The sequence below is a fragment of the Halorubrum sp. DM2 genome (assembly GCF_901686465.1).
Classification (GTDB): Archaea; Halobacteriota; Halobacteria; order Halobacteriales; family Haloferacaceae; genus Halorubrum.
This window is the reverse complement of the sequence record NZ_LR594487.1, coordinates 1285501-2184770: the sequence shown is the minus strand read 5'-3', so window position 1 is coordinate 2184770 and position 899270 is coordinate 1285501. Positions and strand designations below refer to the sequence as shown.

The 899270-nt window shown below is 67.7% G+C and carries 880 protein-coding genes, 17 tRNA genes, 3 rRNA genes, 1 other RNA gene and 5 pseudogenes (2 of these 906 only partly in view); 498 read left to right on the top strand and 408 right to left on the bottom strand.

Features of this window, described 5'->3' with window-relative positions:
* The 6 genes in view from QOL69_RS11050 to QOL69_RS11025 are tightly spaced (each overlapping or abutting the next) and all read right to left on the bottom strand, a layout consistent with a single transcriptional unit that may run on beyond the window.
* Positions 1 to 833 carry the 5' portion of an aminotransferase class I/II-fold pyridoxal phosphate-dependent enzyme gene (locus QOL69_RS11050; RefSeq protein WP_283403197.1) on the bottom strand. 247 nt of this gene lie to the left of the window's left edge, so 833 of the gene's 1080 nt are visible here — the first part of the coding sequence; the start codon lies at positions 831 to 833; the stop codon falls past the left edge of the window.
* A complete protein-coding gene (locus QOL69_RS11045) occupies positions 830 to 1606 on the bottom strand; it encodes an NTP transferase domain-containing protein (RefSeq protein ID WP_283404238.1) in 777 nt (258 codons plus the stop codon). The genes QOL69_RS11050 and QOL69_RS11045 overlap by 4 nt, the downstream gene beginning before the upstream one ends.
* Positions 1606 to 2445, bottom strand: coding sequence for an adenosylcobinamide-GDP ribazoletransferase (locus tag QOL69_RS11040; protein ID WP_283404237.1), 840 nt, complete (start codon positions 2443 to 2445; stop codon positions 1606 to 1608). The genes QOL69_RS11045 and QOL69_RS11040 overlap by 1 nt, the downstream gene beginning before the upstream one ends.
* A complete protein-coding gene (locus tag QOL69_RS11035) occupies positions 2442 to 3515 on the bottom strand; it encodes a CobD/CbiB family cobalamin biosynthesis protein (RefSeq protein ID WP_283403196.1) in 1074 nt (357 codons plus the stop codon). Before QOL69_RS11035 ends, QOL69_RS11040 begins: the two co-directional genes overlap by 4 nt.
* On the bottom strand, positions 3512 to 4828 hold the full coding sequence (locus QOL69_RS11030) for a cobyrinic acid a,c-diamide synthase (protein ID WP_283403195.1): 1317 nt from the start codon (positions 4826 to 4828) through the stop codon (positions 3512 to 3514). The genes QOL69_RS11035 and QOL69_RS11030 overlap by 4 nt, the downstream gene beginning before the upstream one ends.
* Positions 4825 to 5961: a nicotinate-nucleotide--dimethylbenzimidazole phosphoribosyltransferase gene (locus QOL69_RS11025; protein ID WP_283403194.1), complete on the bottom strand. Its 1137-nt coding sequence runs from the start codon at positions 5959 to 5961 to the stop codon at positions 4825 to 4827. The genes QOL69_RS11030 and QOL69_RS11025 overlap by 4 nt, the downstream gene beginning before the upstream one ends.
* A 351-nt stretch (positions 5962 to 6312) precedes the next feature.
* On the opposite strand from QOL69_RS11025, the gene QOL69_RS11020 reads away from it, so the two are divergent.
* The 3 genes from QOL69_RS11020 (at position 6313) to moeB (QOL69_RS11010) (ending at position 9324) form a co-directional block, all read left to right on the top strand.
* On the top strand, positions 6313 to 6903 hold the full coding sequence (locus QOL69_RS11020; protein WP_283403193.1) for a 50S ribosomal protein L15e: 591 nt from the start codon (positions 6313 to 6315) through the stop codon (positions 6901 to 6903).
* A gap of 138 nt (positions 6904 to 7041) precedes the next feature.
* Complete coding sequence (locus QOL69_RS11015) at positions 7042 to 8379, top strand: DUF4864 domain-containing protein (protein ID WP_283403192.1); 1338 nt, start codon at positions 7042 to 7044, stop codon at positions 8377 to 8379.
* 132 nt (positions 8380 to 8511) lie between these two features.
* Positions 8512 to 9324 (top strand): SAMP-activating enzyme E1, encoded by an 813-nt coding sequence (gene moeB, locus QOL69_RS11010; protein WP_283403191.1) that lies wholly within the window; start codon positions 8512 to 8514, stop codon positions 9322 to 9324.
* A gap of 49 nt (positions 9325 to 9373) precedes the next feature.
* On the opposite strand, the gene QOL69_RS11005 is transcribed toward moeB (QOL69_RS11010), so the two are convergent.
* The gene (locus QOL69_RS11005; protein WP_283403190.1) at positions 9374 to 9775 is read right to left on the bottom strand and encodes a DUF7577 domain-containing protein; all 402 of its coding nucleotides are present in this window, start codon (positions 9773 to 9775) and stop codon (positions 9374 to 9376) included.
* A gap of 154 nt (positions 9776 to 9929) precedes the next feature.
* Between QOL69_RS11005 and QOL69_RS11000 the strand changes: the two genes are divergently transcribed.
* The 6 genes from QOL69_RS11000 to QOL69_RS10975 all read left to right on the top strand — a co-directional run bounded on the left by QOL69_RS11000 (position 9930) and on the right by QOL69_RS10975 (position 15807).
* Positions 9930 to 10310 carry a Rid family detoxifying hydrolase gene (locus tag QOL69_RS11000; protein ID WP_283404236.1) on the top strand — a complete coding sequence of 127 codons (381 nt, stop codon included), beginning with the start codon at positions 9930 to 9932 and terminating at the stop codon, positions 10308 to 10310.
* A complete protein-coding gene (locus QOL69_RS10995; RefSeq protein WP_283403189.1) occupies positions 10311 to 10571 on the top strand; it encodes a DUF7981 family protein in 261 nt (86 codons plus the stop codon). It abuts the gene before it with no gap.
* Between the two features lie 27 nt (positions 10572 to 10598).
* Positions 10599 to 10680 (top strand) — tRNA-Ser (locus tag QOL69_RS10990).
* A 621-nt stretch (positions 10681 to 11301) separates the two neighbouring features.
* Positions 11302 to 11469, top strand: coding sequence for a hypothetical protein (locus QOL69_RS10985; RefSeq protein ID WP_006629578.1), 168 nt, complete (start codon positions 11302 to 11304; stop codon positions 11467 to 11469).
* 103 nt (positions 11470 to 11572) lie between these two features.
* Complete coding sequence (locus QOL69_RS10980; protein ID WP_283403188.1) at positions 11573 to 14170, top strand: DNA topoisomerase I; 2598 nt, start codon at positions 11573 to 11575, stop codon at positions 14168 to 14170.
* A 110-nt stretch (positions 14171 to 14280) separates the two neighbouring features.
* Positions 14281 to 15807: a sensor histidine kinase gene (locus QOL69_RS10975; protein ID WP_283403187.1), complete on the top strand. Its 1527-nt coding sequence runs from the start codon at positions 14281 to 14283 to the stop codon at positions 15805 to 15807.
* A 47-nt stretch (positions 15808 to 15854) separates the two neighbouring features.
* Here QOL69_RS10975 and QOL69_RS10970 read toward each other — a convergent pair whose 3' ends face one another.
* From QOL69_RS10970 to QOL69_RS10950, 5 genes are all read right to left on the bottom strand, one after another.
* Positions 15855 to 16223, bottom strand: a complete 369-nt coding sequence (locus QOL69_RS10970) for a DUF192 domain-containing protein (protein ID WP_283403186.1) — start codon at positions 16221 to 16223, stop codon at positions 15855 to 15857.
* 79 nt (positions 16224 to 16302) lie between these two features.
* On the bottom strand, positions 16303 to 16557 hold the full coding sequence (locus QOL69_RS10965; RefSeq protein ID WP_283403185.1) for a glutathione S-transferase N-terminal domain-containing protein: 255 nt from the start codon (positions 16555 to 16557) through the stop codon (positions 16303 to 16305).
* Positions 16558 to 16855: 298 nt separating this feature from the next.
* The gene (gene thsB, locus QOL69_RS10960) at positions 16856 to 18502 is read right to left on the bottom strand and encodes a thermosome subunit beta (protein ID WP_283404235.1); all 1647 of its coding nucleotides are present in this window, start codon (positions 18500 to 18502) and stop codon (positions 16856 to 16858) included.
* Positions 18503 to 18717: 215 nt separating this feature from the next.
* Positions 18718 to 19242 (bottom strand): copper resistance protein CopD, encoded by a 525-nt coding sequence (locus QOL69_RS10955; RefSeq protein WP_283403184.1) that lies wholly within the window; start codon positions 19240 to 19242, stop codon positions 18718 to 18720.
* Positions 19243 to 19298: 56 nt separating this feature from the next.
* Complete coding sequence (locus tag QOL69_RS10950; protein ID WP_283403183.1) at positions 19299 to 19658, bottom strand: hypothetical protein; 360 nt, start codon at positions 19656 to 19658, stop codon at positions 19299 to 19301.
* A 143-nt stretch (positions 19659 to 19801) separates the two neighbouring features.
* On the opposite strand from QOL69_RS10950, the gene QOL69_RS10945 reads away from it, so the two are divergent.
* The 6 genes from QOL69_RS10945 (at position 19802) to QOL69_RS10920 (ending at position 25425) form a co-directional block, all read left to right on the top strand.
* Positions 19802 to 21409: a BCCT family transporter gene (locus tag QOL69_RS10945; protein WP_283403182.1), complete on the top strand. Its 1608-nt coding sequence runs from the start codon at positions 19802 to 19804 to the stop codon at positions 21407 to 21409.
* 113 nt (positions 21410 to 21522) lie between these two features.
* A complete protein-coding gene (locus QOL69_RS10940; protein WP_283403181.1) occupies positions 21523 to 22044 on the top strand; it encodes a DUF7523 family protein in 522 nt (173 codons plus the stop codon).
* Positions 22045 to 22105: 61 nt separating this feature from the next.
* On the top strand, positions 22106 to 22975 hold the full coding sequence (locus QOL69_RS10935) for a CbiX/SirB N-terminal domain-containing protein (RefSeq protein WP_283403180.1): 870 nt from the start codon (positions 22106 to 22108) through the stop codon (positions 22973 to 22975).
* Positions 22976 to 22977: 2 nt separating this feature from the next.
* Positions 22978 to 24171: a DR2241 family protein gene (locus QOL69_RS10930; protein ID WP_283403179.1), complete on the top strand. Its 1194-nt coding sequence runs from the start codon at positions 22978 to 22980 to the stop codon at positions 24169 to 24171.
* Between the two features lie 161 nt (positions 24172 to 24332).
* Positions 24333 to 25139, top strand: a complete 807-nt coding sequence (gene pheA, locus QOL69_RS10925) for a prephenate dehydratase (protein WP_283403178.1) — start codon at positions 24333 to 24335, stop codon at positions 25137 to 25139.
* Positions 25140 to 25212: 73 nt separating this feature from the next.
* A complete protein-coding gene (locus QOL69_RS10920; protein WP_283403177.1) occupies positions 25213 to 25425 on the top strand; it encodes a hypothetical protein in 213 nt (70 codons plus the stop codon).
* Positions 25426 to 25453: 28 nt separating this feature from the next.
* Here the strand turns inward: QOL69_RS10920 and cysS are convergent, their stop codons facing one another.
* From cysS to QOL69_RS10900, 4 genes are all read right to left on the bottom strand, one after another.
* The gene (cysS, locus tag QOL69_RS10915) at positions 25454 to 26929 is read right to left on the bottom strand and encodes a cysteine--tRNA ligase (RefSeq protein WP_283403176.1); all 1476 of its coding nucleotides are present in this window, start codon (positions 26927 to 26929) and stop codon (positions 25454 to 25456) included.
* 88 nt (positions 26930 to 27017) lie between these two features.
* Positions 27018 to 27398 (bottom strand): hypothetical protein, encoded by a 381-nt coding sequence (locus QOL69_RS10910; protein WP_048078358.1) that lies wholly within the window; start codon positions 27396 to 27398, stop codon positions 27018 to 27020.
* A 413-nt stretch (positions 27399 to 27811) separates the two neighbouring features.
* Entirely contained in the window at positions 27812 to 29080 is a 1269-nt protein-coding gene (gene ilvA / locus QOL69_RS10905) for a threonine ammonia-lyase (RefSeq protein ID WP_283403175.1), read from the bottom strand.
* Positions 29081 to 29154: 74 nt separating this feature from the next.
* Positions 29155 to 30540: a cryptochrome/photolyase family protein gene (locus QOL69_RS10900; RefSeq protein ID WP_283403174.1), complete on the bottom strand. Its 1386-nt coding sequence runs from the start codon at positions 30538 to 30540 to the stop codon at positions 29155 to 29157.
* 111 nt (positions 30541 to 30651) lie between these two features.
* On the opposite strand from QOL69_RS10900, the gene QOL69_RS10895 reads away from it, so the two are divergent.
* The 3 genes from QOL69_RS10895 (at position 30652) to QOL69_RS10885 (ending at position 32759) form a co-directional block, all read left to right on the top strand.
* On the top strand, positions 30652 to 31155 hold the full coding sequence (locus tag QOL69_RS10895; RefSeq protein ID WP_283403173.1) for an Hsp20/alpha crystallin family protein: 504 nt from the start codon (positions 30652 to 30654) through the stop codon (positions 31153 to 31155).
* 81 nt (positions 31156 to 31236) lie between these two features.
* On the top strand, positions 31237 to 31869 hold the full coding sequence (gene pcm / locus QOL69_RS10890) for a protein-L-isoaspartate O-methyltransferase (RefSeq protein ID WP_283403172.1): 633 nt from the start codon (positions 31237 to 31239) through the stop codon (positions 31867 to 31869).
* An 89-nt stretch (positions 31870 to 31958) separates the two neighbouring features.
* Positions 31959 to 32759 carry a protein-L-isoaspartate O-methyltransferase family protein gene (locus tag QOL69_RS10885; RefSeq protein WP_283403171.1) on the top strand — a complete coding sequence of 267 codons (801 nt, stop codon included), beginning with the start codon at positions 31959 to 31961 and terminating at the stop codon, positions 32757 to 32759.
* A 25-nt stretch (positions 32760 to 32784) separates the two neighbouring features.
* On the opposite strand, the gene QOL69_RS10880 is transcribed toward QOL69_RS10885, so the two are convergent.
* Positions 32785 to 33261, bottom strand: coding sequence for a DUF7382 domain-containing protein (locus QOL69_RS10880; protein ID WP_283403170.1), 477 nt, complete (start codon positions 33259 to 33261; stop codon positions 32785 to 32787).
* Positions 33262 to 33369: 108 nt separating this feature from the next.
* Here QOL69_RS10880 and QOL69_RS10875 point away from each other — a divergent pair, with 108 nt between their 5' ends.
* The 4 genes from QOL69_RS10875 to QOL69_RS10860 all read left to right on the top strand — a co-directional run bounded on the left by QOL69_RS10875 (position 33370) and on the right by QOL69_RS10860 (position 35796).
* A complete protein-coding gene (locus QOL69_RS10875; RefSeq protein ID WP_283403169.1) occupies positions 33370 to 34509 on the top strand; it encodes an ATP-binding protein in 1140 nt (379 codons plus the stop codon).
* Positions 34510 to 34621: 112 nt separating this feature from the next.
* On the top strand, positions 34622 to 35026 hold the full coding sequence (locus QOL69_RS10870) for a fluoride efflux transporter FluC (RefSeq protein ID WP_283403168.1): 405 nt from the start codon (positions 34622 to 34624) through the stop codon (positions 35024 to 35026).
* Positions 35023 to 35385: a fluoride efflux transporter FluC gene (locus QOL69_RS10865; RefSeq protein ID WP_283403167.1), complete on the top strand. Its 363-nt coding sequence runs from the start codon at positions 35023 to 35025 to the stop codon at positions 35383 to 35385. The genes QOL69_RS10870 and QOL69_RS10865 overlap by 4 nt, the downstream gene beginning before the upstream one ends.
* A gap of 96 nt (positions 35386 to 35481) precedes the next feature.
* Positions 35482 to 35796: a hypothetical protein gene (locus tag QOL69_RS10860; protein WP_283403166.1), complete on the top strand. Its 315-nt coding sequence runs from the start codon at positions 35482 to 35484 to the stop codon at positions 35794 to 35796.
* A gap of 61 nt (positions 35797 to 35857) precedes the next feature.
* On the opposite strand, the gene cca is transcribed toward QOL69_RS10860, so the two are convergent.
* A complete protein-coding gene (cca, locus tag QOL69_RS10855) occupies positions 35858 to 37267 on the bottom strand; it encodes a CCA tRNA nucleotidyltransferase (protein WP_283403165.1) in 1410 nt (469 codons plus the stop codon).
* Positions 37268 to 37427: 160 nt separating this feature from the next.
* Here cca and QOL69_RS10850 point away from each other — a divergent pair.
* The 3 genes from QOL69_RS10850 (at position 37428) to QOL69_RS10840 (ending at position 40334) form a co-directional block, all read left to right on the top strand.
* Positions 37428 to 37500: transfer RNA gene (locus QOL69_RS10850), tRNA-Asn, on the top strand.
* Positions 37501 to 37590: 90 nt separating this feature from the next.
* Positions 37591 to 37665: transfer RNA gene (locus QOL69_RS10845), tRNA-Ile, on the top strand.
* A 731-nt stretch (positions 37666 to 38396) separates the two neighbouring features.
* A complete protein-coding gene (locus tag QOL69_RS10840) occupies positions 38397 to 40334 on the top strand; it encodes a hypothetical protein (RefSeq protein ID WP_283403164.1) in 1938 nt (645 codons plus the stop codon).
* A 383-nt stretch (positions 40335 to 40717) separates the two neighbouring features.
* On the opposite strand, the gene QOL69_RS10835 is transcribed toward QOL69_RS10840, so the two are convergent.
* The gene (locus QOL69_RS10835; RefSeq protein ID WP_283403163.1) at positions 40718 to 41116 is read right to left on the bottom strand and encodes a helix-turn-helix domain-containing protein; all 399 of its coding nucleotides are present in this window, start codon (positions 41114 to 41116) and stop codon (positions 40718 to 40720) included.
* 381 nt (positions 41117 to 41497) lie between these two features.
* On the opposite strand from QOL69_RS10835, the gene QOL69_RS10830 reads away from it, so the two are divergent.
* Positions 41498 to 42535, top strand: coding sequence for a site-specific integrase (locus QOL69_RS10830; protein WP_283403162.1), 1038 nt, complete (start codon positions 41498 to 41500; stop codon positions 42533 to 42535).
* Positions 42536 to 42642: 107 nt separating this feature from the next.
* Here the strand turns inward: QOL69_RS10830 and QOL69_RS10825 are convergent, their stop codons facing one another.
* Entirely contained in the window at positions 42643 to 43506 is an 864-nt protein-coding gene (locus QOL69_RS10825) for a TIGR01548 family HAD-type hydrolase (protein WP_283403161.1), read from the bottom strand.
* 102 nt (positions 43507 to 43608) lie between these two features.
* Positions 43609 to 44118, bottom strand: a complete 510-nt coding sequence (locus QOL69_RS10820) for a UPF0146 family protein (protein WP_283403160.1) — start codon at positions 44116 to 44118, stop codon at positions 43609 to 43611.
* 39 nt (positions 44119 to 44157) lie between these two features.
* Between QOL69_RS10820 and QOL69_RS10815 the strand changes: the two genes are divergently transcribed.
* From QOL69_RS10815 to QOL69_RS10805, 3 genes are all read left to right on the top strand, one after another.
* The gene (locus QOL69_RS10815) at positions 44158 to 44679 is read left to right on the top strand and encodes an archaemetzincin family Zn-dependent metalloprotease (protein ID WP_048078507.1); all 522 of its coding nucleotides are present in this window, start codon (positions 44158 to 44160) and stop codon (positions 44677 to 44679) included.
* Positions 44680 to 44775: 96 nt separating this feature from the next.
* Positions 44776 to 45075 carry a DUF6432 family protein gene (locus QOL69_RS10810; protein ID WP_048078506.1) on the top strand — a complete coding sequence of 100 codons (300 nt, stop codon included), beginning with the start codon at positions 44776 to 44778 and terminating at the stop codon, positions 45073 to 45075.
* A 139-nt stretch (positions 45076 to 45214) separates the two neighbouring features.
* The gene (locus QOL69_RS10805) at positions 45215 to 46372 is read left to right on the top strand and encodes a CAF17-like 4Fe-4S cluster assembly/insertion protein YgfZ (RefSeq protein ID WP_283403159.1); all 1158 of its coding nucleotides are present in this window, start codon (positions 45215 to 45217) and stop codon (positions 46370 to 46372) included.
* Positions 46373 to 46402: 30 nt separating this feature from the next.
* On the opposite strand, the gene QOL69_RS10800 is transcribed toward QOL69_RS10805, so the two are convergent.
* The 3 genes from QOL69_RS10800 to QOL69_RS10790 all read right to left on the bottom strand — a co-directional run bounded on the left by QOL69_RS10800 (position 46403) and on the right by QOL69_RS10790 (position 49187).
* Entirely contained in the window at positions 46403 to 47578 is a 1176-nt protein-coding gene (locus QOL69_RS10800) for an inorganic phosphate transporter (RefSeq protein WP_283403158.1), read from the bottom strand.
* On the bottom strand, positions 47578 to 47706 hold the full coding sequence (locus QOL69_RS10795; protein WP_255331289.1) for a DUF7859 family protein: 129 nt from the start codon (positions 47704 to 47706) through the stop codon (positions 47578 to 47580). The genes QOL69_RS10800 and QOL69_RS10795 overlap by 1 nt, the downstream gene beginning before the upstream one ends.
* 947 nt (positions 47707 to 48653) lie before the next feature.
* Positions 48654 to 49187 carry an inorganic diphosphatase gene (locus tag QOL69_RS10790; RefSeq protein WP_048077955.1) on the bottom strand — a complete coding sequence of 178 codons (534 nt, stop codon included), beginning with the start codon at positions 49185 to 49187 and terminating at the stop codon, positions 48654 to 48656.
* Positions 49188 to 49532: 345 nt separating this feature from the next.
* Here QOL69_RS10790 and QOL69_RS10785 point away from each other — a divergent pair, with 345 nt between their 5' ends.
* Positions 49533 to 49883, top strand: a complete 351-nt coding sequence (locus QOL69_RS10785; protein WP_283403157.1) for a PadR family transcriptional regulator — start codon at positions 49533 to 49535, stop codon at positions 49881 to 49883.
* A 102-nt stretch (positions 49884 to 49985) separates the two neighbouring features.
* On the opposite strand, the gene QOL69_RS10780 is transcribed toward QOL69_RS10785, so the two are convergent.
* The 3 genes from QOL69_RS10780 to QOL69_RS10770 all read right to left on the bottom strand — a co-directional run bounded on the left by QOL69_RS10780 (position 49986) and on the right by QOL69_RS10770 (position 52404).
* Positions 49986 to 50765, bottom strand: a complete 780-nt coding sequence (locus QOL69_RS10780; protein ID WP_283403156.1) for a DUF7108 family protein — start codon at positions 50763 to 50765, stop codon at positions 49986 to 49988.
* Complete coding sequence (gene rnhA, locus QOL69_RS10775) at positions 50752 to 51348, bottom strand: ribonuclease HI (RefSeq protein WP_283403155.1); 597 nt, start codon at positions 51346 to 51348, stop codon at positions 50752 to 50754. The genes QOL69_RS10780 and rnhA overlap by 14 nt, the downstream gene beginning before the upstream one ends.
* A gap of 213 nt (positions 51349 to 51561) precedes the next feature.
* Positions 51562 to 52404, bottom strand: a complete 843-nt coding sequence (locus QOL69_RS10770) for a halocyanin domain-containing protein (RefSeq protein ID WP_283403154.1) — start codon at positions 52402 to 52404, stop codon at positions 51562 to 51564.
* 180 nt (positions 52405 to 52584) lie between these two features.
* Between QOL69_RS10770 and QOL69_RS10765 the strand changes: the two genes are divergently transcribed.
* From QOL69_RS10765 to QOL69_RS10730, 8 genes are all read left to right on the top strand, one after another.
* Entirely contained in the window at positions 52585 to 53097 is a 513-nt protein-coding gene (locus QOL69_RS10765) for a molybdopterin-binding protein (protein ID WP_283403153.1), read from the top strand.
* Complete coding sequence (mobB, locus tag QOL69_RS10760) at positions 53094 to 53699, top strand: molybdopterin-guanine dinucleotide biosynthesis protein B (protein ID WP_283403152.1); 606 nt, start codon at positions 53094 to 53096, stop codon at positions 53697 to 53699. The genes QOL69_RS10765 and mobB overlap by 4 nt, the downstream gene beginning before the upstream one ends.
* Entirely contained in the window at positions 53696 to 54142 is a 447-nt protein-coding gene (locus QOL69_RS10755) for a hypothetical protein (protein WP_283403151.1), read from the top strand. The genes mobB and QOL69_RS10755 overlap by 4 nt, the downstream gene beginning before the upstream one ends.
* Before the next feature lie 318 nt (positions 54143 to 54460).
* The gene (locus QOL69_RS10750; protein ID WP_283403150.1) at positions 54461 to 55066 is read left to right on the top strand and encodes a molecular chaperone TorD family protein; all 606 of its coding nucleotides are present in this window, start codon (positions 54461 to 54463) and stop codon (positions 55064 to 55066) included.
* On the top strand, positions 55027 to 55371 hold the full coding sequence (locus QOL69_RS10745; RefSeq protein ID WP_283403149.1) for a hypothetical protein: 345 nt from the start codon (positions 55027 to 55029) through the stop codon (positions 55369 to 55371). The genes QOL69_RS10750 and QOL69_RS10745 overlap by 40 nt, the downstream gene beginning before the upstream one ends.
* 77 nt (positions 55372 to 55448) lie before the next feature.
* Positions 55449 to 56444, top strand: coding sequence for a transcription initiation factor IIB (locus tag QOL69_RS10740; RefSeq protein WP_048077959.1), 996 nt, complete (start codon positions 55449 to 55451; stop codon positions 56442 to 56444).
* Between the two features lie 147 nt (positions 56445 to 56591).
* Complete coding sequence (nreA, locus tag QOL69_RS10735; protein ID WP_283403148.1) at positions 56592 to 57920, top strand: DNA repair protein NreA; 1329 nt, start codon at positions 56592 to 56594, stop codon at positions 57918 to 57920.
* A 63-nt stretch (positions 57921 to 57983) separates the two neighbouring features.
* A complete protein-coding gene (locus QOL69_RS10730; protein WP_283403147.1) occupies positions 57984 to 58229 on the top strand; it encodes a preprotein translocase subunit TatA in 246 nt (81 codons plus the stop codon).
* Positions 58230 to 58287: 58 nt separating this feature from the next.
* Here the strand turns inward: QOL69_RS10730 and QOL69_RS10725 are convergent, their stop codons facing one another.
* Both QOL69_RS10725 and QOL69_RS10720 read right to left on the bottom strand, forming a co-directional pair.
* Positions 58288 to 58584 (bottom strand): DUF7130 family rubredoxin-like protein, encoded by a 297-nt coding sequence (locus tag QOL69_RS10725; protein WP_283403146.1) that lies wholly within the window; start codon positions 58582 to 58584, stop codon positions 58288 to 58290.
* Positions 58585 to 58962: 378 nt separating this feature from the next.
* Entirely contained in the window at positions 58963 to 59961 is a 999-nt protein-coding gene (locus QOL69_RS10720; protein ID WP_283403145.1) for a radical SAM protein, read from the bottom strand.
* 157 nt (positions 59962 to 60118) lie between these two features.
* On the opposite strand from QOL69_RS10720, the gene QOL69_RS10715 reads away from it, so the two are divergent.
* Together QOL69_RS10715 and QOL69_RS10710 are read left to right on the top strand one after the other, a co-directional pair.
* On the top strand, positions 60119 to 60832 hold the full coding sequence (locus QOL69_RS10715) for a DUF6517 family protein (protein ID WP_283403144.1): 714 nt from the start codon (positions 60119 to 60121) through the stop codon (positions 60830 to 60832).
* A gap of 105 nt (positions 60833 to 60937) precedes the next feature.
* Positions 60938 to 62047, top strand: coding sequence for a DUF373 family protein (locus tag QOL69_RS10710; RefSeq protein ID WP_283403143.1), 1110 nt, complete (start codon positions 60938 to 60940; stop codon positions 62045 to 62047).
* Positions 62048 to 62110: 63 nt separating this feature from the next.
* Here the strand turns inward: QOL69_RS10710 and QOL69_RS10705 are convergent, their stop codons facing one another.
* From QOL69_RS10705 to QOL69_RS10685, 5 genes are all read right to left on the bottom strand, one after another.
* Positions 62111 to 63079, bottom strand: a complete 969-nt coding sequence (locus QOL69_RS10705; RefSeq protein WP_283403142.1) for a cell division protein CdpA domain-containing protein — start codon at positions 63077 to 63079, stop codon at positions 62111 to 62113.
* A gap of 82 nt (positions 63080 to 63161) precedes the next feature.
* Positions 63162 to 64223 (bottom strand): phosphotransacetylase family protein, encoded by a 1062-nt coding sequence (locus QOL69_RS10700; protein ID WP_283403141.1) that lies wholly within the window; start codon positions 64221 to 64223, stop codon positions 63162 to 63164.
* Complete coding sequence (locus QOL69_RS10695; RefSeq protein ID WP_283403140.1) at positions 64216 to 66378, bottom strand: acetate--CoA ligase family protein; 2163 nt, start codon at positions 66376 to 66378, stop codon at positions 64216 to 64218. Before QOL69_RS10695 ends, QOL69_RS10700 begins: the two co-directional genes overlap by 8 nt.
* Before the next feature lie 89 nt (positions 66379 to 66467).
* Positions 66468 to 68237 carry a PAS domain-containing sensor histidine kinase gene (locus tag QOL69_RS10690; RefSeq protein ID WP_283403139.1) on the bottom strand — a complete coding sequence of 590 codons (1770 nt, stop codon included), beginning with the start codon at positions 68235 to 68237 and terminating at the stop codon, positions 66468 to 66470.
* A gap of 104 nt (positions 68238 to 68341) precedes the next feature.
* Positions 68342 to 68725, bottom strand: coding sequence for a winged helix-turn-helix domain-containing protein (locus QOL69_RS10685; RefSeq protein ID WP_283403138.1), 384 nt, complete (start codon positions 68723 to 68725; stop codon positions 68342 to 68344).
* 114 nt (positions 68726 to 68839) lie between these two features.
* Here QOL69_RS10685 and QOL69_RS10680 point away from each other — a divergent pair, with 114 nt between their 5' ends.
* The 3 genes from QOL69_RS10680 to QOL69_RS10670 all read left to right on the top strand — a co-directional run bounded on the left by QOL69_RS10680 (position 68840) and on the right by QOL69_RS10670 (position 70262).
* Positions 68840 to 69475 carry a helix-turn-helix domain-containing protein gene (locus QOL69_RS10680; protein WP_283403137.1) on the top strand — a complete coding sequence of 212 codons (636 nt, stop codon included), beginning with the start codon at positions 68840 to 68842 and terminating at the stop codon, positions 69473 to 69475.
* A 64-nt stretch (positions 69476 to 69539) separates the two neighbouring features.
* Entirely contained in the window at positions 69540 to 69698 is a 159-nt protein-coding gene (locus tag QOL69_RS10675; protein WP_195155794.1) for a DUF7560 family zinc ribbon protein, read from the top strand.
* 108 nt (positions 69699 to 69806) lie between these two features.
* Positions 69807 to 70262: a pyridoxamine 5'-phosphate oxidase family protein gene (locus tag QOL69_RS10670; RefSeq protein ID WP_048077967.1), complete on the top strand. Its 456-nt coding sequence runs from the start codon at positions 69807 to 69809 to the stop codon at positions 70260 to 70262.
* A 432-nt stretch (positions 70263 to 70694) separates the two neighbouring features.
* Here the strand turns inward: QOL69_RS10670 and QOL69_RS10665 are convergent, their stop codons facing one another.
* The 3 genes from QOL69_RS10665 to QOL69_RS10655 form a co-directional block, all read right to left on the bottom strand.
* A complete protein-coding gene (locus tag QOL69_RS10665) occupies positions 70695 to 73754 on the bottom strand; it encodes a BGTF surface domain-containing protein (RefSeq protein ID WP_283403136.1) in 3060 nt (1019 codons plus the stop codon).
* 383 nt (positions 73755 to 74137) lie between these two features.
* The gene (locus tag QOL69_RS10660; protein WP_283403135.1) at positions 74138 to 74329 is read right to left on the bottom strand and encodes a homing endonuclease associated repeat-containing protein; all 192 of its coding nucleotides are present in this window, start codon (positions 74327 to 74329) and stop codon (positions 74138 to 74140) included.
* 759 nt (positions 74330 to 75088) lie between these two features.
* Positions 75089 to 75724, bottom strand: coding sequence for a TetR/AcrR family transcriptional regulator (locus QOL69_RS10655; RefSeq protein WP_283403134.1), 636 nt, complete (start codon positions 75722 to 75724; stop codon positions 75089 to 75091).
* A 285-nt stretch (positions 75725 to 76009) separates the two neighbouring features.
* Between QOL69_RS10655 and QOL69_RS10650 the strand changes: the two genes are divergently transcribed.
* Positions 76010 to 77644: a COG1361 S-layer family protein gene (locus QOL69_RS10650; protein ID WP_283403133.1), complete on the top strand. Its 1635-nt coding sequence runs from the start codon at positions 76010 to 76012 to the stop codon at positions 77642 to 77644.
* A 3-nt stretch (positions 77645 to 77647) separates the two neighbouring features.
* Positions 77648 to 80116, top strand: coding sequence for an efflux RND transporter permease subunit (locus tag QOL69_RS10645; protein WP_283403132.1), 2469 nt, complete (start codon positions 77648 to 77650; stop codon positions 80114 to 80116).
* 116 nt (positions 80117 to 80232) lie between these two features.
* Here QOL69_RS10645 and QOL69_RS10640 read toward each other — a convergent pair whose 3' ends face one another.
* Both QOL69_RS10640 and QOL69_RS10635 read right to left on the bottom strand, forming a co-directional pair.
* Positions 80233 to 80967 (bottom strand): G protein-coupled receptor family protein, encoded by a 735-nt coding sequence (locus QOL69_RS10640; protein WP_283403131.1) that lies wholly within the window; start codon positions 80965 to 80967, stop codon positions 80233 to 80235.
* Positions 80964 to 82568, bottom strand: a complete 1605-nt coding sequence (locus QOL69_RS10635; protein ID WP_283403130.1) for a methyl-accepting chemotaxis protein — start codon at positions 82566 to 82568, stop codon at positions 80964 to 80966. Before QOL69_RS10635 ends, QOL69_RS10640 begins: the two co-directional genes overlap by 4 nt.
* A gap of 175 nt (positions 82569 to 82743) precedes the next feature.
* Between QOL69_RS10635 and QOL69_RS10630 the strand changes: the two genes are divergently transcribed.
* Both QOL69_RS10630 and QOL69_RS10625 read left to right on the top strand, forming a co-directional pair.
* Positions 82744 to 83193: an acyl-CoA thioesterase gene (locus QOL69_RS10630; RefSeq protein WP_283403129.1), complete on the top strand. Its 450-nt coding sequence runs from the start codon at positions 82744 to 82746 to the stop codon at positions 83191 to 83193.
* A gap of 265 nt (positions 83194 to 83458) precedes the next feature.
* Positions 83459 to 85225 carry an L-lactate permease gene (locus QOL69_RS10625; protein WP_283403128.1) on the top strand — a complete coding sequence of 589 codons (1767 nt, stop codon included), beginning with the start codon at positions 83459 to 83461 and terminating at the stop codon, positions 85223 to 85225.
* Positions 85226 to 85851: 626 nt separating this feature from the next.
* Here the strand turns inward: QOL69_RS10625 and QOL69_RS10620 are convergent.
* Both QOL69_RS10620 and QOL69_RS10615 read right to left on the bottom strand, forming a co-directional pair.
* A complete protein-coding gene (locus QOL69_RS10620; RefSeq protein WP_255331290.1) occupies positions 85852 to 85974 on the bottom strand; it encodes a hypothetical protein in 123 nt (40 codons plus the stop codon).
* A 187-nt stretch (positions 85975 to 86161) separates the two neighbouring features.
* Positions 86162 to 89266, bottom strand: coding sequence for an FAD-binding and (Fe-S)-binding domain-containing protein (locus QOL69_RS10615; RefSeq protein ID WP_283403127.1), 3105 nt, complete (start codon positions 89264 to 89266; stop codon positions 86162 to 86164).
* 134 nt (positions 89267 to 89400) lie between these two features.
* Between QOL69_RS10615 and QOL69_RS10610 the strand changes: the two genes are divergently transcribed.
* A complete protein-coding gene (locus QOL69_RS10610) occupies positions 89401 to 89769 on the top strand; it encodes a VOC family protein (protein ID WP_283403126.1) in 369 nt (122 codons plus the stop codon).
* Positions 89770 to 90324: 555 nt separating this feature from the next.
* Here the strand turns inward: QOL69_RS10610 and QOL69_RS10605 are convergent.
* From QOL69_RS10605 to QOL69_RS10595, 3 genes are all read right to left on the bottom strand, one after another.
* The gene (locus tag QOL69_RS10605) at positions 90325 to 91236 is read right to left on the bottom strand and encodes an HpcH/HpaI aldolase/citrate lyase family protein (RefSeq protein WP_048077974.1); all 912 of its coding nucleotides are present in this window, start codon (positions 91234 to 91236) and stop codon (positions 90325 to 90327) included.
* Positions 91237 to 91341: 105 nt separating this feature from the next.
* Positions 91342 to 92142 carry an ABC transporter permease gene (locus tag QOL69_RS10600; protein WP_283403125.1) on the bottom strand — a complete coding sequence of 267 codons (801 nt, stop codon included), beginning with the start codon at positions 92140 to 92142 and terminating at the stop codon, positions 91342 to 91344.
* On the bottom strand, positions 92139 to 93176 hold the full coding sequence (locus QOL69_RS10595) for an ABC transporter ATP-binding protein (protein ID WP_283403124.1): 1038 nt from the start codon (positions 93174 to 93176) through the stop codon (positions 92139 to 92141). Before QOL69_RS10595 ends, QOL69_RS10600 begins: the two co-directional genes overlap by 4 nt.
* 56 nt (positions 93177 to 93232) lie before the next feature.
* Between QOL69_RS10595 and QOL69_RS10590 the strand changes: the two genes are divergently transcribed.
* Positions 93233 to 93691, top strand: coding sequence for a DUF8743 domain-containing protein (locus QOL69_RS10590; protein ID WP_283403123.1), 459 nt, complete (start codon positions 93233 to 93235; stop codon positions 93689 to 93691).
* 69 nt (positions 93692 to 93760) lie between these two features.
* On the opposite strand, the gene QOL69_RS10585 is transcribed toward QOL69_RS10590, so the two are convergent.
* From QOL69_RS10585 to QOL69_RS10570, 4 genes are all read right to left on the bottom strand, one after another.
* Positions 93761 to 94717, bottom strand: a complete 957-nt coding sequence (locus QOL69_RS10585) for an ABC transporter substrate-binding protein (protein ID WP_283403122.1) — start codon at positions 94715 to 94717, stop codon at positions 93761 to 93763.
* Between the two features lie 52 nt (positions 94718 to 94769).
* Positions 94770 to 94955 (bottom strand): hypothetical protein, encoded by a 186-nt coding sequence (locus QOL69_RS10580; protein ID WP_283403121.1) that lies wholly within the window; start codon positions 94953 to 94955, stop codon positions 94770 to 94772.
* Positions 94956 to 95017: 62 nt separating this feature from the next.
* Complete coding sequence (locus QOL69_RS10575; RefSeq protein WP_283403120.1) at positions 95018 to 95290, bottom strand: DUF8101 family protein; 273 nt, start codon at positions 95288 to 95290, stop codon at positions 95018 to 95020.
* A complete protein-coding gene (locus tag QOL69_RS10570) occupies positions 95287 to 95958 on the bottom strand; it encodes a class I SAM-dependent methyltransferase (RefSeq protein ID WP_283403119.1) in 672 nt (223 codons plus the stop codon). The genes QOL69_RS10575 and QOL69_RS10570 overlap by 4 nt, the downstream gene beginning before the upstream one ends.
* Between QOL69_RS10570 and QOL69_RS10565 the strand changes: the two genes are divergently transcribed.
* A complete protein-coding gene (locus tag QOL69_RS10565) occupies positions 95957 to 96256 on the top strand; it encodes a hypothetical protein (RefSeq protein WP_283403118.1) in 300 nt (99 codons plus the stop codon). The genes QOL69_RS10570 and QOL69_RS10565 overlap by 2 nt on opposite strands.
* On the top strand, positions 96253 to 97011 hold the full coding sequence (locus QOL69_RS10560) for an HFX_2341 family transcriptional regulator domain-containing protein (protein ID WP_283403117.1): 759 nt from the start codon (positions 96253 to 96255) through the stop codon (positions 97009 to 97011). The genes QOL69_RS10565 and QOL69_RS10560 overlap by 4 nt, the downstream gene beginning before the upstream one ends.
* A 43-nt stretch (positions 97012 to 97054) precedes the next feature.
* Here the strand turns inward: QOL69_RS10560 and QOL69_RS10555 are convergent, their stop codons facing one another.
* From QOL69_RS10555 to QOL69_RS10540, 4 genes are all read right to left on the bottom strand, one after another.
* A complete protein-coding gene (locus tag QOL69_RS10555; RefSeq protein ID WP_283403116.1) occupies positions 97055 to 98137 on the bottom strand; it encodes a DUF8127 domain-containing protein in 1083 nt (360 codons plus the stop codon).
* Positions 98138 to 98260: 123 nt separating this feature from the next.
* A complete protein-coding gene (locus QOL69_RS10550) occupies positions 98261 to 98437 on the bottom strand; it encodes a hypothetical protein (protein ID WP_195155795.1) in 177 nt (58 codons plus the stop codon).
* Between the two features lie 490 nt (positions 98438 to 98927).
* Entirely contained in the window at positions 98928 to 99980 is a 1053-nt protein-coding gene (locus QOL69_RS10545) for a zinc-dependent alcohol dehydrogenase family protein (RefSeq protein WP_283403115.1), read from the bottom strand.
* A 127-nt stretch (positions 99981 to 100107) separates the two neighbouring features.
* A complete protein-coding gene (locus tag QOL69_RS10540; protein WP_283403114.1) occupies positions 100108 to 101319 on the bottom strand; it encodes a sensor histidine kinase in 1212 nt (403 codons plus the stop codon).
* 334 nt (positions 101320 to 101653) lie between these two features.
* On the opposite strand from QOL69_RS10540, the gene QOL69_RS10535 reads away from it, so the two are divergent.
* Together QOL69_RS10535 and QOL69_RS10530 are read left to right on the top strand one after the other, a co-directional pair.
* Positions 101654 to 104014, top strand: a complete 2361-nt coding sequence (locus tag QOL69_RS10535) for a type II/IV secretion system ATPase subunit (protein ID WP_283403113.1) — start codon at positions 101654 to 101656, stop codon at positions 104012 to 104014.
* Positions 104011 to 106047 (top strand): type II secretion system F family protein, encoded by a 2037-nt coding sequence (locus tag QOL69_RS10530; protein ID WP_283403112.1) that lies wholly within the window; start codon positions 104011 to 104013, stop codon positions 106045 to 106047. Before QOL69_RS10535 ends, QOL69_RS10530 begins: the two co-directional genes overlap by 4 nt.
* Positions 106048 to 106083: 36 nt before the next feature.
* Here QOL69_RS10530 and QOL69_RS10525 read toward each other — a convergent pair whose 3' ends face one another.
* Positions 106084 to 106290, bottom strand: a complete 207-nt coding sequence (locus tag QOL69_RS10525; RefSeq protein WP_283403111.1) for a DUF8066 domain-containing protein — start codon at positions 106288 to 106290, stop codon at positions 106084 to 106086.
* A 176-nt stretch (positions 106291 to 106466) separates the two neighbouring features.
* On the opposite strand from QOL69_RS10525, the gene QOL69_RS10520 reads away from it, so the two are divergent.
* Complete coding sequence (locus tag QOL69_RS10520; protein ID WP_283403110.1) at positions 106467 to 107135, top strand: hypothetical protein; 669 nt, start codon at positions 106467 to 106469, stop codon at positions 107133 to 107135.
* Between the two features lie 452 nt (positions 107136 to 107587).
* Here the strand turns inward: QOL69_RS10520 and QOL69_RS10515 are convergent, their stop codons facing one another.
* The 3 genes from QOL69_RS10515 to QOL69_RS10505 form a co-directional block, all read right to left on the bottom strand.
* Positions 107588 to 108040, bottom strand: coding sequence for a DUF302 domain-containing protein (locus tag QOL69_RS10515; protein WP_283403109.1), 453 nt, complete (start codon positions 108038 to 108040; stop codon positions 107588 to 107590).
* 53 nt (positions 108041 to 108093) lie between these two features.
* Complete coding sequence (locus QOL69_RS10510) at positions 108094 to 108396, bottom strand: DUF5789 family protein (RefSeq protein WP_283403108.1); 303 nt, start codon at positions 108394 to 108396, stop codon at positions 108094 to 108096.
* A 257-nt stretch (positions 108397 to 108653) separates the two neighbouring features.
* Positions 108654 to 109853: an aminopeptidase P family protein gene (locus tag QOL69_RS10505; RefSeq protein WP_283403107.1), complete on the bottom strand. Its 1200-nt coding sequence runs from the start codon at positions 109851 to 109853 to the stop codon at positions 108654 to 108656.
* Positions 109854 to 109946: 93 nt separating this feature from the next.
* Here QOL69_RS10505 and QOL69_RS10500 point away from each other — a divergent pair, with 93 nt between their 5' ends.
* Both QOL69_RS10500 and QOL69_RS10495 read left to right on the top strand, forming a co-directional pair.
* Positions 109947 to 110123, top strand: coding sequence for a hypothetical protein (locus QOL69_RS10500; protein ID WP_283403106.1), 177 nt, complete (start codon positions 109947 to 109949; stop codon positions 110121 to 110123).
* Between the two features lie 88 nt (positions 110124 to 110211).
* Positions 110212 to 110442: a DUF7543 family protein gene (locus tag QOL69_RS10495; protein ID WP_283403105.1), complete on the top strand. Its 231-nt coding sequence runs from the start codon at positions 110212 to 110214 to the stop codon at positions 110440 to 110442.
* Positions 110443 to 110476: 34 nt separating this feature from the next.
* On the opposite strand, the gene QOL69_RS10490 is transcribed toward QOL69_RS10495, so the two are convergent.
* Together QOL69_RS10490 and QOL69_RS10485 are read right to left on the bottom strand one after the other, a co-directional pair.
* Positions 110477 to 110830: a VOC family protein gene (locus tag QOL69_RS10490; protein ID WP_048077982.1), complete on the bottom strand. Its 354-nt coding sequence runs from the start codon at positions 110828 to 110830 to the stop codon at positions 110477 to 110479.
* A gap of 26 nt (positions 110831 to 110856) precedes the next feature.
* Positions 110857 to 112269: a TiaS agmantine-binding domain-containing protein gene (locus QOL69_RS10485; protein WP_283403104.1), complete on the bottom strand. Its 1413-nt coding sequence runs from the start codon at positions 112267 to 112269 to the stop codon at positions 110857 to 110859.
* A 198-nt stretch (positions 112270 to 112467) separates the two neighbouring features.
* Between QOL69_RS10485 and QOL69_RS10480 the strand changes: the two genes are divergently transcribed.
* Positions 112468 to 113439: a transcriptional regulator gene (locus tag QOL69_RS10480; protein WP_048077985.1), complete on the top strand. Its 972-nt coding sequence runs from the start codon at positions 112468 to 112470 to the stop codon at positions 113437 to 113439.
* A 51-nt stretch (positions 113440 to 113490) separates the two neighbouring features.
* Here the strand turns inward: QOL69_RS10480 and QOL69_RS10475 are convergent, their stop codons facing one another.
* On the bottom strand, positions 113491 to 115140 hold the full coding sequence (locus tag QOL69_RS10475; protein ID WP_283403103.1) for a nucleotide-binding protein: 1650 nt from the start codon (positions 115138 to 115140) through the stop codon (positions 113491 to 113493).
* A 177-nt stretch (positions 115141 to 115317) separates the two neighbouring features.
* Here QOL69_RS10475 and ahaH point away from each other — a divergent pair, with 177 nt between their 5' ends.
* From ahaH to QOL69_RS10435, 8 genes are all read left to right on the top strand, one after another.
* Positions 115318 to 115674, top strand: a complete 357-nt coding sequence (ahaH, locus tag QOL69_RS10470) for an ATP synthase archaeal subunit H (protein WP_048077987.1) — start codon at positions 115318 to 115320, stop codon at positions 115672 to 115674.
* A 4-nt stretch (positions 115675 to 115678) separates the two neighbouring features.
* On the top strand, positions 115679 to 117892 hold the full coding sequence (locus QOL69_RS10465) for a V-type ATP synthase subunit I (protein ID WP_283404234.1): 2214 nt from the start codon (positions 115679 to 115681) through the stop codon (positions 117890 to 117892).
* Between the two features lie 203 nt (positions 117893 to 118095).
* Positions 118096 to 118350, top strand: coding sequence for a V/A-type ATP synthase subunit (locus QOL69_RS10460; RefSeq protein WP_048077988.1), 255 nt, complete (start codon positions 118096 to 118098; stop codon positions 118348 to 118350).
* A gap of 21 nt (positions 118351 to 118371) precedes the next feature.
* Complete coding sequence (locus QOL69_RS10455) at positions 118372 to 118950, top strand: V-type ATP synthase subunit E (protein WP_048077989.1); 579 nt, start codon at positions 118372 to 118374, stop codon at positions 118948 to 118950.
* Positions 118947 to 119993 carry a V-type ATP synthase subunit C gene (locus QOL69_RS10450; RefSeq protein WP_283403102.1) on the top strand — a complete coding sequence of 349 codons (1047 nt, stop codon included), beginning with the start codon at positions 118947 to 118949 and terminating at the stop codon, positions 119991 to 119993. Before QOL69_RS10455 ends, QOL69_RS10450 begins: the two co-directional genes overlap by 4 nt.
* Positions 119990 to 120319: a V-type ATP synthase subunit F gene (locus QOL69_RS10445; protein WP_048077991.1), complete on the top strand. Its 330-nt coding sequence runs from the start codon at positions 119990 to 119992 to the stop codon at positions 120317 to 120319. The genes QOL69_RS10450 and QOL69_RS10445 overlap by 4 nt, the downstream gene beginning before the upstream one ends.
* 1 nt (position 120320) lies before the next feature.
* The gene (locus QOL69_RS10440; RefSeq protein ID WP_283403101.1) at positions 120321 to 122096 is read left to right on the top strand and encodes an ATP synthase subunit A; all 1776 of its coding nucleotides are present in this window, start codon (positions 120321 to 120323) and stop codon (positions 122094 to 122096) included.
* A 1-nt stretch (position 122097) separates the two neighbouring features.
* Positions 122098 to 123519 carry a V-type ATP synthase subunit B gene (locus QOL69_RS10435; protein WP_283403100.1) on the top strand — a complete coding sequence of 474 codons (1422 nt, stop codon included), beginning with the start codon at positions 122098 to 122100 and terminating at the stop codon, positions 123517 to 123519.
* A 42-nt stretch (positions 123520 to 123561) separates the two neighbouring features.
* On the opposite strand, the gene QOL69_RS10430 is transcribed toward QOL69_RS10435, so the two are convergent.
* Entirely contained in the window at positions 123562 to 124722 is a 1161-nt protein-coding gene (locus QOL69_RS10430) for a helix-turn-helix transcriptional regulator (protein WP_283403099.1), read from the bottom strand.
* Positions 124723 to 124901: 179 nt separating this feature from the next.
* Here QOL69_RS10430 and QOL69_RS10425 point away from each other — a divergent pair, with 179 nt between their 5' ends.
* The 4 genes from QOL69_RS10425 to QOL69_RS10410 all read left to right on the top strand — a co-directional run bounded on the left by QOL69_RS10425 (position 124902) and on the right by QOL69_RS10410 (position 129163).
* Complete coding sequence (locus QOL69_RS10425; protein ID WP_283403098.1) at positions 124902 to 126878, top strand: DUF7096 domain-containing protein; 1977 nt, start codon at positions 124902 to 124904, stop codon at positions 126876 to 126878.
* Complete coding sequence (locus QOL69_RS10420) at positions 126875 to 127606, top strand: DUF7345 domain-containing protein (RefSeq protein WP_283403097.1); 732 nt, start codon at positions 126875 to 126877, stop codon at positions 127604 to 127606. The genes QOL69_RS10425 and QOL69_RS10420 overlap by 4 nt, the downstream gene beginning before the upstream one ends.
* A gap of 327 nt (positions 127607 to 127933) precedes the next feature.
* Positions 127934 to 128635, top strand: a complete 702-nt coding sequence (locus tag QOL69_RS10415; RefSeq protein WP_048078000.1) for a V-type ATP synthase subunit D — start codon at positions 127934 to 127936, stop codon at positions 128633 to 128635.
* A 138-nt stretch (positions 128636 to 128773) separates the two neighbouring features.
* The gene (locus QOL69_RS10410) at positions 128774 to 129163 is read left to right on the top strand and encodes a DUF6276 family protein (RefSeq protein ID WP_283403096.1); all 390 of its coding nucleotides are present in this window, start codon (positions 128774 to 128776) and stop codon (positions 129161 to 129163) included.
* A 2-nt stretch (positions 129164 to 129165) separates the two neighbouring features.
* Here QOL69_RS10410 and QOL69_RS10405 read toward each other — a convergent pair whose 3' ends face one another.
* From QOL69_RS10405 to QOL69_RS10370, 8 genes are all read right to left on the bottom strand, one after another.
* The gene (locus QOL69_RS10405; protein WP_048077996.1) at positions 129166 to 129519 is read right to left on the bottom strand and encodes a PLD nuclease N-terminal domain-containing protein; all 354 of its coding nucleotides are present in this window, start codon (positions 129517 to 129519) and stop codon (positions 129166 to 129168) included.
* A 58-nt stretch (positions 129520 to 129577) separates the two neighbouring features.
* Positions 129578 to 131083 carry a stage II sporulation protein M gene (locus QOL69_RS10400; protein ID WP_283403095.1) on the bottom strand — a complete coding sequence of 502 codons (1506 nt, stop codon included), beginning with the start codon at positions 131081 to 131083 and terminating at the stop codon, positions 129578 to 129580.
* Positions 131084 to 131146: 63 nt separating this feature from the next.
* The gene (locus QOL69_RS10395) at positions 131147 to 134116 is read right to left on the bottom strand and encodes a DEAD/DEAH box helicase (protein WP_283403094.1); all 2970 of its coding nucleotides are present in this window, start codon (positions 134114 to 134116) and stop codon (positions 131147 to 131149) included.
* A gap of 87 nt (positions 134117 to 134203) precedes the next feature.
* Positions 134204 to 136012, bottom strand: a complete 1809-nt coding sequence (locus QOL69_RS10390; protein ID WP_345782482.1) for a PAS domain-containing protein — start codon at positions 136010 to 136012, stop codon at positions 134204 to 134206.
* A gap of 160 nt (positions 136013 to 136172) precedes the next feature.
* Positions 136173 to 137618 (bottom strand): kynureninase, encoded by a 1446-nt coding sequence (gene kynU, locus QOL69_RS10385; protein ID WP_283403093.1) that lies wholly within the window; start codon positions 137616 to 137618, stop codon positions 136173 to 136175.
* A gap of 105 nt (positions 137619 to 137723) precedes the next feature.
* The gene (leuS, locus tag QOL69_RS10380; RefSeq protein ID WP_283403092.1) at positions 137724 to 140402 is read right to left on the bottom strand and encodes a leucine--tRNA ligase; all 2679 of its coding nucleotides are present in this window, start codon (positions 140400 to 140402) and stop codon (positions 137724 to 137726) included.
* A gap of 108 nt (positions 140403 to 140510) precedes the next feature.
* Positions 140511 to 142769, bottom strand: a complete 2259-nt coding sequence (locus tag QOL69_RS10375) for a hypothetical protein (RefSeq protein WP_283403091.1) — start codon at positions 142767 to 142769, stop codon at positions 140511 to 140513.
* A gap of 62 nt (positions 142770 to 142831) precedes the next feature.
* Complete coding sequence (locus QOL69_RS10370) at positions 142832 to 143755, bottom strand: glycerophosphodiester phosphodiesterase (protein ID WP_283403090.1); 924 nt, start codon at positions 143753 to 143755, stop codon at positions 142832 to 142834.
* A 70-nt stretch (positions 143756 to 143825) separates the two neighbouring features.
* Between QOL69_RS10370 and QOL69_RS10365 the strand changes: the two genes are divergently transcribed.
* A complete protein-coding gene (locus tag QOL69_RS10365; protein WP_283403089.1) occupies positions 143826 to 144218 on the top strand; it encodes a hypothetical protein in 393 nt (130 codons plus the stop codon).
* A gap of 4 nt (positions 144219 to 144222) precedes the next feature.
* On the opposite strand, the gene hisE is transcribed toward QOL69_RS10365, so the two are convergent.
* The 3 genes from hisE to QOL69_RS10350 form a co-directional block, all read right to left on the bottom strand.
* On the bottom strand, positions 144223 to 144486 hold the full coding sequence (hisE, locus tag QOL69_RS10360; protein WP_048078016.1) for a phosphoribosyl-ATP diphosphatase: 264 nt from the start codon (positions 144484 to 144486) through the stop codon (positions 144223 to 144225).
* Positions 144487 to 144578: 92 nt separating this feature from the next.
* On the bottom strand, positions 144579 to 145172 hold the full coding sequence (pdxT, locus tag QOL69_RS10355; protein WP_283403088.1) for a pyridoxal 5'-phosphate synthase glutaminase subunit PdxT: 594 nt from the start codon (positions 145170 to 145172) through the stop codon (positions 144579 to 144581).
* An 84-nt stretch (positions 145173 to 145256) separates the two neighbouring features.
* The gene (locus tag QOL69_RS10350; protein ID WP_079890693.1) at positions 145257 to 145418 is read right to left on the bottom strand and encodes a preprotein translocase subunit Sec61beta; all 162 of its coding nucleotides are present in this window, start codon (positions 145416 to 145418) and stop codon (positions 145257 to 145259) included.
* 275 nt (positions 145419 to 145693) lie between these two features.
* Between QOL69_RS10350 and QOL69_RS10345 the strand changes: the two genes are divergently transcribed.
* Together QOL69_RS10345 and QOL69_RS10340 are read left to right on the top strand one after the other, a co-directional pair.
* On the top strand, positions 145694 to 145963 hold the full coding sequence (locus tag QOL69_RS10345) for a thioredoxin family protein (RefSeq protein ID WP_004598787.1): 270 nt from the start codon (positions 145694 to 145696) through the stop codon (positions 145961 to 145963).
* Positions 145964 to 146025: 62 nt separating this feature from the next.
* The gene (locus QOL69_RS10340) at positions 146026 to 146175 is read left to right on the top strand and encodes a 50S ribosomal protein L40e (protein WP_048078454.1); all 150 of its coding nucleotides are present in this window, start codon (positions 146026 to 146028) and stop codon (positions 146173 to 146175) included.
* 207 nt (positions 146176 to 146382) lie between these two features.
* Here the strand turns inward: QOL69_RS10340 and QOL69_RS10335 are convergent, their stop codons facing one another.
* Positions 146383 to 147024, bottom strand: a complete 642-nt coding sequence (locus QOL69_RS10335; protein WP_283403087.1) for an MBL fold metallo-hydrolase — start codon at positions 147022 to 147024, stop codon at positions 146383 to 146385.
* Between the two features lie 114 nt (positions 147025 to 147138).
* Between QOL69_RS10335 and QOL69_RS10330 the strand changes: the two genes are divergently transcribed.
* From QOL69_RS10330 to hisH, 7 genes are all read left to right on the top strand, one after another.
* Positions 147139 to 147321, top strand: coding sequence for a DUF5786 family protein (locus QOL69_RS10330; RefSeq protein WP_006629442.1), 183 nt, complete (start codon positions 147139 to 147141; stop codon positions 147319 to 147321).
* Complete coding sequence (locus tag QOL69_RS10325; RefSeq protein WP_283403086.1) at positions 147318 to 147920, top strand: endonuclease dU; 603 nt, start codon at positions 147318 to 147320, stop codon at positions 147918 to 147920. Before QOL69_RS10330 ends, QOL69_RS10325 begins: the two co-directional genes overlap by 4 nt.
* 48 nt (positions 147921 to 147968) lie before the next feature.
* On the top strand, positions 147969 to 148601 hold the full coding sequence (locus QOL69_RS10320; protein WP_283403085.1) for a uracil-DNA glycosylase: 633 nt from the start codon (positions 147969 to 147971) through the stop codon (positions 148599 to 148601).
* Between the two features lie 95 nt (positions 148602 to 148696).
* Positions 148697 to 149704 (top strand): PhnD/SsuA/transferrin family substrate-binding protein, encoded by a 1008-nt coding sequence (locus tag QOL69_RS10315; RefSeq protein WP_283403084.1) that lies wholly within the window; start codon positions 148697 to 148699, stop codon positions 149702 to 149704.
* A gap of 27 nt (positions 149705 to 149731) precedes the next feature.
* Entirely contained in the window at positions 149732 to 150559 is an 828-nt protein-coding gene (gene phnC, locus QOL69_RS10310) for a phosphonate ABC transporter ATP-binding protein (RefSeq protein WP_283403083.1), read from the top strand.
* Entirely contained in the window at positions 150556 to 151524 is a 969-nt protein-coding gene (gene phnE, locus QOL69_RS10305) for a phosphonate ABC transporter, permease protein PhnE (RefSeq protein ID WP_048078006.1), read from the top strand. The genes phnC (QOL69_RS10310) and phnE (QOL69_RS10305) overlap by 4 nt, the downstream gene beginning before the upstream one ends.
* Positions 151525 to 151611: 87 nt before the next feature.
* Positions 151612 to 152271 carry an imidazole glycerol phosphate synthase subunit HisH gene (gene hisH / locus QOL69_RS10300; protein WP_283403082.1) on the top strand — a complete coding sequence of 220 codons (660 nt, stop codon included), beginning with the start codon at positions 151612 to 151614 and terminating at the stop codon, positions 152269 to 152271.
* Positions 152272 to 152285: 14 nt separating this feature from the next.
* Here the strand turns inward: hisH and QOL69_RS10295 are convergent, their stop codons facing one another.
* From QOL69_RS10295 to QOL69_RS10280, 4 genes are all read right to left on the bottom strand, one after another.
* Positions 152286 to 153299, bottom strand: a complete 1014-nt coding sequence (locus tag QOL69_RS10295) for an aldo/keto reductase (protein ID WP_283403081.1) — start codon at positions 153297 to 153299, stop codon at positions 152286 to 152288.
* Between the two features lie 99 nt (positions 153300 to 153398).
* On the bottom strand, positions 153399 to 153542 hold the full coding sequence (locus QOL69_RS10290; protein ID WP_154018149.1) for a DUF7560 family zinc ribbon protein: 144 nt from the start codon (positions 153540 to 153542) through the stop codon (positions 153399 to 153401).
* 73 nt (positions 153543 to 153615) lie between these two features.
* Positions 153616 to 154371 carry an ABC transporter permease gene (locus QOL69_RS10285; RefSeq protein ID WP_283403080.1) on the bottom strand — a complete coding sequence of 252 codons (756 nt, stop codon included), beginning with the start codon at positions 154369 to 154371 and terminating at the stop codon, positions 153616 to 153618.
* Positions 154368 to 155432: an ABC transporter ATP-binding protein gene (locus QOL69_RS10280; protein WP_283403079.1), complete on the bottom strand. Its 1065-nt coding sequence runs from the start codon at positions 155430 to 155432 to the stop codon at positions 154368 to 154370. Before QOL69_RS10280 ends, QOL69_RS10285 begins: the two co-directional genes overlap by 4 nt.
* A 338-nt stretch (positions 155433 to 155770) precedes the next feature.
* Here QOL69_RS10280 and QOL69_RS10275 point away from each other — a divergent pair, with 338 nt between their 5' ends.
* The 5 genes from QOL69_RS10275 to QOL69_RS10255 all read left to right on the top strand — a co-directional run bounded on the left by QOL69_RS10275 (position 155771) and on the right by QOL69_RS10255 (position 162396).
* Entirely contained in the window at positions 155771 to 155977 is a 207-nt protein-coding gene (locus QOL69_RS10275) for a hypothetical protein (RefSeq protein ID WP_283403078.1), read from the top strand.
* A 76-nt stretch (positions 155978 to 156053) separates the two neighbouring features.
* Entirely contained in the window at positions 156054 to 158699 is a 2646-nt protein-coding gene (folP, locus tag QOL69_RS10270) for a dihydropteroate synthase (RefSeq protein ID WP_283403077.1), read from the top strand.
* Between the two features lie 88 nt (positions 158700 to 158787).
* Positions 158788 to 160356, top strand: coding sequence for a DHH family phosphoesterase (locus QOL69_RS10265; RefSeq protein WP_283403076.1), 1569 nt, complete (start codon positions 158788 to 158790; stop codon positions 160354 to 160356).
* A gap of 113 nt (positions 160357 to 160469) precedes the next feature.
* Positions 160470 to 161228: a class I SAM-dependent methyltransferase gene (locus QOL69_RS10260; protein WP_283403075.1), complete on the top strand. Its 759-nt coding sequence runs from the start codon at positions 160470 to 160472 to the stop codon at positions 161226 to 161228.
* Between the two features lie 97 nt (positions 161229 to 161325).
* Positions 161326 to 162396 (top strand): NAD(P)/FAD-dependent oxidoreductase, encoded by a 1071-nt coding sequence (locus tag QOL69_RS10255; RefSeq protein ID WP_283403074.1) that lies wholly within the window; start codon positions 161326 to 161328, stop codon positions 162394 to 162396.
* A 509-nt stretch (positions 162397 to 162905) separates the two neighbouring features.
* Here the strand turns inward: QOL69_RS10255 and ilvA (QOL69_RS10250) are convergent.
* Both ilvA (QOL69_RS10250) and QOL69_RS10245 read right to left on the bottom strand, forming a co-directional pair.
* Complete coding sequence (gene ilvA / locus QOL69_RS10250) at positions 162906 to 164117, bottom strand: threonine ammonia-lyase (protein WP_283403073.1); 1212 nt, start codon at positions 164115 to 164117, stop codon at positions 162906 to 162908.
* 226 nt (positions 164118 to 164343) lie between these two features.
* Positions 164344 to 164739: a gamma-glutamylcyclotransferase family protein gene (locus QOL69_RS10245; RefSeq protein WP_283403072.1), complete on the bottom strand. Its 396-nt coding sequence runs from the start codon at positions 164737 to 164739 to the stop codon at positions 164344 to 164346.
* A 165-nt stretch (positions 164740 to 164904) separates the two neighbouring features.
* On the opposite strand from QOL69_RS10245, the gene QOL69_RS10240 reads away from it, so the two are divergent.
* Both QOL69_RS10240 and QOL69_RS10235 read left to right on the top strand, forming a co-directional pair.
* Complete coding sequence (locus tag QOL69_RS10240) at positions 164905 to 166011, top strand: ATP-binding protein (protein WP_283403071.1); 1107 nt, start codon at positions 164905 to 164907, stop codon at positions 166009 to 166011.
* A gap of 29 nt (positions 166012 to 166040) precedes the next feature.
* Positions 166041 to 167486 carry an MATE family efflux transporter gene (locus QOL69_RS10235; RefSeq protein WP_283403070.1) on the top strand — a complete coding sequence of 482 codons (1446 nt, stop codon included), beginning with the start codon at positions 166041 to 166043 and terminating at the stop codon, positions 167484 to 167486.
* Positions 167487 to 167531: 45 nt separating this feature from the next.
* On the opposite strand, the gene QOL69_RS10230 is transcribed toward QOL69_RS10235, so the two are convergent.
* The 4 genes from QOL69_RS10230 to QOL69_RS10215 all read right to left on the bottom strand — a co-directional run bounded on the left by QOL69_RS10230 (position 167532) and on the right by QOL69_RS10215 (position 170324).
* Positions 167532 to 167843 carry a DUF8081 domain-containing protein gene (locus QOL69_RS10230; RefSeq protein WP_283403069.1) on the bottom strand — a complete coding sequence of 104 codons (312 nt, stop codon included), beginning with the start codon at positions 167841 to 167843 and terminating at the stop codon, positions 167532 to 167534.
* 67 nt (positions 167844 to 167910) lie between these two features.
* On the bottom strand, positions 167911 to 168378 hold the full coding sequence (locus QOL69_RS10225; protein ID WP_283403068.1) for a type II toxin-antitoxin system VapC family toxin: 468 nt from the start codon (positions 168376 to 168378) through the stop codon (positions 167911 to 167913).
* Positions 168371 to 168682, bottom strand: a complete 312-nt coding sequence (locus QOL69_RS10220; RefSeq protein ID WP_283403067.1) for an AbrB/MazE/SpoVT family DNA-binding domain-containing protein — start codon at positions 168680 to 168682, stop codon at positions 168371 to 168373. Before QOL69_RS10220 ends, QOL69_RS10225 begins: the two co-directional genes overlap by 8 nt.
* 61 nt (positions 168683 to 168743) lie before the next feature.
* Positions 168744 to 170324 (bottom strand): hydroxymethylglutaryl-CoA lyase-like TIM-barrel protein, encoded by a 1581-nt coding sequence (locus QOL69_RS10215; protein WP_283403066.1) that lies wholly within the window; start codon positions 170322 to 170324, stop codon positions 168744 to 168746.
* Between the two features lie 355 nt (positions 170325 to 170679).
* Here QOL69_RS10215 and QOL69_RS10210 point away from each other — a divergent pair, with 355 nt between their 5' ends.
* Positions 170680 to 171168, top strand: a complete 489-nt coding sequence (locus tag QOL69_RS10210; protein ID WP_283403065.1) for a cupin domain-containing protein — start codon at positions 170680 to 170682, stop codon at positions 171166 to 171168.
* A 29-nt stretch (positions 171169 to 171197) separates the two neighbouring features.
* On the opposite strand, the gene QOL69_RS10205 is transcribed toward QOL69_RS10210, so the two are convergent.
* The 3 genes from QOL69_RS10205 to QOL69_RS10195 all read right to left on the bottom strand — a co-directional run bounded on the left by QOL69_RS10205 (position 171198) and on the right by QOL69_RS10195 (position 173695).
* Complete coding sequence (locus QOL69_RS10205) at positions 171198 to 171866, bottom strand: CRISPR-associated protein Cas4 (protein WP_283403064.1); 669 nt, start codon at positions 171864 to 171866, stop codon at positions 171198 to 171200.
* A 52-nt stretch (positions 171867 to 171918) separates the two neighbouring features.
* Positions 171919 to 173154 carry a cation:proton antiporter gene (locus tag QOL69_RS10200; protein ID WP_283403063.1) on the bottom strand — a complete coding sequence of 412 codons (1236 nt, stop codon included), beginning with the start codon at positions 173152 to 173154 and terminating at the stop codon, positions 171919 to 171921.
* Between the two features lie 61 nt (positions 173155 to 173215).
* Complete coding sequence (locus tag QOL69_RS10195) at positions 173216 to 173695, bottom strand: cation:proton antiporter regulatory subunit (RefSeq protein WP_048078384.1); 480 nt, start codon at positions 173693 to 173695, stop codon at positions 173216 to 173218.
* 157 nt (positions 173696 to 173852) lie between these two features.
* Here QOL69_RS10195 and QOL69_RS10190 point away from each other — a divergent pair, with 157 nt between their 5' ends.
* The 4 genes from QOL69_RS10190 to QOL69_RS10175 all read left to right on the top strand — a co-directional run bounded on the left by QOL69_RS10190 (position 173853) and on the right by QOL69_RS10175 (position 176996).
* The gene (locus tag QOL69_RS10190; RefSeq protein WP_283403062.1) at positions 173853 to 174224 is read left to right on the top strand and encodes a DUF7562 family protein; all 372 of its coding nucleotides are present in this window, start codon (positions 173853 to 173855) and stop codon (positions 174222 to 174224) included.
* Positions 174225 to 174260: 36 nt separating this feature from the next.
* A complete protein-coding gene (locus tag QOL69_RS10185; RefSeq protein ID WP_283403061.1) occupies positions 174261 to 175124 on the top strand; it encodes a hypothetical protein in 864 nt (287 codons plus the stop codon).
* 68 nt (positions 175125 to 175192) lie between these two features.
* Positions 175193 to 176494 (top strand): ribonuclease catalytic domain-containing protein, encoded by a 1302-nt coding sequence (locus QOL69_RS10180; RefSeq protein ID WP_283403060.1) that lies wholly within the window; start codon positions 175193 to 175195, stop codon positions 176492 to 176494.
* A gap of 37 nt (positions 176495 to 176531) precedes the next feature.
* Entirely contained in the window at positions 176532 to 176996 is a 465-nt protein-coding gene (locus QOL69_RS10175) for a hypothetical protein (protein ID WP_283403059.1), read from the top strand.
* A 77-nt stretch (positions 176997 to 177073) separates the two neighbouring features.
* Here QOL69_RS10175 and QOL69_RS10170 read toward each other — a convergent pair whose 3' ends face one another.
* Both QOL69_RS10170 and QOL69_RS10165 read right to left on the bottom strand, forming a co-directional pair.
* On the bottom strand, positions 177074 to 177202 hold the full coding sequence (locus QOL69_RS10170) for a hypothetical protein (protein ID WP_283403058.1): 129 nt from the start codon (positions 177200 to 177202) through the stop codon (positions 177074 to 177076).
* Positions 177203 to 177446: 244 nt separating this feature from the next.
* A tRNA-Ala gene (locus QOL69_RS10165) sits at positions 177447 to 177518 on the bottom strand.
* Between the two features lie 258 nt (positions 177519 to 177776).
* Here QOL69_RS10165 and QOL69_RS10160 point away from each other — a divergent pair.
* The 3 genes from QOL69_RS10160 (at position 177777) to QOL69_RS10150 (ending at position 180684) form a co-directional block, all read left to right on the top strand.
* The gene (locus QOL69_RS10160) at positions 177777 to 178535 is read left to right on the top strand and encodes a DUF120 domain-containing protein (protein WP_283403057.1); all 759 of its coding nucleotides are present in this window, start codon (positions 177777 to 177779) and stop codon (positions 178533 to 178535) included.
* Complete coding sequence (gene ribB, locus QOL69_RS10155) at positions 178535 to 179293, top strand: 3,4-dihydroxy-2-butanone-4-phosphate synthase (RefSeq protein WP_283403056.1); 759 nt, start codon at positions 178535 to 178537, stop codon at positions 179291 to 179293. The genes QOL69_RS10160 and ribB overlap by 1 nt, the downstream gene beginning before the upstream one ends.
* A 461-nt stretch (positions 179294 to 179754) precedes the next feature.
* Positions 179755 to 180684, top strand: a complete 930-nt coding sequence (locus QOL69_RS10150; protein WP_048078387.1) for a branched-chain amino acid transaminase — start codon at positions 179755 to 179757, stop codon at positions 180682 to 180684.
* 100 nt (positions 180685 to 180784) lie between these two features.
* Here QOL69_RS10150 and QOL69_RS10145 read toward each other — a convergent pair whose 3' ends face one another.
* Together QOL69_RS10145 and QOL69_RS10140 are read right to left on the bottom strand one after the other, a co-directional pair.
* Positions 180785 to 181489: a DUF502 domain-containing protein gene (locus QOL69_RS10145; protein ID WP_283403055.1), complete on the bottom strand. Its 705-nt coding sequence runs from the start codon at positions 181487 to 181489 to the stop codon at positions 180785 to 180787.
* 100 nt (positions 181490 to 181589) lie between these two features.
* Positions 181590 to 182429, bottom strand: coding sequence for a proline dehydrogenase family protein (locus QOL69_RS10140; protein WP_283403054.1), 840 nt, complete (start codon positions 182427 to 182429; stop codon positions 181590 to 181592).
* Positions 182430 to 182576: 147 nt separating this feature from the next.
* Between QOL69_RS10140 and QOL69_RS10135 the strand changes: the two genes are divergently transcribed.
* From QOL69_RS10135 to QOL69_RS10110, 6 genes are all read left to right on the top strand, one after another.
* Positions 182577 to 183119, top strand: a complete 543-nt coding sequence (locus tag QOL69_RS10135; protein WP_283404232.1) for a CDP-2,3-bis-(O-geranylgeranyl)-sn-glycerol synthase — start codon at positions 182577 to 182579, stop codon at positions 183117 to 183119.
* 146 nt (positions 183120 to 183265) lie between these two features.
* Positions 183266 to 183448, top strand: a complete 183-nt coding sequence (locus tag QOL69_RS10130; RefSeq protein WP_048078391.1) for an HVO_0416 family zinc finger protein — start codon at positions 183266 to 183268, stop codon at positions 183446 to 183448.
* An 82-nt stretch (positions 183449 to 183530) separates the two neighbouring features.
* Positions 183531 to 183689: a DUF7563 family protein gene (locus tag QOL69_RS10125; protein WP_283403053.1), complete on the top strand. Its 159-nt coding sequence runs from the start codon at positions 183531 to 183533 to the stop codon at positions 183687 to 183689.
* A 106-nt stretch (positions 183690 to 183795) separates the two neighbouring features.
* Complete coding sequence (locus QOL69_RS10120) at positions 183796 to 185640, top strand: UvrD-helicase domain-containing protein (RefSeq protein WP_283403052.1); 1845 nt, start codon at positions 183796 to 183798, stop codon at positions 185638 to 185640.
* Positions 185637 to 186995, top strand: a complete 1359-nt coding sequence (locus QOL69_RS10115) for a M24 family metallopeptidase (RefSeq protein WP_283403051.1) — start codon at positions 185637 to 185639, stop codon at positions 186993 to 186995. Before QOL69_RS10120 ends, QOL69_RS10115 begins: the two co-directional genes overlap by 4 nt.
* A 72-nt stretch (positions 186996 to 187067) precedes the next feature.
* Positions 187068 to 188021, top strand: a complete 954-nt coding sequence (locus QOL69_RS10110; RefSeq protein WP_283403050.1) for a BGTF surface domain-containing protein — start codon at positions 187068 to 187070, stop codon at positions 188019 to 188021.
* A 38-nt stretch (positions 188022 to 188059) separates the two neighbouring features.
* Here the strand turns inward: QOL69_RS10110 and QOL69_RS10105 are convergent, their stop codons facing one another.
* Positions 188060 to 188359, bottom strand: a complete 300-nt coding sequence (locus tag QOL69_RS10105; RefSeq protein WP_048078395.1) for a DUF7533 family protein — start codon at positions 188357 to 188359, stop codon at positions 188060 to 188062.
* Between the two features lie 108 nt (positions 188360 to 188467).
* Between QOL69_RS10105 and QOL69_RS10100 the strand changes: the two genes are divergently transcribed.
* Both QOL69_RS10100 and QOL69_RS10095 read left to right on the top strand, forming a co-directional pair.
* Complete coding sequence (locus QOL69_RS10100; RefSeq protein ID WP_283403049.1) at positions 188468 to 189112, top strand: riboflavin synthase; 645 nt, start codon at positions 188468 to 188470, stop codon at positions 189110 to 189112.
* A gap of 104 nt (positions 189113 to 189216) precedes the next feature.
* Complete coding sequence (locus tag QOL69_RS10095) at positions 189217 to 189582, top strand: hypothetical protein (protein ID WP_283403048.1); 366 nt, start codon at positions 189217 to 189219, stop codon at positions 189580 to 189582.
* Positions 189583 to 189609: 27 nt separating this feature from the next.
* Here QOL69_RS10095 and QOL69_RS10090 read toward each other — a convergent pair whose 3' ends face one another.
* The gene (locus QOL69_RS10090) at positions 189610 to 190308 is read right to left on the bottom strand and encodes a phosphoglycerol geranylgeranyltransferase (protein WP_048078398.1); all 699 of its coding nucleotides are present in this window, start codon (positions 190306 to 190308) and stop codon (positions 189610 to 189612) included.
* A gap of 91 nt (positions 190309 to 190399) precedes the next feature.
* Positions 190400 to 191479 (bottom strand): tubulin/FtsZ family protein, encoded by a 1080-nt coding sequence (locus tag QOL69_RS10085; protein ID WP_283403047.1) that lies wholly within the window; start codon positions 191477 to 191479, stop codon positions 190400 to 190402.
* A gap of 74 nt (positions 191480 to 191553) precedes the next feature.
* Here QOL69_RS10085 and QOL69_RS10080 point away from each other — a divergent pair, with 74 nt between their 5' ends.
* From QOL69_RS10080 to QOL69_RS10025, 12 genes are all read left to right on the top strand, one after another.
* Complete coding sequence (locus QOL69_RS10080) at positions 191554 to 192165, top strand: DUF7310 family coiled-coil domain-containing protein (protein WP_283403046.1); 612 nt, start codon at positions 191554 to 191556, stop codon at positions 192163 to 192165.
* A gap of 7 nt (positions 192166 to 192172) precedes the next feature.
* A complete protein-coding gene (locus QOL69_RS10075) occupies positions 192173 to 192637 on the top strand; it encodes a DUF7311 family protein (RefSeq protein WP_283403045.1) in 465 nt (154 codons plus the stop codon).
* A 72-nt stretch (positions 192638 to 192709) separates the two neighbouring features.
* Positions 192710 to 194689, top strand: a complete 1980-nt coding sequence (locus QOL69_RS10070; protein WP_283403044.1) for an ATPase, T2SS/T4P/T4SS family — start codon at positions 192710 to 192712, stop codon at positions 194687 to 194689.
* A complete protein-coding gene (locus tag QOL69_RS10065; protein ID WP_283403043.1) occupies positions 194686 to 196482 on the top strand; it encodes a type II secretion system protein in 1797 nt (598 codons plus the stop codon). Before QOL69_RS10070 ends, QOL69_RS10065 begins: the two co-directional genes overlap by 4 nt.
* 88 nt (positions 196483 to 196570) lie before the next feature.
* Positions 196571 to 197065, top strand: coding sequence for a DUF7283 family protein (locus QOL69_RS10060; RefSeq protein ID WP_283403042.1), 495 nt, complete (start codon positions 196571 to 196573; stop codon positions 197063 to 197065).
* A gap of 6 nt (positions 197066 to 197071) precedes the next feature.
* Entirely contained in the window at positions 197072 to 197533 is a 462-nt protein-coding gene (locus tag QOL69_RS10055) for a DUF7285 family protein (protein ID WP_283403041.1), read from the top strand.
* Positions 197524 to 198162: a DUF7284 family protein gene (locus QOL69_RS10050; RefSeq protein ID WP_283403040.1), complete on the top strand. Its 639-nt coding sequence runs from the start codon at positions 197524 to 197526 to the stop codon at positions 198160 to 198162. The genes QOL69_RS10055 and QOL69_RS10050 overlap by 10 nt, the downstream gene beginning before the upstream one ends.
* A complete protein-coding gene (locus QOL69_RS10045) occupies positions 198156 to 201368 on the top strand; it encodes a DUF7286 family protein (protein ID WP_283403039.1) in 3213 nt (1070 codons plus the stop codon). Before QOL69_RS10050 ends, QOL69_RS10045 begins: the two co-directional genes overlap by 7 nt.
* 89 nt (positions 201369 to 201457) lie before the next feature.
* Positions 201458 to 201910, top strand: coding sequence for a DUF5791 family protein (locus QOL69_RS10040; protein WP_283403038.1), 453 nt, complete (start codon positions 201458 to 201460; stop codon positions 201908 to 201910).
* Positions 201907 to 202809, top strand: coding sequence for an NAD-dependent epimerase/dehydratase family protein (locus QOL69_RS10035; RefSeq protein ID WP_283403037.1), 903 nt, complete (start codon positions 201907 to 201909; stop codon positions 202807 to 202809). The genes QOL69_RS10040 and QOL69_RS10035 overlap by 4 nt, the downstream gene beginning before the upstream one ends.
* A gap of 122 nt (positions 202810 to 202931) precedes the next feature.
* Positions 202932 to 204107 (top strand): DHH family phosphoesterase, encoded by a 1176-nt coding sequence (locus QOL69_RS10030; RefSeq protein WP_283403036.1) that lies wholly within the window; start codon positions 202932 to 202934, stop codon positions 204105 to 204107.
* A gap of 36 nt (positions 204108 to 204143) precedes the next feature.
* Positions 204144 to 204275 (top strand): hypothetical protein, encoded by a 132-nt coding sequence (locus QOL69_RS10025; RefSeq protein ID WP_255331280.1) that lies wholly within the window; start codon positions 204144 to 204146, stop codon positions 204273 to 204275.
* A 113-nt stretch (positions 204276 to 204388) separates the two neighbouring features.
* Here the strand turns inward: QOL69_RS10025 and QOL69_RS10020 are convergent, their stop codons facing one another.
* Positions 204389 to 205606 carry a proteasome-activating nucleotidase Pan1 gene (locus QOL69_RS10020; RefSeq protein WP_048077194.1) on the bottom strand — a complete coding sequence of 406 codons (1218 nt, stop codon included), beginning with the start codon at positions 205604 to 205606 and terminating at the stop codon, positions 204389 to 204391.
* Between the two features lie 195 nt (positions 205607 to 205801).
* Between QOL69_RS10020 and QOL69_RS10015 the strand changes: the two genes are divergently transcribed.
* Genes QOL69_RS10015 through rad50 form a run of 4 tightly spaced genes read left to right on the top strand, consistent with a single transcriptional unit; the run spans position 205802 to position 210503 of the window.
* Complete coding sequence (locus tag QOL69_RS10015) at positions 205802 to 206065, top strand: helix-turn-helix domain-containing protein (protein ID WP_048077193.1); 264 nt, start codon at positions 205802 to 205804, stop codon at positions 206063 to 206065.
* Between the two features lie 57 nt (positions 206066 to 206122).
* The gene (locus QOL69_RS10010; RefSeq protein WP_283403035.1) at positions 206123 to 206491 is read left to right on the top strand and encodes a DUF7966 family protein; all 369 of its coding nucleotides are present in this window, start codon (positions 206123 to 206125) and stop codon (positions 206489 to 206491) included.
* Complete coding sequence (mre11, locus tag QOL69_RS10005; protein WP_283403034.1) at positions 206488 to 207819, top strand: DNA double-strand break repair protein Mre11; 1332 nt, start codon at positions 206488 to 206490, stop codon at positions 207817 to 207819. Before QOL69_RS10010 ends, mre11 begins: the two co-directional genes overlap by 4 nt.
* Positions 207816 to 210503: a DNA double-strand break repair ATPase Rad50 gene (gene rad50 / locus QOL69_RS10000; protein ID WP_283403033.1), complete on the top strand. Its 2688-nt coding sequence runs from the start codon at positions 207816 to 207818 to the stop codon at positions 210501 to 210503. The genes mre11 and rad50 overlap by 4 nt, the downstream gene beginning before the upstream one ends.
* A 67-nt stretch (positions 210504 to 210570) precedes the next feature.
* Here the strand turns inward: rad50 and QOL69_RS09995 are convergent, their stop codons facing one another.
* Genes QOL69_RS09995 through QOL69_RS09985 form a run of 3 tightly spaced genes read right to left on the bottom strand, consistent with a single transcriptional unit; the run spans position 210571 to position 211784 of the window.
* Positions 210571 to 211056 (bottom strand): DUF7346 family protein, encoded by a 486-nt coding sequence (locus tag QOL69_RS09995; protein WP_283403032.1) that lies wholly within the window; start codon positions 211054 to 211056, stop codon positions 210571 to 210573.
* 26 nt (positions 211057 to 211082) lie between these two features.
* On the bottom strand, positions 211083 to 211559 hold the full coding sequence (locus QOL69_RS09990; RefSeq protein WP_283403031.1) for a DUF7322 domain-containing protein: 477 nt from the start codon (positions 211557 to 211559) through the stop codon (positions 211083 to 211085).
* 51 nt (positions 211560 to 211610) lie between these two features.
* Positions 211611 to 211784 (bottom strand): DUF7331 family protein, encoded by a 174-nt coding sequence (locus QOL69_RS09985; protein ID WP_195155752.1) that lies wholly within the window; start codon positions 211782 to 211784, stop codon positions 211611 to 211613.
* 102 nt (positions 211785 to 211886) lie between these two features.
* Between QOL69_RS09985 and QOL69_RS09980 the strand changes: the two genes are divergently transcribed.
* The 6 genes from QOL69_RS09980 to QOL69_RS09955 all read left to right on the top strand — a co-directional run bounded on the left by QOL69_RS09980 (position 211887) and on the right by QOL69_RS09955 (position 219570).
* Positions 211887 to 214697, top strand: coding sequence for a DNA-directed DNA polymerase (locus QOL69_RS09980; RefSeq protein WP_283403030.1), 2811 nt, complete (start codon positions 211887 to 211889; stop codon positions 214695 to 214697).
* A gap of 146 nt (positions 214698 to 214843) precedes the next feature.
* Positions 214844 to 215767: an ABC transporter ATP-binding protein gene (locus QOL69_RS09975; RefSeq protein WP_283403029.1), complete on the top strand. Its 924-nt coding sequence runs from the start codon at positions 214844 to 214846 to the stop codon at positions 215765 to 215767.
* Positions 215768 to 215819: 52 nt separating this feature from the next.
* Complete coding sequence (sufB, locus tag QOL69_RS09970) at positions 215820 to 217250, top strand: Fe-S cluster assembly protein SufB (protein ID WP_283403028.1); 1431 nt, start codon at positions 215820 to 215822, stop codon at positions 217248 to 217250.
* Between the two features lies 1 nt (position 217251).
* On the top strand, positions 217252 to 218466 hold the full coding sequence (sufD, locus tag QOL69_RS09965) for a Fe-S cluster assembly protein SufD (RefSeq protein ID WP_283403027.1): 1215 nt from the start codon (positions 217252 to 217254) through the stop codon (positions 218464 to 218466).
* Positions 218467 to 218600: 134 nt separating this feature from the next.
* Positions 218601 to 219086, top strand: coding sequence for a rubrerythrin (locus QOL69_RS09960; RefSeq protein WP_048077207.1), 486 nt, complete (start codon positions 218601 to 218603; stop codon positions 219084 to 219086).
* 40 nt (positions 219087 to 219126) lie between these two features.
* Positions 219127 to 219570, top strand: coding sequence for a metal-dependent transcriptional regulator (locus QOL69_RS09955; protein ID WP_048077186.1), 444 nt, complete (start codon positions 219127 to 219129; stop codon positions 219568 to 219570).
* 27 nt (positions 219571 to 219597) lie between these two features.
* On the opposite strand, the gene prf1 is transcribed toward QOL69_RS09955, so the two are convergent.
* The 3 genes from prf1 to QOL69_RS09940 form a co-directional block, all read right to left on the bottom strand.
* A complete protein-coding gene (prf1, locus tag QOL69_RS09950; RefSeq protein WP_048077185.1) occupies positions 219598 to 220848 on the bottom strand; it encodes a peptide chain release factor aRF-1 in 1251 nt (416 codons plus the stop codon).
* A 132-nt stretch (positions 220849 to 220980) separates the two neighbouring features.
* A complete protein-coding gene (argS, locus tag QOL69_RS09945; RefSeq protein ID WP_283403026.1) occupies positions 220981 to 222789 on the bottom strand; it encodes an arginine--tRNA ligase in 1809 nt (602 codons plus the stop codon).
* Between the two features lie 156 nt (positions 222790 to 222945).
* Positions 222946 to 224556 carry an ABC transporter permease gene (locus tag QOL69_RS09940; RefSeq protein WP_283403025.1) on the bottom strand — a complete coding sequence of 537 codons (1611 nt, stop codon included), beginning with the start codon at positions 224554 to 224556 and terminating at the stop codon, positions 222946 to 222948.
* A gap of 193 nt (positions 224557 to 224749) precedes the next feature.
* Here QOL69_RS09940 and QOL69_RS09935 point away from each other — a divergent pair, with 193 nt between their 5' ends.
* The 3 genes from QOL69_RS09935 to QOL69_RS09925 all read left to right on the top strand — a co-directional run bounded on the left by QOL69_RS09935 (position 224750) and on the right by QOL69_RS09925 (position 227813).
* Entirely contained in the window at positions 224750 to 225319 is a 570-nt protein-coding gene (locus tag QOL69_RS09935) for a gluconate 2-dehydrogenase subunit 3 family protein (RefSeq protein ID WP_283403024.1), read from the top strand.
* The gene (locus tag QOL69_RS09930; protein ID WP_283403023.1) at positions 225316 to 226965 is read left to right on the top strand and encodes a GMC family oxidoreductase; all 1650 of its coding nucleotides are present in this window, start codon (positions 225316 to 225318) and stop codon (positions 226963 to 226965) included. The genes QOL69_RS09935 and QOL69_RS09930 overlap by 4 nt, the downstream gene beginning before the upstream one ends.
* A gap of 65 nt (positions 226966 to 227030) precedes the next feature.
* Positions 227031 to 227813: a dolichyl-phosphate hexose transferase gene (locus QOL69_RS09925; protein ID WP_048077180.1), complete on the top strand. Its 783-nt coding sequence runs from the start codon at positions 227031 to 227033 to the stop codon at positions 227811 to 227813.
* A 452-nt stretch (positions 227814 to 228265) separates the two neighbouring features.
* On the opposite strand, the gene QOL69_RS09920 is transcribed toward QOL69_RS09925, so the two are convergent.
* The 4 genes from QOL69_RS09920 to QOL69_RS09905 are packed head-to-tail and all read right to left on the bottom strand — an operon-like array spanning position 228266 to position 234011.
* Positions 228266 to 230482: a DUF7846 domain-containing protein gene (locus QOL69_RS09920; protein ID WP_283403022.1), complete on the bottom strand. Its 2217-nt coding sequence runs from the start codon at positions 230480 to 230482 to the stop codon at positions 228266 to 228268.
* 13 nt (positions 230483 to 230495) lie between these two features.
* The gene (locus tag QOL69_RS09915) at positions 230496 to 231626 is read right to left on the bottom strand and encodes an extracellular solute-binding protein (protein WP_283403021.1); all 1131 of its coding nucleotides are present in this window, start codon (positions 231624 to 231626) and stop codon (positions 230496 to 230498) included.
* Positions 231627 to 231665: 39 nt separating this feature from the next.
* Positions 231666 to 232847, bottom strand: coding sequence for an alpha-1 4-glucan-protein synthase (locus tag QOL69_RS09910; protein WP_283403020.1), 1182 nt, complete (start codon positions 232845 to 232847; stop codon positions 231666 to 231668).
* 30 nt (positions 232848 to 232877) lie between these two features.
* Positions 232878 to 234011 carry a lysylphosphatidylglycerol synthase transmembrane domain-containing protein gene (locus QOL69_RS09905; RefSeq protein ID WP_283403019.1) on the bottom strand — a complete coding sequence of 378 codons (1134 nt, stop codon included), beginning with the start codon at positions 234009 to 234011 and terminating at the stop codon, positions 232878 to 232880.
* A 118-nt stretch (positions 234012 to 234129) separates the two neighbouring features.
* On the opposite strand from QOL69_RS09905, the gene QOL69_RS09900 reads away from it, so the two are divergent.
* Positions 234130 to 234423: a DUF7967 family protein gene (locus QOL69_RS09900; protein WP_283403018.1), complete on the top strand. Its 294-nt coding sequence runs from the start codon at positions 234130 to 234132 to the stop codon at positions 234421 to 234423.
* Between the two features lie 69 nt (positions 234424 to 234492).
* Positions 234493 to 235053 carry a rhomboid family intramembrane serine protease gene (locus QOL69_RS09895; RefSeq protein WP_283403017.1) on the top strand — a complete coding sequence of 187 codons (561 nt, stop codon included), beginning with the start codon at positions 234493 to 234495 and terminating at the stop codon, positions 235051 to 235053.
* Between the two features lie 72 nt (positions 235054 to 235125).
* Here QOL69_RS09895 and rpsJ read toward each other — a convergent pair whose 3' ends face one another.
* From rpsJ to QOL69_RS09875, 4 genes are all read right to left on the bottom strand, one after another.
* Complete coding sequence (gene rpsJ, locus QOL69_RS09890) at positions 235126 to 235434, bottom strand: 30S ribosomal protein S10 (protein WP_004048854.1); 309 nt, start codon at positions 235432 to 235434, stop codon at positions 235126 to 235128.
* Between the two features lie 3 nt (positions 235435 to 235437).
* Positions 235438 to 236703: a translation elongation factor EF-1 subunit alpha gene (gene tuf, locus QOL69_RS09885; RefSeq protein WP_048077178.1), complete on the bottom strand. Its 1266-nt coding sequence runs from the start codon at positions 236701 to 236703 to the stop codon at positions 235438 to 235440.
* 196 nt (positions 236704 to 236899) lie between these two features.
* Positions 236900 to 237904, bottom strand: coding sequence for a homoserine dehydrogenase family protein (locus tag QOL69_RS09880; RefSeq protein WP_283403016.1), 1005 nt, complete (start codon positions 237902 to 237904; stop codon positions 236900 to 236902).
* Positions 237901 to 238521 (bottom strand): amino acid-binding protein, encoded by a 621-nt coding sequence (locus QOL69_RS09875; protein ID WP_283403015.1) that lies wholly within the window; start codon positions 238519 to 238521, stop codon positions 237901 to 237903. Before QOL69_RS09875 ends, QOL69_RS09880 begins: the two co-directional genes overlap by 4 nt.
* 413 nt (positions 238522 to 238934) lie before the next feature.
* On the opposite strand from QOL69_RS09875, the gene QOL69_RS09870 reads away from it, so the two are divergent.
* A complete protein-coding gene (locus tag QOL69_RS09870; protein WP_283403014.1) occupies positions 238935 to 239429 on the top strand; it encodes a DUF3592 domain-containing protein in 495 nt (164 codons plus the stop codon).
* A 124-nt stretch (positions 239430 to 239553) separates the two neighbouring features.
* Here the strand turns inward: QOL69_RS09870 and QOL69_RS09865 are convergent, their stop codons facing one another.
* A complete protein-coding gene (locus tag QOL69_RS09865) occupies positions 239554 to 241743 on the bottom strand; it encodes an elongation factor EF-2 (RefSeq protein ID WP_048077176.1) in 2190 nt (729 codons plus the stop codon).
* 197 nt (positions 241744 to 241940) lie between these two features.
* Here QOL69_RS09865 and eda point away from each other — a divergent pair, with 197 nt between their 5' ends.
* The gene (gene eda, locus QOL69_RS09860) at positions 241941 to 242585 is read left to right on the top strand and encodes a bifunctional 4-hydroxy-2-oxoglutarate aldolase/2-dehydro-3-deoxy-phosphogluconate aldolase (protein ID WP_283403013.1); all 645 of its coding nucleotides are present in this window, start codon (positions 241941 to 241943) and stop codon (positions 242583 to 242585) included.
* A 45-nt stretch (positions 242586 to 242630) separates the two neighbouring features.
* The gene (locus QOL69_RS09855; RefSeq protein ID WP_048077177.1) at positions 242631 to 242936 is read left to right on the top strand and encodes a putative quinol monooxygenase; all 306 of its coding nucleotides are present in this window, start codon (positions 242631 to 242633) and stop codon (positions 242934 to 242936) included.
* Positions 242937 to 242975: 39 nt separating this feature from the next.
* On the opposite strand, the gene QOL69_RS09850 is transcribed toward QOL69_RS09855, so the two are convergent.
* The 13 genes from QOL69_RS09850 to rnz all read right to left on the bottom strand — a co-directional run bounded on the left by QOL69_RS09850 (position 242976) and on the right by rnz (position 260057).
* Positions 242976 to 246521, bottom strand: a complete 3546-nt coding sequence (locus tag QOL69_RS09850; protein WP_283403012.1) for a DNA polymerase II large subunit — start codon at positions 246519 to 246521, stop codon at positions 242976 to 242978.
* Positions 246522 to 246558: 37 nt separating this feature from the next.
* Positions 246559 to 246978: a PPC domain-containing DNA-binding protein gene (locus QOL69_RS09845; protein ID WP_048077173.1), complete on the bottom strand. Its 420-nt coding sequence runs from the start codon at positions 246976 to 246978 to the stop codon at positions 246559 to 246561.
* Between the two features lie 236 nt (positions 246979 to 247214).
* Positions 247215 to 247592, bottom strand: coding sequence for a NifU family protein (locus QOL69_RS09840; RefSeq protein ID WP_048077172.1), 378 nt, complete (start codon positions 247590 to 247592; stop codon positions 247215 to 247217).
* 71 nt (positions 247593 to 247663) lie between these two features.
* Positions 247664 to 247993 carry a DUF5783 family protein gene (locus QOL69_RS09835; RefSeq protein WP_048077171.1) on the bottom strand — a complete coding sequence of 110 codons (330 nt, stop codon included), beginning with the start codon at positions 247991 to 247993 and terminating at the stop codon, positions 247664 to 247666.
* A 300-nt stretch (positions 247994 to 248293) separates the two neighbouring features.
* On the bottom strand, positions 248294 to 250429 hold the full coding sequence (gene katG / locus QOL69_RS09830; protein ID WP_048077170.1) for a catalase/peroxidase HPI: 2136 nt from the start codon (positions 250427 to 250429) through the stop codon (positions 248294 to 248296).
* A gap of 295 nt (positions 250430 to 250724) precedes the next feature.
* On the bottom strand, positions 250725 to 252152 hold the full coding sequence (gene lpdA, locus QOL69_RS09825) for a dihydrolipoyl dehydrogenase (protein ID WP_283403011.1): 1428 nt from the start codon (positions 252150 to 252152) through the stop codon (positions 250725 to 250727).
* Positions 252152 to 253819, bottom strand: coding sequence for a dihydrolipoamide acetyltransferase family protein (locus QOL69_RS09820; RefSeq protein WP_283403010.1), 1668 nt, complete (start codon positions 253817 to 253819; stop codon positions 252152 to 252154). Before QOL69_RS09820 ends, lpdA begins: the two co-directional genes overlap by 1 nt.
* Before the next feature lie 45 nt (positions 253820 to 253864).
* Complete coding sequence (locus QOL69_RS09815) at positions 253865 to 254851, bottom strand: alpha-ketoacid dehydrogenase subunit beta (RefSeq protein ID WP_048077169.1); 987 nt, start codon at positions 254849 to 254851, stop codon at positions 253865 to 253867.
* The gene (gene pdhA, locus QOL69_RS09810; protein ID WP_283403009.1) at positions 254852 to 255955 is read right to left on the bottom strand and encodes a pyruvate dehydrogenase (acetyl-transferring) E1 component subunit alpha; all 1104 of its coding nucleotides are present in this window, start codon (positions 255953 to 255955) and stop codon (positions 254852 to 254854) included.
* 400 nt (positions 255956 to 256355) lie between these two features.
* Positions 256356 to 256760, bottom strand: coding sequence for a DUF8146 domain-containing protein (locus QOL69_RS09805; RefSeq protein WP_048077168.1), 405 nt, complete (start codon positions 256758 to 256760; stop codon positions 256356 to 256358).
* A gap of 144 nt (positions 256761 to 256904) precedes the next feature.
* Positions 256905 to 257573 (bottom strand): RPA family protein, encoded by a 669-nt coding sequence (locus tag QOL69_RS09800; RefSeq protein WP_283403008.1) that lies wholly within the window; start codon positions 257571 to 257573, stop codon positions 256905 to 256907.
* Positions 257574 to 258500: a replication factor A gene (locus QOL69_RS09795; RefSeq protein ID WP_283403007.1), complete on the bottom strand. Its 927-nt coding sequence runs from the start codon at positions 258498 to 258500 to the stop codon at positions 257574 to 257576.
* Positions 258501 to 259127: 627 nt separating this feature from the next.
* Entirely contained in the window at positions 259128 to 260057 is a 930-nt protein-coding gene (gene rnz, locus QOL69_RS09790; RefSeq protein ID WP_283403006.1) for a ribonuclease Z, read from the bottom strand.
* 117 nt (positions 260058 to 260174) lie between these two features.
* On the opposite strand from rnz, the gene QOL69_RS09785 reads away from it, so the two are divergent.
* Positions 260175 to 260453, top strand: a complete 279-nt coding sequence (locus QOL69_RS09785) for a DUF7538 family protein (RefSeq protein ID WP_283403005.1) — start codon at positions 260175 to 260177, stop codon at positions 260451 to 260453.
* Between the two features lie 122 nt (positions 260454 to 260575).
* Complete coding sequence (locus QOL69_RS09780) at positions 260576 to 262546, top strand: ABC transporter ATP-binding protein (protein WP_283403004.1); 1971 nt, start codon at positions 260576 to 260578, stop codon at positions 262544 to 262546.
* 44 nt (positions 262547 to 262590) lie between these two features.
* Here the strand turns inward: QOL69_RS09780 and QOL69_RS09775 are convergent, their stop codons facing one another.
* Positions 262591 to 262902 (bottom strand): DUF5789 family protein, encoded by a 312-nt coding sequence (locus tag QOL69_RS09775; protein WP_283403003.1) that lies wholly within the window; start codon positions 262900 to 262902, stop codon positions 262591 to 262593.
* A 122-nt stretch (positions 262903 to 263024) separates the two neighbouring features.
* Here QOL69_RS09775 and QOL69_RS09770 point away from each other — a divergent pair, with 122 nt between their 5' ends.
* On the top strand, positions 263025 to 263825 hold the full coding sequence (locus QOL69_RS09770) for a creatininase family protein (RefSeq protein ID WP_283403002.1): 801 nt from the start codon (positions 263025 to 263027) through the stop codon (positions 263823 to 263825).
* Between the two features lie 34 nt (positions 263826 to 263859).
* Here the strand turns inward: QOL69_RS09770 and QOL69_RS09765 are convergent, their stop codons facing one another.
* From QOL69_RS09765 to QOL69_RS09755, 3 genes are all read right to left on the bottom strand, one after another.
* On the bottom strand, positions 263860 to 264261 hold the full coding sequence (locus QOL69_RS09765) for a DUF5790 family protein (RefSeq protein ID WP_283403001.1): 402 nt from the start codon (positions 264259 to 264261) through the stop codon (positions 263860 to 263862).
* Between the two features lie 154 nt (positions 264262 to 264415).
* Positions 264416 to 264613: a hypothetical protein gene (locus tag QOL69_RS09760; RefSeq protein WP_283403000.1), complete on the bottom strand. Its 198-nt coding sequence runs from the start codon at positions 264611 to 264613 to the stop codon at positions 264416 to 264418.
* Positions 264614 to 264686: 73 nt separating this feature from the next.
* Entirely contained in the window at positions 264687 to 265493 is an 807-nt protein-coding gene (locus QOL69_RS09755; RefSeq protein ID WP_283402999.1) for an aldo/keto reductase, read from the bottom strand.
* A gap of 121 nt (positions 265494 to 265614) precedes the next feature.
* On the opposite strand from QOL69_RS09755, the gene QOL69_RS09750 reads away from it, so the two are divergent.
* Both QOL69_RS09750 and QOL69_RS09745 read left to right on the top strand, forming a co-directional pair.
* On the top strand, positions 265615 to 267267 hold the full coding sequence (locus QOL69_RS09750) for a methyl-accepting chemotaxis protein (RefSeq protein ID WP_283402998.1): 1653 nt from the start codon (positions 265615 to 265617) through the stop codon (positions 267265 to 267267).
* Positions 267264 to 268019, top strand: a complete 756-nt coding sequence (locus tag QOL69_RS09745) for a bacteriorhodopsin (protein WP_283402997.1) — start codon at positions 267264 to 267266, stop codon at positions 268017 to 268019. The genes QOL69_RS09750 and QOL69_RS09745 overlap by 4 nt, the downstream gene beginning before the upstream one ends.
* 420 nt (positions 268020 to 268439) lie before the next feature.
* On the opposite strand, the gene QOL69_RS09740 is transcribed toward QOL69_RS09745, so the two are convergent.
* The 3 genes from QOL69_RS09740 to QOL69_RS09730 all read right to left on the bottom strand — a co-directional run bounded on the left by QOL69_RS09740 (position 268440) and on the right by QOL69_RS09730 (position 270539).
* The gene (locus QOL69_RS09740) at positions 268440 to 269498 is read right to left on the bottom strand and encodes a siroheme decarboxylase subunit beta (RefSeq protein WP_283402996.1); all 1059 of its coding nucleotides are present in this window, start codon (positions 269496 to 269498) and stop codon (positions 268440 to 268442) included.
* A 173-nt stretch (positions 269499 to 269671) separates the two neighbouring features.
* Complete coding sequence (locus QOL69_RS09735; protein WP_195155747.1) at positions 269672 to 269830, bottom strand: DUF7317 family protein; 159 nt, start codon at positions 269828 to 269830, stop codon at positions 269672 to 269674.
* Between the two features lie 217 nt (positions 269831 to 270047).
* Positions 270048 to 270539 carry a hypothetical protein gene (locus QOL69_RS09730; RefSeq protein WP_283402995.1) on the bottom strand — a complete coding sequence of 164 codons (492 nt, stop codon included), beginning with the start codon at positions 270537 to 270539 and terminating at the stop codon, positions 270048 to 270050.
* A gap of 115 nt (positions 270540 to 270654) precedes the next feature.
* Here QOL69_RS09730 and QOL69_RS09725 point away from each other — a divergent pair, with 115 nt between their 5' ends.
* Both QOL69_RS09725 and QOL69_RS09720 read left to right on the top strand, forming a co-directional pair.
* Positions 270655 to 271743, top strand: coding sequence for an anthranilate phosphoribosyltransferase (locus QOL69_RS09725; protein WP_048077159.1), 1089 nt, complete (start codon positions 270655 to 270657; stop codon positions 271741 to 271743).
* Between the two features lie 182 nt (positions 271744 to 271925).
* A complete protein-coding gene (locus tag QOL69_RS09720) occupies positions 271926 to 272075 on the top strand; it encodes a DUF7563 family protein (protein ID WP_048077204.1) in 150 nt (49 codons plus the stop codon).
* A 131-nt stretch (positions 272076 to 272206) separates the two neighbouring features.
* Here the strand turns inward: QOL69_RS09720 and QOL69_RS09715 are convergent, their stop codons facing one another.
* Complete coding sequence (locus QOL69_RS09715; protein WP_048077158.1) at positions 272207 to 273040, bottom strand: NAD+ synthase; 834 nt, start codon at positions 273038 to 273040, stop codon at positions 272207 to 272209.
* Positions 273041 to 273431: 391 nt separating this feature from the next.
* The gene (locus QOL69_RS09710; protein WP_283402994.1) at positions 273432 to 274565 is read right to left on the bottom strand and encodes a glycosyltransferase family 61 protein; all 1134 of its coding nucleotides are present in this window, start codon (positions 274563 to 274565) and stop codon (positions 273432 to 273434) included.
* Between the two features lie 128 nt (positions 274566 to 274693).
* Between QOL69_RS09710 and QOL69_RS09705 the strand changes: the two are divergent.
* Positions 274694 to 274888, top strand: a pseudogene (locus tag QOL69_RS09705) (IS6 family transposase); the annotation flags it as partial.
* A gap of 57 nt (positions 274889 to 274945) precedes the next feature.
* Here the strand turns inward: QOL69_RS09705 and QOL69_RS09700 are convergent.
* Together QOL69_RS09700 and QOL69_RS09695 are read right to left on the bottom strand one after the other, a co-directional pair.
* Entirely contained in the window at positions 274946 to 275590 is a 645-nt protein-coding gene (locus tag QOL69_RS09700) for an NUDIX hydrolase (RefSeq protein WP_283402993.1), read from the bottom strand.
* Positions 275587 to 275970, bottom strand: coding sequence for a hypothetical protein (locus QOL69_RS09695; RefSeq protein WP_283402992.1), 384 nt, complete (start codon positions 275968 to 275970; stop codon positions 275587 to 275589). Before QOL69_RS09695 ends, QOL69_RS09700 begins: the two co-directional genes overlap by 4 nt.
* Positions 275971 to 276089: 119 nt before the next feature.
* On the opposite strand from QOL69_RS09695, the gene QOL69_RS09690 reads away from it, so the two are divergent.
* From QOL69_RS09690 to QOL69_RS09680, 3 genes are all read left to right on the top strand, one after another.
* Positions 276090 to 277046 (top strand): DUF5787 family protein, encoded by a 957-nt coding sequence (locus QOL69_RS09690; protein ID WP_283402991.1) that lies wholly within the window; start codon positions 276090 to 276092, stop codon positions 277044 to 277046.
* A gap of 34 nt (positions 277047 to 277080) precedes the next feature.
* A complete protein-coding gene (locus QOL69_RS09685) occupies positions 277081 to 277491 on the top strand; it encodes a CBS domain-containing protein (RefSeq protein ID WP_048077156.1) in 411 nt (136 codons plus the stop codon).
* Positions 277492 to 277614: 123 nt separating this feature from the next.
* Positions 277615 to 278979, top strand: coding sequence for an LLM class flavin-dependent oxidoreductase (locus QOL69_RS09680; RefSeq protein WP_283402990.1), 1365 nt, complete (start codon positions 277615 to 277617; stop codon positions 278977 to 278979).
* A gap of 317 nt (positions 278980 to 279296) precedes the next feature.
* Here QOL69_RS09680 and QOL69_RS09675 read toward each other — a convergent pair whose 3' ends face one another.
* Entirely contained in the window at positions 279297 to 279770 is a 474-nt protein-coding gene (locus QOL69_RS09675) for a deoxyuridine 5'-triphosphate nucleotidohydrolase (protein WP_283402989.1), read from the bottom strand.
* A gap of 275 nt (positions 279771 to 280045) precedes the next feature.
* On the opposite strand from QOL69_RS09675, the gene QOL69_RS09670 reads away from it, so the two are divergent.
* Entirely contained in the window at positions 280046 to 282031 is a 1986-nt protein-coding gene (locus tag QOL69_RS09670) for an aconitate hydratase (RefSeq protein WP_048077153.1), read from the top strand.
* A 49-nt stretch (positions 282032 to 282080) separates the two neighbouring features.
* Here the strand turns inward: QOL69_RS09670 and QOL69_RS09665 are convergent, their stop codons facing one another.
* The 9 genes from QOL69_RS09665 to QOL69_RS09625 all read right to left on the bottom strand — a co-directional run bounded on the left by QOL69_RS09665 (position 282081) and on the right by QOL69_RS09625 (position 293059).
* Positions 282081 to 283388, bottom strand: coding sequence for a dicarboxylate/amino acid:cation symporter (locus QOL69_RS09665; protein WP_283402988.1), 1308 nt, complete (start codon positions 283386 to 283388; stop codon positions 282081 to 282083).
* A 169-nt stretch (positions 283389 to 283557) separates the two neighbouring features.
* A complete protein-coding gene (locus tag QOL69_RS09660; protein ID WP_048077151.1) occupies positions 283558 to 284211 on the bottom strand; it encodes a 30S ribosomal protein S7 in 654 nt (217 codons plus the stop codon).
* Positions 284208 to 284636, bottom strand: coding sequence for a 30S ribosomal protein S12 (locus QOL69_RS09655; RefSeq protein WP_004599087.1), 429 nt, complete (start codon positions 284634 to 284636; stop codon positions 284208 to 284210). Before QOL69_RS09655 ends, QOL69_RS09660 begins: the two co-directional genes overlap by 4 nt.
* A gap of 239 nt (positions 284637 to 284875) precedes the next feature.
* Entirely contained in the window at positions 284876 to 285295 is a 420-nt protein-coding gene (locus QOL69_RS09650; RefSeq protein WP_283402987.1) for a NusA-like transcription termination signal-binding factor, read from the bottom strand.
* Positions 285295 to 286509, bottom strand: coding sequence for a DNA-directed RNA polymerase subunit A'' (gene rpoA2, locus QOL69_RS09645; protein WP_048077149.1), 1215 nt, complete (start codon positions 286507 to 286509; stop codon positions 285295 to 285297). The genes QOL69_RS09650 and rpoA2 overlap by 1 nt, the downstream gene beginning before the upstream one ends.
* Complete coding sequence (locus tag QOL69_RS09640) at positions 286502 to 289429, bottom strand: DNA-directed RNA polymerase subunit A' (protein ID WP_048077148.1); 2928 nt, start codon at positions 289427 to 289429, stop codon at positions 286502 to 286504. Before QOL69_RS09640 ends, rpoA2 begins: the two co-directional genes overlap by 8 nt.
* Positions 289430 to 289435: 6 nt before the next feature.
* Complete coding sequence (gene rpoB / locus QOL69_RS09635; RefSeq protein WP_048077147.1) at positions 289436 to 291265, bottom strand: DNA-directed RNA polymerase subunit B; 1830 nt, start codon at positions 291263 to 291265, stop codon at positions 289436 to 289438.
* Position 291266: 1 nt separating this feature from the next.
* Entirely contained in the window at positions 291267 to 292832 is a 1566-nt protein-coding gene (locus tag QOL69_RS09630; protein WP_048077146.1) for a DNA-directed RNA polymerase subunit B'', read from the bottom strand.
* A complete protein-coding gene (locus tag QOL69_RS09625; RefSeq protein WP_048077145.1) occupies positions 292829 to 293059 on the bottom strand; it encodes a DNA-directed RNA polymerase subunit H in 231 nt (76 codons plus the stop codon). Before QOL69_RS09625 ends, QOL69_RS09630 begins: the two co-directional genes overlap by 4 nt.
* Positions 293060 to 293347: 288 nt before the next feature.
* Here QOL69_RS09625 and QOL69_RS09620 point away from each other — a divergent pair.
* Together QOL69_RS09620 and QOL69_RS09615 are read left to right on the top strand one after the other, a co-directional pair.
* Positions 293348 to 293420, top strand: a tRNA-Asp gene (locus QOL69_RS09620).
* Positions 293421 to 293449: 29 nt separating this feature from the next.
* Positions 293450 to 293522, top strand: a tRNA-Asp gene (locus QOL69_RS09615).
* Between the two features lie 261 nt (positions 293523 to 293783).
* Here the strand turns inward: QOL69_RS09615 and QOL69_RS09610 are convergent.
* The 3 genes from QOL69_RS09610 to QOL69_RS09600 form a co-directional block, all read right to left on the bottom strand.
* Entirely contained in the window at positions 293784 to 294788 is a 1005-nt protein-coding gene (locus tag QOL69_RS09610) for a histone deacetylase family protein (RefSeq protein WP_283402986.1), read from the bottom strand.
* The gene (locus tag QOL69_RS09605) at positions 294789 to 295220 is read right to left on the bottom strand and encodes a histone family protein (RefSeq protein WP_048077144.1); all 432 of its coding nucleotides are present in this window, start codon (positions 295218 to 295220) and stop codon (positions 294789 to 294791) included.
* Positions 295221 to 295294: 74 nt separating this feature from the next.
* Positions 295295 to 296782 (bottom strand): single-stranded DNA binding protein, encoded by a 1488-nt coding sequence (locus QOL69_RS09600; protein WP_283402985.1) that lies wholly within the window; start codon positions 296780 to 296782, stop codon positions 295295 to 295297.
* A gap of 250 nt (positions 296783 to 297032) precedes the next feature.
* On the opposite strand from QOL69_RS09600, the gene QOL69_RS09595 reads away from it, so the two are divergent.
* Positions 297033 to 297105 (top strand) — tRNA-Arg (locus QOL69_RS09595).
* Positions 297106 to 297734: 629 nt separating this feature from the next.
* Here QOL69_RS09595 and QOL69_RS09590 read toward each other — a convergent pair.
* Positions 297735 to 299570 (bottom strand): cation:proton antiporter domain-containing protein, encoded by a 1836-nt coding sequence (locus QOL69_RS09590; RefSeq protein WP_079890612.1) that lies wholly within the window; start codon positions 299568 to 299570, stop codon positions 297735 to 297737.
* 509 nt (positions 299571 to 300079) lie between these two features.
* Here QOL69_RS09590 and QOL69_RS09585 point away from each other — a divergent pair.
* Entirely contained in the window at positions 300080 to 300358 is a 279-nt protein-coding gene (locus tag QOL69_RS09585) for a hypothetical protein (protein ID WP_283402984.1), read from the top strand.
* Positions 300359 to 300500: 142 nt separating this feature from the next.
* The gene (locus tag QOL69_RS09580) at positions 300501 to 301181 is read left to right on the top strand and encodes a hypothetical protein (RefSeq protein WP_283402983.1); all 681 of its coding nucleotides are present in this window, start codon (positions 300501 to 300503) and stop codon (positions 301179 to 301181) included.
* 41 nt (positions 301182 to 301222) lie between these two features.
* On the opposite strand, the gene azf is transcribed toward QOL69_RS09580, so the two are convergent.
* The 3 genes from azf to mutS form a co-directional block, all read right to left on the bottom strand.
* Positions 301223 to 302119, bottom strand: coding sequence for an NAD-dependent glucose-6-phosphate dehydrogenase Azf (gene azf, locus QOL69_RS09575; RefSeq protein WP_283402982.1), 897 nt, complete (start codon positions 302117 to 302119; stop codon positions 301223 to 301225).
* A gap of 119 nt (positions 302120 to 302238) precedes the next feature.
* Positions 302239 to 302589, bottom strand: coding sequence for a cell division protein SepF (sepF, locus tag QOL69_RS09570; protein ID WP_048077143.1), 351 nt, complete (start codon positions 302587 to 302589; stop codon positions 302239 to 302241).
* A 49-nt stretch (positions 302590 to 302638) separates the two neighbouring features.
* Positions 302639 to 305452 (bottom strand): DNA mismatch repair protein MutS, encoded by a 2814-nt coding sequence (mutS, locus tag QOL69_RS09565; protein WP_283402981.1) that lies wholly within the window; start codon positions 305450 to 305452, stop codon positions 302639 to 302641.
* A gap of 97 nt (positions 305453 to 305549) precedes the next feature.
* On the opposite strand from mutS, the gene QOL69_RS09560 reads away from it, so the two are divergent.
* On the top strand, positions 305550 to 306347 hold the full coding sequence (locus tag QOL69_RS09560; RefSeq protein ID WP_283402980.1) for a ZIP family metal transporter: 798 nt from the start codon (positions 305550 to 305552) through the stop codon (positions 306345 to 306347).
* Positions 306348 to 306711: 364 nt separating this feature from the next.
* On the opposite strand, the gene thiD is transcribed toward QOL69_RS09560, so the two are convergent.
* Positions 306712 to 307569, bottom strand: a complete 858-nt coding sequence (gene thiD / locus QOL69_RS09555) for a bifunctional hydroxymethylpyrimidine kinase/phosphomethylpyrimidine kinase (protein WP_283402979.1) — start codon at positions 307567 to 307569, stop codon at positions 306712 to 306714.
* Positions 307570 to 307730: 161 nt separating this feature from the next.
* On the opposite strand from thiD, the gene QOL69_RS09550 reads away from it, so the two are divergent.
* The gene (locus QOL69_RS09550) at positions 307731 to 308387 is read left to right on the top strand and encodes a DsbA family oxidoreductase (protein WP_283402978.1); all 657 of its coding nucleotides are present in this window, start codon (positions 307731 to 307733) and stop codon (positions 308385 to 308387) included.
* Positions 308388 to 308443: 56 nt separating this feature from the next.
* On the opposite strand, the gene QOL69_RS09545 is transcribed toward QOL69_RS09550, so the two are convergent.
* The 4 genes from QOL69_RS09545 to QOL69_RS09530 form a co-directional block, all read right to left on the bottom strand.
* A complete protein-coding gene (locus tag QOL69_RS09545) occupies positions 308444 to 309325 on the bottom strand; it encodes a phosphatase PAP2 family protein (protein WP_283402977.1) in 882 nt (293 codons plus the stop codon).
* Positions 309322 to 311208, bottom strand: coding sequence for an ABC transporter substrate-binding protein (locus QOL69_RS09540; RefSeq protein ID WP_283402976.1), 1887 nt, complete (start codon positions 311206 to 311208; stop codon positions 309322 to 309324). Before QOL69_RS09540 ends, QOL69_RS09545 begins: the two co-directional genes overlap by 4 nt.
* Positions 311209 to 311298: 90 nt before the next feature.
* A complete protein-coding gene (locus QOL69_RS09535) occupies positions 311299 to 312492 on the bottom strand; it encodes a hypothetical protein (protein ID WP_283402975.1) in 1194 nt (397 codons plus the stop codon).
* Between the two features lie 81 nt (positions 312493 to 312573).
* Entirely contained in the window at positions 312574 to 312876 is a 303-nt protein-coding gene (locus QOL69_RS09530; RefSeq protein WP_283402974.1) for a DUF7091 family protein, read from the bottom strand.
* Positions 312877 to 313006: 130 nt separating this feature from the next.
* On the opposite strand from QOL69_RS09530, the gene QOL69_RS09525 reads away from it, so the two are divergent.
* Positions 313007 to 313438 (top strand): HIT domain-containing protein, encoded by a 432-nt coding sequence (locus tag QOL69_RS09525; protein WP_283402973.1) that lies wholly within the window; start codon positions 313007 to 313009, stop codon positions 313436 to 313438.
* Positions 313439 to 313515: 77 nt separating this feature from the next.
* Complete coding sequence (locus QOL69_RS09520; RefSeq protein WP_283402972.1) at positions 313516 to 314370, top strand: P-loop NTPase family protein; 855 nt, start codon at positions 313516 to 313518, stop codon at positions 314368 to 314370.
* Positions 314371 to 314405: 35 nt separating this feature from the next.
* On the opposite strand, the gene QOL69_RS09515 is transcribed toward QOL69_RS09520, so the two are convergent.
* Complete coding sequence (locus QOL69_RS09515) at positions 314406 to 314927, bottom strand: DUF7858 family protein (RefSeq protein WP_283402971.1); 522 nt, start codon at positions 314925 to 314927, stop codon at positions 314406 to 314408.
* Between the two features lie 163 nt (positions 314928 to 315090).
* On the opposite strand from QOL69_RS09515, the gene QOL69_RS09510 reads away from it, so the two are divergent.
* Complete coding sequence (locus QOL69_RS09510) at positions 315091 to 316122, top strand: transcription initiation factor IIB (protein WP_283402970.1); 1032 nt, start codon at positions 315091 to 315093, stop codon at positions 316120 to 316122.
* A gap of 44 nt (positions 316123 to 316166) precedes the next feature.
* Here the strand turns inward: QOL69_RS09510 and QOL69_RS09505 are convergent, their stop codons facing one another.
* Positions 316167 to 317138 (bottom strand): arsenic resistance protein, encoded by a 972-nt coding sequence (locus QOL69_RS09505; protein WP_283402969.1) that lies wholly within the window; start codon positions 317136 to 317138, stop codon positions 316167 to 316169.
* A 346-nt stretch (positions 317139 to 317484) separates the two neighbouring features.
* A complete protein-coding gene (locus QOL69_RS09500) occupies positions 317485 to 318333 on the bottom strand; it encodes an HFX_2341 family transcriptional regulator domain-containing protein (RefSeq protein ID WP_283402968.1) in 849 nt (282 codons plus the stop codon).
* 150 nt (positions 318334 to 318483) lie between these two features.
* Between QOL69_RS09500 and QOL69_RS09495 the strand changes: the two genes are divergently transcribed.
* From QOL69_RS09495 to QOL69_RS09470, 6 genes are all read left to right on the top strand, one after another.
* Complete coding sequence (locus QOL69_RS09495; protein ID WP_283402967.1) at positions 318484 to 320139, top strand: GTPBP1 family GTP-binding protein; 1656 nt, start codon at positions 318484 to 318486, stop codon at positions 320137 to 320139.
* 246 nt (positions 320140 to 320385) lie between these two features.
* A complete protein-coding gene (locus QOL69_RS09490) occupies positions 320386 to 322020 on the top strand; it encodes an ABC transporter substrate-binding protein (protein ID WP_283402966.1) in 1635 nt (544 codons plus the stop codon).
* A gap of 219 nt (positions 322021 to 322239) precedes the next feature.
* Positions 322240 to 323235 carry an ABC transporter permease gene (locus QOL69_RS09485; protein ID WP_255331281.1) on the top strand — a complete coding sequence of 332 codons (996 nt, stop codon included), beginning with the start codon at positions 322240 to 322242 and terminating at the stop codon, positions 323233 to 323235.
* Positions 323235 to 324221: an ABC transporter permease gene (locus tag QOL69_RS09480; RefSeq protein WP_048077519.1), complete on the top strand. Its 987-nt coding sequence runs from the start codon at positions 323235 to 323237 to the stop codon at positions 324219 to 324221. The genes QOL69_RS09485 and QOL69_RS09480 overlap by 1 nt, the downstream gene beginning before the upstream one ends.
* A gap of 1 nt (position 324222) precedes the next feature.
* Positions 324223 to 325344: an ABC transporter ATP-binding protein gene (locus tag QOL69_RS09475; RefSeq protein ID WP_048077520.1), complete on the top strand. Its 1122-nt coding sequence runs from the start codon at positions 324223 to 324225 to the stop codon at positions 325342 to 325344.
* Positions 325341 to 326699: an ABC transporter ATP-binding protein gene (locus QOL69_RS09470; RefSeq protein WP_048077521.1), complete on the top strand. Its 1359-nt coding sequence runs from the start codon at positions 325341 to 325343 to the stop codon at positions 326697 to 326699. The genes QOL69_RS09475 and QOL69_RS09470 overlap by 4 nt, the downstream gene beginning before the upstream one ends.
* 619 nt (positions 326700 to 327318) lie before the next feature.
* Here the strand turns inward: QOL69_RS09470 and QOL69_RS09465 are convergent.
* From QOL69_RS09465 to QOL69_RS09455, 3 genes and pseudogenes are all read right to left on the bottom strand, one after another.
* Complete coding sequence (locus tag QOL69_RS09465; RefSeq protein WP_283402965.1) at positions 327319 to 327816, bottom strand: DUF7974 family protein; 498 nt, start codon at positions 327814 to 327816, stop codon at positions 327319 to 327321.
* 57 nt (positions 327817 to 327873) lie between these two features.
* A complete protein-coding gene (locus tag QOL69_RS09460; protein ID WP_283402964.1) occupies positions 327874 to 328281 on the bottom strand; it encodes a dihydroneopterin aldolase family protein in 408 nt (135 codons plus the stop codon).
* Between the two features lie 70 nt (positions 328282 to 328351).
* A pseudogene (locus tag QOL69_RS09455) lies at positions 328352 to 329572 on the bottom strand (LEA type 2 family protein).
* A gap of 206 nt (positions 329573 to 329778) precedes the next feature.
* Here QOL69_RS09455 and QOL69_RS09450 point away from each other — a divergent pair.
* The 8 genes from QOL69_RS09450 to QOL69_RS09415 all read left to right on the top strand — a co-directional run bounded on the left by QOL69_RS09450 (position 329779) and on the right by QOL69_RS09415 (position 338657).
* The gene (locus QOL69_RS09450) at positions 329779 to 331101 is read left to right on the top strand and encodes an amidohydrolase (protein ID WP_283402963.1); all 1323 of its coding nucleotides are present in this window, start codon (positions 329779 to 329781) and stop codon (positions 331099 to 331101) included.
* Positions 331102 to 331780: 679 nt separating this feature from the next.
* Positions 331781 to 333094, top strand: coding sequence for a DNA primase (locus QOL69_RS09445; protein WP_283402962.1), 1314 nt, complete (start codon positions 331781 to 331783; stop codon positions 333092 to 333094).
* A 116-nt stretch (positions 333095 to 333210) separates the two neighbouring features.
* Entirely contained in the window at positions 333211 to 334500 is a 1290-nt protein-coding gene (locus QOL69_RS09440) for an adenosylhomocysteinase (protein WP_283402961.1), read from the top strand.
* 100 nt (positions 334501 to 334600) lie between these two features.
* Positions 334601 to 334750, top strand: coding sequence for a hypothetical protein (locus QOL69_RS09435; RefSeq protein ID WP_195155772.1), 150 nt, complete (start codon positions 334601 to 334603; stop codon positions 334748 to 334750).
* A 55-nt stretch (positions 334751 to 334805) separates the two neighbouring features.
* The gene (nucS, locus tag QOL69_RS09430; RefSeq protein WP_283402960.1) at positions 334806 to 335648 is read left to right on the top strand and encodes an endonuclease NucS; all 843 of its coding nucleotides are present in this window, start codon (positions 334806 to 334808) and stop codon (positions 335646 to 335648) included.
* A gap of 128 nt (positions 335649 to 335776) precedes the next feature.
* Positions 335777 to 336307 (top strand): 50S ribosomal protein L16, encoded by a 531-nt coding sequence (locus QOL69_RS09425; protein WP_048078419.1) that lies wholly within the window; start codon positions 335777 to 335779, stop codon positions 336305 to 336307.
* 136 nt (positions 336308 to 336443) lie between these two features.
* On the top strand, positions 336444 to 338498 hold the full coding sequence (locus QOL69_RS09420) for a DEAD/DEAH box helicase (RefSeq protein ID WP_283402959.1): 2055 nt from the start codon (positions 336444 to 336446) through the stop codon (positions 338496 to 338498).
* An 88-nt stretch (positions 338499 to 338586) separates the two neighbouring features.
* A tRNA-Pro gene (locus QOL69_RS09415) sits at positions 338587 to 338657 on the top strand.
* A gap of 30 nt (positions 338658 to 338687) precedes the next feature.
* On the opposite strand, the gene QOL69_RS09410 is transcribed toward QOL69_RS09415, so the two are convergent.
* Both QOL69_RS09410 and QOL69_RS09405 read right to left on the bottom strand, forming a co-directional pair.
* Positions 338688 to 339869, bottom strand: coding sequence for a DNA cytosine methyltransferase (locus QOL69_RS09410; protein ID WP_195155773.1), 1182 nt, complete (start codon positions 339867 to 339869; stop codon positions 338688 to 338690).
* A gap of 160 nt (positions 339870 to 340029) precedes the next feature.
* Positions 340030 to 340644 carry a beta-class carbonic anhydrase gene (locus QOL69_RS09405; protein ID WP_283402958.1) on the bottom strand — a complete coding sequence of 205 codons (615 nt, stop codon included), beginning with the start codon at positions 340642 to 340644 and terminating at the stop codon, positions 340030 to 340032.
* A 195-nt stretch (positions 340645 to 340839) separates the two neighbouring features.
* On the opposite strand from QOL69_RS09405, the gene QOL69_RS09400 reads away from it, so the two are divergent.
* Positions 340840 to 340913, top strand: a tRNA-Phe gene (locus tag QOL69_RS09400).
* A gap of 373 nt (positions 340914 to 341286) precedes the next feature.
* On the opposite strand, the gene QOL69_RS09395 is transcribed toward QOL69_RS09400, so the two are convergent.
* Both QOL69_RS09395 and QOL69_RS09390 read right to left on the bottom strand, forming a co-directional pair.
* Positions 341287 to 341574: a zinc ribbon domain-containing protein gene (locus QOL69_RS09395; RefSeq protein WP_048077527.1), complete on the bottom strand. Its 288-nt coding sequence runs from the start codon at positions 341572 to 341574 to the stop codon at positions 341287 to 341289.
* An 87-nt stretch (positions 341575 to 341661) separates the two neighbouring features.
* The gene (locus tag QOL69_RS09390) at positions 341662 to 341832 is read right to left on the bottom strand and encodes a hypothetical protein (RefSeq protein WP_283402957.1); all 171 of its coding nucleotides are present in this window, start codon (positions 341830 to 341832) and stop codon (positions 341662 to 341664) included.
* A 60-nt stretch (positions 341833 to 341892) separates the two neighbouring features.
* Here QOL69_RS09390 and QOL69_RS09385 point away from each other — a divergent pair, with 60 nt between their 5' ends.
* Positions 341893 to 342594: an HAD family hydrolase gene (locus QOL69_RS09385; protein ID WP_283402956.1), complete on the top strand. Its 702-nt coding sequence runs from the start codon at positions 341893 to 341895 to the stop codon at positions 342592 to 342594.
* The gene (locus QOL69_RS09380; RefSeq protein ID WP_283402955.1) at positions 342591 to 343577 is read left to right on the top strand and encodes a phosphotransferase family protein; all 987 of its coding nucleotides are present in this window, start codon (positions 342591 to 342593) and stop codon (positions 343575 to 343577) included. The genes QOL69_RS09385 and QOL69_RS09380 overlap by 4 nt, the downstream gene beginning before the upstream one ends.
* A 52-nt stretch (positions 343578 to 343629) precedes the next feature.
* Here the strand turns inward: QOL69_RS09380 and QOL69_RS09375 are convergent, their stop codons facing one another.
* On the bottom strand, positions 343630 to 344220 hold the full coding sequence (locus QOL69_RS09375; RefSeq protein WP_283402954.1) for a hypothetical protein: 591 nt from the start codon (positions 344218 to 344220) through the stop codon (positions 343630 to 343632).
* 184 nt (positions 344221 to 344404) lie between these two features.
* Between QOL69_RS09375 and QOL69_RS09370 the strand changes: the two genes are divergently transcribed.
* The gene (locus QOL69_RS09370; RefSeq protein WP_004599158.1) at positions 344405 to 344599 is read left to right on the top strand and encodes a cold-shock protein; all 195 of its coding nucleotides are present in this window, start codon (positions 344405 to 344407) and stop codon (positions 344597 to 344599) included.
* Between the two features lie 211 nt (positions 344600 to 344810).
* On the opposite strand, the gene QOL69_RS09365 is transcribed toward QOL69_RS09370, so the two are convergent.
* Positions 344811 to 345125 carry a 2Fe-2S iron-sulfur cluster-binding protein gene (locus QOL69_RS09365; RefSeq protein WP_048078418.1) on the bottom strand — a complete coding sequence of 105 codons (315 nt, stop codon included), beginning with the start codon at positions 345123 to 345125 and terminating at the stop codon, positions 344811 to 344813.
* A gap of 175 nt (positions 345126 to 345300) precedes the next feature.
* On the opposite strand from QOL69_RS09365, the gene QOL69_RS09360 reads away from it, so the two are divergent.
* The 4 genes from QOL69_RS09360 to QOL69_RS09345 all read left to right on the top strand — a co-directional run bounded on the left by QOL69_RS09360 (position 345301) and on the right by QOL69_RS09345 (position 348661).
* Positions 345301 to 346419: a DUF7093 family protein gene (locus tag QOL69_RS09360; protein ID WP_283402953.1), complete on the top strand. Its 1119-nt coding sequence runs from the start codon at positions 345301 to 345303 to the stop codon at positions 346417 to 346419.
* 107 nt (positions 346420 to 346526) lie between these two features.
* Positions 346527 to 346910, top strand: a complete 384-nt coding sequence (locus QOL69_RS09355) for a DUF5611 family protein (protein ID WP_283402952.1) — start codon at positions 346527 to 346529, stop codon at positions 346908 to 346910.
* A 224-nt stretch (positions 346911 to 347134) separates the two neighbouring features.
* The gene (locus QOL69_RS09350; RefSeq protein WP_048077529.1) at positions 347135 to 347593 is read left to right on the top strand and encodes a universal stress protein; all 459 of its coding nucleotides are present in this window, start codon (positions 347135 to 347137) and stop codon (positions 347591 to 347593) included.
* A gap of 90 nt (positions 347594 to 347683) precedes the next feature.
* Positions 347684 to 348661 (top strand): ROK family protein, encoded by a 978-nt coding sequence (locus QOL69_RS09345; protein ID WP_283402951.1) that lies wholly within the window; start codon positions 347684 to 347686, stop codon positions 348659 to 348661.
* A 29-nt stretch (positions 348662 to 348690) separates the two neighbouring features.
* Here QOL69_RS09345 and QOL69_RS09340 read toward each other — a convergent pair whose 3' ends face one another.
* Complete coding sequence (locus QOL69_RS09340; RefSeq protein ID WP_283402950.1) at positions 348691 to 349701, bottom strand: PrsW family intramembrane metalloprotease; 1011 nt, start codon at positions 349699 to 349701, stop codon at positions 348691 to 348693.
* Between the two features lie 213 nt (positions 349702 to 349914).
* Between QOL69_RS09340 and QOL69_RS09335 the strand changes: the two genes are divergently transcribed.
* Positions 349915 to 350253, top strand: a complete 339-nt coding sequence (locus QOL69_RS09335) for a hypothetical protein (protein ID WP_048077532.1) — start codon at positions 349915 to 349917, stop codon at positions 350251 to 350253.
* A gap of 124 nt (positions 350254 to 350377) precedes the next feature.
* Here QOL69_RS09335 and QOL69_RS09330 read toward each other — a convergent pair whose 3' ends face one another.
* Positions 350378 to 350770, bottom strand: a complete 393-nt coding sequence (locus QOL69_RS09330; protein ID WP_048077533.1) for a hypothetical protein — start codon at positions 350768 to 350770, stop codon at positions 350378 to 350380.
* Between the two features lie 222 nt (positions 350771 to 350992).
* Here QOL69_RS09330 and QOL69_RS09325 point away from each other — a divergent pair, with 222 nt between their 5' ends.
* The 3 genes from QOL69_RS09325 to QOL69_RS09315 all read left to right on the top strand — a co-directional run bounded on the left by QOL69_RS09325 (position 350993) and on the right by QOL69_RS09315 (position 356985).
* Positions 350993 to 351385, top strand: coding sequence for a DUF7532 family protein (locus tag QOL69_RS09325; RefSeq protein ID WP_048077534.1), 393 nt, complete (start codon positions 350993 to 350995; stop codon positions 351383 to 351385).
* A gap of 2 nt (positions 351386 to 351387) precedes the next feature.
* Positions 351388 to 352911 carry a ribonuclease FAU-1 family protein gene (locus QOL69_RS09320; RefSeq protein ID WP_283402949.1) on the top strand — a complete coding sequence of 508 codons (1524 nt, stop codon included), beginning with the start codon at positions 351388 to 351390 and terminating at the stop codon, positions 352909 to 352911.
* A 141-nt stretch (positions 352912 to 353052) separates the two neighbouring features.
* Positions 353053 to 356985 (top strand): glycoside hydrolase family 97 N-terminal domain-containing protein, encoded by a 3933-nt coding sequence (locus QOL69_RS09315; protein ID WP_345782480.1) that lies wholly within the window; start codon positions 353053 to 353055, stop codon positions 356983 to 356985.
* Positions 356986 to 357040: 55 nt separating this feature from the next.
* Here QOL69_RS09315 and QOL69_RS09310 read toward each other — a convergent pair whose 3' ends face one another.
* The 3 genes from QOL69_RS09310 to QOL69_RS09300 form a co-directional block, all read right to left on the bottom strand.
* Positions 357041 to 357376 (bottom strand): NifU family protein, encoded by a 336-nt coding sequence (locus QOL69_RS09310; protein WP_048077536.1) that lies wholly within the window; start codon positions 357374 to 357376, stop codon positions 357041 to 357043.
* Positions 357377 to 357518: 142 nt separating this feature from the next.
* Positions 357519 to 357857 (bottom strand): hypothetical protein, encoded by a 339-nt coding sequence (locus QOL69_RS09305; protein WP_283402948.1) that lies wholly within the window; start codon positions 357855 to 357857, stop codon positions 357519 to 357521.
* A gap of 85 nt (positions 357858 to 357942) precedes the next feature.
* A complete protein-coding gene (locus QOL69_RS09300) occupies positions 357943 to 358560 on the bottom strand; it encodes a 2Fe-2S iron-sulfur cluster-binding protein (protein WP_048078414.1) in 618 nt (205 codons plus the stop codon).
* Between the two features lie 147 nt (positions 358561 to 358707).
* On the opposite strand from QOL69_RS09300, the gene QOL69_RS09295 reads away from it, so the two are divergent.
* Complete coding sequence (locus QOL69_RS09295; RefSeq protein ID WP_048078413.1) at positions 358708 to 359190, top strand: RNA-binding protein; 483 nt, start codon at positions 358708 to 358710, stop codon at positions 359188 to 359190.
* A 544-nt stretch (positions 359191 to 359734) separates the two neighbouring features.
* On the opposite strand, the gene QOL69_RS09290 is transcribed toward QOL69_RS09295, so the two are convergent.
* A complete protein-coding gene (locus tag QOL69_RS09290; RefSeq protein ID WP_048078412.1) occupies positions 359735 to 359923 on the bottom strand; it encodes a hypothetical protein in 189 nt (62 codons plus the stop codon).
* 272 nt (positions 359924 to 360195) lie between these two features.
* On the opposite strand from QOL69_RS09290, the gene QOL69_RS09285 reads away from it, so the two are divergent.
* Positions 360196 to 361056, top strand: a complete 861-nt coding sequence (locus QOL69_RS09285; RefSeq protein ID WP_283402947.1) for an endonuclease/exonuclease/phosphatase family protein — start codon at positions 360196 to 360198, stop codon at positions 361054 to 361056.
* A gap of 5 nt (positions 361057 to 361061) precedes the next feature.
* Here the strand turns inward: QOL69_RS09285 and QOL69_RS09280 are convergent, their stop codons facing one another.
* Complete coding sequence (locus QOL69_RS09280) at positions 361062 to 361790, bottom strand: DUF1028 domain-containing protein (protein ID WP_283402946.1); 729 nt, start codon at positions 361788 to 361790, stop codon at positions 361062 to 361064.
* A gap of 517 nt (positions 361791 to 362307) precedes the next feature.
* On the opposite strand from QOL69_RS09280, the gene QOL69_RS09275 reads away from it, so the two are divergent.
* From QOL69_RS09275 to QOL69_RS09260, 4 genes are read left to right on the top strand one after another with little or no spacing between them, the layout of a single operon-like run.
* Positions 362308 to 364395, top strand: coding sequence for a PrkA family serine protein kinase (locus tag QOL69_RS09275; RefSeq protein ID WP_283402945.1), 2088 nt, complete (start codon positions 362308 to 362310; stop codon positions 364393 to 364395).
* Between the two features lies 1 nt (position 364396).
* Positions 364397 to 366811: a kinase anchor protein gene (locus QOL69_RS09270; protein WP_283402944.1), complete on the top strand. Its 2415-nt coding sequence runs from the start codon at positions 364397 to 364399 to the stop codon at positions 366809 to 366811.
* The gene (locus tag QOL69_RS09265) at positions 366802 to 368190 is read left to right on the top strand and encodes a DUF444 family protein (protein ID WP_283402943.1); all 1389 of its coding nucleotides are present in this window, start codon (positions 366802 to 366804) and stop codon (positions 368188 to 368190) included. The genes QOL69_RS09270 and QOL69_RS09265 overlap by 10 nt, the downstream gene beginning before the upstream one ends.
* Positions 368187 to 370262, top strand: a complete 2076-nt coding sequence (locus QOL69_RS09260; RefSeq protein WP_283402942.1) for a SpoVR family protein — start codon at positions 368187 to 368189, stop codon at positions 370260 to 370262. The genes QOL69_RS09265 and QOL69_RS09260 overlap by 4 nt, the downstream gene beginning before the upstream one ends.
* 28 nt (positions 370263 to 370290) lie before the next feature.
* Here QOL69_RS09260 and QOL69_RS09255 read toward each other — a convergent pair whose 3' ends face one another.
* Together QOL69_RS09255 and QOL69_RS09250 are read right to left on the bottom strand one after the other, a co-directional pair.
* Positions 370291 to 371001 carry an alpha/beta hydrolase gene (locus QOL69_RS09255; protein ID WP_283402941.1) on the bottom strand — a complete coding sequence of 237 codons (711 nt, stop codon included), beginning with the start codon at positions 370999 to 371001 and terminating at the stop codon, positions 370291 to 370293.
* Between the two features lies 1 nt (position 371002).
* A complete protein-coding gene (locus QOL69_RS09250; protein ID WP_048077540.1) occupies positions 371003 to 371617 on the bottom strand; it encodes a VOC family protein in 615 nt (204 codons plus the stop codon).
* 153 nt (positions 371618 to 371770) lie between these two features.
* Here QOL69_RS09250 and QOL69_RS09245 point away from each other — a divergent pair, with 153 nt between their 5' ends.
* Positions 371771 to 371947, top strand: a complete 177-nt coding sequence (locus QOL69_RS09245; protein ID WP_195155774.1) for a hypothetical protein — start codon at positions 371771 to 371773, stop codon at positions 371945 to 371947.
* 52 nt (positions 371948 to 371999) lie between these two features.
* On the opposite strand, the gene QOL69_RS09240 is transcribed toward QOL69_RS09245, so the two are convergent.
* The 8 genes from QOL69_RS09240 to QOL69_RS09205 form a co-directional block, all read right to left on the bottom strand.
* Positions 372000 to 373376, bottom strand: coding sequence for an HD domain-containing protein (locus QOL69_RS09240; protein WP_283402940.1), 1377 nt, complete (start codon positions 373374 to 373376; stop codon positions 372000 to 372002).
* Positions 373377 to 373628: 252 nt separating this feature from the next.
* A complete protein-coding gene (locus QOL69_RS09235; protein ID WP_283404230.1) occupies positions 373629 to 374471 on the bottom strand; it encodes a DUF8231 family protein in 843 nt (280 codons plus the stop codon).
* A 106-nt stretch (positions 374472 to 374577) separates the two neighbouring features.
* A tRNA-Cys gene (locus QOL69_RS09230) sits at positions 374578 to 374653 on the bottom strand.
* Between the two features lie 146 nt (positions 374654 to 374799).
* A 5S ribosomal RNA gene (gene rrf, locus QOL69_RS09225) occupies positions 374800 to 374921 on the bottom strand.
* 147 nt (positions 374922 to 375068) lie between these two features.
* Positions 375069 to 377987 (bottom strand): 23S ribosomal RNA (locus tag QOL69_RS09220).
* 276 nt (positions 377988 to 378263) lie between these two features.
* A tRNA-Ala gene (locus tag QOL69_RS09215) sits at positions 378264 to 378335 on the bottom strand.
* 167 nt (positions 378336 to 378502) lie between these two features.
* Positions 378503 to 379972: ribosomal RNA gene (locus QOL69_RS09210) — 16S ribosomal RNA — on the bottom strand.
* The 16S, 23S and 5S rRNA genes sit together here with 2 tRNA genes alongside, the layout of an rRNA operon.
* A 509-nt stretch (positions 379973 to 380481) precedes the next feature.
* Complete coding sequence (locus QOL69_RS09205) at positions 380482 to 380811, bottom strand: non-histone chromosomal MC1 family protein (RefSeq protein ID WP_048077542.1); 330 nt, start codon at positions 380809 to 380811, stop codon at positions 380482 to 380484.
* Between the two features lie 251 nt (positions 380812 to 381062).
* Between QOL69_RS09205 and QOL69_RS09200 the strand changes: the two genes are divergently transcribed.
* Positions 381063 to 381224, top strand: a complete 162-nt coding sequence (locus QOL69_RS09200; RefSeq protein WP_283402939.1) for a hypothetical protein — start codon at positions 381063 to 381065, stop codon at positions 381222 to 381224.
* A gap of 136 nt (positions 381225 to 381360) precedes the next feature.
* Entirely contained in the window at positions 381361 to 382416 is a 1056-nt protein-coding gene (locus tag QOL69_RS09195) for a quinone-dependent dihydroorotate dehydrogenase (protein ID WP_283402938.1), read from the top strand.
* A 24-nt stretch (positions 382417 to 382440) separates the two neighbouring features.
* On the opposite strand, the gene QOL69_RS09190 is transcribed toward QOL69_RS09195, so the two are convergent.
* The 3 genes from QOL69_RS09190 to QOL69_RS09180 all read right to left on the bottom strand — a co-directional run bounded on the left by QOL69_RS09190 (position 382441) and on the right by QOL69_RS09180 (position 386274).
* A complete protein-coding gene (locus QOL69_RS09190; RefSeq protein WP_283402937.1) occupies positions 382441 to 385119 on the bottom strand; it encodes a valine--tRNA ligase in 2679 nt (892 codons plus the stop codon).
* Positions 385120 to 385213: 94 nt separating this feature from the next.
* The gene (locus QOL69_RS09185) at positions 385214 to 385468 is read right to left on the bottom strand and encodes a DUF7967 family protein (protein ID WP_283402936.1); all 255 of its coding nucleotides are present in this window, start codon (positions 385466 to 385468) and stop codon (positions 385214 to 385216) included.
* A gap of 26 nt (positions 385469 to 385494) precedes the next feature.
* Positions 385495 to 386274 (bottom strand): helix-turn-helix transcriptional regulator, encoded by a 780-nt coding sequence (locus tag QOL69_RS09180; RefSeq protein ID WP_283402935.1) that lies wholly within the window; start codon positions 386272 to 386274, stop codon positions 385495 to 385497.
* 211 nt (positions 386275 to 386485) lie between these two features.
* Here QOL69_RS09180 and QOL69_RS09175 point away from each other — a divergent pair, with 211 nt between their 5' ends.
* Positions 386486 to 386728: a ferredoxin gene (locus tag QOL69_RS09175; RefSeq protein ID WP_048077546.1), complete on the top strand. Its 243-nt coding sequence runs from the start codon at positions 386486 to 386488 to the stop codon at positions 386726 to 386728.
* A 428-nt stretch (positions 386729 to 387156) separates the two neighbouring features.
* Here QOL69_RS09175 and hemB read toward each other — a convergent pair whose 3' ends face one another.
* From hemB to QOL69_RS09160, 3 genes are all read right to left on the bottom strand, one after another.
* Positions 387157 to 388137: a porphobilinogen synthase gene (gene hemB, locus QOL69_RS09170; RefSeq protein WP_283402934.1), complete on the bottom strand. Its 981-nt coding sequence runs from the start codon at positions 388135 to 388137 to the stop codon at positions 387157 to 387159.
* A gap of 116 nt (positions 388138 to 388253) precedes the next feature.
* Entirely contained in the window at positions 388254 to 388418 is a 165-nt protein-coding gene (locus QOL69_RS09165) for a DUF6757 family protein (RefSeq protein ID WP_006114727.1), read from the bottom strand.
* A gap of 25 nt (positions 388419 to 388443) precedes the next feature.
* Positions 388444 to 389322, bottom strand: coding sequence for a PHP domain-containing protein (locus QOL69_RS09160; protein ID WP_283402933.1), 879 nt, complete (start codon positions 389320 to 389322; stop codon positions 388444 to 388446).
* Positions 389323 to 389469: 147 nt separating this feature from the next.
* Between QOL69_RS09160 and QOL69_RS09155 the strand changes: the two genes are divergently transcribed.
* Positions 389470 to 389754 (top strand): DUF5789 family protein, encoded by a 285-nt coding sequence (locus QOL69_RS09155; RefSeq protein WP_283402932.1) that lies wholly within the window; start codon positions 389470 to 389472, stop codon positions 389752 to 389754.
* 89 nt (positions 389755 to 389843) lie between these two features.
* Here the strand turns inward: QOL69_RS09155 and QOL69_RS09150 are convergent, their stop codons facing one another.
* Positions 389844 to 390893, bottom strand: a complete 1050-nt coding sequence (locus QOL69_RS09150; RefSeq protein WP_283402931.1) for a DUF5784 family protein — start codon at positions 390891 to 390893, stop codon at positions 389844 to 389846.
* 125 nt (positions 390894 to 391018) lie between these two features.
* Here QOL69_RS09150 and QOL69_RS09145 point away from each other — a divergent pair, with 125 nt between their 5' ends.
* Positions 391019 to 391186 (top strand): DUF5786 family protein, encoded by a 168-nt coding sequence (locus QOL69_RS09145; RefSeq protein ID WP_004599209.1) that lies wholly within the window; start codon positions 391019 to 391021, stop codon positions 391184 to 391186.
* An 83-nt stretch (positions 391187 to 391269) separates the two neighbouring features.
* On the opposite strand, the gene QOL69_RS09140 is transcribed toward QOL69_RS09145, so the two are convergent.
* On the bottom strand, positions 391270 to 391950 hold the full coding sequence (locus QOL69_RS09140) for a DUF7530 family protein (protein ID WP_283402930.1): 681 nt from the start codon (positions 391948 to 391950) through the stop codon (positions 391270 to 391272).
* Complete coding sequence (locus QOL69_RS09135; protein ID WP_283402929.1) at positions 391947 to 392891, bottom strand: NAD(P)H-binding protein; 945 nt, start codon at positions 392889 to 392891, stop codon at positions 391947 to 391949. The genes QOL69_RS09140 and QOL69_RS09135 overlap by 4 nt, the downstream gene beginning before the upstream one ends.
* Positions 392892 to 393033: 142 nt before the next feature.
* On the opposite strand from QOL69_RS09135, the gene QOL69_RS09130 reads away from it, so the two are divergent.
* The 4 genes from QOL69_RS09130 to QOL69_RS09115 all read left to right on the top strand — a co-directional run bounded on the left by QOL69_RS09130 (position 393034) and on the right by QOL69_RS09115 (position 395758).
* Positions 393034 to 393948 carry an MBL fold metallo-hydrolase gene (locus tag QOL69_RS09130; protein ID WP_283402928.1) on the top strand — a complete coding sequence of 305 codons (915 nt, stop codon included), beginning with the start codon at positions 393034 to 393036 and terminating at the stop codon, positions 393946 to 393948.
* A 96-nt stretch (positions 393949 to 394044) separates the two neighbouring features.
* Positions 394045 to 394650, top strand: coding sequence for a PspA-associated protein PspAB (locus QOL69_RS09125; RefSeq protein WP_006629184.1), 606 nt, complete (start codon positions 394045 to 394047; stop codon positions 394648 to 394650).
* The gene (locus QOL69_RS09120) at positions 394647 to 395129 is read left to right on the top strand and encodes a hypothetical protein (RefSeq protein WP_283402927.1); all 483 of its coding nucleotides are present in this window, start codon (positions 394647 to 394649) and stop codon (positions 395127 to 395129) included. Before QOL69_RS09125 ends, QOL69_RS09120 begins: the two co-directional genes overlap by 4 nt.
* Entirely contained in the window at positions 395126 to 395758 is a 633-nt protein-coding gene (locus tag QOL69_RS09115) for an IMPACT family protein (RefSeq protein ID WP_283402926.1), read from the top strand. The genes QOL69_RS09120 and QOL69_RS09115 overlap by 4 nt, the downstream gene beginning before the upstream one ends.
* A gap of 19 nt (positions 395759 to 395777) precedes the next feature.
* Here QOL69_RS09115 and QOL69_RS09110 read toward each other — a convergent pair whose 3' ends face one another.
* Positions 395778 to 397370, bottom strand: a complete 1593-nt coding sequence (locus QOL69_RS09110) for a DNA-directed DNA polymerase II small subunit (RefSeq protein WP_283402925.1) — start codon at positions 397368 to 397370, stop codon at positions 395778 to 395780.
* A 132-nt stretch (positions 397371 to 397502) separates the two neighbouring features.
* Between QOL69_RS09110 and QOL69_RS09105 the strand changes: the two genes are divergently transcribed.
* The gene (locus QOL69_RS09105; protein ID WP_283402924.1) at positions 397503 to 398678 is read left to right on the top strand and encodes a S26 family signal peptidase; all 1176 of its coding nucleotides are present in this window, start codon (positions 397503 to 397505) and stop codon (positions 398676 to 398678) included.
* Positions 398679 to 398740: 62 nt separating this feature from the next.
* Here QOL69_RS09105 and QOL69_RS09100 read toward each other — a convergent pair whose 3' ends face one another.
* On the bottom strand, positions 398741 to 400687 hold the full coding sequence (locus QOL69_RS09100) for a Cdc6/Cdc18 family protein (protein WP_283402923.1): 1947 nt from the start codon (positions 400685 to 400687) through the stop codon (positions 398741 to 398743).
* A 1011-nt stretch (positions 400688 to 401698) separates the two neighbouring features.
* Between QOL69_RS09100 and QOL69_RS09095 the strand changes: the two genes are divergently transcribed.
* From QOL69_RS09095 to QOL69_RS09085, 3 genes are read left to right on the top strand one after another with little or no spacing between them, the layout of a single operon-like run.
* Entirely contained in the window at positions 401699 to 402994 is a 1296-nt protein-coding gene (locus tag QOL69_RS09095) for a CaiB/BaiF CoA transferase family protein (protein WP_283402922.1), read from the top strand.
* Positions 402984 to 404180: a thiolase C-terminal domain-containing protein gene (locus tag QOL69_RS09090; RefSeq protein WP_283402921.1), complete on the top strand. Its 1197-nt coding sequence runs from the start codon at positions 402984 to 402986 to the stop codon at positions 404178 to 404180. The genes QOL69_RS09095 and QOL69_RS09090 overlap by 11 nt, the downstream gene beginning before the upstream one ends.
* Positions 404177 to 404548, top strand: coding sequence for a PhlB family protein (locus QOL69_RS09085; protein WP_283402920.1), 372 nt, complete (start codon positions 404177 to 404179; stop codon positions 404546 to 404548). The genes QOL69_RS09090 and QOL69_RS09085 overlap by 4 nt, the downstream gene beginning before the upstream one ends.
* A gap of 50 nt (positions 404549 to 404598) precedes the next feature.
* On the opposite strand, the gene QOL69_RS09080 is transcribed toward QOL69_RS09085, so the two are convergent.
* A complete protein-coding gene (locus QOL69_RS09080) occupies positions 404599 to 405282 on the bottom strand; it encodes a TetR/AcrR family transcriptional regulator (protein WP_283402919.1) in 684 nt (227 codons plus the stop codon).
* 109 nt (positions 405283 to 405391) lie between these two features.
* On the opposite strand from QOL69_RS09080, the gene QOL69_RS09075 reads away from it, so the two are divergent.
* Both QOL69_RS09075 and QOL69_RS09070 read left to right on the top strand, forming a co-directional pair.
* The gene (locus tag QOL69_RS09075) at positions 405392 to 406747 is read left to right on the top strand and encodes an amidohydrolase family protein (RefSeq protein WP_283402918.1); all 1356 of its coding nucleotides are present in this window, start codon (positions 405392 to 405394) and stop codon (positions 406745 to 406747) included.
* A 36-nt stretch (positions 406748 to 406783) separates the two neighbouring features.
* On the top strand, positions 406784 to 407668 hold the full coding sequence (locus QOL69_RS09070) for a fumarylacetoacetate hydrolase family protein (RefSeq protein ID WP_283402917.1): 885 nt from the start codon (positions 406784 to 406786) through the stop codon (positions 407666 to 407668).
* A 381-nt stretch (positions 407669 to 408049) separates the two neighbouring features.
* On the opposite strand, the gene QOL69_RS09065 is transcribed toward QOL69_RS09070, so the two are convergent.
* Positions 408050 to 409057, bottom strand: coding sequence for a TatD family hydrolase (locus QOL69_RS09065; RefSeq protein WP_283402916.1), 1008 nt, complete (start codon positions 409055 to 409057; stop codon positions 408050 to 408052).
* Positions 409058 to 409136: 79 nt separating this feature from the next.
* Here QOL69_RS09065 and QOL69_RS09060 point away from each other — a divergent pair, with 79 nt between their 5' ends.
* From QOL69_RS09060 to QOL69_RS09035, 6 genes are all read left to right on the top strand, one after another.
* Positions 409137 to 410237, top strand: a complete 1101-nt coding sequence (locus QOL69_RS09060) for a WD40/YVTN/BNR-like repeat-containing protein (protein ID WP_283402915.1) — start codon at positions 409137 to 409139, stop codon at positions 410235 to 410237.
* On the top strand, positions 410238 to 410696 hold the full coding sequence (locus QOL69_RS09055) for a DoxX family protein (protein ID WP_283402914.1): 459 nt from the start codon (positions 410238 to 410240) through the stop codon (positions 410694 to 410696).
* Between the two features lie 252 nt (positions 410697 to 410948).
* A complete protein-coding gene (locus tag QOL69_RS09050; RefSeq protein ID WP_048077596.1) occupies positions 410949 to 411590 on the top strand; it encodes a divisome-positioning GTPase DipA in 642 nt (213 codons plus the stop codon).
* Positions 411590 to 412000 carry a divisome-positioning protein B gene (locus QOL69_RS09045; protein ID WP_048077563.1) on the top strand — a complete coding sequence of 137 codons (411 nt, stop codon included), beginning with the start codon at positions 411590 to 411592 and terminating at the stop codon, positions 411998 to 412000. The genes QOL69_RS09050 and QOL69_RS09045 overlap by 1 nt, the downstream gene beginning before the upstream one ends.
* Positions 412001 to 412660, top strand: coding sequence for an OapC/ArvC family zinc-ribbon domain-containing protein (locus tag QOL69_RS09040; protein WP_283402913.1), 660 nt, complete (start codon positions 412001 to 412003; stop codon positions 412658 to 412660). It abuts the gene before it with no gap.
* A gap of 267 nt (positions 412661 to 412927) precedes the next feature.
* The gene (locus tag QOL69_RS09035) at positions 412928 to 414109 is read left to right on the top strand and encodes an aspartate kinase (RefSeq protein ID WP_048077566.1); all 1182 of its coding nucleotides are present in this window, start codon (positions 412928 to 412930) and stop codon (positions 414107 to 414109) included.
* Positions 414110 to 414131: 22 nt separating this feature from the next.
* Here the strand turns inward: QOL69_RS09035 and QOL69_RS09030 are convergent, their stop codons facing one another.
* A complete protein-coding gene (locus QOL69_RS09030) occupies positions 414132 to 414605 on the bottom strand; it encodes a hypothetical protein (RefSeq protein WP_283402912.1) in 474 nt (157 codons plus the stop codon).
* Between the two features lie 181 nt (positions 414606 to 414786).
* Between QOL69_RS09030 and QOL69_RS09025 the strand changes: the two genes are divergently transcribed.
* On the top strand, positions 414787 to 415689 hold the full coding sequence (locus QOL69_RS09025; protein WP_283402911.1) for a DUF7089 family protein: 903 nt from the start codon (positions 414787 to 414789) through the stop codon (positions 415687 to 415689).
* Between the two features lie 28 nt (positions 415690 to 415717).
* Here QOL69_RS09025 and QOL69_RS09020 read toward each other — a convergent pair whose 3' ends face one another.
* Positions 415718 to 416296, bottom strand: coding sequence for a DUF7090 family protein (locus tag QOL69_RS09020; protein ID WP_283402910.1), 579 nt, complete (start codon positions 416294 to 416296; stop codon positions 415718 to 415720).
* Between the two features lie 269 nt (positions 416297 to 416565).
* Here QOL69_RS09020 and QOL69_RS09015 point away from each other — a divergent pair, with 269 nt between their 5' ends.
* Positions 416566 to 417138, top strand: coding sequence for a magnesium transporter (locus QOL69_RS09015; protein ID WP_283402909.1), 573 nt, complete (start codon positions 416566 to 416568; stop codon positions 417136 to 417138).
* Positions 417135 to 417704: a magnesium transporter gene (locus tag QOL69_RS09010; protein WP_283402908.1), complete on the top strand. Its 570-nt coding sequence runs from the start codon at positions 417135 to 417137 to the stop codon at positions 417702 to 417704. The genes QOL69_RS09015 and QOL69_RS09010 overlap by 4 nt, the downstream gene beginning before the upstream one ends.
* A gap of 56 nt (positions 417705 to 417760) precedes the next feature.
* On the opposite strand, the gene QOL69_RS09005 is transcribed toward QOL69_RS09010, so the two are convergent.
* The gene (locus QOL69_RS09005) at positions 417761 to 418204 is read right to left on the bottom strand and encodes a DUF2391 family protein (RefSeq protein WP_283402907.1); all 444 of its coding nucleotides are present in this window, start codon (positions 418202 to 418204) and stop codon (positions 417761 to 417763) included.
* Positions 418205 to 418272: 68 nt separating this feature from the next.
* On the opposite strand from QOL69_RS09005, the gene QOL69_RS09000 reads away from it, so the two are divergent.
* The 3 genes from QOL69_RS09000 (at position 418273) to cgi121 (ending at position 422449) form a co-directional block, all read left to right on the top strand.
* A complete protein-coding gene (locus tag QOL69_RS09000) occupies positions 418273 to 418950 on the top strand; it encodes a class I SAM-dependent methyltransferase (protein WP_283402906.1) in 678 nt (225 codons plus the stop codon).
* A 446-nt stretch (positions 418951 to 419396) separates the two neighbouring features.
* Positions 419397 to 421859: an ATP-dependent DNA helicase gene (locus QOL69_RS08995; RefSeq protein ID WP_283402905.1), complete on the top strand. Its 2463-nt coding sequence runs from the start codon at positions 419397 to 419399 to the stop codon at positions 421857 to 421859.
* The gene (gene cgi121, locus QOL69_RS08990) at positions 421856 to 422449 is read left to right on the top strand and encodes a KEOPS complex subunit Cgi121 (protein ID WP_283402904.1); all 594 of its coding nucleotides are present in this window, start codon (positions 421856 to 421858) and stop codon (positions 422447 to 422449) included. Before QOL69_RS08995 ends, cgi121 begins: the two co-directional genes overlap by 4 nt.
* A gap of 82 nt (positions 422450 to 422531) precedes the next feature.
* On the opposite strand, the gene QOL69_RS08985 is transcribed toward cgi121, so the two are convergent.
* A tRNA-Gln gene (locus QOL69_RS08985) sits at positions 422532 to 422604 on the bottom strand.
* A gap of 152 nt (positions 422605 to 422756) precedes the next feature.
* On the opposite strand from QOL69_RS08985, the gene QOL69_RS08980 reads away from it, so the two are divergent.
* Positions 422757 to 423350, top strand: coding sequence for an IMP cyclohydrolase (locus QOL69_RS08980; protein ID WP_283402903.1), 594 nt, complete (start codon positions 422757 to 422759; stop codon positions 423348 to 423350).
* A gap of 113 nt (positions 423351 to 423463) precedes the next feature.
* Positions 423464 to 425596: a S9 family peptidase gene (locus tag QOL69_RS08975; protein ID WP_283402902.1), complete on the top strand. Its 2133-nt coding sequence runs from the start codon at positions 423464 to 423466 to the stop codon at positions 425594 to 425596.
* 21 nt (positions 425597 to 425617) lie between these two features.
* On the opposite strand, the gene QOL69_RS08970 is transcribed toward QOL69_RS08975, so the two are convergent.
* The 4 genes from QOL69_RS08970 to QOL69_RS08955 all read right to left on the bottom strand — a co-directional run bounded on the left by QOL69_RS08970 (position 425618) and on the right by QOL69_RS08955 (position 427351).
* On the bottom strand, positions 425618 to 425992 hold the full coding sequence (locus QOL69_RS08970; protein WP_048077574.1) for a helix-turn-helix domain-containing protein: 375 nt from the start codon (positions 425990 to 425992) through the stop codon (positions 425618 to 425620).
* Positions 425993 to 426047: 55 nt separating this feature from the next.
* Positions 426048 to 426287 carry a DUF8001 family protein gene (locus QOL69_RS08965; protein WP_048077575.1) on the bottom strand — a complete coding sequence of 80 codons (240 nt, stop codon included), beginning with the start codon at positions 426285 to 426287 and terminating at the stop codon, positions 426048 to 426050.
* 50 nt (positions 426288 to 426337) lie between these two features.
* The gene (locus QOL69_RS08960) at positions 426338 to 427024 is read right to left on the bottom strand and encodes a DUF5828 family protein (RefSeq protein WP_283402901.1); all 687 of its coding nucleotides are present in this window, start codon (positions 427022 to 427024) and stop codon (positions 426338 to 426340) included.
* 63 nt (positions 427025 to 427087) lie between these two features.
* Positions 427088 to 427351, bottom strand: a complete 264-nt coding sequence (locus QOL69_RS08955; protein WP_048077577.1) for a DUF8007 family protein — start codon at positions 427349 to 427351, stop codon at positions 427088 to 427090.
* A 125-nt stretch (positions 427352 to 427476) separates the two neighbouring features.
* Between QOL69_RS08955 and QOL69_RS08950 the strand changes: the two genes are divergently transcribed.
* Positions 427477 to 427857: a cupin domain-containing protein gene (locus tag QOL69_RS08950; RefSeq protein ID WP_283402900.1), complete on the top strand. Its 381-nt coding sequence runs from the start codon at positions 427477 to 427479 to the stop codon at positions 427855 to 427857.
* Complete coding sequence (locus QOL69_RS08945; protein ID WP_283402899.1) at positions 427850 to 428536, top strand: DUF8052 family protein; 687 nt, start codon at positions 427850 to 427852, stop codon at positions 428534 to 428536. The genes QOL69_RS08950 and QOL69_RS08945 overlap by 8 nt, the downstream gene beginning before the upstream one ends.
* A 42-nt stretch (positions 428537 to 428578) precedes the next feature.
* Here QOL69_RS08945 and QOL69_RS08940 read toward each other — a convergent pair whose 3' ends face one another.
* The 4 genes from QOL69_RS08940 to QOL69_RS08925 all read right to left on the bottom strand — a co-directional run bounded on the left by QOL69_RS08940 (position 428579) and on the right by QOL69_RS08925 (position 432349).
* Positions 428579 to 430486: a carbon starvation CstA family protein gene (locus QOL69_RS08940; protein WP_048077583.1), complete on the bottom strand. Its 1908-nt coding sequence runs from the start codon at positions 430484 to 430486 to the stop codon at positions 428579 to 428581.
* A gap of 278 nt (positions 430487 to 430764) precedes the next feature.
* Positions 430765 to 431718, bottom strand: coding sequence for an ArsA family ATPase (locus tag QOL69_RS08935; protein WP_283402898.1), 954 nt, complete (start codon positions 431716 to 431718; stop codon positions 430765 to 430767).
* Between the two features lie 28 nt (positions 431719 to 431746).
* Complete coding sequence (locus QOL69_RS08930) at positions 431747 to 432043, bottom strand: DUF7990 family protein (protein ID WP_048077580.1); 297 nt, start codon at positions 432041 to 432043, stop codon at positions 431747 to 431749.
* Positions 432044 to 432136: 93 nt separating this feature from the next.
* Positions 432137 to 432349, bottom strand: a complete 213-nt coding sequence (locus tag QOL69_RS08925; protein WP_048077581.1) for a hypothetical protein — start codon at positions 432347 to 432349, stop codon at positions 432137 to 432139.
* A gap of 117 nt (positions 432350 to 432466) precedes the next feature.
* Between QOL69_RS08925 and QOL69_RS08920 the strand changes: the two genes are divergently transcribed.
* Complete coding sequence (locus tag QOL69_RS08920) at positions 432467 to 433783, top strand: CobW family GTP-binding protein (RefSeq protein ID WP_283402897.1); 1317 nt, start codon at positions 432467 to 432469, stop codon at positions 433781 to 433783.
* 26 nt (positions 433784 to 433809) lie between these two features.
* On the opposite strand, the gene QOL69_RS08915 is transcribed toward QOL69_RS08920, so the two are convergent.
* The 3 genes from QOL69_RS08915 to QOL69_RS08905 form a co-directional block, all read right to left on the bottom strand.
* On the bottom strand, positions 433810 to 434049 hold the full coding sequence (locus QOL69_RS08915; RefSeq protein WP_283402896.1) for a hypothetical protein: 240 nt from the start codon (positions 434047 to 434049) through the stop codon (positions 433810 to 433812).
* 95 nt (positions 434050 to 434144) lie between these two features.
* Complete coding sequence (locus QOL69_RS08910) at positions 434145 to 435182, bottom strand: AI-2E family transporter (protein ID WP_048077585.1); 1038 nt, start codon at positions 435180 to 435182, stop codon at positions 434145 to 434147.
* A gap of 75 nt (positions 435183 to 435257) precedes the next feature.
* On the bottom strand, positions 435258 to 435584 hold the full coding sequence (locus QOL69_RS08905; RefSeq protein WP_283402895.1) for a hypothetical protein: 327 nt from the start codon (positions 435582 to 435584) through the stop codon (positions 435258 to 435260).
* 59 nt (positions 435585 to 435643) lie between these two features.
* On the opposite strand from QOL69_RS08905, the gene QOL69_RS08900 reads away from it, so the two are divergent.
* The 5 genes from QOL69_RS08900 to QOL69_RS08880 all read left to right on the top strand — a co-directional run bounded on the left by QOL69_RS08900 (position 435644) and on the right by QOL69_RS08880 (position 438632).
* Positions 435644 to 435877, top strand: coding sequence for a DUF8107 family protein (locus tag QOL69_RS08900; RefSeq protein WP_283402894.1), 234 nt, complete (start codon positions 435644 to 435646; stop codon positions 435875 to 435877).
* Between the two features lie 73 nt (positions 435878 to 435950).
* Positions 435951 to 436628, top strand: a complete 678-nt coding sequence (gene upp / locus QOL69_RS08895) for a uracil phosphoribosyltransferase (RefSeq protein WP_283402893.1) — start codon at positions 435951 to 435953, stop codon at positions 436626 to 436628.
* Positions 436629 to 436695: 67 nt separating this feature from the next.
* Positions 436696 to 436911 carry a DUF7569 family protein gene (locus QOL69_RS08890; RefSeq protein ID WP_283402892.1) on the top strand — a complete coding sequence of 72 codons (216 nt, stop codon included), beginning with the start codon at positions 436696 to 436698 and terminating at the stop codon, positions 436909 to 436911.
* Between the two features lie 136 nt (positions 436912 to 437047).
* A complete protein-coding gene (thrC, locus tag QOL69_RS08885; RefSeq protein ID WP_283402891.1) occupies positions 437048 to 438331 on the top strand; it encodes a threonine synthase in 1284 nt (427 codons plus the stop codon).
* Between the two features lie 46 nt (positions 438332 to 438377).
* On the top strand, positions 438378 to 438632 hold the full coding sequence (locus QOL69_RS08880) for an antitoxin VapB family protein (RefSeq protein WP_283404229.1): 255 nt from the start codon (positions 438378 to 438380) through the stop codon (positions 438630 to 438632).
* Between the two features lie 79 nt (positions 438633 to 438711).
* On the opposite strand, the gene serA is transcribed toward QOL69_RS08880, so the two are convergent.
* On the bottom strand, positions 438712 to 440316 hold the full coding sequence (gene serA, locus QOL69_RS08875) for a phosphoglycerate dehydrogenase (protein ID WP_283402890.1): 1605 nt from the start codon (positions 440314 to 440316) through the stop codon (positions 438712 to 438714).
* Positions 440317 to 440487: 171 nt separating this feature from the next.
* Between serA and QOL69_RS08870 the strand changes: the two genes are divergently transcribed.
* Both QOL69_RS08870 and QOL69_RS08865 read left to right on the top strand, forming a co-directional pair.
* Complete coding sequence (locus tag QOL69_RS08870) at positions 440488 to 441789, top strand: hemolysin family protein (protein ID WP_283402889.1); 1302 nt, start codon at positions 440488 to 440490, stop codon at positions 441787 to 441789.
* 139 nt (positions 441790 to 441928) lie between these two features.
* On the top strand, positions 441929 to 442759 hold the full coding sequence (locus QOL69_RS08865) for a DUF7504 family protein (protein ID WP_283402888.1): 831 nt from the start codon (positions 441929 to 441931) through the stop codon (positions 442757 to 442759).
* A 66-nt stretch (positions 442760 to 442825) separates the two neighbouring features.
* On the opposite strand, the gene QOL69_RS08860 is transcribed toward QOL69_RS08865, so the two are convergent.
* The 3 genes from QOL69_RS08860 to QOL69_RS08850 form a co-directional block, all read right to left on the bottom strand.
* Positions 442826 to 444361, bottom strand: a complete 1536-nt coding sequence (locus tag QOL69_RS08860; protein WP_283402887.1) for a HEAT repeat domain-containing protein — start codon at positions 444359 to 444361, stop codon at positions 442826 to 442828.
* 89 nt (positions 444362 to 444450) lie between these two features.
* Positions 444451 to 445035: an RNA 2',3'-cyclic phosphodiesterase gene (gene thpR, locus QOL69_RS08855; protein WP_283402886.1), complete on the bottom strand. Its 585-nt coding sequence runs from the start codon at positions 445033 to 445035 to the stop codon at positions 444451 to 444453.
* A gap of 354 nt (positions 445036 to 445389) precedes the next feature.
* Positions 445390 to 447165: an excinuclease ABC subunit C gene (locus QOL69_RS08850; protein WP_283404228.1), complete on the bottom strand. Its 1776-nt coding sequence runs from the start codon at positions 447163 to 447165 to the stop codon at positions 445390 to 445392.
* 125 nt (positions 447166 to 447290) lie between these two features.
* Between QOL69_RS08850 and QOL69_RS08845 the strand changes: the two genes are divergently transcribed.
* The 3 genes from QOL69_RS08845 to QOL69_RS08835 all read left to right on the top strand — a co-directional run bounded on the left by QOL69_RS08845 (position 447291) and on the right by QOL69_RS08835 (position 450660).
* Positions 447291 to 448916, top strand: a complete 1626-nt coding sequence (locus QOL69_RS08845) for a methyl-accepting chemotaxis protein (protein ID WP_283402885.1) — start codon at positions 447291 to 447293, stop codon at positions 448914 to 448916.
* Positions 448917 to 449056: 140 nt separating this feature from the next.
* Entirely contained in the window at positions 449057 to 450454 is a 1398-nt protein-coding gene (locus QOL69_RS08840) for a cytochrome P450 (RefSeq protein ID WP_283402884.1), read from the top strand.
* Entirely contained in the window at positions 450451 to 450660 is a 210-nt protein-coding gene (locus QOL69_RS08835; RefSeq protein WP_283402883.1) for a hypothetical protein, read from the top strand. Before QOL69_RS08840 ends, QOL69_RS08835 begins: the two co-directional genes overlap by 4 nt.
* Before the next feature lie 368 nt (positions 450661 to 451028).
* Here the strand turns inward: QOL69_RS08835 and QOL69_RS08830 are convergent, their stop codons facing one another.
* The 3 genes from QOL69_RS08830 to mdh form a co-directional block, all read right to left on the bottom strand.
* The gene (locus QOL69_RS08830) at positions 451029 to 451577 is read right to left on the bottom strand and encodes a 2'-5' RNA ligase family protein (protein WP_283402882.1); all 549 of its coding nucleotides are present in this window, start codon (positions 451575 to 451577) and stop codon (positions 451029 to 451031) included.
* 12 nt (positions 451578 to 451589) lie between these two features.
* Positions 451590 to 451778, bottom strand: coding sequence for a DUF7554 family protein (locus QOL69_RS08825; RefSeq protein ID WP_048077690.1), 189 nt, complete (start codon positions 451776 to 451778; stop codon positions 451590 to 451592).
* A gap of 89 nt (positions 451779 to 451867) precedes the next feature.
* The gene (gene mdh / locus QOL69_RS08820) at positions 451868 to 452782 is read right to left on the bottom strand and encodes a malate dehydrogenase (protein ID WP_283402881.1); all 915 of its coding nucleotides are present in this window, start codon (positions 452780 to 452782) and stop codon (positions 451868 to 451870) included.
* A 108-nt stretch (positions 452783 to 452890) separates the two neighbouring features.
* Between mdh and QOL69_RS08815 the strand changes: the two genes are divergently transcribed.
* The 3 genes from QOL69_RS08815 to QOL69_RS08805 all read left to right on the top strand — a co-directional run bounded on the left by QOL69_RS08815 (position 452891) and on the right by QOL69_RS08805 (position 456911).
* On the top strand, positions 452891 to 453484 hold the full coding sequence (locus tag QOL69_RS08815; RefSeq protein WP_283404227.1) for a DUF7474 family protein: 594 nt from the start codon (positions 452891 to 452893) through the stop codon (positions 453482 to 453484).
* A 165-nt stretch (positions 453485 to 453649) separates the two neighbouring features.
* Positions 453650 to 455011, top strand: coding sequence for an MFS transporter (locus QOL69_RS08810; protein WP_283404226.1), 1362 nt, complete (start codon positions 453650 to 453652; stop codon positions 455009 to 455011).
* An 82-nt stretch (positions 455012 to 455093) separates the two neighbouring features.
* The gene (locus QOL69_RS08805) at positions 455094 to 456911 is read left to right on the top strand and encodes a histidine kinase N-terminal 7TM domain-containing protein (RefSeq protein WP_283402880.1); all 1818 of its coding nucleotides are present in this window, start codon (positions 455094 to 455096) and stop codon (positions 456909 to 456911) included.
* A gap of 100 nt (positions 456912 to 457011) precedes the next feature.
* Here QOL69_RS08805 and QOL69_RS08800 read toward each other — a convergent pair whose 3' ends face one another.
* From QOL69_RS08800 to QOL69_RS08790, 3 genes are all read right to left on the bottom strand, one after another.
* Positions 457012 to 457755, bottom strand: a complete 744-nt coding sequence (locus QOL69_RS08800; protein ID WP_048077693.1) for a DNA polymerase sliding clamp — start codon at positions 457753 to 457755, stop codon at positions 457012 to 457014.
* A gap of 61 nt (positions 457756 to 457816) precedes the next feature.
* Entirely contained in the window at positions 457817 to 458161 is a 345-nt protein-coding gene (locus QOL69_RS08795; protein WP_048077694.1) for a hypothetical protein, read from the bottom strand.
* 147 nt (positions 458162 to 458308) lie between these two features.
* Positions 458309 to 459718, bottom strand: coding sequence for a phosphoglucomutase/phosphomannomutase family protein (locus QOL69_RS08790; protein WP_283404225.1), 1410 nt, complete (start codon positions 459716 to 459718; stop codon positions 458309 to 458311).
* A gap of 443 nt (positions 459719 to 460161) precedes the next feature.
* Between QOL69_RS08790 and QOL69_RS08785 the strand changes: the two genes are divergently transcribed.
* The 7 genes from QOL69_RS08785 to QOL69_RS08755 all read left to right on the top strand — a co-directional run bounded on the left by QOL69_RS08785 (position 460162) and on the right by QOL69_RS08755 (position 467442).
* Positions 460162 to 460728: an NADPH-dependent FMN reductase gene (locus QOL69_RS08785; RefSeq protein WP_283402879.1), complete on the top strand. Its 567-nt coding sequence runs from the start codon at positions 460162 to 460164 to the stop codon at positions 460726 to 460728.
* 84 nt (positions 460729 to 460812) lie between these two features.
* Positions 460813 to 461361: a Holliday junction resolvase Hjc gene (hjc, locus tag QOL69_RS08780; protein ID WP_321169513.1), complete on the top strand. Its 549-nt coding sequence runs from the start codon at positions 460813 to 460815 to the stop codon at positions 461359 to 461361.
* An 85-nt stretch (positions 461362 to 461446) separates the two neighbouring features.
* Entirely contained in the window at positions 461447 to 462421 is a 975-nt protein-coding gene (gene rio1, locus QOL69_RS08775) for a serine/threonine-protein kinase Rio1 (protein WP_283402877.1), read from the top strand.
* Positions 462422 to 462521: 100 nt separating this feature from the next.
* Entirely contained in the window at positions 462522 to 463064 is a 543-nt protein-coding gene (locus QOL69_RS08770) for a 16S rRNA 3'-interacting factor aDim2p (protein ID WP_006629113.1), read from the top strand.
* Positions 463065 to 463851: 787 nt separating this feature from the next.
* Positions 463852 to 465504: a thermosome subunit alpha gene (gene thsA / locus QOL69_RS08765; RefSeq protein ID WP_283404224.1), complete on the top strand. Its 1653-nt coding sequence runs from the start codon at positions 463852 to 463854 to the stop codon at positions 465502 to 465504.
* A 312-nt stretch (positions 465505 to 465816) separates the two neighbouring features.
* Positions 465817 to 466473: a lactate utilization protein gene (locus QOL69_RS08760; protein WP_048077696.1), complete on the top strand. Its 657-nt coding sequence runs from the start codon at positions 465817 to 465819 to the stop codon at positions 466471 to 466473.
* Between the two features lie 144 nt (positions 466474 to 466617).
* The gene (locus tag QOL69_RS08755) at positions 466618 to 467442 is read left to right on the top strand and encodes an alpha/beta fold hydrolase (RefSeq protein WP_283402876.1); all 825 of its coding nucleotides are present in this window, start codon (positions 466618 to 466620) and stop codon (positions 467440 to 467442) included.
* A gap of 292 nt (positions 467443 to 467734) precedes the next feature.
* Here QOL69_RS08755 and QOL69_RS08750 read toward each other — a convergent pair.
* The 3 genes from QOL69_RS08750 to QOL69_RS08740 form a co-directional block, all read right to left on the bottom strand.
* Positions 467735 to 467808, bottom strand: a tRNA-Lys gene (locus QOL69_RS08750).
* A gap of 68 nt (positions 467809 to 467876) precedes the next feature.
* The gene (locus tag QOL69_RS08745; RefSeq protein WP_283402875.1) at positions 467877 to 468536 is read right to left on the bottom strand and encodes a DUF7119 family protein; all 660 of its coding nucleotides are present in this window, start codon (positions 468534 to 468536) and stop codon (positions 467877 to 467879) included.
* Between the two features lie 89 nt (positions 468537 to 468625).
* A complete protein-coding gene (locus QOL69_RS08740; protein WP_283402874.1) occupies positions 468626 to 469321 on the bottom strand; it encodes an SdpI family protein in 696 nt (231 codons plus the stop codon).
* A gap of 275 nt (positions 469322 to 469596) precedes the next feature.
* On the opposite strand from QOL69_RS08740, the gene QOL69_RS08735 reads away from it, so the two are divergent.
* The 3 genes from QOL69_RS08735 to QOL69_RS08725 all read left to right on the top strand — a co-directional run bounded on the left by QOL69_RS08735 (position 469597) and on the right by QOL69_RS08725 (position 471193).
* Entirely contained in the window at positions 469597 to 470529 is a 933-nt protein-coding gene (locus QOL69_RS08735; RefSeq protein WP_283402873.1) for a tetratricopeptide repeat protein, read from the top strand.
* Entirely contained in the window at positions 470530 to 470829 is a 300-nt protein-coding gene (locus tag QOL69_RS08730) for a DUF424 domain-containing protein (RefSeq protein WP_006629105.1), read from the top strand. It begins immediately after the preceding gene.
* 61 nt (positions 470830 to 470890) lie between these two features.
* A complete protein-coding gene (locus QOL69_RS08725; RefSeq protein WP_283402872.1) occupies positions 470891 to 471193 on the top strand; it encodes a hypothetical protein in 303 nt (100 codons plus the stop codon).
* A gap of 16 nt (positions 471194 to 471209) precedes the next feature.
* Here the strand turns inward: QOL69_RS08725 and QOL69_RS08720 are convergent, their stop codons facing one another.
* Positions 471210 to 472319 (bottom strand): pyridoxal-phosphate-dependent aminotransferase family protein, encoded by a 1110-nt coding sequence (locus QOL69_RS08720; RefSeq protein WP_283402871.1) that lies wholly within the window; start codon positions 472317 to 472319, stop codon positions 471210 to 471212.
* Between the two features lie 215 nt (positions 472320 to 472534).
* On the opposite strand from QOL69_RS08720, the gene QOL69_RS08715 reads away from it, so the two are divergent.
* The gene (locus QOL69_RS08715) at positions 472535 to 474913 is read left to right on the top strand and encodes an amino acid permease (RefSeq protein WP_283402870.1); all 2379 of its coding nucleotides are present in this window, start codon (positions 472535 to 472537) and stop codon (positions 474911 to 474913) included.
* 53 nt (positions 474914 to 474966) lie between these two features.
* On the opposite strand, the gene QOL69_RS08710 is transcribed toward QOL69_RS08715, so the two are convergent.
* Complete coding sequence (locus tag QOL69_RS08710; RefSeq protein ID WP_283402869.1) at positions 474967 to 475224, bottom strand: DUF7561 family protein; 258 nt, start codon at positions 475222 to 475224, stop codon at positions 474967 to 474969.
* A gap of 133 nt (positions 475225 to 475357) precedes the next feature.
* Between QOL69_RS08710 and QOL69_RS08705 the strand changes: the two genes are divergently transcribed.
* A complete protein-coding gene (locus QOL69_RS08705; RefSeq protein WP_283402868.1) occupies positions 475358 to 475672 on the top strand; it encodes an RPA12/RPB9/RPC11 RNA polymerase family protein in 315 nt (104 codons plus the stop codon).
* Positions 475673 to 476106: 434 nt separating this feature from the next.
* Here the strand turns inward: QOL69_RS08705 and QOL69_RS08700 are convergent, their stop codons facing one another.
* The 3 genes from QOL69_RS08700 to QOL69_RS08690 form a co-directional block, all read right to left on the bottom strand.
* Entirely contained in the window at positions 476107 to 477273 is a 1167-nt protein-coding gene (locus QOL69_RS08700; RefSeq protein WP_283402867.1) for an ABC transporter ATP-binding protein, read from the bottom strand.
* Positions 477263 to 479017, bottom strand: coding sequence for an ABC transporter permease (locus tag QOL69_RS08695; RefSeq protein WP_283404223.1), 1755 nt, complete (start codon positions 479015 to 479017; stop codon positions 477263 to 477265). The genes QOL69_RS08700 and QOL69_RS08695 overlap by 11 nt, the downstream gene beginning before the upstream one ends.
* Before the next feature lie 135 nt (positions 479018 to 479152).
* Entirely contained in the window at positions 479153 to 480406 is a 1254-nt protein-coding gene (locus QOL69_RS08690) for a thiamine ABC transporter substrate-binding protein (protein ID WP_283402866.1), read from the bottom strand.
* 120 nt (positions 480407 to 480526) lie between these two features.
* Between QOL69_RS08690 and QOL69_RS08685 the strand changes: the two genes are divergently transcribed.
* The 5 genes from QOL69_RS08685 to QOL69_RS08665 all read left to right on the top strand — a co-directional run bounded on the left by QOL69_RS08685 (position 480527) and on the right by QOL69_RS08665 (position 484797).
* The gene (locus QOL69_RS08685; RefSeq protein WP_283402865.1) at positions 480527 to 481345 is read left to right on the top strand and encodes a DUF6517 family protein; all 819 of its coding nucleotides are present in this window, start codon (positions 480527 to 480529) and stop codon (positions 481343 to 481345) included.
* 61 nt (positions 481346 to 481406) lie between these two features.
* Complete coding sequence (hisA, locus tag QOL69_RS08680) at positions 481407 to 482147, top strand: 1-(5-phosphoribosyl)-5-[(5-phosphoribosylamino)methylideneamino]imidazole-4-carboxamide isomerase (protein WP_283402864.1); 741 nt, start codon at positions 481407 to 481409, stop codon at positions 482145 to 482147.
* 578 nt (positions 482148 to 482725) lie between these two features.
* Positions 482726 to 483361, top strand: coding sequence for an IS6 family transposase (locus tag QOL69_RS08675; RefSeq protein ID WP_283402789.1), 636 nt, complete (start codon positions 482726 to 482728; stop codon positions 483359 to 483361).
* Positions 483362 to 484141: 780 nt separating this feature from the next.
* Positions 484142 to 484372: an AF_0619 family ribbon-helix-helix protein gene (locus QOL69_RS08670; RefSeq protein ID WP_048077736.1), complete on the top strand. Its 231-nt coding sequence runs from the start codon at positions 484142 to 484144 to the stop codon at positions 484370 to 484372.
* Between the two features lie 8 nt (positions 484373 to 484380).
* Entirely contained in the window at positions 484381 to 484797 is a 417-nt protein-coding gene (locus tag QOL69_RS08665) for a PIN domain-containing protein (RefSeq protein ID WP_048077735.1), read from the top strand.
* Positions 484798 to 485234: 437 nt separating this feature from the next.
* Here QOL69_RS08665 and QOL69_RS08660 read toward each other — a convergent pair whose 3' ends face one another.
* On the bottom strand, positions 485235 to 486188 hold the full coding sequence (locus QOL69_RS08660; RefSeq protein ID WP_283402863.1) for a DUF4268 domain-containing protein: 954 nt from the start codon (positions 486186 to 486188) through the stop codon (positions 485235 to 485237).
* Positions 486189 to 486556: 368 nt separating this feature from the next.
* Here QOL69_RS08660 and QOL69_RS08655 point away from each other — a divergent pair, with 368 nt between their 5' ends.
* Both QOL69_RS08655 and QOL69_RS08650 read left to right on the top strand, forming a co-directional pair.
* On the top strand, positions 486557 to 487825 hold the full coding sequence (locus QOL69_RS08655) for a Cdc6/Cdc18 family protein (protein ID WP_283402862.1): 1269 nt from the start codon (positions 486557 to 486559) through the stop codon (positions 487823 to 487825).
* Between the two features lie 91 nt (positions 487826 to 487916).
* Positions 487917 to 488786: a DNA adenine methylase gene (locus QOL69_RS08650; RefSeq protein ID WP_283402861.1), complete on the top strand. Its 870-nt coding sequence runs from the start codon at positions 487917 to 487919 to the stop codon at positions 488784 to 488786.
* Between the two features lie 15 nt (positions 488787 to 488801).
* Here QOL69_RS08650 and QOL69_RS08645 read toward each other — a convergent pair whose 3' ends face one another.
* On the bottom strand, positions 488802 to 489839 hold the full coding sequence (locus QOL69_RS08645) for a restriction endonuclease (RefSeq protein WP_283402860.1): 1038 nt from the start codon (positions 489837 to 489839) through the stop codon (positions 488802 to 488804).
* A 213-nt stretch (positions 489840 to 490052) separates the two neighbouring features.
* Between QOL69_RS08645 and QOL69_RS08640 the strand changes: the two genes are divergently transcribed.
* Both QOL69_RS08640 and QOL69_RS08635 read left to right on the top strand, forming a co-directional pair.
* Positions 490053 to 491063: a tyrosine-type recombinase/integrase gene (locus QOL69_RS08640; protein ID WP_283402859.1), complete on the top strand. Its 1011-nt coding sequence runs from the start codon at positions 490053 to 490055 to the stop codon at positions 491061 to 491063.
* 42 nt (positions 491064 to 491105) lie between these two features.
* Positions 491106 to 491384 carry a ribbon-helix-helix domain-containing protein gene (locus QOL69_RS08635; RefSeq protein ID WP_095638263.1) on the top strand — a complete coding sequence of 93 codons (279 nt, stop codon included), beginning with the start codon at positions 491106 to 491108 and terminating at the stop codon, positions 491382 to 491384.
* Positions 491385 to 491541: 157 nt separating this feature from the next.
* Here the strand turns inward: QOL69_RS08635 and QOL69_RS08630 are convergent, their stop codons facing one another.
* The gene (locus QOL69_RS08630) at positions 491542 to 492237 is read right to left on the bottom strand and encodes a nucleotidyltransferase domain-containing protein (protein ID WP_283402858.1); all 696 of its coding nucleotides are present in this window, start codon (positions 492235 to 492237) and stop codon (positions 491542 to 491544) included.
* A 222-nt stretch (positions 492238 to 492459) separates the two neighbouring features.
* Here QOL69_RS08630 and QOL69_RS08625 point away from each other — a divergent pair, with 222 nt between their 5' ends.
* On the top strand, positions 492460 to 492930 hold the full coding sequence (locus tag QOL69_RS08625; RefSeq protein ID WP_283402857.1) for a hypothetical protein: 471 nt from the start codon (positions 492460 to 492462) through the stop codon (positions 492928 to 492930).
* 151 nt (positions 492931 to 493081) lie between these two features.
* Here QOL69_RS08625 and QOL69_RS08620 read toward each other — a convergent pair whose 3' ends face one another.
* Entirely contained in the window at positions 493082 to 494032 is a 951-nt protein-coding gene (locus tag QOL69_RS08620; RefSeq protein WP_283402856.1) for a helix-turn-helix domain-containing protein, read from the bottom strand.
* 212 nt (positions 494033 to 494244) lie between these two features.
* On the opposite strand from QOL69_RS08620, the gene QOL69_RS08615 reads away from it, so the two are divergent.
* Entirely contained in the window at positions 494245 to 495636 is a 1392-nt protein-coding gene (locus QOL69_RS08615; RefSeq protein WP_283402855.1) for an ATP-binding protein, read from the top strand.
* Positions 495637 to 495785: 149 nt separating this feature from the next.
* Here the strand turns inward: QOL69_RS08615 and QOL69_RS08610 are convergent, their stop codons facing one another.
* The 4 genes from QOL69_RS08610 to QOL69_RS08595 all read right to left on the bottom strand — a co-directional run bounded on the left by QOL69_RS08610 (position 495786) and on the right by QOL69_RS08595 (position 500666).
* The gene (locus QOL69_RS08610; RefSeq protein ID WP_283402854.1) at positions 495786 to 497699 is read right to left on the bottom strand and encodes a hypothetical protein; all 1914 of its coding nucleotides are present in this window, start codon (positions 497697 to 497699) and stop codon (positions 495786 to 495788) included.
* The gene (locus QOL69_RS08605) at positions 497699 to 498544 is read right to left on the bottom strand and encodes a hypothetical protein (protein ID WP_283402853.1); all 846 of its coding nucleotides are present in this window, start codon (positions 498542 to 498544) and stop codon (positions 497699 to 497701) included. Before QOL69_RS08605 ends, QOL69_RS08610 begins: the two co-directional genes overlap by 1 nt.
* A 492-nt stretch (positions 498545 to 499036) precedes the next feature.
* The gene (locus QOL69_RS08600) at positions 499037 to 499801 is read right to left on the bottom strand and encodes a hypothetical protein (RefSeq protein ID WP_283402852.1); all 765 of its coding nucleotides are present in this window, start codon (positions 499799 to 499801) and stop codon (positions 499037 to 499039) included.
* A 4-nt stretch (positions 499802 to 499805) separates the two neighbouring features.
* Positions 499806 to 500666 carry a hypothetical protein gene (locus QOL69_RS08595; RefSeq protein WP_283402851.1) on the bottom strand — a complete coding sequence of 287 codons (861 nt, stop codon included), beginning with the start codon at positions 500664 to 500666 and terminating at the stop codon, positions 499806 to 499808.
* Between the two features lie 95 nt (positions 500667 to 500761).
* Here QOL69_RS08595 and QOL69_RS08590 point away from each other — a divergent pair, with 95 nt between their 5' ends.
* The 5 genes from QOL69_RS08590 (at position 500762) to QOL69_RS08570 (ending at position 509158) form a co-directional block, all read left to right on the top strand.
* Positions 500762 to 502216 carry a hypothetical protein gene (locus tag QOL69_RS08590; protein ID WP_283402850.1) on the top strand — a complete coding sequence of 485 codons (1455 nt, stop codon included), beginning with the start codon at positions 500762 to 500764 and terminating at the stop codon, positions 502214 to 502216.
* A complete protein-coding gene (locus QOL69_RS08585; protein WP_283402849.1) occupies positions 502216 to 503643 on the top strand; it encodes an argonaute/piwi family protein in 1428 nt (475 codons plus the stop codon). Before QOL69_RS08590 ends, QOL69_RS08585 begins: the two co-directional genes overlap by 1 nt.
* 119 nt (positions 503644 to 503762) lie before the next feature.
* Positions 503763 to 505784, top strand: coding sequence for an ATP-dependent DNA helicase (locus tag QOL69_RS08580; protein ID WP_283402848.1), 2022 nt, complete (start codon positions 503763 to 503765; stop codon positions 505782 to 505784).
* A 650-nt stretch (positions 505785 to 506434) separates the two neighbouring features.
* The gene (locus QOL69_RS08575; protein ID WP_283402847.1) at positions 506435 to 507556 is read left to right on the top strand and encodes a tyrosine-type recombinase/integrase; all 1122 of its coding nucleotides are present in this window, start codon (positions 506435 to 506437) and stop codon (positions 507554 to 507556) included.
* A 33-nt stretch (positions 507557 to 507589) separates the two neighbouring features.
* Entirely contained in the window at positions 507590 to 509158 is a 1569-nt protein-coding gene (locus QOL69_RS08570) for a recombinase family protein (protein WP_283402846.1), read from the top strand.
* Here QOL69_RS08570 and QOL69_RS08565 read toward each other — a convergent pair.
* Genes QOL69_RS08565 through QOL69_RS08555 form a run of 3 tightly spaced genes read right to left on the bottom strand, consistent with a single transcriptional unit; the run spans position 509136 to position 511927 of the window.
* Entirely contained in the window at positions 509136 to 509900 is a 765-nt protein-coding gene (locus tag QOL69_RS08565; protein ID WP_283402845.1) for a transcription initiation factor IIB family protein, read from the bottom strand. The genes QOL69_RS08570 and QOL69_RS08565 overlap by 23 nt on opposite strands.
* Entirely contained in the window at positions 509901 to 510839 is a 939-nt protein-coding gene (locus QOL69_RS08560) for a recombinase family protein (protein WP_283402844.1), read from the bottom strand.
* Complete coding sequence (locus QOL69_RS08555; RefSeq protein WP_283402843.1) at positions 510836 to 511927, bottom strand: CRISPR-associated protein Cas4; 1092 nt, start codon at positions 511925 to 511927, stop codon at positions 510836 to 510838. Before QOL69_RS08555 ends, QOL69_RS08560 begins: the two co-directional genes overlap by 4 nt.
* 136 nt (positions 511928 to 512063) lie before the next feature.
* Here QOL69_RS08555 and QOL69_RS08550 point away from each other — a divergent pair, with 136 nt between their 5' ends.
* The 6 genes from QOL69_RS08550 to QOL69_RS08525 all read left to right on the top strand — a co-directional run bounded on the left by QOL69_RS08550 (position 512064) and on the right by QOL69_RS08525 (position 520074).
* Complete coding sequence (locus QOL69_RS08550; protein WP_283402842.1) at positions 512064 to 512306, top strand: HTH domain-containing protein; 243 nt, start codon at positions 512064 to 512066, stop codon at positions 512304 to 512306.
* Between the two features lie 102 nt (positions 512307 to 512408).
* Positions 512409 to 514505 carry a DEAD/DEAH box helicase family protein gene (locus QOL69_RS08545; protein ID WP_283402841.1) on the top strand — a complete coding sequence of 699 codons (2097 nt, stop codon included), beginning with the start codon at positions 512409 to 512411 and terminating at the stop codon, positions 514503 to 514505.
* Complete coding sequence (locus QOL69_RS08540; protein ID WP_283402840.1) at positions 514502 to 514684, top strand: hypothetical protein; 183 nt, start codon at positions 514502 to 514504, stop codon at positions 514682 to 514684. Before QOL69_RS08545 ends, QOL69_RS08540 begins: the two co-directional genes overlap by 4 nt.
* Positions 514681 to 516627, top strand: coding sequence for an AAA family ATPase (locus tag QOL69_RS08535; RefSeq protein ID WP_283402839.1), 1947 nt, complete (start codon positions 514681 to 514683; stop codon positions 516625 to 516627). Before QOL69_RS08540 ends, QOL69_RS08535 begins: the two co-directional genes overlap by 4 nt.
* Entirely contained in the window at positions 516627 to 517016 is a 390-nt protein-coding gene (locus tag QOL69_RS08530; protein ID WP_283402838.1) for a hypothetical protein, read from the top strand. The genes QOL69_RS08535 and QOL69_RS08530 overlap by 1 nt, the downstream gene beginning before the upstream one ends.
* 151 nt (positions 517017 to 517167) lie before the next feature.
* Positions 517168 to 520074 (top strand): DNA methyltransferase, encoded by a 2907-nt coding sequence (locus tag QOL69_RS08525; protein WP_283402837.1) that lies wholly within the window; start codon positions 517168 to 517170, stop codon positions 520072 to 520074.
* 59 nt (positions 520075 to 520133) lie between these two features.
* On the opposite strand, the gene QOL69_RS08520 is transcribed toward QOL69_RS08525, so the two are convergent.
* Complete coding sequence (locus tag QOL69_RS08520; RefSeq protein ID WP_283402836.1) at positions 520134 to 521000, bottom strand: DNA adenine methylase; 867 nt, start codon at positions 520998 to 521000, stop codon at positions 520134 to 520136.
* 153 nt (positions 521001 to 521153) lie between these two features.
* On the opposite strand from QOL69_RS08520, the gene QOL69_RS08515 reads away from it, so the two are divergent.
* Complete coding sequence (locus tag QOL69_RS08515; RefSeq protein WP_283402835.1) at positions 521154 to 521366, top strand: DUF8069 family protein; 213 nt, start codon at positions 521154 to 521156, stop codon at positions 521364 to 521366.
* Between the two features lies 1 nt (position 521367).
* Here the strand turns inward: QOL69_RS08515 and QOL69_RS08510 are convergent, their stop codons facing one another.
* Both QOL69_RS08510 and QOL69_RS08505 read right to left on the bottom strand, forming a co-directional pair.
* A complete protein-coding gene (locus QOL69_RS08510; RefSeq protein WP_283402834.1) occupies positions 521368 to 522915 on the bottom strand; it encodes a DNA-methyltransferase in 1548 nt (515 codons plus the stop codon).
* A gap of 316 nt (positions 522916 to 523231) precedes the next feature.
* Positions 523232 to 523304, bottom strand: a tRNA-Arg gene (locus QOL69_RS08505).
* Between the two features lie 216 nt (positions 523305 to 523520).
* On the opposite strand from QOL69_RS08505, the gene QOL69_RS08500 reads away from it, so the two are divergent.
* The 5 genes from QOL69_RS08500 (at position 523521) to QOL69_RS08480 (ending at position 529309) form a co-directional block, all read left to right on the top strand.
* Positions 523521 to 525275, top strand: a complete 1755-nt coding sequence (locus tag QOL69_RS08500; RefSeq protein WP_283402833.1) for a PAS domain-containing protein — start codon at positions 523521 to 523523, stop codon at positions 525273 to 525275.
* A gap of 44 nt (positions 525276 to 525319) precedes the next feature.
* Positions 525320 to 525799 carry a ribosomal protein S18-alanine N-acetyltransferase gene (gene rimI / locus QOL69_RS08495; protein WP_283402832.1) on the top strand — a complete coding sequence of 160 codons (480 nt, stop codon included), beginning with the start codon at positions 525320 to 525322 and terminating at the stop codon, positions 525797 to 525799.
* A gap of 81 nt (positions 525800 to 525880) precedes the next feature.
* Positions 525881 to 527680 carry an oligoendopeptidase F gene (gene pepF / locus QOL69_RS08490; RefSeq protein ID WP_283402831.1) on the top strand — a complete coding sequence of 600 codons (1800 nt, stop codon included), beginning with the start codon at positions 525881 to 525883 and terminating at the stop codon, positions 527678 to 527680.
* A 72-nt stretch (positions 527681 to 527752) separates the two neighbouring features.
* Complete coding sequence (locus QOL69_RS08485; RefSeq protein ID WP_048077732.1) at positions 527753 to 527986, top strand: hypothetical protein; 234 nt, start codon at positions 527753 to 527755, stop codon at positions 527984 to 527986.
* A 132-nt stretch (positions 527987 to 528118) separates the two neighbouring features.
* Entirely contained in the window at positions 528119 to 529309 is a 1191-nt protein-coding gene (locus QOL69_RS08480; protein ID WP_283402830.1) for an aminopeptidase, read from the top strand.
* Between the two features lie 425 nt (positions 529310 to 529734).
* On the opposite strand, the gene QOL69_RS08475 is transcribed toward QOL69_RS08480, so the two are convergent.
* Complete coding sequence (locus QOL69_RS08475; RefSeq protein WP_283402829.1) at positions 529735 to 530466, bottom strand: hypothetical protein; 732 nt, start codon at positions 530464 to 530466, stop codon at positions 529735 to 529737.
* Positions 530467 to 530707: 241 nt separating this feature from the next.
* The gene (locus QOL69_RS08470) at positions 530708 to 532012 is read right to left on the bottom strand and encodes an O-acetylhomoserine aminocarboxypropyltransferase/cysteine synthase family protein (RefSeq protein WP_283402828.1); all 1305 of its coding nucleotides are present in this window, start codon (positions 532010 to 532012) and stop codon (positions 530708 to 530710) included.
* A 135-nt stretch (positions 532013 to 532147) separates the two neighbouring features.
* Here QOL69_RS08470 and QOL69_RS08465 point away from each other — a divergent pair, with 135 nt between their 5' ends.
* A complete protein-coding gene (locus tag QOL69_RS08465; protein ID WP_283402827.1) occupies positions 532148 to 533377 on the top strand; it encodes an SPFH domain-containing protein in 1230 nt (409 codons plus the stop codon).
* Positions 533378 to 533563: 186 nt separating this feature from the next.
* Here the strand turns inward: QOL69_RS08465 and QOL69_RS08460 are convergent, their stop codons facing one another.
* The 5 genes from QOL69_RS08460 to uvrB all read right to left on the bottom strand — a co-directional run bounded on the left by QOL69_RS08460 (position 533564) and on the right by uvrB (position 540120).
* Positions 533564 to 535252: a ribonucleoside-diphosphate reductase subunit alpha gene (locus QOL69_RS08460; RefSeq protein ID WP_283402826.1), complete on the bottom strand. Its 1689-nt coding sequence runs from the start codon at positions 535250 to 535252 to the stop codon at positions 533564 to 533566.
* Between the two features lie 2 nt (positions 535253 to 535254).
* A complete protein-coding gene (locus QOL69_RS08455; protein WP_048077725.1) occupies positions 535255 to 536283 on the bottom strand; it encodes a ribonucleotide-diphosphate reductase subunit beta in 1029 nt (342 codons plus the stop codon).
* 484 nt (positions 536284 to 536767) lie between these two features.
* The gene (locus QOL69_RS08450; protein WP_283402825.1) at positions 536768 to 537361 is read right to left on the bottom strand and encodes a hypothetical protein; all 594 of its coding nucleotides are present in this window, start codon (positions 537359 to 537361) and stop codon (positions 536768 to 536770) included.
* 77 nt (positions 537362 to 537438) lie between these two features.
* A complete protein-coding gene (locus QOL69_RS08445) occupies positions 537439 to 537969 on the bottom strand; it encodes a hypothetical protein (protein ID WP_283402824.1) in 531 nt (176 codons plus the stop codon).
* A 96-nt stretch (positions 537970 to 538065) separates the two neighbouring features.
* Complete coding sequence (gene uvrB / locus QOL69_RS08440) at positions 538066 to 540120, bottom strand: excinuclease ABC subunit UvrB (protein ID WP_048077722.1); 2055 nt, start codon at positions 540118 to 540120, stop codon at positions 538066 to 538068.
* A 149-nt stretch (positions 540121 to 540269) separates the two neighbouring features.
* Between uvrB and QOL69_RS08435 the strand changes: the two genes are divergently transcribed.
* The gene (locus QOL69_RS08435; RefSeq protein ID WP_283402823.1) at positions 540270 to 540644 is read left to right on the top strand and encodes a hypothetical protein; all 375 of its coding nucleotides are present in this window, start codon (positions 540270 to 540272) and stop codon (positions 540642 to 540644) included.
* A gap of 18 nt (positions 540645 to 540662) precedes the next feature.
* On the opposite strand, the gene QOL69_RS08430 is transcribed toward QOL69_RS08435, so the two are convergent.
* The gene (locus QOL69_RS08430) at positions 540663 to 541025 is read right to left on the bottom strand and encodes an SHOCT domain-containing protein (protein ID WP_283402822.1); all 363 of its coding nucleotides are present in this window, start codon (positions 541023 to 541025) and stop codon (positions 540663 to 540665) included.
* A 60-nt stretch (positions 541026 to 541085) separates the two neighbouring features.
* Between QOL69_RS08430 and hisG the strand changes: the two genes are divergently transcribed.
* Complete coding sequence (hisG, locus tag QOL69_RS08425) at positions 541086 to 541976, top strand: ATP phosphoribosyltransferase (protein WP_283402821.1); 891 nt, start codon at positions 541086 to 541088, stop codon at positions 541974 to 541976.
* A gap of 15 nt (positions 541977 to 541991) precedes the next feature.
* Here the strand turns inward: hisG and QOL69_RS08420 are convergent, their stop codons facing one another.
* The 3 genes from QOL69_RS08420 to larB all read right to left on the bottom strand — a co-directional run bounded on the left by QOL69_RS08420 (position 541992) and on the right by larB (position 543435).
* Complete coding sequence (locus tag QOL69_RS08420; RefSeq protein WP_283402820.1) at positions 541992 to 542282, bottom strand: GIY-YIG nuclease family protein; 291 nt, start codon at positions 542280 to 542282, stop codon at positions 541992 to 541994.
* 109 nt (positions 542283 to 542391) lie between these two features.
* A complete protein-coding gene (locus tag QOL69_RS08415) occupies positions 542392 to 542544 on the bottom strand; it encodes a DUF7563 family protein (protein WP_004599353.1) in 153 nt (50 codons plus the stop codon).
* Between the two features lie 102 nt (positions 542545 to 542646).
* Positions 542647 to 543435 carry a nickel pincer cofactor biosynthesis protein LarB gene (gene larB / locus QOL69_RS08410; protein ID WP_283402819.1) on the bottom strand — a complete coding sequence of 263 codons (789 nt, stop codon included), beginning with the start codon at positions 543433 to 543435 and terminating at the stop codon, positions 542647 to 542649.
* A 250-nt stretch (positions 543436 to 543685) separates the two neighbouring features.
* On the opposite strand from larB, the gene QOL69_RS08405 reads away from it, so the two are divergent.
* Positions 543686 to 543853 carry a DUF1931 family protein gene (locus QOL69_RS08405; RefSeq protein WP_004047560.1) on the top strand — a complete coding sequence of 56 codons (168 nt, stop codon included), beginning with the start codon at positions 543686 to 543688 and terminating at the stop codon, positions 543851 to 543853.
* A gap of 112 nt (positions 543854 to 543965) precedes the next feature.
* On the opposite strand, the gene rpiA is transcribed toward QOL69_RS08405, so the two are convergent.
* Positions 543966 to 544691 (bottom strand): ribose-5-phosphate isomerase RpiA, encoded by a 726-nt coding sequence (gene rpiA, locus QOL69_RS08400; protein ID WP_283402818.1) that lies wholly within the window; start codon positions 544689 to 544691, stop codon positions 543966 to 543968.
* 99 nt (positions 544692 to 544790) lie between these two features.
* Here rpiA and QOL69_RS08395 point away from each other — a divergent pair, with 99 nt between their 5' ends.
* The gene (locus QOL69_RS08395; RefSeq protein WP_048077716.1) at positions 544791 to 545051 is read left to right on the top strand and encodes a hypothetical protein; all 261 of its coding nucleotides are present in this window, start codon (positions 544791 to 544793) and stop codon (positions 545049 to 545051) included.
* A gap of 12 nt (positions 545052 to 545063) precedes the next feature.
* On the opposite strand, the gene QOL69_RS08390 is transcribed toward QOL69_RS08395, so the two are convergent.
* Together QOL69_RS08390 and QOL69_RS08385 are read right to left on the bottom strand one after the other, a co-directional pair.
* The gene (locus tag QOL69_RS08390) at positions 545064 to 546188 is read right to left on the bottom strand and encodes an ORC1-type DNA replication protein (protein WP_048077715.1); all 1125 of its coding nucleotides are present in this window, start codon (positions 546186 to 546188) and stop codon (positions 545064 to 545066) included.
* A gap of 105 nt (positions 546189 to 546293) precedes the next feature.
* The gene (locus tag QOL69_RS08385) at positions 546294 to 547376 is read right to left on the bottom strand and encodes a methyltransferase domain-containing protein (RefSeq protein WP_283402817.1); all 1083 of its coding nucleotides are present in this window, start codon (positions 547374 to 547376) and stop codon (positions 546294 to 546296) included.
* Between the two features lie 84 nt (positions 547377 to 547460).
* Here QOL69_RS08385 and QOL69_RS08380 point away from each other — a divergent pair, with 84 nt between their 5' ends.
* Entirely contained in the window at positions 547461 to 548021 is a 561-nt protein-coding gene (locus QOL69_RS08380; RefSeq protein WP_048078475.1) for a TATA-box-binding protein, read from the top strand.
* An 82-nt stretch (positions 548022 to 548103) separates the two neighbouring features.
* Entirely contained in the window at positions 548104 to 548463 is a 360-nt protein-coding gene (locus QOL69_RS08375) for a DUF7473 family protein (protein ID WP_048078474.1), read from the top strand.
* Positions 548464 to 548516: 53 nt separating this feature from the next.
* Here the strand turns inward: QOL69_RS08375 and QOL69_RS08370 are convergent, their stop codons facing one another.
* Entirely contained in the window at positions 548517 to 550727 is a 2211-nt protein-coding gene (locus QOL69_RS08370) for an ATP-dependent DNA helicase (RefSeq protein ID WP_283402816.1), read from the bottom strand.
* Between the two features lie 178 nt (positions 550728 to 550905).
* On the opposite strand from QOL69_RS08370, the gene QOL69_RS08365 reads away from it, so the two are divergent.
* The 13 genes from QOL69_RS08365 (at position 550906) to argF (ending at position 566408) form a co-directional block, all read left to right on the top strand.
* The gene (locus tag QOL69_RS08365; protein WP_008585285.1) at positions 550906 to 551406 is read left to right on the top strand and encodes a TrpY family transcription regulator; all 501 of its coding nucleotides are present in this window, start codon (positions 550906 to 550908) and stop codon (positions 551404 to 551406) included.
* Positions 551407 to 551602: 196 nt separating this feature from the next.
* Positions 551603 to 552634, top strand: a complete 1032-nt coding sequence (gene radA / locus QOL69_RS08360; RefSeq protein ID WP_283402815.1) for a DNA repair and recombination protein RadA — start codon at positions 551603 to 551605, stop codon at positions 552632 to 552634.
* Between the two features lie 497 nt (positions 552635 to 553131).
* Positions 553132 to 554820: an ammonium transporter gene (locus QOL69_RS08355; RefSeq protein ID WP_283402814.1), complete on the top strand. Its 1689-nt coding sequence runs from the start codon at positions 553132 to 553134 to the stop codon at positions 554818 to 554820.
* Between the two features lie 101 nt (positions 554821 to 554921).
* Positions 554922 to 556259, top strand: a complete 1338-nt coding sequence (locus QOL69_RS08350; protein ID WP_283402813.1) for a glutamate-1-semialdehyde 2,1-aminomutase — start codon at positions 554922 to 554924, stop codon at positions 556257 to 556259.
* Positions 556260 to 557037: 778 nt separating this feature from the next.
* A complete protein-coding gene (locus QOL69_RS08345) occupies positions 557038 to 558273 on the top strand; it encodes an argininosuccinate synthase (protein WP_283402812.1) in 1236 nt (411 codons plus the stop codon).
* Complete coding sequence (gene argH, locus QOL69_RS08340) at positions 558274 to 559812, top strand: argininosuccinate lyase (protein ID WP_283402811.1); 1539 nt, start codon at positions 558274 to 558276, stop codon at positions 559810 to 559812. It begins immediately after the preceding gene.
* Between the two features lie 233 nt (positions 559813 to 560045).
* The gene (gene lysW, locus QOL69_RS08335; protein WP_048077712.1) at positions 560046 to 560234 is read left to right on the top strand and encodes a lysine biosynthesis protein LysW; all 189 of its coding nucleotides are present in this window, start codon (positions 560046 to 560048) and stop codon (positions 560232 to 560234) included.
* A gap of 79 nt (positions 560235 to 560313) precedes the next feature.
* Complete coding sequence (lysX, locus tag QOL69_RS08330; protein ID WP_283402810.1) at positions 560314 to 561216, top strand: lysine biosynthesis protein LysX; 903 nt, start codon at positions 560314 to 560316, stop codon at positions 561214 to 561216.
* On the top strand, positions 561213 to 562262 hold the full coding sequence (argC, locus tag QOL69_RS08325; RefSeq protein ID WP_283402809.1) for an N-acetyl-gamma-glutamyl-phosphate reductase: 1050 nt from the start codon (positions 561213 to 561215) through the stop codon (positions 562260 to 562262). The genes lysX and argC overlap by 4 nt, the downstream gene beginning before the upstream one ends.
* Positions 562259 to 563182, top strand: coding sequence for an acetylglutamate/acetylaminoadipate kinase (locus QOL69_RS08320; protein WP_283402808.1), 924 nt, complete (start codon positions 562259 to 562261; stop codon positions 563180 to 563182). The genes argC and QOL69_RS08320 overlap by 4 nt, the downstream gene beginning before the upstream one ends.
* Positions 563179 to 564306 (top strand): aspartate aminotransferase family protein, encoded by a 1128-nt coding sequence (locus tag QOL69_RS08315; protein WP_283402807.1) that lies wholly within the window; start codon positions 563179 to 563181, stop codon positions 564304 to 564306. The genes QOL69_RS08320 and QOL69_RS08315 overlap by 4 nt, the downstream gene beginning before the upstream one ends.
* Positions 564306 to 565469: a [LysW]-lysine hydrolase gene (locus QOL69_RS08310; RefSeq protein ID WP_283402806.1), complete on the top strand. Its 1164-nt coding sequence runs from the start codon at positions 564306 to 564308 to the stop codon at positions 565467 to 565469. The genes QOL69_RS08315 and QOL69_RS08310 overlap by 1 nt, the downstream gene beginning before the upstream one ends.
* A 39-nt stretch (positions 565470 to 565508) precedes the next feature.
* A complete protein-coding gene (argF, locus tag QOL69_RS08305; protein WP_283402805.1) occupies positions 565509 to 566408 on the top strand; it encodes an ornithine carbamoyltransferase in 900 nt (299 codons plus the stop codon).
* A gap of 411 nt (positions 566409 to 566819) precedes the next feature.
* On the opposite strand, the gene QOL69_RS08300 is transcribed toward argF, so the two are convergent.
* Positions 566820 to 568091, bottom strand: a complete 1272-nt coding sequence (locus tag QOL69_RS08300; protein WP_283402804.1) for a twin-arginine translocase subunit TatC — start codon at positions 568089 to 568091, stop codon at positions 566820 to 566822.
* 180 nt (positions 568092 to 568271) lie between these two features.
* Between QOL69_RS08300 and QOL69_RS08295 the strand changes: the two genes are divergently transcribed.
* From QOL69_RS08295 to QOL69_RS08285, 3 genes are all read left to right on the top strand, one after another.
* Positions 568272 to 570500, top strand: a complete 2229-nt coding sequence (locus QOL69_RS08295; RefSeq protein WP_283402803.1) for a twin-arginine translocase subunit TatC — start codon at positions 568272 to 568274, stop codon at positions 570498 to 570500.
* Between the two features lie 84 nt (positions 570501 to 570584).
* Entirely contained in the window at positions 570585 to 573536 is a 2952-nt protein-coding gene (gene uvrA / locus QOL69_RS08290; RefSeq protein ID WP_283402802.1) for an excinuclease ABC subunit UvrA, read from the top strand.
* Positions 573537 to 573614: 78 nt separating this feature from the next.
* Positions 573615 to 574871 (top strand): magnesium transporter, encoded by a 1257-nt coding sequence (locus tag QOL69_RS08285; RefSeq protein ID WP_283402801.1) that lies wholly within the window; start codon positions 573615 to 573617, stop codon positions 574869 to 574871.
* 8 nt (positions 574872 to 574879) lie between these two features.
* Here QOL69_RS08285 and QOL69_RS08280 read toward each other — a convergent pair whose 3' ends face one another.
* Positions 574880 to 575125, bottom strand: coding sequence for a hypothetical protein (locus QOL69_RS08280; protein ID WP_283402800.1), 246 nt, complete (start codon positions 575123 to 575125; stop codon positions 574880 to 574882).
* A 427-nt stretch (positions 575126 to 575552) separates the two neighbouring features.
* Positions 575553 to 577574, bottom strand: coding sequence for a MutS-related protein (locus tag QOL69_RS08275; protein ID WP_283402799.1), 2022 nt, complete (start codon positions 577572 to 577574; stop codon positions 575553 to 575555).
* 131 nt (positions 577575 to 577705) lie between these two features.
* Between QOL69_RS08275 and larE the strand changes: the two genes are divergently transcribed.
* The 7 genes from larE (at position 577706) to QOL69_RS08240 (ending at position 582722) form a co-directional block, all read left to right on the top strand.
* A complete protein-coding gene (gene larE / locus QOL69_RS08270) occupies positions 577706 to 578644 on the top strand; it encodes an ATP-dependent sacrificial sulfur transferase LarE (RefSeq protein WP_283402798.1) in 939 nt (312 codons plus the stop codon).
* Between the two features lie 119 nt (positions 578645 to 578763).
* Complete coding sequence (locus QOL69_RS08265; RefSeq protein ID WP_283402797.1) at positions 578764 to 578967, top strand: hypothetical protein; 204 nt, start codon at positions 578764 to 578766, stop codon at positions 578965 to 578967.
* Positions 578968 to 579013: 46 nt separating this feature from the next.
* On the top strand, positions 579014 to 579661 hold the full coding sequence (serB, locus tag QOL69_RS08260) for a phosphoserine phosphatase SerB (protein ID WP_283402796.1): 648 nt from the start codon (positions 579014 to 579016) through the stop codon (positions 579659 to 579661).
* A gap of 95 nt (positions 579662 to 579756) precedes the next feature.
* Positions 579757 to 580587 (top strand): lycopene cyclase domain-containing protein, encoded by an 831-nt coding sequence (locus QOL69_RS08255; protein WP_283402795.1) that lies wholly within the window; start codon positions 579757 to 579759, stop codon positions 580585 to 580587.
* On the top strand, positions 580580 to 581737 hold the full coding sequence (locus QOL69_RS08250; RefSeq protein WP_283402794.1) for a Brp/Blh family beta-carotene 15,15'-dioxygenase: 1158 nt from the start codon (positions 580580 to 580582) through the stop codon (positions 581735 to 581737). The genes QOL69_RS08255 and QOL69_RS08250 overlap by 8 nt, the downstream gene beginning before the upstream one ends.
* A gap of 75 nt (positions 581738 to 581812) precedes the next feature.
* Positions 581813 to 582400, top strand: a complete 588-nt coding sequence (locus QOL69_RS08245; RefSeq protein WP_283402793.1) for a GNAT family N-acetyltransferase — start codon at positions 581813 to 581815, stop codon at positions 582398 to 582400.
* Positions 582401 to 582428: 28 nt separating this feature from the next.
* The gene (locus tag QOL69_RS08240) at positions 582429 to 582722 is read left to right on the top strand and encodes a DUF7861 family protein (protein WP_048077704.1); all 294 of its coding nucleotides are present in this window, start codon (positions 582429 to 582431) and stop codon (positions 582720 to 582722) included.
* 31 nt (positions 582723 to 582753) lie between these two features.
* Here the strand turns inward: QOL69_RS08240 and QOL69_RS08235 are convergent, their stop codons facing one another.
* The 11 genes from QOL69_RS08235 to QOL69_RS08185 form a co-directional block, all read right to left on the bottom strand.
* Entirely contained in the window at positions 582754 to 584541 is a 1788-nt protein-coding gene (locus QOL69_RS08235; RefSeq protein ID WP_283402792.1) for an L-aspartate oxidase, read from the bottom strand.
* 135 nt (positions 584542 to 584676) lie between these two features.
* Complete coding sequence (locus tag QOL69_RS08230; RefSeq protein ID WP_283402791.1) at positions 584677 to 585564, bottom strand: YkgJ family cysteine cluster protein; 888 nt, start codon at positions 585562 to 585564, stop codon at positions 584677 to 584679.
* 400 nt (positions 585565 to 585964) lie between these two features.
* Positions 585965 to 586561 carry an imidazoleglycerol-phosphate dehydratase HisB gene (gene hisB / locus QOL69_RS08225; protein WP_283402790.1) on the bottom strand — a complete coding sequence of 199 codons (597 nt, stop codon included), beginning with the start codon at positions 586559 to 586561 and terminating at the stop codon, positions 585965 to 585967.
* A 54-nt stretch (positions 586562 to 586615) separates the two neighbouring features.
* A complete protein-coding gene (locus QOL69_RS08220) occupies positions 586616 to 587251 on the bottom strand; it encodes an IS6 family transposase (RefSeq protein WP_283402789.1) in 636 nt (211 codons plus the stop codon).
* A gap of 619 nt (positions 587252 to 587870) precedes the next feature.
* Complete coding sequence (locus tag QOL69_RS08215) at positions 587871 to 588269, bottom strand: PD-(D/E)XK family putative nuclease (protein WP_283402788.1); 399 nt, start codon at positions 588267 to 588269, stop codon at positions 587871 to 587873.
* Positions 588270 to 588495: 226 nt separating this feature from the next.
* Positions 588496 to 588909: a type IV pilin domain-containing protein gene (locus tag QOL69_RS08210; RefSeq protein WP_283402787.1), complete on the bottom strand. Its 414-nt coding sequence runs from the start codon at positions 588907 to 588909 to the stop codon at positions 588496 to 588498.
* A gap of 324 nt (positions 588910 to 589233) precedes the next feature.
* Positions 589234 to 589683 carry a type IV pilin domain-containing protein gene (locus tag QOL69_RS08205; protein WP_283402786.1) on the bottom strand — a complete coding sequence of 150 codons (450 nt, stop codon included), beginning with the start codon at positions 589681 to 589683 and terminating at the stop codon, positions 589234 to 589236.
* Between the two features lie 230 nt (positions 589684 to 589913).
* Positions 589914 to 590279: a DUF8062 family protein gene (locus tag QOL69_RS08200; protein ID WP_195155782.1), complete on the bottom strand. Its 366-nt coding sequence runs from the start codon at positions 590277 to 590279 to the stop codon at positions 589914 to 589916.
* A gap of 45 nt (positions 590280 to 590324) precedes the next feature.
* Positions 590325 to 590699, bottom strand: coding sequence for a hypothetical protein (locus QOL69_RS08195; protein WP_283402785.1), 375 nt, complete (start codon positions 590697 to 590699; stop codon positions 590325 to 590327).
* Between the two features lie 111 nt (positions 590700 to 590810).
* Positions 590811 to 591098 (bottom strand): hypothetical protein, encoded by a 288-nt coding sequence (locus tag QOL69_RS08190; protein ID WP_283402784.1) that lies wholly within the window; start codon positions 591096 to 591098, stop codon positions 590811 to 590813.
* A 70-nt stretch (positions 591099 to 591168) separates the two neighbouring features.
* Positions 591169 to 592020, bottom strand: a complete 852-nt coding sequence (locus QOL69_RS08185) for an SDR family oxidoreductase (RefSeq protein ID WP_048077741.1) — start codon at positions 592018 to 592020, stop codon at positions 591169 to 591171.
* A gap of 106 nt (positions 592021 to 592126) precedes the next feature.
* Here QOL69_RS08185 and QOL69_RS08180 point away from each other — a divergent pair, with 106 nt between their 5' ends.
* Positions 592127 to 593131 (top strand): Gfo/Idh/MocA family protein, encoded by a 1005-nt coding sequence (locus QOL69_RS08180; RefSeq protein ID WP_283402783.1) that lies wholly within the window; start codon positions 592127 to 592129, stop codon positions 593129 to 593131.
* A gap of 33 nt (positions 593132 to 593164) precedes the next feature.
* On the opposite strand, the gene QOL69_RS08175 is transcribed toward QOL69_RS08180, so the two are convergent.
* The 4 genes from QOL69_RS08175 to QOL69_RS08160 form a co-directional block, all read right to left on the bottom strand.
* Complete coding sequence (locus QOL69_RS08175) at positions 593165 to 594859, bottom strand: bifunctional metallophosphatase/5'-nucleotidase (protein WP_283402782.1); 1695 nt, start codon at positions 594857 to 594859, stop codon at positions 593165 to 593167.
* Positions 594860 to 595007: 148 nt separating this feature from the next.
* The gene (locus QOL69_RS08170) at positions 595008 to 595163 is read right to left on the bottom strand and encodes a hypothetical protein (RefSeq protein WP_154018120.1); all 156 of its coding nucleotides are present in this window, start codon (positions 595161 to 595163) and stop codon (positions 595008 to 595010) included.
* A gap of 119 nt (positions 595164 to 595282) precedes the next feature.
* Complete coding sequence (gene pheT, locus QOL69_RS08165; protein ID WP_283402781.1) at positions 595283 to 597043, bottom strand: phenylalanine--tRNA ligase subunit beta; 1761 nt, start codon at positions 597041 to 597043, stop codon at positions 595283 to 595285.
* On the bottom strand, positions 597043 to 598572 hold the full coding sequence (locus QOL69_RS08160; protein WP_283402780.1) for a phenylalanine--tRNA ligase subunit alpha: 1530 nt from the start codon (positions 598570 to 598572) through the stop codon (positions 597043 to 597045). The genes pheT and QOL69_RS08160 overlap by 1 nt, the downstream gene beginning before the upstream one ends.
* Positions 598573 to 598694: 122 nt before the next feature.
* Between QOL69_RS08160 and QOL69_RS08155 the strand changes: the two genes are divergently transcribed.
* Complete coding sequence (locus QOL69_RS08155; protein WP_283402779.1) at positions 598695 to 599000, top strand: HalOD1 output domain-containing protein; 306 nt, start codon at positions 598695 to 598697, stop codon at positions 598998 to 599000.
* Positions 599001 to 599039: 39 nt separating this feature from the next.
* Here the strand turns inward: QOL69_RS08155 and QOL69_RS08150 are convergent, their stop codons facing one another.
* From QOL69_RS08150 to QOL69_RS08115, 8 genes are all read right to left on the bottom strand, one after another.
* Complete coding sequence (locus QOL69_RS08150; protein WP_283402778.1) at positions 599040 to 599702, bottom strand: M48 family metalloprotease; 663 nt, start codon at positions 599700 to 599702, stop codon at positions 599040 to 599042.
* Between the two features lie 91 nt (positions 599703 to 599793).
* Positions 599794 to 600444 (bottom strand): nucleotide-binding protein, encoded by a 651-nt coding sequence (locus QOL69_RS08145; RefSeq protein ID WP_283402777.1) that lies wholly within the window; start codon positions 600442 to 600444, stop codon positions 599794 to 599796.
* Positions 600441 to 601202: a DUF7857 domain-containing protein gene (locus tag QOL69_RS08140; RefSeq protein ID WP_283402776.1), complete on the bottom strand. Its 762-nt coding sequence runs from the start codon at positions 601200 to 601202 to the stop codon at positions 600441 to 600443. Before QOL69_RS08140 ends, QOL69_RS08145 begins: the two co-directional genes overlap by 4 nt.
* Before the next feature lie 24 nt (positions 601203 to 601226).
* Entirely contained in the window at positions 601227 to 602093 is an 867-nt protein-coding gene (locus QOL69_RS08135; RefSeq protein WP_283402775.1) for a DUF7856 family protein, read from the bottom strand.
* Positions 602090 to 602428, bottom strand: coding sequence for a DUF7855 family protein (locus QOL69_RS08130; protein WP_283402774.1), 339 nt, complete (start codon positions 602426 to 602428; stop codon positions 602090 to 602092). The genes QOL69_RS08135 and QOL69_RS08130 overlap by 4 nt, the downstream gene beginning before the upstream one ends.
* Positions 602429 to 602528: 100 nt before the next feature.
* On the bottom strand, positions 602529 to 602822 hold the full coding sequence (locus tag QOL69_RS08125; RefSeq protein WP_048077749.1) for a DUF7854 family protein: 294 nt from the start codon (positions 602820 to 602822) through the stop codon (positions 602529 to 602531).
* Positions 602823 to 604925, bottom strand: coding sequence for a minichromosome maintenance protein MCM (locus tag QOL69_RS08120; protein WP_048077750.1), 2103 nt, complete (start codon positions 604923 to 604925; stop codon positions 602823 to 602825).
* Positions 604926 to 605025: 100 nt separating this feature from the next.
* Positions 605026 to 605388, bottom strand: coding sequence for a TRAM domain-containing protein (locus QOL69_RS08115; RefSeq protein ID WP_048077751.1), 363 nt, complete (start codon positions 605386 to 605388; stop codon positions 605026 to 605028).
* Between the two features lie 147 nt (positions 605389 to 605535).
* Here QOL69_RS08115 and QOL69_RS08110 point away from each other — a divergent pair, with 147 nt between their 5' ends.
* A complete protein-coding gene (locus QOL69_RS08110) occupies positions 605536 to 607878 on the top strand; it encodes a DEAD/DEAH box helicase (protein WP_283402773.1) in 2343 nt (780 codons plus the stop codon).
* A 37-nt stretch (positions 607879 to 607915) separates the two neighbouring features.
* On the opposite strand, the gene QOL69_RS08105 is transcribed toward QOL69_RS08110, so the two are convergent.
* Positions 607916 to 608374 (bottom strand): pyridoxamine 5'-phosphate oxidase family protein, encoded by a 459-nt coding sequence (locus QOL69_RS08105; protein WP_283402772.1) that lies wholly within the window; start codon positions 608372 to 608374, stop codon positions 607916 to 607918.
* Positions 608375 to 608494: 120 nt separating this feature from the next.
* On the opposite strand from QOL69_RS08105, the gene QOL69_RS08100 reads away from it, so the two are divergent.
* Positions 608495 to 609259 (top strand): endonuclease NucS domain-containing protein, encoded by a 765-nt coding sequence (locus QOL69_RS08100; RefSeq protein WP_283402771.1) that lies wholly within the window; start codon positions 608495 to 608497, stop codon positions 609257 to 609259.
* 6 nt (positions 609260 to 609265) lie between these two features.
* On the opposite strand, the gene QOL69_RS08095 is transcribed toward QOL69_RS08100, so the two are convergent.
* The 3 genes from QOL69_RS08095 to QOL69_RS08085 all read right to left on the bottom strand — a co-directional run bounded on the left by QOL69_RS08095 (position 609266) and on the right by QOL69_RS08085 (position 613680).
* Positions 609266 to 610252: a tyrosine--tRNA ligase gene (locus QOL69_RS08095; RefSeq protein ID WP_283402770.1), complete on the bottom strand. Its 987-nt coding sequence runs from the start codon at positions 610250 to 610252 to the stop codon at positions 609266 to 609268.
* A gap of 97 nt (positions 610253 to 610349) precedes the next feature.
* Complete coding sequence (locus tag QOL69_RS08090; protein ID WP_283402769.1) at positions 610350 to 612398, bottom strand: DUF460 domain-containing protein; 2049 nt, start codon at positions 612396 to 612398, stop codon at positions 610350 to 610352.
* An 82-nt stretch (positions 612399 to 612480) separates the two neighbouring features.
* Positions 612481 to 613680 (bottom strand): CBS domain-containing protein, encoded by a 1200-nt coding sequence (locus tag QOL69_RS08085; protein WP_048078432.1) that lies wholly within the window; start codon positions 613678 to 613680, stop codon positions 612481 to 612483.
* Between the two features lie 54 nt (positions 613681 to 613734).
* Between QOL69_RS08085 and QOL69_RS08080 the strand changes: the two genes are divergently transcribed.
* On the top strand, positions 613735 to 614115 hold the full coding sequence (locus QOL69_RS08080) for a cupin domain-containing protein (protein ID WP_048078433.1): 381 nt from the start codon (positions 613735 to 613737) through the stop codon (positions 614113 to 614115).
* A gap of 82 nt (positions 614116 to 614197) precedes the next feature.
* On the opposite strand, the gene QOL69_RS08075 is transcribed toward QOL69_RS08080, so the two are convergent.
* Together QOL69_RS08075 and QOL69_RS08070 are read right to left on the bottom strand one after the other, a co-directional pair.
* Positions 614198 to 615001, bottom strand: a complete 804-nt coding sequence (locus tag QOL69_RS08075; RefSeq protein ID WP_283402768.1) for a M14 family metallopeptidase — start codon at positions 614999 to 615001, stop codon at positions 614198 to 614200.
* Positions 615002 to 615078: 77 nt separating this feature from the next.
* On the bottom strand, positions 615079 to 615618 hold the full coding sequence (locus QOL69_RS08070; RefSeq protein ID WP_283402767.1) for a DUF309 domain-containing protein: 540 nt from the start codon (positions 615616 to 615618) through the stop codon (positions 615079 to 615081).
* Positions 615619 to 615768: 150 nt separating this feature from the next.
* Here QOL69_RS08070 and QOL69_RS08065 point away from each other — a divergent pair, with 150 nt between their 5' ends.
* The 6 genes from QOL69_RS08065 (at position 615769) to QOL69_RS08040 (ending at position 620907) form a co-directional block, all read left to right on the top strand.
* Positions 615769 to 616821 (top strand): PAS domain-containing sensor histidine kinase, encoded by a 1053-nt coding sequence (locus tag QOL69_RS08065; RefSeq protein ID WP_283402766.1) that lies wholly within the window; start codon positions 615769 to 615771, stop codon positions 616819 to 616821.
* A gap of 30 nt (positions 616822 to 616851) precedes the next feature.
* Positions 616852 to 616935 (top strand) — tRNA-Leu (locus tag QOL69_RS08060).
* Between the two features lie 680 nt (positions 616936 to 617615).
* Complete coding sequence (locus QOL69_RS08055; protein ID WP_283402765.1) at positions 617616 to 619271, top strand: CTP synthase; 1656 nt, start codon at positions 617616 to 617618, stop codon at positions 619269 to 619271.
* Positions 619272 to 620189, top strand: a complete 918-nt coding sequence (gene guaA, locus QOL69_RS08050; RefSeq protein WP_283402764.1) for a glutamine-hydrolyzing GMP synthase — start codon at positions 619272 to 619274, stop codon at positions 620187 to 620189.
* Entirely contained in the window at positions 620189 to 620599 is a 411-nt protein-coding gene (locus QOL69_RS08045; RefSeq protein WP_283402763.1) for a DUF7126 family protein, read from the top strand. The genes guaA and QOL69_RS08045 overlap by 1 nt, the downstream gene beginning before the upstream one ends.
* Positions 620596 to 620907: a glutaredoxin family protein gene (locus QOL69_RS08040; protein ID WP_048078437.1), complete on the top strand. Its 312-nt coding sequence runs from the start codon at positions 620596 to 620598 to the stop codon at positions 620905 to 620907. The genes QOL69_RS08045 and QOL69_RS08040 overlap by 4 nt, the downstream gene beginning before the upstream one ends.
* A 44-nt stretch (positions 620908 to 620951) precedes the next feature.
* On the opposite strand, the gene QOL69_RS08035 is transcribed toward QOL69_RS08040, so the two are convergent.
* Positions 620952 to 622637, bottom strand: a complete 1686-nt coding sequence (locus QOL69_RS08035; RefSeq protein ID WP_283402762.1) for an HVO_2922 family protein — start codon at positions 622635 to 622637, stop codon at positions 620952 to 620954.
* A gap of 115 nt (positions 622638 to 622752) precedes the next feature.
* Here QOL69_RS08035 and QOL69_RS08030 point away from each other — a divergent pair, with 115 nt between their 5' ends.
* From QOL69_RS08030 to QOL69_RS08015, 4 genes are all read left to right on the top strand, one after another.
* Complete coding sequence (locus QOL69_RS08030) at positions 622753 to 623937, top strand: metal-dependent hydrolase family protein (protein ID WP_283402761.1); 1185 nt, start codon at positions 622753 to 622755, stop codon at positions 623935 to 623937.
* A gap of 692 nt (positions 623938 to 624629) precedes the next feature.
* Positions 624630 to 626822: an NAD-dependent DNA ligase LigA gene (gene ligA / locus QOL69_RS08025; RefSeq protein WP_283402760.1), complete on the top strand. Its 2193-nt coding sequence runs from the start codon at positions 624630 to 624632 to the stop codon at positions 626820 to 626822.
* A gap of 84 nt (positions 626823 to 626906) precedes the next feature.
* Entirely contained in the window at positions 626907 to 627887 is a 981-nt protein-coding gene (locus QOL69_RS08020; protein ID WP_283402759.1) for an ABC transporter ATP-binding protein, read from the top strand.
* Positions 627884 to 628702: an ABC transporter permease gene (locus QOL69_RS08015; RefSeq protein WP_283402758.1), complete on the top strand. Its 819-nt coding sequence runs from the start codon at positions 627884 to 627886 to the stop codon at positions 628700 to 628702. Before QOL69_RS08020 ends, QOL69_RS08015 begins: the two co-directional genes overlap by 4 nt.
* Before the next feature lie 430 nt (positions 628703 to 629132).
* Here the strand turns inward: QOL69_RS08015 and QOL69_RS08010 are convergent.
* Positions 629133 to 629206 (bottom strand) — tRNA-Val (locus QOL69_RS08010).
* Positions 629207 to 629266: 60 nt separating this feature from the next.
* On the opposite strand from QOL69_RS08010, the gene QOL69_RS08005 reads away from it, so the two are divergent.
* Positions 629267 to 629746, top strand: a complete 480-nt coding sequence (locus tag QOL69_RS08005; RefSeq protein WP_283402757.1) for a DUF192 domain-containing protein — start codon at positions 629267 to 629269, stop codon at positions 629744 to 629746.
* A 114-nt stretch (positions 629747 to 629860) separates the two neighbouring features.
* A complete protein-coding gene (locus tag QOL69_RS08000; RefSeq protein WP_283402756.1) occupies positions 629861 to 630274 on the top strand; it encodes an SHOCT domain-containing protein in 414 nt (137 codons plus the stop codon).
* A gap of 52 nt (positions 630275 to 630326) precedes the next feature.
* Here the strand turns inward: QOL69_RS08000 and ugpC are convergent, their stop codons facing one another.
* The 4 genes and pseudogenes from ugpC to QOL69_RS07980 all read right to left on the bottom strand — a co-directional run bounded on the left by ugpC (position 630327) and on the right by QOL69_RS07980 (position 634816).
* Positions 630327 to 631445, bottom strand: a complete 1119-nt coding sequence (gene ugpC / locus QOL69_RS07995) for an ABC transporter ATP-binding protein (RefSeq protein WP_048077882.1) — start codon at positions 631443 to 631445, stop codon at positions 630327 to 630329.
* A 102-nt stretch (positions 631446 to 631547) separates the two neighbouring features.
* The gene (locus tag QOL69_RS07990; RefSeq protein WP_283402755.1) at positions 631548 to 632492 is read right to left on the bottom strand and encodes a carbohydrate ABC transporter permease; all 945 of its coding nucleotides are present in this window, start codon (positions 632490 to 632492) and stop codon (positions 631548 to 631550) included.
* Entirely contained in the window at positions 632489 to 633475 is a 987-nt protein-coding gene (locus tag QOL69_RS07985) for a carbohydrate ABC transporter permease (RefSeq protein ID WP_048077884.1), read from the bottom strand. The genes QOL69_RS07990 and QOL69_RS07985 overlap by 4 nt, the downstream gene beginning before the upstream one ends.
* Positions 633476 to 633528: 53 nt before the next feature.
* Positions 633529 to 634816 (bottom strand): annotated as a pseudogene (locus QOL69_RS07980) (ABC transporter substrate-binding protein).
* Between the two features lie 328 nt (positions 634817 to 635144).
* Between QOL69_RS07980 and QOL69_RS07975 the strand changes: the two are divergent.
* The 5 genes from QOL69_RS07975 (at position 635145) to QOL69_RS07955 (ending at position 639539) form a co-directional block, all read left to right on the top strand.
* The gene (locus QOL69_RS07975) at positions 635145 to 635801 is read left to right on the top strand and encodes a DUF4013 domain-containing protein (protein WP_048077886.1); all 657 of its coding nucleotides are present in this window, start codon (positions 635145 to 635147) and stop codon (positions 635799 to 635801) included.
* 52 nt (positions 635802 to 635853) lie between these two features.
* On the top strand, positions 635854 to 636903 hold the full coding sequence (locus QOL69_RS07970; protein WP_283402754.1) for an AAA family ATPase: 1050 nt from the start codon (positions 635854 to 635856) through the stop codon (positions 636901 to 636903).
* Complete coding sequence (locus tag QOL69_RS07965) at positions 636900 to 637541, top strand: protein sorting system archaetidylserine decarboxylase (RefSeq protein ID WP_283402753.1); 642 nt, start codon at positions 636900 to 636902, stop codon at positions 637539 to 637541. Before QOL69_RS07970 ends, QOL69_RS07965 begins: the two co-directional genes overlap by 4 nt.
* 84 nt (positions 637542 to 637625) lie before the next feature.
* The gene (locus QOL69_RS07960) at positions 637626 to 638276 is read left to right on the top strand and encodes an HVO_2922 family protein (protein WP_283402752.1); all 651 of its coding nucleotides are present in this window, start codon (positions 637626 to 637628) and stop codon (positions 638274 to 638276) included.
* 90 nt (positions 638277 to 638366) lie between these two features.
* Positions 638367 to 639539 (top strand): DNA primase, encoded by a 1173-nt coding sequence (locus QOL69_RS07955; RefSeq protein ID WP_283402751.1) that lies wholly within the window; start codon positions 638367 to 638369, stop codon positions 639537 to 639539.
* Between the two features lie 50 nt (positions 639540 to 639589).
* On the opposite strand, the gene QOL69_RS07950 is transcribed toward QOL69_RS07955, so the two are convergent.
* From QOL69_RS07950 to QOL69_RS07930, 5 genes are all read right to left on the bottom strand, one after another.
* Positions 639590 to 639805, bottom strand: coding sequence for a DUF7472 family protein (locus QOL69_RS07950; protein WP_048077890.1), 216 nt, complete (start codon positions 639803 to 639805; stop codon positions 639590 to 639592).
* Positions 639806 to 639863: 58 nt separating this feature from the next.
* Positions 639864 to 640055 carry a hypothetical protein gene (locus QOL69_RS07945; protein ID WP_283402750.1) on the bottom strand — a complete coding sequence of 64 codons (192 nt, stop codon included), beginning with the start codon at positions 640053 to 640055 and terminating at the stop codon, positions 639864 to 639866.
* Between the two features lie 123 nt (positions 640056 to 640178).
* Positions 640179 to 640523 (bottom strand): 50S ribosomal protein P1, encoded by a 345-nt coding sequence (gene rpl12p / locus QOL69_RS07940; protein ID WP_283402749.1) that lies wholly within the window; start codon positions 640521 to 640523, stop codon positions 640179 to 640181.
* Between the two features lie 16 nt (positions 640524 to 640539).
* Positions 640540 to 641583, bottom strand: a complete 1044-nt coding sequence (locus tag QOL69_RS07935) for a 50S ribosomal protein L10 (RefSeq protein ID WP_283402748.1) — start codon at positions 641581 to 641583, stop codon at positions 640540 to 640542.
* Positions 641580 to 642218 carry a 50S ribosomal protein L1 gene (locus tag QOL69_RS07930; protein ID WP_048077888.1) on the bottom strand — a complete coding sequence of 213 codons (639 nt, stop codon included), beginning with the start codon at positions 642216 to 642218 and terminating at the stop codon, positions 641580 to 641582. The genes QOL69_RS07935 and QOL69_RS07930 overlap by 4 nt, the downstream gene beginning before the upstream one ends.
* Positions 642219 to 642546: 328 nt before the next feature.
* On the opposite strand from QOL69_RS07930, the gene QOL69_RS07925 reads away from it, so the two are divergent.
* Positions 642547 to 644091: an acyl-CoA carboxylase subunit beta gene (locus tag QOL69_RS07925; RefSeq protein ID WP_283402747.1), complete on the top strand. Its 1545-nt coding sequence runs from the start codon at positions 642547 to 642549 to the stop codon at positions 644089 to 644091.
* Entirely contained in the window at positions 644091 to 644417 is a 327-nt protein-coding gene (locus tag QOL69_RS07920; protein WP_283402746.1) for a DUF8022 family protein, read from the top strand. Before QOL69_RS07925 ends, QOL69_RS07920 begins: the two co-directional genes overlap by 1 nt.
* Positions 644418 to 644682: 265 nt before the next feature.
* Here QOL69_RS07920 and QOL69_RS07915 read toward each other — a convergent pair whose 3' ends face one another.
* Complete coding sequence (locus QOL69_RS07915; protein ID WP_283402745.1) at positions 644683 to 644910, bottom strand: DUF7987 family protein; 228 nt, start codon at positions 644908 to 644910, stop codon at positions 644683 to 644685.
* Positions 644911 to 645064: 154 nt separating this feature from the next.
* On the opposite strand from QOL69_RS07915, the gene QOL69_RS07910 reads away from it, so the two are divergent.
* The 5 genes from QOL69_RS07910 to QOL69_RS07890 all read left to right on the top strand — a co-directional run bounded on the left by QOL69_RS07910 (position 645065) and on the right by QOL69_RS07890 (position 649871).
* Positions 645065 to 646963, top strand: coding sequence for an ATP-binding protein (locus QOL69_RS07910; RefSeq protein ID WP_283402744.1), 1899 nt, complete (start codon positions 645065 to 645067; stop codon positions 646961 to 646963).
* A 453-nt stretch (positions 646964 to 647416) separates the two neighbouring features.
* The gene (locus tag QOL69_RS07905) at positions 647417 to 647785 is read left to right on the top strand and encodes a hypothetical protein (protein WP_048077893.1); all 369 of its coding nucleotides are present in this window, start codon (positions 647417 to 647419) and stop codon (positions 647783 to 647785) included.
* 89 nt (positions 647786 to 647874) lie between these two features.
* Complete coding sequence (locus QOL69_RS07900; RefSeq protein WP_048077894.1) at positions 647875 to 648222, top strand: zinc finger SWIM domain-containing protein; 348 nt, start codon at positions 647875 to 647877, stop codon at positions 648220 to 648222.
* A 200-nt stretch (positions 648223 to 648422) separates the two neighbouring features.
* Positions 648423 to 648899 (top strand): TRAM domain-containing protein, encoded by a 477-nt coding sequence (locus QOL69_RS07895; RefSeq protein WP_283402743.1) that lies wholly within the window; start codon positions 648423 to 648425, stop codon positions 648897 to 648899.
* Positions 648900 to 649385: 486 nt separating this feature from the next.
* Entirely contained in the window at positions 649386 to 649871 is a 486-nt protein-coding gene (locus QOL69_RS07890; protein ID WP_283402742.1) for a Tfx family DNA-binding protein, read from the top strand.
* Between the two features lie 53 nt (positions 649872 to 649924).
* Here QOL69_RS07890 and QOL69_RS07885 read toward each other — a convergent pair whose 3' ends face one another.
* Positions 649925 to 650962 carry a succinylglutamate desuccinylase/aspartoacylase family protein gene (locus tag QOL69_RS07885; protein ID WP_283402741.1) on the bottom strand — a complete coding sequence of 346 codons (1038 nt, stop codon included), beginning with the start codon at positions 650960 to 650962 and terminating at the stop codon, positions 649925 to 649927.
* Positions 650963 to 651088: 126 nt separating this feature from the next.
* Here QOL69_RS07885 and QOL69_RS07880 point away from each other — a divergent pair, with 126 nt between their 5' ends.
* Positions 651089 to 651916: an MBL fold metallo-hydrolase gene (locus tag QOL69_RS07880; protein ID WP_283402740.1), complete on the top strand. Its 828-nt coding sequence runs from the start codon at positions 651089 to 651091 to the stop codon at positions 651914 to 651916.
* Between the two features lie 57 nt (positions 651917 to 651973).
* A complete protein-coding gene (locus tag QOL69_RS07875; protein ID WP_283402739.1) occupies positions 651974 to 653083 on the top strand; it encodes a molybdopterin-dependent oxidoreductase in 1110 nt (369 codons plus the stop codon).
* Positions 653084 to 653088: 5 nt separating this feature from the next.
* On the opposite strand, the gene QOL69_RS07870 is transcribed toward QOL69_RS07875, so the two are convergent.
* Both QOL69_RS07870 and QOL69_RS07865 read right to left on the bottom strand, forming a co-directional pair.
* The gene (locus QOL69_RS07870; RefSeq protein ID WP_048077897.1) at positions 653089 to 653481 is read right to left on the bottom strand and encodes a PIN domain-containing protein; all 393 of its coding nucleotides are present in this window, start codon (positions 653479 to 653481) and stop codon (positions 653089 to 653091) included.
* Complete coding sequence (locus tag QOL69_RS07865) at positions 653478 to 653690, bottom strand: DUF7557 family protein (protein ID WP_048077898.1); 213 nt, start codon at positions 653688 to 653690, stop codon at positions 653478 to 653480. Before QOL69_RS07865 ends, QOL69_RS07870 begins: the two co-directional genes overlap by 4 nt.
* A gap of 211 nt (positions 653691 to 653901) precedes the next feature.
* Between QOL69_RS07865 and QOL69_RS07860 the strand changes: the two genes are divergently transcribed.
* Complete coding sequence (locus QOL69_RS07860; RefSeq protein ID WP_283402738.1) at positions 653902 to 655182, top strand: RNA-guided endonuclease InsQ/TnpB family protein; 1281 nt, start codon at positions 653902 to 653904, stop codon at positions 655180 to 655182.
* Between the two features lie 66 nt (positions 655183 to 655248).
* On the opposite strand, the gene QOL69_RS07855 is transcribed toward QOL69_RS07860, so the two are convergent.
* Positions 655249 to 657753, bottom strand: a complete 2505-nt coding sequence (locus tag QOL69_RS07855) for a DEAD/DEAH box helicase (protein ID WP_283402737.1) — start codon at positions 657751 to 657753, stop codon at positions 655249 to 655251.
* A gap of 308 nt (positions 657754 to 658061) precedes the next feature.
* Between QOL69_RS07855 and QOL69_RS07850 the strand changes: the two genes are divergently transcribed.
* Complete coding sequence (locus tag QOL69_RS07850; protein ID WP_283402736.1) at positions 658062 to 658502, top strand: DUF5807 family protein; 441 nt, start codon at positions 658062 to 658064, stop codon at positions 658500 to 658502.
* Between the two features lie 34 nt (positions 658503 to 658536).
* On the opposite strand, the gene QOL69_RS07845 is transcribed toward QOL69_RS07850, so the two are convergent.
* The 3 genes from QOL69_RS07845 to QOL69_RS07835 form a co-directional block, all read right to left on the bottom strand.
* Positions 658537 to 660186, bottom strand: a complete 1650-nt coding sequence (locus QOL69_RS07845) for a long-chain fatty acid--CoA ligase (protein WP_283402735.1) — start codon at positions 660184 to 660186, stop codon at positions 658537 to 658539.
* 564 nt (positions 660187 to 660750) lie between these two features.
* The gene (gene metX, locus QOL69_RS07840; protein WP_283402734.1) at positions 660751 to 662052 is read right to left on the bottom strand and encodes a homoserine O-acetyltransferase MetX; all 1302 of its coding nucleotides are present in this window, start codon (positions 662050 to 662052) and stop codon (positions 660751 to 660753) included.
* A 4-nt stretch (positions 662053 to 662056) separates the two neighbouring features.
* Positions 662057 to 663400: an O-acetylhomoserine aminocarboxypropyltransferase/cysteine synthase family protein gene (locus tag QOL69_RS07835; protein ID WP_283402733.1), complete on the bottom strand. Its 1344-nt coding sequence runs from the start codon at positions 663398 to 663400 to the stop codon at positions 662057 to 662059.
* A 153-nt stretch (positions 663401 to 663553) separates the two neighbouring features.
* On the opposite strand from QOL69_RS07835, the gene QOL69_RS07830 reads away from it, so the two are divergent.
* Positions 663554 to 664969, top strand: coding sequence for a RecJ family nuclease (locus tag QOL69_RS07830; protein ID WP_283402732.1), 1416 nt, complete (start codon positions 663554 to 663556; stop codon positions 664967 to 664969).
* 38 nt (positions 664970 to 665007) lie between these two features.
* Here QOL69_RS07830 and QOL69_RS07825 read toward each other — a convergent pair whose 3' ends face one another.
* The 5 genes from QOL69_RS07825 to QOL69_RS07805 all read right to left on the bottom strand — a co-directional run bounded on the left by QOL69_RS07825 (position 665008) and on the right by QOL69_RS07805 (position 668891).
* Positions 665008 to 665307, bottom strand: coding sequence for a DUF8036 family membrane protein (locus QOL69_RS07825; RefSeq protein WP_283402731.1), 300 nt, complete (start codon positions 665305 to 665307; stop codon positions 665008 to 665010).
* The gene (locus tag QOL69_RS07820) at positions 665304 to 665585 is read right to left on the bottom strand and encodes a winged helix-turn-helix domain-containing protein (RefSeq protein WP_283402730.1); all 282 of its coding nucleotides are present in this window, start codon (positions 665583 to 665585) and stop codon (positions 665304 to 665306) included. Before QOL69_RS07820 ends, QOL69_RS07825 begins: the two co-directional genes overlap by 4 nt.
* Positions 665586 to 665672: 87 nt before the next feature.
* Complete coding sequence (locus QOL69_RS07815; RefSeq protein WP_283402729.1) at positions 665673 to 667190, bottom strand: molybdopterin-dependent oxidoreductase; 1518 nt, start codon at positions 667188 to 667190, stop codon at positions 665673 to 665675.
* Positions 667191 to 667193: 3 nt separating this feature from the next.
* Entirely contained in the window at positions 667194 to 668126 is a 933-nt protein-coding gene (locus QOL69_RS07810; RefSeq protein WP_283402728.1) for a spondin domain-containing protein, read from the bottom strand.
* A gap of 201 nt (positions 668127 to 668327) precedes the next feature.
* The gene (locus QOL69_RS07805) at positions 668328 to 668891 is read right to left on the bottom strand and encodes a HalX domain-containing protein (RefSeq protein ID WP_283402727.1); all 564 of its coding nucleotides are present in this window, start codon (positions 668889 to 668891) and stop codon (positions 668328 to 668330) included.
* A gap of 144 nt (positions 668892 to 669035) precedes the next feature.
* Here QOL69_RS07805 and QOL69_RS07800 point away from each other — a divergent pair, with 144 nt between their 5' ends.
* Positions 669036 to 669767 carry an RAD55 family ATPase gene (locus tag QOL69_RS07800; protein ID WP_048077907.1) on the top strand — a complete coding sequence of 244 codons (732 nt, stop codon included), beginning with the start codon at positions 669036 to 669038 and terminating at the stop codon, positions 669765 to 669767.
* Between the two features lie 28 nt (positions 669768 to 669795).
* On the opposite strand, the gene QOL69_RS07795 is transcribed toward QOL69_RS07800, so the two are convergent.
* Positions 669796 to 670134 (bottom strand): helix-turn-helix domain-containing protein, encoded by a 339-nt coding sequence (locus tag QOL69_RS07795; RefSeq protein ID WP_004597591.1) that lies wholly within the window; start codon positions 670132 to 670134, stop codon positions 669796 to 669798.
* A 185-nt stretch (positions 670135 to 670319) separates the two neighbouring features.
* On the opposite strand from QOL69_RS07795, the gene QOL69_RS07790 reads away from it, so the two are divergent.
* The 6 genes from QOL69_RS07790 (at position 670320) to QOL69_RS07765 (ending at position 674615) form a co-directional block, all read left to right on the top strand.
* Positions 670320 to 670658 carry a hypothetical protein gene (locus QOL69_RS07790; protein ID WP_048077908.1) on the top strand — a complete coding sequence of 113 codons (339 nt, stop codon included), beginning with the start codon at positions 670320 to 670322 and terminating at the stop codon, positions 670656 to 670658.
* Between the two features lie 385 nt (positions 670659 to 671043).
* On the top strand, positions 671044 to 671634 hold the full coding sequence (locus QOL69_RS07785; protein WP_283402726.1) for a flagellin: 591 nt from the start codon (positions 671044 to 671046) through the stop codon (positions 671632 to 671634).
* A 2-nt stretch (positions 671635 to 671636) separates the two neighbouring features.
* Positions 671637 to 672326 (top strand): flagellin, encoded by a 690-nt coding sequence (locus QOL69_RS07780; RefSeq protein ID WP_283402725.1) that lies wholly within the window; start codon positions 671637 to 671639, stop codon positions 672324 to 672326.
* Positions 672327 to 672493: 167 nt separating this feature from the next.
* Entirely contained in the window at positions 672494 to 673066 is a 573-nt protein-coding gene (locus tag QOL69_RS07775; RefSeq protein WP_283402724.1) for a flagellin, read from the top strand.
* A gap of 2 nt (positions 673067 to 673068) precedes the next feature.
* The gene (locus QOL69_RS07770; RefSeq protein ID WP_283402723.1) at positions 673069 to 673749 is read left to right on the top strand and encodes a flagellin; all 681 of its coding nucleotides are present in this window, start codon (positions 673069 to 673071) and stop codon (positions 673747 to 673749) included.
* An 83-nt stretch (positions 673750 to 673832) separates the two neighbouring features.
* Positions 673833 to 674615: a DUF7500 family protein gene (locus QOL69_RS07765; RefSeq protein ID WP_283402722.1), complete on the top strand. Its 783-nt coding sequence runs from the start codon at positions 673833 to 673835 to the stop codon at positions 674613 to 674615.
* 12 nt (positions 674616 to 674627) lie between these two features.
* Here the strand turns inward: QOL69_RS07765 and QOL69_RS07760 are convergent.
* Positions 674628 to 675069: pseudogene (locus tag QOL69_RS07760) on the bottom strand (zinc ribbon domain-containing protein).
* A 223-nt stretch (positions 675070 to 675292) separates the two neighbouring features.
* Between QOL69_RS07760 and QOL69_RS07755 the strand changes: the two are divergent.
* The 10 genes from QOL69_RS07755 to flaJ all read left to right on the top strand — a co-directional run bounded on the left by QOL69_RS07755 (position 675293) and on the right by flaJ (position 687262).
* Positions 675293 to 677656: a BGTF surface domain-containing protein gene (locus QOL69_RS07755; RefSeq protein ID WP_283402721.1), complete on the top strand. Its 2364-nt coding sequence runs from the start codon at positions 675293 to 675295 to the stop codon at positions 677654 to 677656.
* A gap of 105 nt (positions 677657 to 677761) precedes the next feature.
* A complete protein-coding gene (gene cheY / locus QOL69_RS07750; RefSeq protein WP_008008138.1) occupies positions 677762 to 678118 on the top strand; it encodes a chemotaxis protein CheY in 357 nt (118 codons plus the stop codon).
* Complete coding sequence (locus QOL69_RS07745; RefSeq protein WP_283402720.1) at positions 678118 to 679320, top strand: chemotaxis protein CheC; 1203 nt, start codon at positions 678118 to 678120, stop codon at positions 679318 to 679320. Before cheY ends, QOL69_RS07745 begins: the two co-directional genes overlap by 1 nt.
* Positions 679317 to 679898 carry a chemotaxis protein CheD gene (locus QOL69_RS07740; RefSeq protein ID WP_283402719.1) on the top strand — a complete coding sequence of 194 codons (582 nt, stop codon included), beginning with the start codon at positions 679317 to 679319 and terminating at the stop codon, positions 679896 to 679898. Before QOL69_RS07745 ends, QOL69_RS07740 begins: the two co-directional genes overlap by 4 nt.
* A gap of 150 nt (positions 679899 to 680048) precedes the next feature.
* Positions 680049 to 682025, top strand: coding sequence for a FlaD/FlaE family flagellar protein (locus QOL69_RS07735; RefSeq protein WP_283402718.1), 1977 nt, complete (start codon positions 680049 to 680051; stop codon positions 682023 to 682025).
* The gene (locus tag QOL69_RS07730; protein WP_283402717.1) at positions 682015 to 682488 is read left to right on the top strand and encodes an archaellum stator protein ArlF; all 474 of its coding nucleotides are present in this window, start codon (positions 682015 to 682017) and stop codon (positions 682486 to 682488) included. Before QOL69_RS07735 ends, QOL69_RS07730 begins: the two co-directional genes overlap by 11 nt.
* Positions 682489 to 682983: an archaellum stator protein ArlG gene (locus tag QOL69_RS07725; protein WP_048077912.1), complete on the top strand. Its 495-nt coding sequence runs from the start codon at positions 682489 to 682491 to the stop codon at positions 682981 to 682983.
* 1 nt (position 682984) lies between these two features.
* Entirely contained in the window at positions 682985 to 683734 is a 750-nt protein-coding gene (locus tag QOL69_RS07720) for an archaellum protein ArlH (protein WP_048077913.1), read from the top strand.
* Between the two features lie 71 nt (positions 683735 to 683805).
* Positions 683806 to 685479 carry an archaellum flagellar ATPase motor FlaI gene (locus tag QOL69_RS07715; protein WP_283402716.1) on the top strand — a complete coding sequence of 558 codons (1674 nt, stop codon included), beginning with the start codon at positions 683806 to 683808 and terminating at the stop codon, positions 685477 to 685479.
* Positions 685480 to 685525: 46 nt separating this feature from the next.
* Positions 685526 to 687262 (top strand): archaellar assembly protein ArlJ/FlaJ, encoded by a 1737-nt coding sequence (flaJ, locus tag QOL69_RS07710; protein WP_048077948.1) that lies wholly within the window; start codon positions 685526 to 685528, stop codon positions 687260 to 687262.
* A gap of 27 nt (positions 687263 to 687289) precedes the next feature.
* Here flaJ and QOL69_RS07705 read toward each other — a convergent pair whose 3' ends face one another.
* Positions 687290 to 688210, bottom strand: a complete 921-nt coding sequence (locus QOL69_RS07705) for an NAD-dependent epimerase/dehydratase family protein (protein ID WP_283402715.1) — start codon at positions 688208 to 688210, stop codon at positions 687290 to 687292.
* Positions 688211 to 688313: 103 nt separating this feature from the next.
* On the opposite strand from QOL69_RS07705, the gene htpX reads away from it, so the two are divergent.
* Complete coding sequence (htpX, locus tag QOL69_RS07700) at positions 688314 to 689186, top strand: zinc metalloprotease HtpX (RefSeq protein ID WP_283402714.1); 873 nt, start codon at positions 688314 to 688316, stop codon at positions 689184 to 689186.
* A gap of 410 nt (positions 689187 to 689596) precedes the next feature.
* Here the strand turns inward: htpX and rnpB are convergent.
* An RNA gene (rnpB, locus tag QOL69_RS07695) (RNase P RNA component) lies at positions 689597 to 689978 on the bottom strand.
* Between the two features lie 129 nt (positions 689979 to 690107).
* Between rnpB and QOL69_RS07690 the strand changes: the two genes are divergently transcribed.
* The 4 genes from QOL69_RS07690 to QOL69_RS07675 all read left to right on the top strand — a co-directional run bounded on the left by QOL69_RS07690 (position 690108) and on the right by QOL69_RS07675 (position 692403).
* Positions 690108 to 690710, top strand: coding sequence for a TIGR00296 family protein (locus QOL69_RS07690; protein WP_048077917.1), 603 nt, complete (start codon positions 690108 to 690110; stop codon positions 690708 to 690710).
* 300 nt (positions 690711 to 691010) lie between these two features.
* Positions 691011 to 691826, top strand: coding sequence for a DUF7260 family protein (locus QOL69_RS07685; protein WP_283402713.1), 816 nt, complete (start codon positions 691011 to 691013; stop codon positions 691824 to 691826).
* 2 nt (positions 691827 to 691828) lie between these two features.
* On the top strand, positions 691829 to 691993 hold the full coding sequence (locus tag QOL69_RS07680) for a hypothetical protein (RefSeq protein WP_283402712.1): 165 nt from the start codon (positions 691829 to 691831) through the stop codon (positions 691991 to 691993).
* Positions 691990 to 692403: a metal-dependent transcriptional regulator gene (locus QOL69_RS07675; RefSeq protein ID WP_283402711.1), complete on the top strand. Its 414-nt coding sequence runs from the start codon at positions 691990 to 691992 to the stop codon at positions 692401 to 692403. Before QOL69_RS07680 ends, QOL69_RS07675 begins: the two co-directional genes overlap by 4 nt.
* 62 nt (positions 692404 to 692465) lie before the next feature.
* On the opposite strand, the pseudogene QOL69_RS07670 reads toward QOL69_RS07675, so the two are convergent.
* The 3 genes and pseudogenes from QOL69_RS07670 to QOL69_RS07660 all read right to left on the bottom strand — a co-directional run.
* Positions 692466 to 692606: pseudogene (locus tag QOL69_RS07670) on the bottom strand (ferritin-like domain-containing protein); the annotation flags it as partial.
* A 110-nt stretch (positions 692607 to 692716) separates the two neighbouring features.
* Positions 692717 to 693877 (bottom strand): nicotinate phosphoribosyltransferase, encoded by a 1161-nt coding sequence (locus QOL69_RS07665; RefSeq protein ID WP_283402710.1) that lies wholly within the window; start codon positions 693875 to 693877, stop codon positions 692717 to 692719.
* Positions 693878 to 693969: 92 nt separating this feature from the next.
* On the bottom strand, positions 693970 to 695754 hold the full coding sequence (locus QOL69_RS07660; protein ID WP_283402709.1) for an Hvo_1808 family surface protein: 1785 nt from the start codon (positions 695752 to 695754) through the stop codon (positions 693970 to 693972).
* A gap of 158 nt (positions 695755 to 695912) precedes the next feature.
* Here QOL69_RS07660 and QOL69_RS07655 point away from each other — a divergent pair, with 158 nt between their 5' ends.
* The 16 genes from QOL69_RS07655 (at position 695913) to QOL69_RS07580 (ending at position 707601) form a co-directional block, all read left to right on the top strand.
* Positions 695913 to 696491: a cysteine hydrolase family protein gene (locus QOL69_RS07655; protein ID WP_283402708.1), complete on the top strand. Its 579-nt coding sequence runs from the start codon at positions 695913 to 695915 to the stop codon at positions 696489 to 696491.
* A 91-nt stretch (positions 696492 to 696582) separates the two neighbouring features.
* Positions 696583 to 697152, top strand: coding sequence for a hypothetical protein (locus tag QOL69_RS07650; protein WP_283402707.1), 570 nt, complete (start codon positions 696583 to 696585; stop codon positions 697150 to 697152).
* Between the two features lie 84 nt (positions 697153 to 697236).
* The gene (locus QOL69_RS07645; RefSeq protein ID WP_255331288.1) at positions 697237 to 697368 is read left to right on the top strand and encodes an HVO_2523 family zinc finger protein; all 132 of its coding nucleotides are present in this window, start codon (positions 697237 to 697239) and stop codon (positions 697366 to 697368) included.
* Positions 697369 to 697527: 159 nt separating this feature from the next.
* Complete coding sequence (locus QOL69_RS07640) at positions 697528 to 698493, top strand: phytoene/squalene synthase family protein (protein ID WP_283402706.1); 966 nt, start codon at positions 697528 to 697530, stop codon at positions 698491 to 698493.
* A gap of 12 nt (positions 698494 to 698505) precedes the next feature.
* The gene (locus QOL69_RS07635) at positions 698506 to 698715 is read left to right on the top strand and encodes a hypothetical protein (protein ID WP_048077922.1); all 210 of its coding nucleotides are present in this window, start codon (positions 698506 to 698508) and stop codon (positions 698713 to 698715) included.
* A 93-nt stretch (positions 698716 to 698808) separates the two neighbouring features.
* Positions 698809 to 700086, top strand: coding sequence for a histidinol dehydrogenase (hisD, locus tag QOL69_RS07630; RefSeq protein WP_283402705.1), 1278 nt, complete (start codon positions 698809 to 698811; stop codon positions 700084 to 700086).
* Positions 700087 to 700254: 168 nt separating this feature from the next.
* Positions 700255 to 701481 (top strand): phosphate/phosphite/phosphonate ABC transporter substrate-binding protein, encoded by a 1227-nt coding sequence (gene phnD, locus QOL69_RS07625; protein WP_283402704.1) that lies wholly within the window; start codon positions 700255 to 700257, stop codon positions 701479 to 701481.
* A 3-nt stretch (positions 701482 to 701484) separates the two neighbouring features.
* A complete protein-coding gene (gene phnC / locus QOL69_RS07620; protein ID WP_048077923.1) occupies positions 701485 to 702345 on the top strand; it encodes a phosphonate ABC transporter ATP-binding protein in 861 nt (286 codons plus the stop codon).
* Positions 702346 to 702348: 3 nt separating this feature from the next.
* Entirely contained in the window at positions 702349 to 703185 is an 837-nt protein-coding gene (gene phnE / locus QOL69_RS07615) for a phosphonate ABC transporter, permease protein PhnE (protein ID WP_048077924.1), read from the top strand.
* Positions 703185 to 703979 carry a phosphonate ABC transporter, permease protein PhnE gene (phnE, locus tag QOL69_RS07610; RefSeq protein WP_048077925.1) on the top strand — a complete coding sequence of 265 codons (795 nt, stop codon included), beginning with the start codon at positions 703185 to 703187 and terminating at the stop codon, positions 703977 to 703979. The genes phnE (QOL69_RS07615) and phnE (QOL69_RS07610) overlap by 1 nt, the downstream gene beginning before the upstream one ends.
* A complete protein-coding gene (locus tag QOL69_RS07605; protein ID WP_283402703.1) occupies positions 703976 to 704722 on the top strand; it encodes an HAD family hydrolase in 747 nt (248 codons plus the stop codon). Before phnE (QOL69_RS07610) ends, QOL69_RS07605 begins: the two co-directional genes overlap by 4 nt.
* A 130-nt stretch (positions 704723 to 704852) precedes the next feature.
* Complete coding sequence (locus QOL69_RS07600; RefSeq protein ID WP_283402702.1) at positions 704853 to 706058, top strand: mechanosensitive ion channel family protein; 1206 nt, start codon at positions 704853 to 704855, stop codon at positions 706056 to 706058.
* A gap of 100 nt (positions 706059 to 706158) precedes the next feature.
* Positions 706159 to 706533, top strand: coding sequence for a HesB/IscA family protein (locus QOL69_RS07595; RefSeq protein ID WP_283402701.1), 375 nt, complete (start codon positions 706159 to 706161; stop codon positions 706531 to 706533).
* A gap of 108 nt (positions 706534 to 706641) precedes the next feature.
* Positions 706642 to 706887 carry a DUF5816 domain-containing protein gene (locus QOL69_RS07590; RefSeq protein ID WP_283402700.1) on the top strand — a complete coding sequence of 82 codons (246 nt, stop codon included), beginning with the start codon at positions 706642 to 706644 and terminating at the stop codon, positions 706885 to 706887.
* A 102-nt stretch (positions 706888 to 706989) separates the two neighbouring features.
* Positions 706990 to 707328 carry a DUF7116 family protein gene (locus QOL69_RS07585; protein WP_283402699.1) on the top strand — a complete coding sequence of 113 codons (339 nt, stop codon included), beginning with the start codon at positions 706990 to 706992 and terminating at the stop codon, positions 707326 to 707328.
* A gap of 72 nt (positions 707329 to 707400) precedes the next feature.
* Positions 707401 to 707601 carry a dodecin gene (locus QOL69_RS07580; RefSeq protein ID WP_048077932.1) on the top strand — a complete coding sequence of 67 codons (201 nt, stop codon included), beginning with the start codon at positions 707401 to 707403 and terminating at the stop codon, positions 707599 to 707601.
* Positions 707602 to 707680: 79 nt separating this feature from the next.
* Here QOL69_RS07580 and QOL69_RS07575 read toward each other — a convergent pair whose 3' ends face one another.
* The gene (locus QOL69_RS07575) at positions 707681 to 707935 is read right to left on the bottom strand and encodes a hypothetical protein (RefSeq protein ID WP_283402698.1); all 255 of its coding nucleotides are present in this window, start codon (positions 707933 to 707935) and stop codon (positions 707681 to 707683) included.
* Between the two features lie 427 nt (positions 707936 to 708362).
* Between QOL69_RS07575 and QOL69_RS07570 the strand changes: the two genes are divergently transcribed.
* The 4 genes from QOL69_RS07570 (at position 708363) to QOL69_RS07555 (ending at position 712509) form a co-directional block, all read left to right on the top strand.
* Positions 708363 to 709643, top strand: a complete 1281-nt coding sequence (locus QOL69_RS07570; RefSeq protein ID WP_283402697.1) for an alanyl-tRNA editing protein — start codon at positions 708363 to 708365, stop codon at positions 709641 to 709643.
* Complete coding sequence (locus tag QOL69_RS07565) at positions 709640 to 710644, top strand: AIR synthase family protein (protein ID WP_283404222.1); 1005 nt, start codon at positions 709640 to 709642, stop codon at positions 710642 to 710644. The genes QOL69_RS07570 and QOL69_RS07565 overlap by 4 nt, the downstream gene beginning before the upstream one ends.
* Before the next feature lie 72 nt (positions 710645 to 710716).
* A complete protein-coding gene (locus tag QOL69_RS07560) occupies positions 710717 to 711895 on the top strand; it encodes an acyl-CoA dehydrogenase family protein (RefSeq protein ID WP_283402696.1) in 1179 nt (392 codons plus the stop codon).
* Positions 711892 to 712509: an HAD family hydrolase gene (locus QOL69_RS07555; protein WP_283402695.1), complete on the top strand. Its 618-nt coding sequence runs from the start codon at positions 711892 to 711894 to the stop codon at positions 712507 to 712509. The genes QOL69_RS07560 and QOL69_RS07555 overlap by 4 nt, the downstream gene beginning before the upstream one ends.
* A gap of 35 nt (positions 712510 to 712544) precedes the next feature.
* Here QOL69_RS07555 and QOL69_RS07550 read toward each other — a convergent pair whose 3' ends face one another.
* Positions 712545 to 712943, bottom strand: coding sequence for a DUF5822 domain-containing protein (locus QOL69_RS07550; protein ID WP_283402694.1), 399 nt, complete (start codon positions 712941 to 712943; stop codon positions 712545 to 712547).
* Positions 712944 to 713120: 177 nt separating this feature from the next.
* Between QOL69_RS07550 and panB the strand changes: the two genes are divergently transcribed.
* Positions 713121 to 713927 (top strand): 3-methyl-2-oxobutanoate hydroxymethyltransferase, encoded by an 807-nt coding sequence (gene panB, locus QOL69_RS07545; protein ID WP_283402693.1) that lies wholly within the window; start codon positions 713121 to 713123, stop codon positions 713925 to 713927.
* A gap of 398 nt (positions 713928 to 714325) precedes the next feature.
* Here panB and QOL69_RS07540 read toward each other — a convergent pair whose 3' ends face one another.
* The 4 genes from QOL69_RS07540 to QOL69_RS07525 form a co-directional block, all read right to left on the bottom strand.
* Complete coding sequence (locus QOL69_RS07540; RefSeq protein WP_283402692.1) at positions 714326 to 715201, bottom strand: CPBP family intramembrane glutamic endopeptidase; 876 nt, start codon at positions 715199 to 715201, stop codon at positions 714326 to 714328.
* A 98-nt stretch (positions 715202 to 715299) separates the two neighbouring features.
* Positions 715300 to 715899, bottom strand: coding sequence for an NUDIX hydrolase (locus tag QOL69_RS07535; RefSeq protein ID WP_283402691.1), 600 nt, complete (start codon positions 715897 to 715899; stop codon positions 715300 to 715302).
* Between the two features lie 48 nt (positions 715900 to 715947).
* Entirely contained in the window at positions 715948 to 716415 is a 468-nt protein-coding gene (locus QOL69_RS07530; protein WP_283402690.1) for an ABC transporter permease, read from the bottom strand.
* Between the two features lie 92 nt (positions 716416 to 716507).
* Positions 716508 to 717965 (bottom strand): DNA polymerase Y family protein, encoded by a 1458-nt coding sequence (locus QOL69_RS07525; protein ID WP_283402689.1) that lies wholly within the window; start codon positions 717963 to 717965, stop codon positions 716508 to 716510.
* A 146-nt stretch (positions 717966 to 718111) separates the two neighbouring features.
* On the opposite strand from QOL69_RS07525, the gene QOL69_RS07520 reads away from it, so the two are divergent.
* The 4 genes from QOL69_RS07520 (at position 718112) to QOL69_RS07505 (ending at position 722436) form a co-directional block, all read left to right on the top strand.
* Positions 718112 to 719896 (top strand): hybrid sensor histidine kinase/response regulator, encoded by a 1785-nt coding sequence (locus QOL69_RS07520; RefSeq protein WP_283402688.1) that lies wholly within the window; start codon positions 718112 to 718114, stop codon positions 719894 to 719896.
* 100 nt (positions 719897 to 719996) lie between these two features.
* Positions 719997 to 721313, top strand: a complete 1317-nt coding sequence (locus QOL69_RS07515) for an MFS transporter (RefSeq protein ID WP_283402687.1) — start codon at positions 719997 to 719999, stop codon at positions 721311 to 721313.
* A gap of 88 nt (positions 721314 to 721401) precedes the next feature.
* Entirely contained in the window at positions 721402 to 721680 is a 279-nt protein-coding gene (locus tag QOL69_RS07510) for a zinc ribbon domain-containing protein (protein WP_283404221.1), read from the top strand.
* A gap of 81 nt (positions 721681 to 721761) precedes the next feature.
* The gene (locus QOL69_RS07505; RefSeq protein WP_283402686.1) at positions 721762 to 722436 is read left to right on the top strand and encodes a phosphate ABC transporter permease; all 675 of its coding nucleotides are present in this window, start codon (positions 721762 to 721764) and stop codon (positions 722434 to 722436) included.
* Positions 722437 to 722481: 45 nt separating this feature from the next.
* On the opposite strand, the gene QOL69_RS07500 is transcribed toward QOL69_RS07505, so the two are convergent.
* Positions 722482 to 723339 carry a 3-hydroxyacyl-CoA dehydrogenase family protein gene (locus QOL69_RS07500; protein WP_283402685.1) on the bottom strand — a complete coding sequence of 286 codons (858 nt, stop codon included), beginning with the start codon at positions 723337 to 723339 and terminating at the stop codon, positions 722482 to 722484.
* Between the two features lie 165 nt (positions 723340 to 723504).
* Here QOL69_RS07500 and QOL69_RS07495 point away from each other — a divergent pair, with 165 nt between their 5' ends.
* The 4 genes from QOL69_RS07495 to QOL69_RS07480 all read left to right on the top strand — a co-directional run bounded on the left by QOL69_RS07495 (position 723505) and on the right by QOL69_RS07480 (position 728095).
* The gene (locus QOL69_RS07495; RefSeq protein ID WP_283402684.1) at positions 723505 to 724212 is read left to right on the top strand and encodes a helix-hairpin-helix domain-containing protein; all 708 of its coding nucleotides are present in this window, start codon (positions 723505 to 723507) and stop codon (positions 724210 to 724212) included.
* A 196-nt stretch (positions 724213 to 724408) separates the two neighbouring features.
* Complete coding sequence (locus tag QOL69_RS07490; protein WP_283402683.1) at positions 724409 to 725212, top strand: class I fructose-bisphosphate aldolase; 804 nt, start codon at positions 724409 to 724411, stop codon at positions 725210 to 725212.
* Positions 725212 to 726180, top strand: coding sequence for a class 1 fructose-bisphosphatase (locus tag QOL69_RS07485; protein WP_283402682.1), 969 nt, complete (start codon positions 725212 to 725214; stop codon positions 726178 to 726180). Before QOL69_RS07490 ends, QOL69_RS07485 begins: the two co-directional genes overlap by 1 nt.
* 103 nt (positions 726181 to 726283) lie before the next feature.
* Entirely contained in the window at positions 726284 to 728095 is a 1812-nt protein-coding gene (locus QOL69_RS07480; RefSeq protein ID WP_283402681.1) for an acyl-CoA carboxylase subunit beta, read from the top strand.
* 8 nt (positions 728096 to 728103) lie between these two features.
* Here QOL69_RS07480 and QOL69_RS07475 read toward each other — a convergent pair whose 3' ends face one another.
* On the bottom strand, positions 728104 to 728652 hold the full coding sequence (locus tag QOL69_RS07475) for a DedA family protein (RefSeq protein WP_283402680.1): 549 nt from the start codon (positions 728650 to 728652) through the stop codon (positions 728104 to 728106).
* Positions 728653 to 728789: 137 nt separating this feature from the next.
* On the opposite strand from QOL69_RS07475, the gene QOL69_RS07470 reads away from it, so the two are divergent.
* Entirely contained in the window at positions 728790 to 729317 is a 528-nt protein-coding gene (locus tag QOL69_RS07470; protein ID WP_283402679.1) for a redoxin domain-containing protein, read from the top strand.
* 73 nt (positions 729318 to 729390) lie between these two features.
* Positions 729391 to 730491 (top strand): D-xylose 1-dehydrogenase Gfo6, encoded by a 1101-nt coding sequence (gene gfo6 / locus QOL69_RS07465; RefSeq protein ID WP_283402678.1) that lies wholly within the window; start codon positions 729391 to 729393, stop codon positions 730489 to 730491.
* A 7-nt stretch (positions 730492 to 730498) separates the two neighbouring features.
* On the opposite strand, the gene QOL69_RS07460 is transcribed toward gfo6, so the two are convergent.
* Both QOL69_RS07460 and QOL69_RS07455 read right to left on the bottom strand, forming a co-directional pair.
* Entirely contained in the window at positions 730499 to 731335 is an 837-nt protein-coding gene (locus QOL69_RS07460; RefSeq protein ID WP_283402677.1) for an aldo/keto reductase, read from the bottom strand.
* Positions 731336 to 731883: 548 nt separating this feature from the next.
* Positions 731884 to 731954: transfer RNA gene (locus tag QOL69_RS07455), tRNA-Gly, on the bottom strand.
* A 108-nt stretch (positions 731955 to 732062) separates the two neighbouring features.
* On the opposite strand from QOL69_RS07455, the gene QOL69_RS07450 reads away from it, so the two are divergent.
* The 27 genes from QOL69_RS07450 to QOL69_RS07320 all read left to right on the top strand — a co-directional run bounded on the left by QOL69_RS07450 (position 732063) and on the right by QOL69_RS07320 (position 748789).
* Complete coding sequence (locus tag QOL69_RS07450; protein WP_283402676.1) at positions 732063 to 733340, top strand: PQQ-dependent sugar dehydrogenase; 1278 nt, start codon at positions 732063 to 732065, stop codon at positions 733338 to 733340.
* A gap of 211 nt (positions 733341 to 733551) precedes the next feature.
* Positions 733552 to 734418, top strand: coding sequence for a putative RNA uridine N3 methyltransferase (locus QOL69_RS07445; protein ID WP_048078492.1), 867 nt, complete (start codon positions 733552 to 733554; stop codon positions 734416 to 734418).
* Between the two features lie 4 nt (positions 734419 to 734422).
* The gene (locus QOL69_RS07440) at positions 734423 to 735439 is read left to right on the top strand and encodes a 50S ribosomal protein L3 (RefSeq protein WP_048078490.1); all 1017 of its coding nucleotides are present in this window, start codon (positions 734423 to 734425) and stop codon (positions 735437 to 735439) included.
* A 3-nt stretch (positions 735440 to 735442) separates the two neighbouring features.
* Positions 735443 to 736189: a 50S ribosomal protein L4 gene (rpl4p, locus tag QOL69_RS07435; RefSeq protein ID WP_283402675.1), complete on the top strand. Its 747-nt coding sequence runs from the start codon at positions 735443 to 735445 to the stop codon at positions 736187 to 736189.
* Entirely contained in the window at positions 736186 to 736440 is a 255-nt protein-coding gene (locus QOL69_RS07430) for a 50S ribosomal protein L23 (protein ID WP_048078239.1), read from the top strand. The genes rpl4p and QOL69_RS07430 overlap by 4 nt, the downstream gene beginning before the upstream one ends.
* A gap of 1 nt (position 736441) precedes the next feature.
* Entirely contained in the window at positions 736442 to 737164 is a 723-nt protein-coding gene (locus QOL69_RS07425; RefSeq protein ID WP_283402674.1) for a 50S ribosomal protein L2, read from the top strand.
* Positions 737161 to 737586, top strand: coding sequence for a 30S ribosomal protein S19 (locus tag QOL69_RS07420; protein ID WP_048078237.1), 426 nt, complete (start codon positions 737161 to 737163; stop codon positions 737584 to 737586). Before QOL69_RS07425 ends, QOL69_RS07420 begins: the two co-directional genes overlap by 4 nt.
* Positions 737587 to 737589: 3 nt before the next feature.
* Positions 737590 to 738054, top strand: coding sequence for a 50S ribosomal protein L22 (locus tag QOL69_RS07415; protein WP_283402673.1), 465 nt, complete (start codon positions 737590 to 737592; stop codon positions 738052 to 738054).
* Positions 738054 to 738998, top strand: coding sequence for a 30S ribosomal protein S3 (locus QOL69_RS07410; RefSeq protein WP_283402672.1), 945 nt, complete (start codon positions 738054 to 738056; stop codon positions 738996 to 738998). The genes QOL69_RS07415 and QOL69_RS07410 overlap by 1 nt, the downstream gene beginning before the upstream one ends.
* Position 738999: 1 nt before the next feature.
* Positions 739000 to 739218, top strand: a complete 219-nt coding sequence (rpmC, locus tag QOL69_RS07405; RefSeq protein ID WP_048078233.1) for a 50S ribosomal protein L29 — start codon at positions 739000 to 739002, stop codon at positions 739216 to 739218.
* Between the two features lies 1 nt (position 739219).
* A complete protein-coding gene (locus QOL69_RS07400) occupies positions 739220 to 739678 on the top strand; it encodes a ribonuclease P protein component 1 (RefSeq protein ID WP_283402671.1) in 459 nt (152 codons plus the stop codon).
* Complete coding sequence (locus QOL69_RS07395; protein WP_048078231.1) at positions 739669 to 740013, top strand: 30S ribosomal protein S17; 345 nt, start codon at positions 739669 to 739671, stop codon at positions 740011 to 740013. The genes QOL69_RS07400 and QOL69_RS07395 overlap by 10 nt, the downstream gene beginning before the upstream one ends.
* Positions 740013 to 740411, top strand: a complete 399-nt coding sequence (locus tag QOL69_RS07390) for a 50S ribosomal protein L14 (protein WP_004597429.1) — start codon at positions 740013 to 740015, stop codon at positions 740409 to 740411. The genes QOL69_RS07395 and QOL69_RS07390 overlap by 1 nt, the downstream gene beginning before the upstream one ends.
* A 2-nt stretch (positions 740412 to 740413) precedes the next feature.
* Entirely contained in the window at positions 740414 to 740770 is a 357-nt protein-coding gene (gene rplX / locus QOL69_RS07385) for a 50S ribosomal protein L24 (RefSeq protein WP_008584888.1), read from the top strand.
* The gene (locus QOL69_RS07380) at positions 740767 to 741486 is read left to right on the top strand and encodes a 30S ribosomal protein S4e (RefSeq protein ID WP_048078230.1); all 720 of its coding nucleotides are present in this window, start codon (positions 740767 to 740769) and stop codon (positions 741484 to 741486) included. The genes rplX and QOL69_RS07380 overlap by 4 nt, the downstream gene beginning before the upstream one ends.
* Positions 741479 to 742003 carry a 50S ribosomal protein L5 gene (locus QOL69_RS07375; RefSeq protein WP_048078229.1) on the top strand — a complete coding sequence of 175 codons (525 nt, stop codon included), beginning with the start codon at positions 741479 to 741481 and terminating at the stop codon, positions 742001 to 742003. The genes QOL69_RS07380 and QOL69_RS07375 overlap by 8 nt, the downstream gene beginning before the upstream one ends.
* Entirely contained in the window at positions 742000 to 742173 is a 174-nt protein-coding gene (locus QOL69_RS07370; protein WP_004597423.1) for a 30S ribosomal protein S14, read from the top strand. Before QOL69_RS07375 ends, QOL69_RS07370 begins: the two co-directional genes overlap by 4 nt.
* A 2-nt stretch (positions 742174 to 742175) precedes the next feature.
* The gene (locus tag QOL69_RS07365) at positions 742176 to 742568 is read left to right on the top strand and encodes a 30S ribosomal protein S8 (RefSeq protein WP_048078228.1); all 393 of its coding nucleotides are present in this window, start codon (positions 742176 to 742178) and stop codon (positions 742566 to 742568) included.
* Positions 742569 to 742570: 2 nt separating this feature from the next.
* Positions 742571 to 743104, top strand: a complete 534-nt coding sequence (locus QOL69_RS07360; protein ID WP_048078227.1) for a 50S ribosomal protein L6 — start codon at positions 742571 to 742573, stop codon at positions 743102 to 743104.
* Between the two features lie 3 nt (positions 743105 to 743107).
* Positions 743108 to 743818: a 50S ribosomal protein L32e gene (locus tag QOL69_RS07355; protein WP_048078226.1), complete on the top strand. Its 711-nt coding sequence runs from the start codon at positions 743108 to 743110 to the stop codon at positions 743816 to 743818.
* Positions 743811 to 744272, top strand: coding sequence for a 50S ribosomal protein L19e (locus QOL69_RS07350; protein ID WP_048078225.1), 462 nt, complete (start codon positions 743811 to 743813; stop codon positions 744270 to 744272). The genes QOL69_RS07355 and QOL69_RS07350 overlap by 8 nt, the downstream gene beginning before the upstream one ends.
* On the top strand, positions 744272 to 744829 hold the full coding sequence (locus tag QOL69_RS07345) for a 50S ribosomal protein L18 (RefSeq protein WP_283402670.1): 558 nt from the start codon (positions 744272 to 744274) through the stop codon (positions 744827 to 744829). The genes QOL69_RS07350 and QOL69_RS07345 overlap by 1 nt, the downstream gene beginning before the upstream one ends.
* Positions 744822 to 745469, top strand: coding sequence for a 30S ribosomal protein S5 (locus QOL69_RS07340; protein WP_048078223.1), 648 nt, complete (start codon positions 744822 to 744824; stop codon positions 745467 to 745469). Before QOL69_RS07345 ends, QOL69_RS07340 begins: the two co-directional genes overlap by 8 nt.
* The gene (locus QOL69_RS07335) at positions 745469 to 745933 is read left to right on the top strand and encodes a 50S ribosomal protein L30 (protein WP_283402669.1); all 465 of its coding nucleotides are present in this window, start codon (positions 745469 to 745471) and stop codon (positions 745931 to 745933) included. The genes QOL69_RS07340 and QOL69_RS07335 overlap by 1 nt, the downstream gene beginning before the upstream one ends.
* Positions 745930 to 746427 (top strand): uL15m family ribosomal protein, encoded by a 498-nt coding sequence (locus QOL69_RS07330; RefSeq protein ID WP_283402668.1) that lies wholly within the window; start codon positions 745930 to 745932, stop codon positions 746425 to 746427. The genes QOL69_RS07335 and QOL69_RS07330 overlap by 4 nt, the downstream gene beginning before the upstream one ends.
* 1 nt (position 746428) lies before the next feature.
* On the top strand, positions 746429 to 747913 hold the full coding sequence (gene secY / locus QOL69_RS07325; protein WP_283402667.1) for a preprotein translocase subunit SecY: 1485 nt from the start codon (positions 746429 to 746431) through the stop codon (positions 747911 to 747913).
* Between the two features lie 168 nt (positions 747914 to 748081).
* Positions 748082 to 748789 carry a putative universal stress family protein gene (locus QOL69_RS07320; protein ID WP_283402666.1) on the top strand — a complete coding sequence of 236 codons (708 nt, stop codon included), beginning with the start codon at positions 748082 to 748084 and terminating at the stop codon, positions 748787 to 748789.
* A gap of 37 nt (positions 748790 to 748826) precedes the next feature.
* On the opposite strand, the gene QOL69_RS07315 is transcribed toward QOL69_RS07320, so the two are convergent.
* Together QOL69_RS07315 and QOL69_RS07310 are read right to left on the bottom strand one after the other, a co-directional pair.
* Positions 748827 to 750209, bottom strand: a complete 1383-nt coding sequence (locus tag QOL69_RS07315; protein WP_283402665.1) for an APC family permease — start codon at positions 750207 to 750209, stop codon at positions 748827 to 748829.
* Between the two features lie 125 nt (positions 750210 to 750334).
* A complete protein-coding gene (locus QOL69_RS07310; protein ID WP_283402664.1) occupies positions 750335 to 751075 on the bottom strand; it encodes a hypothetical protein in 741 nt (246 codons plus the stop codon).
* Between the two features lie 191 nt (positions 751076 to 751266).
* Between QOL69_RS07310 and QOL69_RS07305 the strand changes: the two genes are divergently transcribed.
* The 3 genes from QOL69_RS07305 to QOL69_RS07295 all read left to right on the top strand — a co-directional run bounded on the left by QOL69_RS07305 (position 751267) and on the right by QOL69_RS07295 (position 754762).
* Positions 751267 to 752397 (top strand): tRNA (guanine(26)-N(2))-dimethyltransferase, encoded by a 1131-nt coding sequence (locus QOL69_RS07305; protein ID WP_283402663.1) that lies wholly within the window; start codon positions 751267 to 751269, stop codon positions 752395 to 752397.
* A 61-nt stretch (positions 752398 to 752458) separates the two neighbouring features.
* A complete protein-coding gene (locus QOL69_RS07300; RefSeq protein ID WP_283402662.1) occupies positions 752459 to 753772 on the top strand; it encodes a YihY/virulence factor BrkB family protein in 1314 nt (437 codons plus the stop codon).
* A gap of 15 nt (positions 753773 to 753787) precedes the next feature.
* The gene (locus QOL69_RS07295; protein ID WP_283402661.1) at positions 753788 to 754762 is read left to right on the top strand and encodes a phosphatase PAP2 family protein; all 975 of its coding nucleotides are present in this window, start codon (positions 753788 to 753790) and stop codon (positions 754760 to 754762) included.
* Between the two features lie 79 nt (positions 754763 to 754841).
* On the opposite strand, the gene glnA is transcribed toward QOL69_RS07295, so the two are convergent.
* Complete coding sequence (gene glnA / locus QOL69_RS07290; RefSeq protein ID WP_283402660.1) at positions 754842 to 756209, bottom strand: type I glutamate--ammonia ligase; 1368 nt, start codon at positions 756207 to 756209, stop codon at positions 754842 to 754844.
* Between the two features lie 126 nt (positions 756210 to 756335).
* On the opposite strand from glnA, the gene lrp reads away from it, so the two are divergent.
* Positions 756336 to 756797 (top strand): HTH-type transcriptional regulator Lrp, encoded by a 462-nt coding sequence (gene lrp / locus QOL69_RS07285; protein ID WP_048078212.1) that lies wholly within the window; start codon positions 756336 to 756338, stop codon positions 756795 to 756797.
* A gap of 24 nt (positions 756798 to 756821) precedes the next feature.
* Here the strand turns inward: lrp and QOL69_RS07280 are convergent, their stop codons facing one another.
* Together QOL69_RS07280 and gap are read right to left on the bottom strand one after the other, a co-directional pair.
* Entirely contained in the window at positions 756822 to 758045 is a 1224-nt protein-coding gene (locus tag QOL69_RS07280) for a phosphoglycerate kinase (protein WP_283402659.1), read from the bottom strand.
* Positions 758046 to 758143: 98 nt separating this feature from the next.
* Positions 758144 to 759196, bottom strand: coding sequence for a type I glyceraldehyde-3-phosphate dehydrogenase (gene gap / locus QOL69_RS07275; protein WP_283402658.1), 1053 nt, complete (start codon positions 759194 to 759196; stop codon positions 758144 to 758146).
* Between the two features lie 164 nt (positions 759197 to 759360).
* Between gap and QOL69_RS07270 the strand changes: the two genes are divergently transcribed.
* On the top strand, positions 759361 to 759741 hold the full coding sequence (locus QOL69_RS07270) for an Hsp20/alpha crystallin family protein (protein WP_048078245.1): 381 nt from the start codon (positions 759361 to 759363) through the stop codon (positions 759739 to 759741).
* A gap of 36 nt (positions 759742 to 759777) precedes the next feature.
* Here QOL69_RS07270 and QOL69_RS07265 read toward each other — a convergent pair whose 3' ends face one another.
* Together QOL69_RS07265 and eif1A are read right to left on the bottom strand one after the other, a co-directional pair.
* A complete protein-coding gene (locus QOL69_RS07265; RefSeq protein ID WP_283402657.1) occupies positions 759778 to 760671 on the bottom strand; it encodes an ATP-grasp domain-containing protein in 894 nt (297 codons plus the stop codon).
* A 500-nt stretch (positions 760672 to 761171) separates the two neighbouring features.
* Positions 761172 to 761462: a translation initiation factor eIF-1A gene (eif1A, locus tag QOL69_RS07260; protein WP_008584833.1), complete on the bottom strand. Its 291-nt coding sequence runs from the start codon at positions 761460 to 761462 to the stop codon at positions 761172 to 761174.
* 96 nt (positions 761463 to 761558) lie between these two features.
* Here eif1A and QOL69_RS07255 point away from each other — a divergent pair, with 96 nt between their 5' ends.
* Both QOL69_RS07255 and QOL69_RS07250 read left to right on the top strand, forming a co-directional pair.
* The gene (locus QOL69_RS07255) at positions 761559 to 761738 is read left to right on the top strand and encodes a DUF7470 family protein (RefSeq protein WP_048078209.1); all 180 of its coding nucleotides are present in this window, start codon (positions 761559 to 761561) and stop codon (positions 761736 to 761738) included.
* Positions 761739 to 761839: 101 nt separating this feature from the next.
* Positions 761840 to 762085: a DUF8151 family protein gene (locus QOL69_RS07250; protein ID WP_283402656.1), complete on the top strand. Its 246-nt coding sequence runs from the start codon at positions 761840 to 761842 to the stop codon at positions 762083 to 762085.
* A gap of 77 nt (positions 762086 to 762162) precedes the next feature.
* Here QOL69_RS07250 and QOL69_RS07245 read toward each other — a convergent pair whose 3' ends face one another.
* The gene (locus QOL69_RS07245) at positions 762163 to 763851 is read right to left on the bottom strand and encodes a cryptochrome/photolyase family protein (RefSeq protein ID WP_283402655.1); all 1689 of its coding nucleotides are present in this window, start codon (positions 763849 to 763851) and stop codon (positions 762163 to 762165) included.
* Between the two features lie 78 nt (positions 763852 to 763929).
* Between QOL69_RS07245 and QOL69_RS07240 the strand changes: the two genes are divergently transcribed.
* Both QOL69_RS07240 and QOL69_RS07235 read left to right on the top strand, forming a co-directional pair.
* Positions 763930 to 764907 (top strand): aldo/keto reductase, encoded by a 978-nt coding sequence (locus QOL69_RS07240; protein ID WP_283402654.1) that lies wholly within the window; start codon positions 763930 to 763932, stop codon positions 764905 to 764907.
* A 96-nt stretch (positions 764908 to 765003) separates the two neighbouring features.
* Positions 765004 to 765453, top strand: coding sequence for a hypothetical protein (locus QOL69_RS07235; RefSeq protein WP_283402653.1), 450 nt, complete (start codon positions 765004 to 765006; stop codon positions 765451 to 765453).
* Between the two features lie 152 nt (positions 765454 to 765605).
* Here the strand turns inward: QOL69_RS07235 and QOL69_RS07230 are convergent, their stop codons facing one another.
* Positions 765606 to 768770, bottom strand: a complete 3165-nt coding sequence (locus QOL69_RS07230; RefSeq protein ID WP_283402652.1) for an adenosylcobalamin-dependent ribonucleoside-diphosphate reductase — start codon at positions 768768 to 768770, stop codon at positions 765606 to 765608.
* 426 nt (positions 768771 to 769196) lie between these two features.
* Between QOL69_RS07230 and QOL69_RS07225 the strand changes: the two genes are divergently transcribed.
* A complete protein-coding gene (locus QOL69_RS07225) occupies positions 769197 to 769439 on the top strand; it encodes a DUF8029 family protein (RefSeq protein ID WP_283402651.1) in 243 nt (80 codons plus the stop codon).
* A gap of 46 nt (positions 769440 to 769485) precedes the next feature.
* On the opposite strand, the gene QOL69_RS07220 is transcribed toward QOL69_RS07225, so the two are convergent.
* Both QOL69_RS07220 and QOL69_RS07215 read right to left on the bottom strand, forming a co-directional pair.
* Positions 769486 to 771750: a CDC48 family AAA ATPase gene (locus QOL69_RS07220; protein ID WP_283402650.1), complete on the bottom strand. Its 2265-nt coding sequence runs from the start codon at positions 771748 to 771750 to the stop codon at positions 769486 to 769488.
* The gene (locus QOL69_RS07215) at positions 771747 to 771998 is read right to left on the bottom strand and encodes an Hsp20/alpha crystallin family protein (protein WP_283402649.1); all 252 of its coding nucleotides are present in this window, start codon (positions 771996 to 771998) and stop codon (positions 771747 to 771749) included. Before QOL69_RS07215 ends, QOL69_RS07220 begins: the two co-directional genes overlap by 4 nt.
* Positions 771999 to 772194: 196 nt before the next feature.
* Here QOL69_RS07215 and QOL69_RS07210 point away from each other — a divergent pair, with 196 nt between their 5' ends.
* The 4 genes from QOL69_RS07210 (at position 772195) to QOL69_RS07195 (ending at position 775863) form a co-directional block, all read left to right on the top strand.
* Complete coding sequence (locus tag QOL69_RS07210; protein ID WP_283402648.1) at positions 772195 to 772965, top strand: alpha/beta fold hydrolase; 771 nt, start codon at positions 772195 to 772197, stop codon at positions 772963 to 772965.
* A gap of 39 nt (positions 772966 to 773004) precedes the next feature.
* Positions 773005 to 773718, top strand: coding sequence for a DUF2391 family protein (locus tag QOL69_RS07205; protein WP_048078200.1), 714 nt, complete (start codon positions 773005 to 773007; stop codon positions 773716 to 773718).
* Positions 773719 to 773811: 93 nt separating this feature from the next.
* Positions 773812 to 774186, top strand: coding sequence for an Hsp20/alpha crystallin family protein (locus QOL69_RS07200; RefSeq protein ID WP_048078199.1), 375 nt, complete (start codon positions 773812 to 773814; stop codon positions 774184 to 774186).
* 3 nt (positions 774187 to 774189) lie between these two features.
* Entirely contained in the window at positions 774190 to 775863 is a 1674-nt protein-coding gene (locus QOL69_RS07195) for an ABC1 kinase family protein (RefSeq protein ID WP_283402647.1), read from the top strand.
* Between the two features lies 1 nt (position 775864).
* On the opposite strand, the gene QOL69_RS07190 is transcribed toward QOL69_RS07195, so the two are convergent.
* From QOL69_RS07190 to QOL69_RS07175, 4 genes are all read right to left on the bottom strand, one after another.
* A complete protein-coding gene (locus tag QOL69_RS07190; RefSeq protein ID WP_283402646.1) occupies positions 775865 to 776692 on the bottom strand; it encodes an FkbM family methyltransferase in 828 nt (275 codons plus the stop codon).
* A gap of 39 nt (positions 776693 to 776731) precedes the next feature.
* Positions 776732 to 777880 (bottom strand): site-2 protease family protein, encoded by a 1149-nt coding sequence (locus QOL69_RS07185; protein ID WP_283402645.1) that lies wholly within the window; start codon positions 777878 to 777880, stop codon positions 776732 to 776734.
* A gap of 182 nt (positions 777881 to 778062) precedes the next feature.
* The gene (locus QOL69_RS07180; RefSeq protein WP_121563028.1) at positions 778063 to 778323 is read right to left on the bottom strand and encodes a DUF7123 family protein; all 261 of its coding nucleotides are present in this window, start codon (positions 778321 to 778323) and stop codon (positions 778063 to 778065) included.
* Positions 778324 to 778680: 357 nt separating this feature from the next.
* Positions 778681 to 779538, bottom strand: coding sequence for a molybdopterin synthase (locus QOL69_RS07175; RefSeq protein WP_283402644.1), 858 nt, complete (start codon positions 779536 to 779538; stop codon positions 778681 to 778683).
* A gap of 130 nt (positions 779539 to 779668) precedes the next feature.
* On the opposite strand from QOL69_RS07175, the gene pyrH reads away from it, so the two are divergent.
* From pyrH to QOL69_RS07155, 4 genes are all read left to right on the top strand, one after another.
* Positions 779669 to 780388: a UMP kinase gene (pyrH, locus tag QOL69_RS07170; RefSeq protein ID WP_283402643.1), complete on the top strand. Its 720-nt coding sequence runs from the start codon at positions 779669 to 779671 to the stop codon at positions 780386 to 780388.
* Positions 780385 to 782115: a lysine--tRNA ligase gene (gene lysS, locus QOL69_RS07165; RefSeq protein ID WP_283402642.1), complete on the top strand. Its 1731-nt coding sequence runs from the start codon at positions 780385 to 780387 to the stop codon at positions 782113 to 782115. The genes pyrH and lysS overlap by 4 nt, the downstream gene beginning before the upstream one ends.
* On the top strand, positions 782116 to 782400 hold the full coding sequence (locus QOL69_RS07160) for a DUF7573 domain-containing protein (protein ID WP_283402641.1): 285 nt from the start codon (positions 782116 to 782118) through the stop codon (positions 782398 to 782400).
* A 97-nt stretch (positions 782401 to 782497) separates the two neighbouring features.
* Entirely contained in the window at positions 782498 to 783409 is a 912-nt protein-coding gene (locus tag QOL69_RS07155; protein ID WP_283402640.1) for a sensor histidine kinase, read from the top strand.
* Here QOL69_RS07155 and QOL69_RS07150 read toward each other — a convergent pair.
* The 4 genes from QOL69_RS07150 to QOL69_RS07135 all read right to left on the bottom strand — a co-directional run bounded on the left by QOL69_RS07150 (position 783393) and on the right by QOL69_RS07135 (position 786075).
* Positions 783393 to 783527 (bottom strand): hypothetical protein, encoded by a 135-nt coding sequence (locus tag QOL69_RS07150; RefSeq protein WP_004597316.1) that lies wholly within the window; start codon positions 783525 to 783527, stop codon positions 783393 to 783395. The two genes, QOL69_RS07155 and QOL69_RS07150, sit on opposite strands and share 17 nt — an antisense overlap.
* Before the next feature lie 113 nt (positions 783528 to 783640).
* Positions 783641 to 783934 carry a DUF5808 domain-containing protein gene (locus QOL69_RS07145; protein ID WP_048078194.1) on the bottom strand — a complete coding sequence of 98 codons (294 nt, stop codon included), beginning with the start codon at positions 783932 to 783934 and terminating at the stop codon, positions 783641 to 783643.
* 100 nt (positions 783935 to 784034) lie between these two features.
* Positions 784035 to 785759, bottom strand: a complete 1725-nt coding sequence (locus QOL69_RS07140; RefSeq protein ID WP_283402639.1) for a bifunctional N(6)-L-threonylcarbamoyladenine synthase/serine/threonine protein kinase — start codon at positions 785757 to 785759, stop codon at positions 784035 to 784037.
* A gap of 10 nt (positions 785760 to 785769) precedes the next feature.
* On the bottom strand, positions 785770 to 786075 hold the full coding sequence (locus QOL69_RS07135; protein WP_283402638.1) for a 30S ribosomal protein S24e: 306 nt from the start codon (positions 786073 to 786075) through the stop codon (positions 785770 to 785772).
* Positions 786076 to 786224: 149 nt separating this feature from the next.
* Here QOL69_RS07135 and QOL69_RS07130 point away from each other — a divergent pair, with 149 nt between their 5' ends.
* Positions 786225 to 786809: a hypothetical protein gene (locus QOL69_RS07130; protein ID WP_283402637.1), complete on the top strand. Its 585-nt coding sequence runs from the start codon at positions 786225 to 786227 to the stop codon at positions 786807 to 786809.
* A 19-nt stretch (positions 786810 to 786828) separates the two neighbouring features.
* On the opposite strand, the gene QOL69_RS07125 is transcribed toward QOL69_RS07130, so the two are convergent.
* The 5 genes from QOL69_RS07125 to QOL69_RS07105 are packed head-to-tail and all read right to left on the bottom strand — an operon-like array spanning position 786829 to position 790033.
* A complete protein-coding gene (locus QOL69_RS07125) occupies positions 786829 to 787494 on the bottom strand; it encodes a GTP-dependent dephospho-CoA kinase family protein (RefSeq protein WP_283402636.1) in 666 nt (221 codons plus the stop codon).
* Between the two features lie 28 nt (positions 787495 to 787522).
* Entirely contained in the window at positions 787523 to 787720 is a 198-nt protein-coding gene (gene spt4 / locus QOL69_RS07120; protein ID WP_283402635.1) for a transcription elongation factor subunit Spt4, read from the bottom strand.
* Positions 787720 to 788295, bottom strand: coding sequence for a DNA-directed RNA polymerase (locus QOL69_RS07115; RefSeq protein WP_004597309.1), 576 nt, complete (start codon positions 788293 to 788295; stop codon positions 787720 to 787722). Before QOL69_RS07115 ends, spt4 begins: the two co-directional genes overlap by 1 nt.
* A gap of 21 nt (positions 788296 to 788316) precedes the next feature.
* Positions 788317 to 788787 (bottom strand): DUF188 domain-containing protein, encoded by a 471-nt coding sequence (locus QOL69_RS07110; RefSeq protein ID WP_283402634.1) that lies wholly within the window; start codon positions 788785 to 788787, stop codon positions 788317 to 788319.
* Position 788788: 1 nt separating this feature from the next.
* A complete protein-coding gene (locus QOL69_RS07105) occupies positions 788789 to 790033 on the bottom strand; it encodes a translation initiation factor IF-2 subunit gamma (RefSeq protein WP_283402633.1) in 1245 nt (414 codons plus the stop codon).
* A 556-nt stretch (positions 790034 to 790589) separates the two neighbouring features.
* Between QOL69_RS07105 and QOL69_RS07100 the strand changes: the two genes are divergently transcribed.
* Together QOL69_RS07100 and QOL69_RS07095 are read left to right on the top strand one after the other, a co-directional pair.
* The gene (locus QOL69_RS07100) at positions 790590 to 791135 is read left to right on the top strand and encodes a DUF5810 domain-containing protein (RefSeq protein ID WP_283402632.1); all 546 of its coding nucleotides are present in this window, start codon (positions 790590 to 790592) and stop codon (positions 791133 to 791135) included.
* A gap of 36 nt (positions 791136 to 791171) precedes the next feature.
* Positions 791172 to 791609: a DUF5809 family protein gene (locus QOL69_RS07095; RefSeq protein ID WP_283402631.1), complete on the top strand. Its 438-nt coding sequence runs from the start codon at positions 791172 to 791174 to the stop codon at positions 791607 to 791609.
* 137 nt (positions 791610 to 791746) lie between these two features.
* On the opposite strand, the gene QOL69_RS07090 is transcribed toward QOL69_RS07095, so the two are convergent.
* The 9 genes from QOL69_RS07090 to QOL69_RS07050 all read right to left on the bottom strand — a co-directional run bounded on the left by QOL69_RS07090 (position 791747) and on the right by QOL69_RS07050 (position 799066).
* Positions 791747 to 792013 carry an elongation factor 1-beta gene (locus QOL69_RS07090; protein ID WP_283402630.1) on the bottom strand — a complete coding sequence of 89 codons (267 nt, stop codon included), beginning with the start codon at positions 792011 to 792013 and terminating at the stop codon, positions 791747 to 791749.
* Position 792014: 1 nt separating this feature from the next.
* Entirely contained in the window at positions 792015 to 792194 is a 180-nt protein-coding gene (locus QOL69_RS07085) for an HVO_2753 family zinc finger protein (RefSeq protein ID WP_283402629.1), read from the bottom strand.
* Positions 792195 to 792327: 133 nt separating this feature from the next.
* Positions 792328 to 793563 (bottom strand): tripartite tricarboxylate transporter permease, encoded by a 1236-nt coding sequence (locus QOL69_RS07080; RefSeq protein WP_283402628.1) that lies wholly within the window; start codon positions 793561 to 793563, stop codon positions 792328 to 792330.
* A 135-nt stretch (positions 793564 to 793698) separates the two neighbouring features.
* Positions 793699 to 793893, bottom strand: coding sequence for a 30S ribosomal protein S17e (locus QOL69_RS07075; protein WP_283402627.1), 195 nt, complete (start codon positions 793891 to 793893; stop codon positions 793699 to 793701).
* Between the two features lie 106 nt (positions 793894 to 793999).
* Entirely contained in the window at positions 794000 to 794653 is a 654-nt protein-coding gene (locus QOL69_RS07070) for a DUF447 domain-containing protein (protein ID WP_283402626.1), read from the bottom strand.
* Complete coding sequence (locus QOL69_RS07065; protein ID WP_283402625.1) at positions 794650 to 795669, bottom strand: triphosphoribosyl-dephospho-CoA synthase; 1020 nt, start codon at positions 795667 to 795669, stop codon at positions 794650 to 794652. Before QOL69_RS07065 ends, QOL69_RS07070 begins: the two co-directional genes overlap by 4 nt.
* Complete coding sequence (locus QOL69_RS07060; protein WP_283402624.1) at positions 795666 to 796508, bottom strand: tRNA-dihydrouridine synthase; 843 nt, start codon at positions 796506 to 796508, stop codon at positions 795666 to 795668. Before QOL69_RS07060 ends, QOL69_RS07065 begins: the two co-directional genes overlap by 4 nt.
* Positions 796505 to 797539: a 2-phospho-L-lactate transferase gene (gene cofD, locus QOL69_RS07055; RefSeq protein ID WP_283402623.1), complete on the bottom strand. Its 1035-nt coding sequence runs from the start codon at positions 797537 to 797539 to the stop codon at positions 796505 to 796507. Before cofD ends, QOL69_RS07060 begins: the two co-directional genes overlap by 4 nt.
* A 612-nt stretch (positions 797540 to 798151) precedes the next feature.
* Positions 798152 to 799066, bottom strand: a complete 915-nt coding sequence (locus QOL69_RS07050) for an isoaspartyl peptidase/L-asparaginase (protein WP_283402622.1) — start codon at positions 799064 to 799066, stop codon at positions 798152 to 798154.
* A gap of 163 nt (positions 799067 to 799229) precedes the next feature.
* Between QOL69_RS07050 and QOL69_RS07045 the strand changes: the two genes are divergently transcribed.
* The 5 genes from QOL69_RS07045 (at position 799230) to QOL69_RS07025 (ending at position 804773) form a co-directional block, all read left to right on the top strand.
* Positions 799230 to 800813 (top strand): HTTM domain-containing protein, encoded by a 1584-nt coding sequence (locus QOL69_RS07045; RefSeq protein ID WP_283402621.1) that lies wholly within the window; start codon positions 799230 to 799232, stop codon positions 800811 to 800813.
* A gap of 63 nt (positions 800814 to 800876) precedes the next feature.
* A complete protein-coding gene (locus tag QOL69_RS07040) occupies positions 800877 to 801950 on the top strand; it encodes a glycosyltransferase family 2 protein (protein ID WP_283402620.1) in 1074 nt (357 codons plus the stop codon).
* A 171-nt stretch (positions 801951 to 802121) separates the two neighbouring features.
* A complete protein-coding gene (gene icd / locus QOL69_RS07035; protein WP_283402619.1) occupies positions 802122 to 803384 on the top strand; it encodes an isocitrate dehydrogenase (NADP(+)) in 1263 nt (420 codons plus the stop codon).
* Between the two features lie 218 nt (positions 803385 to 803602).
* On the top strand, positions 803603 to 804487 hold the full coding sequence (locus QOL69_RS07030) for a hypothetical protein (protein WP_052334973.1): 885 nt from the start codon (positions 803603 to 803605) through the stop codon (positions 804485 to 804487).
* A gap of 91 nt (positions 804488 to 804578) precedes the next feature.
* Positions 804579 to 804773 (top strand): cold-shock protein, encoded by a 195-nt coding sequence (locus QOL69_RS07025; protein ID WP_283402618.1) that lies wholly within the window; start codon positions 804579 to 804581, stop codon positions 804771 to 804773.
* Positions 804774 to 804885: 112 nt separating this feature from the next.
* Here QOL69_RS07025 and QOL69_RS07020 read toward each other — a convergent pair whose 3' ends face one another.
* The gene (locus tag QOL69_RS07020) at positions 804886 to 805299 is read right to left on the bottom strand and encodes an Lrp/AsnC family transcriptional regulator (protein WP_048078374.1); all 414 of its coding nucleotides are present in this window, start codon (positions 805297 to 805299) and stop codon (positions 804886 to 804888) included.
* Between the two features lie 97 nt (positions 805300 to 805396).
* Here QOL69_RS07020 and carA point away from each other — a divergent pair, with 97 nt between their 5' ends.
* Positions 805397 to 806458, top strand: coding sequence for a glutamine-hydrolyzing carbamoyl-phosphate synthase small subunit (gene carA, locus QOL69_RS07015; protein WP_283402617.1), 1062 nt, complete (start codon positions 805397 to 805399; stop codon positions 806456 to 806458).
* A 158-nt stretch (positions 806459 to 806616) separates the two neighbouring features.
* Entirely contained in the window at positions 806617 to 807504 is an 888-nt protein-coding gene (gene surE, locus QOL69_RS07010; protein ID WP_283402616.1) for a 5'/3'-nucleotidase SurE, read from the top strand.
* A 234-nt stretch (positions 807505 to 807738) separates the two neighbouring features.
* Here the strand turns inward: surE and QOL69_RS07005 are convergent, their stop codons facing one another.
* Positions 807739 to 808689 (bottom strand): hypothetical protein, encoded by a 951-nt coding sequence (locus QOL69_RS07005; RefSeq protein ID WP_048078372.1) that lies wholly within the window; start codon positions 808687 to 808689, stop codon positions 807739 to 807741.
* Between the two features lie 671 nt (positions 808690 to 809360).
* Complete coding sequence (locus QOL69_RS07000; protein ID WP_283402615.1) at positions 809361 to 809600, bottom strand: DUF8527 family protein; 240 nt, start codon at positions 809598 to 809600, stop codon at positions 809361 to 809363.
* A gap of 432 nt (positions 809601 to 810032) precedes the next feature.
* On the opposite strand from QOL69_RS07000, the gene QOL69_RS06995 reads away from it, so the two are divergent.
* Positions 810033 to 811805 carry a glutamate--tRNA ligase gene (locus tag QOL69_RS06995; protein WP_283402614.1) on the top strand — a complete coding sequence of 591 codons (1773 nt, stop codon included), beginning with the start codon at positions 810033 to 810035 and terminating at the stop codon, positions 811803 to 811805.
* 56 nt (positions 811806 to 811861) lie between these two features.
* The gene (locus tag QOL69_RS06990; protein WP_048078370.1) at positions 811862 to 812191 is read left to right on the top strand and encodes a 4Fe-4S dicluster domain-containing protein; all 330 of its coding nucleotides are present in this window, start codon (positions 811862 to 811864) and stop codon (positions 812189 to 812191) included.
* Between the two features lie 437 nt (positions 812192 to 812628).
* Here the strand turns inward: QOL69_RS06990 and tmcA are convergent, their stop codons facing one another.
* Positions 812629 to 814938, bottom strand: coding sequence for a tRNA(Met) cytidine acetyltransferase TmcA (gene tmcA / locus QOL69_RS06985; RefSeq protein WP_283402613.1), 2310 nt, complete (start codon positions 814936 to 814938; stop codon positions 812629 to 812631).
* A gap of 137 nt (positions 814939 to 815075) precedes the next feature.
* Between tmcA and QOL69_RS06980 the strand changes: the two genes are divergently transcribed.
* On the top strand, positions 815076 to 815522 hold the full coding sequence (locus QOL69_RS06980) for a UPF0179 family protein (protein ID WP_283402612.1): 447 nt from the start codon (positions 815076 to 815078) through the stop codon (positions 815520 to 815522).
* Between the two features lie 27 nt (positions 815523 to 815549).
* On the opposite strand, the gene QOL69_RS06975 is transcribed toward QOL69_RS06980, so the two are convergent.
* Complete coding sequence (locus QOL69_RS06975) at positions 815550 to 816275, bottom strand: guanosine phosphorylase (protein WP_283402611.1); 726 nt, start codon at positions 816273 to 816275, stop codon at positions 815550 to 815552.
* Between the two features lie 217 nt (positions 816276 to 816492).
* Here QOL69_RS06975 and QOL69_RS06970 point away from each other — a divergent pair, with 217 nt between their 5' ends.
* Together QOL69_RS06970 and QOL69_RS06965 are read left to right on the top strand one after the other, a co-directional pair.
* Positions 816493 to 817599: a DUF3179 domain-containing (seleno)protein gene (locus QOL69_RS06970; RefSeq protein ID WP_283402610.1), complete on the top strand. Its 1107-nt coding sequence runs from the start codon at positions 816493 to 816495 to the stop codon at positions 817597 to 817599.
* Positions 817586 to 818179, top strand: coding sequence for a hypothetical protein (locus QOL69_RS06965; protein ID WP_283402609.1), 594 nt, complete (start codon positions 817586 to 817588; stop codon positions 818177 to 818179). Before QOL69_RS06970 ends, QOL69_RS06965 begins: the two co-directional genes overlap by 14 nt.
* Positions 818180 to 818195: 16 nt before the next feature.
* Here the strand turns inward: QOL69_RS06965 and QOL69_RS06960 are convergent, their stop codons facing one another.
* On the bottom strand, positions 818196 to 819158 hold the full coding sequence (locus QOL69_RS06960) for a DUF3179 domain-containing (seleno)protein (RefSeq protein ID WP_283402608.1): 963 nt from the start codon (positions 819156 to 819158) through the stop codon (positions 818196 to 818198).
* A gap of 38 nt (positions 819159 to 819196) precedes the next feature.
* Entirely contained in the window at positions 819197 to 819556 is a 360-nt protein-coding gene (locus tag QOL69_RS06955) for a winged helix-turn-helix transcriptional regulator (protein WP_283402607.1), read from the bottom strand.
* Between the two features lie 216 nt (positions 819557 to 819772).
* On the opposite strand from QOL69_RS06955, the gene QOL69_RS06950 reads away from it, so the two are divergent.
* Together QOL69_RS06950 and QOL69_RS06945 are read left to right on the top strand one after the other, a co-directional pair.
* On the top strand, positions 819773 to 820396 hold the full coding sequence (locus QOL69_RS06950; protein WP_283402606.1) for a cysteine hydrolase family protein: 624 nt from the start codon (positions 819773 to 819775) through the stop codon (positions 820394 to 820396).
* 74 nt (positions 820397 to 820470) lie between these two features.
* A complete protein-coding gene (locus QOL69_RS06945) occupies positions 820471 to 822018 on the top strand; it encodes a histidine kinase (RefSeq protein ID WP_283402605.1) in 1548 nt (515 codons plus the stop codon).
* A 39-nt stretch (positions 822019 to 822057) separates the two neighbouring features.
* Here the strand turns inward: QOL69_RS06945 and QOL69_RS06940 are convergent, their stop codons facing one another.
* On the bottom strand, positions 822058 to 822978 hold the full coding sequence (locus QOL69_RS06940; protein ID WP_283402604.1) for a prenyltransferase: 921 nt from the start codon (positions 822976 to 822978) through the stop codon (positions 822058 to 822060).
* Positions 822979 to 822981: 3 nt separating this feature from the next.
* Positions 822982 to 823500, bottom strand: coding sequence for a peroxiredoxin family protein (locus tag QOL69_RS06935; RefSeq protein WP_283402603.1), 519 nt, complete (start codon positions 823498 to 823500; stop codon positions 822982 to 822984).
* A 99-nt stretch (positions 823501 to 823599) separates the two neighbouring features.
* Between QOL69_RS06935 and QOL69_RS06930 the strand changes: the two genes are divergently transcribed.
* Both QOL69_RS06930 and QOL69_RS06925 read left to right on the top strand, forming a co-directional pair.
* Positions 823600 to 824358 (top strand): DUF547 domain-containing protein, encoded by a 759-nt coding sequence (locus QOL69_RS06930; RefSeq protein WP_283402602.1) that lies wholly within the window; start codon positions 823600 to 823602, stop codon positions 824356 to 824358.
* On the top strand, positions 824355 to 824585 hold the full coding sequence (locus tag QOL69_RS06925; RefSeq protein ID WP_006630605.1) for a hypothetical protein: 231 nt from the start codon (positions 824355 to 824357) through the stop codon (positions 824583 to 824585). Before QOL69_RS06930 ends, QOL69_RS06925 begins: the two co-directional genes overlap by 4 nt.
* 17 nt (positions 824586 to 824602) lie before the next feature.
* Here QOL69_RS06925 and QOL69_RS06920 read toward each other — a convergent pair whose 3' ends face one another.
* The gene (locus QOL69_RS06920) at positions 824603 to 825388 is read right to left on the bottom strand and encodes a TSUP family transporter (RefSeq protein WP_283402601.1); all 786 of its coding nucleotides are present in this window, start codon (positions 825386 to 825388) and stop codon (positions 824603 to 824605) included.
* 170 nt (positions 825389 to 825558) lie between these two features.
* Between QOL69_RS06920 and QOL69_RS06915 the strand changes: the two genes are divergently transcribed.
* The 8 genes from QOL69_RS06915 (at position 825559) to QOL69_RS06880 (ending at position 831156) form a co-directional block, all read left to right on the top strand.
* Positions 825559 to 826074, top strand: coding sequence for a redoxin domain-containing protein (locus tag QOL69_RS06915; protein WP_283402600.1), 516 nt, complete (start codon positions 825559 to 825561; stop codon positions 826072 to 826074).
* 133 nt (positions 826075 to 826207) lie between these two features.
* Positions 826208 to 826639 carry a hypothetical protein gene (locus QOL69_RS06910; RefSeq protein ID WP_283402599.1) on the top strand — a complete coding sequence of 144 codons (432 nt, stop codon included), beginning with the start codon at positions 826208 to 826210 and terminating at the stop codon, positions 826637 to 826639.
* 3 nt (positions 826640 to 826642) lie between these two features.
* Positions 826643 to 826936: a hypothetical protein gene (locus QOL69_RS06905; protein WP_283402598.1), complete on the top strand. Its 294-nt coding sequence runs from the start codon at positions 826643 to 826645 to the stop codon at positions 826934 to 826936.
* A 3-nt stretch (positions 826937 to 826939) separates the two neighbouring features.
* Complete coding sequence (locus QOL69_RS06900) at positions 826940 to 827872, top strand: sulfite exporter TauE/SafE family protein (protein WP_283402597.1); 933 nt, start codon at positions 826940 to 826942, stop codon at positions 827870 to 827872.
* An 88-nt stretch (positions 827873 to 827960) separates the two neighbouring features.
* On the top strand, positions 827961 to 829421 hold the full coding sequence (locus QOL69_RS06895; protein WP_345782498.1) for a dihydrolipoyl dehydrogenase: 1461 nt from the start codon (positions 827961 to 827963) through the stop codon (positions 829419 to 829421).
* Between the two features lie 67 nt (positions 829422 to 829488).
* Entirely contained in the window at positions 829489 to 830013 is a 525-nt protein-coding gene (locus tag QOL69_RS06890; RefSeq protein ID WP_283402595.1) for a hypothetical protein, read from the top strand.
* Positions 830014 to 830130: 117 nt separating this feature from the next.
* Positions 830131 to 830487 carry a hypothetical protein gene (locus QOL69_RS06885; RefSeq protein ID WP_283402594.1) on the top strand — a complete coding sequence of 119 codons (357 nt, stop codon included), beginning with the start codon at positions 830131 to 830133 and terminating at the stop codon, positions 830485 to 830487.
* A 240-nt stretch (positions 830488 to 830727) separates the two neighbouring features.
* Positions 830728 to 831156: a desampylase gene (locus tag QOL69_RS06880; RefSeq protein ID WP_283402593.1), complete on the top strand. Its 429-nt coding sequence runs from the start codon at positions 830728 to 830730 to the stop codon at positions 831154 to 831156.
* Between the two features lie 43 nt (positions 831157 to 831199).
* Here QOL69_RS06880 and moeB (QOL69_RS06875) read toward each other — a convergent pair whose 3' ends face one another.
* Positions 831200 to 832054, bottom strand: a complete 855-nt coding sequence (gene moeB / locus QOL69_RS06875; protein WP_283402592.1) for an SAMP-activating enzyme E1 — start codon at positions 832052 to 832054, stop codon at positions 831200 to 831202.
* A 262-nt stretch (positions 832055 to 832316) separates the two neighbouring features.
* Here moeB (QOL69_RS06875) and QOL69_RS06870 point away from each other — a divergent pair, with 262 nt between their 5' ends.
* Positions 832317 to 832580 carry a MoaD/ThiS family protein gene (locus QOL69_RS06870; protein WP_283402591.1) on the top strand — a complete coding sequence of 88 codons (264 nt, stop codon included), beginning with the start codon at positions 832317 to 832319 and terminating at the stop codon, positions 832578 to 832580.
* A 53-nt stretch (positions 832581 to 832633) separates the two neighbouring features.
* On the opposite strand, the gene QOL69_RS06865 is transcribed toward QOL69_RS06870, so the two are convergent.
* Positions 832634 to 833653, bottom strand: coding sequence for a PLP-dependent cysteine synthase family protein (locus QOL69_RS06865; protein ID WP_283402590.1), 1020 nt, complete (start codon positions 833651 to 833653; stop codon positions 832634 to 832636).
* 150 nt (positions 833654 to 833803) lie between these two features.
* Between QOL69_RS06865 and QOL69_RS06860 the strand changes: the two genes are divergently transcribed.
* Positions 833804 to 834103: a sulfurtransferase TusA family protein gene (locus QOL69_RS06860; RefSeq protein ID WP_283402589.1), complete on the top strand. Its 300-nt coding sequence runs from the start codon at positions 833804 to 833806 to the stop codon at positions 834101 to 834103.
* A gap of 2 nt (positions 834104 to 834105) precedes the next feature.
* The gene (locus QOL69_RS06855) at positions 834106 to 834441 is read left to right on the top strand and encodes a rhodanese-like domain-containing protein (RefSeq protein ID WP_283402588.1); all 336 of its coding nucleotides are present in this window, start codon (positions 834106 to 834108) and stop codon (positions 834439 to 834441) included.
* Between the two features lie 210 nt (positions 834442 to 834651).
* Here the strand turns inward: QOL69_RS06855 and QOL69_RS06850 are convergent, their stop codons facing one another.
* Positions 834652 to 835860, bottom strand: coding sequence for a YeeE/YedE family protein (locus QOL69_RS06850; RefSeq protein WP_283402587.1), 1209 nt, complete (start codon positions 835858 to 835860; stop codon positions 834652 to 834654).
* Positions 835861 to 836015: 155 nt separating this feature from the next.
* Between QOL69_RS06850 and QOL69_RS06845 the strand changes: the two genes are divergently transcribed.
* The 6 genes from QOL69_RS06845 to QOL69_RS06820 all read left to right on the top strand — a co-directional run bounded on the left by QOL69_RS06845 (position 836016) and on the right by QOL69_RS06820 (position 841162).
* Positions 836016 to 837347, top strand: coding sequence for a twin-arginine translocation signal domain-containing protein (locus tag QOL69_RS06845; protein WP_283402586.1), 1332 nt, complete (start codon positions 836016 to 836018; stop codon positions 837345 to 837347).
* Positions 837348 to 838469, top strand: a complete 1122-nt coding sequence (locus QOL69_RS06840) for a sulfurtransferase (RefSeq protein WP_283402585.1) — start codon at positions 837348 to 837350, stop codon at positions 838467 to 838469.
* Complete coding sequence (locus tag QOL69_RS06835; RefSeq protein WP_283402584.1) at positions 838466 to 839488, top strand: YncE family protein; 1023 nt, start codon at positions 838466 to 838468, stop codon at positions 839486 to 839488. Before QOL69_RS06840 ends, QOL69_RS06835 begins: the two co-directional genes overlap by 4 nt.
* A gap of 104 nt (positions 839489 to 839592) precedes the next feature.
* Positions 839593 to 839976 carry a SaoD/DsrE family protein gene (locus QOL69_RS06830; RefSeq protein WP_283402583.1) on the top strand — a complete coding sequence of 128 codons (384 nt, stop codon included), beginning with the start codon at positions 839593 to 839595 and terminating at the stop codon, positions 839974 to 839976.
* Positions 839977 to 840188: 212 nt separating this feature from the next.
* Complete coding sequence (locus tag QOL69_RS06825; protein WP_283402582.1) at positions 840189 to 840338, top strand: DUF7837 family putative zinc-binding protein; 150 nt, start codon at positions 840189 to 840191, stop codon at positions 840336 to 840338.
* Between the two features lie 89 nt (positions 840339 to 840427).
* The gene (locus tag QOL69_RS06820) at positions 840428 to 841162 is read left to right on the top strand and encodes an NAD(P)H-hydrate epimerase (protein ID WP_283402581.1); all 735 of its coding nucleotides are present in this window, start codon (positions 840428 to 840430) and stop codon (positions 841160 to 841162) included.
* Between the two features lie 16 nt (positions 841163 to 841178).
* On the opposite strand, the gene QOL69_RS06815 is transcribed toward QOL69_RS06820, so the two are convergent.
* Both QOL69_RS06815 and QOL69_RS06810 read right to left on the bottom strand, forming a co-directional pair.
* Positions 841179 to 842186 carry a DUF3179 domain-containing protein gene (locus QOL69_RS06815; protein WP_283402580.1) on the bottom strand — a complete coding sequence of 336 codons (1008 nt, stop codon included), beginning with the start codon at positions 842184 to 842186 and terminating at the stop codon, positions 841179 to 841181.
* 71 nt (positions 842187 to 842257) lie between these two features.
* Positions 842258 to 843700, bottom strand: coding sequence for an aldehyde dehydrogenase family protein (locus QOL69_RS06810; RefSeq protein WP_283402579.1), 1443 nt, complete (start codon positions 843698 to 843700; stop codon positions 842258 to 842260).
* 255 nt (positions 843701 to 843955) lie between these two features.
* Here QOL69_RS06810 and QOL69_RS06805 point away from each other — a divergent pair, with 255 nt between their 5' ends.
* A complete protein-coding gene (locus QOL69_RS06805) occupies positions 843956 to 846085 on the top strand; it encodes a plastocyanin/azurin family copper-binding protein (protein WP_283402578.1) in 2130 nt (709 codons plus the stop codon).
* A gap of 258 nt (positions 846086 to 846343) precedes the next feature.
* Here QOL69_RS06805 and QOL69_RS06800 read toward each other — a convergent pair whose 3' ends face one another.
* On the bottom strand, positions 846344 to 846865 hold the full coding sequence (locus tag QOL69_RS06800) for a DUF1097 domain-containing protein (RefSeq protein ID WP_283402577.1): 522 nt from the start codon (positions 846863 to 846865) through the stop codon (positions 846344 to 846346).
* Between the two features lie 2 nt (positions 846866 to 846867).
* On the bottom strand, positions 846868 to 847887 hold the full coding sequence (locus QOL69_RS06795; protein ID WP_283404220.1) for a succinylglutamate desuccinylase/aspartoacylase family protein: 1020 nt from the start codon (positions 847885 to 847887) through the stop codon (positions 846868 to 846870).
* Positions 847888 to 848002: 115 nt separating this feature from the next.
* Here QOL69_RS06795 and QOL69_RS06790 point away from each other — a divergent pair, with 115 nt between their 5' ends.
* The 6 genes from QOL69_RS06790 to QOL69_RS06765 all read left to right on the top strand — a co-directional run bounded on the left by QOL69_RS06790 (position 848003) and on the right by QOL69_RS06765 (position 852299).
* Positions 848003 to 849388, top strand: coding sequence for a putative ATP-dependent zinc protease (locus tag QOL69_RS06790; protein ID WP_283402576.1), 1386 nt, complete (start codon positions 848003 to 848005; stop codon positions 849386 to 849388).
* A 10-nt stretch (positions 849389 to 849398) separates the two neighbouring features.
* Entirely contained in the window at positions 849399 to 849671 is a 273-nt protein-coding gene (locus QOL69_RS06785; RefSeq protein ID WP_283402575.1) for a hypothetical protein, read from the top strand.
* 59 nt (positions 849672 to 849730) lie between these two features.
* Positions 849731 to 850330, top strand: a complete 600-nt coding sequence (locus tag QOL69_RS06780; protein WP_283402574.1) for a helix-turn-helix domain-containing protein — start codon at positions 849731 to 849733, stop codon at positions 850328 to 850330.
* Complete coding sequence (locus QOL69_RS06775) at positions 850327 to 851211, top strand: hypothetical protein (protein WP_283402573.1); 885 nt, start codon at positions 850327 to 850329, stop codon at positions 851209 to 851211. The genes QOL69_RS06780 and QOL69_RS06775 overlap by 4 nt, the downstream gene beginning before the upstream one ends.
* Before the next feature lie 153 nt (positions 851212 to 851364).
* Positions 851365 to 851619 (top strand): hypothetical protein, encoded by a 255-nt coding sequence (locus QOL69_RS06770; protein WP_283402572.1) that lies wholly within the window; start codon positions 851365 to 851367, stop codon positions 851617 to 851619.
* Positions 851620 to 851696: 77 nt separating this feature from the next.
* Positions 851697 to 852299 carry a helix-turn-helix domain-containing protein gene (locus QOL69_RS06765; protein ID WP_283402571.1) on the top strand — a complete coding sequence of 201 codons (603 nt, stop codon included), beginning with the start codon at positions 851697 to 851699 and terminating at the stop codon, positions 852297 to 852299.
* Positions 852300 to 852312: 13 nt separating this feature from the next.
* Here the strand turns inward: QOL69_RS06765 and QOL69_RS06760 are convergent, their stop codons facing one another.
* The gene (locus tag QOL69_RS06760; RefSeq protein WP_283402570.1) at positions 852313 to 853320 is read right to left on the bottom strand and encodes a sulfite exporter TauE/SafE family protein; all 1008 of its coding nucleotides are present in this window, start codon (positions 853318 to 853320) and stop codon (positions 852313 to 852315) included.
* Between the two features lie 112 nt (positions 853321 to 853432).
* Positions 853433 to 853858, bottom strand: a complete 426-nt coding sequence (locus QOL69_RS06755) for a hypothetical protein (protein WP_283402569.1) — start codon at positions 853856 to 853858, stop codon at positions 853433 to 853435.
* Between the two features lie 105 nt (positions 853859 to 853963).
* On the opposite strand from QOL69_RS06755, the gene QOL69_RS06750 reads away from it, so the two are divergent.
* On the top strand, positions 853964 to 855955 hold the full coding sequence (locus QOL69_RS06750; protein ID WP_283402568.1) for a thiamine pyrophosphate-binding protein: 1992 nt from the start codon (positions 853964 to 853966) through the stop codon (positions 855953 to 855955).
* Between the two features lie 87 nt (positions 855956 to 856042).
* Here QOL69_RS06750 and QOL69_RS06745 read toward each other — a convergent pair whose 3' ends face one another.
* Complete coding sequence (locus tag QOL69_RS06745) at positions 856043 to 856450, bottom strand: hypothetical protein (protein WP_283402567.1); 408 nt, start codon at positions 856448 to 856450, stop codon at positions 856043 to 856045.
* 7 nt (positions 856451 to 856457) lie between these two features.
* Positions 856458 to 856871 carry a hypothetical protein gene (locus QOL69_RS06740; RefSeq protein WP_283402566.1) on the bottom strand — a complete coding sequence of 138 codons (414 nt, stop codon included), beginning with the start codon at positions 856869 to 856871 and terminating at the stop codon, positions 856458 to 856460.
* 209 nt (positions 856872 to 857080) lie between these two features.
* Here QOL69_RS06740 and QOL69_RS06735 point away from each other — a divergent pair, with 209 nt between their 5' ends.
* A complete protein-coding gene (locus QOL69_RS06735; RefSeq protein WP_283402565.1) occupies positions 857081 to 858799 on the top strand; it encodes a glutamate synthase-related protein in 1719 nt (572 codons plus the stop codon).
* Between the two features lie 73 nt (positions 858800 to 858872).
* Positions 858873 to 859394: a cupin domain-containing protein gene (locus QOL69_RS06730; protein WP_283402564.1), complete on the top strand. Its 522-nt coding sequence runs from the start codon at positions 858873 to 858875 to the stop codon at positions 859392 to 859394.
* Positions 859395 to 859434: 40 nt separating this feature from the next.
* Here the strand turns inward: QOL69_RS06730 and QOL69_RS06725 are convergent, their stop codons facing one another.
* The 3 genes from QOL69_RS06725 to QOL69_RS06715 form a co-directional block, all read right to left on the bottom strand.
* Complete coding sequence (locus QOL69_RS06725; RefSeq protein ID WP_283402563.1) at positions 859435 to 859545, bottom strand: C2H2-type zinc finger protein; 111 nt, start codon at positions 859543 to 859545, stop codon at positions 859435 to 859437.
* A gap of 75 nt (positions 859546 to 859620) precedes the next feature.
* A complete protein-coding gene (locus tag QOL69_RS06720; protein WP_283402562.1) occupies positions 859621 to 861027 on the bottom strand; it encodes an FAD-dependent oxidoreductase in 1407 nt (468 codons plus the stop codon).
* A gap of 230 nt (positions 861028 to 861257) precedes the next feature.
* Positions 861258 to 861602, bottom strand: coding sequence for a thioredoxin family protein (locus tag QOL69_RS06715; protein ID WP_283402561.1), 345 nt, complete (start codon positions 861600 to 861602; stop codon positions 861258 to 861260).
* 164 nt (positions 861603 to 861766) lie between these two features.
* Here QOL69_RS06715 and QOL69_RS06710 point away from each other — a divergent pair, with 164 nt between their 5' ends.
* A complete protein-coding gene (locus tag QOL69_RS06710) occupies positions 861767 to 863821 on the top strand; it encodes a glycoside hydrolase family 15 protein (RefSeq protein ID WP_283402560.1) in 2055 nt (684 codons plus the stop codon).
* A gap of 86 nt (positions 863822 to 863907) precedes the next feature.
* Here the strand turns inward: QOL69_RS06710 and QOL69_RS06705 are convergent, their stop codons facing one another.
* Positions 863908 to 864714 (bottom strand): methyl-accepting chemotaxis protein, encoded by an 807-nt coding sequence (locus tag QOL69_RS06705; protein ID WP_283402559.1) that lies wholly within the window; start codon positions 864712 to 864714, stop codon positions 863908 to 863910.
* A gap of 103 nt (positions 864715 to 864817) precedes the next feature.
* On the opposite strand from QOL69_RS06705, the gene QOL69_RS06700 reads away from it, so the two are divergent.
* The 4 genes from QOL69_RS06700 (at position 864818) to QOL69_RS06685 (ending at position 866867) form a co-directional block, all read left to right on the top strand.
* The gene (locus QOL69_RS06700; protein WP_275039755.1) at positions 864818 to 864952 is read left to right on the top strand and encodes a hypothetical protein; all 135 of its coding nucleotides are present in this window, start codon (positions 864818 to 864820) and stop codon (positions 864950 to 864952) included.
* 22 nt (positions 864953 to 864974) lie between these two features.
* Positions 864975 to 865121: a hypothetical protein gene (locus tag QOL69_RS06695; protein WP_283402558.1), complete on the top strand. Its 147-nt coding sequence runs from the start codon at positions 864975 to 864977 to the stop codon at positions 865119 to 865121.
* 225 nt (positions 865122 to 865346) lie between these two features.
* Positions 865347 to 866441 carry a sensor histidine kinase gene (locus QOL69_RS06690; RefSeq protein WP_283402557.1) on the top strand — a complete coding sequence of 365 codons (1095 nt, stop codon included), beginning with the start codon at positions 865347 to 865349 and terminating at the stop codon, positions 866439 to 866441.
* Between the two features lie 153 nt (positions 866442 to 866594).
* Positions 866595 to 866867: a hypothetical protein gene (locus QOL69_RS06685; protein WP_283402556.1), complete on the top strand. Its 273-nt coding sequence runs from the start codon at positions 866595 to 866597 to the stop codon at positions 866865 to 866867.
* A 24-nt stretch (positions 866868 to 866891) separates the two neighbouring features.
* On the opposite strand, the gene QOL69_RS06680 is transcribed toward QOL69_RS06685, so the two are convergent.
* Positions 866892 to 867149, bottom strand: coding sequence for a helix-turn-helix domain-containing protein (locus tag QOL69_RS06680; protein WP_283404219.1), 258 nt, complete (start codon positions 867147 to 867149; stop codon positions 866892 to 866894).
* A gap of 95 nt (positions 867150 to 867244) precedes the next feature.
* Positions 867245 to 867589, bottom strand: coding sequence for a winged helix-turn-helix transcriptional regulator (locus QOL69_RS06675; protein WP_283402555.1), 345 nt, complete (start codon positions 867587 to 867589; stop codon positions 867245 to 867247).
* Between the two features lie 78 nt (positions 867590 to 867667).
* On the opposite strand from QOL69_RS06675, the gene merA reads away from it, so the two are divergent.
* The 4 genes from merA to QOL69_RS06655 all read left to right on the top strand — a co-directional run bounded on the left by merA (position 867668) and on the right by QOL69_RS06655 (position 873025).
* Positions 867668 to 869122, top strand: coding sequence for a mercury(II) reductase (gene merA, locus QOL69_RS06670; protein WP_283402554.1), 1455 nt, complete (start codon positions 867668 to 867670; stop codon positions 869120 to 869122).
* Positions 869123 to 869414: 292 nt separating this feature from the next.
* Positions 869415 to 869654 carry a glutathione S-transferase N-terminal domain-containing protein gene (locus QOL69_RS06665; protein WP_283402553.1) on the top strand — a complete coding sequence of 80 codons (240 nt, stop codon included), beginning with the start codon at positions 869415 to 869417 and terminating at the stop codon, positions 869652 to 869654.
* Positions 869651 to 871231, top strand: coding sequence for a transposase (locus QOL69_RS06660; RefSeq protein WP_283402552.1), 1581 nt, complete (start codon positions 869651 to 869653; stop codon positions 871229 to 871231). The genes QOL69_RS06665 and QOL69_RS06660 overlap by 4 nt, the downstream gene beginning before the upstream one ends.
* A gap of 492 nt (positions 871232 to 871723) precedes the next feature.
* Positions 871724 to 873025 carry a site-specific integrase gene (locus QOL69_RS06655; RefSeq protein ID WP_283402551.1) on the top strand — a complete coding sequence of 434 codons (1302 nt, stop codon included), beginning with the start codon at positions 871724 to 871726 and terminating at the stop codon, positions 873023 to 873025.
* A 64-nt stretch (positions 873026 to 873089) separates the two neighbouring features.
* Here the strand turns inward: QOL69_RS06655 and QOL69_RS06650 are convergent, their stop codons facing one another.
* Together QOL69_RS06650 and QOL69_RS06645 are read right to left on the bottom strand one after the other, a co-directional pair.
* Positions 873090 to 873623 carry a PIN domain-containing protein gene (locus QOL69_RS06650; RefSeq protein WP_283402550.1) on the bottom strand — a complete coding sequence of 178 codons (534 nt, stop codon included), beginning with the start codon at positions 873621 to 873623 and terminating at the stop codon, positions 873090 to 873092.
* 5 nt (positions 873624 to 873628) lie between these two features.
* Positions 873629 to 874216, bottom strand: a complete 588-nt coding sequence (locus tag QOL69_RS06645) for a DUF7437 domain-containing protein (RefSeq protein ID WP_283402549.1) — start codon at positions 874214 to 874216, stop codon at positions 873629 to 873631.
* A 348-nt stretch (positions 874217 to 874564) separates the two neighbouring features.
* On the opposite strand from QOL69_RS06645, the gene QOL69_RS06640 reads away from it, so the two are divergent.
* Together QOL69_RS06640 and QOL69_RS06635 are read left to right on the top strand one after the other, a co-directional pair.
* Positions 874565 to 875431 (top strand): ParA family protein, encoded by an 867-nt coding sequence (locus QOL69_RS06640; protein ID WP_092563155.1) that lies wholly within the window; start codon positions 874565 to 874567, stop codon positions 875429 to 875431.
* On the top strand, positions 875428 to 875784 hold the full coding sequence (locus QOL69_RS06635; RefSeq protein WP_283402548.1) for a DUF7970 domain-containing protein: 357 nt from the start codon (positions 875428 to 875430) through the stop codon (positions 875782 to 875784). The genes QOL69_RS06640 and QOL69_RS06635 overlap by 4 nt, the downstream gene beginning before the upstream one ends.
* Positions 875785 to 876016: 232 nt before the next feature.
* Here QOL69_RS06635 and QOL69_RS06630 read toward each other — a convergent pair whose 3' ends face one another.
* On the bottom strand, positions 876017 to 876946 hold the full coding sequence (locus tag QOL69_RS06630) for a hypothetical protein (RefSeq protein WP_283402547.1): 930 nt from the start codon (positions 876944 to 876946) through the stop codon (positions 876017 to 876019).
* A 130-nt stretch (positions 876947 to 877076) separates the two neighbouring features.
* Here QOL69_RS06630 and QOL69_RS06625 point away from each other — a divergent pair, with 130 nt between their 5' ends.
* Together QOL69_RS06625 and QOL69_RS06620 are read left to right on the top strand one after the other, a co-directional pair.
* Complete coding sequence (locus tag QOL69_RS06625; RefSeq protein WP_283402546.1) at positions 877077 to 880721, top strand: type IV secretory system conjugative DNA transfer family protein; 3645 nt, start codon at positions 877077 to 877079, stop codon at positions 880719 to 880721.
* Positions 880722 to 882448: 1727 nt separating this feature from the next.
* The gene (locus tag QOL69_RS06620; RefSeq protein WP_283402545.1) at positions 882449 to 882802 is read left to right on the top strand and encodes a hypothetical protein; all 354 of its coding nucleotides are present in this window, start codon (positions 882449 to 882451) and stop codon (positions 882800 to 882802) included.
* 690 nt (positions 882803 to 883492) lie between these two features.
* On the opposite strand, the gene QOL69_RS06615 is transcribed toward QOL69_RS06620, so the two are convergent.
* Entirely contained in the window at positions 883493 to 884314 is an 822-nt protein-coding gene (locus QOL69_RS06615; protein WP_283402544.1) for an SWIM zinc finger family protein, read from the bottom strand.
* 689 nt (positions 884315 to 885003) lie between these two features.
* Between QOL69_RS06615 and QOL69_RS06610 the strand changes: the two genes are divergently transcribed.
* From QOL69_RS06610 to QOL69_RS06595, 4 genes are all read left to right on the top strand, one after another.
* Positions 885004 to 885345 carry a DUF7344 domain-containing protein gene (locus QOL69_RS06610; protein ID WP_345782496.1) on the top strand — a complete coding sequence of 114 codons (342 nt, stop codon included), beginning with the start codon at positions 885004 to 885006 and terminating at the stop codon, positions 885343 to 885345.
* Entirely contained in the window at positions 885345 to 886031 is a 687-nt protein-coding gene (locus tag QOL69_RS06605) for a hypothetical protein (protein ID WP_283402542.1), read from the top strand. Before QOL69_RS06610 ends, QOL69_RS06605 begins: the two co-directional genes overlap by 1 nt.
* On the top strand, positions 886028 to 887071 hold the full coding sequence (locus tag QOL69_RS06600) for a restriction endonuclease (RefSeq protein ID WP_283402541.1): 1044 nt from the start codon (positions 886028 to 886030) through the stop codon (positions 887069 to 887071). The genes QOL69_RS06605 and QOL69_RS06600 overlap by 4 nt, the downstream gene beginning before the upstream one ends.
* A gap of 1304 nt (positions 887072 to 888375) precedes the next feature.
* Positions 888376 to 888723: a DUF6788 family protein gene (locus QOL69_RS06595; RefSeq protein WP_283402540.1), complete on the top strand. Its 348-nt coding sequence runs from the start codon at positions 888376 to 888378 to the stop codon at positions 888721 to 888723.
* 65 nt (positions 888724 to 888788) lie between these two features.
* Here the strand turns inward: QOL69_RS06595 and QOL69_RS06590 are convergent, their stop codons facing one another.
* From QOL69_RS06590 to QOL69_RS06575, 4 genes are all read right to left on the bottom strand, one after another.
* Entirely contained in the window at positions 888789 to 889220 is a 432-nt protein-coding gene (locus tag QOL69_RS06590; RefSeq protein ID WP_283402539.1) for a TRAM domain-containing protein, read from the bottom strand.
* A 96-nt stretch (positions 889221 to 889316) separates the two neighbouring features.
* Entirely contained in the window at positions 889317 to 889748 is a 432-nt protein-coding gene (locus tag QOL69_RS06585; protein WP_283402538.1) for a MarR family transcriptional regulator, read from the bottom strand.
* Between the two features lie 397 nt (positions 889749 to 890145).
* Positions 890146 to 890604 carry a DUF8160 family protein gene (locus QOL69_RS06580; RefSeq protein ID WP_283402537.1) on the bottom strand — a complete coding sequence of 153 codons (459 nt, stop codon included), beginning with the start codon at positions 890602 to 890604 and terminating at the stop codon, positions 890146 to 890148.
* Positions 890597 to 891439: a ParA family protein gene (locus QOL69_RS06575; RefSeq protein ID WP_283402536.1), complete on the bottom strand. Its 843-nt coding sequence runs from the start codon at positions 891437 to 891439 to the stop codon at positions 890597 to 890599. Before QOL69_RS06575 ends, QOL69_RS06580 begins: the two co-directional genes overlap by 8 nt.
* A 520-nt stretch (positions 891440 to 891959) precedes the next feature.
* Here QOL69_RS06575 and QOL69_RS06570 point away from each other — a divergent pair.
* Positions 891960 to 892421: a hypothetical protein gene (locus QOL69_RS06570; protein ID WP_283402535.1), complete on the top strand. Its 462-nt coding sequence runs from the start codon at positions 891960 to 891962 to the stop codon at positions 892419 to 892421.
* A 36-nt stretch (positions 892422 to 892457) separates the two neighbouring features.
* Here QOL69_RS06570 and QOL69_RS06565 read toward each other — a convergent pair whose 3' ends face one another.
* The 9 genes from QOL69_RS06565 to QOL69_RS06525 all read right to left on the bottom strand — a co-directional run.
* Entirely contained in the window at positions 892458 to 893156 is a 699-nt protein-coding gene (locus QOL69_RS06565) for a TIR domain-containing protein (protein WP_283402534.1), read from the bottom strand.
* A complete protein-coding gene (locus QOL69_RS06560) occupies positions 893149 to 893475 on the bottom strand; it encodes a hypothetical protein (RefSeq protein ID WP_283402533.1) in 327 nt (108 codons plus the stop codon). The genes QOL69_RS06565 and QOL69_RS06560 overlap by 8 nt, the downstream gene beginning before the upstream one ends.
* A gap of 108 nt (positions 893476 to 893583) precedes the next feature.
* On the bottom strand, positions 893584 to 894075 hold the full coding sequence (locus tag QOL69_RS06555) for a TIR domain-containing protein (RefSeq protein WP_283402532.1): 492 nt from the start codon (positions 894073 to 894075) through the stop codon (positions 893584 to 893586).
* A 191-nt stretch (positions 894076 to 894266) separates the two neighbouring features.
* Positions 894267 to 895709 carry a hypothetical protein gene (locus QOL69_RS06550; RefSeq protein WP_283402531.1) on the bottom strand — a complete coding sequence of 481 codons (1443 nt, stop codon included), beginning with the start codon at positions 895707 to 895709 and terminating at the stop codon, positions 894267 to 894269.
* Positions 895696 to 896106: a hypothetical protein gene (locus QOL69_RS06545; protein ID WP_345782478.1), complete on the bottom strand. Its 411-nt coding sequence runs from the start codon at positions 896104 to 896106 to the stop codon at positions 895696 to 895698. Before QOL69_RS06545 ends, QOL69_RS06550 begins: the two co-directional genes overlap by 14 nt.
* Positions 896075 to 896536 carry a hypothetical protein gene (locus tag QOL69_RS06540; RefSeq protein WP_283402529.1) on the bottom strand — a complete coding sequence of 154 codons (462 nt, stop codon included), beginning with the start codon at positions 896534 to 896536 and terminating at the stop codon, positions 896075 to 896077. The genes QOL69_RS06545 and QOL69_RS06540 overlap by 32 nt, the downstream gene beginning before the upstream one ends.
* Before the next feature lie 172 nt (positions 896537 to 896708).
* Positions 896709 to 898073 (bottom strand): restriction endonuclease, encoded by a 1365-nt coding sequence (locus QOL69_RS06535; protein ID WP_283402528.1) that lies wholly within the window; start codon positions 898071 to 898073, stop codon positions 896709 to 896711.
* Between the two features lie 160 nt (positions 898074 to 898233).
* Positions 898234 to 898920 (bottom strand): nucleotidyltransferase domain-containing protein, encoded by a 687-nt coding sequence (locus QOL69_RS06530; RefSeq protein WP_283402527.1) that lies wholly within the window; start codon positions 898918 to 898920, stop codon positions 898234 to 898236.
* A gap of 124 nt (positions 898921 to 899044) precedes the next feature.
* On the bottom strand, positions 899045 to 899270 hold the final stretch of the coding sequence (locus QOL69_RS06525) for a helix-turn-helix domain-containing protein (RefSeq protein WP_283402526.1). The gene runs 692 nt beyond the window's last position; the window shows 226 of its 918 coding nt (coding positions 693-918); its start codon lies off the right edge, out of view; it ends in the stop codon at positions 899045 to 899047.

Sequence of the window (899270 nt, the reverse complement as noted above, 5' to 3'; positions counted from 1 at the left end):
GCTTCGGAGGGGGCGACGGCGTACCCGGCGTCGGTCAGCGCCGCGCGCAGTCGCTCGCGCTCCCGCCGGACGCGCTCGCGGGTCTCGCGGACGAACGCGTCCTGTCGGAGGCAGTACTCGCCGGTCGCGAGCGCCGGGGCGCTCAGGTTCCACGCGCGGCGCGCGCCCCGCAGCGCCGCGCCGAGGTCGCCGACCCCGACCGCGAAGCCGCTCCGGATCCCGGGGAGCCCGAACAGCTTGGTGAGCGCCCGCGCGACGACGACGCCCTCGGTCCCCGCGAGCGACTCGCGCTCGGTGAACCCGAGGAACGCCTCGTCGACGAGCAGCACCGTGTCCGCCGCGCGACAGCGCGCCGCGAACGACAGGAGCGCCTCGCGGTCGTAGCCGGTTCCCGTGGGATTGTTCGGCGTACAGACGACCGCCAGCGCGTGGCCTGACGGGTCCGCGTCGAGGATGCGCTCGGCGTCGACGAACGCCGGCTCACCCCCCTGAAGCCGGACCTCACGGGCGTACTCGCCGAAGCTCGGGGCCGGGAGCAGGGCCGTGTCGCCGTCGTCGACCGCGAGCGCGACCGCGGCCCGGATCGCCGCCAGCCCGCCCGGCGTCGGGACGACGCTCTCGGGCTCGCAGCCGACGTACTCGGCGGCGGCCGCCCGGAACGCTTCCGGCGGCTCCGGGGGGTACGTCCGCGCCGTCTCGAACGCCGCGCGGTACACGCGCTCGACCCCCTCGGGGACCTCCGGGTTCGCATTCGCGCTGAAATCGAGCAGGTCGGGGTCGTCACTGCTCCCGTGCGGCTCGCGGCCGAGTGCCGCCGCCCGCTCGCGGTTCACGACGGCTCACCCCCGTCGGAGGCCGCTCCCGAGTCGCCGCGGTCGAGCCAGTCGACCCCGCCGCTCGGGAGGGCGGGGGCGTCCGGGTCGCCGGCGAGGATCCGCTCGGCGAGCCGTCGGTCTCCCGGGCGATTGACATTGACGGCGAGGCGCGCGTCGCGGGTCGCGCGGACGACCTCGTCGCCCGCGCCGTCGAGCGCCCCGACGACGTTGATCCCGGCGGGAACGCGGTCGTCGGTCGAGTCCCCGCCGGTCGCGTCGCCCCCGTCCGCGTCGCCGGCGTCTCCCTCGCCGCCCTCCGCGTCGCCGTACCGCGTCGCGGCGTCGGCGCTCGCGCCCAGTTCCCGCTTGCGCGCCGCGGGCACCCGGACCGACAGCGCGTCGGCGTCGGCCGCGGCGCGGGCGTCGAGGACCGCGCCGACGGCCGGCCCGTCGAGCAGCGGAAGGTCGGCGGCGACCGTGAGCGTCGGCGCGGTCGGTCCCTCCGAGAGCGCCGCCCGGAGGTCCGCGACGTACCCCTCGCCCGGCGTGTCGACGACGACGAGTTCGAGCGATTCTGCCTCCCCCGCCTCCGGTTCCGGCCCCTCATCGTCCCGCCGCGCGACCAGCCGCTCGCGCGTCCGCGGGGTGTGCGGGGAGACGGCCGCGTACGCGGTCTCGACTCGGCTCGCGGCGAGGGCGTCGAGCGTGCGGTCGACCATCGACCGGCCGGCGACCGTCGCCAGCGGCTTCTCGCCGTCGCCGCCGAGCCGCGTGCCGCGGCCGCCGCACATCACGAGAGCGTCCACGCGATCACCCCCGCGTGGAGCGCGGTCACCCGCCCCAGCTCCGTCGTCGCGCCGAGGACGTCGCCGGAGACGCCACCGAGCCGAGCGCGCGCCCACGCGAATGCGACGAGGCCGACGACGACCGCGGCGACGAGGACGGCGGCGGTCGCCCGGACGCCCCGGGGGCCGCCGACCGCTCCGGCCAGCGGCACCACGGGGGCGACCGCGAGCGCGACGCCCGCGAGGGAACGCGCGCCGGACTCGCCGGTCAGCGCGGAGCCGAGCCCCTCGTGTGCCGCGTCGCCGAGACAGACCAGCGCCGCCGTCGCGCCCCTCGCGCTCACCTCCGCGGCGACGACGAGGGCGGCCGCGCCGACGGCCGAGAAGTGGGTCGCTTCCCCGACGGCCGCGGGGCGAGCCGCGTCCGCGACGACCGCCTCCGCGACGGCCGCCCCCGCGGCCCCGAGACCGACGACGACGAGCGCGACGGCGAGCGCGCCGCCGACGCCGAGCGACGAGTCCTTCAGCACCTCGCGCCGGCGGTCGGCGTCGCCGTGGACGACCGCGGCGTCCCCCAGATCCGCGACGCCGTCGAGGTGGGTGATCCCGGTGACGAGGTAGAGCCACGCGGGGAACGCGACCGCGACCGTGGCCGCCGGCACGCGGACGGGGACCGCCGCCGCCGCGACGACCGGGAGCGCGACGAGGGGCCCGAGCGCGTAACCGACCGCCGGCAGGGCCGCAGGTCGCCGCCGGAACGCGTCCCAGTCGGCCGCGTCGCTCCCGACCGGGATCCGCGAGCAGAACCCGAGGGCACCGCGGAACGCGGCGACCGCGTCCGTCAGGGCCACGCCGTCACCCCCGCCAGCGCGAGCAGCCAGCCGACCCCGACCGCGGCCGCGACTCCGCCGGCGGTTCCGACGAGCCGAACTCCGGCGCGGGCGGTCGCGGGCGTCGGCGGCTCGGGACCGCCGTCGAGGACGTACGCGCCCGGCTTCTCCAAGCGGACGCCGAGCGCGACCGCCGCGGTCGCCATCGGCCACCCCGAATTCGGCGACGCCGGCTCGCGCGCGAGGCGTCTCGCGCGCCGGAGTGACCCGGGCGACCGCGCCGCGACGGCGAGACAGACGGCGCTCGCGCGCGCCGGCAGGTACATGACGGCGTCGTCGAGGCGTGCGCTCGCCCGCCCGACCGGCTTCGACCGGTAGCCGAGCATGGAGTCGAGGGTGTTCACTGCCTTCGCCCAGGCGGCCGCGGCCGACCCGCCGCCGAGCGCGAGCGCCGCGGCCGGAAGGGAAGCGATGCCCGCCGCCGCGACGCCGACCGTCGCGCCCGCGACGAACCAGCAGAGCGGGGCGACGACGCCGTCGGCGAGGTTCTCGGCCGCGCTCTCGACCGCGGCGCTCCGGAGGTCCGCTGGGGAGAGGGCGTCCGGGTCGCGGCCGACCAGGGCGACGACGCGCTCGCGGGCCGCCTCGGGGTCCGTCTCGGTCAGCGCGACGGTCTCGCTCGCCACCGCGACGAGCATCCGGCGGCTGACGGTCACCCACAGCGCGACGCCCGCGGCCGCGACGCCGACCAGCGGGACGCCGCCGGGCCTCGGACCGACGCCCGCCGCGAGCGCGACGGTTCCGCCGACCGCGACCGCGGCCGCCAGCGGGAGCGCGACGGCGACGGCGATCCCGACCGCGTCCGAGTGTCGCCAGTCGCGGTCGACAGGGGTGACTACGTTCCCGAACAGCGCCACCGGATGAACTCGTCGGGGTGGTTCGCCGACCGCGGCGTCAAGCGCGACGGCGACACAGAGCGCGAGGGCGGCGGCGGTCGCGGCGGCCGCGGCGGCCGCGGTGACGGGGGGGACGGCGGCGACGGCCGGTGGATTCGTCGCGGTCGCCGCGATCGCGGTCGGGATCATAATCGGTCGAGGAACGCGTCGAACGCCCCGCTCTCCGGGTGGACGTGACAGTACGTTCCGAGGGTGCGGTGTTCGGTCAGCCCGTCGCGGTCGCCGTCGATCCCCGTCCCGCGAACCACGTCGAAGGCGAACCGGGCGTCGCCGGCGACGTCGGCCGCGGAGTAGTGGAACTCGTGGCCGCGGAGCCGGTCGCCGGTCCCCGCCGTGAGCGTCTCCCGGCGGGCGCGGAGTTCGACGTGGTCGAGCGCCTGATACCGGTCGCGGCGCTCGACGGTCGCCGGGAGGACGCCCGCCATCTCGTGTGTGTCGCCGTCGACCGTCGTCAGCGTCTCCGCGAGCGCCATCAGCCCGCCGCACTCGCCGAGGACCGGCGTGCCCTCGGCCGCGGCGTCGGCGACCGACCCGAGCGCCGGCCCCGCCGCGAGCGCCTCGGCGTGGAGTTCCGGGTAGCCGCCGGGGAGGTAAACGCCGTCGCAGTCGGGGAGGTCGTCCCCGGCGGCGGGCGCGAAGGGGACCACGGTCGCGCGCTCGCGGAGCCGCTCGCGGGTTGCCGGGTAGACGAACCGGAAGGCGGCGTCGTCGGCGACCACGATTCGGGGTCCCTCGCCGGCGGCCGCCGCACCGCGGGCCTCGCCGGGCGGCGTCGCCGGCGGAGTCGGCTCGCGGGCGACATCGAGCAGTCGGTCGGTCCGGAGCGTCTCGGCGGCGTCGTCGAGCGCGTCGTCCGGGAGCGGCGCTTCGTCGCCGCCGTGGAGCCCGAGGTGTCTGTCCGGAATCTCCAGGTCCTCGATCGGCGGGATTCGACCGCAGTACGTCAGCTCCTCGGGGAGCGCCTCGCGGATCCCCGACTCGTGGCGGCCGCCGTGCGCGCGCTGGGCGATCACGCCCGCGACGTTGAGGTCGTGTTCGGTCCGGTCGGCGTAGGCGCGGAAGCCGAGCGCGGTCGCCGCGACGCTCTCCATCCCCGCGCTCGCGTCGACGACGAGGACGACCGGGAGGTCGAGCGCGGCGGCGACGCCGGCCGTGCTGGCGGCGCTGCCGTCGTACACCCCCATCATCCCCTCGACCACGCAGACATCGCCGTCGCCGCGGGCGTAGTTGCGCCGGAGCCCGTCGACCCCCTGAAGCCACGGGTCGAGCGTCCGGGAGGGGCGGTCCGCGACGCGGGCGTGGTGGCTCGGGTCGATGAAGTCCGGGCCGGCCTTCGCGGGTTGGACCGTCCGCCCCGCGGCCTCGAACGCGCGCAGCGTCGCGAGCGTCGCGACCGTCTTGCCGACGCCGGAGGCCGTGCCGCCGAGGACGACCCCCTTCACGGCGCGTCGCCTCCGTTCGAGGGAACCCCGTCGGTCGCGCTCTCGCCGTCGTCCGGGCGCTCGGCGAGCAGGCAGTCGGTCACGGCGGCGATCCGCTCACGGACGGCGGCGTCGTCGACGCCCGCGCGTTCCGCGAGGGCGAGCGCCCCGCCCATGCCGACGCCCTCCTTCGCCTCGCCGCGGGCGTACGCCGTCATCGCCGGGTGGTCGCTCTCCGCGAACCCCGGGTCGGCCGCCGCCAGCCGTACGTCGAGGTCGTCGGCGAGCGCCGGGAGGTCGGCGGTGGGATCGTCCGCGACAAGCGACGTGGTCGCGAGCGGGAGCGGCCGGTCGACGCCGGCGTGTCGGGCGATCGCCGCCGCGGCCGCGAGCTGGGTGCCGCCCGCGAGCGTCACGTCGACGTCGGCGTCCGCGCAGCCGACGATCAGGCCGGCGACCGCGGCGAGGACGGGGTCGCCGACGAGCCGGACCGCCTCGATCGGATCGCCAGCGGCGTCGCCCGGGTCGAGACCGCTCGCGTCCAGCGCCTCGGCGACGACGCGCCGCTTGCGCTCGATCGGGTTCGCCGGCAGGGACGAGGAGACCGCGGCCCGCTCGCCGAGCGCGGTCAGAACGCCCAACGCGGTCGTCGTCCCGCCGGGAATCGTCTCGGCGACGAGCAGTTCGGCGGCCGCTCCGGCGTCCTTCGCTCTCTCGCCGTCGCTCTCGACGCCGGGATAGCCGCCGCTATCGCCGGGCGCGGCGAGTTCCGGCGCGAGCGCACGGGCCCGCTCGAAGACGGTCGCCGCCGCCGGGACCGGCTCCGGGTCGCGGACGTCGCCGCCCGGGGCCGCGCCCACGTCGCGGACGGCGGCCGCGGTCGGCGCGCCGAGTCCGGCGTCGACGGCCGTGACCGGAAGCGAGTCGGGCCCCAGCAGCTCGCGGACCGCTCGGGTGACGACCGCGGGCGTCGGGCAGCCGGTCAGACTCACCGGCACGGGCGAGTCCGGCGCGGGCCGCCCCGTCTCGACGATCTCGAGGTCGGCGCTCGGCGTGTGGACCCGTAGGTCGGGATCCGCGCCCGCGGCGCTGATCCCGTCGATCGCGGCCGTTGCGGTCGTCCCCGCGACGACAACCAGTCTCACGTCTCCCACCGGGCACCCCCTCCGTCGAGTCCGCGTCCGCCCGGCGCGGCATCGGTGTGTACCACTGGCGGTTCATCGATACAAGTGAACTTTAATCGATCGACGCGCGGCCGGGGTGACGCCGGCCGTGCCACCTTCTGCTCGTGAACTGCGCGCCCGCCGACTCGTGACACCCGATCTCACGCAATCCGCGGAACGAAGCGGTTAAGGGCGAACCGCGGGTACTGGCGACAACTCGCTGGCGCGGACACAGCGGGCACTCGCCGCCGGGACCGCGGTCGACGGTCGTCGTCGACGCGCCCCGGGACGAGACGACATGTGGCCCCTCGCGGCTGAATCGCAACCGTCCGCGGACACACAATGGCACGAAGTTTCTACTCGCACATCAAGGAGGCGTGGCGGTCCCCCAAAGAGGGGAAACTGGCGGAACTGCAGTGGCAGCGAAAACAGGAGTGGCGCGACCAGGGCGCTATCGAGCGCATCGAGCGCCCGACCCGGCTGGACAAGGCCCGCGAACTGGGCTACAAGGCCAAGCAGGGCGTCATCGTCGCCCGCGTGAGCGTCCGCAAGGGCGGCTCGCGCAAGCAGCGCTTCAAGGCGGGTCGCCGCTCGAAGCGGCAGGGCGTCAACCGCGTCTCGCGCCGCAAGTCGATCCAGCGCATCGCCGAGGAGCGCGCCTCGCGGAAGTACCGCAACCTCCGCGTGCTCAACTCCTACTGGGTCGGTGAGGACGGCTCCCAGAAGTGGCACGAGGTCATCCTCGTGGACCCCGCCCACCCCGCGATCGAGAACGACGAGGAGCTGAACTGGATCTGCTCGGACGACCACAAGGGCCGCGCGTACCGCGGCCTCACCTCCGCCGGCGACAAGGGCCGCGGCCAGCGCAAGCGCGGCAAGGGCACCGAGAAGACGCGCCCGAGCGTCACCTCGAACGACCGGCAAGGCAAGTAACTCGCCCCGCTTCGCGGTCGACGGCATTCCACTTTCTTCCCGACTCGCTCTCCTCGCCCAGCCGCGGCGCTAACTCCCTTCGACCCAAGAGCAAAGACACCGCGTCACATACTAACGGTACTACGTGGCGATCCACCGGTGACCGCGAGCAACCCCATTCCCCCCGACGCGTTCGCGACCGCGGTCGAGTCGCTCGACAGGGACGCGTTCGCGACGCTCGTCGGCGAGACGTACGCGGCGACCGCCGACGCCGTGACGGTCGATCCGTCCCACGTCACCGTGTCGTCGGGCGACCGACGAGCCGAGATCCGCGTCGTCGCGGCCGGGGACGAGCCGGTGTCGGACGACTCGGTCGACACTGTCGCGGTCGCGAGCGACTCACTGCTCGACGGCGAGGCTTTCGACGACGCGGTCGAGGTCGTCACCCCGGCGGACCTCCGGGAGCGGCTCCTGTACGCCGCGTCGCCGGCGGCGTCGAACGAGATTTCTGAGCGGATCCTCGGCGTTCCGGTCCGCTCCGCCGAGTACGACGACGTTGCGACCGCAGGTTCGATGGGTGACGGGGCGACGACAGACGACGAGGTGACGACGGACGGCGAGGCGACGACAGACGACGGGGGAACAGCCGGGAGTGAGACGGAGGACGGAGCGACGCACCGAGACGACTTCGGACCGGAGCCGCGTTCCCCCTCCCGAGCCGGCTCTGGTGGCCCCGTCGACGCGGGACCGGAACGGCCGACGGAGGAGGTCGAACCCTCGTCGGAACGGGCGGGTGCGACCGAGTCCGAGACGGCCGGCGCGTCGAGCGACCGGGCGTACCCGCGGAGCCTCCTCGCGGCGGTCGCCGTCGTCGCGCTCCTCGCCGCGGGCCTCGGGGGTGTCGGCGTCGGCGCGACGGTCGGACCGGACGGGCTGGGCGGGATCGCGGGCGTCGAGGGCGACGACGGGGGTGGAACCGACAGCGTCGACGGAGACGGAACGGCGGCCGCCGGCGGAGACGCCGCGAACTCGGTGGAAAGCGTCGACGGCGAGCCGACGGACGGACCGACCGACGAGGCCGCCAGGAACACCGCGCCCGCCCCCACCTGCGAGCGGTCGGCGCTTCAGGTCGTCCAGATCCAGATGAACGCGCTCCGATACAACGACGACGCGACGAACGACGGCGTGCGGACGCTGCGAGCGTTCGCGTCCCCGGAGAACCGGGAGGTCGTCGGCTCGGTGAGCGAGTTCGCCGCGCTGTTCGAGCGGGAGCGGTACGCGCCGATGCTCACGTACGACACCGCGGAGTACTCGGTGCCAGAGATCGACGGCGGGACGGCCGAGATCGAGGTCGTCACCCGTGAGAACGGCCGCGTCACCGGGCGGTACGAGTTCCGGCTCGAACTAATCTCCGGCGGGAGTCAGGGGACCGACGACGCCCTCGGCGACGTCGACGGCTGTTGGATGACCGACGCGGTGGCGGCGTCGACGGAGTGAGCGTCCGCGTCGGGGTCGGGGAGTGAGAGCGTCCGCGGCGGGGTCAGGACTGAAAGCGCCAGCGGCGGCGTCGACGGGGCGGGCCGGCGCTCCGGGAACACGATTATATCCGCGCCGGCACAGGTCACACACATGAGCCTCTCTCTCGACGCGACCCAACTCGACCGCTACTCCAGACACGTCATCTTGGACGATGTCGGTCCCGAGGGCCAGAAGCGGCTGCTCGACGGGCGCGTCCTCGTCGTGGGAGCGGGCGGACTCGGCTCGCCCGCGATCCAGTACCTCGCGGCCGCCGGCGTCGGCACCATCGGAATCGTCGACGACGACGTCGTCGAGCGCTCCAACCTCCAGCGGCAGGTCATTCACGGCGACGACGACGTGGGGCGCACGAAGGTCGACTCCGCCGCCGACTTCGTCGCCGAACTCAATCCCGACGTCGACGTCGAGCGCCACGAGACCCGGCTCGACGCGGGCAACGCCCGGGAACTGATCGCCGACCACGACGTGGTCGTCGACTGCTCGGACAACTTCGCCACCCGGTACGTGGTGAACGACGCCGCGCGGATCGAGGGCGTCCCCGTCTCCCACGGTGCCATCTACAAGTTCGAGGGGCAGGTGACGACGCTCTCGCCCGACGGTCCCTGTTACCGCTGTCTGTTCCCGGAGCCGCCGGAGCCGGGGACGGTACCGGACTGCGCCAGCACCGGCGTCCTCGGCGTCCTCCCGGGGACCGTCGGCTGCCTTCAGGCGACGGAGGCGGTGAAACTGCTCATCGGGGTGGGTGACCCGCTCGTCGGTCGCATGCTGTTTTACGACGCGATGGACCTCTCGTTCGAGACCGTGCCGTACGCGCGCAACCCGGACTGTCCGGTGTGCGGCGACGACGGCATCGACGCGCTCGACGGGATCGATTACGCGGCCGGCTGTCGGGTCGACGTCGCCTGACAACCTTTCCTCCGACCGCTCCCACTTCGCCCGCTCCCCTCTCGCCCGTTCACAGCGACCGGTCGGTCATCGCGGTCCCCGGGGTGACCTCGGCGTCCTCGTCGACGAACCCCGAGCGCACGCACCACCGGCAGTACTGGTAGCCGGCGCGGTTCTCGGCCCCGCAGTGTCGGCAGACGACCGTCTCGCCGTCGGCGTCGAGCGGCGGCGGGTCACGCGGATCGTTCGGCTCGTCCGTCGGACCGGGAGCGCCGCCCGACGGGGTCGCGGGCGTCGATCCGGAACCGGTCGCTCCCCCGTCGCGGTCCGCGTCGGACGACCGCGTCACCGCCGAGCCGAACAGCTCCGCGGGGTCGCGGTTCCGGCGGACGAGCAGCCACATCACCGCGAGGTTAACCGCCGCCACGCCGGCGAGGACCGCGGCGAGTGGCAGGAGCTGATCTCCCGTCATATGCGTCGTGTTACCATTCCAAAGTCTTGTGTCTGACGGTGGTGCCGCCGCGTTCGCTCCGGTGGATCCGAGCCAGCGGTCGCTCGCCGTGGGATCCGAGCCGGACGGCGCGCTCCAGAGTACTCTTGAGGCCGCCGGGCGAAGGCACAGTCGCATGAAACAGACGATCCACACGGACGACGCGCCGGCAGCGGTGGGCGCGTACAGTCAGGCGACGACCGACGGCGACCTCGTGTTCACGGCCGGGCAGATCCCGCTGACGCCCGACGGCGACCTGCTCGACGACGCGTCGATCGCGGTCCAGACGGAGCGCGCGCTCGACAACCTCCTCGCGGTGCTCGACGAGGCCGGTGCCGGCCCCGAGGACGTGCTCAAGACGACGGTGTTCCTCACCGACATCGACGACTTCGACGAGATGAACGAGACGTACGCCGGCTACTTCGACGAGTCCCCGCCGGCGCGCTCGGCGGTTCAGGCGGGCGCGCTGCCGAAGGGCGTCGGCGTCGAGATCGAGGCCGTCGCGGTCGTCGAGTAGATGGCCGACGGCGGGGAGGAGTCGACGGTGACGCCCGGCGCGCCGGCCACGCCGCGCGCCCGAGCGCGGTCCGCGGCGCTGTGGGGGGCCGTCGGCGGCTTCGCCTTCCTCGTGCTCGCGCAGGGGTACCGACTTCTCGGTCCCGGGTCGCTGCCGGTCGGCCTCTGGGGGCTGGCGCTCGTCGCGCTCGGCGTCGCCGCGGCGTCGGCCGGTCTCTCCTACCTCGCCGAGGCGCGACTCCGAGCGAAAAGAAGGACTTAACAGTCGCACCGGAGTATCACCGCGTGAGCCAGGATGGCCGAGTGGTAAGGCGCACGCCTGGAAAGCGTGTTCCCATCCGGGATCGGGGGTTCAAATCCCTCTCCTGGCGTTCCTGTCGACGCCGACTGCGAGCGAGGAGCGGTAGCGACGAGCGAGTCCGGCGTCGACGAACACAGACTGAGGGATTTGAACCAGAGAGTGAAGCGAGCGGTGCGAGGCGTGAGCGAAGCGAGCGCCTCGAAAAGCGAGCGGAACGACTGAGGTTCAAATCCCTCTCCTGGCGTTTTCGACGAACACCGCGAGTAGAGCGAGCGGCGTTATTGGTAGATGTTTATAAGTAGTCGATGATTTTGCGGTGAACAACACCGAAGCCCCAGTCGCGAGGCGGGCGCACGCTCGCTGCGCTCCTCACTCGGTCGCGTTGCTCCCTCGTTGCGGTGCTTACGTCGCCTGCGCCCGCCTCGCGACTGCCCCTTCGAGTCCCACCCCGCACAGCCCCGCACCGCACCTCACGCCTCCCCAGCCTCGTCGACCGGTCTCCGCTTCGCTCCGACCGGTCGACTCCCTCGCGCGGCGCTCCTCGGCCGCGATGCGGCCTCGGAGGCGCGCGCCACCGCACGTTTCTTTATAAGAAACCGTCGCTACCGCTACCGGTATTTAAACATCACACCGAATCACTGACACACCGACACAAGACTCATATGTGTGGGTGTAATTAACACGGGTGACGATGCCAGACACGAAGTCGGGCCGCGAGCGGAAAGGGAGGAACAAGCGCCGCCAACTCGAGAACCACCTCGCACGGCGCGAACTCGACGCGGACGACGAACCGCCGGAGCCGTACGCGGAGCCGACGGACGCGGAGTTCCTCGCGGAATCCGACGACGCGGCCCGGTGACGGTCGCGACTCGCTCCCCGTCTCTATTTTAGTTCGACCCCGCGCCTGCCGCGGATCTCGCGTCGCGAAAGCTTTAGACCCGGGAGCGGCGTATCTCGGCGCAATGAGTCGCGGCCCCGAGCTGATAATCACGGAGAAGGACAACGCCGCGCGGCGCATCGCCGACATCCTGAGCGGCGAGTCCGCGACAGCGGAACGGATGAACGACGTCAACGTCTACGAGTGGGGCGGAAAGCGATGTATCGGCCTCTCCGGCCACGTCGTCGGCGTCGACTTCCCCGCCGAGTACAACGACTGGCGCGACGTCGAGCCGGTCGAGCTTATCGACGCGCCCGTCACGAAGACGCCCACGCAGGAGGGGATCGTCGCCGCGCTCCGGCGGCTCGCCCGCAACGCCTCCCGCGTCGTCATCGCGACCGACTATGACCGGGAGGGCGAACTCATCGGCAAGGAGGCGTACGAGCTGGTGCGCGAGGTCAACGAGGACGTCCCCGTCGACCGCGTGCGCTTCTCCTCGATCACCGAAAACGAGGTGCAGGAGGCGTTCGCGAACCCCGACGGCCTCGACTTCGAGCTGGCGGCCGCCGGCGAGGCCCGCCAGACCATCGACCTCACGTGGGGGGCCGCCCTCACCCGCTTCCTCTCCCTCTCGGCCCGCCAGCTCGGCGACGACTTCATCTCCGTCGGCCGGGTCCAAGGCCCGACGCTCAAGCTGATCGTCGACCGCGAGCGCGAGATACAGGTGTTCGATCCGGAGTCCTACTGGGAGCTGACGGGCGAGCTGGCGAAGGCCGGCGGCGACCCCTTCGAGGCGCGCTACTTCTACCTGAACGACGAGGGCAACGAGCGCGAGCGCGTCTGGGACGGGGCCGTCGCCGAGACGCTCACCGAGGCGCTCGACGCGGCCGAGGGGGCGACCGTCGACGACGTCACCCGCCGGACGCAGACCGACGACCCGCCGACGCCGTTCAACACCACCGCGTTCATCCGCGCGGCGGGGTCGCTCGGTTACTCCGCGCAGCGCGCCATGTCGCTCGCGGAGGACCTGTACACCGCGGGCTACGTCACCTACCCCCGGACCGACAACACGGTGTACCCCAAGGACTTGGAGCCGGCGGAGCTGATCGCCGACCTCGCCGAGTCGTCGACGTTCGGTACCGACGCCGGGAGGCTGCTCGACGACGACCGCGACATCGAGCCGACCGAGGGCGACGAGGAGACGACCGACCACCCGCCGATCCATCCGACCGGGGAGCTGCCCGCCGGCGACGATCTCTCCGACGACGAGTGGGAGGTGTACGAGCTGATCGTCCGCCGCTTCCTCGCCACCTGCGCCGACCCCGCCACGTGGGAGCGCCTGCGCGTGGTCGCGCTCGCGAACGGCGACGCGACCCCCATCGCCGAGCGCGCGGACGGGCTCGCCGCGCTGCGGGACCCGGACGACGCGAGCGGCCCGGCCGACCTCGTCGCCGACGGCGGGCTACGGCTGAAGGCGAACGGGAAGCGGCTGCTGGAGGCCGGCTACCACGAGGTGTACCCGTACCGCTCCAGCGACGAGCGGATCGTCCCGGACGTCGAGGTCGGCGAGACGCTGTCGCTGTCGGACCGCGTCACCGAGGGCAAAGAGACCCAGCCGCCCCGCCGCTACGGTCAGTCCCGGCTCATCGAGGAGATGGAAAAGCGGCAGCTGGGGACGAAGGCGACCCGCCACCGCACGATAGAGAAGCTGTACGACCGAAACTACGTGGAGAGCGATCCGCCGCGACCGACGCGGCTCGCTGAGGCGGTCGTCGAGGCCGCCGAGGAGTTCGCCGACCGGATCGTGAGCGAGGAGATGACCGCCCAGCTCGAACAGGACATGGCGGCCATCGCGGGCGGCGAGAAGGAGTACGAGGACGTGACGGCGGCCTCCCGGGAGCTGCTTTCGAGCGTGTTCGACGACCTCACCGAGTCGCGCGAAGCGGTCGGCAACCACCTACAGGACTCGCTGAAGGCGGACAAGACGCTCGGTCCCTGCCCGGAGTGCGGCTCTGACCTCCTCGTCCGGAAGTCGCGACAGGGGTCGTACTTCGTCGGCTGCGACGGCTACCCCGACTGCGAGTACACTCTGCCGCTCCCCTCGACCGGGAAGCCGCTCATCCTCGACGAGACCTGCGAGGACCACGACCTCCGGCACGTGAAGATGCTCGCCGGCCGAAAGACGTTCGTCCACGGCTGCCCGCAGTGTAAGGCGGACGAGGCGGACGAACAGGAGGACGAGGTGATCGGCGTCTGCCCGGACTGCGGAGCGGAACACGGCGGCGAGCTGGCGATCAAGCGGCTCCGCTCCGGCTCCCGGCTCGTCGGCTGTACGCGTTACCCCGACTGCGACTACTCGCTGCCGCTCCCGCGGCGCGGCGAGATCGAGATCACAACGGAGACCTGCGAGGAACACGACCTCCCGCACCTCCGGGTCCACTCCGGCGACGATCCGTGGGAACTGGGCTGTCCGATCTGTAACTACCGCGAGTTCACCGCCCGTCAGGAGGGGTCGGAGCTTCAGGCGGTCGAGGGTATCGGCGAGAAGACCGCCGAAAAGCTGAAAGACGCCGGCGTCGACGGCGTCGACGAACTCAAGTCGGCGGATCCGGACGACTTGGCGGCCGACGTCGACGGCGTGGGCGCGGACACCGTCCGCGACTGGCAGGTGAAGGCGGACTGACCGGTCTCCGGTCGACGATCGACGGACGTCCCGGCCGACACCCCTCCCACGGCCGACACGACTCATAAATCCATAAACACATATGCGCGGAGTGTCTCGATTATCGACAGATGGGAGACCGCGACGCGGATCCGCCGGCGGACGACCGGCCGTCGTCGAGCGGGACCGCCGGCGCGACCGGGATCCTGCGGGCGTTCGTCGAGGCGGTCCCGACCGCGACGCTCGTCTGTGACCCCGACACGCTGGCGATCCGCGCCGCGAACCCCCCCGCGGCCGACCTCCTCGGCCACGACCGCGGCACGCTGACGCTGATGGGCCTCCCGGACGTGGGCGAGACCGACCGCACCGTCGCCGGGGAACCGGTCGCGGAGGTCGCCGGCCGAGCCTCGGACGCCGGCGGGCCCGTCCCCGACGACGACGCTCGGACCGAGCGGTTCGAGTGGGACGTCCGGATCGGCGACCCGGGACTCCGTGTCGACGCGGCACTCCACACGGCGACGATCGCCGGCGGCGAGTGGCTCGTCGTCGGGTTCTCGGACGCGACCGCGCGCGTCGCGGCGGCGAACGAGCGCGACGCCGAGCGGCGGCTCGTCGACGCGCTCGCCGAGACCGTCCCGCTCGCGCTGTTCCGGTGTACCGAGGAGGGGACGCTCTCGCGGTGGAACGACCAGTTGGCGTCCGACTCCGGCTACGAGCCGGCGTCACTATCCGGGACGGCGCTCACGTCGCTGTTCGACGAGGAGACGCGCGACGCCGTCAGCGGGGCGCTCGCTCGGGTGTACCGCGACGGCGAGTCCGCCTCCTGCGAGGCGCGGCTGCTCACCCGCTCCGGCGAACGCGTCCCGTACCGGCTCTCGATCGGTCCCGTCACCGACGGCGACCGGGTCGTCGGCGCAGTCGGCGTCGGCGAGGACCTCACCGAGGCGTCGCTCCGAGAGGAGCGGCTCGCGGTGCTGACGCGCGTGTTGCGCCACAACTTCCGGAACGACCTCAACGTGATCACGGGCTTCACCGGCCGCGCCATCGAGGCGGTCGACGACCCGGACCTGACCGCCGAACTCCAACGGGTCATCGATACCGCCGAGCGGCTGTTGCGTCTCGGCGAGACGTCCCGGAAGGTAGAACGGCTGCTCTCGCAGCGGCCCTCTCCGCGGCCCGTCTCGCTCGTGCCCGCGGTCGACGCCGCGCTCGAATCGCTCGATCCGGCGATCCGCGACAGAGCGACCGTCGAGGTCGACGTCCCCGAGGGGCTCGTCGTCTCCGCCGTCCCGTTCCTCCCAGAGGCGATCACCGAACTCGTCGACAACGCGATCCGGCACAACGACGCCGACGACCCGCGGGTCCGGATCTCGGCCGCGGAGCTCCCCAGCGAGTCGTGGGTGTCCCTCGTCGTCGCGGACGACGGACCGGGTATCCCGCCGGCCGAGCGCGCCGTGCTCACCGGCGAAGAGACGTCGCTCGAACACGCGAGCGGACTCGGCCTCTGGTACGTGAACTGGATCGTCACCGCCGGCGGCGGAACGCTCGATATCGCCGAGAGCAAGGCCGGCGGCAGCCGGATCGAACTGTCGCTGCGCACCGCGGAGGGACCCCCGTCCGACGAGGCCCTGTTCAGCCCGGCCGAGCGCGACGCCTGAGACGTGCGTCGTCTCGCTCCCAGCGGTGACTCGACCGGTCGCGGGCTTCAGTCGACGAGCCGCAGTTCGTCGCCGACGGCCACCGACTCGGCCACGTCCGCCGGGAGCTCGACGACGGTGTCGGCGCGACCGCGGCCCAGACCGACGAACGGCGCGAGCCGCTTTTTCGCCGTCACCTCGCCGTCGACGAGCCATACCGCGTCGATGGCGAACGGCACGAACAGCATGTGAAGCCACTGCGTGTCGGCCGCCTCGAACGGGAACACGAGGGCGTAATCGTCCGGGATCGACCGGCGGAACATCAGCCCCCGCGCCTGTTCGAGCGTCGAGCGCGCGACATCGACGTCACTCGCGAGGACGGTCTCCGATCCGTCGGTCGACGCGGCGGGGCGGTGAACGAGTCGCACGCCGGACATCTCACCCCCGTCGAATAAATAGCCTCCCGTTCGGTCGATGTCGCTCCCGGCGAGCGCGACGCTCGGTCGCGCCGGGCGCTTAGCTCGCGTTGCCGTACGTTTCTTCGAGGTATTCGACGATGTCGTCGCTCTCGGGCATCCCCTCGATGCCGTGTTCCTCGTCAACGAGGACCGGGACGCCCGTCTGGCCTGAGACCTCCTCGACCTCGGTGCGCTCGCCGTGCGAGCGCGGCACCATCACCGAGTCGTACTCCAACTCGAGGTCGGCGAGCTTCGTCTTCACCTTCGCGCAGTACGGGCAGCCTTCCAGCTCGTAGAGTGTCAGGTTCGTCATCGCCGACACGTACGGCCCGGATCCGTAAAGAGGTGCGGCCGCAGATGCGTGCGTCGCGCACGGTCGGACGCTCGGATCGGTCGGGCTGGATCGCGTCGTCCTGAGCCGAGCGTCTCGTTCCGGCGCGGCGGCCGCTATCGACTGTCGCGCGAAACGGGGGAAAACGGAGCGTGCGAACGGCGGTTGTTATCGAGCGGTTGTCGCTGCGGCGGTCGAGGTTGGTTCTTTCAGAACCTCGCCTACATCGACTGCGTCAGACTGCGTCTGACGGTCTATGGAAATCTGTCTCCGACAGATTTCACATAGCGCCGCCCATGCCACCCATGCCGCCCATGCCGCCGGCGGGGGCACCGCCCTCGTCGTCGCCGCCCGCGGTCGAGAGGTCGCCCGCGGAGATGATGTCGTCGATTTTCAAGACGAGGTTCGCCGCCTCGGCCGCCGAAGAAATCGCCTGCTCCTTGGCGTGGGCGGTCTCGACGACGCCCGCCTCGGCCGTGTCGACGACCTCGCCGGCGAACACGTCGAGTCCGGCGTGCTGGTCGCCGGCCTCGTGGGCCGCGCGCAGGTCGACCAGCAGGTCGATCGCGTCGAGACCCGCGTTTTCGGCGAGCACGCGGGGGATCAGCTCCAGCGAGTCCGCGAACGCCTCGACCGCGAGCTGCTCGCGGCCCTCGACGGAGTCGGCGTAGTCGCGCAGCCGGCGCGCGAGTTCGACCTCGACCGCGCCGCCGCCGGGCAGGGTCCGCCCGTCGGAGACGGTCGTCGAGACCACGTCGATCGCGTCCTGAATGCCGCGTTCGAGCTCGTCGACGACGTGTTCGGTGGTGCCGTACAGGAGGAGCGTGACGCCGTGGGAATCCTCGCCCTCGACGTAGAACAGCTCCTCGTCGTCGTCGCGCTCGATCGAGCCGACCGCGAGGTCGTCCGCGGACAGGGAGTCGAGGTCCGTGACGATCGGCGCGCCGAGCACGTTCTTCAGGAAGGTCAGGTCGGACTTCTTCGTGCGGCGGACCGCCAGAATGCCCTCCTTCGCGAGGTAGTGCTGCGCGAGGTCGTCGATCCCCTTCTGACAGAAGACGACGTCCGCGCCGGACTCGACGATCTTGTCGACCTTCGCGCGGAGCTGCTCTTCTTCCTGATCGAGGAACTTCTGGAGCTGGTCCGGGGAGTCGACGTTGACGGAGGTGTCGACGTCGGCCTCCTCGACCTCGATCGGGTCGTTGAGGAGCAGGACGTTGGCCGACTCGAAGTCGGTCGGCATGTCCTCGTGAACGGGGTCCTTGTCGATCGCCGCGCCGGTGAGCAGGCGGGACTCGCCCGCCGCGCGACCGGTGCGCGTCTCGATGTTGAGGTTCGCCAGGTCGACCACGTGGGAGCCGTCGTCGGCCTCGACGGTGACGCCCTGTACCGCGCGGACGACGAGGTCGGCGAGGGTGTCCTTGTCCAGCTCAGCGCCCTTGCCGGTCATCGACGTCTCGGCGACGTTCCGGAGGGTTTCCGTGTCGCCGGGCTCGACGGCGGTGGCGACCTCGTCGACCTGCTCGCGGGCGTACTCGCTCGCGAGGTTGAAGCCCTTGATCACCGCTGTCGGGTGGATGTCCTGTTCGAGGAGGCCCTCGGCGTTTTTCAGCAGCTCGCCCGCGATGGCGACCGCGCTGGTCGTGCCGTCGCCGGCCTCGTCTTCCTGCGTCTCGGCGACTTCCACGACCATCTCGGCGGTCGGGTTGTCGATGTCCATCGTCTGGAGGATGGTGACGCCGTCGTTGGTGATGGTCACGTCGCCCATCGAATCGACGAGCATCTTGTCCATCCCCTTCGGTCCGAGCGTCGAACGGACGGATTCGGCGACGCCGCGCGCCGCGGAGATGTTGTACTCCTGTGCGTCCTTGTCCTGGACGCGCTGGGCGTCCTCGCCCATAATGATCATCGGCTGGCCCTGCTGCATTCGCTGACTCATACAGTGTTTGATTGATTGTGATTCTATATAAATCTCTCGGTGGGCGGCGGACGGACGCAAGCGATCGTCACCGAGAGGTGACGTCGAAAACCGCACTACAACGCGGCTGTCGTCGTCTGTCCGTGTGGAGAGTTAGCATTAAACTTTATTCGGCAGCGACGGCCGGTTCGAGGCCGTTTATATATGAATGCCCCGCCCCAGCGTCACCCCGGTATCCCGCCGGCCAGGAGCGCGGCGTCGACGAGCAACAGGACGGCGAGCCCCGCGCTCGCTAGCAGGTAGGGGCGCGCGACGGTCGCCAACCGCGCGGTCCCTGGCGCGTCCGCGGCCCCGTCGAGCGCCTCGGTCGGGAACCCCTCCGCCATGTACGTCCCCCATCCCACGTCGGAGTCGACCTCGCGGCGCATTCGGAGGATCCCCAGCTCGACGAGTCCGTTCATCACCCCCCACAGCGACAGCATCGCGAGGACCGCCCACCCCCGCGACGTGCCGGTCAACAGCTCTAACGGCCGGTAGAACACCCACACGAGGTACGCGCCGGTGACCGGTAGCGCGACGCCGGTCCAGCGCGTGACCATGAGCAGGCGGTGCGCGGCGTCGGCGAACGACTCCCGAGACAGGTCTCCGTCCGTCGCCCGGGGGAGGACCGCGTAGACGACGAACAGGACCGCACCGGTCCAGAACGCTCCAGACAGCACGTGGACGGCGTAGGCGACGGTTCGAATCACGTCCGTCTCTCGGTCCGACGAGAACATAAATGTCCGACGCGCACGGACGCTCCCGCTCACGGCAGCGACAGCGTTCCCTCGTACCGGTGCGTCCCCTCGACGGTCTCGCGGTACTCGTAGGTCTCCGGCGGGTCGATCCCCCACTCCCGGAGCCGCTCGTCGACCCCGTCGACGTACGTGGCGAGGAACGACCCTCGCTCGCGGAGAGTCGGCGGCGCTCGCGTGTGTTCCGTCTCGAACCAACACCGGGCGGTCCGGCCGTCCGCGTTCGCGGTTATCCGGACCCGGAGATCCGACCGGAGCCGTTCTCGGACCGCCGGCGGATCACCGCGGAGGTGGCCCTCGCCGAACGCGTCGACCGCGGCCAGCGCCTCGTTCGGGACGTGGTTCACGCCGGGGATACGTTCCCGCGACACGAGTCACTTGCCCCGGACATCCCGAACAGCGGTGGATTTATAAATCCGAACTCGACCGCCGTATCTCGCGAAATACCCGGATCTAACGGGTCCAGAAACAGGTTTAAGCGGATCGCGTTCCACTAATCGATAGACTCTCATTTATGAGTAGACGCTCCGTCGTCGAGTCGATACGCTCGTTCCGCGCCGAGGTCGATCCCGTCCCGTTCGCCGTCGGGTCGCTCGTCACGTTCGCCTTCCTCGCGTACACCGTGATCGACACCGACGGCGCGGCGGCCGCCATCGACGCCGCGTTCGTGACGTTCGGTCAGGGGCTCGCGTGGCTGTACCTCGGGTCGGTCCTCGCGCTGGTCCTCGCGGCCGGCTACCTCCTCGTCGGGAAGTACGGTCGCGTCCGGCTCGGCGACGGCGAGCCGGAGTACGGTACGCTCTCGTACGTCGCGATGTTCTTCTCCGCGGGCCTCTCCGCCGGCATCGTGTTCTTCGGCCCTGTCGAGGCGCTGCTCCACTACCAGACCGTTCCGCCGCTGTTCGCGGGTCAGGTCGCCGCCGAGTCGAGCGCGGCAGCGGTCCCCGCGGTCGCGTACACCGTCTTCCACTACGGGATCAGCGCGTGGGGCGGCTACCTCGCGATCGGCCTTCCGGTCGCGTACTTCGCGTACCGCCACGACGCGCCGTTCCGCGTCTCCACCGCGCTGTACCCGATCCTCGGCCCCGACGGACTCGACGGCGTGGTCGCCCGGGCGGTCGACACGCTCGCGGTCGTCGCCACCATCGGCGGGATCGCGACCGGCCTCGGCTTCATCGCCACGCAGCTTCTCACCGGCGTGACGTTCCGGACCGGAATCGCCTTCGGCGACGCCGAGACCGTCGCGGTCATCGTCGGTATCACCGCGCTGTTCACGCTGTCGCTCGTCGCGGGCGTCGGTCGCGGGATTAGACGGCTCTCCGTCTTCAACGTCGGCGTCATGGCGCTGCTGCTCGGCGTGGCGCTCGTCGCCGGGCCGACGACGGACGTGTTGAACGTCGGCGTGGCGGCGCTCGGCACCTACGCGACCTCCTTCTTCGAGATGAGCCTGTTCACCGGCAGCGGCGTCGAGAACGGTCCCGGATGGTCGGCGGCGTGGACCGTCTTCTACTGGTCGTGGTGGATCGCGTGGGCCCCGTTCGTCGGGCTGTTCCTCGCGCGGATCTCCCGCGGCCGGACGATCCGGTCGGTCGTCGGGACCGCGTTCGGCACGATGACCGCCGTCTCCGCGCTGTGGTTCACCGTCATCGGCGGCACGTCCATCCGACTACAAGACTCCGGCGCGGTCGACGTGCTCGGCGCGGTCGGCGAGTTCGGCGACGGCGTCTCCGGGTACGTCATCTTCGGGGCCTTCCCCGGCGGGGAGCTGTGGCAGCTGCTGTTCCTCGTGTTGGTGACGACATTTTTCGTCACCTCCGCCGACTCCTCGACGCTCGCCGTCGGCATGCTCACCACCGGCGGCAGCCGGGAGCCGTCCGGTGCGAACCGCGTGTTCTGGGGGATCCTTCAGGGCGCTATCGCCTCCGTTCTCGTGGTCGTCGGGGGCGCGACGGCGCTCCGGTCGTCGGTGATCGTCACCGGCGCACCCTTCGCCGTCGTCTGTCTCGTCGCGATGGGCGGGTTCCTCCGGTGGCTGTCGCGGGTCGAGACTCCCGCTCCCGCGAGCGACTCGAACGCGTCGGGTTCAGCGTCTCCGGCGACTCCCGGCGTCGACGACGACTGAGGCGACCCGGCCGCGTCCTCGCCGCGACTGATCGGCGCGGCCGTGCCACGACCGATCGCCGCGTTCTCGCCGCGACCGAAACCGGCTTGCGGGCCCGCCGCGCACGTCGACGCATGTCGCTGGCAGCCGACGCTCGCGCCGCCGTCCGCGCCCGTCCGTTCGTCCTCGACGCGCTCCGCGCCGGACTCCTGAACCACAGCGCCGCGGCCGAGTGGCTCGCCGAGACCGCCGACCTCGACGGCGATCCCGACGCGATCGCTGCCGCGCTCCGTCGCTTCCGCGAGGACCTCCCGGCGTACGCGACCGAACCGCGCGAGACCACCGTTTCGATGCGGAGCGGGGTGGGGATCGCCGGCGGCGGCGACCGGGCTGACCCGACCGACCCGCTCCTCCGCGTCGGCGACACCGGCGTCGTCCCGGAGGGCGACCACACGGCGGTCGTCGCGACGGGAGACGTCGATGGCGAGGCGCTCGGGGCGGTCGTCCGCCGGTTCGCCGGTCACGGGATCTCGGTCGCGGCCGCGGGGGTAGCCGGGGAGACGCTCGTCTGCGTCGTCGGTCGCCGCGACGGTCCCGACGCGGTCCGTCTCGTCGAGGCCGCGCTCGACGCCGTGCCCGCGTTCGACGCGTCCTGATCGGTTCTCGCTCCCCCGCAGCCTCCGAAGTCCCTAAGAGCCGCGCGGCCCCAGCACGGGTATGCAATCGCTCGTCATCGTCGCGCACGGCTCCCACCTCAACCCGGGGTCGAGCGCGCCGACGTACGACCACGCCGACACGATCCGCGCGACCGGTGCCTTCGACGAGGTCCGCACCGGCTTCTGGAAGGAGGAGCCGCACTTCCGGGAGGTGCTCCGTACCGTCGAGGGCGACGAGATATACGTCGTCCCGCTGTTCGTCTCGGAGGGGTACTTCACCGAGCAGGTGATCCCCCGCGAGCTCCGCCTCGACGGATGGGACGTCTCGCAGTGGGACTCGGACGGCCTCTCCGCGGACCAAGCCACGCTCGTCGCCGAGGACATCGACCGCGAGGTTCACTACTGCGGCCCCGTCGGGACCCACCGCGCGATGACCGACGTGATCGTCCGCCGCGCCGAGTCGGTCACCGACGACCCCGACGTCGGCGAGGGGTTCGGGCTGGCGGTCGTCGGCCACGGCACCGAGCGCAACGAGAACTCGGCGAAGGCGATCGAGTACCACGCCGACCGGATCGCCGAGCGCGACCGCTTCGACGAGGTGAAGGCGCTGTACATGGACGAGGAGCCGGAGGTCGACGACCTCCCTGAACACTTCGAGAGCGACGACGTCGTCTTGGTTCCGCTTTTCATCGCCGACGGCTACCACACGCAGGAGGACATTCCGGAAGACGTCGGCCTCTGCGAGGACCACACCGAGGGGTACGACGTGCCCGAGAGCGTCGACGGCACCCTGATCTGGTACGCGGGCGCGGTCGGCACCGAACCCCTGATGGCCGACGTGGTCTTGGAGCGCGCCGCCGACGCCGGCGCTGCCCTCGGCACCGCGCTCGACGACGTGCGCGAGACGACCCGCGTCGTCACGGGGGACTGACCGTGGCCGACTCCACCTCCGCGACCGACGAGGGCGAGGCGGACGACGACGAGCCCGCAGTCCCCGAGATCGATCTCCCGAGCGACGCGTTCGACGCGGTCCTCGACGCGCTCGCCGACCGCGACGCGGGCGACCCGCTCCGGTTCGAGGGGTTCAGCGTCGCGCGCGAGGAGGGCGACGGCGCGGGCGAATACCGCCTCGGTCCCGCCGACGGCGACTCCCGAACCGGCATGAGCGAGCGCGACCTCCACGAGGCGCTCGACGAGCGCGCGCCGGCGGTCACGGACTGGTACGCCTTCGAGCGGGTCGTCGGCGAGTTCGGCCCCCGCCGCGCCTTCGTCCGCTGGATCGAGGACGCCGACGGCGAGACCGTGGCGGCTCGGTACGCCGCGCTCGCGGCGGGCGTCGAGCGCGCGTGGGGCGAACTGCGGATTACGGCGACGGTCACGGACCGCGGCGAGCGCCGCTACGACGTGCGCCACGCGGACGACGCCGGCGTCCCCGTCGACGAGCTGGAGACGCACGAGGACCCGCTCGACGCGCGCGAGCTGGCCACCTTCGACGAGAAGGGACGCTACCGCCCCCTCAAGACCGCGCCGTCGCTCGCCGGCGGGTGGGTCTTCCCCGATCTGGGACCGCGCGACCTCTATGAGACGATCGAGACGATCTACCCCGCGACCGTCGCCAACTGGCACCGCGAGCGCGAGGGGAACTTGGACGTGACCCACTGGCGCGAGACGATGGCGCGCCAGTCCGGCATCTACGGCGTCGTGAAGACGTGGGACCGCGGCGAGGGGCACGAACACGTGAACTGGGTCGCGGAGGCGTGCTGTGACGACTCGCAGTGTCTCAAGCGCCGGGAGTGGGAGTACGACGAGGACGAAGACCTCGACGTCGACGGCGGCGACGGCGTCTTCCCCTGCCGCGAGCCCTGCTCGGTGGTCGTGTCGGCCGCCCGCAAGTGGACGCGGCTGGAGAGCGAACAGGAGCGCACCTACGAGTTCGACCTGACGCCCAGCGAGAAGGAGCAGGTGGAGGCCATCATCGACGCGGTCGCGGACGGCCGGACCGACGAGATCCGCGAGGCGGACACGAAGGAGGGCGCGAACCGTTACCGCGCGCGCTTCCTGCGCGCCAAGCGGTTCGACGACGACGGCAACCTCGGCGGGGTGCCGACCGACGCGGACGACGAGTAAGGCCCCCCGGGCTCCGCCCGAGCGCGCCCGCTCGGAACATCATCGCCTCCGCGTCGGGACGCACCCGCTCAGAACATCACCGCCTCCGCGTCGGGACGCACCCGCTCGAAACATCGCCGCGCCCCGCAGGCTTTTCTCACCGCCCCCGGTACGGTGGGGTAATGAACGCCGTCACGCTGGGTCCCGCCGGCACGTACTCGCACCGCGCCGCACGCGCCGTCGCCGCCGAGGTGTCGTTCCGGGAGTCGGTCACCGCCATCGTCGACGCCGTCGCGCAGGGGGAGTTCGAGCGCGGGGTCGTCCCCATCGAGAACAGCATCGAGGGCTCGGTCACGGAGAGTCTCGACGCGCTCGCGGAGTACGACGTGTCGGTCACTCGCGAGGTCGTCACGCCGATCCGCCACGCCCTCCTCGCGCAGGACGACGAGTTCGAGGTCGTCGCGAGCCACTCGCAGGCGCTCGCGCAGTGTCGCAACTGGCTGGAGACCAACTACCCGTCGGTGGGCCTCGAAGCGGTCGCCTCCACCGCTCGCGGGGTCGAGCGCGCCCGCGAGGACGCCCGCGTCGCCGGGATCGGCCACCCGGACAACGCCGGCGACGACCTCGAAATTCTCGCGGAGGACATTCAGGACCGCACCTCGAACGCGACCCGCTTCCTCGTCGTCGGTCCCGAGTCCGCCAAGTCCGACGCCGGCGGGAAGACGACCCTGATCGTCTATCCGAACGCGAACTACCCCGGCCTCCTCCTCGAACTGCTGGAGGCTTTCGCCGACCGCAACCTCAACCTCTCGCGGATCGAGTCGCGCCCGAGCGGTGAGCGCCTCGGTGACTACTTGTTCCACTTCGACGTCGATGCCGGCCTCTACGAGGACCACACGGCGAAGGCGGTCGAGGACATCGAGGCGATCGCCGACAAGGGGTGGGTGAAGGTGCTCGGGTCGTACGACGCCGAGCACGTGTTGGAGTGACCGTGACCCCGACGTGAACGGCGAGGTTCGACACGGGACAGTATTTACAAACTCGCTCTCGTAAAGGGCCGGCATGAGCGGTGCGTACTTCGTCGTCAGCGGTCTGGTCGGTCTGTTGGTCGGTGCCCTGTTCGGTCCGCCGGGAGCGCTTTTCGGACTCATCGCCGGGCTGTTCGTCGGGGCGTTCTTCTGGGACGACAAATCGGACCAGAGCCAGCAGGTGGCCGAACTCGAACAGCGCGTGAGCGAATTAGAAGAGGAGTTGGAACGGGAGCGAAGCGAGTGACGCGCACTTTCCCCGCCGATTCCTCACGTCACTCGAACCGGTACGTCGCCCCGTCCGGGCCGTCCTCGATCTCGACGCCGACCTCCCGGAGCGCGTCCCGGAGCTCGTCGGCGCGCTCGTAGTTACCTGCCTCGCGTTCGGCCTCGCGCACGTCGAGAATCAGTTCGACTAGTTCGCCGGCCAGATCCACGTCGCCGTCGCTCGGCGACTCGAACTGGAGGCCTAACACGTCGCCGCCGAGCTCCTCGAACGTCTCGACCGCCTCGCGGAGGGCACGGTAGTCGTGTGGCGGCTCCGAATCGACGTGGCGATTCACCGCGTCCGTGAGATCGAGCAGCGCCGCGGTCGCCTCGCGGAGGTTCAAGTCGTCGTTCATCGCGGCCGCGAAGTCGTCGCGGGCGGTTTCAACCGCCTCGCGAAGCTCTCCGTCCTCCGCCTTCGCGCCGGCGTCTACGGAGTCGAGCGCGTCGACCGCGCGGTCGTAGGTGCGCGAGAGGCGCTCCCAGCGCTCCTCGGCCTCGGCGACCGTCTCCTCGGTGAGCGCCTGCTCGGAGCGGTAGGCGGCCCCGGCGTAGAAGGTGCGGACCACGTTGACGCCGAGCTCTTCGAGGGCGTCCGGGACCGTCCAGAAGTTGCCGATCGAGGAGGACATCTTCTCGCCGTCCATCTCCAGGAGGCCGACGTGGAGCCAGTGGCGCGCGAACGTCTCGCCGGTGGCCGCCTCCGACTGCGCGATCTCGTTTTCGTGATGGGGGAAGACCAGGTCGCGGCCGCCCATGTGGATGTCGAGCGTGTCGCCGAGGTGCGTCGTCGACATCGCCGAGCACTCGACGTGCCACCCCGGCCGGCCCTCGCTCCACGGCGACTCCCACGTCTCTCCCGCGGGCGTCTCCGCGCCGTGGTCGTGTTTCGCGTGTTCGCGCGCGGCGGTCTCGCTCACGCCGTCCGCCTTCCAGAGCGCGAAGTCCGACGGGTTGCGCTTCTCGGAGCGCTCGTCCGGTTCGCCCTGCGCTTCGAGCGCGTCGGTCTCCTGGTTCGAGAGCTTCCCGTACCCGTCGAAGCTCGTCACGTCGAAGTAGACGGAGCCGTTCGACTCGTAGGCGTACCCCTTTTCGATCAGCGTCTCCACGAGGTCGAGTATCTCCGGGACGTGCTCGGTGACGCGGGGGTACACCTCGGCGCGCAACAGGTTCAGCCCGCGCATCGCGTCGAAGACGCTCGCGGTGAACGTCTCGGCCACGTCGCGCTCTTCGGTCCAGTCGTCGCGCTCGCCGACGCGGGCCGTGATCTTCTCGTTGACGTCGGTGACGTTCTCGACGTGACGCACGTCGTAGCCGACGTGTTCGAGCCACCGGTGGAGGACGTCCGCGTGGAACCACAGCCGGGCGTGACCGAGATGGGGGTCGTCCGACACCGTCAGCCCACAGACGTACAGCGTGACGTCGCCGTCGGCCGTGAACTCGACGCGCTCGTCTTCCAGGGTGTCGGTAACGACGAGACTCATTACGAGGTGGTAGCTCGGGTGAGTGTTTCAAATCGTCGGATCAAGCAGACTGAAGCCGGCTGTTCTCCGGATTTATTTATCCAAAAACTCAGAGGAAGAGTATCGTCCCGACTTGGACCGCTGCGTATCCGAGCACCATCACGATAATGAGCTTGATCAGCAACCCCGGAATGTTGTTCGGGATCTCGTCCCACTGCTCTGCGATCCCCGGTCCTTCCGGCTCCACTGCCGGCGGTGTCGTTCCGCTGTTTCCGAAGATATCTTCTCCGAACATCTGCTCTAACTCGGCGTCCTGTCTGTCCATCATCGCGTCGAACTCGTTGTAATTGTCGAACCGATTCTTGATCTGGCTGACGTACGACGCCGAACAGTCACACGCTTCCGCAATCTCCTGGTTTGTTGCGTTCGGATTGTCCCGCCATGTGAGGAGGATGTCCCGCTGTAGATCCGTCTTGGAACTGTTACCCATATTTTCGATAATTACCTTTCACTGATAGTATTTTCTACGGAACAGAATCTAATGAATAGTAATTAGAGGAATCGATCGGCTGATCCACTTATAAATTTCAATGGCGAGACGGAGATACTTCCAAAGCCCCAGTCGGCGAGGCGGGCGCACACTCGCTGCGGTCCTCGGTCGTTCGCTTCGCTCACTCCCTGTGGTCCTTGCGTCGCCTGCGCCCGCCTCGCCGACTGCCCCTTTGAGTCCCACCCGACCGCACCGCACAGCCTCATGCCTCCCCAGCCTCGTCGGCCGCGTCCGTCGGGCTCCCTTCGGTCGCCCTCGTCGCGGCCGACTCCCTCGCGGGCGGTTCGCGCCGCGGTGCGGCGCTCACCGGCGCGCCACCGCCGTGTCCATTTATAAGTAACCGGCACGGTTCCTCACCCCTCCTGGGTCGTCCACTCAACCTCGTAGCCCGCCTCGCGCACCGCCCTCAGGACGCGGTCGACGTGGGCCGGGCCGTTGGTCTCCACCTCGAACACGAGGTCGGCGTCGCCGACGGGGAGGTCCGGTCGGCTGCGCTCGTGGCGTACCGTCCGGATGTTCGCGCGCTCGCCGCCGATCAGCGTGGATATCTCTCCCATCGTCCCGGGCGTGTCGTCGATCCGGACGGCGAGCTCGATCAGCTGGTGACGGTCCACGAGGGCGTGGGTCACCACCTCCTTCAGCGTCGTCACGTCGATGTTCCCGCCACAGAGCAGGGGAACCACCGTCTCGCCGGTTAGGTCGAGTTCGTCGACGGCGTCGTCGTTCAGGAGCGCGGCCGCGGCGGTCGCGCCCGCGCCCTCGACCATCTGCTTCGCGCGCTCTAGGAGTAGCAGGATCGCGTTCGCCACGTCGTCGTCGCTCACGACGACGGCGGCGTCGAGGTGTTCGTCGAGGAGGCCGAACGTGAGGTCGCTCAGCCCGCCGGTCGCGATCCCGTCGGCGATGGTGTCCGGCTCCTCGCGCGCGACGAGCTCGCCCGCCGCGAGGCTCTCGGAGAGCGTCGACGCCCCCTCGGTCTGGACGCCGATCACGCGCGTCTCCGGCGAGCGCGCCTTGACGGCGGTCGCGACGCCGCCCGCCAGCCCGCCGCCGCCGACCGGGACGAGGACGGCGTCGACGTCGGGCACCTGCTCTATCACCTCCAGCCCGAGCGTCCCCTGTCCGGCGACCACGTCGGGGTCGTCGAACGCGTGGACGAACCGCGTCCCGGGGTCGTCGACGAGCGTCTGCGCGTGCGCCATCGCCTCGGGGAAGGCGTTCCCCCGGAGGACGACCGACGCGCCGTAGGCGCGCGTCGCCTCGATCTTCGCGGCCGGCGCGGCCTCCGGCATCACGATCGTCGCGTCGATCCCGGCGTCCGCCGCCGCCAGCGCGACCCCCTGCGCGTGGTTGCCCGCGCTTGCGGCCACGACGCGTTCGACCGCGGGCTCGTCGGATCCTTCTCTCCCCTCGGACCCCTCCACTGCCCGAGAGATCGCGTTGTACGCGCCGCGCGTCTTGAACGAGCCGGTACGCTGGAGGTGTTCCATCTTGAGGCGCACGTCCGCCCCGCACCGCTCGCTCAGCGACCGGCTCCGCTCGACGGGCGTGCGCTGGACGATGTCGGTATCGGCGACCCGCTCCGCGGCGGTCTCGACGTCGTCGACCGTGACAGGGGACATGGCGGAGGCGTTCTCGGGGACCGCCGAAAAGGACTCGGATACGGAACGCGGTAGCCGACGCCGCGGTCGACCGCCTACCGCTTCCCGAGCGCCTCCTCGAAGACGCGCTGCGCCCGCTCGTACCCCTCGTTCCGGTCGACGATCGGGTGCGGATAGTCGGGGGCAAGTTCCTCGCGCTCCGTCCGCGAGAGCGTCGGCCAGTCGACGACCTTCCCCGCCGGCACGTCCGAAAGCTCCGGGACGTACGCCTTCACGAAGCGGGCGTCCGCGTCGTACTTCGACATCTGGCTCACCGGGTCGAAGATACGGACGTCGACGGAGTCGGTCCCGGTCGAGGCCGTCCACTGCCACGCGCCGTGGTTCGACGCGTAGTCGTGGTCGATCAGCTGCTTCGTGAAGTAGCGCGCCCCGCGCCGCCAGTCGATCAGGAGGTGTTTCGTCAGGAAGCTCGCGACGACCTGCCGCGGACGGTTGTGAATATACCCCTCCGCGTTCAGCTGACGCATCCCGGCGTCGACGAGCGGGTAGCCCGTCTCGCCGCGCGTCCACGCCTCGAACCCCGCGTCGTCGTCGCGCCACGCGATCTCGTTCGGGAACGACTTGTAGTTCGAGACGGCGAGGTCGGGGGTGTAGTACAGCAGGTGGTACATCTGCTCGCGCCACGACAGCTCGTAGCGGTACTTGTCGACGTTGCGCCGCTCCCCGCCCGTCACGGCGTCGTACACGTCGCTCGCGCCCGCCCACAGCTCGCGGATCCCGATCGCGCCCGTCGCCAGATATGGGGACATCCGCGAGACCGCGTGCGTCGGCGCGTCGACCGCCCGGGCGAGGTCGTCGCGCGTGTCGTTGTACGACGTAATCCCGTAATCGAGGAACTCGTCGAACCGCTCGCGCGCGGCCTCGTACCCCGCCTCGGGGAGGTCGACATCGGCGTCCGGCTCGGGAACCGTCTTGCCGTCGCGCACGTCGGCCAGCGCCTCGGGGTCCGGCTCCGCGTACGGGCGGCGCTTCGGAACGGTCTCCCAGTCGTCGTGGAACCGACTGTGGTTCGCGTAGCGCGCTTCCAACCGCCCGGGGTCGACCATCACCAGGTCGGTCCGCGAGTCCGTCTCGACGCCCGCCGCCGCGAGCGCCTCCTCGACCGCCCGCTGTCGGTTCCGGCGGGCCGCCCGGTAGTGTTCGTTGTGGAACACCGTCTCGGCGTCGTACTCGGCGGCGAGGTCGACGAGGACCTCGTCGGGATCGCCGGCACGGACGATCAGGTCGCTCCCCAGCGCCTGATACCGCTCCTCCAATCGCTTCACGTGGCGCAGGAAGAACGCGCGCTGTCGCGCTCCGACCGTCGCGAGCAGGTCGGCGTCGTACACGAAGACCGGCACGACCTCCCCCTCTCGGGCGGCGGCCGCGAGGCCGGCGTTGTCTCGCGTGCGGGCGTCTCCGCGGTGCCAGAACAGCTCCATGCGATCGACAGGGCCGCCAGCGGATAGTGTCTGTCGCCCGCCGGTTCCGATCGCCTCCGCCCCCCGCCCCGCCAGTACGTTCAAGACGCTCCGTCTCGAATCCTGTCCTGTATGACCCGACGCGATCCCTTCGACGAGATCGAGGAACTGCTCGAACGGATGGGCCGCGAGTTCGAGGAACTCGGCGGGACGCTGGAGGGGAGCGCCCCCGAAGTCCCGCAGTTCCCCGGCGTCCGCGACGTCAATGTCGACGTGATCGAAGACGACGAGTCGATCACCGTCGTCGCCGACCTCCCCGGATTCGACGCCGACGACGTCGACGTCGAACTGCGCGACGACGCGCTCGTGATTTCCGGCTCCCGCAAGGAGTCGAGCGAGTTCGGCGTCGCCGACGAGGGCGAGGCGAACAGCGCGGGCGACGCGGACGAGACCGCCGACGGCGTCCGCTACCACCGACGCGAGCGACGCCTCCGATCCGTCTCCCGGCGGGTCCCGATTCCCCGGCCGGTCGAGGCCGACGCCGCGACCGCGTCCTTCGACGCCGGCGTGCTCACCGTCACGCTCCCCAAGCGATCGCCGGACGACGACGGGGGACACACGATCGACGTGAACTGACGCCGACCGCCTGGTTCGGTCGGATCTGCTGTCGACCCTGCGGCCGATGCTTTCTCCACGCGTCCCGTGTTATCTACTCGCATGAACGACGCCGACCGCGCGGCCGCCAGACGCGAGCTGGTGAGCGCGCTCCGTCGACGCCTCGACGCGAGCGAGCGGACGTTGTCGGCGATCGGTGCCGTCCCGCGTCACGAGTTCGTCCCGGAGCCGCACCGCGGGTCGGCGTACGCCGACCGCCCGCTCCCGATCGGTCACGACCAGACGGTCAGCGCGCCGCACATGGTCGCGACGATGACGGACCTCCTCGGCGTCGAGCGCGGCGACCGCGTCTTCGAGGTGGGGACCGGCTGCGGCTACCACGCCGCGGTCGTCGCCGAGGTCGTCGGCCCGGGGAACGTCTTCTCCGCCGAACGCGTCCCGGAGTTGGCCGCCGACGCGCGGGAGCGACTCCGCCGCCTCGGCTACGACGTGACCGTCGTCGCCGGCGACGGGCGCGAGGCGTTCGCCGAGGAGGCCCCGTTCGACGCCGCCTACCTCACCTGCGCAGCGCCCGAGGCGGTCCCGGACGCGATCGTCGACCGCGTTCGGCCGGGCGGCCGCGTCGTCGCACCCGTCCGGGAGAACGGTAGTCAACGACTCGTCCGCCTGACGGTCCGCGAGGACGGCGTCGACCGCGAGGACCACGGCGGCGTGCGGTTCGTGCCGATGCGATGATCGACGCTGCCGTCCGGGCGCTCCTCGACGGCGCGCGGCACCGACCCGACGAACGCACGCTTTTAGAGGACTGAGTCCCGAGTCCGGTCATGGACGAAGCGTCGCTCAGGGCGGACATGATCGAAGGGCTCGAACACTCGATCGGCGAGCCGATCGAGCCGTCCGTGTTGACCGCGCTCCAGCGGGTGCCCCGCGACCCCTTCGTGGACGACTCCCCCCGCGGCGGGGCCGTCGACGGCGACGACCCCCACTCGCTCTCGCTCGAAACGGTGGTCCGCCTCGTCACCGCGCTCGACGCCCACGAGGGCGACGCGGTCCTCGTCGTCGGCGCTGGCATCGGCTACTCGGTCGCGATGATCGCGGAGATCGTCGGCGCTCGCCACGTTCACGCGGTCGACATCGACCGGTCCGCCGTCGTGACCGCGCGATCGAACCTCGACGCGGCCGGCTACGAGGCGGCCCTCGTCGACCGCGCGGACGGCGCGGACGGCCTCCCGGCGTACGCGCCGTACGATCGGATCCTCCTCGAAGCGGCCGTGATCGAGCCGCCGCGCGCCCTCCGTGAGCAGCTCGCGGCCGACGGCCGGATCGTCTACCCGCGTGGCGCTGGCGTCCAGACGGTCACGGCAGCCGAACCGTCGCCGCCAGAAGGGTCGGACGGGGACGACGTCAGTGCGGTCGGTGACGACGCGGACGACCCCGCACCCGTCGGGTTCGAGACCGTTGAGACCCACGGCCCGGCGCGACTCCAGCCGATGCTCGTCGAGGGCGAACAGCCCGGGGTGGAGCGGAACCGGACCCGTCGGGAGGACGCCGAACACGCCGAGCGCGGGCGTCGTCGACGACACGGCTGGGAACAGGACTGGATCGACTGGGACGACCGGATCTGAGGGCGTCGCCCGCTTTTCGACCGTCTCACTCCTCGACGACGAGCACCTCGGTGTTCCCCCGTTCGTCGACGTAGTCGCCCTCCGCCGGCGGTTTGATGTCGACCGTGAGCGTCCCGTCCGCCTGGTTCGGACCGAGTTCCGGGTCGACGTCTACGCTCGCGACGCCCTCGCTGTTCGTCTGTGCGGTGGCGACACCGTCCATCCGCGCGGAGCCGCCGCGCACGATGACGGTCGCGTCCGCGACGCGGGAGCCGTCGGGGTCGACGACCGCGACGTCGATCGACTGATCGCCGGGCGCGGTCACCTCCGGCTGCGGCTGCGCGTCGAGCTCCGTCGCGGCCAGCCCGTCGATGTCGCCGATCATTCCCATCATCACGCTGAGACTGGCGACCCCGACGACCAGAGCGATGACGAGACGGACGGGAAGCCCCTCGATCGCCCGGGTGTCGGTACTGAACGTCCGGCGGTTCGCGGTGCGCGAGTCGTGTGTTCGATCGGACATACGCCGCGGTGGCCGCGGTATCAGTTATAAACTCTCGGGCGACAGGGGCGGTCGAGTCCGTCCGGCCGACCGGCTCCGACCGCCCCGCGGCCCGTCCGCTTTTACGCGATGCCGAGACCACCCGACTGCGTGTACGTACTCGGCCGCGACGGCGACGGAACGGAACGCGACCGCGACCCGCCGCATACCGCTCGTATCGGTACCTTCCTCGCACGCGACGGGAGCGCCGGCGCGCCGGTCGGCGTCGACCTCGACCGCCCGCACGCGGGGGTCGTCTTCGGGAAGCGGGGGACGGGGAAGTCCTACACGCTCGGCGTCCTCGCCGAGGGACTGGCCGAGGCCGACGGCGTCGTCCCGGTCGTCGTCGACCCGATGGGCGTCTTCGGCGGTCTGGAAGCGGCCGGCGGCCGCGTCGTCGACCCCGCCGTCCGTCCGGCCTCGATACCCCCGTCGGCGTGGCCGGACCTGCTCGGTCTCGATCCGGCGAGCGGGCCGGGGAGCCTCGTCTGGCGCGTCGTCGCGGACGCAGTCGACGAGGGAGACAAATCGGGCGACGCCGACGACCCCGCGTCGACGGCTGCCGACGAGTCTCGGTCCCCGTCGCTCGCGGCGCTCCGCGAGGCGGTCGGGGCGACCGACGCCCCGGTAGAGACGCGGCGCGCCGCGGCGAACCACCTCCGGCTGGCGGCGTCGTGGGGCGTCTTCGACGCCGACGCGCCGTCGGTCGCCTCGCTTGCGGCCGACGGCGACCCCACAGTGATCGACCTCGCCGGCGTTCCCGACGCGGCCGCGGCCGCCGTCGTCCGCGCGGTGGCTCGCGGCCTCTACGACGCGCGGATCGACGGAGGCCTCTCCCGGCTCCCGTGGCTGCTCGTCGACGAGGCGCACGCCTTCTTCGGCGGCGTCGCGGAGTCGGCGCTCCGAACCCTCCTGACCCGTGGACGCGCTCCCGGCGTCTCGCTCGTCTCTGCGACCCAGCGGCCGGCCGCGCTGCCGAGCGTCGCCGTCTCGCAGTCGGACCTCCTCGTCTCCCACCGGCTCACGGCCACGCGCGACATCGACCGACTGGCGGAGGCGGAGGCGACGTACCTCGCCGGCGACCTCGCGGCACGGCTCCCCGACGGGGTCGGCGAGGCGCTCGTCGTCGACGACGCCACCGAGACGGTCCACACGGTCCAGATCCGGGAACGACGAACGCCACACGAGGGAGAGAGTCCGCGCGCGAGTCGCCTGTCGGGCGCGAAGTGACACCGAGTACGGAGTGACGCCGGCCGAGAACGCCGCCAGCCGGGAACGACGCCGGGACCGGAGCGGTGCTCCGGTTCAGAACGTACAAGCGCCCCCGGACCCACCGACGCGCATGGAACGGACCCCGTACGGGTTCCTCCTCGTCGCGGTCGGGGGATTCCTCGGTGCGGTCGCAAGGCACGCGACCGACGCCGCGGCGGGCGGACTCGTCGCCTTAGCGTCTCTCGGCGGTGGCCCGGCGGTCCTCGGCGGGACGGCGACCGGCGTCGGCACCCTGACCGCGAACGTCGCCGGCTCGTTCGCGCTCGGGGTCCTGTTGACTCGAACGTCCAGCGAGCGGCTCCGGCTCTTCGTCGGGACTGGCGCGCTCTCGTCGTTCACGACGTACAGCACGTTCGTCTCGGACGCGGTCGCGCTCGGAACCCCGGCGGGCGCGTGGTACGTCGCCGCCAGCTACGCCACCGGACTCGCCGCGGCCGCGCTCGGACTCGCCGTCGGGAGGCGGTACCGACGATGACCGCCGGTCCGCTCCTCGCGCCGGCGCTCGTCGGTGTCGGCGGGGCCCTCGGCGCGGTCTCCCGTCACGCGGTCGGCCTCCGCGTCGAGGGAGGCCGGTCGGTTCTCGTCGTCAACGCGCTCGGGAGCTTCGCCCTCGGTGCGGTGGCCGCCGCACCGATCGGGTCGGCGGCGACGCTGCTCTTCGGCGTCGGCTTCTGCGGGGCGTTCACGACGTTCTCGTCGTTCGCCGTCGGGACCGTGCGGGCCGCGAGCGAGACCGGAGGCCGCGCCGCGGCAGGGGTCGCGGCGTCGAACCTCGCGGCCGGGCTGATCGCGTTCCTCCTCGGTTCGTTCGCCGTCGCCGGCGTCTTCGGCTGAGTGACAGCCGACTCCCGATCGGTGACCGTTCGCCGTCCGCTCGATACCGGCCCGCCAAGCGATAGGTACAGCATCCTCCGGCCCGTATTCGGGCGCGTGACCGACACCGATAGCTCCGTCGACGCCGAGGCGGCAGGCTCCGGCGACTCCGGACCGCCCTCCGAGGACGCGGACCCGGAGGATGTCCCCGGGTTCGGCGACCTCTCGATCCTCCAGCGCGCGTTCGTCGCGGCGGTCCAGAACCCCTCCCGCGGACTGTTGGTCGTCGGCCTGTTCGCGTTCGCGCTCGCCTTCTACGCCGCGTTCTGGCTGTCGTTCCCCCGCGCCGCCGGGCTCCTCTCGGCGGTTGCGGTGGTCGTCACCCTCGTCGCGGTGCTGGTCTACTGGCTTCTCGACCGCGTCTCTCGGTGACGCCCGCTCGCACGTCGGCGTCTCCGTCCCGCTCCTCGCGGCCGCGTTCCGACGGAAGCCCTCACGGTCGCGGCTCGTAGAACTCCCGGAGCGGCCGGCCGAACGCGGGCGCGAGCGTCGCGACCGCGTCGCCGACCAGCACGTCGCGGTCGGCAAACGCCGACTCCACCTGCGCGCCGAGCGCCACGTCGCTCGCGGCGTCGCTCTCGAGGTACTCCCTGACGGTGGCGAACTCGCGCTCGCGCTCGACGACGTAGCGGTCCCCGTCGATGAACGGTCCGTACGTGTCCGGGTCGACGTCGTCGACGTACGACTCGTAGAAGCTCGCCGCGTGTTTCCGCACCGCGACCGGCGGTCCATCGTGACGTTCGACGGTCGGCCGTTCCGTCACCTCTAACTCCGCGTACAGCGCCGCTCGCGTCGCCCCAGTCGGATCGGTCTCCGCGCTCGCCGCGTCCGTCATCGCGGTCGCCCGGAGGACATCGAACCCGTGATCGTCGAGCCCGCGGACGATCCCGTCGAGCGACCGCCGGAGCTGCGGCCACAGCTGGTCGTCGACGAGGTCGGGGGCGTCGAAGACGACCGCGACGGGCGTCGTCCCGCGTCGGCCGAGGTGGTCGCGGACCTCACCGGATCCGAGCGGCTCCGGCTCGTCCGGCTCGAAGAGGGCCTCGCTCGGAGCCGCGAGCAGCTCCCGCGCGTAGTGTTGGAACCGCGCGAGGTTCGTCGCCGACAGCACCGCGGCGACGTTCCGCGTCGGGTCCGTGGGGTCGACGACGACCAGCGGGTCCTCGAACGTGCGCTCCGCGTGCCCCTCGGGGTCGAACTCCACGGGCGGGTGCCAGCTCCGGGCCGACTCGACGAGCGGGACGAACCCGCCGAGCTCCAACACGAGCAGCTCCGTGAGATATCCCGAAAAGCCCTCCGTCCGGAGGTCGCTGCCGTACGCGCCGATCCCCTTCAGGAAGGCCTTCGCCACCACCACGTCCGCCGCGAGGCCGTCGTCGAGCCGCGCGGAGAGGTACGCGTCGTGGAACGGGGTGCGGTCGACCGCCGAGACCAGGTCGACCGCCGTCTCCACGTCGTGACAGGGGACCAAGTCGACGTCGAACCCGTCGTAGCTTCCCTTCACGTACGGGTGCTCCGCGTACTCCTCGTGGCCGTCCGGGAGGACCGCGTGTCCGACCGCCAGCCCGTACTCCTCCAACTCGGCGCGGTCGAGTTCTGCGTCGAACCGGACGAAGAGATCGATGTCGCGGTCGCCGGCGACCCACGTGCCGCGCGCGGTCGACCCGACCTGAACCACGTCGGCGTCGACGGCAAGATCGGCTATCGCCTCGCGGGTCCGCTCGGTCAACGCCGCGCTCGCCGCGCGCAGCCGCTCGCGCTCCTCCGGCTCCGGCAGGGCACGCTCGCGGACGCGCGACAGCACCGCCGCAAGCTCGTCCCCGGCGGTCTCCTCGTCGTCCATACCGAACGGTCTCGCGGTCCGGCCGAAAACGTGTCGGTCGGATCGGTGGCGCGACGGTCGGCCGCCGCGCTAACGTCTCGCACCCTTCGGGTCCGTCGAACCTCGCTCAGTCGGGCGGAAACGAAAGCCCTATCAAAACAACGTGAGTACCCGAAGATGGGCCGAAGTAGCTCAGTTGGTAGAGCGCCTCGCTGTTAACGAGGCGGTCCCAGGTTCGAGTCCTGGCTTCGGCGTCTCTCCTTCCTCTCGTCAGGTCTCACCGCCACCCGCTCCCGACCCGGCAGCCTAAAGTGGAATCGAGAAAAACCGCTAATCACGACGGCGGGCCCTTAGCTTAGTCCGGTTAAAGCGACTCGCTCATAACGAGTTGATCGCCGGTTCGAATCCGGCAGGGCCCATCGCGTTTACACCCGTCATCGGGTGTTCTCCGAAACGCTTCGCTCGGTAGTTCTTACGCCGGAAATCGACGCTTCAGAGGGTCCCGAAAATCGGCCGCTGAGAGGTATGTCGACCGGTGCCCGGTTCCGGGTCGTTGCTGTCGTGCGAATACTGTAGTCGCTACTGCGTCGATCCACCCACCCGCCTACCCACCCATTGGTGTAGGTGTTCCCCCGGTCCGTGGTGCGATTGGTACCGTCGTCGCTCTCGCTTTGCCCGGCCTGCCTACCCCTTTACGGGGTGGGCAGGCGGGCCGCGATCGTCCCGCGAGGGGTGATCTGGTGTGAGACTCACCGATCAGTCCGGGGGGACGACCCTGACCACAGATGGACCAGGGGAGTTCTGGTGCCCTGCCTGCGGCGCTCGCTGTACTGAGTCGCCTGACGGCTCCACCGAGTACGGGCATCACGTCGACTGCCCGAACCGAGAGCTTCCCCGGTTCGGTGGACGCCAACCTTCTAACCGGACCACCCAGCTGAAAAACTGCCTCGGCCGCGATCTCGCTGCTGACGGTGGGCGTGAGGGAGAGGAATGAGCAGCTCCGCGCCTGCCGGTCAGTCTCTCCAAGCGGCCGGCGACCTTGTGGTGCGCGAGGACCGGCGTACCCGGTCCGAGCGCCGCCGGCCGCGCACGGCGACCGGAGGGAGCCGAACGACTGGCGGCGCGGGCGAGACTCACCGGAGGTCGGGCGATGAGTAGCGAGTCTTCATCCGGGTCTGCGTCTTGGCCTTCCAAGGAGACTAACTCTGTAAACGGCTCTACCGCTTCTTTTCAGGAGGACGACGATCGAGTTGTCGAAAGGGTCGCTGAGTTCGCAGCCCAGTACCCCGACCTCGCTGAGCTTCCCCTATCGGTCAGCCATGGGCGGAAGCTCCGCCGAATCGTCACGGACCCTGAATTCTCCGAGGAGTGGGTCGACTCCGACGACCCGCTCGAAGACGCGTTTTCGATTCGGACGCTCGACCGGCGTACAGCCGCGACGTGGGTCGACGCGCTTCACGCCTTCCTTCGGTCACATGTCGACTACGAAGGTCTCGTCGCCCGGTTCGCTGACCGACAGTCGGGCGATGAATTCGATGTCCCGCTCGTCGACGCGTGGGGAGAGGACTACAGCCGGAAACAGTACGCACGGGCTCGCGCGCTACAGCGTCAGATGGGTGGCGGAGAGCGACCCACTGGAGGTGAGGCGGTCCCCGCGTGGGACGACCCCGCGACGGCGATGCTGACGCTCACGGCGTCGTCCGTCCCTGATGGTGACCGACTCTCCCCTGTCGACCATCTCGACGCGATTCACGACGCGTTCAGTTACGGTGGCGTCCGCGACACGCTTCGGAACACGTTGGAGTATCATCTCGGACTCGACTCGGACGACTGGGGCTACTGGCTCCAAGCTGAACCGCACGGGATGGGTTCGGCCGCGGACGATGGAGAGCGGACCGGAATGAACGCCTGTTATACGCACCTTCACGTCGGCGTCTACTTCGACGCGGCCGCGACCTCGCTCGATCTCCGTTCGGTTGGCTCCGAGTTCGAGCGCGTGATCGACAAACACGTAGCAGAGTGTGACTCAGCCGGTGTCGGCGGTCACGACTACACTTCGGTCGACGATTATCTAGCGGACGATACTGGCTGTATCTCGCTAAACGCGGACGTTCAAAACCTCGGTTCGTATCTCGCCGCGTATATGGGCGGCTACACCGAGGAGCTGCTCGACAAGCCGATCGAGTACCTCGCGTGGGGCGCGCTCTACTGGTCCGCCGCTCGTCGACGGACCTCCCGCTCGCAAACCGTGAATCAGGCTATCTGTGCGGACCGGTGTGAACAGCGGGCTGAAAACGAGGAAACGGGACAGGTTGACCCCCACGGCGAGCGCATTCGATGGGACGACGGCCACGGTGCCGATGTCGTCTGCTCATGCTGTGGCTCTCCGTGGACTATCGACCAAGACCGGCTCGATGGTCCGCCTGAGCCGGAGACCGCGCTCGACGACGATCTCCGATGGGCAGCCGGCGCGACAGCCCCACCGCCGAATCCGGAACCGGACCGTTCGCTCGCTGAACGCTGGCCGAGCGCAGATAGCGCGTGGTCCTACGGAGAATCACCTCGGAAGGCGCTTATTCGTGAGCGCGTCCAGGGCTATCTCGACGTTCACGGTCAAGACGTGTCGCTCCCCTCGATACTGGCACATCTGAACATCGACCCGTCGTACAAGGAATTCGTCGGTGAGGTACTGAACGGAACCGAACAGCCCGAGTCCGAGTCAATCGATCGACGCCGACGTGAACCACAGTTCGGCTACGAATTGAAAGCGATCGTCGACGCCGACGGTAACGAACACCAGCCCGGCGGCGGCGGTGTCGACATGGTCCAGCTGGAACTCCCTGTCGCGTATATCATCGAGAACACTCGGCTCGCGAACGACCTCGCACAAGGGGAGATATTCCGGAACGGACGGACCGGTGTCGCGACCCACGACCCTGAGACGATCGCCCGCGGGTTCGTCAATAACGGTATCACCGACCCGGATGTTGCTGATCGGCTACTGATCGTCGACGACTACCACGTCTCGAACCCGGATATGGACCGCGACGAACCTCGCCCCTGTATGCTACCCCTCGATGAGAGATAGGTTAGAATGGCTCTGTTAAAATCTTATTCTTCAGATATAAACTGGGTGAAACAGCCGGTCGATGAAGACTGCGAATCGGTCGCCAGAAGAACTATTACTTGATAGACAGCAGTTTGTGGTATGAATGGCATCGCAGGATTCCTTTTGTTTATAGCGGGTATTACTGGGGCAATTTGGCCCGAAGCAACCCTTCGGTTTTGGTTCTTCGGGGCTGTGGACGAAGATTCCGTGTCCGATAGTGGAAAGACATTCTTTCGTGGATTAGGCGCACTCTGTTCGGCTGTCGGCTTACTAATCCTGATCGGTGGGTGACCTGTATTGAGCGATCGTGAGTCTTCTTTACTGAGCAAGCTGGAGGCAGAGTTTGTAGATATTTTTAAATGCTACTCCTCGTTTGACTCTTGAATTTCCTCGGGGGAGGGAATTTTTATCGTGTACCAATTTCTCTCTCCTTCAGGCCCTTCCCTTGTGACCCTCTGTAATAGCCTTGCGTACCCCTCCTCTGTTAGCTTGTAGTGCCCCCTCTCAACTTTCTCGACAATGCCTCCCGCTTCTAATGTGTTTAGCCGCCGCGAGACGGAACTTCGTGGGCGCTCTATGTTCTTTGCGATTAGTGATGGAGTAAATATGAATCCGTGTCCCAAAAGGACGCAGATCTCTCGGTCCAGTTCGGTGAACCACTCTGGAGGGCTGAGTTCCTCGTAATCATACTCTCCGGTGCTGACTTTCCAGCCGTGTTCGTCGATGTATCTTTCAAATTCAGAGGGTTCTGGTTCGCTCATGGTTGCGTCCATGCCCCAGCTAACCAAAAAGGTGCTGCCATATGGGCGTAATCTATTCGACGTTACTAATTAGACCCAACAGCTAAGTACCACTACTCCAAAAGGGGAACTACGGAGCTACCCAGTAGGCTAGTGATGAATCGTCGGGTAGTGAAGAGGGGCCAACGTTGCAGCGTTGGCCCAGAGGTGGTTCCGGTTTCACGCCATGAACGGAACCATAACGGGGCTTGTAGGCCCCAGACGGTCAGATGTAACGCTGAGTAAAAACTCCGACGGGACCTGTTCCTACTGCGAGAACCTCGCTGACGGGTACGATGCTGATCGGGACGAACCTGTCTGCGAGCGGTGTGCGAATATTCTCGACGATGACGGAGGTCAGGAATGAGCGACGACCTCGAACCCCTCTCCCCGAGCGAGGGTATCGCGATGTACTTCGAGGCTCGTCGTGACGAGCTGAGCGAGCGGACCATCAAGAGCCAGCGGTACCGACTCGATGCGTTCCAGCAGTGGTGCGCCGAGGAAGGTATTGAAAACCTGAACGAGCTGGCCGGGCGCGACCTCTATCGATACCGTGTCTGGCGTCGAGAGGGAAACGGCGACGACCGCGACCCGATCGCCCCGGTCACCCTTCGCGGCCAGCTGGCAACACTCCGCTCGTTCCTCCGATTCGCTGAAGAGATCGACGCGGTTCGCGGCGGGCTACGCGAGGACGTTCCGCTTCCGACCGTCAGTAACGGGCAGAATGTGAGTAACACGACGCTCGAACCCGAGCGCGTCGGTGATATTCTGGAGTACCTGAATCGCTACAACTACGCGAGCCGCGAACACGTCACCCTGCTCCTGATGTGGCACACGGGCGCGCGGGCCGGTGCGGTCCGCTCGCTCGACTTGGGCGATCTCGACCTCGACACCGACCGCCCCGGCGTCCAGTTCCGTCACCGCCCCGAGTCCGAGACGCCGCTCAAAAACAAGGAGAAGGGAGAGCGATGGAACGCGGTCAGTCCGCACGTCTCCCGTGTTCTTGAGGACTTCATCGATGGTCCCCGTAACGAGGTAAAAGACGACTACGGTCGGGACCCGCTCGTCACGACCCAGTACGGCCGCGCCTCTGTCTCGACGATTCGGGACACTCTCTATCGGATTACTCGTCCCTGCTGGCGCGGTGCCGAGTGTCCCCACGATCGCGACGTGGAGACCTGCGAGGCGACGGACATGAACAAGGCCAGTACCTGTCCCTCGTCCCGGTCTCCGCACGACGTTCGGAGCGGACGGGTCACCGCGTATCGGCGCGAGGACGTGCCTCGTCGTGTCGTTTCTGACCGGCTCGACGCGAGCAACACCATCCTCGATGAACACTACGACCGCCGGAGCGCGCGCGAGAAATCTGAACAGCGTCGCGACTACCTCCCTGACCTATGACGAATCGAGAGTCACATCAACACGCGACCGGTCGCCCATCGGGAGCCGGCGCAACCTTCGGAGTGCGGTTCCGGCAGGGCCCATCCAGATCACACCGCTCTCTTCCGCTACTCCAACAACTCCGTCAGCTCGTTCACGTCCTCGACCACGGCGTCTGCACCGCTCTCGGCGAACTTCTCGCGACCCGACTCGCCCGTCAGCCCGCCCGTCAACACGCCGATTCCGTAGTAGACGCGCGTTGCGTCGCTCTCGTCGGCGTTGCGCGCGGTCCGCACGTCGTCGAGGGTGTCGCCCGCGAACGCGACGCGCTCGGCGTCGAACCGCTCCGCGAGCTCCACGAGCGCCCGCGGGTGGGGCTTCCCCTCTTCCCAGTCGTCCATCGTGAACCGGCGGTCGTCGGGCACGTCGAAGCCGACGCGCTCCAAGGCGATGTCGGCCTCCGCGGCCGGCCGGCCGGTGAGGACGCCCACGTCGAACCGCGCGGTGAGGTCGGCGATGGTCTCGGGGTCGACGAGCGTCGGCTCGTCGTGGATGTACCCTTCCGTCTCGACCGGTGGCTCGCCGCCCTCCAGCTCGCGGTACAGCTCCGAACCGAGGTACAGCGCCTGAAAGGTCTCGCGGAGCGCGTCCCGGTCCCACTGGTCGCGGACGCGAGCCTGCGCGACCCGCGGGAGGTCGCCGACGACATCCTTAGCGGCGTCGAGGCCGCCGCCGAGTTCGCGGACGCGGTCGGTGAACTCGTCGATGTCCATCCGGAGTCCCTCGCGCCGGGCTATCACGAACAGGGCGGCCGCGTCCGTCAGCTCCCAGTCGTTGTTGAACCCGCCGGCGTCCTTGAACGCCTGAATCGCCGCGGGGTCGATCGGCTTGCCGCACACTCGGTCGACGGACTCGAGGATCGCCCGTCGGTAGGAGTCCGCCACGTCGACCAACACCCCGTCGATGTCGAGGACCACTGCGTCGACCTGCATACCGCTACCCCGGCTGGCGGCGGAATGAACGTTCGGGTTCGCGGCCGCCGTCGCCGGTTCCGTCTCGCCTCTTCCCGTCTTGCCCTCGCCGGAACCCGCCGGTCACTGCGCGACGTACACGACCGGTCCCGACTCCGTCGAGCGCCGTCGAACGTCGACGACCGGCTCCTCGAACCCGAGCGTGGTGAACAGGCAGGCGGCGTCGAGCCGCTCGGCGAGCGCGACGGTCGGCGACTGGAGTTCGGCGGGGAGGTTCCGCGCGTACACGGCGTCGACGGCCGCCGCGTCCGACGAGTCTGCGCCGCCGTCCCGCCCGTCCGCGTCCGCGTCCGCGTCGAGTCCGAGCGCGCGACCGACGGCTCGGTCGTCGCCCGCCAGCGCCGTCACGTCCGCGGCCACGACGCGGAGCGAGCCCCCGCCGGTTCCCGGCGTCTCGCTGGCCGCGTCCCGCGCCACGTCGCTCACGTCGACGTCGACCGCGACCACCTCGCGACCGCGGTCGGCGAGCGCGCGGGCCACGCCCGGACGCCGGCCGACGCCGACCTCGATCAGTCGCTCGTATCGGTCGAGGGCGTCGGCGAGCGCCCGTTCTGACGGAGGTGATGATCCCACGGCGCGGGCTTTATGATTGCGGCGGTCAAAAGCGGTTCCATGCTCGTGGACATCGTCCCCGTCGGAGACGTCACCCCCCAGGTGAAACGGGAGGCCTCCGGCGCGCTGCGCTCCGTGTACGACTGCGACGTGACGGTCCACGACGATCAGCCGATCCCCGACTCCGCGTACGACGCCGACCGCACCCAGTATCGCGCCGAGGACCTCATCGAGACGGTCACGCGGGTCGGCGGCGGCGAGAAGAACATCGGAATTACGCCCGAGGACCTCTACTACCGCCGCCGGAACTACGTGTTCGGCCTCGCGTACCTCAACGGGAGCGGCTCTGTCATCTCCACGCACCGCCTCCGCACCTCCTCCGACGGCGGCGTCTCGACCAAGCCCGCGGTCGACGTCTTCGGCGACCGCGTCCGCAAGGAGGTCGTCCACGAGATCGGGCACACGCTCGGATTAGAGCACTGCGACAACAGCAAGTGCGTGATGTCGTTTTCCCCCACCGTCCGCGAGGTCGACGTGAAAGAGGAGAACCTCTGTGGCACCTGCTCTCGGCTCGTTCGCTGACGGCGCTCCCGCAGCACCCGGTTCACTTTCTCCTCGGCGTCCGTCTTCCTGCTCACCGCCGGTAGACGTAAAGTCCGCCCCGTACAAGGGACGCGTATGGCCGCAAAGCCGGAATACCGCGACCGGCCGGACGTCGAGGTCGCGCTGCTCGACGCGCTCGTCGACCGCGGCGACGAGGGGATGACGGTTCTCGAACTTCGCGCGGCCGTCGACGCCGACATCGACGCCGTCGAGGAGGCGCTCTCAGCGCTGAAAGACGATTCGCTGATCACCGTCGAGACCGAGGAGCGCGTCCGGGTGTACGCCCACGACCGGGTGATACCCGACCCGGACGCGGCGACCGACGACGCCTCGGAGAGCCTCGTCGACGCGATCCGCGACCGGATCGGACTGTAGCCGTCGTCTCCCCTCCCGCGCCACCGTCTCGCCTTACGCCGCCGTCTCACCCTACGCCAGCGTCTCGCCTTACGCCGCCGTCTCGCCCCATGCCGCCGGAGACGGCGGCCTTTTGGCGCTCGATCGCGTCCCTGCGACCATGACACTCGTCTCCGGCACCCACGACGCGCACGGCGCGGCGTACCGCGACCGCGGCGGCCGCGAGGTGGTCGACCACTACGGCAAACCCGTCCGCGTCGGGAAAGCGGTCCGCAAGGTCGCCGGCGTGATCGAGATGGGGTACGGCGTCCTCGCAGTCCGGGGGAGCGACCGCGTCGAGTTCGTCGACAACGCCGTCTCGAACCGCGTCCCGACCGAGGACGCCGAGGGGACCTACGCCCTCCTACTCGACCCGCAGGGCGGGATCGAGACGGACATGTACGTGTACAACGCCGACGAGCGGCTGCTGGTGTTCCTCCCGCCGGAGCGGACGGAGGCGGTCGCCGCCGACTGGGCGGAGAAGGTATTCATCCAGGACGTCGAGATCGACGACGTCTCCGAGGAGTTCGGGGTGTTCGGCGTTCACGGCCCCAAGTCGACGGAGAAGGTCGCGTCCGTCCTCGGCGGCCCCGGCGCGCCGGAGGAGCCGCTATCCTTCGTCCGCGGATCGATGGTCGACGCCGGCGTCACGGTGATCGCGACGGACGCCCCCTTGGGCGAGGAGGGGTACGAGATCGTCTGTGCCGCCGCCGACGCGGCCGACGTGTTCGACACCCTGATCAACCGCGGACTCAACGCCACGCCCTTCGGCTACCGGACGTGGGACGCGCTCGCGACGGAGGCGGGAACGCCCCTCTTCGAGTACGAACTGGCGGGGACGGTCCCGAACGTCCTCGGCCTCCGGAACGCGCTCGACTTCGACAAGGGGTGTTACGTCGGTCAGGAGGTCGTCTCCCGCGTGGAGAATCAGGGCCGACCGAGCCGGCGGCTCGTCGGGCTCGAACTCGACGGTCTCGCCGAGGCGGTCGGCGACGTCGACGCGGACGCCGACCCGGAAGGGGTAGACGCCGCGCTCCCCACTGCCGGCGCGGCCGTCTTCGACGGCGACGAGGCGGTCGGCGAGGTCACCCGCGCCGCGGTCGGTCCCGCGACGGACGTGCCGATCGCGCTGGCGCTCGTCGCGTTCGACGCCGACCTCGACGGAGTCGCCGTCCGCGTCGACGGCGATGAGGCGGCCGCGAGCGCGGTCGACCTCCCGTTCGTCGACGGGAGTGCCCGGTCCGCACGGCTCCCGTCGTACCCGGGGCTGCGCGCCTGAGACTCTAAAAAATCCAGCCGGTGGCGTCCCTTACAGGACGAAGCTGACCGCCGAGTAGACGCCGAACCCGAGCGTGAACGCGCCGACGAGCGAGCCGATCCACGCGAGGACGGTGTACCCCATCTTCTTGCGGCTCACGCCGGCGTCGCCCGCGGCGTACCCAGCGCCGACGATCGCGGAGACGATGATCTCGTTGAACGAGACGGGGATCCCGAAGGCGACGGCGGTCTGCGCGATCGCGAACGACGGGATGAGCGCGGAGATGGACCGCCGCGGTCCCATCGAGGCGTAGTCCTGCGAGATGGCCTTGATCATCCGCGGCGCGCCGGTCCACGACCCGACCAGCAGCCCGACCCCGCCGCCGACGAGAAGCGCCCACAGCGGGACGCCGACGTCGCTGAAGATCGGGACGAGCGGGCCGATCGCGAGCCCCACCTGCGACCCGCCCGCCGAGAACGCGACGAGCCCGCCCATCGCGAGCAGGAACCGGCGTTGGGCACCCTCGCGGTCGCGGCCGAGGTCCGCGTACACCGCGACCGCGACGAGCGCGGCGATCGCGAGGCTCACGACCGCGGTCCCCGCCGTCCCGACTCCGAGGCCCGGACCGAGTACCGCGGCCACGGACGCCTGCTCGCCGGCGGGACCGAGCAGCGCGAACCCGACGTTCGCCAGGATCGCCCCCACGAGTCCGGCGAGGGCGGCCGTGAGCGGTCGCTGGGGCAGCGACTCACCGATGAGCATCCGGGCGACGCCGTAGGCGACGCCGCCGCCGACGAACGGGGTGAGAACCCACAGCGTCATGATCTCGGCGTACTTCGGCCACGCCGGGTCGCCGCCCATCGCGAGGCCGACGCCGACGACCGCCCCGGTGACGGTGAACGCCGTCGCGATCGGGTAGCCGGCGAAGACGCCGATCGCGACCAGCGCGGCGGCCGTGACGAGGGCGACGATGGCCGCTACCGCCGTGAGCGTCACCCCCCCGATCAGCTCGGTCCCGACCGCTTCCGTCACGTTCGCGCCTTGGAGTATCGCCCCGAGCAGCCCGAGGACGCCGACGATCAGCCCCGCACGCATCACGGAGATGGCGTTCGCGCCGACCGCGGGCGCGAACGGGGTCGACCCGGAGGAGCCGGCACCGATCGACCACGCCATGAAGAGGCTGGCGGCGGCGGCGACGATGAGTGTCGCGGCAGTGACGACGACCATCAGTTTCGCCCGTCGTTGTACCCCTCGTTCAGCCCCGTCACCGTGCGACGGACGAGGAGGAACCCGAAGAAGAACAGCCCGAGAAGACCCACCAAAAGCAGGACGAACAGCGGTTGGACCGGAAGCATACCCTCGAATCCGTCGGGACGCGGTTATAATTTTCGAGCCGGACGGTCGCCGGACTCCCCGTCGCCTCGGATGTCCGGACGAGGCGATCGGTGACTAAAACGCCCGCTTGTGTCTCGGCCACGTATATGTTGTCACCCGTGGTACGTACTGGTGCGACCCCCGCTTCGGCCCTCAAACGCTCGAACCGCCGGCCGACACGCCGGCAGATCGGATTCGCACTCCCTCCCCTGCCCCCGGTACCCCTCCCCGGCCGACCGATGTGACCGATCGCCGGCACCCGCACCCGCAGCGATCCGGGTCCGTCACCGCGCACACGACCGTCGGCCGGCTCGGCCGTCGCGGGGCGTCGCGTCCGGTCCCCGTCGCCCGCGGCGGTGACGCCCTCCGGTTCCCTTCGATTCTCACGAACCTGCCGCTTCCCCGTTACGCGTGTACGAGGGGAAAGCCCCGCGCTTCAGCGCGGGGATGAATCCGACACGTCCATGTCATTTGATCTTCTGCGATGGCCCACCGGAGTTCCCTCGCTGGGATACACCGGCTTTGCCGGGACGAACGCTTTGCGTCTACGTCCCACGGGGTAACAAATCCGACCGAACCACTCCACGACGTAACGGTTTGGCCGACGCGAATCGTGGTACCGTGCGGGCTGAATACCCCGCTGTGGAGGGACGAACGATATTCGTCTCGACGAAGCGTCGACCGCGAGTCGGACGGAAGGCCCCGTTGACGGGGCTACACGCGCTGGAAAGCACTCCCTCGGTCGTAATTTGGAGGCGACCATTGACGTGGGCGGCGACCATTGACGTGAGAGGCGAAAGCGTACCTCACCACCGAGGACACGCGCAACCTTGGACTCCCCTTCGGGGAATCCTCGTCGCCAGACTACGTCTGGCGGGCAACCAGAACGCTGCGCGTTCTGGTGACGCTCTTCAGGGCGGGGAGGATATCAAGCGACCTGCTCGTCGTACAGGTCCTGTGCGTGCTCAATCGCGTCCTTCGCGGCCTGTTTGTCCTCCCAGCCGAGCGTTTCGACCTCCTTGCCTGCTTCGAGGTTCTTGTAGGTCGCGAAGAACTCGTCTATCTCGTCGAGGATCTGCTGGGGGATGTCCTCGAGGTCCTCGATGTGGTCGAACCGGGGGTCCTCCGTCGGCACCGCGATCACCTTGTCGTCCTGCTCGCCGTCGTCGTCCATCTTCATCAGCGCGACGGGGCGGGCCTCGACCACGCAGCCGGGGAACGTCTGGTCTTCCACGAGCACCATCACGTCGAACGGATCCTCGTCGTCGTAGTACGACTGCGGGATGAAGCCGTAGTCGTACGGGTAGTGGACGTTCGAGTGAAGGACTCGGTCGAGGACGACACCGGGGATGTCCTTGTCGTACTCGTACTTGTTCCGCTCGCCTTTGAGACACTCCACGACGGCGTAGATCTCGTCCGGCGCGTTCGGTCCCGTCTCGAGATCTTCCCAGAGGTTGACCATGTGTCTCGTGATGCGTCGATGGCGGTCAAAGTCCTTTCGGGATCCGGCAGTTCGGCGCGGTCGGCGTTGCGACCACAGAGGACCGTTCACAGCCCTCCGAACCCCCTCGACCGACCGATCGATCGGTTTCGATCGCGAGTCGGATCGGGGGTCGTACCGACGGATCGTCGGCGTATTCGGCGATGACGGACCAGATCGGTCGAAACGCGTTCCCGGGTCGGATCGCGCGCTCGTCCCCCTCGCGGCCGCGAATACGCGGATATTCGGACGAGCGTCCGGGATGAGGCATCGCAACGGTCGTGAATGTTGAGAAAGACTATAAGTTCGGGTTCCCTTCTTGTAAGCATGTCAGAGGCACAAGCAGTCACTGATGAATCGACGGCCGCAAGCGATCTTACGGCGTTCCAACAGAACATCCTCAGCATCCTCGCCGAGGAGCCGATGTACGGGCTCGCCATCAAGCGGGAACTGGAGTCGTACTACGGCTCCGAGGTGAACCACGGTCGCCTGTACCCGAACCTCGACGACCTCGTCGAACTCGGGCTCGTCGAGAAGAGCGAACTCGACAAGCGGACGAACCAGTACGAGCTCACCGACGCGGGCCACGACGTCGTCCTCGGCCAGATCGAGTGGGTCCTCGACCGCTTCGTCACCGACGAGGCGCGGGCGGACGAAGTCCGCGCGCTGCTCGAGTAACCGGAACGAGGCGCGCCCGCGCGGCCGGACGAACCGACTAACGACCAACCTTTTGGCACACGGCGCGGCGAAAGCCGCGTTTTCCCGCATTCCGAGCGGTCGCTACGCCGAATCGTCGGCCGTAGAGTCGTCGGCGGCGGAATCGGCGGCTGCGGAATCGGCGGCAGAATCGTCGACGGCAGCCGGACCGTCGACGTCGACCGCGACCGACTCGACGACGGACAGCGACTCGTCGACGGCGTCGAGTTGCTCGTCGGTCGGCCACCCGTTCCGGACGAGGTACTCCTCGCGGAACTCGGCGCGCATCTCCGGGGTGGCGTCGTCGACCGGGCGGACGTAGTGGTTGCTCATGAACGCCGCGAACGTCTCCGCGGTCCGCGCGTGGACCTCGTCTTTCCGTTCGGCGACCGCCTCGGCGACCGCCTCGTTGTACGCGGCCACCTCGCGGTAGCGGTCGGCGTCGCCGGGACCGGACAGCGACACCTCGACGGCGCGGTCGGTGTCCTCGACGCGGTCGAGTTGGACCGTCCCGTCGTCCATCCACTCGTCGGGGTACAACACGAGCGCGTCGTCCTCGTCGCGGACGCGCGCCGTGTAGCCGTACTCGACCGCGAGGGCGTCCCGTCGCTCCCGGTACTGCTCGGCCGCCTCCGCGATCTCGGGCGTCGGCTCGGCGGAGTCCGCCTCGCGGGCGAGCCGCGTGAGCCGCTCCGCCTCGTCGACCGCCGCGACCGGGATGTCTGGGGCGCGGTCGGCGTCGCCCTCGTCGTCGAGGGGATCCTCGACATCGGAGTCGTCCGGCTCCCCGTCGTCGTCCGCCGCCATCATCTCTCGCGCCCGTTCCTTCGCCCACTCCGGCGGGTCGTCGTCAGTTCGCGTCATCGAGTGCCTCGTTCGCCAGATCGTCGGCGCGTTCGTTTATCTCCCGCGGTACGTGGGCGATCGACCACCGGTCGAACCGCTCCAACAGCTTCCGGGCGCGGACCCGCCGCTCGCGGAGTTCGGGGTCGTTGGCGTTCCACTCGCCGCGGACCTGCTTGACGATGAGTTCGGAGTCGCCGCGGACGTCGACCGCGTCGAAGCCGTACTCGTCGGCCGCCTCCAGCGCGCGGACCAGCGCGGCGTACTCGGCCTGGTTGTTCGTCGCGCGGCCGATCCGCTCGCCGCCCTCGGCGACGACGCCGTCGGACGTGACCAGACACCAGCCGACAGAGGCGGGACCCGGGTTCCCCCGCGAGGCCCCGTCGAAGTAGACGTGCGCGCGGCCGCCGCCGTCGGACAGCAGGGCGGTCAGCCGCGTCGGGTCGCTCCCCTGAACGACGACCTTGTCGTCGTACGCGACCGCGACGGCCCCCTCGCGCTCGGCGCGCCACCGCTCGTGGGGCGTGTTCCCCTCGTCGACGCGGACGCCCGCGTCCACGAGTCGGTCGCGCGCGGCGGTCGGATCGCAGTCGATCGTCGGCATTCGTCCGGGTTCCGCGCCCGGCGGACAAAGGGCTGTCCGTCCGCCGTCGGACGGGCGTCGACCTCAGCGTGACGGAAGCCGCCGACCACGGTACCAGCCGCTAGCTTTGACACTCTCGATGCGGTGACTACGGAGAAAATCCGCCCGGAATCTCAGGTGGTCCGTCACCTATGCCGACGGCACACCGCGATCCGCGACGGGAGCCGTTTCGGCCTACTCGACGATGATCGCGCCACGGTGACCGACCTCCCGGTGGGGTCCGCAGGCGTACCGGAAGACGCCGGTCTCGTTGAACGTGTACTCGAAGTGGACGCCCGGCTCCGCGTTGATCGTCGCGCCGTCGATATCGGCGTCCTCGAAGGCGACGTCGTGTGCTCCGCCCTCGCCGGTCCACGACCAGCGGACCGTCGTTTCGGTCGAGACCTTCACCGCGTGCGGGTCGAACGCGAAGCTCCCGCCGTTGCCTTCCGCCCCGGTCGTGATCTCGACGAGGTTCTCGCCCGTCCGATCCGTGACGCTCCCGTCGTACCCGTTCGTATCGACCAACCACTCGTCGACGGCCGGATACCCGCTCGACGGCGCGGATTCGACCACGACGACGCCCTTCATTCCCGCGTCTGCCTGCGGCTCGCTGACGTACCGATACACGCCCTCCGACTCGAAAGTGTACTCGAACGTCGTCCCCGTTCCTCCGTCGGGTCCGCCGCTGTCGAACGTCCCGTCCGTGGCCACGACGTTGTGTTCGTCGTCGCGTCCGGTCCACTCCCACGTCACCGTCGTGCCGGGCGCGACCTTGATCGCGGGCGGCGAGAACGACTTCGAGTTCGATACGTCGAGATACACCGTCGGCGGGTCGTCGAACCGAAAGTCCCGCATCTGGGGAGTTCGCGGGTCGTTGGCCGTCGCAAGCCAGTTCTCCAACGAGTCGGTACCGTGCTCGTTCGTCGTGGGGCCGGACTCAGCGTTCGCCGTGTGTCGGTTCCCGAGAGCGACCAGAGAACCGAGGCCGACGACGGTACTCGCTCCGAGGAACGCTCGGCGGTTGGTGGAGGGCATATCCACTCAGAAGTTCGCTCGTGAACATACAAACGTGGGAGCCAGTTCCAAGATAGTTAGAATCGTGAGGTATCCCGGGATGACTCGACCGAGATCGACGACCACCACCGCCGGACTAAAAAAAGGCCGAATATATGAGGCACAGGGGACAGGGGCGGCCAGTGCTTCGGTCGACACGCAGTGACTACGTCGAACGCCGGCCCGATCCGAGAGCGCGCCGCGTCGACCGCCGAGCGGGCCGGGTCAGACCTGCTTTCGGCCGTCGACGCCGTCAGAGAGCGACGCGGCACCGTCACCGTCACCTGCCGCTACCGGTGCGCGACCGGGACGGCGTTCGGCGGCGAGTGGCGCGGCGTGCCGGTGGCACCGCTCCTCGACGCCGCGCCGGCGGACACGACTCACCTCCGCGCCGAGTCTGCGGACGGGTACTGGGCACACGTCGCGGTGCGGAAGGCGTTGGACGCGGTCGTCGCGACGGAGCGCCTCGACGGGCCGGGGGAGGGGCTTCCGCGGCTCGTCGGCCCCGAGTTCGACAGCTCGCGGACGGTGCGAGACCTCTCCGCGCTCGTCCCCGTCGCGCTCCCGCCGGGGACCGACCCGGAGACGGCCGCGGTCCGCGACGACCGGTCGGGGGCAGACGCGGCCGACCGCGACGGCGACGGACCGATGGAACCCGCGGGGAACGACCCATGAACCTCACAGGCCACGATCGATCCGAGACGGACGACTCGCCGTCGACCGACGGACGGTTGCCGACCGTCGTCGGCGTCGCGGGGCCGAGCGGTGCGGGGAAGACGACGCTGGTCGAACGCCTCGTCGACGCGTTCGCCGCGGAGGGGCGGCGCGTGGCGACGGTGAAGTCGATCCACCACGCGATCGAACCGGACGATCCGGGGACCGACACCCACCGCCACCGGACCGCCGGCGCGGCGGCGACGGTCGGGATCACACCGCGGCACGCCTTCGAGATCAGCTCGCACGACCTCAGGTCGACCGGAGACACCGAGGCGACCGGCGACGCCGACGCCCGGAAGCGGACCGCCCTCCGAGACGCGGTGGCGCGGTTTGCGGCGGCGGGCCACGACCTCGTGGTCGTCGAGGGGTTCACCGAGGTGCCGATCCCGACGGTCCTCCGCGGCGACGCCGACCCGGAGAGCGTCGCCGGCGAGGTGATCGCGGAAGGTGACGAGCCGTTCGACGCGGTCCGCGAGGCGGTCCGCGCCGTCGACCCGCCGAAATCGCTCGGCCGAGCCGACCCGACCGAACCGAACGCGACCGACACCCAACACAGATGAGCGACGACACCCGCGACGAGACGGAGGAACCGGACGCGACGAGAGACGAGGAGTCGCAGCGGGCGGGCGACCGGGGCGGCGACGACGCCGGCCACGACGGCGACGGCGGTCCGCCGGGCGTCGAGACCCGCGAGGGGCCGCCGACGGACGACCCGAGTCGGAACTACCGGCCGATCGACTTAGAGGAGACTGGGAAGGGCGCGCTCCCGCGGAACCACCCGCGCTGGAGGACGGTCCGGGCGGGCCGCCGTCGGGGGGATCGCCGCAAGGAGGGTCCCCGCAGGGAGGATCGCCGCCGGGCGGCCCCGCCGGGCGCGACATCCCGGACGCCGAGCGGATCCAAGACCGGATGGTCCGGGAGATCCGGTCGATTGACACGCCGCGGGGCGACCCCGTCTCCGCCGAGGTGCTCGCCGATCTCACCGTCGACGACGGCGTGGTGACGGCGACGCTCGACGCCGGGGGCCTCGACCCCGCGGTCGCGACCGCGGTCGGCGAGCAGGTCCGCGGGGCCGGGCTGGCGATCGACGGCGTCGACCTCGTCAGGATCGAGAGCCCGGAGCGGAGCCGCGTCGAGGGGGAGCTCAGCCCGGAGGGCGTCGACCACGTCCTCGCGGTCGCCGGCGCGAAGGGCGGCGCGGGCAAGAGCACGGTGACGATCGCGCTCGCGCGGGCGGCTCTACGAGGCGTTAGCGACCGCGTTCGACCGCCCGCGGGGGACGGCCGCCGACGCGGAGCGCGACCCCGACCCCGACCCGACCGTGTTGGGCGAAGTCATCGCGGAGGCGGCCGCCGCGGTCGTCGGCGACGACGCCGACGGCGGCGACGCCCGGTCGGAGCTGCTCGACGCCGCGGTCGCGGTCACCGACCGGCTCCCGGACGATCCGAGGGACCTCGAACGCACCTTCGCCCGGACGTTCGGGGTCGAGACTGACGGCAAGGTCGACCGGTACGAGGTCGCGTACGCGCCCGGCGGCGTGACCGTCAACACGGACCGGATGGCCGACGCGGCCGGCTTCTACCGGGCGTTCGGGCTGGAGAACGCCGACAGCTCGCGCGACCGCGCCGACGCGGTCTCCGTCCAGTTGGAGTTCCGCTCCCATCTCGCGGCCAAGCGCGCGTACCTCCGCGAGACGGGCGACGAGACGGGCGTCGAGCGCGTCACCGACGCGACGGCCGCGTTCGTCGAGGACCACGTCGGTCGGTGGTGCCGCGGTTCGCGGCCGACGTCCGCGAGGCGGCCGACGGGGGGCCGTTCCCGGCGCTCGCGGACGCGCTGGAGGCGTTCGTCGACGCCGAAAGCGAGCGCCTCGGCGTCGCTCCTGCGGTGTTCGAGGCGCAGCCGGACGGTCCCGTCGAGAGCCTGACCGGCGTCGACACCAACGCCGACGGTCGGCTCGACCTCAGTTGCGGGTCCGGGGGCGGGACGGAAGCGAACGCCGCGACCGGCGCGGAGGGGCTCGGTCCGGGCGGCGCGCCGAGCGACCACCCGGCGGCGACCGGCTGCGGTGCCGCCGGGCGCGAGGACTTCGCCGGGTCGCCCGGCCAGCGCGCGGCGACCCCGGAGCCGCCGAACGAGACGCCCGATCCGGACGCGGAGAGCGTCGCCGACGCCGCGGACGGCGAGACCACGGCGTCCGAGGGGCTACCGAGCGAGCCGCCGTCGAACTGACCGCGGCGATTCGCGTGTTACTCACCCACATGGTAACGAACTTTTAAGTTGAACGGTTTCGATAGCATATAAATGCGATGACACGGCCCACCCGGCAACGGGATCACGACCGGCAGCGCGTGGGGGACGGGGACGCCGAGGAAGCGGAGTTCGACGTCGAGGATGTCGAAGATGTCGATGAGCTGGACCCCGAGGACTTCGATCCGGAGGATCTCACCCGGACGGCCGACGGGGAACTGATACACGAGGAGACGGGACTCGTCATCGAGGACGAGCAGATCGATCCCGGCCCGGAGTGGCGCGCGTTCAACCACAACGAGCGACAGGAGAAGTCGCGCGTCGGCGCGCCGACGACGAAGACGATGCACGACAAGGGGCTGACGACGACGATCGACTGGAAGGACAAGGACGCGTACGGTCGCTCCATCTCCTCGAAGAAGCGGTCGCAGATGCATCGCCTGCGGAAGTGGCAGGAGCGGATTCGGACGAAGGACGCGGGCGAGCGCAACCTCCAGTTCGCGCTCTCCGAGATCGACCGGATGGCCTCGGCGCTCGGCGTCCCGCGATCGGTACGCGAGGTGGCGTCCGTCATCTACCGACGGGCGTTGAACGAGGACCTGATCCGCGGCCGCTCCATCGAGGGCGTCTCCACCGCCGCCCTCTACGCCGCCTGCCGCAAGGAAGGGATCCCCCGCAGCCTCGAAGAGATCTCGGAGGTCTCGCGGGTCGACCGCAAGGAGATCGGCCGAACGTACCGGTACATCTCCCAAGAACTCGGCTTAGAGATGCGGCCGGTCGACCCGAAGAAGTACGTCCCGCGGTTCTCCTCGGAGCTGGAACTGAGCGAGGAGGTCCAGTCGAAGGCCAACGAGATCATCGAGACGACGGCCGAACAGGGACTGCTCTCCGGGAAGTCGCCGACGGGATACGCCGCGGCCGCCATCTACGCGGCGTCGCTTTTGTGTAACGAGAAGAAGACCCAACGCGAGGTCGCCGACGTGGCCCAAGTCACCGAAGTCACCATCCGAAACCGGTATCAGGAGCAGATCGAAGCGATGGGCATCCACAGTTAGGCGTCGGCCGACCCGCGTTTCGCCGCGCCGACCGCCTTCCGGCTCCGGCCCGGTCCCGCCGCTCCGCTCGGCGCGGTCCGTTCGCGTTTCCCGTTTCCTCCGGTCGCCAGCAACGTTCAAGCCGCCGCGCCGCCAACGCCGATCCGAATGCGGCTCGACGAATTCATCGAGTTCGAGGCGAACGAGCGCGCCGAGCGACGGCGACTCGCCGCCGAGAAGGACTACGGCATCCTCGACCACCTCGACTCCTTCGAGCGGCGCTTCGACGAACACGTCTCCGACGACGCCGTGGTCGGCAGCGTCTCGCCCTCCATCTTCGTCGGCCGCGCAGACTACCCGAACGTCTCGACCGGGCTGCTCTCGCCGGTCGGCCGCGAGGAGCGCGCGGCCGCGTTCGAGACCTCCGCGGCGTGGTACGACGAGGGGGTCTCGATCACTGACGTGTTCGACCGCCGGACGAGCCTGCTCAACTCGACCCGCGGGGTCGACGTGGCGGACGCGGGCACGACGAGCGGAGCAACATCGGTCGGCGGCGGGAGCGGTTCCGCCGAGAGCGTCCACGACGCGTGGAACGGCTGGCTCGGCGTCCAACGCGAGGTCGCGATCGCAGACCGCCCGGTCGACGTGGAAATCGGACTCGACGGGCGACCTGACCTCGACTTCGAGGTCGGCACGGAGGACATCAAGACGCCGACGGGCCCGCGCGCCGCGGCCCGGACTGCCGACCTCGGCGAGAACCCGCACGTCCCCCGACCGGTGAAGAAGACGCTCGAAGACGACGACTGGCGCGCGGAGGGCGCGATGACGTTCCTCTACCGCCGCGGGTTCGACGTGTACGAGATCAACACGATCCTCTCCGCGGGCGCGCTCGGGCGAGGAGAGAACCGGCGGCTCGTCCCGACTCGCTGGTCGATCACGGCCGTCGACGACACGGTCGGGCAGTTCCTCCGCGGCTCCATCCGGTCGAATCCGGCGGTCGACGGGATCGAGGTCCACCGCAACGAGTACCTCGGCAACGCCTTCTGGGTGATCTTAGTTCCGGGGCAGTGGGAGTACGAGCTCGTCGAGATGAAATCGCCCGGCTCGATCTGGAACCCCGACCCCGAGGCCGGGGTGTACCTCGCGGCCGCGAGCGAGGGCCGCGAGGGGCGCACCGGCTACGTCGAGGAGACCGCGGGGGCCTACTACGCGGCCCGGCTCGGCGTCTTGGAACACCTCGACGACCGCGGGCGACAGGCGAAGGCCTTGGTCCTCAGGCACGTCTCCGACGACTACTGGGGACCGGTCGGGGTCTGGCAGGTCCGCGAGGCCGTCAGAAACGCCTTCGACGGCGAACTCGGGACCGCGGAGACGTTCGGCGAGGCGGTCCGCGGCGTCGCCGACCACCTCCCCGTCTCGCTGGCGCGCCTCCGCCGGAAGTCGACGCTCGCGGCCGGACTTCAGGCGAACCTCGGAGACTTCGTCGATGCGGGGTGAGCCGGGGCGGGAGACGCGGCCACCGCCCCGATCGTTTTTGTCACGTTGTCGAGTGGGTAGCCCATGGTCTCACCAGTCCTCGCGTTCGGCGGCGTCCCCGGCGGCCCGGAGCTACTGATCCTCCTCGTGGTCTTCGCCCTCCTGTTCGGCGTACCCCTCGTCGTCATCGCGGGAGTGGTGGTGTTCCTCAAACTGCGTGCCGACGGCGAGGAGGTGGACACCGACCGCGTCGCGGAGTTGGAGGCGGAGGTCGAACGGCTCCGCGAGAAGGTGGACGACGAGCCGGACGACGGCGACGCCCGATCGTGAACGGGCGGGATTTCGGACCGCCGGACGACCCGGACACCGACCGCTATCTCTGGCCCGGTCAGTCCTCCGCCCAGTAGTACAACTCCTCGCGGGGCGCGTCACAGCTGGGGCAGTTCGCGGGAAGCTCCCCGCTAATTTCGCCCATCTCGCCGCACTTCCAGCAGCGCCACATCACGTAGGCGGTGCCGAACACGTCGCGCACCTGAGTGAGCGGCAGCGACTTCGTCCCCGCCGGCGAGGAGACGTAGAAGCCGTCGTCGTCGACCCCCCGGACGGTCCCCAGCTCCTCGCCCGAATTGTCGTACACCGTCTGTCCGATGCTCACGTCGGCGAATTCGGGTTCTTCGGTGGCCATGCGCGCGAGTACGCGCCGAACCGAGTTAAATCATGATCCTCGTTGACAGGGAACAATCTTCCGTCGCGGTGGCGCGCCCCGGTGAGCGGCCCGAAGGGCCGCGAACCGACGGTGCGAGGGAGTCAGTCGCCGGAGCGAAGCGGAGGCGACTGACGAGGCTGGGGAGGCGTGAGGTGCGGTGCTGTGCGGAGCGGGGCGGGACTCGAAGGGGCAGCCGCGAGGGTGTTCGTCCCGATCGGTGACTTATAAGCAGTTACGTACAGCCGAGCGACTAGGGCTTCGAGAGTGTTCGTGTGCCCACTGTCGGCGAAGTATCGGCGGGCGACGAAGGTGACAACGGTCGCAGTTACGAGACGCCGATCGGTAGGTTCGAATTCGTCAGGCGACGGGCGTGCGCTCGACGACGGTGCCGTCGACGGTCGGGTACTGCTCGACGATCTCGCCCTCCGCTAAGTCGCCGTCCTCGACCATCTCTTCGAGGAGCCACCACGCGACCTCGACGTGGTTCGACTTGGCGGTGTAGAACTCCTCGGGAACGCCGAGCGCCTCGAACCGCTCGGCGTCGGCGAACGCCTTCCCGTAGACGAGGGTGCCGTCGTCGGTCACCTCGTCGAACTCGCGGCGGATGTTCTTCGCCATCCGCTTCAGGCGGTTCCGGTGTTGGGCGGCGTCTTTGAACACCGAGGTACAGAAGTACACCTTCTCGTGGCTCGCCATCTCTTCGAGGATGGCGTCGTCCTTCGACCCCTCGACGGCGGACATGTGGCCCTCCTGTAGCTCGAACCCCTCCTCTTGCATCCGGCGGTAGTTCCCGTCGGACATCTCGAACTCGTTGATGTTACAGAACTCGGCCGCGCCCTCGTCTAAGAACTCTAGAAACTCCGGCTCCGCGCGGATGCCGGGGATCTCGAAGGCGGGCGTGAGGCCCTCCTCGCGGGCGATGTGGAGGATCTCCTCCCACTCGCTGCCGTGCATGTCTCCCCACATCTCTACGGGCGGGTGGAAGCGGATCTCGTCGAGCCCCGCCTCCGAGAGGCGGCGCATGTTCTCGCGGCCGCCCGTGATCCCGGTGTAGAGGTGCGTGTGGTGGTCCTCGCCGAACTCGTCTTTCAGCAGTTCGAGGTACCGGGTCGTCTTCGCCATCGCCTCCTGCGGTTCGCCGCCGGTGATCGACGTGCCGAGCGCGCTCATGCGCTTGGCCTCTTCGATAACGTCCTCGTCGGACTCCACCTTCCGCTCGTTGGCGTACACGTCGGTGACGTTCTTCCGGTTTTCTCCGAGGGGGCAGTAGAAGCAGTCCCGCTGGTCGCAGTAGCCGTAGACGAACAACACCATCTTGCCGCCCTTGGCACACTGTTCACAGCCCTTGGAGATCATCTATCTCCCTTTACCGGCCGCGGCCTCAAAAAGCGTCCGAACCGCGCGTTCCCGGGAGAGCCGTTGTCACGGCCCCGTCCGTCGGCGGCCGAATCGCGCCGAGTCGGCGAGCCGTCCGAACACAAAGTATGTACCCCCACAGGAAGGACCGACGAGCATGAGATCCGGTGAGACGCGCGATTCCGACGACGAGAACCGCTCGACGACCGACGCGACAACCCGTCGGGGCGCGCTCGGGCTCGCGGGCGCTGTCGGCCTCGCGGGCCTCGCCGGCTGCACCGCGCTCGACGTGGCGACCGGCGGCGAGCCGGCCGAGTTCACCGCCGGCACGGCGACGGTCGCCGACGGGACCCTCTCCGACACCGGCTACGAGCTGAACGACGTGAGCGAGGAGACCCTCTCTCGGGAGGTCGAGGCCGCCGGACAGACCCGGGAGGTCCGCGTGACGAACACCGTCGCCGAGTACGACAAGGCGGTCGAGCTGTTCGGCGAGCGCTATCAGGCCGCCGTCTTCGCGGCGGTGACGACGCCGCGGATCGAGGTACTCGGGCAGGCGCTCAACCCCGTCGCCGAGTTCAGCACGCGTGAGCGGGCCGAGATCATCCTGAACCGCTTCGAGAACGTCGGCGACTTAGAGCGCGGGTCGGAGTACACGACGACCGTCCTCGAAAGCGACGCCGACGTGGTCGTGTACACGGCGCAAGGCGAGATCGAAGGCACCGGCGCGAGCACCGAACTGGAGCTTCACATCGGCGAGCCCGTCTCGGTCGACGACGACTTCGTCCTCCCGCTCGCGGCGTATCCGGCCGCGTTCAGCGACGGCGAGAACGTCCGGCTCATGATGAACGGGATCGAACACGAGTCGGACTGACGGGTCGCCGCCGCCCCCGACTCTCGGCTCGACCGGGTCGCGCCCGCGAGGGGCGCGCCGTCGCGAGCCGAAAACATATCCCGACCCCTCGCGTAGCCCGGGATGATGCTGCTCGTCCTCTGTGTCGACCTCGACGACGACCTCGGCCGGAAGACGGGGATCCCCACCCCCGTCATCGGCGACGAGGACGTCACCGAGGCCGCGGTCGCGCTCGCGACCGCCGACCCCGAGGACTCCGACGTCAACGTGCTCTTTCAGGGCGTGAACGTCCACGACGAGCTGGCCGCCGAGGGCGAGGTCGTCGAGGTCGCGGCCGTCACCGGCGTCGACGGTCCCGACGTGAAGGCGAACCGCGCCGTGGGCCAAGAGGTCGACCGCGTCCTCGCCGAGCTGTCGACCGGTGAGGAGGTCTCGGCGGTCGTGATCACCGACGGGGCGCAAGACGAGTCCGTCCTCCCCGTGATCCGCTCGCGGATGCCGATCGACGGGATGCGACGCGTCGTCGTCCGGCAGGCGCAGGACCTCGAATCGCTCTACTACACGATCAAGCAGGTGCTGGCCGACCCGGAGACCCGCGGAACGATCCTCATCCCGCTGGGCGTCCTCCTACTGATCTACCCGCTCGTCGTCGTCGCGAACCTCTTCGACGTCGCCGGCGCGGCGGTGCTCGGAATCTTATCCGGCGCGGTCGGTCTCTACTCGCTGTTCCGCGGGCTGGGACTCGAAGAGACCGTCGACGGCGCGGCCGAGAGCGTCCGCAACGTCCTCTACACGGGCCGCGTGACCCTCGTCACGTACGTCGTCGCGCTCGCGCTGATCGTCGTCGGCGGGGTTCAGGGGATCGACACGGTCGACGCCGTCCGCGGCGTTCAGGGCGGGTCGCTCGCCGGCGGCACCGCCCTCGCCGCGTTCGTCCACGGGTTCGTCCAGTGGCTCAGCGTCGCCGGCGTCACCTCCAGTCTCGGTCAGATAACCGACGAGTACCTCGCCGGGCGGTTTCGGTGGCGCTACCTGAACGCGCCCTTCTACGTGGTGTCCATCGCCGTCGTACTGTTCGCGGTCTCCGGGTTCTTCCTCCCGGACGCGCCGGGCGTGACGGCGCTCGGACTCTCGGAGCTGGCGATGGCGCTCGCGGCGGGGACGCTCATCGGCGTGTTGAGCACGCTCACGTTCGCGGTCGCGGAGTCGCAGCTGCCGTCGGCGGACCCAGTGTGAGGAGAGGCGTCCGCGAGGCGGAGCGAGGCCGACCGATCTGTAGGGCGAAACGGGGGCCGTCAGTTAGCGCGGCGTCCAGGAGTCGCAGGCCTCCATGTCGTCCATGAGCTCGTCGTAGTGCGCGCAGTAGGGGCGCATCCCGTCGTCGGTGCGGACGTAGTCGAACTGCGCGCAGTTGCCGCAGTAGGCGTCGCCCGGTCCGTCGCGCGCGGCGGGGGAACCGGGCGAGGGCGCGGCGTCGGGCGTCGCCGGCGACGACGGGGCGTCGGTCGGGCCGGTATCGTCGAGCGGCGAAGAGATATCGGTGTCGGCGCTGCCGCCGTCGCTCACGCCCGCCGAACCGAGACCGGAGCGGCCGTCGGCTCCCGACTGACCGCTCGTCCCGGAGCGGCTCGTCTCGCCCGGCTGCCCTGTCGCGGCGTCGTCCGGGCGGTTCGTCTGGGTCTCGACGTCGCCGTCCGGCGTCCCGCCGAGGAGACCGACGCCGCCGCGGCTCCCGAGCTGATCGCGGGGCACCTCGACGACCTTCGTCTCCCCCTTGTGGGTCACCTCCATCGTGACGGTGCCGCCGGGGTCGTTGCGGGTCTTGAAGTTCGCGACGCCGACGAACACGCTCCACAGGGTCGTCGCGGCACCGAGGAAGTACAGCCCGGTGGTCGGCAGCGTGAGATCGGTCAGCTCCGGCCGGGGGCCGCCAACCCAGTGGTAGGGGTACGCGTACGCGAACAGCGCCACGCCGAGACACATGACGGCCGCACCGACGACCGCAGCGACGTAGGTGCTGCGTTCGGCCGGCAGGACGGCCATCACGCCGAGCAACACGAGCGGGAGCCCCACGCCGCCGAGGATTCCACCGAGCCACCGGGCGTCCGCCGAGGTGTAGCCGCTCGGTATCAGCACCTCCGCGGCCACGAAGAGCCCGACGACGAGCAGCAGCGTTCCCGCGACGAACGACCCCACACCGAGATAGAGCTGACGCGGGTCGACCCCGGAGCGCCCTCGCCCGCCGTACGCCTCCGAGAGACTGGTCATAGGCGGGGTACGTCGTCCACCGTAAAAACAGTACGTCAGACGATCACGAATCTGAGCGAAACGGACGGCGACGCGGGCGCGCTCAGACCAGCGCGTCCACGTCGACGTGGTCGGCAAGCAGTTCGGCCATCCGGTCGACCGTCCGCACGTCGCGCGTGCGCCCGCCGCGGACGACCGCCTCGGCGCGGTCGATGGCGGTGACCGTGTCGGTGTTCACCGCCAGCACGGGCTTTCCGGCCTCCGCGGCCTTGCCTAACACCGCGCCCGAGGGCCGGTGGCCCCCGGTGAGGACGAGGCAGGCGACGCCGGAAGCGTCGAGCGCGGCGGTCTGGACGTCGGCGCGGTCGCCGCCGGTGATAACGGCGGCGTCGCGGGCGCGCCGGAAGTACCGCAGCGCCTCGTCGCCGCCCATCGCGCCGACGAGGAAGCGCTCGACGAACCCGTCGGTCGGCGCGTCCGTGAGCAGCTCGGCACCGAGTTCGTCGGCGAGTTCGCCGACCGTGACGCCCGCCAGCTCCTTCTCGTGAGGGATCGCGCCGAACACCGTGATCCCGCGGGATTCGAGAAACGGGATACCGTCCTGGTCGAGCGACTCGAAGGCGTCGTCGGACACCTTATTGAACACGACGCCGGCGAGGCGGTCGCCGAACGCGTCGGCGGCCGCCAGCACCTCGTCCAAGTCGTTCGGCGAGCCGTACTCGGCGACGAGGACGACGCGCGCATCGAGCAGCTCCGCCACGTCGACGTCGGTGAGGTCGACGACGCCGCCGGTGGTCCAGCGGCCACCGCCCTCGACGAACACCTGGTCGTGGTCGGCCGCGATCGCGTCGTACTCCTCGCGGATCCGGTCGCGGAGCGCGTCCGGGTCCTCGGTGCCGCGGACCGCGCCCTCGACGAACGTCGGCGAGTAGACGACCGGCTCCATCTGGTGCATCTCGGCGTCGAGACCGAGCACCTCGCGGGCCAACATCGGGTCCTGATCGAGCGTCTTGCCGACGTTCGACTGGAGTCGAGTGCCCTTCGGCTTCATGTAGCCGACGCTGCGGTCGCCCTCTGCGGCGAGCCGCGCCAAGGCGACGGTGATCGCTGTCTTTCCGGCGCTGTCTCCGGTCGCGGTGACGAGTGTGGTGGGTGTATCAGTCATTGTCGAGTACCTCCGGGGCGGGTTCAGCCGCGTCGGGGTCAGGACCGTCGAGTTTCTCCGGGTCGACGGTGAGTCTCACGTCGACGGCGGCGGCGTTCGTGCCGCCGTCGTCGTCGGGCAGTGCGACGAGGGGGTTGATGTCGAGTTCGAGGATGGCCGGGAAGTCGGTGACCAGCTGCGAGAGCCGGCCGATCGTCTCGATCACGGCGTCGACGTCGACCGGGTCGCGGCCGCGGGCACCGCGCAATAGCGGTGCCGACTGGATCTCCTCGGTCATCTCGCGGGCCTCCGGCTCGGAGACTGGCGCGACGCGGAAGGTGGTGTCTTCCATCACCTCCACGAAGATACCCCCCAGTCCGAACATCAACAGCGGCCCGAACTGCGGGTCGCGGTTCATGCCGACGATCGTCTCGACGCCGTCCTCCAAGTCGACCATCTCCTGTACCTGAACGCCGAGGACCGTCGCGTCCGGCTGGTAGTTGCGCGCACGGGTGATCAGGTCCTCGTAGGTGTCGGCCACGTCGTCGTCGCTCACGCCGACGGCGACGCCGCCGATGTCGGACTTATGCAGGATGTCCGGCGAGACGATCTTCATCACCACGTCGCCGTCGACGCCGGCGGCGACCTCGCGGGCGCGCTCGGGCGAGTCGACGATCTCGCCGGCCGGCGTGGGGATGCCGTAGGCGTCGAGCAGCTCCATCGCCTCGACGCCGAGGCGGTTGTCGTCGCGGTCGCGCACCGTTTCGAGTATCTCGCGGGCGCGCTCGCGGTCGACGTCGAACGACATCGGGGAAGTGTACTCGCGTCCCTTGATGTCGCGGTACTCGGCGAGCGTCGCGAGGCTGTCGATGGCGCGCGCGGGGTCGAAGTAACAGGGGATCCCCTGCGCCTGAAGTCGCTGTTTCGGCTCGCGGGTCCGGTCGCCGCCCATCAGGCAGGCGGCGACGGGGGCGTCCATCTCGGCGCTCACGTCGGTGATCGCGCCCGCCAACTCGTCGAAGTCGATCGTCGCCGTCGGCGCGGCCAACACGAGGGCGGCACCGACGTTGTCGTCGGCGACGGTGGTTTCGAGCGCCTCGCGGAACCGCGCCACGTCGGCGTCGCCGATCACGTCGACCGGGTTGTGGATGTTCGCCTCCTCGGGCATCGACTCGGCGAGGGCGTCCGTCGTCTCGCGCGTGAACGACGCCATGTCGAGATCGGCGTCGCCGACCGCGTCGGTCGCCATCACCCCCGGACCGCCGGCGTTCGTGACGATGGCGACGCTGTCGGTGTCGGGCAGCGGCTGGCTCCCGAGGATGCCCGCCGCGTCGAACAGCTCGTCGACCGACTCCGCGCGGATGACCCCAGCCTGATCTAACCCGGCCTCGTACGCCTTATCGGAGCCGGCGAGCGTGCCGGTGTGCGAGGAGGCGGCCTGCGCGCCGGCGCTCGTCCGCCCCGACTTCACGGCGACGATCGGGGTGTCTCCGGTCGTCTCGCGGGCGGTCTCGATGAACTCGCGGCCGTCCTCGATCCCTTCGAGGTAGCCGATTATCACGTCGGTCTCCGGGTCCGACCCCCAGTGGTCGACGAAGTCAGTCTCGTCTAAGACCGCCTTGTTGCCGAGCGAGACGACGTCTTTGAAGCCGATCCCGTTGTCGTTGGCCCAGTCGAGGACCGCCGTGACGAACGCGCCGGACTGGCTCATAAAGGAGAGCCCGCCCGGGAGCGCGTTCTCCGGGCCGAACGTCGCGTTCATCCCGGAGGGCGTCGACATGATCCCCAGACTGTTGGGGCCGACGAGGTTGAGGTCGTACTCGTCGGCTATCTCCGCGAGGCGCTGCTCCCTCGCGGCCCCGTCCTCTCCTGTCTCGCCGAACCCGGCGGTGATCACGACGACGTTCCGGACGCCGGCCTCGCCGCACGCCTCGATCGCGTCCAACACGATCGAGGGGGGCACGACGACGACGGCGACGTCGGCGTCGGCGTCGGCGACCTCGTCGACGCAGGGCGTCCCGAGGACCTCGTCGTAGTTCGGGTTGACGGGGACCGTGTCGCCGTCGAAGTCGTCGAGGAGATTCGACGTGACGGCGCGACCGACGGCACCCTCGCGGGCGGTGGCACCGACGACGGCGACCCGGTCCGGGTCGAACAGCTCGTTGAGCGTACCCATCAACGCGGAAGTACGCGAAGCGTGGGCTTAAGATCGGTGGGATGTTCTTCGAAATCGGAGTCAACGGTGAACGATCGATCGGGTTTCCCTCAGCCGTCCGTCGATCTCGCCGGGGGATCGGGGGCAACCTCCTCGTCCGTCGCGGTCTCCGACGCCGCGTCTCGATCCGGTCCGGTCTCCGACGTTACCCCTCGGTCCGCCGCGACCGCCGACGCGACGCCGTCGAGTCCGGCGGCCGACACGGCTTCGCCGCCATCCGATTCGACCGTCGGTTCGTTCCCGGAGACCGCCGACGGTCGGCCGTCGGCCGCCGCCGAGGACGGCTCGCGGTCGGCGTCGGGGACGCAGATCGTCACCTCGTTGCCGTCGGTCCCGGCGTCGAATCGCAGGTCCCCGCCGGAGCGGTCCGCGATCCAGTAGACGAGCCACAGCCCCATCCCACCGGTGTGTTTGAGGTCGTCCATCTTCCAGCGGTCGGTAATGGGGTCGCGCTCGGCGGGCGGGATCGGCGGCGCGTTGTCCCGGACCGCGATCTCGACGCGGTCGGCCGGGGCCGTGACCTCGATCTCGACCGTCGGCATCGCCTCCGCGTGTTCGATCGCGTTCTCGATCAGCTCCGCGATCGCGTAGTCGAGCTCGGGGTGGGTGAACGCCCGCGCCTCCTCGGGACAGGAGACGGTCACCGACGCGCGCGAGTCACTTGGGTCGCCGACGGCGTCCGCGACCGCGCTCTCGACGAGGGGCGCGACGCGGAGCGGCTGCGGCGGCTCGTGCTGCCGGAGCAGATCGATCACGCCGCGCTGCTTCTCGGCGGTGGTCAACAGGTCGGCGGCGACGCGTCGGACCGTCTCCGCGTGGTCTCTCACGTCGGCCGCGAGTTTCGCGAAGTCCACGTCGGGATCGACAGGGTCGGGAGTCGTTGAATCAGAATCGTCGGAATCGGAAGTGGCAAAGTTAGAGTCTTCGGAGCCGGAATCGGCCCGATCGTCGGGCCCGTCGGACGACACCGACGACGCCGGCTCCACGGCGTCGTCGATCCGGTCGGCGATCCGTTCCGCGGTGCCGTCGACGATGTTCATGTCGTTGCGGATCGTGTGCCGGAGCAGGTTGTCCATCACCGTGAGCTGGCGCTCCCGGCGGTACTCGTCGGTGACGTCGCGGGCGAACCCGGTGACTGCGACGACCTCGCCGTTCTCCGTCACGGGGCGGCTGGGCACCCGGACCCAGCTCGTCGGCCCGTCGGGAGAGCCGATCCGGTAGTCGAGGTTCGTGGACTCGCCGGCGGAGAGCCGTTCCATCGCACGCTCGACGGCCGGGCGGTCGTCGGGGTGGACCGACTCCAGGAACACCTGTGGCTGTCGTTCGAGCGCCTCGGGGTCGATCCCGAACACCGGCTCAACCGCGCCGTTGACGAACAGCAGTTCGGTCCAGTCGGCGCTGAACATCCACAACACGTCGGGCGAGGTCGACGCGATGGTCTCCAAACGCCGCCGGGACTCGACTTCGAGGGTGATGTCGCGGGAGCTGAGCGCGTAGCCGTCGACACCGGTCTCCGCGGGCGGGAACACGAGCGTTCGGAACCACACCCAGTCGCCGTCGGCGGTGCCGTAGCGGTACTCCAGCGGGGAGTCCGGCGACGTGCCGTCAGCGACGACGGAGTCGAAGCCGGCGCGGACGCGGTCGATGTCGTCGGGGTGGACCAGATCGAACGCGTTCCGCCCGACGAGCTCGTCGGGGTCGAATCCGAGGAGGTTGCCGGCCGCCGCGTTGAGGTACCGGAACCGGCCCCGCTCGTCGATCACCGCGATCTTGTCTTGCGCGAGATCGATGAGCGTCTCCGGCTCCGGCGAGCGAGACATACCGGACACGTCCGCGAACGGAACTAAAACCTTGACCGTTCGATTATCACGCGCGAAAAGTAGCGCCGGTCGGTGCGACCCCGAGCGTCGCGGCCGGAAGGCGGTCAGTCGGCGGAGACGCCGGGCGTGTCGAGCGCGGACGCGAGAGGGTCGGCCCCGTCGCCGTCGACCGAGAGCGTCACGCCGTCGTCGCCGAGTTCGACCGCAGCGTCCGCGGCGTCGCGGACGTACTCGGCCGCGTGGTCGCCGTCCGGGTCGAACCGGACGCCCTCGGCGAGCAGCGGAGTCTCGCTCAGCAGTTCGACCTTCCGGTAGGCGGTCGAGAGCGCGATATCGCAGGCCTCGGCGAGTTCGCTCGTCGTCTTCGGCGTCGTCGCGGCCGCGAGGATCGCGCGGCAGTCGCCGTCGGCGAGCGCCTCGAACGTCGCGTCGAGCGCCGCGTCGTCGTCGGTCGTCGTGGCGTCGTTCGCTCGCGGGGTTCGTTTCATGGATGTACGTACCGGCTCCACGCCCCCGAACCGTGGCCCATCATATGTGGGGGGTTTTATACTGCGACGTGCGCCCGTCAACGTTTTTGCCCGGGACGGGCACGGACGAACGAGATGGGATCGGGAATCCGGGCGGAGGTCTCGCTGCCGACCGAAGCGCCCTCGCCGTTCGACGGCGTCGTCGACGGGACGACCCCGGTCACCGGCGTCTCGCGCTGCACGCCGGCGGACGACCGCGAGCGCGTCGTCGTGGAGTTCATCGCGGACGCCGACCTGTCGGTCCCCGAGGGGGTCGACGTCGTCTTCGATTACGGGGGGCGAGCGGCCTACCGGTTCGACGCCGCGGTCGACCCCGACTCGCCGTTCGCCGTACTCGACCGCCACGAGACCCCCGTCTCCGAGGCGGTGGTCCGCGACGGGCGGCTCCGCGTCACCTTCCACGCGAGCGACTTGCCGACGCTGCGGTCCGTGTTGGAGGCGTTCCGCGACGGTTGCCCGGACATGGAGGTGTTACGCTTGCTCCAGTCGACGACGACCCCGACCGAGTCGGACTTGGTGACCGTCGATCGGAGCGAACTGACGGAGCGCCAGCGCGAGGTGCTCGCGGCCGCCTACGAGGCGGGCTACTTCGACCACCCGAAGGGGGCCAACGCCGGGGAGGTGGCGGCGTCGCTGGGCATCGGCCGGTCGACGTTCACGGAACACCTCGCGGCCGCCCAGCGGAAGCTGTTCGGGGCGCTGCTCGATTGACCGCGTTCCGAAGCCGCGAGAATCCGTTGCCCGTTTGATGGGCATGGGTGTCGTACCCACGACTATGACGCCCTCACCGACGCACACCTTCGTCTGCCCGGAGTGTCGGCGCTCGATCGAGGTGGACGACGCGATGCGGGCGACGCTGCTCGAAGCGGGCTGTGTCGTCTGCGGGGCCCCGGTCACCGAGGAGGACATCGGCGAAGCGCCGGCGATGAGGTGACGGACCGCCGTCGCGTCTCGTCTTTCGCGTCCGGTCCCGGGTTCTCGGTCCGACCCCGATCTCGCGTCGTCTCGTGTCCTTTATGCCGCCGTGCGAAGAAATTCGGGTATGCCGACGAACAGCGAGGTCGAGATGTCTCCGGCGGAGGTGGACGCGCTCTTGTCCCGCCACGAGACGGGAGTGCTCGCGCTCGCGCGCGACGACGCGCCGTACGCGATCCCGATCTCGTACGGGTACGACGCGGACGACCGCGCGCTGTACCTCCGGCTGGTGTCGACGCCCGACAGCGAGAAGCGCGAGTTCCTCGCGTCGACGCCGCAGGCCCGCGTCGTCGTCTACGAGGACGACGACGGCGAGTACGCGAGCGTCGTCGGCGTCGGTCCCCTCGAACGGGTCGACCTCGACGAACTGACTCCCGAGACGATCGCGCAGTACGGCGAGGCCCGACGCCCCCTCTTCGAGATCTGGGCGGACGACAAGCCGGACTTGGACATCGAACTCTACCGTTTCGCCCCCGAGACGCTGACCGGGCGGACCGTCGTCGTCGAACGCGACGACGAGTAGGAGCCCCTTCGGTCGTCCGGCCTGTTTTTCCAGACCGTCTCGGTCGTCGCTTCTCTCGGCGACGAGTTCCTTCTGGACATCGACTGCCGTCGTCGAGCGTCGCGACCGGCTCCGCATCTCATTCAGTTGCCACGTAACCGAGCGTCTCGGTGAGTCAGTCAACGCGCTCCCGCTTCGGGAGGTGTAGCCGACGACACGTCCGAAAATCGGAGCGATGCCAAGTCGGGATCCGATCCGCAGTCTGTCTCGGAGCGGTGTCGTCGGCACCCTGCGGATCACCGGTCTGAGGAAAGTAGCTGTCCGTTCGGGCAATATCTCGACCGGTCAGCGCCGCTGTTCGGAGCGAGGCGCGATAAAGAAAGACCGCGTGTGGATCGGCCCGCGAGGGCCGATGGTTCGGAAGCTACGAGTCGCGACCGTCAGGCAACGAGGTTAGTCGTTGCGGCGGGTCGCGATCAGCGCAGCAGCGATGAGGGCGACGAGCGCGACGAGCGCGCCGAAGCCGGGCGCACCGTCGTCGGTGGAGTCGCCGCTGGAGTCACCAGAGGAGTCGTCTCCGCTGGAGTCGTCACCAGAGGAGTCGTCTCCGCTGGAGTCGTCACCAGAGGAGTCGTCACCGGAGCCGTCGCCGCTGGCCTCGATGGTCAGCGTGCCGGTTGCCTCATCGTTGTCGGTGGCAACGCCGTGCTCGTAGTCGCCGGCTTCGAGACCGGACGTGTCGGCCGTGAACTCGACGGTGGTACTGTTACCATCGGCGAGCGTCACTTCCGTCGTGTCCAGCTCGTCGCCGTCAAGCGTGAGCGCGACAGTCTGGGTGCCTTCCGCGTTGCCGGTGTTCTCGATCGTCGCCGAAACGTCGACCGAGTCGCCAGCCGTCGCGGTGGCTTCCTCAGGGTTCAGGTCCGAGACCTCGAAGGTCGCGGACTGCTCGACCGATTCGACGAGGATGGCGTCAGCCTCCTCAACGTTGGTGCTGCCGACGCGGAAGCGAGCCGTCGCTTCGGTACCGACTTCACCTTCAGTCGAGTCGACCGTTGCCTCGAACGTTCCGTCCTCGGCAACCTCTATGTCGTCATCTGTCTGGATGAACTGCGGGGAGACACCCGAAGCCGAGCGCAGGCGGACGCTGATCTCCGTGCCGGGGGCGACATTCGTCGTACCCGACAGGGTCGCGTCTTCAGCGACTTCGACTTCAATGTCGCCGTCAGCGTTCTCGTTGTCGAAGGTTGCCTCGCGGTCTTCGAGCGTGAAGGAAGTCTCAGCGGACGCCCCCTCATCAGACCCGAAGTACGGGAAGGAGTCAGCGTTGTCGTTGCTGTCCCACACCGGCGGCGATCCGGACACGAAGCGGTAACGCTCGTCTTCGTCGGTCTCGTACTCGTAGGTGACATCGAAGGAGTCACCGTCGGAGACCGAGCGGTCGAACGCGTTACTCTGGCGCGTGTCGACCACGACGAAGAACTGGCCGTCACCGAAGTAGACGGTTGTCTGGTCGAAGTTGAGCTGGGCCGGGTCCTGGTTCGCAGTCGCCGACGTTGCTTCAACATCGAAGGTCACAGCCTGCTCGTCAGCGTCGATGAGCTGATTGAGGTACTGCCCATCAACGCCCTCATCAAGCTCGTAGAGGTTCGCACCGCTGCGCTGCGCGATGTCGCCTTCGACACCGTCAGCTTCGACCTGAATGACCATCCGGTCGTTCAGGGCAACGTTTTCGCTCACGTTCACCTCTTCGAGAAGTTGCTCGACATTGTCGGCGTCGTCAGTCGACGCAGACGGCGCGACGTGCGTCGTGACGCCGTCAATTGTCGGCGTCGTGAGGTCGAGCGTCGCGATGTCGAGTTCGTTGTCAATAACGAGTTCGTTGTCGCTGTCGGCAACGAACTCACCGTCACTAGCGATGAGGTCGTACTCACCGGGCTGGATCGGACGGATCAGGTCGCCCTGATCAAGACCGTCCTGGCTGGTGCGGAAAGCTTCAGCGTCGCTGTAGGTGTTTCCGTTATCGTCTTCGAAGGTAGCGCCCTCGCCTGCCGCGTCAGGCTCGACGATATCCTCTTCTGTGGAGTACGCGCTGTCGGCTTCGTCGGTGCCGAGCGTACGCGTGTTGACCTGGAAGGTCACTTCATCGTCATCGTTGTCGTCTTCGACGTACACGACATCGAAGTAGCCGACACTGTCTCCGCCGATGCTGACGAAGGTACTGTCAGTGTCTTCGAGTTCGACGGTGAACTCGACGACGTCACCAGATGCGCTGGTGGTAACACTGTTAGCGAAGCCTGCGTTTGCGTCCTCTTCTTCGAGGGTCACGGCGGCAGAGTCCGAAGCCTCGGTGTCGTAGACCTCGAGGTCAAACTCGTAGTCACCGGCACTGAGGTCAGTGTTGCTGAAGTTCGCGATAATCGAGTCATCGCGGAACCCGCGGACGATGTATTCGTCATCGTCCTCGTTCTCGTTAGCACTGACACCGGCGATCGGGCCGTCGGCGTCAGCGAACAGGTTCGAGAGTTCGTCGTAATCAAGGCTGTCCGAGCTGATGATGACGTTGTAGCTGTTCCGCTGGGAATCGACTTCCAGCTCAGCTGCCTCGTCACCAGTGTTGTAGGAGTCCTCAGCCCACTCTGCGCTGAAGTCCTGAACAGTCAGCTCGAAGCTATTGTCGCGGTTCTCCGCAATACCGGGGCCGCGGAGGAAGTAATCGCCCGATTCGAGGCTGCTCGAATCGATCTCGACGATACCGTCAGCGTCTGCCTCGTACTCGGCTTCGAACGAGCTGGACGAGATCGTGCCGTCACTCTCGAAGTCATCAACGAAACGGAGCGTGTAGTCCGTATTCGGTGCGAGCCCCGTCGCGTTGATGTCCTGACCCTGGTAGTAGATGGACTGGGTGTTGCCGTTGACTTCGTAGGCAACATCCGGATCCTCAACGTTCAGCGTCTGATCACTGGAGGCGTAGTCGCCATCAGTGTCACTAACAACAGCATCACTCGAATCGAGCAGAGCGACACGGTGGGTGTAGGAACCCGCTTCAAGATCACCGATAGCGGATTCGGCACCGTCGAAGACTATGTCTTCGCTCTCACTCGGAGCGATGTTGATTGTCGAGAAGTCAACGGAGTCGATGGTCTCGAACCCGCTACCAGAGTCTACCTGGAACGCGAGTACGTCACCATCTCCAACGTTACTCTCATTGAGGTTATCCGAACCACCAGTAACTGAGACGGTGGCGTTCGGTGCTACTTCGGTACCGGTTGTAATGGTCTGTCCATCTGTCGGGACATTGTACGAAATGTCCACATTGGTGGATCCTGCCGCAGCCGCGGGGGCGGCAGCAAATCCGACCGCAACCATGGAGATGACCATGACCGCCGCGAAGAAGACCGCGTTGGCCTTCCCGCGATAGTTTGTATCGTTTGTCATTGTTGTTGTTGTGTTCTGCGTCGCGACACCCTGCTTTGCCCCAATCTTAGTCGCCCGTTCGTCATCGACCAACATCGCATCGAGGGCGCGACCGGACTCGACCGGGATTACTCGCAATCGGCGTCGCATTCTGCACCGGGTAGGGTCTGCGTCCGTAACAACTATCGTCGGGTATAAATGCTTTGTGTGGCCTCCCGGCGTGTGTGAACGCCCCTCATGGCCCGTAGCGGGCGTCAGACGACCGTTTTCAAGATTGAGAGTAATGGAGGCATACGGCTGGTTCGCGGTGGATCGTGGTCGCGCCTGAGCAGAGCGTTGGACCGGAACACCTACATGGGCGCTGCGGCGTAGGTGAGACTGGGTTCGGACCCTCTCAGGCGACTGGGTGCTGTTTTCAGGGTAGGGACCTGCCCAGTCGTCTGCGTTCCCGCCCGATCGACTCGCTCGTAGAGCGGTGGCTACGCGTCCGTGTCGTCATCGAACGCTGCGGCAGCCGCCTCGCCCCACGAGCCGAACCGTCGCACGACCGTCGTGTCCGCGATCTCGCCGTGCTCGTCGAACCGCTGGAGCGTCGGGGCGTTGTCGGCGTCGGCGACGTGGGCGACGCGGCGGATCTCGTCGAGGAGGTCCTCGTCGCTGTACGAGGGCATGCCGGGAGACGATCGATCGGTCGCTTGAGCGGTTCGGTTCGATGCGGCCGCGAACCCGGATCGAACGCGGTCGACCGTCGGAACCGGTGTGCGGCTGGCGTCCGTCCGAGCGATTCGGCGCGTTGTTCCTTTGCGTGCGTACGCGAGGACGGGCGCGAGAGTGCCCTCGCGGGCGACCGGGCACGGGAGGGAATTTTGCTCGGTCGTCCGCGTTCCCGCCCGATCCGTCGCTCCCGCGGAGCGATGCCTGTGCGTCCGGCTCGTCATCGAGCGTGACGGCGCGGACGCGGCGGCGACCACCTCGCCCTCACGAGCGCCGTGCTGACGCCCGAGCGATCGGGACCACTCGCGAGACGAGAGAGTTTGTCTTAAATAGCGCTCGGCCGGAATTAGAGTATGTCTGCGATGGCGTTCAGCGTGGCCGCGAACACCTCACCGACGGTCGTTCTCGCCGTGAGCACCGCGCTCGCCCTCGGCGTGACGATCGCGTGCGCCGTCTGCGTCGCCGACCGCTGACCGGTTCGTCGGCGTCGGAGCGCGGGCGATCAGCGCGAACCACTCGTCGCGAGGGGGACACCTTCCGTGCGTGCGTGAGGACGGTCACCTTCGCGCCCGTCACGAGCGAGCGAGTGCGGGAGGGGAGTTCGCCGGGTCGTTTCGGCCGTTTTTTGCGGATCGTTGCGCTCGGGAGTCACACCGATTCGGTACGTCCCGACTGCGGTCGTCGCCACGCGGCGCTGCTTTTCAACACAGACCGTCTCACTCGCCGTCGGCCGCCTCGCCCGCGCCGTCGACGAACAGCCCGTCGACGATGGTGTCGATCAGCGCTCGGTCGACGCGGGTGGGGTCGGTCGTGGTGCCGGGCTCGCGCACCAGCTCCTGTGAGCGCGTGGTGAAGACCAGCGAGGTGACCGCGTCCCGGACGAGGTCGGGGTCGTCGAACCGGAACGACGGGTCCTCGACCCATCGGTCGGCGTAGCCCAGCGGCTCGCCCGGCGTGTCGGCCGCGAGCGACTCCCGCTCGGACTCGGAGAGCTGATCGAGCAGCGCTTGGAGCTCGTTGTCGACGATCATCCGCGAGATGAGCGGGTCGGAGCGAACCTCGTCGAACAGCGTCTCGAGCATCGTCCGAACCTCCTCGCGCGGTGTCGCGGCGTCCGCGACCGCGGCGTCGACCTGCTCGATGAGCCGGTCGCGCTCCCGTTTCAGCACGGCGACGTACAGCGTCTCCTTCGAGTCGAAGAACTGGTAGAACGTGCTCGTCCCGATGTCGACGGCCTCGGTCACGTCCTTGATCCGCGTCCGCTCGAAGCCGTGTCTGGTGAACAGCTCGCGGCCCGCCTCGACCAACTCCCCGCGGATCCGCTCGCGGTCCTCGTCGCTGAACCGAGTCATCGGATCGGCCGACGCGTCGGTTCGGGGTAACGGTTCTGAATCGACATACACCGGCGTACGATTCCACGAACGAAAACATTATTGATTCGTGGGTTTTTCAGAGAGTGTGAAACGACTCCGTTCTCCCTTGTGCGTTCCGACTACCGACCGGGTGACTTCGGTCCGAACAGATCTCCGTCGCTCGGGTGGCGGAGACGAGGGCGACGCCGCCGACGATGCGGTCGATCGCGCTCACGCGAGTCTCACCGGGCCCGTGGATCCGACGCGGCGCGAGGAGGTGGCGGCGTGAGGGGGCGTCGCGCGCTCACCGCGCTCCTCGTCGTCTCCCTGTTCGTCTCCGGGACCGTGGTGGTCGCGGGGGCCTCGGTCGCGGGGCAGTCCGGCGACGCCGTCCAACAGCAGGCCGGCGCGACGATCCGTGGGACGCCGGAGCTGGCCGTCTCCGTCGCACAGCCGACGGTCAACGTCGGCGAGACCAACTCCGTCACGCTCCAAGTGACGAACGACGGCGACCTCGACCTGGGGCCGTCGAGTTCGCGTGCGGTGGTCACCACGGCGCGGAACGTTCGCGTCGAGGCCGACGCCGGTGGCACCCCGCTCACCGTCGAGACCGGAACCGTGGCGATCGGCGCTGTCACCGAGAATCAACCCGGCTCGGCACCGATCGCGGTCGGCGTCCCGAGCGACGTCGAACCGGGCACCTACGATATCGACGTCGAGGTGCGGTACTCGCATACCTACCAGCAGTCGGGCAACGTCGTCTACGACCGGCAGGAGACCGTCGACCGCGAGGTCACCGTCGAGGTGAGCGACGACGCCCGCTTCGAGATCACGAACGTGACGACCGACGCGCGGGTCGGCGACCGGGGGACGCTCGAAGCCGAGGTCGAGAACGTCGGTGCCGACGCCGCCAGCGGCGCGACGGTCACGCTGGAGTCGGCGAGCGCCGGACTCACCTTCGGGCAGAGTCCCCGTGACTCCGCCCGGATCGGCCAGTTGGAGCCCGGCGAGGCAACGGCCGTGACCTACGACGTCGCCTTCGCGGCCGGCGCTCCCGTCCGCGAGTACGCGCTCGACGGCACGGTGACCTTCGACACGAGCGAGGGGTACCAGCGCGTCGACGAGAGTCCGTCCGCGAGCGTCCGTCCCGGTGCCGAACAGCGGTTCTCGATCGACGACGTCGACTCCGACCTCTACGTCGGCGAACAGGGCGACCTCCGGGGCACGGTCACCAACGACGGCCCCGCGACCGCGCGCAACGTCGTCGTCCAGTACGCCGAGGAGTCGCCGAACGTCGTCCCCGTCGAACGCTCGGTCGCCGTCGGCACGCTCGACCCGGGCGAGTCCGCCGACTTCCGGCTGCCGATCGAGGTGGGCGGCGAGGCCGAGGCGGTCGCTCGCACCGCTGACGTCGCGGTCCAGTACCGCACCGCCGACCTCGAACGGCGGGCCTATCAGGACCTGGAGCTCCTCTTCGACGTCGCGCCCGAGCGCGACCGGTTCGACGTCGCGGTCGCCGACCGAACGCTCGAGACGGGCGGCGAGCGCACCCTCTCGGTCGAGGTGACGAACAACCTCAACGAGACGGTCGGCGACGTCGAGGCCCGGCTGTTCACCGACGATCCGATCGCGACCGGCGACACGGACACGGGGTACGCGCAGACGATCGAACCGGGCGAGACCGTGACGATGACCTTCGACCTGAGCGCGACCGGGTCGGCCACGCCCGGGAGCACGTACCCGATCTCGTTCGACTTCCGGTACGACGACGCCAACGGCGACAGCCAGCTGTCCGACACGGTCCGGGTGCCGATCGACGTGACGGAGAGCGAGGGCGGCGGGCTGCCGATCGGTCCGATCGTCGTCGTGCTCGTCGTCCTCGCGGCCGGTGGCGCGGCCGTCTGGTACCGGAGGCGGTAAGCGATGCGACTCGGCGAGCGGATCGAGGCGGGAATACGACGCCTCAACGACGTCATCGTCGACCGCCCGCGCGCGGTCGTCGTCGCGTTCCTCCTGTTGACCGCCGTGTTCGCGGGGGGGATCGGGCTCGTCTCCACCGAGACCGAACCCACGGAGGGGTTCACCGAAGGGCTCGACGAACAGGAGGCGCTCGACGCGGTCAACGAGGAGTTCGAGGACCCGTTCGCGGCTAACGGCGAGTCGACCCAGCTGATCCACGTCAGCGGGAACGCCCTCTCGAAGGAGGCGCTCGTCAGGAACCTCCGAGTACTGGAACGCGTCGAGTCGCGGGAGTCGCTGCGGATGGCGGACGCGAACGGGGCGGCCACGACCGTCGCGCAGGCGATCGACCCCTCGGCGACCACGGTGACCGAACAGCGGCGGGCGCTGGAGGGCGCGACCGAGACCGAGGTGCGCCGGACCGTCCGCCAGCTCGCCGCCGAGAACCCGGCGTTCTCGCGCAGCCTCGCGACCGATTTCAACCCGACGAGCGCCTCGGCGTCCGCCTCGATCACGGTCGTCTCGCACGACGTCCCGAGCGGGTTCGACGATCTCGCGGGCCTCCAGACGGAGGTCGCCTCGATCGCTGAAGACGAGCCGGCGGACATCCGAGCGTTCGGCACCGGGATCACCAACGCCGAGACCGGACAGGTGATCGGCGACTCGCTGACGATCGTGATGCCCGTCGTGGTGCTGTTGCTGTTGCTGTTCCTCGTCGTCGCCTACCGCGATCCGATCGACCTCTCGCTCGGGCTGCTGTCGCTTCTGATGACGGTGTTGTGGACGTTCGGGTTCCTCGGCTACTCGGGGATCCCGTTCAACCAGCAGATGATCGCCGTTCCGGTACTCCTGCTCGCGGTCGGCGTCGACTTCGGCATCCACATCATCAACCGCTACCGCGAGGAGACCGTCGAGGGGTTCGAACCCGTCGAGGCGATGCGAACCGCGAACAACCAGCTGATGGTCGCGTTCGTCATCGTCACGGTGACCACCGTGTTCGGGTTCGGCGCGAACGTCATCTCCGATCTCACGCCGATCCGCGATCTCGGGCTCGCGTCGGCGATCGGTATCGTGTTCACCTTCCTGATCTTCGGGCTGTTCCTGCCCGCGGCGAAGCTGGAGGTCGATCGCCTGCGCGAGCGCTACGGCGTCCCCGAGTTCAACTCGAAACCGATCTCCTCGGAGGACTCGACGCTCGGACGCCTGCTCGCGTTCCCCGCGCGCGCCAGTCGGTACGCGCCGATCGCGTTCGTCGTGGTGCTACTCCTGACCGGCGGCGTCGCGGCCGCCTACGGGAGCGGCGTCGACACCTCCTTCGAGCAGGAGGACTTCCTCCCGCCGGCCGAACAGCCCGAGTACATCACGTCGCTGCCCGAGCCGTTCGCGCCCGGGACCTACACCGTCACGGAGACGATCAACCTGTTGGAAGACCGGTTCGCCACGAGCCAAGACCAGTCGGTGACGATATACGTCGAGGGGAACTTCGAGGAGGACCACGCCTTGGCGGCGCTTTCACAGCCGAACGAGGACCCGCCGGACGCGCTCGCGGTCGGTGACGGCGGAAGCGCTCGCCCGACGAGCGTCGCCACGGTGATCCGGTCGCACGCCGATCGGAACCCCGAGTTCGGCGAACTCGTCGCGCGGAACGACCGCGACGGTGACGGGGTTCCCGAACGCAACCTCGACCGGATCTACGACGAGCTGTTCGCGTCGCCGTCCGGCGACCGCGCCGAGCAGTACCTCACGCCGGACCGGCGGAACGCCAAGATCGAGTACGCGATCGACGCGGACGCGTCGCAGGCCGAGGCCGCCGCCGACGCCCGCGCGTTCGCCGAGGACTTCCGGTACGAAGCGACCGCGACCGGACAGCTCGTCGTCTTCGACGCGATCACGGACATCATCTTCGACTCGGCGATCCAAGGGATGATCCTCGCCGTGGGACTGACGGCCGGGTTCCTCGTCGTCGCCTACGCCGTGTTAGAGGGGAAACCGTACCTGGGGATCGTGAACGTCTTCCCGATCTTGGTCGCGATCGCGTTCCTCATCGGGACCATGCGGGCGCTCGGACTATCCCTGAACGCGCTGACGGCGACGATCCTCTCGATATCCATCGGGCTGGGGATCGCGTACTCGGTCCACGCGACCCACCGGTTCATTGACGAGTACAACAGCGGTCGGAACGCCTACGACGCGATGACCACGACGCTGTCGGGCACCGGGGGTGCGCTCCTCGGGAGCATGCTCACGACGTCGCTCGGCACGGGAGCGCTCGCGCTCGCGATCACGCCAGTGCTCGGGGACTTCGGGCTCCTGATGGCGCTGAGCGTTCTGTACTCGTTCGTGTTCACGGTCGTCGCGTTGCCGCCGGCGGTGTTGCTGTGGGAGCGCTACCGCAGCACGCCGACGGGACGGACCGCGGCGAGTTCGGCCTGAACTCCAAGGCGGCGACCGTCGACGACACCGACCGCCTCGGGGTCGCCGTCGAGACCACTGACCGGCGGCGACGCGAGACGAAGCGGCGGGTCAGGGCGAACGGAGAGAACCGATCGTCAGTCCGCGGTCGACGCGCCGGTCCCCGCGGGTTCGACGCTCCCGCCCTCTTTGTCACCGGCTGCCGACTCCGCGTCGGCCGTCAGCGTCTCCACGTTGGCGAACACAAAGCCGGCGAAGCCGACGCGCAAGAGGATGTCGAGGTACTCCAGCGTCACCGTCGCGGTGAAGGCGTCGAACAGCCCGGCGATCTGGAGCATCGCCCATGCGATCAACACGCCGAAGGCGAACAGCGCGAGGTTCCGCGTCTTTGTGTAGAACAGCTCGCGGGCGGGGGGCTGCTGCGACGCCGCGCTCGCCACCGGCCCGAAGAACAGCCCGATCAGCGTCACGTACCCGACGAGGATGGCGAGCGTGCCCGCCGTCGCGAGCGGCCCCGCGAACACCTCGGCAAAGTCGTAGCCGAGCCGGAGCGCGACGGTGAGCGCGACGACCGCGCCGACGTACCGCCGGCCCGCCCCGGCGACGAACGCCGCGAACCCGAACAGGAACGGGTACGCCACGTAGTCGGTGAGCAGCTGGCCGGCCTCCAGCGTGCCGCTCGCGACGCTGAACGTCCCAATCTCCGCCCCCCACATCCCGATCCCGACGCCCGCGAGCGCCACGACCGCGACGAACGGGTAACAGTACCGGCGCAGTTCCGCCGGCTTGCGCCGCGCGAGCGCGAACAGCACGACCGCGGAGACCGCGTAGACCCCCGCCGACGCGAACCGCACCGCGGTCGGCTCAATCATCGGCGCTCACCTCCGTCTGCGGCGGCCGGTTCCGGGGGCGTGTCGTCGCCTCTCGCGACCGTCGCCCCCGCAGCGTCGACACCCGCGGCGTCCGCGTCCGCCCGCGTCTCGAACTGGGCGAGCCGGTCGGTGAGCGACGCGGTACGCTCGGCGAGCGCCGTCGCCGTCGCCGCGAGGTCGCCGACCGTCTCGGCGGTGTCGTCCGCGGCCTCGGCCAGCGTCCGGGCGCGGTCCGCGGCGTCGGTGGCGGAGCCGTGGACCGCCTCGACGCGCGCCGCGACCGACTCGATCCCCTCCGCGCCCTCGTCCGTCGCCCGCGCGATGTCGCCCATCGCGACGTCGACGTCCTCGACGGTGCCGGTGAGCTCTTCTATCGCCGTCCCCGCCTCGCGAACCGCCGCGGTCGTCTCGTCTAACTCCGTCATCGTCCGGTCCATCTCGCCGGCGACCGCCGACACGTCCTCGGTCACCTCGCCGATCGTCGCCTCGATCTCCGTCGTCGACTCGCGCGTCTCCTCGGCGAGCCCCTTCACCTCGTCGGCGACGACCGCGAACCCGTCGCCGTCGCCGCCCGCGCGCGACGCCTCGATCGAGGCGTTCAGCGCGAGGATGTTGGTCTGTTCGGCGATGTCCGCGATCACGTCGGTCGTCTCCGCGACGCCGTCCATCCGGTCGTCCAGCCCGGCGACCAGTTCGTCGAGGTCCGCGAGGAGGTCGCCGATCGCGACGATCGCCTCGATCGCCTCGGTCGCCCGCGCCTCCCCCTCCTCGCCGAGGTCGGCCGCGGCGCTCGCGTCGCCCGCCACCTCGTCGGTGGTGGAGGCGATCTCCTCGACGGTCGCCGAGAAGTCGTCGGTGTCCGCGGCCGTCTCGCGCAGCCGGTCGGTCTGCTCGTCCAGCTCGTCGGCCAGCGCCCGCATCTCGGCGGCCACCTCCTGGTTCATCTCCGCCACGTCGTCGGCCTCGGCCGCCATCTCCTCGCTCGTGGCCTCCACGTCGCCCGCGAACGACTGGATGTCCTCGACCGTCGCCGAGAGCCCGCCGGTCATCTCGTTGTACGCGGCCGTGATGCGCTCGATCGCGTCGACGTCGCTGTCCTCGGGGAGCCGGCGCGTGAGGTCGCCCTCGGCCGCCCGCTCCATGGCACCCCCGATCTCCTCGGCGCGGTCGAGCAGCGTGTCGGACAGCGACTCGGCCTCCTCGCGGGCCGACTCGGCCTCCGACTGCGCGCGCTCGGACTCGGCGACCGCGTCCCGGAGCGACCGGCGCGTCTCGTCGAAGGCGTCGAACAGCCGCCCGATCTCGTCGCGGCGATCCGAACTCGCGCTCGCGTCGAACTCGCCGCGGCCGACCGCCTCGGCGGTCTCCGTCAGCCGCCGGAGTTCGACCGCGACGTTCCCGACGAGGACGATACCCAGCAACCCGAGGTTCAGCGTGACGACGACGCCGATGGAGGTCACGGCCGCCGTCGCCGCCGCCGGCGTCCCGACCGTCGCGACGTGGCCCGCGAAGAGGGCGATGAATCCGAGCGTCGCGGCGAGCGTCAGGAGGACGGCCGCGCCGACCCGTCGGCCGTAGCGCGTGGTGATCGCGTTCAGCATAGGTACACTATCCGTACGAAACTGGATCCGGTATTTAGGAGTAAAGATCAAATTACCCAGATCGATAATATGACGTGCGGTACCCGAACCGATTCGGGTCCGAAGGCCGCCGGGCGCGCGGCGATGCGCCGTCCGCAGGATCGGCCTTTTTCCCGCGGCCGCGCCACCCACGAGCATGCCGAGCGTCAGCGACACGTACATCGAGAACCGCCAGCGCGTCCAGCCGACCCACACGAACAACTACGCCTCCGCGCACGGGGGCAACGTCGTCAAGTGGATGGACGAGGTGGGCGCGATGTCCGCGATGCGCCACGCCGGCGAGACCTGCGTCACGGCGAAGATCAACGAACTCGACTTCAAGCGGCCCGTTCCCCAAGGCGACACCTGCGTCATCGAGTCGTACGCGTACGCGGCCGGGCGGACGAGCGTCCGCGTCCGCCTGCGCGCGTTCCGCGAGGCCCCACGCACCGGCGAGCGCGAACTCACCACGGAGTCGTACTTCGTGTTCGTCGCCGTCGACGAGGAGGGGACGCCGACGCCCGTCCCGGAGCTTGAGGTCCGCGGCGACCGCTGCCGCGAGCTCCGCGACGAGGCGCTCGCGGCGGAGCCGGACGAGGAGCGGTAGGCTCCCCGCGACGCCGCGACCGACCGCCGTTGTCTCGGTTCGTAATCGAGTGTATGTCAGTTTCTCGTCGTCGGATCGAAACCCCCGCGGTATCGTCGCCGTAGGGGGCTGAGGGTTAGGGTTTGGGAGCGAAAGTGACAGTTTCGTTGAAACGCGAGTTTTTATAATTAATGAACGTGATGAACTCACGTCGCATGTGGGTGAGCATTCCTAACACGAGTCGTGGAGGGTGTCGAACTGCTGGATATAACGGGGGGACGAAGGGATGACGACCGGCGTCGACGTCGCGGTTGCGGCGGTACCGCTGCTGCTCGCGGGCGTCCTGCTTGTCGGCCTCCTCTGGCCGGCGACGCGCGCGATGCCGCTGGCGTGGGTCGCCGCGATCGGGGTGGGCTACTTCGCGTGGAACATGCCGGTGAACTGGCTGTTGGGCGCGTCCGCCGTGGGGGTGATGACCGCGATCGAGATCCTCTGGATCGTCTTCGGCGCGCTCGTCCTCCTGTACACGCTGATGGAGGCGGGCGCGTTCGACCGGATCAACCGCGGGTTCGCGGCGGTGAGCGACGACCGCCGCGTCCAGATCGTCCTGATCGCGTTCTTCATGGCGACGTTCATCGAGGGGGCGGCCGGCTTCGGGACGCCCGCGGCGGTCGTCGCGCCGCTGCTGCTGGGGCTGGGCTTCCCGGCGCTCGCGGCGGTCATCGCGGCGATAATCGGCCACATCATCGCCGTCACGTACGGCGCGGTGGGGACGCCGATCGTCGTCGGAATCGAGAGACCGCTCGGCAGCGTCGAGTTCACGCGGAGCGCCATCGAGGGGAGCGGGATGACCGTCCAAGAGTTCTCGGTCGAGGTGGCCGCGTGGGCGGCGACGTATCACGCCTTGGTCGGGTTCGTGATGCCGCTTTTCGCGGTCGGGATGGTCGTCTACTTCTTCGGCGACCCCGACGAGCGCTCGCTGGCACCGGCGTGGGAGGTCGCGCCGCTGTGTCTCGCCTCCGGGATCGCGTTCGCGGTGCCGTACTGGCTCTCGGCGTGGTTCCTCACCGCCGAGTTCCCGTCGCTGATCGGCTCGATGGTCGGCGGCGCGATCATCCTGAGCGTCGTGCGCGCCGGCTACCTCCTGCCGGACAACGAGTGGGAGTTCCCCGAGCGCGACCGGTGGAAGGACCACTGGGTCGGCACGATCGAACCGGGCCAGTCGAACGGCTCGAACGGCGGTAGCGCGGAGAGCCGCGGCGGCGTCTCGCCCGAGGCCGAGGCGGCCGACCTGGAGGGCGGCGAGGACATCTCCCTGCTCAAGGCGTGGGCGCCGTACGTCCTGCTCGTGGTCCTGCTCGTGGTCACGCGAGCGGTCGGCCCGATATCGAACTTCATCAACCGCAACGTCTTCATCGTCAACTGGAACGACATCCTCGGGACGACGCTCAGCGGGTCCGTCGCGTGGATGAACGTCCCCGGCTTCTGGCTGCTCGTGAGCGCCGTCCTCGCGATCCCGATCTTCGGAATGTCCGGTCAGGAGGTGGGCGACGCGTGGAAGGAGGCGGCCCGGAAGATCGTCTCGCCGTTCATCGCCCTCGTCTTCGTCATCGCGATGGTCCAGGTGATGCTCCAGTCCGGCGCGCACCCGGGCGCGCCCGAGGTCGGGAGCATGATCGTGTTGCTCGCGCAGACGACCGCCGACCTGCTGGGGGTCGCCTACCCCGCCGTCGCGGCGCTCATCGGCGCGCTCGGTGCGGCGATGGCCGGCTCGAACACCGTCTCGAACATCACCTTCGGCGCGTTCCAGTTCGAGGCGGCGACGCAGCTCGGGCTCCCGCGGACGATCATCGTCGGCGCGCAGGCCGTCGGCGGCGCGATCGGGAACCTCGTCGCGATCCACAACCTCGTCGCCGCGCTGGCGACGGTCGGTCTCCTCGGACAGGAGGGGCGGGTGATGCGGCTGAACCTCATCCCCCTGCTGTACTACGCGACGGGCGTCGGGCTGCTGTGTGTGCTGTTCAGCTACGTGCTGTTCACCGGCGTGTTCTGACCGCCGGGACCGACGCCGCGGTGCGGACTTTTTATCGACTCGACGGCGACTCGCGAGTCGCGAGTCCATCGGGCCGGACGGGTCGAGCCGGCGCTGTCGACCCTATCGAAATCCACAGCGATTGATGATTTCACAGCCTCAAGCTCAGTACAGGTGACGGAGTGATCGATCTGTTGAGTTAGTGCGGTGGCGCGCGCCTCCGAGCGCCTTTTAAAAGCGCGAGGAGCGTCGCGCGAGGGAGTCGGCGGCCCGAAGCGAAGCGGAGGACCGCCGACGAGGTTGGGGAGGCGTGAGGTGCGGTTGCGGTGCTGTGCGGGGTGGGAATCGAAGGGGCAGCCGCGAGGAGGTCACAGGCGACGTAAGCACCGAAACGAAGGAGCGAGTGAAACGAGCGACTGAGTGAGGCGCGCAGCGAGCGTGTGACCTCCTCGCGGCTGGGGCTTCGGTGGTTTCGGTTACGGAATCACTCGTGTCGAGTCTGACCACGTAGTGCCCCACAGCCGGGGCTTCGGCGGTGTTCACCAGATCAGAGGCAACTCCATTTTCAGCACCAACATCAGCCACGAAATATCCGTCTTATCAGCGCTCTTCAGCGACCGGCCGTTTCAGGCGAGAAGATACGCGACTCAGGCGCGCAGCCAGTCGACGAGGCGCGCGACCGGACTGGTCGTCGCGTCGAGGTCCTCGGGTCGCGGGGTGTCTTTCAGTCGCACGGATCCGTTCTTGTAGATCGTTTTGATATCAGTCATTACATCCACAGATAGGACTTTCACGGGCATAAGAAGCTCGAAATCGCAATATATCGTGGTGAATAGTTCGTGATATATCAACCGGATCGTCAGGATCGTTCGGGGGGGTTTCGCCGGGCGAGGAAGGTGTCACTTCGCCGCGGCCGTTGCGCCGCCGTCAGTCGTTGCCACCGCCGCCGCCCCGCCGTCAGTCGTCGTCGACCGCCGTCGCGGCCGTCGCGTCGCCGGCGTTCGCGTCGGCGACCGCGTCCGGCGCGGGTCCCGTCACCGCCTCGGCGACCTTCTCGATCGGGTGCGGCGGGTTCTCCGCGTCGCTCCCGCGGTCGCCGAGCTGCGACCGGCAGGACGCGCCGGGCGCGGTCACCGTCTCGCCGTCGCTCTCATCGACCTGATCGAAGAGGATCCGCCCGATCGCCTTCGAGATGTCGTAGTGCTCCGACTCGTAGCCGAACGAGCCGGCCATCCCGCAACACGAGGAGTCGAGCGGGTCCACGTCGTAGCCGGCGCGCCGCAGCACGCCGACCGCGTGGTGGTCCTTGTTCGTCGCCTTCTGGTTACAGTGGCCGTGGTAGGTGAGCGACTCCGCGGGCGCGTCGAACGCCAGCCGCTCGTCGACGCGGCCGGCGTCGAGGTACTCCAACACGCCGTAGGCGGCGGCCGACACCGCCTCGACGTCGTCGCCGTCGAGGAGGTCTAAGTACTCGTCTTGGAACATCACGGCGTCCGAGGGCTCGACGAAGACCACCGACTGGCCGTCGCGGACCCGGGGCGCGAGCCGCTCGACGTTGGTCGCGGCGCGCTCGCGGGCGTCGTCGAGGAACCCCGTCGAGAACGCCGCCCGACCGGAGGGAGCCAGATCGTCGGGTACCTCCACGCGGACGTTCGCGGCCTCCAGCACCGAGACGGCCGCCTTCCCGGCCGCCGGGTAGCTGTAGTTCGTGTAGGTGTCCGGGAACAGCGCGACCGTGTCGACCGCCTCGGCGGGGGCGACCGTCGAGCCGCCGCGCGCCGCGAACCACTCCTCGAAGCTCTCGGAACGGAACGTCGGCAGCTCGCGGTCGGGCGCGATCCCCGCCACCGCGTCCATCACTCTCCGGGCCCCGGGGATCTTCGTCGCCGCGTTCGAGATCGGCGCGAGCGTGCTCCCCAGCGCGGAGAACCGGTCGATGTCCCGGAAGATCCGCTCGCGGAGCCCCGACCCCTCCTCCTCGTGGTGTTCGTGTTTCACCTCGGCTTTGAGCTTCGCGAGGTCGACGCCGGTCGGGCAGTCGCTTTTACACCCCTTACAGCCGACACAGAGGCCGAGCACCTCCTCTTGGAAGCGGTCGGAGTGGATCTCGTCGTCGTCCAGCTCGCCGCTGATGGCGGCCCGGAGCATGTTCGCGCGCCCCCGGGTCGCCTGTATCTCCTCCTCGGAGGCGCGGTAGGTCGGACACATCACGCCGGAGTCCGTCTCCCGACAGGTGCCGCAGCCGTTACACAGCTCGACGAGATGGGAGAACCCGCCCTCGTCGTCGAAGTCGAGCGTCGTCTGCGGCTCGATCGACTCGTACGCGGGCCCGTACCGGAGGTTCTCGCGCATGTCCGTGTCGGCCGCCGTGTCGGGGTAGCCGCGCTCGGCGGCGGTGTCACCGTCGACGTAGACGACCTTGCCCGGGTTCATCCGCCACTCGGGGTCGAACGTCGACTTGAGCTCCTGAAAGGCGCTCCACAGCTCCTCGCCGTACATCTTCGGGTTGAACTCGGTGCGCGCGAGCCCGTCGCCGTGCTCGCCGGAGAACGCGCCGTGGTGTTCCAAGACGAGGTCGGTGACGTCCTCGGAGATGGAGTGCATCTTCTCGACGCCCTCCTCCTCTTTCAAAGAGAGGATGGGGCGGATGTGGAGCGTGCCGCTCCCGGCGTGCGCGAAGTAGGCGGCCGAGGTGTCGTGGTTCTCCAGCACGTCCTCGAACTGCCCGACGTACTCGGCCAGCTCCTCGGGCGGCACGGTCGCGTCCTCGATGAACGGGTACGGCTTCGGGTCGCCGCGCATGCTCATCAACAGCGGGATGGCAGCCTTTCGGAGCTTCCAGAGGTCTTCCTGGTCCTCGTCGGTGTACGCCTCCAGCACGTCGAAGGCGTCGCCCTCGTCGACGAAGTGGGCGGTCGTGTCCGCGATCGCCGCCTCGAAGTCGTCGACCAGCTCCGAGTCCCACTCCAGCATGAGCGCCGCGGCCGCGCGGTCCGGGATCGGCTCGGCGTACTGCGCGAACTCCTGTGACCCGGCCGCCAGCGAGAACACCTCGTCGTCCATCAGCTCGACCGCGCTCACGGGGAACTCTAGGGCCTCGGGCACGGCCTTCATCGCGTCGACCAGCGAGTCGAACGTGTACAGCGCGAGCGCCGTCTCCTCGGGCCGGGTGACGAGCGACACCTCGGCCTCGACGATCGTGCCGAGCGTGCCCTCCGCGCCGACGAACAGCTTCGAGAGGTTGATCACCTCGTCGCCGTCGTCGTTCTCGTAGATCACCTTGTGGAGGTTGTACCCGGAGACGGAGCGCTTGAGGTTCGGATACTTCTCGTCGATCTGCGCTCGGTTGTCCTCAACGAGCGCCCGCGTCGTTTCGTACAGGGACGCCTCCAAGTCGTCGCCCGAGACGATCGCCTCGTACTCCGGGGAGTCGAGGACGACCTCGCGGGTCTCGATCAGCGAGCCGTCCGCGAGCACGACCGTCAGCTCCTCCGTGTACGCGTCCGTGATCCCGTACCGCACCGAGTGCGCCCCGGTGGAGTTGTTGCCGATTCCGCCGACGACGGTCGCCCGCGCGGAGGAGGCCGGGTCGGGCGCGAACTTCAGCCCGTCCTCGGCGAGGCGGTCGTCGAGGTGGTCCTGAACGACGCCGGGCTGGACCACTGCCCGCCGGTCGTCGGGGCGGACCTCCAGAATCTCGTCCATGTGCGTGGAGAAGTCCAACACCACGCAGCCCGGCCCGACGGTCTGTCCGCCCAGCGAGGAGCCGGCCCCCCGCGGGATGACCGGGACACCGTGGTCGGCGGCGACTTCCATCGCGGCCTGAACGTCCGCGACCGAGCGCGGGATCACGACCCCGGCCGGTCGCGCCTGATAGATGCTCCCGTCCGTCGCGTACAGCACCTGCGCGTACTCGTCGAACTGGACCTCTCCCGCGACCCGCTCGCGGAGGTCCGATGCCAGGTCCCGATAAGCGGCCACGTCCGGCCGGTCGTGACCGAGCGCGGCCGCGGACGTGTCCAGGTCCGGCGTGTCGCTCCCCCACGTGGGTTCGGTTGCCATAGTGTGATCCGGGGCGAGCGAGAGAATAAAACCTTTGTTAATGATAATTTTGCGAGGCGATCCGGTTCCGGTCACCGTCGCCGTGCGGCCGTCTCCCGCCGGGATTTAACCCGTCTCCCCGAGAGGCGGGCATCATGGAGATACTCCACACGTGTCTCAACGTGGCCGACGCGGACCGGACGGCGGACTGGTACGTCGAACAGCTCGGGTTCGAGCGCTCCTGGGAGTTCACGACCGGGGACGGCGACACGCGGAACGTCTACGTCGCCGACGACGCGGGCGTCGAGTTCCAGCTGTCCGACACCGACGGCGAGGAGCCGAGCGACGACGGCGACCGGTACGACCACGTCGCAGTCGGCGTCGACGACGTCGACGAGGCGTTCGAGTCGATCGACCACCACGGCGTCGTGAAGGAGCCGGGCGACCAGCCCGAGGCCGGCGCGCGCACCGCGTTCGTGAAAGACCCCGACGGGCACGCGGTCGAACTGATCGAGCCGCTTTAATCGGAACTGGCGAACGACGAGCGATTTCGGGAGTACGTATCGCGCGTCGATTGATCGGTTGTTTATAAGTGGCTAAGTGGTGTCGCTGTCGGCTATCTATAAGTGAACGACGATTCGGCGAAGGCCTCCAAAGCCCCAGCCGTGAGGCGGGCGCACGCTCGCTGCGCTCCTCGTCACTCGCTTCGCTCGTTCCTGCGGTGCTTACGTTGCCTGCGCCCGCCTCACAGCTGCCCCTTTGAGTCCCACCCGATCGCAACCGCACAGCACCTCACACCTCCCCAGCCTCGTCGGTCGCCTCCACTTCGCTCCGGCGACCGACTCCCTCGCGCGGTGCTCCTCGCGGCCGCCTTCGGCGGCACGCTCGGAGGCACGCGCCACCGCATTATTCTTTATAAACGGTCCTCGTCGTCGCTCAGATCTTTTTAAATGTACGCTCACCGACTCGGGTTTATAGTACGCACCCCCGCCGTCGTCCAGAGCACGACCGCTCTAAGACTGAGTCGGCGCAAAAAAATCGGTGTATCAGCGGGACGCGGGTCGAACGGTCGAGACCGATTACAGGATGCCGGCGGCCTCGGCCTTCTCGACGATGTCTTGGGCCATCTTGTTGGTCGCCTCGTCGACCATCTGGCCGTCGACGCTCACCGCGCCCTTGCCCTCCTCCATCGCCTCGGCGTAGGCGTCGACGATGCGCTTGGCGCGCTCGGCCGTCTCCGGGTCCGGCGCGAACACTTCGTTGCCGATCTCGATCTGCGAGGGGTGGATCGCCCACTTACCGTCGCAGCCGATCATGTTGGCGTTGCTCGCGGACTCGCGGAACCCGTCGGGGTCCTCGATGTCCGCGTACGGGCCGTCGAGACAGGGGAGGCCGGCCGACTTCGCCGCGGAGTTACACTCCGAGAGCGCGTGGTGCCAGTAGTGCCCGGGGTACTCGGGGAACTGCCCGATGTCGAGTCCGGGCGTCCCCATCGCCGCCGAGTAGTCGCCGGGGCCGAAGATGATAGAGGAGAGCCGATCGGAGGCGTGGGCGATCTCGTGGACGTTGTGGATCCCCTCGCCGTCCTCGATCTGGGGTTCGAGCCCGATCGCGCCGACCTCCAGCCCGTTGTTCTCCTCGACCTGCGCGAGGAGGTTCTCGACGGTGTGAACGTCGCTGGCGGACTTGACCTTCGGGACGATGATGTCGTCGATGTACTCGCCCGCCTCGCCGACGACGGTGATCACGTCGTCGTACCACCACTTGGTGTCGATTCCGTTCATACGGAAGCTGAGGACCTTGTCGCTCCAGTCCTCCTCGCGGGCCGCCTCGATCAGCGGCTCGCGCGCGGCCGGCTTCGCGTCGGGCGCGACCGAGTCCTCTAGGTCGAGGAAGACCTCGTCGGCGTCGCTGTCGGCGGCCGAATGCATCATCTTCTCGTCGCTCGCGGGCGTCGCTAGCTGCGTCCGACGAAGGGTGACGTCAGTCATGTGTGACAGGTCTATCACCCTTATCCATGAAAATAAAGCTACCCCAGTCGGGGTTTTTTACAGGGAGTCGATCCCGAGTTAACATCCGGAGCCGGCGGCGGCGGATCAGTAGTCACCGAGCACGCCCAACCGCCGCGCTCGCCGGGTAGCGAGCTGGAACACGAGGTAGCCGCCGAGCAGGTAGCCGACCGCCACGGCGACGAGCAGCCCCAGGTCGGCGAGCGGGAACTCCCAGAGTCGGATCCCGTCGACCATCGCGCGCTGGAGCATGGCGCTCCCGTGCGCCAGCGGGAGGACGCGCGTCCACGGCAGGTCGAAGACGGGTGCCGAGATCAGCCCGACGAAGCCGAACTGGAGGAGGTTGAGCCAGTTGCCGATCCGCTTGTACAGCACCGTCACGCCCCCCGCGGCGAAACCGAGTCCGAGGACCGAGACGATCGACAGCCCCGCGACGGCGACCACCGTCACCGGCGCGAGGCTGAGCCGCGTCCCGGTCGCGAGGAGCATGGCCGCGAGGATCACCGCGCTCGTGAGGAACGTCCGCACCACCTTCGCGACCCCCTTCAGCAGCGCGACCGGCGCGAAGCCGAACGGGGTGGTGATGTGCCGCTCTAAGGTCCCCCACTGGACCTCGCTGCCGATGTCGTTCGACACCGACGAGTACGCGCCCACCGACAGCGTCCACAGGAAGTAGCCGACGACGATCCCCTCGATCGAGTCCGTCAGCGCCTGCCCCGCGAGCAGCTGCCCGCCGAGGAACAGCGCGGCGAAGAAGAACAGCGAGACCACGATCCCCCCGATCGCGTTGGCCGGGTAGCGCACGAAGATGAGGAACTCCCGGTACAGCACGGCCCGCGCAAGATGGTAGTAGGTGGCCGGCCGCAGCTCGTCCTCGTCTCCACTCACGAGGAGTCACCGCCGGGAACGCTGCCGGTGCGTTCGAGGAACACGTCTTCGAGGTCGGGCTGGACCGTCCGGATGTCCGACACCGTGACGCCGGCCGCGCGGAGCGCGTCGGTCAGGTCGTACAGCCGGTCGCCGCCCGCGGCGACCGTCACCGCGGGCGGGGTCGCGTCGGGGTCGACGCCGACGACCTCGAACCGCTCGCGGAGCCCCGCGATCGTCTCCCGATCGAGGTCGGGGCTCGCCACGCGGACGACGTCGCGGTCGGCCGCGCCGAGCAGCGCCTCGACCGTGTCGTCGGCGACGATCCGCCCGTTCGACAACATCACGACGCGGTCGCACACCGCCTCGATCGTCGTCATGTCGTGGCTGCTGACGACGATGGTGAGCCCCTCCTCGGCCGCGAGCCGGCGCAGCTCGGCCCGGAGCGTCCGCGCGCTCTCGACGTCGAGTCCGAGCGTCGGCTCGTCCAAGAAGACCAGCTCCGCGCCGCCCGCCAGCACGCTCGCCAGCGACACCTTCTGTTTCATGCCGCGCGAGAGGTCGCGGACCGGCGTGTCCGCCTTGTCGGCCAGATCGAGCCTGTCGAGCAGTCGGTCGTGGCGCGCCGCCACGGAGTCGGGGTCGACGCCGCTCACCGTCGCGAAGTAGCGCAGGTTCTCGCGGACGGTGAGCCGCCAGTAGTCGTTGCGCGCGCCCTCCAACATCGCGTCCACGTCGGCGTAGGCGGTCCCCCGGCCGTCGCGCACATCGTTGCCGAACACCCGGACCGACCCCGCGTCGGGGATGACGATACCCAGCGCGCACTTGATCAGCGTCGTCTTCCCCGCGCCGTTCGGGCCGAGCAGGCCGACGACCGATCCGCGCTCGACCGTGAGGCTCACGTCGTCGACCGCGGTCACCGCGTCGTCGCCGTCGCCGAACCGCTTCGTGAGCCCCTCGACCGCGAGCGCGGGCGGGCCGGAGAGCTCGTCGCTCGATACGTCGTCACCGCCGCTCCGGGTCTCGTCGCGCGCGCTCGCCGCGCTCCGTGCCATTGCCCCGCGGTACGGGCCGAGCGGGGATATATCCGCGCTCGCCTCCCAGCACACCCGTGGACCTCGACCGGTTCGCGGCGGACGCCCCCGACGACGACGCGCCCGGCGACGGCCGGGTCTGCGTCGTCGCGACCCGACCGGACACCTTCGAGCGCTGCCGCGAGGGCTTCTACCCCGCCCCGCGGTCGTACGACCGTACCCGCGCCGACTTCGAATACCTGGCCTTCTACCGGACCGCCCCGGTGTCGGCGGTCACGCACTACGCCCGCGTCGCCGCCCGCACCGAGCAGACCCGCGGCGAGCCGAGACCGATGGACGAGTCGGACTGGGCGGCGCTGATCGATCCGTTCTCCGAGGAGCGCGTCGTCGTGGTCTTTGAGTTCGACGACCTCGTGCCGCTGGACCGCCCGGTCGAGAACGATCTGAACGGCGTGCGCGGCGCGTGGTACTGTACGATTGCGGACCTGCGCGCGGCCGGGACACTCTCCGGGCTCCGCGATCGATCGGAGATCTGAGGCGGCAGCCGCACGGAGACCAGAGACGGAGACCGTGCGGAGACCTGAGACGGCGACCGCGCCGACCGCTCACCCGCCGTCGGCGCGGACGGTGGGGGACGCGGCCTCGCTCCCGTCACGCGAGACGCGCGCGACCCGATCGTTCGCGGCCGGCGGCGTCGAAGCGTGATCGGGGTGGAGACAGGCGAACAGCGCCTCCAGCGAGTCAACGAGTCGGTGGCTCGGTCGGTTGAACAGCCCGTTGCCGTCGACCGCGTAGGCGCGGTCGCGGCGGACCGCGCGCAACGCGTCGAAGCCGGTGCGTTCCGCGAGGTCGCCGACCGCGTCGACGGCGCGGTCGCGGTCGAACCCGCAGGGCGCGACCACCAAGGCCTCGGGGTCGGCCGCGCGAACGTCCTCGAACGCCACCGGCTCGGAGGGACCGTCGGGCTGGAACGACGGGTCGCCGCCCGCGAGTTCGACCATGTCGCGCACCCAGTGGCCCGCCCGGATCGGCGGCTCCGTCCAGTCGAGGACCGCGGTCCGGGGGCGACCCTCGTCAGCGACTGCCCGCTCGGCCCGCTCCCGGACCGCGTCGACGCGCTCCCGGAGGTCGGCGCGGAGCGCGTTCGCAGCCGCCTCCTCGCCGACCGCCTCGCCGATCCGCCGGACGTCGTCGAGGGCGTCGGAAAAGGAGTGCGGGTCCAAGGCCAACACGTCGGGCGCGGGGTCGAGGCGCTCGGCGGCCACCCGGACCTCGCCCGCGTCCACCGCGCAGATGTCACAGGTCGCCTGCGTGACGAGGAGGTCCGGCTCCAGGGCGGCGAGCCGCTCCTCGTCGAGGTCGTAGACCGCGCCGTCGACCGCGCGCATCTGGGCGTCGATGTCGCTCGCCGAGCGGTCCTCGTAGTCGACGACGGTGCTTGTCAGCGTCGGTAGCTCGCGGGCGGCCGGCGGGTGGTCGCAGCTGTGCGAGGTGCCGACCGGTTCGACGCCGAGGGCGAACAGCGTCTCCGTGGCGGATGGCAGCAGGGAGGCGACGCGCATGGTCGACTCGAAGCGCGCGAGGGACTAAAGTCAGGGGTCCGAACGCGGTCGGTCACCGGGCGGGAAGCCACCCGAGGCGGGGACGGACGACCACGTAGCCGGCGTAGAGCAACGTCGCGTACGCGAGAGCGAACGACGCCGTCCGGAACCATCTGGTAGTCGGGGCGTCGAGCGTGTTCAACAGGATACACGCGAGGAGGGTACTCAGGAGGACGAACCGGGCGTCGCGTTGCTCCATAGTTTCGAGGTACATTCCGCGATAGCAAATGCGTGGCGATGCGAGAGGCCGCGTGCGGACCGTCATTCGCCGTCGGCGACGGCGTCCGCGGTCGCCGTCGCGTACGCGGCCGCGAGGTCGGCGTTCGGGAGCGCGTCGGCCGCCGCGCCGCACCCCCATCGGATCCGGTCCCGCCGCTCGCCGGCCGGCAGCTTGTTCGTCGCGACCGTCTCGGCGGTGTCGAGCGTCGCCCGGACCGTCTGGTGGTCGCCGTCGGCGGCCGCGGACGCCGCCGCCGCGAGCAGCTGTTCGAGGCTCGCACGCACGTCGTGGGGCACCTCGTCGGGGTCGCTCACGGGTCGCTCGTGTCCGTCTCGGCCGACTCTGTCTCGCTCACGTCCGCCGCCCGGTCCGGGCCCAGCGTCGCGAAGACGAACTCGGTACTGCTGCCCAGCGGATCGGTCGCGGTCGTCGTCTCGATATCCGAAAACCCCGCCGCGCGGAGCTGGTCGAGGGTCCGCTCGCGGCCGGGGGCGGAGAAGAACATCCGCCCGCCCATCCACCCCCGCCGGACCGTCTCGAACCGGCCGCCCGGGAGGGTCATGAGGAGCCGCCCGCCCGGTCGGAGGACGCGGGCGAACTCCGCGTACACGTCGGGGTGGCGCTCACGGTCGACGTGAAACACCGCGTGGTACGCCGTGATCGCGTCAAAGCGGTCGTCGCCGACGGGGAGCGCCGTCATCTCGCCGTGGACGAGGCGGGCGTCCGGGACCGTTTCGCGGGCGAGGTCGAGTCCGCGCCGCGAGACGTCGAGTCCGACGCTGCCCGGCGGGAGGTTCGCGAGGGTCCGCGCGCCGTCGCCACAGCCCACGTCGAGGACGCGCGGGGGGTCCGCGGAGTCGGGCGTCGACAGCGAGTCGAGCAGGTCGCCGACGAGCGCCGCGTCCGAGCCGTCGGGATCGCGGCGCGCGGCGTACGTCTCGGCGACCTCGTCCCACGCGCGGCGCACGGCGTTGCGGTCCATGTCGGACACCACGGACGCCGGCGGCTTGAGGATGCGGGTAGATCGCGCGGTCGACGACGAGACCACCGACGAGGTCTCGGGGGAGGAACGCGGACCGACGACGGCGATTGGGGGAGGGCCGAACGGGCCGACCGACGGGCGGTCGACCCACGTCGTTCGGAGGGAGCGGACAGCGGGAGACCCCGTCGGCGATCGGTATGAGGGCCTCCGGCCGGATAGGAATTATCATGACACGAACAGGAATAACGACACTGTAATCACAACCATCAATATCAACACGGCGCGTGTTAGCACATGAGCGATCTCGACGTTCCGAAGCGGGTCCACGTCGTTCCGCTGGGATACGAGTTAGACCGCATCGTCGAACCGGTCGTCGACGGCGACGCCGACGAGGTGATCTTCCTCGAACCGGACGCGGACCGTGACGGGGTCGACCGGCCGGCATACCACGAGACCGCCCGCGAGCGGATCCGGACCGAAGGGGTCCGGACCGAGACCGTCGAGTGCGACATCTTCAATCTCTTCAGTTCGCTCGGAACGATCGCCGAGATATCGGACGAACTGCGAGATCACAACGTCTACGTGAACCTCGCGTCGGGGTCGAAGGTGACCGCGATCGGAGGGATGATCGCCTGTATGGTCTCCGGCGCGATCCCGTACTACGTCCGCGCGACGGAGTACGCGGGCGGCGAGGAGCGGCCGGTCGCCTCGGGCGCGAAGCCGCCGGAGACGCTCCCGAAGTATCCGATCGAGGAGCCGAACGCCGAACACGTCGCCGTTCTCGCGTACGTCGAGCGGGAACAGCCCGTCACCAAAGGCGATCTCATCGACTACGGCCGGGAGGAGGGGCTCCCCTTCGTCGAGCGCTACGACACCGAGGGCGTCCAGAACCCGGAGCGAGGGTACTACCGGCGGCTCAACGCCCACGTCGTCGACCCGCTGGCGGAGCGCGGGTTCGTCGACGTCGAGGAACACTCCAAGTACCAGTACCTCTCCGTCACTGAGAGCGGGTCGAACCACCTCCGCGCGTTCCGCTACCTGCTCCGGGAGTGATCGGAGGCGGGACGGCGGCATGTCGGAACGTCACGGGTCGGCGTCACGGGTCGGCGTCGCAGCCCTCGCGCGCCGTCGGGTCTGACGCGTCCGGTGCGTCCGGCGCGGGCCGCGCGAACCAGTAGCCGTACCCGAACGGGACGAGACCGGTCGCGAATCCCCACAGCACGGCGAGCGGGCCGAACACGAGACCGATCGGGCCGAGAGCGGCCGCGACGGCGGCCGTGGCGAGCAGCCCGATCCCGACGGTCGCGGCGACGAGCGCTCGCCACCGGCTCTGGGCGACGCACGCGCCGGCGACGACGCCGGACGCGACGACGGCGGCGGTCGCGGGACCGATGACGAACCGGGAGGGCGAGCCGGTCTCGAAGAGAGCGGTGGCGGCGAGCGCGAGCGGGACGGCGAGCGCGGCGACCACGGCGGCCCGGCGGACGGTCAGGAGTCGGTCGCGGGTGGGCTCGCGGTAGCGGTACGCCAACAGTCCTAGTCCGACGGCGGCGTACCCCCGACCGACCGGCGTGAGCGCGAAGCCCGCGAAGGCGCTCGCGATCCCGGCGGCGACCGCGGCCTCGCTTTCGACCGCGACGGCGTAGTACGCCCCGTCCTGACGGTATAGCCCCGACCGCACGCCCGAGCCGTTCGCGGTCCCCTCGTCGATGACCCGTCGGACGCTCGACGGTGACTCGGACGCCGGGCGGGCGACGGCCGCGAACACCGACTCGGCGTCGGTCTCCCGCATCTCGATCGTCGCGTTCGTCGTCTCCCCACGGGTGGAGAACGTCCACGCGTAGTAGCGCCCGTCGTACCGGACGTACGGCGACTCGACGTCGTCAAGGACGATGTTCAACTCCGGCGAGAGCACGCCGTCGAACGATCCGGTCGCGGCGGCGGTGCGGATCGGCTCCCGGTACCGGTCGGGCGTGTCCGAGAGCCGCTCGTCGAGGTCGGTGACGTTGGGGGCCGCCTCCGCGACGGTGCTCGGATCCTCGCCGGGTTCGACCGCCGTCGCCTCGTAGGTGATATCCGTGCCGCCGGCCGTCGCCTGAAAGGCGAAGCTGAGCGCGACGCCGACGAGAAGCAGGCACACGATCGCGGCGGTTCCGGCGGAGGGGAGGGCGGAGGACACGAACGGTCGATTCGTGAATTCCAGTTGAAAGTTTTTCGTTCGGGAGCGCCGCGGCCGCGGCTCCGGGAGAGAGCGACGCGCGATAGAAAGTCGGGATTCGAGGCGGGGTCGTGCCCGACCGCGTCAGTCGTCGGCCGGGGCGCGCGGTTCCGCCGGCGGTTCGGTCTCCTCCGTCTCGCCCGCCGGCTCGTCGACCGCGTCGACGTCGGGGATCTCGTCGTCGCGTTCGTCCGCCTCATCGGGCCGGTGACGCGCCTCGATTTCCGTCCACGTGCGCGCCTCGTCGTAATGATGGCACATGACAACTATTGACAAGAACTGGTGGCTTCTAAAAGTTACGCCGATATCGGGTATCTCTGGACTCTTAGCGTGGGAAAAGACGGATCTGCGGTGCCGTGGCGCGCGCCTCCGAGGCCGTATCGCGGCCGAGGAGCGTCGCGCGAGGGAGTCGCTGGCTCCCGGAGCGAAGCGGAGGGTGCCAGCGACGAGGTTGGGGAGGCGTGAGGTGCGGTGCGGTTGCGGGGCGGGACTCGAAGGGGCAGTCGCGAGGGCGAAGACGCGCGACGCAAGGACCGAAAGGAGCGAGCGGAGTGAGCGACTGAGGACCACAGCGAGCGCATCGAGTCCTCGCGACTGGGGCTTCGGCGGTCCCGGTAGTAACGAGAGTCGTCGCGTACAGCCGAGTGACCGGGGCTTCGGCGGTCTCAGTCGTGACGGGATCAACAACGTACAGCCGAGCGATCGAGAGTTCGAAGACCCCGATCGTGTCGGTCCGGGGGTTGCGAGACGCTTATACGTCGCCGTGGGGCTTCACCAGCACCTTGATCGCCTCGCGCTCGTCCATCATGCGGTACCCCTCGGGGACCCCGTCGAGGTCGACCGTCTCGGTGAAGATCGGCGACGGGTCGAGCGTGCCCTGAAGCACGTCGGCCATCAGTTCCTCGGCGTAGGCGCGGACCGGGGCGACCCCGCCCGCGAGCGTGACGTTGTCGCCGAACATGCCGAACACGTCGAGGCCCTCGTCGTCGACGCCGTACGGGACCCCGACGTAGCCGATCTGGCCGCCGGGGCGGACGACATCGATGGCGGTGTTCATGGCGCTCGCCGCGCCGACGCACTCCATCACGTGGTTCGGGCCGCCGTAGGTGAGCTCGCGGATCCGCTCGACCGCTTCCTCGCCGCGCTCGGAGACGGTCTCGGTCGCGCCGAACTCCGCGGCGAGTTCGAGCCGGTCCTCGTGGTGGCCCACGGCGATTATCCGCTCCGCGCCGAGTCGGCGAGCCGCGAGGACGCCGCAGAGGCCGACCGCGCCGTCGCCGATGACGGCCACCGTCGACCCTTCCTCGACGCCCGCGCTGACGGCCGCGTGGTGGCCGGTGCCCAGCACGTCGGTCAGCGGGAGCAGCGACCGGAGGGTGTCCTCGTCGTCGGCGTGGCGGTCGGGCACGCGGACGAGCGTCCCGTCGGCGTGGGTCGACCGGACGTACTCGCCCTGGCCGCCGCCGTTGTCGCCGCCCCACGAGTCGCCGTTCTCGCAGGAGGTGTGGAGCCCCTTCCGACAGAACTCGCACTCGCCACAGGAGATCGCGAAGGGGGCGAGGACGCGGTCACCGGGGGCGACCGAGGTCACGTCGTCGCCCACTTCCTCGACGATCCCCATCGGTTCGTGGCCGACCGGCGAGCCGGGGTCGCGGTCGCTGTCGCCGCGGTAGAACCAGAGGTCCGAGCCGCAGATCGCGGTGTGGGTGACGCGGACGATCGCGTCCGTCGGGGCCTCGATCTCGGGCCGCGGTCGCTCTTCGACGCCGATCTCTCCGGGACCGTTGAAGACGGCTGCGCGCATGGGATCGACTACTGGCGGGCGGGGCAAAAGGCCCGGGATCCCGGCGGGCGCTGCTCGGAGCGGCGAGACCGCCGGACCCGAGGACTCGGGAGTCGTCGCGTTCGGGGACCGTCAGCGGTGGCCGCGGTCAGGGACTGTCGGCGGTGGCCGCAGTCGGGCGACCGCCGCCCGTCGCGTCCGCGTCGGGGAGGTCGTTCGGATCGCCGCTGGCCGCCGGGGACGGCTCGCCGTCGGCGGTCTCGACGCGCTCGAAGCGGATGGTCACGGTCTGCCCGTCGCCGTCGGCGTCGAAACCGAGGTCGGCGACCGAGCGGTCGACGACCCACCGGACGAGCCACAGCCCGAGCCCGTCGGCGTGGCGCATCGACGTCTCGTACCCGCGCTGGATCGCCTCGACCGTCTCGGGCGGGATACCCGGCCCGTCGTCGTCGACGCGGAGCGTCGCCCCGTCGCCGTCCCGCCGCACCGACACCGCGACGCGGGGCGCGTCGCCGCCGTGGACGACCGCGTTCTCGATCAGTTCCGAGACGGCGACTTCCGTGAGGGGGTGCGCGCGGACGCGACAGGCGACCGCCGCGGGCGCGACGAACTCGGCCGCCGGGTGTTCGGCCCCGAGTCGCTCGATCGCTCCCTCCGCGACGCCGACGAGGTCGACGGTCGTCGCCACCTCCTCCACGTCGTCGTCCGGCCCGATCACCGCGTCGATATGGCGGGCGTGTTCGCTGACCCCGAGCAGGCGCTCGGCGTTCTCCTCGACGACGACGGCGTGGTCCGCGAGGCCGTCGCCCGCGCCGTCCGCCCCGGCCCGCTGGCTCGCCTCGGCCTGCTGGCGGATGAACCGCGCGCGCCCTCGGACGACCGTCATCGCGTTGCGGATGTTGTGCCGGAGCACACGGTTCAACACCGTGAGCTGTCCGTTAGCGCGTTCGAGTTGGCCCTGTGCCCAGCGTTGACGCGCGTCGGTCAGCCCGAACGCGAGCCCGAACGCCGACCCGACCGACGCCGCGCCGCCGATGACGAGGGCGGGGTTCGACGGCGGCGGCCCCTGGCTCATCTCGTAGCTGACGAAAAGCAGCGCGACGGCTCCGAGCGTCAGCGCGCCCAGCGCGGTCCACGCGACGATGAACCCGGTGTACGCCGGCGAGAGCGGCGAGCGGGCGACCGGAACGGTCGCGAGGACGACGAGCGCGCTACAGACGATGGGGACGACGACACCGGTCACGACCGCCACGGGGTCGGACATCCCCGACAGCGAGGACAGGAGGAATCCGAGCGGAACGAGGCCGAGGGCCGCGAGCAGTCCGAGTTGGCCGGCGTTCTTGGCTCGTGTCCACCGCATTTGTCGCCACTCCGCATTGACGGGTTTTAACCGTTCCCGCACGATATCAGTTTGGAGAATTGCGGAGGAGGGGAGGAGAGCGGGCGGTCACATCGTACTCACTCCTCGTCCGAATCGAGGACCGCCGCGTCGGACAGCGACGGCCACCGATACCGGCGTCCGGTCCACTCGAATTCGACGCGGGCGAGTTCGTTTCCGGTCGCTAAAACAAATCTGACAGGTACGAAAACGAACAGTTAAAACCGGGGATCGACGAGCCGCGGGCGACGATGTGCGACCGAAGCGGTTGCGGCGATGACGGCGGCGGCGACCGAGCGGAGCGGAGGGATCGGCCGTGAGCGACGGACCGACGCTGCGGATTGGCGCGGAGACGAGCGGCGGCGACGAGTCCGTGCCCGCGCCCGTGCCGCCGGACGACCCGGAGGCGTGGTACGCGCCGGACGTCCGGGCGCAGTACGAGTCGGCACCCGGCGTGGTGGCGACGGTCCGCGAGCGCGACGGCGGGCGGTTCGGCTACGACGTGCGCGAGCCGCCGCTGTCGCCCGCCGACGAGCGCGCCCTCGACCGCGTCCACGACCGGTTCTCCGCGGTGCGACACCGCCGCCCGCTCACGCGGGTCGGGGTGATCGAGCGCGCCGAGCGGGGGTTCGACCCGAAGTACGCGGAGGCGATCGACCGGCTGGTCGACGCCAGCGCGGCCGCGCGCCGCCGGATCGACTACCACGCGCTGCGGGAGTTCCGACTGCTCGGCGAGCTCACCCCGATCGCCTTGGACGACCGGATCGCGGTGGCCGACGTGGGCGACGACCGCGAGCTGGTGGTCCACACCGAGACGTTCGCGCCGCTAGAGACCGGGATCGACGCGGACGCCGACTACGTCGAGCGGGTCGCCGCAGAGCGGCTCGCGCAGTACGCGGTCGAGTTCGCCGGGCTCGCCGTCGACGTGGTGGTCTACCGCGAGCGGCTGCTCGGGTCGGACGCGTTCGAGACGAAGTACGCCGTGTTGGAGCCGGACCTGCTGCCCGGCGACGAGGAACTCATCGAGGAGTGTAAATCACGGATCTGGGAGACGACCGTGAGCGACGTGATAGCGGACCGCGAGTCGTTCGTCGCCGCCCGCGCCCGCCGGTTCCTCTCCCGGCGGCTCACGGCGCGCAACACCCGGGCGTGGCTCGACGCGGCGGCCCACCGGGCGCGGGCCGCGCTGGCGGAGCGAGGGCTGGCCGCGCCGCCGGTCGACTCGCGGTACGCACGCGACCGCCTCGACGACCTCGCGTACTACGTCCTGCGCGACCTCGTCGGCGAGGGCATCCTGACGGTGCCGATCCGCGACCCCCATCTGGAGGACGTGGAGGCGAACCGCGTCGGGGAGCGCGTGCCGACGAACCTGTCGTTCGACGACGAGACGACGTTCGTCAACGTCGTCACCGGGATCGCCGCCCGCGACGGGACGGAGCTGAACGCCTCGACGCCCTCCGCGAAGGTGAACCTCGAACTCGACGGCGTGCCGCAGACGATCCGCTGTGCGGTGGCGCTGCCCGTCATCTCCGAGGGGGGTCCGCACGTCTCGATCCGGAAGCAGCGCGCGGACGCGCTCACCCCGGTCGATCTGGTCGAGCGCGGCGCGCTCTCCGTCGACCTGGTGACGCTTCTGTGGCTGCTGTACGAACACCGCGGGGTCGTCCTCTTCGCCGGCCCGACCGGCGTGGGGAAGACGACGCTGCTCAACGCCCACACCCCCTTCATCCCGTTCGACGCCCGGCCGGTCTCCGTCGACGAGGGGTCCCGCGAGGTGCGGCTCCCGCACGAGACGGGCGTCTCGCTCACCACCCGCGACCACGAGGACGCCTACAAGTCGGTGGGGATGGCGGAGCTGATGACCGAGGCCAACTACCTCAACCCCGACGTCGAAGTCATCGCCGAGATCAACACCCCGGAGAGCTTCGAGACCTTCGGCGAGAGCCTAGCGACCGGCCACGGGGTGATCGGCACGACGCACGCCGAGGACATCGGGGCGCTCGCCGACCGCCTGCGCGAGCGGGACCTGCCAGCGCGCCTACTCCGCGAGGTCGACCTCGTCGTCTTCCCGCGGCAAGTCGACGGGGAGCGCTACGTCTCCCGGGCGATCGAACCGCTCTCCGAGGCCGCCTACGAGGGGCTCGACCCCGAGGCGAAGCGGAGTCCGAGCGGCGACCCGAAGCGGGGCGGCGCGGGCGTCGTCGAGGTCGGCGACGAGTCCGTCCGATACAACACGGTCGCGTGGCGCGACGGCGACGGGACCTTCCGGTTCCCCGGCGCGCCGGGCGGGAACGAGAGCGACCGAAAGGACGGCGACGGACGCGTCGCGGAAGCGGGGGCGAGCGACTCGGCTACCGGCTCGGGCGACGCCCCGGGAAGCGGGCCGCGGTTCCGCGTCTTCGACCGGATCGCGAGCCGGACCGACCGCGACCGCGAGGCCGTCGCCGCCGAGTTCGAGTCGAAGCGGCGGTACGTGGAGTACCTCGTGCGCGACGGCGTGGACGACCCGGAGGCGCTCTTCGAGTTCCTCGCCGACCTGCGCACCGACGAGGCGGCGACCGTCGAGCGCGCCGCGAGAACGAGGGACCGAGGCGGCGACCCCGAGGGCGACGGGGCGAACGGCGGCAGCGGTAGCCAGAGCGATGGGAGCGACCGCGCCGGACGGGGGCGGCCGTGAGCCGGCGGCGGACGACCGGAACGACCGGCGCGAGCGAGGCGACCAAGACGACCGAAACGACCGGGACGACCGAGGCGAGCGCGGACGACGCGCTCGCGGCGGGCGGCCGGCTGGCAGTCGTCGACCGGGTCTGTTACGCGCTGTTCGCGCGCCACGCGAGCGACCGCCGCCACGACGCCGACCGGAAGCGGTACCGCGGGACCGCGCTCGACACCGGCTTCGAGACGTACCTCGCGCGGGCGTACGGCCTCTCGTGGGTCGTCGCTGCCGCCGTCTTCCTCCCGGCGCTCGTCGTCGCGGCCGGCGCGGCCCCCGCGGTCGCGGCCGCGGTCGAGGCCCGGTTCGGCGCGGCGCTGCTCTCCGGGGGGTCGACGGCGACGCCCGCGCCGACGCCCGGCTCGGTCGGGCCGCTCCGCACGGACCGCGCCGCGGCGCTCGTCGCGGTCGCGGTCGCGCTCCTCGCGAAGCGCGCGACCGTGGCGGTCGCCGGCCTCCACCTCCGGTGGGTGGCCGCCACGCGGCGGACCGACATCGAGCGCACCCTCCCCGGGGCGGTGCGGTACCTCGAACTGCTCGCCTCGGGGAGCGACGGGCCGCGGGCGATGCTCCGGAAGGCGGCCGACGACGACGCGTACGGGGCCACCGCGACCTCGCTCCGGAAGGCGCTCAACGCCGCCCGGCTCGCCGGGAGCCTCGACGAGGGGCTGCGGCGCGTCGCCCGCGACACCCCCTCCCGGGAGCTGCTCGCGCCGTTCCTTCTCAAGTTCCGGAAGCGCGCGGCGGCCGGCGACGAGGCGCTCTCGGAGTTCCTCGCGACCGAGCGCCGAATGCTATCCCACCGACAGGACCGCGCCCGGAAGCGGGCCCGCCGGTTCCTCGAACTGCTCACGGAGCTGTTCGTCGCCGTGCTGGTGTTGCCGGCGCTGCTCGTCATCGGCGCGACCGCGCTGTCGGTCGTGATCCCCGAACTGCTCCCGCCGGTGTCGACGCCCGTCGGCGTGGTACCGACCCGCGCGGTCGTACTCTACGGCGCGGTCGCGTTCCTCGTCGCGTTCGGGCTCGCGGCCGCCGTCGCGGTCGGCACGCTCCGCCCGCCGAGCCAGCGGGCGAGCTACGCGGTCCCCGCGAGCCCGCGGGCGGTCCTCGCGAGCGCCGGGCGCAACCCCGCCAGCACGGCGGTCGTCGCCGCGGGACCCGCGGTCGCGCTCGCGCTCTGGCTCGCGGTCGCGGGCTACACGCTCGTCAACGTCGTCCTCGTCGGCTACGCGGCGTTCGCGGTGCCGGTCGGACTCGTCGCCGCGCGGCGGACCCGGATCGACGACGCGAAGGACCGCGAGCTGGCGGACTTCGTCCACGCCGTCTCGGGGCACGTCGCGCAGGGGCGTCCGCTCGCCGAGGCCGTCGACGCGGTCGCGCGCGACGCGGACCTCGGCGTCCTCGACGACGACGTGGCCGACCTCGCGTTCGCGCTACGGTCGACGACCGCGACCGAGGCCGTGACCGGGAGAGAGTCCGACCCGGCCGAGGAGGCGACCTCGGTCGACGTGCGCGCGGCCGCCATCGAGCGGTTCGTCGACCGCGTGGGGACCCCTCTCGCGGCCGGGACGCTCGGGCTGGTCACGGGCGCGCTGAACGCCGGCGGCGACGCCGACGCGGTGTTCGAGACGCTCCGGATCGAGGTCGGGCGGCTCTACAGCGAGCAGCGCGCGCTCCGCTCGGCGATGCAGCCGTACATCGCGGTCGGCTGGGCCGCGGCGGTCCTCGTCGCCGGCGTCGTCGCGGTCGTGAACACGCAGGTGGTCGACGCCGCGCGGCTCGCGGAGTTCGCGGCCGCGTCGGACGCCGTGACGGAGCCGGAGGGCGTGTACCCCGAACTGGAGCGGTTCCGGCTGTACGTCGTCACGCAGGCGACGGTGCTGGCGTCCGGGTGGTTCGCCGGCACCGCCGCCCGCGGGCGCTACGCGGCGTTGCTTCACTCCGGCGCGCTGGTGGCGTGCTGTTACGTCGTCTTTACCGTGGGCGGGCTGGTGTGAAAACTCGTCCGTCGTCTCGCGCCTGCCACCCACGGACTAGTTCGATCGTTCGGCGATCTTTTCGGTAGCATCGGCAAGCCGTTTCGTCTCTTGAACGAGTCTGGAAAGAAAGTAGCCGAAGAGGATCAGCGTTAGTCCCCACATGAACGCTGAAATTCCGATCCCCACGAGGAGTCCGCATCCCACCCAAACGACTCCGGAGACGCCGAAAAGGAGTCTTTGAATCTTCCTATCCGCGTTCATGCGTAGTCGTGCGAGGGAAGCGTGATAGGTATTGTGGGATTTACATTTCGATACGACACACCTCCTGCGCCCGCCGTCCCGCCGGGTTCGTCACGAGAGGATGCTCGGGTCGCCGGGAAACCGCGCCGCCGCCCCGACACGAGGCTTTTCTACCGTGCCGGCGCATACGTACGTCCATGGACGAGAAGACCGCCGACCTCCGCGACCTGTTCGTCGACACCACCGGGTCCGAGTCGGTCACCGAGCGCCAGGACGCGGCGCGGGGGACCCTCATCGACTCCGACGAGGCGTCGGTCGACGCGACCGCGCGCGACCTCGTCGCCGCGATGCGCGAGCGGTACGGCTTCTCGACGGATCTCGACGACGACGCGTACGTCCTCGTCGCCCGCGGGCGGTTCGAAGACGACGACGACGCCGAGACCGCGGCCGCGCTCCGCGACGCGCTGACGGAGCGGGAGGATGCCAACGTCGACCCCGACGCGGTCGACGCCGAGACGGTTCGGAAGATGCGACTCGACCTCCACCTCGTGCGCGACGCCGACCGGGAGGCCGACAGTGACGGTGCGGGCGACGACTTCGCGTACGCCGACCTGAAGCGGCTCACCGGCGCGGGCAACTCGATCGTCGAGTGCGCGGCGGAGCTCGGCGCGACGCCCGATCGGGTCGCCCGCTACGCCGCGGTCGCGCGCACTGACATCGCCTCGACTCGGGCGAACGACCGGTTCCGCGACACGTTCCGCGATCTCTTCACCGACGCCGACATCGAGGGGTCGCTCGCGAGCGACGCCCGCGAGGACGGGCTGAAAGAGGCGACCGAGGACATCGAGACGGACGTGTCACTCTGAGCGGCTGGCGACCGATCGGCGGCGAACGCTCTCGAATCCCCAGCCGCTTGGCTATACACCGCTGATCTCGTCACGACTGAGACCGCCGAAGCCCCAGCCGCTCGCTACGACGTAGTCGCTGCCGACACTCCGAACGAGACCGCCGAAGCCCCAGCCGGGAGCCGGGCGCACGCTTGCTGCGCTCCTCACTCGGTCGCTTCCGCTCCCTCGTTGCGGTGCTTGCGTCGCCTGCGCCCGGCTCCCGGCTGCCCCTTCGAGTCCCACCCCGCACGGCACCACAGCCTCACGCCTCCCCAGCCTCGTCAGTCGCCTCCGCTTCGCTCCGGCGACTGACTCCCTCGCGCGTGCTGTCTCGCGGTCGCCGGTGGCGACCGCTCGCAGGCGCGCGCCACCGCCTCGGCTCGGTGATCAGGTTCAGATAAGAGGTGGTCAACGTCCTTGCGGACCGGAGCCTACGCCTCGTTGTCCAGTTCCGCAAACACGGCGTCGACCATCTCGCCGGTGTCATCGATGATCGCGTCCATCTCGTCGTCATCGACGGGGAGTCCGAGCAGGCGCGCTATCTTCATGATCGAGACGTGGTACACCTCCTGCGTGCCGGGTTCGACCTCGCGGACGATCATGTTACAGGGGAACAGCCCGCCGATCCGGCCGTCGGTCGCGTCGAGCGCGCGGTCCGCCATCCGGGGGTTACACGCGCCGAGAACGTAGTACGGGTCCCGGTCAGCATCGACCTTCTCGTTGAGGAGTTCGGAGGGGGAAAACTCGACCGGAATCCCGAACCCGGCGTCGGTACACACCTCGCGGACGCGTTCGATCGCCGACTCGTGGTCGGTTTCGAGCGTCGTCCGCGTCTCGCCGTACTCCTCGGGGTCCAGCTCGTGCGGATCGAACGGAATCGTCATGTGTCGACTCCGCGCCGCCCGAGTAAAAAGTCCGCGGCGGGACGACGCCCTCGCTACTCGGTCGCGACGGGACCGCGACCGACGACATCCTCCACCGCTCGGACGAACTCGCTCCGGCTCTCGAACAGCGGGACCTCGCTCTCCGCGAGCACCGCGTCGAGCTCGCGGGGGCCCTCGGGCGTCCGGATCTCGGCGTCGCCCTCCTGTGCCCGGACGTCGCTGCGCGTCGCGGGCCAAGTGAGCCGCGACGCGACGCGGGCGACCGGCTCACCGGCCACGTCCGGCCCGTCTCCGAGTTCGACGGCCGGCTCCGCTTCGGCCTCCTCGTCATCCTCGTCCGCATCGGTGTCGCTCATGCGTCGCGGTTCCGCTCGGGCGACACTAATGGTTTCGATGCCGCTCGCGTCCCGCGAGGGCGGCCGCGCCCTCCGGACTCACCGCTCTCCGAGATCACCCGCACCGCCGGTCCGACCGCGGGAGCACACCCGAAATAATTCGGTAATACTGTTATATTATCCGGCCATAATTTTCGGTTGGGGGCGCAGGCACACGACTCCCGTATTCGCGTGTCGAGCGTCGGCACGCCGGTCTCCGCGTTTTCGGTCGCGTTCTCTCACGTCTCACCCGACGACGAGCCGTCGGCTTCGACGCCCGTCTCCCAGCCGCGGTCGGTCCGATTCAGCCGCTCGCAGCCGTCTTCGGTGACGACGACGAGGTCCTCGATCCGGCAGCCGAACCGCCCGTCGAGGTAGATTCCCGGCTCGACGGAGCACACCATCCCCGGCTCCAGTCGCCGATCGTTGCCGGCGACGAGGTACGGCTCCTCGTGGACGTCCAACCCCACGCCGTGACCGGTCCGGTGGACGAACGCCTCCCCGTACCCCGCCGCCTCGATCACGTCGCGCGCGGCGCGGTCGACCGTAGACGCGGGGACACCGGGTTCGACGGCCGCGACCCCGGCCGCCTGCGCCTCGCGCACGACCTCGTGGACCTCCCGGTACTCCTCGGACGGCTCCCCGCCGAAGGCGAGCGTCCGCGTCTGGTCCGAGGGGTAGCCGTCGACGCGCGTCCCGAAGTCGAGGACGACCGGCTCGCCCGCCCGGATCTCTCGGTCGCCGTGGCCGTGGTGCGGCTTCGCGCCGTTCTCGCCCGCCGCGACGACCGTCTCGAAGCTGACGCCGCGGCCGCCCCGCTCGGCCAGCCGCTCCGCGATCCGGTCGGCGAGGGCGGCCTCCGTCACCCCGACCGCGTCCGCGCCCAGTTCGCGGAGGTCGACGACGACGGCGTCCGCGACCGCAGCCGCCTCGCGGAGCGCCGCCAGCTCGGCCTCGTCTTTCCTGACCCGGAGGTCCGCGAGGGCCTCGCTCGCCAGCCCCCACGTCGCGTCGGGGGCGGCCGCGCGGAGGTCCTGCGAGAACCGCGCCCACATCGTGTCGTCGACGAGGAGCCGGCCCCCGTCGAGCTCCCGGTCAGCGAGCAGGTCGCGGGTCGCCGCGACCGGGTCGTCGCCGTCGCTCCACGTCCGGATCTCTCCGACGCTCGTCGCCTCCCTAACCTGCGTCTCGTACAGCGCCGGCACGAGCAGCGCCGGGTCCGAATCTACGGCGCTCGCGGCCGGAATCACGAGGAAGAAGTGTCGCTCGCCCGGCTCCTCGGCGAACCCGGTGAGATATTCGAGGTTCCGACTCGGGAACGCTATCAGCCCCGCGGCGTCGGCCGCGTCGAGCCGCCGCGCGGTTCGCTCGCGTCGTCGCTCGTGCGGTCCGGTCGGCTCCCCCGCGTCCGCCCCGCTCGCGTGTGCGTCGTCGGTCACGCGACGGAGTTCGGTCTCGGTATATAAGTAGGGCGGCGTTGACGGGGCAGCAAGCGGCGCATAACTACGGGCGATCGGTCGCTATGCGGTAGCATGTCGACAGAGGACGCGGCGACGTTCGACTGCCCCGACTGCGACGTGACCGCCCCCTCGACGTCGGTCCCCTACGACTCGCTGGGCTACGTCGTCTGTCCGGTGTGCGGGTACGCCGGCACGCCGGAGGCGGCGGAGACGCCGGGAACGGACCGCTCGCCGAGCGCGGGCGACTGACCCGAGCGCGGGCGATCAACGGAACCGCGACCAACCGGCCCGACTGCGGAACCCCACCGCTTTAGCCGCGGGGCGCGTCCGGCCGGGTATGAGCTGGTCGCTGGAGCGCGACGACGGCACGGTCACCGAGTGGGAGCGATCGGACGGCTACGCGACGGTCAGGCTACGCGAGCGCGCGGCCGGCGGCTTCGTCGTCCGCCTCGACGTGATGGAGCAGGCGGCAGACGAGTCGACCTACGAGCGGGAGCGGTTCGACGACGGCGAGGCGGCCGCGGAGCGGGCGGCCGCGTGGCGCGACGCCCACGACCTCGACGAGTGAGCGGGCACGACCCCTCCGGCTCGCCGACCGCCGCCTACTCGATGTCGACGTCGTCGTCGAGGAACGCCTGACACTCGACTGTCCGGCCCTCTGGATCCTCGGCGAAACACTGGTAGATGTCGTACGTCTCGTTCTCTCGCGGCTCCTCCACGACCGCGTCGCCGAGTCGATCCCGGGCGGCGTCAACGCTCTCCCTGTCCGGGTAGACGAAGGTGAGGATGCCGCAGTCGTCGGCCGCCGCGCGCTCGCAGAACCCGAACAGGAAGCCGTCGAACTCGAGTATCGTACAGTCCGGCTGTTCGAGCCGCACGGTCGCGTCCAGTCGGTCGCGGTAGAACTCGACGACCGCGTCGCGTCGCTCCGTCGCGTGGAAGACGATTCCGGTCACGTCCGCCCGCTCTCACCCGGATCACTTCATCGCTCCGGGTGGGTCGGCGCGTCGAACCCCCCGCGGACGAGCGGCTTCGCGACGTGGCGGCGCGCGCTCGGCGGCACCTCGTACCACCCCGGTTCGAGGTCGCGGTCGATCGGCGTCTCGACCTTCCCCGACGCGCTTGTCCCGCAGTCGCGACAGCGGTACCCCTGACCACGTCCAGCCGAGGACATCGAGCGCCCGCAGTCGGGACAGGTCGGCACGGCTGGCGCGGTCCGAACGAGGTCGCGCACGGCGAACTTCTCCAGTTTCAGGGTGTGCTCCGGGCCGTCCGCGTCCGCCCGCACCTCGTGTTCGCCACAGAGGGTGACGCGGTCGCCGGGGCGCAGCGCCCGGACCCGGTCGCGGAACCGGCCGGTGGGCGCGAACGCGACGGCGCGGAGGCGGTCGGCGTCGGTCCCGTCGCCTTCTCCTCCTCGGTTGTTCCCGCTCCAGTCGCTCTCGGTCCGGTCGCTCGCGACCGCGACGTGGACGTGCCCCCCCTGTTTCGTCTCCGGCGCGCCCGCGACGACGCCCGCGACGCGGTAGCCCGCGCCGTCGCGCAGGTCGCCGATCCGCCCCGGCGCGAGGTGGGCGTCGGTCCCCTGATTCGTCAGGAACGTCGCGGCGCGGTCGACCGCTTCGCCGCCGATTCCGGCCGCGACCGCCCGGCACGCGTCGGCGTCGTCGCCCCGGATCCCGTGGAGGATCGGGCCGGGGGCGTTGGGGACGCAGACGGCAGCGCCCGCCTCCCGGTCGACGGTGTCCCAGACCACCGGATATCCCTCCTCGGCGGCGGCGAAGACGCTCTCGACGTCGACATCGCGGGGCGTCCCGCAGCGGTCGAGCTCGCGGTAGGAGATCCGCTCGACCGTCCAGTCGGCGAACGCGGCCGGCGCGCCCACCGCGGCCAGCGCGCCGATCCGCCCCCGACCGGCGACCGACTCGCCCCCGTCCGCGCCGCCCGCCGATCCGATCGCGGCGTGTCGGAACCCGTGTTCCTCGGCCAGATCGACCGCTTCCGCGACGCAGAGCCGCTCGCGGAGCGCGCGCCGGGCGAACGCGGCGACCGCGTCGGGGATCGGCGAGCCGGTCGGGTCGAACGGGTCGCCTTCGACGTCGCGGTCGGCGACGACCACGCCCGGCGAGGTCCGCGGGTCCGACGCGGCGGCGAACTCGGCGACCGTCTCGACGGCGACCTCGGCGGCCCGTCCCGCGCCGACGCCGGAGACGTGGAGCGCGACCGCGGCGTTCCCCCTAGTCTTGTGTTTCACGGCCGGATTCAGGCGGACGAGGAGACGTCGCCGGACCCGGCCGCCGGCGTCCGCGAGCCGTTCCGCGATCCGCGTCGCCACGTACGTCGTACACATCCCGCGCTCGCGGGAGTCGGTGTCGTCGACGGCGACGATCGGCATGTAACGACGTTCGCGACGGCGGGTCAAGTCCCTTTCGAGGGCGGGCGAGTCGCGTCCCGCCCCCGCCAGATCGCTCTCGGCGCTCGCGGAGTATTTAACCGTTTCCCGGCCCGAGCGGAGAAAATCGCAGGCGGGCGGTGGTTTCGTCGGGAGGCGGACGACACAACGCATATATACGCCGAGACGCTTATTTTAGCTATGTCCCGGACTGCGCTCATCGGAAACGTCACCGCGATGCTGGAGGACGCGGGGTTCCTCGTCAGCGACCGGTGTGCGGTCCGGCCCAAGAGCTTCGACGTGGCGGCCCGGCGCGACGAGGACCTCCTCCTTTTGAAGATACTCGGCAACGTCGACGCGCTCGACGCGGAGACCGGCGCGGAGATGCGCCGGCTCGGCGAGTACCTCAGGGGGACGCCGATGGTGATCGGCGTCCGTACCCGCGACGAGGAGCTGAAACCCGGCGTCGTCTACTTCAGACACGGCGTGCCGGTGATCAACCCCGACACCGCGTACGACCTGTTCGTCGAGGGGATGCCGCCGCTCATCTACGCCGCCCCCGGCGGACTGTACGTCAGCCTCGACGGCGACCTGCTGGCCGACGAGCGCGAGGAGCGCGGCTGGTCGCTCGGCCGTCTCGCGACCGAACTCGGCGTCTCCAGACGCACCGTCTCGAAGTACGAGGACGGGATGAACGCCTCCATCGAAGTGGCGATCCAGCTGGAGGAGCTGTTCGACCAGCCGTTCTCCAGCCCGGTCGACGTGCTGGAGGGCGCGGACGACGTCCGCGACGCGGAGCCGACGCCGTCCGCGCCCGCGGCCGACCCCGACGACGAACACGTCCTCCACGTGCTCACGAGCGCCGGGTTCACCGTCCACCCGACCGCGCGTGCGCCGTTCAAGGCGGTCTCCGAGGACGAGGACAGCCCGGCGACGCGCGTGCTCACCGGCCACTCGGCGTTCACCGCCGCGGCCGAGAAGCGCGCCCGGATCATGTCCTCCATCGGCGAGGTGGCCCAGACCCGCTCCGTGTACTTCACCGAGGAGGACGAGAAGCGCGAGTCGGTCGACGGCACCGCTCTCGTCTCCTGCGAGGAGCTCGCGGACGTCACCGATCCGGAGGAGATCCGCGAGCTGATCCGCGACCGCGCCCGCGCGCCGTCAGAAGCCTGATCGGCATCGCAGCCCGGTCCCCCGAGACAGTTTCTCTCCCCGTTTCTCTCGTCACCGACCGAGCAGCCGACTGAAGAATCCGCCGTCCTTCCCGTCGCCCTCGTCTCCCTTGTCCTCCTCGTCGCCGGCGTCCGGAGACGACTCCTCGGCCGTCTCGCCGTCCGCGCTCTCGCCGCTGGCGTCGTCGCCGTCTTCCGGCTCCTCCGACAGCACGGTGTTCATCGTCCCGGTATCGTCGTCGCGAAACGGAATGCTGCCGGCCAGTTCGTCGTCGATGTCGTCGTCCGACTCGGTCCGCTCGGTCGCCGTCACCCGCGCGGTCTCGTCCGCATCCGGGATCGCGTCGGGGTCGTCGCCGTCGTCGGTCTCGGCGTCGCTCTCGGCGGTGGCATCGATGTCGGTGTTGGCGTCGACCGCGGCGTCCTCCTCGCCGGCAGTCCCGCGGTCGTCGGTCACGCTCTCGGCGTCGGCCTCGTCGTCGTCCGCGATCTCGCTGTCGGCTCCGTCGTGATCGGTGTCCGCGATCTCAGCCTCGGCTGACTCGGAGTCGACCGTTTCGGCGTCGTCCGCGTCGGCCGTTTCGGCGTCGTCCACCTCTGTGTCCGCCTCATCGTCGTCGCCCACCGTCTCAGCGTCGGCTTCGTCCTCGCTTGCGACGATGATGTCGTCGCCGTCGCTGGTGTCCGCCACCCCGGTCGCGTCGGGGTCCGCGACGATGATGTCGTCGTCGTCCGCCGGTTGGTCATCGTCGGGGGCCGGCGTCTCGTCTTCCTCCGCTGAGGACTCCTCCGCGTCGTCACCGACCGCCGTCTCCGGCCCGTCGTCGACGATCACCGCGTCGTCGGTCACCGGGCCGTCGTCGTCCGCGTCGTCGTCCGTCGCGTCCGGTTCGGCCGCGCTCTCCTCGTCCGGGCTCTCGCCACCGCCCTCGCTGCTTCCTCCCTCGCCGCCGGCCCGCGCCTCGCTCGCCGCGTCGGCCGCGGGTTCGTCGAGTCCCGCTCCGGCGACGTCGACGCCGGTCAGCGCCCGGACCAGGTCGCGGTACGCCCGCGTCGCCGGCGCGTCGGGCGCAGCGGCCGACAGGGAACGGTTCGCCGCCGCGGCCCGGGCCACGGCCTCGTCGTCCGGGATCCGACCGAGGACGGGAGCGTCGAGTAAGGCGGTGACGACCTCGTCGGTGTCGTCGGTCACGCGGGTGATCGCAGCGCCGGCGACCGTCCCGCCGAGGCGCTCGGTCAGCTGTCGCGTCTTCTCGGTGTCGCCGAGGGCGCTCCGCTCCGGCGTCGAGACGAGCAGCGTCTCGTCGGCGATCGCGAGCGGGAGCGTGGAGTCGTGCGACAGCCCCGCGCCGGCGTCGACGAACACGAACTCGGCGTCGTCGAACGCCTCGATCACCCGGCGGAGTCCCGACGGGTCCGCGGCCGCGTACGCGTCGAGGTCGGTCGCGCCCGGAACGACCCGGAGCCCGGACGGTCCCTCGCGGACCGCCGCGGCGGGCTCCGCCTCGTCCGCGAGCACGTCGTGGATGGTGATCTCGCCGGGCGTGACCCCGACGGCGCTCGCGAGGTTCGCCATGCCGAGGTCGGCGTCGATCGCGATGACGTCGGCCCCCGACTCCGCCAGGATCGTCGCCAGCGCGGCGGTCGTGGTGGTCTTCCCGACCCCACCTTTCGCCGACGCGACCGCATACACCGTTGCCATACGGTGACGGTCCGGCGACTGGCACTTAAATGTAGGCGGCGACGCCCGGACTCGGCGGGCGCGTCCGACGAGTTCGGTCCGATATCCGCCCGGAATCGGCCCGGAATCCGCGCGAAACCCCGCGGGCTTTCGCAAACACCTTATACGTCGCTTGTAGAGTTTCAGGCGATTAGTAGCATGGCGAGACCAGAGGTGCTCAACTCAATCAAGGAGGCCGAACGGGAGGCGGACGAGATCATTGCGGACGCGGAATCGGACGCCGAAGAGCGCCTCGCCGAGGCTCGTGATCGCGCGGACGAGATCCGCGCCGAGGCCGAGGAGGAGGCGGACTCCGAGGCCGAAGAGCGGCTCGAAACGGCCCGAGAGGAGATCGAAGAGCGGCGCGAGGAGATCCTCGAGTCGGGGCGTTCGGACCGCGACGAGCTCGAACGCGAGGCCCGCGACCGGGTGGAATCGGCCGTCGACTACGCCGTCGAACGGTTCGAGGCGGCGGTTCACGAGCAGGCCGAGGAGGCGGTGGATGCTCAGGCCTGAGCGGATGAGCCGGGTGTCGGTGACGGGCTCGAAGCGCGTCATCGACGACGTCATCGAGGCGGCGTACTCGCACCACTCCCTGCACGTCACCGACTACGACGAGCGGTACGAGGGGTTCGAACCGGGAACTTCGCTCGACGGAGCCGAGACGCTGAACGAGCGGCTCGTGACGGTGCGGTCGCTCGAAAGCATCCTCGACGTCGACGAGGACGACGCCGAGGTCGCGCGTTCGCTTGACGACGAGGAACTCGTCACCGAGCTCGACCGCGTCCGCGAGCGGGTCAACGACCTCAACGACCAGCGCGACGAGCTCCAGAACGCGATCCGCGACCGGCAAGAGGAGATCGATCGGATGGAGCCGTTCGCCGAGCTGGGGATCGACTTAGCGTACCTGCGCGGCTACGACTCCGTCGAGGTCGTCGTCGGCGAGGCCAAGCCCGGTCCCGTCGAGGCGGCGCTCGAAGACGCCGAGGGGATAGACGCCTTCGACGTCTTCGTCGGCGGCGACGTGCTCGCCATCGTCGCGAAGCCGTCGGACCCCGACGCCGAGGGCGTCGTTCAGGACGCGCTGGTCGGCGTCGACATCGCGCTGCTCGACGTGCCGGACGCGGACGCCAGCCCGGACGAGTACGTCGCGGAGCTGGAGGCCGAACAGGCAGACCTCCGCGACGAACTCGACGCGGTCGAGACCGAGCTGGAATCGGTCAAAGCGGAGGCAGCCGGCTTCCTCCTGCGCGCCGAAGAGCAGCTCACCATCGAGGCCGAGAAGAAGGAAGCGCCGCTCTCCTTTGCGACGACGGAGAACGCCTTCGTCGCCGAGGGATGGGTTCCGACCGAGACCTACCCCGACTTCGAGGCGGCGGTCGCCGACGCGGTCGGCGACCACGCCGAGGTCGAGGAGCTGGAGCGCGCCTCGTTCACGCCCGACGGCGACCACCACACCGAGTCCGTCGACGACGACGCGGGTGGCGCGGCGTCGGCCGACGCGACCGCGGACGCCGAGACTGAAGAGGCGGTCGCCACCGACGGCGGCCACGCGGCGCACGGTACGGACGACCCGCCGGTCGTTCAGGACAACGGCGGCGCTGCGGGACCGTTCGAACTGCTCGTTCAGGCGTTCGGTCGCCCGAAGTACTCGGAGTTCGACCCGACGCTGCTGGTGTTCCTGACGTTCCCGGCGATGTTCGGGTTCATGATCGGCGACGTGGGATACGGCGTCCTCTACGCCGCCATCGGGGCCTTCATGTACACCAAGTTCGACGGCGCGTTCCGCGAACTCGGCTCCGTCGCGATGTGGGCCGGCGGCTTCACGATACTGTTCGGGATCTACTTCGGTATCGACGTGTTCGGGTACCACGCCTACCAGCTGCTGCCGGGTGACGTTCACTGGCCGGTCGAGGGGAAGGGCCTCTCGCCCGCCGACCTCAACTGGGCGCTGTCGTTCCTCGTCGCCAGCGTGCTGTTCGGGATCGTCCACCTGAACCTCGGGCACATCCTCTCGTTCGTGAGCCACTACCAGCAGCACGACCTGAAGCACGCGCTGTACGAGGCCGGGTCGTGGCTGCTGATCCTCAACGGCGCGTGGATCTGGATCTTCAGCCAGCAGCTCCCCGGACCGAAGCCGGACTTCCTCTACGAGGCGTTCGGCGTCCTGACGTTCGGGGTCGTGTCGTTCGAGACGTTCCCCGTCCCGGGCGTGGTCGGGTACGCGGCCATCGCGGCGATCCTGCTCGGCCTCGGCCTGCTCGCGGTCGGCGCGACACCGGAGCTCGCCGAAGCGCTCGCACCGGTCGTCAACGTCATCTCGTACGCCCGGATCATGGCCGTCCTGCTCGCGAAGGGCGGGATGGCGCTCGCGGTCAACCTGCTCGCGTTCGGTGCGTACATCGACGAGGGCGGCGAGGGGAGCTTCCACTTCATCTTCACGAACGAGCACCTCCACCACGTTCAGGAGACGGCGAGCGAGGAGCTGGTCTTCGCGGGGATCACCACCGCGTTCGACCCGGCCTCGATCGGCGCAGTCGGCGTCGTCGCGCTCCTCGGCGGGATCGTCGTGGCGGTCGTCGGTCACATCGTCGTGCTCCTGCTCGGCGTCACGTCTGCCGGCATTCAGGCGGTCCGCCTCGAGTACGTGGAGTTCTTCGGGAACTTCTACGAGGGCGGCGGCCGCGAGTACCTGCCGTTCGGACGCGACCGGAAGTACACCCGCGAGGACTGACGGCCGGAGCGATCTCCGGCCGCTGGTCGGTCTCGCCGCGGTCCGCCCGCACGAACCCGGCAACGTTGTCGGGTATCTGACCGCAGTAGCCGCCGCTTTCCCCACTGTTCTCCCGGATTCTGTTCGGTCGTTTTGGGAAGCTTTATGACTCCTGTAGAGGCAATTAGCAACCGTTCGGAGACGAGCAACAGCAACTACTACCAATGTTTGAAGCTACCAACGAACTCGGGAACCTCGTACTGTCGACCGGTGGAACGCTGACTGACCCCAACGCCGCGGCGGCCCTCGCCGTCGGGCTTGCGGCACTCGGGGCGGGTTACGCGGAGCGCGGCATCGGGTCGGCTGCCGTCGGCGCGATGGCCGAGGACGAAGATCTGTTCGTCAACGGGCTCATCCTGACGGTCCTCCCCGAGACGATCGTCATTCTGGCGCTCGTCGTCGTCTTCATCGTCGGTTAATCCTCCAGCGTTTTTCAACCAATGAGTTTGGAAACCGTCGTTGAGGACGTTCGAGACGAAGCCCGCGCGCGTGCGGAGGAGATCCGCGAGGCGGCCGAGGCCGAGGCCGACGAGATCGTCGCCGAGGCCGAGACCGACGCGGAGCGCATCCGCGAGGAGCGGCTCGCCGAGGTCGACGACCAGATCGACCAGGAGCGCGAACAGACGCTCTCCTCGGCGAAGCTCGAGGCCAAACAGGAGCGGCTCGGCGCTCGTCGCGACGTCTTAGAAGACGTTCATGACGACGTCGAGGCCGCCATCGAGGGGCTCGACGGCGACGACCGCCGCGAGCTCACCGAGGCCTTGCTCGACGCGAGCCTGGCGGAGTTCGACGGCGACGAGGATGTCGCCGTCTACACTCGCGCCGAGGACGTCGAGCTGCTCGAAGATCTCGTCGCCGACCGCAACGCCGAGGTCGACGGCGAGGTCGACTGCCTCGGCGGCGTCGTCGTCGAGAGCGACACCTCCCGCGTTCGCGTGAACAACACGTTCGACTCGGTCTTAGAGTCCGTCTGGGACGACGAGTTGAAGAACATCTCGGACCGGCTGTTCGACCAATGAGCGCCGCCGGCAGCCCGAACCCCGAGTACGTCGTCGCGCGGGTTCGTGCCCGCCGCGGCAGCCTCTTCGGGGACGATGAGTACCGCAAGCTCACTCGGATGGGTCCGGCCGAGATCGCCCGGTTCATGGAGGAGTCGAGCTACGGCGCGGAGATCAACGCCCTCGGAAGCCGCCACGGCGGCGTGGACCTGATCGAGTACGCGTTGAATCGGAACCTCGCCGAGCAGTTCGACGCCATCCTCGACTGGAGCGAGGGGTCGCTGTACGACCTGATCGCCCGGTACCTCCGGAAGTTCGACGCGTGGAACGTGAAGACGGTCATCCGCGGCGTCTACACCGACGCGGAGCAGTCGGCCGTCGAGGTCGACCTGATCCGCGCCGGCGAGTTCGACGACCGTCGGATCCGCCGGCTGCTTGAGGCGGACTCGATCGACGGCGTGATCGAGGTCCTCGAAGACACGATCTACGGGGAGCCGCTGCGGGAGGCGTACGCCGAGTTCGAGGAGACGGGCGTGCTGGTGCCCTTAGAGAACGCGGTCGACCGCGCGTTCTACGAGCGGCTCCTCTCCGGGCTTGGCGGCGACGAGCCGACCCGGCAGTACGAGGCGTTCCTCAAGGCGGAGGTCGACTTCCGGAACGCGACGAACGCGCTCCGGCTCGCCCGTTCGGGCGCGGATATCGACCCCGCGGCGTACTTCATCGAGGGCGGTGACCTGTTCACCCGCTCGTCGCTCGCGCGGCTGGCGCAGAACATCGACGAGCTGGTCGAGTACATCGGCGACAGCCAGTACGGCGACGAGCTCGGTCCCGCGCTCCGCGAGCTAGAGGAGGCCGACAGCCTCATCGCGTTCGAACACGCGATCGACGCCGCGCTGTTGGCGTACGGCGACCGGCTCGGCACGATCCACCCCGTGTCGGTCACCCCGATCATCTCGTACATCCTCGCGAAGGAGCGCGAGACGGAGAACATCCGGGCGATCGCCCGCGGGAAGGAGGCCGGGCTGTCGCCCGACGAGATCGAATCGGAGCTGGTGATAACATGAGCCAGGAGATAGCGGTCGTCGGCAGCCCGGAGTTCACGACCGGGTTCCGTCTCGCCGGCGTCCGGGCGTTCGAGAACGTGCCGGACGACGAGAAAGACGAGAAGCTCGACGACGCGGTCGAGCGGACGCTCGACGACGAGGGCGTCGGCATCATCGTGATGCACGACGACGACCTCGACCACCTCTCGCGGGGGACCCGCGAGGCGGTCGAGGGGAGCATCGAGCCGGTCCTCGTGACGCTCGGCGGCTCCGGAGCCGGCAGCGGCGGGCTGCGCGACCAGATCAAACGCGCCATCGGCATCGACCTGATGGAGGACGAAGACTAACATGAGCAAAGCAGACACAACCGACGCCGTCTCCGACGACGGCGTCATTCAGAGCGTGAGCGGTCCGGTCGTGACCGCCCGCGATCTCGACGCCCGCATGAACGACGTCGTCTACGTCGGCGACGAAGGGCTCATGGGGGAAGTGATCGAGATCGAGGGCGACCTCACGACCGTTCAGGTGTACGAGGAGACCTCCGGCGTCGGCCCCGGCGAACCCGTCGAGAACACGGGCGAGCCGCTGTCGGTCGACCTGGGTCCGGGCGTGCTGGACGCCATCTACGACGGCGTTCAGCGCCCCTTGGACGTGCTGGAGGGCAAGATGGGCAGTCCGTACCTCGACCGCGGGGTTGACGCCCCCGGTATCGACCTCGAGAAGGAGTGGGAGTTCGAGCCCACCGTCGAGGTCGGCGACGAGGTCGGCCGCGGCGACGTGGTCGGCATCGTCGAGGAGACGGTCACCATCGACCACAAGGTGATGGTGCCGCCGGACGCGCTCGACGAGGGCGAGACCACCGAGGTCACCGCCGTCGAGTCGGGCTCGTTCGACGTCACCGAGACGGTGGCCGAGCTCGCCAACGGGACGGACGTCTCGATGCACCAGGAGTGGCCCGTCCGCGAGGCGCGCCCCTCCGCGAACAAGAAGACGCCCCGGACGCCGCTGGTGTCCGGTCAGCGCATCCTCGACGGCCTGTTCCCCATCGCGAAGGGCGGGACGGCCGCGATTCCGGGGCCGTTCGGCTCCGGGAAGACGGTCACCCAGCACCAGCTCGCCAAGTACGCCGACGCGGACATCATCGTCTACGTCGGCTGCGGCGAGCGCGGCAACGAGATGACCGAGGTCATCGAGGACTTCCCCGAGCTGGAGGACCCGGCCAACGGCAACCCGCTGATGGCCCGCACCTCGCTCATCGCGAACACCTCGAACATGCCCGTCGCGGCGCGTGAGTCCTGTATCTACACGGGGATCACGATCGCCGAGTACTACCGCGACATGGGGTACGACGTGGCGCTGATGGCCGACTCCACCTCGCGGTGGGCGGAGGCGATGCGCGAGATCTCCTCCCGGCTGGAGGAGATGCCCGGCGAGGAGGGGTACCCCGCGTACCTCGCCGCCCGTCTGGCGCAGTTCTACGAGCGGGCCGGCTACTTCGAGAACGTCAACGGGACGGAGGGGTCCGTCTCGGCTATCGGCGCGGTGTCACCGCCCGGCGGCGACTTCTCGGAGCCGGTCACGCAGAACACGCTGCGTATCGTGAAGACGTTCTGGGCGCTCGACGCGGACTTAGCGGAGCGCCGCCACTTCCCGTCGATCAACTGGAACGAATCGTACTCGCTGTACAAAGACCAGCTGGACCCGTGGTTCGAAGACAAGGTCGCCGACGACTGGGCGGAGCGACGCCAGTGGGCGGTCGACGTGCTCGACGAGGAGACGGAGCTACAGGAGATCGTTCAGCTCGTCGGGAAGGACGCTCTCCCCGACGACCAGCAGCTCACCCTCGAGGTCGCGCGCTACCTGCGCGAGGCGTACCTCCAGCAGAACGCGTTCCACCCGGTCGACACCTTCTGTCCGCCGGAGAAGACGTACCTCATGCTGACGACGATCCAGGCGTTCAACGACGAGGCGTTCGACGCGCTCGACGCCGGCGTCCCGGTCGAGGAGATCGTCGACACCGAGGCCGCCCCCCGAATTAACCGGATTGGCGTCCAAGAGGACTACGAGGAGTACATCGAGGAGCTCAAGGCGGACATCGCCGAGGAACTCCGGAGCCTCTACTAATATGAAAGAGTACCAAACCATCACCGAGATCAGCGGTCCCCTCGTGTACGCCGAGGTCGACGAGGCGATCGGTTACGACGAGATCGTCGAGATCGAGACGGCACAGGGCGAGACGCTGCGCGGGCAGGTGCTCGAATCCTCGGAGGACGTGGTCGCGATCCAGGTCTTCGAGGGGACGAGCGGTATCGACAGAGACGCGTCCGTCCGCTTCTTGGGCGAGACGATGAAGATGCCCGTCACCGAGGATCTGCTCGGTCGGGTGCTCGACGGCTCCGGCCGGCCGATCGACGACGGCCCGGAGATCGTTCCGGAGGAGCGACAGGACATCGTCGGCGCGGCGATCAACCCCTACTCCCGGGAGTACCCCGAGGAGTTCATCGAGACGGGCGTCTCCGCCATCGACGGGATGAACACGCTCGTCCGCGGGCAGAAGCTCCCGATCTTCTCCAGTTCCGGCCAGCCGCACAGCGAACTGGCGATGCAGATCGCGCGGCAGGCCAGCGTGCCCGAAGAGGAGGAGGGCGACGACGAGGACGGCTCCGAGTTCGCCGTCATCTTCGGCGCGATGGGGATCACCCAAGAGGAGGCCAACGAGTTCATGCAGGACTTCGAGCGCACCGGCGCGCTCGAACGCTCCGTCGTCTTCATGAACCTCGCGGACGACCCCGCCGTCGAGCGGACGGTCACGCCGCGGATGGTGCTCACCACGGCCGAGTACCTCGCCTTCGAGAAGGACTACCACGTCCTCGTCATCCTGACGGACATGACCAACTACTGCGAGGCGCTCCGCGAGATCGGCGCGGCCCGCGAGGAGGTTCCGGGCCGTCGTGGCTACCCCGGATACATGTACACCGACCTGGCGCAGCTGTACGAGCGCGCGGGCCGGATCAAGGGCCGCGACGGGTCGGTCACGCAGATCCCGATCCTCACGATGCCGGGCGACGACGACACCCACCCGATCCCGGACCTGACCGGGTACATCACGGAGGGGCAGATCTACGTCGACCCCGACCTCAACAGTCAGGGCCTCCAGCCGCCGATCAACGTCCTCCCCAGCCTGTCGCGGCTGATGGACGACGGGATCGGCGAGGGGCTCACCCGCGAGGACCACGCCGACGTGAAAGACCAGATGTTCGCGGCGTACGCGGAGGGCGAGGACCTCCGCGACCTCGTGAACATCGTCGGTCGCGAGGCGCTCTCGGAACTCGATAACAAGTACCTCGACTTCGCGGACGCGTTCGAGTCGGAGTTCATCGATCAGGGCTTCGAGACCACCCGCGACATCGACGAGACGCTCTCCATCGGCTGGGACCTGCTCTCGATGCTTCCGAAGGACGCCCTCAACCGGATCGACGAGGAGTTCATCGAGGAGTACTACCGCGAGGACGACGCCGAGCGCGAGGCCGTCGAAGCGGCCGACTGACCCGGCTTCTCTCCACTCTTTCGCACCGACTCCGACTAGTGATTACGCCGATCGGTCCTCGTCGGCCGCGTCGTCGCCGTCGGCGAGATCGATCACGTTCTCGCGGCCGATCCGCAGCTTCTCTACCCCGCCCGCGTCCGCCATCCGCGAGAGCACGCGCGAGGTCTTCGACTTCGACCAGCCGAGTTCCTCGACTACGTCAGATTGCTTCATCCGGCCGTCGCGCTCGCGGAGGGCACGCCTGACTCGGTCCTCGTCGGTGAGGAGTTCGGGATCGACCGCGTCGGACTCGTCGTCGGCCCCGGATTCGCTCGCGGTCTCGGTGGCGGTAGCGGTTCTGCTGTCATCGGCGGCGGCGACGTCGCGATCCGTGACCACGGGACTTCCCCCGAGATCGGTCTGCTCGCCGTCGAGTCCGAATCGACCGGTCCGCACGGCGTAGGCGACGAGCGCGACCGCCCCGAAGACGAGAGCGAGGGCGGCGAGGACGGTTTCGCTTCCGACCCCGCCCGAGTCCGAACCCCCGCCCGCGCCGTCGCTGCCTCCCGCCGCCGGCACGGCACGGACGCTCGGTTGCCCGTCGTCGAAGTCCTCGCGGCCGCGCCACTCGACGACCCCCTCTCCGACGTCGTCCGGCTCCGGGGTGACCGACTCGACCGCGTACCCGTCCGGGATCGAGACGGCCAGCGAGTCGTCGTCGCCGATGAAGAACCCCCCGGCGAAGACGTCGCCGGCGACCACCGCGTCGCCGTCGACCGCGGCGAAGCTGGTCCACGTGAACCGGAAGCGGACGACGCCCCACCGCCGCGGGACCTCCTGTATCGCGGTGTCGGCCTCGAAGCCGGTCGCGTACATCTCGCGGTCCGACGAGTCGTTCGCGGCCGCGACGACGCCGGACATCCGCTCGGAGAAGGGGCCGAGGTAGCGGCTCGTGTTCGACCGGAACCGCTCTTGGAACCGCTCGTACTCCGCCACGTCGGAGTCGTTTTCGAGCCGAGTCCGGAGGGTGATCTCCCACGTCGCCGAGCCATTGGCAGCCAGATCGATCCGTGTGATCGTGTTGTCCGGGGCGGGCTGGTCGTCGGTCTGGGGGACCGCGACGGACTGCGCGCCCGCGGGGACGGCGACTCCGAGGGCCGCCACACAGCAGACGGCGAGGAGGAGGGCGGCGATCGAGCGGGCCGTCCGGCCGCGTCGTCTCATTACCGTACGGTTTCCCGCCGCTCGGGTTAAACCCACAGATCGTCTCGCGGGAGCGTCGAGAAACCCGCTGAAACTCGGTGAAACGGTCCGTTCCGCGGACGCAAAACGTGGAAACTCGACGGAACGAAACGCCACGGTCGTCCCGGTATATGAGGGTAGGGTCCCTCGTTGCGACCGTCATGCGAGGCACACGAATTCTGACCGTTCTCGTAGCACTGGGGCTCGTCGTGGGCACCGTGCCCGGCGGCGCGCTGGCGAGCGCGGCGACCGGCGGGGACGCGACGGCAATCGAATCGGACGGAGCGGCGTCGACCGACATCGACGCGTCGACCGTCCCGGCACAGACCGACGGAAACACGACGAACGGGACCGCGAGCGGTTCCGACGACGAAAACGCGACCGACGGGGACTCGCGAGCGACGGTCGGACAGCAGCTCGCGACGATCATCGCCGTCACCGACGACGAGGTGTCGGGCGACGTGGCGGCGTCGTCGCTCGACGCGGCGCTCGAAGACGCGAACGAGTCCGAGCGCGCGACGGTCCTCGCCGAGCGGTCGGCGGCGCTCCGCGAGCGCGCAGACGAGATCGTCGCCGACCAGCGCGAGGCCCGCGTCGCCTACGAGGACGGCGAGATCGACCGCGGCGAGTTCGCACAGCGGCTCGCGGTCCTCGCCGGACAGGCGCGGACGGTCGACCGCGGCTTCGAACGCGTCGCGGGCGGCACGGACGACGTCTCCGAGATCGAGCTCCGGGCCGCCGGCTACGATCGGAGCGCGAACGCGGACGCCAGAGAGCGGCTCGCCCGCGTGACCGGAACCGGCGCGAGCGCACTACTCGCGCAGTATACCGGGGAGAGCGCGGGCGAGTTCTCGCTGGAGGTCGACGGCGGCGTCTCCATCGAGGTCGAGAGCGACGACGGGGAGCGCTCCCGCGAGATAGAACGCGACCAGCCCGGTAACGGTACCTTCGAGGTGAACCAGAGCGAGGCGCTCACCGCCGCCACCGCGGAGCTGTCGACCGACGCGGACGGTGAGTGGACGCTTCGGTCCACCGACCGCGACGAGGACGACGGCTACTACGAGTTCGAGTTCGCCTTCTTCGGTCCGGAGACGACCGGCGAGGCCGAGGTGAGCGTCGACGGCCAGACCGGTACGGTCTTCGAGTTCGAAGAGGAGACCGAACCGCGCGAGCGGGACGACGATGACGATGACGACGCCGATGAGGAGACTCCCCTCTCGATCTCGATCGTCGAGGGCACGGCCGAGCCGAACGCGACGGTGACGCTCCGCGTGACCGCCGCCGGCGAGCCCGTCGAGGGCGCGACGGTCGAACTGGACGATCGGGACGTCGGAACGACCGACGCGGACGGGCGGATCGACGTGACGCTGCCCGACGACGACGAAGTCGACATCGAGGTCGTGGACGGCGAGCGCGAGGGCGAACTGGAACTCACGCTCGGCGCGGACGACGACCGCGACGAAGACGACTTCGCCGAGCGGTTCTCCGTCGGCGGCTCCGTCGAGAACGGCACCGTCGACGTCTCGGTGACCTACGACGGCGAAGGGGTCGAAGGCGTCTCCGCCTCCGTCGACGGCGACCGAGTCGGAACGACCGATGCGGACGGGACGCTCTCGTTCGACGCGCCCGACGACGACGAGTTCGACGTGACGCTGGTGAAGGGCGCGTTTGAGGCCGAGATCGAGTTCTCGGTCGGTTCGGACGGGACGCTCGCGACCGGAGATGTTGATGTCGACGAGCGCGACGACGACGCGGACGATGTAGAGGGCGACGGGCGCGACGACGACGCGGACGATACGGACCTCTCGGTCGCCGTCGTCTCCGGCGACCCCGCTCCCGGTGTGACGGTGACGGTCGAAGTGACCGATACCGACGGTGAGCCGGTCGAGGGCGCGACCGTCGAGGTCGGAGGTGAGGTCGCCGGAACGACCGACGCGGACGGCCGGATCGACGTGACGCTGCCCGACGAAGATGAAGTCGAGATCGAGGTCGAGGACGGCGAGCGCGACGGCGAACTCGAGTTCGAGTTCAGCGCTGACGACGACGGGCCGGAAGACGAGAGCGATGACGAGAGTGACGACGAGGCGGAAGACGATGGAGAGGCCGAAGACGATGACGACGAGGGGGACGACGAGTGACTCCTTCCCGCGGTCGGACCGCCGTCGTCACCGCCGCTGTCGCGGCACTCGCGGTGATCGCCGTGTTCCTCGTTCCGGGCGTCGCGGCGCTCGACGGCCCGGGGACGGGGCCGGCGGTCGAGGAGGGGTCGTCGTTCGTCGTCGCGCTCGACGCGGACGGCGACGCGACGGTTACGGTCGTGCTGACGTACGACCTCGCTGACGACGCCGACGAGGCGGCGTTCGAGGCGCTGCGCGAACGCCCCGAGAACGTCACAGACCGGTTCGAGAACCGTATGACGCGGATCGCCGAGCGAACCGCGGCCGAGACGGGACGAGAGATGGGCGTCTCCGACGCGAGACTCGAAGCGGAGTCGACGGACGGGACCGGCGTCGTCCGGGTCTCGGCGACGTGGACGAACCTCGCCGCGGTCGACGGCGACCGACTGGTCGTGAGCGAGCCGTTCGCGAGCGCGTTCCGCCCCGATCGCCCGTTCGTGCTCGTCGCGCCCGACGGGTACGCGCTGACCGACGCGACGGTCGAAGCGGACGCGACGACCTCAACGGCGGAGGGCAGCGCCGCGACCGCCGAGTGGAGGCCCGGCGCGGACCTGTCCGGGTTCTCAGCCACACTCGCGCCCACGGAGGCCGGAGGCGTCACCGACGGCTCGCTGCCGACCCCGCTGGTGCCAACGCTGGCGCTCCTCGTCGCCGGGCTCCTCGGATACGCCGGCTGGCGACGGACGTAGGCGGAGGGAGCCGCACGAACTGCGACGAGCGGCACCGGACCGAACCGGAGTGGACCGGACGACCGATCGGCACGACGGATCGCCACGGGTCCCGACGGGTCGCGTCCCCGCCGTCAGCCCCACCGGACCTGGAACGGGGGTCGCCGTCCCGACCTCGGTCGTCGGGAGCGATCGCTCGCCGCTGTCAGAGGCACGCGACCCGTCCCGTTCTCCGTTTTTCGTCTCGGCCCCAGTCGACGGCTCCGTCGCCGTGCGGACGCCGGTCCGCCCCGCGACACGCCGCGTCTGAAAAGAATTAACCGCCTCTGGGCGGAACCTACCCACAAGATGGCCAAGGACGTCAAACCGACGCGCAAGAACCTGATGGCGATCGAGGACCGCATCGAGCTCTCCGAACGCGGTCACGACACGCTCGAACAGAAGCGCGACGGACTCATCATGGAGTTCATGGACATCCTCGACCAGGCGCAGGACGTCCGGTCGGAGGTCTCCGAGAACTACGAGACGGCCCAGCGCAAGATCGACATGGCCCGGGCGATGGAGGGCGACGTCGCCGTCCGCGGCGCGGCCGCGGCGCTGAAAGAACACCCGGAGATCACGACCCAGTCGAAGAACATCATGGGCGTCGTGGTCCCGCAGATCGAGTCCTCGAAGGTCCAGAAGAGCCTCGACGAGCGGGGGTACGGCCTGCTCGGCTCCTCGGCGCGGATCGACGAGGCGGCCGACGCCTACGAGCAGCTGCTCGAATCGATCATCCTCGCCGCCGAGGTCGAGACGGCGATGAAGAAGATGCTCACGGAGATCGAGACCACGAAGCGCCGCGTGAACGCCTTGGAGTTCACGCTGCTCCCGACTCTGTACGAGAACCAGGAGTACATCGAGCAGAAGCTCGAAGAGCAGGAGCGCGAGGAGATCTTCCGCATGAAGAAGATCAAGGACAAAAAGGAGGAAGAGGAGGCCGCCGAAGCGGCCGAGGCGGCCGCGGAGGCGGCGGCCGCGGAGACCGAAGACCCCGAACCCGCCGACTGACGACGCCCGCGCGTCGGCCGTTCTCTCTCTGCGATATCCGCTCTCGTCGGGTTCGTTCCCGCTCCGGAGTCCGTTCGTGGCGTTTCCCGCCCGCCGCAGACAACCGTTTTTATCTTCGAGCGGTGCCTATCGTCGGTCGTGTCCTGTCCTCACTGCGACGCCGCCGTCGTCGCGTTCGCGGTGCCGTCCGCGCTCCGCGAACACGCGCCGGCGGACGCGGCCGCGATCTGTACCCGGTGTCTCCGCGTCGTCCCCGCGAACGAGGCGGGCGTCGACGGCGACCCGACCGCCGACCCGGATCTTTCCGCGGTCGACCCCGCGTTTCCGTCCGGCGAGGCGGGGATCGCCCTGGCGCTCTGTTGTGGCAAACTGGAGTCGTTCGCGCTGAACCGCGAATCGATCGAGGCGCTAATCACTCACGCCGAACGGGCGGGTGCCGACGTCTTCGCGTTCCTCGGTCGCCTCGACGCGGCCGACGCCGCGTTCGACCTCGACCGCCGCCGGGCGGCGCTGATCGACGCGCTCTGAGCTCACAGGTCGACGCCGTCCGGGTCGTTCCACTCGTCGTCCGCGTCGTCGCCCTCGTCGGCTTCGGTTCCGGCGGGACCGAGGCGCTTCTCGCCCTGCCGCGACTCGTGGACCGCGAAGCCGCCGGTTCGCTCCTCGCTTCCCTCAGCGTACGGGTCGCTCTCGGGGTCGTACCCCTGCTCGTCGCGCTCGAAGACGTACGCGAGGAAGCCGAACAGCGGGACGACGAAGGCGATGACCGCCCACTTGCGCGGGTCCATGCCGTGCTTCGGCGCGTCGACGTACGCGTAGGCTGCGAAGCCGACGAGCCATGCGAGCGGGACGCCGACGAGGATGACGGCGACGAGCGGTTCCATACCGTCGCTTCGAGCGTGTGCTAATAAGGCTGCGGGCGGTTCGCCGCGTCGGAGCTACTCACAGGAACGGCCGCCAGTAGTACGGGCTGACGAACCCCTCGACGAGCCCGGCGACGCCGAGGAGTATCCCGAGCCCGACGGTCACCCAGAAGGCGGTCTCCAAGGCGTCGGCGAACCGCTCGCGGCTCGCGCGGCCGCGGAACGTCCGCCACGAGACGACGCCGAGGTGGACCCCGAGCGCCCCCGAGACGACGAGCGCGGGGATCTCGAAGATCCCGTGGGGGACCACGAACGCGACGAGCGCCGCGAGGTTCTCCTCCAAGGCGGCGGTGGCCCCGAGCGCGACTCCGTTGAACGCGAGCGACGACAGCGCCGGGACGGCGAGCCCGACCCCGGAGAAGGCGGTCGCGATCGCGACCCCCCAGTTGTTCCCGAAGTACGTCAGCGCCGCTACGGGCGGGATCTGTCCGGCGATCCGTCCCTCGATCGAGGTCGGGACCGTCTCGGCGAACGGCGCGGCGGCGAACCACCCGACCGCGCCGAACCCGACCGCCACCGCGAGCGCGAGGGCGTGGTGGCCCGGCGTCGCCCGGACGAAGGCGGTCAGCTCCCGCCAGCCGCGCCGGAGTCCTCCGGACAGTTGCGTCCTGACGCCCGCCTCGGGCGGCGAAACGGGATCGACCGTCCCGCGGTAGTCGCCGTAGAGCACGGTCTTCAGCAGGTCGAGCGCGGGCGCGACGACGACCGCGCTGGCGAGCGCGACGACGGGACCGCCGCCGAGGAACGCGACCCCCGAAGCGACGGACGCGACGCCGACCAGCGTTCCGACCGCGACGACGAGGTACGCGGCGGCGTCGACCGGGTTCGACCGCACGAAGCCGCCCGCGCCCTCTACGCCCCCGACCACACCAGCGTCGTCGACGACGACGGCGACGGGTGCGAACGCGAAGAGGATCCGGACGAGCGCGAGGGCGACGAAGCCGACGAGCAGGGCGGCGACCGCGACGGCGGCACCGAGGAACGGGTTCGCGAGGAACGCCACGCCGACCGCGATCGACCCGAGCGCGATCACCCCGGCCCACAGGAGCAGTTCGGCGACGTACAGCCCGAGGAACGTGAGCCAGCGGGACCGAGCGCCCGCGATCCCTCCGACGAGGCCCCGCTCGTCGCGGAGGGCGGCGATCACGGCTGAGAGCTGGCCGGCCGAGACGACGGCGTACGAGAGGATCGCGAGGACGACTGTGACGAGCACGCCGGCGGCGAAGATGGCCCCGACGGTCGGCGTCACCAGCGGCTCGAACGCGGGGGCCAACCCCTCGGCCCACGCCTGAATCGCCTCCGGGTCCTGCGTCTCCGGCGGCGGTTCGACCCCGGCGAGCGCATCGCGGGCCGCCGCGAGCCGCCCGGTCACCTCAAGGTACGCGTAGATACCCGCGAGCGCGGCGAACGTTCCGAGGCGGGCGATCACGGGTACGGCGGTGCCGAGGAGGTAAAAGGGGAGGAGGTCGGCGGGGCGTCGACGGAGGGTCGCCGTCATGGCCGTGACCGCGGCGGAGAGGTCCATGGCGTCCGGTTCGTTCGTCCGACACTTAAAAACGAGCGTGTCGACAAACGGGGGCGCGGCGCGCTAATCCCAGAACGATTGCGTGCGCGCGTACTCGCGCTCCTGTCTGAGCACGTCGCGGTAGAACTCGTCTTCGTCCTCGCGGAGCTTGTTGATGATCCGCGCGGCGTTGTGGGGGCCGACGCCGCGCGCCGCCAGCGCGATCACCGCCCGCTTGCCGTGGGTCTGAACGAGGCTCGCGGCGCGGTGGGCACGCTCGGTGCGGCGCTCCTGTTCGTCGTCCTTCTCCGTCGCGCGCACCGCGGCGACCGTCTCGTCGTCCCACGGGTTGAGCGCCGCGATCCGGGTGGACCCGCAGTCGGGACACTCGGGCTGGTCGCGGACGCGCCGGACCTTCGTCGTGTGTTTCCAGTCCGTACAGTGGAGACAAAAGATGATTACCCGGTCGTCTTGAATCCGCTCTCTGACCGTCTCGATCACGTCGGCGTCGGCGTTGTCGGGCACGAGGAACTCCGTGCCCGCCGAGCGACCGGCGGTGCCGAGCGGGGTGCGCTCGCGGGCGATGTCGACCGCGACGCCGTCGCCGCCGTCCGCCGCCGACTGAATCTCCGCGAGCAGGTCGGCCGTCTCCGGGACCGCGAGGTCGGCGTGGAACACTTCGCGCAGCGCCTCGTCGTAGACGGGCGTGTCCTCAAGAGCGGCGAGCAGGCGGTCGCCGCCGAACCGGCCTCGTCCCTCCTTGTACCGCTTGACAGCGCCGAACTTCGCGGCGACCTGCGCGAGCGTGAACTTCAGCGCGTCCGACTTCTTGACGGCGAGTTCGAGGTACGCTTCCAACCGCTCGGGGTCGGTCGTCTCCAACACCTCGCGGAAGGTCCCGGGGTCGACGCCGTGGGGGACCTCGAACTCGATCCGGTACGGGTCGACGTCCATCCCGACCGACGACCCGGCGCGCTGGCCGACGAGCGCCGCGAGCAGGCGCGCGAGCGTCTCGTTGACCTCGTGGCCGAAGGCGGCGTTGACCGCGACGGTGTGGGCGCTCCCCTCGATCACGATTCGGTCGTCCGTCGGCACGGGATGACCGGTGTCGACGTGGTCAACGACCGTCGTCAGCGCGGCCGCGACCGTCGCCTCGTCAGTCGGGTATCGGTCGGCGAGGTCGGCGGCGACCGCCTCGGGGGTCGACCCGGCGTCGAGGGCGGCCGCGGCCTCGCCGCGGATCTTCCCCACCTCCTCGGCGACGGGCTTCGGGACCGGGATCTCCTGACCGACCCACGATGGGACCTCGCCCGTGGGGTCGGGGATCGGCGTGACGTTCACGCGCTCCTCCTCCTCGTCGACCTCGGTAATTCGCCACATCTCGCCGCGCTGGACGAACGTCTCGCCCGGCCCGGCGAAGTTGACGACGAACTGCTCGTCTAAGGTCCCAATCTGCCGCCGCGAGGACATGTCGTACACCTCGTAGGTGGACTCGTCGGGGATCATCGAGAGGTTCGCGTAGAAGTACTGCCACGTCCCGCCCGACTTTTCGAGCGTGTCCGTCTCCTCGTCGAGCCACAGCAGCCGGTTGCCGTCGAGTTCGTGGACGACCTCCTGGAACTCCGGCTCCGAGAGGTTCCTGAACGGGTAGGCGTTCGTGACCGTTTGGTACGCCTCGCGGGCGTGGACCTCCCCCTCGTCCATCACGACCCCGACGATCTGGTTCGCGACCGTGTCTAAGCTTCCGTGGTGGATGTTCGCCGGTTCGACGAGTTCATCGCCGGCGCGGCGCGCGATCGCCATCGCTTCGAGCGTGTCGTCGCCGCCCTGCGTGACGACCGTCCCCTCGGAGACCAGATCGCGGCGGTGGCCCGCGCGCCCGACGCGCTGGAGGAGGCGAGCGACCTCGCGCGGGCTGCCGTACTGGACCACGTGGTCGACGCGGCCCACGTCGATGCCGAGCTCCATCGAGGAGGTACAGACGAGGCCGTCGAGGTCGCCGGACTTGAACCGGTCTTCCACGTCGATCCGCACGTCCTTCGACAGCGAGCCGTGGTGGAGCTCGATCTCGGTGACTTCGTCGGGGTCGGCGGTGTCGCCGTCGCGCTCTCCGTCGCCGCGTTCGGTCGCCTCGCGTTCGTTCTCCGCGAGCGTCTTGAACCGCGAGCCGAGCGCCTCCGCGGTCTGCCGCGTGTTGACGAAGATCAGCGTGGAGTCGTTGTCGGCGACGATCTCGCGGATCGTTCGGACGTGGCTCGCGGTCGTCTCGTCGACCGCGAGCTTGCCGGCGAGGACGGTGTCGCGGTCCGTAATCTCCGGGTCGAGGACGCGCACGTCGGTCCGCGTCCCGGCGGCGACCTCGACGGTCTCGAACGCGCGGTCGCCGGGCCGGTCGGGGTCGCGCGTCCCCGTGCCGACGAGGAACTTCCCGACCTCCTCGGGGTCGCCGACCGTCGCGGAGAGTCCGACCCGCTGGAAGGGGCCGGACAGCCGGCGGAGCCGTTCGAGCCCGACCGTGAGCTGCGCGCCCCGCTTCGCCGACGCGAGCTCGTGGACCTCGTCTATCACGACGTGTTCGATGTCTTCGAGCGCGACCCGCATCTTCGAGCCGGTCAAGATTGCCTGAAGACTCTCCGGCGTCGTGATGAGGACGTCCGGCGGGTCGTCGGCCTGTTTGCTGCGTTCGTACTGCGTGGTGTCGCCGTGCCGCACCGCGACCTCGACGTCGAGCCGGTCGCCCCACCACTCCAGCCGGTCCATCATGTCGCGGTTGAGCGCGCGGAGCGGGGTTATGTAGAGGGCGGATATCCCTTCGCGCGGCGGGTCGCCGGGCGCGTTCCGGGCCTCGACGAGTGCGTCGAAGACGGGGAGCATTGCGGTCTCCGTCTTCCCGGTGCCCGTCGGGGCCAAGACGAGGGCGTTTCTCCCGTCGGCGAGCGGCGGGATGGCTTCCCGCTGGGGCTCCGTGGGTGTGGTGAAGCCCCGCTCCGAGAGCGCCTCCCGGATCTCGCCCCCGAGGTGCGCGAACGCGTCCATTCCCGACGACTCTGCCATTACTCGCGGTTGGGGATTCGAGCGATTAAGCCCGTCGCCGTTCGAGACGCGGACAAACAATTCCTCTGCGGCGACCTCGGCTGCCGGTCACTCGGCGAGCGGCAGCTCGACGACGAACACGCTGCCCGTCGGCTCGTTGTCCTCGACCCACACGTCGCCGCCGTACTTGTCCACGAGCGTCTTGACGAGGTACAACCCGACGCCCGTTCCGCCGCTTTCGAGGCCCTTCTCGCCTTCTTGGAAGATCTGCTCTTTGTGTTCGTCATCGATTCCGGGGCCGTTATCCCCGATCGACACGCACACCATGTCGCCCGAGACGCGGGTCGACACCCCGATCTCGGCCACGTCCTTGTCGTTGTGGACGACCGCGTTCATCAGCAGGTTCCGGAACACCGCCTCCAACAGCTCGTCAGCCAGCACCGTCACGTCGGTGATCGACCCGTCGACGGAGACCGTCGCGCGGTCCTGTTCCGACCGTATCTGTGCTATCTGCTCGGAGAGTTCGTCGCGGAGACTCACCGGAGACCGGTCGGACCCGACCTGTAGCAGCACCTCCGTGACATCCCTGGCCGTCTCCGTGATCTCCATCGCCTGTCTCGTCGCTTCGATGACGGTCCGCGCGTACGTTCGGCTCTGGTCGTCGGGGAGCGCGTCTTCGAGGAGTTCGGTGTACGACTCCGCGACCATCAGCTGGTTGCGGATGTCGTGACGGACGACCTGATTGAGCAGGGTGAGACTGTCTCGCTGCCGTTCGAGCGTCTCCTCGTACGCCTTCAGATCGGTCACGTCGCGGGCGTACCCCAAGACGGCGTCTTCGCCCGTTTTCGGGTTCAGGTACGGGATCTTCGTCGTCTGAAAAACGCGCGTTTCGCCGGCCGCCGTCGTCAGCGTCTCCTCGCCGACCGTCTTCGGTTCGCCCGACTCGATCACCTCGATGTCGTCCTGTCGGAACGCCTCGGAGTCGTCGACGCTGGGGATGATGTCCGACTCGGAGTTACCCTCGACCGCTTCGGGCGTCTTCCCGTACGCCGCCGCGGTCGCCTCGTTGGCCAGAAGATACCGGCCGTCGCGATCCTTCGCGAACACGAGGTCCGGCACGAGGTCAATGATCTGTCGGAGCTCCTCGCGGGTCGTTTCGATCTCCTCCTCGCGCCGTTTCTGCTCGGTGATATCGGTCGAAACGCCACATATCGCCCGGATCTCGCCTTCCTCGTCGTACACGGGAGACTTCCGAGTCAGCCGGCTCGTCTCGCCCGCGGGCGTCGGGACCGTCTCCTCGATCTCCACCATCTCTCCGCCCTCGATGACCCGGAGATCGTCCGCCCGAGCCCGCTCGGCGACCGCTCGCGGAAAGAGCTCCTCGTCGGTCATTCCGACGGGATCCCCGTCGATGTCGAGCAGGTCGCGGCACGCCTGATTCATCAGGAGATATCGACCGTCGGTGTCCTTCAGAAACGCTGCCGCCGGCATCGTCTCTAACACCGTCTGGAACCGGCGGTGGGTGCGCCGGTATTCTCGTTCCCGTCGCTTTTTTTCCGTGATGTCCCGAGCGACGCCGACGATACGGGTGATGGATCCGTCCTCGGTGATCGGCGTCAGTTTCGTCTGCCAGTCGGTCGTTCCTCCCGGGAACTCGAGCCGCTCCTCGTACTCGATCGTGGCCCCCTGTTCGACGCAGCGACGGTAGTTCGCGGCCACGGCCGCTCCCTGCTCTTCGCCGAGGAGTTCTCGCGGCGTCTGACCCCACATCGTGTCCTCGGAGAACCCCGTCTGTTCCTGATGCGCGGTGTTGTTCTGTCGAAACGTAAACTCGTAGCCGCCGTCCGTCTTCGCGACCTCGACTAAAAAGACCGCATCGTCCATCTCCAGAAACATCGCCTCGTAAACTGTGTCCACCCCCCTGCCTGCCGCTTCAAACCCACTACCGTCGTTGTTTGACTCTCCTAGCATCGTTCTTCTTACGTATATATACGCAAATTCGGCGGATAACTCTGTGGGTGGGACGGAGAAGGCGTTCGTCTGTCGCCCGTGGGCGTGTCGTCCTCGACCGTGACCGCTACGTCACGCCGCCGTCGTTGGTCGCGTACTTCTCGTGCGCACCGCCGTCGAGGATCGCCTCGATTGCGTCGACGACGTCGAGCACGTCGGCGAAGGAGGTGTACGGGGCCGCGGGACAGACGCGGACCGCGTTCGGCGGCCGGAAGTCGACCACCGCGCCGCGGTCGGTGAGCGCCTCGCTCAGTCGTTCGGCGTCCGGGTGTTCTAAAGCGACGTGGCCGCCGCGGGCCGCGTGCGCTCTGGGCGTCCCGACCGCGATTTCGGGGAGCCGGTCGTCAACCAAGGCGATGAGGAAGTCGGTCAGCGCGAGCGACCTCTCCCGCAGGCGCTCGATCCCGGCCTCCCGCAGGAGTTCGACCGAGCCTTCGAGCGGCGCGGCCGAGAGCAGTGGCGGCGTCCCGATCTGCCATGCGCCCGCGGAGTCGGCGGGCGTGTACTCCATGTTCATCTCGAACTGCGTCGCCTTCTCGTGGCCCCACCATCCCGCCAGCGCGGGCGTGAGCCCGTGGTGGCGCTCGGCGACGTACAGCGCGCCGATCGATCCCGGCCCGGCGTTGAGGTACTTGTAGGTGCACCACACCGCGAAGTCGACGCCGGCCGCGTCGAACTCGTGGGGCACCGCGCCCGCGGAGTGGGCCGCGTCGAACCCGGCGTACGCGCCCGCCTCGTGGGCGGCCGCCGCGATCCGCTCCACGTCGAACAGCTGTCCGGACCGGTACAGCGCGGTCGGCATGAAGACGATCCCCACGTCGTCGTGCGCCGCCAGCGCAGCCTCGACGTCCCGGGGATCGATCGTCCGACCGTCCCGGCTCGGAACGACCCGGAGCTTCTCGTCGGGGTCGATCCCGCGTCCCCGGAGCTGCGCCCGGATCGCGTAGTGGTCGGACGGGAAGTCCAGTTCGTTGACGAGGACCGCGGGATCGGGATCCCCGTCCGGTGCCCACGTCCCGTCGGCGCGTTCGAATCCCTCGCGCTCCGGCCCGTTCCCGGCCAGCAGCTCGTCGAGGAAGGTGCCGACGAGCGTGTGGAGGTTGACGGTAATCGAGTTGCCGACGACGACCTCGTCCGGCTCGGCACCCACGAGCGGCGCGAGCGCGTCGCCGAGCCGCTCGCCGACCTCGAACCACGGCGGGTCGGCGTCGGTCCAGCCGGCGATCAGTAGATCGCGCCACTCGTCGACGACGCGGTCGAGGCTCGCGAGGGCGGCGTCGCTCGCGGGCCCGAGCGAGTTACCGTCCATGTACAACACGCCGTCGGGCACGTGATACCGGTCCGCGAACCCGGAGAGCGGATCGTTCTCGTCGAGCCGGGCGGCCAGCACCGCGGGGTCGGCGTCGGCGGCGTCGCCCGTCAGCCCGTCACCGGCCCGCCCGTCGACGCCGTCCGAACCGCCGAGCCCCTCGCCCGCGAGCGCGTTTCGCGCGGGGGCGTACGGATCGTCCATATGCGATGGGACCGCGCCGGCGACTAAGCGTTTCCGGGGTCGGCCGAGCGGACCGAGGGGCCAGTCGATCAGACCGAGGGATCGACCGCGCGGCCCGCCGGCCCGTCACTCGACGATGTCGATGGCGGGTCGGCCCGGCTCCGCCTTTCGGACCACGCCCTCGTCGGCGTCCGCGGCGCGCGCGACGCGGACCGGGGCGTCGAACTCGCGCTCGATCAGCCACGCGGCCGCGCGCAGCGCGTCGTACTCGGCGTCGCCGCCGAGCGTCTCCCGGAGCGCCTCACGGTTCGCCTGAAGGTCCTGTCCGTAGGCGGCGGCCGCGTCGCCCCGCTCGCGGATGTGGCTCTCGGCCATCAGCTCCGAGATGAGGTTGTCGGCGTCGCTGTCGATCGCGATCGCCAGCGCGTCGTACTTCCAGTCGGGCGCGACGACGACGTCGATCCGCTCGGGGTCGTCGATGCCGGCGACCTCGACGATGTCGCGCACGTCCTCGCGGGTGTTGGTCACCAGCCGGCGGCGGCGCTCGACGGTGTCGCGGTCGACGCTCGCGCTCGGCCACTCGGCCTCGGCGACGAACCCGTCGCGGCCGAGCGTCTCCCACAGCTTCTCGGCGAGGTGGGGCGCGACCGGGGCCAGCAGGCGGACCGCGACGTCGACGCCGCGCTCGAAGACGGCGGGGTGGGGGTCGGCGTACTCCCGGTAGCTCCGCAGGGTACGGACCAGCCCTTGCGCCTCGCGGAGCGCGACGTTGAAGGTTAGTTCGTCGTACTCCGCGCCCGCGATGGCGACCGCGGCGTCGGTCTCGTCGGCGACGTAGTCGTCGATCTCGTCGCGGTCCGCGGCCTCGCCGTCGCCGGCGAGCGCAACGTCGCCCGCGGCGTAGTCCTCGACGAGGTCGTTCAGCCGCGTCAAAAAGCGGTGGGTGGACTTGACACCCTCCTCGGACCAGTCGAAGTCGCGCTCGGGCTGGGCGGCCTCCATCATGAACAGCCGCGCGGTGTCGGCCCCGTACTCGTCGACGATCCGCTGCGGCGAGACGGTGTTCCCAACCGACTTGGACATCTTCTCGCCGTCCAGCTGGACCATCCCCTGCGCCAGCAGGTTCGTGAACGGCTCGCGCTGCTCCAACCCCTCCTCGTCGGCCAGCACTTTGGTGAAGAAGCGCGAGTACAGCAGGTGCATCACGGCGTGTTCGATGCCGCCGACGTACTGGTCGACCGGCATCCAGTCGTTCGCGCGGTCCAGGTCGAAGGGGGCGTCCTCCAGGCCCGGCGAGACGTACCGCAGGAAGTACCACGAGGAGTCGACGAACGTGTCCATCGTGTCGGTCTCGCGGGTCGCGGGCGCGCCGCAGTCGGGGCAGGTCGTCTCCTGCCACTCGTCGGCGGCGTCCAGCGGGTTCCCGGTCGTGTTGATGAACTCCGGTAGCTCGACGGGCAGGTCCTCGTCGGGCACCGGCACCGCCCCGCAGTCGTCGCAGTGGACGATCGGGATCGGCGTCCCCCAGTAGCGCTGGCGGGAGATACCCCAGTCGCGCAGGCGGTACTGGGTCGTCTCTTCCGCGCCGTCGGTGTCGGCCGTGATCTGCTCTCGCGCGGTCTCGCTGTCGAGGCCGGTGTACTCGCCGGAATCGATCACGACCCCGTCGTCGGTGAACGCCGCCTCCTCCACGTCGGGGGTGTCCGGGACCGTCTCGCCGTCCCAGTCGTCCGGCTCGGGGGCGATCACGGGGCGGATCTCGACGCCCATCTTCTCCGCGAACGCGTGGTCGCGCTCGTCGTGGCCGGGCACAGCCATCAGCGCGCCCGTCCCCACGTCCGAGAGGACGAAGTCGGCGACGAACACCGGAATCTCCTCGCCCGTGACGGGGTTCGTCGCGGTGAGGTCGGTCGCGACCCCGTTCGGCTCGTCGCCGTCCGGGTCGGCCTCGTGGTGGACGAACTCGTGGACCGCGTCGTCTTCTTCCGCCAGTTCCTGCGCGATCGGGTGGTCGGGCGCGAGCGCGAAGAACGTCGCGCCGTGGATCGTGTCGATCCGGGTGGTGAACGCGGTGACGCTGCCGTGTCCTTCGATCGAGAAATCGACCTCCGCCCCGTACTGCCGACCGATCCAGTTGCGCTGCATCTGGCGCACGGAGTCGGGCCACCCCTCCAGCCCGTCGATGGCCTCCAGCAGCTCGTCGGCGTACTCGGTTATCTTCAGGAACCACTGGTCCAGCTCGCGGGTCTCGACGGGGGTGTCACAGCGCCAGCACAACTCCGCCTCGCCCTCGACCTGCTCGTCGGCGAGGACGGTCTCACAGGAGGGACACCAGTTCACCTCGGCGTCGCGGCGCTCGACGAGGCCGGCCTCGCGGAAGCGGGAGAACAGCCACTGGTTCCACCGGTAGTACTCCGGGGTACAGGTGGTGACCTCCCGGTCCCAGTCGTAGCCGAACCCCATCGACTTCATCTGCCCGCGCATCGTGTCGATACAGTCGAACGTCCAGTCGCGGGGGTTGGTGTCGCGCTCCTTGGCGGCGTTCTCGGCGGGCAGTCCGAACGCGTCCCACCCCATCGGGTGGAGCACGTCGTCGCCGCGCATCCGGCGGTAGCGGGCGTACGCGTCCGTGATCGTGTAGTTACGGACGTGGCCCATGTGGAGCTTCCCGGACGGGTACGGGTACATCCCGAGGACGTACGTCGGGTCTTCGGCGTCGTCCGGGACGTGATAGACGGAGGCGTCGTCCCACGCCTCCTGCCAGCGTTCCTCCACCGTCGCGTGGTCGTATCCCTCCTGAGACATCTGCTTATATACGCGTGGTCGGGTCGGCGTCGTATAGCTTTCCATCCAGTGGTGCGGCGTGTCACACCGCCCCGTGGCCGAGCCCGGCGACGCCGGGCTCGGTCCCGACTACAGCTTCTCCGCGCTCCGCGCCTGTTCGACGCGCCGGGTCGCCTGCGCGACCCGCTTCCCGGTCGCGTTCGCGAGCCCCGGAGGAAGTCCCTCGCGCGCGGCGGCGAGCCGCTCTTCGATCCGAGCGATCCGGTCGAGGACGTTCGCCAACTGGCGGTCCGTCCCCTCACCGTCGCCCTCGCGGGCGCGTTCCTCGGCCCGCTCCGCTTGGTCGACCGCGGCCGCGAGGGCCCGCTCTAACCCGTTGACCGCGTTCGACGGGCCGCCTCCGCCGGACCCGCCACTGGATTCCCCATCGTTCCCGTCGCCGTCGTCGCCGTCGTCGCTCGCCGCCGCGGCCGCGACCGCGGCGCGCGTCTCCTCGGCCACGTCCGCGACGTAGCCGGCGAGCGAGGCCGCGCCGGTCTCCGGGCGCTCGATCCGGATCGGGTCGGTCGCACCGGTCCCGTCGTCATCATCGTCCCCGTCGTCGTTCCCCGGCGGGTCCGGGTTGACGCGGTACGCGCCGACCTCGTCGTCGGCGTCGCGGACCTCCGTCGTGTACGCGCCGCCGGCGTGGACGTAGACCGCGTCGCTCCCGTCGACCGCGGAGTCGTAGATCTGCCCGGCGAAGTCGTCCTCGATCGCCGTCCGGGTCACGTCGACGTCGCTCTCGGCGTCGTCGAGTTCCACCTTCCGCGCGTTCTCGCGGGCGACGAGGGGGATCTCGCCGTCGACGCCCGCGGCGGTCACCGACTCATCGGCCGCGACGGTCAGCCGCTCGCTGTGCGGGGCCTGTCCCGCGCCGTTGACCGTGAGCCGGTGGTCGCCCTCGGGGACCCCGTTCGCGACCGCGACGCCGCCGGCGAACGTCGGGACCGCCTCGGGGTCGCTCTCGATCAGGACGAACGACTCGACGCTCGCGTCCGTCGTGGTCAGCCCCTCACCGGGGGGCGCGTCGTCGGTCTCGGTCGCCTCCGTGACGCGGGCGACGACGGCGTCGAACGCGCCGGCGGCGTCGTCGCCGAACGACGGGTCGTCGGCGATGGACTCGTACCGCGCCGCGAGCTCCGATCGGTGGTTGCCGGCGCTGACGTCGAGCGCCGGGTTCTCGTACCGGGGCTGTTCCCACGGGACGCCGGTGGTCGTGATGTGGCCCGCGACGGCGTCCTCGACCGCCCCCGGGACGGCGAACTCGAAGCTGAGCTGCGGCCCGGTGAACGCGCTTATCCCCTCCAACTCGGCGCTCGGAACGAGATCGTAGCCGACGACCGACTCGGCGGTCTCGTCCGCGAGCGCGTCCTCGCGGTCGGCGTGTCGGAACGCGACCCCGGTCTCCCGGTCCGGGAGGTCCGTCGGCGGCGACGACAGCGCGTCGAGCGACCGGACGGTGAGCGCGCCGTCGACCAGCGACCCGGCGGTGACCGAGGGGAGGTCCGGGTGGTCGTATATCGGCTCGCCCCCGTACTCGGGGACGACGAAGGGAAAGCGCGCCCCCTCGTCGCGGGGGAGACCGTACGCGAGGGGGATACCGAGGAGGTCCTCGACGGTGTCTATCGCCGCGTTCGTGATGTCCGCGAGCAGTCCGTCGTCGCCCACGCGTTGGAACCCGTCGGGGATCTCGTTCACCGAGAGGGCGCTGGAGTGGGAGCCGAGTTCGGTGAGGATCCGCGGGACGCGGTCGGGGTCCGGGTCGAGGAACTCGTTGTTCGGGACGCTCCGGGAGTGCGAGCTGGCGACGTACAGCTGCGGGTCGCCCGAGTCGAGGTCGACGAAGACGTGGAGCACCTCCCAGTCGTGCCAGTGGAAGTTGGCGGTGAACTGGTCGAACGCGGAGTACATCCAGAACTGGACGACCGCGAGCGGCGAGTCCTCGTACCGCATCCCGTTGTAGAAGACGGTCGGGTTCGGCGGCTCGCCCGCGTCGTCGTACCGCTCGTGGTAGCCGTCGAACGCGGCGAAGCCGTCGACGACCGTCTCGCCGTCCTCCTCGGTCGCGTACGGGCGCGGGTCGGTCGGGAACCACGGCTCGGCGGAATCGAAGTACACCGTCGGCGCGAACCGGGCCGCGAGCCCCTCCAGCCGCTCCGGGTCCAGCCCGGTCGTCGACGCGTCTTCCGGCTCCGAGCCGGCGCAGCCGGCGACCGCGGCGCTCCCGGCCCCCGCGACCGCACCGAGAACTGTCCGTCGGTCGACCCGCCCGCCCGGCGCGCCGTCGTCGAGGCCGCTCGGCCCGGTCCGGGTCGCGTCCTCGCCGGCCTCCGAGTCCCGATTCATTTCCTCGGGCGACGCGACCCGAAGAAATAACCCTTCTGCCGCCCGCGTTCCCTGCCGTCGACTCACGTCACCGGCAGTCCGCGGGAGACATCCGACACGACCGCGTCGACCCCCGCGCCCGTCACCGCCTCGTACTCCCGCTCTGAGGTGACCGTCCACGGTAACACCCGGAGGCCGGCGTTCGCTGCGCGCGAGACGACGTTCGTCCGCAGACACAGCTCGTACCGCGGCGACACCGCCGCACAGCCCAGCTCGACGGCCGTCTCGACCGCCCCCGCGGCGTCCTGTGGCGGGTACGCCCAGCGCGGCACCGTCGTCGCGGCGACGCGGCCGGGGATCAGGGGTCGCAGGACTCGTGCCGGCACGGACTCGCGGACGCCGTAGACGGTCGGGACCGACGGGTCGGCCGCCCGGACCGCCTCGATCACCGCGGGGTCGTCCGCGGTGACGGCGAGGTCGTGGTCGCGGTCCGCGGCGACCGCGAGCGCGTCCGCCGCGAGTCCCCGCTCCTTCAGGTCGAGCATGACCCACGCGTGGGCCGGCACCGCGTCGAGCACCTCGGCGAGCGTCGGCACCGGCTCGCCGGAGCCCTCCACGGAGAGCTCCGCGAGCCGCTCGTAGGCGGTCTCCTCGACCCGCCCGGTCGCGTCCGTCACCCGCCCGAGCGTCGCGTCGTGGAAGGCGACGAGTTCGCCGGTGCCGCAGCGACGTACGTCGAGTTCGAGCCGGTCGACGACCGACATCGCCGCCTCGACGGCCGCGACCGTGTTCTCCGGGTTCTCGGCCGCGAAGCCGCGGTGTGCGATCAGCGGCGGGTCCGACGCGTCGCGTTCGCCGCGCGCCTCGCTCGCAGCGTCACGCCTGCGGTCGATACAGCCGGTGGTCGCCGCGACCGCACCGACCGCGAGCGAACCGCCTCGCCGCAGCGTCGCTCTGCGGGTCGAGCGAGCGTCCCGGTCGGATCCGGACGATTCGGGGTCGTTCACGGCGGTTCCCGTACGAACCGTTCGGCGGCGCGGGAGAAGGTATTTGCGGCCGGCCGCCCGACCCCGGAGCATGGACGGGAAGAAGGCCCTCTACTACGGCGCGATCGCCCTCGCGATCCTCGTCGGCGTCAGCGTCGTGCTGTCCGTGATCTCGGCGATAATCGGCCTCGCAACCGCGGTCGTCTCCGGAATCGTCACGCTCGCCGTGCTGGCGGGGCTCGTCTACGTCGCGTACAAGGCCGGCTCGTGGCTGCTCGACGACGACTCCCCGTCGATCGACTCGGTCGGGGCCGGGTCCGTCTCGTCGACGTCGGTCGACGCCGCCGAGAGCCGGCAGGACCGCATCCGGCAGCAGTACGTCGAGGGGCAGATCAGCGAGGCGGAGTTCGAACGCCGGATCGCGGACGAACTGGAGACGGAGGAGCTCGACGACATCGACCGCGAACTCGAACGGGAGCGGTAGGCGATCAGAACCGGTCTCGAAGCTCCTCGCGCAGGTCGTCGAGGTCGAGGTCCTTCATCGCGAGCAACACGAGCAGGTGATAGACGAGGTCGGCGCTCTCCGCGGTGAGCTCGTCGAGGTCGTCGTCTTTCGCCGCGAGAATCGCTTCCGTGGACTCCTCGCCGACCTTCTCTAAGACGGCGTTTTCACCCTTCTCGTGGGTGAAAAGCGAGGCCGTGTACGACCCCTCCGGCAGCTCCGCCTTCCGCGATTCGATGGTGGCGAACAGCTCGTCGAGGACGGCCTCCGGCGGGGCGTCGGGGGTCTCGGTTGCGCCGCCGCCCGAGCCCTCCGCGGCGTCCCCGACCGCGTCCGGGTCGCTCACGCGACCACCTCCCGGTCGGGGAAGAAGGCGAGGTCGTGGACCCGCGGGTCGTCGGTGAGTTCGGGGTGGAACGCGGTGGCGACGACCGGGCCGTCACGCACCGCGACCGGGCGGCCGTCGACCGTCGCCAGCGTCTCGACGCCCGCGCCGATCTCGTCGATGGCCGGCGCGCGGATGAAGACGGCGTGGAAGGGGTCGTCGAGTCCGGCGATCGGGACCTTCGCCTCGAAGGAGTCCTTCTGTCGCCCGAACGCGTTGCGGTCGACCGAGACGTCGACCAGCCCCAGCGGCTCGACCCGGTCGTCCTTCGCGTCGGTCGAGCAGACGATGAGCCCGGCGCAGGTGGCGAGGACGGGCTTGCCGGCCGCGACGTGGTCGCGGATCTCGGCGGCGATCCCCTCGCGGTGGATCAGCCGCGAGATGGTCGTCGACTCCCCGCCCGGCATGAGGAGGACGTCGCAGTCGGGCACGATCCCCGCGTCCCGGACCTCGACGACCTCCGCGGACTCGTCGTGGGCGGCCGCGGCGTTGCGGACGGCGGCGGCGTGTTCGGCCACGTCGCCCTGAACGGCGATGACGCCTGCTTTCATACGGATCGATGGGGCGGGCGCGTGGAAAAAGGGCGCGCTACGCGACCGGATCGACGGGCCGAGAAACGAGAGCGACGGGGGAGCCTACGCGACCGTCAGCGAGAGGATCTGGACGAACACGCCGAAGAGAACGCAGAACGCGATCACCGTCTTGGGGTCGATCGAGATGGCGTTCCGGTCCTCGTTGTCGAAGTAGCGGACCAGTCCCGCGCTGGACATCAGCCCGCCGGAGTTGGAACCACTCATGTCCGTCTGTGCGCGTCGCCGCGTTCTAAACGTTTCGTTCGCCGCCGGGACGCCGCGGTCTTCTCTCGGTTGTTCCGGAGGCGTCGCTTCCCGGTCGTCTCCGCGGAATCGTCGTCTCCGCGGAATCGTCGTCTCCGCGGGATCGTCGCCGCCGGTGGGTCGCCGCGTTCGCGGAGTTATCGCCTCCGTCGTGCCGCCGTCTTCACGGGGTTTCGTGAGCCGCGCACACGAGTGGGAAACCCTTATGCGCAGGCCGGCGGTAGTTGGGGCCGACTATGACCGTTCGACTGCTGGATTTCCACGCCGAGTGGTGCGGCCCGTGTAAGACGCAAGACCCCATCTTAGAGGAGATTCAGGAGGACCTCGGCGACGCGTTCGAGCTCCAGAAAGTCGACGTCGACGAGGAGCAGGACGTGGCGAACCAGTACCAGGTCCGCTCGCTGCCCACCCTCATCGTCGAGAACGACGACGGCGTCGTCGACCGCTTCGTCGGGGTCACCCAGCGCGAGGACATCGAGGCCGCACTCACCGAAGCCGGGGCCTGAGCGGCCCGCCCCGCGCCGCGGCGTCTCGCAACCTTTTACAGCGCCGCTCGCTCAGTAGGCGTATGGCCAAATTCGACGCCGCCGAACGCCGCATGCTCGACCGACAGATCTGTATGCGCTGTAACGCCCGCAACGCCTCCGAGGCCGAGCGCTGCCGCAAGTGCGGCTACACTAACCTCCGCCCGAAGGCGACCGAGCGCCGCGCCGCCTGATCGGCCGGCGCTTTCTTCGCCCGTTTTCACTCCGTCGAGCGACGGTGTCGTCGACGGCCGGCCGAGCGCGGGCCTCGCGCCTCCCCAGCCTCGTCCGACGGCCTCCGCTTCGCTTCGGCCGTCGGACTCCCTCGCACCGTCGGCTCGCGCCCGTTCGGGCGCTCGCCGGGGCGCGCCGGGAGCGACGGTCGGGCGGCCGTCACCCCCTCACTCGTCGGGGTACTTCGGCTCGCGGCGCTCGGCGCGCTCGGTCGCGCGCTCGATGACTTCCCGGACGCTGTCCGGTCCCTCCGCGGCGCGGTAGACCTCACCGTGGCCGGGGAACATCGCGTCGACGGTGTCGGGCAGCCGGTCGAGGAGGTCGTGGAGGCTCTCGATCAGGCGCTCGCGCGACTGGCCGGCCATGTCGGTGCGGCCGAACGATCCGTCCGAGAACGCGCCGTCGTTGTAGACGACGACGTCGCCGGAGTAGAGCCGTTCGTCGCCGACGAGCGAGACGTGGTCGTCGGCGTGGCCCGGGGTGTAGACGACCTCGCAGGCCTCGTCGCCGACGAACACCTCGTCGCCGGCTTCGAGGGCGACGTCGCGGTGGGGGTGGTCGGCGTACGCGAGGACCTCCGGGTCGAAGCGGTCGACGACCGCGTCGAGTTCCCCGACGTGGTCGTGGTGCTGGTGCGTGAGGACGACGCGGTCGAGTCCGTCGGCGTCGGCCTCGGCGAGCGCCTCGGCGACCGCGTCCTCGACGCCCGGCATCGTGCCGGCGTCGACGAGCGTCGTCGCGTCCCCGACGACGAGGTACGCGTTGCAGGTGAACTCCTCCGCGTCCGCGGTGACGGCGATCGGTTCCATGCCCGTACTCGCTCGCGGAGGGACAAAAGGGTACAGTCGCGGCCCCGAGCCGGGCGGTCGGAACCGTCCTCGCCCGTAGATTTATCCCTCACCCCCTGTTAGTCTCACACACAAATGGGCTTCGGCAGCTACGATGAGTCCGAACAGGAGAATCAGGACCTGGACGCGGACTTCGACGACGAAGACGGCGTTCAGGCTGCCCAAGAAACCCACGAGGGGTCCGTCGACTACGAGCCCGGCGCGTCCAACGACGAACTCCTCGACCGGCTTCAGGAGATCAAGTCCGAGGAGACGTGAGGACCCCGCCGAGCCGAACGCTCGGCGTCGCCTTCTCTGACGACCACGACGTGAGCCGCGCGGCCGGCGTCGTCGTCCGCGCAGACGGCACCCCCGACGGGTTCGCGTTCGCCCGGTGTACCGTCGGCGGCACGGACGCGACCGACGCCGTGATCGACTGCTGGCGCGCGCTCGACCGCGAGGACGTTCGCCACGTCGCCTGCGCGGGCGTCGCGCCCGCGTGGTTCAACTTCCTCGACCTCGGCCGACTCGCCGAGACGCTCGACCGCCCGGCGTACGCCGTGAGCTACGAGGCCAGCCCCGGCCTCGAACCGGCCCTGCGGGACGCGTTCGACGGCGACGCGCTCGCCGACCGGCTCGCCGTCTACCGGTCGCTGCCGGCGCGCGTCCCGATCGATCCGGGCCCAGAGGTGGACGGCGACGCGGGGGACGCCGAGGCCGAGAGCGATTCCCGCTCCGTCCGCGCCGTCGGAATCGATCCCGAGCGCGCCGCCGCGGCGGTCCGGGCGCTCACCCGCGACGGATTCCGGCGCTGCGAGCCGCTCCGGATCGCGGCGCTCGCCGCGAGCGCCCACCGCGAGGCGGTCGGCGGCGAGTGAGACCGCCGAGACCGACGCTACTTAGACGCCCGCGCCCCATCCGTTCGCATGAGCGAACACGGCGGCGACGGCTCCGGTCTCGACGAGAACCTGCGGGTCCCGGCCTGCGAGCGGTGTCCGGCGTTGGTCGAGTCCCGGAGCCGGATCGTCGACGGCGTCGGGCCGACCGACGCGGACCTGCTGTTCGTCGGCGAGGGGCCCGGTGCCACCGAAGACGAGGAGGGCGAGCCGTTCGTGGGGCGCTCGGGCGACGTCCTCGACGAGGCGCTGCGGGACGCCGGGCTCGCCCGCGCGGACGTGCGGATCACGAACTGTGTACGGTGTCGACCGCCGGATAACCGGGACCCGACGAGCGAGGAACTGGGGAACTGTCGCGGGTATCTCGAAGGCGAGATCGACCGGCTCGACCCGGAGCTGATCGTGACGCTCGGGAAGGTGCCGAGCGAACACCTCCTCGACCGGTCGGTGGCGATCACGTCGGAGTCCGGCGACGTGGTCGACGCCAGACTCGGCGGGGCGTCACGGCGCGTCCTGCTCTCCGTCCACCCCGCCGCGACGCTGTACGACCGGAGCCAACGCGACGGCTTCTTCGAGACGATCGCGCGGGCGGCCGAGCTGAGCGGCGTCGGGAACCGCGACGGCGACGGCGGCGACGGTCAGTCGCGGCTCGGTGAGTTCTGATCCTCCCTCTGACGCCGCTCGACGCCGACGGTCGTTCATGATCTATATAGAAAACATAGAAAACGATTAGTCACGCGAGTGAAACCGTCCTGTGTATGTCCGACAACAGGTGGGCGGCGGATCGGCGAACGTTTGTCAAAACAGCGGGTGCGGCCGGTGCGATCGGTCTCGCAGGCTGTTCCGGTAACGGCGGAACCTCCGGCGAGACCGACGACGTTCCGACGGCGCGGTTCGTACTGAACCCGGCGGAGTCGGACGTCGCGATCGAAGAGCAGTACCAGCCGATGTTCGAGTACCTCGAGTCGGAGGTCGAGGTGACGATCGAGCCGAGCCGCGCCGAGAGCTACACGGCGACGCTCCAGGCGATCCGAAACGATCAGGGCGAGATCGCGGACATCTCCCCGTCCGCGGTCATCGCCGGCGAGGACATCCTCGACATCGTCGGCGTCCGCATCGCGTACGGCGCGGCACAGTACTTCTCGACGGTCACGACGACGCCCGACAGCGGCATCGAGTCGCTCTCGGATATCGAAGGCGAGCTCATCTACATGGGCGACATCCTCTCGGTCTCGGGGACGCTCGTCCCGCTCACGCTCCTCCAGAACGCCGGTCTCGACGTCGGCGACGCCCCCAACGGCGACCCGGGCAACTTCGAGGCGGAGTTCTCGGACCACACCACCGCGCGCGAACAGATGGTCCAGCGAGACGACGTGATGGCGGCGACGACCGGCGCGTTCTCCTCCGCGCCCTACGTCCCGCAGGCGCAGTTCGAGGAGATGTCGCAGGACTTCGTCGACATCTCGGCGGAGTACGAGGGCGCGGGCGACGAGATCGAGTCGTCGGGCACCGAGCTCCAGCTGCTCGCCGTCTCCGACCCGATCCCGCGCGCGCCGCTCGTGACCCGTTCCAACTGGGACAACTCGGTCAAGGGCGACCTCGAAGAGGCGATGCTCAGCGTCACCGAAGAGGATCTCAGCCACGGCGACGACTACGACGGCGAGCCGCTCTGGTTCACCGGCGTTCAGGAGGGGAGCATCGAGGACTACCAGCCCATCCGGGACGTCCTCGACCAGCTCGGTCTCTCCTTCGAAGACCTTTCGTAAGGCCCCCCGAGAACAACATTTACCGTAATGAGTAGTATCACAGTCGACGGACTGACCAAGCGGTTCGGCGAGACCGTCGCGCTCGACAACGTCTCCTTCGAGATTCCCGAAGGGGAGTTCGTCATCGTGCTCGGTGTCTCCGGGTCGGGGAAGTCGACGCTCCTCCGCTGTATGAACGGGCTCGAAACGCCTACCGAAGGCGAGATCCGAATCGGTGACACCCCGGTCACCGAGCCCCGTCCGGACATCGCCATGATCTTCCAACAGCACAACATCATCGAGCAGATGAACGCGTACTCGAACGCGCTCACCGGCTCGCTCAACCGGAACACGTTCGTCGACTCCCTCTTCCAGCGGCAGAGCGAAGCGGACAAGCTCCAGGCGCTCGACGCGCTCGACACCGTCGGTCTCTTGGACGAGGCCCAGCAGAACGCCCAGCAGATGTCCGGCGGACAACAGCAGCGCGTCGGGATCGCCCGCGCGCTGGTACAGGACCCGACGCTACTGCTCGCGGACGAGCCGGTCGCGAGCCTCGATCCCGGCTCCTCTCAGCAGGTGATGGGCTACCTCCGAACGGCCGCGGCCGAGCGCGGCCTGACCGCGGTCATCAGCCTCCATCAGGTGAACCTCGCTCGCAAGTTCGGCGAGCGGTTCATCGGTCTGCGCGACGGACAGAAGGTGTTCGACGGCTACCGCGACGAGTTCGACATGGACGTGATCGACCAGATCTACGGCGACATCGACACTGAAGGCATGTTCGCACCCGACGGTGAGACAGACGGCGGCTCGGCCGACGACGGCTCGATCGACGACGCGTCGTCGAAGCGCGTGTCCGGGGGCGGGATGGGTCAATGAGCCACGACGACGCCGTCCGCGACCGGTACAAGGCGATCGTCCTCGCGCGTCGCGTCCGCGCGCTCGTGTTCGGGGTCGGACTGGTGGTCCTCGCCGGACTGTTCTACTACGCGCTCACCTCCGTCGGGTTCTTCGAGGCGAACATCCCGAGGTACCTGCCGAACTTCCTCAACGCGCTGCGAGACTTCTTCCCGTTCCTCACGCCGGGATTCCCGTTCATCGACCCGAGCGGATTCGCCGCCTACTGGTCGTTCATCACCGAGCAGAACCTCATCTGGGGCGGGTTCGGCGGCGACACCCCCCTGCTCGGCGAGGCCGGGATCACCCTCGCGATGGGCTTTGCCGGCACCGTGATGGGGTTCCCGCTCGCGCTGCTTTTCGGCGTCCTCGGCTCCGGTCGCGTCACTCCCTTCCCCTTTAACTTCATCTTCCGCGGACTGATGTCCTCGATCCGCGCCATTCCGGCGCTGGTGTGGGGGCTGATCTACATCCCGCTCGGCGGAATCGGCCCGGTCACCGCGACGCTCGCGATCGCGACCGACACGGTCGGGAACCTCGGTCGGCTGTTCACGGACGAACTCGAAGAGATCGAGGACGGCCCGATCGAGGCGATGGAGACGACCGGGGCGAACAAACCCCAGCTCATCACCTTCGGGATGCTCTCGCAGGTGACGACGCCCTTCATCGCGTGGACGCTGTACATCTTCGAGATCAACGTCCGGATCGCCGTCTCGCTCGGCATCATCGGCGGCGGCGGGCTCGGGCAGGTGCTGTCCGTCCAGCAGGGGCTCTTCCGGTTCACCAACATGATGGCGACGATCCTCGTCATCCTCGTGTTGATCATCTCGGTGGAGATCGTCTCCCAGCGGATCCGGTCGGCGCTCCGCGAGGGCGACGAGGCGCAGGGGATCGTGGCGCTACTCTTAGGCTTCCCGCAGCGGATGGCCGAGGCGGCGCTGAAGTGAACTGAGCCGCTCGGTGCTTTTCGCTCGCCGGGGCGACCCGACTGTCGCAAGGGAAACCGATTTTTCCGTCCCCCTCCGAGAGGGAGTATGAGTACCTTCGAGCCGCCCGCGGAGACGCTGGCGGACGTCGTCTTGGTCGACTACGGGCTCGGGAACCTCCGGTCCGCGACCCGCGGGTTGGAGCGAGCGGGGGCCAGCGTGGAGATCACCGACGACCCCGAGGCGTTCGCGGCCGCCGACGGCGTCGTCCTCCCGGGCGTCGGCGCGTTCCGCGAGGGAATGGAGAACGCCGGCCCGCTGCGCGAGGCGCTGACCGAGCACGCCGAGGCCGGCCGCCCCCTGTTCGGCATCTGTCTCGGGATGCAGATGCTTCTCACCACGAGCGAGGAGGCCGACCACGAGGGCGAAGGCGAGGTGACCGGACTCGATCTCGTCCCCGGCACCAACGTCCGGTTCGAAGTGGACCGCAAGGTGCCCCACATGGGCTGGAACGAGCTGGAGGTGACGCGCGACCACCCAATCGTTGATGGCGTCGACGGCGAGTACGCCTACTTCGTCCACTCCTACTACGCCGAGCCGGACGACCCGAACGCGGTCGTCGCCACGGCGGACTACGGCGTCGACTTCCCGGCGGTCGTCGCCAACGAGGCCGGCAACGTGTTCGGCACGCAGTTCCACCCGGAGAAGAGCGGCGAGACCGGGCTGAAGATCCTGCGGAACTTCGTCGAGTACTGCGCGGAGCGGTGAGCGCCGCGGTCAGTTTATAAGTCGCCGTACGGGCCGGGCTTGGCCGCGGTGAGGCGGTCGACCTGCTCGTCCGAGAGGTCGATCGTCGCGGCCGCGAGGTTCTCGCGGAGCTGGTCGACGGTGCGCGCGCCGACGATGGGCGCGGTGACGCCGTCGCGGTGCGCGAGCCACGCCAGCGCGGTCTGCGCGGGCGAGGCGTCGACCGCGTCGGCGACCGCATCCAGCTCGTCGTGGACGTCGAAGTTCTCCTCGGTGAGGTACGCCTCTTGGAACCGGCTGGATTCGGCGGCCTTCGAGTCGTCGGGGAGGTCGGCGTCACGGTGGTACTTGCCGGTCAAAAATCCCTGTCCGAGCGGACTCCACGGGGAGACGGCGAGGTTCCGCTGGCGCGCGAACTCGAGGTAATCCCCCTCGACCTCGCGGTCGACGAGGTTGTACCGCGGCTGGAGCACTTTGAACGGCTCCCACCCCTCGTTGCGCGCGATCTCGTTGGCGCGGGCGACCTTCCAGGCGTTCGGGCGGAGCGTCGACGCGCCGAGGTAATGTACTTTGCCGGACTCGACGAGTCCGTTCAGGGTCTTCATCAGCTCGCGGGCCGGGGTCTCGTCGTCCCACCGGTGGATGTAGAGGACGTCGATGTAGTCCGTGTCGAGCCGGTCGAGCAGGGCGTCGACGCGGTGGCGGACGTTCTTGCGGTTCGTGCCGCGGCTGTTCGGGTCGCCGTCGCGGATCTGCCAGTACACCTTCGAGGCGACCGTGTAGCGCTCGCGGTCGCGCTCGGCGAGCCAGTCGCCGATCCAGCGCTCGCAGTCGCCGCCGCCGTACACGTCGGCGGTGTCGATGTAGCGCCCGCCGGCGGTCTCGTAGGCGTCGAGCAGCTCGTGGGCGCGGTCCTCGTCGATCTCAACGTTCCCCGCCTCGGTCACGCGGCCGAACCGCCACGTGCCGAACTGGAGTTCGCTCGTCCGCAGGCCGGTCCGGCCGAGCGGCACGGTTCCGAGGTCGATCTCGTCGAGTTCGGGAGCCATCGTCGACCCGTTGTCGCGGTCGACGCAAAAAGCCACAGCAACCGGATGCGGTGTGTCAACGACCGACGACTGTCGGGACTCTCGCGGCGGCCGCGACGGTCACTCGCAGGTCACGGCGAAGTCGTCCTCGGCCGCGGCCGCGGTACACACCGGGCAGCCGGCCTCGAGGATCGTCTCGCGCATCGCGTCGTTGACCTCGATGGTCTGCGCGCAGTCCGAACAGGTGAAGTGAACGGTTGTCAACGCTCTCCCTCTCAGTTCGTCGGGACACGGGCTGCGGACATAAAAGGACGGTTCCGCGGCGGCCGCCGCGCAGTCACTCGGTTCGGGGGACCGCGTACGCGCCGACCGCGAGGAAACCGGCGGCGAGCGCGGTCAACACGAGCAGGTCGCCGGCCCACTCGCCGCCCTCGTAGGTGATCGCGCGGGTACCGCGGGCGAAGTACGTCAGCGGCGAGGCGGCGACGGCGGGCAGAAACCACTCCGGCAGCAGCGACGGGGTCACGAACGTCTCGGAGAGGAAGAGCAGGGGTAACGCGACCGTGTTGCTCGCGGCGATCACGCCGTCCTGCGAGTCAGCGACGGAGCCGAGGACCGCGCCGAGTCCACAGAAGAGTGCGACCGCGACCGCGACGAAGGCCGGAAGCGCGGCGAGCGCGGGAGAGACGATGAGCGTCGCGTCCGTCACCGCCAGCACGAGCCCAAGGATGAGCAGGCTCGCAGCGCCGATGATCGCGACGTTGACCAGCGTGTGCGCGAGGAGCCACTCGGCGCGGGAGAGCGGGGTCGTCGCCAGCTTCTCGAACCGCCCGCCGTCGCGGTGGCGCGCGATCTCGGAGCCGACCCGCGACAGCGGCGTGAAAAGCACCACGACCGCGAGGTAGCCCGGGATGTAGTAGCCCGCCGGCTCGGCGAAGAGGCCCCCGCCGGTCGGCTGCGTCCGAATCAGCGCGCCGAAGATGACGACCAAGATGACCGGGAAGAAGAACGTGAAGAACACCGCCGTCCGGCGACGGGTGAACGAGCGCGCCGCCGCGACCGCCTCCGTCCGGATCCGGCCGAGTCGGGTCATCGGTCACCCTCCGCGTCGCCGACGGGTTTAGTCACCGCCCTCTCGTCTCCCCGATGCGCGTACTCCTCGCCGGTGAGCCGCAGGTACACGTCCTCCAGCGACGGCTCCGACCACGAGAGCGACTCGAAGGCGACGCCCGCACCGTCGAGCGCGTCGACCGCGTCGCCGATCGCCTCCGGGCGCACGCCCCGGATCCGGAGCCCATCGTCCGTCGCCGTGACGGCCGGGTCGGTCCCGAGCCGCTCGCGGACGCCGGCGGCGACGCGCTCGACGACGGACTCCGTGGCCGGCTCCGCGGTCGTCACGTCGAGCCGGGGCGCGCCCCCGTGTTCGGCGACCAGTCGATCCGGCGCGCCGACGGCGACGACCCCGCCGTCGCGGAGGAGGGCGACCCGGTCCGCGAGCCGCTCGACCTCGTCCATCGCGTGGCTCGTGAGGAAGACCGTCGTGCCGTCCGCGGCGAGTCGCTCGATCAACCGGTGGATCGCCCGGCGGCCGGCGGGGTCGATCCCGGTCGTCGGCTCGTCGAGGAAGAGCAGGTCCGGGTCGTTGACGACGGCGGTCGCGACGCAGGTCCGGCGCTTCTGGCCGCCCGAGAGCGACTCGTACCACGTGTCGGCGTCGTCGGTCATCCCCACGTCGTCGAGGACCGACTCGGTGTCGCGGGCCGCGTCGTACAGTCCGCCGTAGTAGTCGACCAGTTCGCGGGCCGTGAGCCGCGCCGGCGGGTCGAACGACTGCGGGAGCAGGCCGATCCGGGCGGGATCGACCGCACGCGGGCGCTCGCCGAAGACCCGCAGGTCGCCCTCGGCCTCGGTCGTCCCCGTAAGCGCGCGCACCAGCGTCGTCTTCCCTGCCCCGTTCGGGCCGATGAGACCGAACACCTCGCCGGCCGCGACGTCGAGGTCGACCCCGTCGAGCGCGACCACGTCGCCGTACGCCTTCGAGACGCCCTCGGCGACGATCGCGCTCTCGGCCCCGGGACCCTCGGCGTCGCCCGCCGTCGACGACGCCGCGGCCGACGCGGTCGCCGCGTCCGCCTCGGCTGTCGGTTCGTCCATGGAAACCGGTCCGGGAGCCGCGCGCGTAAGGGTTGCTCTTCGAATCTCGATCGCCGACCATTCCCTCCGGCGCGCGCCTGCGAGCGGTCGTCACCGGCGACCGCGAAGCAGCGCCGCGCGAGGTCGCCGGCGGCGGAGCCGCCGGCTGCCAGAGAATCTTCGATTCTCGCTGGAGTCGACCGACCGGAGCGAAGCGGAGGGAGGTCGACGAGGCTGGGGAGGCGTGAGGAGCGGTTGCGGTGCGGGGCGGGACTCGAAGGGGCAGTCGCGAAACCGTCACAGGCGACGCAAGCACCGCAGGGAGTGAGCGGAGCGAACGACCGAGGAGCACAGCGAGCGTGTGGCGGTTTCGCGACTGGGGCTTCGGTGGCCGTCTCGACGACAGCGATCGCGTCGTGCCGAGCGACTGGGACTTCGGTGGCCGTCTCGACGACAGCGATCGCGTCGTGCCGAGCGACTGGGACTTCGGTGGCCGTCTCGACGACAGCGATCGCGTCGTGCCGAGCGACTGGGGCTTCGGCGGTCGCATCCCCGAAACCGACTGACCGAGACGAAACATCTCAAAACACCACGTCGTCCCGGTCCGTTACGCCTAAGCGACGTGGAGCCGACCCACGGCGTATGGACTACCACGAGGCGGCGGCGTTCCTGTTCGACCTCCGCCGCTTCTCGGTCAAGCCCGGTACGGAACGGGTCGAGGCCCTCCTCGCGCACCTCGACTCGCCGCAGGAGGACGTCCCGTTCGTCCAGATCGCGGGGTCGAACGGCAAGGGCAGCACGGCGCGGATGACAGAGTCAGTCCTGCGGGAGGCCGGCCTCTCGGTCGGACTATACACCTCGCCGCACCTCTCGGCGCTCTCGGAGCGCGTCCGCGTCGACGGCCGGGAGATGACCGACGCCGCGATCGCCGACTTCGTCGAGGAGGTCCGGCCGTGGCTGATCGACCGGGCGGCCGCCGGCGAACCGCTCACCTTCTTCGAGGTCGTCACGGCGATGGCGGTCCGCGAGTTCGCGCGCCGCGAGGTCGACGTCGCGGTGCTGGAGGTCGGGCTCGGCGGCGAGTACGACGCGACGAGTGCGGTCGACCCGGTCGCGACCGCGATCACGAACGTCTCCTTAGAACACACTGCGGTCCTCGGCGACACGATCGCGGAGATCGCCCGCACGAAGGCCCGGATCGCTCGCCCCGACGCGCCGTTCGTCACCGGTTGCGAAGGGGAGGCGCTCGACGTCGTCCGCGAGGTCGCGGGCGAGGCGGGCGCGCCGGTGACGCGGGCGACCGGGGAGACCGAAGGAAGCGACGGAGAGTCAGACAACGAGGCCGACCCCGACGACCCGCCCGCGTTCGCCGCGACCTACGAGGGACGGGTCAGCGCCACCGACGCCGAGATCACCGTCACCGGCGAGCGCGAGGGGACCTACCGGATCCCGCTCGTCGGCCGCCATCAGGCGGCGAACGCGGCGGTCGCCGTCGCGCTCGCCGACCGGACGGTCGACGCGCTCGCGGACCGGGCCGCGGGCGCGCTCGACACCCCCCTCCCCGACCGCGCGGTCCGCGACGGCCTCGCGCGGGCGACGTGGCCGGGCCGGTTCGAGGTGGTCGACACCGCGCCGCTGACCATCCTCGACGGCGCGCACAACCCCGCGGCCGCCCGGACCCTCGCCGCGACGCTCGACGAGTACGACTACGGCGACCTCCACCTCGTCTACGCCGCGATGCACGACAAGGACCACGCGGAGACGGCCGCGGCGCTCCCCGACGCGGCGACGGCGATCACCTGTCGGCCCGCCATCGACCGCGCGGAGGATCCCGCGGTCCTCGCCGCCGCGCTCCGTTCGGCCGGCGTCGACCGCGTGACGGCTGGCGACGACGTGTCGGACGCGCTCGCGGCCGCGGTCGACCGCGCCGACCCGGGCGACTGCGTGCTGCTCGTCGGCTCGCTGTTCGCGGTCGCCGAGGCCCGCGCCGCCCGCACCCGAACGGTCCGGGAGCGCACGGTCCGCGGCCCCGAGGACGCCGCCCACGCGCTCGACACGGCCGGCGTCCCGCCGGCGGGCGTCGAGGCCCGCCGCGACGGCGTCGACCACCGGGTCCTCACCCTCCGGCTGCGCGGCGACCGCGCCGAGCGGGTCGCGGCCGAGGCCCGGGCCGTCGGCGGCGACGCCGCACTCGGCGGACTCGGCGCGGACGAGGACCGCGGTGCCGCGGGCGAGCAGGTGCCCGTCACGGTCGCCGGGACGGTCGCCGAACTCGGCGCGCTCGTCGAGCGGCTCGCCGCGGCCGACTCCCGCGGACTCGGCGGGGTCGCGGCCGACCTCGCCGCGGCGGTCAGGGCCGACGCCGAAGCCGCCGACCGCGACTCGACCGACGCCGAAGCCGATGGCTCCGGCTCGACCGACGACTACCCGTGGACCGACCGCACCGCCGTGATGGGCGTGCTCAACGTCACGCCGGACTCGTTCCACGATGGCGGCCGCCACGCCGACCTCGACGACGCGGTCGCGGGCGTCGAGCGCATGGTCGCGGCGGGGGTCGACATCGTCGACGTCGGCGGGGAGTCGACTCGCCCGGGCGCGGAGCCGGTCCCGGTCGACGAGGAGATAGACCGGGTTGTGCCGACGATCGAGGCGATACAGTCGGTGCCGGCGGTGGGCTCCGGCGACATCTTGGTCTCCGTCGACACGCGGAAGCCCGCGGTCGCGGCGGCGGCGCTCGACGCGGGCGCGGACGTCATCAACGACGTGACGGGCCTGGCGGACCCCGAGATGCGAGCGGTCGTCGCCGACGCCGACTGCCCGGTGATCGTGATGCACAGCCTCGACGCGCCGGTCGACCCGGACGCCGACCCCGAGTACGACGACGTGGTCGCGGAGGTCGTCGACGCGCTGCGCGAGCGGCTCGCGCTCGCCGACACGGCCGGGATCGGCCGCGACCGCGTGATCGTCGACCCCGGGATCGGCTTCGGCAAGTCGCCCCCGGAGGACTTCGAGCTGCTCGCGCGCTGCGGGGAGTTCGCGGCGCTCGGCTGCCCCGTCCTCGTCGGCCACTCGCACAAGTCGCTGTACGGCGCGGTCGGGCGCGACGCCGACGACCGCGAGCACGCGACGGTCGCGGGCACCGCGCTCGCCGCCGACCGCGGTGCCGACATCGTCCGGGTCCACGACGTCGCGGAGAACCGCGCAGCGGTCGACGTCGCCGCCGCGGTCGGGGGGTCGCTCCGCGACGGCGACGGGGAGGCCGACGGCGACCGCGAGGACGCGGAGTGACCCCCGTGCGGAGCGCGACGCCGGCTCGGACGGCTCGCCCGCCGCGCGCCGACGGCAGCGTTTTGCCTCGCGACCCCGTCGCGTCCGTATGACCCGTCGCCTGCTGCTCGGCTGTAGCGCGGTCGGGAACGCGCTCGCCGAGCGCACCCGCGAGGAGCGCGGCGACCTGGTGGCGATCACCGACGACACGGGGTGGGCGTCGACGCTGCGCGACCGCAACGTCGCCACGGTCGAGGGCGACCCGACCGACCCCGAAACGTATCCGGACGCGGCGGCGATCGTGTTGGTCGCGAGCGACGACGTCGCCCGGAACGTCGCCGCCGCGCGCGCGGCCCGAGACCGATACCCGGACGCGATGGTCGTCACGTACCTCGGAACGGCGGCGACGGACGAGCAGCGGACGGCGATCGCGGCGGTCTCGGACCGCGTGATCGACCCCGTCGAGGCGGTCACCGGGCGCGTCTGCGAGGCGGTCGGTCTCGACGGCGACGCGGACGACGCGGGCGACGAAGGCAGCACGGACAGCGGGGACGGCACGGACGACGCGAGCGACGCGGACGCCGAGACCGACGTGGCCGCGGGTCTCGCCGCCGGCCCCTCTCAGGCCCCGGACGACGAGAAACCGGCTCGGCTGCTCGCGACGCTCCGGGGGCTGTCGGGGCCGCTTCTGGTCGTCGCACACGACAACCCCGACCCGGACGCCATCGCGAGCGCGATCGGCCTGACCCGGGTCGCCGAGTCGATCGGCATCGACGCGGACGCCTGTTACGGCGGGGAGATCGCCCACCAAGAGAACCGCGCGCTGGTGAACCTCCTCGACATCGGCCTTCGGCCGTTCGACGAGGTCGACCTCGACGGCTACGGCGGCGTCGCCCTGGTCGACCACTCCCGCGCCGGGATCAACGACAGCCTCCCCGAAGACTATCCGGTCGACGTCGTCATCGACCACCACCCGCCCCGGGGGCCGGTCGCGGGATCGTTCCTCGACATCCGTCCGGCGGTCGGCGCGACGAGCACGCTAATCTCCGAGTACCTCTCGCGGTTCGGGATCGCGCCCGACCGCGACCTCGCCACGGCGCTGCTGTACGGGATCCGGATCGACACGAAGGACTTCACGCGGGCGACCGCGATAGACGACTTCCGGGCCGCGGCCGCCCTGCTCGCGCACGCCGACGAGTCGACGCTCGAACGCGTCGAGAGCCCGAGCGTGAGCCCCGAGACGCTGCGCGTCCTCGCGGCCGCCATCGAGAACCGGGACGTCCGCGGGTCGGTGGTCGCCTCCTGCGTCGGCGAGATCGCCGACCGCGACGCGCTCGCACAGGCGGCCGAGCGACTCCTCGATCTAGACGGCGTGACGGTGACGTTCGTCTACGGCTACATGGACGGGGTGATCTACGGCTCCGCCCGCGCCCGCGGTGCCGACCTCGACGCCGGCGAACTGCTGCGCGACGCGCTCGACCCCGTGGGATCGGCCGGCGGGCACGCCGCGATGGCGGGCGCGCAGGTCCCGCTCGGCCTCCTCGCGGAGGTCTCAGAGTCGGAGGCGGAGTCGCTCGCCGAGGTGGTCGAGACGTTCGTCGGCGAGCGGTTCTTCGAGGCGCTCGACGACGCGCCCCCGCAGCCCGTCGGGCTGCCGCCGGAGTTCCCGACGGACTGAGGAGCGGCGTCTCCGACGGGCCGACCGTCCGATCGGGACGTGGCGGAAATTAGTGTGACAGACGGCCGCACACTGCCGAAAGGCGGTCGTTCCTCCGCCGCGGACGCCCGCACATGGCCGACGGCCTCTACGACGAGCGCCCGCGGCTGTACGACGCGATCCAGTCCGAGTGGGCGTACGACCGCGACGTTGACTTCGTCCGCGACGTCCTCGCCGAGCGCGGCGTCGATCCCGAGCGCCTGCTTGAGATCGGCTGCGGCACCGGCGAACACACGCGGCGGTTCGCGGCCCGCGGGCTCGACGTGACCGCGATCGACGTTCACGAGGGGATGCTCGACGTCGCGCGCGAGAAGTGCGACCGCGCGGTCGTCGGGTCCGACCGGGCCGACGAGCCCCGCGGCGCGGTCGCGTTCCGTCACGCCGGCCTCCCGGACCCGGACCTCGGCGACGCCGAGCCGTTCGACGCCGCGGTCGCGATCCGCGGTGTCGTGAACCACCTTCCCCCGAGCGACCTCGATCCCGCGATCGAGGCGCTCCGCGACGCCCTCCGGCCGGGCGGCGTCCTCGTCTTCGACAACTCCCCGCTGCCGCCCGCGGGGAACCGGCCGGGGTTAGACGTCGGCCGCGACGCGGACGGGGCGGTCGAGTACGTCCGGGTCGCTCACCACGTCCCGACCGACGACGGCCGATTGGACTGGCGGGCGGTGACGTTCACGCCCGACGGCGACCCGTTCGTCGACCGCCGCCGGATGACGCCGTTCTCCGACGACCGGATCGCCGACGCGCTCGCCGCCGCGGGGTTCGACGCCGTCTCGGTCGCCGACGGCTACGGCCCGGACGACGACCGGCGCGTGTTCGTCGCGGTGCGATAGGACGGTTCCCCACCGACGCCGGGTGCGATCCCCCGGTCGTGCGGCGCGGTCGACAGCGGGCGCAACGTACATACGGCGCGGCGGCGAATCCGTTCACATGACCGACGACGTCGTCGAACACCGTCGACTGATCATCGCCGGCACCGGTATCTCGGGGCTGTCGGCGGCGATCTACGCCGCGCGCTCGAACAACGACCCCCTCCTCATCGAGGGCGACGAGCCGGGCGGCCAGCTCACGCTGACGAGCGAGGTGGAGAACTACCCCGGCTTCCCCGAGGGGATCTCCGGCCCGGGGCTCATCAACGACATGAAAGAGCAGGCGACGAAGTTCGGAGCCGAGGCGCGCAACGGCGTCATCGAGGACGTCTCGAAGGAGCCGGCGGGCCACTTCCGCGTCGCGCTCTCCGACGGCGACGTCTACACCGCCGACGCCGTCATCGTCGCCTCCGGGGCCTCCGCCCGCACGCTCGGCGTCCCCGGCGAGGACGAGCTGATGGGGTACGGGCTCTCGACCTGCGCGACCTGCGACGGCGCGTTCTTCCGCGACGAGGACATGCTCGTCGTCGGCGGCGGCGACGCCGCGATGGAGGAGGCGAACTTCCTCACGAAGTTCGCGGACACCGTCTACGTCGCCCACCGCCGCGAGGAGTTCCGCGCGGAGGACGTCGGGATCGAGCGCGTGATGGAGAAGGTCGAGACGGGCGACATCGAACTCCTCCTCAACACCGAGCTGACGGAGATCCACGGCTCTCGCGAGGACGGGATCGACCACGTGACGCTCGTCGAACACCCCGACGGGCATCCCAAAGAGAAGCTCGACGACACCGCGACCGCGGACGCGGTCGACGAGTACGACTTCGACGTTGGGGCGGTGTTCTACGCCATCGGCCACGTCCCGAACACGGACTTCTTGGAGGGGACCGGCATCGAGACCGACGACGACGGCTACCTGATCGCCGAGGGCGGCCGCGGCGGCGGGCAGACGAAGACCGGCGTCGAGGGGCTGTTCGGGGCCGGCGACGTGGTCGACTTCCACTACCAGCAGGCGGCGACCGCGAGCGGTATGGGCGTGAAGGCCGCGCTCGACGCCGACGACTACCTCACCGAGCGCGAGCGCGCCGGCGAGCTGTACGAGGGCGCGGTCGACGCCGCGACCGCGGACGACTGATAATCGAGGGGTACTGCGGTTTGTTATAAGATAGCGTTCGGTTCCGCTTTCGGGGCTCGGCGACTGATCGACCACGGGCCGACTGCTGCCACCGCTCTGGACACTCATTTATAAATAGCTGACTGCGAATCAGCGCGGACCACTCCCAAAGCCCCAGCCGCTCGGCGATGCGTATCTGTCTCGTATAAATCGTCGATCGACACGAACACTGCCGAAGCCCCAGCCGCTCGGCTGTACTGGTGTTTTGTTTATAAATGACGGATCGACACGAACACCACCGAAGCCCCAGCCGCGAGGACGGCGCACACTCGTTGTGCTCCTCGGGACTGCCCCTTCGAGTCCCGCCCCACACCGCACCTCACACCACCCCAGCCTCGTCGCTGGCGGTCATCGCGCTCTTAAAAGGGCGCTCGGAGGCGCGCAGCGAGGCGCTACGCGCCTCTGGAAGCCGACGGCGAAGCCGCCGGCGACGCCACCGCAGTCCTATTTATAAATGCTCGTCGCACGTTTCACGACTGGATCTCGACCTCGTACCCCTCGGCTTCGAGTGCGTCGACGATGTCGGCGGCGTGTTCGGCGTCGTCGGTTTCGAGTTCGAGTTCGAGTTCGGCGGCGTTGACGGCCACGTCGCGGGAGGTGCGGTCGTGGTGGACCGCGTAGACGTTCGCGCCGGTGCGCGCGACGATGCTGGAGACGCGCTCCAGTTCGCCCGGCCGGTCCTTCAGGTCGATCGTGATCTTGAGGTACCGGCCCATCTGGACGAGGCCGCGGCGAACGACGGTGCCGAGGCGGTTGAGGTCGATGTTGCCGCCGCAGAGCGCGGCGACGACCGTCTCGCCGTCGTCGTACTCGAACGCCTCCGAGAGGACGGCGGCGAGCGCGACCGCCCCCGCGCCCTCGACGAGCGTCTTCGACCGTTCCAAGAGCAGCGTGAGCGCGAGTGCGATCTCGCGGTCGTCGACGGTGACGACCTCGTCGACGTACTCCGCCATGACTTCGAGCGTCTGCTCGCCGACCGACCGCGTCGCGATCCCGTCCGCGATCGTGTCGACGCCCTCGATCTCGCGGACCTCGCCGGCCTCAAGCGACTGCGCGGCCGAGTCGGCCCCCGCCGCCTGAACGCCGACGACGCGGGCGTCCGGGAGCTGTTCTTTGATCGCGACCGCGACCCCCGAGATCAGCCCGCCGCCCCCGATCGGGACGACGACCGTGTCGAGTTCGGGGCAGTCGTCGACGATCTCTAAGCCGAGCGTCCCCTGTCCCGCCATCACGACCGGGTCGTCGAACGCGTGGACGTAGGTCCGTCCCTCCTCGCGTTCCAACTGGTGTGCGTACGCCTGCGCCTCGTCGTAGTCGACGCCCTCCAGGCGGACGCTCGCGCCGTACCCGCGGGTGGCTTTCACCTTCGAGACGGGCGCGAACTTCGGCATGACGACCGTGGCGTCGACCCCCGCGCGGCTGGCGGCCAGCGCCACGCCCTGCGCGTGGTTGCCCGCGCTCGCGGTGACGACGCCCGCCTCGCGTTCCGCCTCGGTGAGGGTGGCGATCCGGTTCATCGCACCCCGGATCTTGAACGCGCCCGTCCGCTGGAAGTTCTCCAGTTTGAGGTGGAGGTCCGCACCGCTCATCTCGGAGAAGGAACGCGACCGCTCTAGGGGCGTGTGTCTGGCGACGCCCGAGACCCGCTCGCGCGCCTCGCGGATGTCGGCAAGACTGAGCATGCCCCGGAGTCGCCGCGCCGACCGCTAATCGGTTGCGGTCGGCCGACGGCGCGGGGCGGGAGGACCGCTCCGCGAGCCGTCGGCTCGGGGAAGAGGAAAGGTGGGGGAATGCACGCGTGTGACGTGCGAGTGAAACGAAGCCGCGGGAATACAAAAAGGTGAGGCTACCAGAGCGAAAGTGGAACCGCACGACTGCGGGCCCGTCATCCGCCCGTCAGACGGGATCTCAGGGGGTGAGCCGCACCCGCACGTCGCGCTCGGCGAGCACCGATCGCACCCGCTCGGGGAACGGGCCGGTTCCCGGCCACGTCGCGTCCGCGTCGAGTCGGTCGGGATCGCCGACGTACACCGCGACGGTGTCGGGGTACTCCGCCGGCGCGGCCAGCGGCACGCTCGCTCGGACGTACAGCCCGCCGTCGACGTCCTCGTACGCGTCGAGCGCGTCGACGGCCTCCGTGCGGAGGAGTCGTCCCCCGGTCTCGCCGCCCGGCGCGAGCGTCGGATACCGTCCCTCGACGAGGCGGAGACCGGTGAGCGTCGCCGGGCCGACGAAGACGAACGAGTCCGCCACGTCGGCGACCGCGTCGGGTTCGGTCAGCGTCCCGTACACGAAGACGTCCATGGATCCCGTCGAACGCTCGCGGATTTCAACGTTCTGGCGGTCCCGCTTCGATCGGATGTCGTCGGGTCCTGAGTATCCCCCCTCGCAATCGCCAGCTCACCGAGCCGTACGCCGCCGCTCGGCCGATCCACAACGACTTTGTCCGCGACGTTTGTGAGTTCGATAATGCCGACGCTGCGCGGCCACCACGCCGTCTCGTTGCTCGGTGCCGCCCTCCTCGCGACCGCGGCACTCCACCACGCCGCCGAGGTCGACGCGGTCGGAAACGCGCGGGGCCCCCTCTTGGCGTTCGCGCTCGACGGCGGGTTCGCGGTCACCGTCCTCGCCGCCGGCCGCTGGCTCGGCCGCCGCGGGTTCTCGCCCGCCGAGGAGCGGCGCGTCGCGCGGTGGACCTATTCCGGGACCCTCCTCGCGGTCGCCGCCTTCGCCGCGACGCTCGCCGTCCGCGCCTTCGAGGGCCGCCCGCTGGTCGAGCCGGCGTTCCCGATGCTCGTCGCCGCCGGCGTCGGGAGCCTCGGCGGCGTCGTCGCGGGGTACTACGCCGTCCGGCAGGCCGCCGACGCCCGCCGCGCGCGGGACGCCGTCCGGGCGGTCTCGTTCGTGAACCACCTCCTGCGGCACGACCTCCGAAACGACCTCTCGACGATCCGCGGCTACGCCGACCTGCTGACCGACGACCCGGACGCCGCCGACCACGCCGCGACCGTGGCCGCGAAGGCCGGCGAGGGCCTCGACCGCATCGGGACGACGAGCGCCGTCGCGGACGCGGTCCTCGGCGACGCTGACCACAGCCGCGTCGACCTGGCGGCGACGACCCGCGAGGTGCTGTCGAACGTCGGCGACGAGGGACCGGTGACGGTCGAGACCGACCTCCCGGAGACGGCACCCGTCGCGGCCAACGAGGGCGTGCGGTCCGTCGTCGACAACCTCGTCGAGAACGCGGTCGAACACGCCGGCCCGTCGGTCACGGTTCGCGTCGCGGTCCGCGTCGGCGACGAGGGCGCAGGCCCCGGAGACGACGTCACGCTGACCGTCGAGGACGACGGTCCCGGGCTCCCCCCGGAGGTCCGCGACGGGTCCTTCTTCGTCCGCGGCCGCCCCGACGGGGGCGACGACTCGGCCGACGGCGGCGTCAGCGGCCTGCGACTCGCGGCGACGCTCGCGGAGGCGTACGACGGCTCGCTCGACGTCGGCGAGTCGAGTCTCGGGGGCGCGCGGTTCGAGGTGACGCTCCCGCACGCACCGGCCGAGTCGGCCGGCTCCGATACGTAAAAACCGCGCGCGACCGTCGGAAGCGACGCATGGACTTCCCGCGGCTGCGGCGCGTCTGGCGGCGCGTGTTCTCGCTCGCGTGGCCCGTCATGGCCGAGCAGACGTTCCGCACCGCGATGCGGACGACCGACGTGCTGGTCACCGCGCTGTTCTCGCCGGCCGCGGTCGTCGCGATCGGCCTCGCCGACCTGTACGCCCGGTTCCCGCTGCGGATCGGACTGGGCCTCGGCGGCGGTGCGATCGCGCTCTCCTCGCAGGACACCGGCGCGGGCGCGGAGGGCAACCGCGACGAGGCGGTGACGCAGGCGATCCTGATCGGGGCGCTCGCCGGGGTCCCGTTCGTCCTGTTCGGGTTCCTCTTCGGCGAACTCGCGATCGACGTGTTCGGCCGGATCGTCGGCGAGGAGACCTCGCCCGCGGTCGTCGACCTCGGCTCGACGTACCTCGCGGTCGTGTTCGCGACCGCGCCGGCCCGCCACGTCGCTCTCGTCGGCGCGCGGGCGCTCCAAGGGACCGGCGACACCCGGACGCCGATGTACGTCAACGTCGCCGCCAACTCCGTCAACATCGCCGGCTCGGTCGTCCTCGGGTTAGGGCTGTTCGGCTTCCCGCGGCTCGAAGTCCTCGGCGTCGGGCTCGCGACCGCGGGCGCGAACGTCCTCACGGCCGGGCTGCTCTGTGCCGCGATCTGGGGGTCGTGGACCGACGCGGACTTCGCGTGGCCGCGCGACCTCACGATCGCGAAACAGCTCCTGACCGTGAGCGCCCCCCGCGTCGTGGAGGGGTTCGGCTCCGAGATCGCGGAGTTCCCGTTCAACGCGCTCCTCTTGGGCTTCGGCGAGGCGGTCAACGCCGGCTTCCAGATCGGCCGCCGCGTCTACCAGCAGGTGACCGGACCGCTCTCGCGCGGCTACAACGTCGCGGCGTCGGTGCTGGTCGGGCAGGCGCTCGGCGAGGGCGATCCGGAGGCGGCACGGTTCAACGGCTGGGCGGTCGCCGGGCTCGGCGTGGTCACCGTCGGGACGATCGGACTCGGGCTCGTGGTGGCCGCCCCGCGGCTCGTCCCGGTCTTCACCGACGACGCGCCGACGATCGCGTACGCGGTCGACTTCGCGCGGGTGTACGGGGTCGCCGGTGCCGCGCTCGCCGCCTTCTCCGCGCTCTCCGGGTCGCTTCAGGGGGCCAGCGAGACGCGGATCCCGCTCGTCGCGCGCGTCTCGGCGATGTTCGGGCTCTTCCTCGGGCTGTCGTGGCTGCTCGGCCGCACCGCCGGGTTCGGTCCGGTCGGCGCGTACGTCGGGGTGTCCGCGGCCTACGCGTGGATGGCGCTCGTCGTCGCCGTCGGCTTCCGATACTCCGGGTGGGCGGACCGCGCGGCCGACATGATGGACGCTCGGGGGACCGGTCCCGAGGCGACTGGGGAGCCGACGGTGGAGGAGAGCGGCGAGCCGACGCCGGAGGAGCGGTCGTCGTGACGCGTCGAGCCGGACACTAGCGGGGCCGGTCGAGACCGGCGCGGCTCACGGCTCGCCGCCGAGCGACTCCTGTTCGGGTGCCGTGTCGCCCCTGAGCCGTCGCCGACGCTTGTCGTAGGCGGCCTCCAGCTTCGCGTTCGTCGCGCGAGAGACCAGATAACAGTCCGCGTCGCCGCCGTCGCTGGGGTGCGCGCTCGCTATCCAGACGTGGCCGTCGCCGGCCGAGAGGTCGTCCGCCCACCGCTCGGCGGCCGCGCGGCTCTCGAAGGCGTGGCGGGTCCCGTCCTCGAAGACGAGCCGCCCCACCTTCGCGTTCCGCTTGCGCGCGGACGGTTTGATCGCGACGACGACGCTCACACCGGCCGATCGAGCGCCCTCAGGTAAAAACCTCGTCAGACGCGGGCGCGTTCGGTCGGCGGCGGTGTCAGTCTCGAAGGTATTCGTCGAGCGTCTCGAACTCCTCTGGTGACAGGATCAGCTCGGTCTCGAACGCGTCGAACCGCTCGAAATCATCGTCGACGGTCAGGAGGGTCGCCACTCCCTCCTCGATCGCGACCTGCGCGTAGTAGCCGTCCCACCCCCCGACGTTCGCGTCGCCGGCCCTGTCGAGGCCGGCGCGAACCGTCCGCTCCGGAAGCCGGTCGTGCCAGTGGATCCGCCTCGCGTCCAAGAAGTTCGACAGGAGTCGGGAGGCGTCGGCGTTGGTGTATCCGTAGTGGGTCGTCAACACGACGTGAGCCCCGTACACGGCCGGATAGGGAACGACGGCGTCGATGTCGCCGGCAATCGCGTCGCGGACGTACGAGAGCGCCGCGTCCCGGACGGGGGCGTCGGTGTGCGCGAGCGCGATCACACCCACGTCGAACAGGTACGGGCCGCCGGCGTCACTCATCCGTCTCGTCTCCGGTGTCCGGGTCGGGTTCCGAGTCCGTCTTCGCACCCCGGCGAACGGCGTCTCGATGCCGTCGGGCGGCGGGATCGGTCGCGTCGAGCGGGACCGCCTCCTCCCGTCGCGAGGCCATCTCGTCGACGAGTCGGTCCAGCCGTTCGAGAATCCGCTCCGGCTCCGCTTCGGGTCGTATCACCACCTCACCGTCCTCTTCTCGGACCTGAACCTCGGTTCCCGGCGCGATGTCGAGCTGTTCCCGGATCGCCTGCGGGAGGACGACGCGCCCCTTCGCGTCCACTTTCGGCATATTCCCACGTACGGTGGGAAAAGACATAAATCTCCCCCGTCGCCGCAGGAACCGTCTCAGTTCAGTCGTCGGCGACCGCCCCCGGCTCCGCGCCCCCGGCGTCGGCCTCGGCGGCCAGCAGGCGGTCGAGTCCGTCTACCATTCCGACCACGCTCGCGCGGGTGATGTCGGCGTCCGACGCCGAGACGCTCACGGAGCGGTCGCCGCGCGAGAGGTCCACCTCGACGGTGACAACCGCATCGGTACCGCCCGTGATCGCGTCGACGTGGTAGGAGTCGAGCTCGAAGGCGACGCCGTCGGCGGCGTCGTCGGTCCCCTCGGCCCCGTCGCTTCCGGTTCCGTCGCCCGCGAGCGCCGTCCGAACCGCCTCCAGCCCGGCGTCGACCGGGCCGGAGCCGGTGCCGGCGGCGACGCGCTCGTCGTCGCCGACGCGGAGCCGGACCGAGGCGGTCGGGAGGTTCCCCCCGGAGGTCGCGGAGAGGTCGACGAGCTCGACGTGGCGCTCGCGCTTGCGGCCGCGGACGTCGTCGGCGACCGCGAGCAGGTCCGCGTCGGTGACGCGCTTGCCGCGCTCGCCCAGCTCCTTGACGCGGGTGACGACCTCGCGGAGCTCGTCGTCGGTCACCGCGACGTCGTGGTCGGCGAGCGCCGCTTTCACCCCGGCGCGGCCAGCGTGTTTGCCGAGGACGAGCCGGCGCTCCCGCCCGACCGTCTCCGGCGGGTACGGCTCGTACATCGTCCCGTCCTTGAGGGTGCCGTCGGTGTGGATGCCGGACTCGTGGGCGAAGGCGTTCGCGCCGCAGACGGCCTTGTTCGGCGGGAGCGCGACGCCGGTCGCCTCCGAGACCGTCCGGCAGAGTCGGTAGAGCCGCGAGAGCTCGACGGTGTCGACGCCGTACGACTCGCCCAGCGCGATTGCCACCTCTTCGAGGGCGACGTTGCCGGCGCGCTCGCCGACGCCGAGGACGGTGCCGTGGACCGTGTCCGCGCCGGCCTTCAGCCCGGCGTGGACGTTCGCCAGCCCGAAGCCGAGGTCGTCGTGGGTGTGGAGGCTCGTCGGGCCGCGGTCGGCGAGCCGCGAGACCACCCTCGCGGTGCGCTCGGGGTCGGCCGCGCCCACCGTGTCGCAGTAGCAGATCCGGTCCGCGCCGGCGTCGAGTCCGGCACCGAGCAGGCGTTCGAGGTAGTCGAGGTCGGCCCGCGAGCCGTCCTCGCCGAGCACCTCGACCCACAGCCCGTGGTCTTTGGCGTACTCGACGAGTTCGACGGTCGTCTCGACGACCTCGTCGCGGGTCGAGCCCACCTTCGTCTCGACGTGCTTGTCGGAGGCGGGGACGACGAGGTTCACGCCGTCGACGCCGCAGTCGAGCGCGTGGTCCACGTCTCGCTTCACGCCGCGCGCGAAGCTCGTCACCGTCGCGTCCAGCCCCTCCTCGGCGACCTGTCGGATCGCCTCGCGCTCGCCCGCCGAGGTGCACGCCGAGCCGGCCTCGATCAGGTGGACGCCGGCGGCGTCGAGTTCGCGGGCGACGTCGACCTTCTCGCCGGGCGACAGCGAGACGCCCGGCATCTGTTCGCCGTCGCGGAGGGTGGTGTCGAGTAGCTGTACCTCGTCGAGGTCGGTGAGTGGTGTTCGGGTCAAAAGGGAGTCCGTCGGCTCGTCGGTGGTCTGGGGGTCGGTGCCGCCGCGGGGCGGTCGTGCCCCGGAGTCGTTATCGTCGGAGAATTTCGCGGCCAGCCGCCGCGAGGCGACTTCCTCTATCCTCCGAACGATCGCGAGTGTCTCGCGTCATTCGTACCCATGCGAACGACGGTCACACGTATAAACTGCCGGGTCGCGTCAGGAATGGCCGAGCGATCGTCGCCGAACGCGGGGTCGAACCGACGATCCCTCGGCGGCGCGTCCGGCTCGGCCGACACGTCGGGTGCGTCCGGCCAATCAGTACGCCCGGCGTGACCGCCGCCAGCGTTAGGGAGTCGCCCGCCGACCGGCCCGTATGGAGCGAGTCGCGATCGACGACGTCGACGTCGTCACGAACCCGATGGGCGTCCACGACCTCCGGAAGCCGGTCTCGCGCGCGCTCGGCACCGAGCACGTCGCGATGAACTACTTCGAACTCGCGCCCGGCGACGCGTTCTCCGGCGGCCTCCACACCCACGGCGACCAGGAGGAGATCTTCTACGTCCTCTCGGGGACCGCCACCTTCGAGGTCGGCCGCGAGCGCGAGCGCGTTGAGGTCGGCCCCGGAGAGCTGATCCGCTTCGCGCCCGGCGAGTTCCAGTCCGGGTTCGTCCCCGAGGACGCCGACGAGGAGGTCGTCGCGTGGGCGGTCGGCGCGCCCGGCGCGCGCCACGACTTCGAGGAGATCGAGTCGATCGTCGAGTGTCGCGAGTGCGGCGGCGAGCGCATCCACGACACCGAACTCACCGACGCGGGCCGGTTCCGGTTCACCTGTACCGACTGCGGCGCGTCGTTTTCGCCGTAGCGACCGGAGCCGAGGACCGACGGCGCGGCTCATCCCAGCAGCGACCGGAGGCTCCGTCGCCGCGTCCCGCACTCGCTCGCGTACTCACAGGAGTCGCAGCGACCGTCGTCGACGCGCGGCGGCGGGCCGTCGATCGACCGCGCGGCTCGGAGCGCCCGCCGGTAGGCCGCCTTCTTGCGGGTCGTGAGTCGGACTTCACGGACGACGCCGACCGCGGGGTACTCGACGAGCGCCCGCGGGACCTCGCGCTCGCGCTCCCACGCCAGCGCCTTCGCGATCCCGACCGCGCGGACCGCCTGCGGCTCCCACACGCCGGTCTCCGGGGGTTCGCCCGACGAGACGAGCGTCGGGACCGGCGCAGCCTCCGGCTCTCTCGGCTCTAACACCTTGTGAACGGTTCCGTGACAGTCCTTCCCCGAGAGGAACCCGCGCTCGCTCGCGGGGTCGGCGAGGGCGTCGTAGTCGTCGCGGTCGCGCAGCCGCGTCAGGTTCCGGCGGTACGCGGCCGGCGACCGATGGAGCGGGAGCCGCCGGAGCGTCCGGTTCGACGCGTCGACCAGTCCGTCGTAGCGGAACGCCAGATCGATCCGTTCGCGCGCCGTCGGCGGCGCGCTCCGATCCCCGTCGCGGCGGACGTAGTACAGTTGTCGGGGACAGTACGCCGCGCGAGCCAGATCGCTGAAGGGAACCAGCGTCACGCGGCCGGCTGGCCGCGGCTTCGGTGATAAATCCGGACGGCGCGCTTCCGGTCTACCCCGACAGCTCGCCGTCACCGCCGTCGGCCGAGTCCAGCCACGAGGTCGCGATCGATTCGAACGGCGCGGAGTAGCCCATCAGCGTCGTGCCCAGCACCGCCATCACGAGGACGTAGCCGACCGCGAAGGCGTTGATCGTCCCCGCCAAGGCCGGGTCGAACGCGCCCGCGTTCGCGCCGGTGACCGCTATCGTCGCGATGATCAGCGAGAACTCGCCGCGGGTGGTCATGCCGAGTCCGACCCGGGTCGACCGACGGACGTTCAGGTCGAACGCGCGCCCTCCGAGGTAGCCGGTGACGAGCTTCGTCGGCGTCGTCACGACCACCGCGAGCGCGACGAGCGCCGCGACGTCGGGGAACAGCGCGGGGTTGGTCGTGAGCCCGATCCAGAAGAAGAACACCGCGGCGAAGGTATCGCGGACCGGCTCCAACAGCGTCTCGATCTCGTGGGCGTACCCCGTCGACGAGAACGCCATCCCGACGAAGAAGGCCGCGACCGCCTCGCTGACGCCGAGCTCGAGGGCGGCACCCGCGACCAACACGACCGTCGCGATCGACCGCAGCGCCACGAACTCCTTGTTGTCCGTCTCGACCAACCGGTCGAACGCCGGGGTCCCGAACTGGGCCAGGGCCAGTAGTCCGACGATGAACCCGATCGCGATCCCGATGTCGGTCGCGGCCGCGGCGACGTCGCCGCCGCCGAGCACCAGGGCGGACGCGACGGAGAGGTACACCGCGATGAACAGGTCCTCGTACACCAGCGTGCCTAACATTGGCTCCGCCTCGTCGTTGGCGATCCAGCCGAGATCGATGAGCGACTTCGTGATCACCGCCGACGAGGAGATGTAGACGATCCCCGCGACCAGAAACGCCGGGAGGAACGCGCCGAAGACGAGCCAGCCCAGAACGAACCCCGCCCCGAAGTTCGCGAGGTCGATCGTTCCCGCGACCCCGATCGGACGCCGCCGGGCGAGCAGCCGGTCGAGGTTGAACTCCAGACCCAGAAAGAAGAGCAGGAAGACGATCCCCAGCTCCGCGCCGAGCGCGATGAACTCCGTCTCGGGGACGTAGACGGTCCCGACGACGGGGAGGACGACCCGCCCGAGGACGAACTCCCCGAGCAGCATTCCGACGAGGATGTACGCGGGAATGACGGACTGGCCGAGCCGATTCGCGAGCGCGCCGGCGACCGCGACGGCGGCGAACATGATCCCGACATCGAGCAGCGCCACTACCGATCACCGCCGACGCGAGCGACCGCGGCGGGCGGGGCGGCTTCGAGGGAGCGGCCGCTCATCCGGTGAGAATCTCCTCGAACGCGGCGCAGTTCTCGGGTGTGCCGACCCCGATCAGGGTGTCGCCCTCGCGGAGCGTGGTCTCGGCACCGGGACTGTCGAGCACCCCCTCGTCGCGCTGGATGGCGACGATCGCGAGCCCGGTCCGGTTCCCGATGTCGGCGCTCTCTAAGGTCTCGCCGACGAGCGGCGATCCCGGTGGGAGCTCGTACCACTCTAAGAGGATCCCGCCGGGGAGCGTCGTCTCCTGCGTGTCCGGTTCGACCGGCTGGAAGTACGCGCCCTCGATTATCGACCCGATCTTCCGCGCGAGGTCATCGTCGAACGCGAACACCTTCTCCGAGTCGTCGTCCGGGTCCGGCCGGCGGAACACCTCGCGTTTCCCCGTGTTGTGGATCACGACGATCATCTCCTCGTCGCCGAGATCGATCTCGAACTTCTTCCCCACGCCGGGGAGGTCGGACTCGCTGATCGTCATACGGGCTGGTGAGGGGCCACGGTAATAGGCGTGTGCGTTCGGCGGTCGGAACGCGTCCCGTCGCACGCGAAACGCCGACGTCGGCCGATCACACGCGAAAACCCCGACGACCGGTCGCGCACAAAACGCTAAGTGCGACGCATCCGTGGGGGCGAGCATGTGGGGCTCCCGAGGGGGCCGGGACCGACGGACGGTGACGTGTATCGCGTGCGGCGACTCGGTGTTGCGGGAGGACGCGCGCGAGTACGACAAGGAGGGCGACCGGTGGGACCGACGCGACAAGGAGTTCGAGTACCTCTGTGCCGACTGCGACGACGGGATATCACACCAGCCCCGCGGCGGGCTCGAATCGCTGATCTGTTCCATCGAGTCGGACGGACTCTCCACCGAGGAGTTCCTCGGCCGCTACGTCGACGCCGTGACGAGCGACGACGGCCCGGCCGAAACGAGCGACGGGAGGAGCCGATCGGACCGCGACCTCCCGGACCGCGACCGATCTGACCACGACCGCTCCGACCGCGACCGATAGGTCTACCCGTCGCGGCTCAGTACCGCGGTCGTACGTATGGTCGCCCTCCACGACGTAGCCGTTGCTTCCGACCCCGTGTCGGTCACGCTCGGCACGCTCGACCCCGCACCGCTCGCGGTCAGCGCCGTCGACCCCGTGCCGACCGCCGTCGGAGCCGCCGCACTGGTCGTCGGACTCGCGTGCCTCGCGTACGGGGCGCTCGGTGCCCGCGAGGCCGCCCGAGTCCTCCGAGCGACCGCAACCGACCCGCGCGGACTCGACGGCACGGAGCGCCGGATCCGGGTCACGGGCCGGGCGGCCGCGGTCGACGACGAGACGCTCCCGTCGCCGTTCGGCGGCGGTCCGTGTCTCTGCGTCGAGTACGACGTCTCCGAGCTCCGCAGTCAGGGGAAAGGGCAGTCGTGGGTCACGATCGACGGGGGCGAGGCCGGCGTCTCCTTCCGGGTCGAGGACGGCGGGACCGGAGTCCGGGTCGACCCCGCGGCGGCGACGTTCTCCTTCGAGGTCGACGAGAAGATCAAACTCGACGCCGGCGAGGAGCCGCCCGAGCGCGTTCGGGGGTTCATCGACACGGTCGACGAGGTCGACGCGACGGAGACGGGGTACGAGGTCGGGCCGCTCACGATCGGCGACGACCCGCGCCGCCGGTACGTCCAGCGGGCGCTCCGCCCGGGCGACGAGGTGACGGTCGTCGGCGATAGCGAGGCGTTCCCGGACGCGCCTGTCGGGGAGGTGAAGTCGCGGATCGCGGACGGCTCGCCGTTCGTGGTCTCGGACGCGAGCGCGAGGCGGACTGCGCTGCGACAGGTCGGGCGGTCGGCGGTGCCGGTCGTCTTCGGCGCGGTCGCGCTCGCGGTGGCCGGGGTGACGTTGTCGCCCGCCGTCGGGGCGATCGTCTGAGCGGGCCGCGAGGACGCCCGTCTCCACCGCCCGACAGGCCTTTCTAACGGACCCGCGTTGGTGGAGGTATGTCAGACGACGAGCCGAAGCAAGGGTCCGCCGAGGACCAGGGCCCCGTGACGATCACGCCGGAGCTGGCGGACCGACTCGCCGAGAAGCGCGAGGAGCTGTTCGAGGAGTTCGAGATCCGCGACGAGTTCCCGAGCGAGGTGCTCCGGGAGGCTGAGGCGCGGACCGAAGACGTGTACGAGGAGATCGAAGACGAGATCGACGAGCGCGAGGACCTCCGCGACCTCACGACGTGGACCACCGACCCGGTCGACGCGCAGGACTTCGACGACGCCATCTCCATCGAGCGCGAGGAGGACGCCTACCGGCTGTGGGTCCACATCGCCGACGTGACCCACTACGTCACCCCCGACACCGCGATGTGGGAGGAGGCGGTCGAGCGCGCCAACACCGTCTACCTGCCCGACTACACGATCCACATGCTGCCGCCGGTGCTGGCGGAGACCGTCTGTTCGCTCGTCCCCAACGAGGACCGGCTCGCGCACACAGTCGAGATGGAGATCGACGACGAGACGCTTTCGTTCGAGGACATCGACATCTACAAGTCCGTTATCAACTCCGACGAGCGGCTCACCTACTCGGAGTGCGAGAACCGCCTCGAAGACCCCGATCTCCCCCTCAGCGAGGAGAACCAGCTCGCCTTCGAGCTCGCCGACCGCATGCACGAACAGCGCAAGGCGGACGGCTCGCTCGTCTTGAATCCGCGGCGCGACCGCGCGCACACCATCATCGAGGAGTCGATGCTGAAGGCGAACAAGGCGGTGACGCACACCCTGATGTGGGACCGCGGCGTCGAGGCGATGTACCGCGTCCACCCGCAACCGACCCCCGACCAGTGGAACGAGGCGCTCAAGGAGATCCAAGAGCTGAACGGCGTCTCCATCCCCGGCGACGCGTGGGGCGACGACCCGCGAAAAGCGGTCAACGCCGCCCTAGAGGAGTCGCCCGAGCGCCAGCTCAACAAGATCCAGCGCGCCGTGCTGAAGGTGATGCCCCGCGCGAAGTACATGAACGACCCGTTCGGCGGCCACCACGCGCTCAACTTCGACATCTACGGCCACTTCACCTCGCCAATCCGCCGGCTCTCCGACACGATCAACCACTGGATCGTCCACGAGAACGACGTGCCGGAGAACCTCGTCGAACTGTGCGACCACGCCAGCGACAAGCAGAAAGACGGCGAGACAGCAGAGCGACTCTACAAGCAGTTCCTCCAAGAGCAGGGGCTCGATTCCCACGCCGTCAACAACCGCGGCGTCGAGGTCGTCGAGGACCCCGAGGAAGCAAAACACACCGCCTGAGCGGGAGATATAGGGGTCTCCGGACGCAACAAACGGTATGGACGCCCACGAGCACGGCGACGCGGACCGAGGCGAAACGGAGCCGTTCGAGCCGACCGGCGACCCGGAGCGCGACGCCGAGCGCGCGGCGACGGTCGGCGGCTTCGCCGGCGCGGTCTTCGGCGCTCGCGGCGGACCGGTCGGGGCCGGTATCGGCGCACTCCTCGGCGGATCGACCGGCTACGCGGTCGGCTACGCCTTGAGCGAACTGGAGGTGACCGCCGACGAGGTCGACGCCGAGATCCACGACGAGACCGGCGAGTCGGAGACCGAAGCGACCGCGACGGACGACGGACCGATAACGATCGAGGTCGAGTCCGAGAGCGACGACCACGCGGACGACGATGAGGAAGGGGGCGAGACCGACGAACACGTGGAAGATGATGAAGAAGCCGACGAGGGCGACGAACACGCAGACGACCACGCAGACGGCGCTGAAGAAGCGGACGACGACGAGGCGTAGTCGTTCATTCTGGTCCCACGCACGGGAACCGAGGGGGCGACCGACCGCCGCCGGTCAGCCGGCGGTTATCGCCCCGATCAGAGCGAGGAGGTGTACAGTAGCATGCCGACGGCGACGATCGAGACGAGCAGGATCCACCCGACCATGATGGCCCCCATCTGGCGGTGCGTGAGGTTCTGCCCCTCAAGGAACTCGGAGATGCCCATGTTCGGCTCAACTGACTCGTGGTATATAAGCGGCGTGGGTCTACCGAGGAACTCGAAAAACGCGGCGGACGGACGGGGCGGGATGGGTTCAGAGCGCGGAGACGGAAAGTTGGGTTACAGTGATGCGCCGCTCGCGACGTTGCTCGCGGCGCGGAAGGGTGGACTCGCGGGGGTCCCGCGAGCGAACGGAGGGAGCGTGGGACCAAGCGAGGGAACGACTGAACGAGCGAAGCGAGTGAAGAAGTGGACTCGCGGGGATTTGAACCCCGGGCCTCTTCCTTGCGAAGGAAGCGATCTGCCGCTGATCTACGAGCCCTCATCACGAAACAATTCCCGTTCGTATTTGTACCTTACCTTTCGACGACCCGTGCGAGAGTGGCTCCCACCCGCCGACCGAACGAGTTCGGGAGATCGCCGAAGACACCGCGAAGTCGGCCGGCACCGACGGGATTACGTGTGCGGCAGGGGTACGTGTAGAGCGAGGGCTTTTCGGGCGTTTCAGATAGCCAATAACGTTTCTGAGAAGTATCCCATATTCGTTACCCTTTTGCCCGCGGACGACCGACCGTGAGGTATGTCAGACGCGACGGCGACCGACGCGAACACCGACGTGGACCCGGCCGCGCTCGCGGCCCTGAAACACGTCGGGCTCGTCGGCGGCCTCTCCGAGACGAAGGTGTCGTGCGCGGCGCTCGGCGACCGGCTCGACGCCTCCACGCAGACCGCTTCCCGACGCCTCCAGACGCTCGAATCCGCGGGCTATGTCGAGCGTGACGTGGTCAGCGACGGGCAGTGGGTCCGGGTGACGGACGCGGGCGAGGCCGCGCTCCGGGCGGAGTACGCCGACTACCGCCGGCTGTTCGAGTCGGACGTCGAGCTCGCGCTCCGCGGCGCGATCACCGGCGGGATGGGCGAGGGACGCCACTACATCACGCTGCCGGGGTACGCCGAGCAGTTCCGCGAGCGACTCGGCTACGACCCGTTCCCGGGCACGCTCAACGTGAACCTCACCGAGGAGAGCGTCCGCCGCCGCGGCGAGATGGCCGGCATCGACGCCGTCCCCATCGACGCGTGGGAGGGCGAGGACCGCACCTACGGGGCCGCCACCTGCTACGGGGTCACCCTCGTCGCGGGTGACGAGCGCTACGAGGAGGTCCACGCCATCGTCCCCGACCGCACCCACCACGACGACGACCAGCTCGAACTGATCGCGCCGGACCGCCTGCGCGACGCGCTCGACCTCGAAGACGGCGACGCCGTGGAGGTCCGCGTCGAACCGACGAGCCGCGCCGACGAGCCGGAGGCGAGCGCGGTCGAGACGGAGGTCGCCTGATGCGCGCCAACGTCGACGCCGACCCGGAGACAGCCGGGGGAACGGCCGAGTCCGGAGAAGCGACCGACGCCACCGGAACCGAGGCCGCCGAAGCCACCGATTCCGTCGAGCGTGCGCTCGACGCCTTCCGGGCCGGCGACCCCGTCTGCGTCCACGACTTCGCGGACCGCGAGGGCGAGACGGACATCGTCTACCCGGCCGGCGCGGTCGACGAGGCCGCCGTCGCGCACATGCGAAACGACGCCGGCGGGCTGATCTGCGTGGCCGTGAGCGACGCGGTCGGCGACGCGTTCGACCTGCCGTTCCTCGCGGACGCGCTCGACCACCCCGCGGTCGACGACGACCCGGACTACGACGACCGCTCCTCCTTCTCGCTGCCCGTGAACCACCGCGAGACGTTCACCGGGATCACGGACGCGGACCGGGCGAAGACCATCGTTGAGGTCGCGAACGCGGCCGCCCGCGTCAGCGAGGACCCGACCGCCTACGGCCCGGAGGACTTCGCCGCGGAGTTCCGCGCGCCCGGCCACGTCCACGTCCTGCGCGGCGACCGCGACGGACTCGCCGGGCGGACCGGTCACACCGAACTCGGCCTCGCGATGGCCGAGGCCACCGGGCTCGCGCCCGCCGCCGTGGTCTGCGAGATGCTCGACGACGAGACGGGCGACGCGCTCTCGCCCGCGGACGCCGCGGCCTACGCGGCCCGCCGCGACATCCCCTACGTCGAGGGCGCGGGCCTCGTCGAAGCGCTGCGCTGAGATCGGCGGACACACACTCTCACCTCGACTTCTCCCGACGATTCGACCCCGACCACCCGACCCGGCGCGCCCCGGCGAGCGCCCGACAGGGCGCGAGCCGACGGCGCGAGGGAGTCGCTGGCGGTCAGAGCGAAGCGACGACCGCCAGCGACGAGGCTGGGGAGGCGTGAGGTGCGGTCGCAGTGCGGGGCGGGAATCGAAGGGGCGGCCGGGAGGCGGGCGCAGGCAACGTAAGCACCGCAACGAGTGAGCGAAGCGAACGAGTGAGGAGCGCAGCGAGCGTGCGCCCGCCTCCCGGCCGGGGCTTCGGCGGTCTCGGCCGCGGAGCAATCCGTTTTGTAGTGAGCGACCGAGAGTTCGACGGCCACGTTCTCGACTATCACGTCTCCGTAGCCGTCCGAACCGGAAACCGACGACCCGTACCTCACAGATTTAAGCCGGGAGGTCACGACCGCTATGATATGGGATTCGACGAGATGGACGTCGACACGATCTGGAAGAACGGGGAGTTCCTCGACTGGGAGGACGCGACGACCCACGTTCTGACCCACGCGCTCCACTACGGGACGGGCGTGTTCGAGGGCGTCCGCTGTTACGACACCGAGCAGGGCCCCGCGGTCTTCCGCTGGGAGGAACACCTCGACCGGCTGTTCGACTCCGCGAAGATGTACGACATGGAGATCGAACACTCCCGCGAGGAGATCACCGAGGCCACCCTCGAACTGCTCGACCGGCAGGACCTGGAGTCCTGTTACATCCGGCCGATCGCCTACTACGGCTACGACACGCTGGGCGTCTCGCCGAAGGACTGCCCGACCGACCTCGTCCTCGCGGCGTGGCCGTGGGGCGCGTACCTCGGCGAGGAGGCGCTCGAAGACGGCGTCGACGTGATGGTCTCCTCGTGGCGGAAACACGCCTCCTCGCAGGTCCCGACGAACGTGAAGACGACCGGCCTGTACGTCAACTCCATGCTCGCGGGCGAGGAGGCGCGCCGCAACGGCTACGTCGAGGCCATCGTCCTCAACAAGGAGGGCAACGTCGCCGAAGGCCCGGGCGAGAACATCTTCATGGTCAACGACGGCGAGATCTACACCACCGGGCCCGCGCAGTCCATCCTCGAAGGGATCACCCGCGACACCGTGATCACCCTCGCGGAGGAGCGCGGCTACGAGGTCCACGACGAGGCCGTCATCTCGCGCGGTCAGCTGTACACCGCCGACGAGCTGTTCTTCACCGGCTCCGCCGCGGAGGTGACCCCGATCCGCTCGGTCGACGATACCGAGATCGGCGCGGGCACCCGCGGCCCCGTCACGGAGGAACTCCAGAGCGCCTTCTTCGAGTTAGTCGAGCGGCGGACGGACGACCACGACGAGTGGTTCACGTACCTCTAAGCGCGGACCGCTGACCGCGAACGCGGTCGCCACGCAGCGTATCGACCGCGCAAAACGACTTCTCGCTTCTCTCTCGATCCGTCTCGGTCAGTCGACCGCCTCACTCGGTCGACCCGCTCCCGTCGGTCGCCGATCCGTCGCCGCCGGGCGTCCCGTCGGTTCGGACGTGTCCGTAGCCGTCGGGGGTGCCGTCGCCCTCGGTGGGGTCCTCCTCGTGAACGGGGACCTGATGGGCCGACTCCGCGAAGCCGGCGGAGAGGACCCGCGTCATTCCCTCCTCGACGCTCTCGCCGGTCTCCTCGATCTTCTCCGGCTCGACCTCGATGACGAAGCCGGTGGTGATGTTCGGCGCGGTCGGCATGAACAAGACGATCTTCCCGTCGCGGGTCTTCTTGCCCGTCCGGAAGGCCGTCATCCGGATCCCGGGCCACGTCTCGATGTACACCGGGCTCTGAAGCTCGTCGGTGCCGGAGATGGCCGTCTCGATGGCGAGCTTCGACGCGTTGTACACCACCCGGAGCGCCGGGATCCGGTTTATCGTGTCGTCCACCGCGGCCTCCGCCAACCGGCCGAGCGTGGTCCGCATGAAGTACCCGACCGCGAGCACGACGGTGGCGAACACCGCAAACGCGATGACGACCCGGGAGACGGGCTCTAAGTACCCCGGAATGATGGCGGGTTGGAGGTCCGCGATGAGTGGGATCGACGCGATGTACTGGTAGATCCAGCGGAGGACGAGGAGTAGAACGAGGAGCGGGGCCAGCACGATGAGGCCGCTGGCGAAGTCGCGTTTCCACGTGGACATCTATCGGATCGGTATGTGTCGGCAACCCTTAAGAGCGCTTCCACGCGGCGGCGACGCCGAGCGAAGGGACCGTCGACGAGGGGGTACGGCAGACTCGCGACTACTGGCCCAACACCGCCCGCACCGCGAACGTCAGGTTCTCCTTGCGCTCGCGGACCCGCCGGTAGAAGTACGAGAGCCACTTGTCGCCGTACGGCGCGTACTGGTACACGTCGACCCCCTGCGCGGCGAGGTCCCGCTGCGCGTCCTCGCGGACGCCCATCAGCATCTGGACCTCGTACTCCGTCCCGTGGTCGCGCGCGAGCCGGTCCGCGAGCGAGATCATCTCGGGGTCGTGGCTGCCGACCGCGACGCCGCGGTCCCGCCCCTCGAAGAGCCGTCGGAGGTCGTCGCGGTACGCCTCGTCGACGTCCGCCTTGTCGGTGTACGCGATCGACGACGGCTCGTCGTACGCGCCCTTCACCAGCCGGATCTTGCCGGGCACGTCGATGAGCCGGTCGAGGTCGTCGGCGGTGCGCTTGAGGTTCGACTGGATACACTGCCCGACACTCCACGGGTAGTCGGCGGCGATGGACTCGAAGGCGTCGAGCGTGGCGTCGGTGGTGTCGGCGTCCTCCATGTCACACCAGACGAAGGCGTCGAGTTCGTCGGCGCGCGCGACGATCTCGCGGTAGTGCTCCTCGAATAAGTCCGCCGAGACATCCATCCCGATCTGGGACGGCTTCACCGAGACGCAGGCGTCGAGGCCGCTGTCGGCGATATCGTCGATGAGGTCGAGGTAGGCGTCGGTATCGCCGCGGGCGTCCGCGGGGTCGTCGTAGTGTTCACCGAGCAGGTTCAGGATGACCGCGACGCCGTCCTCGTTCGCGGCGCGGGCGTGATCGAGGGCCACCGGAACGCTCTCGCCGGCGACGAACCGCCGAGCGATCGGGAGGATCATATCGTAGATTCCGAACGGCGCAAACTTTACTGTTACCGACCCGGCGTGAGTGACCGCGACGTCGCGTCCTCGGCGGCGGGCGACGGACCGTCCCGCTCCCGCGACGGATCCGGGATTTATAACAGCCCGGACGCCGCCTGTAGGGACATGATCGGTGCGCTCGTCGCGACCGCGTTCTGGGCGATGCTCCCGGCGTACGTCCCGAACAACGCCGCGGTGCTGGCCGGCGGGGGTCGCCCCATCGACGGCGGCCGCGAGTGGCGCGGCGCGCGGCTGCTCGGCGACGGGAAGACGTGGCGGGGGACCGCCGTCGGCACGCTGGTCGGCGTCCTGCTCGCGGTCGCGCTCAACGCCGTCAACGATCCCGCGAGCGCCGCGCTCGGCGTCGACCTCCCGACGTTCGCGCTCCCGGCCGCGTTCGCCCTCGCGTTCGGTGCGATGTGCGGCGACATCGGTGCCTCCTTCCTCAAGCGGCGGTCGGGGCGCGAGCGCGGTGCCGCGTTCCCCGGCTTAGACCAGCTCGACTTCGTCGTCGGCGCGCTGGCGCTCGCCTTCGTCGTCGACACCGACTGGGCGCTCGCCGTCTTCACGCCCCGCGTCCTCGCGGTCGTCCTCGTGATGACGCCCGTCCTCCACGTCGTCACGAACGTCGGGGCCTACTGGCTCGGGCTGAAGAACGAGCCGTGGTAGGTCGAAAATCCGTCCGAGACGAGACGTACGCCGAAACTCTCCGGTTTTTTCGAAGATGCGCTGAGAACCGATCGTTCGATCGCGTAGTTCGCAGCGACGAGAACGCGAGAAAGATATATATGCTGGTGTGACATACTATGGCACGCATGTCTAGTAGCGCACCCGATTCGGACGACGACGTGTTCGACGAGTTCCTGTCCGACCACGGCCACGAGACGGAGATCGTACGCTGGGAGCGATCGTATAACAAGCTCCAGTGTCCGGAGTGCGGTGCGCTTCACGAGGAGGGAACGGCGCGGTGTTCGGTCTGCGACTGGCGGCCGAACTGACGGACGCGACGGCAGCCCGCGGCGTTTTCTTTCCGTCAGACTCCCCGGTAGTATTATGGGGAATTACTCGATAGTGGATAACATGCCGACCTGTCAGAACTGCGGTTCGTTCGTCACGACTGATTACGTTCGGGTGTTCACGCCGAACGAGGTCGATCGGCCCCGCGTCTGTCCGGCCTGCGAGGACATGGTCCGCGACGGTGCCGAGGTCCGCGAGGCGCGCGCGACGAGGAGCACCTGAGCCGGCGGCCGCGCGACCGGGGCCCCGCCGGCCCGGTCGAACCGAGACGCGTATCGACGACCGTCGAGCCACGGCGTTTAAGGAGAACCGGAATCTGGACGTAACAATGACCGATACCACGGCGACGCGGCTGTTCGGGGGGCCGGGAAGCGGGAAGACGACCGCGCTCTTGGACCGCGTCGAGGAGATACTGGAGACCGAGGACGCCGACGTCCGGGACGTGCTCGTCGTCTCGTACACGCGCGCGGCCGCCGCCGAGATCCGGGAGCGACTCGCCGAGCGGCTCGACATCTCGCCGCGCAGCCTCCAGGGGAACGTGAGCACGATGCACGCGAAGGCGTACGAACTGCTCGACCTCTCGCGGGGCGACGTGGTCGGCGAGGACGACAAGGAGGCGTTCTGCGAGGAGTACGGCGTCGAGTTCGAGGATCAGCACGGCGGGGCCGGCCGCCGGACCGCGCGGTCCACGACCATCGGCAACAAGATCATCGCCACCTCCCAGTGGCTCCAGCGTACCGAGCGCGACGTTGCCGACTGGTACGACGTCCCCTTCCAGTGGAACGTCGAGGAGGTCCGCCTGCCGCCCGAGGAGGACCCGAACGCGCAAGAGGGCAACAAGTACACCCCGACGTGGCCCTCCGACGACGAGCGGATCGACATCCCGGAGACGATCCGGGCGTGGCGGGGCTACAAGGGCGACAACGGCCTTGTCGGCTTCGCGGACATGCTCGAACGGGTCGCGCAGCGCTCGCTCGTCCCGAGCGTCGACTACCTGATCATCGACGAGTTTCAGGACATCACCACGCTCCAGTACAACGTCTTCGAGGAGTGGCGGCCACACATGCGGAAAGTGCTGATCGCCGGCGACGACGACCAGGTCGTCTACGCGTGGCAGGGCGCGGACCCCGACCTCCTCCTCGACACCGAGGTCGACGAGGACGTGGTCCTCCCGAACTCCTACCGGCTCCCCTCGGAGATCCTCAACGTCGTCAACGCCGAGATCCGCCACATCGACAAGCGACAGGAGAAGGACCTCCACCCGCGCAAGGAGGGCGGGACCGTCGAGGCGATCGAGTCGCCCTCGATGCTCGAACTCGTCCGCAACGTCCGGTACACGGTCGAGGACGACGAGGGAGACGTGATGTGTCTGTTCCGCGCCCGCTACCAGATGTTCGACTTCATCGACGAGTTCATCGACCACGGGATCCCCTTCTCGATGCTCACCGACGGCCGGATGTGGACCGACCGGGTCCAAGACTACGTCAACGCCGTCGAGAAGGCCGAGGCCGGCGACCCCGTCAACGGGTTAGAGGCCCGGCGGCTGGCCGACATGCTCCAGGAGTCGGCGTTCGGGACCCACGACCGCGAGGAGTTCTACGACTACCTCGACGACCGCGAGGAGGCGGCCGACGCCGACGACGTCTCCCTGATCGACGTCTCGGCCGACACGCTCGACGAGTACATCCCCTTCATGCCGGACACCGCGAGCGCCGACGACATGGTCCGGAAGGTGACGAGCTTCCAGCGGAAGTCGATGGGCGCGTACTTCGAGGGCGACTATCAGGGGATGGACCCGACCCGCGTCCGCGTCGGCACCATCCACTCCGCGAAGGGCCGCGAGGCCGACCACGTGTTCGTGGCGACGGACCTCACCGAGAAGGTGGTCGAGCAGATGGCCGCCTCGATCGACGACCCGACCGACGTCGACGGCGTCGAGGAGTTCACCAAGTCGACCAGCCCCGTGCCCCTGCTCACCGACAACGAGCGCCGCGTCTTCTACGTCGGGATGTCCCGGGCGCGCGAGCGGCTCGTGATCATGGAGAGCCTGATCAACGGCGCGCCGACGCTCCCCATAAGCGTCCTGCTGTTCGACGAGCTCCGCGAGGAGCCGGCACAGGAGCTCGTCGAGGAGGTCCAAGCGGAGCTTGCGGTGCCCGAACCCGAGCCGTGAGCGGGGACGACGCAGAGTCCGAAGACCGCGCTTCCTCGGATCGCTCCAGGTATTTCCGCCCGCTGCGGACCGATCTGCGTCCGATAACGGAGGCGGTCCGCGCGGCCGACGCGGACGCGTTCGTCGCCGTCGGGGACCGCTTCGACGACGACCTGCGCTACCTCACGCGCTTCTCCGGCCCGGACCGGCCGTACGCGCTGGTCGTGGTGCCGAGCGACGACGGGACGACCGACCGCGCCGGGCGGGCCGTCCTCTGTGCCCCCGCGCTGTTCCGCGAGCAGGCGGACCGCGAGTTCGTCGCCGCCGCGCGCGATCCGGACGCGGACGCGACGGCGGACGGTAGCGCGCGATTTCACGACGGCGTCGTCCGCGAGGTCAGGACCGAGGGCCTCGGCGACCACGCCGGCGAGCGCGCGGCCGCGGTCGTCGAGGACCTCGTCGGCGGGGAGGAGAGCAGAGAGAGGGACGAACCCGGACCCGGCGACCGCACCGTCCTCACCCCGGCGTCGATAGCGCACGACGCCGCGGTGTACCTCGAGCGCGCGGGCAGCGAACCGGCGTCGACGGACGCGGTCGCGACCGCCAGGGCGCGCAAGACCCCGGCGGAGGTCGATCGGATCCGGCGCGTCCAGCGCGCGACGGTCGACGGGATCGGTCGGGCCGAGGCGGTGCTCGCGGAGAGCGAGGTCGTCGACGACCCGGAGGACTCGCGCCGACCGCCGCTCCGCTGGGCGGGCGAACCGCTGACCACGGAGCGGCTCCGCCGCGAGGTGAACCAGGTCCTCGCCGCGCACGGGGTCCGCGACGCCGGAAACACGGTGATCGGGGCCGGCCCGTCCGCAGCCGACCTCCACTACGTCGGCGACGACCCGATCTACCCCGGAGAGACGGTGTTACTGGACGTGTCGCCGCGCGGCCCGGACGGCTACTACGGCGACGCCACGCGGACGTTCGTCGTCGACGGCGACGGCGGGTGGGAACGACGCGCGTACGTCGCGGTCGAGGCCGCCCGCGAGGCCGCGCTCGACGAGGTAGCGCCGGGCGTCCCGGCCAAGACCGTCCACGGCGAGGCGGCCGCGGAGCTGGCCGCGTACGGCTTCGATCCGAACGCGGACGAGGGCGAGGCGGGCTTCACGCACGGCACCGGCCACGGCGTCGGCGTGAGCCTTCACGAGTCGCCGTCGCTGTCGGGTCCGGGCGAGCTGCGGCCGGGCCACGTCGTGACGATCGAACCCGGCGTCTACGACCCCGAGGTCGGCGGCGTCAGGCTGGAAGACCTGATTCTCGTCACCGACGAGGGGTACGAGCTGCTCGCCGAGTACCCGTTCGGGATCGTTCCGCAGGCCCGCGAGTGACCGACCGATGACTACGACCGCTCTTTGCGCTATCGGCGCGGCTTTTTCCCTGCCGACCGACGGTCGAGACGCATGCGATCCGAGTCCTCCACCGGAGCCGGCGATCCCGCCGGGTCCGAGCCGATCTGGCGCACCGTGACGAAGGGGTTCCCGACCGCTCTAACGCTCCTCATAGCTGCGTTCACACTCGTCGGCGTCGGAATCGTCGGGACCGGTGCCGTCGCCGCCGACGGAGCGGCGGAACTCGACGAGGACGTCGTCACCGTAAGCGAGAACGGTACCACCGAAATCGCCGTCGAGAGCGAGGGCGTGGAGTCGTTCGAGGTCGTCGTCGGCAACGAGGACGACTCCGGATACGAACTCCGAGGGACGGTGACGCCGGACGGCGACGGCGTCACGAGACTCACGTACGACCATGCCGCGGCGGGCGACGGCGGTGACCCGCTGACCGCCGACGCGGGCGGCGTCGAACTCGACGGCGAGACCGACCTCGGCGAACCCCCCGCTCCCGGAGCCTACGACGTGAGGGTGTTCGTCGGCAACGGGAGCGAACCGGTCGACGTCGGCACGCTGATGGTCGAGACGACCGAGAGCGACGATGGCGTCGAGGACGCAGTCGAGGCCGTCACCGACGCGACCGTCGAGGACGCGGACGTCCTCATCGAACCGCGCGCGACCGTCGTCACAGTGCCCGTCGACCTCGACGACGGGACGCCCGTCGAGGTGCGACTCCGGTCGGCCGGCAACGCGAGCACGGAGTTCATCAAGACCCGGGAGGCGACGGTGACCGACGGGGAGGCGACCGCGACGTTCGACGCGAGCGTCACCGAACCCGGAGACCGCGCGACCCTGACCGTCCGCGGTGACGGAGACGCCAACGAGTCGGTGACGCGCGACGTACTCGTGGTCGACGACGTCGACGCTCCCGGAAGTGAGAACACCGGAGACGAGGCTCCCGGTTTCGGTCCCGTCGTCGCCGCGCTGGCGCTTCTCTGCGCCGCGCTCGTCGCTCGGATTCCGGAGTGAAAACGTCGGGCTGTCCCCCGCCCGAGACCGACACGCGGTCAGCGCTCGTCGGAGTCACTTCCGACCGCGACTGACTGAGAGCCGTCTTCCGTCTCGGGAGCCGCCGCGTCGTCGCCGCGGAGCTGTCGGGGGAGGAGTCCGGAGAGCAGTCGCCGGAGGATCTGGGCGGGATCGAGGAAGTACTGCGGCAGGACGACCATCGCGACCGCGACGACCAACAACCCGGAGCCGAGCGCGATCTCGCCGGCGATCACCCGGACGATCGCGTAGTTCGCGAGCGGGAGCGCGAAGATCAGCGAGGCCGCCAACCCGATCATGTCCAGCACTCCGAGTCTCATTGGGTTCCCGTTGGCGGCCGGGGGTCAAAAGCGGCGCGGCGGGGCGTCGCGAGGGGAACGCGGCGGTCGGAGCAGAACCGATATCCGTCGCCCGCCCCCAGTTCCGGTATGTTCACCGGCATCGTCGAGGGGACCGGCGCGGTCCGCGCGCGGACCGAGACCGACGACGGGCTCCGGCTGAAGATCGGGGTCGACGGCGTCGAGGGGTTCGACGACCTCGCCCACGGCCAGTCGATCAGCGTGAGCGGCGTCTGTCTCACCGTCGAGGAACACGGCGTCGGCGGGGGTGACAGCGCGCCCGACGACGGCTCGACCGGCGACTCCGACTGGTTCGAGGTGTTCCTCGCGAGCGAGACGGTCGCGAAGACGTACCTCGGCGAGGTGCGCGAGGGCGACGCGGTCAACGTCGAGCGCGCGATGCCCGCCGACGGCCGATTCGACGGCCACGTCGTACAGGGCCACGTCGACACCGTGAGCGAGGTGACCGCGATCGAGCGCGTCGGCGAGGACTGGCGGTTCACCTTCTCGATCCCGGAGGGACACGACGATTACCTCGTCGACAAGGGCTCCGTGACGCTCGACGGGATCTCGCTGACCGTCGCCGAGAAGCGGGACGGCGAGTTCGACGTCGCGGTCATTCCGACGACGTACGACCTGACGACGCTGTCGGCGAAGTCCGTCGGTGACTCGGTCCATCTGGAGGTCGACGTGATCGCGAAGTACGTCGAGAACATGGTCGGCGGAGACGACTGAACGCCGCGGCGCGGTGAGCGGCCGCCCGCCGGAGCGGCAGTCCGGTCCGTCGCGGGACCCCGGAGACCGTGATTTAAGTGCGTGATGGGCGAGTCGGCTGACGGATGCCCTCCAACGAACACACCGGTCTCGTGGCGGCACTGGTCGCGGTCGGCGTCGTGGTCCCGCTGTACGCGGGCGTCGTTTCGCGGCAACTCCTCCCGGGTTTGGGCGTCGGACTGTCAGCTCTCGTCACCGCGGCGCTCGTGGCTCGCGACGGCACCGGCCGGCGGACGCTCGCTCGCGCGACGATCGCCGTGACGATCGTCTACGGCGCGTTCACCTTCCAGTTGCTCGTCGCGGTGGTCGCGGCCTGTGCGGTCTACCTCTCCGCGTGGCTCACGGGTTCGGACAGCCCGCTCGGCGCACCGGACACGGAGATCGTCCCGGTCGAACCACCGGCCGCCGAAGACGCAGGGGCCGAGGAGTAGATCGTCGGACGGCCGAGTCGCGGTCGATCAGGCGTCCTTCGCGCCTTCGACCGTCTCGCGGACGGCGTCGATGCCCTCGTCGTGGAGCAGGTCGCCGACGACGATCACGTCGCTGTGGGCGGCCATCTCGTTGGCCGATTCGTAGTCGTGGATGCCGCCGCCGTAGAAGAGCGTGGCGTCGTCTAAGGCGTCCGCGGCGGCTGCGACCTTCTCGGTGTCGCCGAACGTGCCGGAGTACTCGACGTAGACGATCTCCTGGCCGAACATGCGCTCGGCCACCTTCGCGTACGCCGCCACGTCGTCGGCGCTGAGGTCGCAGTCGGCCTCGGTCAGCTGTGCGACCGACGCCTCGGGGTTCATCACGATGTACGCCTCGGTGTGCGTCCGGCTCCAGTCGAGGTCGTCGATGCGGACCCACTCCTTGTGCGCGCCGGTGATCCAGAAGGGACCGCCGGCGTTGAACACGGTCGGGATCAGGTAGCCGTCGAGCGCTGGCGAGTCGATCACGACGCCCGGGTTCGACGGCTCCTGGTACAGCGGCACGTCGTACTCCGCGGCGGCGTCGACGACGCGGGTCATCTTCTCCGCGGTGACGTCGAGGGTCCCGCCGATCTCGATCGCGTCCGTCCCGGTCCGGCAGACGTCCTCGAAGGTCTCGCCCGGCCGCAGGTCCTTGTCGGGGTCGACCTTCAGCACGTGGTCCCAGTCGTCCCACGGGTTGGTCATCGGGCGAGAGTCGGCCGGGCGACACCAAAAAGGTGCGGAACCTGTCTCGCCGGCCGGAGCGCGCTCGCCGGCGGACTCGCCCGCCGGCCGCTCACAGCAGGTCGTCTATCTCGTCGTTCTCGAACGCCGCCGCGGGGTCCGGTTTCTCCTCGCGCTCGTCGCGGACCGCCTGCCGGGCGCGCTCCAAGAACGCCTCGACGCGCTGGGACCGCTCGACGCCCGCGAGGAGGACGAGGGCCGCGATCCGGTCGGAGTCGAGCGGGAAGTCGCCGCCGCGCACCTGCATCGATCCAGTCTCCTCTTGGAGCCACTTTCGGGCCTTCTCCGCGCCCTTCCGGGAGATCCGGTCCGGGTCGCCGGCGACCGCGACGAGCGCGGCGTCCGCGTCGGTGGCGCTCGGCAGCGAGAGCCCGGTCATCACCGCGCTGCGCACCGCGCTCGTCACGGTGGTGACGTTCTCCTGCGGATCCTCGGCCGCGGGCGCGGACGCGAAGCCGACCGCGGCCATTCCGCCCGCGCGGAGGGTGTTGATCACCTCGCTGGTGTCCACGACGGACTCCGCGACCCCCTCGACCGCCTCGCCGGCGGCCAGCAGGAGGCCGATACGCTTCGCCATCGAGGCGTTGATCGCCTCGTAGCCGCCCTCCACGGACTCGCCGGCGGAGCGCCACGCGTCGTTGTCGAGGAGGATCGTCGCGTCCGCCTCGCGGACCAAGGTCTTGAGCGACCGCCCGGCGTTCACCTGATACATCGTCCCCTCGTCGCGGCCGGGGAGGATACCGATCGCGTAGACGGGGACGTCGTACACGCGATTCAGCTCCCGGACGAGGACCGGCGCGCCGCCCGATCCGGTCCCGCCGCCGAGCCCGGCGACGACGAACACCGCCTCGGCCTCCGCCGTGACCTTCGGCGCGAGCGCGTCGAGCACCTCGACGGCGTCTTCGTCCATCACTTCCGCGCCGAGTTCGTTGTCGCCGCCGACGCCGTGACCGTTGACGCGCGACTGTCCGACGAGGACCGTTTCGAGCGGGAGGGGATCGAGGTCTGCGGCGGCGGTGTTGACGGCGAGCGCGTCGAGGACCGCGCCGTAGCCGGCGTCGGCGTCGAACTCCGCGAGGGCGGTCGTGAGTTTACCGCCCGCCTGTCCGACGCCGAGGAGGACTGCTTTCATGCCCACACGTACCGTGCCGGCCGACAATACTGTTTCCCCGACGTTTAAGAGCGAAAGCGCGGCCAACCGGTCGCATGACTGATCACGCAGGGGACGCCAACCCGCCCGCAGCGGGAGCGGAGTCGGCTTCGACGGGGGGAAGCGGCCCGAACGATCGGATCGAGTCCCGACTCCGCGCCGTCGAGCGGGCGGTGACCGGGAACGACGCCAGTCCGGCGGACGTGGCCGACGGGGCAGCGGCGACGGCCGAGCGCGAGCGCCTCGAATCGCGGCTCGACGACCTCGAAGAGCGCGTCGCGGAACTGGAGGCGGCGACGCAGGCGGTCCGCGGGTACGTCGGGGCGGTCAGGGCCGTCAACCGCGAAGTCGAGCGCCGGGCCGACCTCGCGCTGTCGCGGGCGACGGCGGCGGAGCGCGGGAGCGACGGCAACGTCGGCGATACCGTCGAGGCGATCCCCGATGGTGACGCCGGCGACACCGGATCTCGGCCGCGAGACGCGACCCCGTCCGCCGACGGGGCCGTGCCCTCGGAGAGCGCGCTGGACGCCGCGCTCCCGAACGACCGCCCGTCGTCAGGCGACTGGGGCGGCGGCGACGGCGGAGGCGGGCGCGGCGACGGCGAGGGCGGCGACGACGACGGCGCGTGGGCGGAAGACGCGCTGAGCCGACTCCGGGAGTCGCTGTGACCGAGCCGTGATCCGGGTAGTGCTCACCGTCCTCGTGGCGCTCGCGCTGCTGGCCGCGTCGATGCCCGCGGTCGAGACGGCGAGGACCGCGACGACGGCGGAGCGGATCGGTTCGGAGGCCGATCGGCTGGAACGCGCGATCGGCGACGTAGTCGCCGGATCGACGCCCGTGAGCGATCCCGTCACCGCGGCGCGGACGACCGTCCTCGTCCGCGCGCCGAGCGGGTTCGCCGCGGCGGACCTCGACCGCGTCGCGCTCGTCGAGCCGTCGGACCGACCCGACGGCGTCGCGCTCGCGTATCGGATCGACGGCGGCCCGGAGCGCGCGTTCCGGATCGGGACGGGACCCGTCCCGGCGACCGTCGACCTCGTCGACGCGCCGGTCGAACTCCGACCGGGCGGAACGAGCCGCGTTCGCCTCCGCTACGTCGACGACGACGGGCCGACCGTCCGGGTCGATCGGGTCGGGTGAGACGGAGAGGTGGCGGGAGTCAGGCGGTCGGGCAGGCGATCTTTTATAAGCGATACCGCAGCCACGCCCGACATGGACTTCGGTCTCACCGAGCGGATCGCCGACGACGCTGGGGAGACGCCGCTGCGGGCGCTCCCGTGGGTCGACGGGGATCCCGACGAGTGCCGCTGCGATCCGGCGTTTCGCGAGCCCGTGGGGACGGGCGTTGAAGATCGGGTGGTCCTCGACGTCGACGCGGACGACTGTCCCGGGCGCGGCGACCTCGCCGCGAGTCCGGCCTGTCTCGCGGCCGTCGTCAAGGCGCTGACCGACCGCGACGCCGACGTGATACGGACCCGATTCCAGGGACGAGAGCGTTCGTACGCCGACGATGCGGCCGACCTCTTGGTCGCGGCGGGACGCTTTCGGGAGCGGATCGAGTTCCACGAGGAGCGGCTCGCCGACCGGGTGACTCGCGACCCGGTCGGCGCGGCGAGGGAGGCAGCGGGGCGCGCGGGGGCCGCGAAGCGGATCGCGGCCGAGACGGGGCTGTCGGCGGCGGCCGAGGCGCTCGCGGGAGACGCCGTCGGGCCCGACGAGGACCGCGGCTTGGAGGCCGTCCTCCGAGCGCACGTCGGCCCGACGGCCGCGACCGCGCGCGTCGCGGCCGCGCCGCCGCCGGGCGCGACGCTGGTCGACAGGTGGACGGTCCCGACCGGGGCGACGGTCCGGCGCTACGAGGGGGACGACGCCCTCGACACCTATCACCTCACGCCGCCGACCGTCGACCTAGACGCCGACGCCGTGGCGACGTTGGCCGCCGCGCGAGATCGGCTGCTCGACGACCCCGCCGGCGGGGACAGGGCACCGGGACGGGCGGTTCGGGCGGCCGCGGACGGCGACGCCCCAGTCGCGGACCTCACGGAGATCCTGCGGCGACACACGCACGGTTACGGCGCGTTCGAACACGTCTTCGCCGACGAGCGGGTGAGCGACGCGACGGTGACCGCACCGGTCGCCGAGAACCCGCTTCGGGTGGTCCTCGACGGCGAACGGTGTCGGACGAACGTGCGACTCCCGCCGGAGGGGGCCGCCACCCTCGCGTCGCGGCTCCGGCGGGCGAGCGGGCGCGCCTTCTCGCGGGCGACGCCGACCCTCGACGCGACCATCGAGTCGGAGACCGGTCGGGTCAGGGTCGCCGCGGCCACGGACCCGGCCAGCGACGGGCTCTCGTTCACCTTTCGGCGCGGCGACCCGGAGGCGTGGACGCTCGCCCGGCTCGTGTCCGTCGACACGCTCACGCCCGCGGCGGCCGGGCTGTTGTCGGTCGCCGTCGAGCGCGGCGTGACCGGCCTGATCGCCGGCGGGCGGGCGGCCGGGAAGACGACCGCCCTCGGGTCGCTGCTGTGGGAACTCCCCGCGGAGACGCGGGCGATCGCCATCGAGGACACGCCGGAACTACCCGTCGAGGCGCTCGCCAGCGCGGGGAGAGACGTCCAGCGCCTCCGGGTCGGGGACGGCGCGGAGCTCGCGCCGTCGGACGCCGTCCGGACGGCGCTCCGCATGGGCGGCGGCGCGATCAGCGTCGGCGAGGTCCGCGGCGAGGAGGCGCAGGCGCTGTACGAGGCGATGCGCGTGGGTGCCGCCGGGGAGACGGTGCTCGGAACGATCCACGGCGAAGATCCGAAGGCGGTCGAGGAACGCGTCGTCACCGATCTCGGCGTCGCCCGTTCGTCGTTCGCCGCGACCGACCTGATCGCGGTCCTCGACTCCCACCGCGTCGAGTCGATCGTCGAAGTCGGCGACCACGACAACGGCGTGAGCTTCGACCCGCTGTTCGAGCGGACCGGCCGGGGACTCGTCGGAACGGGGCGGATCGACCGCGGTGAGAGCCGGCTGATCGCCGGGTTGGCCGGGTCTGACGAGTCGTACGCGGCGGTTCTGGAGGCCGTCAACCGCCGGAGCGATCGGATTCGCGAGGCGGTCCGGGCGGGACGGACCGCTCCGAGGCGGTACGCCGGTGACAACGCGCTCAACGGCGCGTCGGGCGGGCGCGACGGAGGGCACGAATGACCGAGACCGGGTCGGGGACTGCGGACGACTCGGCCGCGTCGGCGGAGCTCCGCCGGGCGGTTGCGTTCCTCGGGTGGGACGTGTCCACGGAGCGCGTCGTCGACCTCGGGCACCGGGCCGGGGTCGCCGTCGGCGTCGTCGTCACGGTCGTCGCTGGGCTCGTCGCTGGCGCGGTCGCGGCCGGACCGGTGGGGTTGGCCGCCGCCGTCGGCGGGGTCCACGCGGTCCACCGAGCGCCGGTGTGGCTCGCGTCGCTCCGGCGGACGCGGGCGCTCGGCGCTGCGCCCGGACTGGTCGGACGACTGGTGTTGCGGATGCGGCTCGACCCCTCGACCGAGCGCGCGGTGGGGTTCGCCGCCCGGACCGGTAACGGACCGTTGGCCGCGGCGCTGTCCCGACACGAACGCGGGAGCGCGGACGGACCGACGAGCGGTCTTCAGGCGTTCGCCCGCGAGTGGCGGCCCTGGTTCCCGGCTATCGACCGCGCCGCGGCGCTCGTCCGAACTGCGGCGACCGCACCGCCGGAACGCCGCGGGCGGTGTCTGGACCGAGCGCTCGACGCGACGCTCTCGGGGACGACGGACCGGCTCGCGTCGTTCGTCGGCGCGGTTCGGGGGCCGGTCTCCGCGCTGTACGCCTTCGGCGTGCTACTGCCGTTGGCGCTCATCGCGCTGCTGCCCGCCGGCGCTGCCGCCGGCGTCGCGATCGGTCCCGGGATCGTCGCCGGCCTGTATCTCGTCGCGCTCCCCGGCGGGCTGGTCGCCGCCTCGGCGTGGCTGCTCTCGCATCGACCCGTTGCGTTCCCGCCGCCGCAGATCGGCGGCGACCACCCCGAGGTCCCAAACCGGTGGGGGAGCGCGGTTCTCGTCGGCTGCGCCATCGGCGCTGTGGCGGCCGTCGTCGCCGCACGGGCGGTCGCACCGTGGGCGTGGCCGGTCGCCGGCGTCGGCGTCGGCGTCGGGGGCACCCTGTTCGTCATCGCGCGGCCCCGACGGGCGGTGCTGTCGGACGTCCGCGAGATCGAACGCGGGCTCCCGGACGCGATGACCGTGATCGGCGGGGACGTGGCCGAGGGCGTCGCCGTCGAGACCGCAGTCGCGAACGCCGGCGAGCGGCTCGACGGCGCGACCGGCGAGGTGTTCGAGCGCGCCGGACGGCGCAGCGACACCCTTCGGGTGGGCGTCCGCGAGGCGTTTCTCGGGCGGGGCGGACCGGCGGAGACGGTCCCGTCACCAAGGCTCCGCAGTGCGATCGCGTTGCTCGCCGTCGCCGCGCGGGAGGGCCGGCCCGCCGGTGACGTGCTGTTAGAGCTCGCGGACCAGCTGGAGTCGCTCCGCGAGCTCGAACGCGACGCCCGCCGCCAACTGGCGACCGTGACCGGGACGCTCTCAAACACGGCGGCAGTGTTCGCGCCGCTCGTCGGCGGGGCGACCGTCGCGCTCGCGACGGGGATCGACGCCGCCGACGTCGGCAGTCTCGGTGCCGGCGCGGCCGCCGGGGTAGACGCTCTCGGCGGCGGGGTGAGCGCGGGCGGCGGACCGGCGGCAGCCGGAGCCGGGACGGCGGCGAGCGGAAGCGGTGCGACCGGCGGTGCGGGAACGCTGTCGGTCCCGGTTCTCGGGCGGATCGTGGGAACGTACGTGCTGCTGCTCGCCGCGCTGCTCACCGGGTTAGCGACCGGGCTGGAGCGCGGGTTCGATCGGACGCTGGTGGCCTACCGGATCGGGATCGCGCTACCGACGGCCACCGCGACGTTCCTCGTCGCGTTCGCCGGTGCCGGACTCCTGTTTTGAGCGGGAGACGACGGAATCGGGACGACGGGTGGACAGACGCACCCGCCGCCGGCGATCATTTATATATGGAGCCGCGGCCAGCCGCCCCATGTTCGAGACGCACCTCGACGCCACGTACGCGTGGCTCGGCCTGGCCGTCGTGAGCGTCGCGACCGCCGGCGTGGCCGCGGCGTTCCCCGCCTCGCCGCCGCCCGACGCAGACGGCGTTGCGCGCACGGTCGACTCGGTCGCTGACGGAGAGTACCCCGCGACGGCCGAACACGGAATCGCGGCGGATCGGCTCCGCCTCACGGACGACGCCGTCTCTCTCGGCGACGACCGAGGGACGGCGCGGGCGGCGCTCGACGCCCCGCGGATCACGCCGGTGGTACGAGCGGGAACGGCAGAGAACGCGACGACGGACGCGCGGCTTCGACGGGTGCTCGACGGCGTCCCTCCAGATGCCGCGTTCGACGATCCGGCCGCGTTCGCGGCGGCGGCCGAACGCGCGAGAGCGAGCGACCCGGAATGGGTTCCGGCTCCGGACCGGATCACGGTCCGGCGGGTCCACTACGGTGAGGTCCGCGTCACGCTCGTCGGGTGATCTCGCGTGTCGCGAGACCTCGCGGCGAGCGCGCTGGAAGACACCGAGAGACCGACCGCCACGTTCTCCGCCGCCGACCGGGCGGCCGTCGAACCGGTCGCCGCGCTCGTCGCGGTAGTCGTCGTCGGTCTCGCCTTGGGGCTGTACGCCGGTGCGCTCGACGACGCCGCGCCCGATCGGTCCCGGCAGTCGGCGGACGCGGCGCTCGACCGCGCCGAGCGGGCGACGACCGTCGGCGGCGTCGTCGATCCCGATCGGCTGCGCCGGGTCGAAGTCCCGGGGACGGCGACCGCCGTCGAACTGGAGGCGAACGGCGAGCGCTGGCTGGCCGCGTCGGGACCGGACGCTCCGGGACCGCCGGGAGTTCGGTCGCCGGGGGCGGTCGCGGTCGCGGAGCGACGGGTGACGGTCCGGGTGGGTCCCGGGAGGAACGTCCGCGGAACGCTCCGGGCGGTGGTGTGGCGGTGACCAGCACCGTTCTCGACGTGACCGTGCTGCTGCTCTGCGTCTCCGCGAGCGTCGTCGCGCTCGGGGCGAGCGACGCCGGCGGTCCCGACGGCCCCGGCGCGAGCGATGCCGCAGACCGGCTCGTCACCGAGACCGCGACGGTGACGTACGCCGACGCCGACGCGCCGAACGGAACGCGACGCGTCCACGCGACCCGCGCGGAACTGCTCGCGCTGATCGCCGAGCGAGACGCGGAGGGCACGTTCGACCGCCGGGCCACCGAGGCCGTCCGCGCGGGTCTGGATCCGCGGACGCGGGTCGACGTGACGGTGGAGACGGACGAGGAGCGGGACGCCGGCGGCTCCCCAATGGTCTCGCTGCGTGACACGTCCCGCCCCGCGTGGGCCGAAGAGGGGTCGTACCCGCGCCCGATCGCCGACACCGCGGTGCCGGGATGGGCGGTCGGCGGGCAAACCTCGGGAGGGGGGTCAACCGATCGCTCGGACGCGGTCGCCGTCGGCCCCCGACCGCCGCGGAACGCGGACGTCACCCTCGCCGTCACCAGACAGCCGGTGCCGACCGACGTTGACCCGGAGGACGGAACACGGTCGTCCGAAAGCGTCGTTCGGATCGTCGTCCGGAGGTGGTAAGCGTGGGGAACCATCGCCGCGATCGGTCGCGCGGGCGACGCCCGCGGACGTTCGTCGTCGACGAGCGGGCGCGGGTTCCCTTCGCGCTCGTCGGCGTGCTGCTGCTCGTGACGAGTTCGGCGTACGCGGCCGGACTCGCCGATCAGGGGCTGGTCGGCGAGGACCGCCGCGTGGAACGCGCCGTCGAGCGGGTCGACGCCGACGCCACCGCGGCGCTCAGGAGCGCCGCCCGGGAGGCCGCCCACGACGCGGCGTCGGAGCCGGTGACGCGCGCGCCGAGCGGATCCGGACCGGCGTCCCGAGCGGTCCGCGAGAAGTCGGCCTTCGAGGACGCGTTCCGGATCCGACTCGCGCTCGCCGGAGCGGAAGCGCTGAACGCGGTCGAGAGGGAGGTCGGCGGGGTCGAAGCGAACGCGTCGCTGCCGGCGGAGTCGGCGGACGACCTCGTCGCCGCGCGGGAGCGGGTCCGGGTCGAATCGGTCGCGAACGGGACCGCGACGCGGGTGACCTTCGAGGGCGTCGTGACGACCGCAACCCGGAACGGCCGCGCCGTCGTGAACCGGACCCGACCGCGGACGGTCACGGTCGCCGTGCCAACGGTGGCCGCCCACGAGCGGACCGAGCGGTTCGAGACGCGCCTCGACCGCGGACCCGTCGAGGGCCCGGGGCTCGGTCGGCAGCTCACCGCGAGCCTCTACGCGATGGCGTGGGCGCGCGGATATGGCCAGTACGCCGGCGCACCCGTCGAGAACGTCGTCGCGAACCGCCACGTGGAGCTGTCGACGAACGCCGGGATCGTCCGCGTCCAGCGGGACGTGTTCGGTACCAGCGACCCAGACGCGCGCGGCGGCGTCGCCCGTGCGACCGCCCGGACGGGAGTCACTGATCTCCTGTCGCCGACCGGCGTCCACGAGGCCTCCTGGACCGACGCCGTCCTCGGCGCGCCGACGCCGACGAGTGGAGGCGACCGGAGGAGTGCGGCGTCCGGCGGGGACCGAGCCGCGAGCGAGGACGCGGCGTTCCGTCCGTCGGCGGACCCGACGAGCGAGACCGCGTCGGTCGAGGTCGGTCACGCGGCCGACCGCGCCGCGACCAGCGTTCACGACGACCTCGACGGGATCGTGCGGCGGAGCCACCGCGTCGAGGCGACCGCGGAGACGGAGACGACGCGGATTCGCGACGGGGGACACGTGACGCCGGCGCGCCCACATTCGCTTCTCGATGAGCCTTGGCGGCGGGTCGACGGGTCGCGGACGGAGCGAGTCCGCGTCGTGGACGGCAGCGGTCTCAACCCGGGGACCGACGGCGGACCGGTGTCGGCCGGCGAGTCGGTCTCGTTCGGGGACGCGACGCGGGAGGTCGTCGTCGAGCGGGCGGCGACGGCGACGTGGGAGCGGCGGATCGTCGAGCGCGGACCGAACGGGACGGTCCAAAGCGTGAGCGTCGACCGCACCGTGACGCGAGACGAGGCGACGGACCGATACCGCGTCCGGGTCTCGGTGACCGGAACGTACGCGCCGCGGGACGGCGCGCCCGACAGGCCGACGGCGACGTTCGGCGGCGGCCGCGATGTCGACGGGCCGGACCTTACCGACACCCCGGCGGCCGCGGCGGCGGAGCTGAACGTCGAGACGACCGGTGACGTCGACCGGTTCGCGCGCGACGCCGTCGAGGACGGGGACGAGACGCGGTCGACGGTCGTGTACGGAGAGCGATCGGACGCGGACCTCGACCGGATCGCGACCGATATCTCGTCGCTGTCGGAGCGCGTCCGCGACTTGGAGACCGAGGCGTCGATGACCGACGCCGCAATCGGTGAGTCGAGCCCGTATCGGGACCTCGCCGCGACCGTGCGCGAGCGGCGCGATACGCTCCGCGACGCGCCGTCGCGGTACGACGGGGCGGTCGACCGCGGACGGGTCGCCGCCCGCGACGCGTACCTCGACGCCGTGATCGAGGAGTTGCAGGCGGCTGCCGAGGATCGAAAAGAGGCGACTGACGGCGTCTTGGATCGGGTGAACGACGCGTTCGGCGGCCCGCCTGTCGGCGAAGTGATCGCCAGCCGCGAGGCCGCCCGCGACCCCGGGAGCTACGCCGTCGGCGACGGGGGGCCGGGCGGCGAGGTCACGTTCGCGCCGGAGGGATCGCCCGGGTACCTCCCGCGGACAGCGGTCGACGGCGAGCGCCTCGAGGGCGTCGACGGCACGACGACGCGACCGCTCGCGACGCGAAACGTGAACTACGTCACGCTCCCGTACAGCGACGTGTCCGGCGGCATCGCCGACCGGATCCTCGGCACCGACGACACGGTTCGCCTCGATGTCGCCGGACGGTCGCTCCTCGCCGCGGACGAGGCGCTCGCCGCGGCCGACGACGACGACCTGCGCGCGGATCGGCGGGCGCTCGCCGGACGGATCGACGGCTCGCTGCGGCGCGTCGACGACGCGCTGGCGGAGCGACTCGCGGACCGGACCGACCTCTCGCGTGAACAGCGGCAGAGCGCGTTGGAGCGTGCCGCCTCGGGATACGACTCGCTCGGCGACAGGGCGGTCGCTGTCGGCGAGGGCGAGTACCCGGACCGGGTCGCGAGCGAGGCGGCCCGAGTCGGGTCGCTGTCGAGGGCCGAACGGATCGGACTCGCGGCGCACCTCCGCGTGGAGACGCGGAGTGCGGCGGGACGCGACGCGGTCCGGATCCCCGCCCGATTCGTCGACGCGACCACGGCCGCGTCCCGGGAGATCCGGCGGGACGAGGTCGAGTCGGCGATCGAGGGCCGCGCGGAGTCGGCGATCGCGTCGGTTCCGAACGACCGGGTCCCGAAGCCCGTTCGGAGCGTCGGGGCGGGGCTGCCGGTCGCGCCGGTCCCCGGATACTGGGTGGCAACGGTCAACGCGTGGAACGTCGAGGTCCGGGGGGAGTATCCGCGGTTCGCGCTCCGAGCAGACGTCGGAACGCCGGGGCGTCCGTTCGAGTACGTCAGGGAATCCGGCGAGGTCCGTATCGACGTGGACGGCGAGTCGGTCGCGCTCGGCAGCACGGAACCGGTCGCGTTCGAGACGCGGACAGTCGTCGTCGTGGCGGTCCCCGCCGGGCCGCCGGGCGTCGGCGACGTCGACGGGACGCGCGAGGAAACGTCCGGCGGCTGGCCGTGTCCGGGGCCGCTGACCGCGTCGGCCGCCGCGACCGACGAGTGTGCGGGGAGGTGAACGTCGGAGCCGATCGGAAGGTCGGGACGCGGAACGGTCGGGACGCGTCCGACCGCAGGCGTTTTGAGACGCCGCGACGGAGTGAGACCATGTTCCACGAAGTCGTCGAGGGCGGGTCTGAGTTCGCCGCCGTCGACGCCGACGAGCCGGCGGCGGCGGATCTGCTCGACGCGTTCGAGGCGATGGTGACAGAGGCGGCGGCGAGCGTGGAAGTCGATCGACTCGTCGATGAGATCGGACTGACCGAGGCGGACGCGACCGCCGCCCGCGACGGCGGCGTCGGCGGGATGGCAGTCGAGGACGCCGCAGCCGTCCTCGCGGCGGCCGACGCGGCCCGCAACGCCGACGCGATGGTCGCGGAAGTCCGTGACCACCTGCTGATGGGGATGGCGACCGCCGTCCTCGACGTCGACGCGATCGCAGCGAAGATCGACGCCGACCTCACCGGCCAGGAGGTCCAGCAGGCGCTGGAGGGGCGGGCCCCGATGACGCTCGGACAGCTCGCGGAGATACTCGCGGTCATCGAACGGCGGAAGCGATGAGGGTCGTCGTCGTCGGCTGCGGCTACGTCGGGCTGGCGCTGGCGGAAGGGCTCGACGCTCGCGGCCACGCGGTGACCGGCGTCCGGCGGTCCGACGCCGGACTCGACGCGGTCTCTGCCGTCGGCCCCGACGTCGAGGCCGTGCGTGCGGACGCGACCGAGCCGGAGTCGCTGGAGGTGCTGCCGGACGCGGACGCCGTCGTCTTCGCGGCCAGCTCCGGCGGTCGCGGCGCGGACGCGGCGCGCGAGGTGTACGTCGACGGGCTGGCGAACGTCGTCGACGAGTACGGGTCGCGGGCGTCCCCGCCGGACAGGCTGGTGTACACGTCCTCGACCGGCGTGTACGGAGACCACGACGGCGGGTGGGTCGACGAGGAGACGCCGGTCGAACCCACCACGGAGAAGACGCGCGTCCTCGCCGAGGCCGAACGGATCGCGGCGGAGCGCGCGGCCGACGCGGGGATCGACGGGACGGTCGTTCGATTCGCGGGACTGTACGGGCCGGACCGGTACCGGCTGAAACGGTACGTGGAGGGACCGGTGACCGCCGGCTACCTGAACATGGTCCACCGCGACGACGCGGCGGGATCGATCCGGCACCTGTTAGAGACGGACCGCGCGCGCGACCGCGTCGTCCTCGTCGTCGACGACGAACCGGTCGATAAACACGCGTTCGCCGACTGGCTCGCGGACGCCTGCGGCGTGGCCCGCCCGGAGAAACTGTCGAAGGACGAACGGATCGCGGCCGGAGATCTCTCCGCCGCCGCGGAGCGCCGGATCCGGACGAGCAAGCGGTGTTCGAACGCGCTGCTCCGCGACCTCGGCTACGAGTTCGTCCATCCGACGTTCCGGTCTGGGTACCGGGAGGCAGTGCGCGCGTACCGGGCCGCGGCCGAGTAGCCCAAATCGGAGGAAAGGACCCGTATCAACACGAGACCGCCTGACTGCGTTCGATTCCGTCGGTCTCAGTCGGTCGGAACGGCAACGAAGCTTCATGTGTCGGGGACGAGTGGCTACAATCCATGCGACCGATGAGCGCGGCCGATGACGGACTCTCGCAGGCGCAAGCCGTGCTCCGGGAGAACCCGGAGATCGCCGTCGGCGTAGCGCTCGTCGCCCTGGTTACCGTCGCGGCCGTCGTCGTCGTACTCCGCGCGCGTCGGACGCCGGGCGTCAGGTTCCGACGGCTGTTGGCCGATCAGGAAGAGATCACGGTGCTGATGCACCCGAACCCGGACCCCGATGCGATGTCGGCGGCCGTCGGGGTGGCCTCCCTCGCCGACCAGGTCGACGTCGACGCGACCGTCCAGTACCCCGGCCAGATTCGTCACCAAGAGAATCGCGCGTTTCAGACCGTTCTCGACCTCGAACTGGAGCCGATCGAACACGTGAGCGACCTCGCGGCCGAGTCGGTCGTCTTAGTCGATCACAACGAGCCGCGGGGGTTCGCAGGGGCCGACGGCGTGTTGCCGATGGCGGTCGTCGACCACCACCCGGGAGACGGCGCGGGCGAGTCGTTCACCGACGTGCGGACCGACTACGGGGCGAGCGCGTCGGTCATCGCCGAGTACTTTCAGGACAACGACGCGGTCCCCGTGCCCCCCGACAAACACGCGAGCGAGACGGCGAGCAACCTGACGCTGTCGACCGACACCGCGACGGGACTGCTGTACGGAATATTAGCCGACACGAAACACCTCACCGTCGGGGCCAGCGAACCGGACTTCGCGGCGGCCGCGTACCTCTACCCCGGCGTCGACCAGGACCGGCTCGACCGGATCGCGAACCCCGCGGTCGACGCGGAGGTGCTGGAGGTGAAGGCACGGGCGATCGCGGGACGACGCGTCGAGGGATCGTTCGGAGTCGCCGACGTCGGCGGCGTCAACAACGTCGACGCGATCCCGCAGGCCGCGGACGAGCTGATCCAGCTGGAGGGGGTCAGCGCAGTCGTGGTGATCGGCGAACGGGACGGGACCGTTCACATCTCGGGGCGGTCGCGCGACGACAGGGTCCACATGGGCAACGCGATAGCGGCGGTCTTGGACGATGTCGACAACGGGAACGGCGGCGGACACTCCCGGATGGGTGGCGGAACGATCGAGCCGGAGATCGATCCCACGGGGGAGGGCGAGTCGACGACCGTCGACCGCGACGCGCTCGCCGACGGCCTGTTCCGGGCGATGGCCGGCGACGTGTGAGCGCGGATTTAAGTCTCGGGCCGCGGACGGTGAGCCATGAGCTTCGCTGACGCGGTCGACGGCGGCTGGCTGGCGCTCGTCGGCGTGGGGGGCGGCTACGCGCTCGCGGTCGGACTGGTGTTTCTCCTATTCTTCGTCGCGCCGTACCTGGCGGTCGCGGCGCTGTAGCGGCGCTATAGCGGAATCGTCACGACAACGGGGCGTCCAAAAGGCGGGCGACTCGGTCGCGGCGGCGACGCCGTCGGACTACCGAGGTCGATCAGACGAACGGTCGGACCCGATCAGGCGAACGCCAGCGAGTCGTCGGCGTTCGTCTCCTCGTCCTGCCGGAGCTTCTCGTGGGCTTCGAGGAAGTCGTCGAGCGTGACCTCCGTCCGGTCGTCGCGGATGGCGAACATCCCGGCTTCCGTACAGATCGCCTTGATGTCGGCCCCGGAGGCGTCGGGAGTCAGCTCGGCCAGTTCCGCGAAGTCGACCCCGTCGGCGAGGTTCATGTTTCGCGTGTGGATCTGGAAGATGATCTCGCGGCCCGCGGTCTCCGGCTTTGGCACCTCGATGAGGCGGTCGAAGCGGCCCGGCCGGAGGATGGCGGGGTCGAGCATGTCGAAGCGGTTGGTCGCGGCGATGATCCGGACCTCGCCGCGCTCGTCGAAGCCGTCCATCTCCGAGAGGAGCTGCATCATCGTCCGCTGGACCTCGGCGTCGCCGGAGGTCTTCGAGTCGGTCCGCTTCGAGGCGATCGCGTCGATCTCGTCGATGAAGAGGACGGCGGGCTGGTTCTCGCGGGCGACCTCGAACAGGTCGCGGACGAGCTTCGCGCCCTCGCCGATGAACTTGTGGACCAGCTCCGAGCCGGCCATCTTGATGAACGTCGCATCCGTCTCGTTGGCGACGGCCTTCGCGAGCATCGTTTTGCCCGTACCGGGCGGGCCGTACAGGAGCACGCCGCTCGGGGGCTGGATCCCGACATCCTCGAACATGTCGGGGTGTTCGAGGGGCATCTCGACCGTCTCGCGGACCTCCTGCATCTGGTCTTCGAGGCCGCCGATGTCGGCGTAGGTGACGTCCGGGGAGTGCTCGACCTGCATCACGCGGGCCCGGACGTCCGTCTCCTTCTCCAGCTTCTTGACCACCGACAGGGAGTTGTTGACCGCGACGCGGTCGTCGGGGTCGAGCTTCTCGCGCAGCTCGTCGGTGATCTCGGTGAGCGCCTCCTGATTGTTCCCGTGCTGTTTGATCACCGCGCCGTCGGGCGTTATCTCTTGGACTGTCGCCACGAACAGCGGAGACTGTTTCAGCTTCTTGTTCTCGTGGGTGAGCCGTTCGAGCTTCTGCTGGTACTTGTTGTTCTCCGCGTTGGCGTCGAGGAGCTTGTCGCGCATCTCCTCGTTCTGCGACTCGAGGACGTCGAGCCGCTCCTGTAAGGAGTCGATCTTCTCCTGTTTTGACGCCGAGCCCTCGTCGTAGGGCATGTCGACGTCATCGACCATGTCGCTCATTGTGTTTATGAAGGCGTCTCGCGGATAAGAGGCTTCGGGTGGGGGAACGACACCGCCCGTTTCGCCGGCCTCGACGGCGGACTGCGCCGGAGCGCACCACCGACGTGCCCGTGCGCCCCGGCGCGATAAATTCCCTGTAGTAATTAAAATGGATAGTAAATATTATCATACAGCATCCCAACGATCGAGACACGCATGAGCACGACCGATGCCGTCACCGCCGACGACGGGACCGCGGACCGCTGGGCCGCCGTTCGCGACCTGCCGCCGAGCGCGAAGTTAGTCGCGAAGGTCTTGGACTACAACGACACGCTCACCCAGAGCGAACTGGCGGAGGAGACGCTGCTCCCGCCGCGAACCGTTCGGTACGCGCTGTCGCGGCTCGAAGACGAGGGCGTCGTCGACTCCCGGTTCTCGTTCACCGACGCGCGCAAGCGGCTGTACTCGCTGGGCATCTGAGCGGCCGGACGTATCGAGTCGCCGACCGCTTATATCCGATACCGCGCCAGTCTCCCCGTGGTCTCGACTACCGCCGTCAAGCGCGCCCTGGCCGCGCTCGCGACGCGCACCGACACCGCGAAACAGCCGTACGCCGCCGTGATCGAGGAGGCAGACGCCGCGCGAACCGACCTGCGGCGCGCGGCGGGGTTCGTCGACGCCGTCGGTCTCGACCGGCTTGCGGACGCGGTCGACGCCGCCGAGCGCGCGGGCGACGACGACGCCGTCGACCGGGGCCGAGAGGCGCTCGACGCGTACCGAGCGTTTCGTCGGGCCGCCGCGAAGGGAACCGGCGACGGAAGGACCACGGTCGGGGGCGACGGCGACCACTTCCGCTCCGGCCCCGGAATCCCTAAGCCGGACACCGGCCAACACGCGGACAGATGACACGGGTGATTCACACCGGCGACACCCACATCGGGTACTCGCAGTACCACTCGCCGGTCAGACGCCAGGACTTCCTCGACGCGTTCGAGGCCGTGGTCGACGACGCGGTCGACGACGGCGTCGACGCCGTCGTCCACGCGGGCGACCTCTTCCACGACCGCCGCCCCGAACTCCGCGACCTGATGGGGACCATCTCCGTCCTCCGCCGGCTCGACGACGCCGGGATCCCCTTCCTCGCGGTCGTCGGCAACCACGAGTCGACGCGGGGCGGACAGTGGCTCGACCTCTTCGAGCGGCTGGGGCTCGCCACCCGGCTCGGCGACGAGCCGGTCGTCGTGGGCGACACCGCCTTCTACGGGCTCGACCACGTCCCGGTCTCGCGGCGCGACGACCTAGACTACGCGTTCGCCGACCACGACGCCGAGTACGCCGCCCTCGTCGCGCACGGTCTCTTCGAGCCGTTCGGCTACGCCGACTGGGACACCGAGACCGTCCTGACCGAGAGCGACGTCGCGTTCGACGCCATGCTGCTCGGCGACAACCACACGCCCGACACCGCCGAGGTCGCCGACACGTGGGTCACGTACCCCGGGTCGACAGAGCGCGCGAGCGCGAGCGAGCGCGAGGGGCGCGGCTACAACCTCGTCACCTTCGACGCCGACGCCGCGGGCGGCGACGACCGGGTCGAGATCCGGCGTCGCGCGCTCGACACGCGCCCGTTCGTCTTCGTCGAGGTCGAGCTCCGCGAGGGGGAAGGCGAGTCCCGAGTCCGCGAGCGCGTGCGGGAGTACGACCTCACGGACGCGGTCGTCCACGTCGAGATCACCGGTGAGGGCGAGCCGGTAACGCCGGCGGCAGTCGAGGAGTTCGCGACCGAGGAGGGAGCCCTCGTCCCGCGTGTCGCGGACCGCCGCGACGTCGAGACCGACGGCGAGGTTGACGTGAGCTTCGCGGACCCCGAGGACGCCGTCCGCGAGCGCCTCGACGAGATGTCGCTCTCGACCGTCGCGCGCGACGTCGAATCGGCGGTGCGCTCGGACACCGTCCCCGACGCCAACGTCCGCGGGACGGTGAAACGCAGGGTCGAGGAGCGCCTCGACGAGGAGGAGGAACTCGGTGCGTTCGACCCCGCCGGGTCGGATTCGGAGCCGGTCGACTCGGAGGCGGAGACCGTCGGTTCGGACGCTGAAACCGGCGATTCCGACGACGGCGACACCGACGATTCCGACAATAATGGTGAACCGGAAGCCGGGTCCGACCCCGAGGAACCCGCGGACGACGGGGCGGCGTCGACCGACGGACAGGTCTCCATGGAGGACTACCTGTGAAGTTCGACCGCGTCCGTCTCGTGAACTTCAAGCCGTACGGCGACGCAGACCTGCGGCTGACCGAGGGCGTCACCGTCGTCCACGGACTCAACGGCAGCGGGAAGTCCTCGCTGCTCGAAGCCTGCTTCTTCGCGCTGTACGGGTCGAAGGCGCTCGACGGCACCCTCGGAGATGTCATCACGAACGGCGAGGAGGAGACCGAGGTCGAACTGTGGTTCACCCACGACGGCGTCTCCTACCGCGTCGAGCGACGGCTCAAGTCCTACGACGGTCGGATCGACCACCAGTGTACGCTCGAAGCGACCGACGGGAGCGACGTGACTCGCGACGGGGCGCGGGCGGTCCGCGAGTTCGTCACGGAGCTGTTGCGGATGGACGCCGAGGCGTTCGTCAACTGCGCGTACGTCCGGCAGGGGGAGGTGAACAAGCTCATCAACGCCACCCCGCGAGAGCGACAGGACACGATCGACGACCTGCTCCAACTGGGGAAGCTAGAGGAGTACCGCGAGCGCGCCGGCGACGCCCGCCTCGGCGTCGAAGACGTACTCAGCGCAAAGCGGGCCGTTCTCGAGGATAGGGAGCAAAAGATCCGAGAAAAGGAGGATCAAGATCTCCACGAGCAGCTCAACGGGCTCAAGACCGAACTGACGGAGCTGGACGAGCAGGTCGAAAACTACGAGGCTCAACGCGAGAAGGCCGAGACGACCCGCGACGAGGCGGCAGAGACACTGGCGGCGTACGAGGAGAAACGCGAGGCCCTCGATGAAGTTGAGGCGGAGGTCAAGGAGCTGGAGACCGAGATCCGCGAGGCCGAGCGGGAGCGCGACGAACTCCGTTCGGAAGCACAGGAGGCGCGTGAACGGATCGAAGAACTCCGCGGCGAGATCAGCGACCGGCTCGCCGATGCCGGACTCGACGCTGCCACGGCGGACACGGTCGCCGAACGGCGAGAGGAGCTCGACATCCGCGAGGACGACCTCCAAGGCGATCTGAGCGACGTCCGCGTTGAGGCCGAGGGGTTCCGCAAGCAGGCGGAGAACCTCGCAGAGAAGGCCGAGGACCTCACAGAGCGCGCCGACGAGGCCGAGAAGCGCGCCGACGAACTGGAGGCGACGGCCGACGACGCGGAGACTGAGGCCGACGAGCGCGAGGCGAGCCTCACCGACTTACAGACAGAGGCGGACGAACTCCGGGAGCGGTTCGACGACGCCGATGTCGACCGCGGTGAGGCCGCCGACCGGCGCGACGATCTCCGCGAGGAGCGCGGCGAGGTCCGCGAGCGGATCGCGGAGCTGGAGGCGGAGCTGAAGAACGCCCGTGAGCGCGTCGCCGAGGCCGAAGAGCTCCTCGACGCGGGGAAGTGTCCCGAATGCGGTCAGCCGGTCGAGGACTCGCCGCACGCGCACCGGATCGAGGAGGACCGCGAGCGGGTCACGGAACTCGAGGACGGGCTCGAAGCGGCCCGCGAGCGCGAGGGCGATCTCGAAGGCCGGATCGAGGTGCTCGACCCGATGGTCGAGGCCGAGGAACGGCTCGCGGAGATCGACGACGCGGCCGAGATGCTGGAAGAGCGGGCCGCGGAGAAGCGCGAGGAGGCCGAGGCCAGACGCGACGAAGCAGAAGCGAAGCGCGACGAGGCGGAGCAGCTCCGCGAGAAGGCGGCGGAAACCCGCGAAGTTGCCGAAGCAAAGCGCGGGGAGGCGGCTGACACGGACGAACGCGTCGCGGAGTTAGAGGACGCGCTCGACGAGGTCGAGACCGCGCGCAAACGCGTCGACGCCATCGAGGAACGGCTGGAGGCGATCGACGAGCTGGAGGACCGGACCGAGCGGGTCCGCGAGAAGCGCGAGAACGTCGCGGACCTCAACGACGAGCGGCGGGAGCGGCTCGCCGACAAGCGGGAGCGCCGAGACGAACTACGCGAGGCGGTCGACGAGGACACCGTCGAGACGGCCCGCGAGGAGAAGCAGAAAGCGGAGGACTACATCGAGAAGGTCACCGAAGAGCTTGATCGACTTGCCGACCAGCGCGACGAACTCGTCGGGAGTATCCAGAGTACTCGCACCAAGATTGAGGCGCTGGAAGAGCTCCGGGCGGAGCGTGACAGGTTCACCGAGAGGGTCGAGGCGCTCGAAGCCCTCCACGACGAGACGAACGGGCTAGAGTCGATGTACGGCGACCTGCGCGCGGAGCTTCGCCAGCGCAACGTCAGCGAGTTAGAACGCACCCTGAACGAGACGTTCGAACTGGTGTACGGCAACGACGCCTACTCGCACATCGAGCTCGACGGCGAGTACGTCCTCACCGTCTACCAGAAGGACGGCGAGCCACTCGACCCGGAGCAGCTCTCGGGCGGCGAGCGCGCCCTGTTCAACCTCTCGCTGCGCTGTGCGATCTACCGGCTGCTCTCGGAGGGCATCGAGGGGGCGGCACCGACGCCGCCGCTCATCCTCGACGAGCCGACCGTCTTCCTCGACTCCGGTCACGTCTCGCGGCTCGTCCGGCTCGTCGAGGAGATGCGGGGCTTCGGCGTGGCGCAGATCATCATCGTGAGCCACGACGACGAGCTAGTGGGCGCGGCCGACGAACTGGTCACCGTCGAGAAGGATCCCCGCTCGAATCGCTCGACCGTCCGTCGGGAGGACGCGGGGGAACTCGGCGTCGTGGAACTCACCGACGACTGAGCGTGGCGCGTACTCGACCGGTCGGCGGAGTGCGCCGCGGTCTGACTCGAAACGGAGCGGGGACGCGCTACTCGTCGTCCGAGTCGACGGCGTCGTCACACTGCTCGCGGTCGTCGCGCTCGCCACCCGCTTCGGCCCGCAACAGGGCCAACGCCTCGACCGCGACCGCGGTCGCCTCGTAGCCGCGCCGGCCCGCGACTTCGGTCTCGCCGACCAGCCCGGCCGCACGGAACTCGGTGAGCGCGCCGTGGAGGTCGGACTCGCACATGTCAGCCGCGTCGAGGAGGTCGACCGCGGCGATCGGCCCCTCGTCGACGATCACCGCGAGCAGGCCGAGCGACCGGTCGTTGCGGACCGCTCCGAGCGTCTGCCGGACCGGCTCGGGAACGCCCGACGCGGCGGTCGCGAGCGGCGACTCGCCCTCGACGACTCGAAGATCGTCGTTGTCGACGTACCGCTCCGCGCCGGTGGCCGGGTCCCGCACGCGGCTCGACTCGGCGGAGCGTTTCACGAGGAGGTACGTCTCGCCGTCGTCGTCGCGAACCGTCTGCATGGCTGAACGGGCGTGGTCGTCGGACATTACGCTTCCGGGGAGGCAGGCTCTGGGTCGGCGCCCGTGCGGTCGTCGTCGTCGGTAGCGGTCTCGTCGTCGGGGTCGGCGTCGCTATCCACGTCCGCCTTTTCGCCGGAGCCGGACTCGCCGGAGTCCGCGTCTCCGTCCCGGGCTCGGCTCCACGAGCGGTACGTCTGGTACGTCCGGACGCCGGCCAAGAGGCCGGCGACGATCAGGGCGGGGCCGAGCCGGGACCAACCCTCGAAGAACCACACCATCGGGCCGAGCGCGACGAGGAGGACGGCGGCGTTGGCGTAGATGACGGCGACGACGAACGCGCGGAGCGTACCGGAGTCGACATCCCTCGCGCCCTCGAAGTCCCCGGCGTCGTCGAACGTCTTCACCGACGGGGCCTCGGGGATGTCGGGCGTCATCTTCCGCTCGGCGTCGGAGCTCTCGCCGACGGAGATCTCGCCCTCGTCGTCCTCGTCGAGGCTGAACACGCCCGAGGCTACGACGTGCCGGGAGAAAGGGGTTCCGCCCGGATGCGACCGTCAGACCGCGTCGGCGAGCCGCACTGTTCGGCTCGCCTCAACCCACGCGAGAGGGTTCGTCGCGTCGAATATCACCACGTTCCCGTCGTCCTCGTACACCTCCACCTCGTCGTCGACCGCGTCGAGATCGGCCGGGCGAGCCGCCTGAGATTCGGAACGTGGGTCCGAAGACATAGACCTTGGTAAGCCGTCACACATTAAATGCCTTTCCGTGGCGGGAGACCTCGCCGGACCCGAAAGCCGAGTTTTTTAGCCGGGTGACGCCGAAGCACGGGTATGACTCAGTCGGGGCTGTCGGACTTCTCGTCGACCGGGGCGGCGGACGACGGGGCGGACGACGGCACGCAGACAGAACGGGAGGACCTGGCCGCACAGGAGGCGGCCGTCGTCGCCGGCGGCGGGCGAGGGCGCGTCAGCGACGTCGTCGACGTCGACGAGGCGAAGTTTCCGGAGTCGACGGGGACCGTCGAGCTGATGATCACCCAGATCGACTACGCCGTCGAAGGGTACGGCAGCGACGAATACCCGGTCGTCCACGTGTTCGGCCGGCGGCCCGCGGAGAACACCGACGGGGACGCCGAACGCGACGCCGTCGAACACCTCCGCGTGCTCGGCGTGGAGCCGTACTTCTACGTCCCGACCGCCGACCTCGATCGCGACCCGGTCGAGGAGTACGACGTGGTGATCGGGACGCGAGAGGAGGACCCCGACGGCGAGCCGTACGAGAGCATCCGCGGCGAGCCGCTCACTCGGATCGTCACACGTACGCCCCGCGACGTGGGGAACATCCGCGACGACTTCCGGACGACGTTCGAGGCGGACATCCTCTTCCCGAATCGCTTTCTGATCGACAACGGGATCAACGGCGGGATCCGGGTCGAGGAGCGGCGGCTCGACGACGGCGAGGGGACGATCCAGGTCCATCAGGGCCACCTCGAACCCGCCGACGTCGACGCCGACCTCCGCGTGAACACCTTCGACATCGAGGTAGACGACCGCCGCGGCTTCCCCGAGGACGGCGAGGAGCCGATCATCTGTCTCACCAGCCACGATTCCTACGACGACGAGTACGTCGTCTGGCTGTACGACGCCCCCGAGGCCGAGGTGCCGTCCCCCGAGGACCTCCCCGACTACGAGGGGATCGTCGACGGCGAGGACGGCGACGAGGCGCTGGACTTCGAGGTCCGCACCTTCGAGGAGGAGGCCGCGATGCTCGACGCGTTCGTCGCGTACATCGACGAGACGGACCCCGACGTGCTGACCGGGTGGAACTTCGAAGACTTCGACGCGCCGTACGTCCTCGACCGGCTGGAGGTGCTCGACGACGGGAGCCAGTACGACCTCTCCGTCGACCGGCTCTCCCGGATCGGCGAGGTGTGGCGCTCCGGCTGGGGCGGCCCGGACATCAAGGGGAGAGTCGTCTTCGACCTGCTGTACGCCTACAAGCGCACGATGTTCACCGAACTGGAGTCGTACCGGCTCGACGCGGTCGGCGAGCGCGAACTCGGCGTCGGCAAGGAGCGATACACGGGCGACATCGGCGACCTCTGGGAGCAGGACCCCGAACGACTCTTGGAGTACAGCATCCGCGACGTGGAACTGTGCGTCGAGATCGACCGGACGCAGGACGTGATCGCCTTCTGGGACGACGCCCGGAAGATCGTCGGCTGTAAGCTGGAGGACGCGACGACGCCGGGCGACGCGGTCGACATGTACGTGCTCCACATGGCCTACGGGAACTTCGCGCTCCCCTCGAAGGGGCAACAGGAGGCCGAGGAGTTCGAGGGCGGCGCAGTGTTCGAGCCGATCTCCGGCGTCCGCGAGATGGTGAGCGTGCTCGACTTAAAGAGCCTCTACCCGATGTCGATGGTGACGATCAACGCGTCGCCGGAGACGAAGGTCGACCCCGAGGAGTACGACGGCGAGACGTACCGGACCCCGACGGGCGTCCACTTCCGGAAGGAGCCCGACGGGATCATCCGGGAGATGGTGAACGAACTGCTCGACGAACGCGAGGAGAAGAAGGCGCTCCGGAACGAACACGATCCGGGGACCGAGGCGTACGAGCAGTACGACCGTCAGCAGGGAGCTGTCAAGGTTTTGATGAACAGTTTATACGGCGTTTTCGGATGGGATCGATTCCGCCTGTACGACCGTGAAATGAGCGCTGGCGTCACTTCTACCAACCGCGAGGTGATCGCCTTCACCGCCGACGTGACCGGCGAACTTGACCGAAAAGTTACATATGGAGATACCGACAGCGTCATGCTTTCTCTCGGAGATTTATCGAAAGAAAACGCGATCGAGACCTCCTTCGAGATAGCGGACCACATCAACGACCGCTACGACGACTTCGCGCGCGAGGAACTGAACGCCGACTCACACCGCTTCGAGATCGAGTTCGAGAAGCTCTACCGACGCTTCTTCCAGGCGGGCAAGAAGAAGCGGTACGCCGGCCACATCGTCTGGAAGGAGGGGAAAGACGTCGACGACATCGACATCACGGGGTTCGAGTACAAGCGGTCGGACATCGCGGGCATCACAAAGGAGGTCCAGCAGAACGTCATCGAGACGATCGTCACGGGCGACGACATCGACGAGGACATGGAGGAGGTGAAGTCGTATCTCGTGGACGTGATCGCGGAGGTGCTCGACGGGGAGATAAGCGTCGAGGAGATCGGGATCCCGGGCGGGATCGGCAAGAAGCTCGACGCCTACGAGACGCCGACCGCACAGGTCCGCGGGGCGAAGTACGCCAACCTCATGCTGGGGACGAACTTCGGGAGCGGGTCGAAGCCGAAGCGACTGTACATCAAGAAGGTACACCCCGACTTCTGGGCGCGGATGGAAGAGGAAGTCGGTCTCGACCCGCAGCGCGACCGCCTGTACGGGGAGTTCAAACGTGATCCCGACGTGATCTGCTTCGAGTACGCCGACCAGGTCCCCGAGGAGTTCGAGGTCGACTGGGAGAAGATGCTCGACAAGACGCTGAAAGGCCCGATAGAGCGCGTGATAGAGGCGCTCGGCATGTCGTGGGAGGAGGTCAAGACGGGCCAAGAACAGACCGGACTCGGCTCGTTCATGTGACCGTGGACGAGCGAGAACGCCGTCTATCGAAAGCAGTTTTCGATCGTTAGAAAATTTCTTGGTCGATATGCGAGTTTTGACGGGGAGATGCGTAACCATTAACCCCCTCAACTCCTACTGTTAGGGTACGAGGCACGAGAATACATATGGCTACTCTCGAAATCAACGATCTTCACGCACGAGTGGCGGAAGAGGGCGGCGAACGCATCCTTCTCGGGGTCGACCTGACCGTCGAGTCCGGCGACATCCACGCGCTGATGGGGCCGAACGGGTCGGGGAAGTCGACGCTCGCGAAGGTGATCGCCGGCCACCCGGCGTACGAGGTCACCGGCGGCGAGATCCTGCTCCACCTCAGCGAGGAGGACGTCGCGGACATCGACGCCGACCTCGACGACGAGGACTACCACTGGGAACTCTTAGACCTAGAACCGAACGAGCGCGCCGCGCTCGGCATCTTCCTCGGCTTCCAGTACCCCGCCGAGATCGAGGGCGTCACCATGACGAACTTCCTCCGACAGGCGCTCAACGCGAAGGCGGACGAACGCGAGGAGCTGTTCGAAGACGAGGACGAAGCGGAGGCGGAGGCCGACGAGGAGGACGACGAGGGGTACGATACCTCGCCCATGGAGGGTGCCGCCGACGAGGGCGAGATCGGCGTCGCCGAGTTCCAAGAGATCCTCTCGGAGAAGATGGAGCTGCTCGACATGGACGAGAAGTTCATGCAGCGCTACCTCAACGCCGGCTTCTCCGGGGGCGAGAAGAAGCAGAACGAGGTCCTCCAGGCCGCAATGTTAGAGCCGAGCGTCGCCGTGCTCGACGAGATCGACTCCGGGCTGGACATCGACCGCCTAGAGGACGTCTCGAAGGGGATCAACGCGCTCCGCGACGAGCAGGGCACGGGCATCCTCCAGATCACGCACTACCAGCGCGTCCTCGACTACGTCGAGCCGGACCACGTTCACGTAATGTTAGACGGCGAGGTCGTCAAGAGCGGCGGCGCGGATCTCGCGGAGAAGCTCGAAGACGAGGGATACGACTGGGTCCGCGAGGAAGTCTTCGAGGCGGCGTAACCGAATGTGGGCACGCGACACACCTAAACGCGGAAAACAGTAACAATACACCATGAGTTCACAACAGGACGACCTACAAGAGACGGACACCGAGGCCCGCTTCGAGTTCAAAAAGGAGGAGAAGTCCGCCTTCCAGACCGAGAAGGGCCTCACCGAGGAGACGGTCCGCGTCATCTCGGAGGACAAGGACGAACCGGAGTGGATGTTGGAGCGCCGCCTGCGCGCGCTCGAACAGTTCCAAGAGATGCCGATGCCGACCGACTGGCCCGGCCAGCCGGACCTCTCGGAGATCGACATCGACGAGATTGTTCCGTACATCCGTCCCGACATCGATGTCCGCGGCGGCGCGGAAAACTGGGAGGACCTCCCCGAGGAGATTCAGGACACGTTCGACAAGCTCGGCATTCCGGAGGCCGAGAAGAACGCGCTCTCGGGCGTCGGCGCGCAGTACGAGTCCGAGATCGTCTACCAGAACATGCAAGAACAGTGGGAAGAAAAGGGCGTCATCTTCTGTGACATGGACAAGGCCGTCCGTGACCACGAGGAGATCGTCCGCGAGCACTTCATGACGAAGTGCGTTCCCCCGAGCGACAACAAGTTCGCCGCGCTTCACGGCGCGATCTGGTCCGGCGGCTCGTTCGTCTACATCCCGGAGGACACCACCGTTGAGATGCCGATTCAGGCGTACTTCCGGATGAACAGCGAGGGGATGGGCCAGTTCGAACACACGCTCATCATCGCCGAGGAGGGCTCCGAGGTCCACTACATCGAGGGCTGTTCGGCTCCGAAGTACTCGGCCTTTAACCTCCACTCCGGCGGCGTCGAAGTGTTCGTCGGCGAGGACGCCCACGTCCAGTACTCGACCGTCCAGAACTGGTCGAAGAACACGTACAACCTGAACACGAAACGCGCCATCGCCGAGAAGGGCGGGCGCATGGAGTGGATCTCCGGCTCGATGGGGTCGAAGGCGACGATGCTGTACCCGTCGACGATCCTGAAGGGCCGCGGCGCGTCCGACAACCACATCACCATCGCGATGGCCGGCGAGGGGCAGGACATCGACACCGGCGCAAAGGTGTACCACAACGCGCCGAACACGAAGTCCACCGTGGAGTCGAAGTCGATCGCGAAGGACGGCGGCCGCACGAACTACCGCGGCCTTGTCCACATCGCGGACGGTGCCGAGAACTCCTCGACGGCCGTCGAGTGCGACGCGCTGATGTTCGACAACGAGTCGACGTCGGACACGATGCCGTACATGGAGATCAACGAGTCGAAGGTCGACGTCGCCCACGAGGCGACCGTCGGCAAGATCGGCGACGAGGACATCTTCTACCTCCAGTCACGCGGTCTCGACGACGACGACGCGAAACAGATGATCGTCTCGGGGTTCATCGAGCCGATCACGGAGGAGCTGCCGATCGAGTACGCCGTCGAGCTGAACCGGCTCGTCGAGCTTGAGATGGAGGGTTCGCTCGGATAACATGAGCACGCAAGCAATCGAGAGCCTCTCGGAGGACACGGTACGACGCATCGCCGACGAACGCGACGAGCCCGAGTGGCTCTTAGAGACCCGTCTGGACGCGCTCACCGCGCTGGAGACGGCGGAGCTGCCGGACGTCATCCAGACGCCCGGCCGCCGCTGGACCGACCTGGAGGCGCTGGACTTCGAGGCGCTCGTCGACCCGCTGAATCAGGCGGACACGACCGAACGGACCGCGGGAGACGACGAGGCCGTCGTCCTCCCCTTTACCGAGGCGCTCGCCGAGTACGGCGACGTCATCGAGGCGAACTTCGGCTCCGTCCTCGACCCCGACCACAACTACCTCACGGCGCTTTCGGTCGCGCTCTTTACCACCGGCACGTTCGTCTACGTCCCCGAGGGCGTCGACGTCGAGGACGTGACGGTGCGCGCGGAGATGAACTCCCGCTCGCTGTTCAGCCAGACGCTCGTCGTCGCCGAGGAGTCGTCGTCGGTGACGATCCTCGAATCGATCGAGACGGGTGAAAGCGAGGTCGGCGACGACCGGTACTTCTCGAACCTCGTCGAGGTCGTCGCGGGCGAGAACGCGAACGTCCAGTTCGGCTCGCTCCAGAACCTCGACACCGACTCGTACACCTACTCGCTGAAGCGCGGCGTGACCGACACGTACGCGACGGTCGACTGGATCGAGAGCAACTTCGGCTCGAAGCTCACTCGCTCCGATATCGAGACCGAACTCAACGGCGACGGCTCCGAGAGCCAGATCGTCGGGACCTTCTTCGGCACCGACGACCAGCACTTCGACATCAACGCCCGCGTCTGGCACCAGGCGGAACAGACGACCGCGGACTTGGTGACGCGCGGCGTGCTCGACGACGTCGCCCGCTCGGTGTACGAGGGCGTTCAAGACGTCGGCGAGGACGCGTGGAACACCTCCAGCTACCAGCGCGAGAACACGCTGATGCTGTCGGACGACGCCGAGGCGGACGCGTCGCCGAAGCTGATCATCCACAACCACGACACCGAGGCCTCGCACTCGGCGACGGTCGGACAGGTCGACGCCGAGGACCTGTTCTACTTGGAGAGCCGCTCGATCGACTCGCGGACGGCCCGGAACATGCTCGTCGAGGGCTTCTTCGTGCCCGTGTTAGAGGAGATCGCGGTCGACGAGTTCCGCGACGACGTCGAGGAACTGGTCGTCGAGCGTCTCCAGTAGGCTGTCGGAATCATTCGATCCCGGACTCGGTTTTTCCAACGCGTTCGCGGCCCGCGAGGGGAATCGCTTAAGACCGGCGACGCCCGAGACGGAGATATGCGAACCCGCGTATCGCACCGTCTCGGGTGGTCGCGGTGAGCGTGAGCCAACGGGTCACCTCGGACGACCAGCTCGCGCGACTGCTCCAGATCGGAATCGTCCTCGAAGAGGTCGTCGAAGCGCGAACGCACCGTCACTACCAGCAGTTGGACGCCGAACTCGACGCGGAGGTGGAGGCGCTGCTCGCGGACGCGGCCGAGGAGTCGGCCGACCACCGCGAGCGGCTGGAGGCCCTCATCGAGGGGCTCGGCGTGGAGAGCGTCCCGTTCGGCGAGATCGAGTCGCTGGTCGACGCCCGCTACGGGCGGACGCGACCGGAGGACTTCGACGACGTGTTGTACGACCAGCTGTGTAACGAGGAGACGGCCTACAAGTTCTACGACGACCTCATCGAGGCGATCGAAGGGTCCGACGTGGCGTTCTCGATCGACCGCGAGGAGCTGCTCGCGACCCTGACGGCGATCCGCGACGACGAGGCCGAGGGAGTGCGCGAGGTCACGGAGGTCATGGAACGACGATGAACCGGGCAGACGAGTCGCCGACGAGCGACGGAGGACAGCCGTGAACACCGCAGATCAGTACCTCAAGACGATATACGTCGTACAGGACAGCGAAGACGGCCCCGCGTCGACCGGGTCGATAGCCGACGCGCTCGGCGTCAGCCCGGCCAGCGCCAACGAGATGATCGGCAAGCTCGAAGAGCGCGGGCTCGCGGAACACGAGAAGTACAAGGGCGTCAAGCTCACCGACGACGGCATCGTGCGGGCCAGAAAGGCTCTTCAGACCTACTGTATCATCGAGCGATTCCTCGCGAACGTCCTCGCGGTCGAGGACTTCCAGGCGGAGGCCCGCGAGCTTGAGGCGGTCATCGACGACACGGTCGCGGAGCGGCTCGACACGATCATCGATCGCCAGCCGGAGTGCCCGGACTGTTTCGACCCGGAGACCGACGCCTGCGCGTGTCTGGAGATCGCACCGACGCCAGTCGAACCGGAGCAGCAGTAGCGACGGCCGAAGCGGGCTTTTTGGTACTCAGACGCCGGTCGAGTACCGCAGAATGCCGGCGATACCACCGAAGGCGTCGAGCAGCTGTTCGCCCTTCTCGAAGTCCGTCGAAATAAATTTTGTGTCCGTCCCGCGCTGCTCGGCGATAGCCATCAGGTGTTCGATGACGTCTTCGCGCTCGTCGACCTCGGCCGCCTCACCGCACTCCGCGCACTCGTGGTCCGGCGTCGAGTGTCGCGAGTCGATCACCTCGTACTCCTCGTGACCGTTGGGGCACTCGTAGACGACGACGTCGGAGCGGAGGTCCTCGGAGATGAGCAGTCGGTCGACCGAGCCCATGATCAGGTTCCGGCGGGTCTGTTCGAACCCGTAGGTCGCCTCCTCGCCGGTGTTGAGGTTCTCGAAGAACGTCTCCATGTTCCGTTTGTCCTCGACGATCTCCTGGTCGGCGAGCACCTCGCTGGCGTTGTCGACGAGGTCCTTCAGGCCCGACTCGTCGGTGTACGCGACGTCGAACTTGCCGAGGACCTTGTCCTGAAGCTCGTGGTGGAGGTAGTCGCCGTCGAGGAACTCGTCTTTCGTCGGCGACGGGCCGCCGACGAGGATGCCGTCGAGCTCGTGGCGCTTGTCGACGAACAGGTCGTCGGCCATCCCCGCGACCTCCTGATAGAAGTTGTCGATGGCTTCTAAGCGCAGGCGGGCGAACCGCTGTGCGGACTGTCCTCCTTTCCGCTGTTTGCCGGGGACGAGCGAGGAGGCGGACTTGACCGGCTCGACGCGTTTCCCCTTCAGCCAGCCGACGTTCGCCTCGCGGCGGTCCAAGACGATGAGCCCGAAGAGCCCGGTGTCTTCGAGCATGTGTTCGAGCGGCTCGGTGAGGAACGCGGAGTCGCAGTGGTACCGGAACGACTCCACCGGTTGCGGGGGGGACTCCAGCGTCCGGGTGACCATGTCGGTCTGGCCGCCGCCGGCGTCGATCGCGCCCGAGAAGATCACGAGCCCGTTCTCCGGCGGGTAGGTGTCGTAGTAGCGCAGCCGGTCCTTGATCGAGGTGAGCGCGTCTTGGACGGCGGTCCGCGTCTGTTTCGACTTGATGTTCGACGCCTCGCTGTGCTCTTGGGTGACGTGGGCCACCACGTCGGAGACCTGCCGGTCGTCGGGGACGTAGATGGTGACGAGCTGGGTGCCGGAGCCCTCGAAGTCCCTGAGCTCCTCGATGACCTTGCGGAACTCGTACTTCCGGCGGTCCTCGTTCGCCTCCTGTGCGTCGCTACTCATTGGTTCGAATACGGTCGCGTGCGTGTAAGTAAGCTTTGACCTGTCGATACGGCCGGAAACATCCGTCTCGGTCGGGTCCAGCGGTGGTTCGCTCAGAGCGGGACGACGGGCGCTCGCGTCTCTCGGCCCGGCCTACATCGACTCCGGCGCTTCGACGCCCAGCACGTCGAGCGCGTTCGCCATCGTGTGTTTCGCGGCCGCGACGACCGCGAGGCGGGCGGCGCGCAGGTCGTCGGTCTCGGCGGTGACGACCGGGCACTCGCGGTAGAACGCGTTGTACGCGTCGGCGAACTCGCGCGTGAACGTCGCGATCGTGTGGGGTTCGAGGTCGTCCGCGGCGGCCTCGATCGCCGCCGGGAACCGCGCGACCTCACGGAGGAGGTCGCGGGCCGCGTCGGTTTCGAGGTCGCTCGCGTCCACGTCGAGGGCGGCGGCGTCGACCGCGCCGTCGGCGTCCGCCGTCACGCCCGGCACGTCGACCCCGGCGGCCGCGGCCTCGCTCAGGATGCCCGCACAGCGGGCGTGGACGTACTGGACGAACGGGGCCGACTGCGCCTCGAAGTCGAGCGCGTCCTCCCACTCGAAGGTGATCGCCTTCGCGGGCTGTTTCGAGACGATGTCGTACCGGACCGCGCCGATCCCGACCTGATGGGCGATGAGCTCGACGTCTTCCTCGGAGAGGTCGTCGTCGCGGATGCGGTCGTCCATCCGGGACTCGACGGCGTCGCGGGCGCGGTCGATCGCCTCGTCGAGGAGGTCGTCGAGCATCACGCCGGTCCCCTTCCGGGTGGACATCTTCCCGTCGGGGAGGTTGACGTACGAGTAGATGACGTTGCCGAGGCGGTCGGTGTCGTTGCCGAGCAGTTCGAGCGTCGCGTCCAGCTGGTCGGCCTGGAGCTTGTGGTCCTCGCCGAGGACGGTGACGGCGCGGTCGTAGTTCGCGAACTTCCACTCGTGGTGGGCCAGATCGCGGGTGGTATAGAGGCTCGTCCCGTCCGACCGGAGGAAGACGAGGTTCTTGTCGATCCCCCAGTCGTCGAGTTCGAGCTGCCAGGCGTCCTCCTCGTAGACGGCCTGATCGGTCTCCTTGAGCCTATCCGCGATATCGTCCGTCGAGCCGTCGCGCATGAACCGAGTCTCCTTGACGAACTCGTCGAACTCGGCGGGCAGGCGGGCGAGACACGCCTTCATGCCGCCGAGGACGGTGTCGACGACCTCGCCGACGCGCTCGTAGGTCTCCTCGTCGCCGGATTCGAGCCCCTGAAGGATCGACTGGATCTCCCCTTCGGCCGCCTCGACGGCGTCCTCGTCAGCCTCGTCCAAGAAGGCGTTCCCCTTCCGGTAGTAGCGCACGAGGTCGTACTCAGCGCGGTCGCGGGCGGGTTCGCTCTCCAAGTCCGACTCGTCGAACCGTTCGTAGGCCCACGTGAACACCGCCATCTGTCGGCCGGCGTCGTTGACGTAGTAGTGGCGGTCGACGTCGTAGCCGGCGTACTCAAGGAGGTTCGCGACCGCGTCGCCGACGATTGGGTTACGCGCGCGGCCGACGTGGACCGGGCCGGTCGGGTTCGCGCTGGTGTGCTCGACCACCACGGAGGTCTCCTTGTCGGGGAGCGCGCCGTAGTCGGCGTCGGGGGCGGCCGCGTCGAGCGTGTCGGCGAGGTAGCGCTCGTTCGCGTGGAAGTTGACGTACGGGCCGGCGGTGTCGACCGACTCGACGTAGTCGGTCCCCGAGACGTCGACGGCCTCGGCGACCGTCTCCGCGACGTTCGGCGGCGCGTCGCCGACCTCGCCCGCGAGTCGGAAGGCGACGCTGGAGGCGAGCGTCGCGTCCATCTCCTCCGGCGGGCGTTCGATGCCGAGGTCGTCGGTCGGGAGGTCGAGCGAGGCGAGGGCGTCCGCCATCGCCGTCTCAACCTCCGACCGGAACTGCCTGAACATACCGTCCGTTCGACGGGCGGGTTAAAAGGCCCTTCCGAAGCGGCTCGGCACGGAACGACGGGGCAACGCGAGAACGACCACTTGCGGTGGCGCGTGCCCGTGAGTGGTCGCCGCCGGGTATCGCGAGTTCGTACGCAATATGCAAAAATTCCGGTGTTACAGTCCCTCTTGGCCGCCCTCCTGCGAGAGGAGGACGACCATCGAGAGCCCCGAGATGACGAGTAAGATCAGCGTCGGCACCACCGCGTACTGGTACAGCGCGGACCCCTGTGCGCGCCAGATCTGGGTGACGATGGTCTCGAACCCGGAGGGGCGGAGGATCAGCGTGACGGGGAGTTCCTTCATCGCGGTGAGAAACACCAGGGCAGCGCCGGCGACGATACCCGACCGGGTGAGCGGGAGCGTGACCCGCTTGAACGTCCCCATCGAGGACTCGCCGAGCGTTCGGCCCGCCTCGACGAGGCGGGGGTCGACCTGGAGGATCGAGGTCCGGCTCGATCCGACCGCCTGCGGGAGGAAGCGCACGACGTACGCGAACACGAGGAGCGGCAGCGTCTGGTAGATCCACGGCAGGTAACTGGAGCCGAAGTAGACGAGCGCCAACGCGAGGACGATGCCGGGCACCGCGAAGCCGACGTACGTCGCGCGCTCGAAGAGGACGGCGAGCGGCGAGTCGTGGTTCGCGGCGAAGTACGCGATGGGGATCGCCGCCAGCGCGGCGACGACCGCCGCCGCGAGCGACACCGACAGGGAGTTGAGCACCTGAACCGGCTCGAACGCCATCGACGGGCGGCGGCCCGCCTCCGACCGGACCAGCCACAGGCCGAGGATCCACAGCGGGACGAGGAGCGCGAGCGCGGACACCCCCGCGGGCAGAAGCGTCGCGGGCCACCGGAGCCGGCCCAGCGACACCCGGTCGTCGGTGCGGCCCGCGTCGTCCCCGTGCGAGGGCGCGTCGGAGCGGACGAGCCACTCCAGCGCGAGCACGAACAGCACGACGACGAGCAGCTGTAAGGAGAGCAGCGCGGCGTAGTCGCTTCCGAAGGAGTTGTACTCGACGTAGATCTGTCGGGTGAACACCGACAGCCGCATGATCGAGGGCGTTCCGAAGTCCGAGACCGCGTACAGCGCCGCGAGCAGCGACCCGGCGGCGATCGCCGGGCGGATCGCGGGCAGCGTCACGCGGCGGAACGACGCGAGGCGACCGTGGTTCAGCGTCCGCGCCGCCTCCAGGAGGGTGGTGTCGAACGAGAGCAGCGCGGCCCGCGTCGTCAGGTAGACGTACGGGTACGTGTACAGGGTGATGACGAGTATCGATCCGGGGAGCCCGTATATCTCCGGAATCCGCTCGATCCCGAGCGGCGAGAGTACCTCGTGGAACTCGCCGCGCGGCCCGAACGCGGAGACGAACGAGAACGCGCCGACGTAGCTGGGCACGACGAGCGGGAGCGCGGCCGTCACCGCCCAGAACCGCCGGAACGGGAGATCCGTCCGAGCGGTGAGGTACGCGAGGGGGACGCCGATCGCGATCGACAGCGCCGTGACGCCGACCATCAGGAGGAGGCTGTTGACGACGGTCTCGACGGTGCGGACGCTGAGGGTGAGGTCGACGGCGCGCGCGGGGTCGACGGTGACCGCCTCGATCACGAGCCACGCCAGCGGGAAGACGAGCGTCGCCGCGATCGCCGCACACAGCAGCGTCAGCCCCAGCGGTACTCGGTCCTCCCCGTCGGTCAGCCGGTCGCGGATCCGGGTTATCGGGCTCATGGTCGGGGACGCCTGTCGCTTGGTCGGAAGATGGACGCAACCGCCGTTAGAGGTTCCGATCCCGACGCGGGGACGGCTGACGTGGCGGCAGTCGACGTGGCAGCGGTCGACGCTGCGGCCCGAACGGCGGCGACCGCGCCGCCGCCGGGTGCGCTCCGACGGATATATTAGTTTAGGGTTGCCTAAAAACCACATGGAACTGACGCGGCGCGACGCGGCGGCGGCGCTGGCCGCCCTCGGCGCGAGCGGCGGGGTCGCGCTCGGCGCGAGGTTCGCCGCGGACCGCGGACACGACGCCGACGCCGGTGGCCCCGGAGATGATGAGACAGCGGAGAGCGCGCCGGCCGACGACGAGACGGTCCGCGATACCCTGACCGCCGTCGCGACGGTCGTCTACCCCGCCGACGTCTCCGGGATCGACGAGTTCGTCGACGGGTTTCTCGCCGGGCGGCTCGACGACACCGCGCACGCGACGGGGATTCGCGAGGCGGTCGCGGAGCTGAACCGGCTCGCCCGCTCGTGGCACGGCGACGCGGTCGCCGACCTCGACCCCGCGGACCGCGACCGGCACCTCAGGGAGATCGGCGCTGACACCGCCGAGGAGGACCCGGACGGAACGATCGCCGAGCGGGTCCGCTACTACGTCGTCAACGAACTGCTGCTCGCGTTCTACGCCTCTCCGACCGGCGGGGAACTCGTCGGAATCGAGAACCCGCAGGGGCACCCGGGCGGCGCGGAGAGCTACCGGCGAGGGCCGCGATGAGCGCGGGAGACGGGCCGGCGGGAAGTGCCGGCAACGCGGCCGCGATCGACCGGACGCCCGTCCCCGACGCGGACATCTGCGTCGTCGGCGCGGGCCCCGCCGGGGCGCTCGTCGCCGACCGGCTCGCGGGCGACCGCGAGGTCGTGATCCTCGACGCCGGGCCGCGGTTCGACCCCGCCGACCGGCTCGCGCGACAGGAGAAGGCGATCCGGCCGTCCTACGAACGGCCGGACGTCTGGGACGTAGGCGGCGCGCGCGACGCCTACGAGAACGCCGGGTCGACGGAGTGGAGCTACCCGCTGAACCACGCCCGCGTGAAGGGGATCGGCGGGTCGACGCTCCACTGGCAGGGGATGGTGATGCGGCTCCACGAGGGGGACTTCAACTCCGGGACCGAGCGCGGTGTCGGGCCGGACTGGCCGATAGATTACGCGGACCTGCGGCCCTACTACGCCGAGGCCGAGCGCGAGTTGGGCGTCGCGGGCGCGTCCGACAACCCCTACGCGCCGCCCCGCGAGGAGCCGCACCCGATGCCGGCGTTCGAGCCGTCCTACAGCGACTCGCTGTTCGCGGAGGCCTGCGAGGCGGTCGGGATCGACATGCACTCGGTGCCGAACGCGCGCAACTCCGAGGCGTACGACGGCCGGTCGCCCTGCGTCGGCTACGGCACCTGCCAGCCCGTCTGTCCCGCGGGCGCGAAGTACGACGCGACGGTCCACGTCGAGCGCGCCGAGGAGGCGGGCGCGACCGTGATCGACCGCGCGCCGGTCGAGCGGCTCGATCACGACGGCGACGACCGGGTGACGGCAGCCGTCTACGCGACACCCAACGGGGAGACGCACAGGCAGGAGGCGGACGCGTTCGTCGTCGCCGCCGGCGGCGTGGAGACGCCGCGGCTCCTCCTGCTTTCCGCGTCCGACCGCTATCCGGACGGACTCGCGAACGGGAGCGGCCACGTCGGCGAGTTCTTCATGGACCACCTGTTCGCGGGGGCGGGGGGGACGCTCGACGAGCCGACGCGACAGAACCACGTCGGCTTCTACACCAGCGCCTGCGACCAGTTCTACGACGAGGCCGACGAGACGCAGGCCCCGTTCAAGCTGGAGTTCTTCAACTACGCCGGCCCCTCGCCCGTGGAGTCGGCGCTGACGGGCGACGACTGGGGCGATCCCCTGCTGGAGCGTCTACGGGGCGAGTACGGGAACCACGTCGCGATGGGCGCGCTCGTCGAGCAGCTCCCCGACGCCGACAGCCGGATCACGCTCGCCGACGACCGGGTCGACGACCGCGGGAATCCGGTGCCGCGGGTCGAGTGGACCGTCGGCGACCGCGCGCTCGACACGATCGAACGGGCCAACGAGATCCAAGTCGAGGTCTTAGCGGAGCTCGGGGCCGACGTCGAGTGGGTGGCCGGCCCGGACGCCACCGGTCCCGCGTACCACCACATGGGAACGACGCGGATGAGCGACGACCCCGATCGGGGCGTCGTCGACGCCGACTGCCGGACCCACGACCTCGAGAACTGCTGGATCGCCTCCAGTTCCGTCTTCCCGACGAGCGGTGCGATGAACCCCACGCTCACCATCGCCGCGCTCGCGCTCCGCGTCGGCGACGACGTGGCCGGCTGGCTCTCGGAGAAAGCGTGACGGCTTGCCGCCATTTGTTTAGGTAAACCTAAAAAGTCAAGTGCGTGCGGGCGGAGTTCCGGGTAATGAGCGACTCAGCGCACGCGACGAACGGGTCCGCGGCCGCGGTAGCGGAGCGAGACGAGGACGAATCGGGAGCCGAGACGAGCGGCGACCGCGACGAGCCGTACACCTTCGACGACCTCAGCGTCGTGATGGGGACGTACAACGAGGAGGAGGCGATCGGAACGGTTCTCGAAGACATCGAGGAGGTCACCGACGGGAAGGCGGAGGTCGTCTGCGTCGACGGCTCCTCGGACCGAACCGCGGAGATCGCCCGCGAACACGGTGCGACGGTCATCGAGCAGGAGCCGCAGGGGTACGGCGTCGCGGTTCAGGAGGCGATCTTGACGCCCGACCGTCCCGTGGTCGTCACGACGGACTGCGACGACACCTACCCGATGGAGGCGCTCCCGGAGTTCCTCGCCGAGATCAACGACGGCGCGGATGTGGTGAGCGGCGACCGGCTCTATCACGGCGCGGCGGCGATGCCGGCGTTCAACCGGTTCGGCAACCACGCGTTCGCGGCGCTCGCCTCCCTCCTGATGGGCGAACGCGTCCACGACACCACCACCGGAATGCGCGCGTACCGCCGCGACGTGGTCGAGGAGATCGGCTGGACCGAGAACACCGGCCTCTCCGCCGAACTCCTCATCCGGCCGCTGATGCGCGGTTACGACGTCCGCGAGCGCCCGATCCGCTACGCCGAGCGCCTCGGCGAGACGAAGCTCGACCCGATCGGCGGCGGGGCCGCCATCGCGAAGTCGATCGTCACCGTCTGTCTCGAAGAGCGGCTGCGACGCTTCTGAGCGGCGGCGAACTCTTTTCAGGTAGCTCTGCTGCGGTGGCGCGCGCCTGCGAGCGGCCGCCACCGGCGGCCGCGAGGAGCCCGCGCGAGGGAGTCGTTGGCGGTCGGAGCGAAGCGATGACCGCCAGCGACGAGGCTGGGGAGGCGTGAGGCGCGGTCGCTGTGCGGGGCGGGACTCGAAGGGGCAGCCGTGAGACTGCCAGAGGCGATGTAAGTACCGGAAGGAGCGAACGAAGTGAGTGACTGAGGAACGCAGCGAGCGTCTGGCAGTCTCACAGCTGGGGCTTCGTCGATCCGCGTGGGAGAAGCAATCCCGGCGAAAGCGACCGTGTCGGAGCGAACCGCTGGCGCTTCACCAGTTACAGAGCCGGCCGCTTCGTATCGAGCGGCTGGGGCTTCGGCGATCGCGGAGTCGACAGCTTCGACACGACAAACCCCTCTAACGTACGGGTCTCAGTTCGTCTCGGCGACCGTCTCGAAGACGACCCACTCGGAGTGAACCCCCGACTCGTCGGGGAGGTACGTCCCCTCGCTCCCACACTCCGTGACGAGCCGACACACCGACCGCTCGGGCGGCCAGACGACCTCAACGCGATCGGAATCGAGCGTGCGGACGGTCGCCTCCTGCCGGTAGGTGAACGTCGAGCCGTCGGGGGCGACCAGCGTCACGGTGAGAATCGCGACGTCGCCCGCCGGATCGATCGACGCCGAGCCGTTCGGCGCGCCCGCCAACCGCATCCCGTCGGGGCCTATCGACCACTCGACGGCGAGCGGGTCGCCGGCGGCGGGATCGCGCACCGTGTACGTCGCCCGCCCCTCGCCGCGGCGCGTCTCGACCCGAACCCGAGCGCTGTCCACGCGCTCGGGGATCCCCACCGTCGTCTCGGCGTCCACCCGCGACCCGGAACGCACCTCGATCGGCTCCAGTTTCGGCGTGACGCGGTTGTTCGGGTCCGCGGTCCACGCCCCCCGGTAGCCGTAGCGGTAGTGGGTCCGGTTCGGGTAGGCGTCGAGGACCGCGAAGTCCTCGACCGGGTCGCGGTCGAGCGCGTACACCGCGTCGCCGTCGAGTCCCGGGCCGTTTCGGAGCCCCTGGAACGGGTGGGCGAGCCACTCGCCGTACGGCGTCGGGACAAACACCAGCGCGTCGGTGAACTCGGTCTCGTCGAACGGGGCGTAGGCGGCCTCGTGTTTGGTGTCGACCGCCGCGTTGCGCTCGACCGGCTCCGCGGCGGTCGCGACCGCAGCCCCGGACCCGACGACCAGCGCGGCGAGGAGGACGACCGCGACCGCGACGCGAGCGGTCCCCTCGGAGCCGGTCCGCGCCGCGATCCGGTCCCGAAGCCGCGGCAGCGACCGGGCTCCGGCCGCGACGGCGATCCCGCCGAACAGCGACAGCGGCACGAGCAGGTCGAAGTGATAGAACGGGCCGAACAGCGACGCGAGCCCGTCGGTCGGGTCCGACAGCGTCGCCAGCGCGTTGTTCGTCCCCCAGAAGAACAGGTTGCCGACGACGACGGAGGCGGCGACGCCGGCGACGAGGACGGCCGCGGTTCGGCGGAACGCGGGCGATCCGGGCAAGCCGGGCGAGCCGTCTCCATGGGCGGCGTCCGCGGCGAGGTCGACACCCGCATGCCACCGGCGGACCGCGACCGCGCCGCCGACGAACGCGAGCAGCGTCCCGACCGGTCCGGCCGCGGCCCACCTGGTCGCGAGCTCCCACAGCGCGTAGCCGTTCGATTCGAGCGCCAGCGCGGGCGTGTACTCGACCGAGTGCCCCAGAATGCGGCGCTCGCCGAAGCCGGGACCGTCCATCGGCGCGAACGCCTGATACGGGAAGGTGAGCGGGTCGCCCGTCACGCGGAGGTTATACGCGAGCGTGACGCCGACGAACAGCGTCCCGAAGATCGCCGTCAGCCCGTGTCTGCGGACCGGGTCGGGCAGCGACGGGAGAGACAGCCCCTCGGCCGCGACCGCCGACCCGACCCGCCACAGCGCGTGGGCGATGAACGGGGCCGCGAACAGCACCGCGGTGAACGGGCGCGCGAAGAAGGCGATCCCGATCGCGACGCCCGCGACCCCGGCGGCCGCGGTCGACCCGTCGCGGACGCTCCGGAGGTACGCGACCGCGAACAGGAGGTTGAAGAACGTCGTCGGCGCGTACGGGAGGAACGTCGCCCCCGTGAGGACCGCCATCGGCGACGCCGCGAACAGGACGGCCGCCGCGAGTCCGGCCCGCCGACCGGCGGTGGTCGCACCGAGCAGGTAGACGAGCGCGGCGTTACCGGCGGCGACCGCCGCGAGCGTCACCCGCGGCTCGTCGAACAGGGCCATGGAAATCGCGTACGTCGCCGACGGGACCGGGCTGTACTTCGGGTAGAGTCGCCCGCCGTCCTCGACGAAGAACCACGGGTGGACGGCGTCGGCGAGCGGCCCGGCGTGGAACTCCAGTTGGCCGCCTAAAAGCAGCGCGGCCTGCGTGAGGTAGACGCCCTCGTCGTGGTTCGCGGAGTGATGCGAGAACAGGGTGGCTGCGACCGCGAACGTGAGGAGTCCCGCCGCGAGCGAAACGCAGACCGCGGCGGCGGTCACCCGGTCAGCATGAGCGATCCGCTGGCGGAGCCGGGACGCGAACCGCGCGGGCGGAGACGGGGCGGAGCGGGACGACACGGGGCGAGACGCGTCAGATGTCGACGCCGGCCTCGCGCATGAGGTCGACGGTCGCCTCCAGGTCGGACAGCTCCGTCAGGTCGATGTCCGGCACGTCGAGTTCGTCGATCGTCGGGAGTCCGCCGATCGGCTCCACGTCGGGGATGAGCGGGTACTCGAACGTCGAGCGCGCGAAGTAGTCCTGCGCCTCCGCGGACAGCAGGTGCCGGATGAAGTTCCCGGCGAGGTCGACGTCCGAGGCGGTGTCGACGATCGCAGCGCCCGCGACGTTGAACACCGCGCCGGCGTCGCCCTCGGTGAAGGCGGTGTCTATCGTCGCCTCCGGGCTTCCGTCGAGGACGCGCTGGATGTAGTAGTGGTTCGTGAAGCCCGCGTCGACGGTCCCGTTCGCGATCTCCTCGCAGACGCGGAACTCGTCGTCGTAGGCCGTCGCGCCCGACTCGACGACCGCTTCGAGCCACTCGCGGGTGGTCTCGTCGCCCTCAAGGATCCGCATGGCGGTGACGAACGCCTGACAGGAGCCGTAGGAGGGGGCCCACGCGAGGTCGCCGTCGAACGCCTCGGGGAAGTCCATGACGTCACTGGGCACGTCGTCGTCGTCGTACTCGCTGCTGTCGTACGGGACCGTCCGGGCGCGCCCGGAGGTGCCGATCCACTGGTCGGTCCGGAACTCCTCGCGGACCAGTCCGCCGACATCGCTCGGGATCGCCTGCGTGCGGCCCTCACCGGCGAGCGCGCCGAGCGACCCGGCGTTGACGGAGTAGAACACGTCCGCCGGCGACCCCTCTCCCTCGTTGAGGATCGCGTTGACGTGGTCGGTGGAGTCGGCGTACCGAACGGTCAGGTCGAGGTCGGGGTACTGGTCGTCGATGTACCCGACGAGCGGGCCGACGAGGAACTCGTTTCGACCGGAGTACACCGTCAGTTCGCCCGAGAGGTCGGGCATCTCCGAGATTGGCGTGCCGCCCGGGAGACCGCGCCCCTCCCGGCCGGAACCGATCTGTCCGATGTTCGACTGTGAGTCACCGTCGGAGTCGTCGGTCGTCCCGTTACAGCCCGCGAGCCCGACCGCGCCGACCGCGGCGGCGCTCGCGAGGTAGCGTCTGCGGTTCATCTTCGTCTCGGCCTGATCGTGGTTCGTCATGTGTTTTAGGCTTACCTAAACAGTCTTAGTCGTGTCGGTTCAGTCGTCCGCGACCGCGGGCGTCCGGCTGACAGCGTCGAGGCAGTCGAGCCAGTCGCGCATGTACTCGCCGCAGTGGTTGAGGAACGCGCCGTTGTTCCACTCGGCGAAGTCGCCGTCCGCGAGTGCGTCCGCCATCTCGGCGAACACGGCCGCGTACGAGTCGGCGTCGTCGCCGACCTCGTCGATCACCTCCCAAACGTGTTCGTTCAGCTCTAACCCCGCCACCTCGTTCGCGAGGTCGTCGAACGTCGAGCGCGGAGCCTTGTTGTGCTCGCAGAGGGGGCCGCCGTTGTAGATCCGCCCGCCCAGCACGTCGCAGGCGCGCTTCAGGAACAGCCCCGACCAAATGTCGTCGAACCGCCCCACGTCCCACTCGTTGTCATCCATCGGCAGCTGGTAGAACGCCGGGATCACCTCGCGGCGGAACGCGAGGTTCATCGAGCAGACGGTGAGGTAGTCCCCGCGCCCGGCGACGAAGTCGCGCTCGAAGTCGTCGGCGGTCGTGCGGGTCTGCGCCTGTCCCTCCAGGTCGCCGTCCATCAGGATCCGGACGGCGTCGAGGTCGGGGACGTTCGTCCACAGCCCCTGCGAGGCGACGACTTCGCCGGACTCGACCGCGACCGAGTCCGTCTCGACCGTCTCGTCCATCGCGGAGTACGGGTATCCGCGGGGGTAGAGCCCGTGTTCGTCGGCGTTCTGGTAGAGGACGTTGACCCAGTTCTCGTCGGAGCGCACGCGCTCGACCTCGCCGCCGAACGCGAGGTTCTCCATGTGGCGGCCGAAGTAGTCCTCGTCGTCGTGCGGGAGCGTGTCGTCGTCGATGAAGATCCCGTAGTCGAACGACTCGTCGGCCCACATGTAGAGGAGCCCGAAGCTCGTCTCGGCGTGGCTCGCGGCCGGGACGACGTGGCCGTACGCCGCCGCGTCGTTGGCCTCGTACCACTCCTCGCGGCGGGTGCCGTCGAACACCTCGCCGGAGACGCCCAACTCGTCGAGCATGGCGCGCATCTCCGCGACATCACAGAAGTCCTCGGTGACTAAGACGAAGTGGAGCCGCGAGAGGTCGAACCCGTGTTCGCGGGCGTTCTCGACGTACGCGCGGAGGCACTCGTACTCCCGGATCGTCGGGACGATCACGCAGATGTCCGGGCCGTCGCGATCCGAAGTGGTCGCATCCATGTCCGATGATTTTTAGGCCAACCTAAAAAGTTAGCGGTCCGCCGCCGGCCGCGTCGCGGCCGCGTCCGGGTCCCGCTCCGACTCGTCCGGAGCGCGGAGCGCCGAGAGGTCGAACGCGGCCGCGACGAGTCCGCCGCCCGCGAGCGTGACGGCGTTTTTCAGCGCGTGGTCGAGCGCCGCCGCGGCGAGCGCGGTCTCGGCCGGAATCGGCGTGGTCGCGACGACGATCCCGGTGAACGCCGCCTCGTAGAGGCCGATCCCGCCCTGCGAGAGCGGCAACACCTTCGCGAGGTTCCCGGCCGAGACGGCGAGCGTGCCGACGACGAACAGCGTCGCGGGGTCGATCCCGCCGCCGAAACCGCCCACGAGCGCCGCGAGGACGAGCACCGCGGTCAGGGCGTCCGCCGCCCAGACGACGCCGCTCGCGAGCGACACCCGGGCGACCGCGCCCGCGTCGGCGGCAACGACCCGGACAGCGGCACCGAACCGGACCGCAGCGTCGACGGCTCCCGAGAGTCGGGAGCCGATTGCGCGCTCGCGGAGAGCCGGACCGAACCGACGGTCGCCGCGAGCGACCGCGACGACGGCGACGGAGAGCGCCGCGGCCGCGAGCGCGGTGCCGGCGGCGGCCGCGACCGCCCGTCCCGACCCGTCGGCCGCGACGGCCCGGCCGTCGACGAGGAGGACCGCGAGCGCGGTGCCGCCGAGCGCGCCGAGCGCGACCAGATCGAAGGCGCGCTCGACCGCCAGCGACGCGACGCCGGTCGGGTACGGGACCTCGCGCCGGCGCTTCAGGAGGTACGCGCGGACTCCGTCGCCCGCCCGCGCAGGGACGATCAGGTTCGCGGTCTGGCTCGCGAACACGGTCGCCGTGAGGAAGCCGGTCCGACAGCGGTGTCCCATCGGCGCGAGGACATCGGCATACCGGCGGCCCCGAACCGGCCACGACAGCAGGTAGACGACGAGCGCCGCGAGGAGCAGTCGCGGGTCCGCGGCGGCCGCGGCCCCGACGACGGCCCCGACGTCGAGTGTCCGCGCCAGCACCACGCCGCCGAGGGCGAGGACGAGGACCGTCCCCGCGACCGTCAGCGATCCCCGAGGGAGGCGCTCTCGGGTCCCGGAGAGCCGCTCGCGGAGCCGAGCGAGGGCGACGCGCGGATTCATCATTTGTTTAGGTCGCCCTAAAGAATATAACGCTGGCGGTTCGGAGAGCCGATTGTCGGGCCGATTTCGCCGGTATCCCGGCGTAACACGTTTGCTGGTCGGAGGCGAACGACATGTCATGAACGCGAGCGAAACGGCCGCCGATGACGGAGTTCGGATGTGGCTCGTCGAGCGCACGTACTCCGACGACGAGCAGAACATAGTGATCCTCACGTACGCGACGCCGGACGGCGAGCGCTACTTCCGCAAGGAGCGGGCGCTCACCTCCTTCTCCGACGTGCGCGACACCACGGCCGCCGTCGACGCCGCCCCCGACAACGTCGGCCGCGTCGACGACCCCGACGACCGCGAGCGGTACGCCGCGGAGGCGACGCGGATGGCAAACGCGCACGACCCCGACGACATCATCTGACTGACGGCCGACGCGGACTAGCGGGCGACCCATACACCCTTTTCACCGCCCGTCCACAACCTCCGCCCGATGCGTGCCACCCTCGAAACGCTCGGGATCACCCTCCTCGTCGGCGCTGTACAGGCCGCGCTCGGCGGCGTCGGTCTCGCGGGGCTGTTCGCGCTGTCGACCCCGCTGTCCGTCGCCCCGTGGACGCTCGTCACCAGCGTGTACGCGCACGGCTCCGTCGGCCACCTGCTGGCGAACGCCCTCGCGCTGCTGCTCGTGGGTCCGCTCGTCGAACGCCGGACGACCCGCGCCCGCTTCCACGCGTTCGTCGTGACCACCGGCACGCTCGCGGGCGTCGCACAGGTGACCGTCGGCGGCCTGCTCGGTCCCCCGGCCGCCGTGTTGGGGATCAGCGGCGCGGTCTTCGCGCTCGGCGGCTACCTGCTCGCCGGCAACGTCGTGAGCGCGACGCTGTTCGACCGGTTGCGGCTCTCGCCGCGGGTCCAGTTCCTCCTGTTCGGGCTCGTCGCCGTCGCCCTCACCGCGACGACGGCCGCGCCGGGCGTCGCGCTGATCGCACACGCGACCGGCGCGTTCTGCGGGCTCGCCGCCGGTCGCGTCGGACTCCTCGACGCGCGGTGAGTCGTTTACGAGTCGCGTCGCTGCTCGGCACGTGAAAAAAACGAAAGGGGTGAAAGAGAAACGCCCTAGCGCTCAGTCTTCGAGAACGATCTCGATGCTGACGTCGTTCGGCACTTGGACGCGCATGAGCTGGCGGAGCGCGCGTTCGTCGGCGTCGATGTCGATCAGACGCTTGTGGACGCGCATCTCCCAGTGCTCCCACGTCGCCGTCCCCTCACCGTCCGGGGACTTTCGCGACGGGATCTCGAGCGTCTTCGTCGGCAGCGGGATCGGGCCCGACAGGGCGACTCCCGTCGAGTCCGCGATCTCGCGGACGTCGTCGCAGATGTCGTCGAGGTCCTCGGGGCTCGTGCCGGCGAGGCGGACGCGTGCCTGCTGCATCGATTATCGCTCGTTGACTTCCAGCACCTTGCCGGCCGCGATGGTCTGGCCCATGTCGCGGATGGCGAAGCTGCCGAGTTCCGGAATCTCGCCGGACGGCTCGATGCTGAGCGGCTTTTGCGGGCGCACGGTGACGACCGCGGCGTCGCCGGACTTGATGAAGTCCGGGTTCTCCTCGGCGACCTCACCGGACGAGGGGTCGATCTTCTGATCGATGGACTCGATCGTACAGGCGACCTGCGCCGTGTGGGCGTGGAAGACCGGAGTGTAGCCGGCCGTGATGACCGACGGGTGCTGCATGACGACGACCTGCGCCTTGAACGTCTCGGCGACGCTCGGCGGGTCGTCGGCCGGACCACAGACGTCGCCGCGGCGGATGTCGTCCTTACCGATGCCGCGGACGTTGAACCCGACGTTGTCGCCCGGCTCGGCCTTGGGCACCTCCTCGTGGTGCATCTCGACCGTCTTCACCTCGCCGCCCACGTCGGACGGCTGGAAGGAGACGTTGTCGCCGGTGTTGAGGATGCCGGTCTCGACGCGTCCCACGGGGACGGTCCCGATACCGGAGATGGTGTAAACGTCCTGAATGGGGAGTCGAAGCGGCGCGTCCGTCGGCGGCTCCGTCTCGGGCAGGTCGTTGAGGGCCTCCAGCAGGGTCGGCCCGTCGTACCAGGGCGTGTTCTCGGACTCCTCGGCGACGTTGTCGCCGTCGAACGCGGAGATCGGGATGAACTTCGCGTTGTCCGTCTGGAAGCGGACCTGCTTGAGGAGCTCCTTGACCTCCTCGACGACTTCGTTGAACTTGGACTCGTCGTGGTCGACGAGATCCATCTTGTTGACGCCGATGATGAGCTCGTCGATGCCCAGCGTGCGGGCGAGGAAGACGTGCTCTCGGGTCTGGGGCGCGACGCCGTCGTCGGCCGCGACGACGAGCACCGCGTTGTCGGCCTGCGAGGCACCCGTGATCATGTTCTTCACGAAGTCACGGTGGCCCGGACAGTCGACGATGGTGAAGTAGTACTTGTCCGTGTCGAACTCCTGATGGGCGATGTCGATCGTGACGCCGCGCTCGCGCTCCTCGGCGAGGTTGTCCATCACGTAGGCGAACTCGAAGCCGCCCTTGCCCTTCTCTTCGGCTTCCTCGCGGTGCTGCTCGATTACGTGCTCGGGGACGCTCCCCGTCTCGAAGAGGAGGCGACCCACGAGCGTACTCTTGCCGTGGTCGACGTGGCCGATGATGGCCAGATTCTGGTGCGGTTTGTCACTCATGGGGTAATCACGCGCTAAGGCGCTCTGTGAGTAAGTTTCGGTTGATTCCACTAAAACGGTTTCGATACGGACCACAGACTATCTCCCCGCCGTCCGGCGATTCTCGACAACGCGGCGCACGGCACAGAGCCGCACGGCGACAGTCGGGAACGCGGACGACCGGCCGAACGGGGCGTCGCACGCGACCCGGAGCCAACTACTCCAGCCGCCCCACGTCGCCCAGCACCGCGCTCGCGGTCTCGGGGCCGCCCGCGCCGCGACCGGAGATGTTGAGCCGGCCGGCGTGGGAGGTCTCGATCTGGACGATGTTCTGGGTGCCAGAGACCGCGAGCGTCCCGTTCTCGGGAACGAGCCGCGGTGCGACCCGAACCGTGTCGCCGGTCGCCTCGCCGATCAGCCGCACCGTCCGCCCGTCCTCGGCCGCGAGCCGGAGCGCGGAGCCGGGCACGTCGCGGATGCCCTCCACGTCCGCGTCGTCGAGCGTGAACTCCCGCGCGTCCGCCGGGTCGTCGGCCGCGCCGAACGAGAGCACGTTCGCGAGGATGACGCATTTGAGCGCCGCGTCGGTGCCGTCCACGTCGAAGGAAGGGTCCGCCTCGGCGACACCGAGGTCCTGCGCCTCCGCGAGCACGTGGTCGTAGTCGAGCCCCTCCGCGGCCATCCGCGTGAGGATGAAGTTCGCCGTCCCGTTGAGCACGCCGCGGACCGCGGTAACGTGGCCCGGCTCGATGTCCTCGACGGTCGAGACCGCGGGGATCGCGCCGCCGACCGTCGCCTCGAACCGGATCTCGCCGTCGCTGCCGTCGACGGCCGCCCGGAGGTCACCGAACCGCTCCGCGACCGGGCCCTTGTTCGCGAGCACTGCGTGGCGGTCGCGCTCCAGCGCGCGAGTCACGTGCGAGAAGCCGGGTTCGGCGTCGTCGAGCGTCGTCGGCGTCGCCTCGACGAGGACGTCGTAGTCGGCCGCGAGCGCGTCGTCGGGGTTGTCGTCGCCGACGATCCCGCGTTCCGCCTTCCGTGCGACGACGGCATCCGCGTCGACACCGACGCCATCGCCGCCCGTACCGGCCGCCCCGCCCTCCCTGTCCGCGACGACCGCGCTCGACGAGTCCGCGACAGCGACGACCTCGTGGCCGTACCCGCCCGCGAGTTCGACGACCGAGCGCCCGACCGCGCCCGCGCCGATCACGGCGAGTCTCACGCCTCCACCCCCGTGAGCGGCTCGACGACGCGGAGTTCCTTCTCCGCGGCGAGGTCGCGAACCGCCGCGAGCGCCGCGTCCGTCTCGCCCGCCCGGGCTTCGAGCCGGAGGCGCGCGCTCGACACCTCCTCGGTCCCCTGCGGCGCTGCCAGCGAGACGTCGGCGACGGAGGCCGACTCGCAGGCCTCGATCCGCGAGAGCGTGTCCGAGAGGTCCGTGTCGATGAGGTGCCCGAACAGGAGGATCGTCACCTCCTCGGCGTACCGCTCCGTCCCGGCCTGCATCACGTTCACGCCCTCGCTGCGGAGGGCGTCGACGATCTCCTCGAACCGCTCCGGCGTCGCCTCGAAGTCGACCTCGACCGGGATCCGACCGCGCGGGGTCTTGTTCCCGCGCTCGTGGTAGATCGACAGGAGGTTCCCGCCGTTGTCCGCGATCGGCTGGAGCGCGGCGAGCAGCTGGCCCGGCTCGTCGACGAGCTCCAGCCGGACCGTGTGGGTCGAGGGCGTCGCGGCCGCGTGGCCGCCGTCGGGGGAGGGATCTGAGTCCGCGTCGGCGTCGACCCCGTCGGCCCCGTCGGGCGCGGCCTCGGGAGCCCCGTCGCGACCGTCGCTCACGCCGCCACCCCCGCCACTCCGGCGCGAACGGTTCGGTCGCGGGTCGGCGTGCGCGGACACGTTCCTGTCCCCGACGTGGAGCGATCGCTCGGTGGCTCCGCCGCGGCGCGCCAGAGGGGAGTCGTGCCCGTCTGCATACCCGAACTGAGTCGGACGATCGGGTATAAGCCTTCGGCGGGGGCAGGCGTTGCCTCGCCGCCGCGGTTGTCAACGTACACCACGGAATCGGGCGTCCGTCCCCGGACGGAGGGAGCCACCCACACAGTTATTTGGGGCCGGGACCGACGGCGGGGCGTGCGTTACCCTCCACGCGGTCCGCCGAGTGTCGACACGCGATCCGCCGCGCTGCGTCGCAGTCCGTCGAATCGCCGTTCACCGAATCGTCGCCCGTCAAATCGAGGTCGTCGGTCCGCGTGAGCGACGGTGGCCTCTCGATAAACGGTCCGAAGACGCTCAGGGGCGCGGTCGCCGTGCTGCTCATCGGTCTCGCGGTGACCGGCTACGGCGCGTACGACTACGCCCAGCAGTCGAACGCCGTCGACGACGCCGTCGAGGTGGACGCCACGATCACCGAACTCGACGTGGAGTCGACGTCGAGCGGCAGCAGCCCGGGCGTGGACTACCGCCCGACGGTCCGGTTCACCTACGAGTACGGTGGCACCGAGTACGCGGGCACGAACCTGTTCCCGTCGGCGATCAGGTCGAACTACGACACCGAGTCGGCGGCTCGCGAGGTCCTCGACGGCTACGCCGTCGGCGAGCCCGCCACCGCCTACGTCGACCCGTCGGACCCCGACGGGGCGTTCCTGCGATCCCAGACGTCGAACGCCCCGCTCGTCGCGGTCGTGATCGGTCTGCTGTTCGCGTTCGTCGGCGGGCGGTCGACGCTCCGGCGCGTCCGCGGGTGACGAGACCGGCGAGAGAACAGGGTCGTCGCTGACGGCGAGAGCTGTCGGAAGCGAGAGCCGCTAAACGAGAGCTTCGCAGAAGCAAGACCGCAGAAAGCCGCACACCACGAACCGCGTCGTCGACTTAGAAGTAGTCGATCGACTGCGGCAGTTCGAGCTTCATGCCCTTGCGCTCGCGGATCTCCATGATCTTCTCGCGCTGGAGGTTGTCGACGAGCACGCGGAAGCCCGCGTTCTCGGTGTTCCACGAGGCGCGGCCCTCGGTGGCCGAGCGGATGTCGGAGGAGAACCCGATCATCTCCTCGACGGGCGCGATGCCCTCGACGACCATGAGGTCACCCTCCTGGTACATGTCGTCGACGCGGCCGCGACGACCCTGAATCTCGCCGGACGCCGCGCCCATGTGCTCGGAGGGCACGTCGATCCGGACGTCCTGGATCGGCTCCAGCAGGCGGACCTCGCCGTCGATCAGCGCGCGGTGGACAGCGTCGCGGACCGCGGGGATGACCTGCGCGGGACCGCGGTGGATGGTGTCCTCGTGGAGCTTCGCGTCGTGGAGGCGGAACAGCGACCCCTGGACCGGCTCGGCGGCCAGCGGGCCGTCGTCGAGCGCTTCCTGAAGCCCCTCTAAGACCAGCTCCATCGTCTCGTTGAGGTGCTGGATACCTTTCGTGTCGTCGATGAGGATGTTCGTCCGGTGGATGTCCTCGACGTTCTGGGAGGTGTCCTTGTCCATGCCGGCCTCCTGCAGCGCCTCGCGGCGCTCCAGTTCGGGCATGTCCATCGAGACCTCGCCGAGCTGGATGGCGTCGACGATCTCCTGGTCCATCGGCTCGACGGTGATGTAGAACTTGTTGTGGCGGTTCGGCGACTGCCCCTCGACCTCGCGCGAGGACTCCTGGGGCTGCTCGCGGAACACAACGATCGGTTCGCCGGTGATGACCGGGATCCCCTGGTTGTCGCGGATCCGCTGGGTGATCACTTCGAGGTGAAGCTCACCCTGCCCGCTGATGAGGTGTTCGCCGGTGTCCTCGTTGATCTCGATCTGGATCGTCGGGTCCTCCTTGGCGACCTGCTGGAGCGTCTCGATGAGCTTCGGCAGGTCGTCCATGTTCTGGGCCTCGACGGACTTCGTGATGACCGGCTCGGAGATGTGCTCGATCGACTCGAACGGCGTCATCTCCACGGAGGAGACGGTCGAGCCGGCGATGGCGTCACGCAGCCCCGTGACCGACGCGATGTTCCCCGCCGGGACGCGGTCCACCTCCTCGCGTTCGGACCCCATGAAGAGGCCGACGCTCTGGATGCGGTTCTTGCCCGCCGTGCCGGAGACGTACAGCTCCTGACCCTTCTCCAGCGTGCCGGAGAAGACGCGGCCCGTCGCGATCTCGCCCGCGTGCGGGTCCATCGAGATGTCGGTGACCATGAAGACGACCTCGCCGTCCTCGTTGACCATCCGCATCGTGTCTGCCAGCTCGGACTCGGAGTCGCCACGCCAGATGCGCGGGACACGACGGGGCTGGGCGTCGACCGGGTTCGGGAAGTGCTCGCAGACCATGTCGAGCACGACGTCCGACAGCGGCGTCCGCTCGTGAAGCTCCTGCCGCTTGTCGTTCTGCTCTAACTCCATGATGTCGCCGAAGTCCATGCCGGTCCGCTGCATCGACGGCATCGAGACGCCCCACTTGTACAGCGCGGAGCCGAACCCGACCGTGCCGTCCTCGACGGAGACGGTCCAGTCCTCGGGGATGTCGTCCATGTTCTCGGCCATCCCGCGGATAAGCTCGTTGACGTCGGCGATGACGGACATCAGCCGCTCTTGCATCTCTTGGGGCCCCTCTTGGAGCTCCGAGATGAGGCGGTCGACCTTGTTGATGAAAAGCGCCGGCTTCACGCCCTCGCGGAGCGCCTGCCGGAGCACCGTCTCGGTCTGCGGCATCGCGCCCTCGACGGCGTCGACGACCACCAGCGCGCCGTCGACCGCGCGCATCGCGCGGGTGACGTCGCCCCCGAAGTCCACGTGGCCCGGGGTGTCGATGAGGTTGATGAGGTGGTTGGTATCCTCGTACTCGTGGGTCATCGAGACGTTCGCCGCGTCGATGGTGATACCGCGCTCCTGCTCGTCCTCCTTCGTGTCCATCGCGAGCTGCTCGCCCGCGGTGTCCTGCGAGATCATGCCGGCACCGGCCAGCAGATTGTCGGAGAGCGTCGTCTTGCCGTGGTCGACGTGGGCGGCGATGGCGATGTTCCGGATGTTCTCCGGGGTGTCCATCAGCCGTTCACACTCTTGAACGATCTTCTTGCGTCGGCCCATTATACCGACAATTACCGAAAGCAGGGTCAAAAGGGTAGTGTTTCGTCGCGGCCGTTTCGCCGGGGATCACCCCCGATCCCCGCCGATTTCGTGTCGACGGGTGTCACGGAACGTCGACTCTGCGGTCCCGACCGGAGGCCAGCGGACGGTCGCAAGCATCGGGGCGGTTTTAAGTCCCGACTCGGGAAACGGGAGGTATGAACGAGACGCTCTCTCAGATCGTCGACAGCGGCGTCGTCGCGGTGTTACGCGGGGTCCCGGCCGACCAGCTCATCGAGATCACCGAGGCGCTACGCGAGGGCGGGGTCACCGCCGTGGAGATCACCGCCGACACGCCGGACGTGGCAGAGAAGCTCGGCGAGGTCGCCGGCTCCTTCGACGACGAGGTCGTCGTCGGCACCGGGACGGTCCTCGACAGCGAGACCGCCCGGGCCACGCTGATGGCGGGCGCGGAGTTCGTCGTCTCGCCGAGCCTCCACGAGGACGTGATCGAGACGTGCAACCGCTACGGTGCCGTCACCGCGCCGGGCGTGATGACGCCGACGGAAGCGATCCGCGGCTACGAGGCCGGTGCCGACTTCGTGAAGGTGTTCCCCGCGAAGACCGTCGGCCCGGACCACCTCGGCGCGATGAAGGGGCCGCTCGGACAGATCCCGATGATGCCGACCGGTGGCGTCAGCCCGGACAACGCCGGGGCGTACGTCGACGCGGGCGCGTTCGCGGTCGGCGCGGGCGGCGCGCTCGTCGACTACGACGCCGCCGAGCGCGGCGACTACGAGGTGATCACCGAGACCGCCCGGGAGTTCACGCGGGTGGTCGAGGAGGCCCGCGGGGACGACTGAAACGGCTCCCGTCCCCTTTTCCGAACGCGCGGTGTACCGTCGACGATGCTCGTCGTACACGCGGCGTTCCCGATCGACCCGGACCGGATCGACGAAGCGCTCGACCACGCCGAAACCCTCGTCGCGGAGTCGAACCGCGAGGACGGCGTGATCGACTACAGGGCAGCGAGAGACGTCGAAGACGGGGCGATGCTCCGCTTCTTCGAGCGGTACGAGGACGCCGAGGCGTTCGAGTCGCACTCGCGGACGGACCACTTCGAGGCGTTCGAGGCGGCCCTCCCCGACCTGCTCGCCGGGGAGCCGGAGGTGTGGCAGTTCGAGGTGGAGTCGGCCGCACAGCTCGACCTCTAAGGCGGGCCCGCGCGGACCGCGGCCGGACCCGCCCGGTCTTCACATGAAGTCCGCGATGCCGGACTGCTTGTTCGTGTCGTCCTCGAAGATCGATTCGAGCGACTGGTCTAACACCTTCAGCCGCTGTTTCGTGTAGGGGCGACAGCCGAACCGCTCCGCCACCTCGATGGCGGTGTCGACGTACTTGCTTACCGACCCCTCGTGGACCGTGAGGTTCACGCGCCCGCCGCACTCGCGGCACTCGCCCGTCAGGGGCATCCGGCGGTACTTCTCGCCGCAGTCGAGACAGCGGGTCTCCTGCCGCGAGAAGGCCCGGAGGTTCCCGATGATGTCCGGCAGGAAGTGGTACTCGATCACGCGCTCGGCCACGTCCGTCTCGTCGACCGCGCGCAGCTTCCGTGCCAGCTCCAGCTGCGCGTCCATCTTCTCCATCATGTCGCCGAGCGTCTTGTACGCCGAGAGATCCGGTCCCATCGCGATGTCGGTCGTGTCGTGAGTGTGGTTGAACCCGTGGTACTCCTCGTCGGTGCCGAGCGTGTCCTCGCCGAGTTGGATCAGGTCCTCGACCGTCTCCGGGTCGGCCATCTCCGTCGTCGCCTCGTAGAACTCTCGCGGGTACTCCCGCGCGATGTCTATGTTGTGCGCCTCGTCGTCGATCTCCGAGGGGTCGATCCGCGAGGACATCACCAAGGGCGCATCCATCCGCCCGCCGCGCTGGTCGGGGAGAAACTCCTTCGAGAAGTTGAGAAGTCCGTCCATGAGGAGCATCACGCAGTCCTCGTCACCATCACAATTCCGACGTTTCGCAGCGTGAAAGTACGGATGAGCGTATCCCACCGCCGCCGAGGTGAAACCTACCACTCTTCCGACAGTTGCGGCGCTCGTGTGGGGGGCCATCCCGAAGACGAGCTCGCCGACGAGGTCGTCGCGCTCGTTTACCTCGTAGAAGCGGTCGAGTCCGTAGAACTGCTCCAAGAGGTCGTCGACGAAGTCCGCGGTCTTCAGCATGTGTTCGGCCGCGCCGTCCGAGAGGACGATGTCCTGAACGCGCAGTTCGACGACCTGGTCGTCGTGGCGCAGCGGCTCGCCGTCAATGTCCGTCTCGTAGCCGAGTTCGCGGAAGTGGTCCGCGGTGACGTCGAGCTCCTCGGGCTTGACCGCCGTCACGGGGAGGTCGGTCATGTCGTACCGGACCGTCCCGTCCTTGAACGAGGTGACGCCGTTCTTCGCCCGGAGGACGCCCTTCTCGATCGGCTCCGGGGTCTTGTTCCGCGAGGTGAGCCCCTGAACCCCTTTGAGGATCTCGAAGGCGGACTCGCGCTCGCCGACGGTCTCTAACGCGGAGCGGTACGCGTCGTTGACGTCGACCTCCTGGTAGGTCGCGGCGGTCACCTCCCACTCGCAGTTCGGGCACTCGACCCGGCCGGCCTCGTCCGGCTCGCAGACTGTCCCGCAGTCGCCGCACTCGTAGTGCGGCTCCGTGTGCGTCTCGCAGTCGGGACACAGGGCGGCGTAGGTGTGCTCACCGCAGTCGGGACAGACCCGGTCGGAGACCTCCAAGTCGTGCCGCCCGCGGTGGCCGGTGTCGTCCATCACGTTCGCCGCCTCGGCGACGTCGCGCTGGGGACCGCCCGCCTCGTTGATCGGGAACAAGGTGTGGACCGCGGGCGAGAGGTCGCGGCTCTCCGACTTCTCGGGGCGACCCATCCGGTTGCCGATCCGGGTCGGGGCGCGCTCGCGCACCTCGAAGGGGGCGACCTCGTTGACGGCGTGGATCGCGTTCTCGCCGTCGGCGTAGCCGCGGGCCGCAGCCGAGAGATCCTCGTCGCCCCACTCCTTCCGCAGTCCGTCGTCGACCCCGAGCGACCGCGCGAGCGGACGCCACGTCGGGATCCGGAGCGCGTCCGGGGTCGCCGCGTGTTCGACCAGCAGCGATTCCAGCGCGTCCTGAACCGGGTCGGTGCGCTCGACGGCGAGAACGCCCCCGACGACGTCGCCCGCGGCGACCGCGTCGGCGAGTGCCGCGAACGCGTCGACCGACACGTCGTGCCAGAGGTAGGTGTACTCGGGGTGGAGCGGGCAGTCGTACTCGTCCGCCCACGCGAGCGCCCGGTCGACGGTCGGGTGTTCGAGGTCGACGTGGGGGTCGTCGCGCATGGCGCGGACGTCCGCGCCGGCCGCCTCGAACTCCTGAACCCACCACTCGGGGGCGTACGACGCGGGCGCGAGCGGGTGGTTGTTCTCGACGAACTCCCCGTAGTTGACGAGGTACTCGCCCAAGTCGAGCACCTTCTCGATCCCGTTGCGGACCTCCTTGGCCTCCTCGGGGTCGTCGATCCGGCGGACCTCGCCGTTCGCGAGCCGAACGGTCGGGCCCTCGATGGAGTCGACGGGGACGACGCCGTGGGCCTTCCCGGGGCGCTCGGTCTTGATCTGCGTCCCGGCCGCCAAGAAGTCGTCGACGATGTGCATCGTCGCGGGGTGGACGCCGCCCGTCGCGAACCCGTGGTTGCGCGCGCGACCGTACCGCAGTCGGAACCCGCCGGCCTCGCTCGGATGTGTGAACACGGGGCGGCCCGCGATGAGGTCGCGGAGGAACTTCTGGGAGGGGTCGGCCCGGACCGGTCCGGCCGGCTCGTCCGCGTTCGAGCCGTCCCCCTCCGCGTCGTTCTCGGCGTCGCCGTCGCTCTCCGCGGACTCGTCCTCGGCGTCTTCCGCCGCGTCGCCGTCGCCGGCCCCGTCCTTCCCGATCGTCCCGTCGATCAGGTCCTGGAGCCACGGCCAGTCGACCTCCTCCAGATCGCGGGTATACCGCTGGATCTTCGGGGCCTTCAGCGCGATCCCCTCGGCGGCGACGAGGCACATCCCGCCGCGCGCGGAGTTGGTGTCGACGCGTTCCAGGTCGCGGAACCCGGAGACCTCCTCGTCGCTCGTCGCCTCCCCGTCGAGCATGATCGGGATGTGCTTCGCGATGAACTTCGACTCCTTGTCCTTCGGCGTGTACTGGAGCCCCGTCTCCTTGTCGTAGAGGGCGATCTCCTCGGCGTAGCGCTCGACCTCGGCGTCGCGGGGCTTGTACTCGTCGACGCCGAGTAGCGATCGGGCGTAGTCGGCGACGAGCACGGACAGCGCCTGCGCGGTCCCGCCCGCGGAGCGGATCGGGCCGGCGTAGTAGACGTTGACGAACTCGGTGCCGTCGTCGTTCTCCAACAGCTCGACGCGGTCAATCCCCTCGATCGGCGCGGCGACGACACCCTCGGTGAGCAGCGCGACCGCGGTCCGAACGGCCCCCTCGATCTTCCCCTCTCGGGAGTCGTAGTCGCCGACGCTGCCGTCGACGAAGTCGGTAACCAGCTCTAGGGCGGCCTCCTCGCGCGACATCTCTCCCTCCAAGTCGCGGACGCGCTCGGCGACCCCGTCGATCCCGAGGATGTTCTCGACGCGGTCGGCCATGTCGCGCGCGACCGGGATCTCGATCTCCGGCTCCGGGTCGTGGCCCTGCTCTTTGGCCGTTTCCGCGACTTCCCACGCCTCGTCGAGGCGCTCCTCGATCTGCGCGAAGTAGCGCTCGTCGTCCGGTCTCATCGGGCGTCGACCGCGGAGGCCGTGCGCGCGCTCCGGGTCACAGCCACAGGTCGAGGTCCGTGGCTTCGTCGTGCGAGCGTTCGAGCGGCTCGGCGAACGCGCGCAGGTGACACTCGCCGGCCCAGACCGTCGCCGAGTCGAGGTGCCCCGCGAGCGCCTGCCCGCTCGGCCGCGAGAGCACGACGTGGGTGTGCGCGAACACGTCGCCCTCCAGAAGTGAGACGTTGCCCACGCAGGCCGCGACCTCCAGCGGCTCGTCGAAGGTGACCGACCGGTACTCGGTGTCCTCCTGGTCGTAGAACCAGACGTCCGCGTCTTGGACCGCGCCGAGCGCCGTGAACCAGCCGGCCTCGACGTCCTCCTCGCGGGCCAGCGACTCGATCTCCTCGCGCCAGTCGGCACCCGTCTCGAACCGCGCGACGTACTCCGCCGTGGGTTCGACCTCGCGATGGTACATAGAGCGCCTCAACGAGTGCCGGGGGCAAAAAGGCTTCAGTCGGCCACATCTCGATCGAGTCGTACATTCGATATAGCGAAATATGATTTACTCCGTCATCGATCGACGACAAGTCAGAATCGACCACGGCGACAGAAAATCGCCGAGAGGCAGACTAAAAGACCGATATTCGGCCGGTAGAGATGTGACTTAAAGCCTGAGAAAAGCGGAGAAGGGGCCGTCCGCGGTCGACCGGCTCAGAACGGGGCCTGCGGGCCTTCGTCGTCGCCGCCGTCGTCGGTCGTCTCCCCGGGGAAGGAGGGCGACATCCCGCCGCTGCTCGTTCCGCCGAGGTCGCCGTCGGCACCCGCGGCCGCGCCGGTGTCGGCGTGGACCGTCTCGATCTCGGGGATCTCCTTGACCATCCGGGACTTGATCGCCTGGATCGTCATCGGGGAGATACCGCAGCCGGAACAGGCTCCGCCGAGCTGGACCGTCACCTCGCCCTTCTCGCGGTCGAGGTGGGCGATGGCGGCGCTGCCGCCGTGCATCTGGATCTGCGGGAAGTTACGCCGCAGGAAGTTCGTGATCCGCTCGCGGAGGTCGTTGTCCGCGTCAGTCGCGTCCGTGCTCATGCCTGCGAGTTGGCGGTCGGCGTGCTTATGCCTTTGGTTCGGGCGGATCCGGGTGGAGGACGCCGCCCGGCTCACTCGGGACGGTCGACGCCGAGAGTCCGGTACAGTTCGGACTCGATCCGCTCGACGTACTCGTCGAGCGTCTCCTCGAACGTCTCGTCGTCCACGGCGACGGCTCCGCGGATCCGCTCGCGCGGGTTCTCCGGGAGTTCGACGCGGAACTCGCCGTCCTCGTAGAACGGCTCTGACTCGTTGAGCACGGTCTGGTCGATACCGTGGATCAGCTCCGAGTCGTACCGGTCGTTCATCTGGTTGAACGCGTTCTTGTACGCGCGCTGAAGCTCGTTGAAGTAGTGCGCGTACTTGTCCTCGAACTTCTCCGGGTCGAACTCGTCGGCCATGTCGCGAGCGACGGTCTGGCGGGAAAAAAGCGGGTCGATCGCCACCGAGACGCCGAAACGGACGGGAAAACACGGGGCGTTCCGGACAAGGAGTTCAGCCCCGCGGCAGCTCGATAAATTGTATACCGCGATATAGAATATTGAGGTCGCCTGCTGGGGGACCGACTGAAGTCGGACCGTAAGCCATCGAGAATAGCAAGCTCGGCGGGAGACTCGTGAGCAACGAGCGACGGAGGGGTATCTGTGGGCCAGACTCGGACGACTCGAAAGAGAAGAAACCGGACTGCGGGAGTGACCGCGTTAGTTCAGGTCGAACCGGTCGAGCTTCATGACCTCGCTCCAGGTCTCGGCGAAGTCCTCGACGAACTGCTCCTCGTCGCTCGCGTACACGTCCGCGATGGTGCGGAGCCGCGCGTTCGAGCCGAAGATCAGGTCAGCGCGCGTCGCCTCCCACGCGACCTCGCCGGTCTCGCGGTGGCGGATCTCGAAGACGTCCTCGTCTTCGGTGACCGCGTCCCACTCGTACTGCATGTCGAGCAGGTTCGCGAAGAAGTCGTTCGTGAGCGTGCCGGGCTGGTCCGTGAAGACCCCGCGGTCGGAGTCGCCGTAGGTCGCACCCAGCGCGCGCAGGCCGCCGGCCAGCACGGTCATCTCGCTGGCGGTCAGGTTCAGCAGGTCCGCCTTGTCGACCATGAGGTCCTCGACGTCCTCGTCGGTGTCGCCGAGGTAGTTGCGGAAGCCGTCGGCGTCGGGCTTTAGCGCCTCGAACGAGTCGACGTCGGTCTGCTCCTCGGTGGCGTCGACGCGGCCGGGTTCGAAGGGAACCTCGACGTCGTGGCCCGCGTCGGCCGCGGCCTGCTCGACGGCGGCGGTCCCGCCCAGCACGATGAGATCGGCGAGCGAGACGCGGACGTCGTCGGACCGCGACTCGTTGAAGTCGGCTTGGATCGATTCGAGCGTCGAGAGGACGTCGGCCAGCTGCTCCGGCTCGTTGGCCTCCCAGCTCCGCTGCGGTTCGAGGCGGATCCGCGCGCCGTTCGCGCCGCCGCGCTTGTCGCTGTCGCGGTAGGTGGACGCCGCCGCCCACGCGGTCTTGACCAGCTCGCCGACCGACAGCTCTGAGTCGAGCAGCTGGCCCTTGAGGTCGGAGATCTCCGCGTCGCCGACGGTCTCGTAGTCGGCGTCCGGCAGGGGGTCCTGCCAGATCATCGTCTCCTCCGGGACCTCGGGGCCGAGGAACCGCTCCGGCGGGCCCATGTCGCGGTGGAGGAGCTTGTACCACGCCTTCGCGAACGTGTCCTGGAACTCGTCGGGGTCGTCGCGGAACTCCTCTAAGACCGCCCGGAAGTCGTCGTCGTGCTTCAGGGCGACGTCCGTCGTGAGCATCATGATGTCCTCCTTGTCGGAGGGGTCCGCGACGCCGGGCGCGGCGTCGTCCAGCTCGTCGTTCTTCGTGGTCCACTGCCACGCGCCGCCGGGACCCTTCTCCGGCTCCCAATCGTAGGAGAGCAGGTTGTTGACGTAGCTCATGTCCCAGACGGTGGGCGTGGCGTTCCACGGCCCCTCGATGCCGCTGGTGATCGCGTCGGGACCCTTCCCCTCGCCGAACTCATTGTCCCAGCCGAGACCCTGGAGGTCGATGGGGGCGTCCTCGGGTTCGGGACCGAGGTTGTCACCGGAGTCCGCGCCGTGGACCTTCCCGAACGTGTGGCCGCCGGCGATGAGCGCGACCGTCTCTTTGTCGTTCATCGCCATCCGGCTGAAGGACTGTCGGATGTTCTTCGCGGAGCCGTCGAGGTCCGGCTCGCCGTTCGGCCCCTCGGGGTTGACGTAGATAAGGCCCATTACGGTGTTGCCGAGCGGCGGCTTCAGGTCGCCGTTCTCGTCGAAGCGCTCCTCGGAGGTGGTCTCCCACTCGCTTTCAGGACCCCAGTCGATGGAGTCGTCGCCTTTGAAATCGTCCGCGCGGCCGCCCGCGAAGCCGAACGTCTCGAAGCCCATCGACTCCAGCGCGACGTTGCCAGTGAGGACGATGAGGTCGGCCCACGAGAGCTTCTCGCCGTACTTCGTCTTGATCGGCTCCAGCAGCCGCCGGGCCTTGTCGAGGTTGACGTTGTCGGGCCAGCTGCTGATCGGCGGGAGCCGCTGATGTCCGCCGGCCGCGCCGCCGCGACCGTCGAGCGAGCGATACGTCCCGGCCGCGTGCCACGTCATGCGGATGAAAAGCGGGCCGTAGTGGCCGTAGTCGGCCGGCCACCAGTCTTTCGAGTCCGTCAGGACCTCCTCGATGTCCGCCTTGACCTCGTCGAGGTCGAGGTCCTCGAACGCCGCCGCGTAGTCGAACTCCTCGTCGTAGGGGCCGACATCGTAGCCGTTCTGATCGAGTAGCTCCAAGTCCAACTGGTCCGGCCACCAGTTTTGTGTATTACTAGCCATCAAGAAATGGTCGGTCCTCGCCGCTGATAATATTGTCTAATTCGGCGAGGGAAACATCGTTATAATAGAGGAATTGTATCGAAATAATGAAGTTCTATTTGTGAATCTGCGAAGTAATCATCAGAAGGCGCGACCTCTTCCTTCAAGTGGATACACATTTCGGGGACGCCAGTCGAGAAGCAGACAGTTCTGATCTCCGACAGTTCGGGCGAAGAGTCGTTCGAGCGGAGGAGGTCCCGTATCACGAGCGAGAGTCGCGACCGCGACGCCGCGAGCGACGGTCTAAACTCGCTCCTCAACGGTTCAGCGTGTGGATCGCCTGCCCGCGCGCGTTCTCGGCCGCCTCCATCACGGCCTCCGCGAGCGTCGGGTGGGTGTGGACGGTCGCGGCCACGTCTTCGAGGGTCGCGCCCATCTCGACCGCGAGCGCGACCTCGGCGATCAGCTCGGAGGCCTCGGGACCGACGATCTGCGCGCCCAGCACGAAGCCGGTCTCGTCGTCGGCGACGATCCGAACGAACCCCTCGGTGTGACCGGTCGTCATCGCCCGGCCGGAGGCGTTAAAGGGCATCTCGCCGACGACGGGCTCGAAGCCGTCGTCTTCGGCCTCGGCCTCGGTCATCCCCACCGTGCCGATCTCGGGGTCGGTGAAGACGGCCGCCGGGACCGCCTGCCGGTCGAGCGCCGCCGGCTCGCCGGCGATCACCTCGGCAGCGACGATCCCCTCGTTGGAGGCCGCGTGCGCGAGCATCGGATCACCGGCGACGTCGCCGACGGCGTGAACGCCCTCGACCGCGGTGCGGGTGCGGTCGTCCGTCTCGATGAAGCCGCGGTCGTCCGTCTCGATCCCGGCGTTCCCGACGTCGAGCCCGTCGGTGACGGGTCGGCGACCGACCGCGACGAGGATCTTGTCGACCGAGTACGACGACTCCTCGCCATCCTCGGTCTCCGTGTGAAGGAGGTACCCGCCGTCGGGTGCCTCCGACCACTCGCTCGCACCCTCGCCGAAGTGGAACTCGACGCCCAGCTCCTCGGCGCGTTTGCGGACGATCCGCTTCACGTCGTCCTCGTAGGGATCGAGGATGTCGTCGAGCATCTCGATCACCGTCACGTCGGCACCGAGCTTGGCGTACGTCGTCGCCAGCTCCATACCGATGTAGCCGCCGCCGACGATCCCGAGCCGGTCCGGGACGACCTCGGCGTCGAGCGCCTCCTCCGAGCTCCAGACGTGGGGCTCGGAAAAGTCGAAGCCGGGGATCTGGATCGGTCGCGAGCCGGTGGCGATTATTGCGTGCTCGAACGAGAGCGTCTCGGAACCCTGTCCGTCGCCGCCGTGCGCGACCCGGACGGTGTCCTCGTCGACGAACGACGCCTCCCCCTCGATCAGGTTCACGCCGTTCGCCTTGCACAGCTTCTCGACGCCGCTCGTCAGGCGGTCGACGACGCCGTCTTTCCACTCGATCATCTTCCCCATGTCGACGGCGGGGTCCGCGTGGACGCCCATGAACTCCGCGTTGCCCGCCTCGTGGGCGAGCCCGCTGCCCGTGATGAGCGCCTTCGAGGGGATACAGCCGCGGTTGAGACACGCGCCCCCGTAGGCGTCCTTCTCGACCAAGGTCGTGTCGAGTCCCTCCTGTGCGGCGCGGATGGCGGCGACGTAGCCGCCCGGTCCCGCGCCGATGACCAGTACCTCCGTTCCCGTGGTGACATCTCCGACGACCATTATTCGTTGAGTAGCAGCAGCGGGTTTTCTAAGTGTTCCATGACGGTGTTCGCGAACTCGGCCGCGATCGCGCCGTCGACGACCCGGTGGTCGATCGAAAGCGACAGCGGGAGCGTCGGCGCGGGGACGACCTCGCCCTCGCGCACAACGGGGCGCTCCTCGATGGCTCCCAGCCCTAAGATTGCGGTCTCGGGGTAGTTGATGATCGGGGTGGCGTACTCGCCCCCGATGGCACCGAAGTTGGTGATCGTGAACGTGCCGCCCTTCATCTCCGCGGGTTTGAGCTTCCGCTCGCGGGCGCGGGCGGCCAGGTCGTTGACCTCCTCGGCAAGCTCGAAGAGCCCCTTCTCGTCGACGTTCTCGACGACCGGGACCATCAGTCCGGCGTCGGTCGCGACCGCGATGCCGAGGTTGTAGTCGCCTTTCAAGACGATCTCCTCGTCGTCCTCGCGGAGCTCGCTGTTGAGGTACGGGTGCCGTTTCAGGCCGGCGACGATGGCCTTCATCACGAACGGCATGTAGGTGAGCTTCACGTCCTCCGCGGCCGCCGTCGGCTTCAGCTCCTCGCGCGCGTCGACGAGGGAGTCGACCTCGGCGGTGTCGTGGTGGGTGACGTGCGGCGCGGTGAACTTCGACCGCTCCATCTGCTTGCCGATGGTCCGCCTGACGCCCCGGTAGGGGACGGTCTCGTCGCCGGCGGCGGTCTCGCTCGGCGCGTCGGTCGAGGCGACGCCGGCGTCCCCGAGGTCGGCCGGTTCGGGGTCGCTCGGCTCGGATTCGGTTCCGGCGGGTTCGGCCGAGTCCGATTCGGCCGCCGACGTCGACGCCGCCTCCAGCGCGTCCGCGTACGCGTTCACGGCCTCCGCCGTGACGAACGCCTCGCCGTCGCGGGTCTCGTCGGTCGGGACGTCGTCGATGTCGACGCCGCGGTCGCGCGCGACCTTCCGCGTCGCGGGCGTCGCGAGCGTCGTCTCTCGGCTCGCCGGCTCCGGACCGCCGGCGGCTGCCGCCGAGGACGCCGCGGATCCGCCGGCGTCGCGCTTGCTCACCGCGGACTTCCGTCCGTCCGAGCCGGCGTCGGTCGGCGTCGGCCGCGGTCCCGAGCCGGCGTCGTCCGCGTCGGCGGCGTCGCCCGCCGCGTGTGCCCGCACGTCGGCCTCGCTCACGCGACCGCCGGGACCGCTCCCGTCGACGGCCGCGACGTCGACGCCGAGTTCGCGGGCGAGCCGCCGCGCCGACGGCGGCGCGAACGTCCGGCCCGAGGGCGTGTCGGGTTCGGGGTCGGCTCGGTCGTCGTCCGGCTCGGCGTCGGACTCGTCTCCGGCGCTCGGTTCCGGTTCCGCCTCCTCGCCCGCGGAGGAGTCCGATTCACCGCCGCCCGCCTCCGCGTCGCCCGCCGCCGCGTCGACGGCTTCGCCGCCCTCCTCGTCGACGCGGAACGAGATGATCACGTCGCCGACCGGGACCATCTCGCCCTCCTCGACGAACAGCTCCTCGACGACGCCGTCGTAGCTCGACGGGACCTCGACGAGCGCCTTGTCGGTCTCGACCTCGGCGACGGGCTGGTCCTCCTCGACGCGGTCGCCGGGCGCGACCAGCCACGAGACCAGTTCGCCCTCCGCGACGCCCTCGCCGACGTCGGGTAGCTTGAACTCCTTGATCGTCATCTGTCGACCTCCTCGACGGTCATGGATGTATCTCCGGCGGTCATGTTAAAATTCGACCGCCTCCAGGATTCCCTCCTCGATGCGCGCCGCGGACGGGAGGTAGTAGTCCTCTAACGCGTACAGCGGGTACGGCACGTCGAACCCGGCGACGCGGCCGATCGGTGCCTCCTGATGTAACAGCGCCTCCTCCTGAAGGATCGCCGTTATCTCGCCGCCGAGGCCGCCGGTCTTGGGGGCCTCATGGACGACGACCGCGCGGCCGGTCTTCTCGAACGCCTCGACGATCGCCTCGCGGTCGAGCGGCGAGATCGTCCGGAGGTCGACGACCTCGCACTCGATCCCCTCCTCGCCGAGCGTCTCGGCGGCCTCCAGCGTGGGGCGGGTCATCGCGCCGTAGGTGAACACGGCGACGTCGTCGCCCTCGCGGCGCGTCTTCGCCTCGCCGATCGGCACCGTGTACGGCTCGTCCGGCACCTCCTCGCGGAACGCCCGGTAGATCAGCTTCGGTTCGAGGAAGATCACCGGGTCGGGGTCGCGGATCGACGCCGCGAGCAGCCCCTTCGCCTCGTAGGGCGTCGAGGGGACGACGACCTTCAGCCCGGCCTCGTGGGCGTAGAACGCCTCCTTCGACTCGGAGTGGTGTTCCGGCGCGCGGATGCCGCCGCCGTAGGGGGCGCGCAAGGTCATCGGGAGCGTGAACCGCCCCCGGCTTCGGGTGCGGAACCGCGCCATGTGCGAGACGATCTGGTCGAATCCGGGGTACATGAACCCCGAGAACTGGATCTCGGGGACCGGTCGCATCCCCATCGCGGCCATGCCGACCGCGGTGCCGACGATTCCCGACTCGGCGAGCGGCGTGTCGATCACGCGGTCGCCGCCGAACTCGTCGAACAGCCCCTCCGTCGCGCGGAAGACGCCGCCGTTCTTCCCGACGTCTTGGCCCATCACGACGACGTCGTCGTCCTCGCGCAGTTCGGTGTGTAGTCCGTCCCGTACCGCCTGTACCAGGGTGAGATTCTGTGTATCGGTCATTCAGTCCTCCAGGAACGCCGCGTCGCCGCGGTCGTCGCGGAGCGCGGCGAGCGACTCGTACTGCCGCTCCAATTCGGGCGGAAGCTCCGCGTAGGCGTGTTCGAACAGCTCTCGCAGGTCGGGCCGCGCCATCGACTCCGCCTCGTCGATGGCGTCCGCGACCTGCGCCTCGACCAACGACTCGATCTCCGCGACGCGCTCGTCGTCGAGGACCCCCTCGTCGCGGAGGTACGACTCCAGCCGGTCGATCGGGTCCTTCCGCTTCCAGCGCTCGACCTCGTCGTCGTCGCGGTACACCGTCGGGTCGTCGGCGGTCGTGTGCGCGCCGAAGCGGTACTGGACCGCCTCGATGAGCGTCGGTCGCGGTCGGTCGGTGTCGGGGTCGCGCGCCTTCTCCAAGGCGGCCGCCGTGACGCTGTACACCGCGAGCGGGTCCATCCCGTCGACCTGAACGCCGTCGATGCCGTACGCCTCCGCCTTCTGTGCCAGCGTCGCGCTCCGGGTCTGTCGCTCGCGGGGGACGGAGATCGCCCACTGGTTGTTGTTACAGAAGAAGACGGTGGGCGTGTCGAACACGCCCGCGAAGTTGACCCCCTCGTGGAAGTCGCCCTCGCTCGTCGCACCGTCGCCGAAGTAGCAGACGAACGCGTCGTTCTCGCCGCGGAGCTTCGAGGCCCACGCAGCGCCCGTGGCGTGGGGCACCTGCGACGCGATGGGGACGGCGACGGGGAAGACGTTGACGTCCGGCGGCGCGTTGTTGCCGTCCTCGTGGCCCATCCAGTAGAGCAGGGTCTGTTTCAGCGGGAGCCCGTGGACCAGCGCAGCGCCGTGTTCGCGGTACGACGGGACCATCCAGTCGTCGTCGTCGAGCGCGTACGCCGAGCCGATCTGAGCACCCTCCTGCCCGGAGAGCGGGGGGTACGTCCCCATCCGGCCCTGTCGCTGGAGGCTCACCGCGCGGCCGTCGAAGTGACGCGCCAACCGCATGTGCCTGTACATCTCGACGAGCGAGTCGTCGTCGAGGTCGGGAACGTCGCCGACGACCTCCCCGTCCTCGTCGAGGACGCGAACCGTATCGTCGTACGCCCTGTCGAACACGGTCACGGTCGAACCCACCTTCGCATATCCGATACGTCCACCGCCCGGGTAATATCGTTTTCGTAAATAATTTAGTATAATCAGAAATAGCGGCCTCGGGATGAGAAACCGTCCATCAGACGGGGAGAGAACCGGACGTTTCTGAACAAACTACGAGCGATTTGGCAATATTTTCGCCAACATGTGCGTTTCGCGGGTCAGTAACGGACGAACAGGAAGGTTTTCGCGACCGGTCGCCGGCGAAAGGGAAGGCCGCGAGTCGAGGCACCGTGGCTCGACGGTTTGAACGCGGAACGAGAGTACGCACGAGAGAGGCGTACGCACGGGAGGGGTGCGTCACGGCCGACAAGAGGCGGTAGACGACGGGAGGCGGTAGCCGATAGGAGTCGTCGGGCGACAGGGGGCGTTAGCCGAGTCGGAAGGAGGGTTCGTCCGGCTCGCCGTCGAGGTCCTCCAAGTGGATCACCTCGTCGTCGCCCTCCTCCAGCTGCTCGCGGAGGTAGTTGACGTACCGCTTGTGCTCATCGAGCTGCTCGCGGAGGTGTTCGGCCTCCAACTCCAGCCGTTCGTGTTCGCGGACGAAGCTCTTCGGGACCTCGATCTTCGGGGGGAACGACTCGCCGTCGTCGCCCATGCCCTCCAGTTCGGACTCCGGGACAACTCGGACCTGACCGTCGTGGGCAACGAGCGCGTCCACATAGTCCCGGAAGACCGCCGACAGCGAGATGTCCCGCTCCTCCGCGATGTCGCGGAGGGCCTCGAACGCGCCCTCGTTGACGCGGAACGAGATCGTCTTGTTCTTGTTGCCCATTACCGGGAATTTGGTCTCGCGTCTCACTTAAGCGTTTGTCAGACGATCGCACGAACAAAAATCGCGTTCGACGGTCGGTCGCGGCGACTACCGCGGATCTCCGCGGCGGGCCGACCGCCTCAGGGCTCCGACGTACCGACTATCTCAGGGCTCCGGCGTGCCGGCCGGGTCCGTCTCGTCCGGGGCGGCGTCGTCGGGCGCGGTATCGTCGGCGGCGGACTCGTCGCCCGCGAGCTCGTCGCCGCTCTCGTCGAGGTCTTCGAGCGCCGACAGCGCGGCGGCCTTGTACGTCTCGGGATCGAGGTCGTACTCCTCGCGGGCCATCCGCGCGTACTCGTTGCCCTCGTCGTCGAACGCGGCGACGCGCTCGACGGTGCGGCGGGCGGTCTCCGCGACCCAGCGGTCGCGAGTGGCGGCGTCGACCTCGGTGATCGACTCGGGGCGGACGGAGACCCGGACCGTGCCGTCGTCGGTCTCGTAGGTCCGGGGCTTCCCCACGACTGCGACGTAGGCCGGGGGCTCCAGGTCCCGGAGTTTGGAAGCGGCTTCCGGCTGGTACTGGCCGGCGTACACGAAGAACGTGCCCGTCGGGTCGACGATGCGGCCGCGCCAGTACTCGCTGTCGTCGCCGACGTCCTCCTTCTCGGTGAGCGTGCCCACGAAGAACACGCGGTTCGAGGACTCGCCGGTCGGTAACAGCGCGTAGACGGGGGCGCGCTCGTCGTCGGACTCGGTGAACGTGTAGCCGGCGTCGTTGAACTCGCTCGCGAACACGCGCCGGGCGACCTCTCGGGTGGGTGCGGATTGGCTCATTTAAATCGACCTCGCTTCGATCAGCGCACTTTCAACGTCGACAGCGCCCGGGTCCTCCATGTCGTCGACCAGGACGTACCGGCCGAAGGTGGGACCGGTGACGCGGTAGTAGCGCCCGAGCACGTCCTCGCCCATCTCCTCTGCGACGACCGTGGTGTCGAGCGCGTCCATCGCCATGTCCTTCGCTTCTTCGAGGGTCATGCCGGTGAGATCCTCGGTGGCCTCGCGGTCGAAGATGACCTCGGTGACCGTCTCGCCGTCGTCGAGGACGCCCTTGATCCGCAGGTCGAACTCGCCCTCGACCTGCCCGTGTTCGGAGCAGCGGCCGTTCTGGAGGACGCGCGTACAGTCCTCCTCGGGGCAGCGCTTGATCAGCCCGGAACCGGACTGGATGTCGACGAGCGCGCCCTCGACCGTGTCGGCGTTGTCGCCGACCTCGATCTCCTCGTCGATCTCGGTGATGCCGGTCGTCCGGTTGAGCTTCACCGAGTAGCTGCCCTCGTACTCGTCGGTGACGACGTTCGTCAGCTCGTACGCCTGTCCCTCCGTCAGCTCGGGGAGGTCGGAGGTCTCGAAGGCGACGAACTTGATCGTGCCCGACTCGTCGCCGAGGAGGCCGACCTGCGAGATGGAGTCGCTGCGCGGCTCCCACAGGTCGACCAGCTCGACGCGTAAGTCGACCCACTGTTCGTCCTCGTCGATGTCGTTGACGAGGACCTCCTCGCTGCCGCCGCGGCCGAGTTCGTCGCGCTCCATCCCGGCGTCTTCGAGGTAGCTGTTGGTGACGCTCCGGCGCGCCTCGTCGAGGGGGACGCGGTACTCGTCGACGAGCGTCGCCAGCCGTTCCTCGACGTCGTCGGGATTGACGTCCGTGTGGTCCGAGAACTGTTCCGCTATCGCTTCCGCTTCCTGTCGCAGTTCGCTCATGGGGTGTCTCCGCCTCCGGTCTTGTTTCGGTGGGAGGCGTACGAGGGTTGGTTCCAGATGGTATTAAAACGTACGTGACCGCGGTGAAAGTGAACAGGAAACGGCTTCTGAGGGCTTCTGAGCGGGTTTCTCTCGATTCGTGGAGATCGGCCGACGGAATGACTCCGACCGCGTCAGACGCTCGTCAGCCACGCGCGGGCTTCGTTTCGAGTGGAACGATCACATGGATCGAGGATTTAACGAGCGCCGCCGAAACAGAGCGGTGGCGCGCGCCTGCGAGCGGCGCGAAGCGCCGCGAGCCAGCACGCGCGAGGGAGTCGGTCGCCGGAGCAACGCGGAGGCGACCGACGAGGCTGGGGAGGCGTGAGGCTGTGCGGTGCTGTGCGGGGAGGGACTCGAAGGGGCAGTCGGGAGGCGGGCAGAGGCGACGTAAGCACCGCAGCGAGGGAGCGAAGCGACCGAGCGAGGAGCACAGCGAGCGTCTGCCCGCCTCCCGGCTGGGGCTTCGGCGGTCTCCGTGTCGGTCACTGACTGGTGAGCAACCGCGTATCGCCGAGCGACTGGGGCTTCGGCGGTCTCATTCATAGCATCGACTTCGCAAGACCGACCGGTCGAACCGTCAACGTCTCAGTCCGCGTCGGGGAACGGGACCTCGATCAGGTCGCCGTCGTCGGGGAGCAGGCACTCGCCGTCGAACGCCTCGCGGGCCTCCTCGCGGATCGGTCGCGGGTCCCCGGCGTACCGCGAGGAGATGTGGACCAGAGCGAGCCGCTTCGCGCCGGCACGATCCGCAACTGACCCCGCCTCGCGGCCGGTCGAGTGCGCCGTGTCGCGGGCGCGGTCGGCCATGTCGTCGGCGAAGGTGGCGTCGTGAATCAGCAGGTCGGCGTCTTCGGCGGCTTCGACCGTGGACTCCCGCGGGCGCGTGTCCGCGGTGTACACCAGTTTACGCCCCGGACGCGGCGGCCCGACCACCTGCTCCGGGTCGACGACCGTGCCGTCCTCGGCTTCGACCGACTCGCCCTCGTGGAGGCGGCCGAACTTCGGGCCGACGGGAACGCCGAGTTCCTCCGCCTTCGGGCGGTCGAACCGACCGGGGCGGTCGGCCTCCGCCAAGACGTACCCCTGCGACTTCGTCCGGTGTTCCGTCTCGAAGGCGCGCACGGCGTACTCGTCGGTCTCGTAGGCGACCTCACCGGGGGCGACGGGGTCGATCCGGACGGGGAACGCCGGGTCGTGGCCGACCGCGCGGACGAGGTCGCGAAGGTGGTCGGCGGTCCCCGGCGGACAGTGGATCGTCAGCGGGTCGGTGCGGTCGTTGAACCCGAGTGTCTGGACGAGTCCGGGGATCCCGAGGACGTGGTCGCCGTGGAGGTGCGAGACGAAGATTCGGTCGACGGCGAAGCCGGTCCCGCTGCGCATCATCTCGCGCTGGGTGCCCTCGCCGCAGTCGAAGAGGAAGCGGTCGCCCTCGCGGTTGACGAAGACGGCGCTCGCCGCGCGCTCGACGGTCGGGACGGCACCGCCCGTCCCGAGGAAGGTGACGCGAAGAGACATGGCGATCCGTCCGGGCGGCGGTTGTAAACCGGTGTCGATGCGGACGCGGACGAAATGCGTGGCGTCCGGGCCGTCCGCGGGCGACACTCACATGAGGCCGGCGGCCCGAACGCGGCCATGCGAGAGCCGATCGCCGCCTTGGTCCGACAGGAGGGGTGGCGCGCCGAGGGCGCGGCCGCCCGCGTCCACTACGAGGGGGCCCGCGAGCAGTTCGCGGTGGAGTTCTACGCCGAGACGGACCGCGTCCTCTACTGGTCCGTCCCGACCGAGGAGACGGAGTCCGGCACGGCCGCGCCGGTCCCGCGCGAGCGCGTCCCCGATCCGTTGCGGCGTCGCGTCCGAGAGGACCTGGAGGCCGCCGGGGTCGACCCCGCGACCGAGCGGCACAATCTCTGACGCCGCGGGCAGCGGCGGCCGAGGAGCGGATCGCCCGAGCAACCCCCGTTACCGGCGTTTTCTGCCGAGGTATTTCGGTTCGAAGGAAACCTATTTGCCCGCCTGCCCGATACGAACGCGTGATGAGTGGCGTCGACTGGGAAGAAGACGATCCCTTCGAGGAGCAGCGGGACAAGATCGAGAATCCGATGAAGCGGCTGTTCGTTGAGTACGGCCGCGACTACGTCCCGCAGGTGACGGTGGGAATCTTCGCGAGCGTCTTCGCGCGGCTGCTCGATCTCCTCCCGCCGCTCATGCTCGGGATCGCCGTCGACGCCATCTTCTACACCGACTCGCAGTTGGAAGCCGGCGAAGTCCCCGCGTTCAGCGAGCAGATCCCGCTCGTCCTCCTGCCCGACGCGTGGCTGCCGACGGCCCAGACGGGACAGTTCTGGTTCACCATCGCCGTCATCGGCGGGGCGTTCGGGATCGGGGCCGGGTTCCACTGGATCCGCAACTGGGGGTTCAACGCCTTCGCCCAGAACATCCAGCACGACGTGCGGACGGACACCTACGACAAGATGCAGCGGCTCAACATGGAGTTCTTCTCGGACAAGCAGACCGGGGAGATGATGTCCATCCTCTCGAACGACGTGAACCGGCTCGAACGGTTCTTAAACGACGGGATGAACTCCCTGTTCCGGCTGTCGGTGATGGTCGTCGGCATCGGCGTCCTCCTCTTCTGGATCAACTGGCAGCTCGCTCTGGTCGCGCTGCTTCCCGTCCCGATCATCGGCGGGTTCACGTACCTGTTCATCCGGATCATCCAGCCGAAGTACGCCGAGGTGCGCTCGTCGGTCGGGAAGATGAACTCCCGGCTGGAGAACAACCTCGGCGGCATCCAGGTGATCAAGTCGTCGAACACGGAGCCGTACGAGTCCGACCGCGTCGACGACGTGTCGATGGACTACTTCGACGCCAACTGGGACGCGATCACGACGCGGATCAAGTTCTTCCCGGCGCTCCGCGTGCTCGCCGGTATCGGCTTCGTACTCACGTTCGTCGTCGGCGGCCTGTGGGTGTTCCAAGACACGCCGCCGGGACCGTTCACCGGCGACCTCTCGGTCGGGATGTTCGTCGTCTTCATCCTCTACACCCAGCGGTTCATCTGGCCGATGGCGCAGTTCGGCCAGATCATCAACATGTACCAGCGCGCCCGCGCCTCCTCCGCGCGGATATTCGGCCTGATGGACGAGCCGTCGCGGCTCGCCGAGGAGCCGGACGCCGAGGATCTGGTCGTCGGCGACGGCGACGTGGTCTACGACGACGTCTCCTTCGGCTACGACGAGGAGACGATAATCGAGGACGTCGACTTCTCCGTCGAGGGCGGCGAGACGCTCGCCTTAGTCGGGCCGACCGGTGCTGGGAAGTCGACCGTCCTCAAGCTCCTGCTCCGCATGTACGACGTCGACGAGGGAGCGATCGAGATCGACGGACAGAACGTCCGCGACGTGACGCTCAAGTCGCTCCGCCGGTCGATCGGCTACGTCGGGCAGTCCTCGTACCTGTTCTACGGCACCGTCCGCGAGAACATCACCTACGGCACCTTCGACGCGACCGACGAGGAGGTCAAGGAGGCGGCGGAGGCCGCCGAGGCCCACGACTTCATCGAGAACCTCCCCGACGGCTACGACACGATGGTCGGCGAGCGCGGCGTGAAGCTCTCCGGCGGCCAGCGCCAGCGCGTCACCATCGCCCGGGCCGTGTTAAAGGATCCCGACATCCTCATCCTCGACGAGGCGACCTCGGACGTCGACACAGAGACGGAGATGCTGATCCAGCGCTCGCTCGACCGACTCACCGCCGACCGCACGACGTTCGCGATCGCCCACCGGCTCTCGACGATCAAGGACGCGGACACCATCCTCGTGTTGGAGGGCGGAAAGATCGCGGAGCGAGGCACCCACGAGGAACTGCTCGAAAACGACGGGCTGTACGCGCACCTCTGGGGCGTTCAGGCGGGCGAGATCGACGAGCTCCCGCAGGAGTTCATCGACCGCGCACAGGAGCGCACCGCGCGGATCGTCGAGGACGCCGAGAGCGACGACGACTGATCGGGAGCGCCGCCGAGTCGGCCATCGGGGGCCTAACCGCGCCGTTACCGTGGGAGGGAGGTCCAGTCGTCCGACGGCCTCTCCGGGGACGCGTCGGCGTAGCCGAGCGCGTCGAGGACCGCCCCGCGGACGTCCGACGGGTCGCGGAACTGCGTCTCCTCGCAGTCTTCGAGCAGCCCGCCGAACCGCTCGGTCGCCGTCGGCGTCTCCAGTTCGGCGGCCCCGTACTGCTCTATCAGCTCCGCGGCCGTCACCGGATACCGATGCTCGCGGAGCGCCCGCTTCAACGGGCCGAACGACACGTCGGGACCCGGACCGCGTTCCCCAGTTTCGTGTTCCACGTTGTCGCTCCCCATGCGAGCGCGATCCGCGGGGACCGGCATAATTCCCCGGGAGGATTGGGACCGTCGTACCCCCCCGAAGGCGGCCGGCGGGCCGTGACCGTCGGGTATACGACGGCGGGTGCCGACGTGTCGGTATGCGCCTCAGCGAGGTCACTTGGACCGACGCCCGCGACGCCGATGTCGACGTCGCGTTCCTCCCGGTCGGCAGCACGGAACAGCACGGACCGCACGCCCCGCTCGGCACGGACACGATGAACGCCGTCGCCGTCGCCGACGCCGGGGCCGACGCGTACGAGACCGGCGAACCGATCGAGGAGGCCGACGAGTCGGGAGAGGGGGCGGCCGCGAACCGCGGCGAGGTCGCGGTCGCCCCGCCGATCCCGGTCGGGGTCGCCGAGGAACACCGCGCGTTCGACGGGACGATGTGGGTCTCCCCGGAGACGTTCCGCGCGTACGTCCGGGAGTCCGCCGAGTCGCTGGTCGCACACGGGGTCGACCGCGTCGTGTTCGTCAACGGGCACGGCGGGAACGTGGAGGCGCTCGCGGAGGTCGCCCGCCGGTTCTCGCGCGACCCCGACCACGGCGGCTACGGCGTCGCGTTCACGTGGTTCGAGGCGGTCGGCGACCACGCGAGCGACATGGGCCACGCGGGACCGCTGGAGACGGCGCTGCTGCGCGCGACGAACCCGGAACTGGTCCGCGAGGAGCGCGTCGACGAGGCGGGCGCGGGCGCGGCCGACCGGTGGGGCGAGTGGGTCTCGGGCGTGAACCTCGCGCACGACTCCGACGAGTTCACCGACAACGGCGTCGTCGGCGACCCGCGGGACGGCGACGCCGAGCGCGGCGAGATCCTGCTCGACCGCGCGAGCACGGGGCTCGCGGAGCTGGCGGCGGCGGTCGTCGACCGGAGCGCGGAGCGAGAGGGTCCGGAGTAGCAGGGGCCGGAGCGGCGGCCGCTCCGAACGGTCGCTACTCCTCGTCGTCGGCCGCGTCTTGGAGTGCCCCGCGGATCGCGGGGATGGTACCGGTGAGGGAGGCCACCTCGTCGGCGGCGCTCTCGATGTCGCCGACGAGCGATTCGAGCTCCTCGATCTCGGCTTCCAGATCGTCGGCGTCCTCGAAGGCGTCGGCGCGCTCGCCGAGGACGTACGCCTTCTTCGCCGAGCGCACGCTGTCGATCGCGTCGCCGGCGTCGAGCGCGGACTTCAGTCCGTTGAGCGCGCCGAGCACGTTGTCCGCGTCCGTCTCCCACACCGCGTCCGGGTCGGGGAGCTGCTCGCGCGCCGCGGCCAGATGTTCCTCGACCTCGGCGCGGGTCTCCTCGGCCGCCTCGCCGAACAGGTCGTCGTCGTCGAACGTGGACTGGGCCATGTGCGAAGTGTCGTGCCCGCACCTTTTAAAAACGCGCCCGGAAGCGGAAGTGAAACCGACGGGGAGGACAGGGTTCGTCGCCGGATCGGGTCAATTCCACGTTCAGTTTCGGTCCGCCGACTGCCCCGACGGGACAGTCGGACCGGGCGGCAGCTCAGATCCGGACGAGCAGTTCCACCCCGATCAGCGTCAGGAGGAGACCGAGGAAACCGGCGAGGAGGGCGAGCGTCCGGAGGCGCTCGAACACCGCGTCGGCGTCCGGCGTCGCCGCGAGGAGGGCCGGACGGTCGCGGGAGCCGGACTCGCTCTCGGAGTCGAGAGCTGCGTCGGTCTCGGGGGTCGAGTCCGGCACGGTCGATCGTTCGGCCGGGAGGTCCGTTAAACCGACTATGAGGGGACAATACCGGTATTGAGCGCTCCGGAGGTCAGGCCCGGTTCCACGGGGCCTCCTCGAAGTCGACGACGCGTTCGCCGCGGTCGAGCGCGTCGATCCGGGCGATCTGGTCGGCCGTCAGCTCGATCTCGCGGGCGGCCCAGTTGTCCGCAACGTGCCCGAAGTCGGCCGCCTTCGGGATCGGCGCGACGCGCTCCTTCGAGAGCAGCCACGCGAGGCTCACCTGCGCGGGCGTCGCGTCGTGGCTCGCGGCGATCTCCCGGAGCGCGTCGACATCGGCGACGCGGTTGCGCGCGATCGGCGAGTAGGCGACGAGCCAGTGGCCGTCGTCGACGGCGTACTCGCGGAGCGTCTCCTGCTGGAGGAGGGGGTGACACTCGACCTGATGGGCGAACACGTCGTGGTCGAGGCGGTCGATCGCCTCGTCGAGCTGGTCCGGCTCGAAGTTCGAGAGGCCGATCCGGTCGATCACGCCGTCGTCGACGAGGTCGTCGAGCGCGGGCAGCGTCTCCGCGGGGTCGTAGCTGTTGATCGGCCAGTGGACGTACAGCAGGTCGATCGAGTCGACGCCGAGGCGGTCGCGGCTGGCCTGCGCGGTCTCGACCGCGTCGTCGTACGAGAGGTTGTCCGTCGAGAGCTTCGTGGCGACGAACAGGTCCTCGCGGTCGACATCACTTCGGTCGATCCCGTCGCCGACTGAGGCCTCGTTGTCGTACCCCTGCGCGGTGTCGACGTGGCGGTAGCCGGTGTCGATCGCGTGAGCGACCCCGGCGGCGCACTCCTCGCCGGCCGCCAGCTTGTACGTCCCGTAGCCGAGTCGGTCGAATGCGTCGGTCATGTCCGACCGTTCCCCCGGCGACCGGAAAAGTCCGACCGTCTCGGCGGCCGAACTTGATTATCACGAGTGAGTACTGGCGGGGAGCGATTATACCGATCGCGAGGTTTCGAACGGGTACAACATGGACAAGGGACCGATCGAAAGGATCCGGTCCAGCTACGGCACACGGCTCGCGCTGTCGCTGGTCGCGGTCACGGGGGTTTCGGTGGCGTACGGGGCGATCGTGTATCTCAGGGCGACGGAGCTCGGCCCGGCCGGAGCGGAGGTCCGCTCTGGTCTCGTCGGCATGTCGCTTCTGACGGTGATCGGGCTGGCGCTCATCGGCGTTACCGTCGGTTCGAACACTGTCATCGCGCTCCGGCAGCTCACCGGGAAGGCCGAGCGGATGGCCGACGGCGACCTCACGGTCGAGTTGGAGTCCGGTCGGTCCGACGAGATTGGCCGTCTGTTCGGCGCGTTCGACGAGATGCGCGGCTCGCTGCGCGCGGAGATCGACGACGCGGAACGGGCGCGCGAGGAGGCGGAGCAGGCCCGGCGAGAGGCCGACGCGCGCGCCGAGACGGTCGAGCGGAAGGCGTCCGAGTACGAGACCGCTATGCGCGCACTCGCCGACGGCGACCTGACGCGACGGGTCGAGCCGGCGAGCGACAACGAGGCGATGGCACGGGTCGGGACCGCGTTCAACGAGATGGCCGAAGAGCTTGAGGGCACCGTCGCCTCGGTTGCGACCGTCGCGGAGGACACCGCGGACGTCGCCGGGCGGGTCGACGACCGCACCGACAGCCTGCGGGCGACGACCGGGACCGTCTCCGAGGCGGTCACGGAGATCGCGGAGGGCGCGCGCACCCAGCGCGACGACCTCCGGGCGGCGACCGACGAGGCCGAGAGCCTCGCCTCCTCCGCGGAGGAAGTGGCCTCGACGGTCACCGACGTCGCGGAGACCGCCGAACACGCGGCCGCGGTCGGCGAAGAGGGTCGCGAGGCGGCCGAGGAGGCGCTCGCCGAGATGGACGCCGTCGAGGAGACGACCGCGGAGACGACCGCCGAGGTCGAGGCGCTCGCGGCGGAGGTCGAGGAGATCGGCCAGGTGGTCGACACCATCTCGGAGATCGCGGAACAGACGAACCTGCTGGCCCTGAACGCGTCGATCGAGGCGGCCCGGTCGGGTGCGGACGGAGCCGGCTTCGCGGTCGTCGCCGAGGAGGTGAAGTCGCTCGCGGAGGAGACACAGGAGTCCGCGGGCGAGATCGAGGCCCGGATCCACGCGGTTCAGGAGCGCGCCGAGACGGGCGCGGCGGCGATGGCTCGCACCGAAGAGCGGATCTCCGCCGGGGTCGACACCGTCGAGACGTCGATCGACGCGCTCGAACGGCTCGCGGAGGCCTCCGAGCGGACCGACACGAGCATGGCCGAGATCACCGACGCGACCGAGACGCAGGCGAACTCCGTCGACGCGGTCGTCGGGCACGTGGAGGACGTCTCCGCGATCAGCGCGCAGACGGCGAGTGCGGCGGGCGACGTGACCGGCGCGGTCGACGAACAGGAGGAGACGCTCGGGGCCGTCGAGACCGCCGCCGGGTCGCTCTCGGAGCGGGCGCGGGCACTCAGGAGCGCAGTCGACGGGTTCTCGTTCGACACCGCCGAGAGCGGACTCTCGGGACCGGGCGACGGCGACGCCGCGACGGGGGGCGAGACCGTCGTCTCCGACGGCGGAGAGTTCGAGTTCGGCGGCGGCGCGCCGAGCGGCGACGACGACGGAGGTGATTCGAGATGATCGTCGACACCACCGTCTGGGCGTGGATCGGTGCCGCGGCGATGGCCGCGGGCACCGTGCCGCCGCTGTGGCGCTGGGTCGCCGGGTCCGACGACGGGAGCGACTCCCACGCGCGCCACTACGCCACGCTCGCCGGGGTCACCGGCGTCGCGGCGCTGGCGTACGTAGCGATGGCGCTCGGGTTCGGCATCGTGTCGACCCCCGGCGGCGACCTCGAGGCCGCGCGGTACCTCGACTGGCTCGTGACGACGCCGCTTCTCATCCTCTATCTCGGGCTCCTCGCGCGACCGTCGCGCCGGGTGCTCGGCGGGCTGATCGCGGTCGACGTGGTGATAATCGCGGGCGGGGTGGCCGCCTCCGTGACGACCGGGACGGCCTCGTGGGTCGCGTTCGGCGTCGCCGGGGCCGCCTACGTCGCCTTGGTGTACGGGCTGCTCGTCACGCTCCCGCGATCGGCGTCGACCGAGTGCGGCCGGGTCCGCGCCGTCTTCGGGACGCTCCGGAACATCACCGTGGTCCTGTGGACGCTGTACCCCGTGGTGTGGCTGCTCGCGCCGACCGGGTTCGGGATCCTGACGCCCGCGACGGAGATGCTCGTGTTCGTCTACCTCGATGTCGTCTCCAAGGTCGGGTTCGTCGCGGTCGCCGTCGCGGGCGCGGACGCCCTCGACCGACTCGGTCTCGACGAGGCGGACGCCGCGGCGGCGTTCGAGTCGTCGGGCGCGGCCGTCACGGACCCGAGCGACGACTGAACCGAACCCGCGGTCGAGGGTTCGGGTTCCCCAACTTTTTTGAGATTAGTAATAGTTAATAATTTTATATCTTTAACTACTTAATATACAGGCATTAATATTCGTATAATTCGGTGGCACTACATTTTTACTCTCCATTATTGAAGTGATAGTATGTTAATGAGAAATGGAAGAGAAGACGGACTCCTCAGTAGGGGGATGATATTGTCTCTCGTCTCTGTTGGGTATGTGTTCATTCTTATGGGCTTACTTTACAGTATTACCGCTCAATCGTGGAACGTATTCTCTGCGCTCGTATTTATTGGGGCTCTTCTCGCAATTCCGTTTATGCTCCTGACGTGAATCAGTTAGTTCACAGCCTCTATCGACCGACCGTTTCAAGCAGAGACATATCCAAAAAGGAGGATTCCAACAGATCCCCTATTCCGCGTCGGCGACGAGGTCCTCGTAGCGCGCGCCGGTCTGTTTCAGCGTCTCCGTCGAGTAGAGCCGCTCGTGGTCGAATGGGAGGTGATCGGCCGCCAGTTCGTCGATCTTCGCGTCGACCGCGTCCGCCTCGCGGCCGTGGATCATCGTGAACAGGTTGTACTCCCAGTCCTGGTCGGAGCGGCGCGGGCGGTGGTAACAGAGCGTGACGTACGGGAGGCTCCCGACCGCCTCACCGCGTTCGTCGAGCTCGTCGTCGGGCACGTCCCAGACCACCATACAGTTGTTCGTGAAGCCGGTGACGACGTGGTTGACGATACAGCCGATCCGCTTGATACAGCCGTCCGCGAGCAGTCGCTCGACCGCCGCGAGCACGTCGTCGACGGCGGCGTCGACCTCCCTCGCCACGTCGGCGTAGGGGGTCGCGGACAGCGGGAAGCCGTCCTGGATCGCTAAGAGGAGGTCGGCCTCCAGCGCGCTCAGGTCGCCGCGGGCGTTCTCGGAGATGCGGGTGGCGGAGACCGCCGTTTCCTCTAGCGACTCCCGAGCGAACCGGTCGCCGTTGACGACCGGAAACTCGAGATCGATGTAGTAGTCCGTGAGCATCGGGAGCGCCAGCACCGCACAGCCCGTGCGCTCCTCGATCTCGGCGAGGATCGCGTCGCGCCGCTCCCGCGAGCCGGCGGTGACGACGAACCACTGGTTCCACTCGTGGTCCCGGCGGTAGTTGTGGTTCACCTGCCGGTAGCCGTTGATCGTCTCCGCGACCTCGTCGAAGCGCTCTTCGGGCGCGCGCACCGCCGCGAGCGTCGAGGAACCGATGACCGGGGGGTTGAGGACCGCACCGAACCGCCGGAACACGCCGCGCTCGCGGAGGTCGCGGACGCGGTCGAGGACCGCGTCGGCGTCGAGGTCGACGCCCGTCTCGGCCGCGATCTCGCGGGCGACCCGCTCGAACGGGCGCGACTCGACGGGGAAGCCGCTCTGGTACTCGTCGATGAGGGCCGCGTCGACCGCGTCGACATCGGTCCGCCAGTCCGCGTCCAGACTCATTACCCACGCTTGGAGCCGGGCGTACGTACTGTTTTCGGAGCGCGTCGGAGAACAGCAGACCGCGGGGTTCGGAGCGCGTCGAGGCGATAGGGCCGATCGGCAGCGGGGCGGGGAGGTCGGCGGGGCTGTGGGAGCCGAGCGGCGAGCGATCGGTCGCCGTCGAGTTCGAGGAGTCAGTCGTCGCCGAGAGTCTCGCTCGGCGTCGGCGCGAACGCCCGGGCGCTCTCCTCAAGCTGGGCCGTCGAGCAGCCGCCGACGGTCGCCGCCTGTTCGAGGGTCAGTGTGCGGGAACGGTACAGCGTGAGCGCCGTGGACACGGATTTGGACGTCATCGGGTACGATCGCCTACTAGATGGACGTACATATAACTCTGACGCTGTTTGAGGCTAGTTATGGAATACGAGAGACACAAAATAACCTAGAAATACAATTCTAACCGCTAGAAAGATACGTGCGTGCGTTTCTACTTTGAGAACAGTTACCACGGACGCCGCGAGAACAGTCCCGCAGTCCGGATCCGCCGCTCGCGCGCGCCGCAGGCGGTAAGCGTCAGCCCTCTTGCTCGTAGCGCGCGACGGTGACTCGGTCCTCGCCGCCGTCGAGACGGTGGTTCACCGTGAGATCCCGGAGCGGGAAGCCGAACGCGACCTCGCCCTCGTACTCGACGGCCGCAGGGCCTTTACAGCCGTTTCTGGTCTCCGTGACCGCGACTTCCACGATGGCGATACCCTCCTCCGGCGACGACGTGAACGTGTTCACGTCGAGGGCGACACACTCGACCGGTGCGGCGAACCGTCCGTCGATCCGCGCGGTCTCATCGTCCACCTCGACGCTCGCGTCGTGTTCGGGATCGTCGACCGGCTCGGTCGAGCGCGCCGACACGGTCGCCGTCGGTGACTCGTCGCGGAACGCGCCGCCGAGACACCCCGAGAGGCCGCCCGCCGTAAGCGCGGAGCCGACGAGGACGGCTCGTCTCGTCGGTCGACGCCGTCGCTCGGCAGAGCGCGTTCGACTCTCGGCGTTCGAAGCTCGATCGCTCACGGTCCGTCCCGCGGCGGGGTCGGGTAAATATCTTCCGTGGCCCCGTCTCGGCCTCCCTTCCCAGCGCTCGGGAGCCGAGCGGGGGACTTTTCGTCGGGAAGGCCGAACGGAGCGTATGGCTCAGGCGACTCAGGAGTTCGGCGACTGGCCCCTCAAACGGCTGATGACCGAGGTCTGCGGCTCCGGCCACAAGTCGGCCGACGACCTCACGCGCGCGCAGGCGACCGAGGCGTTCGAGCGCATCCTCGCGGGCGAGCCGGACCCGACGACGCTCGGAGCGTTCTGGCTCGCGAACCGGTGGAAGCGGAACACGGCGGAGGAGCTGGGCGCGTACGTCGACGTGATGTGCGAGCGCGTCGAGTACGCCGAACCCGACGCCGACCCCGTCGACTGCGGCGCGAACTACGACGGGAAAGGCCGGACCGCGATCCTCGGCGTCGCGGCCGGTGCCGTCGCGGCCGCGGCGGGCACCCCCGTCGTCGTCCACTCGGGGGACCGCGTCCCCACGCAGAAGCAGGACGCGTACAAGCACGTCCTCGACGAACTCGGCGTCCACACCGAGCTGACGCCGTCGGACTCCGCCGACATGGTCGACGAGACCGGCTTCGGCTTCTACTACCAGCCCGCGTTCAACCCCGCCGTCGACGACCTGTTCGACCGGCGCGACCAAGTGGGCGTTCGGTCGTTCGTCAACACCATCGAGACGCTGGCGAACCCGGCCGGGGCGTCGACCCACCTCGGCTCCTTCTATCACCTCGCGTTCGCGAAGAAGGTGGTCGACACGTTCGTCGAGAGCGAGTTCCACGACCTCGACCGCGTCCTGATGTTCCAGGGGATGGAGGGGTACGACGACGTGCGCCCCGGCTACACGAAGGTCGCCGAGTGGGACGCCGCGGGTGACGAGGCCGGCTCCGAGGGCGCGAGCTTCACCGACTTCGAGATCGAGACCGCGGAGTACGGGATGGACCTCGAAGAGGAGGACCTCGCGGTCGACGATGTCGCGGCCGACTCCGCCGAGATCACCGAGGCGGTGCTGGCCGGCGAGCGCGACGACGCCTTCGCGGACGCGGTCGCCGTCAACGCCGCGCTCCGTATCTACGCCGGCGAGGATGCCGACTCCATCGAGGAGGGACTGGAACTGGCCCGCGAGGCGATCGACGACGGCTCGGCCGCGGCGGTCCTCGACGACCTCCGCGAGTTCTGATCGGCGGGAGTCATCCCGGCCACCGCAGCGGACGGATATCGTCTTTTCGACGCCTCTCAATCGGATTTGGGTGAGATTTTGGTCGAAGTTTGAAAAGTTCACTTAGGGGTGGAGACCCGAGTGTGAGTTACGGAGTCAACCTATGATACCCGCCCACACGCCACATGAGGTGTTCGCTTCAGATGCCCACGTGTGAACACTGCGAGACGCACGTCTCCGAACGGTTCGTCCGGGTGTTCTCGGACGCACGCGGCCGAGTACACGCGTGCCCGAACTGCTCCGCGAACGCCGGGATCGCGGAGGTCGCCAAGGAGCGAGCGCCGGACGCCTGAGTTCCGGCCGCCGCCGACTCCCGTCGCCGCCGAGCCTCAGACACCGTCGAATCTCGACCGCCATCGAGTCCCACCTCCCGCCGAGGACGGTGTCGGTTCGTTTCGGCCCTCTCCGTGATCCCCGCGGACCCCTACTGATCGGGCGCGGGCGGCATCGCCCGCTTGTGGGCGCTGCGCTCGTGGAGGTCGACGACGCGGTCGACCGCCTCCTCGGGGACGTCCAGCTCGCGGACCGTCGCCGAACGCGAGAGGCCGCCGTCGACGTGGACCGCGAGGATGGCGTCGACGGTGTCGTAGTCGAGCCCCATCTCCGCGGCGTCGGTCTGGCCCTCCCACATGCCCGCGGTCGGCTCCTGCATCACCAGTTCGCGCGGCACGCCGACGTGGGCGGCCAGCTGGCGCACCTGCTGTTTGTAGAGGTTCCCGATGGGGTTACAGTCGACCGCCTGATCGCCGTACTTCGTGTAGTAACCGGTCATCGCCTCGGCGCGGTTCCCGGTCCCGAGGACGACCCGGTCTTCCGCGTTCGCGACGAAGTAGTTCAACACGGCGCGGGTGCGGACGTACACGTTCCCGGCGGCCGTGCGGTCGTCGGCCGCGTCCGGGAACGCGTCGAAGAACGCCTCAGCGATGGGCTGGATCTCGACCACGTCGTACTCGATACCGAGGTCGTCAGCGACGCGCTCCGCGTCGCTCATCACGTCCGCGTCGTTCACCGCCGAGGGCATCGTGAGGCCGTGGAGACCGTCCTCGCCGAGCGCCTCGACCGCGAGGTGCGCGGTGAGCGTCGAGTCGATGCCGCCCGAGAGACCGAGGACCGCGCCCTCAGCGCCCGCGTCGTCGACGACATCCGAGACGAACGAAACGATGCGCTCGCGGGTCGCCTCCAGTTCCGACTCCGACAGGCGGAGGTCGAGCGGGGGGTCGTCCGACAGCAACACCGACTGCTCCGAGGTCTGGCTCATAGGCAGAGTCAGGGACCGAGACGACTAATATCCACGTGTCACCCGCGGAGACTGGACGTTCGTCGGGTTTCTCTGGTAGAGTGTCGCCCGATCGATTGCGGTGGCGTCGCCGGCTACAGCACCGCAACGAGGGATCGAAGCTCTCTCGTCATCGTCAGAAATTGGGCATTTCTGGCTAGCAGTCAGAACGCTCTGCGTTCTGACGACATCACGAAAGGCGCTCCGCGCCTTTCGAACGACGGCGAACGTCCGTCCGCCTCGCGGCTGGGGCTTCGGTGGTCTCGGTCACGGAGTTGCTCTCGGCGAAAGTACCGTATAGCCGAGCGGCTGGGGCTTTGACGGTGTTTGTGTCGGTCAGTGGCTTATGAGGGATTAAGCAACAATGATTCTGTCAACTATCGTCCAGGACCTCCTGTAGTTCCTGGTGTAGTGCCTCTACGTCGACAACGAGATCTGTCCCGGAGTCATCACATAGACAACAAGAATAGTCCAGGTTGAGTTTATTTGCTAAGTCGAAAAAGTGCCTACGGGGATCCGACTTTGGTAGCAATTCAAGAATATTCGTATCTTCGGGGCAGTGAAGAATGTTGGTTAATCCGGCTCCATGCGGTCCCACGACTACTTCGGCATTCTTCATCGTTCGTATCTGGTCACGTACTGTATGATTTCCTGGAACAAATTTATCAAACCCATACTGGGAGAGACAGGCCATCACTTCTTCCTCATTTAGGACTCGCCGTCTGTCCGCGTCCGAGCGAGAAACGTAAATACGACTATTGCTGGGTTGATCTACATTTGTTATATCGAGTGATTGGCGAAGCCATCTGACAGAGTCAGGTCGGGGTCGTTGATTCGTAACTACCACTAATTCCTCAACTGTCCCGAGTGGTGGCTCCCATCGGACAAGGTCATCCTCGTCGTACCCCATTATTTCAAGGGATTCCTGTTGCCAGTCCGATAAATCCGGGGGAACGATGAGTTTTGGCCTCCGACCGGTTGTGGACTCGAATGCTTCTAATCCCCGTAGCTGTATCAAATTATCAAAGTGCCAATGGAAGTACCCGGAAGACCAGTAATCATACATGAGGAAACCTAGGTCGACGTCGAAACTATCCTTGCTTAGATACGAGCGCGCTTCTCCGGGAATTGATTTTAATGAGAACAGAAGATTCAGATTGAAGGTGTCCTCTGTACCGATAGCATCAAGCGGACATCTATGAGAATTTGTGAGAGGAATTGGATACGAACCGACTAACTTTGCATCATCTATAATACAGGTAAACGGTCGTGGGAAGGTTTGTGGACCTCTTGTACCACAATGCTTCACAATCCATTCGTGGCGGCCAAGATCTGGTTGATACTGCTCTCGTTTCCCGAAACGAATGATAGATTCCTTTGAAGCCACCTGTTTCAACTTGCTCTGTCGTATCAACTTCTGGTGGACAACTGATTTCAGCGGGTGTTGTATCGTTTGATATATTTTCCCATATATCTCTTTTTTCTTTTTGTACAGCTTTCTGGACACATTTGTTGACATCATTTATCACTACCTAACAGTTGGATATGTCCCCGTTCCATAATTATTAGCTTCATAATATGGGTAGTGTTTGGATACGGATTGAAGACTGAGGCAGTACATTTTCAAAGTGATATATACCCGAAGACGACCCCCTCAGCGGCTGCTTAGACGAAGTAAACGTAGGGGGTGGAGCGAGAAGCAACACCGCGGCTGTTGATGAAACTCAGTATTCAGCTCCAGCTGGCAGGATTATTTCTTGAGGTACTTGGTGTTGATCAGATTCGAGCGACCGTCCATAACCGGGGTCCAAGGCCGATCTACAGCCGGAAACGGAGTACAACATGGACCGCGACAAGCGGGAAACGATGCCCCCAGCCGCCGACCACCTACAACAATCCCTCGCGCTCCGCAAGCAGCAGCCCCTCCAGCGTCGCGTCGTTCGTGGGCGGTTCCCGCGCGATATCCAGCGCCTCCTCGACCGGGACCGCCCGCGGCGCGAGGAACTCGTTGCTGTCGTGGTCGACGTCGACCGGGGTCAGCCCCTCCGCGAACACGTAGCCGCGCGTGTGACGCAACACGCCCGTCGAACACCACACCTCCTGAAGCAACGCGGTCGAGTCCGGCTCGAACCCGGTCTCCTCGGCGAGTTCACGCGCGCCGGCCTCGGTGTAGGACTCGCCCGATTCGACGATCCCCGCCGGGAGCTCCAGTTGGGTGTTCCGCACCGTCGGACGGTACTGCTCGACGAACAGCACCCGGTCGTCGGCGACCGCGACGATCACCGTCGCGGGCGACAGCTCCGCCCAGTAGTACTTCTTCTCGGTCCCGTCCGGCTGCTCGACGCGGTCGTAGCCGCCGACGAACCAGCCCTCGTCGTACTCAACGACGACCTCCTTCACCGGCCACTCCGGCTCGCCCGGCAGCGAGTGGTTCCGGCCGTCCGAGAACGCGGGAAGGTCGCGGAGGTCGGCGGCCGGTGCGTTGCCGGTCGGATCGCCTTCGGCCGCACCGTCGTCGTGGTCGCCCGTCACGGGCGGATCACCTCCGCGTGGTAGACCTGCCCGTCGCGGCGCACCCGCACGCCGCCCTCGGTCGCGGCGTCAGGCACCTGCCGGGTCAAGGCGTCGACCTCGTCGAACGGCGTGTGCGTGAACCACTCCTTCATCCCGAACGGACCGGTCTGGTAGCCCTCGGAGCGCCCGTCCGCGCTCCCTATCGCGCCGACCAGGTAGGGGTACCGCCGGTCGGAGACGTTGTTCACGTCGGCGGCGGCCTCGTCGGTCTCGATCGGCTCGACGGTGAGGTAGTAGGGGTCGCCGCTCCCGAGGTAGCTCGGCAGCGCGCCGAGCGCGAGCAGCGCGACGACGACCAGGGCGATGGCGACGAGGAGATTCCGGGTGACCCGGCGCATGGTCTCCGTAGGGACCGTCGGGGAATACCGGTTTCGACCGGGGCAGCGAGGAGTCCGAGAACGGCGGAGAGCGAAGGAGTCGCCGACGCGCTTTAGCCCGCCGCGCCCCTTCACCGGGCATGGAGTATCGGTTCGAGCTGGCCCTCTGTGCCGCGCTCGAATCCCCGGACCGGGTCGTCGCCCGACAGCTCGGCGCGGGCGTCGAGACGCCCGGGACCCGGATCGTCGACGTCTGCCTCCTCCGGCCCGGCCCGAACTTCGACGACCGCGCCGCGATCGCCGCCGAACGGATCCCCGACCCCGCCATCGAGGCCGCCGTCGGCCCGGGCGAGGCGGTCCCCGTCGCGGAGGCGTTCGACCTCCCGCCGGACCGGGCCGCGGCCGTCGTCGAGCGCGCGGTCGAGGTCGGCTACCTCGAACGCGAGCGCCGGGGCGGCCGACCGGTCGTGCGCGCGACCGCGCGCTACCCGGACGACTGGGTCGACGGGCTGGTCGCGGTCGAGAACAAGCCGGACCTCGGAACCCCCGGCGACCTCGAAGCCCAGCTTCGGTACGACGTCGCGCTCGGCCTGTTCGACGAGGTCGTCCTCGCGACCGCCTCCTACGTCACCCGCGCACACCTCAACCGGATCCCGGAAGCAGTCGGAGTCTGGCGGTTCGACCCCGAGACGGGCGAGCGTGAGGTGGTCCGCGAGCCGACGCCGCTCGAGCCGGACGCGCCGGGGGTGGAGATACGCGACGAGCGCCCCTCGCGCACGGACGTCGCGCTCGTCGACCCGGCGGCGAAGGCCCGCAAACGTCGCCGGATCGCCGAGCGGGCGTACGGGAAGGGGTGGCGGCCCGACCCGCCGGGGTGCGTACACGGGGAGGCGACCGCCGACGGCCGGCCGCGCTGCGCGCAGTTCGGCCGCGTGGTCGACCCCGGCCGCGAGTGCGGGCGCGACTGTCCCGCCTTCGAGCCGGCCGACCCCCCGGACGCGGCGCGGGAGCGCCTCCGGGACGAGCGGACCGCGTGGGTCGCCGCCCCCGACGGGGACGGCCCGCGCCGGCAGTCCGGGCTCTCCCGGTATCTGTGAGAACGCTTATACGGCGACAGCGGGTTTCTCCGGTATGGACGAGATCGAAGACGTCTTCGTGGCGCGACTGATGTCGACGGACCTCCACACGGTGACGCCGGACACCTTGGTAGAGGATGCGGCCGCCGTGCTGCTCGAGAACGATATCAGCTCCGTCCTCGTCGTCGAGGAAGACGACGGGGCGCTCGTGGGGATCCTCACCTCGACGGACTTCGTCGACATCGTCGCGAAGAGCCAGCCGAAGGCCGAGACGACGGTCGAGCGGTACATGACGGCGGACCCGATCACGGCGAGTGCGCAGGACGACGTGTCGGCGGTCGCCGCGACGATGCTCGAACACGGCTTCCACCACGTGCCGGTCGTCGACGGGGACACGCCCATCGGCATCATCACCACCTCCGACTTCGCCGCGTACGTCTCCTCGCCGGAGTCGGTCTCGGCGTAGTCGATCGAGGCCGGAGACGCCGGACTCGACGGTCGTCGATGACCTCAACCGCCCGCGTCCGCGACCGCGACAAGTGACGCCACTTTCTGTGGTCGTATTACCCCGAAGCGCGTACGGGCACCCGTGTCCGATCACCTACATCTCAACCTCTTCACCATGACCTCGGTCGAACACGTCTCGCCCGGGTCGTGGCGGTACCCCGGCGACCGGTCGGCGGACTACGCCGACCGCGAGTACTGGACGGAGGTCGCGCGCACCGCCGAGCGAGGCGGCTTCGACGCCGTGTTCTTCGCGGACGTGCGCGGGGTCTACGACGTGTACGGCGACGACCGCGAGGTCGCCGTCGAGAAGGCAGTCCAGACGCCCGCGAACGACCCGCAGCTCGTCGTGCCCGCGATGGCTGAGGTCACCGACGACCTCGGCTTCGCGGTGACGCGCTCGACGACGTACAACCACCCCTACCAGCTCGCGCGGGAGTTCTCGACGCTCGATCACCTCACCGACGGCCGGATCGCGCTCAACGTCGTCACCTCCTACCTGGAGTCGGCCGCGGAGAATCTCGGACTCGACGAGCGGATGGACAAGGAGACCCGGTACGACCGCGCCGACGAGTTCCTCGACGTCTGTTACAAGCTGTGGGAGGAGTCGTGGGACGACGACGCGGTCGAGGTCGACCGGGAGTCCGGCCGGTACAGCGACCCGGAGAAGGTACACGCGATCGACCACGAGGGCGACCACTTCTCGGTGCCCGGCCCGCACGGCTCCGAGCCGTCGCCCCAGCGCACGCCGGTCGTCTATCAGGCCGGCTCCTCGGACTACGGGCGCGACTTCGCCGCGCGCAACGCCGAGGCCGTCTTCGCCAGCCAGCCGACCGAGGCGGGCGTCCGCGAGTACGTGGACGACGTGAAATCGCGCGCGGCCGACGCCGGCCGCGACCCCGAGAGCCTGAAGTTCTTCATCGGCGTCGTGCCGGTCGTCGGCGAGACGGAGGCGCTCGCGGAGGCGAAGTACGAGGAGTACAAGCGCCACGTCGACGTCGAGGCGACGCTCGCGCTGTTGTCCGGGTTCCTCGACATGGACCTCTCGGAGCTGGACCCCGACCAGAAGGTCGAACACATCGAGACGGACGCGATTCAGGGGACGGTGAACGCGTTCACGAAGGCCCAACCCGACCGGGAGTGGACGGTCCGCGAGGTCGCGGAGTTCTGCGGGCTCGGCACGACCTCGCCGAAGGTCGTCGGGACGCCCGAACAGGTCGCCGACGAGCTCCAGTACTGGCACGAGGAGGTGGGCATCCACGGGTTCAACGTCAAGGAAGTCGTCCGGCCCGACTCGCTCGTCGACTTCGTCGACCTCGTCGTCCCGGAGCTCCGCGAGCGCGGCCTCGTTCCCCCGGCAGACGCGGAACCCGCGGGCGAGACGCTCCGCGAGCGGCTCCTCGGCGAGGGGCAGTCGCGGCTCCGCGCGGACCACCCCGCCCGACAGTAGCGCGAGCGAGACGCGGTCGTCCGACGGGACAGCCGGCAGGTCGTCTTTCGACCCCTTGTTGGCGAACTGTTGTGAACGGCTCGCCGTCAGCTAATACGACGGTACTGCCGGCCCCGGCACGCTTAAGTGTCTACCACCGCTTATCTCAGGTGACGCTTCGCTTGGAGGGCCGAAGCGTCAGCGGGGACCTACAGAACGACACGCTCGTGCCACCTTTTCCCGGCACGGGCGTGCCGTTCGTTCCTTTACATCCCGAGTGGCTCACACGTGCGGCGTCGTATCTGTGCGTCGCCAGCGTCGCGTCTGTAGTCGGACTGTTAGAGCCGTTCGCCCTGATACGCGCCGTCGTAGGTCCCGTCGTGGTCGGCATCGGCGAGCACCAGCTGTGCGATCCGCGCGCCCGGTTCGATCTCGATCGCGTGCCCCACGTCGAGCCGCCCCTCGCCGACGCCCTCGTAGCCCGCGTCCCAGACGGCGGTGTCGAGGGTACAGGCGTTCCGGAGGAGCGTCGAGCGCGGGAGGACGAAGCCGATGCGCTCCTCGGGGATCCGCACCGGCTCGCCGTATCGGACGACGTAGGTGCCCCGGTCGAGCCGGTAGCGGCCGTCCTCCGGCTCCAGTTCGCGTCGCTCGGCCACGCGCTTCCCGTCGCGCCCGACGAACCCCGGTTCCGTCGGTTCGAACACGGCGTCGACGGTGAGGTCGACGCCGTTCGGCTGTCGCTGCGCGTCGTCGAGGTCGGCACCGGCCGCGGATAGCGCCGCCGCGACCGCGGCTCCCGAGTCGAACATGCGCGTTCGGAACCACGGGCGAGCCTAAACGGTGTCGCCCGCGCTCCGGCGCAATCGCGGCCGAAGCGGCGGGTATCTCCGGAACCGCTGAAGCGGTCGAATTTTGCCGTTTCAGGCATTTAATGACCTAAAAGGGTCACCACGGATACGTATTTCACGGTGAATGGTACCACGCGGAGATTACAGCGATCGTTGCCGCATCAGGGGATCTAACACGGTCGATCTTCGGGAAACTCGCGGGTTTTATATCCACGGGAGAGCCATCTTCGCGTGATATGGGACAAACGATTACGGAGAAGATCCTCGATGACCATCTCGTCGAGGGCGAGCTGACGCCCGGCGAGGAGATCGGTATCGAGATCGATCAGGTGCTGACGCAGGACACGACGGGGACGATGGTGTGGCTCCAGTTCGAGGCCCTCGATCTGGACGAGGTCCAGACGGAGCTGGCCGCGCAGTACTGCGACCACCAGACGTACCAGTTCGACTTCAAGAACACCGACGACCACCGGTTCCTCCGCTCGGCGGCGGGCACGTACGGCGCGTACTTCTCCCGCCCCGGCAACGGGATCTGCCACCAGGTCCACAAGGAGAACTTCGCCGCGCCCGGCAAGACGCTGCTCGGCTCCGACTCGCACACGCCGACGCCCGGCGGCCTCGGCCAACTCGCGATCGGCGCGGGCGGGCTCGACATCGCCGTCGCGATGGGCGGCGGCCCCTACTACGTCGAGATGCCGGAAGTCGTCAACGTCCACCTCGAAGGCGAGCTCCCCGAGTGGGCGACCGCCAAGGACGTCGCGCTCCACCTGCTCGGCGAGCTGACCGTCAAGGGCGGCGTGGGCAAGATCTTCGAGTACACCGGACCGGGAGCCGAGAAGCTCTCGATCCCCGAGCGCACCACGATCACGAACCTCGGCACCGAGCTCGGCGCGACCTCCTCGATCTTCGCGACCGACGAGAAGACGAAAGACTGGCTCGCGCGTCAGGACCGCGAGGAGGAGTACGTCGACCTCCAGCCCGACGACGACGCGGAGTACGCCGAGACGGTCGAGGTCGACTTGAACGAGCTCGAACCGCTCGTGGCCGCGCCCTCGATGCCCGACAACGTCGCCCCCGTCAGCGAGTACGAGGGGACCGACGTCGAGCAGGTCATCGTCGGCTCCTGTACCAACGGTGCCTACGAGGACATCCTCCCCAGCGCGAAGATGCTGGAGGACCGCGAGGTCGCGAAGCAGACCGAGATGATCGTCGCGCCCGGCTCGAAGCAGGCCTCCGAGATGCTGGCCCGCGAGGGCTGGACCGCGGAGATGATGGCGGCCGGCGTCAACTTCTCCGAGGCGACCTGCGGCGCATGTATCGGTATCGGCCACGTGCCCGCCTCCGACTCCGTCTCGCTGCGTACCTTCAACCGCAACTTCGAGGGGCGTTCCGGCATCGAGGACGACTCCGTCTTCCTCTGCTCGCCCGAGGTCGCCACCGCGGCGGCCATCACCGGCGAGATCGTCGACCCCCGCGACCTCGCGGACGAGCTCGGCGACCTCGAAGCGCCCGGCCTAGAGATGGGGACGAAGTACGGTCCCGGGATGGGGAAGGACGACTCCGACATCATCTCGCCCGACGAGGCGATCGACGACGGGCTCGTCAAGGGGCCGAACATCGGCGACGTGCCGCTGAAAGACGACATCGACGTGGACGGCGGTGAGGCCCTCCTCAAGATGGAGGACAACATCACCACCGACCACATCATCCCGGCGACGGCGGACATCCTGAAGTTCCGCTCGAACATCGAGAAGCTCTCCGAGTTCACGCTCTCGCGCGTCGACGACACGTTCGCCGAGCGCGCGCTCGCCGCCGACGGCGGCGTCCTCGTGGCCGGCGAGAACTACGGCCAGGGCTCCTCGCGCGAACACGCCGCCCTCTGTCCGATGTACCTCGGCATCGAGGCGGTCTTCGCGCAGAGCTTCGCCCGCATCCACAAGGCGAACCTGTTCAACTTCGGGATCGTCCCGCTGGCGATCGACGCGGAGACGTACGAGCGGATCGACCAGGGCGACGACCTCCACATCGTCGACGACGTGCCCGCGGGCGTCTCCTCCGGGCAGGAGGAGTTCACCGTGAGCGTCAACGGCGAGTGGGAGTTCACCGCCGACCTCGACGCCTCCGAGCGCGAGCGCGAGATCCTCTCGGCGGGCGGCAAGCTCTCGTGGGTCAAACAGCAGCACGTCGACGACGGCTCCGGCGCGACGCCGGCCGACGACTGAGCGCACAGTCGACGCCGACCGCCCGAGCGAAAGACCGATTTCTCTTTTTTCAGTCGTCGCCAGCGGCGACGCCGGGGTCACCGCTCTCGCCGACCCACGCGCCCCGCGAGAAGTCGACGGCGTCGTTCCACTTCGCGACGACCGTCGTCACCGCGAGGTCGCCGCTGATGTTCGTCATCGTCCGCAACCGGTCCAGTATCGGGTCCACGCCGGCGACGAACCCGACGACTTCGAGCGGAAGTCCGAGCTGTGTCAACACGAGCGTCAGCATGATGAGTCCGGTCCCCGGGACGCCGGCCGCGCCGACGCTCGCCAGCACGGCGACGAGCACGACCGTCGCCTGCTCGGCGATGGTGAGCTGGACGCCGACAAGGTTCGCGGCGAACACCGCAGCCACGCCCTGATACAGCGCGGTACCGTCCATGTTGATCGTCGCGCCGAGCGGCAGGGAGAAGCTGTACACCCCCTCGTCAATGTGGAAGTTGTCGTCGGCGTTCGCCATCGTCACGGGCAGCGTCCCGGACGAGGAGCGGATCGACAGGGCGGTGATGAGCGCGTCGCGACCGCCCGTGAGGAACGCGACCGGCGACTGTCCGGCGAGCAGCCGCACGAGGACGGCGAGGTGAACGACCGCGATGTGAGCGACCACGGCGATCGCGAGCGCCGCGATGAGCAGCGCGAACGGGACGATGGCGTCGACGCCCGCCCGCCCGAACACAGCCGCCATCAGGGCGAACACGCCGACGACGCCGTACTCCATCACGCCCCAGACCACCTTGAACATCGCCTCGGCCCCGGCCTCCGCGAGGTCGTAGAACGACTCGACCCCGTTTCGGATGTCCGGCGAGTCGGTGGACTGCTCGACGAGCGCCAACGCGATGCCGAACACGATGACGAAGAAAATGGTCGGGAGGATGTCACCCGAGGCCATCGCGCCGATGGGGTTCTGGGGGACGATCCCCAGAATCACCTCGACGATGTCGGGCGCTTCCGCGGTCTGTGCCTCCGCGTCACCCAATTCGAGGTTGACCCCGGGGTCGATGAGGTTCGCGACCAGCAGTCCGAAGCCGACCGCCGCGGCCGAGGTGAGGGCGTACAAGCCGACCACCTGCCCGCCGATCTTACCGAGGTTGCTCGGCGAGAGCCGGCGCGCCCCCATCAGGAGGGTGAACACGACGATGGGGACGATCAGCATGCTCAGGAGGTTCACGAACAGGTCGCCGAGCGGCTGGAGCGCCGTCGCGGGCTGCCCCACCGCGAGTCCGACGAGCGAGCCGAGCGCGAAGGCCAGCCCGATCCGGTAGACGATCGGTACCGCGCGATACCGGTTCCACGACCGCGTGAGTGTGTTCGCCATACCCATGGGTGTCATTAGACCAGCGGTAAGTAGGTGTCGCAGCCGTGAAACGTTCGCCGCGACTGGTGACGCGAGCGGTCGTCAAGCGCGGCCCTCGGGACGTGTCGACGGACCCGCCGGTAGTCGGCGTAGCGAGTCGGAGAGAAACGGCCCGTCGGTCGGTCCGACGTCAGCGGGCCGCAGCGGCGACGCGTTCGCGCTCTTCCTTCTGCGAGATGGAGTAGGAGGCCTCGACGTCGTAGTCGGCGGCGGAGATCAGTTCGTTCGCGAGCGCCTCGGCGGCCGAGGTCGTCGACTTGTACGTCGCGCTGGCGACGCCGTCAGAGATGAAAAGCAGCGCCTGGTCGACGCGGCGCTGGGGCGCGACGTCGACGGCCTTCGGGACGGAGATGCCGCCGTACTTCAGGCGGACGGTCTCCTCGCGAGGCGCGGCGTTCTCGACGGCCGTCACGAGGATCTGGACCGGGTTCTCCTCGGTCCGCTCGTGAACGATATCGAAGGCGTCACGGACGATCCGCGTCGCCTGCTGTTTCTTCCCCGTGTTCTCGTCGGTCTGCATCAGGCGGTTGATCAGCCGCTCGACGAGGGAAATTTCGGACTTCTTGAACTGCTTGGACGCGTGGCGACCCATCGTGTGCGCGATGGGCGTCACCGTCATGTACCGCTTCGTCGAGGGGTCCTCGTAGGCGATCTCGGTGACATCCCAGACGCCGAACAGCTTGGCGTTCTCGTTTGCGGCCTCGCTGGACGCGGGCGCGTCCGGATCCGGCTCGTCGGCGGCGACGTCCTCGCCGGACGCCGCCTCGGTCTCCTCACCGCTCATCTGACCGGTTTCTCCGCGTTCCCGCGAACCAGTTCGATCATCGACACGCCGTTGACCTTCTCGACCTTGTAGTTGACGCCGGAGAGGTCGCCCATCGCGCGACCCTTCGCGCCGCCGATCCCGGCGATCGTGACCTCGTCGTGTTCGTCGATGAAGGAAATCGCGCCGTCACCGGGACAGAACGCGGTGACCTGTTTCCCGTTTTTGATGAGCTGAACCCGGACGCACTTTCGGATCGCCGAGTTCGGCTGCTTTGCCTCGATGCCGACCTTTTCCAAGACGATGCCGCGCGCCTGCGGGGCACCCTCAAGCGGGTCGGACTTCTTTTTGAGCCCGCGCTCGCGCCGAGCGTACTCGGAGTCGGACCAGCGACGCTTCTGCCGGTCCTTTTTGAGCTTACGGGCCGCGTACTTGCCGTTCGCCATCGTACATCCACTTCCGAACGGAGCTACTTAAGCGTCGTCTTTCTCCGACGCGAAACGCCCTCAGATCCGTCGAGAGGTATCGCTCGGAGGATCTGAGGGCGTCTCACGGATCGAACGACGGACGCAAAACAACGTTGAGCCGATAAGCCGGCGCGAGACGTCGTCGTTCGTGCGATCAGTCAGGGCGACCGACCCCCGAACGTTCGCCGCCCTCGCAGGCGAAACGAGAGCGGGACGCGTCAGGTCAGCTGTACGTCGTCGACGTCGTAGTGCCGCTCCGCGAGCCGGCGCGCGGTCTCGATGTTCGCCCCGTCCGCGCCGATGGCGACGCCGCGGTCCGCCTCGGGGACCTCGACGTACGCCACGCGATCGGTCTGCTCTGAGATGGTGACGGCGTTGACGGCCGCCGGCGCGAGCGTGCTCGCGACGAACGCCTCGGCGGTGTCCGCGTCCTCGACCAGTTCGATCGACTTCGCGAGCCGGCGTTCGGCCTCCGCGACGGTCTCGCCGCCCTGTCCGATCGCGGCCGCCATCTCGCCCGCGGGCACCACGAACACGAGGCGGTCGCCCTCCACGAGGCAGTCGGTCGGCGTGACGCCGGTCAGCTCGTCGAACCGACCGATGTAGCGCCGCGCCTCGTCGGAGAGCTCGACGCGCATCAGTCGTCGCTCACGACACGCGACCCCATCCGGAGGTCGACGTCGCCGGTCCCCATCGAGATGGGCTTACCGGCGATGACGTTCTCGATGACGCCGTCGAGCTCGTCGTACTCGCCGTGGATCGCGGCGTCGAGCAGGTGGTTCACCGTCACCTCGAACGCCGCGCGCGCGAGGACCGAGTCCTTGTTACCGGAGATACCGTGCCGGCCGATCGACTCGATCTCGCCGTTGTTCGTCATGATGTCCGCGACGAGCATGAGGTGCCGGACGTTCACGTCGTCGAGCCCCTGCTCTTCGAGCGTGTTCTTCGTCTCGTCGATGATGGTCTCGCGGGCCGCCTCGACGCCGAGGTTCCGGTAGATCTCGTGGATGTTGTTACACGTCGACCGGGAGGCGTCGACGCCCTCGATCGCGAGGGTGTCGCCGAACGCCGACCCCTCGGTGTAGAGGACGAACTCCTCGCCGCCGTCGATCTCCTCTTTGCGGATGACGACGCGTTCGATCTCCTCGATCCCCTTGAAGACGATCTCGCGGAGCCGCTCGACGAGCTGGAGCAGCTCGCGGTAGCTCGGCTCGTTGGGACCGAACTCGACCACGGTGCCCGACTGCCGGGCGTTCACGCCGAGCGCGTCCTCGATCGTCTCCGCGATGATCTCCGCGATCTCAGCGGGGTTCGAGTGGGTCGGCCACCGCTCTAAGAGCGTGTCGTCGTTCAGGTCGATCCGGACCAGCATGTCCGCGACGTTCGTCGACACGTCGCCGAGCGCGAGGATGCGCGTCGCCTCGATCGACCAGACGACCTCGTGAGCCTTCTCGCGGTCGGTCGCGTACTCCTCTTCGAGATACACCGTCATCATCGGCGTGTCCGGCGTCTTCCGGGCGTCCACTAGCTCGATGAGCCGCGGCAGCCCCTGCGTGACGTCGATCTCGGCGACGCCGGCGTAGTGGAACGTGTTCATCGTCATCTGCGTCCCGGGCTCGCCGATCGACTGCGCCGAGACGGTGCCCACCGGATCCAAGGGGTCGACCCGCGTCTGCTCGTAGCGGTTCTCGACGCCCTCGACGACGTCCGTCGCCTGCTCGATGGTGACCTCGCCGGTCTCCTCGGCCTTGCGGTCGAGCGCCTCGTACACCTTCGTCTTGAGCCGGCGGGGGAGCTCGGTCGCCTCGACGACCGCCTCCATGTCGTCGGTGACGTGGTCGTATTCAGTCATCCGACTCCACCTCCAGTTCGGCGGCCTTGTTCAGGCCCGGTCCGGCGTGCTCCGAGAGGTTCGTCGGCGGCTCGCGCTCGCCGAGGAACCGCTCTTTCTCCTCGCTGGACTCGAACTCGGCGTCGACGACGCGGTCGACGATGCCGTCGACGTCGATGCCGTCCTCCTCGCCGGAAGAGACCTTCACCGGCGAGGTGCCGTCCTCGCCGAACTCGAACTGGACGATCCGGCCCGAGGTGTCCCGGACCGTGCCGTCGTACTGCGCCTCCAGCTCGGAGAGCGCGTTGATGAGCCGACGCTGGAGGTAGCCGGACTTGGAGGTCCGGACCGCCGTGTCGACCAGCCCCTCGCGGCCGCCCATCGCGTGGAAGAAGAACTCCTCGGGGGTGAGCCCGCCGCGGTAGGAGTTCTCCACGAAGCCGTGCGCCTCCGAAGAGAGGTCGTTCGGCCGGTAGTGAGAGAGCGTCCGGTCCTCGTAGCCGCGGTTGATCCGCTCGCCGCGGACCGCCTGCTGGCCGACGGAACCGGCCATCTGCGTCAGGTTCAGCATCGAGCCACGCGCACCCGAGCGGGCCATCACGACCGCCGGGTTGTCGTCGCCGAAGTGCTGATCGGCGATCTCCCCGGCCGAGTCGCGGGCCTTCCCGAGCGTCTGCATGATCTTCATCTCCAGCGTCTCGTCGACGCCGCGCCCGGGAAGCGACTCAAGCTCGCCGGCCTCGTAGGTCGCGATCAGTTCCTGAACGCGGTCGTAGGCGCTCTCGATCGCGTCGTCGACCTGCTCTTCGGCCTCCGGCGGGATCGACTCGTCGTCGATCCCGATCGAGAACCCGAAGTTCATGATCGCGCGCATCGCCAGCGACGCGATCTCGTTGATGAACACGCGCGAGCGCGTCTCGCCGTACTCCTTCGTGAGCGTGTCGACGACTTCGCCGCCGAACGCGCCGACCGCGTCCTCGTCGATGGTGCCCTCGATCAGCTGGCCGTCCTCGATGACGACGTCGTCGCCCGCCGACGACGTGAACGACAGGTCCAGATCGTCGGGGAGCAGCTCCGAGAACAGCGTCCGACCGGTCCAGTACTCGCGGCCCTCGTCGTCGACGCCGTCCGCCTCGGGCAGCTCGTCGACGCGAGTCGCGCGCAGCAGGTCGAGCGCCTGCGTCTCCGTGAACTCGGGGTTCGAGTGCGTGAGCAGATACGTCCCGGAGATGTGGTCTTGGATCGCGCCGATGATGTTCCCGCCGAAGCGGGGGCTCAGGATCTGCTCTTGGACGCGCATGAGGACGCGCGCCTCGGCGCGAGCCTCCTCGTTTTGCAGCGCGTGCATGTTCATCTCGTCGCCGTCGAAGTCGGCGTTGTACGGCGGACAGACGACGGTGTTGAGCCGGAACGTCTTGTACGGCATCACCACGACCTCGTGGGCCATGATGGACATCCGGTGGAGCGACGGCTGCCGGTTGAAGATCACGATGTCGCCGTCCACGAGGTGGCGGTTCACCTCCCAGTCGGGCTCGACCTTCTCGGCGAGCTCCTCGCAGTTCTTCTCGGTTACCTTCAGCCGGCGACCGTCGGGGCGGCGCACGTAGTTGGCTCCGGGGTGGGCCTCCGGCCCGTTCCGGACGTACTGGCGCGCCTCCTCGACGTTGCGCTCGGTGACGTTGAGCGTCTGGGTCATCTCCATGGCGACCCGGTCCGGAACGCCGACCTCGTTCAGCGAGAGCGTCGGGTCGGGCGAGATGACGGTCCGGGCGGAGAAGTTGACGCGTTTCCCCGAAAGCGAGCCGCGGAAGCGGCCCTCCTTCCCCTTCAGCCGCTGGCTGAGGGTCTTGAGGGGACGACCGGAGCGGTGTCGCGCCGGCGGCGTCCCGCTGATCTCGTTGTCGACGAACGTGGTGACGTGGTACTGGAGGAGTTCCCAGAGGTCCTCGATGATCAGCTGCGGCGCGCCCGCCTCGCGGTTCTCCATGAACCGCTGGTTGATCCGGATGATGTCGACCAGCTTGTGGGTGAGGTCGTCCTCGGAGCGCTGGCCGTTGTCCAGCGTGATCGAGGGTCGGGTGGTGACCGGCGGGACCGGCAGCACCGTCAGGATCATCCACTCCGGGCGGGAGTGCTCGGAGTCGATGCCGAGGACCTCCAGATCCTCGTCCGGGATGTCCTCGAACCAGTCGCGGATGTCCGAGGGCATCAGCTTGTTCATGTCCTCCTCGGTCAGATCGACGTCGAGCGCCTTCTCGATGGCGCGGCGGTCATCCTTGCGCGGGCGGAACTCGCCGGCCATGATCTCGTTGATCCGGTCGAGGGCGATGTCCGTCTCCTCGGCCAGCTCCTGTGGCGAGGTGCCCGGGTCGTCCTCCTCCTCGTCGGGCTGCATCGCGGCCGCGATGCGCTCGGAGTAGTCGCCCGAGAGAACGTCTTGGACCTCGTAGTAGGTGGTCGGCTTCTCGTGTTTGATGTCCGCCTGCGGCTCGCCACAGAACGGACAGGTGGACGCCTTTCGGGCCTGCCGGACGGCCGCCTTCAGCACGTCGTGTTCGTCGTCGCCGAGCTCCTTCGCCCGCTCGTAGCGGTCGCGGAACTCGTCGCGCTGCGCCTCGTCCAAGGCGAGCTTCCCGCACTCGCGACACGTCGAGCGGAGCAGCCGCCGGATGAGCTTGGTAAAGCCGACGTGGATGACCGGCGCGGCCAGCTCGATGTGGCCGAAGTGGCCGTTACAGGAGCCGGAGTGCGAGCCGCAGGTCCGACACTCCAGTCCGGGGTCGATAACGCCCAGTCGCGGGTCCATCAGCCCCATGTCGATCGGATAGCCGTCGTCGTCGTACGTGTCGGCCGTGATCACTTTCGTCGCGGACATGTCCCGGTACGTCTCCGGGTCCATGAGTCCGAAGTCGATCCCGCCGAGCACTTTCGGTGTTTGCATTGACATCTAAATCGCGTCCTCCAGTTCGAGTTTCGGTCGGATGCCGAGGGCGATCATCTCGTCGAGCAGCAGCTTGAACGCGTAGCTGACCTCCAGCTCGTGGATGTCGTCCTCGTCGCCCGTGACCGGGTCGTACACGCGGCGCTGCTCGCGGTCCTCGACCGCGACGAGCCCCGTCTCCGCGGAGACGTGGACCGTCTCGGCGTCCGAGGACTCCAGCAGCCGCTCGTTGAGCACCATCGACGCGCCGTGGCCGATGATCGTGTCGCGCTCCATCTCCCCGACGCGCAGCCCGCCCTCGCGGGCGCGCCCCTCGGTCGGCTGGCGCGTGAGCACCTGAACCGGCCCGCGCGAGCGGGCGTGGAGCTTGTTCGACACCATGTGGTACAGCTTGTGGTAGAAGATCGTCCCGACGAAGATCTCGGCGTCGATCTTCTCGCCGGTGACGCCGGAGTACATGACCTCCTTGCCGGAGGACTTGAACCCGTGGTCCTCCAGTCCGTCGCGGAGCTCCTCCTCGTCTTCGCCCTGGAACGGCGTCCCGTCGACCCGCGAGCCCCGGAGCGAACCGACCTTCCCGCCGAGCATCTCCAGCACGTGGCCGACCGTCATCCGCGACGGCAGCGCGTGCGGGTTCATCACGAGGTCGGGGACGACCCCCTCCTCGGTGAACGGCATGTCCTCTTGGGGCGCGAGGTGGCCGACGACGCCCTTCTGGCCGTGTCGGGACGCGAACTTGTCGCCCAGTTCGGGGACGCGCTGGTCGCGCACCTTCACCTTCGAGAGCTTAGAGCCGTCCTCGCCCTCCATCAGCGTCACCGTGTCGACGACGCCGGACTCGCCCGAGCGCATCGTGACCGAGGTCTCGCGACGCTTCTGTGGGGAGAGTCCGCCCATGTCGTCCGGCTCTTCGAGGAAGCGCGGCGGACTGGTCTTGCCGAGCAGGACCGACGACTCGTCGACTTTCGTCTCGGGGTTGACGAGGCCGTCCTCGTCGAGGTGGGTGTAGGCGTCCTCGCCGCGCGCGCCGCGAACGTCCTGATCGGGGATCTCGAAGCGGTCCTCCTGCCCGCCGGGGTATCGCCGCTCCTCGCCCTCGTAGGTCCGGAAGAAGTGCGAGCGGGTGAGCGCGCGGTCGACCGACCCCTGGTTCATCACCAAGGCGTCCTCGATGTTGAACCCCTCGTAGGACATCACGGCGACGACGAAGTTCTGCGCCGCCGGCCGCTTGTCGAAGCTGATCTGGTCGGACGTCTGCGTCTTCACCATCGCCAGCTGCGGGTAGTGCAGGAGGTGCTGACGCGTGTCCGGCCGGATCCGGTAGTTGGCGGAGGGGAGCCCGAGCGACTGCTTCATCATCCCCGCGCCCATCGTAATCCGGGGGCTCGCGTTGTGTTCGGGGTACGGGATCATCCCCGCGCCGATGCCGAACACCAGTTGCGGGTCGATCTCGAGGTGCGTGTGGTCCTCGGACACGTCCTCCTCGTCGACGGCGACGAGGATGTCCTCCTCCTCCTCGGCGTCGATAAACTCGACGTAGCCGCGCTCGACGAGGTCCTCGAACTCGACGTCGCCGCGTTCGAGCGCCTCAATCTCCTCGTCGCCGAGGAGCGGTTCGCCGTTCTCGACGACGATGAGCGGACGTCGCGCCCGCCCCGCATCCGCGTTGACGATGACCTCTCGGGTCCGGTCTTTCACGGAGACGTTCACCATCTCGCTCACGTCGCCGCGGCGGCGCGCCTCGCGGATCTGTTCTGCGAGCTCGTCCGGGTTCTCGTGGGTGCCCACGAGGCTCCCGTTGACGTACACCTTCGCTTCGCGTTCTGCTTGTGCCATATTAGTCGTCCGCCGTCTGTCGTTCGACGCCCTCGATGCCGGGGATCCCCTCGACACCCATCGACGCCAGTTCTCGTTTCAGCCCCTGTTCGTCCTCGACGGTCTGTGACAGCTCCATCGCCTGCGCGAAGTTCTTCACCAGCCCGCAGTTCGGTCCCTCCGGGGTCTCGGAGGGGCAGATGCGACCCCACTGGGTCGCGTGGAGGTCCCGCGCCTCGAAGTGCGGCTGCGACCGCGACAGCGGCGACCGAAGCCGCCGGAGGTGCGAGAGCACGCCCATGTAGTCCGTCCGGTCGACGAGCTGGGAGACCCCAGAGCGCCCGCCGACCCAGTTGCCCGTCGCGATCGGGTGTTCGAGCCGCTCGGTCAGCACGTCCGAGCGGACCACCGTGTTGACGGTGAGCTGCCGGTTCCGCATGTTCGCGCGTTCGAGCTGGTACTTCACGTCGCGCGCCAGCTTGTTGAGCGCGGTGCGGAACAGGTCGCGCATGAGGTCGCCGGAGACCTTCAGGCGCTTGTTCGCGTAGTGGTCCTTGTCGTCGGCCTCGCGGCGGTCCAAGGCGAGTTCGAAACACGCCTCGGCCATCCGGCAGAGGTAGTACGCCTTGTTGATCCGCACGTCCTCCTCGTCGACGCCCTCCTCGTGGAGGTGCGGGAGGAGGTAGCGGTCGATAACGTAGTTCGCCCGCTTGAGCTGGTAGTTCTTCCCCTGCCCGGAGGCGACGCGCTCGCCGAGGGTCTCGATGGCCTCCTCGGTCGTCTGGACCGAGGCCTCCTCTAAGTTCTCCAGCATGAACTTCACGATCTCGGGGTCGTCCGAGACGCGGTGGACGATCTCCTCGTCCGACTCTAAGCCGAGCGCGCGGACGAGCGTCACGAAGTCGATCGACCCCGAGACGGACGGGAACGACACTTCGAGCAGCCCCTCGCGGTTGCGCTCGCACAGCACCAGCGCGCGGTACCCGCGGCGCTGGGAGAACGTCTTCGCGACCTGGATCTCGTCGCCGTACTTCGAGTCGTACTCGGCGAGGATCTTGTTCGGGGCGAGGTCCTCCGATGTCATCAGCACGCGCTCGGAGCCGTTGACGATGAAGTAGCCGCCGGGGTCGACGGGGTCCTCGCCGATGTCGATGAGCTCCTCGTCGGAGAAGCCCGCCATGTTACACTTGTTTGAGCCGACCATGATCGGCATCCGGCCGACCTTAGTCTCGGTCGTGTCGACGACCTGCTCCGGCTCGTCCTCGCCGCCGCGAATGACGGACATCTCCATGAAGACCGGCGCGGAGTAGGTGATGTTGCGCAGCCGGGCTTCCTGCGGGTACAGCAATTCCTCCGACCCGTCGGCCTCGCGGACGCGGGGGGTCGCCATCCGCACGTCACCGAGCTCGACGTACACCGGCTCCTGGCCCTCCTTGTCGCCGATGTCCGTCTCGATCGTCTCCTTCTCGTCGACGACCTCCTGCATGCCGCGGTCCAGGAAGTTGTTGAACGAGCGGAAGTGGTGTTCGGCGAGCCGTTCGTCTGAGAAGTATTCGCGTGAAACCACGCGTCGATCTTGCCTGTTCATGAGACGACCAGTCGGTACACGACCGCCTCGTCGGTCGTGCGAGAGTTTCGAACGATCTTCACCACGTCGCCGACCTCGGCCTCGTCGGGGATCGCGGGATCGGTGCGTTTGATCTTCGGTAAGTGGGTCTTCTTCACGTCGTACTCCGCCAGGACCGATTCGACCTCCTCGGGGTCGTCGAGGAGGACGTGGTCCGGGACGAGTTCGTGTTGGCTTACGTCTACCATGGGTGCTGGTGGTGGGGAGAAGCTATCACGAGATACTACAGATGTGTACACGCGCCAGCGGCATAAGACTTACCAAGCGCCGCTGCGCACCGCTCACGAGTCGGGGGCGTTCGACACTCACACGCACGCGAGGTTCCCACAAAAGGATACCGGATAAGACGGGTATCGCGAGCCGTCGACCCCTTCACCGTCCCCACCGACAGGCCGAAAGTTCCTGTCATCGACCCCCACCCTCGTCGGGGATGACAAGCCTTATTTGCCAGACAGGGGTACGAACTGATGCGACAAGCCCGGATGGTGTAGTGGCCCATCATACGACCCTGTCACGGTCGTGACGCGGGTTCAAATCCCGCTCCGGGCGTCCCCAGTTTCGGGGCGCTGTCGCTGTTTGCCCGGATGGTGTAGTGGCCCATCATACGACCCTGTCACGGTCGTGACGCGGGTTCAAATCCCGCTCCGGGCGTCTTTCGCTGTCGCAACAACGAACAAGAAGCGAAGCGACGAGTGAGTTCTGCGACAGCAAAGCGCCAGAGGATTTGAACCCTATCAGTCGCGCGCAGCGACCGACGGGAGCGAGCACGTCTGATTCCGGTTCAAATCCCGCTCCGGGCGTTTTGTCGACGCCGATTACGAGCAAAGAGCGGCGGCGACGAGCGATTCCGGCATCGACGAACCAACGAGCGGTAAGCATCGCGAATCGCGAGTCTGACGACTCGTTTCCGAGCTACAGATCCAGTTCCGATCGGAGGTCGGCGACAAGCGACTCCGTCTTCTCGTCCGGCTCCTCGTCGGTGGCGACGGGGGTCCGTCCGTCGTACGTCTCGTGGACCATCGAGACGCCCTCGGCGAGCGTGTCGAGTCCGTATCCGCCTTCGAGGACGTACGCGTCGGCGGCGTCGACGTCGCTCGCGAGCGTCCGGATCCGGTCGGTCAACAGCGCGTACCCTTCGGAGGAGACGCGCATCCGCGAGATGGGGTCGTGGCGGTGCGCGTCGAAGCCCGCGGAGACGAGCAACAGGTCGGGGTCGAACCGGTCGACGGCCGGTGCGATCGCCTCGTCAACGGCGTACAGGTAGTCGGCATCGCCCGCGCCGGCCGCCAGCGGGAGGTTCGCGGTCGTCCCCGCCCCGTCCCCCTCGCCGGTCTCGTCGAGCGCGCCCGTGTCCGGGTAGAGGCCGTCTTCGTGGATCGAGGCGTAGAAGACGTCGCCGCGATCGTAGAAGATGTCCTGCGTGCCGTTCCCGTGGTGGACGTCCCAGTCGAAGATCGCGACGCGGTCCGCGAGGCCCCCGTCGAGGACGGTCTGGGCCGCGACCGCGGCGTTGTTGAAAAAACAGAATCCCATCGCGTCGCCGGTGACCGCGTGGTGGCCCGGCGGGCGGCCGAGCGCGAACGGCGTCTGGCGTCCGCCCGTCCCATCGATCGCCTCGCGGGCCGCCCACTGCGCGAGCCCGGCGGCGGTGAGCGCCGCGTCCCACGTCCCCTCGCTGGCGACGGTGTCGGGGTCCCAGCTCCCGCCGCCGTCGGCGACGAACGACTCCAGTTCGTCGACGTAGTCGAGGTCGTGGACGGCCGTGACGGCCGCCTTCTCGGCCGGGTCCGCCTCGACGTACTCGACGCCGTGTCGCTTCGTGAGCCCGCGGCGGATCGCGCGGAGTCGGTCCGGGTTCTCCGGGTGTCGCTCGCCGGTGTCGTGTTCGAGACACCGCTCGCTGTAGCCGAACCGCATCTACTCGAACAGCGCGAAGTACGTCTCGATGTCCTCGGCCTGTACCGTTCGTCGGTCCGCGTGGCGAGCCAGCGTCGCCGCCGCGCTCGCGACGTTGTTCGCGTAGTCCTCTAAGATGTCGGCCAGCGCGACGCGCGCGTCGACGCCGACGCGATATCGGTCGTCGATCCGGAGGCGAGCAATCCGGTCGATAGGCGCGACCGGCAGCGTGAGGTCCTCGCGGCTGACGACCTGCTCGACGCCGAAGTCCGCCGCCATCAGCGTTTTCCGACCGTCCGCGGTCGCGCGCTCGGCCGCGTCGACGGCCAGTTCAGCGCCGTGCGACTGGATCCGACGGGCCAGCTCCTCGGCGGCGTCCGCGCTGACGCGGAGTTCCCCCGCGTTCCGCCGGATTATGCCGTCGACCGGCGCGAACGGTAACTCGACACTCATACACACAGACGCGTCCGTGTGTCGTATAACGCTTTCCGTTAGCCGCATCCCCGCCGGATCCCGAACGAGCGGCGTCAGAAGACGTCGTCCGCGTCGATGGTGCCGTCGCGCTCGGGACCGCGGACCGTTATCTCCTCGCCGAGCCGAAGGCTCGCGTCGGTGTCGACGGTCTTCGTCTGCGTTCCGTCGTCGAGCACGACGGGGTCGCCCGTCTGGACCACCGTCCCGGTGAACTCGACGTCCGCGGCCGACCGGTCGGTCGTCGCGGCCGCAGCGCCGCCGCTCGGACCGCTCCCGTCGTCGCCGCCGGACTCCCCGGCGACGGCCTCGGCGGCCGCCTTCTGTCCGTCCTCGGCGAAGGCACCGAGCCCGGTCTCGTCCGCGCCGCGGTCGTCGCCGGCACCGCTCCCGTCGGCACCGGATCCCGTCGTCGCGCTCGCCGCGGCCGCCTCACTTTCCCCGTCGAGGACTGAGACGGTCGAGCGCCAGTTCGCGGACGCCTCTAAGTCGTCCTGCCAGCCGTCCTGGATCTCGACGTCGGTGAAGACGACGCGGTCGGCGAGGTCGATGTCGCGGTCGGCCTTGTCGCCCCACAGCGCGACGCGGATCTCGCCCGTCTCGTCTTTGATCCGGACGTTGCGGACCTGCCCCTCGCTGCCGTCGTCGCGGTCGAACGTCCGCTTCGGATCCGTCTCGATGACGCCGCCGGCGATATCGACCGTCTGGTCGATTTCGAGGTCGGCGATGTCGGTCGTCTCCGGGACGTACTCGACGTCCTCGTCGACGCGCTCGACGGTGCCGCGGTCGCCGACGTGAAGCTCCAGGTCGCCGTCGCGCTCTCGGACGTAGCCGTCGCCGACCTCAACGACCTCGCCGGCCTCGAACTCCTCGGCGAGGTCCGCCTTGTCGTCCCACAGCGTGACGCGGACGCGACCCGTCTCGTCGCCGACGGTGAGGTTGGCGACCCGGCCTTCGCTGCCGTCGTCGCGGTCGAACGTCCGGATCGAGTCGGTGTCGAGCACCTGCCCGACGAGGTCGACGTCGGACGCGCCGAGCGTGAGGTCCTCGACCTGGTAGGTGTCGAGCACCTGAACGTCCACCTCGGCGTCCTCGTCGGGTTCGACCTTGTCGGCGCTCACTTCGAGGCCGCTGTACCCCTCCTTGGGGCGGCCCATCACCCTGAGGACCTGTCCGACTTCCAGTTCCTCCTCCGCGGCCGCGGCCATGTCGTCCCACAGCGCGACCCGGACGGAGCCGGAGGCGTCCGCGACGTCGACGTTACAGACGCGTCCCTCCTCGGCCTCCTCGTCGTCGCGCTCGAAGGTCCGGATCTCGCCGATGGCGGTCACCTTCCCGAGGAACTTCACCTCGTTCATTCCCGGTTCGATGTCGGCGATGGTATCGGCCTCCTCGTCGCGCAGCTCGTGCGCGATGAGCATCGCGGCGGTCTCCTCGTCCGCCAGCCCGCCCATCTGCTCGACCTTGTCCTCGACCGCAGCCTCGAACTCCTCGAACTCGACGTCGGTGTCGAGGTCCTCGTACACCTCCTCTATGGCTCCCATACGCGTACCTCCGTGGTCGGCGAGTTCGCGGATAAGCGTTGCCGTTGACCGGGATTCGTGCCGGGTCCCGGACGGCCGGCGGAGCGACCGGCTCGGGCGGCGGTCGCGGCTCGAAGGCGTCTCATGGGCGTTCATGGGGTCCCCTCGGTACAAAAGGTGTTCATCCCGCGCCGGCGGATGCGTGCGGACCGCAGGCACGCGGCCGCCGGACCGTAACCGTCTTAAGTTCTACCGCGATACGTAGAGATGAGTCCTGGTAGGGTAGTGGACTATCCTCTTGGCTTGCGGAGCCAGGGACCGGAGTTCAAATCTCCGTCAGGACGTTCACTTTGCGGCTGTCTCACTTCGTTCGACAGCCGCCGCGTTCACGTCCTGACGTGCCCTACGCTCGCGGCTTCGCCGCTCGCGTAGGACTCCGTCAGGACGTTTTCGGACACACCAAGCTCTGAACAGCACGAGCCGTGGGATTGTCGGGAAAGACGGTGTCGGGTCCCCGATGCGGGTACAGACATGAGTCTTTAAGAATCGGTGGCGCGCCGGTGAGCGGGTGCGATAGCACCCGCGAACCGCCCGCGAGGGAGTCAGTCGCCGGAGCGAAGCGGTGGCGACTGACGAGGCTGGGGAGGCGTGAGGTGCTGTGCTGGGCGGTGCGGGGCGGGACTCAAAGGGGCAGTCGCGAGGCGGGCGCAGGCGTTCACGAGAGCAGAGCTCTCGTGAGCCGATCAGAACGCAAAGCGTTCTGATGACGACGCAAGGACCGCAGGAACGAGCAGCGCGAGTGACGAGGACCGCAGCGAGCGTGCGCCCGCCTCGCGACTGGGGCTTCAGCGGTCTCGATGATCGGCACTGTGCGAAAACCAGCTACGTACAGCCGAGCGACTGGGGCTTCAGCGACCGTTACGTCGTCAACGGCTAGTTAGAAACGGACGGGCCAGACCACCCGAGCGACGTCTTAATCGTGCGGGTGGAACCGGTCCATCGCCCGACGGACCGCGTCGGTGTCGCCGATGAACGTCACGTGGTCGCCGATTTCGAGGACGCTGTCGGCGGTGGGGACGTGGTTCTCGCCGTCGCGGCTCACGACGGCGACGAAGGTCCCGTCGGGGATCTGCGCGTTGAGGTCTCGGATGGTCTTGCCCGCGAGTTTCTGAGAGGTCACCTCGACCTCCTGAACGTCGTGGTTGTCGCCGAGCTCGTTCATCCAGTGGGTGAGCGCCGGCCGCTCGATCTCGTCGTCGATGGCCACCGCGGTCGCCGTCGAGGCGTCGATGCCCTTGACGCCGATGCTGTCGAAGGCGTCGACGTTGTCCGGGTCGTTCACCCGCGAGTAGACGGATTCGACATCGAACTTTGTGATCGCGAGCTGACACGCGAGGAGGTTGATGTCGTCGTCGGTCGTCGTGGTGACGAACCGCTTCGCGTCCTCGATGTTGACGCCGCGGAGCGTCTCCGTGTCACTGCCGTCGCCCTCGTAGACGGTGAACCCCTCCGAGCGCGCCCGCTCGACGGCCTCCGGGTCCGACTCGACGACCACGACGTACTCGCCCCTGTTCTCCAGTCGCGTGGCGAGCGCCTGGCCGACCCGGCCCCCGCCGATGATTATCGTGCGCATTGGTGACACTCCGAGGAACTCGCCGATCTGCCGCGCGAGCCCCGCCTCGATCAGGACCGTCGCGAAGATGACCGCGAACACCGTACCGACGAGCAGTTCGCCGGCCGCGACGCTGCCCGCGAGCTCCAGCTCGATGGCGAACAGCGTCGCCACGCTCGCCGGGATGATCCCCCGCGGTCCGACGCTCGCGATGAACAGCCGCTCGGGCCGGGTGAACCGCTCGACGCCGAGGGTCGCGACGAACGCCCCCAGCGGCCGCAAGACGAGCATGATGACGGCGACGATCGCGATCACGCCGACGCCGAGTCCGGCGATCGCCTCGACGTCGATCAGCGCGGCCAGCGAGATGAACACGAACGAGAGGACGATCGTGGTCGTGTTCTGTGCGAAGCTCTCTATCTCCTCGCGGTTGTCCAGCCCGAGGTTCCCGAGGAGGATTCCGCTCGTCGCCGCCGCCGCGATTCCCGCCTCGGCGGCGACCGCCTCGGCGGCCGCGAACGACCCGATCGCGGCCGCCAGCACGAGGAACTGTGACGCCTGTACGTCGCGTTCGGGGACGAGGTCGCTGTCCAAGAGCACGTAGATGACGACGGTGGCGAGCAGCCCCGCAGCGATCCCGACGCCGAACCGCTGGAGGAAGGAGAACACCGTCGCGGGGACGCCGAGGTCGTCGAGCAGCAGCGTCTCGAATATCACGACCGCGACGATCGCGGCGGTCACGTCGTTGACGATCCCCTCAGTCTCTAACGCGGTCGCAACGTGATCCCGCACCCGGACCACGTTGAGGATCGGGGTGATAACGGTCGGCCCGGTCGCCACGAGCAGCGCGCCGATGAGCAGCGATATCTCCCACGTGCCGCCGGCGAAGACGCGGACCGCCGCCGCGGTGCCGAGGAACATCACGAGGGCGCTTATCGTCACCAAGCGGAGCGACACCGTCGACGCGCGCCGGATCCGGTCGATCTGAAGCGCGAACGCCCCCTCGAAGACGATGATGGCGACACTGAGTCCGACGATTATCTCCAGTCCGTCGCCGAACGTCTCCAGCGTGACGAGTCCCAGCACCTCCGGGCCTAACACCACGCCGATCGCGAGGTAGAAGATGACGCTCGGCACCCGCAGCCGGTGAGCGAGCAGCTGTACCGCGAGCCCCGACACGAGTATCGCCGCGATCACCGGCAGCAGGCTACTAGACACGTCTAGTATGGATACAGACTCCGCCTCCGTTAGTGTACTGGTGCGGTCGAGGGATCGACGCGGCGGCTCGCTTGTGGGACGGACCGACGCGGCGGCTCGCCTGCGACGGATCGACGCGGCGAGCCGATCACGCCATTGATCCGCACACACGAGAAACGATTAATTCGGTTCCGGTACTCGGTGAACTCACGCCCGGCCGGTACCCACCGCCGGGACGAACCCATGACCGTCCGCGACCCCATTCCGACGTTCGCCCCACGCCGGAGCGTCGGGAGACGGATCCGCGGGGCGGTCACCGCTCGCCTCGGTGCCGTCGCCGCGTGACCCCCGCGCAGGGACGGCCGGCTCGACCGCCGAGGCGACCCCGTCTTCTGCCGGTCCCCTTTCCCGGCGTCGCTCCGCCGCCGTGACCCACGAGATGCCGTTCTCGGCGGCCGAAATGCTCCCTCTATAGCGCGACCCCCCGCGCTGGCGATCCGCTACCGACGATGACGACAGACCACGACCCCTCCAGACGCAGAGTCCGCCCCGACCCGTACGCGAACCCGCATCCGGCTACGCCGCTCTCCAGCCCGGGCGTTGCGGTCGCCTTCGCGGTGCTGCCGGTGTTGACCGTCGCGGTCCTCTCGTTCCCGGTCGCGGCCGCGATCGCGCTCGCGGCGCTGTTGGGCGGCGTCGCCGGCGCGGCGCTCCACCGACGGTACCCGGACGCGGTCGGCCGGACGCTCAGACTGCCGAACGACGACGCGAGCGTCGGCGAGGCCTGACGCGCGCACCGCAGGCCGGACGGCACCGCCGCGACGCGCCGCGGCCGGTCGAACTGATCGTCCCCGGCGACGCCCCTCCCCCCGCTGACGCCTCCACTCGCGGAACTCGCTATTTATCACTCGTCGCCACCGAGCGGGAACCGTGACCGATCGCGACTCCGGTAGTCACGACGGGCGAGCCCGCGACGACGCGGATCCGGCCGCGCGACCGTCCACGGCGGTCGCGCTCGCCGCGGGTGCCGCACTGTTCAACGAGAGGTACTTCTCCGCGGCGCGCGGCGTCTGGGAGACGGCGGCGGGGTCGGCCGACGGCGAGAGCGGCGACGCCGATCGGCTGCTCCGGGGACTGGCCGGGACCGCGGCAGCGACGCGGCGCGTGGTCGACGGCGACCCGAAGGCAGTCAACGGCGCGGAGACCGCCGTCGGCGCGCTTGAGGGCGTCTCCGACGCGCACGGAGTGACGCTGGCCCCGGTCCAGAAGTGGGCGGAGCGACTTGCGACGGATCCGGAAGACGCCGACGTGAGTCGTTCACCGCGGGTCCGCGTCGACGGCGACGCGCCGGGCTTCGACGGGCTGTCGCTCGACGCCGCTCGGCTCGCAGCTCCGGCGCTGGCGAGGGCGGGCGAGCCGGGCGACGCCGAGGCGCTCGCGGTCGCGGCCGACCTCGCTGAAACGGAGCGGGGGACGGGGCGGAGTCGCTTTGCGGAACTCTTGTTCGCCTACCTCCACACGCCGGACACCCGGCCGCAGGTGGCCGCGCGGCTGGCCGATCACGTGGCGATCGAGGAGCGGAAGCGGCGCGACGTCGACGGACTGTTTTAACGAGTCGGAGCGGGACCGCGGGCGACGACCGACCGAGTCGGTCAGGCGTCGTCGCTCGGCGCGTCTGGGTCGGCGGGGAAATTCGGCTCGGCGGGCGCGTCGTCTCCCGTCACGTCGGGGTCGTCGACGGACTCCCGGTCAGTGTCGGAGTCGCGGTCCGGTTTGGGTTCGCCCTCGAACGTGTAGTCGGCGGAGTTGTCGGCCGGATCGTAGCCGAGCGCCTCGCGGGCGCGTTCGATCGAGTAGTAGCGGCGGTCGTTGTCCGAGATGCCGTACACGACCTCGTAGCCGTAGTCGGCCCGGAGACAGCGGTCGAACAGGTGCGCGCAGTCGCGGTGTGAGAGCCACATCGCCTGTCCGCGCTCGTACTCGCGCGGCGGGTGGTTCTTGGTGAGGTTGCCGATGCGGACGCAGACGACGCTCATCCCGTACTCATCGTGGTAGAAGCGCCCGAGCGACTCGCCGGCCGCCTTCGAGACGCCGTAGAGGTTGCCGGGGCGGGGGAGTTCCGTGCCGTCAAGCCGGTAGTCGTCGTCCTCGCGGTACAGGTTCGGGGTCCGCTCGTCGGTCTCGTAGCCGCCGACGGCGTGGTTCGAGGAGGCGAAGACGAACTTCTCGACGCCGGCCTCGGCGGCGGCGCGCATCACGACCTGTGCGCCGTCGATGTTGTTTCTGAGGACGGAGTCCCACGGCGCTGTCTTCCGGGGGTCGCCCGCGAGGTGGATCACCGCGCCGACGTCGGCGACCGCCTCACGGACGGCGCGCTCGTCGGTGATGTCGGCGACGTGTAGATCGGCGTCAGTAACGTCGGCGGGCACCTTCGCGGCCGGGAGCGGTTCCCGGTCGAGGAGCCGCCACTCGTAGTCGTCGCCGATGCCGCGGAGGATGGCCTGTCCCACCCGTCCCCCGGCACCCGTCAACAGGACCGGCTCGTCCATTCGACTCTACGTGGGCGGGAGAACGCCATATATGACACGGTTCGGCCGGTGCGCCCGGATCCGGCCGGAAAGCCGGGACGGCGGAAAGACAAACGGAGGTGGTCGCGGGAAGGCGGTGCTTACAGCTTCTGCCGCGAGACCTTGACGCCCGTGGGGGTGACGATGATCTGGTCGTCGCCCTTCTGGACGATGTCGCCGTCGACCTCCTGTACCACCTGCCGGAGTTCGTCGTAGACGTGTTCTATCGTCCGGTCCGACGTGGAGTGGCGGGTGATGTCGGCGATGACGAAGTCCCCGTCGTAGACGGCGTCTTTGATCGGGATGACATCGCTCTGGTCGCCGATCTCGGCGAAGTGTACCTGTGTGCCCGTCTCCGCGTGCGCGTCGGCGAAGTCGTCCGTGTCGAGCTCGACGTAGTCGTCGACGGAGCGGCTCCCACCCCCGCCGAGGATCTTGCTCATGATGCCCATACACACCACACGACGAGGTCAGACATTAGTTCTTACGTCAGACGCAGCCTCATTCCAGCCGCTCCTGCCACTCCTGAACCCGCGAAAGCAGTTCCACCGGGGGCGTCTCCGCGACATCGACATCGCCCAGTTCCTCGATCACGGCGCGTGTCTCAGGGTCAAGCCGATCGCTTTCCGCGGCCGCCGCGGTCTCCACGGCCGCGCCGGAACCGCCCGACTGCGACTCCGGAGCCACCCCGTCGGGGCTCCCCTCCGAGACCGCCGCGTCGCCAGCCGGCGTTCCGGCGTTATTCGCCGTCATCCCGGCGTCGCTCTCGGAGAACGACCCGGACGAGAGGTCGAAGACGACCTGCTGGGTGTCGCCGCCCGCGCCGTCGCCCGGGGGCGAACCGTCGCCGCCCCGCGACCCGCCGCGGGCCTCGATCGCCTTCTCCTCGCGGAGCCGGTCGAGGACCTCGTCCGCGCGGGAGACCACGGGGTCGGGGACGCCGGCGAGGTCGGCGACGTGGACGCCGTACGACCGGTTCGTCGGGCCGTCGCGGACGGTGCGGAGGAACGTCACCTCGCCGTCGCGCTCGTCGACGGCGACGTGGACGTTCGCGACGCGCGGGAGGTGGTCCGCGAGCGTCGTCAGCTCGTGGTAGTGGGTGGCGAAGAGGGTCCGCGCGCGCACCTGATTGTGGAGGTACTCGGTCGCCGCCCACGCGATGGAGATGCCGTCGTAGGTGGCGGTGCCGCGGCCGACCTCGTCTAAGATGACGAGCGACTCGTCGGTCGCCGAGTGGAGGATGTTCGACAGCTCCTGCATCTCGACCATGAACGTCGACCGTCCCTGCGCCAGCTCGTCGAGCGCGCCGACCCGGGTGTAGATACCGTCGACGAGCCCGACCTCGGCGGCGCGGGCGGGGACGAACGAACCGGCCTGCGCGAGCAGTTGGATCAGCGCCGCCTGCCGCATGTACGTCGACTTCCCGCTCATGTTCGGCCCGGTGACGATCAGGAACTCGCGCTCCGCGTCGAGCCGGAGGTCGTTCGGGACGAAGTCGGTCGTCCCCTCGACGACCGGGTGGCGACCGGCCTCGACGTCGAGCCGGCGCTCCTCGGTCAGCTCCGGGCGCGTCCAGTCCCGACGGGCGGCGTGGGTCGCCAGCGAGGCGAGCGCGTCGAGCTCGGCGACCGCCCGCCCGGCGTCCTGAAGCAGTTCGGCGCGCTCGGCGATGCGCTCGCGCAGCTCCTCGAACAGCTCGTACTCCAGCTCGCCGCGGACCTCCTCCAGCCTGAGGACTTCCCGCTCCTTCTCGGCCAGCTCGTCGGTGACGAACCGCTTCGAGTTCTTCAGCGTCTTGATCTCGCGGTAGCCCTCGGGGACCTGATCCGCGACGGACTTGCCCACCTGAATGTAGTAGCCGTCGGTCTTGTTGCGGTCGACGGTGACGTGGCTGAGTCCGTGCGTCCGCTTCTCGCGCTCCGCGAGGCCGTCGAGCCACGATTTTACCGACTCGTGGCGCTCGATCAGCTCGTCCAGCTCGTCGTCGTACCCCTCCTTGAGCAGCCCGCCGCCGGTCTTCGCCTTCGGGGGGTCCTCCGCGAGCGCCTCGTCGAGTTCCGCGCGGAGGGCGGCCGCGCGCTCGCGGTCGACGCGGTCGAGGACGGCGGCCGCGGGCGAGTCGGCGAGCGGGGTTCCCTCGATCGCGTCCGAAAGCGCCGGGAGCAGCGCGAGCGTGTCGCGGACCGAGAGGAGTTCCCGCGCGCCCGCGGTTCCGCTCGTCGTCCGCGCCGCGAGCCGTTCGAGGTCGTACGCGTCGCCGAGCACCTCGCGGACCCGGTCGCGGGCGAGCGCCGCGGCCGACAGCGCCTCGACCGCGTCGAGCCGAGCCGTGAGCGTCTCGCGGTCGCGCCGCGGCCGGGTGAGCCACTCGCGGAGCAGCCGCCCGCCGGCGGCGGTGACGGTGTGGTCGACGGTGTCGAAGAGCGTTCCGTCGGCGTCGCCCCGCATCGTCTCCGTGATCTCGAGGTTGCGCTGCGTCGTCGCGTCCACGTCGACGCGGTCGTCCGCGCCGTAGGCGGTCAGGCGGGTCATCGAGGCCAACACGCCCGCGCCGGTCTCCTCGACGTACGAGAGGACCGCGCCCGCGGCCCGGACCGCGAGCGCCGAGTCGAGGCCGACGCTGTCGGTCGTCTCGCGGCCGAACTGCTTGCGGACCGCGTGTTCGGCGCGCCCCGGCGCGAACGCCTCCGGGTCGAAGGCGGTCACGCGCCCCGAGAGGTCCTCGCGGACCGCGCCGAGCAGGCCGTCGTCATTGCGGACGGCGGGACCGGGCAGCACCTCCGCCGGGTCGAACCGGTAGAGTTCGGCGCGCAGATCGCTCCCGCCGTCGACCGTCGTGGCGAGGAACCGGCCCGTGGTGACGTCGGCGAACGCGAGTCCGTAGGGGCCGTCGGCGTCCGCGGCGTCGCCCGCCGCGCCGGCCGCGCCACCCGTCGCGCCCTCCTCGCGGACCACCGCGGCGAGGTAGCGCGCGTCGTCGTCGCTCGTTTCGAGGACGGTCCCCGGCGTGACGACGCGGACGATCTCGCGGGCGTGGCCGCCGTCGTCGGTGTCGTACTGGTCCGCGACCGCGACCCGGTAGCCGCGCTCGACTAAGGCGTTCACGTACGGCGTCAGCTCCGAGAGCGGCACGCCCGCCATCGGGTACGACGAGCCGTGCGAGGACTTCTGCGAGATCGAAAGGTCCAGTTCGTCGGCGACCAGCTCGGCGTCGTCCGCGAAGAACTCGTAGAAGTCGCCGCACTGCATCGCGAGGACATCCGCGTCCGTCTCCGCCTTGAGATCGAGGAACTCCCCGACGATCCCCGTTGCCATATGTCCGTACTCCCGCCGTGTGAGGGTAAAACCCTGCGGGTGTCACGCGACCGGCCCGCGCCGACACTAAGTGACTGCTCGTCGAACGCCGAGACGTATGGTCGCGCTCGACGCCTACCTCTTCGTCTTCGTCGCCGGGCTGATCACGGCGCTGGCGACGGGTATCGGCGCGCTGCCGTTCTTCTTCTTCGAGACGATCAGCGACCGCGGGAACGTGGCACTATGGGGGTTCGCGTCGGGGATCATGATCTCCGCGTCACTGTTCGGTCTCGTTCAGGAGGGGCTGGCAGAGGGAACGCCGGTGGAGATCGCGGTCGGGATGCTCGCGGGCGTCGTCCTCGTCGTCGTGGCACACGACGTGCTGACCGACGCCGAGATCGACCCGCAGGAGTACGCCGAGGCGGACTTCAAGAAGCTAATCTTGATCCTCGGCGTATTAACGGTCCACAGCTTCCCGGAGGGGATCGCGGTCGGCGTCTCCTTCGCGGACCTCGGACTGGAGGGCGGGACGGTGCTGTTCGGCTTCACGGTACCGCTGTTGGCGGTGTTCATGACCCTCGCCATCTCGATCCACAACGTCCCCGAGGGGACCGCAATCTCGATCCCGCTGCGGGCGATGGGCGTCTCGAAGTGGAAGATGGTGTGGTGGGCCGTCTTCTCCAGCCTGCCGCAGCCGATCGGGGCCGTGGTCGCGTTCGCGTTCGTGCGGTACGCCCGCGCGTTCCTCCCGTACGGTTTCGGTTTCGCCGCCGGAGCGATGATCTACCTCGTCCTCTCGGAGTTCGTCCCCGAGGCGCTCGAAACCGGTGCCGACCTCCCACGCGGCGGGAAGCCGATCCTCGTCGGCGGGATGGCGCTCGGCGTCGCGCTCATGATTCCGCTGGCATACCTATAGCTGAACGAGGCGGTGGCGCGTGCCCGTGAGCGGTCGCCCCCGGCGACCGCGAACGGCACCGCGCGAGGGAGTCGGTGGCGGTCGAGCGAAGCGAAGACCGCCAGCGACGAGGCTGGGGAGGCGTGAGGTGCTGTGCGGTGCGGGGCGGGTAGGGCTCGAAGGGGCAGCCGCGAGGGCGAAGCACGGCGAAGCAAGCACTGGAGGGAGCGAACGAAGTGAGCGACCGAAGCGCGCAGCGAGCCGCGCGAGTCCTCGCGGCTGGGGCTTCGGCTGTCTCGGTGGTTGAGGTACTCTCGCTGGCTCCAACGACGTATTGCCGAGCGACGAGAGCTTCGTCAACGGCAACCACGATCGCCTCGACCGCTCACTCGCCGCCCAACACGGTCGGATTCACCGCGCCGGGACCCTCACCCACGTCGTAGCCGCGCCGGACCGCCTCGCTCATCTCCGCGACCGCGGCCTCGACCGCCTCGCGGAGCGGTTCTCCGCGCGCCAGCCGCGCGGCGATCGCGCTCGACAGCGCGCAGCCGGAGCCGTGCGTCGCGTCGGTGTCGATCCGCGGCGACTCGAAGCGGTCGACAACGAGGTCGCCTCCGCCGTCGCTGTCCGCACGAACGAGCGTGTCGATGACGGTCTCACCCGTCCCGTCGCCGTCCGCGTCCGTCGTCCCCGCGAGGTGGCCGCCCTTCACCAGCGCCGCGTCCGCGCCGAGCGCAACGAGTTCCCGCCCGGCCGCCTCCGCGTCGCCCGGCGTCTCGACCGGCGCGTCGGTCAGGACCGCCGCCTCGTCGGCGTTCGGCGTCACGAGCGTCGCGGCCGCGATCAGGTCCCCGTAGGCCGCCTCGGCGGCGGGCGAGAGCAGTCGGTCGCCGGTCGCCGCGACCATCACGGGGTCGACGACGAGCGGGACGCCGCCGTCCGCGACCGAGTCGGTCACCGTCTCGACGATCTCGGCGGTCGCCAACATTCCCGTCTTGATCGCGCCGACGTCGAAGTCGTCGGCGACCGCCGCGTACTGGCTCGCGACGTGGTCAGGAGGGACGGGGTGAACGTCCTCGACGCCGCGGGTGTTCTGCGCGGTCGTCGCCGTCACCACCGCGGTCCCGAAGACGCCGTGCGCGGTCATCGCGGACAGGTCGGCCTGAATCCCCGCCCCGCCGCCGCTGTCGCTGCCGGCGATCGTCAGCGCGATCGGCGGGTCGACCGGGTCGTAGTCGGGCATAGGCGGTTGTACAATGCGGTTGTATTAATTGGTAGTGATTCGGCGGGAGACCCGACGAGTCGCGTCTCGCGGATCGGCCGGCCTCGCGGATCGGCCGGCCTCCCGCATCCCGGACCTTCCGTTGCCGAACGACCTTTTCGGCTCCGCGACGTAGCGCGGGCATGGCAACCGACTCCGACGCGGCATCCGGCACCGACGAACCCGACGCGATCACCGTCTACTCCGATTACGTCTGTCCGTTCTGCTACCTCGGGCGGCAGTCGCTCGCGCGGTATCAGGAGACGCGCGAGGAGCCGCTCGCGATCGACTGGCACCCGTTCGACCTCCGGGCGGGCAAGCGCGGTCCGGACGGCGAGATCGACCACGACGCCGACGACGGCAAAGACGACGAGTACTACGAGCAGGCGAGAGAGAACGTCCGCCGCCTACAGAAGGAGTACGACGCGGAGATGACCGAGGAGCTCCGCACGGACGTCGACTCGCTGCCCGCCCAGATCGTCTCGGTCCACGTGCGCGAGACCGCGCCCGACGCGTGGCTCGCGTTCGACGAGGCCGTCTTCGACGCGCTCTGGATCGACGGGCGCGACATCGGCGACCGCGACGTGCTCGCCGAGATCGCGGCCGACATCGACGGGCTCGACGCCGCCGTCGTCGACGAGGCGCTCGCGGACGACGACCTCCGCGAGCGCGTGACGGACCTCTTCGACGCCGCGCGACGGCAGGGAGTCACCGGCGTCCCGACGTTCGCGTACGACGGCCACGCCGCCCGCGGCGCGGTCCCGCCGGAGCAGCTCGAACGACTCGTCGAAGGCGTCTGACCGCGGCGGTATCGGAAGTACCGGCCGGCCGTCCGCCCTGATTTCGGGCGGCCCGATCAGTCGCCCGCACCGGTCTCTGAACCGGGGCGTTCCCCGTCCGCATCGCCGCTCGACTTGGCGGTATCGCTCGGCTCGGCGGCGTCGCGGGGGTCCACGAGGCGGTACGCGAGCGAGACGGAGCCGAACGCGAGCGCGAAGCCGGCGATCACGTCGGTGAGCCAGTGGATACCGAGGTACATCGTCGCGACGACGACCGACAGCGCGAGCCAGACCCCGAGGGGCGTCCAGCGCGGGTACTCCTCGCGGGTCAGAACCGCGAACGTCCCCACAGTGACCGCGAGAGAGGTGTGAAGTGACGGAAAGACGTTCGAGTTCACGTTCACCTCACTCGTCAGTGCCATCACGTCGGGCTGGTTGGCGAACAGCAGCGGCGTCACCATCTCCGGCATAACGTTTCGCGGACCGTGGGCGAACACGGCCGTGTACAGCACCAACCCGATGCCGTAGTTGAGCGCGTACGCGACGAGGACGCGCCTGAGCGTCACCGTCCGCTGGAGCGCGAGGTACGCGATCACCGGGAACGCGAGCAGGAACGCGTACCCGTACACGTACACCCACGAGAAGTACGTGGTCAGCGTGGGCCCGGCGAACGTCGCCTGAATCCACGCGACGAACCCGCCCTCCAGCGCGTAGATGAGCGCCGTCGCCTGTAGCCCGAACAGCTCGGAGACGGTCTGTAGGGAGCTTCGGCCGACGGCGCTAGCGAGCAGCACCACGACGAGGACCGCGCCGGCCCGGCGCGCGTCCCACAGCCGCGCGCGGATCCCGCTCCACGCCGCGCGGAGCCGAACGGGCCCGACGACCGCGAGGCTCGCGACCGCCAGCATCGCCCCGACCCACGCCACGACCGACGTGAGAACCGACAGGAACGGCGTCATTGCCCCCGCGAGAGCAGCCGACCCTCCTCGTCGAAGCGGTACCCGATGTCGCGCAGCGTCGCTCTGGCGGCGTCGACGTCCAGCGATCCCTCGTCGTCGAAGAACGGGTGGACCGGGTCGGTGTCGCCGTCCCACGCAACCGAGTCCGGGACCGTGGCCGGCGACGCCGCGAGCGGGGACGACGCCGCCCGCGCGTACCCGTCGAAGGCGTCGGCGACGAGCGCGGACTTGTCGATCAGCCGCGCGACGACCGACCGGAAGCGGGGGTTCGACAGCGGGCTCCGCCGCACGTTGTAGCCGACGTGGTAGAACGCCGCTGACCGACCGCTCACGAGGCGAGCATCGGTCGAGCGGCCGATCAGGGGGACCGACGCCGGACCGAGGTTGGAGACGGTCGCGTCCGCAAGTCCGTCGGAGACCGACTCCACGGCCGAGATGTCCGACGGCAGCACCTCGATGCGGAGCCGGTCGAACGCCGGCTTCCCGCGGTAGCGGGGCGGCACTCCCGCCCGCGGGTCCGTCGTCTCGCCCGAATCCGCCGACTCGCCGTCCGACGCCGGGCGGACGAGGAAGTGGTCGGGGTTCCGTTCGAAGACGACCGACTCCCCGGCCTCCGCCTCGACGAAGCGCAGCGGACCGCTACCGACGGGGTCGGGGTTGTTCGAGACGACCGCCTCCGTAGTCTCGAAGTCGAGTTCGAAGCCGGCTATCGTCGCCGCGTCGGTCCGCTCCGACCAGACGTGTTTCGGGAGGATCGGCACCTGAAGCGCCCGCGCGGCGACCGTCTCGTTGACATCGGGCACGGTGAGGCGGACCGTCGCGTCGTCGAGGGCCCGCTCGTCGCCGACGAGGGAGCTTCGGCCGCGAAACCGCGGGGTCGGGACCGGCGTCCCGACGCTCCCCAGCGACGTGTCGCGGAGGAACCGGTAGGTGAACGCGACGTCGGTCGCCGTCACCGGCTCGCCGTCGTGCCAGCGGGCGTCGCGGAGCGAAACGTCGAGAGTCTCGTCGTCGACGCGCTCCCAGTCGGCCGCCAGCCACGGGACGACGGACTCGTCGTCCGCGCGAACGAGCGGGTCGTACAACAGCCCGGTGAACGTGCCGTACTTCCGGTACTCCGCCGCGATCGGGTTCCAGTTCTCCGTGATGCGGTCGTCGGTCGTCACGAGCCGGAGGGTGCCGCCGTCCGGATCGGCCGCGCCCTCGGTCGTCGCGTTGGCGTCCGTCGAGCCGTTGGTCGCGGAGTCGGCGTCCGCCGAGCCGTTGGTCGCGGAGTCGAGTTCGAGGAGACCGGTGACGGAGAGCGGCTGGCGGTCCTCCGTCCACCCCTCGAACCGATTCTCCCGGACGGCGGTGAGCGCGTCGGGAAACGCGACGACCGAGAAGGGCTGGAGTTCACACAGCGTCTCCTGAAGCGCCCCGACAGCGTCGGTCCGTTCGTCCCCGGAGACGCGGCGCTGTCGCTCCAGCGCGTCGTCGACCGCGATCTCCGTGAGACCGTACGGGTTCTGCCAGCCGGACTCGGCGATGAACTTCGAGTGGGTCAGCCCGTACAGCGCGTCCGCGTCGAACGGCTCCGTCTCCACGAACTGCCCGACGTAAAGGTCGAAGTTCTGGTTGATGAGCACCTTCCGCCAGAGGTCCGTCTGGCCGACGGTGTTAAGTCGGACGTCGACGCCGACCGCGGTCAGGTGCTCTTCGAGCTGTCTCGCGATGCGGATCCCGTTGGGGTCGTCGTCCGCCGGCGTGGTGTTAATTTCGAGGGTCAGCTGCGAGTGGGGGTCGCGTCCCGCGATGTTCTCCGTGCGACCGAGACAGCCGGCGCTGGCGGCCGCGAGGCCGAGTCCGGCAAGCGCCGCGCGTCGACTGATCGGTCGGGGCATTCGTTCGTTTCCGCTTATTTTCAGGCGTCCGGTATATCTCTTCTGTGCTGGCTCCGCGATCGGAGCGGGGCGTCGGCGCGGGCGAGCGGATCAGATCACGCTCATCAGCGGCAGCGCCAGTCCGACGGCCCACGCCGCCAGCCCCGCGACGACGACCGACCGGTCGGCGGCCGCCCGTCCGATGGCGACGACGCCGAGCGCGGCGAGGAGCGCCACCCGGTGGACGATGAGGTCCGGCGGGACCGCCACCCCGAGCGCGGCGAAGTCGGCGAGGAAGCCGCCGCCGAGACCGACGACGACGGCCAGCGCGGCGGCCGCCGGATCGGTTCCCGGGGCGCGCCAGACGACCAGCGCGGGCAACCCGACCACGAGGACGAGGTACAGCGGCGCGGCGATGGCCTTCGGCGACGCGCCCGGTAACGCCGCCTCCAGCGTCACGCCCGCGACGCGGACGCCGACGAGGACCGCGCCGAGCGCCAGTCCCAGCGTCGCCGCCGTCGCGTGTCGGCCGACATCGGTGCGGAGCCGCCGGACGAGGTCGGTCGCCGTCTCGCGGGTCCGCCGCCCGAGCAGCGCCCCGGCGAGCGCCGCCGCGGCCGCCAGTTCGATCACGGAGAGCCAGCCGTCGCTGCGCCCGCCGTCGATACCGCGGTACTCGCGGCGGACGTCGGTCGCGCGGTCCGACTCGACGAACTCGGATTCGAGCCGGAGCGCGGGCGCGTCGATGTCGGGCACGGTGTGACGGAGCCGGAACCAGTCGTAGTACTCCTCGTGGGCCTGTATCGCGGTGTAACTGCCGTCCGGGGACTCGTAGGCGCGGAGGTGGTCGCGGACCCCGAGGTACGCCCCGTCGTGGAGTTCGAACGTCTCGGTGAGCCACGCGCCGCCGCTCGGTCCCTCGACGTACGAGTAGCGGAGCGAGCTGTGGGCGTCCCGCCAGTCGCGGGCGACGAACTCTCGGACTTGATCGTCGTCGTCGGCCGTCGAAGCCGCCTCGTCCGGCTCCGTCTCCTCCCAGTTCGCGGTCGGATCGCCCTCGATGGCGGCCCGCGTCGTCGCCGCGTCCGCGTGGAACACCACGTTGATCGCGAGCGTTCGCCCCTCGACGCTCCGGCTCCGACTCGTGTACGGCCAGAGCCGGTACTCTCCGTCGACGGCGATGAGGCGGTCGTCGGCGACGTCGCCGACGGCCGGCTCCTCGCTCGCTCCGGCGAAGACCCCGGAGAGAACGAGACCGACCCCGACGACGGCGAGGAGGGCGACGACGACGCGAGCCCGCTTCATGCGGGCCACGAGAACCGCCGGACACAAACGTGTTCGGGTGGTCTCAGCGCGTCAGGGCCGGCGGTTCGGGAGGGGGGAAGATCACCACGTCTCGACGACGCCGTCGCGGACGTCCTCGGCACAGCCCTCGCAGTCGGGGTGGCCGGACGCGAAGCAGGCGGGCCGCCCCTCGGCGTCGACCGGCACGGTCCGGCGCTCAGCGTGGCGTCGGCAGACGATGCGGGCGCGCCCGGAGTCGTCGGTCGGGAGGTCGAACCGCGCCGCGCCGGCCGCGTCGCCGTCGGGGTCGTCGCGCCCCTCGGCGTATGCGCGTTTGGCCTCCTCGAACTGCTTTCCCGCCTTCCGGAGCTGCTGGCGGATGACGCGTTCGAGCCGGTCGTCCATGCCGCCCGTTTCGGCGCGGCGGATATAGGTCCGTTGGCGGGACGGGGAGGCAGTCGCCCGGGACACCGCGGAGGACGCCGTCACCGCCCGCCGGGAAAGCTTGATGCGAGTCCCCGCCGATCCCCCGCGTATGTCCGACGACTGCATCTTCTGTTCGATCGTCGCCGGCGAGATCCCGGCCCGGACCGTGTACGAGACCGACGCCGTGCTGGCGTTCCTCGACGCGAACCCGCTCGCGCGCGGGCACACGTTGGTGATTCCGAAGTCGCACGCGCAGCACGTCGGCGACCTCGACGCCGCCCTCGCGAGCGACCTGTTCGACGCGGTCGCGTCGCTCACGCCGCGGATCCAAGACGCGGTCGACGCGGACGGCGCGAACGTCGGGGTCAACGACGGTGAGGCGGCGGGCCAGGAGGTCCCCCACGTCCACGTTCACGTCGTCCCGCGGTTCGATGGCGACGGCGGCGCACCGATCCACGCGGTCGCGGGCGAGCGGCCGGCCCTCTCGGACGACGAACTCGACGCGGTCGCCGACGAGGTCGCGGCCGCGATCGACGGCTAATTGCGGTTTCCGAGTCCCTGACCGGACCGCCGCTCTGATTCGCTCTTTTTAAGAATCGGCTCCGGCGACGCCGGAACATGCAGGCGACGACGCTCGCGCTGGTCGGGGCGACCGGCGGCGCGGGAACGACGCGGACCGCGGTCGAGCTGGCGGCGATGGGCGCTCGCGGCGGCGACGACGTCGCGGTCGTCGACGCCGCGTTCACCACGCAGGGGCTCTCCGAGTACGTGGCCGGCCGGATCGATCCGGACCTCACCGCGCTCCTCACCGACGATACGGACGCGCCGCTGTCGGCGGCGGCGTACCCGGTCGCCGGGACGCGCGACGCCGCGCGGTCCGGATCCGGCGGCGAGCGCGGCAAGAGCAGGGGCGGCGACGGGGACCGCGACGGACCGGTCCTCTCGGGACGCGTCGACGCGGTGCCGGCGCGGGCACCCTTCGAGCGCGTCGCGCGGGCGAAGACCGCGGAGGCCGCCCGGAAGCTGGAACAGCGGATCGACGAGGCGGCGACGACGTACGACGCGGTGGTCGTCGACGCCGCGCCCGCGGGGTCGAACGAGGCGGTCGCGGCCGCGACGAGCGCCGACCGCGCGGCCGCGGTCAGGCCGGCGACGGCGCACGGCGGCGATGCGACACAGCGGCTCCGCGGCCGGATCGCCGACGTCGGGGGAAGCCTCGACGCGACGCTCGCGGTCGAGCACCCCGGCGCGGGCGAGACGGACGGCGACCCCGCAGCCGACGACGCGGGACGGAACGGTTCGGGCGTCGTCCGCGTGCCGGCGACCGACCCCGAGGTGAGGGCCGCCCCGACCGCAGCATCGAGGGGAGACGCGTACGCGCGTGCGATCGCGGTCGCCTACGAGGCCGCGTTCGACGCGTCGCTCGACGTGGAGTTCCCGGAGCAGGGGCTGATAGATCGGATCACGTCCTGAAAGCGGAGTCGAGACGGGGAATCGGGGCGTCGAGATCAGCGAAGCCCGTCGGTGGAACCGAGCGCGTCGCCGAGGGGACCGCCGTCACCGAGTCCGTCTCCGAGCGGCGCTGAGCCGGCGACCTGTGCGTCGACCGCCTCCGCGACGGCGTCGACGGGGTCGTGCGTCTCGACGTACGTCGCCAGCGCGAAGTCCGCCTCGTCGCCGCCCGTGAGTTCGACGGCCTCGCTGCGCGAGGTCCGGCCCGCGAGCCAGTCGCGGACGACGTCGCGCCCGGTCGGGGAGAGCGGGCAGACGCCCGCGACGCCACACCGGTGGAGGGTCTTCGCGGCCGTCATCGGAGAGACGCCCGCCTCGCGGGCCGCGTCGCCGACGCTCCGGCCGGCGGTGTAGGCGTCGACGAGCGTGGCGGTCGCTTCGGGCGTACACGGGAGCGACTCGGCGTGGTCCGACAGGCGGTCGACCAGCGGCGTCTCCGTGTCGTCCGCGAGGGCGACCCCGCGATCGCGCTGGCGCGAGGTCACCTCGACCCCGGCCGCGATCTCCGACAGCGTCATGCGAACCGATGCTCGACGCGGAGGGTTAAAACCACCGTACTGCGGCGGGGTGAGTCGGTGGATCACCGACCGATAACCGGTCGGTTCGAGCGTCGCGATCGGGCCGATCGACCGCCGATCTGCCCGGGTTTAAGTAAGGGATCGGGCCGGAGTTCGACGTGTGATGAGTGAAGCACGCTCGACCCGAACCCGGACGCCCCGCGCCGAAGCCGACGACGTCGCGACCGCCGACCGCGCCGCGACGACGGACCGCGCCGCGACCGCCGACGAGGCGGTCGACCGCGAGGCCGGCGACCGCGAGGCCGGCGACCGCGAGACCGCGACGGCCGACGAGACCGGCGACCGCGAGACGTGTCCGGAGTGCGGCGGTCGGACGCGCGTCGAGGGCGCGGAGCGCGTCTGCGGCGACTGCGGACTCGTCGTCGAGGCCGACCGGATCGACCACGGGCCGGAGTGGCGGTCGTTCGACGACGACGACACGAACCCCAAACGCACCGGCGCGCCCCTGACGCGCTCGCGGCACGACCGCGGGCTCTCGACGGAGATCGGTCGGTCGACGAAGGTGAAGGGGCGCAAGCGGCGGCGGCTCGCCCGGATGCGGACCCAGCACAACCGCGCGCAGATCTCGACGAAACGCGACCGCAACAAGGTGTACGCGTACACCGAGATCCGGAGGCTCACCGGCGTCTTGGAGCTACCCGACAGCGTCCGCGACACCGCCTGTTCGCTGTTCGACTCCGCGCAGGAGGAGAGCCTGCTCCGCGGGCGCTCGCTGGAGGGGTTCGCGGCCGCCTGCGTCTACGTCGCCTGCCGGACCGCCGACGTGGCCCGCACCGTCGGCGAGGTGTGCGCCGAGGCGAAGGCGAGCGAGGACGAGCATCAGGCGGCGTTCGACGCGATGAACCGCGAACTCGGCCTGCCGATCGCACCGACCGGTCCCGCCGAGTACCTCCCGCGGTTCGCCAGCGACCTCGGCTGCGACCCCGCCGTCGAGCGCCGAGCGGGCGAGCTGGCCGACCGCGCCGTCGAGGAGGGGATCGCAAACGGCCGCAACCCGGTCGGCGTCGCGGCCGCCTGCCTCTACACCGCCGCGCGCGAGTTGGACGCGGAGTGTACCCAGCAGGAGGCCGCCGACGTCGCCGACGTGACGCCCGTGACCGTCCGGCGGACGTACGTCGACCTCACGGAGGAGTGAGCCGGTACTCGGGGGAGAGCCGAGTAGTACGGCGGGAGGTCAAATCACGACCCTTCGACCGACCACCGCTCCCTGACCGCGAGGTGTACCTGCGAGACGACGCCCAAGAGCGGGAGTTCGAGCAGCGGGCCGATCACGAGCGCCAGCGGGATCAGCGGCTCGTTCGGAAAGGCGACGACCGCGATGGCGAGCGCGGTGGGGGAGTTCCGCGAGAGGATAGTGTTGTTGAAACAGACCAACTCGCCGTACGAGAAGGAGAGCAGGCGGCCGGCGAGGAACCCGACCGCGAGGTTGATCGCGTAAAAGAGCACGACCGGAACCGCCATCAGCGCCAGCAGGCGCGGGTTCTCAACGATCACGTCCCCCTGCGACGCGAACATCGCCCCGATGGCGAGCGCGAGGAAGACGACCTGGATCGGACTCATCCGCGGCAGGAACCGCTCCCTGAGCCACGTCGCCCCCTTTCTCCGGGTGATCCACCGGCGGGCGACGGCCCCGAAGAGGAGCGGGACGACCAACACGAGGAGGACGCTCTCGGCCAGCAGCGCGAGCGGCAGGTCCACCAGCGTCCCCGCGAACGCGTAGAGGTACACCGGCAACAGCACGAGCTGGAGGACGAGGTTGTACGGCAGTACGGAGGTCGCGAGCGGCACGTCGCCGTCGGCGACGTCCGTGAACACGAGGTACCAGTCCGTACACGGCGTCACGAGGAGCATTATCAGCCCGATCCAGAGCGCGGGCTGGTCGCGGAGGAAGACAGCGCCCAGTCCGACCGCGAGGAGCGGACTCCAGACGAAGTTGACTAGCAGGCTCGACCCGACGACTCGGCGGTTCCCGAACGCCTCCCGCAGCCGGGACAGCGGAATGCCGACGAACGCGGCAAACAGCATCCCCATCAGGAACGGGACGATGAGGCGGTCCGCGACGGGCGCGACGCCGTCGACCTGCCCGAGGGCGAGCCCCGCGGCGATGGCGGCGAAGACGAGCGCCGACTGGTACTTCTCGACGGTGTCCATCGTCCCGTGGGTTCGGACGCGGGATGCTAAGCGTGTGGATCGCTCGGAGAAGCGTGAAAGACGGCAGGAGAGCCGTCGGTTCGTGACGGACCGGCGGGCGGGCGCGGCGGCGTCAGCGGGACCGCGTAGCGAGCAGGTGGGGAGGGAGCGGAGGGAATGCCCCGCCCGCCCGGCGGGCGTCACGCATCTAAATCCACGTGCGGGGGATAATTCTACGTTAGCTATCGATAGTACGGATAGACCGAACAATCGAATCAGGTCGGACGAGTCGCGTCGTGCGTGTCGACCGGGCACGGTTCGACGGCTCTGGTTCGTTCGTCGACCTCGATCCCGTTCGTCGGCCGCGCTATCGCTCGTCGAGCTTGTGCTTGAACGCGAAGAAGACGCGGCGGCCGGTCTCGGTGAGCCGGACGGTGTCGGAGCGGCCGACGTCCTCTAATTCGACGTAGCCGCGCTCGCGCAGCGGCGAGAGCACGTGGGTCTCCAGCGCGCGGTACTTCGCCGTCCGGCTCTCGCCCGCCTCGCGGAGGAACGACAGCCCGCGCTCGCGCGCCCACTCGATCAGGTTCCACTTGTCCGTGGTCAGGTTCCCCTCGGCGCGGTCGTGGAGCCGACCGAGCACCGCGACCTGGTCGGTCGTGGGCGCGTCCATCGGGTAGATGGGCAGGTCGACGGTACGCTCGACGCCCTCGGTGAGCGGCTCCTCACGGAGGTCGTGGCGGTGGCGCTCGGGCTCGACGCTGTAGGGGCGCGCGCCGACGATCATACAGGCCATCGCGACGCCGACCGCGGCGATCCGCGGGCCGGTCGAGACGTTTCCGAAGAGGCGGTCGCCGTCCGCCGCGCCGGCCTGATGGCGGGCGGAGATCGTCGTCGTCACGCCGAGCACGTCGTACACGTCCGCGAGCGCGACCGGGACCGGTCGGACCTCGGCGAACTCGGCGACGGCCGTCCACGCGTCGCGCTGGTAGTCGGTGAGTTCGTCGGGTTCGATGCGGGTGTCGGCCGGGTCGCTCGCCGTCGCGGCCGCGAAGTCCACGTCGCCGCGCTCGCCGTCGCGGTCGGGGGCGTCGACGAGCAGGTACGCGACGTCGGCACCGTGGCGGCGGAGGGGTTCGACGATCCGGTCGCGCTCGTAGCCGAGCGGGACGACGTGGACGCGCCGTTCGGCGACGCTGGGGACCGAGGTGTCCATATCGTCGTTGTCTGCGGCGGTCGGTTAAATCACCTGCCCTGAGCCGGACGGAGGTTTCCGGCGCGGCTCCGGAGCGCTCGGTACCGATCACGAGCCGTGGGGTCACGTACCACGAAAACCGTTAAGCCCGGCTGTCGCCTACGTGCGGACATGAGCGCTGACCGGTCCGCCCTCCGGCGGGCCATCGAGCGCGGCGAGCGGGATGGCGGCGCTATCGAGTTCAAGGAGCGGCTGACGCGCGAGGTCCACTTGGCCGACGGGCGCATGGAGTCGCTCGTGGCCCAGCTTCGTCACCGCGTGCTCTCCGGCGACGGCGAGGCGACCTACGTCCTCGGCGTCACCGACGACGGCGGGCTGGCGGGCGTCTCCCCGGAGAGCTTCTCCGAGACGATGGACGTGCTCTCGCTGCTGGCCGACGAGGCGGACGCCCACATCGCCGACGTCGAGACGTGGAGCGCCGGCGACGGGGGCGACGCCGACGAGGCGGGGTTGGTCGGGCTCGCCACCCTGCGCGACGGGGGCGTGTTCGAGGCCGACGAGGACCACCTCGTGGTCGGCACGGCCGGCCACGTCGACCACGGGAAGTCGACGCTCGTGGGGACACTCGTCACCGGACACGCCGACGATGGGCAGGGCGGCACGCGCGGCTTCCTCGACGTCCAGCCCCACGAGGTCGAGCGCGGTCTCTCGGCGGACCTCTCGTACGCGGTGTACGGATTCGACGACGACGCCGACGAGCCGGTCCGGATGGACAACCCCCACCGGAAGGCGGACCGCGCCGGCGTCGTCGAGGCGGCGGACCGCCTCGTCTCGTTCGTCGATACGGTGGGCCACGAGCCGTGGCTCCGGACGACGATCCGCGGGCTGGTCGGCCAGAAGCTCGACTACGGGCTCCTCGTCGTGGCCGCCGACGACGGGCCGACGAAGACGACCCGAGAACACCTCGGAATCCTGCTCGCGACCGAACTGCCGACCATCGTCGCGGTCACGAAGGCGGACGCGGTGAGCGACGACCGGCTCGCCGAGGTCGAACGCGAGGTCGAGTCGATGCTCCGCGACGCCGGGCAGACGCCGCTTTTGGTCGATCGCCACGGGGTCGACACCGCGGTCGCGGAGGTCGGCGACGGCGTCGTCCCCCTGCTGCGGACCAGCGCGGTGACGAAAGACGGGATCGGGACGCTCGATCACCTGTTCGAGCGCCTGCCGAAGCGCGCGACGCCCGACCGCGAGACGTTCCGGATGTACGTCGACCGGAGCTATAAGGTGACGGGCGTGGGCGCGGTCGCCTCCGGCACGGTGAACTCCGGGACCGTCGAGACCGGCGACGAACTCCTGCTCGGTCCCATGCCCGACGGGTCGTTCCGCGAGGTGGAGGTGCGGTCGATCGAGATGCACTACCACCGGGTCGACAGGGCGACCGCGGGGCGGATCGTCGGCATCGCGCTGAAGGGCGTCGACGAGGCGGAGATCGAACGCGGGATGGCCTTGGTGCCTCGGGGGAGCGAGCCGGAACCGGTCCGGGAGTTCGACGCCGAGGTGATGGTGTTGAACCACCCGACCCGGATCCAGGAGGGGTACGAGCCGGTGGTACACCTCGAAACCCTGTCGGAGGCGGCCGCGTTCTTCCCGGAGGAGGGGCGGCTCCTCCCGGGCGACACGGGCGAGGCGCGCGTCCGGTTCAAGTTCCGCCCGTACCTGATCGAGGAGGGGCAGCGGTTCGTCTTCCGCGAGGGGTCGAGCAAGGGGGTCGGAACCGTGACGGGCGTCGGAGAGACGGGCGAGGGGCCGGCTTCTGACGGCCGCTGACACCGAACTGGACCCAGTCACCCGTTCCGTCCGGATGCGGGTTACTCCTCCCGACGGGTATCGAGGTTCGACATCATCGCGGAGACCGATTCGCGACCTTCGGCCAGCGATCCTGTCAGATTATCTTCGGATCCGAGCGGCGTTCGGGGTATCGCAACGGACAAAAAGGCACCACAGCGGGGAGAGATGACCGTACGGACAACGTGAGCCAAAATATTTATTAAACAGAAACAAGACTTCGGCAGTATGCGTCGACAACACACACAACGCATTTCGCGACGGAAGGTCCTCGCCGGCGGGGCAGCCGGTACCTCCCTCCTGCTCGCCGGGTGTACCGGCGGCGGCGACGGCGGCGACGGCGGCGACGGCGGCGACGGCGGCGACGGCGGCGACGGCGGCAGCAGCGGTCCGACCCTGTACTTCTCGCAGGCGAAGGGGCCGCTCGACATGGACCCGATCGTCATGAACGACGTCCCGTCCGCCCAGATCACCGGACAGCTCTTCGACGGTATCTACGAGTACGGCGAGGGCGTCGGCATCGAGCCGAAGATCGCCGCGGAGATGCCGACGGTCGAGCGCGACGGCACCCGCTTTATCGTCCCGCTGCGCGAGGACGCCGAGTTCCAGAACGGCGACCCCGTCACCGCGGAAGACGTCGTCCACACGATGCTCGCTCCCGTCGAGGAGCAGACCGAGAACGCCCCCGAGGTCAACATGATCGACAGCGGGGAGGCCATCGACGAGTACACGGCTCAGTTCGATCTCTCGTACCCTTACGGCGCGTTCACGATCGCCATGGTGCGCAGCGTCGTCAACGCCTCCGTGCGTCAGGAGGACACCGAGGCGTACAATCAGGACCCGGTCGGCTCCGGTCCCTTCCAGCTCGTCGAGTGGGAGCCTGAGGACTACGCGACCGTCGAGCGGTGGGACGACTACTGGGACAGCGACAACCTCCCGGAGATCGGCCAGATCGAGTTCGACCCCATCGAGGAGCAGACGACCCGCGTCACCGAGTTGGAGACGGGGAACGTCGACGTCATCGAGACCATTCCGCCCCAGCTGTACGAGACGGTCGAGAGCAACCAGAACGCCAGTATCACCGAGGAACCGGGTGTGGGATACTTCTACCTCGCGTTCAACTGCGCCAACGGTCCGACGAGCGACCCCCTCGTCCGCGAGGCGGTCGACTACTGCTTCTCGATGGATCAGGCGGTCGAGAACTTCGTCGAGCCGTCCGGTGTGCGACAGTACAGCCCGTACCCGTCGTCTATCTCCGAGGAGTGGAACTTCCCGGTCGACGAGTGGTCCGAGATCTCCCACGGACAGGACCTCGAAGAGGCGCAGGCGCTGTTCGACGAGGCCGGCGTTTCGATGGACTACGACTGGCGGATCATCGTTCCGCCGGACGACAAGCGCGAACAGATCGGTATCAGCATCGGCGACGGCCTCCAGAACGCCGGCTTCGACAACGTCGAGGTCCAGCGACTCGACTGGGGGACGTTCACCGAGGCGTACCAGAGCGACGACGGGCCGAACAGCGCGGACGAGTACAACATGTACACGCTCGGCTGGTCGGGCAGCCCGGACCCGGACGCGTTCGTGTACAACCTGCTGAGCCAGGAGACGGACGGCGTCACCAACGGGACCTTCCACGGGTACGACGAGGCCTCCGAGAAGCTGACGCAGGCCCGCGAGTCCGCCGACCGCGAGGAGCGCCGGCAGCTCTACATCGAGGCGACGACGACGCTGCTCGAGGAGCGCGTCCACATCCCGGCGTACAACCTGAACAACTCCTACGGAGTCCGTAGCGCCGTGGAGGGCTTCAGCGCACACCCGATCTCGTCGGAGATCCAGCTGGACGACGCTACGGTGTCCCGGTAATCGAGTCGGGAGACGAACGGAACGAATCGCGTCGGAACCACGACGAAACCGCGTCGCGACGGTGGATGGATCGCGGCGCGGATGCGGCCGGACGCGAGCCCTTCGGGACGTCGTCGACGCGTTCGGCGGCCGTCCGCGGTCACCGTCTTGGTGGTCGGCGGGAGCGAAACGGATAAGCGACAGCAAAGACCGAATCGAAGCAACGAGAGATCCACGACAGTGAGTTTACTTCGGTATACACTCCGACGGTTCGCACAGGCGATACCCGTACTGATAGGTATCGTGACGATAACCTTCTTCCTAGCAAACCAGATCCCCGGCGACCCGGTGGAGATCATGCTGGGACCGACGCCGGCACAGGAGCAGGTCGAGGCGATCCGGGCCCGGTACGGTCTCGACCGGCCGATACACGTCCGGTACTTCACGTACCTCTCCGGCGTCTTGACAGGGGATCTCGGCCTCAGCATCTACTACGACCGGCCGGTCTTGGAGATGATCATGCTCCGGCTGCCGGTGACGCTGTTGCTCATGCTGTCCGCGTTCGCGTTCGCGATCGTCACGGCGATCCCGTTAGGCGTGCTTTCGGCCAAGCGGCGGAACGAGCCGGCCGACCACGTCTCCCGGATCGTCTCGCTGATCGGCGTCTCGACGCCGTCGTTCTGGATCGGACTGGTGTTGATCATCGTCTTCGCGTTCTATCTCGGGTGGTTCCCCGCGCGGGGACTCATCCTCCCGTGGGCGAACCCGGCTGACGTGCGGGGGGCGGCGACGCAGTTCGAGGTGCTCCGCCAGTCGGTACACCACCTCTTCTTGCCGATGATCGCGCTCGGAACGCTCCAGATGGCACAGATCACGCGGATCGAGCGCTCGTCGATGGTCGACTCGCTTCAAGGCGAGTACGTCAAGCTCGCCCGGGCGTACGGAGTGCCCGAGTCGACGATCGTGCGCAAACACGCGTTCCAGGTCGCACAGCTCCCGGTGATCACCATCATCGGTCTCGGACTGTCGACCGCCCTCGGCGGTGCCGTGCTCACGGAGACCGTCTTCGAGATTCAGGGGATGGGACGGCTGATCATCACGGCGATAAACAACCAAGACTACGAACTGATCATGGGGACGACGCTTGTGTTCGGGTTCGTGTACGTGATCGGCGTAATCGTCACGGACATCACGTACAGCTACCTCGACCCGCGGGTCACCTACGGTGAAGACTGATGTCGATAAACAGCGCAACTTCGGACGACGACACGCCGGACGGGGCCGACGAGAGCGGCGGGCCGGACGAGGTGGAAGCCCGAGTCGGCCTCCGGTACACCCTGAAACAGGTCAGACAGGACACGACGGCGCGGATCGGGACCTACATCGTCGGGTTCATGACCTTCGTCGCGATCTTCGCCGCGTTCGACTACTACGTCCTCGACTACGCGATCGCGGAGGCGGTGCTGTACAACCCCGAGACCGACCCGGAGAACGTCCGGCGGCTGCTCCCGCCGGTCGGCATGGAGAACCAGTTCGGGCAGGGCGTGCTCGAACACCCGCTCGGGACCGACCACCGGGGCCGCGACCTGCTCGCGCGGACCATCTACGGGACCCGGATCGCGATGACGGTCGGCTTCCTCGCGACCGCGATCGGGCTCGGCGGCGGCACCGTCATCGGCGCGGTCTCCGGCTACTACGGCGGCTGGATCGACGACGTGCTCCAGCGGGTCACGGAGACCATCTACGCGATCCCGTTCCTCGTCTTAGTCATCGCGTTCATGACCGCGTTCGGGCGGGACCTCACGTTCGCGATGATCGGCGTCGGGATCACGGCGATCCCCGTGTTCAACCGGCTCATCCGGTCGCGGGTCGTCTCCATCCGCGAGGAGGACTACGTCGAGGCCGCCCGGGCCGCCGGGGTGAAGGACCGCAACATCATCTTCCGGCACATCATCCCGAACAGCTTCGCGCCGGTGTTGGTCCAAGCGACGCTTCAGGTCGGGGTGAGCATCCTCATCGTGGCCGGGCTCTCGTTCCTCGGCTTCGGCGCGCAGCCGCCGACGCCGTCGTGGGGACAGATGCTGTCGGCCTCGCGGGGGTACATGCTCCCCGCGCCGACGTTCAGCATCTTCCCCGGCATCGCCATTCTGATCACCGTCATCGGCTTCAACATTCTCGGCGACGGCCTACAGGACGCCCTCGATCCGCGGATAAACAACTGACATGAGCGAACCACTACTCAGCGTACGCGATCTCAAGACACAGTTCTTCACCGAGGACGGAACGGTCCGCGCCGTCGACGGCATCTCCTTCGACGTTCATGAGGGAGAGATCGTCGGGCTCGTCGGCGAGTCAGGTGCCGGGAAATCCGTCGCGACCTCCAGTATCCTCCGGCTCGTCGACAGCCCCGGCGAGATCGTCGGCGGCGAGATCGAGTTCAAAGGCGAGACGATCTTCGGGCTCGAAGAGGACGACGACGGCGAGTTGCGGCCGCGCGACGAGATGCTCACCGAAAACGAGATGCGGAAGCGGATCCGCGGCCGCGAGATCGCGATCATCTTCCAGGACCCGATGGAGTCGTTGAACCCCGTGTTCACGGTCGGGGGACAGCTCCGGGAGTTCATCGAGATCAACCGCGACCTCGACGCCGACGAGGCGAAAGAGGAGGCGATCGACATGCTCAGGGAGGTCGGGATCCCGGCACCCGAGTCGCGGTACGACGAGTACCCGCACCAGTTCTCCGGCGGGATGCGACAGCGCGTGCTGATCGCGATGGCGCTCGCCTGCCAGCCGGATCTCATCATCGCCGACGAGCCGACGACCGCGCTCGACGTCACGGTCGAGGGCGAAATCTTGGAGATGGTGACCGACCTCCAAGAGAAGTACGACACCTCCTTCATCTGGGTCACCCACGACATGAGCGTCGTCGCGGAGATCTGCGACCGAGTCAACGTGATGTACCTCGGCGAGATCATCGAGCAGGCCGAGGTTGACGACCTGTTCTACGACACGAAACACCCGTACACGACGGCGCTGCTCGACTCGATGCCCCGTCCCGACCGGACGGTCGACGAGCTCAGACCGATCGAGGGGGTGATGCCGGAGGCGATCGACCCGCCCGCCGGCTGTCGGTTCCACTCCCGGTGCCCCGAGGCCCGGGAGGTGTGCCGCGAGGTCCACCCCGAGCCGCGAAATCTGAACGAGGAGGGAGAAGCGCGCCACGCGGCCGCGTGCGTGAAACACGACGCGTTCGACGTGGGGTACGACGAGAGCCCGCCGATGGAGGCAGAGGCGGCCGGCGGCTTCTCCGCCGGCTTCACCGAGACCGGGGGTGAGGCGGAATGAGCGAGGTCGGGCCGCCCGAGTCGGACCCCGAGGCGCTGTTACAGGTCCGCGACCTGTGCAAGCACTTCGACAACGAGAGCGGGCTGTTTGCCGGCGTCCAACTCGACGACGAGTTCCCGTACGTCAGCCGGTCCACCTCCGACGTCCGCGCGGTCGACGGCGTGAGCTTCGACATCAAGGAGGGGGAGACGCTCGGGCTCGTCGGCGAGTCCGGCTGCGGGAAGTCGACGCTGGCGCGCACCGTCCTCCGGCTGTTGGAACCGACGAGCGGGAGCGTCTACTTCCAGGGGAAGGACCTCGCGTCGCTGTCCGGCGAGCCGCTGCGGCGGATGCGGAAGGACATGCAGATGATCTTTCAGGACCCGCAGTCCTCGCTCGACCCGCGGATGAAGGTCGGACCGATCGTCGAGGAGCCGATGAAGGCGCACGGCATGCTCGACGAGGAGGGCCGCGAGGCGCGCGCGAAGGAGCTGTTAGAGAAGGTCGGACTCGACCCGCAACACTACAACCGCTACCCCCACGCGTTCTCCGGCGGGCAGCGCCAGCGCGTGAACCTCGCGCGTGCGCTGTCGGTGAACCCCGACTTCATCGTCTGCGACGAGCCGGTGAGCGCCCTCGACGTCTCGATTCAGGCGCAGGTGCTCAACACGATGGAGGAGCTACAGGAGGAGTTCGACCTGACGTACCTGTTCATCGCGCACGACCTGAGCGTCATCCGGCACATCTCGGACCGCGTCGCGGTGATGTACCTCGGCGAGGTCGTCGAACTGGCCGACAAGGAGGAGCTGTTCGAGAACCCGAAACACCCGTACACGAAGGCGTTACTCGATGCGATTCCGGTTCCGGATCCGAGGAGCGGCGGGCGGAAGGCGCTTCTGTCCGGCGACGTACCCTCCCCGATCGACCCGCCCTCCGGCTGTCGGTTCCGGACGCGGTGTCCGAGTGTGATCCAGCCGGACGAGTACGACATGACAGACGAGGCGTGGCGGAACGTCGTGAAGTTCCAGCGGGCGGTCGAGCGCCGGGCGTTCGAGGAGACCGACCCGAACGCGCTCCGCGGCCGGTACTTCGACGACGCGACGCCGAGCGGCGACGCGGGCACCCTGCTCGACGAGGCGCTCGGGCACATCGAGCGCGACGAGTGGGACGACGCCGAACGGCTCCTCGCCGAGCGGTTCACGGACGAGAGCGTCTGCGCGACCTCGAACCCCGCCTATGAACTGGGGTCGGAACTCGGCGACGACCGCCACTACGCGGCGTGTCACCTGCGGCGTGACGAGGCGGTCGCCGCGGCCGTAGACGAGAGCGCGTTCGACGACGGTGTGCGGGCCGGCAGACCGGAAGCGGACGACTAGCGGCGCTCGCTTTTCCACGATATAGTTCGCCGGCTTTGTTGGGATCCTCTTTTCAGAGACGTTTCGCCTGAAACGGCTGATCGCTGAAGGGCGGTTATAAATTGCGGATCGACACGACTACCGAAGTCCCAGCCGCTCGGCTATACCTGACTATTTTTGTCGAGGACGGCTTCACAACGGAGACCGCCGAAGCCCCAGTCGCGAGGCGGACAGACGCTCGCTGTCGTTCGAAAGGCGCAAAGCGCCTTTCGTGATGACGAGACGCCGAAGGCGTCTCGAACCACGCTCCTCGTCGCTCGTTTCACTCGCTCCTGCGGTGCTTGCGTCGCCTCTGTCAGCCTCGCGACTGCCCCTTCGAGTCCCGCCCCGCACCGCACAGCCTCACGCCTCCCCAGCCTCGTCGACCGGTCTCCGCTTCGCTTCGACCGGTCGACTCCCTCGCGCGGCGCTCCTCGGCCGCGGTGCGGCCTCGGAGGCACGCGCCACCGCACTAAGTTCAGCGGATCAATCACTACGTCACCTGTGCTGAGCGATCCGGGCTGTAAAACCACCAACTCCGCAGGATTTCAACGTCGCCAATTCGTCCGGGAACCGACCACGGCGGACCGGCGTTCGGGGGCTATCGGATGCGGATTTCCGTGGTTGCCTCGTGGCGCTCGCCGGCGTCGGGGACCGGGACGAACGCGGTTATCGTGTGGTCCCCGCGCTCGGCCCGGACCGAGCGGTCGAGGCCGTCGCCGGCGGTACGGCGGAGACGACCGTTCCACGTGGCCGTCGCCCGCTTCGTCTCGCCGGCCCGGAGCGACAGCGCGGACTCCTCGTCGCGCACGTAGCGCCGCTCGTCGGTGGCCTCCGTGACGCCGTCGACCGCCCAGCCCCACGAGCGGCGGGTGGACGTGGGGACCTCGACCGGGACCGGCAGGCGGTTCCGGATGGCGACGGTGATCGCGACCGGCTCGTCGGGCGCGTACTCGGCGGCGTCCGTGCTGACGGTCACCTCGACCGCCCGGCGCGCCACGGAGCGCGGCACGACGCGCCCGAGGGCGTTCGAGAGGTAGTTCTTCGTCTCGTCGAAGCCGGTGCGGTCCGTCGAGGCGTCGTGGCGTCTGTCGACCATGTGGGTCTCTGAAACCGTGAAATCGGCGGTTCGGCTCGCTGTAGGCGGGTCGCGGTACTAAGCGTTCGGGTCGGCGTCGCCGGACTGTGCCGGATCGCCCTCGCCGGACTGTGCCGGATCGCCGCCGTCGTCGACCTCGACCAGTTTCATCAGCGGGTAGCCGTCCTCCATCTCCATCCGCGTGCGGACCGCGACGCCCTCGTAGTCGATCCGCATCTCGACGTCCATCAGCGAGCCGGTGAGTTCGGTGTAGCCGTTCTCGTGGTCGATATCGGCGGCGACGCGGTCGTCATGGATCGTGACGTCGACCGCCTCGCAGTACGGCTGGTTCTCGATCGACTCCGCCATCGCTGCCTCCAGACTCCGCGCGCTCGACGGGCTGACTGGCGTGCCGGCGAACTGGTGGTATAGCGAGCCGAACTTGATCCCGGCCTCGAAACACGCCTGCTGGGCGTCGCTTGCCATGTCAGAACGCGGCCGCGGGCGGTCAAGAAGGTTCTGACGGCAGCCGGAGAGAGGCGTACCGTCGGCCGGGTCAGCCGAGGGTCAGCGGGAGCAGTCCGTCGTCGCCGCCGTCACCGGAACCGCCGTCGCTCGTGTTTCCGTCGTCCGTGGTGTTACCGCTGTCAGTCGTGTTGCCGTCGTCTGTCGTGTTGTCGCTGTCGCTCGTGTTGCCGTCGTCCGTCGCGTTCTCGCCGTCGCTCGCGCTTCCGCCCTCGGTCGTGCCGTCGCCGGAGTCGCCCGATCCGTCGGCGTCGCCCGCGTCGGTCCCGTTCTCCCCGTGGAGTCCCTCGTCGAAGATGTCGGTCTCGATCGTCTCCTCGTAGGTCAGCGCGTCCAGCGGGACGGTGATCCGCTCGCCGCCCGGGAGTTCGACCACGGCGTAGAACTCGATGCGGAGGTCGCTCACCTGGTGACCGCTAACCGACTCGTCGAGGTGGGTCACCCACCAGTCGTCGAGGCGCTCGTTGCGGAGCGCGGCCGTGAGTTCGACCGTCTCGGAACCGTACGAGGGGATGACGTACTCCTCCTCGGTGGACCCCGACCCCATCTCGACGCCGTTCATCGTGAGGTCGTAGCCGATCTCCGTGACCGCGTACGGCTCCAAGTTCGGGTTGTACACGTCGAACTCCATCTCGATCGGGGTCTCGGTCTCGCTCACGGTCCCCCACTGGCCGCGCGTCTCGTTGACGTAGAGGACGGGGTCGTCGACGAGCGGCGCGTCGGCGTTCACCGGTCGGGTCTCCTCGGAGTCGAACGCGCCGATCAGGTCCGTCTCGATCTCTCGTGTCCGGGTGAGTTCCGTGCTTCAGCCGAGCAGGTCCGAGGTGATCGTCGCGTCGATGCCGACCGTGGTCCGCTCGTCGTTCTCGACGTGACTCACCCACCACGGCGGGATCGCGTCGTTCCGGAGGCGGCTCTCGAATCCGATCGACGAGTTACCGGACGCGACGGCGATCCCGTCGCGCGTGCCGTTGGCCATCCGGATCTCGTTCATCGAGACGGCGTAGTCGATCGAGACGCCGTCGAGTCCGATCCCGACCGGGTTCGGGTTCGAGACGACCAGATCGGTCTCGACGACGGTAGTCTCGTTCGTCACGTCGCCGAAGGAGTTGTTCACGCCGGCGACGCTCGGGACGCCGAACACGCCGAGCGCGAACGCCCCGCCGACCGCGGCGGCGGCGACCGCCAGCCCGACGAGCGCGATCCGGAGCTTTCCCGCGGTCAGCGCCGACAGGACGCCGCTGGGTGTCATACCGGTGGACTCCCGGCGACTCGTAAAGTCGTGTCGCTCGGTCACGCCGAGCCGCGAGAGGGCGGCGAGACCGCGACACGAGACGGCGGCGAGACCGCGACACGAGACGGCGACGGGACCGCGACACAAGACGGCGACGGGACCGCGACACAAGACGGCGCGATCGGAACCGAAGGCGTTTGGTGCGGGGGACGGAACGGACGGACATGGACTACCTCCGCGTCACCGGCGGGCGGGTGCTTCGCCCCGACGGGCGGGTCGAACGGGCCGATATCGCGGTCGACCGCGACGAGGGAACGATCCAGGCCGTCAGGTCGCCGGCCGAGGTGGACGACGCCGTCGGCGCGACCGCCGACGAGACGCTCGACGCGTCGGACTCCCTCGTGATCCCCGGACTCGTCAACGCGCACACGCACGTCGCCATGACGCTGCTGCGCGGGTACGCCGACGACAAGCCGCTCGACCCGTGGCTCCGCGAGGACATCTGGCCGGCGGAGGCCGAACTGACGCCCGACGACGTCGAGGCGGGCGCGGAGCTCGGCGCGGTCGAGATGATCCGGTCGGGGACGACCGCGTTCGCGGACATGTACTTCGCGATGGACCGCGTCGCGGACGCCATCGACCGCGCGGGGCTGCGCGCGCGGCTCGGCCACGGCGTCGTCACCGTGGGCAAAGACGACGGGGACGCCCGCGCGGACGTAGAGAAGAGCCTCGCCGTCGCCCGCGAACTCGACGGGGCCGCGGACGGCCGGATCCGCACGGCGTTCATGCCGCACTCGCTGACGACGGTCGGCGAGGAGTACCTCCGCGAGGGGATCGCCGAGGCGCGCGAGGCGGGTATCCCGGTCCACCTCCACGCGAACGAGACGACCGACGAGGTCGATCCGATCGTCGACGAGCGGGGCGAGCGACCGATCGCGTACGCCGAGGATCTCGACGCGCTCGGCCCGGACGACTTCTTCGCACACGGCGTCCACGTCGACGGCTCGGAGATCGACCGGCTCGCCGAGGCGGGGACCGCGGTGGTCCACTGTCCGGCCTCGAACATGAAACTCGCGAGCGGGATGGCCCCGGTCCAGCGCCTCCGCGAGGCGGGCGTGACGGTCGCGCTCGGCACCGACGGGGCGGCCTCGAACAACGACCTCGACGTGTTCGACGAGATGCGCGACGCCGCGATGCTCGGGAAGCTCGCCGCGGACGACGCGAGCGCGGTCCCCGCCGCGGCGGTCGTGGAGATGGCGACTGCGGGCGGCGCGGACGCCCTCGGCCTTCCCGGGGGTCGGATCGAGTCGGGCGCGGCCGCGGACCTCGCGGTCGTCGACTTCGACGCCCCGCACCTGACGCCCGTCCACGACCCCGTCTCGCACCTCGCCTACGCGGCCCGCGGGAGCGACGTGCGCCACACGGTGTGTGACGGCGAAGTCCTCATGCGCGACCGCGAGGTGCTGACGCTCGACGCCGAGGCGGTCCAAGCGCGCGCCGCCGAGGCCGCGAGCGACCTCGTCGACCGCGTGGATGCGGCGGAGTAAGAAGGAAGACGTGTCGCTCCGATCTTTTTCGCGGTGGCGCGCGCCTGCGAGCGGCCGCCACCGGCGGCCGCGAAGCAGCGCCGCGCGAGGGAGTCTGCGGCGACCAACGGGAGCCGCAGACGAGGCTGGGGAGGCGTGAGGTGCGGTCGCGGTGCGTTCCCGCGAGCAGCGTGGCGCGGAGCGCCACGGGCAGCCGGCGGCTTCGCCGCCGGCGACGAAGCGAGCGGGAGCACGGAAGTCGCAGCCCGCGCAGCGAAGCGAGCAGGAACGTCTTCCGGAGGGGCGGGATTCGAAGGGGCAGTCGCGAGGACGAAGACGCGCGACGCAAGGACCGCAAGGAGCGAGCGAAGCGAGCGACTGAGGACCACAGCGAGCGCATCGAGTCCTCGCGGCTGGGGCTTCGACGGTCTCGGTCACAACGTCGGTTCCGTAGTATCGAGCGACTAGGGTTTCGGCGGTGTTTTTTGTGGCGCGTTGATTTTCACCGATACCAGTTTTCGATAGCGCGCGCGACGACGGATCGGAGTCGAACCGACCACGAATTACCCGAATCGCGCCCGAGATAGCCACCAAACTCCAAACAGACGTCACAAACCCGCTAACCCGAGAATAAACCGGATTAAACCGCGTTAAGCGACTCTCCTTTTTATACGGTAACGGCGGTTGGACCCAAGTGGACATGAGCAAACGCATCACCAGCCTGCTGCTGATCGCGGTCGTCGCGCTCGGCGCGATGACCGGCGTCGCGGCCGCCGACGGCCACCTCGAAGTGGCCGTCGAGGACGCGGACGGCGAACCGACCGTTACGGTGACACAGAACGACACCGCAGTCGAGAACGCCACGGTCGTCGTGAGCGTCGCCGACGAGGACGACGACGAGAACGAATCGTACGCGGGAGCGGGGGAGTATCAGACGGACGCGAACGGTACCGTCGAGCTCCCCGCCGCAGAGGAGGACGTCACGGTCGACGTGACCGTCGCCTCAGGTAACGAGACGGCCTCGACGACCGTCGACCTCGAAGCGCCCGACGGACTCGAACTCGACGTTGAGGACGCCGACGGCGAGCCGGTCGTCACCGTCACCGACGACGACGAGGCCGTCGAGAACGCCACGGTTAACGTGAGCGTCGCCGACCCCGCGAACGCCTCGTACGCGGGGACGGGCGAGTACGACACGGACGCGAACGGCACGGTGACGCTTCCGGCCGCCGAGGAAGACGTGACCGTCGACGTGACCGCCGAGTACGACAACCGGAGCGTCTCGACGACGGTCGACCTCGAAGCGCCCGACGGGCTCGAACTCGACGTTGAGAACACCGACGACGAACCCGTCGTCACGGTCAGCGACGACGACGACCCCGTCGAGAACGCCACGGTCGGCGTCGCCCTCGCGGACGACGCCGACGAGAACGCCTCGTACGCGGGGACGGGCGAGTACGAGACGGACGCGAACGGCACCGTGACGCTTCCGGCCGCCGAGGAGGACGTGACCGTCGACGTGACCGCCGAGTACGACAACCGGAGCGCCTCGACGACGGTCGAGCTGACGGCCGGCGACGACGACGAGGAAGACGACTCCGCGGGAACGCCGTTCGGTCAGCTGATGCGCGACTTCATCGAGAACATCAGCGACCGCGAGGGCGGTATCGGCGCGGCCGTCTCCGACTTCGCGACGGAGAACAACCCCGGTAACGCCTCGGACGACGCCGGTGACGACGAGGACGACGGCAACGCCAGCGACGCGCCCGGCAACGCGCCCGAGGGCGTCGGCAACGGCAGCGACGACGGCGAGCGCGGCCCGCCGGACCACGCCGGCCCGAACGGTGACGACGCCGAGGACGACGAGACCGAAGCGGACGACACGGAAGAAGAGGACGGGGAAGAGGACGACGCGGAAGGAGACGACGACGATGACGACGACGCGGACGACGAAGACGACGAGGACGGCGAGAGCGGCCCGCCGGACCACGCCGGCGGCCCGGGCGGTAACTGACGACCCGACTTGGCCGTCCGCGCGGTCGCGCGGACGCCGACGAACTGACGGCGCTCCTTTTTCACGCGTAGACCGGTGTCGGCAGGGTTTAGTGCGCCGTGAGCGAACCAAGTGGTATGAGCGAAACCGCGTATCCGCCGGTGTCAAAGCACCTCTCTGACGTCGAAACCGCCCGAGAGGAGGGACGCCGGAAGATGGACTGGGCGCTCCAGCACATGCCGATTCTCAACGCCCTTCGCGACGACTTCGTCGACGAGCAGCCGCTCGCGGGCGAGACGATCGCGATGGCGATGCACGTCGAGGCGAAGACCGCGAACCTCGTCGAACTGCTCGCCGAGGGCGGAGCCGAGGTCGCGATAACCGGCTGTAACCCCCTCTCGACGCACGACGACGTGTCGGCCGCGCTCGACACCCACGAGTCGATCACCTCCTACGCGGTCCGCGGCGTCGACGACGAGGAGTACTACGACGCGATGCACGCCTGTATCGCCCACGAGCCGACCATCACCGTCGACGACGGGATGGACATGGTGAAGCTCGTCCACGAGGAGTACCCTGACCTGATCGACTCCATCGTCGGCGGAGCCGAGGAGACGACGACGGGGGTCGACCGCCTGCGCGCGATGGACGCCGACGGCGAGTTACACTACCCCGTCTTCGCCGTGAACGACACGCCGATGAAACAGCTGTTCGACAACGTCCACGGCACGGGCGAGTCGTCGCTCGCGACCATCGCGATGACGACGAACCTCTCGTGGGCCGGGAAGAACGTCGTCGTCGGCGGGTTCGGCCAGTGCGGGAAGGGCGTCGCGAAGAAGGCCTCCGGCCAGAACGCGAACGTCATCGTCTGCGAGGTCGACCCCCGCAAGGCGCTCGAAGCCCACATGGAGGGATACGAGGTGCTGCCGATGGTCGAGGCGGCGAAGAAGGGCGACGTGTTCATCACGACGACCGGCAACCGCGACGTGATCACCCGCGAGCACTTCGAGGAGATGAACGACGGCGTCCTGCTCGCGAACGCCGGCCACTTCGACGTGGAAGTGAACCTCGATCACCTCGACGACCTCGCGGTCGACCGCTACGAGGTCCGCGACGGCGTCGAGGGGTTCGAGATGGAAGATGGCCGCGTCCTGAACGTCATCGCAGAGGGCCGGCTCGTCAACCTCGCCGCGCCCATCGCGCTGGGCCACCCGGTCGAAGTGATGGACCAGAGCTTCGGCGTTCAGGCGGTCGTCGTCCGCGAACTGGCCGCCAACGGCGAGAGCTACGACGCCGGCGTCCACGACGTACCCGACGAGCTCGACCGCGAGGTCGCGGACATCAAACTCGCCGCCGAGGGCGTCGAGTACGACGACCTCACCGACGAGCAGCGCGAGTACATGGGCAGCTGGGAGCACGGGACGTAACGCCACCAGACGGGGACCGGAGTCGACCGATCGGACGCCTCGGTTTGATCGGTTCGGTCCCGTTCGACCACCTTTTGTGCGACGCGGCCGTATCGGGTTCATGAACCTGACTGCGGTGTTACACGCCGGATTCGGTGTCTCGGTGCTGGCCGGAATCCTCGTTTCGGACACGACGCTTCGCATCGCCGCCTTCGCGCTCGGGGCGGTGCTCTTCGTCGCCGGCATCGCGGTGTCGCGGCGGAGCGACTGAAGCGAAGCGGACCCGGCGCGCGCCCTTTTTCAGCCGCGACCGCCTACGGGGTCCAGTGACAGTCACGAGCGTCCACGACCCGAGCCACCGCGAGTCCCTCTGGGAACTTGAGGACGCCTTCGAGCGGGGCGACCTGATCAGCGTGTTCGGTCGCTGTACGGTCTCGTACGAGGGCCGCGCCGCCTCGGATCTGGGGGCCGGCGACCGCCTGCTCGTGTTGAAGCCGGACGGCGCTGCCCTCGTCCACACCGACGAGGGCCGCCAGCCGGTCAACTGGCAGCCGCCGGGGTCGGAACACCGCGCCGCGGTCCGCGACGGCCGGCTCCGCGTGGTCTCGACGCGGTCGAACCCCGACGAGACGCTGACGGTCCGCTTCTCCGACGTTCACCAGCTCTCCGCGATGGCCGTGACTGGGGGCCGCGACCTCGACCTCCACGGCAGCGAGGAGGATCTCCGAACCCGGATCTTAGAGCGCCCCGACCTCGTCGAATCGGGATTCGAGCCGAGGGAGACGGAACGCCCCTCCAGCGCCGGTCCGATGGACATCTTCGGGGTCGACGCCGACGAGACGCCGGTCGTCGTCGAGCTGAAGCGTCGCCGGGTCGGCCCGGACGCGGTGGGACAACTGGCGCGGTACGTGCGGGCGATGGAGGAGGAGTTGGGCGTCGGAGCGTCCGCCGCTGCCGCCGACGGCACCGCTGACGCCGAGAACGACCCCGACATCGAGAACGATCCGGAAAGCGACCTCGACGCCGAAAACAACGCTGACCCCGGGAACGACGGCGTCACCGCGGTCCGCGGAATCCTCGTCGCGCCGTCGATAACCGACCGGGCCGCGGAGCGTCTCGCGGACCGCGGATTCGACCACGTCGCGCTCGAACCGACGCCGACGGAGTGAGCCGACCGGCGTGTCAACACGCACCGCGATCGGGGCGAGCGCCCTCGTCGACGCCGAACGGGCCGACGGGAACGCCTCGCTATCGAAGGCTTTATCGACGCAGCGGCGGCTACATCGGACAAGTAGCCATGTCTGACAAACCCGCCTCTATGTATCGGACGATCGACAAGCCGTCGTACACCCGCCGCGAGTACATCACGGGCATTCCCGGCTCGAAGATCGCGCAGCACAACATGGGCGACCTCACCGCCGAGCCGGACGACTACCCCGTCCAGATCAGCCTCCGCGTCGAAGAGGAGCTTCAGGTGCGACACGGCTCCTTGGAGAGCGCGCGCCTCTCGGCGAACCGCCACCTGATCAAGGAGCTCGGCGAGGGCAACTACAAGATGACCCTCCGGAAGTTCCCCCACCAGGTCATCCGGGAGAACAAGCAGGCGACCGGAGCCGGCGCGGACCGCGTCTCCGACGGGATGCGGCAGGCGTTCGGCAAGCCGGTCGGCACCGCGGCCCGGCTCAACAAGGACGACGTCGTCTTCACGGCGTACTGCGACGTCGAGCAGGCGTCCGTCGTGAAGGAGGCGTTCCGCCGCGCGTACAACAAGCTCTCCCCGCCGTGCCGGATCACGGTCGACCGCGGCGAGAAGCTGCTCGTCTCGTAGGACCGCTCTCCCCGTCCGTGAGGCGGGTTCTTTTCGGTGCGACCCGTTCGTGTAGCTGCGCCGCCGCGCACGTGGAACCACGGGCGCGACCCCCGAGCCGAACTCCTGAAATACCTCGCTCGCGTACCGAACGGCAGTGTCACAGCAGTTGGCCGAGGTCGAGACGCTGTTCCTCCACGAGTCGCGGAGCGACTACACCGTCGTCGCGAACCGCGACGGGAACCGCGTGCTCCGCGGGCGGCTCGAACTCAAGGATACGTCCGCCGGCCCGCGTCCGGCGAAGTTCCGGGTGATCCGCGACGGCGAGGACCACCCCCGGCAGCCGGACGAGTTCGTCGACCTCGCGCGGGCGGCCGACCGCATCCGGGTCTCCGAGCAGACCACGCCCGAGAACCGGAAGCGATTGGAGGCGATGCTCGACGGCTACCAACTGGAGTCGCTCACCGTGCGGACCTGCCGGCGGTGCGCGAGCGACGGGCGGTACGGACCGATCACGAGCGAGGAGGCGGTCGAACACAACGGCGAGCTGATCTGCCGCGACTGCGCCCGGCGGGAGCTGGAGCGGGAGCTGTCGTACAAAGGCGAGTTCACGGGCGCGGCCGAGGAGCGCCTCGAAGAGCTGCTGTACGAGTCCGGGGACTTAGACCGGATCGTGAGCCTCCTTCAGGGCGGACTCGACCCCGACCTCACGAAGTACGACGAGGTCTCCGCGAACGTCGACGACGTGAGTCCCGTGCGAACCGAGGACCTGGACCTCCACTCGGACCTGTCCGCGAAGCTCCAAGGGCGGTTCGAGGAGCTGCTCCCCGTCCAGAGCCTCTCCGTGCGGAACGGCCTGCTCGACGGCGACGACCAGCTGGTCGTGTCGGCGACCGCAACGGGGAAGACCCTCGTCGGAGAGTTGACCGGGATCGACCGGGCGCTGAAGGGGAACGGGAAGCTCCTCTTTTTAGTCCCGCTCGTCGCGCTCGCAAACCAGAAACACGAGGACTTCGAGGACCGCTACGGCGACCTGCTCGACGTGTCCATCCGGGTCGGCTCCTCGCGGGTGAACGACGACGGCAACCGGTTCGACCCGCACGCCGACGTGATCGTCGGCACCTACGAGGGAATCGACCACGCGCTCCGGACCGGGAAGGATCTGGGCGACGTGGGGACGGTCGTCATCGACGAGGTCCACACCCTGAAGGAGGGCGAGCGCGGCCACCGGCTCGACGGCCTCATCTCGCGGCTGAAGTACTACAGCGAGAACCGGATGGAGACGCATTCGGGCTACGACGGCACCCAGTTCGTCTACCTCTCGGCGACCGTCGGGAACCCCGAATGGCTCGCGAAGAAGCTCCGGGCGACGCTCATCGAGTACGAGGAGCGCCCCGTCCCCATCGAGCGCCACGTCACCTTCGCCGACAGCCGCGAGAAGGCGCAGATAGCGGACAAGCTCGTCAAACGGGAGTTCGACACGAAGTCGTCGAAGGGGTACCGCGGCCAGACGATCATCTTCACGAACTCGCGGCGGCGCTGTCACGAGATCAGCCGCAAGCTCCGGTACGACTCCACGCCGTACCACGCCGGGCTCGACTACAAGCGTCGGAAGAAGGTCGAACGGCAGTTCGGTGACCAGGATCTCTCCGCGGTCGTCACCACCGCGGCGCTGGCGGCCGGAGTCGACTTCCCCGCCTCGCAGGTGATCTTCGACTCGCTGGCGATGGGGATCGAGTGGCTCTCCGTTCAGGAGTTCTCCCAGATGCTCGGCCGCGCCGGCCGGCCGGACTACCACGACCGCGGCCGCGTCTACCTCCTCGTCGAGCCCGACGGCGTCTACCACGGCTCGATGGACCGCACGGAGGACGAGGTCGCCTTCACCCTCCTGAAAGGCGAGATGGAGGACGTGGCGACCCACTACGACGAGACCGCGGCCGCCGAGGAGACGCTCGCGAACGTCGTCGTCGCGGGCAAGAAGGCGAAGCGCCTCAACGATCGCATGATCGGCGAGGTCCCGACGAAGCACGCGCTCGGGAGGCTGTTGGAGTGGAACTTCATCGACGGCTTCGAGCCGACGCCGCTCGGTCGGGGCGTCACCAGGCACTTCCTCGCGCCCGACGAGGCGTTCTTCATCCTCGATTCGGTGCGGAAGGGCACCGACCCGTACGACATCGTCGCCGACCTCGAACGGCGCGACGACGAGGAGTGATCGGGGGCGTTCAGAGCGAGGCGACACGGGGCGTCCCCCGCCCGCGCAACGAAACGCTTTAGCGACTCATGCGGGTAGTGTGAGGCGAGGGGCCGTGGGGTAGTGGTATCCTCGCTGCCTTGGGTGCAGTGGACCTGAGTTCGACTCTCAGCGGCCCCATACGCGTTTTCCGCGACTACCGAACCAAAGTCAGGCCAAGTCAGTCAGCGACTGCTGTTCGTACACGTCGGGGTCGGCGGGCGGCGCGTCGCGGACCTCGGGAAAGTACTCCAGCAGCTGGCGCGCCAGTTCCTCGCCCAGTCGGACCGGGACCGCGTTGCCGATCTGTTTCAGCACGTCGGTCTTCGTCCCCTCGAAGGCGAACTCGTCGGGGAACGTCTGGAGCCGCGCCATCTCGCGGGGCGTGAGGTAGCGGTCCTCGCTCGGGTGGATGAAGACGTTCGTGCTCACCGTCAGCGACGGCTCCTCGGGGTGGAGCCGGCGGAGGTACGTGCCGTACCGCTTGACGATCTCCGGCTCGTGGGGGCAGGTGTCGGTGTCCTCGCAGTCGCAGCGGTACTTCTTTGTCTTCAGGCGGTCGGGGAGGTCGCGGTAGTAGCCGCCCGGCGGGACGTGACGGATGCGTTCGAGCGTCTTCTCGCCGGTGTTCGCGTACGTCATGTTCGGGAGGTCGTCGCTCGCGTCCGCGAGCGCCTCGCCGGCGGTGCGCCAGCTCCCCTCCGGGGTCGTCGGCTCCGGGAACCGGATGGGAACGTCGCGGTCGGTGCCCACGAAGAAGATCCGGCGGCGCTTCTGGGGGACGCCGTACTGTTCGGCCTCCAGCACCCGGTACTCGCACTTGTAGCCGTGGGCCGCGAACTCGTCGACGATGAGGTCTTTCACGTACCGGTCGTCGCTGGTCTGGCGGTTGATCAGGTCGCGGACGTTCTCCATCAGGACGAGCCGGGGTTCGAGGACGGAGACGACGCGGAGGAACTCCTCGAACAGCGTGTTCCGCCGGTCCTTCTCCATCTCGTCGAGTTCGATCTGCTCGTTGTTGAGCCGGCTGAAGCCCTGACACGGCGGGCCGCCGATCACCACGTCGACCCCGCCGGGGTCGTAGCCGGCGCGCTCGACGGACTCGCGGATCGCCGCGGCGTCGAGTTCGCGGACGTCCTCATCGACGAACTCCACGTCTGGGAAGTTTCGGCGGTAGGTCTCGGCGGCCGGCTCCCACTGGTCGCTCCCGAGCGCGACGTCGAAGCCGGCCCGTTCGAAGCCCAAGTCGAGCCCGCCACAGCCGGAGAAGAAGCCGGCGACGACGGGCGCGTCGGTGGCGTCGGTCGCGGCGTCAGATCCGGAGGCAGAATCGCCGTCAGCGCCCACCGACATCACCTCGCTCGAACGCGGGCGCGCGTACTCGGTCCATTCGTGACGGGGTTCGCCGCGGGCGCATAAAAACGTCACACCTCGGCCGGTGCGGCGGCAGGGGTCGTCTCGTCGGTCGATCGAAGCGTCGCAGCCGGACGGTCGGATCAACCGCGTCGGACGCTCAGGCCCGTCGCTCGCTGATCTCTTCGGCGATCCGCTCGTCGGGGCGGCGGAGTTCGCCGGACTCGACCTCGTAGACGTAGCCGGAGACGGTCGTGTCGTCCGGGATGAACGCGGACTCGCGGAGGTACTCGACCTGCGCGGCGCAGGCCGCGTCGATGTCGTCGGTCATCTTCACCCAGTCGAGGAGGTCGGCGTCACCGATGGTGAGTTCCGGCAGCGAGGGGTCGAGGTCGGCGTCGTCGAGGTCGCCGGCCTGCGCCGCGAGCCCGTCGCGGATCGCCGCGTCGGGGGCGCTCATCATGCCGCAGTCGGTGTGGTTGATCACGACGATCTCGTCGGTGTCGAAGAAGTTCGTCGTGAGCGCGGCCGACCGGATCACGTCGTCGGTCACCTTGCCGCCGGCGTTGCGGAACACCTGCGCGTCGCCGAGGTCGATGCCGAGCGCCTCCTCGATCGGGATGCGCTCGTCCATACAGGCGACGACGAGGAGGTTCTTGTCGGTCGGAATCCCCTTTCGGCGGCGGCGCGCCCAGTCGTCGCGCTCGTCGACGGCGGCTTCGAGGTGTTCGTGGTGGGTGTCGTGGTCGTGATCGTCGTGATCGTGATCGGACATCGATACCCGATACGTCGGCCGGAGAGGGGTCGGTTGCGCTACCTCGGTTCGTCTCCGTCGCCTGCAAGCAGCGGTGAAATCGACCGGTTTCGGCGGGCACGTCCGCAATCGAGGGGAGAGATGGGGGCGGTCCGGCGATCGAGCCGCAGTCTTTCGAAATCCTTTTGTCCCGATTCGGCGTTACTTCGAGTGCGAGCCGCCTTAGCTCAGACTGGGAGAGCACTCGACTGAAGATCGAGCTGTCCCCCGTTCAAATCGGGGAGGCGGCATAGTTTTTCGGTACGATTCAAGTTCGAGAGTTCCGACTGAAGATCGAGCTGTCCCCCGTCCCCGCGAGCGGAGCGAGCGGGGGCTCGGAAGACGAGCGCAGCGAAGTCTTCCGGCGTTCAAATCGGGGAGGCGGCATTTTCCTGCGAACTCGTGAGGGAGCGGAGCGACCGAACAGTGAGCAGTATAAATGCTCCCGACCCGATTTGAGCGGGCGAGTCGCAGCGACCGAGCGCAGCGAGATCGGCCGTCTCGGCGAGTCCAAATCGGGGAGGCGGGATGGCTTTTTCGCACGGTTTAGATTCGAGAGTTTCGCCTATCGATCGAACTGCCCCTGTCCTCTCGGGCGGGCTCGGTCAGTCAACGCGGCTCCAGTCACGGATTCGGACCGAGCGGTGCCGCACACTCGGAGCAGTACACGAACTCGGACGCGTTCTCCGCGCCGCACTGTGGACAGATCCGCTGTCCCCCTGCGTCTGCGTCCGGCGGGTCGCGGTCGTAGACGGGGTCCTCGGTGTAGCGCTCGACCTCCCCCTCGCGCCGCTTTCGGCTGCGCTCGCGACCGTCCCGGAATACCCCGGCGAGGACTCGGAGCCCGACGCCGAGCGCGAACAGCAGCGCCGCGCCGGTCGCGATCAAGTAGACCGTGCCGAAGTCGACCATGCGGCGGGTACGGGCCGGAGCCGTAGATAGTGTTGGGTGTTAGCATGAGGTTCAGTCGGGTGTCAGAGCCGGTCAGGCGGCGGCAGGTCACTCGTCGCCGACGAACACGGTCGCGAGCCGGTCGCCGCAGCGCGGGCAGTTCAGCGTCTGCCACGTTCCGGGGTCGAGGTCGCCGAGCGGCTCGGAGCGGCGGGCGTCCGCAACGGCGACGGTCGCACCGCAGGTCTCGCAGTCGTGGGTGTCCTCGGGGTCGGGCATCGGCGGGGGTACGGGCGCGTCGCCGAAACGGACTTCGCCGCGCGGGGCGTTCGATCCCGTATGAGCCGGTTCGCGGCGGTCGCGTTCGACCTCGACGACACGCTGTGCCGCCACGACCACGACGTGACCGCGCTGTACCGCCGGGCGTTCGAGGCGGCTGGCGTCGAGCCGTTCGGCGAGCCGGATGAGCTGTGGCCGCTCCTCGACGGCGCGCCGGACCCGGACGACCGCGTCGGCTACCTCGGGGCGGGATTCGCGCGGTTGGCGGCACAACACGGCCGCAACGTCGACCCGATTGCGCTCGCCGAGGCGTTCGAGGCGGTCGCGGACGACTCGCGGGTCGCGTACCTCCCGGGCGCGGTCGACGCGCTGTCGGTCGCGGCGGCGGCAGGTCCCGTGGGGATCCTCACGAACGGTCCCGAGCGGCGGCAGCGGGCAAAGGTCGAGGCGCTCGGTCTCGCCGACCGCGTCGACGCGATCGTGTACGCGGGCGACCTGCCGCGCCGGAAGCCCCACGTCGAGCCGTTCGACCGCCTGACGACCGCCCTGTCGGTCGACCCCGGAGAGATGCTGTACGTCGGGAACTCGCTCTCGTACGACGTCGCCGGCGCGCACAACGCCGGCCTCCGGTCGGCCTGGCTGCGGGCCGATCCCGACGACGCGGCGGCCCCGTACCGCCCGGACTACGTCCTCGACTCGCTGGACGAACTCGCGGCGCTCCTACGGTGTGATCCCGAGCCCGAAACGGAGGCCGACGCGTGAGCGACGCGGTCCGCGAGCGAGCCCTCGCCGAGACGCGGCCGGGAGCGACGCCGGCGAGCGTCGAGCCGCTGGGCCGGGGAAACCGGAAGCGGACGGAGGTGATACGGTTCGACGCGGCCGATCCGGTCGTCGTTCAGTACTCCTCGACACCGGAAGCGATCCGGACCGAGGCGGCGCTGCTGGCGGCGGTCGGCGAGCGGACGGGCGTTCCCGTCCCCTGCCCGCTGGGCGACGGCGTCGTCGACGGGACGGGGTGGATGGTCACGCCGCTGGTCGAGGGGCGGGACCTCCACGAGGCGTTCGTCGAACTCGGTCCGGCGGACCGACGGGCGGTAGCGCGGGCGTTCGGGCGGTACCTCGCCGAGGTCCACGAGGCGTTCCGGTTCCCCCGCTGCGGGCGACTCGGAGTCGCGGAGCGCGCGGAGACGAGGGCGGAGGCGGCGCGCGGGCGTGACTCCCGGCTGTCCGTCCGGAATCCGATCGACGCCGCGGACTGGCTCCGGGGGTTCGGCGAGCGACACACCGAGCGGCTCCCGGCCGAGTTCGACGACCTCCGCGACGCGCTCGACGAGGTCCTCCGGGAGCCGACCGAGACCGACGCCGCGCCGCGGCTGTTCCCGTGGGACTTCCGCCCCGGGAACGCGCTCGTCGCGGACGGCGCGGTGACGGCCGTCCTCGACTGGGAGGCTCCGCTCGCCGCGCCGCCGGGCGTGTCGGTCGCCAAGGCGGAACACCTGGTGGTCGACTGGTACGTGCCGGGGGGCGAGACCGAACCGCTCCGCCGGGCGTTCCGCGACGGCTACGGGTCGGTTCGCTCACTGCCGCCGGGCGGGCGCGCGTACCGCGTGGCGGCCGTCGCGAGCGCCGTCGTCGACGGCGAGGGCGTGGTGACGAACCCGCGGTACCCGCCGGTCGACCGGGAGGAGGCAGTCGCGTTCCACCGGCGCGCGCTCCGGCGCGCGCTCGACGGAACGAGGGAGTGAGGCGGGACCGAGACGCGGCTGGCGACTGGGAGCGCACCTCGGCGGTCGCCCGTCAGTACAGCGCGGTCGCCGCGAGGATCCCCGCCGTCTGGCCGACGCCGACGAGCGCGATGCCGGCGACGGTGCCGGTCGCGGAGGCCGCGAGGGCGGCGACGCCGGCCCCGACGACGGAACACGCGGCCGCGGCGTAGTGGATAATCGAGCGCGAGATCTCCGGGTCGCGGAGGCCCGTGTAGACGAACGCGGGGGCGGGCAGCAGCATCCAGCCGTAGAAGGCGACGGCGAGCGCCGCGTCGGCCGGGAGGGCGGCCGCGAGCGCCGGAACGGTCCCGTCGCGGGCGAGGAACCCGGCGACGCCCGCGAGCGTGACCGGCGTCCCGGCGAGGATCACCAGCTTCCACGCCCGGAGGACGCCGGTCGCCATGTCGCGCCACGAGGCAACAACGAAGGCGACGAGTAGGGCGCTCATGACGACGTGCGCGACGAACAGCGCGTGCGCGGAGACGACGCCGAGGACCGCTCCCGCGGCGACGCCCCACGCCGCGGGGACCAGCAGGGCGGGACCGTTCTCGCGGAGCGTCAAGGCGGGGCCGTCGGCACCGTGTGCGTGGGACACGGGCGACGCTTTCGCGGCCGGAGTCATAAACCTCGGCGTCGGAGGGATCCGCAGCAGACATCGAGGGAATCGGTAGGGCGAACGTCGAAAACCGCCCTACAGTCGTTTCAGACCCGTACAACGGCATTTTTCGAAGATCCCGTTCCCAGAGCCACGTGGTAACTGTACCCTCGCAATCCTTATGCCCGAACGGGGCATCTCTCTATTCGCAATGGCGACCGGAAAGGTTGATTTCTTCAACGACACTGGCGGCTACGGATTTATTGAGACTGACGACGCGGACGACGACGTGTTCTTCCACATGGAAGACGTCGGCGGCCCGGACCTCGAAGAGGGCCAGGAGCTCGAGTTCGACATCGAGTCCTCCGAGAAGGGCCCCCGCGCGACCAACGTCGTTCGGCAGTAAGCCGATCCGAGAAGGTGGGTCGGTCCGGCTGACGCCGAACGCGACTCTGACACACGGTACCAAGCGTTTTCGTCCGCGTCGCGGGCTCACGTCCGCCGCGGCCGTATTTTATTCCCGACCAGCGCACCGCTCGTAGCGCGTGCCTCGTTCGTGACGGAGAGGAGTGTTAGTTGCTGAATCAAGAATCGCGTCGAGCGGTCGCCCCGCCCGCTCAGATGTGCTGGCCGAAGAGGCCGCGGCCCTTCGTCACCTCGACGTCGCCCTCGACCTTTGTCTGACAGGCGAGGCGGACGTCGTGGTTCGGGTGGTGCGGCGGGAACCAGAGGCGGGCGCGCTCCTTTTTGCCCGGCTCGCTGACCTCGCCGTCGACTTGGACCGCACAGGAGCCGCACGACCCGGCACCGCGACAGTTGAGCTGCTCCATCTTCCCGTTGTAGACCGACAGACCGGCCTCCTTGAGTACGTCGCGTAAGACTGCGCCCTTCTCGCACTCGATCTCCTCGCCCTGATAGGATACGGTAGGCATGTGCGTCACGGTACAGCGGCGATCCACAAAGAGCCTGTGTCCCGTGGCCGAGGATCGAACCGCCGAGATGCGGCCGCGTCGCCCCGGAACAGTCTGCCTCGCCCCGAGACCGTCGTGTGCCGAGCGTCGGACGCCGACGGGGCGTTTTTTACCCTCGGCACCGCAGGGTGGCACAATGGGACTCAGGTGTCTGCTCGGACACGACTTCGGCGAACCCGAACTCCAGCGGGAACGCGAGGAGGACGGCGACGAGGTCGTCACGACCGTCAAGGAGGTGAAGACCTGCGCTCGCTGCGGCGAGACGCAGATCGTCAGCGAGAATACCGAAGTGACGACGATGGAGCAGTTGGCCGACGAGGCCGCCGCGAACGCGGCCGGCGGAGCCGACCCGGCGAGCGAAGCCGACCCCGGGACCGTGGGCGGACCGTCGGCGACACCGGGCCGGACCGACGCCCCGGAGGTCGACGCCGGCGGCGTCGACGCGGGCGACGCGAGCGCCGACGATGGGATCACGCTCGACGAGGAGCCGGGGGCCGGGAGCGACGACGCGGTGATCCTCGGCGAAGGACCGTCCGACGACGGGGAGACCGACCCGGCCGAGACCGGACCGGAACCAGAAGCCGTCGACGCGCCGACGGGCGCGCCCGACCGGTCGGACCCCGCGAACGAGTCGGAGCCGTCGCGGGGACCGGACCGGGCAGAGGAGGAGGCGGAGCTGCTGGACGCGGGCGAGGGAGCGGAAGCCGGCGGCTCGGCCGCGGCCGACGCCGGTCCGGAGTCCGCGTCGACCGACGAATCGGACGCGGAGACCGACGACGGCGTGATCCTCGACGAGGAGGAGGAGTCGCTCGATGACCGTGAACGGGGGGCGTGGCCGTCGGTCGACGAGGAGGACGCCGAGGGGGACGACCAGACCGCCTGGCCGGATCACGGGGGCGAAGACGAGGGGTTCAGCGCGGAGGTCGGCGAAGGCAGAGAGGCCGACGTCGAGTTCGGCGGGGGACTCGCGCCTGAGGCGGTGGAAGGGGACGCGGAGTCGGCGAGGTCGGCGGAGACGGAGTACGTCGAGTCCCCCGACGACGCGGAGGCGGTCTCGTTCGACGCCGGCGGCGAGGGCGGAACCGGGATCACCCGCGGCGAGAGCCCGGATCTGGAGACCGCTGGCGGGGACGAGCCGACAGAGTACTACTGCCCGGAATGCGGCATGGTTCGGGCAGCAGACGGGAACTCCATGCGCGCGGGCGACATCTGTCCCGAGTGTAAGCGCGGGTACGTCGACGAACGCCCGCGGTAGTCGAGCGACGACGACGGTAGTCGTGATAAAAGGGGCGCGTCGGCGGCCGAACCCCCCGAACGGGCGTGACGAAACTGGTTTACGCCGGCCTGTCGAACGGTCGCGGCATGAAGCAGTACAAGATGCGCCGCGGCGAGCATCTGGACGACCGAATGCCGGACCTGAAGGGGTCCATCGAGGAGTACTTCGGCGAGGTCACCGGCACCGAGGAGTACGACGGCCACGAACTGTACGTCGTCGGGGACCCCGACAACCCGGTGTTCAAGCGGATCGTCGCGGGGGCCGCCGAGTACGGGGGCAAGAAGGACAAGCTGGCGGTCCACTTCGAGGAGCGGCCCGCGGAGGAGGTCATCGCCGACGGGGACGCCGACGCCGCCGCCGACGCCGTCGACGCGAAAAACGAGTTCTTGCTGGAGGCGACCGGTCGCGACGCGAAGTCCCGCCGCGACTCGCTGAAGCGCGAAGTCGAGGACGACGCCCCCGACTACTGAACGGTTCTCGACGCGCCTGTTACTGAACGGTTCCCCGCGGTCACGCTCGTCGCCGACTGCCGAGACAGAGTTTCGCTTCGACAGCGATGCGTCCGTCCGACCGGAATCGGTCAAAGGTGACGGCGTCGGCAGCGCCGGACTGTCAGGATCGATCGACTAAATGTTTATTCGGATTTGAGTTAAAATTCCGATGTTTTTAAGTCACGAGGAGACGAAAGGCATGTATGAGCATCGAGACAGTCGTACTGGCGGTTGGTACCGAGGACGAGAAGCGCGCGAAACGGCTCGCGAACGAGATAATCGCGGTCGCGGAGCCGGCGGACGCCGAGGTCGTGTTGACCCACGTGTTCGACGAGTCGGAGTTCGACGGGATCCGGGAGAAACTGGGCGTCGAACGGGGGAGCGAAGGCTCGACGCCCGACGCCGTCGCGGAGCGGCACGCGACGACTCGCGCGCTCTCGAAGGCGCTCTCGGAGGCGGGCGTGCGGCACTCGGTCCGTGGCGCGGTCGGCGACCTCGCCGACGAGGTCATCGAGACCGCCGACAGTCTCGGAGCCGACCGCGTTTTCGTCGGCGGACGACGGCGCTCCCCGACCGGGAAGGCCGTCTTCGGCAGCGTCGCACAGGAGGTCATGCTGTCGGCCCCGTGTCCGGTGACGTTCGTCCGCGAGACCGCGTCGTAAGGCGGTTTCGCGGAAGCGATCTAGTTCTTTACCCTCGCTCGACCGCGCGAAGCGTCCCGCTTAAGTGAGACGGGTCCGCGCTTACACCCGATGTACTACGTGGGCGTCGATCTCGGGGCGACGAACGTCCGAGCGGTCGTCGGCGACGAGACCGCGGCGATCCTCGGTTCCGCGTCGCGGGCCACTCCGCGGGGGCCGAACGGCATCGCCGTCACGGAGGCCGTCTTGGAGGTGATCCGAGGGGCCTGTACGGAGGCGGGGATCGCGCCGAGCGAGCCGGTCGCGGCCGGGATCGGCTCGATCGGCCCGCTCGACTTAGCGGAGGGGGTCGTTCAGGGACCGGCGAACCTCCCGGACACCGTCGAGCGCATCCCGCTCGTCGGCCCGGTCGGCCGGCTGCTCGACACCGACGAGGTGTACCTCCACAACGACACCATCGCGGGCGTCATCGGCGAGCGGTTCCACTCCGAGCGCAATCCCGACGACATGGTGTATCTCACCATCTCCTCGGGGATCGGCGCGGGGGTCGCCGTCGACGGCAACGTGCTCTCGGGGTGGGACGGCAACGCCGGCGAGGTCGGCCACATGACCGTCGACCCGCACGGGTTCATGACCTGCGGCTGCGGGCTCGACGGCCACTGGGAGGGGTACTGCTCGGGCAACAACATCCCGCACTACGCCCGCGAGCTGTACGAGGAGGACCCGATCGAGACGAGCCTCCCGGTCGAGGACCCCGACTTCTCCGCGGTCGACGTGTTCGAGGCGGCGGACGAGGACACCTTCGCCGACCACGTGATCGATCAGGTCGCCCACTGGAACGCCATGGGCATCGCCAACGTCATCCACGCGTACGCCCCGCTGGTCGTGACGATCGGCGGCGCGGTGGCGCTCAACAACCCCGAGCGCGTCCTCGATCCGATCCGCGAGAAGCTCCCGGAGATGGTGTTCATCAACGTCCCGGAGGTGCGGCTCACCGACCTCGGCGACGAGGTGGTGGTGAAGGGAGCGCTCGCGAGCGCGCTGACGGGCGGGACCGGCGACCGCTCGCGGGTCGAGAGTCCGCCCTGACGGGAGGGGCGGAGGGTGCGGTGGCTCGGCTACTGCTCGAACTCGTCCAGCTCCGGCTCGACGTCGGGGTCGACCGCGTCGCGCGTGTCGAGGTACGCGTCGCGGTAGCGCCGGATCTTCCGGAGGAGGACGTAGCCGAACGCGCCCTGGAAGACGAGGACGAACCCGAACAGCGCGAGCACCTGCGGGACGCCGAACAGCCCCGAGGCGATCCCCGTCACCGGGCCGACGAGGGTATTGTACAGCCCGTGGATCGCGGCCGCAAGCACGAGCCCCTTCACGACGATTGGGCCGCGGTTCCCGGGGTTGAACTTCGCCAGCCCGAGGTAGTAGCCCGCGAACGCCGAGTAGATCACGTGGCCCGGTCCGGCGAGCGCCCGGAGCGCGGCGATGCCGTCGCCCGCGCCGAGCGCCGCGATCCCGACCGTCAGCTCCCCGAGGTCGACGTTCTGGGCGATGTACACGAGGTTCTCGATGACGACGAAGCCGAGGCCGGCGATGGCACCGTAGACGGCCCCGTCGATGACGGCGTCGAACCGGGCGTCGGTGTACGCGTACAGCCGCACCGCGAGCAGCTTCACGGACTCCTCGACCGGCCCGACGATCAGGAAAAAAAAGAGCACGAGTCCCGGGAAGCCGAGCGGGCGGAAGAAGGGCTGAAGCTCGCTGTTGAGGACCGCGGCGAACGTCGCGGTCAGGATCGACAACAGGAACGTGGCGACGAGCAGCGACAGCGGCTCCGCGGTCGTCACGTCGGAGACGTACACGTACGCGGCCAAGCCGAGCGCGGGGATCACGGAGAGCCCGAGGAGGATCGCGATCGCGGGGTCAAAGAGCAGCCCGATCCCGAACGAGCCGAGGATCGCGAGGAGTCCGACGAGTGCGACGAGCACGACCGCGGCCTTCGCCGACCGGGTGACGAACCAGTGGAGCGCGACCGACAGCCCGTCGAGGGAGGTCCGCTCCTCCCACGTCGCGACGTCGTAGAGGTCGCGGTCGTCGTCGGCCCGGGACGCGATCGGGTCCTCGTCTGCTGGCATGGGTCCCGTTAGATCCCCCGGTGACTTAATCGATTGCCGACGGGAGGGTCGGACTCGGGGAACGCGAGGCGAGCGGCCGGATCCGCAGACCTCCAGCGACGGCAGAGTGGTCCCGGTGATAAGGGTTGACTCGCTGGCGGGGAATACCGGTAAAGTACGTCTCGTTCAGTATGGACTACATATTTATCCCCGTATTGTTCGATTGGACGGTTAATGACGGACTGGGAGCGCGTGATACAGGAACTCGAAGAGGCGGGCTATTCTGGATTCAAGTTCGATAGCGGCGATACGGCTGTGTCGGGGCTGTCCGGTGAGTGGGTATCCGGTAAAATCCCACGCGAGGGAGGATTGAAACACGAGAATCAGACACTTTGGATACGAATTCTCGACGCGTTATCGTGGAACGGTGGTACCGTGGATGCTGCTCCAGAAAACGCCCCCGAAAGGATACGCAATATCGCCACTGAACACGGCTTGGACGTCGTGATATTCACCGTCTCCGCCGAAGAGGCGCGTATCGCACTTTGTGATCCCTCAAAACATGATCTGTAACGGTGTGTTCGCAACCCTACTTATCGACAGTTGTACTCCATCGAGCCGGAGACGTTCCGACCCCTCCTCGATGCGGCGATCAACTGCTAACTACGGGCGAGCCACTTGCGATTAGCTGTAGGGCTTACCGCATACGAAAGTAGATGGCGACGCGAAGCGGTATGAGTGTGAAAAGTAGCGCTAGCATCGTAAGTACCGTCCACGTGGGGGCAACATTGAGTCCAAGTTGGACACCCATGACGAATATGAACAGGCCAGCGAACCGAATGCGGGAATTTTCCCAGAGTCGTTGGGACCGCTCGCTCACAAATGAGCCGTACGTCACAGCGATTCCGAGAGCCACTCCGAGGGTTGTCGCGCCGGCAAGTCGTTGTGGCGTGATCGAGACAGTGATTGAGAACGGTTCCCAGTACGCGACCGCACCGAAGCCGAGAATTGCCAGCCCTATCCAGAGGAGTTCATAGTAGACGCCTAGCCGAGAATCCGGCTCACTCCACTCCGTTGGAACCACTGTCATCTACCGGAGTAACTTTCCCCTCAATGATAAGCGTTCAACCACGTCTCATTGCCATTGACATTCGGAATTACGTGAGTTTGATATCTAGGAAACACAGATATATTGTACGTTCCGTATAGTTGGCAGTTTCCAGCGACCGGCCGTTTCACAGACGGGCATATCCGAAAACCGGAGTTCAGCGGAGCCGACAGAGTTGAAACCGCGGCACCCGAACGCCGGAGTATGCACTTCGACCAGCGGACCCAGCGCGCACTCCGCGAGGCCGGGCTGGAGACCGACGAGATCGCCGCGGTCTCGGACCGCGTCGCGGAGTTGGTCGCGGCGGACGCCGAGGCGCTGACCGACTTCTTCGCGGGCGACGGACCGGTGTACTCGGACATGGAGATGGCCCACAGCGCGACCGACATCCAGGAACACCCGACCGCCGACGTCGACCTGTTCACCCATGGGAGCGACCTCCGGGGCTACCTCTCGCTCGACGGCTGGGGCGTCCCGGTGGAGGGTGGGCGAGTACTCCGCGAAGACGATAACGCCGAGCCCGTTCTCGTCGAACTCGCGCTCGGCGACACAGTGAACGACCGAGTGCGGTTCGCGCGCGATCGCGAGGCGCTGTGACGATGTCGCGGGTCCGGGTCCGCGGCATCTACTCGACGGCGCTCACCGCGCGCCTGCTCGACGCGGGCCACGAGGTGGTCGACGCCTCGCCGCCGATCCGGCGGCGGTTCGACGCCGCGTTCGGAACCGACCCGCCCGAGGTCCGGGTCGAGACGAGCGCGGACCGACAGGGCGTCGGCGCGAGCGGCGGTCCGGACGCGGTCGAGGCGGTCCGGGACCTGATGACCGACGCGGGCCGCGACGCGCTCGCGTGGCCGGACCTGACTCCGCCCGGGACCGTCCTCGACGGCGAGGTGACGGAGACGCTCGGCGGCGGCGCGGTGGTCCGGCTCCGCGTCGGCGACGAGGTCGAAGGGGCGGGCGCGCCCGCGGGGACCCAAGAGGGCTACCTCCCGTACGGCGACGTCGACGCCCGCGTGGAGACGGACGACCCCGTCCGCGTTCAGGTGCGCGCGTCGGCGGCACCGTGGACCGACCGCCGCCCCGAGCTGTCGGGGGAGCTCCGGGTCGGCGGCGACCTCGTCGCGCTCGAACCGGGGTCGGGGACGCGGGTCGACGTGCGGAACGAGGAGGCCGCCCGGGAGCTGTCGGGGATGCTCGACCTGCTCGACCTCGAACCGCCGGCTGGTTGGCGGGCGGTGTGGCAGCCCCCGGCCGTCGACGCCGACACGGAGGCGCTGACCGCCGGACTCGACGCGGCGGTCGACGCCGCGGAGGCGCTGCGCGCGGCGACCGGACCCGGGGAGGGGAACGGGGCGGCCGGCGGCGAAGGCGTGGGCGACGACGAGACCGACGGGGAGGGGCTGGGCGTCCTCGACGACCGGTCCCGGCTCCGCGACGCGCCGACCGCCGCACCGAACGCCGGCATCTGGGTCTGGTTCGGCCGCGAGAGCCGGTTCGGGCTCGACGACGCGCGCCGGACCGCGACCGCGACGATGCCGGGCCACCACCGCGTGAAGGCGGGGTCGTCGGACGCCTCGGCCGGGGTGGACCTCGCGGAGGCGCTCTGCGAGCCCGACCCCGACGCGGCGTTCCCGTTCGCGGTCGTGAGCGACGCGTTCGGCCCGCGCGAGGGCGACGCGCTCCGGATCGACCACGGGAAGCCCGACGGTCGGCTGATCACCCTCGGCGAGGGGACGGTCACCGAGGTCGACGCCGACGGCGGTGTCACCGTCGAACGCGAGATGACCGGCGGCGGGACCTACGACGGGCTGGGCGTCGACCGCGAGGCGGGCGACGTCGCCGAGACGAGCCTGAAGGAGGGCCGCTGGTGGTACCCGACCACCTACCGCGGCCGAGACGGGACCGTCCGCGGGACGTACGTCAACGTCTGTACGCCGGTGGAGGTGTTCCCGGACGCGGCCCGCTACGTGGACCTCCACGTCGACGTGGTGAAACGACCCGACGGGAGCGTGGAGCGCGTCGACGACGACGCGTTAGACGAGTCGGTCGCGGCGGGTTACACCCCGGAGCCGCTCGCCGAGAAGGCGCGGAGCGTCGCGTCGGCGCTGGAGAACGCGCTGTAGGGCAGTCGCGGCGAGGTACCGCCCGCCTGCGACGAGAGAGTGCCACCCCGCGTCGACCGATCGACTCGCTCGTTTCGAAATCCAATCACTTCGTTTCGTTACAATAGCATTATTGTTCATCGTATATACGGTGCGGACGGAATGCGTGAGAAACGATCACAGCAATCATTTGACGGAGCGACGCGACGCGGCTTCCTCGGGAGCGTGGGGGCGCTGGTGGCCGCGGCGGGCTACTCGGGGACCGTCGCCGCCGACGACGCCGCGCGGATAGCCAACGACGCGGACGACCCGGTTCAGACGGTGGAGTCCCCGGACGGATCGATATCCGTCACCGTCGAGGTCAGCGACGGGGTCCCGACCTACGAGGTCGCGCGCGCCGGGGCGACGTACGTCGGGCCGTCGACGCTCGGGTTCGACTTCAGGAACCAGTCGGCGTTCGGGGCGAGCGCCGCGGGCGACGACGGTTCGGTGAGCGTCACGGGGACCGAACGCGAGTCCGCGACCGAGGAGTGGGAGCCGGTGTGGGGCGCGTACGACGAGGTCTCGGCCGAGTACAACGCCCTCAGCGTCGGGCTCGCGGACGCGACCGACGGCTCCGAAGGCGGCGGCCGGACGGCGACCCTTCAGGTCCGCGTCTTCGACGACGGGATCGGGCTCCGGGTCGTCCTCGGCGAGGGGTTCGCGAGCAACCAAGGCCGGGCGGTGGTCGTCTCTGAGAACACCGGCGTCGACTTCGCGGACGACTACGACGCGTGGTGGATCCGCAACGAGGTGACGAACCCGCGGTTCGAACAGGAGTACAGCGAGACGCCGCTCTCGGAGATCCCGGGGGGAACGCGGACGACGCGACCGACCGACACGCAGGTCCGGACCGGCGCGCACACGCCGCTCACGGTGGACGCGGGCGACGCGTACCTGAGCGTCCACGAGGCGAACCTCGACGACTACGCGGCCGCGACGCTCGCGCCGCGGGACGACGACGGGGAGACCGCGTTCGCGACCGAGCTCACGCCGCTGCCCGAGGGGAGCAAGGCATCGTTGGAACTCCCGGCGGCGACGCCGTGGCGGACGATTCAGGTCGTCGAGCGGCCGGGCGAGCTGATCGAGTCGCAGCTGGTCCCGCTGCTCTCCGACCCGCTCGACGAGGAGGCGCTACCGGCGGGAGCGGGGGGCGAACCCGACACCGACTGGATCGAGCCGCGCAAGTACGTCGGGATCTGGTGGACGATGATCGCGGGGCAGGCGAACTGGGAGTACAAGACCGACGACGCGGTCGCGGGCGGGGGCGGAAATCCGGCCGCCTACGTTCACGGGGCCCGCACCGAGCGGATGAAGCGGTACATGCGCTTCGCGAGCGAGAACGGGATCGACGGGGTCCTCGTCGAGGGGTGGAACGAGGGGTGGGACACCTATCCCGGCGACGGGACCGGATTCGGATTCGGCGTCGACGACTCCTACCCGGACTTCGACGTGCGCGAGGTGACCGACTTCGGTGCCGGGCTCCCGGATCCGGTCGAGATGACGATCCACAACGAGACCGCCGGGAACCTCCCGGGGTACGAGTCGGCGATCCTCGACGAGGACGTGTTCACGGGCTACGACGAGACGGGGATCAACTCGATCAAGAACGGCTACGTCTCGGACCCGGGCCTCGGCATCGACGGCGACGGCGCGGAGCCGACCCACAACCAGCACAACCAGCTCGCGGTGAACCACCACCGGCTGGTGATCCGGGAGGCCGCCGCGAACCGCCAGCTGCTGGAGATCCACGAGGGGATCAAGCCGACCGGCGAGATCCGCACCTACCCGAACGTGGCGAACCGCGAGGTCGTCAAGGCTCAGGAGTACGACGGGTTCGGCCAGCTCGGGTCGAACGTCGGCCGCGATCACCACGTCACGCTCCCGTTCACGCGGAACCTCGCCGGTCCCGTGAGCTTCCAGCCGGGGATCTTCGACATCACCTTCGGCGACGACCGCGGCGACCAGATCCAGACGACGCGGGCGAAACAGCTCGCGATGTACCCGACGTACCTCAGCGGCCTCCAGATGGCGGCCGACCGGATCGAGGGGTACGTCGACGAGACGTTCGCGGCCGGCGAGGGCCTCCACGCCGCCGCCGGCGACCGCGACGGACTGGTCACCGACGACTCGTGGCGGAACGCGTTCGGGACCAACTTCGTCGCCGTCGACCCCAACCGCGCCCCGAGCGGATCGTCGGTCGCCTTCACGGTCGAGGACGTGCCGAGCGCCGGGACCTACGACCTCCACCTCCGGTACGCGAGCGACGCCGAGGAGAACGCCGGCCGCGTGATCGACGCCGGCGGGCCGCGCGCGACCCTGCGCGTCAACGACGAGGCGCGGACGATCGAGCCGCCCTTCACCGACTACTGGGACGACTGGCAGGTGTTCACGACCGAGGTCGAACTGGCGGCCGGCGACAACGAGGTCGCGATCGAACTGGACTACGACGACGGCGACGGCGGCTTCGGCGGCGATGTCGGCGGGTTCAACCTCAACGCCGTCGCGGTCACCGGGCCCGGCGAGCCGTCACCGATCCCGGCCGAGTACGAGGGGTACGAACCCGAAAACGAGAACTTCGACGCCGAGCCGGAGTTCGGCTTCATCGAGTCGGTCCCGGCCGCCGGCTGGGACGAGACCCGCGTCGTCGGCTCCGCGATCGGCGAGTACCTCGCGATCGCCCGCCGCCACGGCGACGAGTGGTACCTCGGCGTCATGACCGACGGCGACGGGCGGACGGTCGACGTGCCGCTCGACTTCCTCGCTCCCGGCAACTCCGGCGGCACGCCGGGTCGGGGTAACGGGAACGGCAACGGACGCGGCAGCGGCAACGGACGCGGCAACGGAAATGGAAACAGCCGCGGCAACGGACGTGGAAACGGGAACGGAAACGGCAACGGCCGAAACGGTCCCAAGTACGTCGCCGAGATCCACTCGGACGCCGTCGGTACCGGCGTCGACGTCGACCCGACCGGGGTCCGCATCGACGAGGCGGTCGTCACGCCGAGTTCGACCCTGTTGGCGTCGCTGGCCCCGAGCGGGGGGACCGCGGTCAGACTGCGCCCGGCTCAGGGCCGCGAGATCAACCGGCTCCCCGAGTACGAACGGCCGGAGCAGGAACTGGAGATCGAGATCGCCGACGAGGTGGTCCTCGGTGACCCCCTCCTCACCGCGACCGGGTCGAACGACGCCCCGTTCGTCGGCGGCACGGCCGTGGAGGTGTCGATCGACGGTGAGGTCGCCTCGCGCGACATCGTCCGTCTCCCGCCGAACGCGACGAACGAGACCGTCGAACTCGGGTTCCGAAACCCCGGGTTCGGTACCTTCGATGTCGTCGTGCGCGAGGCTGAGAGCGGAGCCGAACTCGCCGCCAACACCGTCACCGTCGTTCCCGGCGACCTCGTCGCCGAACTGACCGATCCCGCCGGCGACGACGACGGCCCCGGCGAGTACGTGTATCCGACCGCCGACGCGTTCGAAGCGGGCGCGTTCGACCTGCGCGCGTTCCGCACGTACGAGACCGACGACGAGTATCGGTTCGCCTTCGAGGTGGAGAACCTGTACGACACGTTCGGCGGCGAGTTCTCGCCGCACTACTTCCTCGTGTACCTGCGCGACCCCGAGGCTGACGGCGGGCGGACGGCGTCGCTCGACGACATCGGACTCACCGCCGAGTTCGCCGACCCGTGGCAGTGTCGGGTCGACGCGAGCGGCTTCGGAAGCGGGGTCACGGACGGCGACGGAGCGACCCTCGGCACGCCGGAGGTGTTCGTCAGCTTCGACGCGAACACGGCCGTCGTCTCGATACCGAAGTCGACGGTCGGCGGCGACCTCTCCGGCTGGGAGGTGCTGCCGGTCGTCGGCTCGGAGGACCGCGGCAGCCTGCGGGCGGTCGAGGTCGACGCACGGGATTACGTCTTCGGCGGTGCCCGTGAGGGTGCGGCCGACAACGCGCCGCAGATCATAGACCTGATCACGCCCGAGGGCGTCTCGCAGGCGGACGCGCTCGATTACGGCCCGGACTCGCCGGCGTCGCTGCCGTTCACGCCGCTGTAGGGGGAAAAAGAGGAGGCAAAAGCGAGTGGGGCGGGACGGGGTCGGCCCGCCGCGCTCAGAAGTGGTTCGCGGACTCGGTCTCGTGTTTGAGTTCGCCGCCGCGGCCGCCCTCGACGGTGGACGCGCCGTTGTCACCGGAGGAGGCCGTCCGCACCGTCACGTCGTCGACCTCGTCGAAGTCTAAGATTAGGTCGCGACGGATGTTGTCGGCGGTGATGTTAGAGATGCCGCAGCCGGAGCAGGTGCCACCGAGTTCGACGACGACCTCGCCGGTGTCGGGGTCCGCCTCGCGCACGACGCTCGTGCCGCCGTGCATCTGGATGATCGGCATCTGCCCGACCATCCACCGCTCGACCCGGTCCGCGAGGCTCTCGTCGCTCTCGTCGCTCATTACCTTCCCTTCGCTCCCGACGATATGGAAAGTTGCGGTTTAGGAACCGCGAGCAAGCGAGAAAGGAACTGTGTCACCGTCGATGAGGCGGGAACGCGCCCGGACGGGCCGCGAGCGGGCGCGGCGAGCGGGCGCGAGGCCGCTATCGGTCCGGCTCGTCGCTCCCGTCGGGCGACTCCTCCGACTGGCTCGGGAGCCGCGTGGGGTCCGCGGCGTCGCCGCCGCGCATCGAGTCGTCGCGTTCGAGCAGGTACAGGAGCGGGCCGAACGCGGTCAATACGAGGACGCCAGGCAGGGGCGCGTCGGGAACGAGAATCGCGGTGACGACGCTCGCGCCGCCGGTGAGGACGACGAGCGCGGCCCACAGCGCCGGGGACCCGAGGTCGACGCCGACGCGGACGGCGTCGCGGTAGACGGCCGCGGCGATCAGGGCGACGGCGACGCCGCCGCCGGCGGCGACGACCGCCGTAGTGACGGACATGGGATCGGTTGGAGCGAGACGCGAAAAAGGGTGTCGCGAGCGGGCGCAGCGCGGGGAGGGGTACGTACAGCGAAACGCGGCGGGGCTACGGCGCTTCGCCGGTCTCGATGCTGAAGGAGTCGCGGGGGTAGGCGACGCAGGTGAGCGTGTAGCCGTCGTCGATTTCGGCCTCTTCGAGCATCTGCTGGTTGTCGTGTTCGACGAAGTCCTCGGAGGGACCGTCGGCGATACGTCCGGCACAGGAAACGCACTGTCCCTGCCGGCAGGCGTACGGGAGATCCCACCCCTCGTCTTCGCCCTGTTCGAGGATGGGCTGGTCGTTCGAGAGCTCGACCGTCTCGCCCTGTTTGACGAACTCGACCTCGAAGTACTCCACCTCGTCTTCGGGGATGTCGCCGGGACCGGAGCTGACGGTGCCGCCCTCTTCGAGTTCGCCCTCCTCGCCGTCGGCACCGGCCGGGATCGCGCCCGCGCCGCCACCGCCGCCGCCGACCGCGCGGTTACCGGGTTCGGGGAACTCCGTCTCCGGAACCGCGGACGCGCGGTGTTCGAGCACTTCCTCGGAGATGTCGGTCGTGGGTTCCCACCCCGTTCCCTTCACGGAGGTGACGAGGAGGACGAGCAGCGTCGCGACCGCCGCGAGCGCGATCGCGGGCAGGCTCACGATCCTCGTGATCGCCACGATCGCCAGTGGGCCAAACATACACGTGGGTATGGAGAGGTGGTTTAAGGCCGTTTTGATCGGTCCAACGGGGTGAGACCGGGTCCGAAGGGTGGAGCGGCCGGCCGCCACCGAACGGCCACGCTGTGGAGCGGTCCATTTATCGGCCGAGCGGTCGACGGGACGGGCATGGAAGTGAAATCCCGGCATCACCTCCGGAGCGACGAGATCACGGCGATCCGCGAGGCGGTCGCCGATCACCTCGGGGTCGACATCGACGGCGAGACGTTCGAGTTCGTCGAGTTCGTCGACGCCGGCTACGAACTCGTCTTGGTCGACGGCGACCCCGCCGTCTTCTACGTCGACGACGACGAGCCGTTCCTCACCGTCCGCGGCGCGAACGACTTCGACCCGGAGACGGGCGTCGTCACCGTCGACGCGGGCGCTATCTCGTTCGTCTCCGACGGCGCGGACGTGATGCGTCCCGGCATCGTCGAGGCCGACCCGGAGATCCGCGGCGGGGACCTGGTCGTCGTCGCCGAGGAGACCCACGGGAAGGTGCTCGCGGTCGGCCGCGCGCTGGTCGACGGCGACGAGATGGTCGGCGACAGCGGGAAGGTCGTCGAGTCGATCCATCACGTTGGCGACGACCTCTACGAGTTCTCCGTCTGAGCGGCCGAGCCCCCGTTTTTAAGCGTCGCAAGCGACGGCAACGATCCCTTATAAGAGAATGTGCTGTGCGGTGGCGCGCGCCTCCGAGCGCCCTTTTAAGGGCGCGAGGAGCACCGCGCGAGGGAGTCGGCGGTCCGAAGCGAAGCGGAGGACCGGCGACGAGGCTGGGGAGGCGTGAGGTGCTGTGCGGTCGGGTGGGACTCGAAGGGGCAGCCGGGAGGCGGGCGGAGGCGTTCACGAGAGCAAAGCTCTCGTGAGCCAATCAGAACGCTCCGCGTTCTGATGACGACGGCAGCACCGCAACGAGGGAGCAACGCGACAGAGTGAGGAGCGCAGCGAGCGTGCGCCCGCCTCCCGGCTGGGGCTTCGGCGCTGTTCGTGTCGATCGTAGTTTACAACGAATTGGCTCTGTTGAAATGATCAATTTATGATATGTTTCTGCTGTCGTGCTGAATATAGAGTATCAATGCAGCAGTGTGGACCACAAGTGATCTGATGCCATTGTAGGACAATCAGTTGGTCAATAGCTGAGTTTGGTTGGCCTTCAAGCACGAATGAAGGGCGGCACAAATGCGTATAGGCAGACGAACAGAGAGAAGATGAGAAACGGAAAATCCAGTGAGTCCCCTGAAATAATAAGCCCCGTTGTAAGAACCGCGAGCGCTAACCCAACAATAGCGGTACGAATCGAACGGAGGTGGACCATGAGCAACGGATTTTCATCTTCGCTCATACATAATATCAGATATTGTCAGCATATGAATCTTTATCAAACAGCTGTTGATAGGTCGATCTGTATGTCCTATATGCTGACCGACCTAGTGATAACGACACCTGTCTCTACCGTGCAAGATACGCGCGTTGTATTCAGCACACGGTTCCTATCAAGGATGAAGGATTTCAACAGGGCCGAATGAGTACGTACAGCCGAGCGAGCGAGACGTCGACGACAGTTCCGCGCGCACTCCACGAGATTTAATCGCCTCGCCCGCGACGCCAGACGTAATGACCGGGATCCGGGTGCTGAGCTACAACGTCCGCTACGCCAACCGCGGCGACCACCACGACGCCTGGCACGACCGCCGCGACGCGGTCGGGCGACTCGTCCGCTTCCACCGGCCCGACGTCGCCGCGTTTCAGGAGCCGCTGCCGGACCAGCGCCGCGACCTCCGCGAGCGGCTCCCGGAGTACGAGTTCGTCGGGCGCGGCCGCGAGGCCGACGGCGAGGGCGAAGGCTGTCCGATCGCGGTCCGAAGCGACCGCTGGGAGGTCGTCGACAGCGACACGTTCTGGCTCTCCGAGACGCCCGCGGAGCCCTCGACCGGCTGGGACGCGTCGTATCCGCGGATCGCAACGTGGGCGCGGGTCCGGGCGGTCGGCGGCGACGCGCTCCTCGTCGTCAACACGCACTTCGACCACGTGAGCGCCCGCGCGCGGCGCGAGTCCGCGCGCCTGCTCCGCGAGCGGATACCGGAGATAGCGGCCACGGCGGGCGACGACGCCGACGGACCGATCCCGGACGGACCGATCGCGACCGTCCTCGTCGGCGACTTCAACTGTACGCCCGGCTCCGATCCGCACCGGATCCTCGTCGGGGACGACCCGGAGCTCGACGACGAACCCGCCGCGGACCCGGCCGACCGAGACGGGCTCGAGCTCCGCGACGCGGCGGTCGCCGCCGACCTCCGCCACGGCCCGGAGACGAGTCTCACCGACTTCGCTCGCCTGATCGACGGGCGGCGGATCGACCACGCGCTCGTCTCGCCGGCGCTCTCGGTCGAGGCGTTCGCGACGCTCGCGGACCGGGACGACCGCGGGCGATACCCCTCCGACCACCTGCCGATCCTCGCGCGGCTGTCGCCGTAGGGGAGTTACTCCGCGTCGTTCCCCGCCGTCTCGTCTTCGGTCGCGTCCTGCTCCTCCTCCTCGGCGTACTTCTCTAAGATCGTCTCGTAGCCGCGCTTGGCGGTCTCGTACGTCTCGCGGAGGTCGGCCACGGGCGTCTCGCTCGCGTCGACGCGGAGGTCGTTGTAGTACGGGTCGTCGGCCTCCGCCTCGGTGTTCCGCACGAGCAGCGCCGCGGACTGGACTTCGAGGTCCTCGCGCTTGTCGCCGCCCGCCGCGTGGCCCGCCGCGAGGGCGTCGATCAGCCGCTCGGCGAGCGGCGCGTCGCCGTGCGCGTCGGACTCGTAGGCGGCCGCGACGTCCTCGATCACGTCTTCGCCGGTGAGGAGGTTGCCCGCAACGGTGTAGTTTTGCCCCTCCAGATGGCCGTACCAGTCGTTACACTCGTCGCCGGAGAACGCGAACGTCCCGTCGGCGTCGACGCCGTGGAGCTGGCGCTCGGCGCTCCCCTCGTCGGCGTTCAGGAGGGCCCGTAAGGCGTCGTCGACCGCGAGCCCGTCACCGAGGTACTCGATCCCCTTCCGCCCCAGTTCGACGTTGACGAGCGACTGGGTCGCCACCGCCCCGTCGGACGACGCGAACGGGCAGAGCGTGCCCACGCCCGGCAGTCGGGTGGTCACCGCCACGCCGAACCGGGTCTGGTCGTCGCCGTCCTCGTCGGTGTACCGCTCGCGAACGCAGATGCTGAACGTCACACGCGTACTGCGTCGGCGGGCCGCAAAAGGGTGGGCCCCGGGGCCGATGATTCCGGTTCCAGAACGGCTGTCCGTCCGAGCGACGGCCCTCCCGGTCGATCCCTCTCGCGAACTGCCGCCCGGTCAGAGGACGCGTCGCAGAGCGGCGCGCGCGAGCCGTATCTTCCGGGCGACGCGCGCGAGCCGTTCAGGTCGGTCTCGCGGTCACCCCCGCCGTCGATCTCACGAACCTCGGATAAACCCGGCCGACGGACCGTCACCGACCGGGGCGGATCCGGCGACGGCGACGGCGGCGATCGGGTCATGTTGGATGTCAACTGCCGACATACTTATCCGTGACAATCCCTCTCACATATATAGCCTCGGATACGGGCGAAGCGACAACCGGCACCGAAACGCACGCCGACGACGCGCTGCTCGCGGCTCGACGAGACGTTGACACGCGCACGGAGAGCGACGGCTCCGTCGGCCGCGTCGAACGCCGGCAACGCCGCCCACTCCGAGCGAACGTGATACGATGGCAGACACCACCGCGGAACGACACACGCTCGAACGGCTCAGCGAGGAGTACCGGACGGAGGTCCCGGACGACCTCAGAGCGGCGCGATCGTTCGACTGGTACCTCGACGCGCTGTACGACGACCCGCGGATCGCCCGGAACGCCCACCAGCGCGTCGCGGACATGTTCGACCACTACGGGACCCACTACGACGAGGAACGCGGCGTCGTCGAGTACGCCCTCGCCGCCGAGGACCCGCTCCACGACGGCGAGAACGTCTTCTACGGCCGCGAGGTCCACGAGGCGATCCACGAGTTCGTCAACAAGGTGAAGTCCGGCGCGCGCGGACTCGGTCCCGAAAAGCGGATCAAGCTCCTGCTCGGGCCGGTCGGCTCCGGGAAGTCGCACTTCGATTACCTCGTGCGCCGCTACTTCGAGGCGTACACCCGCGAGGACGACGGCCGGATGTACACCTTCCGCTGGGTCGACCTCTGTTCGGTGATCGACGACCAGGACCCGGACGACGACATTGTCCGCTCGCCGATGAGCCAAGATCCGCTCGTGCTCCTCCCGAAGGCGCAGCGACAGGCCGTCGTCGACGACCTCAACGAGCGGCTCGACGCGCCGTACACGCTGCGGAACGACCAGCACCCCGACCCGGCCTCGGAGTTCTACCTGAACGAACTGCTCGCACAGTACGACGACGACCTCGAACGCGTGCTCGACGAACACGTCGAGGTCGTCCGGCTCGTCGCCGACGAGAACCGCCGGGAGTGTATCGAGACGTTCGAACCGAAGGACAAGAAGAACCAAGACGAGACGGAGCTGACCGGCGACGTCAACTACGCGAAACTCGCCGTCTACGGCGAGTCCGACCCGCGCGCGTTCGATTACGCCGGCGCGTTCTGTAACGCTAACCGCGGGCTGTTCTCCGGCGAGGAGCTTCTCAAGCTCCAGCGGGAGTTCCTCTACGACTTCCTCCACGCCTCACAGGAGTCGACGATCAAGCCGAAGAACAACCCCCGGATCGACATCGACCAGGTGATCGTCGGGCGGACGAACATGCCGGAGTACCGCGAGAAGACCGGCGACGAGAAGATGGAGGCGTTCAACGACCGCACGAAGCGGATCGACTACCCGTACGTGTTGGAGTACGAGTCGGAGGCGAAGATCTACGAGAAGATGCTCGCCAACGCCGACGTGCCCAACGTCCACGTCGAGCCGCACGCCCTAGAGATGGCCGGCCTCTTCGGCGTTCTCACCCGCCTCGAAGAGCCGACCGACGAGACGGTGACGCTCTTAGAGAAGGCGAAGGCGTACAACGGCGAGCTGGAAGACGAGGAGATCGACCGGCGGAAGCTGCGGGAGGACGCCGCCGAGTCCGCCGATATCGGCGAGGGGATGGACGGGATCTCGGCGCGGTTCGTCGGCGACGAGATCGCCGAGGCGATCATGGACGCCACCCACCGCGACCGGGGGTACCTCTCGCCGCTGTCCGTCTTCGATCACTTCGAGGCGAACCTCGGCGGCCACGGCTCGATCGCGGCCGACGACCTCGACCGGTACGAGCGCCTGCTCGACCGGGTCCGCGAGGAGTACCGCGAGCGCGCCATCGAGGACGTGCGCCACGCGCTGGCGTACGACGTCGACGAGCTGCGTCGACAGGGCGAGAAGTACATGGACCACGTGATGGCGTACATCGACGACGACACCGTCGACGACGAGCTGACGGGGCGGGAGAGCGAGCCGGACGAGACGTTCCTGCGCGCGGTGGAGGAACAGCTCGACGTCCCCTCCGACCGCAAGGACGACTTCAGACAGGAGGTGTCGAACTGGGTCTCCCGGCGCGCCCGCGAGGGGCGCGGCTTCGACCCGCAGGAGAACGACCGGCTCCGCCGCGCCCTCGAACGGAAGCTCTGGGAGGACAAGAAACACAACATCAACTTCTCCGCGCTGGTGTCCGCGACCGACCTCGACGACGAGGACCGGAGCGCGTGGGTTTCGGCCTTAGTCGACCGCGGTTACTCCGAGGACGGCGCGGCGGAGGTGTTGGAGTACGCGGGCGCGGCGGTCGCGCGCTCGGAGATCGAGGACGGCGGGGACTGAGATGAGCGACCGCACCCGATCCGACGGGGAGGCGTTCGTCGCCGCGGCCGACGAGACCCTCCGCGGCGCGTACGACCCGCCGATGAGCCTCGAATCGTACGTCGACCGCGTGTTGGAACGCCCGACCGCGGCCGCCTCCGGCGCGGGGTATCTCCTCGCGGCCGTCGAAGCGTACGGCACGCGGGAGGTCCGCGAGCGCGGCGAGACGCTCGACCGCTACCGCTTCTTCGACGACCCGGCGAACGACGGCGAACACGCGGTGTTGGGCAACACCCGCGCGCTCAACGCGTTCGTCGACGACCTCCGCGCGGCCGCCGCCGGGCGGGGGAACGACGAGACGATAGTCTGGATCGACGGCCCCACCGCGACGGGCAAATCGGAGTTCAAGCGGTGTCTGGTCAACGGGCTCCGCGCCTTCTCGAAGACCGACGCCGGGCGGCGGTACACCGTCGAGTGGAACGTCGCGGGCGCGGGGAGCGGCGGCGGCGCGGGCGGCGCGGGCGCGGCGTCGCTGTCGTACGGCGACGGCGGCGACGCGGGCGAGTGGTACCGCAGCCCGGTCCAGACGCATCCGCTGTCTGTGTTCCCCGAGGCGGTCCGGGAGTCGATCGCCGACGCCGTCGACGGCGACGCGTACCCGATCGCCGCCGACGTGGCGCTCGATCCGTTCAGCCGCGAGGCGTACGACCACTTGGAGTCGGTCTACCGGGAACGGGAGCGCCGCGACCTCTTCTCGGCGATCACCGACCGCGACCACCTGCGCGTGACGAGCTACGTCGTCGACGTGGGACGCGGGATCGGCGTCCTCCACGCCGAGGACGACGGGACGGCGAAAGAGCGGCTCGTCGGCTCGTGGATGGGCGGCATGCTGCGCGAACTCGACTCGCGCGGCCGAAAGAACCCGCAGGCGTTCAGCTACGACGGCGTGCTCTCGCAGGGGAACGGCGTCGCCACCGTCGTCGAGGACGCGAGCCAACACGCGGACCTCCTCCGGCGGCTGCTCAACGTCCCGGACGAGCGCCGGGTGAAGCTGGACAAGGGGATCGGGATGGATCTCGACACCCAGCTGATCGTCATCTCGAATCCCGACCTCGACGCGGAGCTCGACCGACACGCCGAGCGCGGCGACGCCGACCCGCTGAAGGCGCTGAAGCGGCGGCTCTCGAAACACGAGTTCCGGTACCTCACGAACCGCCGGCTGGAGGCGCGGCTGCTCCGCCGCGAGGTCGCCGGCTCGACGCCGGTCGCCGGGGAGACCGGTGGCGGGGTCGACGACCGCGGCGCGGAGGTCCACGGCGCGGACGCCGCGGACGCCGACGGCGACGACCCGGGCGCGGCCCCGCTGTCGATCGAGGTCCGGGAGTCCGACGGGACGGTCGTCGAACGGGAGATCGCGCCCCACGCGATCGGGGCGGCGGCGCTGTACGCGGTCGTCACGCGGCTCGACGCCGACGACCTGCCGGGCGACCTCGACCTGATCGAGACCGCGACGCTCTACGAGACCGGGGAGGTCCGGCGCGGCGACGACGCGGTCACCGTCGCGGACATCGACCTCGCAGAGGGGGACGGCCGCAACGGGATCCCCGTCACCTACGCCCGCGACGCGATCGCCGACCTGCTCGCGACGACCGCCGACCGGAGCCACCCCGACCTCCCCGTCGAGCGCGTGGTCACCCCGACGGACGTGCTCGCGGCGCTCGCCGACGGGCTCGCCGACGCCCCCGTCTTCTCGCGGGCGGAGGCCGCGGAGTTCGAGGGGCGGCGCGCGCCGGTCGCGGCGCAGATCCGCGAGCGACAGCGCGAGGACGTGATCGACGCGGTCCTCGCGGAAGAGACCGTCCCCGCCGAGACGGTGGCCGAGTACGTCGAGCACGTGTACGCGTGGGACGACGCGGACCCGACCGCACGCGGCCGCGACGACGAGCCCCCGGACCCGCTCGCGATGAAGGTGTTCGAGACGGAGACGCTCGGGCGGTTCGGCGAGGGCGACTACCGCGGGACCGAGCCGGGCCGAGCCGTCGAGCGCTTCCGGCGCGAGCGTGTCATCCGCGGGCTCACGCGGTACGCGTGGCGCAACCGAGACGACGCGTTCGGCGTCGACGAGGTGGACCTCGGGGAGGTGCCGGAGCTGGAGTCGGTGATCGAGGCCAACGACCTCGCCGACGTGAAGCGCCGGTTCCCCGACCTCGACCCGGCGGCGTGGCCGGATCCGCCCGACGACACCGAGACGGCGCGGGTGAAAGCGGAGACGATCGACCGGCTGTGCGAGCGGGGCTACAGCCGCGCGTCCGCGGAGCTGACGAGCCGCGCCGTGATGGAGGACGTCCGCGAGGAGTGGGCCGACGTCGATGGCGCGGCGAGCGACGGCGAGCGGGCGGACGACGCCGGCACCGGGGGTGAGAGCCCGTGGGACTGACCGAGGACCGCGAGCGGTTCCGGGAGGTCGGCGAGACGCGCCGCGAGGACCTCGCCGAGTTCATCAGCCGCGGCGACCTCGGCGGCTCCGACGCCGACCGGATCCGGATCCCGGTCAAGCTGGTCGATCTCCCCGCCTTCGAGTACGACCAGCGCTCCGCGGGCGGGGTCGGGCAGGGCGGCGACGGCCAGCCCCAGCCCGGCCAGCCGGTCGACCCCGACCCGGGCGACGGCGACGAAGAGGGCGACCCCGGCGAAGAGGGCGGCGATCACGAGTACTACGAGATGGACCCCGAGGAGTTCGCCGAGGAGCTGGACGAGGCGCTCGGGCTCGACCTCGAACCGAAGGGGAAGCGCGTGGTCGAGGAGGTGGAGGGCGACTTCACCGACACCGCCCGCTCGGGTCCGCGCGGCACCCTCGACGTCGACGAGTTCTTCAAGCGCGGGCTGAAGCGCCACCTCGCGACGGACTTCGACGAGGCGTACGTCCGGGAGGGGCTGTTCGTCGACGGGGCCGACGTGGACGACGTGTTCGCGTGGGCGCGCGGCGACGGCGTCCCCGTCTCCCGGGCGTGGGTCGCGGACACGGCCGCGACGCTCGAAGCCGAGCGGTGCGAGCCGATCGCGGCGCTCGACCGCTGGGAGAGCTTCGATGACCTCGACGACGGGGTCGAGCGGGACTCCGTCACGCGCCGGATCCGCGAAGAGGGACTCGACAGCGTCCCGTTCCGGCACGAGGACGAGCGGTTCCGGCACCCGGAGGTGATAGAGGAGCGCGAGCGCAACGTCGTCGTGATCAACGTCCGCGATGCCTCCGGCTCGATGCGCGAGACGAAACGAGAGCTGGTCGAGCGGGTGTTCACCCCGATGGACTGGTACCTGACCGGGAAGTACGACGCCGCCGAGTTCCGGTACGTCGTCCACGACGCCGAGGCGTGGGAGGTGGACCGCGAGGAGTTCTTTGGGGTCCAATCCGGCGGCGGGACCCGGATCTCCAGCGCGTACGAACTGGTCGAGGAGATCGTAGCGGAGTACCCGTACAGCGAGTGGAACCGGTACGTGTTCGCCGCCGGCGACTCGGAGAACGCCGGCAGCGACACGACCGAGTCGGTGATCCCGTTGATGGAGTCGATCGACGCCAACCTCCAAGCGTACGTCGAGACGCGGCCCGGCGACGGCGCGGCGAACGCCCGTCACGCCGACGAGGTCGAGGCCGCGTTCGACGACGGCGACGGCGTGGCCGTCGCGCGCGTCTCGGAACCCGACGACGTCACCGACGCCATCTACGAGATCCTCAGCACGGAGTCCGGCGCGAGCGACGCCGGCGACGCGACCGGGGCGACCGCCGGACGCCGCGCGGACGGGGGTGACCGCCGATGAGGGACGACCGGATCGAGGCGAAACGCGAGGCCGACGCCCTCGACGAGCCGGCCCGCGAGGCCCGGAAGCTGGCGGAGCGGCTGGGGCTGGAACCGTACCCGGTGCGGTACTGGGTGGTCGACCACGACCAGATGAACGAACTGATCGCCTACGGGGGCTTCCAGCGTCGGTACCCGCACTGGCGGTGGGGGATGAACTACGAGCGACAGCGAAAGAAGGACCGCCACGGGCTCGGGAAGGCGTTCGAGATCGTCAACAACGACGACCCGGCCCACGCGTTCCTCCAGGAGTCGAACGCGGCCGCCGACCAGAAGGCCGTCATCACCCACGTCGAGGCGCACGCGGACTTCTTCGCGAACAACGAGTGGTTCGGGCTGTACGCGGACCGCGGCGAGGGCGGCCCGAACGCCGCGGCGCGACTGGAGCGCAACGCCGACCGGATCGCGTCGATCGCGGAGCGGGCGGACGTCGACCGCGACGAGGTGGAGCGCCTGATCGACGCCGTGACCGCGTTAGAGGACACGATCGACCAGCACAGCCCGGTCGACGCCGCCCGGTCGGTCGAGGAGCCGGGCGTCGCCGCGGACGTGAACGACGGAGACGACGACCCGCTCGCGGCGATCGAAGACCGGATCGACGGCCTCGACCTCTCCGAGGAGGTGCGCCGCGACGTGTTCGACGACGAGTGGCTCGAAGCGCGGGGCGAGGGCGTCGAACCGGAGGACCCCCGGCCCGACGTGCTCGCGTTCCTGCGCGACCACGGGAAGCGGTACGACCCCGAGAGCGGCAAGGCGGTCGACCGGGAACCGTGGGAGACGACCGTCATCGACGCGATCCGCGAGGAGGCGTACTACTTCGCGGGACAGAAGCAGACGAAGGTGATGAACGAGGGGTGGGCGACGTACTGGGAGTCGGTGATGATGGGCGGCGAGGGGTTCGCCGGTCCCAACGAGTTCCTCACGTACGCCGACCACATGTCGCGGGTGCTCGGCTCGCCCGGACTCAATCCCTACAAGCTCGGCTTCGAGCTGTGGACCCACGTCGAGCGCCGCGCGGCGCGCCGGGACGTGATCGACAGGCTGCTCCGCGTCGAGGGCGTCACGCCCGAGAACTTCCACTCGCGGATCGACGTCGACCGCGTCGCGGAACTGCTCGAACCGCACCCGGCCATTGCCGGTGCGGGGACGGCGACGCTCGACGAGCTGGCCGACCTCGCCGCGGAGGGCAATCCGCGGGTCGACGCCGAGGCGGTCGACCGGGCGCTGTCGGCCCGGAGCGGCGATCCGAACGCCGATCCGGACCCGAGCGACGGAGACGCCCCGGACGTCGAGCGGTACCCGTGGAAGCTGCTCACGCGCGAGGGGCTCGCCGAGCGACACTACGTCCTCTCCCGGCCCGAACACCGCGGCGCGCTCCGGAACGTCTCCCGGGAGGCGCTGGCCGAGCGGGCGCGGTACCTGTTCGACGTCGACCGCTACGAGACGGTCGAGGCCGCGATCGACGACGTCGACCGCGCGGCCGGCTGGAGGCGCATGTTCGACGTCCGCGAGAGCCACAACGACGTGACGTTCATCGACGCGTTCCTCACCGACGAGTTCGTGCGGGAGGGGAACTACTTCACTTACGAGTACAGCCGGGCTGCGGGCGAGTACCGCGTCGCCAGCGTCGACGCCGACGACATCCGAAAGAAGCTGCTCCTGCGGTTCACGAACTTCGGGAAGCCGACGGTCGTCGTGATGGACGGCAACTTCCGGAACCGGGGCGAGTTGCTCCTCGGCCACCGGTACAACGGTGTCGCGCTCGACGAGGAACAGGCGAAGGCGACGCTGAAACGCGCGTTCGAGCTGTGGGGTCGCCCGGTCAACCTCGCCACGATCCGCACCGAGTACGGCGACGGTGCCGTCCGGCGCGCGAAGCGGCGCGGAGAAGAGCCCGAGGGCACCGAAGTCGGCGTGCGCTTCCAGTACGACGGCGGCGAGGTGACCGAACACGACCTCGACGACGACCTCGAAGCGCGGATCGCGGCCGACGAGGTCGACTACGACACGAAGCCCGACGACTGGCTGGCGTGATCCGACCGGGAGCGGCCGGTACCGACCGTCACGCGAGGTCCGCGACCATCGCCGACACGGCTTCGACCTCGTCGTCGTTGATCCCGTGGCCCATCCCCGGGTAGATCCGCTCGTCCACGTCGCCGCCGAGCGCCTCCAACACCGCGGTCGTCTCGTGAACCCGCTCTTCGGGAATGTGCGGGTCGGTGTCGCTACAGCCGACAAATACGGGCGTCCCGTCGAGAGGGCCCCCGTCGGCGTCGGTCGACACCTCCCCGTCCGCCGCCCCGTCCGCGAGGTAGTCATCGATGTCGATCGACTCCCCGATCAGACCGCCGCTGAAGACGGCGAGTCCGCCGTACCGGGTCGGGTTCCGGGCGACGAACTCGCTCGCGAGACACGCTCCCTGCGAGAAGCCGCCGACGAGGACGCGGTCGCGGTCGATCCCGGCGTCGACCGCGCGGTCGGCCGCCGCGCCGACCGCGCGCAGCCCCGAGGTGCGGCCCGGTTCGTTGTCCGCGACCGGCGAGAGGAAGGAGTTCGGGTACCAGGTGTTCCCGGCGGCCGCGGGCGCGAGAATCGCGAGGTCGCGGTCGTCGGCCAGCTGTTCACCCAGATCGACGACGCTACGGGCGGTCGCGCCGCGACCGTGGACGAGCACGAGCGCGGCGTCGGCGTCATCGAGGGGCGTCCCGGCGGTGACCAGCGGCTCGTCGCCGTGCGGGTCGTCGCCGCCGTGCCCGGGAGAGCGGCCGGCCATCTCAGACCCCGACGCCGGCGTCGGCGTCGGGCAGGTCGTGTTTGTTCACCGGGATACCCAGCTCTTCGAGGGCCCCCTCCATGTGTCGGTCCTGCGCGAAGTCGGCCCCGTCCTCCTCGCGGAGGCGCTGGGCGGTCGCGAGCACCTCGCCTTTGCGCCCGTCGGGAATCTCGTATTTGTCCGCCGACAGCTCGATGACGAGGCCGTTGTTGTCCTGCGTGTAAATGGAGTGGAAGATGCCGCGGTCGAACACGTTGTACCCCTTGCCCGCCTCTTCGAGGGACGCCATGATCTCCTCGTACTCGTCGGGTTCGACGCTGAAACACAGGTGGTGGACCGCGCCGGTGTTGACACGCTGCCCACGGGCGGACGCGCGCTCGTCGCTCACGAACACGGTGAGGATCCGGTCGTCGCCGGTGTCGAAGAAGAGGTGCGTCTGCGAGGGGTCGTCGAGGTTCGGCTGCCGCAACACGAGCGGCATCCCGAGCAGGTCGCGGTAGAAGGCGAGGGTGTCCTCCTCGTTGCTCCCCCAGACCGTGATGTGGTCGGTGCCGCTGGTGTGGAACGGTGCGTCCGGACGCTCCGACGTGACCGGAGCCGGATTCTCGTCGCTCATACCGATCCGAAGGCGGCCGAGCCGTATAAAAACGAGAGGGACGGGACCGTGACCGGCTAACACCGGTGTTATCGGTCCCCGAGTCGGGCAGCGGTCAAGGGTTGGCGGCCTCCGTACCGACGGGGTTTAGCGGGACAGGAGTCGACCGAAAGTATGGAACTCATATCGATCGCCGGCCTGTTGTTACACTCCGGCACGGAACACCCGGACACGCTGTGGATCGCGCTCACCGGTGTCGTCGCGTTCGCGCTCGGCGTCGCCGTCGGCCGCTGCGGCCGATCGGTGTCGCTCCCTGTCGGTCCCTCCGTCGGGGGCAGCGACGGCGAATAGGCGTCAGAGCGGAACGGTCAGACCGGGACCGTCACGGACCGAGGGATGCGGGTCAGCCCCCGTACTCCGCCCGGAACCGATCGACGAGCCACCGCGTCGCGCGCTTGCGGTCCCCGTCCGGCACGTAGACGAACGGGATCGGGCTATCGAACGTGCGCTCGCCGTACAGTCCCCAGTCGCCGGCCGAGCGCGTCGTCCCGCCGTAGGCTATCGGGATGTCGGCCAGCTCCGAGGGCTCGTACTCGGGAACGTACGAGCGTTCGATCCACACGTCGTGAGCCGGGACGCCCAGCTCGTCGGCGAGCGCACGTTCGAGGCGGTCGTCGCCGGAGACGAGCCACTCGCCGAACGCCTCGCGGTCGACATCGACCCGGTCCGCGTAGGCGATCCGGTGTTTCCAGCAGGTCGTCGGGAACCGCCGGGCGCGATACCGGTCGTACAGCGTCGCGAACGTGGTCTCGGGCCGGTCGCGCGCGAGTCGGCGCAGCCGCTCGGCGACGGTGTTGTCGTCGATCTCGTCTTCGATCACCCCGTCTATCGTCACCGGCGGGTCGCCCGTCAGCGCGGCCGCCCGTTCCGTGAGGTCGCGGAGGAGCGCGTTCGCGTACACCGACTTGTGGTGTTGGGTCACCCACATGTACAGCGCGATCCGGCCTTCGAGGTAGTTGCCGAGCGTCGAGAGCGCCTTCTCGGAGAGCGCCAGCCCCTCGTCGGGGTGTGCGGTGTAAGCGTCGACCATGCGGTCGGTGTCGAAGTTCAACACGTTCGCGCCGGTCATCCAGTTGTCCCGGGAAATGTAATCGAGCCGATCGACATCGACCGGAGAGTGGAGCAGTTGTGCGCCCAGCCCGTGCTGCCACGGTCCCCCGCGTTCGTACACCAGGCTGTACCCCAAGACGTACGCACACACCTCCTCGGGATCGACCGACAGCGACCGCAGCGCGTCCGCGAAGCGATCGAGTATCAACAGACAGCTCACGAGTTCGTGCGGGCTCGCCTCCCGAACCGGGGCGTCGCCGAGTCCGGCCTCCCGAAGCGACGCGACGAACCCCTCTTCGGCGAGCCGGTCCCGCAGCTCCGCCGGGTCAAAGAAGCGCTCGCAGACGTGCGAGAAGGGCGGATGGCCGACATCGTGAAGCAGACACGCACACTCCAACGTCGACTGTATCTCGTCTACCGTCTCCGGCGAGGTCTCCCGGGTGAAGTACGGCTCCTCGCGGAGGTTCTCGAAGACGCGACGGCCGAGGTGATAGACCCCGAGGCTGTGTTCGAACCGCGTGTGATTGGCGGCCGGATAGACGAGATGCGTCGCCGAGAGCTGTTTGACGTGCCGAAGCCGCTGGAACGCCGACGTGTCGATCACGCGATCGACGAGCGGGTCGGCGAGTTCGATGTACCCGTGAACGGGATCTTTGATCTGTGTAGTCATGTGTGAACGAACGCGATCACCACGCGAGGCGGGCAGCGAAGCGCCGGGCGTCCGGTCGACGAACGAACGGCCGAGCGCGACATCCGAGACGGTACCGTCGACGCCACAAGACCCGATGACCGCGGTAGTGACGGGACCGGCGTAACGGACGCAGTGCGGCCGCCGTTCCCGCCAATACCGAGGCATTGCGTCCGGGTACCGTCCCGGAGAGTTGCGACCGCCGGCGGAAATCCGAGCGCACCGGGTCGGCGATCAGTACCGCGAGGGGATGAACGCCATCCCGGCGAGCATGATCGACGACAGAATCGAGAGGATGAGCACGCGCGATAGACCGCTGTTGTACTGGTTGAACTGTTTGATCTCGGACGCCTGTGACTCGTACGCCTCGATATCCGTCGTCATCTGAAGCGTCGACGCGTCGGGGAAGTGAGCGACGTACTCCGTGTCACCGACGGTCACCGTCGAGTGCTGTTCGATCTCGATCGTCTCCGTCTGGGTGGTCTCCCACACGACGACGGCCCCATCGGCCGTCACGTCGTCGACGGTGACCGTGTTCCCGTTGTACTGGAGCGTGTCTCCAGACGCGTACGACCGCTCCTCGGGCTCGGGGAAGTACTCGTCGGCCGGGACCGACGTGGTCTCACCGGACTCGTCGGTCACCAAGACGAACTCCTCACCGGCGTCGGAGGTGACCGTCTGGTTGTCGGCCGAATCGTCGGCTTCGAGGATCGCCTGCCGGTCGAGCACCTCGACGAGCGTGAACTCGGAGGGGCTCTCCCCGGTTATCTCGACCCGCCACTCGCGGTCGTCGATCGACACCGTCGAGCCGTTCGTCCACGTCTCCGACGTCTCCGCCGTGAATTCGCGTTCGAGCGTGCCCGTGACCACCGTCGTCGCCGCACCGCCGTGGCCACCACCGCCCTCCTCGCTCTCGGAAATACCCACGGTGTACGACTCGCCACCGATCTGGACGGTGTCACCGTTAGCGGCGTCTACCTCCGGGCTCTCAAACGCTATTTCCGGACTATCGGCCGTCGCGGTCAGCGCGCCCGCCACGCCCGCAACGGCGAGGAAGAGCGCGACGAACACGGCCACAGCGCGTCGTTGCATAGTTCACGCATGGGTCACCCGGTGTTTAACGGTTACTAAGCGGGTCAGTTCGCGAGCAGGATCCGGCGTCCCGCCTCGAACGATAAGAAAAAGCCAAGGGCCGGATTTGAACCGGCGTTGGGCGGCTCTGCAGGCCGCTGCGTCTGACCGAACTCTGCCACCTTGGCACCAGTCGGACGTACCGCTGTCGAGCGTTTAAGCTTAGCGGTCGCGTGCGAGACCGCGAGCGCGCGGGCTCGCAACACATGAAAACAGCCCACGGGCAGTGTGCCCGCGGGCTGGTAGATGAGAGCAGAATGCTCTCGTATGAATAGGGAGGCGGCGACTCGTGGTTTCCAGAGGATCGCTCACTCCAGTACTTCACGATACGCTGGTGGGCTTAACTTCCGTGTTCGGAATGGGTACGGGTGTCTCCCCACCGCTTTGGCCGCCTTCATGCCGACTCTCGGATTCGAACCGAGACTCTCTCTGTCCGTCGAGACGTTAAGAGACGCCTGTGTCGGTCGTGGTTCGGTATCAACCGTGTATATCGTGCGATCCAGGTACCGCCTGAACTCATGCGAGTCGTGGCGCGTCAGCGCCAATGAATGTGGCTCGGTCTGTTAGTTCTCGTGGGCTTAACACCTCGTTGCCTCGGTGCGTACACCCCGAGTCTATCGAACTCGTCTTCTACGAGTGACCTCTGTGGTACCTCTTTTCCATGTGGGTTTCGAGCTTAGATGCGTTCAGCTCTTACCCCGTGTCGCGTGGCTACTCGGCAGCTGCCCTTCCGGACAACCGATACACCAGTGGCGACCAAACGTAGTTCCTCTCGTACTATACGTTCGTTCACGTCAGGTACCTCACACCCCCAATAGATAGCAGCCGACCTGTCTCACGACGGTCTAAACCCAGCTCACGACCTCCTTTAATAGGCGAACAACCTCACCCTTGCCCGCTTCTGCACGGGCAGGATGGAGGGAACCGACATCGAGGTAGCAAGCCACTCGGTCGATATGTGCTCTTGCGAGTGACGACTCTGTTATCCCTAAGGTAGCTTTTCTGTCATCTACGGGTCCCATTCCGGAACCTCGTAGGTTCGCTAGACCACGCTTTCGCGTCAGCGTTCCTCGTTGGGAAGAACACTGTCAGACCATCTTGTGCTCTTGCGCTCTTCGCCGGATTCCCGACCCGGCTGAGATGATCTTCGGGCGCGCTCGATATCTTTTCGAGCGCGTACCGCCCCAGTCAAACTGCCCGGCTACCGGTGTACTCCTCCCGGAGTGAGAGTCGCAGTCACCGACGGGTAGTATTTCAATGCTGTCTGGGTGGCGCGCTAGCGCGCGTACCTCTGTAACGACTCCTACCTATGCTGCACATCGGCGACCACGTCTCAGCGACAGCCTGCAGTAAAGCTCTATAGGGTCTTCGCTTCCCCTTGGGGGTCTCCAGACTCCGCACTGGAACGTACAGTTCACCGGGTCCAACGTTGGGACAGTGGCGCTCTCGTTTATCCATTCATGCAAGCCGCTACTGAAGCGGCAAGGTACTACGCTACCTTAAGAGGGTCATAGTTACCCCCGCCGTTGACGGGTCCTTCGTCCTCTTGTACGAGGTGTTCAGATACCCGCACTGGGCAGGATTCAGTGACCGTACGAGTCCTTACGGATTTGCGGTCACCTGTGTTGTTACTAGACAGTCGGAGCGCCCGAGTCACTGCGACCTGCCTCGTCGGAGGCAGGCATCCCTTCTTCCGAAGGTACGGGACTAACTTGCCGAATTCCCTAACGTCGGTTCTCCCGACAGGCCTTGCCTTGCGCTGGCAGAGCACCTGTGTCGGATCTCGGTACGGACACTATGCTTGCCTTTTCACGGGCCCTATGTACGGCTGACTTTCGCTGTTTCGCGTTTCGCTCGCTTCGTACCGTGACGGTGTCCACGAGTTTCCACGATTCGACCGGGCGAGTGCCCGGCTCAGCGTTCCACACGGCGTCGGCGTTTACTGCATAGCGGCGCTGGAATATTAACCAGCTTCCCGTCGGTGTAGTCAAGTTGTGGTACACCTTAGGACCGGCTAACCCTCGGCTGAACGGCAGTGCCGAGGAACCCTTGCTCTTCAGGCCGTCGAGGGTCTCACCCGACTATCGCTGCTACTGTGACCAGGATTGTCGTTACTGGACGGTCCACACGAGCTCTCGCCCGGGCTTCCGTCCGACCAGTACGCCAACCTACACGGTTGCCTTGTGACAGGCACGGCCAGGTCTCGGTGGTAGATTTGAGCCCCGATCATTTTGGGCGCCTCAAACCTCGGCCGGTAAGCTGTTACGCTTTTCTTAGCGGGTAGCTGCTTCTAAGCTCACCTCCCGGCTGTTTAGGGCTTGAGACCACCTTCGAATCGCACTTAATCTACACTTTGGGACCTTAACCCGGCTCTGGGTTGTTCCCCTCACGGTACACAGGCTTACCCCGCGCACCGGACTCCCTTCGTCTACAGCGCCTGCGGGTTTGGAGTTCGACAGGATGGCCGACTCCTCTCGGAGGCGGGTCATCCAATCGGTAGCTCTACCCCGCGGGCTACCTCGGATGAGGTCATGCTTCGACATGTTTCGGTTGGAACCAGCTGTTGCCAGGCTCGATGGGCCTTTCACCCCTACACACGAGTCACGAGAGGGTATTGTAGAACACCAACTCTAACAGGCCTCCACGTGGCTTTCGCCACGCTTCACCTTGCTCGCGCGTAGATCGCCTGGTTTCGGGTCGCACCCGATTGACTCCCCGCGCTTGAACACGGTGGCCCTCGCACGAATGTGCTGCGGCCGTATCGGTTTCCCTGCGCCTTCCCCGGTTCACGGGTTAGACTCGCCAATCAAGTGCACTCCCTGGGTCGTTTTTCAAAACGCACGACACGACGCCGGCTCGTCTCTCTTCCTACTAGAGAATCGCTTCTCGGTCGTTTTGAGAGACGCCTTGTACGCCCTGTCGCTCGATCGCCAGCTGATTTCAGGCCCTATTGCACCGCCCTTTTCGGGGTGCTTTTCAGCGTTCGCTCACGCTACTTGTTCGCTATCGGTCTCGAGGAGTGTTTAGCCTTCTCAGGGGATGCCTGAGGTGTTCACAGAGGATATCCGACCCCTGCTACTCTGGATTTGACGCCATCTGTACTGACTCATCTTACGGGGTTGTCACCCTGTTTCACGCTCCGTTCCAGGAGACTTCAGATGAGTTGTCGAGATTTGGTTGTCAACCCGAACACCACATTGGTCCGAAGACCTTCGGTTTGGGCTGTGTCGCGTTTACTCGCGGTTACTGACGACATCGCGTTTGCGTTCTTTTCCTGCCCTTACTGAGATGTTTCAATTCAGGGCGTTCCCTATTGCGCGTGGCAATTGTTGAACGGATTCCGATTGGGAGATCTCGTGTTCTTTCCCTCCATGCGGGTCCCACGAGCTTTTCGCAGCTTGGCACGTCCGTCGTCGGCTCTCGAGCCGAGCCATTCACCAGCTGGCACAGTAGCCAGTAGTGTGCCAGCCAACTCTCAGAAGAGAGTGCTGACGGTGTCAGAAATACTCGTCAGAGTATTCCGACTGTATATGGTTCACTGACGTTCCACGAACTCGGATGAGTTCAGTGGACGTCTGGATCGCACGTATACACGGTTGTCATTGAATCGCCCCGGGTGTGTGCGGGGCGTTCGTCGAACCCTTCCCATCCGCGGTTTCCCGGGATGGTGCATCGGTCGTCGTGTTCAGTCCGAATCGCGTCTCCCACTTAAGGGGACGGATTTGGACTGAACGGACATGGACTCACTGGGATTCGAACCCAGGGCATCCTCCTTGCAAGGGAGGCACTCTACCGCTGAGCTATGAGCCCACCTTCCCTGTGGGGAAGGTCTGTCTCGCGTGTTGTGTGGGCCGTGGTCGTTCTAGGGTGTCCAAGCCGGTGGGTGGACGGACGTACACAGACTAGTGCGAATGAGTAGTGACCGTTCTGGTGAACGGTCGTAAGGTGAGCCTCCCGTGTGGGAGGTCTCAGGTCGGTGGAGGTGATCCAGCCGCAGATTCCCCTACGGCTACCTTGTTACGACTTAAGCCCCCTTGCGAAGCCCAGATTCGACGTACGTGGTACGCCTCATCCGGACCTCACTCGGGTGCTTTGACGGGCGGTGTGTGCAAGGAGCAGGGACGTATTCACCGCGCGCTTGTGACACGCGATTACTACCGAATCCAGCTTCATGTGGGCGAGTTGCAGCCCACAATCCGAACTACGATCGAGTTTCTGAGATTACCGTCTCCTTTCGGAGTTGGAACCCTTTGTCTCGACCATTGTAGCCCGCGTGTTGCCCAGCACATTCGGGGCATACTGACCTACCGTTGCCCGTTCCTTCCTCCGTGTTAGCCACGGCGGTCTCCCTACTGTCCCCAGCTACCTCGCGGTACTGCTGGCAAGTAAGGATGCGGGTCTCGCTCGTTGCCTGACTTAACAGGACGCCTCACGGTACGAGCTGACGGCGGCCATGCACCTCCTCTCTGAAGCTCGGATAAGGTCATCAACCTGATCGTCATTACTACAGTCGATGCTGGTGAGATGTCCGGCGTTGAGTCCAATTAAACCGCAGGCTCCTCCGGTTGTAGTGCTCCCCCGCCAATTCCTTTAAGTTTCATCCTTGCGGACGTACTTCCCAGGCGGCCTGCTTAGCGGCTTCCCTACGGCACAGCACCCACTCGTAGTGGGAGCCACACCTAGCAGGCATTGTTTACGGCCAGGACTACCCGGGTATCTAATCCGGTTCGAGACCCTGGCTTTCGTCCCTCACTGTCGGATCCGTTCTCGCGACGTGCTTTCGCCATCGGCGGTCCGTCCAGGATTACGGGATTTCACTCCTACCCCGGACGTACCCGTCGCGCCTTCCGGTCCCAAGCCACGCAGTTTCTACCGGGCGTCCACCTGTTGGGCAGGTGGATTTCCCGATGGACTTGCGTGGCCAGCTACGGACGCTTTAGGCCCAATAAGATCGGCCATCACTTGGGCTGCCGGTATTACCGCGGCGGCTGGCACCGGTCTTGCCCAGCCCTTATTCTGGTACCGCCTTAGGGTACCGAAAAGCACAGGCGCTATGCCTGTGCACTTGGGATCCCCCTATCGCACTGTCGTGCAGTGTAAAGGTTTCGCGCCTGCTGCGCCCCGTAGGGCCCGGAATCTTGTCTCAGATTCCGTCTCTGGGTTCTCACTCTCATGACCCATACCGATTATTGGCACGGTGGGCCGTTACCCCACCGTCTACCTAATCGGCCGCAGCCACATCCTTCGGCGCCGGAGCGTTTGGCATACCACTCATTCCAGTGGTGGTATGGTATGTACTATTAGCCTCAGTTTCCCGAGGGTATTGTACTCCGAAGGGTAGTTTGGCCACGTGTTACTGAGCTATTCGCCACGAGTATGAACTCGTACGACTAGCATGGCTAAATCGGATCCCAATAGCAATGGCCTCCGGCAGGATCAACCGGAATGAGTATCCTTCGAGCCTGATTCCCGGCTCGAAGGGGGTGTTGGCGGGTGTCAATCTCGTTGGAGACGAGAGTTGACACACCATTGCATTGGTCTGTGTGGTGTCCGGTTCCAGCCAGCGGCTTGGATGGCACCGAACGACCACGGCTCACATCAGATCGCCGCTTACGCCGGAGCGCAGGGGGCGCGATCCTCATCTCTCGCGGACCTGAACGTATCGTCCGACGGGTCATAAACCCATCGAACCACATCAGGTCCAAGCGAAACCGGGCCGAGTTGAACGGCCCGAGTCCGCGATGCGTTCTTCGCATTTCTTCAAATGCCGGGGTTGTACTTAACCCCGTCGAACCATCTGCGCCACGTCATGCGGTTTCATGCCGAGACGGGAGAGACGACTGACCGGCTCGGATCGACGCGGGGGCCACGGTCCGAGATAGCGTCTCCGCGTCGATCCGGGTCCTTCCGACCCACGGCTAAAAGGAGAGATCGGAATCAACGCGCCCGGAGAGGACTACTCCTCGTCGAGGTACTCGATGCCTTGCTTCGAGACGTTGGCCTTGGTGATGTCGTCGAGGTCGTTGAGCCAGAAGTCCTCCTCCGCCTCGTCGACCTCCGGGGCGCTGTCCTTCCAGGCCCATCCCTCGTACTCGTGGACCTTTCGGGTCCCCTTCTCGCGGAGGCGAAGCGTCGTTCGCTCCGCCTCATCCTCAGAGGGTGCCGGGTCCAGCGTTCGAGCGGCCTTGAGTGCCGCCTGACGCGGCATGTTTCCCGAGAACTCGCTCGGTTCCGATCCGTCTTCCTCTCGAAGGGCAAAGTTTCGCTTACCGTCTTCACGTACCATGGTTTTGCCTCCATGAGACACCAGCACACAGTGTGTAATAAATATATCGGGAAAATGAAAGCTGTGCGGCACAACATTTATATATTATACCGGGCACTGGTTACGGTTTCCGGACGGAGACGGGCGCGACGGCGTTCGGATCCCGTCCGAGTTCCCTCGAACGCTACGGCGCGCGGAGACGCGAGCGAGGGAAAATCGGGTAAACAACACTTATGTGTCTGCTATTGCGAAGTGCGACAAGCACACCCGCGATGGTCCGTAAAAAGAAGCTCAGCCCCAGTGGCGCGAAAGACGACGAGGGGGAGTACCACAACGTCCACGTGAACCTCCACGAGGACGAGCTCGCCGTCGCCGGCATGGATATCGGTGACGAGGTGTTCGTCCGAGTCCGAGACGGCAAGATAATCATCTAGAAGGCGGACGCGAATCCGGACCAGCTCGAACACGACTTCTGACGCCGAGCGCGGTACTACGTCTCGAAGATCCGTCCCAGCGGCGGCGTCGGTTGCGGTCGGCGGATTGATTGTCGCTCGTGACGAGACTCAGACGATGGGCGCGTACGACCTGTTGAAACCGGCACTGTTCCGGCTTCCACCGGAGACCGCACACGGACTGATTCATCGACTGCTCGGCGGCGTTCAGGGGACGCCGGTCGGGTCGGCGCTCGCCGAGCGGTACACGGTCGACGACGAGCGACTCGCGGTCGACGCGTTCGGGTCGACGTTCTCGAATCCGGTGGGCGTCGCCGCCGGGTTCGACAAGAACGCGGAGGTGCCGCGGGCGTTGGCCTCGCTCGGGTTCGGACACGTCGAGATCGGTGGGGTCACCGCCGAACGGCAGCCGGGGAACCCACGCCCGCGACTGTTTCGACTCCCGGAGGACGAAGCGCTCGTCAACCGGATGGGGTTCAACAACGAGGGCGCGGACAGGGTCGGAGAGCGTCTCGACCGCGACCCCCTCCCGGACGTGCCGGTCGGGATCAACATCGGGAAGTCCAAGTCGACGCCCCTCGCCGACGCCCCCGACGACTACCTGTACACGTACGAGCGCGTCGCGGACGCGGGCGACTACTTCGTCGTCAACGTCTCCAGCCCCAACACGCCGGGGCTCCGTGAACTCCAGAACCGGGCCGCCTTAGAGCGCATCCTCGGAACGCTCGACGACGCCGGTGCCGACCCGCTCCTCGTGAAGCTCTCACCCGATCTCCCTGACCCGGCCGTCGCGGACGCGCTCGCGGTCGTCGACGACCTCGACCTCGACGGCGTCATCGCGACCAACACGACGACGTCGCGCCCGGACTCGCTCCGGAGCCACAACCGGGCCGAGCGGGGCGGGCTCTCGGGGAAGCCGATCGAGTCGCTGGCGACGGATCGGGTGCGGTTCGTCGCGGAGCGGACCGACGTTCCGGTGATCGGGGTCGGCGGCGTCTCCGACGCCGCGGGCGCGTACGAGAAGATACGAGCGGGCGCTTCGATGGTCCAACTGTACACCGGACTCGTCTACGAGGGGCCGGGACTCGCGCGCGACATCAACGAGGGCCTTCTGGAGCTGCTCGACCGTGACGGGTTCGAGTCGGTCGAGGACGCGGTCGGTACGGACCTGTGAGAGAAACGGGTCGGCGGCGGAAATCTACGCCTCGTTTCGGACGATGACGACGACGTCGTCCGCCTGAAGCAGTTCGCCCTCGCCCTGATACTGTCGCTCTTCTTCGACCGCGAACTCGTCGTCGACCAGCGTGACGCCCGCGACGCGGAGTTCGTCGCCGTCGATCTCGTAGTCACCCTGCGCCAGCGCGGCCTCGATGTCGCCGACCTGGTCGCCGTACTTCGGACCGACAGTGGCGTAATCGAGGTCGATACCGGTGATAACCGTCTCGACGGGTGCGTCGCCGTCGGGGTGGACCGCGAGGTCGTCGACGTGCATGACGCCAGTGATGTCGTCCTCGAACCCGCGGACGTCGGCGTACACCTCGACGGCGTCGAGCGGGGCGGTGAGCGGGAGCTGGTTCTCGCTTTTGTACTTCCGGAGCGCGCCGACGACTGCGGTCGCCGCGGTTCCGGCGTCGCGGTCGGCCTCGACACTAAGCGGCTCGGGCCAGTCGGCGAGGTGGACCGACTCGCTCGCGCCGTCCGCGAGGCGGATCCCGTCGACATCGGCGGCGTCCGGCACGGCGTCGGCGTACATGTCGTGCCACAGTTCTTCCGTGACGTGCGCGAGCAGCGGCGCGAACAGCTTCAGGAACCGGCGGTGTGCGGTCCGGAGCGTGTACGCCGCCGCGTCGTCGTCGCGCTGTTTCGCGATCTCGAGGTAGTCGTCACAGAACGTGTTCCAGAAGAAGCTCCGGAGTTCGTCCCGGGCCTTCGAGAACGCGCGCTCTTCGAGCAGGTCGGTGAGCCGCTCGACCTCGGCGTCGAGCTCGGCCAGCAGCCAGCGGTCGAGTTCGCGCAGGCCGTCGTCCGGCTCGGCCGGGAGCGGCTCCGGCGCGAGCGACTCGACGAGCTTCGAGGCGTTCCACAGCTTCCGGATCAGCTTCTCGCCCGCGCGGAGGTCCTTCTCCTTGAACGGGAAGTCGTCGCCGACCGCGGTCCCGGCCGCCCAGTAGCGCGTGGCGTCGACCGGGAACTCCTCCAAGACCGTCTCGGGTTCGACGACGTTGCCGACGGACTTGGACATCTTCTCGCGGTTCTCGTCCAAGACGTGCCCGTTGATCATCGTCTCCTCGAACGGCACCTCGCCGGTGTGCTCGTAGCACTTGACGAGCGTGTGGAACAGCCAGAAACTGATGATGTCGTGACCCTGCGGCCGGAGGTCGAACCGATACAGCTCCGGGCGCTCCATCGTGAACTCCCCGGCCTCCTCGTCCCAGTCCCAGCCGGCGTTGATGAGCGGCGTCAGGCTGGAGGTGGCCCACGTGTCGAGCACGTCGTCCTCGGGCTCGAACCCGTCGTGCCCGCACTCGGGGCAGGCGTCGACGGGCGGGTCGTCGGAGAGCGGGTCGACGGGGAGGTCCACCTTCTCGGCGATGATCTCCTCGCCGCAGTCCTCGCAGTACCACACCGGGAACGGGATGCCGGAGGAGCGCTGGCGGGAGATGAGCCAGTCCCACTGGAGCCCCTCGACCCAGTGTTCGTACCGGGTGAACATCTTCTCGGGCGACCACTCCATCTCCCGGCCGACGTCGAGGTACTCGTCCGTCTTGTCGAGCATCTCGACGTACCACTGCTCGGTGACGAGGAACTCGACGCTCGTCCCGCAGCGCTCGTGGACGTTGACCGTGTGGGTGATGTCGCGGCGGTCCAACAGCGCGCCCGCCTCGTCGAGGTCCTCGACGATGGCCTCGCCGGCCTCCGAGGAGTGGAGGCCCTCGTACTCCTCGGCGACCTCCGTCATGTGGCCGGACTCGTCGATGGCGACCCGGAGGTCGAGGTCGTGGACCTGGTACCACTCGATGTCGTTCTGGTCGCCGAACGTACAGCACATCACGATGCCGGAGCCGGTCTCGGTGTCGACGCGCTCGTCGGCGATGATCGGCACCTCGTGGCCGAACAGCGGGACCTCGGCGGACTCGCCGACGAGGTCCTGGTTCTCGTCGTCGTCCGGGTGGACGAAGACGGCGACGCAGGCCGGGAGGAGTTCGGGGCGCGTCGTCGAGATGACGAACTCGTCGGGGAGGTCGCCGTTCTCGTCGCTTCCGGCGACGTCGAAGGCGATGTCGTTGAAGTGGCTGGCCTGTTCGTCGTCCTCGGTCTCGACCTGCGAGATGGCGGTCTCGCACTCGGGACACCAGATCGCCGGAGCCTTCTCGCGGTACTCGCGGCCCTGATCGTACAGGTCGACGAACGACAGCTGGGAGACGCGCTGGACGCGCGGCTCGATCGTCTGGTAGGTGTGGTCCCAGTCGACGGAGACGCCGAGCGACTGGACGTTCTCGGTGAACTGCTCCTCGTAGTCGGCGCACACCTCGCGGCACTTCGCCTGGAACTCGCGGCGCTCGAACTCCTGATGGCGGATGTCGAGCTCGTCCTCCGTCAGGCGCTCGGAGGCGATCCCGTTGTCATCGTAGCCGAACGGGAAGAAGGTCGCGCCGCCGTTCATCCGCTCGAAGCGGGCGACGAAGTCCTGGAGGGTGAACCCGTACAGGTGGCCCATGTGGAGGCTGCCCGATACCGTCGGCGGCGGGGTGTCGATGGAGAAGACCGTGTTCGGATCGACCGGATCCTCGTCGGGGTAGGCGTACGTCTCCTCGTCGACCCATCGCCGCTGCCACCGCGGCTCGACGGCGTCGGGGTCGTACTCTCCACTGGGCATTTCAGCCACACGTTCCGCCGGTTCCCCCTTAACGGACTCGGTTACGCGGAGACGGTAGCGCGGCCGAGTGGGGGATTCGGGCGGATTTAGGCGTTCAGACCCGGTCGTCGAGGTCGTGTTCAGCGGCCATCTTCGACGCCTCCGTCGCGAACCGTTCGACCTCGTCGGCCGGGCTCTCGCCGAGCGCGGTCTCCTCGACCTCGCGACCGGCGGTGATCCCGTCGCCGGTGACGAGCCGCTGTTCGGCCAACTCCTTCGTGTGCATCCGTTCGCCGTCCTCGGTGGCGTAGGTGAGCCGGACGAGCCCCTTCGAGTCGAACTGCCGGTCGACGAGCCAGACGGTGGTCATCGTCGGTGGTATCGACCGCGAGCGAATTAAACCGGGCGATCGATGGGAGTGGCCGCCTCGCGGCGCGACGTCAGCTCCGCGTCCGCCCATTCGACCGCGGCCGGCGAGTCGTTCACCACCATCCCGGTGGCGTCTCCGGTCTGTCGGAACGTGATCCCCGCGTGGTCCCCCTCCGGGGTCTCGATCAGCCACAGCGCGTACGGGAGCGGACCCGCGCTGCGGTACAGAGAGAAGGAGTTGCGGGAGACGAGCGACGCGACCGGCGTGTCAGAGAGCGCGGAGAGCGCCTCGACCACCTCCGGCTCGGCGATCACCTCCACGTTGAGTCCTTCGCGATCGAGCGCCCGGTTCAGGATGAACACGTCCGACTTGAGCACGGTCGGAGCCAGCCCCCGCATCGCCGTCGCCCGTTCGAGGAGTTCGCTGCTCGCCGTCGCCGCCTCGGACGGCGCGTGCGGGTCCGCGACGGTCACGGTCGCCCCGGTGAGGAACGCCGACGGAAGCGACGCGTCGTCCGGGAGCTCGTTCAACAGCGGGGCCGCCCGCTCGACCGTCCGCGTTGCGGCCGCGTAGCGGTCGTGTTCGGCGAGTGCGAACCGACCCGTCGCGGTGAGAGAGTACGTCCCGCCGCACGACTCGACGCAGTCGACGTCTTCCAGATCGGCGATTGCGCGGTCGACCGTCGACCGCGAACTCGACAGCCGATCGACGAGTTCCGGCTTGCTCGCGGGCGCGTCGGCGAGGCTCCGAAACACGTCCGCGCGCTTGTAGAGCGCCGATCGGAGCGCGTGTCCGTCCGGTTCCATGCGGGGGAAACGCGCGTCCGGATTAAAAACGGCCCGGCGGAGAACGGCGGAGGGCGTCGGCGTCAGCGGGCGATTTCACTACGGTCGGGAGGTGACATACCCTCATCGTCCGGGAGATCTCCCGGCGTACGGGAACCGTCACGGAACGGGGGTTCCGACCGGGGCGCGGGAACCCCGCCACGGCTTTGTACTCGCTGTTCGTACCCACAGTATGCGCGTCGAGTTCGACCGCGACACCTGCGTCGGAATGTTCCAGTGCGTCGCCGAGTGGGACGCCTTCGAGAAGAACCTGAACGACGGGAAGGCGGACCTCGCCGACAGTACCGAGGCTGAGCCGGATCTGTTCGTCGTCGAAGTCCCAGACGGCGAAGAACTGGACGCGAAGTTCGCGGCCCGAAGCTGCCCCGTCGACGCGATCGAAGTGTACGACGACGACGGCGAGCAGGTGGTATAATCGATCGGAGACGGGTGAGCGGAACGCTTCGGGATTCCCGTTGTGCGGTACGGTCGAGCCACTTTCGATGCGGAGACCACCGAAGCCCCAGCCGCGAGGACTCGGTGCGCTCGCTGTCGTTCGAAAGGCGCGAAGCGCCTTTCGTGATGACGAGAGAGCTTCGCTCTCTCGAACCACGCTCCTCGTCGCTCACTGCGTTCGCTCCTGCGGTGCTTACGTCGCGCGCCTTCGCCCTCGCGGCTGCCCCTTCGAGTCCCGCCCCGCACCGCACCTCGCGCCTCCCCAGCCTCGTCGGTCGCCTCCGCGTTGCTCCGGCGACCGACTCCCTCGCGCGACGCTGCTCGGCCGCAAGGCGGCCTCGCAGGCGCGCGCCAGCGTAGAACGGTCAGAGAGGGAGCAATAGCCTCCAAAATCTGATTATAATCCGATTATAAGTGGTCGGCCACGTCCTCGGCGAAGTACGTGATTATTAGGTCCGCGCCCGCGCGCTTGAGCGCCGTGAGCGACTCCAGCGCGGTCGCCTCCAAGTCGAGCCACCCCTTCTCGGCGGCGGCGTGGAGCATCGCGTACTCGCCGGAGACGTTGTACGCCGCGATCGGCCGGTCGAACTCCCGGCGGAGGTCGCCGACGATGTCGAGGTACGGTAGCCCGGGTTTCACCATCAACACGTCGGCACCCTGCTCGGCGTCGAGGCGCGCCTCCCGGAGCGCCTCGCGGCGGTTCGCGGGGTCCATCTGGTAGTGGCGGCGGTCGCCGAACGCGGGCGCGCCGTCGGCGGCGTCACGGAACGGGCCGTAGAAGGCGGACTCGTACTTCGCGGCGTAGCTCAGGACCGCGACGCCCTCGTGGCCCGCGTCGTCGAGCGCCTCGCGGATCGCGCCCACCTGCCCGTCGGTCATCGCGGAGGGGGCGACCACGTCCGCGCCCGCGTCGGCCTGCGAGACGGCGGTCTTCGCGAGGAGGTCGAGCGTCTCGTCGTTTTTGACGGTGAGCGTCGGGTCCGTCTCGGCGGACTCCTCGATCACGCCGCAGTGGCCGTGATCGGTGTACTCACAGAGGCAGACGTCGCCGATCACCGTCGCGTCCGTCTCCGCGTCGATCCGCCGGATTGCCCGCTGGACGACGCCGTCGTCGGCGTACGCCCGGCTCCCCTCGGGGTCTTTCGACTCGGGGACGCCGAAGAGGATCACGGTCTCGACGCCGGTCTCGGTGATCTCCTCGACGCGGTCGACCGCCTGTTCGACCGGGACGCGCTCGTGGCCCGGCATCGTCTCGATCGGCACGCGCTCGTCGGTCGTCGCGTCGACGAAGACGGGTGCGACCAGGTCGGACGCCGAGAGGTCGGTCTCGGCGACCAGCGGGCGAACGCCGTCGGTCCGGAGTCGGCGTGGCCGGTCCGTGAGGTCCATGTGGGGGCGTTGGCCCCGCGCGGTCTTTTAGCGTTCGTCTCGAAGCGGGGCGTTCGGTGGCCGAGTGCCACCGGTGGGGCCGGAGGTCCGACGCGGAGGAGGGCGAAACAGTGCGACTACTCGGAGGACTCGATGTCGATTCGGTCTCGGAGCTCCGCCAGCTCGTCCGACTCCGCGAGCTCCTCGACGCGCTGTTTGAAGTGCGACTCGCAGAGCCCGACGACCACGCCGCGCTGCTCGGCCTCGTACGTGGCCTCCCGGTCGCAGTAGTGACACCGCATACGCACCACTCCGTTCGGCGCGGGCTTAATCCTGTTCGTCGGTCGTCGCTCCGGCGGAGCCCTCCTCGATCGGGACCGGCTCGGGGAGGCGCTTCCGGACCGGGGCGAACGCCGATCCCGTCAGCCCCGCGACGCCGAGCGTCCGTTCGTGCGCGTCGGTACCGCCGGTCTTGAGCAGGTCGGCCTCGGCGGCGACGCGGTCGATCCGCGCGTCGTCGACCGCGCGGCCGTACGGGTAGAACCGCTCGACGGCGTCGACCGCGTCCCGCTCGCGGGCGACCGAGAGCGCCTCGTCGACGCGCTCGTACCGGAACGGGTGCGCCAGCCCGACGAGCGCGCACGCGTCCGCGAGGAGGTCGAGTCCCTCGTCGAGCGGGGTCACCTCGCGCGCGACGTAACAGGGCCCGTCGTCGCCGATCAGTTCGTCGAACGCCGCGGCGTAGTCGTAGGGCGCGTCGGACTCGTCGACGGCCCGGGCGATGTGCGGTCGTCCCAGTCCGGCCCGGGGTTCGACACCGAGGTCGACGCCGAGCCGCTCCTCGACCGCGTCGAGGATCGCCGCGCCGCGCTCCCGGCGGTCGCGCTGGAGGCGGTCGATCTCCGCGTCGAGGGCGTCGGTGTGTTCCACGCCGTACCCGAGGAGGTCGAGCCGCTCGAAGCCGGCGTCGACGCGGAGTTCGATTCCGCGCACGATCCGGACGCCGTCGCGCTCGACGACCGGCGCGTCGAGACCCGGGTGGATCCGGTCGTGGTCGGTGACTGCGACCCAGTCGACGCCGGCGTTGCTGGCGGCCGCCGGCACCTGGTCTAGGGTGAGCGTCCCGTCCGAAACGGTCGTGTGCGCGTGGAGGTCGGCGACGACCGGGTCGGCAGAGTCGGCGGAATCGGCGGAATCGGCGGGCATGAGCGCGGATAGCGGGGCCCGACACTAAGCGGCGGCGGTCCACCGACGACGCGGCAGCGGTCGGATATAAGGCGGTATAAGGTATCCCCTCCGACTAAGGTCGTACATGGACAATCATTAAGAACCATCGGCGATTTTGAACTGTTGATGCGCTTGAACGGCGTCGACGACCGACTCGAACGGCACCAGTACCCGACCACCTCTGAGGAGCTCATCGCGGCTCACGGAAACGCGACCGTAGAGCTCGCGAACGGGTCCGAGCGGCTCGGCGATGTCTTGGAGCGGTTCGGGGATCAGACGTTCGAGGACGCCGAGGACGTGTTCACCACGCTCCGGGCCGGCGTCTGTCACCGCGGTGTCGGCCGCCGGTTCTACTCGGACCGCGACCCGACCACCGACGCGGAGGACGGGCCCTCGCCGGTCTCGTTCTGACGCGCCGAACCGCACGGAGTCCGTACTTGTTCTTTCGAGGTCCGACCGAGGAGCGACGCGGCTACGAAACCGGATCTGCGAAACCGAGTCTACGATACCGGATCGACGACCCCAGAGAGGTCGAGCGGGACCGACCCCTTCCGATACCCCTCGATCGACCCGTCCGGCTCGGCGCGGTACACGACCGCGGGCTTGTGACGGACCGCGGGTTCGGCCGCGCGCACCGCGGCCCACTCCTCGGCCGGGAACGACGAGCAGTCGACGAACAGGGTGACGCCGCCGGCGTGGGCCGCGAGCTGTCCGCTGGTCTTCGTCTCGACGGTGTCGCGGACGGCGGCGACCGGGTCGTTCGCCGAGCGCCCCGCCGTCGGCTGCGGGCGCGTCACCTCGACGAGGTGGCCGGCCCCCGTGTCGGGGTCCGTCGCGCGGAAGTCGAGGGAGTGGCCCGTCGTCACTTCGATCTCGGGGGTCACTCCGTACCCCGCCTCGGCGAGGATCCGGGCGGCGGTGAACTCGGCTATCGCCGCGCTCATCCGAACGAGGTCCGGGGAGGCGGACGTGCCGAGCTTCCCCGCCATCGTCTCGCGGTAGTCGTCGAGCACGCCCGGCCGGAGCGTCTCCTCGACGAACCCGGTCCCGGCCTCGCGGGTCGCGTCCGGGAACCCGGCCGCGTGGTCGCGGAAGAACGCCCGGCTCGTCTCCGCGCCGTCCTTCGAGCAGAACACGGGGAGGAAGTACCACGAGACGTGCGGGTAGTCGGCCAGCCACGGCTCGTCGTCGTGGAGCGCGGCGAGCAGCTCCCGCTGAGCCCACCGCGAGACCGGGTACGGGGCCTCGTCGAACCCGTACTTCTCCGTCCGCCAGAGATCGCTCGGCGTCTCGGTGTTTCCGAGCCAGTACCCGGCCGGTCCGCCGTCGGTGCCGGGCGGAGGGTCGGCGTCGTCGTCGGTCCAGCAGAACAGCGCGGACGACCCGTCGTCCATGTCGAACCGACGCGCCTCGTAGCCGGGCGGCGGCGCGAACCACGGGTCGCCGGCGGTCGCTCCGAGGTTCTCGTCGAGGGGATGACCGATCTGGGACCGGACCCGGTCCGCGGTCCACCGGCCGGGGGAGCGCCTGAAACGGAGGGGTTGTGCCACAGACGTTTGGTATCACGCCGCGAGGTTAATCGATTCCGGTGAACGGGACCGAACCATCAGCTTTTATGACACATTAACCGACAGATATATTACAGAAAACAGCCAAGTGGTGTTGTACCATGTCAATGGGTGCCTATGACGAGGCCGAACACGAGCGTCGCGAGAAGAAGACCAGCGAAGTCGACGCCGACTTCGACGCGGAGCGGCCCGAGTACTCCGGTTCCCTGACCTACGACTCGGGCGACTCCACGGAGGCACTCCTCGACAAGTTCGAAGAGCTTCAGGGCAAGTGACGCGGCCGCGGCGACGCCGCGCCTTCTGACTCCGTTCTCGAACGACGCCAGTGGCGACGCTCGCCGGCAGCGACTACAGCGAGTCAGCTGAGCCAGATCGCCGCGGAACAGACGATCGCGACCGCGACGACGTGGCCGACGACCGCGCCGAGCAGCACGGGTTCAGTGAGCAGGAACGGGACCAAGGCGAGTTGGACGAGCGAGAAGCCGATGTTCTCGGCGTCGAGCCGTCGGACCGTCGCCCGCTCCTCCGGCGAGAGGTCGACGTGGACCGCGCGCCACAGCGCGACGACGGCGCTCCACCACGAGGTGCCGATCCGGTACGTCAGGTCCCAGAGGACGAGCAGCGTGAGGTAGACGACGGGAAGCGGTGGATTCGGGCCGAAGAGTCGGTCGATGAGCGTCGGTCCCGCGGCCCCGTCCCACGCGAACAGGTACGTGATCAGCGCGATGAACGCCAGCACGCCCAACACGATCTCGATGCTCGATCCGAACAGCAGACGCTTGTGTTCCGGGGGCGTCCCGAGCAGCCGGTTTTTCGCGCCCAGCCGGTGCATCTCGACGCTCCCGACCGCGGCGACGACGACGGCGACCGTCCCGGCGGCCACGGCGTTCCACGTCCCGTAGTACCAGCCGAGTCCCACCACGCCCGCCTCGAATATCACGAACTGGAGCGCGACCGCCAGCGTCCGCGAGATGCCGAGTCCGGGGATCCCCCCGACGAGGCTCTCGTACACCCACGTCTCGCCGTAGTCGCGGCTCACGGCGAGACCCCGGGGAGCGCGCTCAGCCGCGACCCCTCGGCGTTTCGCGAGTCGGTCAGCGCCCGCGCGACGCCGAGTTCGAAGGGCGTCAACTCGACCGACACGAACTCCCCGATCCGATCGTCCTCGACGATGACGGTGTTCCGGAGCCCTTCGACGAGCGACTGAGCGAGGTACGGGTTCACGTCGGTGACCAGTCGGAGCCACCGCGCCGACAGCCCGGGACTCAACACGGGCACCCTGACAATCCGGAGCCCGCCGCCGAGCTGGCGTCTCGTCCGGCGGAGTATCTCGGCGTAGGTCAACACCTCAGGGCCGCCGATCTCGAACGTCTCGCCCGCGGTCTCGGGGACGTCGAGGACGCCCGCGAGGTACGCGACCACGTCAGCTATCGCGATCGGCTGGCACAGCGTGTCGACCCACTTCGGGGTGACCATCACCGGGAGGCGTCTCGCGAGCCCGGCGATCACCTCGAAGCTGGCACTCCCGGCGCCGATGATGATCGCGGCCCGGAGCGTCGTGAGCGCCGGGTCGCCGTCCGCGAGGATCCGCTCCACCTCCCGTCGCGACCGGAGGTGTTCGGAGAGTTCGTCGCGGTCCTCGCCGAGACCGCCGAGGTAGACGATCCGGTCGATCCCCGCGGCCGACGCGGCCGCGGCGAAGTTGGTCGCGCAGTTCCGGTCGCGCTCCTCGTAGCCCGGGCCGCCGTCCATCGAGTGGACGAGGTAGTACGCGGCGTCGACGGTCTCTCCGTCGAGTTCGAACGCGGGCGGCAGCGTGTCCGGTTCCAGCAGGTCGCCCTCGACGACGGCGACGCCGTCGGGCGCTGCGTAGCCGTCGGCGTCGCGGACGAGCGCGACCACGTCGTGGCCGCGCGCGAGGAGCGTCGGGACGAGCCGACTCCCGACGAATCCGGTCGCGCCGGTGACGAGCACTCGCATACCGATCCCTCGGGCGGAGCGACCATAAGCCTCGGCCCGTCGGCGCGGCGACGGTACCGACGGAGCGGTCGGACCGAAGCGCGGTGCGTCGCGGGACGGATCGGACCGATCGCTAGAAGTGGCCCCGGGTTCCTCGTCCGGTATGCGCGCTGGCGAGTTCGAACCGGTTCGCGGCGTCGACGACCTGTACGTCCACGACACCGGCATGTTCGAGACCGACGAGTACGGCGCGGTGTACGTGTACGACGCGGAGCGACCGATCGTGATCGACACCGGGACGGGGGCGAACCGGGAGGCCCTCTTCGAGACCATCGAGCAGATCGGGATCGGTCGCGAGGAACTCGCGTGGATCCTCCCGACCCACGCCCACCTCGACCACGCCGGCGGGGCGGGGTACCTCGCGGAGCGCTTCCCGAACGCGGAGGTCCGCGTGCCCGAGAAGGGGGTCCGACACCTCGTCGACCCCGGGGCGCTCGTCGCCGGCACCAAGTCGGCGGTCGAAGAGCAGTGGGTACACTACGCGGAGCCGAAACCGGTCCCCGACGACCGGATCGAGGGGGTGAGCGAGGGCGACCGGATCGACCTCGGCGACCGCGAACTCGTCGTCCGCGACGCCCCGGGCCACGCCCCGCACCACGCCGTCTACCACGACCCCGACGCCGAGGTCGTGTTCTCCGCCGACGCCGCCGGGATCTACGTCCCGGATATCGACGCCGTGACCCCGACGTCGCCGCCGCCGCAGTTCGACTTCGAGCAGTGTCTCGACGACATCCGGCTGATCGAGGACCTCGACCCGGATATCGTCTGTTTCGGCCACTTCGGGCCGCGGGAGTGCGACGCGGACCTGATCGGCGAGGCGAAGCGGGCGTTCGTCGAGTGGGTGGAGCGGGTCCGGCAGAAGCGCGCCGAACTCGACGACGACGAGGCGGTCGTCGACCACTTCGAGGCGGCGAGCCGCGACATCGACTACTGGAACCCCGAGCGGGCCCGGGCGAACACGAGCCTGAACACACGGGGCGTGTTGACGTACCTCGATCGGGTCGACGACGAGGAGTGAACGGGGCCGCACGCGGTCCGAGGACGACGGACTCCGAGGCCGGCGAACGCCGGCGACGGAAACGCCCTAAACCCCGCCGCACGTAGACCGAGACAGATGGGCATCTTCGACACGATCCGGGCCGTCCTCGGGACGAGCGCCGAGACCGACGCGACCCGCGAGGCGGACCCCGAGGACCTCTTCGGGATGTCGACCGCGTACATGACGATGGAGGCCGACCTCGGCTACGACCACTGCGGGGAGGCCGCCCTGTGCTTCTCCGGGGTCGACAGCACGCGCTTCGACGACGCCGTCGAGACCGTCGAGGCCATCCTGGAGGCCGGCGAGATCGAGACCGGCACGGGGTTCCACCGACACGAGGACGACCACGGCTACCAGTGGTTCGTCCTCGAGGACGACGACCCGGAGGACCTCGTGACGAGCGTCCACTTCGCGGCCGACCAGTTCATCGAGGAGGGGTTCGGCTCGCGGCTGCTCGCGGCCGTGTTCGGCTTCGAGAACGACGACGGCGCGGCCTACTGGATCTACTCGTTCCGGCGCGGCGCGTACTACCCGTTCGCGCCGCGGGGGACGAACGACCGGAACCAGCGGATCGAGTTCAAACTCCAGTCCGTCCTCGACGGCGAACTCGGCTTAGAGGACGACGAGTCCTACTGGTACCCCCTGTGGCCCGACGCCCGCGGGAGCCATCCGTGGGAATGAGCGGTGAACCGGTGACGGAGGCGACCGGAGGGCCCGAGGGCCGAAACACCCTGAGAAAGCGCCTCCTCCGCGGGATCGCCGTCCAGACCGCGGTCGTCGCCGGGGCGGTCCACCTGCTGTGGGCGTGGCCGCGGCTCGGGTCCCCGCCGGACGCGCGCCCCTACCTCTTCCTCGCCGGGAGCGCGCTCGCCGTGGCGGTGGGGGTCGCGACGCTGCGGGCCGGCGAGTACCGGCGGCTGTACGCGCTCGGCGCGGGGACGCTCGGGACCTTCCTCGGCGGGTTCCTCGCGTGGCACGGGACGGGTGCGGCCGCGGCGCTCTCGGCGGAGCCGCTGGCGATCGTGGCGGCCGTCGTCGAGCTGGTCGGGATCGCGGCGTTCCTCGCGCTGTTCCGGCTCGCGCCCCCGACGAGCGTCGTCGTCGAACGCCGGAACCGCGGGGAGAACGAAGCGGGGACGGAGGGCGAAGCGGAGTCGTGACCGACGCGTACCGAACCGTGGCCGAGCGCGCGACCGCGCGGTTCGAGGTCCGGGGCTCGGAGTTCCTCGGGCACGTCGCGCCCGTCGACACCGTCGAGGCGGCGGAGGCGTTCGTCGAGGCGGTCCGAGACGAGTACGTCGACGCGACGCACAACGTGCCGGCGTACCGGGTGCCCGCCGGCGAGTCGTCCGAGCGCGCGCCGGGGTCCGACCCGATGCTCAGGGAGTACTCGTCGGACGACGGCGAGCCGACCGGATCGGCGGGGAAGCCGGCGCTGAACGTCCTCCAGCAGCGCGAGGTTCGGAACGTCGCCGCGGTCGTGACCCGGTACTACGGCGGGACGAACCTCGGCGTCGGCGGGCTCGCGCGCGCCTACTCGCGCGCGGTGAAGGACGGCGTCGACGCGGCCGGCGTGATCGAGGAGCGGCCGCACCGAAGTCTCGTCGTCGAGACCGAGTACGACGACTCGGGGACGGTCCGGGGGGTGATCGAGTCGACCGGCGTCGAGTTCGACGCCGACTACGGGCAGCGGGTCCGGTTCGACCTCCGGGTGCCGGTCGAGGAGGTCGAACCGCTCCGCGAGCGGCTCAACGACGCGACGAGCGGACGGGTCGAGATCGGGGAGTGATCGAAAGCGGGGGCGGGAGTCACGAGAACTTCCGGACCGTCATGTCGAGCGTGTCGAGGTCGAGGATCGGGGCGTAGCCGGCGTCGGGGTCGATGTTGACGGACTTCTGGAAGTCGGTCTGGGCCTGCCAGCAGCCGGAGTTGACCGCGAGGACGTTGTGGTACTTCCCCCAGCCGAGCTTGTGGACGTGGCCGGTGTGGAACACGTCGGGCACGTCCTCCATCACGAGGTAGTCGCGCTCTTCGGGCGCGACGCGGGTGTGGCCCCCGAACTGCGGCGCGACGTGGCGCTTCTTCAGCAGCTGGTACATCGCCTTGTGCGGCTCGTCGTAGCTCGCCTTCTCCTCGGGTAGCTCCGCGATCACCTCGTCGAGCGAGACGCCGTGGTACATCAGCACCTCGACGCCCTCGACCGAGACGGTGGCCGGATTCGAGACGATCTGCGGGTCGTGAACGTCCATGATGGAACGGATCTCGTCGTTGAATCCGGGCTGCGGTTCGGCGAGCCGGACCGCGTCGTGGTTGCCCGGGATCATCACGACCTCGGTGTCCGCGGGGACCTCCTTGAGGAGTTCCGCGAACGCCTCGTACTGCTCGTAGATGTCGACGATCTCAAGCTCCTCGTCCTGGTCGGGGTAGACGCCGACGCCCTCGACCATGTCGCCCGCGAGCAGCAGGTACTCGACCGGGTCCGCCTCGGGGGTGTGGAGCCAGTCGGTGAAGCTGTGCCACGCGTCGGCCATGAACTCGTCGCTGCCGACGTGGACGTCGGAGATCAGCGCGGCCTGAACGTGGCGGTCCGCCCCGCCCGGGCGGTGGGTCCGGGGGACGTCCGGGAAGTGGAGCGAGTCGGCGAAGAGGATACCGGAGTCGTCCGCGAGCGTCCCCTCGACCGCGATACACTCGTCCATCAGGATCTCGTCGACGACGTCGGCGAGGCCCTTGTCCTTCATCACGAGGGCGGGGAAGGTCCCGGTGGTGTCCTCCAACTCGACGAGCCAGTGGCCCGACTTGGTGGAGCGCACGTCGTTGACTAAGCCGATCATCGCGGCGTCGCTGCCGCCGGGCATGTCCGCGATCGCCTCGGCGGGCCGGTGGTTGACGCGGCCGCGGAGGATCTTCGAGAGTCGCTCGTAGCGGTCGCGGAAGGTCGTGACGAAGTCGGCGTACTCGCCGGTCCCGGTGCTGCGACCCGTCATGTCGTTTCCGACTTCGATGTCGCGCAGGTCGGGGTCGAGGGAGCGGTCGGGGGTCGAAGCGTCGGCGGTCGGAGCGTCCGCGGTCGAAGCGTCCGCGGTGGGGGTCTCGGGAGTCGGAGCGTCCGCGGACCCGGCATCAGTCTCTCCGGCTCCGCGGGTCGCAGACCCCCCTGTTTCGACTGGAGATTGTCCGTTCGCATCGGGTGAGGCCGCGGATCTCTCGGTGTCGGCGGTGGCCTCGCGGACGTGGTCGGCGGTGATCCGGAGGGCCTCGTCCGGGGCGTGATCGACCGCGGCCGCGACGGCGGCGGCCGGGTCGGTCGCGCCCGCGAGCAGGGTGATCGCCTCGCGCTCGGCGTTGTAGCCGCGCTCGGCGAGGGCTTTCGCGATCCGGGCGTTCGACTCCAGCGGCACGCTACCCGAAACGGCGGTCGCGACCAAAACCGTTCCGGAGGCGTCGGGCCGGGGTAGCCGGCCGGGCTCGCGGGGTCGATGTCGGCGTCCGCACCCGGAAGCTTATGAACGAAAGCCGCCAACGCGGTCGTAATGGACGAAGGGGATCGGTCGACAGACGCCGACGAGTCGGCCGGTCGAGACGAACGAACGAGAGACGGGGCCGAGAAGGATCGCGGCGGATCGCCGGACGAATCGAAAGAGGAAGCGCCGGACGAATCGTCGGACGAATCGGCCGGCGAGAACGTTGACGGTGAGGACGGAGCCGGTCCCGCGGCCGGGGGCGACTCCGTCGCCGAACCCGACATTTCGGGTGGAGAGCGGAGCGATGCGGAACACGCGAGCGAGCCCGTCGCCGACGCGGACGGAACCGAAATCGGCGGAGAGTCCGTCGAGGTCGAGGGAGCAGTCGGCGCTGACGGGTCCGCCGGGCGGTCGGGTGGCCGCTCCGAATCGGGTCGTTCCCCCGAGTCGGAGCGTCTCGCCGAGTCCGAGGATTTCTCCGAATCGAGAGATCCCTCCGAGCGGTCCGAGCGGCCGGGGGCGGGCGAGGAGGAGTCGCTGCTGTACCGGTTTCGTCACGACCGCGACGGCGCGCTGATGTGGATCCGGGAGATGCTGTCCAGCGTGGCGGTGGTCCTGCTGGTCGGGCTGCTGCTGTTCGGCGTCAGCGGCATCTGGCCGCCCATGGTCGCCGTCGAGTCGGGGAGCATGGAGCCGAACATGCAGGTGGGGGACCTAGTGTTCGTCACCGAACCCGGTCGGCTCGCGCCGGACGCGGCGGACAACGGTGTCGGCGTCGTGACCCACGAGACGGGGGAGTCGGTCGGCTACCGGACGTTCGGGTCCTACGGGTCGGTCGTGATATACACCCCGCCGGGGCGGACCGGATCGCCGATCATCCACCGAGCCATGTTCCACGTTACCGAGGGAGAGAACTGGTACGACCGCGCCGACGAGCGGTATCACAACGCCGTCGACTGCGAGTCGCTCGCGAACTGTCCGGCACCGCACGACGGGTACGTTACGCTCGGAGACAACAACGGGGCCTACGACCAGGCCAGCGGTCTCTCGCCGCCGGTCAGGGCCGAGTGGGTGAACGGGGTGGCCCGACTCCGCGTCCCGTATCTCGGGTACATCCGCCTGATCGCGACGGGACAGGTGGAGTTGAGCGAGGCGATAGCGCAGACGGTGGGCGCAGGGATCCCGGCCCCGGATGCGTCGGGGGCGGCGCAGGCGTCGCTCGGGGCGTCGAACCCCGCGGCCTGATATCCTTTCGACGGGTTCGTTTCGACTCGACGCGCGTGTCGAGAAGTGCGGGGCGGACGGCGTCAGTTGTCGAACCGCGCCTGAACGAAGGGCTGTGCGTTCTCGATGTCGCCGAGTCGCGAGTCCGACAGGAGGACTGCCTCGGTCTCTTCGACTGGAACCGACAGGCCCATCTCCTTCGTCCGACCGTAGCGCCCCTTCGAGACGACGACAGCGTTGACGATACCGAGCATGTCGAGTTCGCTGATGAGGTCGGTGACGCGTCGCTGAGTCAGGACGTCGGCGTCAATCTCCTCGCAGAGCCGCTTGTAGATGTTGAACACCTCCCCGGTGTTGATGTTGTGGACGCCGTTCTTTTCGAGGAGAATGACGGCGAATAAGACGATCTTGCTCTGCGTGGGGAGGGTGCGGACGACCTCGACCACGCGGTCGAGTTCGATCTTGTCTTGGGCCTGTCGGACGTGTTTCTCCGCGACGATCTCCGCTTGCGAGCGCTCCGCGAGTTCGCCCGCGGTGCGGAGGAGATCTAGTGCTCGGCGGGCGTCACCGTGCTCCTGCGCTGCGAACGCCGCACACAGGGGAATCACGTCATCGGTGAGCGCGTCGGGTTTGAACGCGGTGTCGGCGCGGTGTTGGAGGATGTCTCGGAGCTGGTTGGCGTCGTACGGCGGGAAGACGATCTCCTCCTCGCCGAGGCTCGACTTGACGCGGGGGTCGAGGAAGTCGGTGAACTTCAGGTCGTTCGAGATCCCCATGATCGAGATGCGCGAGCGGTCGAGTTCGGAATTCATCCGCGAGAGATTATAGAGGGTGTCGTCGCCGCTTTTCTCGACGAGCTTGTCGATCTCGTCGAGCATGATCACGACCACGCGCTCGTGGTAGTCGACCGCCTCGAAGAACGTGGAGTAGACGCGGTCGGTGGGCCATCCGGTCATCGGGACCTCCTCCATCTCGTCGGCGTCGGCTTCGAGTTCGTCGATCCGCTCGTCGAGTTCCTCGACCGAGTCGAACTCGGTACCGGCGAGGGCGGTCGCGTCGCCGCTCGGCCGGCCGTCGGCGTCAGTCGCGTCGTCGCGGAGGGCTTCGAGGCGGTCGAGTTCGTCGGCGATGACCGCCTGATTCTCCTCGATGAAGGTGTTCGCGAGCTGGGCGAGGACCCGGTACTGGGTGTCGGTCACCTCGCAGTTGATGTACTCGACCTCACAGGGGACGTCGTACTTCTGGGAGGTGGATTCGAGCTCCTGTGAGACGAACTTCGCCGACGCCGTCTTCCCGGTTCCCGTCTTCCCGTAGATGAGGATGTTCGACGGAGTTTCGCCGCGGAGCGCGGAGACGAGGATCGTCGCCATCCGGTTGATCTGGTCGTTGCGGTGCGGGAGTTCGTGCGGCGTGTACGAGGGTCGGAGGACCTCCTTGTTCTCGAAGATCGGTTCGCCGGAGAGGAGGTCGTCAAAGAGCCCCTGATTCTCGTCGTCGTCGAGGACGACTCCGTCGAGGTCGACGTCGGGGGACGAGCGGTCGCGCCCGCCGTTGTCGATCCCCGTCGTTTCCGGTTCGCCCGTTGCTTCGGGTCCGGCGTCGGTCGAGAGCTCTGATCCGGGGGTCGGTTCTGAGTCGGGGTCCGATACGTCCGGGTTCGACCCCACGTCGACGTCGAGGTCGGAACCGATGTCGAGGGAGGAGTCGTCACCGTCGGTGGTAGACCCGTCTTTGAGTTCGGAGCTATCGTCGAGAGTGGGGTCGTCGTCGAGAGTGGGGTCGTCGTCGAGAGTGGGGTCGTCGCCGAACTCGGAGTCGTCGTCGGAGCCGAAATCGGGGTCGCTGTCGGGGTCGCCGTCGGATCGGGATCGACCGTCGAGGCCGGAGGCGTCGACCTCGGAGTCACCCGGGTCGGGATCGTCCGGATCGGAGTCGCTGCTACGGTCCGGCTCGGTCTGGTCGTCCGGGTCGGTCCCGTCGGCCGGATCAGTGCCGTCGTCAGCCCGCGGTGTGTGATCGCCTTCGTCCATGTGAACCCCTCCGTTTCAGGTGGAGACGATCGAGCAACTCGGTTCTCACGCCGTCTCCAGCCGGATATGCGGATATGTGGTCGAAATGTGGACCGACCACGTCCAGTTGATACACTCGAAGCGAACGAAGAGACGGTACAAAAGTGTTGCTCTCTGGAGTTGAAACGACCCTCTCTCGGTGGCATCCACGTTACGCCGGGAAGATGTCGGGTCGATCGGGAGCGTTCAGGCCCAACGACGGAGCGTTTGAGTCCGATGAGAGAAGGGAGAAACGAGGAGACGAAGCACCGAGGGCGGCTTCCCGTGGAACGACGCCGTGGCCGCGGTTGGACTCGTTCCTCCGTATTCGACGTGTCGGTCACTACGCGTATTCGCAGTCGGGCATCGGTCCGGTCGTTGGCCTCTGTGCCGGGAGCCGTCGGTGGGGTTTCAGCGGTCAATCGGATCCCGTCGATTATTCTTCTTTCGGGGTGTCGGATCTCCTTCTCTCGGAGTGTTGGTGGACTGTCTCCCGAACCGCCGGCCCGTCGTCTTCTGTACCGTTCCCCTTGCCGCGGTGATAGTATCGATCGGGAACCCCCACACCCCTTTGTTTCGGGTGGAACGCCGAACAGGTGGGGGAGGGTCAGGGGCGGCTAATATATCGGTGGTTTTAATACAAAATATTGTGAATAGTACCCTCGACAATCCTCTCAAAATTATATTAGTAGTAGTGTAGTTATTTTATTGTTTTTCGTATCAGTATTTACTGTTAGTACAGCGACCGCCGTCCACAGACCACCGACCACCCACACCCCAACCCGGGTTTCCACCCGAAACGAAGGGGTGGGGGGAGGACTTCCTCCACGTCCCCACCGTGATCGGTGTCCACGGGAACCGACGGTGACGGCTATCGGTCACCCACTCGGCGACGCATCGTATATCATGGTCGACGCCGATAGTTTTACCATCCGGTAAACAAACTGTACGGACACCAATGAGACGAACGCGCACGTCAGCCGAGGTGGTTCGATGACCGACGCCGACGGTTCCGACGCCGACGGTTCCGACGCCGACGATTCCACGAGTCGAACCGCCGGCGGTCCCGCGAACGGCGGAAAGATCCTCGAGGACGTCACCGTCCTCGACCTCTCGACGTTCGTCACCGGCGGCTTCTGCTCGGCGATGCTGGCGAACCAAGGGGCTGAGGTCGTCAAGATCGAACAGCCCGGCTACGGCGACGCCGTCCGCCACTCGGGTCCGCCGTTCATCAAGGGAGAGTCGCCGTACTACTGGACGCTGAGCTACGGGAAGAAGAGCCTCGAACTCGACCTGAAAAACGACGACGCCAAGGAGGCGCTGTACGAGCTGGTCGAGGAGGCGGACATCTTCATCCAGAACTTCCGCCCGGGCACCGCCGAACGGCTCGACGTCGACTACGACACGCTTACCGAACGCAACGAGAACCTGATCTACCTCGCGATCTCCGCGTTCGGCCAGACCGGGCCGTGGCGCGAGCGGTCCGGGTACGACCTCCTCATTCAGGGGATGAGCGGGATCATGAGCGTCACCGGCGAGGCGGACCGGCAGCCGGTCAAGGTCGGACTTCCGATGACGGACCTGATCACGGCGATGTGGGCCGCCTTCGGCGCGACCACCGCCCTCTACCGGCGCGAGCGGACCGGCGAGGGCGAGTACATCGACCTCGGCATGCTCGAAGCCACCCTGCCGTGGCTCACCAAGCAGGCCGGCATGGTGTTCGCCGGCGAGGAGACGAAACGCATGGGAACCAAGGACCCCGTCCTCGCCCCGTACCAGACGTTCGAGACGAAAGACGGGTTCATCAACATTTGTATCCTCAACGAGAAGCTCTGGGGCGAGCTCTGCGAGGCGCTCGACCGCCCGGACCTCCCCGAGGACGACCGCTTCGAGACCAACGCGGACCGCGTCGAACACCTCGACGAACTCGAAGCGGAGATCGAGGCGACGCTCGCCGACAAGACGACCGACGAGTGGATCGAGGTCATCGCCGAGGACGCCGGCGTCCCGGCGGGTCCCGTCTACAGCGTCGAGGAGGCGCTCGACAACCCCCAGATCAACGCCCGCGGGACCGTCACCGAGATCGACCACCCCGAACTCGGCGAGGTGCCCGTGATCGAACACCCGCTCAAGTTCCGCAACGCCGAGAGCGGGTTCGAACTCCCCCCGCCGCTTTTGGGCGAACACAACCGTGAGGTGTTCCGCGACCACGGCTACTCCGAGGACGAGATCGACCGACTCGCGGAACTGGGCGTGTTCGGCGACGACGCCGGCGAGAATGCCGACTGATGTCCGCGTCAGCGGCGTCGGCATGACTCGGTTCGAGAGCGACTCCCGCCGTTCGCTCACCGATCTCGCGGCCACGGCCGCCGAGCGCGCGCTCGCAGACGCCGCGGTCGACCCCTCGGAGGTCGACGCGCTCCGCTTCGGCAACGCCCTCGCGGAGGCGCTCGACGAGAGCGCGGGCCTCGCGAACGCGCTCGCGGCCACGCTCGGCCTCGACGGCGCGTCCGCGGACCGGATCGAGAACACGAGCGCGACCGGCGCGAGCGCCTTCCACCGCGGCGTCGAGGGTATCGAGCGCATCGAGGGCAGTGAGGGCGTCGGGCACAGCGAGGGCGTCGGGCGCGGCGACGACGATATCGTCCTCATCGTCGGTGCCGAGCGGATGTCTGCGGGCGACACGCGCGACGTCACCGAGGCGATCAGCCGGCTCGTCCACCGACGGGAGTACGCGCAGGGGATAACGCTCCCCTCCTTCGGCGGGCTCGCGGCCGGCGCGTACCTCGATCGCCACGACGCGCCCCGCGAAGCCCTCGCCGCGGTCGCGGCGAAGAACCACGCCAACGCGGTCGACAACCCGGTCGCGCAGTTCCGAAAACCGATCGACGTCGCGGACGCGCTCGACTCGCCGGTGGTCGCCGCACCGCTTCGACTGTACGACTGCTGTCCGATGTCGGACGGTGCCGCCGCGGTCGTCCTGACTCGGCAAGAGACAGCGGGGTCGTCCGCCCCCCGCGTCGCCGGCATCGCAAGCGCCACCGGGACCCACGCCGTCGCGGAGCGGTCCGACCCGCTCTCCATCGACTCCGTCAGCACCGCCGGCGCGCGGGTCTTCGACCGGGCGGGGATCGGTCCCGACGACGTCGACGTCGCCTGTATCCACGACGCGTTCACGGTCCTCGAACTGATCGAACTGGAGGAACTCGGCTTCTACGAGACCGGCACCGCGTGGGAGGCGACCCTCGACGGCGAGACCGCGCTCGACGGCGACCTTCCGGTCAACCCCGGCGGCGGGCTCAAGGCCCGCGGGCATCCCCTCGGCGCGACCGGCCTCTCGCAGATCGTCGAACTCGTCTGGCAACTGCGCGGCGACCTCCCAGCGAACCGACGCGTCGATGGGGCTGAGACCGGATTCGCGATCAACGTCGCCGGGTTCGGAAACAACAGCGTCTGTACGGTGTTGCGCGCGTGACGGACCGCGATACCCCGACCGACCGCGACCTCCCCGCCGACCGCGCGTTCGTCTGCGACGACTGCGGGAACCGCTGGTACTACGACCGCCGCCGCTGCCCGAACTGCGGCCGTTCGTCGGCGGACACCGCGACGGTTCGACTCGAAACCGGGACGGTCGTCGCGACGACGACGGTCGAGACCACGCCGCCCGACGTCCGCACGCCGAATTACCTTGCGCTGGTGCGGTTCGACGAGGTACAGTTGACCGCGCAGGCCGCCGACGGAAACCTGTCTCCCGGCGACCGCGTTCGGTTCGCCGGCTCCCATCGACTCCGCGAGGGGCGCGACAGAAGCGATCCGCGCCTCGTCGCGGTCGACGACGACTGAGTCGAGCCGATCGCAGAAGGGGTCCGTTCCGCCTACTCCGTCTGCTCCGCCTACTCCGTCTGTTCGAGCGACTCCAGAATGAACTCGTCTATCGCCTTCCGCGCCTCCTCGGGCGCGTCCTCGTGGCCGAGCGAGATCCGCCGGCCGCGAGCGGCGTGGATGACGTCGGTCACGAGCTGGCCCATCCGCTCGGCGTCGACGTCGCGGAAGACGCCCTCCTCGATGCCCTCCTCGACGACTTCGACGATACTGCCGCGGATACGCTCGTAGTGCTCGTTGAATATCTCGCGGTGGTCGCCGTCGTTTTGCGCCTGCGTGTACAGCTCGTGGTACACCTTCATCCGGTCCCAGTGGCTGAACTCCTCGAACTCGGGCCCGAACAGACACTGGTCGACCCGAGCGCGGAGTTCGGTCCGAGGGTCCGCGTCGCCGTCGACGACCACGCTGCCCTCGTACTGGTCGATGATGTGTTCGAGGAACGAGGACATCAGGTCGTACTTCCCGTCGAAGTGGTAGTGGATCACCTGCCGGGTGAGGTCCATCTCCTCGCCGATGTCGCGCATCCGGAGGTCCTTGTACCCGTGCTTGCTCAGCGCGCGGAAGGTCGCCTCCATGATCACCTCCTTCGTGTCTTTAGAGGACACCGTCTCGCCGCCCGACCCCTCGTCGGCGTCGGCGTTTTCGGTCGGGGACTCGGCGGACTCGCTCGCCGATCCGCCCTGTGATTCGCTCATACCGTCACTCTACGTGTGAGGTACATAATACGCTCGCCCCTCGATACCGCCCTCGCTACTTTACCGCCCGGTAAACTTTTAACCTCTTGGTCAAACCCTATTATCGAACATGACACAAACGATCGTGCGAAACGGGACCGTGGTCTCGCTCGACCCGGACGTGGGGACGCTCGACGAGGCCGACATCCTGATCGAGGACGGCGAGATCGTCGAGGTGGGGGGCGGACTCTCCGCGTCGAACGCCGAGGAGATCGACGCGTCCGGCCACATCGTCGTGCCCGGATTCGTCGACTCGCACATCCACCTCGCGCAGACGCAGGTACGCGGCATCGCCGGGGACTGGTCGCTGATGAACGAGTACTTCGACCACATGCTCGGCAACATCACCGGGCTGTACCGGCCCGAGGACATGTACCTCGGCGGCCTCTTCGGTGCCTTCGAGAAGCTCCACACGGGGACGACGACGGCGCTCGACTGGTCGTACCCGAACACGCTCGAACACGGCGAGCGCGCGGTCGACGCGCTGAAAGACAGCGGGCTGCGCGCGGTGTACACCTACGGCCCGCCCGGCGACGACTCGGCGAAGTGGTGGTACGAGAGCGACGTGGGACTTCCCGAGGAGAACATCCGACAGCTCCACGAGGACCAGATCCGCGAGGACGACCTGCTCAGCCTGGCACTCGGCCTCCGTGGTCCCGACTTCTGTACCGACGAGACCGCCCGCGGCGACCTGGAACTGGCCCGCGATCTGGGCGCGCTCTCGACGATCCACATGGGGGCCGCGCTGTGGCCGTCCTCGGAGTACGGCGGCGACTACCAGGGCTTCGGCTGCCTCGAAGACCTGCTCGGTCCCGACGTCAACGTCGCCCACGGGAACCACTTCTCGCAGGAGGACATCGACCACGCGATCGAGCAGGGGGTCTCCTTCTCGTCGACGCCGGAAGTCGAGATGCAGATGGGTCACGGCATCCCCGTCACCGGCAAGGTGCTGGAGGCGGGCGGCCGGCCCGCGTGGGGCGTCGACGTCTGTTCGAACGTCAGCGGCGACATGGGCAGCCAGATGCGGATCGGCATGCAGCTCCAGCGTATGTTCGACAACCAGGCGGTCTTGGAGGGCGACGAGGAGGTCACCGAGGTCTCGATCTCCGCGCGCGACACCCTCGAAATGGCCACCATCGAGGGCGCGAAGGCGCTCCAGCTCGACGACGAGATCGGGACGATCACCCCCGGTAAGCGCGCCGACCTCGTCTTGTTCGACGCGAACGACTTCATGACCGCCCCGTCGCACTCGCCGGTCCAGACCGTCGTGTTCCAGTCGGACCCCTCGCATATCGACACCGTCCTCGTCGACGGCGAGGTCGTCAAGCGCGACGGCGAGCTGACGAACCCGAAGGTCCGCGAGGAGTTCGACCGGTTCGTCGCCTCCGGCGAACGGCTGTTCGACGAGGCCGGCATCGACCTGTAACGCCCGCGAAATCTCTCTTTCAACGACACACTTCACATGCGAATCGGACAATACCGAACCGCGGACGACGAATCGCCTTGGACCGGCGTCGCGACCGACGCCGGCGTGATCGACCTCTCGACGGCCGGCGCGGCCGCCGGCGTCGACATTGGCCCGAAGACCACCGACCTGCTGGTGGACTGGGAGTGGCGGCGCAAGGCCGACCTCGCGGTCGAGTACGCCGAATCGACCGGCGTCGGCCTCCGCGACCCCGCCGACCTCGACCGCGCCGCCCCCGTCGACGACCCCCAGAAGGTCGTCTGCGTCGGGCTGAACTACCGCGACCACGCCGAGGAGGGCGACAACCCGATCCCCGACGAACCCGTTCTCTTCTCGAAGTTCCCGACCTCGGTCGTCGGTCCCGAGGACGCGGTGCGCTGGGACCCCGAGTACACCGAGAAGGTCGACTACGAGGCCGAACTCGTCGCCGTCATCGGCGAGGAGACGCGCCGCGTCGACCCCGACGAGGCGCTCGACCGCGTCGCCGGTTTCACTGTCGGCAACGACGTCTCCGCGCGCGACCTCCAGCACGGCGACGGCCAGTGGGTCCGCGGGAAGAGCCTCGACACGTTCGCACCGACCGGTCCCGACCTCGTCACGACCGACGAGGTGGAGGATCTGCACGCTCTGGAGATATTCGCGGAGGTCAACGGCGAGCGGCTTCAGGAGTCCTCGACATCGAACCTGATCTTCGGCGTGGACGAGCTGGTCTCGTTCTGTAGTCAGGCGTTCACGTTGAAACCGGGGGATCTGGTGTTTACGGGGACTCCCCCCGGCGTCGGCGTCTACCGCGAGCCCCCGGTGCTGCTCGGCGACGGCGACACCGTCACGGTCGGCGTCGAGGGAGTCGGCGAACTGACGACCGACTTCGAGACTGAATAGTCGGTTCGCAGTCCCGCGTTTTAACGAGATTTCTTGGGGGTCGGATTGTCGTGTCGACCGAGACCGCCGAAGCCCCAGCCGCTCGGTACGAGATTCCGAACTCGGTGACTGAGACCACCGAAGCCCCGGCCGTGAAGCGGTCAGACGCTCGCTGCGCTCCTCGTCACTCGCGTTGCTCGTTCCTCGGTGCTTGCGTCGCCTCTGACCGCTTCACGGCCGCCCCTTCGAGTCCCGCCCCGCACCGCACAGCCTCACGCCTCCCCAGCCTCGTCGCTGGCGGTCGTCGCTTCGCTCGACCGCCAGCGACTCCCTCGCGCGACGCTGCTTCGCGGTCGCCGGGGGCGACCGCTCGCAGGCGCGCGCCACCGCACCGCGGGTCGCTTATTCGGCCAGTCCGAACACGTCGCGCGGGTTCTCGTAGACGACGGTCCGAATGTCGTCGACGTCGATTCCGTACCGGTACAGCTCGAAGATTGCCCGTTTGACCGCGTACGGGTCGGTCCGCAGCACGTTCGCGGTGTCGGTGTCGATCATGATCCGCTTTGGGCCGTACTCGTCGATGGCGTTCGCCACGTCGGCGGCGTCGACGCCGACGAGCCACGAGTGACCGATGGTGTAGCTCAGGTAGCAGTCGGTCTCTGCCATGAGGTACGCGGTGTTGTTCGCGTCCGCGTGCGAGGCGACCACATGCTCCTCGTCGAGTCCGGCGTCGCCCGCGGCCTCGATGTCGCGTTTCACGGCTTCGAGCGCCGGGTTCTCCCCGTCGAGGACCGGCTCCGTTCCCAGTCCGGCGTTCTTCTCGTAGCCGGGGGTGACGCCGAGGTCGTCGCGGTACTCACGTTTCGACTCCGTCGACGTGTTCGGCGTGTGGAGCAGGACGGGGAGGTCGTGGTCGGCGGCGAGCTCCATCTGCGCTTGGACGACCGCCTGCTGTTCGTCGACGTCCCAGCGCTCGACGTGCTGGCTCGGGGTCACGCCCGTTTCGCCGACGGCGACGACCTCGTCGAGCGCGCAGTAGTCGCCCATCGCGGCCAGCAGCTCGTCGGGGTTCTCGATCCGGACCCCGGTGTGGACGCCGAGGCTCAGCTTCGCCTCGAAGAAGTGGTTGCGCTCGATGGCCCGCCGGCGGTTGACCGCGTCGTCCCACAGGAAGCGGATGTCGCTCGCCTCGACGGGCTTGTAGGGGGTCCAGTGGTACCCCGACGACACCATCACCATCGACCGGCAGCCCGAGAGCGCGTACCGCTCCCGGTCCTCCCACGAGAGCGTGTGCGCGTGGTTGTGCGGGTCGATCCACGGAACGTTCAGCAGCTCCGTGGGGAGTTCGGGGTCCGATTCGTCGAGGAACGCGGCGTCGGTCGGACGGACCGTGGGCTGCGGCGCGGACATGGTCGCCCCGTCGTAGCCCGGCCACTTAGCGTTTTACAGGTTGGTAAAACTTTATTATGCGCCCGGCTGACACACGGATATGACACTGTTGATCGGGACAGACTCCGGACTGTACCGAGCGGACGACGTCCCCTTCGAGCGCGACGAACTCGACCCCGTCCTCGACTGCGGGGTCGTCACCGCCGTGAAGTCGTGGGACCACACCGAGGGCGTGTTCGTTGCCTCGTCGACGGGCGCGTACCGCTCGCTCGACGGCGGGGAGACGTGGACCGACCTCGAAGTCCCCCTCGGCGACCGCTTCTGGCACGCGGGCCAAAGCCAGGTGTGGTCGATCCTCGCGACGGCCGACGGCGCGCTGTACGCCGGGACCAACGATCCGTACATCTTCCGCTCGGTCGACGGCGGGGAGACGTGGACCGAACAGAAGGGGTTCCGCGAACTCCCCTCGCGCGGTCACTGGGAGTCGCCGATCGACCCGCACTACGCGCGCCTTCGCGCGCTCGAAACGGTCCCCGGCCGCCCCGACACCCTGATCGCCGGCGTCGAGGCGGGCGGGATCCACGTCAGCCGCGACGGCGGGCGGACGTGGACCGACCACCGCGACGCCATCGTCGACGACGTCCATCAGGTCCTCCCGATCTCGGAGGACGTGTGGCTCGCGGCGACCGGCTACCTCGACCACGACCTCGAAAACCTCGGCCTCGGCCACGCGGTCGGCGAGGGCGGTCTCTGGCGGACGACCGACGCCGGCGAGTCGTGGGATCGACTCGACGTCGGCAGCGATTTCTCGTACATCCGCCGGGTGTTCGTCCACGACGGCCGGGTGATCTTCTGCGGCGGCGAGGAGGCCCCGCCGGCGTGGGTGAACGACGACCACGAGGTCGCCCTGTTCGAGTCGACGAACTTCGGCCGCGACTTCGAGCGCGTCTCGTTCCCCGGCGAACCCCACGAGATAATCGAGACGTGGGCGGTCCACGACGGCGACGTGCTATGCGGCTCCGGCCTCTTCGACGTGCCCGACGAGCGCGACGACGTGGAGGGGCGGATCATGCGCCGCGTCGATGGTGAGGGCGTCGACGACGAGAGCGACGAGGGTGACGGCGGCGAAGGTGACGGCGACCCGACCTACGAGACGGTCGGCCGCGTCGACGCGAACGTCAGCCGGATCGAGGTGGTCTGAATGGCGGACGAATCCACCTCGGAGCCGGAGGCCGACGCCGCCGGCCGCGACGCACCCTCGCTGCTCGGTCGGTCGCTGTACGGCGGCGTCCTCGCGTACATGGCCGTCGACGGCTTCAAGAACAACGACAAGCGCGTCGCGGTCGCGGAGGAGAAGGGCGTCCCGATGCCGGAGGTCATGGTCCCGTTCGTCACCGGGATGCTGCTGGTCGCGAACGTCGGTGTCGTCCTCTGGCGGCTTCCCCGTGCCGCGGCGGGTGCGCTCGTCGTCTTCTTCCTCGGGACGACGCCGGCGATCCACGACTTCTGGACGATGGAGGGGGAAGAGCGTCACGGCAACAAAATCAACTTCCTGAAGAACCTCGCGCTGCTCGGCGGCGCGATCGTCTTCCTCGGCGCGGCAAGCGAGCGCGACGAAGAGATCGAGCGCGCCGAGGAGACAGACGGCGACGGGGAATGATGTCGTTCCCGCGCTGAAACGCGACGCCCCGCCGATCGTTTCCGCTTCCTGATAATACTCCGGTCCGATCCCCGAATTTCGGGTTCGTCCGGCGTCGACGCCCCGGATCGGCGGTGTCTGACGCAGTTCTTAAGTGACCGCGGCGAGGAGCGTACCGTAATTCCCCGAACGGGCGTCGAGCGCTCGGAGTGAGCGCCGTCGAGACCGACGAACGCGGTGTTCGGGAAAACCACACACGGACTGGAGGTCAAGATGGGACTGCTCACGAATCTCAGAGACAGCATATCGCGGGTCACGGACGGCCTGTTCGCGGCCGACGAGCCCAAGCGGATCGGGATCTACGGACCGCCGAACGCCGGCAAAACGACCCTCGCAAACCGGATCGCACGCGACTGGACGGGTGACGCCGTCGGCCCCGAGAGCCACATCCCTCACGAAACCCGGCGCGCGCGCCGGAAGGAGGGCGTCGAGATCGAACGTAACGGGCGGACGGTCACCATCGACATCGTGGACACCCCCGGGGTGACGACGAAGGTCGACTACAAGGAGTTCCTCGATCACGACATGGAGAAGGACGACGCCGTCCGCCGGTCGCGCGAGGCGACCGAGGGCGTCGCGGAGGCGATGCACTGGCTCCGCGAGGACGTCGACGGCGTCATCTACGTGCTCGACTCGACGACGGACCCGTTCACGCAGGTGAACACGATGCTGATAGGGATCATCGAGTCGCAGGACCTCCCGGCGCTGATCCTCGCCAACAAGACGGACCTGCCGGGGTCGGACGTCCAGCAGATCGCGAACGCCTTCCCCCAACACGAGACGATCCCGCTGTCCGCGCTGGAGGGCGACAACATGGACGAAGTGTACACCAAGATAGCGGAGTACTTCGGCTGATGCCCGGGCCGAAAGCCAACGTCGACGCCGCGGACGACGATCCGGACGACGACGGCGTCCGGATCGACATGATAAGCGGCGCGCGGATGGAGGGACTCACGGGCATGGAGAAGATCCGGCTCATCCTCGACGGCGTCCGCGACGGCAACATCGTCATCCTCGAAGAGGGGCTCTCCCCGGACGAGGAGTCGAAGCTCATCGAGGTGACGATGACCGAGATCAGCCCCGACGACTTCACCGGCATCGAGATCGAGACGTACCCGAAGGCCGAGGCCGGCGACCAGAGCTTCCTCGACAAACTGATGGGCCGCGAGTCCACCCAGAAGCTCACCGTGATCGGCCCGGCGAACCGGATCGAGACGCTGCACAAAGACGAGAACCTCATCAGCACGCTCGTCTCCCGCAAGTAGATGCCCCACCAGTGTACCACCTGCGGGCGGACGTTCCCCGACGGCTCCAAGGAGATGCTCTCGGGGTGTCCCGACTGCGGCGGGAACAAGTTCCAGTTCAAGCCCGCCGGCGCGACGGAGGACCCGACCGCGGGCGACGACGCCGGCTCCGCCGGCGCGACCGCCGACCCGTCCCCACCGGCTCCCGAGGACGGCGCGGCGTCGACGCCGGACGAGCACGCCGCCGATCAGACGCCGAGCGAGGGTCACACCGATCCGGCGTCGGGCGAATCCGCGGACGCGACGCGACCCGACGACGCCGCGAGCGACGACCCCTCGCCCGAAACCGACGGCACGGAGCAGATCGCGGACCGGAGCGACGAGGACACCGCGCAGGCGAGCGCGCGCTCCGAGGTAGTCTCGCCGGACGAACTCGACCGCGCCAGCCGCGAGGTCGAGGGCGCGGAGACGCCGCCCGCCGACGAGGAGCCGCAGTCCGGCATCGACGCCCTCCGCGACGAGCTCAACGACCAGTTCGAGAGCATCCGCATCGTCAGCCCCGGGCAGTACGAGCTCAACCTGATGGAGCTGTACGACAGACAGGAGTACATCATCTCCCTTCAGGAGGACGGCCGGTACGTCATCGAGATGCCCGACGCGTGGGGCATCCAAGACGAGTGATCTCCCGGCCTGCTCCAGTCTCGATCGCTCGTCAGCGCCGCCTCGGTCCGTAGTTAGCGCCGCCTCGGACGACGTGCCGCTTCGGGCGACCCTTGTCGAAGAGGATACTGTTATCCGGCTTCCTCCGCTACGGAGTCGCATGTTTACCGATCGCTTCCGCCGACCGGGCCGGAATTCCGGCCTCGGGTCGGCCCGTTCCGTCTCGCTCACCCGCCCGCGACCGCCGACCGGATCCGGACCGCTCCGGGCCTCCGACGAGGTATCCGTATGCGCGTAATCGCGAAGTTCGGCGGCACGAGCCTCGGCAGCGGCGACCGGATCGAGCGCGCGGCCGACTCGGTCGCGAGCGCCGTCGCGGCCGGTCACGAGATCGCGGTCGTCGCCAGCGCGATGGGGTCGACCACCGACGAACTCCTCGACGACATCACCTTCGAGACGGACGACGCCGACCGCGCGGAGATCGTCTCGATGGGCGAGCGCACCAGCGTGCGGATGCTGAAGGCCGCCCTCTCGGTCCGGGACGTCGAGGCGGTCTTCCTCGAACCGGGACACCCGGATTGGCCCGTTATCACGGACGAGCGCGGCGAGGTCGACGTCGCGGAGACGAAGCGGCGGGCCCAGAAGATCGCGGCGCGGCTCGACGGCGTCGTCCCGATCATTACCGGGTTCCTCGCCGAGGACCACGACGGTAACGTCACCACGCTCGGTCGCGGCGGCTCGGACACGACCGCCGTCATGCTCGGCAACTACATGGACGCCGACGAGGTCGTGATCGTCACCGACGTCGAGGGCGTGATGACCGGCGACCCGCGGGTGGTCGAGGGCGCGCGAAACGTCGGCCAGATCACCGTCGACGAGCTGCGGAACCTCTCCTTCCGGGGCGCGGAGGTGGTCGCCCCGTCCGCGCTCTCGTACAAGGACGAGGGACTCGCGGTTCGGGTCGTCCACTACCAGCACGGTGACTTACTCCGGGGCGGCACCCGGATCGAGGGCGAGTTCGAGAGCCTGATCGACATGCGCGAGGAGCCGCTGGCGTGTCTCACCATCGCGGGCCGCGCAATCCGGAACCGACCGGGGATCCTCTCCGAGCTCTCGAACGCCTTGCGCGCCGAGGAGATCAACATCGACGCGGTCGCCTCCGGGATGGACTCGGTCACCTTCTACGTCGACGTTGACGTCGCCGAGACCGCCGAGGCCCTGCTCCACGAGTCGGTCGTCACCGACGAGGCGCTCTCCTCGGTCACCGTCGCCGACCCCATCGCCGTGATCCGCGTCACGGGCGGCGAACTCCCCAACCAGTCGGGCGTCATCCAAGACATCATCGCGCCCATCGCGGACGCCGGCATCAACATCATCGACCTGATCACGAGCGCGACCTCGGTCGCAGTGTTCGTCGACTGGGACGACCGCGAGGAGGCGCTCGAAATCGTTCAACAGCGGTTCGACTGACCCGGTCGCTCGGCCGCGCCGTTCACTCGTCCCCGTTCTCGCCCGGATCGAACCGGTACCGCGTCGTCGACGCCCCGTCGATCCGCGGCCCGGAACCGACCGCCTCGAACCCGATCGCCTCGACGGTCGCCGTCGCGGTCGCGTCGACCGGGACGACCGCCTCGACGGCCATGCCCTCGCGGACCGCGAACCCCACCGGCTCCTCGAACAGCCGGCGGATCCCCTCCGGGCCGCCTTCGAAGTTCGTCACGTGGACCGTCCCGTCGCGCACGTCGAACGCGACGAACCCCTCGACCGAATCCGCGGGGGTCTCGTCGTCGTCCGCGGCTTCTGTCTCTCCGCCCCCGTCGTCCGCGGCTTCCGTTTGCCCGGACTCGTCCGTCACCGCGACGCGCACCGAGCGGTCGTGGATCATGTCGCGGACGACGCCGCTCGGCCGCCCCGTCATCGACGCCAGGGCCGTCGCGTCGGCCTCGACCGCGTCACGGACTCGCATACCGTCGCACTATCGCCCGAAGACATAAAGTCGCTGCCGCGCGGTCGACGGCGACCGGTTGATTTTAACGACCGGCGGACCCAGAAACGCGCATGTCCAAATCAACGAAGATCGTGGTCGGAACGGTCGGCGTCTCGGCCGTCCTCTCGGTGCTCATCATCCTCTCGTACGTCCTCGGCTGATGTTCTCGACCCGGTCGCTCGACGACGACCTCGCGGCGGTCCGCGACCGGTACGCGCCGGGATCGCCCGTCCTCGACGTCGAGACGGACTTCGAGACGCTCCCGCCGGCCGCGGCGGAGGATCTGGGCCTCTTCGTCGACGCGCTCGTTCCCGCCTCGTACCCCGCCGAGTGGCTCCCCGAGGCGGTGCCGGACCTCCTCCGAAAGCACGCGGGGCCGGCGTTCACGGTCGGTCTCCCGGGCGACGGGACCGTCGTTCGGACGACCCAGACCGACCCGCCAGCCGTCCTCGTCAAGCGGCGCGCGGAGGGGACGCCCGACGACTTCCTCGCGTTCCTGATCGCCGAGCGACTGGTCCAGATCGGCTGCGAGCCGGCTTCGGGGGCCGTCGGCGGCGACGACGCCGCTTCGACTGCCGACGCCGCCTCGACCGCCGGCGACGCGCCCGGCCTCCCCGAGACGTTCCTCCCCTTCTTCGGCGAGCGCTACCGCGACCTCGACGCGGCGATCCGGCGTCCCGACCCGGAGACGGGGGCGTCGACGACGGGGTTCGGCCCGGCCGACGCCTTCCAGGTCGCGAACGCGCTGTTCGACGCGTGGGTCGGGCTTCACACCCGCGAGGAGTTCGCGTCGTGGGCCGGGGAGTACCCCCGGCTGTTCGACGCGTGGGAGGACGCGGGCGACCGGCTCTCGGGTCGGCTCGGCGAGCTCTCGACCGAGGTCGCTCGCGGCGACACCGACTTCCCGAGCGCGACGGAGTACGCCTGCTCGGCGGTCAAACACGATCTGGACCTCCCAGCGCCGTACGGCGCGCTCGACACGGCCGCCTACCGGGACCGCGGGGCGGCCTACGCCGTGGCGTGGGCGGAGAAGACGTTCGCGGCGCTCGTCGACGAGGAGTGAAACGGGAATTCCCGGCCAGACGCGACCGTTAGAGGTCGACGACGACGTTCCCGTCGCCGTCGAGGTCGATGACGCCGTCGAACAGCTCCCGGAACCGGTCGAGGGTGGCGACCTCGTGGACCTCCTCCGAGAGGTGGAAGATGCCGACCGCGTCGTGTTCGTCGAGGAGGTCGAGGATCTCGGCGGCGGCCTCGTACACCGCGTCGTCGTCGGCGTAGTAGGCCATCTCGGTGAGCGAGTCGACCGAGACGCGCCGCTTCCCCTCGTTTTCAGTGAGGAAGCGCTCGACGCGGTCGACGACGCCGTCGAGGTCGTCGGGCGCGGAGACGTAGTAGACGTCGTCGGAGCCCCGTCGCGAGTAGCCCCGCTCGACTGAGAGCGTGTCGAGGATGGTCGCCTTCGTCTCGTCGACGTCGTAGTACTCCAGCTTCTGTTCGACCTCGCGCGCGGTGGTCCGCGTGGAGACGACGAGGAACGCGTCGGTGTCGGTCTTCAGGAAGTCGGTGTCGATCCGGTCGGTCTCGCCGATGCTCGGGTGGACGAGCAGGAGTCCGGTCCCGCCCGGTATCGTTTCCGGCCCGTTCTCGACGGCGAGGGAGTAGTCCATGGGATCGGAACTCGCCGGATCGACTTAACGGTGCGGGCCGGACCGGTTCGAGACCGTCGGACGCGGACGGGTCGCTGGCGTGCGGTCGGCGACCCTCCGGATCCGGCGACCCGCCCGCGCTCGGCCGCCGTCGCCGTGCCCTCCTCTCACATCCCCCTCCGTTTCATCTGGAGATCGTGACAGACGCGCGCCGCGTATCGGCGCGTCGATCTACTGGCTCCCCGGCGCGGCAGTCGGTTTTTTTGCTCCGCCCGCCCTCGGTGCGGTCGATGCCCGGTCACGACTCCGCGCGCGAGATCTACCGGCAGGCGCTCCCGGTCATCGGCGTCAGCCTGATCGCCGGCCTGTTCGCGGGGACGATCCTCGGCTCCGAGACCATGCGCGCGAACATCGCGGAGGTCCCCGGACTCCTGCTGTTGCTCCCGGCGTTCCTCGCCACGCGCGGCGGCGTGTACGGCTCGCTCGGGGCCCGGCTCTCGACGGGGCTTCACCAAGGAATCATCGAGCCGCGGTTCCGACTGGACCGCCGGCTCACGAACGCCATTGTCGCCTCCTTCCTCAACGGAATGACCGTCTCGGTGTTCATCGCGGTCGTCACCTACCTCACGCTCGTCCTGTTCGGCGACGGCGGGAGCCTCTTCCAGCTGGTCGGCGTGATGGTCGTCGCCGGCTTCCTCTCCGCCGTGCTCATGATCACGGTGTTGATCGCGGTCATCTTCGTCGGCTACCGCCGGGGACTCGACCCCGACAACGTCATCGGCCCGGTCGTCACCACCCTCGGCGACGTGTTCGGCGTGTTCTTCCTCCTCGTCGGAGTGGCCGTCGTGGGGGCGGTGTCGTGACCGACCGGACGGCGGTCGACGAGTGGTCGATCCGCCGGATCGTTCGGACGATGATCCCGCTTCTGGCCGCGCTGTCGGTGTTACAGCTCGTCTCCGGGACCGTCTTAGAGACCTACGAGGAGGTCCTGTTACGGTACCCGGCGCTCCTCGTCTTGGTGCCGGTTCAGATCGGGACGGCCGGCAACCTCGCGTCGATCACCTGCTCGCGGCTCACCACGCAGCTGTATCTGGGGACCTACGAGTTCAGCCCCTCGAACCCCGCGCTCCGGGCGAACGCGGCCGCGGTGTTCGGACTCGCGGCGACCGTCTTCGGCGCGGTGGGCGTCGCCGCGTGGGCGATCGGCGTCGCGCTCGGGGGGTCGCTCGCGCTCGGTCTGGTACTGCTGATATCACTCGTCTCCGGCATGCTGCTCGCGGTCCTCGTCGTCGTCGCCAGCGTCGTCGCCGTCGAGGTGTCGTACCGCGTCGGGCTCAACCCCGACGACACGACGATCCCCGTGGTGACGAACCTCTGTGACATCGCCGGCGTGTTGATACTCTTCGCGGTCGTCTCGGTCGTGCTGTGACGGCGTCTCGGATGCCGTGACGGGATTTCTGAGAGACGGGCCGGCCGCTTGCCGCCTCAGAACACGCTGTCGGCGGTCGCCGCGCCGACGACGCTGAACACTGCGCCAACAGAGACCGCTTTGAACGTCGTCGCCCATAGCTCCCTGCCTGCCACGCCCTCCTCGATAAGGAACGTGTCGGGCGCGTCGAAGAGGACGGCCAAGAGGAGTACGGAGCCGAACGCGACGATCATCAGCGAAAGGAACCGCACCGGGATCCCGGCGATTTCCGTTTCGGTCTCGGGATCGCGGTCGGTGTCCGCCCGGTACAGCGCGGCGTACCCGATCGCGGCGACGAGTCCCGCCACGAACACAGCCTGCGTCCAGTTCATCCCGGCCGCCAGCACCCACACCTCCTCGGTGACGACGAACGGGCCGGCGAGCAGGAAGCCGCCGACCGCCTGCTGGGCGGAGTCCGCCAGCCGGAAGTTCGGACGACGCAGCGACTTCGGCCGCTTCATGTCCGCGACCGACGGCGGGAGTCGGTAAAACACCGCCGCTTTTCACCGTCCTCCGCGTCGCCCCCGACATGAGCGTTCGCGAGGAGTTCGACGAGTGGGCGGCGACCGGAAAGGACCGCGGCATGGAGGACCGACACTGGCACACCGCGAAACACGTCTTAGCGCGGATGCCGGTCGAGGCGGGCGACGACGTGTTGGACCTCGGAACCGGCTCCGGCTACGCGCTCCGCGCGCTCCGCGAGCGCGGGATCAGTCGCGGCTACGGACTCGACGGCGCGCCGGAGATGGCCCGCAACGCCCGCGAGTACACCGACGACGACGCGGTCGGGTTCGTGGTCGGGGACTTCGACGCGCTGCCCTTCGCTGACGACTCGCTCGATCACGTCTTCTCGATGGAGGCGTTCTACTACGCGGCCGATCCGGTCAACACGCTCCGAGAGGTTCGCAGGGTGTTGCGGCCGGGCGGGACCTTCTACTGCGCCGTCAACTACTTCGCGGAGAGCGAGACGACCCACGAGTGGCAGGAGAACATCTCCGTGGAGATGACGCTGTGGGACCGGGCCGAGTACCGCGAGGCGTTCCGCGAGGCCGGGCTGTACGTCGCCGCACAGGACGCGATCCCGGACCGCGAGACGGAGATCCCGGACGCGGAGGAATTTCCGGTAGAGGGGTATGAGACGCGCGAGGCAATGGTGGATCGGTATCGGACGTGGGGGACGCTGTTGACGGTCGGCGTCGCGCCCTGACTCGGACCGATACGCAGTTGAGTATCAGTGAATCGTAACCGCGAATACTGCCGAAGCCCCGGTCGCTCGCCGATACGTCGTTGCGATCGATCTTACCGGGACCGCCGAAGCCCCGGCCGCGACGCGGGCGGACGCTCGCTGCGCTCCTCGGTCGCTCGTTTCACTCGCTTCCTGCGGTGCTTGCGTCGCCTCCGCCCGCGTCGCGGCCGCCCCTTCGAGTCCCGCCCAGCACCGCCCCGTAACCGCACCTCACGCCTCCCCAGCCTCGTCAGTCGGTCTCCGCTTCGCTCCGACCGACTGACTCCCTCGCGCGACGCTCCTCGGCCGCGAGGCGGCCTCGGAGGCGCGCGCCCGACCGTGGAGTCTGGGTCCGATAGTTCTCCGTTTAAAAGCGCGGAGCGACGCCTTCCGACGGTTTAAATCGCGTCGGGGACCAGAGTCCGGTAATGGAACCGAGTTCGCTCTCCGGGCTCCCCGCGGGCGTCGGCGAGGCGCTCGAAGCGGAGGGCGTCGCGGAGCTGTACCCGCCCCAGCGGGCGGCCGTCGAGGCCGGGGTGCTGGACGGCGAGAGCCTCGTCGCCGCGGTCCCCACCGCCTCCGGCAAGACCTTGATCGCGGAGCTGGCGATGCTCTCCTCGATCGAACGCGGCGGCAAGGCCTTATATATCGTCCCGCTGCGCGCGCTCGCCAGCGAAAAGAAGGCCGAGTTTGAGCGCTGGGAAGAGTTCGGCGTGACGGTCGGCGTCTCGACGGGCAACTACGACTCCGACGGCGAGTGGCTCGCGAGCCGGGACATCATCGTCGCCACCTCGGAGAAGGTCGACTCGCTCATCCGGAACGGCGCGCCGTGGATCGACGACCTGACCTGCGTCGTCAGCGACGAGGTCCACCTCGTCGACGACTCGCATCGCGGCCCGACCCTCGAAGTCACGCTCGCGAAGCTCCGGAAGGTGAATCCGGGGCTCCAGACGGTCGCGCTCTCCGCGACCGTCGGCAACGCCGACGTCATCGCCGACTGGCTCGACGCCGAACTCGTCGAGTCCGACTGGCGGCCGATCGACCTCCGCACCGGCGTCCACTTCGGTAACGCGATCAACTTCGACGACGGGAGCCAGCGCGAGGTGCCGGTCGAGCGCGGCGAGGACCAGACGGCGAAGCTCGTCGGCGACGCCTTGGACACCGAGGAGGGCGGGCAGGGCGGCTCCTCGCTCGTCTTCGTCAACTCCCGGCGCAACGCCGAGTCGTCGGCCCGCAAGCTGGGCGAGGTGACGAGCGCCCGGCTCACCGGCGACGAGCGCGACCGGCTCCGCGAGCTGGCCGAGGAGATCCGCGGCGTCTCCGACACCGACACCTCCGAGGACCTCGCGGGCGCGGTCGAGCAGGGGTCGGCGTTCCACCACGCCGGACTCGCGAGCGAACACCGGACCCTCGTCGAGGACGCGTTCCGCGACCGCCTGATCAAGTGCGTCTCCGCGACGCCCACCCTCGCCGCCGGCGTCAACACCCCCGCTCGCCGGGTGATCGTCCGCGACTGGCGGCGCTACGACGGCGACTTCGGCGGCATGAAACCACTCGACGTCCTCGAAGTCCACCAGATGTGCGGCCGCGCGGGCCGCCCCGGACTCGACCCCTACGGCGAGGCGGTGCTGCTCGCGAACGACGCCGACACCCGCGAGGAGCTGTTCGAGCGGTACGTCTGGGCCGAGGCCGAGCCGGTCCGCTCGAAGCTCGCGGCCGAGCCCGCGCTCCGGACCCACGTCCTCGCGACGGTCGCCTCGGGCTTTGCCGCCACCCGCGAGGGCCTCCTGTCGTTCCTCGACAACACTCTCTACGCGACCCAGACCGACGACGAGGGACGCCTCGCCGCGGTCACCGACACCGTCTTAGACTACCTCGAAGTCAACGGCTTCGTCGAGCGCGACCGCGACGGCGGGGCCGAGGGCCTCGCCGCGACCGGCATCGGCCACACCGTCTCGCGGCTCTACCTCGACCCGATGAGCGCGGCGGAGATACTCGACGGGCTCCGGACGGTCGTCGAGGACGGCACGGCCGGATCCGATGCCCCTGCCGCCGACGCCGAGTTCGTCCCATCGACCGACGCCGACGCGGACTCCGACGCCGACGAACCGGGGTTCACCACGTACACCCGAGGGGACGCGGAGGAGAGCGACGGCGACGCCGATCCGTCCGACTCGGACGACGACGAGCCCCCCGCGGTCACCCCGCTCGGTCTCTACCACCTGGTCAGCCGGACCCCGGACACCTACGAGCTGTACCTCAAGTCCGGCGACCGCGAGGAGTACACGGAGGTCTGCTACGAGCGCGAGCCGGAGTTCCTCGGCGACGTGCCCTCCGAGTACGAGGACGTGCGGTTCGAGGACTGGCTCGCCGCGCTGAAGACGGCCCGCCTGCTCGAAGACTGGGCGAACGAGGTGGACGAAGACCGGATCGCGGAGCGGTACGGCGTCGGCCCGGGCGACATCCGCGGCAAGGTCGACACCGCGGAGTGGCTCCTCCGGGCGGCGGAGACGCTCGCCCGCGACGTGGAGGGGATCGACGGGGACGTGGTCGTTCAGGTCCGCGAGGCGCGCAAGCGCCTGGAGTACGGGGTCCGCGAGGAGCTGCTCGATCTGGCCGGCGTCCGCAACGTCGGCCGCAAGCGGGCTCGCCGCCTCTACGAGGCCGGCATCGAGAGCCGCGCCGACCTCCGCGAGGCGGACAAGGCGGTCGTGCTCGGCGCGCTCCGCGGCCGCGAGCGCACCGCCGAACGGATCTTGGAGAACGCCGGCCGCGAGGACCCCTCGCTCGACGGCGTCGACCCCGACAGCTCCGCCTCCGCGGCGGCGACCGCGGGCGCGGACGCCGACGGCGACGGCGACGGACAGGCCAGTCTAGGTGATTTCGGATGACGGAACCGTCGGCCTCCCAAGCGGACCCGGCGTCTGATCCCGCCCCCGCCGTCAGACTCGTCGCCGGAGCGTTCGCGATCGCCGACCTCGACGCGTTCCTCGCCGACCTCGACGAGGTCGCCGCCGAGACCGGCGCGGTGGTTCAGGCGTTCGACGCCGACCTCGTCGTCTCGCCCGCCCACCTCCGGGAGGCGGCCCGGCTCGCGGCCCGTGCGATTGCCCGCGGCGAGGCGGTCGCTCGCGACCCCGGCGTCGAGATCCTGCTGTACGTGGCCGGTCGCAGACAGATCGACCGCGCGCTCGAACTCGGCGTGTCGGAGGGCGAGCGGGCCGCGGTCGTCCTCGTCGCCGACTTCGGCGGTGTCCCCGGTGTCGACCGGCCCTCCGCCGATCTTGACGAGGCCGTCGAGTCGATCCGGGAACTCGCCGCTGATGAGATCGGCGAGTTCGACGAGAGCCAGAGCCGCGCGTTCGACGAGGCCCGCGTCCGCGAGTTCTACGGCGTCACGGACCGCGAACTCGCCGCGACGACCGGCGACCTAACGGATGTCGTGCGCGAACGCGTCGCGCTGCTGGACGTCGAGAAGTGATCTCATACCCCTCTGTTTCGACTGGAAACCGCCCGACAGGAGCGCCGCTTTGGGCCCAGTCGAAACGAGGGTACGGTAGAAGTAGTCCATCCTGGATTCGAACCAGGGTCGTTGCCCCCAGAAGGCAACAGGATTGGCCACTACCCCAATGGACTGCGTACTCACGAGTAACCCACACGTCTTTGTAAGCGTTGCGCGTTGCGACCGCCGTGCGACTCTGTGACGACCCTCCGGGGCCGAACCGCTCTCGGATCGTGTTCGTGCGTACATCGACGCGTTTTACACGGCCCAATCCGCACGAAGCTGTATGTACGTCGGACGATTCGTCGTCGTCGCGCCCGGCATCGGTGGCTACCGCGTCTCCTCGCGCTCGTTCCCGAACCGCCGCGTCCGCGACCGCGGCGGGACGCTCACCGTCGGCCCGACCGCGGACGCGCCCGAGACGGACAACCCGTACGTCTCGTACAACTGCGCGCGCCGCGTCGAGACCCCGACCGGCGAGCCGCTGGCGGTCCTCGGTAACGGCTCGCACGTCGACCCGATCGCGGAGAAGCTGGAGCTGGGCTACCCCGCCCGCGACGCGCTCGCGACCCCGCTGCTCGCGCTCGACTTCGAGAAGGACGACTACGACACGCCTCGGGTCGCCGGCGTCGTCGGCGCGGAGTCGGCGACGGTCGGCGTCGTCCGCCGCGACGCGCTCCTCGTTGAGGCCGTCGACGAGCCGACCGTCGTCGCGACCTACGAGACGGACTCCCCCGAGCCGTACGACCTGACCGCGACCGACGCCGGCGGCGTCGCGACCGAACTGTTGGAAGCCGACCTCGAACACCCGGTCTGTGCCGCGGGCGCGACCGTCGACGCCGACGGCGTCGCGCTCGCGTTCGACAACGGCGACGACTGACCGGCGCTCCGACCCCGGTCCGCGTTCCGGCCCCGGCCGGACGACGCCTCCCCGCCCCCTGACCACCTTTCCGGCTCCCGACGCCTTTTGCCTCCCCCGTCCGAGTGACGCCCATGGAGCGCGTCACCGCGGCCGACTACCACGACCTCGCGGTCCCGTCCGACCCCCGAATTTCGCCGGACGGCGACCGCGTCGCCTTCGTGCGCCGACAGCCGAACGACGACGACAGCTACGAGACGACGGTGTACCTCGTCGACGCCGCGGGCGAGGACGACCCGCGCCGGCTCACCCTCCCGGAGGGCTCGGACGCCGAACCGCGCTGGAGCCCCTCCGGCGACCGGATCGCGTTCACCTCCACCCGGGGCGCGGCCGACGACCGCCAGCAGCTGTGGGTCCTCCCGGTCGACGGGGGCGAGGCCCGCCGCCTCACCGATGTGGTCGGCGGCGTCTCGCAGATCGCGTGGTCGCCCGACGGGGAGCGGATCGCGTTCGTCCAGTCGGTGACGGCCGACGACCGCGACGCGGACCGCGACCTCGCCGTGCCCGACGAGTACGAGCCGGACGACCACCCCGACCCGCGCGTGATCGACCGGACCGTCTACCGGTCCATGGAGCGCTACTTCGACGGCCGCCGACCGGGCGTGTACGTCGTCGACGCGGACGCGACCGTGGGGGGCGTCACCGACCCCGACCCGGCCGAGTCGGGCGCGGTCACCCGTCTCACCGACCGCGACGCCGACTTCGCGGCCCCGACGTGGGGCGACGCCGACACGCTGTACTACACCGAGGCCGTCGGCGACGACCCCGACGACTCCGTCGAGATCGCGATCCGCGCCCGGGACCTCGCCGCCGGCGACGACGAGCGCGTCCACACGACGACCGGGTGGGGGGCCGACCTCGCGGCGACCGCCGACGGGCGCGTCGCGTTCACCCACGCGGAGCCGGATCAGGTGTCGATGCGGCCGACCGACCTCCGCGTCCTCGACGCCGAGTCCGGGGCGGTCACCGACCTCACCGGCGACCTCGACCGCGGCCTCGGCCGGGGGACGACGCCGCAGTGGGGACCCGACGAGGAGACGCTCTACTTCGCGACGCCCGACGAGGGGAAGACGGCGCTGTGGCACGTCCCCGCCGACGGGAGCGCGGACCCCGAACGCCTCCTCCGTCCCGGAACGGTCTCGGGCGCGACCGTCGGCGGCGAGACCGATGCCGGACCCGAGTCGGTCGCGGTCGCGTACGCCGCCAGCGAGTGGGACCACCCGGGCGACGCGTTCGCCTACGACGCCGCGGCCGACGAGACGACTCGTCTGACCGAACTGAACGCCGACTACCTCGCCGAGCGGGCGCTCGGCGAACCCGAGGAGATCCGGTTCGAGTCCGACGGCGTCGAGGTTCAGGGGTGGCTGCTGACGCCGCCCGCGGAGGTCGAGGCCGACGAGTCCGCCGACGGATCCGCCGCTCCCGACGAGCCGTACCCGCTCGCGGTCGAGATCCACGGCGGCCCGCACGCGATGTGGTCGACCGCGGGGACGATGTGGCACGAGTTCCAGACGCTTGCGGCCCGCGGCTACGCCGTCTTCTGGTCGAACCCGCGCGGCTCGACCGGCTACGGGGAGGAGTTCATGCAGGCCATCGAGCGCGACTGGGGCGCGGTCACCATGCGCGACGTGATGGCGGGCGTCGAGACGGTCGCCGACCGGCCCGAGATCGACGCGTCGAACGCGTTCGTCACCGGCGGCTCCTTCGGCGGGTTCATGACCGCGTGGGCGGTCGGACAGACCGACTACTTCGACGCGGCCGTCTCACAGCGCGGCGTCTACGACCTCACCGGGTTCTACGGCTCGACCGACGCCGCCTACAAGCTCGTCGAGGGCGACTTCGACACGGTCCCGTCCGAGGAGCCGGAGTGGCTCTGGGAGCAGTCGCCGACGGGCCACGCCGACGCGGTCGACACCCCGACGCTGTTGATCCACTCCGAGGACGACACGCGGACGCCGATCTGTACGGCGGAGCTGTACCACCGGATCCTCCGAAAGAACGGCGTCGACACGCGGTTCGTCAGGTACCCCCGCGAGGGCCACGAGCTCTCCCGGTCCGGCGAGCCGGCGCACGTCGTCGACCGGATCGAACGGATCGCGCGCTGGTTCGACGGTTACTCCGAGTACCACGACACCGAGCGCGCGCTCGACCGTCCCGAAGACGACGGACTGACCGCGGGCGAGGAGTCGGACGAGGCGGAGAAGTAGGCGTCCGCGCCGGCCCCCGATTCAGCGCTCGTCGGGGTCGAACGCGTCGATGGCGTCGTGGACGTCTCCGACCCACTCGTCGAGGGCGTCGTGGAGTCGCCGTTTGGCCTCGGGAACCGGAATCGCGGTGTACTGGTAGACGTACCCGCCGGAGTCGAGCAGGCGGCGACGGCGCTCGACGAGCCCCTTCTCCCGTAACGTCGACAGCGACCGGTTCACGTTCGACCGGTCCCGGTCGAGGGCGTCGGCGAGTTCCGAGACGGTGCTGCCGGGGTTGTCGAGCAGCGCGAGGTACGCCCGGCTCTCGTGGTCGCGCACGCCGAAGACGCAAGAGAGGACGTGCTCGAACGAGGGAGACCGATCGCCGACGAGGTCCTCGATTTCGGGGTCGCTCATGTCGACCGATTCGCGCGGGGCGAGGTTAAATGCCGGTCTTCGTCGCTCGGCCGGCTCACTCCTCGGCGGCGTATCCCATCTGGTCGATACACCCGCGCATCCCCGACTCGTCCGCGTGTCGGTGGAGGTTTGTCGGCGTGTCGCAGTGGTACGTCTCCCCGTCGTACCGGAGGGCGACCTCGTGGCTGGCCCCGGCGACCTCGACATCGACGAGAATCCGCCGTCCGTCGTTGAGCGCGTCGATGAGTTCGTCGACGGCCAACTCCCCCGCCTCGACCCGGAGTACCTCGCTCATAGGTTCGATTCGACGGTCGGCGAGTTAAAGCCGACCATGTCCCGCGACGCTCACGTCGTCGTCGAGTCCGGGCCGCCCTCCTCGGCCGGCGGCTCGACGCCCTCCGCGGCGGCGACGTCCTCGGTCCGCTTCTCGGTGTCGACGTGCCAGCGGTCTATCTCCGACTCGTAGTCGCCGAGCACGGCCGACACCTCGTCTTTCAGCTCGTCGTCGTTGACGTTCACCTCGAAGACGAACGTCTCGCCGTCCTCCGCGCGGGCGACCTCCTGAATGTTGGCGCTGACCAGCTCGTTGTCGAAGTAGTACGGTGCCATCTGGGTCATCACGTTGCGGTAGACGGCGTCCTCGACCTTTCTGAGCGCCTTCCGGCTGGCCGAGTCCGCCGCGCGGGCGACGTGTTCGATCGACTCGCCCCAGCTCTCGCGGGCGCTCTCGGTGTCGTTCTCCTCGACCTGCTCGTAGGACTCCGTGAGCTTCTCGCCGGCCGTCTGGAGGTCGTCGCCGGGGGATTTCCCCGCCTGCTCGCCTTTCCCCTCGTCGACGGACGCCTGCGCCGCGGTCTTCTCCGAGACGTCCTCGTCGATACGCTCGTGGGTCTTTGGTCGCCACTCGTCGAACTCGTAGTAAGGCCCGCCGTCGACGCCGACCTCTCGGAGCGCGAGAGCGACCCGCTCGCCGTGTTCGACGACGTCGCCCCAGTCGCCGCGCATCTTGAATCCGGAGATGCTCTCTTCCATCGATTGGCCTCGCTACGGAACGGACGCGTATAAATCTCTCCGAACTGACGTGAGCTGAGGCGGTTACTTCCCGTAGGCGATCCGGCGGCCGAGCCCGTTGATCCGCTCTTTGAGGTCGCCGAGGTAGCCGGCGGGCGAGATACGGCGGAGCGACGACTCGTCGACCTCGATCCGCTCGTCGGCGAACGGGTCGCGCTCGGCCCGCTCCTCGGAGGACTGGTCGTCCGCCACCGCTCCGACGACGGTCGACATCGAACAGCGGCCGCACGCCTCCGCCGTGATATCGGCGTCGACCGGCTCCGGTGTGCGTGACTCGTCCCCTGACATGGCTTCTCACCCCACGGTAGGCGGTTCTCGCACTTAAAACTGCGCTCCACGCCCCCGTGTGGGATTCCCGCGCGGCGCGGCCCGTTTCCCGACGCGCTTTTACTCGCTCCGTGGAATCAGTTCGCATGGGATATCGCGTCGTCGACGTCGACTCGGTCGAACCGGAGTCGGGCCGCCCCTGCGAGTGTCGGAAGCTGGCCGAACCGGGCGGACTCGACGCCGCGGCGATCAACCGGTTCCGCGCCGATCCCGGCGAGCAGCTCCCCTTGGCGTACCACTACCACCAGACCCAACAGGAGGCGTTCTACGTCCTCGACGGGACGCTCGCGGTCGAGACCCCGGAGCGGACCTACGAGGTGCCGGCCGACGACCTGTTCGTGGTCGACCCCGAGAGCCCGCAGCGCGCGTACAACCCCGCGGACGCGGACGAGCCGGTGACCGTGTTAGCCGTCGGCGCACCGCCCGCGTCCGGCGACGCCGTCGCGTACGACCCCGACGATGAGTGACCGCGCGGCGTCGGACGAACGCCCCGGCTCGGGCGGGGAGTCCGGAACGGACGGGGCCCCTGAGCCGGGCGAGAGCCCCCGCCGCGACCCCGAGGAGCTGCCGGCGGAGATCCGCGAGTCGGTGCCGGACTACGACGACGAGTACTTCGACCGGGTCTCGGACCGGCTCATGTACAGCTACGACCTCGACCGCGACGTGGTCGTCGACGGCGAGCGCTTCGAGCTGTACGCGGAGATGCGCGTCCGCAACCAGAAGCAGTTCCTCCACCCCGCCCTGAGCTACGCGGACCACGACATGATGGAGTTCGTGTTCGCGCGCCGCGTCTCGACGCCGTCCGTCGCCGACGTGGAACGACTCGTCGAGTTCGCCCACGGCGTCGCCGACGACCGCGTCGACGGGCACGAGGAACACTACGGCACCGACGTCACCGTCGTGCTCGTCGCGGATCGGGTCCCGGACGACGTCGCCGACTTCGTCGAGGGGTTCCACGACCGCACCCTCCTGAAGTTCGGCTACTACGGCCACTACGAGGTGAACCTGGTCGTCGTCGCGCCCGACCGCGAGTCGCTCGCGGCAAGCGAGAGCGCCGACACCGCCGCGGCGTTCCGACTGTGGGAGGCGGTCGACGAGCCGGACGAGGGACTCTTCTCGCGGTTCGCGAAGCGGTTCTGGCGATGAGCTACACCGGCTTAAAAAACGGCGACGCCGCGGCCGCGGTCGTCAGTCGTCGCTCGGTTCGACTGCGGGCTCGCTCCCGCCGCGGACGCTCGTGATGTTGCCGTAGCCGATACGCACCAGCGACAGCGCGAGGTAGATCAGCACGAACGCCAGTGCCATCTGGACGACGGCGGATATCTGTCCGCTGAGTCCGGCCACGTTGCCCAGTATGAGCTTCTGATACAGGTTGTCCCACAGGGCGACCCACGACAGCCCGAGTACGGTGATCGTCACCATGATCGTCATCGGGACCCCGGTGGAGATCAGCTGCTTGGACTCGTCCCAGTTGGCGAGCCACACGGTGCCGGTCAGCAGCGCCAGCGCCGCGAGCAGCTGGTTCGCCCCGCCGAACAGCGCCCAGAGCGTCACCCACTCGCCGGAGATGACCAGCGCGTACGCGATCAGCGACTGGATGATCGGGTTCGTGTACCGCCCCTTCGCGAGGCTGGGAAGGTCGGCCGAGAAGCCCGTCGTCGTCCCGCTGCCCTGCGTGCCGACGATCTCCTCCATCATGTACCGACCGAGCCGCGCGGCGGTGTCGGTCGACGTGAGCAGGAAGCTCACGAGCACGAGCGCCATGAACGGCGCGCCGTACTGGGCGGGAATACCGAGGCTGGTGAGGATGATACCGCCTCCCGTCGCGAAGTTCGGCAGTGCGCCGCCGATACCGCCGCCGGCGGCGGCCGTCGTGGAGCCGGCAATGGCGAGCGTCGAGATGGCGACCGAGGCGAGCAGCCCCTCACCGAGCATCCCGCCGTAGCCGATGAGGCGCGCGTCGCTCTCTTGGTTCAGCTGTTTCGCCGTGGTGCCGGAGGACACCAGCGAGTGGAACCCGCTGATCGTCCCGCAGGCGATTGTGACGAAGAGCAGCGGGAACAACGGCGTGATCCCCCGTTCTCCGATTGCCAAGTCGCTCCCGAAGAAGCCCATGTACGCCCCGATCGAGGAGTCGATCGCGAGCTCCTGTACCGGAGTGATCGGATCGATGCCGAGGTTGAACCCGACCGTCCCGACGATTATCGCCAGCAGCGCCCCGCCGACGCCGGAGTACAGCAGGAACGACGAGAGGTAGTCGCGCGGCTGGAGCAGCACCCACACCGGGAGCGCGCTCGCGAGCGTCGCGTAGACGAGGATGACCGGCACCCACGCCGCGACGTTCGGCTGGAGGATGGCGTCGGTGCTCACCACCGCGCCGGGCAGCCACGCGCCGCTCCCGAGGAACTCGAACAGGACGATCGTACCCTGCGGATACGTGCCGGCCTCGACGGCCGGGAACAGCGCGATCGGGTTCTGGATACCGACCCAGACGCCCGCGAACACGCCCGCGACGAACAGGACCGTCCCCGGCAGGAACGGGCCGTCGAGCTGGTACAGGTAGACGCCGAACCCGAACGCCAGCGCGATGTAGATCAGGCTCGCGGTCGCCGCCGACGGGAACGCGTTCAACACGATCCCGACGACCAGAGCGAACACCGCCACCACGAGGATGATGGTGAGGAACGCGAACCACAGCAGCATGTTCTTGCCGCGCTCGCCGACGTACTCGCCGACGATGAAGCCGATCGACTTCCCCTCGTGTCGCATCGACCCCGACAGCGAGATGAAGTCGTGAACCGCCCCCATCAGCGGGTTCCCGATCGCGACCCACAGCAGCGCCGGAACCCATCCCCAGATGGCCCCGGCCGTGATCGGGCCGACGATCGGCGCGCCGCCCGCGATGCTCGAGAAGTGATGCCCCAGTAGCACCGGCTTCTTCGCCGGTACGTACTCCTGTCCGTCCTCGTACTTGTGTGCCGGCGTCTCCCGCTCGTCGTCGAGATCGACGAACCGAGAGAGGTACCGCGAGTATCCCACGTACCCCACGGTGAACGTACTGAGAACGGCGACGACGATCCAAATTACACTTGTCATAGGTTCCCTGCCTCGTGGTACCGGTTCACTATGTTAGACTTAAACGTTGCTTTCGTTCATGATACTTGAGGCGATCGACCCGCCGAATCGGCCGAAGCACCCGGGTGTACTGGGTTTCTTACTCCCGAGAATCGATAAAATTCGGCACATTTCCGGTCGATTCGGCTCGCGCGCGCTCGGGCGGCGTCGAGTTCCGCTCCGAGTTCGAGCCGTTCCGTCCGGGGGGCCGGCGACTCTGCTCGTTCCCTCCTCGGGGTCGGCGACCCTGCCCGACCGGCTCAGACGTCCACGTCGAGCGCGTCGGCGACGTCGGTGAGGACGTCACCGCGGACCTCGCTGGTCCGGGATTCGATCTCGGCGACGAGCGGCGGCTCGAACCCCTCGCGGACCTGTTCGAGGCGGTCGCGCTCGGTCGCAACCCGCTCCCGGAGGTAGCGCGCCCCGCGGCCCGTCTCGTCGTCGTCGGGCGTCGGCGTGAGCCTGTTCGCGACGAGCCCGCGCACGGAGAGGTCCCGCTCGGTGAACCCCTCGATCGCCCGCGCCGTCTCGTTGACGGAGAGCTGGTCGGGGTTGAACACGAGGAAGAACGCGGCCTCCGTCCGCATCGTCTCGCCGGCGTACTCGAAGAACTCCTTGCGCCGCTGGAGCCGTTCGATGACCGGGTCGCCCTCCAGCAGCCGCCGGGGCTCCATGTCGCCGATGGCGGCCTTCTCGAACAGGTCGATCGACTGCTTCCGCTTGTACACCAGTCGTTCGATCCAGTCGCCGAGGAACTCGGGGAGCCCGAGCAGCCGCAGCGTCGATCCCGTGGGCGCGGTGTCGAAGACGACCCGGTCGTACGGCTCGCTCTCCTCGCGCATCACGTCGACGAACGCGTCGAACAGCGCGGACTCGTACGCGCCGGGCGTCCCGTGTGACATCTCCAGCTGGCGGTTGATCTCCGAGACCATCGCCGCCGACACCTGCTCGGAGAGCGACTCGCGGATCTCGTCGAGGTGCCGCTGCATCTCGTCTTCGGGGTCGATCTCCATCGCGTCGAGCCCGTCGACGCCCTTCACCGACCGCGGCTCGTCGCCGAACGACTGGTCGAACACGTCCGAAACCGAGTGCGCCGGGTCCGTCGAGACGACGAGCGTGCGTACCCCCTCTGTCGCGCAGCGGTACGCGTACGCACACGAGACCGTGGTCTTGCCGACACCGCCTTTCCCGCCGAAGAAGACAAACGGCTCCATCAGTCGCGGCGTTCCCCTCGTCCCGTCATCAGAAGTGGTACTGCTGGCCCTTCCGCTCGATGAGGCTCTCGCGGTCCCACAGCCGCCGCTCCCACGCCTCGAACTCGTCTTCGAGGTACGGGAGCAGCTCCGCGGTGTAGTACGACACCGGCGACGGGATCCCGAACGCGTCCGGGAAACACGCGAGCATGAACTCGTCTTCGACGTCCTCCGCCTCCTTCTCGATCTTCTCGTAGGCCGGGTGCGTGATCATCCCGTGGTACAGGCCGCGGAGCCACTCCTCTACCGTGGCCCGAAACGTCGTGATGCGATCGGCGAGTGTCATTATCTCTCGTGACAGTCCGCCCGTGTTAAAAGCTGTCGCGGTCGTCCGTCCGATCTGACGATGCGTCCTCGCCGTCGCCGCGCGATGCGCCGATCAGGCGGAGCTGCCTTCGGTCAGTTCGCCCTGCGGTTCCTCGGCGTCGCCGGACTCGTCGCCGGCGTCCAGCTCCGGGGCGTCCGAGTCGTCCGGACTCGGACTGTGGATGTCGCTGTCGAGTGTTTCCCAGACGAGGTACAGCATCGCGGCGATCATCAGTACCGTCATCGTGATGCTGACTAAGGCCACGGACCCGGCGGACACGACCATGTCGCGAGTTCGACGACCGCAGCGTATCAACGTATCGGCTCGGGCCCGACCGCCGTCCCGTCGCCGACTCGCTCCGCTCTCGCCGGGCTTGAAGGGGACTCCCGCCCATTCACCCACATGGACGACCCCGACGAGACCGACGACCGCATCCCGGTGACCGTGCTCTCCGGGAGTCTCGGAGCCGGCAAGACGACGCTACTGAACCACCTGCTCGGGAACGCGGGCGACCGCGACATCGCGGTCCTCGTCAACGACATGGGCGACGTCAACGTCGACGCGGACCTGATCGCCGAGGGGTCCGAGGTCGACGTCGAGGGCGTCACGGAGCTGTCGAACGGCTGTATCTGCTGTGAGCTTCAAGACGATCTGGAGTCGGCGGTGGTGCGGCTCGCGAACGAGCGCTCGTTCGACAACCTCGTCGTCGAATCCTCGGGGATCTCGGAGCCGGCCCCCGTGGCCCGCCTGTTCACCACCGAGTCGCGCGCGGCGGCCCGGTACCGCGTCGACGCGCTGGTGACCGTGGTCGACACGCGGCAGTTCCTCGACGCCTTCGGCGGCGACGACGCCCCCGAACGCCGGGTTGACCCGGCCGCGGGCGACGGCGACGCCGACCGCCCGCTCTCGGACCTCCTCGTCGAACAGATCGAGGTGTCGAACCTCGTGGTGTGCAACAAGGCGGACCTCTGTGCCGACGCGGAAATCGACGAGGCGGTCGACCTCGTGGGCGCGCTCCAGCCCGACGCGGAGACGGTCGTCACGGAGTTCTCCGCGGTCGACCCGGACCGGCTCCTCGACGTGGGACTGTTCGACGAGCGAGCGCTCGGCGACCTCCCCGGCTGGAAGCGCGCGTTGGCGGACGCCGAGGAAGGCGGAGACGACGCCGACGAAGCGGCCCACGACGATCACGCCGCCGACCACGACGATCACGCCGCCGACCACGACCACGCACACCGCCACCCCGACGAGGTGTACGGCGTCACCTCCTTCACCTACCGGCGACGGCGTCCGTTCCACCCCGACCGGATCGCCGCCATCCTCCGCGACCTGCCCGAGGGCGTGGTCCGGTCGAAGGGGACGCTCTGGGTCGCGGGCACCGAGCAGCGCCAGCAGGTCGGACAGGCGGGGCGGTCGGTCCGCGTCACCGCGCTGGGCCCGTGGATCGCGAGCCTCCCGTCGGTCGAGCGCGACATGCTCCGCTCGAACCGGCCCGCCCTCGACTGGGACGACGAGCGCGGCGACCGCCTCACCGAGTTCGTCGTCATCGGCACCGATGTCGACGAGGACTCGCTCGTCGCGCGGCTCGACGACGCCCTCCTCTCCGACGCGGAGCTGTCGGAGGTCGGTGACGCGGGGATCGGCGACGACCCCGCAGCCGTCGACCCCGCGCCGTTCCCGGACGAGCAGGGCGCCGAGGCCGCGCTCCGCGAGCCCTGAGGGGCTTCGTGCGGCGTGCCGCGCACTCAGCAGGCGCAGCCGCTGCCGGTCGCGCGCTCGAAGCGCATCGACTCGCCGCAGTCGGAACACACCGGGTCGCCGTCCGCGTCGCGGTCGAACCCCTCCTGGTCGACGTTCACGTCGCGGACGCGGACGCCGCAGTCGTCACACCAGTACGCTCCTTCCGAGCCGTCGTCGCCGGCGGTTCCGGGTGCGCGCTGGGTCGACCCTTCCATCACGTCCGTAAGCGTGTCAAATATTCCCATGAATACGGGCACGAGCTACGTCATGTTAGTTTCTGGGTCCGTCGCCGCCGATTCGGGTCCGATCCGCCGAGCCGGACCGACCCCTGTCGCGGGACTCAGGCGGCCGACCTTCCCCCGTGTTCCCGTGCGAAGCAGTCGAGGACGAGTTTCGCGCCGCCGAGGACGACGGGACCGATGAACAGGCCGACGGCGCCGAACACGACGAGCCCGCCGAAGATGCCGATGACGATGATCGCGGAGTTGAACGCACCGGTCCGACCGATCAGCGCGGGTCGGAGGTACGTGTCCGAGAACGTGACGAGCAGACCGTACACGGCGATCGACGCGCCGGCGACCGGTCGTCCGACCGCGGCGAGATAGACCGCGGCCGGGACCCAGACGCCGAACGCGCCGACGAGCGGGAGCAGCGTCAGCACGAACGTGACGACCGTGAGGAATATCACGGCGGGGAGGCCGGCGATCGCGAGCCCGAGGCCGAGTAACGCCGCCTGGATGGCTGCGACGGCGACGTTCCCGACGACCGAGGCCCACATGAGCTGATCCAGTCCCTCGCGGAGTTCGTCCAAGACGTCTTGATCGACCGGCAGCACCCGCTGGACCCACGTCACGAGCCGTTCCCCGTCGCGCAACAGCGAAAAGAGGACGAACAGCGTGATCGTCAGTCCGATGAAAAGCGCCGGCAAACTGCCGACGAGATCGATCGCCCCCGAGGTGAGCTCCTGGAGGGTCCTCGCTATCCGGTCTTGGTTCGATTCGTACAGTGCGACGAGGTCGAACTGATACCCGGTGGTTTCGAGCAGTTCTTCGATCGACGCGATGTCGATCTGTCCGTTTCTGACGGCACTCACGACTCTGAGCGACTGTTGGATGGCGACCGTGAGGAGATAGATGATCGGGATCAACACGAAGAACAACGCGCCCACGACGACGCCGATCGCCGCGAACGTGGGCCTGATGTGTTCCTCGGCCCGCTGCTGGACGGGAAACAGGATATACGCGAGAACCACGCCGAACAGAATGAACTGGAGATACGGCAGGAGGACGAACAGCGCGAGGAGACCGCTCAGCAGGACGAGTGCGGTCAGCCCCAGCTGTCCCACGAGCCACGTCGGGGAATCGGGTCCGCTTGACATGCCAGGGGATTTGACGGATACACACATTATGTTATGGTCGCGACATCGGAGCCCCCGGCGACTCCGAAGTCCGGTTCACAAAAGCGGCACCGTGAGCCCGACGAAGAGCGCGCCGAGCCCGAGCCCGAGGTACAGCAGCCGCTCGAACCGCGGCCCGGCCGGCAGCGGCCCGGCGTCTTCGACCGGCGCCAGCCGGACCAACTGGCGGTACGCGACCACCGCCGCACCGGCGAACGCGACCGCGGAGACCGCGAGCGACGCGGCCAGCGACAGCCCGTACGCGAGCCCGTATATCGGGCCGAACGAGAAGACGAGCGTGAACGCCAGCCCCGCGGCCACGAGGAAGGGCACGGCGTCGACCCGCTCGCCGTGGCGGTTGCGGGCGCGCGGCGCGTCGACCATGGGACTCGCTACGAGCCGGACGGACAAGAGATAAGTGCCGCTCTCTCGCGGATCGGCGTATGAGCGACGAGAGCGGCGAACGCAGTGACAGCCGTGGCATCGGCGACGCCGTCGAGCGGTCCTCCGGGGACCCCCGGGTGTTGCTCGCGATGAACGCCGTCCTCTCCACGTGGTTCGCTTGGATCGTCGTCTGGGGGCTCGACTACGTCGGCAGCGCCGAGTTCGCGCTGCGCAGCGTCGCGACGCTCGCGCTGCTCATCTTCGCGCTGACGTACGTGCTCGTTCTGCGGTAGCGACCGACCGGTTCCGCGGGAGCGACGCGCGCTTCGCCACGTTTTAAGGTCATTCCGGGCCCGACTCCGAACAATGACGATCGAAGACCGCGACGACGCGTACCTCATCACGCACGCGCTGGCGACGGACACCCTCTCGCGGCTGCGCGACGTCGAGACCGAGCAGGTCGCGTTCCGAAAGGGGCTGGTAAAACTCGGCCGCATCTGCGGCTACGAGATCATCGACGGGGCGATGGAGACGGAGTACGTGCCCGTCCGGACCCCCTTAGCGGAGACGACCGGCGAGCGCGTGAAGGGGCTCGACGACGTGGTGATCATCAACGTCCTGCGGGCCGCGACGCCGTTCGTCGAGGGCCTGTTGAAGGCGTTCCCCCGCGCGAAACAGGGCGTCATCTCCGCTGGCCGCGACGAGGAGGCCGGGATGACCGAGGACGGCGAGTTCCCGATCACCATCGACTACGTGAAGCTCCCCGAGATCACCCCGGACGACACTGTGATCGTCGCGGACCCGATGCTCGCGACGGGATCGACGATGGCCGCCGTCCTCGACCACGTCCTCGACGAGGCCGACGACTTCGAGGACCTGTTCGTGCTCTCGGCGGTCTCCGCGCCCGCCGGTCTCGTCCGCGTGAGCGAGGCGGTCCCGGAGGCCGACCTCCTGACGGTCGCCATCGACGACCGCCTCGACGACGACGGGTTCATCGTCCCCGGCCTCGGCGACGCCGGCGACCGCGCGTTCCGGACGGTTTGAGACCGAGACGACGACCGTCCCGCTCCCGCGACGTACTTTTAAGAGCCGCCGCCGCGAGCGATCGGACATGAGCGACGCGCCGACGACCGAGCCCTGCGACGCCTGCGGCGAGCCGACGACGGACGCGCTCGCGCGCACCGTCCGGCTGAGCGTCGACCGGGCGAACATCGACACCCAGCGGCTCTGCCCCGACTGCTTCGCCGACTGGATCCAGCGGTATCAGGACCGGCTCGGCTCCGGCGGCTCCGAGGACGACGACAGCTCCGAGATCATCGTGGACTGACGGCCGTCGTCGACGAAGACGGCGGTTCCGCGACCGCGACCGACGGATGCCAACGACGGCCGAACACCTTCGTTTCGGGCGGCAACGTCCGTTCCGACCGCCCGGCTTAAGCCCCGCCGGGACGGACCCTCACTCAATGGATCTCGCCATCGACGCCCCGGCCCCGGCGGCACCCGACTGCGCCGCCGACGGGACGTGGCTCGCCTGTATCGAGTGCGACGAGACGTTCGCGCCCTTCGAGGCGGTCCGGTACACCTGCGACGAGTGCGACGGCCTGCTCGAAGTGCGCTACGACGACCCGCCGACGTTTGACGAGTTCGGTGCGGGCGCGCCCTCCGAGGGCCCCGACCGCGGCGTCTGGCGCTACCGCGAGGCGCTCCCCTTCGATCTGGGCGTCACGCTCCCCGAGGGCGACACGCCGCTCCACCGCGTCCCCCGCATCGAGGAGGCGGTCGGCGTCGACGCCCTCCGGATCAAACACGAGGGGATGAACCCCACCGGCTCGTTCAAGGACCGCGGGATGACGGTCGGCGTCCGCGTCGCGAAGGAGCTGGGCGTCGGCGCGCTCGCCTGCGCCTCCACCGGCAACACCTCGGCCGCGCTCGCCGCCTACGGCGGGCGCGGCGACATGCGGACGCTCGTGTTGCTCCCCGCCGGGAAGGTCGCCGCCGGGAAGGTCGCGCAGGCGAGCCTCCACGGGGCCCGCATCCTGGAGGTCGACGGCAACTTCGACGCCTGTCTCGACATCGTTCAGGAGCTGGCCGCCCGCGGCGAGGCGTACCTGCTCAACTCCCTGAACCCGTTCCGGCTGGAGGGCCAGAAGACGATCGGCTTCGAGATCTTAGAGGAGTTCTACGCCGACTACGGCGTCTTCCCGGACCGGATCGTCCTCCCCGTCGGCAACGCGGGCAACACCTCGGCGCTGTACAAGGGGTTCCGCGAGCTCGTCCAGTCGGGCGCGCTCGACGTCGACGAGGTCCCCAAGCTGACCGGCGTTCAGGCGGAGGGGGCCGCACCGATGGTCGAGGCGATCGAGGAGGGCAACGACGAGATCCGCCGCTGGGAGGAGGTCGAGACCCGTGCGACCGCGATCCGCATCGGCAACCCCGTCAACGCGCCGAAGGCGATCCCGGGGATCCGCAACACCGGCGGCACGGCGGTCGCCGTGAGCGACTCGGAGATCACCGCCGCGCAGCGGCACCTCGCCAGCGAGGGCGTCGGCGTCGAGCCGGCCTCCGCCGCGAGCCTCGCCGGGCTCAAGAAGCTCCGCCGTTCCGGCGTCGTCGACGACGACGAGCGCGTCGTCTGCCTGACGACCGGCCACCTCCTCAAGGACCCCGACGCCGCCTACGAGGCCGGCGGCGAGCCGGAGCCGGTCCCGAACGACGCCGACGCGGTGTTGAAGCACATTCGAGGCTGATCGGCCGGCACGGCCCCGTGAAAACGGTCGGGCCGCGGAATTTCATATACACAAACCCACACACAAACACGTCACGGGAACGAAGACGATCGGGGTCACGGAGGAAGTGTACGACAGACTCCGCGCTCGGAAGCGCGACGACGAGAGCTTCACCGACCTCTTCGACCGGCTCATCGACGAGACGGGCGGCGACCGGCGCGACGGGTTCGGATCGCTGTCGTCCGGGGAGGCCGATTCGCTCCGCGAGGCCGCCGATCGATCGCGGCAACGGTTCGATCGGGCTGAGTCGCGGCGACAGTAGCGGGCGATCGACGGTTCTCGGACGACCGCACCCCGGTTTCGTCGGTCCGCGACGATTCCGGTTCCGTCGGTCCGTGACGCTATTCGTCTTCGCGCGCCTCGGCCGCGTCCAGCGTGATCTCAGTGATCTCGATCACGCGGTCGTCGGCGAGGAGGTCGTCGAGCGCGGCGTCCGGCACGTCTTGGTCGAGGTTGTAGACGGTGAGCGCCTCGCCGCCCTGCGTCTCGCGGCCGTTGAACATCCCGGCGATGTTGACGTCGTGGTCGCCGAGGACGGTGCCGATGAGGCCGATGACGCCCGGCTCGTCGGTGTTGCGCGCGACGAGCATGTGCCCGTACGGGACCGCGTCGACGCGGAACCCGTCGATCCGGACGATGCGGGCGTCCCCGCCGGCGAACAGCGTCCCCTCGACCGCGATCTCGTCGTCGCCGTTGCGGACGGTGACGCGGACGAGGCTCTGGAAGTCGTCCGTCTGTCGCGTCTTCGACTCGGTCACCTCGATGCCGCGCTCCTCGGCGAGCCGCGGCGCGTTCACCGCATTCACCTGCCACTCCAGCGGCTCGAAGACGCCCTTCAGCGCGCTCGCCGTGACGAGGTCGACGTCCTCCGCGGCGATGTCGCCCTCGTAGGTCGCCTCGACCTCGGTGATCCGGCCGTCGAGGAGCTGCGCGGCGACCTTCCCGGCGGTCTCGGCCACGTCGATGTACGGCTCGATCCGGGGGAACGCCGTCTCGTCGACGGAGGGCGCGTTGAGCGCGGTGAGCACCGGCTCGTCGTTGAACGCGGCGAGGACGGCCTCGGCGGTGTCGACCGCGACGTTCTCTTGGGCCGCCTCCGTCGACGCGCCGAGGTGCGGCGTGAGGACGATCTCTTCGACGTCGAGCAGCGGCGAGTCGTCGGGGAGCGGCTCCTCGGCGAACGAGTCGAGGGCAGCGCCCGCGAGGACGCCGTCGTCGACCGCCTCCGCGAGCGCGTCCTCGTCGACGATGCCGCCGCGGGCGCAGTTGATCAGGTAGCCGCCCTCCAGTTGGGCCAGTTCGTCCTCGCCGATCATCCCCTCGGTCTCGGGGAGCAGCGGCGTGTGGATCGTCGCGAAGTCCCCCCGCCCGAGCGCCTCGTGGAGGTCCTCGACGAGTTCGGCCCCAAGTCGTTCCGCGCGCTCCTCGGAGATGTACGGGTCGTAGACGACCAGATCCATCCCGAGCGAGTCGAGCCGCTTGGCGACTTCCTGCCCGACGCGGCCGAGACCGACGATGGTGAGCGTCTTGTTGTTCACCTCGGTCCCGAGGAACTCGCCTTTCGCCCACTCGCCGCCGACGAGGCGGCCGTGCGCCTGCGGGATCGAGCGCGCGACGGCGAACGTCATCGCGACGGTGTGTTCGGCGGCGGCGCGGACGTTCCCCTCGGGCGCGTTCGCGACGATGACGCCGTGGTCGGTGGCGGCCTCGATGTCGATGTTGTCGACGCCGATGCCGGCGCGGCCGACGATGACGAGGTCGGCGGCGGCCTCGAAGACGGCCTCGTTCACGTCGGTTCCGGACCGCACGATCAGCGCGTTGGCGTCGGAAACGGCGTCGAGTAACGCGTCGCCCTCGCTCTCGTAGTCGGTGACGACCTCGTGGCCGGCGTCTCGGAGTCGGTCCAACCCCGCGTCAGCGATGGGGTCGGTCACGAGTACCTTCATGCCGAAACGCACCCGCGGCGCGGGGTTAACGCTTTCCTCATCGCGCCGTTTTGCCGGCCGATCGGATCCCCGATCGTGGGTATCTACCTCTCCGTTTCGGGTGGAGAGTGCGCGTTCGTGAACACCGCCGCCGCCGGTACTGCCTTTTATACGCGGCCGCATGCTCGGGACATGGACTTCACGATCGCGTTCGTCGGCGTCGGAGCCATCCTCGTGCTCACCGCCGTGAGCGCCTTCTTTTCCAGTTCGGAGCTGGCGGTGTTCTCCGTGCCGACCCACCGGATCGACTCGCTCGTCGCCACCGACGTCCCGGGCGCGCGGGCGCTGTCGGCGCTGCGCGACGACTCGCACCGCTTCCTCGTCACCGCTCTCGTGAGCAACAACGTCGCCAACATCGCCGCCGCCTCGGTCGCGACCGCGGTGTTCGTCCGGTTCGGCTTCTCCGGCGGCGAGGCGGCCACGGGGTCGACGCTCGTCACCTCGGTGTTCGTCATCGTCTTCGGCGAGATCGCGCCGAAGTCGTACGCGGTCGCCAACGCCGAGAAACACGCGCTCCGGGTCTCCCGGATCGTCGTCGCGATCCAGCGCGTCCTCCGCCCGATACTGTACGTGTTCGAGGCGCTCTCCGGCGTCGTCAACCGCTTTACCGGAGGGTCGTCCGACATCGAGTCGTACCTCACCCGCGAGGAGATCGCGACGCTCGTGCGCTCCGGTGAGGCGGCCGGCGCGCTCGACCCCGACGAGGGCGCGATGATCCGGGGGGTCCTCGATCTGGAGACCACGACCGTCGCCGCGGTGATGGTCCCCCGCACCGACGTGGTCGCGCTCCCCGACACGGCCACCCCCGCGGACGCGCTCTCGCGGGCCGCGAGCGAGGGCGTCACCCGGATGCCCGTCTACGGCGAGAACCGCGACGACGTGGTCGGCGTCGTCGACGTCCGCGACGCGATCACCGCCGACCGGACCGGGGCCGACCTCGCGAGCGCGCTGCGGGAGCCGACGTTCGTCCCCGAGACGAAGCCGCTCGACGAGCTGTTCGCGGAGATGCGCGCGAGCGAGGCGCGGATGGTGATGGTGGTCGACGAACACGGCGCGGTCGTCGGGATCGCGACGCTGGAGGACCTCTTCGAGGAGGTCGTCGGGGAGCTGGTCGGGCGGTGGGAGACGGACGCCGTCGACCTCGTCGCACCCGACGCGGCCGTGGTCCGCGGCTGGACGACGGTCTCGCATCTCAACGAGACGCTCGGGCTCTCGCTTCCCGCGCAGGCGGGTGCCGAGACCGTGGCGGGACTCGTCACCCGCCAGCTCGGCCGGCTCCCGAAGGAGGGCGACCGCGTCGCGGTCGGCGACGTCACCCTCGCCGTCACCGGCGCGACCGCGACGCGAGTCACTCGAGTCCGGGTCGAACACGCCGACGAGAACGGGTTCGCCGTCGTCGACGGAACCGGTGACGGATCGGTCGATACCCCGTGATCGCCGTCTTCCCGCCCGCTGCCGTCGCGACCGCCTTCCTTACCGCCACCGTCACGGTCGGGACCGCCCGCCCGGCGCGAACACACGTAACACAACATACATGCGTCCCCGAGGAGTCTCGGGAGACACGTTCTCGATCATGGTGAGCCGCTGGGCGTGTGGCCGGTGCGGGTTCGTCGCGTGGACGCGGGACCGGTCCGGCATGTCCGAGGTGACGGGGTCACACCTGCTCGCGCACCACTCAGACGCGCTCTCGAAGTCCGACTTCCGCGTGAGCTGGGACTGCCCGTACTGCGCCACCGCCAAGACCGCCTACGACACCGACGGCGCGGTCGACGAGTTCAAGTCGCACCTCCACGGCCACGCCACAGACCGCATCGCCGACGGCGTCCACGTGGCCGACCGGGTGGGCTGGGACGGCGTCGTCCGGGTCGACGCCTCTCCGACCGGCGGCGAGGCCGACGCGCTCCGGGCCCACTTCCACGGCGCGGCGGGGCTCGTCGTCGCCGTGACGCCCGCCCCGGAACGGTTGGTCCGCACGCTCGACGAGCGCCTCGCGTCGTGGCCCCGCCGGACGGTGATCGTCAGCACCGGCGAGTACGACTTCGAGGCGACGCCCGACGTCGACTTCGAGGGTCTCAACGTCGAGATCGTCGAACTCGACCCGCGGCTCTCCCCCGACGAGGTCGGCGAGACCGTCTCGCGGATCCTCGACGCGAACCACGAGCGCGGCGAGCGCGTGTCGCTGGAGGTGAGCGTCTTCCACCAGATCGTCGCCGCCTTCGACGTCGAGCGCGCGGTCGCGTTCGTCCGCATGCTCGCCGCGCGCCTCGCCGACGCCGGCGGGGTGTTACAGCTGTACGTCGACGCCGACGCGGACCGCAACGTCGCCACCGTCCTGAACTTCCTCGACGAGACGATCGATCTCACCGTCGCGGTCGACGGCGACCGGTTCGTCCGCCGGCCGTGAGCGCGGCTGGCGGGCTCGTTCTCCCGGTCCCGCTGTAGCTCCGCCGCGGCCCCTCCGGTCGCGCGCCTACTCGCCGTAGCTCTCGGTGTAGTCCGCGGGCCACCGGACGTAGACGTACTCGACGTGTCGGTCCGCGGCCGCCTCGACGACGGCCCGCTTGAACCGACGCAACACCGCTCGGGCCCGCTCGCGGGCGGCCTCGGAGGCGGTCCCGTCGCTCGCGAGCGCCCGGAGTTCTCGCTCGACGTCGACGCCCAGCGGGGACCCGGTCGCGTCGTCCGGTTGCTCCTCCGCGCCCGGAGCCCTCTCCGTCCCGTCCGCCGAGACGATCCGCGGCAGGTACGCGGCCGCGAGGTCCGCCACCAGTCGGTCGCGGTGGTCGAGCGCGTCGATCAGCCACTCGACCGCCGCCGACCGGTCGGCCGCGGTCGGGTCCGCGGCCTCGAGGAGTTCGCAGTACAGCCACGCCGCGTAGCGCCGCGTGTCGGCGTCGGGCACTCCCGCTCCGGCGACCCCGTCTCCGGTTCCCGCCGCCCGATCGGCCGCGGTCCGCTCCGCGGCGACCGCGCGGAACGCCGCGAGCAGCCCGTCGCTCTCGAAGGGGCGCTCGGTCAGGAGCCGGTCGCGCACGTCGCCTGCGGGGACGGCGTCCGCCTCGGCGACGACCGCGGCGACGGACGCCGCGGCGGCCCGGCGCACCGCCTCCGAGGGGTCCTCCAGCGAGCCGAGCAACACGCCGGTCGCGTCCCGCCGGTCGAGGTCCCCGAGCCGCTCGACGACGGCGAGCCGGAGCCGCTCGTTCCCCCGGCGCGCCGCGAGCGCGAGCAGTTCGACTGCCTCGTCGGTGTCCATCTCGACGAGCGCGTCGACCGCGGCGCTGCGAACGAGGTCGTTCGGCGCGTTCACCACCGGCCGGACCGCCTCGACGTTCTCTCCGCCCACCCGAGCGTACCCGCCGACGGCCCGGGCGCGGACCCGCGCGTCGTCGTCGTCGAACGCCTCGCGGAGCCGGGACGCGACGCTCTCGTCCCCGACGACGCCCAACCCGGTCGCGCCGACCATCCGATACGCGGCCCGGTCGTGGTCCAGCCACCGCGCGAACGTCCCGGCTGCGCTCCGTCCCGGATCCCCGTTCCCCTTCCCGCTGCTTCGTCGCTCGCCGCTCCGTCGCTCGGCGATCCGCCTCGCCAGCCGGTCGACGTTGTCGTCGCCGTGGAAGTACAGCGACTCGATCGCCGCCGCGCGGACGCCCTCGTCGGGGTCGTCGAGCGCGGTCCCGAACAGCGCCTCGACGATCCGGTCGCGCTCGGCGCTCATCGAACTGGAGGGGTTGCCGAGCGCCTCGGCGGCCTCCCGGCGCGCCGAGGCGTCGAACCGCCGGTCGAGCCGCGCCATCGCCGGTGGTCGCCCGTCGTCCGTCCGGCCGGGCGGCCGATCGTCCTCAGTACGGCCGCCGTCAGCGCGGGCGCGACGGTCGTCGCGGTCACGTCTGGCGTCGCGGTCACGTCTGGCGTCGCGGTCACGTCTGGCGTCGCGGTCGCGCCCGGCGTCGCCGCTCTCCGTCGGCTCCGAGGGTCCTCCCGTCCGCGGCCCGTCGTCCATCTGTAGACACCTCACCGATCCGGTACGTTAAACGCACGGGCGCGATTATCTTCGATGAGAATTCTCCGTCGAACGTGGGGTCGATCGCGTCAGTCGAGTCCGAACGCCCGGACTACGTCGTACTCCGGCCCGGACGGCGTCAGGGTCGACTCGATCAGCCGGATCTCGCCGACCGAGAACGTTCCGACTTCCGGCTCCTCGGCGTCGAGCGCGCTCCGGACCGCCTCGGCCCCGGTCGCGTTCTCGACGCGCGCCAGCGTGACGTGCGGGGTGAACGCGTGGTCGGCCGCGTCGACGCCGAGCGCGGTCGTCTCCGCTTCGAGGGCCTCGTGGAGAGCGGTCAGTTCGGCGGCACCCGCGCCGACGCCGGCCCAAACGACCGAGACGTACTCGCGGCTCGGGAAGACGCCGAGCCCCCCGACCTCGCAGTCGAACGGAGCGACGCCGGCGCGGTCGACCGCGCGCTCGCCGGCGGCGATGACGCCGTCGAGGGCGGGACGGTCGTCTCGATCCGAGCCGTCGCCGTTGCCGATATCGCCGCAGAACTTCAGTGTCGCGTGCGCCCGTTCGGGGTCGACGGTGTTGACTCCGGGGGTGTCCGCAAACGCGGCCTGTGCGTCCGCGACGGCGGGCGCGAGGGCCTCCGGGAGGTCGACGGCGAAGAACGCGCGCATACGGCGTGTACGATCCCGGTTCAAAAGAGATCGGCGGTGGCGACGCTCGCGACGGCTCGACCGTACGATGATGTTCTCGTTTATAAACAGTTGATCGACACGGACACCGCCGAAGCCCCAGCCGGGAGGCGGGCAGACGCTCGTTGCGCTCCTCGCTCGTTCGCTCCGCTCACTCGCTGCGGTGCTTACGTCGCCTCTGCCCGCCTCCCGGCTGCCCCTTCGAGTCCCGCCCCGCAACAGCACCTCACGCCTCCCCAGCCTCGTCGGCGGCTCCCGGTGGTCGCCGCCGACTCCCTCGCGCGACGCTGCTCGGCCGCAAGGCGGCCTCGCAGGCGCGCGCCACCGCAGACTGGTTTATAAACGCTCCCGGAGCGTGTCGGCGGTCGCGTCGCCGACGCCGTCGACGTCGGTGAGGTCGTCGCGGGAGGCCTCTCGCACGTTCTCGACCGAGCCGAACCGCCGGAGGAGGCGGCGGCGGGTCTCGGGACCGACGCCCGGCACGTCGTCGAGGACCGTCTTCACCTCGTCGCGGACGGTCTGGTGATAGGAGACGGCGAAGCGGTGCGCCTCGTCGCGCACGCGCTGGAGCAGGTGGAGTTCGGGGGTGTCGTCGTCCCATCGGCGGGTCCCGGTCGGGGTGACGACCAGCTCCTCGGCCTTCGCCAGCGCGACGACGGGCACGTCCCAGCCGGTCTCGGCGAGCGCGTCGCGGGCGGCCCCGAGCTGCCCCTCGCCCCCGTCGATCAGGAGGAAGTCGGGGTCGGGGCGGTCGTCCTCGCCGGCGAGCGCGCGTTCGGCGCGCCACCGGACCAGCTCGCGCATGTTCGCGTAGTCGTCGTTGCGCTCGGTGAGCTTCTTCCGCCGGTAGTCCGCGGTCTCGGCGCTCCCGTCGACGAAGCACACGTCGGAGCCGACGACCGCGGTCCCCTGTGCGTGGCTCACGTCGAACCCCTCGATCCGCTCGGGGCGGGCGATCCCGAGCCGCTCGCCGAGCGCACCCACGGGGTCGTCGCGGCCGCCGCGCTTCCGGGCGTTCTTCAGGGCGAGCTCGACGAGCTTCGCCTCGCGCCCGGCCCCCGGCACCCGCACCGCGACCCCTTCGCCCTCCAGCCAGTCGACCACGTCCGGGTCCGCGGGACGCTCCGCGAGGAGGATCGCGTCCGGGAACTCCCGCTCGGCGTAGTACTGCGCGAGGAACGCCGCGAGGACGGCGGCCGGGGTGTTCGCCGTCCCGTCGCTGGCGTCGTCGCCCTCGCGTCCGTCGTCCCCCACCGCCGCCGCGTCCAAGCGGTGTCGGCTCCGGTCGACCAGCTGCCCGCGCTCGCTGTGGAGGCGGGCCACGCGGGCGTCCTCGCCCTCGACCGCGGCCGCCAGCACGTCGACGGTGCGGTCGTCGCGCCGGTCGCTGACGGCCTCGCCGCCCTCGCCGTGGAACGCCTCGACGGCTTCGAGGCGGTCCCGGAGGTTCGCGGCGCGCTCGAACTCGTTGGCCTCGGCTGCGGCCTCCATCCGCCGCCGGAGGGGGTCGGCGAGGACGCCCGTCTCGCCCTCGAAGAACCGGCGGGCGGTCGCCACGTCCTCGGCGTAGCTCTCGGGGTCGATCTCGCCGGTACAGGGCGCGGAGCAGATCCCCATCTCGTAGTCGAGGCAGGGCCGCTCGCGCCCCTCGTACTTGTGGTCCGAACAGCCACGCAGCCGGTACTCGTCTCGGACCGCCTTCACCACCGTCTCGACGCGCCCCACGTCGGTGAACGGGCCGTAGGCGACCGCGCCCGCCTCGGGGTCGCGGGTGACCTCGATACGGGGCACCTCGTGGTCGGAGAAGGCGACGAGGGGGTACGACTTGTCGTCTTTCAGCCGGACGTTGTACCGCGGGCGGAGCCGCTTGATGAGGTTCGCCTCCAAGAGGAGCGCCTGCGTCTCCGTGTCGGTGACCGCGAACTCGATCCGGTCGGCGCGCTCGACCATCCCCCGGATCCGCCCGGAACGCGGGTCCGCGTACGACCGCACCCGGTCGCGGAGATCGAGCGCCTTCCCCACGTACAGCGTCGTCTCGCCCTTCCGGAACTGGTAGACTCCCGGCTCCGTCGGGAGGGTTCCGGCCCGCTCGCGCACCGCGTCGGCGTCCATCGGTCTCGGATCGCCGTAGCCGCCGAACGCGTTTGAACGCTGCGGGCGGCCGGTCTCAGTGATTATCAAACCTGAGTTCCGGGGACGAGCGTTTATGCGGATGCTGTCGAGAGGGACACGCAGTTATGAGGGGACTTCGGGAGACGTTCGGGCGGCTGATCGGTCGTGATGGGGGCTCGCAGTCGGTCACTGACGGCGGCGTCGTCGTCGAGGGCGACGGCTCCGGCGGGCCGACGGACGGCGACGCCGCGGCCGACGACGGCGGCGTCGCGTTCGACGAGGGATACTCGGTCACCAACGAGCAGGGCGTCAACCGCGCGGCGACGCTCTCGGCCGCGGGCTTCGAGCAGGTGTTCAACGCCACCGGAGTGCCGACGTTCATCCTCGACTGCGAGGGGAACGTCGCGGAGTGGAACGACCCGATCGCGGAGCTCACCGGCGTCGACCGCGAGGACGCGGTCGGACACGCCCACGTCTCCGAGCTGTTCTACCCCGACGGCCGCCGGGCCGACACCCTCGCCGACAAGGTGCTCGACGCCCCCGCCGACGCCGACGAGGCGTACGGCGTCGACCGCGTCGGCGGCGCGCAGACCCGGTTCCGCGACACCAGCACGATGGTCGACCGCCACGGCGACGAGAAGCACATCGAGTTCACGGCGACGCCGCTGTACGACGACGAGGGCGGACTCGTCGGCGTCACGGAGGTCGTCATCGACCGGACCGAGAACGTCAACGACCGCGACGCCACCGGCGAGCTCGTCGACGAGATCCGGGAGACTGCGGAGGCGATCGGCGAGGGCGACCTCGACGCCCGGGCCACGCGCCGCGCCGCCTTCGAGCGGCTCGACGCCGACCTCGTGCGCGTCGTCGACGTGGTCAACGAGATGGCCGACAACCTCGATACGCTCTCCTCGGGCGTCCACGAGAAGGCGCGCGACCTCGACGCCACCGTCGACGAGGCGAGCGCCGCGGCCGCCGACATCGCCCAGAACGTCGACGAGCAGAACGAACTGCTCGAAGAGAGCGTCTCGGAGATGCAGTCCTTCTCGGCGGGGATGGAGGAGGTCGCCGCGACGGCCGACGAGGTCGACTCCGCCGCGGTCGCCGCCGCCGACGCCGCCGACGAGGGGCTCGACGCCAGCGAGGACGCGCGGCGGGCGACCGAGGACGTCGTCGAGATCGGCGACGAGCTGGTCGAGAGCGTCGGCGCGCTCTCCGAGCGGATGGACGACATCGAGGAGGTCATCGAGGTGATCTCCGACGTGGCCGAGCAGACGAACCTGCTCGCACTGAACGCCAACATCGAGGCCGCCCGCGCCGGCGAGGGCGGGGACGGCTTCGCGGTCGTCGCCGAGGAGGTGAAGAAGCTCGCGGACGAGACCCGCGGCTACACCGAGGAGATCACGGAGAGCCTCGACAAGCTTCAGGCGCAGTCCGCGGAGACCACGACCGCCGTCGAGCGCTCCCACGACCGCATCGAGGACGCGGGCACCGAGATCGAGACGGTCCTCGACTCGCTCGAAGAGATCGCTGACGCCGTCGACGAGGCGGCCGCGGGCGTCGCGGAGGTCGCGCGCACCACTGACGACCAGGCGGCGACCGTCGAGGAGCTCACCTCGTCGCTGGAGGCGGTCCGCGAGCGCTCCGACCGCACCGAGGAGGCGACCCAGCGCATCGTCGACGCCACCGACGACCAGGAGGCGGCCGTCGACGAGCTGATCGCCCGCGTCGAGCAGCTCGACGCCCGGTAGTCACCGCGGTCCCCTCCGCGTCCGCGACGCCCTCGTTCCGTCTCGATCACCGCCGCTTTCCTCCGTCCGAACCCCGTCGCGTCCCGCGTCTCTCCTTCGCTCCGCCGAACGTTTAACCCCGCTCAACCCCCAGAAATCGTATGTCAGTCACGCCGCCCGGACCCCTCGGAGACCCCGTGTTCGGGAACGGTCGCCAGTTCGCCGACGACCCGTTCGGGTTCCTCCGCGCCTGCGCCGACAGCTACGGCGACGTGGTGCGGCTGGATCTGGGCCCCCGCGAGACGTACCTGCTCACGAACCCCGCCGACGTCGAGCGCGTGCTCGTCGCCGACGCCGAGCGGTACCGGAAGCCCCAGTTCGGCGACGACGCGATGGACGCCTTACTCGGCGACGGGCTCCTCATGAGCGACGGCGACACGTGGCAGCGCCAGCGCAAGCTCGCGAACCCCTCGTTCCACAACCGGCGGATCGGCGCGCTCGACGGGACGATGGTCGATCACACCCGGTCGCAGCTCGCCGACTGGCGCGACGGCGACGTCGTCGACGTCCAGCTCGAAGTCGCCCGGCTCACCGTGAAGATCATCGTCTCGGCGATGTTCGGGGCCGACATCACCGACGAGGAAGTGAAGACGGTACAGGAGAACCTCGAACCGCTCGGCGCGCGGTTCGAGCCGGACCCCCGCCGGTACCTGATCCCGAACTGGGTGCCGACCCGCGAGAACCGCGAGTTCGACGCGGCGATCGACACCCTCGAATCCGTCATCGACGGGATCGTCGACCGCCGCCGCGGCACGGAGCGCGACCCGAGCGTCGACCCCGCCGGCTCCGAGGGCGTCGCGGTGCCCGGTCCCGCCGGCGACGGCGACGGCGACCTGCCGATGGACCTGCTGTCCGTCCTGCTCCGCGCCCGCGACCGCGGCGAGCAGACCGACGAGAACCTCCGCGACGAGCTGGTCACCATGCTGCTCGCTGGCCACGACACCACCGCGCTCGCGCTCACCTACACCTTCTACCTGCTCTCGAACCACCCCGAGGCCCGCGAGCGAGTCGAGCGCGAGGCCGAGGCGGCGACAGCTGAGGGTCCCCCGACCGCGGCCGACGTCCGCGAGATGGAGTACACCGAGCGCGTGCTCAACGAGTCGATGCGCCTCTACCCGCCCGTTTACACGCTGTTCCGCGAGCCCAAGCTCGACGTGAAACTGGGGGGGTACCGGATCCCGGAGGGGTCCGCGCTGATGGTCTCCCAGTGGGTCGTCCACCGCTCCGACCGCTGGTACGACGACCCCGAGGCGTTCGATCCGGACCGGTGGCGACCGGAGCGTCGGAGCGGGCGGCCTCGGTTCGCGTTTTTCCCGTTCGGCGGCGGTCCGCGCCACTGTATCGGGAAGTCCTTCTCGCTGCTGGAGGCGAAGCTCATCCTCGCGGAAGTCTGCTCGCGGTTCGAACTCGATTACGAGGGGCCGGACCTCTCCCTGCGCGGCTCGCTGACGATGCACCCGAACCACCCGGTGCCGATGCGGCTCCGCGAGCGACCGTGACGGCGGACGCCGGCGGCCGCGACGGGACCGACGGAGCGGACGCCTACTGCGCTCGCTGCGGTGACCCCCTCTCTCGCGGCCTCGTCGCCGGCGAGCAGCGCGCCTGCTGTCTCAACGCGACGCCGATCGCCGGGGTCTGTCCGACCCACGGACCGGTGGGACCGCACCACGCGGTCGACGAGCCGGACGCGACAGATAGCGCGTGAGCGACTCTACTGAATCGGTTTGCTATTCTTTCTACTCGATTCGGCGGTGGCGCGTGCCTCCGAGCGGTCGCCCCCGGCGACCGCAAGGAGCACCGCGCGAGGGAGTCAGTCGCCGGAGCGAAGCGACGGCGACTGACGAGGCTGGGGAGGCCTGAGGTACGATTGCTGTGCGGGGCGGGACTCGAAGGGGCAGTCGCGAAACCGCCACAGGCGACGCAAGCACCGCAGAGAGTGAGCGGAGCGAACGACCGAGGAGCGCAGCGAGCGTGTGGCGGTTTCGCGACTGGGGCTTCGGCGGTGTCGGTCACCGAGCTACAAACGACGTATCGGTGAGCGACCGCATCGACGAATCCCGCTCCGCGAACGACCTATAACTCGATTGTCGCCGCGACCTCGCGGAACTCGGGATCCCACACGTCGAGCGCGTGGACGCGCCACCGGATCGGCTCGAACGCGGCGTCCACCACCCCCGCGACCGCGCCCGGCTCGGGGTTCCCGCCCCGCGCCAGCGTGACGTGCGGGACGTAGTCGTCACCCTCGATCCCCTCGACGGCTCCGAACGCGGCACAGAGCCGCCGGTGGAGCCGGACGAGCCCCTCGCTCTCGACCGTGAGATACACCACCGGGCGCGACCCGGAGGCCGGCACGTCGAAGACGTCGACGCCGGTCACGGCGACCTCGAACGGGTCGATTTCCGCGAGCGGGCGACCGAGCCGGCCGCGAAGTCGGTCGAGGGCGTCGTCTTTCGTCGGCGTCGCGCCGGCGTCATCGTCCGGGTCGCGCACGTCGTCGACGCCGAACCGCTTACAGACGAGCGTCCGGCGCTCGCGGACCGTATCGAAGCCCTTCAGTTTCGGGTGGAGATCGGTCGCGAGGCGGTCGACTCCGGGAGAAAGCGGGACGTTGAGGCTGAACACGTCGCCGCTAGATTAGATCCGGTCCGCGAGGTGTAAGGCGATCACGACGACGAGCGCGATCCCGATCAGCGTCGGGATGGCGTCGAACACCCAGAAGGCGATGTCGAGGACGGTCTCGACGATCTCCACGAGAAGCCATACCACGACGAGCAGCAGGACGAGTTTCAGCAGGTCGTCGGTGTCGATCTCGGCGCGGTTCATGCCGTACCGGGCGCGGGGCAGCGATAAAAGCCCGGCGGGTGGCGGTCGCCGCGGCGGTCCGACCGAGTGCCCGGACGCGACCGCGTCCGCTACGCGATCTTCTCGTACTGCTCGGAGAGCTTCTCGGCGGCCTCGTCGAGTAAGTCCGACTCGTACTCGTCGAGGTCCCACTCGACGACCTCTTCGACGCCGTCCGAACCGAGCTTCGCGGGCACGCCGAGCGCGGTGTCCTCGTAGCCGAACTCGCCGTCGAGGACGACCGAACAGGGGAGCACCTCGCCGGTGTCGTTCAGGACGGCCTCGACCGTGTGAGCGACGCCGGTGGCGGGGCCCCACTGCGTGGCACCCTTCCGGCTGATCACGTCCATCGCGGACTCCTGGAGATCGCCGAGGATCTCCTCGCGCTCGTCGGCGTCGAACGCCGGGTCGTGACCGTTCACGCGCACCTTCGAGAAGACGGGTGCCTGCGCGTCGCCGTGTTCGCCGAGGATCGTCGCCTCGACGTTTGTGACGGGCGCGTCGAAGCGCTGCGAGAGGACGTAGCGGAAGCGCGCGGAGTCGAGCCGCCCGCCGAACCCGATCACCTTGTGGCGGTCGCGGTCGCCCGCCTCGTACAGGTGGCGGTTGAGGAGGTCGACCGGGTTGGAGGTGGTGACCGTGACGAAGTCGTCGTTGTGCTCGGCGAGCTGCGAGCCGATGTCCTCCATGATCGGCGCGTTGTCGCCGGCCAGATCGAGCCGCGTCTGGCCCTCCTTGCGCGGGATACCGGCCGTGATCACGACCACGTCCGAGCCGGCGGTGTCCGCGTAGTCGCCCTGCCGGACGGTCGTGTTCGAGTCGTAGGCGACGCCGTGGTTCGCGTCGGCGGCCTGTCCGATCGTCGTCTCGCGCTGGTCGGGAATGTCGACGAAGACGAGCTCGTCGACCACGTCCCGTAACGCGAGGTTGTAGCCGGCAGCGGCTCCGACGGTCCCCGCCGCACCGATAACGCTGACCTTTGTCATACCGTCTGTAGTCGCGTCCGGGCGGCGAGTAAACGTTTCGGAACCCCGAGAACGTTCGTGACCGTCGTCGCGAAACCCCTAACTCCCGCGGCGTCGAAGGGTCGCGTCGTGCCGACGTTCCGCTACCCGTGTCCCGGCTGTCGGACGACCAACAGCCTTCACGACGCCGACTGCGAGTTCGAGGGCGTGAGCTGGCCGACCGTCGAGAAGGCGTACACGGACCTGCTGTCGGTGCTCTCCGCCGAGCCGGACGGGCTCTCGGAGGCGGCGCTGCGGGACGCGGTCCCGGCCGACTGGGGCGGACTCCACAAGGCCGCGCTCGGCGCGCTCCGGCGCGATCAACGCGTCGTCGAGGACGGCGACCGCCTCCGGCTGCTCACCGCCGCGGAGTTCAAGGAGCTGGTCTCCGAGCCGACCCGCGAGCCGATGCGGACCGTCTACGAACACGGCTCCGTCCCGGGCTGTCACGACAACGCCGTCTTCGCGATGGTGGCGTGGTACGAGATGGTTGGGCTCTCGTGGCCGGAGACCCGCGAGAACGTGATCGAGTGGCTCCGCGAGTCGGGCGCGTGGGACCGCGGCGGCTTCGAGGAGTCGACGCCCGAGGAGCTCGTCGACGCCAAGCGCCACGTGTACGACGAGGGATACGGCTGGAAGGAGAAGGGACAGTCGGCGAAACGCGTGATCGAGCGACACCTGTAGCCCGGTCCGATCGGTGGCGGCCGTTCTCACTAGCGGCGACCGTTCCCACCGGCGACTCCCCGCCGACGACTCCTCGCCGACAACGACTCCCCGCCGGCACCGGATTTTTAAGTTCGCACGCGGCGTCTCGCAACCGTGACACACCCGGAAGCGGGCGCGGCGTCGATCGGGGACGACGCGACGGAAACCGCCGACGCCGCAAGCGACGACGCCCCGCGGTCCTCGGCGGTCGAAAACCCCCGGCGCGCGCTCGCGGTCGTGATTGGCGTCGTGTTCATCGACCTCGTCGGCTTCGGGATCGTGATCCCGATCTTGCCCTTCTACGTGCGGTCGTTCGGCGTCAGCGACGCCTTCATCGGGCTGCTCGCGGCGTCGTACTCGCTCGCGCAGTTCCTCGCGGCCCCCACGCTCGGCCGGCTCTCCGACCGGATTGGTCGCCGCCCCGTCCTGCTCGCGTCGCTCGCGGCCGCCGGCGTCGCGTGGGTGACGTTCGGCTACGCCGGGGTCGCGGGGGCGCGGTTCGGTCCCGCCGCGGCGCTGGCGACGCTGTTCGCCTCCCGGACGCTCGCGGGCGCGATGGGCGGCAACATCGCCGCCGCGCAGGCGTACGTCGCCGACATCACCCCCCGAGACCGGCGCGCGGGCGCGCTCGGACTCATCGGCGCGGCGTTCGGACTCGGCTTCGTCTTCGGCCCGGCGATCGGCGGACTGCTCGCCGCCGACCCCGTCGTCGCCCGCGCCGACGCGCTCCTCCCGGCGTTCGTCCCGGCGACGGCGTACTCGCTGCCGAGCTTCGCGGCGGCCGGCATGAGCCTCCTCGCGGTCGCCGTCGGGTTCGCGTTCCTCGACGAGCCGACACGGACGCGCCCCGCAGGAGCGGTCGACGGCCGGTCGACGACGGTGATCGGGCAGTTCCGCGACGCGCTCGCCTCCGCGACGCTCCGGCCGCTGACGGTCGCGTACTTCGTCGTCGCCGTCGCGTTCGCGGGCGTCCAGGTGATGTTCATCCCGTACGTTGCGGACGCGTTCGGTTACGACGCGACGGCTGCGGCGTTTTTACTCACCTACGTCGGCGTCCTCGGCGCGATAAATCAGGGCGTCCTCGTCGGGCGGCTCTCGCGGGTCGTCCCCTCGCGGACGCTCGTCGCCGCCGGATCGGTCGTCCTCGCGGTCGCGCTCGTCGCGATCCCCGCGTCCGGGTTCGTCGACCGCGCGACCGGCGACCTCGCGGTCGGCGGCCCGGCGTGGCTCACGCTCCCGCTTATCGCGCTGCTCGCCGCGCTCGCGGCGCTCTCGCTGGGGAACGCCCTCGTGAACGTCTCGCTGGCGACGCTCGTCTCCGCGTCGGCCGACGACGCGGCGCAGGGGGCGGCGTTCGGCGTGACGCAGGGCGCGTCGAGCCTCGGGCGGACAGTCGGGCCGCCGCTGATGGCCGTCCTCTACACGGTCGCCGTCGCGTCGCCGTTCCTCGTCGGCGCGCTCCTCCTCGTGCCCGTCGCCGTCGCGTTCGCCCGCCGGACCGGCTGACGAGTGGCTGGGCCGGCTGACGAGCGGCCGATCCGACGCCGCACGACAGTTTTACGCCGTCCGTCGCCGTCATATGGAACACATGCCCCTCGATCTCGTCCCCGCGTGGCCGGCGGTCGGTTCGCTCGCGGGCGGATCGGGGGCGCTCGCGCTCGCGTGGGCGATCCGCGAACACCGCGGCCGCCCCGGCGTCGACTGGTTCCTCGGCGTGTTCGCCGCGCAGGCGACGTGGTGTCTCTCCTACGGGACGGGACTGCTCGTCGCGGACCCGACGCTTCGGGTCGCGCTGGAGGCGACGATGTGGCTCGGCGTGATCTGGACGGGGATCGCGTTCCTCGGCTTCGCCCTAGAGTACACGGGCCGCAGCGACGTCGTCCGCAGCCGCCTGTTCGCGGCGATCGTCGGGTTCGGGCTCCTCTCGTCCGCGCTCGTCGCCACGAACTCCCTCCACGGTGCCTTCTGGACCGGTCTCGCCCGCGACCCCGCCTTCGGCGTCGAGACCGTCTCGTACGCGTTCGGCGCGTGGGCGTACCTCACCGTCGCCGTCGAGACCGTCCTCGTCGCCAGCGCCGTCTTCCTGCTGGTCGACACGCTGCTCAGCTACGGCCCGCTGTACCGCCGGGAGAGCGCGGCGGTCGCGCTCAGCTCGCTGCCGCCCGGGTTCGCCCTGGTCGCGTGGACGCTGGAGCTCGGCTCAGTCCCCCAGCTCCAGCTCGCGCCGCTGATGTTCGTCCCGCACATGGTCCTCGACGCGTACGCGTTCAACCGCGCGGAGATGTTCGACCGGAACCCGACGACTAGCCGCGCCGCCGAGCGCACCGCGATCGACGACCTCGCGGACCCCATCGTCGCGCTCGCGCTCGACCGCCGCGTCGTCCGGCTCAATCCCGCCGCCGAGGCGGTGCTGGGCGTCGACGCCGAGACCGCGCGCGACCGCCCGCTCGCCGACTTCCTGGAGCTCCCGGTCCGGGTCGGCGACGACGCCGTGGTCGAGTCGGGAGGCGGCGAGTCCGGTGTCGACGAGGAGGCGGGCGGCGGCTCCCGCGAGACGGTCCGGATCGACGCCGGGAGCGCCGGCCGCCGCACCTACGCGGTGTCGGTCTCCCCGCTGACCGACCCCAACGAGACGCACGTCGGATACACGGTCGTTCTCTCCGACGTCACCGAGCGGGAGCGCCGCCGGCAGCAGCTGGAGGTGCTCAACCGCATCCTCCGTCACAACCTCCGGAACGACGCCGGGGTCGTCCACGGGTACGGCGAGATCCTCCGCGACCGCCTCGACGACCCGGAACTGGTGCGGATGGCCGACGCCATCGAGCGCCGCGCGGGCGCGCTGGCCGCGCTCGGCGAGAAGGCCGGTACGGTCGAGCAGCTCCTCGCCGACAGCGACCCCGAGCCGACGGACGTCCGCGACCTCCTGCGTTCGGTCGTCGCGGACGCCCGCGAGCGTGACGGCGACGCGACCGTCGAACTCGACGTGGACGGCGCTGAGCGCGAGGGCGACGAGGCGGGCTGGACCACGAACGTCAGGCCCGACGCGCTCCGCGCGGTCGTCGAGAACACCGTGGAGAACGCCGTCGACCACCACGACGGCGAGGGGACCGAACGCGAGGACGGCGGGACGTGGGTCAGGGCCTCACTCCGGCGGGAAGCGAGAGCCAGCGGTGATGACGACGCCCGCTTCGTCCTCACCGTCGAGGACGACGGTCCCGGCATCCCGGACCACGAGGTCGAGGCGGTCGAGTCCGGGCGGGAGACCGCCCTCGAACACGGCTCCGGGCTGGGGCTGTGGGTCGTCGCGTGGGGGGCCGCCGCGATCGGTGCCGACGTCGCGTACGCCGACCGGGAGCCGCGGGGGACGCGGGTGCGGGTGTCGATTCCGGTGGTCGTGGCCGAGTGAGGATATCGATTCCGACGGCTGCGTGCGATGCGGCGAGCGAAAAACGAGAGGGACGCCGACTTCGAAACGTGTGATTTTGAATCGGCCGATTTCGACCGCTTCAGTCGCTCTGGATGCGGGGCGCGAGCATGAATGTCACGTTCCCTAACCCCTCCGCGAACCCGTAGTGGAGCTTGACGGGGAACTCCTCGCCGAGTTCGACGGTGACCTCGGCGTCCGAGGGGATCGCCTTGTTCATGTCCTTGAGGTAGTCGAGCGAGAACAGCGAGTCGGCGGCCCCTGCGGTGAGCGCGATGAGGTCTTCGCGGTCGAGCTTGAGGTTGACGTCGTCGGTGTCCCCCTCGGCCTCGATGTAGAACGCCTCGTCGCTCTCGTCGACGCGGAGGCGGATGTGATCCGAGACCATGTCGGCGGCCGTGATCCCGCGGTCGAGCTGGGCACCCTCGACGACGATCTCGGAGGCGAGATCGAGGTCGGGGATGTCCGGCTCCTGCCGGATCGAGTCGGGGTCGATGAGCGCGAGGGTGTAGCTCAGGCCGTCGATCTCGATGTGGAGCTTGCGGGTCTCCTCGTCGAGTTCGAGGTGGATCAGGTCACCCGAGTTGGCCATCCCGGCGATGTCCTCCAAGCGGGCGAGGTTGACGCCGATGACGCCGCCGTCGGCCTCGTAGGACTCGAACGCCGCGGCCTCCAGCGTGAGGTCGACCATGCCGACGTTGGCGGGGTCGACGGCGCGGATGGAGAGCTCCTCCTCGTTCAGGCGGATCTTACACTCGTCGACCAACACGCTCACCGAATCGAGCGCGTCCTGAAACGTCGACGCGCCCACGATGGCCTTGAACATATACGTTCAGCTTGGGCGGTATCCCCTAAAAAGACACCCGATCGGGCCGGCACGGAAACGCTCAAAGCGACCGGATGAGGCGGCCGACGACCACCGCGAGCGTCACGACGGTTCGCCACAGCCGGAGCCGTTCGAGCCGGTATTCGAGCGGCTCCGACTCGTCCGAGTCGTCGTCGCCGGCCGCCGTCTCGGACTCGCGGTCTCCGAGCCCCTCGCCCGCTTCCGAATCGGGCGGCGGATCGGTGGATCGATCCCGGTCGGTCCCCGATTCGCGGGCCGTCCGTTCCGCGTCCGGCTCTCCGTCGCTCGCTCGCCCGCCGCTCGGGCGCTCGTCGCTCGGATCTTCCTCGCTCTGCGCTGGTTCGGCGTCGATGCCACTCGGCGTCGGCAGCGGGTCGTCGATCATGGTCGCTCTCGGCCGGGAATCCGGCCGTACGAGACGATATGCCGTTAATTCATAAATAAACGAGCCGAACGCAAGGCGGAACTGAAACTCTCGGCGGCGGGCGATCAGCCCGTCGTTCGGAGCCGCCGGCTTGACCCCGTTCCGGCGTCAGATCAGCGGTTCGACGATCTCGCGGCCCTCGGCGAGCAGCTCCTCGACCGCCTCGTCGCTGTCGGCCTCGGCGTACACCCGCAGCTTCGGCTCGGTGCCGGACGGGCGGACGAGCAGCCACGAGCCGTTCTCTAGGAGGAGCTTGAACCCGTCGAGGGTGACGACTTTCGCCACGGGGGAGCCACAGACGGACTCCGGGATGTGGTCTTCCAGTTCGTCGAGGACGCCCGCCTTGCGGTCGTCGGGGCAGTCGAGCGACACCTTCCCGGCCGCGATGTGCCCGTGCTCGTCGAGCAGGCGGTCGACGCGGGCGTCGAACGGCTCGGCGGCGTGGGTCGCGGCCGCGAGCAGCGCCATCAACACGCCGTCCTTCTCGCGGACGTGCCCGCGGAGGGTGAACCCGCCCGACTCCTCGCCGCCGAACAGCGCGTCGTGTTCGCCCATCGCCTCCGCGACCCACTTGAAGCCGACCGGCGTCTCGTACACCTCCTCGCCGTGCGCCTCCGCGATGCGGTCGACGAGGAACGTCGTCGAGACGGTGCGCACCGCCGGCCCGGAGTCGGATTCGAGGAGGCGGTCGTAGCAGGCCGCGTAGAACAGGTTCGCGTCGAGGACGCCGCGCTCGGGCGTGACGACCGCGATCCGGTCGGCGTCGCCGTCGTTGGCGATCCCGAGGTCCACGTCGCTTTCGGGGTCGGTGACGCGCTCGGCGAGCGCGTCGAGGTGTTCGGCCGAGGGCTCGGGCGAGTCGCCGCCGAAGGTCACGTCGCGCTCGCAGCGCAGGCGGACGACCGCCGCGCCGGCCGATTCGAGCAGCGCGTCGGTGACGCCGCGCCCGCTCCCGTGCATCGCGTCGTACGCGACGGTGAGTCCGTCGAGGTCGACCGCGTCGCCATCGTCGCCCCCGAGGGCCGTCCCGACCACCTCGCGAGCCTTGTCGGCGTGGTCGCTCACGAGGTCGACGCGCGACACCTCGCCGCGCTCGGCTTCGGGCAGGAGGTCGGGCTCGGCGAGGCGGGCCTCGATGTCTTCGGTGACCTCGGGCAGCGCCGGCGCGCCGTCGTCGGGAATGAACTTCACGCCGTTGTACTCGGGCGGGTTGTGAGAGGCGGTGATCATACACGCGCCGGCGAGCCCGCGGGCGACGATGGCGTGGGCGATCACCGGGGTCGGCGCGTCGCGCTCGGGGAGTATCACGTCGAAGCCGTTGCCGGCGAGCACCTCGGCGAGGCTCTCGGCGAACCCCTCCGAGGTCTCGCGGGCGTCGTAGCCGACCGCGACCGGCTCGTCGTGACCCGCCGCCGAAAGGTGGTCGGCGACCGCCTGGCCGACGATCCGGACGCGGTCGTCGGTGAAGGTGTCGAGCGTGGCGCGCCAGCCGTCCGTGCCGAAGGCAATCTGGTTCATGTAGGTGTCGTTGACGGCGAGGCTCATAATGCCCGGTGGCACGACGCGATCATTTTGCGAGAGGTCACAACCGCCTCCGAAGCCTCGGTCACTCGGTACGGCGCAGTCGCTGTCGGCGACACGACCGCCGAAGCCCCAGCCGCGAGGCGGGCGCACACTCGTTGCGCTCCTCGCTCGTTCGCTCCGCTCACTCACTGTGGTGCTTACGTCGTCTGCGCCCGCCTCCCGACTGCCCCTTCGAGCCCCGCCCCGCGACCGCACAGCACAGCCTCACGCCTCCCCAGCCTCGTCAGTCGCCGTCGCTCCGCTCCGGCGACTGACTCCCTCGCGCGTGCTGCTCGGCCGCAAGGCGGCCTCGCAGGCACGCGCCACCGCCACCGCGGTCCGCTGCGCTCGGATTTCAAACCGCCTCCGTTTTTGCTCCCTCGCTCCGAACGCGAGGTATGACACGTATCGCCGCCATCTCCGGCAGCCGCCGGGCGGAGAGCACGACGCGGGCCGCGCTGTCGGTCGCGCTCGACGCCGCGGCCGACGCGGGCGCGGAGACGGACCTGATCGACCTCGGGGCGGTCGACCTCCCCCTGTACCACCCGGACGAGGACGCGCAGGGCGACAGCGAGGCGCTGAAGCGCCGCGTCCGCGAGGCCGACGGCGTGCTGGCTGGAACCCCCGTCTACCGCGGCTCCTACTCGTCGACGTTCAAGAACTTCCACGACTTCTGCGGCTCCGACGAGTACGCGAACACAGCGGTGGGCCTGCTCGCGACCGCGGGCGGCGGCTCCTACGGCGGGACGCTCGAACACCTCCGGTCGACGTTCCGGAACGTCCACGCGTGGACCGTCCCCCACGAGGTCGGGATTCAGGGGGCCTCCTCGGTCGTCGAGACGGGCGGGGTCGGGAGCGGGAGCGACCCGGACGGCGGGCCGCGGATTACGGACGACGACATCCGCCGCCGCACCGAGCGGCTGGGCCGCGTCGTCGTCGAACACGCGAAGCGGCTGCGGGAGTGACGAAATGCCCCGGTCTCGGGGAGAGGCCGGCGACCCGCTGGGCTTTTGCCCGGCTCGCGTCTACGACGCCCATGACCGAACCGGGTGACGACGACCGTGTCCGCTAACCGGAAGGGAGACCGCCGCGAGCGGGAGCTGGTGAACGCCTTGGACGAGTCGGGGTTCGCCGTGATGCGCGCGCCGGCCAGCGGCTCCGCCACGGAGCGCGAACTTCCGGACGTGCTCGCGGGCGACGGCGAGACGTTCTACGCCATCGAGGCGAAATCGAGCGCGGGCGACCCGATCTACCTCACCGGCGAGGAGGTGGAGGCGCTCCTGTTCTTCGCGCGCAACTTCGGCGCGAAGGCTCGGATCGCGGTGCGGTTCGACCGCGAGGACTGGTACTTCTTCCACCCGGGCGACCTGTACACCACCGACGCCGGCTCGTACCGGGTTAAAAAGGAGAAAGCGCTCGCGGAGGGGACCGACTTCCCCGAGTTCGTCGGCGAGACGGAGAAGGTGACGCTCGCGGAGGTGGGCGACGACGGGAGCGACGCGGACGCGAGCGACCCGGAGATCGAGGAGCGCCGGACGATACTGGAGGCGGTCCGCGACGGCCACATGCCCGTCGAGGACGCGATGGACGTGTTGTAACGGCCCGCTCGTCGGCGTTCGGACGCCGTCAGCGGGAGACACAGACCCCCTCGCTTATCCCTCGCGCCGCCGAACTCAGTGACGAATGAGCGAGGACTTCGGCCTGCTCGAACCCGCGGACCAGCCCGGCGACGAGTGGGAACAGCTCGACGTCTCCGACACCGAGGCCGACCGGATCGCCCGGCGGCAGGACCGCGAGTTCGACGAGTTCCGCAAGCGGATCAAAGACACCGAGCAGTTCAAGCTACAGGAGTCGGTGTTCGACGACGCCACGTTGGCGGCCCTTTATAAACTCGTTCAGGACGGGTATATCGACGCCTTCGGCGGGCCGGTGTCGACGGGCAAAGAGGCGAGCGTCTTCGAGGCGCTCGGCGGGCAGGCGGGCGAGCGCCCGGAGCCGGGGTCGGAAGCGGCCGGGGGCGGGCCGGAGGGCGTCACGCCGGAGCGCGAGGTCGCGGTGAAGGTGTACCGGATCAACTCCTCGAACTTCCGGCAGATGCGCGACTACCTCGAAGGCGACCCGCGGTTCGAGGGCATCGCGAGCGACAAGAAGGCGGTCGTGCTGGCGTGGACCCGCAAGGAGTTCGCGAACCTCGAACGCGCCCGGAAGGCGGGCGTTCGCGTCCCCGAACCGATCGCGGTCCAGCGCAACGTCCTCGTGATGGAGCTGGTCGGGCACGCCGAGGAGCGCGCCCGCCGGCTGAGCGAGGTTGACGTGGAGAACCCCGAGACCGCCTACAAGGTCGTCCGCGAGTACATGCGCCGGCTCTACGGCGCGGGGCTGATCCACGGCGACCTCTCGGAGTACAACATGATCATCCACGACGGCGAGCTGGTTATCATCGACCTCGGGCAGGCCGTGACGGTCCATCATCCGAACGCCGGGGAGTTCCTCGACCGCGACTGCGAGAACGTGGCGGCCTTTTTCACGCGACAGGGGATCGACGTCGACCCCGACGACCTCCGCGCGTACGTGACGGAGCCGGACCCCGACCCGAGCGGGGAACCGGAGGGGGAGTCGAGCGGGGACCCCGACCGCGACACCTCCGACGCGGCGTGAGGATCGAAATCCCCGTCAGCGGGCCGCAGCCGCCCGGTACTCACACGCACACCGCCGTCGCCGGAACACAGTTAAAAGGCTCCGCCGGGTACTCTCTGATATGCAACACGTGACGGTTCCGCAGGACCGGATCGGCGTCGTCATCGGCGCTGGTGGCGAGACGATGCGGGAGATCGAAGAGCGGGCGAACGTGCGGCTCGACATCGACTCGGAGTCGGGGAGCGTCGCCATCGAGGAGCGCGACGATCCCGTGGCCGCGATGGTGGCCCCGGACGTGATCAAGGCCATCGGCCGCGGCTTCAAGCCGGAGACGGCGCTGTCGATCCTCGACCACGACCTCCGGACGCTCGACCTGATCGACCTGTCCGAGCACACCCGCAACGACAACGACCTCCAGCGCAAGAAGGGCCGGATCATCGGCGAGAACGGGCGGACGCGCGAGCTGATGGAGGAGCTGTCGGGCGCGAACGTCGTCGTCTACGGGTCGACCGTGGGTGCGGTCGGCCAGCCCGAGGAGCTGGAAGTGGTCCGTCGGGCGGTCGGGATGCTGTTGGACGGGGCTCCGCACGGCGCGGTGTACTCGTACTTGGAGCGCATGTCGAACGAGCTCGACGACGACGTGAGCTTCAACGCGCCGCAGTAAGCGAGATCTGGTCCCGGAGTCGTCGGTACCTCTTTTCGACTAGTTTCTGTGTGTTCCGTAACCGATGATCTCACGGAGCGTACTAACCAGAGTCGGATGTCACGAATACGAAGTAAACAGGAACGCCCCAGAGAGAACGAGAAAAACGCCAAACGCGACTTGAGGCGCAATCGCGAAGAGAAACGATAGGCCAGCAATCATGAGGCCGATTCCGAGAACGATAGGGACCGTTCGACCTTCAAACAATCTTGCGGAGTCGCTCGGTTCCGGGGGACCATCCGTCGCCATACGGCCACACCGACGGGACTATTAAAATAAGTTCGTGAGCAGTACGGGCACCGCCGAAGCCCCAGTCGCGATGTAGGCGGACACTCGCTGTGCTCCTCGTCGCTCACTACGTTCGCTCCTGCGGTGCTTACGTCGTCTCCGCCTGCCTCGTGACTGCCCCTTCGAGTCCCACCCCGCACCGCAACCGCACAGCACCTCAGACCTCCCCAGCCTCGTCAGTCGCCTCCGCTTCGCTCCGGCGACTGACTCCCTCGCGCATGCTGCCTCGCGGCGCTCCGCGCCGCTCGCAGGCACGCGCCACCGCACTACGTTCGTTAGCCAATCCACGTCCCACCACTCGATCTGGCCTTCTATATAAAGGGTTGTGTGAACGTGACTCATACTACCCGATCCTCCCCACCGTGTCGCGGTTTCGCACGAAGCCAACGACAGATTTATATAGAATCACAATCAATCAATGAGTGTAATGTCACAGCGTCAGCGGATGGGCAATCAGCCCATGATCGTGCTTTCCGAAGAGTCGCAGCGTACCTCCGGAAAGGACGCTCAGAACATGAATATCACGGCCGGCAAGGCGGTCGCGGAGTCCGTCCGCACCACGCTCGGTCCGAAAGGGATGGACAAGATGCTCGTCGACTCCGGCGGGTCCGTCGTCGTCACGAACGACGGCGTCACCATCCTGAAGGAGATGGACATCGACCACCCGGCGGCCAACATGATCGTCGAGGTAAGCGAGACGCAGGAGGAGGAGGTCGGCGACGGCACCACCTCCGCGGTCGTGGTCGCCGGTGAGCTCTTAGATCAGGCCGAGGAGCTCCTCGATCAGGACATCCACGCGACGACCCTCGCGCAGGGGTACCGTCAGGCCTCCGAGAAGGCCAAGGAGATCCTCGAAGACGAGGCCATCGAGGTCTCCCCGGACGACCGCGACACGCTCGTCCAGATCGCCGAGACGGCGATGACGGGCAAGGGCGCGGAGAACTCCAAGGAGCTCCTCGCCGAGCTCGTCGTCGACGCCGTCCTCGCGGTTCAGGACGACGACGGCATCGACACGGAGAACGTCTCCGTCGAGAAGGTCGTCGGCAGCTCCATCGACGAGTCCGAGCTCGTCGAGGGCGTCATCGTCGACAAAGAGCGCGTCGACGAGAACATGCCCTTCGCCGTCGAGGACGCCGACGTGGCGCTGTTCGACGGAGCTATCGAGGTCAAGGAGACGGAGATCGACGCCGAGGTCAACGTCACCGACCCCGACCAGCTTCAGCAGTTCCTCGACCAGGAAGAAGAGCAGCTCCGCGAGATGGTCGACCACCTCGTCGACATCGGCGCTGACGTCGTCTTCGTCGGCGACGGCATCGACGACATGGCCCAGCACTACCTCGCGCAGGAGGGCATCCTCGCCGTCCGCCGCGCGAAGTCCGACGACCTCAAGCGCCTCGCCCGCGCGACCGGCGGCCGCGTCGTCTCCAACCTCGACGACATCGAGGCGGACGACCTCGGCTTCGCCGGCTCCGTCGCCCAGAAGGACATCGGCGGCGACGAGCGCATCTTCGTCGAGGACGTCGAAGAGGCGAAGTCCGTCACGCTCATCCTCCGCGGCGGCACCGAACACGTCGTCGACGAGGTCGAGCGCGCAATCGACGACTCGCTCGGTGTCGTCCGCACGACGCTGCTCGACGGCAAGGTCCTGCCCGGCGGCGGCGCGCCCGAGGCCGAGCTGGCGCTGCAGCTCCGCGACTTCGCCGACTCCGTCGGCGGCCGCGAGCAGCTCGCCGTCGAGGCGTTCGCCGACGCCTTAGAAGTTGTCCCGCGCACCCTCGCAGAGAACGCGGGTCTCGACCCCATCGACTCGCTGGTCGACCTCCGCTCCCGCCACGACGGCGGCGAGTTCGGTGCCGGTCTCGACGCCTACACGGGCGACGTGATCGACATGGAGGCCGAGGGCGTCGTGGAGCCGCTCCGCGTCAAGACCCAGGCCATAGAGTCCGCCACCGAGGCGGCCGTCATGATCCTCCGCATCGACGACGTCATCGCGGCCGGCGACCTCAAGGGCGGCGGCTCCGACGACGGCGGCGACGAGGGCGGCCCCGGCGGCGCGCCCGGCGGAATGGGCGGCGGCATGGGCGGCATGGGCGGTATGGGCGGCGCGATGTAAAGTTCGGCGAGAACTCACACGCCCCCTGATTCCGACCGCAGCCGTTTCACCGAACCGCCACCAGACCGACCGTCGCGCGCCCCTTCGGGCCTCGACGACACGCGATTTTTATCGACGACCGACGCCACGACCGAAGAGCCGCCGGCTCGGCGTTCGACGGCGGTGACGTATCCGAATCGACACGACGGTAACACCGGTGTAACCACCCGACACGGGTGTTCGCGAGCCGTTAAGTGTCGTCCGTGCCTCCGATCTATCAACTGGACGGACTCGCCGCAGACGCGCGGCGCGGTCCGTTCGATCCCATTCACAATGTCACAGCAGAAGGCAGACTACGCAGACGACGCGGAGATCGACGCGGAGTTGGACGACATCCCGGACGCGGAGACGGTCGAAGAGACCGTCGCAAATCTGGAGGAGCGCGGCTTCGACGTGATCGTCGTCGACGACGCCGACGAGGCGTTAGAGACGGTGAAATCACAGATCCCCGCGGGGGTCTCCGTGATGAACGGGCACTCGACGACGCTCGAAGAGATCGGGTTCGACGAGTTCCTGAGCGAGGGCGACCACGACTGGGAGAGCCTCCCCGACCGGATCTGGGGCATCGACGACGACGCGGAGCGACAGACCGCGCGCCGCGAGTCGCAGACGGCCGACTACTTCCTCGGCGGGATCAACGCCATCGCGGGGACCGGCGAGCTGGTCGCGGCCGACCTCTCCGGCAGCCGGATCGGGGCGTACCCGTTCGCCGCGGGCAACGTTGTCATCGTCAGCGGGGTCAACAAGATCGTCCCGACGCTCGACGACGCCTTCGACCGCCTCGAATCGGTCGCGTACCCGCTGGAGAACGAACGCGCACAGGAGGCGTACGGCGTCGAGTCCGCCATCGCCAAACAGCTCGTCTACCGACGCGAGACCGAGGAGGGGCGGACGACGCTCGTCCTCGTGCGCGAGCGGCTCGGCTACTGATCCGGCCGACGGCTCGCCGCTCCGACGGCGACACGCTTTCTTTCCCCCGGTTTCGACGCCCGTGAGCGTCGCCGCCACGACGCCGAGACCGAGAGACCGTAACCCGTTTTCGGCCCCTCCGAGAAACGGCGCGTAGGTCCCGCCATGACGCCCCAATCGACGACCCTTCGGACGGACGCGTGTACTCTCCCCGACGGACGCACCCTCTCGTACGCGACCGGCGGCGACCCCGACGGTTTCCCGGTCCTCGTTCACCACGGCACACCGGGGTCGCGGCTGTTCGGGGCGCTGCTGTCGGAGCCCGCCACCGAGGCCGGCGTACGGCTCCTCGTTCCCGACCGCCCGGGATACGGCCGTTCCTCGCCGCCGCCGAGCGAGTGGTCGCCGTCGGACTGGACGGCGGACGCTGCCACGCTCCTCGACGCGGAGTCGGTCGACCGGGCCGGCGCGCTCGGCTTCTCGGGCGGCGGTCCGTTCGCGCTCGCGACCGCGGCCGACGACCGGGTGACCCGCGTCGGGCTGGTCAGCACCGTCGTCCCCCCGGCCGAGAACGCCCTCGCGACGCTCGCCTCGATTCCGTTCGCGCTGCGCGCGACGTTCCGCCTCTCGAAGGCGTTCGCGTCGGTTTCGGGGCCGAACGCGGTCGTCTCCCAGTACACGGACCGATCCGTCACCGACGCGGTCGCCGAGGCGGTCGCGGCCGACTTCCACGAGGCGCTCGACCCCGGCGCGCGCGCCGTCGAACGCGAGAACCGGTCGTTCGCGGACGCGGCGTTCGACCCGGTCCCGTCCGACGTCCCCGTCCGCGCGTGGCACGGCACGAGCGACGAGAACACGCCGCTTCCGCCGGTTCGGTCGCTCGTTCGGGAGCGCGGCGGCACGCTGGAGACCGCCGCGACCGACCACCTCGGGACGCTGCTCGATCACCGGCGGTCGGCGTTGGAGTGGATCGCAGAGACGGCGACGTAGTCGACGGTTCCGCCGCTCGCGGAATCGCTCGCCGCGAGGAGTACGGGCCGGGAGGGCGTGACGGGACTCGAACCGCGGTCGCTCCCGTTCGCTCGCTCCGCTCGCTCACCTCCCGCTCCCTGGTTCGAATCCCGCTGGCGTTTTCACTGCTCCCGTTGGTCGCAGGAAAACGGGCCGGGAGGGATTCGAACTACGCTCAGACGTGCTCGTTCGCTCCGCTCACTGCGCGCGACTGGCCTCTTCGAATCCTCCTTCGAGACCTGTCGCTCGCGGTTGTGCTCGCGACAGGTCACGGGCCGGGAGGGATTCGAACCCCCGACCGTCCGGTTAAAAGCCGGACGCTCTCCCTAACTGAGCTACCGGCCCAGACGATAACAGGTAAGACCAGACCACGGATAAACGTTTAGAACCGTGGCGGCGCGGTCCGCGGGCGGCTACGCGTCGTCGAGGTACGCGTCGACCGCATCGGCGACGATCGCTCCCGGCTCGTCGTTCTCCATGGAGGCGCGGCGACGGAGTTCGACGTAGGTCTCGGCCGGGAGCCGGACCTGGAGCCGCCCGAGTTCGACGCCGGCGTCGCGGACCGCGCTCTCGATGTCGGTCCCGTCGTTGACCGCGGAGGCGATCGCGCGCACCTCTCGAACCGTGAGGTCGCCGTCGATCGCCGCCCACGCCAGCAGGTACCGGTCCTGACCGCCGAGCCGCGCGACGTGCTTCGCGGCGCTCGGCGCGATCCGCCCGTTGGCGACCTGTCGGCGGATCGCCTGCGGGAGGTCGTGGACCCGGGCCCACTTGCGGATGAACGCGACGGAGACGTCGCCGCCCGCCCGCTCGGCCGCCTCCTTGTACGACCCGATGCCGCGGACGAGCGCCGCGCAGGCCGCGGCACCGCGGAGCATGAGGACGTTGTCGTCGTCGCCCACGTCGCCGGCCGCGAACCGGGCCACCGTCTCCGCGGCCTCGGCGACGCTGTCGGGGTCGTTCGGGTCGAACCCCACCGCCTCGGCGGCCCGGTCGCCGGTCACCGCCGGGTCCGACCGGACGACCGGCTCGCCGACGGGGGACCGCCGGTCCGCGCGTGACTCCTCGGTCATACACCTCCCTTCGGGGCCGCGGACATAAACGCCCGGCACCGGGGCGGAACTCGCCGTCGTCTCTCTCTCCTTCGACGCTCGGCGGTCGCTTACTTCGCGGTCCGGCCGGCGGCGTCGGGGTCACTGCCGTCGTCCCCGCGACGCGCGTACAGGACGTACGAGTACGCCGCGGTGACCGCGGCCGTCGCGAGCGCGGGGCCGACGAGGAAGTAGACGGCGTACTCCCCGACGAAGAGGCCGACGACCGCGATCAGGGCCGAGAGCTTGAACAGCCGGCCGCCGAGTGCGTGGGTGCGGTCCCACACGGCGTCGTCGCTGAGCGTCCACGGCGTCCGGATCCCGACGAACCAGTTCGGCTCGACGTGGGGCAAGAGCGTGCCGAGGTAGTAGAACAGCGCGGCCCCGCCCGCTACCGCGAGCGTCGTCACGTCGACCGCGTAGCCGAGATTGACGGCCAGCACCGAGAGGTGGAGGGCGACGAGGAACGCCGTGAGCACGACGACGAACCGGTCGTAGTGGACCCGGAACGCGGCGACGTTCTCCCGGAGGGGATCGATCCGCGGGAGCAGCGCGAACAGGCCGAGCAGCCCGGCCGCGAGCCCCGGAACGAGCCACATCCCGGCCGTCTTCGAGAGCGTGCCGGTCGGCTCGCCGGCGGCGTCCCACGTCGTTACCATTCGGGCGGGGAGGTCGGGCGCGGCGGCAACGCTCGCGGCAGCGCCGACGGCGACGAGGAGGGCCGCCGCGCCGAACCGGAGCCGCGTGGAGAGTCGGGGACCGGTCATCGACCGAACGTCTGCGCGCCGAACTAATAAAAGCATGTCCGCGATACGCCGTCTTGGGGGCTGTACCCCGAAGAAAATCCGGAGCGTCTCGGGCCCTCCCGGAGAGGCCCGTCTGTCGGGTCGCCGTGGCGGGTGCGTTCGTCCGGTCGCCGGGACGGATGCGTCCGGCCGAGTCCTTCCGAGCCACCGCCCGATTTCGGCGTTTTCCGTGGGAATTGCCCCCGAAGGACCCGTGCGACGCAACCCTTACGCGTCGTGACCGCCAACCGAGGGGTATGACTGACGAACGCGACGACGACGGCCACGAGTTCTCCTCGGGGCAGGGCGTCGACGCCGACTACGACGCGTTCACGCTGGACCCGCCGGAGCTCGGCGAGGACCCGAGCCGCGTCGATCCGGTCGACTCCCGGGCGCTGACCGACGAGCTGGACCGCCGGAACATCGGTAGCGAGGACGTCGACGTCGAGCAGTTGGTCGACGTCGGCCTCTCGTACATGGGGATCAACAAGTTCGAGGAGGCGACGGAGACGTTCGAGCGCGCCGCTCGCTTCGCCGACGAGGACTCGCTCGAAGCCCAGGAGGCGTGGGTGAACAAGGGCGCGGCCCACGCCCAGCTTGAGGAGTTCGACCAGGCCGTCGGCGCGTATCAGGAGGCGCTGCGCATCGACGAGGAGTCCGAACACGCCGCGACCGCCGAGACCAACCTCGCGTACGCGCTCTGGGAGTCCGGCCGCAGCGAGCAGGCGCTCGAACACGCCGAGCGCGCCGTCGAGGCCGACCCCCGCTTCGCCGAAGCGTGGTACAACCGCGGCTTCCTGCTGGTCGAGCGCGGCCTCGCCGAGGACGCGGTCAAGTGCTTCGACAACGCGATCCGCCTCGGCTACCGCGACGCGGGCGTCCTAGAGGAGAAGGCGCGGGCGCTCGAAGAGGCCGGCGACCACGAGCAGGCCGAGGAGGTCGCCGACCGCGCCGAGGAGCTCCGCCGCGAGACGGAAGAGCAGCTGATCGAAGAACAGACCGGACAGGCACCCGGTCCGGGCGGGCAGGCCGGTGCGGGCGGTCGCGGCGGGCAAGCCGGTGCGGGCGGACCCGGCGGCCAGCCCGGAGCCGGTGACCGGGGCGGACAGAGCGGCGGCCGCGGCGGGCAGGACGGCGAGGCCGAGGGGCCGGAGCGAGAGCTTCAGGGCGAGGGTCCCGAGGGCTTCTGAATGCTCCTCCGCGAGCGCGAGACCGCCGAGGGACGGCTCGTCTCCGTCTGCGACCCCGATTGTCTCGGCGAGACGTACGAGGACGGTCCCGTCACGCTCACCGTGAGCGAGGAGTTCTACGGCGGCGACGACGCCGTCGAGGCGACCGCCGAGGAGGTCGTCGCGGGCCTCCAGCGCGCGCAGGTCGCGAACATCGTCGGGACCGAGGCGGTCGGCGTCGCCGTCGAGGCCGGCCTCGTCGACGAGGAGACCGTCCTAGAGTTCGAGGAGACGCGGCACGCGCAACTGCTCTGGTTGTAGCGATTTCTCCGGCCCGTCGGGATCCGAACCCGATAAGGGCTCACGCGACGAGGCAAATCCGATGAGACGACTCACGCGGAGCGAACTGGCGTCGCGGGTGGGACCGCGGCCGCCGTCCGACGCCTTCTGGCGTCGCGCGATCGACCGAGGGGAGGCCGCGCTCGGCGTCGGTGCGGACGCCGTCGACGGGAACGACGGAGGCAACGCGAGCGAATCGGACGACGACGACCCGACGGAGCCGCTCGACACGGGCGACATCGTCGACGTCGCCGACCACGCCTTCGTCGTCGCGGGGGTCGATCGAACCGAGACCGGCGGTCGAATCTACCGGATCGAACTTGTCGCCGACCGCGACGGGGACTGACTGCGGGGCGGCCGACTCAGAGGTCCGCCACGTCCTCGATGGCGTCGGTGAGTTCCTTCACGCTCTCGACGGTGTGTTCGCCCATGTGGCCGATCCGGAACGTCTCCTCGCCGATGTCGCCGTAGCCGTTCGAGAAGGCCATGTCGTACTCCTCGCTCACTTCCTCGATGGTCGCGGCCACGTCGATCCCCCGCGTGTTCTCGATACAGGCGACCGTCTGCGACTCGTACCCCGCCTCGGGGAACATCGCGAAGTGCTCGTCGGCCCAGTCGTGGACGTATTCCATCATCTCGCGGTGGCGCTCGTCGCGGGCGCGGTGGCCCTCCGCCAGCATGTGTTTCATCTGCTTGCGGTACGCTAGCATGACCGGGATCGCGGGCGTCGAGTGAGTCTGCCCCTTCCGGTCGTAGTAGTCGATCGTGCGGCGGAAGCCGCCGTACCACGAGGAGTCGCCCTTCTCGGTCTCGCGGTCGTAGGCGTCGTCGCTGACGACGCAGACGGCGAGTCCCGGGGGCATCGCGAACGCCTTCTGGGTGGACGCGAAGATCGCGTCGATGCCGTGGGCGTCGATGTCGACGTAGTCGCCGCCGAGCGAGGAGACGGCGTCGACCGCGAAGTAGGTGTCCGGGTACTCTTTGAGTACGTCGCCGATCTCCTCGATCGGATTGCGGACGCCCGTCGACGACTCGTTCATCACGCCGGCGACCATGTCGTAGTGCACGTCGGCGGACTCGATCGCCTCGCGGACGTCCTCGGGCTTGACGGCCTCGCCCCACTCGTACTCCAGCCGGGTGACGTCCTTGCCGAGCCGCTCGGCGACGTTGGCGTAGCGCTCGCTGAACGCGCCGCAGGTCGGGACGAGGACGTGCTCGTCGACGAGGTTGAGCGTCGTCGCCTCCCAGAACTCCGTGCCGGAGCCGGTGAGGATGACGACCTCGTTGTCGGTGCCGAGGAACTCCTTCGTGTCCTCGACGATGGTGGTGTACAGATCGGTCATCCGGTCCATCCGGTGGCCGAACGTCGATTCCGTCATCGCCTCGATCACGTCCTCGCGGACCTCCGTCGGGCCGGGGATGTACAGCGTCTTGTCGTCGTAGTCGTCGCGGTATTCGCGTTTCTTCGTCACGGGATCCACCTGTTAGATCGTACCGGGACGCGTGAGGGTATGGACCTTGTGTTCCGCTCAAAAGGCGCAATCCGATTCGGCTCGCTCCTCTCGGAGGCGGCCCCGGCTTCCGAAGACGGCGCGGTCGACCGGATCAACCGGGTTTATACGAACAGAGCAGAGAAATGTGGTATGATACACGCCCGGAGAGTCACAACCGCCCGAGGTGGCCCGCCGTGAGCGGAGACGAGGAACTGGCGAAGGACCTCGGGCCGCTCGCGGCGCTCACCATCGGGATCGGGACGATGATCGGCGCGGGCATCTTCGTCCTGCCCGGCACCGCGGTCGCCCGCGCCGGCCCCCTCGCCGCGTTCACGTTCGTCCTCGGCGGCGTGATCGCACTGTTCACCGCGCTGTCCGCCTCCGAACTCGGGACGGCGATGCCGAAGTCCGGCGGTGCGTACTTCTACGTCAACCGCGCGCTCGGCCCGCTGTTCGGGTCGATCGCCGGCTGGGCGAACTGGCTCGGACTCGCCTTCGCCTCCGCGTTCTACATGTACGGCTTCGGCGAGTACGTCAACGCGCTCGTCGGCCTCGATCCGGTCGGGCTCGGTCCCGTCACGCTGGAGGCGGCGCAGGTGATCGGGCTGGCCGGCGCGCTGCTTTTCATCGCGGTCAACTACTTCGGCGCGAAGGAGACCGGCGGCCTCCAGATCGTCATCGTGATGTCGCTTCTGGGCATCCTCGCCGTCTTCACCGTCGTCGGCCTGCTGAACGCCGACATGGACTCGCTGCGGCCGCTCGCGCCCCCGGGCACGACGAGCCAGATCCTCCCGGTGACCGGGATCATCTTCGTCTCGTATCTGGGGTTCGTCCAGATCACGTCGGTCGCGGAAGAGATCAAGGACCCGGGTCGGAACCTCCCGCTCGCGGTCCTCGGCTCGGTCGTGATCGTCACGGTCGTGTACGCGCTGTTCCTGCTGGTGCTGCTCGCGGCGGTGCCGAACGAACTCGTCGCGAACAACGAGACCGCGGTCGTCGACGCCGCCAGACTGCTGTTCGGCAACTACGAGGTGTTCGGCTACTCGCTCGGCGCGGTCGGTGCCGGCATGCTCCTGATCGGCGGGCTGCTCGCGACCGCCTCGTCGGCGAACGCCTCCATCCTCTCGTCGTCGCGGATCAACTTCGCGATGGGCCGCGAGAAGATCGTCACCCCGAAGCTCAACGAGATCCATGAGCGGTTCGGGACGCCCTACAAGTCGATCGCGCTCACCGGGGCGCTCATCATCCTCTTCCTCGTCGCCGGGGGCGTCGAGTCGCTGTCGGCGATGGGCTCCGTGCTCCACCTCATCGTCTACGGCCTGCTCAACATCGCGCTGATCGTGATGCGCGAGTCGGAGGTCGAGGGGTACGACCCCGACTTCGAGGTCCCCCTCTACCCCGCCGTGCCGATAATCGGTGCGCTGTCGTCGTTCGCGCTGATCGTCTACATTGAACCGCGGATCATCGCCATCTCCGGCGGCCTCGTCGCCTTCGCGCTCCTCTGGTATCTGCTGTATGCCCGCGGAAAGGTGGAGGCGCGCGGCGTGTTGGGGACGTGGATCCTCGACCGCTCCGACGACCTGCCGAAGGCCGCCGTGTCGGCCGCCACGTCGGTCCAGCCGAGCGGGGACGACTACCGCGTGATGGTGCCGATCGCGAACCCCCGCACTGAGGAACACCTGATCACGCTCGCGTCGGCCATCGCCAAGCAGCGGAACGGGACCGTCGTCGCGGTCAACATCGCGAACGTGCCCGACCAGACCTCGCTGGAGGCGGCGCGCGACCGCGGCGCACACGAGGCGGCACACAGCCTGCTTGACAAGGCTCGCGACGACGCCGAGACGTTCGGCGTCGACGTCGAGACCCACGTCGTCTTATCGCACCGCGTGTTCGAGGAGGTGTTCGACGCCGCGCGCACCTACGGGGCCGACATGACCGTGATGGGCTGGGGCGAGGACTCCCACGGGGCTCCGGGGCGCGCCGAGTCCGCCATCGACGAGCTGGCGTACTCGCTGCCCTCCGACTTCCTCGTGTTCCGCGACCGCGGGTTCGACCCCTCGCGCATCCTCGTGCCGACGGCCGGCGGTCCGGCCTCGGATCTCTCCGGCGCGGTGGCGAAGATGCTCCAGGTCGAGTTCGACGGCGAGGTCACGCTGCTCCACGTCACCGAGGCGGGCGAGGAGGAGGCGGGCCGCGCGTTCCTCTCCGAGTGGGCCGACGCGCACGACCTCTCGGACGCGACGCTCCGGATCGAGACCGGCGACGTCGAGACCAGCATCGAGCGCGCCGCCCGCGACGCGACGATGCTGATCATCGGGGCGACACAGAAGGGACTGCTCTCGCGGCTGGTGCGGGGGTCGCTCGTGTTGGACGTGCTCGGCGAGGTGAACTGCTCCGTGCTGCTCGCCGAACCGCGGAGCGACCGCGGACTCCTCAACCGGCTGTTCGGGAGCGGCGCGCGGTCGAACGACGTCACCGACGCGACCGCGACGCCCGCCGACACCGGTGTCGAGCCGGAGCCGACGACGCCCGAGGTCGGCGAGGAGTCGGACGAGCGGTCGGGCGAGCACTGACGCGATCGGCGCTTTTCTGAACCGCTTCGGCCGGATTCGGAGACCGCCCCGTGTCAGCCCCAGTGCCAGAAGTGGTTGCCGTCGTCTTCGATCGGATCGGTGCGCTCGCGGAGGTCGGCCACGTCTTCGGCGGTCGGTTCGTGATCGTCCGGGAGCCGCTCCATACAGTCGAAACAGAGGAAGAACTCCGAGCCGTCGGTGAGTTCTAAGGTCAGTCCCTGCGTCGACTCGAATGCGAAGTTCCACAGGTCGCCGATCCCGCCGGCGATCCGCACGGACCGCTCGCAGACGTCGCACGACTCGGAGGCCATACGCGACCTAACGGGTCGGTGCGGTAAGAGGTGTCGGCGTGTGCCCGATCGGACGCCTCCAAGCGGTTGCCGGAACTCCGCCGCGGATCGGAAGTTAACAGGTATATCCGACGGCCGCGTATTTCGACTTCATATGAAGTTCTGTGACGAGTGCGGCTCGATGATGCACACGGACGGCGACAGGTGGGTGTGTCGCTCCTGCGAGAACGAGGAGCCCCGGGACTCGCGGGCGGAAGCGGCGATGGCGACCCGGGACGGACAGCGGGACGACGGCGCGCCCGCCGTGGCCGACGCGACGCAGGACTCCGCCGAGACGGTACAGGAGCCGTGTCCGGCGGCCGACTGTGACAGCGACCGGGCCACCTCCGAGATGATGCCGAAGCCGGGCGGCTCCTACGAGGTCCGGCTGTTCACCTGCGTCGAGTGCGGCCACAAGTGGCGTGAGTGATCAGGGGTGTCGTGTGAAATCGGTCGGATTCCCCGTCGTTCGCTACGAGACGGTTACTGCTACGGACACGACCGCCGAAGCCCCAGCTACTACGAAGCTGACGTTGTGACCGAGACCGCCGAAGCCCCAGCCGGGAGGCGGGCAGACGCTCGCTGTGCTCCTCGTCACTCGCTTCGCTCGTTCCTGCGGTGTCGCCGGCGGCTTTGCCGCCGGCTGCCCGTGGCGCGTAGCGCCACGCTGCTTGCGTCGCCTCTGCCCGCCTCCCGACTGCCCCTTCGAGTCCCACCCCGCACAGCAACCGCACCTCACACCTCCCCAGCCTCGTCGCTGGCGGTCTTCGCTTCGCTCGACCGCCAGCGACTCCCTCGCGCGACGCTCCTCGGCCGCGAGGCGGCCTCGGAGGCGCGCGCCACCGCAAAAGTAGAGAAGGTGGTCTACCGCCGAGATCCGACCTCGATCACGTGCGCGTCAGCGGGGTCGAACGAGACGGTAACCTCGCCGTCGAGGGGGTCGACGGCGCGGACGAGCAGTTCGCGGTCGCCCCAGTCGAGGGTGACTCTCGTCGTCTCACCGAGGAACTCAGCGCTGGCGACGGTCGCGCGCAGCGCGTTCTCCGCGCCGTTGCGCGTCGCGGCCGCGTCGTCCGTCGCGCTCGCGTCCCCCGCGACCCGGAGGTGTTCCGGGCGCACGCAGAAGGCGACGCGGTCGCCGGGTTCGGGGACGGCGTCGAGTTCGTCGTCGACTCCAACTCGGAGTGTGGCGTCCGTGTCGTCGATGTCGACCGCGAACTCGCCGTCGGCGGGGGCGGCGCGGACCGCTCCCGCGAAGACGTTGTTGTCGCCGACGAACTCCGCGACGAACCGAGTCGCCGGCTCGCGGTAGACGGCCCGGGGCGCGGCCACCTGCTCGGGCGTCCCGTCGCGCATCACGGCGACGCGGTCGGAGACGGCGAGCGCCTCCTCCTGGTCGTGGGTGACGTATATCGTCGTAATCCCGAGTTCCGACTGGATCCGCTTGACCTGCGCGCGGAGCCGCTCCCGGAGGCGGGCGTCGAGCGCGCTCATTGGCTCGTCTAAGAGGAGCACGTCGGGACCGGGCGCGAGCGCGCGGGCCATCGCGACCCGCTGCTGTTGGCCGCCCGAGAGGCTCTCCGGGTCGCGGTCGGCCGCGTCCGGGAGATCGACCAGTTCGAGGAGGTCGGCGACGCGCTCGTCGCGCGTGACCCCCTCGGGCGGGTCGGCGAAGTTGAGTCCGTACGCGACGTTCTCGCCGACGGTCATGTGCGGGAACAGCGCGTAGCTCTGGAAGACGACGCCCACGTCGCGCCGCTCCGGGGGGACGCCCGCGACCGACTCGCCGGCGAAGCGGACCGTCCCCGCCGAGGGGTCCTCGAACCCCGCGATCAGGCGGAGCGTGGTCGTCTTCCCGCAGCCGGAGGGGCCGACGAGCGTGAAGAACTCCCCCTCGCGCACCCGCAGGCTCACGCCGTCGACGGCGGTCGCGTCGCCGTAGCGTCTCGTCACGCCGTCGAGTTCGACGGCGACGGGGGCGTCGGGATCCGGGGCGTCGGGGTCGGACGAGTCGGTGCGGTCAGAGCCCACGGTGTTCACCTCCGAGCCGCTCGATGACGACGAAGCTGAGTCCGGTGACGACCAGCAGGACGACGCCCATGGCGGTCGCCGGTCCGAGCCGCCGCCCGATGAACCGTTCGATCGCGACGGGCATCGTGTACGCGTCGGCCCCGGTCGCCAACACCACGGTCGAGGTGAACTCCCCGATCGATATCGCGAACGCGAACGCCGCGCCCGCGACGACCGCCGGCCAGACCAAGGGGAGTTCCACGTCGCGGATCACCCGCGCCCGCGACGCGCCGAGCGCCCGCGCCGACTCGACGAGCGACCGATCCAGCCCCGAGAGCCCGGGCGAGACGGTGCGTACGACGAACGGGTAGCCCGCGACCGCGTGCGCGACGACGATGGCCGCCGCGCCGCTCGCGGCGATCCGCCACCCCCCGATCTCGACGCCGAACACGAGCCCCCGCAACAGTCCGAGACCGACGATGATCCCGGAGACCGCCAGCGGAGCCATCGCGGCCGCGTCGACCAGCGTCCGACCGCGGTACCGGCGGGTGGTCAACACCGCGACGACGACGCCCATCGGGAGCGCGAGCAGGGTCGCGGCCCCCGCGAACGCCAGCGAGTTTCGGATCGCGGGCCACGGCCGCACCTGAAACGCCGCCCCCGTCTGCTGGCGCTCGATCAGGAACCGGTAGTGGTCGAGCGTGAGCGCGCCGTCGCCGCCCGTCACGGACGCGAGCACCATCGACGCGATCGGCGCGAGGAAGACGACCCCGGCGACGACGGCGTAGACCGCCAGCCCGGCCCGCGGCAGCAGCTCGCGGAGGGAGCGCGACGGCGGGACGAGCGACCGGCGCGGTAGGGGACGAGCGCCCCGCGTGTTGGTCGCGTTCCGGGCCTCGTAGCGGAGGTACGCGAGCAGGACCCCGAGCGAGACGACGAGTTCGACGATCGCCAGCGCGGCGGCCTCGGCGTAGCTCAGGTCGCGCACCAGCCGGTAGACGAACACCTCCACCGTCGCAAGCTGGAACCCGCCGAGCGCGAGGACGATGGGGAACGTGCCGAACGTGAACACGAAGGTGAGCGCCGCGCCCGTCAGCACGGCCGGGTACACCTGCGGCGCGACGACGTCGACGAACGCCCGCACCGGGCCGGCCCCGAGGCTCCGGGCGGTCTCGACCGCGCTCGCGTCCACCGACTCCCACGCCGCGGTCGTCACGCGCGCCACGAGCGGCGCGTTGTAGAACGCGTGGGCGATCACCACGGCTTCGAGGGTGAACATGAGGTCGACTCGCGGCAGCCTGAGAGCGGAGAGGGCGGCGTTCAGGGTGCCGTTCTGCCCGAAGGTGGCGACGAACCCGACGGCGACCATGATCGACGGGAGGACGAACGGAACGATGGTCAGCGAGCGCAGCGTCTTCCGGCCCGGAAACTCGAAGCGCGCGAGGAGGTAGGCGGCAGGGAGGCCGAGGGCGACGCTCGCGACCGTCGAGAGGACCGCCTGATACGCGGTGAACCCGACGATCCCCAGCCGGCGCTCCGGCGAGAGCAGGGCCCGCGCGACCGCGAGCGGTGACTCCCCGCGGAGCAGGCGCGCGAACTCGCCGAAGTAGAACGGGTCGGTGAGGATCTCGGCGAAGACGCCGAGGGTGAATGCGCCGTCGACGACGACCGCCTCGACGAGGACCGTCGCGGTCGGGTAGTAGAACGCGACGACGAGCGTGAGGCTGGTGAGGACCGCGAGCGCGGTCAGCGCGCGCGCCTCGATCCCGCCACGGAGGCGAGCGACGAGGTCGGCGTCGGTCGTCGCCCGCTCGTCGTTGGCGGTCTCGCGCCCCTCGTCGGTCGTCGTCCGTCCGTCGTCGCGTTCGGTCACGCGCTCGGCCTCTCGTCGCTCACGCGCTTAGTTCCCGGCGAACTGCCGCTCCCAGGCCTCGACCCACGCGTCGACCGAGCCTTGGAGCTCGTCGTAGGTGAACGTCACCGGGTCGGCCGGCTCCTGTGCCAGCTCGGCGTAGTCGCTCGGCAGCTCGGCGTTTCCGGTCGCGGGGAACGCGACGTTGCGCTGGGCGATCTCGCCCTGTACGTCCGGCTCCAGCATGAACGACATGAACTGCCGGGCGAGGTCGGGTTCGTCGGCGTCGGCGAAGACGGCCATCCCCTCCGGGTTCGCGTACGCCTGATCGTTCAGGAATCGGATCTGGTGTTTCTCGAGGTCCTGTCCCTCCATGTCCGCGAACACCTGATCGGTCGAGTACGAGACGACCATCGGCGCTTCTCCGTTGCTCCAAGCGGTGTACGCCTCGTCCCAGTCGCCCAAGACGCGCACGTCGTTCGCCTGGAGGTCCGCCCAGTAGTCGAGGTAGTCGTAGTCGGCGTCGCCGTCCTCGCCCTCGATCGCCTCTCCGTCGCCGTCGCTCGCGACGCCGCCGTCGCCGAAGCGGCTGATCGTGTGGAGGAGGAACGCCCGGCCGGTCGAGGACCCGCCGGGGTTCTGCGCGATGAGTGCGCCCGCGTGTTCGTCGTCGAGCAGCCCGTCGAACGTCTCCGGGGCCTCCATCGTGGTCCCGTCGTAGACGAGGCTCACGTAGCCGGTGTCGAACGGGACCGCCCGGTCGAACGGATCGAACAGGAGTCCCTCTCGCACGTCGTCGAACCCGTCGACCGCGCCCCGCTCGGCGAACAGGTCGCCGTCGAGCTGTTCGTCGACGCGTACGAGGTCCTCCGTGGTGAGTCCCACGTAGAGGTCGGCGTCGATGCCGGCTCCCGAGGCCGCGCGCTCGACGTAGTAGTTCACCTCGTTGTCGGGCGTCGCCCACTCCAACTCGGCGTCGTACCGGCTCTCGAACTCCTCTTTGAGCCACTCGCCGGGGCTCACGGAGGGCGCGTCGATGAAGTTGGTGTAGGTGGCGACGGTCAGCGTCGGCGGCTCGTCGTCGCCGTCGCCGCCGTCGTCCCCGTCGGTATCGTTCCCGCCGCCTCCGTCGCCGTCGCCTCCGTTTCCGTCGCCCCCGTCGTTCCCGTCGCCGTCGTCGACCTGCTCGGCGCTACAGCCCGCCAGCGCGGCGGCCCCCGCGGCCCCGGCCGCCGTCAGGAACCGCCGTCGGGTGTGTGGCCGGGCGCGTCGCCGCCGCGTCTCGCTCTCGTCGGTGGTCATCACTCGGTTATTGTACTCGGTGGTTACATAAGGGATCCGTGTCCGTCGCGTCGTCGTCGACCCGTCGGCGGCGACACCGTTGCCGACACCGCTTTGCCCGGTCCCGCCCTCCGGATCGGCATGAACGACTCATCGATGAGACGGTCGGCGGGACCCACGCGACGGCGGCTGCTGGCCGGGACCGGGAGCCTCGGGCTGCTCGGACTGGCGGGCTGTCTCGGCACGCGGGAGGGTCCGGTCCCGGAGCCGACAGTGACGAGCGACCGGATCGACGACTGGCGGCAGATCGACGAGTCACGGAGTACGGTGTTCGAACAGTCGTACGGGCCGGTGACGGTCCGGGCCCGCGAGCGGACGCGGGTCTACGAGTACGTCGACGTCGCCGAGGCGCTCGCGGCGACGTTCGACGCGTCGGGGTCGCCCGTCGTCTTCTTCGCCACCCGGATCGACCTCCGGCCCGCGGTCGACCAGCTGCCGGCCGATGTCGGCCGCGACCGGCTGATGGCGGAGGTAGAGGGTGCCGCGGTCGACGCGTTCCGCGCGCAGCTCCGCAACAGCGGTATCGAGAACGTCGAAGTCGTCGACGAGGGAACGACGACGGTCCGGTCCGGCCACACCGCGACGGCGTGGCGGCTGGCGGGCGAGTACGCGCTCGACGGGGAGCTGCCGCTTCCGGACGGCTCGACCCAGTCGATCGCCGAGACCGTCGAGATGGAGTCGCGGCTCGGCGTCTGGCACGACGGGACCGACGTGATCGTCGCGGGCGGCGCGTATCCGACTGATCCGCTCATCGAGGTGATCGACGACGCGCTGCCGAACCTCGCGGACGCGGAGACGCTCGTGACGGAGCTGGCCGACGCGGAGACCGCCGAGGCGCTCGCGACCGACCCGGCCGCCTTCGACGAGGACGTCTCGCAGCTCCTCATCGCCGTGGAGTGAGCCGGCGGCGCACGGTGCGCGAACCGACCCGTTTAATTCTCGTCCGCGGCTTCGGTCCGGTATGACACACTTCCCCGAGTTCGAGGTGATCCCCGCCGTCGACGTGCAGGACGGCGAGGTCGTCCAGCTGGTCGGCGGCGAGCGCGGCACGGGCAAACGCTACGGCGACCCGGTCGACGCCGCCGAGCGCTGGACCGACGCGGGGGCCCGCACCCTCCACCTCGTCGACCTCGACGGCGCGTTCGAGGGCGAGCGCGTCAACGCCGCGGCGATCGAGGCGGTGGTGGAGTACGTTCCCGAGGAGGTCGGTCTCCAACTCGGCGGCGGCATCCGGACCGCGGAAGGCGCGCGCGATCTGCTCGACTTGGGGCTCGACCGCGTGATCCTCGGTACGGCAGCGGTCGAGACGCCGGAGATTGTCGCGGCGATCGACGAGACGCACCCCGGGAGCGTCGTCGTGAGTCTGGACGCGAAGGACGGCGAGGTCGTCGTCTCGGGCTGGACCGAGGGGACCGGTCTCGACCCCGCCGAGGCGGCCGCGCGCTACGAGGAATTGGGGGCGGGGGCGATCCTCTTTACGAACGTCGACGTGGAGGGGCAGCTGGCCGGAATCAACCGGACGGCGGTCGAGTCGATGGTCGAGGCGGTGGAGATCCCCGTGATAGCTTCCGGGGGGGTTGCGTCGATTGACGACGTGGTCGCGCTGAAGGCGGCGGGCGCGGCCGCGGTCGTGGTCGGGACCGCGCTATACGAGGGCGAGTTCACGCTGCGTGAGGCGCAAAACGCGGCTGACGAAGTCTGAGACGAGGCGTTCGATCAGGGGTGTCGGCGAGTCGGCTACTTATAAACTGAAGGCGAACTCGATCGCGTGGCCGGTCTCCCGACGTCGTGATGGTGTTTCCGTTGAGGGAGTTACAGAAGCGTTCTCACACCCGGATCGAGATCGCTCGATGTGGGCGAAGAAGCTATCATATAGATTCAACTATACGGAATTATGTCCGGCCCCGAGTTCCCATCTTCATGGAGTGATCCCCGATACATTGCGGCTATTGTTAGTGTGATCGCCACCGGAGCACTCTACTTCTACGCGGGTCTCACGCAATCTGGCCTGACAATAGAAGAAATCACCCTCGTAATATTCGCTATTCTCCTCCCAACATCAATCGCATATGAAATCGCTCGCCGTCTGTGAAAAACTAGCTAATTTGATGTATTAAAACGCAATTTCACACGATTAATTCAATTTTGAGAATATAAAATAAAATTTGTGGTAAGATTTCCATGACACCCTTTTTCTGTCCATAAATCACCGATCGCTACGGTTACCGCGGTGTTCAGATAAGGATTGAAAGGTGAGGCGGTGCGTTTTCAAAGTGACTTATGCCCGAAAACGACCGTCTCAGCGGCTGTTTAGACGAGATCAACTTAGAGTTTGTGGAGCGAGAAGCAACACCGCAGCTGTTGATGAAGCTCAGTATTCAGCTTCACTTGGCTGGATTATCGCTTTCGAATACTGTTTCTTTTCTTGAGGTATTCGGTGTTGATCGAGTTCGATCGACCGTTCATAACTGGGTTCACAAAGCCGATCTACAGCCAGAAACTGGTCGGAGGCCGAATCACGTCGCGGTTGATGAGACTGTGATTCAGCTTGACGATGAACAATATTGGCTGTACGCTGCTGTCGATCCCGAATCAAACGATCTGTTACATACAAAGGTTGAATCGACGAGAAACAATGCTCTCGCAGATCGGTTTTTCGCGGAACTCCGCAAAAAACACGATGTAGATGACGCGATCTTTCTCGTTGATGGCGCGGCTCCACTTCAGCGAGCCTGTCGCAAACACGACCTCGATTTTAGATACGAACGACACGGAAAGCGGAACAGTGTCGAACGTGTCTTTCGTGAGGTAAAACGCAGAACTACTAGTTTCTCAAACTGTTTTAGCAACGCCGAAGCAGAAACAGCAAACGAGTGGATCAGATCGTTCGCTTTCGCATGGAATCAGCTTATCTGAACACTACCTCCATCTCCCGGGCAGCATTTATTTGGTATTCTCGTATTTTTTGCTGCGCTTCTAGTGCGAGATCATGAGCGTCTGATTTTGATTCAGAGGTCATTCAGTATGTGTTGGGATCATGGCGGATCCAAATAAATGGAAGATATCCAAGGAAAAATCCTCTTCCTCAAGCATACTAAAAGAGTAGAGTTTCTCGTCAAATTCATGCGGTACCTTAGCTTGTGTGGCCTTCGCCACACCTCTAACCGCCAACCGACCCCCCGGTGTCGGTTCGGCGTCGACGAGCAGCTCGTCGAGTCGAGATCTGCGCTTGTGTTGCGGTCGAGATCGTCTCGATTCCACCGGTCGAGAGGGTCAATCTGGTCGAAAACGGCCGCAAAAAGAAGGAATCGAGGCAGTGTTGCCACTCGCGAGGGCCGCGCTACTGGAGCGTCCGGCCCTTCCCCCACGCGGACCGCACAGGCCGACTATTCGCACCCGTCTCGTCGCGGTCGTGCGTCACCGCCTCTTTGCGTCGCTCGCGACTCGAGTCCGTCCGGTATCGCTTCGGTCGCGACACCGACGCCGACCACGGTTCGTCGACAAGATTTCACGGAGACACGCGAAGCTCGGACCCGTTCCGAACATCATCGGTAGCCGACCAATTTACGGCGGGAAAGGCGCAACTGGCACTACGTCGCTGTCGAACGACTCAACCTGTAAGCCGTGAGGCGGCTGAGATCGAGAGGAATAGAAACACCGAAAGACACAGTATTCTGTGAAAATATAGGTTTCTGTATGCCGAGCATCACGGTCAACGTCGACGACGATCTGAAAGCGCGTATGGAGAGACACCCCGAGATCAACTGGAGCGAGGTCACTCGACAGGCGATAGAAGAGAAGATCGAAGCCCTCGAAGTACTGGACGAGCTCGCCGGTGAGAGCGAACTCACCGAGACCGATGTCCGGGAGATCGCCGACAAGATCAACGAAAGTGGACGCAAACGTGTCGACGAGGAATCAGCGTAAACTCGGCGATGAAGTTGGTTGTCGACGCGAACGTCGTCATCTCGGCGCTCATCGCCGACTCGAAGACGCGAGAACTCATCGTCACGCTTGAGCCGGACCTGCTGACACCTGCGTTCGTCCGCGACGAGATCGGGAACTACCGGGGTCTGATCGTAGAGAAGTCCGGGATGGAACCGGACCGAGTGGCACAGTTCGTCGACCTTCTGTTCCGGTACATCGATATCGTCCCCGCGGACGACTTCTATCCGGCTATCGATCGGGCGGACGACGCGATCGGTGACACCGATCCGGACGATGTGCTCTATCTTGCGTGTGCGATTGCTGCTGGAGCGGCGATCTGGAGCGATGACACCGACTTCGAGGAGCAGAATCTGGTCGAGACGTACTCGACGAGCGACGTGATCGGCTCGTTCGAGACACGCTGATGGAATACAGACATCCACCGAAGAGGAAGCGGAAACCGTGTCACCGCTCGACGGCGTGATGGAGGACACCCGGCGGGATCTGGTCCGGCAGGTCGCGGCGGACGACCGCGATTCGAACCGGGACCTCTACGACGCCCTCGAAGACGGATAACACTGTTACTGGCCGTTACGTGGAGTTATGCTGTCGTTGTGAGATTAGAAGCCAACGACCGCAGCGGGATCCATGCGAGCGAACGCAGTGAGCGAGCGTGGATCCAGTCGCGTCCGTGTTCGAGCGAGCGAAGCGACGCGAGAACACGGGCGCAACGGGAGAGGTCCAGATTGAACGGCAGGTATTAGCCTAATACAAAATGGAGCTGGGGAGGGGAGTGCGTCCGACAAGTCGGTAGGGTGGATAACCCCTACGTAGCGAGTCATTACACCGGTGGAGTCAGCGATCAGTTGGATCTGAGAGCGGAAAGACGAGGCTCAAACTCCTCTTGGAATTCGTCCATCAGATCCACACCCCACTCAACTAGGTGATTTTGCTGATCAGTAGTCAATTCAGTAATCGTTCCGTCAATATCCTTCGGCTGCTTGATCCGGGAGGCTTGTTTCTCGGGCAAGCGCTCCCACTCCAACTCGACACCTAAATTGGCCTCAATATCTGTTCGTTCTCGTTTCAACGCCTCAAATATCTCTTCGTTACGTTCCTTATCTGACGTGGAGATGTAGAGCTCGACCGAAAACTCTGGCCCCTGATGGAACACCCATCCAAATCGAACCCCAGAAATGCCAGCGCTAAACGTCAGATAGTTCCGAGGCCCAGGCTTGAGTTTGTACCAGTTCGGTCGTCTCTGGGAGTACGCCTCAACCATCTCGGCGAAGAACTGACGATAGCTCTGTTCGGAGTCGGAGAGAGACTCGTTACTCACCTCTCGTTCCCATTCGTTGGGCTCAACGACAACTTCGAACTCGAAGCCACGCTCCTCAGCCCCCTCGATACTCACGACGCGAGGTTTGATCGCGAAGAACTTCGCACCTCTCGGCCCGGTTTCGTTCAACCATTCGAGTACGCTCCGGTGCTCCGGCCGGAACTCCTCGGCGAGCCACATCGTAAACCCGGCGTTCTTCCCAGACGAGTACGTCAAGAGTTTACCCAAGTGATCGTGGTCCGTCCGATTGTATTGGTTCTCAATAACAACGGTCTCACCCGTGTTCATCTCCCGTGCGACGATATCAGCCGAGAAGTCGCCGACAGCTTCCTCTGCTCGTGCGTCCTCGATTTCTATTCCCAACTCCGACGCGAGCAGGTCGATATTCTCCGTCAACCATCTCGTGAAATCTCGGTCCTCGTTCTCCCACACCGAACGGAGGTCGTGTTCTTGGATTCGCGAGATATTCCGATCCATGAACACCCTTCTCAGGGAAATCTGATAAAACGCCGTGAGGCGTGTACTCTTAGAGTGCGATTCATTGCGACCCGTTGTCGGACGCATCCCCCCACCTCGGGGGAGATTGACCGGAAGGCGATATCTTTGATCACTGTGCCCCTATGGAAACAGCCCTGAGATCGTCTGTATCTCGTTGTCACGGGACTCAACTCCGTCTAGTATCTCGATGATTTGCTGGACGCACCCCCCTCTGTCCCTGTCTTCTACCTAAGGCACAGTAGAATCGCAGGGGAACTAACACCGACATCCCAGACACTACCCCGTTTTCTAGACAGAAAGACATGTAGGACATGGGGGTTTATATATAACCGTGAAAACGGAAGCGTATGAAGGCGTTCGGTGACGAAGACACGATCTTTGAGGACATGGACGTCCTCAACCCCAACGAGCAGACGTACCAGCCCGAGTCGTTGCCGGAGCGCGAGGTCGAACTCGACCAGATCCACTCCGCGCTTCGTCCAGCGACGATGGGTTCGACGCCGCTCAATCTGATCGTATACGGTCAATCCGGCCAGGGAAAGACCGTCGGAATCCGCCTCAAGACGGATCAACTTCAGGAGTACGCCGATGATTCTGAGATGGACCTCACCGTGGTTCACATCCGGTGTAAGGGCATGGACGGGTCCTACCACGTCCTGACACATCTCGTCAAGCGACTCCGTGAGAAACGGTTCGGCCCCGGTGAGGAACTCCCGAGCGGTCACCAGCGGAAGACTCTCCTCAACATGGTGATCGAGAATCTGGAGGAGATAGGCGGGACGGTCATCGTCGTCCTTGATGAGATCGACGCCATCGGCGATGACGACTACATCCTCTACGAGCTCCCACGGTCGAATCCGGACGATGTCCGTCTCTCGCTTATCGGGATTACAAACGATCTTCAGTTCCGCGAGAACCTCGACGCCGACGTTCGGTCGAGCCTCGGTGAGGACGAGGTCCGTTTCGAGCCGTACGACGCTGATCAGCTCCGCAACATTCTCTCACGGCGTGCCGTCGGTGCCCTCCGAGACACGTATTTCGAGGACGGGATCGAGGACTACCAGCACCTCCGAAGTGAGATTCTGACCGATGATACGATCCCGCTTGCTGCGGCGTTAGGCGCACAGGATACTGGTGACGCTCGCGAGGCGATCCGTCTGCTGTTCCGTGCGACTCGGTTTGGCGACGATAGGGGAGAAACGACTGTCACAGAGGAGCACGTGCGCGAAGCACGGGACTTTCTCGAGACAAAGGCCATCGAGTCGGGGATCCAGACGCTTCCGAATCAGCGAATGCTCGCACTCATGGCAGTCACGTATCACGGGATACACGGCGACACACCCGTGACGACGACGCCGATCTACACCCAGTACAAGACCTTCTGTGAGTACGCGGACGTGAACGTCCTCTCGAACCGCCGGTTCCGTGATCGACTCAACGACCTCGCTGATACGAACGTGCTCAATAAGCGGCAGGGTCGGGGTCGTGGCGACGAGAACCAGTACTCACTCGCAGTCGATCTCGATACGGCGCTCGAGAACCTCCCGAAGGAGTCAGAGCGCCTCGGGGATGTCGCAACAGTTCTTCGGGAACAGGGTGGTGTTGCGGGTAACTAATTCCCAACTATCTCAGTAAGACGGATTGAGCGCCGAGACACTACTGCCTGACGAGACAGTTTTTTGCTAATACCGGGGAACACTACGTTGAATGGTGGAGCCGATCTTAAAATGGGCAGGTGGAAAACGCCAGCTTCTCTCAGAAATTACGGCGTTGTTTCCGACCTCGTATGAGGCGTATCATGAGCCGTTCGTCGGCGGTGGTGCTGTCTTTTTCGATCAGGATCCTGATGACGGAACGATTAACGATCTGAACACGCGGTTGACAACGTTTTATGAGATCGTTCGGGACCAACCGGACGCCCTCATTACCGAAAACAAAACGCACGAGCATACGGAAGAATACTACTACAACGCTCGCTCGGAGTTCAATACCCTCCTTACACAGTCGACTCTCACACAGGACGAGCGAGTCCGAGAGGCGAGCCTACTGTTATACCTGAATCGGACATGTTTCAACGGATTGTATCGAGAGAATAGTGACGGCGAATTCAACGTCTCTTTCGGACGATATTCGAATCCAGATTGGGTACAAGAGCAGCGGATCCGAAAGGCATCACGTGTTCTCCAAGAGACAGCAGTATTCAATACGGATTTCAGCTACGTCGTCGATGAGGCTTCAATCGGTGATCTCGTGTATTTAGATCCGCCGTACGAACGCGTGTCGAAAACGGCAGATTTCAATTCATATCAGGCGGGCGGATTCGACCGAGAGGACCAACGGCGGCTTCGTGATACCGTCATAGAACTTACGGAAATGGATGTTTCCGTGGTCCTCTCGAATTCACCGCCAGTCACGGAATTGTACGAAAACTACGACGTATTCTCGATCAGCTACGTAGACGCCACTCGTGCAATAAATAGCGATGCCAGCAGTCGCGGGGAAGTCTCAGAAGTACTCATCACGAACGTTCCACCGGATGAACAACGGCGAAAGACGCTCTCCGACTTTACTGAATGAGTCGTCGAAGATCGCTCAACGTGGCGTCGAAGATAGGACGTATTGTTGCTCGGACCCTCGACCGCTCGTAGTGACCTCAGGGAGGCGAATAAGCCACTGTCCAACGGTTCGGGCGCGTCGACGAGTGGTTGAGTCTGAGAGATCTGTTTCGGCAGCGAGGATCTCGGAGATATCACGTCGCAAAAGCGTATCGTCTGCTTCTAGCTGAGCGTATACGCGAGAGATGATCTCAACATCACGGATCTGGTGTATGAGAAGGTCATCCGCGGATTCTCGATTACCACGATCGAGATACGTGAGATATTCCTCACCGAGCCGAGTGAGTCCCCAACGACGGATCGTACGGTTGTCGATCTCGATCTCCTGTTCTTTGTGGAGAAACTGGAGAAGCCACGCGGCGATACCGTAATAATCCGCTTGCCGCGGATCGAACGTGTCTGAATCCGTCTGCTTTCGAACGTATTCCGCGATATCGGGCTTGATGTCGGAACCCGTTCCAACCGCGCGGATGACGGTGCGTATCACGTCGAAGTTGTCCGCCTGTGGCACCTCTAGAGACGGGATCGTGTCAGTGCGCTCTGGCTTCTCGAACGCACTCCAAAACGTGGGATCGAGTTCGTATGATTCGTCGTCTGTAACGACACCGATACTGCTCTCGATCATGATGTCCGTGAGTCGGTCACCGTCGATCAATCGGATGTAATCTTGGTTTGCGCTCGTTTTAGCTCCAGATGTGAATGAGGATGTCGTGATTACCGTTCCGATGTGATACTGTTGCTCTGAGAGTGCGCCTTTAAATCCGCGCAGGGTTCGAGCACCGACGGTATTACCTGTCGTGTATTGTTTCGCTTGTACGCCGAGCCGTGCGTGGAACAGTTCTCGGTCAATGACAGCGTGAATATCGATTCCACCATCGCCACGAAACGGCGTTAACTCGAGTTCACGAGTTGGTTCTGCACGCTCGATCACCATCTTACAGAGCTGTTCAAACTGCTCGTGGTCGATCTGTAGCCCCTTATCAAGCAGTTCCTCTTTCGCCGTCGATGCCCTCATTCGAGATCGAGATTTTCACGGTTGAACAAAAATCCTCTTGCTGGACAGAATATCCACTGTCGAACAGTTACGGTCGAGTACACTATTATAAAAACGGCAGGGCGCGACGGGCGCGAGTTCATACTGAGAACGGATCGTCCTTTCGGGCCTGTACTGCCCGAAATCGGGGACTTCAGATCGGGGTCCTGACTGCGATTCGCGCACCCAAGAGCGATGAGTCTCGAACCAATCGACCCGGAAACAGCCGTGGAACTGTACCTCGCCGATCGCGAAGCCGAGGTGGCCAAGGCAACGCTGTACTCGCACAGCTCTCGCCTCGGTCACTTCGTTCGCTGGTGTGACGAGGAAGACATAGACAACCTGAACGAGCTGAGCGGACGGACACTACACGATTACCGCCTCTGGCGACGTCGTGACGGTGATCTCGCGCCCGCCACCGAGAAGACGCAGATGGACACGCTCCGTGTCTTCGTGAAGTGGCTCGAAAGCATCGACGCCGTCGTCGACGACCTCCACACGAAGGTGCGGTCGCCCGTGTTGCGAGACGGGCAGAACGTCCGCGACGTGATGCTTGAGTCCGACCGTGCTGAGGAGGTTCTCGACCATCTCTCGAAGTACGAGTACGCCTCCCGTCCTCACGTCGTTCTCACGCTGATGTGGCACACGATGATGCGGACCGGTGCGGTCCACTCGCTGGATGTCGACGACTACGACCCGGATGGGCAGTACATCGCTGTCGTCCATCGACCTGAGGAGAGAACAACGATCAAGAACGGAACGGGTGGAGAGCGACTGATCGCGTTATCGAACGACGTGTGCCAGCTTCTTGACGACTGGATCGCAGATCGGAGACCCGACGTCGACGACGAGTTCGGCAGGCGACCGCTCGTATCGACAGTAGACGGGCGTGCGCATCGATCGACGCTTCGAGGAGATTGTTACAGATACACAAGGCCCTGTGTTTCCACTGGAGAGTGTCCACACGACCGCGATCCAGAGCGTTGCGAAGCGATGGAGTATACCGCCGCCTTCGGCTGTCCCTCGAGCGTCAGTCCACACGCACTTCGGCGTGGTGGGATCACCCACCACCTGAACAGCGATGTTCCAAAAGATGTCGTCAGTGACCGTGCAAACGTGACTGCAGGTGTTCTCGACGAACACTACGACCGGCGGAGTCAGCGCGAAAGGATGGAACAGCGACGGGGGTATCTCGACAATATCTGATTTGGCGTAACGGTTATTGCTACACAATTTCAACACAGTAGCATGTCCGAAGCCAGTTCACCACCCGAAAAAACGACGGTCAACATCCGAATAACGGAGACGTTTCTCTCCGACGTCGACGCGACGTGGGAAGAGTTGGGGTACAACAGCCGTAGCGAGTTCGTTCGCGACGTACTCCGTGACGCGGTGAAACATCCCGAGTTCAACCGTGCAGATCTCAAGGCTATCGCTGCGAGTGAGGTCGACATTCAGGAAGGCCGGACACACTCCAGCGAGGAGATCAAAGCGGAGTACGGACGTGAAGATACGAGTGAGCGATGAGCGAGGGGTGGGACTGGAAGCTCACCGATCGGTCGAAAAGACAACTCGACGCACTCGACGAATACGCTCGCGACCGGATCATCTTCTGTTCACTATGCTCTGTTGAAATCCTCAGAATGTGACAAAATCTAACCTCGGTCCGGTCAGTACAGACCCATCACTCATCGTCACCACCCTCCTCGAGGAGGAGCTTTTCGACCGTCTCAAACTTGTCAGTGCTGTAGATCGGGATTCCTGAAACGACAATTTCTCGGATGTCTTCTGTGTACGTGGGAATCGCTTGAACCGCCTCAACGTCGATGTCGTAAGCATACCTGTTCCCGCCGAACTCGGCATCTTCAAGGTCGCGACCGACAGTGTTCGCCGCTCGTTGGTTTGGGGCTCGATCGGTCGTCGTGAGCACCCAGAGGTCAATATCACTGCGACGATCGGCTTCGCCGCGCGCCACACTTCCGTAAAGAATGATCCCGATGATGCCGTCAAGACAGTCAGTAAGTTCGTCGACTGCGGCCTTCACAGGCTTCTGGAAATCCAGTTGCGGGATTTGGAGGAGAGGGTCGTCTGGAACAGTGAGTCGGTCGCGGTTAATCTGAACGAGCCGTTGATTACCCTCGGGCGATTCAACCACTAATCCGTTCTCTATGAGGGTATTGACCGCTCTCCGAACCGTCTGTTGGGAATGGTCAATCTGGTTAGCTACCTCGCGCTGTGAGAACTGTTTGAATCGGTGGTTCGTTAAAAATAGCAAGATGTCGTTTGTTGCCTTGCTTTTGAATAAATCCGCATTTGTGGCGGGTATTGGAACGGATATGGACACACCCTGTGTGCCTTTTGATTCCGTCTTATGGCTCATGTTTTATGTCACGGCTCACTATTATATGAAGTTTATATGGAAACACCGGCCTATACTTAGGGAACCCGGCTTTGTTGAGATCTTCAGTAGTTGATGGTCTTGCTCCCTCAATCGCTCAGTACAGAAGGCTCATGGATCGAGCAATACAGAGACGTAATCACTAAGCCACTATCAGTAGAAAGAACCGATGACAAAAAGTAATTTGAACGAGAATTACTTCCTATGGCTGTAGAGGTTGAATCCGTTCAAGCCATTCAAGACTTGGTGATTGGTGGTTTTGCAGCGTTTTTCTTGGTCTTAGTTTTTGAGAAGGCGGTGACAATTAATACCCCAGATGTACAAAAGCGGGTGCTGACATCGGTAGCGGTGGCAAATGGCATCGTAATTGGTATTGGCATCGCACCAATGAGTACAATAGCCGCCGAACTGGTCCCGCTGTCCACCCTTCTACACTCTGAGTATGTGGGTGTAGTATCTCGGATCGTTCAGATAGGAACGGTTCTGGAACTGCTATTCGGAGTTGGAAAGATGGTGGAAGGGAGTGGTTGGCTTGGTGCAGTCGCCTTTCTCGGAGCATTCTTGGGCGGTATTCTCCTACCATACCGAGAAATGAGTATTGTGGCGTTGATTCTCATATCCTTCTGCCTGATGGTAGTAGAGGTCACACCGTCTAATTACTGGATGTCCCGTTAAGTGCTATTTAGTATTAGAGAGCGAACAGACGACTAACCAGCAATCGATTCGCAGTCTTTAGCAACAGGTGTTTCAGACGATAATCTATCCGAAAAATAGGATTTCAACAGAGTCGCCTCAATATAACCACAGCCGAATCGTTCACGAGAACTCATAGAGTGACCTCATACTCCCTAGCTGTTTGCTTGAACTCTTCCCAGTTGGGGAGGAACTCAGCCGTCGTTTCTCCGCTTGTCTCCAAGTATTCAATGAGATCGTGGACGATGTCGCGTAGATCGATCGTTGCCTCAGGATGATAGTATTCAGCGCGGTCTCGTAATGCCGTTCGATCAATATCCTGTTTCTGTATCAGTAACAGACAGTACGTTCTGTACCGAGAGCCATCATCGATCAGGAGGGCATGGCAGACTAACTCTACAGGGTCGACCTCGGTGACTCGATCGGTTCGGAAGTAGTGGCGACGGTCGCGGGTAAGCAGTGGAACGCCGAACTCACCGAACAGTGCTGGTCCGGTCAGCTGAAACCCTTCAGTATTGATGTCGCTGTCGCACGCAAAGAGATACTCGTCGTGTGTTTCCCAGAGGAAATTGAGTCCAACGACGTGCTCTCTTGTTTCACGGCGATGCTTCTGATGGAACAGTCCTCGTGCGATTGAGGCCAATACGGTAAATGGCTCGTTGAGACGATACCGAGATTTCGATTTGCCGATGACACCGACTACCTGGAAATCGTCTAACCGACGGTAGACTGTTGCCCGACTAACGCCACTTCGCTCAGCTAATTCGGTAGCCGTCCGTCCTCGGTCAAGATAATAGAGAATTTGTAATCCGGAGCCAGCAATGAGCGCCGGTAGGTCCATATGACGATATTCCGTGAGGAGTCCCTCGAGCTGCTCTATCGGTTCGATTTCAGTAAGAGAAACCGGCTTTTCTCGACCGCTTTGTTTGGTTTGGATGCAGCCGTAGGCTTCTAATTCGGTGATGATCCGTGAGGCGTGACTAGTACTCCACTCGAGTTGATCAGCGAGTGTACTGATACTCACTTCCGGGTCACCCCCATCTATGAGCTGAGAGATTACCCGTAAGTGACTCTTGGACATCATATTGTCTCAAATAACGCAAGTAATTTATAAAATAGTTTTGCGATTTGAGACGAAAGATAGAATTTCTAATATGATTGGCACTGTATCTGGTTGGCCCGAATCTGTTCTAATCTTGATTTAATAGAATCCTCGATCACAGATACTCCCAGATATGATATTCTAGAATATGATTATTCAGAATATTTTTATCTGATACCCTCTAAATCAGTGCTATGACAGACTTCGTGAACCGATCGGAGGAACTAGATCGGCTTCACAACCTGTTCGACTCAGAGAACGCAGATCTCGCTGTCGTATATGGGCGGCGACGCCTGGGAAAGACGAGACTCGTCAAAAAAGCGCTTGAGGGACGGGAGAACACGGTCTTCTATCAGGCACGACAGAAGACGCGGGAGCTCCAGCTGGAACAGTTCGTCGAGGCCGCGGCTGACACGGTTCCCGGTATCGAGGATATCCGTCCCGACTGGGAGCGCCTGTTCCGGTATCTGGCCGATCAGGATGCGATCGTCGTCCTCGACGAGTTTCCATACCTGATCGAACAGGACGAGAGCCTCCCGTCCGTGTTACAGGCGCTGTTCGATCACGAGTTCGACGAGTCGGAGACGACGTTCGTTCTCGTCGGGTCGTCGATCAGCATGATGGAGGAAGCGACGCTGCTCGGAGATAGTCCGCTATATGGGCGAACGTCCCTCACACTGGACATCCGTGAACTCTCGTTCGACGCCACAACGGAGTTTCTCCCGGACGATGCGACGGCAGACGAGGACGTTCGCGCGTGGAGTGTGTTCGGAGGCGTTCCCTACTATCTCGAAGAACTCGACGCGGATCGATCGCTCGGCGAGAATATCCAACAGACGGTGTTGACTCGTCACGGGTCACTCCGCAACGAGCCGGAGCACGTCCTCCGGATGGAATTGACGGAGCCGACGCGCTACTTCTCGATCCTCGAAGCGATCGCCGGCGGGGCAACCGGCCGCAACGAAATCGCTGGCGTGACCGGTATCGACTACAACCAGCTATCGACGTATTTGGACCGACTCTCACGGCTTCGACTCATCGAACGGCACGTGCCGGTGACCGAGAAGCCGGAGCGATCCAAGCGAAGTCAGTATCGGCTGCGTGACCCCTTGTTCCGGTTCTGGTTCCGGTTCCTGTACGGGAGTTCGGATCGCTACGACCAGTTCGGCGACGAGGCCTACGAACGACTCGTCGAACCGGAGCTGGCCGATTTCGTCGCTCCCGCTTTCGAGCAACTGTGCTGTGAGGCCCTGTGGACGCTGTACGACGAGACGCCGATCGTCGACGTTGGGCAGTGGTGGTATCAGGACCACGAGATCGACGTCGTCGGGCTCACTGACGAGGACACGCTCGTCGTCGGTGAGTGCAAGTATCAGGAATCGCCACTCGACTACAGCGCGCTGGCGTCACTAGAGGCGCACGTCGAGGAACTCCGATGGCAGCCCTCGGGCGGTGGCACGCGAACCGTCGAATACGCGCTGTTCTCTCGGAGCGGGTTTACGGACAGCATCCGCGATGTTGCCACCGAGCGTGCCGACTTACGTCTCTATACGATCAACGATACTGTCGCCGCGCTCGAATCATAAGCAACTAATAATGTCTTCCGCACCGTTTCTGTTCAGAATTTTCTATAGTGTGATCTGAACTAGCAAATATTAGACTCCTAAAAACTATACCACAGCACAATTCATCTATGAATTCAGGAAAATAGATTCGAACACGTTGCCCGGAGGATTCACAATATACGCACCATCAGTCCGTAATCTATGACAATATTAAATATAACTATTAATAATAATATTGTAAATAGAATTGTAATGATGTTACGGGCGAAGGGGACTGTACTTGAATTCAGTCTTGAGTCTCGAATAAGGAGTACAAGAGCTGGTATAGTAGATAAAGTAGTGCCGATATAAGGGGCAGTTGATGGGGTATATACGGTGAGTGAGAAGCCAGCAATAACTATCCAACTGAGTGCAAGGATTACGTAGAGTCGGTGAAGGTATTTGATTGACCAAGTGATGCGATTTTGAGTATTAGTTACAGCTGCGTTTTTTTGACCGATATGATCAGCGTCTGTTGGAAGTGAGACTCTGTCAGTATCTGTTGATGAACAAACCCATTTGAGTTCTTTCAGTAGGCTCTGTGACCCACAGAACCCTCCTTGGAGGCTATCACGGATTTTTTTGTGTGTGAGTAGTTGCTCTCCATCTGCAAATTCGTACTCGTTGAGTCCTGCCTGTGAGATGTTGTATATTCTCATATATGTTGATCGGAAGTTCGAGATGCTTTGACTGATATTTTTGTCTGTATCTCTTAGTTGTGCGGCCGTGATTGGGAGATAGGCGAGTAAGCCGATCGAGATAATAAAGAGAGAGAACGGCAAGGTCTGGCTGATATCTCCCCACCGGATGACCAGAAATGTGTTAGTAATAACAGCTGCAACAAGTCCATAAATAATCGTTTTAACCTGATTGGTAACTGACTGTGTAGAATCAGTCAGATCCTTTTGGAGTGTGCTAACTAATTCGTGTAGTTTGTCAGCTGTTTCAGTTGCTTCAGCTAATGTGTCTTGTAGTACGCCATCTTCAAATATTTTGAAATATTTCTCAATTTGATCGCGATTGTATGGGATTTTTTTATGTGAGTTACAGCTCCGAGAGATAGCCTGTAACCAGTATCTTTGTAGATTCTTTGTTGGAACTGTGTGAAATCCAGAAATAATATGGTATATTTCTGTTAGATTCTCTGACTGTAACGCATACTCGGAATAATCAACATCTGATGTGAGTGGTGGATCTTGGTTTGAGATAGTGTACGTCCATTTGTGAGGGTTTTGCTGGATGGGAGATTCGTCTGATAGAGTCCTGAATGCTGTGTGTAAAAATGTGGTGTCGAATAGTTCTCGGATCTGTGCGGAATTAAATAATAATGAGTGCTGAGACTGCTCGAATTTCTCGTCTGTCCATTGATTAGTGTAATTTACTGTTTCAACAATTGGGTTGGTCGGTTGGGTGTACTCGTCACAAACGTTGTCTACCGCTGATAGAGGTGCGAGGGCAATCCAGGAGGGATCAGGTTCGAACTCAATGTCATCACTCCCGATAAACAGTAAGAGCGGTTGTTGTGGATCGACATACTGGTCTTCGATGTGTTCCGGGTTTGTATCTTCTAACCAATCAGCTAAGACATCTTTGGCAGTCCAGACATGGACTGAAGCAGCAATGTCGTGAGAGTCCACAACCGAGCGACTAAGATTTTGTTTTGCTAATTCGTAGTGGATGTTGATAGATTCGTCACTACCAATTACGTCGGTAAAGTCATCAACGAGCGACGAAACGCGATCCTGATCTTCTGAACCACCTGAGAAATCCTGATACCGTACTGGATCGCCAGGGAGTCCATTTGACGAACGGATTCTAATGCCATTAGTTCCAAGTTCAAGTTCGATGTTGGATTGAGTTGCTTCGATTGTTCCGCCAGGGTCGAACCAAGATGGATATGCCGCACAGGTTACGGCCAAGTCTTCAAGAAAGTCTTCTACCCTGGGGGTCAGTTCGGATTCAGCCTCAACTCGTATGATTGCGTCCGTCTCTGTGTCGAGATATGAAGGGGTTTCTTCGAGAAATCTAACCGCTGTAGAATCCATTATTGGCTGTTTTCGTCTGCGAGCCCCGGAACGTCATCTGGCGAGTCGTACGCGTCGATCTCGGGGAACAAGTCGATATCTTCGTTATCAGTTTCAAGCGTGTCGCTTTCATTCACATGGCGGATTTCAGGACGGCCTTTGGTGATAATAATATGGTGCCGACCACCGCTGTCACAGACTATATTGATTCCATCCCTTTCTACGAGTTGCTCAATTGTGAATCCGGAGACAGACTTCTCACCGTCCGGGGTGATCGTGACTTCAAGATCAGACAGGTCAGTGTATACGTCAGGGAGTTCGTCCACAGGCTGAAGTTCGGACACGTCGTCTCGGGCTTGTTTCACCTCGTCCAGTCTACCTGCATCGTCTGCCCTTTCGTCGTCACTATCGCCTTTCCATAGAATTTCATTTGCTTTTAATTCCTTTTCCAATTGAGCAAACGTACTCCAATAATTCGCGTGGCTCCGTTGATAGACGGCTGTGCGATCCTTATTGAGGTAGATTTCTTCCTCTGTGTCTTCGTCGTTTGGTTCCTGGAGTGCACGTGCTGGATATACCAACCCTTTCTCCATGCGCTGCCGGACTACTTGTTCCGCTGGGTCAAGGATTTCATCTGCGCTCGGTCGGTAGGCATCTGAGAGATGGATCTCCTGAATGACAGCGATTCGGTCCTCGTCAACGCTCTGTGACTCGAAACGAAAAAAGAACAGTACTGCATCTAACGCGAAATTGGTTTCAGAATATTGGGTTGCCAGTGACTCGGCAGCATCCGCAAATGAATCACTGTCATATACCTGTTTCAGTGGGTGTGTGCTGGTCTCTTCTGTGTCGTCATCGGATTCCACACCATCGGTAGTGACTGATTCGAGCGTATGAATGCGGGCTCGTGAGTTTTCCGCCGTATGGAACTGCTTAGACTTCAGCCTTGATAGAGTTCCCGTTAGCCGTGACAGGATGTCACTCTGGTCCAAGTCATTCTTACTGTCAGAGACATCAACTCCCTCTAATTCCGACTTATCAAAGTGTACAATCTCTTCTACTGATTGGTCATCTGAGCCGGTGAGACAATTATATTCCGCGAATTCAGTGACAGTAACCATTATTTTGACATAATCTCTCCAGTTACTAAAATCTATGTCATTGTGCGAGAGTACTATTGGACTCCTTTCAAACAGTGAAAATCACTCGGATGGATAGGCATGACAATGGCAACTGTACTGCTTCGCTCCGTTACTACATTCGACCGTGACGAAAAGGTATGCGGACTGATATCGTAACCTGTCGACGAGCTGTTGTTAGATTAAATAGGCGAGCTAGGTCACCACTTAACGACAGTTTCAGTCGCCGGTAGGTAGGTCGGGGTCAGCAAATTCGTCTTTGACATATACGACCGGAAGCCCTAGCACAGCCTTGATCCGGTCGCGATTTCCGTACATGTGTGACTTGTCCGAGGTCACAATTTTTCCGATGATGTTTCTGTTGCGCTGGTGATTTGCATCGCATAGAATCACTCTGTCAATATTCCCATCAACAAACGAGAGACGTCGGTTCCTATCCTCCTCAGCCCATTCATTCGTCGGCCCCCACATAACCCGATTTTGAAGTAAATCTCGCATCTCAAGTGCATCGGCAATGATGGTGTCGCAGAGCGCATCCATTGCCTCACGCGCCACTCTACAGGTCACTTGCTGGTCGTCGATCTCGTCTCGGAGAAAGCTCCGAACATTGGGGCGAATAATCTCCCGGATCAGACGCTGAGGATAAACGTTTTCTTCAATGCGAGTGACAGCGATAAACTCGTCAACGAGCGTTTCCAAATCAAGTTCCTCATCAGCGTAACTTCGAAGTTTAATTCCTAAGTTGGTTTGCGCAGCCCGAATTTTCGAAAGCTTATCGCCGAATCTCCCCTCATCAGCCTCCCAGCTCACCTCTTCCGACTCGAGTGAGTTCTTCGAGGTGCTGTTACAGTACTCGTAAATCACCGCCCGACTTGTCGAGAGTGAGTTGTCTGTCTCGAAGAGTCGTTTGGCTTCGTCCCGCCATAAGTCGTGAAGGAATGTTACCCCGACGAGTGGGCCGGTGTCAAGGAAATAGCGCACCATAGACCTATCCAGTCACCTCGAAATCAATGAAAGGTAAAATAAGTGCATCTGCAGCTCTTCTCGAGGTTCTGTTGTCTCGAGCGTTCGCCTCCGCCTTGTCACGCTCCCAGCTACGGAGTTGAGAGCGAAGTTGTCTCTTAGCTTCATCAATGCTGTCGAGGTTTAATTCACCCTCAATCTGTATACGTGTTAGACCGTCATTCTCACGAACCGCTAGCTCCAAGCAGAATAGCCGCCAGAAGACCTTAGAATACTTTTTAGCCTCTTTAGGGTTATACTCCGATGAATCTAATTCAGCGCTCATCAATCGGTACCAGATGTGAAGGTCGTCCTCGTAGTCGGGGAAGGAGTCAGTTGGGAAATCCTCAATGAAATCGTACAGCGTCTCTCTCGTCGGTCCAGCATTCTGGTCGAAGGAGAGCGTCATCTGGGCCGAGTCTGCAGTACCCAACTGCTTATCCAGACGCCGGTAGTGTCGCTGTATTTCGTATGGCGCATCGTCGTACATCTGGTCGGTGAGTCCCTCAAGCCCAAGGTCGTAGTACCGTTCAAGGGCCCGGCTTGCCGCTTGACGTCCCCGTCGAATCGTCCCCTCTGGTTTGTCGATGTCAGCAGCAGCGACGTCGCAAGTTACCGGATCTTCGTTTGGCTCGCCTCCGGTGTGAACGCCGGTATTGACCGTCGCCGTCATTGTGCCATACATATACCAGAAGGTCGGGATGTCTGTCGTAACCTGCTCACTGTCTAATTCATCTTTAACGAAATAGAGCAGCTTATGAACCGCTTTTCGGGAGAGGGGACTGTCGTACCTGTGTTCGTCGAAGAGAAGTGACACCACCTCACCCACACTCAGTTTTCCTTGCATCGATTCGTCAACATAGTATAAGAATCAGGCTTTTATTATGCTGTGGGTGTATGACAAACACTATCTATCAAAGAGTACGGACATCTAATAACTAAATGCCGATATACAATCACGAAGGAACGAGCGAGGCCAGTGGGGACAAGGGTGAGAAGTATAAGCAGGCGATTGAAGAATACCTCCGGGCTCGTGGATACAGCATCGAACGACGATCGAATCATCACAGTACGACCGAAGACTTGGCTGCGGTTACTGTCGACGAGGGTTTCTACTATCTCAGCGGCGAGAAGGTAGGTGACGACATCAAGAAATTTGTGCGGGTGGAGGCCAAGGGAACCAAACTGTCCCGACTGGATGACGACTTCCTCACTGAACTAGCTCGCGTCTTCATCGACTATTGTGAGCAGGGCGGAGGATTCGAATACCACATTTACGCATCGTATCTCCAAGCCTTTGACAAGTGGGAGCGAATATTCGATCCCAGAACGAACAGCCCGGAGTACATCAAAGACTACTTCGATACCCTGAGAGAGAGGCAGAAGCTGAATGACGCCGAGGAAGCAGCCCTCCAAAACCTTGGAGTAGAAGATTTCGAGTGGTTTCTTGCCGATGTCTTCGTCCACCGCGCCAGCTGGAACCGTCTCGGACAGATGGCAGAGGATGAGCGGTCTGTGAATCGTTCTAAATGGGACTTCTACACTCGAGAGAACTCACCCTCGCGAGAAACTGAGACTCTCGTCGCTAACTTCCTCCGTATTAGTGGGCTACCAGAATCAATCTACATCGGTGAAAACCTCGCAGACCATCCTGAGGACATCTACGTCGATAATCCTCGGTACCTACCCATCTGGGTCGAGTCAGGCCTGTTCTACAGCCTGATTCCAATGGAAGAGATACCTGACTCGCTCCGTCCGTTCATCGATGGAGAGTCTGTTCAGAGCCGACCGTTCGGCAGCTGGCTAGAGAGCGAAGATGCAGCTCCCAATGTTGCGAAGCGATTGTTCAACCGCGAGATACGACGACGCGCAGTCGACGGGTACGAAGGTTGTAGAATGGTTCGCCACCAGTACGAGAATCGCCTGCTCTTCAAACACGAAGGCGAGATATCTAGCGAAGACGACGATTCTCCGGCAAAGACGAGGGTCGAGGGATGGGACGTTGCGATAGATTGGGGCGCATATACCGCCCATCGCTACGCGGTACCGGTTGTCAAGCAATATAAGGAGCAATTCTACGTCTTCATCGACACTGGATGGATGTTCTCCCGGTCCGGTCGGGGGACCGATATCCTAAAAGGCGACACCGCCAGCAAACTCCATGACAAACTCCAAAGTAGCGGCCATTACCGTCCAAATAATCTGAAGGCACAATTCCGACAGTGGCGCGCATACCTTGGAATGGATGAATCACCACCGCTTGAGGAGACAGATATAGAGGATGACACCCAACGACTAGAGTTCGAGCACGAAGATGGGTTAGAGCTTCGCGTGCGGCCTCCGAAAGACGGAACCGAGCGAGAACTTCTCATGCAACGAGGTGTGGACGCGTACTGATGTCTGGGTTCAGAGTGGACTACCTCTCGGAGCCGGAGCTCGTCTTCGCCGGTGACAATACGGCGAAGGATCCGCGGAGCGGACTACTAAAGTACGGGCCGTGCCCACCGCGTGACGGCTCTAATCATGAGGTGGTACGAGTCGGACTGATTGGTGATAGCTGGTCTATCTCGGCGATGCGAGACCTGCTTGAGGACATGCGGTATGGGATCCTCCCCGAGGGAGACGACCGACAGCGGTGGAATCAGCCGTTCCCAGGACTTGGCCCTAACTCTGAGCTCAAGATGTCGTTCGATCAGCGTCCGATGTGGCGGGGCGAAATAGAATATGATGACATCGACTCACTGAGCGACGTCCGCGATGATGCCGAGCGTGTTGAGATGGCACTGGATTATATCAAGTACCAGATAGAGAGTGTCTGCTCGACAACCCCGAGTCCGGACGTGATCATTGTAAGCATCCCGGAAAACCTCGCTGAGCTGTTCACAGGGGGCAAGAAAGCAGATACCATTCGGACGGCCGACACCGACTTCAGAAGCCGCATCAAGCTCTTGGGGATGCTGAATCAGACCCCAACTCAGTTGATCGGCCCCAAGACCCTCCGTGGAGAGGATGTCCAACCACGCCGGGAGGTAGCGTGGAATCTCGCAGTAGGTCTACTCTACAAGGCTCGAAGAGGACGACCATGGAAGCTCACTGAATTAAAATCGAACACCTGCTACGCTGGCATATCCTTCTACGATGAGCGCGGAACGGATCCGGACACCAGAGCGTCGATCGCGCAGGTGTTCATGGAGACCGGAGAGAATTTCGTCATCCGTGGTGACCCGGTCACCGACATCGCCAGCGATGCCGATACGGGACGGACACATTTGTCAGCTGGAGATGCCGAGCTACTAATCCAAACCATCTTACAGCGGTACGGCGACCGAAGGCAGGATCGTCCTGACCGGTTGGTGATTCACAAGTCCTCCAACTTCTGGAAGCAGGAGACAGAAGGATTCAAATCTGGCTCCGCAGACGTGAGACAGCGAGACTTCATTACCATCCGAGAGCATCACCCAATTCGCCTCTTCAGCAATACGCAATACCCGCCTCTGAGAGGTACAGTTGCGCTGCCACCGGGAAAGAGTGAATATTATCTCTATACGAAGGGATTCATCCCAGAGATTTCCGCATATGCTGAGCCTGGGACACCAAACCCAATCGTCGTCCGTCCTCATGAAGAGGTGAACGCTACCTCATACCGGAAAATATGTGAAGAGATACTCTCATTCTCGAAACTCGATTGGAACAGCTCTGACTTCTGTAAGAAACTCCCTGTGACGGTCGGAATTGCTGACGCCGTTAGCGACATTCTTGCAGAACCGATGGCGCAGAACCTTCCGGACGGGGCGTTCCCTTACCACTATTACTATTACATGTGAACTCGCTCGGTACGAGTTCTGTTTAAACAAAATGAAATCAACACTCATGTTATCGGATCTGAGAGCCACCACCGAGGAGTTATATCTCGTTTCTGGTGACCGACTAGGTAAGACGAGATATGCAGGACGCCGTCCGAAGTAGGACTACTGAGACGATTGTTGATGCTTGTGATCGAGAGAACCCCGTCCTAGTTGAAGCACCTCCGGCAAGCGGAAAAACATACAATTCAGTCCGGCTCGCCGCAGAAGACGGACAAAAGATACTCTACCTAACCGCCCGTCGAGACCTTTACGCTCAGGCGATCGAAGAAGCGGAGAAAGCCGGGGGGATCGACGCGATGGTAATTCCCAGTCCGTACCGAGACTGCCCTACATTTGCTGACGAGAACGACGGAGAAGCAGAAAAGGCACGGAAGCTCTATCAGAAGGGCCTGAGCGGAGAAGAGATTCATTACAAGCCTTGGAGTACGGTCAACACGCCGTGTCAAAGTCCGTGGTCCACCTGTCCGTATCTCACAAAGCGAGATAGGCTCAAAGAGAACGCTGATCAGATCGACCTACTCATCGGAAATCATCAGCATGCACACGTTCCTCGGTATCTACAGGGGCGAACGGTGGTGTTCGACGAGTTCAACATCAACCCCTTTCTGACCCGATTTCCACAGAGAACGAAGTCGGGAGAAAGACGAAACATCCCACACAATATTATTGGAGCCTTTCTCGAGGCCGTTGACGATATCCCACTGTCCGATCTCACGGATCTCATCGAAGCACGAGTTGAGAAGGGTGACTCTTGGAAAACGACTATTGAGTGGTTCAAGCAGAATGGCGCAAAAAAGAGCACCTCAATAGAGCAGGTCACGATCACACCCCACCCGTACAACAACTCTCACCAATACGCCGCACTACTCACCTGTGCTCTGTTGATTATGGAGAAAGTTGGGGCGGGTATCGAACTGGCTCACGATCCAGACCTTTGGGAAGCCTGTGGTGTAGATCCCAACGTGCGCTGCGTGAGGGATCGTAACTCCGGCGAGATACTCGTACTTACTCCACCCGATCTAAGTCACGCAGAGCAAGTTATTGCCCTTGACGCACTCCCGGTCCAGCGACTCTGGGAAGCAGTTCTTGGGTGCGATTTCACGCTATCACGGGTGATTGAGCGCAAAGAACTCGATCGATATCTCTCCGAGGGACTAGGGTTCAAGATCACACAGATGACAGAGGGAATGAACCACTATTCCTCAGGCAAGACATCTTCTAGAGATCGGCAGCGAATGTTCACGGTTCGTTCTTTGGAGGAGCAGCGTTTTCCGATCATATCACGGAAAAGAGCCCTAGACAACTACGCCTCTGAGTCTTGGTTGAAAAAGTGCGTAATCGAGGTAGATGATCAAGAGACAGAGACGGACCTAGAGGGCTATTTCGCCCGGAACTATGCGAAGGTACTGAGCTCAAACCTGTTCAAGAACGAATCCGTTGGATTCGTGTCCGGATCGCCGTTTCCGGGGGACGATGTTGTCAAGCAGTGGGCCGCGTTGTGTGGTGAGGTAACCGAGCCAGAACGCACTGGAGATGGCAATTCCGGTTCGTTGGACGGGTTTACTGGGTTCGGCGAAGAGATTTATCGACACCTCACACATGGCCAAGTGTTCCAAGCGATCCTTCGTTTTGGACGGACCAAGCAGGCACGAGGACGACCCACATCAGTCTATGTGAACACACAAGCGATCCCGGAGTGGATCTCGACTTCACAGATAACTATTCACGATTTTGATAACAATGGAAAACGGATTCACGTTCTAGAAGAATTACTCCGGGCGAAGTACGACGGGGGAATCAGCTGGCAAACTCAGAGGACGCTACAGGATAGAATAAACGAGCGGCTAGAGAATGAGACTGTTAGTGATGAGACAGTCCGGAAGGTAGTCTCAGACGAGAGTTTTTCCGACGTGATCGAGGTTCGGGAAGATGCCGGGAAGGGTAGCGCAGATCTCTATCAATGGTCTGGTGAGTGTGTTTTATCACCATATTACGATCGCGATGCTCGAGCGAACTACATGCTCAGGACGGGATCTAAAGTCTATCTGATTCACGTTCCAGAAATAATCGATCTGGCGAATCCAACGACAGAACTGTGAGCAATCAGTTGTGAATTTCAAACTGAAGAGTTTCAAAGGTGCCGACAATTAACGAGTATACTAGCTGACCGTACCTGATGGAAATCAATAAGCGTACGCGAGAAGCAGCCTTTTGCTCATATTAGTTTTGAATAATTTAGAGTATATTATGGATATAAAAGATGGCAATATCTGGAATACAAACTGCGAATTCATGCTAAATGCTACCACATCTGGTCTACCCAAATTTAGCCTTAATTAACCGTAGCCACCACAATATACATAAAAACTCTAGAGCGCTAGTGGGTTTGTATTACTCGAAATAGTAATCTAAAAAATTCTCGTAGAGTGATAGTTTTTAAAACCCGATTGGGTTGATGGCTAGACTTGGAAATAGCGTAAGATCATACATGAAATAAGCAATGTGCCAAACAAACAATAAAATGCTAAGTTGATGGTCATAGGCCCAACCGTGGAGTGTTTTTAGATCCCGGTTGGGGTGGAGGAGATTGAGTAAGAGAAGAAGACACAGAAATTCTGGAAAGCCCCAGAAGGAGAGTTTGTAAACCTCGATTGAGGTGGGAGGTATAAAAAATAGAAAGAACCCAGAGAAGCGTCTCTTGTACAGAACACCATCGAAGACGGTGAAAGAACACGGTAATAGAGCAAAAATGGAAACTAACGACAAAGACCTAGACGAATTGCTAGAAGACATCTTGGGAGAGCGGCGAGTCACACTGGATCCCATGATGGTGGACGAAGGCATCCAGCGGTATCTGAAAACCCGCTCTGGAAGTCTTCGCCCGACAACTATCGAAGAATACGAAAACGAACTGCTGCGTTTTCAACTCCACCTCGAACAGAACGGCATTCAAGATCTAAACGACGTACGAAACCGCGATCTAGACGACTACTTCACCTGGCGTAGGGAAGACTCGTACGACACGCAACTGAGTACAAACACAATGCGCGACGTTCGGTACGTCGTTCGCGATTTCATTCGGTACGCCGCGACGATCGACGCTGTCAACTGCGATGTCCCAGACAAGATCTCGATCCCGAAGCTGACTGATGGAGAGGGTGTTCGCGACGTCGAAATCGACGCGGAGCGCTTGCGGCTGATCCTCGACCAGATCCACAAGCGAGCGTATGCGAGCCGGGAGCACGTCGTGTGGGTGCTTCTCGCCGAAACTGGACGTCGACTCGGCTGCATTCACTCTCTCGACTGTGATGACGTTCACCTCGACGCAGAGCATCCGTTCCTAGAGTTCCGTCACGACCCACCTGAGACCAGCCTGAAAAACGGTGTGAAAGGCGAAATGAAGGTCAACATCCCGGAGTCGCTCTGTACTGTTCTGGACACGTACCTTACGTACAATAGAAAGGAGTGTACGACTGAGAACGGTCGTTCCCCGCTTCTCTCAACATCGTACGGACGACTGGGCAAAAGCACGATGCGAAAATACGTGTACAAATGGAGCCGTCCGTGCTTCCTCGGTCAAGACTGTCCGGATGGACACGATTCCGAGGGCTGTGGCCCGGCAGCATCGCCTGACAAATACTCAAAGTGTCCAGGCTCGCATTCGCCTCACGACATCCGGCACACCTACCTCACGGAGTGCCTCCGAGATGGGATTCCCGCCGAGGCGTTGAGTGAGCGCTGTGACGTGACAAGGGCGATCCTCGAAAAGCACTACGACGAACGAACCCCCGAAGAAAAACGAGACCTCCGCCGCCGGATTCTTGAGGAAGTCGGCGCGAATCACGGAGCATTCAGTCAGGCCGGCACCTGACCAGGCAGTTCTCTACTGAGCCAATCTCAAATTATGAGCGACAGCCACGACCAAACGACGAGCGCACAGTCTACGACTGCCAGTTCTAGTATATATACTACATATGTATACTATAAAAAGGGGATACGAAAAGCAGGTATAGCTCTGTTTCTCATCCCGTTTATATATCTGATCTACGCAGAAAGTGGTCTGACCGTACCGGGAGGCTGTACCACCTCAATCTGCACCCTACTTAAGGATGGAGTGGGCCTTCCGATGATGCTCGGGCTCTTGAGAAAAGACGAGATCGATGGTTCTCGTGCACTCATTCTCACCCGAGTGAGTACGACATCTCAAGGAAACAACTCCAGCAAAAAGTCCCAACGCGAGTACCTTGAGACGGCAGCAGAGGGTGCTAATCTGGAGACGACCGCCATACTGGAGGCCGAGGAGTCTGCCGCCAAAATTGAACGCAGCCAGCTAAATGACGCTCTTGAACGAGGACGGAAAGGTGATTACGATGTTCTCATGATCTACGAGGTTGACCGCTTGAGCCGAGCAAACCCGTGGGAGACACTGAGCTATCTAAATGACCTCCGTGAAGCGGGCATCACGCTATATGCGGACTCATACGGTTACTTCGACTGGGATGAACACTTCGACCTCGAAATCCTCGCACGAGAGGCCGTATTCGCACGTCGACATCTGAATCGGATCCGCCAAGGTGCTCGCGATGGATGCCATCAGAAGTTGAAAGATGGTCAATGGCCGTACGGAGGCAATCCACCGGTCGGGTACCGAACCAACGAAGACGATGAACTGCTCTTAGATGAGGATTACGCACCGTTTGTCGAGGATTTCTTCGAGATCTACGCAAAGACCGAGAATCGAAAGGAAACGATGAGGCAGCTCAACGACAAGTTCGAAGAGCATGGTTTGGGCCCGATCAGCTACTCACGTGTCAAGACCGTACTACAGAGCCCGCTATGCCTAGGGCGGCTGACTTACAAGGGAGAAGTGGTCACCGAAATGCCGGAGTTGCGTCAGGTGGATACGGAACTCTTCCAGGAGGTACAGTCGATCCTTTCCGGCCAAGAAGACCATCCCACAACGCCTGAAGTTCCGGAATTCGTCGCAGATGCCGTGGAGCAGTACGGACTTGAGTTCGTCATGGAGCAGTTCGAGTCGTTCAAACCATTCCGCTGCCGGAAGTGCGACGGAGACCTCGAACGCCACGGGTCCAAGGAGGTTTGGGGAATTCCGATAGCGAAGTACCGATGCCAAGAGTGCGAATACCAAGGACCACTAATGACTGAACAGGAGCTTAAATCGCTCCACCAGACCGTCCCAGTGCGGTGTCCGTTCTGTACCTCAACCGAGAACTTTCGCTCAAGTACTCGGCGACAACTCGGCATGCAGTTCGACTACGCGTATGAGTGCCTGAACTGCGGCCTGTCATTTGGATGTGATTTGTGTCCAGACCGGTTGAAGCGAATATTCAGCCACCCAAACCTCGGATTCGACGTCGAGGACGGTGACGACACAGACAGCAAGGATGACGATGGTGACGACGATGAGGAGGGCGACCCACAATCCGCGATCACGGATTACGATGGTCGGTAAGGGATTGTGAGCGTCTCCAGACAGTCTCTTTTGTCGATCCAGCGGCTCGAGCTGCGGAATCGTAGGTGATCGATACGCCCTGGGGCTTAGCAGCCAAGTAAAGCGCCGCAGCGGCTGTACAGGCTGGGTCACCTGAGCCTGAGTCGAAACGGCTGAGGATCCTGCTCGCAGCTTTGACTGTCGATTCCTTAAGCGCTAACTTCGTCGCGAGGAACGGCAGATAATCTTCTGGAACCGGCGGCAACAACGCCATACCGAGCTCCTGCTTGAGCTTCTTCATCGTCCGTTGTAGTGCCGTCCTCTCGCACCCGAGAGACTCTGCGATCACGCCAACTGGTCGTGGGGCCTCGGCTCGTCGAAGCACGATGATCAGTACGGCACCAATCACGTGCTCGCTTTTCCGACCATGAAAGAGAGTCTTCTCCCAAGTTTTGACCAAGAGTTTTGTCGAGTGATCTAGCTCAGATTTGGTGAGAAACAGGTCTGCTCTAGACCGGTCTAAGGTGGCGAGCAGCTCAACGAGAACAGATTCAGACGAGTCACGTGGGTGTACTGATTCGATCCAGTCATCGATCTCGAGATTCGTCTGTGAATCCGAATCATCCGCAGCTGGCTTTGATTGCTCAATATTGTCCTTGTCGAGAACGAATCCACACGCTCCACAGAACCCGTCGGTGAAATCGAAGCGGTCATCCACATCGACCGCGCCACAACTCGGACACGCTGGAACCTCTGATGACATCTAGAGATCCCTCCATTCACGGTAGTTGGATAGGATTCTCTCTGCTTTTCTCTGCTTCCGAACGCGCTCCATCCGTCCTTTCTGATGCTGATACCGGAAACGTGTCTCAACGACGGCTGCGAAGAGTGTATCATCGAGAATACGATAGTCTTCAACTTGTGCGTGGTAGTCAGCAACTTGGTAGCTGCCGGTGTAGATCTCGTTGGTGAGGACCTTTCGAACAGATTGACGACACCACAGCTCACCAGCTTTCGTTCGAAGCCCACTCTCGTTGAGTAGACTCGCGACGCGGGGCATTGATTTCTCGCGGAGATAGAGGCGGAATATCGTCTTAACGACCGACGCTTCGTCTGCTAACACGCGGAGCTTCCCCTCGCTTGTCTTTTCGTACCCCAGAGGAGGCTTGTCATTTGGCCACTTGTGCTCCTTCGCAAGCCCGTGCATCCCCATTCGAACACGCTGGCTGGTCAGATCGCTCTCGAGCTCTGCTGCCGATGCGAGGTTTCTGAAGTTGAACCGACCAACCGGCGATGTAGTATCGATGTATTCGGTGACACTCTGGAGACTCACGTCCCACTCGTTCAATCGTTCCTCAGTCTTTACGAGGTCGACAAGCGACCGACAGAACCGGTCAAGTTTCCAAAAGACGACGACGTCGAAACAGCCAGCGCGAGCACGATCCAGCATCTCTTGGAACTTAGGCCGATCCGTGTTCCGACCTGATTCTGCCTCGTCGGTGAACACGAACGTAACGTTCCACCCCATCTGTTCGCACTGCTTGGAACAACGATCGACCTGTTCACCGATTGAATAACCGAATCGCTGGCTTGAGGACGAGGTTCGAGCGTAGATTGCGGCGTATTCGATTGGATCGTCTTCGTTTGTTGACCCCCCACTCGGCGACATTGTCCGCGGGACCGCATGGTCGTCGATCATCATTCGGAACGCTCCCCTTCAGCAATCTCATCGGAGTAAGCTGGTGGCCAGGGTCCAGTCAGCGGGGCGGGGGTGTCTTCACGGACACAGCAGGCGCATAGAGGAGGGGTGTCGGTGTCACCACCCCAATCTACCTCGTCATGATCAAACTGCTTACTACAGGCCGTACAGCGCCACTGGGAGACCCCGTGTTCAGCAGCGAGGTCTGGATACCTTTCTGCGAGGGTCGGAGTGAGCATCGCGTCCGGCTCCGCTTTTAGGTGCTCAACAACCTGTGAGCGGGGGTATTCCATGAGGGGAAGGAATCCACGGGACCCCCGGTCCGATACCGGTCTGTTGCTCTTCCCGCACCGTTCACGGTACGAGCAGAAATCACATTCCCATCCGAATCGGGGGGTTGCCGGCGGGAGCTCGCCGTCAAGGCGGTACTCTGTGTGTTCGGTCGCCCAGCTGACGACCGTCTCTTGCCAGAATTCCGTGTCGAACTCGACATCGAACACCTTGAGATCGAACGAGTCGCGACCCCCGTAGATGAGACATCCGCGTTTCACGTCGACGTCGTACTTCTGCGAGAGGCCGACCATGTAGGCGTGTAGCTGTGCCTTGTGGTGCTCGTTCGGTTCGTCGAGGTACTCCAACGAACCCTTCGTCTTCACTTCAGTCGGGAGAATTGGCACGCCGTTGTCGTCAACGACGACAGGGTCAGTTGACCCCTTAACCACGAGTGCGCCGGCGTCCGTCTCGATTTCGAAGTCGACGTACAGGGAGTTCGTGACAAGCAGGCCGTCATCGTCGACGGCGTCGCGCAGGTACGGTAGTACGACATCCTCCTCGAAACGCGTGCCGACCCACAGAATGCCCTGGGCCATCTCGGTCTCTGCCGGCGCGTTCTCCTTCCGATAAACGAGCTTTCGGTGGCACTGCAACAGACTGCTCGGTGTATGCTTCTCGGGCGGAGGCACCGGACTCGGGTCGTTGTAGTACGCATGGCCTTCCTCAACGTTCTCACGGGCGTTCGACGCCCGTCGCCACTCCTGAAAGTCCGTGGTAGTGATCGCAGTGAGTGCCGTGGCAGGTCTCCCTGATCCCACGGGAGAAGTCAGTGTGCGATCGCCGTTACGAGAGTGTGATCGGTGTTTCACTCTACTTCCTAGGTGGGAAGCAATATAACAATTCCGTTGGTGGAATAAATAGATTTAGCCCCTCACATCTCGCGTTTTGAGGTGAATGGGTAGCGATGGCCCCGGTCGCAAACCGACGGTATCGGATGAGGAGATACTGACGGTGTTCGTGAATGCAGAAGATCCTGTACTGATGGCTGATGAGGTTGCAGAATCTCTCCCTATCGGGCGCAGGGCGGTGTATAATCGCCTCCGCTCATTAGAGGAGCAGGGCGTTCTCCAGTCGAAGAAGGCGGGTGCGAGAAGTACTGTTTGGTGGTATCCGGGTGAGACTAACACTGAGATGTAGTCTTAAATTTGGGTGGGTTCAGTGCTAGAGTGATCCGATCATACTGGTATGTTACTAAAACGGGACAATCTCTATACTGTTCCGGATGTTCGTTCCACCTAGATGTCGTTACGGGATTATCCTTGGAAAGGGTACTATGCCGGTCACGAAGATCTGCTTAATGAATTTTTCATACCTGCTCTAAAACATTCAACTTCATATGATCGCATTACAGGTAGCTTTTCAGCATCGGTATTAGCGTTGTTCTCTGAGGGACTACCAGAATTTATTGAGAACGGTGGTACAATCCGCCTAATGCCAGGTATCGAACTCTATGAACATGATATTGAAGCGATAGAACAAGGTCGATCCGGCGATGTTATTAAAAATCACATAGAGTGGGAGGAATTAAAGAACGGGAATCGGGATGAAGTTATGGAAGCACTTGCGTGGTTGGTTGCAGAAGAAATTCTCGATATCAAAATCGGCGTTGTAACTGATGACTTAGGGAGATTACAGACAAAACAAGAAGCAGAGTGGCATCAAAAAGTTGCAATTTTCGGAGATGATGAAGGAAATATTGTTGGGGTGTCTGGATCCCCTAATGAATCATTCAAAGCATTAAAACAGAATCGAGAGAGTTTCAGCCTATTTCGAAGCTGGATAGAGATGGAGGGCGAAGAGTGGGATGAAAAAACCCGCCTACAAGAGCAAATTGACGAATTTAACCGATTATGGAATGATGAGGATCCTAGATCATCTGTTTTTGATTTTCCAGAAGCACTAGAACAAGACTTGCTCGAAACTGCTCCAACAGCAGAACCTGACTGGGACGATATCATCTCTAGTAATGAACAAAACAAGGGTCAAGAGGATATTACTCTGCGTCCTTATCAAAAAGACGCGATTCGGAGATTTTTGAATAACAATAATCGGATAATCCTTGATCACGCTACAGGAACGGGAAAAACATGGACCTCTTTACTGGCAATGCAACGTGTTGTTGAGTCCGATGATGTCATCGTCATCTTCGCTCCAACGAGAGATCTTGTCAATCAGTGGGTTGATGGGGACAATATCAGACGCTTCTTTCCAAAAAGCAATATAATCAGATGCTTAGGTGACGTTAACTGGAGAGAAGATCTTCATAATCAGTTATTCACTAATCGGTCAGCACCGCTGTTTGTTGTAACAACTATGCATCCAACTACTATGAAAGATGCTATTGAACGTATTAATAGCGAGTGTGACCCAGAACAGGTTGGGATTATTGCTGATGAAGTACATAATCTAGGGTCAAGTCTCCGACGTACAATCTTTCCAAAATTACAGGCAGATCTTGGCCGAGTTGCTCTTAGTGCGACCCCCTTCCGAGATGATATTGGGGATGATACGATTGTAGAATACTTTGGTAGTGAAATACACGAAGTTAGTATTCAAGATGCAATTGAAAAGTACGGAGTGTTGAGTGAATATGAATATCATATTCACCCAGTTGTGCTATCTTCCCGAGAACGACAAGAATATGACAGCCATTCAACCGAGATTTCCAACTTATATAATACTTATAAATCATATGAGGATCAGCCGGTTATAGAAGTCTCAGATCGTCATCCCGACCTGAAAGTAGAAATAATGGAGAGAGCACGGATTGTCAAAGAATGTGAAGGAAAACTCAGTCTCACACGGTCAATTATTGAGAATATCGGAACTCGAACTTTGGTGTACTGTAATACAGAAGACCACACGAAAGCTGTAATAAATGCTATTGACGATCATACGACAAAGACTGCGTCTATCTTCTTAGGAAAACTCTCTAAGAATGATAAGGAGAATTTGCTAAACCTATTTGAGAAAGGAGATATAGAAATATTAGTTTCTATTGATTGTTTAACTGAAGGGATCGATGTTCCAGAATGCGACTCGGCAATACTAGTAACAAGTTCAACAACAGAAAGAGAGGCGATACAACGCCGCGGTCGGATTCTGCGTGAGGCGCAAAGTGATTCCCCTGCACAGCTCCATGATTTTATTACGCTGCCAGCAGAGTTGGAGAGCATTAAATCGGGTGATGCAGACCTTACCCAAGCAGAGTTGTCGTTAATTGAGCGTGAGCTAGAGAGACTTCGTATGATGAACTCGGATGCGACGAATAGAATGGATAATGACCCCTACATTTTAAGAATCGCTCGGGCTATGACACAGTACGATCTTGAATGACAGGACTTGACCCGGATATCGAAGATATCCTAGAAGACGAAGTTGAGGACTCACATATGAAGCGGTTAATTCGCAATATATTGGACTGGGAAGACAAACGACAATATCAGACTCATCGCAAGGGCAAAAAAAAAGCGCTGGAGGGATATCTTGATGACTATCTTGAGGACAAAAAATGAAGCTACTCTCTATTGAGGTTGTTAACTTTCGACCATATCGGGAGTCTCAAATTGATCTAACCGATCGAGATGGTTCAATCCACATTATTGAAGGAGATCAAGGAGGAGGCAAGACGAGTTTACACACAGCAATTCAATGGGGCCTGTATGGTGGTGCAGGTCCGAAAAGCAACTACACCAAACACTGGAATGAGCGCGCAAAGCAGGCTGGTGAGGAAGAGATGTCGGTCAAAATCAAATTTAAAGAAGGCTCTCGAAATTATACACTAATACGAGAAATCGGTCGGTTTAACCAGAACCAACAACGTGCTCATGAAGACCTAACACTAATTGGAGATACAGAAACGTATTCTGGCGAAGATGCACAAGATCAGATTGAAGAGATATTACCTGAGGAATTGAAACGCTTCTTTTTCCTTGACGGGGAGAGAATACAAGAATTAATAGCGGAAGATGCGGGTCAAAAAGTAAAGAGAGAAATTGAGACTGTCCTTAAGCATAGGACTATTATAAATTCACAGAAGGATTTAGGAGACTTACTAGAAGACCGACTCATCCCTCGACGCAACCGAATTGAAGAGGAGGCTAAAGAACGAGATGAAATTCTCGATGAGATTTCTAACCTTCGAGAAGATATCCGACAACTCCGACAGCGGAACAAGGAAGACAGAGATGAGATACAGAATAACAAGACCGCATTAAAAAAGAATAGAAAAGAATTGGAGAGTGTAAACAAAGAGGCAATTGATCGGATAAATGAGTTAGAGTCTGATACAACAAGCCTACAAACTGACAAGGTCAAAGAACTATCTAAATTAAATATATCTTGGAAAAAGCTAAGATATCAAATTTTATCTGAGGATCTCAAGCAGATTAAACAAGAGATCATAGAGGAAATTGAGGAATATGAAGGTCGTCTCTCTGATATAGAGCGGGATGAAATTATTAATGATCTAGCTGAAGAAGCGAAGCAGGGTAAATGTCCAATCTGTGGGACTGAAGAAATAGAAAGTCTCGAAGAACACAGTGTCAGAGATCACGATAAAAAGCAATCTGAAAAGCTAACAGAAAAGCTAGTTGAATTGCGAGAAATGCGTGACAGGCTTGATTCAGTCAATTTCCCTCAAAATTATCCGGTGGATCACCAAACAGAGATAGACAGAATAAACGAAGAAATTAAAGATAATCAGACAGAACGTAAGGATTTGCTCGGTGACTTGGGAGGTGTTCCAGATGATAGTGAACAAGACACACTAGAAAACAACATTAATGATCTTGAAGACTCGATAGATAGCCTACAAGAAGAGATAGATAATCGCGAAGAAACAATCAGAGAAAAAGAGCAAGAAATTAAAAAATTAGAAAGTAAGAGAGAGGAAAATGCATCTAATCAAGAGCTGGATAAGGTAAACAGTAAGATAGACGCAGGAGAGACAGCCATTGAAAAATTAAAAACAATTCGAAATATTCACGTCCGCGACAAACGGGAAAAGATAAAGTCAGAAATGAATCAAGTTTTCGAGCAGGTCGCACAATCTGACTTTATGGACCAACGGTACCAAGGACTTGATTTCCGGGGGGACCCTAGCGATGAAGATTCATACGTCCTTCAGCTCATCGAATCAGATGGTGAAACAAAAGACATGGCTAATCATGAACCCTCTGCTGGAGAATCCCAATTAACGGCTTTGAGTTTCATATTTGGATTGAATAAATATGCTCGTTACTCTTCAACGATAGTATTTGATACAGTAGCTGGTCGTCTTGATCTAACAAACAGTCAAGCACAGGGAGAGTTCTTTTCTAATCTGGAGGACCCTCTATTGCTACTTGTAACTGATTCTGAGCTACGCGATCTCGGTGATGCAGTTAATGAAGAGATTGGAGCACACTATCGGATCAAACCAGATGGAAAGGATTCGAAACTAGAGAGGGTCAAATAATGAAATTCGATAAGATATCCGGTGCGCAGACTCTACAAGTTACTACTGAAAAGTTCGACAAGGTGTCAAAGTCGATCAACGAAACCTTAGAGAATAATGACGCAGAGAAAGTAGAGAACACTCAAATAGCGAACCTTGCAATCGCAGTGGGAATCAAAGAGAAACGACAAAACCAGCCTGAGAGTACAAGTAAAGCATTAAAAATGGAATCATTAGATCAAGACCGCGTTCTCCGAACAATAATTGAACGTCGTCACAAAAACGCATCTCCGGAGAAACTCAAAGAACACATGCAAGGGTACCTTGAAGGAGGTATCGAGATTATGTTTGAAGATATCAAAAAACAAAATTACTTTGAATATCACCGATATGTCAAAGATGCTGAGTGATCTTTGAATAATATCACACTCAGTTCACACGTCTAAGTTGGTTTGTAAGAGCTCACTAATCTAACCTAGATCCATAAGTTAAACCGGTAAAGAGTAGTACCTATCTTTGTAGCCATGCAAGGCCGTATTCGTTCTAATCTCGAGGGTTATGATGAATAGCGAGACATGTGAATCCGCAGTTGAACTTGAAATGCTAGCTTCCGGAATGGCGAAGCAGCACGAAAACTTTCTGGATGCCACTCAGGAGCTCATTGATAACTCGGTGGCTGCGGTCGTAGATGGAGAAGGCTACTTCGATGACGCTGATAAGCGAGTCAATATTTCTATTTCGTTCGTTCGCGGGGAAGAAACAGTAACCACATATATATCAGATAATGGCCCTGGTATAACGAGAGAAGACCTCCAAAATCATGTTTTTCGAACGGGGAATAAAGAGATATCAGAGGGGATTCTCAATAACGTCGGATGGGGACTGAAAGCGAGTTTAGCTTGGTTCGAAGAATCCCTCAAACAACGTGGCCTTGGAGATGACCCTCACTGGTTTTCACTAGTCACTCAGACAGCTGAAAGTGAATGTCTGCGTGTTGACGGTCCGATAACTGGTGACCTTCCAATAGTCAATGCTAAAGAACGTGACTGGAAGGTTGGAATCCCAAGCGATGTCGATTCACTATTAGAATCTGACCACGGGACACGCGTCCAGGCGACATGTGCGCGTTCACAGTTTGATGCCGATGTCTGGCCATCGGCTGACTCACTTGGAACGAAAGTCCAGTATGTACGTGAGCGGCTCGGTGTCGTGTTTCGGCGCTTACTCTCCGCTCGTGATGATAATCAGATTGTTGTACATTATCATGACTTACCCTCGAATGAACAAGGAACGTTTGAGGTACCGCCGATCAGCCCTTCTTACACCGATGACACAGTACTGAAGTCTCACGAATTTCGTGTGTCTACTCCTCGCGGAGACCGATACCAAGTGCGGTATGAAGCTGGTACGCTGGACATCGATTCGATGACCAAATGGGCAGAGAAAGAACACCCAGATCTGCTCACTCAGAGTGGCAAATTCAGATATAGATATCGGCCGAGTCAGAACAGACAAGGTGTCGATATCTACGCAAATGGTCGGGTGCTGATGACTTCCGTATTTGAGGATCTGTTTGATCTGACGCGGAATAACCAGTATAATTACTTCGGAGGCACCCTCCAGATATTCCCGATCGGCGACACAGATGAAGTGCCGACGGACAATAAGAAGACACGACTAGATACGAACAGCGAACTCTGGCGTGAAATACGAAAGGAACTCTCCGATGAAGAATTGCTTCCGGAGGGTAGAGAGTACGGTAAGCGAGTCTCGACGGGTGGGGCGTCGACAACCACTCAAACTCAGGAGGAAGAAGAGTCGTCAGAGGAAATCGAAAACATATCTACGTTTGATCCAACCTCAGATATATTTGGTCTTCACCACGGTGATGCGAGGTCAATCGTTCCAGCGATAAGAGACTATACAGCAGACACGCTAGACGAGGATGAGGGGTTCGTGGATACGACAATCACATCTCCACCGTACTATGACCTCAAAGAGTACGGTTCGAGTGAGGAAGATGAAATAGGACAACATGGAACATACGTTGAATATCTACAAGAACTCCAAGAACTCTTCTCTGAGGTTTACTCGCTCACCAGAGATGACGGTTCCCTCTGGGTCGTTGTGAATACCTTCCGTCGGAACCGCGAAATCGTTCAGCTCCCATTCGACATCGCACGTGTGTGCCAGAATCTCGATCAAGGATTAGAATGCTCGAACTGTGAGAATACGATACTGAGAGGAATCGATGAATTAGATAGTCGACAGACAATGTGTCCCCACTGTGGTCACACGACAAATAACGACGAGTCGTGGATTCTCCAAGACATCGTTGTTTGGAATAAGAACCGTGCGCTCCCGTATACAAAAGAAGGGAGACTACGGAATGTCTTCGAGTATATTCTCTGTTTTAGCAAAAGTCCGGATTATAAGCTACAGATGGATCGCATTCGAGAGTCAGATCCTGCTCAATTCAAGAAATGGTGGGCAGATTTCCCTGAGCGCTACCACCCGCTCGGAAAGCTACCTGAAAACATATGGGAGTTCGATCCGCCAACACGGGGATCATTCACTGGAGAAGTGGACGTGTTCGATCACCCTGCAGCGTTCCCTCCAAAACTAATTGAGCGAATTCTCACACTCTCTACGGAGAGAGATGATGTCGTACTGGACCCCTTCGCTGGCTCGGGGGTCGTTCTAGGACAGGCAGAGCTGATGGACAGAAGACCAATCGGTGTTGAATTGAATAAAAAATACTCTGAAGCCTATCCTGACCTGAAAGAGTATCTCGAGGAACATCATGAAGAGGAAGATCAGGTCGCATCACAAGAAGACCTAGATAGGATTATTTGCGGACTGCGTCAAACGAAGTATGCACGGGAACTGCTTCGAACGATGGCGAGCGAACTCGGCCTCTCAAACCCATCGCAGTTAGATGTACATACCGCCTTCCTCGTAAGTCGGGAGCTTGGATATCAGTCCGTTGAGGACGACATTCACGGAGAGATCGATCTCGTGCTTCTCGTAGATAATGAGACGACCGCTCGACAGGCACTTGATTACGATGAGATTGCCGAAGAGGTCACCACGATCCAACCGTGCTCTGGCTTTGGAATTCGTGCCCGTACGTTAGTCATGACAGCGGAGGAATTCATTAGTGAGATAGCTAATGAAACCTATACACATCTGCCAGAAGATCTCTTCATCTACGAAGACGGACGGCACTACGTGTACTCGGAGGACATTTCGTATAGTGACTGGCGAGAAGTGAATGAGGGTACCGATCAGTGGACAGAACGTTACTCTGATAACGAGATCCCTCCAATCGTCTCAAATGTCGGTGTTGAAGTAAACCATCCGAAGCATTCTATGGAAACTGTTTCAAGAGGCTTGTCCGGCGACCACGAAATACAATTAAACAAATCTAGTGGAGAGCACTATCGGCACATAATTCGGACAAACTAATCAGAGAGTGTCATAAAACGGTCTTCACCAGCTCTGCGTGACGATTCTACAGTTACGACTTAGCTATAATTACCTAGATTCTGTTGTCGCTGGCGGTCTGCCGGTACGTTCGTGATGATCACTTCCGCTACGTCGTCACGATTATCTGCATCACTATTCACCATTCTCGTAGCATCGACGACGTCAATCGTGAATTCGGAAACGCCTTCATAGAGTTCGCCGACTGGCGGAGAGTTCGATAAGACGACGTACACACCGTTCTGACTAAGTTCGACGGCTAGATCACGTAGTCGACGCTGATCGTCTTTATCGAACCCGTCTGACTGGTACTGGGTGAAATCTGCCGTCTGGGATACAGGTTCGTAAGGGGGATCGAAGTATACGAGATCCCCTTCGTCAGCGTCGTCGACAACATAGTCAAAATCCCGATTATAAATCTCAATGTCGTCGAGTATGTCGTTCGCTTTCCGAACTTGTCGCTCACGGATGAAGTCCGGATTCGTATGCCGACCGAACGGAACGTTGAATCCCCCGGATTGGTTCTCTCGGTACAGTCCGTTGTAGCCGGTTCGATTGAGATAGAGCATCAGGCTCGCCTCTTCTACTCGCAGTTCGAGGGACCGCTCGTCGAGCTTGTGGAGTTCATTGAACCGGTCACGAGCGTCATAATAGTACTCCTCTTCGTACTCGTGGCGGTGATTCTCTTCGATTAGTTGCTCGGGATGATCGCGGATAACTTCGTAGAAGCTAATCAGTCGTCGATTGAGATCGTTTATTGTGCCCTCGGAAGGTTCGAGGTCGAAGAAGACTGCACCTCCGCCAATAAACGGCTCATGATATTTTTCATACGAAATTGGGAATCGTGAGTGAAGCTCCTGAAGGAGTTGGCGCTTCCCTCCAACCCACTTGAGAATCGGCTCAGCCATCTATTGCCATTTTTTTAGGTTAGGACATAAACCCAAGGACTCTGATGGGAATTGAGTTATCGACTACTACAGGATCTCAGGGTCTTTTAGCGAATGAGTTGATCAGCTAGCTGGAGATAACGATTAAGACCATTCATGCTCACTAATCGTATAATGGCGGGCACCGAAGATCAGTTCCTGACACAGGACATCCACGAGGAGAAGGCAATGCTCATCGTCGAACAGCAGCTTGAGAAGGGGACAATCGAGATGAAGCATGACGAGCCTGTGCTACACCACACCGCTTCGGGGGCAAAGTTCGAGTCGGCAGTAAATATGGCTCACTTCCACAAAGGGTGGGAGGCGCGGGGAGAGGAGTCTCAGTAGGCTAATTGAAACTGCTAAAGTCGGCCTGGTGTCCCTCGATATTCCGATTACGTTCATCCATCGGGTTTTCAGCCTGAATCAGTAGATTCGAGATTAGCGGGGGTCTGCTCTTCGACCAGTATCGCTTCCACTCACCTTCTTCGACAAGTGCTTCCCAATCGTCGGGCGTGAAACTGTGCTCCGCCCAGTTGTGAGCGCCGTCAACGTACAGATGGTACTCATCCTCTAAGTTGACATCACGTCTTGGAAGACGTTCGTCGAGATAGCGGTCGACAGTAATGAATTCGGCATCAAACTCGACACCGTAGTAGTCGCCAGAGCCCTTGTCTTCTGACAACATCCCCTCCTTCGCGGCCTTGATATCAACGTTCTCAAAGTCAGATTCAGATTCACATACGTAGAGCAACTCCGCTTCTGGGTCATCAGCATCGTCGAATTGCGACGGATCGCTGGCGGTGTGAATGAATTCGATCTGACCCTCGAGTATATTGTGCTGGTCGGAATTCATGAACTCCTTGTACAGCTCATATGCGTACTTGTGAATCCGAAGAGTGTAGATCTTCCGTGCGAGTTCTACCTGTTCGTCGCGGAGCGTTGATTGTACCGTCCCTACCTCATGAAGAGCAGTGGGACGAACGTGTTCTTCATAATACTCGATATATTCCTCGTTCAACTCAAATCCGAGCGGTTTTCGATCGAGGGCTTCTGCGATAGCAAGTGTCGTACCGATACCGGCGAAGGGATCGAATACGACATCACCAGGTTCGGAAGCGAGGTGAACGATCCGTTCTACGAGATTTTCTGGGAATGGACTCGGATGGTAGCTGACTTTGGGGCCCCACTGACCCTGTTTGGGGATCGGGAATTTCCACACGTTGCTTGGGACCATCCCCCTTGGACTGTATCGTTCGGGGTAGTTCACCCACCACTGTTCGAATTCGTCGGTGTCGGTGATCCGGATCGCGTCCTTGTCGTATTTGAAATCATCCGTCTTTGAAAACATCGTCACGTGCTCGTACACGTTGCGTAGACGGCCTTTCTGATGCCACGGACGCGTGCGAAGCTTATCCCAGATGATGTTGTCTTCCATACGCCATGACTCCGGAAGCGGATCATAGACCTCGCCACACCGCTTACATATCAACGTACCATCGCCGCGATCGCGACGGAGGCATCCCTCACAGTCCTCGTCGAGGCAGGTTTCGTAGTTCGGCAAGTTCTCCAGTTCATCGGCGATGTCGAACGGCAAACGAACAACGCGGCCATCGATTTTGTATGTGTCAGTGACGATCCAGAGCGTACAGTCGTCAGAGGCAATTTCGTAACACTGTTTGTAGATTTCGCGAATGTCGTCGAGAAAGTCCTCGTAGCTCTGCTTGCCAACCTGTTCATCATGATCTCCGTAATCGACAAGATCGGCGTAGGGAGGTGACGTGATGATCGTATCGACGAGCCCATCGACGTTGTCGAACTCCTCCTCTAATTTCGATTTCAACTCTCGCGAGTCATGTTGGTAGATATGAAAACGAGAGTCAAGATCGTCGGCCATTTTTCATCAGTCTCTCTGGCAGGACTGGTGATAAAGGAGTTGGTAAAGCATGAGGAGGTCCTATGTGTCGTATATCAAGTCAGCCTACAGAGGGAGTCGACACAGATAGGTAAATAGGTCAATCCTCTACTCTTAAATTCTCACGTGGGAATCAAAACGACCAATTCAATACCTTTCACCCCCGTTTGGATGTACGCGAATCGCAGGAAGGCTTCGACCCGCGTTCCGTAACATAACGAAATCACTCACAGATCACGGTCGTTCTTTATAAGGAACGTACCGCAGTCTAGCGGATTTGAATCGTTATGAATTGGAACGGGCGCGACGGGATTTGAACCCGCGGCATCTTGGTCCGGAACCAAGTGCTCTGTCCGCTGAGCTACGCGCCCTCACGAGCGGATATCCGCGGCGAGTGTTTAACGCTTCTGACTCGGATCGTCTGCGGGCGACTCCGAGTCGGTCTGCCACTCCAAGGCGTCACCTCGGCGTCGAGCGAGCGTCGATGAGGTGTGAGGCCCCGCGAGGCGTACTCGGAAGTTATCACATTTGATTCTATCGGCGCGCAGCTTTATCACCCCGCGTTCGTACCATCGGTAGAACTGACCGTGACGCTCCGTCCATCCGACACGTCGACGCTCGGCCACGGCGGCGACGAGAGAGAGGTCCCCGACACAGACGGGCGAACCGCGACCGACGCACCGGCCAACGCCCGAGACGGGTTCGTCCCTCCAGCCGAACGCGCCGAGACCGACGGGTCGCCGAGTACCTCCGCCGGTATCGACCGAGCGTCGGGAGGCGTCGGCGGGACGCCCGCGAACGGCGCGTCGCGTTCTCGCGAGGCCGATCGATTCCTCCTCGCCGTCGCCGTTGACGGCGAAGTGCTGTTCGCCGGGCCGTCAGTGCCGGACGTCGTCGGCGTGGAGCGCGAGGCGCTCGTCGGGAGCGACCTCCTCGACCGCGTCCACCCGGGTGACCGCGAGCCGGTCGCCGACGCGCTGTCGGCGGTCGCGGCGACGCGGACGGTCACCCACCGGATCCGGCGCGCGAGCGGCGGGTACGCGTGGGTCGAGTCCGTCGTCGACGAGGAGCTGGCCGAGGAGTTCGGCGGGCGGGTCGTCACCGTCCGGCGCGTCGACGCCGACCGCACCTTCCCGGAGCGCTACCGCGCCTTCCTTGAGTACGGGAGCGACCTCGTCACTGTCGTCGACGAAGACGGCGTCGTCGTCTACGAGAGCCCGTCCGTCGAGGAGGTCCTCGGCTACGAGCAGGGGTCGACCGTCGGGCGATCGCCGCTCGGGTACGTCCACCCGGACGACCGCGAGCGGGTGACCGAGCGGTTCTACCGCGCGCTCAACGAGCCGGACGCGGCACCGACCCTGGAGTACCGCTACCGCACCGCCGACGGCGACTGGGTGTGGCTGGAGTCGCGGACCCGGTCGTTACCGGCCGACAGTCCCGTCGGCGAACTGCTCGTCAACTCCCGCGACGTCAGCGCGCGGAAGGCCCGCGAGCGCCGGCTCACCGACCGGAACGAGCGTCTCGACCGGTTCGCGAGCATCGTCTCACACGACCTGCGAAACCCCCTCTCGGTGATCCGCGGCTCCATCGAGATGGCGCGGCTGCGCGGCGAGACGGAGCCGCTCGAACGCGGCGAGCGGGCCGTCGACCGGATCGACCAGCTCGTCTCCGAGCTGCTCACCCTCGCGCGACAGGGGACGGGAATGGACGAGCCGACCGAGTTCGGGCTGGCGAGCGTCGCGCACGACGCCTGGGGAACCGCAGCCGAGGACGAGGACGACGCGGAACTGGTCGTCGCCCGCGACGCCCGAGTGTACGGCGACCGCGGCCGGGTGCGGCAGGCCTTGGAGAACCTGTTCCGCAACGCGACGGAACACGCGAAGCCGGACGCGCCCGGGACGACGGAAGCCGATTCCGACGACGATCGGACCGACGACGCGGTGACCAGCGAGGACGCGAACGGTGGTGACGCCGCCAACGGGGACGACGACGGCGACGCCGCCAACGGCGATACCGACGACGAGACGCTCACCGTCCTCGTGACCGCGACCGACGGGGGGTTCCTCGTCGCCGACGACGGGACCGGCGTCGACCCCGACGACCGGGAGTCGGTGTTCGACTCGGGGTTCACCACGCGGGCGGACGGGACCGGGTACGGGTTAGACATCGTCCGCGAGGTCGTCGAGTCCCACGGTTGGGACGTGGAGCTTCGCCGCGAGTCCGACGGTCTCGTCGGACTCCCGGACGGGCGGCGGCTCCGTCCGCCCGAGGGCGCGTGCTTCGAGGTGCGCGCTCCCGGGCCGGCGGACGCCGATCCGGACGAGCCGTGGATCGACGGGTAGGGGGAACCCGGCGATTTTATTCCTCAGGACCCGCAACCCGGCCCGTGAGCGTCGCAGACGTGACGGTCCGACGGGCCGAACGCGCCGACCTCCTCGCGGTGGTCCGGATCGAGCGCGCCTGCTTTACGGACCCGTGGCCGCACGACGCCTTCGAGCGGCTGCTCGGCGAGCCGGCGTTCCTCGTGGCTGAGCGGGCGGGCGCGGTCGTGGGGTTCGTCGTCGCCGACCGGACGCCGAATCACGGCCGCGACATCGGCCATATCAAGGACCTCGCCGTCCATCCCGACGCCCGCGGCGAGGGGATCGGACGGACCCTCCTCCGGTCGGCGCTGGCCCGGCTCCGCGCGACCGACGTGGCCGTCGCCCGGCTGGAGGTGCGCGAGGGGAACGACCCCGCCCGGTCGCTGTACGCCGACGAGGGCTTCGACCCGATCCGGCGGGTCGGCGGCTACTACCCCGACGGCGAGGACGCGCTCGTCCTCGTCGTCGACCTCGCGGCGTGGGCCGGCGGCGACACCGAGTGACGCGTTGGCGTTTCTCACGCCTATCGGCTCGGCGCGCGGGGTTTGCCAAGGCTTAGTGTGCGGGAGACCGACTCGACGGGTATGAGTTCGGTTCCCGAGCGGTCCGAGATCGACGCCGAGTACAAGTGGGACTTGGAGGGCATCTACGCCGACGACGAGGCGTGGGAGGCGGCCCGCGAGACCGTCGCCGACCGGATCGACGAGCTGCGCGACTACGAGGGACGCGTCACCGAGGACGCCGCGACCCTGCTCGAACTGCTCGAACTGCGCGAGGAGATATTCCGCGAGCTCCAGCAGGTGGCCACGTACGCCCGGCTCCGCAGCGCCGAGGACACGCGGAACCAGGAGTATCAGGCGATGTCCGCGCGAGCGTCGTCGCTCAGCTCCGAGGCGTCGAGCGCGGTCTCGTACCTCGAACCGGAGCTACAGACGCTGTCCGAGGCCGACGTCGAGGCGTTCGTCGACGAGGAGCCGGCCCTCGCGACGTACGAGCACTACCTCGACGACGTCCTTCGAAAGAAGCCGCACACGCGGTCGAGCGAGGTCGAGGAGGTGCTCGCCGACCTGTCTGAGGTCACCGACGCGCCGAGCGAGATCTACTCGATGCTGACGAACGCCGACATGACCTACGGCGTCGTCGAGGACCCCGACGGCGAGGACGTCGAGATCACGCAGGCGAACTTCACGAAGCTCCAGACGAACCCGGACCGCGAGTTCCGCGAGCGCGTCCACGAGACGTTCTACGACGAGTGGGCGAGCGTCCGCAACACGGTCGGGACCTCGCTGGAGAAGGCCGTTCGCGAACACGTCACGAGCGCCGAGATCCGCGACTACGACTCCGCTCGCGCCGCCGCGCTCGACGGCTCGAACGTCCCCGTCGAGGTGTACGACACCCTCGTCGACACCGTCGACGACAACCTCGACGTGCTTCACCGCCACGCCGACCTGAAGGCCGAGGCGCTCGGGGTCGACCGGCTCCGGAGCCACGACCTGTACATGTCGCTGACGGGCGATCAGGGCCCAGACGTGGAGTACGAGCAGGCCCGCGAGTGGGTGATCGAGGCGGTCGCGCCGCTGGGCGACGCGTACCAGGAGCGGCTGGCCGAGGGGTTAGAGTCGCGGTGGGTCGACGCCTACGAGAACCGCGGGAAGCGCTCCGGCGCGTTCTCCTCGGGCACCTACGACACCCAGCCGTACATCATGATGAACTACCAGGACGACATCGCCTCGATGTACACCTTGGCCCACGAGCTGGGCCACTCGATGCACTCGGAGCTGGCGGGCGACGCGCAGCCGTGGCACGACGCGAGCTACGAGATCTTCGTCGCGGAGATCGCCTCCACGGTCAACGAGACGCTCCTGACCCACCACCTGCTCGACACCGTCGAGGACGACGAACTGCGGACGCACGTCCTCGACGAGTACCTCGAACGCTTCCGTTCGACCCTCTTCCGCCAGACGATGTTCGCGACCTTCGAACAGCGGATCCACGAGCGCGTCGAGGAGGGCGAGGCGCTCACCCCCGACGCGTTCGACGAGATCTACGGCGACCTGAAGGGCGACTACTACGCGCCCGCCGAGCTGACCGGCGGCATCGAGCGCGAGTGGCAGCGGATCCCGCACTTCTACTACGACTTCTACGTCTACCAGTACGCGACCGGCATCTCCGCCGCGGCCGCGATCGTCGAGCGCGTCTTAGACGAGGGCGAGTCGGCGGCCGCCGACTACCGCGAGATGCTGAAGGCGGGCGGCTCGGAGTACCCGCTGGAGGTCGTCGAGCTCGCCGGGATCGACATGGCCTCGCCCGACCCGATCGAGTCCGCCGTCGGCGTCTACGACGACTACCTCGACGAGGTCGCCGCGCTCCTCGACCTGGAGTAGGACGGTCTCCGCGAACCGCGTGACGGGGGAGCCGCGGGATTTTTTTAGCGTGGCCGCGAGTCCGAGACACGCATGGGAATCTTAGACGCGTTCGGCTCGCTGGCCAGTGCGCTGATCGCAGGCTTCGTGATGCTCGCGTTCGCGATACTGAGCCTGTTCGTCACCGTCTTCGTCGTGGACATCGCCGCGTCGATCGGCGGACTCAGCCCGGACGACAGCTACGTCGTCCTCGGCGCGACGATCCTCGCCGCCGCGGCGATCATCGCGGGCGGCGCGGGCTTCGCGCTCCCCGAGGGCTCGTCGTAAAGCCCGCCGTTCGCCTCAACGCCGACCACCCCGACGCCGACCACCTCGACGCCGATCGCTTTCTCCTCCGGTTGCGCCGACCCGCGAGCGACGGGTCGACCGATTTTAGCCGGGCGGGCGCGACGCACGAGTATGGACGAACGCGTACGCGAGCACGCCGAGGTGCTCGTCGACTGGAGCGCGCGGGTCGAAGCCGGCGACGACGTCGTCGTGTCGGTCGCCGAGGACGCCCACGAACTGGGCGTCGCGGTCGCCGCGGTGCTCGGCGAGCGCGGGGCGAACGTCACGACGCTGTACGGCTCCGACGAACTCTCTCGGGCCTACCTGAAGGGCGTCGAGGCGAGGGTCGAGGGAGAAGCCGGCGAGGACGGGACCGGCGAGGGTGAGATCGACGGGGGCGACGCCGCGGTCGACGCGGCCGACTTCGACGCGGACCCCGCCGTCGACCGCGCGATCTTCGAGGCCGCCGACGCCTACCTGCGGATCGGCGGCGGACGCAACGTCACCGCGACCGCGGACGTCGAGCGCGCGACGCGGCAGGCGTACGCGAAGGCGCGGCAGGGGGTCCGCGAGGCCCGGATGGACACCGACTGGGTGTCGACGGTCCACCCGACGCGGAGCCTCGCCCAGCAGGCCGGGATGGCCTACGAGGAGTATCAGGAGTTCGTCTACGACGCCGTCCTCCGCGACTGGGAGGCGCTGGCCGACGAGATGGCGAAGATGAAGGACATCCTCGACGACGGCGGGGAAGTCCGGATCGTCACCGAGCGCGACGACGCCCCCGACACCGACGTTCGGATGTCGATCGCGGGCCGCACCGCGGTCAACTCCGCCGCGTCGGTCGCGTACGACTCCCACAACCTCCCCTCCGGCGAGGTGTTCACCGCGCCGTACGACACCGCGGGCGAGGTCTTCTTCGACGTGCCGATGACCATCGACGCGACGCGCGTCCGGAACGTTCACCTCGTCTTCGAGGACGGTGAAGTCGTCGACTTCGCGGCGGAGGCGGGCGAGGACGCGCTCGCGAACGTCCTGAACACCGACCCCGGCGCGCGGCGACTCGGCGAGCTGGGGATCGGAATGAACCGCGGGATCGACCGGTTCACGGACTCGATCCTCTTCGACGAGAAGATGGGCGACACCGTCCACCTCGCGGTCGGCCGCGCCTACGACGCCTGTCTCCCCGAGGGGGAGTCCGGCAACGAGAGCGCGGTCCACGTCGACATGATCACCGACGTGAGCGCGGACTCCCGGATGGAAGTCGACGGCGAGGTCGTCCAGCGGAACGGGACGTTCCGGTGGGAGGGCGGTTTCGAGGCGTAGGTCAGGAGAACGGTAGCTCCGTAAGAGAAGACGGGACTGTCGGACCCGTCGAAATACTCAACTGGTGATATGTTCTTAGAGGTGTGCTGAATACAGAGTGTATAGCAATAAAGGCAGACACAGGGGATATCAGGTAGCTGATGTGCTCGTTTTCGCCTACATTCCGAACGAGCAAACACATCGTAATTCCGGAACAATTTGGATGGCAAACGGGCAAACACCACCACCGTTTCCACAACTGCGAGATTCAACAGGTCGGCTACTGAAGCTACGTCTCACAGGGTGTTGGTGCTCTGGACACAGTTTCTAAATCCTGTGGCTTCTCTTGGAAGGCTTTCTCTGAGAAGCTCAATAGAGGATTCTTGTGTAGAAATCCACAAGCGGATCTAATTGGCGTAAGACGACCGGCTCCACCTCTCCATTCGTCAGCCAAATCTCATCTCAAGATCATCTGTTTGAGGATCTAAACTCCTCATCCACGCCCGAACCGCTCCTATTGGCACGAGATATACCAACAGCAATACAAGCCGCGAGGGAAGGTCAATGACTGCCACTATTACACCGCCCACAATCACAAAGGTGACTGGAATAAATGCGTAGAACATGACGAATAGCACCTCACCAACTGGAGCAAACGCAAACTGTACCGCGTCCTGCGGTGACTTATCCTGATACGATTGATCTACAATGAAGTATCGCCAGACTTGTGCCAACTGAAACAAGGTAATGCCGATAATCGCAACTCCAACCGAGCGGGGTAGTGCCGAAACTACATCAGAGTTCGAAAAGATACCTATCATGAGCGCCACAATCAGGACTCCGGGGAAAATTGACTTGTATCCAATATATCTGATATTTCGTCGGTAAACAGGTGGAAGTAAGGAAATTGGCTGAAGTGTAGTAGGTTTTGTGTCCCATACGTCTCCATCACGGTCATCTATTGGTTGCGGAGTAAACAGCCCAACGATAAGAAAAATAAAATGTATAATTGCTATTTCAATGAGATATGTTACAACGATCTCAATGAGGCCCCACTCAAGCACAATTACTGCAAGAATGAGTGCGAAGTTCAGAGTGAGGTGAAATACGAACCCACGGGACTCTGTGAGCACTCCGAGGATCATTTCAGTAACTGAGGTCAAATTGTTCTCCCTCATCGGCACGACTGGTTATTTAATACCCATTAATCTGCTCCGCTAGTTATAATAGTTCGATATATGAGTACACTAACCTCTTTCAGGGAATTAAATCTGGCTTTCTCATCTAATGGTCACTCAGTTGTATACTGAATAGGACGCGCTCGCTGTGCTGAATAGATTCTCTGTATTTCGCACGGAGGTTGTATCAGTCCCCGAGGATTTCAACAGAACCAAATCGCCAGAAACGGGCGGATCGCGGTTACGCCGTCGCCGCCTCGATAGCGGCCTCAAGGTCGGCGACGATGTCGGCGGGGTCCTCGATGCCGACCGAGAGTCGGATCATGTCGTCGGTGACGCCGGCGGTCTGCTTCTCCTCGTCCGTCAGCTGCTGGTGGGTCGTCGAACTCGGGTGGATGATGAGCGTCTTCGCGTCGCCGACGTTCGCGACGAGGGAGGCGAGGTCCGCCTCCTCGACGGTCGCCCGCGCGGCCTCGTAGCCCGCCTCTAGCCCGAAGGTGAGCATCCCGCCGTAGCCGCCCTCAAGGTACTCGGTCGCCTCCTCGTGGGTCTCGTGGCTCTCCAGACCGGGGTAGTTCACCCACGCGACCTCGTCGTGGTCGGCGAGGTACTCGGCGACGACGGCCGCGTTTTCGCAGTGGCGGTCCATCCGCAGCGGGAGCGACTCCGTCTGCTGGAGCGTGTTCCACGCGTCGAACGGCGACTGCTGGTCGCCCAAGTCGCGCAGGCCGCGGGTGATCGCCGCGAAGGTGAACGCGGCGTCGCCGAACCGCTCGGCGAAGTTGATCCCGTGGTAGGCGGGGTTGTCCTGTGCGATCTCCGGGTACTTCTCGGCGTGGTCGGCCCACGGGAACGAGCCGCCGTCGACGACGACGCCGCCGACGGTGGTGCCGTTGCCGGTGAGCCACTTCGTCGTCGACTCCCAGACGAGGTCCGCGCCGTGCTCCAGCGGCCGGCAGAGGTACGGCGTCGCGAACGTGTTGTCGACGAACAGCGGGACGCCGTGGTCGTGCGCGATGTCGGCGATCCGCTGGATGTCAGGGGTGACTAAGGCCGGGTTCCCGATCGTTTCGAGGTGGACGTAGGCGGTGTCCTCGTCGATGGCCTCGGCGTACCCCTCGTAGTCGAGCGGGTCGACGAACCGCGTCGAGACGCCGCGGCGCTCGACGGAGTGGGTGAGGTAGGTGTAGGTGCCGCCGTACAGCGCCGACGAGGAGACGATGTTGTCGCCCGCGGACGCGAGCAGGAACGTCGTCACGTCGAGCGCGGCCATGCCCGAGGCGGTCGCGACCGCGCCGACCCCGCCTTCGAGCGAGGCGATCCGCTCTTCGAGCGCGGCGTTCGTCGGGTTCATCAGCCGCGAGTAGACGTTCCCCGGCTCCTCTAAGGCGAACAGGTCCGCCGCGTGGTCGGCGTCGTCGAACTGGTAGGCGGTCGTCTGATGGATCGGCGTCGCGCGGGCACCGGTGGCCGGGTCCGGCTCCGAGCCGGCGTGAACGCTTCGCGTGCTGAACTTTCGGCCGTCGTCCCCGTCGTCGGATGGCATGGATCGGTGTTCCGTCGCTGCGTAGTTAAACCCGGTCGGCCTGTACCGGCGTTTCCGGTTTCTCGGATGTCGCCGAATCGGTTCGGCTTTCGATCTCGTGGCAACCGTTAACAGCGTCGCGCCGTAACCTCAAGTATGGGAACACAAGGTCCGCGCGGCGGGTCCGCCGAGTTGGCGGACGTGATGGACGAAGTCCCCGACGGCGTCTGGCAGTACCTCGCGCTCGGGGTCGCCTTGGTCGTCGGCTTCGCCCTCCTCTCGCAGAGCCTCGTCTACGGCGTCGCGGCGCTCGCGGTGTTGCTCGCGGCCGTCACGGTCGTCAGCGCCGTCGAGATCGTCGACGCCTACGACAAGGAGGCGCTCACCGTCTTCGGCGAGTACCGGAAGCTGCTCGAACCCGGCGTCCACCTCATCCCGCCGTTCGTCTCCCGGACGTACCCGTTCGACATGCGGACCCAGACGATCGACGTGCCGAGCCAGTCCGCGATCACGCGCGACAACTCGCCGGTGACCGCGGACGCGGTCGTCTACATCAAGGTGATGGACGCCAAGAAGGCGTTCTTAGAGGTCGACGACTACAAGAACGCCGTCTCGAATCTCGCGCAGACCACCCTCCGCGCCGTCATCGGCGACATGGAGCTCGACGACACGCTCTCGCAGCGAGAGCTGATCAACAACCGGATCAACGAGGAGTTGGACGAGCCGACCGACGAGTGGGGGATCCGCGTCGAGGCCGTCGAGGTCCGCGAGGTGAGCCCCTCCCAAGAGGTCCAGCGCGCGATGGAACAGCAGACCGGCGCGGAGCGCCGCCGCCGCGCGATGATCCTCGAAGCGCAGGGGGAACGCCGCTCCGCGGTCGAGCAGGCGGAGGGTGACAAGCAGTCGAACATCATCCGCGCGCAGGGTGAAAAGCAGTCGCAGATCCTCGAAGCGCAGGGGGACGCCATCTCGACCGTGTTGCGGGCGCGGTCCGCCGAGTCGATGGGCGAACGCGCCATCATCGAGCGCGGCATGGAGACCCTAGAGGAGATCGGCAAAGGCGAGTCCACCACCTTCGTCCTCCCGCAGGAGCTGACCAGTCTCGTCGGTCGCTACGGCAAGGCGCTCTCCGGCTCCGACGTTCAGGACATGGAGGGGCTCGACAGCAAGGAGTTCGACGAGGAGACGGAGAAGCTGCTCGGCTTGGAGGACATCGAGAGCGCTCTCGAGCAGCTCGACACCGTGGCCGACAGCGACCTGCGGACCGACGAGACCCGGGACGCAGACACGGCCCGCGACGTCGACCTCGCCAAGCAGGAAAAAGAGACCCGCGAGGCGGACCGCGACATCGAACTGGAGAGCGAGAGCGAACGACCCGGGACGTAAGCCCGGCTCACGGCTGCCACGAGTTGTCGACAGAGAAGATTGCCGCCACCGCGACCGCGCCGCCGATGCCGCTCGGTTCGCCGACGTTCCCGGATCCGAAGGCGTCGACCGTGAGGCGGATCGGGACGCCGATCTGGAGTCGAAGACGGAGACCGGGACGGCAGGCGAGCCGACTAGGGGTAGCGATCAGCTCTCACAGGCCCGACACTCGAGGATATCTCGACTGAATTTCTGTGCAGCGTTCACGCTGTTCTGATAGTAGAGGCTCTTGACGCCTTTCTTCCAAGCTTCTATGTAGAGCTGATTGATCTCTTTGACGCTCACTTCACTCGGGTCGATCGAGACGTTCACGCTCTGTGATTGGTCTATGTACTTCTGTCTCTGTGCCGCTTGGTTTATGATCGCCATCTGCGGTATCTCTGCGAAGGTCTTGAACACGTCTTTCTCTTCGTCCGTCAGACACTCGAGATGTTGAACGCTCCCGTCTTTATTTGCGATGCTGTCCCAGACTTCGCGGGTGTCTTTGCCCCGCTCGGCCAGTATCGCCTGAAGGAATCTGTTCTTTTGCGTCGACTTTAGCTTCGCACCGTCTCGCACGAAGTAGTTCGATTTCAGCGGCTCGATGCTCGGACTCACCTGACCCAGAATGACGCTGCTCGATTTCGTCGGAGCCACGCTCATCGTCGTCGTGTTTCGCCTCCCGTAGCCCTCGAGAACCTCCGGCTCCCCGAACTCATCGGCGAGCGCTTCGCTCGCCTCGTAGCTCCGCTCTTTGATGGTCCGGAATATCTCCCCGTTCTTCTCCATCGCCTCCATGCTGTCGAAGGGGATCATGTTGCTCTGGAGATAGCTGTGCCACCCGAGGACGCCGATCCCTATCGCTCTGTGTCTCTTCGCGAACCGCACGGCCCGCTCCATGAACTGTACGCCCTCCGTGCGCTCGATGAACTCCTCCATCACTGCGTCCAGGAACCGCGTCAGTGTCTCCACTGCGTCGGTATCCTTCCATTCGTCGTAGTGGAGAGCGTTCATGCTCGAGAGACAGCAGACGAAGCTCTCGTCCGCCGTGGCCGGGAGCGCTATCTCGGTACACAGGTTGGACGCGTTTATCTGGTACCCCTTGTCCTTGTAGACCTGTGGCTTCCCCTCGTTCATGTTCCCCCGGAAGATGATATACGGGACGCCGATATTGATCCGGGTCTCGATGATATCCGCCCACGTCTCTCGCTTCTCTTCGTCGCCGTCGATCATCGCCTGAAACCAGTCGTCACCGATGATGACGCCGTAGTAGATGTCCTGTACCGGATCTCCTTCGGTTTTGATATTAAGCCACTCTTCCAAGTCGTCGTGTTCGACATCGATGTAGCCGGCGAACTGCCCTCGGCGGGTTTCGCCCTGGCTGATGACGTTGATGATCGTATCGAACAGCTCTGTGAAACTGTAACTTCCGTTGCTCTTGCCGTTGTTCGTTATCGGACTTCCCCGCGGCCGCAGCTCGCCGAAGTAGCCGCTCGTGCCCCCGCCCTGCTTTGTCATCTCACCCACCTCGGCTTGGGTGTGGAGAATGCTCTCGATGCTATCCTCCATGTAGCTGCCGAAGCAGCTGATAGGAAGACCTCTGTCCAGTCCGAAGTTGGACCACACCGGGCTCGCGAGACTGTAGAAGCCGCGGCTCATGTACTCGTAGAACTTGTCCGCGAACCCCTCCTCACCCAGAATTTCTTCGGCGCGCTCCGCTATCTGTCTGACTCTCTCTTCCGCCTCGACGCCCTCGAGTAGGTATCCCTCTCTGAGAAACTCCCTGCTGTCCTCGTTCAGCCAGTAGAACGGTTCGGTATGCTGTTCCGCGACGCTGTCGAGTTCTGTTTGTGCCATTGTTAGAACATGTCCTCGGCGGTGACGCTCTGCGTGTGTTTGTTGTACGTGGTCGACCGCTTGCTGAAGAAGTCGTTATCTTTCGTCATCATAATGTCCTCATCGAACCAGCGCGTCTCCTCGAGCAGGTCGTCGTCCGTCTCGAATATCGGTTCCACGCCGACGTTTTCCAGACTCTGATTGAACCGGTCTCGCAGAAACGCGTCGACGTGCGCCCTGGGAAGAAACTCCAGCTCGCCGTCATCGAATATCCAATCTAGGATCTCCGTCTCTGCCTCGTAGGCCTGCTGACAGGCTTCTTGGACGTCGTCCTCGAAATCGTCATCGAAGAGGTCCGGGTTCTCCTCCCTGATCGTCTCCACCAGTTCGATCCCGAACAGACCGTGGATCTGCTCCTCTTTGCTGGTTGCTTCGACGGCGTTCGCTATTCCCTTGAACTTCTTTTCGTGCTTGTCGAAGCTCGTCATTATGAGGAACTGGCTGAACAGCGATACGTGTTCGACGAACGTACTGAAAAGCAGGATGCTCATCACGTACTCCCGTTCGTCGTCACTCTCGCTCTTCTCCAGATACTCATCGAGATACTCGATCCGTTCTTCGATCGCCGGCTCCGCAGTCACCTGTTCGAAATCGTCCGTGATTCCTAAAACGTCGAGGAGATGACTGTAGGCGTCCATGTGCCGTACCTCGCTTTCCGCGAAGGTCATACCCACATTCCCGACCTCGGCTTTTGGCATCTCCTCGTAGATGTCCGACCAGAACGTCTTCACCTGTACCTCGATCTGGGCGATAGCCAACATCGTCCGCTTAATAACGGTCTGTTCAGCAGGAGTCGTGTTGACCTTGAAGTCTTGGACATCTCCGTCGAAATTAAACTCCGTGTGTACCCAGTAGCTGTTCCGGATCGCCTCAACGTAGTCGAGAAACTCGCTGTACTCGTAGGGCTTCAGCTGTTTCCTCTCCGAGAAGATGTCCGTCTCGATATCTGTACCCGTACTCGCGTTCGTGTCTGTGTTTTCGCTTTCACTCATCGTTGGCCGTCTCAAACGTGACCAATTGCGTTGGATTGTCGCTGCCACTGTCTACGTCAGTCCGGTGAGTCTGACCGCAGTCGTGTTGCTCGAGAGACGGTCTTACAGCGTACGTGAGTTTAGCCGCGTGAACCGTATCTGACCACACAGACTCTACTGGTATAAGTATTACCAACAAGATTGTAGTATAACAAGTACACTTTCACAACAGGAGATCGGAGTCACTCCTCCGATCCACGAACGGGCGGTTCCGAGACGGGGGCTGAGCGGTGATTTCCGGTTACGGTCGGTCGCTACAGTGCCCAACTGGCGGCGTCAAGCTCCACGCTAGTCCCGTTGCGAGGGCTCCGCCGAGCAGTTCGGCGAGAAGTACGAATTCGGAGCCGGGCGTAAGCGAGAGACCGACGAGACGTGAGACTCGGACAACGTCGACCTCGCTCGGCAGGAGGCGGCGACCCGGGAGGCGAGCGAGGGCGGCCTCGGCTCAGGGCCGCCAGCGGTCGGGGTCGACCGCCCAGAGGAGGCCGACGGCGACCGCGCCGCCGACGCCGCCGGTGACCAGCGACGGGGGGTCGGACGCCCCCGCCGCCAGCGCGGCGAGGAGCAGGACCGATCCCGCGAGGAGCGCGGGCGTGTCCTCGGTGGTCGTCGCGCGGACCACCGGTGCCACGGCACAGCCGACGACCGCGCCGGTCGCGATCGTGCCGGGCGGACCGGCGACGGCGGCCGCGAGCACGTCCGACTCGGCGAGCGCCGGGAGTATCGTCGCGGGCGCGTCAAGCGCGCCGACGGCGGCCGCGAACGCCGCGGCACCGCCGAGGGCGGGCGCGAGGAGCGTCGCGCGGGCCGAGAGATCGGCACCCGCGAGCGCGGCGGTCCCGCCGACCAGAAGCACCGCCGCGACGGCGAAGAGGGCCGGCGCGACGACGAAGGCGAACGGGGTAGTGGCGATGACGCCCGACACGGCGTCGGCCGCCGGTTCGGGGGGAACGGTCGGCGCGAAGGAGACGGCGGCCGCGAACGCGGCGACACCGACGACGAGGAGGGCCGATCCGAGGAGTCGACTGCGGAGTGACATGGACGGTCGGATGCGGCGCGGCCACAAAACGGTCGCGGGAGCGAGTCGCGGTCGGACAGTCTCGAAGCCGCCGACACTCAGATCGTCACGCCAGCGCGCTCGCCGCCGATGGTGACGATCACCCGCTCGGGCGGCCCGCGCTCGTCGGTGAGCCGCAACAGCAGCGTCTTGACGACCGGCTCGTCGGTCTCGACCTCGCCGCGGACACCCCCTTGGTCGATCGCGATCCGGAGGGAGTGGTCGCCCGTGCGGCTGATCGCGCCGAGGCGGAGCCGGACCTCCGGGACCGTGAGTCGCTGGGCGATCACGAGGATCGCGTCGCCGCCGTCGTCGACGAAGTCGGTCTGGTCGACGAACTCGCGGGACTCGGTCGCGTCGGGCTTGAGAGCGCCCCGAGCCGGCGCTGCGGACCGGAAGGAGGCCGCGTGCGTCAGCAGTTCTTCGGGCCGCGCGAGGACGCTTTGGCTGTCGACCACCGGGTTGCCGTCGACGTACCGGCTCCGCACGCCGAGGTCGCGGGGGGTGGAGGCGGCGACGTCGTGGAGGCGGTCGACGCACCCGGCGGTGGCGAGCGCGAGCGCGCCGGAGACCACTGCGCGGCGGTACACGTGCCCGACTGCGACGCACCGGGGTAAAAATCCCGTCGTCACGGTGACGCGGAGTGAGAATCGGGGCGCTACTCGTCTATCGCCGGTTCGGGGGCGCTACTCGTCTATCGCCGGTGCCGGGACGCCGTCGTCGTCCGCGTCGATCTCGAACGCGCGCCGCAGCTCCGCGATCCGGTCGCGGATGTCGGCCGCCAGCTCGAACTCCAGGTTGCTCGCGGCCTCGTCCATCCGGTCTTCGAGCGCCTCGATCTGCGCTTTCGCCTCGTCTTCGCTCTCCACGTCGCCGACGCTCACGTTCGAGGTGTCCGTCTTCGACCCCGGGAGGTTCGTCTCGCTCACCGGCTTGTCGATGGTTGTCGCCTCGTAGCCGTGTTCCTCGTTGTATTCGAGCTGGATCTCGCGGCGGCGCTGGGTCTCGTCGATCGCTTCCCGCATCGAGTCGGTCACCTCGTCGGCGTAGAGGACGACCTCACCGTTGACGTTGCGCGCGGCCCGCCCCATCGTCTGGACGAGGGTGGTGGTCGAGCGCAGGAATCCTTCTTGGTCGGCATCGAGGATGGCGACGAGGCTCACCTCCGGGATGTCGAGGCCCTCGCGCAGGAGGTTGATGCCGACGAGCACGTCGATGTTGCCGAGTCGGAGGTCACGGATGATCTCGTGGCGTTCGAGGGTGTCGGTCTCGTCGTGCATGTACGCCACGTCGATCCCGGCCTCCTCGAAGTACTCCGTGAGGTCCTCGGCCATGCGCTTCGTGAGCGTGGTGACGAGCACGCGCTCGTCGCGCTCGATCCGCTCGTCGACGCGTTCGAGCAGGTCGTCGACCTGCCCCGTCGCGCCCGTCACCTCTACCTTCGGGTCGACGAGGTGGGTCGGGCGGACGATCTGTTCGACGATGTTCTCGGAGGTCTCGCGCTCGTAGTCGCCGGGGGTCGCGGAGACGTACAGCGTCCGGTCCGTCTTCTCCTCGAACTCCTCGAAGGTGAGCGGGCGGTTGTCGTAGGCGGTCGGGAGCCGGAACCCGTTCTCGACGAGCGAGTCCTTCCGCGACTTGTCGCCCTCGTACTGGCCTTTGATCTGGGGGATCGTCTGGTGGGACTCGTCGATCACGGTGAGGAAGTCGTCGGGGAAGTAGTCCAGCAGGGTGTAGGGGGCGTCGCCGGACTCGCGGTCGTCCATGTGGACCGAGTAGTTCTCGATCCCCGAACAGTAGCCCGCCTCGCGCAGCATCTCCAAGTCGAAGGTGGTACGCTCCTCGATGCGCTGGGCCGCCACGAGGTCGCCCTGTCGCTCGAAGTAGCTCACCCGCTTTTCCATCAGGTCCTCGATCTCGGTCACCGCCTGTTCGAGCTTGTCGTCGGGGATCGAGTAGTGCTCCGCCGGGTGGAGCATCACCGCCGGCTCCTCCGAGACGACCTCGCCGTGCATCGGGTCGACCTTCAGCATGCGGTCGATCTCCTCGCCCCACAGCTCGACACGCACCGCGTAGCGCCCGTACATCGGGTAGATCTCGACGGTATCGCCGCGCACGCGGAAGGTGCCCTGCGTGAAGTCCACGTCGTTGCGCTCGTAGTTCAGGTCGACGAGCCGGGTGAGCAGCTCCTCGCGGCCGACCTCCTCGCCGACTTCGAGCCGGAGCGCCATGTCGCGGTAGTTCCCCGGGTCGCCCAGCCCGTAGATGGCGGAGACGGAGGCGACGACGATCACGTCGTCGCGCGTCAGGAGCGAGCGCGTCGCGGAGTGGCGCAGGCGGTCGATCTCCTCGTTTATCGACATCTCCTTGTCGATGAACGTGTCCGTCTGCTCGACGTACGCCTCCGGCTGGTAGTAGTCGTAGTAGGAGACGAAGTACTCGACGGCGTTGTCCGGGAACAGCTCGCGGAACTCCTCGTACAGCTGGGCCGCGAGCGTCTTGTTGTGGGCGAGTACGAGGGTCGGCTGGTCCAGCTCCTCGGCGACCCACGAGACGGTGTTCGTCTTCCCGGACCCGGTGACGCCCAGCAGCGTCTGCTTTTTCGCGCCCGACTCGAACCCCTCGACGAGCCCCTCGATCGCCTCGGGCTGGTCGCCCGCGGGCTCGAACGGGGCGTCGACGCGGAGGGGGCGGTCGACGGTCGGACGGTCCTCCGAGAGGGGGGAGTCGGCGTCGCTCACGATACGCGTCGTTGGCGGTCGAGACACTTGAGCGGCGCGGCGCGAGCGTGTGTCTTCGGGTCGACCGGGAGTCAGCGGAACGGATCTCGCTCCGAACCGATCCGCCTCGCGGGGGGAAGACTGACAACCGATCCGGTGGAACGCAGACCGTGTCCCTCCTCACGCCCGCCGTCGCGTTCGGCGCGGCCCTCGTGCTGTTCGTCTGGGCCGCGATCGGGCTCTGGGTGAACTTCGACGCTCGTGCTCGCAGAAGCGCCCATCCGGCCTTTTGGGGCGTTCTTGCGCCGCTTTCGGGGATCATACTGTTTTACTACCTTCTGTGGTGGCGTCGCGGACGCCCCCGCGAGTGGCCGCCAGGGCGGGTGGAAAGAGCCACCGCCACGGTCGTCGTCGCGGGAATCGGCGGACTGGCCGTCGGGAGCCTCGTTTCGCCGCCCGATCCGGCCTCGCAGTTGACCGTCTGGCCAATCGCGTTCGCCGGCTGTCTCCCCCTCGCGTACTGGCTGGTGAGACGGGGGATGTGAGTCGGCGGGTCCCCCGCGTCAGCGCTCGCGGACTGGTTCCGTTTCGGCCGCACCGTCTCTCTCGTCCAGAAGGAGGTCCCGGGCGGTCGATCTGTCCTCTGTTTCGAGGAGTCGCTCGACTCGCCGCTCGAACTCGTCTTCCGTCAGTTCGCCGCGCGCGTAGCGGTCTCGAAGCGACTCCAACGGGCCTGGTTCGTCGTCGGTCACGGTCTCGTCTTCCTCGTCGTCGATCCGATCGGCGAGGACGAACGACACCGCGATAGTACCGACGATGAGTCCGGTGAGGACCGCGCCGAAGACGGTGCCGGACATGAGGAGGGCACCGACGATCGGGACGGCGATAGCGAGCGAGAGGAGGGCTGCTCCCGTTCCGTCGTCCATGCGTACGGACGGAGCAGCGAGGACGAAAACGTTTCCCCCTGTCCGCGCGACGCGTTCCGTATGCGCATCGCCGTCCCCAACAAGGGCCGCCTACACGAGCCGACGCTCTCGCTGTTAGAGCGCGCGGGACTCCACGTCGAGGAGACCGCCGACCGACAGCTGTACGCCGACACCGTCGACGAGGACGTGACGGTGCTGTTCGCGCGGGCGGCCGACATCCCCGAGTACGTCCGCGACGGCGCGGCCGACCTCGGCGTCACCGGCCTCGATCAGGCGGCCGAGTCGGGCGGCGTCGTCGACGACGCGAGCGCGGCGGGAGACGGCGACCTCGTCGACCTGCTCGATCTGGGCTACGGCTCCTGCCGGCTCGTCCTCGCAGCGCCGGAGGACGGGGACATCGCAGCGGTCGAGGACTTGGCGGGCCGAACAATCGCGACCGAGTTTCCGAACGTCACGCGCGAGTACCTCGACCGCGTGGGCGTCGACGCCGACGTTGTCACCGTGACGGGCGCGACGGAGCTGACCCCGCACGTCGACATGGCCGACGCCATCGTCGACATCACCTCAACGGGGACGACGCTGAAGGTGAACCGGCTGGCGGTGATCGACGACGTCCTCGACTCCTCGGTGCGGCTGTTCGCCCGACCCGACGTGGTCGACGACCCGAAGGTCGAGCAGGTGGTGACCGCCTTCGAGTCCGTCCTCGCCGCCGACGGCCGGCGCTACCTGATGATGAACGCGCCGACGGCGCGGCTCGACGAGGTGAAGGACGTGATCCCGGGGCTCGGCGGCCCGACCGTGATGGACGTCGAGGCGGACGAGAACGGCAACGGGATGGTCGCGGTCCACGCGGTCGTCGACGAGCGCGACGTGTTCGAGACCATCTCCGAACTGCGGTCCGTCGGCGCGACCGGCATCCTCGTCACCGAGATCGAGCGGCTCGTGGAGTGAGGCGGAGCGGGACGGTCAGTCTCTCTCGCTTCCGTCCCTGCTCTCGCCGTCCCCTCGGCCCTCACCGTCGATCAGCCGCTCCTTCTCGGCTCGCGACAGCGACTTGACCGCGTACTCCCGCGACATCGCCGCCGACTTCGAGTCGAACGACTCGACGTGTCGCAGGGTGACGGGGGTCCGGCCGCGGGTGTACTTCGCGCCCTCCCCGGCGTCGTGCTCGGCGACTCGACGCTCCACGTCGGTCGTGTAGCCGGTGTAGAGGGTGCCGTCCGCACACTCGATCACGTACACGTGGTGGTCGGCCACGGACGACCGTGGGAGCGCGAACAGGTTATGCGTGCGGATGCGTCCGAACCGTCGGAGAGACGGCGCTGCCGCTCTCCGTGCGCTCGGTCTCCGATCGGCGTTTCGCCGGTCAGTCCCCGGTTCGAGTCCGCTCGCGGGAAACCTCTGCGATCCCCGCGTTGGCGGAGCACTTCGGGCACGCGTTCAGGTCGCCGTGCTCGTCCGCGAAGACGCGAGCGAAGCGGTCCGAGACGTGCGACCCGCAGTGGTCACAGCGTGGCATGTGATGCCGACGTACGTCGGCAACTACCATACGGGCTCGACGAACAAATACCCTTTTTCGACCCCGTCGGCTGCCGGTGTTCGCTCGGAGACGGCGCGCCGGCTACTCGCCGCGCGCCGCGTCGACGGCGCGGGCAATCAGGCCGGCCTGTGCGCCGGCGACAAACCCGGCGTCGACGTTGACGGTCGTGAGCACGGAACACGACTGAAGTGCGCCCTCCAGCGCCGCGACTCCCTCACCGCCGACGCCGTAGCCGGTCGAGACGGGGACGGCGATCACGGGCGCGTCGACGAGTCCGGCGACGACCGTCGGGAGCGCGCCCTCGCGGCCCGCCGCGACGACGACGACGTCGGCCTCGCGGATCCGGTCGGCCTGATCTAAGATTCGGTCGAGGTTGGCGACGCCGACGTCGTCGACCCGGTCGACCGTCGCACCGACCTCGCGGGCGACGACCGCCGCCTCGCCGGCGACCGGCGCGTCCGCGGTGCCGGCGGCCACGACCGCGACCGCGGCGTCGAGCGACGGCGGCTCGAAGCCGGCGGCGTGCGCGACGACGGTTCCGGTCCGGTCGTCGCGGTCGACCGTCGCGCCCGAGTCAGCGTCGTCGGCCACGTCCTCGCCGTCACCGACCGCCGACGCGACGGCCGCCGCGGTCGCCTCGTCCGCGCGCGTCACCAGCGCCCGGCCGGTGGTATCGAGCGCCGTCGTCGCCAGCGCGGCGACCTCGGCCGGGGTCTTCCCCTCGGCGAGGATCGCCTCCGGGATCCCGCGCCGTCGCTCGCGGGCGGCGTCGAACCGACCCGCGTCCGTGGTCGCGTAGCCCGCGAGCCGCGACTCCGCCTCCTCGACGCCGATCTCGCCCGCTTCGAGCGCCGCTAACGTCTCTCGCATGACCGACCGTGGGGGACGGACCCGGTCGAACCTGTCGGTTCGGCGTTTCGGGCGTGCGCGAGAAGCGCACGCGAGGCGGTCGGATCGGGTTTGGGGCGGATTCGGGTCGGGTTCGCGTCGATACGGGGGCACGAATCTCACAAGATTTATAAGCCGTTGTGTTCGCATCCCTCCGCGAACCGGCGGCACGGCGTCCCTCGCGGTCGAATTCAGGAACTCTTATTAACCATCACCGGGTAGGCCCGATCGCATGGCAGACCTTATTGTCAAAGCGGCCGTCAAGGAAGCCCTGGACGACAAGAACGTCGCTTCGGACTTCTACGACGCGCTGGACGACGAAGTGGACGAGCTGCTCGAAGACGCCGCGCGCCGCGCCGAGGCCAACGACCGGAAGACGGTCCAGCCTCGCGACCTCTAAGACGGACGCGCTTTCCGTTCTTCATTTTTTGACGAGTGCCGACCGGCGAGCGACGCGTCGGTCGAGAGGGCGTCGAGCGGCGATCAGCGCTCCGTTAGTGATCCGGACGCGATCAGCGCCTCGCGACCCGAACGCTCGACTCGGTCCCGACGTGGACCTCGTCGGCGAGCCCGACGAAGAGCCCGTGTTCGACGACACCCGGCGTCGTCGAGAGGGTCGTCGACAGCGCGTCCGGGTCGTCGATCGCGCCGAACGAGGCGTCGAACACGAGGTTCCCGTTGTCCGTGACGACCGGACCGTCCTTCCGTTCCGCGCGCCGCAGGGTCGGCTCGCCCCCGGCCGCCCGCACCGCCTCGGCGACCGCGGACCGACCGGCGGGGAGGACCTCCACCGGCACGGACCCGTCGAGGACCGGCCGCTCCTTCGAGGGGTCGGCGACGACGAGGAAGCGGTCGGCCGCGGCGTCGACCAGTTTCTCCCGGGCGTGTGCGGCCCCGCCCCCCTTTATCAGCGGACCGACGGCCGGGTCGTCGCCGCGACCGACCGCGACCTGGTCGGCACCGTCGATCGCGACGTCGATCCCCGGTCCGTCGGGACCGACCGCCTCGGGCAGATCGAGGCAGGGGATTCCGGCGTCGAGGGCGAGTTCGCGGCTCGCGAAGGAGGTGGGGACCCCGCGTACGTCGAGACCGGCGTCGAACCGGTCGCCGAGCCGCCGGATGGCGTGGGCCGCCGTCGACCCGGTTCCGAGCCCGACCACGTCGCAGTCGGTCACCGCCTCGGCCGCCGACTCGCCGGCGCGTCGCTTCGCCGCGTCGCTCCCGCCGCTCGTCTTCATGGGGCGAGGTGCGGGCGGGGTCGTTGAAAAGGCGTCGGCAGTTTGATCCGGCTACGTATTCTCCGAAAAATATTTTCGACGGGGTGATCAGTCAAACGCATGCTCACAGCGATGGTCGCCCTCACGCTGTTCGGTCTGACGCTCCTCGGTGCGACGTTCGTGACCGCGGCGCTCCAGTCGCGCGGTCGACTCCCCTTCGGGGTCCCTGAAGGCGTGTACGTCAGCGTCTCAATAGGTGCCATGTCCATCGTCGCGCAGTCCCTCGTCGGTTCGGACTGGGAGACCATAGCGATCCTCGCCGTCGGCACCCTCGCGTGGGCGACCGGATACGAGACGGCGCGCGGCGCGGATGAGCGGTGACCCCGACGCCGCCTACTCCAGCCGGTCCAAGACGGCCTCCGCGTCGTAGGCCAAGGAGAGCTCGCGGGAGCGGCCGCGACCGTCGACGTCGGCGTACTCCGCGTCGATGACGCCGAGCTGGTCGAGCTTGTTGATGATCTCCGAGTAGCGGGTGTACCCCAGCCCGGTCGCGTCGTTGAACGCGTCGTACACCGCGCCGGCGCGCTCGCCGTCGTGTTCGGCGAGGACGCGGACGAGGTCGCGCTCGGACTCCGAGAGCCCGCGGAGCGACCGCGAGAGGTGGACGTGCTTCGACTTGTCGTACGCCTCCTCGACGTCCTCCTCCGAGACCGTCTTCGAGGCGCGCATCTCGGCGTTGAGTCCGGCCCGGCGCAGGAGGTCGATCCCGACGCGGAGGTCGCCGCTGTCGGCCGTGAGGTCCGCGACGCGCTCCAGTTCGGCGTCGCCGATCACCCCCTCGTGGAAGCCGCGCTTGGCGCGCTCCGCGAGGATGTCGTAGATCTCGGTCGCGTCGTAGACGGGGAAGTACACCTCCTCCGGGCGGAAGACGGACTGGACCCGCGTGTCGAGGTCGTCGATCACGTCGAGCCCGAGGTCCGAGGAGACGACGATCACGCCGATCTTCGCGCCGGAGTGGGCCTCGTGGGCGCGAAGCAGCGAGTAGAGCGTGTCCGACGCCTCGTTCTCGTAAAAGAGGTAGTTCACGTCGTCCAAGGCGACGACCAAGACCTCGTCCTCCTCGACGAGCCGGTCGGTGATCTGCCCGAACAGCTTCTTGAAGGAGATGCCAGAGGAGGGCGGCTCGTACTCGAATATCCCCTCGAACAGCCGGGAAAAGACGGCGTAGCGCGTCGAGTCGACCTGACAGTTGACCCGGACCGTCCGCACCTCGGTCCGCGCGCCCAGCTCACCGAACAGCTTCTGGACGGCGGTGGTCTTGCCGGTCCCGGGCGGGCCCCGAACCATCGTGTTGAGCGGGCGGGAGCCGCGGACCGCGGGGCGGAGCGCGTACTTGAGGTTCTCAAGTTGGCTCTCGCGGTGGCGGAACGTCTCGGGGACGTGGTCGATCTCGAACACCGACTCGTCGCGGAACACCGACTCGTCCCACGAGAGCATGTCTCCGGCGTCCCCGGTCATGCGAGTACCACGAGAGGCCGCGCACTTAACCGTTGCCCGGAGCCGAAGCGAAACTGAAACTTGTCGCACGAGCGCCCGATCGGCGCGATTCCGGCGATCGCTCGTTCACTCTCGGTCCGCCGAGAGATCGGTCGCGTCCGGCCGACCCGCCTCCGCGTCTCCGCGGCGCAACACCAACACGTGGCGCGTCAGCGAGCGGTGGACACGGCGCTCGAACGCCGCTTCGACGGTCCAGCCCGCCTCGCGGGCGGGGCCGCGCCAGTCGCGGTCGGCGACCAGCACCGCGCGCGGCGCGACGCGGGCGGCCTCGGCGAGCGCGCCCGCGACGAGGTCCGCGAGCTCGTGGCGCGCGATCTTCGACTGCCGGCCGTAGGGGGCGTCGAACGCGACCCCGTCGACGGCGTCGTCGGCGAGCGGGAGCGCGGTCGCGTCGCCGCGCGCGACGTGCCAGTCCACCGAGCCGTCATCACCGAGATACTCGCGGAAGTTCTCTCGCGCGCCGCGAACCATCTTGGCCTGCGCGTCGCAGGCGACGGCGTCAGCGCCGACGAGACCGGCCTCCAACGGGAGACCGCCGGTGCCGCACATCGGGTCGAGCAGGGTCCGTCCCGGGGCCGCGCCCGCGAGGTTGGCGTAGGCGCGGGCGTCCGCCGGGGCCATGCTCCCCGGCTGGAAGAAGGGCCGGTCGGTGGGGTCGGGCGCGAACTCGCGGTCGGCCTCCGCGGCGACCCATCCCAGCGCGCAGACGTCGGCGTCGTCGCCGTCGGCACCGGTCACCGCGTCGTGGTCGGCGCGCGGGCCGGCCGCGAACAGCGCGCGGAGGACGTGGTCGGGGTCGTCAAGGTCGACGTCGAACCCGCGGTCGACGAGGACGCCGCCGAGCGCGCGCTCCGCGGCCGCCGTCGAGACGTCTGCCGTCCCCCGGACGTTGCGGGCGCGGACCGCGACGCTCCCCGACCGACCGATCGACGCCGCCCGGAGCGCGGCGACCGCGGCGTCGAGGTCGGCGTCGGTCCGGGCGAGCGCCTCGTGCGCGGCGCGGGTGTACGCGAGCCGACGGACGCGGGAGGAGTCGATCCCGCCGGCGTGCGCGATCCCCGGCGCGACGAGGTCGACGCCGGTGGCGGCGGTCGCAGCCTCGCGGGCGGCGAAGGCGTCGGTCTCTCCGGCGAGTTCGAGCCAGTACACGCCGACGGCTCCGCGCGGCGACGGGAATAGCGTGGCGGTTCCGACCAGCCACCTTTTTACGGCGTTCGGGCGAGAACGTAGGTAATGACGGCCGATCCGAAGGAGACGATCACCGTAGAGAACGTCGTTGCCTCCACAGGAATCGGACAGGAGCTCGATCTCCAGAGCGTCGCGATGGACCTCGAAGGCGCGGACTACGACCCCGAGCAGTTCCCCGGCCTCGTCTACCGTACCACGGACCCGAAGTCGGCCGCCCTGATCTTCCGGTCGGGGAAGATCGTCTGTACCGGCGCGAACTCGATCGAGGCGGTCCACGGGAGCCTCGACATCGTCTTCGATGCGCTCCGCGCCCTCAATATCCCGATCGAGGACCCGGAGATAACCGTCCAGAACATCGTCACGTCGGCCGACCTCGGGAAGAGCCTGAACCTGAACGCGATCGCGATCGGTCTCGGCTTGGAACACATCGAGTACGAGCCGGAGCAGTTCCCCGGCCTCGTCTATCGGCTCGACGAGCCGGAGGTCGTTGCCCTCCTGTTCGGCAGCGGCAAGGTGGTCGTCACGGGCGGCACCAGTCCCGCCGACGCCGAGGCCGCCGTCGACGTGATCGTCGAGGAGCTGAACGGACTGGGGCTGTTAGACTAAAGCGTCGACACCGCGCGATCAAAACGACGGCACCGCGGACGCGTTCCGCGGGCACTTTTACCCCTCGTCCCGTAGGTCGCCCATGCTCTTACAGACGGTGACGCCGGTCTCCGTGCTCGGGACGACCGTCCTGTTGGCGCTGTTCCTCTCGGTGACGGCGCACGTCGCGGCCCGGAACGTCCTCGGCGACGTCGACCCGCGCCGCGCCCTCTACGTCGGCCCGCTTCCGGCGGTGATCAGCGTCGTTGGAAACGCGTTCGACGCTCCGGCCGCGCTCATCGTCCTCGGCGCGCTCCTCGTCGACGGGACGATGTTCTGGTGGAGCTACGAGGAGCCGCGGCGGGTCGTGGCCGCGATGACGCTCATCCACGCCGTGGTCACGACGCTGCTCGCCGGCGTCCTGATCCTGATCTCCGTCCTGCTCGCGTCCATGCCGGGATAGGGCCGCCGAGAGAAGCGCTCGCCGGGCGGCTCACGGGACGGCGGTGGCCCGTCTTAGGGCGACGGCGGCGGCCCGTCGTAGGCGTCGTGGTCCTGATAGAAGTTGAGCATCGCGAACTTTAGCTTCTCGGGGTCGATATCGAGGAGCTCCTCGCGTTCCTCCGGCGGGAACGCGGAGCGGACCGAGTACTTCCCCATGTCGGCGGTCGTGTAGCGACGGTCCGCGAGGATGCGGACGCCGAAGTCCTCCGGACCGCGGATCACCCGCCCGAGCGCCTGTCGGGTCTTGCGTATCGTCGGGATCTCGACCGCGTACAGCCACCCCGGATCGCGGGCGCGGTCGCGGTCGGAGAACGCCCGGTTGTAGGCGTCTTGAACCGCTTCGGTGCGGTCCGAGAGGTGCGGGTACGGGACGCCGACCACGACGACCGTGCGGGCGTCGTCGCCGTCGAAGCTCACCCCCTCGCCGAGCGTCCCCCACAGCGACGTGAACAGCGCGGCCCCGTCGTCCGCGACGAACTCGCTGCGGAGCCGCTCTTCGTCCTCCCCGGGACCGTCGAGATAGATCGGGCCGCACTCCGCGGGCTCCCGCGCGTCGTCCCGCACGTCGACGCCGCTCCCGCCGGCCGCGCCGGCGAGCCGCTCGTGGTAGCGCTCCGCCTCCGCGTACGACGGAAAGAAGGCGAGGGTGTTGCCGGGCGTGAATCGGATCGCGTCGCGGAGCAGCGACGCCACCGCCGCCTGCGTCTCCGGGTCGTTGCGGTCGGAGGCGAAAAGCGGCGGCACGTCGGCGGCGAACGTCCGGCGGTTCGCCTCGGGGTAGCCCATCCCGTATGCCATCGACGCGACGTCCTCTAACCCCAGCACGTCCTTGGTCACGTCGAACGGACGTAGCGTCGCGCTCATCAGGACCGAGGCCGCCACCTCGTCGAACAGCTCGCTGGTGACGTTCCGCGGGATACAGGTGTACAGCTCGGCCCGGCCGTACACCTCGTCGGTGGCGGCGTCGCGGCGGACCGAGACCACCGGGTACTGTCCGAACTCGGTGCCGTCCTCCATCCACGTCGAGACGAACCGGGCGGCCGCGAGCGTCTGCGACTCCGACCGGGTCGTCGCCTCCCCGTCGCGGTAGCGGCGATCGTACTCCTCGTCTATCGCCTGCCCGAGCTGTACGGCGAGTTCCGTCTCCGTGTCGATCCCGTTCCCCTCGTAGTTGCGGAGGAACGCGAGCGTGAGGTCGTCGCGGCGGTCGTCGTTGGCGATCGACACGTCCTCCCAGTTCTCGTCGACCCCGCCGAAGCCGAGCCCGTCCTCGTACGTCTCGACGAGGGCGTCGCGGAAGGCACGGAGGACGTTCTCGGCCGGCTCCGCGCGGGAGTCGTCGCTGTCGGCCACCTCGTCGAGCGCGGCGTCGAGGGTGTTCTCGGTGAGCGTCCGGGTGGCGTGATCGCGGGCGGCGTCCTCGATGTTGTGCGCCTCGTCGAACACGGTGATGATCTCCGAGGGATCGCGGTCGATCCAGCGGAAGAACTGCTCGCGGATGTTCGGATCGAGCAGGTGGTGGTAGTTACAGACGACGAGGTCGACGCCCTCCATCCCCTCCTTCAGCAGCTCGTAGCCGCACAGCTCGCGCTCGTCGGCGTACGCGTACACGTCATCGGGGGTCCGAACGTCCTCGAAGAGCCACCCGAAGAACTCGTCGGTGTCGCGGGTGAGGTTGTTTCGGTAGTGCTCGCAGACGTTCGCGGCGTCGTACTCGTCGATTTCGCTCTCCAGCTCGTCTAACTCTTCCATGATCGCCTCGCGGGCCTCGGCGGCGCTCGCGTCGCCCTCGCGGCTCTCGGCCAGCAGCTCGCGCTGGCGCGACTCCAGCTCGCGGACCTCGTTTTCCGTCTCCACCATCTCGCGGGTAGTATCTCGGAGGGTCTGGCACTCTTGGTAGTCGACGTCGATGTGGCACATCGACGACTTCCCCTTGAAGACGACCGCGCGGATCGGCTCCTCGTCGGTGATCGCGCGGGCGTCCTCGACGAACTGCCGCATCTGCTGGTGGACGTTAGTCGTGATGACGACCGTGCGGTCGTGCTCGCGGGCGTGTTCGAGGGCGGGCACGAGCGCGGAGAGGGTCTTCCCCGTGCCCGGCGCGCCCTCGAACAGCACGTCCTGCCCCCGGTCTAACGCGTTGGCGACCCTGTCCATCGCCTCGCGCTGGTTCGGGTACGGCTCCTCGTAGGGGAAGAACCGCAGGTGCGGCGACTCTGACACGGGGTGGGGTTCGGCGTCACCGGCCAAAAGGGGTCGGGTGGCGGGGCGGAAGTGGTTCGCGCCGCGGAACCGAGGGTCGTTCGCGCCGGTCGGACGGCACAGTGTGCGCCGGCGGAATCGGCGGACGCCCGCGATACACCCGCCAATTTAACAGCGCACGGCGAGCATCGGGAGACGAATGTTCGACGAGATCCTCGAGAAGTTCGAGGGGTCACCGAGCCAGCAGGCCGTCATCCGACTGTTCTTGGAGCGCGGCTTCTCCGTCAACGAGGAGGGGCGCGTCGTCTCCGGCGGGATCGAGATCCCCTACACCGGCATCGCGCGCGAACTCGACGTGGACCGGCGCGTGGTGGACTCGACGACCGACGCAATCTTAGCCGACCCGGAGCTGAAGCGCATCTTCACCAACATCTCGTCGATCCCGAGCCTGATGGATCTGGCCCCGGTCTTGGATCTCACGGTGCTGACCATCGAGGTCGCGGCCGCCGATGAGGCCGGGATCGTCGCCGAGGTCACGTCCATCCTGGGCGACCGCGGCGTCTCGATCCGGCAGGTGTTGAGCGAGGACCCCGAGTTCACCGACGACCCGAAGCTGTACGTGATCACCGACGCCGAGCTGCCGGGCGACCTGCTCGTGGAAATACGTGACCTCGACTACGTCCGCCGCGTCGGTTTCTGAGCGGGCGACGCAGGTCCCGGGACCGGCGGTCGCGGCTCCCGCCGCCGACCAGTTTCACCGTCCGGTAGATCCGATCGTCCCGACGAGCGCTTTTGAGAGATGGCGAGCCACGACCGAGCGGCGACGCACCCGAGATTTCACTTCCACTAAGGTGTAAACCAGTCTTTATACCCAATGCCGGACAAGGGTCGTGTACATGCCTGAAGACGAACTCGAGGACCTCCCCGGCGTCGGCCCCGCGACCGCGGACAAGCTCGTGGACAACGGATTCGAGAGCTACCAGTCGATCGCGGTCGCCAGCCCCGGCGAGATGTCGAACACCGCCGACATCGGTGAGTCGTCCGCCAGCGACATCATCAACGCCGCCCGCGAGGCCGCCGACGTCGGCGGCTTCGAGACCGGCGCGACCGTGCTCGAACGCCGTCAGGAGATCGGCAAGCTCTCGTGGCAGATCGACGAGGTCGACGACCTGCTCGGCGGCGGGATGGAGACGCAGTCGATCACGGAAGTGTACGGCGAGTTCGGCGCTGGCAAGTCGCAGGTCACCCACCAGATGGCGGTCAACGTCCAGCTTTCGAAGGAGAACGGCGGGCTGGAGGGCGGCTGCATCTTCGTCGACTCCGAGGACACGTTCCGGCCGGAGCGGATCGACGACATGGTCCGCGGGCTGGACGACGAGATCCTCGCAGACGAGATGGAGCGCCGCGAGATAGACGGCACCCCGAGCGACGAGGAGGCCTTGGAGGACTTGGTCGACGCGTTCTTGGATCAGATCCACGTCGCGAAGGCGTTCAACTCCAACCACCAGATCCTGCTGGCCGAGAAAGCGAAGGAGCTGGCCGGCGAACACGAGGAGACGGAGTGGCCGATCCGGATCGTCTGCGTCGACTCGCTCACCGCGCACTTCCGCGCGGAGTACGTCGGCCGGGGCGAACTCGCGGAGCGACAGCAGAAGCTCAACAAACACCTCCACGACCTGATGCGGCTCGGCGACCTGTACAACACCGCCATCCTCGTCACGAATCAGGTCGCGTCGAACCCGGACTCCTACTTCGGCGACCCGACGCAGGCAATCGGCGGCAACATCCTGGGTCACGCCTCCACGTTCCGGATCTACCTCCGGAAGTCGAAGGGCGACAAGCGGATCGTTCGGCTCGTCGACGCGCCGAACCTCGCCGACGGCGAGGCCGTGATGCGCGTCCAGAACGAGGGGCTGAAGCCGGAGTAACGGGCGGTTCTCCGTCTGCGACGGCCGCGAAACCAACGGAAATCGGCGCGGGTCGCGCGATCGAATCGGCCGATGGCGAAGTCGGTTGACGAACGTCAATTTATCTACTCACGCCCTGAAACGTCCGATACCGGTCGGTACAACGCGTAACACCGGCCGTCGGCGAACTCCAGTGTGGCAATACTCGCCACGGTCGGTCGCGGGCCGCGTTGGGACGGCGGATCGCGGCCGATCGGCCCATACTATTCGTCCAGTTGACACAACAACCGTCCGATTCGGTCGCAACGCTTGCCGTAGAATCCGGCGATAAACGTCCTTATATTCCGCATGGTCGTCTTTATATTTGACAGCCGTCGTATTATCAAGAATATTTTTTGTGAAACCCAACTCGAACGTTTATATATAGTCGTTCCCGGGAGTCGAGACGTGATTCAACACATGAATCCGAGCAAGATGCGTTTTGAATCGGACGTGCGTTCAGTAGAGGTGACCGACGCGTGACGAGTGCCGTACTCGCCTCGATCGACCCGAGCGTCCTCGCCGAGGGCGTGAACCTCATGTGGGTCGCAGTGGTCTGTTTCCTCATCTTCTTCATGCACGCCGGCTTCGCGATGCTCGAAGCGGGGCAGGTGCGCGCGAAGAACGTCGCCAACCAGCTCACCAAGAACCTGCTGACCTGGAGCGTCGGCGTCCTCGTCTACTTCCTGGTCGGGTTCGGCGTCGAGGGACTCTCCGCCGGCGGCGGCTTCTCGGCGGCGTCCGCCCTCGGTGACGGCGGCTGGGTCAACAGCTGGCTGTTCGGTGCCGTCTTCGCGATGACGGCCGCCACCATCGTCTCTGGCGCGGTCGCCGGACGGGCGAAGCTCCGCGCGTACGTGGCGTACACGATCGCCATCTCGGCGGTCATCTACCCGGTCGTCGCGGGCATCACCTGGGGCGGCGGCTTCCTCGGCGGGGGCGGCCTCGGCTTCACCGACTTCGCGGGCGGGATGATCGTCCACGGGATGGGCGGCATCGCCGGTCTCACGGCGGCGTACGTGCTCGGTCCGCGGATGGACCGCTACGCCGAGGACGGCTCCTCGAACGTCATCCCCGGTCACTCGATGACGTTCGCGGTGCTCGGGACCCTCATCCTGGCGTTCGGCTGGTACGGCTTCAACGTCGGCACGACCGCGACGGTGTTCTCGGTCACCGACGCCGGGGAACTCGCGCTCGGCGGCTACGCGTCGGTCGGTCGCGTCGCGCTCGGCACGACGCTCGGCATGGCAGCCGGCGGCGTCGGTGCCGCCGCGGCCTCGCTGGCGCTCTCGAAGAAGGTCGACACGCTGTACGTCGCGAACGGGCTGCTCGCCGGGCTGGTCGGCGTGACCGGCATCGCGAACCTCGTCACGTGGTGGGGTGCCGTCGCGGTCGGTCTCCTCTGTGGCCTCCAGCTCCCGCTCGTCTTCGAGTTCGTCTCGGACACGATGAAGATCGACGACGTCTGCGCGGTGTTCCCGGTCCACGGCTCCGCCGGGGTCCTCGGCGTACTCGCGCTGCCGTTCGTCAGCATCAACGGCTTCTCGGTCGACCTCCTCGTCTCGCAGGTGATCGGCGTGGTCGTCATCACCGCGTGGACCGTCATCGCGACGGCAATCGTCTTCGGCGCGTTCAAGGCCCTCGGTCAGGCCCGCGTCACCCCCGAACACGAGCGCGACGGCCTCGACGTCAGCGAACACGGCGTCGAGACGTACCCCGAGTTCGGCCGCGCGAACGTGGCGACCGACGGCGGCCCGTCGGTCGTCGACGCGACCGAGTCGGCGAACGACTCCCCGCGCGCCGACGGCGGCGAGGAATCCGGCGCGGAGATCAAGATGGTCACGGCGGTCGTCCGCCCCGACAAGCTCGGAGCCATCAAGCAGGCGCTCGCGGAGGTCAACGCGCCCTCGCTCACGGTGACGAACGTCTCCGGCCGCGGCAGCCAGCCCGCGAAGAAGGGCCAGTGGCGCGGCGAGGAGTTCACGGTCGACCTCCACCAGAAGGTGAAGGTCGAGGTCGTCGTCGCCGACATCCCGGCCGACGAGGTCGCGGAGGCGATCGCGGGCGCGGCCAAGACCGGCGAACCGGGCGACGGCAAGGTGTTCATCATGCCCGTCGAGGACGCGCTTCAGGTCCGCACGGGCGCGACCGGGCCGGAGGCGGTGTAGGCGCGTAGCGCACGAACTGACCGGCCGCTTTTTTTGCGGATCCGAACCGGACGCGACCGGTTCGGCAACTACTTTCAGCCCGCCGACCCAACCGTTCGGACATGAACCACGAGCGCTCGCGCGGGCTGTACGACCGCGCGCTGTCGGTCATGCCGGGCGGGGTCAACTCCTCGGTCCGGGCGAACATGCCGCACCCGTTCTTTATCGAGCGCGGCGACGGCGGGCACGTGATCGACGCGGACGGCAACCGCTACGTCGACTGGGTGATGGGGTACGGGCCGCTCCTGTACGGCCACGACCTCCCGGACCCGGTCGAAGCCGCGGTCCAGTCGCACGTCGCGGAGGGACCGATGTACGGCGCGCCGACGGAGATCGAGGTCGAACACGCCGAGTTCGTGGCGCGACACGTCCCGAGCGTCGAGTCGATCCGCTTCGTCAACTCGGGGACGGAGGCGACCGTCTCGGCTGTGCGGCTCGCGCGCGGCCACACCGGCCGCGACAAGATCGTCGTGATGCAGGGCGGCTACCACGGCGCACAGGAGTCGACGCTCGTGGAGGGGTCGGCGGACGACCCCCACCCGTCGACGAAGGGGATCCCGGAAGAGTTCGCCGAACACACCCTCCCGATCCCGTTCAACGACCCGCAGGCGGCCAAGGAGGTGTTCGCCGAACACGGCGACGACATCGCCGCCGTCCTCGTCGAGCCAATCTTAGCCAACACCGGCATCGTCGCCCCGATCGACGGCTACCACGAGACGCTCCGGGACCTCTGTGACGACTACAGCTCGCTGCTGGTCTTCGACGAGGTGATCACGGGGTTCCGCGTCGGCGGGCTGGGCTGCGCGCAGTCGAAGTTCGGCGTGACGCCGGACGTGACTACCTTCGGCAAGATCATCGGCGGCGGGTTCCCGGTCGGCGCAATCGGCGGGAAAGCGGAGATCATCGAGCGGTTCACGCCCGCGGGCGACGTGTTCCAGTCGGGCACCTTCTCCGGCCACCCAGTGACGATGGCCGCGGGGAAGGCGACGCTGGAGTACGCCGCCGAGAACGACGTGTACGAGCACGTCAACCGGCTCGGCCGGAAGCTCCGTGAGGGAATAGCCGAGATCTGCGCGGAGCGCGCCCCGGAGTACACCGTCGTCGGCACCGACTCGATGTTCAAGACGGTGTTCACACGCGACGCGCCCGACGACGTCGACGCCTGCTGTGCGGGCGGCTGTCGGCAGAACCCCGACTGCGCCCGCTACGAGACCTGCCCGAAGACCGGCGCGGACGTCGCCGCGGCCGCGACCGACCGGTGGGAGCGCGTGTTCTGGCAGGAGATGAAAGACCGGGGCGTGTTCCTCACCGCGAACCAATTCGAGTGCCAGTTCACCTCCTACGCGCACACGGAGGAGGACGTCGAGCGGACGCTGGAGGCGTACCGCGAAGCGATCTGAACACGCGAGAATCGAAAGAATGCGGTCGGCGCGCGCCTGCGAGCGGCCGCCCTCGGCGGCCGCGAGGAGCCCGCGCGAGGGAGTCGCTGGCGGTCGAGCGAAGCGAAGACCGCCAGCGACGAGGCTGGGGAGGCGTGAGGTGCGGTTGCGGTGCTGTGCGGGGTGGGAATCGAAGGGGCAGTCGCGAGGCGGGCGCAGGCGAAGTAAGGACCGCAGGAGCGAACGGAGTGAGCGACGAGGACCGCAACGAGCGTGCGGCCGCCTCGCGACTGGGGCTTCGGCGGTCTCAGTCACGAAGTTGCTCTCGACAAAAGCACTCCCGTATCGCCGAGCGGCTGGGGCTTCGGCGGTCGTGTCCTCAGCAGCAACTATGTTGTACCGAGCGACTGGGGCTTCGACGCTGCTCGCGACGGTCACGCCGTCAGTTCACGAGCCGCTGGGACGAGGAGATCCGTCCGAGACGCGGAGGGTTACGGAACGCTTTTATACGAGAGCGTGGCAACGTTTACCCGATGACCGCAGCGGCTCGTCTCGACGCCGGCCTCCTCCGAGACCGACGAGCCCTGCGACCGCGACGAGACGTCCGACCGCCGCGACCGGCTTCCGGCGCGGCGCGACGACGAGGCCCTTCGGGCCACTAACACTTCATCCCTCGTCGCGTTCGCGCCGTTTCGTTCCGTGGAGTCTCGACTGTAGTCTCCGTGAGCGACCGCTCAATTTTTTTCTTACAAATATGAAACCGCTGAATTTAAGGGCATAGGCCGTGTCTCCTCCGGTAATGACGAGCGTTGCACTCGCGTTCAGCGGGGGACTCGACACCACGGTCTGCGTACCGCTACTGAAAGAGGAGTACGGCTACGACGAGGTCATCGGCGTCAACGTCGACGTCGGCCAGCCGACCGAGGAGTTCGACGAGGCCGAGGAGACCGCCGAGGCGCTGGGGCTCGACCTCCACGTCGTCGACGCGAAAGACGAGTTCGCGGACCTCTGTTTCGACGCGGTGAAGTCGAACGCCAGCTATCAGGGCTACCCGCTCGGGACCGCCCTCGCGCGCCCGGTTATCGCCGAGGCGATCCTCGGGGTCGCCGAGGAGCAGGGCTGTGACGCCATCGCCCACGGCTGTACGGGCAAGGGCAACGACCAGCTCCGGTTCGAGGCCGTCTGGCGCGGCTCCGACTTGGAAGTGATCGCTCCCGTGCGCGAACTCGGGCTCACCCGCGAGTGGGAGATCGACTACGCCGCCGAGAAGGACCTGCCCGTCGAGGCCGGCGACGGCGGCGTCTGGTCCATCGACGAGAACATCTGGTCGCGCGCGGTCGAGGGCGGGAAACTGGAGAACCCGGACTACGAGCCGCCGGAGGACATCTACGAGTGGACCGCGGAGCCGGAAGGGGAGACCACCATCGAGGTGACCTTCGAGGAGGGCGTTCCGGTCGCCGTCGACGGCGAGGCGATGGACCCGGTCCCGCTCATCCAGCATCTCAACGAATACGCCGGCGGCTACGGCGTCGGCCGCACCGACGTGATGGAGGACCGCATGCTCGGCCTGAAGGTGCGCGAGAACTACGAGCACCCGGCCGCGACCGTCCTCCTCACCGCGCATCAGGCGCTCGAAGACCTCGTTCTCACGAAAAACGAGCGCTCGTTCAAGAAGGGGATCGAACAGGAGTGGTCCGAGAAGGCGTATCAGGGGCTCGTGTTCGCACCGGTCGTCGACGCGCTGAACGCCTTCGTCGACGAGACGCAGGACGTGGTGACCGGCACGGCGACGGTGAAGGTGTCCGGCGGCGACTGCCGCGTCGTCGCCCGCGACTCCGAGTACGCCGTCTACTCCGAGGAGATGGCCTCGTTCAACACCGAGGACGTCGCCGGCATCGCCCAGTCGGACGCGACGGGCGTCGCGAAGTACCACGGGCTTCAGGAGCGCCTCGCCAACGACGTGAAGGCGGGGGTCGAGAAGCCCGAACTCGCGACCGACGGGTCGGGAGCCGCCGCCGAGACCGACGAGAACTGAATGACCGACGACGATCCCGGCGCGACCGACGCGAGCGCGGGCGACGCCAACGGCGACGTGGGTGACGACGGCGACGGCGGCGGCGGCACCGCCGTCCGCCGCGACCGCTTCAGCGGCGGCCCCGCCCGCGAGTTCATGTCGAGCCTCGCCGCCGACGAGGCCATCTTCGAGGCGGACCTCGCAGTCGACCGCGCGCACGTGGTGATGCTCGCGGAACAGGGGATCGTCGACGACGTGGTCGCGGGTGAGATCCTGAGCGCGCTCGACGACGTGGAGGCGGCCGGCCACGGCGCGCTCCCGGACGGCGAGGACGTCCACGAGGCGATAGAGACCGCCGTCATCGATCGGGTCGGCCCCGACGGCGGACGGATGCACACCGCGCGCTCGCGCAACGACGAGGTGGCGACCTGTATCCGCTACCGGCTGCGCGAGGACCTGCTCGTGGCGATCGAAGCGACCGTCACCGCTCGGGAGGCGCTCGTCGAGACCGCAGAGGAACACACCGAGACGGTGATGCCCGGCTACACCCACCTCCAGCCGGCCCAGCCGACGACGGTCGCGCACTACCTGTGCTCCTACGAGGGCGCGCTCGCCCGCGACACGGAGCGGCTGGTCGACGCGTACGACCGGGTGAACCGGTCGCCGCTCGGCGCGGCCGCGTTCGCGGGGACGCCTTTCGACGTCGACCGCGGCCGGACCGCGGCGCTGCTCGGGTTCGACGGGACGGTCCGCAACTCGACGGACGCCGTCTCCGGGCGCGACTTCCTCGCGGAGTCCGCGAGCGCGCTCGCGACGCTCGCGACGACGCTGTCGGGGCTGGCGGAGGACCTGATCGTGTTCTCGAACAAGGGGGTCGTGGAGCTGTCGGACGCGTACGCCTCCACCTCATCGATCATGCCCCAGAAGAAGAACCCCGACACGCTGGAGCTGACCCGGGGCGTCGCGGGGACGGCGATCGGCGAGGCGACCGGGACCCTGAGCCTGCTGAAGGGACTGCCGCGCGCCTACAACCGCGACCTCCAGCGCGCCCACGCGAGCGTCTTCGCGATCGCCGACGACGTGCGCGAGGCGACCGAGGTCGCGGCGGGCGCGGTCGCGACCGCCGACTGGGACGAGGCCGCACTCGGGGCCGCCGCGGGCGAGGGATTCTCGACCGCGACGGGTGTCGCGGACCTGCTCGCGGCGAACGGCCTCCCGTTCCGGACCGCCCACGAGATCGTCGCGAGCGCGGCGACCGAGGTCGCGGACGGCGACGACCCCGCGACGGCCGCCGCAAAAGTTGACGAGGCCGCACGGACCGTGCTGGGCGAGTCCCTCTTCGAGCGCGTGTCCCGCGAGGCGGTGGAACGCGTCCTCGATCCGGCCGAGAGCGTCGCGAGCCGCAACTCCGCCGGTGGGCCGGCCCCCGCGGCGGTCGCCGAGGAACTGGCGGCCGCGACCGCGGGGATCGACGCGGACGCGGCGGCGCTCGACGAGCGCCGCGAGGGACTCGCGGCGGCCGACGACGCGCTCGACGCGGAGGTGGCGACGTATGAGTGACCATTCGCCACAGCCCGACCGGATGCGACGACCGCCGCGGTCGGCGGTCGGTCCGCGACCGCCGGCCGCGACCCCGTTCCCGCGAGGGGGCGAACTGATTATTGAAGTCTGACATCCAGTCTCGTTCGGCCGCCTTCGGCCGCGTTCCTTTCGGTAGCCGATGCTTTGGTTAGTGTAATTTATTTGGTAAGTTCGGAACCTTTATGGGTTCCCGTCGCCGAGAACGGGGCACGATGACGAGCGACACCGACACGCTGGTGGCGGAGGACCCGATCACGGGCGAAGAGATCGAACTCCCGGCCGACGTCGAGGTCGGCGAGATCATCGACAGTCCGGTCACCGGGACCGAACTCGAAGTGATCTCGCTCGATCCCGTCGTCTTGGAGGAGGCACCCGAACTGGAGGAGGACTGGGGCGAGTAGATGGCGACGAGCGCCGCGGACTCGACACGCGAGTGGTACGCATGCGCGTGAGAGCCGATGCGAACGGAGGGGGATCGACATGCGCGTAGGCGTCCTCTACTCACGGATACGGAAAGACGAGAAACTGCTTCTCGGCGAACTCCGCGAGCGCGGCCACGAGGTCGAGAAGATCGACGTCCGCAAGGAGCGGTTCGGGCTGGAGTCGACGACCGCCGCGGTCGACGACCTCGACATCGTCGTCGACCGCTGCCTGTCGACGAGCCGGTCGCTGTACGCGACGCGCTTTATCGACAGCTACGGCGTCCCTGTGGTGAACTCCCCCGAGACGGGCGATATCTGCGCCGACAAGGCGAAGAACTCGCTCGCGCTCGCGGAAGCGGACATCCCGACCCCGGCGACGGAGGTGGCGTTCACCAAGGAGGCCGCCCTCGAAGCGATCGAGTCGTTCGGCTATCCCTGCGTCCTCAAGCCGGTCACCGGCTCGTGGGGGCGGCTGATGGCGAAGATCGACTCGCGGAACGCCGCCGAGGCGATCTTAGAGCACAAGGAGACGCTCGGCCACTACGAGCACAAGGTGTTCTACGTCCAGGAGTTCGTCGACAAGCCCGGCCGCGACGTTCGCGTACTGGCGGTCGACGGCGAGCCGGTCGCCGCGATGACGCGCTCCTCGGAGCACTGGCTCACCAACGCCGCGAAGGGCGGCGAGACGGAGTCGTTCGAGCTCGACGAGCGCGCGACCGAGCTGGTCGAACGCGCCTCCGATGCGGTCGGCGGCGGCATGCTCGGCGTCGACCTGATGGAAGTCGGCGTCGACGAGGACGGCGACGGCGTCCCCGACGACTACACCGTCCACGAGGTGAACCACACCGTCGAGTTCAAGGCGCTCGATTCGGCCACCGAGGTCGACGTGCCGGCGAGAGTGGTCGACTGGCTGGAGACGAAGGCGGTCGAGGCGGCCAACGACGGGGAGGTCACGATATGACTGACGGGACGTACACCGCGAGCGTCGTCGGCGGCACCGGCTTCACCGGCGGCGAGCTGTTGCGGATCCTCGCCGGCCACCCGAACTTCGAGGTCGTTCAGGCCACCTCGCGGTCGGCCGACAACATGACCGTCGGGCGCTCGCACCCGAACCTGCGCGGGCTGGACCTGCGCTTCTCGGACCCCGACGACCTCGAATCGGTCGACGTGCTGTTCGCGGCGACGCCGCACGGCGTCTCGATGGGCCGGATCGACGAGTTCTTCGAGGCCGCCGACACCGTCGTCGACCTCTCGGCCGACTTCCGGCTGCCCGAGGCCGACGCCTACGACGAGTGGTACGACGGCCACGAGTCGCCGGAGTACCTCGACCGCGCAGAGTACGCGCTCCCCGAACTCAACCGCGAGAACCTCCCCGGCGCGGACCTGATCGCCGGCGGCGGCTGCAATGCGACCGCGACGATCCTCGGGCTGAAACCGCTCGTCGACACGGGCGCGCTCGGCCCCGACGCGGGCGAGGTCGTCGTCGACGTGAAGGTCGGCTCCTCGGAGGGCGGCGCGGGCGGCGGCGCGGCGTCCTCGCACCCGGAGCGGTCGGGCGTCGTGCGCCCGTACGCGCCCACCGGACACCGCCATGAGGCGGAGATCGAGGCGTACCTCGGGATCTCGGTCTCCTTCACCGTCCACGCGGTCGACATGGTGCGGGGCGCGAGCGCGACCTGTCACGTCTTCCCCGACGAGCCGGTCTCGAAGGGAGACCTCTGGACGGCGTACCGCGACGCCTACGCCGACGAGCCGTTCATGCGGATCGTCTCGGGCGGGGGCGGCGTCTACCGCTACCCCGAGCCGAAGTCGGTCGCCGGGACGAACCACGGCGAAGTCGGCTTCGAACTCGACCCCGGGAACCGCCGGGTCGTCGTCTTCTCCGCGATCGACAACATGACCAAGGGGTCGGCGGGACAGGCCGTCCACGCGGCGAACGTCGCGCTCGGACTGGACGAGACCGCCGGCCTCGAATTCGACGGGCTTCACCCGGTGGGATCGCCGTGAACGGGACCGAATCCGATTCCACGGCCGAACCGCCCGTCGTCGTGAAGGTCGGCGGCGCGAAGGCGGTCGATCCCGCCGGCGCGGTCGGCGACGTGGCGCACCTAGTCGCCAACGGGCGCGAGGTCGTCGTCGTCCACGGCGGCTCGACGGTCGTCGACGAGACGCTCGAACGGCTCGGAATCGAGCCGGAGTACGTCGAGTCCGCCTCCGGCGTCACGGGGCGGTTCACCGACGCGGAGACGATGGAGGCGTTCACGATGGCAATGGCTGGAAAACTCAACACCGAACTGACGGCGCAGTTCCGGTCGGCCGGGGTCGACGCGGTCGGCTGCTCCGGCGTCGACGGTGGCCTCCTCTCGGGACCGCGCAAGTCGGCCGTCCGCGTCGTCGAGGACGGCAAGAGGAAGATCCGCCGCGGCGACCACTCGGGGACGATCGAGTCGGTGAACGCCGCCCTCCTCGCCGGGCTCCTCGAAGACGGCTACACGCCCGTCGTCTCGCCGCCGATGGCGGGCGACGAGGGCGACGGCGAGGTCACTCCCGTCAACGCCGACGCCGACCGCGCGGCCGCGGCCGTCGCCGGCGCGCTCGGGGCAGACCTCGTCCTGCTGACCGACGTGTCCGGCGTGTACGCCGACCCGGACGACCCCGAGACGCGCATCGACGCGGCCGCGACGCCCGACGAGCTTGCGGCCGTCGAGGACGCCGCCGAGGGGTTCATGGGCAAGAAGGTGATGGCCGCGAGGGAGGCGCTGTCGGGCGGATCCGGCCGCGTCGTGATCGCGGACGCCAACGTCCGCGACCCGGTCGTCGCCGCGCTCGGCGGCGCGGGGACGACGATAGAGCGGTCGGCGCTCGGTGAGGACGGAGCGGCGGGCGGGGACGGCTCGGAGACGGAAAACGGAGGTGAGACCGCGTGAGCGGCTTCGTATTCTCCGAGAAGCCGATCGAGATCGCCTCCGGCGACAGCGTGTACCTCACCGACGCGAACGGGACGGAGTACCTCGACTTCGGCGCGAGCTACGCCTGTACGCCGGTCGGGCACTGCCACCCGGAGGTCGTCGACGCCGCGACGAGCCAGCTGGAGGACCTGATGTACGTCCAGGCGTCGTACCCGCACGCGGCGCGGACGGCGCTGTACGAGCGCCTCGCCGAGGTCGCTCCGGTCGACGTCGACAACGTCTGGCTCTGTAACTCCGGCACGGAGGCCAACGAGGCCGCGCTGAAGTTCGCCCGGCACGCGACCGGCCGCGAGAAGATAATCGCCACCACGCAGGGGTTCCACGGGCGGACGATGGGGACCCTCGCGACCACCTGGAAGGAGAAGTACAAGGAGGGGTTCGGTCCCCTCGCCGGCGGCGTGGAGTTCGTCGAGTACGGCGACGCCGAGGCGATGCGCGAGGCGGTCGACGAGGAGACCGCCGCCGTCATCCTCGAACCGCTTCAGGGCGAGGGCGGGATCAACCCCGTCTCGACCGAGTACCTTCAGGCGGTCCGGGTCGCGACCGCCACGTCGGGGGCCGCGATGATCGTAGACGAGATCCAGACGGGACTGGGCCGCACCGGGTCGATGTGGGCGGCCGACCGCCACGACGTGGTGCCGGACGTGCTGACGACGGCGAAGGGGCTCGGCAGCGGGCTCCCGATCGGCGCGACGCTGTGTCGCGACTGGATCGCCGCCGACGCCGGCGACCACGGCTCGACGTTCTCCGGCGGCCCGGTCGTCTCCGCGGCCGCGGGCGCGACCCTCGACGTGATCGAGCGCGAGGAGCTGCCGGCGCACGCCGAGGAGATCGGCGACTACCTCCGCGGCGAACTCCGCGACCGCCTCGGCGACGACGTCCGCGACGTGCGCGGCGACGGGCTGATGGTCGGGATCGAGGTGCGGCGCGGCTCCAACCGCCTGCTGCGCGACCTCGCCATCGACCACCGGATCCTCGCGCTGCCCGCTGGGCGGACCGTCCTGCGGCTGCTGCCGCCGCTGACGGTCGAACGCGAGCACGCCGACCGCGTGGTCGACGCGATAGCGGAGGTGATCGGCTGATGGCGGCCGGCAAAGAGCGGGAGACCGAAGCGGACGCCGAGGGCGGGGCCGACGTCGTCGCCGGCGGCGGCTACCCCGCGCCCTGCGACACGGCAGCCCGGAAACTGCTGTACGACATGGTCTCCATCCCCTCACCGTCGGGCGAGGAGGAGCGGACGGCCGAGCGGCTCGTCGACTTCTTCGAGGCGAACGGCCGGGAGGCGTGGATCGACGAGGTCGGGAACGTCCGCGCGCCGGCGGACGACGCCGTCCTCCTGACCTCGCACGTCGACACCGTGCCGGGCGACATCCCGGTCGAGGTGCGGCCGGCACCGCCGGAGGGCGAACTGCCGGAGCCGTCGGACGTGCGCGTCGGCAGCCCCGGCGACCCCGTGCTGTGGGGTCGCGGCGCGGTCGACGCGACGGGACCGCTGGTCGCGATGGCGGTCGCGGCGGTGAAGACCGGCGTCTCCTTCGCGGGCGTCGTCCGCGAGGAGGTCGACTCCGGCGGCGCGCGCGCCCTCATCGCCGACCGCGACGCCCCCGAGGCGGTGATCAACGGCGAGCCGTCGGGCTGGCGGGGGATCACCCTCGGCTACCGCGGCCTGCTGGAGGGGACGTACGTGAACACGAGCGAGTCGGGCCACTCCTCGCGGCCGGAGCCGAACGCGATCCAGCACGCGATCGACTGGTGGCACGGCGTCGAGGAGACGTTCACGCCGGACGACGCCGAGACCGCCGTGTTCGACCAGGTGACGACCAAGCCCATCTCTATCGACGGCGGCCTGAGCGACGACGGGCTCGCCGTGGAGACGACGATGGACGTCCAGCTCCGGGTCCCGCCCTCGCGCCCGGTCGACGAGATCCACGAGCTGGCGGAGGCGGAGCTGGCGACCGGCTCGGTCCAGTGGGGCGAGCCGATGCCCCCCGTGATGGAGAGCCCGCGGACCGACCTCGCGCGGGCGTTCCGCGTCGCGATCCGGTCGGCGGGCGGCGACGTGCGCCTGCTCCGGAAGACCGGCACGAGCGACATGAACCTCTTCGCGGCCGCGTGGGACTGCCCGATGGTCACCTACGGTCCGGGGAACTCCGACCTGGACCACGCGCCCGACGAGCGGCTCCCGCTGCCGGACCTCGACCGCGCCGTGCGCGTCCTGACCGACGTCTGCCGCGAGCGACTGTAACGCCCACAGCCAACCCCCGTTTTCCGAACTACTCCCACCATGACACTCGCCACCGACGACTTCCTCGACATCGACGACGTGACGCCCGCCGAACTGGACGCCCTGCTCGACCGCGCCGCCGCGATGAAGGCGGGCGGGACCGACCCCCGACTCCCGGACGCGACGCTCGGGATGATCTTCGAGAAGCCCTCGACGCGCACCCGCGTCTCCTTCGAGACGGGCATGACCCGACTGGGCGGCCACGCGATGTTCCTCGGCCCCGACGACATCCAGCTCGGGCACGGCGAGCCGTTGCGCGACACCGCGCGCGTCCTCGGCCGCTACGTCGACGGGGTGATGGCGCGGCTGTTCGACCACGAGGACGTGGAGACCCTCGCGGAGTACGCCGACTGCCCCGTGATCAACGGGCTCACCGACGAGGCGCACCCCTGTCAGACGCTCGCGGACCTCCTGACGATCCGGGAGACCGTCGGCGAGGACGCGACGGTCGCGTGGGTCGGCGACGGCAACAACGTCGGGCAGTCGTTCGTCGTCGGCGCGGCGATGGCCGGGATCGACGTGCGGGTCGCCACGCCCGCCGACTACGGGATGGACCCGGACGTGTTCGACCGGGCCGCGGCGTTCGGCGCGAACGTGACGCCCACCACAGACCCCGAGGCGGTGGTCGACGGCGCGGACGTCGTCTACACCGACGTGTGGATCTCGATGGGCCAGGAGGACGAGCGCGACGAGAAGCTCGCCGCCTTCGACGGGTTCCAGGTAAACGCCGACCTGCTCGCCGGCACCGACGCGAAGGTGATGCACTGCCTGCCCGCGCACCGCGGCGAGGAGATCACCGACGACGTGCTCGAATCCGACCGGGCCCTCGTCTGGGATCAGGCCGAAAACCGGATGCACGCGCAGAACGCGCTGCTCGTCGAACTGCTCGGCGGGGAGTAGGCGAAGGACGGAGCCGATCGGACCGCGGACCTATTTATAAGAAGATGTGCGGTGGCGCGTGCCCGTGAGCGGTCGCCACAGGCGACCGCGAACGGCACCGCGCGAGGGAGTCAGTCGCCGGAGCGAAGCGACGGCGACTGACGAGGCTGGGGAGGTGTGAGGCTGTGCTGTGCGGTGCGAGGCGGGACTCGAAGGGGCAGCCGGGAGGCGGACAGAGGCGACGTAAGCACCGCAGGAGCGAACGGAGTGAGCGACGAGGAGCGCAGCGAGCGTCTGTCCGCCTCCCGGCTGGGGCTTCGGCGGTCGTGTCGATCGACCGTTTATAAGCAAGAACGGTCTCCTACGGTCTCACGACAGGGGTTTCGGCGGAGCCCGTGTCACTCAACGGCTTATAAACGGAGACGACCGCGTCTAATTCCCGGTCCAGCGCAGTATCGCGAGCGTCCCCTCGAAGAGGGCGATCATCGTGAGCGTCACGATGATCGGGGCCATCCCGGTGAGGTCGGGGTTGAACAGGAAGGCGATCCCGAGGAACGACCCCCAGAAGATCAGCCGCTTCGCCTCCAACCACTCCCGGGTGACGAGATTCATCATGATGGCGAGCATGATGAAAAGCGGGATCTGGAAGACGAACGCCATCAGCGCGAGCATCACGACGATCAGGTTGAACGTCTCCGCGAGCCCGAAGGCGATGGTCGCCGCGTCGGCGGAGTAGGTGGTGAAATACGAGAACATCGCGGGCAACACGAGGAAGTGCGCGAACGCGATCCCGATCCCGCCGAGAACCAGACTGGTCGGCACCGCCGCGAGGTAGTAGCGCCGCTCCGTCTGGTAGAGTCCAGGGCGCATGAACCGGTACGTCTCGTAGACGAACGCCGGGAGCCCGAGGACGACGCCCGCGAGGCCGGCCACCTTCAGCCGGGTGAGCGGAAGTTCCAGCGGCCCGTACAGCCGCGGCCGGTTCTCCAGCGGAGCCGGGATGTGATAGCTCCAGAAGTAGTTGATGAGCTCCGTCGACTCGGTGACGACGACGAGCGTCGCCAGCCCGCCGACGAGGAAGACGACCGCGAGCCGGCGCATCATCTCCTCGATGTGGGCCGCCAGCGGCATCTCCTCGTCCGTCTCCGGCCCCTCGATACCCTCGAACGGCTCGTCGTCCTCGACGGTCGTCGGAGCGGTCGCGGCGTCCGCGTTCGCCGCCGGCGTGCCGCCGTCGCCGAGGCTCTCGGTGTTTTCGTCCACGTCGCCCGCACCCTCATCGTCCGCACCCTCGTCGTCCGCACTCTCGTCGTCCGCACTCTCGTCCGCGTCGTCCGCATCGACACCGGTATCGTCTACGGAGGATTCCGCATCCGCGTCACCCTCCGAATCGCCGGCCGCGTCCGCACCCTCGTCGTCGTCCGAACCGTCGTCGTCCGAACCGTCGCCGACGACCTCGGCGCGCGCGGCGTCTTCCGCCGCCACCACGTCGTCCGCCATCAGGCGCTCGTCGGCGTCCGCGTCCGACCCGGCGATTCCGTCTGACGCGTCGCCGTCGTCGTTCGGATCGGGCGTCTCGCCCGGGCTCTCGTCGGACGCGCCGGGGTCTGACCCCCCGTCGACAGCGCCGTCCGGGTCGGGCTCGTCGGTCGACCCATCGGCGGCGGCCGAGTCGTCGTCGCGCGACCGGTCCGAGTCGTCCATTCAGTTGCTGTACGCGACCGGGCGGTTATCAACCTTTTCGGATGGCGACGCTCCGCGTCGCCGAGGAGCGCGGGCGCGGCGGCCGGGGTACCCGACGACGACCGGGGAAGCGCGGCGAATCGCTCGCGGGGCCGCCCGCGGTCGAAAAGGTTGATAACGGCGACGGCCTTCGCCCTCCGTATGGCGAGCGCCCTCGACGATGACACTCAGCGGTCGATCGCGGAGGGCCGCGAGACGGCGAAGGCGTTCCTTCGGTCGATCCAGAAGGACCTCCAGAAGGTGTTCGTCGTCTTCCTGTTCGGATTCATCCTGACGTTCTGGGCGCTGCGCGTCTACATCTGGGACTGGCTCAGGCAGGTGACGGAGTCGAACATGAGCCCCGAGGTCGCCGCGGAGGCGGACATCATCGCGACGACGCCGTTCGAGGTGATCCTCCTCCAGGCGAAGATCGGGCTGATCGTGGGAGTTATCGCCGCGATCCCGCCGCTGATCTACGTCACCCGCGACGAACTCCGCGCCCGGGGCATGTGGCCGCGGTCGCCCGTCGCGCGCTGGAAGCTCGCGGGGATCGCGCTGCTCGGTGCCGGGCTGTTCACCGCCGGCGTCGCTTACGGCGTCCTCGCCTTCTTCCCGCTGATGTTCGGCTTCCTCGCGGAGTTCGGGCTGGAGGCCGACATCCAGCCCACCTACGGGATCGTGATGTGGACGGAGTTCATCGTCTTCCTCTCGCTTTCGTTCGGGCTCGCGGGACAGATGCCGCTCTTAGTCACCGGGCTGTCGTACGCCGAGATCGTCCAGTACGAGACGTTCCGCGACAAGTGGCGCTACGCGGTCCTCGCGATCTTCGTCTTCGGCGCGTTCTTCTCCCCGCCCGACCCCTTCACACAGCTGCTGTGGGCGTTCCCGCTGACCGCGCTGTACGGCTTCAGCCTCTACCTCGCGAAGCTGGTCGTCACGGCCAAGCGGAGCTCCGACCAGATCGACGTACTGGGCGCGACCCGAAACCACTGGAACGTCGTCGGCGGCGTGACCGCCCTCGGCGGCGCGCTCGTGTACGGCTTCTACGAGTACGGCGGCCGAGCGGCGGTCAACGCCGTCCTGCGGCACCCGCTCGTCGACAGCAGCTGGCGCTTCCTCGAACCGGGTGCGGGACTCGGCGTCGACCCCGCAACGGCGCTCGGGGTCTATGCGGTCGCGTGGGCGCTGGCGTTCGCCGTGATCGGGACGCTGTGGGCCGTGTACACCGACCTCGACACCGCGAGCGCGGGCTACCGGTACGGCGACCCGACGGCGATCGACGTGAGCGAACTCGACGCGGCGGGCGTGCGGGCGGCCCCCGCCGACGCCTTCGCGGAGATGGAGGAGCCGGAGTCGCTCGCGCTCGCGCAGGCCGCGATGGAAGACGACGAGCCGGAGAAGGCGCAGGCGATCTTAGACCGGTTCGACGAGGTGAACGACGGCGACGGGGACGCGGCGGGCGACGACGGCGAGGGCGGAGCAGCCGCGAGCGCCGGCGGGGACGACGCGGGCGACGGCGGGCTGATGGGCTCCGTTCGGAACCGGGGGTCCCGGGCGGGGTCGACGTTCCTCGCCGAACTCACGGACGGCGACGGGGAGGCGGCCGAAGACGACATCGGCGGCTACTACACGGACCTCAAGTTCATCTTCGATTCGCTGCGCTCGCGGGCGTTCCGGATCGTCGCCGTCTTCGGCGTCGTGATGACGGCCGCGTTCACGTGGCTGTACCTCGGCGGACTCGGAACGGTCCGGAGGGACCTCGAACGCCGGGTGCCCGCGGAGATCGAGGGCGGGATCGAGATCATCTCCCTCCACCCGGTCGAAGCGGTGGTCTTCATGGTGAAGTTCGCGGTGGTGCTCGGGATCTTCGCCGCGTTCCCGTTCGTCCTCTACTACGCGTGGCCCGCGCTCCGCGAGCGCGGCTTCGTCGCCGGGCGGGTCCGTCAGGTGTACCTGTGGGCGGGGGCGCTCGGTGCCGGGATGATCGGCGGCATCGCGCTCGGCTACGCGTACATCGCGCCGGGGATCATCGGCTGGCTCGTCACCGACGCGCGGCTCGCCGACATGATCATCACCTATCAGGTGAGCGACTTCCTCTGGCTCGTCATCTACACCACGCTCGGGATCGGCTTCCTCGCGGACATCCCGATCGCGATGGTCCTCCTGAACAACGCCGGCGTCCCGTACGGCGTGTTCCGCGAGCGCTGGCGCGAGGTGACGATCGGCATCATGGTGATCGCGGCGGTGTTCACCCCCTCCGACGTGATCACGATGTTCCTCGCGACGATCCCGCTGATGGCGGCGTACGGCGTCGGCATCGCGGCCCTCTTCCTCGTCACCTTCGGGGGGCGGCGGAACCTCTCGCCGCCGGCGGAGTTCGTCGGGCGCTGAGCCGCCCGACGCCGGGAGTCAGTTCTCGACAGCACCCTGTGGACCGACGAGTATTCCCGCGCGCGCCCGCAACGGACGAGTGAAATGAGCAAGGACTACATCGAGGTCCGCGGCGCTGAGGAACACAACCTCAAGGACCTCGACGTCCGGATCCCGCGCGAGGAGTTCACCGTCGTCACCGGGCTGTCCGGGTCGGGGAAGTCGTCGCTCGCGTTCGACACCGTCTACGCCGAGGGACAGCGCCGGTACATCGAATCGCTGTCCGCGTACGCCCGCAACTTCCTCGGACAGATGGACAAACCGCAGGTGGAGTCCGTCGAGGGGCTCTCGCCGGCGATCTCCATCGACCAGAAGAACGCCGCGAACAACCCCCGGTCGACGGTCGGCACCGTCACCGAACTCCACGACTACCTCCGCCTCCTGTACGCCCGGATCGGCACCCAGTACGACCCCGTCACCGGCGAGGAGGTCGGCGAGCAGTCCGCACAGGACATGGTGAACCAGATCCTCGAACTCCCCGAGGGCACGCGGGCGAAGGTGGCCGCCCCAGTCGTCCGCGACCAGAAGGGGGCCTTCGAGGAGCTGTTCGAGGAGCTGGTGAGCGACGGGTACAGCCGCGTCGAGGTCGACGACGAATCGGTCGACCTGACGCTGGACGACCCCGATTTGGACGAGAACTACGACCACACGATCGACGTGATCGTCGACCGGGTCACGGTGAGCCCCGACGCCCGCTCGCGGATCACGGACTCCGTCGAGACCGCGCTGGAGGAGGCCGACGGGGCCCTCAAGCTGATCGTCCCCGACCCGCCGGAGGACGTGCCGTTCGCGTCGAACGCGCGCTCGACCGGATCGCTCGCGGCCGACGCCGAGGCCGACGACCGGCTCGTCGTGGAGTTCTCCGAGGAGCTCGGCAACCCCAACTCCGACGTCCAGTTCTCCGCGATCGAGACGCGGTCGTTCTCCTTCAACAGCCCGTACGGGGCCTGTCCCGAGTGCGAGGGGATCGGCTCGACGAAGGAGGTCGACGAGGACCTCGTGATCGAGGATCCATCGAAACCGCTCAAACACGTGTTCGAACCGTGGAGCTACGACCGCACCTACTACTCGCGACAGCTCGACAACGTCGCCGACCACTTCGGCGTCGACCTCGACACCCCTTTCGAGGAGCTGGACGAGAAGATTCGGCGGCAGTTCCTCTACGGCACCGACGACCTCGTCCACTTCGAGTGGACCACGAAGAACGGCACGCGCGAGAAGACGGAGCGGTTCGAGGGCGTCATCCCGAACTTAGAGCGCCGCCACGTCGAGACCGACTCCGAGCGCGCCCGCGACCACATCGAGGAGTATATGGCCGTGACGACCTGCCCCGAGTGCGAGGGGACGCGACTCAAGGAGCAGTCGCGGCACGTCCTCGTCGCGGGCACGTCGATCACGGCGGTCAACGAGCTGTCGATCGCCGACGCCCGAGCGCACTTCGAGGGGATGGAGTCGGAGCTGAACGAGCGCGAGACGACGATCGCCGAGGAGATCTTAAAGGAGATCCGGGCGCGGCTCGGCTTCATGGAGGAGGTCGGCTTGGAGTATCTCACGCTCGACCGCGAGGCCTCGACCCTCTCCGGCGGCGAGAGCCAGCGCATCCGGCTCGCGACGCAGGTCGGCTCCGGGCTGGTCGGCGTGTTGTACGTCTTAGACGAGCCCTCCATCGGGCTCCACCAGCGGGACAACGACCGACTCTTGAACACCCTCGAAGGGCTCCGCGATCTGGGCAACACCCTCATTGTCGTCGAACACGACGAGGAGACGATGCGTCGCGCCGACGAGATCATCGACATGGGACCGGGGCCGGGCAAGCGCGGCGGCGAGATCGTCGCGCAGGGCGACTTCGCCGAGGTGGTCGAGGCCGACGAGTCGGTGACCGCCGACTACCTCTCGGGCCGCGAGTCGATCCCGGTGCCCGACGAGCGCCGCGAGTCCGAGGGCGAACTCGTGGTGAGCGGGGCCCGCCAGCACAACCTGAAGGACCTCGACGTGCCGATCCCGCTCGGCACGCTGACGACCGTCACCGGCGTCTCCGGCTCCGGGAAGTCGACGCTCGTCAACGACATCCTGTACAAGGGGCTCGCCCGCGAGATGAACGACAACACCTCGGTCGACCCCGGCGACCACGACGCGATCGAGGGCCTCGACGAGGTCGAGACGGTGCGGCTCATCGACCAGAGCCCCATCGGGCGGACGCCCCGCTCGAACCCCGCCACGTACACCGACGTGTTCGACCACGTCCGCGAGCTGTTCGCGGAGACGAAGCTGTCGAAGCGCCGCGGCTACGAGAAGGGGCGGTTCTCGTTCAACGTGAAGGGCGGGCGCTGCGAGGAGTGCGGCGGGCAGGGGACCGTCAAGATCGAGATGAACTTCCTCTCCGACGTGTACGTCCCCTGCGAGGAGTGCGGCGGCGCGCGCTACAACGACGAGACGCTCGACGTCGAGTACAAGGGGGCGACCATCGCCGACGTGCTCGACATGAGCGTCGCGGAGGCGTACGACTTCTTCGAGAGCCACCGCGGCCTCGAACGCCGCCTCAAGCTGCTGAAAGACGTCGGGCTCGGCTACATGGAGCTCGGCCAGCCCTCGACGACGCTCTCGGGCGGCGAGGCGCAGCGCGTGAAACTCGCCGAGGAGCTGGGCAAGCGCGCGACCGGCGACACGCTGTACCTGCTCGACGAGCCGACGACGGGCCTCCACAAGGCGGACGAGCGCAAGCTGATCGACGTGCTCCACCGCCTCGTCGACGCGGGCAACACCGTGGTCGTCATCGAACACGAACTCGACCTCGTGAAGAACGCCGACCACGTGATCGACCTCGGCCCCGAGGGCGGCGACGGCGGCGGCGAACTCGTCGCCAGCGGCACGCCCGAGGCGGTCGCTCGCGTCGAGGAGTCGCACACCGGGCGCTACCTCCGGGACATGCTCCCGAAGGTCGACCTCGAAGGCCCCCGCGACGACCGCCGGAAGCCCGCGGTGGCCGACGACGACTGACGGCCGGCGCTCGGGGGCGACAGCGAGACGCGTAGCCGCGTCCGGCACCGTTTAGTGGGGCTCTCGTGACGGCGGTGTATGAGCATCGAGACGACCGACGTACGGGAGGCGATCGCGATGTCGCCGGAGCCGGCGACGGAGTTCGCGTCGCTGCCGCGGCGCGAGCGGCGCGACGTCTTCTTCGCGCTCCCCGAGAGCGTCAGGGAGGCGGTCGCGACCGGGATGGACCGGTCGCAGTTGGAGACCTTCGTCGACCCGCTCGACCCGGACGAAGTCACCGACGTGCTCGGCTACGTCGACGAGGAGACGCGCGAGGCGGTCCTCACCGGTCTCGACGAGAGCCGGCGCGAGAAGGTCAACTTCCTGCTGTCGTTCGATCCCGAGAGCGCGGCCGGCGTGATGACCCTCGATTACGTCACCGTCGACGCCGGCCGGTCGTTCGAGGCGGTGACGGAGCGGGTGCGGCGCTTCGAGGAACGAACCGGGCAGGTGCCGACGATATTCGTCACCAACGGCGACGAGCTGCTCGGCGAACTGCCGGGCGCGGCGCTCTCGGTCGCGGACGCCTCGGAGTCGATCACCGACCACCTCGTGGAGACGCCGTCGGTCAGGTACGACCGCGAGGACGAGGAGGTACTGGAGGTGTTCCGCCGGAACAGCGAGCGGACCGTGGCGGTGCTCGACGAGGAGAACGACGTCCTCGGCGTGATCCACGCCGACGACCTCCTGCGGCTGATCGACGAGGCGGCGGGCGAGACGCTCTACGAGTTCACCGGCGTCGCGGAGGAAGAGAGTGTCCTCGACGGGCCGGTCGAGAAGGTGCGGCGGCGGTACAAGTGGCTCATCCTCAACCTCGGCACCGCGTTCATGGCCGCGGCGGTGGTCGGCCTGTTCGAGTCGACGATCGCCGCCGTCGCGATCCTCGCCGCGTACATGCCGGTCGTCGCCGGGATGGGCGGCAACGCGGGCACGCAGTCGATGGCGGTCACCGTCCGGGGCATCTCGCTCGGACAGGTGTCGCTGGCGACCGGAAAGCGCGTCGTCGCGAACGAGGCGATCGCCGGCGCGGTCAACGGGCTCATCACCGGCGCGCTCGTGGCCGTCATCGCGACCGCCTTCTCGTACGGCGATTTCGGGGTCCTATTGGGCGCTGTGATCGGCGTGTCGATGGTGGCGAATCTCGTCATCGCGGGCTTCTTCGGCGCGCTCACGCCCCTCGTCTTGGACAAGCTCGGCTACGATCCCGCCACGTCGGCGACGATATTCATCACGACCGCGACCGACGTGCTGGGCTTCCTCTTCTTCCTCGGGCTGGCGCGGGCGGTGCTGCTGTAGCCGTCTCGTCATCCTGTAGTCGAGCGGCGATCGTCCGATCGGCTGACGGCGGCGACGGCGAGCGCGAGCAGGTCGAACAGTACCATCCCGACGACGCCGAATCCGAGCAGCGCGAGGACGCCCAGCGCCGCAACGGCGAGCGCGACGAGCGCGCGGGCGACGCGCGACGGGCTGGAGACCGACCGCGAGACTCGATGGCCGACGACGAGCTGGACCGCGCCGAGGAGGACGCCGAGCGGGGTGACGGCTGGCATGGAAGTCGTTTTGTGGGGTCGTCACCTGAAACTACGGGTGATCGAGAGGGGACCGAGAGGGTCTCGGCCGTCAGGATACTCCGTGACTGAGACCGCCGAAGCCCCAGCCGGGAGGCGGGCGCACGCTCGCTGTCGTTCGAAAGGCGCTCCGCGCCTTTCGTGATGACGAGACGCCTTTGGCGTCTCGAACCACGCGCTTCAGTCGCTCACTTCGTTCGCTCCTTCCAGTGCTTACGTCGCCTGCGCCCGCCTCCCGGCTGCCCCTTCGAGTCCCGCCGAACAGCACCGCACAGCCTCGCACCTCCCCAGCCTCGCCGCTCGCTTCGCTCGCGGCGTCCCTCGCGCGGTGCTGCTTCGCGGCCGCCTTCGGCGGCACGCTCGCAGGCACGCGCCACCGCAGTCGTCGGGGGAAGGGTCGGTCCCCGGCTCAGAACTTCTCTAGCAGATCGCCGTAGAACTCGCCGCCGCGGTCGTCCGCGAGCTTCTCGACGATGAGCTCCGGCGTCGACCGCGCGAGGTGGCCCTTCTTCGGCGAGCGGTTCACCCAGAGTTCGCCGTCGACGAGCCCCGCGGCCTCGATGCCGTCGACCGCGATCTCGAAGTCCGCGGCGTCCCTGATTTCGCGGGCCAGGTGCGAGACGAAGACCGCGGTCGCGTGCTGGTCGTCGAGCGCTTCGAGGATGCCCGCGATGATCTTCGCGGAGGCCCCCGGCTCGGTGATCGACTCCAGTTCGTCGACCAAGACGAGGCGGCCGTCCGCGCCGTCGACGAGGTCGCCGAAGTCCCGGAGCGTGGCCTCGAACGCGCCCGCGTCGAGGGTCCCCTGCGACTTCGCGTAGTAGTGTATCTCCTCGAAGCGCTCGACCGTGGCGGACTCGGCGGGGACGGGCAGCCCCATCTGCGCGAGCACGACGACGAGGGCGACCAGATCGAGCGTCGAGGTCTTGCCGCCGGAGTTGACCCCGGAGAGAAGCGTCGCGCCCGAGACGGTGTAGTCCACCGGCTCCACGTCGGCGAAGTCGACGTCGAGCAGCGGGGAGCGGCCGCCCTCGATGCGGAATCCGCCCGTGCCCTCCCCGTCGCCGCCTGCCTCCGGGCTCTCCGCTTCCGGGTCGACCACCTCCGGCAGCGTACAGTCGAAGTCGCGAGCGAACCGAGAGATCGCGAGTTCGACGTCGAGTTCTAAGGCGTCGCGGACGAGCGTCTCGACCGGCTCGCGGAGGTCGCCGAGGTCGCTCGCGAGGTCGGCCTTCAGCCTCGCGGCGCGGCGGTCGCGGGCCGCGGAAAGCTCGGTACGAAGCCGCGAGACCGCGCTCTCGTCGTGGTCGACCGGGAACGAGGGGTCGCCGCCGAAGACGCGCTCGGCCAGCTCCGCCTCCTCGGGCTTCAGACGGAGCGCGTCGGCGAGGTGGTCGCGGGCGGCGTCGACCGCCTCGTCGTACTCGTCGGCCAGTTCGCGGTCGAGCAGGGAGTCGACGCGAGCGCCCTGCTCGACGAGGGAGAGGAAGTCGGTCCCCTCGATGGTGACGTCGCGCTCGCGGATCGCCTCGCGCAGGCGGTCGTCGGCGACCGACGCCGCCGTCGACACCGCGGCGTCGAGGTCGTCGACGGCGGCCGTGAGTCGGTCCAGCTCCGCGTCGCCGGCGATGGTGCCGTCGTCGTCGAGCCGCGAGAGCGCGTCTCGGAGGCGGTCGAGGTCCACCGGTGCGTCGGCCGCGATACCGGCCGTCTCGTGGACCGCCGCGGCCGCCTCCAGCCGGTCGCGGTTCTCCGCGAAGAAGGTCAGCAGTCGCTCGGGAACCGTCTCCGCCGGGGTTTCGAGGGCGTCCGGGCGGACGGCCACGTCGCCCTCGACGTCGAGGCCCGCGAACGACTCGTCTAAGACGATCACGGAGGCGTACGAGCGCCCGAGTTCGGAGACGTCGCGCGCGTCCTCGACGGTCTCGACGGAGAGTTCGGGGACGGCCGCCTCGGCGCGCGCGAGCGTCTCGGCGTCGGCGGTCGCGAGACAGCGGTCGCGGACGCGAACGGTCGGGGGGTCCGAGAGCGGCGCGCAGTCCGCGAGCGCCTCGCGGACCGCGGGGTCGGGGTCGCGCTCGGTCGCCGCGGCCGCGAACGACTGCGCCTCCGCGATCCGCGAGGCGGACGCGCTCGGGTAGAACGTCTCCAGCCGCTTCGCGGCGTAGTCGGTGACGGTGCGCTCGCGCAGCAGGTCGATCGCCTCCCGGTACAGCTCGCGGGCGCGGTCGGTGGCAAGCACGCGCCCCTCGTCGTCGTGGCGGCGGCGGATCGCCCCGCGGGCGATGCGGGCCGCGCGAGCCTCGTTGACGCCCGGCGCGCGGGCGATGGCGGCCACGTCGCCGGACTCGACGGTCGCGGCCGGGTCGTCCAGTTCGCGCAGCGCCGCGGCCGTCTTGGTCCCGACGCCGGGGATCGCCTCCAGCTCCATCTACTCGCCGGTATCGCGGCAACGGTCTAAAGCGTGCGGGTCGGTCCCGCGGTCGAGGGGCGCGCAGTTCCGCGTCGACGGCCGCGATCCGCGTGCGACGGGCTTTTTCGCGCTCGTCGCCAACGCCGGCCATGAGCCAGAACGCGCGAGCCGTCGGCGACGGGTCGCTCGCGCCCGAGACGGCGGCGAAGGCGGCGAGCGCCCGCGACGCGCTCGGCGAGCGCGACGGCGTCCTCGTCGCGTTCTCCGGCGGAGTCGACTCCGCGGTGGTCGCGGCCTTGTCGGCGGACGCGCTCGGCGACGACGCCGTGGCGTGCACCGCCCGCAGCGAGACGCTCCCGGCGGCGGAGCTGGCGGACGCGGAGCGGGTCGCCGACGAGATCGGGATCCGCCACGAGACGGTGACGTTCTCCGAGCTGGACGACCCGAACTTCGTCGCCAACGACGGCGACCGCTGTTACCACTGCCGGACGATGCGGCTCGGCCGGATGTACGAGACCGCCCGCGATCTCGGGATCGACACGGTCTGCGACGGGACGAACGCCGACGACCCCGGTGAGGGCCACCGCCCCGGCCTCCGCGCAGTCGAGGAGCTGGACGTGTTCTCGCCGCTTCTGGACGCCGAGATTTCGAAGGACGAGGTCCGCGCGATCGCCGACGCCTACGGCCTGTCGGTAGCCGACAAGCCCTCGATGGCGTGTCTCTCCTCGCGGATCCCGACCGGGCTGGAGGTGACCGAGGAGCGGCTGACCCGCGTCGAGAAGGCCGAGCGGGTCCTCCGGGAGTGGGGCTTCGAGGGGTTCCGGGTGCGCGACCACGACGGGCTCGCGCGCGTCGAGATCGCGCCCGACGAACTGGAGCGCGCGCTCGACCCCGCCTTCGCCGACGCCGTCCACGAACACCTCACCGACCTCGGCTTCGAGTACGTCACGCTCGACATGGCCGGCTACCGGACGGGGAGCGTGAGTCCGGGCGGCGACGAGGAGGGTTCGGACGACGCGGCCGACGACCGCGAGTCGAGCGGCACGAGCGACGACGGCGTCGACCTCGGCCGGCAGTATCCGCGCTGAAGCGTCAACAGTACCCCCGCTGAAGCGTCGGCTGCGCCGCGCGTACGGCTGACAGCCCCGTTATCACCGGAGAGAACCCGGCACGAACGCTTATAACCCGCGTTGGTGAAGCGACACCTATGCGAGAGGCGCAGACGCTGGCGGTGATCGCCGGCGGGGTCGGCGGGGCCGTCGGGGCGTTCGTCGGCGTCGCGGTCGGCGGGTCCGCGATCTCGGTGACGCTGACCACCCTCGGGGTCGCCACTCTCGTCGGCGTCGGCGTCATCGCGAGCGCGGTCGTCGCCGGCGACGTTGAGTTCCTCGCCGACGCGGACGGCGAGTAGCCCGGCGACCGCGCGCTTCAAGGTCCCGCCGCGACGAACGGGTGTCATGAGTCTCATCGCGTTCGACTTCGACGGGACGCTCTCCGACTCCGAGATGACGGTGCTGCTCGCCGAGCGGGCGGGCGTCACCGACGAGGTCGCCGAGATCACCGAGCGGGCGATGAACGACGAGATGAGCTACGCGGAGAGCCTCTACCGGCGCGCGGAGCTGCTGGAGGGCCTCTCGGAGGCGGACGTCGCGGACGCCTTCGACGCGGTGCGGATCCGGCCCGGCGCGGCGCGGCTCATCGAGCGCCTGCGCGACGAGGGACACCACGTCGCCGTGTTGACCGGCGGGTTCGAACGCGGCGTCGAGGCGGCGCTGGAACGGGAGGGGGTCGCCGTCGACACGATCGTCGCGAACCGCCTGCCGACCGGGGCGGACGGGGCGCTCACCGGCGCGGCCGAGGGACCGCTCATCGAGGGGACGAAAGACGACGCGCTGGCGGACCTGGCGGCCGAGGTCGGCGTGCCGATGGACGACACGGTGGCCGTCGGCGACGGCGCGAACGACCTGCCGATGCTGGAGGTCGCGGGCCTCGCCGTCGGCTTCGTCCCGAAGTCCGCGGTTCGGCCCGTCTGCGACGCCGTCGTCGCCTCCATGTACCGGCTCGGGAAGGTGCTGGAGGCGCACGGCGTGCTCGCGGCGGAGTAAGCCGGTCCGGGACGATACCTGACCATGTTTGGATCAAGCCTTAATCAACGACGAGCCGAACGTGATCGCATGAGCGCTCTCGCCGGGGTGATCCGATGTTACCGACGCTGACGTATCTCCAGTTCCACCTCGTCTTCAGTCTCCCCGTGCTGGCGCTGCTGTGGTATCTCGCGCCGCGGTACGAGGCCGTCCGCCAGCGGCGGGCGACGGTCGGGATCGCCATCCTCGTCGCCATCGCGTACCTCTACACGACGCCGTGGATCAGCTACATGATCCGGCAGGGCGCGTGGTCGTACGCCGACGGAGCGGTACTCGTCCGGGCGCTGTCGATCCCCCTCGGCGAGTACCTCTTTTTCACCATTCAGACCGTCGTCACCGCGTTCGCGCTCCACCTGATCGGGTTCGACCCGACGTTCCGCGAGGGAGACTTCGACCGCGGTCCCAGAGTCGCCGGCGTCCTCGCGGGCGTCGCGATGGTGGTCGGAGGGCTCTGGCTGACGACGCTCGACCCCTCGTACCTCTACCTCGGCGGCCTGGTCGCGTGGGTCGGCCCGGTCGTCGCGCTCCAGTGGGCGGTCGGCGGCGGCTACCTCGTCCGCACGCCGCGGATGTGGCTCGCCGCGACGCTGCTCCCCGCCGCCTACTTCTGGGTCGCGGACCGGATCGCGATCGGGATGGGAACGTGGAGCATCTCCGCCGAGTACACGACCGGCGTCGCCGTGTTGGGCCTCCCAATCGAGGAGATGCTGTTCTTCGCCGCCGCCGGAGTGATGACCGTCAACGGGCTGGTGCTGTTCGAGTGGGTGCTCGACTGGAACGACCGCCGCGGGAGCGTCGCGGAGTCGGTCCCGTCGGGAGGGGCGGAGCGCGACGTACCCGGCCCGGAACCGCCCGCCGACCCAGACCCCGACGTGGTCGATGACTGAGGCGGCGTCGACGGGCGCGACCGAGTCCCGTCCGAGCGAGGTCGGCGGCCGCGATCCCGAGGTGACGCCCTCGGGCGAGCGGGGCGAAACCGAGTCCGCGAGCGAGCGGGTCGACCGGTGGTTCGCGCGACGCCCCGCGGTGGCGCTGGCCGCGCTGGTCCCGATCGGTGCCGTGACCCCCCTGTTTCCGGTCGAAGTCGGCGTCGCGACGTTCGCGCTCGGGACGCTCGTCGTGGGGATGGCGCACGGCGCGGTCGACCACCTCGTCCCGCTCCGGGCCGCGCCGAACGTGTCGCTGCGGCGGTCGATCGCGGTCGTCTCCGTCGTCTACGCGGTCCTCGGCGGGGCGGTCGTCGCCGCGTTCTTCGTCGCGCCGGTCGCGGCGTTCGTCGGCTTCATCGCGCTCACGTGGCTTCACTGGGGGCAGGGCGACGTGGCGACGCTGTCGATCGCGGGCGTCGACCACCTACCCACGTCGGCGGAGCGGTGGCTCGCGCTCGTCGTCCGCGGCGGCCTCCCGATGGGCGTCCCGCTCCTCGCGCACCCCGAGGAGTACCGGCTGGTGGCCGAGTGGATCGTCGGGCTGTTCCTCGTCGGGCCGGGCGCGGCCGCGACCGCGGTCGACCCGCTGTTCGCGCCCGCGGTCCGTGTCGGGGTCGGCGTCGGGATGGCGGCCGCGACGCTGGCGTCGGTCGGACTCGGCTATCGTCGGGTGCGGGCGAGAGGCGGTGACGGCGAGAGGCGCGACCCCGCGGGGTGGCGGCGCGATGTCGGCGAGCTGGCGGTGCTGTGGGCGTGGTTCCTGCTCGCGGCACCGGTGTTCGCGATCGGGGTGTACTTCGCGCTGTGGCACGCGCTCCGACACGTCGGACGCCTCGTCCTCGTCGATCCCGAGGCCGCGAGCGCCGCGTCTGCCGGCGACGCCGTCGGGGCGCTCGCCCGCTTCGGCCGGGACGCGGCACCGCTCACGCTCGGCGGGTTCCTCGTAGTGGGCGCGGTGGGCGCGAGCGTGCCCGCCGGCGTGGCGGCACCCGGCGACCTGCTGGCCGTGTCGCTGGTCGCCATCGCCGCGATGACTTTACCCCACGTCGTTGTCGTCGCGTGGCTCGACCGACGACAGGGCGTCTGGCGTCCGGGCGTCGCTCGGTGAGGGAAAGGTCGAGTGGATACCCCTCGGGTTCCGACACCGCACCGCTCTTGGCCGGGGGCGGCGTCTCTCCGATCGATGGACGAGATCGCGATCCGCGACCCGCGGCCGGGCGACGCCGAGCCGCTGGAGGCGCTCATCACCTCGCACTTCAGCGAGGGGAGTTCCTACGGCGTCGACCTCGGGCTCGACGACCCGACGTACCGCGTGCTGGTCGCGGTCGAGGCCGGAAGCGACGGCGGAGCGAGCACCGATCGCGACGACGCGATCCTCGGCGTCATGGCGCTCCGCGAACTCTCGGACGCGGCCGCCGTCGCCGACGAGATGTACTTCTTCGACGACCCGGACCTCCTCCCGGCCGCGGAGCTGTACGGTCACCTCGAAATGGGGTACGTCAGCGAGGCGGCGACCGGCCGCGGGATCGGGAGCCGGCTGCTCGAACGGCTCCACGCGATCGGAGCCGAGCGCGGCGTCGACCTGTTCGTCGCGGACTCGTGGTACCACGGGGGCGACGACTCCCCGGAGAAGCTGTTCGACGGACACGACTACGAGACGATTCATCGCGACCCGATCGACCGGCCCGCGGCCGAGTGCCCCAAATGCGAGGGCGAGTGCGTCTGCGAGGGCGCGCTCGCGGTGCGGCGAGTCGAGGGAGACGGAGCGTGACCGGACGCCGCGGAGGCGAGAGACCGTCGTGAACCACGACCGCATCCACGCGAGGGAGCCGTCGCATCACGTCGACCGGTGGTCGGTCGGCGTGATCGAGTCGATCGGCGAGCGCGACGGCCACTGCGTCGTGACGGTCCGACCGGTCTCGGAGAAAGGAGACGAGACGAGTGATACCGAGCCCGGATCCGGAGGCGACGATCGGTCCGTCGAACTCGTGATCACGTTCGCCGTCAGGGACCTGTTCGTTGGTCGGCTCGCGATCGCGGACGACGAGTCCCCGGTCGGCGAGCGCGTCTGGTATCGGAAGCGGGGCGGGTGAGCGGAAACGGAGGGCGAGAGCGGACCCGCGGTCACTCCAGCTGGTGGTAGTCGAGCTCGTGCCCCTCGTCGAGGGCGGCCTGGACCGCCTCGCTGGGCGCGTCGACCGGCTCGGTCCGGAGTCGCATGCCGCCCACGTCGGCCGCCTCGAAGTAGACGTTGCGCCGCCAGTCGGCGTCGACGTCGGGGAAGTCGGTGCGGTAGTGAGCGCCGCGGGACTCCTCGCGTTCGAGCGCGCCGCGGAGCACCGCCTCGGCGGCGACGGTCATGAAGCCGAGGTCGACGGCGAACTCGAACGACTCGCTGGTGACCGGGCCGACGCGCAGGTCGGCGACGCGCTCGCGCACGTCGGCGAGGCGGTCGAGCCCCTCTCGGAGCGACGCCTCGTCGCGGAGGATACCCGCGTGGTCCCACATCAGCTCCCGCAGGTCGGCGAGCGCCGCGTCCACGTCGTGTTCGCCGTCGCGGTTCGCCATCGCGCGCAGGCCGCGGAGGTGCGGCTCGACGAGCGACTCGCGGAGGTCGTCCGGGACCGCCCCCGGCCCGTCCGCGCGGTCGGCGACCCGCTCGCCGGCGACGACGCCGTACGCGACGGTCTCGGCCAGCGAGTTCCCGCCGAGTCGGTTCGCGCCGTGGACGCCGGCCATCGTCTCGCCGATGGCGAACAGGCCGTCCACGTCGGTCTCGCCGTGGTCGTCGACGGCGACCCCGCCCATCCCGTAGTGGGAGGTCGGCGCGACCTCGACGGGCGCTTCGGCCATGTCCACGCCGAGGTCTTGGAACCGCTCGTACATCCGCGGGAGGCGCTCTTGGATGAACTCTGCGTCGCGGTGGGAGATGTCGAGGTAGACGCCGCCGTTCTCTGTGCCGCGCCCCTCGGCGACCTCCCGCGCGATCGCCCGAGCGACCACGTCGCGGGCGTCGAGCTCCATCTGGTCCGGCGAGTACCGCTCCATGAAGCGCTCGCCCTCGGCGTTGAACAGGCGGCCTCCCTCGCCGCGGACCGCCTCCGTCACGAGGCGGCCGCTCCACGGCTCCCACTCGGGGTCGCTCTCGTCGACTGCCATCCCGGTGGGATGGAACTGCATGAACTCCATGTCCATCAGCGACGCTCCGGCGTCGTACGCCAGCGCCGCGCCGTCGCCGTTGTTCTCGTCGTCGCGGGAGGTGTGGCGGTCGTAGATCGCCGCGTGACCGCCGGCGGCGAGGACGACGGTCCCGGCGTTGAACAGGACGAACTCGCCCGTGTCCATGTCGTAGCCGACGGCCCCGTGGACCGCGTCGCCGTCTGAGACGAGCTTCGTGATCATCACGTTCTCGCGGTACGGAACGGACAGCTCCCGCGCCCGGTCGACGAGCGCGTTCAGCATCGACTCGCCCGTGTGGTCGCCGGCGAACGCCGTCCGTCGGAACGACTGCGCACCGAAGAACCGCTGGTCGATCTCGCCGTCCTCGGTGCGCGAGTACGCCATCCCCCACTCGTCGAGCTCGCGGAGGCGCTCCGGCATCTGTCCGGTCACGGTCTCGACCTTCGCCGGATCGTTGACGAAGTGGCCCTCGTTGAGGGTGTCGGCCGCGTGGATCGCCGGCGAGTCCTCGGGGTCGTGCGTCCCGAGCGCGCCGTTGATCCCGCCGCGGGCCCACGTCGTGTGCGCGTCGCCGTGGCCCCGCTTCCCGAGCACTAACACGTCGTCCACGCCGCGCTGTGCGAGTTCGATCGCGGCGCGGGCACCCGCCGCACCGGCACCGACGACGAGGACGGAGACGTCCTCGCGGTCGTACTCGACCGGTTCGTCGTCGATCGGTTGCCGTTCACTCATACCGTAACGGAGGGTCCGGACACGGGTAAGCCCCACGCGCGTGTGCGCGCACGCATGCGATGTCGACGGCGATTTGCGGGGGCGACGGGCGTCCCGGTTCGGCGACGGCGCGGCCCCGTCAGTCCCATCCCGTCGTCAGTCCCATCCCGACGTGCCGGGCGCGCCCGCGTCGTCTTCCACGTCGCGAACCAGCTCAGCGAGGGACTCCGCGGTCCCGTCGACCGGATCGCCGTCGGCGGCGGCCCGCGCGGTCCACTCGCGGACCGCGTTCCCGACCCACGAGTCCGCCTCGCGGGCGCGCTCCCGGGCGTCGGCCATCCGGTCGCGGGCCACCGACAGCGATCCGGGGCGGGAGCCGACCGCGGCACCGGCGAAGCGGGCGCGGTCGTCGGCGGTCGCCGCGCCGTCGCGGAGTCGGGCGACGACCCCGTCGAGGTCGTCGGGGTCGGGGTACGCGAACACGGTCGCGCCGAGCGCCTGCGGCCCGAACGCGGGTGCCGGGAGGTCTTTCGGCGGTTCGTCGTCGAGGAGCCGCTCGCCGCCGCCGGCGGCCTCGACGCGCTCGCACTCCGTTTCCGCGCCGAGTTCGAGGTTGTGTCCGGGGTACGTCGCGCAGGTTCGGGGGTAGCGCTCGTCGCCGTGGATCCGGCACTGGAGCGTCGTCGGGTCGAGGAAGACGCAGGCGTCGAGCCAGCGCGACTCGTCGGTGCCGACCGGCGCGACCGGCTTGGGGGGTTTCCGCAGGCCGACGACGAAGACCGGACGGTCGTCGACCGCGGCGAGGTCGACGCCGTCGATCCGGACGCTGTCGTCGCGCTCGGCCGGTTCGAACAGTCTGGGGATCAGGGCGTCGCCGAGCCCGTCGTCGACGAAGCCAGCCACCTCGTCGCGGGAGAGCGGCGCGAGGTCGTAGACGTCGTCGAGCGGGGGGCGCGGCCCGGTACGGTCGGAGCCCGCCGCCACTGGGTCGAGCGGTCGCCAGTCGACACAGCAGCCGGCGCACCCCTCACAGCGGAGGTCCATGCGATCGTGGGAACAGTTGTCGAGGTTATAAATGCTCGGCAGCAAACTGCGTTGCGGCCAGCGTGACGGAGACCGCCGAAGCCCCAGCCGCTCGATACGGCGCAGTTGCTGCTGCGGACACGTCCACCGAAGCCCCACCCGCGAGGACTTGATGCGCTCGCTGTGCTCCTCGCTCGCTCGCGTTGCTCTCTCGCTGCGGTGCTTACGTCGCGCGTCTTCGTCCTCGCGGCTGCCCCTTCGATTTCCACCCCGCACCGCAACCGCACAGCCTCACGCCTCCCCAGCCTCGTCGCTGGCACCCTCCGCGTTGCTCCGGGAGCCAGCGACTCCCTCGCGCGTGCTCCTCGCGGCCTCCGGCCGCTCGCAGGCACGCGCCACCGCGGAGGTCGGGCGGCCGATTCTACAGTTCGCCCTTCGTGCTGGGCGTGTCGCTGCGACGCTCGTCGATTCGGGTCGCGTCGTCGAGCGCGCGCGCCAGCGCCTTGAACAGCGCCTCGACCTCGTGGTGGGCGTTGTCGCCGCGCTCGACCGCGGCGTGGAGCGTCAGCCCGGCGTTGTGGGCGACGGAGAGCGCGAAGTGATCCGCCATGACGCTCGTGAACTCGCCGACCGACTCCTGTGAGAACTCGCCGGAGAACTCGTAGTAGGGGCGTCCCGCCACGTCGACGACGACGCTCGCGACCGCCTCGTCGAGGGGGACCCGTCGATCGGCGTACCGCCGAATTGCACGCTTGTCGCCGAGCGCCTCGTCGAACGCCTCACCGAGGCAGATCGCCACGTCCTCGACGGTGTGGTGGTCGTCGATCTCCAGATCGCCGTCACACCGCACGGTCAGGTCGAACAGGCCGTGTTTCGCGAACGACTCCAACATGTGGTCGTAGAAGCCGATCCCCGTGTCGACCTCGCTGTCGCCGTCGCCGTCGACCGCGAGCGTCAACTCGATCGTCGTCTCCGCGGTCTCGCGGGTGACCGCCGCGGTCCGGTCGTGCTCGCTCATACGTGTCCGTCGCGGGCGGCTCTTAAGGGGATTGCGGGGAACGGGGGGTAGTGTTCAGATAAGCTGATTCCATGCGAAAGCGAACGATCTGATCCACTCGTTTGCTGTTTCTGCTTCGGCGTTGCTAAAACAGTTTGAGAAACTAGTAGTTCTGCGTTTTACCTCACGAAAGACACGTTCGACACTGTTCCGCTTTCCGTGTCGTTCGTATCTAAAATCGAGGTCGTGTTTGCGACAGGCTCGCTGAAGTGGAGCCGCGCCATCAACGAGAAAGATCGCGTCATCTACATCGTGTTTTTTGCGGAGTTCCGCGAAAAACCGATCTGCGAGAGCATTGTTTCTCGTCGATTCAACCTTTGTATGTAACAGATCGTTTGATTCGGGATCGACAGCAGCGTACAGCCAATATTGTTCATCGTCAAGCTGAATCACAGTCTCATCAACCGCGACGTGATTCGGCCTCCGACCAGTTTCTGGCTGTAGATCGGCTTTGTGAACCCAGTTATGAACGGTCGATCGAACTCGATCAACACCGAATACCTCAAGAAAAGAAACAGTATTCGAAAGCGATAATCCAGCCAAGTGAAGCTGAATACTGAGCTTCATCAACAGCTGCGGTGTTGCTTCTCGCTCCACAAACTCTAAGTTGATCTCGTCTAAACAGCCGCTGAGACGGTCGTTTTCGGGCATAAGTCACTTTGAAAACGCACCGCCTCACCTTTCAATCCTTATCTGAACACCGCGGAGATGGATGATAATTTGATAAACATCGCACGATTTTCAACTATAGTTACTGGTGTATTACTAACTGGTCTCTCATTGCTGGTTGAGCAAACTCAATCCATAATTTCTGGGAATGATGTATTCTCGTTTCTCGGGATCGCTGGCGGAATATTTTTATTTTATTATCAATTGTACTGTCAGTAATTGGGTATTCTACTATAACTTTGATCTATGGTGCCACAATATATCCTAGCCGAATTGATATTGAACCTAAAATAGCATCACGAGCATTATATTCAAAAGAATACAAAATGAATAAAATAAATGAGAATAGAATATCGAAGAAAGCAGACTGGCTGGATCGTGCTCTTGCCTGTTTATCATCTGGAATAATAATATCCTCCTGCTCAATATTGTTGTTCATAATTCAGACAGCAGATTTGATTTCGGCGATAATATTGGCTATCGCTGTTCTTACTTCTATATTTACTGCGATACTTATAATCCAACAAGAAGAGAGTAGTACAACTAGTGTTGATGAGTTAAACACTGAGTAATTATTTTATTGAAAACTCTTGACTTGATTCTATTGTCGAAGTTGGTTCGCCAGAATCTGCGCCTCCCGCGAGTGACTCCGATAATGCGTTTCACCGGGATTTGTCCAGTTAGAGATATCCAGATCCCGAGCAAGAACCGTGCGTGACGACACTACCGTAATCTTTCGTCCCTCTGCTTGATACCACACAAGCGCATATCCGCCGTTAGAATCACTGAGAACCTCGTGCTGGTCCTCCCAGAACTTGAACGTCGGCCGGACGCCATTGACCATCGACCCCTTCACGTCCCACGGCCGACCGTCGCGGTCCGTCGCGTCGAACTTCAGCCCGTCCACGACCGAGTAGTTGAGCGTCAGCGGGTAATGGTCGGTCGGCCACAGCTCGACGAGCTTCCCGTACCGACCGACGATCGCCGGGTCGTAGCTCACGGCGATTCTCGTTTGGGTTGCGGTTGATCGATGCGGCGATCTCACTCGTCGAGTAATTCTCGACAGAACCTCTGTCGCGCTCGCCACCTAATTCAGTCGGAAGAGACATCTGCGAAGCTCGTAGCGAGTCAGATCTAACGACAATCCGGTGGCTAAACAGCTATCTCCTTGTGTTCTGGTCGCGAATAGGAAAGAAAACCGCAGTAAAAATGAATCAGCTACGCGATTAGCTGAAGTCGTAGGTCTGCTCGAAGATCGCGTTCCCACTCGGATCGTGGATGATCCGAACTACTGCTTCGCCATCGGGCCAGTCGCCGGTCCCAGTGATCTGCTTTTGTTGTCCGGTCTGCCAAGGGTTACCGCCAATGGATTCATTGACCCTCTCACCGTCTACGGACAGCGCGAGATCGTCTCCATTAATCGACTGACCGCCAGTCTTGGTTATATTGATGTACTCTGTGTTGTTCCCGTCGATTGTGAAGCTCGCCTGCGGCGCGGTGTCACCTAACTGATCGCCGAGTCCGAGAACGAACGTCCCGATAACGGCCGCCAGGATGACGGTAATCGCGACCATGAGGATAACGCCGATGACGGGACTCACTGCCCTGTCTTCTGCGTTGGATTGGTTGCTTGGTTTCATAGTTTGAACCCAGCGGCCACCGCCGAACGAGACCCCGGACGACTCGGGCGCCGCTATCGACGCCGGAGTCGACCCGAGTCCGTTCGGATCGGTTGCTGGTTACTACTGTATACGCCGGACTACCTTATGTACTTACTGGCGTGAATATCAACGGAGAAACTTGGCTATAGGACTAAAATAGTTAGTTTATCTTCTGATCTACGGTATCTACGGCTTTTTCCTTCCCATGAACATTAATTGTGTGTGTCGAAGTAGACGGGTCGGTAACGCTGTCGACCCACATTCAAAAATTCGAAAAGAACGGTTGAACGCTACTTTGGGGCTTCAGCTGACCGTTGCCGTATCCTCGAATATCGCGTTCCCGCTGGGATCGTGGATGAGCCTGACTTCCACCGTGTCATCGCTCTCGTAGCCTTCGCCGATCGGTCCCACGACCGCTGTGGTCCCGCTCTGCCACGTGTCTGTTACATCGGACCCCTCTGCGACGGTTCCGCTTCTGGTGCCGTCAATGGAAACCGTGATCTGGTTCGGATCCAAGTCCTGACCGCCCGTCTTCGTGATGCTGACGTTTACCTCGTTGGATGTCTCGTTCACTGTCACTTCGTCCACGGTGAAACTCGCCTGCGGCGCGGTGTCGCCTAACTGATCGCCGAGTCCGAGCACGAACGTCCCGATAACGGCCGCCAGAATGACGGTGATCGCGACCATGAGGATGACGCCGATAACGGGACTCACTGCCCTGTCGTCCGCGTTCGACTGGTTGCTTGGTTTCATAATTTGAACCCAGCGTCCAAGGAGCGGGATGTCGAGATACCCGGCCGGCATCGTCGACGCCGAAGACAACCTCGCACCCGTTCAGATCGGTTGCTGGTTGCTCGTGGAGAGGACGATTCCCTTTATGAACTTACTGCCGCGGATATCAACGGGGAAAATCGGACCGACGCCCGTCACCCCACCCTCCCGTCCCGTCTCGGATTCGACGCCGATCCGGACGCCTCCCGCGGTCACTCGTCGGACGCGGTGACGACGCCGTCGTCGCCGGTCGGCGCTTCGATATCGACGGTGTGGCGCGTGTGTCGCGCGTGCGTCTCCGCCCAGCGTCGCGCGGGCCGCTCCGAGAGGAACCGCTCGCCGTCGGGGCAGCGTCGACACCGGACGGTCCACGGCGTCACGTCGTCCGGGTAGTGGCCGGTGTGGCGCTCGTGGTCGAGCGCGAACTGCTCTATCGCGTGGCCGCCCGGCGGAATCTCGTCGAGCTCGCGGTCGAGGTCCCACTCGCGGTCACAGCGAGCACACGAGACGGTCGGTACCTCCGGTCTGTCGTCGGGAGCCGAATCGTCCGTCACGCGTCCGCTTCGCTCTGCGGCCATTTGAACGCCGCCCTCCGCGGTTCGACGCGGCGACGAGGCCGGTGCCTACAACCGGTCGAGGGCGTCGTCGAGGTCGAACTGCTCGGTCGTCTCGTCGAAGCCCTCCCCGCGCGCGTCCGAGAGCTCCGACGGATCAGCCCCGTCGTCCGTCGACGATCCCGCCGAAGTCGGGCTCGCGATCCGGACGTGTTCGTGGCCGATCGAGTCCGCGGTCACCGTCGCTTCGAACCGCTCGCGTTCCGCGGCCGGCCCCTCGAACGGCTCGATGTCCTCGACGCCCTCGACCGCACACGCCACCGCGAGACACACCGCCTCGCGGAGCCGGTCGATCGTCTCCCACCCGTCCGGCGGCACGCGGGGGAGGGAACGCTCGCGGACCTGCCACGTCTCGATCACCAGCTCCGCGCTGCGAGAAGGCATTCGTACGCGATCCACGGGACGCGCGATCAAGTGCGTTTCGCCCGACGGTCCGCCGCCGCCGTGAACCGCGACGCCCGCGACGCCCGCGACGCTCCCGGCCGTCCGACCGATTCAGCGTCGGTCCCGAACGCGGTCGCTCGTCGTGACGTCGATGTCGAGCTTCTCCGTTCCGCGGATCCAATCGAGGTATCCCCGGAGCGCCTCGACGGTGTCGTACGTCTCCCGCAGCTCGGCGTTGGTGAATAGCGCGTGGACCTGGTCGTGACACGGCCGACAGAGCATTACCGTAGGGCTGGTCGCCCGCTCTTCCGGCCGGAGATGGTGTTCTTGGACGACCTGCGGGTCGTCGATTCGCCCGTCCGGAACGACACGACGACAGAGCGCGCACGTCGTCGCCATACGTCCCGAAGGTCGTGCGGCCGTATCAGTCCTGTCCGACCGCGTCGAGGCCGCACCTCGACGGAGACGCTCACGCCTCGCGTTCGAACTCGGTGTCGAACATGCGCGCCGACATCGGTGCCGGGTCGCCGTCGGTGAGGTTGTACGCAGCGAAGTCGGCCACGCCCGCCTCGCGGAGCAGCTCCTCGTCGTAGAAGCTGTTGCCCGTACACTCCGCCGGGTCGCGCGCGAGGATCTCCAGCACCGCGTCGGAGACGATCTCTGGAGTGCGCCAGTCGTCCTCGGTCCCGAGTCCGAAGTAGCGGGTCGCGCGGGTGTCGATGGTCGTCACGGGCCAGAACGTGTTACAGCCGACGTCGTCGCTACCCAGCTCCTCGGCGAGCGAGAGCGTGATGAACGACATCCCGAGCTTCGACCACGCGTACGGCGCTTTCCCCGGCGAGCGGTCGGTCACGACCGGCGGCGAGTTCGACAGGAGCCACGCCCCGTCGCGCTCCGCGAGGTGGTCCGCGAACGCGTGCGCGACGAGGTGGCTGCCGCGGACGTTCACGTCGGTCAGCAGGTCGAACCGGTCGGCCGGCAGGTCGGCGACGTTCGCCAGCTGGATGGCGCTCGCGTTGTTGATCACGATGTCGATCTCTCCGAAGTGATCGATCGCCTCCTCGACGACCGCCTCCACGCGGTCCTCGTCGCGGAGGTCGAGTTCGCACGCGAGCGCCTCGGCCCCGCGCTCGCGCACCTCGCGGGCCGTCTGCTCGATCGACCCCTCCAGCTCGGTGTCGTCCTCGTCGGTCGTCTTCCCCGTCGAGACGACGTCACAGCCGTGGTCGGCGAGCGCGAGCGCGATCTGCTTTCCGATGCCGCGAGTCGTCCCCGTGATGAACGCCGTCGAACCCGAGAGGTCGGGCGCTGCGAGTGCCATGCCCTCGGATCGGTCGACCGAACCATAATTCCCGGTGTCCGAGCGCGGCCCCGCGACGCGCCCGTCGGGCGCAAACCACTTGACAGGGGGGTGCGTCGCACCGCTCATGAGCACTCCGGCGACTGCGGCAGACCGACTCGAATTCGGCGTCCTCGGCACCGCGGGGATCGCCCGCGACGCGGTGATCCCGGCGATCGCCGCGAGCGACCACTCCGTCGGCGCGGTGGCGTCCCGGGACGTCGACCGCGCGGAGCGGTTCGCGGCCGAGAACGCGATCCCCCGCAGCTACGGCTCCTACGAGGCCTTGCTCGGAGACGACGCGCTCGATGCGGTGTACGTCCCGCTCCCGAACGGACGCCACGCCGAGTGGACGAAACGCGCCGCGGACGCCGGGCTGGACGTCCTCTGTGAGAAGCCGCTGGCCGCCGACGCCGACGAGGCGCGGGCGGCCGTCGACCGCTGCGACGAGCGTGGCGTCACCCTGATGGAGGCGTTCATGTACCGGTATCACCCCCGCACCGAGCGCGCCGTCGCGCTCGCGGCGACCGAACTCGACGACGTCCGCACGGTGACCGCGGCCTTCCGGTTCCCGCTGTACGACCGCCCGGACGACGTCCGGCTCAATCCCGACCTCGCCGGCGGCTCACTGATGGACGTCGGCTGCTACCCCGTCTCGCTGGCCCGGACGGTACTCGGCACCCCCGACCACGTGTACGCCCACACCGGCGACACCCGGGACGCCGGCGTCGACACCGAACTCGCGGGCGTGCTGGCGTACGACGACGGTCGGTCGGCGCGGGTCGCCTGCGGGTTCGACACGCAGCTCGTCCAGCGGTACCGGATCGACGCGACGAACGGCTGGATCGAGGTCGAGCGGGCCTTCGACGCCCCGACCAACGAGGCGGTGGAACTGACCTACGAGATCGACGGCCGACGCGGCGTCGAGACGTTCCCCGCGGTCGACCAGTACCGACTCCAGATCGAGCACTTCGCCGACCGCGTCGCCGACGGGACCGCTCCGCTGACCGACGGGAGCGAGGCGATCGCAAACACGCGGATCATCGACGCGCTCGCCGAGAGCGCCGCCGACGGCGGCCCGGTCGACTGCTGAGTCGCGCTCGACCGCACGCCCCGTTTCGGCCTGTTACAGTCGTCCGACGAGCGCGCTCGACGCCTCGACGAGCGGCTCCCACGGTGGGTTCCGAACGGTGACCCGGCCCGTCACCTCGGGCGCGATCGGGGAGTTCGCCTCGATCCGTCGGGCGATCAGGCTCGACAACACCGGTCCGTTCCCGGGCGTCAGGACTCGCGGCGCGTCGGTGAGCATCTCGTAGCCGTCGCCGCCGTCGGCGATGAAGTTGTTCGTCGCCATCGTGTACGTCGCCTCGGGGTCTATCGGCTCGCCGCCGAGGCTGGCGTCGACGATCCGCTCGCCCCGATCGTTGGTGGGGTCGTAGGCGTATCGGAGACCGGAGACCTGCGGGAAGCGTCCAGAGAGACGCTCCACCTCGCTGACGCCGTTTTCGAGGACGGCCCGCAGCGTCTCGCCGGACACCTCTAAGACGGTCACCTCGTTGCCGAAGGGTAGGACGTTCACCACGTCGCGCCGCGTGATCGGTCCCGGCTCGTACCGGGTATCGGTCCGGATGCTCCCGCCGTTCTGAACCGCGACGTCGGCCCCGGTGTCGTCGCGCATCGCGTCGGCGATGAAGTTCCCCATGTTCGACTCCTCGCGGCGAACGACCGGCTCCCGGCAGTCGAGCGTCGTCTCCGTGCGACCGATCTCCTCTCCGACCGCGTCGTCGAGCCGGCTCCGGTACTCCTCGACGAGTCCGACGACCTCGTCGTTCGGTTCGAGCCCGCGCCCGACTGCCTCGGCGGTGGCGTGACGGGTGAACTCGTGGCCGGTGACCTCGCCCGCCTCGACTTCGAGGTGGAGTTCGGCGAGGTGTTCGAACTCGTCGCCGACGACGGAGACGAGACTCCCGTTGACGACGTTCGGCGTCTCGTACGTCCGGGCGGCGTGGTCGCCGACGTACGCGTCGACGCCGTCGACGGCCGGTGCCACCTCCGACTCGACGACCGGGCTGGCGACGTGCGAGAGGACGACGACCGCGTCGGCCCCCTCCTCGCGCATCCGTGGGACGACCTCCTGAAGCGCCGCCGCCGGGTCCGTCACCTCGGCGTTCTCGCCCATCGACGCGACGTTCGGTGCCTCCTCGGTGAGGATCCCGGTGAGTCCGACGGTGACGCCGTCGACCTCGGTGAGCGCGTAGCGCATCGCCCCCTCCTCGGCGGCGAAGACCTCGCCGGTCCGACCGTCGAGACAGTTGGCACAGAGCCACGGGAACTCGCTGTTCGCGACCTGCGCGCGGAACGTGTCCGGTCCCATGTCGAAGTCGTGGTTGCCGAAGCCGTCGTAGTCCAGGTCGGCGGCGTTGAGCGCGTCGACGATGTGTTCGCCGTCGAACACCGACGACAGCACCGACGACGCGAGGTCGTCGCCCACGCCCACCCGCAGCGCGTCGGGATACTCCTCGCCGAGCCGGTCTATCAGCCCGACGTAGTTGGCGACGTTCGCCGGCTCGTCGAGGCTCCCGTACCGGCCTTGGAGGTGCGTGTCGTGGATGATCGTCACCGTTCCGCTGGCCGACGACGCCGCGTCGTCCGCGCTCGGCTCGTCCGCGTCGCCGTCACCGCCGTCGCCCTCCCCGTCGCCGCCGTCCGCCGATCCGTCGTCGTCGGTACCGTTACAACCGGCGAGCGGGACGGCCAAGCCGCCCGCCCCGATCGCCTTCAGCGTCCGACGCCGCGAGTACCACTGGCTGTTATCGGGCATGAATTTTCGTTAGAACTACACCCGGAAATATATTGGCGAGAGCGGCGGCCGAACCCGACACTATCGCGACGAGTCATCCAAAGCGATCGGCTCGCCGGGGTCGGTCCCCGGAGTCGACCCGCGGGGTGTGTCCCGGAGCCCGTCCGGCCTACCGCGCCGTCGAGCGGGTCTCGTCGCCGGAGTCCAGCGACGGGGACCGCACCGCGTCCCACCCGCTGACACAGGCATCACACAGGTAGTACGCGAAGCCATCGACGTCTCGGTGGATCAGCGCGGCGTCGACACCGCATCTCTCACAGTTCATGCCGGGGCACTACGCCAAGACGGATATAGGTCTTCTGCTCGCGACCGTATCTGTGATAATTCGTTACAGAAACGCCGGATCGGAAGTTTCGCGGTCGGGCGCACGGCCCGCTTCGCTGTCTACCGCAGCGCGTCGAGGGCGAACTCGAAGGCGGCGACCGGCACTTCGAGGTCGTGTTCGACCAGTACCGCGGGGTGGAGTTCACCGATCACGCCGACGCGCTCGCCGTCGATCACCACGTCGGCGGCGCGCCCCCCGATGAACGAGGGGTGTTCGGTCCGCGGCGTCTCCAAGTCGGCGTCGAAGTCGTTACAGAGCGCCTGAAGGCGGCCCTTCGCGGCCTCGTAGGAGGCGTCGCGGCGGGCGACCGCGCCGGCGACGTGCCGGGACTCGGCGACGTTCGTGTCCGCGTCGTCGTCGCGCTCGGCGACGAAGCCGACCTCGGCGACGTCCTGCGGGTAGGCGTTGTGGGTGTTCCGCTCCAACAGCATCACGAGCGACGGGAGCGACCAGGTGCGAAGCTGGGTGTACTCCTCGCTGTACGGCTCCGTGATCTCGACCGGGTCGCCGCCGCCGAAGACGCCGGTGCCGTCGACCGCCGCGCCGCCGGTCCCCGGCTCCACGCGCATCCGCTCGTAGTTCTCCGTCCCGCTCGTCATGTGGAAGTTCAGCAGGTCCTCGAACCCCAGCCCGACGAGGCTGGTCCGGACCGCATCCTCCAGTCGCGAGCGCTCGTGACGCCCGCCGACGGTGCCCACGTCGGGGTAGCGCGGCTCCAGGTTGTCGAAGCCGTACGCGCGCCCCACGTCGTCGACCAGGTCGAGCGGGTGGAGTACGTCGACGCGGTACGGGGGGATCTCGACCTCGTAGCGCACGTCTTCGTCGAGCGTGTAGGAGGCGTCCAGCCCGGCGCGCTCGAAGCAGTCGACGACCTCCTCCGGCTCGAAGTCGACGCCGAGGAGCGTCTCGATCCGGTCGTGGCCCACTGTCTTCTCGTCGGTGTCGAGGTTCGGGCGGACCAGCTCGGAGCCGTACTCGTCCGGGTACGTCGCGCCGTCGGCGTAGTTCACCTCGACCTCCTCGATCGTCGCGCCGCGGGCCGAGAGGGCGTAACAGATGATGTTGCACATCCGGTCTATCGTCCACTGGTCGGTCCCGGTGAGCTCGACGAACAGCTCGCGGGAGCCGGTCGTCACCTCGGTCCGCTTCCCGTTGATGACGGGCGGGAACGAGAAGAGACCGAGTTCGTCGTAGATCGCCGGATAGCGGTCCAAATCCGTGACGAGGTCGGCGTACGTCTCGCCGGTGCCATGTTCCGTCAGGACCTCAGCCGGGGTCAGCTCGTCGTTGGAGTCGAGCGGGACGAACGCGTCGCCGTCGGGGTCGACGCCGCGGTAGGTGACCGACGGCTCCGCGCCCTCCTGGAGCGGCGCGCCCTTCACCATCGCGAGGTCGTGGATGCCGATCGCGCCCTTCGCGCGGCCGCGGCCCATCGTCGCGTGGAGCTTCTCTTGGAGCTGGATCAGCGACTCCAGCGCCGCCTCGTCGAGGTCGAGCCCGCGCACCACGGCCCCGGTGACGTACGGGCGCTCGTCGGGGACCGACTCGTCGACCTCGATGGTCCACTCCGGATCGTTGGTACTCGGGACGTAGACGCCGCGGGCGTCGCCGTAGTGGTACCGCAGCGAGCGCGCGACGCCTTCGACGGAGAGCCGGTCGAGCCGATCGGGTGCGAACTCGAACTGGAACTGCCCCGCCTCGGTCTCGCCTTCGAACTCCAAGCCGAGTCCGAACAGGTCGGACTTGAGCTCCTCGTCGCCTTTGTCCTCGTGGCCGGTGAGTTCGCGGAGCTCGTCGGGATCGACGTCGACGACGGGCATCAGTAGCTCACCTCCGCGTTTCGCAGGAAGTCGATATCGGCCAAGGTCCCGTGGAGGTCGCGGATATCCTCCGCGCCGGTGGTGAGCATGGCGAGCCGCTCCAAGGCGAGTCCCCACGCCATCACGTCGCAGTCGACGCCGAGGGGTCCGGTGACCTCCTCGCGGAAGACGCCGGAGTTACCGATCTCGATCTCCTCGCCGGTCTCCGGGTGTTCGCCGAACAGCTCGAACGAGGGCTCCGTGTAAGGGTTGTAGTGCGGCTTGAACCGGATGTCCGTGATCCCGAACTGCCGGTAGAACTCCTCGAAGGTACCCATCAGGTCGCGAACGGAGAGGTCCTCGGCCATCACCCACCCCTCGATCTGGAAGAACTCAAGCAGATGCGTCGGGTCGAGCGTGTCGTTGCGGTACACCTTCTCGACGGAGAAGTAGCGCTGGGGCGGCTCCAGTTCTGCGCCCGCAATCCCGGAGAGGTACCGCATCGACAGCGACGTGGTGTGGCCGCGGAGAGCGACCTCGCGGGCGAACTCCTCGGACCACGGTGAGTGGTAGCCGTCGCCGTCCTCGCCCCAGCCGTCCCGGTGCGCCGACTCGACGCGGCGGATCAGCTCGTCCGGAATCGACTCCATCGGGTCCACGTCGAGCGCGAACCGGTCCCAGTGGGTCCGCGCCGGGTGGTCCTGCGGCATGAACAGGCAGTCGTTGATCCAGAAGTCGGCGTCGGCGTGGGGGCCCTCCATCTCCTGAAACCCCATGCCGACCAGCACGTCCTTCACGCGGTCCGCGGTCCGGCGGAGGACGTGTTTGCGGCCGCCGCGGGCCGTCTCCGCCTCCGCCTCGACGTTGTACTCGGCGAACTCGGCGTCGCGCCACTCGCCGCTGGCGAGCAGTTCGGGCGTGAGCGCGCCCACCATCTCGGCCGCCTCCACGCCGGTCATCAGCGCGTCGACGCCGTCGTCGGTGAGCGTCACCGTCCGAGTGACCGACTCCGCGACCGCGAGCAGCCCCCGCGAATCGAGCCGGTCAATCACCGACTCCTCGACGCCGAGGTCGCCCGCGTCGAGTCCCTCGTCGCCGGCGTCGGCGAGCGCCGCGAGCGCCGTCGCCTCCGGGTCGGCGTCGGGGTCGGCGTCCGCGGCGATCGAGAGTTCGCCGCCGTCGACGCTCCCGAAGCCCTTGCGCGCGAAGTTCGCGAGCGCGATGTCGACCTCGGGACCGTCCAGCTCGGCGTCGCCGATGACCGCGCCCATCGAGACCGGATCGGCGTCGGCACCCGCGTCGAGACCCGCGCGGTAGAGCCGGGTCTCGGGGAGTCCCTCGTCGACGTACTTCCGCCCCTCGTCGGTGAGTTCGAGGGTCTCGTCGGCCACCGACGCGACCTCGACGAGGCCCTCGTCGGCGAGATCGAAGGCCGCACCGGCGACCGTCTCCGGTTTCAGGCCGGTCTCCTCGCCGATCTCCGCTACCGTTCGTTCGTCCGTCGCGCTCGCGGCTTCGAGGACCGCGAGCTGTCGTTCCGTGAGTCGCATTCGAGTTGTCTCTACACGCGTGCGGCTGGTTGGTAACGGTTCCGGGACCGGTCCGCCGAGACGAACTCATTTCTGATAAATTGAACGTTCGCTTTATGTGTCGGTTCGCCGAGAGGGCAGGTATGAGCAGCGTAACGCCCGAACCGAACGATCCTGGTTCGATGTCCGAAACGGCCCGCGTCCGTCACGGCGGGAGCGGGCCGAGTCCCAGTCTCGCCGTCGTCGAGGCGATCGCCGCCCTCGCCGGCGTCGAGCCGGCCGACCTGTCCGACGAGGGCGTGGCATTGTACGAACACGTCGACCCCGACGCGCTGAACGCGCTCGTCTCCGATCGGTCCGACGCCGACCTCGACGTCTCGCTCACCGTCGCGGGCTACGACGTCCGCGTCGGTCCCGAGTCCGCCGTCGCCCGACGGTCGCGGGACTGAGCCGCTTTCCCCGCCAGTAACTGAGCCGCTTCCGCCCCGCTACGTCTCGTCGCCGGTGCGTTCGCGGAGCCGCGCGATCCGGTCGCCCAGCGGCGGCTGGACCTCGAACCACGTCGACCAGTCGCCGGTCTCCGGTTCGATCCCGCGGCGCTCCGCGACGCGCTCGAAGGCGTTCGCGACCCGGTCCGCACCGACCACGTCCGCCGCGCGCGCGTCCGCCGCGTACTGGACCCGGCGACCGGCCCAGAAGGAGACGAGCCCCACGGCGATGACGGCGGCGAACCCGGATTCGAACGGGACGAGCGTCGTCACGACCGCCGCGAGCAGCCCCAGCACCGCGCCGACCGCGACGGCGCGGAACTCGGCGTAGTACGTCGTCACTCGCCCTGCCTCCGCCGCGAACAGCCCGATCGCGACGTCCTCGTCGAGGTCCGCCAGCACGTCCTCGGTGAGGAACAGGACCCGCCGACGGGGCGGCCCGCGGACGGCGACCTCCGCCGGGCCGGGGGAGTCGCCCGCATGTTCGATCGCGATCCGGTCGACGTCGAGTCCGCTCGGCTCCGCCAGCGCCCCGACCTGCGCGCGCTCCGCGTCCGTCGGCTCCCGGAGGTCGCGGTAACGGTCGGCCGCGTACAGCGGTCCGACGGCGACCGCGAGCGCGCCGACGACGCCGACGCCGAAAACGAGCGCGACCCTGATCATCGCTCTCGCCGACGGGATGACCGGAGTAAAAAGGCCCGGTGTCGCGGTGCGCCTCGGGGGACCGCCACCGCGGCCGCACGCCCGTCCCCGCTCACTTCGGGACGCGCCGCGCGAGCGACCGGACCGCCGCCGCGGCCTCGCTGTCGGGCGCGGCGTCGACGACCGGGCGCTCGGCTTCCACCGACCGGCCGACGCGCGGATCGGCCGGCACCACCTCGACCGGCGCGCCGAGGGCGTCGCCGATCGGTTCCACCGGCGGCGGTTCGGTCACGCGGTTGACCGCGCAGCCGACCAGCCCGGCGTCGAGTTCGCGCGCAAGCTCTCGGGTCCGGATCGCGTCGGCCAGCGCGAACGCCCGCGACGAGACGACGAGCAGGCAGGCGTCCGCGACCGCCAGCGGCACTCCGGCGTCGGCGCGCCGCCCTGCGGGACAGTCGAGGACGACGGTCCCGAACTCGCGCTCGACCGCGGCGACCGCCTCCGACAGGCGGCTCAGGTCGGCCGCCCGCGCGCCGGCCAGCGTCCGCCCGCACGGGACGACGTCGACCGGTCCGCACCGGACCGTCTCGATCGGATCCGCCGCCCCGGCGAGCACGTCATGGAGGTCCGGGCCGCGGCCGTCCGGGAGGTCTGCCATCCCGAGGTCCGCGTCGACGACGACCCCGTCGAGTCCGGCGGCGACGTTGTACGCGAGCGTCGTCTTCCCGACACCGCCCTTCCCGCCCGCCACCGCGAGGATCACGCGAGAGCCTCCAGGGCCTCTGCCGGGACATCGGTCGCCTCGGCGCGTTCCGCCAGCGCCGCGGCCCGGTCGCGGATCGCCCGCAGGCGCTCGGCGTCGGCCGCGACGCGCTCGTCGAGCCCCTCGACCGCGTCGAGGCCGCCGGCCTCCTCGACGGCGTCCGTCGCCGTCGCGAGGTCGGCGTCGGTCAGCTGTTCCGCTAGGTCGATCCGGGCTTCCGCGGCCGCGAACCACGCGTCGACCGCGTCGCGCTTCGCCTCGTCTGGCGTCGTTTCTGCGTCTCCCGACGATCGGCCCGACCTCTCCTCACTCGTCGGTTCGACGCCCTCGATGTCGCGACCGTGGTTGTCCCGCTGCGCGTCGGCTCCGCCGGCTCCATCGACCGCGCGCCGCGGCGGTCGATGGTCGTCGAGATCACGCAGCGCCGCCCGCACGGGAGAATCGCCCGTCTCGTCGGCCGCGCAGTCAACCGATTTGCCCGCCTCTACCGACTCGACGTCGGCGACCTCGACCGGCGGCTCGACCCGGTCCGCGAGCGCGGCGAAGCCGAACGCCTCCTCGTCGCCCGGACCGATCACCGCGGTCACCCCCGCCGCGTCCCATCCGGCCGCGGCCACGCCGCCCCGCCGCGGCGGGAGGACCGGGGCGTCCAGTCGGCTCTCGATCCGGATCCGCCGCGGGACCGCTCCGTCGTTTCGCACCCGGAACCCGACGAGCGACGCGTCGCCCTCGCGCTCGACGGACCAGTCCAGTTCCATGCGCCGGATCCCGCGGAATCGCACTTAAACGTCGGGACGGCCCGACGATCCGCCGGAGGCGTCCTCCACGCGAACCTCCGCCGTTCGGAGCAGCGATCTCGCGCTCCGGTCCGCCGCCTCGACCGCCCGCGCCGCGTCGCCGCGCAGTTCGACCGGGACGTCGAGCGCCGCAACCCTGACCGCCGCGAGCGACGCCGCGACCGGGTCGCCGTCGTACGCGTCCGGCTCCGATCCGGCCGCGTCCGGATCGCCGCCCGGAACGGCCGCGAGCGCCCGCCGGAACGCCGGGTACACCGCCTCCGAGAGTTCGCGGCGGGCGGCGCGACGGCGGTTCCGGAGCCGGTCGCGGAGCCGGAGCCGTCGGCGGCGCTCGTCGCGGGCACGGGCGGCCTCGGCTCGCGCGCGTTCGAGGGCCTGCTCGGCGGCGATCGCCTCGGTCTGCGCGGCCGACAGCTCGGCCGCCGCGGTCTCTAAGTCGTCGAGCGCCGCGTCCGCGTCGGCGTCGACCGCGCGGCGCGCTCGGGCGTCGCCGCGGAGCGCAGCGACCCGCTCTTTCAGTCGCTCGATCTCGCCCGTCGTCTCCGCCACCCGCCGCCGCGCCGCGGTCAGGTCAACCGGTTCGATCTCGATCGACGCGAGCTCCGACTCGATCCCGTCGATCTCGGCCGCCACGGACGCTGTCTGCCCCCGCGACCGCGCAGCCGCCGCGAGCTGGCGTCGAAGCCCGGCGTCGGTGGGCACCTGCCCGATCACCGCGCTCGGTTCCGGGCGCTCCTCGACGGTGGCGGACCCGTTCGTCCCGCCCGCTCCGGGAGGCCCGTCTCCCCCGTTTTCCCCGTCTCGCCCGTCTTCGCGGTCGGACCCCGACGGCGTCGACCTCGCCCCGGTCACAGTTCCCGCCCGCGCATGGCGTCCGGATCCGGGTGGTCCGTCCCCGCCGCGAAGGCGGCGTACGGCGTCGCCTTCGTCGACCGGTCCGCGTAGGCCGCGGCGGCCTCCCGCACCGGCTCGTCGACGGCGACGAACTCGTTGAACGGCTCGGTGCGCTCGATCTGGACGTCCCCACCGTGCGACTCTCGCAGCCGCAGCGCGAGGAACGCGGCGTACACCGTCTCGTCGAACAACGCGGCTCGCCCGAACCGCCGGGCGACGACCGACTCGTGGCGGCGACACAGATTTCGGAGGCCGGTTCGGGCGGCCGCCGAATACGTCACAACCAACAACACGCCAGCCGCTGATCGATCTCAGAATTTAGCCGTTCCGAACCGGAAGGTTTCAGTCTCCGCTAACGACCGGGATTCGCCTCCGGGCGGTCGGGATTCATAATCAGAACCGCTCGACGTCGAAATCGGGCTGATCGCCGTCGTCAGGGTCCTCACTGATCCCGCTCGCCGCGAGGACGCGCTCGCGCGCGGCCGGCTCGGAGGGGGCAACGACCACGGTCCCGTCGACCGGACTGTCGCCGACGGCGCGGTACACGTCGTCGTCGCCGTCGAACTCGGTGGCGTACGTTCGAAGCACGGCCGCGACGCGTCGCTCCGTGGCCGCGAGGTCGGCCTCGCCGTTCTCGAACTCGCGGAGCGCGTCCTCGACGTTCCGTATCGCGGAGATCCGGTCCATCTACGTCGTCCGCAGGTGGCCCTGCTTGGGCTCGTACACCTCGCCTTTCGTGCGGAGCTTCTCGATCTCCTGCTCGGCCTTCCCCGGGTCCATCCCGATCTCGCCGGCGCGGTCGAGCACCTCGTCGACGGGCGCGCCCTCCTGGTACTCCTCTTCGATGTCGGCGATGAGTCCCTTGATGTTCTTGATGCGGTCGCGCTGGCTCTTCGAAGTGCCCGTCTCGACCACGTCGGCGTCGAACTGTCCCGTCTCCGGGTCGACGCCGATGTCTTTGAGACACGACTCGACGATGTCGGTCGCCCGGTCGGCGTCCTCGCGCTCGACGGTGTCCGAGAGCCGCACCCGCGCGCTGGCCTCGGCGAGCCGTACCATCGCCTCCAGCTTCCGAGCGGTGACTGGGACGGGGTCGTCCTCGCCGGACCCCTTCGAGCGGAGATCGACGTAGAACTCTTCGATGAGTTCCTTCGCCTCCTCCGTCATCGTCGGGTAACACGTTCGTTTCGCGTGGGCGATATACTTCCGTAACAGCTCGGCCTCGATCTCCGGGGCGACCTCTTCGGTCACCTCCGCCACCTGCTCCGACGTGAACTCCGAGGTCGTCAGCTCCTCGCGCTGGGTGTTGAGCTCGCCCGCGTAGTTCGTGTTGATGATGTGTTTGGCCAGCCGCGAGTCGTGTTCGGGGTCCGGATCGTCCGTCACGGTGAAGATCAGATCGAACCGCGAGATCAGCGCGGGTTCGAGGTCGATCTGCTCGCCGATCGGCTCGTACTGGTCGAACCGGCCGTACTTGGGGTTCGCCGCGCCGAGCAAGGAGCAGCGCGCCTTCAGTGTCGCGTTGATACCGGCTTTGTTCACGCTGATCCGCTGCTGTTCGAGCGCCTGGTGCATGGCCGACCGATCCTCCGATCGCATCTTGTCGAGCTCGTCGACCGCGGCGATCCCCTTGTCTGCGAGTACCAGCGCGCCGGCTTCGAGCGTCCACTGCTGGCCGTCGCCGAAGTCATCTCTTACAGCTGCAGCCGTCAACCCCGCCGACGATGAGCCCTTACCGGAGGTGTAAACCGACCGCGGCGCGATATGTCTGATATAGGATATCATCTGGCTCTTCCCCGTACCGGGGTCCCCGATAAGAAGCATGTGGAGGTCGCCGCGGATCCGGGAGCCGTCGGGGAGGTGCTTCGTCACGCCGGAGAATAGCTGGAGGATCATCGCGAGCTTCTCCTCCTCGTAGCCGTAGATGGCCGGGGCGATGGAGGCCACCATCGCCTCGTAGATGTCGTCGCGCTCGGAGAGCTCGATGATGTCGCGTTTGTCCGCCTCGGTGATGTCCATGTCCTCGAACTCCTCGTCCTCGATGGCAATGGAGACGCCGTCCATGTAGAGATCGAAGATGGCGGACTTCTCGTTGCCCTGTTCGACCTGCTCGATGTGGAGGACGCCGACGCAGGTGACGTGGTCGCCCGGGCTCACCTCGCCGGTGATGTCGTCGACGATGTCGACGTCGAGCGACTGGGGCGTCTCGCCGCCGCGAAGGCCCTCAGGCGACTCCTGAATACGGAGCTTCTGGGAGTCGACGAACTCGGACTGGTCGAAGTTGACGCGGAACGGTCCCTGCCGCTCACAGCCCTGACACTCGTGAGGCTCTTGGAAGCCGCCGTCGCTCTGCGGGATGTACGTCATCGTCCCGCAGCGCTGGCACTCGAAGGCCGCCTCAGTCACCTTCGGGCGCACGTCGGTCGCCTTGCGGACGATCCCCTGAACGGAAACGAGCTTCCCGATGTGGTCGTCGTGGACCCGAATGCCGCGGATGTCGACGCTCTCGGGGAGGTCTTCGACCCGCACGTGTGCGCGGCCGAGGCTGACGTCGGCGGGGAGGTCGTAGAGCCGCAGCGCCTCCTCGGCGTACTCGCGCATCTGTTCGGGCTTGTTCAGAAAGTCTTCGGCGAGGTCGCGGTCGAACTGAAAGAGATCGTCGTAGGAGACGTACAGCGAGCGCTGCTCGTTGGGGTACCGCTGCGCGAGCTGTCCGATCTCCTCGCGGTAGTAGTTCCGATAGAACTGGATGAACCGCTCCGTGAGGTCTTGGGTGCCGGCCTGAGCCATTCGGACATCCCTTCGTCGCCATCACGTATGAACTTCCGGTTCGGAGCGGACGTGGTCGCTCGGAGCGCGGCCGACGGGCGGGGCGGCCGGGGGGCTTCGACTACGCCCGGCCGACGAACGTCGCGTCCGCGGAGGTGCGCCCCTCGTTGAACGAGAGCACCTTCGCTCGGATCACGTCGCCGGGTTCGAGTCCGCCGGGAATGTCCTCGGTGAACACGACGAACCCTTGGACCTTCCCGACGGCGACCTCCGAGCCGGAGTGGTGGTCGGTCAGCTCCGTCACGCCGAACTCGTACGTCTCGCCGATCTCGACGGGCGCGTCGCGCTCTTGGGCGGCCTCGTGAGCGCGCTTCGATTCGCGCGCCTCGGCGGACGGCCCGCGGAGGCGGCGGACGAGCACGAACAGCGCGAGCAGCGCGACCGCGACGACGACACCGATGGCGACCGGCGACGAGGGGATCATACCCGTGCGGTCGACCGCGGTCACCTAAACGGTGTGGGTCTGCGGCGACGGCTCGCATGAGAAACGCCTTTGCCCTCGAAGCCCCCCTCTCGATCCGATGCGACACAGCCGCGGTTCCCGACGACTCGCGCACGGGTGTGGTGTGCCGTGAAGGTCGCGGACGCGGTGCCGGAGTTCGCCGACGCCTTCGGGTTCGAGGAGTTCAACCGGATGCAACGCGAGGCGCTGCCGGGCGTCTTGGAGACCGACCGCAACGTCGTCGCGTCGGCCCCGACGGCCTCCGGGAAGACGGCGCTCGCCGAACTCGCCATCTGTAAGACCCTCTCGGAGGGCGGAACGGCCCTCTTTGTCGCGCCGCTGCGCGCGCTCACCAACGAGAAGGAGAGCGAGTGGGAGCGGTTCGAGGACATGGGCTACTCCGTGTACGTCGTCTCCGGCGAGCGCGACCTGAACCCGCGCCGCGCCGAGCGCGCGGACGTGCTGGTGACGACCCCGGAGAAGGCCGACAGCGCGACGCGGAAACACGACTCCGCGCGCTACTCCTTTATCACCGACGTGGACTGCGTCGTCATCGACGAGGTCCACCTGCTCGACTCCGAGAAGCGCGGCGCGGTGCTGGAGGTCACCGTCTCGCGGCTCCGCCGGCTTCAGGACCCCCGCATCGTCGCGCTCTCCGCGACGATGCCGAACATCGACGACGTCGCCGAGTGGCTCGACGCGCCCGCGGAGACGACCTACGCGTTCGGCGACGAGTACCGCCCGGTCGATCTGGAGACGGGCGTAAAGACGTACTCGCACGGGTCGAACGCGTTCGCCGACAAGTACCGCCGGCTCTACCGCGCGCTGGACTTGGCAGAGCCGCACGTCCGCGAGGACGGGCAGGCGCTCGTGTTCGTCTCCTCGCGACAGGACACGGTTCAGGCGGCCAAGAAGGCGCGCGACGAGATCACCGAGCGCGACATCCCGATCGACTCGCGGGACGACTACGACTTCCACAACGAGGCGAAGGAACTCACGAACGACACGCTCCGCCAGTCGGTGACCGACGGCGTCGGCTTCCACCACGCCGGCCTCGGGAAGGACGACCGCGACCGCGTCGAGGAGTGGTTCAAGCGGGGGAAGATCAAGTTCCTCTTCTCGACGTCGACGCTCGCGTGGGGGGTGAACCTCCCCGCCCGCTGCGTCGTCATCCGCGACACGAAGTACCACGACCCGCTGGAGGGCGAGACCGACATCTCGCCGTTGGACGTGCTCCAGATGCTCGGGCGCGCCGGCCGCCCGGAGTACGACGACGTGGGGTACGGCTGGGTGGTCTGCGACCGCGCCGACGCCGACAAGTACCGCAAGCTGCTGCGCGACGGCAAGGAGATCGAGTCGCGGCTCGCCGCCGACCTCGAATCGCACCTCAACGCCGAGATCGCGATGGGGACGATCCGCGGGTTAGAGGACGTGATGGCGTGGTTAGAGACGACGTTCTACTACGTCCGAGCGCAGTCCGAGCCGGACGCGTACGACTTCTCCACGCTTCGCGACCGCGTCCGCGACACGCTCGAATCGCTCGTCGACGACGGGTTCGTCGCGGCCGACGACGACCTCGCCATCGAGCCGACGGGGCTGGGGCGGCTCGCCTCGAAGTACTACCTCCGCTTGGACACCGCCCGCCGCTTCCGGCGGCTCGCGGACCGTGAGACGCTGACGGTCGACTCGGTGTTAGAGACCGTCGCGTCGGCCGGCGAGTTCGACTCCGTCTCCGCGCGCTCGGCCGAGTCGGACGCGATCGACCGGATCCTCGACGGCCGCGACACCGATCTCGAAGACGGCCACCGCAAGGTGTTCGCCATCCTGCTCGCCGGGATGAACGACGCGATCCCCTCGGACCTGCGCTCGGACGCGTGGGTGATCCGACAGAACGCGCTCCGCCTACTCGCCGCGCTCGCGGAGTTCCTCGACCGGTTCGCCGGCCCCCGCGCCGCCAACCTCGCCCGCCGCGTGGAGGCGCGCGTCGAACACGGCGTCTCCCGCGAGGCCGTCGCGCTCACCGCGGTCGAGGGGGTCGGCTCCGGCCGCGCCGAGCGCCTCGCGGACGCCGGCCTCACCTCTCCAGCCGACGTCGTCGCCGCCGGCCCGGAGGCGCTCGCCGGAGCCGGCCTGAGCGACTCCGTCGCCGAGCGGATCGTCGACGCCGCCCGGGACTGTCCCCGGATCGACATCGACTGGGGCGACTTCCCGGACTCCATCGCAGTCGGCGAAAACGAGATGTGTGAGGTCGCCGTCGCCGCGGTCTCCGGGAGCGCTCGCGCGGGAATCCGCGTCACCGTCAACGACGTGGAGATGACCGCGACGACGACCTACCTCGACGGCGAGACGACGGTCCCGGTCGGGGTGTTCGGGCCGCCCGACGCCGACGAGCTGGAGTTCGTCGTCGAGGTCGTCTTCCCCGACCTCCCGCTCGTTCCCGTCCGGGCGACCAGAACGGTTCGGGTGACGTAGTTCGCCGATCCTCGGCCGGGTATGCCGCGAAACCGATTCAGTTCCCCGTGGTCCGCCCGGTGATCCCCTCCACGTCGAGTTTGACGACGGTCACCTCGATATCCTCGATGGCCTCGCCGAACACGCGGATCGGAGAGAACCGATCGTTGACCTCGGCCGTATCGAACCGGTCGCGCTCGGCCCCGGAGAGTTCGGTGAGGTGCCCGGTGACGACGATACTCCACGAGTCGAACGCTCTCGGACCGTCGACGGGGTCAGTACCGTACAAGACGTAACACGCCGTCTCGGTCGTCTCCAAGAGGTCTCGTTTCGTACTCCCCTCGGTCGTCCCCAGCCGGAAGTAGAGCTCGTTCCCGTCGTAGTAGTGTGCCAGCGGAACCGCGTACGCGTCGTTACCGTCCGCCAGCGCGAGAACGCCCGTACCGGCGGTCCGTAATCGCTCGTCGACCGCCTCGTCGTCCATCCCGACCGTGTACGCGTACTCGATGTGTTTCATACCGCGTACCTGTTGGTCGGCCAACTACATATCGGTATGTGAGCGGTTTCGCGGAGAGGGCCGGTCGTCGTCGCGCTCTCCACCCACTCGTTAAACCGGAACACGGGTCCACACCGTGATATGCCGCAACGACTCCGCGTGCTGGCCGGCGACTGCGAAGTGACCGACCGCGGCGACCGGACCCGAACCCACCGCGGGCGCGTCGTAATTCTCATCAAGCCCGACGACACCACCCTCGTCCACGACGCGGACGGCTACCAGCCCGTCGCGTGGCTCACCCGGCCCGAGAGCGTCGTCGTCGAGGGCGACGGCGACGGGTTCACCGTCACCGCCCGCGACGGCTCCCGGGAACTCCGGGTCGTCGCCCGGGAGGCGACCGCGAGCCGGGCGCTCCCCGTCACCGAGGCCGGCGTGCCGGTCGGGACGTGTCCCGACGACGGCGGGCCGCTCGTGCGCTCGCGCGGCGACGTGGTCTGTCTCGACTGCGAAACGCGCTGGGGACTCCCGGCCGGCGCGAGCGTCACGGACGCCACCTGCGACGACTGCGGCCTGCCGAAGGTTCGCGTCGAGCGCGGCGAACCGTTCCATCTCTGTCTCGACCCCGCGTGCGACCCGCTGGAGGAGGCCGTCGGCGATCGCTTCGACCGCGCGTGGCCCTGCCCGGACTGCGACGGCGACCTCGCCGTCCGGTACGCGCCCGGCCGCGTCTACCTCGCCTGCGAACGCGACGACTGCGAGACCACCCTCTCGTTCCCGGCCGGCGTCGTCGTCGACGAGTGCGACTGCGGGCTTCCCGTCTTCGAGACGGCGGCCGGTCGGAGCTGTCTGGACGGGAGCTGCGAACTCGCCGGTCACGCGGCGGTGAAAAGCCCGGACGCCGAGTGATTCGGGCTACTCGGCGAGCTGCTGGCGGCCCGGCGCGATGAGGCGGTCGAGGTACTCGGCGAGCGCGCCCTTCGCGTCTGCCGGGTGGAGTTCGCCGGACGCCAACTCCGCTTCGAGGGCCTCGTAGTCGTCGTATTCGAGGTCGCCGCCGTACTCCTCGGGGCGCTCGACGACGACCGAATCGAATCGCGGGAACACGTGATATTCGAACACCTGAAGCACGGGGTTCTCGCGCTCGACTCCGTCGTCTGTCGGCTCGGGGTCGGCCGTCGGCGGGCAGTAGGCGTCGTTCACCTTCGACTCGATGTCCTCGCGGGAGTCCTCCATCGAGATGGTGACTCCCTCGCTGGAGGACATCTTGCCGCGGCCGGTGCCGAGGTCGGCGATGAGCGGCGTGTGGAGGCTCGTCGGCGGCTCGCGGTCGATGCTCGGGAGCACGTCGCGCGCGAGCATGTGGACCTTCCGCTGCTCCATCCCGCCGACAGCGATGTCGACGCCGAGGTACGGGATGTCGAGCGCCTGCATCAGGGGGTAGACGGCCTGCGACACCTTCACCGAGTCGCCCGAGCTGATCTCGGCCATCGCGCGCTCGGCCCGCGCGAGCGTCGTCTCAAGCTCCAGCGCGTGGAGATCGAGGGTGTAGTCGTCGTCGAGCTGGAAGTCGGAGCCGAGGACGAACTGCGTGTTCGACTCGTCGAGGCCGTACGCGATGAACTGGTCGCGCATCCGCTCGGCGGTGTGGCGGATCTCCTCGAACGAGCCCTTGTCGTTGAGGTAGGCGTGTACGTCGGCCAGGAGGACCGTCACCTCGAACCCCGCCTCCTGGAGGTCGATGAGCTTGTTCGCGGTGAGCATGTGACCGATGTGGAGCACGCCCGAGGGCTCGTAGCCGACGTACGCCCGCTTTCCCTCGGGGTCGTCGGCCAGCGCCTCGATCTCCGCCTCGGTGACCACCTCGGCCGCGTTCCGGGTGATCAGCTCGTGAGCGTCCATACGCCCGAGTGTGCGTTCCCGGACATATGACTTCTGGAAGCGTGTTGTGATGGCTCACGCGGACCGAGCGCGACGGCGTCGATTCGGCGGGGTGCGGCTACTCCTCCGTCTCGGGGAGCGTCCGCCCCGCGCGGTGTTCGGAGATGATCCGATCGATCCGCTCGGCCTTCTGGTCGCGCCGGCGCTGTTCGGCGCGCTCCTCCCAGTCGTCGACCGCGGCGGCCAGATCCTCCTCGCTCGCGACCGCCAGCTCGTCCACCTCGCGGACCGGCACCGCGTCGGCGGGCACAACCGGTATCGCCCGCTCGAACAGCACCTCGTCGGCCACGTCCGAGAGGTTCCCCTCGCCGCGGATCACGGCCCGCGGCTCCGACTCGGCGAGCCGCTCCGCGGTCCGGCGGCCCGCCCCCGAGGCGTCCCGCAGGTAGACGACGTCGCCGGCGACGAGCCCGTACGCCTCGTCGGCGGCGTCGAGCGCGTCGAGCGTGAACTGCTCGACGACCTTCACGCTCACCAGCCCCTGCCCCGCCGCCACGTCGCCGAAGTTCGAGTGGTCGAGCCGCCACAGCTCTTTTAACGTCTCCACCTTCCGTTCGAGGTCGGCGACGCGCTCTTTCGCCTCGTCGCGCTCGCGCTCCAACCGGTCCGTCTCGCGTTCCAGCCGCGAGACCGCCCGCCGCGTGCGCGCCTCGATCCGCTCTTCGCGTTTCGCCTCCTCCAGCTCCGACTCCAGCTCCGCGATCCGGTCGTCGCGCTCGTCGAGGTCGGTTTCGAGCGACTCGGCGTGCGACTCCAGCCGGTCGACGCGCTCGCGGAGCCGCCGGATCGTCTCCTCTTCCTCGGTGCGCTCCGGCTCCGTGGGGTCGGTCTCGGCGTCGTCCCCCTCGCCGTCGTCGCCGCCGTCGTCCTCGCTCAGGTCTTCGATGACGGACTCGACCGACGCGCCGCCGGCGACGACGCCGGCGATCACCGCCTCGCGGTCGAGCCGCGGCGGGGTCTTCGCCGCGATCCGCTCAAACTGGTCGGCGTGGTCGTCGTAGGCGTACAGCGCCGCGGCCAGCGCGTCGCGCTCGTGGTCGTTCGTGTAGTTCGCCTCGCGGGTCCGGTGGAGCTTCTCGTCGATCGGGAGGTCCGTGGTGGGCCGCCAGCCGGCGGCGTCGAACGAGCGCCGGAACTTCTCGACGGTCTCCGGCATCGGCTCCACGTCGGCGGCGACGATGATCGGCCGCCCCTGCTCGACGATCCACTCCGTCACGTCGGCGGTGTCGGCGGTCCGCGAGGAGTACAGCGCGTGGACGGTGCCGTCGAGCCCGACCACGGCCGCCGCGGTCGTCGTTCCCGGATCGATCCCGACGATGACGCGGTCGCGCCGCTTCACGAGAGGTTCGTACTCGATGCCGTCGCGGCGCTCGCGCTCGACCTCGACGCGCACGTCCCCGGCCCGCGAGTTCGAGACGGGGATGTCCTCGGGGCGCGCCTCGACCGTGAACGTCGCGTTCGCGTAGCCGCCGTACTTCTCGGTCACGTCGCGCTCGAAGTCGAGGTTCGACTCCTTCAGCTTCGACTGGACCTGCCGCGTCCGCTTTTTCACGTTGCCGTGAATCCGACGGGTGTAGCGGTCCTGACTCCACCCGCCCTTTCCGGTGGAGCGCCCGCGAGACACCTTCACCGTCGTCTCGTCGGTGAACGCGGTCACCTCGTGGCCGACGTTGGCGGCCGCGAGCCGGGCCGACGCCTCCGCCTCCTTCATCGGCTCCTTCCCGTAGGGGATCCCGTGCCGGGAGGCGACCCGCGAGAGCGGCTCCGGGCGCTCCGCGCCGGTCACCTGAACGAGCCGCGTACCGTCGGGCAGCGACCGGAGGAAGCCGACGAGCTCCCCTTTGTCCGCCGCCAGCTCGTAGGCGTTGTCGGTGGCGACGTAGAGCGGCTCCCGGTCGTCGATCAGCCGGCAGAGCTTTCGAAAGGAGACCACGTCGCGGGTGACCCGGGCCATCGGGACGTCGGCGTCCGGGGCGTCGGGGTCGTCCTCGTCGACGGGATCCAAGATCACGAGCGCGTAGGAGGGGCTGTCGCCGCGGACGTCCCCGCTGTGGACGTCGACGCCGAACACCGGCCGGTCGCGGGCGCGGATGGTCCGGGTTGTCACGTACCGAGGTAGGTCGTTGCGGCGTATATACCCCACGCCGGGCGGGACCTCCCTTTTCGGGCGTCCAGGGGGAAGCGGAGCGCTACAGGATTCCCGGCTCGTCGTCGACCCGCCGACGGCCGCCGATGACCCGCGGCGTGCCGCCGGTCTGGATGATGTTGAACGCGGTCATCAGGTCGGACCGCGAGATGAGGCCGACGAGGTCGCCGTCGGCGTCGACCACGGGGAGCCGACCCACCCCGCTCTCTTGCATCGTCTGAAGCGCGGTCAGCGCGTCGGCCTCGGGCGCGGCGGCGACGAGGTCGGTCGCCATCACGTCGTCGACGTGGTAGGCGTCGCGCTCGACCTCGCGGACCGACCGCGCGTCTTCGAGGGTGACCATCCCGACGAGTTCGTCGCCGTCGAGGACGGGGTAGCCGGTGTGTCGCTCCTCGAACATCCGGCTCATCAGGTCGGCCACGGAGGTGTCCTCGGTCACCGTGTGGAGGTCTTCGCGGCGCGTCATCACGTCGCCGACGGTGACGTCCTCGAACGCGGCCCTCAGCGTCGTCTGCTGGGCCTCGCCGGAGGCGGCGACGTAGACGAAGAAGGCGAGGACGATGAGCAGCAGCTGGAAGGTCAACAGTCCGATGATCCCCATCAGGAACGCGAAGATCTTCCCCACGGAGGCGGCCCGCTGGGTCGCCTGCGCGTGCGGCTGGTTCCGCGCGAGGAGCGCCCGGAGGACGCGCCCCCCGTCCATCGGGAACGCCGGGAGCATGTTGAAGACGGCGAGGACGACGTTCAACAGCGCGAGGTAGCCGAAGACGAAGAGGGCGGCGTTCACGCCGACGGAGGCCCCCGCCCCGGCGGGCAGGGCGAAGACGACCCCGTAACACGCGATCCCGACCGCGACGCTGACGAGCGGGCCGGCGATCGCGATCCAGAACTCGTGTTTCCAGTCCTCGGGGAACTCCGTGAAGCTGGCCAGCCCGCCGAGCAGCCACAGGGTGATCGACTCGATCTCGTAGCCGTACCGCATCGCGACCAGCGAGTGCCCGAACTCGTGGAGCAACACCCCGACGAACAGCCCCACCGCGGCCGCCAAGCCGAGCAGCCACGGCGCGGGCCCCGACGCGAGCACGGCCGCGTCGATCCCGAGCCCCGCGGTCTCGTTCATCACGTCGACGATCGACCCGACCTGTTGCCCGATGAGGTACGCGAACAGCGGTAAGACTATCAGAAACGTCCAGTTGAGCCTGATCGGGATGCCGAAGGCGCTCCCGATCTTGATTCCTCGCATGGGTCGGCGTTAGTCCGGTGAGCGGTTAAATACCCGGGAGCCGTCGACCGAGACATGAGCGACGCAGTCGAACCCGATCCGGTCGTGAAACGCGGCGACGACGTCGCGTCCGAACCCGTCGACGCCGCCGACGGCCTCTCGAAGGCCGTCCTCCTCGACGAGTCGGACGGGGCCCCGAACTTCGCCATGCGGCGGTTCGAACTCGCGCCGGGCGCTGCCGTCCCGCGCCACACCAACGCGGTCGAACACGAGCAGTACGTCCTCGCCGGCGAGTACGTCGTCGGTATCGGCGACGAGGAACGGGTGGTCTCGCCCGGTGACGCCCTGTTGATCCCCGCCGGCGTCGAACACTGGTACCGGAACGAGGGCGACGAGGCGGGCGCGTTCATCTGTGTCGTCCCCAACGGCGACGATACCATCGAACTCGTCGAGTGAGGGGGCCTCCGCCGTCGACGACCGGACGCGTCGCCGCCGGAGCCTCCGGCGCGTCGCCGCGGCGGCTACTCCGGCGTGTCGACTACTCCAGCGTGCCGACGCGGTCGGCGACGTAGCCGAACTGGTCGCGGTAGCCGTTCGGCGACAGCAACACGGGGTAGAACGGCTCGTCGGCCAGCAGGGGTTCGCCGTCGGCGGCCGCGAACCGCTCGCCGGACTCGACGCGCTCGAAGTTGTGCGCGAACACCTCGTAGGTGTCGGCGGCGGGCTTGGGGATCCGCTCGCGGAGCCGGAACACCGAGACGTCCTCGCGACCGCCGGCGTCCAGCACGTCGTCGGCACCCGGTGCGGAGATTGCCCCGGTCGCGGCGAGGAACGCGCGGGCGAGCCAGTAGGCGTTGTCGGCGGCGGTCTCAGAGCCCTGGAGGCCGGCCTCCACTTCGAGCGTGTGCGGGTGTTCGATGAGTCGGCCCTCGGTGAACGCGTCGGTCTGGATAACGGCGTCGACCGGCAGGTGCGGCGCGACGGCGCGGGTCACCTCGTCCATCGAGTCGATGACCGCGAACGGCTCCGCGTACGACTGCGTCGAGTGGATCGCGAGGGTCGTACAACCCTCTAACGCGTCGAGCAGGTCGGCCGCGAGCCGCACCTCGTGGGCCTCCGCATCGGGGTTTCCGGGGAACGACCGGTTGAGGTCGGCGTCGAGGTAGCGCTCGTCGGCCGACAGCGCCGCCTCGTTGGCGACGATCAGCCGCACCGGGCGCTCGGGATCGAGGTCGGCGTCGAGCAGGCGCTCGACGGCGCGAGCGCCGCAGGGCTCGTCGCCGTGGATCGCGCCGACGACGGCGACCTCAGGCTCCCCGTCGCCCAGATCGTGAACTTCCATACGACCTACAGGCGCGCGGCGGGTAAGTGGCGTTCGGATCGCGGACGGGTGCGCCGAGCGCCCGCAGCTCCGGCCCATCACCCCCGTTCGTCGACCCGCTCCGCGTACTCGTAGTCCGCGGGGTACGCCGGCGGGCGCGCGTCGTCGAGGCGGATCTGCCACCCGTCGATCGCGGCGGGGTCGTCGAGCGCGGCCCGGAGCGTCTCCCGCACGTCGTCGACGTCGACGCCGTAGAAGTCGCCCGGGACGCCGTCGAGGTACTGGAGCGCGGTCTCGAACAGCGAGCGCATCCCGGCGTCGCTCTCGAAGTCGACGCGCTTGTGCGCGCCGGCGGCGACCTGGACCATCCCGTGGAGGAAGGCGCTCTCGACGGTGCCGCGCCCGTAGTTGTACCACTCGTCTTCGAAACAGTCGTGGCTCTCGTGGTAGGCCCCGTCGTTGAACAGCCGGACGCCGTGTTCGGTCGCACGTCGAAGCGTCGCGTGCTCCCAGTAGCCACCGACCACCCGCGCGTCGGGCGCGTCGTCCGACGCTGCGGCCGACGAGTCGCCCGCGTGCCACCCGGTCGGGTCTCCGAGCGGCGGGGCGACGCCCGGGTCGCGGGTGTGATCGTCCATGTACGCGGCGTTCACGCGGAAGCGACCTAACCGTTTCGCGACCGCCCCGGCGGTCGCGGACGCACCGCCAGAGGGTGCGGTCGGGCGAAACCGCCCGAGTCGACTGCCGCTACCCCCCGAACACTTGAGCGCTCGGGCCGTCTCCATCGTATGAAGTCCGCGCCGGAGTCGACGCCGATCGACCACGCCGAGTCGATCGTGAACGCGCTCGGCGACGGCGCGTACGTCCTCGACGCCGACCGGAACCGCGTGTTCGTCAACGACCGCCTCCGCGAGGTGACCGGGTTCGACGAGGCGGTCCTCCACGGGGTACACCCGGAGCGGCTCGTCGAGGCGGGGTACTGGAGCGAGGAGACGGGCGACCGCTACCGGGCGGCGATCGACCGCGTCCTCTCGGGAGAGACCGACGACGAGCGGGTCCAACTCACGACGACGCTCGGGGACGGCAGCGAGGTGACCACCGAGACGCGGCTGACGCCGATCGAGCGCGGCGGCGAGATCGTCGGCGCGGTCGGCGTCATCCGCGACGTGACGGACCGGGTCGAACGCGAGCGGGAGTTAGAGCGGCTCAACGAGCGGCTCGAACGCCTCGCCGGGTTCCTCTCGCACGACCTGCGGAACCCGCTGTCGGTCGCCCGCGGCTACGTCGACCTCGCGCGCGAGACGGGCAGCACGGAGCGGCTGGCGGCCGCCGAGGAGGCGCTCGACCGGATCGAGTCGATGATCGGCGAGGCGCTCGTGATGGCCCGCGACCCGGCCGAGATCGACACCGAAGACGCCGCCGTCGATCTCGACGACCTCGCGGCCGACTGCCTGGAGTCCGGCGACTTCGGGGATCGACCGGCCGACGCCGAGATCGTCGTCGAAGACTCGGGGCCGGTCACGGGCGACCCGACGCTGCTCCGGCGCGCGGTCGGGAACCTGATCGGCAACGCCTTCGACCACGCTAGCGACGCATCGACGGTCCGAATCGGCGTCGACGACCGCGGGCTGTACGTCGCCGACGACGGACCGGGGCTCCCGGACGACGAGCGCGAGCGCGAGGAACTGACAGAGTTCGGTGTCTCCCGCGGGGGCGGCACCGGGATCGGACTCGCCATCGTCGAGCGCGTCGCGGCCGCGCACGGCTGGACCCTGGAGATCGGCGAATCCGCCGACGGCGGGTTCCGAGCGACGCTGGTCGGCGCGGAACCGACGAGATAAAGGAGACCGACATCGAACGACCGGCTGCGTGCGAGGGTAGCCAAGCCCGGAAACGGCGGCGGATTCAAGCTCCGCTCCTGTAGAGGTCCGTGGGTTCAAATCCCTCCCCTCGCATCGCCGGGGTCAACCCCCGTGATGCGGAAGGGCGCTCTCGGAGCGTTCTTCCCTCGCAAAACTTCACTCGAACGTGACCAGCGGCGGCTATTTATAATCAGATCCGCGGTGGCGCGCGCCTCCGAGCGCCCTTTTAAGGGCGCGAGGAGCGCCGCGCGAGGGAGTCAGCGGCGACCAACGGGAGCCGCTGACGAGGCTGGGGAGGTGTGAGGTGCGGGGCTGTGCTGTGCGGTGCGGGGCGGGAATCGAAGGGGCAGCCGGGAGGCGGACGCAGGCGACGGTAGGACCGCAGCGAGGGAGCGATAGCGACCGAGTGAGGACCGCTCCGAGCGTGCGTCCGCCTCCCGGCTGGGGCTTCGGTGGTGCCCGTGTCGATCTGTGACTTATAAAGAGTTACTGCGTCATATAGCCTCCCGGCTGGGGCTTCGGTGGTCTCCGCGTCGATAATCTATTTATAAACAACTACTCCTCCGTATAATCGAGCGACTAGGATTTTGACGGCGTTTTCTCCGAATCCGCGCTCACCGACTTATAAACCGATCCCCGATAGAACCGCTGTCATCGTCACGCCGATGGTACACGCCCCTCTACGACAACCCCACGCGTCCCGAATTAACACGAACGTCCACCCGAAATGCGGGGTCCGAAACGGTTTTGACCCGGCCTGACGGACGGTCGATATGCCAGCAGATCCCGACACGGGGTACGACCCCTCGATGGGTCGGAAGTTCGTGTTCGTCACGGGCGGTGTGATGTCCGGGCTGGGCAAGGGCATCACCGCCGCCAGCACCGGGCGTCTTCTCGCCAACGCGGGCTTCGACGTCACCGCCGTCAAGGTGGACCCCTACCTCAACGTCGACGCCGGGACGATGAACCCGTACGAACACGGCGAGGTGTACGTCTTAAAGGACGGCGGCGAGGTCGACCTCGATCTGGGCAACTACGAGCGCTTCCTCGGCACCGACATGACGTTCGACCACAACGTCACCACGGGGAAGACGTACCAGCACGTCATCGAGCGCGAGCGCGCCGGCGACTACCTCGGCAAGACCGTCCAGATTATCCCGCACGTCACCGACGACATCAAGCGTCGCATCCGCGAGGCGGCCGAGGGCAGCGACGTGTGTCTCGTCGAGATCGGCGGGACGGTCGGCGACATCGAGTCGATGCCGTTCCTCGAAGCGCTCCGCCAGTTCGCCCACGAGGAGGACGACGAGGACATCCTCTTCACCCACGTCACGCTCGTCCCCTACTCGAAGAACGGCGAACAGAAGACGAAACCGACCCAACACTCCGTGAAGGAACTGCGTTCGATCGGGCTTCAGCCGGACATCCTCGTCGGTCGCGCCGAGGACCGGTTAGAGCCGGAGACGAAGGAGAAGATCGCCCTGTTCTGTGACGTGCCCACCGACGCCGTCTTCTCGAACCCGGACGTCGAGGACATCTATCACGTCCCCCTGATGGTCGAAGACGAGGGGTTAGACGAGTACGTGATGGAGCGGCTCGGACTCGCCGACGAGGCGCTCCCGAAGGCGGAGCGGTCGACCGAGTGGCGGGACCTGGTCACCCGCGACCGCGACAAAGAGATCGACGTGGCGCTCGTGGGTAAGTACGCCCTCGAAGACGCGTACATGTCCATTCACGAGGCGCTGAAACACGCTGGTATCCACACCGAGACGGAGGTCAACGTGCTGTGGGTCGACGCCGACGAGACGACGGACCGCCACGAGGAGCGGCTCGCGTCCGCCGACGCCGTCGTCGTCCCCGGCGGGTTCGGCTCCCGCGGGACGGACGGGAAGATCGAGGCGGTCCGGTACGCCCGCGAGAACGACGTGCCCTTCCTCGGGCTCTGCTTAGGCTTCCAGATGGCGGTCGTCGAACACGCGCGCAACGTCCTCGGACTGGACGGCGCTCACTCCGCCGAGATCGACCCCGACACGCCCCACCCCGTCATCGACCTGCTCCCCGACCAGTACGAGACGGAGGACATGGGCGGGACGATGCGGCTCGGCGCTCACGAGACCGACATTCGGGCCGACACGCTCGCGGCGCGGGTGTACGACGCCGACTCCTGTACCGAGCGCCACCGCCACCGCTACGAGGTGAACCCCGAGTACATCGAGGCGCTGGAGGCGGACGGACTCGTCTTCTCCGGCCGCGCCGACAACCGGATGGAGATCTTAGAGCGCCCCGACCACCCGTTCTTCTTCGGGACGCAGGCGCACCCCGAGTTCCGGTCGCGCCCGGATCGTGCGAGCCCGCCGTTCGTCTCGCTCGTCGAGGCGGCGCTGGAATCGACGGACACAACCGAGCGGAACGCGGACGTGAGGCTATAGATGGTCGAGACGGAGGAATTCATCGCGGAGGCGAAAGCGGAGATCCGGGAGGCGATCGGCGACGCGAACGCCGTGATCGCCCTCTCCGGCGGCGTCGACTCCTCGGTCGCAGCGACGCTCGCGTACGAGGCGGTCGGCGACCAGCTCACCCCCGTCTACGTCGACACGGGGCTAATGCGCAAGGGCGAGACCGAGGAGATCCGCGAGACGTTCTCCTTCATGGAATCGCTCCGGGTGATCGAGGCGCAAGAGCGGTTCTTCGACCGCCTCGACGGCGTCACCGACCCGGAGGAGAAGCGGCACGTCATCGGCGAGGGGTTCATCGACGAGTTCGAGACGGTCGCCCGCAACGTCGGTGCCGACTACCTCGTTCAGGGGACGATCTACCCCGACCGCATCGAGTCCGAGGGGAACATCAAATCGCACCACAACGTCGGCGGGCTCCCCGACGTCGTCGACTTCGAGGGGATCGTCGAACCGGTGCGCGACCTCTACAAGGACGAGGTCCGCGAGGTCGCTCGCGCGCTCGGCCTCGAAGAAGTCATCTCCGAGCGGATGCCGTTCCCCGGTCCCGGGCTCGCCGTCCGGATCGTCGGCGAGGTGACGCCGGAGAAGGCCGAAGTCGCCCGCGAGGCGACGCACGTCGTCGAGGAGGAACTCGAGGAGTACGACCCGTGGCAGGCGTTCGCCGCGGTCCTCGGGAAGGCGACGGGCGTCAAGGGCGACAACCGCGTCCACGGCTGGGTCGTCGCCGTCCGCTCCGTCGAGAGCCGCGACGGGATGACCGCCCGCGCACAGGAGCTGGACTGGAGCACGCTCCAGCGGATCCAGAGCCGGATCACCGGCGAGAATGAGGATGTCGCGCGCGTCGTCTACGACGTGACCCACAAGCCGCCCGCGACGATCGAGTACGAGTGATGACGGACCAGATAATCGCCGTCGTCGCCGGCCCGGACGAGCGCGGTCTCGGCGAGGAGCTGGCGGCGCTGGGCGTCGCGATCGCCCGCATCGACGGGCTGGTCACGGCGGAAAAGCTCGAAGCCGCCGGGATCGCCGACGCCGACCTGTTCGTCCTCACGGACGTCGAGGAGGCGACCGGAATCCCGATCGCGAAGGAGCTGAACCCCGACGTCCGGATCGTGACGTACGCGAGCCGGTCGCTGCCGGAGTTCGTCGCGACCGTCGCCGACCTCGCGGTCGACCCCGACCTGCTGGGTCCCGAGACGGTGGCCGAGGAACTGCTGGCGGACGACGAGACGGAAGACGGCGAGCCGAGCGAGGACGAGACGGACGACGGCGAGCCGAGCGACGACGAATCGAACCAGTGAGCGAGTCGACCTCGACCGACGGCGGGGAGGGCGACGCCGACGACGGCGCGGACGCGACCGTTCCGGTCACCCTCTACACCCGCGAGGACTGTTCGCTCTGTGTCGTCGCCCGCGAGACGATCGAGTCGGTCGCCGCCGACCTCGACGGCGTCGCGGTCGACCTCGACGAGGTCGACGTCGACACTGATCCCGAACTGGCCGAGGAGTACGGCGAGCGCGTCCCGTACGTGCTGGTCGACGGCCACCCGGCGTTCAAATACGAGGTCGACGAGCGCGACCTGCGCTTGAAGCTGCTCGCGGCGACCTGACTTCGAAAAAACCGCGACTGACCCCGACGACCGCGACTCCCCCGCTACTTCTCGACCGTCTCCGCACCCGGCGCGTTCGCCTTCACTCTCGTCACGGCCTCGACGGCGTTCGACCGGGAGGCGTACCCCTCGCCGGAGTCGGAGAGGACGTTGCCGTTGCGGTGGCGGAGCCGCCAGCGCCACTCCTCGGCGGCGTCCTCGTAGATCTCGAAGGCCGCACTGCCGGCCGCGAGCGCGGTCGCGTCGGGCGCGTACTCGCTCACGCGTTCGATCGCGTCCGTCGCGTTGGACTTGGAGGCGTACCCCTCGCCGGAGTCGGCGATGAGGTTCCCGTTGTCGTGGACGAGCCGCCAGCGCCACTTGCCGCCCCTGTCCTCGTAGGCCTCGAACGTCGCCTTGCTCTCGCCGTCGCCCGCCCGCCCCTCGGCGTCCTCGTCGTCGGGGAACGCGAGGCCCGCGCCGCCGGCGTTCGACCTGACGCTGTCGAGCCCCTGCTGGGCCTTCTGCCGGGAGGCGTATCCCTCGCCGGAGTCGGCGAGGACGTTGCCGTTCTCGTGGACGAGCCGCCAGCGGTACTCGCCGGCCGCGTCGCGGAACACCTCGAACGCCGCGGGGTCGATCCGGAGGTAGTCCGCGGCCGCGACGTGGTCGCGCAGCTTCGCGAGCGCGCGCTTCGCGTTGGACTTGGAGGCGTACCCCTCGCCGGAGTCGCCGACGACGTTGCCGTTGTCGTGGCGGAGCCGGAAGCGCCACTCGTCGGCGCTGTCGGCGTACAGCTCGAAGGTCGCCTGACTCTCCGGCGCGGCGTCCTCGTCCGGGATGGCGACGTCCGGCTCCGCGGCGTCTTCCGGCTCCGGGCCGTCGTCGTCGGCGACCGCCTCGGCCTCCGCGACCGGCGTCTCGATCCGGAGGAGACCCGCGCCGAGCGCGTTCCGCCGCACGCTGTGGAGTCCCTGCTGGGCCTTCCCGCGGCTGCTGTACCCCTGTCCGGCGGTCGCGATGACGTTGCCGTTGCGGTGGCGGAGCCGCCAGCGCGGCTTGCCACCGGCGTCCTCGAACAGCTCGAACCGGGCCTTGCTCTCGCGTAACGCCGCGGTCTCCGCTCGGACCGATCCGAGCGCCGACTCGGTCTCCGACAGCTTCTCCGTGGTCGCGGCGAGTTCGGACTCGGCCGCGTCCAGTTCCCCTCGGGTTTCGTCCAGTTCCTCTCGGGTCGCGTCCAGCTCCGCGCTCGTCTCGTCGCGCTCGGCCGTCGCGCTCGCGGTCTCGCTCCGCATCCGCTCGTAGTCCTCGTAGACGGGGTCGGAGAGCAGCGGGACGACCGTTCCCGCCAGTCCGATGAGCCCCAGTCCGAGGCCGTACAGCACGATCACGGTCGAATCGCCGGAGGAGGTGGACCAGCCCTCCGGGAAGATGCTCACGAACCAGACGACGCCGAGAACGCTGACCGCCGTGCCGAGGTACCCGAGAGTGGTGCCCGCCTTCCGCAGCGGGAATCGGATCACCGCCCCGAGCATCACGAATATCGGTGCCAACGCCGCCAGCGCGTACCCGATTCCCCGGGTCGTCGTCGCAGCCTCGGTGAAGAAGAACAGCACGACGCCGGCCAGTCCGAGCAACACGCCGAACCCGAACAGCCAGTAGCCGTTCACCTCGTCGTTCGTCGTCGGCGTGCCGATGCGGCGCTCGTACAGTCCGCCGGACGGTTTTGATTCGTTGTCACTTGCCATGCGCGAGTGAACTCCGGCAGTCCTGTTATACTTGTCGGGCGTCCGGGACGTGTGCGACGAGCGCGGACTACCGCGACCCGAGCGTTTACCCGTCGAACGGTCCCTGTTGGGACGTATGTACGTGTTCGAAGGCGGTCGCGTGGCGGACGCGGACGGGACTCGTGAGGCGGACGTCGCGGTCGCGGACGGCGAGGTCGTCGCGGTCGGCGACCCGGAAACGGTCGCGGAGGCGATCGACGACGGGTCGGACGCGGACCTCACGCGGATCGACGCGAGCGGCCGGGTGGTCGCGCCCGGGCTGATCGACGCCCACGTCCACGTGATGATGGACGGACGCCCGGACGTCGCGACCGCGGTCTCCGACAGCGACTACACGGCGAGCTACCGGACCGCGAGCAATCTGGCGGCGGCGGTCGAGGCCGGCGTCACGACCGTCCGTGACCTCGGGAGCCGGGGGACGCTCGCGCTCGACGCCGGCGAGGCGGTCGTCGCCGGCGACATCCCCGGGCCGCGCGTGCTCGCGTGCGGCCGCAACGTGATCATGACCGGCGGCCACGGCAACTGGTTCGGGCGCGAGGCCGACGGTCCCGCGGAGGTGCGGAAGGCGGCCCGCGAGCAGCTGAAGGCGGGCGCTGACGTGCTCAAGTGTATGGCCACCGGCGGCGTCCTCACCGAGGGCGCGGTGACGGGCGCACCGGAACTCACACCCGAGGAACTCGCGGCGTTCACCGACGCGGCCGCCCCCACGAACACCCCGACCGCGGCCCACGCCCACGGCGAGGAGGGGATCAAGAACGCGGTCGAGGCCGGCATCTCCAGCGTCGAACACGGGACGTTCATGGACCGGGAGGCGGCCGAGATGATGGCCGAGCGCGGCACCTACTGGGTGCCGACCGCGAGCGCGCTCCGCGGCATCGTCGAGAACGGCGTCGAGGCCGGCATCCCCGAAGACGCCGTCGCGAAGGCCGAGGACGCCGCGGACCGCTTCGACGACGCCTGGGACCACGCGCTGGAGGCCGGCGTCCCCATCGCGATGGGGACCGACGCGGGCACGCCGTTCAACTTCTTCGGTGACATTCCCGAGGAGATGGCGCACATGGTCGAGTACGGTCTCGCCCCCGACGCGGCCCTCGAAGCCGCCACCGTCAACGCCGCCGACCTGCTCGGACTCGACGACGTGGGGCGCGTCGCCGAGGGATATCGGGCGGATCTGGTCGTCCTCGGTTCCGACCCCAACGCCGACGCCGAGGCGTGGCGGGACCCCGACGCGGTGTTCGCGCGCGGCGAGCGCGTAGAATAGTGGATCCGGTTCCGTTGGGGATCTTATAAGAGATCCAGTGGCGTCGCAGTCGGGCGTTTATACCTGAACGACGATTCTGCGGTGAACGCTTTGGAAGGACCAGCCGCTCTTCTGTCAAAAGCTAGTTGCGGTGCGGTGACCGCCCCAACGTCTCGGCGATTCTGTCGCGCATCGTTGTCACTGGACTGACGGAGAATACCACCGAAGCCCCAGCCGCTCGGCTGTACGATGTAATGGGTTCTTATAAACGACCGATTGGCACGAACACCACCGAAGCCCCAGTCGCGAGGCGGGCGCACGCTCGCTGCGCGCCTCACTCGGTCGCTCACTGCGTTCGCTCCCTCGTTGCGGTGCTTCCATCGTCATCAGAACGCCCTGCGTTCTGATTGGCTCACGAGAGCTTCGCTCTCGTGAACGCCTGCGCCCGCCTCGCGACTGCCCCTTCGAGTCCCACCCGACCGCAACCGCCCCGCACCTCACACCTCCCCAGCCTCGTCGGTCGGCCTCCGCGTCGCTCCGGCCGACTGACTCCCTCGCGGGCGGTTCGCGGCCGCCGGTGGCGGCCGCTCACCGGCGCGCCGACCGCACCGCGCGTTCATTTATAAATCATCTCGCTGCCGCCGATCTGTGTCTCCGGCCGCGGAGCGCGACGAACGGTCGCTTTTAATCCGAGCCGACGCAAGGATCGATCGATGACGAGCGCGCAATCCGGGTCGGCGACGCGGCACGCGGACCCGGACGAGAACCCGTACGTCGAGGAGCCGCCGACCGACTTCGACGCGGTCGACGACCTCTCACCCGAGGCGGCCGCCGAGCAGGCCGAACTGCTCCGGGCCGCGGTCCGCGAGCACGACCACCGGTACTACGTCGAGGCCGACCCCCTAATCGCCGACGAGGCGTACGACGCGCTGTTCGCCCGGCTGCGGGAACTCGAAGACGCCTTCGACCTGCCGACGGAGGACTCCCCGACTCGGCGGGTCGGCGGCGAACCGCTCGACGCGCTGGAGACGGTCGAACACGTCGCGCCGATGCTGTCCATCGACAACGCGACCGAGGCGGCGGCGGTCCGCGAGTTCGACGAACGCGTCCGGGAGAGCCTCGCCGCCGCCGAGTCGGCCGATCTCGCCGGATCCGATCCCGCGGACCTCGCGTACGTCTGCGAGCCGAAGTTCGACGGGCTCTCGGTCGAGGTGATATACGAGGACGGCGAGTACGTCCGCGCGGCGACCCGCGGCGACGGCCGAGAGGGCGACGACGTCACCGAGCAGGTGCGCACGATCCCTTCCGTCCCCGGCCGTCTGCGCGGCGACGACCACCCCGACCGGCTCGCGGTCCGCGGCGAGGTGTACATGCCCCGCGACGCGTTCGAGGCGTACAACGAGCGACTGATCGAGCGCGGCGAGGAGCCGTTCGCGAACCCCCGGAACGCCGCGGCCGGCACGCTCCGCCAGCTCGACCCCGCGGTCGTCGCCGAGCGCCCCCTCGACGTCTTCTTCTTCGACGTGCTGGCGTGGGAGTCGGGCGACGACGGCCCGGACGCTCCCGAGCGCTCCGTCGCCTCCCGCCGCCCCGACCGCCACCGAGACGTCCTCGACCGCTTCGAGTCGTTCGGGCTCCGCCGAAACGACCGCGTCGCCGTCGTCGACGACGTCGAGGCCGCGATCGACTACCGCGACGAGATCCTCGCCGCCCGCGACGACCTGAACTACGCGGTCGACGGCGTCGTGATCAAAGTCGACGCGCTCGCCCACCGCGAGGCGCTCGGGACCACGTCGCGCGCGCCGCGCTGGGCGTTCGCCTACAAGTTCCCCCCGCGGACCGCGACGACGACCGTCGAGGGGGTGACGGTTCAGGTGGGTCGCACCGGGCGGCTCACGCCCGTCGCCGAACTCGACCCCGTCGACGTCGGCGGCGTCACCGTCTCGCGCGCGACACTCCACAACCCCGCGGAGATCGAGGCGCTCGGCGTGAACGTCGGCGATCGCGTCCGGATCTATCGCGCCGGAGACGTGATCCCGTACGTCCCCGAGGTCGTCGAGAAGCGCTCCGAGGGGACCTACGCGTTCCCCGACGCCTGCCCCGTCTGCGGGGCCGAAGTCGAGCGCGACGGCCCGCTCGCCTTCTGTACCGGCGGGCTCGGCTGCCCGGCGCAGCTGGAGCGCGCGGTCGAACACTGGGCGCGCCGCGACGCGCTCGACGTGGAGGGGCTCGGTCCGGAGCGGGTCGAACAGCTCCGCGAGGCCGGCCTCGTGGAGTCGCTGCCGGATCTGTACGACCTGACCGTCGAGGACCTGACCGCACTGGAGGGGTGGGCCGAGACGAGTGCCGAGAACCTGATCGCCGAACTCGACGCGACTCGGAACCCGCCGCTCGACGACTTCCTCGCGGGGCTCGGGGTCCCGGACGTGGGTGCGACGACCGCGCGGGCGATCGCGGCCCACTTCGGGACGCTCGACGCCCTCCTCGACGCCGACGAGGACGCGCTCCGCGAGGTCGACGACGTCGGCCCGGAGGTGGCCGAGTCGATCCGGACCTTCTTCGATCGCGACGAGAACCGCGCCGCGATCGAGGGGCTCCGCGAGCGCGGCGTCGACCCCGAGCCGTTCGAGACCGCCGACGGCGACGCCTTAGACGGGCTCACGTTCGTGTTCACCGGGTCGCTGTCGGTCCCGCGGAGCGAGGCGCAGGCGCACGTCGAGGCGCACGGCGCGAACGCCACGTCGAGCGTCTCCGGCAACACCGACTACCTCGTCGCGGGCGAGAGCCCCGGCCGATCGAAGCGCGACGACGCCGACGCCGAGGACGTGCCCGTCCTCGACGAGGACGCGTTCGCCGATCTGCTCGACGACCGCGGCGTCGCGTGGCCGCCGAGCGACGACGGGTGATATCGCTCCCCCGTCGGCTCTCCCTCCGACGACCGCACGTTCCGACCCACAACCCTTTATCCCGTACCGCCGGAACCGGAAGGCATGACCGCGATCGAACTGCGCGGCGTTCGGAAGGAGTTCGCCGACGTCACGGCCGTTCGCGACCTCGATCTCACCGTCGACGACGGTGAGGTGTACGGGTTCCTCGGGCCGAACGGCGCGGGCAAGTCGACGACGATCGACATGCTCCTCGACCTCGTGCGCCCGACCGCGGGAACGGTCCGCGTCCTCGGCGCGGACGTCGCGACGGACGGGGTCGAGATCCGTCGGAAGACGGGCGTGCTCCCGGACGGCTTCTCTGTGTACGACCGCCTCTCCGGCCGGCGACACGTCGAGTTCGCCGTCGAGTCGAAGGAAGTGGACGACGACCCGGACGCGCTGCTCGACCGGGTGGGTCTCGCCGGCGACGGCGACCGACCGGCCGGGGAGTACTCGAAGGGGATGCGCCAGCGGCTCGCCCTGGCGATGGCACTCGTCGGCGACCCCGACCTGCTGATCCTCGACGAGCCCTCCTCCGGTCTCGACCCGGCCGGCGCGAAGGAGATGCGCGAGATCGTTCGCACCGAGGCCGACCGCGGCGCGACCGTCTTCTTCTCCTCGCACCTCCTCGAACAGGTCGACGCCGTCTGCGACCGGGTCGGAATCCTGCGCGACGGCGAACTGGTCGCCGAGGACTCCGTCGAGGGACTGCGCGAGGCGGTCGGCGGCGAGGAGACGCTCGAAGTCGCGGCCGCGGGCGCGGACGATGAGGCGGTCGCGGCGGTCCGCGCGGTCGCCGGCGTCTCCGGCGTCACCCGCGACGGCGACGAACTGGTGGTGAACTGCGCCAGCGACGCGAAGACCGACGTGATCGCCGCCCTCGAAGACGCGGGCGTCGCGGTCGCCGACTTCCACACCCGAGAGGCGTCCTTAGAGGACCTCTTCCTGGCGTACACGGAGGGAGACGCTGCGGAGCGCGACACCGACGCCTCCGACTCGACTCGGCCTGACGACGAGACCGCGGCCGAGGAGGTGGACTCATGAGCCTCCCCGCCGTCGCCCGCAAAGACCTTCGGGAGACGGTTCAGTCGCGCGGGATGATCGCGCTCATCGCGCTGTTCTCGCTGCTCGTCTCGGTGCTCGCGTTCATCGTTCGTCCCACGGGACAGAACGAGCAGTTCGCCACGGAGGCGCTGTTGAGTTTCTTCGTCGGCCCGGTCCTCGTGACGTACCTCGTCCCGCTGGTCGGCGTCGTCGTCGGCTACGGCGCAGTCAGCGGCGAGCGCGAGTCGGGGTCGCTGAAACTGCTCCTGTCGCTCCCGCACTCGCGGGCCGACGTGGTGTTCGGGAAGGTCGTCGGTCGCGGGGCGGCGCTCGCGCTCGCGGTGTTCGCCGGCTTCCTGCTGCCGGCGGCCGTGCTGATCGTCGTGCCGGTCACGTTCAACGCCGGCGCGTTCCTCGGGTACACCGTGTTCGCGGCCGCGCTCGGCGTCGTGTTCGTCTCCATCTCGGTCGGCTGTTCGGCCGCCTCGTCGACCCAGTTGCGCGCGCTCATCGGTAGCATCGGCGTCTACGTGCTGTTCGTCCTCCTGTGGAGCGTGCTCACCGGCCGGCTCGTCGGAGCCGTCCCCGGTTCCGTCATCAACGCGCTCCCGCTGTCGGCGACGCAGATACGCGTGTTCCTTCAGGTCTCGAACCCCACGAGCGCGGTCGAGGTGCTGTCGAACGCGTTCCTCGGCGGACAGCTGTTCAGCGGCCAGCAGGCGAACCGGCAGCTCTCGGCGGCCGCGATGCTGGTCTTCTGGACCGTCGCCCCGCCGCTCGCCGGACTCCTGAAGTTCGACGCGGACGACCTCTGAGCGGCCGCGACTCGGCCGCGACGCCGCTCGCAGTCATTCCTGTGACTCACTTCGTTCGTCCCAGAAATGGGCTCGGGCGGGTTCGAACCACGGTCGCTCCCGTTCGCTCGCTCCGCTCGCTCACCTCCCGCTCCCTGATTCGAACCCGCCCTCAGACACGCACGTTCCTGCGGCTCGCGATATTGCTCGCCGCAGGAAGTGGGCTCGGGCGGGTTCGAACCGGAGAAAGACGGTCGTCTCGCTTCGCTCGACGCTGCGTCTCTCAGGGCTTGAAACGCCCTCGGAGTCATTTCTGTGACTCACTTCGTTCGTCCCAGAAATGGGCTCGGGCGGGTTCGAACCTCACTCACTCCACTCGCTGCGCTCGCTCCGTTCCCTGCTTCGAACCCGCCGCCATACCTGCGGCTCACCGTTCGGTTCGCCACAGGTATGGGCTCGGGCGGGTTCGAACCGCCGATCTCAGCCTTGTAAAGGCCGCGTCATAACCAGCTAGACCACGAGCCCTCACCGGAACAACCCCCTGAGAGCGGAAAACGATTTCCTTCCGCGCCGCGAACCCCCGCCGTGAACCGCCGCCTCATCGGGGTCGCAGGCGTCCTCGCGTGCGTCGTCCTCGTCGGCGTCGCCGTCGCCGCGACGAACCCGACGCTCCTGATCGCCGGCTACGACACCGCCACGGTCGGGGCCGTCGACGGTGACACCGGCGAGTCGCTCGCGACCGTCGACGCCCGCGTCGCCGACGGCGTCGTGAAGCAGTACGTCGGGCTCTCCGCGACCCCGGACCTCTCCGAAGGCGAGGGGATGCTGTTCGTCCACGGCGAGGAGGCGGAGCGCGCCTACGTGATGCGCGACATGGCCTTCCCGATCGACATCGTCTTCGCGGACGCGAACGGGACCGTCACGCGGATCCACGAGGCCGAACCCGAGCCGCGGCCGTACACGCGCTACGAGGGGACCGGCCGCTACGTCCTCGAAGTGCCGCGCGGGTGGAGCGACCGTCACGGCGTCGACCCGGGCGATCGGCTGGTGATCGACCGGGCGTGAGACCGCCGTCCGATCCGGAGTAAAGCCGCCGTTCGACCCGGAGTAAAGCCGCCGTCTGACCCGACGCGACCACCCGACGAAACCGCTTTCAGCGTCGCAACCGTCGCCTCGACCATGACCGGACTCGCTCGCCGGATCGCGTGGAACCTCCGCCACCGCTGGCGGCGGGTGTTCGCCCTCTGTGTCGTCGGTTCCGGCGTCGCCGCCCCGATCCTCTCCGGCCTCTGGTGGACCCTCCCACTCGTGTGGTTCTTCGGCCTCGTCATCGCGCTCCCGGTCCTCCACACGCTGGTGAAGCCGATCCCGGACGACGACGCGGACGACTCCGAGAACGCCACCGGCGACCCCGCGCTCGACGCCCTCCGCGAGCGGTACGCCAACGGCGAGATCGACGAGCGCGAGTTCGAGCGGAAACTCGACCGCCTGCTGGAGACCGAGGACGCCGAGACGGTCGATCCGGGGGACGGCGACGTCGCTGACAGGGTGCGTGAGGGGCTTCGCCGCGAAGTGGAACGGATACGCGAGTGAAGCGTCCCGTCCGGGCCGCTTCCGATACTCGATCGGTGCGCCGCGTCGGCCGTTAGTCGTCTATCTCTCGGTTGTGGACCGCTTCGCCGGAGTTCCCGTCGAAGAGGTGGATCGTCTCTTCCGGGATCTCGATCGTGATCTCGTCGCCGGCCGCGACCTGCTGGAGACCGTCGACGGTGGCGATGAACGTCTGGTCCTCCGGCGCGTCCTCGAACCGGAGGTACACGGTGTTCTCGTCGCCCATCGGTTCGACGACGTCGACGACCGTCGAGAACGTGTGCTCGCCCTCGGCGTCGCCGGCAAGCGAGATGTCCTCGGGGCGGACCCCGAGGGTGAGGTCGGTCACGTCGCCGATGTCGTCGAGCGTCGACTCCGAGAGCGGGTAGTCGAACAGGGGGCTGACGAGCGTCTCGCCGTCCCGCTGAACGTCGAAGAAGTTCATCGACGGGTCCCCGATGAACCCGGCGACGAACTGGTTCGCCGGCTCGTGGTAACACTCCAGCGGGGTCGCCACCTGCTGGAGTTCGCCGGCGTCTAGGATCGCGATCCGGTCGCCCATCGTCATCGCCTCCGTCTGGTCGTGCGTGACGTACATCGTCGTCACGTCGAGGTCGTCCTGAAGCCGCTGGAGCTCCGTCCGCATCTCCGACCGGAGCTTCGCGTCGAGGTTGCTGAGCGGCTCGTCCATCAGGAACACCTCCGGGTCGCGGACGATCGCCCGCCCGAGCGCGACCCGCTGGCGCTGTCCGCCGGAGAGGTCGGACGGCTTCCGGTCTAACAGTTCGGCGATGCCCATCGTCTCCGTGGCGTCGGTGACGCGCTCGTCGATCTCGCCGTCGGAGAGGTCCGTCGACTCTTCTAAGCCGAACGCCATGTTCTCCCGAACCGTCATGTGGGGGTACAGCGCGTACGACTGGAACACCATCGCGATGTCCCGGTGTTGCGGCTTCACGTCGTTGATGATCTTGCCGGCGAGCCGGATATCCCCGCTGGAGATCGTCTCTAACCCCGCCACCATCCGGAGCGTCGTCGACTTGCCACAGCCCGAGGGACCGACGACGACGAGGAACTCGCCGTCGCGCATCTCGATGTCGACGTCGTCGACGGCGACGATCTCACCGTCGCCGTCGGGGAACACCTTAGTCACGCCGTCGAGTTCGAGCGTTCCCATGCTATCGCCCCCGTGGAACGGCGCGGCGGTTCGAGATCGATGCGTGCGGTCGGGTACGTGGTTGCTGTCGAATCATGGATTGCTGCTGGCGAGAGGCGGCGATCACGTCGCCACCCCCTCGGCGAACTCCTCGCCGAACGCGATGTACACCGCGAGCGTCGGCAGGGCGGCGATGAACGCGCCCGCCATTCGGAGCGCGAAGTCCTGCCCTTCGAGCGACGTTCCCAGCCCGGCCAGGATCAACACGATCGGCGCGGCCGCGCTGGACTCCGTCTGGACCAACACGAGCGTGAACAGGAGGTCGTTCCAGATCTGAGTGAACTGATAGATCAGGACCACCGCGAACATCGGTCCCGAGAGCGGGAGGACGATCCGGCGGTAGATGCGGCGAATGGACGCGCCGTCCAGCCGCGCCGCCTCGATCATCTCCTCGTTCATGTTCTTGTAGTACGACCTGAACAGGACGGTACAGATCGGCAGTCCGTAGGCCACGTGAGTGATGATAAGCTCGACGATCCCCGTGTAGTCGTCGTTGATCCCGAGCCCCCACAGGAAGCTCAGCGACTCCTCAAGCGGGATCATCGACCAGAACTGCGAGAGCGGCACGAGCACCGCCTGGTACGGGATGAATACCCCGGCGACGAACAGCGCGAGGATCGGCGCTTTGTACCTCGGCTTCCAATTTGACTGCGTGAGCCCGTAGGCCGCGAAGCTCCCGAGCAGCGCCGAGATGACGGTCGCGGGGATCGCGTACAGCGCGCTGTTGATCAGTCCCCGGCCGAGCGCGTCGAACGCGGCCTGCCACTTCTCGAGGGTGAACGTACTCCCCGTCGGCGGCGTGAACGGAAGCGACCCGCTGACGCCGCTAGGGGTCTTAAACGAGGTGACGAGGCCCGATTCGATCGGGATCAGGAAAAACGTCAGCATCCCGAGCAGGCCGAGATACAGCATGGCCCGGTACCCGTCGATCCCGGAGAACACCCCCGCGGACGCTCCTGGGTCCGCTTTCGATACCGCTCCTCCGTCGGTTCGTGTGTCGTCGTTCATAGGTTCCCTCGATTGTACTGGTAGTAGAGGTACGGACCGACGATACCGAGCGTCATCAGGAACAGGGTGATAGCGATCGCCGACGCGTACGCCCAGTTCAGGTTCGCGTACGCCTCACGGACCATCTTGGTCGCGAGGATGTCGGCCCCGTTCGGTGGCCGGTAGCCGCCGACCAGCGAGTACAGGAAGTCGAACGCCTTCAGCGCGAACACCATCAGGACGACCGACGCGCTGATCGTCGACCCCTTCAGCTGGGGGATGATCACGCGCCAGTACATCCGGATCGTCGACGCGCCGTCGACCTTCGCCGCCTCGTAGTGTTCGTTCGGGATGGCCCGCAGGCCCGCGAGGTACACGACCATCGCGTACCCCGCGAACTGCCACATCAACGCGAACATCACCGCCCAGAGGACGATGTCCGGGTTCCCGATCCAGTCGACCCGGCCGAGCCCGAGCGACGTGATGACGATGTTGATGACGCCGTTGTTAAAGTTGAACATCCACGCCCAGAACTGCGCGGTGACGACGAACGAGAGGCTCATCGGCAGCAGGTAGATCGTCCGGAAGGTGTTCTCGAATCGAATATTCCGGTCGACCAGAATCGCCAACCCGAGCCCGAGCGCGAGCGTCACCAAGGTGAACCCGACGAGGAGGACGAAGGTGTTGACCGCGGCGTCGACGAAGCCGCTCTCCGACAGCGCGCGGCCGTACATTTCGAGGTCCAAGTCGCCGTATCTCGGGTTCCCAAAGCCGGTGAAGTCCGTTAGCGATATCAGGAAGTTCCAGATGATCGCCCCGTAGACGAACAGTCCCACCAGCAGGAACGGCGGGAGCCAGAACTGCGACGACCCGACGAAGTCGCTGCCGAAGCGGTCGTTCAACGCGGTGATCGGACTGAATCCCGAGCCCTTCCGGTCCTCGGCGACGCCGCCGTCCGTGACTGCGTCGCCACTGTCGTCACCGGTGTCAGTGTTCCGTGTCATATGGTTCGTCGTGTGCCGAAACCGCCGAAATCCGGTCGCATCGTGGACCGGAGTTAGTTGGAGACCGCGTCGACGAAGCCTTCGGTGGCGGCGTCGACGTTGTACGGTCCGGAGAACTCGCTGGAGATCACGTCGTTCAGCGCCGTCATGGTCTCCGAGGGGACGCCCAGCCCGTGCTGGAGGTTCGGGGGACGCTCCTCCGCGTTGGCGAAGTCCTCCTGCGTCTCCTGGAGGTACGGGCCGAACTCGCTCATGTCGACGTCGGTTCGCGTCGGGATCGAGCCCTTATACTGGTTGAACGCGACCTGCGCCGCCTCGCTGCCGACGAACGCCATGAACTGGTCCGTCGTGTCCGGCGTCGGGTTGTCGGACGGGTAGAGGAACGAGTCGAAGTGGAGCATGTACATGCCCTCCGAGCCGGGATACGTCTTGAAGCCCCAGTCCTCGTCGTAGTTGAAGTCCTCGGCGTTCCGGTAGGCACCGGCCGCCCAGTTCCCCTGATGGATGAACGCCGCGTTGCCCTCGATGATGTTCTGGTTGGACTCCGTGAGTCCGATCGAGGACGCGTCGTCGTTGATGTAGTTCTCGAGGATCTCCGCGAGCGACTCGAAGGTCGCGCTGACCGCGGCCTCGTCGGGGCTCCCGTCGAGGAAGTTCATGTACGCCTCGTACCCCTCCTGACCGAGCATCGTCGAGGAGAACAGCTGGGTCGTCGTCCAGGTGCCGCTCGCGCCGTGGGTCATCGGAATCGCGTCCGTCTCGTTCTGGACCGTCTCCAGCGCGTCGATGAACGCGGACACGCTCGTCAGCGAGTCGGGGTCGACGCCCGCCTCTTCGACGACCGAGGTGTTGTAGAACAGGCAGTTCAGTCGGTGCGAGCCGAGCGGGACCGCGCGGTACGCGCCGTTTCGCTGGTGGAGATCGACGGCCTCCTGAACCATCACGTCCTCGAAGCCTTCCTCCTCCCAGACGCTACCGACGTCGCCCAGGACGCCGTCGTAGCGCTGGAGGTTCGGGCCGGGCCAGCCGGCAAACGCGCTCGGCGGCTCGTTGTTCTGGAGCCGGTTCGCGACGACCGCGTCGAGGTTCTGGTTGCCGCCGCCCCCGATCGGATTGAACTCGTGTTCGATGTCGGGATACTCCTCCTCGAAGGCCTCCACGAGCGCTTCCGCAGCCGTCGCGCCGTCGCCGCCGGTCCACGCGTGAAGGAACCTCAAGCGCACCTTCTCCCCCGTCGCCTCCGTCGCCGCCGCCGGAACAGCCGGCGAGACCCGCGAGGGTTGCCGCCCCAGTCGCTCCGACGAAGTGTCGCCGCGATAACCGCTTGTCTTGGTCTGTCATGGTACTTCACGGTAGACAATGGACGATTGGCATATATACTTACTCATTACTCTAGAACAATTTCTAAAACGCCGTCGACCGCCATGAATCGGTTGTATTCCTCCGGTTTCCGTTTTCGGACGCGCCGGGACTGCGGGGGCATCGACGCCGGATCGAGAGAGATACCGACGCCGGATCGAGAGAGATACCGACGCCGGATCGAGAGAGATACCGACGCCGGATCGAGAGAGATACCGACGCCGGATCGAGAGAGATACCGACGCCGGATCGAGAAAGATACCGATGCCGGACCGACGGGCATACTACGGTCCGGCGGATGGGCACACCCATGCGCCCCTCGATCGCCGCGGTCTCGTATCCGGTCGCCGGCGACGCCGCGGAGCGGCCGCTCCTCGCCGTCTGGCTGCTCCTCGCGCTGTCGGTCCTCGTCCCGGTCCTTCCGGCGGTGCCGGTCGTCGGTTACCTCGTCCGCGTGTTGGCCGCCAGCGAACGCGGCGACTCCCTCCCGCCGTTCCTCGCCGACGGGCGGACGCTTCTCCGCCGGTCGCTCGGCGGACTGGTCGTCTGTCTGGCGTTCCTCGGCGTCCCGTTTGCCGCGCTCCTCGTGACCCTCTACGGTGTCATCACGCTTGAACCCGGCGCGGACGCGCCGGTCGTCGTGATCCTCGCCGGCTCGACCGCCGTCCTGTTCATGGGGATCATCGGGCTCTATCTGGTCCCGATCTCACTGACGACCTACGGCCGGCAGGGATCGCTCCGACGGGCGTTTTCCACCGACTCGCTCCGGCCGGTAGCCGGCCACGCCGCCTACTTCTTCGGGTGGACGCTCGGGTTCACCGCGCTCGTCGTCACGGTCGGCGTCGGCGGCGCGCTGTTCACGCTCTCTCGGATCGGACCGCTCGCCGGCACCTTCGTCCTCGCCTACGGGCTCCTCGTGACCGCGTACCTCTGGGGGCGGGCCGTCGAGCGCGCGAGACGGCGGTGAGGGGCCGCCGTGACCGACCGATTCTTGACCGCGCGGTCCCGAGGTACCGGTAATGCAGGGACCGCTGTGGATAGACACGCACGCGCCGGACCTCGACGAGATCCGGCAGGACGAGGCCCGCGACCGCCTGCGTCGGGCCGTCGACGAGCCGATGAACCTCGTCGTTCAGGGACCGCCGGGGGTCGGGAAGACGGCGGCGGCACGGGCGCTCGCCGACGCCTCCCACGCCGACCCCGAGGCCGATCTGATCGAGATCAACGTCGCCGACTTCTTCGGTCGGACCAAAAAGGAGATCCGGACCGACCCGCGGTTCGAGGGGTTCCTCGAAGGCCGGAGCCGCATGGCGAAACGCGACATGATAAACCGCGTGCTGAAGGAGTCCGCGTCGTACGCGCCGATGTCCGGCGAGTACAAGACGGTCCTATTGGACAACGCGGAGGCGATCCGCGAGGACTTCCAGCAGGCGTTGCGCCGCGTGATGGAGAAACACCACCGGACCACGCAGTTCGTGATCGCCACCCGCCAGCCCTCGAAGCTCATCGCGCCGATCCGGTCGCGCTGCTTCCCGGTCCGCGTCCGCTCGCCGACGACCGACGAGACGATCGACGTCCTCGAAACGATCTGCGACCGCGAGGGCGTCGACCACGACGGCGACGGGCTGGAGTTCGTCGCCAGCGCGGCCGGCGGCGACCTCCGCGAGGCGATCCTCTCCGCGCAGGCGACCGCGGTCGAGGGCGACGAGATCACGATGTCGACGGCCTACGAGACGCTCGGTGAGGTCGGCGACGACGACGCGCTCCGCGAGGCGCTCGCCGACGCCCGTAACGGCGACCTGAAGGACGCGCGGTCGACGCTGGACGACCTCCTCGACGAGGGCTACGACGGGCAGGAACTGCTCCGCGAGACCCTCCGGGTCGCCCGCGCCGGCTCCGAGTACGGCGGCGACGACCTCGCGCGGCTCCACGCGCTCGCCGGCGAGGCCGACCTCGACCTCTCCGACGGCCTCGACGACACGACCCACCTCGTCCACCTGCTCGCGGCGTGGGCCGCGGGACGGACCCGGCTCTCGCCCGCGCTGCGGGACGCGGAGGTCGCGCCGTGACCCGGACCCCCCCGCTCTCCCGACTCCTCCCGTTTCCCGTGGTCGACGCCGCGTGGAACCTCGCGCTCGTCCCGGCGCTCGCGGGCGCGGTCGCGCTCCCGTTCCTCCCGCCGGTCGGGGTCGCGCTCGTCGCGCTCGCGGTCGGAATCCTCTGGTTCCACCGCGACCCGGAGCGCGACCCGCCGAAGGGCGACGAGACCGTCCTCGCCCCGGCCGACGGCACCGTCTCCGTGGTGCGCGAGGAGGGGTCGCGGCTCCGCGTCGGCGTGTTCATGAACGTCACCGACGTCCACGTCAACCGCGCGCCGCTCGCGGGCGAGGTCCGCGAGGTCCGCCACCGCCCCGGCGCGAACCGCCCGGCGTTCGACAAGGAGTCGGACCGCAACGAGCAGGTCGCGGTCGACTTCGGCGAGTACGAACTGCTCGTCATCGCGGGCTGGTTCGCCCGCCGGATTCACCCCTCCGTCGAGCCGGGCGACCGCGTCGAGCGCGGCGACCGCGTCGGCCACGTCTCGTTCGGCTCCCGCGCGGACGTGGTGTTGCCCGTCGACGTGACCCGCGACGACCTGTTGGTCGCCGAGGGCGACAGCGTGCGCGCGGGCGAGACGATCATCGCGGAGCGGCCGGGCGAGCCGTAGGCGACTCTCGACGTGGGTCTCGTGCGACCGAAATCCCCAGTTCGGGTATACGCTTTTGTTTCGCGGCGACGACATCTCACGTGTATGCCCGAAGAGACCATTCACGAGGAGAAGCGGTCGCGGACTCGACAGGCACTGGCCACCTACTTCCGACGTATCGCCCGGGCGTTCGGCCGGGGGGATCCCGTCCCGGTCGACGACGCCGGCACGGTGACGGTCGATCCGACCGCCGAGTCCGACGTCGAAGTCGAACTCGAACGCGAGGACGGGACGGTCCACTTCGAGGTGGAGATGGAGTTCGAGGAGTCCGAGACCGAGGTCGACGAGAACGCGGCCGCGAGCAAGGCGAGCTTCGAGCTGTACGCGGACAACGCCGACCAGCACCGGTGGCGGCTCCGCCACGACAACGGGAACATCATCGCCGACGGCAGCGAGGGGTACGTCGACAAGCGCGACGCCGAGTCCGGAATCGAGAGCGTCCAGCGAAACGCGCCGGGCGCGCACGTCGTCGACATCTCGCGCGACGAGGAAGCGCCCGACGAGGGCGGTAGCGACGCGACCTTCGAACTGTACGCGGACGACGCCGACCAGTTCCGCTGGCGGCTCCGCCACGACAACGGGAACATCATCGCCGACGGCGGGCAGGGGTACGCCTCCAAGCAGAAGGCGAAACAGGGGCTCCGGAGCGTGAAGACGAACGCGCCCGGCGCGGCGGTCGAGGAGACCGACGAGTAACTCTCTGGCTCGCGACGAGCCGGTCGACGGACCACCGGCCGGCCGCGGACCGCACCGCTTATTCGCCGGCCCTCACTACCTCTCGCCGACATGGACGCGCTCGACGCCAAGTACCCGTTCTTCGCGAGCGCCCGCGAGGCGGTCGCGGCAGCCGCGGTGTCGCTGCCGGAGCTCGTCGCGGCCGACGCCCCCGCTGTCGAGCGCGCGCGAGAGCGGGTCGAACGCGCCCTCCTCGAAGGGACGGTCGCCTCCGAGAGCGGCGCGTTCCCGGGCGAGTCCGCGTACGACACGCAGGCGGAGCTGCTCTCGTACCCCATCGCGCGGATCCTCGTCTCCCTGCTCGACTCCGACCCCGCCATCGAGAAGTACGCCGCCGCGGAGGCCGCGACCGCGATGGACCGGGTCCGTCGCGACCTCGACACCGACGACGAGCTGCGATCGGTGTCGTCCGCGACGGTCGCGCTCGACGACCTGCTCGCCGAGTTCGACCTCGCGGACGCCGTGCGCCCCGACGAGAGCTCCCCGGCCGGAGCCGGTCGCGGAGCCGCGAGCGGGGCGGCGGCCGGCGGGAACGGTCCCGGCCGCGACCCGAGCCACTACCGGATCGACGTCGGTCCGTACCTCCGGCTCACCTCGCCCGACTGGGGGGACTCGTGGCGGCTCGTCAACCGGGCGCTCGCCGACGGCGCGGTGCGCGTCTCCCGCGACGAGCTGCTCGCGGCGCTGGAGGCGGCCGTCGAGGAGCGCGTCGCCGAGGGTCTCCCCTTCGAGTTAGCGGCCGATGAGGGGATCGGTGAGGCGCTCGAATCGCGCGTCGCCGACCTCAGGCAGCTGCTCTCCGAGCGTACCTACGCGGAGCCGCCCGACGTCGTCGCGCCCGACCTGTTCCCGCCGTGTATGACCAACCTCATCGAGAAGGCCGAGCGCGACGCCGCGCTCTCGTCGGCCGAGTCGTTCGCGCTGATGGCCTTCCTCGTCGGCATCGGGATGACGCCCGACGAGGTCGTCGCCTTCTGTGCGGACACCAGCCTCGACGCTGAGGGGATCCGCTACCAGACCGAGTACCTGACGGATGACCGGGGCACCCAGTACCCGCCGCCGACCTGCGAGACGCTCGCGAACTACGGGATCTGTCACAACGAGGACGACCACATGCAGGTCGCGGCCGATCCGCTCTCGTACTACGAGAAACGGGTGGCCGCGGCCGACGAGGTGACCGACTGGCGGGCCGGTCGGGAGCCGGACGAAGCGAGCGAGGCGTGAGTTTGACGCGCCGCTGCGGCCGCTAATACCGGAGAAACGGGACGAACCGCCTAGGACTCGTCGTCCGCGCGCATCAGATACGTTCCGACGCCGGCCATCAGGAGGACGAACCCGGCCAGAAGCGCCACGAGCGCGAGCGCGCCCGCTTCCGGGAGGACGGTCGATCCGCCGAAGGTGACCCCGATGCCGACCAGTCCGACGATGAACACCGCGGCCGCCGCCAGCGAAACGGTGATCTGCCGACGGAGTTCCGCGTCGATTTCCATGGCTGCGGCTTCCCGTCGCCGCTAAAAAAGGACTTCGATGGGCACTCCGGCCGTCCCCTCACTTCGCTAGGTGCGTGATGTCTCGCCGCAGGCTGTACCCGCGCGGAACGCCGACGATCCCCAGACACTCGTCGCAAAGCACTCGCTCGTAGTCTCGGTTGGTCTCTTTCTCCAACAGGGAGACGTCCGCGAGCGGAAACACCGACTCGCACCGATCGCACTCCGCCTTGTCGCCGTCGACGATCTTCATCGCTTCCCCGTTTCCGAGATCGACACATAAACTCGCGGACGGCGTTATCACTCGGGATAGCGAGATCCGATAAAAAATCGGACGGTCGGTCGACCCGGTCGGGGTCCGAGCGGTCCTCCGGCGTCAGCCGAAGAGCTCGCCGAGACCCTCGCCGCCGTCGCCTTCCTCTTCGTCGTCGTCCGCCTCGTCGGCGGCCTCGGCCTCTTCGTCGTCGTCATCGTCGTCGTCGGCCTCGTCGGCGGACGCGTCGGCGTCCGCGGAACCACCGGCGGACGCGCCGGCGGCGGGTGCCGCGGCGGCCGTCTCGATGGCCTCCTCGATGTCGACGTCCTCCAGCGCGGCGACGAGCGCCTTGACGCGGGACTCCTCGACGTCGACGCCGGCGGCTTCCAGCACGCCGGTGACGTTGTCTTCGTTGATCTCTGCTCCAGTCTCGTTCAGGATGAGCGCAGCGTAAACGTATTCCATTGGTGTGTACCTCGTGTTATCCGAACATCGCGCCGAGTCCCTCGCCGCCGTCGTCGCCGTCGTCGTCGTCGGCGTCGTCGTCGGTGGTGTCCTCGGCGTCTTCCGTCTCTTCGTCCGCCTGTTCCTCCTCCGCGTCGGCGTCGTCGGCCGGCTCCGTCGCCGGCGCGGTCTCGACGCCCTGGAGCTCCTCGGGGAGCGCCTCCTCGTCGTCGATCTGTGCCGCGAGCGCGCGAAGCTGGGCGTCGGCCTTCCCGATCAGGTCGGGCACGACGTCCGGGCTCTCGATCTCCGCGAACAGGCCGACGGACTTCGCCTCGCCGGACGCCTTCGCGAGAAGGGTGCCGGCGGTGGCGGCCGTCGGATACGCGGCGTTGACCGAGAGGTTGCGCGCGGCGGCCGCGGCGGACTGGACGTCCGCGCGGTACTCGTCGACGTCGATTTCGAGCTCGTCCGGCTCGAACAGGACGCCCTCGGAGTAGACGGCGCGCAGGTCCAGCCCGACCTCCTTCGGCTCGATTCCGAGCTCGACGAGGACGTTCGCGAGGTCGGCGTCGACGACCTCGCCCTCCGTCAGCACCGTCGAGTCCTCGGTGACCTTGATCGAGCCGTCTTGGATGCGCGCGGCCGCGCCCACGGTCTGGAGCTCGCCGACGAACGGTCCCGGGTCGACGCCGGTGTCGCCCTCGGGGATCACGATGTCGTTGGGAGCCACCTCGCCCTCGTTGATCGGGGCGGGGGTCTTCGAGGCTTCGAGCTGCTTGAAGAGGCCGAACGGGTTGTCGTTGGTGCCGACGAGCGCCACCTGACCGCTGACGAACTCCGTCAGCGCCTCGACCCCGTCGTTGACCTCCTCAAGGGCTCGGTTCGTGAGCGTGTTTCGGCTCATGCGGACGGCGGCCGAGCCGTGAAGCTCCCGGCGCATGGCCTGAAGCTGGCGGCTCGGAATGCCGGCCACGCCGACGATCCCGACGGAGTTGTACGAGTCGATAAAGTCGACGAGTTCGTCGACCTCCTCGCGTTTCCACTCGGGGATCGTCTCGGTCTTCCGGACCGAGCTCATACGGGCACCTCCTTCGCGGGACCCATCGTGGTCTTCACGTAGATCCCGTCGATGTTGAGCGGCCCCTTCTCGAGGTCTGCTTCGAGTCGTCGGATGATGACGTCGATGTTGTCCGAGATGTCGTCGGCGCTCATGTCTTCGGCACCGACGCGGGTGTGGAACGTGCGCCGGTCGCGCGACCGGAGCTGCACCGTGTTCTTCATCCGATTGACTGTGTCGACGACGTCATCGTCCGGCTGTAGTGGGGTAGGCATCTTCCCGCGCGGACCGAGGACGGTACCGAGGTACCGACCGATGTCCTGCATCAGGTTGGCCTCCGCGACGAAGAAGTCGGTATCGTCGGCCAGGTCCTTTGCGCGGTCGTCGTCGTCTCCGAGGTCTTCGAGGTCGTCGCTGTCGAGCACTTCGTCAGCGACCTCCTCTGCGCGGACGGCGGTTTCGCCCTCCGCGAAGACGACGATCTGTGTCTCCTGCCCCGTTCCAGCCGGCAGCACGATGGACTCGTCGATACGGTTCGACGGATCGTTGAGGTCGAGATCTCGCAGGTTGATCGCGATGTCCACGGTCTCGCGGAAGTTCCGCTCGGGCGCATCGTCGAGTGCGAGGGTTACGGCCTCTTGTATTGTGTCTGCCATTTTCACCTCCGTAGTACGCAGGTCGCTCCTACGGGTCAGTGAAACAGGCGAAGCCTGTCTCATCGGAGAGTGGTTCATCGGAGGTTTAAAAGCGTCGAACCGCCCGTCCGCGTGCGAACCGAAGACAGGGCCTGTGCGGGCGGTCGAGGGCGAGAAGTTGCGGCCAGTGATCGAGGCTAGGCCGTCGAGACCGGGGGCCGTGGGGCGAGGTCGACCGGCTGCGACGGCGATTCGACGCGCGTCGAAGCCGAAAACGTCGGATAGGGGAACCCTTTTGACGGCGCTGTCCGACCCACGAGGTAATGACGCAGGGTGGTCCGCCGTGACGATGGACGACCGCATCGAAGACCTCCGCGAGCGCCGCGAGCGGGCGTCGAAGGGCGGGGGCGAAGACCGGATCCAGTCGCAACACGACAAGGGGAAGATGACCGCCCGCGAGCGGATCGACTACTTCCTCGACGACGGCACCTTCCACGAGTTCGACCGGTTCCGCACCCACCGCAACCACACCTTCGGGATGGAGGAGAAACAGATCCCGGGCGACGGCGTGGTGACCGGCTACGGCGAGGTCAACGGCCGGAAGACGTTCGTGTTCGCGCACGACTTCACCGTCTTCGGCGGCTCCCTCGGCGAGGTGTTCGCCGAGAAGGTGTGTAAGGTGATGGACAAGGCGATGGACGTGGGCGCGCCCGTCGTCGGACTCAACGACTCCGCCGGCGCGCGGATTCAGGAAGGGGTCGCCTCGCTCGGCGGCTTCGCGGAGATCTTCCGGCGCAACACGGAGGCCTCGGGGGTCATCCCCCAGATATCGGCGATCATGGGGCCGTGCGCGGGCGGGGCGGTGTACTCCCCGGCCATCACGGACTTCACGTTCATGGTGAAAGACACCTCCCACATGTTCATCACCGGGCCGGACGTCATCGAGACGGTCACCGGCGAGGAGGTGAGCTTCGAGGAGCTGGGCGGCGCGGTCACCCACACGTCGACCTCGGGCGTCGCGCACTTCGCCGAGGAAAGCGAGGAGGAGGCGCTGGACAACATCGCTCGCCTACTCTCGTACCTCCCCGCGAACAACGTCGAGGACCCGCCCCGCGTCGAGCCGTGGGACGACCCCGAGCGCGCCGACGACGAGCTGGCCGATATCGTCCCCGACGCGCCCCGGAAGCCGTACGATATGAAAGACGTGATCGGCAGCGTCGCGGACGAGGGCTCCTTCTTCGAGGTGCAGGAGAACTTCGCGAAGAACATCGTCGTCGGCTTCGCCCGCCTCGACGGTCACTCGGTCGGCGTCGTCGCGAACAACCCCCGCGTGAACGCCGGCACCCTCGACATCGAGTCGAGCCAGAAGGGCGCGCGGTTCGTCCGCTTCTGTGACGCGTTCAACATCCCCATCGTCACCTTCGAGGACGTGCCCGGGTTCATGCCCGGCACCGACCAGGAGCACAACGGGATCATCCGCCACGGCGCGAAGCTGCTGTACGCCTTCTCGGAGGCGACCGTTCCCCTTCTCACCGTCATCACCCGAAAGGCGTACGGCGGGGCCTACTGCGTGATGTCGTCGAAACACATCGGCGGCGACGTCAACTACGCGTGGCCCACCGCCGAGATCGCCGTGATGGGGCCGAAGGGCGCGGTCAACGTCCTCTACCGCGAGGAGCTGGCCGAGGCCGACGACCCCGACGCGCGCAGACAGGAGCTCATCGACGAGTACCGCGAGGAGTTCGCGAACCCTTACACCGCCGCCGACCGCGGCTTCGTCGACGACGTCATCGAGCCGACGGAGACCCGCACGCGTCTCATCCAAGACCTGAAGATGCTGAAGGGGAAGCGCTCGGACCAGCCCGCGAAGAAGCACGGTAACATCCCGATCTGATGGCGACCGACGACGAGTCAGTCGACGGGCAGGCGGCCGTCAGTGAGCGGGCGGCTCCCGGAGCGGCCCGGCTCGCCGGCCTCTCGATCCCCGATGACGCGGGCGACGAGGAGGCGGCCGCCATCGCCGCGGCGGTCGCCGCCCACCTCCGGGACGGCGAACTCGCCGCCGCGGCCGCCGCGAGCGACGCGGACGACGGCGGCCGCGACGAGGACCGGTGGGGGCTCGCCGGCCGGATCGACCGGCTCCACCGACGACGGGTCCGCGTCTCCGCCGACGCCCCGACGGACCCGTGGACCGCGGCCGGACGGAGCGACCGGTTCTGAGCGGCCGGTCGCTCTCGCCCAGTCGCGCGGTCGAGCGCGCGGCGATCCCACCGTCGTGATATCGCGCCGACCGACGGAGCCGTCGGTGTCGGGCTCCGGACACGTCGAACGAAAGTACCGGACGCGGAGGCGTCCGGCCGCGCGCATTCCCCCGAGGGCGCGGCGTTGACCCGCCGAGCCGCCGATTCGGCCCCGATTCAGGGCGCGTTCGTACATGCGTCCGCTGACATTTATGCCTGTGGTAACGCGTCCCTCGGTCGCGCGCTCAGCGCGCCCCCTCGTCGCCGGTCGCCTCGTCGTCCACACCGAGGCTCTCCGACGGTCCCCGGCCCCCGAGGAGACGGTTGAGGACGGCCGGAACGACGACGACGAACGCGAGGAGCGCGCCGATCCGGATCGGCAGCGACGCGTCGGTGACGACCGTGAGACCGAGGTAGACCGCGGCACCGACCAGCGTCGACGGCAGCACGTACGGGTTTCCCGCGTCGAGCATACCCCTCCGTCTCGCTCGGGTTCCCTTAATCGTCCCGGCATGCTCCGCCGGTCGGTGCGAGCGCCGCCGCGGCCCGCCCCGGTCCGACGGCCCGTGCTGAGCGCCGCCACGGACCGACAGAGTTTGGTAGCAGTTCGTGGAAGAACCGACAGGAATGTTCGATAAGGTTCTCGTGGCGAACCGCGGCGAGATCGCGGTCCGGGTGATGCGCGCCTGTGCGGAGCTCGGCGTCGATACCGTCGCCGTCTACAGCGACGCGGACAAGCACGGCGGCCACGTCCGGTACGCGGACGAGGCGTACAACGTCGGGCCGGCGCGCGCGGCCGACTCCTACCTCGACGGCGAGGCGGTCGTCGAGGCGGCGCGCGCGGCCGACGCCGACGCGATCCACCCAGGCTACGGCTTCCTCGCGGAGAACGCCGACTTCGCGGCCCGCGTCGAGGCCGCCGACGGGATCACGTGGGTCGGCCCGGCGAGTGACGCGATGGAGCGCCTCGGCGAGAAGACCCACGCGCGCCGCGTGATGGACGACGCGGGCGTCCCGATCGTCCCTGGGACGACCGAGCCGGTCACCGACGTCGAGGCGGTGACCGAGTTCGGCGACGAGTACGGCTACCCGGTCGCGATCAAAGCCGAGGGCGGCGGCGGCGGTCGCGGGATGAAGGTCGTCGAGAGCGCCGAGGAGGCCGAGGAGGCCCTCGAATCCGCGAAACGAGAGGGCGAGGCGTACTTCTCGAACGACTCGGTGTACCTCGAACGCTACCTCCAGACTCCCCGACACATCGAGGTCCAGATCGTCGCGGACGACCCGGCCGCGGGGTCAGGCGGCGAGGACGCGACCGCCGACGCCGACCTCTCGGAGAGCGACGTGGTCCACCTCGGCGAGCGCGACTGCTCGCTCCAGCGCCGCCACCAGAAGGTGGTCGAGGAGGCTCCCTCCCCCGCGCTCTCCGACGAACTGCGCGAGCAGATCGGCGAGGCCGCCCGCCGGGGCGTCGCCGCCGCCGACTACACCAACGCCGGGACGGTCGAGTTCCTCGTCGAGGAGGACCCCGACCGCGACCCGGCGGAGCCGCTCGGTCCGGAGACGAACTTCTACTTCCTCGAAGTCAACACCCGAATTCAGGTCGAACACACCGTCACCGAGGAGCTGACGGGGATCGACATCGTCAAAGAGCAGCTCCGGGTCGCCAGCGGCGAGGGCCTCTCGGTCTCGCAGGACGACGTCGAGCTTGAGGGCCACGCGATCGAGTTCCGGATCAACGCCGAGAACGCCGCGAACGACTTTCAGCCCGCCAACGAGGGGTCGCTGGAGACGTACGACCCGCCGGGCGGGATCGGCGTGCGCGTCGACGACGCGCTCCGGCAGGGCGACGACTTAGTCACCGACTACGACTCGATGATCGCGAAGCTGATCGTGCGGGCCCCGGACCGCGAGGAGTGTCTCGCGCGGTCGAAGCGCGCCCTCGCCGAGTACGATATCGACGGCGTCGTCACTATCGTCCCGTTCCACCGCCTGATGTGCGACGACCGGCGCTTCGTCGACGGCACGCACACGACGAAGTACCTCGACGAGGAGCTGGACCCCGACCTGATCGCCGACGCGCAGGAGCGGTGGGGCTCCGAGACGGCGAGCGGGGCCGACGACGACGAGGAGGTGACCGAACGCGAGTTCACCGTCGAGGTGAACGGCAAGCGCTTCGACGTCGAGTTAGAGGAGCGCGGCGCGCCCGCCATCCCGGTCCCGGAGAGCGGGGGCGGCGGTGGCGGCGGGCAAAAGCGCCCCCCACAGGCGAAGTCCGACGACGGCGGCGACGACGCCGTCGACGTCGCGGAGGGCGGCGAGTCCATCGACGCGGAGATGCAGGGAACGATCCTCTCGGTCGACGTGAGCGAGGGCGACGAGGTCGCCGCCGGCGACGTGGTCTGCGTCCTCGAAGCGATGAAGATGGAGAACGACGTGGTCGCCGAGCGCGGCGGTACCGTCGCGAGCGTCCACGTCGGTGAGGGCGACAGCGTCGACATGGGCGACGTGCTGATCGTGCTAGAGTAATCCGCCACACGCCACGAGAAATACCTTTTGTAGCCCGTCGGCGCGCGCCTCCGAGCGGTCGCCCCCGACGACCGCGGTGGAGCGCCGCGCGAGGGAGTCGGCGGCGACCATCGGGAGCCGCCGACGAGGCTGGGGAGGCGTGAGGTGCGGTTGCTGTGCGGTCGCGGTCGGGTGGGACTCGAAGGGGCAGTCGCGAGGCGGGCACAGGCGAAGTAAGCACCGCAGGAACGAGTGAAACGAGCGACGAGGAGCGCAGCGAGCGTGTGTCCGCCTCGCGACTGGGGATTCAGGAGTGTTCGTGTCGATCGACGGTTTATAAACAGATCCACTCCTGTACAGCCGAGCGACTGGGACTTCGGGAATGTTCGTGTCGATCGGCGACTTATAAGCAGACTCGTATTATCGAGGAATTTCTGTTCGGAAAAATTTCACAGAGGAAAATAAACGGCCGGTATGCCCTCCTCGCGTCGCGTCGTTGAGGCGTGGATCGCGCTCTGTCTCACCGTCGGACAACTCACGTCGTTTGCCGTCCGAACCGCGTCGTCCGTCTCGCCGACCGTCGAAGGAATAGCCGGATTCGGCGCTCCGCTCGCCGTCGCGCTCGGCCTGCTCCGACTGCGTCCCGAACTGGACGTCGGACGGCTCTGGCGGTTCGCGTTCACCGCCTGGGGCCTTCTCATCCTGATGATGGTCGCCTCGCTCGGCGGCCGACTGATCGGCGTCTCCTTCGACGCGTACGAGTCGTACTCGTTCCCGCTCGCGGTCGCCGTCGCACTCCTCATGGAGCCCGTCTACGAGTCCGGGGCGCTGCCGCGGACGTGACCGCCGGGTCCGGCGTTCGCGGTCGAACGAGCCGCCCCCGGTTCCCGATGACCGACGGGATTTAACCGACCGCCCGAAAAGGAGGGTACATGGAGCCGGTCGACGACTGGCGCGCCGCGATCACGGAGGCCGGAGAGCTGACCGGCCCGATCGCCGCGAGCATCGTCGACGAGCACGGCGACCGCGGGCAGCGCGCGATCGAGGCCGTCGGCGAGAGCCGCGTGAAACAGTACCGCGACTTCACCGTCGTCGTCGGCCACGAGGACGAGTACGTGATCGAGGACGGCGAGTGCGACTGCGCCGACGCGACGTACAACCTCGACCCCGACGACCCCTCCGAGCGCTGCTGGCACGCTATCGCGGTCGACGTCGCGGAGGCGATCGACGCCGTCGACCACCACGACATGTGGTACTCCGAGGTCCGCGAGTTCCTCTGAGACCCCCCCGACGCGCGCTCCCCTCCGTTCGCGCGTTTCCCGCTGCTTCCGCGTTTTCCGCCGTCTGCGCGTCTCCCGCCGTTCGCGCGTCTCCCGCCCGTTCTCAGCAGCCGCCGCTCGGCCGCGTGAACCGGCCGTTTTCGCAAATCTCGGTCTGAGAGTCGAAAACGTTTACAACGGCGGCCGGTCTCCCCTACGGTATGGCGGACTGTCCACTCGCCGACGACTGCCCCAGTTTCGACGAACGAATCGAGGGGATGGGGTGTCAACACTACGGCAACAAAGGCGGCGCGGAGTGGTGTAACCACTACGACATGCCGATCTACGAGCTGAAACAGCAGCCGGTCCAGCCCGGCGAGGTCGTCACGGTCGAGGTCGACGACATCCACGAGAGCGGGGCCGGCGTCGGCCGCACCGACGACGGCTTCATCGTCCTCGTCGACGGACTCCTCCCCCCGGCGCGCGCCGAGGTCAAGATCCACCGGGTCAAATCCAGCCACGCGACGGCGCAGGACGTGGTCGAGCGCCTCCCCGACGACCCGGACGAGGAGGCCGACGACGACGAGGCGGTCGGCGCGGACGACGGCGAGGTCGACGAGGATGACGACGAGGACCACCGTCGTGACCGCCCGGACCGCGAGCGACTCGGCAGCCGCGAGAACTTCTGGGGGAAGTGACCGGCGTCTCGGGGTGACCCCCACCCCACGGACAGTCCGGACGCCGGCGATTGCGACGCGAACGCGACTAAAATTCTAGCCGCCCACTACGACGTAGTCGTTGCCACGGACACGACCGCCGAAGCCCCAGCCGCTCGCTACGACGCGACTCTTTCCGAGCACACGACCGCCGAAGCCCCTGCCGTGAGGCGGGCAGACGCTCGCTGCGCGCCTCACTCGTTCGCTTCGCTCACTCGTTCAGTGCTTACGTCGCCTCTGCCCGCCTCACGGCTGCCCCTTCGAGTCCCACCCCGCACCGCCCCGCACCTCACGCCTCCCCAGCCTCGTCAGCGGCTCCCGTTGGTCGCCGCTGACTCCCTCGCGCGACGCTCCTCGCGGTCGCTGGAGGCGACCGCTCGGAGGCGCGCGCCGAATCGGGAATCGCCGGGTCGCTCCGCCGCCCCGCGAAACCGCCGTTTTTTGACCGCCCGGCCCGTCGGTGATCGCATGGTGGCAGACGACGGACGGCCCGACCCCGCGGACGTCGACGCCGACTCGGTCCTCGATCGGGCGGGGTTCGACGCCGACGAGAGCGTGCTCACCCGCCGACAGGCGGAGGTGCTGGCGCTCCGCGAGCGCGGGCTCCGGCAGTCGGACATCGCGGACCGGCTCGGCACCTCGCGCGCGAACGTCTCCAGCGTCGAGGCGAGCGCCCGCGACAACGTCGAGCGCGCCCGCGAGACGGTCGCGTTCGCGGAGGCGCTGTCGGCCCCGGTCCGCGTCGAGATCGAGGAAGGAACCGACCTCTACGACGCGCCCAAGCGCGTGTACGACGCCTGCGACGAGGCCGGCGTGAAGGTGAACCAGACCGCGCCGGAGCTCATGCGAGCGATCGGCGACCGCGCGGGCGACGCGGTCCGCGGCCGCGAGGTCCGCCGCCGGCTGTTCGTCACGGTCGCGGCCGACGGACAGATCCGCGTCCGACGCCCGTAGTCGCCGGCCGCTCGGCCGGGTGGACGTTCACTCCGCTTCTCACCACCCGATTTTCACTTCTCGTCGATCCGCTCGGCGACGCCGACGAGCGTCGCGCCCGCGGTGACGGTCGACTCCCGGGCGACCGAGTACGCGATCCCGTCGCGGTCGGCATGTGCGACCTGAAGCGTCTCGAACGTCGTCGGGTCGAACACCTCGCCGACGCGCTCCCCGTCCGACACCCAGTCCCCGACGGCGAGGTCGGGTTCGGGAACGAACAGCCCGGAGTCGTCGGCGATCACCCGTCCGAGGTGGTTGCGGGCGACGGTCCCGTCCCACGGGTCCGGCTCCCCGTCGAGCAGTCCTTCGCGTCGCAGGACGCCGAGGGTTCCCGCCACGCCGGTCTCGACGGCCTCCGGGACGACCTCCCGACTGTGGGCGAGTTCGGGCGTGATCGTCGGGATCCCCTCGCGGGTGGCGGCAACGCGGAGCTTCCCGGCGAACCCGCGCTCGTCCCACTCGGTGTCCGCGTCATCGCCTGCGGCCTCCGCGAGCAGCAGGTCGGTGCCGAACGCCTCCGCCAGCCCGCGGCAGTCCTCGTCGCCGCGCATGTACACCGCGTGCGTCGCCATCGACGGCGACCCGGTGTGGAGGTCGACGACCGCGTCCGCCTCGCTCGCGAACGCCCAGAGCCGGGCCGCCATCCGCTCGTGGAGCGACCCCTCCGCGTCGCCGGGCCAGCAGCGGTTCATGTTCGGCTGCCGCGAGTCGAGCGACTCCGGCGTCGTGTACGAGACCCGGTCGAAGGTGAGCGGGTCGGCGACCGGCACCGTCACGAGCGTCCCGTCGAGGTCGGCGGCCGGCGGGTCGGCTCCGCCTTCGGACTCCGCTCCGACGAGTCGGTCGTGGAGCCGTCGGAGGACCGCGGCCCCGTTCACCTCGCGACCGTGCTGGGCGGCCTGCGCGTACACCACGGGGGCGTCCGCCGGCGCGTCGAGCTCGGGACCGTCGTCGCCGTCGACGAGTTTGCCCTCGCCGTACGCGTGGACGGTTGTCCGGATCGGGACTCCCGAGGGGAGCCGCGCGAGCGTGAGGTCGCGACTGGTGTGCATGTGTCCGGCTCGGTCCGGCTCGGGGTTATACGTCGGGGATGCGGTCGCGCGACGGGGGCCGTCTCGACGGGCGACCGTCCCGGTCCGACCGCGGACGCTAAGGCCGTGGCCCGTCCACCACGTTCCATGCGCGTCACCCTGCTCGGGACGGGCGACACGACCGGGACGCCGACGGTCGGCTGCGACTGCGACACCTGCGTTACGGCCCGCGAGCGCGGGGTGTCGCGGTCGCGCTTCTCAGTCCACGTCGAAAACGAGCGCACCGGCGAGTCGCTGCTCGTCGACTTCAGCCCCGACTTCAGAGGGCAGTTCCTCGCGGCCGACGTTCCCCTCCCGGACGCCGGGCTGGTGACGCACATCCACTTCGACCACCTCGACGGGCTCGGCAACGTCTACCGCCTCGTCGACGGCCTTCCGGTCCACGCCCCGAACGAGACCGACCCCGCGACCGACGAGAGCGTCGCGGAGACCATCCGCCGCAAGTACGACTACCTCGAAGACCGGATCGGCGTCCACGCCCGCGACCCCTTCGAGCCGTTCGAGACCTGCGGGTTACGGGTCCGGTTCGTCCCCGTCGACCACCCGCCGCTCGTCTGCTACGGCGTCGTCGTTGAGGACCCGGAGACGGGCGCGAAGCTCTCGCTCACCGGCGACACCAGCTACGACGTCCCGGAGCGCTCGCGCGAGGCGCTCGCCGACCCCGACCTCCTGCTCGCGGACGCCATCGTCCCCGCCTCGCTGTGCGAGCACCACCCGATCGGCGGGCGTCACGAGGGTCCCGACGGGGTCCCGCGCACCTTCGGCACGAAACACATGACCCGGGAGGGCGCGCTCGCGCTCGCCGACGACCTCGACGCCGACCGGACGCGGCTCGTCCACCTCGCGCACTTCTACCCCGCCGACGAGGCGTTCGCGGAACCGCTCGCGGTCGACGGCGAAGTCTACGAGCTGTGAGGAGCGACGACCTTCCGAACTGTACCCTTTTGCCTCGGTAGCACGTACCAGACGCAGATGGCCGCGACGGACCGCCTCCGCGCCGCGACCGATCGACTCCACGCTGCGCTCGACCGGCTGGAGCCGCCGCCGCGCGCGGTCGACTGGTCGCTGTTCGCGTTCGTCGTCGCCGAGGCGACCACCGGGCTGGTCTCGTTCACCGTCGGCGTCCCCGAAGGGTGGCCCCTCTTCTGGCTCCACCGGTCGCTCGGCGTCGGGATCGTCGCGCTGCTCGCGTGGAAGCTCGCGCGCGTCCGCCGCCGAATCACCGATCCCGCCCTGTGGCGGCGGTCGACCGCGCTGTCCGTCCTCACCCTTGTCGCCGCGGTCGGCGCGCTCGCGACCGGGGTCGCGTGGGTGTTCGGTCTCGACGTGCGGATCTCGTACTGGACGCTCCTCTCGGTCCACGTCGGGTTCGGACTCGCCTTGGTCCCGCTCGTGGCCGCGCACGCGTCGACCCGGTTCCGGCTCCCGCGCCGCGTCGACTTCGAGCGGCGGCGGACCGCGGTCCGGTACTTCGCGCTGCTCGCGGCCGGCGGCGCGACCTACCGGGTCCAGCAGGCCGCGAACGACGCGCTCGATACGGCCGGCGCGGACCGCCGGTTCACCGGCTCGCAGCCACGGGAGGGCGCGGGCAACGCCGCCTTCCCGATCACCTCGTGGGTCGCCGACGATCCGGACCCGATCGACCGCGACGACTACCGGCTGGCGGTCGACGGCCTCGTGAGCGACCCGGCGGAACTGACCGCCGCCGACCTCGCCGCCGGCCACGAGACCGAGGCGCTGCTCGACTGTACGAGCGGCTGGTACACCGTACAGGAGTGGGGCGGGATCCGCGTCGGTGGCCTGCTGGAGGCGGCCGGAGGCGTGGACGAAGAGGCCGCCTACGTCCGGTTCACGTCCGTCACCGGCTACCGGTGGAGCCTCCCGCTGGAGGAGGCCGAGGACGCGCTGCTCGCGACGCGCGTCGGCGGCGAGCGGCTCTCGCACGGCCACGGCGCGCCGGCGCGGCTCGTGGCTCCCGACCGACGCGGCTTCCAGTGGGTGAAGTGGGTGACGCGCGTCGAGGTCCGGGCGGAGTACGACCTCGGCCAGTGGGTCGTGACGCTGGTGAGCGGGTTCGACTAACCGACTCAGACAAAGTCGACGATGAGTCGATCCGTGATCCCGTCCACGTCGAAGTCGGCGTCGGCCACTGCGAGTCGTTCGCCCCGAAGCGCGGCGACGCCAGCGATGTACGCGTCACGGGCAGCGAGCGGCTCGCCGGTCGCTCGCAGTTCGTCTTGAAGAGTCGCCGCCGCCCGAGCACTCGCCGCCGACGTCTCGACCACGTCGACCCAAGTCAACGCCTCGTCGATCGCGTCGAGATCCGTCGCGCCCGTCTTGAAAACTTCTCCCTGATACACCTCAAACAGTACCAGCGGCGGGGCGACCGCCCGCTCGTCGGCGTGTAACTCGACGTATTCGACCGCGGCGTCACGTCCCGCGAGGTAGTCGATGAGGACGCTACTATCGTACAGCGTCACCGCGAGTCAACCCCGCGTTTCATCTCTCGACGCTTGGCTCGCGCACGTTCCGCCGCATCGGTCCCTTCCCATAGGCCAGCACCCGAGCGGACGTTTTCACGACGTTCGCGGAGCAGCCGCGTCAACAGCTCGTCGAACGTCTCGTCGTCTCCCTTGAGCGACGCGAGCGCGGCGTGGGTCTCCTCGTCGACGCGGATGCTCTTGCTCATACAGTTTCGTATACGTCTCTGTATACAATATCGTTTCGCCGGTCGACGCGCTCGTCGCCCGATGTTACGGAGAATCAAGGAGAAAGCCTCGCGCTTCACCGCGGGGATGAATCCGACAATTCTTCTCCAATCCACCGTTCGATGGCACGGCAGGATATTTCATGCCGCATCAATATACACCTTTAACTAGGAATATTGTCATAGGTTACGTATGGCAAAACAGGTCGTCACGCGCACCTATACTGCTTCCATTCGGAATCAGTCTCGGGTGTCAGACGACCTTGACGCCCTCGGGTTCGCAGCCTCGAAACTCTGGAACGTCGGACGGTGGACATGCAGCCGAGTCTGGGATGAAATCGGACACATTCCAAATCACACCGAACTCACCGCGTACCTGAAATCGCACGAACGCTACGATGACCTCCATTCTCAGTCAAGTCAGCGAGTCCTTCAAGAACTCGCTGAGGCGTTCAACGGCTGGTACGGCAAACGACGCAACGGCGACATGCGAGCGAACCCGCCCGGCTACCGTAAACACGGCGACGAACACCCACGGAGTACGGTGACGTTCAAAGCCGCCGGCTTCAAACTCGACACCCAGTACAACCGCGTTCGACTCTCCCAAGGCTCAAACCTCAAGGACTACTGGTCGGACTTCGTCCTCTGTAAATACCAGACACGCCCCGACGTTGACCTCTCCGCCGTGGAGAACGTCCAGCAAGTGCGGGCCATCTGGACTGGCGAGGAATGGGAGTTACACTTCGTGTGTAAAGTCGAAATTGAAGTGGCTAAATCTCCCGGTGAGAAGACGGTTGGTGTTGATCTCGGGATCAACAACTTCGCCGCACTCGCCTACGAGGACGGCCATGCCGAGCTGTATCCGCTCAATTGCCTGAAAGAAGACGACTACTACTTCAGCAAGCGGATCGCGCGGTGTGACGACTCGAACTCCGAACAAGCCACGCGGTTAAACCACAAGAAATCGGAGCGCCGCACCCACTACTTCCACACGCTCTCGAAACACATTGTCCAGCAGTGTGTTGAGGAAGATGTTGGGACAATCATGATCGGCGATCTCTCCGACATTCGCGAGGACGATGAAACCGAAGACTCGAAAAACTGGGGTTCTCACGAGAATCTCGACTTACACTCGTGGGCGTTCGACCGCTTCACCGACTTGCTCACCTACAAGGCCGAGATGGAAGGTATCACGGTTGAGCAGGTGTCCGAACGCGACACGTCGAAATCGTGTTCGTGCTGTGGCCGCAAGCGTGACGCGAACCGCGTCAAACGCGGGTTGTACGTGTGTGACGACTGTGGTACGGTAGCGAACGCGGACGTGAACGGAGCCGAGAACATTCGACAGAAAGTATCTCCGAGTCCCGCCACGGATGGCGGTGATAGGAGTAACGGCTGGTTGGCACAGCCATCGACGTTCCTGTTTGACAAGGAAACTGGCGCGTTTGCGCCTCAAGAACAGGTAACGTCGTAAACCACAATATCCCAACCCAGCGGCGCGGTGCCGTGGGAATCCTCGCGCTTCAGCGCGGGGAGGGTGTCAATCGTACTCGCTTCCGACGACCTCGCGGATGCGCTCCGCGGTCACCGGACCGACGCCGTCGACTTCGAGCAGATCGTCCTCCGGCGCGGTCATCACGGCCTCGACCGTGCCGAAGTGTTCCAGCAGGGTGCGCGCGGTGACCGGCCCGATGTCCGCGATGGAGGAGACGACGTACTCCTGCTGTTCCGCGCGGGTCTTCGTCGTCTTCTCGCCGTGGACGCTCACCTCGCGGTCGCGCGTCTCCTGCTCGCGCTTGGCGACCGTCGCGAGCAGTTCGGTGGTGTCGTCTTCCCCTTCGGTGCGGAGGACACTCACGTCGAAGTCGACCGCGAGCGACGCGAGCGCGCCGCGGATCGCGTTGGGGTCGATGTCGCGCTGGCCGTAGAGGTTCGTCCCCTCGACGACCATCACCGGACGGGCGTACGCCCGCGAGAGCTCGCCGACCTGCTCGAACATCGAGCGGTCGGAGTCGAGCATCGAGTCGACGAAGTCGGCCGCAGACTTGCGCTCGACGGCGACTCGGTCGGAGAGCACGTAGTCGCCGACCGCGAGCGTCTCCAGCCGAGTGACGAGGCCGTCGCGCGTCGAGAGGTCCTTCGCGATCGCGGAGTCGAGTTCGCGCTGGTCGACGACGACCTCGACCCCCTCCTCGACGCCGGCGGTCGCGACGATGCCGTCGTCGTCGGTTTTCTCGTCGGTCGCCTCGCTCTCCTCGGCGCTCTCCGCTCCATCCTCTTCCGCTCTGTCGCCCTCCTCGCCGTCACCCTCCGATCCCCCTCGGGCCTCTGCCGCGAAGTCGGTGAGTCCGGCGTCGCCGTCCGCGTCGCCGCCGTCACCGGACTCCTTGACCGCGTCGGCCGTGCCGGCCGCGCCGTCGTCGGTCTCCGATCCGACACCGTCGTCGTCGGATCCGCCCGAGAAGGCGTCCAGCCCGGCCTGCCCGTCGTCGCCGACGGTGTCTTCGATGTCGTCGGTGGCCTCCTTCAGCTCGGCGAGCTGGCTGGCCATCTCCTTCTCGCGGCGGCGCGAGATCCAGAAGAACGCCTCGTCGCGGGTGTCCTCGGCCATCAGCACGACGACCTTCCCCTCGGCCTGCCGCCCGGTCCGACCCTTGCGCTGGATCGACCGGATCGCGGTCGGCACCGGTTCGTAGAAGCAGACCAGATCGACCTCGGGCACGTCCAGCCCCTCCTCGGCGACGCTCGTGGAGACGAGAACCTCGAACTCGCCGGCCTTGAACGCGTCGAGGGTCTCCTGTTGCTGTTTCTGGCTCATCCCGTCGGAGCCCTCCTTGTCGCCCTGTCCGACGAACTTCCGCACGTCGAAGCTCGCGGAGAGGAACTCCACGAGCGCCTCGGCGGTGTCGCGCGACTCGGTGAACAGGATGGCGCGTTCGCCGCCGTCGATGCCGAGCGTCTCGGCGAGCAGGATCCGGGCCTTCGAGAACTTCGGGTGGAGGCCGTCGAACGACTCCGCCTTCCGCATCGCCTCGCGCACCTTCGGGTCCGCGACCATCCGCTGGCTCGCCTTCGACGCGCCCGAAGAGCGGGCGGCCTCGCGCTGGCGCTCGAAGTACCGCCGGACGGACTCGACCGACTGCGTCTCGACCAGTTCGGTCGCGCGCCGGAGCTTCATCACCTCGGCGTGGGTGCTCATCCCCTTGTACCCGTCCGACTGGTCGTTGTCCATCATCCGCTTCAGCTGCCCCCGCATCTTGTTGAGGTCCTTCTGCGAGAGGTCAGGGTTCGTCGTGTTCGTCACGCCGAGCGACTTCAGCTTCTCTAACCGATCTGTGATCACCTCGTTGAGCGCGTCCCGAATCGCGAGGACCTCGTCCGGGAGCGTGACCTGCTCCCACCGGACGTCGGTGTCGTGGGTGTACTCGTCGACGTCGGCGTCCTCCTCGGTCATCACCTCGACGTTGACGAGGCCGAGGTTCTCACAGACCGTCTCGATCTCCTCGGTGTCGCCGCCGGGCGAGGCCGACATCCCGGTGACGAGCGGGTCCGCCGCGTCGGCGTGGTAGCGCTCCGCGATGTACACGTACGCGTAGTCGCCGGTCGCGCGGTGGCACTCGTCGAAGGTGAGGTGGGTCACGTCCCGCAGCGAGATCCGGTTGCCGACGAGGTCGTTCTCGACCACCTGCGGGGTCGCGATCACGATCCGGGCGTCCTCCCAGAGCGCGGCGCGGTCGTCCGGTCTCACGTCGCCGGTGAACACGACGATCTCGTCGTCCGGAATCGAAAGCGCCTCGCGGTAGAAGTCCGCGTGCTGTTGGACGAGGGGTTTCGTGGGGGCTAAAAACAGCGACTTCCCGCCCGCCTCGTGGAGCCGCTCGGCGGTGACGAGCAGGCTGACCGCCGTCTTGCCGAGGCCGGTCGGGAGACAGACGAGCGTGTGTTCGTCGGCGGCGGCGTCCGCCAGCTGGAGCTGGTAGCGGCGTCGCTGTAAGAACCCGTCGACGAGCAGCGGTCTGTCGATCCCGGCGGCTTCGGTCGCCATCGGCGACGCTTCGCCGCCGTCGGCCTAAAGCCTTCGCGAAGCGGGGTGAAAGTTATCGGTCGCCGGAACGCTCTTCTCGGAGCTCTTCCGGGACGTCCTCGTCGACCAGCTGCGCCCACTCCGCGAGCCGGTTGCCGGATCTCGTCTGCGCGCTCATTACGCGACGGATCTCCGTGGTACGTATTAACGCTTACCCCTATTCCACACGATTTAACATCGAATCGGGCTTCTCCCTCCCACTCGGCCGCGACTCGCAGTTCTCCATCGCGACTCGCACGCCTTTTACCGCTCACGCGCCACCGACGGGCATGAGCAACCTCGACGAGTTCCTCGCGGGCGAGCGGCTCGACGACGTGGTCTTCTACGTGAGCGACGCGTACCTCGACGACGACTCCCGGCTCCGCAGCGTCGGCACCGAGGTCGACGGGGGCGTCCGGCTGATCCTCGACGGCGAGACCGGCCGGTCCGCGTTCCAGGCCGGCACGGGCATGGGCGCGATGGAGTTCGCGAAGACGGCGATGGGAGCGGAGGGAGAGATCGCGCGCTCGCTCGACGACGGGGCGTGCCCCTTTGCCGCGGAGAACCCCGACGACGACCACGAGATCCGGTTCGTCTTCGCGTTCGCGGAGGCGCAAAACGAGGAGGTCGGCGGGCTCTACGCCGAGGGCGACGTGGTCCACGCGTACGCCCACTGCACCTGCGGCGAGAGCTACTCGCACAAGTGGGTCGTCGGCGACCGCGACGACTGAGCGGTTGCCCTCGTTGCCGCCGGCGACGTGCCGGCTACTCCTCGGGCGCGTCGTCTTCCGGGACCGCGCCCTCGACGAGCGACTGGTCGCCGTACTGCTCGCGGAGGTCCTTCTTCGAGAACTTCCCGGTGGCGGTTTTGGGCACCTCGTCGATGAACTCCACCGCGTCCGGCACCCACCACTTGGGGTACTCCTCGCGGAGCCCGGTCTCGATCCGCTCGACGAGCTCCTCGCGGTCGACGCCCTCGGCCACGACGACGAACGCCACGGGGCGCTCCTGCCAGCGCTCGTGGGGCACGCCGACGACGGCCGCCTCGCTGACGCCGTCGTAGGCCATGATCGCGTTCTCCAGCTCGACGCTGGAGATCCACTCGCCGCCCGACTTGATCACGTCTTTCGTCCGGTCGACGAGCTGCATGTAGCCGTCCTCGTCGACGGTGACCACGTCGCCCGTCTTCAGCCAGCCGTCGACGAACTCCTCCTCGTTGGCCTCGGGGCGCTTGAAGTACTCCTTCGTGACCCACGGCCCGCGGATCCGGAGCTCGCCGAACTCCTCGCCGTCCCACGCGATCTCCTCGCCGTCCTCGTCGATGACCTCGAACTCCAGTCCGGGGGCGACGAGGCCCTGCTTCGCCCGCTTGTTCACCTGCGTCTCGTAGTCGGCGTCGCGCAGGTCGCTCTTGAGGTGCGAGACGGTCCCGATCGGTGCGATCTCAGTCATCCCCCACGCGTGAAGCACCTCGACGTCGCGGTCGTCGTACCACTCGATCAGCGCCTTCGGCGCGGCCGCGCCGCCGATGATCACGGTGTCGAGCGTCGAGAGGTCCACCTCGTTGCCCCCCTCGATGTACTCGCGGAGGCCGAGCCACACCGTCGGGACGCCCGCGGAGATGGTGACGCCCTCCTCCTCGATCAGCGCCGCGAGGTCGGCAGGGTCCGGCGACGGTCCGGGATAGACGTGTTTCGCGCCCGCGGCGGCCGCGGTGAACGGCATCCCCCACGCGTTGACGTGAAACATGGGCACGACGGGCATGACCACGTCGGAGTCCTCCATCGGGATCCCCTGTGGCGTCTGGGAGGCCATCGTGTGGCTCCACAGCATCGACTGGGTGTATTCGACGCCCTTCGGCTTCCCCGTCGTACCGGAGGTGTAACAGAGGCCGGCGGGCTGGTCGCCGTCGAGGTCGGGCCAGTCGTACTCGGTCGAGTGGTCCGCGATGAACTCCTCGTAGGCGGGGGCGTCGAGCGCGTCGATCCCCTCCGATCCCATCGCGACGAAGTCGACGCCCTCGAACTCGTCCGCGCCCTCCGCGGCGCTCGCGATCTTCTCGGCCAGCGAGGGGTCGACGAAGATGATCTCGTCGTCGGCGTCGTCGACGATGTACTGGATGTGCTCGTCGGGCAGCAGCGGGTTGATCGTGTGGAGCTGCGCGCCGGTGTTCGGGACGCCGAAGTACGTCTCGAAGTGCCGCGTGTGGTTCCAGCAGAACGTCGCGACGCGGTCGCCGCGCTCGATCCCGTGGGCGTCTAAGGCGTTGGCGAGCCGTGCGGTCCGGTCGGCGTACTCGGCGTACGTGTGCCGCGTGCGCCCCTCGTGGGTGCGCGAGACGATCTCGGTGTCCGGGTACAGTCGTTCCGCGCGCCACATGAACGGTCGCAGGGTCTGAGCGTGTCCGCCTGGCATACCTCACACACCACGAGGTCGGGAACTATGAACGTTGTCATGATTGATCGGGAGGGTCCCTCGGGGCGGCGACTTCTACTGATCTTCTCTCAACGATCGGGTTCCGGTCTGAACGTTTTTCGTCCACTCTGACGCCGTCGAATTCTCGACCGCTCAGCTATACATGACTGTTTTCGTCGAGATCGACTTCGTGACTAAGACCGTCGAAGTCCCAGCCGCTCGGCTATACGTGACTGCTTTCATCGAGAGTAACCTCGCGACCGAGACCGCCGAAGCCCCAGCCGCGAGGCGGGCGGACGCTCGCTGCGCTCCGCAGTCGCTCGTTTCACTCGCTCCTTGCGGTGCTTGCGTCGCCTCCGCCCGCCTCGCGACTGCCCCTTCGAGTCCCACCCGACCGCCACCGCACAGCACCTCACGCCTCCCCAGCCTCGTCGCTGGCGGTCTTCGCTTCGCTCCGACCGCCAGCGACTCCCTCGCGCGGCGCTGTCTCGCGGCCGCCGAAGGCGGCCGCTCGCAGGCACGCGCCACCGCTACCGTAGGGTCTCGGTTCTCCTCGAACTCCGGTTATCCCTTAAAAAGACTCGCATGAACTGGTGCGTGGTCGGCGTCGCCGCGGTCCGGGCGGTCGTCGCCGTCGTCGCCCTCGTCGGAGACGGCCCGGCCGTTGACGCCGTCCGCGAGGAAGTCCCGGACCGGCGGCCCGACGTGTTCGGGCTCGACGAGGAACGCGTCGTGGCCGTGGTCGGAGTCGATCACGTGGTGTGCGGCCGGGACCTCGGCCTCGCCGAAGGCGTCAGCGAGGGAGGACGACTGCTCGACGGTGAAGTGCCAGTCGGCGGTGAAGCTCACGAGCAGCGCCTCGCCCTCGAAGGCCGCGAGCGCGTCGGCGTCGGTGCCGTGGCCGGCGGCGAGGTCGTACTCGTCCATCGCGCGCGTGAGGTAGAGGTAGCTGTTCGCGTCGAAGCGGTCGCCGAACCCCTCGGCCTGATAGTCGAGGTACGACTCCACCTCGCGGTACGGGAAGAAGCCGGCCGTCGGCTCCGGCGGCAGCCCGAGGTCGCCGTCCTCGCGCGTGAGCGAGTCGCGCCCCGCCGAGCGCCGGCCGAACTTCCGCTCCATCGACGCCTTCGAGAGGTACATGATGTGGCCGATCTGGCGGGCGATGGCCAGCCCCTCCGTCGGCTCCGGCCGGTTGTCGCCGTAGTAGTCGCCGCCGTTCCAGTCTTTGTCCGCGCGGATCGCCCGCCGCGCGACCGCGTCGAGCGCGAGACACTGCGCGTCGAGCCGTCCGGCGGTCGCGATGGCGACCACGCGGTCGACGTCGTCGGGGTAGCGCTTCGCCCACTCCAAGGCGTTCATCCCGCCGACGCTGCCGCCGACGACCGCGCGGAGCCGCCCGACGCCGAGGTGGTCGAGCAGCCGGCGCTGCGCCCGCGCCCAGTCCTCGACCTGGACCGGCGGGAACGCGGTCCCCCAGCGGTCGTGGTCCGGCTCTTCCCGGAGGTCGAGGTCCGCGGGCCGCTCGCTGGCCGGACCCGTCGTCCCGTAACAGGAGCCGGGGACGTTCGCGCAGACGACGTAGTACTCCGTCGTGTCGATCGCTTTCCCGGGTCCGACGACGTCGTCCCACCACGCGCGGGCCTGTCCGGCCTGCCCGGCCCCGGCGGTCTCCGCGTCGCGCTCCGGCGCGGGCGACCGCGCGACGTTCTGGCTGCCGGTGAGCGCGTGACAGATTAACACGACGTTGTCGCCGTCGAACTCGCCGTGGGTCTCGTAGGCGACCTCGAAGTCGGGCACCGACTGCCCGCACTCGAAGGTGAACTCGCCGAGCGAGGCGACGCCGTGGTCGGTCGGGACGGTGCTCATCGGATCAGGCCCCCTCGCCGCCCGTATCGGCTCCGTCCGCGCTCTCTTCGTCCGCGCTCTCCCCGTCCGCCGCGCGCTCGCCTGCGGCCAGCCCCGCGTCGAGGTCGGCGATCACGTCCTCCGGGTCCTCGATGCCGATCGAGAGCCGAAGCATCTCGGGGTAGACGCCCGCCAGCCGCTGCTGTTCTTCGTCCATCTGCGCGTGCGTCGTGGAGGACGGGTGGATGACGAGCGTCTTCGCGTCGCCGATGTTCGCGAGGAAGCTCGTCAGCTCGACCGACTCGCAGAACGTCTTCGCGGCCTCGTAGCCGCCGTCGACGCCGAAGGTGACCATCCCGCCGAAGCCGTCGAGGTACTCGGCGGCGTTGCCGTGGCTCTGGTGGTCCTCGAACCCCGGGTACGACACCCAGTCGACGCGCTCGTCGTCGCGGAGGAACTCGGCCACCCGCCGCGCGTTCTCGCAGTGCCGCTCCATCCGCAGCGGGAGGGTGTTGAGCCCCTGAATCGTCTGCCACGCGTCGAAGGGCGACTGCTGGCCGCCGATCGGGCGCACCCCGCGCTGGCGGACGACGTTGGCGAACGCGGCGTCGCCGAACTGCTCGACGAAGTTGATCGGGAACGCCGACGACTCGCCGTCCAGCTCGTCGTAGTCGGCGTCGGGGTGGTCCCACGGGAACTGCCCGCTGTCGACGACGACGCCGCCGACAGTGGTGCCGTTGCCCGTGATCCACTTCGTCGTCGACTCCCACGTGATATCAGCACCGTGTTCGAACGGGCGACAGAGGTAGGGAGTCGCGAACGTGTTGTCGACGACGAGCGGGACCGCGTGGTCGTGGGCGATGTCGGCCAGCCGCTCGAAGTCGGGCGTGACGAGCGAGGGGTTCGCGATGGTCTCGACGTGGACGAACGCGGTGTCGCCGTCGATCGCGTCCGCGTACGCCTCGTAGTCGAGCGTGTCGACGAGCCGCGCCTCGATCCCCCGGCGGTCCGCGATGCTCGTGAGGTACGCCGCGGTGCCGCCGTACATTTCGGAGCTGGCGACGACGTTGTCGCCCGCGCTCGCGAGGACGGTCGTGATCGCGTCGAACGCTGCCATCCCCGACCCGGTCGCGACCGCGTCCGACCCGCCGGACAGATCCGCCAGCCGATCTTCCAAGACGTTCACCGTCGGGTTCGAGAGTCGGGAGTAGATGTGGCCCTCCGCCCGGAGCGCGTACATCTCCGCCGCCGTGTCCGCGTCGTCGAAGACGTACGAGGTCGTCTGGTGGATCGGCGTGGCGCGGGCACCGGTGGCCGAGTCGGGCTCGGCTCCGGCGTGGAGACTCCGGGTGGAAAACCCACGTGTCATGTTTGTTGCTCATACGTCCGCAAACTTCTATAACCGTCAGTTACGGCAATTGATGCCCCCTTCGACGGGCTCCGCGGTCCCGTTCCGCCGACCGCGCCGCTCCCGTCTCCCCGAAGCGTGCGTTTATGACCGATCGGGCTCCAACCGGTGGTAATGGCAGTCGCCGCTCCCGTCCCCGACCTCGCCGACCGCGCGACCGACTGCGCCGACCGCCTGCGCGAGGCCGACCGGGTCCTCTTGGCCTCCCACATCGACGCCGACGGGATCACGAGCGCCGCGATCGCTTCCACCGCGCTCGCGCGGGCCGGGGTCGACCACGAGGTCGTCTTCGAGAAGCAGCTGGACGCCGACTCGATCGCCGGCATCGCCGCCCGCGAGTTCGACGTGGTGCTTTTCACCGACTTCGGCTCCGGCCAGCTCGACATCATCGCCGACCACGAGGCGGCCGGCGACTTCGTCCCCGTCGTCGCCGACCACCACCAGCCCGCCGACCGCGACACGCGGTACCACCTCAACCCCCTGCTCGAAGGGATCGACGGCGCGAGCGAGCTCTCCGGTGCCGGCGCGAGCTACCTGCTCGCGCGCGCGCTGGAGGGCGACGGCGACAACCGCGACCTCGCCGGGCTGGCGGTCGTCGGCGCGGTCGGCGACATGCAGGACTCGACCGACGGTCTCGTCGGTGCCAACGAGGCGATCGTCGCCGACGGCGTCGACGCGGGCGTCCTCGACGCGCGGACCGACCTCGACCTCTACGGCAGACAGACCCGACCGCTCCCGAAGTTCCTGGAGTACGCCTCCGACGTGAAGATCCCCGGGATCACCAACGACGAGGCCGGAGCGATCGCCTTCCTCACCGACCTCGACCTCGACGTGAAACGCGACGGGGAGTGGCGGCGCTGGGTCGACCTCGACGCCGACGAGCGTCGGCGGCTCGCCTCCGCGCTGATGCGCCGGGCGGTCGCCTCGGGCGTTCCCTCCGACCGGATCGAGGCGCTCGTCGGCACCGCGTACACGCTCGTCGACGAGGAGGTCGGCACCGAACTGCGAGACGTGAGCGAGTTCTCCACCCTGCTCAACGCGACCGCCCGCTACGAGCGCGGCGACGTCGGCCTCGCGGTGTGTCTCGGCGACCGCGGCGACGCGCTCGCGGAGGCCAGACGGCTCCTCCGCACCCATCGGAAGAACCTCTCGGAGGGCCTCCAGTGGGTCAAAAACGAGGGGGTCACCCACGAGGACAACCTCCAGTGGTTCGACGCCGGGTCGCGCATCCGCGAGACCATCGTCGGCATCGTCGCCGGGATGGCGGTCGGCTCGCCCGCGGTCGACCGCTCCAAGCCCGTGATCGCCTTCGCCGAGAAGAGCGACGAGGAACTGAAAGTGTCCTCGCGCGGCTCGCACGCGCTCGTCCGGCAGGGGCTCGACCTCTCCGTGGTGATGCGCGAGGCGAGTCAGTCGGTCGGCGGCGACGGCGGCGGTCACGACGTCGCCGCGGGCGCGACGATCCCGACCGGCGAGCGCGACGCGTTCCTCGCCGAGGCGGACCGGATCGTCGGCGAACAGCTCTCGTGAGTGGCCTCCCCCAAGCCCCGCCGGCTCCCGCGCACTCGCTACTTCAGCGTCGCGTAGGTTAGCAGCGAGACGGCGAGCAGTTCGAGCAGGCTCAGCCCGAGTACGACGCGTCCCACGAGCGGATCCATCGCGTACAGCGTCCGCATGCTGTTGAAGAAGAAGGCGATCGAGATCAGGTTCTCGACCAGCAGGACGGCGCTGAATCCCAATAGTCCTAAGAGTAGTGTCGAGCCGAACTCGCGGTAGTTGTCGAGCCACACCGCGGCCAGCACCGCCAACAGCGCGCTGTTGACGATGGCGATCAGGACGGCAATTCCGGTCGGCGTCGCCGGGTTCATTCGGCGTCCACCTCCGACGTGATCTCTTCGAACGTCTCCGTGTGACGCTCGAAGCGGTCGGTCAGGAAGTACAGCTTCCCGTAGTCGTGGTCGCTCGGTTCGACGACGTCGTGGTCTTTCAACATCTCGAGGTGGTGCGTGATCGTGTTATAGTCGACATCCAGTTCCTCCGCGAGTTCGTTCGCGTTCCGGGGGCGGTCGCGAAGTTCCCGGACGATTCGGACCCTGTTGGCCCCCCCGCGACTCGCGACGAACAGGTACCACAGGGCCTTCTCCATTTGGCGTACTGTTGTGTCTGGTAGGCTGCGAAAACTGTTTCGACCCCGAAGGGCGACCCGACCGACCGCGCGACGGAAACGGGCACGTCAGCCGACCGTCCGGCGCACCCACCCCGCCGCGCCGCTCGGGACCGACCCCGTGGACTCTCCGGTCTGGAGGGTCCCCTCGCCGTCGACCGCGCGGACGACGACCTCGCGGCTGCCGTCCGGGTCGAAGGTGTGCCGCCACTGCCGCCACACGTCGGCGTCGGGGAGCGCCTCGGAGAGGTCGGCGTCGGTCCACGTGTCGCCGCCGTCGGTCGACACCTCGACGCGGTCGATCCCGCGGGTCCCGGCGTAGGCGTGGCCGGCGAGTTCGATCCGCCCGTCGCTCAGCTCCGTGATCCCCTCGTCCCAGAGCTTGGCGACCGTCTTCACCTCGCCGGTCCCCTCCCAGCCGCGCTCCTCCCAGTAGCCGTCGTCCTCGACGTTCAGCAGCTCGATCTCCGAGAGCCACTTCACGTTCGTCTCGCCCCAGTGGCCCGGGATCAGTACCCGGACCGGATGGCCGTGGCCGGACGGTAGTTCCTTCCCGTTCATTCCCCACGCGAGGAACCCGTCGGCGAGCACGTCGACCGGGAACTGGACGTAGTACCCGTCCTCGCCGCGCAACATTGCGCAGTTACAGTCCCCCTGCGGGTCGACGGACTCCAGCAGCGGTCGAATCGGGGTCCCGGTCCAGACGGCGTTGTCCAGCTTCGGCCCGTTCAGGTCCTCCCCGACGCAGCGGAGCGTTATCGCCCGGTGTTCGACGGGGCGATCGATCAGCTCGTCGAAGTCGACCGTCCGATCGGACCCCGTCTCCCCGGTGAACGTCAGCGACCACTCCGCCGCGGTGACCTCCGGGTCGAACTCCGCGATGTCGACGTTGTAGAACTCCCCGATCGGACTCACCATCCCGTGGAGGTCGTCGCTCTCGACCGACAGCGACGCCGTCTCCAGCTCCTGTAGTCGCGCGGCAGCGCCCTCGGACCGCGGGGCGTCGGGAAGCGGCTCGTCGCTCCGCGCGACCGACCGCCGACCGACCACCGTCGCGCCGACGAACCCCAGCGTCCCGGCGAGGACGCCGAGCGTCCGGCGGCGGACCGCGTCGACGCCGCCGGTCAGGTCGTCCGCCTCCGTGAAGTCGTCCTCTGTCCCGTCGCTCCGCGGCGAGACCCATCCGAGCCCGACGACGGCCGCCGCGGGGAGCGCCGCGCCCAACGCGCCGGCCGAGACCCCCGTCAGCCCCGCGGCGAGCAGCCACGACCCGACGCCGGCGGCGGCGACGCCGACGGCGCGTCGATCGGCGCGCGCGGCGACCCGGAGGCCCGCGAACGCGACCGCGCCGAACAGCCCGACCGCGACTGCGACCGCCATGGCGATGTGGATCAGGTGTCCGGCGTCGCCGAGGGTCTCGATCGCGGTCGTCACGACCGGTCCGGGCGTCTGGTTGACGATGGTCTGGTCGATCGGACGAACGACGAACGACGGCGTCCACCCCGTGACGAGGTACGAGCCGGCGACCGCGGCCGCGCCGGCCGCCGCCGCGAGGAACGCGTCTCGATGCTCGGTAACGCTGATCATGATCTACGTGGGGGTTACGGTCACTTGAACCACGTCCTCGACTCTCGGGTACTCGTGGCCGTCGTCGACGTCGCTCAGTCGACGGACCGTTCCCCCTTCGTCGGCCCCCTGATCGGAGGCGTCCTGCGCGGGCGCTTGGTCGGGACCGGTGCCGGGCGGCTCCGCGTTCGGCTCCGTCCCGGCGTCGAACAGCGCGGCGGCGTCGGTGACGTCGCCGTCGACCGGCTCGCCGTCCTCGGGCCAGAGCGCGATCCCCCCCTCGTCCGTCGAGACGAAGACGTCGTTCGAGGGGACGAACATCGAGGCGAACGAGAGCCGCTGTCCGGGCGCGACGTCGACCTCGAACTCGAAGGCACCGCCGGGCGCGATCGGCGGCGCGCCCGGGACTTCCCCCGTCGGGTCGTTCGGGTCGGCGACCGTCTCGGCCGGGGTGTACGCGCCCGAGTGATGAACGTCTGTCGACACGTCGAGTTCGTCGACCAGCCCGTCCTCGCCCTCGAAGCCGGTCGGCGGTCCGGCCTCGGCGAGCGCTTCGAGACCGACCGACGCCGACTCGCCGAGGTCGTAGATCGGATTCCCGCCCTCGTGGACGGCGTACGCCCCCGGCGTGACCCAGACGGCACCGTCCGTCGACGTGTCCGCCGGATAGAACTCGGTCGAAGCGACGTTCTCGATCCGGACCCGCACCGTGGCCGTCTCCGTCATCCCGTCGTCGTCCATCGCGTCGTCGCCGTCGTCCATTCCACCGCCGTCGCTGCCGTTCATGTCGTCGTCGCCGTCCATCCCGCCGTCGCTGTCGTTCATCCCGTCGTCTCCCATGCCGTCGCCGTCTCCCATGCTGTCGCTGTCGTCTCCGCCGAGGCATCCGGCGAGCGCCAGCGTCGCGAGTCCGCCGCTCGTCGACAGGAACCGCCGCCGCGTGTCTTGTCTCGTCATGTTTCCTATGAGGGCGATATCGGGGATATAGATTTTTCAACTACCGGACAAATTCGGGGCGAAATCGGGGCGAGGTCCGTTCAAACTTCGTCTCAGATCCGGCCGCTGTCGGCGGATTCTCTGACAAGACGAGTCGACGGCGTCGGAGAACAAACGGACGAAAGAGATCGGTCGGAGCGGTGCGGCGGCGGTCGCGCCGCGTCAGGCCTCGCCGAGGTCGCGGAACATCGCGCGGTAGTCGTCGGTCGACAGCGACTCGCCGAGGTCGTCGATGTCGGCGTCCAAGTCCTCCAGCCGCTCGACGAGTTCGGCGTACGCCTCGTTCCCCTCGCGCTGTGCCGCCGGCTTCTGCGAGCTGAGCACCGCGCGCTTGCTGGCGAGCGCGGCGGCCTCTCGGACGAGGTCGTCGTACTCGCTGCGCGTCAGGAGCGTGTCGATGGCCGCGAGCAGCTTCGAGCGGCTCACCGGCTTGGTGAGGTACAGGTCGAACCCCATGTCGATGATGTCGAAGTCGGGCTCGACCGCGGTGACCATCGCCACGCGGCAGTCGTACCCCTCCTCGCGGATGTGTTCTAAGACGTCGTCGCCGCTCCCGTCCGGGAGCCGCCGGTCGAGAAGCACCACGTCGACGGCGGCGTCGACCTGATCGATCGCCTCGGCGGCGGTCTCGGCGACGTCGACGACGTACCGCTCCTCAAGGAAGCCGGCGTACAGCGCCGCGATGTCGGGCTCGTCCTCCACGACGAGTATCGACGGATCGCTCACCGTCGATCACCGTCGCGCGCGACGAGACACGCTTCACCGGGCATACACGAAGGAGCGGTATGTCGAGAGATAAAACTGTCGCCGTTCGTTCGCCCGATGTACTGAACCGTCTTTTATATACACCGCCCGCCAAAGGGGAGACGAATGTCAGAACTCGTCTCCACCGGGGTCGAGGGGCTCGACTCCATTCTCACCGGCGGTATCACCGAGCGATCGACGGTCCTTGTCTCGGGGAATCCGGGCACGGGCAAGAGTATCTTCGGAATCCAGTACCTCCACCACGGCGTCTCCGAACACGGGGAACGCGGCGTCTACGTCTCCTTCGAGGAGGACGAGGCCGACATCCGCGGCGCGGCCGAGTCAGTCGGCTTCGAGGGGTTCGACGAGATGGTCGAGGACGGCGACATCGTCATCCTCGACAAACGCGAGATGCTCCGCGAGACCGACTTCTCGACGGCCGTCGACCGTCTGCTGGATACCGTCGAGGACGGTGACTTCGACCGCCTCGTCCTCGACTCGCTGTCGATGTTCCAGCTCTTCTTCGACGCCGAACAGGAGAAGCGCACGTACCTGCTGAAGTTCTCGGACATCCTCAAGGCGAACGGACTCACGTCGCTGCTCATCAACGAGCAGGGTGCCGTCTTCCCCGACACCGAGGTCGGACTGGAGAACTTCCTCACGGACGGGAACATCTACTTCATCCAGACGCCGACCGACTCCGGCGTCAACCGCTACGTCTGGGTGGCGAAGATGCGGAAACAGGACATCGACACTGACATCTTCCCGATGGAGATCGGACAGGGGGGAATCACGGTCCACGAGCGCGCTGGCGGCTTCTCGATGATGGGCGGCTCCGACGACCGGCCGTCGTTCTGACGGGGAAGAATCCCGTCAGTTCGGCCGGCTACTCTCGCGAGGAGAGGTCGCGCCAGACGTCGTCGAGGCGGTTCTTCACCGCCGACCGCTCCTCGACCTCGACGGTGAGTCCGTCGCGGAAGTCGACCTCGACCCCGTCGACCTTCCGGCGGTACACCTTCACGCGCCGGTGTTCGTCCGAGAGCGGGCGGTCGTGTAGCTCCAGTAGGTCCGCCTCCTCCAGCTCGTTGATCCGCCGGTAACACGTCGCGATCGGGACGTCCAACTGGTCGCTGAGGTCCTGCGCCGACTTCGCGTCGCCCGTGGCCGTCAGGATGTCCGTGTTGTACTTGTTCCCGAGTACGGTGATCAGATCGTCCCCCACCATTCACGTTATCGAGATTGATTTCCGGGTAATAAAAGGCTACCGGTGGTCGTCAGACGCTCGATACGTTCCCAGTCAGTCGTTTTCGCGGTCGCGGGTCCGTCACAGGCGCGTTGCCTTGGTCGGCGTGTTATCGCCGCTGATACCCGCTCCCGTGGGTTTATATCCGGTCTCGGAACAAAGAGCGTATGGAACTCATCGAGGGGTTGTACCTGATGACGACCACCGTGTTGGCCGGCGCGAGCGCGACCCTCGTCGCGTTCGCGGTCGCGGCGTATCGGTCGTCCGGTCGCACGGCGATGGCGTACTTGGCGGTCGGCTTCGGACTCGTCGTCCTCGCGGCGGTCGGAACGCCCGCGGCCGCCTTCCGGACGGAATTCGGCAACGCCGAGGCGCTGCTCTTAGTTAACACCGGACTGCTGGCGGCGTCGATGGCCCTCATCGCGGGGAGCCTCGCCGTCTACGAGCCGGGGACACAGGAGTTCGTCATTCCCGAATCGGAGCTGTCGCGCCTACGCGATCGGTGAAAGAAACGCGGCCGCCGTCTCGTAGCTGTCGGACCATCTTTGCGGTCGACCCCGCGATCCTCGTAAACGAGATATCGATCCCCCGAAACTAGAGACTTTGCTGTTCCCCTTCCTACCAATCTCAGCTGTCTCTAACTGTCCGTTCGCCTTCCAGCCGGTCCTCAAGCTTCGGGAGTACTGCCACCGATCCACGACAGATCCAGACCTGATACTGTCGTGACGAAATCGTTGATATATTCTGTAACTACTTAGTCGGAAAAAGCACGAAAATCGCAGGACAGCAGATTTTTATCAACTTAGATAACCGGGCAAGTGATCTTAAGTAGGAATTCCCCATCCTACCGATAACGCCCGCCGGGCAGGCCGGGGGCCGACGCAACACACAATGTTCGAAACCATACTGGACGAGGAAGAGCGCGGTCAAGTGGGGATCGGCACCCTCATCGTGTTCATCGCGATGGTGCTGGTGGCGGCGATCGCCGCCGGCGTGCTGATCAACACGGCCGGGTTCCTCCAGACGCAGGCGGAAGCAACGGGCGAAGAGAGTACGAGTCAGGTGAGCGACCGGATTCAGGTCGTGAGCCAATCGGGTATCGTAAATTCCAGCGGCGATCAGATCAACGTCACCGATATTGACTTCGTCGTCGCGAAGGCCCCCGGTGCGGGCAGCATCGACCTCAACCAGACGAGTGTCGAACTCATCGGTGAAAACGGTCAGGAAACGTTCCAGCTCGACGAAATCGGCTCCGAAAACGTGGATATCTTCACGAGTCCGGACAGTGGGACCGTCGTTCTGACGGACAGCAGCGACCGGGCCGAAATCAGCGTCGACCTCGACGATCAGGTCACGTACGGGAACCTCTCCGCCGGTGACCGGCTGTCGGTGACGTTCACGACGGCGTCCGGTGCAACGACGACGACCGAGATCCGCGTCCCGACAACGCTGACGCAGGACCAGACTTCGGTGAGGCTGTAACAATGTTCGAATTCATCACTAACGACGACAACGACCGCGGTCAGGTCGGTATCGGTACACTCATCGTGTTCATCGCGATGGTGCTCGTCGCCGCCATCGCCGCCGGTGTGCTGATAAACACCGCCGGGTTCCTACAGTCGCAGGCTGAGGCGACGGGCCAAGAGAGTACGGACCTCGTGTCCGAGCGTATTGACGTGACGAGTACTGTCGGTATCGTGAACGAAACCGACGGCTCCACAACCGGTGACCTACAGGAGATTCGCGTCGGCGTCGCTGGCGCTGCCGGGTCCAACCAGATCGATCTGAGTTCCGCGACGATACAGGCCGTCGGCCCGAACGGGCAGCGGAACCTGATCTTCACGGACACGAATGAGACCGGTGACAGCGGGACTTCCCTCAGTGACGTCTCCGGATCGAAGGTCTCTAAGATTCCCAACGGTACGTTCGCAGTCCAGAACTCCAGCGGTAGCTTCGTCAACGCGAGCGAGGCAGTTCTGAACGACGAAGAGCGATTCACTGTCGTTCTCAACCCCGAGACCCAGCCGTTCGGCCTCGGCGCAGGTGAAGGCGAATACTTCGGTGAAGGCGACACCTCGTCGCTCGACATCGTCTCACCCTCGGGCGCGACGACCAGCGTCGAACTCCGGGCTCCCGACCTGTTCAACGAGAACGGCGAAGCGGTCCGGCTGTAACGCTCTGAATCGCCGTCTGTCTTATTATTATCTAGTCATGTTGAGTGACATCTACGTCTCTTCTACTGATTATTACATCCAATATATTGGACCGGTTGCTTATCAATACATCTCGCATTTCGTCGTATAGAGCCCGGGAGCGGACTCCGCGGGCGCTCGATATACAAATGTTCGACGCAACAACCGACGACGACCGCGGTCAAGTGGGCATCGGCACGCTCATCGTGTTCATCGCGATGGTGCTGGTGGCGGCGATCGCGGCGGGCGTACTGATCAACACGGCCGGCTTTCTGCAGACGCAGGCGGAAGCGACCGGCGAAGAGAGTACAGCACAGGTCTCTGACCGAATTCAGATCGTGAGCCAGTCCGGCAACGTGACTGACAACACGGTCGACGAGCTCCAGTTCGTGGTGGCGAAGGCCCCCGGATCGGGATACATCGATCTCAACCGGACGACGATCGAGTTCGTCGGAGAACAGGGACAGGCAACCGTCCAGGTCCAGAACCTCACTACTGACGTCGAGAACATCCTCGGCACAGAAAACGACGTTCTCACGGACAGCAGCGACCGCGCGCTCGTGACGGTGGATGTCACCACTGCCGACGTGGAGGGATACAGCGCGCTCGCCGAGGGCGAGCGGCTGGCCGTGACGTTCACTTCGTCGTCCGGCGCGACGACGACCGCGGAACTCCGCGTCCCGACAACACTGACGAGTGACCAGACTTCGGTGAGGCTGTAACAATGTTCGAGTTCATCAACAACGACGACGACCGCGGTCAGGTCGGTATCGGCACGCTCATCGTGTTCATCGCGATGGTGCTTGTCGCCGCCATCGCCGCTGGCGTCCTCATCAACACGGCTGGATTCCTCCAGTCTCAGGCGGAAGCGACCGGTCAAGAGAGTACGGACCTCGTCTCCGAGCGAATCGACGTGACGAGCACTGTCGGCATCGTTAACGACAGCACCAATCCACAGACCCTCTCTGAGATCCGCGTTGGCGTTGCGGGTGCGGCCGGCTCCACTCAGATCGACCTGAGTTCGGCGACGATACAGGCTGTCGGCCCCAACGGGCAGGCAAACCTGATCTTTACTGACAATGATAACGCTACGGCAAATGGGGATACAGACGGTACGCTGCTGGACGATCCCTCTCTTGGAGTCAGTGACATTCCTGAAGGAACGTTCGCGGTCCAGAATTCCACCGGGAACTTCACAACCGCGTCCGAAGCGGTCCTGAACGACGACGAGCGGTTCACCGTCGTCTTCAACCCGGAAACCGATCCGTTTGGCGCGACGGACGACGCGTTCAGTCAAGGAGAGCAGACATCGCTCGACATCGTCTCGCCCTCGGGCGCGACGACCAGCGTCGACCTCCGCGCGCCCGACCTCTTCACCGAGGGCGGCGAAGCGGTCCGGCTCTAACGAGCCTCGAACAGCGCGGTAACCACCTTGCGGCGGCTCGGCCGCCCGCAACACCTATTTTTCGGCGTGCGCTACCACGACCCATGAGTGACGACGACGCGCTACCGGCCGATCCGGAGGAGCTCGACTTCACCGACGACGAGAGCGTCGTCGAGATCGGGGACGGCCGCTACGTCGTCGGGACGAACGGCCGCCCCAACGTCGGTCGATCGCGCGGGCAGCACCACGCGCCGCCCGCGGACGACGACTCCGGCTTCACCGCGGCCGACCCGGCGAACCCCTCGGATCGCCGTCCCGCCGGCGACGACCCGCGGGCGAGCGCGGCCGGCCCCGGCGTCGGCGAACGCGACCAGCCTGCTGGCGGTCACCCCAACGCCGGCGGCCAGCCCAACCCCGCCGAGCAACCCCACGGCGGAGAACGGTCCGGCGGGAACCCGCCCGGCGGAGGGCAGCCACCGCCGAACGCCGCCGGCGGACAGCGCCGAAATCGGTCCGCGGCCGGGAGCGACGCGGTCGACCGACAGGCGGTGAGCCGATGGCTGGCCGACTCCTTCGAGGGCGACGGGTTCGCGTACGGCATCGACGCGACGCTCCACGCGAACGGCGACACCACCCGACAGCGGATGGTCTCGAACGACGTGACGGCGACGTTCGACACGCTCGTCTCGTGGTTCGCGTCGAACGCCGGTCCGAGCTCGCCGACTCCGGAGGCCATCGGCCTGCTGCTCGCCGCCTCCGAGACCACCGTCGATATCCCGCCGGTGATGATAAAGCGGTTCGCGGCGAGTCAGGGACTCTCCGCGAGCGACAGCATCGGGGACCTGGTTCGAGCAGCCGAAGAGCAGGGCGGTTTCAGGATCGAGTGATTCCGCGAGGACCTACAGCAGGACCAGAAGCGCAACGCCGATCAGCGCGAATATTGCGTAGAGCCCGGCCATCACCTCTCGTTTCAGGGAACTCCCCAGCGGCCGGGCGGTGAGCCGTCGGACCGGCGGCAAGATCACGATCCCCGCGAGGATCAGCGGAAAGGCACCGATCGCCGGGACGAGCGTGAGCGCGACGACGGTCGTCCCGTAGCCGAGGACGTAACAGCCGCGCCGCCAGAGCTGCTTTCGGGTCGGTGAGGTCTCCATGTCCGCGACCCCGTCCGGCCCGCCGCCGCCATCTCCCGCCTCCGCCCCCCGCCGCGACCTGTTGCGCCTGCCGTTGGACGTACTCGTCGAGCTCTTCGGCCGCGTCCTCCGTCTGCGGAGCGCCGCACTCCGAGCAGTATCGGTCACCGTCGTCGGTCGACGCATCACAGCGGGGACACGATGGCATTCTGATCGAAGTCCCACTCCCGTCGGATTTAATTCTTCGGGGAACGCCCGATCGGCGGACCCCGCCGTCGTCTTCCGATCTCCCCGATCGACGCGTCCGAACTCGTCCTGCGATTTTTGTCGGTGATAATCGAGAGGGTACGCTTTAGTCGGTGACTCACGGAGTCCCGCCCAACCGACGGCGGGCCGGTCCGCGGCCCGCCATCTGAGAACTCCCACACACGATGACACCCGAATGCCCTCCGGACGACGCCGACTGCTCCTCAGCCGACGCTGACCGCCTCTCATACGACTCGACCGAGCGCGACGAGCGCTCCGCCGCCACGGAGACGAGCGCGCGGCGCTCGACGCTCCGGGCCGCGGTCATCGCGCTCGTCGCCTGCCTCGCGCTCGTCGTCGCCGCGGCCGCCGGCCCCGGAGTCGTCGCCATCTCGTCGGAGGGTCCGACGCCGACGACTCAGGCGGGGAACGCCGCTCCGCTCACCGCGGACGACCGCCGGGCGATCGCCGCCGACCCGTCCGACCGAGCCGAGATCAGCGGCGGGTTCAGCCGAAACGTGTACACCGGTGTCGCCGGGGATCCTGTTGACATCAGGTATACCGCCGAAGCCACTGGGGATGACGAAGCCTACCTGCTCGTCGGCGGGAACCGACTCACCGACTCGGGGCAGTCTGTCGGCTACGTTGACGTCCTCAAATTGAACGAATTTGACGACACGATCAACACGCGAACCCTCGGGACCGACGCGACCGACCCTGCGAGCTGTAGCCAGACCGACTGTAGCATTGAGTTCCGTGACGAGAACGGGGAACTGATCGCCGGGAACCTCTCCGCTGCCCGAAATTCTTCGGAAATACCGGGCGCGACCGGTGCCGGCGGACTTCCGCGCCCGATAGCCCCGCAGCGATACCGGCTGGCGATCACCAACGGGACGTTCGTCGTCGAGAATTCGGGGCAAGTGACGCCGGTCGAGATGGCCGGGCGGGCGGAACTCGTCTTGGAGAAGCCGAGGTTCCACGACGAGGTTGAGGTGTTCACCACCGCCGACCGCGACGACCTCCCGGACGCCGACCCCGACGCCGAGGAGTCGCTCGACGCGCTCCGGGAGAACGGACTCGACCGGACCGCCGTGACGAAGGGCGACCGGGTCGTGCTCGGGTTCGAGTCGAGCGGTATCTGGGGCGCGCTCTCGCACTTCGCCGGGTCGACCGAGGACGCACAGGCCGGAACGGAGCTCGACCATACCGTCCTGACCGACTTCCTCGGTGCCGAGGAGGGGGTCTCGCTCCGGGTCCGACAGACCAATCCCGGTCGGAACCGCGCGCCGTCGGAGATCGATCTCTCGGCGGCCGACCCGGACGACGTCTCACTGATATTGGCCGACGCGAGCGAGGGAACGGCTGGCGACGACGACCCGACGGCCGGGCGCTTCTACATCGTCTTGGACACGAGCGACGGGGGACCGTTCACGAGGGACCCCGAGCCCGGCGACGAGTTCGCCGTCGAGTTCGCGCTGGAGGGGACCGAGGGCGAGCGGTACGAGTTCGGTGGCGACGGTGAGGGGCCGCCTCCCGCGTTCGACGCGACCCCCTCGTCGTCCGGACAGTTCCCCTACTGGGAGGCGGCGGACGGCGGCGTCAGCGCTGAGGCGTCGTTCTCCGTCCGGGAACGGTACATCCGGTACGACCACGTCACCGACGACGGCGAGCTCCTCGTTGAGGCGGACGGCGGGACGGTCACGGGGACGACCTCGATCCTTCCGGTCGAGGAGATGGCCGCGAACTTCGTGAACGACGCCGGCGAGCCGATCCGGACGGAGGCGACGATGGAGGTCTCGGACGGGAACTTCACAATTGACGCCGGTCTCGACGGCGTCTCGCCCGGAACTCGCCTGAACTACGAGCTGTACCAAGGGACGTCGCTCAAGGACAGCCGGACCGTCGTCGTCGTCTCCAACACGTCTGACCCGGACCGGCTCGAAATCGAGAACGCCACCGCGAACGCCACTGTCATCGAAGACGGGAACCTCTCCGCGCTCGCCGTCGACGTCCGTAACGTCGGCGGTCTCGAAGGCGAGGGAACGCTCTCGCTCGACGTCGACGACGGGAATCTCACCGCCTCCCGCGACCTGACGCTGTCCGGGAACGAGTCGCGCACCGTCGCGTTCTCGTCCGTGAGCGTCGACCGTCTCGACCCCGGCGAGTACCCCTTCACCGTCGCGGTCGACGGCGACGTGCGGAACGGGACGCTGAACGTCACGGACGATCCGGCGAAGACGACGCTCGACGATGACGACGCGGACTCCGATGACGGAAACGGGACCGACGACGGAAACGGCACGGATGACGCGGACTCGACCGACCCCTCCGACGCGGGGAGTGACGGGTCTGGAGACGACGACGCGTCGACGGGGAGCGAGAACGGCTCGGAGTCGGACGAGAATTCCTCGGACTCGGACGGCGATTCGGGCGGCGAGGACGGGGAAGACGGGCCGGCGACGTTCCTGCCGTTCGGCATCGGGACGCGCGAGACGTTCGGCGGAACGGTCCTCGTCGGGGCGACGTACCTCCTCGGTCACTGGGTGTGAGCTGCGGTCCGACTCTCAGCCGTCCCTCGGCTCTCGGATCTATTCTCAGCACTGAGAACCGCGGGGGAGCGATTAAGTGATCGCTGTACCCCGGTTCAGACAACAATGGCTACGCGGGTACTCATCGCCGACGACTCGGAGTTCATGCGGAACCTCCTCCGAGAGATTCTCGAAGGAGAGTTCGAGATCGTCGGGGAGGCGGAAAACGGCGTCGAGGCGGTCAACATGTACGAGGAACACGGGCCGGACCTCGTGATGATGGACATCGTGATGCCGATCCGCGACGGGATCGAGGCGACGACGGAGATCTTAGAGGAGAACCCGGAGGCGACGGTGATCATGTGCACCAGCGTCGGGCAGGAGGAGAAGATGAAGGCGGCGATCAAGGCGGGCGCTGAGGGGTACATCACGAAGCCGTTCCAGAAGCCGAACGTGCTCGACGCCATCGGCTCGGCGGTATAATGCGGGTCGACGTTCGCGCGCTCGGCGCGTGTAACCGCCTCGCGGAACAGGGGGCGAAACAGGCCGCCGGCGCGCTCTCGGACCTGACCGGGACGGACCTCGCGGTCGAGGTGACCGGCGCGAGCGTCGCCAGCGGGGAGGACCTCGCGGAGTCGTTCGCGGGCCGGGAGTCCATCGGCGTGAGCGTCGGCCTCCGCGGCGGGCTGGACGGTGAGGCGGTCCTCGCGTTCGACGCCGTCAACGCCGACGCGCTGCTCTCGCTTCTCCCCGGCGGGCAGTCGATGGAACGGAGCGCGGTGACGGAGGTCGGCAACATCGCGCTGGGCGGCTTCCTCGACGGCTGGGCGAACTACCTCGGCAAGGCGATCGACATGTCGCCGCCGCGGTACTTCGAGGCGGACGGCGCGGCGGTGCTGCCGGACGGGGCGCTCGCCGGCGACGGCGTGTTCCTCTTCGAGAGCCGGCTGGACGCGACGACGACCGACCTCGACTTCTCCATCTACATGCTGCCCGACTCGGGGCCCTTCCGCGACCTCATCGTCGGGAAGACGGCCCCCGCGGCAGGCGGCGGTAACGCGCCCGCTGCGGCGGCAAACGGCGGCACCACCAGCACGGCGGTCCCCTACGAGTCGCTGTCGACGTTCTCGTCGCTGGCGAAGGAGGGGTCGGCGAACGCGGCCGACAACATCGCGATGATGACCGGGCTGGAGACCAGCGTTGACGTGAGCCGGCTCCGGTTCGTCCCGCTCGCCGACGTGCCCGCCGAGGTCGGCACCGAGCCGCACGCGGGCACGGTGTTCGAGCTTCAGGGGCAGCCGAGCGGCTACCTCGCCATCCTCTTCGAGGAGTCGTCGGCGGCGGCCGTCGCGGACGCGATGTTACCGATGGACCCCGACGAGCCGCTCGGCGACATGGCCGAGAACGCGCTCTGCGAGCTCGGCAACGTGATGACGAGCGGGTTCATCGACGGCTGGGCGAACGTGCTCGGCACGACGATCACCCACTCCCCGCCGGAGTTCGTCCACGACATCGGCGCGTCGACGATCAGCCCGCTCGTTGCCAAGCTGAGCGAGCGACAGGACTACGGGTTCGTGATCGACACCGCGATCCGGACGGAGGGGATCCAGGCGCGGTGTGACGTGTACGCGCTCCCCGACGAGCGCGAACTGGCGCGGGCGCTCGACCGGCTCTCGGAGTCGTGACCCGCTCGCTCTCCGACGATCGGCCGGACGACCCGGCGGACCGAACGGGGAGCGACGCGGTCGGCGACGCGGAGCCGACCGTTGTCACCGGCGGTCCGACGGCCGACGACCGCGGCCGGATCAAGGTCGGCGTGGGCGAACTCGCGGTCACGAGCGACGACGCGGTGCTGACGACCAGCGGCCTCGGCTCCTGCGTCGCGGTCGCGCTCGTCGACGACCGGGCGGGCGTCCGCGGGCTCCTCCACGCCATGCTGCCGGCGGGCGAGGGGCGGACCACCGCGGTCTCGCGGCCCGCGAAGTACGTCGACACCGGGGTCGACTCGCTGATCGCGGCGCTCGACGACGCCGGCGGCGATCCCCGGCGCCTGGAGGCGCGGGTCGCCGGCGGGGCCGAGATGCTCGATCTCACCGACGCGGTCGGTCCGCGCAACGTGGAACGGGTCGGCGAGGTACTCGACGCGGCCGGCGTTCCGATCGTCGCCAGCGACGTCGGCGACACCGTCGGCCGGACGGTCCGGTTCGGTCCCGACGGGCGTCTCGTCGTCCGGGCCGCGGACGGTTTCGAACGCGCGATCTGACCGCGGTTCGGCCGTCGGATCTCTCCCCGAGCGTTCCGATTTTCTCCGTTTCCGTTCCTTCACCGGGCGCTCTCCGTCTCGTGACGTGCTTTCTCATGGTTGATATTTTGAGGGGTGAATTGAAGTAGCTTCTGCGGGTCGTACACGGTAATGGGCCTCGAACTACCGGTGTGGGGAGCTCCAACCGCCGCCTGGGCAGTCGCCACGCTGGGGCTCGTCGGTGCGAGCGTCCTCGACAGGTTCCTCGACGACGACGGATCCGACGACGACGGTTCCGGTGGTATGGACGGCAACGATGACCCCTTCGGCGGCGACATGGGCGGCGGAGGGATGGGCGGCGGCATGGGCGGTGGCGACGGCGACGGCGGTGGCGGCGACGGCTTCGACGACTTCGACGGCATGGACGAGTGGGACGACGAGTTCGACGACGGCGGCGGCGGTGGCGGCGGCGGTGCCGCGACCGACGAGCTCGAAAACCGACTCGACGAGCTGGAAAACGAGGTCGCCTCGCTCTCCTCGACGGTCTCGACCGTCCGCTCCGAGAACGAGGAGATCTCCGCCGCGGTCGACGACATCGAGGAGGACGTCCGCAACCTCCTCGACATCTACGAGATGGTCACGCGCGGCATCAACCCCTTCGTCGACGACGGCGGCGGCTTCGACAGCGTTGCCGGCGGGGGCGAGGGCTCGTTCGGCATCTTCGACGACGAGGAGGGCGGCGAGGAGGAGGACCTCGACGAGGACGTGGCGAACGCGGACGCGGACGGGTTCTTCGACGACGACCTCCTCGACGAGGAGGAGCCGGACGGCTTCGACGACGAGGCCGAGGACGGCGGCGAGTTCGACGACCTCGACGGCGAGGACGACGGCGGATTCGACGACTTCGACGGGGACGACGAGTTCGACGACCTCGACGACGACTTCGACGAGGAGTTCGAGGAACCGGACGACGACAGCACGGACGACGCCGCGTCCGAGACCGAAACGGCGGACGACGGAGACGACATGAACGACGATGGAAAGAGCTTCAGCGAACTGAAAGAAGAGTACGACTCCGGGGAGGCCGACTGGGCCGAGGAGGACGACGACGCCGCGGACGACGACCCGTTCGAGGACGGGGACGACTCGTTCGCCGACCCCGGCGACGAAACCGACTCGTTCGACGAGGCCGACGACGGTCTCGGGGACGACGGCCTCGGGGACGACCTCGGGGGCGTCGACGACGGCTTCGACGAACCGGCCGACCCGGAGCCGGCCGACGCAGCGCCCGACCCCGAACCCGCCGCTACCCCCGAACCGGCGGCCGACCCCGCGCCCGACCGACAACCCGGCGGCGACCCCGCCGAGGCGTCCGGGGGCTTCCAGTACGTCGGCGAGGACGACCTCTCCGGGGGAAGCGGCCGCGGCAAGCCGTACCTCACCGAGCTGCCCGGCGACTACGTCGGCGACCTCCTCGTGATGGAGTGGCTGGAGTTCCTCGTCTCCGAGAGCGACGTCACCGACGCGGTCCGCGCGATCAACTACTACGAGCGGATCGAGTGGATCGGTCCCGACGCCGCGGCGCGGCTCCGCGATTTCCTCTCCGGGTTCGGTACCATCGACCGCAACCTCGTCGACCGGCCGGGTACCGACCGACTCGTTCGCGAGCACCACACCCGCAGCCTCCGGTACGTGACCCAGCTCAACGGCACCAACAGCCACGCGGTACTGTTGGACCGCTGGGACGACCTCGCCGGGGGGTCGCTCGTCGGCGGCGGGTCGCCGGTCGGCGGCCGCCGGGGCGGCCGGCACCGCGGGCGGGGCGACTCCGGCCGCAACGGCCGCGCCAACCACGTCGACCGCAACGGCCACGACAAGCGGGGCGATCGGCCGGCACCGGAGCGGAACGGTCACGACGCGTCCGGACACGGCGACGCGCCCGACGCCCGCGAGCGGCGAACGAACGGAGCGGACCACGACGACGCGACGGACCGCGGCGACGCACGGCCGCAGACCGACGCGGACCGCCGCGACGGTCACCGCGAGGACCGACGCGACCGGAACGGTTCCACGCGACCGATGAACGATCCGAATCCCCGTTCCGACCGCGCCGATCCGGCCGACGGAGGGTGGGGAGATGGGCGTTAGCGTCTCCGCGTCCACGGCCATCATCGTCGCGGGGCTGTTCTTCGCGTTCACGACGTTTTACCCCGTGGCGGCCAACGGACTCGACCGCGTCTCCGACGCTCAACACGGCGTCAACGAGCGTGCGCTGGAGCGACAGAACACCGAGTTCGCGGTGACGAACGCCACGTACGACACCACCTCGGATATCCTCACCGTCAACGCCACCAACGAGGGATCCGTCGGCCTCGTCGCGGACGACGCGACGCTCGTCGTCGGCAACGAGTACGTCGACGTCAGCGGACCGAACGCGACGACCACCGTCGACGGCGACGCCGACACCGCGCTCTGGCTCGGTGACGAGCAACTGACGGTCGAGGTCGCACAGAACGACACGGCGACGACGATCGAGGAGGGAACGCGGATCGTCCTCGTCGTCGAGTCCGGCGTCCGCGACGCCGCGACCGTGACGGAGGTGAGCCCGTAGATGGCCAGCGTTCCCGTCTCCCACCTCATCCTGTTCATCGCGAGTCTCGTCATCGCCGCGGGCGTCGTCGGCACCATCACTACCGGCGTCGACCGCGTGAGCGCCGCCGTCGAGGACGCCGGCCTCGACGCGACCGAGACGCTTCGGACCGACGTGACGATCATCTCGGACCCTAGCGCGGGGGTGTATAACGCGAGCGAGAACAACGTAACGCTGCTGATCAAAAACACGGGCACCTACCGGCTCGCGCCCGACGGATCGGACCTCGACGTCGTCTTCGACGGGAGCTACGTCGGGCCGGACGCGACCTCCGGCGAACTCGTCTCCGCGGACGGCGCGAACGCGTGGAGTCGAGGCGACGTGTTGCGGCTCACGATCAACGTGAGCGAGATCGAGGGATCGGGCGGCACCCTCGACGACGGCGACCACCGGGTGTTCCTCTCGGCGAACGGCGACGAGGAGCTGTTCCAGTTCCGCGTGGAGGGGGGGAGCTGAGATGCCCCACGACAACCTGCTCTCCCTCGGCCTCGGCGAGCGCGACCGGCTGAACAAGGAGCTGGGCGGCGGCATCCCGCGCGGTAGCATCGTCCTCATGGAGGGCGACTACGGGGCCGGGAAAAGCGCCATCTCCCAGCGGTTCGCCTACGGGCTGATCCAGGAGGGCGCGTCGGTGACGATGATGTCGACGGAGCTGACCGTCCGCGGGTTCATCGACCAGATGCACTCGCTGGAGTACGACATGGTGAAGCCGCTCTTACAGGAGGAGCTGCTCTTCCTCCACGCCGACTTCGACTCCGGCGGCGCGTTCTCCGACGGCGACGGCGAGCGCAAGGAGCTGCTCAAGCGGCTGATGAACGCCGAGGCGATGTGGAACTCCGACGTCGTCTTCCTCGACACGTTCGACGCCATCTTCCGTAACGACCCCACCTTCGAGTCGCTGGTCCGGAAAAACGAGGAGCGACAGGCCGCCTTGGAGATCATCTCCTTCTTCCGCGAGATCATCTCGCAGGGGAAGGTGGTGGTGCTCACCGTCGACCCCTCCGCCGTCGACGACGACGCGATCGGCCCGTTCCGGTCGATTGCGGACGTCTTCCTCCAGCTGGAGATGGTCGAGGTCGGCAACGACATCCGCCGCCAGATCAACGTCAAGCGGTTCGCGGGCATGGGCGAGCAGGTCGGCGACACCATCGGGTTCTCGGTCCGTTCCGGAACCGGTATCGTGATAGAGAGCCGCAGCGTCGCCTGACCCATGACTCGGAGACGCACAGTCGGTCCGCGCGGGCGGACCGCGACCAACACGGCGACGCAGCGTGGGACATGACCGAACACGGAACCGCACAACCGTCCGACGAGCTCCGAAAGGCCGCCATGCGGCGGCCCCACCTCCGGGAACACCTCCGCGAGTTCAAACAGATCACGGGGGAGTTCCCGCAGTTCATCGAGGAGCCGAAAGACGAGTACGAGTCCGACCGGCCGAACGTCATCTACCCCGTCGGCGGCCCCATCTACAGCCACATCTACGGTGACCTCGGACAGGACACGAAGTACTACGCCATCGAACCCGAGGTGAGCGGTCCGCAGGTGGAGGTGCTCAACGAGGTAAAAAACCGGCTGCTCACCGCCAGCGGTCAGCACACGGCACCGGACAACGAGGCGGAGTACGACGACCTCATCGAGGAGCTGTTGGAGGAGGTGACCCACGTCGACGACACCTCCTCCGGCTGGCGCAAGGGGCTCTCGAAGCTGAAGAACTTCGGCAAGCTGTCGGTCACCGAGGAGACCTACGAGAACATCCGCTACCGGCTCAACCGCGACATCGTCGGGCTCGGTCCCCTCGAGCCGATCATGCGCGACCCGGCCAACGAGGACATCCACGTCATCGGCCCCAAGGAGTGCCACGTCGACCACGGCACCTACGGCATGCTGGAGACGACCGTCGACTTCGGGACGCCACAGGAGTTCGACAACTGGCTGCGGAACATGGGCGAGCGGATGGGCGACCCCCTCTCCGACTCCGACCCGATCGTCGACTCCACGCTCCCCGACGGGTCGCGTATCAACATCATCTACTCCGACGACGTCTCGCTGAAGGGGTCTTCGCTCACGATCCGGCAGGGCGACGAGGTGCCGCTGTCGATCAACCAGATCACCCACTGGGGAACGCTCTCGCCGCAGCTCTCGGCGTACCTCTGGCTCTGTTTGGAGAACGAGCAGACGGTGTTCGTGGTCGGGGAGACGGCGTCGGGGAAGACGACAACGCTGAACGCGATACTGTCGTACATCCCGGACGACTCGAAGATCTACACCGCGGAGGACACCGCCGAGGTCATCCCGCCCCACAACACTTGGCAGCAGCTGTTGACCCGCGAGGGCGGCGACGAGGGCTCTTCCGACGTCGACATGTTCGATCTGGTCGCCGCCGCGCTGCGGTCGCGTCCGGACTACATCATCGTCGGGGAGGTCCGCGGGGCCGAGGGGCGCATGGCGTTCCAGGCGGCCCAGACGGGCCACCCGGTCATGCTGACGTTCCACGCCTCGGACATCGTCTCGATGATCCAGCGGTTCACCTCCGAGCCGATCAACGTCCCGGAGACGTTCATGGACAACGCCGACGTGGCGCTGTTCCAGAACCGCGTCAAACAGGGCGACGACGTGCTCCGCCGGGTGACCAGCGTTCAGGAGATCGAGGGGTACTCGAAGGAGATGGACGGGGTCGTCACGCGCGAGGTGTTCAGCTGGGACCCCGTCGAAGACGAGATCGTCTTTCAGGGGATGAACAACTCCTACGTGCTCGAAGAGCAGATCGCGACGCTTCTGGGCTACGCCGACACCCGCGACATCTACGACGACTTGGAGTTCCGCGCGGAGCTGATAGAGCGGATGATTCAGGAGGGGATCATGGGCTACCACGAGGTGAACGACGCGATCAACTCCTTCCAGCGCGACGGCGTCGAGGGGCTCCCCTTCGACATGCACCGGAACACGAGGTAGCGACGATGAAGGCGAACGCGACGATGGGATGGGGGGAACACTGACGATGGCGGTAAAGGAGATGGGCGACGGGCTCGCGACCGCGCTCCAACTGACCTCCGAGGTCATGGAGTCGTACGACCAGCTCGACATCTCCAAGCGCAAGTACGTCGGGCTGGTGTTGCTGCCGGCCGTGTTCGTGTTCCTCGCGAGCGTCGTCGGGCTGGTCGCGCTCCCGCTCCCGATCGCCGCCCGGGTGCCGATCCCGATGTTCGGCGCGCTCGTGCTGTTCGCGGCCGTCATCTACCCGAAGATCTACCTCTCCAGTCTGGAGACGAAGATCGACAACCAGCTACACCTCGTGATGACGCACATGACGGTGTTGTCGACGACGAACATCGACCGCATGGAGGTGTTTCGGACGCTGGCGAAAGAGGAGGAGTACGGCGTCGCCGCCGAGGAGATCGGCCGCGTCGTCCACCTCGTCGACACGTGGAACCAGAGCCTCGACGACGCGTGTCGCCGCCGGGCACAGGAGGTCCCCTCCGACGCGATGGCCGACTTCTTCGACCGGCTCGGCTACACGATGGGCGCGGGGCAGTCGCTCCAAGAGTTCCTCGTCTCCGAGCAGGACGTGATGCTCGCGCAGTACGAGACCCGCTACGAGTCCGCGCTCTCGAACCTAGAGGTGATGAAGGACCTGTATATGTCGATGATCCTCTCGATGACGTTCGCGTTGGTGTTCGCGGTCGTCCTCCCGATCCTCACCGGCAACGACCCGACTGCGACGGTGGCGGCCGTCATCGTCCTCTTCGTGTTCGTCCAACTGGGCTTCTACGCGATGATCCGCGCGACGTCGCCGTACGACCCGATCTGGTACCACCCGGACGAGCGCGCCCCCGGCGACCTGAAGCTGTGGGCGTCGCTCATCGGCGGCGGCGGGCTCACGTTCGTGATCATCGGGATCACGGCCGCCGGGATGTTCGGGTACGGGCCCGGGCTCCCCGGACTCCTCTTTTTCGTCGACAACGTCCGGCTGCCGCTGTACCTCGCGGTCCCCATCTCGCCGCTGATCGTCACCGGCGTGGTGCTCCGGCAGGAGGAGCAGGCGATCACCGCCCGCGACGGCGAGTTCCCGTCGTTCGTCCGCGCGCTCGGGGCGACGGAGAGCGCGAAGCAGTCGACGACGACCGACGTGCTCACCACCCTCCGCGACAAGAACTTCGGCAAGCTCTCCGAGTCGATCGAGCGGCTCTACCGCCGGCTCAACATGCGGATCAGCACTGAGGGCGCGTGGCGAGCGTTCACGCGTGACACGCGCTCGTACCTCATCCAGAAGTTCTCCGAGATGTACCTCGTCGGTCGCCAGATGGGCGGGGACCCGAAGATGCTCGGTGAGCTGATCTCGAAAAACATGAACGCCGTCAACCAGCTGCGCGAGCAGCGCCGGCAGGCGGCGATGACGTTCATCGGACTGCTGTACGGGATCACGGCGGCCGCGACGTTCGCCTTCTTCATCGGACTGGAGATCGTCGCCATTCTGGCCGACCTGACCGCTGACTTCGGGCTCGAAGAGATGGACATCGGCCAGATCGTCTACCCCGGCGCGTACGACATCCCGCTGATCGAGTACCTCCTGCTCACCGTCGTGCTGTTCAACGCGGCGCTCTCCTCGCAGATGATCCGACGGATCGACGGCGGGAACCCGGCGAACGGCTACATCCACTTCGTCCTCCTGACGTGGCTCGGGGCGGTCACCGCCATCGCGACGCGGACGCTCGTCAACGCGATCCTGTCGATCTGAACGGCCCGCGGACGGGCTGCTCGACCGTCACTCGAACAGCGTCGGCTCGGCGACCTCCTCGTCGGCGGCGTCGCGCCACGAGCGCGAGGGCGTCCATCCGAACAGCCGATCCGCCTTGTCGATCGCGTAGGCACCGCGGTCGTCGCCCTCGTCGACGGCGGAGTCGTCGGGGACGCCGTCGTACGCCTCGCGGAGGAGGTCGAGCAGCGGGCGGCCGAGGGCGTTGTCGGCCGCGACGCAGTTCACCGCCTCGTGGGTTCCGGGGTCGACGGGAGCGTCGCCGTCGCCCGTCTCCGCGAGCGCGGCCGCGACGAGGTCGGCCACGTCGCGGACGTCGACGTACGACCAGAAGTTGCCCGCGCCGGCGTCGAGGTCGGTCACGTACTCGTCCGCGCGGCAGGCGTACGCGCCGGGGTACTGGATCCACGACGGGCGTATCGATACCGCCGGCACGTCGTGGCGGCGCGCGACCGCGCCCGCCGCCGCCTCCGCGGTCACCTTCGAGAGCCCGTACGGGTCCTCCGGGCGGAGCGGGTGGTCCTCGGTGATCGGCAGTTCGTCCGGGAGCGGCGTCGGGTCGGCGAAGAAGAAGCCGTACGCGCCGTCGCTAGAGGCCTGAACGATCCGCGCGTCGGCCCGGCCGGCGGCGTCGAGGACGTTCTTGGCGGCGAGCGCGTTCGCCTCGAACACCCGCCCCTCCGGGTGGGTGCCGGCGACCGGGATGGCGGCCCAGTGGACGACCGCGTCGGGGTCGACCGCGGCGACGATGTCGAGCGCTTCGCCACGCTCCGCGAGGTCGGCCGCACGGAACGAGACGTTCGGAGCGGGGTCGACGCCGAGCCCCGGGTGGTCGTAGTCGACGACGACGACCTCGTAGTCGCCGGCGAGCCGGTCGACGACCCAGCGCCCGGAGGCTCCGCGGCCGCCCGTAACGAGTACCGTTTCCATGCCAGTCGGTCGTGCGGACGGGCGAAAAACGCACCGCACTTGTCGGGTGCGGGACGGCGTGGCCTCCGGCAGGCTTTAACGCGCTGAACGGTTATTCAACGCCATGGAATGGAAGACAGACTGGGGGTTACGCGGACGGATGGGACTGACGATGTTCCTCCTGTTCGCCCTCTACGTCGCCTTCGTCGGGGTCCTCGTGACGTTTTTCGATGTTGGGAGCCTGACGATCCTGATCATGCTCGGCGGGTTCTCGCTCGCGCAGTACTTCTTCAGCGACAAGCTGGCGCTCCGGAGCATGGGCGCTCGCGAGGTGAGCGCGGACGAGTACCCCGACCTCCACCGTCGGATCGAGCGGCTGAGCCAGCAGGCCGACCTGCCGAAGCCGACGGTCGCCGTCGCGAACACGCAGGTGCCGAACGCGTTCGCGACCGGCCGGAACAAGAAGAACGCCACCGTCGCGGTGACGACCGGGCTGCTGGAGAGCCTGAACGAAGACGAGTTGGACGGCGTCCTCGCCCACGAGCTCGCCCACGTGAAGAACCGCGACGTGATGGTGATGACCATCGCGTCGTTCCTCTCGACCATCGCCTTCTTCATCGTGCGGTGGGGGTGGCTGTTCGGCGGCGACAACCGGCAGGGCGCGCCCGTCATCGTGGCGATCCTCGTGTCGCTGGTCGTCTGGGTGATCTCGTTCCTGCTCATCCGCGCGCTCTCGCGGTACCGCGAGTACTCCGCCGACCGCGGTGCGGCGCTGATCACGGGCCAGCCCGGCGCGCTCGCCTCGGCGCTGATGACGATCGACGGCCGGATGGACAAGGTGCCCAAGGAGGACCTCCGCGAGGAGGCGGAGATGAACGCGTTCTTCATCATCCCGATCAAGGCCGGCTTCGTCGGCAAGATCGCCTCGACGCACCCGTCGACGGAGAACCGCATCGAGCGGCTCCGCGAGATGGAAAAAGAGCTGGAAACGGCCTGATACGGCTAATAATCCACTTTTGGTCGGGCGATAGCCATAGATGTCGTTGAAGCTTCAGCTGCTCGCTACTGTGAAGCCGACCTTGTAACCGAGACCGCCGAAGCCCCAGCCGGGAGGGGGTCGGACGCTCGCTGCGGTCCTCAGTCGCTCGCGTTGCTCGCTCCTTCCGGTCCTTACTTCGCCTCCGACCCCCTCCCGGCTGCCCCTTCGAGTCCCGCCCCGCACCGCTCCGCACAGCCCCTCGCGCCTCCCCAGCCTCGTCGCTGGCGGTCTTCGCTTCGCTCGACCGCCACCGACTCCCTCGCGCGGTGCTCCTCGCGGTCGCCGAGGGCGACCGCTCGGAGGCACGCGCCACCGCTGTCGGTTTATAAACAATCGCGGGAGAGGCGCGCCGCTCGTCGGTACGAGCGGACTGAGGGGAGTAAGCCCCCTTCGGTTCGTCCCGACATTCGGCTGAGCGTCCGCGCCGTGGCCGGACTACCTTATGGCACGGACTTGCACCGGCGAGGATTCGCCGTTCCATCCGTTCCCGCCCGTCGCGTGGCGAGGCCACGTCGGTCCTCGACGGGTTAACTCCCTTCCCTTGCGGGTCGGTTCGCGCGTTCGCGGGTGATCCCGCGAACGCCGCCGGTCGCCTGCGGCGACCGAACGCGTCTCATCGGTCGAGGCGGGGGGTGTCGTTGCTGTTCCAGCGCCAGCCGTCTCCGACTCCGGGCGTGTGCCCGGTCGCCCGTCCGGCCGGTGGGGGGACTTTCCTCATGCCGGAGGCACGGGAGTCGGGCTCCCTCTGTCCGTTCCGCCCTTTCGCCCGCCGGCGAATAAGCGGTTCGATCGGGCGCGTTTCCGGCGAGACGCCGCGAACGCCGCGGGAGCGGTGCCACAAGGGAAGCGTTCAAGTCGTCAGCAACGTAATAGTCTCTCATGTCCGAGGCTCAGACCGTTCAGCTGTCGTACGACGACGGTGCACGAGCGGTCGAACTCGCGCGGGAGGCGGTCGAGTCGTTCGTCCAACACGGACAACGCGAACAACCCGGCAGCATGCGCGAAGCGTTCTACGCCCGCACCGGTGCCTTCGTTCGACTCGAATCGACGCGGGGACGCGGCCGCCTCCGCGGCTGCGCCGGCGCGTGGGAGACCTCCGACCAGCTCGGCCACGCCATCGTCGAGGCCGCCATCAAGGCGGCCTCCGACGACTCCTGCGGCTCCGAGGTGGAGCCGAAGGAGCTGGACAACCTCACGGTCTCGGTGTTCGTCGTCTCGAATACGATCCTCACGAACGACCCGCTCGAAGACCTTGAGGTCGGCACCCACGGCGTCGCCGTCGACAGCGGCAACGCTCACGGCTGGCTCTACCCGACGGTCCCCGTCGAGAACGGCTGGTCCGGCGCGGAGTTCCTCTCGCGCGCCTGCCGGAAGGCGAAGCTCTCCCCCACCGCGTGGCAGGAGGAGGACACGATAGTGACGCTCATCGAAGGACAGGTGTTCCGAGAGCGCGCCGACGGCGGTGCCGTCGAAGAGCTGTAGTCGTTCACTGTCTCCCTCTCCTCCCCGCCCTTCTTCGTCTCCCGCCCCTTCTTCGTCTCTCGCCTTCTATTCTCTCCCCGCCTTCTCCGTCTCCCCGCTCGGTCGCGTCCGGGCGATTTCCACCCCATCGCGTTTCTCTCGGTCGACGCCGAACGCAGAGCCGTAGCCTCGTCGAGCGCGACGCCCAATTTCTTAGGCCGTCCTAAAAATCGATGGTTTTTTGATGTTTTAGGCGGGCCTAATATCTATGAGACGTTCGGACGACGCCCGCGTCGACCCCTCCGCCGGCGGTGATCCGCGATGAGCGTCGAGACCCACGTCGACCGCGCTCGCGACCGTGTGGCCGCCGAGCGCGACGTCGTCGCGGACGAGCGACGGGCCTACGAGCGCTTCGGGTCGACCGTCGCGTCGATCCCCACAGCCTCCGGCCCGGCGGCCTCCGGTGGGGAGACGACTGCCGGTACCGGACCGGGAGCCGGCGGCGTTCGCGCGGCCGTCGGGGGACGGACCGCCTCGGCGACCGACGGCTGCCGGCGGGTCCGAGAGGCGTTCGCCGAGACGGTGTGCCCCCACAGCGTCGCCGACCGCGCCGCCGACGAACCGCTGTCGGCGACGATCCGTGAGGAACTGGGCGACGCCGTCGCGGTCGCGCTCTCGCCGAAGACTGACCACGGTCTCACCCCGCCGGTCGCGTCCGCGATCGGGTCCGCCGTCGACGACCGGCTCGCGGAGCTCGCGGTGTTCGACCGGACGCTGGAGCGCGAGGCCGCGTCCCTCCGGTCGGCGCACGAGACGATCCGGGACGTCACCGACTGGCTGGCGACCGCGGACGAGACGCCCCTCTCGGCGCTCGGGTTCGACGAGCTACGCCGGCGTCACGAGACGCTCGCGGACCGGATCGCGGCCTGCGAGTCGCTGCTCGCGGACCGGCAGGCCGACCTCGACCGGACCGCTAGCCGAGGCGCGGCGGTCGGCCTCCGGCACCGCTCGACGGTCGCGTACCTCTACGACGACTTCCCGGCCTCACACCCCGTCCTCTCGACGGTCACGCGGCTCGTCGAGACGCTCACCGAGTGCCAGCGGGCGGTCCGCGACCACCTGACTCGGAGGGCGTGACCGTGTCGGACTCGCCGCGCCGCGCCCGGGCGAACGGCTGGGCGTGGGCCTGCCTCGTGCTGTTCGGTGCCGACGCCGAGAGCGGCGACTCGCGGGACGACGGGCCGACGGGGGACGGGCCGACGGACAAGGAGCCGAGCGAGGGCGGTTCGACGGCGTCGGAATGACGCGCGAGACGGAGTACCTGCTCGCGCTGTACATCGCGGAACACCGGTCGTCGCCGCCGGTTCCGCCGGGACGGATCGCCGACGCGGTCGGGCGGTCGCCGGCCGCGACGACGGAGATGCTCCAGCGGCTCGAACGCCGCGGGCTCGTGGCTCGGGAGCCGTACGACGGCGTGGCGCTCACCGACGCGGGCCGGGAACGCGCCGAGGACCGCCACGAGGCGTACGTCGCGCTCTCGTGGTTCTTCCGCGACGTGCTGGGACTCGACGCCCACGAGCGCGAGGCGATGGAGATGGCGGCGCTGGTGAGTCCGACGGTGGCAAACCGGCTCGTCGACCTGCTGCTCGACGGGGTGCCGGGAGACCCGCTCGGCCCCGGAGCGGTGTCGCTCCCGCAGTCGGACGCGGACTGAAAAATTCGGAATCGGTCGGCTGCCGGTCGGTCGTCGCTCAGTCCCCCCGCCGCCGCGTCGTCTCAGTTCGTCGCGGACTCGACGACGAGCGAGTCGTCTTCGAGGTAGTGTTCGATGTGGTGAGCGTGCTCTTCGAGCGTCTCCAGCTGCTCGCGGAGCATCTGGCTCGTCGCGTAGTCGCCGAGTCCGTCCGCGAGCGCGACGCATATCTTATCAAGGAACAAACAATCTTTCGTGTCACATAAAAGCCGTTCGTGTGCGCATTTGACGCGCTATCCGAACCGATACGCGTCATATCATACAAAATTTGAAACTACTGATCGCTCCCGTAGCCCACTGCCGGCGCGTCCGCGAGCGCCCGCTCCGTCGCCGCCGACAGGTCGAACGCGTCGCCGTCGACGACCTCGCCGTCCCGGATCACCGGCTCCATGAGCGACTCGGCTCCCTCGGGCCCCGAGCGGTCTGCGAGTCCGACGGCGTGGGCACCGTCGGCGGTGCGGTAAACGGCCTTCGCGCCGGAGAGCTTCCCCCGCTTGGCCGCCGGCTCGCCGTCGACGGCGACGAGGTCGAGCGCGAAGTCGACCGGGTCCGCGTTGGAGACGTACCCGCCGACGCCGAACCCGTCGACGACGTCGCGCAGCCCCCGGAGGTCCGCGGGACCGAGTCCCCCCGAGACGTACACGTCGACGTCCGCGTGGCCGCGCGCGTCGAGTTCCCACTGGACTTCGCGGACGATGTGCCGGAAGTCGCCGCGTCGGGAGCCGGTGGTGTCGAGGCGGACGCCGTCGAGGTCGTCGCCGAGCGTCTCCACGGCCCGGAGCACCTCGTCTACCTCGTCGGAGTAGGTGTCACAGAGGGCGATCCGGGGCGCATCTCCCGGGACGCCCTCGTCGTAGGCGCGCCACGCGGCCTCCTGTTGGCCCCGCCCGAAACAGATGGCGAGCGCGTGGGGCATCGTCCCGGACGCCTCCCGGCCGATCAACTCGCCCGCGGCGACGTGCGAGAAGCCGTCGAACCCGCCGACGAGCGCCGACCGCTCGACCGCGGCGGTCATCGCGGGGTGGACGTGGCGCGCGCCGAAGGAGAGGACGCTCGACTCGGGCGCGGCGAGCCGGCAGTCCAGCGCCGCCGTCGCCATCCCGGACGCGTGCGAGAGGAACCCCAGAAGCGACGTCTCCAACCGCGCGAACGCGAGGTACGGCCCCTCGATCCGCATCACCGGGCCGCCGTCGAACAGCCGCCCCTCGGGGATCGCGTGGACGTCGACGTCGCGGCCGGCCAGCAGCTCCACCGCGTTCCCCAGCCCGGCGAACAGCTCGAACTCCCCGTCCGGGAACTGGTCCGCGGTCACCTCGGCGACGACGCGGGGGTTCCGCCCCGCGGCCTCCAGCGCCGCCTCGGTCCGCTCGAAGTACGCGTCGGTTGCGCGCCCCTCACGGACCGCGGTCGCATCGACGATGTCGAACTCGCTCATGTCCGACCCTTCGGCCGCCGGAACGAAAAGCCACCCGTGTCGCGCCGGTTCCGAGACAGTTCCGTCGCCCCTCGACGCCGACGAGCGCCGGACTACGACGACCGTCGCGCGGACAGCCCCAGCGCGGCCACGAGGGCGACGAGCGCCGCCGCGACGCCGAACCCGGGCGCGCTGTTTTCGGTGCTGTCGCCGTCGCTCCCGTCGGTGCCGTCACTCCCGTCGGTGCCGTCGCTTCCGTTCCCGCCGTCTCCGCCGTCGGTGCCGTTAGCGTCGTCGCTCCCGCCGTCGGTGCCGTCACCGTCGCCGCTCCCGTCCGCCCCGTCCGTCCCGTCGGCGTCCGGGAACGCGAGGTCGGCGTCCGGGCGCAGTTCGAGGACGCCCTCGGGAGACGGCGCGTGGGTTATCGTCACGCTCGTCCCGTCGCGCTCGACGCCGTACGCCCCGGGAAAGTCGCTCTCGTCGCCGATGGCGTAGACGGTTCCGTCCTCGTATATCCCGTCGCCGTGTGCGTTCAGCATCCGAACGTAGGCGTCGCGAAACGCCTCGGCGTCGGCCTCCGTCTGCCACTCCGTCGCCCAGACGTACCCGTCCCGGTCGCCGTTCCGGTACGGGTACAGCTCGTCGCCCGCCCACCCGTCCGTCACGGGGTGTGCGTAGTTGTAGGTCCCCCGCGTCTGGAGCTGTGCGTCCGTTTCGAGAAGGATGTTGAAGTTCCCGCCGACGGATCGGTCGGGATCGAGGATCGGGTACTCGTACGCGCCGTCGAACTGGACGCCGGCGCTCTGATACCAGAACATCACGAACATCGACGCCTCGCCCGCGGTCTCCGCGCCGTCGACACCCTGGTCTCCGTATGTCTCCCAGCCGCCCGTCGCGGCGTCCTCGAAGTCGACCTCGCTCGTCTCGTAGTCGGGGTTCCGATGGATCACCTCAGCCGTCGAGTTCGGCGGGTCGTTCATCGTCTCGTTGACGGCCGCCCACCCGCCCTCGTCGACGAGGTCGCGGACGTAGAGGGCCCCGTCGCCGTACGGCTGGAGGACGGTCTGGAGGATGCCGATGTTCCCGGAGAACCCGCCGCCGCCACCGCCCCCGCTTTCAGGTGGCTCGACGCAGGTCCAGTTGTCAGCACAGCGGGCGGCGTACCGCTCCTCGACGTGGACCGCCTCTCCCTCGACGATCCCGTTGACCGCGAGGTCGCCGTCCTGGGTGACGCCGACGTAGCGCGGGTCGGTGAGGTCGTGGTACTGGTCTTGCATCGCGTGGAGCAGCTCGTGCGCGAGCGTCGAGGGGTCGACCTCGGCCGACTCGCCGTCCGGGACGACGATGACGATCCGGTCTTCGGCCGGCGAGTAGAAGCCGGAGACCGCGCCGCCGAGCACCGAGTCGATCTCGTCGTTCGCGTTCTCGCCGTCGCCGACGACGAACAGCGCCCTCCACACCTGGTCGTTCCAGCGGCGGAACGCCTCGGACTCGTTGCCCCCGCTCGCGGTGTCGTTCGCGTACTCGCTGCGCGACACCGTCTCGACCGGCACGTCCTCGCGGAAGGGCCGCTGGCGGACGTGTTCGACGCGTGCCATCGTCAGGTCCGTCAGCGCCGCCAACTGCGTCTCGTTGAGCCCGCCGGTCTCGTTGAAGTCGACCGACTCCTCGTAGTGCGTTCCGTTCCAGCAGCCGACCAACTCGGTGCCGTCTCCGGGATCGCACTCGTCGGCGGACGCGGAGGACACGGGGTCCGACGCCGCGGAGTCGCCGACGGACGCGGCGTGGGCAGCGCCGGCGTCCGGCGCGGCGGCGGCACCGGCGGTGAGGGCGACACACAGGACGGCGAGCGCGGCGACGACGGCGGCCGCGGTCGAGGGGGTGAGAACCCGTCGCATACGGATCGTATCGGACGCCCTAGTAAGTAGTCTGTTGGTTCCTTCGGCGTCGCCGCCGGCGGATTTTTCGCCGCGGCTCGCCCTCGCCGTCGGCAACTGAGGCGGCGATCTGGGCGGCCGGGACGACGCTTTTTGAGGGCCGCGCTCCAACACTGGATATGGCGTTCGATCCGACCGAGACCGCGGTGGTCGTCGTCGACATGCAAAACGGGTTCTGTCACCCCGACGGGAGCCTCTACGCCGAGCCGAGCGAGGCGGCGGTCGAGCCGGTGACGGCGCTCGTCGACCGCGCCCGCGACGCCGGCGCGAGCGTCGTCTACACCCGCGACGTCCACCCGCCCGAGCAGTTCGACGACACGCACTACTACGACGAGTTCGACCGGTGGGGCGAACACGTCGTCGAGGGGTCGTGGGACGCCGAACTCGTCGGCGACCTCGACGTGCGCGACGACGACCACGTCGTCGAGAAGCACACCTACGACGCCTTCTATCAGACGGATCTGGAGGGGTACCTCGACGCGCACGGAATCTGTGACCTCCTGATCTGCGGCACGCTCGCGAACGTCTGCGTCCTCCACACCGCGGGCAGCGCGGGGCTCCGGGACTACCGCCCGGTCGTCGTCGAGGACGCGCTGGGCTACATCACCGAGGACCACCGCGAGTACGCGGTCGACCACGCCGACTGGCTGTTCGGCGAGACGACGAGCCGGGACGAGGTCGCCTTCGCGTCGGAGTAGGGCCGTCGCCGCTTCGATTCCTCCGAACCGCGATTATCACGCGCGGTAATCGGCGTGTAACCCTTTTTACCGCTCGCCGGAACCGCGAGGTATGGACATCTCTCGACGGGGCGTACTCGGCGGCCTCGGCGCGGTCTGTGGGGTCGGTGCCGTCGGGTTCGCCGGCGCGGCGCGGGTGACGGACGGCGAGGCGATGGAGGGTGTCGGCGGCGACGGCCCGGGACCGGCGGGCGGTGGCGGAAGCGGGACCGCCGGCACGAGCGACGGCGGGCCGACCGCGGCCCCCGTCGACCCCGGCGCGCCGTTCGCGGCGCGGCTCATCGGCGACGACGGGACCGACGCGCGGCTGTTCGACGCGAGCGACCTCGCCCGCGTCAAGGGCATCTTCGCCGAGGGCGACGAGTACCTCGTCCAGGTCGTCCTCTCCGAGGCGGGCGTCGAGTCGTTCCGGAGCCGCCTCAACGACGCGGGCGCGACCGACGACCCGGCGGCGTTCGTGGTGTCGATGGCGCTCGACGGGACCGAGGTCAGGCGCGTCGAACTCGACCGGGAGACCGTCGACGCGCTCACGGGATCCGAGTGGGAGGGCGTGCTGACGCTCCCGTTCGGCGAGGAGTCGGTCGCCACCTCCGTCTTCGAGCGCCTCGCCGCCGAAGAGTGAGTCGTCCCGACGGCTGACCAGTCAGGTCCCGCCGCGCGGGCGGCGGGTGGACAGCGTTTTTGCTCCCGCCCTCGTGTCTCCGTCGTGAGCGACGGAACCGCGGACGACGGCGGTCGCCCGTGCCCGGTCTGTGAGACGCCGATGTACCACCGACACTGTAAGTACGTCTGTCCGGCGCACGGCGTCGTCTACGACTGTAGCGACACGTTCTACTGACCGGACGGTCGGTTCGCACGCCGCCTGCGAGAGCGGAATTACCCGACCCGGACGGGGACCAAACTGAGTCGTGCGAACTGTTATGTTCTTGGAGTTCGATTTTTACCACATGATGGGCGACCCGTACGTGACCCTCCTTGCCGACCTCCCGGGGTCAGCATGGTAGAGCAAAAGCAGGTTGCCCGGAGCAAGCGGATCCAACGCCGCACCGGGAAGACGTTCCACGTCGCCACCCGGCTGCTTCCCCAGCGGATCCGCCATCCGACGTACGTGCTGTACGGCTTCTTCCGGATCGCCGACGAGGTCGTCGACGCGGCGGACACCGCGCCGCCGGCCGAACAGCGTGCCGAGCTCGACCGGCTCCGGGCGACCGCGCTCGGCGAGGAGCCGACCGACGACCCGGTGTTGGAGGCGTTCGCCGAGGTGTGCGAGCGCAACGACATCCCCGACGCGGACGTCCACTCGTTCGTCGACGCGATGGCGAGCGACATCGACACCGACCGGTACGAGACCTACGCGGACTTGGAGGCGTACATGGACGGCTCCGCGGCCGCAGTCGGGCGAATGATGACGGCGATCATGGACCTCGATCCCGAGGCGGAGGCCGAGGCGCTCCCGCACGCCACGAAGCTCGGCGAGGCGTTCCAGATGACGAACTTCCTCCGGGACGTCCGCGAGGACGTGGTCGAGCGCGACCGGATCTACCTCCCGCTGGAGACGCTCCGCCGCCACGGCGTGAGCGAGCAGCAGATCCTCGATCTGGAGTTCGACGAGCACGTCGCGGCCGCGGTCCGCGAAGAGATGGCCCGCACCGAGCAGCTCTACGAGGAGGGCGTCGCGGGCATCAAGTACCTCCCCGAGGACTGCCAGCTTGCGGTGCTGCTCGCGGCGGTGCTGTACGTCGACCACCACCGCCTCATCCGAAACCGCGGCTACGACACGGTGTCGGCGACGCCAGAGCTGTCGTTCGCCCGGAAGATCTCGCTGCTCGTCCGCACCCGCTGGAAGTGGCAGTGGAATCGCGACCCGGAGGCCGTGTTCTACGACATGTGTACCGACTTCGATCCCGGCCACGACCGCCACGGTCACGGCCCGCACGGCACCGGCGTCCCGCAGACGGACTGACCGGCGGCCCGCATGGAGCGCTCCCGGTTCGTCTCCCTCGCGGTCGCCGCGTTCGGGCTCGTGTTCGCCTCCTTCCTCCTCCGTGGCGTGACTCGACTGGTGGCCCCCTACGAGGTCGCCGTCGCCGTGTCGGCACCCGTTCTCTTCGCGGCCGCCGCGCTGCTCGTCGCGCTCTTCGTCCTCGCCGTCCTCGACGCGACCGGGATCCGGCCGATGGAGTAGTCGGCCGACCGATGGAATAGTCGGACGGCTGACGCGCCCGCGACGGCCCGGCCGAGTCGGAACGCCCTTGCCCCGCCGCCTCCGACGGGGCGTATGGACGTACGAACCGTCGCGGACCTCTCGCCGGCCGAGCGGCGCGCCTTCTTCGAGCGCGACGCCGGCGTCGAGGGGGTCCGCGAAGACGTGCGGGAGATCGTCGAGCGGGTCCGCGAGGAGGGCGACGTCGCGGTCCGCGAGTTCGCAGAAGAGTTCGACGGCGTCGCCGTCGGCAACGTCGACGTGACGGACGCGGCGGAGCGCGCGCACGACGAACTGGCCGACGCGGACGACCCGGTCCTCGACGCGGTCGAGGAGGCGGCGGCGAACGTGCGGGCGTTCCACGAGCGACAGCGCCCCGAGGACTGGCGCGACGACTTCGGCGGCCGGGAGCTGGGCCGCCGGTTCCGACCGATCGACCGCGTCGGCGTGTACGTGCCCGGCGGCGCGGCCGCCTACCCCTCCAGCGCGCTGATGGGCGTCATCCCCGCGGTCGTCGCTGGCGTCGACCACGTCGCGGTCGCGACGCCTCCGGCGGAGGAGCTCAACCCGGTCACCCTCGCGGCGATCCACGAGGCGGGGGCCGACGCGGTGTATCAGGTCGGCGGCGCGCAGGCCATCGGCGCGCTCGCGTACGGGACGGAGACCGTGACCCGGGTCCAGAAGGTGGTCGGCCCCGGCAACAAGTGGGTCACCGCCGCCAAGTCGATCGTTCAGGGCGACGTCGAGATCGACTTCCTCGCCGGGCCGAGCGAGGTGCTCGTCCTCGCCGACGAGACGGCGGACCCCGAACTGGTCGCGGCGGACCTGATCGCGCAGGCCGAACACGACCCGAACGCCTCCGTGGTCGCGGTCACCGACGACGCCGACCTCGCCGACGCCGTCGCCGACGCGGTCGACGCGCAGGCGGCCGAGCGAGAGCGCGAGGAGACGATCCGGGCCGCCCTCGACAACGACGCCTCCGGCGTCCTCCACGCGCGCTCGATGCCCGAGGCCGTGCTGTTCGCCGAGGAGTACGCCGCCGAACACCTCTCGATCGTGGCCGACGACGACGAGGCGCTCTTAGACCGGATCGCGAACGCCGGCTCGGTGTTCCTCGGACCGTACTCCCCCGTGGCGGCCGGCGACTACGCGACCGGGACGAACCACGTGCTGCCGACGAACGGCGGCGCGAAGCGGTACGGCGGGCTCTCCGTGGACACCTTCCTCCGGTCGTCGACGGTCCAGCGGCTCGACCGTGACGCCCTCGACGACCTCTCCGAGACGATCACGTCGCTCGCCGAGGCGGAGGGGTTGGAGGCGCACGCCGAGAGCGTGCGGAAGCGGTTCGAGTGACCCGTTTCGGAGCGCTCCGGAGCCGTATATATCCCTCTCGACCGCGCGGTAGCCGTCGGGACGGGAACTGTCGGTCAGTACCGTTCCCCCGCCTCTCCGAGCGGCGTTGATACCGCAATATCACTCATAGCAGGCTTCATAGCGTCGAAATAGGTTGTCTTAGCCGTAATGTCGAACGACGACCGCGGACGGACGGGACCGAGTTCTAGGCGGAAATTTCTCGTGGCCGGCGGTGCGGCCGCGTTCGCCGGACTGGCGGGCTGTTCCGGCGGGAGCGGTGAGAGCGGCGACGCCGGTGCCGGCCTCGACGGCGGCGACGGGAGCGATGGGGGCGACGGAAGCGACGGAAGCGACGGCGGCGACAGCGGAGAGCCGGGCGACCCGATGCTCAGGGACGCCTCGGAGTTCGAGTACGCGAACCCCAACTGGGAGGAGAACAACTACCTGTTGACGGCCGTCGCGGAGAACGACTACTTCCAGGGGAGCGCGACCGACCTGGAGAACATGCGGAACCGCGACATCGACGAGGTGGCCCACGGTGAGCCGCCGCGGGAACTGCCCGACGACGAGAGCGACTGGGTCGACCCCGATCCGCTCGTGTTCGTCGACAAACCCGGCGAGTCCGGTCAGGCGCAGTTCCAAGAGACCATCCAGCCGATGATGGACCGGATCGAGGAGACGACCGGTCGGTCGGTCAGGTGGCAACCCGTCGACTCCAACGCGGCGTCCGTCGAGGCCCTCCGCTCGGGGCGCGCTCACTTGGGAAACGTCTCGACGGGGACGACGGCGTTCGCGGTCAACCTCGGCGGCGCTGTCCCGTTCGCGGACCCCATCAGTCCCACCGGCCAGTTCGGGTATCGGCTGCTCGCGATCACCCGCGCCGACATGGACGAGATCCAGTCGGTCAGAGACTTCCCTGACTACGACGTCACCCACACCGAGCCGGCGTCGAACTCCGGGAATCAGGCACCGTCGGCGCTGTTCGACCAGTACTTCGACGTGACGCCCGGCGAGGACTACGAGGTGGAGTTCTCGGGCGGCCACGACCAGTCCGGTCGCGGGATATTCGTGGGCGACTACGACTGCGGCCCGATCTGTAGCACCTGTCTGGACGACCTCATCCAAGCGAACGACGACATGAGTTACGACGACTTCAAAGTGGTCTGGGCCAGCAATCCGTTCCCGCCGGGTCCGGTCGTCCACCGCTACAACCTCCACCCGGACATCGTCGAGGGGATCAAGGAGGCCTACATCGAGACCGACTGGACGGGGACCGACTACGCGGAGCAGACCGGCGAGGCCGAATACGTCCCGATCGACTACAAGACCGTCTTCAACGACATCATGGTCATCCAGCGGTACAACGGCGTCGAGTACGAGAGCGGGAACCTGTAACCGATGCTCGAAACAGAGAACCTCGGGAAGACGTATCCGACCGGCGACGAGGCGCTCCGCGACGTGTCGGTCACGATCGGCGGCCGGGAGGTCGTCGCGATGATCGGCCCGAGCGGGGCCGGCAAGAGCACCTTCGTCCGGTGTATCAATCGACTCGTCGAGCCGACCACAGGGAGCGTCCGCCTCGATGACCGCGAACTGACGGGACTCGGCGAGGACGAGCTCCGGAACGCCCGCCGGGACATCGGGATGGTGTTCCAGGAGTACAACCTCGTCGAGCGGCTCACGGTGATGGAGAACGTCCTGTCCGGGCGGCTCGGCTACGTCTCGAACTGGGCCGCACTCCGCCGGAACTTCCCGCCGGAGGACGTCGAGCGCGCGTACGAGCTGCTCGACCTCGTCGGTCTCGACGACATGGAAAACAAGCGAGTCGACGAGCTCTCCGGCGGCCAGCGCCAGCGGGTCGGTATCGCGCGGGCGGTGGTCCAAGAGCCGAAGATCGTCTTGGCCGACGAGCCCACGTCGAGTCTCGATCCCGAAACGTCGCGGGACGTGATGGAGCTGCTGACGGACATCGCCGTCGAGCGCGATGTCCCGGTCGTGATAAACATCCATGAGGTCGATCTCGCAGAACGATACGCCGACCGAATCCTGGGGCTCCACGACGGGGAGCTCGTCTTCGACGGCCCGGCGGCCGACCTCACAGACGAGTCGAAGGGCGTCATCTACCGGGGCGAGGAGCTGCCGGCGTCGGCGGCGACAGACCCGGATCGACTGTCGAACGGCACCGGCGGCGAGGGCACGCCCGAGATCACCGGGGACGGGTCGAACGCCGGAAACGGCCGCCTCCCGGCAGAGGACTGACCGATGGCGACCGAGTCACCGACGTCGACCGACTCGCTCGACGCGGCCGAACGGCGGACGTGGAGACGCCCGACCGCGTTCCGAAACCGCTCCGCGAAGTGGGCGGTGTACGGGGCCGTCCTCGCGCTCGTCGTCTGGTCGGTCGCGAGCCTCCGGATCACTCCCGGGCGGTTCATCTCGGGGCTGGGCTACGGCTACGAGCTGATCGACTCGATGCTGCCGCCGGAGACCGGGAGCGAAAACATCGCTAGGCTGGTCGATCGCATGATCGAGACGATCGCGATGGCGATGATCGCGACCGTCTCCGGGATCGCGATCAGCCTGCCGGTGGCGCTCGGGGCGGCTGGGAACCTCTCGCCCCGGCCGACGTACTACCTGAGCCGGGGGATAATCAGCGTCTCGCGCGCCATCGACGGGCTGATCGTCGCGATCATCGCCGTCATCGCGCTCGGGTTCGGGCCGCTCGCGGGGATCTTCGCGATCAGCTTCAAGACGGTCGGGTTCTTTTCGAAGCTGTTCGCCGAAGACTTAGAAGACATCGACATGGGCGGCGTCGAGGCGATCGAGGCGACGGGTGCCTCCCGGTTCCAGCGGCTCGTCTACGGGGTCGTCCCGCAGGTCGTCCCGCGGTTCGCCGGCCTCGCGGTGTACCGCTGGGACATCAACATCCGGTCGTCGACGATCGTCGGGATCGTGGGGGCGGGCGGACTCGGCGTGCTCCTCCAGCGGTCCTACTCCCGGTACGAGTACGACTACGTGGCCGCAATCTTGATCGCCATCATCGCGGTCGTCCTGGTGGCGGAGTTCGTCAGCGCGGTCGTCCGACGGAGGGTCCAGTGATGGCGGGAGCCGCGAGCGACTGGAGCCGGTTCGACGCGAGGGAGCGGCTCTTCCGGATCGGCTCCGTCGTCGTCGCCGCCGCGATCGTGGTCGGATCGTGGGAGTGGCTCGACATGAGCCTGCGGTACGTGGGTTCCGCGCCGCTCCAAGTCAGCGACCTGCTCGGACGGATGTACCCGCCCGACTGGGGATACCTACCGAACGCCGTCGGTCCGCTGGCGGAGACGATCCAGATCGCCGTTGTCGGGACGATCGGCGCGGTCCTTATGGCCGCACCCGTCGCCTACATCAGCGCCGAGAACACGACGCCGAACAAGGCGACGTACGCGCTCGGAAAGCTCATCGTCACCGTCTCGCGGTCGGTCCATACGATCGTCTGGGCGCTGCTTTTCGTCGTGATGTTCGGCCCCGGCGCGCTCGCCGGGACGGTCGCGACCGCGGTCAGGTCGATCGGATTCCTGGCGAAGCTCCTCGGCGAGGAGATCGAAGAGATCGACTTCGGACAGGTCGAGGGGGTCCGCGCGACCGGTGCGAACCCGTTCAAACTCCTCGTCTACGGGATTGTGCCGCAGATCAAGCCCGCATTGGTCGGGATCTCGGTGTACCGCTGGGACATCAACGTCCGAGCGGCCACCATCCTCGGCTTCGTCGGGGCGGGCGGGATCGGCGTCCAGCTGTTCCAGGCGATCAACTCGTTCGCTTGGCGGACGGTGTCAGCACTGCTCTTCGCCATCCTGGCGGTTGTGATCGTGAGCGAAGGAATCTCGGCGTACGCGAGGAAAAAGGTCCGATGAGGCCGTTGACCCTCGACGAGGGTGACGTCGTCCTCTTCGACATGGACGGCGTGATCCTCGACGGGTGGGGGACCGACGACGCGGTCCACGCCCGCGCGCTCGACGACGTGCTCGAAGAGCGGGGGATACGGGTGACCGGCGACCTCCGGCGACCGCTCGAAACGTACGAGTACGACGACGAGTTCCGGGCCGCCTGCGAGGAGCTCGGGGTCGACTCCGCCGAGTTCTTCCGGGCGCGAGAGGAGCGCAGCGCGAAGCGCGCGATCGCCCGGCTCGCCGCCGGTACGAGGCGGCTCTGCCCCGACGTCGACGCCCTCGACAACCTAGCCGATCGCGTCCCCGTCGGGCTCGTGAGCAACAACTACCACCCGACCGTCGAGTTCGTCGTCGACCACTTCCGGCTCGACGCGTTCTCGTTCGTCCGCGGTCGCGACCTCGGTCCCGAGGGGTTCGCCCGCCGAAAGCCCGACCCGCACTACCTGAACGAGGCGCTCGACGCGCTGGACGCCTCCGGTGGACTCTACGTCGGCGACCGCGCCACGGACATGATCGCCGCCGAGCGGGCCGGCCTCGACGGCGTGTTCCTCAGGCGCGACCACAACGCCGCGATCGACCCCGACGCCGATCCGACCTTCGAGGTCGAGAGCCTCCGCGCGCTCGCTGAGGTCGTCGGTTCGGACGCGTCGACCGGGGAGACGACGCGCTCGGACGGCGTCCCGACCGACCGGTCGCGCGCCGAGTAGGACGGTCCGACCGTTCTCTCTCGGAGTCTTCGCGGTCGATGTCCCGGTTGTCTCTTTCGGGGCCGCCGACCTCGGCGGTGGAATCGCCGTCCGCAGCAACGGTTATCCCTCGCAGGCGCGTCTCGAAGGCATGGTACCGTCGCTTTCCGCGTTGTTCGAGGGGTTCTCGGCGCTCGAAGCGACGGTCGCCGTCCTCGCCGTCTCCGTCGTCGCCGCCGTGGGGATGGAGTACGTCGTTCTCCGGCTCGCCAGACGATACGTCTCGAACACCGACACCGCGTACGACGACATCGTCATCTCCTCGCTGCGGGCACCGCTCGTCGTCACCGCCGCGCTCGCCGGCGTGTACGTACTCACGCAGGTCCCGGCGATCCGGTCGTCCGTCCTCTTGGACCCGCAGCTGCTCGACGACCTCTTCGGGCGGCCGTCGCTGTCGGTCATCGTCTTCGTGTGGGCGTACGCCGCCAACACCGTCGTGAACCGGCTCGTGGCCGCAGTCAACGAGGAGGGCGGACGCTTCGACTTCGCGCCCGTGTTCTCGAACGTCTGGACGCTCGCGGTGCTGGTCGGGAGCGTCGGGACGCTGCTGTGGCTCTGGGGCATCGAGATCACGCCCCTGCTCGGCGCGGCCGGGGTCGCCGGCATCGCGGTCGGGTTCGCCGCGAAGGACACGGTCGCGAACTTCTTCGGCGGGATCGCGCTGTACTTCGACGACACCTACAAGATCGGCGACTACATCGTCCTCGACGACGGGACCGCCGGGACGGTGATCAAGGTCGGCGTGCGCTCGACGACGGTCCTCACCCGCGACGAGGTGCTGGTGACGGTCCCCAACGCGGTGCTCAACGCCGCGAAGGTGACGAACGAGTCCGCCCCGGGGCGTCGGCGTCGCGTCCGGGTCCCGATCGGCGTCGCTTACGGGACCGACGTGGACGCGTTCGAGGCGCTCGCGGTCGAGGTCGCGCTGGCGGAGCCGCTGGTCCGCGACTCGCCGAAGCCGCGGGCCCGGTTCCGCTCGTTCGGCGACTCGGCGCTCCAGTATGAACTCCTCTGCTGGGTCGACGGACCGACGCGGCGACGGCGGGCGCAACACGAGCTCAACCGCGCGCTGTACAAGGGCTTGGCCGACACCGAGATCGAGATCCCCTATCCGAAACGCGACGTGACGGTCACGGGTGCGGTCGGATCGACGACCGCGGAGAGCCCCACGGATGTCTCCACCGCCCGGCGCGATCCCGACGCCGAGTCCGACTCCACCGCCCGGCGCGATCCCGACGGCGACCGCGTCGTCGACGGTGACGGCGCGGCGACCGGATCCGCCGGTGAGGCGCAGTGAACGGTCTCGTTCGGTCGCTCTCGACTGTCGCGTGATTCGGCCGGCCGACCGGCCCGACCCCGCCGGCAGGGTTTTGAGTGTCCGCACCGAACGCGTTCGCATGAGTACCGAACCGGCCGACACCGGGACCGAGGGAACCGACCCGGCGATCGAGGTGACGCCGGACGCCGCCGAGGAGGCGCTCTCGCTCCTTCAGGGCGAGGGGCTCGACACCGACGTCGCCGGACTGCGGCTGTTCGTCCAGCAGGGCGGCTGCGCGGGGCTGTCGTACGGGATGCGCTTCGACACCGAGCCGGAGGAGGACGACCTCGTCGTGGAGCATCACGGGCTTCGGGTGTTCGTCGACCCCGCGAGCCGCAACTACATCGGCGGCAGCACGCTCGATTACGAACACGGGCTTCAGGCCGCCGGCTTCGAGGTCGAGAACCCGAACGTCGTCTCCGAGTGCGGCTGCGGCGAGTCGTTCCGGACGTAGCCGCTCCGGACGTAGCCGTCGCCTCCGCGCAGCGCCCCCCTCGTTTCCGGTCCATTTTCGCGACGCGCGAGTCCCCCGCTTAAGTCGCTCGGTCGGGTAGCGATAGCCATGAGTCTGGAAGCGACGACGACGCCGAGCGGCGAGCGGGTGTACACCGACCGGTCGCGGGTCGAGCGCGGGGCGGACGGTCCCTTCTACGTCGTGTTCGCCGACGAGACGGGGGAGTCCCGCTGGGGGTTCCGCTGTGGCAACTGCGGGTCGTTCGACACCGCGATGGACACGATGGGCCGGATCCAGTGTACGGAGTGCGGGAACCTCCGGAAGCCGGACGAGTGGGACGCCGCCCACGAGTGAGCCGCGCTCGCGTCTCTCTTGCCCGTTCTCGACGGTGCGCCGATTCTCCGCGAGCGAAATCGTGAGAAAGTTTATCACGGATGGTGACCAACTCCGAGATAGATGGCCACTGCGAGCATCCCCCCGACGACCGAGGCCAGAGACGTCTTCCGCGAACTGGGATACACCGTCTCCGAGGGCGGACGAGAGTTCGTCGCGGAACGCAAGTGGCGGCGCGTGCTCGTGACGGTGTTGTGTCTGGACGACGACGATCTCGACCCGTATCTCGCAGACGGCGGCGAGACACCGCGACTCCGGTGTTTCGTCACGTGGCGCGACCGCGCGGCCGACCTCCAAGACCGGCTCGTCTCCGCGAAACCGCCCTACGACTGGGCGGTCATCGGGATCGACCACGACGGCGAGGGCTTCGCCGTGATGGAAGGCGCGCCGGGCAGTCCGTAGGCGCGTTCGGTTTCCTCCTCGCGGTTCGGGACGCCTATTTTTATGCCACCGTGTGTCGTATCGGGACGTGACATGGTGTTCAAGAAGATCACGCTGATCGGGACGAGCGAGGAGAGCTTCGACGCCGCGGCCGACGAGGCCATCGACCGCGCCGAGGACACCCTTGAGAACGTCTACTGGGCCGAAGTAGAGGAGTTCGGGGTCGAGCTTCAGGGGGACGCCGACCGCGAGTATCAGGCCGAAGTCGAGGTCGCATTCGAGCTGGAGGGCTGAGCGGAACTCGGGTTTCGGCGTTTATGCTTCGTTGTGAGCCCCGGGCTCCGCTTCAACCCCGCATCTCAGCGGCGCGCCACTACGCCCAGTGAAGGAGGTACAGCAGGTAGAGGCTCGCTCCGGTCACGACGACGCCCGCGAGGACGAACCCCGCGGTTGCGGCGATCGAGGTCGCGTACAGCGCGAACTGGAGCGACTGGAGTCCGACCAACCCCGCGAGGACGGAGAGCAGGGTCCAGACGACGGTCCCGAGGAGCGTCCGGCTCCTCTCGGCGATCTCTTCCCGGACTATTTCGCGCACCCGCTGCTCGTTCGGTTCGTCGGAGGGCGGCATAGCACTTCGTTCAATCTCCGAGAAAAAGAACGTACTGGCCGGGTACGTGCCGCTCGGCTGTACGCGGATGTGACTGTCTACGAATCACGGATCGACACGAACACCGCCGAAGCCCCAGCCGCGAGGCGGACAGACGCTCGCTGCGCTCCTCGCTCAGTCGCTAACGCTCCTTCGCTGCGGTGCTTGCGTCACCTCTGTCCGCCTCGCGGCTGCCCCTTCGAGTCCCACCCAGCACAGCACCGCAACCGCAGCCTCACACCTCCCCAGCCTCGTCGGTCGCCGTCGCTTCGCTCGGCGACCGACTCCCTCGCGCGACGCTGCTCGGCCGCGATGCGGCCTCGCAGGCGCACGCCGACCGCACCGCCGTAGATTTATAAACGATTGCGCGGCGGCCACCTATTTATCCGGTCGTCCCCACGACCCGGCAATGACCGCTTCACGCGCGCCGGCAGAGCCGGCGGTCCGGGAGTTCGAAGCGACGGTCGAGTCCGTCGACGGCCGCGAGGTCGTCCTCGACGAGACGTACTTCTACCCCGAGTCCGGCGGCCAGCCGGCCGACAGGGGGACGCTCGACGGCCACCTCGTCGACGACGTCGTTGAGCGCGACGGCGCGGTCGTCCACGCGCTCGATGTCGACCCGGAGGCCCTCTCGCTCGCGCCCGGCGACGCGGTGACGGGGCTGATCGACGACGCCTTCCGGACCTACTGCGCCCGGGCACACACCGCCTCGCACGTGCTGTACGGCGCTGCGCGCCGGATCGCCGACGACCTCGGCTACGCCGGGTTCGACATCTCCGAGACGAAGGTCCGCGTCGACCTGACGACCGCCGAGCCGCTGGGCGACGACGATCTCATCGAGTTGGAGCGGCTCGCCAACCGCGCCGTCTGGGACTCGCTGCCCGTCTCGTGGGAGACGCACTCGGCCGAGGAAGCGCGCGAGGTCGACGGGATCGCGTTCAACACGAAGACGGAGGAGGGTGCGATGAGCGACGGCGCGGTCCGCGTCGTGACGGTCGGCGGCGCGAGCGCGGCGGGGGACAGGCCGGTCCCGGACGCCGACCCGTGGGACGTCGCCGCCTGCGGCGGCACCCACGTCGCGAACACCGCGGAGATCGGTCCGGTCGCGGTGCTGGAGCGGTCGAACCCCGGCGAGGGCGTCACGCGCGTCGAGTTCGCGGTCGGCCCGACGGCGATAGACGAGATCGGCGCGGTCCACGCCGCGGCGCTCGACGCCGCAGCGACGCTCGACGCGCGCGTCGGCGACCTCCCGGACGCGGTCGCCCGACTGCGCGACGAGAACAATCGTCTGGAGGCGGACCTGCGGGACGCCCGCGAGGAGCTGCTCGCGGCTCGACTGCGCGACCTGCCGACCGTCGAGGTCGACGGCGCGCGGTGGGCGATCGGCACGGTCGACGACGCTGACCCGAACGAACTCCGGGAGCCGGCCGGCGAAGCGCTCGCGGCGGGGGAGGCGGACGCCGGCGACGCTCCCGACGCCCTCGCCGCGGTCGGCACGGGCGACGCCCCGTTCCTCGTGGTCGCGGTCGCGGACGACGCGGCCGCCGACGCCGGGATTGACGCGGGCGACGTCGTGGACGCCGTCACCGACGAGTTCGGTGGGGGCGGGGGCGGCGGCCCGACGTTCGCGCAGGGCGGCGGGCTCGACGCCGACCCCGCGGCGGTCGCGGCGTGGCTCCGCGAGCGATGACCGGGAAGCTCGGTCCCGCCGCGCTCGCGGCCGCGCTCGCGGCGACCGGCGCGGACGACGATGCGGTGCGACAGGGGCCCGCCTACGGCGAGGACGCAGCCGCGATCGACCTCTCTGATGCCGCCGGGACGCTCGTCGTCGCGGCAGATCCCCTTTCGCTGGCGGCCGAGTCCGTCGGAACGCTCGCCGTCCACGTCGCCTGTAACGACGTGGCCGCGAGCGGGGCCGACCCCAAGTGGCTCACCCACACGCTGTTCCTCCCGGACGACGACCCCGACCGGCTCCGGACCGTCGTCGATCAGGTCGACGCGACCGCGAGCGACCTCGACTGCGCGGTCGTCGGGGGTCACACCGAGGTCCTGCCGGCGCTCGACCGCCCGCTCTGCTCGATGACGGCGATGGGGACGACGGACCGCTTCGTGTCGAGCGGCGGTGCCGAGCCGGGCGACCGACTCCTCCTCACCAAGGGGGCGGCGATCGAGGCGACCGCGATCCTCGCGACCGACTTCCGGGCGGAGTGTTCGGACGCGGGGGTCCCGGCCGCGACGCTCGACGCGGCGGCCGACTTTCTCGACGACGTGAGCGTCGTCCTCGACGCGGCAGCGGTCCGCGACGCCGCGAGCGCGCTCCACGACCCGACGGAGGGCGGTGTTGCGACCGCCCTCGTCGAGATGGCCGCGGCGAGCGGGGCCGTCTTCGACGTCGAGCGCGACGCGGTCCCGGTCCGCCCCGAGACCCGGGCCTGCTGTGACGCGCTCGGCGTCGATCCCCTCCGGACGTTCGGCTCCGGCGCGCTGCTGGCGGCCGTCCCGCCGGCTCGGGTCGATGACGCGCTCGATGCGCTCGACGCGGCCGGGATCGAGGGGGCGGAGATCGGCGACGTCGAGTCCGCCGCCGGCGATCTTGAATCAGGCGGCGTCCGGATCGACGGCGAGGCGCTCGCGGAGCCGCCGCGGGACGAGCTGTACCCCCTCTGGGAGGCGCGCGAGGCCGGGGAGTAGGAGTAGACGAGGCCGCTCGCGACCACCCCGCCGATCGCTCATCTTTTTCCGTGGCGGATCGAAGTCGGTGACATGACCGGAGTACGCGTCGGCTCGGCGCTCACCGACGAACAGGCGGCGGTCCGCGACCTCGTCCGCGAGTTCGCGGCCGAGGAGGTCCGGCCGACCGCGGCCGAGGCGGACGAGACGGAGACGTTCCCGGAAGACGTGTGGGACGGGCTGGCGGAGCTCGGCCTGACGGGACTGACGGTCCCCGAGGAGTACGGCGGGTTCGGCGCGGACGAGACGACGTACGCGGTCGCCAACGAGGCGCTGGCGCACGGATCGCTCGCGGTCGCGACCGCGCTCTCCGTCCACTGCCTCGCGACCTCCTGTATCGCCGAGTTCGGGACGGAGAGCCAGCGCGAACGGTGGCTGCCGGAGATGGCCGAAACTGGGCGTCCGGTCGGCATGTTCTGTCTCTCGGAGCCGCAGGCGGGGTCGAACCCGGCCCAGATGTCGACGACGGCGACGTACGACCCCGACACCGACGAGTACGCGCTGAACGGCGAGAAACAGTGGATCACGAACGGGCAGCGCGGCGGGGTGGCGGTCGTCTTCGCAAAGACGGTGCGCGAGGAGAGCGACACGAACGAGGCCGACGACGCGATCACGCAGTTCCTCGTCCCCGCGGACACCGACGGCTTCGAGGTCGGCAAGAAGGAGGAGAAGCTCGGCCTTCGCGCGTCGGACACGACGGGGATCACCTTCGACGACTGCCGGGTTCCGGCCGAAAATCGGCTCACCGAGCCGGGCGGCGGGCTCTCAGCCGCGTTCCGAACGCTCACCGAGGGGCGGATCGGCATCGCGGCGCAGGCGGTCGGCGTCGCGCAGGCCGCGCTCGACGAGGCGAAGTCGTACGCGGAGGAGCGCGAGCAGTTCGACCGCCCGATCGCGGACATCCAGACGATCCGGCACAAGGTCGCGGAGATGGCGACGGACGTGTCGGCCGCGCGGCTGCTCGTCCGCGAGGCGTGCCGGCAGGCGGAGGCGGGCGAGGACTACCGTGTCGCCGCCTCAAAGGCGAAGTACCGCGCCAGCGAGGCCGCGATGTCGGTGACCAACGAGGCGGTCCAGATCCACGGCGGCTACGGCTACACGACCGAGTTCGACGTCGAGCGGCTCTACCGCGACGCGAAGATCACGGAGATCTACGAGGGGACGACCGAGATCCAGAAGACGATCGTCGCCCGCGGGGTGTTCGGCGAGTGACCGACCCGATCGGCGACCGGCTCGCCGGCTACGAGGCGGTCGTCTACGACCTCGACGGGACGCTCGTCGAACTCGCGGTCGACTGGGACGCCGTCGCGGCGGCGGTCCTCGACGTGTACGCGGAACACGCCATTATCCCCCCGACCGAAGAGCTGTGGGGACTGCTCGGCGCGGCCGACGAGTACGGCATCCGAGACGAGGTCGAGGAGGCGATCGCGGCTCCGGAGCGGGCGGGGGCCCGCGAGTCCGCGCGCCTCCCGCTCGGCGACCGGCTCGCGGCCGGGGTCGAGGCGTCGGCCGACGCGACTGATGGTGGTTTGGAGGTCGACGCCGCCCACCCGCCCGCGGGCGTCTGCTCGCTCAACTGCGAGGCGGCCTGTCGGATCGCGGTCGAGACGCACGGGCTCGGCGACGCCGTGGTGTCGGAAGCGATCCTCGGCCGCGACTCCGTCGGAAGTCACAAACCGGATCCGGAGCCGCTGCTTGCAGCGATAGACCGGCTCGGAGGCACCCCCGAGACCGCGCTGTTCGTCGGCGACTCGCGGTCCGACGCGGTCGCCGCCGAGCGCGGCGGCGTCGACTTCGCGTGGGTCGCGGACCTGCTCGCCGAGTAGCGCGCGTCGAGAAAGGGGGAACGCGTCGCCCGCGCTCAGCCGTCTCGCTCCGCTTCGGTCGTGGTCTCGGCCGGCGGGGCGTCCGCAATCGGGTCGTCATCGTCTGTTTCGCGCTCGTCGCCGTCGTCGTCGCCGTCGCTGTCGTCGGTCTCGTCTTCCCCCTCCTCGTCGCCGTCGCTGTCGTCCTCCTCCGACCCGCCGTCGCCGGCCTCGGTCCGCCTCGCGTACAGCGCGACGGCCACCGCGGTGACGAACCAGATCGGCGCGCCGACGCGGACCGCGAACGCGGCGCGCGCGCCCCACGACTCCAGCGTCACGAGCGTCGATAGCAGGGCCGCGACGGGAGCGCCGACGAGGATGGTGACGACGAACGTCGTCTGCATCACCCACGCGTAGTCGACCCCCTCGTACTCGGCCCGCTCGACTGGTTGCACGCGACGGACTCGGCGGCGGAGCGGCAAATCGGTGGCGGTCGTGGTTGAAGCGGCAAATCGGTGGCGCTCGTCGTCGGATCGGCGGTCGCCGGGCGGCGGTGGCCCCGGGTCGGCCACCGACGCGCCGCCTTTCCGGTTCCCGACGATTTTACGGCGTCGCGCGGGTCACTCCGAGGTATGACCACGACGCGGGGACTCCGGGAGGGCGACGATCCGATCACGATGCTCACCGCCTACGACGCCCCGACGGCGGCGGTTGTCGACGACGCGGGGATCGACATCGCCCTCGTCGGCGACAGCATGGGCAACGCCGCCCTCGGCTACGACTCGACGCTCCCGGTCACGTTCGACGAGGTGGCGAGCCGGACCGCGGCGGTCGCCCGCGCGACCGAGGACGCCCTCGTCGTCGCCGACATGCCGTTCCTCTCGTTCGGCGTCGACGAGGCTGAGTCGGTACGCAACGCCGGCCGCCTGCTGAAGGAGGCGAACGCCGACGCGGTGAAAATCGAGAGCGGCCCGCACACCGTCGAGACCACGCGGCGCATGACGGAGGTCGGGATCCCGGTGATGGCCCACCTCGGCCTGACGCCCCAGCACGTGAATCGGCTCGGCGGGTACACCCGGCAGGGGACCGAGCAGGACGCCGCCGAGGAGATAATCGACCTCGCGGGTGCGCACGCCGACGCCGGCGCGTTCGCGCTCGTGTTGGAGCACGTCCCCGCGAACCTCGCGGGCGCGGTGACCGAGGCGCTCTCGATCCCGACGATCGGCATCGGTGCGGGCCCGGACTGCGACGGGCAGGTGCTGGTGATCAACGACGCGGTCGGGCTCGGCGAGTGGTCGCCGCCGTTCGCGAAGCAGTTCGGGGACGTGCGCGGCGAGATGGTTGGGGCCGTGGAAGCGTACAAGGAGGCGGTCGAGAGCGGCGAGTTCCCGGCCGAAGAGCACTCGCACGTCGAGGAGGATCTGGACGACTTGTACTGATATTCGGGGTACTGCGTTGTTTCCGGTGGAGAACCGGCGATCGAGACGAGCCGTTCTGAAGCCACAGCCGGTCGCTGCGACGAAGCCAGCGGTGTGACCGAGACCGCCGAAGCCCCAGCCGTGAGGCGGGCGCACGCTCGCCGCGCTCCTCACTCGTTCGCGTTGCTCACTCGCTGCGGTGCTCGCTTCGCCTGCGCCCGCCTCACGGCTGCCCCTTCGAGTCCCGCCCCGCACAGCACAGCCTCACGCCTCCCCAGCCTCGTCAGTCGCCTCCGCTACGCTCCGGCGACTAACTCCCTCGCGCGTGCGACTCGCGCCCTAGCGGGCGCTCGTCGGCACGCGCCACCGTAGAGAATCGAGGATCGCGTCGCGAGCCCCTCGTCAGAGGGTTCGACCGCTCAGACGGGCAGGAAGCCGACGACGGCCGGCATCTGGCTCGGGTCCGTGGTGACGACGACGTAGAGGGCGGTGAACAGCACGGCGTTGTGAAGCCCGTGGAGCAGCGCGGGGACGACGAGGTTCCCGGTGTACTCGTACACCGCGCCGAACACGAGGCTCGGCACGAAGAGGATCGAGATGGTCGTGAGTCGCGCGGAGACCCCGCCCGTCAGCGCGATCACGTGGATCGCGGCGAAGATCGCGGCCGAGAGGAGGATCGACGGGGCCGCCGGCAGCGACTCACGGAGCCGCCCCTGAACGACGCCGCGGTAGAGGATCTCCTCACAGGGACCGATGACGAGGAACGAGGCGGCGATGAAAAGCGGGATGATCGACGGGTTCCCCATCGCCAGCTCGGCGCTGCTGTTCGCCGCCGTCTCCGTGCCGAGCAGCTGAACGATCGTCGATACCACGAGGACCGAGATCAGGATGAGCACCCAGCTCCCGAGGACGATCCCGATCTCCTTGAGGCTCGGCACCCGCACGCCGAGGTACTCGATTATTCCCTCGCGGTCGAAACCCCGCCACGCGAGGTAGCCGAGCGCCAGCCCGCCGAACGCGACGTACTGGCCGAAAAACAGCGTGAGGACGACGCTCGCGGCGAGCGAGAGGCCGCCGCTCGCGACGTTGATCGCGTAGATGACGCCGCCGCTCGCGACCGCGATGATCGGCCCGAGGACGCCGAGCACGAGTGCGGTCACGACCGCGATTCCCGGCGACCCGCCGGTTCCCTTCGGGCCGTCCGCGTCGTCGGAGACGGCGTCCGGATCGATGTCGTCGAACTCCTCTGACACCCCGCCGTCCGAAGCGGGATCGCCGCTGGAGGGATCTGTCATTGCCCTCGGTAGGACCCCCCGGGCCAAATGGTTGTCCGTGCCGGATCGCCCGGTCTGTCCGGTCTGCCTCGTCCCCGAGGCGGCCGCCGGTCCCGGCCTCAGCGGCGGAGCAGTTCGTACCACAACACCGCGGTGACGGCCCGCCCGTCGCGCAGGCCGTCGTCGACGACCGCGGCGAGTAGGTCGTCGTACGGGACCGTCTCGACCGAAATCGACTCGTTGTGATCGAGGTCGCGATCGGCCGTCGGCTCGCAGCCGGTCGCGAGCACGTGGTGGTGGACCGCGTTCGCCATCCCGTTCGTCGGCTCGACGGTCGTCAGCCGCTCGAAGGCGTCGGCCTCGTAGCCGGTCTCCTCGGCCAGTTCGCGGGCCGCGGCGCGCTCGATCCCCGACTCCTCGTCCCCGTCTTCCGGCTCCATCGTCCCCGCGGGGATCCCGCGGTTCACCCGGCCGACCGCCTGTCGCCACTCGTCGATGACGACCACGTCTCCGTCGGGCGTCAGCGGGAGCACCACCACCGCCGGCGGCTCGTCGACGTAGTGGAACCCGTCGGTCTCGCCGTCCGGGAACCGCACCTCGTCCCGGCGCACGTCGAAGCCGGGGCAGGCGTAATCGACCGCGGAGTCGAGCGTTTCCCACGCGAGGTCAGCGGGGTCGTCGGCATCGGCGACATCGTCGGGGTCGGCGGAGTCGTCCATGGGTCGCGGTCGTCGCTCGGGGACCTAAATCCACTCGCTCGTTCGCTCTCACTCCCCGCGCGCCGTCGCCGACGCCCCCCGCCGCTCCCGGACGCGCTCGACCGCCAGCGCTGCGAGGGTCCCGACGATCCACGCGACCGTCCCGAAGACCAGCGCCTCGACGCCGAAGAAGACGAGGCCGTCGGGCGAGAGGAACGCGGCCGCGCGCTCGACGAGGGACCGACCGGAGAGCCCGAGGAAGTAGTGGACCGCGCTGTAGCCGAGGAGCGCGGCGTAGACGGTGACCCACGCGGGGACCAGCCCGTCCCGTCGGTACGCGAGACTGACGGCGACAGCGACTCCGAGCGCCGCGGCGTCGAACGGGACGAACACCACGCCGCCGGCGATAGAGAAGACGCCGACCGCGTAGGCGGCGAGGGTGACGACGAAACACAGCGGCGGTGCGACGAGTCGGAGCGACGGACGCGGCCGGTCTCGGCTCGATCCGAGAAGGGCCGCGCGGAGGGCGGAGGCCATGTGACCCCGTTCTCGCGGCGTTCGGATAAATCTCCTCGCGGCGAGGTCACGACCAGTCGCCCGACGAGGTCACGACCGGTTCCCAGAGGGAGTCACGACCAGTCGCCGAGCGAGGCCTGTCCCTCACCCGTCCGCCGCCGGCCTTCGTCGCCCTCGGGGTCGTCGTCCGCGTCCCCGGCCCCATGCTCCGGCGGGCCACCGACCCAGTCGGAGAGCTTGCCGCCGTCTCCGCCGTCGGCCTCCTCGCGGCGGTCTCGGCCGCTCCCGCCTCCCTCCGCGTCGCCCGCGTCGAACCCGCCGAGCGTCGCCTGATCGGTCTCGGCGAAGTCCAGCTTGGAGACGCGCACGCCCAGCTTTCGGACGGGCGTCTCGTCGAACTCGCCGAGCAGGTCCAGCGCCACCTCCTCGACGAGGTCCGGATCGTCGACGGGACCGGGGAGGCTCTTCGCGCGGGTGTTGACGTCGAACGGCGGCTCGACCGCCTTGATCCCGATGGTCCGGTAGAGGCAGCCGCGCTCGCGGGCGCGGCGGGCCACGTCGGCGGCGAGCGCCGACACCGTCTCCCGCTTCGTCGCCCCGTCGGCGGTCGTCGGAAGCGCCGACTCCCGCGAGAGGCTCTTCGGGAGGCCGGTCGGCGTCACCTCGCGGTCGTCGTCGCCGGCGGCGCGCCGGGACAGCTCCGGCCCGCGCTCGCCCAGCTCGTCGGCGAGCCGGTCGCGATCGGCGGCGGCCAGGTCGCCGGCGGTCTCGATCCCCAGTTCCGCCAGCGTCCGCTCGGTGACCGGACCGACCCCGTGGACGTCGGCGGTCGGCAGCGGCGCGAGGAACTCGGCGACGGAGCCGGGCGGCACGACGACCAGGCCGTCCGGCTTGTCGGCGTCGCTGGCGACCTTCGCGGCCGACATGTTCGGCGCGACGCCGACGCTCGCCGGGACCCCCGCCTCGCGCTCGATCCGCCCTTTGACGTGGCGGGCGTACCCCTCGGCGAGCGTCCGCGCATCGGCCGGTCCGGCCGCGCCGCTCGGCGGGGGGTCTGCGGGGTCGTCGTCGGTCTCGTCTCCGCCGCCCGCGACGGTCCACGCGGTCCGGTCGGTGGCGTCAAGGTACGCCTCGTCGATGCTCACCTCCCGGCGGGTGTCGGCGCAGTCGCGCAGCACGTCCTTCACCTCGCTCGCCACCTCCTCGTAGAAGTCGAGGTCGACGGGGAGGTATCGTCCGGTCTCCGCCGGGTCCGGCGCGTCCGGATCGTCCGGGTCCGCGTCGGCGCGGCGGGGGAGCAGCTCTAGGGCCTCGGAGATCGGCATCGCGCTCTCGACGCCGAACGCCCGGGCCTCGTAGCTCGCGGTCGCGACCGCGCCGATCGACTCACCCGGCTCGTACCCCATGCCGACCACGACGGGTTCGCCCGCGAGGTCGTCGTGGCGCAGCCGCTCACAGGAGGCGTAAAAGCAGTCCATGTCGACGTGACAGACGACCCGGTCGGGGGCGTCGGCGTCCTCGCCGCCCGCGCCCGGGAGCGTCTCCCCGCCGACGGTCCTCCCGCCGGTCATCGCGTTCGGCTCCGCGCTCCGCGGCCTTAAGAATCAGCCACGCGCGCCGGAAGTGGACGCGGCCCGTCTCGCCCGCGACGCCGCACAGATCCAGATCCGATAGCCGGGTCGGTAGTCGTTTATTCCGTGCGCCCCTTACTCGCCGTATGTCCGCAGCGATCGACGTGTTACACGTCGACGACGACCCGTCGGTCCTCGATCTCGCGGAGGCGTACTTCGAGCGGGAGCTCGATTCGGTGGCGGTGACGAGCGAGACCGACCCGGAGGCCGCGCTCGAACGGCTCGACGACGGCTCCTTCGACTGCGTCGTCAGCGACTACGACATGCCCCCGATGGACGGGCTGGCGTTCTTCGACGCCGTACGCGAGCGCAACCAGAAGATCCCCTTCGTGCTGTACACCGGCAAGGGGTCCGAGGAGATCGCGAGTCAGGCGCTCAACGCCGGCGTCACCGGCTACTTCCAGAAGGGCGGTCCCGAGCAGCTCCGCCGGCTCGCGAACCGCGTCGATCAGGCCGTCGACGAGTACCGGACCAAGGAGATCGCCGAGCGCTACTCCACCGTCATCGAGGCGCTCGGCTACCCCGTCTACGTCGTCGACGAGACCGGCGTCTTCCGGTTCGTCAACGAGCCGTTCGCCGAACTCACCGGGTACGACCGCGAGGAGATCATCGGGAGTACCCCCGGGTTCATCAAGGACGACGCCGCGGTCGCGGAGGCGGAGGACCGGCTCGGAACGATCCTCTCCAGTTCCGGTCCCGACGTCCAGCGCTTCTCCGTCGACATCGTGCCGAAGGAAGGCGACCCCGTCCCGTGTCGGGACCACATGGCGGCGCTGCCGTACGACGGCGAGTGCTTCGAGGGCAGCGTCGGCATCCTCCGCGACGTCTCCGACGAGCGCGAGCGCCGCGAGGAGCTGGAGACGAAGACCCGGGCGCTCAACGAGGCCCCGGTCGGGATCACCATCACGGACCCGCAACGCGAGGACAACCCGATGGTGTACGTCAACGACCGGTTCGTCGAGATGACGGGGTACGGCCGCGAGGAGTCGATCGGCGTCAACTGCCGGTTCCTTCAGGGACCGGACACCGAAGAGGAATCGGTCCGGAAGCTCCGCGACGCGATCGACGCCGAGGACTCGACGAGCGTCGAGCTGTTGAACTACCGCAAGGACGGGACGGAGTTCTGGAACCGGGTGAGCATCGCCCCGATCAGCGACGCGGACGGAACCGTCACGAACTGGGTCGGCTTCCAAGAGGAAATCACGGCGTTCAAAGAGCGCGAGGCGGCGCTCGAACGGCAGAACGACCGGCTCGACTCCTTCGCCAGCATCGTCTCGCACGACCTGCGGAACCCCCTGAACGTCGCGCAGGGGCGCGTCGAGCTGGCGCGCGAGGTCTCCGACGACGCGGAGAACCTCGACGCCGCCCTCGACGCGCTCGACCGGATGGAGTCGATCGTCGAGCGCACCCTCGCGCTCGCCCGCGAGGGCGAGACGGTCGGCGACCCCGTACACGTCGACCTCGCGGCGGTCGCCGCCGACAGCTGGTCGACCGTCGACACCGCGTCGGCGACCCTCTCCGTCGAGACCGACCGCGAGGTGCTCGCCGACCCGGACCGCCTGCGGAACCTCTTCGAGAACCTGATGCGGAACGCGATCGACCACGCCGGATCCGACGTCTCGCTCCGCGTCGGCGACCTCCCGGACGGGTTCTTCGTCGAGGACGACGGGCCGGGCATCGACCCCGCGATGGCCGACACCCTCTTCGAACCCGGCGAGAGCGGCGCGGCGGGGAACACCGGGTTCGGGCTCGCGATCGTCAAGGAGATCGCCACCGCGCACGGCTGGACCGTCGAGGCGACGGCCGGCACGGACGGTGGCGCGCGATTCGAGGTCCGCGGCGTCGACAAGCGGACGCCGGCGACCCGCTGAGCGCGTCGAGCGCCGCCCACTGCGCCGTCTCCCCGGCGGAAAGCGGATCGACTCCCCCCGTTCACAAGGGCCTTTATCCTCCGTTCCGAACGCCGAGTAAATGGGGCTGGTCTCCGGCGTCACCGACACCGATCGGCGCGTGATCGTGTTGGCGCTCGCGCGGATGGTCGGCGCGGTCGGGAACTCCTTTCTCATCGTCGTGCTGCCGCTGTACATCGCGAGCGACCTCGTCGATGTCGACGCGCTGATCGGGACCGAGGTCGGCGTCGGCGCGGCCGCGGTCACCGTGACCGAACCGCTTCTCATCGGACTCGTCCTCTCGCTTTTCGGCTTCCTCAACAGCCTCTCGCAGCCGTTCACGGGACGGCTCTCCGACCGGACCGGCGTCCGTCGCCCGTTCGTGTTGGTCGGAATCCTCCTCTTGGGAACCGCGAGCGGCCTCTACATCCTCGCGGACGCGTACTGGCACCTCGTCGCGCTGCGGGCCGCACAGGGGCTGGGCGCGGCGCTCACTATCCCGGCGACGGTCGCCTTGGTCAACGAGTACGCCGCGAGCGACGCGGACCGCGGCGGGAACTTCGGCGTGTTCAACACCTTCCGGCTGATCGGGTTCGGCTTCGGCCCCGTCCTCGCGGGCGTCGTCGTCGAGGCGGGACCGTACGACCTCTCCCCGGTCGGCCTGCCGGTGCTCGACGGGTTCGACGCCGCGTTCGTCGCGGCCTGCGCCGGCGCGTACCTCAGCTTCGCGCTCGTCTACCTCCTCGTCCACGACGCGGCCGAGTCGAGCGAGGCCGGCGAGGACCTCTCGATCCGGATCCGCGGCGAGGACCGGCTGCTCGACCCCGTGTTCGCCCTCGGGCTGGCGACGATATCGATGGGGATGTGCATCGCGCTGTACGCCACGCTCCAGAACCAGGTGAACGTCCGGCTCGATCAGGCTCCTGTGTGGTTCGGCCTCCAGTTCGCGGCCGTCACCATCGCGAACGTCCTGCTTCAGGTCCCCGTCGGACAGGCCAGCGACCGGATCGGCCGGCGGCCGTTCCTCCTCGCCGGCTTCGTCCTCCTCATCCCGACGACGCTGCTTCAGGGGATCGTCACCGACCCAATCGTGATGACGCTGGTCCGGCTCGGACAGGGCGTCGCGGTCGCGTTCGTGTTCGCGCCGTCGCTCGCGCTCGCGGGCGACCTCTCCCGGGAAGGGGAGTCCGGCACGACCCTGTCGGTGCTGACGATGGGCTTCGGCTTCGGCGTCGCGCTCGGCCCGCTGGCGTCCGGGTGGCTCGTCGGCTTCGGCTTCGTCGTTCCCTTCGCGGTCGGGGCCGCGGCCGCCGCGGTCGCGCTGGTCGCGGTCGTGACCCAGGTCGAGGAGACGCTCGACGTCGGGGACGAGCCGACCGCAGCGGCGGGTGCGGACTGAGCGGAGCCGAGTGCTGACCGAACGCGGCGACCACCCCCGGACGGCCGACTGCGGGCGCTTTTTCCCGGTCGCGGCCGAAGCGGCTCGCGTGCCGAGCGACCGCGTCCACTGCGTCGAGTGCCGCGAACCGATCCCCGGCGACGCGCGGATCTGCCCGCACTGCCGGACGATCCAGCCGTCGCCGCTACTGGACATCGGCGTCGTCGTCGCCGGCGTGTTCGCGCTGCTGTTCGGCGTCGTCCTCGCGGTGATGACCGTCGGGACCAGCCGCCTTCTCGGATTCGTCCTGCTCGTCGTCGGCTTCGGCCTCGCCGTCGGCGGCTACACGCGGTACATCGACCGACAGGCGGCGAGTCGGGCGCGGTAGCGTCGCCCCACGTCCGGGGACCGCGATTCTCGTCGTCTCTCTCGCGACAATTTAAGTGCGAGCGCGCGCCACGGTACGGACATGCTCACCCCACTCAACGGCGGCCTGGTCCTCGCGGGGCTGCTCCTCGCGTTCGTCGGCGCGGCGGTCTCCGTCTACGCGGTGACGCTGACGGGGCTGCTCGTCGGTGCCGGTGCCGGGTACCTGTTCGCGCCGAACGTCATCGGTCTCGTCGCGGTCGACGGCGCGGTCCTGACCGCCGGTGCGGTCGCGGTCGGCGGCCTCCTCGGCGGCTTCCTGGCGTACGCCGGCCTCTCGTTCGCGGTGCTGGGGATCGGCGGCGTCGTCGGCGGGTTCGCCGGCCGGTTCGCGGTCGGCCCCCTGTACGCGGCGGACGCGGCGGGGATCGAGGGGACGGCGCTGCTCGTCGGCGCGACGCTGGCCGGCGTCGCGGTCGGCGCGCTGTTCGGGTTCGTCCTCACGCGGACGACGCTCGTGGTCGCGTCCGCGCTCATCGGCGCGGCGTTCGCCTCGCGGTCGCTCACGCCGGCGAACTTCGAGGCGGCCGCCGCGGAGACGACCGTCGAACCCCTCCTCTTTGACCTGTCCGCGCCCGCCTTCCTCGCGGTGTTCGTCCTCGGCGCGCTCTCGCAGCTCGGGCTGTTCCGGTTCGGCTACGTGACGAAGCTGGTCGGACTCCTGCCGGGCGCGCGCCGCTGGACGGCGGACGACGACCGCGACGCGGACGCGGCCTGACGACGCCCCGAAAGGGACCCGCCCCTCCCGCGACGCCGGCCGAACCTACTCGTACTCGTAGAAGCCGCGTCCGGTCTTTTTCCCGAGGTCGCCGGCCTCGACCTTGCGCTTGAGGAGGTAGGCGGGCTTGTAGCGGTCGCCGAGCTCCCCGTGGAGCGTCTGGCTCGCGTCGAGCGCCACGTCCAGCCCGATGTGGTCGGCGAGTTCGAGCGGTCCCATCGGAACGTTCGTGCCGAGCTTCATCCCGCGGTCGATGTCCGCCTTGTCGGCGACGCCCTCGTCGTACGCCCGGATCCCCTCGTTTATCCACGGCATCAGGATGCGGTTGGTGACGAAGCCGGGCTTGTCGTCGGCCTCCCACGTCTCCTTGCCGAGGTCCTCGGCGAACGCGTGCGCGAAGTCGACCACCTCGTCCGCGGTGCGTTCGCCCACCACGACCTCGACGCCGTCCATGATCGGGACGGGATTCATGAAGTGGAGCCCGACCACGTCGCTCGCGCGCTTGGTGGCGCTCGCGATGGTCGTGATAGACAGCGTGGAGGTGTTCGTCGCGAGGACGGCGTCGTCGTCGGTGACGCGGTCGAGGTCGCCGAACACCTCCCGTTTCACGTCGAGGTCTTCGATCACGGCCTCGATCACCACGTCGGCGGCCGCGAGGTCGTCGAGGTCGGTCGTGCCGGTGATCCGCTCGCGGATCGCCTCCGGCTCCTCGTCGAGCGCGTCCTTCCCGGCCAGTCGATCGAGGCTGTCTTCGACGCTGTCGAGGCCGCGCTCGACGTACTCGGTCTCGACGTCGCGCATCACCACGTCGTAGCCCGCCGTCGCCGCGACCTGCGCGATCCCGTTGCCCATCGTCCCGGCCCCGACGACGCCGACGACATCGATATCGGAGAGTGACGGCATGTCGAGTCCAACCCCCGCGCGGATCGTAAGTATTGCGGACGCGACGCGGTTCCTCCTCCCGGCCGCGGCGGATCTCCCCGACGGACGCGTCGCGACGCCACCGATTATCATTCAGCGCCGTCGACGGGGAAGATTCTTAAGAACGTCCGCTAAGTTCGGATCGAGATGGACGACGAGCCCGCGGACCGAACGAAATCCGCCGCCGCGGACCGCGAGAGTGACGAACTCGTCGACCTGAAGTGGATCGGGCCGGCGACCGAGGAGGTTCTCTCGGACGCCGGCCTGACGGCCGCCGCCGTCCGTGAAAAAGGCGTCTCTTACCGCGCCCTCGTCGACGCCGGCGTGAACCCCGGCGTCGCGGCGAAGATCCGTCGCGAGCACTCCCTGTCGTGGTCGTTCGAGGCCGGTGACGGACTCGACCGTCGGTCGACCCAGGTCCGCGGACTCGGCAGCGAAGAGGCGGCTTGGGTGGCCGCCAGCGCCGGCGACTGGGCGTCGGACGGCTCCGGGTCGGAGGGCGACACGGACGACGGTGCGGACTCGACGACGGGCGACTGGGAGCCTGCCGGCGACTGGCCGTCGGTCGGGGGAGCCGACGACGCGACCCCGGAGGATGACGTCGCGGCGGCCGACGGAAGCGGTGACCCCGTCGCGGCCGAGGCGGCGTGGCGCACGCGGTCGGCCCCGACGCCGCTGTCGACGCTCTCGGTAGTCGCCGACGACGGGAACGCGGTCGACCTGCTGGCGGACGCCGGGATCAGCTCCGTCCGGAGCCTCGCAGCGGCGGACCCCGACCGCATCGCCGACGTGTTAGACCTCGACGCTGCCCGCGTCGGCCGCTGGCACGCGGCGGCGCGTGACGCCCGAAACTGACTCACCGCCCCCGGTCCGCTGAGAGTAGTTTCAGCCTCCGTTCATGACGGCCAGAAATTTACTATCCTCGTAGTGTTATTGTCACCCGAGAGCCACGCGAAGAGGGGATCAGCGGCCGTATTCTGGACTCTTCCCTGACGGCGCGGTCGACGTTCACCACCTTCCTTTTTGTGTCTGTATGCGTATGATTAAGCCGATGCTCCCACACGCCGCCGACTCCATCTCGCGCGACGGCAAGTCGCTCATCCTCGCGTACGACCACGGGCTCGAACACGGGCCAGTCGACTTCGAGCCGAACCCCGACACCGCCGACCCGGAACGGCTCTTCGAGCTCGCCACCCACGACGCGGTCACCGCGCTGGCCGTCCAGAAGGGAATCGCGGAGGCGTACTACCCCGACTACGAGAACGACGTGAACCTCTTGTTGAAGCTCAACGGCACCTCGAACCTCTGGATGGGCGAGCCGGACAGCCCCGTCAACTGCTCGGCCGAGTACGCCGCGGGGCTCGGTGCCGACGCGATCGGATTCACCCTCTACGGGGGATCGAACCACGAGGTCGAGATGGCCGAGGAGTTCCGGGAGGCTCAAGAATCGGCCCGCGAACACGAGATGGGCGTCGTCATGTGGTCGTACCCGCGCGGGCAGGGCGTCAAAAACGACACCAGTTCCGACACCATCTCGTACGCGGCTCGGCTCGGGCTGGAGCTCGGTGCCGACCTCGTGAAGGTGAAGTACCCCGGTTCCGCGGAGGCGATGGGCGAGGCGGTCCGCATGGCCGGGGCGACCGAGGTGGTGATGTCCGGCGGGACGATGCGCGACGACGCGGCGTTCCTCCGGAACGTCTCCGAGGCGATCGAGGCGGGCGCTCGCGGGCTCGCCGTCGGCCGCAACGTCTTCCAGCGCGACGACCCCGAGCGCATCCTCGACGCCCTCGAAGCGGTCGTCTTCGAGGAGGCGGACCCCGAGGCGGCGCTCGCCGCCGCCGGGAGCGCCGACTGATGGGCGACCCAGACGCCCCCCGCGCCGACGGTGGCGACCCCGACGGCGGCCCTGCCGGCGGCGACCCCGACCGCGACCCGACCGTCGCGGCCGTCTTCGACGCGGTCGCGGCCACCGCTCCCGAGATCCGCGCCGCGCTCCCGGGTCGCCGCGTCGAGAGCGGGACGGAGAACGCCTCCGGCGAGTCGGTGCTGGCCGGCGACCTGTACGCCGACGAGCTGCTCGGCGACGCGATCACCGCGATCGACGGCGTCGGCTCGTTCGTCAGCGAGGAGCGCGAGACCGCGGTCGACGCGGGTGGCCCGGTCGGCGGCGACGGGACTGGCGAGACCGCGGGCGGCCCGTACGCGGTCGCGATCGACCCCCTCGACGGCTCCTCGAACCTCCGGTCGAACAACGCGATGGGGACGGTCGTCGGGATCTACGACGCGCCGCTGCCCGCGACCGGCCGCGATTTGGTCGCCGCCGGCTACGTGCTGTACGGCCCGATCACGACGATGGTCGTCGCCGACGACGCGGGCGTCCGCGAGGAGGTGATCGAGCGCGACGGTGACGGCGGAATCGAGCGCTCGGTCGTCGAGGCCGACCTCTCGCTGCCGGACGACCCGCTCGTCTACGGGTTCGGCGGGCGCGTGCCGGACTGGCCCGACGCGTTCACCGCCTACGCCCGCGATATCGAGGACGAGCTGAAGCTCCGGTACGGCGGCGCGATGGTCGGCGACGTGAACCAAGTGCTCACGTACGGGGGGATCTTCGCGTACCCGGCGCTCGAAAGCGCGCCCGAGGGGAAACTCCGGCTCTCCTTCGAGGCGAATCCCATCGCCTACATCGTCGAGCGCGCCGGCGGGGCCGCGACCGACGGCGAGCGCGACATCCTCGACGTCGAACCGGATGGCGTCCACGACCGCGTGCCGCTGTACGTCGGCAACGAGGCGCTGGTCGAGCGGCTGAAGGCGGCGCTAGACTGACTGAGGGCTGACCGAGGACTGGCCCGGGAGCGGCCGCGGACCGACCGCGACCCCCCGAACCCGCATGGAAAACTGTTTAGGATCTACCGCAAATCTTGCGCCCATGAAAGTCCACGTCGGCGCGGCGGCGACGGCCGAGGAGGCCGAGGCGATCGCGAAGTCGCTCGCGGAACACCTCGGCGTCGACGTCGACGTCCACGTCGGCGACGAGGAGACGCCCGCCGCGAGCGCCGAAGCCCCGGAACCGAGCTACCCGCTCGACGACGACCTCGGTCCCACGGACCGCGAGCGCGACCTCCGGGCCGAGATCGACGACATCCTACGGGGCGGGCCGGAGAAGTACCGCGACCGGCTCTCGGAGCAGGGGAAGCTGTTCGTCCGCGACCGCCTCGACCTCTGGTTCGGCGGGGAAGAGGGGACCCGCGGGACCGGCGACGCGAGCGCGTCCGACGGCGGCCCGGCGGGCGTAAAATTCGAGGACGGGAAGTTCGCCGCGTTCGACGACTGGCACCCGAACGCGCCCGCCGACGAGGACGGGGAGGCGAACGAGCGGGGCGGCGACCGGCTTCCGGGCGACGGCCTGCTGACGGGCGCGGCCGAGTTCGAGGGGCGCGACGTCCACTTCATGGCCAACGACTTCACCGTGAAGGCGGGGTCGATGGCCGCGAAGGGCGTCGAGAAGTTCCTCCGGATGCAACAGCGCGCGCTGAAGACGGGCAACCCCGTCCTCTACCTGATGGACTCCTCCGGCGGGCGGATCGACCAGCAGACGGGCTTCTTCGCCAACCGCGAGGGGATCGGGAAGTACTACTACAACCACTCGATGCTGTCGGGCGCGGTGCCGCAGATCTGCGTCCTCTACGGGCCGTGTATCGCCGGGGCCGCGTACACGCCCGTCTTTGCCGACTTCACGGTGATGGTCGAAGGGATGTCAGCGATGGCGATCGCTTCCCCGCGGATGGTGAAGATGGTCACCGGCGAGGAGATCGAGATGGACGACCTGGGCGGCCCCCGCGTCCACGCCGAGGAGTCCGGCTCCGCCGACCTCGTCGCGCGCGACGAGGAACACGCCCGCGAGCTGGTCGCCGACCTGATCGGCTACCTCCCGGATCAGGCCGGCGAGAAGCCGCCGAAACGCGAGACGAAGCCGCCGAAGTTCTCGCCCGAGGGGATCGACGAGCTGATCCCCGAGTCGCCGAACCGCGCGTACGACGCCCACGACCTCCTCGACCGGATCGCCGACGCCGAGTCGGTGTTCGAGCTGAAGGAGGGGTACGGTCCGGAGATCGTCACCGCCTTCTGTCGGATCGACGGCCGCCCGGTCGGCGTCGTCGCCAACCAGCCGACGGAGCGGTCGGGGGCCATCTTCCCGGACGCCGCCGAGAAGGCCGCGGAGTTCATCTGGACCTGCGACGCCTACGAGATCCCCCTGTTGTACCTCTGTGACACGCCCGGCTTCATGGCCGGGTCGCAGGTCGAGAAGGACGCCATCTTAGAGAAGGGGAAGAAGATGATCTACGCCACCTCCTCGGCGACGGTGCCGAAACAGACGGTCGTCGTCCGGAAGGCGTACGGCGCGGGGATCTATGCGATGGGCGGGCCCGCCTACGACCCCGAGAGCGTCATCGGACTCCCCTCCGGCGAGATCGGCATCATGGGACCGGAGGCCGCGATCAACGCCGTCTACGCCCGGAAGCTCGCCGCGATCGACGACGAGGAGGAGCGCGCGGCCGAGGAGGAACGGCTGCGCGAGGAGTACCGCGAGGGGATCGACGTCCACCGGATGGCCAGCGAGGTCGTCATCGACGAGATCGTTCCCCCCTCCGACCTCCGCGCCGAGCTGGCCGCCCGGTTCGACTTCTACGAGGACGTTCGGAAGGACCTGCCGGACAAGAAACACGGCACCGTCCTCTGACTCCCGGCCTACAGCGACGCGGCCAGCTCGCCGCCGAGGAGTCCGAGGGCACCGCCGAACCCGAGCGCCACCGCGACGCCGACCGCCAGCAGCGCGCCGACGTACGCCGCGGACCCGACGAGCGACGCGGCGGCGAACCGCGGCCCGGAGACGGTCGAGGCGTTCGCGGTCGGGACGGCGAGCCACCCGCGCGTGCCGGGGACCGCGTTCGAGACCGCCACCGCCGGGAGGCCCCACCGGTCGAGCCAGCGGGCCGCGCCGTCGAGACGGCCCGCCCCGACCGGCACCACTCTGAACTCCGTGGGGTCCACGTCGAACCGCCGAACGGCGACGAAGACGGCCGACTGCCCGACCGTCGCGCCCGCCACCGCCGCGACGAACACCGGCAGGACCGCGACCGCCTCGACGCCCGCGGCGACCACCGCCGCGACGAACAGCGTCCGCGCCGGCAGCACCTTCCCCACGAGCGCGCCCTCCAGGGCGAACACGACGAAGATCGCGGCGGCCCCGTAGGTACCGACGAGGGCGAGCGCCGTCTCCGCGTGGGATCCAATCACGGTTCATCTCGGTGGCCTACGCGTAAAACACCCACCGAGACGGCCGGTAGCACGCATCACGCGTCCGATCTGTCCGAATCGGCCCTCTGTGCGGCGTCGGGGACGGGTATTTACCGCTCACGCACGCACCGGCTCGTATGATCGGCGTCGGCGACACGGCCCCCGACTTCATCGCTCCGGCGGTCTCGGGGGAGAGCGCCGTCGAACTGGAACTGCTCCGCCTCGTCGAGGCGCACGAGGCCGTCGTCCTCGCGTTCGCGCCCGCGACGTTCGTGCCGACCTGCACCGCCGGGCTCGCGGCGGTGCGGGACGCGGGCTGGGGCGACCGCGACGACCTCGCCGTCGTCGCGCTCACCGGCGACTCGCTGTACGCGGGGTTCGCGTACGCCGACCGGTTCGACCTCCCCTTCCCCGTCGTCTCCGACTTCCACGGGGGTGTCGCGGAGTCGTACGACCTGCTCGCGGCGTCGTGGGAGGGTCACTCGGATATCCCGCGCCGCGCGACGGTCGCCATCGACGGCGACTGGACCGTCAGGTTCGCCGAGGCGACGGCCGACGCGCTCGACCGCGCCGACCCCGCGCCCGTCGAGAACGCGACCGAGACGCTCCGCGAGATCGGTCTCGACGTCGACCGACCGCAGGTGGACTACGACGGGGCGTGGTGAGCGGCCGGCGTCGTCCCCGCACCGTCCCCGCCGTTGTCGAAGTTATTTGTCGCCGCCGCGCCGAGACCCGGACATGGACGCCGCCTTCGCGGAGTACCTCGACGAGTTCACGCGCCGGGACTGGGAGACGCTCGATCCCGACGCCGTCACCGACCCCGTCCGAGTCGCCGTCGTCGGCCTCGGCTGGTTCGCCCGCGAGTGGGCGCTGCCGGGGATCGACCGGTCGGCGTACACCGAGGCGACCGTCGTCACCGACATCGACGCCGACGCGGTCGAGGCGGTCGCCGCCGAGCGCGACGTGACCGGCGTCACGCCCGAGGAGTTCCGATCGGGCGCGGCCGCGGACGCGTACGACGCGGTGTACGTCGCGACCCCCAACGCGACCCACCTGCAGTACGTCGAAGCCGCCGCGGAACAGGGGAAGGCGGTCCTCTGCGAGAAGCCGCTGGAGGCGACGCCGGAGCGCGCGCGTCGGCTCGTCGCGGTGTGCCGAGACGCCGACGCCCCGCTGATGGTCGGCTACCGGATGCAGACCGACCCCGCCGTCCGGCGGCTCCGCGACCTGATCGACGCGGGCGTCGCCGGCGACGTGGTCCACGTCCACGCGACCATGTCGCAGACGATGCTCGGCGAACTCGGAAGCGACACGGACCAGTGGCGGCTCGACCCGGAGCTGTCGGGCGGCGGCGCGCTCATGGACCTGGGCGTCTACCCGCTCAACACGACCCGGTTCGCGCTCGGCGCGGACCCGGTCCGCGTGTCGGGACGGACCCGCTCGGAGCACGAGGCCTTCGCCGACGTCGACGAGCACGCCACGTTCCGACTGGAGTTCCCGGGCGGCGTCGACGCGCTGTGTACGGTGAGCCAGAACGCCCAGCACGCGAGCCGGCTGGAGGTCACGGGAACGGACGCCAGACTGATCTTGGACCCCGCCTTCTACGAGCGGGAGGACCGCGGGTTCGCCGTCGTCCGCGACGGCACGCGGGTCGACGTGGAGTTCGATCAGGTCCACCAGATCGAGGAAGAGTTCGCGTACTTCGGTCACCACCTACTGGCGGGCGAGCCGTTCCACCCGGACGGCGAACACGCCCTCGTCGACGTGCGCGCGCTCGACGGGATCTACGAGTCGGCCGAGACCGGGCGACCGGTCGCACTCGACGGCGACGCGGCGTAGGCCCGACTCACTGCTCGATCCCGTACACGTCGCTCGTCCAGTCGCGGGCCGGGGTGTCGTACACCGGCTCGTCGCGATCGCGCTCGTCGAGCCGCCGCCGGTCCGCCTCGTCTAACTCCCAGTCGAGGTCGGCGTTGGCCCGGACGTGGTCCGGCGTCGACGACCGCGGCAGCGGGACGACGCCCCTGTCGACCGCCCACCGGACGACGACCTGTGCGGGATGTTTGTCGTATTTTTCCGCCAGTTCGGCGACGACCTCGTCGCCGAACACGTCCGTCCGCGCGAGCGGCGCGGCCGCCTCGACGGCGGTGTCGGTCTCGCGGCAGTAGTCGACTAGGTCGGGGCGCTGGAACCACGGATGGAATTCGATCTGGTTGACCGCGATCGGCACGTCGGAAATGTGGTGCGCGCAGCTCAGCTGGTAGGCGCTGAAGTTCGAGACGCCGACGTCGCGGACGAGGCCGCGCTCGCGCAGCTCCGCCATCGCCCGAAGCGTCTCGCGCAGCGAGATCGCGGGGTTGGGCCAGTGGATCAGGTATAAGTCGAGGTAGTCGGTGCCGAGGCGGTCGAGCGACGCCTCGCAGGAGTCGATCACCGACTCGTAGTTGAGGTTCTTCGCGAGCACCTTCGAGGTGAGGAACACGTCGTCGCGGTCGTACTCCGCGAGGGCGTCGCCGATGACGGCCTCGTTGTGGTATCCCTCGGCGGTGTCGATGTGCGCGTAGCCGGCGTCGAGCGCCGCCCGGACGCTGTCGGCCGTCTCGTCGTCGTCGAGGTCGTACGTGCCCAGTCCGAGCGCCGGTAGCTCCGCGCCGCTCGGGAGCGTCTTGGTCGGAACGGTCATGCGATGGGCTTCGCCGGATCGCCGATTGAAAGTACCGGTCGGGGAACGGTAGTCCGACGACACATCGTGCGGTGGCGCGTGCCGACGAGCGCCGCCCTGCGGCGCGAGTCGCCCGCGCGAGGGAGTCGCTGGCTCCCGGAGCGCAGCGGAGGGTGCCAGCGACAGGGCGAGAGCGAAGCTCTCGCTTGAAACCGGACGTAGTCCGGTGGCGAGGCTGGGGAGGCGTGAGGTGCGGTGCTGCGAGAGAAAGCGGGGCTACGGGGGTACTCCGACCGAGACGAATTGCTCCCCGGTTCGACTCGTGTAGTTGGGAAACGCACCGGCCGAGACTCCCGTGAGCGCAGCGAACGGGAGTCAGGCCGGGGCACGACTGAAAGGAGTGCACCGGCCGAGATTTGAACTCAGAATCAGACGTGCTCGCTCGCGGCTCGCGGCTTCGCCGCTCGCCTGTCGAGGTGCTCGCTTCGCTCGCACCTCGCACCGCTCGCTGCGCGCGACTGATAGCGTTCAAATCACTCTCGGTGATTTCTCTCACTATGTTCGAGAAATGCACCGGCCGAGATTTGAACTCGGGTTGCAACCATGGCAAGGTTGCGTGATACCACTACACTACCGGTGCGTGCTTCGCATCAGATCGTAGCCGGAGTCTGAGATATAAGGGTTCCGAACGACGGTCGGCGGAAGGGTCATCGGTGCCGCGTCCCCACGTCCGTCCGTACCTCAACCCATGGCTCGCCTCCCCGACCGCGCCGACAGACGCAGCGTCCTCCGCGCCACCGCTGGCGTCACCGGTATCGCCGGTCTCTCCGCGCTCGCCGGCTGTCTCGGCGGTGCGGGCGACGGCAGCGACGGCGACGACACCGACGGAAACGGTGAGGACTCCCCGCCGGACGATGGCGCGGACGTGGACTACGCCGTCGAGACCGTCGCGGACGGGTTCGAGAACCCGTGGGGACTGACGTTCTTGCCCGACGACGGCCGCCTGCTCGTCACCGAGCGCCCGGGGCGGCTCTCACTCGTCGACCCCGCGGACGGGGCCGTCGCGGGGGTCGCGGGCGCGCCCGAGGTGTTCGCGGAGGGGCAGGGCGGCCTGCTCGACGTCGCGGTCCACCCCGACTACCCGGACGACTCCCGGATCTACCTCACCTACAGCGCGACGAGCGGGGACGAGCGCGGCGCGACGACGCACGTCGGTGCCGGGCGGCTCTCGCTCGACGGCGGCGGCGCGCCCGCGCTCGACGGCTTCGAGGCGATCCGCGTCGCCGAGCCGTTCCGCGAGGGCGCGAACCACTTCGGGTCGCGGGCGACGTTCGGTCCCGACGGTGCGCTGTTCGTCACCGTCGGCGACCGGCGCGACATGAACTTCGGCCCGGACCACGTCTCGCAGGACCGGTCGACGGAGCTCGGCGCGACGCTCAGACTGACGCCCGACGGCGACGCCCACCCGGAGAACCCCTTCGTCGACGATTCGGACGCGGCCGACGCGATCTACAGCTACGGCCATCGTAACCCGCAGGCGATGGCGGTGCGTCCCGAGACGGGCGCGATCTGGCAGTGCGAACACGGCGAGGAGGACGGCGACGAGATCAACGTCGTCGAGCGCGGCGGCAACTACGGCTGGCCGATAGCGACCGAGGCGTGCCGCTACGGGACCGACGATCCCCTCGCGCCACCCCACGACGACCGCGACGACGTGACCGGGCCGATTCACTACTGGCGCTGCGGCTCCGAGGGATTCCCGCCGAGCGGGGCCGTCTTCTACGACGGCGACGCGTTCCCCGAGTGGCGCGGCGACCTCTTCGCCGGCACGCTCGCGGCGCAGTACCTCGGGCGGTTCACGGTCGAGGGCGCGGGCGTCGAGGGGGCGTCGGCGACGGAGCGTGACCCGCTGCTCGACGGTCGGGAGTGGCGCATGCGCGCGATCGCGGTCGAACCGGCCACCGGTCACCTCTACGTCGCGGTCGACGCCGGCGACGCGCCGATCGCGCGGATCGTACCGGACTGAGGACCGTCGCCGCCTCGGCGTGAAGGTCAGTATCGTCCCGGCGTGAAGGCCGTCGCTGTCTCGGCGTGGCCCCAACCACCGCGGTGACAGTTCGCACGGTCTCGGGGTCGAAATCGACCGCCAGACCCCGTGTGAACGCGGCACAGCCGGAGATCGGGACCGCTATCCTTTTACGGTGCCGTCCGAAATCGAGGGGTACAGTCTCGCCACGATGCGTACCGAAGACGGGCTCACGATCTGTGTTCCGTCTTCGCTCGTCCGGGAAGCCGAGGACGACCGCGAGGCGACTCGCAAACTCGGCTACGTCGCCCGTGCGGCGGCGGTGTTCCGGGCGGATCGGCTCGTCGTCTTCCCCGACCGGGAAGGCGACGGTCGACGGGGCGGGGAGTACGTCCGCACCGTGCTGGGGTACGCCGCGACGCCCCCGGAGCTCCGAAAGGACCTCTGGGGCCAACGCGACGAACTCCGGTACGTCGGTGTACTCCCCCCGCTCCGCGTGCCGTGGCGGACCGGCTCGACCCCTAGCGGGGGAGAGTCGAAAACACAGGGACTCGTGACCGAGGTCGGACCTGAAGGCCGCGTCCGGGTCAATTCCCCGCTGCGGGAACACCCGATCTCCCTGCTCGTTCCCTCCGACATGGAGGTCGAGCAGGGGGAGCGCGTCACCATCAGGGTCTCTTCGAGAGAACCGGTCCGCGCCCGCATCGCCGGGAAGCCCGAGGAGGGTTTCCAGGTCGTGGCCGCGGACCTGTCGGAAGCGCTCGCCGGCGACGGACTGGCCGTCGCGACGTCGCGACACGGAGCAGAACTCTCCGTCTCGCGGCTCGGCGACCTCGTCTCGGACGCGCGGAAGGCCGGCGGGTACACCGTCGCCTTCGGCGCGCCCGAGCGGGGGCTTCCGGAGATGCTCGGGCTTTCGCCCGACCGCATTCGGGCGGCCGTCGCCGACGGCCGCTCGGTCGAACCCGATCCGGGGTTCGACCTCTGGCTGAACACGATCCCGGCACAGGCGAGCGAGGTCGTCCGGACGGAGGAGGCTCTGTTCGCGACCCTCGGCTCGCTCACACTCACGGAGTAAACACATGCCACAACCAAGCCGACCACGAAAAGGCTCGCTGGGCTACGGCCCGCGCACCCGCGCAGAGAGCGAGGTGCCGCGCATCCGTTCGTGGCCAGAAGACGATGGGGCCCCTGCGCTGCAGGGCTTCGCCGGCTACAAAGCCGGAATGACCCACGTCATGATGGTCAACGACGAGGCGAACTCGCCGCGTGAGGGAATGGAGGAAGCCGTTCCCGTCACCGTCGTCGAGACGCCGCAGATGTACGCCGTCGCCGTGCGCGCCTACGAAGAGACGCCGTACGGACAGAAGCCGGTCGCAGAGGTCTGGAGCGGCGAGTTCCACGAGGAGCTCGACCGCGCGCTCGACCTGCCGGCCGAAGACACCTTCGAGACCGACGCGGAGGAACTGCGCGCGCTGCTCGACGACGACGTCGTCGACGACGTGCGCGTCATCACCCACACCGCGCCCTCGGATCTCTCGAACGTACCCAAGAAGAAGCCCGACGTCATGGAGACGCGCGTCGGCGGCGGCTCCCTGGAGGAGCGCGCCGACTTCGCGCTTGATCTCGTTTCCGAGGGCGGTGCCCACGAGTTCGGCGACGTCTTCCGCGCGGGGCAGTACACCGACGTCTCCGGCATCACGAAGGGCAAAGGGACGCAGGGCCCCGTCAAGCGGTGGGGCGTTCAAAAGCGGAAGGGCAAACACGCCCGTCAGGGATGGCGGCGTCGGATCGGTAACCTCGGTCCGTGGAACCCCTCTCGCGTCCGCTCGACCGTGCCCCAGCAGGGCCAGACCGGCTACCATCAGCGCACCGAGCTCAACAAGCGCCTCATCGACTTCGGCGAGGGCGACGACGCCTCCGTCGACGGCGGCTTCGTCAACTACGGCGAGGTCGACGGCGAGTACGCGCTCATCAAGGGCTCGCTGCCGGGACCGGACCAGCGCCTGCTTCGCTTCCGCCCGGCCATCCGGCCGAACGACCAGCCGCGCCTCGACCCCGAGGTCCGGTACGTTTCAACCGAATCCAACCAGGGATAACCAATGAACGCAACAGTACACGACCTGGACGGCGACGAGGCGGGCAGCATCGATCTGCCGGCCGTCTTCGAGACCGCGTTCCGACCGGACCTCATCGGTCGCGCGGTCGGTGCCGCCCAGGCCAATCGAAAGCAGGCCTACGGGGCAGACGAGTTCGCCGGGCTGCGGACGCCCGCCGAGTCGTTCGGCTCCGGCCGCGGGCTCGCGCACGTGCCGCGTTCCGAGAACGTCGCCCGTCGCGTCCCGCATGCCGTGTCGGGCCGCGCCGCGCACCCGCCGAAGGCCGAGAAGGACCAGACGAAGAAACTGAACGACAAGGAGCGACAGCTCGCCATCCGGTCGGCCATCGCGGCCACCACCGACGCCGAGCTCGTCGCCGAGCGCGGCCACGCGTTCGACGAGGACCTCGACCTCCCGCTCGTCGTGAGCGACGAGTTCGAGGACCTCGAAAAGACGCAGGAGGCCCTGAGCGTGCTCGAAGCCGTCGGCGTCGACGCCGACATCGAGCGCTCCGAGGAGGGCCGCTCCGTCCGCGCCGGACAGGGGAAGGCCCGCGGCCGCAAGTACCGCCAGCCGAAGTCCGTCCTCGTCGTCACCAGTGAGGAGCCGTCCCGCGCCGCCCGCAACCTCGCGGGCGTCGACATCGCGACCGCGGGCGAGGTCAACGCGGAAGACCTCGCGCCGGGCGCGCATCCGGGCCGCCTCACGCTGTGGACCGAAAGCGCCGTCTCGGAGGTGGCCGACCGATGAACTCGATCATCGAGCACCCGATCGTCACCGAGCAGGCGATGAACGAGATGGACTTCAACAACAAGCTGCTGTTCCTCGTCGACGTGGACGCGACCAAACCGGAGATCAGCTCCGAGGTCGCGGACCGCTACGACGTGGGCGTCGTCGGCGTGAACACGCAGGTGACGCCGCAGGGCGAGAAGAAGGCGATCGTCACCCTCTCCGAGGACGACGACGCGACCGAAATCGCCTCGCGCATCGGGGTGTTCTAAGATGGGACGACGAATTCAAGGACAACGGCGCGGACGCGGCGGCCCGACGTTCCGGGCCCCCTCCCACCGTTACAAGGCGGAACTGTCGCACAAGAAGCTCGAAGACGTGGACACGATCACCGGCGAGATTGTCGGGATCGAACACGACCCCGCCCGCTCGGCTCCGCTCGCGGAGATCGAGTTCGAGGACGACGACCGTCGGCTCGTGCTTGCGCCGGAAGGCGTGCGCGTGGGCGAGACGATTCAGGTCGGCGTCTCGGCGGAGATCAAGCCGGGCAACACGCTCCCGCTGGCGGAGATCCCCGAGGGCGTGCCGGTCTGTAACGTCGAGAGCAACCGCGGGGACGGCGGGAAGTTCGCGCGCGCCTCCGGCGTGTCGGCGACGCTTCTCACCCACGACCGCGACGTCGCGGTCGTCGAGCTCCCCAGCGGCGAAGTGAAGCGACTCGACCCGCAGTGCCGCGCCACGATCGGCGTGGTCGCGGGCGGCGGCCGGACGGAGAAGCCCTTCGTCAAGGCCGGGAACAAACACCACAAGATGAAAGCGCGCGGCACCAAATACCCGCGCGTGCGCGGCGTCGCGATGAACGCCGTCGACCACCCCTTCGGTGGCGGTGGTCGCCAACACCCCGGACAGCCGAAGTCCGTCTCGCGGAACGCCCCGCCGGGACGCAAGGTCGGTGACATCGCATCCAAGCGCACCGGACGAGGTAGCAACAAATGAGTTCAGATTACCGAACCGGCCGCGAGGGCAAGGAGTTCGCCTACCGCGGTCACTCGCTCGACGAGCTGCAGGAGATGGACGTAGACGAGGTCGCGGAACTGCTCCCCGCACGCCAGCGGCGAAGCATCGTTCGCGGACTCGGCACCGAACAGCAGAAGCTGCTGGAGACGGTCCGGAGCCGCGACAAGGAGACGACGGCCGACGACCCGATCCGGACGCATCTGCGCGACATGCCGATCCTGCCGGAGTTCGTCGGCGTCACCTTCTCCGTGTACAACGGTCACAGCTTCGAGCGCGTTCAGGTCGAGCCCGAGATGATCGGGCACTACCTCGGTGAGTTCCACCTCACGCGAAGCACCGTCGAACACGGTCAGGCCGGCATCGGCGCGACCCGGTCCTCGAAGTTCGTGCCCCTCAAGTAACCCATGGGAATCAACTACAGCGTCGAGGCCGACCCGGAGACCACCGCCAAGGGGATGCTCCGCGACCGGCCCATCAGCGTGAAGGACAGCAAGGAGATCTCCCGAGAGATCAAAGGCGAGACGGTCGCCGACGCGGAGGAGTTCCTCCGGGAAGTCATCGACGAGGAGACCTCGGTGCCGATGCGCCAGCACAACGCCGGCGCGGGTCACCGCTCCGACATCGACGGCTGGGACGCGGGACGGTACCCCGAGAAGGCCGCGAAGGACTTCCTCAAGCTCTTGGAGAACGTCAGGAACAACGCCGACGAGCAGGGATTCGACGGCGAGGAGATGGTCATCAAACACGTCGCCCCGCACAAGGTCGGCGAACGACCCGGTCGGAACCCCCGCGCCGCGGGCGCGACGGAGTGGAACACCACGCTCGCCGACGTCGAACTGATCATCGAGGAGCCGGAGGCTGACAACTAATGGCTGACGAACACCAATTCATCGAGGACGGCCTGCGCCGTTCCCAGATCAACGAGTTCTTCGCGGACGAGCTCGGCCGCGCCGGCTACGGCGGGATGGACGTCGCCCAGACGCCGATGGGCACGCAGATCGTCTTAAAGGCCGAAAAGCCCGGCATGGTGATCGGAAAAGGCGGGAAGAACATCCGCAAGATCACCACCGAGCTGGAGGACCGCTTCGACATGGACGACCCGCAGATCGACGTTCAGGAGGTCGACGAGCCCGACCTGAACGCCCAGATCGTTGCGGACCGTCTCGCGAACGCCCTCGAACGCGGCTGGTACTTCCGGAAGGCCGGTCACACGACGATCGACCGGATCATGGACGCCGGCGCGTTAGGTGCCGAGATCGTCTTGTCCGGTAAGGTCACCGGGGCGCGCTCGCGCGTCGAGAAGTTCAACCGCGGCTACATCAAGCACAACGGCGAGCCCGCGGAGGAGGTCGTCGACCACGGCCAAGGCGTCGCCGTCATGAAGCTCGGCACGATCGGCGTCAACGTGAAGATCATCCCGCCGGGCGCGACGCTGCCCGACGACTTCGAGGTCCGCGAGGACGCCGAGGTCCCGGAGGTCGAGCAGGCCGCGGCCGCGGGCGACGACGAGGGCGTCGAGGCGCTCTTGGAAGAAGAGCCCGAGGAGGTCCCGGACGTCGGGGCCGGCGACGACGTCGATGTCCCCGACGAGGACCCCGCAGAGGCTATCGACGAGGAGGTCGTCGAGGAGGTCGTCGAGGAGACGCAGGACACGGCCAGCGAGGCCACCGACGTCGCCGCGGAGGAACCGGTCACCGACGAGGACGTCGAGGCCGACGAACTCGACGAGCTCGACGAAGAGATCGAGTCCGAGGCGGCCGACCTCGTCGCCGAGATGGAGGCGGCCGACGAGGAAGACGAGGAGGACGAGTAAGATGGCGATCCTCTACACAGACGAGATCCGCGACATGACCGCGGCGGAGCGGGAGGTCGAACTCGAGGAGCTCGAGACCGAGCTGCTCAACTCGAAGGCGCAGCGGGCGGCCGGCGGCATGCCGGAGAGCCCGGGCCGCGTCAACGAGCTGAAGAAGACCATCGCGCGGATCAAGACGATCCAGACGGAAGAAGGCGACTTCGACGAGGACGAACAGTAAGATGATCTCCCCCGACAACCTCGTTAGGCACGAACTCGTCGGCCTCCCGGTTCGGGTGGTCGACGCCGACAGCGACGCCCACGCCGGCGTCGTCGGTCGCGTGCTCGACGAGACGTTCGGCACCCTCGTGGTCCGAACGGCGTCGGGGGACAAGCGCGTGCCCAAGTCGGGCGCGACGTTCGAGTTCGGCGTCGTCGAGACGCCGACCGCTCGCACAGATGAAGCCGCCGGCGACGCGCAGTCGCCGGGGTCCGCGTCCCAACTCGGGTCGGATACTACGGGGGTCCGCCCCCGTCAGTCTGGCCCGTCCGGGTCCACAAGCGCCGTCGACGGTGACGGTGCGGGTCCGGCGAGCCGACGAGGCGAGTGCAAAGATGCGGTCTACGCGACGGTGGATGGCGATCGGTTGCGATATCGACCCGCCGAACGCACCGAACGAGGTGCCACACAATGGCGATAGGAATCGACGTACCCACGCCTCCGGAGCCAGACAACCCGGAGGATTACGACTACGAGAAGTGCCCGTTCTACGGGCAGCTCTCCGTCCGCGGCCAGACCCGCGAGGGAACGGTCGTGTCGACGGACATGGCAAAGACCGTCATCGTCGAGCGAGAGTACGACGTGTTCGTGCCGAAATACGATCGGTACATGAAGCGTCGCTCGCGCATCCCGGCCCACGTGCCGGGCGTGCTCGACTCGCTCGAAGTCGGTGACGAAGTGACAATCGCGGAGACGCGACCGCTCTCGAAGACGAAGTCCCACGTCGTCGTCGAGATCCTGTCGGGTGATCAGTGATGGAGGCGCTCAAGGCCGATGTCACGCAGGGGCTCTCGAAGGGCTCGCTCATCACGTGCGCCGACAACACCGGCGCTCGTGAGCTGAAGGTCATCTCCGTGTCGGGCTACTCCGGCACGAAGAACCGTCACCCGAAGGCAGGAATCGGCGACAAGGTGACCGTCTCGGTCACGAAAGGGACCCCGGAGATGCGGCGGCAGGTGCTGGAGGCGGTCGTCGTCCGCCAGCGCAAGCCGATCCGCCGTCCGGACGGCACGCGCGTGAAGTTCGAGGACAACGCGGCCGTCATCATCGACGACCTCGAGGAGCCGCGGGGCACGGAGATCAAAGGCCCCGTCGCCCGCGAGGTCGCCGAACGGTTCGGGAGCATCGCCTCGACCGCGACGATGATCGTCTAACTATGACGAAACAGCCACGCAAACAACGAAAACGGTCGGAGACCGCGCCGCTCCACGAGCGGCAGAACCAGGTCCGGGCCACCCTCACCGCCGATCTCCGCGAGGAGTATGGACAGCGGAACGTCCGCGTCAACGCCGGCGACACCGTCGAGGTGCTTCGCGGCGACGCGGCCGGGACGGAGGCGGAGGTCGTCTCCGTCGACCTGTCCGCCGAGCGGATCACGGTCGAGGACGTCACCGTCGAGAAGGCGGACGGGGAGGAGGTTCCCCGCCCCATCCCGGCGAGTAACGTCCGGGTGACCGAACTGGACCTCGAAGACGAGCGCCGCGAGGCGCGGCTCCAGGAGGACAACGAATGACGCGACACCAGAAGCGACTGTCAGTACCGAACTCCTGGCCGGTCGAGCGCAAGACGGACACGTTCACGGTGAAGGCGGGCGCGGGCCCGCACGGCGAGGCGGGCGTTCCGCTCGTCGTCCTGCTTCGGGACGTGCTCGGCTACGTCGACTCGACGAAGGAGGCGCGCTACGCGCTGAACAACGACTCGATCCTCGTCAACGGGGACGCCATCTCGGACGAACAGCGTCCGATCGGGATGTTCGACATCCTGGCGTTCCCCGAGCGCGGGGAGTACTTCCGCGTCTTCCCCGACGAGGGCGGTCGGCTCGCGCTGACTCCCGTCGACGAGGAGGCCGCGGGCAGCCGGCTCGGGAAGATCACGAACAAGACCGTCGTCCCCGGCGGGGTCGTCCAGCTGACGCTCCACGACGGGACGAACGTCCGCGTCGACGACGACGCGGACTACGAGACGAACGACTCGATCGTCGTCGACAACGAGACGAAGGAGATCGTCGCCCACTTCGAGTACGAGGAGGGTGCACTCGTGACCGCCGTCGCCGGCCAGCACGCCGGTCAGATCGGCGAGATCGACGACATCGACGTGACTCTCGGGTCCGGAGACAACACCGTCACCGTCGCCAGCGAGGACGGCGGCTACGAGACGGTCGAGGAGTACGTCGTCGTCATCGACGAGAACTTCACGGACGACGAGGAGGCGGGTGATTCGGATGAGTGAAGCCGACAGCGCCGCCAACGAGATGCGCGAGCCGTACCTCGAGAAGGTCGTCGTCCACATGGGCGTCGGGCAGGGCGGTGAACCCCTCGCCGACGCCGAGGAGATCATCGAGGAGATCACGGGCCAGCAGTCGGTCCGGACCACCTCGAAGCGCACCATCGCCGAGTTCGGGATCCGCAAGGGCGACCCGATCGGCGTCAAGGTGACGCTGCGGGGCGAGGACGCGCACGCGTTCCTCGAAACCGCGCTGGAGCTGGTCGAAATCGGCCGGAGCCAGTTCGACGACACGGGCAACCTCAGCTTCGGGGTCGAGGACCACACCGACTTCCCGAGCCAGGAGTACGATCCCAACACCGGGATCTACGGTCTCGACGTGACGACGACGATCGTCCGTCCCGGCTACCGCGTCTCGAAGCGCGACAAGGCGACGGGGACAATCCCCGCCCGCCACCGGATGACAGCCGAGGACGCGGCCGCGTTCCTCGAAACGAACTTCAACGTCGAGGTAACCGAATGAGCGAAGCGAACAACGACACGGGCGAGCACGCCGCGAAGCGCACCGACTCCCGGCACACGTGCCGGCGGTGCGACCGCGAGCAGGGACTCGTCGGCAAGTACGATATCAACCTCTGCCGGCAGTGTTTCCGCGAGGTCGCCCGAGACATGGGATTCGAGAAGTACAGCTGATCATGACGGGAAACGATCCATTCACCAACGCGCTCGCCGGCATGGACAACGCCGAGAGCGTTGGCCATCTGTCGTACACGGTAGAGCCCGCTTCGAACACCATCGGCTCCGTCCTCGAGGTCCTCTACGACCGCGGGTACGTCGACGGCTTCGAGTACGTCGACGACGGGAAGGCCGGGAAGTTCGAGGTCGAACTGAAAGGCGCGATCAACGAGTGTGGCGCAGTCAAGCCCCGCTACTCGGCGGGCGCTGACGAGTTCGAGAAGTGGGAGAAGCGGTACCTCCCCGCCCGTGACTACGGGACGCTCATCGTCACGACGAGCCACGGCGTCATGAGCCACTACGAGGCCCGCGAACAGGGCATCGGTGGCCAAGTGATCGCATACGTCTACTAACAATGAACAGAGTCGAAATCGAGATTCCGGACGACGTCTCCGCCGAGACCGACCACCTCGAACTCACCGTCGAGGGTCCCAACGGGAGCGTCACGCGACGCCTCTGGTACCCCGACGTCGACGTGTCGGTCGAGGACGGCGCGGTGGTCATCACCGCCGACAACGAGGACGCGAAGACCAACGCGACGGTCGGCACCTTCGAGAGCCACGTCGCCAACATGATCCACGGCGTCACCGAGGGATGGGAGTACGCGATGGAAGTGTACTACGCTCACTTCCCGATGCAGGTGACCGTGGAGGGCGACGAGGTCGTCATCGAGAACTTCCTCGGAGAGAGCGCCGCGCGGCGCACCCCGATTCGCGGAGACACTGAGGTACAGGTCGACGGCGAGACGGTCACGCTGACGGGCTCCGACAAGGAGGCCGTCGGGCAGACCGCCGCCGACATCGAACAGCTGACGAAGGTGACCGACAAGGACACGCGCGTCTTCCAGGACGGCGTGTACATCGTCGAGAAGCCCACCGGAGGTGCCTAACCAATGGCAGACGAACTGGAAGACATCAGCGGTGTCGGTCCCTCGAAGGCGGACGCCCTTCGTGAGGCCGGCTACGAGACGGTCGAAGACGTGAAGGCCGCCTCCCAGTCGGAGCTCTCCGAGGTCGACGGCGTCGGCAACGCGCTCGCAGCGCGTATCAAGGCCGACGTCGGCGGGCTGGAGGTCGACGAGGAGGCGGACGCGGAGATCGAAGACGAGACGGACGAGGAGGAGGCGGTCGAGGAGACCGACGAGTCCGAGACCGTCGAGACGGAGCTTCGGCCCCGCGGTCACGCCGACAAGACGCCGGAACTGGACGACGAGACCGCTCGCGCGCTCGCACAGAAGCACCGCGAGGGGAAACCGCAGTTCAACCGGCAGGACTACCACAAGAAAAAGCGGATCCCGACATCGTGGCGCAAGCCGCGCGGCGGGCTCTCCAAACAGCGCCGTCGGATGAAATCGAAGGGACCGGTCGTCGAGGCCGGCTTCCGTTCGCCGACGGCGTCCCGCGACCTACACCCGAGCGGCTTCGAGGAGGTCCGTGTCCACAACACGGACGACCTCGAAGGCGTCGACGGCGACACGCAGGCGGTGCGGATCGCCTCGAAGGTCGGCGGTCGCAAGCGCGAACTGATCGAAGACGAGGCGGAGGAGCGCGAGATCCGCGTGCTGAACCCGACCTACGTCGAAGTGGAGGTCGACGATGAGTGACCTGAAAGCCCAGAAACGGCTCGCAGCGGACGAGCTGGACGTCGGCAAGGGCCGCGTCTGGCTCGACCCCGAGGCACAGGAGGAGATCGCGGACGCGATCACCCGCGAGGACGTCCGCGAGCTCATCGAACAGGGAACGATCCGCGCGAAGGACGCGAAGACGAACTCGCGCGGTCGCGCCCGTGAGCGCTCCGACAAGCGCTCCTACGGGCACCAGTCGGGTGCCGGTACCCGGAAGGGGAAGTCCGGCGCGCGGCAGAACACGAAAGACGACTGGAAGGCGCGGATCCGCGCACAGCGGGCGCGCCTGAAGGAGCTTCGCGACGAGGAAGACGTGCTCGACGCCTCCGAGTACCGCACGCTGTACAACAAGGCGAGCGGCGGAGACTTCGAGGACGTCGCCCGTCTCGAGGCGTACATTCGGACGCAGTTCGGTTACGAGGTGACGGACTAATGGCGACAGGACCACGATACAAGGTGCCGATGCGCCGCCGCCGCGAGGTCCGGACGGATTACCATCAGAGGTTGCGCCTGCTGAAATCGGGCAAGCCTCGCCTGGTCGCCCGGGTGAGCAACGCTCACGTCAGGGCGCAGCTGGTGACTCCCGGACCTGACGGCGACGAGACCCACGCGGCCGCCTCCAGCGAGGAGCTCGGCGAGTACGGCTGGGACGCCCCCACGGGCAACCTCCCCAGTGCGTACCTCACCGGCTTCCTCGCGGGCGCTCGCGCCGTCGACGCCGGCCTCGACGAGGCCGTCCTCGACATTGGGCTCAACACGGCGACGCCCGGCAACAAGACGTTCGCGGTACAGGAAGGAGCGATTGACGCGGGCCTTGAGGTCCCGCACAACGACGACGTGCTGGCCGACTGGTCGCGCACGCGCGGCGAACACATCGCCGACTACGCCGAGCAGCTCGACGAGCCGCTGTACAGCGGCGAGTTCGACGCCAGCGAGCTACCCGAGCACTTCGACGACGTGCTCGCGACAATCCAGGAGGACCATGAGTAGACACAACGACGGCTGGGAACCGCGGACGCGACTCGGCCGCAAGGTACAGGACGGCGAGGTCACGTCGATGGAACAGGCGCTCGAATCCGGACTCCCGCTGAAGGAGGCCGAGATCGTCGATCAGCTCCTCCCGGGGCTGGAAGACGAGGTGCTGGACATCAACATGGTCCAGCGCATGACCGACTCGGGCCGCCGCGTGAAGTTCCGCTGCGTGGTCGCCGTGGGCAACCGCGACGGCTACCTCGGCTACGCGCAGGCCCGCGACGATCAGGTCGGCGGCGCGATCCAGAAGGCGATCGACGTCGCGAAGCTGAACATCATCTCCGTCGACCGCGGCTCCGGGTCCTGGGAGGACCAGCCCGGTGGCACCAACTCCCTCACCCGAACGGCGAAGGGGAAGGCCGGCTCCGTTACGGTCGAAATCAAGCCCGCCCCGCAGGGGCTGGGTCTCGCGGCCGCGGAGACGGTCCGCAACATCTTGGAGCTCGCCGGCGTCGAGGACGCCTGGACCAGCTCCGACGGCAACACGCGCACGACGGTGAACCTCGCGAAGGCGACGTTCAACGCCTTGGAGAACGCGGCGCAGTCCCGCACTCCGCAGCACGCGCGCGAAGTCCACTACGACGAGGTGAGCGAGTGATGCAGGCGATCGTTCAGCTCCGCGGCGACGTCAACCTCGAGTACGGCGTCGAGGACACGCTCGATATGCTGAACATCGGGCGCGTCAACCACGCGACGTTCGTCCCCGAGACGGACTCGTACCGCGGCATGATCACGAAGGTCAACGACGTCGTCGCGTTCGGGGAACCGAGCGTCGAGACCGTCGCGCGCACGATCGCGCTGCGGGGCGAGCCGCTCGAAGGCTCCGCCGACGTCGACGACGAGTGGATCGACGACAACACCGACTACGCCGACCTCGAAGCGCTGGCCGAGGCGCTCGTCGACGAGGAGACGACCCTGCGCGAGCAGGGGCTCTCGCCGACGCTGCGGCTCCACGCGCCCCGCGGTGGTCACGAGGGGATCAAACACCCCGTGATCGAGGGCGGCGAACTCGGGAAACACACCACCGAGGAGATCGACGGTCTCCTGGAGGCGATGCGATGACGAGCAAGAAACGACGACAGCGCGGCTCGCGCACGCACGGCGGCGGCACGCACAAGAACCGGCGCGGTGCCGGTCACCGCGGCGGCCGCGGCGCGGCCGGTCGCGCGAAACACGAGTACCACAACTACGGCCCGCTCGGCAAGCACGGGTTCAAGCGTCCCGAGGACGCCAAGACGGAGGTCCTCGAAGTGAAGGTCCAGAAGCTCGACGAGGACGCGGCGCTGTACGCCGCTGAGGACCTCGCCGAGGAGGACGGCGACGCGTACGTCTTCGACGCGCGCGACGTCGTCGAGGACGGCCACGAGGCGGACGTCGTGAAGGTACTCGGTGGCGGACAGGTTCGGCGGGAACTTCGCGTCACGGCGGACGCGTTCACCGCCGGCGCGGTCGAGCTCATCGAGGAAGCCGGCGGCGAGGCGACGCTCTCCGAGCGCGCCGAAGACGCCGCTGACGAACCGGAAAACACTTCCGACGACGAGAACGACGAGGCGTAACATGAGCTGGAAGGAGGCCGCCGAACCGGTGCTCTCGCGGATGCCCGTCGTCGAGCGGCCCGCGGGGCACGTCCCGTTCAAACGGAAGCTCACGTGGACGGCCGGAATTCTGATCGTCTACTTCTTCCTGACCAACATCAACCCGTTCGGGTTGGCGGTCGGGCAGGGGTCTGACTTCTTCGGGCAGTTCCGGTCGGTGCTCGCCGGCTCGTCCGGCTCGCTGTTACAGGTCGGTATCGGACCGATCGTCACGGCGTCCATCGTCCTCCAGCTGTTGGGCGGTGCGAATCTCCTCGGACTCGACACGGAGAACGATCCGCGTGACCAGGTCCTCTATCAGGGCCTCCAGAAGCTGCTCGTGGTCATCGTCACCGCCCTCACGGCGGCACCGATGGTGTTCACCGGGTCCTTCCTTCCGGCCGACGACGCGGTCGGGAGCGCGCTCGGCATCGGTACGTTCGGCGTCCAGATGCTGATCTTCGCGCAGATCTTCGTCGGCGGCGTCCTCATCCTGTTCATGGACGAGATCGTGAGCAAGTGGGGGGTCGGCTCCGGCGTCGGGCTGTTCATCATCGCGTCGGTGAGCCAGCAGATCGTCGGCGGTTTCTTCAGCTTCTCCGCGCTCGGCGCGTCCGGCTTCTTCGCGAACTGGTACGGCGTGATATTCGGCGACGTGCCGGTGTCGATGTCGCCGTTCACGGCCGAAGGGCTCCAGAATCTCCTGTTCGATCCCGGGAACATTCTGGCGCTTTTCACCACGGTGTTCATCTTCGGGATCGTCGTGTACGCGGAGTCGGTCCGCGTCGAGATCCCGCTGTCACACGCCCGCGTGAAAGGGGCTCGCGGACGCTTCCCGGTGAAGCTCATCTACGCGTCCGTCCTGCCGATGATCCTCGTTCGCGCGCTGCAGGCGAACATCCAGTTCCTCGGCCAGCTCCTCTCCTCGCAGTGGGCGGGGATGCCGGGGTGGCTCGGCACGTACACCGACGCGGGACAGCCCATCTCCGGGCTGTTCTACTATCTGAACCCCATTCAGGCGCGGACCCAGTGGATGTGGTTCCTCGGCGAACTCGAGGCGGCGTCCATCGAGCCGTGGATGATCGGGATCCGGCTCGCCGTCGACCTGACGTTCATGATCGTCGGCGGTGCCATCTTCGCGATCTTCTGGGTCGAGACGACCGGGATGGGACCGGAGGCGACGGCGAAACAGATCCAGAACTCCGGGATGCAGATCCCCGGGTTCCGCCGGAACCCGCAGGTCGTCGAGAAGGTCATGGAGCGGTACATCCCGCAGGTGACCGTCATCGGCGGTGCCCTCGTCGGGCTGCTCGCCGTGATGGCGAACCTGCTCGGCACCATCGGTCAGGTCTCCGGAACCGGGCTGCTGCTGGCGGTCTCTATCACGTACAAGCTGTACGAGGAGATCGCCGAAGAGCAGCTGATGGAGATGCACCCGATGATGCGCCAGATGTTCGGGAACGAGTAGCGGATATCCGCGGAACCGCATTTTTCACGCGTCGCACGACGGCCCAGCGATGCGTCCGTGATCCGTCGCGGTTCCGACATCCCAACGGGGTGCCCCGTCGGTCTCGCGACCCGGTTCGTCCGACCTCGAGTCTGCCCGTTTATTGCCCTAGGCGGTCAATCGTGGACCATGGCAGACACGATCGTCGTTCCGCTCGAACTGCCGGATCCCGAGCCTCTGTCGCCGGTGTTGATCGAGGACCTCTCGTCGCTTTCGGTCGTGGTCCTCGGCCACTACGATCTCCCGGAACAGACGCCGGTCAGGTCGGCGCGCGAACAGTTCGGTGAGGCGGCGCAGGCGACGCTCGACGCGGTCGCCGAACGGTTCGTGGACGCGGGAGCGTCCGTTCGAACGCGGTTGGTGTTCGGGAAGGACCGCGCGGCCGCGATCCGGCAGGTAGCGGCCGAAGAGGGCTGTGCCGCCGAACTCGACCCCGCCCCGACGGAGGGGATCGCCCGGATCCTCGTGCCGCTCCCGGACGTCGCCGAGTTCGATCGACTCCCGCGGTTCATTCGAGTTCTGAGCGAGGACTCCATCCAAGAGATCACGCTGTTCCACGTCGTGGAGGGGGCGGAACGCCGCGAGCGGGGTGAGACGGTCGTCTCGGAGACGCGAGAGCGACTGATCGAAGACGGGTTCGACGCCGGATCGCTCGACACGCTGGTCGTCGAGGGCGACGGACACGACGAGGAGATCCTCCGAATCGCGGCCGAATACGACGCGGTCGTGATGTACGAGCCGGAGTCCACGCTGAGCGACCGCGTCTTCGGGACGCTGGCGGACCGGATCGCCGACGAGACCGGCGATCCGGTGATACTCGTTAATAGGGACTACTGAGTCCGGTTCGCACGCCGTTGCCCGGTTCTCAGTCCGTCTACTCCGGCTCCGTCGGAGCGGACTCGTCGTCTTCTTCATCGCGACGATCGCTGAGGATCGTCCCGATCGCTCCCGTCCTGTTGGTCCGGCTGCGACCGTACACGAAGTACGTCAGCGCGCTCGCCGTGATGATCCCGATCGCTCCGAGGATCGGCAGCCCCCCCATCTGCGTGAGTAGCCCGATTCCGGCGAGAAAGCCGAACGCCTGTACGAACGGGTAGCCCGGGGCCCGAAACTCGGGTTGGTACGACGGCACGTCGGCCTCCCGGAACGCGACCAGCGCGAGGTTGATGATCGAGAAGACGAGTATCTGGAACGCGCTCGCCAGCTTTGCCAGTTCGATCACCGGCACGAACGCGATGAGCAGCAGCAACACGACTCCCGTGAGCAGGACGGAGTTCCGGGGCGTCTTGAACCGCTCGTCGATGGTCCGTAACGCCGGCGGCAGGAGGTCGTCCCGACTCATCGCGAGCGGGAACCGCGACGAGGAGAGCACGCCGGCGTTCGCCATGCTCGTCAGCGCGACGACGGCGATCACGGAAACGAACACGACCCCCGCACCGCCGAACAGTTCGCTCGCACCGTCCGCCATCGGCGTGAGGGAGGCCGTGCCGTCCGGCCCACCCGTGTTCAGCACGTCGGGGTCGCTCAGTCCGACGACCGCGCCGACGACCGCGACGTACAGGACCGTCATGATCCCCATCGAACCGAGTATCGCGCGGGGGAGGTTCCTCCCGGGGTCTTTCACCTCCTCCGCCACGCTTGCGACCTTCGTGACGCCGGCGTAGGAGACGAAGACGAAGGCGGCGGCGGTGACGACCCCGAGGTTCCCCTCTGTCGCGAAGGGCGTGTACCGGCCGGCGTCGGCGACGAACCCCGCGTTGAGGACGTACGCGAGGAGCCCGGCGACGACGAGCGAAACGATGACCGCTTGGATCTGCCCGCTCATCTTGGTCCCCGAGACGTTCAACGCGACGACGAGAACGCCGAGCGCTAGCGCGACGTACACCACTGCGCCCTGCGAGAGCGGCGCGAAGAGCAGCAGGTACGCCCCGAGACCGACGAGCGCGAACGAGCTCTTGAAAACGAGCGAGAACCACGCGCCGATCCCGGCGATCGTGCCGAAAAACGGACCGAGCGCCCGGTCGATGTAGAGGTATGTTCCCCCGGACTCGGGCATCGCCGTCGCCATCTCGGCCTTCGACAGTGCGGCCGGCAACACGACGAGTGCGGCCAACACGTACGCGAGGATCACCGCCGGCCCCGCCTTCTTGTATCCCAGCGCCGGGAGGACAAATATTCCGCTCCCGATCATCGCGCCCATACTGATCATCATTGTCGGGTACAACCTGAGGCTCCGATCGAGGTCGTGGTGCCCCATGCGCGTATCCGTTAGTACCCGTTCTCGCGGTTTATCACCGTCGAAACCCAAAAATAAGCGCCTCAGGCCTCCCGATACGGCACCGACGTTCGGACCGGGCCCTCGTCCGCGGCCGTCGGAGCCGCCTACGACTCGTCGCGTCGGCCGTTCCCGCCTGCTTCGGTGTCGTCGTCCGCATCGACCTTCTCGTCGACTGTCTCTTCGACCTTCTTCTCGACCGTCTCTTCGACGGTTTTCTCGACGGTTTCGCCGACCGTCTCCTCGACGGCCTCCTCGACGGTTTCGCCGACCTTCTCTTCGACGGTCTTCTCGACCGTCTCTTCGACAGTTTCGCCGACCTTCTCTTCGACGGTCTTCTCGACCGTCTCGCCGACGGTCTCTTCGACCTTCCCGGTCACCTCCTCGCTGACGGTGTTACTGACGTCGTCGGCGACCCCGCTTACTTCCTTGTTGACGGTCTCGCCGACGCTCTTCTCGACCTCCTTGCTCACCGTCTCTTCGACCTTCTCGCCGACGGTCTCCTCGACGGTCTTCTCGACTTCCTTGCTCACCGTCTCGCCGACGGTCTTTTCCACCTCTTTGTTGACGGTCTCACCCACGGTCTTCTCGACCTCCTTGTCGACGGTCTCGCCGACGCTCTCTTCGACCTGTTTGCCGACCTGATCTGCGACCTCGCGGGTCATCCAGTCGGGGTCGAACCGCGCCATCTTCCAGACGACGTGGATCACGTACGAGGCGAACACGCCGATCCCGAACGCCATCGCCACGGTGTTCATCTGGGTCGTCGCGATGAGTACGATCGATACGGCGATCAGCGCGCCGTACGCGATGTCGGTTATCGCGTCCACTCGGGCCGGACTTACCATCCTCGCCCCCCCGTCTCACTGTCGAGCGCGTCGCGTCGTCGCGTGGCGTCTCCGTTCATACGTCCGTATTCTGCGCCGCCCGCGTAAAAGCCTCTCATTGTCGTCGCAGCCGGTCGATCGGTTCGCGACCGCCGACGTGCCCGCCCGCCTCGGAGCGCGGTCCTTTTAGCCCGGATGGCCGAACCGAGCGTATGGACATCGAGGAGGGCGGTATCACCGTCTCCGTCCCGGAGGCCCGCGACGGTGCCAGCGAGGGCACCGGCGGCGGCGTCTTCTTCAACCCGACCCAGGAGCTGAACCGCGACGTGACGGTCGCGACGCTGCGCGCCTACCGCGATCGCGAGCCGCGGGCGGCCTCGTATCTGGACGCGATGGCGGCCTCGGGGATCCGCGGCGTCCGCGCCGCCGCCGAGGGGTACGAGGTCACCTGCGCCGACATCGACGCGGACGCGGTCGACCTCGCCGCCGCGAACCTCGACGCCAACGGGCTGGACGGCGAGGCGGTTCACCGCGACGTCAACGCCCTGCTGTACGACGAGGGACCGTTCGACGTCGTCGATCTGGACCCGTACGGCACGCCGATCCCCTTCGCGGACGCGGCGTTCGCGAACGGCCGCAACCTCGTCTGTGTCACCGCCACGGACACCGCGCCGCTTTGCGGTGCCCACCTCCAGAGCGGGATTCGGAAGTACGGCGCGGTCCCGCGCAACACCGACTACCATCCGGAGATGGGGCTTCGGACGCTCGTCTCCGCGCTCGTGCGGACCGCGGCGCGTTACGACAAGGCGGCGCGGCCGATCGTCTCCCACGTCTCCCGCCACTACGCGCGGACCTACCTCGAACTGGAGTCCGGTGCCCGCGCCGCCGACGACTGCCTCGAAGCGCTGGGGCACGTCGACCACTGCGAGGACTGTCTGTGGCGGTCGGCGACACATGGTCGCATCGCCGACCCGGTCGACGCCTGCCCGGAGTGCGGGAGCAACCGCGTCCTCACGGCCGGTCCGATCTGGCTCGGTCCGGTCGCTGACCCCGACTTCGCGCGCGCGGTCCGCCGCGAGGTGACCGACGACATGGGCGAGGCGAAGCGGGCGCGCAAGCTGCTCGGAACCGTCGCGCGCGAACTCGACACGCCGACCCACTACGACCAACACCGGCTGTACAAGCAGTGGGGCGAGCCGGCCATCGGCATGGACGAGTTCGTCGAGCGCCTGCGCGGGGCCGGCCACGAGGCGAGTCGCGCGCACTACCGCGGGACGGCGGTCAAGAGCACGGCGTCTATCCCGCAGATGCGGGAGGCGGTTCTCGGAACGGACGCGGACTAACCCGTTCCTGCCCGCGATCGGTACCCGCCCGCTTTTGTCGCCATCGGCCGAAGGGCGGAGCGTGTTCCGACACTCGCGCACCGCGTTCGGCACGGTTCGGCGCGTCGCCGACCTCGCGATCGACCGACAGGTGACGTTTCTCGCGGCCGCGATCGCCTACTACGCGTTCGTCTCGCTCGTCCCCGCGCTCTTGTTGCTCGTCGTCGTCGCCACCGCGGTCTTCGGCGAGACCATCGCCGCGGAGCTGGTCGCCTCGACGGGGGATTTCCTCACCCCGGCCGGCGAGGAGGCGGTCGTCGGCGCTGTCTCCTCGGCCGGCGGACGGACCGGTGCGAGCCTGCTCGGGCTCGGCGTCCTGCTCTGGTCGACGCTGAAGGTGTTTCGCGGGCTCGACACGGCGTTCGTCTCCCTGTACGGCGGCGACGAGACTCCGGGCTTCCTCAAGCAGGTGGTCGACGCGGCCTCGGTCGTCGTCGCGGTCGGCGTCGGCATCGGCGTGATGGTCGTCGTCGGGGCGTTCGTAGCCGCCGCGGACGCGGTTCCGCTGGTCGAGGCGGCGAGCGTCCTCGCGCTGCCCGCCTTCCTCGCCGCCGTCTTCCTCCCGATGTACTACCTCCTCCCGCAGCCGACGGTGAGCGTCCGCGAGGCGCTGCCGGGCGCGGCGTTCGCGGCGGTCTGCTGGACGCTGCTTCAGGCCGGCTTTCAGGTGTACGCGGTGAGCGCCGCGCAGTACCAAGTGTACGGCGTTATCGGTGGCATCCTGCTGCTCGTCACGTGGCTGTACCTCGCGGCCGTCGTCGTCGTGCTCGGCGGCGTGGTCAACGTGGTACTCGCGGGACGAACCACCCTCGACGGTCCCGATCGAACCGGGGCGACCGCCCGTCCCGCCGCGAGCGCGGACGACGCCGCGGACCGGCAGTTACAACATGACCGCGGCCGACTCACGGGTATGAACGGCGAGTCGGACGCCTCCGGGGACGACGACGAACGGCCGCGCGGCGCGCCGGACGTCGCCGCCCTCGAAGCGGAGGTCCGAGAGCTGCGGTCACAGCTCGACGAGTTCGAGGACGACGTGGAACGACGCACGGTCGACAAACCCGAGGTCGAGTCGGAGCTGAAACGGTACGTCCGGTCCCGAATGCGCCGCGGGCACGCCCGCGGCTGGGGTCCGTACCTCGTCTTGCTGTACGGTACGGTGCTGACGCTCGTGGCGCTGACGTCGCTTCAGGGGATCTACGCGGTCGGTGCCATCGTCGTGCTCGGGCTGTCGACGCTCGGGCTGTACACGATATTCGTTGTGGTCGGCGTCGGGCTGAACCTGCTCGAAACGCCGGGCAAGGCGCTCGATTACGCCCGCGACCGCGGCGATGACTGATCGGGAGACGGGCCGGTGACCGGACTCGTCGCCGCGGACCGCGGACTCGGCGAGACCGCGTTCGTCGAGGCGCTCCCCGAGATTGTCACGGTCGTCTTCGCCGCGGTCACGCACCTCGCGGACCCGTGGTTTCTCTTCGCGCTGCTCGCGGTCGGCTACTGGTTCGCGAGCGACGGGACCGCGGGGTCGCCGCGCCGCGCCGGAGCTACGGCCATCGCGGCCGTCACCTGCGCGTACGCCGCGACGGCGCTCGGCAAGGCGTGGTTCGTGGTGCCCCGGCCGCCCGGCGCGATGGGGCCGGCGGACGTGCCGACGTGGCTCCCCGCCCTCCTCTCGGGCTGGTACGAGGCGCAGGTGCTCTCCGACGGGTTCGGCTTCCCGAGCGGTCACGCCACCGGTGGCGCGGCCGCGTACCTCGCGCTCGCACTGCTGTACGACCGGATCTGGACGCCGAAACCCCGGTACGTCGCTGCCGCGGGGGTCGCCGTCGCCGTCGCGGCCTCGCGCGTCGTCATCGAGGTCCACTACCTCGTCGACGTGGTCGCGGGGCTGATCGTCGGGAGCGGGGTCGTGTTCGGCGCGCTGTGGCTCGCCGGGGACCCGCGGGTCCGCCGGTCGCCGGCGGCGGACTCCCCGGACGGTCCGACCGCCGAACTGAATCCGGAACCCGCGTTCCTGACGGCCGCCGGGCTCTCGCTCGTCGCCGCCGGCGTCGCCCTCGCGGGCGGGCACACCGACGAGGTCGTCGAGGCGGGCATCGGGATCGCCACCGGCTTCGGCGGCGCGATCGGGTGGCGGCTCGTCGACGGCGACGAGCCGCCGCTGTCGGTCCGGGTCGCGGTCCCCGCGCTGGCGGTCACCGGCGCGCTGTGGGTCGGCGCGTACGCGTTCGCCGGGACGCTCCCGGTGACGCTGGCGGCGACGACCGCCGCCGTGGTCGCCGTCGTCGCGCTGCCGGCCCTCCCGGAGTACGCGGGACGGCCGGACTGAGAGCTCCTCGCCGACGGGACCCTCGACGGCTGAAAAAAGCGAAACGCGACTTCGGCCGCGACCGCGGCGACGTGTCGCCTCAGAACGTCTCCAGGTAGCGGTCCTTCTCCCACTGCGACACCTGGGTGAGGTACTCGCTGAACTCCTGGGACTTCGCCTCGGCGAACTTCTCCGAGGTGTGAGGGCCGAGCGCCTCCTGAAGCACCTCGTCTTCTTCCAGCTCCTCGACGGCGGCACCGAGGTTCGGCGGCAGCGTCTCGATGCCGTACTCCTGGCGCTTCTCGTCGTCGAACTCGTAGATGTCCTCGCGGACCGGGTCGCCGGGGTCGGCACCGGTCTTGATCCCGTCGAGACCGGCGGCGATGAGCGACGCCATCGCGAGGTAGGGGTTACAGGACGGGTCGGGGCTGCGGACCTCGAACCGCGCGGAGACGCCGGCGGCGTCCGGGACGCGGACGAGCGCCGAGCGGTTCGTGTCGGACCACGCGACGTAGATGGGTGCCTCGTAGCCGGGCACCAGCCGCTTGTAGGAGTTCACGGTCGGGTTCGTTACGGCCGTGAACGCCTTGGCGTGATTCAGGATGCCGCCCATGAACTGGTAGGCCGTCTCGCTGAGATTGAACTCGTCGCCCTCGTCGGCGAACGCGTTGCCGTCCTCGTCGAAAAGCGAGATGTGGCTGTGCATGCCCGAGCCGTTGATGTCCGCGATCGGCTTGGGCATGAACGTCGCGTGGAGGTCGTGTTGCGCGGCGACCGCGCGGACGACGGCACGGAACGTCGCGATGTTGTCCGCGGTCGTGAGCGCGTCGTCGTACTTGAAGTTGATCTCGTGTTGGCCCTTGGCGACCTCGTGGTGCGAGGCCTCGATCTCGAAGCCCATCTCTTCGAGGGTGAAGATGATCTCCTTGCGCACGTCGGACGCGAGGTCCTTCGGGGCGAGATCGAAGTAGCCGCCGTTGTCGTGGGGGTTCGTCGTCGCGTTCCCCTCGTCGTCGGTCTTGAAGAGGAAGAACTCCGGCTCGGGACCGATGGAAACGGAGTACCCCATCTCCTCGGCCTCTTCGAGGACGCTCTTGAGCACCTGGCGCGGACCGCCGACGAACGGCTCGCCGTCGGTGTCGACGATGTCACAGATGAGCCGAGCGGCCGCGGAGCCGTCCTCCCCGCTGCGCCACGGAAGCACCGCGAACGTGTCGGGATCGGGGACGAGTCGCATGTCCGACTCCTGGATGCGCACGAACCCCTCGATGGAAGAGCCGTCGAAGTAGATGCCCTCGGTGAACGCCTTCTCGGCCTGGTGAGCGGGCACGGAGACGTTCTTTACGGTGCCGAGGATGTCGGTGAACTGAAGCCGCAGGAAATCGACGTTCTCCTCCTCGATCTCGTCGAGTACCGCCTGTTCCTCGGCCGTGAGGCCGCCGTCCGGTTTCGCGTGTTCGTCCGTCATGTTCTGGACGCTTGATTCGTTATCTGCCAGTATAAAGGCCTTATCGCTTGGCGCATGAACCGCCGGGTAGGCAAAACTGCTGGACGTTCGTAAAATTCTAATCCCCCGGAAGCGTGATCGATTGTGATGACGTACGAAAACCTCGACGCGAAGCTCATTAACTCCCTGCTCAGTAACGGCCGCGCGAGCCTTCGAAGCCTCGGGGACGAGTTGGACGTCTCGGTGACGACGGTGTCGAACCACCTCCGCGACCTCGAAGAAGAGGGAGTCATTCGGGGGTATACGCCCGTCGTCGACTACGACAAGCTCGGCTACGACGTCACCGCTATCCTCCAGCTCAAGGTCGAGGGGAGCGCCCTGCCGGACGTCACGGAGAAGCTGCGGCAGGAGAAACAGATGGTGAGCGTCTACGAGGTCACCGGCGACTACGACGTGATCGCGATCGGGAAGTTCACCGACACCGACGGGATGAACGACCAGATCAAGTCGATCCTCACGGACGCCGACATCCGCGAGTCGAACACGAGCGTCGTCCTGAACGCGGTCACCGAGAACGCGCAGTTCGACCTCGACGTCGACGAGGAGTGAGTCGGCCGACGGTCCCGTAGCCCGCTACTCCCGCTTCGCCGCCGCCTCCAGCACTTCGACCGCCGGGAGCGGCTCGCCCGTCAGCGCGCGGATGTACGCCCCGCCCGCGATGGAGACGTGCGAGAAGTCCGCCTCGCTCATGCCGTACATCTCGATGGCCCGCGAGGTGTCGCCGCCGCCGACGACCGAGAAGCAGTCGGTCTCGGCGATGGTCTCTAAGACGCCGACCGTCCCGTCCGCGAACCGCTCGTCCTCGAAGACGCCGAGCGCGCCCTTCACGAAGACGGCGTCGGACTCGCGGATCGCCGGCTCGTAGTCGGCGACCGTCTCCGAGCCGACGTCGAGGTACCCTTCCGTCTTCTCGTCGATGTCGTCGACGGCGACCTCTGCGCGGTCCCCGTCGGGACCCTCGTACGCGAGGTCGCTCGCCAGCCGGACCGCGTCGCCGCGCTCGCCGAGCACCGACTCGATCAGCTCGCGGTTGGCCTCCCACTGCTCGTCGAACAGATCCATCTCCCCGACGTCGTGACCGACCGGGTGACCCGCGGCGCGCAAGAACAGCTCGCCCGCGACGCCCCCGAGCAGGAAGCGGTCGACTTTGTCGTCTAACGCGTCCATCACGCCGATCACGTCGGTCGCCTTCGTCCCGCCGACGACCATCGTCACCGGGCCGTCGAACTCGCGGGTCGCGATGGCGGTGTTCGCCTCGTACTCCGTCTCCATCACGCGACCCGCGTACGCGGGGAGGGCGAGCGGAAACCCGACCAGCGAGGCGTGCTTCCGGTGGGCCGCCGAGTACGCGTCGTTGACGTACGCGTCGAAGTGCGGTGCCAGCGTCCGAACGAACTCGGTCTCGGCCTTCTCCTCGGGCGACTCCTCCGGGAGTTCGCCGTCGCACATTCGGGTGTTCTCCAAGAGGAGGACCTCGCCCGCGCCGAGCGCGTCGATCGCCGCCAGCGCCTCGTCGCCGTAGGTGTCGGCGACGAAGTCCACGTCGCGGCCGACGTGGTCGGCGAGGATCGCGGCGTGGCCCGAAAGCGACGTGAAGTCGTCGCGGCCGGGACGGCCCTGATGGGCCATGAGCACGACGCGATGACCGGCCTCGGCCAGTTCGCGGACGGTCCGTGCGTGGCGCTCGAAGCGTCGGTTGTCCTGCGGTTCGCCGTCCTCGACCGGGGAGTTGAGGTCGAGTCGGACGAGGACACGCGAGTCTGTCGGAAGGTCGTCGATGGTGTCGAAAGTGGGCATGGATGAACGGTCGTCGATGAGCTATTTAAGCGATGGCGCTTCGGGAAACGTTGCGGTCGAGAAACTGTGCCGTCGAAAACGCGGCCCGCGCTCGCCGCTTACGCCTCGTCGTGGACGTACGCGGCCATGTCGAGCATCCGGTTCGAGAAGCCGTACTCGTTGTCGTACCAGGTGAGGATCTTCAGGAGCTTCCCGCCGGCGATGACGTTCGTCGACTGGAGGTCGACGTAGCTGGAGAAGGGGAGGCCGACGATGTCCGAGGAGACGACCTCGTCGTCGGTGTAGCCGAGAACGCCCGCGAGCGGGCCGGAGTCGGCCGCGTCGCGGAAGGCGGCGTTGACATCCTCCTCGGTGACCTGCTCGTCGAGGCTGACGACGAACTCGGTGATGGAGCCGGTCGGAACCGGGACGCGCATCGCCATCCCGTCGATTTTGCCCTCCAGTTGCGGGAGGACCTCCTGCGCAGCGCCCGCCGCGCCGGTCGAGGTGGGGACGATGTTCTCGGCGGCCGCGCGGCCGCGGCGGCGCTTCGACATCGGACCGTCGATGAGGCTCTGCGAGCCGGTGTAGGCGTGGACGGTGGTGAGGGTCCCGGCGTCGATGCCGAACTCCGCGTCGAGCACCTTCGCGACCGGCGTGATGGAGTTCGTCGTACAGGAGGCGTTCGAGATCACGTCGTCGCCCTCGTACTCGTCGTGGTTGACGCCGTAGACGAGCTGTTTGACCGGCTTCTCGCCCTTCGGCGGGGCGGAGATGATCACGGTGTCCGCGCCGCCGTCGAGGTGCGCGCTCGCGTCGTCGCGGGTGCGGAAGATGCCCGTACACTCTAAGGCGACGTCGACGTCGAGCTCGTCCCACGGGAGGTCAGCGGGATCCTGAACGTTGAACAGCGGAACCGAGGTCCCGCCGATCGTCAGCTCCTCGCCGTCGCGCTCGACGCCGTCGAGCCGACCCATGACGGTGTCGTACTTCGCGAGGTAGCCCATGTCGTCGAAATCCATCACGTCGTTGATCCCGACGAGTTCGATCCGCGGACTCTCCAAGACCGCGCGGAACACGTTGCGCCCGATGCGACCGAAGCCGTTGAGTCCCACTCGAACGACCTCGTCGTCGCTCACGTCGTCGCCAGCTGCCAGATGCGATTTACTCATGTTCGAAAAAGGCGAGAGCCAACTACTTAAATCCGGCTCAGTCGCCCCGAGATCGTCATAATCGTTCGAATTTGTTACGAACGGCCGCGTCGACGGCGGCTCTGATGGCGGCCGATACGGCGACCGACAGAAGGCTTATCGGGGTCACCGACTTCACGGGAGGTATGGACAGAGACGACCGCGACGATCCGTTCGGAGACTTCTTCGAGGAGATCGAGCGGATGATGAACGAGATGGCCAACGCGAACGGGCCGTCCGCGGACGACGCCGGGTTCGGCTCCGACACCCACGTCGACGCGTATGCCACCGAGGAGTCGGTACGTCTCGTCGCCGACCTCCCCGCCGTCTCGAAGGAGGACCTCTCGCTGCGCTGCGACGGCGACGCGCTCACCATCTCCGCGGTCTCCGACCGGCGCGAGTACGACGAGACCGTCGACCTCCCCGCGCCCGTCGACGAACACTCCGCCGACGCGACGTTCAACAACGGCGTCCTGGAGGTCACGTTCGACCGCGCCGACGACAGCGCGTCGATCGACCTCGTCTGAGTCGCTCTCTGCCTCCGTCTCTTCGCCGTCCTTCGGCTACTCTCTGCTAGCGGTCCGTCGGATCAGCGCCGCGAGTCGGTCGTAGAAGTCGTCCTCGTACTTCGTCGCGGCGTCGACGGTCGGCCGGGCGTTCGTCTCGTTGACGACGAGCCGGTCGTCGGTCGCCAGCAGGTCGACGCCCAGGTAGTCGATCCCCAGCGTCTCGGCCGCGCGCTCGGCGAGGTCGCGCGCCTCGGAGTCGAGGTCGACGCCGCGGGCCGTCGCGCCCCGGTGGACGTTGTGTTTCCACCGGCCGGCCGCGAGCGCGTCGTCGTCGAGAACGCGTTCCACCGCCCCCGCGTACCGCCCGTCGACGACCATCGCGCGGTAGTCGCGGGCGTCCGGGAGGAACTCTTGGATCAGGAACGACTTGTCGCCCGTCGCGCGGTAGTCGTGGATCAGGTTCAGGTAGTCGACGACGCCGAGAAGCGAGTCGAGGTCGCTCGCGGTCGCGACCCCCACCCCGCGGGTCGCGGAGTTCGGCTTGACGACGACGGGGTACGAAAAGTCGTTGACGGCGTCGACGACGACCGACTCGTCGACGGGGTTCGAGACGAGCGTCGTCCCGGGGGTGGGGAGTCCGGCGGCGTCGAGCGCCGCCAGCACGCCCGCCTTGTTCCGCGAGGTCACGACCGCGTCGCGGCCGTTCACCCACGGGACGCCCAACCGCTCGTCGACGACCGCGCCCTCCATGAGCCGCGTCGGATAGACGAGACCGACGTCGAAGCCGTCGAACTCGTCCGCCGGCTCCGCTCTCTCGCCGCCCCCGCTCGAAACTCGCAGGGATCGCTCTTTCGCCCGCACGTGGCCGACCTCGATCCCGCGCTCGCCGAGCGGCTCGCGCACGCGTTCGAACGTCTCCGCGTCGGTGGTCATCGCGAGCCGGATCATACCATCGCTGGGGACCGTTCGGACTTAAAAACCGCGCGAGCAGGAGTGGACCACTGCGGTGGCGCGCGCCTCCGAGGCCGCATCGCGGCCGAGGAGCGCCGCGCGAGGGAGTCGACCGGTCGGAGCGAAGCGGAGACCGGTCGACGAGGCTGGGGAGGCGTGAGGTGCTGTGCTGTGCTGTGCGCGGCGGGACTCGAAGGGGCAGCCGTGAGGCGGACGCAGGCGACGTAAGGACCGCAGGGAGCGAGCGCAGCGAGCGACTGAGGACCGCAGCGAGCGTGCGTCCGCCTCACGGCTGGGGCTTCGGAGCGGTCCGTGCCGATCGGTGATTTATAAACAGGAACACTACTGTACAGCCGAGCGGTTGGGACTCTGGAGGTGTTCTTGGTTGACTCGATTGTACCGACGTATCCCCGAGAGATCGGGAAATCAGCGCCGATCCGAGAAACGGACGAGCGTCACGGAACTCCCCAGAACTCGCCGACTGCTCCCACGACCCGTTATTGAAGGTGGCCTTCCTCGCGGAGCTGTTCGGCCTCGCTCTTCTCGTAGCGCCACGAGATGTCGGCCTTCTCGTCCTGCCAGTCCCACGGCTCGACGAGGACGATGTCGTCTTCGCGGATCCACACGCGCTTTTGCATCCGGCCGGGGATGCGCGCGGTCCGTTCGTTCCCGTCCGCACAGCGCACTTTGACGCGGTTCGCGCCGAGCATCTCGACGACCTCCGCGAACACCTCGTCGTCGTCGGGCATCCGGAGGTCGTTCCGACCGCTGCCGTCTCCGTTGCTCATGCGTACGCGGCCATACGCACTCGCCGAAATAAAAGGGCCGCTCTCTGTCGGGACCGAAACGGCCCTTTTAGGTCACCGGACCGCGGACCCGACGGCATGCGCGACACGCTCGGAATTGAAGGAATCGTCGGCCTCCTCGTCGTCTTCGCCGGAATCGGCATTCTGACCCTCCACGACCCGGTCGTCGCGGGCGCGCTGATGGTGGTTCTGGCCGGGCTCGCGCTGATCGCGAAGGGGCTGGCCGACACCGTCATGCGGTCGTTCGGACTGAAGTGACCGGGGCGCGACGGCCCGCGGCGTCGACCACGCCGGCACGCCCGGCTCGGCGTTCACCGTTCTCTCGAAAGAGTCATAATGATCGACCGTCCCCCTCGGGTATGGTCGAAGTACCCGCCGTCGCGGTCGAACTCGCCGAACTCCTCGTCGTCACCCTCGGTGCCGGCGTCGCGTCCGTGATCGGCGTCGTACTCGAACAGTTCGGACTCTCCGCCGTCTCGGGCGGCCAACTCGTGCTCGGCGCGTGGGCCGTCGGCATGGGCCTGATCGCGCTGTACGTGGGGCTCGTCGGGCTCGGCTACGAGCAGGGGATTCCCCGGCTCCGGCGACTCGCGAACGGCGAATAGGCGCTACGGCCGCCCCGCCACAGCTCCCTCCGCTCCGGCTCCCTCTGCTACAGCTCCCCCCGCTCCGGTCCCCGCTGCTATAACTCCCCCTCCGCCGCCAGTTCGCGCACCGCCGCCGCGCGCTCGCGGATCGCCGTCCACTCCTCGTCGTCCTTCCCGTCGACGTGCGAGTACATCAGTCCCATCCGCCCGGTGCCGCGAAGCGTCTCCTCGTTCTCCTTCAGGAAGTCCCAGTACAGCGCGTTGAACGGACACGCCCCCTCGCCCGTCGTCCGCGAGACGGCGTACGGGCAGTCGGCGCAGTGGTCGCTCATCCGGTTGACGTAGCTCCCCGAGGAGGCGTACGGCCTCGAGGAGAGGACGTCGGTGCCGAACGAGCCCATCGCGACGACGTTCGGCGTCGTCACCCAGTGGTAGGCGTCGACGAAGCCGAGGTGGAACCACTCGTTTAACTCGCCGGGGTCGACGCCGTACACCAACGCGAAGTTCGAAAGCACCATGAGCCGCTCGATGTGATGTGCGTAGCCGAACTCGCGGACGTGGCCCACCGCCTCGGAGAGACACTCCATGTCGGTCTCGCCGTCCCAGTAGGCGGGCGGCAGCTCCCGCTTTTGTTCCAGCTTGTTCGCGTCGGCCAGTTCGGGCATCGCTTCCCGATAGACGTGGCGCACGAACTCCCGCCAGCCGATCACCTGCCTGATGAACCCCTCCGCGGCGTTGAGCGGGACGGGGGCGAGGTCGTCGTTCGCGCCCCCGGTCGCGGCGTCTCCGTCGCCGAACTCGTCGAGCGACGTCGACGCCCCGCCCGCGTCTCCGTGCCGATCGGGGTCGTACGCGCCCGGCTCGACGCCCCGTTCCTCGTAGGCACGCTCGACCGCGCGGACCGGCTCGCGGGGGTCGAGCAGCCCGAGGTTGATCGCCGGCGAGAGCAGCGAGTGCGAGAGGAACGGCTCGCCGCCGACCATCGCGTCCTGATACCGGCCGAACGCGGGCAGCCCCTCGCGGACGAACCGGTCGAGCGCCTCCAGCGCCTCCGCCCGGGTGACCGGCCACGCGAACCCGTCGAGCGAGTCGTTCCCCCACGTGTCGAACCGCTCGCGGACCCACGCGTGCGTCTCGCGGGTCAGCTCGTCCGGCTCGAACGTCGGCCGCCCGGGCGGCTCCCACTCGTCCGGCGGCGTCTCCTGGTTCGCGTCGTCGTAGTTCCACTCCCCGCCGACGGGGTCGCCGTCGTCCATCAGCACGCCCGTCTCCCGGCGGACGTGTCGGTACCAGTTCTCCTGTCGGTAGGTGCGCTCGGCGGCCCCGCCGGGACCGATCTCGGTCTCCTCCCCGCCGGCCCACGCCCGCCAGTCGGCCGGGGTCGTCCAGAACAGCTCGTTGTCGACGAGTTCGAGGGTCCCGCCGCGCTCGGCGACCAGTTCGCGGAGCCGGTCGCCCGCCCCGTGGCTCGCGGGGCGCATGAGCCGCAGGTCGGGCGCGTCGCCGCCGCCTTCCGTCTCCGCCGAACGCTCAGCGAAGAACTCGTCGAGGCCTTCGCCGAACGACTCGGCCCGCACGTAGGTCACGTCGTGGCCGCCCTCGCGGAGCCGGTCTCGGAAGTGCCGCATCGCAGAGAACACTACCGTTAGCTTGTGCGCGTGGTACGGTTTCCGGTCGGCGAACCCGTGCGCCTCGATCAACAGTACGTCGTCGGCGTCGTCGAGGACGTCGAGGTCGGGGTTGAGCTGGTCGCCGAGCAGCCAGCAGGTCGTCCGGTCGCTCACGTCGATCGACACGGGAGCCAGCGGCATAGCTCCGGCGGCGCGCGTAGCTTTTTGTCCTCGCCTCGAACTAATCTCAGTATGGAGTACACGACCCTCGGTTCCACCGGCACCACCGTCTCGAAGATATGTCTGGGCTGTATGAGCTTCGGCGACTCCGACTGGCGCGAGTGGGTCCTCGACGAGGAGGAGGGGAAAGAGCTGATCGAGCGCGCGATCGACCTCGGCGTGAACTTCTTCGACACCGCCAACATGTACTCGAACGGCGAGAGCGAGCGCGTCCTCGGCGACGCGCTCGACGGGTACGACCGCGACGAGTACGTCCTCGCCACGAAGGGGTACTTCCAGATGGACGAGTCGAATCCGAACTCGGGCGGCCTCTCGCGGAAGGCGATCGAACAGGAGCTGGAACACAGCCTCGACCGGCTCAGCGTCGACACGATCGACCTCTACCAGATCCACCGCTGGGACGACGAGACCCCGATCGAGGAGACACTCGCCGCGCTCGACGATGCCGTGCGACGCGGCGACGTGCGGTACATCGGCGCGTCCTCGATGTGGGCCCACCAGTTCGCGGACGCCCTACACACCAGCGAGCGCGAGGGGTACGAGCGGTTCGCCGCGATGCAAAACCACTACAACCTCGCGTACCGCGAGGAGGAACGGGAGATGCTGCCGTTATGCGAGAAGGAGAACGTCGGCGTGATGCCGTGGAGTCCGCTCGCCCGCGGCTACCTGACCCGTCCGCACGAGGACGTCGACGCGACGCTCCGCGGCGAGACCGAAGAGCACCTCTACGCGCACCCGTACCGCGAGGGCGGCGGGCTCGCGGTCAACGAGCGCGTCGAGGAGCTGGCCGCGGAGAAGGGCGTGAAGATGGCCCAGATCGCGCTCGCGTGGCTGTTCCGCAAGGAGTGGGTCGACACCCCCATCGTCGGCACGACGAGCGTCGAACACCTCGAAGACGCAGTCGAGGCGCTGGATATCGACCTGTCCGACTCGGACATCGAGTGGCTCGAAGCGCCGTACGAGCCGGTCCGCGTCTCCGGACACGAGTGACGCCGGAGCAGACCGCGGCGCTCACCGCCGAGGTATAAATACACCGTCGCGGACGCCACGACAACCCTTTTCGGCAGCGCCGCCGAACCGTGGCGCATGGCAGACGACGACGCCACAGACCCCGAGAACGGCGAGGCCGGCGAACAGGGCGACGCCCCCGAGGGCGACGACGGCGAGGAGAAGTCCTTCCGCGAGCGCGTCGAGGAGATCCGCGAGCGACGCGAACAGGAGCGCGAGGAGGGCGACCGGCCCGACCCCGAGGAGATGATGGGCGGCGGCGGCCCGCCGGGGATGGGCGGTGGCGGCGGCGGCAACCCCTTCGCACAGATGATGTCCGGCATGATGGGCGGTGGCGGCGGCGGTCCCGGCGGCGCGGGCGGTCCGCCCGGCATGGGCGGCGGTCCCGGCGCGCAGGGCGAGCGCGGCGGCCGCGGCGACGACGGCGGCAACGAGGAACTGGTCCGCGAGGTCCGCCAGCTCCGCGACGAGGTCCGCGACGCGACCCGCCAGCTTCAGCGCATCGCGCAGGCGCTCGAAGACGACTGACCGACGCGACCGCTCGACGACGCGTTCTTTCCGTTTCTTGACGGAAGCAGTCACCGGACAGCCGGCCGGCTGGCGAAACGCGTGAGACCGGATCCGGATTCCGAAAAAACGCCGCGGTCGACCGCTCGTTACCGACGCCTACGAGCGCCCGTTTAACACTCCGACCAGCCGCACGACTCGCAGGTCTTGCAGCCCTCGGAGTAGTAGAGGTTCATCCCGCCGCAGTCCGGGCACTCGGGCGATTCGCCGGCCGCGATGAGTTCTTGCATCGCGTCGTCTGCGCCCGCCGCGTCGTCCGTGTCGGCGGCCTCGGGCGCGTCGAGCGCGCCGTTGCCGGCGGCCGCGTCGGCGGCCGCGCCGCCGTCGGTCTGGCCGGGCCGGCCGGCCGACTCGCTCGTCGCGCTCTCCTCGACGTCGTCGAGACTCTGCTGCTGGGGGATCCCCTTGTCGACGTCGTCGTCGAGGTAGCGGCGCAGGGCCGTGCCGATCGCGTCCGGGATCGACTGGATCTGCTCGCCTTTGTCCCACGCGACCTTCGGGCTCCGGGTGCCCTGTAGCTCGTCGACGATCTCCTCGGGGTCGACGCCAGAGCGGAGCGCCGTCGAGATGACCTTCGCGAGCGCCTCCGTGAAGGAGTTGGTGTAGCCGCCGGAGTGGCCGATGTTCGCGAACAGCTCGAACGGCAGCCCCTTGTCGTCCTCGTTGATGGTGACGTACAGCTTGCCGTAGCCGGTCTCGACCCGCTGGGTGACGCCGTTCAGGGAGTCGGGACGCGGACTGCGCTCGCTGTAGTCGATCCGGGGCTGGTCGCTGGCTTCGAGCAGCTCCGAGACCTCCGCGTCGATCGCGGTCCGGACGTCCTCGTTGTCGAGGAACGCCTCGACCCCGCCGAAGACCTCGTTGATCTGCTCGACGAGGGTCTCCGCGGCCTCGCTCTCGTCGGCGAACTCCGTGTTCTGCGCGCGCGTCGTGAGTACCTGCTTCGAGCGGGTGCCGTCGCGGTAGTAGGTGACGCCCTTCCCGCCGTTCTCGTAGATGTACTCGAAGACCTCCTTGGCGTCGCCGAGCGTGGAGTCGTTCGGCGCGTTGACGGTCTTCGAGATGGCGGAGTCGACGCCCTTCTGACAGGCGACCTGAACGCCGGCGTGGTCCTTCGCCGAGAGATCGCCGGTGACGACGAACAGCTCGCCGATCGCGTCCGGAACGGTCTCTAACCCGTCGACGCCGTCGAACTCGTTTTCGGCCATCTGGGCCTGCGCCTCCTCCTTTACGGCCTCGACGTCGATGTCGTTGGCCTCCAGCGTGCGGAGGAAGTAGTCGTCGAACTCGACGAGCATCTCGTCGCCCTGTACGTCGTCGGAGACGTTCTTGTAGTAGGCGACGTTGTAGATCGGCTCACACCCGCCCGTCGTGTTGCCGATCATCGACGTCGTCCCGGTGGGGGCGATCGTCGTCGTGTTGTGGTTGCGGATCGGGAAGCCGTCCGCCCACTCGTCGGCGTCGAGCCCGGTGTAGTGTTCGAACCAGTCGCGGTACTCGGTCGGGTTCGCGTACTTCGAGTCGGCCCAGTCGTTGAACGTCCCGCGCTCCTCGGCGAGCTCGTGGGAGGCCAGCTTCGACTCGTGGTTGATGTGGGTCATCAGCTGGCGGGCGATCTCGTTGCCCTCCTCGGAGCCGTAGCGGACGCCGAGCTGGATGTACAGCTGTGCGAGCCCCATGATACCCATCCCGATCTTCCGCATGTCGCGGACCTTCTCCTCGATCTCGTCGACCGGGAAGTCGGACATCGTGACGACGTTCTCGAGGAAGCGAGTGCCGTACGCGATCCGCTCGTCGAACTCCTCGAAGTCGATCGCCTCGTCGAGGAACGCGTCGATCGCGTCGGCCCGGGTGTCGTACTCGTCTGCGTGCTCGTCGGACCAGACGCGCCAGTCCGGCGCGTCGAGGTCCGCGAGCGTCGAGAGGTTGATGTGGCCGAGGTTACAGGCCTCGTACTCTTCGAGCGGCTGCTCGCCGCAGGGGTTCGTCGCGAGGATCCGGTGGTCCGGGTTCTCCTCGACGTCGAAGGAGTGCTCTTTGTTGATCCGTTCGAGGTAGACCACGCCCGGCTCGCCGTTCTCGTGGGCCCCCTCGATCATGTCGTCCCAGATCTCGGCGGCCGGGACGGAGAGCTCCTCGCCGACCTCGACGTGCTCGCCGAGCCCGAACATGTCGTACAGCTCCTTCGTCTCCGGCGTCGCGACGTGGGCCTCACCGGTGCGGGGGTTGGTGAAGGTGAACTCCTCGTCGTTGCGGAGCGCGTCCATGAAGTCGTCGGTGACGCCGACGCTGATGTTGAAGTTCGAGAGGTGTCCCTCCACGGCGTTACGGAGGTGTTCGGGGACCTTCCCGTCCTCGTCGATGAGGTCGCGGGCCTCCTCTAAGGCGTCCGCGAAGGAGTTGTGCGTGAAGTCGTCGGGGTCGTTGAGCCGCAGCGAGTGGGCCAGAGAGACGTCCTTGTTCTTCGCGTGGATGAACTGGATGACGTCCGGGTGCGAGATGCGCATGACGCCCATCTGCGCGCCGCGGCGCGCGCCGCCCTGCGCGATCGTCTCGCACATCTGGTCGAACGTCCGCATGAACGTGATCGGCCCGGAGGCGATACCGCCCGTGGAGCCGACCGCGTCGCCGTAGGGGCGGAGCTGCCAGAAGGCGTACCCCATGCCGCCGCCGGACTGGAACACCTCGGCCGCCTCCTTGGCGGTCTGGTGGATGTCGGTGATGTCGTCGTCGGGGGAGTCGACGAAGCAGGCGGAGAGCTGCTGGAGCTCGTCGCCCGCGTTCATCAGCGTCGGCGAGTTCGGCATGAAGGAGAGCGACTCCATCCCGTCGCGGAACGTCTCGGCTGTCTCCTCGACGTGGTCGCGCACGTCGTCGGGCAGCTCGGGCACGACGGTGTCGAACGCGAACTTGTTGACGTTGTGTTCCGTCAGCGTCGCCTCCGCGTCGTCGTCGGCCGTGACGCCCGCGCCGAAGACCTCCTCGGCGAGCTCGTCGCGCCGGGGGTGGTCGGGCTTCAGCTGGTCGGGCGTAACGGTGACGTCGACCCCTTGCCGCTCGGCTTCGAAGACCGCCTCGGCGAGCGCGACGTTGCGCGCGACGCGGTCGAACAGCTCCTCGGGGTTCTCGATCGGCTCCCCGTTCGCGTCCTTCCGGAGGTAGCGCGCGGGCAGGATGTTGTGGTAGGCGTTGCCCGTGAGGCGCTCCTCCATCGTGTCGCCCGTGGTGCGTTTGATCGGCAGTTCGAGGTCGTTCGCGGTGACACCGTCGCTGCTCATTCGACGGCCACCCCGCTGGCTTGGCGTGGGATCTGAATCATTCGTAGTGTTGGTGTACTGGCGAGGCGGGCCCTTGTACGTTCGGATGTTCGGGCCCGACCGGCGTCTACATGTCCGATTCCGTATACAACGTCCGTGCCGCCCGTCTGACGCTGAATCCGGTACGTCACCAAGGAACGGCTTCCGGACACATAAGCGTAGCCAGACCGGAGTGAAACTGATAGGTACTCGCGAAAACTACCCGAACAGAGCGGCTTCCCACCGGAACAAAAGGGGGGTCGACCCCCGGCGGATTCTGCGATGTCGACGGCCATCCGCTCCGCCGAGACCGCCGTATCGACGCGCGTACGTCCGAATTTTCCGCAGTTCTTGCCGCAGACTTATCAAATTTCGATAACTGTCGTCGCGGTCCGGTCCCACAAGCTTATGCCCGGCCTCGCCATGGTCCCGGACATGACCGCTTCATCGCTCGCGCTCGCCGGCCTCGCCGCGCCGGCGCAGGCCGCGCTCCTCGGTAGTCAGGTCGGGCAACTGCTCGTCGCCCTGGTCGCCGTCGCGCTCGTCATCATCGTCGGAAAGTTCGTCCTGAAGCTCGCGTGGCGGCTCATCACGATAGGTATCGTCGTCGTCGCGGCCTTCTACCTGCTGTCGACGCTCGGACTGATCTGAAAAAACGCGGTCGGAAAGCGGGGAGTCGAGCGCGGGTCCGGCCGGCCTACTGGAACGCGGCCGGTTCGGCCTCGTCGCGCTCCACCTCGGACCGTCTGAACTGCTTTTCTATCTCCTCGTACCGCTCGCGCGTCTCGGGGGTGACGCTGGGGTTCACCTCGCTCAGCGCGTCCTCGAAGTGTGCCATCGTCACGCGGACGTTGCCGACGGACTCGCCGACCTCCTCGCGCGTGACGCTGCCGATGAACTCCCGGGAGGCGTTCATCGAGGCCTCGCGGGCGACCGCCTCGATGTCGGCACCCACGTAGCCGTCGGTCTTCCGGGCGAGCGCGTCGAGGTCGACGTCGTCCGCCAGCGGCTTGTTGCGCGTGTGGACCTCGAATATCCGGCGGCGCGCCGTCTCGTCGGGAACGGGCACGTGGACGTGCCGGTCCAGACGACCGGGGCGCAACAGCGCGGAGTCGATGAGGTCCGGCCGGTTCGTCGTCGCGATGACGACGACGTCCTCCAGCGATTCGAGCCCGTCGAGCTCCGTCAGCAGCTGGGAGACGACGCGCTCGCCGACGCCGGAGTCGCCGGAGTTCTTGCCGCGCTCGGTGGCGATCGAGTCGATCTCGTCGAAGAACACGATGGTCGGCGCGTTCTCGCGGGCCTTGCTGAACACCTCGCGGACGCCCTTCTCGGACTCGCCCACGTACTTGTTCAGCAGCTCTGGCCCCTTGATCGAGATGAAGTTCGACTCGCTCTCGTTGGCGACGGCCTTCGCGAGCAGGGTCTTCCCCGTGCCCGGCGGGCCGTACATCAGGACGCCCTTGGCGGCCTGCATGTCGAGCTCCTCGAACACCTCGGGGTACTCCAGCGGCCACTGGATCGTCTCGCGGAGCCGCTCTTTGGTGTCTTCGAGCCCGCCGACGTCGTCCCAGGTGGTGTCGGGGACCTCGACGAACACCTCGCGGAGCGCGGAGGGTTCGATCCCCTTGATCGCCTCCTTGAAGTCCGCCTCGGTCACCTGAATGCTGTTCAGCACGTCGGCGTCGATCTCGTCGCTTTCGAGGTCGATCTCGGGGCGGATGCGCCGCAGCGCGTGCATCGCGGACTCCTTCGCGAGCGACTCGAGGTCGGCCCCGACGAAGCCGTGCGTGTTCTCGGCGTACTCGTCCAAGTCGATCCCGTCGGTCAGCGGCATGTTCCGCGTGTGGACCTGGAGGATCTCCTTGCGGCCGTCGCGGTCGGGGACGCCGACCTCGATCTCGCGGTCGAAGCGGCCGCCCCGTCGGAGCGCCTGATCGATGGCGTCGACGCGGTTCGTCGCCCCGATGACGACGACCTCGCCGCGCTCTTCGAGCCCGTCCATCAGCGAGAGGAGCTGGGCCACGACGCGCCGTTCCACGTCGCCGCCGGCCTCCTCGCGTTTCGGCGCGATGGAGTCCAGCTCGTCCATGAAGATGATCGAGGGCGACTCCTCGGCCGCCTCCTCGAACACCTCGCGGAGCTGCTCTTCGCTCTCGCCGTAGTACTTCGACATGATCTCCGGGCCGGAGATCGTGTGGAAGTTCGCGTCGATCTCGTTGGCGACGGCCTTCGCGATCAGCGTCTTCCCCGTGCCCGGCGGCCCGTGGAGCAGGACGCCCTTCGGCGGGTCGATGCCGAGGCGCTTGAACAGCTCCGGGTGCCGCATCGGCAGCTCGATCATCTCGCGGACCTGTTCGAGCTCGTCGTCGAGCCCGCCGATGTCCTCGTAGGTGACGTCCGGCCCCTCGCCGGTCCCGCCCGCGGCCTCGCCGCGGTCGGCGATCTCCTCGGCGGAGATCTCGGAGATGCTGATCTCCGTCTCGTCGGTGATGACCACCGTGCCGCCGGGGCTGGTCTCGGCGATCTTCATCGGGACCGCCTGCGACTGGCCGCCCATCAGCCCGAAGCCGAGCGACGTGCGGATCGTCTGCCCCTCGGTCACCGGCTGCCCGGAGAGCTTGTCGCGGATGAACGGGGCGATCTGCCCCCGCACCCGCAGCTGGCTGGGGAAGGCGATCGTGACCGCGTCCGCCCGCGAGACGTCGACGTCCTCGACGGTCACGCGGTCGTCGATCCCCACGTCGGCCTCCTGCCGGAGGCGGCCGTCGATGCGGATCACGCCCGTGCCGTCGTCCTCGGGGTAGCCGGGCCAGACGCGCGCGATCGCGGCGCCCTCGCCCCCCTCGACGCGGACGATGTCCCCGCCGGAGAGCCCCAGCTCGTCGGCCGCGACGCGGTCGATCGCCGCGAGGCGGCGACCGGCGTCCTTCTGTTTCAGCGGCTTGACGGTGAGTTTCATCGCTCGCCCTCCACGGTGAGGACGCCGTTGTTCACGACCGCGGACGCGGCCGTTCCGGGCAGATCGAACTCCGACTCGACCGGCCCGTCCGGTCCCTCGACGACGACGATCGCCGCCTTGCCGACCGTGTCGATCGCGACGGTCTCGTCGTCGACGCCCAAGTCGGCGGCGACGATCCACCCGTCGTCGTACTCGTACCGGCGCAACAGCGCGCCGTCGCCGGTCGATTGGGTCTGTATGTGATTCATCCTAACTACGAGTTAGTCGCACAGGTATTTAAAGTTGTCGCAGAAAATCGCATGACGTGAGAATTTTTCGGCGTATCGGTAGTGTAGCGGTTCGGGGCCGATCGCCGCCCACTTCGGCCCCGCTTCCGCCTCCCGTCTCCGACCCCGAGTCGGTCCCCTCCAGCGTTTATACCGCTCGGCGTCGAATCGGTCCGACATGGAACGGGTCACCCACGACGGCCGCGAGACGGCCTACCGCCGCTTCGACCGCGGCGGCGACGGGCCGACGGTCTGTTTCGTCCACGGCAGCGGCGGCACGAAGGACGTCTGGAAGTCGCAGGCGCGGCTCGCCGACCGGTTCCCGGGCGTCGCCGTCGACCTCTCGGGACACGGGGACAGCGAGGACGTCGCGACGCCCGCCGGTCCCGAGACGCTCGACGCGTACGCCGACGATGTCGCCGCGGTCGCCGAGGCGACGGACGCGACCGTGATCTGCGGCAACTCCCTCGGCGGCGCGGTCGCACTGTGGATCGCCTCGGAGCGCGACCTCGCGCTCGACGGACTCGTCCTCGCGGGCACGGGCGCGAAGCTCGCGGTGGCCGAGCCCCTCCGGGACGCGCTCGCGACCGACTTCGACCGGGCGGTCTCGCTGCTTCACGAACCGAATCGGCTGTTCCACGACGCCCCCGCCGAGTATGTCGAGCTCTCGGAGGCGTCAATGCGGGCGTGCGGGCGCGCGGTGACCGAACGGGACTTCCTCACCTGCCACGACTTCGACGTCCGCGACCGCCTCGACGAGATCGGCGTCCCGACCCTCGCGCTCGTCGGCGCGCACGACGAACTCACTCCGCCGGCGTACCACGAGTACCTTGCCGACCGGATCCCGGACGGGGAGTGGACCGAACTCACCGACGCCGCCCACCTCGCGATGCTCGAACGGCCGGCCGCGTTCAACGAGGCGCTCTCCGAGTTCCTCGCTCGGCTGTAGGTACTGACCCTTTTAGGTCGCCCTCGCGTCGTGGGGAACATGGTGGACAGCGACGAACGGGACGCAGACACGGGGCGGGCGGACGGTTCGGGCGAGCGCGTCGACCCCGCACGCGGCCCCGACGAGCCGGACATCGACGACCTCCTCGCGAAGCTCGACGCGCTCAGCGACACGGTCGACGAGGGCCACGAGCGCGAGAAGGTCCGACAGACCATCTCGCTCGTCGAGCGCATGCCCGGGCGCGCGGCGTTCGCCGAGCGGATCACCAAGTACACCTCCCGGGACCTGGCCGAGTCGTTCGTCGGGGCGGTGCTGTTCGCGCTCCCGCTGCTCGTCGAGGGCGGCGTCTTCGAGATCGCGGCGTGGTTCGCGGCGATCACCGTCGCCGGAGTTCCAGTCCTCCTCTTCGCGCACGTCGGGTTCGTCTTCGCCGCGGTCGCCGGCCTCCTCTACTTCGCCGACTTCCGGCAGATCGTGATCAGACACCCGATCCTCGGGATCATCCCCCGGCGGTACGCGGGCGTCCTCCTCGTGTCGCTGACCACGTCGACGGTGATGCTGCTGTTCTGGGGTCGCCTCCACGAGGGCGACCCGACGGCGGTCGAACGGCTCGGCCGGATCGCCGTCGTCTGGGCCGCGGCCGCGTTCGGTGCGGGACTCGGTGACATACTCCCGGGCGAGTCGCAGGGCGATGACATCGGCCCCCTCGATCTGGACCCGTTCGACGGCGACGGTCCGAAGCGCGGCGACTGAACGCCCCGCGACCGCGGGTGGACGGGCCGGCCTCCCCGCACGTCGATCCGCCTTTTCCACAGCTTTTTCGCCGCGGCGACCCTACCAGTGTCCATGTCAGCGCTACGCGACGCGCTCCGGGACCTCCCGGACGCGGTGTTTGCGGACTTACTCGAATCCGACGAGGGGTACATCCTCGTCATCGACCTCCCGGGCGCGACCGCCGAGACCACCGAGGTCCTCGTCGAGGACGGGCGCATCGAGATCGAAGGCCGCCGCGAGAAGGCGGTCCCCGAGGGGTTCGAGTACGTCCGCGAGGACCGCCCGCTGTTCCTCGACGCGGAGCTCCCGCTCCCCAACGACGCAGACGGGGCGGGCGCGGACGCCGAGACCGACCGCGGCGTCCTCGAGATTACGCTCCCCAAGCGCGACCGCGACGTCTCCCGGACCATCCCCGTCGACGACGCGGACGACGAGGGCGACGCCTGACGGGTGGTCACGCTGGTCAACCTTCGCGCCTACTGGCGGTTCGTCGTCGTCCTGCGGCAGTTCTCGCCGCTCATCGTCGCCTACTGGCGTGACAGCCGGCGCTACTTCCTGTTCGGCGGGAGCCGCGAGGTCGACGCCGAGACCCAGCGCGAGCGCGCCGCGGTGCTTCTCGACATCCTGCTCACGCTCGGTCCGACGTTCATCAAGCTCGGGCAGATCCTCTCGACGCGGCCCGACATCCTCCCGCCCGCGTACATCGAGGTGTTGGAGGGGCTCCAAGACGACGTGCCGCCCGCGTCCTGGGAGGAGTCGAAGGTCGTCCTCGAAGACGAGTTCGGCCCGGTCGACGAGACGTTCGACGACTTCGACCGCGACCCGATAAGCGGCGCGAGCCTCGGGCAGGTGTACACGGCGACCTACGAGGGCGACTCCGTCGCGGTGAAGGTCCGCCGTCCCGGGATCGAGTCGCTCGTCGAGGCCGACCTCCGGACGATCCGCTGGTCGATCCCGCTGGTCAAGCGGTTCACGGGCGCGGGCCGGGCGTTCTCCTTGGAGAACCTCGCGGACGAGTTCGACAAGACGATCCACGAGGAGATGGACTACGCCCGCGAGCGGACGATGCTCGAAGAGATCCGCGGCAACTTCGCCGACGAGGACCGAATCCGGATCCCGCGCACGTACGAGGCGGTCTCCGGCCCGCGAGTGCTCACGATGGAGTACGTCCCGGGCACGAAGATAAGCGAGGTCGACGCGCTCGACGAGGCGGGCCACGACCGCACCGCCATCGCGGAGACGCTTCAGGAGGTGTACCTCCAGATGATCATCGAGGACGGCGTGTTCCACGCCGACCCCCACCCGGGGAACCTCGCGGTCGCGGACGACGGCTCCGTCATCTTCTACGACTTCGGGATGGCGGGCCGGGTCGACCCGTTCATCCAGGAGAAGATAGTCGAGTTCTACGTCGCGGTCGCCAGACAGGACATCGACGCCATCCTCGACACGCTGGTCTCGATGGGCACGCTCTCGCCGGAGGCCGACCGGGAGGTGATGGGCAACGTGATGGAACTGGCCATCGCCGACGCCAGCGGCGAGGACATCGAGCAGTATCAGGTGAACCAGATCATCGAGCAGGTGGAGTCGACTATCTACGAGTTCCCGCTGCGGCTCCCGCCGAACCTCGCCTTGGTCCTCCGGGTCGCCACCGTCGTCGAGGGGGTCTGTGTCACGCTCGACCCCGAGTTCGACTTCATCTCGACGGCGACCGACTACCTCCGCGAGGAGGGGTACTACGAGCAGACCGCCCGCGACCTCGCCGAGGACGCCGGCAGACAGGTGCAAAAGACCACCGAGGCACTGTTCACGGTCCCGCCGAAGGCCGACGAGTTCCTCGACCGCGCCAACCGCGACGACCTGACCGTCAACGTCGTGCTGGAGGACGACACGAAGGTATTAGAGAAGCTGGCGATGCGGATCGCCTACTCGGTGCTGCTCGCGGTTGGCGTCCTCTCGGCGACGATCCTCTACTCGTTCACCCAGCAGTGGCGGATCGCCTTGGGTATCCTCGCGCTGTCCGCGCCGCTCGCGATCGCCTTGTACCGGTCGTTCCGCAAGAAGCGCGGGCTCCGCGCCACGCCGCAGTTCACCAGACAGGGGATGAAAAACCGGCGCGAGGACTGATTCAGTCCCGCGCTTCCGGCCCCTCGATCGGCCGACAGACCCACACGTCCTCCGCGTCCTCGACCGCGTAGCCGCGATTTCTCAACCACTCACGTAGTTCGGCAGAATCGTCGGTCGCAGAATCGGCTGCCTCGGCCTCGTCGTCCGCCGAGTCCGCGTCGTGAACCTCCACCACGAGCAGCGGCCGGTGGGTCGCGATCGCCTCCGCGGCCCCCCGGAGGACAGCGGCCTCGTGGCCCTCCACGTCGACCTTGATCGCGTCCGGCGGCGGGACGGCGACGCCCTCTGTCGGACCGGAGTCGCCGACACCCTCGACAAGGCCGTCGAGCCGCCGGACCGGGACCGACTCCGTGCCCGCGACGCGCGCGCCCCACCTCGTCGCGAGGTCGCGGTCGAACGCCGAGCACTTCGAGAACGTCGACCGGTAGAAGGTCAGCGTCGCGTTCGCGTCCCCGAGCCCCGCCCGCCTGAGGTCGAGCCGGTCGCCGAGCCCGTTCCGCTCCGCGTTCCGCGCCAGCCGGTCAGCGCTCTCCCCGTTGGGTTCGAACGCGACCACCCGCCGCTCGGTGTTTCGCGCCAGCGGGATCGCGTGTTCGCCGACGTGCGCGCCGGCGTCGACGATCACCGCGTCGTCCGGCAGGCGGTCGAGCGCGGCGAGCCCCGGGTCGTCGCCGTGGGGGTTCGTCGGCTCGTAGCTCCAGTAGGTCCCGGCGACCGTCCGCTTCGGGGTCGCGACGCCGAGCGCGTACGTCAGGTCGGCGACCCGGTACAGCGTTCGGAAGCCGAGCCGTTCGACTCGCGCACGCGCTCGCGAGGAGAATCCGGTCATCGTCGCGCCTCGGTGGGTGAGTTCCGGGTCATCGCGGCCTCACGCTCCGATGACTTGGATCGGCACCAAGAGGAAACAGAGCGCGCCGACGGCGAACGTGGCGACGCCGACCGCGAGCCGCGGCAGCCCCAGCCCGCCCTCGTCGGTCGGATCTGCCGGCCCGTTGAAGGCGATCACCGCCGCGAACACCCCCCAGAACGCCCACAGGCCGACGGACTCGTTCAGGCCGAGCCCCCGCCAGAAGTGGAGGTACGCGGCGATTCCGAACAGGACGCCGGGGACGAGCGCCGCGACCGTCTCCTGCCGGGGGCCGACCATCGCCCGAACCATGTGGCCGCCGTCGAGCTGGCCGACCGGCAGGAGGTTCAGGAGGGTGAAGAACATCCCCACCCAGCCGCCGATCACCACCGGGTGGGCGGTGAGCCGCGGGTCGCCGTAGCTCGTCGGCTGGCCGAGCGCGTCGGCGATGAGTCCCAACAGCGGCGGGTTGTTGAACCGGATCATCGCCCCCGACGAGCTCGCGAGCTCCGCCGGCACCCGGATCGGGTCGAGCGAGAGGCCGATCGCGGTCACTATCACCGTCGCGACCAGCCCCGCGATCGGCCCGGCCGCGCCGATGTCGAAGAGGACCTTCCGCGAGGGCATGCGGCCGCGGATGCGGATGACCGCGCCGAGCGTCCCGAACGGGAAGACGAACGGGATGACGTACGGGAGGGAGACGGGGACGCCGTGGTAGCGTCCGGCGGCGTAGTGGCCGAGTTCGTGGGTCATCAGGACGCCGAGGACGGCGGCGGTGAACGGCCACGCCTGAAGCAGCGTCAGCGGGTTCGACTGGATCTCCGCGAGCGGGACGTAGTACCAGCCGTACGCGCCGACGAAAAGCGTCGACAGCACGGTCGCCGCGAACATGGCGACGTTCACCCACGGGATCCCCTCGCGACCGCGGTCGAACGGCGTCGCGACGACGACGTGGCCCCCCTCGACGGCCTCGACGTCGACCTCGTAGCCCGCCTCCCGGAAGTACGGGGTCAGCTTCCGCAACAGCGTCCGCTCCGGGACGTACGACTCGCCATGGTATCGCACGCGACCGTCCTCGCGGCGGACCTCGTCGATCCGGAAGAACGTTCGGAGCGGCTCCGGACGCGGCGCGCCGTCGTCGGGCGTCGCCGCGTCCTCGTGATCTGGCATCGGCACGTCGTAACCGGTCGGCGAGTATAAACCCCGCGTCGGCGGGCACGGAGACCGGGACCGGACGACCGGAGCGGTCGCTCGCGGGTCGGGCGGTCGGAAAAGCGCGGGCGGGGACCGCGCCGCGGACAGAGCGCGGCGGGGATCGAACGGGGCGGGTTCGGCTGCGGCGCGAGACCGGATCAGGCGGGCTCGACGCGCCAGGTCGTCGCGCCCGTGTACGACCACTTCTCGACGGTCAGCTCCGTCGCGGAGTCGCGGAGCTTCACCATCAGCGCGCCGATCTCCTTCGGGGAGAGGTCGACGTCCTCGGAGATGAACTTCCCTTTGAAGTACATCTCGCCGTCCTGTGCGCGGTCGAGCAGGTACTCTTTCAGCCGCTCTTCCTTGCTGCGGTCGTCGTTCGCGCTCGCGTTCGTGGAGGGGTTCGCAGTCGCGCTCATAGTACATCCCACGCTTGCCGCCGGAGGGTGTTATAAAGGTGACACCGTTGGGTGACGTTCAGGGGGTTTCAGGGCGTTTCACCGGACTCGACCGGCTAAAATGTGTCTGACGGACGTTTTAAAAACGTTTCAAATCCGCTTAGACCTTTTACAAATTGATCTGAGTACGTTTCTCCGATTTCCACTCCGCCGTCGAGACGCTCGCCGCTCCTCCGTTCGAGCGGCGTTTTTTGGCAAATATTGCTCTACATCCGCCGCTTCGAGGCGGCCGCGCGTCCCTCGCGCGCTCGGTCCGGCGGCGCGTCCGCACCGTCCGGAGACGCGTCCGCGCCGTATGGATCGACCTCCGGGAGCCGCTCAGTCGCGTCGGTGGACCCAGAACGTCTCCGATTCCGTCGCCTCCTTTTTGAATATCGGGACCTCGTCTTTCAGCCGGTCGATCCCGTCCTCGACGGTTCGGAACGCCTCCCGGCGGTGGCCGGCGAGGACGACGACGAACACGATGTCCTCGCCCGCCTCGATCACTCCCGTGCGGTGGTGCATCCGCACGTCAAAGACGCCGTCGCGGTCCGTGAGCTCGTCCGCGATGGCGTCCATGCGCTCCTCGGCGACCCCCTCGTACTTCTCGAACGCGAGGTGGGTCGTCCGGTCGTCGTCCGGACCGTCACGAGCGCGCACGCGACCGGTGAACGTGGCGATCGCGCCCGACCGGTCCGCGTCCGCCGACGCCTCGACGCGCCCAACGAGCGTCTCGCGGGTGATCCACGGGTCCGCGGTGTCGAGGTCGGCGACGAGGGAGTCGAGGTCGACCGCGCCCGGGGAGGCCGCGGTCGCGAGGACGGTCCCCGGCACGCTATCGGGGTCCGGATCGGGACCGAGCAGGACCGCGGGCACCCGCAGCCGCGACTCGCCGACCGCCAGCAGGTAGTCGTGGTCGGGGGCGAGCCCGTCCAGCAGGTCGTCGAACCCCTCGATCGTCCCCCGCCCGGTCCAGTTCCCGTCCCCGTCGAACGCGATCGCGGTGTCGGCCTCGGGGCGCTGAGCCGGGCCGACGATCCCGCCGTCGGCGGCCGGACCGCTCGGCTCCGGATCCGGTCTGCCTCCCTCGGCAGAGTCGCCGTCGCGCTCCACGACGGCGACCCGCCCGTCGAGTCGCCCCGCGAGCCGTCGCGCCAGCCCGGCGGCCCCGTCGCCGACGATCGATATCGGTCGCATACCCCAGAGCGGGACGCGACCGGCTTAGGCGTTTCCCGGTCGTCCCGAGCCGAGGGCACTCGATGGTTTCCCGACGCGACGCGTCCGGGCTTGACAATCCTTAAGACCGCGACAGGGGTACTCGTCGGCAATGAGAGTCGTCGTTTCTGTCGGCGGAAGCGTGCTCGCGCCGGACCTCGACCCCGAGCGCGTGGCCGCGTACGCCGAGGCGATCGAACGGCTGGTCACCGACGGCTGCGAGGTGGGAGTCGTCGTCGGCGGGGGCGGCGTCGCCCGCGAGTACATCGAAACGGCCCGCGACATCGGGGCCAACGAGGTCGAACTCGACCAGCTCGGCATCGGTACCACCCGCCTCAACGCGCGCCTGCTGATCGCCGCGCTCGGCGACCGCGCGAACCTCGCGCCCGCGACCGACTACGAGGAGGCGGGGGCGGCGCTCCGCCGGAACGAGGCCGCGGTGATGGGCGGCGTCACGCCCGGGCAGACGACGGACGCGGTCGCCGCCGCGTTCGCCGAGTCGGTCGATGCCGACCTGCTCGTGTACGCCACGAGTGCCGACGGCGTGTACGACGCCGACCCCAACGCCGACCCCGACGCGACGCAGTTCGCGTCGCTGTCGCCGGCCGAACTCGTCGAGGTCGTCCTCCCGATGAGCCGGAACGCGGGCGCGTCCGCGCCCGTCGACCTGCTCGCGGCGAAGCTGATCGACCGAGCGGGAATCCGGTCGATCGTCCTCGACGGGACCGACCCGACCGACGTCGTCGAGGCCGTCCTCCGCGGCGACCACACGGGGACCGACGTGGTGCCGGCCGATGGGAGCGAACCGAGCTACTGGGCGGGAGAGCGATGAGCGCTGACGACACCTCCGGCGATCCGGCAGACTCCCCGGCCGACGATTCCCCGCACATCCTCTCCGAGGCGTCCGCGCTCGACGACGAGGAGGCAGCCGACGACCGGGCGGACGAGACCTTCCACGCCTTCTGGGCCGACGTGGTCGCCGACGAGGTCGAGGCGCGAGACCCCGACGAGCCGATCGTGATCAAGGGCGGCGTTTCCCCCTCCGGCGTCGCGCACCTCGGGAACTTCAACGAGATCATGCGCGGCTACTTCGTCGCCGAGGTGCTTCGCGACCGCGGCCACGAGGTCCGGCAGGTGTTCACCTCCGACGACAAGGACCCGCTGCGGAAGGTCCCGCGCAAACTGGCGAACGCGGACGGCGACATCGTCGGGCTCGGCGAGGTCGACGCGGGCGCGCTCGGCCGCAACCTCGGCAAGCCGTACACGTCGATCCCGGACCCGTTCGGGGAGTCCGAGTCGTACGCGGCCCACTTCGCCGGTCTGCTGAAGGCCGACGCCGACCGACTGAACGTCCCCGTCGAGATGCTCTCGAACACCGAGCTGTACGCCGACGGCGACTTCGACGATGCGGTCCGAACCGTCCTCGGCGATGTCGACCGCGTCCGCGAGGTGCTCGGAGCGTACCAGGACAAGGTCGACGACGAGTACGTCCCCTTCAACCCCGTCTGCGAGGCGTGCGGGAAGGTGACCGAGACGGTGACGGCCATCGACCTCGACGGCGAGACCGTCGAGTACGTCTGTACCGACATGGACGCCGGCGGCAACACCATCGAGGGATGCGGGCACGAGGGGACCGCGACGTTCCGGGAGGGGAAGCTCCCGTGGCGGCTGGAGTGGCCCGCCCAGTGGGACGTCCTCGGCGTCGACTTCGAGCCGTTCGGCAAGGACCACGCGGAGGGGTCGTGGCCCTCCGGCGTCGACGTCGCCCGGAACGTGTTCGGCGAGGAGCCGCCCGTACCGATGGTGTACGAGTGGTTCACGCTCAACGGCGAGGCGTTCTCCTCCTCCGAGGGCAACGTCGTCACTGTTCAGGAGCTGTTAGAACTGCTCGAACCCGAGGTGCTGCGCTACTTCTTCGCGCTCCACCCGAAGAAGGCGCGCGACCTCGACATCGAGCGGCTCGACCAGCTCGTCGACCGCTTCGACCGGTTCGAACGCGCCTACTTCGGCGAGGTCGACGACCCGGACCTGACCGCCTTCGCCGAGCGCGCCTATCCATTCGTCGTCGGTCGCGTCGACGACCCGCCGACGGAGAAACCCATCCGGCTCCCGTACACGTTCGCGGCGGTCCTCGGCATGGTCGACGACCCCGACTTCCGCGAGCGACTCGCCCGCGACGAGGGACACATTCCGGACGACGCGGACGCAGACGCGGTCGACGCCGCGCTCGCCCGCGTGGAGCAGGCCCGAAACTGGGCGGAGCGGACCGGAAACGAGTACGATTACCGCCTCCAGACCGACCTCCCCGCGGTCGAGTTCGACGACGACGTCGCGGCCGCGCTCGACGACCTCGCCGACTTCGTCGTAGAGGGCCACGACGGCGAGGAGATCCAGGGAGCGATGTACGAGACCGCCCGCGACCACGACGTCGAGGTGAGCGACTTCTTCGCGGCGGGCTACCGCCTGTTCTTCGACGACACGCAGGGACCGCGGCTCGGCGAGTTCCTCGGCGAACTGGAGCGCGACTACGTCGTCGACCGGCTGCGCCGGGAGGCGTAGATGTCCGAGGACCGTTCGCTCGACGACTTCGCCCCGGACGCCGACGGCGAGACCGGTGATGCCGGAACCGACGGCGCTGTCGACACCGAGCCGGACGGTGCCGTCGACGACTCGACCGACGCCAAGTCGGACGCCGCTGCTGACGCCTCAGACGACGTTGACCCCGCGACCGCCACCTCGACGTGGCACGCAGAGGGCACGGCCTGCGACCGGTGCGGCGAGCGCGTCGAGCGCCGCTGGCGCGACGGTGAGGCCTTCGTCTGTGCGGACTGTGCCTCGTGGTGAGCCCCCGCCGTTCCGGCGTCGGGCGGTCAAAGCTTAAGCCGTCGGCCGCAGACGTGTTTCGCACGAGAATATTCATTGGGTTATAAATTAAATATAAATGAAATGTAGATTGGAACTCGTCTACGGCCGGTCCGCGACCGCTCTCACGGCGGCGTACCTCTGTGTCGGGGCGCTGTTCGCGGTCGCGGCCGACCTCGCGGTCGCCTCCGCGACTGGGACCGCGGCCGCGTGGACGCCGACGCGTCTCGTCGGCGACTGGCTGTTGGTCGCCGGGTCCGGTGGGGTTCTCTACGGGGCGGTCACCTACCACCGCCGCCGGGCGGAGACCGCCCATCGGGACCTCGAAACCTCCAACCAGCAGCTACAGGTGTTGAGTCGGGTGTTCCGTCACAACGTCCGAAACGACCTCAACGTGATCCGCGGGTACGCGGACCTCCTCGGCGACCGGGTCGACGACGACCGGAGCGAGGGGTACGTCGAGACGATCCGAGAGACAACCGACGACGTCGTCGCGATAAGCGAGAAGCTCCGAGTGATCGAGGACGCGTCCTCCGAGCCCCCGGACGGCCGCGTCGACCTCGTCGATGCGGTCCGCGAGGCGGTCGGATCCGTCGACGTCGACGACGCCGAGGTCACGGTTGAGACCCCCTCGGCGGCGTGGATCCGCGCGGACGACTCCGTCGCGTTCCCGATCCGCGAGGTGTTCGAGAACGCGGTCACGCACAACAACGGGTCGACCCGACGCGTCGAGGCGACGATCCGCGAGAACGGGACGACCACGTGTCTGGAGGTCACCGACAACGGCCCGGGGATCCCCCCGGACGAGCGCGCCGTGTTACAGGCCGAAGAGGAGACGGCGCTCTCGCACGCGAGCAGCATCGGGCTGTGGCTGGTCAAGTGGATGTGCGAGACGCAGGGCGGCACCGTTCGGTTCGAGGCGGGCGACGACGGCACCACGGTTCGGCTCCGGTTCGAGTCGACGACCCCGCCCGCTACTCCAACTCGGTGATAGTCACGGCGTACACCGCGCCGCAGTTTCCGCATTCCACGTGAACCCCGCGGCTGGTCTCCCCCCGGGTGAACTCGGAGATCTCCTCCGAACACGAACACTCGAACTGTACCTTCATTGACTCCCCTCCGTTCTTCTCGTATTTAAACGAACCCGATACGGAATCAACGACGAAAAACGGCGACCGCGTTACCGTGGCGCACGGATTGCGGTCCGCCGGCCGCAGCCAGGTCAGTCGTCGTCGACGATCACTTCGACAGGTCCGTCGTCGTCCTCGGACGCCCCCTCCTCGGAGACGGCCGCGCCGCCGGACTGCTGTTGCTGGTAGTACAGCCCGCCGGCGACCGCGAGGACGACCCACGACCGCCAGTTGGCGAGGTTCAGCGTGTAGCCGATGCCGAACGGCTTCTCGACGAGCATCCCCTTGTCGGGCTGCCAGTACGACGAGAGCAGCCGTCCGAGGCTCGGACGCTCGAAGTTGTACGGAATGCCGAGAATCTCTCCCGACGACTGTTTGTCTGCCATACGACTCACTCTATCGGCCGGCACTATAAATCGTGGCGCAACCGCTCTCCGATCGCGCCGCGCGGCCCGGCCGTCCGGCGGGCCGTTCGCTTCAGCGCCGTCAGCGGTACCGACCGCGGTCGGCGACGTCCCGAAGCCGGTCGAGGACCTCAGGGTCGCCAGCGGACTCGTACCCCGCCTCGAACGCCGCGGTCAGCGGATCGGGGTCGGCCGCGGTCGCCCGGACCGACCCCTCGAACACGTGGAGGTCCATCGCGTGGTCCTCGACGTGACCCGTGTGGTAGCCGAGTCCGAAGTCGATCAGGTACGTCCCCGACGTCTCGTTCGACTCGCCCCCGCGTCCGGCCGATTCGGCGGTGTCGGGAGACACCCGGACGTTCCGGGTGGTCGGGTCGCCGTGAACCATTCCCGCGCGGTGGAGCCGCGCGAGATGGCGGCCGACGGTCTCGGTCCACCGTTCGTCGAGGGCGGCCGCGAGGTCCCGATCACCGACGTACTGGAGGGTCAGCGTCGCGGTCGCGAGGTCGATGTCGTACACGAGCGGGGTCGGGACGCCCGCGCGCCGCGCCTCGCTCGCCAGCCGGGCCTCCGCGACGGTCCGGTCGCGCCTGAGCGTCCGGTCCAGCTCCGGGTGTCGGTACGACTTCGCCACGCGCCGCTTGGTCACGCGGCGGTTGTCGCCCGTCCCGGTGACCGCGACGGTCGCCTCCGCGCCGCGGCGGTCGGCCGGTTCCCCGTCCGTCGTTTCCCCGCCCGTCGTCTCTGCGCCCGCCGCCTCTCCCCCACTGCCGGGGACCCGCGCGACGGACTCGCCCGTCCGCCACGTCACCGGCACCTGATCCGGTCTGAAGTTCGGGTCGACCGCGGACTCTGCGATCGGGACGGTGTCGCCCGCGGCGGCCATCTTCGCGCCCAGCACCGCGATCATCCCCGCGTTGTCCCGGAGGAAGCGCGGCTTCGGCGCGAAAAACTCCGCGCCGCGGGCCTCGCACATCGCGGCCAGCATCTCCCGCAGACGGTCGTTCTGTGCGACGCCGCCGCCCAACACGAGTTCGTCCGCGCCCGTCAGCGACAGCGCGCGCTCCGACACCTCCGCGAGCATCGCGAACACGTGTTCCTGAAGCGAAAAGCAGATCCGCTCCACGGCGACGCCGTCGTCCGCGGCGTCGTTGGCTGCCGAGCTGATCCCGGAGAAGGAGAAGTCCATCCCCTTGACGACGTAGGGGAGATCGAGGAGGTCGGCGGCGACATCGTCGCCGTCCGCCGCGTACTCCGTCGCCGCCGCCTCGACCTTCGGCCCACCGGGGTGACTCCACCCGACGTGGCGCGTGAACTTGTCTATCGCGTTGCCCACGCCCGCGTCCATCGTCTCGCCGAGCACGCGGTACCGCCCGTCGTGATAGCCGAGCAGGTGGGCGTTCGCTCCCGAGGCGTTCAGGCAGACCGGGTTATCGAAGCCCGACTGGTGACGACCGATCTCAAGGTGCGCCACCATGTGGTTGACGCCGACCAGCGGGACGTCGAGCGTCCCGGCTAGGGACCGCGCCGCGGTCCCGACGATCCGGAGACAGGGACCGAGCCCCGGCCCGCGCGAGAACGCGACCGCGTCGATCGCGTCGGGACCGTGTTCCGCCTCGGCCGCGGTCAACACCCGGTCGACGACCTCCGGGATCGCCTCGGACATGTGCTCGGCGGCCTCGCGCGGGTGAATGCCGCCGCTGTCCGGCTCGTAGGGGTCCGATTCGATGAGAACGGAGTCGGTCTCGGCGTCGTACAGCGCGGCGCTCGCACACCACGCGGTACCCTCGATGCCGAGAACTCGCATCCGGCGGGCGTTAGGCTTCCTCGGCGTCCGCCTCTTCGTCGCCGATCTTGTTGCGTTCGAGCATGTGGTCCTGCTCGACGTCTAAGGCGTCGGCGGCCGAGTCGTACACCTTCGCGTAGCCGATCGTCTTGCGCATGCCGAACTTCGTGTCGAGCTCGTGGACGACGACCTCCTCGGAGTCCTTGTCGAGCTTGGCGGCGAGCGAGTCACGGACCGACAGCCGCGAGGGGGTGGCCTCCTCGTGGGTCGTCTCGAATCGGATGTCCGTGCGGTGCAACATCGGGTTCTCCTCCTCGGAGATGATATCGACGTCCATGGTTCAGTTGGACGTATATCCCCTCGAAAGCTGTAAAAGGATTTCGAAGCGGGGGTGTCCCCGCCGAACTGCCCGCCGACCGTCGACCGTGCGCCCGGTTCGGCGTCAGGGTTTCAGTCCTCTGGTCCGTGAGTTCAGTTAGCACGCGGATGTCCGACGACGACGCCCGATTCGACCCGACGAACCGCTCGCAGTACGACCTCGTCCGGGCGGCGAACGTCATCGTTCCGCTGTCGCCGATCCGGAAGGCCCGGATCTGCGGCGTCGTAGCGCTCTTCGGCGCGCTCACGGCCCCGGTCGTCGCGACGCTGCCCGCGGCCGTTCGGGAGGCGGGCTTCTCCGGCCCGCCGGCGGCGACTCCGCTCGGCGTCGCGGCCGTCGTGCTGGTCGGCACCATCGCCGCCGGCGGGGCCGGTCTCGGTCTCGTCGCGCTCCAGCGACGCCTCGCCCGCGGTCCCGAGCCGAGCGACGCCGCCGTCTGGTCGTTTCTCGCCGCGGAGGACGCGCTCAGCGGAATCGGGTTCGTCACCGGCGGGCTCGGCGTCGGCGTCGGTCTCTCGCTACTGGCGAGCGGTCACTGGGGGGTCGAGGCGCTCGAAGCGCTTCACCGAAACGGGATCGAGCCGTACCTCGCGGTGTCGACGGTTCCGGTGACGCCGCGACTGACGAGCGCGGTCGCGCTGACGACCGGGCTCGCCGTCCTCGCAGCGACAGTCGTCGTCGACCGCGAGTAAACGCTCGCTCGGCGGCGATCTACGCTCTCTCGTCCGAGTCGTCGCCGTCCGAATCGACGCCCTCGCCGGCCGCGTCGTCACCGCCGATCCTGTTCGGGTCGACGCCGAGAATCTCGTACGCGGCCGCCGTGTCGCCCGCCAGTCCATCGAACAGCTCCTTCGCCCGCCGTCGGGTCTCGGGCGTGACCGCCACGCGGACCATCCCCTCGCCCGGCTGCCCGTAGACGACGGTCGACCCGAGCGGTGCCGCGAGCATCGCCGGCAGCGCCGCCAAGTCCTCCTCGCCGACCACCTCGATCGTCACCGGGTCGGCGGCCGCGAGCGCCCCGGAGAGCGCGTCGAACAGTGCGGTCGACAGCGCCGCCGCCGGGTTCTCGACGGTCGTCCGTCGCTCTTCCGTCCCCGCGAGCGCGGTCGCTATCTCCTCGCGGACCGCCTCGCGCTCCGTCTTCCCGTCGACCAGCGCCACGTCCGGCACGCGACCGGCCTCCCGGAGGTGGTAGGTGACCACGTCGCCCACCGCGATCAGCTGGGGGCGGTCCGCCGCGGAGCCGTGTCGCTCGCGGGTCTCGTCGACGGCTTCGAGGAGGGCGGCGGCGTCGGTCGTCACCGGTCCAAGCGGCTCTTTGAACGCGTCGCGCAGCGATTCGGGCAGCGTGAGAAGGGGACCGGACGAGTCGGTCATCGGGTTCGATCGGTGACGATAGGGACGGTTACCGGACCTTGAGCGCGTACGCGCCCGCCTCGGAGACGTTCATCTCCTCGGCGATCTGGCTGTCCGCGGGCTTGCTGATGATGACGTAGCCCGCCCAGTCCTCAGTCAGCGACGACGACCCACAGAGCGCGCAGGTCTGGGCGTCGGGGTCGTTGACGTGGTGACACTCGCGACACGCCAGGCGGTCCTCGGCCATCAGTCGGCCTCCTCACCGGTCTGTTCGCGGTGTTTCCGCTGGCCTTCGAGCCACTCGTGTTTGCCGAGACCGGGCTGTTTCGCCGTGAGTCCGATCTTCGAGTCCCGCGGGTTGCGCTCGTCGATGCTCTTGGTGACGACGCGGACGCGCACGGCGTCGTCGACCCCAAGCGTCTTGTCGGAGTCCGACGAGGCGAGCTGCTGGTTCGCGCCGTCGAATGTGAGGTACTCGTCGGTGATCTGCGAGACGTGGAGGAGGCCGTCCACCGGACCGATCCCGACGAAGGCACCGAACTCCACCGTCTCGACGACGGTGCCGTCGGCGACCTCCTGCATGTCGGGGTCGTAGGTGAGCGCGTCGAACTCTGCCTCGTAGTAGACGCCGGGCCGGTTGTGTAACACCGCCCCCTCGCCGATGTCGTGAACCTCGATGACGCTCACGACGCTGCCGACGTCCTCGTCCATCCGTCCTTCCAGCTTGTCTTGGAGCAGAGCTTTCACCCGCTCGTCGGTGACGTCCGCCAGGTGCTTCGGCGGGACCTCGACCGTGTCCTTGAGTCGAACTCGTTTGTACATGTTGTTGGTTGTCCGCGGCCGCTATGGTTCCGTTATCGCCAGTGTGTTCCGACCCCTTAAACCGATTACTGGTGCGCCCGCGTCCAGCACCCGGGTCGCGAGGGGTCCGTCGACCGTGACGACGGCGTCGGCCCGGCCGGCCGCGGCCAGGGCGACGAGCGCGTCGTCGGCGTACGATTCGTCCGTCTCGACCGGTTCCGCCCGCGTCGCGAGGTCCGCCCCGACGCTCGCGGCGGTCGCCTCCGCTCCGTTTCCGCGCTGGAGCCCGTCGAGTTCCGCGGTCACCGTCGCCGGCACCACGGTCTCGTAGCCGCCGAGGAGCCGATCTAACTCCTCGAACAGCCGGAGGTCAGCTTCGACCGGGGCCATCAGGGCGCTCGCGTCGAGCGCGACGACGGGAACGCCGCCGGTCTCGTCTCCTGAGAACCTCTCCGCGTGGGCGTCGCCCGCGGCGGTCGGTTTCCGACCGTCCGCGCGGGCGTCGTCGGCCACGCTACGCGAGGGTCCCGACGCCGATGAGTCGCCAGCGCGCGCCGACGCGCCGGTTGATCGCGATCTGTGCGCCCTCCTCGGCGCAGACGGGCCGCTTGAGGCTCACCTCGCACTCGCCGTCGCGCGCGCTCGTCACGGCACCGACCGTCGTCGCCGTGCCCACCGTGAGCATCAGCGGTTCGCCGGTGCTGATCTCCTCGATGTCGCTCTCGCCGCTCTCGTCGTCCTCCTTGCCGACGACGCGGTCGAGGAGGTCGACTGTCATCTCGAACTCTTCGCGGGTCGGCGGGAGCGTCCCCGGCTCGCCCGCGACCTGCCCGGCGAGGGCGTCGCCCTTCGTCAGGCTCGGATCGAGTCCGGTGCCGACGCCGAGGAGTCCCCCGGGGTGGGCGGTCTCGACGTCGTGGTCGCCCGCCTGAAGCGAGCGGACGGTCGTTTCGAGGGGCCGCCACTCCGTCTGACCCTCCTCGTCGACCTCGCGGCCCGGGCGGATCTCCAGCCCGTCGCCGACCGACAGCTCGCCCGCGACGAGCGAGCCGCCGACGACGCCGCCCTTGAGGTCCTCGGCGGTCGCGCCCGGTCGGTTGATGTCGAACGAGCGGGCCGCGTACATCCGGGCGTGCTCGCTCGGGTCGCGCTCGGGCGTCGGGATCTCGGACTCGATGGCGTCGATGAGGAGGTCGAGGTTGACCTCCTGTTGGGCCGAGACGGGGACGATCGGCGCGTCCTCGGCGACCGTGCCCTCGACGAACTCCTGGATCTGCTGGTAGTTGTCGACGGCGCGGTCGCGGTCGACCAGGTCCACCTTGTTCTGCGCGATGACGATGTTCTCGATGCCGATGAGATCGAGCGCCATCAGGTGTTCTTCCGTCTGGGCCTGCGGGACGTCCTCGGTCGCGCTCACGACGAGGACCGCCCCGTCCATGATCGAGGCACCCGACAGCATCGTCGCCATCAGCGTCTCGTGGCCCGGCGCGTCGACGAACGACACCGTCCGGACCGGCTCGCTCGCGGAGCCGTCCTCGCACTCCTCGTCGACGGTGTAACACTCCGGCTCGTCGACGCCGGGACAGCGGCGGAACGTCGCGTCCGCGTACCCCAGCCGTATCGAGATGCCGCGTTTCATCTCCTCGCTGTGCTGGTCGGTCCACGAGCCGGACAACGCCTGTACCAGCGTCGTCTTCCCGTGGTCGACGTGACCGACGAGACCGATGTTCACCTCCGGTTGTGTGTTGGCTTCAGTCACTGTTGGACCTCCTAACGGAGTAGTCTTACCGAAAATTCGCCCCGTGCGAGTGATAAAGTTGCTGTTATCGATACAGGACGGCGACGACTCGATTTATAAACAATCGGCGGTCGGCGCGTGCCGACGAGCGCCCGCAGGGCGCGAGTCGCACGCGCGAGGGAGTCGCTGGCTGTCGAGCGAAGCGAAGACCGCCAGCGACGAGGCTGGGGAGGCGTGAGGTGCGGTCGCTGTGCGGTGCGGGGCGGGATTCGAAGGGGCAGCCGCGAGGACGAAGCACGACGAAGTAAGCACCGCAAGGGAGTGAGCGAAGCGAACGACCGAGGAGCACAGCGAGTCGCGCGAGTCCCGCGAGCGAAAGCGAGCGGGACCACGAAAGACGCAGCGCCGAGCGAAGCGAGGCGACCGTCTTTCGGAGGTCCTCGCGGCTGGGGCTTCGACGGTGTTCTCGGTTGGCTCGCTCGCAATGAAACCGACCACATCGTCCCGATCGGTCGACACTTTCCATACGTATGAGGCCGACGCGGCTTTACGGCTCACCGACGAACCCACGCCCGACATGGGATACGCGTGCCCCGTCTGTGACACCCCGCAGCGCGACGGCGAACACCTCGCGCACCACCTCGCGTTCACCGCGATGCTCCACGGCGGCGACCACGAGGACTGGCTCGACGAGCACGTCGCCGACTGGGGCGACAGGGAGCCGGCGGGGCTCGCGGCCGAGGTGACGCCCCACGCCGACGACGCCGAGTACAACGAGGTGTTCGAGGACACCGTCTCCCGCGGTCGCCCGGACGTGGGGATGGGGTCGGGTGCGACCGCGAGCGACGCCGGTCACGGTGGCGACCACGCGGGCCACGACCACGCAGGCCACGACCACGGCCACGATCACGACCACTCCGGGCAGAGCGGGTCCCCCGGAGTCGGCGTTCCCGACCCCGACGCGCTCGACGACCCGGCCGTCGTGGAGGCGATCCGCGAGGCGCGCGAGCTGACCCGAGAGGCGGCCGGAGACGAAGCCGCCGCGGACGACGCCGACCCCGATGCGGGTGACGCGGACGCCGAGGACGACGCCTCCACCGACGCCCCTGACCGCGACGCGTAGCGGAACGCCCTTGCCCGCGCCCGGTCAACGCCGCGTATGGAGACCAGAGGCACGTTCGCTCCCGAGACGCGAGCAGAGGCGCTCGAACGGTACGAGGAGGTCGGTCCCGTCGCGCAGGTCGTCGTCCGCGAGGCGACCAAGGCGATGTCGTTCGACGCCGACGAGTACGACGAGCGCGTCACGCCGGAGGTGATCCGCACCGCGCGCGACGCGACGTTCGCGGAGCTGCTCGCGGTCCACGTCGGCGAGGAGAGCGAGTTCGACGCGTGGCTCGCCGACAGCGACTTCGACGACGGGGACGTGGTCCGGATCGGCTCCGATAACGTCGACAACGTCGTCTGGCACCCGATTCCCTTCGCGGACACGGTGATCGCCGCGACGTACCAGGACGAGCCGGACGCGGCCGCCAGCACCCTCCGGCGCAACGCCTTCGGGCGCGTGTACCGCGAGGAGTTCTACGAGTCGGGCCGGTAACCGACGCGTTCAGACGGCCTCATTCGGCTGCTTCGCGGCCCGACCGCAGTTCACGGCGCAGTCGCTCTTCGAACCGAACGAATTCGCAAAACGGACCGCGAGCGTCGCGAACGCGACGCGTTAGACGGTTCGCCGCCTCAGAGGCGACCGACGTTCTCGACCGCGACCGACTCGACGTCCTCGACCTGCGAGAACGCCTCTTCGACGGCCTCCGTGCCGCCCGCGCCGTCGGGAACGATGACGGTCGGGAGGAGCGCGACCAGCCCGAACGCGACGTCGTCGCGCTCGAAGCCGCGGATCTTTGCGCCCTCGGGCAGGACCTCCTCCAGACGGTCTTGGAGGTCGTCGAGGTCGATGTCGGGACTGTTCGGCATGACCTTGATCTTCGCGGCGACGTCCCCCATCTCAGGGCCCCCGGAAGCCGCAGTCGTGGCACTCGTAGAGGTTGCTCTGCTTCCGGCACTTCGCACACCGGTAGATGGTGGCACCGCAGTCCGGACAGGAGAATCGTGCGGCGTTCATGCCGGACACCTGGATCCCACAGGAGACGCACTGCGGGGTACCCTTCGAGTCGCTCTGGCTCATACACGTACTCACCAGCGCGCGACTTTTAACCGTTGTTCTTTGCCCCGGAACGGTCCGTGCGGCCCGATACCGCACCGCTCGACCGCCCGGACCGCGCCGGCCGGCGGCTCTCTGCCACGCCTCCGTCGCGGCCTCAACCGACGATCAGCGGGCCGATCAGCACGCCCATCAGGTGGACGCGCCGGGTACCGAGCCGCGGCGGGACGAGCCCCAACGCGCCAGCAACGAGGAGGACGCCGACGCCGAACGCCCCGGCGAACGCGTACGAGAGGAGCGCGAGCAACCCCAAAACGCCGAGTGACAGCCGAGTGTAGTCGGCGTTGCCGACGATCCGCAGGTACGGGTCGCCGAGCAGCACGACGAGCGCGAACCCGAAGCACGCGGCGGTCGCGGCCGCGACGAGCAGGATCGGCAACGCGAACGGGACGCCGGCACGGTCGATCGCGACGGTCACGCCCGTCCGCGGCGTTCCGAGCGCGACCAGCGCGAACAGTGCAAATATCGTGTTCGCCGTGTTCGCGCCGCTCGTCGCCACGACGAATCCGCGGTCGGCCGACTTGCGCGGCACCGCCGGCATCGCGGCCACGGCGGCGATTGCGGCCGACACCCCCGGGACGTACCCGACCACCGCGCCCGCGAGCGAGCCGGCGCTGGCGCTCGTCCCGAGGGCGCGCGCGTCCATCGCCATCCGCGGGTCCGCCTGCGGCGGGACGCCATCGCCGCCGAGGGCGTCGACGAGGACGGGAACGCCGAACAGCCCGGCGAAGAGCGGCGCGAGGACGCCCCCGGTCGACAGCGGTGCGGCCGGGTCGGCGTCGAGCGTCGCCAGTCCGAGCGCGGCGCTCGCGAGGAACGCGACCAGTCCGCCGACCGCGGCCCGCCGCGACGACTCCGTGAGCACGAGCAGCGCGACGATGCCCGCCAGCAACACCGGGAGGTGCGCCCGCAGCGTCGGGTACGCCCGGACCATCACCCACGTGATCGGCACCGCCAGCGGCACGGCGAGCGCGACCGCCAGCCCGGAGCCGACCGCGGAGAGCCGGACTGCCTCACGCCCCCGCCCCGCGATCACCAACCGGTGACCGGGAAGCGCGGCGACCGCGGTCGCGGCGTCGGGGACGCCCAGCGCGAGCGCGGGGACGATGTCGAGAAAGGAGTGGACGACGCCCGCGCCGAGCATCGCGACGCCCACGAACAGCGGGTCGGCCGGGACGGACGGGGCGAACCCGGCCAGAAGCAGCGCGAAGTTGTTGGCGTGAAGCCCCGGAACCAGCCCGCTCGCGGTGCCGAGCGCGACGCCGCCGAGCAGGAACGCCAGCGCGCCCGCCGCGAACGTCGGGTCGACCACCGGCCGCACGAGCGCGTCCATCGGCGGTGGTGGCCGCGGCTTCCGGGATAAGCGTCGGGAGGGGCGTCGTCAGATCGAGAAGAGACCCGGCCCGCCGCGGGCGACAACCAAACCTGCTGCTCGACGCTGGCGAAACGAACCGGCAGAGAACTCGCTTTACGCGTGTTTCGCCGCCTGCGCCTTCTTCTGCGTGACGTAGCCCGCGATGCGGTTGCGGACGCCCTTCGACTCGACGGTGGTCAGCGCCGTGACGCTGTCCTTGTTCGTCTCGAAGTCCGTGTTGAACGAGTCGGGATACCGCTCCAGCAGGGCGTTCCCCAGCTGCTTGATGTACTTGGGCTTGATGGCCATACCGAGCGATACCGGTGGCCCGAACTAAAAGGGTTCGTTCCGCCGCGAGCGGCCGCGAGGCGCGGTCCCGACCTCGAATCCGACTCGCCGCGTCGCTCCCGCGTCCTCACGACCCGTCGAGCTCCCGCCACCCGGCCGCCTCGTCGATCCGGGCGAACGCCTCGCGCTCGGCCGGCCCGCCGCAGCGGTCGACCACGTCGGCGAAGTAGCGGAGCCGGTCGAGCAGCTCCTCGGTGTCGAACGACGGCACGTCGAGCCGCGAGGCGGCCACCGTGGCGTCGACGACCGCGCCGAAGCCCCGGTTTACCGTCGGAACGCGCTCGGCCGCGACCGCCGACTCCACCGGCTCCAACTCCCACGTCCGGATCGTCGTGTCGCCCTCGGTCTCGACCGCGACCGCCTCGACGCGGACCTCGACCCACGCGTCGGCGCTCGGCAGGACCGGCTCGTCGGCCTCCCGAACCGTGAGCGCCGCGTCCACGAACGTCCGCGGGTCGACGGTGAACTGGACCACGCCGCCGCCGCGCTCGGTGAAGTTCCGCCACGTGCGGGTGCGCCCGTAGGTGCGCGCGGTGACCGGATCCCCGGGGTCGTCCGGCGCGTGAAGCCCCAGCGCCGCGACGTTCCACCGGTCGTTCGGCCCGCGCGTCGTCACGACGGACTCGGTGACACCCCGGAGTGACACCGGCCAGCCGTCGGGAGCGACGCCGGTCGGATCGTCGCGGTCGGGACCGCGGTCGTCCCTCGGTTCCGGCGTCACGGCGCCACCTCCGCGCCGCGCCGGAGCGCGACGAACAGCGCCGCGCAGGTGAGGTCGGCGGTCGTCCCCGGGTTGATCCCCTCGGCGGCGAACGCTTCCGCCAGCGACTCGGCGGCGTCGAGGTCGGCGTCGTGGACCGCGGCCGCGTCGACCGCGTCGACGCTTCCGACCGGACCCGTCGCGTTCCCTTTGTCCGGCTCGCCCTCGCCCAGCTCCAAGACTGCTCGCGCTCGCGCGCTCGCCTCGCGGGCCGTCTCGGCCCCCCGCGTCGACGCGACGAGGGTGTCCGGCTCCGCGGCGAGCAGCCCGAGGAACGCCCGGGCCGCCCGGTCGGCGAGCGGTCCCTCGTCGGTCAGGATCCACTCGGCCGCGCGGAACGTCCGCGGGAACCCCTCGACCCATTCCGCGGCGTTCCGGTCGGGGACGCGGTCCAGGTCGTCGGGGGCAGCCGACAGCGCCAGCACGTCTCGCAGCGTCATATCGCGCTCCCGGAGCGCGGGTTCGGCGTCGCTCCCGCGCCGCACGTCGAGGTCGTCAGCGCCCGGCGGCGGGTCGCCGACCGCGACGTCGACGGCCTCGAACGCTCGGTAGAAGGCGACCGCGTCGTCGACCGTCGTCGCCCGACAGACCGCGCCGACGCCCGCGGGCGAGAGGTCGCGGTCGGGGTCCGCGGCCGCGCGAACCAACGGCGTGAGGAGCAGCAGGCAGCCGAACTGCGTGTTCGTGCCGGCGCGCGCGGCCATCCCCTCGACGGCGCGCTCGAAGGCGTCGCCGACCCCGACCGTCCCGTCCGGCGAGCCTCCGTTCGCCGTCTCCGCCGCCAGTTCGAGTCCCGCCCGGGCACCGACCGCGCCGCCGAGGAACGACTCGAACCGCAGGTCGTCGAGGTCGCGGTGCCGGTCGACGTTCCCCGGCTTCGGCGTGCCGGCGACCTCCACCAAGAGCGCGAGCGTCGCGTCGTCGACGGGATCGTTCCCGTCCGACCGCCGGCGCTCCCGACGCTCGCGTCGGGTCACGGTCGTGCCTCCGGTTCCAGTTCCGCGTCGCCGCCGCGGTCGCGCAGCGCCCCCGCCCGCCAGTCGGCGACGGCGTCGGCGACGCGCGCGAGGACGGGCGGCTCCTCCGTCGGGCGACCGACGCTCACCCCGTCAGCGCCGTAGGCCGCGTACTCGGCGACCGTCTCTCGGCCGCGAACGCCGTTGTTCGCGACGAGCGTCGCGTCGGGGGGTCCGTCGTCGAGCGCGCTCGCGACCTCGCCGACCGCGGGCTCAGAGTCCATCGCGTCGACGTGGACCCAGTCCGCGCCGGCCTCCGCGGCGGTCTCCGCGGCCGCGACGAGGTCGACGCCGGGGACCGCCGCGCGGACCTTCACGCTCGTCGTCGCGCCCGCCTCGGCCGCGGCGGCGACGTATCGCTCCAAGCGGTCCGGATCGCGCAGGAGCGACTCGCCGCAGCCGACCGCGCGCAGTTCCGGCTGCCGGCAGTGGGCGTTGATCTCGCAGACCGCGTCGCGGTCGGCGCAGATCTCTGCGGTCTCGCGGACCGGTTCGAGGGTCGCGCTCCGGACGTTGATCCCCGGTCTGGCCGGCGCGTCGGCGTCCGCGACCGCGTCGAGCTGGTCGGCGACGAACGCGAGCGGGTCAGTCGGGAGAAACTCCTCGCGCCCGCGGGCGACGAGGTCGCGGGCGGCGGCGCGGCTGGCCGGGTCGAGTGCGACGCCGCCGAGCAGCGCGACGTCGACGTGGTCGGCCGCCCTCCGGGCCCACTCGGCGTCCGCGACGCCGCTGAGGCTCGCGGCGACGAGGAAGGGGCCGTCGCCTGCGGGCGGTTCGGCCCCGTCGACGCGCCGGCTCACTCCGCGCCCTCCCGCGGCGCTGCGTCCGCCACGTCGCCGACGACCGCCGTCAGCGCACGTTCGCAGGCGCGGGCGACGCGTTCGGCGTCGTCGGCGTCGTCGATCCGCGTATCGGTGCGCTCGACGTGTCGGTCGAGTTCAGTCGGGTCCGCCTCGTCGAGGACGAACGCGTCCGCGAAGGGGTACGCGTCCGCGACGCCCGCGGTCGACGGCTCCCGACCCACTCCCTCCATCAGCGCCGCGGCCGGCCCGGAGAACACCTCGTCGCCGACGAACGGCGAGACGGCGACCACGGGCGTCTCGCGGAGCGCGCGCTCGAAGCCGGGCAGCGCCAGCATCGGTCCGAGGCTCGTCACGGGGTTCGAGGGACCGATCACGACCGGGTCGGCGAGCGCCTCGCGCACGGCGTGGGTCGGCTCGGCGTCTTCGGCCCCCCGGAACTCCACGTCGGCGACCGGCGGCTCGCCCCGGCGCGCGACCCAGTACTCTTGGAAGTGGATCGTCTCGCCGGCCTCGGTGTGGATCAGCGTCGCCACCGGGTCGTCGGACATCGGAAGGAGGTCGACATCGAGGTCGAACGCGTCCGCGAGGACGCGGATCGCCTCGGTGAGCGTGTGCCCCTCGTCGAGCAGGCTCGTGCGCGTGAGGTGGACCGCGCGGTCGCGGTCGCCGATCTCCATGAACTCGGCGACCGCCGAGAAGCGCCGCCAGCGCGCGATCTCCCGGCCGGCGGTCTGGGCCGCGTCGTCGAGGTACCGGGGCTCGGTTTCGAGTCCGGCCGCGTCGGCGAGTCGGCCAAGTTCGTCGTGGGTCGCGGTCGTGTCGCCGTCGATCCCCCACCACGTCTCCCGGTCGAGGACGCCGCCGCCCGCGAACAGCACGGTGTCGACGTCCGGGCAGACGAGGTGGCCGCCGATCTCGACGTCGTCGCCCGTGTTGGCGACGACCGCCGTCTCGGCCGAGTCCCACACGCGGGCCGCGCCGTCGAGGAGCTTCGGCGTGCCCGTCCCCCCGGCGAGGAAGGTTACCATACCGGCGCAAGGCGACGCCCGGATTTGTATCCTCGCCTCCGCGGGCGACGTAGAGACTGGGTGTTCGAGGTGGAACCCCGCGCATCTGACGTAGGGACGAACGGCGACACTCGACCGATTTCCCGGTTGGCGCGTGCCTGCGAGGCCGCCCCGCGGCCGAGCAGCACGCGCGAGGGAGTCAGTCGCCGGAGCGAAGCGACGGCGACTGACGAGGCTGGGAAGGCGTGAGGTGCGGTTGCGGTGCGGGGTGGGACTCGAAGGGGCAGTCGGGAGGCGGGCGCAGGCGTTCACGAGAGCGAAGCTCTCGTGAGCCAATCAGAACGCGAAGCGTTCTGATGACGACGCAAGCACTGGAAGGAGCGAACGTAGTGAGCGACTGAAGCGCGTGGTTCGAGACGCCGAAGGCGTCTCGTCATCACGAAAGGCGCTCCGCGCCTTTCGAACGACAGCGAGCGTGCGCCCGCCTCCCGGCTGGGGCTTCGGTGGCCACCTCAGCGGCAGCTTCGTCGTAGCGAGCGGCTGGGGCTTCGGAGGAATCCGCGTCGATCGATGATTCACCGCCGATATCGAAAAGTCAGGCCGCCGAAGCGCCGAGAAATCCGCCCGTGTCGTTCACGTATCGGCGACGCTCGTCTGCATCCCTTCTGTATTAAACGCGCTCCCGGCCTCGTCGTCCCCGAGCACGATAACCCCCGCACCCGACCCCGTAATCTCCTCGAACTCGTCGATCGCTCGCTCGGCCGCCGCCTGTGCCCCGACCCCGTCGTCTAGATACTTGACCGCTCGCCGCGAGAGCGTCACGCGGGCGATATCCTCGCCGGCCCCCGTCGCGCTCGCGCCGCCGGCCTCGGTACAGAAGAAGCCCGACCCGACCTGCGGCACGTCGCCGACGCGCCCGGCGAGCGCGAACGACCGCCCGCCGGTGGAGGTCACGGCCGCGAACGTCTCGCCGTCGGTCGCCACCGCGCCGACCGTGTCGTGGTCGGGGGCGGCGTCCCTCTCGTTCCCGCCGTCGCCGTCCGACCCGCCGCCCGCCTGATCGTCGCCCGAGCCGAACCGCGAGGCGAGCCAGTCGAGGTGTTCTCGGGGGCCGCCCCGCGGCGGGTCCTCCGCCTCGTAGCGCTCTCGCGTCTCGTCGGTGAGCAGGTCGACGCCGGTCTCGACCCCGAACTCCTCGGCGAGGTCGACCGCGTGTTCGCCCGAGACGAAGACGTGCGGCGTCTCCGAGCGGACGACGCGGGCGACGCTCGCCGCGTGCTCGACGCCGGGCATCGAGCAGGCCGCGCCGATCTCGCGGTCCGAGGTCATCACGCCCGCGTCGGTGCGGACGACGCCGTCGGACTGGACTGCGCCGCCGACCCCGGCGTTGAACCGGGGGTCGGATTCGAGGACGCCGACCGCGGACTCCACCGCGTCGAGCGGCGTCGCGCGCTCGGCACCGGTCGCGGCCGCCTCGTCGAGGACCGCCTGTCTGGGCTCCGGCTCGTCCGGGGCACCGCCGGCACCGCCGTGAACGATGATTCGCATATCGGAGGCTCCCGCGGCGGCCACATAAACGCGCCCGGCAGCGGCGGACGCGGAACTCAGCCGGCGCGGCGCTGACCGGCGGCAACCGAGCGTCGCCTTCCTGTCACTGTCTCGCTCCGACGCCGCAAGACCTATTCCCGCCGCTGGGCGACTCGGAAACACCGTGACGACAGCCGATCCCGCCGGCGGCGACTCCGGTCGTTCGCACTCGGGCTCCCGCTCTCTCGCCTCCCGCTTCTCCGCCCCCCGCCTCCGCGCTGCGCTCCGATGCCGATTCGGGATCGATCCGCGCGCGCTCGCCGCGTTCCGGGTCGCGCTCGGCGTCGCCCTCCTCGCCGACCTCGCGCTCCGTGCCCGGAACCTGATCGCCTTCTACACGGACGCCGGCGTCCTCCCTCGCGCGCTGCTTGCCGAGACGTACCCCGTCGCGGCCCGGCTCTCGCTCCACGCCCTCTCCGGCGAGGCGCGGGCCGTCGCGCTGCTGTTTCTCGCCGCCGCCGTCGCCGCCGTCGCGCTCGCGGCCGGGTACCGGACCCGCGTCGCGACCGGGGTCTCGCTGGTCCTGCTCGCGTCGCTTCAGGCGCGGAACCCGTTCGTCCTCAACGCCGGCGACACCCTCCTCCTCCAGCTTTTAGGTGCCGGACTCCTGTGCCCGCTCGGCGCGCGGTGGTCGCTCGACGCCGTCCGCGGCCGCAGCGTCGGGGCCGAGGCGGAGCCGGCGTCGCGTGCGCCGTCCGAGTCGGGCTCCCGGCCCGCGACCGAGCGCGTCGCCGGTCCAGCTTCGACGCTCCTGTTGACGCTCGTCGTCGTGGTGTACGTCTCCAACGCGGTCGAGAAGCTCCGCGGGACGGCGTGGCCCGCAGGGGAAGCGGTCGAGCGGGTCTTCCGACTCACCTACCTCCACGGCCCGCTCGGCGGACTCGTCCCCGAGTGGTCCGCGCTGCTCTCCGCCGCCACCTACGGCTGGCTGGCGCTGCTCGTCGCCTCGCCGCTGCTGATCGCGGCCGTCGGCCGAGTCCGGGTCGCGCTCGCGGGAACGCTCCTCGCGGCGCACCTTTCGATGGCGTTCACGCTCCAGATCGGCGTCTTCTCCGTCATCTCCGCGACCGCGCTGCTCCCCTTCTTCCCGCCGTTCGTCTGGGACCGGGTTGAGCGGGCGGTCGCTCCCGCCGCCGACCGGCTTCGCTCCGTCGCGAGCCGTCGGCCCTTCCTCACGAATCCGCCGACTGAGGGCGGACCGCTCCGGGCCGTCCGCGACCGCGCCGCCGTCGTCGTTCCGGTCCTCGCCGCGGTCCTCCTCGTCGCGCTCGTCGCGTGGAACGGGATGGCGCTCGGACTCGTCGAGACGCCCGAGCCGGTCGCGTCGGCGGCGGACCCGACCGAGGGCGGCTGGGACATGTTCGCGCCGGACCCCCCGTCGACCGACGCGCTCGTGCTGGCGACCGCGACGACCGCCGACGGCGATCGGATCGACGCGCTGTACGGCGACCGCGTCGCTCGGGACCGGCCGCCCTCCGACGCCCGGGCGTACCCCACCGCGCGCTGGCGGAAGCTCCTCACTCTGCTCGCAGACGACCCCGATCCGGCTCGCGTCGATCCGGTCCTCGCGCACCTCTGCGACCGTGCGGACGCGTTCACCGCCGACGGACGGATCGCGTCGGTGTCGCTCTCGGCGGTCGACGTCGACGTCGAGACCGGGGAGACGCGGACCGAGACGCTCGGCTCTCGGGAGTGCCGCCTCGCGTGAGCGGTGCCAGTCGATCGCTTCGGCGATCGACCGTTTATCTTCCCGGCGGGCGAACGGTTCGACGTGACCGCTTCAGAACCGACCGCGGCCTCGACGCGTTCAGAACCCACGGCACCGACGCGTTCTGCGCCGATCTCGGTCCTGCTCCCGACCGTCCGCTGGACCGACGCCTGCGACGAGGTGGCGGACCAGCTCCGCGGTCCCGAGGCGTTCGACGAGGACGCCGGCATCGACGTTGACGGGGACGCCGGCATCGAAGCCGACAGGGGCGTCACAGGCGACGAACTGCTCGTTATCTGCGACTCTCCGGACGACCCCGTGGCGGACCGCCGCGGCGACCTGCCGTCTCGGGTGGAGGTCGTGGTCGCCGGCGAGCCGGAGGGCTGTTCCGGGAAGGCCAACGCCATCGCCACCGGGATGGAGACCGCAGCGAACGACCGGATCTGCTGGACCGACGACGACTTCCATCACCCGCCGACGTGGCTGGCGACGCTCGACGCCGACTACGAGCGTCGCGGGCCGACCACGGAGATCCCGGTGTTCGTCGGGCGCGACCCCCTCGCCCGGCTGTTCGAGCCGGCGTACGTGATCGGCGGGACGCTCGCCGTCTCGACGTCGGGCACCGCATGGGGCGCGCCGGGCATCGCGTGGGGCGGTGCGGTGATATTCGAGCGCGACGACCTCCGCGACGGGACGGCCGCGCTCCTACGCGACCTCCGGCGGACGGTCAGCGACGACGGGACGCTCTCCGACCACCTCGACGTGGCCGCGGTCGACCGGACGCGGCAGGTCCTGGCCGGCGGATCGCTCCGCGGGTCGCTGGAGCGGTTCGTCCGCTTCCTCACGATTACCCGGTACCACGCTCCCGTGGCGACCGCGTTCAACGTCCTCCTCGGCGTCGCGATGGCGGCGCTCTGTCTGCTCGCGCCGGTCGCGGGCGTGACGCTCGTCACGGCGCTCGCGGGCGTCGCCTACGCCCGGTTCGGGATCCGGCGCGTGACGTTCCTGCTCGCAGCGCCCGGCGTGCTGGTCGCCCCGCCGCTTTTGGCGTACGCGTTCGCTCGTCGAACCTTCGTCTGGGGCGGCCGCCGCTACCGCTGGCGGTCGATGTTCGATGTCGCGGTCGAGTCGGTCTGAGGTGCCGTGGTCGAGCCGGTCTGACGCGTCGCGGTCGAGCCGGTCTGCGGCCGGGACGGCCCTGCCGGAGGCGGACGGCCACCGGGGCCCGAAACCGGCAAACGCTGCGAGCGCGACGCTCACGCCGAAAACGGCAGGCACTTTAGGGGGCCACAAGAATCCACGCCCGTTATGAGCTACGACAAAGTCGATGTCCCCGAAGACGGCGAGGCCATCACGCTCGCCGACGAGGAGACCGGCGAGCTGAACGTTCCCGAGAACCCGATCATCCCGATCATTCACGGCGACGGGATCGGCACCGACGTCGGGCCGGCCGCACAGCAGGTACTCGACGCCGCCGCCGAGGCGACGGGTCGTTCCATCGCGTGGATGCGCGTCTACGCCGGCGGCAGCGCCCGTGAGATGTACGACGAGAACCTCCCCGAGGACACCGTCTCGGCCATCCGCGACCACCGCGTCGCGATCAAGGGCCCGCTGACGACGCCCGTCGGGGCCGGCTTCCGCTCGCTGAACGTCGCGCTCCGCAAGACGCTCGACCTCTACGCGAACGTCCGCCCGACCTACTACATCGACGGCGTCCCGTCGCCCGTTAAGAACCCGGAGGAGATGGACATGGTCACCTTCCGGGAGAACACCGAGGACGTCTACGCCGGCATCGAGTGGGAGGCCGGCACCGACGGCTCCGAGAAGGTACGCGACTTCCTCGAACAGGACATGGACGTCCCGGACGTCATCCACGACGGCCCGGTCGGCATCGGCGTCAAGCCCATCTCCGAGTTCGGCTCGAAGCGCCTCATCCGCGAGGCGATCGACTACGCGCTTGCGAACGACCGCGACTCCGTCACGCTCGTCCACAAGGGGAACATCATGAAGTTCACCGAGGGCGCGTTCCGTGACTGGGGCTACGAGGTCGCCGAGGAGGAGTACGGCGACGACGTGATCACCGAAGACCAGCTCTGGGAGGAGCACGACGGCGAGCAGCCCGAGGGCACCCTCGTCGTCAAGGACCGCATCGCGGACAACATGCTCCAGCAGCTGCTGACCCGCACCGACGAGTACTCGGTCATCGCGACGATGAACCTCAACGGCGACTACATGTCCGACGCCGCCGGCGCGCAGATCGGCGGCCTCGGCATCGCGCCCGGCATCAACCGCGGTCACGGTCGCTGTCTCGCCGAGCCGGTCCACGGCTCCGCGCCCAAGTACGCCGGCGAGGACAAGGTGAACCCCACCGCGATGATCCTCTCGGGCCGCGAGATGCTCGATTACCTCGGCTGGTCCGACGCCGCCGACCTCGTGCGCGAGGCCGTCGAGGAGACCATCGCCTCCAAGCGGGTCACCTACGACCTCCACCGCCAGATCGAGGGCGGCGAGAAGCTCGCCACCTCGGAGTTCGCGGACGCCGTCGTCGAGCAGATCGAGGAGCTCGCGTAAGCGAGCGCCGAGCGCCCGAATCGCTTCGCCGGCTCCATTGAAATCCTCTTTTTCAGATGTGCTATCGTGTGAAACAGCGGGTCGGTGTAGCGTGCGAATCGAATCCTATTCATGAGTGAAGCGATGAAACGTTCTCCCCCGGATACTTCAACGGGAGCGACCAACCGTCCGGCATGACGTGCCCTCCACGTGATAGCACTCGACGGCAAGTTCTTCGGGTGATCGGTGGTATCGGCATTACGGCCACCGCCGGCTGTCTCGCGCCGTTTTCACGGTCGGACTCCTGTTCGGACTCGAACGAGGGTGGCCTTTCACTGGACGAAGCGACGGCGACCGGAATCGCCAACGAGTGTAGTACACCTCTCGACGGGTTGCCTCACGCGTCGCAAGTCGCCGTTACCGACGCGCTCGATTCGGAACGCGGTGAATCTACTTCCCGGAGATACTACGCTCCGGACCCCCGGAAGGACTTCGTAGTCACGGGGCCTGAAGCACGCTATTTCCGTATCAACACGACCGATCACGACGGAACACAGACGACCGGTTACGAATACTCGGTCGAGATCGATGTCGATGAATCTGCGCTCTCAGACGGGGTGACAGTTCGTCCGTTTACCGAACTACCTGCTCACGATCGTGAGTCACTCCACAGCGCAATAGGGAATTCAGGGCTCCTTCACGCACCACATTACACGTCGTTCTCAGTCGTGTTTGCGTACGAACAGACCGGTGTACGGGACCGATCCGTGTTCATCCCGGGTGGTGCCACGCACTATTTGGAATGGGACGAGACGTTGCTCCGATTGACCTTCGAGCAGCAACTGACGGTGAAGATCACGAGCACGACCGTCTCGACTGAACTCGTTGCGAGGTCACCGGATGAATTCAAGGAATACATCGGAGACAATCGGGGGGTTGTTCTCGACTCCCTGACGAGCCAACAGCAGGATATCGTGGCCCGAGCGATCGACGGAACGTACACCGAGTGTAAACCGTATTCGGAGCCGTTCAACGCTCTCCGCGAACAACTCTCGATACCAGACCATATCGCCGTGTTACTTGTTCACTACGACGGCGGCTGGTACTTCGGTCATCTGTATTGACCGCCACACTCGTCCGCGGTTCCACGCGAGGTGCCGTGCCACCACGACCCTCGGAAAGGTTATGCCCTCACAGAGTGAACGTATGTTTGTAATGGCGAACGGAAAAGTTGACTTCTTCAACAACACTGGCGGCTACGGTTTCATCTCGACTGACGACTCTGACGACGACGTGTTCTTCCACATGGAAGATGTCGGCGGCCCGGACCTCGAGGAGGGACAGGACATCGACTTCGACATCGAGCAGGCCCCGAAGGGCCCCCGTGCGATGAACGTCGTCCGCAACTAACGCGAGGTTCAACGTCGCCGCACGGTGACGACCGACGACTCGTTTCTTTCGGAACCGCTCTGCCCCGACGAGCGACGCGTCAGTTTTGATGGGGTCCCGTCGCTGTCGACTGCTATCCCAGCCGCTCGTCGAGGATGAGCCGCGTCTTCGTCGACTTGACCTCGTCCATCTCGCGGGCCTGCGTGATCAGTTCGTTGACCGCGCGCGTGTCGACCGCGTCGACGACGAGGACGATGTCCTCCTCGCCGGAGACCTGCCAGACGAAGTCGACCTCCTCCCAGTCGACCATCCGCTGGCCGACTTCGTCCGTGTTGACGTTCATCTCCACCGAGATCTCGATCATCGCCTTCACGTTGCCGGTGCGGGTCGTGACGGTGAACCGCTCGATCACGCCCTCGTCGGTCATCCGGTCGACGCGGTTGCGCACGGTCCCCTCGGAGGTCCCGACTCGGTCCGCGATCTCCGTGTACGGGGTCCGCGCGTCCCGTCGCAGGATCGAGAGGATCCGTCGGTCGAGGTCGTCCATACCGGTCCGTCTCTCCCCCGTCGCCTTACCCGTTACGAATATCGTAACGAACCTTCGAACGACGCATTTATTACCCTTTACGCGTACGTTTCTCGTAATGTCGGACGCCTACATCGCGCTGGCCGACGGACGCGTGTTCGAAGCGCGCGCCCGTGCGCCGGGGCGTACTCGCGGCGAACTGGTGTTCACGACCGCGTACACCGGCTATGAGGAGTCGCTCACCGACCCCTCCTACGCCGAACAGATCCTCACCTTCTCGTACCCCTTGATCGGGAACTACGGCGTCCGAAGCGAACGGTTCGAGTCCGACTCGGTCCAGCCCCGCGCGGCGGTCGCGCGGGAGCTGACCGACGACGTCGCCGACTGGCTCGCCGGCGAGGGCGTGCCCGCCGTCGACCACGTCGACACCCGCGAGATCGTCACCACCGTCCGCGAGGAGGGTGCGATGGCCTGCGGGATCGCGGCCGGCCCGGACGCGACCCCGGAGGACGCGGTCTCGGAGATGGAGGCGTGTAAGCCGATGAGCGACCACGTCGACATCGGCGCGCAGGTCTCCGTCACGGAGCCGACCGTCCACGAGGGTGGCGGCGACGTCGACGTGGCCATGCTCGACTGCGGCGCGAAGGGCTCTATCGTCTCCTCGCTCACCGAGCGCGGCGCTGACGTCCACGTCCTCCCGTACGACGCGACCCCCGAGGACGTGGCCGCCGTCGAACCCGACGTGCTCTTCGTCTCTAACGGCCCGGGTGACCCGGAGAACTTCGTCGCGGCCCAAGAGGTCGTCGACGAGTTCGCGGGCGAGGTGCCGCTGGCCGGCATCTGTCTCGGCCAGCAGGTGATCACGAGCGCGCTCGGCGGCTCGACCGAGAAGATGGCGTTCGGCCACCGCGGCGTCAACCAGCCCGTCAAGGACCTCCGCACGGACAAGGTCGTGATGACCACGCAGAACCACGGCTACACGGTCGACGACACCGGTCCGCTGGAGGTGACGCAGGTGAACGTCAACGACGACACCGTCGAGGGCCTCGACAGCGACGAACTCGACGTCATCACCCGCCAGTACCACCCCGAGGCGAACCCCGGCCCGCACGACTCGCTCGGCTTCTTCGACGAGGTGCTGGATCTGGCGACGTCGGACCGTCGAATCGCCGCGGACTGACGCCCGACCGGTCCCCGTTTCTCGCGGTCACAGCGCCCTCCGCTGACCAATCGGAGTACCACCCGGTCGACGTTCGCGACCCCCGCGCTCCCCGTCGCCGCCGTTTCTCCCCGTCTCAGACCGGCGACGTTTTCTCTCGTCCCCTCGCAGAGTGACGCGTGACAACCGAGATCCTGCTCACCAACGACGACGGGATCGACGCCGTCGGGATCCGGGCGCTCGCGGACGCGCTCTCGACCGAGTACGACGTGACGGTCGTCGCGCCCGAGAGCAATCAGTCCGGCGTCGGCGGCGCGCGCTCGTGGTGGGAGACGACGGTCGAGTACACCGAGACGGACCGCGGCTACGCGGTCGAGGGGACCCCTGCCGACTGCGTCGCGGTCGCGGACGTGGCGCTTGGACTCGACCCCGACGTCGTCGTCTCCGGCTGTAACCACGGGCCGAACATCGGCGCGCACATCCTCGGGCAGTCCGGCACCGTCGGGGCCGCGATGGAGGCCTCCTTCCTCGGCACGCCCGCGATCGCGGTCTCGCTGTACGACCGCGGCAACCTCCCCGTGCCGCCGACGCTCGACGCCGGCGACTTCGCGGTCGCCGGCGAGGTCGTCGCCGACCTGCTCGACCGGATCGACGAGGGGATCCTCCCGTTCGGCGCGGACGTGCTGAACGTCAACGTGCCGGCCGCGGACGACGAGGCGGCGGTGGATCCGACCTACCGACTGACCGAGCCGGCGCGCGGCTTCGACGTGATCGAGTTCCACCCCGGCGAGGAGGGGCCCGAGAACGAGAGCGTCCCCGAAGACGAGAACGTCCCCGAAGGATGGGAGTTCGGCGAGCGTCGCGGCGAGATGGGGATGGAACTCCGCGACCGCTTCTGGCGGGAGTTCCTCCGCGGCGACGTCGCGGACGACCCCGGTTCGGACCGCCGGGCGGCCGTCGAGGGCGAGGTGAGCATCTCGCCGCTGTCGAGTTCGCGCGCGGTCGCGGGCGACCGGGCCGGCGACCTCGTCGAACCGGCTCGCGGCGCGGAGACGGGCGCGGATTGAATACGGCCGGCCGGCACCGCTGATATCCTATTCTCCGGACATGTTCTCGCCCGAAACAGCCGTTCGATGAGATCTGCTTATTGAGTGTCGAGATTGCTACTAGCTCAAAGAAATGTCCCGATAGCTACGCGAGATACAGCGCGCGTGTGTATGAAAATCACTCGTGAGTGATCGTTTTACTCATCGACAGGAGAAAATTGAGCAGGACGCGGCGTGTCTCCCGCCTGTAAGAGATCAGTAGTTCATCAGATCGAAAAGCAGAGCTCTCACACGCGATTCGAGGCTCCGGTTAACGCTCCCAGCCGGCCGGCGCGCGCGTGTGTCCCCGTACCGGTCGATCTTGGTTTCAATGCGATACGTCAGCGACCGCTCTCCAGCGCCGTCTTGAAGGTCAATGACGACGGCACGATTGTCGACGATCCGCCGGAGTCGCCCCGTCTTACGGTGTAGTGTCACCTCTATCCAACAGTCGCCGAACGCCGACGCCGAAATGGGTGCGAACGGCAGTGGAACGACCTGTGCGTACGCATCTGCTCCGGTGACGCGGTACGTGACGGTCGCGTCATCGGCAGCGGTTCGCGTCCAGTCGGTCCGGTGAGGGCGGATGAAATCACGACCGACTGGCTCGAAGGCTCGCTCGTAGTCACCGTCGGGTATGTGTCCGCTCCGCTTGTCTGAGACGCGTACAGCGTCTCCCTCTGGCGTCGGCGCATCGTGGTCATAGAGCCAAGCTCCGTCTGTGATGTAGCGCACGTTCGTCAACGGAAGGTCGTAACTATCGTTGAGCACTCGGTTGTAGTGAAGGAGCGCCCACAGCGTCTGATGGGGCGTGATGTACTCCCTGTCAGGGGCGTCCGCGAGACGACTGCTGTTTGTCAGCGGCGTCTCGAACGTCGTTAGCGTGTGGAGGTGCCGCCGTCGTGAGGGTTCGTGCCACAGCTTGCGGATATCGAGGTCATACGGTGTCTCACCGGTCCAATCTTCCAGAACCCGGACCTTGGTGACGGCTCGATGATCGACAGCGTGGCGATGTCGAGCAGCCGCAATAATACGCTCACGCGGCGATTCGCCTGTCGGCAGCGCCGGGTCGTATGGACGAATGTCTGTAACCCGGAGGCCACCGTACCCCGTGATCGTACCGAGGGCCGTTATGCCCGCCCCGGCGAGGAACCTCCGTCGGTTCATTCGCCACCCTCGGAACGAGTCATCTCCGGCCGCCAGTTACCGACCGCCTGCGAGTTCTGCTGCTCTGGGCCCTCCCAGACCACATGGGTCGTCGCCGGGGCCGAGATCTCGTGATGTAGCGTCGCTCCGGGTGTAAGTGGGAACTCGGAGGCCGTGTCGGTATCGTCCCGGTCGACCCACACCGTCTCAACGCCTTCGGGGTCTGGTGTGATTACACTGAGTCGCCCGGTGTTTTCGGCCGTCAAGCGGTTGCCACGATCGAACGTTACGATGAGTACAGATCGGTCGGGGTCCCAGTCGAAGGAGGCGAAAACGTTCGGGGCACTGGTCGGGTATGACTCCGTTAAGGGGCCAGTCGGTGTAAGCGAGCAGCCGGCGAGAGCGGGAGTGAGTGCTACAAGGAGGGAACGCCGATACACACGTTGTTGATGTTGCGAACGCGTAAATAAGGTTAGGCAACCGCCTCCACGAACCGGAGAGAAATACGATTACCCCACCGCCCGCTTGCGGAATCTATCCGCGAATCATTTTAGAATTCTGATATAACATGGCTAGATCCGTACTGTGTGTCAGTATGTGGATCACCTGTGCTGAGCGACTGAGAGAGCAAAATTGTCAATTTCTATTGAATTCAACAAGGCTGGCCGTACTTACCCGAGGCCAGAGGCGGGTCAGCGCCGTCGCCCGGGTCGTCGCCGCCCGCCGCTGAACTCCGCTGCGAGCCGTCCGAGGTACCACACGACCGCCAATCCGAGGAGGAGGCCGCCGCCGAGCGCGGCGAGCAGTTGGACCGGCGACGGGTCGAACTGGAGGGCGATCAGCGGCGGCGAGACGGTGACGATCGCGAGCAACACGAGCTTTATCTTCCGATTTCCGGCGTCTCGCTCCGCCTCGGAGATCGGTCCTACCACGCCGACCCCCTCCTCCGCGTTCCGACGACCGTCGACGCTGCGCTCATGCGTCCACCACGCCCCCGGCGACCATCAAGGCCACGAACCGAACCCGTTCGTCCGGGTCAGGGCCCCCGATCCGGGCGGTCACGCCTCTCGTCCTGCCGAAAGTCTGCCCGTTCTGTCCGGGCGGGTAAAAGCGTCTCGACCGTTTACGCCGGTAGCGGCCCGTTACGCGCGTGAACGGTCTCGGTAGTTTAAGCCGGTCCGTCGGCTCGTGTCGAGCGCCCCTACCCGCCGTCCCGCACGCGGCGCGCCGTCGCGGCGGTCGCCGCCCACGCCGCCCGTGCTGTCCGGCCGGGCCGCGCTGTCCGCTCCGCCTGCGCCGCTGGGGGATCCGCCCCTCCCCGCCGTTTCGCGGCGTTTTTGACCCGACCCCGCCAAGCGAGCCGTATGGACGACGAACTCCGCGAGCGCGTCGCGGCGGCCGGCGAGGCCGCGGCGCTTTTCAACGCGCTCAAGCACGGCAACGATCCGGAGGTGGGCGCGATCATGGGCCCGATCATGGGCGAGAACCCCGAGTTCCGCCCGCACGGCGACGAGATTCCGGGCGTCCTCGCACCGGTCGTGAACGAGGTCGCCGAGTTGGACGACGCCGAGCGCCGCGAGCGGCTCGGCGAACTCGCGCCCGACAGGCTCGCGGAGCTCGAGGCGGAGGCGGAGGCCGACGACCGCGTCCTCCCCGACCTGCCGAACGCCGAGGACGGGGAAGTCGTGATGCGCGCCGCGCCGAACCCGAACGGCCCGTGGCACGTCGGTCACGCCCGAATGCCCGCCGTCATCGGGACGTACAAGGAGCGCTACGACGGGGAGTTCATCTGCCGGTTCGACGACACGGACCCGGAGACGAAGCGACCCGACCTTGACGCCTACGACGCCATCCTCGAAGACATCGAGTACCTCGGCTTCGAGCCGGACCGCGTGATTCGGGCGTCCGACCGGCTGGAGACGTACTACGACCACGCCCGCGAGCTGATCGACGCCGGCGGCGCGTACACCTGCTCGTGTTCCGGCGACGAGTTCTCGGAGCTGAAGAACGCGGGCGAGGCGTGTCCCCACCGCGAGAAGGACGGCGAGACGGTCCGCGAGGAGTTCGAGGCGATGGTCGACGGAGAGTACGGCTCCGGCGAATTGGTCCTCCGCGTCAAGACCGACATCGAACACAAGAACCCCGCCCTGCGCGACTGGGTCGCGTTCCGCATGATCGACACGCCGCACCCGCGCGAGGAGGCCGCAGAGTACCGCTGCTGGCCCATGCTCGACTTCCAGTCCGGCGTCGACGACCACCTCACGGGCGTCACGCACATCATCCGCGGCATCGACCTCCAGGACTCCGCGAAGCGCCAGCGGTTCGTCTACGACTACTTCGGCTGGGAGTATCCCGAGGTGCTCCACTGGGGCCACGTTCAGGTCGACGAGTACGACGTGAAGCTGTCGACCTCGACGATCAAGGAGCTGATCGAGACCGGCGAGCTGACGGGCTGGGACGATCCCCGCGCGCCGACGATCCAGTCCATGCGCCGCCGCGGCATCCGCGGGCAGGCGCTCGTCGACTCGATGACGGAACTCGGCATGTCCACCTCCGACGTCGATCTGGCGATGTCCTCCGTGTACGCGAACAACCGAGACCTCGTCGACGACGAGGCGAACCGGTACTTCTTCGTCCGCGACCGCGACGACGCGCCCGCCGTGGAACTGCCGGTCGTCGACGGCGACGAACCCGCGCCCGAGGCGGGCCACCCGCCGCTCCACCCCGACCACGCCGACCGCGGCGACCGCGAGGTCCCCGCCGGTCGCGTCGTCGTCGAATCCCCCGACCTCCCGGACGAGGGCGAGCGCGTCTGGCTGAAGGGGTACGGCTGCGTCCGTCACGCGGGCGACGAACTCGTCTTCCTCGACGCCGACATCGACGTGGTCCGCGACGGCGACGTGGACGTGATCCACTGGGCCCCCGCCGACGAGGGGCTGGAGACGCTCCTCCGGACCGTCGAGGGCGACGTGCGAGGGATCGCCGAACCGGCGCTCGCCGACGTCGACCCCGACACGGTGATCCAGTTCGTCCGCGTCGGCTTCGCGCGGATCGACGCGTTCGACCCCGACGCGACCGACGAGGCGGGTGGTCCGGACGGCTCCGAGGATCTGGTGGCGTACTACGCGCACCCCTGACCGGAACGTCCCGACCCCGCGGAGTTTAAGCGTCCGAGCACCGAATCACGGTCAAGATGGCTATCGACCCGAACTTCGAAACGAACCGCGAGCGGGCCGGCGAGGAGGACGGCGTCGCCGTGTGGGGACCCGTCGAACCGCCGGAAAAGCAGGGAATACGCGGCACGCACGTCGCGGTCGACTTCGATATCTGTCTCGCCGACGGCGCGTGTCTGGAGGACTGCCCGGTCGATGTGTTCGAGTGGGTCGACACGCCCGGGCACCCGGAGTCCGAGCGGAAGGCGAACCCCGCCGACGAGGACCAGTGTATCGACTGTATGCTCTGCGTCGACGTCTGCCCGGTCGACGCGATCGACGTCGACCCCGGTCGCGAGAACCGCTTATAAATAGTCGAACGTGCCGGCGCGGCGTTGACGCTCGGAGTCTCGGTTTCCCGGCTGTACGAGGGTGGTTCCGCTTATAAGTCGCTGATCGACGTGAACTCTTCCGAAGCCCCAGTCGCTCGGCTATACGCTGTGATCCCGTTCCGAGTGTGACCGCCGAAGCCCCAGCCGCGAGGACTCGATGCGCTCGCTGCGCGCCTCACTCGGTCACTTCGTTCCCTCGCTGCGGTGCTTGCGTCGCGCGTCTTCGTCCTCGCGGCTGCCCCTTCGAGTCCCACCCGACCGCACAGCACCTCGTGCCTCCCCAGCCTCGTCAGTCGCCTCCGCTTCGCTCCGGCGACTGACTCCCTCGCGCGGTGCTGCGTCGCGGCCGCCACCGGCGGCCGCTCGCAGGCACGCGCCACCGCATCGTTCACCTATAAACTATCGTGTCGGCTCTGTCAGTCGTTTATAAATCGTTCACGCTCCCTGCGCGCGAACTCGGTGCCGTACCGCTCGACGAGCGGGACGGCGGCGTCGCCGAGCGCGCGCCGACACGCGCTCAGCGAGGCGAAGCCGAGGTCGTCGGCGACCCCCTCCCACGACCGGCCCTGAAGCACCTTCCGAACGAGCAGGCGCTCTTCGCGGTCGTCGATGGGGGCGTCGCCGTCCCCTTCTATCAGCGCCGCGAGCGCGAGGTCGCGGAACGCGCCGGGCGCGCTGTCGTACATCCCCGGCCCGACTGACGCGCCGACGACGGAGCGCCACTCGGTCTCGGTGAGATCGACCGCGACGGGGGCGGAACACGCCCGGAGCGCCCCGCGAATCACGTCCGGGTCGACGTCGCGGTGCGCGTCCGAGAGCCCGTCCCGCTCGCGGTCCCGGAACGCGACGGCGTGGCGGTCGAGCAGGTCGCGACCCGCCGCCGTCTCCGGCCGGAGCATGACCGCGGAGTGTTCCCCCGAGGCGTCGTTCCGGGTCGTCGAGAGGTGGACGATCCGGTAGCCGGCCCGCCGCCAGAAGCGGAGGAGCCGCGGCGTCGCGCCGTAGCCGACCGAGAAGTAGTCGACGGGGTCGCCGTCGTCTCCCGCGCGGTCGCCGCCGAACTCCGCGTGGACCTCGTCGAGCAGCCGCGAGCCGAACCCCGCGTCCCGGAGCGCGTGGTGGGTCGCGATCCGGACCGTCCGCAGGCCGTACGGCCCGGCGGCGCTCTCGTCGCGCAGCTGGCTCGTGAGCACGTCCGGCACCATGTTCCCGCGGACGCGCTCGCCCTCGTACATCCCCCGCCGCGTCTCGGCGTCCAGTCCGCCCTCCCGCGCGAGCAGCGCGACCGCGACGACCCGGTCGCCCGCGACCAGCGCCCGCGCGACGAGGTTCGGCGCGTCGAGCAACCGCGCGAGGTCGTTCGGCTCGGTCCGGTAGTGCGCGGCGACGAGCAGCCCGAACGCCTCGCCGAGCAGCGTCTCGTCCGCGAGCAGGTCTTCAGGATCGAGCGCCCGGTACGTCGCGTCGCCGACCGACGCGTCCGCGACCGCCTCGTCCACCGCGGGCCGGGCGTCGAGCAGGAGCGCGCGCGACGCCCAGGCCTCCACCGGATCGTCTCGCGCGTACCGGATCGGCTCGTCGAGCCGCACGTCCCGCACCGCGAACCGCGAGTCGAGCAGCCGCTCGCGGAACCGGACCGCGAACCCGCGGCCCGCCCCCTCGTAGCCGTGGACGGTCGTACAGAACGCCACCGCGGGCGCGTCGAGGAACCCCTCCAGCAGCCGCACCGGGAGCGCCGCCGCCTCGTCGACGATCACGGCGTCCGCCGCGGCGGCCTCCGCCGCGGCCGCCGCGGGCGGCAGAAACCGGACGCGACCGCCCGCCGGAGTCCGGAGGTCGCGGTCGTCGCCGTCGCCGACCTCGCCGCCGTGCCCCTCGGTTTCCCCGCCGATCAGCCCCCGCGCTCGCGCGAACACCTCCGCGGCGTTCCGGAACCCGGGCGCGGTGACGAGCACGTCGCCGCCCCCGAGTGCGAGTGCGCCCGCCGCCAGCCCGGCCGCGCTCGACTTCCCGCGCCCCCGGTCGGACTCGACGACGACCGCGGAGCCGGGACTCGCGAGCGCCTCGAACGCCCGCAGCGCCCGCGACTGATCGCCCGTGAGACAGGCGGCGTACGCGGCCGCGGGGAACACTGCGTCCGGCGGCGCGCTCGGCCGGTCGACGGACCCGCGATCCGCTTCTGCTTCCGCCGCCGCTCCCGCCCCGGTGAGTCCGTCGCGTTCGAGAACGTCTCCGTCTGCGTCGTCGCCGAGCGCGACGATCGCGACGCCGGGGTGAGTTCGGAGCGTCGAAACGAGGCGCTCGCGGAACCGCCCCGTCACGTCGTCGACGCCGTACGGAGGCACCCCGAGCGAGTCGTCGAACCGGTCGCGGATCCCCGGCCAGTCGTCGAGCGCGGGCGTCAGGAGGATCAGGAGTCCGCCGCCGTCGACAGCGCCGACCGCTCGACCGAGCGCGTTCGGGACGAACCGCTCGTGGCAGTCGAGGATTACCGCCTCGCGGGTGCGCCCCAACAGCTCGTCGGCGCTCCGCGGTCGGTGTTCCTCGAATCGGAACCCCTCTCGCGTCGAGACGATAGAGACGTCCTCGTCGTCGATCTCGACCGCCTCGACCGCGTCGTAGGCGACGTCGATCGCGCGGTCCCGGTCGCCGGCGAGCGCGAGGACCCGCCGCTCGTTCGCCCGCTCGGCCTCGGCCCGTAGCTCCCGCGTGACCCCCGCGATCATCTTCGCTCGTCGTTGCCGAGGCGCGGACATGTGTCTTCCCCTCCGCGCGTGCCCTTTCGAACGGAGCCGAGTCCGCCCGTCCGCTCGCGTCCGGCGGAGGCGGGAGGCTTACGGCCGCGCGGCGCGTCGCTCCGGGCATGACCACGGTCACGCTCATCGGGACTCGGCTCGCCGACGTGGGTCGCGAGTTCGTCTACGAGGGGGAATCGACCGACTGCGAGGGGTGTCCCTACCGCGGCCAGTGCCTGAACCTCTCCGAGGGGAAACGGTACCGTGTGACCGACATCCGGGAGAACGCGCAGACGCTCGACTGCGCGGTCCACGACGCCGGCGTCCGTGCGGTCGAGGTCGAACCCGCGTCGGTTCCGGCGAACGTCCCCTCGAAGCGCGCCTACGCCGGCAGCAAGGCGTCGCTCGCCGGCCCCTGTCCGCACACCGAGTGCCCGAGCCACGGCTACTGCGTCCCCGACGGTGCCGACTTCGACGACGAGCGCGTCATCGATCGGGTGCTGGGTGAGCCGCCGCACGAGACGTGCGCGCTCGACCGAGACCTGACGCTCGTGGAGTTCCGCGCGGAAGAGTAACGCCGCGGGACCGACCCCTCTCGGCCGCTACAGCGACGTGACCGCGTTCAGCGTGATCCGAATCGCGCGCTCGACGTTGTCTTTCGCCTTCTCCGGCAGTTCGTCGTCGGAGTCCGCGCCCTTCTGCGAGCCGGCGACGAGGTTCCCGTCGACGGTACAGATGGCACCCGCGGCCAAGCCCTTGCGGCGCGCGAGCGAGAAGACGGTCGCGGCCTCCATCTCGATCGCGAGCAGGTTCGCGTCGTTCCAGTCGTCGACGTACTCGTCGCTCTCGTTGTAGAACGCGTCGTCGGAGACGATCGGTCCGACGTGGATCTCCTCGTCGTTGTCCTCCGCCGCCCCGACGAGTCCGGTGAGCACGTCGTAGTCCGGGACCGCGGGGTAGTTCGCGGACTCGTAGCGCTTGCTCGTCCCCTCCTCCTTGGCCGCGCCCGTCGCGACGACCATGTCGCCGACCTCCATGTCCGGCTGGAGCGCCCCGCAAGTGCCACAGCGGACGAACGTCTCGACGCCGACCCGCGAGAGCTCCTCGACGGCGATCGCGGCGGAGGGACAGCCGATCCCCGTCGAACAGATCGTGAGGTCGACGCCCTCGTAGCTCGCGTTGACGACCTTGTACTCGCGGTTCTGCGCGACGACCTCGCTGTCGTCACAGAGGTCCGCGATCCGGTCGACGCGCCCGGGGTCCCCGGGAATGATCGCGATGTCGTGTACGTCGCCCTCCTCGACCAGCAGGTGCGGCTGTTTCGCCATATCGGCGGAGACAGCCGCCGCGCGCAAAAACGGACCGGTCGGCGGGCGGGGAACACCCCACAACCTCGGAGGATAGTTTTGATGCGTGCCTTTTATTCTAATATATTCTCTTTGAAATAATTAAGATCTGATATCAGGTCACGATTCCAAGACGTATGTGTGTTTTTCACACACAGTCGCTCAAGCGTTAATTCCTCAACACCCCTCATATCAACTGATGGAGTTCACCCGCCGTCAGTACATTGCGACTGCTGGCCTCGCGGCACTCGCAGGCTGTACCAGCGGCGTAAACGGCGGATCCGAGCGATCTTCGACGACAGCGGAGACGAGTCCCGACGAATCGACGCCGGAGATCGACGGGGTCGTCCCGACTGCCGAGGAGCCACTGGCTCTCTCGATGGACCCCGGCGAGTACGAATCGCTCGCGATCTCGGGTGGACCGTCCAAAGACGGGATTCCCTCCATCGACGACCCCTCGTTCGTCGACCCCGATGACGCCGGTTTCCTGGATCCGGGTGACCCCGTGTTCGGCGTCATGCTGAACGGTGAGACAAAGGCGTACCCACAGAAGATCCTCGTACAACACGAGATCGTCAACGATCGCCTCGGTGATCTCCCCGTCGCGGTGACGTACTGCCCGCTGACCGGGACCGTCCAAGGGTTCGATCGCGGCGAGACGACGTTCGGCGTCTCCGGCCGCCTCATCAACAACAACCTCGTCATGTACGACCGAGCGACCGAGGCTTGGTGGCCGCAGATTCTCGCGACGTCGATACCTGGTCCGTGGAACTCCTCTCCCGGGACCCGATCGCTACGGGAGTTCAGACTCGTGTGGACGACGTGGGAGCAGTGGCGAGACCTCCGTCCAGACACCCAGGTCCTCTCGACGGACACCGGATCCGCGAGAAACTACGGTAGAGACCCGTACGGATCGTACAACCCGCTCGGGGGCTACTATGCCGGCGAGAACACCTTGTTCGAACCGCTCAGTGACGACGACCGCTTCGAGCGGAAACGCGTCTTCATGTGCGCCCGGACCGCCGACGGCGCGGTCGCGTTCGACAAATCCACACTCCTCTCGGAACGAGTGATGTCGGGTGAACTGGACGGGACACCGGTCGTCGCGGTCGCCGATCAGCGGTTGGCCACCGGATACGTGTATCTGAACCCCGACGAACGGACGGTCACGACCGACGCGGATACGGTGGTCGTCGGCGACGACACGTACGAACCGAACGCACTTCCGCTAGAGCGGATCCACGTGTTCGACGCGATGTGGTTCGCCTGGCACGGGTACTATCCGGACACCAATGTCTACGCGTAACGCCGCCGTACGGCTCGAATCCGCCGTCTCTAGGACCTTCGCGGCTACCGGCGGGGTCTTCCGTCGGACCGATGCGACGCTCGTCGTCGTCGGAACCGCGGTCGGGTACCTGATAGCCTATCTATACGCGCTCGGGCACCTCGCGCCGGGGGTCGGCGGGTTCGACCTGTTCGTCGTTTCCGGCGCTTTCGAGAAGTTCTTCCAGCCGGAACTGGGTCCGTTCTCGTTCACGCCCGTCGTTCGGGTGTCGGCCGGACCGGTGACATATTTGTTTTCGCTCAACACCGTACTGGGAATCGCGATCGCCGGTCTGGTCGGTCTCAACCTCGGTCTGACGTATCTCGCGTGGCGACAGCCGGCGGCCTGCGGAGTCGGGTCCTCGTCGTCCGGCGTCATCGCAAGTATCCCGGCAGTCCTGTCGGGCACCGCCTGCTGTGGCCCGGTCGTGTTCATCGTCCTCGGGATTCAGGCGTCGGGCATCGTCGTGACGGCGTTCCAGTTCCTGCTACCGATCGCCGTCGTGCTGTTGGTCGGCAGTCTCGTCCTCGTCGGCCGACAGATCGACCCCGAAAGGCTGTGAACGGGTCGTCGTCCCGTCACCTGCGACCGACGGACACGTGGAACGCGTCGGGTCCGTGGTCGTCCTGCCACGCGAAGGCGTAGAGCCGTCGCGTCGGGACCCGCCGCAGCCGTCGTCCGTCGTCGCTTTTCCCCGTCGCAGGCGTCCAGACGGTACCGTCGCCGTGGACGACACCGTCCTCGATCCGGAGTTCGAAGTCCGGTCGCTCGAAGGCGTGGAGGCCGTCGCCCGTCGCGAGGACGACGACGTCGGTCTCACCCACCGTCGCCTCCACGACGCCACCGGCCGTCTCAACGGTCGGAAGTGGAAACCCGAGCGCCCCGCCGCCGGTCGGCGTCACGCCGAGGACCACCGCCTTCGGGTCGAGGTCGTCCCGATCCCACTCGCGCTCCAGGCCCTCGCCGCGCATCCCGCGAAGCCCGAACGCCTCCCGCTCCTCGTAGGCCTCGTAGCCGGAGGGGTCGTACCCGCTCACGGCGGCCGACCCCTCAGACTCGGGCTGGAGGACGAGCCCGCCGGGGTGGGCCTCGCGGAAGGCCGCGTACGTCGTCATCGGACCGGGCCGAACCCGGAGCTGCTCGCCGGCGAGCGCGCCCGCAATGCACTCGCCGGTGGACTGCTTCCACTCGGAGTCGGTCTCGCGGTCGTACAGGACGAGGTCGTCGTCGGCCAGCTTCCCCGAGACGCCGAACGCGAGCCGGCGTCCGTCGACGGTCGCGTCGTAGACGACGCCGCTGCCGCAGATCGGACACCACGTGACGGCGATCGGATCGCCGTCTCCCCCTACGGTAGGAATCACATCGTTGACGACCTCGTGATAGTTCAGTATCCGAATCGGGTAGGCGCGCGCCGGCGTCGCGTCGTCGGCCGGCTCGACGACCAGGACATCGTCGTCCGGATCGCCGAAGTAGCCGTCTCCGAACGTCGGGTCGTCGACGCTCGGGATCGCGTCCTTCGGGAGGACAGACGCGACGTTCATGGCCGAGACATTCGAGTCGCTCGAATCACTCGGGTCGCTCACTGGTCGTCGGGGGGCGTGAGGTGTTCCCTCCCCCAGTCACGCATGGCGACGATCACGGGTTTCAACGACCGCCCGCGGTCCGTCAGCGAGTACTCCACGCGGAACGGCTTCTCGCTGACGACGGTTCGGTCGACGAACCCGTGCTCCTCTAAGTCTTCGAGGACGTCGGACTGTACCTTCCCCGAGATCCCGTCGACGTCCTCCTTGAGCGCGTTGAATCCCAGCGGGCCGTTCTCCAGGAGTCGGTGAATGACGACCGGATGCCACTTCTTGCCGATCAGCGTCGCCGTCGTCGTGATCGGACACCACTCGCTGCCCGCACACCACACCTCTAGCGGCTCCGAATCCGTGCTCATACCCGATCTACGGCCGCCACAAAAATAAAGATACGTTTAGTAAGTAGGTGAGGAGACGAAACCGACTGTCGTGTCGCAAGGCCGCGTCGATCGGGTCGCTCGCGTCCCCGAGAATTTCGTCTGCGACTCTTAAGCTCACCAGTTGGTAACCCGGTTACCGACACGTTCGCGCGGGCTTAATAGTTACTCGACCATACCAAGTTACTACAGGTAACCATGAGTGAACTCGAAATAGACGCCGACAGCACGGCCCTACTGGTCACCGACCCGCAGATCGACTTCCTGAAGCCCGATAGCGTGGTCTGGGACAAGGTGGGCGAGACCGTCGAGGAGAACGCCGTCGTCGACAAGATCCGACGCCTCCGTGACGCCGCTCGGGAGGGCGACGTGCCCGTCTTCTACTCCCCGCACGAGTACGGGGACGCGGAGTACGAGAGCTGGGAGCACCTGAACACGATCGACCAGATCATGTTTGACACGCGGATGTTCGACACCGCCGGGGACGGTGCCGACTTCGTCCCGGAGCTCGAACCGGACGACAACACGTTCGTCCTCTCGCCGCACAAGCAGCTCTCCGGCTTCTGGAGCAACGATGTCCAGATCCAGCTCCGCCAGCGCGGGATCGACACGCTCGTGCTCGCGGGGATGAGCGCGAACCTCTGCGTCGAGTCACACCTCCGTGACGCCGTCGAGAACGGCTTCGAGGTGCTGACCGTGACCGACGCCACGGCGGCGGCCGGCGAGGAGGCGCTTCAGGCTGCGCTCACGAACTACGGGTTCATCGCCCACGAGACCGCCGAGACCGACGCCGTCGCGGAGCGCCTCGCCGCTGCGGAATAAATATCTGAGGCGAGATGTAGGGGCCCAGCTACACGACCAATGTACTTCTTTAAGTACGCCTGATAATTTGACGTATGGACAGACCGTCACCGAGCGATCGTCTCGCATTCAAGCCGGCAGGCGTCGCTATCGCGGTCGTCGCGTTCCTGCTGACGCGCGGAACGGTCGCAGACCTGCTGGTGACAGACACGGCGCTGGCGATGGAGATGAGTGCGGTGTTCGTTCTGGTAGTGGGGTTCGGTGTCGTCTTGTACGGCGTCAACCTCGCGATCAGCGCGCGAGACCGCGCGTACGCCCGAAGTGTCCTCGAATGGTTCGTCGCCGGCTCCGCGGCGGTCGGGCTCGCACTCGGACCGCTGGCGATGACGTCGTCGCCGGGTGACGCCACCGCGGCGGCGGCTGCCGTCGGAATCGTCGGCGGCGGCGCGGGGCTGCTCGTCGGAATCAGGGGTGCAGAGGCGGACCGGCGGCAGGCGGTCGTGGACCGGCAGATCGAACAGGCGCGGCTCCTCAACCGGATCCTCAGACACGAGGTCCGAAACTCCGTCACGATTCTCCAAGGGCACACGGACCTCCTGTTCGAAGGGCAAGCGGGAACCGCAGGTCGAAGTAAGACGGCGATCACCGACGCAATCGCTCGGATCGACCGGGCGGTCGACGAGACGCGATTCCTCACCGTCGGAACCGTCGACGGCGGCAGCGCGCTCGGTCCGGTGCGGATCGACGAGGCGATACGGCGACACGCGGAACGGACCGCCCGCGTCGAGTCGGCGGAGTCACCCCCGTCGGTGACGATCAGGGCCGACCGGTACTTCGACCGGCTGCTCGACGAGCTCGCGGCGCTTCCCGACTGGGCGGACGGGGGTGCCGGCCCCCTCGCAGTCGATGTCCGGGACCGACTCGTGGAGTTGTCCGTCACCGCCCCCGGAGCGTGGCTCAGCGACCGCGAACGCGAGGTGCTCGTCGAAGGGGTCCCCGAACAGGAGCGGAACGACGTGGACTACGGCGTCCCGGTCCTGCGGCTCCTCGTAGCCAGATACGGCGGTGAGGTGGTCGTCGACGCGACCGACAAGGAAACGACGGTCCGGGTGTTGCTCCCGCGGAGCAGTCGGAACGCGGCGAGCGGGGACGCCCCGGGGCTCGCGAGCGGGACGCTGTGGCGGACGCTCGGTATCGGGCTGGCGGCCGGCGTCGCGATGGGGGCCTTCTTCCAGGCGACGACCGGAACGCTACCTGTGATCGGCGCGCTGTACGGGGCTTCCGTCTCGTCGGTCGGATGGGTCGCGCACCTGTTCCACAGCGCCGTGTTCGCGACGGTGTTCACCGTCGCTCGGTCGGAGGTGCCGGACGATCTCCTCGGTGACTCCGTCGGCGCTACCGTCGCCGCGGGGATCGCCTACGGGCTCTTCCTATGGTTCGTCATGGCCGGCGTCGTCATGAGCCTCTGGTTGAACGCCGTGGGTGTCGCGACGCCGCTCCCGAACCTGAACGCGGCCTCGCTCGTCGGTCACCTCCTGTGGGGCGGACTCGTCGGCGCGCTCTCGGCGACGCTCCCGTCGCTCCCCGACCGGCAGGCCGTTCGGAACCGGCTGTCGACCGCGGTCGGTCGAAAACTCCCCTGAGTCGTCGAGCAAGTGGACGTTCGGCCGACGACGGCCGAGTCAGCCGACGAGTCCGGCGGCGACCGCGCCCCACGCGACCGTCGTCGTCGCGGCCGTGACCACCATCGTCGCGACCGCAGGCAGTGGTTCCTCCCGCCGCGTGAACCGCCGGTACCCGGGAACTAGACCGACCATCGGAACGAGCGTTCCGACCACAACGACCGACGGGAGCACACGACCGGCGAGCGCGACGCCGGATCCCGCGGCGGCGAGGCTTACGAGCCCGTACACCGCTCGAAGTCGACGGGGTGACCACCGCGTCGCGAGCGTCTGCTTCCCGACCGCGGCGTCCGCCCGGCGGTCCGGCCACTGCGTCTCCAGGAGGTTCACGAACACAACGAGCGCGAACGGAACGGTCGCGAGCGCGGCGTCGAGTGTCAGTTCGCCGGCGACGACCGCGAACCCGTACAGCGGCAGTGCGATCCCGCCGAGCGCGGCGTTCGTGATCTCGCCGAATCCGCGCCACGCGAGCCGGAGCGGCCCGACCGAGTACTGCCAGCCGACGAGGAGGATCCCACCGAGCAGGACGGCGTGAACCGTCGACAGCGGTCGTCCGCCCAGCGGACTCGCGGCCCAGGCGAGCAGCAACAGACCGATCGCGGCGGACGCGACCGCGGCGCACAGCGCGAGGCGACGCTGGAGACCGGTCTCGGCGAGCGCGCCACTCCCGCCGGAGAAGGGGGTGCGGTCCGTGAGCGCGTCGGTCTCAGCGTCCGCGTACTCGTTCGCGTAGTGGACGCTCGCGGCGACCGAGACGAGCGCGGCTAGACCGATACCCACATTCGCAAGGTCGACCGTCGCGCCCCGACCGAGCGCCATCGAGACACCGAGGGCGTACACGAGCCCGATCAGCGCGATCTGTGCGGGGCGGGACATCCGCCAGAGCGCGACGAGAACGGTGCGACGGTCGGACTCGCACATCCGTCAGTCGGCGCGCAACGCCCGAACCTCGTCGAGCAGGTCGTCGATCTCCGGGCGGTCGGCGGGCATCCGCCCCTCGTACGTGTACGCGACGACCGGCTCGCCGGACCGGACATCGAGGACCATCGCGACCGGCATCCGCCCGACGAGGTCGTGGAGCGAGCCGAGGACGCCGAACCGCACCGGCTGGTCGTAGGCGTCGCTCACGTCGGTGTTCGGGTCCGCGAGTAGCGCGAACGGGAGGTCATAAGAGTCCTGCCACTCGGCGGCCCGCTCCACGGGTTCCGGAAGGATCGAGACGACCGACGCGTTCAGCGCCTCGAACTCGTCGTACCGGTCGGCGGTCGCCTGGACCTGCTTCCGGCAGTTCCCGCAGTGGTAGTCCCGCTGGAACAGCAGGACAATAGCGTCGAGGTCCGAGTCGGCGGCGGCCGCGGACAGCGAAAACGGGTCCGGCCCGGCGGCGACGTTCGGCAGTTCGAAGTCGGGGACCGGCTCGGAGGAGGCGGTCGCGTCGGTCATACCGTACATACGCGGTCCCGCGACATAACGCTCGGTCGGTCTGCCGCGTGCCGCGCCCAACCGCAGCGGCTTTTCGCTTCCCGCCCGAGAGATCCGACTATGACAGCGTCCGAGTCGACGCCGGCCCCCGGTCCGCCGTCGGAGATCGATTCCGCCCCCGTCGAGACTTCGCAGCGGTTCCTCCGCGCGGTCCGTGCCGGCTCGGAACACGATCCAGCGCGCGAGGACGCGCGCACTCGTCTCGCCTATCTCTCGGAGAGCGACTTGGACGCCCTCGGTCCGGACGAGCGGCTCGCCTTCTGGCTGAACGCGTACAACGCTGCGACGGGCGACGCGCTACTGTCGGAACCGGACCGGTTCGAGAGCCGTCGCCGGTTCTTTTCGGAGCCGATCGTCACCGTGGCCGGCGAGGACCTGAGTCTCGATGCGATCGAACACGGGATCCTCCGCGGCTCGCAGTGGAAGTACGGACTCGGATACGTCCCGAACCCGCTCCCTTCGGCGTTCGTCAGGCGGCATCGAGTGGCGGAGCCGGACTTCCGCGTCCACTTCGCGCTCAACTGCGGTGCTGCCTCCTGTCCGGCGGTCGCCGCCTACGACGCCGAGACGGTCGACGCGGACCTCGACGCGTCGACCGAGAACTACCTCCGGAGTGAGACCCTCGTCGAGGACGGGACCGCGTACGTGCCGCGGCTCCTCCTCTGGTACCGGGGCGACTTCGGCGGCCGGAGCGGCATTCGACGGATCCTGCGCGAGTACGACGTCGTCGACCCCGACGGCGTGTCGCGGGTCCGGTACCGCGAGTACGACTGGTCGCTCGCGCTCGGCGCGTTCCGCGACGAGGGAGGAGACGAATGAGCGACGACGGCCTGCTGGGCTCGCTGTCGGTGGTCGGCCTCCTGAGCCTCTGTTGTATCGGCGTCGGCGGGATCGCGGGCGGTGCGGTCCTCGCCGGCGGCGGCGCCTCCGCGACCGTCCTCACCACGGGCGCGTCGAGCGCTCGCGGCGCGCTGATCTCAGGGGGCGTCACGTTCGCGACGGTGTTCGTCGCGGCCGCCGTGATTCGGTGGCGGCTGAATCGGTGAGTCGGTGGCGGAGACGGTCAGAGGACCCCGGCACCGCCGAGTACGAGCCTGACGCCGATTACCGTCAGTAGGCCGAGGACGACGCCGCGGCGGAGCCGTTCGCTCACCCGGTCGCGGAGCCGCTTCCCGACGGCGACGCCGACGACCGCCGGGACAGCCGCGGCGACGGACGCGAGGGCAAACGCTGCGTCCGGGTAGAAGCCGAGCGCGCCGGCGGCGACGACCCGGAGGCCGTTGATCCCGACGAACACCAGCGCCACGACCCCGACGAACAGCCCGTGCGAGAGGTCGAAGCTCCGGACGTACGCGACGAGCTGGACGCCGACGTTCGTCGCGCCGAAGAGGACGCCGGAGACGACGCCGACGACGGCCATGACGAGCGGCGTTTCGGCGGTCCCGCGATTGCTCACGCTCGACAGGTCCGGAAGCGGCACCGCACGCTGAGCGGCCGCCACGAAGCCGAGCGAGACGAGTCCGAGCAGCACGCGCACCGGGGCCTCGGGGAGTCGGTCGAGCAGGGCCATCCCCGCGACGGTGCCGACAAGCGCGGCGACGAGCAGCGGCGCGAACCGGGTCCCGCACGTGCGGAGCTCCTTGCGGGTGAGATCGCCGACGAGCGAGAGGTTCACGGCGAACATCGGCAGGATCATGAACGCGACGGCGGTCGCCGGATCGAGCGTCGCGGCGAGTACCATCGTCCCGACGACGGCGAATCCGAACCCGGCGACGCCGTTGACGGCGCCCGCGACTGCGACCACAACGACGATCGTCGCGACCAGACCAGCAGAGAGCGCGAGCGTCATACCGGCGGGACGGGAGGACCGCTAATAAATCACCGCAAGGCGTGCGGTACGGGGACACGAACGACGGGAGCCGTCGACGCTGGTACCGAGACGGTGATCCGTTCTCGATGTGTGTAATGTGTTCGCACGATCGGGCGAGGTTCATGTCGTTTTACCTCCGAGTCTCACGTATGCTTCAGACCGGACAGACAGCGCCGACGTTCGAACTCCCCGGCGCGGGCGGCGGTCGGATTGACACGCACGCGCTGACCGAGTACACCGACAACGGGTGGGCGGTCGTAGCCGTGTTCTACCCGTTTGACTTCCACCCCGTGTGTACGACGCAGATGTGTACGTTGCGGGACAGCGAGACGCTGTCGCTATTGGAGAACACGGTTGTCCTCGGGATCTCGACCGACGGGGTCTACAGCCACCGCGCGTTCGCCAAGAAACACCGGATCGACTTCCCGCTGCTCGCAGACAGCGACGGGCGCGCCGCCGAGGCGTACGGCGTGCGCGTCGACGAGATCGAGGACCACCGCGGTGTCGCGCGCTCGGCAGTCTTCGTGATCGATCCCGACCGCACCGTTCAGTACGCTTGGCGGAGCGAGGAGCCCGACGACGAGGCGGACCTCGAAGCCGTTGAGCGAGCGGCGCGCTGTCACGGCGACGAGTGTGCGCTTCCCGACGGCAAGTCGTACCTGTGAGGCCGACCGCTCGCCGGTCACCGTAACCAGTCGGTAACTTGGTTACCCGTCCGTTCGCGCGACTTTATTTGGTATCCTCGCGTCAAGGTTACTAGAGGTAACCTGCGTCGGCACGCCGGCGCGAGAACATATCATGGTAAGCATATTCACTGGACTGATCGCTGGACTGATCGCGACTGTCGTCATGACGATGTTCATGATGACAATGGGAGACGACTCGCCGCCGCCGACCGCCGCCCTCTGGGCGAAGTACGTCGGCGACGAGGGGCCGGAAGCGTACATGAAACAAGGCATGCTGCTCCACATGCTGTACGGGATCGGGGCGGGGGTCGCGTTCGCCCTCGGCGCGACTGCGCTCGGGCTCGACGTCGGCGCGGGCGTCCTCGTCGGAAGCGTCCTCTGGGGGCTCGCCTTCGGGCTCGTCCTGATGGTCGGCGGGATGGTCTTCTGGATGCGGATCATCCTCGCGATGGAGCCGAACCCGAAGACGATGGGTGCGTTCGGCTTCTTCCACGTCGTCTACGGTGTCGTGCTCGGTGCGGGGATCGCCCTACTCCCGGTGTAAGCCGTGGAGGCGAATGCGTCTACCGAGACGGCCGACGACGCGCACCGACCGCGCTGCCTGCGCGACGACCGGCCCGTGCGTAGCTGTACCGCAGCTGCCGGGTCGGCAGTCAGTCGCGGAGCGGAGGCAACCGTCCGCCGTGCCGCGTTCTGGACCGCGATCGCGTTCCCGGCCGCGTACGTCGTCGGGGCCGCGGAGCCCGTTTCGTTGATCCTGCCGGCCGGCTGGCTACCGGTCGCGATCGCGGCGAACCTGCTGCTCCTCTGGGTCGGGCACGGCGCCCACCACCCGGAGTGAACGATGGCGGGGGCTATCGTGGCGACGAGTGAGGTGATCGCGGCGACGTCCGGACTCGATCCGGTCCCGTCGCTCTCGGCGGTGCCGGTCGATCGCGTTCTGGACCACTGGTGGGTGTTTCCCGCGTCGGTGCTGTTCGCGCTGGTCGCCATCGCCGCCGGCGTCTCGGGCGCGCTGTTTTTCAGCCCGTTCTTCCTGCTGGTCGTCGGGCTCAGTCCCGCCCAAGCGGTCGGCGCGGGCCTCATGACGGAAGTGTTCGGAATGGGCAACGGGCTTCGATCCTACGTCAAGCAAGGTGTCGTCGACTACGCGACGGCAAAGTGGCTGCTACTCGGGGCGCTCCCGGCGATCGTGATCGGATCGTTCGCAGCCCACTACGTCCCCGACACGCTCCTCCGCGGTGGATTCGGAGTCGGGCTGTTCGCGCTCGGCGGGTTCCTGCTGTACTCCGACTCCCCGGAAGAGACCGAACCCGGAGAGAGGGAGGGCGAGTTCCTCAAACAAAAGAACGCAGAGCGCGGCACCACCGTCGTCGACGCCGCCGACGGTGAGCGGTTCGTCTACCCGACCTGCTGGCGTCCGCCGGGCGTCGCGCTCGCGGGCCTCGGCGGGCTGATCACGGGATTGATAAGCGCCGGGCTCCCCGAAATCGTGACCACGCAGCTCGTGGCGCGATGCCGGATGCCGCCGCGCGTCGCCGTCGCCACGTCTGTGTTCGTGCTGGCGATCGCGGCGGTCGCCGGCGCCGCCGTCCACGCGCTCGCTGCGACGCCGGTCTGGTACGTGGTCGTCTGGTCGATCCCGGGCGTGATCGTCGGCGGAACGGTCGGCGCTCGCGTCGGCAGACACATCCCGAGCGGTCTTATGGAACGCGGGCTCGGCGTCGTCTTCGGGGTCGTCGGCGGAATCGTCCTCGCGACGACGTTCGGCGTCTGATGCGGGCGGTTCCGACTGGGACGCGGTCGTGTGCGACTCGCACCACGGCGGACTGGTCTTGATGACCGTGGGTCCCGTCGGTCCAGTCATGCAGGAGTTCGATTTCCTCGTGATCGGATCGGGATCAGGGCTGGACGTGGCGAACGCGATGGCCGGCCGCGGGAACTCGGTCGCCGTCGTCGAGGAGGGGCGGCTCGGCGGGACGTGTCTCAACCGCGGCTGTATCCCGTCGAAACAGCTGCTGTATCACGCCGACGTGCTGGAGACGGTCAAGCGGGCCGGCGAGTTCGAAATCGACGCCGAGGTCAGGGACGTGGACTTCGCGGAGATCGTCGAGAAGGTCACCGACGACGTCGCCGGGAACTCCGAGTCGATCCGACGGGGCCTGGAGTCGTCGGACGCCCATGACCTGTTCTCGGGGACGGGCCGGTTCGTCGACGACCGGACCGTCGAGGTCGTCGACGGCGACGACGAGGGCGCCACATTGCGCGCGGACACCGTCCTCGTCGCCACTGGCACGCGCCCGTCGATCCCGCCGATCGACGGGATCGACGAGGTGGACTACCTCACGAGCACGGAGGCGCTCCGCTTAGAGACGGCGCCGGACCACCTCGTGATCGTCGGCGGCGGGTACATCGCGGCCGAACTCGGCCACTTCTTCGAGACGTTCGGCAGCGACGTGACGATCGTCGGCCGCCGCGAGCACCTGCTCCCCGAGGCCGACGCGGAGGTCGGCGAGGCTGTCACCGACCGCTACGCCGACCGCCTTGACGTGTACACCGGCTACGAGGCGGTCGCAGTCGACGAGGACGGCGACGGGGTGGCCGTCGAGGCCCGGCCGTACCCCGAGGCCGACACCGTCCGCGCGGGGGACGAGACGGTCGGCGCGCCAGAGGACGCCGAAGACGTGACTGTCGCCAGCGACGAACTGCTCGTCGCCGCTGGGCGTCGGCCGAACACGGACATGCTGAACCTCGACGCGACCGGCGTCGAGACCGACGAGCGCGGGTTCGTCGAGACCGACGAGTACCTGCGGACCGACGCTGAGGGCGTGTGGGCGCTCGGCGACGTGGTCGGCGAGTACCTGCTGAAACACAGCGCGAACCACGAGGCGAAGGCCGTAGTCCGGAATCTGCTCGGCGATGAGCTCAAGCCGGTCGACTACTCGGCGATGCCGTTCGCGGTGTTCGGCTCGCCCGAGGTGGCCGGTGTCGGCGCGCGCGAGCAGGACCTCCGCGGTACGGACCGTGAGTACGCCACGAACACGTACGCGTACGACGAGACGGCCCGCGGGAGCGCGATGCACGCAGACGGGTTCGTGAAGGTGCTCATCGACTTGGACGGCGAAATTCTCGGCTGTCACATCGTCGGCCCCGAGGCGTCGAACCTGATCGAGGAGGTCGTCGTCGCGATGACGGCGGGCTCCGGGACGGTTGCGGACATCCGCGAGGCGGTCCACATCCACCCGGCGCTCTCGGAGGTCGTCGACAGGGCGTTCTCCGGGCAGTTCTCTCGGGGTAGCCGACACGACCACCACCATCACGGGTAGTCGGCGGCCGGACGCCGTCGACGCGGCGCGGGAGAGGCGTTTTCACGTTCGTCGTCGAACGACACGTATGGCCCGGAATCCGAGCCCCTCCCGTCGGGAATTACTCATCGGAGCCGCCGGAGTCGCGCTCGCGCCGATGGCCGGGTGTGTCGGCGGCGACGGCGAGACAGGCAATACGGACAGCGAAGTGGACGAGGCGGACGACGAAGCGGACGACACGGACCTCGACCTCCAAGAAGCGAACGTCGTTGAGGTCGCGTTCGAGGCGACGGACGAGGGGTACGCGTTCGACGTGAGCCTCCACCACGACGACGACGGTGAGGAGGGGTACGCGAACTGGTGGCAGGTCGAGCGGCTCGACGGGAGGCGGCTCGGTCGCCGAGAGCTGCTGCACGCGCACTCCGAGCAGCCGTTCACGCGCTCCGAGACTGTCGAGGTTCCCGACGACGTGTCCTGTGTCGTCGTTCGTGGCCACGACCAGACACACGGGTACGGCGGGGTCGCCGCCGTGGTCGACATCGACGACGCCGCAGTCCGGCGAGTTGCTCAGGGATCCGACCCGCGCTCGTTCGACGCGAGCGATTGTCCGTGACACGCGGGTGCTGTGACGGGACGAGAGATACGTGCCACGTCATCGCATGACGAGTCGGCGTTCAGAACACACACCCGCGGACGAGTTATCTGCGAGCAGGGCCTGTGTCCTAACACGATGGCAAAAGCAGCAATCGTGATTCTCGCCGGCAACGAATCGCACTCCGACTACGGTCGCCTCGCGAACGCGCTGGAGGCGGCAAAGGAGTTCGCCGAGACCGAGGGCGACGAGCTCGAACTCATCTTCGACGGCGCGGGGACCCAGTGGATCCCCGAGCTGGAGGACGAGGACAGCGACTACCACGAACTCTACCAGGCGGTCCGCGACGACGCGGCGGTCTGTGACTTCTGTTCCGGCGCGTTCGGCGTTGAGGACGCCGTCGCCGACGCCGGACTCGTCACCCTCGACGAGTACGACGGGCACCCGAGCATCCGCTCGCTCGTCGACGACGATTACGAGATCATCACGTTCTGAGCCGTTCTGCTCGCCGTGCGGTTCGGCCGGATCGCTGACAGAGACGCGGACGCCACGGAGACGCCGAGACCGCGGGCTCCGGTGTCCGACGAAACCGGTTCATCCCCGGTCAGACCCGACGCGCGGACACTTTTTTCGCCGTGAGTTCCCCTCGTAGCCCGGCACCTGCCGAGCTCCGCAGCGCACCGCTTTCGTTGCCGGTCAGAACGGATTTATTCGCCCGTCGGCGTACTTCGAGACGTGATCGAACTCACGCGGGCGGCGTACGACGACATCGTGTACCGGGCGTACGAGGGCGGTGAAGCGGAGATCTGTGGCGTCCTCGCCGGTGAACACGGCACCGACGGTGATACGAGCGTGGTCACGGAGACGTACGCGGCGGAGAACGTCGCCGAAACGCCACAGATCCGGTACCTCATCGATCCCGAAGAGCAGTTCGAGCTGATCGAAGCGATCGAGGACGACGGGCTCGACGTGGTCGGGTTCTATCACTCACACCCTACCGGCCCGACGCACCCGAGCGAGACGGACGCCGCGCGCGCCACGTGGCCGGACCACTCGTACGTCATCTGTGCGCTCGACGGTTACCCGTTCGTCGGTTCGTGGCGCTGGCGTGACGAGGCGGAGGCGTTCGAGCAGGAGTCAGTCGCGGTGAGCGGCGAACGGTAGCCGGCCGGCGCGTGTGCCGCGTCGGCGAGCGTCTGCGCGCAGCTCAGTCGCCAGCTTCGATCTCGGGCTCGTCGCCGCCGACGTCGATCGCACAGGAGGCGGTGTACTCGACGTCGTGGACCGACTCGATGGCTGGGTCGTCGCCGCAGACGGGGCAGTCGTCCTGTTTGGGGATCTCGACCTTGTCGAAGTCCATCTCCAGCGCGTCGAAGAAGAGCATGGAGCCGTCCAGGCTTTCGCCTTTTCCCATGATGTGTTTCACCGTCTCCGTCGCTTGAAGACAGCCGACCGTCCCCGGAAGGACGCCGAGGACGCCCGCGGTCGCGCAGTTCGGAACCATCCCGGCGGGCGGCGCTTCGGGGAACAGACAGCGGTAACACGGCGAGTCGTCGTCGCCTGCGAACGTGGTCACTTGCCCCTCGAACCGGAAGATCGAGCCGTGCGAGAACGGGATTCCGGCGAGCGTACAGGCGTCGTTGACGAGGTACCGCGTCTCGAAGTTGTCCGTTCCGTCCACGACGAAGTCGTACCCCTCGATCAGCTCCTCGATGTTGTCCGGCGTGACGCGGAGGTCGTGTCTCTCGACGTCGACATCGGGGTTGAGGTCGGCGACGAACTCCGCCGCGGAGTCGACCTTCTTGCGCCCCACGTCGTCGTCGCCGTGGATCACCTGTCGTTGGAGGTTCGACAGCTCGACCTCGTCGTCGTCGGCGATACCGAGCGTTCCGACGCCGGCGGCCGCGAGGTACTGGATGATCGGTGCGCCGAGTCCCCCGGCGCCGAGGACGAGTACTTCGGCATCTAACAGGGACTTCTGGCCTTCGGGACCGACGTCGTCGAGGATGACGTGTCGGGAGTAGCGGTCGAGCTGCGTCGGGTCGAGATCGAGATCAGTCATTCACCAATGTTATCGGTTCCGGACGGTTAAGCCGGCGGCCCACCGGTGCGTACTGCCGGCATCTCGGAGGTGTAGCCGCAACGCACGACCGGTCGACGCGCCGATGACGAGGGAACGAACGAGGCGAGACCCGCAACGACGAGCGTTCCGAGCCGTCGGTACACCCCTGACGCTCGGTCGACGCTCTGCGCCGGTCGTGATAGGCGCGGGTCGTCGTTGCCGTCGGCGCGCTCCTTTTGAGGTCGGGCAGTCAACCGGGAGTATGGCGACGATTAAACTCCCGGCCGCGCTAGTCGGTGGGTCGGCGACCTCGAAGGTCGAGGTCGCCGGCGAGACAGTGGCGGAACTGTTCGACAACCACGCCGCAGAACACGGCGACGAACTCAGAGACAGCGTGATCGAGGACGGCGAGATCAAGGAATTCATCAACGTCTACGTCAATGGGACGCCCGTCGAGGGGCTCGACGTCGAAGTCCCGGACGACGCACAGGTGCGGGTCATTCCGGCAGCCAGCGGCGGCCGGTAAGACGGTAAAAAGGACGGAGGTCGAGCGTTCTTTTCGGCTATTCGAGAGTAAGCCTACAGATACTCCTCCCAGAGGGGGATGTCCGCGTACTTGTCACCGCGGTCGCAAAGCATGAACACGACCACGTCGTCGTCCGCGAGATCGTCAGCCTCGTCGAGCGCCGCGACGGCCGCCGCGCCGGCGCCGGCCGAGGTCCCAACGACGAACTGACCATCGACGCGGAGGTGTTCGCGGACCGTTTTCTCGTCGTGTTTGCCGGGGTCGGCAATCGGGACAGACTCGTCGGCGTACCGCTCCCGAAGGGTGCGGGCGCGATCGTATGCCTCATCGGTCGGGACGTACAGTTTCTGGTCGAGGACCGACTCGTCGTAGGTTTCGGGATGGTAGTGGTCGCCCGTCCGCAGGTACTTCAGCCCGTCAATCGCGTGGAGCGGTTCCGACGGTTCGAATCCGATTATCTCCACGTCGTCCCCGCGTAGTTCCGCCAGTCCACGGCCGGTCCCCGTGATCGTGCCGCCGGTGCCCGCCCCGGCGACGAAGTGAGTCACCTCCCCGTCCGTGGCCCCGTGGATCTCGGGCGCGGTCGTCCGCTGGTGTGTCCCCGGATTGTCGGGGTTCTCGTACTGGTTCGGCCGGTAGTAGCTGGCGGGGTCCTCTGCGATGATCTCCTCGCAGCGCTCGATCACCGCGTCGTACCCTAAGTCCGCGTCGACGAATTCGATCTCGGCGCCCGCGTCGCGAACGGCCTCGACCTTGCCGCCGGCGGCGTTGTCGGGCATCACGATCTCGACGTCGTAGCCGCGGTCGCTGGCGAGGCGGGCGACTTCGCTGCCGGTGTTGCCGGAGGTGGGCTCGATCACCGTGACTCCCGGTTCGAGGTCGCCGCGCTCTTCGGCGCCGTCCAACATCCCCTTCGCGATCCGCGATTTGATCGACCCGCCGCCGTGCGGGGCCGCATAGAGATTGAACCACTCGGCTTTCGCGAACACCGTCGCGTCGCTCGCCAAGTCGAGGTCGAGTTCGACGAGGGGCGTCTCGAAGATCGTGGACTCGTCCACGACGTAGTCGCTCATACCTCTCGTTCGTCGGTCGGTGGTAAGAGTCCGACGGAAACGGTGTTCTCGACGGTCGAGACGGTCGTACGCGGCGATCGCCCGTCCGAGATACGGGAGAAGCCTGCCGGTCACGAAAGGGGTTACCGGTCGAGAAGGCTACGTGTCGGCATGAGTCAACCATCGTGGGACGACGTCGTCGAGATGCCCGACGAACTCGACGACGAGACCGCCGAGACGCTCTTGGAGGACGCGACGGAGGTTCAGGACATGACCGGCGAGGTCTGTCCGTACCCGCAGGTCGAGGCGAAGAAGGCGATCGCGGGGCTCTCGCCCGGCGACGTGTTGGTTCAGAAGACCGATCACGTGCCGAGCACGGAGAACGTCCCGAAGGCGGTCGGGGACGACGCGACCGCCAAGGTGTGGAAGTCGGGCGACGGTCGCTACCGGATCTTCATGCGGAAGGAGTGACCATGGTGGAAGAACTCTCCCCCGAGGAAGTCAACGAGCGCGTGAAGGAGGGCGACATCCGCGTGATCGACACGCGACCGGCGGCGGAGTACGAGCGGGGCCACATCCCGGGCGCGATCAACCTCCCGCTCGGCGACCTGCCGTCGATGGTCCCCGATATCGACTGGGACGACACCGACGTGGTGTGTGCGTGTCCGGTCGGTCAGTCCTCGAAACAGGCCGCCATGCTGATCAGCAGCTACGAGGGAGTCGAGGAGGACGTCGCCGTCGCCAGCATGGCCGGCGGCTACGAGGAGTGGGACTTCGAGCTGGAGACGAGCGAGCCGGCCGACGCCTGAGCGAGCTGTTTTCCGAGGGAACCCGTGTTCCCCGAGCAGTAGTAACTTTTAGCTACGGGACGGACCGACAACCGCCTTTTATTCGGATCGTCTCGTACTGCGCCGACCGTCTAGAGTCTGATAAACGGTGATCGGTAGGTACCGGCATAGCGAGCGGAAACGGTTGTGGAGGTGTCGATGAGAAGGACTATCAGAAGATTTTCCGGCCGCTCAGATCGCGCAGCCGACCTCGCGGTACATGTAGTGGGTCATCACGTACACGCCGAGGATGATCCCCGCGCCCGCGAGGAAGGAGTGGACGGACAGCAGCGCGACCCCGGAGAAGAGGTTCGCGATGTTACAGCCCGCCGCGAGCCGCGAGCCGACGCCCATTAGCAGCCCGCCGCCGACGTAGTTCGGGACGCGCCGGAGTTTCGGCTTGCGGATCCGGAAGTCGCCGGACGCGTACGCGGCGAGGAAGGAGCCGACGATCAGCGAGGCGATCATCAGCATGTCGATCGTCATCGTGATGCCACCGTCGCGGAAGAGGATCGACCCCCAGTACCTGACGCCGCCTGCGTCGTAGCCGGCCTGCGAGAGCAGGTAGCCGGCCCAGCGCGCCTCGCTGCCGGTGATCGCCCAGTGGCCGTACACCCAGAACCAGAGGCTCGCGACGAGCGCCAGTGCCACGCCGACACCGCGGGCGTCCCACGAGTCGCGGAGCCGGGCCTTCAGCGGGCGGTCGTCGTCGCGGAGCGCGCGGACGTACTCGACCGTGCCGTCGAATATTCCGCGGAGCCCGACCGAGACGGCCGAGAGCGCCCGCGACCCGCCGACCGCGGCCTGCGCACGGGTGTCCGATCCCACGCCGGCGCCGCCCGAAGGCTCGTCCGGGAGCCGGCTCCGGCCCTTCACGTACGCGTACCCGAGCGTGCCGAGCGCGACCGCTCCGGCGCCGGTTACGGCCGGCGAGAACGGTAACGAGAGGTACAGCGTCCGGCCCTCGAAGGGGTTCAGCGTCTGGAAGTAGTACGTCTCCGCGACGGGGAACGCGAACGCGAAGAGGACGTAGCCGACGAACATGAACAGGAGGACGAGCCAGAACTGGATGTACCCCTGTCCGGCGCGGTACAGCGTCCCCGAGGCGCAGCCGCCCGCGAGCGTCATGCCGAGCCCGAAGACGAAGCCGCCGAACACCGATCCGAGCCCCCACGCGGGCGTCCAGAAGCCGCGGAAATAGCCGAACGTGGCCTGGACGCTCCAAAAGACCGTCATCACGGCGATTCCGGCGAGGAGACCCTTCAGCACGCGGGTGTCTTTGAACGCGACGAAGTCGCGAAAGGCGCTCACGAAGCAGAACCGCGCCTTCTGGAGCAAGATTCCGAACGAGAGACCGACCGCGATCGAGATCCCGACGTATCCGGCGGGCGATAGCATCATCACCCGAGGTACTTCCCTCGCCCCTAAATTGTCGCCGGACACGGTAACGACCCCCTTCGATCGGAGAAAGGTGTAATAATTGCTCGTACGACGGACACGGGGCAACGACGCGGCGGGCCGGCGAGACTTTACCCGCGACGCGCGATTGGAACCGTATGAGCGACGACTGCGGCTGTGACTGCGGATCGGACCCCCGTCCGTCGAAGGGTGCCGACCTCGCGAACGACGACCGGACGAACCCGTTCGCGGACGGCGTAGACCGACGGCGGCTGCTTCAGGCGTCCGGGGCGGTCGGCGCGGCGACCGCGCTCGCCGGCTGTTCCGGCGGCGGCGAGGGCGGAGACGGCGGCGACGAGGCGGCTCCGACGGTGTTCACGTTCAACAACGGGGACCGGACCGTCAGCGTCATCGACGTCGAGAGCGACGAGCTGATCACGACGGAGTTCCTCGACACGACGGCGTCGTTCCCGGCGAACCAGTACTCCACCGGGATCGATGACGACTACCACGTGGCGTGGCTGAACGTCTCCGGCGGGGTCCGCGCGTTCGACCAGCGCACCCTTGAAGAGCTCGCGTTCGTGGAGACGGGCTACGGCCCGAACTACCCGAACGTGACGCCGGACGGCGAACACCTGCTGATCGCCTCCGGCGGGACGACCGGCATGGAGCCCGAGGGCGACGCGGCGCACGCGATCTTCCGCGTCGACGCCGACCCCGACAGCGACTCCTTCGGCGAGGTGACTGCCGAGATCGAGACCGGCTACGTCGGCCCCTGCGACATGACGATGGGTCCGGACGGCGACTACGCGTTCGTCGTCGACGTCGCCGACGAGTCGATCCGCGTGGTGAGCGTCGACCCCTTTGAGACGGTCACGCGCGTCGCTTCTGGCGAGCCGGTCAACGAGGGCAACGTGCTGCCGTTCATGTGTACCGCGTCGTTCGACGGGCAGCACCTCCTCGTCGAGAACGGCGAGGGGACCCTCGGCGGCGACCCCGAGGTCCCGCGTGAGGGCTCCGAGAGCCTCTGGGACATCTCGGACCCGGAAAACCCCAAGGAGGTCGGGAAGATCACCCGCGACGACGGCCTCCCGGGCGCGCCGATCACGAGCGAAGTCGACCCGAACAACGAGGCGGCGTACCTCCTCATCCCCGGCGAGGGCGTCGGCGTGATCGACTTAGAGTCGTTCGAGTACGAAACGACCCTCGACGTCGGCGGGAGCGCGATATCCGCCGCGTGGGGACCGAACCGCGAGAAGCTGTACGTCCCCGTCCAAGACGCGAACCAGGTGGCCGTCGTCGAACACGCCTCCCGCGAGGTGGTCGCGACGGTCGAGACGGGGGAAGCGCCGACCGGCGCGCTCGCCGGCACGGTCCGCCCGGAGGGCGACGCCGTCGCGAGCGTACAGGCGCAGCTCGCCTCGCTCGGAATCACCTTCGGCGACATGGAGGCGACGTACTGTATGGACGACCACTGCTACTGCGGGTAGATGACCGGCGACCACACTCCGGTCGACGACGACCGGGCTCCGGACGGGGACGACGGTGACCGCGTCTCGGGCGAGGACGGTGGCAACCACGACGCGACTCGTCGCGGGCTCCTGCGGGCCGCGGCCGGCGCGACGGTCGCGGGCGCCGCCAGCACTGCCGGCTGTCTGAGCGTGACGACGCCGGCTGACGTCGCCGCCGCGAACGCCGTCACCGGAAACGTCGGGTACTTCGTCGGGCCCGGCTGGCTGGCCGAGCGCCGCGGAGACGTCGTCGTCCTCGACGCGCGGAACGCGGAGCGGTACCGCCGCGAGCGGGTCTACGGCGCGCGGCGCGTCCCCTTTGATCAGGTCACCGCAAGAACGTCGAGCGAGAACGGTTTCGTTCCCGACCCAGAGACGATCGCATCCGCCGTCGGCGGCCTCGGCGTCGCGCCCGACGACGATGTCGTCATCTACGGCGCCAGCGTCGGGTCGCGGGTGACGCGGGTCGCGTTCTCGCTCGAAGCCCTCGGCCACGAGGGCGACGTACGAGTCCTCAACGGCGGGCTCGACGGCTGGAACGGTCGGCTCGGCACCGGCGACGGCCGCGACCGCGACCCGGTCGAATACGACCCGGATCCGGACCCGTCGACGTGGGTGACCCGCGAGTGGATCGCTGAGCGCGTGGGATCGTTCAACGGCAACGGCCCGGGACTGATCGATGTCCGCGTCCCGGAGGCGTACCTCGGCGCGCCGGGGTCGGACGCGCTCGACCCGGACCACGACCGGCACGGACACCTCCCGGGCGCGGTCAACGTCAACTGGATCGGGAACGTCGCCGGCCGCCGGATGGCCGAGCCGAGCCGGTTGGTCCAGCTGTACGAGGGGGAGGCTGGGCTCGACCGCGGTGCGCCGGTCGTCGTCTACGGCGGCGATAACGTCGATCCCACGTCGACGTGGCTGACGCTGAAGGCGATCGGGTTCGACGACGTACGCGTGTACGACGGCGGCTTCGACGAGTGGGCGAACGTCGAGGAAGATCGCGCGCGCTACCCGGTCGAGACCGCGACGAGCGTCGTGATAGAGACCGACGGGAGCGTCGGTGGCGACGACGACGGCGGCGACTTCTCCTGTACGGGATGAGTGGAGACGGCCGCGACGGGGAAGGTGGTGACGAGACCGGTCGGGTCGTCGCGGTCCCCTGCGAGGGCGACGACCTCCTCGCGCTGTTCGACCTCTCGACCGGCGAAGGGCTGGGAGAGGTTCCCGTCGGCAGCCATCCGGTCCACGCCGCGACGCACCGCGGTCGGACGTTCGTGGCGACGATGGGCGAGCGCGCTGTCACCGCGGTCGACCCCGAAGGGACGGTTACGCACGTCGGGACCGGCGTGCTCGGTCCCTCGCACTTCGCGACCGCGGGCGACGAACTCGTCGTCTCGTGTTCGGCCGGAGACGCGCTCGCGGTGATCGATCCCGATGGCCCCCGGCTCGCGGGGCGGATCGCGGTGGGTGCGGAGCCTCACGAACTCGCCGTCTCTCCCGGCGGCGAACGGCTGTACTCCGGAAGCCGGCGCGACGGCGTCGTCGACGTCGTCGACGTGGCGGCCCGCGAGCGGGTCGGCGCGGTCGACGCCGGCGAGGACGCGCGGGTCCAAGGCGTCGCGCTCGCCCCGGACGGCGACCGCGGCTACGCCGTCGACCAGCGCGGCGCGAGCGTAGTCGCCTTCGATTCGGCGACCGCGGAGGGTCTGACCGCCGACGGGAACCTGCCGGTCGACGCGACCGCCGCCGTCGGTGCGGACCCCTACGATCTCGTCGTCACCGGGAACCGCGTGTTCGTCCCCGGCCGCGCCGCCGGGACCGTCCACGAGTTCGACGCCGACCTCCGACTCGACGCGGTCCACGAGGGGTTCGACCGCCCGGTTGACCTGTTTCGCGTCCGTGACCGGTGGTGGGTCCTCGACGCGGGCGCCGCCGAACTCCGGTCGCTGTCCGGCGCGACCGTCGCGACCCCCGCGCCCGGACTCGCCGCCGCCTCGATCAACGACCGGCTCGTCGTCTCCCACTACGACGATAACGTAGTGTCGCTCGTCGACGTCGACGACGGCGTCGTCTGGACCGCCGAGACTCCCGAGTACCCGTTCGGATCCGTCGTCGTCTGAGTCGGGACGCCGCGGCTCCGCCAACGCTCCGCCCGATCGTCACCGACGCCGGAGATTCCTGCCGGACTCAGCGGGGCAATAATGGGAGGTGTAGTCACACCCGTATGAAGGTCGCATACGTCTTCGCGACGGCCGGACAGACGATCGATTACGTCTTGGGCGACATGATCCTTCCGCAGTTGGAGGCGGGGGCACACGGTGCCGACGTCGTCGGGATGTTCTTTTTTCACGACAACACCTACGCGCTTCGGGAGGACGACCCGCTCGGACAACGGCTCGCGGACGTCGCGGCCGAGCGGGATATCTTGCTCATGCTGTGTGACCAGTGTGCGACCCGTCGCGGCCTTGCGGAGTACGAGCGGACCGACGAGCACGGGCGGGACCGCTACGAGCCGACGAACACGGTCGAGGGCGCGACCGTCGGCTGTTTCCCGGACCTCTACGAGGCGCTCGACGGGGTCGGCGTCGACCAGATTATCACATTATAAGTAGTACCCCAGAGAGACAGCGGTCGAGCTCAACTTCGCCGCCCGCGACCAGTACGACGGCCACTCGGGGATCCGCTGGGTCGTTGACGACGACTACGAGATCGTCACGTTCTGACGGTCGGATCGGTAAGCATGTTACACGGACGCGACGTTTTTAGATGAATATCAGGCGTATCCACTGACGGGAGACGGCACACGCTCCCGCTTTCCCCATGTCGAGTGACTCGCCGCTCGGTCGCTGTCCGATCTGCGGAACGGCGATCCCGAGCGGTCGGACGCTCGTCGAGTACGAACGCGCGAACGGCGAGCGACGGCGGTTCGCGGACTGCCCGGAGTGCGGCGAGGTCGTCACGCCGGAGTAAAACCGGCCGGACGGGGTGTCAGAGGCCACTCGACTCGACCGTCCGCAGGTCTAGGGGAGTATTTTATCGGTCGAGACCGACATGTCAACATGGACGAGATGCTGTTCGTCGGGCCGACGGGCCGAAGGGTCCCAGCTGTCACCGCCGAAGAGATGCGCGCGGTCGACCGGGTCGCCGTCGAGGAGGTCGGTCTCGACCTCCCGCGGATGATGGAAGACGCCGGGCGCGGACTCGCCGAGGCGGTGCTCGACCGCCGGGAGAATGGTCCCGTCACGATCCTCGCCGGCAACGGCGGGAACGGCGGCGGCGGGCTCGCGTGCGCCCGTCACCTCGCAAACCGAGACCTACCCGTCCAGCTCGTCCTCGACCGAGATCCCGCCGATATCGACGGCGTCACGGCGGAACAGCTCCGGATCCTGAAGGCAACCGACGTGCCGATCGAGACCGGCGGGGGCGGTTCCGGCTTCGACGTCGACGCCCCCCTCGACGGCGTCGTAGTCGACGCGCTGATCGGCTACGGACTGTCCGGCGCGCCGCGCGGCCCCGTCGCAGAACTGGTCGACGCCGCGAGCGACGCGGCGGGGACGGTCGTTTCGCTCGACGTTCCCTCCGGCGTGGACGCGACGACGGGCGAGGCCCCGGGTGCCGCGGTCGATCCCGACCTCATCGCCACGCTCGCGCTCCCGAAGACCGGGCTCGCGGCGGTCAGCGGTGACCTCCTGCTCGTCGATCTCTCGATCCCGGCGACGGTGTACGACCGCGTCGGCGTCGAGTACGAGGCACCGTTCGGGGACGAGTTCGCTGTCCCGCTGTCGAGGGCGTGACGCGTCGGAGACGAGATCAGTCTGCCCGATAGAAGGCGTCTGGACCGTGGTCGTCCCGCCACGCGAACGCGTACAGTCGGCGCGTCGGCAGTCGTTCGAGCCGTCGAGCGTCGGCGGCGACGCCGGTCGCGGGGCCCCACGTCGTCCCGTCGGCAGTGACACCTGTGTCGGTCACGGCGAAGTCGTACCCGGGATCGGCGTACGCGTGAGCTTCGCCCTCGTCCGTCGCGAACACGACGACGTCGCGGTCCCCGACGGTCGTCCGGACGACGCCGCCGGCAGCCCGGACGCGGGGAACCGGGAACCCAAGCGCGTCGTCGTCGACCTCGACGCCTAACACTACGGTCTTCGGGTCCAGGTCGTCGGTGCGGCCCCACTCTCTCCGACCGTTAGTCCCCCGGTGGGCCGCGAGGCCGAACCCCTCGCCCGACGCGTATTCCTCGTACGGCGACGCGTCATAGTCGATCGGAACGGGCTCGTCGTCGGGGCTCGCGGCCTCGCTCTCGCCGCCCGGCGGGCGGAGCACGACGCCGTCTGGGAACGACTCGCGGAACTCCCGGACTGACAGCAATGCCGCCGGTCGGACGACGAGCGAGTCCCCCTCGAACGCGCCGGCGATACACTCGCCGGTCGACTGTTTCCACTCGCTTCCGGTCTCGCGGTCGTACATGACGAGGTCGTCGTCCGCGAGCTTCCCGGAGACGCCGAACTCGAGGGTCCGACCCGCGTGGGTCCGGTCGTACACGATCCCGCTCCCGCAGAGCGGACACCACGTCACGGCGATCGGGTCGGCCCCGGACTCGTCAGTCGAACCCTTTTTGGACGCGTCGGTCGCGCCGCCGACGGCGTCGTTCACGATCTCGTGGAACTGGAGGAACCGCACCGGGTACGCGCGCGGCGGGTCAGCGAATGTCACCGCGATGACCTCGTCGTCGGGGCTCCAGTCGTACGCGTCGCCGAACGCCGGGTTGTCGACGCTCGGGATCGCGTCGCGTGGGAGGACATCTCGAACGTTCACGGTCATGAGTATGGGTCGATCGAAATAACCGGACCGGCTTCGGTCTCGCCGGAGGGACGTTCGGATACGGAGCCCGCTCAGAGCACGATCGACTTCTTCCGGATCATCTGCTCTATCGCCGCGTGGATGCCCTCGCGGTTGATTCCGGAGGCGTCGTTCCCGCCGAACGGAACGTCGCCCAGCCCGTGTGAGGGCGCTCCGTTGAGGCGGACACTGCCGGCGTCGACGCGCTCGGCGATGCGCATCGCGCGGTCGTGGTCGGTCGTGAACACGGAGGCGTCGAGGGCGAGCTCGTCGTCGTTGGCCAGTTCGATCGCCTCTTCCTCCGTCTCAAAGGTGGTCACGGCGGCCACGGGGCCGAACTGTTCCCGGTGGATGATATCGGCGTCCTGCGGGACGTTCGCGAGCAGTGTCGGCTCGTGGAACGCACCGTCGCGCTCGCCGCCCACGACCAGGTCCGCGCCGTCCTCGACTGCGGCGTCAACGAGCCCCGCGACCTCCTCGGCGTGGGACTCGTCGATGAGCGGCCCGAAGTTCGTCGACTCGTCGAACAGGTCGCCGGCGACCCACGAGTCCATGGTCGCCGCCAACCGCTCCACGAGGTCGTCGTGGACCGACTCGTGGGCGATTACGCGCGAGACTGCCGAGCAGCGCTGCCCGCTGAGCTTGAACGAGCCGGTCGCGCAGGCCCCCGCCGCGTCCGAGAGGTCGGCGTCCGGGAAGATGAGCGCGGGCGCGTTCCCGCCCAGTTCCATCACGAGGTTGGTGATGCCGGACTCCGAGGCGACGTGTTTTCCTGCGCCTGAGGACCCCGTCATGGCGACGGTGTCGACGCGGTCGTCCCCCGCCAGCGTGTCGCCGATCTCTCGGCTCTGACCGGGGACGAAATTGAACGCGCCGTCCGGGAGGTCGGCGGCGGAGACGACAACGTCGGTGAGGAGCGCCGCCGTCGCCGGGGTCTTGCTCGACGGCTTGACGACGACGGCGTTGCCCGCGGCGAGCGCCGGCGCGATCTGAAGTACGGTCGTCTGAAGCGGGTAGTTGTACGGCGCGATACAGAGCACGGTGCCGATCGGTTCGGGCCTGACGATCGCGGTCCAGTCCTCGTGGCCCGGGGTCGCCCCCTCGCGGTACTCGCCGTACGTCCGCGCCAGGTCGCGGGCCTCGCCGGCCGCCAACCGAAACCGACGCGCCGCGTTCGTCGGGGCGCCCCGGGCCGAGGAAACGGGCTTCCCCGCCTCGCGAACGATCGAGTCGGTGAACTCGTCCGCCCGCGACTCGAGTTCGTCGGCGATGGCCTCCAGCCATCCGGCTCGCTGGACCGGCGTCGTCTCCCGTAACGCCGCTTGGGCGTCGGCCGCGGCGGCGAGGGCGTCCTCGGCCTGCTCGCTGCCGGCGGCCGCGACGCGCGCGAACTCGCCGCCGTCGGCGAGGTCACGGACCGCGATGCTGTCGGCGCCCTCGCGCCACTGGCCGTCGATGTAGATCCGCTCGGACCGCAGTGAGTCGGGGTCGGTCATCTACCGATCACAGACCCGATATTATAAAGAGTGTTTGGCGGCCGTTCGTCCGACACGCAGCATCGGATCGGTGGGCGCGACCGAACTCTCGGGTCGGCCACGACCGGGAGCCGAGCCCGACGGCAGGAGCGCGTCGTCACTCGCGGTCGAGACGACACCGCCGTCCGTTTCGTGTTAATAATTCTATCGCCGATAGGCGGTGAGGGTACACGACGAACACAGCATCATACGCCCAGTTCCCGAAGTTGTTATCGTATGACACGGACCATACGAGACACTGACAGGCGAAGGCTGTTGCAAATACTCGGTGCGGGCGCGGCGGTCGGGTTGGCCGGGTGTGGCGGCAACAACGACGGTGCCGACGGCGCCGACGGATCGGACGGTGATGACGGGACGGACGGGTCGGACGACGGTGACGGGACAGACGGCACCGACGACGAGTCGGTGCCGGGCGCGGACGTGCTCGGCGGTCCCGACGACCTCCAGGGGTCGGCGACGGTCGAGGCGCTGTCGCTCGACGCCGATCAGGGGGCGGGCCAGAACGTCTTCTCGCCCGCCGTCGCGTGGGTCGAAGAGGGCGCGACGGTCACGTGGGAGATCGCGAGCGGCAGCCACTCGGCGACCGCGTATCACCCGGAGACGGACGCCGTGCTGCGAATTCCCGAGGCGGCCGAACCGTTCGACTCCGGAACGATGTCCGAGGGGACCTTCGAGCACACCTTCGAGACGCCGGGCGTCTACGACTACTACTGTCGACCGCACCGCGGGCTGGGGATGGTCGGACTGGTGATCGTCGGCGAGGCGGCGACCGGACCGGGGACGGCCCCGATCGAGGACCTCGACAGCGCCGAGAGCAACGGGCTGGCCGACCTGCTAGAGCTGGCCGGCGTCGAGGTCGAGGCGCCGACGGCGAGCTACGGCTGGACCGATGGCACGTGGGACTCGTACTGGTACTCGCTGTACAACATGAGCACGACGATCACGCTGTCGGGCAACGGGATCATCTTCCCCGCCAACGACCAGCAGCAGGAGCAGTTCGAGCAGCGGTTCCCGGCGATCGTCGAGGCCGCCGACGCCGACCGGCCGCCGGTCATCGAGCCGAACCTCAACATGGCGCCGTTCACTGAGGGCGACCCCCACTTCACCGAGCAGCCGGTCTTCGACGGCGACGGCGGGCGACCTGACGCCCGGACGCTGACGTGGGACCGCTCGCGGTCGTCGATGACGGTCAGTCCCTCCTCGCTGGGCTGGACCCACCTCAAGGGGATCACTTGGGCGAAGAACTTCGAGGACCACGCGGAGGTCCTCCCGCCCGCCCTCGCCCCGCTGTTCCGGGCGATGGTGCTCTCGACGATGGCGCAGGTCGGGACCGCCTTCTCGCTCGTCCCCGAGCAGGGAGGCAACTTCCGGCTGAACGACGAGAACCTCCTGCTCGGCTCCGCGTTCCGACCGGGCGAGGGACTGATCGACGAGACGCCGCGCCCGCGCCACCACTCCGCGATGCTGTGGTTCCTCTCGAACCTCAACAGCTTCGCACAGGGGGGCTGGTTCGGCTACGAGAACCCCGAGCCGCTGATCCCCGCGGAGAACATCCAGATGCTCACAAACGGGATGGGACAGACGATGATGAACGCCGTCGATCCCGCCGACCTCGGGAACACGCGGCTGGCCGGCGAGCTGCTCGGCGCGATCGGCTGGTTCGGGACGCAGACGGACAAAGACCAGCTCCGGGGCGCGGCCGCGGACTACGCCGACGGCCTCGCCGGTCGCATCGAGTCAAACCTCGACGGCAACGGTCGCGTCGATAACGGCGTCGAAAACCAGGCCGCGACGCAGGGAGTCGTCGGACAGGGGCTGCTATGGGCCTCGCAGATCGACGGTGTCGACCACGCGGGCACGGCGGACGACGTGCTCGGCTACCTCACCGAGGAGCTGTACGACGACGACGCCGGTACGTTCGCGTCCGGGCCGGACGACTCGACGTACACGATCACCGCCCGGGACGCGGGCGACATCACCGGCGGACTGAACGCCGCCGACGTGCTGCTCGACCGACCGGAGGTCCAGTCGCAGTACGCGTCCTTCTTCAACCAGACGTTCAACCGCGGGCGGCTCCAGCGAGCCGAACGACCCAACTCTCGGGACGAGAACGCCGAGTTCACGCTCCCGCTGCCGCCGATGGCCGGCGGCGAGTTCGGGCAGGCGGCCGTCTACAACCGGGAGGTTGAGTACGATACCGAAAGTGATGAATGGGCGGTCACAGACGACACCTTCGACACCGAGATGGCGCTGTACCTCTCGAACCAGGAGATCTGGATCAGCCAGTGGAGCGGTGACTTCTACGAGGGTCGCGGCGTCCCCGGACAGACGAACACCCTAGACTAACGTCGGACCGCCGTACGCCCGTGACGCCGGCCGGTTTTTATTGGCACGCGTCGGAGGCGCTCCGAAACCGACTCGAAGTCCTCGCCGTCAACCGCGATGTACGCGGTCCGGCGGGTACGTCGAGTTCGGCGCGAACGGCCCGCGGGGGAGTCGCGTCTCGCTGTACTTCCGCGGGAGAGGACGTCGATGCCGGCTCGCAGGGGATCGTCGAGACCCGTCGACCTCACCGGGACCGCACGCCGGATCGAAGGTGCGCTGTCACCGTTCGTCGAGCGTCGAACTCGCTTCGGCGGTGACGAGGCCGATGACGGCTCCGATGAGCATCGATACCGCTGCGGCGACCGTTTCGCCGAGCAGTCCGGTGAGACCGAACGCCGTCGCTCCGGCGGCGTGGACGCTGAACAGCGTCGCGTACCCGAAGAACGCGCCCGGCGTGAACGACAGCAGCGGAACGAACTCGTGGAGGCTCGCGAGGAACATGAACGCGCCGACGACGACGCTGAGCGCGAGGACTCCACCGCCGAGGAGTCCCTCCACGACGGCGAGCGTGAGCGCGGCGTATGCGATCCCCGCGGCGTTGCTCGCGTAGCCGCGCGCGAGTCCGTCCAACCCTTCTCCGGCGGCGTAGAAGGTCGCGGAGGCGATGAACGACGGCCACAGGGGAATCTGTAGGCCCGCCACGAACGCGTACGTCCACGGCACCGAGGCCGCGCCGAACACCGCCGCGAGCGCCCACGTCCGGTTCCACTCGCCGACCCGGTCCCAGCGAACGACGTCCACGGCTACCCGTGTGCGCCGGAGCCCGCTTCGATGATACGCTCCTGCATCTCTCCGATCTTGACGAAGTGACAGAGGGGGTTCCCCGGATAGACGACCGGATTTTCGAGGACGCCCACGAGGAGCCCGGTGAACGGCGCCTCGACGACCGTCGCGTCGGACTTAAACGGGTTCGTGATCCGACAGATGGTCTCTCCCTCGTGAACCAGATCGCCCTGTTCGTAGTACATATCAACTATCCCCCCGGAATCGGCCCGGAGCCACGTCTTTTCGCTCCAGTCGCCGATAACGGTTCGCCACCCCGGCCACCGAACCGTCTCCTGTTGATAGATACCGTATTCAGCGAAGACGCTCCGGACGCCCTCCAGCGCGTGGTCGATCAACTCTCGCTCGAAGCGGTGCGCCTCGCCCATCTCCAAGGTGATCGTCGGAATCCCCTCGTCTGTCGCTTCGCGACGAAGCATTCCCGAGGAGCCTTCGCCGGCCATGATGAGGTTCGTCCCGAACGCTCGCGCGAGTCGGGCGGCACCCTCGTCGTCCATGTCTACACGAACATGAAGCATATTTGTCCGGCCGCGCGTCGATGTGTGGAAATCAAGGCCGAAATCACAGGGTTCGATGAAATTGTGGTATATCTGGTAGGCGATCCGGTTCGATCCCGTACTGTGTTGTTTCCCCGGGAAGGCACGATTGAGGTCGCGCTCGTAGATGGGGAGATACCGTTCTTGGGTGACGAAACCCTGGACGTTCAGGACGGGCAAACAGACGAGCGTTCCACAGATATCCGAGTGATCCCACTCCTGAGCGACTTCCCGAACGACTTCGATGCCGTTGAGTTCATCGCCGTGAATCGCAGCCGAAAGAAACACCGTCGGCCCCGGTCGTGGGCCGTTGATGATCGTGACTGGAATGCGAACTGGATCACCGAGATACGTTTCGGTTACCGGATAGCGGAACTCCTCCGTCTCTCCCGGATCGACGCGACCACCATCGAACGTGAACGCTTCAGCCTCCTGATCGGTCATCATCACGAAGATAGCGACCCCGTTCGGGGTAAACCTACAGAGGGCGTGTAATCGTGTTACACGCTCCCAAAACCCGTAATGACCGATATCACCAACAGAGGCGTGAGAACCTCATATGACTGCCTCCTCAGATTCACCCGGACGAGAGAACACGACCGAAGCGGGTCGATCCGTGAGCGCCGACGAGTCACAGACCGCCAGCGGGGCGATTCGCGTCGGCGTCTTGAGCACGCACAACAGCAAGGAGACGAAGGCGATCCTCAACGCCGTTCGGGCGCTGGGACACGAGCCCGTCTGGATCCGGAACGAGAACGTCACGTCGTGGATCGAGGACGGGACGGTCCACCTCTCGCCGCGCGTCGACGTCCTCGTGAATCGGATGCTGTTTACCAAAAGCGATCACCAACTCGAAGACCTCCAGCTGGCCGCGCTCTACGAGGAGACGACACCCGTCGTCAACGGTTCGCAGGCCGTGACGGACACGCTACACAAGTATCGAGCGGGGGCGAAGCTCGCGGCGGCCGGCCTCCCGGTTCCGGACGCCTACTTCGGACGGTCGCCGCGAACCGTCGAGGAGTGGCCCGAGTACCTTCCCGCCAACGCCGCACACAAGCACACGATCGGGACGAACGGCCAGCAGATGTCGGTCGTCTCGCCGACGGACCCGATCGGTCCCAAGATCGACGACGAACAGTCGTTCGTCCAAGAATTTTTAGAAGACAGTGATAATCGGCCCTCAGACGTGCGTGTCTATGTGGTCGGTGGGGAAATCGTCGGCGCGATGCGACGCCACGCCCCCGCTGGGGACTGGCGAACCAACGTCGCCCTCGGCGGTGAGGTCGAAGGAATCACGAACGAACTCGGTGTACGGCCTCGACAGATAGCGAAAGAGGCAACGGACGTTCTGGGGTTGGATCTGGCCGGCGTCGATCTGATGCCCGTCGACGGCGAGTGGTTCGTTCTCGAGGTCAACGCGACAGCAGGGTTCAAGGGCCTGTTCTCGGCGACCGGCGTCTCTGCGGCCCCGCATATCGCTCGCCTGGCTATCGAGCGAGTTGGCGGTGGCGTTGATCAGTCGCAGATCGTCGAATTGGAATCGACGTTAGACGATTCGGTGCCGGATTGCAAACCGCCGCTCGTGCAGGAGAGCGGCGACGACGGCGTGCTCGGTTACACCTCTCGAATACGAATCAACGGTCGTGACGGAGCGGAACAGGTAGTCGCAAAATCGGATACCGGTGCCGAACGGACCAGTATCGACACGGATCTCGCCGGTCGAATCGGTGCCGGGCCGCTCGTCGGAACGACACAGGTTCGGTCGGGGACGGGAAGCGAGACGGAAACCCGCCCGCTGGTCGACGTGGACCTGTGCTTGAACGGGCGATGGCGGACCGTCACGGCCAGTATCACCGATCGGACGGAGATGACCTATCCCGTCCTGCTCGGTCGAGATGTCCTCGAAGCCTACACGCTCGATATCAGTAACACGGTGGAGGAATAGGCCGCGTGAGATGAACGTCACGAGACGGGCCGTTCTACGGCAACTGGCCGCCGCGAGCGACGCAGAGCGGAAAGAAACGACGTCTATCGAAGCACTTGCGACGGCTCTCGGGGCAGAGACGTCCGCCGTCGAATCACATTTGAACGGACTGGAAGCCTGCGAGCTGGCTCGAAGCGAGGCCGGCGGGCGCGTGAGAGTGACGATCACCGGCGAGCAACTCCTCAAACTCGATACCGACGAGGCAGTGATCGTCGACGCCTCTACGCCACACCGAGAGTACTGAGAGAGATGATGTTTAACCGCACTCCACGTAATTGGCACTCAAACGGAGATGAATAACTAATGGTAGACCACGAGGCGAGTCAGTCCGAGGAAGCACAGCCCGACGAAGTGCAGTACGATCCGACGTCCAGCCGCTACGATCTCTTCGAATGCCCCGAGTGTGATAACATCGTCCTCGCGCTGGGGCGGGACGAACCCCCGATGTCCTGTCACGATAAGCCGATGGAGCGCGTGACTGACGTGGAGATGAGCGTCAAGCCGCCGGATGTCAAGCAGGTACTGTTTCAGGCCTTCGGGCTGCCGAAGGCGGGACTCGACATCTGTCTGTGCGTCATCGGTGAAGGCCCTCTGTCAGCGAACGAGGTCGCCGAGTCGCTCGGCTACGATCGGAGCACAGTCACCCGATACCTCAATACGCTCGTCGAGCTCGGACTGCTTCGGCGGTCCGAGCTGAACCGCGAAGCGGGCGGTGTGGTCAACGTCTATCACTCGGTCGACCTCGAACGGATGCGACGCGAGACGCTGATCGGCTTCTACGTCTGGGCTGGCGAGGCCGCCGCGCTCATCGAGGACGCGAACGTGACCAAACAGGACTATCTCGACGAAAACCCGGATCAGGAACTCCCCGGGATGTTCTGGGAGTCGTTTCGCGACAAGTGAGTCGACACCGGACACATGCCCTTCGCACACGCCTTCTCGACATCGGGAACGGCGTTCGAGGGGCGCTGCGGGACCTCCTCTCACAGGAGTTCTCCTACTCGACGGGTCACGTGACGGCGATACTCAACGGCTGTCTGTTCGCGCCGTCCCTGCTCGGTTTCTGGTTTGTGAACGGCGTCCTCGACTTTTCGACCGCGATTGCCATCGGTGCGGTCGCAACGCCGGCGGGACTTCAGGTACGCCTGCTCGCGTATCTCTTGGTCGTACCGACGTTCCTCCTCACGAGGATCGCCGTACACCTGATCCACCCCGTACATCGCAAGCAGGTTCTCTCGGGGTCGTGTCCGACCACGCGACTGATGAGCCTCGACTGGTTCAGCGTGGGAATACTGACGACGGGCCTTCCGCTCGCGATACAGAACGTCGGGCCGTGGGCCGGAATGAACGCGGTCTTCCTCGTCGGGGTGTTCCTCGTCCCGAGGCTGCTGCCGACTGCTCGTCGGAATCACGTCAAGCTCCTCGCGTTCGCACTCGGGGGTACCGTGTTCCTCTACGCGAGCTACGGCGGGGCGGTGTCGTGGCTTCCGAATCCGGCGACCGTTCTCGGTCCCGTCGCGACGGCCACGCTCGACGATGACACCGCTCGCCGGCTGTTTCGAGCGGTGAACAGCATCGCCGTCGGTCCACTCCTCGTGGGCCTGTTCGGCGTCGCGATGAACCGCATCCTGACGCGGCCGGAGTTAACAGAAATTCCCGTCGTCAGTCGGGCGCTTCCGCGTCGGGATCCTGACCTCGTCGTCGTCACGAGCGCTGCGCTCGGGACGGCGTTCTATCTGCTCGTCGTCACGGCCGCGACCGGTCACCTGACCGTCGTCCCGTGACACCCGAAAATAATGAGACGATGTCGATCGACGGCGTTCTCGGCCGGCATCGGAGCAGTCAATTCACTCCGGGCCGTCGTTGCGGTCACGATCCGCCGAATCGGACTCGGGCACCGAGTTTGGGGACGAGCGGAGACACAATCACTCTCGATCATGACCGCGACGAGACGGACCGTCTTGGAGGGACTGGCCGCGTTGAGCGACGCCGACCGCCGGGAGACGACGACGAGGTCGGCGCTCGCGGCGTCGCTGAGCGCCGACGAACGGACGGTCGACGCGCATCTGGACAGGCTCGCGGCGTGCGAGCTGGTCCGAACGTACCCGGACGGACGGGTCCGGATCACGATCACCGGCGAGGAACTGCTGGCCCTCGACACCGACGAGCTGGCGATCGTCGACCCGGAGTAGCGACGCCAAGGCTCGAGAGGGACGGTATTTATCGGCGTACCGACCGACGGACGACCTAATGGAGGAGCAGATCACCGATGACTGACGGACGTTCGTCTCAGTCCGACGAGCAACCCGACGAAGTCCAGTACGATCCCGATAACGATCGGTACGACATCTACGAGTGTTCCGACCCCGACTGCGACAACGTCGTCCTCGGAATAGGTCGCGACAACCCGCCGATGTCCTGTCACGGGCAGCCGATGGAGCCGGTGAGAGAGGTCGACATGACGGTCAAACCGCCGGACGTGAAACAGGTCCTGCTACAGGCGTTCGGCCTTCCGAAGGCCGGACTCGACATCTGTCTCTGCGTCATCGGCGAGGGGCCGCTCTCGGCGAACGAGGTGGCCGACCAGCTGGGGTACGACCGGAGTACCGTCACGCGCTACCTCAACAGGCTCGTCGAGCTCGGACTGCTCCGACGGTCCGAGTTGAACCGAGAGGGCGGCGGCGTCGTCAACGTGTTCCACTCGACCGACCTCGAACGGATGCGTTACGAGACGCTCATCGGGTTCTACGTCTGGGCCGGGGAGGCGGCTTCTCTCATCGAGGACGCGAACCTGACGAAGCGGGACTACCTCGAAGCGAACCCCGACCAGGAACTGACGGACGTCTTCTGGGAATCCTTCTCCGAGGAGTAAGTCGACGCCGTCCTCACACGAGGAGCTCGCTCCCGAGAACCACCACGCCGACGATACCGAAGACGACTCCGAGCGCGGGCTCCATGACTTCGCTGGGGACGTACTTGCCGACGCGGGTCCCGAGCGTTCCGCCGACGATCACGCCCGGGATCGACCACGCGACGACGTACCAGACCGGCGTCGCGGCGAGCGCGTGGACGGCCGCGCCCGCGACCGCCGCGACGGCGAGGACGAACACGCTCGTCGCGACGGCGACGCGGGGCGGCAGGCGACAGCGGACGATCAGCTGCGTCGTCGTCACTTCGGGGAGCCCGGCGCTGATGAGTCCGGTGATGAAGCCGCCGGCCGTGGCGAGACCGACGCCGGGGAGACGCCAGCAGGTGTCGTAGGTGAACGTCTCTCCGTCCGTCGTCTCGACGGTCGTCGTGCCCCGACCAGTGTTCTTTCGTCTGAGGTACTCGCCCTCGCGCTCGCCCGGTACCTGCTCCTCGGGCGGGTCGTAGTAGATCAAAAATCCGCCGAGCAGCAGGAGCCCGAGGCCGAAGGCGAGCTTGAGGAGCGCCGTCGGGACGTAGTGGGCCGCGACCGCGCCGACCACGACCGCCGGAACCGCGCCGAGGAGCAGCCACTTGGCGGTCTGATAGTCGACGACGCGCTGGCGGACGTAGTTCACCAGTCCGTTTCCCATCCCGAACACTTCCGTCAGGAGGCCAGCACCGATCGCCTGCGAGGGCGACAGGCCGACGACCAGCATGAAGAAGGGACTGAAGAACAGCGCGCCCGAGACGCCGGAGGCGAGCGCGACCAGCGAGAAGACGACCGAGGCGGGGAACACCCACCAGTGCGTGAGGAACCGCTCGACCGGGAATCCGGCCGGGAGCGGAAGGGATCGAAGTGCCGCCGCACCGGCTCTGAGGTCGGCGTCACCGACTCGAACCCCGACGTCACCTCCCAGCATCGCGAGTACGATCGCTCCCGACAGCCCGACGAGACCGAGGGCGAGCGCGTTCGATCGGCTCATCTCCGGAGGTCGTGCCGGGTCGAGTGACCGTTGGAACTCCCCGGAGACGAGCGATACGCACGCGGCGAACTCCGGTGGCCGACGCGCGGCTCGGACGCGGTGACGTCGCCGTTCACGCGACGATTCCCGCGCCGAGGAAGGCACCGAGGACGACGCCGTAGATGACGTGGACGGTGCCGAAGGTCATCATCGTCCCCTTGTCGGGTTCCATCCCGATGACAATTCGCATCCAGAACATCATCCCGCCGATCATCAGGACGAGGCCGTACACGAGGCCGAGCCCGACCGCAACGCCGATAGAGCCGAGACTCAGACCGACCAACGGGACCCCGACCGCGAACACCGCCCCGGCCGCGATCCCGTAGAGGAGGTGTAACGCCATGCCTGGCATCGCGTGGTCCTCGGGCTGCCCGCCAGCGAACATCGCGACGAGCGCCGCCGTCGGCGGCGGTCCACCGTCTCCCATTACCATCATCGCGACGGTCATGACGATCGTTGCGACTACGCCGCCGGCGAGTCCAGCGATGACTGAGGCCATGGTTCGGTTCGAACGACGCGAGGGGACTATTAAACGACGGCGCGGCCGTTGAACGCGAACGCACGACCGCGGCGCGATTAAGACCGTTCTCGACGGGCCGAAACCATGGGAACGAACGATTCTCCCGGTCAACCGGCGGGGAACGTCACTTGGCACAAGGCGCTCTCGCCGGGCGAGTTACCCGAGGGCAGAGTGGAGGCGGTGAGCTGCGGCGGCACCACCGTCGCGATGACACACTACGACGGGGAGTACGCCGCGCTCGACAACAGCTGTCCGCACCAAGGCGGCCCCCTCGGCGAGGGATCGATCGAGACCGGCTGCCTCCGGTGTCCTTGGCACGGGTGGGACTTCGACCCGCTGACCGGCGAGACTCCCGGATCGCACGACGACGCCGTGGAGACGTTCCCGGTCGAGGAACGCGAGGACGGGATCTACGTCGGGTTCCCCGAGGAGGAGCCGCACGAGCGAACCGTCTCGGACGTGGTCGCCGAGACGCTCGTCAACTGGGGGGTCAGACAGGTCTGGGGCATCGTCGGCCACTCGAACCTCGGACTGGCGGACGCGCTCCGCCGGGAGGCCGAGACGGGGAACCTCACGTACTACGGCGTCCGGCACGAGGGAGCCGCCGCGTTCGCCGCCTCGGCGTACGGGAAGCTCACCGGCCGGCCGGCGGCCTGCTTCTCCATCGCCGGCCCCGGGGCGACGAACATGCTCACCGGGCTGTGGGACGCCAACGTCGACCGCTCGCCGACGATCGCGCTGACCGGCCAGGTCGAGTCGCAGGTCTTGGGTACGGGCAACTTCCAAGAGGTCGACCTCGAGGCCGCCTACGGCGATGTCGCCGCGTTCGAGGCGACGGTGCTGCACGACTCGGACTCCGCCGAGCTCGCTACGCGGGCCGCGAAGACCGCGGTCCTCGAACGCGGCGTCTCGCACCTGGTCTTCCCCGACGAGATCCAGACCCAGTCCGCCGAGGGCGTCAAGCCGGCCGATCCCGAGGGGCGCATCACCGACCGGGACATCAGCCCGCCCGCGGATGCGCTGGACGACGCCGAGGAGCTGCTGGCGGAGGCCGAACGGCCGGTCATCGTCGTCGGCCACGGCGCCCGCTTCCACATGGACCCCGTCGTCGAGCTGGCCGAGCGCCTGGACTGCCCGGTCCTGACGACGTTCAAGGCCAAAGGTCAGATCCCTGATTCCCACCCGCTCGCGGGGGGCGTTCTCGGCCGGTCGGGTACGCCTATCGCGAGCCATTTCATGAACGAGTCAGACCTACTCGCGGTGTTCGGCGCGAGCTTCTCGAACCACACCGGTATCGCGGAGTACAAGCCGATCATCCACGTCGACTTCGACGCGATGACGCTGGGGAAACACCACAGCGTCGACGTGCCGGTGTGGGGCGAGATCGGGGTCACCGTCGACGAACTGAACGACCGGCTCGACGGCGCCGACGTCGCCGCCGAGAGCCAGCGCGAGGAGCTCGCCGACCGTTGGGAAATCTGGCGCGACGAGAAGGCCACCCGGCGCGACCAGCCCGCCGAGCGCGGGGTCAACTACGCGACCGTCTTCGAGGCGATGAGTCAGATCGTCCCCGACGACGCGGTCGTCCCCGTCGACGTGGGCAACAACACCTACGCGTTCGGGCGGTACTTCGAGCCCGAGGACCAGTCGGTGCTGATGTCGGGGTACCTCGGCTCGATCGGGTTCGCGTTTCCCGCGGCGCTGGGAGCCTGGGCCGCCACGCAGGAGCCGGGGTCGCGGTTCGCGGGCCGGCCGGTCGTCTCGATCTCCAGCGACGGCGGCTTCGGGCAGTACATGAGCGAGTTCACGACCGCCGTCAAGTACGACATGGACCTCACCCACGTTTTGCTCAATGACGACGAACTCGGGAAGATCAGCAAAGAACAGCGCACCGGCGGCTGGGATGTCTGGCAGACTGACCTCGTGAACCCGAGATTCGCCGAGTTCGCGGAGAACTGCGGCGGTCACGGCGCTTACGTCGACGACAAGGCAGACCTCGACGACGCGCTCCGGGAGGCGATCGCGTACGACGGGCCAGCGCTCGTCGAGATCAGCAGCGACTCCGATCCGGTGTGACCCGTCTCTCCCACGGAGCGACTACTCGCACCGCGTCGAGCGACGATTCGGGCCGTCGACCGGGCGTTCGGGAAGTCGCGGTCTCGCTCAGTCGATCCCGGCCCACGGTGCCGCGGGTCCGAGGACCGACGCCAGTTCCAGCACGCTCGCCGCCAGCGCCGCTACGGCCAGCGCTAGCCCGAGGAGGCCGACGCCGAGCAGGAGACCGGCCGAGGTCGGAGAGAGGAGGGCTCCAAACGTGAGCCCGAGCCCGAAGACGCCGAGGTAGCTCCCGAACGCGAACAGTCCGGCGGACGCGAGCGGCCCGTCGAGGGACGCGTAGAGTCCCGCGAATATCCCGAGCGTCGGGAGCACGAGGAAGTACGCCGCGGCCTCGGGTTCCGCCGTCGCGGCCACGAGCGCGCTCCCCGGATCGCGGAAGAGCAGGGCGAGCACGAGGACGTAACCGACCACGAGCGCGTCGCCACCCGTTCGCGTGCGATCGAGACGAGTCACAGCCGCCTCAGTCCTGCGTCTCCTGTGCGCGCTCCATCTCGTAGCTCAGGCGGTGGGGCATGACGCTCAGGGCGCGGACGATGGCAGCCAGCGAGACGAAGATCCCGACCAGGACGTGTGCGACGCCGCCGAGCTTGAGCCACATCAGCGTGGACGGCCACTTGTGAATGCTGATCAAGGCTCCGTTGACCTCGCTGCCGCGAGTGCCGCCACTCCCACCTGCGAGGCTCGTGTCCGTGTAGGTCCTGAAGAAGCTCTCTAGCAGGGGGTGAAACTCCGTCAGCTCGAAGAACAGCGCCGTGCCGACCAACAGGTAGCCAACTGCTGCGAAGACGGCTCCGACCTTCAGCATCTTCTTGATCGAGCCGACCGTCGATTCTATCTCGTCGATGGACAGGCGGTCCGGGTACGTGGATGCCATGGTACTCTGTCCCTCGCGCCGGGATATATCTCCCTCTCGGGTGTTGAAGTGGGTTACACGACCGCCCGAACGCCTACAACCTCGGGCGCGATCGGTTCGGCCGTGTCAACAGTGAGTATGTCGACGAACGGAACGGCCGACGAACGACGATCCCGCGCCTGGGGGACCCAGCCGGCCGAGCGGGGAAATCCAACCCGGGTGATTGGCCGATGACCGGGACGCCGCCGGCCGACGTGGGATCCCCCAGCCGGGTGGCCGCCTGGAGCGACCTCAACGACCGTGATCCGGTACACGCCCGCGTCGAGGGCGTCGACCTCGTCGTCATCAGGTACGACGGCGAGGTGTCCGTTCTGTACGGCCGGTGTCTCCACCGCGGCGTGCTCCTGGGCGACGGCCACGTCGAGGGCGACGACCTCATCTGCGGCGTCCACGGCTGGGACTACCGGGTCGACACGGGCGTCAGCGAGTACGACAACTCGGAGGTGTTAGCGACGTTCACGGTGTGGGTCGACGAGAGCGAGGACGCCGTCTACGTCGACGCCGACGAGGTGGCTGCGTGGGCCGAGGAGAACCCGCAGCCGTACGGCGAGCCCGAGCCCGGCGAGGAAAGCGACGGGTCGATGCGGGCGACGGCCGACGGCCTCGAGAGCGGCGCAGTCAACCCCGAGTTCTACGGCGAGCCGGAGGCGGAGACGGAACCGTACGCCCACTACATCCAGAAGCTCGCCCGCGAGGGCCCGGAGGGGATCGGCGAGCACGGGAGCGTCTCCGCGATGGGCGTTCCGCGGACGGAGCTCCCGAGCTGGGACGACCTCCAGATCCTCACCGCGCAGCTCGACCGGACGCCCCTGATCGACGACCACCCCGTCGACACGGGGCTAGTGATCGGCCCGAACGCCGAGAATCCGCTCGAACTGGAGATCCCGGTGTTCGTCAGCGACATGAGCTTCGGCGCGCTGAGCGAGGAGGCGAAGGTCGCTATCTCGAAGGGCGCGGACGCCGCGGGAACGGGCGTCTGCTCCGGTGAAGGGGGAATGCTGCCCGAAGAGCAGTCGGCCAACTCCCGGTACTTCTACGAGTACGCCACAGGGAAGTTCGGCTGGGACATCGAGAAGGTCGCCGACGTACAGGCGTTCCACTTCAAGGCCGGCCAGGGCGCGAAGACGGGGACCGGCGGCCATCTGCCGGGCGAGAAGGTCCAAGGGAAGATCGCCGAGGTGCGCGATCTCGAACCGGGTACCGACGCCGTCAGTCCCTCGCGGTTCGGCGACTTAGAGACGCCCGCAGACTTCGCGGCGGTGGCGGACCGCGTCCGCGAGGTCGGCGGCGGCATCCCGGTCGGGTTCAAGCTCTCCGCTCAACACGTCGAGGACGACATCGACTTCGCGTTAGAGGCGGGGGCGGACTACCTCATCCTCGACGGCCGCGGCGGTGGGACCGGCGCTGCGCCGGATGTGTTCAAAAACAACATCTCGGTGCCGACGATCGCCGCGATCCCGCGGGCCCGCCGGCACCTCGACGCCCGCGACGCGACCGACGTGACGCTGATCGCGACCGGCGGGCTCCGGACCGAGTCGGACTTCATCAAGGCGCTGGCGCTCGGCGCGGACGGCGTCGCGGTCGCGAACGCTGCGATGCAGGCGATCGGCTGTCTCGGGATGCGCGCGTGCGACTCGAACAACTGCCCGGTCGGGATCGCAAGCCAGCGGGAGGACCTCCGAAGTCGACTCGTGATCGACTCTGCCGCGGAGGGGCTCGCGAACTACTTCGCCGCCACGGTCAAGCTCATGAAGGTGATGGCCCGGGCGTGCGGCCACGACGACCTCGGCGGCTTCGAGCGTCGCGACCTGACGACGTGGAAGCGCGACGTCGCCGACCTGACGGGGGTCGAATACGCAGGCATCGGCGCCGAGAATCGCCGGCGATGACTGGCCAAGACGGAGCGGGCGGGGCGGCCGCCGGCGCGAGACAATTTATGTCCCTCGCCGCAGACGACCGATCATGAAACGCGTCAGCGTCGACGACGTCGAGAACTCGATCCAGCCGGCCGCGGTGATGCGACACCTCACCGACGCGCTCGGGCTGACGGACATGGCGATCAACTACTACGAGCTGGAGCCGGGCGACAGCTTCGCGTTCGCGTATCACAGCCACGAGGTTCAGGAGGAGGCGTTCTACGTCGTCTCGGGTACTGCGACGTTCGAGACGGCGGACGGACCGGTTGAGGTGGGACCGAACGAGATCGTTCGGTTCGGCCGCAACGAGTTCCAGCGCGGGTGGAACCGCGGCGACGAGCCCGTTCGGGCGCTCGCTATCGGCGCGCCGCTGGAGTACGGGACACAGATCAAACTCCGGTACTGTCCGGACTGCGACGCGGAGACGGAGGCGGACCTGCGCACCGTCCCGGACGTGGACAGAGAAGGAGATGAGGACGGACAGGACGCCATCGTCGCGGAGTGCGTCGAGTGCGGGGTCAAGACCGGACGGTGGTACGAGGGCTCGATGGACGGGGAGGTGCCCTGAACCGATGTCGACGCCGTCGCGGCCGACTGAAGAGCCTCGCTCAGTCGACGATACCGACGTCACGGACGTGACGCGTCAGTTCGGACTCGGTCTCGAACGGTTCGTCACAGATCTCACAGACGTGCGGTTCGTCCGATGTGTCGTTCGTCATCACACCGTAACTAAGTGACGGTGAGTTATTATTTTTCCGCGGAATCGTGGAATAACGGCGGCGAAACGGCTCGATTCACTCCTCCGAGAGCGCCGCCACCGCGTCCCGGAACAGTCCGTCGAGTATCTCGGGCGTCGTCGGGTGATACGCTCGGTCGGGGACCTCCCGCACGTCCAGTCCCATTTCGACGATCACTTGCATCGTTTTCGCCATCGCGTCGGCATGGTAGTGGAGGCCCTGATAGCCGAGGACGGTCCCGTCGGTACCGACGACGAGCCGGGCGAGACCCTCCGGGACGTTCTTGGTCTTGAACACGCCGTCACTCGACGCGTCGCGGGTGACGACCAAGTGATCGAGGTCCGCCGCCTCGGCCGAGGCCGCCGAGTGGCCGACCCGAGCGAACGGCAGGACGCCCAGTCCCGAAAACACCACGTGGTGATGAACGTTGGTGTACTCCTCGAGTGGCTCCCCGTCGCGGTGGTTTCGAACGTTTGCCGCGGTGACGAACCCCTGCTCTTTCGCGACGTGGAGGATCGGCTCCTTGCCGTTGGCGTCGCCCGCGACGAAGACTCGGTCGTCGTCGCGGGCCTGCATCGTCGCCTCGACCCACCCCGGACCGGGGTCGAGGGCCGTTTCGTCGAGCCCCAGCCGATCGAGCGTCGGGCGACGACCGGTGAACGCGAACAGCTGGTCGGCCTCGATCGTCTCTTCGACGCCGTCACGCGTGACGTGAAGCCTGACGCCGCCCGCGTCGGTGGGTTCGACCTGTTGCTCGTCGGTCCGCGTGAGCACGTCGATGTCGAAGGCGTCCCGGTAATACTCGAGGAGCGCGTCGCCGAACGGGGCGTCCGCCTCGTCGAGCGGTCGCGCGTCGTGTTCAATCACAGTCAGGTCCATCCCCACGGCCTCGCTGAGGTAGGGCACGAGTTCCATGCCGACGTAACCGAACCCCATGACGACGCCGGAGTCGCCGAACGACGTGGCGTCGAGGACGTCCGCGCTCGTCAGTACCTCGACGTCGTCGATCCCGGGAAGCGACGGGAGATTCGTCGTCGAGCCGGTGGCGATCACCACGTAATCCGGATCGATCGTCCGCTCTCCGACGGCGAGTTTCCCGTCGTCGACGAACCGCGCGGTGTCGTGAACGAAGCTGACGCCGTCGCGTTCGGTGAGTCCTTCGACCGCGGCGCGGCGATGCGCCGCGAAGTTCGACGTGTGTTCGTCCTTGCGGCCGACGACGGCCTCGAGGTCGACGTCTGGTACCGCTCCCGTGAGTCGGTCGTCGTGACGGGCGGCGAACCGATGCTCAGCGGCGGAGAGAACCTCCTTTGAGGGCATACAGCCACGGAGGATACAGAGGCCGCCGCCCGGCTCGCCGTCGTCGATAAGTGTCAATGTAATGTCCGGGTCGTCCGCGAGCCGCTCGGCCACGGCGGCGCCCGCACTTCCGTATGCACCGACGACCGCCACGTGTGTAGGCATGCTATCCGATGTCGGTCGCCATCTCTTAATGATTCCGCGACCAGAAGGGAATGCGATGGGCGTGGCGCTCGTTTGACCTGAGCCTCGTATCACAGCGGCGTGCGACATCGGCGCACACTCGATCGCGAGGTCGCCGACGTCAGACGGACTCGACGTCGCCGAACCACGTCGAAAGATCGCCGCCTGTCGGGAGTCAGATCGGGACGGCTGGTCAGAGTACGCTGAACTCGTTAGTTCAGTGCGGCCCGAATCTCGTCGGCGCCCGTCACGCCGACGAACCGCTCGACCTCCTCGCCGTCGCGGTAGATCGCGACCGTGGGGATCGATCGGACGCCCGCCTCCGCGGCGAGGTCGTTGTGCTCGTCGGTGTCGACGCCGAGCACCGGGGCGTCGATTGTGCCCGCCAGCTCTTCGAGGATAGGCGTCTGCTGCTTACAGGGGCCACACCAGTCCGCGAAGTAGTCGACGACGACCTGTTCGTTGTTCGCGACGGTCTCGCGGAACGACTCCGCGCTCTCCACGTCGACGATCCCGCCCGCCTGTGCGCCGTTACCGGAAGCCGTGTCGGATGACATAGTCATAAATACGCCGCGCGGAGGGATATCCCTTCCCGAACCGGACGGTAAGCGGGTTACCGACGGGTCACCGAGCGACGAATCGAACTCGTCTCTCCGTGCCGAATGGTAACGCAGATACACGCTCGCCACGTCTTTATCCACTCGTTCGTCGTCTATCGACCATGCCAGTCGAATCCAACGCGCCGTCGGTCCCGAGCGACAAGGACGCGATCCTCAGCGCGCCGCGCGAGGAGGGCGCGAACGTCCTGTTGACGGCGAACAGCTACGACGACCCCGAACGCGGCCGTCACGGGGCGATCATTGAGGAGACGTCGGCGTTCCGGTCGGACATCGAACTGTTCTACGACCTCCACACGCTCGCGTGGAACGCCGACGAGAGACACACCTTGGACGCCAGAGACGACGTCGTCGAGGGCGATGTGTCGTACGCGTCGAGCCGCGTCCCGGAGATAACCCTCGAGAACCGCTTCGAGGAGCCGGGGTCGACGGGGACCCTCACCCAGCGGGTGGTCGGGAGCGTCGACACCTGCGGCCTCCTGATCCGAACCGACGCGGAATTTGAGACGGTCGCGGAGCGGACCTTCTACACCGTCGCCGACCTCGGCATTCACGGGCACGACCACGAGGACCCCAACGCGGTCCAAGAGGCGTTCCTCACGGAGCGGGACGGCGCGGAGCTGATCGTCGCGACCGACGGCGACCGGTGGCTGGCGCTCGCGCAGGAGCGCGACGGGGGCCGGAGATTCGACGGCCGACGGATCGGTCATACCGGCGTCGCGGCCGGACCGGACCGGAGCGCGTGGGCGGACATCTACGAGGGGAACGACGGGTTCGTCGACGACAACGAACGGGCCGAGGGGAACCTCGACGTGGGCGTCGGGCTGTACATCGGCGAGACCGACGCGGCGTCGTGGCTCACGGCTGTCGGCTTCGGCTACGGCGAAGATTCAGCGGTCGAACACGCGCTGGAACTCCTCGACCGGGGGTACGAGTCGGAGCGAGAGTCGTTCGCGACGGCGTGGGAGGAGTGGCACGAGACGGTCTCGGACGGCCCGACCGACGACCCCGCAGTCAACGACGTATACGAGCGGTCGCTGACGGCGATGAAGTGCGCGCAGGACGGCTGCTGCGGCGTCATCGCGGGCGCGTTCAAGCCGAGCGACATGACGTACAAGTTCATTTGGCCGCGCGACCAAGTGATCATCACGCAGGCGCTGATCGCGGCGGGAGCCGAACGTGAGGCGCGGCTCGCGCTCCGGTGGTTCGACGAGAACCAGATCACCGGCGACATCGTCGACGACCGCGGGATCGACCGGCACGGGACGTGGTGGCAGAACTACTTCGTCACCGGGGAGCCACATTGGCGGGCGCTCCAGTTGGACCAGGTCGGCGGGCCGATATACGCCCACTGGTTGGTCTGGCGGGAGACCGGCGACGACGACCTGCTGGACGAGCACTACGACATGTCGCGACGGGCGGCCGAGTTCCTGCTCTCGTACGACAACGGCTACGGCTTCCCGAAGAAACACCAGGATCCGTGGGAGGAGATCTGGGGTCACAGCACCGAGGGCACGGCCGCGGCGATCGCGGGACTGCGCGCGATGGGCGAGCTCGCCGACGCGCACGGCGACGATACGTTCGCGGAGGAGTGCCGCGAGCGGGCGGCCGTGTGGGCGAGCAACTTCGAGAAGTACTGTTTCAAGTCTACGCCGTACGGGGACGCACTCGTCACCGCGGACAGCCCGGAGACTCCGTCTGACCCGCCGGCCGACGCCCGGCCCGACGCGGCCGCGTTCATGAGCGTCTGGCCGTGGAACGTCGTCGACGCGGAGGGCGACGCCGTCGCCGCGACCCTCGCCGCTACCGACGACGAGGCGTGGGTCGCGGGCGATACCCCCTGTCTCGGTCGCTATCCCGGCGACCGCTACACCCCAACCGGGACCGTCGAGGACGGCGGGTGGCCGCTCTGTGAGGCGTACGCTGACGTCGCACGCCGGCTCGGCGGACACGACCCCGACGCGGTCGCCGACCACGTGTTCGAGGACGCCCACGAGTGGACGACGAGCGCCGGCCTGCTGCCCGAGCGCGTCGACGGGAGCGGGCGGGTCCGGTGGAACTCGAACCTCCAGTGGAGCCAGGCGACCTACCTCCTGCTCGTCGAGAACCACGTCCGCGGGGAACCGTTCGGGCTCGCGCCCGACGGGACGTCCGAGTGACGACGGACGGAAAATCGGAATCCCGAGACGGCAGTCGGCGGATCCGTTAGGACGAGTTCCGTCGATACGTGCGTACCGCACGCGACCTACCCGTCAGTCCGCTCGTCGATCTCGTTCGCCTGACTGATCGCGTCGATCACGTCTCTGGCGATCCCGTCGAGGTCGTCCGCGTACGACTGTGTCGTCTCGGCGACATCGTCGATGTTCTCCGAGGTCTGTACCGCACTCTCGGCGATCCCGTCGAGATCGTCCACGGCGTCCGTGATCGACGCCGCCGCGGTGTCGGTCCGCGTATCGACGGTCTCGATCTGATCTATCGTCTCGTCCGCGGTCGACCGGACCTCCTCGACGGTCGCCTCGATCTCGGTCGCCCGCTCTTGGGCCTGCTCGGCGAGGTCCTTGACCTCGTCGGCGACGACGGCGAAGCCCGAGCCAGCCTCGCCCACGCGGGCGGCCTCGATCGAGGCGTTCAACGCGAGCATGTTCGTCTGGTCGGCGATCTCGTTCAACATCTCGACGATGTCGTCGATCTCCGTGACGGTCTCACGGAGCGCCTCCAGCTTCTTTTCGGCCGCGGCGGCCGCGACTTGGGCCTCGTCGACGTCGTCGGTCGCGTCCCGGGCCGACCCACGAGCCGTCTCTGCCAACGAAGCCGTGTCGGAACTGGACGCGTTTGCCTCCGCAGCGCCGCGAGACAACGAGTCGATCGCGTCGCCGGACTCGCTCAGTTCCGTCCCGATCTCCGACAGGAGCTTCGCGTGCTCCGTCGTCAACGTCGAGAGGGGCGGGTCGTCGTCCGGATCACCGTGACCGTCCGACTCGGTCTGACTCTCTCGATCGGTCTGTACCCCCCGGTCGACCCGTTCGTCGGAGTTGCGTGATCTCTGAGACATAATCGGTCGTGACCCCGGAGCTGTGATTAGCTTTCCCAGGAACGCGGTTGAGACACACTTCCGCCGAGGGTATTTAATCGTGGTCCGCACATTATCAGATGCGATGTCAGACCATGACGAGGGCGACGTTCACGCCTGTAACTGCGGCGCGACGTTCGACACGCTCGACGAGCTGAAAGACCACGCCAAAGAGAACCACCCCGACGCGTACGAGGAGAAGTTCGGAGACGAGGAGTGAGGGAGGATCGACGCACCGAACGATGAGCGGAGACGCCACATGCCCGACCTGTAGTAACGAGACGGAGAGCCGGCTCGCGATAATTGAACCCTCAGAACTGAAAGAAGAGCGCGAGTACTGTCTCACCTGCGGAGAGTTCGTCGACGAGGACGCCCGGAAGCCGGAGTGAGCCGGAGCCGCGGCGGATCGGTCGAGCCGGGCTCCGGAGTGGTCAGCCGGTGCGGACCGTGCCGTCCGGGAACGACGCTCGGTCGAGGAGACGGGCCGACAGTGACCGACGGGTATTTTATCGATAGAGAACGAACTCGGTCGCTATACCGTCCGGTGGTGGTCACTTCGTCGTTCGGCTCGGAGGACCACGACCGGCCGAGCGCTCCAGGGGGAGACCTGACACATGAGTAACGAACCGGCCGACGACCGAGGCGCTCGTGAGTCGGCAGCGGACGACCGGCGACCGCCCGTCGAGGAACGGTACCGGAAGGTCTTCGAGTACAGCAACGACGCCGTCATGGTCGTCGACTTCGAGACCGAGTCGTTCGTCGATGTCAATCCGACGGCGTGTGAGCTACTGGGATACTCTCGGGAGGAGCTCCTCTCGATGAACCCGGAAGACATCCATCCGGATGACTTCGATCGGGTACGGGAGGAGTTCGTCTCACAGGTCAGAGCGGAGGGATCCGGCTTCACCGACGACCTGATGTGTCTGACGAAGGGCGGGGACGAAATCCCGACGGAGATCTCCGGGGCGACACTGGACCCTGCGAGAGGGGAGACCGCGACGGATGCCGGGCCCACCCGGATGGTCGCGATGCTCCGCGATATCTCCGGTCGCGCCCGGAACCGGCAGCGGCTCGAGGAGAAGGTCGAACGACTCGACCGATTCGCCGGCATCGTCTCCCACGATCTCCGGAACCCGCTGTCCATCATCCAGGGTCACGCGGAACTCGCCCGCGAGACGGGCGACTCCGAACACTTCGACGCCGTCGAGGACGCTGCCGCTCGCATGGAGGAGATGCTGTCGGACCTACTTCGGCTCACCCGCGAGGGCGATTTGGTCGGCGAGCGGACCGAAATCGACCTGGCGACGATCGCGCGAGACGTGTGGGCCGACTGCGAGATGGACCCGGCGATTCTCGGCGTCGAGTCGACGACGACGCTCCGAGCGGACCGAGATCGGCTCCACGAACTGCTCGTGAACCTCTTCGAAAACGCTCGCGACCACGGCGGTTCGGACGTGACGGTCCGCGTCGGCACGCTCGACGAGGAAGGACAGCGTGGATTTTACGTTGAGGACGACGGGACGGGAGTCCCACCAGAGGACCGAGAGACCGTCTTCGAATGGGGACACACGACAACGGGAGACGGGACCGGGTTCGGGCTGGCGATCGTCGACGAGATTGCAGAGGCACACGGGTGGCAGATCGATCTCAAAGAGTCGGCGGACGGCGGGGCACGGTTCGAGGTCGACGGCGTTCGGACGAGCGAGTGAGCCGTCGCTTCGAGCGGCACTTCGGGCCGGTCGGGCCGCGTCGGGTATCGCGAATCGCGGCGGCGGAATTTGAACAATATAAATGTATCTCACGCGTGTCCGCCCGACGACGACGCGCAGTACATATTAATTTTTGATGAACTACTGTCGCGTATGGCCGAAAACGTCACTCAACCGAGCCCCGCTCCGGAGCGTAGTAACGCAATACCCGACTCGTACGCGATCTACGTGAACGACCAAGGCGTCGACGTGTGGCAGTACCGTGTCGATGTCCGCGATCCGGACGGAAGCTGGCGGTTCGTCGAGACGCACGACGCCGAGGCCGATCTGCGGGTCTCGCTCGATCTCGCAACGCTGACGCCGCCGAGCGACGAGGGGTACTGGGTGTACAGTAGGACCTACGACTGCGAGACGAACTGTAAATAACAGGTCAGTGAGAGACTACGGCGGTCAACTCTCCAGTTCGAGCGTGTAGATCCGCTTTCGAGCGTCGGCGAAGGAGATCCGCGACGAGACGATCTCGGCCTCCTCGAGCTGATCGAGCGCGTACCGAACGGTCCGCGAAGGAAGGAGCGTCGACTCGGCAAGATCCGACTGCGTGCCCTCACCTTCGTATTCGAGAGTCTTCGCGATCAGTTTCGCGCTGGGCGAGAGATCACGGAGTACATCCGGCGCTGACTGGCCCGAGAGTGTGGTTTCGTCTGTCACGATACGTGAACATATCGGCACGATCGACTTAATTGTCGAGTGATAGTGTGAATTGATCGCACGGCCGAAGCCATGGCTGACGGAGAGCCTCACGATCACTCGGTCGAGGCAGCCCACTCCAAGAGCGGTTCGAGCCGTGTCCGTAATTCGGTCCCGTTCTCGGTCAGCGAATACTCGACGTGGGGCGGGATCTCGTTGTACTGGGTTCGGTCGATCAGTCCGGCTTCCTCGAACTCGTCGAGCCGCTTCGAGATTGTCGAGGTGCTCGCTGTCGGCAGGTGCTCTTCGATCTCAGCGAATCGGAGTGAGTCGTGTGCCCCGATGATGCTGACGAGCTGTATCGCGTATTTCCGACTCAGGGTGTCGATAACGCCTGTGAGCGGGCAGTAGCACGTACCGTCGACATCGCAGACGGGCGCCTGTGGGGTGGAATCTGCCATAGCTTTGGAGCCTCCAACGTACTCCATAGCTTTGGACTTCGAAGTATAAGAATTTCCCATCGTAAAGTGCGAACACGAATGACCAGTACGACAGACTACGATCTCGTGATTCTCGGTGGGGGTGCCGCAGCGTTCGCGGCGATCACCGAAGCCAGCCAGCGGGACCTCTCGACGGCGATTGTGAACACCGGGCTGCCGATCGGCGGTACCTGCGTCAACGTCGGCTGCGTCCCGAGCAAGCATCTGCTCGCCGTCGCCGAAAGCGGGGCCGCGGCGTCGGACAACCCCTTCGACGCCGTCACGTATTCCGAGGAACCGACCGTCGACTGGGGCGAGGCACTCGACGGCACCGACGACCTCGTCGGACGGTTCCGACGGGAGAACTACGTCGATGTCGCCGAGCACTTCGAGACCGACGTCTCCGAAGGATACGGCGAGTTGGTCGAGGACACGACCATCGAAATCGTCGACGGCCCCGACGAAGGCACGCGCATCACCGGGGGGAAGGCGCTCGTCGCGACGGGCAGTTCCCCTTGGGCACCGCCCATCGACGGCCTCAATGCCGTCGACTACTACACGAGCGAGACCATCCTCGAAGAACGCGACCTCCCCGAGAGCATCATCATGATCGGCGGCGGATACATCGCGCTCGAATGGGGCCAGATCCTCCACCGCGTCGGCGTCGACGTGACGATCCTTCAGCGCTCCGAGCGCGTGCTCTCCGGGATGGAGGGCCAGTTCGGCCGGGAGATGCAACGGGCCTTCCGCGAGGAGGGCATCGATGTGGTGACCGGCAACGAGTTCGAGCGAGTTCGGTCGCCGGCGACCGACGGCGGCGCCGAAGCCGTCCCGCAGGGCGCTACCGTCGAAACTGTCGTCAATGGCGACTCGCAGGTGTTCACCGCGGATGCGCTGTTCGTCGCGACCGGCGTACAACCGAACAGCGAGAACATCGGCCTCGACGCAGTCGGCGTCGAGACAAACGACAACGGGACGGTCCGCGTCGACGGACACTACCAGACGACGAACCCGGACGTGTACGCCGCCGGCGACGTGATCGGTGAGCCCGAACTCGAGACGGTCGCCGCCAAGGAGGGCAACCACGCCGTCAAGAACGCGTTCGGCAGCGGAGGCGCCACCATCGACTACGACGCCGTCCCAGCGGTCGTGTTCACCAGTCCCGAGGTCGCCACCGTCGGCACGACCGAACTGGAGTACATGGACGAGCACGGCACCTGTGCCTGCCGAACCGTTCAGATGGAGGACATCCCCCGAGCGAAGGCCGTCGAGAACACGGACGGACTGGTCCAAGTGGTGACAGACCACGAGACCGATGAGATCGTCGGCGTCCACATGGTCGGGCCACGGGCAGCCGACATGATCATGGAGGCGACGCTGGCGGTGAAATTCGAGCTGACTGTCGACGATATCATCGACACGATCCATCCCTTCCCGACGTTCTCTGAGGCGTTCAAGCAGGCCTGTCAGGCGTTCCGCCGGGATACGTCAACGATGAGCTGTTGCGTCGAGTGAGTTGCCGTTCGGTCCTCCAGGACCCGGTGGTTGATCTCGAAGCTACCCAGCTCACGAGAGTCGATGTTGCCTTCAAGCCGTTCGGCCTTTTCAACAGGCTGAAACCCGTTTTCAGTCCCTCACAGAAGGAGTGTGTCTCGGGACAGTCCTTCTCGAGCCTCAGTCCGGAAACAGATCGGGGCCGTTCAGTCTCTTCGTCTTGCTATCGAACCGTCATCCACGCTCGTGCGACCGAATGTCGGATCAGCAACGGAATTTTACTGTTACCCTTTCTCCTCTCGATCGAGATTCAATGCTGGAACTCTATCGACTCCCCGGCTGTCCGTACTGCGCAAAAGTCGAACGGAAGCTGGAGGGGTTCGGTCTCGACTACAAATCTCACAACGTCCTCCCTTTCCGGTTCCTCCGGTTCAAAGTGAAATCGGTGAGCGGTCAATCCGGGGTCCCGGTTCTTGTCGACTCCGAGCATGGGGTCGAAGGAATGGCGGAGAGCGACGACATCGTCACATACCTTGAGAACACGTACTCGTGAGGCGGTGCGAAGCGTACCAACTCGGGATCGCCATCCGGAACGAACTCGAAGGATCAGACCTTGTCACTGCGTTCGAGAACCTTGACCACTCGATTGACGCGGTCGAAGACGGGTATCCAGCGTGGCATCCTGCGCCACTCTCCTTCCGCGCGATGGTCTTTTCGTCTGTCTTCATGGAAATCACGGGTGATTCCTACGCCGAGTTCACTCGGCGACTTACACGGCAACCAGAAGTAGCCGGTATCCTCGGCTTCAGTCGAGTGCCCGACGAATCAGCGTTCTCGCGGGCGTGGCGGAATCGATTCGACGACACTGTTCACGAGTACGTCCACGCTGCCGCCCACTTCGTTGTCAAAGAAGTCCACGATCGTAACATCTCAGTGCCCGGCGTCCGGCCTAAGACAGATATCGTCGACGATACCGAAGAAGACCAAGAATCAGTAGAAGACGAATCCTTCTCACAGGAGAAGATTGACCAGATGACGCGCCTGGCACGCGACCACGCATTCGGTCACTTCGACTCTGGCCGGGCCTCAAACGCCTCTTATGAGGACACACAATTCTTCGAGTTACAGACGTTCATGGGAATGGTCCGCTGTGGCACCGCCCAAGGAGCGACTCGCTTCCAGTATCGGCGGGGCGAGGAGTACGGTCCCCACGGAGATACCCACCTCCGAGCAGTCAAGCAGTTTGATCCCGAAGAGCTCGTGAATAGTTTTAACGAGACGATAGATCGCTTGCTTTCCGTGATCGCCTCTGAAGCATCGTTCCGGCGACCAGTCACTGCCGCGATCGATATCACGACGATTCCCTATTACGGAGAGGTCAATGAGATGCCGATGGTCAGCGGGACGAAGGACAGAGACGGTCGAGCGTTCAAATTTGCGACCCTCTCAATCATTGGACAGAATATCCCGCTCGTTCTCGCCGTAGAACCGGTCCGAGAGAGCTCCGAGTGGGATGAGAACCCGTCGAATCAGATCCATCGTACTGTGCGGCGACTGGTTCGACGGGCGAAAGAGCTCGTCCCAATTGAGACGGTGCTCTGTGACCGGGAGTTCGATTCGATACGCGTGTTTCAGACGCTCTCAAACCTCGATGTGAACTATCTCATTCCGAAGCGGATCTCCAGCTCCGAACGGGATGTACTCGAACAAATGGAGGAAGATGACCAAGAGGTGGCCGTTGAGTCAGCTTCTGTCCATGTGGAATCTGGATCGCATCCAATGCGGCTCCTGTACGTGCCGTCGACGAGTGGTGAGGGGACGGCCGTCTTTGCGACGAATCTCCGAGTCGGTCCGGAGGAGGCCGAGTCGTTCTGTCACCGCTACAGCCGCCGGTGGCAAATCGAGAGTGAGTACAAATCGATCAAAGGTGACTTTTTCGCCAAGACCTCCTCGAAAGACTACCGCGTTCGCCTGTTCTACTTCGTGTTCGCGGTACTCTTGTACAATATCTGGCGGCTCACCGACTTCTTGCTGAAAGCGGGCGTGGATGGTGAGATGGACTACGCACCCGTGTTAACTGCGGGTGAGTGTGTTGAGCTCGTTGCCTCAGGGTTGATCCCGCACGACTAATCGGCTGAACCTTCGCTGAGTCTGCCGTTCGGGAGTGACAACCCTGCTCAGCAGAGCCAAAATCCACGCAATTTCGCACGTTCGCCTGATAGATACGACCAAGAGGGCCCGACATCAGCACCTGATCGGTGAAAAGAACCACGAATTGATGCCAATTTAACCCAAAACTGGCCTATCCTCCGAAACTATGGGCAACTCCACGCCTGAAATTTTGTATAGCGGAATACAATATACCAAACGTCTCAAGCTGAGTATAGGCCCTCTCACGGCCGGAAACCATCGATCAGCGCTCACACCCGAGCAAATCCGGGATTCTATTTTACTTTGTCTTAGTTGGGTAAGACACAGTAAACTCTATGTCACCCCCACCCGTTCCCCCAAACGAGGCAGATCAAGAACTATGGCCGACGCTTCCCTACACAGCTGCTCCAGCCGGATCGCCGCGTCCGCAGCGGTGTCCCGACGACACAACCCCCACACTCTGGATGCCAAATGACGGGGCGTCGCTCCGTCGAGACGCCGATCGAGGACACGTTCACGAAGTACCTTACGGACAAGGGGAAGGGCGATGCCGGCGAGGAGGGCGCGTACCGAACCGACGCCGAGCGCGAGCTGAATCGATTCCGCCGCTGGTGTCTCGGCAAGACCGCTGACTCAGCGAACGCCACACCGCCGGAGTCGTGGGCCGGCATCGTCGACGGCGACGCCGTTCGATTCGTCGACCTCGACACGACGGTGTTCTCGGACTACGCACGGTACCTCTCGACCGCCGGATACGCCGCCGGAACGATCCTCACCTACTACGCGCACGTCGCGTCGTGGTGCGGGTGGGCACACGCGCAGGGCTACCTCCCACGACATTACGCCCGAGAGTCGGACGCCGAAGATCCGCTCCCGGAGAACGACGGTCGACGTCCAGGTGACCAGCAGGCGTGGGAGCCGATCCACCGCGACCTGATCACGCAGTTCGTCGACCGCCGCGTCTCTGAGGCGTTCGACGCGCTCGGCGCGATCGAAGTCCCCCACGCCGACCGGGGCGACCCCGAAAGCGAGGTATGGCAGGCCAAGCAGAAAGCCCGATTCACAGCGTACCAGCGGTGTCGTGAACAGGCGCTCGTGTACGTCGTCGCCTACACCGGCCTGCGCGGGTCAGAGTTCCTCTCCGCGCCGAAAGAGGACCGCGAGGGGCGCAACAGCATCCGCTGGCGTGACGTATCGTTCACAGACAGCAGTGTCACCGTGTTCCGAAAAAGTCGCGAGTGGAAGGAAGCCTCCCTCCCGGAACCCGTCATCACGCCGCTGAAGCGATACACGGAGGTACTGGATGTCTCAGACTCGTGGCCAGTGTTCACGACGCTCCATCGGCCGTCGCTCGCCTCACACGTTACCGAGGGTCTTACCGATGCCGGTCTCGACGACGACGCGATCGAGCGCGTCCGGGCAGGCGCTCCCGACCTGATCGTCGCTGCTGAACACGACCTTGACGCGCCGAAGCCGCTCACCACGGACGGCGCACGGTCGATCATGGAGCGGCTCTGGACCCACGACGCGCTTGCGGAGCGTCGCGACGAGCTGGATCTCTCACTCGATGGCAACTATCTCGAACTCCACGGCGGTCGGCGTGGGGTGGGTGAGGTCCTCGTTCGACAGTTCGGCTACGCCGCCGCGGCGCGGTATCTCGACAACAGCGAGGAACAGGTCCGCGAGGCCTACCAGCACATCGAGGCGGCCGAGCGCGCCGACATGGCGACCGAGGCGTTCTCACAGACCGACCAGCGGGTGAGTGACCGGTAGAGCCCTGTCGAGGTCAACGACGAATGATGACCGTATCTTCTGCGGTCAGTGCGTCAGAAAGCGCTTATCCAGAGAACTGGTACCGGTTTTCGATGGACGTGACGAAGTCGAAGGCCTTGACGAGTTGAACTGCGTCCTCGTAGCCATGCTGTGAGAGGGCGCGCTCAATCCCGCGGAACGCGGGCAAATCATTCGTGTAGATGGCGATCGATTCTGTCCGTCCCTGTTCGAGGAGTGTTGCTGCTGCCCCACCCACTTCCGCATCTGCTTGCTCTATCGTGTGCTCGGGACGATCGGTGGCAGCAGAAATATACTGACGAATTAGATCCATCGTCGCAGAAACGACCGGATTAGAATAGTCGACCTCTTCGAAAAGCTGTACCCAGCCAGCTTCGATCGCATCCTCTATCGGAGGAGTCTCGTAGGGATGTGATTCAGGCGTGAGTTCTTCATAGACTCGTGTGGGTAGAAGGAGGACGATATTCTGCTCGGTGACAGCCCGCTCAAGCAGATTGACGGTGTTATGCCGCTCGAATCGGATGAAGAGGTTTGCGTCAATAATATAGCTCTCCACAGATGGGAACAGTTGCGCTGACACGGATATTATTCGTCCGATCGTTCGTCGACGGTAGCGTCAAGCTCCTGAATATTGAGGCTTGTCGAGATATCAGGCTCAGCTTCCAGAATGATCTCTTGAAGTTCTTGGAGGATGGTTTCTGCTTCGAGAACAGAGATCTCTTGTTCACGGGCCATGATCCGAGCGTTCATTTTCGACTGCGTGTACGCTCGGCCGTATTCGATCGCTGTTGCGAGTCCGCTGACACCGTGGCGGTCGATATAGAGGCCAATATTCTCGTTCGATTGGCGTTCCGCGAGAGCGACTAAGAGTGTCGGCGTGATCTGGAACGTCTCTCCGCTAGCCTGAATCGTCATATCAACCTGACTCGCCCGATAGCGATACGGTTGCGTCTCCGTGACCCGCTCCAAGAGATCGATCTCCACGAGATGTTTGACATCCTCGTAAATGGTTGTCGTCGAACTCTCGATGCCCTCAGACAGTTCCTCGACAGTTGGTGAGTCAAGTTCGAGGACACGAGCATACAGCTTGGCGAGCCGGTCGTTCCGAATCACGTCGGAGACGGCCAGCATCGTATCAAGCGGGTGTGAATGTGGTACTGCGGATTCGGCCATGTATTTTAATTTCCGCGAAATCCTAAAAATCTATCGACGGGATGAAGCCGCGTAGGTCCGATACTGAGATACCTCTGATAGCGTGATAGCTCCCCTAGATTAGGTAGCTTAGGCACCTACTTTAGCTGACTTCGCAGGAAAATCTACCGTGGCTATCATAAGCAGATTTGGTAGCTGAGGTAGCTGAGGTAGCTGAGGTATCTACTTTATCGAGAGTAGCTGGCATGGATAGATTCAAGTGCGGCGCAGACGCTGTTTCAGGCAGAAACAGGGACTATGGCAATTGAATGAGGTACCCTAGTCACCTTAGGTGGCTCAGCTGCCATAGCTACCTTAGCTACCCTACCTATGTCTGAAACAGAACCACGAGCGGTCAGCGTCGGCGTGTTAAAAGGCGGTTTCGGGAAGACGACTACTGCCATCAACACAGCGCGCGAACTCGCCCACCGCAACGGGAGCGCGCTCGTTATTGACCTCGACGACAACGGTCACATGACCCGCCAACTCGGGTTCGAAGACGAGTTTACAAGTGAGGTGAACCATACACAGCGTGTCCTCGTCGACAGCGAGGAACCGATTCAGTACATCGTGAACGTCGTCGACGGCCTCGACCTCTTCCCGGCCCATACCGAACTTGAATCCGTCGAGAACGAACTCCGGAACGCAACGATGGGGAGCGCCCGACTCCGCAAGCATCTCGTCGACCCGCTACTCGGTGACGAATACGACTACATTGTCGTCGACTGCCCGGCAAACCGGGGGAAGCTGAACGACAACGCGATGTACGCCACGCGGAACATCATCATTCCGCTCAAACCTGAGAGTGGCTACGACTCCGGCCTCTCGAATACGATTCAACGGCTCGTCGAGGAAGCTCGGGAATACTTCGAGCTGAACATCCTCGCGGTGACGCCAACGGCGCTTAACAGTCGGATCGACCAGGACACCCGCGATCGGGGTCTGCTCGAACAGCTTAACTCCCTCGATATCGCCGACGATATCATTCCTTCCTACGCCCGCATCACCCCTGAGGAGTGGGACGCTATCGACGTCGGTGAGTACGACGGTGGGCTTCCGGGGATCCGGTTCCGTGGCGCCATCGACGCTGCGCACGACGCTGCTCTTCCCGTCCGTGACTACGACGAGAGCTGTGACCAACTGGAGAACTACGCCGAACTCGCTCAGATCGTCGAACAAGGAGGGATCGACCGATGACCGGATTTGATGACCTCAATGAGGCGGGAAAAGACCAAGCGACAGAGGAAGAGGAGTCCGAACCCGTCGTCGACGCTGATGAGACGACCGGGCAGGATACGGGCACGTCGGCTGTAGACGACAGAAACGAGCCGGCCTTCTCTTTCGACGAATCCGTCCAGGCGCAGATTTATCCACGGAAATCTACGCACGAGAAGTTTGAAGACTTCCTCGATATCGAGGTGAAACGCCACCTCCGTGACCGGGATATCCGCAACGAGACAGGACGAGAGTTACACGAGGCGGTGTTGAAGGTCGCGATACAGCACCCTGAGGAGATCGCCGAACAGCTCGAAACCGAACGGACAAAGTAGCTGCGTCGTCGCTTCTAACTACGCTTAGACTGTAAACCGCGTACACCGCCAGTCTAGATTGTTGGATTTTATCGAGTCGATAGACCTGCTTGCGCACCGGAATCTCGCCCATCACCCGGTCTAGCGTCAGAGAGGTGTCCCCGTACGAGTCCGCTATAGAAGATCTAATAGTAGAGAGAACGGGGATACCGAGTTTCCGCAGGAGGCGTGAGACATCCAGGATGGAGCCGAGTTAGAGCGTGGATTTGTTCGGCGGCTTCTGGTTGTAGGTCTGGGCGAAGTGCTCTTTCAGATTCCAGAGCGACTGGAGTGTTTCGAGTTTGTCGATGCCGTTCACGCAGTACGCATCGTCCTCTCGACTCCGCTTGAGGTAGTCCTGACCTATTTGGAGTGAGTGGTTCTCGAGGTTGTCGTACGGCGCGTTCACGATTCGGATGTCGGTGATGTCCGACTCGTGGAAGAACGACAGCACGCGGAAAGCAGTCTCCCGCGTGTCGAAGAGCCAGCGAACGTATTGGTACTGGTCACGAATCCGCATCAGCTTCTCGGCGACCCCGGCGAGATCGTTGTGTCCGGTGATGACTTCCCAGCTGGTCCAGTTATCGACAGAGGCGACGTCCGGTCGGGCGTGGCCGTGATCCCCAGGGTACATCTCAACTCTCTCCCACGGATGATTTTCAAAGTATCCTGTAGCGTAGCTTTCGTGTCCACCAGCAAAGTGACAGAGCTCCACGCCAGTCCGATGCGTCAGCGTTTCGTCCCCGTCTCCGACGAGGCCGCTACCGTAGTGGATTATGTGTTCGTACTTCTCGACGAACTCCTCGCGAAAGAAGTCACCAATCGCCGCACGGCCTTGCTGAGTCGGAGCCCACTTCACCGGCTTGCGCAGGATCCACTCCGGATCTTCGCTTCCTCGAACCCAGCCGAGAGAGACCAACTCATCGAACGCGTCCGCGTAGCGGTACTCCCAGAAATTGTCCCCACAGCCGATAAGCGTCTGAAGGTTCGGCGGTTGTGAGGTCGCGATCGAGAGCAGCTGCCCATCGCGATGGAACTCAGCGCCGTTGTACCACTCGCCTATCGCGTACAGCAGATCCAGCGCAGGCTGGGAAACCGATCCGTCACCGATTCGCCTTAGCGCACTGTTCGGTGTGGTGAGCATAGAGAAATCGACTCAGAGTTCTGGTAAAAACATACCGGCGGGGTGGTGGTTCCAGAATATTGATTTTTAACCCCCAGCTGAAGTGGCACCCCCCAAAAAAGCTATAGATAGGTCGTGTGGTATCTCTATAGTGAGCCAAGACGACAAACACCGGGAAGGCGATACCCCAGCACCTGGAGAACCGCCCGGCCCAGACGAACCATCGGTTGAACAGGAAGAAACGCCCACACCAGAGGTAGTTGACGGCGACTTCGACATCTTCGAGGCCGCGTTAGATGGAGAAACTGAGGAAGAAGAGCCGATCACCATCCCTGCGGACTACGAATCATCGGCCGATCCATCCCTCAGTGGGGCGCTCAGCGACGACGAAGCCGAGAACTTCATTGAGGAGATCGAATCCGAACAGGAGTACATCCAGATCATACCCGTCCGTGAAGAAGTAAACTCGGAGACCGTCAAACGCGAACTGTACGGTCTCCACCGATACGGAAACGGACGAAAACTCCCGCTCGATATGGATCTTCATCTCCCTATCATCGAATCCTCTCCAAATTTCGAGTTCATCATCTACAAACCTCCGGACGAAGCACAATTCAAGTTCTTCATCGGGCCTGGCGGACGCGGCGATGTCACCTGCGATCGCCTCGAAAGTACCACGCGCTCGCAGTATCCAGACGACTTCGAGTTCGGTCGGACAAACTTCGACATTACAGATGTCTTCGAGGATGTCCCCGAGATGGTCCGCTGGGAGGGTGTCGAAGAGAAGCGGCGCGACTGGATGACGACACTCTCGTCGTTCGACAACGAAGCTATCGACCGCTCACCGCTTTCTAACCTCCTCGAGACGATCATCCAATCGGACGGCGCGGTCATCTTTCAGAGTGTGTTCGAGCCACGCGCGGACTGGTCACCGAAAGCAGAACGGCAGAAAGGAAACCTCAAGCAGGGCGTCCACACGACCGGCGGCCTCTTCCTCCGAACGCTCATAGACGGTATCCTTGGCGTCTCTGACGAAGAAAAACAGGAGCGACACCGGAGTGATACGCCGCATGAAATCGGTGGTTCAATCTACGACTCTCAGACCGGCGGATACCGCTCAGGGACTAGCCGGATGGGACAGATCGACCTGAAAGATCCCTCACACACGTACAACGTCTCGCTACGAGCCGCAGCATCGAACCCGGAGACAGCCCGTAATCTCCAAGATGCGCTCAACCAGATCAGCGGGAAATTCTACTCGATTGAGGGGAACTACCTCGGGACAAACGATGCTGAGTACGAACGGATGCTCAACCACGGCATCACCTACCCGAACGGGCTGGAGTCATGGACGCGACGAAAACCGCTGCTCGTCTGTAACATCGACGAGCTCTCAAACTTCATCACGGTCCCGTCGATCGACTCGCTCCCGAAAGCAAGTCGCGGTGGGACCGGCGGGATGCCCACGGCTCAGTCGCCGCTCACCTCGCCGAACGAGGAGGTGTTCAAGGAGTTCTCCAAGGGGATGACCATCGGTCACGCCGTCACCGCGCTGCGTGATCACAGCGACAAGCCCGACGATATCAGCACCATCGAGACGAAAAACGAGTGGTGGAACCACCTCTCGCAACGAGACGCGCTATCGTTGTCTGCGGACCATCTCACCCAACACTACATCCGAGCTGCGACGACTGGGAGCGGGAAGACAGTCGCAACGATCAACGACATGCTGACCACACACAACGACCTCGAGGGGCCAACAATCCTCATCGATCCCAAAGACGGCGAGATGTGTGAGAACTACCTGCGGTGTCACCGCACGCTGTTCGGCAACGTCGACGATGTCGAATATATCCAGATCCCCGAAGCAGACGGAATGGTTCCGGGGATGCCGTTCTTCGATCTCCGGCCGCTCACAGAGGGAGCGGGGCGGACTCGCGAGACGGCCAAACAGGATATCATCGACCACTATTTTCAGATTCTCAGATTCGTTCTGGGAAAGAAAACAGTCGAACAGGCGTTCGTCGCAAACGAGATCCTCACCAACCTGATCAAGGCGCTATTCGACAAAGACCACGGGAAGGACTACTTCTCTATTGGTGAGCTCATGCAGGCCGCACAGGAGTTCCAGAAGTACGGCAAGCAGGTCGAAGACCTCGACAAGGACTACGACAAAGTCCTCGAAGCAATCCCACGAACGGCCGACACACAGGTCACATCCATCCTCGAATCGCACCTCGAGAAGGACGCGCGGCAGTTCATGAACACGACGGACGCAGTCCTCAATCGGATCCGGAAGCTGAAGGAACGCGACTTCATCTGGGATATGCTGTCGTACACGATCGAGGATAAATACTGGAACGACGAGACCAACTGGTACAGCAAGGAGATACCGATGCTCGACATGAAGAGCATCCTCAACTCGAACAAAGTCGTTCTCATCGACACGGGAAGCCTTCGTGGAGCCAGCAGCGAAGTCTTCACCGTCCTGTTCCTCTCACACCTGTGGACATCGGCGCAGTCCATCTGGACGCCAGACGACGATGAATACATCACGAACGTCATCATCGAGGAGTCCGCAAACATCGCTCGCAACGAGATCGTCTACCGAGAGCTACTCCCGAAAGGGCGGGAATTCAATCTCTCGCTGGGGCTCATCATGCAGTACCCTGAGCAGGTACTCGGAGACAATCCACACGACAACCGGCGGGCGTACAAGGAAATCCTCAACAACATCAACACGAAGATCATCGGCAACGTCGCGACCGACGACCTCCTCGCAGAGTCGCTGTTCCACGAGGACCTCGAAAATGATGAGATCAAAGACCGCATCTCCGGGCTTCGCCGCGGTGAGTGGATCGTCCAGCTGCCGTCGACGGGCTTCCACAAACAGAAGCCGGAGATACTCACGCTCCGGCCGCTTCCCATCCCGCCAGGACACAACGCGGGGCCGTTCAACGTCAACTCGCTCGCGGATTCCGTGCGTGAACGAAGTCGGTATCGCCACTGCGTCAACCGCGAACACGAGGCGATCGACATGGACAGCGGCGTGAAAGCACGCGCAGATGAAGACGATGACGGCGACGGCGATGATGATGACGACTCCCCAGCGGACACTGACGAGTTCACAAATGAACACGAAATGTTCCTGCGGATGGTCTACGACGCGCTCACCGATGGGGTAAACGGCTACCACATCAAGGACTCGATGAAGGAACTTCCCTACAGCGAGACAGCAGCAGACCTCTGCGACTGGGGATACCTCGAGAAGTTCACGCTCGGAAACAGGCAGGCGTACTACTGGCCGACAGACGAAGCAAACGTCGTCGTGGACCGCAATCTCGCGCCACGAGACGGCGGTGAGTACGGCCGGGAAAGCCCGGAGCATCGCGTCGGCGTCAAGCTCATCCAGGCACACTACGACGCGCTCGGCTACGAGACGCACATGTACTACAGCCCGGACGACGAAGAGAAGAAGTACGACCTCTACGCCAAGCCGACCGACGACTCTCTCGACGATCGCATCAAAATCGTTGAGGTTGAGACGTCACCAGACAAACGGCGACACGTCGTAGACGACTCGATCAAGCTCAAGAACCAACCCGGAGATGCTATCTGGGTGGTGAAAAATGCGGATGGGATGCGGCAGCTCCTCTCATCTCTCATCGACCAGATCGGCTATGTTGAAGCTCGCCAGACAGACAACTTCGAGAAGATCAACGAAGAACTAGATGCGGAGTGTGCTAAGGAAATCTTCAGCATCAACAAACTCAGGACTGATCTGGACGACAACTAGCGGCCATATCTTTGCCACACGCTTTCTTGTACGGAGCCAATCAATAACTCAGCCGCCCTGTACTGAGCTCTCATTTGAAACAAGTGCTAGCAACAGTTTTCCACTTCAGCAACCAATATCGCACTAAAGGCCACGGCCTACGAACACACTAAGTTCTAAGCTAATGAGGCCGCCTAGAGTAAGACAGTACTGAAAGACAAGAAAGCAAACCACTTTGATATCGTTTAGGAGACTCAATAAAAGCGACATACAGACGGCAATCTAAACACAATCTAACCAGAATATCGCTGCCATCTAGACCACAGCAAATGGATATCAATCGGAAATCTCTGGGAAATCTAACCAGAATCTCGCCGCCACCTAGACCACAGCAAATAGAGATCAATCGGAAATCTCAGAGAAATCTAATTAAGAGTCGATCACCCCCGACAGGAATCACACCGGCTCATTGAGCACAACAATAACGGCCATCTTATAATAATTCAGATAATTTCGGCGGGCCGCTACCAACAAATCACAAGACGGACGAGCGATACAGCCGATCTCTTATCAAACTCATAATCGCACGAAGGCGACTAGATTGGGGGGTTTCTTTATCAGCCACTCGGGTCATCACGACATGAATGGTGGAGACATATCAAATTCTGTTATCGCAGGACGAGATGCGAATAGAGGGGGGTTGTGATAATTCTCATAATCGCAAGACTGGGAAGGATTTGACCGGTTTTGTTATCGTACTACAAATCCAGCACAATACACATTTGACACATCTGGTCTCAATATTTAATCGCAAGACTGCTCTGGATTTGTGGGGGTACACTATCAACCACGCAATCGCAATACGAGAGTGGTATAGCCCAATTCCATGATAGGCGGCAATAGTTGCCCGAGGACCGGCTATAATCGCAAGACTCGACAACTTTTCAGGGCATCCTTGATATGTTATATATTGAATTTGATGTAGTTGTTTATCGCTAGACGGCTATCGATTTTGGGGGGGTTCGCAATCAACGCACCCACCCCCATAATCCCGCTGGTTAGGTTCTAAGCGGTTGAGAGGGCTTTAGAGATGCTCTAATATATCTCTCCTCCCCTGTGGTTAGGTTCCGCGAATTCACAGTGTTAGGGGCCTAGAGGGCAATCCGACCAGAAGGTCGACCGCGTAGCGATAGTTCGGGGCGGGGCCGAGAGGAGAGAGGGGAAGTGAGCGATCGATGAGAGAGACGGGGAATCTATATCAGAAATCAGATACTGGATTCTGGACGCAGATGAGGCGGCCTGAGACGACACTCTCAGCAGTACGGGCCAGGGGGTGACCCACTCAGACAGAGCGACACCAAACAGCGACCGGAGACAAGCTCCCGGCTGGCATACCCAGACAGGGACAGCGATCGACATCGACCAAAAGCAACAGGCCACCATCAACCTCTCGGTGTATGGACCGGCGTTGACGACCAGCCACGCGGTGGGACAGACCGGCGCGGCGATCGACAGAACGGGTGGACAGCTACAGCAGAGGAGCCTCCCGGCGCGTGGAGGCAAGCGGGTCCACTGGAGACGAGTATGGAGAGGCGATGATCGTCCCCCCCGGTTGCCGCAGGTAGGGGACGACAGGACGGAGCCAAGTGGTGACACGTCAGCAGGGAGTAGCCGAGGTTGGCAGAACGGATGTGGGGGATTGTCTGAGGGGACGACTTAACAGGGGACCCGGTGAACAAAGAACTACAATGCCAACTAACATCTCCTGCTATGTGTCTGATGAACTGGCAGAGCTCATCGATGACATCGCAGACCACCACGAGATATCTCGAAGCATGGCTGTGAAACTACTTCTTCGCGAGGGGATCAACAACCGCCACCAGCGGATTAAGATGGAACAAATCGACATCAAGATGGAACGGATGCTTGTCGAGTTAGGGATCAATTCAGATGGGAAGTTCGGAGATGAGATCGAAGCACAGAGCAAAAAGGTCGGGAACATGCCGCTGCCCGAGGGGACGACCGGGGTTGACCTCGTCACACCGCACCCGTACTTCGGCGGCAACGGCTGGTACCACGACGACGAAGACGACGACAACTGAACGCCCGCCGAGCAGAGAGCGACAGGCAACACCGGACCGAGACGAAGAGCTGGGAGACCACCCCGATCGAAGCGAGCAGCACCGGAAGGGGATACATCAACACTCTGCCTTTGTGGGTATCAGCACGAAGCCATACAGCACTACGTGGTCCCTCCGACAACGCTTTTCCGGACAGGTGGGATAAGTAGGACAGTCAGTACCACGAAGGGGCTCAGCCTCGCGAACGGCGGTGATCGAAACATGAACGCTAGACCGACAAAAGATCGACGTCGCCGTCAACAACACTTGCGAAACGGCGAACGACATCAATCATCCGGACATCGTCGTTCGCGAGGGCCAGTCCGCAACGTACGACGTTCGGATCGTCCCCCGACATAACGGGGAATGGAGACGGCACAACACAGACGACCCACAGACGAGTCTCTGCGCCGCGCAAAGGCTTTGGAGCCGCAGGGTAGTGTATTACCCCCCAGAAGCGCGACGACGGGCGCTAGCGTCCGCAGGCTTCCACCTCACTCATCACCAGTTTCCAGAAGAGCCTCGTCCGTCTCTTTTTTTATCGACTAGCAGTGATGAGTCGCCGACGTGGCGTCCGCAATGCTCGTCCAAATCGCGTTCGCGATCCAGAACTGTTGCGCTCTGGGAGTGTCGTACGTCGGTTCGCTCCGGGCGTAGTCGACGTCGGATGAGCTATTCGGGAGATCCCTCACCCACTCCCTCCTGGAGCTCAGCTGCTGCCCGTTCGAAGTGTTCCGCGAGGAACGACGTGCCCGACGAAGCCCGCTCGTTGAGGAACGCGACAGCGTCCGCAGCGGCGTCGCCCTCACGGTCCGTGGCCCCAACGCAGTCAACGTACCCGTCGAGTGCCTGCGAGAATGCCTGTGAGAAGTGGTCGTACGCACCGTCGACGCGCTCCATGTTGTCGTCGAGTGATTCGACGAGCGCCCGGTAGACCACTGCTGCCGGGGCGTATTGCTCCTGCTCGCGATACTCCGCCGCAAGATCGAACCACTCCGAGAAGTCGATCGGTTCGAAGACGACGAAGTAGTCGGAGTTCGTCTCCTCGAACTGCCGGTCGATCGCGGCGCGCAGTTCGTCGACCGACCGTGTCGAATCTTCACCGAACCGGGCGACGAAGCGCTCGCGGAGAGCAGCGTCGCCAGCCAGCGTTTCATAAAGGAACGCTCGCAGGTCGTCGGCGTCGGCAGCCTCGAGTGCGGCGTTGAGCCGGTCACCCTCGTCAGGAGGAAGCTTGTCAACACACCGAAGCAGCACGGCGACGACGTGCTTACACGCCCCCGCTCCGTTATACGGACAGTCACACCACGGGTCGAACTCGTCGGCCGTGAGGTCGATACGCACGTCGTACTGGCGGCTCCCGCTCACGACGGCGGTGACGGTGGTTTCGATGCGGTGTATCTCGCCGATACGGCCCTCATCGAGATAGTTCTCGCCGCGCTCGAAGACCGCGTTCGTGCAGATATTCCGAACGGCCTCCTCAGTCACGTCCATGGGCGTGAGCGGTGTTCTGTCGGGAGACGGAAAAGTCGATACGTCGATCTCTCTTTCGTTCCGGATCGAAATGCTCTCCGGCTGAAAGAGCTACTACCATGACACTGTACTGCGGTTAAAACGCGGACTTGCGCTGGCGCTGGCCGCAACGAGTTCGACGATGGCGTCATGCTCAGTGACGTTGATGGTGGCCGCGACATCGTGTCCGTCCAGATGTATCTCATCAACCAAGCCCCTGACAACGATGGCTGGACGTCATGTGAGTATTGTTTTTAGCTACCGGATGTGGGTGGTGCGTGAATTAAGAGGTGATTAAGAACACACCCAGATATACACGGTAGAAGCGTTCAAAGGACTAAATTCACAATCTGCGTTTTGTGACACCCATATAAAAGTTACAATCAGTTCTCAACAGTACACGCACGATTCCTGACGGAACCCTCCGGCGTCCTACCGCCGGAGGAGTCGTGCTGCCACCCAATGACAGCAAGCAACCCGAACAGGGCCAGGAGTGATAACTCTGTGTCTCAGCGTGTCGCTCTCGACACTGGCCTTCTGACACTCCACGTTGTACCGTACACCCGCGATGGCTCCCCGAGCCCTCGCTACCGAACCACCAATAGCCGTCCATCTACGGGGCGATCTGAGTGACCGACGCTCCCGACGAGCCGTCCTCACTCGCCATTCCGATGGACCCACAGAGAGCGTTCACCTCAATCGCGAACAGTCGGCGCCGGCGCGTCTTACTCTCTCTCTCACAGTCACACACAGAGATTTCTGCCGGTGATCTGGCCGTTGAGATCGCGGCCATCGAACATGCAATAGATCCCAGCAAGGTCGGCAGTAACAAACGGACCTCGGTATACGTCTCGCTGATCCAAACACATCTCGAGACGCTCGATCAGAGCGGTGCCGTCGCGTATGATGACCGGTCAAAAACTGTGACACCGACAGACGCCACCGAACCGCTTGCCGAATACATCCGCCGGCTTCAGACTGCATGTTACAAACCGGACTCGGAGGACGCCTAATGGCTGACTACCAGCCCGAACTGGAGACACTCAGAGACGTCGACTCCAATTTCCACCGGCTGTTCGAGGCGGTCAACGACGGTGACGACGTCGTTTCGATGCCGGGCGGCGATCCACCCGCGACCCTAAGGCGGGCACGGGAACAGATCGACGCTACACTGTTCGCGTCTCGTCGCCGTCGCGATGACGCCACGCTCGCCGACGACGGTGCGTGCCTGCTTCAGTGGAACCCACCGGGTGCGCCACCGCGCCGCCTCCGCTTCGACCCCGACAGCACTGGCGAGTCCTGGACACGCCGTGAACTCGAGTGGACTGGCACCGAGTGGCGCTCCTGTGGTAGCGACCGCGTCGACGATGTCGCGATACGCGCGCCGGCAGCCGCACGGTATCCTGACCCGGTCGATCCCACACCGCTCGAAACGATGCTCGAGTGGATCCGTGACTGTTGGGCGCGTCCGGATCCGCCCGTGCTCGTATTCGCGAAGACGGCCACGACCGAACAGGGGGTGGTCGCCTCCGTCGACGGCGATCTCCGCTACCGCGAGCGTGATAGCCCACAGTGGTATCCTGCGACGACAGACGAGTTCTACCACCACCTCCGCACCCACGGGCAGCCAACGCTCCAACCGCTCTCAGCGACCGCACTAACTCGCCAAGACTTCACGCCAAGTCCGCTCTCCCGATGACAGATGAAACACTCTCGGTTCCACCGGGGTTCGCCCGCGAGCTCACCCAGCTCATCGACGCTATTGAGACGTTCCGGGTTGCCCTGACTGAGGAGGAGACACTCACGACCGTCGAAAACGTCACCGTACGGCGACGGTTGTTCCTCGCGCTCTACCCGCTCAAGACGATCCGCCGACAGCTTGCAGATTCAGAGGGTGTTCTGTCTCACGCAGATCGTGACGTTGTGACCTGGGACGACTCCGACGAAGCACTCTATCACATTCAACTACGTCTCGGTCGGCTGCTTGAGGATCTCTCTATTGAGGGGTACGACCGCTCCTCACAGGAGTATTCGATCGAGCAAACACTCGAGATAATTCGAGACCATATCGTCATCCTTCAGGACGCACTTTCTGAGGGGCCAACGGACGACTCCACGCTGCCCGAGCAACTCTCCAGTCACCGATCGGCCTATGCAGATGTGGCTGGCCGTGGGATTGGCGATGGACGGTGGCTTGAGTATCAACTCCATCGCGCGTTGAAGCGGTGGGGGTACCAAGCAGAGACCCGCCAGCGCCTGTTCGGTCTCGAGGTCGACGTCGTGGCTGTTCGGAAGCCAAAACAACAGCAGCCGACAGATTGGATCGTTGCGCAGTGTAAAGACTGGACGAGCGACACGATCACGCCGTCGACGATCTTCCGGTTGTGTACGATCGCGTTTGCCTGCCGGGCAATGCCGGTTCTGTGTCATACAACCGAGATCACATCCAACGCCAAAGAACTCGCTCGTCGCTTTGAGGTTCGGGTACTCGATCTCACCGATCTGGAACGCGCAGCGCTTCCTGGGCCGCAGGTGTACAAGCCGACGGCTGAACTCCACACGTGGCCCCCACATTACGGGGCACGAGACGATCGGGGGACGCTCCCGGTCATGTTCTACGGCGAGCCTGGCAAACGCTTCAGCTACGTACCCGGTTTTCGTCCCGTCGGCATGGAGAGTGACTACAAACCGATCGACGACGACCGAGATGACGATACCCACCCAGCTGCTGGGCACTAAGTGAGCGCGGGAGCGTTGACTGGAGCAGGTATCGAGAGATCGGAATTGCGTTGTAAGGCAGAAAACATAGATGTTTTGAAATAAATATCGACCATCCAAGCACGGAGAACCTACACACAATATCGAATATTATCGGTAAGGGTAGGGGGAGGGGATCTATGAATAATGGAACGGGCTGAGAAGGTGTCCCCCTCACGGGAGATTACAACCAGAAAACACGGGAGATACCACGGGAGAGACACCGTAGCTACAAACCACGGGAGAAGACAGAAGCCGATCTCACGGAAAGCCAGTCCTGTCAAACACTAATCTCGTTGTCTACTATACAACTTAATTATTTCCCATTGAGGATATAATTAGCGTGTATCCTATATAAAACTCTCAGTTTTAAAGATAGGATCTTGGATATGAGGGTTTGGGATGTCATAGAGCGAGGCATTGGCGTTTAACGGGGTCTAACGGAAGATTCTGGCGACCCCCCACCCCCACCTTTTGGGCTGCTTCCATTATTCATAGACCCCCCCTCTCCCCCTCCTATACCAACATCCGATTCCGGAACCGAGTACTGTAGACGAGAACGGAGAAAGAGTATATTTTTTGGAACAATTGGCACGTCAATACACCGCGAATCTCAATTCAAAATGGATGCTGTTTTCGCCAACAAAGTCGCTCAACAGAGTTCGAACACTTATCAATGCTGGCGACCACAACTACACAATGTTCACTTGAGAAGCACGGCCAAGCAGCATTGAACAGTACTTTCACTCCGCTCGCCCGAAGTATAAGTCACAGAGTCTCTAATTTTGAGGCGAAGGAGCAAAGCTGGGTCAGTCTCACTGACCGGACCAGCTCAAAGAGAGTGTCACACGCTCCCTTTCCCCCTGAACTCCCGAGATCGTGTGAATGACTCCCGATGACCCAGAGACAGTCCGTGGTACCTGCTCGTTCTGTGGCGAGACAGTTACTGATCGACACGCGATCATCCACTATGAGGCCGCTGGCGGTGACCCAGGCGTGTGGGCCGAATGTCCAAGCTGTGGCGAGATTGTCGATCCCATCAATGCTTAGTAAACAGTTCATTCGGCAGATCGTCAGGCTCGAACCGACATCGATAACGCACCACGAAATGCCGCCACTGTGGATACAGCGTGAAGAAGGGCGTCGATGAATGCCCACAGTGTGATTCTCACGAGATTGCGGCCTACGATCTCGAGTGATCGCTGAAGAGTACACAGTTGGTAGAGATGGTTCAATACCTTATGTATCATCCGAGCGCTAAAGTGGATTCGATTGTTACATAAGGTATGGAGCAGCCGTCATCACCCACCTCTCTTCCGAAGTATCTCGCAGAAGGACTCCCTAAACAGGATACGGAGACACTTCAGGAGGTACAGAGTTACATAGAGGCGCTCATCGAGTACCGCGACCAGTCGGTTGACACTGACGAACTTCCCGAGACTGCCGAGCCCGTCGACGACTCCGATAGCGCCGGAAGCTCGACCGTCGTCAAAGAGAAAGTTACCTGTGGCGACCACAGCTGTAAGTGCGCCAGCGGGGATCCCGCAGATATGCACGGCCCGTATCTCTATCGCTACTATCGTGAGAACGGGACGATGAAATCGGAGTACGTCGGAAAGCCAGGAAGTGAGTAGGGTAGATCGAGGTGGTCAGGATCCCGACGACGCCGGCCAAACAGACGGTTGCCAGTAAAACGACGTTAGAGCGCCCGTGAGTCTTGTTCGACGATGCTGGCAAACGCGACGTTCTCTTGAACTTGCTCGATCTCGACCGTCGGTTCATCACCTGGTTGTCCGCCGGGGACGATCACGACGTACCCCCGCTCAACCTTCGCGATGCCATCGCCTTGATCACCCGTCGTCTCAATCGTCACGTCGCGAACCTCACCTTCATCCACGGGGGGACCCTGTGATGTCGTAGTCGTTTCTTGGGCAGTCGATTGGTGTTGGTCTTGCTGGGCCTTCTGTTCTGTCGAGGATTCCGACGCCAGGATTGCGATGCGATACGTTTCCTCAGCAGCGAGCGCGTCATGCTCGATTTCACTCGCCGGGATGTCCACGACATATGACCCATCATGTTCTTCGATTTGAGCACTGAACAGAGAGCGAAGCGAATCAGAAATTTCAGTCATCGAGTATCGTAGAGTAATGAAGGCGCTATACGTAAATCCCGCGTGTTATACCACCCGTTCTCGGCTATCTCTCCAATTCATGCCGCCAGTACGAACTCACTGATCGTCGCCGTTGTCTCCTTCAGGTTCAATAGTTTGGGTGGTTTCTTCACCGTCAACAACACTCGGATGCGGCCGATCCGGTTGTGCGTCGCTCCACGCTTTTGCTTCCTCCTCGCTCTGGATAATCGATCCAAACGACTTGTTGAGCGTTGAGAATGCCTTTGAGAACCGGGTCGCTTCGACGAGTCGATGGTGATCGTCTGTGATCGCCCAATGATTCTTGCGGTGGCGAACGAGACCGCGATCTTTCAATCGGCTCAGGTTCGTTCCTACGGTGTTCGGGTCACGGTTGATTTCGTCTGCGATCTCGCTGCGCTTCCACGCTCGATCCCTATTCTCGAGGAGGAACTTCACAAGTGCCTCGCTAGTGGATAATCTCTCCTCCCCGTTCCCCGCAGCCTCAAACTCTTCCATGTCCATTGTCATAGTCACGTGTTAGGTGTACTATTGTAAGAGTATACTGCTGTGCTATGTGCTGTTGTGCTGAATCGCACGGCCGTGTAAGCCGAGCTCATCTTTCAAATCAGCCCTCATCTTTTGCCACGTTATGTCGTCTAAAATCGGTTGGAGTCCCAGCTTACAGTTCTCAGCGACCAGCTGTTTCAGGCTGGAATATGTTTGTACAATAGGATTCAGTAGAAATAAGTAAGGACCCTCCACCGGTTCTGGAGCTTTCAGCGGTAGATGTGGTTCTATCTCGCCTCGGAGGATACAAAATAAGTTTTTACAATTTCCTTATAAAACACTCTCCTTCCACGTGCGTGCTAACCTATGTAAAGGAATTTAGAACGGGAGTAACAGAAGAACAATAGATCGAAAGACGCTACCCGTCGAGACCGAGCTCTTCCTCGATAGACGTCTCATTGATTGCCGCCCGGATCAACGCCGGATAGAACCGCTCATTCTTCGGAAGCTGCTCGCCATGCTCACGCTGCCATTCGACGTTGACCTCCGAGTACCGGATGTCGAGATCGTCGACGACGTCGTCAGGGAGATAGATCGTCCGCCCGTTCCAATCTTCGCGCAGCACGAATCCCTCATCGCCCGGCCCGAGCGTGTCAGTCGTTTCAGTCATTTCAGACGATGGCGTGGAGGTCTGCTTAGCCCCATCGATCGTTTCAGTCGTTTCGGTCGTTTCTGTTGTGTCAGTCGTTTCGTCCGTTTCGGTCGTATCGATTGTTTCAGACGCCTCAGTCGTCGCACCGAAACGGTCAGCGATACCACCCATCTTCTCGCCGGTCTTTCCCAGCTCCTCGCTGGCGTCGTCTTTATCGTCACTCATTTGCTTCCCTCACGAGTTCGGCCTCGACGAGTGCCGCCACGTCGGCGAGTACTTCGGCCATGTCGCTGTCGAGTTCATCAGCCGCAAAGATAGAGCGCTCCTGGGCGGCGATCGCACGCTGAAGATCGACTCGCTTGTACACGTCGAACACTGGAATCTCGAGTCCATCCTCAAACTCGGAATGTAACTGTTCGAGCATGGCGTCGGCCTGTTTGTTATGCTCGACGCGGTTCGCGATGATACCGAGAATTCGTACCGTTCCAAAGTACTCTCGAACGCTGTCGATCTGCTTCTGGAGTCGATCAAGGCCCTGGACAGAGAGGGCCTCTGCGTAGGCAGGAATCAACACACCATCGCTGGCAACCAGCGCATTGTCCGTGAGCACGTTGATGCTCGGCATGTTGTCGACGAGAACGACATCATACCCGGTTGCGAGCTCGTCGAGAACCATCTTCAGCCGTTCTCGAGCGCGGGGTTCGCCATTGAGTTCGCCGCCAGTGCGATCGACCATCCGCTCGTTCGCGGGGAGGAGATCAAACTCTTCGCCAGTGATGATGATGTCGTCGACGTCGTCTGCGCGGCTGGGATCGAGCAGCAACTCGTGGAGTGACACCTCCCGGTCAAGGTCGCTGTACGCCTCGTCGTAGCCGAGGATCGACGTGAGTGCCCCCTCAGGGGCAAGGTCGACCACGAGGACGTCAAGCCCACGGTCGGCGAGTGCGCCGGCAACGTGGATTGTGAGTGTCGTTTTTCCAACCCCCCCTTTCTGGTTGAGCATCGCCACGATCGCTGGGGGCGCTTCGATCGTTTCAGCCGTTTCAGTCGTTTCAGTCATGTAGTGAAACGAGAGAAACGCGAGCATTATAATACTATGTCAGACAGGGGTATTGCCTGAGTAGAGCAGGCTCCACGAACACTCCTTACTGTTTCACTGTAACTGAAATTAGAAACAGTTGTGTCGCGTATCTCAAACCGCGCCAACGGCGACATCGTCTAGGACTTCCCCTCGATCGGAGACCTCCTTGAGGAGACACAGCTCGTGAGAGGCTTCGCATTCACCTCCGTGAAGCTCGGCGGACGACCAATCACCAATCATGGAAGCACAGCTCACACCCCACTGAATGCTTGAATGACCTGCCGCCGACACCCCAACGGGAATGTCCCGTCTGTAGAAAAGTCGGGCTGCCAGAGCAAATCCAGCAACATAGATGTGGACTGAAGCGATAGAAAACATCGGTTTATGCCAACACAATAGAGTAAGGAATGCCCCTACACATCCTCCGCTACATCCGATACGACAGCAACGATGAAACCTCACCCGGATTCTTATTTTAGTTGAAAACACAGTTGCGGCTATGAGCAAATCAGACGCTGTAGATGCTCTTCTCCAAGAGTGGCATGAGAAAGCTAATGTGCTGAAAGACAGGCCAGAAGAGATCAAGGAACAGCAGGATAGCTTCTACAAGGGAAGTTGGGATGCAGCCCGTGAACGCGCCGAACCAGAGCTAAGACGGAAGGCAATACAAGGCTGTATCGACGATCTTGAAGAGAGTACCACAACTGACGATATGCTAGAAGCGTTGGCAGATTGGCGGAAGGAAGCCGACAAACTTGATAAGAGGATATATGATTCCCAAGAGTGGTTCCGGTCAAACATCACCAGGCATCAACTCGAAAAGTGTATCGAAGAGTTCGAGAAAGCGTTCCCCGACGACAACTTTAATGAGTGCTTTCGGTGTGGTTCTCTACAATTGCCGGTCAGTGATAAGAGGCGTAACGAGGGGTTCCGGTGGGAATGTGAGGAGTGCGGATATTAGCCTTTCATCAGGTACTCTCGAAAACCACGTCCTGGTCTAGAACTCGTACTTTGAGAACGGGTCAGATTGGTCATTCTGCTGTTGGAGCTGTGAGAGGTCAATCGTCTCCCGTAAGTTAATATCGGTGTATTTGTCAATTAGAATGGCAGTGATGATGAGGACGAAAATGACAGTTCCTGCGTCTGGATTAAGTCCTTCACTGATTGTCTCCCGGCGTCGGACCGAATTCTGCTGATCACGGGAAAGACTCTCAGCGGTCTGTGCTGCTTCCTCAGCCCACTCGCCGATATTCTCTCTGCCGTTGTCTCGTTTCCAGTCGTAGGTGGGAAAAATACTGGATAGCGTACGCACCTTGTCGCCCTCCTCAACAACGAACTTTTTCAACGGGTTTGTCCCGCTGAAGTCAGTGTTCGATTCTTTGTCATTAAGAGAGTGTATTTTTACACCGACGATACCGTTCCCTCTTTCGATGCTTTTCTTGATTTCGTAGTGAATCCAATCCCTCTCCGCAGTCTCATTACCGATTAGTACGACTGTGACAGATGTTCCCTGAAGTTGTTCGTTAATCCAATGGCGAATTTTTTCGTCAGTTGCCCGTTTGATTGTCTCCTGCTCTGCGGCATCGAAGAATCCAGCCGCTTCACGGTCTTTGCTGGTCACCCAGCTATGCCGAACCTGGTTCGCTCGCCAGACATCTCGGCCGTAGTGGAAACTGAAGAAGACTCTTCTAGCCAAAGATGGTTCCTCCGTTGATACAGATCAGGATTACTGTGTAGACAATCAGTAGCCCTCCGATGGTACCGTAGAACGTGAGCATGGATTTTGTGGCCATCAGCTGTACTGTTCCATCGACATCGTCCTCAAACCGGGATGGATCCATGTCGAATAGGTAGTCGTCAGTATCGTCCCGGTTAAGCCGGACCCAGTCGAATAGTTTCCGGAATTTCCGCTCCTGTCTCAGGTAATAGGCGTCGAGGTACCAGAATCCAATGAGAGGAATGAAAGCGGCGAATAGTTGGAAGTTATTCGTCCGGAATAGAAGTGCGACAACCACCAAGGTAACTGTCCAGCCCTTAATTTTGAATGAGTTGGATGCCTGCCTATCGATAATGTTCTGTATGTGCTCCAATTCTTGGTGGAAGCCATTATCAGACGACATAGATTACCGGTCTGCTAATTGAGCAGCTTTCTCAACCCAACCTCCGATATTGTTGTAGCCGTCGTCACGTTTCCAATGATAGGTTTCAAAGATGTCAGAGAGATACTTCTTCCGTCCGTTTTCGGTGATGTGCCACTTATCAAGCGGATTTTTCTCTTTTCGAGCGGTTCTTCCGTTCTTGTCTTCGATATTATGGATATAGATACCGAGCAGGCCGTTACCCTGGTTGTAGCTTTTTTCAATTTCGCGGTTTACCCAATCACGGTTGTAGGTTTCACTGCCGATCAAGACGACAGTGACGGAAGTGTTGTGAATCTGCTCATCGATCCATCGTTCGATTGCATCTTCTCCCCCTCGCTTGATTTCTTCCCATTCAGCAGCATCAATATACCCTGCTCCCTCTCGGTTGTCGTGGGTCACCCAACTGTTCCGTACCGGATTGGTTCGCCAATGATCGCGCTCATAGTGAAAGCTGAAAAATACTCTCCTGACCATGACTATTCTCTTGATTTAGATATAATATTCAACTGGCATATATCTGCGGTTTTAAGCATCTCCATTGACCACACACCATTTCATATTTACTATAATCTGACGAATATCTAAAACGCGTCTATGAGAAGTGGTGCTCGATCTGATTCTCGAACGATATGCCTCAGAAATATCGGATATTTATTGCCCACAAGCTAACTTAGGCTGACGAGTTCCCCCTCGTCTAAGGAAAGAAACTCTGTAACGTAGTCTTCCAGCGTCGGGTTTTCAGCGGCGAAGAACTCAACAGTCCGGAACATCTCTTTACTAAACCGCTCATAGAGCCCGTAGATATCAGGGTCAAGAAGCTCAGGGTTGGATGACGCCAGTTCTTTTTGGGTCAAAGTCTGGATACGGTACGCGAACGAAAGTTGAGCGTTCAAGCCCAACAAAAACACCGACAAACTGGACTGTCGATTCTGATCGGATTGAGCAATCGTTTTTGTACTCACGGTCGAGAAGTCAAGATCCATGAAATGGTTCTTGTCTAATAGCAACCTGTCTGGCTGTATATCGTGTTCGCTGTTCACTAGACCAATGATACGGATAAGACAAGGAATACACTCGCCGCAGTTATAGGGGTGTCCCACAGCGTCCTTTCCTTGTGACAATTCACGTGGATGTGGACAAGTTCGAGTAAAGAAAATATCCTCTTTATTTGGGATACAGTTGACCACTTCTCCCTTTGTGTAATCAATGAAGGGATTGCTGATTTTCACTTGACGGTCCGGTAATAGTTCCTCAAAAATTCTGTTCAAGCTTTTAATGAACAATGGGTGTACTGTACGAGTCGTTGTCCAGCCAGTTTCCAACGAGGAGAAACGCGACAGGACACCATTCTCGGGAACATAGATATCATCAACATCGAGTGCTACCGCGACAGCGGCGGCGAAAGCAAAGTACATGAATGACCGAGTAAACTGCGTATTTTCATAGGCAGAGAACCCCTCGTCGACACCTATTGAGGTAAGATTAGCATCAAAGAGATGGTCAAAATTCCGCACTAGATGGCCGACGTTTCGGCCATGATCCACGCTGACAAAATGTGGATTGTGCCCTTCATCAGCGAGATGAAATCGTCCACCCAAACTATCTAATCCGCCTGAAAAGAGTACGACAGAATCAGCCTCAGGCAGTTGACCACGAGGCATACCATCGTTCTCATTAACAGACTGATTCTCGTCTATAGCATCAATGAACCGATACTGGAAGTTGTCACGCGAGATGAAGCTAACAGCGTGGTTCAATTCAGACTCTAGTGGTTGCCATTTCTTTACGTCGACAACAGGGTACAGGATCTGAATCTGCCGTGATTTCAGCATTTCCTCGCCGTCATCCTTCGCACCAGTAGGCCCTCGCTTCACCAAACGGTCCGCAGCATACGTACCGAGTGCGAGCTCAACCAACGCCGTGACTGTTGGAGGAGGGTTTTGTCCGAACAAGTTGCTGAGAACCTTCTTCTCATACTTAATTAGACGACTGCCTTCCGTTTCAGTCTTAGTTCGGTAATCGTCGATGACAATCGTGTAGTCCGAGTCTGCTTCGCTAAGATTCGACCCAGTTCCGGACTTAATCAGGAATCGCTTAGTTCCCTTCAAGATCTTCATCCCCCCATGTCTTAATCATCTCGTGCATGGTATTCCGAATCATCTCCTCTACATCCTCGTGTTCTAGTAGCTCCACATCGGCATCTTCGAAAATTGGAGCCAGTTCCGGCTGGTCCTGTATTTTTTCGACGAGCTCATCTGCCCGATTAGCACACTGATCTCGTAGTTGCTCTTCAAATTCTTCTATCTCTTGATCAGTCTCGACGTTTTGGCTGAAGTGGAGTTGGAGGGCGGAGTCTGACTCGGGATCGTTTGTAGCTGCTTCAATCTCTTTGTTGAGCAGTTGAAACAGATACTCCCGAAGATACACACGGAAGAATCCTTCAACACCATGCGCCTCTACAAATTCGTCAATGTTATTTTGAATCTCGGTGTCGTTCAAGAGCATCAGCTCCTTCAGTCATGATGTCACCCATCGCACTCTCCATTGCTCGTTCTGCGGACCCTGAGAAGGCCCGGTCTGTGCCTTGAGATCCCTCTGCAAGTCCCCGCGTGGCCGCTTCTTTTGAAGTTTGCTCAATGACAGCTTCAGAGGCACCAGCTGCAACGACCTCCTTTACCACTGAGGAACCGACATCCTTGGTAGCGGACTCAATACCGTTCTGGTGGCTTTTGATAATGAATTCAGAGCCATATCGGACCGCTAAGTAAGCTGGAACTTTAGCTGCGCCGTTCGGTTGAGCAGCCAGAATCATCTTGAAATAGATTTCACTGGCCTTGGCGGCATCTTTATCACCCGCAGCACCAGCTAAATCACGTTTCGCATTTTCATAGTCAGCGTTGGAGGCCCCGGATCGGTTCCGGGTTGCTGTTCCCATACTATCATATTGACAGTCTGTATTATAATACTAATTGACTTTCGCGTCTCCACAGTTGGTTCATGAGAATTGACCGCCATTGATGTAGAGATACTTCGAGGGATGACCGATTACTGCTACGAACGGAGTCGGGTTTAATGGTTGCTGAGCAGGCGTGAGGTCACAACTGATTCTAAATGATGCCGCTGATGACGAGTAGTCCAACGACGAGCAGCAGCGTCGCGACCACGCCCCCACCGGCCAGTATCTTGTTCTCCATCGCCTTCTCGTGGAGCGGCATAGCGGCGTACTCATCGCGGAACGCCTCTAGGTTCTCCTCGTCGTAGAAGTACTTCGTCTTCAGTGCGAACCGCTCGGTAACCGCACAGCCTGTACAAACCGGCTCCTGGTCAAGCCGCTCGGTTTTGATGTGGCTGTCGCAGGCGATCGCCCCGCAGTTGGGGCAGTACGTGTACGGCTCGTCGACGCCGCTGGCCTCACAGTGGACACAGCGATGGATACCGTCCTCGGTAGTAACTCGAGAGGGGCCTGCCGCGTAGTACTCGTAGGGGTAGGTGTACTCCTGAATGTCGGTCGTGTGCCGAACCTCGGGGAGGTAGACTGGCTCGATCGACTGGACGGAGATGTCCGAGCGGTTCGGCTCGCAGGTCTTGTTGTACGTGACGTTGTTGTCGCCGGTGTAGGTAACCGTCGTCGTGTGGTGGTCTTGAAGCCGCTCGACAGCCCACTCCTTGTACTCGGTCTGAGTCTGCCCGAATCGGTGCTCCTCAACATCATCAAACACCTCGCCAAATTGTTCAGAGTCGAGTTCGATCCTCGTATGGAGATTCTCGGTGACCAGTGTCGCGACATCTCCGTCGACGACCTGTGGGGTTCCACGTTCAGCGTGAACCACGAACTGCGTCCGGTCGTTTATCCGGTGGATGACGCCGACCGATGTCTCGAAGACAGCGTTCGTGTCCGCAGTGACTGCCACGACCGGGCGAAACGTCACCGCCGAATATGAGTCTGGAAGGTCGGCCGCCTCGATATTCTCGATATCGCGGAACGCCTCCACAACGGGTGCGTCGACGTCTGCCGCTGGGTCGTACGGCCGCAGAGTCTCGTCACAGAGAATCTCGATGCGACCATTGTAGAGATCTAGGCCGATCTCATCGGCTATCTCCCGAAGGTCTTGGCCGTCAAGCAACTCGATAGGATACGGATCATCGTTCTGTTGGAGGCGGCCGGCATACTCCCTCGCGGGACTCGTGAACCGCCCGGTCGTGACAACCATCCCGCGTTTGGGACCGTCGAAGTCGAACGTCGAGATCGCCGAATGGAGCTTCTGAACGACTGGCCGCCCAACCGTCGCCGTATGTTCACATTCGACGATGACCGCGCGTCGGGTGCCGTCGACGACCTCCTCCATGATGACATCTCGGCCCTCGTCTGCCGTCTTCTCAGCCTGACGGACGTTCTCGTAGCCGAGGTTCCGAAAGACATCCTCGATCAGATCCTCAAATTCGAACCCGGAAAGATCGTCTAGAACGGCCATTCGATGTATCTAGATTTTATCTCGCCACAACCAAATACATTGGTGAGCGCCAGAGAGCTCATCGATTTCGATAGAGTAGTGCTCCCGTGCCAAGTGTTCATATCCCGCCTTGTTGGCGGCCTCGACAACCACATCAACGGCCTCTCTGAGCGCCCCCAGATCACCCATCACCGTGAAGAACCATACTACGGACGGTATCAAACTCATCTGTGTGATAGACTGCGATGCCATCGCGAAGAATTTCTTGGAGCTCCTCAGTATACGTCGGGATCCCTTGGAGAGCCTCAATATCAATATCGAATGCGTATCGATCCCCGCCAAACGTGTCTTCCTCAAGTGATTGCCTGATGTGGTTCGCCTGTCGTTGATTGCTCGGTCGGTCGTCGCGAACCAACACCCAAAGATCAATATCGCTGCGACGGTCAGCCTCACCGCGAGCAACGCTTCCATACAAAACGACAGCGAGGACGTCATCAAGTTTGGTACGAAGTTGATCGGTCGCGTCCTGTACCGGCACGTGGAACTCCGACTGGGGAATTCCGAGGAACGGATCGTCTGGGATAGTGAGCCGGTCACGGTTGATCTGGACAAGTCGACGGGCTCCGTCGTGTTCTTCGACAACGAGATCGTTCCGAGAGAGTGTGTCAACCGTCTTGGTGATCGTCGGTCGCGTGTAGCTAATTGCGTCAGCAAGGTCTGTCATCGAAAACGACTCGTCGTGATGTCGGGTTAAAAAGAAAAGAATCTCGGCTGTCGCATCTCCACTGAGTAACCGGTCGTCTTGGAGTGGTAAGTCGATGGATATCTGGATACCATCAGCGAGAGTACCGTTCGAATCTGTTTTCATTGTAAAGTAATTCTTAGCGTTACTACTTCAACCTAATTCCTTTTTGAGTTCTCACCAATTTCGAGTGGTGTGGCATCCAGGACAAGAAATCCCTCTGAGTCCTTATGAAATCGGAAATTGGTCACTAGTCGATTTCGTACTCGGCCGCCAGCTTCTGGAACTCGTCCCACTCGAGGAGGCGATCGTCCGTAACATCGCCGTGGGTCTCAAGGTAGCGGAGCAAGGCGTTGATTTCGTCTTCGAGGTCATACTTTACAGCTTGCGTTCGGAGGTCGCCCTCGTCGACGTCAACCTGTCTGAGCAAGAGGAGACAGTACGAACGGTAGCGGCTGCCGTCGTCGATCAGTAGC

Bases quoted from the DNA above. Each gene is read 5' to 3' on its own strand.
- QOL69_RS11045 (WP_283404238.1), bottom strand. From the start codon at position 1,606: ATGTGCGGCGGCCGCGGCACGCGGCTCGGCGGCGACGGCGAGAAGCCG.
- QOL69_RS11035 (WP_283403196.1), bottom strand. From the start codon at position 3,515: ATGATCCCGACCGCGATCGCGGCGACCGCGACGAATCCACCGGCCGTC.
- QOL69_RS11020 (WP_283403193.1), top strand. From the start codon at position 6,313: ATGGCACGAAGTTTCTACTCGCACATCAAGGAGGCGTGGCGGTCCCCC.
- moeB (WP_283403191.1), top strand. From the start codon at position 8,512: ATGAGCCTCTCTCTCGACGCGACCCAACTCGACCGCTACTCCAGACAC.
- QOL69_RS11005 (WP_283403190.1), bottom strand. From the start codon at position 9,775: ATGACGGGAGATCAGCTCCTGCCACTCGCCGCGGTCCTCGCCGGCGTG.
- QOL69_RS11000 (WP_283404236.1), top strand. From the start codon at position 9,930: ATGAAACAGACGATCCACACGGACGACGCGCCGGCAGCGGTGGGCGCG.
- QOL69_RS10995 (WP_283403189.1), top strand. From the start codon at position 10,311: ATGGCCGACGGCGGGGAGGAGTCGACGGTGACGCCCGGCGCGCCGGCC.
- QOL69_RS10985 (WP_006629578.1), top strand. From the start codon at position 11,302: ATGCCAGACACGAAGTCGGGCCGCGAGCGGAAAGGGAGGAACAAGCGC.
- QOL69_RS10980 (WP_283403188.1), top strand. From the start codon at position 11,573: ATGAGTCGCGGCCCCGAGCTGATAATCACGGAGAAGGACAACGCCGCG.
- QOL69_RS10975 (WP_283403187.1), top strand. From the start codon at position 14,281: ATGGGAGACCGCGACGCGGATCCGCCGGCGGACGACCGGCCGTCGTCG.
- QOL69_RS10970 (WP_283403186.1), bottom strand. From the start codon at position 16,223: ATGTCCGGCGTGCGACTCGTTCACCGCCCCGCCGCGTCGACCGACGGA.
- QOL69_RS10965 (WP_283403185.1), bottom strand. From the start codon at position 16,557: ATGACGAACCTGACACTCTACGAGCTGGAAGGCTGCCCGTACTGCGCG.
- thsB (WP_283404235.1), bottom strand. From the start codon at position 18,502: ATGCAGCAGGGCCAGCCGATGATCATTATGGGCGAGGACGCCCAGCGC.
- QOL69_RS10945 (WP_283403182.1), top strand. From the start codon at position 19,802: ATGAGTAGACGCTCCGTCGTCGAGTCGATACGCTCGTTCCGCGCCGAG.
- QOL69_RS10940 (WP_283403181.1), top strand. From the start codon at position 21,523: ATGTCGCTGGCAGCCGACGCTCGCGCCGCCGTCCGCGCCCGTCCGTTC.
- QOL69_RS10935 (WP_283403180.1), top strand. From the start codon at position 22,106: ATGCAATCGCTCGTCATCGTCGCGCACGGCTCCCACCTCAACCCGGGG.
- pheA (WP_283403178.1), top strand. From the start codon at position 24,333: ATGAACGCCGTCACGCTGGGTCCCGCCGGCACGTACTCGCACCGCGCC.
- QOL69_RS10920 (WP_283403177.1), top strand. From the start codon at position 25,213: ATGAGCGGTGCGTACTTCGTCGTCAGCGGTCTGGTCGGTCTGTTGGTC.
- cysS (WP_283403176.1), bottom strand. From the start codon at position 26,929: ATGAGTCTCGTCGTTACCGACACCCTGGAAGACGAGCGCGTCGAGTTC.
- QOL69_RS10910 (WP_048078358.1), bottom strand. From the start codon at position 27,398: ATGGGTAACAGTTCCAAGACGGATCTACAGCGGGACATCCTCCTCACA.
- ilvA (WP_283403175.1), bottom strand. From the start codon at position 29,080: ATGTCCCCTGTCACGGTCGACGACGTCGAGACCGCCGCGGAGCGGGTC.
- QOL69_RS10900 (WP_283403174.1), bottom strand. From the start codon at position 30,540: ATGGAGCTGTTCTGGCACCGCGGAGACGCCCGCACGCGAGACAACGCC.
- QOL69_RS10895 (WP_283403173.1), top strand. From the start codon at position 30,652: ATGACCCGACGCGATCCCTTCGACGAGATCGAGGAACTGCTCGAACGG.
- pcm (WP_283403172.1), top strand. From the start codon at position 31,237: ATGAACGACGCCGACCGCGCGGCCGCCAGACGCGAGCTGGTGAGCGCG.
- QOL69_RS10885 (WP_283403171.1), top strand. From the start codon at position 31,959: ATGGACGAAGCGTCGCTCAGGGCGGACATGATCGAAGGGCTCGAACAC.
- QOL69_RS10880 (WP_283403170.1), bottom strand. From the start codon at position 33,261: ATGTCCGATCGAACACACGACTCGCGCACCGCGAACCGCCGGACGTTC.
- QOL69_RS10875 (WP_283403169.1), top strand. From the start codon at position 33,370: ATGCCGAGACCACCCGACTGCGTGTACGTACTCGGCCGCGACGGCGAC.
- QOL69_RS10870 (WP_283403168.1), top strand. From the start codon at position 34,622: ATGGAACGGACCCCGTACGGGTTCCTCCTCGTCGCGGTCGGGGGATTC.
- QOL69_RS10865 (WP_283403167.1), top strand. From the start codon at position 35,023: ATGACCGCCGGTCCGCTCCTCGCGCCGGCGCTCGTCGGTGTCGGCGGG.
- cca (WP_283403165.1), bottom strand. From the start codon at position 37,267: ATGGACGACGAGGAGACCGCCGGGGACGAGCTTGCGGCGGTGCTGTCG.
- QOL69_RS10840 (WP_283403164.1), top strand. From the start codon at position 38,397: ATGAGTAGCGAGTCTTCATCCGGGTCTGCGTCTTGGCCTTCCAAGGAG.
- QOL69_RS10835 (WP_283403163.1), bottom strand. From the start codon at position 41,116: ATGAGCGAACCAGAACCCTCTGAATTTGAAAGATACATCGACGAACAC.
- QOL69_RS10830 (WP_283403162.1), top strand. From the start codon at position 41,498: ATGAGCGACGACCTCGAACCCCTCTCCCCGAGCGAGGGTATCGCGATG.
- QOL69_RS10825 (WP_283403161.1), bottom strand. From the start codon at position 43,506: ATGCAGGTCGACGCAGTGGTCCTCGACATCGACGGGGTGTTGGTCGAC.
- QOL69_RS10815 (WP_048078507.1), top strand. From the start codon at position 44,158: ATGCTCGTGGACATCGTCCCCGTCGGAGACGTCACCCCCCAGGTGAAA.
- QOL69_RS10810 (WP_048078506.1), top strand. From the start codon at position 44,776: ATGGCCGCAAAGCCGGAATACCGCGACCGGCCGGACGTCGAGGTCGCG.
- QOL69_RS10805 (WP_283403159.1), top strand. From the start codon at position 45,215: ATGACACTCGTCTCCGGCACCCACGACGCGCACGGCGCGGCGTACCGC.
- QOL69_RS10800 (WP_283403158.1), bottom strand. From the start codon at position 47,578: ATGGTCGTCGTCACTGCCGCGACACTCATCGTCGCCGCCGCCGCCAGC.
- QOL69_RS10795 (WP_255331289.1), bottom strand. From the start codon at position 47,706: ATGCTTCCGGTCCAACCGCTGTTCGTCCTGCTTTTGGTGGGTCTTCTC.
- QOL69_RS10790 (WP_048077955.1), bottom strand. From the start codon at position 49,187: ATGGTCAACCTCTGGGAAGATCTCGAGACGGGACCGAACGCGCCGGAC.
- QOL69_RS10785 (WP_283403157.1), top strand. From the start codon at position 49,533: ATGTCAGAGGCACAAGCAGTCACTGATGAATCGACGGCCGCAAGCGAT.
- QOL69_RS10780 (WP_283403156.1), bottom strand. From the start codon at position 50,765: ATGACGCGAACTGACGACGACCCGCCGGAGTGGGCGAAGGAACGGGCG.
- rnhA (WP_283403155.1), bottom strand. From the start codon at position 51,348: ATGCCGACGATCGACTGCGATCCGACCGCCGCGCGCGACCGACTCGTG.
- QOL69_RS10770 (WP_283403154.1), bottom strand. From the start codon at position 52,404: ATGCCCTCCACCAACCGCCGAGCGTTCCTCGGAGCGAGTACCGTCGTC.
- mobB (WP_283403152.1), top strand. From the start codon at position 53,094: ATGAACCTCACAGGCCACGATCGATCCGAGACGGACGACTCGCCGTCG.
- QOL69_RS10755 (WP_283403151.1), top strand. From the start codon at position 53,696: ATGAGCGACGACACCCGCGACGAGACGGAGGAACCGGACGCGACGAGA.
- QOL69_RS10740 (WP_048077959.1), top strand. From the start codon at position 55,449: ATGACACGGCCCACCCGGCAACGGGATCACGACCGGCAGCGCGTGGGG.
- nreA (WP_283403148.1), top strand. From the start codon at position 56,592: ATGCGGCTCGACGAATTCATCGAGTTCGAGGCGAACGAGCGCGCCGAG.
- QOL69_RS10730 (WP_283403147.1), top strand. From the start codon at position 57,984: ATGGTCTCACCAGTCCTCGCGTTCGGCGGCGTCCCCGGCGGCCCGGAG.
- QOL69_RS10725 (WP_283403146.1), bottom strand. From the start codon at position 58,584: ATGGCCACCGAAGAACCCGAATTCGCCGACGTGAGCATCGGACAGACG.
- QOL69_RS10720 (WP_283403145.1), bottom strand. From the start codon at position 59,961: ATGATCTCCAAGGGCTGTGAACAGTGTGCCAAGGGCGGCAAGATGGTG.
- QOL69_RS10715 (WP_283403144.1), top strand. From the start codon at position 60,119: ATGAGATCCGGTGAGACGCGCGATTCCGACGACGAGAACCGCTCGACG.
- QOL69_RS10710 (WP_283403143.1), top strand. From the start codon at position 60,938: ATGCTGCTCGTCCTCTGTGTCGACCTCGACGACGACCTCGGCCGGAAG.
- QOL69_RS10705 (WP_283403142.1), bottom strand. From the start codon at position 63,079: ATGACCAGTCTCTCGGAGGCGTACGGCGGGCGAGGGCGCTCCGGGGTC.
- QOL69_RS10700 (WP_283403141.1), bottom strand. From the start codon at position 64,223: ATGACTGATACACCCACCACACTCGTCACCGCGACCGGAGACAGCGCC.
- QOL69_RS10695 (WP_283403140.1), bottom strand. From the start codon at position 66,378: ATGGGTACGCTCAACGAGCTGTTCGACCCGGACCGGGTCGCCGTCGTC.
- QOL69_RS10690 (WP_283403139.1), bottom strand. From the start codon at position 68,237: ATGTCTCGCTCGCCGGAGCCGGAGACGCTCATCGATCTCGCGCAAGAC.
- QOL69_RS10685 (WP_283403138.1), bottom strand. From the start codon at position 68,725: ATGAAACGAACCCCGCGAGCGAACGACGCCACGACGACCGACGACGAC.
- QOL69_RS10680 (WP_283403137.1), top strand. From the start codon at position 68,840: ATGGGATCGGGAATCCGGGCGGAGGTCTCGCTGCCGACCGAAGCGCCC.
- QOL69_RS10675 (WP_195155794.1), top strand. From the start codon at position 69,540: ATGACGCCCTCACCGACGCACACCTTCGTCTGCCCGGAGTGTCGGCGC.
- QOL69_RS10670 (WP_048077967.1), top strand. From the start codon at position 69,807: ATGCCGACGAACAGCGAGGTCGAGATGTCTCCGGCGGAGGTGGACGCG.
- QOL69_RS10665 (WP_283403136.1), bottom strand. From the start codon at position 73,754: ATGTTGGTCGATGACGAACGGGCGACTAAGATTGGGGCAAAGCAGGGT.
- QOL69_RS10660 (WP_283403135.1), bottom strand. From the start codon at position 74,329: ATGCCCTCGTACAGCGACGAGGACCTCCTCGACGAGATCCGCCGCGTC.
- QOL69_RS10655 (WP_283403134.1), bottom strand. From the start codon at position 75,724: ATGACTCGGTTCAGCGACGAGGACCGCGAGCGGATCCGCGGGGAGTTG.
- QOL69_RS10645 (WP_283403132.1), top strand. From the start codon at position 77,648: ATGCGACTCGGCGAGCGGATCGAGGCGGGAATACGACGCCTCAACGAC.
- QOL69_RS10640 (WP_283403131.1), bottom strand. From the start codon at position 80,967: ATGATTGAGCCGACCGCGGTGCGGTTCGCGTCGGCGGGGGTCTACGCG.
- QOL69_RS10635 (WP_283403130.1), bottom strand. From the start codon at position 82,568: ATGCTGAACGCGATCACCACGCGCTACGGCCGACGGGTCGGCGCGGCC.
- QOL69_RS10630 (WP_283403129.1), top strand. From the start codon at position 82,744: ATGCCGAGCGTCAGCGACACGTACATCGAGAACCGCCAGCGCGTCCAG.
- QOL69_RS10625 (WP_283403128.1), top strand. From the start codon at position 83,459: ATGACGACCGGCGTCGACGTCGCGGTTGCGGCGGTACCGCTGCTGCTC.
- QOL69_RS10620 (WP_255331290.1), bottom strand. From the start codon at position 85,974: ATGACTGATATCAAAACGATCTACAAGAACGGATCCGTGCGACTGAAA.
- QOL69_RS10615 (WP_283403127.1), bottom strand. From the start codon at position 89,266: ATGGCAACCGAACCCACGTGGGGGAGCGACACGCCGGACCTGGACACG.
- QOL69_RS10610 (WP_283403126.1), top strand. From the start codon at position 89,401: ATGGAGATACTCCACACGTGTCTCAACGTGGCCGACGCGGACCGGACG.
- QOL69_RS10605 (WP_048077974.1), bottom strand. From the start codon at position 91,236: ATGACTGACGTCACCCTTCGTCGGACGCAGCTAGCGACGCCCGCGAGC.
- QOL69_RS10595 (WP_283403124.1), bottom strand. From the start codon at position 93,176: ATGGCACGGAGCGCGGCGAGCGCGCGCGACGAGACCCGGAGCGGCGGT.
- QOL69_RS10585 (WP_283403122.1), bottom strand. From the start codon at position 94,717: ATGCGCGTCGCCTCCCTGCTGCCATCCGCCACGGAGACGCTGTTCGCC.
- QOL69_RS10580 (WP_283403121.1), bottom strand. From the start codon at position 94,955: ATGGAGCAACGCGACGCCCGGTTCGTCCTCCTGAGTACCCTCCTCGCG.
- QOL69_RS10565 (WP_283403118.1), top strand. From the start codon at position 95,957: ATGTCGGACACCACGGACGCCGGCGGCTTGAGGATGCGGGTAGATCGC.
- QOL69_RS10570 (WP_283403119.1), bottom strand. From the start codon at position 95,958: ATGGACCGCAACGCCGTGCGCCGCGCGTGGGACGAGGTCGCCGAGACG.
- QOL69_RS10560 (WP_283403117.1), top strand. From the start codon at position 96,253: ATGAGCGATCTCGACGTTCCGAAGCGGGTCCACGTCGTTCCGCTGGGA.
- QOL69_RS10550 (WP_195155795.1), bottom strand. From the start codon at position 98,437: ATGTGCCATCATTACGACGAGGCGCGCACGTGGACGGAAATCGAGGCG.
- QOL69_RS10545 (WP_283403115.1), bottom strand. From the start codon at position 99,980: ATGCGCGCAGCCGTCTTCAACGGTCCCGGAGAGATCGGCGTCGAAGAG.
- QOL69_RS10540 (WP_283403114.1), bottom strand. From the start codon at position 101,319: ATGCGGTGGACACGAGCCAAGAACGCCGGCCAACTCGGACTGCTCGCG.
- QOL69_RS10525 (WP_283403111.1), bottom strand. From the start codon at position 106,290: ATGAACGCGGATAGGAAGATTCAAAGACTCCTTTTCGGCGTCTCCGGA.
- QOL69_RS10520 (WP_283403110.1), top strand. From the start codon at position 106,467: ATGGACGAGAAGACCGCCGACCTCCGCGACCTGTTCGTCGACACCACC.
- QOL69_RS10515 (WP_283403109.1), bottom strand. From the start codon at position 108,040: ATGACGATTCCGTTCGATCCGCACGAGCTGGACCCCGAGGAGTACGGC.
- QOL69_RS10510 (WP_283403108.1), bottom strand. From the start codon at position 108,396: ATGAGCGACACCGATGCGGACGAGGATGACGAGGAGGCCGAAGCGGAG.
- QOL69_RS10500 (WP_283403106.1), top strand. From the start codon at position 109,947: ATGTCGACAGAGGACGCGGCGACGTTCGACTGCCCCGACTGCGACGTG.
- QOL69_RS10495 (WP_283403105.1), top strand. From the start codon at position 110,212: ATGAGCTGGTCGCTGGAGCGCGACGACGGCACGGTCACCGAGTGGGAG.
- QOL69_RS10485 (WP_283403104.1), bottom strand. From the start codon at position 112,269: ATGCCGATCGTCGCCGTCGACGACACCGACTCCCGCGAGCGCGGGATG.
- QOL69_RS10480 (WP_048077985.1), top strand. From the start codon at position 112,468: ATGTCCCGGACTGCGCTCATCGGAAACGTCACCGCGATGCTGGAGGAC.
- QOL69_RS10475 (WP_283403103.1), bottom strand. From the start codon at position 115,140: ATGGCAACGGTGTATGCGGTCGCGTCGGCGAAAGGTGGGGTCGGGAAG.
- ahaH (WP_048077987.1), top strand. From the start codon at position 115,318: ATGGCGAGACCAGAGGTGCTCAACTCAATCAAGGAGGCCGAACGGGAG.
- QOL69_RS10465 (WP_283404234.1), top strand. From the start codon at position 115,679: ATGAGCCGGGTGTCGGTGACGGGCTCGAAGCGCGTCATCGACGACGTC.
- QOL69_RS10460 (WP_048077988.1), top strand. From the start codon at position 118,096: ATGTTTGAAGCTACCAACGAACTCGGGAACCTCGTACTGTCGACCGGT.
- QOL69_RS10455 (WP_048077989.1), top strand. From the start codon at position 118,372: ATGAGTTTGGAAACCGTCGTTGAGGACGTTCGAGACGAAGCCCGCGCG.
- QOL69_RS10450 (WP_283403102.1), top strand. From the start codon at position 118,947: ATGAGCGCCGCCGGCAGCCCGAACCCCGAGTACGTCGTCGCGCGGGTT.
- QOL69_RS10445 (WP_048077991.1), top strand. From the start codon at position 119,990: ATGAGCCAGGAGATAGCGGTCGTCGGCAGCCCGGAGTTCACGACCGGG.
- QOL69_RS10440 (WP_283403101.1), top strand. From the start codon at position 120,321: ATGAGCAAAGCAGACACAACCGACGCCGTCTCCGACGACGGCGTCATT.
- QOL69_RS10435 (WP_283403100.1), top strand. From the start codon at position 122,098: ATGAAAGAGTACCAAACCATCACCGAGATCAGCGGTCCCCTCGTGTAC.
- QOL69_RS10430 (WP_283403099.1), bottom strand. From the start codon at position 124,722: ATGAGACGACGCGGCCGGACGGCCCGCTCGATCGCCGCCCTCCTCCTC.
- QOL69_RS10425 (WP_283403098.1), top strand. From the start codon at position 124,902: ATGCGAGGCACACGAATTCTGACCGTTCTCGTAGCACTGGGGCTCGTC.
- QOL69_RS10415 (WP_048078000.1), top strand. From the start codon at position 127,934: ATGGCCAAGGACGTCAAACCGACGCGCAAGAACCTGATGGCGATCGAG.
- QOL69_RS10405 (WP_048077996.1), bottom strand. From the start codon at position 129,519: ATGGAACCGCTCGTCGCCGTCATCCTCGTCGGCGTCCCGCTCGCATGG.
- QOL69_RS10400 (WP_283403095.1), bottom strand. From the start codon at position 131,083: ATGGACCTCTCCGCCGCGGTCACGGCCATGACGGCGACCCTCCGTCGA.
- QOL69_RS10395 (WP_283403094.1), bottom strand. From the start codon at position 134,116: ATGGCAGAGTCGTCGGGAATGGACGCGTTCGCGCACCTCGGGGGCGAG.
- kynU (WP_283403093.1), bottom strand. From the start codon at position 137,618: ATGGACGATCCGTACGCCCCCGCGCGAAACGCGCTCGCGGGCGAGGGG.
- leuS (WP_283403092.1), bottom strand. From the start codon at position 140,402: ATGTCTCAGGAGGGATACGACCACGCGACGGTGGAGGAACGCTGGCAG.
- QOL69_RS10375 (WP_283403091.1), bottom strand. From the start codon at position 142,769: ATGAATCGGGACTCGGAGGCCGGCGAGGACGCGACCCGGACCGGGCCG.
- QOL69_RS10365 (WP_283403089.1), top strand. From the start codon at position 143,826: ATGGACGGGAAGAAGGCCCTCTACTACGGCGCGATCGCCCTCGCGATC.
- pdxT (WP_283403088.1), bottom strand. From the start codon at position 145,172: ATGAAAGCAGGCGTCATCGCCGTTCAGGGCGACGTGGCCGAACACGCC.
- QOL69_RS10350 (WP_079890693.1), bottom strand. From the start codon at position 145,418: ATGAGTGGTTCCAACTCCGGCGGGCTGATGTCCAGCGCGGGACTGGTC.
- QOL69_RS10345 (WP_004598787.1), top strand. From the start codon at position 145,694: ATGACCGTTCGACTGCTGGATTTCCACGCCGAGTGGTGCGGCCCGTGT.
- QOL69_RS10340 (WP_048078454.1), top strand. From the start codon at position 146,026: ATGGCCAAATTCGACGCCGCCGAACGCCGCATGCTCGACCGACAGATC.
- QOL69_RS10335 (WP_283403087.1), bottom strand. From the start codon at position 147,024: ATGGAACCGATCGCCGTCACCGCGGACGCGGAGGAGTTCACCTGCAAC.
- QOL69_RS10330 (WP_006629442.1), top strand. From the start codon at position 147,139: ATGGGCTTCGGCAGCTACGATGAGTCCGAACAGGAGAATCAGGACCTG.
- QOL69_RS10320 (WP_283403085.1), top strand. From the start codon at position 147,969: ATGAGCGAACACGGCGGCGACGGCTCCGGTCTCGACGAGAACCTGCGG.
- QOL69_RS10315 (WP_283403084.1), top strand. From the start codon at position 148,697: ATGTCCGACAACAGGTGGGCGGCGGATCGGCGAACGTTTGTCAAAACA.
- phnC (WP_283403083.1), top strand. From the start codon at position 149,732: ATGAGTAGTATCACAGTCGACGGACTGACCAAGCGGTTCGGCGAGACC.
- phnE (WP_048078006.1), top strand. From the start codon at position 150,556: ATGAGCCACGACGACGCCGTCCGCGACCGGTACAAGGCGATCGTCCTC.
- hisH (WP_283403082.1), top strand. From the start codon at position 151,612: ATGAGTACCTTCGAGCCGCCCGCGGAGACGCTGGCGGACGTCGTCTTG.
- QOL69_RS10295 (WP_283403081.1), bottom strand. From the start codon at position 153,299: ATGGCTCCCGAACTCGACGAGATCGACCTCGGAACCGTGCCGCTCGGC.
- QOL69_RS10285 (WP_283403080.1), bottom strand. From the start codon at position 154,371: ATGACCCGACTCGGCCGGATCCGGACGGAGGCGGTCGCGGCGGCGCGC.
- QOL69_RS10280 (WP_283403079.1), bottom strand. From the start codon at position 155,432: ATGGACGAACCGACAGCCGAGGCGGACGCGGCGACCGCGTCGGCCGCG.
- folP (WP_283403077.1), top strand. From the start codon at position 156,054: ATGGACTACCACGAGGCGGCGGCGTTCCTGTTCGACCTCCGCCGCTTC.
- QOL69_RS10265 (WP_283403076.1), top strand. From the start codon at position 158,788: ATGACCCGTCGCCTGCTGCTCGGCTGTAGCGCGGTCGGGAACGCGCTC.
- QOL69_RS10260 (WP_283403075.1), top strand. From the start codon at position 160,470: ATGGCCGACGGCCTCTACGACGAGCGCCCGCGGCTGTACGACGCGATC.
- QOL69_RS10255 (WP_283403074.1), top strand. From the start codon at position 161,326: ATGACCGACGACGTCGTCGAACACCGTCGACTGATCATCGCCGGCACC.
- ilvA (WP_283403073.1), bottom strand. From the start codon at position 164,117: ATGCTCAGTCTTGCCGACATCCGCGAGGCGCGCGAGCGGGTCTCGGGC.
- QOL69_RS10245 (WP_283403072.1), bottom strand. From the start codon at position 164,739: ATGGACGTCTTCGTGTACGGGACGCTGACCGAACCCGACGCGGTCGCC.
- QOL69_RS10240 (WP_283403071.1), top strand. From the start codon at position 164,905: ATGCCGACGCTGCGCGGCCACCACGCCGTCTCGTTGCTCGGTGCCGCC.
- QOL69_RS10235 (WP_283403070.1), top strand. From the start codon at position 166,041: ATGGACTTCCCGCGGCTGCGGCGCGTCTGGCGGCGCGTGTTCTCGCTC.
- QOL69_RS10225 (WP_283403068.1), bottom strand. From the start codon at position 168,378: ATGAGTGACGCCGGCGGCCCGTACCTGTTCGACGTGGGTGTGATCGCG.
- QOL69_RS10220 (WP_283403067.1), bottom strand. From the start codon at position 168,682: ATGCCGAAAGTGGACGCGAAGGGGCGCGTCGTCCTCCCGCAGGCGATC.
- QOL69_RS10210 (WP_283403065.1), top strand. From the start codon at position 170,680: ATGGAGCGAGTCGCGATCGACGACGTCGACGTCGTCACGAACCCGATG.
- QOL69_RS10195 (WP_048078384.1), bottom strand. From the start codon at position 173,695: ATGACGATCAGCGAGTCCGACCTCCCCGGCGTGGGGAAGAAGTTCGAG.
- QOL69_RS10190 (WP_283403062.1), top strand. From the start codon at position 173,853: ATGTGGGGCTCCCGAGGGGGCCGGGACCGACGGACGGTGACGTGTATC.
- QOL69_RS10185 (WP_283403061.1), top strand. From the start codon at position 174,261: ATGGTCGCCCTCCACGACGTAGCCGTTGCTTCCGACCCCGTGTCGGTC.
- QOL69_RS10180 (WP_283403060.1), top strand. From the start codon at position 175,193: ATGTCAGACGACGAGCCGAAGCAAGGGTCCGCCGAGGACCAGGGCCCC.
- QOL69_RS10175 (WP_283403059.1), top strand. From the start codon at position 176,532: ATGGACGCCCACGAGCACGGCGACGCGGACCGAGGCGAAACGGAGCCG.
- QOL69_RS10170 (WP_283403058.1), bottom strand. From the start codon at position 177,202: ATGGGCATCTCCGAGTTCCTTGAGGGGCAGAACCTCACGCACCGCCAG.
- QOL69_RS10160 (WP_283403057.1), top strand. From the start codon at position 177,777: ATGTCAGACGCGACGGCGACCGACGCGAACACCGACGTGGACCCGGCC.
- ribB (WP_283403056.1), top strand. From the start codon at position 178,535: ATGCGCGCCAACGTCGACGCCGACCCGGAGACAGCCGGGGGAACGGCC.
- QOL69_RS10150 (WP_048078387.1), top strand. From the start codon at position 179,755: ATGGGATTCGACGAGATGGACGTCGACACGATCTGGAAGAACGGGGAG.
- QOL69_RS10145 (WP_283403055.1), bottom strand. From the start codon at position 181,489: ATGTCCACGTGGAAACGCGACTTCGCCAGCGGCCTCATCGTGCTGGCC.
- QOL69_RS10140 (WP_283403054.1), bottom strand. From the start codon at position 182,429: ATGATCCTCCCGATCGCTCGGCGGTTCGTCGCCGGCGAGAGCGTTCCG.
- QOL69_RS10135 (WP_283404232.1), top strand. From the start codon at position 182,577: ATGATCGGTGCGCTCGTCGCGACCGCGTTCTGGGCGATGCTCCCGGCG.
- QOL69_RS10130 (WP_048078391.1), top strand. From the start codon at position 183,266: ATGTCTAGTAGCGCACCCGATTCGGACGACGACGTGTTCGACGAGTTC.
- QOL69_RS10125 (WP_283403053.1), top strand. From the start codon at position 183,531: ATGCCGACCTGTCAGAACTGCGGTTCGTTCGTCACGACTGATTACGTT.
- QOL69_RS10120 (WP_283403052.1), top strand. From the start codon at position 183,796: ATGACCGATACCACGGCGACGCGGCTGTTCGGGGGGCCGGGAAGCGGG.
- QOL69_RS10110 (WP_283403050.1), top strand. From the start codon at position 187,068: ATGCGATCCGAGTCCTCCACCGGAGCCGGCGATCCCGCCGGGTCCGAG.
- QOL69_RS10105 (WP_048078395.1), bottom strand. From the start codon at position 188,359: ATGAGACTCGGAGTGCTGGACATGATCGGGTTGGCGGCCTCGCTGATC.
- QOL69_RS10100 (WP_283403049.1), top strand. From the start codon at position 188,468: ATGTTCACCGGCATCGTCGAGGGGACCGGCGCGGTCCGCGCGCGGACC.
- QOL69_RS10095 (WP_283403048.1), top strand. From the start codon at position 189,217: ATGCCCTCCAACGAACACACCGGTCTCGTGGCGGCACTGGTCGCGGTC.
- QOL69_RS10090 (WP_048078398.1), bottom strand. From the start codon at position 190,308: ATGACCAACCCGTGGGACGACTGGGACCACGTGCTGAAGGTCGACCCC.
- QOL69_RS10085 (WP_283403047.1), bottom strand. From the start codon at position 191,479: ATGAAAGCAGTCCTCCTCGGCGTCGGACAGGCGGGCGGTAAACTCACG.
- QOL69_RS10080 (WP_283403046.1), top strand. From the start codon at position 191,554: ATGACTGATCACGCAGGGGACGCCAACCCGCCCGCAGCGGGAGCGGAG.
- QOL69_RS10070 (WP_283403044.1), top strand. From the start codon at position 192,710: ATGGACTTCGGTCTCACCGAGCGGATCGCCGACGACGCTGGGGAGACG.
- QOL69_RS10065 (WP_283403043.1), top strand. From the start codon at position 194,686: ATGACCGAGACCGGGTCGGGGACTGCGGACGACTCGGCCGCGTCGGCG.
- QOL69_RS10060 (WP_283403042.1), top strand. From the start codon at position 196,571: ATGTTCGAGACGCACCTCGACGCCACGTACGCGTGGCTCGGCCTGGCC.
- QOL69_RS10040 (WP_283403038.1), top strand. From the start codon at position 201,458: ATGTTCCACGAAGTCGTCGAGGGCGGGTCTGAGTTCGCCGCCGTCGAC.
- QOL69_RS10035 (WP_283403037.1), top strand. From the start codon at position 201,907: ATGAGGGTCGTCGTCGTCGGCTGCGGCTACGTCGGGCTGGCGCTGGCG.
- QOL69_RS10030 (WP_283403036.1), top strand. From the start codon at position 202,932: ATGCGACCGATGAGCGCGGCCGATGACGGACTCTCGCAGGCGCAAGCC.
- QOL69_RS10025 (WP_255331280.1), top strand. From the start codon at position 204,144: ATGAGCTTCGCTGACGCGGTCGACGGCGGCTGGCTGGCGCTCGTCGGC.
- QOL69_RS10020 (WP_048077194.1), bottom strand. From the start codon at position 205,606: ATGAGCGACATGGTCGATGACGTCGACATGCCCTACGACGAGGGCTCG.
- QOL69_RS10015 (WP_048077193.1), top strand. From the start codon at position 205,802: ATGAGCACGACCGATGCCGTCACCGCCGACGACGGGACCGCGGACCGC.
- mre11 (WP_283403034.1), top strand. From the start codon at position 206,488: ATGACACGGGTGATTCACACCGGCGACACCCACATCGGGTACTCGCAG.
- QOL69_RS09995 (WP_283403032.1), bottom strand. From the start codon at position 211,056: ATGCAGACGGTTCGCGACGACGACGGCGAGACGTACCTCCTCGTGAAA.
- QOL69_RS09985 (WP_195155752.1), bottom strand. From the start codon at position 211,784: ATGTCTTCGGACCCACGTTCCGAATCTCAGGCGGCTCGCCCGGCCGAT.
- QOL69_RS09980 (WP_283403030.1), top strand. From the start codon at position 211,887: ATGACTCAGTCGGGGCTGTCGGACTTCTCGTCGACCGGGGCGGCGGAC.
- QOL69_RS09975 (WP_283403029.1), top strand. From the start codon at position 214,844: ATGGCTACTCTCGAAATCAACGATCTTCACGCACGAGTGGCGGAAGAG.
- sufB (WP_283403028.1), top strand. From the start codon at position 215,820: ATGAGTTCACAACAGGACGACCTACAAGAGACGGACACCGAGGCCCGC.
- sufD (WP_283403027.1), top strand. From the start codon at position 217,252: ATGAGCACGCAAGCAATCGAGAGCCTCTCGGAGGACACGGTACGACGC.
- prf1 (WP_048077185.1), bottom strand. From the start codon at position 220,848: ATGAGTAGCGACGCACAGGAGGCGAACGAGGACCGCCGGAAGTACGAG.
- argS (WP_283403026.1), bottom strand. From the start codon at position 222,789: ATGTTCAGGCAGTTCCGGTCGGAGGTTGAGACGGCGATGGCGGACGCC.
- QOL69_RS09940 (WP_283403025.1), bottom strand. From the start codon at position 224,556: ATGAGCCCGATAACCCGGATCCGCGACCGGCTGACCGACGGGGAGGAC.
- QOL69_RS09935 (WP_283403024.1), top strand. From the start codon at position 224,750: ATGGAACTGACGCGGCGCGACGCGGCGGCGGCGCTGGCCGCCCTCGGC.
- QOL69_RS09930 (WP_283403023.1), top strand. From the start codon at position 225,316: ATGAGCGCGGGAGACGGGCCGGCGGGAAGTGCCGGCAACGCGGCCGCG.
- QOL69_RS09925 (WP_048077180.1), top strand. From the start codon at position 227,031: ATGAGCGACTCAGCGCACGCGACGAACGGGTCCGCGGCCGCGGTAGCG.
- QOL69_RS09915 (WP_283403021.1), bottom strand. From the start codon at position 231,626: ATGACGAACCACGATCAGGCCGAGACGAAGATGAACCGCAGACGCTAC.
- QOL69_RS09910 (WP_283403020.1), bottom strand. From the start codon at position 232,847: ATGGATGCGACCACTTCGGATCGCGACGGCCCGGACATCTGCGTGATC.
- QOL69_RS09905 (WP_283403019.1), bottom strand. From the start codon at position 234,011: ATGAATCCGCGCGTCGCCCTCGCTCGGCTCCGCGAGCGGCTCTCCGGG.
- QOL69_RS09900 (WP_283403018.1), top strand. From the start codon at position 234,130: ATGAACGCGAGCGAAACGGCCGCCGATGACGGAGTTCGGATGTGGCTC.
- QOL69_RS09895 (WP_283403017.1), top strand. From the start codon at position 234,493: ATGCGTGCCACCCTCGAAACGCTCGGGATCACCCTCCTCGTCGGCGCT.
- rpsJ (WP_004048854.1), bottom strand. From the start codon at position 235,434: ATGCAGCAGGCACGCGTCCGCCTCGCCGGCACGAGCCCCGAGGACCTC.
- tuf (WP_048077178.1), bottom strand. From the start codon at position 236,703: ATGAGTGACAAACCGCACCAGAATCTGGCCATCATCGGCCACGTCGAC.
- QOL69_RS09865 (WP_048077176.1), bottom strand. From the start codon at position 241,743: ATGGGCCGACGCAAGAAGATCGTTCAAGAGTGTGAACGGCTGATGGAC.
- eda (WP_283403013.1), top strand. From the start codon at position 241,941: ATGAACGAGACGCTCTCTCAGATCGTCGACAGCGGCGTCGTCGCGGTG.
- QOL69_RS09855 (WP_048077177.1), top strand. From the start codon at position 242,631: ATGCTCGTCGTACACGCGGCGTTCCCGATCGACCCGGACCGGATCGAC.
- QOL69_RS09850 (WP_283403012.1), bottom strand. From the start codon at position 246,521: ATGAGACCGGACGACGAGCGCTACTTCGCGCAGATCGAGGAGCGCCTC.
- QOL69_RS09845 (WP_048077173.1), bottom strand. From the start codon at position 246,978: ATGTACCATCGCGAGGTCGAACCCACGGCGGAGTACGTCGCGCGGTTC.
- QOL69_RS09840 (WP_048077172.1), bottom strand. From the start codon at position 247,592: ATGAGCACGGACGCGACTGACGCGGACAACGACCTCCGCGAGCGGATC.
- QOL69_RS09835 (WP_048077171.1), bottom strand. From the start codon at position 247,993: ATGGCCGACGAGTTCGACCCGGAGAAGTTCGAGGACAAGTACGCGCAC.
- katG (WP_048077170.1), bottom strand. From the start codon at position 250,429: ATGGCTAGTAATACACAAAACTGGTGGCCGGACCAGTTGGACTTGGAG.
- lpdA (WP_283403011.1), bottom strand. From the start codon at position 252,152: ATGGTCGTCGGAGATGTCACCACGGGAACGGAGGTACTGGTCATCGGC.
- QOL69_RS09820 (WP_283403010.1), bottom strand. From the start codon at position 253,819: ATGACGATCAAGGAGTTCAAGCTACCCGACGTCGGCGAGGGCGTCGCG.
- QOL69_RS09815 (WP_048077169.1), bottom strand. From the start codon at position 254,851: ATGACCGATACACAGAATCTCACCCTGGTACAGGCGGTACGGGACGGA.
- QOL69_RS09805 (WP_048077168.1), bottom strand. From the start codon at position 256,760: ATGGGCAACAAGAACAAGACGATCTCGTTCCGCGTCAACGAGGGCGCG.
- QOL69_RS09800 (WP_283403008.1), bottom strand. From the start codon at position 257,573: ATGAGCCAATCCGCACCCACCCGAGAGGTCGCCCGGCGCGTGTTCGCG.
- QOL69_RS09795 (WP_283403007.1), bottom strand. From the start codon at position 258,500: ATGAGCGAACTGCGACAGGAAGCGGAAGCGATAGCGGAACAGTTCTCG.
- rnz (WP_283403006.1), bottom strand. From the start codon at position 260,057: ATGTCTCTTCGCGTCACCTTCCTCGGGACGGGCGGTGCCGTCCCGACC.
- QOL69_RS09785 (WP_283403005.1), top strand. From the start codon at position 260,175: ATGCGAGAGCCGATCGCCGCCTTGGTCCGACAGGAGGGGTGGCGCGCC.
- QOL69_RS09780 (WP_283403004.1), top strand. From the start codon at position 260,576: ATGAGTGGCGTCGACTGGGAAGAAGACGATCCCTTCGAGGAGCAGCGG.
- QOL69_RS09775 (WP_283403003.1), bottom strand. From the start codon at position 262,902: ATGGGGAGCGACAACGTGGAACACGAAACTGGGGAACGCGGTCCGGGT.
- QOL69_RS09770 (WP_283403002.1), top strand. From the start codon at position 263,025: ATGCGCCTCAGCGAGGTCACTTGGACCGACGCCCGCGACGCCGATGTC.
- QOL69_RS09765 (WP_283403001.1), bottom strand. From the start codon at position 264,261: ATGGCCCAGTCCACGTTCGACGACGACGACCTGTTCGGCGAGGCGGCC.
- QOL69_RS09755 (WP_283402999.1), bottom strand. From the start codon at position 265,493: ATGACCGACGCATTCGACCGACTCGGCTACGGGACGTACAAGCTGGCG.
- QOL69_RS09750 (WP_283402998.1), top strand. From the start codon at position 265,615: ATGGACAAGGGACCGATCGAAAGGATCCGGTCCAGCTACGGCACACGG.
- QOL69_RS09745 (WP_283402997.1), top strand. From the start codon at position 267,264: ATGATCGTCGACACCACCGTCTGGGCGTGGATCGGTGCCGCGGCGATG.
- QOL69_RS09740 (WP_283402996.1), bottom strand. From the start codon at position 269,498: ATGAGTCTGGACGCGGACTGGCGGACCGATGTCGACGCGGTCGACGCG.
- QOL69_RS09735 (WP_195155747.1), bottom strand. From the start codon at position 269,830: ATGACGTCCAAATCCGTGTCCACGGCGCTCACGCTGTACCGTTCCCGC.
- QOL69_RS09725 (WP_048077159.1), top strand. From the start codon at position 270,655: ATGGCTCAGGCGACTCAGGAGTTCGGCGACTGGCCCCTCAAACGGCTG.
- QOL69_RS09720 (WP_048077204.1), top strand. From the start codon at position 271,926: ATGCCCACGTGTGAACACTGCGAGACGCACGTCTCCGAACGGTTCGTC.
- QOL69_RS09715 (WP_048077158.1), bottom strand. From the start codon at position 273,040: ATGAGCCAGACCTCGGAGCAGTCGGTGTTGCTGTCGGACGACCCCCCG.
- QOL69_RS09695 (WP_283402992.1), bottom strand. From the start codon at position 275,970: ATGCGCCGGGTCACCCGGAATCTCCTCGTCGCCATCGCCCTGGTCGTC.
- QOL69_RS09690 (WP_283402991.1), top strand. From the start codon at position 276,090: ATGGAGTATCGGTTCGAGCTGGCCCTCTGTGCCGCGCTCGAATCCCCG.
- QOL69_RS09685 (WP_048077156.1), top strand. From the start codon at position 277,081: ATGGACGAGATCGAAGACGTCTTCGTGGCGCGACTGATGTCGACGGAC.
- QOL69_RS09675 (WP_283402989.1), bottom strand. From the start codon at position 279,770: ATGTTCGACTCGGGAGCCGCGGTCGCGGCGGCGCTATCCGCGGCCGGT.
- QOL69_RS09670 (WP_048077153.1), top strand. From the start codon at position 280,046: ATGGGACAAACGATTACGGAGAAGATCCTCGATGACCATCTCGTCGAG.
- QOL69_RS09665 (WP_283402988.1), bottom strand. From the start codon at position 283,388: ATGGCGAACACACTCACGCGGTCGTGGAACCGGTATCGCGCGGTACCG.
- QOL69_RS09660 (WP_048077151.1), bottom strand. From the start codon at position 284,211: ATGAGCGGTGAGGAGACCGAGGCGGCGTCCGGCGAGGACGTCGCCGCC.
- QOL69_RS09655 (WP_004599087.1), bottom strand. From the start codon at position 284,636: ATGGCGAACGGCAAGTACGCGGCCCGTAAGCTCAAAAAGGACCGGCAG.
- QOL69_RS09650 (WP_283402987.1), bottom strand. From the start codon at position 285,295: ATGCGCGTCGAGCTCTCCGACGAGGCGCGGCGCTACATCGGTCGGTTC.
- rpoA2 (WP_048077149.1), bottom strand. From the start codon at position 286,509: ATGACTGAATACGACCACGTCACCGACGACATGGAGGCGGTCGTCGAG.
- QOL69_RS09640 (WP_048077148.1), bottom strand. From the start codon at position 289,429: ATGCAAACACCGAAAGTGCTCGGCGGGATCGACTTCGGACTCATGGAC.
- rpoB (WP_048077147.1), bottom strand. From the start codon at position 291,265: ATGGCACAAGCAGAACGCGAAGCGAAGGTGTACGTCAACGGGAGCCTC.
- QOL69_RS09630 (WP_048077146.1), bottom strand. From the start codon at position 292,832: ATGAACAGGCAAGATCGACGCGTGGTTTCACGCGAATACTTCTCAGAC.
- QOL69_RS09625 (WP_048077145.1), bottom strand. From the start codon at position 293,059: ATGGTAGACGTAAGCCAACACGAACTCGTCCCGGACCACGTCCTCCTC.
- QOL69_RS09610 (WP_283402986.1), bottom strand. From the start codon at position 294,788: ATGCGGTTCGGCTACAGCGAGCGGTGTCTCGAACACGACACCGGCGAG.
- QOL69_RS09605 (WP_048077144.1), bottom strand. From the start codon at position 295,220: ATGAGTGTCGAGTTACCGTTCGCGCCGGTCGACGGCATAATCCGGCGG.
- QOL69_RS09600 (WP_283402985.1), bottom strand. From the start codon at position 296,782: ATGGGAGCCATAGAGGAGGTGTACGAGGACCTCGACACCGACGTCGAG.
- QOL69_RS09585 (WP_283402984.1), top strand. From the start codon at position 300,080: ATGACGACAGACCACGACCCCTCCAGACGCAGAGTCCGCCCCGACCCG.
- azf (WP_283402982.1), bottom strand. From the start codon at position 302,119: ATGGACGAGCCGGTCCTGTTGACGGGTGCCGGGGGACGGGTGGGACAG.
- sepF (WP_048077143.1), bottom strand. From the start codon at position 302,589: ATGGGCATCATGAGCAAGATCCTCGGCGGGGGTGGGAGCCGCTCCGTC.
- mutS (WP_283402981.1), bottom strand. From the start codon at position 305,452: ATGGCAACGGGGATCGTCGGGGAGTTCCTCGATCTCAAGGCGGAGACG.
- QOL69_RS09560 (WP_283402980.1), top strand. From the start codon at position 305,550: ATGGTCGCGCTCGACGCCTACCTCTTCGTCTTCGTCGCCGGGCTGATC.
- thiD (WP_283402979.1), bottom strand. From the start codon at position 307,569: ATGCCCGACTACGACCCGGTCGACCCGCCGATCGCGCTGACGATCGCC.
- QOL69_RS09550 (WP_283402978.1), top strand. From the start codon at position 307,731: ATGGCAACCGACTCCGACGCGGCATCCGGCACCGACGAACCCGACGCG.
- QOL69_RS09545 (WP_283402977.1), bottom strand. From the start codon at position 309,325: ATGACGCCGTTCCTGTCGGTTCTCACGTCGGTCGTGGCGTGGGTCGGG.
- QOL69_RS09540 (WP_283402976.1), bottom strand. From the start codon at position 311,208: ATGCCCCGACCGATCAGTCGACGCGCGGCGCTTGCCGGACTCGGCCTC.
- QOL69_RS09535 (WP_283402975.1), bottom strand. From the start codon at position 312,492: ATGAAGCGGGCTCGCGTCGTCGTCGCCCTCCTCGCCGTCGTCGGGGTC.
- QOL69_RS09530 (WP_283402974.1), bottom strand. From the start codon at position 312,876: ATGGACGACCGGCTCGAACGCGTCATCCGCCAGCAGCTCCGGAAGGCG.
- QOL69_RS09525 (WP_283402973.1), top strand. From the start codon at position 313,007: ATGTCCGACGACTGCATCTTCTGTTCGATCGTCGCCGGCGAGATCCCG.
- QOL69_RS09520 (WP_283402972.1), top strand. From the start codon at position 313,516: ATGCAGGCGACGACGCTCGCGCTGGTCGGGGCGACCGGCGGCGCGGGA.
- QOL69_RS09515 (WP_283402971.1), bottom strand. From the start codon at position 314,927: ATGACGCTGTCGGAGATCGCGGCCGGGGTCGAGGTGACCTCGCGCCAG.
- QOL69_RS09510 (WP_283402970.1), top strand. From the start codon at position 315,091: ATGAGTGAAGCACGCTCGACCCGAACCCGGACGCCCCGCGCCGAAGCC.
- QOL69_RS09505 (WP_283402969.1), bottom strand. From the start codon at position 317,138: ATGGACACCGTCGAGAAGTACCAGTCGGCGCTCGTCTTCGCCGCCATC.
- QOL69_RS09500 (WP_283402968.1), bottom strand. From the start codon at position 318,333: ATGGACACCTCGGTCCCCAGCGTCGCCGAACGGCGCGTCCACGTCGTC.
- QOL69_RS09495 (WP_283402967.1), top strand. From the start codon at position 318,484: ATGAGCGCTGACCGGTCCGCCCTCCGGCGGGCCATCGAGCGCGGCGAG.
- QOL69_RS09490 (WP_283402966.1), top strand. From the start codon at position 320,386: ATGCGTCGACAACACACACAACGCATTTCGCGACGGAAGGTCCTCGCC.
- QOL69_RS09480 (WP_048077519.1), top strand. From the start codon at position 323,235: ATGTCGATAAACAGCGCAACTTCGGACGACGACACGCCGGACGGGGCC.
- QOL69_RS09475 (WP_048077520.1), top strand. From the start codon at position 324,223: ATGAGCGAACCACTACTCAGCGTACGCGATCTCAAGACACAGTTCTTC.
- QOL69_RS09470 (WP_048077521.1), top strand. From the start codon at position 325,341: ATGAGCGAGGTCGGGCCGCCCGAGTCGGACCCCGAGGCGCTGTTACAG.
- QOL69_RS09465 (WP_283402965.1), bottom strand. From the start codon at position 327,816: ATGGTCGACAGACGCCACGACGCCTCGACGGACCGCACCGGCTTCGAC.
- QOL69_RS09460 (WP_283402964.1), bottom strand. From the start codon at position 328,281: ATGGCAAGCGACGCCCAGCAGGCGTGTTTCGAGGCCGGGATCAAGTTC.
- QOL69_RS09450 (WP_283402963.1), top strand. From the start codon at position 329,779: ATGGACTACCTCCGCGTCACCGGCGGGCGGGTGCTTCGCCCCGACGGG.
- QOL69_RS09445 (WP_283402962.1), top strand. From the start codon at position 331,781: ATGAGCAAACGCATCACCAGCCTGCTGCTGATCGCGGTCGTCGCGCTC.
- QOL69_RS09440 (WP_283402961.1), top strand. From the start codon at position 333,211: ATGAGCGAAACCGCGTATCCGCCGGTGTCAAAGCACCTCTCTGACGTC.
- QOL69_RS09435 (WP_195155772.1), top strand. From the start codon at position 334,601: ATGAACCTGACTGCGGTGTTACACGCCGGATTCGGTGTCTCGGTGCTG.
- QOL69_RS09425 (WP_048078419.1), top strand. From the start codon at position 335,777: ATGTCTGACAAACCCGCCTCTATGTATCGGACGATCGACAAGCCGTCG.
- QOL69_RS09410 (WP_195155773.1), bottom strand. From the start codon at position 339,869: ATGTCGGTGGGCGCTGACGGCGATTCTGCCTCCGGATCTGACGCCGCG.
- QOL69_RS09405 (WP_283402958.1), bottom strand. From the start codon at position 340,644: ATGTCCGATCACGATCACGACGATCACGACCACGACACCCACCACGAA.
- QOL69_RS09395 (WP_048077527.1), bottom strand. From the start codon at position 341,574: ATGGTCGACTTCGGCACGGTCTACTTGATCGCGACCGGCGCGGCGCTG.
- QOL69_RS09390 (WP_283402957.1), bottom strand. From the start codon at position 341,832: ATGCCCGACCCCGAGGACACCCACGACTGCGAGACCTGCGGTGCGACC.
- QOL69_RS09385 (WP_283402956.1), top strand. From the start codon at position 341,893: ATGAGCCGGTTCGCGGCGGTCGCGTTCGACCTCGACGACACGCTGTGC.
- QOL69_RS09375 (WP_283402954.1), bottom strand. From the start codon at position 344,220: ATGACTCCGGCCGCGAAAGCGTCGCCCGTGTCCCACGCACACGGTGCC.
- QOL69_RS09370 (WP_004599158.1), top strand. From the start codon at position 344,405: ATGGCGACCGGAAAGGTTGATTTCTTCAACGACACTGGCGGCTACGGA.
- QOL69_RS09365 (WP_048078418.1), bottom strand. From the start codon at position 345,125: ATGCCTACCGTATCCTATCAGGGCGAGGAGATCGAGTGCGAGAAGGGC.
- QOL69_RS09360 (WP_283402953.1), top strand. From the start codon at position 345,301: ATGGGACTCAGGTGTCTGCTCGGACACGACTTCGGCGAACCCGAACTC.
- QOL69_RS09355 (WP_283402952.1), top strand. From the start codon at position 346,527: ATGAAGCAGTACAAGATGCGCCGCGGCGAGCATCTGGACGACCGAATG.
- QOL69_RS09350 (WP_048077529.1), top strand. From the start codon at position 347,135: ATGAGCATCGAGACAGTCGTACTGGCGGTTGGTACCGAGGACGAGAAG.
- QOL69_RS09345 (WP_283402951.1), top strand. From the start codon at position 347,684: ATGTACTACGTGGGCGTCGATCTCGGGGCGACGAACGTCCGAGCGGTC.
- QOL69_RS09340 (WP_283402950.1), bottom strand. From the start codon at position 349,701: ATGCCAGCAGACGAGGACCCGATCGCGTCCCGGGCCGACGACGACCGC.
- QOL69_RS09335 (WP_048077532.1), top strand. From the start codon at position 349,915: ATGACGGACTGGGAGCGCGTGATACAGGAACTCGAAGAGGCGGGCTAT.
- QOL69_RS09330 (WP_048077533.1), bottom strand. From the start codon at position 350,770: ATGACAGTGGTTCCAACGGAGTGGAGTGAGCCGGATTCTCGGCTAGGC.
- QOL69_RS09325 (WP_048077534.1), top strand. From the start codon at position 350,993: ATGCACTTCGACCAGCGGACCCAGCGCGCACTCCGCGAGGCCGGGCTG.
- QOL69_RS09320 (WP_283402949.1), top strand. From the start codon at position 351,388: ATGTCGCGGGTCCGGGTCCGCGGCATCTACTCGACGGCGCTCACCGCG.
- QOL69_RS09315 (WP_345782480.1), top strand. From the start codon at position 353,053: ATGCGTGAGAAACGATCACAGCAATCATTTGACGGAGCGACGCGACGC.
- QOL69_RS09310 (WP_048077536.1), bottom strand. From the start codon at position 357,376: ATGAGCGACGAGAGCGACGAGAGCCTCGCGGACCGGGTCGAGCGGTGG.
- QOL69_RS09305 (WP_283402948.1), bottom strand. From the start codon at position 357,857: ATGTCCGTCACTACGGCGGTCGTCGCCGCCGGCGGCGGCGTCGCCGTC.
- QOL69_RS09300 (WP_048078414.1), bottom strand. From the start codon at position 358,560: ATGTTTGGCCCACTGGCGATCGTGGCGATCACGAGGATCGTGAGCCTG.
- QOL69_RS09295 (WP_048078413.1), top strand. From the start codon at position 358,708: ATGGAAGTGAAATCCCGGCATCACCTCCGGAGCGACGAGATCACGGCG.
- QOL69_RS09290 (WP_048078412.1), bottom strand. From the start codon at position 359,923: ATGAGCGAAGATGAAAATCCGTTGCTCATGGTCCACCTCCGTTCGATT.
- QOL69_RS09285 (WP_283402947.1), top strand. From the start codon at position 360,196: ATGACCGGGATCCGGGTGCTGAGCTACAACGTCCGCTACGCCAACCGC.
- QOL69_RS09275 (WP_283402945.1), top strand. From the start codon at position 362,308: ATGGCAGACACCACCGCGGAACGACACACGCTCGAACGGCTCAGCGAG.
- QOL69_RS09270 (WP_283402944.1), top strand. From the start codon at position 364,397: ATGAGCGACCGCACCCGATCCGACGGGGAGGCGTTCGTCGCCGCGGCC.
- QOL69_RS09260 (WP_283402942.1), top strand. From the start codon at position 368,187: ATGAGGGACGACCGGATCGAGGCGAAACGCGAGGCCGACGCCCTCGAC.
- QOL69_RS09255 (WP_283402941.1), bottom strand. From the start codon at position 371,001: ATGGCCGGCCGCTCTCCCGGGCACGGCGGCGACGACCCGCACGGCGAC.
- QOL69_RS09250 (WP_048077540.1), bottom strand. From the start codon at position 371,617: ATGAGCGACGAGAATCCGGCTCCGGTCACGTCGGAGCGTCCGGACGCA.
- QOL69_RS09245 (WP_195155774.1), top strand. From the start codon at position 371,771: ATGGAACTCATATCGATCGCCGGCCTGTTGTTACACTCCGGCACGGAA.
- QOL69_RS09240 (WP_283402940.1), bottom strand. From the start codon at position 373,376: ATGACTACACAGATCAAAGATCCCGTTCACGGGTACATCGAACTCGCC.
- QOL69_RS09205 (WP_048077542.1), bottom strand. From the start codon at position 380,811: ATGGTACGTGAAGACGGTAAGCGAAACTTTGCCCTTCGAGAGGAAGAC.
- QOL69_RS09200 (WP_283402939.1), top strand. From the start codon at position 381,063: ATGGTCCGTAAAAAGAAGCTCAGCCCCAGTGGCGCGAAAGACGACGAG.
- QOL69_RS09195 (WP_283402938.1), top strand. From the start codon at position 381,361: ATGGGCGCGTACGACCTGTTGAAACCGGCACTGTTCCGGCTTCCACCG.
- QOL69_RS09190 (WP_283402937.1), bottom strand. From the start codon at position 385,119: ATGCCCAGTGGAGAGTACGACCCCGACGCCGTCGAGCCGCGGTGGCAG.
- QOL69_RS09185 (WP_283402936.1), bottom strand. From the start codon at position 385,468: ATGACCACCGTCTGGCTCGTCGACCGGCAGTTCGACTCGAAGGGGCTC.
- QOL69_RS09180 (WP_283402935.1), bottom strand. From the start codon at position 386,274: ATGGAACCGGACGGACACGCGCTCCGATCGGCGCTCTACAAGCGCGCG.
- QOL69_RS09175 (WP_048077546.1), top strand. From the start codon at position 386,486: ATGCGCGTCGAGTTCGACCGCGACACCTGCGTCGGAATGTTCCAGTGC.
- hemB (WP_283402934.1), bottom strand. From the start codon at position 388,137: ATGGACCTCACGGACCGGCCACGCCGACTCCGGACCGACGGCGTTCGC.
- QOL69_RS09165 (WP_006114727.1), bottom strand. From the start codon at position 388,418: ATGCGGTGTCACTACTGCGACCGGGAGGCCACGTACGAGGCCGAGCAG.
- QOL69_RS09160 (WP_283402933.1), bottom strand. From the start codon at position 389,322: ATGCCCGCCGATTCCGCCGATTCCGCCGACTCTGCCGACCCGGTCGTC.
- QOL69_RS09155 (WP_283402932.1), top strand. From the start codon at position 389,470: ATGCGCTTGAACGGCGTCGACGACCGACTCGAACGGCACCAGTACCCG.
- QOL69_RS09145 (WP_004599209.1), top strand. From the start codon at position 391,019: ATGGGTGCCTATGACGAGGCCGAACACGAGCGTCGCGAGAAGAAGACC.
- QOL69_RS09135 (WP_283402929.1), bottom strand. From the start codon at position 392,891: ATGCGAGTGCTCGTCACCGGCGCGACCGGATTCGTCGGGAGTCGGCTC.
- QOL69_RS09130 (WP_283402928.1), top strand. From the start codon at position 393,034: ATGCGCGCTGGCGAGTTCGAACCGGTTCGCGGCGTCGACGACCTGTAC.
- QOL69_RS09125 (WP_006629184.1), top strand. From the start codon at position 394,045: ATGGGCATCTTCGACACGATCCGGGCCGTCCTCGGGACGAGCGCCGAG.
- QOL69_RS09120 (WP_283402927.1), top strand. From the start codon at position 394,647: ATGAGCGGTGAACCGGTGACGGAGGCGACCGGAGGGCCCGAGGGCCGA.
- QOL69_RS09105 (WP_283402924.1), top strand. From the start codon at position 397,503: ATGGACGAAGGGGATCGGTCGACAGACGCCGACGAGTCGGCCGGTCGA.
- QOL69_RS09100 (WP_283402923.1), bottom strand. From the start codon at position 400,687: ATGGACGAAGGCGATCACACACCGCGGGCTGACGACGGCACTGATCCG.
- QOL69_RS09095 (WP_283402922.1), top strand. From the start codon at position 401,699: ATGACCGACGCCGACGGTTCCGACGCCGACGGTTCCGACGCCGACGAT.
- QOL69_RS09090 (WP_283402921.1), top strand. From the start codon at position 402,984: ATGCCGACTGATGTCCGCGTCAGCGGCGTCGGCATGACTCGGTTCGAG.
- QOL69_RS09080 (WP_283402919.1), bottom strand. From the start codon at position 405,282: ATGAGCGAATCACAGGGCGGATCGGCGAGCGAGTCCGCCGAGTCCCCG.
- QOL69_RS09075 (WP_283402918.1), top strand. From the start codon at position 405,392: ATGACACAAACGATCGTGCGAAACGGGACCGTGGTCTCGCTCGACCCG.
- QOL69_RS09070 (WP_283402917.1), top strand. From the start codon at position 406,784: ATGCGAATCGGACAATACCGAACCGCGGACGACGAATCGCCTTGGACC.
- QOL69_RS09065 (WP_283402916.1), bottom strand. From the start codon at position 409,057: ATGTCCGCGCCGCAGCCCACGGTCCGTCCGACCGACGCCGCGTTCCTC.
- QOL69_RS09060 (WP_283402915.1), top strand. From the start codon at position 409,137: ATGACACTGTTGATCGGGACAGACTCCGGACTGTACCGAGCGGACGAC.
- QOL69_RS09055 (WP_283402914.1), top strand. From the start codon at position 410,238: ATGGCGGACGAATCCACCTCGGAGCCGGAGGCCGACGCCGCCGGCCGC.
- QOL69_RS09050 (WP_048077596.1), top strand. From the start codon at position 410,949: ATGGGACTGCTCACGAATCTCAGAGACAGCATATCGCGGGTCACGGAC.
- QOL69_RS09045 (WP_048077563.1), top strand. From the start codon at position 411,590: ATGCCCGGGCCGAAAGCCAACGTCGACGCCGCGGACGACGATCCGGAC.
- QOL69_RS09040 (WP_283402913.1), top strand. From the start codon at position 412,001: ATGCCCCACCAGTGTACCACCTGCGGGCGGACGTTCCCCGACGGCTCC.
- QOL69_RS09035 (WP_048077566.1), top strand. From the start codon at position 412,928: ATGCGCGTAATCGCGAAGTTCGGCGGCACGAGCCTCGGCAGCGGCGAC.
- QOL69_RS09030 (WP_283402912.1), bottom strand. From the start codon at position 414,605: ATGCGAGTCCGTGACGCGGTCGAGGCCGACGCGACGGCCCTGGCGTCG.
- QOL69_RS09025 (WP_283402911.1), top strand. From the start codon at position 414,787: ATGTTCTCGACCCGGTCGCTCGACGACGACCTCGCGGCGGTCCGCGAC.
- QOL69_RS09020 (WP_283402910.1), bottom strand. From the start codon at position 416,296: ATGGACTACTCCCTCGCCGTCGAGAACGGGCCGGAAACGATACCGGGC.
- QOL69_RS09015 (WP_283402909.1), top strand. From the start codon at position 416,566: ATGCCCGGTCACGACTCCGCGCGCGAGATCTACCGGCAGGCGCTCCCG.
- QOL69_RS09005 (WP_283402907.1), bottom strand. From the start codon at position 418,204: ATGAAGCGGCCGAAGTCGCTGCGTCGTCCGAACTTCCGGCTGGCGGAC.
- QOL69_RS09000 (WP_283402906.1), top strand. From the start codon at position 418,273: ATGAGCGTTCGCGAGGAGTTCGACGAGTGGGCGGCGACCGGAAAGGAC.
- QOL69_RS08995 (WP_283402905.1), top strand. From the start codon at position 419,397: ATGGAACCGAGTTCGCTCTCCGGGCTCCCCGCGGGCGTCGGCGAGGCG.
- cgi121 (WP_283402904.1), top strand. From the start codon at position 421,856: ATGACGGAACCGTCGGCCTCCCAAGCGGACCCGGCGTCTGATCCCGCC.
- QOL69_RS08980 (WP_283402903.1), top strand. From the start codon at position 422,757: ATGTACGTCGGACGATTCGTCGTCGTCGCGCCCGGCATCGGTGGCTAC.
- QOL69_RS08975 (WP_283402902.1), top strand. From the start codon at position 423,464: ATGGAGCGCGTCACCGCGGCCGACTACCACGACCTCGCGGTCCCGTCC.
- QOL69_RS08970 (WP_048077574.1), bottom strand. From the start codon at position 425,992: ATGAGCGACCCCGAAATCGAGGACCTCGTCGGCGATCGGTCTCCCTCG.
- QOL69_RS08965 (WP_048077575.1), bottom strand. From the start codon at position 426,287: ATGAGCGAGGTACTCCGGGTCGAGGCGGGGGAGTTGGCCGTCGACGAA.
- QOL69_RS08960 (WP_283402901.1), bottom strand. From the start codon at position 427,024: ATGGAAGAGAGCATCTCCGGATTCAAGATGCGCGGCGACTGGGGCGAC.
- QOL69_RS08955 (WP_048077577.1), bottom strand. From the start codon at position 427,351: ATGTCAGGGGACGAGTCACGCACACCGGAGCCGGTCGACGCCGATATC.
- QOL69_RS08950 (WP_283402900.1), top strand. From the start codon at position 427,477: ATGGGATATCGCGTCGTCGACGTCGACTCGGTCGAACCGGAGTCGGGC.
- QOL69_RS08945 (WP_283402899.1), top strand. From the start codon at position 427,850: ATGAGTGACCGCGCGGCGTCGGACGAACGCCCCGGCTCGGGCGGGGAG.
- QOL69_RS08940 (WP_048077583.1), bottom strand. From the start codon at position 430,486: ATGACAAGTGTAATTTGGATCGTCGTCGCCGTTCTCAGTACGTTCACC.
- QOL69_RS08935 (WP_283402898.1), bottom strand. From the start codon at position 431,718: ATGGAGCCGTTTGTCTTCTTCGGCGGGAAAGGCGGTGTCGGCAAGACC.
- QOL69_RS08930 (WP_048077580.1), bottom strand. From the start codon at position 432,043: ATGACACTCGCCGATCGCATCACGACGTTTCGGGCCACGGTAGAGGAG.
- QOL69_RS08925 (WP_048077581.1), bottom strand. From the start codon at position 432,349: ATGGTCGTGTCCGCCGGGTCCGTGGCCTTAGTCAGCATCACGATGACG.
- QOL69_RS08920 (WP_283402897.1), top strand. From the start codon at position 432,467: ATGGACGACCCCGACGAGACCGACGACCGCATCCCGGTGACCGTGCTC.
- QOL69_RS08915 (WP_283402896.1), bottom strand. From the start codon at position 434,049: ATGGGAATATTTGACACGCTTACGGACGTGATGGAAGGGTCGACCCAG.
- QOL69_RS08910 (WP_048077585.1), bottom strand. From the start codon at position 435,182: ATGTCAAGCGGACCCGATTCCCCGACGTGGCTCGTGGGACAGCTGGGG.
- QOL69_RS08905 (WP_283402895.1), bottom strand. From the start codon at position 435,584: ATGGTCGACGCGCCGCGCGCCCGCAACCGCCACGGCGAGCGGGTCGAC.
- QOL69_RS08900 (WP_283402894.1), top strand. From the start codon at position 435,644: ATGAGCGACGAGAGCGGCGAACGCAGTGACAGCCGTGGCATCGGCGAC.
- upp (WP_283402893.1), top strand. From the start codon at position 435,951: ATGACGATCGAAGACCGCGACGACGCGTACCTCATCACGCACGCGCTG.
- QOL69_RS08890 (WP_283402892.1), top strand. From the start codon at position 436,696: ATGAGCGACGCGCCGACGACCGAGCCCTGCGACGCCTGCGGCGAGCCG.
- thrC (WP_283402891.1), top strand. From the start codon at position 437,048: ATGGATCTCGCCATCGACGCCCCGGCCCCGGCGGCACCCGACTGCGCC.
- serA (WP_283402890.1), bottom strand. From the start codon at position 440,316: ATGAAGGTACTCGTGACCGACCCCATCGCTGACGCGGGGTTGGACCGA.
- QOL69_RS08870 (WP_283402889.1), top strand. From the start codon at position 440,488: ATGGACTTCACGATCGCGTTCGTCGGCGTCGGAGCCATCCTCGTGCTC.
- QOL69_RS08865 (WP_283402888.1), top strand. From the start codon at position 441,929: ATGGTGAGCCGCTGGGCGTGTGGCCGGTGCGGGTTCGTCGCGTGGACG.
- QOL69_RS08860 (WP_283402887.1), bottom strand. From the start codon at position 444,361: ATGGACGACGGGCCGCGGACGGGAGGACCCTCGGAGCCGACGGAGAGC.
- thpR (WP_283402886.1), bottom strand. From the start codon at position 445,035: ATGCGCGCGTTCTTCGCCGTCGACCTCCCGGAGGCCCTCGCGCCCGCC.
- QOL69_RS08850 (WP_283404228.1), bottom strand. From the start codon at position 447,165: ATGGACGCCGACGCGGTGCGCGAGCGGGCCGGAACCCTCCCGACGGAG.
- QOL69_RS08845 (WP_283402885.1), top strand. From the start codon at position 447,291: ATGAGGGGACTTCGGGAGACGTTCGGGCGGCTGATCGGTCGTGATGGG.
- QOL69_RS08840 (WP_283402884.1), top strand. From the start codon at position 449,057: ATGTCAGTCACGCCGCCCGGACCCCTCGGAGACCCCGTGTTCGGGAAC.
- QOL69_RS08825 (WP_048077690.1), bottom strand. From the start codon at position 451,778: ATGAACCGCGCCGAGATCGACACCGACGACCTGCTGAAACTCGTCCTG.
- mdh (WP_283402881.1), bottom strand. From the start codon at position 452,782: ATGACAAAGGTCAGCGTTATCGGTGCGGCGGGGACCGTCGGAGCCGCT.
- QOL69_RS08805 (WP_283402880.1), top strand. From the start codon at position 455,094: ATGCCCCTCGATCTCGTCCCCGCGTGGCCGGCGGTCGGTTCGCTCGCG.
- QOL69_RS08800 (WP_048077693.1), bottom strand. From the start codon at position 457,755: ATGTTCAAGGCCATCGTGGGCGCGTCGACGTTTCAGGACGCGCTCGAT.
- QOL69_RS08795 (WP_048077694.1), bottom strand. From the start codon at position 458,161: ATGATCGACGACCCGCTGCCGACGCCGAGTGGCATCGACGCCGAACCA.
- QOL69_RS08790 (WP_283404225.1), bottom strand. From the start codon at position 459,718: ATGAACCAGATTGCCTTCGGCACGGACGGCTGGCGCGCCACGCTCGAC.
- QOL69_RS08785 (WP_283402879.1), top strand. From the start codon at position 460,162: ATGACACGTATCGCCGCCATCTCCGGCAGCCGCCGGGCGGAGAGCACG.
- rio1 (WP_283402877.1), top strand. From the start codon at position 461,447: ATGAGCGAGGACTTCGGCCTGCTCGAACCCGCGGACCAGCCCGGCGAC.
- QOL69_RS08770 (WP_006629113.1), top strand. From the start codon at position 462,522: ATGCAACACGTGACGGTTCCGCAGGACCGGATCGGCGTCGTCATCGGC.
- thsA (WP_283404224.1), top strand. From the start codon at position 463,852: ATGATCGTGCTTTCCGAAGAGTCGCAGCGTACCTCCGGAAAGGACGCT.
- QOL69_RS08760 (WP_048077696.1), top strand. From the start codon at position 465,817: ATGTCACAGCAGAAGGCAGACTACGCAGACGACGCGGAGATCGACGCG.
- QOL69_RS08755 (WP_283402876.1), top strand. From the start codon at position 466,618: ATGACGCCCCAATCGACGACCCTTCGGACGGACGCGTGTACTCTCCCC.
- QOL69_RS08745 (WP_283402875.1), bottom strand. From the start codon at position 468,536: ATGACCGAGGAGTCACGCGCGGACCGGCGGTCCCCCGTCGGCGAGCCG.
- QOL69_RS08740 (WP_283402874.1), bottom strand. From the start codon at position 469,321: ATGACCGGTCCCCGACTCTCCACGCGGCTCCGGTTCGGCGCGGCGGCC.
- QOL69_RS08735 (WP_283402873.1), top strand. From the start codon at position 469,597: ATGACTGACGAACGCGACGACGACGGCCACGAGTTCTCCTCGGGGCAG.
- QOL69_RS08730 (WP_006629105.1), top strand. From the start codon at position 470,530: ATGCTCCTCCGCGAGCGCGAGACCGCCGAGGGACGGCTCGTCTCCGTC.
- QOL69_RS08725 (WP_283402872.1), top strand. From the start codon at position 470,891: ATGAGACGACTCACGCGGAGCGAACTGGCGTCGCGGGTGGGACCGCGG.
- QOL69_RS08710 (WP_283402869.1), bottom strand. From the start codon at position 475,224: ATGGCCTCCGAGTCGTGCGACGTCTGCGAGCGGTCCGTGCGGATCGCC.
- QOL69_RS08705 (WP_283402868.1), top strand. From the start codon at position 475,358: ATGAAGTTCTGTGACGAGTGCGGCTCGATGATGCACACGGACGGCGAC.
- QOL69_RS08690 (WP_283402866.1), bottom strand. From the start codon at position 480,406: ATGACCACCGACGAGAGCGAGACGCGGCGGCGACGCGCCCGGCCACAC.
- QOL69_RS08685 (WP_283402865.1), top strand. From the start codon at position 480,527: ATGAACGACTCATCGATGAGACGGTCGGCGGGACCCACGCGACGGCGG.
- hisA (WP_283402864.1), top strand. From the start codon at position 481,407: ATGACACACTTCCCCGAGTTCGAGGTGATCCCCGCCGTCGACGTGCAG.
- QOL69_RS08675 (WP_283402789.1), top strand. From the start codon at position 482,726: ATGCCCGAAAACGACCGTCTCAGCGGCTGTTTAGACGAGATCAACTTA.
- QOL69_RS08670 (WP_048077736.1), top strand. From the start codon at position 484,142: ATGCCGAGCATCACGGTCAACGTCGACGACGATCTGAAAGCGCGTATG.
- QOL69_RS08665 (WP_048077735.1), top strand. From the start codon at position 484,381: ATGAAGTTGGTTGTCGACGCGAACGTCGTCATCTCGGCGCTCATCGCC.
- QOL69_RS08660 (WP_283402863.1), bottom strand. From the start codon at position 486,188: ATGGATCGGAATATCTCGCGAATCCAAGAACACGACCTCCGTTCGGTG.
- QOL69_RS08655 (WP_283402862.1), top strand. From the start codon at position 486,557: ATGAAGGCGTTCGGTGACGAAGACACGATCTTTGAGGACATGGACGTC.
- QOL69_RS08650 (WP_283402861.1), top strand. From the start codon at position 487,917: ATGGTGGAGCCGATCTTAAAATGGGCAGGTGGAAAACGCCAGCTTCTC.
- QOL69_RS08645 (WP_283402860.1), bottom strand. From the start codon at position 489,839: ATGAGGGCATCGACGGCGAAAGAGGAACTGCTTGATAAGGGGCTACAG.
- QOL69_RS08640 (WP_283402859.1), top strand. From the start codon at position 490,053: ATGAGTCTCGAACCAATCGACCCGGAAACAGCCGTGGAACTGTACCTC.
- QOL69_RS08635 (WP_095638263.1), top strand. From the start codon at position 491,106: ATGTCCGAAGCCAGTTCACCACCCGAAAAAACGACGGTCAACATCCGA.
- QOL69_RS08630 (WP_283402858.1), bottom strand. From the start codon at position 492,237: ATGAGCCATAAGACGGAATCAAAAGGCACACAGGGTGTGTCCATATCC.
- QOL69_RS08625 (WP_283402857.1), top strand. From the start codon at position 492,460: ATGGCTGTAGAGGTTGAATCCGTTCAAGCCATTCAAGACTTGGTGATT.
- QOL69_RS08620 (WP_283402856.1), bottom strand. From the start codon at position 494,032: ATGATGTCCAAGAGTCACTTACGGGTAATCTCTCAGCTCATAGATGGG.
- QOL69_RS08615 (WP_283402855.1), top strand. From the start codon at position 494,245: ATGACAGACTTCGTGAACCGATCGGAGGAACTAGATCGGCTTCACAAC.
- QOL69_RS08610 (WP_283402854.1), bottom strand. From the start codon at position 497,699: ATGGATTCTACAGCGGTTAGATTTCTCGAAGAAACCCCTTCATATCTC.
- QOL69_RS08600 (WP_283402852.1), bottom strand. From the start codon at position 499,801: ATGGTGCGCTATTTCCTTGACACCGGCCCACTCGTCGGGGTAACATTC.
- QOL69_RS08595 (WP_283402851.1), bottom strand. From the start codon at position 500,666: ATGCAAGGAAAACTGAGTGTGGGTGAGGTGGTGTCACTTCTCTTCGAC.
- QOL69_RS08590 (WP_283402850.1), top strand. From the start codon at position 500,762: ATGCCGATATACAATCACGAAGGAACGAGCGAGGCCAGTGGGGACAAG.
- QOL69_RS08585 (WP_283402849.1), top strand. From the start codon at position 502,216: ATGTCTGGGTTCAGAGTGGACTACCTCTCGGAGCCGGAGCTCGTCTTC.
- QOL69_RS08580 (WP_283402848.1), top strand. From the start codon at position 503,763: ATGCAGGACGCCGTCCGAAGTAGGACTACTGAGACGATTGTTGATGCT.
- QOL69_RS08575 (WP_283402847.1), top strand. From the start codon at position 506,435: ATGGAAACTAACGACAAAGACCTAGACGAATTGCTAGAAGACATCTTG.
- QOL69_RS08570 (WP_283402846.1), top strand. From the start codon at position 507,590: ATGAGCGACAGCCACGACCAAACGACGAGCGCACAGTCTACGACTGCC.
- QOL69_RS08565 (WP_283402845.1), bottom strand. From the start codon at position 509,900: ATGTCATCAGAGGTTCCAGCGTGTCCGAGTTGTGGCGCGGTCGATGTG.
- QOL69_RS08560 (WP_283402844.1), bottom strand. From the start codon at position 510,839: ATGATGATCGACGACCATGCGGTCCCGCGGACAATGTCGCCGAGTGGG.
- QOL69_RS08550 (WP_283402842.1), top strand. From the start codon at position 512,064: ATGGGTAGCGATGGCCCCGGTCGCAAACCGACGGTATCGGATGAGGAG.
- QOL69_RS08545 (WP_283402841.1), top strand. From the start codon at position 512,409: ATGTCGTTACGGGATTATCCTTGGAAAGGGTACTATGCCGGTCACGAA.
- QOL69_RS08540 (WP_283402840.1), top strand. From the start codon at position 514,502: ATGACAGGACTTGACCCGGATATCGAAGATATCCTAGAAGACGAAGTT.
- QOL69_RS08535 (WP_283402839.1), top strand. From the start codon at position 514,681: ATGAAGCTACTCTCTATTGAGGTTGTTAACTTTCGACCATATCGGGAG.
- QOL69_RS08530 (WP_283402838.1), top strand. From the start codon at position 516,627: ATGAAATTCGATAAGATATCCGGTGCGCAGACTCTACAAGTTACTACT.
- QOL69_RS08525 (WP_283402837.1), top strand. From the start codon at position 517,168: ATGAATAGCGAGACATGTGAATCCGCAGTTGAACTTGAAATGCTAGCT.
- QOL69_RS08520 (WP_283402836.1), bottom strand. From the start codon at position 521,000: ATGGCTGAGCCGATTCTCAAGTGGGTTGGAGGGAAGCGCCAACTCCTT.
- QOL69_RS08515 (WP_283402835.1), top strand. From the start codon at position 521,154: ATGGCGGGCACCGAAGATCAGTTCCTGACACAGGACATCCACGAGGAG.
- QOL69_RS08510 (WP_283402834.1), bottom strand. From the start codon at position 522,915: ATGGCCGACGATCTTGACTCTCGTTTTCATATCTACCAACATGACTCG.
- pepF (WP_283402831.1), top strand. From the start codon at position 525,881: ATGAGTTCGGTTCCCGAGCGGTCCGAGATCGACGCCGAGTACAAGTGG.
- QOL69_RS08485 (WP_048077732.1), top strand. From the start codon at position 527,753: ATGGGAATCTTAGACGCGTTCGGCTCGCTGGCCAGTGCGCTGATCGCA.
- QOL69_RS08480 (WP_283402830.1), top strand. From the start codon at position 528,119: ATGGACGAACGCGTACGCGAGCACGCCGAGGTGCTCGTCGACTGGAGC.
- QOL69_RS08475 (WP_283402829.1), bottom strand. From the start codon at position 530,466: ATGAGGGAGAACAATTTGACCTCAGTTACTGAAATGATCCTCGGAGTG.
- QOL69_RS08470 (WP_283402828.1), bottom strand. From the start codon at position 532,012: ATGCCATCCGACGACGGGGACGACGGCCGAAAGTTCAGCACGCGAAGC.
- QOL69_RS08465 (WP_283402827.1), top strand. From the start codon at position 532,148: ATGGGAACACAAGGTCCGCGCGGCGGGTCCGCCGAGTTGGCGGACGTG.
- QOL69_RS08460 (WP_283402826.1), bottom strand. From the start codon at position 535,252: ATGGCACAAACAGAACTCGACAGCGTCGCGGAACAGCATACCGAACCG.
- QOL69_RS08455 (WP_048077725.1), bottom strand. From the start codon at position 536,283: ATGAGTGAAAGCGAAAACACAGACACGAACGCGAGTACGGGTACAGAT.
- QOL69_RS08450 (WP_283402825.1), bottom strand. From the start codon at position 537,361: ATGTCACTCCGCAGTCGACTCCTCGGATCGGCCCTCCTCGTCGTCGGT.
- QOL69_RS08430 (WP_283402822.1), bottom strand. From the start codon at position 541,025: ATGGACGACGGAACGGGAGCAGCCCTCCTCTCGCTCGCTATCGCCGTC.
- hisG (WP_283402821.1), top strand. From the start codon at position 541,086: ATGCGCATCGCCGTCCCCAACAAGGGCCGCCTACACGAGCCGACGCTC.
- QOL69_RS08415 (WP_004599353.1), bottom strand. From the start codon at position 542,544: ATGCCACGCTGTGACCACTGCGGGTCGCACGTCTCGGACCGCTTCGCT.
- larB (WP_283402819.1), bottom strand. From the start codon at position 543,435: ATGCGAGAGACGTTAGCGGCGCTCGAAGCGGGCGAGATCGGCGTCGAG.
- QOL69_RS08405 (WP_004047560.1), top strand. From the start codon at position 543,686: ATGGCAGACCTTATTGTCAAAGCGGCCGTCAAGGAAGCCCTGGACGAC.
- rpiA (WP_283402818.1), bottom strand. From the start codon at position 544,691: ATGAAGACGAGCGGCGGGAGCGACGCGGCGAAGCGACGCGCCGGCGAG.
- QOL69_RS08395 (WP_048077716.1), top strand. From the start codon at position 544,791: ATGCTCACAGCGATGGTCGCCCTCACGCTGTTCGGTCTGACGCTCCTC.
- QOL69_RS08390 (WP_048077715.1), bottom strand. From the start codon at position 546,188: ATGACCGGGGACGCCGGAGACATGCTCTCGTGGGACGAGTCGGTGTTC.
- QOL69_RS08380 (WP_048078475.1), top strand. From the start codon at position 547,461: ATGACGGCCGATCCGAAGGAGACGATCACCGTAGAGAACGTCGTTGCC.
- QOL69_RS08375 (WP_048078474.1), top strand. From the start codon at position 548,104: ATGCTCTTACAGACGGTGACGCCGGTCTCCGTGCTCGGGACGACCGTC.
- QOL69_RS08365 (WP_008585285.1), top strand. From the start codon at position 550,906: ATGTTCGACGAGATCCTCGAGAAGTTCGAGGGGTCACCGAGCCAGCAG.
- radA (WP_283402815.1), top strand. From the start codon at position 551,603: ATGCCTGAAGACGAACTCGAGGACCTCCCCGGCGTCGGCCCCGCGACC.
- QOL69_RS08350 (WP_283402813.1), top strand. From the start codon at position 554,922: ATGAACCACGAGCGCTCGCGCGGGCTGTACGACCGCGCGCTGTCGGTC.
- QOL69_RS08345 (WP_283402812.1), top strand. From the start codon at position 557,038: ATGACGAGCGTTGCACTCGCGTTCAGCGGGGGACTCGACACCACGGTC.
- argH (WP_283402811.1), top strand. From the start codon at position 558,274: ATGACCGACGACGATCCCGGCGCGACCGACGCGAGCGCGGGCGACGCC.
- lysW (WP_048077712.1), top strand. From the start codon at position 560,046: ATGACGAGCGACACCGACACGCTGGTGGCGGAGGACCCGATCACGGGC.
- lysX (WP_283402810.1), top strand. From the start codon at position 560,314: ATGCGCGTAGGCGTCCTCTACTCACGGATACGGAAAGACGAGAAACTG.
- argC (WP_283402809.1), top strand. From the start codon at position 561,213: ATGACTGACGGGACGTACACCGCGAGCGTCGTCGGCGGCACCGGCTTC.
- QOL69_RS08310 (WP_283402806.1), top strand. From the start codon at position 564,306: ATGGCGGCCGGCAAAGAGCGGGAGACCGAAGCGGACGCCGAGGGCGGG.
- argF (WP_283402805.1), top strand. From the start codon at position 565,509: ATGACACTCGCCACCGACGACTTCCTCGACATCGACGACGTGACGCCC.
- QOL69_RS08300 (WP_283402804.1), bottom strand. From the start codon at position 568,091: ATGGACGACTCGGACCGGTCGCGCGACGACGACTCGGCCGCCGCCGAT.
- QOL69_RS08295 (WP_283402803.1), top strand. From the start codon at position 568,272: ATGGCGAGCGCCCTCGACGATGACACTCAGCGGTCGATCGCGGAGGGC.
- uvrA (WP_283402802.1), top strand. From the start codon at position 570,585: ATGAGCAAGGACTACATCGAGGTCCGCGGCGCTGAGGAACACAACCTC.
- QOL69_RS08285 (WP_283402801.1), top strand. From the start codon at position 573,615: ATGAGCATCGAGACGACCGACGTACGGGAGGCGATCGCGATGTCGCCG.
- QOL69_RS08280 (WP_283402800.1), bottom strand. From the start codon at position 575,125: ATGCCAGCCGTCACCCCGCTCGGCGTCCTCCTCGGCGCGGTCCAGCTC.
- QOL69_RS08275 (WP_283402799.1), bottom strand. From the start codon at position 577,574: ATGGAGCTGGAGGCGATCCCCGGCGTCGGGACCAAGACGGCCGCGGCG.
- larE (WP_283402798.1), top strand. From the start codon at position 577,706: ATGAGCCAGAACGCGCGAGCCGTCGGCGACGGGTCGCTCGCGCCCGAG.
- QOL69_RS08265 (WP_283402797.1), top strand. From the start codon at position 578,764: ATGCGAGAGGCGCAGACGCTGGCGGTGATCGCCGGCGGGGTCGGCGGG.
- serB (WP_283402796.1), top strand. From the start codon at position 579,014: ATGAGTCTCATCGCGTTCGACTTCGACGGGACGCTCTCCGACTCCGAG.
- QOL69_RS08255 (WP_283402795.1), top strand. From the start codon at position 579,757: ATGTTACCGACGCTGACGTATCTCCAGTTCCACCTCGTCTTCAGTCTC.
- QOL69_RS08250 (WP_283402794.1), top strand. From the start codon at position 580,580: ATGACTGAGGCGGCGTCGACGGGCGCGACCGAGTCCCGTCCGAGCGAG.
- QOL69_RS08245 (WP_283402793.1), top strand. From the start codon at position 581,813: ATGGACGAGATCGCGATCCGCGACCCGCGGCCGGGCGACGCCGAGCCG.
- QOL69_RS08235 (WP_283402792.1), bottom strand. From the start codon at position 584,541: ATGAGTGAACGGCAACCGATCGACGACGAACCGGTCGAGTACGACCGC.
- QOL69_RS08230 (WP_283402791.1), bottom strand. From the start codon at position 585,564: ATGGACCTCCGCTGTGAGGGGTGCGCCGGCTGCTGTGTCGACTGGCGA.
- hisB (WP_283402790.1), bottom strand. From the start codon at position 586,561: ATGAGCGAGCACGACCGGACCGCGGCGGTCACCCGCGAGACCGCGGAG.
- QOL69_RS08220 (WP_283402789.1), bottom strand. From the start codon at position 587,251: ATGCCCGAAAACGACCGTCTCAGCGGCTGTTTAGACGAGATCAACTTA.
- QOL69_RS08210 (WP_283402787.1), bottom strand. From the start codon at position 588,909: ATGAAACCAAGCAACCAATCCAACGCAGAAGACAGGGCAGTGAGTCCC.
- QOL69_RS08205 (WP_283402786.1), bottom strand. From the start codon at position 589,683: ATGAAACCAAGCAACCAGTCGAACGCGGACGACAGGGCAGTGAGTCCC.
- QOL69_RS08200 (WP_195155782.1), bottom strand. From the start codon at position 590,279: ATGGCCGCAGAGCGAAGCGGACGCGTGACGGACGATTCGGCTCCCGAC.
- QOL69_RS08195 (WP_283402785.1), bottom strand. From the start codon at position 590,699: ATGCCTTCTCGCAGCGCGGAGCTGGTGATCGAGACGTGGCAGGTCCGC.
- QOL69_RS08190 (WP_283402784.1), bottom strand. From the start codon at position 591,098: ATGGCGACGACGTGCGCGCTCTGTCGTCGTGTCGTTCCGGACGGGCGA.
- QOL69_RS08185 (WP_048077741.1), bottom strand. From the start codon at position 592,020: ATGGCACTCGCAGCGCCCGACCTCTCGGGTTCGACGGCGTTCATCACG.
- QOL69_RS08180 (WP_283402783.1), top strand. From the start codon at position 592,127: ATGAGCACTCCGGCGACTGCGGCAGACCGACTCGAATTCGGCGTCCTC.
- QOL69_RS08175 (WP_283402782.1), bottom strand. From the start codon at position 594,859: ATGCCCGATAACAGCCAGTGGTACTCGCGGCGTCGGACGCTGAAGGCG.
- QOL69_RS08170 (WP_154018120.1), bottom strand. From the start codon at position 595,163: ATGAACTGTGAGAGATGCGGTGTCGACGCCGCGCTGATCCACCGAGAC.
- pheT (WP_283402781.1), bottom strand. From the start codon at position 597,043: ATGCCCGTCGTCGACGTCGATCCCGACGAGCTCCGCGAACTCACCGGC.
- QOL69_RS08160 (WP_283402780.1), bottom strand. From the start codon at position 598,572: ATGCGACTCACGGAACGACAGCTCGCGGTCCTCGAAGCCGCGAGCGCG.
- QOL69_RS08155 (WP_283402779.1), top strand. From the start codon at position 598,695: ATGAGCAGCGTAACGCCCGAACCGAACGATCCTGGTTCGATGTCCGAA.
- QOL69_RS08150 (WP_283402778.1), bottom strand. From the start codon at position 599,702: ATGATCAGGGTCGCGCTCGTTTTCGGCGTCGGCGTCGTCGGCGCGCTC.
- QOL69_RS08140 (WP_283402776.1), bottom strand. From the start codon at position 601,202: ATGGAACTGGACTGGTCCGTCGAGCGCGAGGGCGACGCGTCGCTCGTC.
- QOL69_RS08125 (WP_048077749.1), bottom strand. From the start codon at position 602,822: ATGGACCGGATCTCCGCGATACGGAACGTCGAGGACGCGCTCCGCGAG.
- QOL69_RS08120 (WP_048077750.1), bottom strand. From the start codon at position 604,925: ATGGCTCAGGCCGGCACCCAAGACCTCACGGAGCGGTTCATCCAGTTC.
- QOL69_RS08115 (WP_048077751.1), bottom strand. From the start codon at position 605,388: ATGATCCCCTCGTCGCCGGTCGCCATCGGTGTCGTCGTCGCGGTCGCG.
- QOL69_RS08105 (WP_283402772.1), bottom strand. From the start codon at position 608,374: ATGAAACACATCGAGTACGCGTACACGGTCGGGATGGACGACGAGGCG.
- QOL69_RS08100 (WP_283402771.1), top strand. From the start codon at position 608,495: ATGCCGCAACGACTCCGCGTGCTGGCCGGCGACTGCGAAGTGACCGAC.
- QOL69_RS08095 (WP_283402770.1), bottom strand. From the start codon at position 610,252: ATGGACGCTCACGAGCTGATCACCCGGAACGCGGCCGAGGTGGTCACC.
- QOL69_RS08085 (WP_048078432.1), bottom strand. From the start codon at position 613,680: ATGCGAGGAATCAAGATCGGGAGCGCCTTCGGCATCCCGATCAGGCTC.
- QOL69_RS08080 (WP_048078433.1), top strand. From the start codon at position 613,735: ATGAGCGACGCAGTCGAACCCGATCCGGTCGTGAAACGCGGCGACGAC.
- QOL69_RS08075 (WP_283402768.1), bottom strand. From the start codon at position 615,001: ATGGAAGTTCACGATCTGGGCGACGGGGAGCCTGAGGTCGCCGTCGTC.
- QOL69_RS08070 (WP_283402767.1), bottom strand. From the start codon at position 615,618: ATGGACGATCACACCCGCGACCCGGGCGTCGCCCCGCCGCTCGGAGAC.
- QOL69_RS08065 (WP_283402766.1), top strand. From the start codon at position 615,769: ATGAAGTCCGCGCCGGAGTCGACGCCGATCGACCACGCCGAGTCGATC.
- QOL69_RS08055 (WP_283402765.1), top strand. From the start codon at position 617,616: ATGCCAGCAGATCCCGACACGGGGTACGACCCCTCGATGGGTCGGAAG.
- guaA (WP_283402764.1), top strand. From the start codon at position 619,272: ATGGTCGAGACGGAGGAATTCATCGCGGAGGCGAAAGCGGAGATCCGG.
- QOL69_RS08045 (WP_283402763.1), top strand. From the start codon at position 620,189: ATGACGGACCAGATAATCGCCGTCGTCGCCGGCCCGGACGAGCGCGGT.
- QOL69_RS08035 (WP_283402762.1), bottom strand. From the start codon at position 622,637: ATGGCAAGTGACAACGAATCAAAACCGTCCGGCGGACTGTACGAGCGC.
- QOL69_RS08030 (WP_283402761.1), top strand. From the start codon at position 622,753: ATGTACGTGTTCGAAGGCGGTCGCGTGGCGGACGCGGACGGGACTCGT.
- ligA (WP_283402760.1), top strand. From the start codon at position 624,630: ATGACGAGCGCGCAATCCGGGTCGGCGACGCGGCACGCGGACCCGGAC.
- QOL69_RS08020 (WP_283402759.1), top strand. From the start codon at position 626,907: ATGACCGCGATCGAACTGCGCGGCGTTCGGAAGGAGTTCGCCGACGTC.
- QOL69_RS08015 (WP_283402758.1), top strand. From the start codon at position 627,884: ATGAGCCTCCCCGCCGTCGCCCGCAAAGACCTTCGGGAGACGGTTCAG.
- QOL69_RS08000 (WP_283402756.1), top strand. From the start codon at position 629,861: ATGACCGGACTCGCTCGCCGGATCGCGTGGAACCTCCGCCACCGCTGG.
- ugpC (WP_048077882.1), bottom strand. From the start codon at position 631,445: ATGGGAACGCTCGAACTCGACGGCGTGACTAAGGTGTTCCCCGACGGC.
- QOL69_RS07990 (WP_283402755.1), bottom strand. From the start codon at position 632,492: ATGAACGACGACACACGAACCGACGGAGGAGCGGTATCGAAAGCGGAC.
- QOL69_RS07985 (WP_048077884.1), bottom strand. From the start codon at position 633,475: ATGACACGGAACACTGACACCGGTGACGACAGTGGCGACGCAGTCACG.
- QOL69_RS07975 (WP_048077886.1), top strand. From the start codon at position 635,145: ATGCGCCCCTCGATCGCCGCGGTCTCGTATCCGGTCGCCGGCGACGCC.
- QOL69_RS07970 (WP_283402754.1), top strand. From the start codon at position 635,854: ATGCAGGGACCGCTGTGGATAGACACGCACGCGCCGGACCTCGACGAG.
- QOL69_RS07960 (WP_283402752.1), top strand. From the start codon at position 637,626: ATGCCCGAAGAGACCATTCACGAGGAGAAGCGGTCGCGGACTCGACAG.
- QOL69_RS07955 (WP_283402751.1), top strand. From the start codon at position 638,367: ATGGACGCGCTCGACGCCAAGTACCCGTTCTTCGCGAGCGCCCGCGAG.
- QOL69_RS07950 (WP_048077890.1), bottom strand. From the start codon at position 639,805: ATGGAAATCGACGCGGAACTCCGTCGGCAGATCACCGTTTCGCTGGCG.
- QOL69_RS07945 (WP_283402750.1), bottom strand. From the start codon at position 640,055: ATGAAGATCGTCGACGGCGACAAGGCGGAGTGCGATCGGTGCGAGTCG.
- rpl12p (WP_283402749.1), bottom strand. From the start codon at position 640,523: ATGGAATACGTTTACGCTGCGCTCATCCTGAACGAGACTGGAGCAGAG.
- QOL69_RS07935 (WP_283402748.1), bottom strand. From the start codon at position 641,583: ATGAGCTCGGTCCGGAAGACCGAGACGATCCCCGAGTGGAAACGCGAG.
- QOL69_RS07930 (WP_048077888.1), bottom strand. From the start codon at position 642,218: ATGGCAGACACAATACAAGAGGCCGTAACCCTCGCACTCGACGATGCG.
- QOL69_RS07925 (WP_283402747.1), top strand. From the start codon at position 642,547: ATGGACGACCGCATCGAAGACCTCCGCGAGCGCCGCGAGCGGGCGTCG.
- QOL69_RS07920 (WP_283402746.1), top strand. From the start codon at position 644,091: ATGGCGACCGACGACGAGTCAGTCGACGGGCAGGCGGCCGTCAGTGAG.
- QOL69_RS07915 (WP_283402745.1), bottom strand. From the start codon at position 644,910: ATGCTCGACGCGGGAAACCCGTACGTGCTGCCGTCGACGCTGGTCGGT.
- QOL69_RS07910 (WP_283402744.1), top strand. From the start codon at position 645,065: ATGTTCGATAAGGTTCTCGTGGCGAACCGCGGCGAGATCGCGGTCCGG.
- QOL69_RS07905 (WP_048077893.1), top strand. From the start codon at position 647,417: ATGCCCTCCTCGCGTCGCGTCGTTGAGGCGTGGATCGCGCTCTGTCTC.
- QOL69_RS07900 (WP_048077894.1), top strand. From the start codon at position 647,875: ATGGAGCCGGTCGACGACTGGCGCGCCGCGATCACGGAGGCCGGAGAG.
- QOL69_RS07895 (WP_283402743.1), top strand. From the start codon at position 648,423: ATGGCGGACTGTCCACTCGCCGACGACTGCCCCAGTTTCGACGAACGA.
- QOL69_RS07890 (WP_283402742.1), top strand. From the start codon at position 649,386: ATGGTGGCAGACGACGGACGGCCCGACCCCGCGGACGTCGACGCCGAC.
- QOL69_RS07885 (WP_283402741.1), bottom strand. From the start codon at position 650,962: ATGCACACCAGTCGCGACCTCACGCTCGCGCGGCTCCCCTCGGGAGTC.
- QOL69_RS07880 (WP_283402740.1), top strand. From the start codon at position 651,089: ATGCGCGTCACCCTGCTCGGGACGGGCGACACGACCGGGACGCCGACG.
- QOL69_RS07875 (WP_283402739.1), top strand. From the start codon at position 651,974: ATGGCCGCGACGGACCGCCTCCGCGCCGCGACCGATCGACTCCACGCT.
- QOL69_RS07865 (WP_048077898.1), bottom strand. From the start codon at position 653,690: ATGAGCAAGAGCATCCGCGTCGACGAGGAGACCCACGCCGCGCTCGCG.
- QOL69_RS07860 (WP_283402738.1), top strand. From the start codon at position 653,902: ATGGCAAAACAGGTCGTCACGCGCACCTATACTGCTTCCATTCGGAAT.
- QOL69_RS07855 (WP_283402737.1), bottom strand. From the start codon at position 657,753: ATGGCGACCGAAGCCGCCGGGATCGACAGACCGCTGCTCGTCGACGGG.
- QOL69_RS07850 (WP_283402736.1), top strand. From the start codon at position 658,062: ATGAGCAACCTCGACGAGTTCCTCGCGGGCGAGCGGCTCGACGACGTG.
- QOL69_RS07845 (WP_283402735.1), bottom strand. From the start codon at position 660,186: ATGCCAGGCGGACACGCTCAGACCCTGCGACCGTTCATGTGGCGCGCG.
- metX (WP_283402734.1), bottom strand. From the start codon at position 662,052: ATGAGCACCGTCCCGACCGACCACGGCGTCGCCTCGCTCGGCGAGTTC.
- QOL69_RS07835 (WP_283402733.1), bottom strand. From the start codon at position 663,400: ATGACACGTGGGTTTTCCACCCGGAGTCTCCACGCCGGAGCCGAGCCC.
- QOL69_RS07830 (WP_283402732.1), top strand. From the start codon at position 663,554: ATGGCAGTCGCCGCTCCCGTCCCCGACCTCGCCGACCGCGCGACCGAC.
- QOL69_RS07825 (WP_283402731.1), bottom strand. From the start codon at position 665,307: ATGAACCCGGCGACGCCGACCGGAATTGCCGTCCTGATCGCCATCGTC.
- QOL69_RS07820 (WP_283402730.1), bottom strand. From the start codon at position 665,585: ATGGAGAAGGCCCTGTGGTACCTGTTCGTCGCGAGTCGCGGGGGGGCC.
- QOL69_RS07815 (WP_283402729.1), bottom strand. From the start codon at position 667,190: ATGATCAGCGTTACCGAGCATCGAGACGCGTTCCTCGCGGCGGCGGCC.
- QOL69_RS07810 (WP_283402728.1), bottom strand. From the start codon at position 668,126: ATGACGAGACAAGACACGCGGCGGCGGTTCCTGTCGACGAGCGGCGGA.
- QOL69_RS07800 (WP_048077907.1), top strand. From the start codon at position 669,036: ATGTCAGAACTCGTCTCCACCGGGGTCGAGGGGCTCGACTCCATTCTC.
- QOL69_RS07795 (WP_004597591.1), bottom strand. From the start codon at position 670,134: ATGGTGGGGGACGATCTGATCACCGTACTCGGGAACAAGTACAACACG.
- QOL69_RS07790 (WP_048077908.1), top strand. From the start codon at position 670,320: ATGGAACTCATCGAGGGGTTGTACCTGATGACGACCACCGTGTTGGCC.
- QOL69_RS07785 (WP_283402726.1), top strand. From the start codon at position 671,044: ATGTTCGAAACCATACTGGACGAGGAAGAGCGCGGTCAAGTGGGGATC.
- QOL69_RS07780 (WP_283402725.1), top strand. From the start codon at position 671,637: ATGTTCGAATTCATCACTAACGACGACAACGACCGCGGTCAGGTCGGT.
- QOL69_RS07775 (WP_283402724.1), top strand. From the start codon at position 672,494: ATGTTCGACGCAACAACCGACGACGACCGCGGTCAAGTGGGCATCGGC.
- QOL69_RS07770 (WP_283402723.1), top strand. From the start codon at position 673,069: ATGTTCGAGTTCATCAACAACGACGACGACCGCGGTCAGGTCGGTATC.
- QOL69_RS07765 (WP_283402722.1), top strand. From the start codon at position 673,833: ATGAGTGACGACGACGCGCTACCGGCCGATCCGGAGGAGCTCGACTTC.
- QOL69_RS07755 (WP_283402721.1), top strand. From the start codon at position 675,293: ATGACACCCGAATGCCCTCCGGACGACGCCGACTGCTCCTCAGCCGAC.
- cheY (WP_008008138.1), top strand. From the start codon at position 677,762: ATGGCTACGCGGGTACTCATCGCCGACGACTCGGAGTTCATGCGGAAC.
- QOL69_RS07745 (WP_283402720.1), top strand. From the start codon at position 678,118: ATGCGGGTCGACGTTCGCGCGCTCGGCGCGTGTAACCGCCTCGCGGAA.
- QOL69_RS07735 (WP_283402718.1), top strand. From the start codon at position 680,049: ATGGGCCTCGAACTACCGGTGTGGGGAGCTCCAACCGCCGCCTGGGCA.
- QOL69_RS07730 (WP_283402717.1), top strand. From the start codon at position 682,015: ATGGGCGTTAGCGTCTCCGCGTCCACGGCCATCATCGTCGCGGGGCTG.
- QOL69_RS07725 (WP_048077912.1), top strand. From the start codon at position 682,489: ATGGCCAGCGTTCCCGTCTCCCACCTCATCCTGTTCATCGCGAGTCTC.
- QOL69_RS07720 (WP_048077913.1), top strand. From the start codon at position 682,985: ATGCCCCACGACAACCTGCTCTCCCTCGGCCTCGGCGAGCGCGACCGG.
- QOL69_RS07715 (WP_283402716.1), top strand. From the start codon at position 683,806: ATGACCGAACACGGAACCGCACAACCGTCCGACGAGCTCCGAAAGGCC.
- flaJ (WP_048077948.1), top strand. From the start codon at position 685,526: ATGGCGGTAAAGGAGATGGGCGACGGGCTCGCGACCGCGCTCCAACTG.
- QOL69_RS07705 (WP_283402715.1), bottom strand. From the start codon at position 688,210: ATGGAAACGGTACTCGTTACGGGCGGCCGCGGAGCCTCCGGGCGCTGG.
- htpX (WP_283402714.1), top strand. From the start codon at position 688,314: ATGGAATGGAAGACAGACTGGGGGTTACGCGGACGGATGGGACTGACG.
- QOL69_RS07690 (WP_048077917.1), top strand. From the start codon at position 690,108: ATGTCCGAGGCTCAGACCGTTCAGCTGTCGTACGACGACGGTGCACGA.
- QOL69_RS07685 (WP_283402713.1), top strand. From the start codon at position 691,011: ATGAGCGTCGAGACCCACGTCGACCGCGCTCGCGACCGTGTGGCCGCC.
- QOL69_RS07675 (WP_283402711.1), top strand. From the start codon at position 691,990: ATGACGCGCGAGACGGAGTACCTGCTCGCGCTGTACATCGCGGAACAC.
- QOL69_RS07665 (WP_283402710.1), bottom strand. From the start codon at position 693,877: ATGAGCGAGTTCGACATCGTCGATGCGACCGCGGTCCGTGAGGGGCGC.
- QOL69_RS07660 (WP_283402709.1), bottom strand. From the start codon at position 695,754: ATGCGACGGGTTCTCACCCCCTCGACCGCGGCCGCCGTCGTCGCCGCG.
- QOL69_RS07655 (WP_283402708.1), top strand. From the start codon at position 695,913: ATGGCGTTCGATCCGACCGAGACCGCGGTGGTCGTCGTCGACATGCAA.
- QOL69_RS07650 (WP_283402707.1), top strand. From the start codon at position 696,583: ATGGACATCTCTCGACGGGGCGTACTCGGCGGCCTCGGCGCGGTCTGT.
- QOL69_RS07640 (WP_283402706.1), top strand. From the start codon at position 697,528: ATGGTAGAGCAAAAGCAGGTTGCCCGGAGCAAGCGGATCCAACGCCGC.
- QOL69_RS07635 (WP_048077922.1), top strand. From the start codon at position 698,506: ATGGAGCGCTCCCGGTTCGTCTCCCTCGCGGTCGCCGCGTTCGGGCTC.
- hisD (WP_283402705.1), top strand. From the start codon at position 698,809: ATGGACGTACGAACCGTCGCGGACCTCTCGCCGGCCGAGCGGCGCGCC.
- phnD (WP_283402704.1), top strand. From the start codon at position 700,255: ATGTCGAACGACGACCGCGGACGGACGGGACCGAGTTCTAGGCGGAAA.
- phnC (WP_048077923.1), top strand. From the start codon at position 701,485: ATGCTCGAAACAGAGAACCTCGGGAAGACGTATCCGACCGGCGACGAG.
- phnE (WP_048077924.1), top strand. From the start codon at position 702,349: ATGGCGACCGAGTCACCGACGTCGACCGACTCGCTCGACGCGGCCGAA.
- phnE (WP_048077925.1), top strand. From the start codon at position 703,185: ATGGCGGGAGCCGCGAGCGACTGGAGCCGGTTCGACGCGAGGGAGCGG.
- QOL69_RS07605 (WP_283402703.1), top strand. From the start codon at position 703,976: ATGAGGCCGTTGACCCTCGACGAGGGTGACGTCGTCCTCTTCGACATG.
- QOL69_RS07600 (WP_283402702.1), top strand. From the start codon at position 704,853: ATGGTACCGTCGCTTTCCGCGTTGTTCGAGGGGTTCTCGGCGCTCGAA.
- QOL69_RS07595 (WP_283402701.1), top strand. From the start codon at position 706,159: ATGAGTACCGAACCGGCCGACACCGGGACCGAGGGAACCGACCCGGCG.
- QOL69_RS07590 (WP_283402700.1), top strand. From the start codon at position 706,642: ATGAGTCTGGAAGCGACGACGACGCCGAGCGGCGAGCGGGTGTACACC.
- QOL69_RS07585 (WP_283402699.1), top strand. From the start codon at position 706,990: ATGGCCACTGCGAGCATCCCCCCGACGACCGAGGCCAGAGACGTCTTC.
- QOL69_RS07580 (WP_048077932.1), top strand. From the start codon at position 707,401: ATGGTGTTCAAGAAGATCACGCTGATCGGGACGAGCGAGGAGAGCTTC.
- QOL69_RS07575 (WP_283402698.1), bottom strand. From the start codon at position 707,935: ATGCCGCCCTCCGACGAACCGAACGAGCAGCGGGTGCGCGAAATAGTC.
- QOL69_RS07570 (WP_283402697.1), top strand. From the start codon at position 708,363: ATGACCGCTTCACGCGCGCCGGCAGAGCCGGCGGTCCGGGAGTTCGAA.
- QOL69_RS07565 (WP_283404222.1), top strand. From the start codon at position 709,640: ATGACCGGGAAGCTCGGTCCCGCCGCGCTCGCGGCCGCGCTCGCGGCG.
- QOL69_RS07560 (WP_283402696.1), top strand. From the start codon at position 710,717: ATGACCGGAGTACGCGTCGGCTCGGCGCTCACCGACGAACAGGCGGCG.
- panB (WP_283402693.1), top strand. From the start codon at position 713,121: ATGACCACGACGCGGGGACTCCGGGAGGGCGACGATCCGATCACGATG.
- QOL69_RS07540 (WP_283402692.1), bottom strand. From the start codon at position 715,201: ATGACAGATCCCTCCAGCGGCGATCCCGCTTCGGACGGCGGGGTGTCA.
- QOL69_RS07535 (WP_283402691.1), bottom strand. From the start codon at position 715,899: ATGGACGACTCCGCCGACCCCGACGATGTCGCCGATGCCGACGACCCC.
- QOL69_RS07530 (WP_283402690.1), bottom strand. From the start codon at position 716,415: ATGGCCTCCGCCCTCCGCGCGGCCCTTCTCGGATCGAGCCGAGACCGG.
- QOL69_RS07525 (WP_283402689.1), bottom strand. From the start codon at position 717,965: ATGACCGGCGGGAGGACCGTCGGCGGGGAGACGCTCCCGGGCGCGGGC.
- QOL69_RS07520 (WP_283402688.1), top strand. From the start codon at position 718,112: ATGTCCGCAGCGATCGACGTGTTACACGTCGACGACGACCCGTCGGTC.
- QOL69_RS07515 (WP_283402687.1), top strand. From the start codon at position 719,997: ATGGGGCTGGTCTCCGGCGTCACCGACACCGATCGGCGCGTGATCGTG.
- QOL69_RS07505 (WP_283402686.1), top strand. From the start codon at position 721,762: ATGCTCACCCCACTCAACGGCGGCCTGGTCCTCGCGGGGCTGCTCCTC.
- QOL69_RS07500 (WP_283402685.1), bottom strand. From the start codon at position 723,339: ATGCCGTCACTCTCCGATATCGATGTCGTCGGCGTCGTCGGGGCCGGG.
- QOL69_RS07495 (WP_283402684.1), top strand. From the start codon at position 723,505: ATGGACGACGAGCCCGCGGACCGAACGAAATCCGCCGCCGCGGACCGC.
- QOL69_RS07490 (WP_283402683.1), top strand. From the start codon at position 724,409: ATGCTCCCACACGCCGCCGACTCCATCTCGCGCGACGGCAAGTCGCTC.
- QOL69_RS07485 (WP_283402682.1), top strand. From the start codon at position 725,212: ATGGGCGACCCAGACGCCCCCCGCGCCGACGGTGGCGACCCCGACGGC.
- QOL69_RS07480 (WP_283402681.1), top strand. From the start codon at position 726,284: ATGAAAGTCCACGTCGGCGCGGCGGCGACGGCCGAGGAGGCCGAGGCG.
- QOL69_RS07470 (WP_283402679.1), top strand. From the start codon at position 728,790: ATGATCGGCGTCGGCGACACGGCCCCCGACTTCATCGCTCCGGCGGTC.
- gfo6 (WP_283402678.1), top strand. From the start codon at position 729,391: ATGGACGCCGCCTTCGCGGAGTACCTCGACGAGTTCACGCGCCGGGAC.
- QOL69_RS07460 (WP_283402677.1), bottom strand. From the start codon at position 731,335: ATGACCGTTCCGACCAAGACGCTCCCGAGCGGCGCGGAGCTACCGGCG.
- QOL69_RS07450 (WP_283402676.1), top strand. From the start codon at position 732,063: ATGGCTCGCCTCCCCGACCGCGCCGACAGACGCAGCGTCCTCCGCGCC.
- QOL69_RS07445 (WP_048078492.1), top strand. From the start codon at position 733,552: ATGCGTACCGAAGACGGGCTCACGATCTGTGTTCCGTCTTCGCTCGTC.
- QOL69_RS07440 (WP_048078490.1), top strand. From the start codon at position 734,423: ATGCCACAACCAAGCCGACCACGAAAAGGCTCGCTGGGCTACGGCCCG.
- rpl4p (WP_283402675.1), top strand. From the start codon at position 735,443: ATGAACGCAACAGTACACGACCTGGACGGCGACGAGGCGGGCAGCATC.
- QOL69_RS07430 (WP_048078239.1), top strand. From the start codon at position 736,186: ATGAACTCGATCATCGAGCACCCGATCGTCACCGAGCAGGCGATGAAC.
- QOL69_RS07425 (WP_283402674.1), top strand. From the start codon at position 736,442: ATGGGACGACGAATTCAAGGACAACGGCGCGGACGCGGCGGCCCGACG.
- QOL69_RS07420 (WP_048078237.1), top strand. From the start codon at position 737,161: ATGAGTTCAGATTACCGAACCGGCCGCGAGGGCAAGGAGTTCGCCTAC.
- QOL69_RS07415 (WP_283402673.1), top strand. From the start codon at position 737,590: ATGGGAATCAACTACAGCGTCGAGGCCGACCCGGAGACCACCGCCAAG.
- QOL69_RS07410 (WP_283402672.1), top strand. From the start codon at position 738,054: ATGGCTGACGAACACCAATTCATCGAGGACGGCCTGCGCCGTTCCCAG.
- rpmC (WP_048078233.1), top strand. From the start codon at position 739,000: ATGGCGATCCTCTACACAGACGAGATCCGCGACATGACCGCGGCGGAG.
- QOL69_RS07400 (WP_283402671.1), top strand. From the start codon at position 739,220: ATGATCTCCCCCGACAACCTCGTTAGGCACGAACTCGTCGGCCTCCCG.
- QOL69_RS07395 (WP_048078231.1), top strand. From the start codon at position 739,669: ATGGCGATAGGAATCGACGTACCCACGCCTCCGGAGCCAGACAACCCG.
- QOL69_RS07390 (WP_004597429.1), top strand. From the start codon at position 740,013: ATGGAGGCGCTCAAGGCCGATGTCACGCAGGGGCTCTCGAAGGGCTCG.
- rplX (WP_008584888.1), top strand. From the start codon at position 740,414: ATGACGAAACAGCCACGCAAACAACGAAAACGGTCGGAGACCGCGCCG.
- QOL69_RS07380 (WP_048078230.1), top strand. From the start codon at position 740,767: ATGACGCGACACCAGAAGCGACTGTCAGTACCGAACTCCTGGCCGGTC.
- QOL69_RS07375 (WP_048078229.1), top strand. From the start codon at position 741,479: ATGAGTGAAGCCGACAGCGCCGCCAACGAGATGCGCGAGCCGTACCTC.
- QOL69_RS07370 (WP_004597423.1), top strand. From the start codon at position 742,000: ATGAGCGAAGCGAACAACGACACGGGCGAGCACGCCGCGAAGCGCACC.
- QOL69_RS07365 (WP_048078228.1), top strand. From the start codon at position 742,176: ATGACGGGAAACGATCCATTCACCAACGCGCTCGCCGGCATGGACAAC.
- QOL69_RS07360 (WP_048078227.1), top strand. From the start codon at position 742,571: ATGAACAGAGTCGAAATCGAGATTCCGGACGACGTCTCCGCCGAGACC.
- QOL69_RS07355 (WP_048078226.1), top strand. From the start codon at position 743,108: ATGGCAGACGAACTGGAAGACATCAGCGGTGTCGGTCCCTCGAAGGCG.
- QOL69_RS07350 (WP_048078225.1), top strand. From the start codon at position 743,811: ATGAGTGACCTGAAAGCCCAGAAACGGCTCGCAGCGGACGAGCTGGAC.
- QOL69_RS07345 (WP_283402670.1), top strand. From the start codon at position 744,272: ATGGCGACAGGACCACGATACAAGGTGCCGATGCGCCGCCGCCGCGAG.
- QOL69_RS07340 (WP_048078223.1), top strand. From the start codon at position 744,822: ATGAGTAGACACAACGACGGCTGGGAACCGCGGACGCGACTCGGCCGC.
- QOL69_RS07335 (WP_283402669.1), top strand. From the start codon at position 745,469: ATGCAGGCGATCGTTCAGCTCCGCGGCGACGTCAACCTCGAGTACGGC.
- QOL69_RS07330 (WP_283402668.1), top strand. From the start codon at position 745,930: ATGACGAGCAAGAAACGACGACAGCGCGGCTCGCGCACGCACGGCGGC.
- secY (WP_283402667.1), top strand. From the start codon at position 746,429: ATGAGCTGGAAGGAGGCCGCCGAACCGGTGCTCTCGCGGATGCCCGTC.
- QOL69_RS07320 (WP_283402666.1), top strand. From the start codon at position 748,082: ATGGCAGACACGATCGTCGTTCCGCTCGAACTGCCGGATCCCGAGCCT.
- QOL69_RS07315 (WP_283402665.1), bottom strand. From the start codon at position 750,209: ATGGGGCACCACGACCTCGATCGGAGCCTCAGGTTGTACCCGACAATG.
- QOL69_RS07310 (WP_283402664.1), bottom strand. From the start codon at position 751,075: ATGGTAAGTCCGGCCCGAGTGGACGCGATAACCGACATCGCGTACGGC.
- QOL69_RS07305 (WP_283402663.1), top strand. From the start codon at position 751,267: ATGGACATCGAGGAGGGCGGTATCACCGTCTCCGTCCCGGAGGCCCGC.
- glnA (WP_283402660.1), bottom strand. From the start codon at position 756,209: ATGACGGACGAACACGCGAAACCGGACGGCGGCCTCACGGCCGAGGAA.
- lrp (WP_048078212.1), top strand. From the start codon at position 756,336: ATGACGTACGAAAACCTCGACGCGAAGCTCATTAACTCCCTGCTCAGT.
- QOL69_RS07280 (WP_283402659.1), bottom strand. From the start codon at position 758,045: ATGCCCACTTTCGACACCATCGACGACCTTCCGACAGACTCGCGTGTC.
- gap (WP_283402658.1), bottom strand. From the start codon at position 759,196: ATGAGTAAATCGCATCTGGCAGCTGGCGACGACGTGAGCGACGACGAG.
- QOL69_RS07270 (WP_048078245.1), top strand. From the start codon at position 759,361: ATGGACAGAGACGACCGCGACGATCCGTTCGGAGACTTCTTCGAGGAG.
- QOL69_RS07265 (WP_283402657.1), bottom strand. From the start codon at position 760,671: ATGATCCGGCTCGCGATGACCACCGACGCGGAGACGTTCGAACGCGTG.
- eif1A (WP_008584833.1), bottom strand. From the start codon at position 761,462: ATGAGCAACGGAGACGGCAGCGGTCGGAACGACCTCCGGATGCCCGAC.
- QOL69_RS07255 (WP_048078209.1), top strand. From the start codon at position 761,559: ATGCGCGACACGCTCGGAATTGAAGGAATCGTCGGCCTCCTCGTCGTC.
- QOL69_RS07250 (WP_283402656.1), top strand. From the start codon at position 761,840: ATGGTCGAAGTACCCGCCGTCGCGGTCGAACTCGCCGAACTCCTCGTC.
- QOL69_RS07240 (WP_283402654.1), top strand. From the start codon at position 763,930: ATGGAGTACACGACCCTCGGTTCCACCGGCACCACCGTCTCGAAGATA.
- QOL69_RS07235 (WP_283402653.1), top strand. From the start codon at position 765,004: ATGGCAGACGACGACGCCACAGACCCCGAGAACGGCGAGGCCGGCGAA.
- QOL69_RS07230 (WP_283402652.1), bottom strand. From the start codon at position 768,770: ATGAGCAGCGACGGTGTCACCGCGAACGACCTCGAACTGCCGATCAAA.
- QOL69_RS07225 (WP_283402651.1), top strand. From the start codon at position 769,197: ATGCCCGGCCTCGCCATGGTCCCGGACATGACCGCTTCATCGCTCGCG.
- QOL69_RS07220 (WP_283402650.1), bottom strand. From the start codon at position 771,750: ATGAAACTCACCGTCAAGCCGCTGAAACAGAAGGACGCCGGTCGCCGC.
- QOL69_RS07215 (WP_283402649.1), bottom strand. From the start codon at position 771,998: ATGAATCACATACAGACCCAATCGACCGGCGACGGCGCGCTGTTGCGC.
- QOL69_RS07210 (WP_283402648.1), top strand. From the start codon at position 772,195: ATGGAACGGGTCACCCACGACGGCCGCGAGACGGCCTACCGCCGCTTC.
- QOL69_RS07205 (WP_048078200.1), top strand. From the start codon at position 773,005: ATGGTGGACAGCGACGAACGGGACGCAGACACGGGGCGGGCGGACGGT.
- QOL69_RS07200 (WP_048078199.1), top strand. From the start codon at position 773,812: ATGTCAGCGCTACGCGACGCGCTCCGGGACCTCCCGGACGCGGTGTTT.
- QOL69_RS07190 (WP_283402646.1), bottom strand. From the start codon at position 776,692: ATGACCGGATTCTCCTCGCGAGCGCGTGCGCGAGTCGAACGGCTCGGC.
- QOL69_RS07185 (WP_283402645.1), bottom strand. From the start codon at position 777,880: ATGCCAGATCACGAGGACGCGGCGACGCCCGACGACGGCGCGCCGCGT.
- QOL69_RS07180 (WP_121563028.1), bottom strand. From the start codon at position 778,323: ATGAGCGCGACTGCGAACCCCTCCACGAACGCGAGCGCGAACGACGAC.
- QOL69_RS07175 (WP_283402644.1), bottom strand. From the start codon at position 779,538: ATGCGACCGATATCGATCGTCGGCGACGGGGCCGCCGGGCTGGCGCGA.
- pyrH (WP_283402643.1), top strand. From the start codon at position 779,669: ATGAGAGTCGTCGTTTCTGTCGGCGGAAGCGTGCTCGCGCCGGACCTC.
- lysS (WP_283402642.1), top strand. From the start codon at position 780,385: ATGAGCGCTGACGACACCTCCGGCGATCCGGCAGACTCCCCGGCCGAC.
- QOL69_RS07160 (WP_283402641.1), top strand. From the start codon at position 782,116: ATGTCCGAGGACCGTTCGCTCGACGACTTCGCCCCGGACGCCGACGGC.
- QOL69_RS07155 (WP_283402640.1), top strand. From the start codon at position 782,498: ATGAAATGTAGATTGGAACTCGTCTACGGCCGGTCCGCGACCGCTCTC.
- QOL69_RS07150 (WP_004597316.1), bottom strand. From the start codon at position 783,527: ATGAAGGTACAGTTCGAGTGTTCGTGTTCGGAGGAGATCTCCGAGTTC.
- QOL69_RS07145 (WP_048078194.1), bottom strand. From the start codon at position 783,934: ATGGCAGACAAACAGTCGTCGGGAGAGATTCTCGGCATTCCGTACAAC.
- QOL69_RS07140 (WP_283402639.1), bottom strand. From the start codon at position 785,759: ATGCGAGTTCTCGGCATCGAGGGTACCGCGTGGTGTGCGAGCGCCGCG.
- QOL69_RS07135 (WP_283402638.1), bottom strand. From the start codon at position 786,075: ATGGACGTCGATATCATCTCCGAGGAGGAGAACCCGATGTTGCACCGC.
- QOL69_RS07130 (WP_283402637.1), top strand. From the start codon at position 786,225: ATGTCCGACGACGACGCCCGATTCGACCCGACGAACCGCTCGCAGTAC.
- QOL69_RS07125 (WP_283402636.1), bottom strand. From the start codon at position 787,494: ATGACCGACTCGTCCGGTCCCCTTCTCACGCTGCCCGAATCGCTGCGC.
- spt4 (WP_283402635.1), bottom strand. From the start codon at position 787,720: ATGGCCGAGGACCGCCTGGCGTGTCGCGAGTGTCACCACGTCAACGAC.
- QOL69_RS07115 (WP_004597309.1), bottom strand. From the start codon at position 788,295: ATGTACAAACGAGTTCGACTCAAGGACACGGTCGAGGTCCCGCCGAAG.
- QOL69_RS07100 (WP_283402632.1), top strand. From the start codon at position 790,590: ATGGGATACGCGTGCCCCGTCTGTGACACCCCGCAGCGCGACGGCGAA.
- QOL69_RS07095 (WP_283402631.1), top strand. From the start codon at position 791,172: ATGGAGACCAGAGGCACGTTCGCTCCCGAGACGCGAGCAGAGGCGCTC.
- QOL69_RS07090 (WP_283402630.1), bottom strand. From the start codon at position 792,013: ATGGGGGACGTCGCCGCGAAGATCAAGGTCATGCCGAACAGTCCCGAC.
- QOL69_RS07085 (WP_283402629.1), bottom strand. From the start codon at position 792,194: ATGAGCCAGAGCGACTCGAAGGGTACCCCGCAGTGCGTCTCCTGTGGG.
- QOL69_RS07080 (WP_283402628.1), bottom strand. From the start codon at position 793,563: ATGGACGCGCTCGTGCGGCCGGTGGTCGACCCGACGTTCGCGGCGGGC.
- QOL69_RS07075 (WP_283402627.1), bottom strand. From the start codon at position 793,893: ATGGCCATCAAGCCCAAGTACATCAAGCAGCTGGGGAACGCCCTGCTG.
- cofD (WP_283402623.1), bottom strand. From the start codon at position 797,539: ATGGTAACCTTCCTCGCCGGGGGGACGGGCACGCCGAAGCTCCTCGAC.
- QOL69_RS07050 (WP_283402622.1), bottom strand. From the start codon at position 799,066: ATGCGAATCATCGTTCACGGCGGTGCCGGCGGTGCCCCGGACGAGCCG.
- icd (WP_283402619.1), top strand. From the start codon at position 802,122: ATGAGCTACGACAAAGTCGATGTCCCCGAAGACGGCGAGGCCATCACG.
- QOL69_RS07025 (WP_283402618.1), top strand. From the start codon at position 804,579: ATGGCGAACGGAAAAGTTGACTTCTTCAACAACACTGGCGGCTACGGT.
- QOL69_RS07020 (WP_048078374.1), bottom strand. From the start codon at position 805,299: ATGGACGACCTCGACCGACGGATCCTCTCGATCCTGCGACGGGACGCG.
- carA (WP_283402617.1), top strand. From the start codon at position 805,397: ATGTCGGACGCCTACATCGCGCTGGCCGACGGACGCGTGTTCGAAGCG.
- QOL69_RS07005 (WP_048078372.1), bottom strand. From the start codon at position 808,689: ATGAACCGACGGAGGTTCCTCGCCGGGGCGGGCATAACGGCCCTCGGT.
- QOL69_RS06995 (WP_283402614.1), top strand. From the start codon at position 810,033: ATGGACGACGAACTCCGCGAGCGCGTCGCGGCGGCCGGCGAGGCCGCG.
- QOL69_RS06990 (WP_048078370.1), top strand. From the start codon at position 811,862: ATGGCTATCGACCCGAACTTCGAAACGAACCGCGAGCGGGCCGGCGAG.
- tmcA (WP_283402613.1), bottom strand. From the start codon at position 814,938: ATGATCGCGGGGGTCACGCGGGAGCTACGGGCCGAGGCCGAGCGGGCG.
- QOL69_RS06980 (WP_283402612.1), top strand. From the start codon at position 815,076: ATGACCACGGTCACGCTCATCGGGACTCGGCTCGCCGACGTGGGTCGC.
- QOL69_RS06975 (WP_283402611.1), bottom strand. From the start codon at position 816,275: ATGGCGAAACAGCCGCACCTGCTGGTCGAGGAGGGCGACGTACACGAC.
- QOL69_RS06970 (WP_283402610.1), top strand. From the start codon at position 816,493: ATGGAGTTCACCCGCCGTCAGTACATTGCGACTGCTGGCCTCGCGGCA.
- QOL69_RS06965 (WP_283402609.1), top strand. From the start codon at position 817,586: ATGTCTACGCGTAACGCCGCCGTACGGCTCGAATCCGCCGTCTCTAGG.
- QOL69_RS06960 (WP_283402608.1), bottom strand. From the start codon at position 819,158: ATGAACGTCGCGTCTGTCCTCCCGAAGGACGCGATCCCGAGCGTCGAC.
- QOL69_RS06955 (WP_283402607.1), bottom strand. From the start codon at position 819,556: ATGAGCACGGATTCGGAGCCGCTAGAGGTGTGGTGTGCGGGCAGCGAG.
- QOL69_RS06950 (WP_283402606.1), top strand. From the start codon at position 819,773: ATGAGTGAACTCGAAATAGACGCCGACAGCACGGCCCTACTGGTCACC.
- QOL69_RS06945 (WP_283402605.1), top strand. From the start codon at position 820,471: ATGGACAGACCGTCACCGAGCGATCGTCTCGCATTCAAGCCGGCAGGC.
- QOL69_RS06940 (WP_283402604.1), bottom strand. From the start codon at position 822,978: ATGTGCGAGTCCGACCGTCGCACCGTTCTCGTCGCGCTCTGGCGGATG.
- QOL69_RS06935 (WP_283402603.1), bottom strand. From the start codon at position 823,500: ATGACCGACGCGACCGCCTCCTCCGAGCCGGTCCCCGACTTCGAACTG.
- QOL69_RS06930 (WP_283402602.1), top strand. From the start codon at position 823,600: ATGACAGCGTCCGAGTCGACGCCGGCCCCCGGTCCGCCGTCGGAGATC.
- QOL69_RS06925 (WP_006630605.1), top strand. From the start codon at position 824,355: ATGAGCGACGACGGCCTGCTGGGCTCGCTGTCGGTGGTCGGCCTCCTG.
- QOL69_RS06920 (WP_283402601.1), bottom strand. From the start codon at position 825,388: ATGACGCTCGCGCTCTCTGCTGGTCTGGTCGCGACGATCGTCGTTGTG.
- QOL69_RS06915 (WP_283402600.1), top strand. From the start codon at position 825,559: ATGCTTCAGACCGGACAGACAGCGCCGACGTTCGAACTCCCCGGCGCG.
- QOL69_RS06910 (WP_283402599.1), top strand. From the start codon at position 826,208: ATGGTAAGCATATTCACTGGACTGATCGCTGGACTGATCGCGACTGTC.
- QOL69_RS06900 (WP_283402597.1), top strand. From the start codon at position 826,940: ATGGCGGGGGCTATCGTGGCGACGAGTGAGGTGATCGCGGCGACGTCC.
- QOL69_RS06895 (WP_345782498.1), top strand. From the start codon at position 827,961: ATGCAGGAGTTCGATTTCCTCGTGATCGGATCGGGATCAGGGCTGGAC.
- QOL69_RS06890 (WP_283402595.1), top strand. From the start codon at position 829,489: ATGGCCCGGAATCCGAGCCCCTCCCGTCGGGAATTACTCATCGGAGCC.
- QOL69_RS06885 (WP_283402594.1), top strand. From the start codon at position 830,131: ATGGCAAAAGCAGCAATCGTGATTCTCGCCGGCAACGAATCGCACTCC.
- moeB (WP_283402592.1), bottom strand. From the start codon at position 832,054: ATGACTGATCTCGATCTCGACCCGACGCAGCTCGACCGCTACTCCCGA.
- QOL69_RS06870 (WP_283402591.1), top strand. From the start codon at position 832,317: ATGGCGACGATTAAACTCCCGGCCGCGCTAGTCGGTGGGTCGGCGACC.
- QOL69_RS06865 (WP_283402590.1), bottom strand. From the start codon at position 833,653: ATGAGCGACTACGTCGTGGACGAGTCCACGATCTTCGAGACGCCCCTC.
- QOL69_RS06860 (WP_283402589.1), top strand. From the start codon at position 833,804: ATGAGTCAACCATCGTGGGACGACGTCGTCGAGATGCCCGACGAACTC.
- QOL69_RS06855 (WP_283402588.1), top strand. From the start codon at position 834,106: ATGGTGGAAGAACTCTCCCCCGAGGAAGTCAACGAGCGCGTGAAGGAG.
- QOL69_RS06850 (WP_283402587.1), bottom strand. From the start codon at position 835,860: ATGATGCTATCGCCCGCCGGATACGTCGGGATCTCGATCGCGGTCGGT.
- QOL69_RS06845 (WP_283402586.1), top strand. From the start codon at position 836,016: ATGAGCGACGACTGCGGCTGTGACTGCGGATCGGACCCCCGTCCGTCG.
- QOL69_RS06840 (WP_283402585.1), top strand. From the start codon at position 837,348: ATGACCGGCGACCACACTCCGGTCGACGACGACCGGGCTCCGGACGGG.
- QOL69_RS06835 (WP_283402584.1), top strand. From the start codon at position 838,466: ATGAGTGGAGACGGCCGCGACGGGGAAGGTGGTGACGAGACCGGTCGG.
- QOL69_RS06830 (WP_283402583.1), top strand. From the start codon at position 839,593: ATGAAGGTCGCATACGTCTTCGCGACGGCCGGACAGACGATCGATTAC.
- QOL69_RS06825 (WP_283402582.1), top strand. From the start codon at position 840,189: ATGTCGAGTGACTCGCCGCTCGGTCGCTGTCCGATCTGCGGAACGGCG.
- QOL69_RS06820 (WP_283402581.1), top strand. From the start codon at position 840,428: ATGGACGAGATGCTGTTCGTCGGGCCGACGGGCCGAAGGGTCCCAGCT.
- QOL69_RS06815 (WP_283402580.1), bottom strand. From the start codon at position 842,186: ATGACCGTGAACGTTCGAGATGTCCTCCCACGCGACGCGATCCCGAGC.
- QOL69_RS06810 (WP_283402579.1), bottom strand. From the start codon at position 843,700: ATGACCGACCCCGACTCACTGCGGTCCGAGCGGATCTACATCGACGGC.
- QOL69_RS06805 (WP_283402578.1), top strand. From the start codon at position 843,956: ATGACACGGACCATACGAGACACTGACAGGCGAAGGCTGTTGCAAATA.
- QOL69_RS06795 (WP_283404220.1), bottom strand. From the start codon at position 847,887: ATGACCGATCAGGAGGCTGAAGCGTTCACGTTCGATGGTGGTCGCGTC.
- QOL69_RS06790 (WP_283402576.1), top strand. From the start codon at position 848,003: ATGACTGCCTCCTCAGATTCACCCGGACGAGAGAACACGACCGAAGCG.
- QOL69_RS06785 (WP_283402575.1), top strand. From the start codon at position 849,399: ATGAACGTCACGAGACGGGCCGTTCTACGGCAACTGGCCGCCGCGAGC.
- QOL69_RS06780 (WP_283402574.1), top strand. From the start codon at position 849,731: ATGGTAGACCACGAGGCGAGTCAGTCCGAGGAAGCACAGCCCGACGAA.
- QOL69_RS06770 (WP_283402572.1), top strand. From the start codon at position 851,365: ATGACCGCGACGAGACGGACCGTCTTGGAGGGACTGGCCGCGTTGAGC.
- QOL69_RS06765 (WP_283402571.1), top strand. From the start codon at position 851,697: ATGACTGACGGACGTTCGTCTCAGTCCGACGAGCAACCCGACGAAGTC.
- QOL69_RS06760 (WP_283402570.1), bottom strand. From the start codon at position 853,320: ATGAGCCGATCGAACGCGCTCGCCCTCGGTCTCGTCGGGCTGTCGGGA.
- QOL69_RS06755 (WP_283402569.1), bottom strand. From the start codon at position 853,858: ATGGCCTCAGTCATCGCTGGACTCGCCGGCGGCGTAGTCGCAACGATC.
- QOL69_RS06750 (WP_283402568.1), top strand. From the start codon at position 853,964: ATGGGAACGAACGATTCTCCCGGTCAACCGGCGGGGAACGTCACTTGG.
- QOL69_RS06740 (WP_283402566.1), bottom strand. From the start codon at position 856,871: ATGGCATCCACGTACCCGGACCGCCTGTCCATCGACGAGATAGAATCG.
- QOL69_RS06735 (WP_283402565.1), top strand. From the start codon at position 857,081: ATGACCGGGACGCCGCCGGCCGACGTGGGATCCCCCAGCCGGGTGGCC.
- QOL69_RS06730 (WP_283402564.1), top strand. From the start codon at position 858,873: ATGAAACGCGTCAGCGTCGACGACGTCGAGAACTCGATCCAGCCGGCC.
- QOL69_RS06725 (WP_283402563.1), bottom strand. From the start codon at position 859,545: ATGACGAACGACACATCGGACGAACCGCACGTCTGTGAGATCTGTGAC.
- QOL69_RS06720 (WP_283402562.1), bottom strand. From the start codon at position 861,027: ATGCCTACACACGTGGCGGTCGTCGGTGCATACGGAAGTGCGGGCGCC.
- QOL69_RS06715 (WP_283402561.1), bottom strand. From the start codon at position 861,602: ATGTCATCCGACACGGCTTCCGGTAACGGCGCACAGGCGGGCGGGATC.
- QOL69_RS06710 (WP_283402560.1), top strand. From the start codon at position 861,767: ATGCCAGTCGAATCCAACGCGCCGTCGGTCCCGAGCGACAAGGACGCG.
- QOL69_RS06705 (WP_283402559.1), bottom strand. From the start codon at position 864,714: ATGTCTCAGAGATCACGCAACTCCGACGAACGGGTCGACCGGGGGGTA.
- QOL69_RS06700 (WP_275039755.1), top strand. From the start codon at position 864,818: ATGTCAGACCATGACGAGGGCGACGTTCACGCCTGTAACTGCGGCGCG.
- QOL69_RS06695 (WP_283402558.1), top strand. From the start codon at position 864,975: ATGAGCGGAGACGCCACATGCCCGACCTGTAGTAACGAGACGGAGAGC.
- QOL69_RS06690 (WP_283402557.1), top strand. From the start codon at position 865,347: ATGAGTAACGAACCGGCCGACGACCGAGGCGCTCGTGAGTCGGCAGCG.
- QOL69_RS06685 (WP_283402556.1), top strand. From the start codon at position 866,595: ATGGCCGAAAACGTCACTCAACCGAGCCCCGCTCCGGAGCGTAGTAAC.
- QOL69_RS06675 (WP_283402555.1), bottom strand. From the start codon at position 867,589: ATGGCAGATTCCACCCCACAGGCGCCCGTCTGCGATGTCGACGGTACG.
- merA (WP_283402554.1), top strand. From the start codon at position 867,668: ATGACCAGTACGACAGACTACGATCTCGTGATTCTCGGTGGGGGTGCC.
- QOL69_RS06665 (WP_283402553.1), top strand. From the start codon at position 869,415: ATGCTGGAACTCTATCGACTCCCCGGCTGTCCGTACTGCGCAAAAGTC.
- QOL69_RS06655 (WP_283402551.1), top strand. From the start codon at position 871,724: ATGACGGGGCGTCGCTCCGTCGAGACGCCGATCGAGGACACGTTCACG.
- QOL69_RS06645 (WP_283402549.1), bottom strand. From the start codon at position 874,216: ATGGCCGAATCCGCAGTACCACATTCACACCCGCTTGATACGATGCTG.
- QOL69_RS06640 (WP_092563155.1), top strand. From the start codon at position 874,565: ATGTCTGAAACAGAACCACGAGCGGTCAGCGTCGGCGTGTTAAAAGGC.
- QOL69_RS06635 (WP_283402548.1), top strand. From the start codon at position 875,428: ATGACCGGATTTGATGACCTCAATGAGGCGGGAAAAGACCAAGCGACA.
- QOL69_RS06630 (WP_283402547.1), bottom strand. From the start codon at position 876,946: ATGCTCACCACACCGAACAGTGCGCTAAGGCGAATCGGTGACGGATCG.
- QOL69_RS06620 (WP_283402545.1), top strand. From the start codon at position 882,449: ATGCCAACTAACATCTCCTGCTATGTGTCTGATGAACTGGCAGAGCTC.
- QOL69_RS06615 (WP_283402544.1), bottom strand. From the start codon at position 884,314: ATGGACGTGACTGAGGAGGCCGTTCGGAATATCTGCACGAACGCGGTC.
- QOL69_RS06610 (WP_345782496.1), top strand. From the start codon at position 885,004: ATGGACCCACAGAGAGCGTTCACCTCAATCGCGAACAGTCGGCGCCGG.
- QOL69_RS06605 (WP_283402542.1), top strand. From the start codon at position 885,345: ATGGCTGACTACCAGCCCGAACTGGAGACACTCAGAGACGTCGACTCC.
- QOL69_RS06600 (WP_283402541.1), top strand. From the start codon at position 886,028: ATGACAGATGAAACACTCTCGGTTCCACCGGGGTTCGCCCGCGAGCTC.
- QOL69_RS06595 (WP_283402540.1), top strand. From the start codon at position 888,376: ATGGAGCAGCCGTCATCACCCACCTCTCTTCCGAAGTATCTCGCAGAA.
- QOL69_RS06590 (WP_283402539.1), bottom strand. From the start codon at position 889,220: ATGACTGAAATTTCTGATTCGCTTCGCTCTCTGTTCAGTGCTCAAATC.
- QOL69_RS06585 (WP_283402538.1), bottom strand. From the start codon at position 889,748: ATGACAATGGACATGGAAGAGTTTGAGGCTGCGGGGAACGGGGAGGAG.
- QOL69_RS06580 (WP_283402537.1), bottom strand. From the start codon at position 890,604: ATGAGTGACGATAAAGACGACGCCAGCGAGGAGCTGGGAAAGACCGGC.
- QOL69_RS06575 (WP_283402536.1), bottom strand. From the start codon at position 891,439: ATGACTGAAACGACTGAAACGGCTGAAACGATCGAAGCGCCCCCAGCG.
- QOL69_RS06570 (WP_283402535.1), top strand. From the start codon at position 891,960: ATGAGCAAATCAGACGCTGTAGATGCTCTTCTCCAAGAGTGGCATGAG.
- QOL69_RS06555 (WP_283402532.1), bottom strand. From the start codon at position 894,075: ATGGTCAGGAGAGTATTTTTCAGCTTTCACTATGAGCGCGATCATTGG.
- QOL69_RS06545 (WP_345782478.1), bottom strand. From the start codon at position 896,106: ATGCTCTTGAACGACACCGAGATTCAAAATAACATTGACGAATTTGTA.
- QOL69_RS06540 (WP_283402529.1), bottom strand. From the start codon at position 896,536: ATGGGAACAGCAACCCGGAACCGATCCGGGGCCTCCAACGCTGACTAT.
- QOL69_RS06535 (WP_283402528.1), bottom strand. From the start codon at position 898,073: ATGGCCGTTCTAGACGATCTTTCCGGGTTCGAATTTGAGGATCTGATC.
- QOL69_RS06530 (WP_283402527.1), bottom strand. From the start codon at position 898,920: ATGAAAACAGATTCGAACGGTACTCTCGCTGATGGTATCCAGATATCC.